The 922,746-nt window shown below is 51.5% G+C and carries 816 protein-coding genes, 23 tRNA genes, 3 rRNA genes, 2 other RNA genes, 1 pseudogene and 1 riboswitch (2 of these 846 only partly in view); of the genes and pseudogenes, 519 read left to right on the top strand and 326 right to left on the bottom strand.

Annotation, left to right across the window (positions count from 1 at the left end; translation table 11 throughout):
- The 3 genes from TREBR_RS04060 to TREBR_RS04070 all read left to right on the top strand — a co-directional run.
- Positions 1–182, top strand: partial view of a methionine ABC transporter ATP-binding protein gene (locus TREBR_RS04060; protein WP_013757953.1) — the end only. Its footprint begins 877 nt before the window's first position; only the last 182 of its 1,059 coding nucleotides appear in the window; its start codon lies beyond the left edge, outside the window; it ends in the stop codon at positions 180–182.
- A gap of 106 nt (positions 183–288) precedes the next feature.
- Positions 289–951 carry a methionine ABC transporter permease gene (locus tag TREBR_RS04065; protein ID WP_013757954.1) on the top strand — a complete coding sequence of 221 codons (663 nt, stop codon included), beginning with the start codon at positions 289–291 and terminating at the stop codon, positions 949–951.
- A gap of 95 nt (positions 952–1,046) precedes the next feature.
- On the top strand, positions 1,047–1,856 hold the full coding sequence (locus TREBR_RS04070) for a MetQ/NlpA family ABC transporter substrate-binding protein (RefSeq protein WP_041610623.1): 810 nt from the start codon (positions 1,047–1,049) through the stop codon (positions 1,854–1,856).
- Positions 1,857–1,941: 85 nt separating this feature from the next.
- On the opposite strand, the gene TREBR_RS04075 is transcribed toward TREBR_RS04070, so the two are convergent.
- The 7 genes from TREBR_RS04075 to TREBR_RS04105 form a co-directional block, all read right to left on the bottom strand.
- Positions 1,942–3,486, bottom strand: coding sequence for a hypothetical protein (locus TREBR_RS04075; RefSeq protein ID WP_013757956.1), 1,545 nt, complete (start codon positions 3,484–3,486; stop codon positions 1,942–1,944).
- Between the two features lie 33 nt (positions 3,487–3,519).
- Positions 3,520–4,953, bottom strand: a complete 1,434-nt coding sequence (locus TREBR_RS04080) for a sensor histidine kinase (RefSeq protein WP_013757957.1) — start codon at positions 4,951–4,953, stop codon at positions 3,520–3,522.
- Positions 4,950–5,651 (bottom strand): response regulator transcription factor, encoded by a 702-nt coding sequence (locus tag TREBR_RS04085; RefSeq protein WP_013757958.1) that lies wholly within the window; start codon positions 5,649–5,651, stop codon positions 4,950–4,952. The genes TREBR_RS04080 and TREBR_RS04085 overlap by 4 nt, the downstream gene beginning before the upstream one ends.
- Position 5,652: 1 nt before the next feature.
- A complete protein-coding gene (locus tag TREBR_RS04090) occupies positions 5,653–6,531 on the bottom strand; it encodes a hypothetical protein (RefSeq protein ID WP_013757959.1) in 879 nt (292 codons plus the stop codon).
- 254 nt (positions 6,532–6,785) lie between these two features.
- A complete protein-coding gene (locus TREBR_RS04095) occupies positions 6,786–7,157 on the bottom strand; it encodes a hypothetical protein (RefSeq protein WP_013757960.1) in 372 nt (123 codons plus the stop codon).
- A 67-nt stretch (positions 7,158–7,224) separates the two neighbouring features.
- Complete coding sequence (locus tag TREBR_RS04100) at positions 7,225–7,839, bottom strand: fasciclin domain-containing protein (RefSeq protein ID WP_013757961.1); 615 nt, start codon at positions 7,837–7,839, stop codon at positions 7,225–7,227.
- A 236-nt stretch (positions 7,840–8,075) separates the two neighbouring features.
- Complete coding sequence (locus tag TREBR_RS04105) at positions 8,076–8,429, bottom strand: helix-turn-helix domain-containing protein (protein WP_013757962.1); 354 nt, start codon at positions 8,427–8,429, stop codon at positions 8,076–8,078.
- A 363-nt stretch (positions 8,430–8,792) separates the two neighbouring features.
- Between TREBR_RS04105 and rfbF the strand changes: the two genes are divergently transcribed.
- The 17 genes from rfbF to thrS all read left to right on the top strand — a co-directional run bounded on the left by rfbF (position 8,793) and on the right by thrS (position 28,602).
- Positions 8,793–9,587 (top strand): glucose-1-phosphate cytidylyltransferase, encoded by a 795-nt coding sequence (gene rfbF / locus TREBR_RS04110; RefSeq protein ID WP_013757963.1) that lies wholly within the window; start codon positions 8,793–8,795, stop codon positions 9,585–9,587.
- The gene (rfbG, locus tag TREBR_RS04115) at positions 9,588–10,652 is read left to right on the top strand and encodes a CDP-glucose 4,6-dehydratase (protein WP_013757964.1); all 1,065 of its coding nucleotides are present in this window, start codon (positions 9,588–9,590) and stop codon (positions 10,650–10,652) included.
- A gap of 16 nt (positions 10,653–10,668) precedes the next feature.
- A complete protein-coding gene (gene rfbH / locus TREBR_RS04120; protein WP_013757965.1) occupies positions 10,669–12,009 on the top strand; it encodes a lipopolysaccharide biosynthesis protein RfbH in 1,341 nt (446 codons plus the stop codon).
- Positions 12,009–13,817 carry a thiamine pyrophosphate-binding protein gene (locus TREBR_RS04125; protein ID WP_013757966.1) on the top strand — a complete coding sequence of 603 codons (1,809 nt, stop codon included), beginning with the start codon at positions 12,009–12,011 and terminating at the stop codon, positions 13,815–13,817. The genes rfbH and TREBR_RS04125 overlap by 1 nt, the downstream gene beginning before the upstream one ends.
- 53 nt (positions 13,818–13,870) lie before the next feature.
- Entirely contained in the window at positions 13,871–15,475 is a 1,605-nt protein-coding gene (locus TREBR_RS04130) for an aldolase catalytic domain-containing protein (protein WP_013757967.1), read from the top strand.
- Between the two features lie 3 nt (positions 15,476–15,478).
- Positions 15,479–16,531 (top strand): AroB-related putative sugar phosphate phospholyase (cyclizing), encoded by a 1,053-nt coding sequence (locus tag TREBR_RS04135; protein ID WP_013757968.1) that lies wholly within the window; start codon positions 15,479–15,481, stop codon positions 16,529–16,531.
- 7 nt (positions 16,532–16,538) lie between these two features.
- Positions 16,539–17,474: an NAD-dependent epimerase/dehydratase family protein gene (locus TREBR_RS04140; protein ID WP_215904835.1), complete on the top strand. Its 936-nt coding sequence runs from the start codon at positions 16,539–16,541 to the stop codon at positions 17,472–17,474.
- Between the two features lie 512 nt (positions 17,475–17,986).
- Positions 17,987–19,333 (top strand): MATE family efflux transporter, encoded by a 1,347-nt coding sequence (locus TREBR_RS04145; RefSeq protein WP_013757970.1) that lies wholly within the window; start codon positions 17,987–17,989, stop codon positions 19,331–19,333.
- Positions 19,323–20,249 carry a glycosyltransferase family 2 protein gene (locus TREBR_RS04150; protein WP_013757971.1) on the top strand — a complete coding sequence of 309 codons (927 nt, stop codon included), beginning with the start codon at positions 19,323–19,325 and terminating at the stop codon, positions 20,247–20,249. The genes TREBR_RS04145 and TREBR_RS04150 overlap by 11 nt, the downstream gene beginning before the upstream one ends.
- A gap of 178 nt (positions 20,250–20,427) precedes the next feature.
- Complete coding sequence (locus tag TREBR_RS04155; RefSeq protein WP_041610322.1) at positions 20,428–21,171, top strand: SGNH/GDSL hydrolase family protein; 744 nt, start codon at positions 20,428–20,430, stop codon at positions 21,169–21,171.
- 121 nt (positions 21,172–21,292) lie between these two features.
- On the top strand, positions 21,293–21,934 hold the full coding sequence (locus TREBR_RS04160) for a CatB-related O-acetyltransferase (protein ID WP_013757973.1): 642 nt from the start codon (positions 21,293–21,295) through the stop codon (positions 21,932–21,934).
- A complete protein-coding gene (locus TREBR_RS04165; protein WP_013757974.1) occupies positions 21,934–23,034 on the top strand; it encodes a glycosyltransferase WbsX family protein in 1,101 nt (366 codons plus the stop codon). The genes TREBR_RS04160 and TREBR_RS04165 overlap by 1 nt, the downstream gene beginning before the upstream one ends.
- A 104-nt stretch (positions 23,035–23,138) precedes the next feature.
- Positions 23,139–24,185, top strand: a complete 1,047-nt coding sequence (locus tag TREBR_RS14775) for an EpsG family protein (protein ID WP_041610323.1) — start codon at positions 23,139–23,141, stop codon at positions 24,183–24,185.
- Between the two features lie 79 nt (positions 24,186–24,264).
- Positions 24,265–25,371 (top strand): glycosyltransferase family 4 protein, encoded by a 1,107-nt coding sequence (locus tag TREBR_RS04175; RefSeq protein ID WP_013757976.1) that lies wholly within the window; start codon positions 24,265–24,267, stop codon positions 25,369–25,371.
- The gene (locus tag TREBR_RS04180) at positions 25,365–26,216 is read left to right on the top strand and encodes a glycosyltransferase (RefSeq protein ID WP_013757977.1); all 852 of its coding nucleotides are present in this window, start codon (positions 25,365–25,367) and stop codon (positions 26,214–26,216) included. Before TREBR_RS04175 ends, TREBR_RS04180 begins: the two co-directional genes overlap by 7 nt.
- A 14-nt stretch (positions 26,217–26,230) precedes the next feature.
- A complete protein-coding gene (locus TREBR_RS04185) occupies positions 26,231–26,725 on the top strand; it encodes a hypothetical protein (protein WP_013757978.1) in 495 nt (164 codons plus the stop codon).
- Positions 26,726–26,850: 125 nt separating this feature from the next.
- Positions 26,851–28,602, top strand: a complete 1,752-nt coding sequence (gene thrS / locus TREBR_RS04190; RefSeq protein ID WP_013757979.1) for a threonine--tRNA ligase — start codon at positions 26,851–26,853, stop codon at positions 28,600–28,602.
- A 168-nt stretch (positions 28,603–28,770) separates the two neighbouring features.
- On the opposite strand, the gene TREBR_RS13515 is transcribed toward thrS, so the two are convergent.
- Genes TREBR_RS13515 through TREBR_RS04205 form a run of 3 tightly spaced genes read right to left on the bottom strand, consistent with a single transcriptional unit; the run spans position 28,771 to position 31,582 of the window.
- Positions 28,771–29,571 (bottom strand): hypothetical protein, encoded by an 801-nt coding sequence (locus tag TREBR_RS13515; RefSeq protein ID WP_013757980.1) that lies wholly within the window; start codon positions 29,569–29,571, stop codon positions 28,771–28,773.
- Positions 29,568–30,725, bottom strand: a complete 1,158-nt coding sequence (locus tag TREBR_RS04200) for a DUF8086 family protein (RefSeq protein ID WP_013757981.1) — start codon at positions 30,723–30,725, stop codon at positions 29,568–29,570. Before TREBR_RS04200 ends, TREBR_RS13515 begins: the two co-directional genes overlap by 4 nt.
- The gene (locus TREBR_RS04205) at positions 30,722–31,582 is read right to left on the bottom strand and encodes a hypothetical protein (protein WP_156786598.1); all 861 of its coding nucleotides are present in this window, start codon (positions 31,580–31,582) and stop codon (positions 30,722–30,724) included. Before TREBR_RS04205 ends, TREBR_RS04200 begins: the two co-directional genes overlap by 4 nt.
- A 146-nt stretch (positions 31,583–31,728) precedes the next feature.
- On the opposite strand from TREBR_RS04205, the gene TREBR_RS04210 reads away from it, so the two are divergent.
- The 5 genes from TREBR_RS04210 (at position 31,729) to ispH (ending at position 36,977) form a co-directional block, all read left to right on the top strand.
- Positions 31,729–32,373, top strand: coding sequence for an SGNH/GDSL hydrolase family protein (locus tag TREBR_RS04210; RefSeq protein WP_013757983.1), 645 nt, complete (start codon positions 31,729–31,731; stop codon positions 32,371–32,373).
- Positions 32,374–32,472: 99 nt separating this feature from the next.
- A complete protein-coding gene (gene yajC, locus TREBR_RS04215) occupies positions 32,473–32,877 on the top strand; it encodes a preprotein translocase subunit YajC (protein WP_013757984.1) in 405 nt (134 codons plus the stop codon).
- Between the two features lie 23 nt (positions 32,878–32,900).
- Entirely contained in the window at positions 32,901–34,637 is a 1,737-nt protein-coding gene (secD, locus tag TREBR_RS04220; RefSeq protein ID WP_013757985.1) for a protein translocase subunit SecD, read from the top strand.
- The gene (secF, locus tag TREBR_RS04225) at positions 34,637–35,884 is read left to right on the top strand and encodes a protein translocase subunit SecF (RefSeq protein WP_013757986.1); all 1,248 of its coding nucleotides are present in this window, start codon (positions 34,637–34,639) and stop codon (positions 35,882–35,884) included. The genes secD and secF overlap by 1 nt, the downstream gene beginning before the upstream one ends.
- A gap of 160 nt (positions 35,885–36,044) precedes the next feature.
- On the top strand, positions 36,045–36,977 hold the full coding sequence (gene ispH / locus TREBR_RS04230) for a 4-hydroxy-3-methylbut-2-enyl diphosphate reductase (RefSeq protein WP_013757987.1): 933 nt from the start codon (positions 36,045–36,047) through the stop codon (positions 36,975–36,977).
- Positions 36,978–37,052: 75 nt separating this feature from the next.
- Here ispH and TREBR_RS04235 read toward each other — a convergent pair whose 3' ends face one another.
- Entirely contained in the window at positions 37,053–37,544 is a 492-nt protein-coding gene (locus TREBR_RS04235) for a YbaK/EbsC family protein (protein ID WP_013757988.1), read from the bottom strand.
- A 238-nt stretch (positions 37,545–37,782) separates the two neighbouring features.
- Here TREBR_RS04235 and TREBR_RS04245 point away from each other — a divergent pair, with 238 nt between their 5' ends.
- The 7 genes from TREBR_RS04245 to TREBR_RS04275 all read left to right on the top strand — a co-directional run bounded on the left by TREBR_RS04245 (position 37,783) and on the right by TREBR_RS04275 (position 45,610).
- On the top strand, positions 37,783–39,051 hold the full coding sequence (locus TREBR_RS04245) for a phosphoglycerate kinase (RefSeq protein ID WP_013757989.1): 1,269 nt from the start codon (positions 37,783–37,785) through the stop codon (positions 39,049–39,051).
- 204 nt (positions 39,052–39,255) lie between these two features.
- Positions 39,256–40,068, top strand: a complete 813-nt coding sequence (locus TREBR_RS04250; protein WP_013757990.1) for a TIGR02757 family protein — start codon at positions 39,256–39,258, stop codon at positions 40,066–40,068.
- Positions 40,069–40,160: 92 nt separating this feature from the next.
- The gene (cimA, locus tag TREBR_RS04255) at positions 40,161–41,768 is read left to right on the top strand and encodes a citramalate synthase (protein ID WP_013757991.1); all 1,608 of its coding nucleotides are present in this window, start codon (positions 40,161–40,163) and stop codon (positions 41,766–41,768) included.
- Between the two features lie 255 nt (positions 41,769–42,023).
- Entirely contained in the window at positions 42,024–42,518 is a 495-nt protein-coding gene (locus tag TREBR_RS04260) for a hypothetical protein (RefSeq protein ID WP_013757992.1), read from the top strand.
- A 71-nt stretch (positions 42,519–42,589) separates the two neighbouring features.
- Positions 42,590–42,663, top strand: a tRNA-Pro gene (locus TREBR_RS04265).
- Between the two features lie 209 nt (positions 42,664–42,872).
- Positions 42,873–43,643, top strand: coding sequence for an SDR family NAD(P)-dependent oxidoreductase (locus tag TREBR_RS04270; protein ID WP_013757993.1), 771 nt, complete (start codon positions 42,873–42,875; stop codon positions 43,641–43,643).
- Positions 43,644–43,975: 332 nt separating this feature from the next.
- A riboswitch (ZMP/ZTP riboswitch) is annotated at positions 43,976–44,056 on the top strand.
- 48 nt (positions 44,057–44,104) lie between these two features.
- On the top strand, positions 44,105–45,610 hold the full coding sequence (locus TREBR_RS04275) for a glycine hydroxymethyltransferase (protein ID WP_013757994.1): 1,506 nt from the start codon (positions 44,105–44,107) through the stop codon (positions 45,608–45,610).
- 98 nt (positions 45,611–45,708) lie between these two features.
- On the opposite strand, the gene TREBR_RS04280 is transcribed toward TREBR_RS04275, so the two are convergent.
- Genes TREBR_RS04280 through aroF (TREBR_RS04290) form a run of 3 tightly spaced genes read right to left on the bottom strand, consistent with a single transcriptional unit; the run spans position 45,709 to position 48,200 of the window.
- Positions 45,709–46,242 (bottom strand): adenine phosphoribosyltransferase, encoded by a 534-nt coding sequence (locus TREBR_RS04280; protein WP_041610328.1) that lies wholly within the window; start codon positions 46,240–46,242, stop codon positions 45,709–45,711.
- A 12-nt stretch (positions 46,243–46,254) separates the two neighbouring features.
- A complete protein-coding gene (locus TREBR_RS04285) occupies positions 46,255–47,172 on the bottom strand; it encodes a prephenate dehydrogenase (protein ID WP_013757996.1) in 918 nt (305 codons plus the stop codon).
- Complete coding sequence (gene aroF, locus TREBR_RS04290; RefSeq protein WP_013757997.1) at positions 47,169–48,200, bottom strand: 3-deoxy-7-phosphoheptulonate synthase; 1,032 nt, start codon at positions 48,198–48,200, stop codon at positions 47,169–47,171. The genes TREBR_RS04285 and aroF (TREBR_RS04290) overlap by 4 nt, the downstream gene beginning before the upstream one ends.
- Before the next feature lie 465 nt (positions 48,201–48,665).
- Here aroF (TREBR_RS04290) and TREBR_RS04295 point away from each other — a divergent pair, with 465 nt between their 5' ends.
- The 5 genes from TREBR_RS04295 to TREBR_RS04315 all read left to right on the top strand — a co-directional run bounded on the left by TREBR_RS04295 (position 48,666) and on the right by TREBR_RS04315 (position 59,732).
- On the top strand, positions 48,666–49,631 hold the full coding sequence (locus TREBR_RS04295) for a helix-turn-helix transcriptional regulator (protein ID WP_013757998.1): 966 nt from the start codon (positions 48,666–48,668) through the stop codon (positions 49,629–49,631).
- Positions 49,632–49,719: 88 nt separating this feature from the next.
- On the top strand, positions 49,720–52,197 hold the full coding sequence (locus TREBR_RS04300; RefSeq protein ID WP_013757999.1) for a radical SAM protein: 2,478 nt from the start codon (positions 49,720–49,722) through the stop codon (positions 52,195–52,197).
- A gap of 61 nt (positions 52,198–52,258) precedes the next feature.
- Entirely contained in the window at positions 52,259–55,129 is a 2,871-nt protein-coding gene (gene uvrA, locus TREBR_RS04305) for an excinuclease ABC subunit UvrA (protein ID WP_013758000.1), read from the top strand.
- Complete coding sequence (locus TREBR_RS04310) at positions 55,126–58,365, top strand: hypothetical protein (RefSeq protein WP_013758001.1); 3,240 nt, start codon at positions 55,126–55,128, stop codon at positions 58,363–58,365. Before uvrA ends, TREBR_RS04310 begins: the two co-directional genes overlap by 4 nt.
- Before the next feature lie 59 nt (positions 58,366–58,424).
- Positions 58,425–59,732: an FAD-dependent oxidoreductase gene (locus TREBR_RS04315; protein WP_245523734.1), complete on the top strand. Its 1,308-nt coding sequence runs from the start codon at positions 58,425–58,427 to the stop codon at positions 59,730–59,732.
- Positions 59,733–59,853: 121 nt separating this feature from the next.
- Here the strand turns inward: TREBR_RS04315 and TREBR_RS04320 are convergent, their stop codons facing one another.
- The 3 genes from TREBR_RS04320 to TREBR_RS04335 form a co-directional block, all read right to left on the bottom strand.
- Positions 59,854–60,111, bottom strand: a complete 258-nt coding sequence (locus TREBR_RS04320) for a TfoX/Sxy family protein (RefSeq protein WP_013758003.1) — start codon at positions 60,109–60,111, stop codon at positions 59,854–59,856.
- A 115-nt stretch (positions 60,112–60,226) separates the two neighbouring features.
- A complete protein-coding gene (locus tag TREBR_RS04325) occupies positions 60,227–60,607 on the bottom strand; it encodes an HU family DNA-binding protein (RefSeq protein ID WP_013758004.1) in 381 nt (126 codons plus the stop codon).
- Positions 60,608–61,094: 487 nt separating this feature from the next.
- Positions 61,095–63,134, bottom strand: a complete 2,040-nt coding sequence (locus TREBR_RS04335) for an NAD(+) synthase (protein WP_013758005.1) — start codon at positions 63,132–63,134, stop codon at positions 61,095–61,097.
- 176 nt (positions 63,135–63,310) lie between these two features.
- Between TREBR_RS04335 and TREBR_RS04340 the strand changes: the two genes are divergently transcribed.
- Positions 63,311–64,147, top strand: coding sequence for a cation:proton antiporter domain-containing protein (locus TREBR_RS04340; RefSeq protein ID WP_013758006.1), 837 nt, complete (start codon positions 63,311–63,313; stop codon positions 64,145–64,147).
- Positions 64,148–64,244: 97 nt separating this feature from the next.
- On the opposite strand, the gene TREBR_RS04345 is transcribed toward TREBR_RS04340, so the two are convergent.
- Genes TREBR_RS04345 through rsxC form a run of 6 tightly spaced genes read right to left on the bottom strand, consistent with a single transcriptional unit; the run spans position 64,245 to position 69,706 of the window.
- Positions 64,245–65,060 carry an RnfABCDGE type electron transport complex subunit B gene (locus tag TREBR_RS04345; RefSeq protein ID WP_013758007.1) on the bottom strand — a complete coding sequence of 272 codons (816 nt, stop codon included), beginning with the start codon at positions 65,058–65,060 and terminating at the stop codon, positions 64,245–64,247.
- A gap of 9 nt (positions 65,061–65,069) precedes the next feature.
- Positions 65,070–65,648: an electron transport complex protein RnfA gene (locus TREBR_RS04350; RefSeq protein ID WP_013758008.1), complete on the bottom strand. Its 579-nt coding sequence runs from the start codon at positions 65,646–65,648 to the stop codon at positions 65,070–65,072.
- Complete coding sequence (rsxE, locus tag TREBR_RS04355) at positions 65,645–66,268, bottom strand: electron transport complex subunit RsxE (RefSeq protein ID WP_013758009.1); 624 nt, start codon at positions 66,266–66,268, stop codon at positions 65,645–65,647. Before rsxE ends, TREBR_RS04350 begins: the two co-directional genes overlap by 4 nt.
- 10 nt (positions 66,269–66,278) lie before the next feature.
- Entirely contained in the window at positions 66,279–67,400 is a 1,122-nt protein-coding gene (locus tag TREBR_RS04360; RefSeq protein WP_013758010.1) for an FMN-binding protein, read from the bottom strand.
- Positions 67,397–68,365, bottom strand: coding sequence for an RnfABCDGE type electron transport complex subunit D (locus TREBR_RS04365; protein WP_013758011.1), 969 nt, complete (start codon positions 68,363–68,365; stop codon positions 67,397–67,399). Before TREBR_RS04365 ends, TREBR_RS04360 begins: the two co-directional genes overlap by 4 nt.
- Entirely contained in the window at positions 68,366–69,706 is a 1,341-nt protein-coding gene (gene rsxC, locus TREBR_RS04370; protein WP_041610330.1) for an electron transport complex subunit RsxC, read from the bottom strand.
- Between the two features lie 131 nt (positions 69,707–69,837).
- Here rsxC and TREBR_RS04375 point away from each other — a divergent pair, with 131 nt between their 5' ends.
- The 5 genes from TREBR_RS04375 to TREBR_RS04395 all read left to right on the top strand — a co-directional run bounded on the left by TREBR_RS04375 (position 69,838) and on the right by TREBR_RS04395 (position 78,285).
- A complete protein-coding gene (locus TREBR_RS04375; RefSeq protein ID WP_013758013.1) occupies positions 69,838–70,854 on the top strand; it encodes a PorV/PorQ family protein in 1,017 nt (338 codons plus the stop codon).
- The gene (locus tag TREBR_RS04380; protein ID WP_013758014.1) at positions 70,851–73,985 is read left to right on the top strand and encodes a FlgD immunoglobulin-like domain containing protein; all 3,135 of its coding nucleotides are present in this window, start codon (positions 70,851–70,853) and stop codon (positions 73,983–73,985) included. Before TREBR_RS04375 ends, TREBR_RS04380 begins: the two co-directional genes overlap by 4 nt.
- Positions 73,986–74,172: 187 nt before the next feature.
- Positions 74,173–75,402, top strand: a complete 1,230-nt coding sequence (locus TREBR_RS04385) for an EAL domain-containing protein (RefSeq protein WP_013758015.1) — start codon at positions 74,173–74,175, stop codon at positions 75,400–75,402.
- A gap of 8 nt (positions 75,403–75,410) precedes the next feature.
- Positions 75,411–76,790: a 3-phosphoshikimate 1-carboxyvinyltransferase gene (gene aroA / locus TREBR_RS04390; protein WP_013758016.1), complete on the top strand. Its 1,380-nt coding sequence runs from the start codon at positions 75,411–75,413 to the stop codon at positions 76,788–76,790.
- 37 nt (positions 76,791–76,827) lie between these two features.
- The gene (locus tag TREBR_RS04395) at positions 76,828–78,285 is read left to right on the top strand and encodes a methyl-accepting chemotaxis protein (protein WP_013758017.1); all 1,458 of its coding nucleotides are present in this window, start codon (positions 76,828–76,830) and stop codon (positions 78,283–78,285) included.
- A gap of 142 nt (positions 78,286–78,427) precedes the next feature.
- Here the strand turns inward: TREBR_RS04395 and ilvE are convergent, their stop codons facing one another.
- From ilvE to TREBR_RS04415, 4 genes are all read right to left on the bottom strand, one after another.
- A complete protein-coding gene (ilvE, locus tag TREBR_RS04400; protein ID WP_013758018.1) occupies positions 78,428–79,516 on the bottom strand; it encodes a branched-chain-amino-acid transaminase in 1,089 nt (362 codons plus the stop codon).
- A 233-nt stretch (positions 79,517–79,749) separates the two neighbouring features.
- Positions 79,750–81,159: an OmpA family protein gene (locus TREBR_RS04405; protein ID WP_013758020.1), complete on the bottom strand. Its 1,410-nt coding sequence runs from the start codon at positions 81,157–81,159 to the stop codon at positions 79,750–79,752.
- 6 nt (positions 81,160–81,165) lie between these two features.
- Positions 81,166–82,434: a lytic transglycosylase domain-containing protein gene (locus tag TREBR_RS04410; RefSeq protein ID WP_013758021.1), complete on the bottom strand. Its 1,269-nt coding sequence runs from the start codon at positions 82,432–82,434 to the stop codon at positions 81,166–81,168.
- Positions 82,431–83,474 (bottom strand): tetratricopeptide repeat protein, encoded by a 1,044-nt coding sequence (locus tag TREBR_RS04415; protein ID WP_013758022.1) that lies wholly within the window; start codon positions 83,472–83,474, stop codon positions 82,431–82,433. Before TREBR_RS04415 ends, TREBR_RS04410 begins: the two co-directional genes overlap by 4 nt.
- 83 nt (positions 83,475–83,557) lie before the next feature.
- On the opposite strand from TREBR_RS04415, the gene TREBR_RS04420 reads away from it, so the two are divergent.
- The 3 genes from TREBR_RS04420 to rd all read left to right on the top strand — a co-directional run bounded on the left by TREBR_RS04420 (position 83,558) and on the right by rd (position 86,168).
- Entirely contained in the window at positions 83,558–84,175 is a 618-nt protein-coding gene (locus TREBR_RS04420; RefSeq protein WP_013758023.1) for a LiaI-LiaF-like domain-containing protein, read from the top strand.
- 2 nt (positions 84,176–84,177) lie between these two features.
- A complete protein-coding gene (locus tag TREBR_RS04425; protein ID WP_013758024.1) occupies positions 84,178–85,923 on the top strand; it encodes a tetratricopeptide repeat protein in 1,746 nt (581 codons plus the stop codon).
- Positions 85,924–86,009: 86 nt separating this feature from the next.
- Positions 86,010–86,168, top strand: a complete 159-nt coding sequence (gene rd / locus TREBR_RS04430; RefSeq protein ID WP_013758025.1) for a rubredoxin — start codon at positions 86,010–86,012, stop codon at positions 86,166–86,168.
- 85 nt (positions 86,169–86,253) lie between these two features.
- On the opposite strand, the gene TREBR_RS04435 is transcribed toward rd, so the two are convergent.
- The 4 genes from TREBR_RS04435 to TREBR_RS04450 form a co-directional block, all read right to left on the bottom strand.
- Positions 86,254–87,486, bottom strand: coding sequence for an ABC transporter permease (locus TREBR_RS04435; protein WP_013758026.1), 1,233 nt, complete (start codon positions 87,484–87,486; stop codon positions 86,254–86,256).
- Positions 87,479–88,183, bottom strand: coding sequence for an ABC transporter ATP-binding protein (locus TREBR_RS04440; RefSeq protein ID WP_013758027.1), 705 nt, complete (start codon positions 88,181–88,183; stop codon positions 87,479–87,481). The genes TREBR_RS04435 and TREBR_RS04440 overlap by 8 nt, the downstream gene beginning before the upstream one ends.
- 4 nt (positions 88,184–88,187) lie before the next feature.
- Positions 88,188–89,162: an efflux RND transporter periplasmic adaptor subunit gene (locus TREBR_RS04445; protein WP_013758028.1), complete on the bottom strand. Its 975-nt coding sequence runs from the start codon at positions 89,160–89,162 to the stop codon at positions 88,188–88,190.
- 69 nt (positions 89,163–89,231) lie between these two features.
- The gene (locus TREBR_RS04450; protein WP_013758029.1) at positions 89,232–90,677 is read right to left on the bottom strand and encodes a hypothetical protein; all 1,446 of its coding nucleotides are present in this window, start codon (positions 90,675–90,677) and stop codon (positions 89,232–89,234) included.
- A gap of 180 nt (positions 90,678–90,857) precedes the next feature.
- Here TREBR_RS04450 and TREBR_RS04455 point away from each other — a divergent pair, with 180 nt between their 5' ends.
- From TREBR_RS04455 to TREBR_RS04500, 10 genes are all read left to right on the top strand, one after another.
- Complete coding sequence (locus TREBR_RS04455) at positions 90,858–92,486, top strand: CTP synthase (protein ID WP_013758030.1); 1,629 nt, start codon at positions 90,858–90,860, stop codon at positions 92,484–92,486.
- A complete protein-coding gene (locus TREBR_RS04460) occupies positions 92,486–93,070 on the top strand; it encodes a hypothetical protein (protein ID WP_013758031.1) in 585 nt (194 codons plus the stop codon). Before TREBR_RS04455 ends, TREBR_RS04460 begins: the two co-directional genes overlap by 1 nt.
- A complete protein-coding gene (locus TREBR_RS04465; protein WP_013758032.1) occupies positions 93,067–93,717 on the top strand; it encodes an LptA/OstA family protein in 651 nt (216 codons plus the stop codon). Before TREBR_RS04460 ends, TREBR_RS04465 begins: the two co-directional genes overlap by 4 nt.
- Positions 93,710–94,468, top strand: coding sequence for an LPS export ABC transporter ATP-binding protein (lptB, locus tag TREBR_RS04470; RefSeq protein ID WP_013758033.1), 759 nt, complete (start codon positions 93,710–93,712; stop codon positions 94,466–94,468). The genes TREBR_RS04465 and lptB overlap by 8 nt, the downstream gene beginning before the upstream one ends.
- Before the next feature lie 23 nt (positions 94,469–94,491).
- Complete coding sequence (locus TREBR_RS04475) at positions 94,492–94,950, top strand: bacteriohemerythrin (RefSeq protein WP_013758034.1); 459 nt, start codon at positions 94,492–94,494, stop codon at positions 94,948–94,950.
- Positions 94,951–94,968: 18 nt separating this feature from the next.
- Positions 94,969–95,421: a bacteriohemerythrin gene (locus TREBR_RS04480; protein ID WP_013758035.1), complete on the top strand. Its 453-nt coding sequence runs from the start codon at positions 94,969–94,971 to the stop codon at positions 95,419–95,421.
- Between the two features lie 62 nt (positions 95,422–95,483).
- Positions 95,484–97,304 (top strand): DNA topoisomerase IV subunit B, encoded by a 1,821-nt coding sequence (locus TREBR_RS04485; RefSeq protein ID WP_013758036.1) that lies wholly within the window; start codon positions 95,484–95,486, stop codon positions 97,302–97,304.
- Positions 97,305–97,324: 20 nt separating this feature from the next.
- Positions 97,325–99,271 carry a DNA topoisomerase IV subunit A gene (locus TREBR_RS04490; protein WP_013758037.1) on the top strand — a complete coding sequence of 649 codons (1,947 nt, stop codon included), beginning with the start codon at positions 97,325–97,327 and terminating at the stop codon, positions 99,269–99,271.
- Positions 99,272–99,308: 37 nt separating this feature from the next.
- Positions 99,309–100,238: a DUF975 family protein gene (locus TREBR_RS04495; protein WP_013758038.1), complete on the top strand. Its 930-nt coding sequence runs from the start codon at positions 99,309–99,311 to the stop codon at positions 100,236–100,238.
- A 3-nt stretch (positions 100,239–100,241) separates the two neighbouring features.
- Complete coding sequence (locus TREBR_RS04500; RefSeq protein WP_013758039.1) at positions 100,242–100,871, top strand: IMPACT family protein; 630 nt, start codon at positions 100,242–100,244, stop codon at positions 100,869–100,871.
- Here the strand turns inward: TREBR_RS04500 and TREBR_RS04505 are convergent.
- Entirely contained in the window at positions 100,828–101,766 is a 939-nt protein-coding gene (locus tag TREBR_RS04505; RefSeq protein WP_013758040.1) for a PilZ domain-containing protein, read from the bottom strand. The genes TREBR_RS04500 and TREBR_RS04505 overlap by 44 nt on opposite strands.
- Positions 101,767–101,899: 133 nt before the next feature.
- A complete protein-coding gene (gene asnS, locus TREBR_RS04510; RefSeq protein ID WP_013758041.1) occupies positions 101,900–103,354 on the bottom strand; it encodes an asparagine--tRNA ligase in 1,455 nt (484 codons plus the stop codon).
- Between the two features lie 251 nt (positions 103,355–103,605).
- Here asnS and TREBR_RS13520 point away from each other — a divergent pair, with 251 nt between their 5' ends.
- Both TREBR_RS13520 and TREBR_RS04525 read left to right on the top strand, forming a co-directional pair.
- Positions 103,606–104,697, top strand: a complete 1,092-nt coding sequence (locus tag TREBR_RS13520; protein WP_281054878.1) for an acyltransferase family protein — start codon at positions 103,606–103,608, stop codon at positions 104,695–104,697.
- A gap of 263 nt (positions 104,698–104,960) precedes the next feature.
- The gene (locus TREBR_RS04525; RefSeq protein WP_013758043.1) at positions 104,961–105,428 is read left to right on the top strand and encodes an SAM-dependent methyltransferase; all 468 of its coding nucleotides are present in this window, start codon (positions 104,961–104,963) and stop codon (positions 105,426–105,428) included.
- A gap of 24 nt (positions 105,429–105,452) precedes the next feature.
- Here TREBR_RS04525 and TREBR_RS04530 read toward each other — a convergent pair whose 3' ends face one another.
- Positions 105,453–106,478, bottom strand: a complete 1,026-nt coding sequence (locus tag TREBR_RS04530; protein WP_013758044.1) for an effector binding domain-containing protein — start codon at positions 106,476–106,478, stop codon at positions 105,453–105,455.
- A 152-nt stretch (positions 106,479–106,630) separates the two neighbouring features.
- Between TREBR_RS04530 and ffh the strand changes: the two genes are divergently transcribed.
- From ffh to TREBR_RS04550, 4 genes are all read left to right on the top strand, one after another.
- Positions 106,631–107,962, top strand: coding sequence for a signal recognition particle protein (gene ffh, locus TREBR_RS04535; protein WP_041610639.1), 1,332 nt, complete (start codon positions 106,631–106,633; stop codon positions 107,960–107,962).
- A 306-nt stretch (positions 107,963–108,268) separates the two neighbouring features.
- Entirely contained in the window at positions 108,269–111,034 is a 2,766-nt protein-coding gene (locus TREBR_RS04540) for an efflux RND transporter permease subunit (RefSeq protein WP_013758046.1), read from the top strand.
- Positions 111,035–111,072: 38 nt separating this feature from the next.
- Positions 111,073–111,843: an outer membrane lipoprotein-sorting protein gene (locus TREBR_RS04545; RefSeq protein ID WP_013758047.1), complete on the top strand. Its 771-nt coding sequence runs from the start codon at positions 111,073–111,075 to the stop codon at positions 111,841–111,843.
- Between the two features lie 26 nt (positions 111,844–111,869).
- Complete coding sequence (locus TREBR_RS04550) at positions 111,870–113,429, top strand: DUF1302 family protein (RefSeq protein WP_013758048.1); 1,560 nt, start codon at positions 111,870–111,872, stop codon at positions 113,427–113,429.
- A 58-nt stretch (positions 113,430–113,487) separates the two neighbouring features.
- Here TREBR_RS04550 and TREBR_RS04555 read toward each other — a convergent pair whose 3' ends face one another.
- On the bottom strand, positions 113,488–114,642 hold the full coding sequence (locus TREBR_RS04555) for a GGDEF domain-containing protein (protein ID WP_013758049.1): 1,155 nt from the start codon (positions 114,640–114,642) through the stop codon (positions 113,488–113,490).
- A gap of 202 nt (positions 114,643–114,844) precedes the next feature.
- Between TREBR_RS04555 and TREBR_RS04560 the strand changes: the two genes are divergently transcribed.
- The gene (locus tag TREBR_RS04560; RefSeq protein WP_013758050.1) at positions 114,845–116,566 is read left to right on the top strand and encodes a DUF5312 domain-containing protein; all 1,722 of its coding nucleotides are present in this window, start codon (positions 114,845–114,847) and stop codon (positions 116,564–116,566) included.
- Positions 116,567–116,571: 5 nt separating this feature from the next.
- Entirely contained in the window at positions 116,572–117,612 is a 1,041-nt protein-coding gene (locus tag TREBR_RS13525; RefSeq protein ID WP_013758051.1) for a purine nucleoside phosphorylase YfiH/LACC1 family protein, read from the top strand.
- A 97-nt stretch (positions 117,613–117,709) separates the two neighbouring features.
- On the opposite strand, the gene TREBR_RS04570 is transcribed toward TREBR_RS13525, so the two are convergent.
- The gene (locus TREBR_RS04570) at positions 117,710–118,846 is read right to left on the bottom strand and encodes a glycoside hydrolase family 88/105 protein (protein WP_013758052.1); all 1,137 of its coding nucleotides are present in this window, start codon (positions 118,844–118,846) and stop codon (positions 117,710–117,712) included.
- A gap of 106 nt (positions 118,847–118,952) precedes the next feature.
- Here TREBR_RS04570 and argS point away from each other — a divergent pair, with 106 nt between their 5' ends.
- On the top strand, positions 118,953–120,749 hold the full coding sequence (gene argS / locus TREBR_RS04575) for an arginine--tRNA ligase (protein ID WP_013758053.1): 1,797 nt from the start codon (positions 118,953–118,955) through the stop codon (positions 120,747–120,749).
- Positions 120,750–120,752: 3 nt separating this feature from the next.
- On the opposite strand, the gene TREBR_RS04580 is transcribed toward argS, so the two are convergent.
- The 3 genes from TREBR_RS04580 to TREBR_RS04590 form a co-directional block, all read right to left on the bottom strand.
- Entirely contained in the window at positions 120,753–121,370 is a 618-nt protein-coding gene (locus TREBR_RS04580) for a hypothetical protein (protein ID WP_013758054.1), read from the bottom strand.
- A gap of 140 nt (positions 121,371–121,510) precedes the next feature.
- Entirely contained in the window at positions 121,511–123,307 is a 1,797-nt protein-coding gene (locus TREBR_RS04585; protein ID WP_013758055.1) for a methyl-accepting chemotaxis protein, read from the bottom strand.
- A 162-nt stretch (positions 123,308–123,469) separates the two neighbouring features.
- Positions 123,470–123,904, bottom strand: a complete 435-nt coding sequence (locus TREBR_RS04590; protein WP_013758056.1) for a hypothetical protein — start codon at positions 123,902–123,904, stop codon at positions 123,470–123,472.
- 179 nt (positions 123,905–124,083) lie between these two features.
- Between TREBR_RS04590 and rpsP the strand changes: the two genes are divergently transcribed.
- The 11 genes from rpsP to TREBR_RS13530 are packed head-to-tail and all read left to right on the top strand — an operon-like array spanning position 124,084 to position 129,154.
- Positions 124,084–124,329: a 30S ribosomal protein S16 gene (gene rpsP, locus TREBR_RS04595; RefSeq protein WP_013758057.1), complete on the top strand. Its 246-nt coding sequence runs from the start codon at positions 124,084–124,086 to the stop codon at positions 124,327–124,329.
- 19 nt (positions 124,330–124,348) lie between these two features.
- Positions 124,349–124,582: a KH domain-containing protein gene (locus tag TREBR_RS04600; protein WP_013758058.1), complete on the top strand. Its 234-nt coding sequence runs from the start codon at positions 124,349–124,351 to the stop codon at positions 124,580–124,582.
- On the top strand, positions 124,582–125,169 hold the full coding sequence (rimM, locus tag TREBR_RS04605; protein ID WP_013758059.1) for a ribosome maturation factor RimM: 588 nt from the start codon (positions 124,582–124,584) through the stop codon (positions 125,167–125,169). Before TREBR_RS04600 ends, rimM begins: the two co-directional genes overlap by 1 nt.
- Positions 125,170–125,175: 6 nt before the next feature.
- The gene (trmD, locus tag TREBR_RS04610; protein ID WP_013758060.1) at positions 125,176–125,970 is read left to right on the top strand and encodes a tRNA (guanosine(37)-N1)-methyltransferase TrmD; all 795 of its coding nucleotides are present in this window, start codon (positions 125,176–125,178) and stop codon (positions 125,968–125,970) included.
- Positions 125,971–125,979: 9 nt separating this feature from the next.
- Positions 125,980–126,354: a 50S ribosomal protein L19 gene (rplS, locus tag TREBR_RS04615; protein ID WP_425358331.1), complete on the top strand. Its 375-nt coding sequence runs from the start codon at positions 125,980–125,982 to the stop codon at positions 126,352–126,354.
- A 26-nt stretch (positions 126,355–126,380) separates the two neighbouring features.
- Complete coding sequence (locus TREBR_RS04620; protein ID WP_013758062.1) at positions 126,381–127,526, top strand: hypothetical protein; 1,146 nt, start codon at positions 126,381–126,383, stop codon at positions 127,524–127,526.
- A gap of 2 nt (positions 127,527–127,528) precedes the next feature.
- Positions 127,529–127,825 carry an EscU/YscU/HrcU family type III secretion system export apparatus switch protein gene (locus TREBR_RS04625; protein ID WP_013758063.1) on the top strand — a complete coding sequence of 99 codons (297 nt, stop codon included), beginning with the start codon at positions 127,529–127,531 and terminating at the stop codon, positions 127,823–127,825.
- On the top strand, positions 127,806–128,069 hold the full coding sequence (locus TREBR_RS04630; RefSeq protein ID WP_013758064.1) for a hypothetical protein: 264 nt from the start codon (positions 127,806–127,808) through the stop codon (positions 128,067–128,069). The genes TREBR_RS04625 and TREBR_RS04630 overlap by 20 nt, the downstream gene beginning before the upstream one ends.
- Positions 128,047–128,457, top strand: a complete 411-nt coding sequence (locus TREBR_RS04635; RefSeq protein WP_013758065.1) for a YraN family protein — start codon at positions 128,047–128,049, stop codon at positions 128,455–128,457. The genes TREBR_RS04630 and TREBR_RS04635 overlap by 23 nt, the downstream gene beginning before the upstream one ends.
- Before the next feature lie 8 nt (positions 128,458–128,465).
- The gene (locus tag TREBR_RS14270) at positions 128,466–128,621 is read left to right on the top strand and encodes a hypothetical protein (RefSeq protein ID WP_156786602.1); all 156 of its coding nucleotides are present in this window, start codon (positions 128,466–128,468) and stop codon (positions 128,619–128,621) included.
- Between the two features lie 2 nt (positions 128,622–128,623).
- Positions 128,624–129,154 carry a hypothetical protein gene (locus tag TREBR_RS13530; protein ID WP_013758067.1) on the top strand — a complete coding sequence of 177 codons (531 nt, stop codon included), beginning with the start codon at positions 128,624–128,626 and terminating at the stop codon, positions 129,152–129,154.
- 83 nt (positions 129,155–129,237) lie between these two features.
- Here the strand turns inward: TREBR_RS13530 and TREBR_RS04645 are convergent.
- Positions 129,238–129,324 (bottom strand) — tRNA-Leu (locus TREBR_RS04645).
- A gap of 92 nt (positions 129,325–129,416) precedes the next feature.
- A complete protein-coding gene (locus TREBR_RS04650) occupies positions 129,417–129,962 on the bottom strand; it encodes a hypothetical protein (protein ID WP_013758068.1) in 546 nt (181 codons plus the stop codon).
- 45 nt (positions 129,963–130,007) lie between these two features.
- Between TREBR_RS04650 and TREBR_RS13535 the strand changes: the two genes are divergently transcribed.
- A complete protein-coding gene (locus tag TREBR_RS13535) occupies positions 130,008–131,798 on the top strand; it encodes a hypothetical protein (RefSeq protein ID WP_156786604.1) in 1,791 nt (596 codons plus the stop codon).
- Here TREBR_RS13535 and TREBR_RS04660 read toward each other — a convergent pair.
- On the bottom strand, positions 131,788–132,369 hold the full coding sequence (locus TREBR_RS04660; protein WP_013758070.1) for an MBL fold metallo-hydrolase: 582 nt from the start codon (positions 132,367–132,369) through the stop codon (positions 131,788–131,790). The two genes, TREBR_RS13535 and TREBR_RS04660, sit on opposite strands and share 11 nt — an antisense overlap.
- Complete coding sequence (locus tag TREBR_RS04665) at positions 132,366–132,995, bottom strand: pentapeptide repeat-containing protein (protein WP_013758071.1); 630 nt, start codon at positions 132,993–132,995, stop codon at positions 132,366–132,368. The genes TREBR_RS04660 and TREBR_RS04665 overlap by 4 nt, the downstream gene beginning before the upstream one ends.
- A gap of 53 nt (positions 132,996–133,048) precedes the next feature.
- Here TREBR_RS04665 and TREBR_RS04670 point away from each other — a divergent pair, with 53 nt between their 5' ends.
- Together TREBR_RS04670 and murI are read left to right on the top strand one after the other, a co-directional pair.
- Complete coding sequence (locus TREBR_RS04670; RefSeq protein ID WP_013758072.1) at positions 133,049–133,330, top strand: hypothetical protein; 282 nt, start codon at positions 133,049–133,051, stop codon at positions 133,328–133,330.
- Between the two features lie 11 nt (positions 133,331–133,341).
- Positions 133,342–134,190, top strand: a complete 849-nt coding sequence (gene murI, locus TREBR_RS04675) for a glutamate racemase (protein ID WP_013758073.1) — start codon at positions 133,342–133,344, stop codon at positions 134,188–134,190.
- 58 nt (positions 134,191–134,248) lie between these two features.
- Here murI and TREBR_RS04680 read toward each other — a convergent pair whose 3' ends face one another.
- Both TREBR_RS04680 and TREBR_RS04685 read right to left on the bottom strand, forming a co-directional pair.
- Positions 134,249–135,265 carry an HD domain-containing phosphohydrolase gene (locus tag TREBR_RS04680; RefSeq protein ID WP_013758074.1) on the bottom strand — a complete coding sequence of 339 codons (1,017 nt, stop codon included), beginning with the start codon at positions 135,263–135,265 and terminating at the stop codon, positions 134,249–134,251.
- 33 nt (positions 135,266–135,298) lie between these two features.
- Positions 135,299–136,498, bottom strand: coding sequence for an NADP-dependent isocitrate dehydrogenase (locus tag TREBR_RS04685; RefSeq protein ID WP_013758075.1), 1,200 nt, complete (start codon positions 136,496–136,498; stop codon positions 135,299–135,301).
- A gap of 90 nt (positions 136,499–136,588) precedes the next feature.
- Between TREBR_RS04685 and TREBR_RS04690 the strand changes: the two genes are divergently transcribed.
- From TREBR_RS04690 to TREBR_RS04720, 7 genes are all read left to right on the top strand, one after another.
- Positions 136,589–137,365: a threonine/serine exporter family protein gene (locus TREBR_RS04690; protein WP_013758076.1), complete on the top strand. Its 777-nt coding sequence runs from the start codon at positions 136,589–136,591 to the stop codon at positions 137,363–137,365.
- Positions 137,352–137,807: a threonine/serine exporter family protein gene (locus tag TREBR_RS04695; protein ID WP_013758077.1), complete on the top strand. Its 456-nt coding sequence runs from the start codon at positions 137,352–137,354 to the stop codon at positions 137,805–137,807. The genes TREBR_RS04690 and TREBR_RS04695 overlap by 14 nt, the downstream gene beginning before the upstream one ends.
- A 272-nt stretch (positions 137,808–138,079) precedes the next feature.
- Positions 138,080–138,943 carry an LPS biosynthesis protein gene (locus TREBR_RS04700; protein ID WP_013758078.1) on the top strand — a complete coding sequence of 288 codons (864 nt, stop codon included), beginning with the start codon at positions 138,080–138,082 and terminating at the stop codon, positions 138,941–138,943.
- Positions 138,944–138,977: 34 nt separating this feature from the next.
- Positions 138,978–140,444, top strand: coding sequence for an ABC transporter permease (locus TREBR_RS04705; RefSeq protein ID WP_013758079.1), 1,467 nt, complete (start codon positions 138,978–138,980; stop codon positions 140,442–140,444).
- A 205-nt stretch (positions 140,445–140,649) separates the two neighbouring features.
- Entirely contained in the window at positions 140,650–141,705 is a 1,056-nt protein-coding gene (locus tag TREBR_RS04710; protein ID WP_169310623.1) for an ABC transporter permease, read from the top strand.
- Positions 141,706–141,719: 14 nt separating this feature from the next.
- Positions 141,720–142,490, top strand: a complete 771-nt coding sequence (locus tag TREBR_RS04715) for an outer membrane lipoprotein-sorting protein (protein WP_013758081.1) — start codon at positions 141,720–141,722, stop codon at positions 142,488–142,490.
- A gap of 2 nt (positions 142,491–142,492) precedes the next feature.
- A complete protein-coding gene (locus tag TREBR_RS04720) occupies positions 142,493–143,632 on the top strand; it encodes a hypothetical protein (RefSeq protein ID WP_013758082.1) in 1,140 nt (379 codons plus the stop codon).
- Between the two features lies 1 nt (position 143,633).
- Here TREBR_RS04720 and TREBR_RS04725 read toward each other — a convergent pair whose 3' ends face one another.
- On the bottom strand, positions 143,634–144,332 hold the full coding sequence (locus tag TREBR_RS04725) for an ABC transporter ATP-binding protein (RefSeq protein ID WP_013758083.1): 699 nt from the start codon (positions 144,330–144,332) through the stop codon (positions 143,634–143,636).
- A gap of 178 nt (positions 144,333–144,510) precedes the next feature.
- On the opposite strand from TREBR_RS04725, the gene TREBR_RS04730 reads away from it, so the two are divergent.
- The 10 genes from TREBR_RS04730 (at position 144,511) to TREBR_RS04775 (ending at position 156,636) form a co-directional block, all read left to right on the top strand.
- On the top strand, positions 144,511–145,539 hold the full coding sequence (locus tag TREBR_RS04730; protein ID WP_013758084.1) for a GNVR domain-containing protein: 1,029 nt from the start codon (positions 144,511–144,513) through the stop codon (positions 145,537–145,539).
- Between the two features lie 4 nt (positions 145,540–145,543).
- Positions 145,544–147,133 carry a polysaccharide biosynthesis/export family protein gene (locus TREBR_RS04735; RefSeq protein ID WP_013758085.1) on the top strand — a complete coding sequence of 530 codons (1,590 nt, stop codon included), beginning with the start codon at positions 145,544–145,546 and terminating at the stop codon, positions 147,131–147,133.
- A gap of 149 nt (positions 147,134–147,282) precedes the next feature.
- A complete protein-coding gene (tyrS, locus tag TREBR_RS04740; RefSeq protein WP_013758086.1) occupies positions 147,283–148,521 on the top strand; it encodes a tyrosine--tRNA ligase in 1,239 nt (412 codons plus the stop codon).
- A gap of 16 nt (positions 148,522–148,537) precedes the next feature.
- On the top strand, positions 148,538–149,374 hold the full coding sequence (locus TREBR_RS04745; protein ID WP_013758087.1) for a DUF2238 domain-containing protein: 837 nt from the start codon (positions 148,538–148,540) through the stop codon (positions 149,372–149,374).
- Between the two features lie 371 nt (positions 149,375–149,745).
- On the top strand, positions 149,746–149,940 hold the full coding sequence (locus tag TREBR_RS04750) for a hypothetical protein (protein ID WP_013758088.1): 195 nt from the start codon (positions 149,746–149,748) through the stop codon (positions 149,938–149,940).
- Positions 149,941–149,975: 35 nt separating this feature from the next.
- A 16S ribosomal RNA gene (locus TREBR_RS04755) occupies positions 149,976–151,517 on the top strand.
- Between the two features lie 152 nt (positions 151,518–151,669).
- Positions 151,670–151,743 (top strand) — tRNA-Ala (locus TREBR_RS04760).
- Between the two features lie 289 nt (positions 151,744–152,032).
- Positions 152,033–155,009: ribosomal RNA gene (locus TREBR_RS04765) — 23S ribosomal RNA — on the top strand.
- 99 nt (positions 155,010–155,108) lie between these two features.
- Positions 155,109–155,217 (top strand): 5S ribosomal RNA (gene rrf, locus TREBR_RS04770).
- Together the 16S, 23S and 5S rRNA genes with 1 tRNA gene alongside form the textbook arrangement of a ribosomal RNA operon.
- A 183-nt stretch (positions 155,218–155,400) precedes the next feature.
- Positions 155,401–156,636 (top strand): HD-GYP domain-containing protein, encoded by a 1,236-nt coding sequence (locus tag TREBR_RS04775; protein ID WP_013758089.1) that lies wholly within the window; start codon positions 155,401–155,403, stop codon positions 156,634–156,636.
- On the opposite strand, the gene TREBR_RS04780 is transcribed toward TREBR_RS04775, so the two are convergent.
- Genes TREBR_RS04780 through infC form a run of 6 tightly spaced genes read right to left on the bottom strand, consistent with a single transcriptional unit; the run spans position 156,633 to position 159,063 of the window.
- Entirely contained in the window at positions 156,633–157,100 is a 468-nt protein-coding gene (locus TREBR_RS04780) for a YaiI/YqxD family protein (protein ID WP_013758090.1), read from the bottom strand. The genes TREBR_RS04775 and TREBR_RS04780 overlap by 4 nt on opposite strands.
- A 3-nt stretch (positions 157,101–157,103) precedes the next feature.
- Positions 157,104–157,406, bottom strand: coding sequence for a cell division protein ZapA (locus TREBR_RS04785; RefSeq protein WP_013758091.1), 303 nt, complete (start codon positions 157,404–157,406; stop codon positions 157,104–157,106).
- A 43-nt stretch (positions 157,407–157,449) separates the two neighbouring features.
- Positions 157,450–157,944 (bottom strand): cell division protein ZapB, encoded by a 495-nt coding sequence (locus TREBR_RS04790; protein WP_013758092.1) that lies wholly within the window; start codon positions 157,942–157,944, stop codon positions 157,450–157,452.
- Positions 157,945–157,947: 3 nt separating this feature from the next.
- Positions 157,948–158,307, bottom strand: a complete 360-nt coding sequence (gene rplT / locus TREBR_RS04795; RefSeq protein WP_013758093.1) for a 50S ribosomal protein L20 — start codon at positions 158,305–158,307, stop codon at positions 157,948–157,950.
- Between the two features lie 20 nt (positions 158,308–158,327).
- Positions 158,328–158,528, bottom strand: a complete 201-nt coding sequence (gene rpmI / locus TREBR_RS04800; RefSeq protein ID WP_013758094.1) for a 50S ribosomal protein L35 — start codon at positions 158,526–158,528, stop codon at positions 158,328–158,330.
- 13 nt (positions 158,529–158,541) lie between these two features.
- Positions 158,542–159,063 carry a translation initiation factor IF-3 gene (infC, locus tag TREBR_RS04805; RefSeq protein ID WP_013758095.1) on the bottom strand — a complete coding sequence of 174 codons (522 nt, stop codon included), beginning with the start codon at positions 159,061–159,063 and terminating at the stop codon, positions 158,542–158,544.
- A gap of 214 nt (positions 159,064–159,277) precedes the next feature.
- Between infC and TREBR_RS04810 the strand changes: the two genes are divergently transcribed.
- Positions 159,278–159,970, top strand: coding sequence for a hypothetical protein (locus TREBR_RS04810; RefSeq protein WP_013758096.1), 693 nt, complete (start codon positions 159,278–159,280; stop codon positions 159,968–159,970).
- Positions 159,971–160,095: 125 nt separating this feature from the next.
- On the opposite strand, the gene TREBR_RS04815 is transcribed toward TREBR_RS04810, so the two are convergent.
- Positions 160,096–161,094, bottom strand: coding sequence for a class II fructose-bisphosphate aldolase (locus TREBR_RS04815; protein ID WP_013758097.1), 999 nt, complete (start codon positions 161,092–161,094; stop codon positions 160,096–160,098).
- A gap of 211 nt (positions 161,095–161,305) precedes the next feature.
- Here TREBR_RS04815 and TREBR_RS04820 point away from each other — a divergent pair, with 211 nt between their 5' ends.
- Positions 161,306–161,992: a flagellar filament outer layer protein FlaA gene (locus TREBR_RS04820; protein WP_281054879.1), complete on the top strand. Its 687-nt coding sequence runs from the start codon at positions 161,306–161,308 to the stop codon at positions 161,990–161,992.
- Between the two features lie 20 nt (positions 161,993–162,012).
- Complete coding sequence (locus TREBR_RS04825; protein WP_013758099.1) at positions 162,013–162,738, top strand: flagellar filament outer layer protein FlaA; 726 nt, start codon at positions 162,013–162,015, stop codon at positions 162,736–162,738.
- 81 nt (positions 162,739–162,819) lie between these two features.
- On the opposite strand, the gene TREBR_RS13540 is transcribed toward TREBR_RS04825, so the two are convergent.
- Positions 162,820–163,515 carry a DUF8091 domain-containing protein gene (locus tag TREBR_RS13540; protein ID WP_013758100.1) on the bottom strand — a complete coding sequence of 232 codons (696 nt, stop codon included), beginning with the start codon at positions 163,513–163,515 and terminating at the stop codon, positions 162,820–162,822.
- A gap of 146 nt (positions 163,516–163,661) precedes the next feature.
- Here TREBR_RS13540 and mraZ point away from each other — a divergent pair, with 146 nt between their 5' ends.
- From mraZ to fliJ, 23 genes are all read left to right on the top strand, one after another.
- Positions 163,662–164,105 carry a division/cell wall cluster transcriptional repressor MraZ gene (gene mraZ, locus TREBR_RS04835; RefSeq protein WP_013758101.1) on the top strand — a complete coding sequence of 148 codons (444 nt, stop codon included), beginning with the start codon at positions 163,662–163,664 and terminating at the stop codon, positions 164,103–164,105.
- A gap of 12 nt (positions 164,106–164,117) precedes the next feature.
- Positions 164,118–165,110: a 16S rRNA (cytosine(1402)-N(4))-methyltransferase RsmH gene (rsmH, locus tag TREBR_RS04840; protein WP_013758102.1), complete on the top strand. Its 993-nt coding sequence runs from the start codon at positions 164,118–164,120 to the stop codon at positions 165,108–165,110.
- 16 nt (positions 165,111–165,126) lie between these two features.
- Entirely contained in the window at positions 165,127–165,423 is a 297-nt protein-coding gene (locus TREBR_RS04845) for an FtsB/FtsL family cell division protein (RefSeq protein WP_013758103.1), read from the top strand.
- Positions 165,420–166,886: a UDP-N-acetylmuramoyl-tripeptide--D-alanyl-D-alanine ligase gene (locus TREBR_RS04850; RefSeq protein ID WP_013758104.1), complete on the top strand. Its 1,467-nt coding sequence runs from the start codon at positions 165,420–165,422 to the stop codon at positions 166,884–166,886. Before TREBR_RS04845 ends, TREBR_RS04850 begins: the two co-directional genes overlap by 4 nt.
- Positions 166,883–168,037: a peptidoglycan glycosyltransferase FtsW gene (locus tag TREBR_RS04855; protein WP_013758105.1), complete on the top strand. Its 1,155-nt coding sequence runs from the start codon at positions 166,883–166,885 to the stop codon at positions 168,035–168,037. The genes TREBR_RS04850 and TREBR_RS04855 overlap by 4 nt, the downstream gene beginning before the upstream one ends.
- A gap of 45 nt (positions 168,038–168,082) precedes the next feature.
- Positions 168,083–168,913: a cell division protein FtsQ/DivIB gene (locus TREBR_RS04860; protein WP_013758106.1), complete on the top strand. Its 831-nt coding sequence runs from the start codon at positions 168,083–168,085 to the stop codon at positions 168,911–168,913.
- Between the two features lie 108 nt (positions 168,914–169,021).
- Positions 169,022–170,284, top strand: coding sequence for a cell division protein FtsA (ftsA, locus tag TREBR_RS04865; protein ID WP_013758107.1), 1,263 nt, complete (start codon positions 169,022–169,024; stop codon positions 170,282–170,284).
- A 113-nt stretch (positions 170,285–170,397) separates the two neighbouring features.
- On the top strand, positions 170,398–171,717 hold the full coding sequence (gene ftsZ / locus TREBR_RS04870) for a cell division protein FtsZ (protein WP_013758108.1): 1,320 nt from the start codon (positions 170,398–170,400) through the stop codon (positions 171,715–171,717).
- Positions 171,718–171,722: 5 nt separating this feature from the next.
- On the top strand, positions 171,723–172,658 hold the full coding sequence (locus TREBR_RS04875) for a tyrosine-type recombinase/integrase (RefSeq protein WP_013758109.1): 936 nt from the start codon (positions 171,723–171,725) through the stop codon (positions 172,656–172,658).
- 73 nt (positions 172,659–172,731) lie between these two features.
- Positions 172,732–173,463, top strand: coding sequence for a tetratricopeptide repeat protein (locus TREBR_RS04880; RefSeq protein ID WP_013758110.1), 732 nt, complete (start codon positions 172,732–172,734; stop codon positions 173,461–173,463).
- Entirely contained in the window at positions 173,453–174,442 is a 990-nt protein-coding gene (dprA, locus tag TREBR_RS04885) for a DNA-processing protein DprA (RefSeq protein ID WP_013758111.1), read from the top strand. The genes TREBR_RS04880 and dprA overlap by 11 nt, the downstream gene beginning before the upstream one ends.
- A 19-nt stretch (positions 174,443–174,461) precedes the next feature.
- On the top strand, positions 174,462–176,621 hold the full coding sequence (gene topA / locus TREBR_RS04890) for a type I DNA topoisomerase (protein ID WP_013758112.1): 2,160 nt from the start codon (positions 174,462–174,464) through the stop codon (positions 176,619–176,621).
- Between the two features lie 3 nt (positions 176,622–176,624).
- The gene (locus tag TREBR_RS04895; protein ID WP_013758113.1) at positions 176,625–177,551 is read left to right on the top strand and encodes a tyrosine-type recombinase/integrase; all 927 of its coding nucleotides are present in this window, start codon (positions 176,625–176,627) and stop codon (positions 177,549–177,551) included.
- 83 nt (positions 177,552–177,634) lie between these two features.
- Complete coding sequence (gene hslV, locus TREBR_RS04900) at positions 177,635–178,174, top strand: ATP-dependent protease subunit HslV (RefSeq protein WP_013758114.1); 540 nt, start codon at positions 177,635–177,637, stop codon at positions 178,172–178,174.
- A gap of 2 nt (positions 178,175–178,176) precedes the next feature.
- Entirely contained in the window at positions 178,177–179,640 is a 1,464-nt protein-coding gene (hslU, locus tag TREBR_RS04905) for an ATP-dependent protease ATPase subunit HslU (RefSeq protein ID WP_013758115.1), read from the top strand.
- 242 nt (positions 179,641–179,882) lie between these two features.
- Positions 179,883–180,299 (top strand): flagellar basal body rod protein FlgB, encoded by a 417-nt coding sequence (gene flgB / locus TREBR_RS04910; protein ID WP_013758116.1) that lies wholly within the window; start codon positions 179,883–179,885, stop codon positions 180,297–180,299.
- A gap of 115 nt (positions 180,300–180,414) precedes the next feature.
- Positions 180,415–180,870: a flagellar basal body rod protein FlgC gene (gene flgC, locus TREBR_RS04915; protein WP_013758117.1), complete on the top strand. Its 456-nt coding sequence runs from the start codon at positions 180,415–180,417 to the stop codon at positions 180,868–180,870.
- Positions 180,871–180,944: 74 nt separating this feature from the next.
- A complete protein-coding gene (gene fliE, locus TREBR_RS04920) occupies positions 180,945–181,280 on the top strand; it encodes a flagellar hook-basal body complex protein FliE (RefSeq protein WP_013758118.1) in 336 nt (111 codons plus the stop codon).
- 152 nt (positions 181,281–181,432) lie between these two features.
- Positions 181,433–183,139 carry a flagellar basal-body MS-ring/collar protein FliF gene (gene fliF, locus TREBR_RS04925; protein ID WP_013758119.1) on the top strand — a complete coding sequence of 569 codons (1,707 nt, stop codon included), beginning with the start codon at positions 181,433–181,435 and terminating at the stop codon, positions 183,137–183,139.
- Positions 183,140–184,207, top strand: coding sequence for a flagellar motor switch protein FliG (gene fliG / locus TREBR_RS04930; RefSeq protein WP_013758120.1), 1,068 nt, complete (start codon positions 183,140–183,142; stop codon positions 184,205–184,207).
- A gap of 3 nt (positions 184,208–184,210) precedes the next feature.
- Positions 184,211–185,146, top strand: a complete 936-nt coding sequence (gene fliH / locus TREBR_RS04935; protein WP_013758121.1) for a flagellar assembly protein FliH — start codon at positions 184,211–184,213, stop codon at positions 185,144–185,146.
- A gap of 18 nt (positions 185,147–185,164) precedes the next feature.
- Positions 185,165–186,523, top strand: coding sequence for a FliI/YscN family ATPase (locus TREBR_RS04940; protein ID WP_013758122.1), 1,359 nt, complete (start codon positions 185,165–185,167; stop codon positions 186,521–186,523).
- A 6-nt stretch (positions 186,524–186,529) separates the two neighbouring features.
- A complete protein-coding gene (fliJ, locus tag TREBR_RS04945) occupies positions 186,530–187,006 on the top strand; it encodes a flagellar export protein FliJ (RefSeq protein ID WP_013758123.1) in 477 nt (158 codons plus the stop codon).
- On the opposite strand, the gene TREBR_RS04950 is transcribed toward fliJ, so the two are convergent.
- Complete coding sequence (locus tag TREBR_RS04950) at positions 187,003–188,655, bottom strand: nucleoside kinase (protein ID WP_013758124.1); 1,653 nt, start codon at positions 188,653–188,655, stop codon at positions 187,003–187,005. The two genes, fliJ and TREBR_RS04950, sit on opposite strands and share 4 nt — an antisense overlap.
- A gap of 105 nt (positions 188,656–188,760) precedes the next feature.
- Between TREBR_RS04950 and TREBR_RS04955 the strand changes: the two genes are divergently transcribed.
- Entirely contained in the window at positions 188,761–189,996 is a 1,236-nt protein-coding gene (locus TREBR_RS04955) for a glycosyltransferase (protein ID WP_041610336.1), read from the top strand.
- A gap of 123 nt (positions 189,997–190,119) precedes the next feature.
- On the opposite strand, the gene thiI is transcribed toward TREBR_RS04955, so the two are convergent.
- Positions 190,120–191,316: a tRNA uracil 4-sulfurtransferase ThiI gene (thiI, locus tag TREBR_RS04960; protein WP_013758126.1), complete on the bottom strand. Its 1,197-nt coding sequence runs from the start codon at positions 191,314–191,316 to the stop codon at positions 190,120–190,122.
- A gap of 161 nt (positions 191,317–191,477) precedes the next feature.
- Between thiI and TREBR_RS04965 the strand changes: the two genes are divergently transcribed.
- Together TREBR_RS04965 and TREBR_RS04970 are read left to right on the top strand one after the other, a co-directional pair.
- Positions 191,478–193,439: an AMP-dependent synthetase/ligase gene (locus TREBR_RS04965; RefSeq protein ID WP_013758127.1), complete on the top strand. Its 1,962-nt coding sequence runs from the start codon at positions 191,478–191,480 to the stop codon at positions 193,437–193,439.
- Between the two features lie 32 nt (positions 193,440–193,471).
- On the top strand, positions 193,472–194,632 hold the full coding sequence (locus TREBR_RS04970; RefSeq protein ID WP_013758128.1) for a hypothetical protein: 1,161 nt from the start codon (positions 193,472–193,474) through the stop codon (positions 194,630–194,632).
- Here the strand turns inward: TREBR_RS04970 and TREBR_RS04975 are convergent.
- Positions 194,619–195,011, bottom strand: a complete 393-nt coding sequence (locus tag TREBR_RS04975) for a VanZ family protein (protein WP_013758129.1) — start codon at positions 195,009–195,011, stop codon at positions 194,619–194,621. The two genes, TREBR_RS04970 and TREBR_RS04975, sit on opposite strands and share 14 nt — an antisense overlap.
- Positions 194,995–196,032 (bottom strand): MraY family glycosyltransferase, encoded by a 1,038-nt coding sequence (locus TREBR_RS04980; protein ID WP_013758130.1) that lies wholly within the window; start codon positions 196,030–196,032, stop codon positions 194,995–194,997. The genes TREBR_RS04975 and TREBR_RS04980 overlap by 17 nt, the downstream gene beginning before the upstream one ends.
- Positions 196,033–196,231: 199 nt before the next feature.
- Here TREBR_RS04980 and TREBR_RS04985 point away from each other — a divergent pair, with 199 nt between their 5' ends.
- From TREBR_RS04985 to TREBR_RS05035, 11 genes are all read left to right on the top strand, one after another.
- Positions 196,232–196,600: a metal-dependent transcriptional regulator gene (locus TREBR_RS04985; RefSeq protein ID WP_013758131.1), complete on the top strand. Its 369-nt coding sequence runs from the start codon at positions 196,232–196,234 to the stop codon at positions 196,598–196,600.
- 26 nt (positions 196,601–196,626) lie between these two features.
- A complete protein-coding gene (locus TREBR_RS04990) occupies positions 196,627–197,259 on the top strand; it encodes a MarC family protein (protein ID WP_013758132.1) in 633 nt (210 codons plus the stop codon).
- Positions 197,259–198,698 (top strand): argininosuccinate lyase, encoded by a 1,440-nt coding sequence (gene argH / locus TREBR_RS04995; RefSeq protein ID WP_013758133.1) that lies wholly within the window; start codon positions 197,259–197,261, stop codon positions 198,696–198,698. Before TREBR_RS04990 ends, argH begins: the two co-directional genes overlap by 1 nt.
- Before the next feature lie 265 nt (positions 198,699–198,963).
- Positions 198,964–199,773, top strand: a complete 810-nt coding sequence (locus tag TREBR_RS05000) for an amino acid ABC transporter substrate-binding protein (RefSeq protein WP_013758134.1) — start codon at positions 198,964–198,966, stop codon at positions 199,771–199,773.
- Positions 199,774–199,791: 18 nt separating this feature from the next.
- Complete coding sequence (locus TREBR_RS05005) at positions 199,792–200,427, top strand: amino acid ABC transporter permease (protein WP_013758135.1); 636 nt, start codon at positions 199,792–199,794, stop codon at positions 200,425–200,427.
- A gap of 14 nt (positions 200,428–200,441) precedes the next feature.
- Positions 200,442–201,188: an amino acid ABC transporter ATP-binding protein gene (locus TREBR_RS05010; RefSeq protein WP_013758136.1), complete on the top strand. Its 747-nt coding sequence runs from the start codon at positions 200,442–200,444 to the stop codon at positions 201,186–201,188.
- A 105-nt stretch (positions 201,189–201,293) separates the two neighbouring features.
- Positions 201,294–202,253, top strand: coding sequence for a PhoH family protein (locus tag TREBR_RS05015; RefSeq protein WP_013758137.1), 960 nt, complete (start codon positions 201,294–201,296; stop codon positions 202,251–202,253).
- Positions 202,225–203,931, top strand: coding sequence for an HD family phosphohydrolase (locus TREBR_RS05020; protein WP_013758138.1), 1,707 nt, complete (start codon positions 202,225–202,227; stop codon positions 203,929–203,931). The genes TREBR_RS05015 and TREBR_RS05020 overlap by 29 nt, the downstream gene beginning before the upstream one ends.
- Positions 203,912–204,400 carry an rRNA maturation RNase YbeY gene (gene ybeY / locus TREBR_RS05025; protein WP_013758139.1) on the top strand — a complete coding sequence of 163 codons (489 nt, stop codon included), beginning with the start codon at positions 203,912–203,914 and terminating at the stop codon, positions 204,398–204,400. The genes TREBR_RS05020 and ybeY overlap by 20 nt, the downstream gene beginning before the upstream one ends.
- Before the next feature lie 13 nt (positions 204,401–204,413).
- Positions 204,414–205,205 carry a hemolysin family protein gene (locus tag TREBR_RS05030; protein WP_013758140.1) on the top strand — a complete coding sequence of 264 codons (792 nt, stop codon included), beginning with the start codon at positions 204,414–204,416 and terminating at the stop codon, positions 205,203–205,205.
- On the top strand, positions 205,202–207,322 hold the full coding sequence (locus tag TREBR_RS05035) for a tetratricopeptide repeat protein (protein ID WP_013758141.1): 2,121 nt from the start codon (positions 205,202–205,204) through the stop codon (positions 207,320–207,322). Before TREBR_RS05030 ends, TREBR_RS05035 begins: the two co-directional genes overlap by 4 nt.
- A gap of 32 nt (positions 207,323–207,354) precedes the next feature.
- On the opposite strand, the gene TREBR_RS05040 is transcribed toward TREBR_RS05035, so the two are convergent.
- Positions 207,355–208,257, bottom strand: coding sequence for a hypothetical protein (locus TREBR_RS05040; RefSeq protein WP_013758142.1), 903 nt, complete (start codon positions 208,255–208,257; stop codon positions 207,355–207,357).
- 77 nt (positions 208,258–208,334) lie between these two features.
- Here TREBR_RS05040 and TREBR_RS05045 point away from each other — a divergent pair, with 77 nt between their 5' ends.
- From TREBR_RS05045 to TREBR_RS05100, 11 genes are all read left to right on the top strand, one after another.
- Positions 208,335–208,622 (top strand): hypothetical protein, encoded by a 288-nt coding sequence (locus TREBR_RS05045; protein WP_013758143.1) that lies wholly within the window; start codon positions 208,335–208,337, stop codon positions 208,620–208,622.
- Positions 208,623–208,658: 36 nt separating this feature from the next.
- A protein-coding gene (gene prfB, locus TREBR_RS05055; protein ID WP_013758144.1) for a peptide chain release factor 2 occupies positions 208,659–209,796 on the top strand; the annotation gives its coding sequence in 2 pieces (ribosomal slippage) (positions 208,659–208,727 and positions 208,729–209,796; 1,137 coding nt in all).
- The gene (locus tag TREBR_RS05060) at positions 209,793–211,409 is read left to right on the top strand and encodes a hypothetical protein (RefSeq protein ID WP_013758145.1); all 1,617 of its coding nucleotides are present in this window, start codon (positions 209,793–209,795) and stop codon (positions 211,407–211,409) included. The genes prfB and TREBR_RS05060 overlap by 4 nt, the downstream gene beginning before the upstream one ends.
- A 1-nt stretch (position 211,410) precedes the next feature.
- Positions 211,411–212,289: a signal recognition particle-docking protein FtsY gene (gene ftsY / locus TREBR_RS05065; protein WP_013758146.1), complete on the top strand. Its 879-nt coding sequence runs from the start codon at positions 211,411–211,413 to the stop codon at positions 212,287–212,289.
- Entirely contained in the window at positions 212,289–213,083 is a 795-nt protein-coding gene (locus tag TREBR_RS05070) for a hypothetical protein (RefSeq protein WP_013758147.1), read from the top strand. The genes ftsY and TREBR_RS05070 overlap by 1 nt, the downstream gene beginning before the upstream one ends.
- On the top strand, positions 213,080–214,360 hold the full coding sequence (locus tag TREBR_RS05075; protein ID WP_013758148.1) for an ABC transporter permease: 1,281 nt from the start codon (positions 213,080–213,082) through the stop codon (positions 214,358–214,360). The genes TREBR_RS05070 and TREBR_RS05075 overlap by 4 nt, the downstream gene beginning before the upstream one ends.
- Positions 214,353–215,072: an ABC transporter ATP-binding protein gene (locus TREBR_RS05080; protein WP_013758149.1), complete on the top strand. Its 720-nt coding sequence runs from the start codon at positions 214,353–214,355 to the stop codon at positions 215,070–215,072. The genes TREBR_RS05075 and TREBR_RS05080 overlap by 8 nt, the downstream gene beginning before the upstream one ends.
- Positions 215,069–216,403 carry an ABC transporter permease gene (locus TREBR_RS05085; RefSeq protein ID WP_013758150.1) on the top strand — a complete coding sequence of 445 codons (1,335 nt, stop codon included), beginning with the start codon at positions 215,069–215,071 and terminating at the stop codon, positions 216,401–216,403. The genes TREBR_RS05080 and TREBR_RS05085 overlap by 4 nt, the downstream gene beginning before the upstream one ends.
- Positions 216,404–216,405: 2 nt before the next feature.
- Entirely contained in the window at positions 216,406–216,951 is a 546-nt protein-coding gene (locus tag TREBR_RS05090) for a UvrB/UvrC motif-containing protein (RefSeq protein ID WP_013758151.1), read from the top strand.
- A complete protein-coding gene (locus TREBR_RS05095) occupies positions 216,948–218,096 on the top strand; it encodes an ATP--guanido phosphotransferase (RefSeq protein ID WP_013758152.1) in 1,149 nt (382 codons plus the stop codon). Before TREBR_RS05090 ends, TREBR_RS05095 begins: the two co-directional genes overlap by 4 nt.
- A 36-nt stretch (positions 218,097–218,132) precedes the next feature.
- Entirely contained in the window at positions 218,133–220,715 is a 2,583-nt protein-coding gene (locus TREBR_RS05100) for an ATP-dependent Clp protease ATP-binding subunit (RefSeq protein ID WP_013758153.1), read from the top strand.
- A 109-nt stretch (positions 220,716–220,824) separates the two neighbouring features.
- Here the strand turns inward: TREBR_RS05100 and TREBR_RS14630 are convergent, their stop codons facing one another.
- From TREBR_RS14630 to TREBR_RS05115, 4 genes are read right to left on the bottom strand one after another with little or no spacing between them, the layout of a single operon-like run.
- On the bottom strand, positions 220,825–221,073 hold the full coding sequence (locus tag TREBR_RS14630; protein WP_245523737.1) for a hypothetical protein: 249 nt from the start codon (positions 221,071–221,073) through the stop codon (positions 220,825–220,827).
- A gap of 23 nt (positions 221,074–221,096) precedes the next feature.
- Positions 221,097–224,081 (bottom strand): efflux RND transporter permease subunit, encoded by a 2,985-nt coding sequence (locus tag TREBR_RS05105; protein ID WP_245523738.1) that lies wholly within the window; start codon positions 224,079–224,081, stop codon positions 221,097–221,099.
- A gap of 3 nt (positions 224,082–224,084) precedes the next feature.
- The gene (locus TREBR_RS05110; RefSeq protein ID WP_013758154.1) at positions 224,085–225,128 is read right to left on the bottom strand and encodes an efflux RND transporter periplasmic adaptor subunit; all 1,044 of its coding nucleotides are present in this window, start codon (positions 225,126–225,128) and stop codon (positions 224,085–224,087) included.
- Between the two features lie 12 nt (positions 225,129–225,140).
- On the bottom strand, positions 225,141–226,454 hold the full coding sequence (locus TREBR_RS05115; protein ID WP_013758155.1) for a TolC family protein: 1,314 nt from the start codon (positions 226,452–226,454) through the stop codon (positions 225,141–225,143).
- Positions 226,455–226,619: 165 nt separating this feature from the next.
- Here TREBR_RS05115 and TREBR_RS05120 point away from each other — a divergent pair, with 165 nt between their 5' ends.
- The 4 genes from TREBR_RS05120 to rbr all read left to right on the top strand — a co-directional run bounded on the left by TREBR_RS05120 (position 226,620) and on the right by rbr (position 230,032).
- A complete protein-coding gene (locus TREBR_RS05120; RefSeq protein WP_013758156.1) occupies positions 226,620–227,336 on the top strand; it encodes a response regulator transcription factor in 717 nt (238 codons plus the stop codon).
- On the top strand, positions 227,333–228,754 hold the full coding sequence (locus TREBR_RS05125; protein ID WP_013758157.1) for a HAMP domain-containing sensor histidine kinase: 1,422 nt from the start codon (positions 227,333–227,335) through the stop codon (positions 228,752–228,754). Before TREBR_RS05120 ends, TREBR_RS05125 begins: the two co-directional genes overlap by 4 nt.
- A 12-nt stretch (positions 228,755–228,766) precedes the next feature.
- Entirely contained in the window at positions 228,767–229,357 is a 591-nt protein-coding gene (locus tag TREBR_RS05130; RefSeq protein ID WP_013758158.1) for an NAD(P)H-dependent oxidoreductase, read from the top strand.
- A gap of 135 nt (positions 229,358–229,492) precedes the next feature.
- A complete protein-coding gene (gene rbr, locus TREBR_RS05135; RefSeq protein ID WP_013758159.1) occupies positions 229,493–230,032 on the top strand; it encodes a rubrerythrin in 540 nt (179 codons plus the stop codon).
- 135 nt (positions 230,033–230,167) lie between these two features.
- Here the strand turns inward: rbr and ssrA are convergent.
- Positions 230,168–230,521: a transfer-messenger RNA gene (gene ssrA, locus TREBR_RS14035) on the bottom strand.
- A gap of 413 nt (positions 230,522–230,934) precedes the next feature.
- On the opposite strand from ssrA, the gene TREBR_RS05145 reads away from it, so the two are divergent.
- Both TREBR_RS05145 and TREBR_RS05150 read left to right on the top strand, forming a co-directional pair.
- Positions 230,935–231,600: a hypothetical protein gene (locus TREBR_RS05145; RefSeq protein ID WP_013758160.1), complete on the top strand. Its 666-nt coding sequence runs from the start codon at positions 230,935–230,937 to the stop codon at positions 231,598–231,600.
- A 178-nt stretch (positions 231,601–231,778) separates the two neighbouring features.
- On the top strand, positions 231,779–233,020 hold the full coding sequence (locus TREBR_RS05150; RefSeq protein WP_013758161.1) for an IS256 family transposase: 1,242 nt from the start codon (positions 231,779–231,781) through the stop codon (positions 233,018–233,020).
- A gap of 527 nt (positions 233,021–233,547) precedes the next feature.
- Here TREBR_RS05150 and TREBR_RS05155 read toward each other — a convergent pair.
- Entirely contained in the window at positions 233,548–234,144 is a 597-nt protein-coding gene (locus tag TREBR_RS05155) for a TetR/AcrR family transcriptional regulator (RefSeq protein ID WP_009064831.1), read from the bottom strand.
- Between the two features lie 136 nt (positions 234,145–234,280).
- Here TREBR_RS05155 and TREBR_RS05160 point away from each other — a divergent pair, with 136 nt between their 5' ends.
- A complete protein-coding gene (locus tag TREBR_RS05160; RefSeq protein ID WP_009064821.1) occupies positions 234,281–234,805 on the top strand; it encodes a nitroreductase family protein in 525 nt (174 codons plus the stop codon).
- A 30-nt stretch (positions 234,806–234,835) separates the two neighbouring features.
- Positions 234,836–235,258: a 2-thiouracil desulfurase family protein gene (locus TREBR_RS05165; protein WP_011988846.1), complete on the top strand. Its 423-nt coding sequence runs from the start codon at positions 234,836–234,838 to the stop codon at positions 235,256–235,258.
- An 82-nt stretch (positions 235,259–235,340) separates the two neighbouring features.
- Here the strand turns inward: TREBR_RS05165 and TREBR_RS05170 are convergent, their stop codons facing one another.
- Complete coding sequence (locus tag TREBR_RS05170) at positions 235,341–236,237, bottom strand: AraC family transcriptional regulator (protein WP_009064827.1); 897 nt, start codon at positions 236,235–236,237, stop codon at positions 235,341–235,343.
- A 111-nt stretch (positions 236,238–236,348) separates the two neighbouring features.
- Between TREBR_RS05170 and TREBR_RS05175 the strand changes: the two genes are divergently transcribed.
- The 15 genes from TREBR_RS05175 (at position 236,349) to TREBR_RS05240 (ending at position 249,220) form a co-directional block, all read left to right on the top strand.
- Entirely contained in the window at positions 236,349–237,509 is a 1,161-nt protein-coding gene (locus TREBR_RS05175) for an MFS transporter (protein WP_009064824.1), read from the top strand.
- Positions 237,510–237,522: 13 nt separating this feature from the next.
- A complete protein-coding gene (locus TREBR_RS05180; RefSeq protein ID WP_009064810.1) occupies positions 237,523–238,356 on the top strand; it encodes a histidinol-phosphatase HisJ family protein in 834 nt (277 codons plus the stop codon).
- Positions 238,357–238,409: 53 nt separating this feature from the next.
- Positions 238,410–239,273, top strand: a complete 864-nt coding sequence (locus TREBR_RS05185; RefSeq protein ID WP_011988845.1) for an aminoglycoside 6-adenylyltransferase — start codon at positions 238,410–238,412, stop codon at positions 239,271–239,273.
- Positions 239,227–239,484, top strand: a complete 258-nt coding sequence (locus tag TREBR_RS14040) for a hypothetical protein (RefSeq protein WP_011988844.1) — start codon at positions 239,227–239,229, stop codon at positions 239,482–239,484. The genes TREBR_RS05185 and TREBR_RS14040 overlap by 47 nt, the downstream gene beginning before the upstream one ends.
- 29 nt (positions 239,485–239,513) lie before the next feature.
- A complete protein-coding gene (locus TREBR_RS14045; RefSeq protein WP_011988843.1) occupies positions 239,514–239,702 on the top strand; it encodes a cysteine-rich KTR domain-containing protein in 189 nt (62 codons plus the stop codon).
- 487 nt (positions 239,703–240,189) lie between these two features.
- Complete coding sequence (locus TREBR_RS05190) at positions 240,190–240,609, top strand: RNA polymerase sigma factor (RefSeq protein ID WP_009064814.1); 420 nt, start codon at positions 240,190–240,192, stop codon at positions 240,607–240,609.
- Positions 240,610–241,064: 455 nt separating this feature from the next.
- Complete coding sequence (locus TREBR_RS05195; RefSeq protein ID WP_013758162.1) at positions 241,065–241,265, top strand: hypothetical protein; 201 nt, start codon at positions 241,065–241,067, stop codon at positions 241,263–241,265.
- Between the two features lie 141 nt (positions 241,266–241,406).
- Positions 241,407–241,670 carry a DUF6870 family protein gene (locus TREBR_RS05200; protein WP_009064822.1) on the top strand — a complete coding sequence of 88 codons (264 nt, stop codon included), beginning with the start codon at positions 241,407–241,409 and terminating at the stop codon, positions 241,668–241,670.
- Positions 241,671–241,810: 140 nt separating this feature from the next.
- The gene (locus TREBR_RS05205) at positions 241,811–243,490 is read left to right on the top strand and encodes a recombinase family protein (protein ID WP_013758163.1); all 1,680 of its coding nucleotides are present in this window, start codon (positions 241,811–241,813) and stop codon (positions 243,488–243,490) included.
- Between the two features lie 102 nt (positions 243,491–243,592).
- Positions 243,593–243,898 (top strand): SH3 domain-containing protein, encoded by a 306-nt coding sequence (locus TREBR_RS05210; RefSeq protein ID WP_013758164.1) that lies wholly within the window; start codon positions 243,593–243,595, stop codon positions 243,896–243,898.
- Positions 243,899–244,086: 188 nt separating this feature from the next.
- Positions 244,087–245,028: an NADase-type glycan-binding domain-containing protein gene (locus TREBR_RS13545; RefSeq protein WP_013758165.1), complete on the top strand. Its 942-nt coding sequence runs from the start codon at positions 244,087–244,089 to the stop codon at positions 245,026–245,028.
- Positions 245,029–245,414: 386 nt separating this feature from the next.
- Positions 245,415–246,326 (top strand): Rpn family recombination-promoting nuclease/putative transposase, encoded by a 912-nt coding sequence (locus tag TREBR_RS05225; RefSeq protein WP_013758166.1) that lies wholly within the window; start codon positions 245,415–245,417, stop codon positions 246,324–246,326.
- A gap of 549 nt (positions 246,327–246,875) precedes the next feature.
- On the top strand, positions 246,876–247,064 hold the full coding sequence (locus TREBR_RS14275; RefSeq protein ID WP_156786610.1) for a hypothetical protein: 189 nt from the start codon (positions 246,876–246,878) through the stop codon (positions 247,062–247,064).
- Between the two features lie 86 nt (positions 247,065–247,150).
- On the top strand, positions 247,151–248,638 hold the full coding sequence (locus TREBR_RS05235; RefSeq protein ID WP_013758167.1) for an acyl-CoA carboxylase subunit beta: 1,488 nt from the start codon (positions 247,151–247,153) through the stop codon (positions 248,636–248,638).
- A 117-nt stretch (positions 248,639–248,755) separates the two neighbouring features.
- On the top strand, positions 248,756–249,220 hold the full coding sequence (locus tag TREBR_RS05240; RefSeq protein ID WP_013758168.1) for a hypothetical protein: 465 nt from the start codon (positions 248,756–248,758) through the stop codon (positions 249,218–249,220).
- Between the two features lie 60 nt (positions 249,221–249,280).
- Here the strand turns inward: TREBR_RS05240 and bilS are convergent, their stop codons facing one another.
- The 4 genes from bilS to hflK are packed head-to-tail and all read right to left on the bottom strand — an operon-like array spanning position 249,281 to position 253,578.
- Positions 249,281–249,802 (bottom strand): flavodoxin family protein BilS, encoded by a 522-nt coding sequence (bilS, locus tag TREBR_RS05245; protein ID WP_013758169.1) that lies wholly within the window; start codon positions 249,800–249,802, stop codon positions 249,281–249,283.
- Between the two features lies 1 nt (position 249,803).
- Positions 249,804–251,630: a hypothetical protein gene (locus TREBR_RS05250; RefSeq protein ID WP_013758170.1), complete on the bottom strand. Its 1,827-nt coding sequence runs from the start codon at positions 251,628–251,630 to the stop codon at positions 249,804–249,806.
- Positions 251,630–252,613 carry a protease modulator HflC gene (gene hflC / locus TREBR_RS05255; protein ID WP_013758171.1) on the bottom strand — a complete coding sequence of 328 codons (984 nt, stop codon included), beginning with the start codon at positions 252,611–252,613 and terminating at the stop codon, positions 251,630–251,632. The genes TREBR_RS05250 and hflC overlap by 1 nt, the downstream gene beginning before the upstream one ends.
- Complete coding sequence (gene hflK / locus TREBR_RS05260; protein WP_013758172.1) at positions 252,613–253,578, bottom strand: FtsH protease activity modulator HflK; 966 nt, start codon at positions 253,576–253,578, stop codon at positions 252,613–252,615. The genes hflC and hflK overlap by 1 nt, the downstream gene beginning before the upstream one ends.
- Before the next feature lie 273 nt (positions 253,579–253,851).
- On the opposite strand from hflK, the gene TREBR_RS05265 reads away from it, so the two are divergent.
- The 5 genes from TREBR_RS05265 (at position 253,852) to TREBR_RS05285 (ending at position 260,030) form a co-directional block, all read left to right on the top strand.
- Positions 253,852–254,472: a TetR/AcrR family transcriptional regulator gene (locus TREBR_RS05265; RefSeq protein WP_013758173.1), complete on the top strand. Its 621-nt coding sequence runs from the start codon at positions 253,852–253,854 to the stop codon at positions 254,470–254,472.
- Between the two features lie 150 nt (positions 254,473–254,622).
- Positions 254,623–256,458, top strand: a complete 1,836-nt coding sequence (locus tag TREBR_RS05270; protein WP_013758174.1) for an ABC transporter ATP-binding protein — start codon at positions 254,623–254,625, stop codon at positions 256,456–256,458.
- Entirely contained in the window at positions 256,458–258,206 is a 1,749-nt protein-coding gene (locus TREBR_RS05275) for an ABC transporter ATP-binding protein (RefSeq protein ID WP_013758175.1), read from the top strand. The genes TREBR_RS05270 and TREBR_RS05275 overlap by 1 nt, the downstream gene beginning before the upstream one ends.
- Positions 258,207–258,290: 84 nt before the next feature.
- The gene (locus tag TREBR_RS05280) at positions 258,291–259,640 is read left to right on the top strand and encodes an MATE family efflux transporter (protein WP_013758176.1); all 1,350 of its coding nucleotides are present in this window, start codon (positions 258,291–258,293) and stop codon (positions 259,638–259,640) included.
- A gap of 78 nt (positions 259,641–259,718) precedes the next feature.
- Positions 259,719–260,030 (top strand): MerR family transcriptional regulator, encoded by a 312-nt coding sequence (locus TREBR_RS05285; protein WP_013758177.1) that lies wholly within the window; start codon positions 259,719–259,721, stop codon positions 260,028–260,030.
- A gap of 196 nt (positions 260,031–260,226) precedes the next feature.
- Here the strand turns inward: TREBR_RS05285 and TREBR_RS05290 are convergent, their stop codons facing one another.
- Positions 260,227–262,056, bottom strand: a complete 1,830-nt coding sequence (locus TREBR_RS05290) for a CotH kinase family protein (protein WP_013758178.1) — start codon at positions 262,054–262,056, stop codon at positions 260,227–260,229.
- 107 nt (positions 262,057–262,163) lie between these two features.
- On the opposite strand from TREBR_RS05290, the gene TREBR_RS05295 reads away from it, so the two are divergent.
- Entirely contained in the window at positions 262,164–262,496 is a 333-nt protein-coding gene (locus tag TREBR_RS05295) for a helix-turn-helix domain-containing protein (RefSeq protein ID WP_013758179.1), read from the top strand.
- 18 nt (positions 262,497–262,514) lie between these two features.
- Here TREBR_RS05295 and TREBR_RS05300 read toward each other — a convergent pair whose 3' ends face one another.
- On the bottom strand, positions 262,515–263,138 hold the full coding sequence (locus tag TREBR_RS05300; protein WP_052296154.1) for an MATE family efflux transporter: 624 nt from the start codon (positions 263,136–263,138) through the stop codon (positions 262,515–262,517).
- Positions 263,139–263,225: 87 nt separating this feature from the next.
- Here TREBR_RS05300 and TREBR_RS05305 point away from each other — a divergent pair, with 87 nt between their 5' ends.
- The 4 genes from TREBR_RS05305 to TREBR_RS05325 all read left to right on the top strand — a co-directional run bounded on the left by TREBR_RS05305 (position 263,226) and on the right by TREBR_RS05325 (position 266,533).
- Positions 263,226–263,987 carry an amidohydrolase family protein gene (locus TREBR_RS05305; RefSeq protein ID WP_013758180.1) on the top strand — a complete coding sequence of 254 codons (762 nt, stop codon included), beginning with the start codon at positions 263,226–263,228 and terminating at the stop codon, positions 263,985–263,987.
- Between the two features lie 260 nt (positions 263,988–264,247).
- Complete coding sequence (locus TREBR_RS05315) at positions 264,248–265,336, top strand: epoxide hydrolase family protein (RefSeq protein WP_013758181.1); 1,089 nt, start codon at positions 264,248–264,250, stop codon at positions 265,334–265,336.
- A 67-nt stretch (positions 265,337–265,403) separates the two neighbouring features.
- Positions 265,404–265,967, top strand: a complete 564-nt coding sequence (locus TREBR_RS05320; RefSeq protein WP_013758182.1) for a GrpB family protein — start codon at positions 265,404–265,406, stop codon at positions 265,965–265,967.
- Between the two features lie 26 nt (positions 265,968–265,993).
- Positions 265,994–266,533, top strand: a complete 540-nt coding sequence (locus TREBR_RS05325; RefSeq protein WP_013758183.1) for a DUF1697 domain-containing protein — start codon at positions 265,994–265,996, stop codon at positions 266,531–266,533.
- Between the two features lie 164 nt (positions 266,534–266,697).
- On the opposite strand, the gene TREBR_RS05330 is transcribed toward TREBR_RS05325, so the two are convergent.
- Positions 266,698–267,297 carry a DUF975 family protein gene (locus TREBR_RS05330; protein WP_013758184.1) on the bottom strand — a complete coding sequence of 200 codons (600 nt, stop codon included), beginning with the start codon at positions 267,295–267,297 and terminating at the stop codon, positions 266,698–266,700.
- A gap of 740 nt (positions 267,298–268,037) precedes the next feature.
- Here TREBR_RS05330 and TREBR_RS13550 point away from each other — a divergent pair.
- Positions 268,038–268,361, top strand: a complete 324-nt coding sequence (locus TREBR_RS13550) for a helix-turn-helix domain-containing protein (RefSeq protein ID WP_013758185.1) — start codon at positions 268,038–268,040, stop codon at positions 268,359–268,361.
- Positions 268,362–268,491: 130 nt separating this feature from the next.
- Here TREBR_RS13550 and TREBR_RS05340 read toward each other — a convergent pair whose 3' ends face one another.
- Positions 268,492–269,118, bottom strand: coding sequence for a type 1 glutamine amidotransferase family protein (locus TREBR_RS05340; RefSeq protein ID WP_013758186.1), 627 nt, complete (start codon positions 269,116–269,118; stop codon positions 268,492–268,494).
- Positions 269,119–269,353: 235 nt separating this feature from the next.
- Between TREBR_RS05340 and TREBR_RS05345 the strand changes: the two genes are divergently transcribed.
- Entirely contained in the window at positions 269,354–270,286 is a 933-nt protein-coding gene (locus TREBR_RS05345) for a helix-turn-helix transcriptional regulator (RefSeq protein WP_013758187.1), read from the top strand.
- Positions 270,287–270,320: 34 nt separating this feature from the next.
- Here the strand turns inward: TREBR_RS05345 and TREBR_RS14050 are convergent.
- Positions 270,321–270,874 (bottom strand): annotated as a pseudogene (locus TREBR_RS14050) (transposase); the annotation flags it as partial.
- Positions 270,875–271,034: 160 nt separating this feature from the next.
- Here TREBR_RS14050 and TREBR_RS05355 point away from each other — a divergent pair.
- From TREBR_RS05355 to TREBR_RS05390, 6 genes are all read left to right on the top strand, one after another.
- Positions 271,035–272,348 carry an ATP-binding protein gene (locus TREBR_RS05355; RefSeq protein WP_013758188.1) on the top strand — a complete coding sequence of 438 codons (1,314 nt, stop codon included), beginning with the start codon at positions 271,035–271,037 and terminating at the stop codon, positions 272,346–272,348.
- Positions 272,349–272,983: 635 nt separating this feature from the next.
- The gene (locus TREBR_RS05365) at positions 272,984–273,634 is read left to right on the top strand and encodes a class I SAM-dependent methyltransferase (RefSeq protein WP_013758189.1); all 651 of its coding nucleotides are present in this window, start codon (positions 272,984–272,986) and stop codon (positions 273,632–273,634) included.
- 257 nt (positions 273,635–273,891) lie between these two features.
- Positions 273,892–274,500, top strand: a complete 609-nt coding sequence (locus TREBR_RS05375) for an HD-GYP domain-containing protein (protein WP_013758190.1) — start codon at positions 273,892–273,894, stop codon at positions 274,498–274,500.
- Between the two features lie 72 nt (positions 274,501–274,572).
- Positions 274,573–274,986 carry a bacteriohemerythrin gene (locus TREBR_RS05380; RefSeq protein ID WP_013758191.1) on the top strand — a complete coding sequence of 138 codons (414 nt, stop codon included), beginning with the start codon at positions 274,573–274,575 and terminating at the stop codon, positions 274,984–274,986.
- A 36-nt stretch (positions 274,987–275,022) separates the two neighbouring features.
- On the top strand, positions 275,023–275,853 hold the full coding sequence (locus tag TREBR_RS05385; protein ID WP_013758192.1) for an Mrp/NBP35 family ATP-binding protein: 831 nt from the start codon (positions 275,023–275,025) through the stop codon (positions 275,851–275,853).
- The gene (locus TREBR_RS05390) at positions 275,850–276,380 is read left to right on the top strand and encodes a C-GCAxxG-C-C family protein (protein ID WP_013758193.1); all 531 of its coding nucleotides are present in this window, start codon (positions 275,850–275,852) and stop codon (positions 276,378–276,380) included. Before TREBR_RS05385 ends, TREBR_RS05390 begins: the two co-directional genes overlap by 4 nt.
- A gap of 66 nt (positions 276,381–276,446) precedes the next feature.
- Here TREBR_RS05390 and TREBR_RS05395 read toward each other — a convergent pair whose 3' ends face one another.
- Positions 276,447–277,484, bottom strand: coding sequence for a tRNA-dihydrouridine synthase family protein (locus TREBR_RS05395; RefSeq protein WP_013758194.1), 1,038 nt, complete (start codon positions 277,482–277,484; stop codon positions 276,447–276,449).
- 69 nt (positions 277,485–277,553) lie between these two features.
- Here TREBR_RS05395 and TREBR_RS05400 point away from each other — a divergent pair, with 69 nt between their 5' ends.
- The gene (locus TREBR_RS05400) at positions 277,554–279,044 is read left to right on the top strand and encodes a sodium:solute symporter family transporter (RefSeq protein ID WP_245523739.1); all 1,491 of its coding nucleotides are present in this window, start codon (positions 277,554–277,556) and stop codon (positions 279,042–279,044) included.
- A gap of 74 nt (positions 279,045–279,118) precedes the next feature.
- On the opposite strand, the gene metG (TREBR_RS05405) is transcribed toward TREBR_RS05400, so the two are convergent.
- The gene (metG, locus tag TREBR_RS05405; protein ID WP_013758196.1) at positions 279,119–279,457 is read right to left on the bottom strand and encodes a methionine--tRNA ligase subunit beta; all 339 of its coding nucleotides are present in this window, start codon (positions 279,455–279,457) and stop codon (positions 279,119–279,121) included.
- Between the two features lie 346 nt (positions 279,458–279,803).
- Here metG (TREBR_RS05405) and TREBR_RS05410 point away from each other — a divergent pair, with 346 nt between their 5' ends.
- From TREBR_RS05410 to TREBR_RS05425, 3 genes are all read left to right on the top strand, one after another.
- Complete coding sequence (locus TREBR_RS05410) at positions 279,804–281,093, top strand: O-acetylhomoserine aminocarboxypropyltransferase/cysteine synthase family protein (RefSeq protein ID WP_013758197.1); 1,290 nt, start codon at positions 279,804–279,806, stop codon at positions 281,091–281,093.
- 196 nt (positions 281,094–281,289) lie between these two features.
- The gene (locus TREBR_RS05420; protein WP_013758198.1) at positions 281,290–281,967 is read left to right on the top strand and encodes a YkgJ family cysteine cluster protein; all 678 of its coding nucleotides are present in this window, start codon (positions 281,290–281,292) and stop codon (positions 281,965–281,967) included.
- 13 nt (positions 281,968–281,980) lie between these two features.
- Entirely contained in the window at positions 281,981–282,853 is an 873-nt protein-coding gene (locus tag TREBR_RS05425; RefSeq protein ID WP_013758199.1) for a deoxyribonuclease IV, read from the top strand.
- A gap of 70 nt (positions 282,854–282,923) precedes the next feature.
- Here the strand turns inward: TREBR_RS05425 and TREBR_RS05430 are convergent, their stop codons facing one another.
- The 10 genes from TREBR_RS05430 to TREBR_RS05480 form a co-directional block, all read right to left on the bottom strand.
- Positions 282,924–283,373, bottom strand: coding sequence for a P-loop NTPase family protein (locus tag TREBR_RS05430; RefSeq protein ID WP_013758200.1), 450 nt, complete (start codon positions 283,371–283,373; stop codon positions 282,924–282,926).
- Complete coding sequence (locus TREBR_RS05435; protein WP_013758201.1) at positions 283,363–283,920, bottom strand: hypothetical protein; 558 nt, start codon at positions 283,918–283,920, stop codon at positions 283,363–283,365. Before TREBR_RS05435 ends, TREBR_RS05430 begins: the two co-directional genes overlap by 11 nt.
- A gap of 296 nt (positions 283,921–284,216) precedes the next feature.
- A complete protein-coding gene (locus tag TREBR_RS05445; protein ID WP_013758202.1) occupies positions 284,217–285,407 on the bottom strand; it encodes a hypothetical protein in 1,191 nt (396 codons plus the stop codon).
- The gene (locus tag TREBR_RS05450; RefSeq protein ID WP_013758203.1) at positions 285,404–286,555 is read right to left on the bottom strand and encodes an HlyD family secretion protein; all 1,152 of its coding nucleotides are present in this window, start codon (positions 286,553–286,555) and stop codon (positions 285,404–285,406) included. The genes TREBR_RS05445 and TREBR_RS05450 overlap by 4 nt, the downstream gene beginning before the upstream one ends.
- Before the next feature lies 1 nt (position 286,556).
- A complete protein-coding gene (locus tag TREBR_RS05455) occupies positions 286,557–288,704 on the bottom strand; it encodes a peptidase domain-containing ABC transporter (RefSeq protein ID WP_013758204.1) in 2,148 nt (715 codons plus the stop codon).
- Positions 288,676–289,272, bottom strand: coding sequence for a hypothetical protein (locus tag TREBR_RS05460; RefSeq protein ID WP_013758205.1), 597 nt, complete (start codon positions 289,270–289,272; stop codon positions 288,676–288,678). The genes TREBR_RS05455 and TREBR_RS05460 overlap by 29 nt, the downstream gene beginning before the upstream one ends.
- Positions 289,273–289,302: 30 nt before the next feature.
- Positions 289,303–290,454, bottom strand: a complete 1,152-nt coding sequence (locus TREBR_RS05465) for a hypothetical protein (protein WP_013758206.1) — start codon at positions 290,452–290,454, stop codon at positions 289,303–289,305.
- Positions 290,455–290,466: 12 nt separating this feature from the next.
- Positions 290,467–290,967 carry a hypothetical protein gene (locus TREBR_RS05470; RefSeq protein WP_013758207.1) on the bottom strand — a complete coding sequence of 167 codons (501 nt, stop codon included), beginning with the start codon at positions 290,965–290,967 and terminating at the stop codon, positions 290,467–290,469.
- Positions 290,968–290,997: 30 nt separating this feature from the next.
- Positions 290,998–292,155 carry a hypothetical protein gene (locus tag TREBR_RS05475; RefSeq protein ID WP_013758208.1) on the bottom strand — a complete coding sequence of 386 codons (1,158 nt, stop codon included), beginning with the start codon at positions 292,153–292,155 and terminating at the stop codon, positions 290,998–291,000.
- A 49-nt stretch (positions 292,156–292,204) separates the two neighbouring features.
- Complete coding sequence (locus TREBR_RS05480) at positions 292,205–293,833, bottom strand: glycosyltransferase family 4 protein (protein ID WP_013758209.1); 1,629 nt, start codon at positions 293,831–293,833, stop codon at positions 292,205–292,207.
- Positions 293,834–294,473: 640 nt separating this feature from the next.
- On the opposite strand from TREBR_RS05480, the gene TREBR_RS05485 reads away from it, so the two are divergent.
- Positions 294,474–295,715 (top strand): IS256 family transposase, encoded by a 1,242-nt coding sequence (locus TREBR_RS05485; protein ID WP_013758161.1) that lies wholly within the window; start codon positions 294,474–294,476, stop codon positions 295,713–295,715.
- Here the strand turns inward: TREBR_RS05485 and TREBR_RS05490 are convergent.
- From TREBR_RS05490 to TREBR_RS05515, 6 genes are all read right to left on the bottom strand, one after another.
- On the bottom strand, positions 295,698–296,363 hold the full coding sequence (locus tag TREBR_RS05490; RefSeq protein WP_013758210.1) for a leucine-rich repeat domain-containing protein: 666 nt from the start codon (positions 296,361–296,363) through the stop codon (positions 295,698–295,700). The two genes, TREBR_RS05485 and TREBR_RS05490, sit on opposite strands and share 18 nt — an antisense overlap.
- Positions 296,364–296,383: 20 nt before the next feature.
- The gene (locus TREBR_RS05495; protein WP_013758211.1) at positions 296,384–297,028 is read right to left on the bottom strand and encodes a hypothetical protein; all 645 of its coding nucleotides are present in this window, start codon (positions 297,026–297,028) and stop codon (positions 296,384–296,386) included.
- A 494-nt stretch (positions 297,029–297,522) separates the two neighbouring features.
- Complete coding sequence (locus TREBR_RS14780) at positions 297,523–297,666, bottom strand: zinc ribbon-containing protein (protein ID WP_013758212.1); 144 nt, start codon at positions 297,664–297,666, stop codon at positions 297,523–297,525.
- Positions 297,667–298,009: 343 nt separating this feature from the next.
- Complete coding sequence (gene guaA, locus TREBR_RS05505) at positions 298,010–299,971, bottom strand: glutamine-hydrolyzing GMP synthase (RefSeq protein WP_013758214.1); 1,962 nt, start codon at positions 299,969–299,971, stop codon at positions 298,010–298,012.
- Positions 299,968–301,644, bottom strand: coding sequence for a CTP synthase (locus TREBR_RS05510; protein ID WP_013758215.1), 1,677 nt, complete (start codon positions 301,642–301,644; stop codon positions 299,968–299,970). Before TREBR_RS05510 ends, guaA begins: the two co-directional genes overlap by 4 nt.
- A gap of 94 nt (positions 301,645–301,738) precedes the next feature.
- Complete coding sequence (locus tag TREBR_RS05515) at positions 301,739–303,007, bottom strand: YhjD/YihY/BrkB family envelope integrity protein (RefSeq protein ID WP_013758216.1); 1,269 nt, start codon at positions 303,005–303,007, stop codon at positions 301,739–301,741.
- Positions 303,008–303,206: 199 nt separating this feature from the next.
- On the opposite strand from TREBR_RS05515, the gene ndk reads away from it, so the two are divergent.
- From ndk to TREBR_RS05540, 5 genes are read left to right on the top strand one after another with little or no spacing between them, the layout of a single operon-like run.
- Complete coding sequence (gene ndk, locus TREBR_RS05520; protein ID WP_013758217.1) at positions 303,207–303,650, top strand: nucleoside-diphosphate kinase; 444 nt, start codon at positions 303,207–303,209, stop codon at positions 303,648–303,650.
- 9 nt (positions 303,651–303,659) lie between these two features.
- Positions 303,660–304,709, top strand: a complete 1,050-nt coding sequence (locus TREBR_RS05525; RefSeq protein ID WP_013758218.1) for an NAD(P)H-dependent glycerol-3-phosphate dehydrogenase — start codon at positions 303,660–303,662, stop codon at positions 304,707–304,709.
- A gap of 9 nt (positions 304,710–304,718) precedes the next feature.
- The gene (gene argJ, locus TREBR_RS05530) at positions 304,719–305,936 is read left to right on the top strand and encodes a bifunctional glutamate N-acetyltransferase/amino-acid acetyltransferase ArgJ (RefSeq protein WP_013758219.1); all 1,218 of its coding nucleotides are present in this window, start codon (positions 304,719–304,721) and stop codon (positions 305,934–305,936) included.
- Positions 305,937–305,953: 17 nt separating this feature from the next.
- A complete protein-coding gene (argB, locus tag TREBR_RS05535; RefSeq protein ID WP_013758220.1) occupies positions 305,954–306,820 on the top strand; it encodes an acetylglutamate kinase in 867 nt (288 codons plus the stop codon).
- 28 nt (positions 306,821–306,848) lie between these two features.
- On the top strand, positions 306,849–308,051 hold the full coding sequence (locus TREBR_RS05540; RefSeq protein ID WP_013758221.1) for an acetylornithine/succinylornithine family transaminase: 1,203 nt from the start codon (positions 306,849–306,851) through the stop codon (positions 308,049–308,051).
- A gap of 11 nt (positions 308,052–308,062) precedes the next feature.
- Here the strand turns inward: TREBR_RS05540 and TREBR_RS05545 are convergent, their stop codons facing one another.
- The gene (locus TREBR_RS05545; RefSeq protein WP_013758222.1) at positions 308,063–309,097 is read right to left on the bottom strand and encodes a LacI family DNA-binding transcriptional regulator; all 1,035 of its coding nucleotides are present in this window, start codon (positions 309,095–309,097) and stop codon (positions 308,063–308,065) included.
- Between the two features lie 314 nt (positions 309,098–309,411).
- Between TREBR_RS05545 and TREBR_RS05550 the strand changes: the two genes are divergently transcribed.
- The 3 genes from TREBR_RS05550 to TREBR_RS05560 all read left to right on the top strand — a co-directional run bounded on the left by TREBR_RS05550 (position 309,412) and on the right by TREBR_RS05560 (position 313,988).
- Positions 309,412–310,617 carry a substrate-binding domain-containing protein gene (locus TREBR_RS05550; protein ID WP_013758223.1) on the top strand — a complete coding sequence of 402 codons (1,206 nt, stop codon included), beginning with the start codon at positions 309,412–309,414 and terminating at the stop codon, positions 310,615–310,617.
- A 150-nt stretch (positions 310,618–310,767) separates the two neighbouring features.
- Positions 310,768–312,261, top strand: a complete 1,494-nt coding sequence (locus tag TREBR_RS05555; RefSeq protein ID WP_013758224.1) for a sugar ABC transporter ATP-binding protein — start codon at positions 310,768–310,770, stop codon at positions 312,259–312,261.
- Positions 312,262–312,287: 26 nt separating this feature from the next.
- On the top strand, positions 312,288–313,988 hold the full coding sequence (locus TREBR_RS05560) for a galactose/methyl galactoside ABC transporter permease MglC (RefSeq protein ID WP_013758225.1): 1,701 nt from the start codon (positions 312,288–312,290) through the stop codon (positions 313,986–313,988).
- Positions 313,989–314,085: 97 nt separating this feature from the next.
- Here the strand turns inward: TREBR_RS05560 and eda are convergent, their stop codons facing one another.
- The 4 genes from eda to recO all read right to left on the bottom strand — a co-directional run bounded on the left by eda (position 314,086) and on the right by recO (position 318,695).
- Positions 314,086–315,054, bottom strand: a complete 969-nt coding sequence (gene eda, locus TREBR_RS05565; RefSeq protein ID WP_013758226.1) for a bifunctional 4-hydroxy-2-oxoglutarate aldolase/2-dehydro-3-deoxy-phosphogluconate aldolase — start codon at positions 315,052–315,054, stop codon at positions 314,086–314,088.
- A gap of 135 nt (positions 315,055–315,189) precedes the next feature.
- A complete protein-coding gene (locus TREBR_RS05570) occupies positions 315,190–315,558 on the bottom strand; it encodes an ArsR/SmtB family transcription factor (RefSeq protein ID WP_013758227.1) in 369 nt (122 codons plus the stop codon).
- 104 nt (positions 315,559–315,662) lie between these two features.
- Entirely contained in the window at positions 315,663–317,792 is a 2,130-nt protein-coding gene (gene recJ / locus TREBR_RS05575; protein WP_013758228.1) for a single-stranded-DNA-specific exonuclease RecJ, read from the bottom strand.
- 93 nt (positions 317,793–317,885) lie between these two features.
- On the bottom strand, positions 317,886–318,695 hold the full coding sequence (gene recO, locus TREBR_RS05580; protein WP_013758229.1) for a DNA repair protein RecO: 810 nt from the start codon (positions 318,693–318,695) through the stop codon (positions 317,886–317,888).
- Between the two features lie 144 nt (positions 318,696–318,839).
- Between recO and TREBR_RS05585 the strand changes: the two genes are divergently transcribed.
- Genes TREBR_RS05585 through TREBR_RS13560 form a run of 3 tightly spaced genes read left to right on the top strand, consistent with a single transcriptional unit; the run spans position 318,840 to position 322,413 of the window.
- Positions 318,840–320,129 (top strand): class I SAM-dependent rRNA methyltransferase, encoded by a 1,290-nt coding sequence (locus tag TREBR_RS05585; RefSeq protein ID WP_013758230.1) that lies wholly within the window; start codon positions 318,840–318,842, stop codon positions 320,127–320,129.
- Positions 320,129–321,079, top strand: coding sequence for a tRNA (adenosine(37)-N6)-dimethylallyltransferase MiaA (gene miaA / locus TREBR_RS05590; RefSeq protein ID WP_013758231.1), 951 nt, complete (start codon positions 320,129–320,131; stop codon positions 321,077–321,079). Before TREBR_RS05585 ends, miaA (TREBR_RS05590) begins: the two co-directional genes overlap by 1 nt.
- Positions 321,070–322,413 (top strand): glycosyltransferase family 2 protein, encoded by a 1,344-nt coding sequence (locus TREBR_RS13560; RefSeq protein WP_013758232.1) that lies wholly within the window; start codon positions 321,070–321,072, stop codon positions 322,411–322,413. The genes miaA (TREBR_RS05590) and TREBR_RS13560 overlap by 10 nt, the downstream gene beginning before the upstream one ends.
- On the opposite strand, the gene TREBR_RS05600 is transcribed toward TREBR_RS13560, so the two are convergent.
- Positions 322,403–322,618, bottom strand: a complete 216-nt coding sequence (locus TREBR_RS05600) for a hypothetical protein (protein WP_013758233.1) — start codon at positions 322,616–322,618, stop codon at positions 322,403–322,405. The genes TREBR_RS13560 and TREBR_RS05600 overlap by 11 nt on opposite strands.
- A gap of 121 nt (positions 322,619–322,739) precedes the next feature.
- Between TREBR_RS05600 and TREBR_RS05605 the strand changes: the two genes are divergently transcribed.
- The gene (locus TREBR_RS05605) at positions 322,740–323,495 is read left to right on the top strand and encodes a TatD family hydrolase (protein WP_013758234.1); all 756 of its coding nucleotides are present in this window, start codon (positions 322,740–322,742) and stop codon (positions 323,493–323,495) included.
- Here the strand turns inward: TREBR_RS05605 and TREBR_RS05610 are convergent.
- The gene (locus TREBR_RS05610; protein WP_013758235.1) at positions 323,490–323,858 is read right to left on the bottom strand and encodes an Hpt domain-containing protein; all 369 of its coding nucleotides are present in this window, start codon (positions 323,856–323,858) and stop codon (positions 323,490–323,492) included. The two genes, TREBR_RS05605 and TREBR_RS05610, sit on opposite strands and share 6 nt — an antisense overlap.
- 45 nt (positions 323,859–323,903) lie before the next feature.
- Here TREBR_RS05610 and lepB (TREBR_RS05615) point away from each other — a divergent pair, with 45 nt between their 5' ends.
- Both lepB (TREBR_RS05615) and TREBR_RS05620 read left to right on the top strand, forming a co-directional pair.
- Complete coding sequence (gene lepB / locus TREBR_RS05615; protein ID WP_013758236.1) at positions 323,904–325,691, top strand: signal peptidase I; 1,788 nt, start codon at positions 323,904–323,906, stop codon at positions 325,689–325,691.
- 158 nt (positions 325,692–325,849) lie between these two features.
- Positions 325,850–327,067 (top strand): glycoside hydrolase family 18 protein, encoded by a 1,218-nt coding sequence (locus TREBR_RS05620; protein ID WP_013758237.1) that lies wholly within the window; start codon positions 325,850–325,852, stop codon positions 327,065–327,067.
- Between the two features lie 106 nt (positions 327,068–327,173).
- Here TREBR_RS05620 and TREBR_RS05625 read toward each other — a convergent pair whose 3' ends face one another.
- The 3 genes from TREBR_RS05625 to TREBR_RS05635 all read right to left on the bottom strand — a co-directional run bounded on the left by TREBR_RS05625 (position 327,174) and on the right by TREBR_RS05635 (position 329,880).
- Positions 327,174–328,013 (bottom strand): metal ABC transporter permease, encoded by an 840-nt coding sequence (locus tag TREBR_RS05625; RefSeq protein ID WP_013758238.1) that lies wholly within the window; start codon positions 328,011–328,013, stop codon positions 327,174–327,176.
- The gene (locus TREBR_RS05630) at positions 328,010–328,885 is read right to left on the bottom strand and encodes a metal ABC transporter ATP-binding protein (protein WP_013758239.1); all 876 of its coding nucleotides are present in this window, start codon (positions 328,883–328,885) and stop codon (positions 328,010–328,012) included. Before TREBR_RS05630 ends, TREBR_RS05625 begins: the two co-directional genes overlap by 4 nt.
- 101 nt (positions 328,886–328,986) lie before the next feature.
- The gene (locus TREBR_RS05635; RefSeq protein ID WP_013758240.1) at positions 328,987–329,880 is read right to left on the bottom strand and encodes a DNA/RNA non-specific endonuclease; all 894 of its coding nucleotides are present in this window, start codon (positions 329,878–329,880) and stop codon (positions 328,987–328,989) included.
- 126 nt (positions 329,881–330,006) lie between these two features.
- Here TREBR_RS05635 and gatC point away from each other — a divergent pair, with 126 nt between their 5' ends.
- From gatC to TREBR_RS13565, 8 genes are all read left to right on the top strand, one after another.
- Positions 330,007–330,318 carry an Asp-tRNA(Asn)/Glu-tRNA(Gln) amidotransferase subunit GatC gene (gene gatC / locus TREBR_RS05640; protein ID WP_013758241.1) on the top strand — a complete coding sequence of 104 codons (312 nt, stop codon included), beginning with the start codon at positions 330,007–330,009 and terminating at the stop codon, positions 330,316–330,318.
- 2 nt (positions 330,319–330,320) lie between these two features.
- Positions 330,321–331,868 carry an Asp-tRNA(Asn)/Glu-tRNA(Gln) amidotransferase subunit GatA gene (gene gatA, locus TREBR_RS05645; protein WP_013758242.1) on the top strand — a complete coding sequence of 516 codons (1,548 nt, stop codon included), beginning with the start codon at positions 330,321–330,323 and terminating at the stop codon, positions 331,866–331,868.
- Complete coding sequence (gene gatB, locus TREBR_RS05650) at positions 331,865–333,400, top strand: Asp-tRNA(Asn)/Glu-tRNA(Gln) amidotransferase subunit GatB (protein WP_013758243.1); 1,536 nt, start codon at positions 331,865–331,867, stop codon at positions 333,398–333,400. The genes gatA and gatB overlap by 4 nt, the downstream gene beginning before the upstream one ends.
- Positions 333,401–333,414: 14 nt before the next feature.
- On the top strand, positions 333,415–334,356 hold the full coding sequence (locus TREBR_RS05655) for a PLP-dependent aminotransferase family protein (RefSeq protein WP_013758244.1): 942 nt from the start codon (positions 333,415–333,417) through the stop codon (positions 334,354–334,356).
- Entirely contained in the window at positions 334,343–334,639 is a 297-nt protein-coding gene (locus TREBR_RS05660) for a hypothetical protein (RefSeq protein WP_013758245.1), read from the top strand. Before TREBR_RS05655 ends, TREBR_RS05660 begins: the two co-directional genes overlap by 14 nt.
- Before the next feature lie 72 nt (positions 334,640–334,711).
- Positions 334,712–335,122: a hypothetical protein gene (locus TREBR_RS05665; protein WP_013758246.1), complete on the top strand. Its 411-nt coding sequence runs from the start codon at positions 334,712–334,714 to the stop codon at positions 335,120–335,122.
- A 93-nt stretch (positions 335,123–335,215) separates the two neighbouring features.
- Positions 335,216–335,289: transfer RNA gene (locus TREBR_RS05670), tRNA-Arg, on the top strand.
- A gap of 218 nt (positions 335,290–335,507) precedes the next feature.
- Positions 335,508–337,574 carry a GGDEF domain-containing phosphodiesterase gene (locus TREBR_RS13565; RefSeq protein WP_013758247.1) on the top strand — a complete coding sequence of 689 codons (2,067 nt, stop codon included), beginning with the start codon at positions 335,508–335,510 and terminating at the stop codon, positions 337,572–337,574.
- Positions 337,575–337,721: 147 nt separating this feature from the next.
- Here the strand turns inward: TREBR_RS13565 and TREBR_RS13570 are convergent, their stop codons facing one another.
- From TREBR_RS13570 to prs, 4 genes are all read right to left on the bottom strand, one after another.
- Positions 337,722–339,443 carry a HAMP domain-containing methyl-accepting chemotaxis protein gene (locus TREBR_RS13570; RefSeq protein ID WP_013758248.1) on the bottom strand — a complete coding sequence of 574 codons (1,722 nt, stop codon included), beginning with the start codon at positions 339,441–339,443 and terminating at the stop codon, positions 337,722–337,724.
- A 337-nt stretch (positions 339,444–339,780) separates the two neighbouring features.
- Positions 339,781–340,443 carry an HAD family hydrolase gene (locus TREBR_RS05685; RefSeq protein WP_013758249.1) on the bottom strand — a complete coding sequence of 221 codons (663 nt, stop codon included), beginning with the start codon at positions 340,441–340,443 and terminating at the stop codon, positions 339,781–339,783.
- Positions 340,440–341,684 (bottom strand): xylulokinase, encoded by a 1,245-nt coding sequence (locus TREBR_RS05690; protein WP_013758250.1) that lies wholly within the window; start codon positions 341,682–341,684, stop codon positions 340,440–340,442. Before TREBR_RS05690 ends, TREBR_RS05685 begins: the two co-directional genes overlap by 4 nt.
- Positions 341,684–342,922 (bottom strand): ribose-phosphate diphosphokinase, encoded by a 1,239-nt coding sequence (gene prs / locus TREBR_RS05695; RefSeq protein WP_013758251.1) that lies wholly within the window; start codon positions 342,920–342,922, stop codon positions 341,684–341,686. The genes TREBR_RS05690 and prs overlap by 1 nt, the downstream gene beginning before the upstream one ends.
- Positions 342,923–343,188: 266 nt before the next feature.
- On the opposite strand from prs, the gene TREBR_RS05700 reads away from it, so the two are divergent.
- Positions 343,189–344,850 (top strand): diphosphate--fructose-6-phosphate 1-phosphotransferase, encoded by a 1,662-nt coding sequence (locus TREBR_RS05700; RefSeq protein ID WP_013758252.1) that lies wholly within the window; start codon positions 343,189–343,191, stop codon positions 344,848–344,850.
- A 69-nt stretch (positions 344,851–344,919) separates the two neighbouring features.
- On the opposite strand, the gene TREBR_RS05705 is transcribed toward TREBR_RS05700, so the two are convergent.
- Positions 344,920–345,177: a hypothetical protein gene (locus TREBR_RS05705; protein ID WP_013758253.1), complete on the bottom strand. Its 258-nt coding sequence runs from the start codon at positions 345,175–345,177 to the stop codon at positions 344,920–344,922.
- A gap of 122 nt (positions 345,178–345,299) precedes the next feature.
- Here TREBR_RS05705 and TREBR_RS05710 point away from each other — a divergent pair, with 122 nt between their 5' ends.
- The gene (locus TREBR_RS05710) at positions 345,300–346,622 is read left to right on the top strand and encodes a S1C family serine protease (RefSeq protein WP_013758254.1); all 1,323 of its coding nucleotides are present in this window, start codon (positions 345,300–345,302) and stop codon (positions 346,620–346,622) included.
- Positions 346,623–346,630: 8 nt separating this feature from the next.
- The gene (gene uvrB / locus TREBR_RS05715) at positions 346,631–348,628 is read left to right on the top strand and encodes an excinuclease ABC subunit UvrB (RefSeq protein ID WP_013758255.1); all 1,998 of its coding nucleotides are present in this window, start codon (positions 346,631–346,633) and stop codon (positions 348,626–348,628) included.
- Between the two features lie 75 nt (positions 348,629–348,703).
- Here uvrB and TREBR_RS05720 read toward each other — a convergent pair whose 3' ends face one another.
- Positions 348,704–349,984, bottom strand: coding sequence for an NAD(P)/FAD-dependent oxidoreductase (locus tag TREBR_RS05720; protein ID WP_013758256.1), 1,281 nt, complete (start codon positions 349,982–349,984; stop codon positions 348,704–348,706).
- A 127-nt stretch (positions 349,985–350,111) separates the two neighbouring features.
- Between TREBR_RS05720 and TREBR_RS05725 the strand changes: the two genes are divergently transcribed.
- Positions 350,112–351,020 (top strand): MBL fold metallo-hydrolase, encoded by a 909-nt coding sequence (locus tag TREBR_RS05725; protein ID WP_013758257.1) that lies wholly within the window; start codon positions 350,112–350,114, stop codon positions 351,018–351,020.
- A gap of 3 nt (positions 351,021–351,023) precedes the next feature.
- Here TREBR_RS05725 and pyk read toward each other — a convergent pair whose 3' ends face one another.
- From pyk to TREBR_RS05750, 5 genes are all read right to left on the bottom strand, one after another.
- Positions 351,024–352,826, bottom strand: a complete 1,803-nt coding sequence (gene pyk / locus TREBR_RS05730; protein ID WP_013758258.1) for a pyruvate kinase — start codon at positions 352,824–352,826, stop codon at positions 351,024–351,026.
- Positions 352,827–352,942: 116 nt separating this feature from the next.
- Entirely contained in the window at positions 352,943–355,132 is a 2,190-nt protein-coding gene (locus tag TREBR_RS05735) for a caspase family protein (RefSeq protein ID WP_013758259.1), read from the bottom strand.
- 12 nt (positions 355,133–355,144) lie between these two features.
- Positions 355,145–355,897, bottom strand: a complete 753-nt coding sequence (locus TREBR_RS13575) for a hypothetical protein (RefSeq protein ID WP_013758260.1) — start codon at positions 355,895–355,897, stop codon at positions 355,145–355,147.
- Positions 355,887–356,402 (bottom strand): RNA polymerase sigma factor, encoded by a 516-nt coding sequence (locus TREBR_RS05745; RefSeq protein ID WP_013758261.1) that lies wholly within the window; start codon positions 356,400–356,402, stop codon positions 355,887–355,889. The genes TREBR_RS13575 and TREBR_RS05745 overlap by 11 nt, the downstream gene beginning before the upstream one ends.
- A gap of 361 nt (positions 356,403–356,763) precedes the next feature.
- Complete coding sequence (locus TREBR_RS05750) at positions 356,764–357,954, bottom strand: hypothetical protein (protein WP_013758262.1); 1,191 nt, start codon at positions 357,952–357,954, stop codon at positions 356,764–356,766.
- 175 nt (positions 357,955–358,129) lie between these two features.
- Here TREBR_RS05750 and TREBR_RS05755 point away from each other — a divergent pair, with 175 nt between their 5' ends.
- The 8 genes from TREBR_RS05755 (at position 358,130) to TREBR_RS05785 (ending at position 365,005) form a co-directional block, all read left to right on the top strand.
- The gene (locus TREBR_RS05755; protein WP_156786618.1) at positions 358,130–358,477 is read left to right on the top strand and encodes a hypothetical protein; all 348 of its coding nucleotides are present in this window, start codon (positions 358,130–358,132) and stop codon (positions 358,475–358,477) included.
- A gap of 17 nt (positions 358,478–358,494) precedes the next feature.
- Positions 358,495–359,445: a hypothetical protein gene (locus TREBR_RS14635; RefSeq protein ID WP_041610349.1), complete on the top strand. Its 951-nt coding sequence runs from the start codon at positions 358,495–358,497 to the stop codon at positions 359,443–359,445.
- Positions 359,399–359,506: a LuxR C-terminal-related transcriptional regulator gene (locus TREBR_RS14785; RefSeq protein ID WP_425358332.1), complete on the top strand. Its 108-nt coding sequence runs from the start codon at positions 359,399–359,401 to the stop codon at positions 359,504–359,506. The genes TREBR_RS14635 and TREBR_RS14785 overlap by 47 nt, the downstream gene beginning before the upstream one ends.
- A gap of 152 nt (positions 359,507–359,658) precedes the next feature.
- Entirely contained in the window at positions 359,659–360,561 is a 903-nt protein-coding gene (locus tag TREBR_RS05765; protein WP_013758263.1) for a YoaP domain-containing protein, read from the top strand.
- On the top strand, positions 360,548–361,378 hold the full coding sequence (locus TREBR_RS05770) for a radical SAM protein (RefSeq protein WP_013758264.1): 831 nt from the start codon (positions 360,548–360,550) through the stop codon (positions 361,376–361,378). The genes TREBR_RS05765 and TREBR_RS05770 overlap by 14 nt, the downstream gene beginning before the upstream one ends.
- A gap of 47 nt (positions 361,379–361,425) precedes the next feature.
- Entirely contained in the window at positions 361,426–361,962 is a 537-nt protein-coding gene (locus TREBR_RS05775; RefSeq protein WP_013758265.1) for a BUD32 family EKC/KEOPS complex subunit, read from the top strand.
- 440 nt (positions 361,963–362,402) lie between these two features.
- Positions 362,403–363,599 carry an integron integrase gene (locus TREBR_RS05780; RefSeq protein ID WP_013758266.1) on the top strand — a complete coding sequence of 399 codons (1,197 nt, stop codon included), beginning with the start codon at positions 362,403–362,405 and terminating at the stop codon, positions 363,597–363,599.
- A gap of 569 nt (positions 363,600–364,168) precedes the next feature.
- Positions 364,169–365,005, top strand: coding sequence for a hypothetical protein (locus tag TREBR_RS05785; RefSeq protein WP_013758267.1), 837 nt, complete (start codon positions 364,169–364,171; stop codon positions 365,003–365,005).
- Between the two features lie 294 nt (positions 365,006–365,299).
- Here the strand turns inward: TREBR_RS05785 and TREBR_RS05790 are convergent, their stop codons facing one another.
- Complete coding sequence (locus TREBR_RS05790) at positions 365,300–366,430, bottom strand: IS110 family RNA-guided transposase (RefSeq protein ID WP_013758268.1); 1,131 nt, start codon at positions 366,428–366,430, stop codon at positions 365,300–365,302.
- A gap of 536 nt (positions 366,431–366,966) precedes the next feature.
- Here TREBR_RS05790 and TREBR_RS05795 point away from each other — a divergent pair.
- Positions 366,967–368,208 carry an IS256 family transposase gene (locus tag TREBR_RS05795; RefSeq protein ID WP_013758161.1) on the top strand — a complete coding sequence of 414 codons (1,242 nt, stop codon included), beginning with the start codon at positions 366,967–366,969 and terminating at the stop codon, positions 368,206–368,208.
- On the opposite strand, the gene TREBR_RS14070 is transcribed toward TREBR_RS05795, so the two are convergent.
- From TREBR_RS14070 to TREBR_RS05800, 3 genes are read right to left on the bottom strand one after another with little or no spacing between them, the layout of a single operon-like run.
- Positions 368,159–368,881 carry an alpha/beta fold hydrolase gene (locus TREBR_RS14070; RefSeq protein ID WP_083816452.1) on the bottom strand — a complete coding sequence of 241 codons (723 nt, stop codon included), beginning with the start codon at positions 368,879–368,881 and terminating at the stop codon, positions 368,159–368,161. The genes TREBR_RS05795 and TREBR_RS14070 overlap by 50 nt on opposite strands.
- Entirely contained in the window at positions 368,856–368,990 is a 135-nt protein-coding gene (locus TREBR_RS13580) for a helix-turn-helix transcriptional regulator (RefSeq protein WP_083816453.1), read from the bottom strand. The genes TREBR_RS14070 and TREBR_RS13580 overlap by 26 nt, the downstream gene beginning before the upstream one ends.
- Before the next feature lie 37 nt (positions 368,991–369,027).
- Positions 369,028–369,351: an inorganic diphosphatase gene (locus TREBR_RS05800; RefSeq protein WP_013758269.1), complete on the bottom strand. Its 324-nt coding sequence runs from the start codon at positions 369,349–369,351 to the stop codon at positions 369,028–369,030.
- A 324-nt stretch (positions 369,352–369,675) separates the two neighbouring features.
- Here TREBR_RS05800 and TREBR_RS14700 point away from each other — a divergent pair, with 324 nt between their 5' ends.
- From TREBR_RS14700 to TREBR_RS05815, 5 genes are all read left to right on the top strand, one after another.
- Complete coding sequence (locus tag TREBR_RS14700) at positions 369,676–369,798, top strand: hypothetical protein (protein WP_281054874.1); 123 nt, start codon at positions 369,676–369,678, stop codon at positions 369,796–369,798.
- Positions 369,799–369,884: 86 nt separating this feature from the next.
- The gene (locus TREBR_RS05805) at positions 369,885–370,355 is read left to right on the top strand and encodes a TraX family protein (RefSeq protein WP_281054875.1); all 471 of its coding nucleotides are present in this window, start codon (positions 369,885–369,887) and stop codon (positions 370,353–370,355) included.
- A 2-nt stretch (positions 370,356–370,357) separates the two neighbouring features.
- Positions 370,358–370,519, top strand: a complete 162-nt coding sequence (locus TREBR_RS14705) for a hypothetical protein (protein ID WP_281054876.1) — start codon at positions 370,358–370,360, stop codon at positions 370,517–370,519.
- Positions 370,520–370,671: 152 nt separating this feature from the next.
- Positions 370,672–372,006: a hexokinase family protein gene (locus TREBR_RS05810; protein WP_013758270.1), complete on the top strand. Its 1,335-nt coding sequence runs from the start codon at positions 370,672–370,674 to the stop codon at positions 372,004–372,006.
- Between the two features lie 13 nt (positions 372,007–372,019).
- A complete protein-coding gene (locus TREBR_RS05815; RefSeq protein WP_013758271.1) occupies positions 372,020–375,214 on the top strand; it encodes a hypothetical protein in 3,195 nt (1,064 codons plus the stop codon).
- Between the two features lie 3 nt (positions 375,215–375,217).
- Here the strand turns inward: TREBR_RS05815 and TREBR_RS05820 are convergent, their stop codons facing one another.
- Complete coding sequence (locus TREBR_RS05820; RefSeq protein ID WP_013758272.1) at positions 375,218–375,859, bottom strand: periplasmic-type flagellar collar protein FlbB; 642 nt, start codon at positions 375,857–375,859, stop codon at positions 375,218–375,220.
- Between the two features lie 219 nt (positions 375,860–376,078).
- On the opposite strand from TREBR_RS05820, the gene fliQ reads away from it, so the two are divergent.
- The 11 genes from fliQ to TREBR_RS05875 all read left to right on the top strand — a co-directional run bounded on the left by fliQ (position 376,079) and on the right by TREBR_RS05875 (position 387,259).
- Positions 376,079–376,348 carry a flagellar biosynthesis protein FliQ gene (gene fliQ / locus TREBR_RS05825; protein ID WP_013758273.1) on the top strand — a complete coding sequence of 90 codons (270 nt, stop codon included), beginning with the start codon at positions 376,079–376,081 and terminating at the stop codon, positions 376,346–376,348.
- A 2-nt stretch (positions 376,349–376,350) separates the two neighbouring features.
- Positions 376,351–377,190, top strand: coding sequence for a flagellar biosynthetic protein FliR (gene fliR, locus TREBR_RS05830; RefSeq protein ID WP_013758274.1), 840 nt, complete (start codon positions 376,351–376,353; stop codon positions 377,188–377,190).
- Positions 377,187–378,323, top strand: coding sequence for a flagellar biosynthesis protein FlhB (flhB, locus tag TREBR_RS05835; RefSeq protein ID WP_013758275.1), 1,137 nt, complete (start codon positions 377,187–377,189; stop codon positions 378,321–378,323). The genes fliR and flhB overlap by 4 nt, the downstream gene beginning before the upstream one ends.
- A gap of 45 nt (positions 378,324–378,368) precedes the next feature.
- Positions 378,369–380,444: a flagellar biosynthesis protein FlhA gene (flhA, locus tag TREBR_RS05840; protein WP_013758276.1), complete on the top strand. Its 2,076-nt coding sequence runs from the start codon at positions 378,369–378,371 to the stop codon at positions 380,442–380,444.
- Positions 380,437–381,747, top strand: coding sequence for a flagellar biosynthesis GTPase FlhF (gene flhF / locus TREBR_RS05845; RefSeq protein WP_052296159.1), 1,311 nt, complete (start codon positions 380,437–380,439; stop codon positions 381,745–381,747). The genes flhA and flhF overlap by 8 nt, the downstream gene beginning before the upstream one ends.
- A gap of 2 nt (positions 381,748–381,749) precedes the next feature.
- Positions 381,750–382,619 (top strand): MinD/ParA family protein, encoded by an 870-nt coding sequence (locus tag TREBR_RS05850; protein WP_013758278.1) that lies wholly within the window; start codon positions 381,750–381,752, stop codon positions 382,617–382,619.
- Between the two features lie 61 nt (positions 382,620–382,680).
- Positions 382,681–383,457, top strand: a complete 777-nt coding sequence (locus tag TREBR_RS05855) for a hypothetical protein (RefSeq protein ID WP_013758279.1) — start codon at positions 382,681–382,683, stop codon at positions 383,455–383,457.
- A 24-nt stretch (positions 383,458–383,481) separates the two neighbouring features.
- Entirely contained in the window at positions 383,482–384,270 is a 789-nt protein-coding gene (whiG, locus tag TREBR_RS05860; RefSeq protein ID WP_013758280.1) for an RNA polymerase sigma factor WhiG, read from the top strand.
- 55 nt (positions 384,271–384,325) lie between these two features.
- Positions 384,326–386,299, top strand: a complete 1,974-nt coding sequence (locus tag TREBR_RS05865) for a FapA family protein (protein WP_013758281.1) — start codon at positions 384,326–384,328, stop codon at positions 386,297–386,299.
- Positions 386,280–386,621 carry a hypothetical protein gene (locus TREBR_RS05870; RefSeq protein ID WP_013758282.1) on the top strand — a complete coding sequence of 114 codons (342 nt, stop codon included), beginning with the start codon at positions 386,280–386,282 and terminating at the stop codon, positions 386,619–386,621. The genes TREBR_RS05865 and TREBR_RS05870 overlap by 20 nt, the downstream gene beginning before the upstream one ends.
- Positions 386,622–386,623: 2 nt before the next feature.
- Positions 386,624–387,259 carry a hypothetical protein gene (locus TREBR_RS05875; RefSeq protein ID WP_013758283.1) on the top strand — a complete coding sequence of 212 codons (636 nt, stop codon included), beginning with the start codon at positions 386,624–386,626 and terminating at the stop codon, positions 387,257–387,259.
- A 75-nt stretch (positions 387,260–387,334) separates the two neighbouring features.
- Here TREBR_RS05875 and TREBR_RS05880 read toward each other — a convergent pair whose 3' ends face one another.
- Positions 387,335–388,240 (bottom strand): hypothetical protein, encoded by a 906-nt coding sequence (locus tag TREBR_RS05880; RefSeq protein WP_013758284.1) that lies wholly within the window; start codon positions 388,238–388,240, stop codon positions 387,335–387,337.
- A gap of 279 nt (positions 388,241–388,519) precedes the next feature.
- On the opposite strand from TREBR_RS05880, the gene TREBR_RS05885 reads away from it, so the two are divergent.
- From TREBR_RS05885 to TREBR_RS05915, 7 genes are all read left to right on the top strand, one after another.
- Positions 388,520–388,592 (top strand) — tRNA-Phe (locus TREBR_RS05885).
- Positions 388,593–388,718: 126 nt separating this feature from the next.
- The gene (locus tag TREBR_RS13585; protein ID WP_169310625.1) at positions 388,719–389,648 is read left to right on the top strand and encodes an ankyrin repeat domain-containing protein; all 930 of its coding nucleotides are present in this window, start codon (positions 388,719–388,721) and stop codon (positions 389,646–389,648) included.
- A 5-nt stretch (positions 389,649–389,653) separates the two neighbouring features.
- Complete coding sequence (gene murG / locus TREBR_RS05895) at positions 389,654–390,817, top strand: undecaprenyldiphospho-muramoylpentapeptide beta-N-acetylglucosaminyltransferase (RefSeq protein ID WP_013758286.1); 1,164 nt, start codon at positions 389,654–389,656, stop codon at positions 390,815–390,817.
- A complete protein-coding gene (locus tag TREBR_RS05900; protein ID WP_013758287.1) occupies positions 390,814–391,296 on the top strand; it encodes a CvpA family protein in 483 nt (160 codons plus the stop codon). Before murG ends, TREBR_RS05900 begins: the two co-directional genes overlap by 4 nt.
- Entirely contained in the window at positions 391,296–392,549 is a 1,254-nt protein-coding gene (locus tag TREBR_RS05905) for a DNA polymerase III domain-containing protein (RefSeq protein ID WP_013758288.1), read from the top strand. Before TREBR_RS05900 ends, TREBR_RS05905 begins: the two co-directional genes overlap by 1 nt.
- Positions 392,546–393,739, top strand: a complete 1,194-nt coding sequence (locus TREBR_RS05910; RefSeq protein WP_013758289.1) for a two-component system sensor histidine kinase NtrB — start codon at positions 392,546–392,548, stop codon at positions 393,737–393,739. Before TREBR_RS05905 ends, TREBR_RS05910 begins: the two co-directional genes overlap by 4 nt.
- Positions 393,740–393,748: 9 nt before the next feature.
- Positions 393,749–395,176, top strand: coding sequence for a sigma-54-dependent transcriptional regulator (locus tag TREBR_RS05915; protein WP_013758290.1), 1,428 nt, complete (start codon positions 393,749–393,751; stop codon positions 395,174–395,176).
- On the opposite strand, the gene TREBR_RS05920 is transcribed toward TREBR_RS05915, so the two are convergent.
- From TREBR_RS05920 to TREBR_RS05945, 6 genes are all read right to left on the bottom strand, one after another.
- On the bottom strand, positions 395,177–395,629 hold the full coding sequence (locus tag TREBR_RS05920; RefSeq protein WP_013758291.1) for a MarR family winged helix-turn-helix transcriptional regulator: 453 nt from the start codon (positions 395,627–395,629) through the stop codon (positions 395,177–395,179). It abuts the gene before it with no gap.
- Positions 395,626–396,075: a pyridoxamine 5'-phosphate oxidase family protein gene (locus TREBR_RS05925; RefSeq protein ID WP_013758292.1), complete on the bottom strand. Its 450-nt coding sequence runs from the start codon at positions 396,073–396,075 to the stop codon at positions 395,626–395,628. Before TREBR_RS05925 ends, TREBR_RS05920 begins: the two co-directional genes overlap by 4 nt.
- Before the next feature lie 219 nt (positions 396,076–396,294).
- Positions 396,295–396,367 (bottom strand) — tRNA-Val (locus TREBR_RS05930).
- Between the two features lie 131 nt (positions 396,368–396,498).
- Entirely contained in the window at positions 396,499–397,194 is a 696-nt protein-coding gene (locus TREBR_RS05935) for a late competence development ComFB family protein (RefSeq protein WP_245523747.1), read from the bottom strand.
- Positions 397,195–397,200: 6 nt separating this feature from the next.
- Positions 397,201–398,445 (bottom strand): HD domain-containing protein, encoded by a 1,245-nt coding sequence (locus TREBR_RS05940; protein ID WP_013758294.1) that lies wholly within the window; start codon positions 398,443–398,445, stop codon positions 397,201–397,203.
- 16 nt (positions 398,446–398,461) lie between these two features.
- Entirely contained in the window at positions 398,462–400,498 is a 2,037-nt protein-coding gene (locus TREBR_RS05945; protein WP_013758295.1) for an aconitate hydratase, read from the bottom strand.
- A gap of 310 nt (positions 400,499–400,808) precedes the next feature.
- Between TREBR_RS05945 and TREBR_RS05950 the strand changes: the two genes are divergently transcribed.
- From TREBR_RS05950 to truA, 9 genes are all read left to right on the top strand, one after another.
- Positions 400,809–401,000, top strand: coding sequence for a DNA-directed RNA polymerase subunit omega (locus tag TREBR_RS05950; RefSeq protein WP_013758296.1), 192 nt, complete (start codon positions 400,809–400,811; stop codon positions 400,998–401,000).
- Positions 401,000–401,995, top strand: a complete 996-nt coding sequence (miaA, locus tag TREBR_RS05955) for a tRNA (adenosine(37)-N6)-dimethylallyltransferase MiaA (protein ID WP_013758297.1) — start codon at positions 401,000–401,002, stop codon at positions 401,993–401,995. The genes TREBR_RS05950 and miaA (TREBR_RS05955) overlap by 1 nt, the downstream gene beginning before the upstream one ends.
- A 233-nt stretch (positions 401,996–402,228) precedes the next feature.
- On the top strand, positions 402,229–404,148 hold the full coding sequence (gene dxs / locus TREBR_RS05960; protein ID WP_013758298.1) for a 1-deoxy-D-xylulose-5-phosphate synthase: 1,920 nt from the start codon (positions 402,229–402,231) through the stop codon (positions 404,146–404,148).
- Entirely contained in the window at positions 404,145–404,996 is an 852-nt protein-coding gene (folP, locus tag TREBR_RS05965; RefSeq protein ID WP_013758299.1) for a dihydropteroate synthase, read from the top strand. The genes dxs and folP overlap by 4 nt, the downstream gene beginning before the upstream one ends.
- Positions 404,993–405,808 carry a diadenylate cyclase CdaA gene (gene cdaA, locus TREBR_RS05970; RefSeq protein ID WP_013758300.1) on the top strand — a complete coding sequence of 272 codons (816 nt, stop codon included), beginning with the start codon at positions 404,993–404,995 and terminating at the stop codon, positions 405,806–405,808. Before folP ends, cdaA begins: the two co-directional genes overlap by 4 nt.
- The gene (locus TREBR_RS05975) at positions 405,786–406,763 is read left to right on the top strand and encodes a CdaR family protein (protein WP_013758301.1); all 978 of its coding nucleotides are present in this window, start codon (positions 405,786–405,788) and stop codon (positions 406,761–406,763) included. Before cdaA ends, TREBR_RS05975 begins: the two co-directional genes overlap by 23 nt.
- Before the next feature lie 15 nt (positions 406,764–406,778).
- Positions 406,779–407,153, top strand: coding sequence for a holo-ACP synthase (locus TREBR_RS05980; protein ID WP_013758302.1), 375 nt, complete (start codon positions 406,779–406,781; stop codon positions 407,151–407,153).
- A 28-nt stretch (positions 407,154–407,181) separates the two neighbouring features.
- Complete coding sequence (locus TREBR_RS05985) at positions 407,182–408,087, top strand: DUF2225 domain-containing protein (RefSeq protein ID WP_013758303.1); 906 nt, start codon at positions 407,182–407,184, stop codon at positions 408,085–408,087.
- An 8-nt stretch (positions 408,088–408,095) separates the two neighbouring features.
- Positions 408,096–408,869, top strand: coding sequence for a tRNA pseudouridine(38-40) synthase TruA (gene truA, locus TREBR_RS05990; RefSeq protein ID WP_013758304.1), 774 nt, complete (start codon positions 408,096–408,098; stop codon positions 408,867–408,869).
- 24 nt (positions 408,870–408,893) lie between these two features.
- On the opposite strand, the gene priA is transcribed toward truA, so the two are convergent.
- Positions 408,894–410,948, bottom strand: a complete 2,055-nt coding sequence (priA, locus tag TREBR_RS05995) for a replication restart helicase PriA (RefSeq protein ID WP_013758305.1) — start codon at positions 410,946–410,948, stop codon at positions 408,894–408,896.
- A complete protein-coding gene (locus tag TREBR_RS06000; protein ID WP_013758306.1) occupies positions 410,945–411,721 on the bottom strand; it encodes a uracil-DNA glycosylase in 777 nt (258 codons plus the stop codon). The genes priA and TREBR_RS06000 overlap by 4 nt, the downstream gene beginning before the upstream one ends.
- Before the next feature lie 204 nt (positions 411,722–411,925).
- Between TREBR_RS06000 and TREBR_RS06005 the strand changes: the two genes are divergently transcribed.
- From TREBR_RS06005 to TREBR_RS06015, 3 genes are all read left to right on the top strand, one after another.
- A complete protein-coding gene (locus TREBR_RS06005) occupies positions 411,926–412,558 on the top strand; it encodes a hypothetical protein (protein WP_013758307.1) in 633 nt (210 codons plus the stop codon).
- Positions 412,551–413,684 (top strand): hypothetical protein, encoded by a 1,134-nt coding sequence (locus TREBR_RS06010; protein WP_013758308.1) that lies wholly within the window; start codon positions 412,551–412,553, stop codon positions 413,682–413,684. Before TREBR_RS06005 ends, TREBR_RS06010 begins: the two co-directional genes overlap by 8 nt.
- A gap of 73 nt (positions 413,685–413,757) precedes the next feature.
- Positions 413,758–414,135 carry a desulfoferrodoxin family protein gene (locus TREBR_RS06015; RefSeq protein WP_013758309.1) on the top strand — a complete coding sequence of 126 codons (378 nt, stop codon included), beginning with the start codon at positions 413,758–413,760 and terminating at the stop codon, positions 414,133–414,135.
- A gap of 52 nt (positions 414,136–414,187) precedes the next feature.
- Here the strand turns inward: TREBR_RS06015 and TREBR_RS06020 are convergent, their stop codons facing one another.
- The 4 genes from TREBR_RS06020 to TREBR_RS14640 form a co-directional block, all read right to left on the bottom strand.
- Complete coding sequence (locus TREBR_RS06020) at positions 414,188–415,261, bottom strand: AI-2E family transporter (RefSeq protein ID WP_013758310.1); 1,074 nt, start codon at positions 415,259–415,261, stop codon at positions 414,188–414,190.
- 66 nt (positions 415,262–415,327) lie between these two features.
- Complete coding sequence (gene serS / locus TREBR_RS06025) at positions 415,328–416,605, bottom strand: serine--tRNA ligase (protein ID WP_013758311.1); 1,278 nt, start codon at positions 416,603–416,605, stop codon at positions 415,328–415,330.
- 30 nt (positions 416,606–416,635) lie between these two features.
- Positions 416,636–417,343, bottom strand: coding sequence for an SIMPL domain-containing protein (locus tag TREBR_RS06030; RefSeq protein WP_013758312.1), 708 nt, complete (start codon positions 417,341–417,343; stop codon positions 416,636–416,638).
- Positions 417,344–417,501: 158 nt separating this feature from the next.
- Complete coding sequence (locus TREBR_RS14640; RefSeq protein ID WP_013758313.1) at positions 417,502–419,523, bottom strand: methyl-accepting chemotaxis protein; 2,022 nt, start codon at positions 419,521–419,523, stop codon at positions 417,502–417,504.
- Between the two features lie 91 nt (positions 419,524–419,614).
- On the opposite strand from TREBR_RS14640, the gene murC reads away from it, so the two are divergent.
- Both murC and TREBR_RS06045 read left to right on the top strand, forming a co-directional pair.
- Complete coding sequence (murC, locus tag TREBR_RS06040) at positions 419,615–421,132, top strand: UDP-N-acetylmuramate--L-alanine ligase (protein WP_013758314.1); 1,518 nt, start codon at positions 419,615–419,617, stop codon at positions 421,130–421,132.
- A 44-nt stretch (positions 421,133–421,176) separates the two neighbouring features.
- Positions 421,177–422,058 (top strand): YicC/YloC family endoribonuclease, encoded by an 882-nt coding sequence (locus tag TREBR_RS06045; RefSeq protein ID WP_013758315.1) that lies wholly within the window; start codon positions 421,177–421,179, stop codon positions 422,056–422,058.
- A gap of 105 nt (positions 422,059–422,163) precedes the next feature.
- On the opposite strand, the gene TREBR_RS06050 is transcribed toward TREBR_RS06045, so the two are convergent.
- Positions 422,164–422,577, bottom strand: coding sequence for a hypothetical protein (locus tag TREBR_RS06050; protein ID WP_013758316.1), 414 nt, complete (start codon positions 422,575–422,577; stop codon positions 422,164–422,166).
- Between the two features lie 112 nt (positions 422,578–422,689).
- Here TREBR_RS06050 and TREBR_RS06055 point away from each other — a divergent pair, with 112 nt between their 5' ends.
- The 10 genes from TREBR_RS06055 (at position 422,690) to TREBR_RS06100 (ending at position 433,368) form a co-directional block, all read left to right on the top strand.
- On the top strand, positions 422,690–423,733 hold the full coding sequence (locus tag TREBR_RS06055) for an aldose epimerase family protein (RefSeq protein WP_013758317.1): 1,044 nt from the start codon (positions 422,690–422,692) through the stop codon (positions 423,731–423,733).
- Positions 423,734–423,863: 130 nt separating this feature from the next.
- Entirely contained in the window at positions 423,864–424,496 is a 633-nt protein-coding gene (locus TREBR_RS06060) for an ATP synthase subunit E (RefSeq protein WP_013758318.1), read from the top strand.
- Positions 424,497–425,042: a DUF2764 family protein gene (locus TREBR_RS06065; protein ID WP_013758319.1), complete on the top strand. Its 546-nt coding sequence runs from the start codon at positions 424,497–424,499 to the stop codon at positions 425,040–425,042.
- A complete protein-coding gene (locus tag TREBR_RS06070) occupies positions 425,039–426,808 on the top strand; it encodes a V-type ATP synthase subunit A (RefSeq protein WP_013758320.1) in 1,770 nt (589 codons plus the stop codon). Before TREBR_RS06065 ends, TREBR_RS06070 begins: the two co-directional genes overlap by 4 nt.
- A gap of 2 nt (positions 426,809–426,810) precedes the next feature.
- Positions 426,811–428,109 carry a V-type ATP synthase subunit B gene (locus TREBR_RS06075; protein WP_013758321.1) on the top strand — a complete coding sequence of 433 codons (1,299 nt, stop codon included), beginning with the start codon at positions 426,811–426,813 and terminating at the stop codon, positions 428,107–428,109.
- A gap of 12 nt (positions 428,110–428,121) precedes the next feature.
- Complete coding sequence (locus TREBR_RS06080; protein ID WP_013758322.1) at positions 428,122–428,748, top strand: V-type ATP synthase subunit D; 627 nt, start codon at positions 428,122–428,124, stop codon at positions 428,746–428,748.
- 8 nt (positions 428,749–428,756) lie between these two features.
- On the top strand, positions 428,757–430,706 hold the full coding sequence (locus TREBR_RS06085; protein WP_245523740.1) for a V-type ATP synthase subunit I: 1,950 nt from the start codon (positions 428,757–428,759) through the stop codon (positions 430,704–430,706).
- A 24-nt stretch (positions 430,707–430,730) separates the two neighbouring features.
- Positions 430,731–431,150, top strand: coding sequence for an ATP synthase subunit K (locus tag TREBR_RS06090; protein WP_013758324.1), 420 nt, complete (start codon positions 430,731–430,733; stop codon positions 431,148–431,150).
- A 14-nt stretch (positions 431,151–431,164) separates the two neighbouring features.
- The gene (gene ispG, locus TREBR_RS06095) at positions 431,165–432,256 is read left to right on the top strand and encodes a (E)-4-hydroxy-3-methylbut-2-enyl-diphosphate synthase (RefSeq protein ID WP_013758325.1); all 1,092 of its coding nucleotides are present in this window, start codon (positions 431,165–431,167) and stop codon (positions 432,254–432,256) included.
- Positions 432,253–433,368, top strand: a complete 1,116-nt coding sequence (locus TREBR_RS06100) for a hypothetical protein (RefSeq protein ID WP_013758326.1) — start codon at positions 432,253–432,255, stop codon at positions 433,366–433,368. Before ispG ends, TREBR_RS06100 begins: the two co-directional genes overlap by 4 nt.
- A gap of 23 nt (positions 433,369–433,391) precedes the next feature.
- Here TREBR_RS06100 and TREBR_RS06105 read toward each other — a convergent pair whose 3' ends face one another.
- The 10 genes from TREBR_RS06105 to lnt form a co-directional block, all read right to left on the bottom strand.
- The gene (locus TREBR_RS06105; RefSeq protein WP_013758327.1) at positions 433,392–434,897 is read right to left on the bottom strand and encodes a BamA/TamA family outer membrane protein; all 1,506 of its coding nucleotides are present in this window, start codon (positions 434,895–434,897) and stop codon (positions 433,392–433,394) included.
- Positions 434,897–436,345: an undecaprenyl-phosphate galactose phosphotransferase WbaP gene (gene wbaP, locus TREBR_RS06110; RefSeq protein WP_013758328.1), complete on the bottom strand. Its 1,449-nt coding sequence runs from the start codon at positions 436,343–436,345 to the stop codon at positions 434,897–434,899. The genes TREBR_RS06105 and wbaP overlap by 1 nt, the downstream gene beginning before the upstream one ends.
- A gap of 70 nt (positions 436,346–436,415) precedes the next feature.
- Entirely contained in the window at positions 436,416–437,174 is a 759-nt protein-coding gene (locus TREBR_RS06115) for an anaerobic ribonucleoside-triphosphate reductase activating protein (protein ID WP_013758329.1), read from the bottom strand.
- A gap of 7 nt (positions 437,175–437,181) precedes the next feature.
- Complete coding sequence (nrdD, locus tag TREBR_RS06120; RefSeq protein WP_013758330.1) at positions 437,182–437,721, bottom strand: anaerobic ribonucleoside-triphosphate reductase; 540 nt, start codon at positions 437,719–437,721, stop codon at positions 437,182–437,184.
- Between the two features lie 87 nt (positions 437,722–437,808).
- Positions 437,809–439,929: a ribonucleoside triphosphate reductase gene (locus TREBR_RS06125; RefSeq protein WP_013758331.1), complete on the bottom strand. Its 2,121-nt coding sequence runs from the start codon at positions 439,927–439,929 to the stop codon at positions 437,809–437,811.
- A complete protein-coding gene (gene nrdR / locus TREBR_RS06130; RefSeq protein WP_013758332.1) occupies positions 439,922–440,386 on the bottom strand; it encodes a transcriptional regulator NrdR in 465 nt (154 codons plus the stop codon). Before nrdR ends, TREBR_RS06125 begins: the two co-directional genes overlap by 8 nt.
- 236 nt (positions 440,387–440,622) lie before the next feature.
- The gene (locus TREBR_RS06135; RefSeq protein ID WP_013758333.1) at positions 440,623–441,312 is read right to left on the bottom strand and encodes an energy-coupling factor transporter transmembrane component T family protein; all 690 of its coding nucleotides are present in this window, start codon (positions 441,310–441,312) and stop codon (positions 440,623–440,625) included.
- Entirely contained in the window at positions 441,303–442,079 is a 777-nt protein-coding gene (locus tag TREBR_RS06140; RefSeq protein WP_013758334.1) for an energy-coupling factor ABC transporter ATP-binding protein, read from the bottom strand. Before TREBR_RS06140 ends, TREBR_RS06135 begins: the two co-directional genes overlap by 10 nt.
- Positions 442,076–442,645 (bottom strand): biotin transporter BioY, encoded by a 570-nt coding sequence (locus TREBR_RS06145; RefSeq protein WP_013758335.1) that lies wholly within the window; start codon positions 442,643–442,645, stop codon positions 442,076–442,078. Before TREBR_RS06145 ends, TREBR_RS06140 begins: the two co-directional genes overlap by 4 nt.
- 52 nt (positions 442,646–442,697) lie before the next feature.
- Entirely contained in the window at positions 442,698–444,413 is a 1,716-nt protein-coding gene (gene lnt / locus TREBR_RS06150; protein ID WP_013758336.1) for an apolipoprotein N-acyltransferase, read from the bottom strand.
- A 62-nt stretch (positions 444,414–444,475) separates the two neighbouring features.
- On the opposite strand from lnt, the gene TREBR_RS06155 reads away from it, so the two are divergent.
- The 4 genes from TREBR_RS06155 to TREBR_RS06170 are packed head-to-tail and all read left to right on the top strand — an operon-like array spanning position 444,476 to position 449,208.
- Positions 444,476–445,651 (top strand): galactokinase, encoded by a 1,176-nt coding sequence (locus TREBR_RS06155; protein ID WP_013758337.1) that lies wholly within the window; start codon positions 444,476–444,478, stop codon positions 445,649–445,651.
- A 37-nt stretch (positions 445,652–445,688) separates the two neighbouring features.
- On the top strand, positions 445,689–446,426 hold the full coding sequence (surE, locus tag TREBR_RS06160) for a 5'/3'-nucleotidase SurE (RefSeq protein WP_013758338.1): 738 nt from the start codon (positions 445,689–445,691) through the stop codon (positions 446,424–446,426).
- 17 nt (positions 446,427–446,443) lie between these two features.
- Positions 446,444–447,157 carry a tetratricopeptide repeat protein gene (locus TREBR_RS06165; protein ID WP_013758339.1) on the top strand — a complete coding sequence of 238 codons (714 nt, stop codon included), beginning with the start codon at positions 446,444–446,446 and terminating at the stop codon, positions 447,155–447,157.
- On the top strand, positions 447,154–449,208 hold the full coding sequence (locus tag TREBR_RS06170; RefSeq protein WP_013758340.1) for an NHL repeat-containing protein: 2,055 nt from the start codon (positions 447,154–447,156) through the stop codon (positions 449,206–449,208). Before TREBR_RS06165 ends, TREBR_RS06170 begins: the two co-directional genes overlap by 4 nt.
- 32 nt (positions 449,209–449,240) lie before the next feature.
- Here the strand turns inward: TREBR_RS06170 and dinB are convergent, their stop codons facing one another.
- Positions 449,241–455,258, bottom strand: coding sequence for a DNA polymerase IV (gene dinB / locus TREBR_RS14745; RefSeq protein WP_013758341.1), 6,018 nt, complete (start codon positions 455,256–455,258; stop codon positions 449,241–449,243).
- Positions 455,255–457,282 carry a hypothetical protein gene (locus TREBR_RS06180; RefSeq protein ID WP_013758342.1) on the bottom strand — a complete coding sequence of 676 codons (2,028 nt, stop codon included), beginning with the start codon at positions 457,280–457,282 and terminating at the stop codon, positions 455,255–455,257. The genes dinB and TREBR_RS06180 overlap by 4 nt, the downstream gene beginning before the upstream one ends.
- A gap of 79 nt (positions 457,283–457,361) precedes the next feature.
- Here TREBR_RS06180 and TREBR_RS06185 point away from each other — a divergent pair, with 79 nt between their 5' ends.
- The 5 genes from TREBR_RS06185 to TREBR_RS06205 are packed head-to-tail and all read left to right on the top strand — an operon-like array spanning position 457,362 to position 462,523.
- Positions 457,362–458,528, top strand: a complete 1,167-nt coding sequence (locus TREBR_RS06185) for a DUF8084 family protein (protein ID WP_013758343.1) — start codon at positions 457,362–457,364, stop codon at positions 458,526–458,528.
- Between the two features lie 6 nt (positions 458,529–458,534).
- Positions 458,535–459,236 (top strand): hypothetical protein, encoded by a 702-nt coding sequence (locus TREBR_RS06190; RefSeq protein ID WP_013758344.1) that lies wholly within the window; start codon positions 458,535–458,537, stop codon positions 459,234–459,236.
- Between the two features lie 2 nt (positions 459,237–459,238).
- Positions 459,239–459,961 carry a tRNA (guanosine(46)-N7)-methyltransferase TrmB gene (trmB, locus tag TREBR_RS06195; protein WP_013758345.1) on the top strand — a complete coding sequence of 241 codons (723 nt, stop codon included), beginning with the start codon at positions 459,239–459,241 and terminating at the stop codon, positions 459,959–459,961.
- A gap of 1 nt (position 459,962) precedes the next feature.
- A complete protein-coding gene (gene ligA / locus TREBR_RS06200) occupies positions 459,963–461,903 on the top strand; it encodes an NAD-dependent DNA ligase LigA (protein WP_013758346.1) in 1,941 nt (646 codons plus the stop codon).
- Positions 461,903–462,523 carry a hypothetical protein gene (locus TREBR_RS06205; RefSeq protein WP_013758347.1) on the top strand — a complete coding sequence of 207 codons (621 nt, stop codon included), beginning with the start codon at positions 461,903–461,905 and terminating at the stop codon, positions 462,521–462,523. The genes ligA and TREBR_RS06205 overlap by 1 nt, the downstream gene beginning before the upstream one ends.
- On the opposite strand, the gene TREBR_RS06210 is transcribed toward TREBR_RS06205, so the two are convergent.
- Positions 462,500–463,492: a M23 family metallopeptidase gene (locus TREBR_RS06210; RefSeq protein WP_245523741.1), complete on the bottom strand. Its 993-nt coding sequence runs from the start codon at positions 463,490–463,492 to the stop codon at positions 462,500–462,502. The genes TREBR_RS06205 and TREBR_RS06210 overlap by 24 nt on opposite strands.
- 164 nt (positions 463,493–463,656) lie before the next feature.
- Between TREBR_RS06210 and TREBR_RS06215 the strand changes: the two genes are divergently transcribed.
- The 24 genes from TREBR_RS06215 to TREBR_RS06335 all read left to right on the top strand — a co-directional run bounded on the left by TREBR_RS06215 (position 463,657) and on the right by TREBR_RS06335 (position 488,474).
- Positions 463,657–463,729: transfer RNA gene (locus tag TREBR_RS06215), tRNA-Lys, on the top strand.
- 222 nt (positions 463,730–463,951) lie between these two features.
- Positions 463,952–464,341 (top strand): DUF2721 domain-containing protein, encoded by a 390-nt coding sequence (locus TREBR_RS06225; protein WP_013758349.1) that lies wholly within the window; start codon positions 463,952–463,954, stop codon positions 464,339–464,341.
- 95 nt (positions 464,342–464,436) lie between these two features.
- Positions 464,437–464,646, top strand: coding sequence for a FeoA family protein (locus tag TREBR_RS06230; protein WP_013758350.1), 210 nt, complete (start codon positions 464,437–464,439; stop codon positions 464,644–464,646).
- Between the two features lie 13 nt (positions 464,647–464,659).
- Positions 464,660–464,878 carry a FeoA family protein gene (locus TREBR_RS06235; protein WP_013758351.1) on the top strand — a complete coding sequence of 73 codons (219 nt, stop codon included), beginning with the start codon at positions 464,660–464,662 and terminating at the stop codon, positions 464,876–464,878.
- A gap of 50 nt (positions 464,879–464,928) precedes the next feature.
- A complete protein-coding gene (gene feoB, locus TREBR_RS06240) occupies positions 464,929–467,073 on the top strand; it encodes a ferrous iron transport protein B (protein WP_013758352.1) in 2,145 nt (714 codons plus the stop codon).
- A gap of 69 nt (positions 467,074–467,142) precedes the next feature.
- Positions 467,143–467,301: a FeoB-associated Cys-rich membrane protein gene (locus tag TREBR_RS14090; RefSeq protein WP_013758353.1), complete on the top strand. Its 159-nt coding sequence runs from the start codon at positions 467,143–467,145 to the stop codon at positions 467,299–467,301.
- A gap of 84 nt (positions 467,302–467,385) precedes the next feature.
- Positions 467,386–467,964, top strand: a complete 579-nt coding sequence (locus TREBR_RS06245; protein ID WP_013758354.1) for a DUF3793 family protein — start codon at positions 467,386–467,388, stop codon at positions 467,962–467,964.
- 11 nt (positions 467,965–467,975) lie between these two features.
- Positions 467,976–468,404, top strand: a complete 429-nt coding sequence (locus TREBR_RS06250; protein ID WP_013758355.1) for a flavodoxin — start codon at positions 467,976–467,978, stop codon at positions 468,402–468,404.
- 175 nt (positions 468,405–468,579) lie between these two features.
- The gene (locus TREBR_RS06255) at positions 468,580–469,689 is read left to right on the top strand and encodes an ABC transporter substrate-binding protein (RefSeq protein ID WP_013758356.1); all 1,110 of its coding nucleotides are present in this window, start codon (positions 468,580–468,582) and stop codon (positions 469,687–469,689) included.
- A gap of 12 nt (positions 469,690–469,701) precedes the next feature.
- The gene (locus TREBR_RS06260; protein ID WP_013758357.1) at positions 469,702–470,595 is read left to right on the top strand and encodes a nucleotide-binding protein; all 894 of its coding nucleotides are present in this window, start codon (positions 469,702–469,704) and stop codon (positions 470,593–470,595) included.
- Positions 470,592–471,866 (top strand): nitrogenase component 1, encoded by a 1,275-nt coding sequence (locus TREBR_RS06265; protein ID WP_013758358.1) that lies wholly within the window; start codon positions 470,592–470,594, stop codon positions 471,864–471,866. Before TREBR_RS06260 ends, TREBR_RS06265 begins: the two co-directional genes overlap by 4 nt.
- Positions 471,863–473,080, top strand: a complete 1,218-nt coding sequence (locus TREBR_RS06270; RefSeq protein ID WP_013758359.1) for a nitrogenase component 1 — start codon at positions 471,863–471,865, stop codon at positions 473,078–473,080. Before TREBR_RS06265 ends, TREBR_RS06270 begins: the two co-directional genes overlap by 4 nt.
- A gap of 10 nt (positions 473,081–473,090) precedes the next feature.
- A complete protein-coding gene (locus tag TREBR_RS06275) occupies positions 473,091–474,197 on the top strand; it encodes an ABC transporter substrate-binding protein (protein ID WP_013758360.1) in 1,107 nt (368 codons plus the stop codon).
- Position 474,198: 1 nt separating this feature from the next.
- The gene (locus TREBR_RS06280) at positions 474,199–475,218 is read left to right on the top strand and encodes a FecCD family ABC transporter permease (protein WP_013758361.1); all 1,020 of its coding nucleotides are present in this window, start codon (positions 474,199–474,201) and stop codon (positions 475,216–475,218) included.
- Complete coding sequence (locus TREBR_RS06285) at positions 475,215–476,000, top strand: ABC transporter ATP-binding protein (RefSeq protein WP_013758362.1); 786 nt, start codon at positions 475,215–475,217, stop codon at positions 475,998–476,000. The genes TREBR_RS06280 and TREBR_RS06285 overlap by 4 nt, the downstream gene beginning before the upstream one ends.
- 131 nt (positions 476,001–476,131) lie before the next feature.
- The gene (locus tag TREBR_RS06290) at positions 476,132–477,688 is read left to right on the top strand and encodes a response regulator transcription factor (protein ID WP_013758363.1); all 1,557 of its coding nucleotides are present in this window, start codon (positions 476,132–476,134) and stop codon (positions 477,686–477,688) included.
- A 37-nt stretch (positions 477,689–477,725) separates the two neighbouring features.
- On the top strand, positions 477,726–478,712 hold the full coding sequence (locus TREBR_RS06295; protein WP_041610696.1) for a sensor histidine kinase: 987 nt from the start codon (positions 477,726–477,728) through the stop codon (positions 478,710–478,712).
- On the top strand, positions 478,709–480,163 hold the full coding sequence (locus TREBR_RS06300) for a sugar ABC transporter ATP-binding protein (RefSeq protein ID WP_013758365.1): 1,455 nt from the start codon (positions 478,709–478,711) through the stop codon (positions 480,161–480,163). Before TREBR_RS06295 ends, TREBR_RS06300 begins: the two co-directional genes overlap by 4 nt.
- Positions 480,164–480,262: 99 nt before the next feature.
- Positions 480,263–481,768: a sugar ABC transporter ATP-binding protein gene (locus tag TREBR_RS06305; RefSeq protein WP_013758366.1), complete on the top strand. Its 1,506-nt coding sequence runs from the start codon at positions 480,263–480,265 to the stop codon at positions 481,766–481,768.
- Between the two features lie 2 nt (positions 481,769–481,770).
- Positions 481,771–482,775 carry an ABC transporter permease gene (locus TREBR_RS06310; protein WP_013758367.1) on the top strand — a complete coding sequence of 335 codons (1,005 nt, stop codon included), beginning with the start codon at positions 481,771–481,773 and terminating at the stop codon, positions 482,773–482,775.
- Positions 482,776–482,899: 124 nt separating this feature from the next.
- Entirely contained in the window at positions 482,900–483,817 is a 918-nt protein-coding gene (locus TREBR_RS06315; protein WP_013758368.1) for an ABC transporter substrate-binding protein, read from the top strand.
- 377 nt (positions 483,818–484,194) lie between these two features.
- Complete coding sequence (locus tag TREBR_RS06325; RefSeq protein ID WP_041610354.1) at positions 484,195–486,156, top strand: InlB B-repeat-containing protein; 1,962 nt, start codon at positions 484,195–484,197, stop codon at positions 486,154–486,156.
- A 16-nt stretch (positions 486,157–486,172) separates the two neighbouring features.
- Entirely contained in the window at positions 486,173–487,489 is a 1,317-nt protein-coding gene (locus tag TREBR_RS06330; RefSeq protein ID WP_013758370.1) for a hypothetical protein, read from the top strand.
- 124 nt (positions 487,490–487,613) lie between these two features.
- Positions 487,614–488,474, top strand: a complete 861-nt coding sequence (locus TREBR_RS06335) for an NAD(P)/FAD-dependent oxidoreductase (RefSeq protein WP_013758371.1) — start codon at positions 487,614–487,616, stop codon at positions 488,472–488,474.
- A gap of 35 nt (positions 488,475–488,509) precedes the next feature.
- On the opposite strand, the gene TREBR_RS06340 is transcribed toward TREBR_RS06335, so the two are convergent.
- Genes TREBR_RS06340 through TREBR_RS06350 form a run of 3 tightly spaced genes read right to left on the bottom strand, consistent with a single transcriptional unit; the run spans position 488,510 to position 493,166 of the window.
- Complete coding sequence (locus tag TREBR_RS06340; protein ID WP_156786620.1) at positions 488,510–489,892, bottom strand: DUF1302 family protein; 1,383 nt, start codon at positions 489,890–489,892, stop codon at positions 488,510–488,512.
- A 14-nt stretch (positions 489,893–489,906) separates the two neighbouring features.
- Positions 489,907–490,743 (bottom strand): outer membrane lipoprotein-sorting protein, encoded by an 837-nt coding sequence (locus TREBR_RS06345; protein ID WP_013758373.1) that lies wholly within the window; start codon positions 490,741–490,743, stop codon positions 489,907–489,909.
- A 29-nt stretch (positions 490,744–490,772) separates the two neighbouring features.
- Complete coding sequence (locus TREBR_RS06350; RefSeq protein WP_013758374.1) at positions 490,773–493,166, bottom strand: efflux RND transporter permease subunit; 2,394 nt, start codon at positions 493,164–493,166, stop codon at positions 490,773–490,775.
- Between the two features lie 196 nt (positions 493,167–493,362).
- Here TREBR_RS06350 and TREBR_RS06355 point away from each other — a divergent pair, with 196 nt between their 5' ends.
- The 27 genes from TREBR_RS06355 to TREBR_RS06480 all read left to right on the top strand — a co-directional run bounded on the left by TREBR_RS06355 (position 493,363) and on the right by TREBR_RS06480 (position 520,052).
- Positions 493,363–494,019: a TetR/AcrR family transcriptional regulator gene (locus TREBR_RS06355; RefSeq protein ID WP_013758375.1), complete on the top strand. Its 657-nt coding sequence runs from the start codon at positions 493,363–493,365 to the stop codon at positions 494,017–494,019.
- A gap of 17 nt (positions 494,020–494,036) precedes the next feature.
- Entirely contained in the window at positions 494,037–494,816 is a 780-nt protein-coding gene (locus tag TREBR_RS06360; RefSeq protein WP_013758376.1) for a ZIP family metal transporter, read from the top strand.
- Between the two features lie 16 nt (positions 494,817–494,832).
- Positions 494,833–495,735, top strand: a complete 903-nt coding sequence (locus tag TREBR_RS06365) for a LysR family transcriptional regulator (protein WP_013758377.1) — start codon at positions 494,833–494,835, stop codon at positions 495,733–495,735.
- A 91-nt stretch (positions 495,736–495,826) separates the two neighbouring features.
- The gene (metE, locus tag TREBR_RS06370; RefSeq protein WP_013758378.1) at positions 495,827–498,136 is read left to right on the top strand and encodes a 5-methyltetrahydropteroyltriglutamate--homocysteine S-methyltransferase; all 2,310 of its coding nucleotides are present in this window, start codon (positions 495,827–495,829) and stop codon (positions 498,134–498,136) included.
- A complete protein-coding gene (metF, locus tag TREBR_RS06375; protein ID WP_013758379.1) occupies positions 498,133–499,020 on the top strand; it encodes a methylenetetrahydrofolate reductase [NAD(P)H] in 888 nt (295 codons plus the stop codon). Before metE ends, metF begins: the two co-directional genes overlap by 4 nt.
- A 156-nt stretch (positions 499,021–499,176) precedes the next feature.
- Entirely contained in the window at positions 499,177–499,605 is a 429-nt protein-coding gene (locus TREBR_RS06380; RefSeq protein ID WP_013758380.1) for a Fur family transcriptional regulator, read from the top strand.
- Entirely contained in the window at positions 499,602–499,883 is a 282-nt protein-coding gene (locus TREBR_RS06385; protein ID WP_013758381.1) for a hypothetical protein, read from the top strand. Before TREBR_RS06380 ends, TREBR_RS06385 begins: the two co-directional genes overlap by 4 nt.
- 62 nt (positions 499,884–499,945) lie before the next feature.
- Positions 499,946–500,962 carry a metal ABC transporter substrate-binding protein gene (locus TREBR_RS06390; RefSeq protein WP_013758382.1) on the top strand — a complete coding sequence of 339 codons (1,017 nt, stop codon included), beginning with the start codon at positions 499,946–499,948 and terminating at the stop codon, positions 500,960–500,962.
- A gap of 20 nt (positions 500,963–500,982) precedes the next feature.
- Positions 500,983–501,708 carry a metal ABC transporter ATP-binding protein gene (locus TREBR_RS06395; RefSeq protein WP_013758383.1) on the top strand — a complete coding sequence of 242 codons (726 nt, stop codon included), beginning with the start codon at positions 500,983–500,985 and terminating at the stop codon, positions 501,706–501,708.
- Positions 501,705–502,550: a metal ABC transporter permease gene (locus TREBR_RS06400; protein ID WP_013758384.1), complete on the top strand. Its 846-nt coding sequence runs from the start codon at positions 501,705–501,707 to the stop codon at positions 502,548–502,550. Before TREBR_RS06395 ends, TREBR_RS06400 begins: the two co-directional genes overlap by 4 nt.
- Positions 502,547–503,266, top strand: a complete 720-nt coding sequence (locus TREBR_RS13595; RefSeq protein WP_013758385.1) for a hypothetical protein — start codon at positions 502,547–502,549, stop codon at positions 503,264–503,266. The genes TREBR_RS06400 and TREBR_RS13595 overlap by 4 nt, the downstream gene beginning before the upstream one ends.
- 121 nt (positions 503,267–503,387) lie before the next feature.
- Positions 503,388–503,534 (top strand): hypothetical protein, encoded by a 147-nt coding sequence (locus TREBR_RS14285; protein WP_013758386.1) that lies wholly within the window; start codon positions 503,388–503,390, stop codon positions 503,532–503,534.
- Between the two features lie 67 nt (positions 503,535–503,601).
- Positions 503,602–504,036: a dUTP diphosphatase gene (dut, locus tag TREBR_RS06410; protein WP_041610356.1), complete on the top strand. Its 435-nt coding sequence runs from the start codon at positions 503,602–503,604 to the stop codon at positions 504,034–504,036.
- Entirely contained in the window at positions 504,033–505,178 is a 1,146-nt protein-coding gene (locus tag TREBR_RS06415; protein WP_013758388.1) for an LptF/LptG family permease, read from the top strand. Before dut ends, TREBR_RS06415 begins: the two co-directional genes overlap by 4 nt.
- Complete coding sequence (locus TREBR_RS06420) at positions 505,145–506,245, top strand: LptF/LptG family permease (RefSeq protein ID WP_013758389.1); 1,101 nt, start codon at positions 505,145–505,147, stop codon at positions 506,243–506,245. The genes TREBR_RS06415 and TREBR_RS06420 overlap by 34 nt, the downstream gene beginning before the upstream one ends.
- 92 nt (positions 506,246–506,337) lie before the next feature.
- A complete protein-coding gene (gene tgt, locus TREBR_RS06425; protein ID WP_013758390.1) occupies positions 506,338–507,486 on the top strand; it encodes a tRNA guanosine(34) transglycosylase Tgt in 1,149 nt (382 codons plus the stop codon).
- Positions 507,483–508,889, top strand: coding sequence for a HEAT repeat domain-containing protein (locus TREBR_RS06430; protein ID WP_013758391.1), 1,407 nt, complete (start codon positions 507,483–507,485; stop codon positions 508,887–508,889). The genes tgt and TREBR_RS06430 overlap by 4 nt, the downstream gene beginning before the upstream one ends.
- Positions 508,890–508,934: 45 nt before the next feature.
- Positions 508,935–509,420 carry a chemotaxis protein CheW gene (locus TREBR_RS06435; RefSeq protein WP_013758392.1) on the top strand — a complete coding sequence of 162 codons (486 nt, stop codon included), beginning with the start codon at positions 508,935–508,937 and terminating at the stop codon, positions 509,418–509,420.
- A gap of 1 nt (position 509,421) precedes the next feature.
- Entirely contained in the window at positions 509,422–510,474 is a 1,053-nt protein-coding gene (locus TREBR_RS06440; protein WP_013758393.1) for a DegT/DnrJ/EryC1/StrS family aminotransferase, read from the top strand.
- A gap of 25 nt (positions 510,475–510,499) precedes the next feature.
- On the top strand, positions 510,500–511,342 hold the full coding sequence (locus TREBR_RS06445) for an NAD(+)/NADH kinase (RefSeq protein ID WP_013758394.1): 843 nt from the start codon (positions 510,500–510,502) through the stop codon (positions 511,340–511,342).
- Positions 511,335–513,083 (top strand): DNA repair protein RecN, encoded by a 1,749-nt coding sequence (recN, locus tag TREBR_RS06450; protein ID WP_013758395.1) that lies wholly within the window; start codon positions 511,335–511,337, stop codon positions 513,081–513,083. Before TREBR_RS06445 ends, recN begins: the two co-directional genes overlap by 8 nt.
- On the top strand, positions 513,065–513,868 hold the full coding sequence (locus tag TREBR_RS06455) for a hypothetical protein (RefSeq protein ID WP_013758396.1): 804 nt from the start codon (positions 513,065–513,067) through the stop codon (positions 513,866–513,868). The genes recN and TREBR_RS06455 overlap by 19 nt, the downstream gene beginning before the upstream one ends.
- 151 nt (positions 513,869–514,019) lie before the next feature.
- Positions 514,020–515,123, top strand: coding sequence for a BMP family lipoprotein (locus tag TREBR_RS06460; protein ID WP_013758397.1), 1,104 nt, complete (start codon positions 514,020–514,022; stop codon positions 515,121–515,123).
- Positions 515,124–515,244: 121 nt separating this feature from the next.
- The gene (locus TREBR_RS06465) at positions 515,245–516,783 is read left to right on the top strand and encodes an ABC transporter ATP-binding protein (protein ID WP_013758398.1); all 1,539 of its coding nucleotides are present in this window, start codon (positions 515,245–515,247) and stop codon (positions 516,781–516,783) included.
- Entirely contained in the window at positions 516,783–517,928 is a 1,146-nt protein-coding gene (locus tag TREBR_RS06470) for an ABC transporter permease (RefSeq protein ID WP_013758399.1), read from the top strand. The genes TREBR_RS06465 and TREBR_RS06470 overlap by 1 nt, the downstream gene beginning before the upstream one ends.
- A 1-nt stretch (position 517,929) precedes the next feature.
- On the top strand, positions 517,930–518,835 hold the full coding sequence (locus TREBR_RS06475) for an ABC transporter permease (protein WP_013758400.1): 906 nt from the start codon (positions 517,930–517,932) through the stop codon (positions 518,833–518,835).
- 104 nt (positions 518,836–518,939) lie between these two features.
- Positions 518,940–520,052, top strand: coding sequence for an ABC transporter ATP-binding protein (locus TREBR_RS06480; RefSeq protein WP_013758401.1), 1,113 nt, complete (start codon positions 518,940–518,942; stop codon positions 520,050–520,052).
- A gap of 140 nt (positions 520,053–520,192) precedes the next feature.
- Here the strand turns inward: TREBR_RS06480 and TREBR_RS06485 are convergent, their stop codons facing one another.
- The 4 genes from TREBR_RS06485 to TREBR_RS06500 all read right to left on the bottom strand — a co-directional run bounded on the left by TREBR_RS06485 (position 520,193) and on the right by TREBR_RS06500 (position 524,205).
- Entirely contained in the window at positions 520,193–522,112 is a 1,920-nt protein-coding gene (locus TREBR_RS06485) for a ribonuclease catalytic domain-containing protein (RefSeq protein ID WP_013758402.1), read from the bottom strand.
- Positions 522,113–522,221: 109 nt separating this feature from the next.
- The gene (locus TREBR_RS06490; RefSeq protein ID WP_013758403.1) at positions 522,222–523,790 is read right to left on the bottom strand and encodes a serine hydrolase; all 1,569 of its coding nucleotides are present in this window, start codon (positions 523,788–523,790) and stop codon (positions 522,222–522,224) included.
- Between the two features lie 158 nt (positions 523,791–523,948).
- Positions 523,949–524,020 (bottom strand) — tRNA-Glu (locus tag TREBR_RS06495).
- Between the two features lie 114 nt (positions 524,021–524,134).
- Positions 524,135–524,205, bottom strand: a tRNA-Gln gene (locus tag TREBR_RS06500).
- Positions 524,206–524,714: 509 nt separating this feature from the next.
- Between TREBR_RS06500 and TREBR_RS14790 the strand changes: the two genes are divergently transcribed.
- The gene (locus TREBR_RS14790) at positions 524,715–525,140 is read left to right on the top strand and encodes a prepilin peptidase (RefSeq protein ID WP_013758404.1); all 426 of its coding nucleotides are present in this window, start codon (positions 524,715–524,717) and stop codon (positions 525,138–525,140) included.
- Here TREBR_RS14790 and TREBR_RS14795 read toward each other — a convergent pair.
- Positions 525,130–525,387: a type II secretion system F family protein gene (locus TREBR_RS14795; RefSeq protein ID WP_425358333.1), complete on the bottom strand. Its 258-nt coding sequence runs from the start codon at positions 525,385–525,387 to the stop codon at positions 525,130–525,132. The genes TREBR_RS14790 and TREBR_RS14795 overlap by 11 nt on opposite strands.
- Positions 525,388–525,605: 218 nt before the next feature.
- Here TREBR_RS14795 and TREBR_RS06520 point away from each other — a divergent pair, with 218 nt between their 5' ends.
- From TREBR_RS06520 to TREBR_RS06540, 5 genes are all read left to right on the top strand, one after another.
- Positions 525,606–525,791 carry a hypothetical protein gene (locus TREBR_RS06520; RefSeq protein ID WP_041610361.1) on the top strand — a complete coding sequence of 62 codons (186 nt, stop codon included), beginning with the start codon at positions 525,606–525,608 and terminating at the stop codon, positions 525,789–525,791.
- Complete coding sequence (locus TREBR_RS06525) at positions 525,788–526,687, top strand: hypothetical protein (RefSeq protein WP_013758405.1); 900 nt, start codon at positions 525,788–525,790, stop codon at positions 526,685–526,687. Before TREBR_RS06520 ends, TREBR_RS06525 begins: the two co-directional genes overlap by 4 nt.
- 278 nt (positions 526,688–526,965) lie before the next feature.
- Positions 526,966–527,943, top strand: coding sequence for a hypothetical protein (locus tag TREBR_RS06530; protein ID WP_013758406.1), 978 nt, complete (start codon positions 526,966–526,968; stop codon positions 527,941–527,943).
- On the top strand, positions 527,943–529,142 hold the full coding sequence (locus TREBR_RS13605) for a YARHG domain-containing protein (RefSeq protein WP_013758407.1): 1,200 nt from the start codon (positions 527,943–527,945) through the stop codon (positions 529,140–529,142). Before TREBR_RS06530 ends, TREBR_RS13605 begins: the two co-directional genes overlap by 1 nt.
- Positions 529,143–529,261: 119 nt before the next feature.
- Positions 529,262–529,792: an HD domain-containing protein gene (locus TREBR_RS06540; protein WP_013758408.1), complete on the top strand. Its 531-nt coding sequence runs from the start codon at positions 529,262–529,264 to the stop codon at positions 529,790–529,792.
- Here TREBR_RS06540 and TREBR_RS06545 read toward each other — a convergent pair.
- Both TREBR_RS06545 and TREBR_RS06550 read right to left on the bottom strand, forming a co-directional pair.
- Positions 529,741–531,108 (bottom strand): MATE family efflux transporter, encoded by a 1,368-nt coding sequence (locus TREBR_RS06545; protein ID WP_013758409.1) that lies wholly within the window; start codon positions 531,106–531,108, stop codon positions 529,741–529,743. The genes TREBR_RS06540 and TREBR_RS06545 overlap by 52 nt on opposite strands.
- Positions 531,109–531,124: 16 nt before the next feature.
- Positions 531,125–532,075: an ROK family protein gene (locus TREBR_RS06550; RefSeq protein ID WP_013758410.1), complete on the bottom strand. Its 951-nt coding sequence runs from the start codon at positions 532,073–532,075 to the stop codon at positions 531,125–531,127.
- 143 nt (positions 532,076–532,218) lie between these two features.
- On the opposite strand from TREBR_RS06550, the gene TREBR_RS06555 reads away from it, so the two are divergent.
- The 8 genes from TREBR_RS06555 (at position 532,219) to TREBR_RS06590 (ending at position 542,682) form a co-directional block, all read left to right on the top strand.
- The gene (locus TREBR_RS06555) at positions 532,219–533,292 is read left to right on the top strand and encodes a KamA family radical SAM protein (protein ID WP_013758411.1); all 1,074 of its coding nucleotides are present in this window, start codon (positions 532,219–532,221) and stop codon (positions 533,290–533,292) included.
- A gap of 219 nt (positions 533,293–533,511) precedes the next feature.
- Positions 533,512–534,321 carry a sigma-70 family RNA polymerase sigma factor gene (locus TREBR_RS06560; protein ID WP_013758412.1) on the top strand — a complete coding sequence of 270 codons (810 nt, stop codon included), beginning with the start codon at positions 533,512–533,514 and terminating at the stop codon, positions 534,319–534,321.
- A gap of 80 nt (positions 534,322–534,401) precedes the next feature.
- Entirely contained in the window at positions 534,402–535,667 is a 1,266-nt protein-coding gene (locus TREBR_RS06565) for an argininosuccinate synthase (protein ID WP_013758413.1), read from the top strand.
- Between the two features lie 97 nt (positions 535,668–535,764).
- Complete coding sequence (gene thrA, locus TREBR_RS06570) at positions 535,765–538,272, top strand: bifunctional aspartate kinase/homoserine dehydrogenase I (RefSeq protein WP_013758414.1); 2,508 nt, start codon at positions 535,765–535,767, stop codon at positions 538,270–538,272.
- A 37-nt stretch (positions 538,273–538,309) separates the two neighbouring features.
- Positions 538,310–540,295, top strand: a complete 1,986-nt coding sequence (aroF, locus tag TREBR_RS06575) for a 3-deoxy-7-phosphoheptulonate synthase (RefSeq protein WP_013758415.1) — start codon at positions 538,310–538,312, stop codon at positions 540,293–540,295.
- Positions 540,296–540,787: an acetolactate synthase small subunit gene (gene ilvN / locus TREBR_RS06580; RefSeq protein ID WP_013758416.1), complete on the top strand. Its 492-nt coding sequence runs from the start codon at positions 540,296–540,298 to the stop codon at positions 540,785–540,787. It begins immediately after the preceding gene.
- 9 nt (positions 540,788–540,796) lie between these two features.
- Positions 540,797–541,948, top strand: coding sequence for an MFS transporter (locus TREBR_RS06585; RefSeq protein WP_169310626.1), 1,152 nt, complete (start codon positions 540,797–540,799; stop codon positions 541,946–541,948).
- Positions 541,942–542,682 carry a DUF554 domain-containing protein gene (locus TREBR_RS06590; protein ID WP_013758418.1) on the top strand — a complete coding sequence of 247 codons (741 nt, stop codon included), beginning with the start codon at positions 541,942–541,944 and terminating at the stop codon, positions 542,680–542,682. The genes TREBR_RS06585 and TREBR_RS06590 overlap by 7 nt, the downstream gene beginning before the upstream one ends.
- 51 nt (positions 542,683–542,733) lie before the next feature.
- Here TREBR_RS06590 and TREBR_RS06595 read toward each other — a convergent pair whose 3' ends face one another.
- Positions 542,734–544,086, bottom strand: coding sequence for a DUF763 domain-containing protein (locus TREBR_RS06595; protein WP_013758419.1), 1,353 nt, complete (start codon positions 544,084–544,086; stop codon positions 542,734–542,736).
- 231 nt (positions 544,087–544,317) lie between these two features.
- On the opposite strand from TREBR_RS06595, the gene TREBR_RS06600 reads away from it, so the two are divergent.
- From TREBR_RS06600 to TREBR_RS14650, 3 genes are all read left to right on the top strand, one after another.
- Positions 544,318–546,150 (top strand): DEAD/DEAH box helicase, encoded by a 1,833-nt coding sequence (locus tag TREBR_RS06600; protein WP_013758420.1) that lies wholly within the window; start codon positions 544,318–544,320, stop codon positions 546,148–546,150.
- Positions 546,151–546,156: 6 nt separating this feature from the next.
- Positions 546,157–547,794 carry an ABC-F family ATP-binding cassette domain-containing protein gene (locus TREBR_RS06605; protein WP_013758421.1) on the top strand — a complete coding sequence of 546 codons (1,638 nt, stop codon included), beginning with the start codon at positions 546,157–546,159 and terminating at the stop codon, positions 547,792–547,794.
- 177 nt (positions 547,795–547,971) lie between these two features.
- On the top strand, positions 547,972–550,026 hold the full coding sequence (locus tag TREBR_RS14650) for a methyl-accepting chemotaxis protein (protein WP_013758422.1): 2,055 nt from the start codon (positions 547,972–547,974) through the stop codon (positions 550,024–550,026).
- A gap of 24 nt (positions 550,027–550,050) precedes the next feature.
- Here TREBR_RS14650 and TREBR_RS06615 read toward each other — a convergent pair whose 3' ends face one another.
- Positions 550,051–551,724, bottom strand: a complete 1,674-nt coding sequence (locus tag TREBR_RS06615) for a carbohydrate-binding domain-containing protein (RefSeq protein ID WP_013758423.1) — start codon at positions 551,722–551,724, stop codon at positions 550,051–550,053.
- 140 nt (positions 551,725–551,864) lie between these two features.
- Between TREBR_RS06615 and TREBR_RS06620 the strand changes: the two genes are divergently transcribed.
- Genes TREBR_RS06620 through TREBR_RS06640 form a run of 5 tightly spaced genes read left to right on the top strand, consistent with a single transcriptional unit; the run spans position 551,865 to position 556,985 of the window.
- Positions 551,865–552,791, top strand: coding sequence for a ribonuclease Z (locus tag TREBR_RS06620; RefSeq protein ID WP_013758424.1), 927 nt, complete (start codon positions 551,865–551,867; stop codon positions 552,789–552,791).
- 53 nt (positions 552,792–552,844) lie between these two features.
- Positions 552,845–553,600, top strand: a complete 756-nt coding sequence (locus TREBR_RS06625; RefSeq protein WP_013758425.1) for an ABC transporter ATP-binding protein — start codon at positions 552,845–552,847, stop codon at positions 553,598–553,600.
- A complete protein-coding gene (locus TREBR_RS06630; protein WP_013758426.1) occupies positions 553,593–554,351 on the top strand; it encodes an ABC transporter permease in 759 nt (252 codons plus the stop codon). The genes TREBR_RS06625 and TREBR_RS06630 overlap by 8 nt, the downstream gene beginning before the upstream one ends.
- Entirely contained in the window at positions 554,348–555,991 is a 1,644-nt protein-coding gene (locus TREBR_RS06635; RefSeq protein WP_013758427.1) for a GldG family protein, read from the top strand. Before TREBR_RS06630 ends, TREBR_RS06635 begins: the two co-directional genes overlap by 4 nt.
- A complete protein-coding gene (locus tag TREBR_RS06640) occupies positions 555,984–556,985 on the top strand; it encodes a DUF4340 domain-containing protein (RefSeq protein ID WP_013758428.1) in 1,002 nt (333 codons plus the stop codon). Before TREBR_RS06635 ends, TREBR_RS06640 begins: the two co-directional genes overlap by 8 nt.
- On the opposite strand, the gene TREBR_RS14405 is transcribed toward TREBR_RS06640, so the two are convergent.
- On the bottom strand, positions 556,972–557,622 hold the full coding sequence (locus TREBR_RS14405) for a CPBP family glutamic-type intramembrane protease (RefSeq protein WP_013758429.1): 651 nt from the start codon (positions 557,620–557,622) through the stop codon (positions 556,972–556,974). The genes TREBR_RS06640 and TREBR_RS14405 overlap by 14 nt on opposite strands.
- Positions 557,623–557,656: 34 nt before the next feature.
- Here TREBR_RS14405 and TREBR_RS06650 point away from each other — a divergent pair, with 34 nt between their 5' ends.
- Genes TREBR_RS06650 through TREBR_RS13630 form a run of 11 tightly spaced genes read left to right on the top strand, consistent with a single transcriptional unit; the run spans position 557,657 to position 569,040 of the window.
- Complete coding sequence (locus TREBR_RS06650) at positions 557,657–558,766, top strand: flagellar brake protein (protein WP_013758430.1); 1,110 nt, start codon at positions 557,657–557,659, stop codon at positions 558,764–558,766.
- Between the two features lie 34 nt (positions 558,767–558,800).
- On the top strand, positions 558,801–560,000 hold the full coding sequence (locus TREBR_RS06655; protein WP_013758431.1) for a hypothetical protein: 1,200 nt from the start codon (positions 558,801–558,803) through the stop codon (positions 559,998–560,000).
- On the top strand, positions 559,994–561,325 hold the full coding sequence (locus TREBR_RS13620) for a ComEC/Rec2 family competence protein (protein WP_013758432.1): 1,332 nt from the start codon (positions 559,994–559,996) through the stop codon (positions 561,323–561,325). The genes TREBR_RS06655 and TREBR_RS13620 overlap by 7 nt, the downstream gene beginning before the upstream one ends.
- On the top strand, positions 561,325–562,209 hold the full coding sequence (gene rsmA, locus TREBR_RS06665) for a 16S rRNA (adenine(1518)-N(6)/adenine(1519)-N(6))-dimethyltransferase RsmA (protein ID WP_013758433.1): 885 nt from the start codon (positions 561,325–561,327) through the stop codon (positions 562,207–562,209). Before TREBR_RS13620 ends, rsmA begins: the two co-directional genes overlap by 1 nt.
- 4 nt (positions 562,210–562,213) lie before the next feature.
- Positions 562,214–562,915, top strand: coding sequence for a YggS family pyridoxal phosphate-dependent enzyme (locus tag TREBR_RS06670; protein WP_013758434.1), 702 nt, complete (start codon positions 562,214–562,216; stop codon positions 562,913–562,915).
- Complete coding sequence (locus TREBR_RS13625) at positions 562,912–563,451, top strand: hypothetical protein (RefSeq protein ID WP_013758435.1); 540 nt, start codon at positions 562,912–562,914, stop codon at positions 563,449–563,451. The genes TREBR_RS06670 and TREBR_RS13625 overlap by 4 nt, the downstream gene beginning before the upstream one ends.
- On the top strand, positions 563,451–564,407 hold the full coding sequence (locus tag TREBR_RS06680) for an RluA family pseudouridine synthase (RefSeq protein WP_013758436.1): 957 nt from the start codon (positions 563,451–563,453) through the stop codon (positions 564,405–564,407). Before TREBR_RS13625 ends, TREBR_RS06680 begins: the two co-directional genes overlap by 1 nt.
- Positions 564,389–565,186, top strand: a complete 798-nt coding sequence (locus TREBR_RS06685) for a pseudouridine synthase (RefSeq protein ID WP_013758437.1) — start codon at positions 564,389–564,391, stop codon at positions 565,184–565,186. The genes TREBR_RS06680 and TREBR_RS06685 overlap by 19 nt, the downstream gene beginning before the upstream one ends.
- Before the next feature lie 49 nt (positions 565,187–565,235).
- Complete coding sequence (locus TREBR_RS06690) at positions 565,236–566,252, top strand: ABC transporter substrate-binding protein (protein ID WP_013758438.1); 1,017 nt, start codon at positions 565,236–565,238, stop codon at positions 566,250–566,252.
- Complete coding sequence (locus TREBR_RS06695) at positions 566,249–567,907, top strand: ABC transporter permease (RefSeq protein ID WP_013758439.1); 1,659 nt, start codon at positions 566,249–566,251, stop codon at positions 567,905–567,907. The genes TREBR_RS06690 and TREBR_RS06695 overlap by 4 nt, the downstream gene beginning before the upstream one ends.
- Positions 567,904–569,040: an ABC transporter ATP-binding protein gene (locus TREBR_RS13630; RefSeq protein WP_013758440.1), complete on the top strand. Its 1,137-nt coding sequence runs from the start codon at positions 567,904–567,906 to the stop codon at positions 569,038–569,040. Before TREBR_RS06695 ends, TREBR_RS13630 begins: the two co-directional genes overlap by 4 nt.
- Here the strand turns inward: TREBR_RS13630 and TREBR_RS06705 are convergent.
- Positions 569,015–570,346, bottom strand: coding sequence for a bifunctional folylpolyglutamate synthase/dihydrofolate synthase (locus TREBR_RS06705; RefSeq protein WP_013758441.1), 1,332 nt, complete (start codon positions 570,344–570,346; stop codon positions 569,015–569,017). The genes TREBR_RS13630 and TREBR_RS06705 overlap by 26 nt on opposite strands.
- Positions 570,347–570,532: 186 nt before the next feature.
- Positions 570,533–573,283, bottom strand: coding sequence for a preprotein translocase subunit SecA (gene secA / locus TREBR_RS06710; protein ID WP_013758442.1), 2,751 nt, complete (start codon positions 573,281–573,283; stop codon positions 570,533–570,535).
- Positions 573,284–573,346: 63 nt separating this feature from the next.
- Between secA and TREBR_RS06715 the strand changes: the two genes are divergently transcribed.
- From TREBR_RS06715 to TREBR_RS06735, 5 genes are read left to right on the top strand one after another with little or no spacing between them, the layout of a single operon-like run.
- Entirely contained in the window at positions 573,347–574,579 is a 1,233-nt protein-coding gene (locus TREBR_RS06715; RefSeq protein WP_041610363.1) for an LIC_12708 family protein, read from the top strand.
- Positions 574,580–574,581: 2 nt separating this feature from the next.
- Positions 574,582–575,145, top strand: a complete 564-nt coding sequence (locus tag TREBR_RS06720; protein WP_013758444.1) for a hypothetical protein — start codon at positions 574,582–574,584, stop codon at positions 575,143–575,145.
- Positions 575,146–575,183: 38 nt separating this feature from the next.
- Positions 575,184–575,618, top strand: coding sequence for a hypothetical protein (locus tag TREBR_RS06725; protein ID WP_013758445.1), 435 nt, complete (start codon positions 575,184–575,186; stop codon positions 575,616–575,618).
- Entirely contained in the window at positions 575,618–576,025 is a 408-nt protein-coding gene (locus tag TREBR_RS06730) for a (deoxy)nucleoside triphosphate pyrophosphohydrolase (protein WP_013758446.1), read from the top strand. Before TREBR_RS06725 ends, TREBR_RS06730 begins: the two co-directional genes overlap by 1 nt.
- Positions 576,022–576,465: a hypothetical protein gene (locus TREBR_RS06735; protein WP_013758447.1), complete on the top strand. Its 444-nt coding sequence runs from the start codon at positions 576,022–576,024 to the stop codon at positions 576,463–576,465. The genes TREBR_RS06730 and TREBR_RS06735 overlap by 4 nt, the downstream gene beginning before the upstream one ends.
- Before the next feature lie 6 nt (positions 576,466–576,471).
- Here the strand turns inward: TREBR_RS06735 and TREBR_RS06740 are convergent, their stop codons facing one another.
- Complete coding sequence (locus tag TREBR_RS06740; protein ID WP_013758448.1) at positions 576,472–577,188, bottom strand: queuosine precursor transporter; 717 nt, start codon at positions 577,186–577,188, stop codon at positions 576,472–576,474.
- A 167-nt stretch (positions 577,189–577,355) separates the two neighbouring features.
- Between TREBR_RS06740 and TREBR_RS13635 the strand changes: the two genes are divergently transcribed.
- The 25 genes from TREBR_RS13635 to TREBR_RS06865 all read left to right on the top strand — a co-directional run bounded on the left by TREBR_RS13635 (position 577,356) and on the right by TREBR_RS06865 (position 607,029).
- Positions 577,356–579,359, top strand: coding sequence for a type II secretion system protein GspD (locus TREBR_RS13635; RefSeq protein ID WP_013758449.1), 2,004 nt, complete (start codon positions 577,356–577,358; stop codon positions 579,357–579,359).
- Positions 579,349–580,701 (top strand): GspE/PulE family protein, encoded by a 1,353-nt coding sequence (locus TREBR_RS06750; RefSeq protein ID WP_013758450.1) that lies wholly within the window; start codon positions 579,349–579,351, stop codon positions 580,699–580,701. Before TREBR_RS13635 ends, TREBR_RS06750 begins: the two co-directional genes overlap by 11 nt.
- Positions 580,667–581,620, top strand: a complete 954-nt coding sequence (locus tag TREBR_RS06755; RefSeq protein ID WP_013758451.1) for a type II secretion system F family protein — start codon at positions 580,667–580,669, stop codon at positions 581,618–581,620. Before TREBR_RS06750 ends, TREBR_RS06755 begins: the two co-directional genes overlap by 35 nt.
- Positions 581,620–582,057 carry a type II secretion system major pseudopilin GspG gene (gspG, locus tag TREBR_RS06760; protein WP_013758452.1) on the top strand — a complete coding sequence of 146 codons (438 nt, stop codon included), beginning with the start codon at positions 581,620–581,622 and terminating at the stop codon, positions 582,055–582,057. Before TREBR_RS06755 ends, gspG begins: the two co-directional genes overlap by 1 nt.
- Positions 582,029–582,232 carry a hypothetical protein gene (locus TREBR_RS06765; RefSeq protein WP_013758453.1) on the top strand — a complete coding sequence of 68 codons (204 nt, stop codon included), beginning with the start codon at positions 582,029–582,031 and terminating at the stop codon, positions 582,230–582,232. The genes gspG and TREBR_RS06765 overlap by 29 nt, the downstream gene beginning before the upstream one ends.
- Positions 582,219–582,551 carry a hypothetical protein gene (locus tag TREBR_RS06770; protein WP_013758454.1) on the top strand — a complete coding sequence of 111 codons (333 nt, stop codon included), beginning with the start codon at positions 582,219–582,221 and terminating at the stop codon, positions 582,549–582,551. Before TREBR_RS06765 ends, TREBR_RS06770 begins: the two co-directional genes overlap by 14 nt.
- The gene (locus TREBR_RS06775; RefSeq protein WP_013758455.1) at positions 582,548–583,777 is read left to right on the top strand and encodes a hypothetical protein; all 1,230 of its coding nucleotides are present in this window, start codon (positions 582,548–582,550) and stop codon (positions 583,775–583,777) included. Before TREBR_RS06770 ends, TREBR_RS06775 begins: the two co-directional genes overlap by 4 nt.
- A 23-nt stretch (positions 583,778–583,800) precedes the next feature.
- Complete coding sequence (locus TREBR_RS06780; protein ID WP_013758456.1) at positions 583,801–584,421, top strand: tetratricopeptide repeat protein; 621 nt, start codon at positions 583,801–583,803, stop codon at positions 584,419–584,421.
- Positions 584,415–584,861 carry a hypothetical protein gene (locus TREBR_RS06785; RefSeq protein ID WP_013758457.1) on the top strand — a complete coding sequence of 149 codons (447 nt, stop codon included), beginning with the start codon at positions 584,415–584,417 and terminating at the stop codon, positions 584,859–584,861. Before TREBR_RS06780 ends, TREBR_RS06785 begins: the two co-directional genes overlap by 7 nt.
- Before the next feature lie 4 nt (positions 584,862–584,865).
- A complete protein-coding gene (locus TREBR_RS06790) occupies positions 584,866–586,971 on the top strand; it encodes a clostripain-related cysteine peptidase (protein ID WP_013758458.1) in 2,106 nt (701 codons plus the stop codon).
- 15 nt (positions 586,972–586,986) lie between these two features.
- On the top strand, positions 586,987–593,268 hold the full coding sequence (locus TREBR_RS06800) for an RHS repeat-associated core domain-containing protein (RefSeq protein ID WP_013758459.1): 6,282 nt from the start codon (positions 586,987–586,989) through the stop codon (positions 593,266–593,268).
- 10 nt (positions 593,269–593,278) lie between these two features.
- Entirely contained in the window at positions 593,279–594,688 is a 1,410-nt protein-coding gene (locus tag TREBR_RS06805; protein WP_013758460.1) for an NADase-type glycan-binding domain-containing protein, read from the top strand.
- A complete protein-coding gene (locus tag TREBR_RS06810) occupies positions 594,688–595,215 on the top strand; it encodes an RHS repeat-associated core domain-containing protein (protein ID WP_013758461.1) in 528 nt (175 codons plus the stop codon). The genes TREBR_RS06805 and TREBR_RS06810 overlap by 1 nt, the downstream gene beginning before the upstream one ends.
- Positions 595,216–595,259: 44 nt before the next feature.
- On the top strand, positions 595,260–595,751 hold the full coding sequence (locus TREBR_RS06815) for a hypothetical protein (protein WP_013758462.1): 492 nt from the start codon (positions 595,260–595,262) through the stop codon (positions 595,749–595,751).
- Between the two features lie 96 nt (positions 595,752–595,847).
- A complete protein-coding gene (locus tag TREBR_RS14290; RefSeq protein ID WP_156786622.1) occupies positions 595,848–596,291 on the top strand; it encodes an RHS repeat domain-containing protein in 444 nt (147 codons plus the stop codon).
- A gap of 351 nt (positions 596,292–596,642) precedes the next feature.
- Positions 596,643–597,347, top strand: a complete 705-nt coding sequence (locus TREBR_RS14100) for an RHS repeat-associated core domain-containing protein (protein ID WP_169310627.1) — start codon at positions 596,643–596,645, stop codon at positions 597,345–597,347.
- An 81-nt stretch (positions 597,348–597,428) separates the two neighbouring features.
- Positions 597,429–598,670 (top strand): IS256 family transposase, encoded by a 1,242-nt coding sequence (locus TREBR_RS06820; protein WP_013758161.1) that lies wholly within the window; start codon positions 597,429–597,431, stop codon positions 598,668–598,670.
- A gap of 199 nt (positions 598,671–598,869) precedes the next feature.
- Positions 598,870–599,631: an RHS repeat-associated core domain-containing protein gene (locus TREBR_RS06825; RefSeq protein ID WP_281054880.1), complete on the top strand. Its 762-nt coding sequence runs from the start codon at positions 598,870–598,872 to the stop codon at positions 599,629–599,631.
- A 15-nt stretch (positions 599,632–599,646) separates the two neighbouring features.
- Positions 599,647–600,306, top strand: a complete 660-nt coding sequence (locus TREBR_RS06830; protein WP_013758464.1) for a hypothetical protein — start codon at positions 599,647–599,649, stop codon at positions 600,304–600,306.
- Positions 600,307–601,156: 850 nt separating this feature from the next.
- Positions 601,157–602,398 (top strand): IS256 family transposase, encoded by a 1,242-nt coding sequence (locus TREBR_RS06840; protein WP_013758161.1) that lies wholly within the window; start codon positions 601,157–601,159, stop codon positions 602,396–602,398.
- 331 nt (positions 602,399–602,729) lie between these two features.
- Entirely contained in the window at positions 602,730–602,915 is a 186-nt protein-coding gene (locus TREBR_RS14295) for a hypothetical protein (protein WP_156786624.1), read from the top strand.
- Between the two features lie 231 nt (positions 602,916–603,146).
- Positions 603,147–603,773: a hypothetical protein gene (locus TREBR_RS06845; protein ID WP_013758465.1), complete on the top strand. Its 627-nt coding sequence runs from the start codon at positions 603,147–603,149 to the stop codon at positions 603,771–603,773.
- 180 nt (positions 603,774–603,953) lie between these two features.
- The gene (locus tag TREBR_RS06850) at positions 603,954–604,397 is read left to right on the top strand and encodes a hypothetical protein (RefSeq protein ID WP_013758466.1); all 444 of its coding nucleotides are present in this window, start codon (positions 603,954–603,956) and stop codon (positions 604,395–604,397) included.
- Positions 604,398–605,050: 653 nt separating this feature from the next.
- A complete protein-coding gene (locus TREBR_RS06860) occupies positions 605,051–605,998 on the top strand; it encodes a hypothetical protein (RefSeq protein ID WP_156786626.1) in 948 nt (315 codons plus the stop codon).
- A 35-nt stretch (positions 605,999–606,033) separates the two neighbouring features.
- Entirely contained in the window at positions 606,034–607,029 is a 996-nt protein-coding gene (locus tag TREBR_RS06865) for a helix-turn-helix transcriptional regulator (RefSeq protein WP_013758469.1), read from the top strand.
- Between the two features lie 172 nt (positions 607,030–607,201).
- Here TREBR_RS06865 and hisS read toward each other — a convergent pair whose 3' ends face one another.
- Positions 607,202–608,509, bottom strand: coding sequence for a histidine--tRNA ligase (hisS, locus tag TREBR_RS06870; protein ID WP_013758470.1), 1,308 nt, complete (start codon positions 608,507–608,509; stop codon positions 607,202–607,204).
- Positions 608,510–608,538: 29 nt separating this feature from the next.
- Here hisS and TREBR_RS06875 point away from each other — a divergent pair, with 29 nt between their 5' ends.
- Positions 608,539–609,366 (top strand): type III pantothenate kinase, encoded by an 828-nt coding sequence (locus tag TREBR_RS06875; protein WP_245523705.1) that lies wholly within the window; start codon positions 608,539–608,541, stop codon positions 609,364–609,366.
- A 123-nt stretch (positions 609,367–609,489) separates the two neighbouring features.
- Here TREBR_RS06875 and TREBR_RS06880 read toward each other — a convergent pair.
- Positions 609,490–609,561: transfer RNA gene (locus tag TREBR_RS06880), tRNA-Gly, on the bottom strand.
- Positions 609,562–609,746: 185 nt separating this feature from the next.
- Between TREBR_RS06880 and TREBR_RS06885 the strand changes: the two genes are divergently transcribed.
- Positions 609,747–611,036 (top strand): NCS2 family permease, encoded by a 1,290-nt coding sequence (locus tag TREBR_RS06885; protein ID WP_013758472.1) that lies wholly within the window; start codon positions 609,747–609,749, stop codon positions 611,034–611,036.
- A gap of 164 nt (positions 611,037–611,200) precedes the next feature.
- Positions 611,201–611,701, top strand: a complete 501-nt coding sequence (locus TREBR_RS06890) for a deoxycytidylate deaminase (RefSeq protein ID WP_013758473.1) — start codon at positions 611,201–611,203, stop codon at positions 611,699–611,701.
- A gap of 48 nt (positions 611,702–611,749) precedes the next feature.
- On the opposite strand, the gene thrC is transcribed toward TREBR_RS06890, so the two are convergent.
- Positions 611,750–613,162 carry a threonine synthase gene (thrC, locus tag TREBR_RS06895; protein WP_013758474.1) on the bottom strand — a complete coding sequence of 471 codons (1,413 nt, stop codon included), beginning with the start codon at positions 613,160–613,162 and terminating at the stop codon, positions 611,750–611,752.
- A gap of 126 nt (positions 613,163–613,288) precedes the next feature.
- A complete protein-coding gene (locus TREBR_RS06900) occupies positions 613,289–614,359 on the bottom strand; it encodes a hypothetical protein (protein WP_013758475.1) in 1,071 nt (356 codons plus the stop codon).
- A 100-nt stretch (positions 614,360–614,459) separates the two neighbouring features.
- On the opposite strand from TREBR_RS06900, the gene alr reads away from it, so the two are divergent.
- From alr to TREBR_RS06925, 5 genes are all read left to right on the top strand, one after another.
- The gene (alr, locus tag TREBR_RS06905) at positions 614,460–615,605 is read left to right on the top strand and encodes an alanine racemase (RefSeq protein ID WP_041610367.1); all 1,146 of its coding nucleotides are present in this window, start codon (positions 614,460–614,462) and stop codon (positions 615,603–615,605) included.
- Between the two features lie 41 nt (positions 615,606–615,646).
- Positions 615,647–616,537 carry a VIT1/CCC1 transporter family protein gene (locus TREBR_RS06910; protein ID WP_013758477.1) on the top strand — a complete coding sequence of 297 codons (891 nt, stop codon included), beginning with the start codon at positions 615,647–615,649 and terminating at the stop codon, positions 616,535–616,537.
- Positions 616,538–616,700: 163 nt separating this feature from the next.
- A tRNA-Leu gene (locus tag TREBR_RS06915) sits at positions 616,701–616,784 on the top strand.
- A 113-nt stretch (positions 616,785–616,897) separates the two neighbouring features.
- Positions 616,898–617,128 (top strand): FmdB family zinc ribbon protein, encoded by a 231-nt coding sequence (locus TREBR_RS06920; RefSeq protein ID WP_013758478.1) that lies wholly within the window; start codon positions 616,898–616,900, stop codon positions 617,126–617,128.
- A 3-nt stretch (positions 617,129–617,131) separates the two neighbouring features.
- Positions 617,132–617,527: a zinc ribbon domain-containing protein gene (locus tag TREBR_RS06925; RefSeq protein WP_013758479.1), complete on the top strand. Its 396-nt coding sequence runs from the start codon at positions 617,132–617,134 to the stop codon at positions 617,525–617,527.
- Here the strand turns inward: TREBR_RS06925 and TREBR_RS13640 are convergent.
- Positions 617,519–618,331, bottom strand: a complete 813-nt coding sequence (locus TREBR_RS13640; RefSeq protein ID WP_013758480.1) for a response regulator — start codon at positions 618,329–618,331, stop codon at positions 617,519–617,521. The genes TREBR_RS06925 and TREBR_RS13640 overlap by 9 nt on opposite strands.
- Complete coding sequence (locus tag TREBR_RS06935) at positions 618,328–619,302, bottom strand: hypothetical protein (protein WP_013758481.1); 975 nt, start codon at positions 619,300–619,302, stop codon at positions 618,328–618,330. Before TREBR_RS06935 ends, TREBR_RS13640 begins: the two co-directional genes overlap by 4 nt.
- 62 nt (positions 619,303–619,364) lie before the next feature.
- Here TREBR_RS06935 and mfd point away from each other — a divergent pair, with 62 nt between their 5' ends.
- Positions 619,365–622,922, top strand: coding sequence for a transcription-repair coupling factor (gene mfd, locus TREBR_RS06940; RefSeq protein WP_013758482.1), 3,558 nt, complete (start codon positions 619,365–619,367; stop codon positions 622,920–622,922).
- Positions 622,923–622,951: 29 nt separating this feature from the next.
- A complete protein-coding gene (locus TREBR_RS06945) occupies positions 622,952–623,593 on the top strand; it encodes an HAD family hydrolase (RefSeq protein ID WP_013758483.1) in 642 nt (213 codons plus the stop codon).
- Positions 623,594–624,040: 447 nt separating this feature from the next.
- On the opposite strand, the gene rodA is transcribed toward TREBR_RS06945, so the two are convergent.
- The 19 genes from rodA to TREBR_RS07035 form a co-directional block, all read right to left on the bottom strand.
- Positions 624,041–625,354, bottom strand: a complete 1,314-nt coding sequence (gene rodA, locus TREBR_RS06950; protein WP_013758484.1) for a rod shape-determining protein RodA — start codon at positions 625,352–625,354, stop codon at positions 624,041–624,043.
- 20 nt (positions 625,355–625,374) lie between these two features.
- A complete protein-coding gene (gene mrdA / locus TREBR_RS06955; protein ID WP_013758485.1) occupies positions 625,375–627,255 on the bottom strand; it encodes a penicillin-binding protein 2 in 1,881 nt (626 codons plus the stop codon).
- Positions 627,255–627,755 (bottom strand): rod shape-determining protein MreD, encoded by a 501-nt coding sequence (mreD, locus tag TREBR_RS06960; protein WP_013758486.1) that lies wholly within the window; start codon positions 627,753–627,755, stop codon positions 627,255–627,257. Before mreD ends, mrdA begins: the two co-directional genes overlap by 1 nt.
- Positions 627,752–628,603, bottom strand: a complete 852-nt coding sequence (mreC, locus tag TREBR_RS06965) for a rod shape-determining protein MreC (RefSeq protein WP_013758487.1) — start codon at positions 628,601–628,603, stop codon at positions 627,752–627,754. The genes mreD and mreC overlap by 4 nt, the downstream gene beginning before the upstream one ends.
- A gap of 13 nt (positions 628,604–628,616) precedes the next feature.
- Entirely contained in the window at positions 628,617–629,654 is a 1,038-nt protein-coding gene (locus TREBR_RS06970) for a rod shape-determining protein (protein ID WP_013758488.1), read from the bottom strand.
- 15 nt (positions 629,655–629,669) lie between these two features.
- A complete protein-coding gene (locus tag TREBR_RS06975; RefSeq protein ID WP_013758489.1) occupies positions 629,670–630,629 on the bottom strand; it encodes a tetratricopeptide repeat protein in 960 nt (319 codons plus the stop codon).
- Between the two features lie 28 nt (positions 630,630–630,657).
- An RNA gene (gene rnpB / locus TREBR_RS13975) (RNase P RNA component class A) lies at positions 630,658–631,071 on the bottom strand.
- A gap of 12 nt (positions 631,072–631,083) precedes the next feature.
- Positions 631,084–631,938 (bottom strand): zinc ribbon domain-containing protein, encoded by an 855-nt coding sequence (locus TREBR_RS06980; RefSeq protein WP_013758490.1) that lies wholly within the window; start codon positions 631,936–631,938, stop codon positions 631,084–631,086.
- Between the two features lie 70 nt (positions 631,939–632,008).
- Positions 632,009–633,808, bottom strand: coding sequence for an RNA polymerase sigma factor RpoD (gene rpoD / locus TREBR_RS06985; RefSeq protein WP_013758491.1), 1,800 nt, complete (start codon positions 633,806–633,808; stop codon positions 632,009–632,011).
- 12 nt (positions 633,809–633,820) lie between these two features.
- A complete protein-coding gene (gene dnaG / locus TREBR_RS06990; protein ID WP_013758492.1) occupies positions 633,821–635,605 on the bottom strand; it encodes a DNA primase in 1,785 nt (594 codons plus the stop codon).
- Positions 635,605–636,642: an endolytic transglycosylase MltG gene (gene mltG, locus TREBR_RS06995; protein ID WP_013758493.1), complete on the bottom strand. Its 1,038-nt coding sequence runs from the start codon at positions 636,640–636,642 to the stop codon at positions 635,605–635,607. The genes dnaG and mltG overlap by 1 nt, the downstream gene beginning before the upstream one ends.
- Positions 636,643–636,702: 60 nt before the next feature.
- A complete protein-coding gene (locus tag TREBR_RS07000; protein ID WP_013758494.1) occupies positions 636,703–636,900 on the bottom strand; it encodes a hypothetical protein in 198 nt (65 codons plus the stop codon).
- On the bottom strand, positions 636,897–637,838 hold the full coding sequence (locus tag TREBR_RS07005) for an MBL fold metallo-hydrolase (RefSeq protein WP_013758495.1): 942 nt from the start codon (positions 637,836–637,838) through the stop codon (positions 636,897–636,899). Before TREBR_RS07005 ends, TREBR_RS07000 begins: the two co-directional genes overlap by 4 nt.
- A gap of 13 nt (positions 637,839–637,851) precedes the next feature.
- Positions 637,852–638,298 (bottom strand): YkgJ family cysteine cluster protein, encoded by a 447-nt coding sequence (locus TREBR_RS07010; protein WP_013758496.1) that lies wholly within the window; start codon positions 638,296–638,298, stop codon positions 637,852–637,854.
- Positions 638,299–638,352: 54 nt separating this feature from the next.
- A tRNA-Tyr gene (locus TREBR_RS07015) sits at positions 638,353–638,434 on the bottom strand.
- An 18-nt stretch (positions 638,435–638,452) separates the two neighbouring features.
- Positions 638,453–638,526, bottom strand: a tRNA-Thr gene (locus TREBR_RS07020).
- 79 nt (positions 638,527–638,605) lie between these two features.
- Entirely contained in the window at positions 638,606–640,192 is a 1,587-nt protein-coding gene (locus tag TREBR_RS07025; RefSeq protein ID WP_013758497.1) for a glycogen synthase, read from the bottom strand.
- 4 nt (positions 640,193–640,196) lie between these two features.
- The gene (aroH, locus tag TREBR_RS07030) at positions 640,197–640,586 is read right to left on the bottom strand and encodes a chorismate mutase (protein WP_041610721.1); all 390 of its coding nucleotides are present in this window, start codon (positions 640,584–640,586) and stop codon (positions 640,197–640,199) included.
- Positions 640,587–640,612: 26 nt separating this feature from the next.
- Complete coding sequence (locus TREBR_RS07035) at positions 640,613–640,921, bottom strand: hypothetical protein (RefSeq protein WP_156786628.1); 309 nt, start codon at positions 640,919–640,921, stop codon at positions 640,613–640,615.
- Between the two features lie 131 nt (positions 640,922–641,052).
- On the opposite strand from TREBR_RS07035, the gene TREBR_RS07040 reads away from it, so the two are divergent.
- Positions 641,053–641,889 carry an SPFH domain-containing protein gene (locus TREBR_RS07040; RefSeq protein ID WP_013758500.1) on the top strand — a complete coding sequence of 279 codons (837 nt, stop codon included), beginning with the start codon at positions 641,053–641,055 and terminating at the stop codon, positions 641,887–641,889.
- On the opposite strand, the gene TREBR_RS13645 is transcribed toward TREBR_RS07040, so the two are convergent.
- A complete protein-coding gene (locus TREBR_RS13645) occupies positions 641,822–642,604 on the bottom strand; it encodes a thiamine diphosphokinase (RefSeq protein WP_013758501.1) in 783 nt (260 codons plus the stop codon). The two genes, TREBR_RS07040 and TREBR_RS13645, sit on opposite strands and share 68 nt — an antisense overlap.
- A gap of 43 nt (positions 642,605–642,647) precedes the next feature.
- Between TREBR_RS13645 and TREBR_RS07050 the strand changes: the two genes are divergently transcribed.
- Positions 642,648–644,057, top strand: coding sequence for a CCA tRNA nucleotidyltransferase (locus tag TREBR_RS07050; RefSeq protein ID WP_013758502.1), 1,410 nt, complete (start codon positions 642,648–642,650; stop codon positions 644,055–644,057).
- A 33-nt stretch (positions 644,058–644,090) separates the two neighbouring features.
- Here the strand turns inward: TREBR_RS07050 and trpS are convergent, their stop codons facing one another.
- From trpS to TREBR_RS07110, 12 genes are all read right to left on the bottom strand, one after another.
- Positions 644,091–645,161, bottom strand: coding sequence for a tryptophan--tRNA ligase (trpS, locus tag TREBR_RS07055; RefSeq protein WP_013758503.1), 1,071 nt, complete (start codon positions 645,159–645,161; stop codon positions 644,091–644,093).
- A 36-nt stretch (positions 645,162–645,197) separates the two neighbouring features.
- Positions 645,198–646,271, bottom strand: coding sequence for a lipid II:glycine glycyltransferase FemX (locus TREBR_RS07060; RefSeq protein ID WP_013758504.1), 1,074 nt, complete (start codon positions 646,269–646,271; stop codon positions 645,198–645,200).
- Between the two features lie 6 nt (positions 646,272–646,277).
- Positions 646,278–648,623, bottom strand: coding sequence for a methionine--tRNA ligase (gene metG / locus TREBR_RS07065; protein ID WP_013758505.1), 2,346 nt, complete (start codon positions 648,621–648,623; stop codon positions 646,278–646,280).
- Between the two features lie 167 nt (positions 648,624–648,790).
- Positions 648,791–650,665 (bottom strand): DUF1926 domain-containing protein, encoded by a 1,875-nt coding sequence (locus tag TREBR_RS07070; protein ID WP_013758506.1) that lies wholly within the window; start codon positions 650,663–650,665, stop codon positions 648,791–648,793.
- A 39-nt stretch (positions 650,666–650,704) separates the two neighbouring features.
- Positions 650,705–651,289, bottom strand: coding sequence for a 4Fe-4S dicluster domain-containing protein (locus tag TREBR_RS07075; RefSeq protein ID WP_013758507.1), 585 nt, complete (start codon positions 651,287–651,289; stop codon positions 650,705–650,707).
- On the bottom strand, positions 651,286–651,834 hold the full coding sequence (locus TREBR_RS07080; protein ID WP_013758508.1) for a hypothetical protein: 549 nt from the start codon (positions 651,832–651,834) through the stop codon (positions 651,286–651,288). Before TREBR_RS07080 ends, TREBR_RS07075 begins: the two co-directional genes overlap by 4 nt.
- A complete protein-coding gene (locus tag TREBR_RS07085; protein WP_013758509.1) occupies positions 651,824–652,462 on the bottom strand; it encodes a hypothetical protein in 639 nt (212 codons plus the stop codon). Before TREBR_RS07085 ends, TREBR_RS07080 begins: the two co-directional genes overlap by 11 nt.
- 5 nt (positions 652,463–652,467) lie before the next feature.
- Positions 652,468–652,959 (bottom strand): hypothetical protein, encoded by a 492-nt coding sequence (locus tag TREBR_RS07090; protein ID WP_013758510.1) that lies wholly within the window; start codon positions 652,957–652,959, stop codon positions 652,468–652,470.
- A 34-nt stretch (positions 652,960–652,993) separates the two neighbouring features.
- Positions 652,994–654,052 carry an RnfABCDGE type electron transport complex subunit D gene (locus TREBR_RS07095; protein ID WP_013758511.1) on the bottom strand — a complete coding sequence of 353 codons (1,059 nt, stop codon included), beginning with the start codon at positions 654,050–654,052 and terminating at the stop codon, positions 652,994–652,996.
- Entirely contained in the window at positions 654,039–655,325 is a 1,287-nt protein-coding gene (locus tag TREBR_RS07100) for an SLBB domain-containing protein (RefSeq protein WP_013758512.1), read from the bottom strand. Before TREBR_RS07100 ends, TREBR_RS07095 begins: the two co-directional genes overlap by 14 nt.
- Positions 655,322–656,782, bottom strand: coding sequence for a hypothetical protein (locus tag TREBR_RS07105; protein WP_013758513.1), 1,461 nt, complete (start codon positions 656,780–656,782; stop codon positions 655,322–655,324). The genes TREBR_RS07100 and TREBR_RS07105 overlap by 4 nt, the downstream gene beginning before the upstream one ends.
- A gap of 11 nt (positions 656,783–656,793) precedes the next feature.
- Complete coding sequence (locus tag TREBR_RS07110) at positions 656,794–657,273, bottom strand: divergent PAP2 family protein (protein WP_013758514.1); 480 nt, start codon at positions 657,271–657,273, stop codon at positions 656,794–656,796.
- A 75-nt stretch (positions 657,274–657,348) separates the two neighbouring features.
- Here TREBR_RS07110 and TREBR_RS07115 point away from each other — a divergent pair, with 75 nt between their 5' ends.
- Both TREBR_RS07115 and TREBR_RS07120 read left to right on the top strand, forming a co-directional pair.
- A complete protein-coding gene (locus tag TREBR_RS07115) occupies positions 657,349–658,359 on the top strand; it encodes an RluA family pseudouridine synthase (protein WP_013758515.1) in 1,011 nt (336 codons plus the stop codon).
- Positions 658,356–659,240: a hypothetical protein gene (locus tag TREBR_RS07120; protein ID WP_013758516.1), complete on the top strand. Its 885-nt coding sequence runs from the start codon at positions 658,356–658,358 to the stop codon at positions 659,238–659,240. Before TREBR_RS07115 ends, TREBR_RS07120 begins: the two co-directional genes overlap by 4 nt.
- Positions 659,241–659,246: 6 nt before the next feature.
- Here the strand turns inward: TREBR_RS07120 and pcnB are convergent, their stop codons facing one another.
- Positions 659,247–660,527: a polynucleotide adenylyltransferase PcnB gene (gene pcnB, locus TREBR_RS07125; RefSeq protein WP_013758517.1), complete on the bottom strand. Its 1,281-nt coding sequence runs from the start codon at positions 660,525–660,527 to the stop codon at positions 659,247–659,249.
- Positions 660,528–660,675: 148 nt separating this feature from the next.
- Between pcnB and TREBR_RS07130 the strand changes: the two genes are divergently transcribed.
- The 7 genes from TREBR_RS07130 (at position 660,676) to TREBR_RS07160 (ending at position 666,393) form a co-directional block, all read left to right on the top strand.
- A complete protein-coding gene (locus tag TREBR_RS07130; protein ID WP_013758518.1) occupies positions 660,676–661,962 on the top strand; it encodes an FAD-dependent monooxygenase family protein in 1,287 nt (428 codons plus the stop codon).
- Between the two features lie 28 nt (positions 661,963–661,990).
- Positions 661,991–662,545 (top strand): 16S rRNA (guanine(966)-N(2))-methyltransferase RsmD, encoded by a 555-nt coding sequence (rsmD, locus tag TREBR_RS07135; RefSeq protein WP_013758519.1) that lies wholly within the window; start codon positions 661,991–661,993, stop codon positions 662,543–662,545.
- A gap of 81 nt (positions 662,546–662,626) precedes the next feature.
- The gene (locus TREBR_RS07140; RefSeq protein WP_013758520.1) at positions 662,627–662,971 is read left to right on the top strand and encodes a hypothetical protein; all 345 of its coding nucleotides are present in this window, start codon (positions 662,627–662,629) and stop codon (positions 662,969–662,971) included.
- A 62-nt stretch (positions 662,972–663,033) separates the two neighbouring features.
- On the top strand, positions 663,034–664,152 hold the full coding sequence (locus tag TREBR_RS07145; RefSeq protein WP_156786722.1) for a tetratricopeptide repeat protein: 1,119 nt from the start codon (positions 663,034–663,036) through the stop codon (positions 664,150–664,152).
- A 6-nt stretch (positions 664,153–664,158) separates the two neighbouring features.
- Complete coding sequence (rlmN, locus tag TREBR_RS07150; protein WP_013758522.1) at positions 664,159–665,187, top strand: dual-specificity RNA methyltransferase RlmN; 1,029 nt, start codon at positions 664,159–664,161, stop codon at positions 665,185–665,187.
- Positions 665,188–665,236: 49 nt separating this feature from the next.
- Entirely contained in the window at positions 665,237–665,446 is a 210-nt protein-coding gene (locus TREBR_RS07155) for a cation transporter (RefSeq protein WP_013758523.1), read from the top strand.
- Positions 665,446–666,393 carry a D-2-hydroxyacid dehydrogenase gene (locus TREBR_RS07160; RefSeq protein ID WP_013758524.1) on the top strand — a complete coding sequence of 316 codons (948 nt, stop codon included), beginning with the start codon at positions 665,446–665,448 and terminating at the stop codon, positions 666,391–666,393. The genes TREBR_RS07155 and TREBR_RS07160 overlap by 1 nt, the downstream gene beginning before the upstream one ends.
- A gap of 32 nt (positions 666,394–666,425) precedes the next feature.
- On the opposite strand, the gene TREBR_RS07165 is transcribed toward TREBR_RS07160, so the two are convergent.
- The 3 genes from TREBR_RS07165 to TREBR_RS07175 all read right to left on the bottom strand — a co-directional run bounded on the left by TREBR_RS07165 (position 666,426) and on the right by TREBR_RS07175 (position 669,052).
- Positions 666,426–667,067, bottom strand: a complete 642-nt coding sequence (locus TREBR_RS07165; protein WP_013758525.1) for an HD domain-containing protein — start codon at positions 667,065–667,067, stop codon at positions 666,426–666,428.
- Positions 667,068–667,211: 144 nt separating this feature from the next.
- Positions 667,212–667,745, bottom strand: a complete 534-nt coding sequence (locus TREBR_RS07170) for a 3-isopropylmalate dehydratase small subunit (RefSeq protein ID WP_013758526.1) — start codon at positions 667,743–667,745, stop codon at positions 667,212–667,214.
- Positions 667,742–669,052 (bottom strand): 3-isopropylmalate dehydratase large subunit, encoded by a 1,311-nt coding sequence (locus tag TREBR_RS07175; protein ID WP_013758527.1) that lies wholly within the window; start codon positions 669,050–669,052, stop codon positions 667,742–667,744. The genes TREBR_RS07170 and TREBR_RS07175 overlap by 4 nt, the downstream gene beginning before the upstream one ends.
- Positions 669,053–669,292: 240 nt before the next feature.
- Between TREBR_RS07175 and msrB the strand changes: the two genes are divergently transcribed.
- A complete protein-coding gene (gene msrB, locus TREBR_RS07180) occupies positions 669,293–670,396 on the top strand; it encodes a peptide-methionine (R)-S-oxide reductase MsrB (RefSeq protein ID WP_013758528.1) in 1,104 nt (367 codons plus the stop codon).
- A gap of 42 nt (positions 670,397–670,438) precedes the next feature.
- Here msrB and TREBR_RS07185 read toward each other — a convergent pair whose 3' ends face one another.
- Together TREBR_RS07185 and ppdK are read right to left on the bottom strand one after the other, a co-directional pair.
- Positions 670,439–671,434 carry a helix-turn-helix transcriptional regulator gene (locus tag TREBR_RS07185; protein WP_013758529.1) on the bottom strand — a complete coding sequence of 332 codons (996 nt, stop codon included), beginning with the start codon at positions 671,432–671,434 and terminating at the stop codon, positions 670,439–670,441.
- Between the two features lie 242 nt (positions 671,435–671,676).
- Positions 671,677–674,337 carry a pyruvate, phosphate dikinase gene (ppdK, locus tag TREBR_RS07190; protein WP_041610726.1) on the bottom strand — a complete coding sequence of 887 codons (2,661 nt, stop codon included), beginning with the start codon at positions 674,335–674,337 and terminating at the stop codon, positions 671,677–671,679.
- Positions 674,338–674,420: 83 nt separating this feature from the next.
- Between ppdK and TREBR_RS07195 the strand changes: the two genes are divergently transcribed.
- Positions 674,421–675,761 carry a CapA family protein gene (locus TREBR_RS07195; RefSeq protein WP_013758531.1) on the top strand — a complete coding sequence of 447 codons (1,341 nt, stop codon included), beginning with the start codon at positions 674,421–674,423 and terminating at the stop codon, positions 675,759–675,761.
- Positions 675,758–678,319 (top strand): helicase-related protein, encoded by a 2,562-nt coding sequence (locus TREBR_RS07200; RefSeq protein WP_013758532.1) that lies wholly within the window; start codon positions 675,758–675,760, stop codon positions 678,317–678,319. Before TREBR_RS07195 ends, TREBR_RS07200 begins: the two co-directional genes overlap by 4 nt.
- Positions 678,320–678,503: 184 nt before the next feature.
- On the opposite strand, the gene TREBR_RS07205 is transcribed toward TREBR_RS07200, so the two are convergent.
- The 5 genes from TREBR_RS07205 to kduD form a co-directional block, all read right to left on the bottom strand.
- Complete coding sequence (locus tag TREBR_RS07205; protein ID WP_013758533.1) at positions 678,504–679,232, bottom strand: potassium channel family protein; 729 nt, start codon at positions 679,230–679,232, stop codon at positions 678,504–678,506.
- A gap of 84 nt (positions 679,233–679,316) precedes the next feature.
- Positions 679,317–680,654 carry a TrkH family potassium uptake protein gene (locus TREBR_RS07210; RefSeq protein WP_013758534.1) on the bottom strand — a complete coding sequence of 446 codons (1,338 nt, stop codon included), beginning with the start codon at positions 680,652–680,654 and terminating at the stop codon, positions 679,317–679,319.
- Between the two features lie 38 nt (positions 680,655–680,692).
- A complete protein-coding gene (locus TREBR_RS07215) occupies positions 680,693–681,946 on the bottom strand; it encodes a coproporphyrinogen-III oxidase family protein (protein WP_013758535.1) in 1,254 nt (417 codons plus the stop codon).
- A gap of 4 nt (positions 681,947–681,950) precedes the next feature.
- Positions 681,951–682,646, bottom strand: coding sequence for a signal peptidase I (gene lepB / locus TREBR_RS07220; RefSeq protein WP_013758536.1), 696 nt, complete (start codon positions 682,644–682,646; stop codon positions 681,951–681,953).
- Positions 682,647–682,702: 56 nt separating this feature from the next.
- A complete protein-coding gene (gene kduD / locus TREBR_RS07225; RefSeq protein ID WP_013758537.1) occupies positions 682,703–683,464 on the bottom strand; it encodes a 2-dehydro-3-deoxy-D-gluconate 5-dehydrogenase KduD in 762 nt (253 codons plus the stop codon).
- A 185-nt stretch (positions 683,465–683,649) separates the two neighbouring features.
- On the opposite strand from kduD, the gene TREBR_RS07230 reads away from it, so the two are divergent.
- The 4 genes from TREBR_RS07230 to TREBR_RS07245 all read left to right on the top strand — a co-directional run bounded on the left by TREBR_RS07230 (position 683,650) and on the right by TREBR_RS07245 (position 691,040).
- On the top strand, positions 683,650–687,615 hold the full coding sequence (locus TREBR_RS07230) for a hypothetical protein (RefSeq protein ID WP_013758538.1): 3,966 nt from the start codon (positions 683,650–683,652) through the stop codon (positions 687,613–687,615).
- 85 nt (positions 687,616–687,700) lie between these two features.
- Positions 687,701–689,788, top strand: coding sequence for a fibronectin type III domain-containing protein (locus TREBR_RS07235; protein ID WP_041610370.1), 2,088 nt, complete (start codon positions 687,701–687,703; stop codon positions 689,786–689,788).
- A gap of 22 nt (positions 689,789–689,810) precedes the next feature.
- On the top strand, positions 689,811–690,173 hold the full coding sequence (locus TREBR_RS07240; protein WP_013758540.1) for a hypothetical protein: 363 nt from the start codon (positions 689,811–689,813) through the stop codon (positions 690,171–690,173).
- Positions 690,174–690,185: 12 nt separating this feature from the next.
- Complete coding sequence (locus tag TREBR_RS07245; RefSeq protein WP_013758541.1) at positions 690,186–691,040, top strand: hypothetical protein; 855 nt, start codon at positions 690,186–690,188, stop codon at positions 691,038–691,040.
- Positions 691,041–691,118: 78 nt separating this feature from the next.
- On the opposite strand, the gene rnc is transcribed toward TREBR_RS07245, so the two are convergent.
- From rnc to coaD, 4 genes are all read right to left on the bottom strand, one after another.
- Positions 691,119–691,850, bottom strand: coding sequence for a ribonuclease III (rnc, locus tag TREBR_RS07250; protein WP_041610729.1), 732 nt, complete (start codon positions 691,848–691,850; stop codon positions 691,119–691,121).
- 89 nt (positions 691,851–691,939) lie between these two features.
- Positions 691,940–692,176: an acyl carrier protein gene (gene acpP / locus TREBR_RS07255; RefSeq protein WP_013758543.1), complete on the bottom strand. Its 237-nt coding sequence runs from the start codon at positions 692,174–692,176 to the stop codon at positions 691,940–691,942.
- A 13-nt stretch (positions 692,177–692,189) separates the two neighbouring features.
- Positions 692,190–692,375 (bottom strand): 50S ribosomal protein L32, encoded by a 186-nt coding sequence (rpmF, locus tag TREBR_RS14105; RefSeq protein ID WP_013758544.1) that lies wholly within the window; start codon positions 692,373–692,375, stop codon positions 692,190–692,192.
- Between the two features lie 152 nt (positions 692,376–692,527).
- Positions 692,528–693,007: a pantetheine-phosphate adenylyltransferase gene (coaD, locus tag TREBR_RS07260; RefSeq protein ID WP_013758545.1), complete on the bottom strand. Its 480-nt coding sequence runs from the start codon at positions 693,005–693,007 to the stop codon at positions 692,528–692,530.
- Positions 693,008–693,063: 56 nt separating this feature from the next.
- Between coaD and TREBR_RS07265 the strand changes: the two genes are divergently transcribed.
- The gene (locus TREBR_RS07265; protein ID WP_013758546.1) at positions 693,064–693,645 is read left to right on the top strand and encodes a hypothetical protein; all 582 of its coding nucleotides are present in this window, start codon (positions 693,064–693,066) and stop codon (positions 693,643–693,645) included.
- A 62-nt stretch (positions 693,646–693,707) separates the two neighbouring features.
- Positions 693,708–694,412, top strand: a complete 705-nt coding sequence (locus TREBR_RS07270) for a HEAT repeat domain-containing protein (protein WP_013758547.1) — start codon at positions 693,708–693,710, stop codon at positions 694,410–694,412.
- Between the two features lie 49 nt (positions 694,413–694,461).
- Here the strand turns inward: TREBR_RS07270 and TREBR_RS07275 are convergent.
- Positions 694,462–694,535, bottom strand: a tRNA-Arg gene (locus TREBR_RS07275).
- An 84-nt stretch (positions 694,536–694,619) separates the two neighbouring features.
- Between TREBR_RS07275 and TREBR_RS07280 the strand changes: the two genes are divergently transcribed.
- The 9 genes from TREBR_RS07280 (at position 694,620) to TREBR_RS07320 (ending at position 703,856) form a co-directional block, all read left to right on the top strand.
- Complete coding sequence (locus tag TREBR_RS07280; protein ID WP_013758548.1) at positions 694,620–695,213, top strand: Maf family protein; 594 nt, start codon at positions 694,620–694,622, stop codon at positions 695,211–695,213.
- 159 nt (positions 695,214–695,372) lie between these two features.
- Complete coding sequence (rpsB, locus tag TREBR_RS07285; RefSeq protein WP_013758549.1) at positions 695,373–696,239, top strand: 30S ribosomal protein S2; 867 nt, start codon at positions 695,373–695,375, stop codon at positions 696,237–696,239.
- A gap of 157 nt (positions 696,240–696,396) precedes the next feature.
- Positions 696,397–697,233, top strand: a complete 837-nt coding sequence (tsf, locus tag TREBR_RS07290; protein ID WP_013758550.1) for a translation elongation factor Ts — start codon at positions 696,397–696,399, stop codon at positions 697,231–697,233.
- An 89-nt stretch (positions 697,234–697,322) separates the two neighbouring features.
- Entirely contained in the window at positions 697,323–697,874 is a 552-nt protein-coding gene (gene frr, locus TREBR_RS07295; protein WP_013758551.1) for a ribosome recycling factor, read from the top strand.
- Positions 697,874–698,578 (top strand): polyprenyl diphosphate synthase, encoded by a 705-nt coding sequence (uppS, locus tag TREBR_RS07300; RefSeq protein WP_013758552.1) that lies wholly within the window; start codon positions 697,874–697,876, stop codon positions 698,576–698,578. Before frr ends, uppS begins: the two co-directional genes overlap by 1 nt.
- 12 nt (positions 698,579–698,590) lie before the next feature.
- Entirely contained in the window at positions 698,591–699,451 is an 861-nt protein-coding gene (locus TREBR_RS07305) for a phosphatidate cytidylyltransferase (protein WP_013758553.1), read from the top strand.
- Positions 699,452–699,454: 3 nt separating this feature from the next.
- A complete protein-coding gene (locus TREBR_RS07310) occupies positions 699,455–700,591 on the top strand; it encodes a 1-deoxy-D-xylulose-5-phosphate reductoisomerase (RefSeq protein WP_013758554.1) in 1,137 nt (378 codons plus the stop codon).
- Positions 700,588–701,922: an RIP metalloprotease RseP gene (gene rseP, locus TREBR_RS07315; RefSeq protein ID WP_013758555.1), complete on the top strand. Its 1,335-nt coding sequence runs from the start codon at positions 700,588–700,590 to the stop codon at positions 701,920–701,922. Before TREBR_RS07310 ends, rseP begins: the two co-directional genes overlap by 4 nt.
- 8 nt (positions 701,923–701,930) lie before the next feature.
- Complete coding sequence (locus tag TREBR_RS07320) at positions 701,931–703,856, top strand: WD40 repeat domain-containing protein (RefSeq protein ID WP_013758556.1); 1,926 nt, start codon at positions 701,931–701,933, stop codon at positions 703,854–703,856.
- 154 nt (positions 703,857–704,010) lie between these two features.
- Here the strand turns inward: TREBR_RS07320 and dnaB are convergent, their stop codons facing one another.
- From dnaB to rpsF, 5 genes are all read right to left on the bottom strand, one after another.
- Entirely contained in the window at positions 704,011–705,339 is a 1,329-nt protein-coding gene (gene dnaB, locus TREBR_RS07325) for a replicative DNA helicase (RefSeq protein WP_013758557.1), read from the bottom strand.
- 3 nt (positions 705,340–705,342) lie between these two features.
- Entirely contained in the window at positions 705,343–705,888 is a 546-nt protein-coding gene (gene rplI, locus TREBR_RS07330; protein ID WP_013758558.1) for a 50S ribosomal protein L9, read from the bottom strand.
- Positions 705,889–705,981: 93 nt separating this feature from the next.
- Complete coding sequence (gene rpsR / locus TREBR_RS07335; RefSeq protein WP_425358334.1) at positions 705,982–706,245, bottom strand: 30S ribosomal protein S18; 264 nt, start codon at positions 706,243–706,245, stop codon at positions 705,982–705,984.
- An 87-nt stretch (positions 706,246–706,332) separates the two neighbouring features.
- Positions 706,333–706,842 (bottom strand): single-stranded DNA-binding protein, encoded by a 510-nt coding sequence (gene ssb / locus TREBR_RS07340; RefSeq protein WP_013758560.1) that lies wholly within the window; start codon positions 706,840–706,842, stop codon positions 706,333–706,335.
- Between the two features lie 21 nt (positions 706,843–706,863).
- Positions 706,864–707,145, bottom strand: a complete 282-nt coding sequence (gene rpsF / locus TREBR_RS07345) for a 30S ribosomal protein S6 (protein WP_013758561.1) — start codon at positions 707,143–707,145, stop codon at positions 706,864–706,866.
- 200 nt (positions 707,146–707,345) lie between these two features.
- Here rpsF and leuS point away from each other — a divergent pair, with 200 nt between their 5' ends.
- Both leuS and TREBR_RS07360 read left to right on the top strand, forming a co-directional pair.
- The gene (gene leuS, locus TREBR_RS07355) at positions 707,346–710,009 is read left to right on the top strand and encodes a leucine--tRNA ligase (protein WP_013758562.1); all 2,664 of its coding nucleotides are present in this window, start codon (positions 707,346–707,348) and stop codon (positions 710,007–710,009) included.
- 28 nt (positions 710,010–710,037) lie between these two features.
- A complete protein-coding gene (locus TREBR_RS07360; RefSeq protein WP_013758563.1) occupies positions 710,038–711,000 on the top strand; it encodes a cation diffusion facilitator family transporter in 963 nt (320 codons plus the stop codon).
- Between the two features lie 81 nt (positions 711,001–711,081).
- On the opposite strand, the gene TREBR_RS07365 is transcribed toward TREBR_RS07360, so the two are convergent.
- The 4 genes from TREBR_RS07365 to TREBR_RS07380 form a co-directional block, all read right to left on the bottom strand.
- Entirely contained in the window at positions 711,082–711,939 is an 858-nt protein-coding gene (locus TREBR_RS07365) for a M15 family metallopeptidase (protein WP_013758564.1), read from the bottom strand.
- Between the two features lie 4 nt (positions 711,940–711,943).
- On the bottom strand, positions 711,944–712,270 hold the full coding sequence (locus tag TREBR_RS07370; RefSeq protein WP_013758565.1) for an STAS domain-containing protein: 327 nt from the start codon (positions 712,268–712,270) through the stop codon (positions 711,944–711,946).
- A 218-nt stretch (positions 712,271–712,488) separates the two neighbouring features.
- Positions 712,489–714,630 carry a PP2C family protein-serine/threonine phosphatase gene (locus tag TREBR_RS07375; RefSeq protein WP_013758566.1) on the bottom strand — a complete coding sequence of 714 codons (2,142 nt, stop codon included), beginning with the start codon at positions 714,628–714,630 and terminating at the stop codon, positions 712,489–712,491.
- Between the two features lie 6 nt (positions 714,631–714,636).
- Positions 714,637–716,019: a PP2C family protein-serine/threonine phosphatase gene (locus tag TREBR_RS07380; protein ID WP_013758567.1), complete on the bottom strand. Its 1,383-nt coding sequence runs from the start codon at positions 716,017–716,019 to the stop codon at positions 714,637–714,639.
- A 155-nt stretch (positions 716,020–716,174) separates the two neighbouring features.
- On the opposite strand from TREBR_RS07380, the gene TREBR_RS07385 reads away from it, so the two are divergent.
- A complete protein-coding gene (locus TREBR_RS07385; RefSeq protein WP_013758568.1) occupies positions 716,175–717,755 on the top strand; it encodes a TraB/GumN family protein in 1,581 nt (526 codons plus the stop codon).
- A gap of 224 nt (positions 717,756–717,979) precedes the next feature.
- On the opposite strand, the gene TREBR_RS07390 is transcribed toward TREBR_RS07385, so the two are convergent.
- From TREBR_RS07390 to TREBR_RS07425, 8 genes are all read right to left on the bottom strand, one after another.
- The gene (locus TREBR_RS07390) at positions 717,980–718,990 is read right to left on the bottom strand and encodes a GGGtGRT protein (protein ID WP_013758569.1); all 1,011 of its coding nucleotides are present in this window, start codon (positions 718,988–718,990) and stop codon (positions 717,980–717,982) included.
- A 14-nt stretch (positions 718,991–719,004) separates the two neighbouring features.
- Complete coding sequence (locus tag TREBR_RS07395; RefSeq protein WP_013758570.1) at positions 719,005–719,706, bottom strand: iron-sulfur cluster assembly scaffold protein; 702 nt, start codon at positions 719,704–719,706, stop codon at positions 719,005–719,007.
- A gap of 214 nt (positions 719,707–719,920) precedes the next feature.
- Positions 719,921–721,075 carry a glycosyltransferase gene (locus tag TREBR_RS07400; protein ID WP_013758571.1) on the bottom strand — a complete coding sequence of 385 codons (1,155 nt, stop codon included), beginning with the start codon at positions 721,073–721,075 and terminating at the stop codon, positions 719,921–719,923.
- A 126-nt stretch (positions 721,076–721,201) separates the two neighbouring features.
- The gene (locus tag TREBR_RS07405) at positions 721,202–722,419 is read right to left on the bottom strand and encodes an AGE family epimerase/isomerase (RefSeq protein ID WP_013758572.1); all 1,218 of its coding nucleotides are present in this window, start codon (positions 722,417–722,419) and stop codon (positions 721,202–721,204) included.
- 21 nt (positions 722,420–722,440) lie between these two features.
- Positions 722,441–723,364, bottom strand: coding sequence for a dihydrodipicolinate synthase family protein (locus TREBR_RS07410; protein WP_013758573.1), 924 nt, complete (start codon positions 723,362–723,364; stop codon positions 722,441–722,443).
- 5 nt (positions 723,365–723,369) lie between these two features.
- Positions 723,370–724,218 carry a carbohydrate ABC transporter permease gene (locus TREBR_RS07415; RefSeq protein ID WP_013758574.1) on the bottom strand — a complete coding sequence of 283 codons (849 nt, stop codon included), beginning with the start codon at positions 724,216–724,218 and terminating at the stop codon, positions 723,370–723,372.
- A 55-nt stretch (positions 724,219–724,273) separates the two neighbouring features.
- Positions 724,274–725,203 carry a carbohydrate ABC transporter permease gene (locus tag TREBR_RS07420; protein WP_013758575.1) on the bottom strand — a complete coding sequence of 310 codons (930 nt, stop codon included), beginning with the start codon at positions 725,201–725,203 and terminating at the stop codon, positions 724,274–724,276.
- Between the two features lie 112 nt (positions 725,204–725,315).
- A complete protein-coding gene (locus tag TREBR_RS07425) occupies positions 725,316–726,629 on the bottom strand; it encodes an ABC transporter substrate-binding protein (protein WP_013758576.1) in 1,314 nt (437 codons plus the stop codon).
- Positions 726,630–726,869: 240 nt separating this feature from the next.
- Here TREBR_RS07425 and TREBR_RS07430 point away from each other — a divergent pair, with 240 nt between their 5' ends.
- Both TREBR_RS07430 and TREBR_RS07435 read left to right on the top strand, forming a co-directional pair.
- Positions 726,870–727,526, top strand: a complete 657-nt coding sequence (locus TREBR_RS07430; RefSeq protein ID WP_013758577.1) for a GntR family transcriptional regulator — start codon at positions 726,870–726,872, stop codon at positions 727,524–727,526.
- A gap of 69 nt (positions 727,527–727,595) precedes the next feature.
- A tRNA-Leu gene (locus TREBR_RS07435) sits at positions 727,596–727,677 on the top strand.
- A gap of 105 nt (positions 727,678–727,782) precedes the next feature.
- Here TREBR_RS07435 and fusA read toward each other — a convergent pair.
- The 4 genes from fusA to TREBR_RS07455 form a co-directional block, all read right to left on the bottom strand.
- Entirely contained in the window at positions 727,783–729,828 is a 2,046-nt protein-coding gene (fusA, locus tag TREBR_RS07440) for an elongation factor G (RefSeq protein ID WP_013758578.1), read from the bottom strand.
- Positions 729,829–729,932: 104 nt separating this feature from the next.
- Complete coding sequence (locus tag TREBR_RS07445; RefSeq protein ID WP_013758579.1) at positions 729,933–730,391, bottom strand: GyrI-like domain-containing protein; 459 nt, start codon at positions 730,389–730,391, stop codon at positions 729,933–729,935.
- 186 nt (positions 730,392–730,577) lie between these two features.
- A complete protein-coding gene (locus TREBR_RS07450) occupies positions 730,578–732,299 on the bottom strand; it encodes an ABC transporter ATP-binding protein (RefSeq protein ID WP_013758580.1) in 1,722 nt (573 codons plus the stop codon).
- Complete coding sequence (locus TREBR_RS07455) at positions 732,296–734,041, bottom strand: ABC transporter ATP-binding protein (protein ID WP_013758581.1); 1,746 nt, start codon at positions 734,039–734,041, stop codon at positions 732,296–732,298. The genes TREBR_RS07450 and TREBR_RS07455 overlap by 4 nt, the downstream gene beginning before the upstream one ends.
- A 211-nt stretch (positions 734,042–734,252) precedes the next feature.
- Here TREBR_RS07455 and TREBR_RS07460 point away from each other — a divergent pair, with 211 nt between their 5' ends.
- The 4 genes from TREBR_RS07460 to TREBR_RS07475 all read left to right on the top strand — a co-directional run bounded on the left by TREBR_RS07460 (position 734,253) and on the right by TREBR_RS07475 (position 737,298).
- On the top strand, positions 734,253–735,242 hold the full coding sequence (locus tag TREBR_RS07460; RefSeq protein WP_013758582.1) for an AraC family transcriptional regulator: 990 nt from the start codon (positions 734,253–734,255) through the stop codon (positions 735,240–735,242).
- An 86-nt stretch (positions 735,243–735,328) separates the two neighbouring features.
- Positions 735,329–735,547 carry a 30S ribosomal protein S21 gene (gene rpsU, locus TREBR_RS07465; RefSeq protein ID WP_013758583.1) on the top strand — a complete coding sequence of 73 codons (219 nt, stop codon included), beginning with the start codon at positions 735,329–735,331 and terminating at the stop codon, positions 735,545–735,547.
- Positions 735,548–736,465, top strand: a complete 918-nt coding sequence (locus TREBR_RS07470; protein ID WP_013758584.1) for a phosphodiester glycosidase family protein — start codon at positions 735,548–735,550, stop codon at positions 736,463–736,465.
- A 32-nt stretch (positions 736,466–736,497) separates the two neighbouring features.
- Positions 736,498–737,298 (top strand): PilZ domain-containing protein, encoded by an 801-nt coding sequence (locus TREBR_RS07475; RefSeq protein WP_013758585.1) that lies wholly within the window; start codon positions 736,498–736,500, stop codon positions 737,296–737,298.
- Here TREBR_RS07475 and TREBR_RS07480 read toward each other — a convergent pair.
- Positions 737,259–737,552, bottom strand: a complete 294-nt coding sequence (locus tag TREBR_RS07480) for a hypothetical protein (protein WP_041610373.1) — start codon at positions 737,550–737,552, stop codon at positions 737,259–737,261. The genes TREBR_RS07475 and TREBR_RS07480 overlap by 40 nt on opposite strands.
- Positions 737,553–737,574: 22 nt before the next feature.
- On the opposite strand from TREBR_RS07480, the gene TREBR_RS07485 reads away from it, so the two are divergent.
- A complete protein-coding gene (locus TREBR_RS07485; RefSeq protein WP_013758586.1) occupies positions 737,575–738,714 on the top strand; it encodes a tetratricopeptide repeat protein in 1,140 nt (379 codons plus the stop codon).
- Between the two features lie 41 nt (positions 738,715–738,755).
- On the opposite strand, the gene TREBR_RS07490 is transcribed toward TREBR_RS07485, so the two are convergent.
- From TREBR_RS07490 to murB, 4 genes are all read right to left on the bottom strand, one after another.
- Positions 738,756–739,199, bottom strand: coding sequence for a DUF192 domain-containing protein (locus TREBR_RS07490; protein ID WP_013758587.1), 444 nt, complete (start codon positions 739,197–739,199; stop codon positions 738,756–738,758).
- Between the two features lie 14 nt (positions 739,200–739,213).
- Entirely contained in the window at positions 739,214–739,759 is a 546-nt protein-coding gene (locus TREBR_RS07495; RefSeq protein ID WP_013758588.1) for a hypothetical protein, read from the bottom strand.
- A gap of 8 nt (positions 739,760–739,767) precedes the next feature.
- The gene (locus TREBR_RS07500) at positions 739,768–740,949 is read right to left on the bottom strand and encodes a Crp/Fnr family transcriptional regulator (RefSeq protein ID WP_013758589.1); all 1,182 of its coding nucleotides are present in this window, start codon (positions 740,947–740,949) and stop codon (positions 739,768–739,770) included.
- Between the two features lie 95 nt (positions 740,950–741,044).
- Entirely contained in the window at positions 741,045–742,142 is a 1,098-nt protein-coding gene (gene murB, locus TREBR_RS07505) for a UDP-N-acetylmuramate dehydrogenase (RefSeq protein ID WP_013758590.1), read from the bottom strand.
- Between the two features lie 56 nt (positions 742,143–742,198).
- Here murB and TREBR_RS07510 point away from each other — a divergent pair, with 56 nt between their 5' ends.
- From TREBR_RS07510 to pyrH, 5 genes are read left to right on the top strand one after another with little or no spacing between them, the layout of a single operon-like run.
- Positions 742,199–743,692 (top strand): cysteine--tRNA ligase, encoded by a 1,494-nt coding sequence (locus TREBR_RS07510; RefSeq protein WP_013758591.1) that lies wholly within the window; start codon positions 742,199–742,201, stop codon positions 743,690–743,692.
- Between the two features lie 34 nt (positions 743,693–743,726).
- Positions 743,727–744,284, top strand: a complete 558-nt coding sequence (locus TREBR_RS07515; protein WP_013758592.1) for an RNA polymerase sigma factor — start codon at positions 743,727–743,729, stop codon at positions 744,282–744,284.
- On the top strand, positions 744,268–744,987 hold the full coding sequence (locus TREBR_RS07520) for an anti-sigma factor family protein (RefSeq protein WP_013758593.1): 720 nt from the start codon (positions 744,268–744,270) through the stop codon (positions 744,985–744,987). The genes TREBR_RS07515 and TREBR_RS07520 overlap by 17 nt, the downstream gene beginning before the upstream one ends.
- Positions 744,987–746,678, top strand: coding sequence for a transglutaminase domain-containing protein (locus TREBR_RS07525; RefSeq protein WP_013758594.1), 1,692 nt, complete (start codon positions 744,987–744,989; stop codon positions 746,676–746,678). Before TREBR_RS07520 ends, TREBR_RS07525 begins: the two co-directional genes overlap by 1 nt.
- A gap of 29 nt (positions 746,679–746,707) precedes the next feature.
- Positions 746,708–747,403 carry a UMP kinase gene (gene pyrH, locus TREBR_RS07530; protein ID WP_013758595.1) on the top strand — a complete coding sequence of 232 codons (696 nt, stop codon included), beginning with the start codon at positions 746,708–746,710 and terminating at the stop codon, positions 747,401–747,403.
- A 98-nt stretch (positions 747,404–747,501) separates the two neighbouring features.
- Here pyrH and TREBR_RS07535 read toward each other — a convergent pair whose 3' ends face one another.
- Positions 747,502–748,035: a glucosaminidase domain-containing protein gene (locus TREBR_RS07535; RefSeq protein ID WP_156786727.1), complete on the bottom strand. Its 534-nt coding sequence runs from the start codon at positions 748,033–748,035 to the stop codon at positions 747,502–747,504.
- 168 nt (positions 748,036–748,203) lie between these two features.
- Between TREBR_RS07535 and radC the strand changes: the two genes are divergently transcribed.
- On the top strand, positions 748,204–748,869 hold the full coding sequence (gene radC / locus TREBR_RS07540; protein WP_013758597.1) for a RadC family protein: 666 nt from the start codon (positions 748,204–748,206) through the stop codon (positions 748,867–748,869).
- A gap of 34 nt (positions 748,870–748,903) precedes the next feature.
- Here the strand turns inward: radC and TREBR_RS07545 are convergent, their stop codons facing one another.
- Complete coding sequence (locus tag TREBR_RS07545) at positions 748,904–750,088, bottom strand: hypothetical protein (protein ID WP_013758598.1); 1,185 nt, start codon at positions 750,086–750,088, stop codon at positions 748,904–748,906.
- A 142-nt stretch (positions 750,089–750,230) separates the two neighbouring features.
- Here TREBR_RS07545 and mgrA point away from each other — a divergent pair, with 142 nt between their 5' ends.
- Positions 750,231–751,265, top strand: a complete 1,035-nt coding sequence (gene mgrA / locus TREBR_RS07550) for an L-glyceraldehyde 3-phosphate reductase (protein ID WP_013758599.1) — start codon at positions 750,231–750,233, stop codon at positions 751,263–751,265.
- Positions 751,265–752,173, top strand: a complete 909-nt coding sequence (locus TREBR_RS07555) for a 23S rRNA (adenine(2030)-N(6))-methyltransferase RlmJ (RefSeq protein WP_013758600.1) — start codon at positions 751,265–751,267, stop codon at positions 752,171–752,173. The genes mgrA and TREBR_RS07555 overlap by 1 nt, the downstream gene beginning before the upstream one ends.
- Before the next feature lie 8 nt (positions 752,174–752,181).
- Here TREBR_RS07555 and clpB read toward each other — a convergent pair whose 3' ends face one another.
- The 4 genes from clpB to TREBR_RS07575 form a co-directional block, all read right to left on the bottom strand.
- The gene (gene clpB / locus TREBR_RS07560; RefSeq protein WP_013758601.1) at positions 752,182–754,779 is read right to left on the bottom strand and encodes an ATP-dependent chaperone ClpB; all 2,598 of its coding nucleotides are present in this window, start codon (positions 754,777–754,779) and stop codon (positions 752,182–752,184) included.
- A gap of 99 nt (positions 754,780–754,878) precedes the next feature.
- A complete protein-coding gene (locus tag TREBR_RS07565; RefSeq protein ID WP_013758602.1) occupies positions 754,879–755,928 on the bottom strand; it encodes a hypothetical protein in 1,050 nt (349 codons plus the stop codon).
- A 72-nt stretch (positions 755,929–756,000) separates the two neighbouring features.
- The gene (locus tag TREBR_RS07570; RefSeq protein ID WP_013758603.1) at positions 756,001–756,213 is read right to left on the bottom strand and encodes a hypothetical protein; all 213 of its coding nucleotides are present in this window, start codon (positions 756,211–756,213) and stop codon (positions 756,001–756,003) included.
- Between the two features lie 37 nt (positions 756,214–756,250).
- The gene (locus TREBR_RS07575) at positions 756,251–759,388 is read right to left on the bottom strand and encodes an insulinase family protein (protein WP_013758604.1); all 3,138 of its coding nucleotides are present in this window, start codon (positions 759,386–759,388) and stop codon (positions 756,251–756,253) included.
- Between the two features lie 370 nt (positions 759,389–759,758).
- Here TREBR_RS07575 and leuA point away from each other — a divergent pair, with 370 nt between their 5' ends.
- Positions 759,759–761,441 carry a 2-isopropylmalate synthase gene (leuA, locus tag TREBR_RS07580; RefSeq protein WP_013758605.1) on the top strand — a complete coding sequence of 561 codons (1,683 nt, stop codon included), beginning with the start codon at positions 759,759–759,761 and terminating at the stop codon, positions 761,439–761,441.
- A 144-nt stretch (positions 761,442–761,585) separates the two neighbouring features.
- On the opposite strand, the gene TREBR_RS07585 is transcribed toward leuA, so the two are convergent.
- From TREBR_RS07585 to TREBR_RS07595, 3 genes are all read right to left on the bottom strand, one after another.
- A tRNA-Lys gene (locus TREBR_RS07585) sits at positions 761,586–761,658 on the bottom strand.
- A 19-nt stretch (positions 761,659–761,677) separates the two neighbouring features.
- Positions 761,678–761,751: transfer RNA gene (locus tag TREBR_RS07590), tRNA-Arg, on the bottom strand.
- Between the two features lie 26 nt (positions 761,752–761,777).
- Positions 761,778–761,849 (bottom strand) — tRNA-His (locus TREBR_RS07595).
- 275 nt (positions 761,850–762,124) lie between these two features.
- Here TREBR_RS07595 and TREBR_RS07600 point away from each other — a divergent pair.
- From TREBR_RS07600 to TREBR_RS07635, 8 genes are all read left to right on the top strand, one after another.
- Positions 762,125–762,679 carry a hypothetical protein gene (locus tag TREBR_RS07600; protein WP_013758606.1) on the top strand — a complete coding sequence of 185 codons (555 nt, stop codon included), beginning with the start codon at positions 762,125–762,127 and terminating at the stop codon, positions 762,677–762,679.
- 163 nt (positions 762,680–762,842) lie between these two features.
- Positions 762,843–763,409: a helix-turn-helix transcriptional regulator gene (locus TREBR_RS07605; protein WP_169310628.1), complete on the top strand. Its 567-nt coding sequence runs from the start codon at positions 762,843–762,845 to the stop codon at positions 763,407–763,409.
- Positions 763,410–763,879: 470 nt separating this feature from the next.
- Complete coding sequence (gene ruvA / locus TREBR_RS07610; protein WP_013758608.1) at positions 763,880–764,497, top strand: Holliday junction branch migration protein RuvA; 618 nt, start codon at positions 763,880–763,882, stop codon at positions 764,495–764,497.
- Between the two features lies 1 nt (position 764,498).
- A complete protein-coding gene (ruvB, locus tag TREBR_RS07615; protein WP_013758609.1) occupies positions 764,499–765,518 on the top strand; it encodes a Holliday junction branch migration DNA helicase RuvB in 1,020 nt (339 codons plus the stop codon).
- Positions 765,493–766,530, top strand: coding sequence for a tRNA preQ1(34) S-adenosylmethionine ribosyltransferase-isomerase QueA (queA, locus tag TREBR_RS07620; protein ID WP_013758610.1), 1,038 nt, complete (start codon positions 765,493–765,495; stop codon positions 766,528–766,530). The genes ruvB and queA overlap by 26 nt, the downstream gene beginning before the upstream one ends.
- A 100-nt stretch (positions 766,531–766,630) precedes the next feature.
- Positions 766,631–767,173 (top strand): NADH peroxidase, encoded by a 543-nt coding sequence (locus TREBR_RS07625; RefSeq protein ID WP_013758611.1) that lies wholly within the window; start codon positions 766,631–766,633, stop codon positions 767,171–767,173.
- Positions 767,174–767,314: 141 nt separating this feature from the next.
- Positions 767,315–767,755 (top strand): Fur family transcriptional regulator, encoded by a 441-nt coding sequence (locus tag TREBR_RS07630; RefSeq protein WP_013758612.1) that lies wholly within the window; start codon positions 767,315–767,317, stop codon positions 767,753–767,755.
- A gap of 172 nt (positions 767,756–767,927) precedes the next feature.
- Positions 767,928–770,711, top strand: coding sequence for an ankyrin repeat domain-containing protein (locus tag TREBR_RS07635; RefSeq protein ID WP_169310629.1), 2,784 nt, complete (start codon positions 767,928–767,930; stop codon positions 770,709–770,711).
- 63 nt (positions 770,712–770,774) lie between these two features.
- On the opposite strand, the gene TREBR_RS07640 is transcribed toward TREBR_RS07635, so the two are convergent.
- Complete coding sequence (locus TREBR_RS07640; RefSeq protein ID WP_013758614.1) at positions 770,775–771,068, bottom strand: Trp family transcriptional regulator; 294 nt, start codon at positions 771,066–771,068, stop codon at positions 770,775–770,777.
- Between the two features lie 48 nt (positions 771,069–771,116).
- Here TREBR_RS07640 and TREBR_RS07645 point away from each other — a divergent pair, with 48 nt between their 5' ends.
- On the top strand, positions 771,117–771,362 hold the full coding sequence (locus tag TREBR_RS07645) for a hypothetical protein (RefSeq protein ID WP_013758615.1): 246 nt from the start codon (positions 771,117–771,119) through the stop codon (positions 771,360–771,362).
- 125 nt (positions 771,363–771,487) lie between these two features.
- Here the strand turns inward: TREBR_RS07645 and TREBR_RS07650 are convergent, their stop codons facing one another.
- The 16 genes from TREBR_RS07650 to asnA form a co-directional block, all read right to left on the bottom strand.
- Positions 771,488–772,384, bottom strand: coding sequence for a TatD family hydrolase (locus TREBR_RS07650; RefSeq protein ID WP_041610739.1), 897 nt, complete (start codon positions 772,382–772,384; stop codon positions 771,488–771,490).
- 247 nt (positions 772,385–772,631) lie between these two features.
- Positions 772,632–772,704 (bottom strand) — tRNA-Pro (locus TREBR_RS07655).
- Positions 772,705–772,751: 47 nt separating this feature from the next.
- Positions 772,752–772,825 (bottom strand) — tRNA-Asp (locus TREBR_RS07660).
- 138 nt (positions 772,826–772,963) lie between these two features.
- The gene (locus TREBR_RS13650; RefSeq protein WP_013758617.1) at positions 772,964–774,754 is read right to left on the bottom strand and encodes a methyl-accepting chemotaxis protein; all 1,791 of its coding nucleotides are present in this window, start codon (positions 774,752–774,754) and stop codon (positions 772,964–772,966) included.
- Between the two features lie 4 nt (positions 774,755–774,758).
- A complete protein-coding gene (locus TREBR_RS07670; protein ID WP_013758618.1) occupies positions 774,759–776,531 on the bottom strand; it encodes a methyl-accepting chemotaxis protein in 1,773 nt (590 codons plus the stop codon).
- A gap of 26 nt (positions 776,532–776,557) precedes the next feature.
- Positions 776,558–778,399: an adenylate/guanylate cyclase domain-containing response regulator gene (locus TREBR_RS13655; protein ID WP_013758619.1), complete on the bottom strand. Its 1,842-nt coding sequence runs from the start codon at positions 778,397–778,399 to the stop codon at positions 776,558–776,560.
- Positions 778,392–780,458, bottom strand: coding sequence for a hybrid sensor histidine kinase/response regulator (locus TREBR_RS07680; protein ID WP_041610376.1), 2,067 nt, complete (start codon positions 780,456–780,458; stop codon positions 778,392–778,394). Before TREBR_RS07680 ends, TREBR_RS13655 begins: the two co-directional genes overlap by 8 nt.
- Before the next feature lie 39 nt (positions 780,459–780,497).
- On the bottom strand, positions 780,498–781,790 hold the full coding sequence (locus TREBR_RS07685; protein ID WP_013758621.1) for a CheR family methyltransferase: 1,293 nt from the start codon (positions 781,788–781,790) through the stop codon (positions 780,498–780,500).
- Positions 781,783–782,895: a CheB methylesterase domain-containing protein gene (locus TREBR_RS13660; protein WP_013758622.1), complete on the bottom strand. Its 1,113-nt coding sequence runs from the start codon at positions 782,893–782,895 to the stop codon at positions 781,783–781,785. Before TREBR_RS13660 ends, TREBR_RS07685 begins: the two co-directional genes overlap by 8 nt.
- A 2-nt stretch (positions 782,896–782,897) precedes the next feature.
- Positions 782,898–783,284, bottom strand: a complete 387-nt coding sequence (locus TREBR_RS07695) for a hypothetical protein (RefSeq protein WP_013758623.1) — start codon at positions 783,282–783,284, stop codon at positions 782,898–782,900.
- 55 nt (positions 783,285–783,339) lie between these two features.
- Positions 783,340–783,831, bottom strand: coding sequence for a chemotaxis protein CheW (locus TREBR_RS07700; RefSeq protein WP_013758624.1), 492 nt, complete (start codon positions 783,829–783,831; stop codon positions 783,340–783,342).
- A gap of 298 nt (positions 783,832–784,129) precedes the next feature.
- Positions 784,130–785,257, bottom strand: coding sequence for a molecular chaperone DnaJ (gene dnaJ, locus TREBR_RS07705; protein ID WP_013758625.1), 1,128 nt, complete (start codon positions 785,255–785,257; stop codon positions 784,130–784,132).
- Between the two features lie 145 nt (positions 785,258–785,402).
- Positions 785,403–787,340: a molecular chaperone DnaK gene (gene dnaK / locus TREBR_RS07710; protein WP_013758626.1), complete on the bottom strand. Its 1,938-nt coding sequence runs from the start codon at positions 787,338–787,340 to the stop codon at positions 785,403–785,405.
- Positions 787,341–787,389: 49 nt separating this feature from the next.
- Entirely contained in the window at positions 787,390–788,055 is a 666-nt protein-coding gene (locus TREBR_RS07715) for a nucleotide exchange factor GrpE (protein WP_013758627.1), read from the bottom strand.
- An 85-nt stretch (positions 788,056–788,140) separates the two neighbouring features.
- Positions 788,141–789,184, bottom strand: coding sequence for a hypothetical protein (locus TREBR_RS07720; protein ID WP_041610377.1), 1,044 nt, complete (start codon positions 789,182–789,184; stop codon positions 788,141–788,143).
- Between the two features lie 7 nt (positions 789,185–789,191).
- A complete protein-coding gene (asnA, locus tag TREBR_RS07725; protein ID WP_013758628.1) occupies positions 789,192–790,229 on the bottom strand; it encodes an aspartate--ammonia ligase in 1,038 nt (345 codons plus the stop codon).
- Positions 790,230–790,436: 207 nt separating this feature from the next.
- On the opposite strand from asnA, the gene TREBR_RS07730 reads away from it, so the two are divergent.
- The 6 genes from TREBR_RS07730 to TREBR_RS07750 all read left to right on the top strand — a co-directional run bounded on the left by TREBR_RS07730 (position 790,437) and on the right by TREBR_RS07750 (position 798,518).
- On the top strand, positions 790,437–792,569 hold the full coding sequence (locus TREBR_RS07730) for an ATP-dependent helicase (RefSeq protein WP_013758629.1): 2,133 nt from the start codon (positions 790,437–790,439) through the stop codon (positions 792,567–792,569).
- Positions 792,570–792,744: 175 nt separating this feature from the next.
- A complete protein-coding gene (locus TREBR_RS14300) occupies positions 792,745–792,882 on the top strand; it encodes a hypothetical protein (RefSeq protein ID WP_013758630.1) in 138 nt (45 codons plus the stop codon).
- 96 nt (positions 792,883–792,978) lie between these two features.
- Complete coding sequence (locus tag TREBR_RS07735) at positions 792,979–793,764, top strand: cysteine hydrolase family protein (protein ID WP_013758631.1); 786 nt, start codon at positions 792,979–792,981, stop codon at positions 793,762–793,764.
- A 15-nt stretch (positions 793,765–793,779) separates the two neighbouring features.
- Positions 793,780–795,072, top strand: coding sequence for a class I SAM-dependent RNA methyltransferase (locus TREBR_RS07740; RefSeq protein ID WP_013758632.1), 1,293 nt, complete (start codon positions 793,780–793,782; stop codon positions 795,070–795,072).
- Complete coding sequence (locus tag TREBR_RS07745; RefSeq protein WP_013758633.1) at positions 795,069–796,847, top strand: outer membrane protein assembly factor BamB family protein; 1,779 nt, start codon at positions 795,069–795,071, stop codon at positions 796,845–796,847. Before TREBR_RS07740 ends, TREBR_RS07745 begins: the two co-directional genes overlap by 4 nt.
- A gap of 78 nt (positions 796,848–796,925) precedes the next feature.
- Positions 796,926–798,518 (top strand): P83/100 family protein, encoded by a 1,593-nt coding sequence (locus tag TREBR_RS07750; protein WP_013758634.1) that lies wholly within the window; start codon positions 796,926–796,928, stop codon positions 798,516–798,518.
- A 57-nt stretch (positions 798,519–798,575) separates the two neighbouring features.
- Here TREBR_RS07750 and TREBR_RS07755 read toward each other — a convergent pair whose 3' ends face one another.
- The 6 genes from TREBR_RS07755 to TREBR_RS07780 form a co-directional block, all read right to left on the bottom strand.
- Positions 798,576–799,046 (bottom strand): VOC family protein, encoded by a 471-nt coding sequence (locus TREBR_RS07755; RefSeq protein WP_013758635.1) that lies wholly within the window; start codon positions 799,044–799,046, stop codon positions 798,576–798,578.
- Positions 799,047–799,058: 12 nt separating this feature from the next.
- Complete coding sequence (locus TREBR_RS07760; RefSeq protein WP_215904819.1) at positions 799,059–799,748, bottom strand: helix-turn-helix transcriptional regulator; 690 nt, start codon at positions 799,746–799,748, stop codon at positions 799,059–799,061.
- A 141-nt stretch (positions 799,749–799,889) separates the two neighbouring features.
- Complete coding sequence (locus tag TREBR_RS07765; protein WP_013758637.1) at positions 799,890–802,184, bottom strand: TIGR03545 family protein; 2,295 nt, start codon at positions 802,182–802,184, stop codon at positions 799,890–799,892.
- Between the two features lie 21 nt (positions 802,185–802,205).
- Positions 802,206–802,733 carry a TIGR03546 family protein gene (locus TREBR_RS07770; RefSeq protein WP_013758638.1) on the bottom strand — a complete coding sequence of 176 codons (528 nt, stop codon included), beginning with the start codon at positions 802,731–802,733 and terminating at the stop codon, positions 802,206–802,208.
- A gap of 51 nt (positions 802,734–802,784) precedes the next feature.
- Entirely contained in the window at positions 802,785–804,251 is a 1,467-nt protein-coding gene (gene glgA, locus TREBR_RS07775) for a glycogen synthase GlgA (RefSeq protein ID WP_013758639.1), read from the bottom strand.
- Between the two features lie 84 nt (positions 804,252–804,335).
- Positions 804,336–805,568, bottom strand: a complete 1,233-nt coding sequence (locus TREBR_RS07780) for a pyridoxal phosphate-dependent aminotransferase (protein ID WP_013758640.1) — start codon at positions 805,566–805,568, stop codon at positions 804,336–804,338.
- Positions 805,569–805,855: 287 nt separating this feature from the next.
- On the opposite strand from TREBR_RS07780, the gene TREBR_RS07785 reads away from it, so the two are divergent.
- The 5 genes from TREBR_RS07785 to TREBR_RS07805 all read left to right on the top strand — a co-directional run bounded on the left by TREBR_RS07785 (position 805,856) and on the right by TREBR_RS07805 (position 810,375).
- A complete protein-coding gene (locus TREBR_RS07785) occupies positions 805,856–806,581 on the top strand; it encodes a DUF6675 family protein (protein ID WP_013758641.1) in 726 nt (241 codons plus the stop codon).
- Between the two features lie 10 nt (positions 806,582–806,591).
- Complete coding sequence (locus TREBR_RS07790; RefSeq protein ID WP_013758642.1) at positions 806,592–807,695, top strand: mannose-1-phosphate guanylyltransferase; 1,104 nt, start codon at positions 806,592–806,594, stop codon at positions 807,693–807,695.
- 4 nt (positions 807,696–807,699) lie between these two features.
- The gene (locus tag TREBR_RS07795; protein ID WP_013758643.1) at positions 807,700–808,938 is read left to right on the top strand and encodes an N-acetylneuraminate synthase family protein; all 1,239 of its coding nucleotides are present in this window, start codon (positions 807,700–807,702) and stop codon (positions 808,936–808,938) included.
- A gap of 106 nt (positions 808,939–809,044) precedes the next feature.
- Positions 809,045–809,509, top strand: coding sequence for an SsrA-binding protein SmpB (gene smpB, locus TREBR_RS07800; RefSeq protein WP_013758644.1), 465 nt, complete (start codon positions 809,045–809,047; stop codon positions 809,507–809,509).
- Positions 809,510–809,511: 2 nt separating this feature from the next.
- The gene (locus TREBR_RS07805) at positions 809,512–810,375 is read left to right on the top strand and encodes a TP0183 family DNA metabolism protein (RefSeq protein ID WP_013758645.1); all 864 of its coding nucleotides are present in this window, start codon (positions 809,512–809,514) and stop codon (positions 810,373–810,375) included.
- 10 nt (positions 810,376–810,385) lie between these two features.
- Here TREBR_RS07805 and TREBR_RS07810 read toward each other — a convergent pair whose 3' ends face one another.
- A complete protein-coding gene (locus TREBR_RS07810) occupies positions 810,386–810,967 on the bottom strand; it encodes an L-threonylcarbamoyladenylate synthase (RefSeq protein WP_013758646.1) in 582 nt (193 codons plus the stop codon).
- Positions 810,964–811,488 (bottom strand): FtsB family cell division protein, encoded by a 525-nt coding sequence (locus TREBR_RS07815; protein ID WP_013758647.1) that lies wholly within the window; start codon positions 811,486–811,488, stop codon positions 810,964–810,966. Before TREBR_RS07815 ends, TREBR_RS07810 begins: the two co-directional genes overlap by 4 nt.
- A gap of 326 nt (positions 811,489–811,814) precedes the next feature.
- On the opposite strand from TREBR_RS07815, the gene TREBR_RS07820 reads away from it, so the two are divergent.
- From TREBR_RS07820 to TREBR_RS13665, 5 genes are read left to right on the top strand one after another with little or no spacing between them, the layout of a single operon-like run.
- Positions 811,815–815,483 carry a midas domain-containing protein gene (locus tag TREBR_RS07820; protein ID WP_013758648.1) on the top strand — a complete coding sequence of 1,223 codons (3,669 nt, stop codon included), beginning with the start codon at positions 811,815–811,817 and terminating at the stop codon, positions 815,481–815,483.
- A 1-nt stretch (position 815,484) separates the two neighbouring features.
- Positions 815,485–816,354 (top strand): hypothetical protein, encoded by an 870-nt coding sequence (locus tag TREBR_RS07825; protein WP_013758649.1) that lies wholly within the window; start codon positions 815,485–815,487, stop codon positions 816,352–816,354.
- 5 nt (positions 816,355–816,359) lie between these two features.
- Positions 816,360–817,913, top strand: coding sequence for a 6-hydroxymethylpterin diphosphokinase MptE-like protein (locus TREBR_RS07830; protein ID WP_013758650.1), 1,554 nt, complete (start codon positions 816,360–816,362; stop codon positions 817,911–817,913).
- Positions 817,910–819,445 (top strand): 6-hydroxymethylpterin diphosphokinase MptE-like protein, encoded by a 1,536-nt coding sequence (locus tag TREBR_RS07835; RefSeq protein ID WP_013758651.1) that lies wholly within the window; start codon positions 817,910–817,912, stop codon positions 819,443–819,445. The genes TREBR_RS07830 and TREBR_RS07835 overlap by 4 nt, the downstream gene beginning before the upstream one ends.
- Entirely contained in the window at positions 819,435–820,769 is a 1,335-nt protein-coding gene (locus TREBR_RS13665) for a nucleotidyl cyclase domain-containing protein (protein WP_013758652.1), read from the top strand. The genes TREBR_RS07835 and TREBR_RS13665 overlap by 11 nt, the downstream gene beginning before the upstream one ends.
- A gap of 16 nt (positions 820,770–820,785) precedes the next feature.
- Here TREBR_RS13665 and TREBR_RS07845 read toward each other — a convergent pair whose 3' ends face one another.
- The 12 genes from TREBR_RS07845 to TREBR_RS07900 all read right to left on the bottom strand — a co-directional run bounded on the left by TREBR_RS07845 (position 820,786) and on the right by TREBR_RS07900 (position 835,747).
- Positions 820,786–821,433, bottom strand: a complete 648-nt coding sequence (locus tag TREBR_RS07845; protein WP_013758653.1) for a tetratricopeptide repeat protein — start codon at positions 821,431–821,433, stop codon at positions 820,786–820,788.
- An 8-nt stretch (positions 821,434–821,441) separates the two neighbouring features.
- Positions 821,442–822,515, bottom strand: coding sequence for a uracil phosphoribosyltransferase (locus TREBR_RS07850; RefSeq protein ID WP_013758654.1), 1,074 nt, complete (start codon positions 822,513–822,515; stop codon positions 821,442–821,444).
- Between the two features lie 35 nt (positions 822,516–822,550).
- A complete protein-coding gene (locus tag TREBR_RS07855; protein ID WP_013758655.1) occupies positions 822,551–823,483 on the bottom strand; it encodes a hypothetical protein in 933 nt (310 codons plus the stop codon).
- The gene (gene ileS, locus TREBR_RS07860) at positions 823,470–826,667 is read right to left on the bottom strand and encodes an isoleucine--tRNA ligase (protein WP_013758656.1); all 3,198 of its coding nucleotides are present in this window, start codon (positions 826,665–826,667) and stop codon (positions 823,470–823,472) included. The genes TREBR_RS07855 and ileS overlap by 14 nt, the downstream gene beginning before the upstream one ends.
- A gap of 130 nt (positions 826,668–826,797) precedes the next feature.
- A complete protein-coding gene (locus TREBR_RS07865; RefSeq protein WP_013758657.1) occupies positions 826,798–827,664 on the bottom strand; it encodes an HhH-GPD family protein in 867 nt (288 codons plus the stop codon).
- 16 nt (positions 827,665–827,680) lie between these two features.
- On the bottom strand, positions 827,681–828,244 hold the full coding sequence (cmk, locus tag TREBR_RS07870) for a (d)CMP kinase (protein ID WP_013758658.1): 564 nt from the start codon (positions 828,242–828,244) through the stop codon (positions 827,681–827,683).
- Positions 828,245–828,370: 126 nt separating this feature from the next.
- Positions 828,371–831,112, bottom strand: coding sequence for an endopeptidase La (gene lon / locus TREBR_RS07875; RefSeq protein ID WP_013758659.1), 2,742 nt, complete (start codon positions 831,110–831,112; stop codon positions 828,371–828,373).
- 265 nt (positions 831,113–831,377) lie between these two features.
- Positions 831,378–832,982, bottom strand: coding sequence for a serine/threonine protein kinase (locus TREBR_RS07880; RefSeq protein ID WP_013758660.1), 1,605 nt, complete (start codon positions 832,980–832,982; stop codon positions 831,378–831,380).
- 25 nt (positions 832,983–833,007) lie between these two features.
- Positions 833,008–833,976: a metallophosphoesterase family protein gene (locus TREBR_RS07885; RefSeq protein WP_169310630.1), complete on the bottom strand. Its 969-nt coding sequence runs from the start codon at positions 833,974–833,976 to the stop codon at positions 833,008–833,010.
- A 94-nt stretch (positions 833,977–834,070) separates the two neighbouring features.
- Positions 834,071–834,415 carry an FHA domain-containing protein gene (locus tag TREBR_RS07890; protein ID WP_013758662.1) on the bottom strand — a complete coding sequence of 115 codons (345 nt, stop codon included), beginning with the start codon at positions 834,413–834,415 and terminating at the stop codon, positions 834,071–834,073.
- 32 nt (positions 834,416–834,447) lie between these two features.
- Entirely contained in the window at positions 834,448–835,017 is a 570-nt protein-coding gene (ruvC, locus tag TREBR_RS07895) for a crossover junction endodeoxyribonuclease RuvC (protein WP_013758663.1), read from the bottom strand.
- The gene (locus tag TREBR_RS07900; RefSeq protein WP_013758664.1) at positions 835,007–835,747 is read right to left on the bottom strand and encodes a YebC/PmpR family DNA-binding transcriptional regulator; all 741 of its coding nucleotides are present in this window, start codon (positions 835,745–835,747) and stop codon (positions 835,007–835,009) included. Before TREBR_RS07900 ends, ruvC begins: the two co-directional genes overlap by 11 nt.
- 234 nt (positions 835,748–835,981) lie before the next feature.
- Here TREBR_RS07900 and TREBR_RS07905 point away from each other — a divergent pair.
- The 7 genes from TREBR_RS07905 (at position 835,982) to TREBR_RS07935 (ending at position 841,684) form a co-directional block, all read left to right on the top strand.
- Positions 835,982–836,054: transfer RNA gene (locus TREBR_RS07905), tRNA-Met, on the top strand.
- Positions 836,055–836,152: 98 nt separating this feature from the next.
- On the top strand, positions 836,153–837,103 hold the full coding sequence (argF, locus tag TREBR_RS07910; RefSeq protein ID WP_013758665.1) for an ornithine carbamoyltransferase: 951 nt from the start codon (positions 836,153–836,155) through the stop codon (positions 837,101–837,103).
- Between the two features lie 14 nt (positions 837,104–837,117).
- On the top strand, positions 837,118–837,540 hold the full coding sequence (locus tag TREBR_RS07915; protein ID WP_013758666.1) for a hypothetical protein: 423 nt from the start codon (positions 837,118–837,120) through the stop codon (positions 837,538–837,540).
- Positions 837,541–837,542: 2 nt separating this feature from the next.
- Positions 837,543–838,817: a M24 family metallopeptidase gene (locus tag TREBR_RS07920; RefSeq protein ID WP_013758667.1), complete on the top strand. Its 1,275-nt coding sequence runs from the start codon at positions 837,543–837,545 to the stop codon at positions 838,815–838,817.
- Positions 838,801–839,805, top strand: a complete 1,005-nt coding sequence (locus TREBR_RS07925; protein ID WP_013758668.1) for a DHH family phosphoesterase — start codon at positions 838,801–838,803, stop codon at positions 839,803–839,805. The genes TREBR_RS07920 and TREBR_RS07925 overlap by 17 nt, the downstream gene beginning before the upstream one ends.
- 292 nt (positions 839,806–840,097) lie before the next feature.
- Complete coding sequence (locus TREBR_RS07930; RefSeq protein ID WP_013758669.1) at positions 840,098–840,994, top strand: hypothetical protein; 897 nt, start codon at positions 840,098–840,100, stop codon at positions 840,992–840,994.
- 12 nt (positions 840,995–841,006) lie between these two features.
- Positions 841,007–841,684 (top strand): non-canonical purine NTP pyrophosphatase, encoded by a 678-nt coding sequence (locus tag TREBR_RS07935; protein WP_013758670.1) that lies wholly within the window; start codon positions 841,007–841,009, stop codon positions 841,682–841,684.
- Positions 841,685–841,783: 99 nt separating this feature from the next.
- Here the strand turns inward: TREBR_RS07935 and TREBR_RS13670 are convergent, their stop codons facing one another.
- Positions 841,784–842,566 carry a class I SAM-dependent methyltransferase gene (locus TREBR_RS13670; RefSeq protein ID WP_013758671.1) on the bottom strand — a complete coding sequence of 261 codons (783 nt, stop codon included), beginning with the start codon at positions 842,564–842,566 and terminating at the stop codon, positions 841,784–841,786.
- A gap of 197 nt (positions 842,567–842,763) precedes the next feature.
- Between TREBR_RS13670 and TREBR_RS07945 the strand changes: the two genes are divergently transcribed.
- From TREBR_RS07945 to tsaB, 8 genes are all read left to right on the top strand, one after another.
- Positions 842,764–843,624 carry a flagellin N-terminal helical domain-containing protein gene (locus TREBR_RS07945; RefSeq protein ID WP_013758672.1) on the top strand — a complete coding sequence of 287 codons (861 nt, stop codon included), beginning with the start codon at positions 842,764–842,766 and terminating at the stop codon, positions 843,622–843,624.
- Between the two features lie 346 nt (positions 843,625–843,970).
- Entirely contained in the window at positions 843,971–844,828 is an 858-nt protein-coding gene (locus TREBR_RS07950) for a flagellin N-terminal helical domain-containing protein (RefSeq protein ID WP_013758673.1), read from the top strand.
- A gap of 111 nt (positions 844,829–844,939) precedes the next feature.
- Positions 844,940–845,314: a flagellar protein FlaG gene (locus TREBR_RS07955; protein WP_013758674.1), complete on the top strand. Its 375-nt coding sequence runs from the start codon at positions 844,940–844,942 to the stop codon at positions 845,312–845,314.
- 26 nt (positions 845,315–845,340) lie between these two features.
- Positions 845,341–847,410 carry a flagellar filament capping protein FliD gene (gene fliD / locus TREBR_RS07960; protein ID WP_013758675.1) on the top strand — a complete coding sequence of 690 codons (2,070 nt, stop codon included), beginning with the start codon at positions 845,341–845,343 and terminating at the stop codon, positions 847,408–847,410.
- A 13-nt stretch (positions 847,411–847,423) separates the two neighbouring features.
- The gene (locus tag TREBR_RS07965) at positions 847,424–848,017 is read left to right on the top strand and encodes a hypothetical protein (RefSeq protein ID WP_013758676.1); all 594 of its coding nucleotides are present in this window, start codon (positions 847,424–847,426) and stop codon (positions 848,015–848,017) included.
- A gap of 56 nt (positions 848,018–848,073) precedes the next feature.
- Positions 848,074–848,340, top strand: a complete 267-nt coding sequence (locus TREBR_RS07970) for a hypothetical protein (protein ID WP_013758677.1) — start codon at positions 848,074–848,076, stop codon at positions 848,338–848,340.
- On the top strand, positions 848,337–848,771 hold the full coding sequence (tsaE, locus tag TREBR_RS07975) for a tRNA (adenosine(37)-N6)-threonylcarbamoyltransferase complex ATPase subunit type 1 TsaE (protein WP_013758678.1): 435 nt from the start codon (positions 848,337–848,339) through the stop codon (positions 848,769–848,771). The genes TREBR_RS07970 and tsaE overlap by 4 nt, the downstream gene beginning before the upstream one ends.
- On the top strand, positions 848,768–849,451 hold the full coding sequence (tsaB, locus tag TREBR_RS07980; protein ID WP_013758679.1) for a tRNA (adenosine(37)-N6)-threonylcarbamoyltransferase complex dimerization subunit type 1 TsaB: 684 nt from the start codon (positions 848,768–848,770) through the stop codon (positions 849,449–849,451). Before tsaE ends, tsaB begins: the two co-directional genes overlap by 4 nt.
- Before the next feature lie 151 nt (positions 849,452–849,602).
- Here tsaB and TREBR_RS07985 read toward each other — a convergent pair whose 3' ends face one another.
- From TREBR_RS07985 to TREBR_RS13675, 9 genes are all read right to left on the bottom strand, one after another.
- Positions 849,603–852,179 (bottom strand): polysaccharide lyase 8 family protein, encoded by a 2,577-nt coding sequence (locus tag TREBR_RS07985; protein ID WP_013758680.1) that lies wholly within the window; start codon positions 852,177–852,179, stop codon positions 849,603–849,605.
- A 3-nt stretch (positions 852,180–852,182) separates the two neighbouring features.
- Positions 852,183–853,706, bottom strand: a complete 1,524-nt coding sequence (locus tag TREBR_RS07990; RefSeq protein ID WP_013758681.1) for a TDE2508 family outer membrane beta-barrel protein — start codon at positions 853,704–853,706, stop codon at positions 852,183–852,185.
- Positions 853,703–857,362, bottom strand: a complete 3,660-nt coding sequence (locus TREBR_RS07995) for a polysaccharide lyase family 8 super-sandwich domain-containing protein (protein ID WP_013758682.1) — start codon at positions 857,360–857,362, stop codon at positions 853,703–853,705. The genes TREBR_RS07990 and TREBR_RS07995 overlap by 4 nt, the downstream gene beginning before the upstream one ends.
- 17 nt (positions 857,363–857,379) lie before the next feature.
- Entirely contained in the window at positions 857,380–858,144 is a 765-nt protein-coding gene (locus tag TREBR_RS08000) for a hypothetical protein (RefSeq protein WP_013758683.1), read from the bottom strand.
- Positions 858,145–858,282: 138 nt separating this feature from the next.
- Complete coding sequence (locus TREBR_RS08005; RefSeq protein WP_013758684.1) at positions 858,283–860,142, bottom strand: polysaccharide lyase family 8 super-sandwich domain-containing protein; 1,860 nt, start codon at positions 860,140–860,142, stop codon at positions 858,283–858,285.
- 55 nt (positions 860,143–860,197) lie between these two features.
- Complete coding sequence (locus tag TREBR_RS08010) at positions 860,198–861,751, bottom strand: extracellular solute-binding protein (RefSeq protein WP_013758685.1); 1,554 nt, start codon at positions 861,749–861,751, stop codon at positions 860,198–860,200.
- Positions 861,752–861,781: 30 nt separating this feature from the next.
- Positions 861,782–862,660, bottom strand: a complete 879-nt coding sequence (locus tag TREBR_RS08015) for a carbohydrate ABC transporter permease (protein ID WP_013758686.1) — start codon at positions 862,658–862,660, stop codon at positions 861,782–861,784.
- A 44-nt stretch (positions 862,661–862,704) separates the two neighbouring features.
- Positions 862,705–863,616: an ABC transporter permease gene (locus TREBR_RS08020; RefSeq protein ID WP_013758687.1), complete on the bottom strand. Its 912-nt coding sequence runs from the start codon at positions 863,614–863,616 to the stop codon at positions 862,705–862,707.
- Positions 863,617–863,742: 126 nt separating this feature from the next.
- A complete protein-coding gene (locus TREBR_RS13675) occupies positions 863,743–864,651 on the bottom strand; it encodes a helix-turn-helix domain-containing protein (RefSeq protein ID WP_083816468.1) in 909 nt (302 codons plus the stop codon).
- A 98-nt stretch (positions 864,652–864,749) separates the two neighbouring features.
- Here TREBR_RS13675 and TREBR_RS08030 point away from each other — a divergent pair, with 98 nt between their 5' ends.
- The 6 genes from TREBR_RS08030 (at position 864,750) to TREBR_RS08055 (ending at position 872,971) form a co-directional block, all read left to right on the top strand.
- Entirely contained in the window at positions 864,750–866,138 is a 1,389-nt protein-coding gene (locus TREBR_RS08030) for an oxidoreductase (RefSeq protein ID WP_013758689.1), read from the top strand.
- 4 nt (positions 866,139–866,142) lie between these two features.
- Positions 866,143–866,940, top strand: a complete 798-nt coding sequence (locus TREBR_RS08035; RefSeq protein WP_013758690.1) for a 3-ketoacyl-ACP reductase — start codon at positions 866,143–866,145, stop codon at positions 866,938–866,940.
- A gap of 25 nt (positions 866,941–866,965) precedes the next feature.
- Entirely contained in the window at positions 866,966–868,924 is a 1,959-nt protein-coding gene (locus TREBR_RS08040; RefSeq protein ID WP_013758691.1) for an FAD-dependent oxidoreductase, read from the top strand.
- Positions 868,925–868,935: 11 nt separating this feature from the next.
- Complete coding sequence (locus TREBR_RS08045; RefSeq protein ID WP_013758692.1) at positions 868,936–869,922, top strand: NAD(P)-dependent oxidoreductase; 987 nt, start codon at positions 868,936–868,938, stop codon at positions 869,920–869,922.
- A gap of 59 nt (positions 869,923–869,981) precedes the next feature.
- On the top strand, positions 869,982–870,764 hold the full coding sequence (locus TREBR_RS08050) for a sugar phosphate isomerase/epimerase family protein (RefSeq protein WP_013758693.1): 783 nt from the start codon (positions 869,982–869,984) through the stop codon (positions 870,762–870,764).
- A 122-nt stretch (positions 870,765–870,886) separates the two neighbouring features.
- On the top strand, positions 870,887–872,971 hold the full coding sequence (locus TREBR_RS08055) for a helix-turn-helix transcriptional regulator (RefSeq protein ID WP_169310631.1): 2,085 nt from the start codon (positions 870,887–870,889) through the stop codon (positions 872,969–872,971).
- Between the two features lie 6 nt (positions 872,972–872,977).
- Here the strand turns inward: TREBR_RS08055 and TREBR_RS08060 are convergent, their stop codons facing one another.
- The 6 genes from TREBR_RS08060 to TREBR_RS08085 form a co-directional block, all read right to left on the bottom strand.
- On the bottom strand, positions 872,978–874,846 hold the full coding sequence (locus TREBR_RS08060) for an outer membrane protein assembly factor BamD (RefSeq protein WP_013758695.1): 1,869 nt from the start codon (positions 874,844–874,846) through the stop codon (positions 872,978–872,980).
- Positions 874,843–875,184 (bottom strand): hypothetical protein, encoded by a 342-nt coding sequence (locus TREBR_RS08065; RefSeq protein ID WP_013758696.1) that lies wholly within the window; start codon positions 875,182–875,184, stop codon positions 874,843–874,845. The genes TREBR_RS08060 and TREBR_RS08065 overlap by 4 nt, the downstream gene beginning before the upstream one ends.
- Positions 875,171–878,104 (bottom strand): chromosome segregation SMC family protein, encoded by a 2,934-nt coding sequence (locus TREBR_RS08070; RefSeq protein ID WP_013758697.1) that lies wholly within the window; start codon positions 878,102–878,104, stop codon positions 875,171–875,173. The genes TREBR_RS08065 and TREBR_RS08070 overlap by 14 nt, the downstream gene beginning before the upstream one ends.
- Positions 878,105–878,254: 150 nt before the next feature.
- A complete protein-coding gene (locus TREBR_RS08075; RefSeq protein ID WP_013758698.1) occupies positions 878,255–879,412 on the bottom strand; it encodes a hypothetical protein in 1,158 nt (385 codons plus the stop codon).
- 19 nt (positions 879,413–879,431) lie between these two features.
- Positions 879,432–880,205, bottom strand: a complete 774-nt coding sequence (locus TREBR_RS08080) for a hypothetical protein (RefSeq protein WP_013758699.1) — start codon at positions 880,203–880,205, stop codon at positions 879,432–879,434.
- Positions 880,206–880,349: 144 nt separating this feature from the next.
- Positions 880,350–881,237: a LysR family transcriptional regulator gene (locus TREBR_RS08085; RefSeq protein WP_013758700.1), complete on the bottom strand. Its 888-nt coding sequence runs from the start codon at positions 881,235–881,237 to the stop codon at positions 880,350–880,352.
- A gap of 200 nt (positions 881,238–881,437) precedes the next feature.
- On the opposite strand from TREBR_RS08085, the gene TREBR_RS08090 reads away from it, so the two are divergent.
- The 8 genes from TREBR_RS08090 to clpX all read left to right on the top strand — a co-directional run bounded on the left by TREBR_RS08090 (position 881,438) and on the right by clpX (position 886,397).
- Entirely contained in the window at positions 881,438–881,767 is a 330-nt protein-coding gene (locus tag TREBR_RS08090; RefSeq protein WP_013758701.1) for a hypothetical protein, read from the top strand.
- Positions 881,743–882,297, top strand: coding sequence for an SGNH/GDSL hydrolase family protein (locus TREBR_RS08095; RefSeq protein ID WP_013758702.1), 555 nt, complete (start codon positions 881,743–881,745; stop codon positions 882,295–882,297). Before TREBR_RS08090 ends, TREBR_RS08095 begins: the two co-directional genes overlap by 25 nt.
- A gap of 26 nt (positions 882,298–882,323) precedes the next feature.
- Entirely contained in the window at positions 882,324–882,683 is a 360-nt protein-coding gene (locus tag TREBR_RS08100; protein WP_013758703.1) for a YccF domain-containing protein, read from the top strand.
- Between the two features lie 203 nt (positions 882,684–882,886).
- Positions 882,887–882,967: transfer RNA gene (locus TREBR_RS08105), tRNA-Leu, on the top strand.
- A gap of 55 nt (positions 882,968–883,022) precedes the next feature.
- Positions 883,023–883,094, top strand: a tRNA-Gly gene (locus TREBR_RS08110).
- 71 nt (positions 883,095–883,165) lie between these two features.
- Positions 883,166–884,515, top strand: coding sequence for a trigger factor (gene tig / locus TREBR_RS08115; RefSeq protein ID WP_013758704.1), 1,350 nt, complete (start codon positions 883,166–883,168; stop codon positions 884,513–884,515).
- A gap of 36 nt (positions 884,516–884,551) precedes the next feature.
- Positions 884,552–885,166 (top strand): ATP-dependent Clp protease proteolytic subunit, encoded by a 615-nt coding sequence (locus tag TREBR_RS08120; protein ID WP_013758705.1) that lies wholly within the window; start codon positions 884,552–884,554, stop codon positions 885,164–885,166.
- The gene (gene clpX / locus TREBR_RS08125) at positions 885,150–886,397 is read left to right on the top strand and encodes an ATP-dependent Clp protease ATP-binding subunit ClpX (protein WP_013758706.1); all 1,248 of its coding nucleotides are present in this window, start codon (positions 885,150–885,152) and stop codon (positions 886,395–886,397) included. The genes TREBR_RS08120 and clpX overlap by 17 nt, the downstream gene beginning before the upstream one ends.
- A 49-nt stretch (positions 886,398–886,446) precedes the next feature.
- Here the strand turns inward: clpX and TREBR_RS08130 are convergent, their stop codons facing one another.
- On the bottom strand, positions 886,447–887,562 hold the full coding sequence (locus TREBR_RS08130) for a glycosyltransferase family 4 protein (RefSeq protein WP_013758707.1): 1,116 nt from the start codon (positions 887,560–887,562) through the stop codon (positions 886,447–886,449).
- A 47-nt stretch (positions 887,563–887,609) separates the two neighbouring features.
- Between TREBR_RS08130 and TREBR_RS08135 the strand changes: the two genes are divergently transcribed.
- The gene (locus TREBR_RS08135) at positions 887,610–888,776 is read left to right on the top strand and encodes a DEAD/DEAH box helicase (RefSeq protein WP_013758708.1); all 1,167 of its coding nucleotides are present in this window, start codon (positions 887,610–887,612) and stop codon (positions 888,774–888,776) included.
- A 2-nt stretch (positions 888,777–888,778) separates the two neighbouring features.
- Here TREBR_RS08135 and TREBR_RS08140 read toward each other — a convergent pair whose 3' ends face one another.
- Genes TREBR_RS08140 through TREBR_RS08160 form a run of 5 tightly spaced genes read right to left on the bottom strand, consistent with a single transcriptional unit; the run spans position 888,779 to position 899,708 of the window.
- Entirely contained in the window at positions 888,779–889,564 is a 786-nt protein-coding gene (locus TREBR_RS08140; RefSeq protein ID WP_013758709.1) for a ComF family protein, read from the bottom strand.
- 60 nt (positions 889,565–889,624) lie between these two features.
- Positions 889,625–892,258, bottom strand: coding sequence for a DNA mismatch repair protein MutS (gene mutS, locus TREBR_RS08145; RefSeq protein ID WP_013758710.1), 2,634 nt, complete (start codon positions 892,256–892,258; stop codon positions 889,625–889,627).
- Between the two features lie 8 nt (positions 892,259–892,266).
- A complete protein-coding gene (locus TREBR_RS08150; RefSeq protein WP_013758711.1) occupies positions 892,267–892,788 on the bottom strand; it encodes an OmpH/Skp family outer membrane protein in 522 nt (173 codons plus the stop codon).
- An 11-nt stretch (positions 892,789–892,799) separates the two neighbouring features.
- Positions 892,800–895,226 carry an outer membrane protein assembly factor BamA gene (gene bamA / locus TREBR_RS08155; RefSeq protein ID WP_013758712.1) on the bottom strand — a complete coding sequence of 809 codons (2,427 nt, stop codon included), beginning with the start codon at positions 895,224–895,226 and terminating at the stop codon, positions 892,800–892,802.
- 12 nt (positions 895,227–895,238) lie between these two features.
- On the bottom strand, positions 895,239–899,708 hold the full coding sequence (locus tag TREBR_RS08160) for a translocation/assembly module TamB domain-containing protein (protein ID WP_013758713.1): 4,470 nt from the start codon (positions 899,706–899,708) through the stop codon (positions 895,239–895,241).
- Between the two features lie 51 nt (positions 899,709–899,759).
- Here TREBR_RS08160 and tmk point away from each other — a divergent pair, with 51 nt between their 5' ends.
- The 4 genes from tmk (at position 899,760) to TREBR_RS08180 (ending at position 903,475) form a co-directional block, all read left to right on the top strand.
- Positions 899,760–900,386 (top strand): dTMP kinase, encoded by a 627-nt coding sequence (gene tmk, locus TREBR_RS08165; protein ID WP_013758714.1) that lies wholly within the window; start codon positions 899,760–899,762, stop codon positions 900,384–900,386.
- Between the two features lie 68 nt (positions 900,387–900,454).
- A complete protein-coding gene (locus TREBR_RS08170) occupies positions 900,455–901,063 on the top strand; it encodes a hypothetical protein (protein ID WP_041610752.1) in 609 nt (202 codons plus the stop codon).
- Positions 901,064–901,072: 9 nt separating this feature from the next.
- Positions 901,073–902,233, top strand: coding sequence for a 3-dehydroquinate synthase (locus TREBR_RS08175; RefSeq protein WP_013758716.1), 1,161 nt, complete (start codon positions 901,073–901,075; stop codon positions 902,231–902,233).
- Between the two features lie 15 nt (positions 902,234–902,248).
- Positions 902,249–903,475 carry a cysteine desulfurase family protein gene (locus TREBR_RS08180; protein WP_013758717.1) on the top strand — a complete coding sequence of 409 codons (1,227 nt, stop codon included), beginning with the start codon at positions 902,249–902,251 and terminating at the stop codon, positions 903,473–903,475.
- 91 nt (positions 903,476–903,566) lie between these two features.
- Here TREBR_RS08180 and TREBR_RS08185 read toward each other — a convergent pair whose 3' ends face one another.
- Both TREBR_RS08185 and TREBR_RS13680 read right to left on the bottom strand, forming a co-directional pair.
- Complete coding sequence (locus TREBR_RS08185) at positions 903,567–905,156, bottom strand: 1,4-alpha-glucan branching protein domain-containing protein (protein ID WP_013758718.1); 1,590 nt, start codon at positions 905,154–905,156, stop codon at positions 903,567–903,569.
- Positions 905,157–905,170: 14 nt separating this feature from the next.
- Positions 905,171–905,836 (bottom strand): DUF4912 domain-containing protein, encoded by a 666-nt coding sequence (locus TREBR_RS13680; RefSeq protein ID WP_013758719.1) that lies wholly within the window; start codon positions 905,834–905,836, stop codon positions 905,171–905,173.
- Between the two features lie 268 nt (positions 905,837–906,104).
- On the opposite strand from TREBR_RS13680, the gene TREBR_RS08200 reads away from it, so the two are divergent.
- Both TREBR_RS08200 and TREBR_RS08205 read left to right on the top strand, forming a co-directional pair.
- Positions 906,105–907,877, top strand: a complete 1,773-nt coding sequence (locus TREBR_RS08200; RefSeq protein ID WP_013758720.1) for a phospho-sugar mutase — start codon at positions 906,105–906,107, stop codon at positions 907,875–907,877.
- Complete coding sequence (locus TREBR_RS08205) at positions 907,864–908,424, top strand: 3'-5' exonuclease (protein ID WP_013758721.1); 561 nt, start codon at positions 907,864–907,866, stop codon at positions 908,422–908,424. Before TREBR_RS08200 ends, TREBR_RS08205 begins: the two co-directional genes overlap by 14 nt.
- A gap of 17 nt (positions 908,425–908,441) precedes the next feature.
- On the opposite strand, the gene TREBR_RS08210 is transcribed toward TREBR_RS08205, so the two are convergent.
- From TREBR_RS08210 to TREBR_RS08275, 14 genes are all read right to left on the bottom strand, one after another.
- A complete protein-coding gene (locus tag TREBR_RS08210) occupies positions 908,442–909,371 on the bottom strand; it encodes a sigma-70 family RNA polymerase sigma factor (RefSeq protein ID WP_052296168.1) in 930 nt (309 codons plus the stop codon).
- A gap of 187 nt (positions 909,372–909,558) precedes the next feature.
- A complete protein-coding gene (locus TREBR_RS08215) occupies positions 909,559–910,413 on the bottom strand; it encodes a M23 family metallopeptidase (protein WP_013758723.1) in 855 nt (284 codons plus the stop codon).
- 34 nt (positions 910,414–910,447) lie between these two features.
- Positions 910,448–911,716: an HD domain-containing protein gene (locus TREBR_RS08220; protein ID WP_013758724.1), complete on the bottom strand. Its 1,269-nt coding sequence runs from the start codon at positions 911,714–911,716 to the stop codon at positions 910,448–910,450.
- 19 nt (positions 911,717–911,735) lie between these two features.
- Entirely contained in the window at positions 911,736–912,500 is a 765-nt protein-coding gene (gene fliP / locus TREBR_RS08225) for a flagellar type III secretion system pore protein FliP (protein WP_052296209.1), read from the bottom strand.
- A 65-nt stretch (positions 912,501–912,565) separates the two neighbouring features.
- The gene (locus tag TREBR_RS13685; protein ID WP_156786634.1) at positions 912,566–913,222 is read right to left on the bottom strand and encodes a FliO/MopB family protein; all 657 of its coding nucleotides are present in this window, start codon (positions 913,220–913,222) and stop codon (positions 912,566–912,568) included.
- Positions 913,223–913,348: 126 nt separating this feature from the next.
- Positions 913,349–914,539, bottom strand: a complete 1,191-nt coding sequence (gene fliN, locus TREBR_RS08235; protein ID WP_013758727.1) for a flagellar motor switch protein FliN — start codon at positions 914,537–914,539, stop codon at positions 913,349–913,351.
- Positions 914,532–915,566: a flagellar motor switch protein FliM gene (gene fliM, locus TREBR_RS08240; RefSeq protein ID WP_013758728.1), complete on the bottom strand. Its 1,035-nt coding sequence runs from the start codon at positions 915,564–915,566 to the stop codon at positions 914,532–914,534. Before fliM ends, fliN begins: the two co-directional genes overlap by 8 nt.
- A 136-nt stretch (positions 915,567–915,702) precedes the next feature.
- Positions 915,703–916,248, bottom strand: a complete 546-nt coding sequence (locus TREBR_RS08245) for a flagellar basal body-associated FliL family protein (RefSeq protein WP_013758729.1) — start codon at positions 916,246–916,248, stop codon at positions 915,703–915,705.
- 32 nt (positions 916,249–916,280) lie between these two features.
- Entirely contained in the window at positions 916,281–916,991 is a 711-nt protein-coding gene (motB, locus tag TREBR_RS08250) for a flagellar motor protein MotB (protein WP_013758730.1), read from the bottom strand.
- 12 nt (positions 916,992–917,003) lie between these two features.
- A complete protein-coding gene (locus tag TREBR_RS08255) occupies positions 917,004–917,786 on the bottom strand; it encodes a motility protein A (RefSeq protein ID WP_013758731.1) in 783 nt (260 codons plus the stop codon).
- Positions 917,787–917,806: 20 nt separating this feature from the next.
- Complete coding sequence (locus TREBR_RS08260) at positions 917,807–918,004, bottom strand: flagellar FlbD family protein (RefSeq protein WP_013758732.1); 198 nt, start codon at positions 918,002–918,004, stop codon at positions 917,807–917,809.
- A 352-nt stretch (positions 918,005–918,356) separates the two neighbouring features.
- The gene (flgE, locus tag TREBR_RS08265; RefSeq protein ID WP_013758733.1) at positions 918,357–919,748 is read right to left on the bottom strand and encodes a flagellar hook protein FlgE; all 1,392 of its coding nucleotides are present in this window, start codon (positions 919,746–919,748) and stop codon (positions 918,357–918,359) included.
- Positions 919,749–919,760: 12 nt separating this feature from the next.
- On the bottom strand, positions 919,761–920,201 hold the full coding sequence (flgD, locus tag TREBR_RS08270) for a flagellar hook assembly protein FlgD (RefSeq protein WP_013758734.1): 441 nt from the start codon (positions 920,199–920,201) through the stop codon (positions 919,761–919,763).
- 68 nt (positions 920,202–920,269) lie between these two features.
- The gene (locus tag TREBR_RS08275) at positions 920,270–921,613 is read right to left on the bottom strand and encodes a flagellar hook-length control protein FliK (RefSeq protein ID WP_013758735.1); all 1,344 of its coding nucleotides are present in this window, start codon (positions 921,611–921,613) and stop codon (positions 920,270–920,272) included.
- 154 nt (positions 921,614–921,767) lie between these two features.
- Between TREBR_RS08275 and TREBR_RS08280 the strand changes: the two genes are divergently transcribed.
- Both TREBR_RS08280 and TREBR_RS08285 read left to right on the top strand, forming a co-directional pair.
- Positions 921,768–922,418 (top strand): redox-sensing transcriptional repressor Rex, encoded by a 651-nt coding sequence (locus tag TREBR_RS08280; protein WP_013758736.1) that lies wholly within the window; start codon positions 921,768–921,770, stop codon positions 922,416–922,418.
- Between the two features lie 2 nt (positions 922,419–922,420).
- On the top strand, positions 922,421–922,746 hold the 5' portion of the coding sequence (locus tag TREBR_RS08285; protein WP_013758737.1) for a class I SAM-dependent methyltransferase. 754 nt of this gene lie beyond the right edge of the window; 326 of the gene's 1,080 nt are visible here — the first part of the coding sequence; the start codon lies at positions 922,421–922,423; its stop codon lies off the right edge, out of view.

Below are 922,746 nucleotides of genomic sequence, written 5' to 3' on the forward strand. Positions count from 1 at the left end.
CCGTATTGAGCAGACTTTCGCGTAATTTCAACATCGAATTCAATATCCGCGCGGGCGGCGTGCAGCGCCTGCCTGCGGAAAACATCGGTACGCTGATCACGGACATTACGGGTTCGGCGGGCGAGGTGGAGCGGGCGCTTGATTATCTGCGTTCGGAAGGCGTTATCGTCGAAGAAGCGTAAGTCGCCGCGTATGCGGCGTGCGGTGCGGCGGGGGTGCGCGTTTGCGCGATGCAATACAGTTGCGCGACGCGATGCGGCTGGCTCGCTTATTATCAGGAGGTAACTGATGGATTTCAATACATTATGTTCGCTTGTCGGCGTGGCGACGGTTCAGACGCTGGTGATGGTTATTACCTCTACTTTTTTCTCGTTATTGCTGGGCCTTCCGCTCGGTATTCTGCTGTGTGCGACCGATCCCGTTTCGGGAATCGCGCCGAAGGCCGTTTTGAACCAGATACTGACGCGCATCGTGAACGCGCTGCGCTCTTTTCCGTTTATCATTCTGATGATTTTGCTGTTTCCGCTTTCCCGCATTATCGTCGGTACCAGTATCGGAACTTCGGCAACGATCGTACCGCTTTCAATCGCCGCCGCTCCGTTCGTTGCCCGCATCATCGAAACGGCGCTGAAAGAAGTTGACCCCGGCGTCATTCAGGCGGCCCGCGCCATGGGCTCTACCGACGTGCAGATTATCGTAAAAGTACTGCTGCCGGAAGCGATGCCGTCTCTCGTTTCGGGCGTAACGCTGACCGTTATCAATCTGATCGGCTACTCGGCAATGGCGGGCGCGATCGGCGGCGGCGGCTTGGGAGATTTGGCGATCCGCTACGGATATCAGCGCTTCCGTCCGGAGGTAATGGTTGCCGCGGTAATCGTAATATTGCTGCTGGTCGAACTTATCCAGTTCGTGGGAACCCGGATAAGCGCGGCGCTGCTGGCTAAACGGTAGCATCCGCTCAGTCGGCGGTCGTGTTGACACGACGAATGCTTTTCGGTATGTTTAATTCATACTAAATTGATAGGTTTATGGAGGATAGAAACATGATGAAAAAAATCATTTCAACAGTGTTTGCTTTGACGGCTGCCGCGGTTTTGTTTGCCGGCGGCGGAAAAGACAAGAACGCGCAAGTTCTGAAAGTAGGAGCCACGCCGGAACCTCACGCGGAAATGCTGAAACTGGTTACCGACGATTTGGCGGAGAAAGGTATTACGCTCAAAATCATCGAGTTTACCGATTACGTAACGCCGAACGAAGCGCTGGAAAGCGGTCAGATCGATGCGAACTTTTTCCAGCATCTGCCGTATATGGATTCTTTCAACAAGGAAAAGGGTTACCATTTAGTCAACGCAGGCGGTATTCATATAGAACCGATGGCGCTGTATTCAAAAAAGGTAACGTCGCTTGACGCGCTGAACGGCGCGACCGTTGCGATTCCGAATGATCCGACGAACGAAGGCCGCGCGCTGCTGCTGCTGCAGTCAGCCGGACTGATCGAATTGAACGGTGCGGCGGGAATTACCGCAACTCCGCTCGATGTAGTTTCAAATCCGCGCAATTTGAAATTCCGCGAAATTGAAGCGGCTTCTCTGCCCCGCGTACTTTCGGACGTCGACGCGGCAGTCATTAACGGCAACTACGCGATTCCCGCCGGACTGGTTGCAAAAACGGACGGGCTGTTCATAGAAGGCGCCGATTCTCCGTACGTAAACATTATCACCGTGAAAGACGGCAATCAGAACGATCCGCGTATCGTCGCTTTGGTAAAAGCGATGCAGAGCAAAGAGATCTCTGATTTTATCGCTTCACGCTATCCGAACGGTGAAGTCGTTCAGGCGTTCATGAGCGGAAACTGAGCAGCGGTTCAGCGTTCCGGGTATTAAAAAAGGCCGTGAAGCGGATTTCAGCTTCACGGCCTTTTCTTTTTGGCGACGGAACCGTTCAGTTTGAAAGGAAGCTTTGCATCAGCGTGACAAATTGATATATCTGTTTATAAATGGCAATTCCCTGCTGTTTTACCGGCTGATCGGCAAAATGTTCCAGTTCTTTCCAATTGATCAGGATTTCAGGATGCGCTTTTTCATGATCGTCGAGCAGCATTTTGATATTTTTTGCGAGCAGGATAAGATGCTGCGTTCCGGTCAGTAAAAACGAACGTGCTTTATCGTTCGTGTCGTTCAAAACGGTGTGCAGAATATTCAGGGCATCGCGATCCCGTTCACAGCGGGAAACGAGGTTTTTCAGTTTTGCGGCGAGCGGCGTATCGTCTGCAAGCGTGTCGTCGAACTCAATGATCTTATCGGAAAGCTCGAGCAGGCCGTGATACGCGTTCGACATCGGAACGGAAAGCGCGGCGGTAGCCCATTGTCCGCGAACCAGCACCAAATCGGAAAATTCCCTGATATTTTTCTTCAGATAATCGAGCAGAAACGCTTTCATATAATTGAGCGGCTGCTGATACATATAGGAACCGGCGTTTTTGCGTTCAAAAGCAAGACTCGCCGTTTCCGTGTAATTTTTTAAACGGACAACCGCGGTCGTGCCGAAGATCGACGTTACCAAAGAATCTATCTTTGACGATTTCTGATCGGATTTGATTTTGACCAGAATACTTTCGGCCTGCTGCCGTATTTTATCGAGGTACGGCTCGATAATATGTTCATCGCGTTCCGTCGGGGTGAACTCGTATCCGGGATCTTTCAAAACGAGTTGGAGCATCATATCCAAAACCCGCGATTTTTGCAGTTCTTTGATACGCGAAAGTATTTTTGTCCACACGCTCTGGGAAATCGGTTCCACACCTTTATGTTCTTTCAGCATACTGAAAATGTCGTTCCAGGAGTCGTAATTCTGCAGCGGCCAGGCTATGCTGATAAAATCTTTTAAATCGTCCGCAATGTATTCTCCGCTGATGTTTTCAAAACGGGGCGGAGCCGAAAATTCCCGTTCGCGTAAATTGGAATCGAATTTTTTCAGCAGAAAATAATAATCGTACTCACAAAACGCTTTGAACAGCATCATCTTATTGTAGGTACCGTCGATTTTCTTGATGGTATCCATATCAAAATCGGAAAAAAGCAGTTCCGCATTGCTTTTTATCTGATTTTCCAGTTCTGACAAAGACAGTTTTTTTGCCTGTTCGTAAACGTATTCTTCGTCGAGTTTTTCTATTAAATCCCGCTGTTTATCCGAAATGACGCTTTGAATGATGAGCGTTTTAAAAGCGTTCGGATTTTGGATGCTTTGGAACATTGCCTGCGCGGGGGCGATAATTTTGTATATTCCGTAAAAGAGTTTGGCAAACGGAACCAGTACTTCGTCACCGCTGAATTTATAGAACTTAAAGCGGGTTTTTGAAAGAGTTTTCGCAATATTTTTCAGCATTCGGCGCTTTTCCACTTCGGGATCCGTGGAACCGAAGATCGACGCGATTAAGCGTTGAAAAATATTCATGTCGGTTTCGGAATTCTTATCTTGTTGTCCCATGGTAACAAATATACGACAAGTTCGGGGAACGGGTCAAGACGTACCGTTTGCTTTCGATCCGGAGTGGCTCCGTACGGGCAGTTCAATGTATACCCGTACCGTTGAAGGCCGTGCACCGCCGGCATCCGGAGGTTCGTTTGAAATGGAAATGCTTCCGTCGTGCAGCTGTACGATCGCTTTCGCAATCGAGAGGCCGAGTCCGCTGCCTTCCGAACTGCGCGAACGGTCCGCCCGGTACAGCCGGTCGAATACGCGCGGTATGTCGGCTTCATCTATACGGCCCGGATTCGTTACGGTTATGGCTGCGGCCGTGCGCCGCCGCGAAGCCGGTGCGTTTTTTTCTTCTATTAAAAACGTTACTATTCCGCCGGCCGCCGTGTGCTGAAACGCGTTCTGCACTATGTTTGAAACGCAGCGCTGGAGCAGCAGGACGTCCGCGTAAAAGACGCTTTCACCGTGTTTCTGCCATCGGACGTCGCACTGCAGCGTAACACCGTTGCGTTCCGCCAGAAGTGAAAAACGCTCTTTGATGTCGGCGGTGAATGCGTACGGGTCGACGGCTGCCGGGTGTATTTCCATTTCGGGTGATTCAAAACGGCTTAAATCCTGCAGATTGCAGACGAGCCGTTCGATATGGTTAAGTTCTGAATATAATGCCGCAAAGCGTTCCGCGTCCGGATGCAGCACGCCGTCGCTGAGTCCTTCGATCTGCATTTTAACGGCGGTAAGCGGCGTTCGCAAATCGTGGGATATATCCTGCATCCACTGCCGCCTCAGCGATTCTTCACGCTTGAGCGTCGTTTGCAGTTGCCGTACGGATTCCGTTATCCGGTCGAATTCCTGTATACCGGTCGACGCGATGTGGGCTTCCGTTACCGGCAGTCCGGTAATGGAATTGGAGAGCACCGCCGTTTTTGCGGAAAAGACGGACGACGTCAATATTGACAATACGAGGGCACACGCTACGGCTGCCAGCGCGCCGACCGCCAGTGCCCGTTCCATGGTTGACAGAAAAATCCGGTTCGCCTTATACGCAAGAAAATCGACGCTGTCGGCGGCTAAATATCCGATGAGCGTCGTTCCGTCTTTAATCGGTACCGGCGGATTGAGCGATAGAAAAGACGTCAGCGGGCCGGTGCTTTTTTCGACTTCGGGCACCGTTTTCCGTTTTCCCTGTTCCAGCAGCAGCAGGGGTTTTCGGTCCGTGTCGAATACGTACACGTACAGCGAATCCGTCACGTACGGCAGCAGCGCTTTTTCCAGCGAAGATTCGCTCAGCCCTCCGGTCAGGCGGTACGTTTTTGAAATGACCGGCAGCAGCAGTTTTTTAAGTTCATCCTGTTTGTCGAAATTCCAACTCGATACGGACGTTCGTATCGCGGCGGAAAAAATAAACGACATGATCAGCAACACGGCGCAGGAAACGGCGATCTGTCCGGAAAAAATTTTCCCGAATATCGTTTTCATGCGGACTCCGATCGGAGACTGCCGCCGAATTTGTAGCCGAAGCCCCTGACGGTAACTATCCAGCCCACGCCGAGTTTTGCCCGTAAGTTGGCGATGTGCGTATCGACGGTGCGTTCGGATCCTTCAAAAAAATAATTGAAGCATTCGGACAATATCTGTTCGCGGGAAACGACTTGGCCGCTGTTTTCTGCGAGATAGACGAGGATTTTCCATTCCGCGCCGGTCAGATTTACGTCGATTCCGTCTATAGCCAGCGTGTGTTTCGCCGTGTCAAGCGTTGCGCGGCTTTCGCCTTGCTGCCATTCGCCCGAAGCTCCGGGAACCGTTTCGGCACTGCCGCCGCTGCGTCTGAGCAGCGCCTGTACGCGGAGTACCAGTTCTTTGGCGGAAAACGGTTTGCAGATGTAATCGTCCGCACCCAGTTCAAAGCCCAAAATTCGGTCCGATTCGCTGTCTTTTGCCGTTAAAAAAATGATCGGTACTGCCGAGACTGCGCGTATCGATTTTGCAAGGGCAAATCCGTTTCCGTCGGGAAGCATGACGTCCAAAATGATCAGATCGGCTATTTCCCGCCGTACTGCGTCCAGTACACCCGCTCCGGTATCGAATTCTACCGTTTTGTGTCCGTCAAGCTGCAGGTAACCGGCGACGGCCTCGCGTATGAGCGTGTTGTCTTCAACAAGCATGATGCAGGACATGTCAGTCTCCGTACGTTATGTCGCGTATGGTGACGCCCGTTGCGTCGCGGATACAGAACGTGTTTCCGTCCCGGTCGTACGTGAACGATTCTTCAGCTACGGGCTCTCCGGCGGCGTTTTTCGTTACCGTGCGGCTTAAAAGCTCGCCCGAGTACGTTCTGTACTGCGTATCTTTGAGAACCGAGTCCGCGCCGAACCGCGTTACGGAACGTATTTTTTTACCGATATAGGTATAGACGACGGTTTCGTATAAACCGTTCCCGTCGTATCTGAGTTCTTTGACGGGCATTCCGGCGTCGTTGTATTCAAATGAAATCCGTTTCAGGATTTTGCCGTCTCCGTAGAGCGCCGTTTGCTCCGTTTTTCTGCCCGCATCGGTATAACTGAACGTTTCGGTGAGGGTAACCGCGCCGTCTGCGTTGTACGTTTTCTGTGCGGACAATAATCCGGCATCCGTGTATTCGGAAACGATCGTTCCTTCCACGGTTTGCGCTGCGTCGAGCGATGTTTCGGTAACGAGCAGGCCCGCTTCGTTATATTCGTAACGGTATGTCCATTTGAGTTGACCCGAAGCGTCCGTGCCTTTTATTTCAGAAACGAGGCCTTCCGGCGTGTAGTCGTACGTTACGGTCGTGTGGACGGTTCCGTCCGGCGAGAGGCGCTGTTCGGAGGCGATGCGGCCGGCATCGAAAAAAGCGATTCGCGACACGGTCAGCCGGCCGAACGATTCTCCCGTATATTCGGTCATTTTCAGCGGATTCCCTTGCAGCTTCAGCACGGTATTTTCCGCCGTATCCGCTTGAGCCGCTCCGTATGGTATGCAGAAAGCAAAACAGTAAACGCACAGTGCGGCCGGTATCAGACGTGTAGGTATTTTCACCGGTATCTCCTTTTACAGAGTTTGCCAAGATGTCGAGCTGCCCGAAACCCGTTTTTCAGGCAATTTCGGTTTCCTTGTAAATTCACTGTAATATTGTATAAAAAAAGGATAAAAAGAACAACCGTATGCAAAAAAACGGTTCGTTCGGTACGAACGTCTGTCGGCGGGACTGTCCGTAAACGCCGGTTTACGGACAGCTACGTAAGTACGGATACCGGATGGAGCCGGAAAAGCAGCATTCCGGCTCCGTTTTGTCAGTTGATGAGCGTGCCGTTTTCCGTGTGTACCGATTCCGATTCGGTACCGAGGTCGGCGGGGATCGGTTCTTCCGTCATATTTTCCGACGTTTCGCCCGCCAGACCGTATGTTGCGGCTGTATTGGCTGTGTCGGCCATAGCGTCGACTGCGGCGTTCCGTTCGGCCGCCGTTTCGGGTGAGTCGGAAAACTGCGGTTCGGCATACGTGTTCGCTTCCGGCAGGGTGTCGTTTTGTACGGCAGCCGCAGCCGTCTCGTCCTGTGTTTGCGGTTCGGCTTCGAGGCAGCCGGTCAACATCGTTGTCGCTGTGATCAGCAGCAGCGCTGAACAGACAGCTGCCACCGTGCAAATCGTATTCGTTTTTTTCATATCATGCTCCTTGATAAAGTGTTTTGTTGCGGACGCAGTCTAAAAAGCCGCATCTGCTTTTGGTGTCTTATTTTATGCTGACGCGAAAATCGGTAAACGTTTCCGCTATTTTATGTACGACGATTGAACCGGTGTTGATAGAGTCCAGTCCGACGAGTGCGCTTCCGTTCACCGTGAACGTGTTTCCCCGGATCTGAATCGGAAGTTCTTTGCCGGATAATGCGGTTATGGAACTTTTCATAAACAATTCTTCAGTAGTGAGTTTGCCCGCTACGAGATAATCCGTGATGGAATTTGCAAGCTGTGCTGCATCCGGTTCGGATCCGTCCACCGGGATGAACGCGGTAACGCCTTTTTCAAGAACGGACGCGTCGATATCCGCCTGGGCAAGCGCCTGTGCGAAGACCGTCAAGTCTGCGTCGTTTTCAACTGCTTCTTTCAGTTCATCGTAAGCTTCCGATTTCGATTCGGTCGCTGCGATAGCTTCGGGAACTTCCGCGCTTTCCGGTTCAGCTGCGATTGCTTCGGGAACTTCCGCATTTTCCGGTTCAGCTGCTGTGGAATCGGAAATCTCCGCGCTTTCCGTACCGATTCGGTCGATGATATCCGTGCCGTTTTGTGCGAATACGGAGCCTGCCGTAACTAGTGCCAATACGGTTACCAGAAAAAATACCCGTTTCATAAAAACCTCCTATTGGATTACGATTAGGATATAATCGTAATTTTCTGCTTTTTGTCAGTTCCGCTATTATGCGCATAATACGCCGCGACGCGGCGGGAACGGTTCCGTATTCGGCGATACGTTCCGGCGGATCTCTTTGACGGTTTTCAGCATACCTGCCGAATATCAAGTTTTTTCAGGAGGAATATTAAGATTGTGCAAAGATTTATTCGGTGGGCCGGCAGAATGAGGAAATCTCACCTGCTGACAGCCAGATTGCGTTTCTTTTTTGCCGTTATGGCTGCCGCACGTATCATCGGCCGGATTATATCCAAATATTGTTCATCCAGAGTCAGCATGTCGTCCAATATATCTTGGATCATCGTATATTTCGTCTTCGTATCCGCCGCAACTCCGGTAACAAGGTATTCGACCGTTACGCCGAGCTCTTGCGCAATTTTGACCGCGACATCGGCCGGCGGAATGGACTCTCTTATACCTAAATATGAATCAATCGTTCCTTTTACCAGTCCGGTTCTATACGAGAGTTCCTTTACCGTTAACCCCTGAAAATCCAATATATCGCGCAAATTTTCTCTGAATGACCCCATGCATTCAGAATACAACAATACTCTTATTTTAAACTTGACAGTATTACTATTATTATATATTATCTGCTTGCGATACGACGATTGTTTTATCGCTCCATACTATTTAAATCGTATGTGCGATTTAAAACCATTCTGGACCTCGTTTCGGCAGGACAGGGCGGTTTACGAATATACTCGTGCACAGTCGAACCGTTTTTAGTCGGTTTTACGGACTACGTGTATTCGCAAGCCCACAATTTCCGCTTTTTCATTTTCAGCGCAAAGCGCCTTCTCGCAAATTTCCGTTCCTTCCGGTACGGAAAGATATCTCGATTTAATCGTTCATTCATTCTTACTATCTATTAGCTTGTAAAGGAGTTCATCTTGCAGACACTAATTCTTGCAGGAGGAATGGGAACTCGGCTAGGAGAAGAGACAAAGCTCATTCCCAAACCGATGGTAGAAATCGGCGGTTATCCGATTCTCTGGCATATAATGAAGATTTACAGTCAGTACGGTTACAATGACTTTATCATTCTGACAGGTTATAAAGGGCATGTAATAAAAGATTATTTTCTTAATTATTATAACCGCTATTCTGATATGACAATTGATATGTCAAACAACGACGTGCAGATTCACAAAGTGCGAAGTGAGCCATGGAAAGTAACAATGCTTTATACGGGGCTTGATACCCTTACGGCAGGCCGCATTTGTCGCGCAAAGAAATATATAGGCGATGAACCTTTTATGCTGACGTACGGTGATGGTGTAAGCGATGTTAATATTGAAAAACTCGTTGATTCACATGCTGCGTCGGGTAAGCTTGTTACTCTTACAGCGGTAAAACCGGAAGGTCGTTTCGGCGCCCTTGCGATAGAAGATGACGGAATAATCAGACAATTTCAGGAAAAGCCGAGCGACGCTTGGATTAACGGCGGATTTTTTGTCTGTGAGAATAAGGCATTGGATTATATTCCTTCTGATGCACATAACGTTATGTGGGAACGTGATCCTTTGCAGAATATCGCAAAAGACGGACAGCTGCATGCCTTCAGACATAACGGATTTTGGCATCCTATGGATATGCTGAAAGATAAGGATGATTTAAATAAACTTTGGAGTACTGAAAAAGCTCCCTGGGATATCTGGGGACACTTTACGAACCGCGGATATTAAATGAATAGTTTGTTGAGTTTTTATAAAAACAAGAAAATTTTTCTTACCGGGCACACCGGCTTTAAAGGGGCGTGGCTTTGCCGGATTTTGATTGCGGCGGGAGCGGACGTTACGGGCTATTCGTCGGGAATTCCGACGGAACCGTCGCTGTTTGCCCTGACTAAAACTGCGGAGCAAATGAACTGCATCACGGCTGACATACGTAACGGGAAAAAATTGGCGGAAAGTATCGTTGCCGCAAAGCCCGATATCGTGTTTCATTTGGCTGCACAGCCGCTGGTACGGGTATCGTATAAAGATCCGGTCGAAACGTATGAAACGAACGTGATGGGAACGGTGCATCTGCTTGAAGCTGTCCGAAACAGCGGAACGGTAAAAAGTGTTGTCAACGTTACAACCGATAAAGTGTATAAAAACCGTGAGTGGAATTGGGGCTATCGCGAAAATGAAGAATTGTGCGGATTCGATCCGTATTCAAACAGTAAATCCTGCAGCGAACTGGTTACGCACAGTTACAAACAATCTTTTTTTTCCGATAATCGTGATCTCGCCGTATCGACGGCTCGCAGCGGAAACGTGATCGGCGGCGGTGATTATGCTCTTGATCGGATCATTCCGGATTGTATTCGCGCTGTTGAATCCGGAAAAGACATCGTTATAAGAAATCCGTATTCGACCCGTCCGTATCAGCACGTACTTGAATGCCTTTCCGGATATTTGCTTCTTGCCCGGCTACAGTATGAGGATAAATCCTCGTATGAAGGAAGTTATAATTTTGGTCCGGATGATTCAAGCTGCGTAACAACGGGTGAACTTGCGGATATGTTCTGCAGAACATGGGGCAGCGGTGCGGTATGGAAAAACGTTGCCGAATCGAACGCTCCGCATGAAGCGAATTTTTTGAAACTGGACTGTTCTTCCGCAAAAAACGTGCTCGGGTGGAAACCGCTGTGGGATATTCGGACTGCAATAAAAAAAATAGTCGAGTGGGAGCAAGCCGTACAAAATGGTGTGTCATCTGCAGCCGTAACGGATAATCAGATTAAAGAATATTTTGAAATATAAATAAAGAGGAAGCGTGATGTTTGAAAGTAAATCGAAAGAGGAAGCAACAAAAGAGATTTTAAACAGTGTCAGTGAGTACTATAAAAAATTTATGCTAAAGCCCGAATACAAAGACGGGGAGCGAATCAGCTATGCGAGCCGTGTATTTGATGACAAAGAGATGATGAATCTTGTCGATTCTGCTTTGGAATTTTGGCTTACGAGCGGACGTTATACAGATCAATTTGAAAAGCGGCTTGGAGAGTATCTTGAAACACCATTTGTTTCTCTTGTGAACTCCGGTTCATCAGCAAATCTTTGTGCATTTATGGCTCTTACAAGCCCGTTATTAAAAGAACGTCAGATTAAGCGCGGGGACGAAGTAATCACTGTTGCCTGCGGTTTCCCTACAACCGTAACTCCGATTTTACAGTACGGGGCAATTCCCGTTTTTGTTGATGTAACGATTCCTCAATATAATATTGATGTAACGCAGCTTGAAGCGGCATTAAGCTCAAAAACCAAGGCTGTAATGATTGCACACACACTCGGCAATCCCTTTGATTTGAAAGCGGTAAAGGACTTCTGTACAAAACATAACTTGTGGCTTGTAGAAGATAACTGTGATGCTCTAGGCTCAAAATACACAATTGACGGCAAAGAAAAGTTCACCGGCACAATCGGCGACATAGGTACTTCAAGTTTTTATCCGCCTCACCATATGACTATGGGCGAGGGCGGCGCTGTATATACGCATAACCCGCTTTTACATAAAATCGTTCGCTCAATGCGCGACTGGGGACGCGACTGCGTATGCCCGAGCGGAAAAGACAACCTTTGCGGTCATCGTTTTGACAAGCAGTTTGGAACACTTCCGCTTGGATACGACCACAAATATACGTACAGCCATTTCGGTTATAATCTAAAAGCAACAGACTTGCAGGCGGCAATCGGCTGTGCGCAGCTTGAAAAATTCCCGAGTTTTGTGGAAAAACGACGCGCAAACTGGCAGCGGCTTTATGACGGCCTTAAAAACTTACAGGACAAGCTCATTCTGCCGGAAGCCGCGCCGGACAGCACGCCGAGCTGGTTCGGTTTCATGATGACGTGCCGGGAGAACGTGAACCGCTTCGAGCTTGTAAAGAAAATCGAAGGGCAGAACATCCAGACGCGCGCGCTTTTTGCAGGAAACCTGACGCGCCACCCGTGCTTTGACCAGATTCGCGGAACGGACGCATATCGTGTCGTCGGTGATTTGTCCGTAACAGACCGGATTATGCGCGACACGTTCTGGATCGGTGTGTATCCCGGTATGACGGACAAAATGATTGACAGAATGATTTCCGTAATCAAACGAAGCGTTCGTGGTGTTAACTGATGAAGCAGCGGGTAGCTGATTATATTGCAGCATTTTTAATAAAGAACAATATTACGGATATCTTTACCGTTACCGGCGGCGGTGCGATGCATCTGAACGATGCGTTCGGTCATAATGATGTACTGCATTGCGTTTATAACCATCACGAACAGGCATCTGCGATGGCAGCGGATGCGTACGCACGAATACACGGTACTCCCGCAGTCGTTTGCGTGACGAGCGGTCCCGGAAGTATAAACGCTTTGAATGGGGTCACCGGTGCGTATCTTGATTCCATCCCTATGCTTGTCATTTCCGGTCAGATGAAGCGATCGTTAACCACTCGATATACAGGGTTGAAAGTCAGATCTCTGGGCGGGCAGGAGTTTGACATCATTGGAGCCGTCGGCGGAATGACCAAATACGCCGAAATGATTGTTGATGAATCCATGATTCGCTATTGTCTGGAAAAAGCTTTTCATACGGCAGTTTCCGGTAGACCCGGACCGTGCTGGTTGGACATACCGCTTGATATTCAAAGTGCGTACGTCGACGATTCGACTTTAAAAGGATATGAACCCTTCGTACGGTCTGCTGATGACGGTTTTCTCTTTGAAGCAGTACGAACGGTCGTCGAAAAATTACGTACGGCGAAGCGACCCGTGTTATATGCGGGCAACGGTATCCGATTATCCGACGGGATGGGATTGTTTGCCGCACTCGTTGAAGCATTGCAAATTCCCGTTGTAACGTGCTGGAACAGTATCGATCTTATTTCCAGTGACGACGCGTGTTATTGCGGCCGCGGCGGTACGATGGGTGATCGCGCCGGCAATTTTGCAGTTCAAAACAGCGATCTATTGATATGTATCGGTACTAGACTAAGCGTGTATCAAGTCGGTTATAATGTAAAAACATGGGCTCGTGCCGCTTATACGGTCGTCGTTGATATCGATCCTGAAGAATTACGGAAACCTACCGTTCGGATAGATTTACCCGTTTGTGCCGATGCGGCACAGTTCATGTCCGCTTTATTGGAGTCCGTGAGGACGGATCTGCGGAGCGGTACTTCTCCATGGTTGAAACAGTGCGGGGACTGGAAACATCGTTATCCGGTCGTCGGCAAAAAATCGGGACGGGCAGATGATGCGGTAAACGTATATACGTTTATGGACACGCTGAGTCGGGCTTTACCTGAGGGAGCGCTTACCGTTGTTGCCAACGGATCTGCCAGCGTAGTTGGCAGTCAGTCGTATTATATAAAGAAAAACAGCCGATTTATAATGAATTGTGCAGTATCTTCCATGGGTTGGGATTTACCTGCAGCCATAGGAACTTGCGTTGCTGCCGGAAAATCTCCGGTATATTGCATCGCCGGGGACGGCAGTATCATGATGAATTTGCAGGAATTGCAAACTATTTCTACCAACAAGCTGCCGATAAAGATTTTTATTATCAATAACGGCGGATATCATCAAATCAGACAGACTCAGAATAATATCTTTCATAATGGACTCGTCGGAGTAGGGCCTGAAAGTAATGATTTGGGGTTTCCCGATTTTAAGCAGTTGGCGTCTGCTTTCGATATTCCGTACTGCCGCATTGAAACGCAGTCGCAATTGAATGGTACCGTACATGAAATTATCCGTTTTTCAAATGCTATGATATGCGAAATTTTCGTTTCCACGGATCAGGTGTTCGAGCCGAAATCTGCAACGAAGAAATTGGCGGACGGGTCCTTGTTTTCACCGCCGCTGGAGGATATGTCTCCGTTTCTCTCCCGTTCGGAATTGGCAGAGAACATGTATATACCGCTGGTTTCCGAATAGGCGTGCCCTTACGGCATCGTTTTTAAGTATAAATTGTTTTTTGCAGGGATATTATGAATGATCTGTTTTTGATGGATTGTACGCTTCGCGATGGTGGATACGTTAACGATTGGAAATTCGGCGCGGGCAGTATAAAAAGCATATTCAGCCGCTTGGATAAAGCGAATATGGATATGATAGAAGTCGGTTTTATTGATGATCGACGTCCGTACGATCCGGATCGCTCCATATATCCGGATACGAAATCGATAGATCCGGTTTTTAAGAACATGCAGAAACCTCATGCGTTAGTATGCGCCATGATCGATTTCGGAACCTGCAACATAGAAAATATCTCTCCGGCATCGGAATCGGTTATCGACGGTATCAGAATTATTTTTAAGAAACATCGACAAGATGAAGCGCTCGCGTTTATTCGGCAAGTAAAAGAAAAAGGATATAAGATCTTTATAAATCCGGTTTCCGTTACGAGTTTCAGTGACGAAGAATTGATCTCATTGATCACAAAAATCAATGAGATAGACCCTTATGCGGTTACTATCGTGGATACTTATGGGCTGATGCACAGTCGGGAAGTTCTGCACTATTGCAACGTTATGGATACGTATCTGAATAAAGGAATAATATTGGGGTATCATGCCCATAATAATTTTCAGTTAGCTTATTCCAATGTGATAGCGGTAGTCGATAATATAAAAAACAGACCTCTGGCGGTGGATGGGACGCTGTTCGGCATAGGGAAAAGTGCCGGTAATGCCTGTACGGAACTCATCGCGATGTATCTGAATGAATTTTACAGAAAAAACTATGATATCAATCAAATTCAGGAAGCGATAGATATTGATATCACAAAAGAATTTAAAAAACAGGAATGGGGTTATCGTCCTCTGTTCTATATTTCAGCCTTACACGACTGCCATCCGGACTATGTTACCCAATTTCTTGATAAAAAGACACTTTCAGTAAAACAAATAAACGAGCTGTTGAAAAGGATACCTCAAGAAAAGAAATTGCTTTACGATAAGAATTTGGCCGAAACCCTCTATGAAGAGTATCAGAACAGGGAATTCGACGACAGAAAAATACTTGCGGAATTGAAAAAAATATTTGCAGACAGTCCCATTCTGCTGCTGGGTCCGGGAAAATCAATCGTTTCAGAAAAGGCTAAAATAGATGATTATATCCAAAAAAAACAACCTATACTGATCAGCGTCAATTTTTTAAACGACGAGTTTCCCATAGATTATGTATTTATGGGAAACGCAAAAAGATACAGCCAGTTTTTCAGCAGGATATATATAGAAAATTCCAAAGTGAAATTGATTTGCACTTCAAATATTACTGAAACAAAAGAAAAAATCGATTATAAAGTGGCCTACGCACCGCTCGTTACCGATGTGGATTGTATTCACGACAATCCGCTCGTATTATTGCTGAATCTTTTGATCAAATTGGATATAAAAAACGTTGCGATTGCGGGATTTGACGGATATATTCCCGATAACAGTAAAAATTACTATTCGGATTATACGTTCTTTTTATTTTGTCAGGAAAACGTTTTATTGCGAAATGAAGCCATAAAAAATTTCATTCGGAGTAAAAAAGATAAGATCAGTCTGTTCAGTATTACGGAATCACTCTATACGGAAGGTACTTGAAAAATGAATATAGAATCGCGCTTTAAAACCTATTCAGTTGATTTCGTGACAGATTTGACTCTTGCAAATTTGATAAACGATGAAACGGTTTATTTCGTAATAGATAAGAACGTATATACGCTATATGAATCGAAATGGCCCGTATTTAGAAAAGAGCGGTTGTATTTGTTGGATGCACTCGAGCAAAATAAGACGATGGATATCGTATTGTCAATTTGTGAAAAAATGACGGATATTGCTTCCAAGCGGAATACGTGCCTCGTATCGATAGGCGGCGGCATCGTGCAGGATATTACGGGATTCGTTGCCAATATTCTGTATCGGGGCATAAAATGGCTCTTCTTTCCTTCAACGCTTCTGGCTGCCTGTGATAGTTGTATCGGCGGAAAAACTTCCCTTAATTATAAGGGTTTCAAAAATTTACTGGGTACGTTTTACCCTCCTGATGAAATAAAAATTTATCCGGAATTCTTTAAAACTTTGTCACAGAAGGATTTTGCCAGCGGATTGGGAGAAGTGGTAAAGTTCAACGTTATGGCCGGAAAGAACGGAATCGATAATATCGAAAAGAATATCTGTAAACTTATAGAGAGGGACAATCCGACGATTACTTCATTCGTACGCAATTCCTTGGAATTCAAGAAAAGTTTTATAGAAGAAGATGAATTTGACAAAGGTAAACGGATACTTTTAAATTATGCCAATACGTTCGGTCATGCGTTTGAAGTTTCCAGTAATTATGGAATTCCGCACGGTTCCGCAGTTGCTTTGGGAATGATCGTTGCGAATACCGTTTCCGTAAACAGGGGATTATTAGACAGTACTTTTGCAAAAAGGATAGAAGACGTTTGTAAGAAAATTCTTCCCGTAAGGTTTGATGCTCAGTGGTTCGATAAAGATATAATCATCACGGCTGTCAAAAAAGATAAAAAACAGGTAAACGATACTATCCGTGCCATATTGTTACACGACGATTTGTCTCTTGATATGTACACCGATATTGAAGAACGGGAAATAGTTTCCGCTCTTGAAAAACTGCAGACCGTTTTACCGTAGATCGTTATTGAAGCAAATTTATCGGAATGCCTTAATGAAAAAATTACTTATTACCGGTGCCACGGGAATGATCGGCTCGGCGATCGTCCGGCAGGCATTGAAACAGGATTATGATGTTACGTGCATAGTCCGTGAAAATTCGAACCGTGAAAACAACCTTCCTGAAGATAGATATTGTCATATCGTCGTATGCAATAGTGATGCATACGCTACCGTTTCTTTGTCCGGTACTTATGATGTTTTCATTCATTTAGCTTGGGCAAACACCGCCGGGGCAGGTAGAGATGATGTGGCAGTTCAATTTCAGAATATCCAAAGCACACTCGATGCGGTACGACTTGCGTTTCAATGCGGGTGTACCGTTTTTATCGGTGCGGGTTCTCAAGCCGAGTACGGTGTGCAGGAAAAATCGTTAACGGCTGATATGCCGGTAAATCCTGAAAGCTGTTACGGTATTGCAAAATATACGGCAGGTAAATTTGCCGCAAGATTATGCGAACAGCTGCGGATAAAATTCAATTGGCTGCGTATTCTCAGTGTGTATGGTCCGCACGATGCTCCTTATACATTAATTTCATACGTCGTTTCGGAGTTGAAAGCCGGCCGCTCTCCCGAACTCACTCGGTGTGAGCAGATTTGGGATTATCTGTATTGCGATGATGCCGCGATGGCTTTTTTGGCTGTTGCCGAAAAAGGGGTAAGCGGAAAAACGTATCCTTTGGGGAGCGGAACGGGCAGAAAACTTTCGGAATACATGAATATGGTAAGATGTATAGTTAATCCCGATATATCTTTGTCGTTCGGAAAAAAGCAGTATTATCCGCACCAACCGATGTATTTGGTTGCGGATATAACGGAGCTTTCGCAGGATACCGGATGGAAACCTGAAATTGAATTTCAAGAAGGAATAAAAAGAATAGTTGGTAGTGCAGATTATCTATAGTGGTGGTATAGTATCGTTCATATAATACTTTACATTGTTTCAGTATAAAACACTAAACAATGATATCGTTTTTGTTCATGTTAGGAACAAATAAAGGTTTTTATAAAATTCCGTAAATACATTGATAAATCTGGTTTTAAATTAAATATATATTGCTGTTATACGGAAAATAAGAAAGTGGATGAAAATATATCTGTTTGCTGTGCTCTCCAATGCGATCGAATGTAAGTATCAGGTTGGTGAATATTTATAATAAAAGAATATCTATAAGAGATCTAATAACACTGTTTTGCTATTTATATCCAGAAAAAGATCTTTATACAGAGATTGCAACGCAGAAAAAATGAAAATCAGTACATGGAATCAAAATCAACTACCGATATCCTTGATAATAATAAATTACATAGCCTTACGTGGAAATAAACAGTTCTAATTTAAGTTGGATTTAAGAAAATGTTAGACTTGTATAAAGAGTAACAGTTGTTTAATAGATGTCTTTTATTTGGAGCTCTATGTCTCATACTAACAATCAAAATGTAAAAGATCTTTTTGCCACTCTTATAAATCAGTTATGGAGGCTTGTCAGTGGTCCAATAACAATGATTTTGATCCCTTTTTTTCTTTCTGCAGAGCAGCAAGGATATTGGTATTTATTCAGTAGCATTTCTGCGCTGTCAATTTTTGCAGATCTCGGTTTCAGCAATATTATTCTTCAGTTTAGTGCTCACGAATATGCATTCTTATATTTTAATGATAAAAAGTTTCTTGAAGGTGATGATAATCATCTTAATAAACTGGCGACATTTTTTAAGTTTACATTAAAATGGATTGGAACTATTAGTGTTTTTGTGTTTCCCATTATTTATATAATTGGTTTGGTTTATTTTATAAGAGATGGAGTTTTTTCAATATATATTATTCCGTGGACGATTTATGCTATAGGATCTCTCATAAACTTTTTTAATACATCTGTTCTTTCTTTTATTGAGGGGCTAAATAAAATAGAGGAAGTTCAGAAAATACGTTTTTTTGTAAGTGTTATAAATACAGCTATTGTTGTTTTGGTGTTGATATTACGCGGAAATATATATGCCATTTCTTTAGGAATCTTTGTAAGCTCTTGTACTATTTTTATAAATGTTTTTGGTAAATTTAGAAACTTCTTAAAGCAACTTTGGGAAATCTCTAAGATCACGAAGTATCCATGGCGTAAAGAAGTAATGCCGCTTTTTATAAAATATGCGTTAAGCTTTTCAAGCGGTTATTTTATTTTTCAAATATACACACCTCTAATGCACTTATTTCATGGTCCCATTTTCAGCGGAAAAGTTGGAATAACGCTTGCGCTAATTAATGCAATATTTAACTTGGGAAATGTTTGGATATACACAATTATACCAAGAATGAATATGCTTGTGTCAAAAAAGGACTGGAGGAGTCTTGACAGATTATTTACAAAACGACTTCTGTTGTCATTGGGGACATATTTTTTTATAGGTGTCGGAATCGTTATTTTTATAAAAATTTTTGGAAGTTTTTGGATTGTTCCTAAAATTATTTCAAGATTTTTGCCTGCTACATCTATAATTGTTTTATATCTGTGTTATTTTATCCAGCTTATTGTAAATTCCTTGGCGATATACTTACGAGGACACAAACAAGAACCTTACATGGTTATGTCAATAATAAGTGCTGTTTGGATAGCTTGTACAACTTTTATAATAGGAAAGTTTTTGCCGGTAGAGATGTTTTTCTGTGGATTTTTAAGTATGCAGATTATAGGATTACCGATTTCTTATTTAATTTACAAAAAACACAAAAATAAATGGCATAAAGAGGATTTTGAAAATGTCGAATAAACCTTTACTAAGTATTTGTATACCGACTTATAACAGGGTGGAATATCTAAAAAAGAGTCTGGATTCTATAATAAATTCCACTGGGTTTAATGAATTTGAGGTAGAAATAGTAGTATCGGATAATGCATCTACAGATGGCACGAGAGAAGTTGTTTTAGGCTATTCTACTCGACATTCTAATATTAAATATTTTAGGAATGAAGAAAATATAAGAGATAAAAATTTCCCAATGGTTATTTCTGAGGCGACAGGCTTATTTAGAAAACTTTGTAATGATACTTTATTGTTTGAGAAAGATACTGTCAGAAGAATATTAGATATTATAAAAGAGAATTATTTAGAAAAACCTGTAATTTTTTTTAATAATAAAAATTATGGATACATAAAGGTATTTTCTCTGGAAGATTTTTTAAATAAGGTCAGTTTTAATATTACTTGGATTGGCGGGCTTGGGGTTTGGGATGATTTCTGTTCTAATATTTTTAACGACTTTGAGGGGTGCAATCAATCTTTATGGCAGGTTCCTTTTGTGTTGAATTACGTAGATCAGAAAAAAAATTGTTTGATAGTAAACGAACATTTCTGTACAATTCAGACTATTGAAAAGAAAGATATTTCATATGGTTTATATAAAGTATTTTATGAGAATTATCTGGGATTTATAAAAGCATACGTAAGTAAGGGCTTGGTCTCGCAATCTTGTCTTGATTTTCTTGAAGAAGATTTATTGTTCAATTTTTTCCCGATATGGTTGTATAAGTTTGAAAGACAAGATAAATGTCTTGATTATTTGAAAGACGAAAACCTTTTTGAATTAGTTTTAAATGCTTATAAAGGGAAAAAATATTATAGAAAATTTATATTTAGGTATAATTTTTTTAAAATAAAGCAATTTATAAGGAAAATTTTAAAATAAAAATTAATTTATTTCTAATTTAATGAAAATGTAATTAGTAAGATTATTTATTAAATACTACCTAAAAAAAAGGAGGCAAAAATGGTTAAAATGGGGGGGGGGGGTATTAAGATTTTCTCTTATTGTTAACTTATTTTTCTTGTTAGGGTTTACTGGATTTATAATTTATAAATTTGATTTGATAAAATCCAAAATTCAGAATTACCATCAAAAATTAGTCCTAAAAAATGAAATTTCGGAATCAGTTTTAAGAACTTTTAATAATGATATTTTTGATGATCTTGTAAATAATGAATTTATTATAAATCCAGCTTATGAAACAGTAGAATTTCTTTTTCTTGGAAATTCTCTTACATATTGCGGTATGCCTGAAGAAGAGCCTGATAAGACAAGGAGAGGTCTCGCAGCTACAAAAGTGGAAAATGATTATGTTCATAAACTTATTTTTGCCTATGCTGCAAAATATGGTGTAAATATAAGATTTTCAGTTGTAAATATTGCTGATTTTGAAAGAGGATTTGTCCAAAATCCCTTTAATGAAAAACAATTGCAAAAAGTACAAGTTAAAAATCCGGATATTGTAATTTTTCAGATTGGGGAAAATGTCAGTCGAGATGATATTATACGGAATGGAAAGCTCTTTTTAGAGCGCTATTCAGAATTGGTAAATTATTTTAAGGAGTCAAGACGGGTTGTTTGCCTTCCATTCTGGCCCGATAAAGAGAAAATCAATGTAATTACAGAAGTAGCTTTAACTACAGGTTCTATAATATGTGACTTAAGCCATCTCGGAAGCGGGATAGATTCAGAAAATTTTGCTTCAAGTTATAAAAATTATAAACAACCGGGTGTAGGTGCACATCCTGGAGATGTGGGAATGGATAGGATTGCAAAAAACATCCTGTCTGTTATTAATCAGTGAATAACTACAAATAGAAGAAATTGAGAAAATTATTGAGTAGTTCAGGATGGTTTTTTGGAGATTGGGATTTATAAAACCAATATTATTCAAAAGAAGAATTAGACGATAAGAAGGAAAAAAAATGTTTTTAAACACTCTTAAGTCAAAAATATTCCGTAAATTTTTTCGTCTGTGCAATAAACATAATTTTGCTAGTATTGTAAACATGTGTGATATAAATCGTGTTCAAGTAGGTCGTAAAACCTATGGAGCAATAAATGTTACGGATTTTTCACCAGTTGATACAAAATTGATAATCGGAAGTTATTGTTCTATCGCACCCGGCGTACAGTTTTTACTGGGAGGAGAGCATAATTTGGACACGATTTCTACATATCCATTCAATGTAAAACTGTTTGGCATTCCTCGTGAGGCAGGAAGCAAAGGAAATATTATCATTAAGGATGATGTTTGGATAGGACAAAACGCTATAATCTGTTCCGGCGTACATATAGGGCAAGGAGCGGTGATAGCTGCCGGAGCCGTCGTAACCAAAGATGTTGAACCTTATGCAATCGTAGCGGGAAATCCTGCAAAACTTATCAGATATAGATTTAATGAAAACTTACGAAAAAAATTGGAACAAACAGATATTTCTGCTTTGTTTGATAAATTCACAGTTACTGATATACCGCTTATATATGAAAAACTTGATGAGATTGTATTGGATAAAATTTTAAATAAAAGCAGTGATTTTATCAAAATGACACAGGAAAGGTATTGATGATATCAAAACCGAGAATATTGGCTTTTTATTTGCCGCAGTATCATCCGATTTCGGAAAATAATCAGTGGTGGGGTACGGGTTTTACGGAATGGACGAATGTAGGTAAAGCTCGTCCCTTGTTTCCCGGACATAAACAACCTAAAGTACCGACGGAATTGGGCTATTACGATCTAAGGGTACCCGAGGTTCGGGAGCTTCAAGCCCAAATGGCCAAAGATGCCGGAGTGGAAGGATTCTGCTATTGGCATTATTGGTTCGGTGAAGGAAAACAATTATTGGAAAAACCTTTGCAGCAAATAATCTCATCGGGTAAACCTGATTTTCCTTTTTGCTTGGGTTGGGCAAATGAGAGTTGGTATGCGAAAGTCTGGTCAAAAGATAAATCAAAAGATAAATTATTGATTGAGCAAAAATATTGCGGCTTGGAAGATTACAAGGAACATTTTGAAACCATATTACCGATTTTAAAAGATAAACGGTATGTAAAGGTGAACGGAAAACTTCTATTTCTTATTTATAAGCCCGATGATTTTGCTGACTGCCCAACGTTCATTAATTATTGGCAGGAGTTGGCAAAAGCAGAAGGGCTACAAGGTTTCCATTTTATAGCAAGTGCAAAAAGAAATACCAATGATTTTGAGAAATATTTGAAATCTGGGTTTGATGCCGTTTTTACCGATCGAATGTGGCTCGGTGCTAAAGCGTTACGGAGGGATAAACCGCTGTCGCTCGTCAAAGTGTTATTGTTCAAATTTTTAAAGATTCCCCGATTGGTAAATTATAAGGAAATTGTCAAATATGCAGTTTCTGAAAAAGATAAGAGAAATGATTTTTATCCCGGCATAGTATGTACTTGGGATCATACTCCCCGAAGCGGAAGAAACGGAATGGTTTTCATTAATTTTTCACTTAAACTATTCAAAGAACATATTTGTACCGTATTGGAATTGGTAAAGAATAAGCCTGAACAGGAACAAATTGTTTTCCTAAAGTCCTGGAATGAATGGGGAGAGGGGAATTTTATGGAACCTGATATCGAGTACGGTAAAGGTAAAGTGGATACTTTAAAAGAAGCCATACACTCAATTTATAAGTAAAAATCATATATATTATGAGTATTTATATATTCTTTTTGATGTCGTTATTTTTTATCTGCTTGAGTGCTTATGGTAGAAACGTATCAAACGGATTTATTTCATTCATGTTTATTTCATTATTCATTTTCTCTGCTTTTCGGTATGATGTCGGAGTCGATTTTAATGCATATTTAACGATATTTTCAGAACCGGACAAACTTTATACCCAAGAGAAAGGTTTTATGCTGATAAATTCCCTGTTAAAGAATATGGGATTTTCTTTTCAATCTGTTGTGATACTTCATAGTGCGTTAACTCTGTTTTTTGTCAAAAAGTTTATCGATCAAGAATCTAAAAATATTCTTTTATCGGTTTTCATTTTTTTTACATATACTCCTTTCTTTTTGGGAACGTTCAATACGCTCAGGCAGGCTCTTGCAATTTATATTTTTTTATATGCTACTGTATATATCAGGAAAAGAAAATTTCTACAGTTCCTGATAATTATATTACTTACCAGTTTTTTTATTCATTTTTCCATTTTAATCGTTATACCGTTGTATTTTTTTTGCCATAAAAAAATTGCAAAAAATCTGAAATTCATTTTGTGCCTTTTGATTACCTTACTGGGATTATGTATAAATCCGATTTTAGAACATACTCCGTATGCAATCTATTTATTAGTTGATTTACCTGATAATATTTTATCACCGGTTTTCATCTTTAATATTGTTGTTTGTACCTTTATCTTGGTATTTCTTAAAACGGAAAAAGATCATGAACTGATTTATAATTTGTGCTTTTTTTCCCTCTGTTTATTGATACTTTGCGTTATTCTAAGGAAATCACCTGTTTATATAGTAATCAGCAGAATAAATGAATATTTTTTACCATCTATAATTATCTTAATTCCGGATCTTATTTTTTCAAAGAAAAATACAAAATATTCCAAACTATTGTATGTGGGCTGTCTTCTGGTATTCGGTTCAATATTCATTCTTTCCATACTTCTTAATGGATCGGCTAACGGATTGGTTCCATATAAGAACTTCGTAGGTTCGTATCAAAATACGGAGATATTTGATTTTTGCTTTTTTGTATCTTCGTTTTGTTTTTATGCATTTTTTCAACTTTGGTCGATAAAAAAATATCCCATTCTGAAATCGTTTTAAGAGAGACCTGTAACAGTTAAAATTCTATTATTGCAAAGGTAAATAATTACCTCAATTTCAATAAAAAGAAGCTTCCTTTATGTTAAAAGTATTACTTGTATCTGCGTTTCCTCCCAATAGGCAAACTGCCGGACAGGATTATACGCGTCGGTTGGTTCTCGATTTACTTGGATATGGGCACGAGATTTCTCTTATATATGCGGCGTATCCGGGACACGCTGTCGAGTTACCATTGGAAGTTGAAATTCTCCACGTTATACGTACGTCGATCAGAAACTGTATCGGAAGATTGCCATACCATCCTTTTTATGCGAAGCGTATTGACGATGAAACTTTGCATTTACTGCGTTCCGTTGCCGATAATTTTGACGTATTGTATTTCGATTTTTCCCAAGTTCATCTGTATTCGCTGTACGTCAATCATCCGTGCAAGATTCTTATGTGCCACGACGTTATCAGACAGAAATTCAAGCGTTCGGGAATTTTGCACCTTCCGTTTATTGCTTTCGCGGAGCGTCAGACGCTCCTGTCGGCGCGGACGGTCGTAACATTCAGCAAGAAAGACAGTAATCTGTTAAAACAATATTACGATACGGACGCTTGTAATGTGAATTTTTATCTGAAATCGGAATCCCTTTCGTTTGACAATATGTCGATTGCTTCCGGTACTTTCTGCTTTTACGGTGCGTGGAACAGAAAAGAAAATTACCTGCCGTTGAAATGGTTTCTTAAAAAGGTTTATCCGCGGTTGAATAAGGAATTATCTTTTGTGATTATCGGCGGAGGATTGCGAACGGATATCAAACAGTTAATTTCCGCTATGGATAATGTCATTTGTCTCGGTTTTGTTGAGTATCCGATACTTGAAATCGCCCGCTGTCAGGCTTTGATTGCTCCACTCAGAAATGGAGCTGGCGTAAAAGTCAAAGTAATCGATGCCCTTTCCTGCGGTACTCCTGTTATCGGAACTGATGTGGCTTTTGAAGGAATTACGATTGATCCCGAAAACGACCTGTTCTTCAGCGCCGATACTGTCGGTGAATACGTACGTATAATTGACAATTGGAAAAACCGTACCGTTGCATGTAAGCAGCGCGCGAGTGCAAAATTCCGTTCAAAATATGATTCAAATCATTTTCCCGAATTGCTCGAAAAAATAGTTCAACAAGGAGTATCCACATGTTGACCGCTTCTGTCGTTCTTTTCAATACGCCGCGTACGCAGATAGACGTTTTACTTAAAAGCGTCGTCTCGTCAGCCGCAGTGGACACGTTCTATATAATCGACAATTCGCCGAGCGATCGTTGGCGTATATTGGAACGGGAATGGGGTAGTCGACTTCCCATTCGCTACATCCATAATGCGAATCTGGGATACGGTGCTGCGCATAATCTTGCCATGCAGGAAGCGATAGAGCGTGGTGCGGAATATCATGTCGTGCTGAATCCTGATATCCGTTTCAGTTCAGATGTTTTAAGTGCGGTCAGATCGTTTATTGACGGGAATCCTGACGCCGTGTGCGTATTACCGAAAGTTACGTATCCTGATGGTTCCCTTCAATATTTATGCAAACTACTGCCGACCCCGTTTGATTTGATTTTTCGCCGCTTCATACCCGCACGATTCGGAAGAAAACGTAACGATCGATATACTTTACGTGCTTCAGGTTACGAACATATTATGAATCCGCCGTGTCTTTCCGGTTGTTTTATGTTTCTTCGTCTTAGAACTCTGCGTGACAACGATATGTTTTTTGACGATCGTTTTTTCATGTATTTTGAAGATTTCGATTTGATACGTCGATTGCATCGTGTGGGTCGAACTTTATACTATCCCGCAGTGAGTATCGTTCATGATCATGCGCAGGAATCTTACAAAAGCCGTAAAATGCTCGTTGCACATATGAAATCGGCGTTCCGGTACTTCAATAAATACGGCTGGTTTTTCGATTGCGAACGGCGAAAAATGAACCGGAGAATTCTGGAAGAGATTGCGGCGTTCAATTCGGAGAATTCAGACTCCGTTTTATAAGATTTTTGTAAATTATGATGCAGTATCCCCTCTTTGAACAAGCTATCTTCTCTATCATTGCCGAACGGAACGGTCTCCGCTGCATTTCCGCCGTGATTTTGCCGGAATCCGCTCTGTCGGAAGCGAATCTGTATCTGCGTGCCGTTGCCGGTAAATCTGATGGGGATATGCCGTTTACCGTTCATTATCCGGCGGCAAATCAAGCTGAACTGATCGTACGGCAAACGAAAATTTTGTCGTTATGGACGGAGCGTCCCGTTTTCGCGTCGGAATGTGCCCCGATAATAAAAAAATTGGAACAAACCGTTTCTTTTTTGTCCGAATTGCTGGATGAAGACTGTGTCCGTGCAATCCCGCTTGAAAAACATGATATTCCCGTGCCGCCGGCCGGAATCGGTTCCGTATGGAGAGCTTTTCGCGACATTCCGAAATCGATTATGTATGATTTGTGTTTTTTTCACCAATCTTCCGTTATGCTGCTCAATGCCGATATCGGCGTTCGGGCGTAACCTCGGCTCGTTCTATGAGGGCCCCCGCTGTCCCGAACGATTCGCCAATCGGGCAAATTATGCTTGACACAGGCAGGCAAGAATTATATCCTACCATATAATATTACAAGATAAAGGGTGTTGGTATGTCTGCTGAACAGAAAGAAAGACTTGCAATGATCCGCCACAGTACGTCACATGTAATGGCGCAGGCGGTGCTCACGTTGTTTCCCGGCTCGAAAGTTGCTATCGGTCCGTCTATCGATAACGGTTTTTATTATGATTTTGAATTGACACGCCCGATAACCCAAGAAGATTTGGCCGCGATCGAAAAGGAAATGCGTAAGATCGTTTCCGGAAATCATGAATTCACACGTCGTGAAGTATCCCGTGCCGAAGCTTTAAAAATGTTTGCAGATCAGCCGTATAAAGTGGAACTGATCAACGATTTGCCCGCGGATGAACCGATTTCCGTGTACACGCAGGCCGGATTTACCGATTTGTGCCGCGGTCCGCACGTCGCGAATACGAAAGAAATAAACGCGCAGTCATTTAAATTGATGAAAACTGCCGGTGCGTATTGGCGCGGCGATGAAAAACGTCCGATGCTTACCCGTATTTACGGAACGGCGTGGGAAAAACCGGTGGAATTGAAAGCGTACGTGGATATGCTTGCCGAAGCGGAACGCCGCGATCATCGGAAAATCGGCAAAGAAATGGATCTGTTCCATATCGATGAAGATTCACCCGGTCAAATCTTCTGGCACCCGAACGGATGGACGATTTACCGCATTCTGGAAGATTACGTTCGTACAAAGATCAAGGCCGACGGCTACGTTGAAGTCAAGACGCCGTTCGTGATGCCGCAGTCTCTGTGGGAGCGTTCCGGTCATTGGGCAAAATATAAGGAAAATATGTTTATCACGGAGAGTGAAAAACGCATTTTCGCACTTAAACCCATGAACTGTCCCGGTCATATTGAAATTTTTAAGCAGCGTATCCGCTCCTATAAAGATCTGCCGCTGCGCATGGCGGAATTCGGCTCCTGCACCCGTAACGAAGCGTCCGGCGCGCTGCACGGTATCATGCGTGTGCGCGGATTCGTACAGGACGATGCGCATATTTTCTGTACCGAAGCGCAGATCCCGTCGGAAGTCGCCAAATTTTGTCATTTGCTCAAAGATATGTATAAAGATTTCGGTTTCACCGACGACAAGATTTTGGTTAAGTTTTCTACCCGTCCCGAAAAGCGCGTAGGCGACGACGCAACGTGGGATCGCGCCGAAGGAGCGCTTGCCGACGCTTGTAAACAGGCGGGCCTTGCGTATGAAATACAGCCGGGAGAAGGCGCTTTCTACGGACCGAAATTGGAATTTACGCTGGTGGACGCACTGGGTCGGGAATGGCAGTGCGGAACCATTCAGGTGGACTATCAGCTGCCTTCCGCTGAACGCCTGAACGCCGAATATATCGGCGACGATAACGCGAAACATCATCCGGTCATGCTGCACCGCGCCGTTCTCGGTTCACTTGAACGTTTTATCGGTATCCTGATCGAAAATTTTGCCGGAGCTTTTCCGACGTGGCTGCACTATCAGCAGACTGTCGTAATTCCCGTTGCGCCGGCTTTTAACGGATATGCGGAAAAAGTGCAGGCGGCGCTGAAAGCGGCCGGTATCAGAAGCGACTGCGATTTGGGCAACGATCGAATGAACGCCAAGATCCGTCTGGCGCAGACGCAGAAAATACCGTATATGCTCGTCGTCGGAGAAAAAGAAGCCGCCGACGGAACCGTCGCCGTGCGCTTCCGCGACGGCCGGCCGCAGCAAATTATGTCTGTTGGAGATTTTACTGCGTACGTACGAGAGACCGTTGAAAATCACGTCGTCGGTATATAAGAATACCGCGCCGGCCTGCAGCAGCAGCGCGCGTCGGTAAAAAAGACGAAAGCCCGGAACAATTGGAACGTGCGTCAAAAGCGGAATAACGCTTTTGGCCGTACGCTTCGGAACGTTCCGGGCTTTTTATTTTATCGTGCATCTCCGTTCCGTTTTGCCGTGCCCGCTTTAGGGCAGCGTCAGCCGCGCGGCGCACGTGATAATTCCGGTGTCGAAAAATCCCGTTTCGGCAACGGTTCCGGCTGCGAGGTTCCCGAGCGGAACGTACCCTCGTATTTCGATACCGGCTTTCCAGCCGTTCGGCAACAACATATTCCAGCCGAAAAGCAATTCAGGATATAAGAACCGCAAATCATTCCAGAACCAGTGATTGATTTTCTTTACCGCGTCGGCCGCCGTGAGCTGTGTTGAATTGGGAAACGCCGAATCACCGTATTCGTCTGAACCGACGTTTCCCGCCAGAAATCCGTATCGTATGAGAAACGCAATTCCTGCTCCCGCAAAGAACGTGTGCCTGTGCACGTTGATTGAAAATACCGCCGGTACGTCCAGAAGCAGGGACGGTACCCATGCCGTTCTGTTTTCTATTTCGGCAGGCAGCGCGCTTCCGTTCGCGACGATGCTGTTCCATAAATAGTACTGCATGAAAAAAGAAACGCGCGGTTCAAACGAAACCCAGCCTCCGGCGGGAAATTGTAAACCGAAACCGAGTGAAAATAAAATCGGAGAAGGCGCGCTTACCGTTTTTGCGGCGGTATTCTGCATGGCATTGACGCCGGCCGTAAAAAAGAATGAGAGCGGGAGCGGCGTTTTATCCGGCAGAACGGCTTCCGAACTCGCTTCCGCTGCCGGCGACTGTACTGTTACCTGCGGCTGTGCGGTTACCGGCGCAGTACCTTCCGCTGCCGGCGACTGCGCAGAGAGAACCGCGGCGGACAGCAGTATTAATATGATAAAAACCTTTTTCATAACACTCCTGTGAGCAGTTTTTGAAGATCGACCGCAATAAAGCCGCTGCGGCCGATTTTATAGAAATCGGATTCTTCCCACGCGACGTACAGTGTATCCGAGTTTAAGGCGAATTCACCGTATACGAATCCCGCAGGCAATTTGGGCAATCTGAATACGATTACCGGGGGACGGCCTTCCGCCGCACCGTTTTGAAAACCGGCCGCGTACGTCGTTCCGTCGGAAAACACCGCAACGGAAAAGCGTTCGGTTAACTGTGCGTTTCCCTGCGCCGTGTATCCCGTCGATTTAGGCTCATCCGAATTTTTATCATATAAAACGGGCGCCGCGCTGTATTCCGTTCTGCATGAAAGATAAAACGGAACCGTATCGGGAACGGCGTTAAACAGAAATTGCAGCCGTTCCGGTGCTTCGGAAAAATCACGGGGTTTTTGCGTTCTGCGGAACGCGTCCGCGTCGATTTCCGTAACCGTAACGGCGGCACTCTGCGCGTCGGGAACGGCTTCCGCCCCTGCTGCCGACGCAAATCGGAGGTACGAAAAAGACGTCCGTTCCGCTTCCGTTTTTTTCACTGCGCAGAACCATTCTCCGCCGTACAGCGAAATTCCGGTAACTTCCTGGTCCGGAGCGACTCCTATGTCTCCGGTTGTAAGCACCGGAATGCATAAGGCGGAGTCGGTATCAAAGCGGACGAGCAGCGGTCGGGAGCCGGCCGGTACCGTCTCCGTTTCCGCGTTAAAGTACGTGTTCCGATACAGATGGAACACGGGGCTGCCGTCCAAAAACAGCAGACGGTCGGCAGTTACCGCGGCAAAGATATCCGTATCGTTCGTGAGTATCGGTGTTCCGGATGAAAAATCGACGATGCCCAGCCTGTTTACGACGGCAATCGCCTTTGAGCCGGACGTCCCTGCCGAAGCTATCCGTACCGCTTCGGTCCACGGTTTTGCCGCCGTTTCAGGTGCGTGCTGCGGCGCGTCCGTTTGGGCAAAACCGTTCGGGGTAAAATAATACCACGCGTGCATACCGTATCCGGACATGCTGCTCGCCTGTTCCTCGGCCGCCGGTGCGGACTGTTTGACCGAACAGCCGGCGCCAATACAAGCCGATATAAGACACATATATAGATACCATTTTGAAGCTGCATGTTTCATCGGATATCAGTGTAACGCTCAATTCCCGTTATGACAAGTCCCGAATTTTCCGTTTTGATTGCGGGCAGATAGTACAATACGGTTTTCCCGCATAGAAACGCGTCCGGTTCCCGTCCGTCAGCTGCGATCAGTACCGCGGTGCGTCCGTCCGGTTCCGCCGATACCGGATACGAGCGCGGAACGTATCGGGAGTATATCCGGAGCGGCCTCGGTCCGTTCGTCGGCAGCGCGCTTTCCGGTACGGACGCGGTCTGCACGCCGGGGTACCGTATGGAACGGACGGAAAAGGACGCGGCCGCGATTCCCGAAACGATCCGGTTCCGGTCTATAAGCCACGGATCTCCGTCCGCTTCACTGCCGTCGGCGATCCGGCTTATTTCATACGTCAATCTCGTCCAATTGAAGAACGAACCGTAACGCCGGGTTCGGTCGGGATCGTCGGAGCCTGTCAGCAGCGCCTGAAACAGGTCGGCTGCGAATCCGTCCTGCCAAGTCATACGTACGGACGAGGGATATATGCAGCCGGCGGGATAAAAAAATACGAGCGCCGTACCGTCGTGTTCCGTGACCGGATACGCGCGGACCGGTACCGGAACGTTTTTCGGCACCGCCGCAATAAACCGCTTCGCCTCCGCGTTCAGGCGCACCGTTTTCAGCTGTCCGCCGTCCGGCAGCGTGACGAGCCAGCCTTTCAGTTCGGGATGCGTATCGGCAGGATAACAGGGCAGCTCGAACGCGGCCGTTTCGGAGGCCGTTCCGTCGGAGCCGGAAGATATCAGCGGATTTCCGCAGCCCGCGTACGGAAAAACGGCGGAAAACGCGGCGCATACGTATAAAATGATCGACAGGTATTTCATACGTATCAATATGGTATCGGGAAGCGCGAATCGTACGTTCTGCTGATAAAAATCCGGAACGCGCGGCCGGCCGCCGTTCGGCACGATGCGCATATTTTTCTTGACGGATACCGGCCGGTGTGTTTTACTGGTTACGGAGGTATGGGATGCTTTTTGAAGAAAACAGTGTCGTCGTCATGACCGGAGATTCCGTAACGGATTGCGGCAGAAATTATGCCGATTCGACGTGTTCTCCCGCCGCGCTGGGAAACGGCTACGTACAGTTGGTGCACGCGGCGCTGGCGGCTTATTGTCCCGAGCGGAACATTCTGATCCTGAACCGGGGTGTCAGCGGGGATACGTCCGAACAGCTGAAAGCCCGCTGGCAGAAAGACGTGCTGGGCGAACGGCCCGATTATATTTCGATCATGATCGGCGTGAACGACGTGTGGCGGCATTTCGACGGAACCGTGCGGCAGTCCGATTTCATTTCCGCTGAAAAGTATCGCGGCAATTACTGTGCGCTGCTGGATGCGGCGCTGCCTCAGGTTAAAGGTGTTTTGGTGATTTCTCCGTGCATGTTTGACCTCAATCGTTCCGATCCGATGGGGCGAATGGTACGCGAATATGCGGACGTTGCGCGCGCCGTTGCAAAAGAGTACGGGCAGCTGTATATCGACGTGCAGAACAGCATCGATTCGGTGTTGCAGCATCGGGCGAGCTGCGTCTATTCCGCGGACCGCGTGCATCCGACGCTGTGCGGGCACATGGTGGTCGCGCGCGCCGTTTTGGACGCGGTGACGAATTTGTAGCGTTTGCGCCGCTGCGTTTTCTCAGCGTCTTGACGGATAGTTTAGTATCATGATATTCTACTTGGACAAGTATTTTTTTATGTAAAGGATGGAAAAGCTATGCCACTTACCACATTTCTTCAGGCAGCAGGTTCTGGGTCGTTGTTAATGACCATTTTACCCTTCGGACTGATTATCGTTATTTTCTATTTTTTTATTATCAGACCTCAGAATAAAAAACAGAAAGAAACGGAAAAAATGATTGCAGCCGTTAAAAAAGGCGACAAAGTCGTTACGATCGGCGGTATTCACGGAGTCGTTTCTTCAACGAAAGAACAGACTGTTATCGTAAAAGTCGACGACGATGCAAAAATCGAATTCAGCCGCTCCGCTATAGCCTCCGTAGTTACCGATAAGGTTGAAAAACCGGTAAAGTCGGACAAAAAAATTGCTAAAGCAGAAGAACCGGCCGCCGCCGCGGAAACCGGTGCTGCCGAAGCGCCTGCAGCAGAAGAAAACAAATAAATTATTCTCCGGAGTTGATTGAAATGAGTAAACGTAGCCGTTTGATTCTCATTCTCGTGGTACTGGGCGTTTGTTTTGCTTTTTTATGGCCTTCTCTCGGTTGGTACGTGCGTACCCCGAAAGAAGTTCAGGCATTGGCCCTCGGCTCACTTGAAAAGATTAAAGATTATTCAAATGTTATGGCGAGTGCGGACGTAAACGCGCTGAAAAAACTCGCCCGTGAAAATCCTTCCGCCGCTGTTCCCGAACAGTATGCGTGGCTTGAAAAAGCCGCCCGCAAGAATTATAAAGATGATAAAAAATCCATTCCGTCTCCGCTGACTGTCCGCGACGTACTGTTGTCTTACACGAGCGAACAGGAAGTGCTTACCGCAATCGAATCGCGTTACCGCAGTGAGATTCTGAAAGCAAAGAATCTGTACAACAATTCGGTCAAGCTCGGACTCGACTTGTCCGGCGGTATGAGCGTGGTCGTTAAAGCTGATCTCGACGCCGCCGTTGCGCAGGCGGGAGACACGGTGACCGACGTCGCCGCGTTTAAAACCGAAGCCATGACGCAGGCGATTGAAACGCTTACCAGCCGTATCGATCGTTTCGGCCTGACCGAACCGGTTATCCGCCAGCAGGGCGAAGACCGCATTTATATCGAAATGCCCGGCGCCGCCGAAACGGATCGCATCAATTCCATCATCATGGGAAAGGGTATTCTGAATTTCCGTTTGGTGGATTCGGAAGCGACGAATTCTTTTCTGGAATATTACACGGCGAATCCTACTTCTACGTTCAACGCTTCCGGTGAACTGGTCAATCCCGGTATCATTCCTGCGGATTGCGAAGTTATGGGATTGTACACCAAAGACGATTACGGTCTTGACGAACGTATCGGATATCTGGTCGTAAAAAAAGAAATTGCGCTTGAAGGTCGCCATATCAAATCGGCGGACGTCGGTACCGACGGCATTTCGAGCAAACCGCAGGTCAACTTCGTGCTCGACAGCACCGGAGCCGAGATTTTCGGTAATTTTACGAGCGCGCATACCGGCGAAAGCCTTGCGATCGTTTCCGACGGAAAAATCAAATCGTACGCGCGTATCAACGAAGCCATTACCGGCGGACAGGTCGCGCTTTCCGGTTTCGGACTCGACGAAGCGCAGAATATCAAAAAAGTGCTGCAGACTGCGTGGCTGAGCGTGCCGCTGACCGTTGAAAGTCAGCAGGTCGTCGGCGCTTCGCTGGGTGATAAAGCCATCAATCAGGGAATCAACGCGCTGGTGTTCGGTCTGCTTGCCGTTATGGTGTTCATGCTGATTTGGTATAAAGGTGCGGGTATCAACGCGATCGTCGCGCAGGTTTTGAACCTGTACATCATGTTCAGTATCCTGTCGGCGTTCAACCTGACGCTCACGCTGCCGAGTATTGCCGGTATGATTCTGACTATCGGTATGGCGGTCGACGCGAACGTTATCATATTCGAGCGTATTAAAGAAGAATTGCGTTTGGGCAAAAGCCGTGCGGCTTCCGTTGCGGCCGGATTTGAAAACGCGTTCTGGGCGATTATGGACTCGAATATCACCACGTTTATCGCCGCCATATTCCTGTCGCAGCTCGGTTCCGGTCCGATTCAGGGCTTCGCCGTCAGTTTGGCGATAGGCGTCGTTTCTTCAGTCTTTACCGCACTGGTCGTATCACGGCTGATGTTCGACTTCGGTACCGACGTGTTCAAAAAACAGAAACTCAGTATCAGCTGGAGGATAAAATAATGAAAAAAGTTCTCCGTTTCAGCAAATATGTCGTGCTGTGCGCCGTCTTGAGCAGTGCGGTCATTTTAAGCGGTTTATATCCGCTGTTGACGAAAGGCATCAATCTGGGTATTGATTTCAAACCCGGTCTGGTTGAGGATATCCGGGTTGCGCCCGCGGCGATTGAACTTTCGTACGACGGTTCCGCATCGGTTGCGGTTGAAGTCAATCCGTCGAACGTTTCCCTGATCGTAAGCGGTGCCGGCGCCGAAAACACGACTGCCGTGTATCCTTTTACCGAATATCGGACGGCCGGTGATCTTGCCACCGCGATGTCCGCGATTGCGGGCGTTACGGCAAAAGCGGTGAACGGGACGGTTCCCTCAGCCGGGCTGTTCGCAAACTCCGCCGTTTCCACCGTGCTGTCTTCTTCCGTGTACCGGCTGTTTTACAGCGACGGTACGCAGCTTGCTTCCGTTGACGAAGTGCGCGATGCGCTTGCCGGATTGAGCGATGTTTCCGTAAAAGAAGTAGGTTCCGGAGCGGCTGCCGTTTATCAGATCCGTATCGGAGACGACGGCGACGAAGCGGCCGGCAGTTCCAATATGCAGCTTGCCGTTGCGACCGCTTTGGACGAAGCGTTCGGGCACGATACGGTTGCCGTCATTAAAACCGACTATATAGGTGCCCAGTTCTCCGATTCGTTGGTGTTCCAGTCGATTCTGTTGGTTGCCGCCGCGCTGTTCCTGATTTGGGTATATGCGACGATTCGTTTCAAATGGGACTTCGCGCTTGCTTCGGTTGTCGCGATCATTCACGACGCGCTGATCATTCTGGTTTTTATCACTTGGTCGCAGATGGAATTCAATACGGTAACGCTTGCCGCCATTCTGACGATTATCGGATACGGTATTAACGATACGGTCGTAGTACTCGATCGTATCCGTGAAAACATGCGCAAAGTGAACGTCAAGAATTTTATGGATATCGTCGACTTGTCGCAGAGCGATTGCTTCGGCCGTACGATTATCACGACGAGTACGACGCTGCTCGCCGTCATTTCACTGTTCGTGTTTACGTCGGGCAGCATTAAGGATTTTGCGCTCGCGCTGATCGTGGGTATGGTTTCAAGTGCCTATTCGACGGTCATGATTACGAGTGCGTTCCTGAAAGTGACACGTCGCAATTGGAAACCTTCCGATGAAATGAAAGCGGTTCCCGCTGTGAAAGCGGATATCGTTTCGTTTCCGTCGGGTGAAGAAGTCTGAAAAACGGCGGCGCCGGTATGCGATACCGGTTGCCGTCTTTTGTATAAGCGCCGCGCCGTACGGTTTCCGTTCGGCAGCGGCGTTTTTTATTACCGGGCCGCAACCGTTTGCGCGGAAAACGCGGTAGACGTTCGGCGCTTCCTTTTGTATACTTGACGGCATGATGCATATTCCGACCGTTATCCGTGCCGATATTTTAGGGTACTGTATGGGTGTGCGGCGCGCCGTTGAAGCGGTTGAAAACGCGCTTGCCGATTACGACGGGCGGCGGGTGTACACGCTCGGTCCGCTGATTCACAACAAAACGGCTTTGGATTCTCTGGCCGCGCGCGGCGTGCAAGTGTTGGATGCGGAAGACATGCACCGCGTGCAAAGCGGCGACGTCGTCGTAATCAGGGCGCACGGTGTTCCGCCGGCAGTCCGTGCGCAGCTTGCCGCGCGCGGCTGTACCGTTATAGACGCGACTTGTCCGCGCGTTCTGCTCAGTCAGCGGCGTGCCGCCGATTTTGCGGCAAAAGGGTACACGGTCGTCATTGCGGGTGATAAAAACCACGGCGAAGTAACCGGCATCGCCGGTTACGCGGCTGATCCGGCGACCGGAGAAAGCCGCTGTCTGCTGGTCGAAAACCGTGAAGACGCGCAGCGTCTCGTTGCGGCGCTGACCGAAACGGCGCGTGCGGCCGGCGCTCCGCAGGTAAAAGTGGTGCAGCCGGTAAAAGCGGTGCTTATCAGTCAGACGACGATCAGCCGCAGCGAATACGACGCGATTGCCGGCGTGCTGCGCGCGGGGATTACCGATTTACGGGTATTTAACACGATCTGCCCCGCGACGATGGAGCGACAGGAAGCACTGCGCGACTTGTGCGTTCAGGTTGACGGCGTACTGGTCGTGGGCGGTAAGAATTCCGCGAACACCAGCCGTCTGCTTATGAGCGCGCGCGAACTGTGCCGCCGCGCCGCGTTAATAGAAACCGCCGACGAAATACCGCCCGATTTCCGCAGTCTGGACCGAATCGGGCTTACCGCCGGCGCGTCTACTCCCGACGCGGTGATAGACGCTGTTGAAGCGTCCCTGCGGGGTGATAACGTATAAACGATGTTTACCCGGCCGTTTTTCGGCCTCGCGGACGAAACATGGTCTGACGAAACTCGGGCTAGCGAAACGCGGTCAGTGCACGGTTTCGGATGCCGTTTCATAACTTTTCGTTACGTCGATCCAGCCGGGGTTTCCGGTAAACAGCTCCAATTCGCCGGGAGTCAGTTTGATCGCGCTGTTGCGGCTGCCGCACGCGGGATATACGTAGTCGAAACGGCGCAGCGATTCGTCGAGGTATACTTCGGCTTGATGATGTACGGCGAACGGACACACTCCGCCGGCCGGGTGTCCGGTGAGCGGTTCGACTTCTTCCGGTTTGAGCATAACCGCTTTTGTATGAAAACGCGCTTTGAATTTGGCGTTGTCGGTTTTGACGTCTCCCGCCATTACGATAAGAACGGCTTTTCCGTCGACAAGAAAAGACATCGTTTTTGCAATGTGCGCTTCGGCACAGTGCAGCGCGGCGGCGGCTTCGGTTACTGTGGCGCTCGATACGGGAAATTCCTGAATCCTATCCTGCGCGCCCCAGCGGGATAAATATGTTTTTACGGCTTCAACGGACACGGCGTCCTCCTGAAAAAACTATAACACGATGTGCGTGCGCCGGTAAAGTACGCGCGCCGGTAAAGTACGTGCGCTGATACGCGGCATACGCGCGCTTGACATCTTCGGCATGCTCGGACGGTTTGAATCCGTCTTTACTTTTCCGCGGATTATTGATATATTTTTAACCATACGAGGCGTTTTCAGCCGGGCCGGTTTCAAAACGCAATCTACTTGTAATTTCACAGAGGAGTCCGCAATGATTAAGACAGTTAAGGACATTGAGCTGAAAGGTAAACGCATTATCATGCGCGTTGATTTTAACGTACCCATGAAAGACGGTGTCGTTCAGGACGATACCCGCATTCAGGCTGCGCTTCCTACTATTAAATACATACTCGAACAGTCGCCGCGCAGTTTGGTGCTGATGAGCCACTTGGGCGATCCTGCCAAAGACGTTAAAAAGGCCAAAGAAAAGGCCGAGAAAGCGGGCAAAACGTTTACCGCTGCCGACGAAGAAGCGTTTATCAACGGTAAAAACCGCATGAAGCCGGTTGCCGAATATCTTGCGAAATTGCTGGGAAAACCGGTCGTATTTGCGAATTCCTGCTTCGGCCAGAAAGCAGCCGTCGACGCGCTGAGCGCGGGCGGCGTTATGATGCTGGAAAATACCCGTTTTCATGCCGAAGAAACGGCGAAAGATATTGAAGTACAGAAAAAATTGGCAAAAGAACTTGCTTCCTACGGCGACGTGTTCGTAAACGACGCGTTCGGCACTGCGCACCGCGCGCACGCTTCTACGGCGACTATCGCCGATTTTATGAAAGTGAAGGTCGGCGGTTTCCTGATGGAAAAAGAAGTCAAATATCTTGAGCCGATGGTAACCAATCCGCCCAAACCGATGGTCGCTATCATCGGCGGTGCAAAAGTTTCATCAAAGATCGCCGTTCTTGAAAGTCTGCTGAAAAACGCTTCTGCTCTGATTATCGGCGGCGGCATGGCGTATACGTTCTTAAAAGCGCAGGGCCACACGATCGGTAAATCGCTGGTTGAAGACGATTTCATCGACACGGCGAAAAGCCTGCTGAAAGCTGCCGACGCGAAAGGCGTTAAGATCATTCTGCCCGTCGATCACCTCGGTGCAGCCGAGTTCAGTCCCGACGCGAAAGCCGTTTCGATCGACGGTATTGATATTCCTTCAGAGCTGATGGGCATGGACGTCGGACCGAAGACGCTGGCAATTTATAAAGACACGATTCTGAACGCGAAGTCCATCGTCTGGAACGGACCGGTCGGCGTGTTTGAGTTTGAAGCGTTTGCAAAAGGTACCGGCGAAGTCGCCCACCTCGTTGCCGAAGCAACCGGCAAAGGCGCTGTAAGCGTCGTCGGCGGCGGCGATTCGGTTGCGGCTGTAAACAAGTTCAATTTGGCGTCAAAAATGAGCCACGTTTCTACCGGCGGCGGCGCGTCGCTTGAATTCCTGGAAGGAAAAACGCTGCCCGGTATCGCTGTTTTGGAAACAAAGTAAAGTTCATTTCCAAAACACAAGTTCATGTGAACTTGCAAGTTTTGGAAACAAAGTAAAGTTCGTTTCCAAAACACAAGTTCATGTGAACTTGCAAGTTTTAGAAACGAAATAAAGTTCGTTTCTAAATCACAAGTTTGTACGGATTTGCAGTTTTTGAACGCCGCCGGTATTGCGCCGAGCGGCGTTTTTCGTTTGGAGTATTTTGTGACGGTAAACGAAGAGTTAAAGGAAACGCTGCGCGCGCTGGCGGACGCGTATGAAACCGCAGATTTTTCCGCCGGGGATCCGAGCTGCGTTTTGAAACGGTATGCGGATCGTGCCGACGCCGAAGCCGCCGCGTTTATCGCCGCCATGCTGTCGTTCGGCCGCCGCGAACAGTTTTTGAAAAAAATATGTCATATTCTCGATCTTTCGGATAAAGCCGGCGGACCGGCTGAATGGCTCAGAAGCGGCCGGTATGAGACGGATTTCATTCCTCCGGGGGCGGAATACGAGGCGAAATTTTACCGGTTTTATTCATATGCGGATATGCTCGATTTATTCAGCGCGCTGCGCCGTATATTGCAGTGTGCGGATACGCTCGGTTCGTATTTTGAAAAGGAATACGGACGCGTATGCGCCGAATGTGTGCAAGCGTGCGGTTGTTCCCGCACTCCGCAGCGTCCGCCGCATCTGGCTGAAACGGTATCGCGCGCATTTTGCGGTTGCGCCGTGGTGCCGCAGGGTAAAAATTCGGCGAACAAGCGGATTCACATGTTCCTGCGCTGGATGGTGCGGCGCGATTCACCCGTTGACCTCGGATTCTGGCAGTGGTACAGCCCGGCGGAGCTGCTGATACCGCTGGACACGCACGTGGTGCAGGAATCGGTAAAACTCGGTTTGCTGCCCGAATCCTGCGCGGGAACGGCAAAAACGGCGGCGCTGCTTACCGAACGGTTAAAACAGGTGTGGCCTGACGATCCGTGCCGGGGTGATTTTGCGCTGTTCGGACTCGGCGTAGACGAAGGCGTCCGCTGACGCCGGAAATCCGTTCATTGACACGATGTTCGTATTCAGTTATTATGCACGATATACGTTTTTTTGTATAAATATGCATATTGGAGCATCGAGTGACTAATACGCTGAAAAAAATCACGATTTTGGATTCAACACTGCGGGACGGTGCGCAAGGCGAAGGTATCAGTTTTTCCGTTCAGGATAAAATTCATATCGTTCAGGCGCTCGACGAACTGGGAGTGTCGTATATCGAAGCGGGAAATCCCGGTTCAAATCCCAAAGATCTTGAGTTTTTTCAGGAAATCCGGAAAATTCAGCTTAAAACGGCACGGCTCGCCGCGTTCGGTGCGACTCGGCGCAAGGATATTTCCTGTGCGGAAGACGCCAATCTGCAAAGTCTGCTTTCCGCGGAAACCGATACGGTGGTCATCTTCGGCAAGTCGTGGGATTTTCAGGTAACCGAAATCCTGCGCGCGACGCTTGATGAAAATCTGGCGATGATCCGCGAAACCGCAGCTTTTCTGAAAGACGCCGGACGGACAGTCATATACGACGCCGAACATTTTTTTGACGCCTGGAAAGCGAACCGCGAATATACGATTAAAACGCTTGAAGCTGCCGTAGCCGGCGGTGCTGCCGTGCTGTCGCTGTGCGATACCAAAGGCGGTTCGCTGCCGCTTGAAGTGTTGGAAATAACGCGCGAGGTTACGGCGTTGTTCGGCAGCCGAGTCGAGATCGGTATTCACACTCACAACGACGCGGGTCTCGCCGTTGCCGATTCGCTGATGGCCGTTGAAGGCGGTGCGCGGCACGTGCAGGGGACGCTGCTGGGGTTCGGCGAGCGAACGGGGAACGCGAATCTGTCGGCGATTATCGCCGATCTCGAGCTGAAAATGAACTGCCGGTGTCTGCCGGACGAACGGCTGCCGCTTTTGACGCCGATCGTGCGCCGCGTTGCCGAAATTGCGAATATCAGCGTGGATCCGGGGTTGCCGTACGTGGGCGGCAACGCGTTCGCCCATAAGGCGGGAATGCACATCGATGCGGTGACCAAAAATCCGTCGGCGTACGAGCACGTTGCGCCGGAAACAGTCGGCAACGATCGTGTGTTTCTGATGAGTGAAGTTGCCGGGCGTTCCACTATTATAGAAAAAATTCGTAATTTTGATCCGTCCGTTACCAAATCGAGTCCGGTTGTGAGCGATATTATCAAAAAAATGAAAGATTTGGAACATGCCGGCTATCAGTTCGAAGGTGCGGAAGGCAGTTTCGAGCTGTTAGTGCGCAAAAATCTGGGTAAATACAAGCCGTTTTTCAAACTGCATTATTATAAAACGATCGGTGAAAAACCTCCGCTCGACGAAACGCTGTGTTCGTTCGCGCAGCTCAAAATTGAAGTGGACGGTCAGATTGAAATTACCGCGGGCGAGGGCGACGGTCCCGTGCACGCGCTCGACGTTGCGCTGCGCAAGGCGCTCGAGCGGTTCTATCCCGCCGTAGCGCAGATCCGGCTTACCGACTATAAAGTGCGCGTACTCGATTCCAAAACGGCGACGGCGTCAAAAGTGCGCGTTTTAATCGAAAGTTCCGACGGTACGGATTTATGGACGACGGTGGGCGTTTCTTCCGATATCATGGAAGCGTCCTGGCTTGCGCTCGTGGATTCGTTTGAATATAAGCTTATCAAGGATATCGAGCGACGGTTCAAGACGTTTCTGTGAATAAAAATGCGGCAGCGGCGGAAAATTGCTTGTTTTCGTGTTATACTTAAAGCTGTTGCAGGATTACCGTTGCCGTAATTTGCAGTTGATAAGGAGACATCATAAAAACCGCCTATAATATCGTCGGTTTTTATCTTTTATAAGTTTGCGTTGCAAACTTTCTTATCAAGTGCAGCTTCTCACTTTGCTGCGAAGCTGCGTAAAAAGCCAAGTCGGAAATTGACAGTTCCTCCTTGCCTTTTTATGGGAGAACGTATGAAATACCGTGTGGCTTTTTTATTTTTGCTGGTACTGTTGGTTCCGTGTGCGGCGCAAACGTCGGTTACGCCGGATGATCGCATATTGTCTCAGACTGACATAGATTCTTTTATCAAAAATTACGATAAAATTGAAGCCGAATTCGATTCGTGGGCTGACGTCGAGTTCGACGAAGAAGACGGTGCGTCGATTGCCGAAGTGATGGCGGCGTATGATTTGTATGATAAAGCCGGAGCCATACTGCGGAAATACGGATTCGATTCGATTTATCCGTTGGAAAGTTTTGCCCGGATTATGAGCGTTCTGAGTTTGGAATATATTTGTCAGGAATTTAACGTACTGATGCGTGATGACCCGTCTGTGGCCGCGTACGGTAAAACGATGATAGCGCAGTACGAAACGCAACTTGCGGCGTACAACGCGGCGGATCGGGAGCTGGTGCGTAAAAACATGTCGCAGTTACAACTGATAATTGAAGACGAAAGGGACTGAAATCGGCCCGCATATCATTGACAGAATTGCGGCGTTTCTATATACTATTGGAGTTCCGCAATGCGGTGCAACGGGCAATAGCGCAGTTGGTTAGCGTACAAGTCTGGGGGACTTGGGGTCCCGGGTTCGAATCTCGGTTGCCCGAACGAAAGGTAACTTCTTGTAATGAGGAGTTACCTTTTTTTATTTTAATCGGCAGCCGCCGATCGTGCGGTGTACCGGCGGCTGCTAGCCCGGATTGGAGCAGTGAAAGGTGCAAAAGCGCGCTTTTGCACCTTTCAGGCCGAGGCGCGAAGCGGCGAGGGCCGAGCGCGAGCGGACTGCGGAAAGCCGGTTTGCGGAAAGGAAGTAAAAATGAGTAAACATATTGCTATCATTACGGGTGCCAGCGGCGGGCTAGGTAAAGAATTTGCCGCATTGATGGTGCGTGAAAACCTGGACGAGATTTGGTGTGTGGCTCGCAGTAAAGACAAACTGAATGCCGTAAAGTCGGAGTTCGGAGAAAAAATCCGCGTTTTGCCTTTTGATTTGTCAAAACAGGATAGCATACGGCTACTTAGCGAGTTGCTCAATGCCGAGTCGGTCAACGTGGTGTACTTGATCAACAATGCCGGAATCGGCGAGAAATTAGGTTCTTACAAAGAAATGACGGTAGAAAAGAGCTATGAAACGATTCAGCTGAACTGTTCTGCCGTTGTTGCGTTGTGTACGGTATGCATCCCTCATATGCAAAGAGGCAGCAGAATCATCAACGTTTCTTCCCAATCCTCTTTTCAACCGGTACCGTACATAAATCTGTATGCGTCGACAAAGGCATTCGTAACAAGTTTTACAAGAGCGTTGAATATGGAGCTGAACGGAACGGGCGTAACGGCTACTGCGGTATGTGCCGGCTGGGCAGATACCGATATGCTGCCTAAAACATTGAACGGAAAGACAGTCAAGTATCCCGGGCTTGTTTCACCGAAGCTCGTTGCAGCGCAGGGGCTCGCTGATGCAAAAAAAGGCAGGGATATGTCCGTGTGTACTCTGTACGTCAAGTATATGCGTTTGTTATCAAAGATATTTCCGCATAAAACGGTTATGCGAACGTGGATAAAAAGCGTTTCCCAATATCTGGAATAAATCGTATACAGCATTGTGTTATAATATTCCATCCTTGATAAATAGAGGTTTTTCATAAAGGAAAGAGTGCGTGTCCGTTTGTTTTCGTAAAACTGCTGCTTGACAACGGCGCGGAGGTAAACGCACAGGACGCGAAGCGGCGAGGGCCGAGCGCGAGCGGGCTGCGGAAAGCCGGTTTGCGGAACGGTGCGCTTCATAAAAATAAAAGGCTGATAAAACTGAGACTGCGGCGATATCATAACCGATAGTGGTGTGCGAAGCCGTGCTTTTTGCTGCGCGGGCATACTGCCGTCGGCTTGCTTTTTTCCGGAGAAATGGGTAAGATTACGGTAATTCGTAAGTACTTCTGGCGCTCAGATGGAATGAACCATCGTGAAGTTTCTGATAAAAAGCCGCACGCCTGGGCTTAAAAGTATTCAGCGGAACGCCGTACCGCTTCCGTGAGTTTAATAGGAGTAATGATGTCTACACCGCTTCAAAAGTACTTGTCCGGTACCTCGCCGGACAAAATCAGTCCCGCGTTTACCGCATACGTTGCAAATCTGCAGGAAGTCGCCGCCGTCGGACCTGAAATCGCCGCTTCAATCGTAAAAGAGCTCGAAGCGCAGCGTTCCCATCTGAAACTGATTGCAAGTGAAAACTACTGTTCGCTCAACGTCCAAGCGGCGATGGGCAACTTGCTAACCGATAAATATGCCGAAGGATATCCGTCTCATCGTTATTACGGCGGCTGCAACAATATCGACGACATTGAAAGCGCTGCCGCCGAAGAAGCGAAGGCGCTGTTCGGTGCCGAACACGCGTACGTACAGCCGCATTCCGGTGCGGACGCGAATCTGGTTGCGTACTGGGCGATTCTTTCGGCAAAAATCGAAGCGCCGATTTTGGAAAAAATCGGTGAAACGAATCTGAGCAAACTGACTGATGCGCAGTGGGCCGATTTGCGCGCGAAGCTCGGTAATCAGCGTCTGATGGGACTCGACTATTATTCCGGCGGACATTTGACGCACGGCTACCGGCAGAATGTGTCTGCCCGTATGTTCGACAGTTATTCGTACACCGTCGATAAGGAAACGGGGCTGCTCGATTACGACGCGATTGAAAAACAGGCGATGGAAGTCAAGCCGCTCATCCTGCTGACCGGTTACAGTGCGTATCCGCGCGCGATCAACTTTCGCCGCTTCCGCGAAATTGCGGATAAATGCGGCGCCGTGCTGATGGTGGATATGGCGCATTTTGCGGGACTGGTGGCGGGTAAAGTTTTTACCGGCGACGAAAATCCTGTTGCCTGGGCGGACGTCGTAACGACGACGACGCACAAGACGCTGCGCGGACCGCGCGGGGCGATCGTGCTGTGCAAGGCGCCGTTCGCCGAATTCGTAAACAAAGGCTGCCCGCTGGTACTCGGCGGCCCGCTCGCGCACGTTATGGCCGCGAAAGCGATCGCTTTCAAAGAAGCGCGCACGGATTCTTATCGGCAGTACGCGCATAAAGTGCAGGAAAACGCCCGCGCACTCGCTGCCGAATGCCTGAAGCTCGGCTTAAAGTTGCAGACCGGCGGAACCGACAACCATCTGATGCTGATAGACATTCAGTCGACGCACGGGCTGACCGGCCGTCAGGGTGAAAACGCGATGTTTGAATGCGGAATCACGCTGAACCGCAACAGCCTGCCGTTTGATCCGAACGGCGCTTGGTGGACGAGCGGACTGCGCGTCGGCACGCCGGCGGTTACGACGCTCGGTATGGGCGCCGCTGAAATGAAAGAAATTGCTTCTATTATAAAGCTTGTTCTCGACGGCACGAAGCCGGCTATGACCGAAAAAGGTACTCCGGCAAAGGGTAAAATCGTTATCGAGCCGGCCGTTCAGGCGGAAGCAAAAAAACGGGTTGCCGCACTGCTCGGCAAATTCGTGTTGTATCCCGAATTGGATCTCGATTTCCTGAAAGCGGAATTCATCAAATAGCGCAGGGTATGCGGAAACGGGCCGAACGAGAGCGTTCGGCCCGTTTTTTTTGCAACATATTGCAGTACGGACTTGTGCCGATATCATCGTAACGCCGGTTATTCGGCGTCGTAATCTATCAGCGTTAAAACGGGAGTAGGGTCGAGCACCTGCCGGTAATGCAGGAACGGCAAGCCGACGACGCCGAGAAAACTCGCTACGGTTGCGCCGCCTTGTTCTATGAGCGTGCGCGCCGCTTTCAGTGTTCCGCCGGTCGCGATCAGATCGTCTATGACGATAATTTTTTGACCGGGTTTGATGTCGTCCACGTGCGCTTCGATTTCAGCTGTGCCGTATTCAAGCGAGTATTTGCACGAATAGGTTTTGCCGGGAAGCTTGCCTTTTTTGCGGATAAGAATGAGCGGAAGCTTGAGGCGGTCCGCGAGCGGAGCTGCAAACAGAAATCCGCGCGATTCGATGCCGGCGATTGCGTCGGCACCGGCTGCTTTGCAGCGCTCGGCCAGACGGTCTATACAATACGTAAACGCATCCGGCTGCACCAATACGCCGGTAATATCGTAAAATAAAATTCCCGGTTTCGGAAAATCGGGGATCCGGCGTATCGCCTTATCAAGCATTTCCAGATTACTCATTTCATTATATTACTATGACCTGTCTTTCATGTCAATCCGTGACATATCCGTGCGCTTTACGCGCACCGACTCTAAAAGCGCATGCAGACGCTCTTCGTCTGCGTCTTCGATGCAGCGGCGGAATTTTTCGAGCGACTGGCAGAACGCCGTCATATGGGCGAGCAGTTCTGTTCGGTTCGCCGTGAACAGTTCCGTCCACAGCGGCGCGTTTATCAAGGCGATTCTCGTTAAGTCTTCAAAACTGCCGCCGCCGAACGCCGTAATCGAGGTGTCTTCGGCGCTGTCGACGAGCGCGGAAGCGATCACGTGGCACAATTGCGACGTAAACGCTATTTTGCGGTCGTGCGTGTGCGCGTCTGTTTCTATGATGCGGGTAAAGCCGATCGCCGTTACCAGATTTCTGAAAAAAGCCAGATGTTCCGGCGTGTTTTCCGGGCGCGGCATGAGAATATAGTTCCGGTTCGAGAATATGGTACCCGCCGCGTGCGCGTATCCTTCTTTTTCGCTTCCGGCCATCGGATGACCTGAAATGAAGTCGACGTCGTCCCTGATCGAGCCGCCCAACCCCTCGAGCAGCGCGGTTTTGACGCCTGAAATATCGGTTACGACGGACTCCGGTTTGAACGAGTGCCGATGCGCCGTGATAAACTCGAGCGTTGCGTGCGGATACAAACAGACGAACACGACGTCGCATTGTGCGAGCATGGCGTCCGCCCGTTCCGGCGGAAAACCCGCTGCCGCGATACCGTCCGCCTCGGCCTGCCGCAGCGAAGCAGCGTTCGCGTCGCAGGCGAGGATGCGGCCCGTCGCGCCGCTTCCGCCGAGAATGTTCGCGCGGATCGCCTTGGCGAGCGAACCGCCCATCAGACCGAGGCCGACGAAACCGTACGTGAGGTGCGCGCCGTTTTGGGAAACGATGCGGCCGCTCACAGCGTGCGGCCCTCTATCGCCGCGTATTGAGCCAGCTTTTTCATCAAATCGTCGAACTGGACGGGAGTGAGCGACTGCTCCCCGTCGCACAGCGCGCACTCGGGATTGTTGTGGACTTCCACCATAATTCCGTCCGCACCGGCGGCGACCGCCGCTTTTGCCAGCGTGGGAACCATCCAGCTGATGCCGCACGCGTGGCTGGGGTCGACGACGACCGGCAAATGGCTTTCCTTTTTCAAAAACGGCACGGCGCTCAAGTCGAGCGTGTTGCGCGTATACTGATCGAAGCTGCGAATGCCGCGCTCGCACAGAATCACGTTTTCGTTTCCGGCGGCCATGATGTATTCGGCCGACATAAGCAGTTCTTTTACCGTGTTCGCCAGTCCCCGCTTCAACAGGATCGGTTTTTTGCAGCTGCCGAGCTCTTTCAGCAAATCGAAATTCTGCATGTTGCGCGCGCCGATTTGAATCACGTCGACGCCGTCAAACAATTCAAGCTGCGTAATCGACATCAGTTCCGTAACGATAGGCAAGCCGGTCGTTTTTTTTGCGGCAAGCAGCAATTCGATTCCTTCACAGCCGAGCCCCTGAAAGCTGTACGGACTGGTGCGGGGTTTGAACGCGCCGCCGCGCAGAAACCGCGCACCCGACGCTTTAACGCATTCGGCTATGTCGGTCAGCTGCTCTTCGCTTTCGACCGAACAGGGGCCGGCGATAACCGCGACGTTTCCGTCTCCGATCGCCGCGCTTGCCACGCCGATCTGATCCGCTGCAACCGTAACGGCGGTGTTTTCCGGGTGAAACGCGCGGTTCGCCATTTTGTACGGCGCTTGTACGCGCATCACCGTGTCCACGATGTGGTTCGCCTTAAAACTTTCGGGAGTCATGCGGCTCGTATCTCCGATAAGTCCTACGATAGTATGGTCGGTTCCGTGCGAAATATGTACGCCCACGCCTTGCCGCTTCAAATTGGCAACGAATAAATCGATATCGGCTTTTGCCGCATCGGGTTTCAATACAACGATCATAATTGCTCCTCTCATATGAAGTCATTGCGTCTCGGCAATTTGCCGCCGGTGCACACGGCGGCTTTATTGCTGAAAACACCTCGGGACAAAAAAAAGAGACCCTTACGCAGGGTCTCTTGTCAGTTCCGTCGGAAAATACTCCGGTTGCATCAGTACGCTACAGCCGTACCACCCTGCGTGCAACGAGAAGAATTCCAGTAATAAAAGTAAAAGTATACCGCGTTGTATGAGGTATTGGAATTGGTCAGTGCCGCACCGGCAGTTTGGGTATTCATGTTGTTACTGTATCAAGATACATTTTTTTTGTCAAGCGCCTTAAAAAAATTGCTGCCTTAAAAAAATTGCTGACAACGCCGCGAAAAAGCACACCGGAGAAAAACGCCGCAACCGCAAGTAAAATCAAGCGAAAAGGTGCGTATTGTTTTATAATGAACGCAGAACGGTTAAAACGAGGTGAACGGACGAATGTACGAATGGCAAAAGCAAATCCAATTGATTGTCGATGAAATCGACCGCTGTATCAAAAACTATAACGACGCGGCTTTGACGCTGTGCTTGCTTTCCTGCAAGCTGGGATATTCCGAATTCCATACGACGAGAAAATTCAAGGAAATATCGGGTATGCAATTCCGCGATTATCTGCGGCAGCGAAAATTGGCCTTCGCGCTCAAAGAAGTACGGGACAGCGGAAAAAGCATGTTGGATATCGCTTTCGAGTACGGATTTTCCTCTCACGAAGCTTTTACCCGGGCGTTTAAAGGCACGTACGGCGTTGCGCCGAGCGAATACCGGAAAAATCCGAAGCCCGTCGTACTGCGCACCAAGATAAACCCGTTCGACCGTTACTTTTTCGGATTAGGAGAAATCGGTATGATGAAATCTGACGATGGTATTAAAATGTATTTCGTAACCATTCCCGCGCATAAGTTTCTGCACGTCAAAAACTATGAAAGCAACGGATATTGGGATTTTTGGCAGAAACAGGGGCTGATTCCGGGGCAGGACTGCGAAACGGTTTGCGGACTGTTAGACAGTATCAAGGGTAAATTGGACGATGCCGGCGGAAGCGAATCCAACGGAAGCAGCGGCCAGATCATGGCGTACATCAGCGATCCGGCCGGCAGACTGTGCGATTGGGGATTTTCGCGTACGGAGTGTTACGGAGTGCGGCTGCCGTCCGATTATGCGGGCGAAGTACCGCCGCATATGCTGCTGACAGATATTCCCGAAGCCGAATACGTCGTGTTTGAACATGGTCCGTTCGATTATGAACAGGAAAACCGCAGTGTGGAAGAAAAAATGGAAAAGGCGATGGCTTCGTTCGATTCAGCGGATACCGGTTACCGCTTCGACACCACCCCGGGCCGGATACTCTACTTTTATCACGATCCCGAGCGGTTTTGGAAGTACGTCAGACCGGTGCGGAAGTAGCTGATAATCGAACGGAGGGGTACGCTGCGCAGTTTTGCGTCGTTCCGTTCGGCTTGGCAAAACGGAAGTGCTTTGATATAGTGAAATAATGCACACTGCGTCTGAAACCGATGAAACAACCGATATCGTCATTATACAGCCGCCGCTCGTACAGCTGAACACGCCGTACCCGTCCGGCGCGTATCTGCAGGCGTTTTTCAAGCGGCTTCGCGCCGATCGTCCCGAATGGGGTATCGGCACCGTCCGCTGGGTGGACGCCGGACATCGGTTATACCGTGCGATTTTCAGTGCGGAGGGACTGACGCGCCTTTTCGCGCTCACGCAGGAAAAGGCGCTCGCGCTGGCTTGCAATGCCGAGCGGGAGGGGCGCGACAACGAGGCGTTCAACCTGCGCCGGTACGTTTCGATGCAGGCGCAGTGGATTCGCTGGATTCCGATCGTAACGGATATTCTGACCGGCGCGAATCGCGAACTGTGCCATGAATTCGTCCGTTCGCCGGCCGTACCGCGCGGCCAACGTATGGAAACGTTTCTTGCCGGATTGGAACGCGACTGCGGCGCGGACGACGCGCGGATTTTGGCGTCGCTCGCGCTGGCCGACGTGGCCGATTATATCAGCGCGACCTTCGATCCCGCGTTTGCGCTGGTTCGGTACGCCGAATCGCTCGCGCTCAGTACCGCCGGTTTTCAAGCGGTGGAAGCCGCGCTGAACGCGCCGATTCTGGCGGAATTTTACCGGCCGGTATTGGATGAAATTCTTTGCGAACTGGGTTCGACGCGCGGAGACTGCGGATCGCGCCTGCTGTGCTGCGTAAGCTGTCCGTTTCCCGGTACGCTTGCCGCGTCGCTTTATACCGGCCGCCGCGTAAAAGAACTGCTGGGGCCGCGCGCGTTCGTTTCTCTGGGCGGCGGATACGTGAACACGGAACTGCGCCGTACGAAGGACGCGCGGCTGGGGCAGTTTATCGACGCGCTCAGCTTTGACCGCGGATACGGTTCGTATTACGATTATTTCGACAACAGGCGGCGCGCCGGAACACACGGCGGTTCGGTGTTTCCGCTTTATAAAATGCGTCTGTTCGGAGCGGACGGCAGTGTTTGCGGCAACGCGGACGCAGAGCGCGCCGGTATGTTCGGTGTTTGCGGCAACGCGGATGCAGAGCGCGCCGGTATGTCCGGTGAGTGCGACGGCTCGTTCGCAGAGCGCGCCGGTGCCGCCTGCGTCGCGTACGAACGGGCGTGCACGCGCGAATTGATTCCCGATTACGGGGGAATCGATTTTTCATCGTATCCGCGGCTCGCCGACTGCCGCAATCCCATGCACCGGCTTTGGTCTGACGGCGCATGGCTCAAAGCGTATCTGGCGCACGGCTGTTACTGGCATAAATGCGCGTTCTGTGATACGTCGCTCGATTACGTGCGCGCGTACTGTGCGACGGACGCGCGGAAACTGTACGAAGGGCTTTCCGTGCAGGCCGCGCGCTGCGGTGTGCGCGGCGTTCATTTCGTAGACGAGGCGGCGCCGCCGGTGCTGCTGCGTACCTTTGCGCTTGAAAATCTGAAATCCGCCGCACCGCTTTCATTTTGGGGCAATATCCGATATGAAAAAACCTTTACGCGCGATTTGGCCGACTTGCTCGCGCACGGCGGTATGACCGGCGTTTCAGGCGGTATCGAAATCGCGTCCGGCAGCGGACTCGATGCGGTGTGCAAGGGAACGGATGTCGATTCGATCGTGGGCGCGTGCGCGGCGTTCAAGGAAGCGGGTATATTGACTCACGCGTACATGATTTACGGATATTGGCTCGAAACGCCGCAGCTGCTCGTCGATTCACTGGAAACGCTGCGCCAGCTGTTCGCGGCGGGATTGCTCGACAGTGCGTTCTGGCATAAATTTACGCTGACGCGGCATTCGCGCGTATACGGCGAATATTTAAACGGAGCGCATCCGGATCTGCATCCGATCGTCGCGGCAGACGGTGCGGAGGATACTACTGCGGCAGGCGCCGCCGGTGCTTCCGTGTTTGCCGAAAACGCCGTGCGCTTTGAAGGCGACCAAAGAAGCGCGCGGTATGCGGATGCGCTGAACCGTTCGCTCGATTCCTGGATGCACGGCGCCGGACTTGAAACGCCGGTGGGCACATGGTTCGATTTTCCGATGCCGAAACCGTCGGTTCCGCGCGATTATATCGAAAAATCGATAGAACGGTACGAACGGAAGCGGAACCGTTCGTTCGCTGATTACGCGGCTTTCGCCGCTTCGGATTCAGGGGCGTACGTTTGGCTCGGCGGCAAACCGACGGCGGTGCGCGCCGGTACGGCCGGCGCCGCGCGGTTTCAATTGTGCTGGACGTATTTGAGCGAACTGCTGTACGCGGATTTTCCGGCGGATACCGGAGAGGCCGACGCCCGCCGGATTGCGGACGGACTGTTCGCGCTCTCTCCGCAGGCAACCGGAGCCGGCGGCTCTCCTTTCCGCCTCGGAACGCTCCGCATTCCGGAAAAAATCTATCGCGCGGTTCGTGGGAACGGACTGTGCCGGACGCTGCTGGCGCTGAACGGCTGATCTCTTGCGTTCTTTGCCGCAAATCGGTAAAATACTATACTATTGTGGAGTAGTTGGTAATATGGCAGAAAGCAGTAAACTGATAGTCAGAGGTGCGCGGGAGCACAATCTGAAAAACATAGACGTGGAACTTCCCCGGAATAAACTGGTCGTCGTTTCGGGTTTGTCCGGTTCGGGCAAGAGTTCTTTGGCGTTCGATACCATTTTTGCCGAGGGACAGCGACGGTACGTCGAAAGTCTTTCGGCGTATGCGCGGCAGTTTTTGGGGCGAATGGACAAGCCGGATATCGATTATATCGAAGGTTTGTCGCCGGCCATTTCGATCGAGCAGAAAACGACGCATAAAAATCCCCGTTCGACGGTGGGAACGGTAACCGAAATTTACGATTATTACCGGCTGTTGTTCGCCCGTATCGGTATTCCGCATTGTCCCGAATGCGGGCGCGAGATCTGCGAACAGTCTACCGATCAGATTATCGATACGATCATGACCTGGCCCGAGGGAACCAAGATTCAGATTTTGGCGCCGGTGATTCATCGGAAAAAGGGCGAGCATCAGAAAGTCATAGAAGACGCGCGCAAGTCGGGGTTTATCCGCGCCCGCATCGACGGACTGATGGTAGAACTTGAAGATTCGGTCAAGCTCGACAAACAGAAAAAACATTCTATCGAACTGGTCGTCGACCGCATCGTGCTCAAAAACGACGTGCGCAAGCGGCTCGCCGGTTCAGTTGAAACGGCGCTGGCCAACACGAACGGTATTCTGGTGGTTACCCGCCGCGAAGCCGATTCCGACGGTACGTCCGCGGCCGACGCCGAAACGGAAGTGTTTTTTTCACAGAAAAACGCGTGCCCCGACTGCGGTATTTCGATTCCGGAATTGCAGCCGCGGCTGTTTTCGTTCAACAATCCGTTCGGCGCGTGTCCCGACTGTACGGGTTTGGGTGAAAAGATGGAATTCGATCTGGATCTGATCGTTCCGGACAAATCGAAGTCGTTCGACGAAGGCGGCTTCGCGCCGTACAATCCCGATTCGGCGTGGAATCGGACGCGCTTTCAGGCGATTGCCGATTCGTACGGATTTAAACTGTCCGATCCGTTCGATTCTCTTTCGGCACAGCAGCGGGATGTGCTTTTTTACGGTTCCGAAGAACCGATTCACTTCGTGTATCAGAAGCAGAGCGGCGAAGGGCATTCGGTGTACAACCAGCGCTGGATCGGTATTTACGCCGATCTGAAACGCCGCCACGCCGAGTCGTTTTCCGAAGCGCAGCGTGAAAATCTTGAAAAGTTTATGGCGCACCGCGTGTGCGAAACCTGCGGCGGTAAACGGCTCAAGCGCGAAGCGCTCGCCGTAACGGTGGGCGGCAAAAACATTCACGAATTGTGCCTGCTGTCCGTCGGCGACTCGATCGAATTTTTCGACGCGCTCACGCTGAGCGACACTGAAAAACAGATCGCCGCGCAGATCGAAAAGGAAATACGCGACCGGCTGCGGTTTATGAAAAACGTCGGCCTCGATTATCTGACGCTCGAACGGGCGGCGGCGACCCTTTCCGGCGGTGAAGCGCAGCGTATTCGGCTGGCGACGCAGATCGGTTCCAGTCTGATGGGTGTGCTCTACATTCTGGACGAACCTTCGATCGGTCTGCATCAGCGCGACAATCAGCGGCTCATAGACACGCTGCTGTATCTGCGCGATTTGGGCAATACGCTCATCGTCGTCGAGCACGACGAGCAGACGCTGCGCACCGCCGACTGGATCGTAGATCTGGGGCCGGGCGCGGGCGTGCACGGCGGATACGTAGTCGCTTCGGGAACTCCCGATCAAGTGATGAAAGTGCCGGAAAGCCTGACCGGGCAGTATTTGGCCGGAACGCTCAAAATGGACGTTCCCGCGCAGCGCCGCCCCGGCAGCGGACATTCGATCGTGCTCTCCGGTGTAACGGAGCACAATCTGAAAGACGTAACGGTGGAGATTCCGCTCGGCACGTTCACGTGCATCACCGGCGTGTCCGGTTCAGGAAAATCGACGCTGCTCAGCGACGTACTGTATCCGGCGGTTTCAAACCGGATCATGCGCACGTCGCATCCTGAGGGCGCGTACCGGAACATCAGCGGCCTTGAACACATCGATAAGGTTATCAATATAGATCAAAGTCCTATCGGACGCACGCCGCGGTCAAATCCGGCAACGTACGTGGGCGTGTTCAACGGCATTCGCGATTTGTACGCGAGTCTGCCGGACGCGAAAGCGCGCGGCTTCAAACCGGGACGGTTCAGTTTCAACGTCAAGGGCGGCCGCTGTGAAAACTGTCAGGGCGCGGGAACTATTACGATCGAAATGAACTTTCTGCCCGACGTGTACATTCCGTGCGAAGTCTGCCGCGGCAAGCGGTTCAATCAGGAAACGCTCGACGTGCTGTACAAAGGCAAAAGCATTAGCGACGTACTGGACATGACGATAGAAGAAGCGGCCGATTTTTTTGCCCACATTCCGCACGTGGCGCGCAAACTTGAAACGCTGCTTTCCGTGGGACTCGGCTATATTCAGCTGGGGCAGTCGGCGCTCACGCTTTCAGGCGGAGAGGCGCAGCGCGTCAAACTGGCGAACGAACTGGCGCGCCGGTCTACGGGAAAAACGCTGTATATTCTGGACGAACCGACGACGGGACTGCATTTTGCGGACGTAAAACAGCTTATGGAAGTGATCGGCCGTCTGGTTGATCAGGGAAATTCGGTCGTCATGATCGAGCACAATCTGGACGTCATTTTGCAGGCCGACCGGATTATCGATTTGGGGCCGGAAGGCGGTTTCCGCGGAGGTTCGATCGTCGCGGTCGGCACACCCGAACAGGTGGCGCAGTGCGAAGATTCGTACACCGGACATTACGTCAAGGAAATGCTCGAACGCGGCGGAGCGAGTCGGTGAGATTCGGTGCCGGCGGCTTCCTGCCGCGCCGATTTCTGCGGAGCGTCTGCGCGTGCGCGGTGCTGCTGTGCGCGCTGCCGGCGGAACCGCTTGCGGCTGCCGAAAACGGCGGCAGTACGGTAACGATCGAGCAGGCGCGGAAAACCGAATATCAAAACGACAAGGAAACCGGCAGCGAAATCATCGTGTTCAGCGGCGACGTAAAAGTGAGCGTCGAGCGCGACGGTACGGTGAACGTCATCTGCGCTGATACGGTCAATTACGACCGCAAACGGAGTATGCTGTACGCGCAGGGAAACGTAACGCTCGACAAAACCGGTTCCGACCGGCAGACGGAACATCTGACGGCCGAAAGTCTGCTGTTCAACGTGCAGACGCTCGAAGGTATTTTCAACGACGGGCGGGTAGTGCAGGCACAGTCCGCCGCGCTGAATCTGCCGGCCGATTCCACGCTGATCGTGTCGTCGGATTTGTTCAGCCGCAACGGATCGGGAACGATCGCGTTTAAAAAAGGGTCGCTGACGTTCTGCGACGAAGAAGATCCGCATTGGAAAATCAAGGCGAGCCGGATTTGGCTGCTGCCCGGAAACGAGTTCGCGTTCATAAACGCGCTGCTGTTCGTGGGACACGTGCCGGTGATGTATTTTCCGTTTTTTTATTATCCCAAAAACGAACTTGTTTTCAATCCGGTGTTCGGGTATCGCCAGCGCGAAGGGTATTTCATTCAGACGACGACGTATCTTATCGGCCGCAAACCGCTTGAAAAAACGGATGCGAAAGACGATTCGCTGTTCAATTTCATGAAACCGACGACGCTCAAAAAGCAGCAGCTCGAAGGGCTCGTGCTGCGCAATCTGGACGAAGACGAAACGGACGTATCGCCGCATACGCTGAAACTGACGGCCGACTATTATACGAACTTGGGCGGAATGTTCGGCGTCAGCGGTGCGTTCAAACCGCACAAAAACATACCGAACGTCGATTTTTCGGTTTACACCGGATTCAGCCGGACGCTGTTTCCGTCTTCTACGGCTTCGATTTACACGCCGTACGGGGCGGACGGCAATACGTATTACGACTCGTCGGCGTTTATGGGACTGAAGCTGCCGTTCCGCTTTAAAGCCGATTTCCAGATGAAAGTTACCGCTCCGTTTTCACTGACGGTGTCGCTGCCGCTGTATTCCGATCCGTTTTTCAACATCGATTTCCTCGATCGCAGCGAAACGATGGACTGGATCAATTTTTTCATTTCAAACCCTGCGCTTACGGTGAGCGATACCGATTCGACTGCGGCAAAAGGCGAGATTTCGTCTTTTACCTGGCAGCTGTCCGGTTCGTACAGGAAAAATCTTTCGCTGCCGAATCCGCTTTCGTTTTCCGTCAGCGCGTCGTCTTCCGTGCTGTTTTCATCAAAGGCCGATCCGACTCTTTCTTCCGTAATCAGTTCGTACAGTCCGAACCGGAAATTCTTTTATCCGTCGTTGATAAAGCCGTTTTCGTTCGATACGACGTTGTCAGGAACACTGTTTTCCTATCCGAAAACGGACACCGCGGTTTCTGCGCGAAAAGATCCGGCGGTTCGCCTGCCGGCGGAACTTCGTCCGCCCGCCGAACTCGCACCGGCGGAACCGGCGCCGATAACCGAACCGGCAGCCGGCGTACCTGCCGACGACGGCTCAGCTTCCGGCGCGCCTGCCGACGACACCGCGCCGCTATCAGCGGAACCGGCAGCCGGCGCGCCTGCCGACGACGGCTCCGTTTTGCCCGAAACCGCGTTTCCCGCGCTGACGGTGACCGCGCCTTCAGCGGCGAACGTCGGTTCGCTTTCATACAGTCTGAAATATTCGATCGCGCCGTCGGTGTCGAGTGAAATCTCGTACACGGCGCCGAATCGCAGCGATGATTTTTCATGGGATGACGTGCGCTCCACGTTCGTTCTGTTCAAATCGCCGATCAAACTCGACAGTGCGCTTTCGTACAGGGATTCGTTCGTGTCGCTTTCCAATTCGCTGTCGTTTTCTCCGGTGATCCAGCGCCATCCGCTGTACCGCAACGACTCGGATCGGAATACGGTGGTAAAAAACGATTACGCGGCGCAGAAAATGGATTTGGTGAATACGAACGCGCTTTCTTTTAAACCGTTCACGTATTTCGATCTGCTGAAAAACACGTCCGTCTCCTGGAACACCGGTATCAAACTGCTGCGGACCAATTTTATCGGTTCGGCCGACGATCCGCAGTGGGAATATCTGTTTCCCGAATGGAACGAAGATTCGTTTCAAACCCACACGCTCAACGTTTCGTTTGCGGCCGAGCAAGGCTCTTATTCCCAGAAATTGGTGCTGACGACCAATCTGCCGCCGCTGGTGGATTCTTACGGCGCCGTGCTGACGCTGGGCTTTCCGGTCGCAACGGTGTCGGCGGGCAGCGGAATCAAACAGACCAGTTCCACCGATACCTCCTGGAAACTGCAGCCGTTCACGCAATCGGCTTCCGTGCATCTGTTTTCAAAGAAACTGTCGCTGACGCAGAATTTTTCCTATAACCTTGAAGACAAACACCCGTCGTCGTTTCTGTTCAGCATCAGTGCGTTCGATCTTTCATTACAGTATTCCATGCAGTACACGAACAGCTATACGTTCAGCACTACCGCCGGATGGACGGCGGAAAGCGACAAGCGCTTTATGCCCGTGTCGGTCGTGCTCAAATACGCGTCCAAGGAACACAAATTCCGGACCTGGAAAAACCGGGTGCTGTTCAGTCCGCGCCTTTCGACCGAACTGTCGTACGATATGATCCGGCCGACCAACAGTTATTTCGTATTTCAGCCGTCGTTTACGTTTACGATCAACGAGTTTTTGAACCTGACGTTTTCGTCGTCTTCGCGGAACAACGTCGTGTACCGCTACGTACAGGATCTTGCGGACACGGATCCGAAAATCCCGGGCGAAACGAACATCCTGAAAGATTTGTGGAATTCGTTCGCGTTTTGGGACGACACGCTGCGCACCTCTTCCGGTTTCAAACTGAAATCTTTGGCAGTCAAATTGACGCACGAACTGCACGACTGGCAGCTTTCTTCCGAATTCAAAATAGAACCGCGCATCATTACGGACGGCTCTCTCAAGCGCTTCGATTTCAGCCCGTATTTTACGTTGTCCGTATTGTGGCGGCCGATGCAGAGTATCAAAACGACGATAGAAGACAAATACGGCACCTTTACGCTGAATCCGTAAAAAATTCGGCGTTATTCTGCAATGCGCAAAAACAATCGGTGCGGTATACTGAAAAACGTTTGAAGGATGGTGTTATGGAAACGACGGAAGATACGGGGTTTTCGATTGCGGACGCTATTGCCGAAGCGGGACGGTGCCTGCACTGTCAGCGTCCGCTGTGCCGGGAAGGCTGTCCGATAGAAAACGATATTCCCGCGTTCAATTACGCACTCGCGCAGGGGAACATCGGACAGGCGCGCGAGATTATCGCGCAGCGCAGCAATTTGCCCGCCATATGCGGCAGGGTCTGTCCGCATGAAACGCAGTGTGAAGGCCACTGCGTTCTGTCCAAAAAAGGGAATCCGATCCGCATCGGAAAGATAGAGCGTTTTATTGCCGATTTCGATGCCGAAATGCATCTGACCCATATCCGCGCGAGCCGGAAGAACCGCGGAACGGTCGCCGTCGTCGGTTCGGGCCCGGCAGGACTTACCGTTGCAGGCGATCTTGCGCGCGAAGGGTTCAACGTGGTCGTGTATGAAGGCGAGCGCGAACCGGGAGGCGTGCTGCTGTACGGTATTCCCGAATTCAGACTGCCCAAATCGGTCGTGCGCCGCGAAGTTTCGACGATCGCCGCGACCGGCGTAACCTATATTACGAATTGCATGGTCGGCGTAGACCTCACGCTTGAGCAGCTTTTCGAGCGCGGATTCGACGCGGTGTTTATCGGAACGGGAACGGCGCTCGCAAAGTCGCTCGACTTGCCGGGAGCGGAGCTTGCCGGAATCGTGCAGTCCAATTACTTACTGCGGATGGTGCGGCTTTTTTCGGACGGAAACGTGGGACGCGAAGAAGTTCCCGTTGCCGAGGGAGAAGCCGTCGTCGTTGTCGGTGCGGGAAACGTTGCGATGGACGCGGCGCGTACCGCCGTGATGCTGAAAGCGCGCAGCGTTACCGTTGCGTATCGGAAAACGATCGCTCACATGAGCGCTTCCAAAGCGGAATACGAAAGCACCGTTTCCGACGGCGTTCGGTTTTTGTGGGAGACGGAGCCGCTTTCGTTTGAAGGGCGCGGCGCTCTCGTTACGGGACTGAAAGTGCGGGGCCCGTCGGGTGAAGCGGTGCTTCCCGCGGATAAAGTGCTGCTGGCGATCGGGTCCCGTCCCGCCGCGCGCATCATTTCAACGACGCCCGGAATCGACGTGGACAGCGCCGGCTACGTGATCACGAAAGAGCGCCCGTACGGCATGACGACCCGTAAAGGCGTGTTCGCCGGCGGCGACGTCGTGCACAAACCTGCAACCGTCGTGCTCGCGATGAAAGAAGCAAAAAAAGTCGCCGCCGGCATCGCAAGCTACGTGGACGCCAAAAAGCTGCTCGAAGAATAAGCGGAACTTGCGGCGGCAGCGCGGAACTTGCGGCGGCAGCGCGGAACTCGCGGCGCGCTGCCCGTGTGCGGCGTACCGTACGCTGCACGCCGGGTACTCGTTTCCGCTGCGATAAAGAAAATTATGATTTGAAACTGTTGTAAAACTCTTTAAGTTCCTTTTTGACAGCATCGCTGAGAAGATGCCACCTGACGCCCCGAATCGCACCTTCCAACGCACACAGCCGGTTATAACAGGCGGACGGATCGATCGCTTTGATGTGAAGCCATGCCTGATTGCTTCCGGTTTGCCGCAGCTGTTCGGGCGTTTCTATGCCGACTTGCACTAATTGTTGTTCCAATACTTTTCCGATATTAGGCAGCTTCGACAGTTCACTCATGAATTCCTCCCGGCAAAGTACGTACTCCCCGATTCCCGCAACCGTGTCGGCAGTGCGGAACCGGTTCGCGGAACCGGCGAAGCTTTCGCTGATTTTTCACCGGTCCCGCGACCGTTTACGCTTTGGTAAATTTTACCGTCTCAAGCATTTCCTTGAGTTTTTTACCGGGAGAAAAAATAATGCCCCGTTTTTTGATGGAAGCCGCCGTTACGTCTGCTTCCTTTTCTTTGCCTTCGGAACTGAGCGTCAGCCGCATGCTTCCGAGGTCTCCCAGCCGGACGATTTCTCCGCGCTCAAGCGCCTGAACTGAAACGTCTACCAGTGCGTACAGGACTGCACGGATATCGGCTCCGCTTACCGTAGAAATCTTTTCGATACTTTTGGTAATGTCGTCGATCGTGTCTTCCCTGCTGTTAACTGCAAGCGCGTACCATTTTTTCTTTCCGCCGCCTGCAACCCCGGGTTCTCCCCGCTCCATTACTCTGTACTGTGCCATACATCCCTCCTTTTCGGCTATGGACTTTAATTTCTCTGCTTAAATGATAACACGGAAAAGCCGAATGACAAAGTTAAATCCGACGTTTAGGAAAAACTTTTCAATTCGGTCTCCGGCGGAGTTGTATGAGGCAAAGTTGTATGAGGCAGGCGTTTTGGACAAAAGATGCGCATGTTTTTTATTTTCTTCCGCATATTTTGGACAAAAGATGCGCATGTTTTTTATTTTCTTCCGCATGTTTTAGGGAAAAGATGCGCATGTTTTTAAATTTCTTCCGCATGTTTTGAGGAAAAGATGCGCATGTTTTTTATTTTCTTCCGCATATTTTGGACAAAAGATGCGCATGTTTTTTATTTTCTTCCGCATGTTTTAGGGAAAAGATGCGCATGTTTTTTATTTTCTTCCGCATGTTTTAGGGAAAAGATGCGCATGTTTCTCCGTATTGTTCCGCAGCTTTCTCCGCATTCTTCCGCAGCGGCTCGACGGTTTACAAGTTGTCCAGTTCCTGCTGCCAGAGCGCGCACGACGCGTCGCTGGGCATACGCCAGTCTCCGCGCGGAGACAAGTTGACCGTACCGACTTTAGCGCCGTCGGGCATACAGGAACGTTTAAACTGCTGCGAAAAGAAGCGGCGGTAAAAGATTTTGAGCCATTTGAGAACCGTTTCCGGGCGGTACACTCCGGCCGCACGTGCCGTTTCGCAGTCCGGCACGCCTTCCGCGCTTGCTTTGCCGCCGCTGCAGAACGCCTTCCGCGCAAGATAATATATTTTTGCCGGGCTGAAACCGCGGCGCAGTACGTAATACAAAAAGAAATCGTGCAGTTCGTACGGCCCGACGAGCTCTTCCGTTTTTTGCGAAATGGCGCCGTCTTCCGGCGGCAGCAGTTCGGGACTGACCGGCGTGTCGAGAATGTCGCGGAGCACCGCGGCGAGTTCCGCGTCGGCCGAGTCCGCTTCATCGGCAAACCAGGCGACCAAATAGCGCACCAACGTTTTGGGAACGGACGAATTGACGCCGTACATGGACATGTGATCGCCGTTGTACGTGGCCCAGCCCAGCGCCGATTCCGACAAGTCTCCCGTTCCGATGACCAGGCCGCCGGTTTTATTCGCCACGTCCATCAGGATTTGCGTCCGTTCGCGCGCCTGAGCGTTTTCGTACGTAACGTCGTGAACCGATTCGTCGTGGCCGATGTCCGCAAAATGCTGTCGGACGGCTTCGGCGATCGGTATTTCCCTGAACGAAGTGTGCAGCCGCTTTGAAAGGCGAACCGCGTTGCGGTGCGTCCGCTCCGTCGTGCCGAAGCAGGGCATCGTAACGGCCTCTATTCCCGCCGGATCCAGTTTACAGCGGCGGAACGCCTCCGCGGTTACCAGCAGGGCGAGCGTAGAATCCAAGCCGCCGGAAAGGCCGATGACGGCTGTCCGTGCGTTCGTGTGGCGAAGCCGTTTGGCAAGCCCTTCGGCCTGTAGTTCCACTACGCGGCGGCAGCGTTCCGTACGTTCGCGCGTACCCGACGGCACGAACGGATGCGGATCGATGCGCCGGTACCGGAGTTCGTCCGCTTCGGCTTCCGCTCGGGACGGCAAATCGACGTATATGCTGCGGTAGGAACCGACGCCGGCGTCCCGCGCGCACTGGGCGAACGTTCCGGTTCGCCTGCGTTCCTGCAGCAGCAATTCAAGATCGAAATCGGCAAAAATCAAGCCTGTTCCGAACAATTCGGATTCGGCAAGAACGCTGCCGTTTTCGGCGGCGATGTTGTGCGCGGCAAAAACCATATCGGTCGTCGATTCGCCGTTGCCTGCGTCGGCGTACAAGTACGCGCACTGCAGGCGAGCCGACTGCGACTGCACCAGCATCCGCCGGTATTCGGCCTTACCGATGATTTCGTTGCTGGCCGAAAGGTTTGCGATAACGGTTGCTCCCGAAAGCGCGTGCCGCTGCGACGGCGCGGCCGGAACCCATACATCTTCGCAAATTTCCGCGGCAATCACCGCGTCCCGGTTCCGCACGTCGCGGATGAGAATGTCGGTTCCGAACGGCACTGCCGGAAAGCGCTGGGAAAGGCAGACGGTTTTTCCTTCCGTGCGTGTACAAGCTGCGTCCGGCGCATTCGCGTCGGGAGCCGGACTGAAATGGCGGCGCTCGTAAAATTCCGCGTAATTGGGAATGAACGTTTTGGGCACGACGGCGACGACTTCTCCGCCGTACACGTACGCTGCGCAGTTGTACAGCGTGTCGTCGGCGGCAAGCGGCAGTCCCACGAGTGAAAGCGCTCCGCAGCCCGCCGTTTCCGCCGCAATCCGTTCCAGCTGGGCGACGGCGGAACGTTGCAGCGTCCGCTGCAAAAACAGATCGCCGCAGGTATAGCCGGTTATGGACAGTTCGGGAAACACGATGAGCGCCGCGCCGTGCTGCGCGGCCTGCTGAATCTGTTCTATAATTGCGTCCGCGTTTTTAACGCAGTCTGCCACGGTAACGGCGGGGCTCGCGCACGCAGCGCGGAAAAATCCGTAATTCATACGCTCAGTATACTGCGATCGCTTCGTTCGTACAAGAGACGCGGAAAGCGTGCGGAGTACCCGCAGGGGCCGGCGGCGAACGTGCGGGTCGGCCGGGAACGGGCGGCCGAGCATGAAAAAAAACTTCCGCAGCTGCTTGATTTCATGCTGCACGGAATAACTGAAAGAGAGGTCTTATGATTCCATTACTGGTTCTGCGCTGGGCCGCGGCCCTTGCTGTTTTGGAATGCACGGTGGGGCTGCTGATAGGTACCGAACTGATAGGGACGCAGCTGAAGCGATACGGAACGGCCCTGTTCATAACGACGCTGACGCAATCGCTGGGAACTTTCGTCGTCGTATCGGCGGTATTCGCCGCAGTCTTTGCGTGTACCGGAACACCGCCGTATCTTTCGTTCATTTTCGGCGCTATCGCGCTGGCAACGGCTCCCGCTCCCGCACTCTCGATTGTCCGCGAGTTCCGGACTGCCGGTCCCGTCAGCAAAACGTTGATTCCGATGGCGGCTCTTGACGATATGGTCGGCGTCGTCGTTTTTTTTACTACGATTGCGATCGTCGCTCGGCACGTATCCGGCGGCGCGCTTCCGCTGTATATGATTCCGGTTATGATTGTCCTGCCGCTGCTGATCGGTACTCTGACGGGCGTTCCGGCGGGATATCTGCTCAAAAAGACAGCGCGAAAAGGGGCGACGCTTGCGGTTTTGATCGGAATGATTGCGGCAACGGCGGGCATCGGACTGCTGTGCAATACGTATCTTATGCCGGCTCCTCTGCTGAATTTCATGCTGCTGGGAATTGCCATGATTGCGGTAATTTTGAATCTGGGCGCACCGTTGGATTATCGGGCGATTGCGGGCGCGGGACTGTTTACGTTCGTTTATATCGTCGCCCGTGCGTGCGGAAAATATTTCGGCGCGCGGGTCGGCGCAAAGGCCACCGGGTTGCCGGTAACGGTGCAAAAATACCTCGGGTTCACGCTGCTTCCGTGCGGTAACCGTAAAGCCGCGCGGTAACTGCGAACTTGTGCCGTAATTGCGAGCCGGCTCACCCGGACAAACAAAAAACCTTCGGAAGCTGCCCTCCGAAGGTTTTGCATATATGCGCCGTTTTTTATCGTACGGCTGTGATGTTTTCAACAAGCTCCAGCACGTGCGTGGGGCAACCTTTGATGCATTCGCCGCACGACGTACACTTTCCGTAATCGACAAGCGGAATGCCGTTCGTAACGACGAGCGCGTGTTCCGGGCAGGCGCGTTCGCACTTGCCGCATTTGATACAGCCGGTTTTGCACTGCTTTATGATCGGCGCTTTGTTCGTGCTGCGGTTTGAACACCGCGCGACGGCGCCTTTGCGCGCTGAGTCTACTTTTGCAAACAGTCCCTGCGGGCATTCTGCAACGCACATACCGCAGCCGGTGCATTTGGCGTAATCGACGTGCGGCAGGCCGTCGTCTTTCATCGCGAGCGCGTCGAATTTGCAGACGGCGACACAGTCGGCGAATCCGATGCAGCCGTACGAACACATTTTGGTTCCGTTGATGCTCAATTTAGCTGCGCGGCAGGTTTTGACACCGTTATACGTTCCGCGCGGCTGGGCGTGCTCTTTGCTGCCCTGACAGGCGAGCAGGGCTACTTGCTGCACCGCGCTTGCCGAAACGCCCATGATGTTTCCGACCGCTTCGGCGGTAGCGGCGCCGCCGGCCGCACAGCCGTCGACCGGTGCGTTTCCCGCGGCAACCGCCGCGGCGAATCCGTCGCATCCGGGATATCCGCACGCACCGCAGTTTGCCCCCGGAAGCGCCGAACGCACTTTTTCTATGGTCGGATCAACCGGTACGTAAAATATTTTCTTGAAAAAACCGAGCAGGACTCCGAGGATAAATGCTATCGCAAACGAAATCCCGAGGGTTATTAAAATCGTTGTCATTCCGCGCTCCTATTTAATCAGTCCGGCAAATCCGCCGAACGCCATCGAAAGCAGTCCTGCCGCAACGAACAGAATCGGCGTTCCCTGCAGAAAAGCCGGCACCGGCGCTATTCTGATCCACTTGCGGACTCCGGACATCAAAATCATCGACATCAGAAAACCCGCCGCGGAGCCGACCGCGTATACGATCGACTCGCCGAAGTTGTAATTCTTGCTGATGCAGTTCAGGGTTACGGCCAGAATCGCACAGTTGGTCGTAATGAGCGCAAGGTACACGCCCATGGAACTGTACAGCGCCGGCGCCGATTTTTTCAAATAGAATTCAACCAGCTGCACGAGGCTTGCGATGACCAGAATGAACACCAGCGTCTGAAGGAATTCCAATTCCAGCGGCGCCAAAATGAAATGGTACAGCGGATACGTTACCGCCGTTGCCAGAACCATAACGAACGACGTGGCGATACCCATGCCCGTCGCCTTTCCGGTGTCGGTCGTCATGCCGATAAACGGGCACAGCGCCAAAAACTGGATAAGCACGACGTTGTCCACGAGCATCGAAGACAGAAAGATTTTCAGATATTCGTTCATTTCGCTTCTCCCGTTTCAGTTTTTCCGGCAGTCGTCAATCGTCTGATTCCCATACTGACGGCGATGAACATGCCGAATACGAAGAATCCGCCCGGCGCGTTCTTGAAAAAGCCGATGCGATACGCTTCGGGAATGACTTCGTATCCGAATACGGAACCGGCTCCGAGCAATTCGCGGACGAACGAGATTCCGCACAGTACCCACAGATAGCCGAACCCCATACCGAGCGCGTCGCAGGCCGCTTCTCCCACGCTCCGTTTTGACGCGAACGATTCGACTCGGCCCATGATGATGCAGTTTACGACGATGAGCGGAATGAACACGCCCATCGATTTTGACAGAGCCGGCACGTACGCCTGCATGAGCAAATCGACGATCGTCGTAAACGAGGCGATAACGATGATAAATACCGGAATGCGGATCGAATCCGGAATAAGTTTCCGGAACAGGCTGATGATGATTTCACTCATGACGAGTACGAACGTCATTGCCAGTCCCATTCCCAAACCGTTTTCAAAACGGGTCGTAACGGCGAGCGACGAACATAAGCCGATCATCAGAACCAGCAGCGGATTTTCTTTCAGCAACCCGTTGGTAAAAATACGTACATATTTTTTCATGGCAATTCCTCTATTCTTCCAGATACAGCCCGTTCAGGGGATATTCATCCGAATCGGCGGGGGCGGTTTTTCCTCCGCGCGACGTGGCGACCCAGGCGGCTTCCATTGCGCCGACTTTAACCATATCCGCCACGCAGGCGGACGTGATCGTCGCTCCCGAAAGCGCGTCGAAATCTGATGCGACGAGCAGCGCCGCATCGGCGGATTTGCCGGCGAATTGGCCGTAGAACGACTCTTCCAGCGCCTGCTGACCGATATTCGGCGTGTCGTTCAGTTCGATGATCCGCGCGCCGAGTATCGTCCTGTTCATGTCGACGGCGGTAAGCACGACGCCGCCTTTCTTGTACGTCTGGCCGCGAACGGCGACCATCGCGCCGGCGGTTTTTCCGGCGACCGTAACGATAACCTGTTTTTCAACGAGCATGTTGCGGACGATTCTGTTCAGGTCTTTGTCGACTTCGGTGAACGTCGCGTCGGGGTACGTTTCGGGCGGGAACAGCGACAGATACGCATCCTGATACGTAAACGCCTGCGCGGGAGCGGCTATGACCGGCGCTTCTCCGCTGCCGGACGCTCCGCCGTAATTTGCCGCAAGAAATTCGCCGGCGACGTACGAAGCGTATTTGACCAGCTGGGCGACGCCTTTCGACGTTATCGTCGCGCCGGAAATCACGTCCACGTCGCTTCCCACGACGAAGTTGTCGTTCGCGGATTTACCGGCGAACTGCGTGTAGAACGCGGGTTCGGTCGCGCGCTGTCCGAAACCGGGCGTATCGCTGATGGACAGAAACTTTATGCCGGTGATGGTGCGCGTCAGATCGAGACCGAGCAGAATCGTCGCCTTATCGTAAGTGGGGCCGCTCGCCTGTATGACCGCGCCGACGACGCTGCCGTCTTTTTTTGCCAAATACAGGTTTTCCGCTTTTACGGCGGTCGCCGTGTCAGGCGTAAAACCGGGCGCTTTTTCAAACGCCGAAGCGCGGCTGAACACGACCGTCAGCCCCGCGTTTACTTCCGCTTCCTTCGCGGCGGCGATCGCAGGCGCCGTCAGCAAACTGACGACGGCGAGCAGCACGCACGCTACGCTCGCAAAAGCCGCGAGCGCCAAACCGAGTTTGATCATGTTTTTCATTTTGCGGCAGCTCCTTCCGTCCGGGCGCGTTTTTTGCCGTATCCGTATTTTCTCGGCATGAATTTATCGAGAAACGGAACCAGAATGTTCATGATCAGAATACTGAACATGACGCCTTCCGGGTATCCGCCGAACTGACGGATTAAAAAAGTTATGAGTCCGCAGCCCGCGCCGAATATCAGCCGGCCGGTTTTGGTCACGGGGCTCGTGGTGTAATCGGTCGTCATGAACACGGCGCCGAACATCAGGCCGCCGGTCATCACCGCCATCAGCGGATAGCCGCCCGAAAGCCAAGTGCACAGCGCCGTTACCGCTATCATCGCGACCGGCGCGCGCCAGTCGATGATTTTGGTGACTGCCAGAAAGACGAACGCGATCAGAATGAGCATAGTGCTCGTTTCTCCGATGCAGCCCGCGCGATTCCCCAGAAAATACTGAAGATACGTATCCGAATCGGCAAAAAACACGCCGCTTTTTATTTCACTCAAAACGGTCGCGCCGCTTACGCCGTCGAACGGCAGCGTCCAGGCGGAAAGCGCGACCGGAAAACTGGTGAACAGGAACGCGCGTCCGGCGAGCGCCGGATTGAACACGTTTGCTCCGATGCCGCCGAAAAAACCTTTGGCAACGACTACGGCGAACAGCGAACCGAGCACCGTCATCCAGACGGGCGTGGACGGCGGCAGCACGAGCGCAAGCAGTATGCCGGTTACCGCCGCAGACAAATCCGCCGTGCGAATCTGCTGTTTGGTGAGTTTTTGGAACAACGCTTCAAACACGACGCTTGAGACGACGGCGGTAAGAATCGTTATCAGTGCCGGAACACCGAACAGGACGACGCCGTATACGCACAGCGGCAGCAGTGCGATGATTACGCACAGCATGACGCCGGAAGTGCTTCTTCCCGAAGCGAAATGCGGACTTGATGAAAGATAAATTTCGTTTACATCTGACGGAGCAGCCATTTACTTTCCCCCTTCTTTTTGTTTCGCCGCTTCGGCGCGGACTGCCGCTTTTCCGATTCGGAAGCGCTGGATCAGCCGGACGTGCGCCGGACAGATATAGCCGCACGTACCGCATTCCACGCAGTCCATGAGACCGTACCGTTTGGCTTCTTCGTAGTCGCCCGCTTTCAGCGCGCGCACGATGAGTACCGGCGCGAGGCGGCACGAACAGACGTCGATGCATTTTCCGCAGCCGATGCACGGATTTTCATCGGCGAGGTACGTTTCCCCGGCGGTCAGAAACAGCACGCCGGACGTGTTTTTTGCAACCGGAAAATTTGCGTTGGTCATGGCGAATCCCATCATCGGACCGCCTGAAATGATTTTCGCGACGCCGGGGCGCAGCGTGACGTTCGCCGGAATCAAATCTCCTACGAGCGTACCGACGGGAACTTTCAGGTTTTTAGGTGTTTCGCACGCGCCACCGGAAATCGTCAATCCGCGGTCGACGAGCGGTTTTCCCTCGCGGAACGCTTCGGAAATCGCGCACAACGTTCCCACGTTGTCTATGACGCAGCCGACGTCGGCCGGAAGTCCGCCCGCGGGAATTTCCCGACCCACCGCGGCGACGGTGATATTTTTTTCTCCGCCTTGCGGATATTTCGTTTTGCACAAGACGATACCGATCGTATCGGTGTAACCTGCGTCCGCTATCGTTTTTTCCAATACGGGGTACACGTGTTTTTTGTTGTCTTCAAGGACTACGATGCCGTGCGCCGCGCCGGTAACGTTCATGGCGATTGCAAGGCCGTCGATCAGTTTCTGCGGCGTTTCGATCATCGTCCGTTCGTCTATAGTCAGATACGGTTCGCATTCCGCCGCGTTTGCCAGCACGTATTCGATTTTTTTGCCTGCGGGAGGATTCAGTTTTACGTGAGTAGGGAAGGCGGCTCCTCCCATGCCGACGATACCCGCTTCGCGGATTCGGGTGAGCGCTTCTTCTTTGGAACAGGCGAACGGGTCCAGTACGGGCAGAAATTCCGTTCGATCAGAATCGTCTCCCTGAATGGCGATGCACAGTTCTTCCCTGTTCGCCGTAACCAGATGGGTTTCAATTTTTTTGACCGTTCCGGCGATCGAAGCGTGTACGGGAGCGGACATATACGCATGGGAATCGGCTATTTTCTGTCCCCGCGCGACGCTGTCGCCTACCGCTACGATCGGCTGATTCGGAGCTCCGCCTTGTGTAACGGGTATGCATACCGTTTTAGTGACGGGAACGACCGGTTCAATAGGAGAACCCTGCGTCGATTCCTTATGTTCCGGCGGATGGACTCCGCCTTTGAAAGTCTGTGTTTTCATACCATATATTCTATAGTACAGAAAGGCACAGGTCAAGCACAGGTTTTTGCAGGATTCAGGCATTTTTTTTGAATGAACTGGATTATATTATATATTCACGATATAATTGGAAATGAAATGGAGGTTTCAGAATGTCCAAAAAGATTCTGGCAGCAGCAGCCGGTTTCCTGTGCAGTGCGGTCGCGGTTTTCGCGTATGATCCGCCTGCCGGAGCCGAATATATGTTCCGTCTCGTCTCGCCGGATATGCTTTCGCAGGCCGGTTCTTCAGCCGGCGGCGGATTTTTTACGACAGCTCCCGATTCCATAACGATCAATCCCGCGCTGACTGCGGGGGATCAGCGGATAGGACTCGACGCCGGTTATACGGCGCTTTTTTCGACATCCGGCGGTTTTTCCCTGGGCGGAGCGGGGCAGCTCGGATTGCTCGTGCCGACCCGCTGGGGTGTCTTTTCCGGTGTTCTTCAGGGAATCTCGGCCGATTTTGAACCGCTGAAACTGTACAATACGGTCGCGCTGCGTACCGGTTTCGCAAAAGATATTACGGATAATCTGTATGCCGGTGCCGCGCTGAACGGCAGCGTCAATTGGGGCGACGGCGTTCACTGGGGGCTCGGTCTCGATGTCGGCGTATGGTACCGGTTGGGCGCGCTGGGATTTTTGCGCGACACGCGTATCGGTTTTTCACTGGCAAATATGGGAAAACCGCTCGTGTGGGGAATGCCCGGAATTTTTACTCCGCGCATGGGGATCGCGGCCACGCTGTTTTCCGTAAAAAATCTGAAAGGTGCGTTTTCGGCGGATCTGAGTGCGCCGCAGTTTTCAAATCTGGTATTCGATGCGGGACTGCAGCTGCAGTTTTCCGATATGGTAACGCTCAAAACCGGCTGGCAGTTTAATTTGAAAGAAGTTATCGCCGAAAATTACAACTTGCTGCCTTCCGTCGGCGTAAGCGTCAAATTCGGTATCAATACGACGGACAATAGGTTTATGGCTGAAAACGGCTGGCAGCAGAGTGATCTTATTACGTCCGGTGCGTGGCAGCAATTGTACGGCGGCGTTCAGGCCGTTTCCGCCGCGGCGTCGCTGCGGCTCGGTCTGACCGATACCGAAGCGCCTGTTATCGTTCTGTGGGGTGACGAAGAATGAATAAGAAAATGATATGCGCGTTGACCGCGTTCTGTCTGTTCGCGGGCAGCGTCCCGCTTTTTGCCCAAAAAGGGACCGTCTATATTTCGCCGAACAACGACGGCGTTCAGGATCAGCTGACGGTGCCGCTTTCCGTAAAAGACAAGCGGTATATAAAAGAATGGAGTTTCGTCATTACCGACGCGGACGGAAATCCCGTGCGGACGATCGGTAATAAGGTAAAGCTGCCCGACGGCATGTCTTTCAAGAACTTTTTCAACCGATTGGTTACCCCAAAACAGGGTGTCGAGATTCCGTCTTCCGTAACGTGGAACGGCGTGCTCGATTCTGGTGAAACCGCTCCCGACGGTACGTATTACTATTATTTTGCGGCGTCGGACGACAACGGAAACGTGAGCCGCACCGCTTCCCTTCAGGTCGTAGTGGACAACACGGATCCCTCCGTTACGGTCAAACCGATCGCCGATGCCGATAAGATATTCGGCGAGGGCAGCAAGGCCGTTTTGCCGGTGCAGCAGTCCGGTTCCGTTGAAGACAAATGGATCGGTGCTTTTTACGATACGGCGGGCAGCGCCGTGCGCACGTATACCTGGGAAAACGGGTCTCCGCTGCCGTTCGAGTGGGACGGTCGGAACGACGCGGGACAGCCGGTTCCCGACGGCGTGTATTCGTATAGAATCACCGCAACCGATCGTGCCGGCAACGTTGCGCCGGTAACGCATATTGCAAATATCATTTATTCCGCGGAAAAACCGGGTACGAACATTACGATAAACGGAAGCAAGTACGCGTCGCCGAACGGCGACGGCGTGCAGGATACGGTTTCGTTCGACGTAACGATTCCTTCCGGCGGCAAAAACGGTGCGAACAGACTCGTTTCATGGAAAATTACCGTCGTCGACGGCAGCGGAACGGCGGTTCGCACTTTTGCCGGTTCCGATCCGGCGCCGGCTTCTCTAGTATTCGACTGCAAAAACGACGCGCTTTCCGTGCTTGCCGACGGTCCGTATCAAGCGGTCGTAACCGCTTCGTATCTGAACGGATTTGAACCTGCGCCGATAAAATCGCCGGTGTTCGTTCTTGATACGATTGCGCCGGCGGCATCCGTACGCGCCGCGTCGGCCATATTCTCTCCTGACGGCGACGGACGCATGGACACGATAGAAATCGTGCAGGAAGGTTCGGCCGAAAAAGAATGGTTCGGAGAAATTCTTGACGGACACGGTTCCCCGGTCAGAAAATACACGTTCGGCGCGCAGCCTGTTTCTCCGGTGATATGGGACGGACTGGACAATACCGGACTGCTGTGTGCGGACGGATTTTACACGTACCGCCTGTATACGACGGATCTCGCCGGAAACAAAACGGAAGCGGTTACGTCTGCGTTCGAGCTGAATACCGGAACGACGGAAGTCATACTGACCGTGCAGCCGATGGCCTTCTCTCCGAACGGCGACGGTATCCGCGATACGGTAACGCTGACGCCGGTCGTAAAGACGCACAGCGGAGTCGTTTCATATGTGCTGACGATAATCGATTCGTCCGGTAGCGTCGTAAAGACGATCCGCGATGCGAAGTCCCTTCCGGCGAAACTGTCGTGGAACGGGCTGACCGACGGCGGAACGCGCAGTGCGGACGGCTTTTATACCGCAGTGCTCGAAACGACGTCTAAAAACGGCAGCATCACCAAAACGGTAACACAGCCGTTTGAACTGGATACGGCGTATCCTGAAGTAACGGTTTCCGTTCCGTATACGGTGTTCTCTCCCGATGGCGACGGAAATAAAGACGAATTGCCGTTCACGATTGCCTCCGGCAAGGAAGCGCGCTGGACGGGCCGCATAGAAGGGGTAAAAGGTCCCGCCGCCGGCAAAGTGGTGGACGAGTTCGTTTGGGAAAATTACGCGCAGTCGTTCAGTTGGAACGGCAGCGACGGTTCCGGAAACAAAGTGCCCGACGGTACGTACCGGTTCACCGTTTTTGCCGAAGACGCGGCCGGAAACAAAGGTTCCGCCGAGATTTCCGACATTACGGTCGACACGCGCGAGGCCAAAATCTACGTGACGGCTTCGGAAGACGCTTTTTCTCCGAACGGGGACGGATTTAAGGACGTGCAGAAGTTTACGATACGGACGACGCTGAGCGAAGGCGTCGAGTCTTGGACGTTTGCGGTAAAAGCCGCCGACGGTACGGTCGTGCGTTCCTGGTCTCAGAAAGACAGCGCCGACGTGCCCGCCGTTATCAATTGGGACGGATTGACTGCGAGCGGGGTTCCCGCCGAAGGTACGTTCACGGCTTCGCTTGAAGCGGTGTACGTGAAGGGAAATACGGTGAGCGCCGTGACTGCTCCGTTTATCTGTACGGTAACGGCGCCGCAGCTCACCGTGCGGACCGCGCCGCGTTACTTCAGTCCCGATAACGACGGCGTCGACGACGATCTGTTCATTTCGCTGAAAGTCGCTTCCGCCGTTCCGCTCGCGTCGTGGTCGTTTGAAGTGTACGATCCCCAGAACGGCAAAGCGTTCTGGTCGAGCAGCGGAACGTCCGTCGTAACCGAACGCATGGTCTGGGACGGCCGCGGCAACAACGGAGAACTGGTGCAGTCCGCGACGGATTATCCGTACGTATTCAGGGTAACCGATACGCTCGGTATGAAATCCGAAGCGGCGGGGCTGATTTCGGTGGACGTGCTCGTTATCCGCGTGGGCGACGTGCTCAAAATACAGGTCCCGTCGATCATCTTCCGCAGCGACAACGCCGACTTCAAAGGTAAAGACGTTGAACCCAAGAACGGTCTGGATCAGGCGATAATCGATAACAATATCAGGGTTATCAAACGTATTGCCGAGATTTTGAACAAGTTCAAAGATTACACGGTCCGCATCGAAGGCCACGCGAACAACGTAACCGGCACCGAGGCGGAAGAAACGTCTACGGCGAACGGTAACATTCCGCTCGTTCCGCTTTCCGAGGCGCGGGCTCAAACCGTCAAGAAAATGCTGATCGAATTCGGCGTGGACGGTTCCCGCCTGACGACCGTCGGTATCGGCGGCCGCCAGCCGGTGGTTCCCCGGTCCGACAAGGACAACTGGTGGAAAAACCGCCGTGTTGAGTTCATTTTGAACAAGTAGCGCGTCGGAAAAGTGAAAATTTTTTAGAACGGTTTTTACGCGGATACCGCGGCGGATCGCCTTGAACGGCGGTCAGCGCATCGGTATCCGCGTTTTTTTATTCGTTTCCCCGTTGATTTATCTGTACTGAACGCTGCAAATTTGATATAGTATGTGCATTATGACTTCAGTAACGGGAAGCCCAGATATGCCGGGAATATTAAATCAGAAACATATCCGTTCATATTTCCAACCGATCGTTTGTTTGAAAACGGGTCAGATTTTTGCATACGAAGCGCTCGTCAGGGGAATCCATCCGGATTACGATACGGTTATCTCTCCTTCCGAGTTGTTCGCGGCTGCGGACGCGCAGAACGTTTCCGCCGAATTCGATAAAATCTGTCAGCAGTCGGCGCTGGAGTATTTCAGCAGTTTCCGGAAGAATTCGCATTCGCTTCTTTTCATGAATATCAACACGTCGCTCATTTCTCCCGACGACGTTTCGACGTCTTCCATTCAGGTCATGACGCGTAAAATGGGTTTTGATCCGTGCTACGTCGGTCTGGAATTGATCGAATCGCGCGCCGCGTCGGCGGATGATTTGATATCGTTCGTGGAACATTACCGCGAATCGGGGTTCCTGATCGTGATCGACGATTTCGGCTGCGAACATTCCAATATGGAGCGACTGATCCAGATTCGCCCCGACATTATAAAAATCGACCGCAGCATCATCGCCGGCATCGAATCCGACGTATACCGGCAGTCGATTTTGAAATCGATTCACATGCTGTCCGAAATGACCGGGTCGCTGTGTCTTGCTGAAGGGGTAGAAACGGTAGAAGAGGTCGTAACGTGTTACCTGTACGGGGTCGATCTGTTTCAAGGATACGCAATCGCCCGTCCCGATGCGGATTTGCAGCTGCTGGAAACCGAAACGCTGCGGACGATTGCCCGGCTGCGGGACAGACTCAAGCGGGAATCGGTTGAAACGCTGCGTCAGAAGCGGCGCCTTACCGGTGATATCAATTCTCTTGCGGATTGGCTGGTTCGCCAGATTACGCCGGACAATATCGACGCGATGGAACCGGTTCTGCAGGAATTTATCGTATTGAATCCTGAAATCGAATGTGTCTATCTGCTTGATAAAAACGGCGTACAGATTTCAAACACGATTTCGTCGCCGTTTTTGAAAATAAAACCCCGTTCGTACATATTTTCTCCGGCTCAAAAAGGTGCGGACAACTCGTTCAAGTCGTATTTTACCTGTTTCGAGGCGTTCAAGATCAGCCGGTATTTGACGGATCCGTACCTGTCGTACGCGTCCGGTAATTTGTGCCGTACGTTGTCCGTAAAACTCTGTTCCGCCGCCGACTGCATGGTGCTCTGCATCGACTTTATTGAAGAAATCATAAAAACTCCCGTTCTGAAAAAATGAGGTATCGTATGGATTGTATTGGGAAACGTTCCGTTCTGAAAGGTCATATATCCGTTCCCGGTTCCAAAAGTCATACGATCCGGGCGTGTCTGTTCGCCGCGCTGGCGGACGGCGTTTCGTATATCCGGAACCCGCTGCCGAGCGCAGACTGTTTAAGCGCCGCCCGCTGTATCGCCGAAATCGGCGCGTCCGTGCGGATGGAAGCCGATCATTCCGTTTGGACGGTCGTCGGTGCCGGAGCCCGCGCTCATTTACCGGCGAATGTCGTCGACGTGGGAAATTCCGGTTCTGTTCTGTATTTTCTGACGCCGATCGCCGCGACGTTTTCCGGCTGGAGCGTTTTTACCGGCGACGAATCCATCCGGACCCGTCCGGTCAATCATCTTGCGGACGCGCTCCGGCAGCTCGGCGCAGAAACTCACGTTACCCGCCCCGGTACGGACGCGCCGCCGCTGCTGGTAAAAGGACCTATCGGACCGGGAACCGTCGTTACGGACGGACGATTGTCCCAGTACGTCAGCGGACTCATGATGGCTGCGGCCCGTATGAACGGAACGACGGACATCGAGTTGACGGATCCCAAAGAAGTGCCGTATCTTGCCATGACCAAGCAGTGGCTCGAATCCGTCGGGATTCCGGTCAGCATGAACGCCGATTTTACGCGGATCAGCGTGTCCGGGCCGCGTCCGTTTCCCGCGATCGACCGGACGATTCCGTCCGATTGGGAGGCTGTCGCGTTTCCGCTGGTTGCGGCCCTCCTTACGGACAGCAGCATCGTCATCGACAATATCGACGGCAGCGGCAGCCAGGGTGACGAAGCGATCGTTGCCGTTCTGCAGTCCGTCGGCGCCGATATCACCTGGGACCGCGCCGCCTCACGGCTCGTCGTGAACGGCGGTACTGAAGCGCAAAAAGGAATCGGTTTTTCGGGGCGCCTTTCGACGGAACGCCTGAGCGGCGGTATCCTTCGGGTGAATTGCGCCGGATTTCCCGACGCGGTGCCCGCGTTGTGCGCGGCCGCCTGTTTTATAGAAGGAACTACTATAATAGAAGATATCGCCGTGTGCCGTAAAAAGGAAACCGACCGAATCGCGGTGATGAAAGCCGAATTGTCGAAACTCGGCGCCCGTGTGGAAGACGGCCCCGATTTTATCGTGATTCACGGGCACAGTCCGCTGAGTGCGGACGGAACGCGCAGCGCGGCGTTCTCTTTGCACGGCGGCGCTGTCGACAGTTACGCGGATCACCGCGTCGCGATGTCGTTCGCGGTGCTGAGCCTTGCGTTGGCGGAACCGGTTACCGTAACTGGCTGCGAATGCTGCGCCGTCTCTTTTCCGGATTTTTTTCAGGCAATGGGCAGCCTCGGTGCCGATTTTGTTTTAAAATAGCTTGCTATCTCCCGTTTTTCATAGTAATATATGAATCATGCTTGGGTTAAAAAAATACGCAAAAGTACCGTCTTCGACGGATTTAACTGCCGGTGCGGCCGACAATCGTAAAAAAACTGGTGGTGAAAAATCCCATATCGATTTTTCATGTGCTGATATGAGCAGTCTGCTTGGAGCCACTGAAAGTTTGGCTCTAGCGTTCCGCTCTAAAATTCAATCTTCTTCAAATGTGATTTCCAATATTTTGCTGCAAAGAGATCAGTTCGCATCGTTTGCGGAAAGTATGGAAAACGTCGTTTCCGCAATAATCGGTATAAACACGCAGATGGGGGAATTGAATTCGTTTGTGGGTGAACTCAAAGGCGCCGTGAATACGTCCGGCGCCGCCGTTTCCCAGATAACTTCTTCCGTACAGCACGTTGCGGAGATCGTATCCGATCGAATTTCCGTTACGACTGAACTGGCCTCCGCAACGGGAGAAGGTTCGGCAAAAGTTTCAAAAGTACTCGGAGTGATCGACATTTTGAGCAAGAACGTCGACGCGATCAAAGACGTTATCTCGGCTATTAACGATATAAGCGAACAGACCAATCTGCTTGCCATGAACGCTGCTATCGAAGCGGCACATGCCGGAAAAGCCGGTTTGGGATTCGCCGTCGTTGCCGGTGAAATCCGGAAATTATCTGAGGTTACCAGCACTAACGCGGCGAACATCGCACGGACGCTCAAGAGTATGATCGATACGCTTGCCGATGCGCGCCATACCGCCGATGAAGCCGGCACTGCGATGAAATGGATCGGCGGAAAAGTCGATGAAACCACGGATTCGTTTAAAGAAATTACTGCTGAAATGAACGAATTGTCGGCGAGCAGCGTGGACGTGTTGTCGTCCGTACAATCCATTTCACATTCAACTTCCGAGTTAAGCGGTAAATTTTCAGAAATTACGAACCATATGGGAAACATCACGGCGGAAGTTGAAAGCAGTCGTGAAAATTTCAATGCAATTAAAAAAAGCTCAGCCGAAATCAGTTCGCTTGCAAGTACCGATCTGTTCGATATGAACGATATGATCGCGTGTGCGCTCGAAATCGACGGATGCAGCCGGAAAGGATTGCTGTCCGGCGATTGTGCCGATTCAAAATATTCTGACAGAAAGATGCCGTTTACCGCTATCGTTCTCAAACATCTGAATTGGGTTACCCGCGTAAGAGCTCTGATCGACGGAAAGATTTCCGCGGAAGGAGTTGCACTCGGCGATCATCATATGTGCGATTTGGGACGCTGGATCGATAACGATGCGGAAAGCAGCGGTGTAACGGCAAATCCCGCGTTTAAAACGCTCGTTTCCGAGCACGAAGCCTTGCATAAAATCGTAAAGGTCGTGTTTGAAAAGAAAGAAACGCTTTCCCGGATGCAGTTGGAATCGTATTACGGCGATCTGCTTGCAAAATCGCAGGCAGTTATTAACGCTTTGATTTCATTAAAAGACTGAACGCTGCGCCGTTTCGGCGGCCTCTATGAAAATGCCCTGAAACGACGTGCGTTTCAGGGCATTTTTTTAGCGGCCGGATTTGGAAGCCGCAGTATCGAATCCGGAAACCGGCGAAACGTCCGCCGGCTGAAGGCCGGACGTCTTACTCTACGATAACGTTCCAGCCGTTTTTATCTTCGATTGCGCCGTATTGCGTACTTTTCAGCAGTTTCTGGAGTTTTTCGCCGAGCGCTCCGGGTTTGCGGTCGTTGAAAACCCGCTCTTTTCCGTTATGGGTAATACTTTCGATCGGCGTGATACCGGCGGCTGTCCCCGTAACGAAGCATTCCGTCGCTTTGCTCATGACTTCCTTAATGGAAACCGGCCGTTCCGCGACGGCAACACCGTTTTGCCGGGCAAGTTCTATAACGCTTGCGCGGGTAATGCCGGGCAGAATCGTGTCTCCCAACTCGGGCGTAACGAGCGTACCGTTTTTGAGCAGAAAGAAAATATTGCAGGAAGATCCTTCCTGCACGTACGTATGATGCACCGCGTCCAAATATACGACTTCCATATAACCGGCGTCTTCCGCTTCTTTTTTTGCCAGCGCGGAAATCACGTAGTTTGACGCGCATTTGATGCAGCCGGTTCCGTGCGGAGTAGCGCGGATTCTGTTCGTCGTAACGGCTTTCGTATTGCCGCCTTTAAAATAAGAAGAAACGCTCGTTGCGCAGATCACCACGTACGGCGCCTTGGAAATACCGACGCCGATCGCCGCTTCGCTGTTCATGTACGGGCGCATGTAGACCGCGTGTGCCGACGCAAAATTGTCTTTTTCCCATTCGGCGTTGTACGAAGGAACGTAGCCGAGTGCGGCGTTTCTTTTGATAAATTCAACGGACGCTTTGACGTACATTTCTTCGGGAAACGCGGGGCAATATAAACCGCGCATCGAGTCTGCAAACCGTTTTGCGTTACGATCGGGACGGAAGATACTGATTTTTCCGTCTTTGCGCGGATATGCTTTCATTCCTTCAAAACAACCGTATCCGTATTGGCTCGTGTACGAAACGGCCGGAATACCGAGCTGGTTACGGTTTGCAAAGATTTGCTGGCGATCCTGCTCGGTCATTTTCAACAATTCGTCGTACGGAACCGTATCGGCTTCAAGCCACTGTTCGTTCCATTTACCCGTTTGTGCGTCATACCGCGCGACGTACGTTATCGGATACATTTCAAGATTAAAGGCCATTTTTCCTCCGTAAAAGCGGTAGTGGAACATTTCCATGCCGTCGTATATAAATGTTATTTTTAATAAGATAGCACTTTATACAGTATGTGTAAAGTATCGTGCTACCGTCGCCACCGTAACCGTATCCGCTGCCACTGTAACCGTATCCGCCGCCACCGTCGTAACCGCGGCCGTAGCCGAGTCGCAATCGCAGTCAACCCGCAGCCGCGCAGCCGATTTTTGCAGAGCGAACGTCATTCGATCGTCGTTTTCTGCAGCTGAGAACCCTGTCCGCCCCAGTCGCGCTGAATGTAGGTCGTTTTCGGTACGATCAGAATTTCAACACGCCGGTTCTGCGCGCGTCCTTCAGGGGTGGCGTTGTCGCCGACCGGCACCGTACCGCCGAATCCTTTGCTGGTAAACGTTCCGGTATCGACGCCGCGCTGTGCCATTGCGCTGATGATCGCCTGTGCCCGCTCAATTGAAAGCTGCTGTTCGCCGGCCGGTTTACCGACGCTCGCCGTATGACCTTCGACGATTACGCTGAATTCGTTGTCCGCCGTTACCGTTTTGAGCAGTTCCGCAATCGTGTCGAGCCGAAGTTTTTCGGCCGGCAGCAATTCGGCGGAATCCGCAATAAACTGCAGATTTTGGATCGATATCTGGATACCCGTATAATCGTCCGTTATCGTAACGTCGGGAACTTTATTTTCGTAAACGAACTGCGCCACGTCCCGCATAACGACGTAATACGCGTCGTCTTTGAGCGGCGCGCCCACCGCACGGACGAGTTGCGCTTCGTCGAGCAGCAGAACGATTCTTCCTTGCCTGAGCAGCTCGACGTTCTGCGGAACGGAAAGGATTTTGAGCGCGTCCGAGCGCGATATAACCGGATCCGTCCGGTACATACCGTAAATGCGGAGCGCCTTGACGTACAGCGGATCTTTGCCGACTCTGTCCTGATACAAAAGTTCGTCGTCGGAATAGCCGTATTCAACGATGCCGTGCGCTTTTGCGGCGTCGCTGTCCATCATATTCCGTTCGTACAGCAGATTCATGTTTTCATCCCATATTTTCGGAAAAAAACACGGTTCCCCCTGTTCTTTGACGAATTCGCCGTGTACGGGAAGCGTTCCTCTTGCATCGATAATGATGCCGCTGTACGGGCGGCTGGAAACCCGTTCGATGGGTTCCCGCACCGTATACGGCCGGCTGTGTCTGATAAGCAGCGCGCTCAGGTCGTTCAGCCGTATGGCGTGCTGCATGTTCAGTACCATTCCCGTCTGACTGAAAACACCGGGAGTTTTGCGCGCGTCGTTTATAACGGCGGAAATCGTGTCGAACGTGAGTGTTCCGGAAAGCACCAAATCTCCCAATTTGAGCGAAGAATCGACGGTGAGCGATAAAAGCGGATCTTTAAGCAGGAGCGGCAGCTGGATATTGATTTTGTTGACCGCAGTATTTTTTCCCGACGGAAAAGGAATTCCCGCCTGCTGTAAATCGATGCCGAGCAGGGAAGTGAACGATTCCTGTGTCCAGTCTACGAAACTTTCCGACGAAACCGACTGTGCGATACAGACGCGGCTGATACAGCAAAAAATGAATACTGTGCAGCACAATCTGTGCAATCGTGCGGCCGGAGAAACTGTTCTTTTCAAAATCATGACACCTCATTCAATTATCGGCACGTACAATGACTTTCCTATAGATAAAATCGATTTTTCATCTATATTATTGAGCGCACACAGCTCTTGAACCGTCGTGCCGAAGCGGCGAGAAATCCCCCACAGCGTGTCTCCCTTGCGTACGGTATACATGAAATCTTTCGGCAGCGGAATCATCGTTCGTACGGCTTGCTCCGCTTGAACTTTCATGCCCGCCGGCACCCGTACGCGGTACGCTTCGTCGGGAGGCGTACGGCCTTTGATCAGCGCCGGATTCAAAAATGAAAGGGTTTCCGAGCCGATGCCGAGCGCCTCGGCCAAATCACTCAGCGCGATCGATTTTGAAACGGTAATTTCATCCCATCTCGGCACGTCGTTTTCGGTGACGTCGGGCAGCGTCAGCCCGTAATAGGCTGCGTTCGTTGCAAGTTCCGCGACGGCAAGAAATTTCGGTACGTACAGCGCGGCCTGCGTGCTTATGAGATCGTTTTCAGCCAAATGCCAGAACGTTTTCGTTTCCGTTTTTTTGAGCGCCCGGTTGAGGCCGCCGGCACCGAAGTTGTAAGCCGCTATCGCCAGCGGCCAGTCGCCGAACCAGTTGTAATTGTCTTTCAGTTTCTGAATCGCCGCGTCCGTCGATTTCCACGGATCAAGCCGTTCGTCTATCCATTCGTTTTTTGTCAAAAACGGGGCGATGCTGTTTTCCATAAACTGCCACAAACCGAGTGCACCGGAACGGGATTTTGCCGAAGGTTTGTATTCCGATTCGACGACGGGCAGATATTCGAGACACGCCGGCAGGTTGTGAACGGCCAGCTGCCGTCTGACGTACGCGCGGTACGGCGTTCCCGCTTCCAAAACCGCCGCGAGCCATTTTTTGCCGAACGCGGATTGGAATTCCGCCAGATATTTCCGTACGAGTTCGTGATCCGGAATCGGAATATCCAATTCGGTGCGTATAAGTGCGTTTTTTTCCCGTTCGGCGGCGGCAGTCTGCGTATCGGCCGCTTGCGTATCGGCGGCCTGTGTGTTTGCCGTAAGCTGCACGTCGCCGGCGGCAGTCTGCGTCTTGGCCGCTTGCGTATCGGCGGCTGACTGATCGGGCGGTGTGCCGTTGCCCGCCGGCTCCTGATCCGGCTGTGCGGCAGAAAAGGCGTTCTCCTTACCGGGGAGTTCCTGTGCGGAAAAAGCGGGCAGTACGGCGGTCAATACGTACGCCGCCGCGATTGCGCCGCGCAGTTTTCGGTAGCATTTATTGCTCAGTGCTCGGATCATAATTTTTCACCGAAATAGATGCCGGCCCATTCCCAGCGTCCGTGAATTTCGGGATCTATCGGAAAGTTCACTTTGCGGAAATATAAATACCAGACCGAAATGTATTGGCTCCAGCCCCACGTCCGCAGGTACGCTTCGTTCGGATTTGACGATTCGTCAAGTTCCGAACTGAATCTGATACGGTTGCCGAGCATGAAATTCCGCATCGAAAAGTTTTCCTGACTGTTCGTATCCGTCGCGTCCTGTTTCCACGACATTGCAAAAAAATTGACTTTCGATTTGTAACTGTCGAGGGCGCGGTAGTTGTAATTCGAGATCGCCTGTTTTACCGCGGTTTCAAGCGATTCAAGGCTTTCAAACGTCCAGTCTTTAGGCGAATTATTGAAATCTATCAGTTTGCGCGCCTGGCTGTACGCGTCCGGAACTCCCGCTATCTGGATAGTGGCGGCATCCGGCTGTTCCAAAAACAGCGAATACGATTTTAACGCCTGATCCCAGTCGCCTTCTTTTTCATATTCGAGCGCTATCCTGAAATACAATTCGGTAATGCTGGCCTGTTCGGGGAATCTTGAAATGATTTCGTTGAAATACGCGATTCGGTGAACCGGAACGCTGCTGATTCTGATCAGGTTCTGCAGACACAGAAAATGGATCGACTTTCCCTGAACGGTTAAATCCGGACACGTTTTGATGATCCGGTCGAAATAGTATTCGGCGATCGGCTCCGCGTTCGTCTGTAAATACGCGTGCGCTATCATCAGCAGCCAATATCCGTTGAATTCGCTTTCCGGATGTTTTTCTACCCAGTCCGATAAAAACAGTATCAATTCGCCGTATTTTTCAGTTGCCAATAAATTGTTCGCTATGCCGTTGATCGCCGTGTATCTGCTTTCCGGCGGCAAGTCGGGATTCTGCAGAATCTGATATAATTGACTTTGCTTCTGTGCGAACAACTCCTGTTCCTGCGCGCAGGACGTTCCGAAAACGGTAAAGATGCTGATACAAAGGCCCAGGCAAAAGTGTTTTATTTTTGCTGACATATTTTTATTTTAACATGCCGATTGGTTATTGGCAAGACGCCCGTCATAGTGTATGCTATCATTGAGGAGAATTGGAGAATATAATGAGCGACTCAAAGAAAATACGTGAACGTTTATCGGCTCCCATGCGCAACATTTTTCTTGCGGCGGGTTTGGTTTTTCTGATAGGCGGAATTTTTCTGCTTATAGTGTTTGCCGCCGATATCCATATACATTTTTTTGCGCTCCGTTCCCTGTTCGCGCTGCTGTTCGGCGGTTTGATTCTGTATCGGACGCTGACGAAGACGAAAAAGAGCTGGCTACTTTTTACCGGCCTTTTTCTCTGTCTGACCGGCTGCGTGCTGCTGCTGTCCGATTCCAATATTTTTTCATATACGATTTCCGATTTATGGCCGGTTATCGTTATCTGCGGCGGCCTGTCGCTCGGTACCGCCGGGTTTTACCGCACCAAGTACCCCCGTCCGGTGTTTTTGGTACCGGCGGCGGCGATCATCGTGCTGGGTGCCGTTTTTCTGCTTTTTTCGCTGGACGTCATCGTGCAGCCGTTTTCCGAAGTGGCCGCCCGCTGGTGGCCGTCCATGCTGATTCTCATGGGTATCGGGCTGGTCGTACTCTTTTTCTCCCGTAGCCGTGACGACGCCGTTTTAACTGACGACGGGGACGACGATTTTGCCGATTCGGACGACGGGGAACGCCGCTGACCATGAAGTCGTTTTTCCGGAGTCGGGCCGCTGCCGCGTGCAGCGCCGTATTATGCTGCTTTACCGTATCGTGCGTCTCAACTTCGGGTAATCGGAACGGTTCCGGCGTGATAACGGAAAACGCGCCGGAAATTGCGTCCGTTCCGCTCGCCGTACCGGAACGGGTGGAGCGTTCTTATTTTTCGTTTGAAGACGCGACGATCATGCAGGATATGGAAATCGGTTCTCCGGCGTCGCTGCGCAGTGCGGTTGCAAAAATCCGCAAATCGGCTCCCGATTATTCGGATCCCGAAAAGGTGCTGCTGGGCATCGCTTCTTCGCTGATGTCCGTCGTATGGCCGTCCGAAAAAGTGTCGTGGAACATTCCCGAAGTCGGTTTTTCAAATCCGTATACGGGAGCGATCAATTCGGCCGGAATCGGCATTTACGATTCCAGTACGGGAAATTCCGATTTTTTCACGTTGGTGCTGCCTTCTCTTGTCCTGCTGTCCGCTTCTTCAAACGGCGATTATTATGCCGAATCTCAGACGGCGCTGACCGCCGCGTTGGAAATGAATCCCCGATCGGTGCTGGTGCGCTATCTGCTGGGCTGTCTGTACCGGAAAATGCACAACACTTCGTCGGCTGCAGAAATGTTTCAGAGCGCCGTGCGGCTTGATCCTTCGTGTTACGAAACGTCGTACGCATACGCACGCGCCGTTTTCGACACGGGGGCCGCCGCCGCCGCGTATACGGAAGCGCAGGCGCTGCTCGCGCAGTATCCCAAGAATCTTCAGGTTCTCAAGTTATGCGCCGAAGCGTCGTTCGCGCTGAAACGGTATGCGGAAGCCGACCAATATATCACGCAGGTGCTGCAGCAGGAACCGGACAACGCGGCGTATTTATTGTTCCGCGCGCGTATTTTGGTTGAAACCGGTGATTTCATAAAGGCTTCTTCACTGCTGGACGTGTACGCCCGCACCGATAAAACGGCCAAATGGTATCTGCTGCTGCGCGCACGCATTCAGAAAGACTGGAACAAAAATACGGCGGCCTCCGTCGCCACGATTGAAGACGCACTGAAACGGTATCCGGCCGATCTTGACGTTATCCTGTTCGCCGCGGAACTCGCAGCCGTAACCGGTGGCACCGTAGACGGTAAAACTGCCGGACAACTCGCCGCCGTCATTCTTGCCGCCGAGCCGGATAATTCGGCGGCGCTCGTTATCTGCATTTCCGACGCGATGCGGCATAAAGACTGGAAGAACGCGTACGGCTTGAGTTCCAGTCTGCTCCGCTCCGGTGTTTCGGAAACGGCTGTGCTGCTGAATCATATACGAATCTGTTTGGAGCTCGACTTCTTGGCGGAAGCGCAAACTGTCTGCGCGGAACTGTACGCGAAAGAGCCGACGGACGACGAAGTCAGACAATCGTATATCCGCGTGCTGGCCGCTCAAGGCAAATCTGCCGAAGTTTCTTCGCTTATCGAAACGCTGCTGCCTTCGGCTTCCGCCAAATTGAAAAGTTTTTTATATTATCAGCGCAGTCTGCTTGCCGCAAACGACGCGGCGAAACTCGCCGACCTCCGGCTGAGTTTAACGGCCAATCCGCGCAATCAGGAACCGCTGTACGAGTTGTACCGGTATTATTACGGAAAGGCCGATTACCGGAAAGCGCAGTATTATCTTAAACAGGTGGTCGCCCTGAATCCTGACGACGCCGATCTTATCCGTCTGAACGGCGAACTTGAAAAACTGCTTTTAAAATAATCCGATAACGTGCGTAATCCGGTGGAAAATATCCGGATTTATGAGTATATTTTAAATAAGTGAATATATTCGTCTTGGAGGTTTTTATGTCTAAGTATGTCTGTTCCGTATGCGGGTATGTGTACGATCCTGCCATGGGCGATCCCGACGGAGGAATTGCGGCGGGAACCGCTTTTGAAGATATTCCCGACGACTGGGTGTGCCCGGTGTGCGGAGTAGGGAAGGATTCTTTTACCAAAGAATGATCGCCTTTTTCGGCGAAACGGACTGTCTGAACGCAAAACGCCGGACAGTCCGTTTTTTTACTGCACGCTGCGGAAACGGCCGCGGTCAGTCGGCAAGCGCTACGACCGGATCCAGTTTCGCTGCTTTGAGCGCCGGATGCAGGCCGAAGAAAACGCCGATGCTGACGGAAACGGCAAACGCAATCAGCGTTCCGGTTGCGTTCAAGGCGAATACGAATTCCGCCGGAAAGAAAAACTTTACGATCGCTTTCGATATGAAGATTCCGATCAGCACGCCGATCGTTCCGCCGGTCAGCGTCAGCGTGGCCGATTCGATCAGAAACTGATTCAGTATGGCGCGATTGCTCGCACCGAGCGCTTTTCTGATGCCGATTTCTTTTTTCCGTTCGGTAACGGTAACCAGCATGATGTTCATGATGCCGATGCCGCCTACCAGCAGCGATATGCCGGCGACGCACGAAAGCACCAGCCGTACCATATTCATTATTTTGGAAAACTGCTCGAAATCTTTCTGAGCCGAATACGTCCATACGGCGTACGGATATCCGCCGCCGAGTTCCTGTGAGATTTTCTTTATTTTGCTTTCGACTTTTCCGCTGTCCTGCGCGCGATACACGGAAACTTCCGCGTTCCAGACGGTCGAACGTTCGCCGGCGACCGCCAGTTTGTCCGCATAAAACTTTCTGGGCACGTAGACCGACTGCGACGATTGGATGAGCCAGTTGTTCTTGGGGGTCAGAACGCCGATAACTTCAAAACTGAAATTGTACGGCGGTACGTGCTCGTTTGAACTTTTGATTTGCAGTGTCATCCGTTTGCCGACGGCGTTTCCTTCGGGAAACAGTTCTTTGGCGATCTGGTCGCCTATAATCGCTTTTTGGAAACCGTTGACGAAGTCGCTGGGGGAAAACAGGCCGCCGTAATCGATTTTAAGCTTGAGCGTTTCAAGGCGTTCCGGCTCGATAGCCTGTATCTGTTTGCTGCCGACGGACAGGTCGGCGCGTATGACGTTCGCATCGAACGTATTCGTGTAGAATACGTTTTTTATTTCGGGAATTTCCCTGATCAGCGTGGTGCGGTACTCGTCGTTCAGTTCAATGTACGGTTTGTTCGTGGAACGGTTCCATTGCGGCGACAGCGTGATCATATCCATACTGAAATCGTTGAATTGCCCGGCGAGGCTTTTATAGAGCGAACTGCCCATCGTCGTAACGATGATGACGGAAGTAACGCCGATCACGATGCCCAAAAGCGACAGAAACGTGCGCGTTTTATTCGTTTTGAAATTCTGGAGTGCGTTTACGAAATCTTCAAACATTGCAGTCTCCTCGTTCGGTGTCGGACACGATAAGTCCGTCTTTCAGGTGAATCGAGCGCGGCGTCATCGCGCCTATATCGGGGTCGTGCGTTACGACGATGACCGCGGTTCCGTTCGCGTTTATCGCGAAAAACAGATCCAGCACCGACTGCCCCGTTTCCGAGTCGAGCGCGCCGGTCGGTTCGTCGGCGAGAATGAGCTTCGGTTTGGTAACCAGCGCGCGGGCTATTGCGGTACGCTGCTTTTGACCGCCTGAAAGTTCGTGCGGGCGGTGTTTCATGCGTTCCTGCAATCCTACCTTTTCGAGTTCTTCCGCGGCACGCCTCCGCCGCTGTTCGATCGGAATACCCTGATAGCGCAGCGGCAGCATCACGTTTTCAAGAACGGTCAGGTTCGGCAGCAGATAATACTGCTGAAAAACAAAGCCGATCGTTTGGTTGCGCAGCGCCGCCAAATCGCGTTCGTTCATCTGTGCCGTGTCCACTCCGTTTATGAGAATACGGCCGGACGTGGGACGGTCGAGGCAGCCGATCATGTTCATACAGGTTGATTTTCCCGAACCGGACGGTCCCATAACGGAAACGAATCCCGACGCGGGAACGGAAAACGAAACGCCGCGCAGCGCGCACACTTCGACATCGCCCATCCGGAACGTTTTTACGACCGTATCTAAAGAAACTATCGGTTTTGCTTCCATGTTATTACCATCCTTCCGCACCGGTATTGCTGCCGCCCTGATTTTTGACCCGATCGCCTTCGGCAAGACCAGAAACCACCTGTACGAAACCTCTCAAATACGGTTTGATTTCAAGTTTTACCGCTTCGGTTTTTCCGGCATCGGTAAGCTTGTCCGCATAGGGAACGCCTTTGTCATAGCGGACGGCGTCCTGTTCGACCAGCAGCACTTCCGTATCGTCTCCGGCGATGATGATTCCGGTAAACGAATAGCCGGGCAGAATGGACGCGGGCGGGTCGTTTATCCGGATTTTCGCATCGAGCACCGTATTCCCCCGTTGGGTGTTTTGGCGCGCGATGGAGGGATACGCGATTACTTCTCCCACCACTTGAGTACCGGGAACGGCGGGAAATACGAGTTCCGCTTTTTCACCGACGGTCAGCCGCGGCGCGTCCGATTCGGAAACTTCGACCGTCGTCTGCAGATACGCGCGGTCTATCAGCATTCCGAACGTGTCTTGTGCTTTGGCATATTGCCCCTCGGTCAAGTTGAACGCGGCGACGATTCCGTCGAACGAAGCGTATACGCTGCGGTCCTGAACCTGCTTTGCCAGCAGTTCTTTTTCTTTTTCCATCAGTTCGAGTTTGCGCGACGGGCCGTTTATCCGTTCCTGCTGTATGGCGAATTCCTGACGTGCAACCTGAATCTCCTGCTGCGACGAATCCAGGCTGAACAGCAAGTCTCCCTTTTTGACGCGGTCGCCGGTTTTTATTCTGACCGTTTGTACGATGCCGTCTCCGGGAGACTGCAGTTTCTGTTCCTGCGCTGCCTGAATGTATCCCGAAATCTGGATTTGATCCTTTGCAGTTTCTTTTTTTACCGTGATCGGCGGCTGTGTCGATACGTTTTTTTTCTTGGGAAGCAAGATAAAGCCGACCGCTGCGATTGCGGCGGCGCCCAGTACAATCTTCAGTACGATATTACGTTTTTTATGAGCCATATGATTCTCCTCTGCCGTTTTGCAGCACTCTGAAAACGGCGATATGTAAAAGTTTATTTCAAAAATATATTACTTTTGACCGCTATCGGCGCCGCCGTCGGTGTTGAACTGCAGCGCGGTTTCGATATTGAACAGCAGTATCGAAAGGTTTGCGTTTACCGCACGGACCGCCGCTTTGCGGTATTCAAGTTCGGCCTGATCCCGTTCCGATTCGCTTGCGAATCCTTTTTTGAACCATAATTCGTGATCCGCCGCATTCTGCCGGTACACGCTGAGTTCTTCCGCCGAAATCTGCCGCTGCCAGATGAGTTGTTCCCGCGCGAGCTGCATCGTACTGAAATCCGTTTCAAACCGTTTTTTCAGATCGGATACTTTGAGCCGTTCCGCCGTATCCTGCAGGCTGCCGGTTTCCCGGTCTATCCGGCGGTTTTTTGCGGCAAACGGTTTGAACGTCAATCCGAATTTCAGCGTCGTGGCGTCGGAACCGACGACGGGGACGGTCACGAGCGCGGAAGCCGTTCCGCCCGGAAATTCGGCGGTCAATCCGCCTTGAATGTGCTGCGGCATCGAGTCGTCTTTCCGTGAAAACGAATACCCTGTTCGGGCGGAAAGCGCGAGCGGCGATGCGGCGATGCGGCGTTCTTCCGTACGCAGGCGGTACGTTTCCTCCGCGTCCGCAACTTGAATATACGTGTCTGCGGACAATCCGTCGAGCGTCAATAAATTCCGTTCCGGAACGGATGCGGAAAGCGTCTGCATGAATTCGGCGCTTCCATCCCGTTCATCCGTAATGCCGCACGATTCCAGAAAGCGCCGGTACGTGACGGAAAACGAAAATGCCGCCTGCCGGTGTTCCCGTTCCGCGCTCAGCAGCGACAGCTGCGAACTGCGCAGTTTGGCCGAATCTTCGCTGTAGCCTTGTACTTTTATCTGATTGTATTTAATGCGGGCCTGCGCTTCTTCCATCGCTTTATCGAGCAGCGCCGTGTATTCCTTATACAGCGCTTGGATGTCCTGAAGTAATTTTTTTTCTATAATCTGTCTTCCGGCGCGATATTTCCGGCGCGCCTTTTCCGCTTCAAATTCCGCTTTTGCAAGCTCAAGCCGGTGTTTTCTGCGATTCTGCGAATACAGATCCGTCGACACCGCAATGCCGGCGCCTGCTTCGGTACCGGCTTGCGACGCTGCCCACGGCGCGGAAAACGAGATCCCCGTATTGTTCAGCGAAGGAAAGCGGATTTTCAGATCGGGATTCATGGAAATTCCGGTTCCGCCCGCTCCCTGCCCGAACGAAAGAACGATGTCTCCGGTATTGAGCGAAACGTCGATTGCGGAATCCGTTTTTACTTTCAAAAGTTCGTTTTCCGCAGTCTGCGCTTCAATTTGCAGATACGTATATTCGTTGTCGTTTTGCAGCCGATACTCAAGCAGCTCACCGTACGTTCCGTTTGACTGCAGCCCGGCGGCGGGGAGGGCAATGCAGCAAAAGAGTAACGCTGGTATACCTGTTTTCATGGTGTTCTCCTGTGAAATTATATAGAATAAGCGGTTACTTGATATTAGGTATATTAAGTATAATATTATTTATCAAGTAGTGTCACTCACTTTATACCGGTATAACAACCGGATTTGCAAAAGGTGACTGCCGGCAGAAGATGACTTGACAAAAAACTGGTATGATGTGAAAATCACAGAATGAGCAAATACATATTGGTTACCGGAGGCGTTTGTTCCAGCCTCGGCAAGGGCGTTGCCGCATCTTCTGTTGGCAGCCTGTTGGAATGCTGCGGCCTTTCCGTAGCGATGATGAAGTGCGATCCGTATATTAACGTCGACGCGGGAAACATGAGTCCGTATCAGCACGGCGAAGTATACGTTACCGAAGACGGTGCGGAAACGGATCTGGATCTGGGAACGTATTCCCGTTTTACCAATGTGTCTTTAACGCGCTCGAATTCCGTTACGACGGGTAAAATTTATAACGAAGTTATCAAAAACGAACGCGCCGGCCGCTATAACGGCCGCACCGTGCAGGTGATTCCGCACATTACCGACGAAATCAAGCGCCGCATTCTGGCCGTGGGTGCCAACAGCGGGGCGGACGTCGTGATCGTCGAAATCGGCGGAACGGTGGGCGACATAGAACTGATCCCGTTTCTGGAAGCGGCCCGTCAATTGATCCGCGATTTGGGAAAAACGAACGCGCTTTCACTGTATTTGACGCTGGTTCCCATTCTGCCCGGCGGTGAAATGAAAACCAAGCCGACCCAGCATTCGGTAAAGCAGATGCAGGAAATCGGTATTCAGCCCGATATATTGCTGTGCCGGGCGGAAGTGCCGCTTGATCTGGAACTGCGCAAAAAGATCGCGCTGTTCTGCAACGTGGAACCGTCTGCCGTGTTCACGTCGATCGACGTAAAAAAGACCATTTACGAGCTGCCGCTGTTGTTTCACGAGCAGGGACTCGACGAAAAGATTCTGACCAAACTCGGTCTTTCCGAGCGCAAGGCGGATCTGTCGTCCTGGCAGGATTTCCTCGATAAATTCAACAATCCCAAACGTAAAGTCGTCATCGCCATGATGGGCAAAAAGAATTTTCACGACGACTGCTACAAATCGGTGCGCGAGTCGCTGCTGCACGCGGCGATTTCCGCTCACGACGCGGAGATCGAAATCCGTAAAATCGATGCGGAAACGCTTGAATCGGGTGCGGACGTGGCGCCGTTTTTCGACGGTATCGACGCGCTCATCATTCCCGGCAACTACGGCCAGCGCGGATTTTTGGGTATGCTTTCGGGCGTCCGCTATGCGCGCGAGCACAAAATTCCGTATTTGGGAATCGATTTGGGAATGCAGCTGATGGCGATCGAAACGGCTCGAACGCTGCTCGGCTGGGAAGACGCCGATTCGACGGAATTCGTGCAGAGTTCGGCGTATCCGGTGATCAGCTTGCCGGAAGAACAGGCGGGGCTCGCCGCCGCGGGTATTATGAAGCTCGGCGCCGGCACTATCGTGCTCGAAAAGAATACGAAGCTGTCCGCCGTGTATCACGATGTGGAAAAAATCTCCGAGCGGCACCGCAGCAAATATGCGTTCGACCGCCGGTATTCGGAAGATATGGCGTCCTGCGGTTTGGCGGTGAGTGCGACCGGCACCGACGGTCAGACTGAGGGTTTCGAGTGGAAAGATCATCCCTGGGGCGTCGGCGTTCAGTATCATCCCGAATTCGTTTCCCGTCCGGCGAAACCGCATCCGCTGTTCGCCGCTTTTATCGGCGCCGCACTGGAATACGGCGGGCGCGCGGACACGCAGTCAGGCTGTTGATGAAATACCGGTGCGCAATCTTCTGTCTTGTTTTTATCTGTACGTCCTGTTCGCTGGAGTATCTGGAAAAAGAACGGCAGACCGACGGGATTCCCGAATTCGTGTTTTCGGACGCGCGATGCGTCCGTTTTCAGAACGGGATCGTTTCCGCGGAAATCGATGCGCAGCGGCTTGAACAATACCGAAACGACGGCGCCTTGTACGGGCGCGGCGTCGTATTCAAAACGTATACGGGAACGGGAGAGCTGTCTGCCGAAGGCGGCTGTGCGCTGCTTGCGGCCGACGCTTCGGCGGAGCGGTATACGCTTTTGAAAGACATTTCCATCGTGGCGCACGAACAGCAGCTGACCATCCGTGCTGAAAACATGCAGTGGGACGGAAAAAGCGAACAGTTGGTGTGCGGCGAAGACGACGAGGTTTCCGTTTCCAGAACGCAGCGCGCGTCGCCGCAGTCGTCCGGCAGCGAAATCCGGCTGACCGGCCGTTCCCTTTCGGCAAGCGGCGTCAGCCGTTTGTATTCGTTTGCGGAACCGGTTTCGGGAACCATTTACGTTTCCGATGCCGCCGAAGGCGGTGAGCGGTGAATTTCCGTGTTTTTTTACCCGCCGTTTTGTGTCTGCTGCTCTGCGCGCCGTCGTTCGCGGCTGCCGCGGAGAAAATCGACTTCAGCGCCGATTCAATGTCCGGTTCCATCGGCGAAAACGCCGATTATACGAAACTGACGGGACACGCGCGCATTAAAACCGAATCTTTGGAGATAAGCGCCGATTCGATCGAATTGAGCGGCAAAAATTTCAGATACATTGTAGCTTCGGGAACCGTCGACGGTACGCACTCCGCGGACGGGCTTGCGTTTTCGTGCGGCTCGCTCAGGTACGATCGTGAGCGGAAAGTGTCCGTGTTTTCGGAGAACGTGCATCTCGTCGATTCGCAGAACGGAGTCGAAGCCGACGCTCAGCGCATCGAGTATAATGAAGAAACCGGCGTGGCCGTCATGCAGATCGCCGTAAAGCTGGTGCAGAAAGAGAACGTCTGTACTGCTGCGTTCGCCGTATACCGGAAAAAGCAGCAGCTGCTCGAACTGTCCGGCAGCCCGCAGATTGTCCGCGGCAAGGATACGTTCCGCGCACAGGAAATCACGCTGAATCTTGAAACGGATGAAATAACGCTCGACGGACGGGTGCGCGGTACCGTAACGGATTCGGAAAACGGGAAGAACACGGATGAGTGACCACACGGATACAGTACGGAGCGCGGAGCACGTTCTGAAAATCAACAGTTTATATAAATCGTTCGGCAAAAAACAGGTCGTTCGCGGCGTTGATTTTTCCATGCAAACCGGTGAAATATTGGGGTTATTGGGACCGAACGGCGCCGGAAAAACGACGTCGTTTTATATGATAGTCGGTTTTTACAAACCGACGTCCGGTGAAGTGTTCCTCGACGGAAACTGCATCACCCGTCTGCCGATGTACCGCCGCGCGCGGCTGGGCATTTCATACCTGCCGCAGGAAGCGTCGGTGTTCCGTAAACTGACGGTCGAACAGAACATCTGGTCCATTTTGGAGACTCGCGGCGATCTGTCCGGTGCCGAACGCCGGCACAAACTCGAACAGCTGATAGACGAATTCGATATCGGACGCATTCGTAAGCAACCGGCGTACACGCTTTCAGGCGGTGAGCGGCGGCGCACCGAGATTGCCCGTTCGCTCGCTATCGAGCCGAAATTCCTGCTGCTCGACGAACCGTTCGCCGGAATCGATCCGATCGCCGTAAGCGATATCAAATCCATGATCCGGCTGCTTGCCGGCCGCGGTATCGGCGTGCTTATCACCGACCACAACGTACGCGATACGCTCGAAATTACCGACCGCGCGATCATCATCAGTTCCGGTCAGATAGTCGCTCAGGGAGGAAAAGACGAAATCCTCGAATCGCCGATTGCGCGTAAAATATATCTGGGTGAAGAATTCAGAATGTAACATGCGGAGGAGGAGAATCCGATATGGAAGAAAACGCGGAAGAGAAGCCTTGTTGGGTCAAATGGGAAAAGAAATTCGAGCTCGGTATTCCTGTTATCGACGAACAGCACAAACATCTGGTCGGCCTGTGCAACACGCTGCACAACGAAATCATGCAGCAGCGAGGTCGGGACGGCAAAGTGTGGCAGACGTCGTTGTCCGCCGCGCTTCGGGAAACGGTGAACTACACGCGGACGCATTTCGTTGCGGAAGAAAAGCTGATGTCCGTATCCGGATTCGATCAGTTTTCGGCGCATAAAAAGCGGCATCAGGATTTTATCGAAACGATAACGCAGACACTGTCGACGTTCGATCAGGCGACGCTGCAGACCGCACTCGATTTTTCAAAATTCCTGTACGAATGGATATTGGAACATATTGCGTATGAAGATAAACTGTACGTAAAGCCGGTGCTCGAATATTACCGTACCAGCAAACAGTAACGTAAAGGAGATAGTCAAATGGTTAACGATTCGCAGGAACTGCTTATAGCGTGGGATAAAAAATTCGAGCTGGGCATACCGTCGATAGACGCGCAGCATGAACATCTTATCGATTTGTACAATGAGTTTTATAAAGGTATCATTCAGGAACGGAACAGCGGCAATGAAAACTGGCAGACGGCGCTTTCCGGCGCGCTTCGGGAAACCGCCGGATACGTGATGACGCATTTCCGCGATGAAGAAACGCTGATGAAAGCCGCTTCGTACGCGGGTTTTGCCGAACATAAGGTCCGGCATCAGGAATTCGTGGCGAAAGTAACGGATATGATCACGAACTTCGATAAGGCGACGTTTCAGAGCGCGTTCGGATTCGTCCGGTTTCTGTACGAGTGGGTGCTGCAGCATATTGCGTATGAAGACAAACTGTACGTCAAGCCCGTGCTCGAGTTTTACCGTTCAAGGCAGCCGTAACCGCCCGTTCCGGCGTGCGCCGATATTTGCACAATCGGGCCGTTTCGTGTATACTGACCGTTATGGGTGAGAAAAAAGCAAACGTATACGATGAATCGAAGATCCAGACATTAAGCCCGTTGGAACATATCCGCCTCAGATCGGGTATGTATATCGGCCGTTTGGGAGACGGTTCAAACCGCAGCGACGGTATTTATATTCTTTTAAAAGAAGTAGTGGACAACGCGGTCGACGAGTTTATCATGGGAAACGGCGACCGCATCATGATTGATATTCAGGGCAGCCGCGTTAAAGTGCGCGACTACGGCCGCGGCATTCCGCTGGGAAAAGTGGTGGAATGCGTTTCCGTTATCAATACCGGCGCCAAATACAACGACGACGTGTTTCAGTTTTCGGTAGGGCTGAACGGCGTCGGCACCAAAGCCGTAAACGCGCTGTCGTCTTATTTTAAAGTATTGTCGGCGCGCGGCGGACAGTGTGCCGAAGCCGTGTTCGAGCGAGGAACGCTCGTTTCGAGCCGCACCGGTAAAACGAAGGGCGGCGTTCCCGACGGAACGTATATCGAGTTCGAGCCTGATACCGAGATTTTCGGTTCGTACGAGTTCAACATGGAGTTCGTTGAAAAACGGCTGTGGAATTACGCGTATTTGAACGCCGGGCTGAAGCTGGTGTGCAACGGCAGCGAATACGTGAGCCAAAACGGCCTGCTCGATCTGCTCAATTCCGAATTGGACGGCGCGTCCCTGTATCCGGTGGGCTATTATAAAGGCGAACGGCTGGAATTCGCGTTTACGCATTCAAACGCATACGGTGAAAATTATTTTTCATTCGTAAACGGGCAGGAAACCTCCGACGGAGGAACGCACCTTTCGGCCTTCAAAGAGGGCTTTTTAAAAGGCGTGAACGAGTTTTACCGTAAAACGTTCAAAAGTGAAGACGTGCGCGAAGGGATGGCGGCGGCGCTTTTGGTTAAAATAAAAGATCCGGTGTTTGAAAGTCAAACGAAGAACAAACTGGGCAACACCGATATCCGCTCCTGGATCGTAAACGAAACGAAATCCGCCGTAGACGACTGGCTGCACCGCAATCCGGAAACGGCGAAACAGCTGGAGCAGAAAGTCGTTGCGAACGAACGGCTGCGAACCGAATTGAACGCCGTCAAAAAAGAGGCCAAAGAAGCGGCTAAAAAAATATCGCTCAATATTCCAAAACTGAAAGACTGCAAATACCATTTCGGCGACGGCGACAAGGGCTTGAACACGATGATATTCGTTACGGAAGGAGACTCCGCGTCCGGGTCGATGGTCGGTTGCCGTGATCCGATGACGCAGGCCATTTTCAGCCTGCGCGGAAAACCCGAAAACATGTTCGGCCGGAAACGGGCCGACATTTACAAAAACGCCGAACTGTACAATCTGATGATGGCGCTCGGTATTGAAAACGACCTCGCCGGGCTGCGTTATGAAAAAATCATTATCGCAACCGATGCCGATAACGACGGTTTTCACATCAGAAATCTGATGCTCACGTTCTTTTTGGGGTATTTTGAAGAATTGGTTACGTCGGGACGCGTGTTCATTCTTGAAACGCCGTTGTTCCGCGTGCGCACCAAAAAGGAAACCCGTTACTGCTATACCGAAGCGGAACGCGACCGCGAAATGAAAGCGCTCGGTGCCGGTTCGGAAGTGACCCGATTCAAGGGGCTGGGTGAAATCAGTCCGAACGAATTCGGGCCGTTTATCGGCAAAGATATGCATTTGGTGCCTGTGGAAGTGAGCGCGCTCAAAGAAATACCCGGCCTGCTTGAGTTTTATATGGGCAAAAACACGCCCAGCCGCCGGGATTTTATCGTCAACAATCTGCTGTCGGAAATCGACGTATAGCGCGGGAGCACGAACACACTATGGCATACGTAAAGAATTTATTCGATAAAAACTTTTTGGAATACGCGAGCTACGTTATCCGCGACCGCGCGATTCCCGATATTGAAGACGGACTGAAACCCGTACAGCGCCGCATTCTGCACACGCTGTTTGAGGTTGACGACGGCAAATTCAACAAAGTGGCGAACGTCGTCGGGCAGTGTATGAAATATCATCCGCACGGAGACGCGTCCATCGGCGGCGCGCTCGTCGTGCTTGCGAACAAGGAATTGTTCATTGAAAAACAGGGAAACTTCGGGAATCTGTATACCGGAGACGGCGCTTCGGCGGCGCGTTACATCGAATGCCGCCTGAAGCCGCTCGCCCGCGACGTATTGTACAATCCCGCGATCACGCAGTACGTACCGTCGTACGACGGACGTAATAAAGAACCCGTCGTGTTCCGCGCCAAATTGCCGATCGCGCTCATCCTCGGAGCGGAAGGGATCGCCGTCGGTATGTCGACGAATATTCTCAGTCATAACGTACGAGAAGTCATTCAAGCCGAAATCGCCTGTTTAAAAGGCGAAAAATTCGCGCTGTACCCTGACTGTTTTACCGGCGGACTTATCGACGTATCCGACTATCAGGACGGATTGGGCAAAATTACGACGCGGGCCAAGCTCGACACCTCCGATCCCAAGCGTATCGTCGTGCGCGAACTGCCGTTCGGTTCGAACTCCGAGCGGCTGACCGAATCCATCGTCAAAGCTGCAAAGAACGGCAAACTGAAAGTTGCCTCCGTAACCGATTATACCGCCGATAAGGTTGAAATTGAAATCAAACTGCAGCGCGGCGTGTATGCCGAAGACGTGGTGAGCGCGCTGTACGCGTTTACCGAATGCGAGCAGTCCATTTCGTGCAATCTGCTGGTTATCCGCGACAACATGCCGCAGGTGATGACCGTTTCCGACGTTATCCGGTATCACGCGGAAAAACTGGTCGCCGTGCTCAAAGACGAACTCGAATTGGAGCGCGCGCAGCTTATCGATAAACTGCACCTGCGGACGCTTGAACGCATTTTTATCGAAGAGCGTATTTACAAACGCATAGAAGAAATGAAAACGGAAGCCGCCGTAAGCAAGGCGGTCGTTACCGGATTCGAGCCGTTCCGGGCTGAACTGATCCGGGCCGTATCGGAAGACGACGTGGCGCATCTGCTGAAAATTCCTATCCGGCGCATTTCGCTGTACGATATCAATAAAAACCGGCAGGAAGTGCAGGCGATCAACAAGCGGCTCAAGGAAATCGAAAAATTGCTCAAAAATCTGACCGCGTACGCCGTCTCGTGGCTGGAAGGTACGCTGGCGAAGCTGGACGTTGAAACGACGGCCCGCCGTACGCAAATAAAGAAATTTTCTGCAGTCGACGTCAAAGAAGTCGTCAAACGGGATATTCCGCTGCGTTACGACGCTTCCGCCGGATATTTGGGAACGGCCGTTTCAGCCGGTACCGAGTGGTTTAAGGTTACGCCGTACGACCGCGTGCTTTTTATCCGGAAAAGCGGCATTTATACGGTGTGCGACGTTCCCGATAAACTGTTCGTCGACACGGGTATGTGGTACTGCGGTCTTGCCGATAAGGAAGAACTCTCCAAAGTGTTGTTTACGGTAATTTACCGCGATCCGAAAACGAATTACGCGTATATCAAGCGCTGCCGAATCGAACAGTTCATTTTGAACCGCGATTATCTGATTGCACCCGACGGTGCGGAAGTGCTGCACGTCGGTACGGTAAAAGATTTCAAATTTAAATTACATTACGTTAAAAAGCCGCGCGTGAAAATTACGGAAGAAATTTTCAGCGCCGGTTCTTTCGATGAAAAAGGCCTGAAAGCCCAAGGCGTGCGTCTCGCGTCGCGTGAGGTCGAATCCGTTGAAATCGCCAAACCGCGCGCGTCTTCCAAAACGGCGATTCAAAGTCAGTAACAGATGCGGCGCGAAAGCCGTGAACCGGAGGTAATTTATGGAATGCAATAAAGTGCTGCTCGATTCCGTAAACGCGGCCGTCCGCCGCAATTTGGGAAAAGCGGTGATCGCGCTCGCGCTGCTTTTGCTGTGCAGTTCGCTGATCGCGCCGGCCGTGTTGCTTTCGGCCGCGGGCGGCGATTCGGGAATGTTTTTTTCAGTCGTTTTGGCTGCCGCTGCGGTTGTGTTTCTGCTGGTCATGCAGTACGGTTTTACGATTCTGCTAGCCAAATTATACCGCGGCGATCGGGCCGTGCTGGGCGACCTGTTCTGCGGATTCCGCGATTTCAAGCGCGTCTGTCTGCTGTCGGTTCTGTTCGGCGTCGCCGCGATCGTTTTATGCGGCGTTATCGTGCCGGCCGGAATGGCGCTGTTTTTTGCTTCCGGCCGGGAAATGACAACCGCTGCCGTGATGAGCCTCGTACCGGTGTTGACTTTCGTCTGTCTGATAGCGTATTGGCTCGCGGTTATGCTGCCGTTTGCGTTCGCGTATTTCGTCTTGTACGACAATCCGTCGTTTACGGTGCGGCAGGTGTTTAAAGCCGCCGCGCGGCTGATGCGCGGCTACCGTTTGAAGTTTTTGCTTTTCGTGTTGCGCGTCGGCGGCTGGTGGCTTGCGGCGGCTGTCGTTTCTTACGCCGTCGGGTTCGTGCTGAGCGGGTCCGTGAGCGCGGCGCTGCTTGCCGAATCGAGGGGCGTCGCTTCCGGTGTGTTTTCGCTTGCGCGGATACTCGACGCGGTCTATTTCGTGTGCGCGTATATGGCGCTGATTCGCGTTACGATGGGCGGCGCGGCGTATTACGGTGCGCGAATCGCCGATTCGCCGTCCGCATCCGGGCCGATTCCGCTTCCGGATACGAGTGCGCTTTCCGACGCGCCCGCGCTTCCGCTTGCCGGTGATTCGGCCTTGCCGCCGGACGAAAATTAAGCGATGGACGTTCTCGTCTCGTATGCGTGCGCGGAACTGGAGATCAAAAATTCCCGTTTTTTGGCCGAAGTGTTTCCCGTCGCGTCGCAGAACGCGGCCCGTGAAACGCTGAAAGCGCAGAAGCTCAAATACGCCGACGCGACGCACGTCGTGCACGCGTTCGCGGTGGGAAACGCGGCCGAAACGCTCGGCATGTCCGACGACGGCGAACCTGCCGGAACCGCCGGCCGGCCGGTACTCGACGTGCTTAAAGGCAGAAAGTGTACGAACGTGCTGCTTACCGTAACGCGCTGGTTCGGCGGAACGCTGCTCGGTACCGGCGGCTTGGTGCGCGCGTACGGAGACAGTGCGAAAGCCGTTCTCGCGGCAGCCGTTTTTGAACCGCTTGCGGTAAAATGCCGTTTTTCTTTTGCGGTGCCGTACGATGCGTACGAACTCGTCAAGCGGTTTTTGAGTTCGCTCCATACCGATCGGGTGGACGAAGTCTTTACGACTGAAGTGGCTTTTTCAGGATTCGTTCACGCCTCCGAAGCCGGCAGTCTGCGGTCGTATCTGACGGATCTGACGAACGGCAAAACCGTTCCCGTTTTTACCGATGCGGAGCCGGATCCGCGTATTCCTCCGCAGCGCTGAGCGCTTCCGCTTCGTTTTCCGCCGCTTCGTCGTAATCGATAAGAAACGCATCGTCCGTTTCGGACACGGAATCGGCAGGTTTTTTTGAATAATCGGTCTCATCCTGCGGCAGCGATTTGGTGTCCGCTTTCAGTTCCGCCTGATGTTTTGCGAAGGTGAATTTCCGTATGCTCTGTTTCATTTCCACGGATATACCTTTGAGAAATAAAACGACGATAATCGCTTCGGATTCAGCTTCGGCGGGCCTGAGTGCGTACACGGCGCCGCAGCATTCGTACTGCTTGGAATCGAGCGCGAGTGTTAAATTGCGCAGTATGAAATTCGGCTGATAAAACGACGTGTATTTTGCCGGAATGATCGCCGAAAAACCGGCCGCGCTTATATCCCGGATACGCAGCGTATACACTTTGTCCTGAATATTATAGAGCATCGTAATCCGGTCTTCGTCTTCACAGCAGACGCGCACGTAGCGGCGCTGCCCTTTTGCTTCGTTGATGTCGAGAATATCGGCCAAATGCGTCGCGATTTCATCAGACGCGGCGTGCAGCGACGTGAATCCCGCCGGCAGTGAAACGTTGACCAAAAAATATTCTTTTTCGGAATTACGGATCTTTGACGATATCACGCCGAGCAGAACCGACTGCAGCATCGGATCCGTTTTGAATGAATTGATGAAGTTTACCCACTGTTCCAGCGGCAGTTCGTCGTCGATATTCAGAAAGCAGACGGAATCGGGATTCAAACGCAGCACGTTTTTTGCGTTTTTATACGAGTCTATAATGTACAATTCGTATTCATTGTCTCTGAGTTTGCCGATGACGTTTTGAACGAGCGTAAACGGCGGATTCAGAAAAAATATTTTTTTACCATATGCAATATTCTGTAATGAGTTCATATTCATTAAATTATATTACAGATATGCAGGAAAAACAATATTCATATTTTATTCTGCGGAAAAAATAATCGTTTTTTATCAATAAAGGCGTGCCGGAATTTTATCTGTCCGAAACACGCCCTTTCGCCGTCTGTCAGAAATCCGCCAGTTTCGGTGCGCGCGGATAGGGGATAACGTCGCGGATATTGCCCATTCCCGTTACGTACAGCAGCAGCCGCTCGAAACCGAGACCGAAGCCCGAGTGGGGCACGGAACCGAATCTGCGCAGGTCGAGGTACCACCGGTAGTCGTCGGGATTCAGACCGAGTTTTCGGATGCGGTCGAGCAGTACGTCGTAATCCGCTTCGCGTTCCGAACCGCCGATGATTTCGCCCAAGCCCGGTACCAGTACGTCCATCGCGCGCACCGTTTTGCCGTCTTCGTTGAGCTTCATATAGAACGCTTTGATCTCTTTGGGATATCCGGTTACGATGACCGGCCGCTTGTACACGACTTCCGTCAGGAACTTTTCGTGTTCGCTCTGCAGGTCGCAGCCCCAGTACGGTTTAAACTCGAACTTATCCGCGTTTTTTTCAAGTTCGGCGACCGCTTCCGTGTACGTAATGCGGACGAAGTCCGAATTTACGACGTGCGCGAGCGTATCGATGATTCCTTTTTGGATGCGGTCGTTGAAAAACTGCATGTCGGCCGTACATTTGGTGAGTGCCCAATTCAGCAGATATTTAACGAACTCTTCGGCGATGTCCATGTTGTCGTTCAGGTCGAAGAACGCGATTTCCGGTTCGATCATCCAGAATTCGGCCAAATGGCGCGTCGTATTCGAGTTTTCGGCGCGGAACGTGGGGCCGAACGTGTACACGCGGGACAGCGCGGTCGCGTACGTTTCCGCTTCAAGCTGGCCGGAAACGGTGAGACTTGCCTTTTTCCCGAAAAAGTCCTTACCGTAATCGACGAGCGCCGCCGCTTTTTCCGCGCTCATGCCTTTTGCTCCTGCACTGACGCCGTTTTCGGCGATTTTTTCCATGGAGAGCGTCGTTACTTGAAACATTTCACCGGCGCCTTCGGCGTCGCTGGCCGTAATGATCGGCGTATGTACGTACTGAAATCCGCGATCCTGGAAAAACGTGTGAATCGCGTACGCCATCTGACTTCTCATGCGGGCGACCGCGCCGAACGTATTGGTGCGCGCGCGCAGATGTGCGTTTTCACGCAAAAATTCCAGCGAGTGATTCTTTTTCTGCAAAGGATAGGCGTCCGCGGGCGCTTCGCCTAACACCGTCAGCGAAACGAGCGCAACTTCGACCGCCTGGCCGGACGCGGGAGACGGAACCAGTTTTCCTTCCGCTTGAATTGAAGCTCCGGTGGTGATTTTTTTCAGTTCATTTTCGATCGAATTCAAATTGACAGAGGCATCGGCGGGATTTTCCCGGTCGAGGGTGAGCTGTACGGATGCAAAACAGGATCCGTCATTTACTTGAATAAAAACGAGGTTTTTTGATTCGCGTTTCGTGCGTACCCAGCCGCAGACGGTGAGCGTCCGGCCGTCCGGCTGCGAGACCAGAATGTCTTTTATCAATTGTGTTTTCATAGTAATTAATCATAGCACTTTGCGCGAATATGGTCAAATAGAACCAAACGGCACGCTTTAACGTAAATGCATATGGGGTAATGTATCGCCGGTTCGCGTACGATGATTGAAATATTGACAAAAATAGGTATGATAGAGGTAGCGGATATATGACGGAAATGGTCCGATGGTTCTGCGGCGCTGATCAGCCGAGTCCGAAGATGCATCGGGAAAAAGGAAAGTCGGTTGAAAATGCAAAAGTGTTTTGTGCAATGAATGAACTCAATCAGTTTGATAAAAGAAAATATTATATTGACAACGTAAGGTGGATATGCATTCTTTTGCTGATACCGTTTCATGCGGCAATGAGCTGGAATAGTTGGGGCGAAGGAAACTATCTGTTTTTTAGGAAAAATAATTGGTTTTCTTCGTTTATCATGCTGATCAGCCCTTGGTATATGCCGCTGCTCTTTGTCCTGGCGGGAATGAGCGCACGATTTGCCCTGAAAAAGCGAAGCTGCAAAGAATACATCTCGGAACGTATGCACAAGCTATTCGTTCCGTTGCTAACGGGAATCGTTACCGTCGTCAGCGTGATGGCTTATTATGCGGATCGATTTCACAATTTGTATCAGGGCAATTTTTTTGAACATTATGGGGTGTTTTTTACAAGATTTACGGATTTAACCGGATATGACGGAGGATTTACTCCGGCACACCTATGGTTTTTGTTATATTTATTTTTGATTTCATTGCTCTGTCTGCCGTTTATCCTGTTGCAGAAAAAAATGCGGCCCGAATTCAGTGCGAAAAAAATACCTGTTGCCGCACTCTGTTCGTTTTGGATTATAACGTCCGTTGCGGATACCATACTCGCCGTTGCCGATAAGAGTATCGCAAAATTTTTAGTGCTTTTCCTGATGGGATATTATGTGTTTTCCGAGCCAGAAGTTACGGATAGACTGAAAAAATATCAGAAGCCGTTTTGGGCAATATTTGTCTTGACCGATATTACGACGACTCTCTGGTTTGTCTGGCAGGATCGAAGCGATTTTGCCTGCTACGTCGTATGCAGAGTGGCGGAATGGTTCGGAATTCTTGCAATTTTATCAACTGCGGAAGTCAAACTCAATCAGAATAACAAAGTTACCGGATACTTTACGAAGCGTTCTTTTTTAATATACATATTCCATTTTCCCTGGTTGGTTCTGGTCCAGTTTTATGTTTCGGGTGTTACGGATAACGATATAGTGATATATGCAGTATCCGTGTTTTTGTCCTTCGTTTTGACACTGGCAACGATAGAGTTGGTAATTCGGCAGCCGCGGCTTCGCGCAGTATTCGGAATCAAAAAACGAAGCTGATGCAAAAGCGTGTCGGCCGGCGAGCGCACGGCGCCGTTTGAAAAAATAACGCATGGATCATTTCTATACAAATCGTTTCCGCACGAATTATTTCCGCACAAATTACGTCTGTACAAATTACGTCCGCACGGAGCGTTTTCGCACAAATCGTCATATTCTTCTATATATAACGCATCTTTTTGCCGCACTTTCGCGCGTCGTTTCCGGTATGCTTACGTACGGAATGCGATGATTCCGGAAATGATTTTTTAAGGAGCTTGTGTATGAAGTATGAAGTGAAATCCGTCGGAATTGTGGAATGTGCACCGTCGTTCCGCATCCGCCTTGAATCGGAATACGCGGCGGGACTTACCGGACTGGACGGGTTTTCTCACGTATCGGTCGTGTGGTATGCGGATAAAATTCCCGCATGGCAGCCCAATGCGCTGGTTTTTCCGTCGCCGTATAAAGGTGCGCCGGAAAAAATGGGGGTGTTTGCGACACGTACTCCGTTCCGCCCGAACGGTATTTGCGTAAGTACCGCCCGTTTGGTTTCATTCGACTGCAAAAGTGGAATTCTGGAACTTGAATGGATCGACGCGGAAGCCGGAACGCCGGTGCTCGACATAAAACCGTATCATCCGTCTGAAGACAGAGTTCTGTCCGCGCGCGTTCCCGACTGGGCGGCAGCATGGCCCGCATCGTATGAAGCGAGCGCGGATTTTCCGTGGGAAGACGTATTCCTGTTCTAATTTGCTCTGCGGCTGTCGGCAGAATCAATCCAGCGGAATGAAAATTCCGGTAGTGCCGTCTGCATTGTACAACTGATATTCCCAGCACGAAGCGAGCGGACTGCTTCGCGCCGCCACTATGTTCCGATATATGGCGGCGTACGTGTCTCCGATCGTTTCCATACTGCCGGAATGTATGACGTGCAGAAAAGTTCCGCCGGGAATCGTGCGGTTTACGAACACGGGTTCCTGAACGTGCGCGGCGTCCGTTTCGAGCGCACAGACGACGAGCATCGAATCGTCTGCCGAACGGCACGGTGCTTCCGGTTCCACCCAAGCAGTGTACTGGCAGAATCGTTCCGGTTCGCGGCAAGCTCCGATGCGATGTCGTTTCGAGTCGAATGCGCGCCAAAGGTCGGCAAACGACGATTGTTTTTCATCAAGAAAAAACGAAAGGCCGGTGATATGGAGCGGCGGTCTGGACACGATGTCGGCGCGCAGTCCGTTCGCTCGAACGGCAGCGTCCAACGCATCCGTATCGTGTAGAGCGCCGCCGGCGTTTTCGGCAAATCCGTCTGCATCGAACGGAAGACACAAATAGGCGGCAACGCCGTCGAGCGTTCCCTGTTTTTGCAGCGTGCGCGGCGATATTTTGAACCGGCGTTTAAAGCTGCGGGAAAACGTTTCGTAGTCGGCGAAACCGGCGGCAAGCGCAAGACGGACGAGCGTTCCGTACGGTGCGTGCGAGTGTTTCCCCTCGTTTTTTTCAGCTGCCGGTTCGGTTGTTCCCGTGCCGTCGGCTCCGGTACCGGCGCTTTGTACTATGGCGGCGGCACATCTGCTCAAAATGCGGCCGGCAACGTATGATTTCGGCGTACAGCCCGTTACCGCCGCGAACAGTCTGCCGAAATGCCACGGCGAGTAGCCGCTCAGTTCCGCCAGCTGTGCCGCACCGGTAATAACCGGCGCTCCGTCAAGGAGCGCGGCGTTCGATCGTGCCGATTCTATTCGTTGTGCCAGCTGCAACTCGAAAATCAGAATGGATTTCCGTACGCATTCATAACCGTTCATGACGGAATTGTAGCCGAGTATCGGTTGAACGGCAAGGCCTTAGGCGGCCGAGCGGAACGTGCGGAAGGGAGCGGAGCATGTACATACGGTCGCGCGTACATACGGCGTTTTCGGTACTTGTGCCGTCGCTGCAAATTGCGTATACTGTACGTATGCTTGAGAAAATCACGAACACGTTTTCGGACGTTGTCCGCAAAGTAAGCGGCAAATCGTCTATCACAGAAAAAAATATCGAAGAAACGGTCGAGCAGATCAAAATTGCGCTGCTTGAAGCGGACGTTAACCTGCGCGTCGTCCGCCGTTTCGTCAACAGTACGATCGAAGAAGCCAAAGGTGAAAAGGTTCTGCGTTCGGTTGATCCGGGACAGCAGTTCGTTAAAATCATTTACGATAAAATCGTTTCGCTGCTCGGCGACGCGAAGCAGGATCTTAAACTGAAAGGTCCCGACACCCAGTCGGTTATCCTGCTGCTCGGTTTGCAGGGTGCCGGTAAAACGACGGCCGCTTCAAAGCTTGCCGCGCGTCTTGCCAAAGAAGGCCGCAAACCGCTGCTCGCTGCGTGCGACCTCGTGCGGCCGGCGGCAATTCAGCAGTTGTGCGTTCTGGGCGAAAAAATCGGCATTCCCGTTTATAAGGAAGACTCCAAAGACGCGGTGCGCGTTGCAAAAAACGCGCTCGCATATGCAAAGAAAAACGGATTCGATACGCTCATCGTAGATACGGCCGGCCGTCTTCAGATCGATGAGTCGATGATGGATGAAATCGCCGCCGTTAAAAAAGCCGTCTCGCCCGACGAAGTGCTGCTCGTTGCCGACGCTATGACCGGACAGAATGCGGTCGATATAGCCAAGTCGTTCGACGAACGGCTGTCGCTGACCGGCGTTATCCTGACCAAGTTCGATTCCGACGCCAGAGGCGGCGCCGCGCTTTCGCTCAAATCGGTAACCGGCAAGCCGATTCTGTTTATCGGTACCGGTGAAAAAACGTCCGATTTTGAACCGTTCCATCCGGAGCGAATCGCGAGCCGTATCCTTGGTATGGGCGACGTCGTTTCTCTCGTTGAAAAGGCGCAGGAAACGATCGACGCCGAAGAAGCCGAAAAGCTCCAAAAAAAGATGATGAGCGAGACTTTTACGCTGCAGGATATGCTCGATCAGCTTCAGCGCGTAAAAAAAATGGGTTCAATGCAGTCCCTGCTCGAAATGATGCCCGGACTTGCCGGTCAATTGGGCGATCAGGATATCGACACGAGCGCCATGAAGTCTCAGGAAGCGATTATTCTGTCGATGACGAAAAAGGAACGCGCGAACCATCTGATCATCGGACCCGGCCGCCGCAAGCGGATTGCAAAAGGCTCCGGTACGTCCGTTGCCGAAGTGAACCGGCTCATCAAACAGTTTGAAAAAACGCGGCTCACGATGAAAAAACTGACCAAAAACAAGGGTATGCAGGCGAAATTCATGCAGCAGTTCGGCGGCATGTAACGGTGCCGCCGCGGCGATCCGCCGCAAAAACGTGCAATACCTCGAAGAACGGCTGAAGGCGCGGATGCGGTTTCAGCCGTTCTTATTTTAAAACCCGGATCCGCCCGATTGCGTATAAACTCCCGTTCGCCGATTTGCAAGCGTGCCGATCCTTTCTTATTTGTTTAATTTTTTCGACAAACTTATTGACGCTCCGAATATTATTATGTATCTTTGGTTTAATAGTTTAAGAAATTAAACTATTAAACCTTTGTACGCACGAAGCCCGAACTTCGGGCGACTTGATTTTGCAGGAGGATTCAGTTTATGAATCGTTTATTAAAACATCCGTGGATCGTTATTGCCGTTTGTCTTGCAATAACCGTGGGTCTCGGAATTCAGTTGGTTGATATTGAGCTCAACAACTCGCTGCGGCAGTTTTTTCCTCAGAAACACGACTCGTATCACCGGCTGACCGACGCGGAACAGAAATTCGGCAGCATGAGTGCAATCGGCATCGCGCTTGAAACGGATCGTGATTCGATCGTTACGCCCGAATATATCGATATCATTAAGCGGATAACGACCCGCGTCGAAGCGCTTGATAACGTTGAATCGGTGGACTCGCTTTCCGATATCGATTACGTGTACGGTGCCGACGGCAGTCTGATTGCGGGCGCTTTGGTAGCCGACGATTTCGGCGGCAGTACGGAAGAAGTTGAGGCCGTCAGGCAAAAATTGACCGATTGGGACGATATGTACAATCGCGTCGTCATTTCCGACGACGGCCGCGCCGCCCAGTTGCAGGCCGTCATTAAGGCTGACTGCACGCCCGCCGAAACGGAAACGCTTTTGAGCGCCGTCAAAACGATCGTGACGGAAGAAGTTACGGATCCGTCCCTTTCGGTCCGCATTTACGGAGACGCCGTGCTGAACGACAACGCGCGGACGTTCATGCTGTCCGACCTGACCCGGCTTATTCCGCTCGTTGTGCTCGTCGTTCTGCTGTCTCTGTTTTTTTCATTCAAGACGTTCGACGGTACGGTTCTGCCGCTTATCACGGTTCTTATCAGTACGATTTGGTCGTGCGGTTTGATGGCGATATTCAACGTTACGTTTACCATCGTTTCGAGCGTCATTCCCGTCGCGCTGATTGCGGTCGGTTCCGCATACGGCATTCATGTGCTCACGCATTATTATATCGCACTTGAAGCGGTCGACGGTGAAATGACGAAAGAAAAACATGCGGCTGCGATTGCTGCCGGCGTCAAAGACGTATGGATAGCGGTTTTGCTGGCCGGAGTTACGACGATTATCGGGTTCATTTCGCTGATAACCAGTCCGCTGGCGCCGCTGCACAGTTTCGCGGTATTCGCGGCGCTGGGTGTCGGGTTTTCACTGATTTTATCCGTGGTGCTGATTCCCGCGCTGCTGATGATAAAACCGGTAAGCAAAATCGGCAAAAAATCCCGCCGCATGGAAAAACTGACGAACAAAGTAAAGGCAAAGATAAACGCGGAAAACGTCAAGAAGAATCTGAACGTTGAATCCGGTTCAACGCTGTACGCCGTGTATCATTTCTTTGCTGGAACGAAGGGACGCCTCGCGTTTTTCAGTGTGGTCATCGTGATAGCGTCCTGGTTCGGTGTAAAACAGCTTGTCATCGACACTTCGCTGGTCAATTATTTTCCGGCAGATTCAAAATTCCGTCAGGATATTTCGTACGTCGACGATCGATTTGCCGGAACGAACAGTTTGTATTTCGTCGTGTCCGGTCCCGAAAAGGGCAGCATGAACAATCCCGAGCTTTTAAAACCGCTCGACGATATGCAGAATTATCTGCTGGCAAAGTACGACGGTATCGGTAAAATAGTGTCGTTTACGACGTTTATCAAACGGATGAATCAGGTTATGCACATTCCCGAGAGCACCGCTTTGGCTGCGGACGCAGGTTCGGCCGATATCGGTTCGTCTGACGATTTGAGCTCTTTCAGCTCGTTCGGCGACGACTCTTTCAGTTCTTTCGGTTTTTCCGACGGCTTGAGTTCGTTCGACGACGCGGCCGCCGCTGTTCCTGCCGAAACGAAAGTATTCGTTGACCCGAACATCGCATATGGTGAAAAATTGCAGCAGCCGATGACCGTTCAGGACGGCCTCGATATGCTGAACAAGGCGTATGCGCTCGCCGGCGGCAAAAACGCAACCGTGAAAGATATCGTACAGATTTTGGAGCGCGAATTGAATTATAACGGCGTCGATTATTACGAAATTCCGTACGATCCTGATAAATATCCGGCGGCAACGCGCGCCGAATTGTCCGATCTGGTGTCGCAGTATCTGCTGCTGTTCAGCGGTTCGCTCGACCGGTTCGCCGACGATCCGCTTTCGCCGCAAAGTCTGCGCGTCATGGCGCAGCTGCGTACGCACAGTACGATCACCGTCGGCAATATCATAGACGACGCGCAAAATTACGCCGCACGGTATTTCCCCGAAGGCTACACGATCGAAGCAACCGGCAACGCCGAAATGGAATACGTTATGACGGATCTGATCGTGACCAGCCAATTGCAAAGTTTGATTTTCTCACTCGTCTGCGTATTCCTGATCATTTCGGTTGCGTTCAAATCGGGATTCGCCGGATTGCTCGGTGCGGTGCCGCTTGCGTTCGCCATCATCTTGAACTACATGATTATGGGATTTACGGGAATCAAACTCGATCTGGTAACCAGCATCATCGCGTCCGTGGCGGTCGGCGTCGGTATAGATTATACCATCCACTTCCTGACGACGTATAAAACGGAACGGGCCTTGAGCGACGATTTGCAGCTGGTTACCCGCAGAACGCTTGCAAAAAGCGGCCGCGGTATCGTTACGAACGCGCTCGCCGTCGGATTGGGATTCCTCGTTCTGTACTTTTCGGAATTCGTCGTATTGCGGTACATCGGTATTCTGGTCGCGATAGTCATGTTCAGCAGTTCCATGCTGGCGATGACCGTCATTCCCGGATTCCTGAACATTTTTGATCCGAAATTCATCCGTCCCAAGCAGGCGGAGGTAAAATCTGGTGAAACGCCGAAACCGGAAAACGTATAAGTCGCCGGTCGGATTTACGTATAAAATAGGAGCATAGTATGAATGCAAGAAAAATGCTTGCCGCTTGCGCGGCTTTGGTGATGGGTGCGGCCGTGTTCGCACTTGACGGACGCGAAATCATGCAGAAGGTCGACGACGTCGCCGAACCTTCGTACACCCATACGTTGGTAAAAATGGATTTAATTGAGGCGAACGGTACGACCGAAAGCCGTGTTCTGGAAGAATGGGGCCGCAGCAAGGACGGTTTGGCTTCCGTCGTCATGATTTTCAAAAGTCCCGCGTCGGTAAAAGACACTCGGTTCCTTCAGATTCAGAACGAAGGACGCGACGACGACAAATGGATTTATCTTCCCGCGTTGCGCAGTACGCGCCGCATCGCGTCTTCGGAAGGCAGCAAATCTTTTATGGGAACGGACGCAACGTACGACGACATGAGCAGTCGCGACGTCGACGCGGATACGCACACGCTTTTAGGCGATAAATCGGTGAACGGCTACGACTGCTGGGAAGTCAAATCGGAGCCGAAAGATACCGCGAGCTCCCAGTATCTGTACCGCGTGAGTTGCATCGACAAAGCGACGCTGCTGCCGGTGTATACGGAAATGTTCGACAAAAAAGGTAATCTGGTAAAAGTGCTCACGGTTGAAAAGATCCAGAACGTCGGCGGTTATAATATTCCGATGTCCAATTTGCTGAAAAACGTTCAGACCGGACATTCGACGCGCATGGCGATTACCAATATCGAAGTCGATAAAGCCGTTCCGGATAAAGTATTTACCCAAAACTTTTTGAATACGGGGCGGCTGTAATGCGCGCTTTGCAAAGGAGTAACGCTATGAAAAACTTATTGCGGATGACGCTGCCGGTTTGCTGCGCGTTCGCGCTGCTGGCGAGCGCGGCGGCGCAGGAAAGTTTCGGCGGATTCGACGATTTTTCTGACGGATTTTCTGACGGATTCGGAAGTTCCGACGCGGCGGTTTCGCCGTTCACGTTCGGCCTGCGCGCCGATACGACCGTGCGCGCGCTCGTCGGCGGCGATGCGTACAAAGGCTACTTTGATCTCGACGACGTGCGGGACGCGGTTTCCGCCGTTCCGTCGCTGACGTTCGATTTGGGCTATTCGCTCGGTGCGGCGGAAGCTGCCGTTAAAGTTGCGGTCGATACGGACGCCGTTAAAAATCATCCCGAAGATATCATCGAAGAATTGACGCTCCGCGCGTATCTGGGAGACTTTGTGCTCGAAGCCGGTAAAATGAAAGTGGTTTGGGGTAAGGGCGACAAACTGCACGTGCTGGACAATTTTAACGCCAACGATTACACGGATTTTATCATTCCCGATTACATCGACCGCCGGCTTGCCGAACCCATGCTGCGCGCGGTTTGGAACAGTCCGCTGGGACTGCGGGCCGAAGCCGTGTACACGCCGCTTATGACGGCGGACAGACTTTCGTCGAGCGGTATGTGGGTACCGGCGCAGTCCGCCGCCTTGACGGCGAAAGTAACGGAAGTACTTGGCGTGCAGGCCGCCGCCGCACTGAACGCCGACGATGCGGCCGCGCTGCTTGCCGTTATGAATAAAGCGGATTCCGTCGTACCCAAAACGGACAGCTTCGATTACGGTCAGGCCGGATTCCGTTTGACCGGAACGGCGGGTATCGCGGACTGGGGCGTTTCGTATTATTACGGTCATTATAAGCAGCCGTCCGTCAGCTGGGCCGGATACGTCGCCGCGCAGACGGCCGCAGAGCGGGCAAAGGCCGTTGCGTATCAGACTGCCTTGGGCGCCAGTAAATCGCCGGCCGAAGCCGAGGAAGCTGCAAAAGAGGCGTATATCGCGTCCGTTGCGGCTGCCGGAGACAGCGCGCTTCCGTCGCTGCATTACGACCGGCTGCAGGTGTTCGGGCTTGAGGGAGCTGCCGTGCTCGGTATGTTCAACCTCCGCGCTGAAGCCGCGTATTATCTGACCGGCGATACGTCAGGAGACGATCCGTGGGTTCACAACAACAGCATCAACTGGATTGCCGGCTTCGACGTGGATCTGCCGATTCACAACGTGAACGTAAACGTCCAGAACAACGGTTCGTACCTGCTGAATAATGACAAAATCGATTCGGTACTCGACGCCGACTACGATGCGAAAGATCGCTATACGAACAATAAGCTGGTTGTCGCGCTCACCGACACGTTCCTGCATGAAAAATTGGAACTCGCCTGCAACGTGCTGTGGGGCATCGAACGCGGCGACGTTCTGGTCATGCCGAAAGTAACGTATACGGTAACACCCGGACTCGACGTGTCCGTTTCCGGTCTGTACATTACCGGCAGCGACGACAGCGAATTCGCCGCTTATCGGGACAACAGTTTCGTACAGCTGAAAGTCGCGTATTCGTTCTGACCCGTGTAGAATTTGCCTTCGCCGTTACGTTACGGCGAAGGCGCATGAGCGAATGTTTCTATGTGTTATCGGCGTTTTGCAGACTTTTTCTGGCTCGTTTTTTCTTATATAATTCGGTATCTGCCAGCTTGATAAAATCCTGTTCCGACTTTATATGTGAATCGAATTTTACCCAGCCGATGCTGATTGACAGCTTATACGGACGGTCTTTGCTCTTGCTTTGAAGCGTTTTACCGATGATGCCGACAAAATCTTCGATAGATTCGTCGTTTTTCAGTTCACACACTGCGGCAAATTCGTCTCCTCCGTAACGGGCAATAAAATAATGGCTGTTTTTGCAGCATGTTTTCAACCCATCGGCGACAATCCGCAAGGCGTTATCGCCTTCCAAATGACCGTATTCATCATTGATTGCCTTAAAATAATCCAAATCCATCATCAGGAGAAACAAGTTCATTTCTCCCTCTTTTCGTACGATTCGCTCCGATAAATACTGCATCATTTTGTTTCGGTTATTGATGCCTGTTAACGGATCTTCCGAGATCATTTGATCCTGAATTGTGATAAACACGTAAAAACAGCCGAATGTCGTTCCCACGCACTGTAAGGCTATGCCCGGTAAAAATATTTGCAGGCATCCGCAAAGCAGCGGTGCGACGACGAAACACGCCAATGTTCGATATTCCGTCTTTTGAGTGTAACTGGCTGTATCGTGTGCAAGAATTAAAGCTTTTGCTGCGGTAAATATCACATATCCTGCGCAGATCAGCAGCTGCAGCGGATACAGCGGTCCGCGATGATACGTATTGGCGGCATCAATGTAAAATAGCCAGCCGAATTTAATAGACGCAAACGTTAACACCGTTAAAAACATAATCGGAACGGCACATATTATTTTGTTTTTTCTGTTTCTTACGAGTCGCGACATCTGCACCGTCTCTGAATACAGAAACCAACAGTAACTGACGACTCCGGACATAATATAGTAAAGAATGTTCAATATCCAGTTAGCAGCTGTACTCACCGTAATGTTTTTGCCGTCAACAAAAACCCATAGCATGTCCAGCATAAAAAAGAACGTGTTCGTCAGCAGTACTACACGGAATAAATGCAGTCGGGTTTGCAAAAAACTTCCTGATTTCAGCTTGAGACAAATGAAAATTAAAAGCATGATACAAAGGAGATTGGTTTCAGAATATAAAATAGCCATCATAAATATAATTTCCTTTTTCAATAAATTTCGGCAGACATATTTTTAATACTTTTTTTTGATATATGGCGTTGAAAAAGAAACCGCTTTGCACTGCTTTTTTTCGAGTGCTCGCGTATCGCAAATACGGCAGTGCGCATCGCAAATACGGCAGTGCGCATCGCAGGCGCTTGACTGTGAATACTTCTTCCCGTACAATAGCTCCATGGATTCTTATACGTCGTTCGATCGTCTCGTTACCGGCATTTCACAAACGGAACGGGATGAACTGCTGCGCAAAATACAGACGACTGTCGATCCGGATTCTCAATCGCTCGTTTCCGAAGAAATGATTACGGCCGGCGACTGTGAAGACCTCGATATAAAATTTAAAAGCGAATCGCTGTTTCTGCGCATATGGCTGTATATCAAAGCGCTGTTCTCGAATACTGAAGTCCGCATTTTGTATAACGATCAACTGGTAAAACAATCCGGCCGGGATATCGAAAAAAAATATCCGGATCTTATCGATGCAAAGAGCGGTGTGTTCAGACAGGATTTTTACGATAAACTGATCGAATTGCGCCGCTGCGCCGAATTTTTCAAACAGGGCGTCGACGCGTATGAAGACAATCCCGGAGATTTTTACGTTTCACTCGGTTCGCTCATTGCACCGGAAGTGGCGCTCCAGATGTCCACCGAGGCGAATCCCGCGGCGCTTCCGTATTCGCGCGAAGTAACGAACGAACTGCGTGCGTCGATGCTGCGGAAAATGGACGAAGTGCTTCAGTCGATCCTGCCGGCGAAGCGGTCTGCGCTGTATACGGCTGTTATCGGCGCGGAATGGATACGCCAGTTCGTCCGCCTGCCTTTTGAGCGGCTGCTTGCAGGTTTTACGGAAATAGATTCTTTCAGAATATGTTCGTTTCAGAATGTAAAATCGGAGATCGCCCAGTTTGCAAAAGTGCTTTGTAACGGAAAACGGATACAGACGGAAGTGCTTGAAGCTTTCTGCGTATTTCCGATCAAGGACGTATCCGATCAGAAAATGGATATTCCGGCGTATGTCGGCGATTATATAGAAAAAGCGACTGCCCAAATATCGCTGATCAAGATGTTCATAGATACCGTTCCGCTGCGGGCGATCGGCAGCGTCGTGTTCGGTGCCGCCGAATGGACGCCGGAACGTCCCGACGGCTGTGAAGACTGGTTTATCAAATACAAAAATACCTGGCGCAAATTGTTCGACCGCAATTGGGAAATATGGCTTGAAAACCGCAAAAAAAATCTCGTTCTGCAAAGTATGCAGCTGCAATTCGGTATGACCCGGTTTCCGCTGCTGCCCAACCGGCCGTGGTCGGAAAATTGGGGCGGCGTTTCGTTCCGATACGACTACGCGCTCGGGTTCATTTACGGATTTTTTACTTCCGTATATCCCGAATATGCTAAATTGCTCAAAATATTGATGCTTGAAGGTGATTTCTATCAGAAAGACAATCAGGTGGAGTTTACCGATTCCTGCGCGGAACTTGATCGCCAAAAAAACAATATTGACCGCCTGAACGCCAAACTGTCCGAAACCGGCGAAACCGGCGCGTTGTTTGCAAAATACAACGCGGAAATGCTGCGTTCTACGCAGGGTAAACCGAAACTCGAAGCACTGATGAAATCTGTTGAAACGGAATCGGCGGTCATCATTGCCCAATGGTGCGCGGCAAGCCGGACGATCCAGCTGGTACTTGAAGCCGTCCTTTCCGGGGCGCGGAACAGCCGATATGATTCCATTTCCAATTTGTCAGGTATTCAGGGAAAACAGAATCAATCGTACCGCCAGAAATTGGCCGACGTGAAAAACGCGTTTGTGAACGCGCTCGATATCGTAAAAGAATTGGAAACCTTTAAAACAACCGGCGCGGGAATCGACTCGTTCAGGATTGAGTCGGCGTAACGCTTATGTGCGTAACAACCCGTTCCGTTTTCGATTTTGTTTCCGCACCGCTTGATTCCTCACTGCTTGATTCCGAATCTGCCGGTTCCGCACTGCGCTGTGTTTCCGTTCCGAGTTACGTTTCCGTTCCGTTTTTCCGGAACGGAAACCCGCTTCCCGTTTCGTCGCCCGCGCCGCAGTGCCATTTGACGCTCGCCGCCGCCGGTTCGATGCGTTTCCGCTGGAATGAGACGAACGCGGTTCGCGACGCTTTTTTCCGGAATCTGCGCGTTATTTCTGAACCGCCTGTATCAGCGCCGCCTGCGTCAGAATTGTCTGTGCCGATGCCGCCCGTATCAGCGCCGTCTGCGGCGGTTCCGATCGAACTGATCCATTCGCGCACCGTGTACGCCCTGGACGGCGTTCGTTCCGACGCGCGATGTTCCGGCAAGTATGCAGGCGCGGCTTCCGCTGTTATAACAAACGACGGAACCGTTCGCAGTGCGATATGTGATTCCGTTCGCAGCGGCGACGGGCTGATTTCGCGGAACCGGCAGCTGCTTCCGATCATAACGGTGGCTGATTGTATGCCGGTGTATCTGTACGATCCGCAGACCGGCTGCTTCGGCGTGCTGCATTCAGGCTGGAAAGGAACGGGAATTGCGGCGAACGCGTTGCGTCTTGCGGCCGCAGCTTACGGGGCGCGGGCGGAAGATTTTCTGGTTGTGCTGGGACCTCATATTCACGATTGCTGTTATACGGTAAATGCTGAGCGGGCGGCGTATTTTGCAGCGGAATATACGCCGGAATGTATCGAACCGGGAACGGCCGCAGCGGGAAGCACCGCGCCGGATAATGCGGAATATCGGCTGTCGCTTGCCCAAGCCAATATCGCACTGCTGCTGCGTACCGGCGTAAATCCTGCCAACATACTGCATTGCACGGACTGCACTTGCTGCGACGCACGCTTCGGGTCGTTTCGCCGCCAAAGCGCCGGTCTTCCTGCGGAAACGCCGCTTGAAGAACGGGTGCGGCGTTTTACGGCGATGGCTGCGTTTATCGGATAGGCGAGTGCTGTATCGGGTAACGGCTCACAGCGTCGGCCGGGTAACGGCGCGGTTTATCGGGTAACGGCTCACAGCGTCGGCCAGATAACGGCGCCCTTTATTCGTGCAGCCGCTTCCACTCGGTAAAGGCGAGCAGAAACGGACCCACGCCTTTCGCGTCGTCGCGTACCACCGGTTCCGACATGTAATATTCGTACGAACCGTCGCGCCGCCGGTTGTTTTCGGGGCCGAGACCCGCGACGAGACATATCCCGCCGAGCGACATTTCACCGTTTTCCGTTATCAGATACGTATTGCAGATTCCGTCCAGTGCACGTCGGCCCGCGTCGCGGTATCCGTCAGAAAGAATCCCCAGCCGCGTTCCTTTCATCATGCAGTACGCCATAATCGCACTGCCGCTCGTTTCAAGATAATTTTTTTCGCGTCCGCCCTGATCGGGAATCTGGAACCACATGCCGCTTCCGTCCTGATAGCGGAGCATCGTTTCCATCAGATCGGTGAAAATCCGGCCGAGCCGGATATGGTCGGCACTGCCTTTGTCGGGCGCCTTATCGAGCGTGTCGAGCAGTGCCATTGAAAACCAGCCGAGCGCCCTCAGCCAGAAATTCGCCGACAATCCGGTTTCCTTGTCGCACCAAAAACTGCGGCGAGAAGAATCGTATCCGTGATAATACAGCCCCGTTTTTCCGTCGCGCATGAGACGTTCGACGGTGAAAAATTGTGAATAAATATCTTTGATGCAGCGGCACTCGTTGCAGACCGCTTCGTACTCCATATAAAACGGCTGAGCCATATACAGTCCGTCGAGCCATATCTGGTCGGGATAAATTTTCTTATGCCAAAAATTGCCTTCTTTCGTCCGCGGCTGCGTTTTTATTTGAGCATACACCGTATCAAGCGCTCTGCGGTATTTGAGCTTACCGGTCAGACGGAACAGCGTGAAAAAATTCTTGGCACCGTTTATGTCGTCCAGATTGTACGCGCCCATTTCGTATCCGGTTATGGAGCCGTCGTCGCGAACCCGATAGTCTTCATACTGATCGGCGAATTTCAGATACGCGGCGTTGCCGTCGGCGTCATACAGTTCCAGAATCGCCAGTATCATGCATCCGTCTATATAATCCCAGCCCGATTTTGAACCGCTGCGTTTTTTTTCTATATTCCACGCCGGAATTTCCGCCGTACTGCGTTCCATCAGTTGGCTGACGTAGTTTTCAATAACGGTAGTATTCATTATGGGGCAAGTATAGCATATTTGCCTGAAATCTGTTAGAATGAAAAAAGTACAGAAATATGATTTTTCCGCGCTCCTTCTGCGGATTTAAAATAGGATGGAAATTATGGCTGATTTAAAAGAGCAGTGCCTGCTCGTAGTTGCCGACGCGCTGAATAAGCTGAAAACCGAAGCCGGATTCGACGGTCCCGACGTTGCGCCCGGTTCTCTTACGGCGGAAACGCCGCCGAACCCCGAAATGGGCGACGTCGGTATTCCGCTGTTTCAATTTGCAAAACTGTTCCGTATGGCGCCTCCGATAATTGCGCAAAAAACGGCGGCCTACGCTTGCGCGCATCCTTCAGCTGCGGTGACCGGCTGTTTTACGGCGGCGGGGCCGTACGTAAACGTAAAACTGAATAAAAGCGCCGCGGTTTCCGCTATTCTCGGGCGCGTCGCGGCTCAAAACGCTTCGTACGGTTCGTGCAATACGGACGGCGTCGCTCCGCTTGCCGACCGGCGCGTTATGGTCGAATTTTCAAGTCCGAACACGAACAAGCCGCTCCATTTGGGGCATCTGCGCAACGACGCGCTCGGTGAAAGCGTGTCTCGCATATTGAAAGCGGCCGGCGCGGAAGTCTATAAAGTCAACATCATAAACAATCGCGGCGTTCACATCTGCAAATCGATGCTCGCCTATAAAAAATTCCATGAAGCTGCCGGTGATACGCCCGAAAAACTCGGCGTTAAAAGCGACCGGTTCGTAGGCGACTGCTACGTCGAATTCGACAAATACAGTAAAACCGATGCGGCCGCCGAATCGCAGGCACAGGAATTGCTGGTCAAATGGGAGCAGGGGGACGAATCCGTGCGTGCGCTGTGGAAGCGGATGAACGACTGGGCCATTCGCGGTATTACGCAGACGTACAAACGTACCGGCGTTTCTTTCGATAAATTGTACTATGAAAGCGACACGTATCTTAAAGGAAAAGAAGAAATCCTGAAAGGACTTGCCGACGGCATTTTCTATCGGGAAGAAGACGGCTCGGTGTGGGTCGATCTTGCCGAAATCGGACTTGATAAAAAAGTGCTGCTGCGTAAAGACGGCACCGCTTTGTATATGACGCAGGATATCGGAACCGCCATTTACCGGCACGGCGACTGGGCGTTCAATCAGCTCGTGTACGTCGTCGGAAGCGAACAGCAGTATCATTTTAAGGTTCTGTTTTACGTACTGAAAAAACTCGGCTACGAATGGGCGTCCCGGCTGTATCATTTGTCGTACGGAATGGTGAATCTGCCCGAAGGTAAAATGAAAAGCCGCGAAGGTACCGTCGTCGACGCCGACGATCTGATAAACACGCTGCGCGACGGCGCGCTTGAAGAAATCGCCGCGAAAGGCCGCGAAGAAGCGGTCGGCGATCCTGCCGCCGTTGCCGAAAAAATCGCGCTGGGCGCGCTGCACTATTATTTGCTGCAAACGACGCCCACCAAAGACATGCTGTTCAATCCCAAAGAGTCGCTCGCGTTCAACGGCAACACCGGTCCGTACTTGCAGTATATGGGCGCCCGCATTTGCTCCATTTTGCGGAAAGCCGCCGATACGGGCTTGCAGGCGGCGTCTCCGGCTCAGGCGGCGGCGCTGCTGACGCATGAAACGGAATGGGAACTGGTTAAGCTGCTCGGCGATTATCCTTCGGTAGTCGTCAAGGCGGCGGAAAATCTGGATCCGTCTCAGCTGACCGGGTTCCTGTACGACGTCGCAAAAGCGTTCGGCAAGTTTTATCACGAATGCCCCGCCGTCGGTATCGCGTCGGAAAATCCCGCGCTTGCTTCCGCCCGGCTCGCACTGATAGCGGGTACGCGCACGGTGCTTGAAAACGCGATGCAGCTCGTGCTGATACCGTTTCTTGAAGCGATGTAGCGATTAATCGCACAGCGCGACGACTCCGGCCTCCGATACTTCCAGCAGTTCCGTGGAAAGCGGGCGCGCCGAACAGTCGTGCGTTAAAATGACGTCGTTGCGCAGCTTCGCTTCGTACGCGGTAAGTTCGTTCGCCGGAAAAATGACGGACGTCGTTTTTTCGGGAACGGCCATATAGAACGTTTCGCCGAATCGTTCGTGCAGTTCCCGCTGAAACGGCTTGTAAAACGGCAGCGAAGAATTGCAGATCGGCAGCGGGTGGCTGACCGAATAATAGCTGAATCCCGACGGCGATACGTGCGGCTTCAAAGATACGGCGTGCATCAGCGCCGCCATATTTTCGTCCATAGCAAGCCGAACTGAACTCCACGAAACGTTCCACTGCCGGATCAGATATTCGGTCAGCGGAATGACGATTCCTTTATAGAAAAAAGCGATATACATTTTGATTTTGTCAGTGAGCATTGCAGCCAGTGTATCGTGGGAACGCAGCGCGGGAGCAAAGTCTCTGGGAGATTCTACGGGAGCAAGAAAGGGCAGAATACTCGTTCGGGCTTGCTCCCATGCCGGAAGATTTTGGGGACTTATCTGTTCTGAAAGACTGATCTCGGTAGTGTTCACAAAGACCTCCTGTTTATAATATATTATAGTAACAAGCAAACGTGTGCGCGGATACAGATTTTTTGTGCGAAAAGAGAAACGTATGAATAAACGGAAGGCCGCCGCCGTTTCGATTTCAGGCGGAACGACGGACGGCCGCGCTACACGGTGAATCGGCCGATTTCCGCCTGTACGGTTTGGACGCCGTCCTGCGTGTCGGTTCCCAGCGTTACGACCGTTTCAACGGCCTGTTTGATATCTGCCGAGTTTTGCGTCATGCTCTGCATGGACGTGTTGATTCCGGCGGTTATTTCGACGAGCGCTTCCGTTTTTTTCATGATGTTTTTGCTGCCCGAATTCATTTCGGCCGCTCTGGTGCGGACTTCGTCGGTCAAATTCCTGATAATTTCAAACGCGGTGCTCACTTGACGGTTTTCGGCGCGCTGCTTGTCCATGACTCTGCGGATGTCGTTCTGTTCTTCGGTAACGGTGCTGATGGCCTGTTTGACTTCTTCAAACGAGTGTCCGGCTTTTTCGGAAGTTTGCACGACCGATGATACGGCGGAAACGAGGTCTTTGAGCGCCGTTGAAATGGATTTGGACTGCGCGGCCGAATCTTCGGCAAGTTTCCTGATTTCGTCGGCAACGACGGCGAATCCTTTTCCGGATTCTCCGGCGTGTGCGGCTTCTATGGCGGCGTTCATGGCGAGCAGGTTCGTCTGAGACGCAATGCTGTCGATGACGGCGTTCGCTTCGGACATTTTTTCGGATTTTGCGGAGATGTCGCGGATCTTTTCCTGTACGTCGGAAATGTTTTTGAACCCTTCTTCCGAAGCTTCGGTCAGGTGCGTGAACCGCGCCGCGTTGTTTTCAAGCGTGTCCGTAACGGACTGTATGTTGGATACTATTTGTTCCACCGCTTCAAAACTTTCGTTTACGCTCTTCGTCTGGCGTTCAATGATCTGATTCAGCGCGGCGATATTATCGCCTATTCTGCCCATCGTCTGCGACACGTCCGAAACTTCTTTCGATTGCACGTCCATTTGGTCGCACACCCGGCGGATGTCGTTGTCGATGTTCTGCAGTGCGTTCTGCGTCGCGGTTACGCTGCCGGAAAGGCCTTCGCTGGTTCGGGCAAGTCCGTCGACCGATTTTTTGACGGTTTTCATGATTCCCTGAAGCGTTTCGACGAAGCTGTTGAAATCGCCGGCCACTTTGCCGACCTCGTCGGTGCTTTTGACGTTGATGCGCGACGTCAGATCTCCGTCTCCGTGTCCGATGTCGTTGAGCCGATCGGCAACTTTGTGCAGCAGCATGACCGATTTCAGCACCCACAGCGGTATGATTACCGCAATGACTACTGCGGCGGCGCAGACGGTGATCATCAGAATCAGAAAGACGCTTGCAACCGAACGCGTCTGATCGGTCAATACCTGATTCTGCGATTCTTTATAGTCGATGAACGCGTTTATCCGATCCAGCCATAATTGAAACGCCGGGCGCGCCTGTTCCAGCAGTATCCGCTCGGCCGCCGATTCGTTTCCTTCGGTTTCAAGGCTGATAATCCGTTCAATGAGCGGCAGCGTTTCGTCCTGGCTCCGTTTTATGTCCTGATACAGACCGATTTCTTCCTGCGTACTGTCCTGCCGTCCGGCGAAAATCCGGTCGAGCGCCTGTTCGGAATCCGTGTAGAACGTCTCAAGTTCACGGATTTCCTTGAGCGTAGTATTTTTTTCATTCGTGTTTTCGAGCAATACGAAGTCGCGCACTCTGATGGAACGGTCGTGCACGCTGCCGCGGAAATTGATGGCGTAGCGCTGTTTGACCGTGTTGACGTCGTTTATTTCCGTCAGATTCTTATTGATCGTGTTAATCCTGCTTATTCCGGTTACGGTAATCACCATGATGAGAAGCATTAACGTACCGAATCCTATTAAGATTTTTGTCCGTATACTCATAGTTTTTCCTTATTTAACGCGGCGGACACGGAACGTTCTTGTATGCAAGTTTGCCGGTTTCCGCCGTTAGGTTTAATATACCGAGAAACGGATAAAATGGCAAGAATGGAAATCCCGTTTCAGCCGGTATATGCGTAAAAACGCACGTTTCCGTGCGGCGGCTTACCGCCGGCCGTTCAGTTGGCCGTTCAGTGCGCCTTTGAGAACCAGCAGCCGTCGGCGCAGTTCGCGTATCTGGTCGATGCTCGTCATGATTTTGGACTGCATGTACACGTCGGCAAGTATACCGTCGAAGATAAAGTCCGCAAAAGTGGCAAACGAGGCCGTGTTCATCGAATAGTCGACGGGAAAGGCTACGTCGCGTAATTCGCGCTGAAGGTCGTGCAGCAGCGAGTTGATTTGGTTCATGATGTTTCCGGCCGAACCGAGGTGCGAATGTTTGATTAAATCGGTAATCAGGCCGCCGCCCAAAATGTCGACGATGCCCCACGTCTGCGCGCTGCGGAATTTGCGTTCGGCCTGATCGATGAGCGGCAGTATCCGGTCGATGATGAGGTACACGTCGTTGATTTCTTTGCGTTCCATGTCTGTGTTCATACGTGCAGTGTACTTTACTCCGCCCGGAGTATGCAAGAGCGTCCGCCGCCGAGTTGACTATTTTCGGTAAAAATAGTATAAATAGGGTTCATACTGTATGGTGCAGTAATGTGTCAATATTAGAACTTGCCGGCCGTCCGGCGACAGCCTGCTGCCGAAAGTTCTTTGGAGGAATAGAAGTGGTCAAAATCAGACTCAAGAAATTCGGAACGAAAAAGCGCCCCTACTACCGCATCGTGGTAATGGATTCCCGCAAACCCCGCGATGGTGAAACGATTGAAGAAATCGGTATTTATCATCCGATCGAAGTTGAAGACAAACAGATCGCTTTCAACGAAGATCGTGCCCGCTACTGGCTTGGCGTCGGCGCTCAGCCGTCGGACATCGTTCGCAGACTTTTTAACAAGAAAAACTTTACAATCTGAGTAACGGGAGTGACGGGGAATGGAAAAAGACCTGATTGAATACATCGCAAAATCACTGGTCGATGATCCCGGTGCAGTCTCAGTAACTGAAGCCGAAGGCGACAAGTCGACAGTCCTTGAGCTGCGCGTTGCCGAGGGTGATATCGGTAAAGTTATCGGAAAGTACGGACGTATCGCAAAAGCGCTGCGGACTGTATTAAGTGCTTCTGCCAGTAAAAGCGGTACCCGGTACAGCCTGGAAATACTGGACTGATGGAGCATTTCGTGGTGGGTATTATCCGCGGTGCGCACGGACTGTCGGGTAATCTGAAAGTTGTAAGTACTTCCGGAGAATACGGGCATTTTGCCGGTATGAAAGAAGTTACCGTACGGAAAGGCGACGTTCAAAAATCCTGCAAGATTGAATTTGCGGAGGAAGGAACGGGCGTTCTGTATTTGAAATGTGCGGGGATCGATACGGCCGAGGATGCCAAACGGTATACCGGTTGGGAAATCATCGTTCCGCGCGAAAGTGCCTGTCCGTGTGCACCGGACGAGTACTATATAGAAGATCTTAAAGGATGCGCTCTTGTGTATTGCACGGGAAGCGCTCAAGACGGACTGGCAGCAGGATCTGCACCTACCGAGGTAGGTACTATCACAGACGTATTGGAAGGCGGCGCGGGCGACCTGTTGGAGGTTGCGCTGGCCGAGAGTTGTGAATTGCTTGCACCCGATGTTCGGCAGATGGCCGGCGGCGACCCGCGGACCGTGCTCGTTCCCTTTAAACGCGAGTTTATCGGAACGGTCGATATCGAACGCAAACTGGTTCAGCTGATGCACCTCTGGATTCTGGAGTAACGCTCCATGAAGTTCCACGTGCTGACCTTGTTTCCCGAGATTCCGCGTGCTTTTTTTGAAAGCTCAATCATGGCAAAAGCGGTCGATCGGGGGATTATTGCCTACGATTTAGTGAATATCAGGGATTTTGCCTTTGATAAACACAAGACGTGTGATGACAGCCCGTACGGCGGCGGAGCGGGGATGCTGATGCTTCCCGAACCGCTTGGACTTGCGCTTGAATCGGTCAAGGCGCGCCGGAAACGCGTTATTTACGTAACGCCGTCCGGCAAACCTTTTACGCAGAAGCTGGCGCAGGAATTGAGCCGGGAAGAAGAGCTCGTTTTTATCTGCGGACGGTACGAAGGTATCGATCAGCGGATCATCGATTCGTGGGTGGACGACGAAATCTCTATCGGGGATTACGTATTGTCCTCCGGTGAAATCGCGGCGACGGTCATTATCGACGCCGTGTACCGTCTGGTTGACGGTGTCATTTCGAGCGAATCGCTGGACGAAGAAAGCTATTCCGGCGGACTTCTTGAATATCCGCAGTACACGCGGCCGGAAGTGTACGGCGGCATGAGCGTGCCCGAAGTGTTGTTGTCAGGGCATCATGAAAATATCAGGAAGTGGCGGCTTGAAAAGCGGCTGGCCAAAACGCTTGCGAACAGACCCGACATGGTGTGTGAAGCGCGGCGCGACGGTCTGCTGACTGCTGAAGCCGAACAAATGATTGAGACGATAACCGGACAGGTGCGTAAATCCGTCCGCAAAAAAAAACGTCCGAAAACCGATAAATTTTCCGGACGTTCCGATTGAAGGAGTGCTATTATGGATTTGATTCAGACTATTGAAGAATCGCAGAAAAGAGCCGATATCGAATCGTTCAAAGTGGGCGATACGGTAAAAGTATATTTCAAGATCGTTGAAGGTAAAACGGAACGTATCCAGGTGTATGAAGGGCTGGTTATCTGCTTTAAGAATTCCGGTGTCCGCCGTACTTTCACGGTTCGCAAGAATTCGTACGGCGTAGGTGTCGAACGTATATTTCCGGTCAATTCTCCGCGTATTGCGAAAGTCGAATTGGTTCGCCCCGGTAAAGTCCGCCGTTCCAAGCTGTACTATATCCGTGATAAAGTCGGTAAGGCTGCGAAAATCAAGGAACTTATTATCAAGAAGTCCGATATTCAGGCTGCAAAATAAGCTTGCCGCGTGATACCGTGCCGGATATGAATACGACTGTACGTCATATTTCAGCGCAAAATAAAACCGCTTTTACCGGGGCACGACCGCTTCGGGAAGGCGGTTTTGTTTTTATACGCGTCGTGTCGGATAACGGTTCCGGCAGGTATACCGTGTCGCTCGGCGGAACCCGCTTTGAAGCGGTTTCGGATAAACCGCTTGCCGAAGGTTCCGTTTTCCGCGTACAGGTGGCGCTCAAGGACGGGCGGATTTTGCTCGTTCCGGAGCGTTCCGATACGGCCGGCGGCGCACAGGGATTTTTGAACGCTACGTACCGTTCGGCGGACATTCGGTTCGGCAGCGCGGATATGCCGGCGTATCTGTCGGCGGTGTTTTCTTCGTTGGGATTGCCGGCCGATGCGGTTTCGCTGCGGCTCGTTTCGTTTCTGCAGCAAAGCGGACTGTCTTTTAACTGCGCGCGCATGATAAAGGCGCGGCGGATTGCGGCCAGTTTTCCGGGGCGGGAATGCGAAGCCGCGGAAGTTTCTCTTTTTCTTGCCGAAAAGGGCATCGAGCCGGACGTTGAATCCGTGGCGGCGCTGCTGAACACGCTGTGCTGCGGTTTCAGCGCCGCGCAGCCGGATGCGGACGGCGGCGAAAAACGGAGTGCCGGCGAGGACGACGACACGGGAGCGGTGCTGTTCGAGCGGCTGTACGGAAAAAAACTTACGGAAGCGGGCGGCGGTGAAGGAGTGCTTACGCTTGCGAATCATCTGGCGACGGCGGGACTGCATTGGATCGTGCTGCCGTTTGAATATGATGCACAAAAAATAAGAGTTTTTGGAAATATTAGAATTTTACTTGACGTCAGACAAAAAAATACGCAAAAAGTGATACTGGAAGCGGAGCATTCGTCGAAAAAATATTTTTTTGTGTTATATTATAACCGGAATGCAATTTCACGAATCGCTTTCCGTATGGAGCCGCCGCCGCTTCCGCAAGCTGTCCGCGGTTACGAACGTATGCTGTCAAATCTGCTGCTTTCTATCAATGAAAGCAGTTTCGCTGCAGGAAACGCTTCTGCTGCGGAAAACGTTCCCGAACCGGACGTTGCATACGATGCGGACGCCGCTTCAGGCGCGTTGTTCGGCGGCGAGCCGGATCAGCTGACGCGGATCTGTACGGAGGTATAACGTTGGATGAATTTCAGGCGGCCGGCTGTGCGTCCGGTGTGCGTAAAGCCGTCGCGCTGCAGTATCCGGCAGGGGCGGACGCGCCGTTTATCGCCGTTTCGGCGAAAGGTGCGCTTGCCGATCGGGTAGAAGCGCTTGCAAAAGAACTTGGAATTCCCGTTAAAAAAGATGAAATTCTTGCAAACGTACTGTCCGTCTGTGATGCGGGGTCTTACGTTCCGGTACAGACGTACGAAGCGCTTGCGAAAATTTTTATATTTATTCAGAAAGTTGAGAACGATGGAAACACAGGGTTTTAAAAAAATCGCCGGCGGCGATTTGCAGACAGGGATGAGGTTTTCCGCGCCGTTGTTTTTTGAAGACGGCAGGAATATGTTTCTTGCTGAAGGCAAAAGCTTGAAGCCGTATCATTTGGCGGCGGTTGCCCGCTGGAACGTACCGTTCGTGGTAACGTACGGGAAACTGATTTCCGATACCGACAAGCCGGAAAACGGCGGTATCGAAGATCTTGAACCGCTTGATGAATTGGAAGAACTCCAGTAAAATCAACCGCAGCCGCGGCGTCCCGATATCGACCCGCAGTGTCGGCCTCGACGGAGAAAACCGCGCCGCCGCCTATCTGGAATCTGCCGGATATTCGGTTTTGTTCCGTAACTGGCGGACACGCTGCGGTGAAATCGATATAATAGCGCGTAAAGGCTCGGTACTCGTTTTTGCGGAAGTAAAAACGCTGCCGAGCGGTAACGTGGAGACGCTGGCGCACGAATTGGGAGCTCGTAAGCGGAAAAGAATTATCGAAACGGCTAAATATTTCCTTGCTATGTATCGACAATATAATGACAGCTGCATCAGATTTGATGTGCTGGTTGTTGATATGCCGGGATTTGATCCTATATATCATATAGAAAATGCCTTTTCGGAGTTCATATGATGTCCGCTATGAAGAATACTTCTGACAGTGCCGTTAAATCCGAGCGCGTACGTGAATTACAGCAAAAAATTTACGATAGGGCGTATCTTGATAATGCCATTCAGCGGATAGCGTTGGTGCTGAGCCGAAAACTGGTGGAAAATCGCGAAATAATAAGGACGTAAAAATGGAACATTCCGGTAACAACCGCAGAAACGGAAATAAAAAAAATTGGAACAGCCGGCCTTCCGCCTCTGACAATCGCCGCTCCGGTTCCGACAGCCGCCGGCAATCCGAGCCCCGGCAGAATTCTTTTCGGAACGGCGAGACTCACCGTGCGCCGCCGGCGCGCGTACCTGCTCAGGTTCAGGAAGAAATGCAGAAAGATATGCAGGCGATCCGCGCGCTGAAGCAGAACGCGCCGCTTTGTCCCCGCTGCAATCAGCCGATAACGGACATTACTTCCGCCCTTGCGGAACGGAAAACCGGAGAACCGGTTCATTTCGATTGCGTCGTTGATTTTCTGAAGCAATCGGAACCGTTGAAAGAGAACGAAAAGATCACTTATATCGGGCAGGGACGCTTTGCGGTCGTTTATTTCAGCAATCCGCACGATATGCGGCATTTTACGATTGTCCGCGTCATCGAGTGGGAAGAGCGCGATAAAAAATATCCGTGGCGCGCGGATATAGCCGGATTATACAGTCAAGTGCATTGAGCTGCAGACTTCGATCTGCGGAATTTTTCATAAAAAACGGGCTGCCGGAACTACGTAACGTATCTCCGAACAGCCCGCTGTAATGCCGGAAACCAGAATCGAACTGGCACGGACGTATAAGGTCCGAGGGATTTTAAGTCCCTTGTGTCTACCTATTCCACCATTCCGGCATGTGTCAGTCATCATATCCGAAAAACGCTTTTTTTTCAAGTAGGAGCGCACTCTTTCTGCCGCGGCGGCAGCATCGGAAAATCAGACGGTTTCAGTCTGATATTTTTACCCAGAGCGGCGCGGACAGCGTCCACCGGACGAGCGGAGTGCGTCCCGCTTGCGGCGCGGAAATTTCAAAACGCATCGTGTGGAGTCTGAATACGCGCAGCGAAATCGGAGAAAGGTTCGCAGCGGCGGCGATATCGCGGTACGTCCGTACGTGCGCGCCGTTCTGCACGCAGCCGAAAAGTATGCCGCCCGGACGGGGAGCGCAGGTTTCGGCACTGAACGGTATACCGTATTCCGGCAGACCGGCGGAAACGGGTTCTCCGTTTTTTGCGGAAATCGTAACCGGCCGGATAAATAAGCCGTCTGCAAAAACCGGCGGTTCGATCACGCAGCCGGTGAGCATCGTCTTCAATTCGGTGATCGGCAGTTCCGTACGAAGGACGCATATCTGCGGATAAAACGGAACGATGCGGCCGTCCGGTACCGCTGCCCGGGCGGCCGAGAGGATGCGCGCGTGTTCCTGCTCTACGGCGCAGCGCGGCGTTTCGTGCGGAATCAGAACGGTATAGCAGGATCGGTGAATTTGCATGAGTAACTATAGCGTTTTTGCCCGAAAAAGTGTAGTATGCAGTATATGAAACGGATTCTGCTGACAATTCTTTTTACGCTGAGCGTCGTATGCGCGTATGTGGGCTGTTCTTCTCCGCTGTCGACGCTGCCGCTCGTCGTTTCAGGTGCGGAACCGGCTGCCCTTACCGCGCTGAACAAGAACGCACGGAAAGCCGCCGTTTCCGGTACGAACGGTTCCCGGTACGCTTATTTTGCCTTTTCGGAGGCGCAACGAGGGAATTACGTTTCTTTGGCTGCCTCGGAGGGGGCCGTTTCTCTTGAAATCGAAATTTCCGCGCCGATTTCGGCGGCGTATGCGGAAACGGCTGCCGCGGACCGCCGGTTCGCTTTCGGGCTGCTGTACGATAGCGATTTTTCCGCTTCGGGCAGACTGCGGTCGGCGCTTGCCGACCGGCCGATGGCAGCGGGCGTTTTTTCCTCCGAAAATCGGCAATTCCGCGTTGCGTACGCAGTGCCGGCGGCGCAGGCGGGCCGGGTTAGGGGCTTTTTCTTCTATACAGCGGTGAGCGCTGCCGTAACCGCCGCTTCGGTCATACCGGGCGAGGTCGGCTTCGATTTTTCGGGTGAGGTTCCGCGTTTTTGTTTTGCCGGAAACGGCGGATCCGTTCCGGAAACGGGCGCCGCCGCGTTTACCGCTTTCGATTTTACCGAAGCGGATTCAGTGTTCGGCTCCGGATATACCGGCGGCGAGTTCGTGCCGGTGTTTACCGTTTCGCTGCGGGAAACCGGCGGCGGCTTCGGTTCCGTTGAAAATCAGACGCAGGTAAAGCTTTCATTCGGCGGAGAAACGGTGAGCATCCGCCGCGCGCCCGGGCAAACCGCCGTTTCCGTTCATGCCGCGGCGCTGCGTTCCGCGTTCAGCAGGGTAAGCGCCGAATCGAATGCCGATATGATACGCGGAGTTTCCCTGCATTTCATACCGTCCGGCCGCCGCGATACAGGAACGGTGATTCAGCCGCTGCGTACCGATCCGGGGCTCATTCCGGCGTGGCCGTCCGCCGTCTGGCGTTCCGCCGATTACGAATTGTTTGAATGGGAACAGTTTCCCGGCGTGCTGTTTTTCGATACGGCGAATTACGCCGTTCAGGATCAGTTCTTTAAGCGTTTGGCTTTTTTTACGGAAAAAACCGGCTACATCGGGACGCTCGTTCCCGACGGCGTGCTGAACGGCAAGCACGGTTTTAACGCGCACGATTACCGGCCGGAAACGCTCGCCGACTTTTTCACGCTGGCGGAGCGAACGTCGTTTCCCTTATCAGAAAAAGAATTGCTGCTGAAAGAAATTTTGCTGTGCAACGGGATTATCGCCGCCGACGCGGCCGCGCCGGGAACGTATCGGTCCGGAATCGGCGGAGTCATTTCCGTTTCGCAGGAATCGCCGCTGTATCTGCGCCATTCGTTCGTTGCGCACGAAGGTTTGCACGGCCTGTATTTTATCGACGCGGATTTCAGAACGACGGTTTCTCAGGTATTCAGCCGTATGGATCCGCTTTCGCTGCAGTTTTTGATCCGGTATTTTCAGGTTCAGCCGTCGCTCAACTATAATACTGCCGACACCTATTTGCTTGAAAACGAGTTTATGGCGTACATCATGCAGCAGCCCGTGTCCCGAACGGGAAATTATTTCGTAACCCGGGCTTCCTGGAATTCCATGACGGCGGCCGAACCCGAATTGTGCGCGTATGTGAAAGCGACCGGCGGTTCTGGATTTACGGATGCCGCCCGGATTCTGAACGAATACGTGTTCCGTCGCTGGGGATTCTCCGCCGGCCGCGTTTCGCTCGTTACGCGGTAGGATTTGCCGGCGCTTGAAACGCCGGATTGAACTTCTTTTCCGCGGCAACGGAGGAGGGCGGACCGTGTCCCGGCATGATGATCATATCGTCCTGCTGGGAAATGATTTTGGTTTGCAGGTTTGATACGAGCGTGCGCCGGGCGTACGAACTGTTCGTGCTGCCTATCATGCCGGAACCGATCGTATCACCCGTAAACAGCATTCGGCCTATTTTATAGGCCATTGAATCGGGGGTGTGGCCGGGGAGCGACAGGTACGCGATCGTAAGACTCGCAACTTGGATGATGCCGTCGCCTTTCAGTATCGTCGATTCGGATTCCGCAATGTCGAAATCCGCCGCAAATATTTTGGGCGTGTATATTTTTTTCAGCGTCGAAAGACCTCTGATGTGGCTCGCGTGGTTGTGCGTTATCAGCACGGCGGTTAAATTGAACGGTCCGTTTTCGAGCTGTTCAAGAATTTCGCGCGAAATTTTGCACGGGTCGATTATCAGCGCTTCCATCGTATCTTCGTTGGTGACGACGTAGCAGTTTGAAAAGCCTTCTATATTCAAATGGAAATATACTTTCATTTTATCCCTCCGCCGTGAAGGAATTGCGCTTCGCGCGTGTTCGATTGTTTAAATGAAACGTTTTTCTGTTCGATATCGTAAAAAATCGTTTTTTTGATGTTGCAGTTTCTCAGTGATGTATCGAGCAGTACGGCTTTGATAAAGCGCGAATTGTACAAATCGGAATCATCGAACGACGACTGATACGCGGAGATACCGCAGAAATTGTTGTGCACCAAATCCGATCCGGTAAAAAGCACGTGTGAAAACGTCGCTCCGGCGAACGACGAAAACTGCAAGTTCGAGCGGACGAGCGTGCAGTCGGAAAACAGTGAAAAATCGAAAAAGGACATTCTCGATCTGAAAGATTCCGAATGCAGATTGCTGAACGTACAGTATTGAAAATTGCACCCGTAAAAACGCTTATCCGTTAAGTCGATATCGGTGAACGTCAGACCGCAGGCGTTGAGTCCGATTATTTTTTGGTGCGTACGGATGTATTCGTATATTTTTACTTTTTCGGCTTCCGGATCCGGCGAATGCTTAAGACAGTAATTCGGTTCTTCCGTCAGATTGCCGTTTTTATCTATGACCGAAAGCGCGGAGCGCTGGCACGGCGGGTGAATACAAGTGTTCAGTGCAAACATATATATATTTATAGGGCATTGCACAGGTTTAGTCAAATGGGTATGATAGAGCCATGTGTTGGAAATGTGCAAAACCGCTCGCTACGTCCGTGCAGATAAACCGTTCTTCGGTCTGTTCGGATTGCGGAGCCGATCTGCATTGCTGCAGAAATTGCCGGTTTTATGATCAAGGGTCTCATTACGATTGTCACGAAACGGTGGATGAAGAAGTCCGCGACAAGGAGCGGGCCAATTTCTGCGATTGGTTTTCTCCGAACGCGATTTCCGGCACTCACGGCGGTGCGGAGGCTTCGCTAGCGGCGAAAAATGCGTTTAACAGTCTGTTCGCGGATTGACGGAGCTGCATGTGGGAATCGATTTTGCGTTTCTTGATTCGGGAACGGGCGGCTTACCGTATATGCGGTATTTGAAGCAGCAGTGTCCCGAAGCCCGGTGCGTGTATTTAGCCGATACGTTCCATTTTCCGTACGGAGAAAAAAGCGTTTCTCAGATAATCCGGTACGCAACGGATGTTTCCGATCTTATTATCCGGAAATGGCAGCCGAAGGCCGTCGTGATTGCGTGCAATACGATGTCGGTTACCGCACTTGATTCCTTACGCAAGCGGTTTCCGCAGACGCCGTTTATCGGAACCGTTCCCGCGGTAAAGCAGGCGGCCGCTTGTACGCGTAACGGGATTATCGGACTGCTCGCGACCACCCGTACCGTACGGGACCCGTATACGGACGCTCTTATCCGAAAGTTCGCGCCGGGCTGTACCGTCGTGCGCCGCGGCGACGGAGCGCTCATCGATTTTATCGAGCATCGGCTGGTGTCCGCTCCCGATGCCGAACGGAAACGGGCCGTTCAGCCTGCGGCGGATTTTTTCAAATCGCACGGCGCCGATACGGTTATCCTCGGCTGTACGCATTTCGTGCATATTGCTGACGATATTCAGGAAGCCGTCGGCCGCGGCGTGAGCGTCATCGATTCGAGAAGCGGCGTCGTTCGGCAGGCGCTCAAAGTCGCCTTCACCGTGCCCCGGGCGGGGAAAGCCGCTGAGCGGGAACCGCTTCCCGCCGACGGAACGTTTTTCGTGACCGGATTTCAAGCCGGGCAGGATGAATCTTCATACGCCGAATTGTGCCGGCTGTACCGTATTCCGTGGGGCGGCAAATTGAGTCCCGCGGATTACGACTGTACAGAAAACGGCTGAGCGATTCGGTTAACGGTTACGGCTGTACAGAAAACGGCTGAGCGGTTACGGTTAACGGTTACGGCTGCGCGGGAAACGTCTGATACGATATCTCAAACAGTTTTTTCATTTCCGGCTCAACCGCCCGAAACGCTTCTACAACGTCGGGATCGAACGATTTTCCGGATTCGCCGTACAGCCATTCGACGGAATCCTGATGCGAATACGCCTGCTTATACGGCCTGATGGAACGCAGCGCGTCGTATATATCGACGATCGAAACGATTCTGCAGCTCAGCGGAATTTCTTCTTTTTGCAGTCCGCGCGGATATCCCAGTCCGTTCCATTTTTCATGGTGTGAGTAGGCGATTTCGGCGGCCATTTCCATCGTTTTTTTTCCGCACAGGATCTGGTATCCGATCGTCGTGTGCGTTTTAATTACTTCAAATTCGGCGGAAGTCAGTTTTCGCGGCAAATGCAGTATCCCGTCGGGGATTCCGACTTTGCCGATATCGTGCATCGGGGCAAAAACTGCCAGCTGATTCTGGTACGTGCCGTCCGTACCCAGCTGCTTTGCGATCAGCTTCGCCATTCCGGAAACCCGCTGCAGATGCTGTCCCGTTTCGTAATCGCGCGCTTCGGCAAGTTCCGTAAGCGCCCGGTAGCAGGAAAGTCTCGTTTCGTATTCGGTACGCTTCAATTTCTGCTCGTATTGATAGATTCGGAAAGCGGTTTGTATGCGCGCCTGCAATTCGGCCGGATGAAACGGTTTTATGAGGTAATCGTCCGCTCCGGCGTTGAGCGCTTCAACGATGTTTTCCGTTGAATCTTTGCTGGTGAGCATGATGATATAGGTATACCCCTGTTTATCTGCGGCCCTGATTTGCCGGCAGACGTCGATTCCCGTCATGCCGGGCATGATCCAGTCGAGCAGTACGACCGAATATTCGGAGTACGTCCGGTACGCTTCAAGCGCTTCGGTTCCGGACGCACACGCGGTAACATCGTAATTCCATGATGTAAGCAAACCGGTCAGATACTGTCGGATGGACGTGCTGTCATCAGCGCACAATATTTTAAACGGTATTTCTGTCATCTGCCCCTCTCTTGCTGATTTTGTGCCGTTACCTCAGGTAAGCCGGGATGCGATCGCATCGATAAATTGCCATGAGTCCAACACGTGTTTTGCCGGCGGCCGGGCGATTTTTGCAAGGTCGCCGGTCATGGTACCGTCTTCTATCGTTTCGAGCGTTGTCTTTTCAAGCTTTCGCGCGAACGCCGTCAGGTCCGGCGTGCCGTCGAGTTCGCCCCGTTTTGCAAGCGCGCCCGTCCAGGCGAAAATGAGTGCAACCGGGTTGGTGGACGTTTTTTCGCCTTTCAGATATCGGTAATAATGGCGCTGTACGGTTCCGTGCGCCGCTTCGTATTCAAACGCTCCGTCGGGAGACACGAGGACGCTCGTCATCATGGCGAGGCTGCCGCTCGCCGAAGCGACCATGTCGCTCATCACGTCGCCGTCGTAATTCTTGCACGCCCACAAAAAACCGCCTTCACTCTGCATGACGCGGGCAACCGCGTCGTCGATCAGCGTATAAAAATATTCGAGTCCCGCTTTTTCGAATTCCGCTTTGAATTCGGTGTCGTACACGTGCCGGAATATGTCTTTAAAACGGCCGTCGTACGTTTTGCTGATAGTGTCTTTCGTTGCGAACCAGACGTCTACGTTTTCCGAAAGTCCGTAGAAAAAGCAGCAGCGCGCGAAACTTTCGATGGATTTGTCGACGTTGTGAATTCCCTGCAGTATGCCGGGACCTTTCATGTCCATAATCGTTTTGCGGATGACCGTGCCGTCGTCCGCCGTGAACACGAGTTCGGCTTTGCCGGGACCGGGAACCGCGATTTCGCAGTTTTTATATACGTCGCCGTACGCGTGGCGTCCCAGAATGAGCGGTTTTTTCCAGCAGGAGACCGTTCCGTGGACGTTGTTCACGATAATCGGTTTTCTGAATACCGTACCGTCGAGTTCCGCGCGGATAATGCCGTTCGGACTCGGCGTGAGCCGCTTCAAATCGTATTCTTCGAGGCGGGCGGCGTTCGACGTGATGGTGGCGCATTTGACGCCGACGCCGAGCCGTTTGATGGCTGCCGCCGCTTCGTAAGTGACGCGGTCGTCTGAGTCGTCGCGTTCTTTAAGTCCCAGATCGAAATATTCGGTTTTAAGTTCGACAAAAGGTTCCAGAAGTTTTTCCTTGATCACTTTCCATAAAATGCGGGTCATCTCATCGCCGTCGAGTTCCGCGACCGCGTTTTTCATCTGAATTTTTGCCATACGGTATTTCCTGCTCCTGCAATATTTTGATTTAATTTTATATCATTACTGATAGTTTTACAAGTGGAAATATGTTATAATCCTTTTTAAATGAATACGATTTCAATCGACGACTTAATAGACATTTCGCTGCAAGCCGGCGCCTTGGTGCTTGAGAACGGCGGTGAAACGTATCGGGCGGAAGAAACGTCCGTGCGCATCGCGCGTGCGTTGGGGGCGCAGAACGCTTCGTCTTTCGTCGCGCCGACGGTGGTCATCGTTTCCGCGACCGACTCCGATTTGTCGTATCACACCGCGATGCGGCGGATTACGCGGCGAACGGTCAATTTGAAAAAAATAGCGCAGGTTAACGATTTGTCGCGCCGCCTCGCTTCCCGCGGAAAAACGTCGAATCCGCGGCAGGTTGAAAATTTGCTGGACCGTATCAGGCGGACGCCGGAGCATCCCGACTGGCTGGTAACGTGCATGGCGGCGCTGAGTTCCCTGTTTTTTGCGCTCATGTTCGGCGGCGGCTGGATGGAAGCGGCCGCTTCGTTCGTGATAGGCATGATACTGCGCGTCGTGCTGCTGTTTTTGGATAAATTTCTGTTGAATAATTTTATTTTATCGGTTATTTCAGGCGGCCTGATTTCGGTCTTATCCGAATCGGTGCTGATTCTGGGATTGGTGCCGTCGTCGGTAACGGTTATGACGGCCGTGCTGATGCAGGTCGTACCGGGACTGGCCATTGTGAACGCGATCCGCGATCTGATTTCGGGCGATTTGATGGCCGGAACGGCCCGATTGGTGGATGCGTTTATGGTTGCAGCCGGACTTTCCGCCGGGTCGGCGTTCGGCGTATTGGTGTTTTCCCATGTTCTTTTTTGATTTGCTGCTTGCCGGAATTTGGGGCGCGGGGGCCGCCGCCGGGTTGTCGTATTGTTTCAATATCAGCCGTTACGATATCGTTTGGGGCGCCGTAACCGGCGGGTTGGGCTGGATGGTGTATACCGCCGTTTCAGCGGTTGCCGGCGGAACGGGCGCCTATTTTTGGGGGGCGCTGACCGCCGCCGTTTCTGCGGAGACTATCGCCATCGTCATAAAAAATCCGGCGACGGTATATTTGGTGCCCGGACTGCTGCCGCTCGTGCCCGGCGGCGGCATGTTTCAGACGATGCGCGCGGCCGTTCAGGGAAACCTTGAGGAAGCGCTTGCGCTCGGACTTTCGACGCTGACAGCCGCGGGCGCTATTGCGCTCGGCGTAGCGCTGGCTTCGTCCGCCGCCCGTATCGTCGCTTCAATTATCCGCCAGTGGCATAAACGGCGCTGATTACGGTTTCCCGTCTTCGGCACAATCGTATTTGCTCACGGCGCCCGTTGACCAGCGCTTCACGGCTGCCTGGAACTATGTTACCGTGCCTGCCGCTTGTTGTATTTTCTGTTTTTCGGTACCGAAGCAGGACCAAAATTATCCGTCCTGTTTGAGATTTTGCCGAAAGATAACGTGGCGGCAATCTGCCGAATCTTGGACGATTTTCCGATAATAGGTGATTTATAAATCATGCATTGATTGAATTCCTGAAATAAGGTAATATATTTTTTATGGATGAGCAGGTATCTGGTACACAGCACGATGAAGAAGAAATTTCTTTAGTTGATTTATTTTCCGTTATAATAAGATATCGAAAGGTGATTGCCGTTGGAACGGGAATCGCTGTATGTGCCGCAGCTTTATATTTATTTGTTTTGCCGCATATTTTTCCTTCCCTTAATAAGGAAAAATATGAAGTGCAGTATGCTTTGTCTGTCATTCGGGTTCCGCCTTCACTCAATTCGGAATTTCCCGAAGTTACAAAAGAAGTAACCAAAACCGATGCTTTTGCGTCGCGGGTCTTTTCACTCGTTAACGACCCGTCTTTTATTGCTGCGGTTTTTAAGGCGTATCCGTTTACCGATGCAAAAGTTAAAAAATTGGATCCGTATGAATATAATTCATACATACGTCAAACCGTTTTGAAAGAAAGTCTCAATTTTGAATTATCCGATTCAACCCTATTGGTCACCTGTATGTCGTCGGATATCGATTCGGTAAAAAAATTTATCATCGAATTGGTCAATGCCCTTAATACGCAATTGAAATCGACTCTTTCTCCGCAATTTGCACGGATATCCTTAAAAACGGAAAACATAATAAGTGAAAATAGAAATTTTCTGGAGAGTTCGACCGTTGACGTCCAATCTTTGAACTCATTACTGCAAATTAAAAGCGATTTGGACGTCTTGATTGGAACCGATCAATTCGTAACGGTTTCCTCTGATGCGTTCGTCGTCGGCGTGCCGCAAAAACGTATGATGAACTTGGTCATAGTCTTTTTTGCCGCTTTTTTCCTTTTTGTGTTTATAGCGTTCCTTTTAAATGCCGTAGCGAATAAAAAAAAGATCCGATCTGTTCCGAAAAAATCCTAAAAGCTTGGATTGACGGCAAAGGAAACAAACGATTGTGACAATTCTTTCTCTCGTAGTAAAAAATGTTTTGCGCAATAAGAAAAAAACGTTTTTGATTATTTCTCTGGTAACGGTCGTTTCTTGTCTTTTGCTGATTGCGAATACGATTTTTGAAACGGCAAATCGGGGAGTGAAAAAGACTTTTTCCGGCTGTTTAACGGGAGATTTTCTCATTTCCGAAAATTCTGAAAAAATAAACAGTATATTCGGATATGAAATGCCGTTCGTATCCGAATATGAGCCCGTTGATCAGCTTGCGTCTTTTTTGCCGATATCAGAAAAATTGGACGAATACGACTCCGTTTTACAGTATTCTCCTATAATAAGCGCCGCCGTTCAGGCGGAAATCGGAGGGTGTAAATATACCGTACCGATTTTTGGGATAGACAATAAAACTTATTTTGACGTATGTCCGGATATCCGCGTGGTGAAAGGCGACGCTGCATCTTTGTCGCCCGGTTCCCGCGGTATCTTTTTGAACGAATCGCTCGTTTCAGTTGTGGAATCTCAAGCGGGACGCCCTTTGGAGCTTGGCGAGGAAATCATTCTGAGTACGTTCGTTGACGGAAGTTTCAGAATCCGCAAAGGTCTGTTTCGCGGCGTAATCGCTTATCCTTCCGATGCGGAACCGTTCAATAAAATCGTTTTATCTGAACCGCAAATTTTACGGGAGTTGCTGAATTATTCCGTGTCGTTCAAAGAATCTCAAAATCAGTTTGAAGATTCTTCTCTCGGTGTGCCGGTTTCTGATTTCAGTATCGACGATTTATTTGCAGACACTTCGGTACGGGATACTGTCAGTGAAACTTCCGGATTAAGTCTTACGGATGTGGAATCTTATTTTGAGTCGGAAACGACCGAAGCCGTCGATTTTTCCGAGGTAGTTACGTGGAGTTTCATTCTGATCAAAGGGCGCGACGGTCAAACTGATAGACTCAAAACGCTTCTTTTTGATAAGATTTTACCCGGTAACGATGTAAAATGCCTGTCCTGGGTTACGGCCGCCGGATTGAGCGCGCAAGCCCCGTTCGCCATGCAGCTTGCTTTTAATTTTGGAATGATATTCATTATTATCGGTTCCATATTGGTGGTGACGAACGCTTTGGTGATTACGGTGTTTGAGCGCACCGCTGAAATCGGGACGATGCGTGCAATCGGAGCGCGAAAATCTTATATAAGATATCTGTTTATTTGGGAGACGTTTATTTTGATTATGAGCGGAACCGTTTTGGGGATCGTACTGGGGGCGTGCGTTTGTGCCGGTTTGCAAAAAAACGGTATACACCTTGATAATCAGTTGCTCGTTACGTTGTTCGGCGGCGCGTCGCTGCGTCCCGTCGTTTCCGCTAAAATTATGGCGATTCAGTGTTCGGGTTCTTTGGCGGTCGGCTTTTTAGCTTGGATTTTTCCCGTACACGTCGCGGTAAATATTCCTCCTGCGCAGATAATCGGTAAAAGTTAGTATGATTTGTTCTTTTGCAATAAAAAACCTGATTTGCCAGAGAAAACGCTATGTGATGATGTCTGTGGCGATTATGATCGGATTTTTTATGATAACCATTCTTACCTCACTTATGTCCGGTGCGATTGAAACCATAAAGAGTAAGGCTGCACGGTATTTTTCGGGGCAATTGTGCGTAATAGGATTAAACGGTCCGAATCGGGATATGGAAAATCCTCAAGAAATTATGGAGTTATTTACGGGCGGCGGGTATCGTTTTGAAACCGTTGCCATGCGTTCCGTTTTTACCAATGAGATGAGCCTTTTTTATAACGGCAGCTATGCCCGTATTCGGAAAACTATCGGAGTAGACTTTGAAGCGGAACGGCCCCAGCTTGAAAAACTTCCTTTTATTTCGGGCGGAATAGGGGACGGTATTTTGATCAGCCGGGCCATCACCGATGATCTGGGAATTCAAGTCGGCGATGAAATTGTGGTCAGTTTTACCACCGTTCGAGGGGTGTATAATACTGCCGTATTGCCCGTTGCCGGTATTTTTGATGAACTGAATATTTTCGGATATTGTATATATGTTGACAGAAAGCAACTGAACCGTATGCTCCAACTGCCGGAAAATTTTGTTACGGAGTTGGCTTTATACACCCGCAAAGGTGAAAATATCAACGCGTTGGTACGGACGGTTGCAGACTCTCTCGCACGATCAAATTCCGTCGTCGGCATTGCGCAAAATCGTTCCGAGTTTGAGCAGTTTATATATTCCGTACCGTCCGGTACCAGAACCTTTGTTATTGCTACAATAGAGGCGCAGCTGGAGCAAATTGCAACGCTTTTATCGGCGATCACTTTTTTGATGTATTTCGTACTGATCGTTTTTTTGCTGATTACCGTCGCCGGTATAATAAACACGTATGGGGTCATTATTTACGAGCGGCGCAAAGAGATCGGTACAATGCGTGCCATCGGAATGCATAAAAAGACGGTACGGAATCTGTTTTTATGTGAAGCTTTGTTTCTTACCGTTTTTTCCGTTTGCATCAGTTTTGCAATCAGTGTTGTAACTCTGCAGTTATGCCGGGTTTTTACTATAGAAAATATTCCTGCCGCAAATATGTTTATGGAATACGGGCGTTTACAGTACTATGTTGATGGCCGGCAGCTTTGCGTAAACGTAGTGTTTATTATGCTGAGCGTGCTTTTCGCCGTGCTGCGGCCCGCCATGCGTGCCGCTTCCATTTCACCTGCCGAAGTTCTTAGAATGTAACGAGGAGTTTAGCCATGCAAACAAAGAAATTGTTTTTAACTCTTTTTTTTATCGTGAGCGGATTATGCGTTTTTGCGCAAGTTGAGGATTCAAACGCGTTGCTTTCCGCGGTAGACTCGTTGATTTCCTTTGCCGATACGGATTTATCGGCAGAATATACGTTAGTAAACAGAAAACCGGGGGGAGCAACCAGTACGACTGTTGCGGCGATGTTCCGCCGCGACGCAAAAGATCAGTTCGTTATATTGATTCTTGAGCCGGCGATTGATAAGGGAAAAGGCTATTTGAAAACCGGTGAAAATTTGTGGCTGTACGATCCTGCCGACAGCAGTTTTACGTTTACCAGCGCAAAAGATCGGTTCCAAAGTATGTGTATCCGCAATTCCGATTTCAACCGGCCTAACTATTCCGGAAATTATTCCGTCCTTTCTGCCGAAAAAGAAACACTCGGAAAGTTCGAGTGTACCGTACTGAAGTTGGAAGCAACGAATAATTCCATTGCATACCCCATATCGAAGATTTGGGTTTCTTCAGATAATTTGATACGGAAAATAGAGGACTACAGTTTGTCCGGCCAGTTGATGCGCTCGACCGCCATTCCTTCGTATCAGAAGCTGGATGAACGGTGGCTGCCGCAAACCATGGTTATTCAGGATAATTTGGTGTATAAAATAGTCAACAATAAAAAAGAATACGAACGTACGACTGTTACGATAAAAAATCCTTCATTGCAGAAATTACCGGATACCATATATACGAAAGAATATTTGCAGCGGATGCGGTAGCAATGAAAAAAAAATATCTGTTGATAAGCGGTTTGTTATTTTGTTTTCTGCTGAGCGGTGGTGCGGAAACTGATGATTTTTCATTGGATGATTTGTTTGCTGATTCTCAGGATGAAATACAAACGTCTGAGGTTAATCAGCAAAGTGTGCTGTCTCAGCTAGAATCTGTGGAACCCATCGTTTTTTCTCCGGGTTTTTCTTTTAGCGGTTTTACCGGAATGGGCTGGAAAGACTTTCCCGTTGCGGCGGAAGATTTTAAACAATTGCGGCCGCTGTTCGGTCTTGATGCTTCTGCTCATGTGGGGATTACCGCTCGTCCTGATAAAAACGTGAAAATGTATACGTATATATCTACTTCCATTGATCAGAATACGATTACGAAGCCCTGGTCTATTGTAAAAATAGAGCAACTATATATTGATTATAATTTAAAAGATTTTTCGTTCATAAAAATAGGCAAGTTTCCCGTTTCCGTAGGCAAATTCCTCGATTTAAAAGAAGGAACTTCGTTTTTGTTGAATTTTCCGCTGTTATTGGATGGAGTAAATCTGTTTGCCAATGTTCCGCCGACAGCTATCGTTCCGGATGATCCTCAGCAAATTTATAAAAACATGTTGTACAGTGTATGGCTTGATAAAGTGTTCGGTACCGTTCGCTTTACGACGGGGTTACAGTATGTGTATAAGCAAGATTTAACCGCTCTTTTGGCATTAAAAACCGTTTTATTCGACGTGGATACCGGACTGGAAGCTTTGTATAAAAATCCGGCAAATTCTCTGTCTGCGCGGCTGAACTTTTTGTATCCTTCAAACAAGTTTCAGATTGGAGGCGAGTATTCGTTTACTTTGTCGGATAATTTTACGGCGTATACGCACGCTGCCGAAGGCGTTTTACGGTTAAAATCAATTTTTGATTCAGGAGTTGATTTATATTTTGCCGCAAAACATGCGTTTAACACTTCTTCCGGATATTTTCTCGGACTGCTGAGTTTTTCGCCTTGGCACCGCATGACTACCCGTATCGGAATTCCCGTGATTTACGGAAATCAAGGTTTCGCAATGACTTCGGATCTGCTCGACGGTATATCGCTGAACAAACGTCTGTCGCTCATTCTTTCCGTAACGATTGCGGCCGATTTATAGTTTATTTTTGTTTATAATTTTCTGCAAGACAGCCGTCTTTTAACCTGATGATGTGATCGGCTGTTGAAAAAATGCTTTGATCGTGTGTGGAAAAAATAAAGGTCGTGTTGAATTCCTTGTTTATTTTTCGCATCAAATTGATGATATCTTCTCCCGTTTTACTGTCGAGATTGGCAGTCGGTTCGTCTGCCAGCACGACGATTGGTTTTGAAGCAAGCGCCCGCGCGATTGCCACCCGTTGCCGCTGTCCGCCGGATAATTGGTTCGGTTTGTGATCTTTCCATTCTGTTAAACCCACCGCGTCTATTAAATATTCGACGTATGCTTTATTCCGTTTTTTTTGTTCTTTTGTTATATGCTTGTTTAAAGTGAGCGGGAACATAATATTTTCGGCAATATTCAGTACCGGAAGTAAATTGAACGATTGAAAAATAAATCCCAAAAACGTTTTTCTGATATCGGTCAATTCAGATTCGCTCAGATTTTGTATGTTTTTTCCATTTAAAGTCAATCTGCCTGATGAAGGCGTATCAATGCATCCGATCATATTCAGGATCGTTGACTTGCCGGAACCTGACGGACCGATAATTGAAACGAAATCTCCCTGCGCTATTTCAAAAGACACATTTTTTACTGCGGGAACAATGGTTGATCCTAATGCATAATTTTTACATACAGCATCCAAAGCTACAATATTCATGCAAGCATGATACTTTATATTCTTTTATAAAGTCAAGAATACTATCCGTTTGTATGTTGCCGGTAGATTCTTGACATACCGGATCTTGATTATAATTACCATATAATGTATAGTTGAGAACGTTAAAATTGTCTTTCTGAAGCTGGCGGGAATCTTCTTATGCGATAAGGATATGTGCATGGATAATGAAATAACCAATGATACGGATGAAATCAGTTTAATAGATCTTTTTGCCGTTTTGCTGCGGCATAAAGCGCTGATAATTTCCGTTACGGTAACGGCCGCTCTCGCCGTCGTTATTTTCTCTATTGTTTCTCTGGCGCTTCCGCCGGATATTTCACCGCTGCCCAACGAATATACGCCTTCTGCCCATATGCTTATCAACGATTCGTCTGCTTCGGGGTCAGGCGGCTTGTCCGCAATGATCAATTCAAGCGGACTCGGCAGTCTGGCGAGTTTGGCCGGTGTTTCGACTTCAAGTCAATCTTACAGTTCTCTCGCCGTATATCTTGCCGGTACGAATTTGTTTCTCGATACGATTGTCGATAAATTCGGATTTATTGAACTTTGGCAAATCAAAAAATCGCCGCGCGCCGAAAGCCGTAAAATGCTGAAAAACCTGCTTACCGCCTCTTTTGACGAAAAAACGGCGGTTTTTACGATCAGCTTTACCGATATAGACCCCGTTTTTGCCCAGTCCGTCGTTAATTTTGCCGTCGATTATATGGAAAACCGTTTCCTTGAAATGGGGCTCGATAAAAACAAACTTGAAAAACGGAATATGGAAGAAAACCTTGCCTCAAGCTACGATGAAATTATCCGTTTGCAGAAAAAAATTCAGGAATTGGAATCGTCCGTTTCAAACGGATACACGGCGGCCTCCATACCGGCCATAATGCTCGATACGTCCATGCTGAAATTGGAACTTGCCGCCCAGCAGGAAGTATATACTCAGATTAAAACGCAATACGAGTTGCTGAAAATCACAATGGCGAGTGAAACTCCCGTTTTTCAAATACTTGAACGTGCGGAAGTGCCGGATCAAAAATCGAAACCTTCCCGCGGAATGCTTTGTATAATCGTTACGTTTGCAGCTTTTTTCCTTTCCGTTTTTTTGGCGTTTCTGCTGAACGCCGTTGATAATATAAAAAAGGATCCTGAAGCAATGGCAAAGTTGTCGGCCGGAAAACGTCGGAAGGAATCTTAATCATATGAATTGCAAAAACTGTTTTTGGATTTTTACGTTTTGTTTCGTTTTGCTGTACGGTTCTTTTGCCCAGAACGCGGATCTGTTCGGTTCTTCTGCCGGTTCGTCTAAAGTATCCAATTCGACCGATTCATTGTCGACATTATCGATCGATGCTTCAAAAGAACTGCTCAAGAATAAAACGTCTCAGGATGGCGAGCTCGTCCCGTCGGCGCAGCTGGCGATGTCTTCTTCAGATTATCTGGTTACCGCAGGCGACGTGTATACGCTTGCGTTCGCCGTGGGCGGAACGCCCGTTACGTACGCCATTTCCGTCGATACGACGTACCGCATCCGCGTGGCGAATCTCGCCGTGCTGGATGTGGCCGGAAAAACGTTCGTTCAGACGAAACAAGCGGTTGAAGAAATCGTAACGAAAAACTATCCGATGAGCGGCGTACAGTTCGTACTGCTGACACCGGCCGTATTCAAAGTAACCGTGAACGGTGAAGTTACGAAGACCAGTGTCCTGCAGTCCTGGGGGCTGACCCGATTGTCTTCCGTGTTGGAAGATTTGCTGACTGTCTATTCGTCGACCCGCAACGTAACCGTCACTTCGGCTAACGGCAAAAAGCGTTCATACGATTTGTTCAGGGCTTCCCGTTTCGGCGAGCTGTCGCAGGACCCGTATCTCCGTCCCGGCGATACGGTTACCGTCAATCGCGCCGACCGGAAAATTAAAATAAGCGGTGCGGTTGAGCGTCCCGGCGAATACGAATTACTTTCGGATGAAAACCTTTCCCGGCTGGTAACGTATTATGCCGGCGGTTTAACCGAATTTGCCGATATTTCGCGCGTAGAGCTTACCCGTCTGCTGGGAACGGATTCTTTATCCGGTGAAAAAATTTATTTGGATAAGGATTCGTTTTCCGCCGATTACGGTTTGTACGCGCATGATTCCGTCTACATTCCGACCTACACGGAGCTGAAACCGGTCGTTTTCTTTGAAGGTGCCGTTTATTCCAATGAAACTTCCTCCGCAACGCTTTCAGCTTCTTCTCAGACGCGGATCGTGCCGGAAGCTTCGACCCGTATTGCCGTAACGTTCAACGTCGGTGAAAATTATGCGAGTCTTATCCGCAGAAATAAAAAGATGTTCTCCGAAGTCTCCGATACGGAGAATTCATATATCATCAGGCGTAACGGTACTATGATTCCCATCAATATAGACAGAATCCTGTACGACGTGTCCTTTTACAGTAAAGAAAGCGTTGAACAGTATGATACGCTGATGATTCCGTTTTGCCAATATTTCGTGTCCGTAGCCGGCGCGGTAAAAGTTCCTGGCCGGTATCCGTATATTCCCAACCGCGATTGGTCGTATTATATCGGTTTGGCAGGCGGATTTGATGAAAACCGCAACACGAACAGTATTATCACCATTAAAGACCGGTACGGCAATGTACTCCAAAAAACGGATCTGATAACTCCCGAATCAACGATAACGGCAAAAACCAATTCGTTTACGTATTATTTCAATCAATATTCTCCCGTTATTACGACGATCCTTTCTCTCATCACGACGGCGCTTACCGTCTATTCCGTTACGAAATAACGGCGGAGTGTTCCGTTTTTCGCCACTTGAAATTTCCGGTATTAGCAGCTATGATAATGCCGGAAGATTCGCCGCAATCCGTTGATTGCGGTTCCGGCTTTCGATCAATCATATATCGTTGTCCACACAGGTTTTAAGGAAGGTTTGGTATGAATGCGGCTCTAGAAACGTTAAAAGAACGGGGATTTTTTCAGCAATGCACGGATATCGACGGTTTGTCGGCGCTGATGGATAAAGGTCCCGTTACCTTTTATGTCGGATGCGATCCTACGGGCCCCAGTCTCCACGTCGGTCATATGGTACCGTTTTTTGCGCTGCGCCATCTGCGCGACGCGGGGCACGTCGGCATCGCGCTCGTCGGCGGAGGAACCGCCCGGATCGGCGATCCTTCGGGCAAGACCGAAATGCGTAAAATGCTTACGTACGATCAAATAGACGATAACGTCAAAAAAATAGAAGCGCAGCTCAACCGTTTTATCGGCTTCGACGGTATTCATGCGATGAGCGACAATAATAAGTTTTGGCTCGCTGATTTGAATTATATCGATTTTCTGCGCGACATCGGTTCGTGCTTTTCCGTTAACCGGATGCTTACGTTTGAATCGTACAAAAAACGGATGGAAACCGGTTTGTCGTTTCTGGAGTTTAACTATCAGCTGCTGCAGAGTTTCGATTTTCTGAAACTGCACGAACGGCACAACGCCTGTCTTCAGATCGGCGGAGACGATCAGTGGGGTAATATCGTCGCCGGCGTCGATCTGATCCGCCGGAAAACCGGAGACGAAGTTTTCGGGCTGACGTTCCCGCTTATCACCCGTTCCGACGGCAAAAAAATGGGAAAAACGGAAAAAGGCGCACTGTTTCTTGACCCCGCGCTCACACCGATATTCGATTTCTTTCAATATTGGCGCAACGTTGCCGACGCCGACGTCCGCAAATTCCTGCTGCTGTTTACGTTCTTATCCGTTGCCGAAGTGGACGCAATCGTTTCGGGTGACATCAATAAGGCGAAGGAACGGCTCGCTTGGGAAGTAACGGCCGTCATTCACGGAAAGGCTGAAGCCGATACGGCGCTTGCCGGGGCGAAGGCTGCGTTCGGCGGCGGCGGAGACCGCGCGTCCATGCCGACGGCAACTTTGCCCGCCGCTTTGTTTGCCGGCGAGGGAATCGGCGTCGTCGATCTGTTCTTTGAATCAAAGCTCGCTGCAACCAAAAGCGACGCCCGCCGGCTGGTGCAGCAAGGCGGTGCGTATATGACCGGTGCCGACGGTACCGAAACGCAGCTGCAGGATATCGCCGCCAAAATTACTGCCGCCGATTTCGACGGCAGCGGGGAATTGATTCTTCGCGCCGGAAAAAAGAAATTTATCCGCGTTATCTATCAATAAACGGAGGCGTGTGCCTATGAGCTCGAAAAATAAAAAGAATCCGGAGCGTTCGGACGAACAAGTTTCTAATAAGAAGCTCCGTTCGAAACTGACGCTTCGCGGCGTATTATCGGTTTTGGTTATTGCGGTTATCGTCCGGCAACTGTTCGCCGGCGATTATGAAAGCGTGTTCATGGGCGTGCTGACGCTCGTCCTGTTCGCGATTCCGGTGCTGATCGACCGGAAGATGGGGATAGACATACCGTCCGGCCTTGAAGCGGTCATTCTCTGTTTTATTTTTGCCGCCGAAATCTTGGGTGAAGTCGATTCGTTTTATACGAAATTCAAACATTGGGATACGATGCTGCACACCGTGAACGGTTTTCTGATGGCTGCCGTCGGGTTCGCGCTGGTCGATATTTTCAACCGCAGTGATAAATTTGCTTTTAAACTGTCTCCGTTCTTTTTGGCAATAACGGCGTTCTGCTTTTCGATGACGGTCGGCGTATTGTGGGAATTTTTCGAGTTCGGAATGGATATGCTTTTCAATACGGATATGCAGAAAGATTATATCGTTACGCAGATCAATTCGGTAAAATTCAATCCGGACGGACTCAATATCGTGAGCCGGGTACCGGTGAAAACGCTCGTCGTTAACGGTGAAGACTGGATAAGCCGTTTCGGCGGCTATATCGATATCGGTCTGATCGATACGATGAAAGATCTGTTCGTCAATTTTATCGGCGCAGTTATATTTTCCGTCATCGGTTTTTTCTATGTCAAAAACCGCGGTAACGGAAAATTTGCCAAGCAGTTCATTCCGACGGTCAAACCTGTCTCCGTGGAGGAGCTTTCCGGTTCCGATGCGCCGTAACGTGTGTTTTCACCGTCCGGAAGCGACGGTGAAAGCTGTTGTCAGCGTCGGTGAAAGCGGTTGTCAGCGTCGTCCTTCGTGCTGGTGCGCAATAAAAATACTGAAAAAAATAATAGAAAAAAAGGAAAAAAAGAGTTGACAAAGGGGAGAGAAGTGTGATAGATTAGTCAACGTCGCCGCTAAACAGCACTTCAAAACACTGAAAACGGTAACAATACCTTGAAAACTTTGCAGTTCCGTACCAATAAAAAAAACGGTTCAGAAAGAAAGTTCACAAAGTATCTTGAAAGAAAAGCCGAGTTGTGATAAACTCAATGCACTTGCGAAAGCAGGAATAAAGCTGAAAGCCTGAGAAAAAAGGGGAGTAAGCGATGATATTTGACAGTAAAGGGAAGGGAAAGAAAGACAAAGGTTTAATGCAAAAGCAGAAAACCGGTAAGGTCAGTACGTTCGGTACGGGAAACCGTATTGAAAGAGAAAGAATGGAAGACAGAGTAACATCTGTAAACCCGCCGAGTATGAAAATATTCGGCAGATTCCTTGAAAATAAGAAGGAATCGAACTGAAATGAAATCATCGGCTCTTCGGAGCTAATGAATAAATCATGGAGAGTTTGATCCTGGCTCAGAACGAACGCTGGCGGCGCGTCTTAAGCATGCAAGTCGAACGGCAAGAGATAGCAATATCTCCTAGAGTGGCGGACTGGTGAGTAACACGTGGGTGACATACCCTTCAGATGGGGATAGCTATTAGAAATAGTAGATAATACCGAATACGAGCACAGAGGTTAGAGAGCTGTGAGGAAAGGAGCTAAGGCTCCGCTGAAGGAATGGCCTGCGGCCCATTAGCTAGTTGGTGAGGTAAAAGCCCACCAAGGCGATGATGGGTATCCGGCCTTAGAGGGTGAACGGACACATTGGGACTGAGATACGGCCCAGACTCCTACGGGAGGCAGCAGCTAAGAATATTCCGCAATGGACGAAAGTCTGACGGAGCGACGCCGCGTGGATGAAGAAGGCCGGAAGGTTGTAAAATCTTTTGAAACTGAAGAATAAGCGTTGTAGGGAATGACAGCGTGGTGACAGTAGGTTTTGAATAAGCAACGGCTAATTACGTGCCAGCAGCCGCGGTAACACGTAAGTTGCGAGCGTTGTTCGGAATTATTGGGCGTAAAGGGCATGTAGGCAGTTTTGCAAGCTTGGTGTGAAATCCCGGGGCTCAACCCCGGAACCGCATTGAGAACTATAAGACTAGAGTTACTGAAGTGAAACTGGAATTCCAGGTGTAGGGGTGAAATCTGTAGATATCTGGAAGAACACCAATGGCGAAGGCAAGTTTCAGGCAGATAACTGACGCTGAGGTGCGAAGGTGCGGGGAGCGAACAGGATTAGATACCCTGGTAGTCCGCACAGTAAACGATGTACACTAGGTGTCTGGTCAAGAGACTGGGTGCCAAAGCAAACGTGATAAGTGTACCGCCTGGGAAGTATGCCCGCAAGGGTGAAACTCAAAGGAATTGACGGGGGCCCGCACAAGCGGTGGAGCATGTGGTTTAATTCGATGGTACGCGAGGAACCTTACCTGGGTTTGACATATACTGGAATGTGTTGGAGACAACAGAGCGTAGCAATACGCCGGTATACAGGTGCTGCATGGCTGTCGTCAGCTCGTGCCGTGAGGTGTTGGGTTAAGTCCCGCAACGAGCGCAACCCCTACTGCCAGTTACCAGCAAGTAATGTTGGGGACTCTGGCGGAACTGCCGGTGACAAACCGGAGGAAGGTGGGGATGACGTCAAGTCATCATGGCCCTTATGTCCAGGGCTACACACGTGCTACAATGGTTGAAACAGAGCGAAGCGAATCCGCAAGGTAGAGCAAAACGCAAAAAAGCAATCGTAGTTCGGATTGGAGTCTGAAACTCGACTCCATGAAGTTGGAATCGCTAGTAATCGCGCATCAGCACGGCGCGGTGAATACGTTCCCGGGCCTTGTACACACCGCCCGTCACACCATCCGAGTAGAGGGTACCCGAAGCCGGTAGTCTAACCCGAAAGGGAGGACGCTGTCGAAGGTACGTTTTGTAAGGAGGGTGAAGTCGTAACAAGGTAGCCGTACCGGAAGGTGCGGCTGGATCACCTCCTTTCTAAGAGAAAGGTAACAGCAGTATAAAAGCTGCAAAAGGTATTGTGTATATACCGCCCGTTCACTGATTCTTATCACTCTTTCTTTCCTTTTCCCTTTTTGTTATATAATGCGAAAGTTTCAGAAATGAAACTGGAGATGAAAGGACGATCTGGGGATATAGCTCAGCTGGCTAGAGCATCGGCTTTGCAAGCCGAGGGTCAGGGGTTCGAATCCCCTTATCTCCAATAAAACTGATTTGCGGTTTTATATCGAAGAAATTGCTATGTAATTTTTGCGGTACAAGAAGAAGCGCAGGAAGTTTTTCAGTGAAATCTGGTGTCGAAGCTAGAGAATAATGAAGAGATCTTTGAAAAGAACAGGGAAGGGAAACGAAGAAGGAATTGAATGAAAGTTCAATTTCGGAATGAAGGTAAAAGAAGATACCTTTGATATGCGAGGATGCGGAAGCGAAGCTTGACGAGAAAAGAGCGGAAGTATCCGAGAGAGTGTATTGAAGGGAAGAAAAGATAATATGGTCAAGCGAAAATAGGTTTATGGTGGATGCCTAGGAGCTGAGAGGCGAAGAAGGCCGTGATAAGCTGCGAAAAGCCGCGGGTAGGAGCAAATATCTGTTAAACCGCGGATAGCCGAATGGGGTAACCCACAGGGAGCGATTCCTGTACTACAGTGACTGAATAAAATAGGTCAGTAGAGCCAGACTGTGTGAAGTGAACCATCTAAGTAACACGGGAAAAGAAATCAAGAAGAGGAGCGATCCTCCGGAGATTCCGAAAGTAGCGGCGAGCGAAATCGGAAGAGCCCAAACGTAAGTACCGCAAGGTACAACGGGTTGTAGGGCCGCATGGGGATGACCCGAAGAGTTGAGATAAAACTTATTTATAGCAGAAAGGTATGGGAATGCCTGCCGAAGAGGGTGAAAGCCCCGTAAGCGAAATGAATAGGACTCTTTGATGCGGTACCTGAGTACGGCGGGGCACGAGAAACCCTGTTGGAATCTGGGTCGACCACGATCCAAGGCTAAATACTCCTCAGCTACCGATAGTGAACCAGTACCGTGAGGGAAAGGCGAAAAGAACCCCAGTAAGGGGAGTGAAAAAGAACCTGAAACCATAAACTGACAAGATGTCACGGCACGAAAGTGTTGTGGCGTGCCTTTTGTAGAATGAACCTGCGAGTTACGTTATGCAGCGAGGTTAAGGCATAGTAGTGCTGGAGCCGGAGGGAAACCGAGTCTGAAAAGGGCGAACAGTTGCATGGCGTAGACCCGAAGCCAAGGTGATCTAGTCATGAGCAGGTTGAAGCAAGGGTAAAACCTTGTGGAGGACCGAACTATAATCTGTTAAAAAAGGTATGGATGACTTGTGACTCGGAGTGAAAGGCTAAACAAACCTGGAAATAGCTGGCTCTCCCCGAAATGCCTTTAGGGACAGCCTCATACAAAATTGCAGGAGGTAAAGCACTGGATGGGCTAGGGGGCGTCACTGCCTACCAACCCCAATCAAACTCTGAATGCCTGTAATCAACGTATGGGAGTGAGACTGCGTGCGACAAGGTTCGTAGTCAAGAGGGAAACAGCCCAGACCAACAACTAAGGTCCCGAAATACCGCTAAGTGTAAAATGAAGTGCAAATGCAAAGACAGCCAGGAGGTTGGCTTAGAAGCAGCCATTCCTTAAAAGAGTGCGTAATAGCTCACTGGTCGAGCATGTGTGCGCAGATAATGTAACGGGGCTAAGCGGTATACCGAAGTTTTGGATCAGTATCATAAGATATTGGTGGTAGGGGAGCATTCCATTAACTGAAGAAGGAAGACCTGTGAGGGGTTCTGGAGGAAATGGAAGAGAGAATGCAGGTATAAGTAACGCAAAGACGGGTGAGATCCCCGTCCGCCGAAAACCTAAGGATTCCTGGGTAAAGGCAATCTGCCCAGGGTAAGTCGGCCCCTAAGGCGAGGACGAAAGTCGTAGTCGATGGGAATCTGGTTCAAAATCCAGAACCTTCAATAGTTTCGAGGGCAGGACGCATGAGGTGAAACCCGGCCGGAGAATGGTAGTTCCGGTCGAAGCGACGAGCTGAAGAGAGATACAGGTAAATCCGTATTTTGAGGTGAGTTGTGACAGCGAGCGGAGAGAAAGTCGAAGTGAAGCGGGTGTAATCAAGGTGCCGAGAAATACTGTCTAAGGCTAGGCTATTGAAGACCGTACCGGAAACCGACACAGGTAGGAAGGATGAGAAATCTAAGGCGCACGAGCGACCTCGCGTTAAGGAACTCGGCAAAATGCACACGTAACTTCGGAAGAAGTGTGGCCCCTGATTGGTAAAAGAATGGGGGTGGCACAGAGCAGGCCCAGGCGACTGTTTATCAAAAACACAGCCATCTGCGAATCAGTAATGAGACGTATAGGTGGTGACACCTGCCCGGTGCTGGAAGGTTAAGAGGAGCGGTAATACGAGAGTAGAAGCTGTGAATCGAAGCCCCAGTAAACGGCGGCCGTAACTATAACGGTCCTAAGGTAGCGAAATTCCTTGTCGGGTAAGTTCCGACCCGCACGAATGGTGTAACGATTCTGGGCACTGTCTCAACGCGAGACTCGGTGAAATTTATATACCGGTAAAGAAGCCGGTTACCCACAGTTAGACGGAAAGACCCCGTGAACCTTCACCGTAACTTACTATTGGGATTCTATTTATGATGTGTAGAATAGGCGGGAGACAGAGAAGCATGGGCGTCAGCTTGTGCAGAGTCGAAAAGTGAAATACCGCCCTTTATGAATGGAATTTCTAACCGGAGCCATGAAGCTGGTGCCGGGACAATGGTAGGCAGGCGGTTTGACTGGGGCGGTCGCCTCCAAAAGAGTAACGGAGGTGCGCGAAGGTCTCCTCACGCTGGTTGGAAATCAGCGCACGAGTGTAAAGGCACAAGGAGGCTTGACTGCGAGACAGACATGTCGAGCAGGTACGAAAGTAGGTCTTAGTGATCTGGCGGTAGCGAGTGGAAGCGCCGTCACTTAACGGACAAAAGGTACTCCGGGGATAACAGGCTGATCTTCCCCAAGAGTTCACATCGACGGGAAGGTTTGGCACCTCGATGTCGGCTCATCGCATCCTGGGGCTGGAGCAGGTCCCAAGGGTTTGGCTGTTCGCCAATTAAAGCGGTACGTGAGCTGGGTTCAGAACGTCGCGAGACAGTTCGGTCCCTATCTGCTGTGGGCGTTGGATGGTTGAGAGGAGCTGCTTTTAGTACGAGAGGACCGAAGTGGACGAACCTCTGGTTTACCAGTTATCCTGCCAAGGGTAAGTGCTGGGTATCTAAGTTCGGAAGGGATAACCGCTGAAAGCATCTAAGTGGGAAGCCCACCTCAAGATAAACCATCCCTGAGGGTTTAACCCTCCTGAAGACTCCAGACAGACTATCTGGTTGATAGGCTGCAGGTATAAGTATAGTAATGTATTCAGCCGAGCAGTACTAATAAGTCGTGAGGCTTGACCATATTATCGTTTCTTGATAATCTTATGAAACCTTTGAAGCGCAATAGCCTGAACCGCAGCGGCTCTTGATATTGTATCGTTTCCTTTAATCTGTTTAATTGCCTGGTGGCCATAGTGGAGAGGTAATACCCGTTCCCATCCCGAACACGGAAGTCAAGCTCTCTTACGCCGATGATACTGCTATTGCGGGAAAGTAGGTTGCTGCCAGGCTTTTTTTATTTTAAAACTCTTTTCAAACTCTCATACGCATAAAACGTGCAGGAAAAAGTCTCCACGAGTGTTTTAGTTTTCATTTTGGTGTTATTGTATTTGATTGCCCGCAAGTCTGTAATCTTTTTCTTTATTACTGGACTATTTTCACTATTACTGATATTATAGGTAAGGATTAAGATTATGAATAAAATTTCACGAGAGCAAAAATTACAAAAAATTCTTGAAACGGAAAAGATACTTACCGATATTCAGGATGTTGACGTTCTGCTTGAAAGACTTTTAACAGAAGCTCGCGGTATTGTTCATGCTGATGCCGGATCAATTTACGTATATGAGAATGAAAAATTAAGTATAAAATATGCTCAAAATGACACGCAACGACGAAAACTTGCTCCAGGTCAGAAATTGCCGTTTTCTTATTTTTCTTTTGCCGTTAATGAAAAATCTATTGCCGGTTTTTCTGTTCTGAAAGGAACTGCCGTAAATATTTCGGATGCATATGCTTTGTCTCCTGAACTGCCGTATTCATTTAATAAACAGTCTGACAGTGTGACCGGATATCGAACGAAATCTATTTTGACGCTGCCGTTGCGCACCGCTGCAGGTAAAATTCTCGGCGTTTTGCAGATGATAAATGCATTGGATACTGATGGGACCATTATCAGTTTTGATGAAGATGCCGAATTATTTTTGACTCATTTTGCTTCAGCGGCAACGCAAGCTTTGGAAAGGGCTTATTTAACCCGTTCTATGGTTATGCGAATGATTACTATGGCCGGTTTTCGTGATCCGAAGGAAACCGGAGGTCATGTTCTTCGGGTGTCAAGTTATGCGGTTGAGATTTATGATCGTTGGGCGTTTGAAAACCATATTCCGGAAGATGAACAGCATAAATTCCGCGATGCATTAAAAATTGCGGCCATGCTGCATGATGTCGGAAAAGTCGGTATTCCGGATGTTATTTTAAAAAAACCGGGCTCGTTCACGGACGAAGAATATGCTATTATCAAAACGCATACGTATTTGGGAGCTTGCCTGTTTGCGGAGATTGAATCGCCGCTCGACGAAATGGCGCGTGCGGTCGCCCTGCATCATCACGAACGCTGGGACGGTACCGGATACCCAGGAAACGTCGATCTTTCTAAGATAACCGTTGGAGATTTCTCCGAAGATTTATGTACTGATGGTCTTGCTGGTGAAGAAATTCCGCTTGCGGCACGCATCGTGGCATTGGCAGACGTTTTTGATGCACTTTCGTCAAAGCGTATCTATAAGCAGGCATGGAACGAGCGCGACGTTCTTGCGGAGATTTTGGCTGAATCCGGTAAGCAATTTGATCCGCAGATTGTTTCAATATTTTTCAAAGTGCAGCCGCAGATAAGCGAAATCCGTCTTGCATATCCCGATGCAACCTAGCGGTATCGTTTCAGCTTTTTTTGAATTTCCTTATCGAAGCAGTTTGCAAAATTATTACTGTTTTTTTGATTGTATGAACCGTTCCGTTCCGGTTGAATGCCGGCCGTTACGAGTGAATAGTTAAAATTTCTGATAGATATGTATTCCGAGATATTTTCAGGAGTAAATATTGTTCCCCGATCGTTTAGAACTGTTATCTTTTTCGCTATTAAACGTGCCGCAAGCGGTATGTCTCGGGTAACCGCAATGTCGTCCGGTTCAACGTTTGCTACGATATAATTATCGGCAGCGTCTGCCGTTGCTTCGGCTTGTATCATGTGAACGTTTTCCCAGTCTGGTAGGGAAAGCTGCCTGTTTGCAACGAAATAAAGCGGAAATTGCAATCGTTTGGCAAATTTTAAAACCAGATTTCTGACCGGAACGGGACAGGAATCCGCATCTATCCATACGCTGAAACCCTGCATGAATTAATTGAGCGCCTTTTCGATATTTGAAATCATTTTAAGCGTAAGTTCTTCCGCTTCGGAAAGTTCTCTTGAGCTCGGAGATTTTGCCAGCTGTGCGTTTTTTATTTTTTCTTTATACAATTCATCGCACAGCATGATACCGGCCAGTATTGCGCTTTGCAGCGGTTCTTTCGTGTCCGCATTGTTTTCAAGCTGTTTGACGATTTGATTATAATAGGTCAGCAGACTTTGCAGATACGCTGAACTTTCTTTTGCCTTGATTGTAAAAGAGGTACCTAATGTATCAATCTGAAGTGTTCCCATCTGCGTACGACTCCGATTTTATATCCGAAAACGGGGCGGTTCGTTAAAAAATATCAAATTGACCGTTATTTTGTTCAGCCGGTGTGCCGTTGAATAACGAGTCTTCTTTTTCTTCTATTATATCGTCTTGTGCTGCAGGAACGTCTGCGGCTCCGTACGTTTGTACGGGAGAAACCGTCGTCGTTTCCGGTACTGCCTGCGGAGCGGAAGTGTCCGTTTCCTGAGCGAAAACGGACGGCTGCGCCGTCGTGTGTTCCGCAGGAGCCGTTTGCTGCTGCGGGGACTGAAGCTGACCGGCTGCTTGCAATACAGAATTTTCAACTGTATTCAGCCGGTCCAGTGCATGAAGAATTCCCTGTTCGATCTTGGATTGATCCTGCTCATATGCGGATAATGCAGCGGCGGCTTCTTTTCCGGATTGTTCAAGCTGCGCACATTTCTGTTTCAGCTCGGCATTTTCCGTTACAAGCAGTCCCAGTTTTGCAACGATACTTTCAACTTTCTGTTCAAGTACGCGAATCTGATCAAGGGAAATCATCTGCTATGCACCCAGTGCCTTTTTTGCCGTTTCAACGACCGCTTTGAATGCATCCTGATCTTCGATTGCCATATTAGACAACGCCTTGCGGTTGATCAGCACGCCTGCTTTCGTAAGACCTTCGATAAAACGAGAATAGGAAAGGCCTTCTTCACGGACTGCGGCGTTAATACGCGTAATCCACAAAGACCTCATATCGCCCTTTCTGTCACGGCGGTCCACGTATGCGTGCGTCAGTGATTTTACAACTGCGTCTTTTGCAGCTTTATAATTCGTGCTTCTTCTTCCGGTAAAACCTTTTGCCAGTTTCAGGATTTTGGCACGGCGATTCTTGCGTTTCGTTCCGTCAATTGCTCTTGACATCGTATTCTCCTAATTTGTAATTAACCGTAAGGCAGAAGCTGTTTGCGGACTTTAGCGGCATCCGCTTCGCTTAAAATACCGGAAGCGCGGAGCTGTCTCTTGCGTTTCGCGGCCTTTTTGGTCAGGATATGGCGAAGATTCATCTTCTTATACTTGACTTTTCCACTTCCGGTCAACGAAAACCGTTTCGCTGCGGCACGCTTTGTTTTCATTTTGGGCATTTACGTTACCTCGTCATTTTTTTGCTTTCGGACTTAATGTCATCGACATAAAACGGCCTTCCATAGCGGGCTGTTTTTCTACGACATATTCGTCGTCCAGTCTTTTCAGGACTTCTTTCAGAACATCATAACCGAGTTCGGTATGGGCAAGTTCACGCCCGCGGAAGCGGATGGTTACTTTTACCTTATTACCTTCGGCCAGAAATTCTTGTACATGCTTCGATTTAAAATCAAGATCGCCTGCGCCGATTTTCGGCTGCATTCTGATTTCCTTGAGTTTAAGCAGTTTCTGGTTCTTCTTGGAGTCACGGAGCTTTTTCTCCTGTTCAAACCGGTACTTGCCGTAATCGAGAATTTTACATACCGGCGGATTCGCCTGCGGTGCAACTTCAACAAGGTCGAGCTCACGCTCTTTAGCCATTTTGAGAGCCTCAATGGTAGGGACAATACCTTTTTGTTCACCCTCATCGTCTATTAGTCTGACTTCTCGAACACGGATTTGTTCATTAATCCGTAAACCCTTATTTTCCGCCAACGATCCCCCTTGGATTATTCGTGTGCAATGCAGCAGGAATAACACTTATGTAAAGCATATACGTTATCATAACAGATATGCGGGTGGCATGTCTAGTATGTAAAATGATTTTTTTGTATTGCACGAGTTGCCGTTCAGCCGTTATCGGACTGTCTTTGGGTAATCGCAACTATTTCCGGTTGATTTTTATATCCGTTTCAGGTATATGTTGTATATGTATATTTTTTTGGTAACCATTTTTCCTTGTGCGCTTTTTCTTTTTTTTCGGCAGCGTAAATCTGCCGGATTCCTGTCTGTTTGTTACGCCGGATTGATGTGCGCCGTCGTTTTCTGCTGTGCGTCCGGTCTGTTCGGAAATTCATACCGTTTGCCGCCGGCGGGTTTTGTCGGTAATTTTTTCTTCTATTTTTGTTTTGAAACGCTGCTTCCGATCGGTATATTATATGCGGCGTTCTGGCTGCTTTCAAAAGACACGGTTTCTTTTAAGTATGCCTCGTTTTTTCCGCTTATTGCAGGCTTTTACACGGTTTTTCTGCCATTCAGAGTGTTTTCTGCTAACGCAACATATCCGTTTTTCGTGCTGTTTGTAAAACCGGTACTATATTTACTGCTTTCGGTTAACGCGGCGTTTCTGCTGAGACGTGCGTACGACGGTTTCGGAAAATCGCTGAAAAATGGACTCCCGTTTATCGGTGCGCTGATTGCCGCTTTGTGCGTACCTGCGGCGATAGAAGCGTTCTGGTACGATTCGGGCAACACGCTGTTATGGATTTTATTTTCCGTTCTGTATGCGGCTGCGGCTGTTGTCAATATGTCGTTTCCACTCGGCCGAGAGCGCGGGAGCAGGTGCCGCACGGCGACAGGGCAATCTTCGGCTGACATCACTGCGGAAAGTTCCGCCGAGTAAACAAAACGTCTGCTGAATGAACAAACGGCAGCCGAATAAACAAACGGCTATCCGCCTGAACAAAGTTCAAACGGATAGCCGTTTTCATTACACGGAGCGTTCGTCCGTTTATTTATCGATACTAATTAGGCGTTTCCCGCTGAACCGAGAACTTCCTTGTTTTTATGCATGTACAGTTTTTTCAGTTCGTCGCGTGCCGGTCCGAGGTATTTGCGCGGATCGAATTCTTCAGGATGTTCCGAGAATACTTTGCGGATTGCAGCGGTCATTGCAAGACGTCCGTCGGAGTCGATGTTGATTTTACAGACTGCGGATTTTGCCGCTTTGCGCAGCTGTCCTTCGGGAATACCGACGGAGTCTTTGAGTTTTCCGCCGTATTTTTCGATTTCCTTTACGTATTCGATCGGAACGGACGAGGATCCGTGCAGAACGATCGGGAAGCCGGGCAGTTTCTTTTCAATCGCTTCAAGAACGTCGAACGCGAGCGGAGGCGGAACCAGAACGCCGTCCGCGGTGCGCGTGCACTGTTCGGGCTTGAATTTCTGGCGGCCGTGACTCGTGCCGATGGAGATGGCCAGCGAATCAACGCCGGTTCTTTTTACGAAATCTTCAACTTCTTCGGGTTTCGTGTAATGGCTTTCTTCGGCGGCGACGTCGTCTTCAACGCCCGCGAGTACTCCGAGTTCGCCTTCAACGGTAACGTAGTCGGCGCGGCTGTGCGCGTATTCGCATACTTTTTTGGTGAGCGCGACGTTTTCTTCATATGGAAGACTTGATCCGTCGATCATAACCGACGAAAATCCGCTTTCGATACAGTCCACGCACAGTTCGTACGTGTCGCCGTGGTCGAGATGCAGAACGATCGGAATATCGTAGCCGAGTTCGTGTGCGTATTCCACCGCGCCGCGGGCCATATTCTTCAGGAGATTCTTATTTGCGTATTTGCGTGCGCCCGAAGATACCTGCAGGATAACCGGTGATTTCGTTTCGACACAGGCCTGAATGATAGCCTGGAGCTGTTCCATATTGTTGAAATTATAAGCGGGAATGGCATAACCGCCTTTGACGGCCTTTGCAAACAGCTCTTTCGTGTTTACGAGACCTAACTCCTTGTAACTGGTCATAATTGACTCCTCTGAATAAATATATATCGAATATATGCACTTACGGTAAAATAATCAAGAGAAAAACCGGGAAATGAGGGAAAAGAGTTTGACAAAGATATGTTGAAGAAATATAATTATGTCGATAATTACAGTGAAATTATGTTTTCGTGACTTTATAAAGGAGTTTCCGATGAAGCAGGGCGTGTGTGTCTTCGTAAGTCTTGTTCTTATGGTCTTGTTCTGTGTTCCCGTTTTCGGGCAGCCCAGTGTAAAGAGCGTAGAGACAATCAGTATTGACAATTTTGATACTGCAGATGCAATGGAGTGGAGCTGGGCGGTACAGTCCAGCAGGTTCGTTACGGAGGGGTTCCCGAAATTGGCGTATATCGACGGAATGCCGAATTCGTTGACCCACTTGAGTAAAAGCGGAGATCCCGATCCGAAAGTTTTAGGCGTTAAAGTCGAGTTTGACCGTAAAGGTGATAACTGGTTTGAAGTGTATCCTGTCGCACAGGATGAGAACGGCAATACGAAAAATTATGAAATTCCGTTTATAGGAATTACTTCGCAGATCGATTTCTGGGTATGGGGTGCGAATTATCTGTATTTTCTTGAAGTGCTCGTTCGTGACGCGGACGGCCGCGTGCACGTGCTGCCTGCCTGTAATTTGGCGTTTGAAGGCTGGCGCAACGTTATCGTGAAAATTCCGACGTATATCCGCCAGCAGTCCCGGCTGCGTTCCGGACCGGAACACATGTCTTTCGTCGGCTTCCGCGTCCGATCCGATCCGAATGAATTTGTTGACGATTTTGTTATCTACTTTGATAATTTGAAATACACGACGAACGTTTTGGAAACTATTTACGACGGTTACAATTTGCGTAAACTGGATTTCGGTTCCGATACGGGAAATTAAGGTTGAGGAGTTAACTGAATATGAAAAAAATAATCGCTTTAATGATGTGCGTATGCGCGGCAGGATTGGCTGTTGCGCAGCAGGGGACTTCCAGTTTGACTGACCCCGATGCAAGCGTTATCGGCGCCGATTCCGCAAAACAGGCTCTGCGGGAAGTTTCCGTTGACTTGTTTGAACGTGAAGGCTCTTGGAATGCCCGGATTTCATCCGACAACGGCGTAATCAGCGGCCGTCTGTTTGAAGGAAGCCCCGCTGCGAAAGAACCGCTTGCCGGCAGTGAAAATGAAAACATTACGGACGAGAAAGTGCTCGGTGTTAAAGTCGAGTTTTTTCGCCGCGGTATCAACAGTTTTTACATAACGGCGGCACGGCCCGTTCCGATTGAAGGCGTTACCAAGACGGTATCCGTTTGGGTTGCCGGACGTAATCAGGGACATTCGCTGTATCTTTTGGTTCAGGATTATTTCGGAAACAATTTTGAATTGTATATGGGATCGCTGGCCTTTTCCGGTTGGAAAAAAATGACCGTTGCCGTTCCGCCGTCACCGGACGGAGAACACGGTATCGTGCAACAGAGCGCCTATTACGGAGATCGCCCAGGTCTGCGTATCGTCGGCTTCCGCATCGACTGCGACCCGATGCTTGCAAGAGGTGCTTATTATATGTATTTTGACGATTTACGTGCCGTTACCGACTTGTACGACATGGAAAATCGCGACGAAGACGATATGGTCGACAATTGGTAAACCTGCGTTCCTGTTGAATGAAATAGTTTAAGACAGCGCTCCTGTTTTTCGTTTTACCGCAAAAACAGGAGCGTTTTTTATTTAAAAGGGCGCGTCCGTGCGCTGGTATAGGTGTGTTCGGCCGTTTTTGCCGACAGGTCTCAGCAGTCCCATTTTATGCAGAACCCAAACCGTAACGTGTGCGTGTTTTCCCGCGGTTACGGCAAGGTCTTTCGTACGGAACGGTTCCGGCAGGTCGCCGGGCAGCAGCGTCAGATAGTCTTCCGCGGTGCTGAAAATCCGAACGGACTCTATGTTCCGCAGCTTTTTATCAGTTTTATACCAGTTTTTACGAAACCGGCGGCTTTTATTTATAAGCTGTACCGGTTCGTCTGTTTTTATCCGCGTTTCAGTAATTTCACTTTCCAGCACTTCAAGCGTAAAATCAGGATGCAGCAGCAGTTCGTATAAAGAAGTCAGTTCGGCAAAGAGCGCGTATATGTTCTGTTTTTTCGGACTCTTCCGGCACGATACAATCACGCCGTTTTGCATGGTTTCAATGTATTTGACCGTGCACAGCGGATATATCACTCTGACCGGATGATCCGTAATCAGCAGACGGAGTTTCTCCGTCAGTTTTCCCAAATTTCCCGACTGAATTTCTATGATACCGCCGTCTGCGGTAACGACGTCGCATATTTTGCCGTTGACTGCCTGTTCCGTTTGCCCGCCGTACCGGTCCGCATAGAGATTTTTTACCGTTTTATGAAGCGAGGATTCACTGTACGTGTTAATCATAAAACTACTATATATTTGTGTAGTAAAAAAGTAAACGGGTTTGCCGTGTTTTCGGTTAAAAGCCGTGTTTTTTGTTGACAGTAAGAATTTTTTCGATAGAATAGATAGTAAGTGGGAAATTGTGGTAGATAGTGGGAAATTGTGGAATGGAACTGCTTACCGGTGAGTACCGCAATACGCTGGATGAAAAGGGACGGATCCTTTTTCCGGCAAAATTGCGTACCGAATTGACAGGTGAAAAACTCATCATAACGCAGGCCGTTGACAATTGTTTGTGGCTGTTTACCCCTGACGAATGGAAAAATTTTTCGGCAAAGTTGATGGACGCAGCCTCTCCGTTCAGCGGAAAGTCGCGGCTCGTCGTCCGTCACTTGATCGCGCCGGCTCAGACCGTCGAATTCGATAAAGCCGGCCGAATTTCAATCCCGCAGAGTTTACGTGAATACGCCGCGCTTTCAAAAGAGTGCGTTATTTTGGGCATCAATAAATATATGGAATTATGGGATGCCAACGCGTATAAAACGTATTTGGAAGAAAGCGAACCGTCTTTCCGTGAAGCAACGGAAGGGTTAAGCGGAATTTGTTTATAAAAGGAAAGTGTTTTGGATATCGTTCATACGCCGGTTTTATTGCAAGAATGTCTCGACGCATTATCGCCTGTAGGCGAACCGTTTGAACGGGAACCTTTTATGATCGATTCCACGCTCGGTGAAGGCGGACATTCCGAAGCGTTTTTAACGAAGTATTCCGATTTGCGTATAATCGGTTTGGACGCAGACCCGAATATTCAGGCTCGTGCGAAAGAGCGGCTTGCGCCGTTCGGCAGCCGGATGAATTTTCACTTGGGCTGGTTCAACGATTTTTATGCAAATTATCCGGGCGATATGCCGAAACCCGACTTGATTTTGTTCGATTTGGGCATATCGCTGTTTCACTATGAAAAATCGGGAAGAGGATTTTCTTTCCGTCAGGACGAACCGCTGGACATGCGGCTGAATCCCGACGCCGGTCCTTCGGCTGGTGATTTGGTCAATTCGCTGAGCAGCGCGCAGCTTGCCGATATATTCTATATATACGGTGAAGAGCGGTACAGCCGCAGAATTGCGGCTGCGATCGAACGGGAACGCGCGCAGTCTAAAATTGAAACGGCGGCGGCTCTCGCGGATATCGTGTACCGCTCCGTTCCGGCTGCGTATCGGCACGGAGCGATCCATCCGGCAACGAAAACGTTTCAGGCGCTGCGGATCGCGGTCAATAGGGAATTGAACAGGCTGCCGGAAGCACTGCCCGCGGCTTTTAACGTATTAAAATGCGGCGGGAAGATGGGCGTCATTACGTTTCATTCGCTTGAAGATCGGATCGTAAAGAATTATTTCCGTAATTTGAGTAAAGTGTGTATCTGTCCGCCGGAACAACCGATATGTATATGTGGAGGAGTTCCTCATGCCGAATTACTGACGCGCAAACCGCTCGGACCGAGCGGTGCCGAGGTAGCGGTTAATTCGCCGTCGCGAAGTGCGAAACTCCGGGTCATCAGAAAGCTGCGCGATATTTCCGCGCAGAGTGCAGCGTTAATTGCTCCGGAAAACGTGTAAGGAGCAGGAGAACCGTATGAATATAAAGGAACTGCTGAGAAACAGCATAATATGTGTTTTTGCCGCAAGTATTCCGCTGCTGCTGATGATCGACGGTATGCAGGCTCGGCAGTTTGCAGCGGTAAAAGCGGAAATCCTGCGGCTGGAACAGAAGCAGGCCGCGCTGATAGAAAACAATAAGAATTTGATTACGGGTATCAGCGTCTTGTCCGGCGCTGATCGGATTGAAGAAATAGCTTCGACTCAATTGGGGATGCGGCTTGCGGAAAGTAATGAAATTATCCGTGTTGAAATGAGGGATCTCTCGAAATGAGTATAGAATCAGCGGCGGCAACGCGTACATCGGAATCTTCTCTGCTTTCTTTTAGGGAAACGATAGAAGCTGTCGCCGGAAAATATGTGTGTCTGGCGGGTGCTGCGGAACGTTTTCACTTTACGAACGTAACGACCGACAGCAGAACCGTTACGGACGGCTCGCTGTTCGTACCGCTGGTGGGCGAAACGCAGGACGGACACAAGTATATTCTTCAGGCGCTCGAACAGGGTGCGCGAGTCGTTTTTGCCGATCTGGAAAGTTACGAATGTTTGGCCGGTCTGTTTATGGATTTTTTGGAAAATTATCCCGATGCGGTTTTTATCGTCGTAAAGAACACGCTGACCGCGCTCCAGTGTGCCGCCGCCGCGTATGTAAAAAAATTCCCCGATTTGATTAAGATCGGGATAACCGGTTCCAGCGGAAAAACGACGACAAAGGAATTGATTGCCGCCGTTCTTTCGCGGAAATATACGGTCGTCATGAACGAAGGCAATCTGAATTCGGAAACGGGATTGCCGTTGTCCGTCTTCAAGATTCGGGCGGAACACGAAGTCGGCATTTTTGAAATGGGCATGAACCGCAAGGGTGAAATAGCGGAATTGGCGAACGTGCTTTGTCCTCGGTTCGCAGTCGTAACGAACATCGGTTCTGCCCACATCGGAATTCTCGGCAGTAAAGACGCGATAGCGTATGAAAAAAAACAGATTTTTTCCCGTTTTACCGCCGACTGCGTTGCGTTCATTCCGGCAGCCGATCCGTACGCCGATTTTCTTGCGGAAAACTGCGGCGGCACGGTCGTTCGGTACGGGGTGAATACGGATCCTGTTTCCCGGATAAAAAACGCGGGCCTTGCCGGGACGGAATTTTTATATCGGCAAGTCCCGATCCTGCTTCCGCTTCCCGGTGCGGGAAATTTTTCCGATGCACTCGCAGCGGCGTCGCTCGCCTCGTATATGGGGTTCGGTGCGGACGATATAAAAGCGGGACTGGAATCCGTTCGGCCGCTGTTCGGACGCAGCCAGATCATCGGCGGACCGGTGTCAGTCGTTCAGGATTGTTACAACGCGAATCCGGACTCGATGGAACAGGCGCTTGATTTTTTTGCATCGTTGGATATCGAACCCGGCAGAAAAATTGCCGTACTGGGCGATATGCTGGAATTGGGTGCGGAGTCGGAGTCCGCGCACGTCGCCGCGGTACGATCCGCCGCGGCTTCCGGTGCGGTTTTACTGGTGTGCATCGGGAGGGCCGTAAGTGCGGCCGCGGAACGGCTCGTACGGGAAGACCGTGTCGGTTCCGTACGTGTTGAATGTTTTGCAGATAGTTCCGACGCGGTGATTTCCGACGCGGCCGCGCTGCTGTGCGGTTTTTTACGGCGCGGCGACGTGGTGCTGCTCAAGGGCTCCCGCGGTATGCGGCTGGAACGGCTGACTCCTTATCTGACGGAGTGTGCCGTATGAACCGATTCGCACTTTTTGCCGAGCGCCCGGTTGAGTCGAGCCGGAGATGCGACGCATCTTTGATTGCCGGTATTATTTTATTCTGGGGCTTGGGTATATTGACGCTGTATATGTGTTCGGCGAATTACGGCTCCCGGGTGTTCGATGATTCGTTGTATTTTGTAAAGCGGCAGTTGCTGCTGTCCGTTCCCAGCGGGATCGCCTGCATATGCTGCGCGACGTTCAGTCTCGACGTGATCAGAAAACTGCTGCCGGGATTCGTTATCGGGACGCTGATTTTGTGTCTGCTGCCTTTTGTCCCCGGAATCGGTTCTCCCCGTAACGGCGCAAGCCGCTGGATACGGGTTCCGTTTGCCGGAGAAACGTTTCAGCCGTCGGAATTGGCAAAAATTGCCGTCATATTGTTTTTGGCGAACTGGTTTGATAAACGTTCCGAACAGTCCGAATCGGAACCGCTTAAAATGCGTTCGGCAATTGCCGGATTGAGCGTTTTCGTGTTGATCGTATTGTTTCAGGACGATTTTTCGACGGCGCTGTTCATTTTGCTGATCGGTCTGCTGCTGTTTTATATGGCAGGCGCAAAACTCGGTTATCTGGTTCCGTTCGGCCTTCTGGCCGTGTTCGCTTTGCTGCTGTTCGTGTTCAGTTCTCCGTTCCGCGTAAATCGTCTCATCGCGTTTATCAATCCGGAATTCGATACGCACGGATACAATTATCAAACGTCCGCCGCCAGAACTGCGATCAGCGACGGCGGCTTTTGGGGACAGGGTATGGGGTCCGGTTTGGATAAAATTAACCGGATTCCGGAAATCCAGACCGATTATATTTTTGCCGGATGGGCCGAAGCGATGGGCTTTTTCGGCGTTATAGGATATTTCGCGCTGCTGCTGTTTTTTTCATGGCGGGCGTATACGGCCGCGGTGCGCTGCCGTAATACGTTCGGTGCGCTGATCGGTTTCGGTGCTGCCAGCTGCATTCTGGTGCAGTCGCTGATGAACTGCGGCGTGGTGTGCGGTGCGCTTCCGGCAACGGGTATAACGCTGCCGTTTTTTTCGTACGGCGGCTCTTCGCTGCTTGCGACTTTCTGTTTGAGCGGTTTGTCGATCAATATTTCCCGTTATCGGGAGGAACCTGTCGAATCGGTGTTGTAATGGTCGGTGTTTTAATTATGGGTGGAAAGGAAAAGAGGGGATCAAATGAGTGACACTTTCGTTTATACGGATATGAACGGATTCGTAACGGAACATCATTCCGGACACAAAACGGCGGATTCCAAAGTGATGATGCTCAAAGTACTTGTGGGGGTGCTTTGCGCGGTACTGGCCGTTGAAGTCGTTTTATATACGGTTATTATTCCGTCTCTGGTACCGGTGAAAATTTCGTTTTCGGGTTTGCAGCAGTATACGAGCGAAGAACTGGTTCGGATACTGAACGTTTCTTCCGACGATACGTGGATCCGCTTCGATACGGCCGCGGCGGCTTCCGCGCTGGCGACGTGTGCGGCAATCGAGTCCGTGTCCGTTGAAAAACGCTTTCCCGATACGGTGTTCGTTTCCGTTACGGAACGGATCCCGGTTGCGACGACGCTGATAGAAGCCGACGGCCGGACGCTCCCTGTTCAAATCGATAAAAATGGTGTATTATTTTCGGCGAAGGCCGGAACCTCCGTTGCTCAGCTGCCGCTCGTAACGGGGCTGCCCGTTGAACAGTATGCGGACGGAATGCGTCTGCACAGTAAATACCGCGCGCTGATGCAGCAATTGGCTGCGCTTGAAACGCTGCCGCAGAAATATCTGACGGCCGTTTCGGAAATCCATATCGAGCCGAAAGAGTACGGTAATTACGAATTGGTTTTGTATCCGACCTATTCGAAAACGCGGGTTCTGACCGATAGAACTTTGAATGAAGATGCGTTACAATACATGATTGTAGTGCTGGATGTCGTTAATTCTATCGAACCCGATATTGCCGAGATCGATTTACGGTACGGTTCCGTTTCGTTCCGGACGGCGGCATCCGCGTTTTAAGACACGCTGATACTTTTTTGCATCACTGCAGTATGATCGGCGCGGTTTATATTAATTATGAGCGCTGATCGGGCGGTGTGCCGGACAGCGTTTTCTTAGGGGGGATCCTTGAGTGATATTATCGTCGGACTCGATATTGGTACCAGTTTCGTAAGAGCCGTTATCGGTGAATTTACGGAAAACGATACCATCCAGATTATCGGGGTCGGTAAAAGCGTTTCAACCGGACTGCGCAACGGCGCCGTCGTCAACATAGAAGCGACGATGCGTGCGTTGAAGGAAGCGATTGAAGCCGCCGAGATGGTTTCCGGATATGAAGTCATGTCCTGCGTTACCGGTATCGGCGGTCTGCAGATAGAGAGTCTCAACTCCAAAGGATTGGTTGCGGTAACCGGCAAGGGCAAAAGCAGCCGTGAGATCACGCAGGCCGACGTTACGCGCGTGATAGAAGCTGCCAAAGCGGTCGTTATCCCGATGGATCGCCAGATACTGCACGTCGTGCCGCAGTCGTATATTGTCGACGGGCAGCGCGGCATTAAAAATCCCAAAGACATGATCGGCATCCGTTTGGAGGCCGAAGTACATATCATCACCGCTTCGGTGACCGCCGTTCAGAACATTCAGCGGTGCGTCGACCGTGCCGGATATAAAATCGACGGAGTCATGCTTAAAACGCTTGCCGCCACTCAGGCGGTTATGACGGAAGAAGAACTTGAACTCGGTTCCATTTTGATCGATTTGGGCGGCGGAACGACGGACGCGCTGGTCCTCGTGGGCGGCGCGCCGGTGTGCACCGTATCCGTGCCGGTCGGCAGCAGCTTCGTAACCAACGATATCGCCGTCGTAAAGGGCATTTCGTTTGAAACGGCCGAACGGATCAAACTGAAATCCGGTTGCTGCTGGGAGCCGCTCATCGATTCGTATGAAGAAGTCATCATTCCCGGCGTGGGCGGCCGCGCTCCCGAAGCGATCTCGCGCGTGGAGATTTGTCAGATAATTCAGGCCCGGATGGAAGAACTTTTCGAGATGGTGCGCTCCGAAATTGTGAAAAAATCCAACCTGACGCAGCTTTCCGGCAACGTCGTACTCGTCGGCGGCGGCGCTTTGCTGCCGGGCGTCGTGGAACTTGCCCAAAGCGTGTTCAAAACGACTTCCGTGAGAATCGGAATTCCGGGCAACTTGGGCGGTATTATGGAAGAGTACCGGACGCCCGAATACGCAACCGTTGCGGGCCTGATTTTAAGTAATTTGAACCTCCGGCGCCGTATTGATATAAAACATAACAATAAATATAATGAGAGGGAAAATACGAAAAAATCCGGCGGTAATCTGGGGAAAAAACTGTCCGATTTATTTAAAGAATTTTTTTGATCCGGGGAAAACTGAAAGCTGCAGTTTGCAGACGGGTTCCGCGGATTCACGGGAACGGCGGTTGGCGGCAGCGTCGCGTCGCATGCACGTGAAGGGTTGGGAGGAACGGTTAAATGATGGATATTTCGGTTGTCAGTGAGCAGACGGTGAATCCGACGGTAATTAAAGTTATCGGCTGCGGCGGCGGCGGGTCGAACGCCGTTAACAGAATGATAGAGGCCGGCGTCGAAAACGTCGATTTCGTAGTCGTAAATACGGATTTGCAGGCGCTCAACTACTCAAATGCGCCTAAAAAGATAGGGATCGGTTCAAAACTGACCGGCGGTCTCGGTGCGGGCGGAAAGCCTGAAGTCGGTGAAGAAGCCGCCAAAGAAGATGAAGATACGATTTCAAACATATTGAAAGGCGCCGATATGGTGTTCGTTACCGCCGGAATGGGCGGCGGTACGGGAACCGGAGCGGCTCCGGTGATCGCACGGATAGCCAAGCAGCAGGGGGCGCTGACTGTCGGCGTCGTTACCAAACCGTTCGATTTTGAAGGCAAAGTCAAAATGAAGCTTGCCGAAGAAGGCATCCGCAGACTGCACGCGGAAGTCGATACGTTAATCGTGATTCCGAACCAGTATCTGCTGAAAGTAATCGATCGCCGCACGCCGATCAAACAGGCGTTTTTGCAGGCTGACGACGTACTGCGCCAAGGCGTGCAGGGAATTTCTGAAGTTATCACGAAACCCGGTTTGGTTAACGTCGATTTCAACGACGTGCGCACTACGATGGAAGGCAAAGGCGACGCCATTATGGGCATCGGCAGCGGTACCGGCGACAATCGCGCCGTGGACGCGGCGACTACCGCAATCAATAATCCTCTGCTGGAGGATTCCCACATCGACGGCGCAAAAAATATCCTGATAAACATTACGTGCGGTGAAGACGTTTCCATGACGGAAATAGCCGAAGTCGTCAATATCATCAACGCTTCGGCCGATTCGGAAGTGCATATCATTTACGGCGTGGTGGTGGATACTTCCATGCAGGATGATATGACGGTAACGGTTATTGCGACGGGATTCAACACCGCGGTTCACGAAAATCTTGCCCAGCAGGCGGCGCAAATTGAACAACATGCGGCAATAAAAAACGATAATAATACGGTAGATATAGACGATTTTATCCGTGTCGTGAGCGGAAAATCGGTGCCGAAACGTTCCGCACCGGCGGCGGAGGCGGATCTGTTTTCATCCGCGGGAATTGCCGGCGGCGCGGTAAAAACTCCGGCGGGAGGATCCGTTCCTCTGCCGACCGGACACGCCGCTGAAAGCGGAAAAGAGCAGGGTAAGCCGTCCGGGCCGCATCTGTCCGGCGGAGCTTCGGTGCCGTCGTCCGGCGACATAAAAATTCCGGCGTATTTACGTAAAATCCAATTGGGAGAGTAGCGCTTCTGAGAATTCCCGCTGCGGAGTCCGGAACTCCGTCCTCATACATACTGTCGCTTTTTTATGCGGAATTGGTTTCCGTTGAGCGGAAAGCGGTGATGACTGCCGAAACGTACTCGGGGGCGGTGTCGTTGTTCCTCGATTGGCTGCAAAAAAAACACCCCGCCGAATCCGTAGAGCAGGCGCTTGAACGCGTTACGGTGCAGGATCTGCTGTATTATCTGGTTCAGCGCAAAACGGTGGGTGCCGACGAATTGACTATCGCCAAGGATATTTCGGCGTTGCGGTCGTTTGGAAATTTTCTGGTTGCGCGGCACGTTTGGTCCGAAAACTGTGCCTGTTTGCTTGAACGTCCTAAAGCGCGGCGCGCACTGCCGCGCGTGCTGTCTCCCGAACAGGTCGAAACGTTTTTGAACGCAATCGATGTATCCGAGCCGCTGGGAGTCCGCGACCGGGCGTTGTTTGAACTCATTTATTCATGCGGATTGCGCATCAGCGAAGCGTCGGGACTGCTGCTTCAGAATCTGCATTTGAAGGAACGGATCGTTTTGGTGCGCGGAAAGGGCGATAAGGAGCGGATCGTGCCGTTCGGAGACGCGGCTCTGCGGTGGTTGTCGTCGTGGCTGTCGGAATATCGGCCGCAGCTAGTCGGCAGCCGGCAGATTCCGTACGTTTTCGTGAATTATAAAGGTATGCCGCTGTCGCGCAAAGGTATTTGGAAACGTTTTCAGGAAATCGAGGTCCGTTCCGGGGTGTCTGCAAAAGTACACACGTTGCGGCATTCTTTTGCAACCCATCTGCTTGCCGGCGGCGCAGATTTACGTTCCGTGCAGGAACTTTTAGGGCATTCGGATCTTGTAACGACTCAAATTTACACGCATATTGATGACGACGAGTTACGCTTATATCACGACGAATTTTTTCCGGGGCATAAATCGTAACGCTGCGAATCGACTGCAGTTTCTGCCGTCCGTAAACGCTGCGAATCTTTTAATGAAGAAAAGGAGATTGTAAATGAAAAAATCACTGATTTACGTTTGCGCCGCCTGTATCGTTTGCGCCGCTGTGTATACCGGCTGCGGGTCGGACGCAAAAACGGTCAAGCGTATGCAGGCGCTTGAAGAAGGTGTTTCAAATCCCACTACGCCGGAAGAACTTTCGGCCGCCATCTCCAAATATGAAAAGCGAGTGGCCGACGTTATCGTTGCGGATCAGCAGATCGGCATTTGGTATAAAATCCTGGGAACCAGATATCTTGATAATCAAATGTATGCGAAAGCGTTGGACGCTTTCCGCAAAGCGACGGAATATTATCCTGCAAACCAGAATCTGTATTACTACGTGGGCGTATGCGCGGGTTTTATGGCGAATCAGGCGCTCGATTTTAATGCGACCGGCTCGACCGCGCAGAAATATAATTATCTGAAACTGGCGGAAGCCGCGTACCTGCGCGCGCTGGAACTGGAACCCCGGTATGCGCGCGCTTTGTACGGTTTGGGCGTGCTGTACGTGTTCGAGCTCGACGAACCTGCCAAAGCCATTGCGTATCTTGAGACGCTGCTGTCGATCGAAACCCGGCATACCGACGGTATGTTCGTACTTGCGCGCGCGTATTACGCAACGTATCAGTTTGATCAGGCTGCGGCGATGTACGATAAAATTATAGCAACAACGACCTCTCCGGAGAAAAAAGCAGAAGCTGAAGCGAATAAGAAAATCGTTTTGGACGCTGCATATGCACAATGACCTGCCGCTGCTGCTCGCAATAGCGGGAATGGGATTTTTATCCCTGAATGAAAAGATTATTCTGCGGAAAAAACTTGACAATATCGCGGACCTTGCGGTACTTTCTATAGAAGAGATTTCCGAATTGATTTGTCGGCACGTCCGTTCCGGATCGTGGAACGGCGCGCTCGTCGAGCGTCGGGCGGCGCAAACTGAAACGCTGCTCCGTTCGTTCGATATCGGCTGCGTTCTGTATGCGGAACGCGCGTATCCGGTTCTTTTGCGGGAAATATTCGATCCGCCGTTTATGCTCTTTTACCGCGGAAATCTTTCCGCTGCCGAAAAGCCGTGCGTTTCGGTGGTGGGTACGCGCAATCCGTCCAAAGAGGGAATGGACGCGGCTTCCGTTTTTGCAAAAGAAGCGGCGCGCGGCGGTGCGACGCTCGTTTCGGGCCTGGCGAGGGGAATAGACGCCTGTGCTCATCGGGGTGCCGTTGCGGCGAACGGCGCGTCGGTCGGCGTGCTTCCGTGCGGTGCCGATACGGTCTATCCGGCTGCAAACCGACGGCTGGCCGCGGCGATGATCGAGACGGGTGGCTGTCTGCTGAGCGAATACGCCCCCGGCGTGCCGCCCGATAAATTCCGCTTTCCGCACCGGAACCGGATTATCGCGGCGTTGTCGCCCGTTACGCTCGTTGTGGAAGCGCCGCCGAAGTCCGGTGCCTGGATTACCGCGGAATTCGCTTTGGAACACGGGCGCGACGTATACGTTCACCGCGCGGCGTTCGGAGAAGAGGCTCGGCTGCGTTCCCGGATAAAAACGGCGGAATTGGCGGCTTTGAAAAAAACTCCGGACTGTGCGAGCGCCGAACGGTTCCTTCGGGACGGTGCGCCGATAGTCGGTTCTTACGCGGAATATCTGTCGTACCGGAGCGCTGCGCCGGGAGCGGCGTATTGCAGGTCCGACGCGCAATTGTGTTTTGAGAATGAGAAACGGTGAATATAAAACAGAGGTTGTTATGGCTGAATCAAAAACTGCAGCGGCAAAAACTTCAAAGAAGAAAGCCGCAAAATCGACGCTCGTTATCGTGGAATCGCCTGCGAAAGCGAAAACGATTGAAAAATATTTGGGTCCCGGATATACCGTAAAAGCTTCAATGGGGCATTTGATCGATTTGCCCAAATCGCGCCTTGCGATCGACGTGGAACACGGATTCAACCCGGAGTATATTACCGTGCGCGGCCGGGCGAAGCTGCTCAAAGAACTGCAAAAAGATGCAAAAAAAGCGGATGAAGTCCTGCTGGCAAGTGATAACGACCGTGAAGGGGAAGCCATCGCGTGGCATTTGAAGCATTCGTTCGACGGCAAAACGAACGCCGACATAAAGCGAATCGTGTTCAATGAAATCACGCCGCAGGCGATTACGGAAGCCGTCAAACATCCGTCCGATATCGACGAATCGAAAGTGAACGCCCAGAAAGCCCGCCGTGTGCTCGACCGGCTCGTCGGATACAACCTGTCGCCGCTGCTGTGGAAAAAAGTGAAAAACGGTCTTTCCGCCGGCCGCGTCCAATCCGTCGCGCTCCGTCTGATCTGCGAGCGTGAAGTCGAAGTCGAGAATTTCATTCCTGATGAATATTGGAGCCTCGACGCGGATTTCGTAAAAGGCAAATCGAAATTTACCGCCCAGCTGGTGCAATATAAAGACAAGAAACCCGAACTCCCGAACGAAGCGGCCGTTCAGACAATAATCGACGAAATCGGGGCGCAAAGCTGTGAAGTCGTCGACATTAAGGCGACTGAAAAAACGGTTCGGCCGAAACCGCCGTTTACCACTTCAAAGCTGCAGCAGACTGCGGCGAACCGCCTCGGCTTTACGTCGCGCAAAACGATGCAGATTGCCCAACAGCTGTATGAAGGCGTCAACATCGGCTCAAACCGCGTCGGTCTGATCACGTACATGCGTACCGATTCGGTCCGTATCGCGCAGACGGCCATCGACGAAGTGCGCGCCTGGATTACCGAAAAATTTCCGGCGGAATTGCCCGAAAAACCGATCGAATACGCGGTCGGAAAAAAAGCGCAGGATGCGCACGAAGGTATCAGACCGACGTACGTAACGTATACGCCCGACTCGATCAAGGAACACTTGACGCGCGATCAGCAGCGTTTGTACGCGATTATCTGGGAACGGTTCGTTTCGAGTCAGATGAACAACGCGAAAAGCCGGACGACGAGCGTCGATATCAAAGCTGGCGACGCACTTTTCAGAATATCGGCGAGCAAAGTCGTTGAGAAAGGATTCTATAAAGTCATCAAAACGCTTTCTTCAAAAGAAGATTCGACCGGTACGCTGCCTGCTCTTAAAGTGGGCGAAAAACTCGAAACGCTCAAATTCTATCCCGAACAGCATTTTACGCAGGGGCCCGCCCGTTTTACGGACGCGTCTATCGTTAAAACGCTTGAAGAAAAGGGAATCGGGCGGCCTTCGACGTACGCGCCGATCATTTCCGTTCTGCTCGACCGGTATTACGTTACGCGCAGCAACAAGCAGCTGGTTCCCACGCCGCTGGGGCGTATGATAAACGATATTCTGGTCGAATCGTTCCCGGAAGTGGTGAACGAGAATTTTACCGCGCAAATAGAAAACGAACTGGACGAAGTTGAAGAAGATAAAGTCAAATGGTCGAACATGCTCGGCGAGTTTTTCTTTCCGTTCCGTGATAAAGTAAACGAAGTTATGGCTACGCACGAAAGTTTCAAAGGCATGATGGACGAGCCGACGGATAAAATCTGCGAAAAATGCGGTAAACCGATGGTGAAAAAACTCGGCAGGTTCGGTTTCTTTCTTGCGTGTTCCGGTTTTCCCGAATGCCACAACACCCGTTCCATTCCGCTCGCGCATTGCCCGCGTCCCGGCTGCAACGGTGAGATCGTCGCGCGTAAAACCAAAGGGCGCGGCAAGGAATTTTACGGCTGCACGAACTATCCCGAATGCGATTTTATCAGTCATTTTAAACCGATAAACGCGTATTGCCCCAAATGCGGTCAATTTTTAGTTGAAAAATACGATAAGAAAAACGGTACGTATAAATCGTGCATCAATCCCGACTGCGATTATCTGCATTCAAATGACGACGCCGCGGAGCCAGCCGTTCCTCCCGGAGACGAAGAATAGCGTATGGCCGACGCTCCCGCGACGCTGCAGGAAGCTTGTGAAGAGTTTCTGTTGTATGAAAGCAGCGTCCGCAATTTGGCTTTGAACACGATTGCCGGTTACCGCAACGATCTGGCTCGATTGTGCCGGCTGCTCGGCGGCGCTTCTCTGCCGCTGACATCCGTAACCGTAACGGATCTGCGTTTCTGCATCGGTGAGTTGTCCCGAAAGAAATCCGCTGCTTCAAGCGTCAACCGGTTCATTGCGGCGGTGCGTTCTTTATTTGCCTATTGCCGCCGTTTTGAGTATATTAAAAGCAATCCGGCGACGGAGCTGCATACCGTAAAGCAACCCCGGCATTTACCCCGTTTTATGACCGAGTCTGAAGTCGACGCGCTTTGTTCCCAGCCGGAGCGGAAAACGCTTTTGTGGCAGACGCGGGATACGGCGATTTTTGAAATGCTGTATTCGTCGGGCTGCCGTGTGTCGGAACTGGCCTCGTTGCGGCTGTCCGATTTTTCGGCCGATTTCCGTTCCGCCGTCGTAACCGGAAAGGGCGGTAAGGACCGGCGGGTGTTTTTTTCGGAGCAAGCCGGAAAAGCGCTTGCCGGGTATCTTCGTGAACGGGCGGCTCGGATTCCGAAAAATCGGACGGTGAGCGCGGTCTTTATCAATATGCAGGGAACGCCGCTGACGACCCGCGGAATCAGGTATATCGTTTCCCGGTATTCGGGACTTGAAGGAACCGATAAGCCGGTATCGCCGCACGCGTTCCGGCACACGTTCGCGACGTCGATGCTTTCGCACGGGGCGGACGTGCGCGTCGTACAGGAATTGCTCGGACATTCGAGTATTTCCACGACGCAGCGGTATACGCATATTACGACGGAACAATTGATCGAAATATACAACAGGGCGCATCCGCACGGCGGATCGGACGAAAACGGATGACAACGCGTGCCGTTCCGACTGTAAGGCGTTTGCGGCCGGTTCGGGTTTACATATTGAAGTGAGTGAAGTTTTGGGAGGAATGAATGGAATATCCGAAGATTCGCAGTACGACGGTTATTGCGGTCAGAAAAAACGGACGAGTAGCCATGGCCGGCGACGGACAGGTGACTATGGGCGAAACCGTTATGAAAGGCAACGCCCGCAAAGTGCGTCGTTTGTACGACGGCAAGGTTCTCACCGGATTTGCCGGTGCGACGGCTGATGCGTTCAATTTGTTCGATAAATTTGAAATCAAAATCAAGGAATTTGCCGGAGATTTGACTCGGGCGGCAGTTGAACTCGCCAAACAGTGGCGTACGGACAAAGCGCTGCGCCAGCTTGAAGCGCTGCTGCTCGTCGCCGATAAAGATAAAATTCTGCTTATTTCCGGTACCGGCGACGTTATCGAACCGGAAAACGACGTGCTGGCGATCGGTTCCGGCGGCAATTACGCGTACGCTGCCGCACTTGCGTATCTTGATTCGTCCGATCTGGGCGCAAAAGAAATTGCGGAAAAAAGCCTGAAAATTGCAGGCAATATCTGTATCTATACGAATAATCACATTACCGTGGAGGAACTCTAATCGTGGAGCAGCTTGAAAATGCCGGAGTTCCGGTACGGGATTTAACGCCGAAGCAGATTGTGGCGCAGCTCGATACGTATATTATCGGCCAGCAGAACGCGAAAAAATCGGTCGCCATCGCGCTGCGGAACCGAAGCCGCCGTCTGAAATTGCCCGAAGATATCCGCGAGGAAATCGCACCCAAAAATATCCTCATGATAGGTCCCACGGGTGTCGGTAAAACGGAAATCGCCCGCCGGCTTGCAAAATTATGCAACGCACCGTTTTTGAAAGTGGAAGCGACGAAATATACCGAAGTCGGCTACGTCGGGCGGGACGTCGAGTCGATGGTGCGCGATTTGATGGCGGTCGGCTATAATATGGTAAAAGCCGAAGCGCAGGAATCGCTCAAATCACAGGCCGAAAGCCGAGTTGAAGAAGAATTGCTCGATTTACTGCTGCCGGGAAGCCGCAAAGAAGAAAAAAAATCGGTGCAGGCTTTGCCGCTCTCCATTTTCGGTACGTCGGTCTCCGAAAGCGGCGACGTATCGGCGGCGTCCGCGTCCGACGGCTCGTCTTCGGCTGCGGCTTCCGACACGCTGAACTCGTCTACCCGTGAAAAATTTCGCGCGATGCTCCGCGAGGGTAAATTGGAAGATCGGCAGGTTGAAGTTTCCGTCAAAAAGCAGAACAACGTGCCGTCTATGGAAATCTTTGCCGGCGGCAATATGGAAGATCTTGAAGCCGGTATGCGCCAAATCACGTCCATGTTCAGCGGCGGTAAAACCCGCAAAAAAACGGTAACGGTGCGCGAAGCGCGCCGGATTCTCATCGAAGAGCAGCTCGACCGGCTGATCGACCCGGATAAAATTGCCGACGAAGCGAAAAATCGCGTAGAACAAATGGGAATCATTTTTATCGACGAAATCGATAAGATCGCCGTCCGCGGCGAACACGGCGGGCAGGACGTTTCGCGGGAAGGCGTTCAGCGCGACATCCTGCCGATCGTCGAAGGTTCGACCGTCAATACGAAGTACGGTGTCGTCGATACGACGCATGTTCTGTTTATTGCGGCCGGTGCGTTCAATTTGTCGTCTCCGTCCGATTTGATTCCCGAATTGCAGGGGCGTTTTCCGCTCCGTGTGGAGCTCGATTCGCTTCACGCCGAAGATTTCAAGCGTATCCTTACGGAACCGAAAAACGCGCTTACCCGGCAGTATGCGGAACTGTTGGCAACGGAAAACGTAACCGTTCGCTTCGACGAATCGGCTATAGACCGTATGAGTTTTCTCGCCGCGGACGTCAATTCGCGTGCGGAAAATATCGGCGCGCGCCGTCTGCATACTATTATGGAGACGCTGCTTGAAGACCTTTCGTTTGAAGCGGACGAACACGCGGGAGAAGTTATCACGATTACCAGCGATTACGTAGACGAGCGCCTCAAGAATATCGTTGAAAATCAGGATTTGTCTAAATACATTCTGTAGTTCCGCCGGATTACGGCGTATGTGAAACGGGGCTGTCCGAGAAGCTATTTAATGTCATTCTTGGACAGCTTTTTTTATTTTCGTGTGAGAACGGCATATTTTTGCGTTCTGCGCCGAGACCTGTCGATTTTACCGTATTTTTACCTGAAGCCGCTAAACTTGTCCGCCCGAATGCCGAAAATGAAATATACGCAGCGGGCGGACTGCCCGAAAAGTGCGGTTCGATCTGGAGGTTTCAGGATATGAATACGTTTACGCGATCTGTCGATATGCTGCACCGTGCAATGGATGCGAGTACGCTTCGGTATCAAGTATCCGCGAATAATCTGGCAAACTCCGAAGTTCCGAATTTTAAACGAACGTCGGTCAATTTTGAAAGCCAGCTGAAGCGTGCGCTTGAATCGGAACGGAACGCGAAAGATTCGTTTCAGATGATAACGACGGACGATCGCCATATCGCTTCGGAAGGGGCTATCGATTACCGCACCGTCGAACCGCGCCGCGTTACCGATTATTTGACGACGGCGAAAGCGAACGGCAACAACGTGGACGCCGAACAGGAAGCGATGGAAATTCTGAAAACACAGCTTAATTATCAGCTTTTGACTCAAATGCAGGCGTTTGAGTTTTCCCAGCTGAAAGTTGCGATGAAAAAATAACGCGGTTCGGCGCGCGAGTACGGCTGTGCGAGGTGCGCTGATACGGCTGCACGCGGCGGCGTTACGCAGAATCGGATCGGCTAGTGATTCCGTTTGATTTTTTGAGGAGGCTGAAATGGGACTTTTTACCAGTATCAATATTGCGGCGACCGGCATGAGCGTGGAGCGGCTGCGTACGGACGTTATTTCCGATAATATTGCGAACGCTTCCACAACCCGTACCCCGGAAGGCGGTAAATTCCAGCGGAAAAGCGTTGTGCTGACTCCGATTGCGGAAAATCCGACGTTCCGCAATCCGTTCGTTCCCGCCGATATCGACAACGGACCGGGCGCGGGCGTTCGTATCAGCAAAATCGTCAAGGATACGGCGCAGGGACGTATGGTCTACGATCCGTCGCATCCTGATGCGATCCAATCGGGACCGAACGCCGGATACGTCGAATATCCGAACGTCAATATCGTAAACGAAATGGTTGACTTGATTTCGGCTTCGCGCGCGTATGAAGCGAACTCTTCCGTGATTCAAGGTTCAAAAGATATGTTCAGCAGCGCGCTGGAAATTGCCCGGTAAATAGTGTATACTGACGGCGTGAAGACGTTTACGCGCGCGGCTGCCGGACGGCCGCGCCGGGAGGAAATGAATATATGATTGGATCGTTGGAATTACTGCGGACACACGCGGCTCATATCGGTTCTGCCGCCGTCGTTTCGGGACGGCACACCGCCGCAGAATCGGCGTCTTCCGGTACGAAGACTGCAAAGGGGACTTTTGAAAATTATTTGACGGAAGCCGTCGATTACGTGAATACGAAGCAGATCGCTTCTTCAAGCAACGTTGAAAAACTGATAACCGATCCCGATTCGGTCGACATACACGATGTTACGATTGCCATGGCCGAAGCCAGTATGTCTTTAAACCTCGCGCAGACGGTTATCGACCGGCTCATCAGCGGCTGGAACGAAATAACCACGACACGGTAACATCCCTCTCATCGGCTGCGCCGTTTTTTCCGTTAATCTTCTCCGTTTTCCGGCGGAAAACTTGTCAGTATGAAAAATATATGCTACAATAAAATGAATGTATATTGGTTCGTTCGTTGGAGGGGCAACTCTCCGGTGGGAGGCATGCATAAATGAACGAATGGCTTAAAAAGCTGGTTTCATCTATAAAAGAATTGTGGGCAAAGTGGACCCTGATTCAGAAAATCATACTCTTCGGAATTATTGCCGTCGTTATAGCCGCGCTCGTTTTCATGCTGCGTTTTTCCGCAAAACCCGCAACGGTGCCTCTGTTTAACGTTGCCATTACCGATGTTTCAGCCCGTGATAATATTCTGTACCGCCTGTCTCAGGAAAACGTCGAAGCGGAAGTAAACGCTGCGGGCGTCATTTCCGTAAAAGACGAACAGACTGCCCGCAGAATGAGATCGGTTCTCGTTCGGGAGGATCTCGTTCCTACGAACGTAGATCCGTGGGCGCTGTTCGATACGGAGCGCTGGACGATAACCGATTTCGAGCGGAACGTCAATCTGCAGCGTTCCATTACGCAGATGGTAAAACAGCACATTGAAGCGCTCGACGATATAGACAGCGCGAACGTAGTCATTACCCTGCCTGAACGCACGCTGTTCGCTTCGGATCAGAATCCCACGACGGCAAGCGTTATTATCTATCCCAAACCGGGCAGCGATATTGCCGACAATAAAAAGAAAATTCAGGGTATCCAAAAGCTGCTGCTGCGCGCCGTTGAAGGGCTTAAAGAAGAGAATATTACGATCGCCGATTCTACCGGACGGATCGTAAACGATTTTGAAGGAATGGCGGCGAGCGAACGGGTGGACATCGTCGCGAAAGAGCAGAAACTCATCAAACAGCTTGAAATGGAATACCGTGCGAGCGTTTTGAAGTCGCTGCAGCAGATTTTCGGTACGGATCGCGTGCGCGATCTGAATATAAAAATCGATATGGATATGTCCAAAAAACAGGTTGCCGGAACCGAATATTCGCCTATCGTCATCAAAGCCGATAATCCGAACACACCGTACGACGATTCTGAACTGCGCGACTACCTTCCGATCTCATCAGAGACCGTTACGAAGGTGTGGACCGGTACCGGTTATAATCCCGAAGGACCTGCCGGCGTGGAAGGGCAGAATCCGCCGGTGTATTCCGATATGTCGAACTTGTACGGCAAATCGGAAGAGACCGGTGTAAAACAGAATAACGTTATCAATACCAAAGAATATCAGGAAGAAAAAAGTCCGTCCATAGATCGCGTTACCGTTTCGGTCAACATTGACGGAACCTGGCGCAGAACGTATGACGACAAGGGGCAGCTCGTTTTGAATCCGAACGGTACGATCGCCCGCGAATACGTTCCGGTCGACTCGGCGGTGCTTTCCAGTGCGGCGAAACTGGTGCAGGACGCTATCGGCTACAACAGAAACCGCGGAGATTCGGTTACCGTGCAGAACATTCAGTATGATCGTACGGCCCAATTTGAAGAAGAAGATATGGCGTATATCCGTGCGCAGCAGCAGCGCAAAACGATCATGCTCGTGATCGCGGGTATCGCGGTCGTGCTGCTTGCGTTTATGGTGTTCCGCTTTATCAGCCGCGAACTGGAACGCAGGCGGCGTCTGCGCGAAGAAGAGATTCTCCGCAGAAATCAGATGGAGCGCGAAAAAACGTTGTGGGAAGCCGAGCAGGCCGGCATGGAAGTTACGATGTCGGTCGAAGAGCGCCATCGCGCCGAACTGCAGGAAAACGCCATCACTATGGCGAAAGAGCATCCTGAAGACGTGGCCATGCTCATCAGGACATGGCTGATGGAGGAATAAATGGCGGATCAGACAAATGCCGCAAAACCGAAACCGATGCCGGTGAGCGGCAAAAAAAGCAAAGATTATAAAAATTTGACGGGCCGGCAAAAAGCCGCCATTTTTCTCGTGTCGCTCGGTTCCGAAGTTTCTTCCGATATTTTCAAACATCTGCGCGAAGACGAAGTGGAAACGCTCGTTTTTGAAATTGCGCGTCTTGAAACCGTCGAGGCGGACGTTAAAGATTCCGTTCTTGAAGAATTTCAGGATTTGATGTCGGCTCAAAACTTCATCACGACCGGCGGTATCGATTACGCGCGCGAATTGCTCGAAAAATCGCTGGGAAGTCAAAAAGCGATCGATATCATCAACCGTCTGACCAGTTCCCTGCAAGTGCGCCCGTTTGACTTTATCCGCCGAACGGATCCTGCGCACCTTTTGAACTTTATCCAGCAGGAGTATCCGCAGACTATCGCGCTGATTTTGGCCTATTTGGAGCCGAACAAAGCGTCCGTCATTCTGCAGAATCTGCCGGACGACATCCAAAGTGAAGTTGCGCGACGCATCGCGACGATGGACCGCACGTCTCCGGACGTTTTGCGTGAAGTCGAGCGCGTTCTTGAAAAAAAACTGTCCACGCTTTCGAGCGAAGACTACACGGCTGCCGGCGGTGTGGAAAGTATCGTCGAGATTCTCAACTTGGTCGACCGATCTTCCGAAAAGTCGATTATCGAATCGTTGGAAGAAGAAGATCCCGATTTGGCCGAAGAAATCAAAAAACGCATGTTCGTATTTGAAGACATCGTTATGCTCGACGACCGCGCGATTCAGAAAGTTATGCGCGAAGTCGACACGCAGGAACTTGCCAAAGCGCTTAAATCGGTTGATACCGAAGTTCAGGATAAGATATTCCGCAACATGTCCAAGCGTGCGGCGAGTATGCTCAAAGAAGATATGGAATTCATGGGGCCGGTTCGTCTGAAAGACGTTGAAGAGGCTCAGCAGAAAATCGTTTCGACGATTCGCCGGCTTGAAGATTCCGGTGAGATCGTTATCGCCCGTTCCGGTGAAGACGAATTGGTGGTGTAGCGTATGGCGAAGACGGTTTTTCATTTTAACGAAATCAAAACGCAGGACGATAAGGTATTGCTCAAGCTGCCGCGCAGTTTTGAACCTGAAGTCGAGGAGATGGAAGAAGAGCCGATTCCCGAATACACGGGCCCGACTGCGGACGATTTACGCCGAGAGGCCGAAGCGTTTAAGGAACAGTGGGAAGCCGAAAAAGAGCAGATGCTGAGCAAGGCTCAGGCCGATGCGGACGCTATCGTCAAAAATGCGGAAGAAGCGGCCTTTGAGCAGGTCAAACGCCAGTCGGATCAGGCTCAGATCATAAAAACGGACGCTGAACGGAAAGCCGCCGAAATCATAAAAAGCGCGCAGGAAGAAGCGCATACTATCGTGAGCACTGCTGAAAGCAAAAAACAGCAAATTCACGACGAATCGTATCGGGCCGGCTTCGACGAAGGCAAAGAAGCCGGTTTTCGCGACGGCAACGCTGAAGCGGAACGTCTCGTGGACCGGCTGCACATTATGCTCGACCGTATTCTTGATAAGCGTCAGGAAATCCTTGAAGGGACGGAACAGCAGATTGTTGAATTGGTGCTCCTTATGGCGCGGAAAGTCGTTAAAGTCATGTCCGAAAATCAGCGCAACGTGGTGATGTCGAACGTGCTGCAGGCGCTGCGCAAAGTAAAAGGCCGCGGCGACGTGACCGTCCGCGTAAATCTTGCCGATCTGAAACTGACGTCCGAACATACCAAAGAGTTCATGCAGGCGGTTGAAAATATCAAAAATTTGACGATCGTGGAAGATTCGTCCATAGATCGCGGCGGCTGTATCGTTGAAACCGATTTCGGTGCAATCGACGCCCGCATTTCGAGTCAGCTTACGGAACTTGAACAGAAAATATTGGAAATTTCTCCGATAAAAACCGTTTCCAAGACGAACGCGCTCGATTCCGGTGCATAGACGGAGCGGACGGAGCGTATGAATTCTTTTTTTGATAAATACATTGCCAGCGTCAAAAACACGGAGACCATTTTATACACGGGAAACGTTTCCGCCGTGCGCGGAATGCTCATTGAAAGTCACGGCCCCCGGTCGGTTATCGGTGAAATGTGTTTTATCAAACTGATGCGCGGCGACATGCAGATAGCGGCGGAAGTCGTCGGGCTGAACGGCACGACGGTGCAGCTGATGGCGTACGGTGAAACGAAAGGCATTGAAATCGGCTGCGAAGTGGTCGCTACCGGGCACGTCCTGCGGGTCGCCGTCGGAAACGGACTGTTGGGGCGCGTGATCGACGCGGTCGGAAAACCGTACGACGGCAAGGGCGAATTGGCGTCCGGCCTGTATTATCCGGCGCTCGCGTCTCCGCCGGCTCCGCTCGAGCGGCGTCCCGTTTCACAGCGCATGGTTACCGGTGTCCGCGCGATCGACGCAATGCTCGCCGTTGCGAAAGGGCAGCGGCTCGGTATTTTTGCCGGTTCCGGCGTCGGAAAATCCACGCTTTTAAGTATGATCGCCCGAAACACAAAGGCGGACGTCAACGTTATTGCGCTCGTCGGAGAGCGCGGGCGCGAAGTCGTCGATTTTATCGACCGCGATCTGGGCGAAGAAGGCTTGAAGCGCTCCGTCGTCGTCGTCGCGACGTCCGACCAGCCGTCGATCGCCCGGTTACGCGCGGCGTATACGGCGACCGCGGTGGCGGAATATTTCCGCGATCAGGGTAAAGACGTTATGCTCATGTTCGATTCGGTAACCCGGTTCGCTCACGCGCAGCGGGAAATAGGACTCGCTTCCGGCGAACCGCCGGCGCAGCGCGGATATCCGCCGAGCGTGTTCGATCTGCTTCCGAAATTGCTTGAACGCAGCGGTACCAATCAAACGGGTTCCATCACCGCGTTTTACACCGTACTGGTCGACGGCGACGATATGGACGAACCTATCGCCGACAAAGTGCGCGGTACGCTCGACGGACATATCGTTCTGAATCGGAAACTCGCCCAGGCGGCCCATTTTCCCGCCATAGATGTGCTCGCGAGCATCAGCCGTCTGTCAAAACGGGTGTCCGGACCGGCAACGCAGCAGGCGGTTACGACGGTTCGCCGGCTTATGGCGTCGTACGCCGAAAACGAAGACATGATCACCGTGGGAGCCTATCAGAAGGGCTCGAACGCCGCTATAGACAAAGCGATCGACGTGCATCCCGATATAGAAGCTTTTCTTATGCAGGATGAATACGAGCCCGCGCCGCTGGAATCGACGCTCGAAAAGCTCGGTTCCATAGCCGGAACGGATATTCCGCCGGAGGAATGCGGAAGTTCCGCCGCCGCCGTTTCGTAACGCCGTATGAAACGGTTTCAGTTTCCGCTGCAGAAAGTTCTCGATTTACGCGAATTTGAAGAAGACCAGGCTCGGATCGAGTTGGGTAAAGCGATTGCCGAATCGGAACGCATCAGGCGGCAGCTGGAAAATCTTGCAGAAGAAAAGGCCCGTACGGTTGCAGGCGCTTCCGATGAAAAAGACGTGCGGCAGCTGATCGTGCGTGAGCACTATCTTATCCGGCTCGACGCGAACCGCGACGAATTGCTTGCGGAATTGCTTGAAGCGGATGCGCTGATTGAAAATCGACGCGCCGTTTTTGCCGAAGCGATGAAAAATCGCAAAGTTTTATCCAAACTTAAAGACCGCCGGTTCGGCGAATACCGCAAAGACGCACAGACGGCGGAAGATACTGCCGTGGACGATTTGTCGTCTGCCCGTTACTCCGGCTCCGGTTCGTCCCCATCCGGCGGAACGGATGCGGACGGAAGCGGTGCGCGCTAATACTTGAAGTCGCTTCCGCCGATGAATTCCCTTATAATCGAGCGGCCGGGAACGTTGCTCGCCGGAATCGGTGAAAAATTGCTTAAAAACCGCAGCAGCCGCGATGCTTCCGCGTATTCGCGCTGCAGCGGATTGACGCAGCGCAGCAGCGGTTCGGCGTATACTTTCAAAACCGGAAGTTCATAGTCGAGCGCGGTGTTCAGCATGGCGTCCGCGTTGTCCTGAAACGGAAAGATGTGCAGACGCTCGCCTTTTTGGACACTGTCCCACATGGAAATGGTCGTCGCCGCCGACTTTCCGCGGAAGCGCGCGTCGCGCACGATTCTTCTGATCAGTCGGTTGTCGCTGGTCGGAATGCGGTTGTGATCGTCCAGATTCAGCTGGGTGAGCGCGGACAAATATATTTTGAATTTATATTCAGCCGGAATGAGCGGCGTCAGTTTATCGTTCAGGCCGTGTATTCCTTCAAGAATCAGTATGTCGTTGACGTCGAGCTGCAGCGTTTTGCCGTTGTAATAGCGGCGCCCGTCCGTAAAATCGTACGACGGCAGTTTTACCGCTTTTCCGTCGAACAGATCTATCAAATCCCGGTTCAGCTGCGCCACGTCGAGCGCTTCAAGACATTCATAATCGTAATTGCCGTTTTCATCTTTCGGTGTCAGTTCCCGGCCGACGTAGTAAGTGTCGAGTTCTATGATTTTCGGGCGATATCCGAGTGCCTTCAGCTGCAAGGATAATTTTTTGGACGTCGTCGTTTTTCCGGAACTGGAAGGACCTGCTATCAGAATTACTTTGACGTTTCCCCGGTCGCGGATCCGGTCCGCAATATCGGCGATGCATTTTTGCTGGAATATTTCCGCCGTGTCGATAAAATCGTTTACCGTCCGGTTGTGTATCAGTTCGTTCAGCGACGCGGCCGACGTAACGTCGAGCTGTTTTCCCCATTTTTTATAGCGCGAATATACGGCGAACAGTTGGGGGATATCTTCAAAAACCGGCAGACAGTCGGGCTGTGCTGTCGCCGGAAAACGCAGCAGGAATCCCTCGCCGTAGGGCATAAGATCGAACGCTTTTATTTTTCCGGTCGTATCGAGCAGCGGCCCGAAGTACTGATCGGAAAAGGAACCGAGCGTGTTTACGGCAATTTTCGGCGGACAGATATAGTTGAGCTGTTTGCGCGTTTCGGTCAAGCCGAGCGATTCGAAAAGCGCCGCCGCGTCGCGGTACGACACGGTATCCGTCTCGATCGGCTGGTTCCATGCGATAATCCGCTGCATTTCCGCTTTGAGCGCGGCGATGTCTTCCGCGCCGGGCGTCTTTTCAGTTTCAAGGGTATAGTAATATCCGTAGCCGAGACTGTGGCCGACGAGCAGTCTGGTTCCCGGAAAGCACTCGTGGGCGGCGGCGGCCAAAATGAAGCAGAGCGTGCGCCGGTAGATGGCCGAGCCGTCGCGTGAACCGGATACGACCGGTTCCAGTACGGCGTTTACGTCCAGTACGGTGTTCAGTGCACGAATTTCATTATTTATGCGGACGGCGAATACCGTTTCGGGATCGCAGTCGAATGTCTGCGTAAAATCAAGCGCGCGCACACCTGCGGCGGCCGTAACTTTCTTACCTGAAGGAAGCGTCAACTCTATTCTTTTCATGAAATACAGTATAACGCTTCCGGCCGTCTTCCGCAAGGTTTTTCGTTTTCCGCCGTTTCCTGCCGTTGATTTGACAGTCGGCGCTCTTTATCGTATAGTAATGGCATGAGAATTGCAATGTTTTCGGATTGTTATTATCCTCGGATCAACGGGGTTGTCATTTCAGTTCAGTCGTATGCCAGAGAGTTGATCAACCGGGGACATTCGGTCTGCGTTGTAAGCGTCGAATATCCGGAAGAATACATATACGGAAACGATCATTCGGATAATATCGACAGTCCGAATTTTTCGGTGATCAGAATTCCTTCCCATGCGATCATTTTTTCAAAAGAAGACCGGATTGCCCGGCTCGAAAAGTGGTTTTTTATCAAAAAAAAGATGGACGAGTTCGCGCCCGACGTAATACATTTGAACAGTGAATGGCTGGTCGGCTATTTCGGCGCCATGTATGCGCGGCATCGGAAAGTTCCGTGCGTGTTTACTTTTCATACGATGTGGGAAGATTATATTCAGAATTACGCGCCGCTTTTGAACAGTATGATATCACATAAGATCGGGCGGGATCTGGTTAAATTTTATTTGAAAAGTGCGAATCATATTTTGGCTCCGACGCCGCGTATTGCGGACACGGTTCGTGAATACGGTGTAGAAACGCAGGTGGAACTGCTGCCGACCGGAATTCCCGAGTCGCTGTTTGAATATGATAAAGACCGATTGGATTCCGTTAAGACCGATCTGTTCGCTAAAAATCCGCGGCTGGCCGGCAAAAAAATATTGCTGTTCGCCGGCCGGATAGCGAAAGAAAAAAATCTCGATTTTCTTGTGCCCGTTCTGAAACGGGTGCGGGAATTGCTTGCTGCCGATTCAACGCACGACGGTTCCGATGCGGCGCTGCTTATCGCCGGCGACGGTTTGTATATGCCCGATTTTAAGGCGCTGGTTGAAAAAGAGCAGCTGGCCGACAACGTTTTTTACGTCGGATATGTGAGCCGTCAGACGCTTGCGTATTTGTACACGGTGGCGGACGTGTTCACGTTTCCGAGCAAGACGGAAACGCAGGGGCTTGTGACCGCCGAAGCGATGGCGGCGGGCCTGCCGGTCGTGGCAATCGGCGAAATGGGAACTGTGGACGTCATGCAGGGCGATCACGGCGGCTTTATGGTCCCGGAGGATACGGAACTGTTTTCTCAGCGGGTTGCGGATCTGCTTACGGATTCCGCTTTGTATTCAAATAAAGTGGTGGAATGCAAATTGTGGAGCAAGCAGTGGATGATAACTTCCCTGACTGACCGGCTGGAAAAAGCCTATACGACGTGTATCGAAAGATATGGAAAAAAATAGCCGGCAGCGTACGTGCGGCCGTGTATGAAAAAATCCGCCCGCCGTGTTCTGTTTGTCCGGAACACGGCGTTGAGTGCGCGCTTTCGGGAACGTACCGGTTTTTCTGATCGTCGGGAGGGGCGTCTATCCTGCGAACGTCTGCGCGACGTAGTCGCGGGCGGCGAAGCGTTTGATTTCGCGGTTTTCATACGCAAGGCGGACGAGTTCGTCTATTTCGAGCCGGGCGTACAGTTGCTGCGCTTCCGCTCGGTTTGCCCGCAGAACCGGATGTTTAGGTGAAAATAACACGCAGCAGTCTTCGTACGGCAGGATGGACGTTTCGTACGTACCGATATATTTTGCCGTTGCGATGATTTCTTCTTTATCAAGACCGACGAGCGGCCGAAGCAGCGGGTACGCGCAGGCGGATTCGGTGACGGTCATGTTCTGTATCGTCTGACTTGCAACCTGTCCGAGACTTTCACCGCTTATGAGACAGTCGGCGCGGATCCGGTCGGCGAGCAGATTCGCCGCGCTCATCATGCACATGCGCAGGAGCAGCGTACTGAACGCTTCCGGCGCCCGCTCTTTTATACGCATCTGAACGTCGGTGAACGGAATGATGTTGATGTGCGTGTCCACACCGTACTGTGCGATAATCCGCGCCAGATCTTCGACCTTTTGCTGCGCTTCCGCCGACGTGTACGGATATGCGTGAAAATATACGCAGTCCACTTTCATGCCGCGCCGCATCATGCGGTAGCCGGCGACGGGGGAGTCGAGGCCGCCGGACAGCAGCAGCAATCCTTTGCCGCCCGTCCCGACGGGAAGACCGCGGCACGCTTTGTTACGGTCGCAGTATACGAAACACCGGTCGCGGATTTCTATTCTGATGACGACGTCGGGGCGGTGTACGTCCACGTCCAGAATTCCGGCGTCGAATACGTCCGCGGCGGCTTCACAGCTGATTTCATACGAATTGAGCGGAAACGACTTTTCGGCGCGGCGCGTTTCGATTTTGAACGTTTTAGCCCCTTCGGCTTTCGCTGCGAGCGCTTCGGCGTAGGCTGCCTTTTTTATCGCTTCGATATTTTTTTCACATACCGTCGTTTTGGCCCATCCGGTGATTCCGATCAGATGTTTAAGCGTAAATTCTATCGCGGGACACGATTCTTCGGGCCCTTCGATATAAAGCCGGCCGGCGCAGAGTCTGACGGTTGCCCGTACGGTTTCGAGATATAAACGGGCGTTTTCTACAAGACGTTTTTCAAATTCTTTTAAATTGGAACCTTTCAGCGTTAATTCGCCCAATTTGGCAAGATATGTGGTATACTCGGACATACGCAGAGTGTACCGTATTTTTTTTGCTCTGTAAACAGCCGTTCACCGCCGTTTTGCGGAACGTTTTCAGGCTGCGTGTTCCGTTGGTGTTCGGTTTTATATATTGCATTATGACAAAATATGTGATATTGTAATTTTACTAATTTCTTTTGGAGGCGTCCATGGCTGTTAAAAAATCGGGTATCGATACGAGTGTCGGAAAAAATCTGCCGCTGCTGCTGCGTTCCCGCGTCGTGTCCTGTCCGGATACTGTTTTGCAGGCTTCAAAAAACAGTGCGGGTGTGTTTGAACTGTTCAGTTATAAACAAGTGTATGAAAAAGTGATAGAATTTGCCCACGCGCTGAAGGAATTCGGTATCGTTCGCGGCGACGCGGTCGCGCTCATTTCGGACAATCGCCGTGAATGGTTTATCACCGATATGGCGCTTCTTTCACTCGGAGCGGCCGACGTTCCGCGCGGCTGTGATTCCATGGGATCCGAAATCCGGTTTATCATTTCATATGCGGAGTGCCGCACCGGTTTTTTTGAGACGGAGCGTCAGTTGTGCAAAGTGCTGGAAAAACGGGAAGAAGTTCCGCTGCTTGAAAACGCCATTCTGTTCGAGCCGGTTTCCGCCGAAACGGCGGTGCGCGCACAGGAATCGGGTATCCGCGTGTTTTCGTTCGCCGAATTGGAAGCGAAAGGTGCGCGGGCTTCCGACGCGGAGCGGACTGCGATTGAAGCGGAAATGGATAAAACTTCGCCCGATGAAATCGCGACGATCATATTTACGTCGGGAACTACCGGCGTGCCGAAAGGAGTCATGCTGACGCACGATAATTTTATCGCGCAAGTCGAAGTGGTGAAATCGGTTCTGACGAACACCGAGGACGGCGATTTGTGGCTGAGCGTGCTGCCCGTGTGGCACAGCTTCGAGCGCGTGTTCCAGTATCTGGTTATGGGATTGAACAGCGGTCTTGCGTATTCAAAACCGGTTGCGGCGGTAATGCTTGCCGATATGGCGACGCTGCGGCCGCAGGCGATGTGCGGCGTGCCCCGTTTGTGGGAGTCGCTCGCTCAGGGCGTTTTCCGCACGATGAGAAAAACCGGCGGCGTTCCATATAAACTGTTCCTGTTTTTCATCAGCGTCGGCAAGAAATTTTCATGGGCGAGAGAACACGTGCGGGGACTCGTGTGCCGTCTGCACCGCCGTTCGCGTATTTTGGACGCACTCGTCGGGATTCTGCCGCTGATTCTGCTTTCACCGCTGTACGCGCTGGGCAACCTGCTCGTGTACCGTAAGATCCGGGCCAAGCTGGGCGGGCGCATGGAATGCGCTATTTCAGGCGGCGGCGCGCTGCAAAGTGAAACCGACGCGTTTTACCGCGCTATCGGTTTCAAACTGCTCGAGGGTTACGGTATTACGGAGGCAGCGCCCGTTTTGTCCGTTCGCTGGCCGTCGAAACCCCGTTCCGGCTGCGTCGGTCAAGTGTATCCGTGCGCACAGATCAAAGTCGTTGCGGAAGAGCACGGCCGGATCGTTTCCGGCGAACCGCTCCCTCCGGGAAAAAGCGGGTTGGTGCTTGCCCGCGGCCGGCAGATCATGAAAGGTTATTACAAACGGCCCGATCTTACCGAACAGGTCGTCGACAAAGACGGCTGGCTCAATACCGGAGATTTGGGCGTGCTGTCGTACGATAACGAAATCAAAATCACCGGACGTGCGAAAGATACGATCGTTTTGCTCGGCGGTGAAAATATAGAACCGCTGGTTATCGAATCCGCGCTGTGCGGCAGTCCGTACATTGAAAGTGCGGTGATACAGGGGCAGGACAAAAAATATCTGGGTGCGCTGATCGTGCCTGTTAAAGAAGCGATACTTACGTTTGCGCAGGAACGGCAGCTGCCTGCCGAACCGTACGGCGCACTGCTGGAATCGCTGCCGATTGTGAATCTGATCCGCGACGAAATCGACCGCTGCATCAATGCGGGTACGGGGTTCAGAATGTGCGAACGGATTTACCGGTTCGTCCTGCTGAGCGACAGTTTTACCGTGGGGCGCGAATTGTCCGGCAAACAGGAAATGATGCGTCACAAAATTGCCGAATTGTATAAGAAGCAGATCGATTCCCTGTTCGATTAAGTTCGCCGCCGTTTTATGCCGATAGTATCCGTATGAAACGTTTTTTGCGCTCGGAACGGGCGCGGCCGGCTTCTTTTCCGTTTTTTTGTTTCGCTTTCGCGTGCGCGCGGGGTCGTGCGATACCGTTTTTGTGTGCCGCGGCGGTGATCGTTCTGTTGAGCGTTCCGTTTGCAGCGGCTCAGACACCGCGGGAATCCGCCGCCGGCTCCGTTCCGCAGCTGCTGGCCGGCGTGTGGGAAAACGAAACGCGTTTGCTCGTTTTCGGCAGCGCGGTCGACATCGCGCCTGCGGCTGCCGGTGAACGGATGGCGGAAAGCGGTGAAAGTGCGGTTGACATCGCGCCTGCGGCTGCTGTCGGGAACGCAGCAGCCCGTGCGCCGGCCGGGATTCCGCTGACTGTCGTTTTGAAGTTGTTTTACGGCTGGTACTACGACCGCGCGGCGGAAAGCGGCGGGGCCGCCGGTTCGGCATCCGGTACCGCCGTATTGCCCGAACGCGACCGGAACGATGCGGTTTCGGCTGCCGCCGAAGTGATTTCGGTATCTTTCGAGCCGCTGATTCCCGAAACGGCCGAATCCGGAGCCTGGAATATGACCGTGCAGTATCCGGGACAAAAGCAGCCGGTTTCCATCCCGATCGCCGTGTTCGGCGGTTCGTTATATCTTGATTTTATGATTTCGCAATTGCCGGCGGAATTTACCGGCGACGTATTTTGGAAGGCGGCTTCAAACACGACGGCGATCAGTCTGAACGTACCGACCGTTTCGACGGAAGTATATTCGCTGTACCGAAGCGGCGCCGCCGCGTACCGCGTCCGTTATTGGCTGACCGACATGAGCTATGACGAAACGGCATTTGCGGTGCTGAACGACGGCAGCACGTCGGTTTCCTTTCCGAAGCACTTGCGGATCGGGTCGGCCGTGTACACGTGCGTGCCGGGCCGCGGCACTCAGGTGCGCAACGCGGAAAAAATCCCCTACGACGGTTCCCGCTACGTGCTGAGTGCCGACGGCCGAATCTGCGTTTCGGCCGCGCCGTATGCAATTTTAAGTACGGTGGAAGATTTGTACGCCGCCGTTGAAGAAGCCAACCGGCGCCGCAAACCGCCGCGGCAGCCGCCGCTGCCCGACTCCGATCTCGATTTCCATTATGAAATAATAGAAGAATTGCGGAAATACGCTATCGGCCGGTAACCCGTTTGCGCTGCCGCAGCTTTCGGCTCAGTACGGCCGCCGCGTATCCCGCCGCGCTGCCTATGGCGGCGCCGATCGTATCCGCCGCCCAATCGAACACTGAAGCGTCCCTTCCGGGAACGAACGACTGATGATATTCGTCTATGATACCGTACGCAGATACGATCGCAACGGCAATCAGTATGTTCCTGACGGGATGCCGCCGCCAGCTTTCGGCAGAAAACCACAAAGTCCAGCAGAACGCGAGCGCCGCAAAACAAATGACGTGGACGACTTTATCCGAGTCTTTGAAGTCCGGCATCGGAACAGTCGAACGGGACGACAATATCCAGCTGACGGTCATTACCGCGAGTGCGGGTATTTTACGGAGTATCTTCATGCTCGTTCTTTTTCCTGGTTACGGCGCGGTGCGTGTAATGTATGATGGCAAAAAATACGAACATGATACAATATCCGCCGATCAGAATAAACGTTTCCCGCAGCCCCTTGCACCACAGCGCTATTAAGACGATGCAGCAGATACCGATTTGGATCGCGTACAGCAGCACTAAAATGCTGACGGGCGTGTATCCCATATTCATCAATTTGTGATGCAAATGCCGCCGGTCGGGAGTAAAAAAAGGTACGTGCTCCCGCTTCCGCCGCCAGACGGCCGCGATCGTATCGAGAACGGGTATTGAAACGAGCAGTCCCGCTATCAGCATTTTGTTGTGTTCGACTGCCGGCGACGCCGGAAACAACGGCAGCGCCGCAACCATAAAACCTAAAAACTGACTGCCGCCGTCGCCCATGAATATTTTGGCTTTCGGTTTGTTGTACACGAGAAATCCGCATACCGCCGCGGTCAGTATAAAACACAGCGCCGCCGTTTCCGATCTGCCGGCTCTCATGTAAATGACTCCGAGGGTAATCAGAATAAAACTCGACAAACCGCCGCACAACGCGTCCACTCCGTCTATCAGATTGAACGCGTTGATGACGCCGATAAACCATACGAACGTTATGATGTACCCGAACGGACCGAATTGGAACGATCCCAGATTCGTAAAATGATAACCGTTTAAAATCATGATCAAAGCGGCTATAATTTGTACCAGCAATTTGAATTTTGCCGACAGGTCTTTAAAATCGTCTATCACGCCGAATATGAAAATCAGCAGACTTGAAACGATGAACGGAATCAAACTGAGTATTGACAAGTTGCATTCAAAATAAAAGTAGAGAACGCTGCTGACGACGAACGCCGTAACGAATCCCGCACCGCCGAGCCGGGGAATTTTTTCCGTGTGAATTTTACGTTCCGACAGGGAATCGTACCACCCGTGTTTTTTGCATAAAAAAATAATAATAGGTATGAGCAATACTGAGATAACGAAAGCACTGCAGATAAATATATACATAGTTGAGAACACTCCCTTTTACCGATACCAATGATAACACAATGGCAAAGCTTTTTCAATTTAGAAACGGTATATCTTTACAAAAATTGTACCCCCCCCCCCCGATTTTGTCAAGCGGAACTTTCCAATCGGGACATTTCGGATAAAAATGAGCGCGTATCTCTAGATTTTTTTGCCGGTGGGGATTATAGTGGAGAACATGTACGAATCAGGTGAAAACTATTTGGAAACTGTTTTGATTCTTCAGAAAGAACACGACGTCGTCCGTTCCATCGACATTGCCCGCAAACTCGGCGTTTCAAAACCGAGCGTGAGCCGCGCCATGGGGTTGCTCCGGCAAGCCGGATATATCGAAATGCCGGAAAACGGTCCCGTTTTTTTGACGGAAAAAGGCCGTGCTGAAGCCGAGCGCATTTATTCCCGCCACTGCGGGCTGACTTCGTTTCTTGAAAAAATAACCGGCGTTTCGCGCGCGCAGGCCGAAGAAAACGCGTGCAGAATAGAACATATTATCGACGACGATGTGTTTCAGGGTATACTCAATTATATGCATACTACGTTGAAATAAACTCCCTGATATTATATACTGACGCCGTGTTCGCCGATTTTATCAAGCTGCTGCTTACCGTTCTTATTATTATGGATCCGATCGGGATCATTCCTCAATATTTGTCAGTTACCGCCCTTATGGACGAATCGCTGAAACGTACGGTTATAAAACGCGCGGTGTGCATCGCCGCGCTCGTGCTGTTCGTGTTCATTTTGCTGGGACGGTATCTGCTGCTCTTTTTCGGTATTCAGCCCGGTGCGTTTTATATTTCGGGCGGAATCCTCTTTTTCCTGATTGCGTTTGAAATGATTTACAGCAAACCGCGGAGCAGGCAGACGCCGGCGCCCGTACAATCGGAAAACGAAGATCCTTCGTTTGTCGCGCTCTTTCCGCTCGCCATACCGCTTATCGCGGGACCCGGCCTTATCACGACGATTATGGTCTTTTCTTCAACGAGCCGTCCCTGGATCGTTTCCGCCGGACTGCTGGCCGCAGCCGTCTGTGCGGGACTGGTGTGCGTGTACGTGTCTCTGCGGGGAGCGTCGCTGCTGCTCCGGTTTCTGCATCATACGGGTATGTTCGTCGTTGAAAAAATCATGGGGCTGATTTTGTCCGGAATGGCGGTTCAGCTGATATACGACGGTTTAATAAAATTGGGAATAATAGGCGGTACATGATGAATACGGACACGGAATCGGCAGCGCGCGGCAAAGGCGCTATTGAAGGCGGAAATCACGCGGCGCTCTGGCACGGCCGGTTTGCGGAAGGCCCCGACGCGCAGGCCGTTGCGTTTGAAACATCCATTCACGTAGACGAGCGCATGGCGGCGGACGATATCGCGGGCAGTAAAGCGCACGCGGCTATGCTCGGTTCGGCGGGAATAATCAGCCGTGCCGAAGCCGACGCGATCGTTTCGACGCTCGACGGCATCGCAGCGGATCTGAACTCCGGAGCGCTGAGCGTAGACCCGTCCGCGGAAGACATCCATTCGTTCGTAGAAGGCGTGCTCACCGACCGCCTCGGCGAGACCGGTAAAAAAGTACATACCGGGCGCAGTCGCAACGATCAGATAGCGCTCGACGAGCGGCTGTACCTGCGCCACGCGGTTCCCGACTTGCAGCGCAGACTGGTTACGCTGATTTCCGTGCTGAACGATATTGCCGGTTCCCATACGGAAACCCTTTTGAGCGGATACACTCATTTGCAGCGCGCGCAGCCGGTAACGCTTGCTCATCACGTGTGCGCTTGGAGCTGGATGCTCGTGCGCGATCACGGCCGGCTGTCCGACGCGTTGAAGCGGATTAATCTGTCGCCGCTGGGAGCGGGAGCGCTCGCCGCAAGCGGACTGCCGCTCGACCGTGAAGCGGTAGCTTCGGCGCTCGGCTTTGAAGGGGTAACGCAGAATTCGCTCGATACCGTTGCGGATCGCGACTATTGTATTGAAATCACCGCGGCGCTGTCGCTTTTGATGGCGCATCTGTCGCGGTTCTGCGAAGAAATAATCATTTGGTCTACCGAAGAATTCAAATTTATCGATCTGTCCGAAAAGTGGTCGACCGGTTCCAGCATCATGCCTCAGAAAAAGAATCCCGACTTTGCGGAGCTTATCCGCGGCCGCACCGGCAAAGTGTACGGCGACTTGATCGCGCTTTTGACGATGATAAAAGGGCTGCCGCTTGCGTATAATCGCGATATGCAGGAAGACAAATCGAGTCTGTTCGACGCATACGACACGGCGTTGTCGTGCGTAACCGTTTTTACCCATATGATCGGGACTGCCCGCTGGAATACGGAACGTATGGCCGCTTCCTGTACCGGCGGACACGCGAACGCAACCGACGTTGCCGATTATCTGGTGCGCAAAGGTATGCCGTTTCGTACGGCACACGGCGTCGCGGCTTCCGCGGTGCGTTTGTGCATCGAACGGGGCTGTAATATAGAAGATTTGCCGCTTGCCGATCTGCAGGCGTGTTCGCCGCTCATCGAAGCCGATTTGTACGCGTGCATTACGAGCGAAGCGTGCGTGTCTGCCCGCGATATTACCGGCGGACCCGCGCCGGCTCAGGTAAAACGGCAGATTGCCGCTCTCCGTGCGTTCTGCGTGGAGCACTCGTAACCGGCCGAATACGTTCGGCACGCGCGCGGCGGTATCTTGAAGAAGCGCGCCGTTTCGTGTACAGTATTTGTAAATGTTTTTTTGTATATATGCAGAAAAAGGAGTGTAAGATAAAAACCGCCTGCAATATCGTCGGTTTTTATCTTTTATAAGTTTGCGTTGCAAACTTTCTTATTAAGTGCAGCTTCTCACTTTGTTGCGAAGCTGCGTAAAAAGCCAAGTCGGAAATTGACATTTCCTCCTTGACTTTTTATAGGAGTGTATCATGAAAAAAATGCTTGCAGCAGTCTGCGCGTGCGCGCTGATTGCCGGTACCGTATTCGCCGGCGGTAAAAAAGATTCCGGCGTAGACAATTCGCTTGAAGAATTGAAAACCCGCGGCGTGTTCGTACTCGGACTGGACGATTCTTTTCCGCCGCTCGGTTTCCGCAACGAATCGAACGACATCGCCGGTTACGATATCGATCTGGCAGCGGAAGTCTGCCGCCGTCTCGGCGTAACGCTGAAATGTCAGCCGATCGACTGGGCCGCCAAAGAACAGGAATTGAATACCGGCAACATCGACTGCATTTGGAACGGTTTTACGATGACGCCGGAACGCGAGCAGGCGCTTTCCTTTTCAAAGCCGTATCTCGACAACGCGCAAGTCGTTATCGTCCGCGGCAATTCGGGTATTAAAACGCTCGCCGATCTTGCCGGTAAGTCCATCGGACTGCAGGCCGGTTCCAGTGCGGCGGACGCCGTTGAAGCGGCTCCCGAATTCAAGAAATCGGTAAAGGAAATCGTCGAATTCAAGGACAATCTGACCGCGCTGATGGATCTTGAAATCAAAGGCGTGGACGGCGTCGTTATGGATATGGTCGTCGGCAACTACAGTATTAAAACTTCAGGCAAGAATTTCGTCGTACTCGACGAACATTTGAGTTCCGAAAAATACGGTATCGGCTTCCGCAAACGCGATGTGAAACTGCGCGACGAAGTGCAGAGCGTTCTCGAGCAGATGGCTGCGGACGGAACGGTTGCCGCCATTTCTCAGAAATGGTTCGGAGCCGACATTTCCGTGATCGGCAAATAAGGTAAGGCGGCGGCTGCAATGGAAAAAATGCTTCTTGCGATGTGCGAAGGGTCCCTCGTTTCTCTGAAAATATTTTTTCTGACTCTTCTGTTTTCGCTTCCGCTCGGTTTACCGTTTGCGGCTGCCCGCATGTCTAAAAACCCGGTACTGTCCGTACCGGCTAAACTGTTCATGCTGATAATCCGCGGAACGCCGCTGATTTTGCAGCTCATTTTCGTGTATTTTGCACCGTATTATCTATTCAAAATATCGTACAACCGTTTTACCGCCGCGATTATCGCCATGTCCGTAAATTACGCGGCGTATTTTGCGGAAATTTACCGCGGCGGCATCGAATCCGTGTCCAAAGGGCAGTATGAAGCCGGAAAGGTGCTCGGTTTTACCCGATTGCAGACGTTTTTCAGGATCGTGCTGCCGCAAGTGATCAAGCGGATTCTGCCCGCGACCGGAAACGAAGTCATTACGCTGGTAAAAGACACCGCGCTCGCTCAGGTTATCGGCGTTGCCGAACTGTTCCGCGTTGCCCAAAACGCCGCGAGCCGGGAATTTTCAACGATGCCCATTTTCGTTGCCGGCGTTTTTTATTTTTTCATGAACTGGATCGTTTCGGCGGTGTTCGTCCGCGCGGAAAAAAAACTCGATTATTACCGGTAGCGTTGGAGCGTGTCATGTCCGAAGTCGTCGTAGAAGTAGAAAATCTTTCCAAATCGTTCAATACGCTGGAAGTCATCAAAGATATATCGTTCACCGTTTCCAAGGGTGAAGTGCTCGGCGTTATCGGGCCGTCCGGTTCCGGCAAATCCACCATGCTTCGCTGCGTAACGCAGCTTGAATCGGTTTCAGGCGGTACCGTCAGAATCGGCGGCGACACGCTGGTGCGGGACGGTGCGTACGCCGATAAGCGGACGCTGCGCCGAATCGGTTTGAAAGCCGGGCTCGTTTTCCAGAATTTCAATTTGTTTCCGCATTTCAACGTACTGCGCAACGTTACCGAGGCGCAGACGGTCGTTCTGAAAAAGACGAAAGCCGAAGCGCTTGAAACCGCGCGAGCGCTGCTTGCAAAGATGGGTCTTTCCGATAAGGAAAACGCGTATCCGTGCGAATTGTCCGGCGGGCAGCAGCAGCGCGTATCCATTGCCCGCGCGCTCGCTTTAAATCCTGAAGTGCTGTTTTTCGACGAGCCGACTTCGGCGCTCGATCCGGAACTGACCGGAGAGATACTGAAAGTTATCCGGTCTCTTGCGGAAGAAAAAATGACGATGGTCGTCGTAACGCACGAAATGTCGTTCGCTCGCGATCTTGCCGATCACATCATTTTTATGGACGGCGGCGTCATCGTGGAGCAGGGGGACGCCCGCAGCGTGATTACGAATCCGCAGAACGAGCGCACGAAAGCGTTTTTAAGCAGATTTTAAATCCGTTGCCGAACCCGTTTGCGACGGCTGCGCGATGGCAGTGCGGCGGCTTAAACTTGACAGCCGCTGCGGTTTACCATTACAATTTACAGCCATAGAGGTTTCGTGGAAACTGCGTATACGATAGTCGTGCCGGACGCTGAGATGCTGTCGCGTTTGTGCGGTACGAATGACAGTAATTTAGATCTCATTGAAAAACATTTGGGCGTGCCCGTTTTTACCTGCGGAAACGAATTATCCGTACCTGACGCGGATCCCGGCGTAGCGCAGCAGTTCAGGCATATCATAGACCGTTTGCTGGACGAAGCTTCCGAAGGCTGCGACGTGGGGCCCGATCTGCTGAACACCATTTTGCTCGATTCGTCGGATCGTCTTTCAGCCGGATCGTTTTCGGCGGCGAGCGTCGTTATTCCCGGCGGTATCCGGAAAGTGTATCCGAAGACCCGTAATCAGGCGGCGCTCGTGCACGCAATGCGCCGCAGCGACATGGTGTTCTGTCTGGGACCGGCCGGCAGCGGCAAAACGTTTCTCGCCGTCGCCGAAGCGCTCCGGCTCGTGCTGTCGCATGAAAAAGCGGGCATCGTGCTTACCCGGCCCGTCGTGGAAGCGGGCGAAAATCTGGGATTCCTGCCGGGCGATTTGGAACAGAAAATAAATCCGTATCTGCGCCCGCTGTACGACGCGATAGGAGCGCTGCTTCCGAAAGAAACCGTACGCAAGCTGACGGAATCCGGTGCGATAGAAACGGCGCCGCTGGCGTATATGCGCGGGCGGACTTTACATAACAGCGTTATTATTCTGGACGAAGCGCAGAATACGACGAAAGAGCAAATGAAAATGTTTTTAACCCGGATGGGTGAAGGGTCGAAAGTCTTCGTGACTGGCGACATAACTCAAGTTGACCTTCCGCCGCGGACTGTGTCCGGTTTGGCGCACGCGGTTCGCGTGCTTCGTTCCGTTCCGGAGATAGAAATTCATTCGTTGACTGCCTCGGACGTGGTGCGGAATCCTTTGGTCAAAAAAATTGTACAGGCGTATGAAAACGAACAAACCGATTTCTCCTAAAACTGAAAAAACGAACGCGCTGACTGCGTTATTACATTCTCTCGGTAATTACGTTTCGCGTAATTATCTCATTCTCGTCGTTTTTCTGCTGGCGTTTACCGCCGTCGTCCTGATTGCGTTTTTTGCCGTCGCGTCGTCCGGCACCGTTTTTTCATACGCGGTGTCGGATTTTGAAGCGGGGCAGATCGCGGATCGTACGATTATTGCCGATAAAACGCTCGCGCCCGACGCGGCCAATCCGGCGTCGATAGAAAAAGGCGAAAAGGTGGTGCGCAAAGGCTTCCCGATTACCGAAGAATCGCTCGCCAAATTGCAGAAAATGGCGGAAGCGCCGTCGTATATCGATTACCGGGTGTTCGCCGACAAAGTGCTGTATCTGATGCTGCTGTCGGCGCTTTGGTTTTTGCTGTTTACGCCCGCGCTGACGGGGGTAAAAGCGTCGGTAAAAGAATGCGTGCTTCTGGCGATTTTTTTCGTGAGCATATACGCGCTCGCCGTTTTCGGCAGAAAGCTCGCGCCGTTTTCTTCGGCGTACAACGTGCCGATCGTGATTCCGGGCGTGCTTTTTATCATTCTGACGGCGGTATTGTTCGGGCAGCTGCACGCGGTCTTCTTTTCGTTTATCGCGGCGCTCGGCGTGCTGAACGCGGACGCGGCGAACCTTATTCCCGCACTGTTCGTGCTCGCTTCGTGTCTGGCTTCCGCCCGAATCGTCCGTAAAATAGAAAAACGCATCGATTTGGTTTTTGCGTCGCTTTTGATCGCGCTGCTGAATCTGGTTTTTATGGTAACGTTCAAGATCATTTTTCTCGATTCGTTTTCAAACGCGCTGTTTACGCTGCTGATGATCGCGCTGAACGGTTTCATTTCCGGGATATTGGCGCTCGGTTTTCTGACTCCGCTTGAGTCGCTTTTAAATACGGCTTCGGTGTTCCGGCTCATGGATTTATCCGATCTGAACAATCCGGTGATGCGCAAAATGCTTTTGACCGCGTCGGGAACGTACAATCATTCGATGATGGTCGCGACGCTTGCCGAAAGCGCGTGCCGCGAGATCGGCGCGAATTCGCTGCTCGCGCGCGTGGGTGCGTACTATCACGATTTGGGTAAAGTGGATCAGAGCGAATATTTCGTTGAAAATCAGACCGGCGGAAACAAGCACGATGAAATAAATCCGCGCCTTTCGGCGTCCGTGATCAAGAGTCACGTTAAACGAGGGATTGAAAAAGCCCATCAGCTGCGCCTTCCGCCTGAAGTCATCGATATCATAGCCGAACATCACGGAAACGGACTTATTTCGTATTTTTATAACGAAGCGAAAAAACAGGACGACACGGTTACTCCGGAAGAATTTTCGTATATCGGAAATCCGCCGTCGAGCAGGGAGTCCGCCGTAGTTATGCTCGCCGATACGGTTGAAGCCGCCTGCCGTACGCTTGAAAAACCGTCCGTGTCTCGGCTTGAAAAATTCATCCATCAGCTCGTTATGGGAAAATTCGAGCATCATCAGCTCGACAAATCGGAGCTGACGTTCAAAGATCTTGCGGTCATAGAAGATTCGTTCGTGCAGATACTGGCGGGGTACTATCATTCGCGAATCGAATATCCGAATCAAAAAGATCCCGACGACGATACGCCGGCAAAAGAAAGGGGAGACGATGAAAAACGAAGCAAATAAAATAGAAGTATCCGTGCACGAAGCGTGCGGTTCGCCCGAATGGATCGAAAAAATCGAGCCGTTTATGGAGTCCGTGCTGCGAAAATTGCATATTACCGGCTGGGAGGTCTCCGTACTGTTCTGTGCGGATCCGTTTATTGCGGAGCTGAACCTGCAGTACCGTTCGATCAAAGGTCCGACAGACGTGCTGTCTTTTGAACTCGGCGACGAATATATCGACGAAGACGGCGTGCCGTGGACTTCTGCGGGTGATATCGTCGTCAGTATCGATACGCTTGAACGGAACGCACTTGAATTCGGCGTTCCCGTCGATCAGGAACTGAAACGGCTGCTGATTCACGGTGTGCTGCATTTGTCGGGATACGATCACAGCGACAATTCTCCCGAACAGGAAATGCTCGTTTTGCAGGAGTCGATATTGCCCGATTTTCTGCACGACGCGGATATTATCATACGGGAAAAGGAATAAAGGAATACTATTGATGGGTTTGTTTGACAAGTTTACGAAGAAGAAAAAAGATGCTGCGGGTGATTCCGGTTCGGGAACGACCGAAGAACAATTGAACGAAGAAAAGCGCGACATGATTCGGGGAATTGAAGATCTGTCGGAAACGTCCGTAAAAGAAGTGATGATTCCCCGTATAGACGTCGATTTTCTGTCCGTCGGAACGCCTCAGAACGAGTTGCTTGAAAAAATCGCGGACAGCGGCCATTCCCGGTTTCCGGTATACAGCGAATCGATCGACAACGTCATCGGAGTCCTGTACGTAAAAGACCTGATTGCGGCGTTCGCCCGGCACGAAGCGATCGATCTCGAAAAACAGGTGCGCAAGGCGTTTTTCGTGCCGGAATCGAAGCGGATAGACACGCTGCTGCGCGAATTCAAGCGCCGGCACGTGCACATCGCGATCGCAATCGACGAGTACGGCGGAATTTCCGGTATAGTCTGTATGGAAGATATTATTGAAGAAATCGTCGGCGATATTCAGGACGAATTCGACAACGAACGGGAAGATATCATTTCGCTCGGCGACAACATATGGCTGTGCGACGCGCGCGTCAATCTGGACGATTTGAACGAAACGATCGGTTCCGGCTTTCCGAACGAAGAATTCGACACGCTCGGCGGCTTCGTGTTCGACCTGTTCGGTAAAATTCCGGTTAAATACGAAAAGGTTTCCTGGAACGAATACGATTTTATCGTGCAGGACATGGAAGGGCACCGCGTGAACGTCATCAAACTGATTCGCCGCAGCAAGGACAACGAAACATGAGCAAAAAATCCGCCGCGGGATACGCAACCGGTATCCGTATCCGTTTAGCCGTCTGCTGTCTCGCCGCGTGTCTGGTATCCGTACCGGTTTCGGCAGCCGCGCCCGCCCGTACGTCGAAGTACTATTTCGATCAGGGGCAGAAATTGCAGTCGGCGCAGGATTGGTACGGCGCGGTGGAAAGTTATTACGAAGCGGTGCGCCTCAATCCCGCGTACGGTGCGGCGTGGTTTTCCCTCGCCGAATGCAATTATGAAATGGGCGAATATTCGCTTGCACTGACGTATTTGGAGTCGGCCGGTACCTATTCGGGCAAAACGGCGCAAATCCTCAATCTGACCGGATTCTGTTATTTGGGACTGCAAGCGTACGGCGACGCGGAACGCACGTTCAAGCAAGTGCTCGCCTCGTATCCGAACGACATAGACGCCCGCTTCGGTCTCGCGCAGCTGGATATTTTGGAAGGCCGGCTTTCAGGTGCTGAACAGTTGTATCTGGACGCGCTCAAACGGCAGACGTCGAACCGCCGCGCGCTTCTGTCGCTGTCGCTCGTTTCTGCGGAGATGGGAAAAACGGCCGATGCGGAGCGTTACATCGAACAGGCGCTGCGGCATCACGGCGACGACGCGGAAGTGCATTACGTTGCCGCCTGGCTGGCGTTCCGGAAAGGGGACGCCGCGTCGGCAGAGCGGCAGGTGCGCGCGGCGGTGAATCTGGCGCCCGCGCTCGACAAAGGATACGAATTGCTGGCTTCAGTGCTGTTCGAGCTGCGCCGGTATGAAGAAGTGATCGACGTGTGCGATTACCGGATCGGACGCGACCGAAATGCCGCGACGGCGTGGTATCTGAAAGGGCTTTCCCTGCAGAAGCTGGAGCGGACTCAGGACGCGTACGACGTGTTCGCCGCAGGACTCGCAGCGGTTCCGCAGGATGAAATAATGCGCGCCGCGCTTGAGCTGATCGTTACCGATACGTTCGCCGTTGAAGACGGGCGGCGCCGGCAGTGGTCCGCGTTTCACGCTGCGAAAGCGGGTGAATACGAGGCTTCGTATCAGGCGGCGCAGGCCGAGTACGAATACCGGGCGGCACTCCGCCTGGATCCGCTGAATTTGGACGCGCGGGCCGCGTACGGTGCGCTGCTCGAAAAGAACGGCCGGACCGAACTGTATCTGGAACAGCTGTGTTTTATAAGCGCCCAGCAGACGGTTTCCGTTTCGGTTTCCGACACGATAGAAGCGTATGATTCGCTTTTATCTTCCACGCTCGGCACGCGCTGGAACGTGGATCCGTTTTATCTTGACAAAACCAGATGGCATATCGGTGTATACGTGCTGAATTCGGCCTCCCGGACGCTGCATCCCGAAGCGGACGGCGTGACCGTCCGTTCGCTTGCAGAACTTTTTAACGGCAATCAGGCGATCGCGGCGACTGCCTACACGCAGCCGGTATCGTACGCCGAAGCGTTCCGCCGTTCCCGCTCCGCCGCGCATGATTATTTCGTGCTGGTCGAATTTGAACAGAGCGACCGGGAATTGCTGCTGACTGCAAAGCTGTATTCGGCGGCAACCGGAACGCAGGCGGACGTATTTCGGATCTACCGGACGGGAAACGATCGGTACGCGGGAATGCTTCGCCGCCTGTACGCTTCGATACGGAGCGTCCTGCCGGTTCGCGGAACGGTTATCGCGCGGCGCGGCGAAAACGTGCTGCTCGATTTGGGATCGGCGGACGGTATTGAAAAGGGTGCGCGGCTGACCGTGGTAAAATCAGGGAAAATCTCCGTACCCGATCAGGGCGCGGGCATTACGTACGCCGATAAGGACGTGCTCGGTACCGCTACCGTAACGGAAGTCGGTGAAGAGATTTCCCAAGCGCGGTACGAACGCGGCGGTTTCTTCGATCGGCTCAATATCGGGGATGAAGCGGTGCCGGTTCCCTCGCAGCCGGCGGATGCCGGCGCGTCCGTAGGTGCGCCGCAAACTGCATCCGCGGTGCCGCAAACTGCCGCCGCATCTCAAGCCTCAGCCGCACAGTCCCCTGCCGCGGTAAAGTCGATTATCGACGAAATAACCGGAATCGAATACCCGGTGCTGTCGGGAATGCTTGACAGTCTCCGTTAAAGCGCCGCCGGCATAAAGCGAATCCGCGTAATTTATTCCGATTCGGGGATGGCGTACGCTTCAATGGAAGCCTGAATCCAGCGGGCGGCCAATTCGGGAAAATCGTCCTGCACGTTCAAAAACGCGCTCAGGGCGTCCCGGTAGTCGCCGAGATAATAATACGTTTCTCCCAGATAAAAGATACTGCGTGCAGTAACGTCGGAACTCCGTTTGATTTGCAGAAAATCCGTGATGGCGGCGCCCGCCGCTTCATACTGCGCCGGAATGAAATACGTTTGGATAATGTCGTACAGCATGGAATCTTCACCCGATTCCGTTTTGATTTTATCGTTACGGAACACATAGGGCGTCATTCGCGGCGTACCGGCGGAATCGCTGCCGAGCGATACGGCCGCTTTTTCCGTTTCGGCAGAAATCGTACTCCGTTCCGGCGGGCGGGGGAGCATGTTTAAAAACGGCAGCGGCTGATCGCGCAGGCCTTCGGGATCGACGTCGGTTATCTTTTCCCGTGCGGAAGCGCTTTCCGGCTGTATGCGTTCGGGCTGCACTTCGTTTTCAGGGCGCACGCCGGCGATCGTCGCGTTTACGGACGGCAGTATTAAATCGTACGGTGTACCGTCCGCAGTTTTGAGCACGACGGCGTAATAATATTCCCGATAAGCGGGCAGTGTATCCCGATACGACGTTGTTCCGGGCGCCGCTTCGGCAACCGGCTGATCGCGTTTGATCGTTTCGCGTTCGGCAATGGGTTCTGTGCTCCGGTATACGAGCACGTTCGCCGTTTTTGCAAAAGCGGCGGGGAGCCGCCAGGTAACGGTTATGGCCGTCGTTGAAACGGCTTCGGCTTTAATATCCGATACGATCGGGCGCTGAGTCTGCGCGTACAGTGCGGCACTTGCGAGCAGTACGAACCACACGGAGAATATCTTTTTCATACTTATATAATGCGATAAAATATCGGTTTTTTCAAGGGCACACTGGACAATATGCCCCGTTTATTTTATGCTATAGTATGTTTATTTCAGTTGTCCTCGATCCCGGTACTATGGATTCGGCGCGGGCGCTCGTGTCCGTATTGTCGCGTTTCGGATTTAAAAAAATCCAGCGCGCGTGCTGGGAGCATACGTCTCTAACCGATTCGATGCTTTCCGGGCTGAAAAAGGAAATCGACCGGGTGACGGATTACTACGATACGGTCAGAATGTATCAATTTCCGATACAAGGAACGTTCGCGGTAACGGAGCTTGCGAAAAAGAAGTGGAAACGCTGTCTGCTTCGCGCTCCCGGCGTTCCGCAGTAAAAACGTGTCGCCATTTCATTTACGGAGGTTCTTACCATGCTTGAAGATTTTAAAATGCCTATCGCCTCGCTCAAAGAGGATATATTGAACGTTTGGGGGCGTCTTTGACGTCCCTTCCATAGAAGCCGCCATTTCCGAAAAAGAAGCCTTATCCGGCGAAAGCGGATTTTGGGAAAACCCCGCGAAAGCCGAAAAAGTCATGACCGACATAAAGCAGCTTAAAAACCGAATCGAGCCGTGGCGGGATTTGATCGCCGCCGTAGACGACGCGGAAGCGCTTTACGAACTCGGTATGGAAAGCGGCGACGAATCGCTTGAAGCCGAATTGAAAGCGGCGTACGATCAGGCGCAGGCCGAATACGACCGGCTGAGTATCCTGAATCTGCTTTCGGGAGAAGTCGACCGTAACGGCGCGTTCTTGACGATTCACGCCGGTGCCGGCGGAACGGAAGCGTGCGATTGGGCTCAGATGCTGTGCCGCATGTACGTGCGCTGGGCGGAACGCCGCGGTTTCAAAGTTGAAACGGTGGATATGCTCGAAGCCGAAGGCGGTATCAAGTCGGTTACGCTTCAAATTTCGGGCGAATACGCGTACGGCTATTTGAAATCGGAAGCCGGTATTCATCGGCTCGTGCGCATCAGTCCGTTCGACTCGAACGCACGCCGGCACACGTCGTTTTCTTCCGTTTACGTGTTTCCGGTTCTCGACGATACGATCGAAGTCGACATCCGACCAGAAGATTTGCGTGTGGATACGTACCGTGCCGGCGGCGCCGGCGGTCAGCACGTCAACAAGACCGATTCGGCGGTTCGTTTTACGCACTTGCCGACCGGTATCGTCGTCGCCTGCCAGACCGAACGCAGTCAGACGATGAACCGCGCCACCGCAATGAGCATGTTGCGTGCCCGGCTGTACGAATATTACCGCGAGCAGAAAGAAAAGGAAAACGCCAAGTTTGCGTCGGAGAAAAAAGACATTTCGTGGGGCAATCAGATCCGTTCCTACGTATTCCAGCCGTATACGATGGTAAAAGATCATCGCACGAAGCACGAAATAGGGAACATCCAATCCGTTATGGACGGCGCGATCGATCCGTTTATCGAAGCGTTTCTCGCGGCGCAGTGGAAAGGTCAGCCGCTCGATTCCGGCCCGGACGCGGGGGACGATATATGATTCTACGGCAGATTGCGGCGGTTTGCGCCGCCGCTTTTCTGTTGTCTCCCGCCGCGCTGCGCGCTTCCGAGTGGGTGCTCGCGGCAATGCCGTTCGGCGTTTCGTCCGTGGCCGCTCCGGCCGGCGGCGTTTCTGCGGAAACCGTACGGGCCGTGTCCGCTCAGATACCGCAGTTGATTCTGGAATCGCTGTCCGACGCGGAAACGCACGTACCGTCGGCGTCGGAGCTGCGCGGCCGCGAATTGTCGGCATTGCGCGCCGAGCGGAAAAAGCTGGCGGGTGAATTGTCCGCCGCCGTAAAAAAACGCGACGCGCTGGTGCTTTCCGAGCGGAATGAACGGACGCTGCGGAAAAAGCTGGCGGAGCAGGACGAAGCCGTCCGGCAGATTACGCAAAAATTGACTGAAAACGCGGCGGCGTTGGAAAGAGTGCAGACCGCTCCGCTTTTTTCTGCGGAAGACGTTTCGGGAGACGGCGCTTCAGCCGTTCCGGCGGAAGCGGCTCGGACAGGACCGGTTCAGCCGGAAACGGTCGTTTTATGGAAACGGCAGACTGCCGAATTGTTTTCCGTTTCCGCCGCTTCGGCCCAAAATTCCGCTTTGAATTCCGTCCCTGATTCCGCTTCAATCGAAAAAGCCGTTGATACGGCGCGCATAAACGGTTTGATAACCGGTTCCGTTTCCGTGATCGGGCAGTACGTTTCGGTTACGGCCGGACTTTCTCTGTATCCGGGAAATATAGCGGCCGGTTCCGTTACGGAAAGCGGTTCGCTGTCAGATACGGTTTTGATAGCCGAACGGATTGCGCGCGCGCTGGTTCCGCTGATACGGAACGCGCCGCCCGTGCGGGTTGCGTTCGACGTTCAGCCCGAAGCGGCTGCCGCCGCTGCCCGGATTTCGGTCGACGGATCGCTGTCCGTATCCGCCGGCCGGGCGAAAGACGGCGTCACGCTTTCGGCGGGCGTTCATACGGTGACAGTCGAGTCGGCCGGATATAAAACGACCGGTTTTACGTACGATTTTTCGCAGGAAGCCGCGTTTCGGACGGTCATCCGATTGGAAAAGCTTGAACCTAAAACGGTCGATTTTACGCTCGACGTACCGCTGCCGGGAACTTTTTTCATAAACGGTTTGACCGCCAGTTCCGATCCGGTCCGCATACCGGTAACTTCGGACGTGGTGCTCGGAGAATTCGTATTAGCGCCGCCGCCCGGCTCCGAAGGCAATGCGGCGAAAACTCCGCCGGTTTCGACGTTTTTTACCGCCGACGTAAGCGGCGTGCGGAATCTGACCGATATTTCCGCGAGTATTACGGCCGAAACGCAGGATCTCGCCTTCCGCATTGAAAAAAGACGGAAGACCATGTATAATTCGTACAGCGCGCTGCTGGTTTCGCTCATTCCTTCCGTCGCTTCTTACGGCATGTACGTCGACTCGTATAACGGCTGGGCGATGGGCTATAAAGACGAACAGGAGCGGCGCATGTGGAAGACTGTGTCCGATTGTTCGATCGCCTTGTCCGTCGGATTCGGAATCAATTTTATAGTGCAGCTCGGACGGTATATTTTTGCGGCGAACGCGATATTGCCGAAAACTGCTGAAATCGGGAATTAACATGGCTAAAATATCATTTTCACAGAAAATCAAAAATCTGTTCGGAATCCATCCGGTAAAAGACGAATCGTTTTTTGACGAACTTGCCGATATCCTGATCGAAGGGGATCTCGGCGCAAAGAACGTGTTCGACATAGTCGAAAAACTGCAAAAGCACTGTCGTGATCTGCATATCAGTGAAGAACGGGAAATCATCGCGGAATTGAAGCGTATGTTGCTTGAATTCGTAAAAAAAGTCGAACTTGCACCTGACGCTGAAAAAGTCAACGTCTATTTGCTGCTCGGTGTCAACGGCGTGGGCAAAACTACGTCGGCGGCGAAACTCGCTTCGTTCTACGACGGTATGGGAAAATACAACGTCGTGCTTGCCGCTGCGGATACGTTCCGTGCGGCGGCGATCGATCAGCTGCTGATTCACGGCGAACGGCTGGGTATCCGCGTAGTGGCGCATCAGCACGGTTCGGATCCTTCGGCGGTCGTATTCGACGCGGCGGATGCCGTTGCGTCGAAGGGAGGCGGACTCGTTATCGCCGATACGGCGGGGCGGCTGCACAATAAGGAAAATCTCGTGCGCGAATTGCAGAAAATAGACCGGATCGCTTCATCCAAGGCGGACGCGGGCTGTTATAAGAAAATTCTGGTGGTAGACGGTACGACGGGGCAGAACGCGTTCCGGCAGGCGGAAGTGTTTCATGAAGCGGTCGGGCTCGATGCGGTTATCCTGACCAAATACGATTCGACGGCCAAAGGCGGCATCGCTGCGGCGATCGGGCACGATTTGGGCATTCCCGTCGCGTTCGTCTGCTTTGGGGAAAGCTACAACGATATCCGTCCGTTCGAGCCGGAACGGTACGTGGATGAATTTTTGGGGATCGACTGATGCGGCTCCGGTTCGTTTCCGCCGCGCTCGTTTGCGGACTTTTATGCCGGAGCGGGGGTGCCGCACAGCAGCGCGACGCCGAACGTTACCGCTACACGGGCAGCGGCGACGTCCGTCTGTACCTGGGCGACGGCGAGCAAACGGCCGTTTTGTCCGAGCGCGAAGGCGTTTCGCTCGTGCAGGCGGCGGACGAGGGTTTTTCGAGAAACGAATACGATCCGTTCCTGCGGCTCAAATCCCGTACGGTGTGGCGCGCCGGGGATTCCGGGGCGGCCGCGGTGATTGCCGTCCGTACGGATTATTCGTACGAAGGCGATTCGTTCCGGCTGCTTGAATCGCAGACCTACGATGCCGAAAAAGCGACCGTGACGGTTACGTCGTTTTCCGCCGGCGGGCTGCCCGCTGCCGAATCGGTGTACGCGGTGAGCCCGGAACCCGCTGAGGGCGGCAAATCCGCGGCGCGTACCGGCGAAAGTCGGACGCTGCGCACGCTGACCGAATACCGCTACGCGGCGGGAACGGAACTTTCGGAAAAGACCGTAACCGATTACACGGTGAATCCGCCCGCGTCGTATCGGACGGTGTACCGCAAAGCCGGCGACATCCGCGGCGGATACGATTATTTTGAAAACGGCGTTCTGCGCGTTTCGCGGAATCAGCAGGACGCGGACAATTATACGGAAACGTTTTTTTTCGACGGCGGACTGCGCGTCGAATCGACATACCGCGGCGGAATCCTGCGGGAAGAACTGTTTTTTGACGGAAAAACCGAACTGCGGAGGAATTCATTTTGAATTGGATACTGTTCGTTTCGCGCCGGTTCGCTCAGGTCGACCGTTCGGGCCGTTCGGCGGTAACCGGATTTCTGGCTTCGCTGAGTATCTGCTTCGGCGTGATGACGCTGATCGTAACGGTATCCGTGATGAACGGATTCCAAATGGGATTTATCGACAGTATTATGGAAATCAGTTCCGCCCATATCAGACTGACGCCGGACGCAGATTTTGACGAAGCCGCGCTCGAAGCCGCCGCCGCGGATCCGGCGAACGGTATCGTCTCCGTTCAGCCGTTTTACGAAGCGCAGACGCTGATGGCCGGAGTCGGAGGCAGACAAAGCGCGGCGTTCATCAGAGCCGTTTCCCGCAACGTATATCGCGAAGACGCGGGATTCGCGCGCGAACTGCGTATGTATTCGGGCTCGTTCGATCTGGAATCACCCGGTTCCATCGTGCTCGGTTCCGAACTTGCGCGCAGACTCGGCGCGCGGGTCGGCAGCAAAGTGAATCTGCTCGCGCTTTCGGGCGGGAGCGACGTCGATCTGATTTCCGAAAACCGGGTTTGCACCGTAACCGGCATTTTCAGCTGCGGATATGCCGACATAAACGCTTCGTATTCGTTCGTTTCGCTTGAAGACGGGGAGCGGTTTTTCGGTTCCGACGCGCGCAAGTTGTACGCGGTAAAATTGTCGGATGCCGAAGCGGACGCGCGCGTGATCGCGCGGCTGTCGCGCGAAGTTCCCGCCGTTCAGGCCGAGTCTTGGCGCAGTTACAACCGTTCGTTTTTCGGCGCGCTGCGTATAGAGAAAAATCTGCTGATGATGCTGGTGTTTTTGATTTTCGTGGTCGTCGGCGTGAATATTTTCAACGGTATGCGGCGCATGGTGTACGAGCGGCGCGAAGAAATCGCGATTCTCGAAGCGCTCGGCGGAAAGAAAAAACACGTGCAGTTGATTTTCATTCTGCGCGGACTTTTGACCGGACTCGCCGGCGCGCTGCCGGGATTGCTTTTGGGAATGCTTTTATGCGTCCGGATGGATACGGTGTTCACGCTGGTTTCCAAAGCAACGTACGGCGTTCAGTATTTTTTTGCCGTCCTGTTCGATCCGGCGAACAGCATGTATATCCGCGAAAATCCGATGTATCAGGTGTACGCACGGATACCGGCTCGGTTGTTTCCGGCTGAAATAATATGTATCACCGTGTTCGGTGTGTTTTCAGCCGTCGCCGCGTCTTGGATTGCAAGCCGCGGAATGTTACGCGTATCGGTTTCGGAGGTGCTGCGCGATGAGTGATGAATCTGATCAGAACGTTATTGTCGTTACAGATCTTGAAAAAACGTATGCAAGCGGAGCCGAACAGCTGACGATTATCAAATCGCTGAACATGCGCGTACCGTGCGGCACGAAAGCGGTTATCGTGGGCGAAAGCGGCAGCGGAAAAAGCACGCTGCTCAATATTATCGGCGGTCTCGATTTACCGACGTCGGGAACCGTGCGGGTCGGTCCCTATCGGGTCAGTTCGCTCGGAGAAGACGAACTCGCCGCGTACCGTTCCAAATTCGTGGGATTGATCTTTCAGTTTCACTACTTGCTGAAAGATTTTACGGCGCTGGAAAACGTTTTTCTTCCGGCGTATATGAGCGGCGTGCCGAAAAAGGCGGCCGAAGAAAAGGCCCGGCAGCTGCTGTGCGACGTCGGTCTCGAACATCGGCTGACCCATCTACCGTCCCAGCTTTCCGGCGGCGAGCGGCAGCGCGTCGCGGTAGCCCGGTCGCTCGTGCAGGACCCTGAATTGGTTTTGGCCGACGAACCCACGGGAAACCTCGATCCGGCGAACGCCGCGGCAATCGGGGAACTGTTGTTTTCGCTGACGGATCGCTATAAGAAAACGCTGGTGCTGGTAACGCACGACCGGGAACTGGCGCGCGGCGGCGACATTCTGTACACTATCAGCGCCGGAAAACTTGCCGAAGTGTCCGCGCTTTCGGGAAATTCCGCCGTATGACCGTAAAGTCGTCGATTTTGTTCGCGTCGCGGCTGCTGCGTCCGCGCGCGGGACGGGTTTCGAGCGCACGCCGCAGTTTGTTCGGTGCCGTTTTCTGCATCGGGCTGAGCCTGGTGCCGCTCGTGGTCGTACTCGTCGTGTCCGACGGTATGATTCAAGGCATCGTGTCGCGTATTATCGAATTGTCGAGTTATCATATGCAGGTTGCCGTACAGCCGAAAAGTCCGGCGGCCGCTTCGCCTGCGGCGTTTACCGAACTTGCCGGCATCGTTGCCGAAGTGAGCGGCGTGGAGTCGGTGTATCCGGAGCGGCAGGGAATCGCGCTCGCCGCTTCGGCTGCCGGCCGTACCGGCGCTTCGGTGCGCGCGCTGCCGCCGTCCGCGTTTACGGCGGACACGCCGTTTACCGAATTGCTCACGGTTACGGACGGAACGCTCGCGCTGCCTACGGCGCGCAGTGCGCTGATAGGTTCCATAATAGCCGAAACGCTGCGTCTGAAAGCGGGCGACACGTTCCGGCTGATAACGATGAAAACCGGCGCTTCGGGAAAAACGGTTCCCCGGATGACGCCTTTTAAAGTCGAAGGTGTCGTTTCCTGCGGATATCAGGAACTCGACGCGCTGTGGGTGTTCATTCCGTTCGAGACCGGCTATTCGCTTTTATCCGACGAATCGTCCGCGCTGCAGATAGGAATTCAAACGCCCGACGCGTTCTCTCCCGATATGCCGAAGACGGCGCGTCTTATAGAACAAATCACGCCGGCCGGCGCGCGTGTTTTGCTGTGGAACGAATTGAACGTCGCGCAGTATGAAAATTTTGCATCCACCCGTATGCTGCTGATTTTTATCATGTTTCTCATCGTGCTCGTCGCGTCCGTCAACGTGTCTTCGGCGCTCGTTATGCTTTCCATGGAACGGCGCAAAGAGATCGCGATTCTGAAAAGCATCGGCGCAACGACCGGCGGTATCGTAACGACATTTCTGCTGACCGGCTTTTGTATGGGACTCGCGGGCGTTCTGGTCGGATTGCCCGTCGGCATTTTGTGCGCGGTAAACGTCAACGGAATTATTTCGGTTATGGAAAAATTTGTTAACATTTTGGCCCGATTTTGGTATATTATAAGTGGGGCGGCGGCTGGATCCGGCGGCGATTTCGTGCCGGTTCATCTGCTTGATCCCGCATTCTATTTGGAAAAAATTCCCGTCGTGCTGCCGTTTAAGGAATTATTCTGTATCGCGGCGGGAACGATCCTGCTGTCGGTGATTGTGTCGGTGATTCCCAGTCTCCGCGCCGGAGCCGAAAAGCCGATCGATACGTTGAGGAAAATATAGCGATGAAATGCGATATCTGCGGAACGGAAGACGCCGTGATGATGATACAGCAAGTGTCTGAAAATGCGAAGACGGAACTGCATTTGTGTTTGAAATGTGCCGCCGAACGCGGCGTTCAGTCCAAAGACGGAAAAATTGAAATGTCTCTGGCCGGCCTGTTCGAGGGGATTACCGCGGCTAAGAACGCCGCCCGGCTGTGCCCGGTGTGCGGCAGAAGTCTCGGCGACATCCGGAAAACGGGGCTGACCGGATGCCCCGAATGTTACAATATATTTGCGTCCGAGATCGCCGAATCGATGCGTGCGCAGGGACTGACCGGTCCGTACACCGGTTCCATGCCCGGCCGTTTGGCGAATTTCCGTTCGGTGCTGACCGACCGGATGTTCCTGCGCTCGAAACTGGACGAATCGGTCGCGGCGGAAGATTACGAAAAAGCGGCCGTGTACCGCGATCGGCTCAAGGCGCTGGATAAGTGCGCCGTCGCCTCGGGCGACGTGCCGCAAGACTCCGATTCGGAACCGGACGGTATTTCAGGCGGAACCGTATGAGCAGTCATCCCGATACGCTCGCCGGACAGGAAGCCTGGTACGCTTACGAAGGGCCGGAGCAGGACGTCGTGCTTTCAAGCCGCGTCCGTCTCGCCCGAAATCTGGCCAATTTTCCGTTTCCGCCGTGTGAAAAAGAGGACGACGCGCAGCGAGTGCAGTCGCTGGTGTTCGATTCGTTTTCCCGCATGGAACACCCCGATCGCTTTCAGGCTGTCGGGGTGAACGAACTCGAACTGCGCTCCCAGCAGCTGCTCGTTGAGCGCGGTCTGCTGCCCGAGTGCGCCGCGGACAAACGCGACTTGAACGCACCGGATGCGGATATTCTGCGCTCTTATGCGCATCCTTTGGGTATCGTGGTGCGCACCGACGGGTACGTTTCGTGTCTGGTGAACGGGCAGGATCACGTACACATTTGTTCGTTTGCCTCAGGACTCGATTTGACGTCGCCGCGGCAGCGGTGCCGGGAAATCGACGCCGCGCTGCAACGGACGCTGCAGTTCGCCGCGTCGTACGACTTCGGCTTTTTAACGACGTCGCTGCGCGATACCGGCAGCGGTATGAAACTTTCCGCCCATATGCTGCTTTCCGGTCTCTCGCTGGCGCAGCAGTTGCGCTCCGTCGTCGATGATCTGAAAAGTAAAAATTACGGCGTATCCTGTTCGTTCGCGGGAAATATGAATCAAGGCTCGTCGTTGGGTGCGTATTACAAAATCAGTTCCGAACAGGCGTTTAACGGCTGCGAAGAAGATCAGCTGGCCGAATTCGCCGCGGCGATCCGTTCCGTTGCGGAATCGGAACGCAAGTTCCGTTCCGAATTTGCCGAAAATAAACCGACTGTTCTCAGAAACATCGTATACCGGATGTTCGCGGCGGTAAAATACAGCCGCTTTATCAGCTGCAGCGAAGCGATCGACATGATTTCCGCACTGCATACCGGATGCAGTGCCGGTTTAATAGAAGGAATCACGTACAGCGAGCTGAACGCGCTGCTGTACCGGGTACGGAACGCGCACGTCGATTTTCTTAACCGAAATGGCGGATTTTCATATGAACGGGACGTCGTTCAGGATCCGAATCTGATTATCGCGCGGCTGCGTGCTCTGATTATGCAGGAAGCTTTGGAATCCGCGCAAATTTGTGCGTGACCGTATACTATCGTATATTTTTATGAGGGATAACAGATGATGAAGAGTTTGTCTCCACGCGCGCAGAAACTGATAGCCGTTTTTGCTCAGGACGAAGGACGTAAAAGCGGAAGCGAACAGCTGCTGCCGGAACACGTATTGCTCGGTCTGCTCAAAAGTGCGGACGGATTGGGATATATTTTGTTGCAGCAGCTGCACATCAACGTGCTGACGTTTCAGCTGGCCCTCGAACAGAGTTTGACGCAGCGGACGACGAGCCGTTCGTTCACCGATTTGCCGCCGTCGCGCCGCGTGCGGACGCTGCTCGATGCGGCTTCCGTCGAGTCGCGGACTTTCAGCCGCGAATACGTGGGAACCGAACACTTGGTTGTTGCGGCGGTGCGTGAAGAGTACAGCATTACCGCGATGTATTTTGAGAAAGCCGGAATTTCACTGGAGGCAATGCACGCGGCGCTGGGAGAAGTGTACAATCGCTTCCAATCGTCGTTCGACGTTCAGAAAATAAAAAACGCCGCCGGCGCGGTTTTCGCCTCGCTCGACCAGCAGGCAAAAAAGCAGGCGAAGCCGGGCAAAGCTCCCGTTCAGTCGGTTTTGGCGGAATTCAGCCGCGATTTGACGGCGCTTGCCCGGGATAAGGCGCTTGACCCGGTGGTCGGCCGCGACAAGGAGATCCGCCGCGTGATACAAATCCTTTCACGCCGGACCAAAAACAATCCGGTGCTGATCGGTGAACCGGGCGTCGGCAAAACGGCGATCGTTGAAGGCCTCGCGCAGCAGATTGCGGCGGGACAAGTGCCCTTCGGCTTGCTGAAAAAACGGATCGTTTCGCTGGATCTTGCGTCCGTCATTGCCGGAACGAAATACCGCGGCGAATTTGAAGAACGTATCAAACGTATTCTGAAAGAAATATATGAAAGCAAAGACGTTATCCTGTTCATAGACGAACTGCACACCGTCGTGGGAGCCGGCAGCGCGGAGGGCACGATGGACGCGTCCAACATGCTGAAGCCGGCGCTGGCCCGAGGCGAATTGCAGTGCGTCGGTGCGACGACGATCAGCGAATACCGCAAATATTTTGAAAAAGACGCCGCGCTTGAACGCCGTTTTCAGTCGGTTCTGGTTTCCGAACCCACCGATGCGGAAACGGAACGGATTCTGGAGGGGCTGAAGCCGAAATATGAACAATACCACGGCGTGTCGTACGGCGCCGAGGTCATACGGGCTGCGGTTCGTTTTTCACGCCGATATTTGACCGAACGGTGTCTGCCGGATAAAGCGATCGATATTTTGGATGAAGCCGGCGCCATGAAAAAAATCAACGAAGAAGAGCGCCCGGCGGAGCTTGCCGAATTGGAACACAGCATCGAACTGCTTACGGAAGAAAAAAAACAGTTGGTGCAGAATCAGGATTACGAGCGTGCCGCCGAAGTGCGCGATAAAGTTCATTTGCTGAGAGAAAAGCTGGAACAATTCCGTTCGGCTTGGGAAAGCGGTACGGAACGGAAGGCGAAAAGCGTTACCGTACAGGACGTCTGTTCGGTCATAGCCGATATGACCGGTATTCCTTCCGAACAGCTGAGCGAATCTGAAAGTTCGCGGCTGCTGCACATGGAAGACGAACTGCATAAAACGATCGTCGGTCAGAACGAAGCGGTGGCGCGCATCGCCTCCGCGGTTCGCCGGTCCCGTGCGGGCGTTTCGTCTTCAAAACGGCCCGCCGGCTCGTTTATCTTTTTGGGGCCGACCGGCGTCGGAAAAACGCTGCTGGCAAAAACGCTCGCTCGCTTTCTGTTCGGTTCTGACGAAGCGCTCATCAGAATCGATATGAGCGATTTTATGGAAAAACACAACGCGAGCCGGCTTGTCGGCGCGCCGCCCGGATACGTCGGTTTTGAAGAAGGCGGTCTGCTGACTGAAAAAGTCCGCCGCCGCCCGTATTCGGTCGTGCTGCTTGATGAAATAGAAAAAGCGCACCCCGACGTGTTCAATTTGCTGCTGCAGGTTTTGGAAGAAGGGGAACTTTCCGACAGCCTGGGGCATACCGTCAATTTCCGCAACACGGTTATCATCATGACGAGCAACGCCGGCGTCCGTGACATTACGAACGGCAACAGACTCGGTTTCGCCGTAAACGACGGCGGACAGCTGTCCTATGAAGCGATAAAAAGCGGCGCGCTCTCCGAATTGAAAAAACTGCTGAGCCCCGAGCTGATAAACCGCATCGACGATATTATGGTGTTCAACGCGCTTTCCCGTGCCGAAGTCGCCTCGATTTTGGATATACAGCTGTCGGAACTTTCCGAGCGGCTTTGCGAACAGCACGTGTCGCTGACGGTAAAACCGGCGGCGCGCGATTATCTGATAGACCACGGGTACGACCCGGCGTTCGGCGCGCGCCCGATGCGCCGTCTGATTCAGCGTGAGATTGAAGATCCGCTCGCGCTCCGGCTGCTGGAAAGCGCCTCCGATGCGGCCGCTTCGGGTCAAAGCGGCGCCGCGGCTTCGGTGGATTACCGTAACGGTGCCGTCAAGGTAACGCTGAAACGGAAACGGCTTGCCGTTCCGCCCGCCGTTACACCGGAGCAATTGCCCGCGCCCGATTCGGTCGAGTCGCGGTAAGCGTCGCGTTCCGTTTCGGCAGTCCGCAAACAAAAACGGGTATCCGCTGCTTCCGCACGGATACCCGTTTCTTTTTGGCGTCCGGGCGCCGAGGAATAACGGCGGCCGGTTATTCGCCCGCTTCCGTCAGCCCCGTTGCGGAAGTGATCCGTTTTTTTCCTTCCATTTCGTCAAGTTCAATCATCTGGTTTTCAAGCGATTCAGGATCGTTAAACCGTTTTTCGCGCCGTTTGTTCAGCAGTGAATACAATACGGGCGAAACGAACAGCGTCATGAACGCGCCGGAAAGAAGTCCGCCGACGATCGTCAGGCAGATGGGCTGCATGGATTCGGCTCCTTCGCCGGGAAAGAACGCCATCGGCGTCATGCCGAGTACGGTCGTCAGCCGACGATCGTCAGGCAGATGGGCTGCATGGATTCGGCTCCTTCGCCGGGAAAGAACGCCATCGGCGTCATGCCGAGTACGGTCGTCAGCGTGGTCATCAGAATCGGCCGTAAACGGTTGCGTCCGGCTGCAAGACACGCTTCCCGAACCGGCATTTTTTCCCGGACCAGCTGGTTGGTGAAGTCTACCAGTACGATACCGTTGTTTACGACGATACCGGCGAGCGCGACGATTCCCACGTACGAGTACATGCTCAGCGAACTTCCGGTCAGCTTGTATATGCCGACTACGCCGATGAGCAGCAGCGGAATCGATATGAAGATGATCAGCGGATCGACCAGCGATTCAAACTGCGCGGCCATAACGACGAATACGAGGAACACGGCGAGTGCGATGACGATTGCGAATGCTCCGCCGAATTTGGCGATATCGCGCGCGTCGCCGCCGTACGAAAGTTCGACGGTTTCGGGCAGCACGATGTTTTCACTGATAAGCCGTTCCACGCGCGACTGTACTTCGGTTGCGGTTGCTCCGTCGGCAAGACTCGCCGTAACGTGATTGATCCGCTCTCCGTCTTCCCGCTGGATTTTCTGCGGCGCGCGCGATTCCGCGTACGTGATGAAGTTGTCGAGCGGCAGCAGACCGTTCTGCGTCGACACGGTCAGCGCGCCTATATCCGACGGACTTTGCATGTCGGATTCCTGCATGGCGACTATCACGTCGACGTCGGTTCCGTTCGAGTGGAATGTCGTCGCCGTACTGCCGCTGATGGCAGTTTTCATGACTTGCGCGATGGACGTTACGCTGACTCCGGCTGCCGCTGCGGCGTCGGTGTTGATCGTGATGCGGTAGCGGGGACTGCCGCTTTCAATGTCCGATTCAACGTCGGTCAGTTCGGGAACCGACTCTTTGAGCAGATCGATTATTTTGTCGGCAGTATCGGCGACGGCGCTCGTGTCGTTCGATATGAGTTCTATGTCGATGGCGCTTGAAGAGCCGCCCGGACCGCGTCCTGATGAAAACGATACGGTGGCGTCGCTCCATTGGTTCATATACGGCCGCAGTTTCGCTTTTATCTGCGTCGGATTCATCGTCTGATTCGCCAGTTCCGGCAAGTTTATCTGAATGGAACCGCTGTTGCTCGTTCCGGTGTTCAGTACGATCGTTTCATACGAATCGCCGATTTCCTGCAATATGATATCCTGAAAATCGAACAGGTACTGCTCGACGACTTTGTTGTTCGTTCCGATAGGCATCGTGATGCTGATGTTTACCTGGTCGTCCGCACTGGAAGACGGCGTCAGGTTCACGCCCATGGAAGCAAACTGCATAACGGAAACGATCAGCATGATTCCTACGAGCGTGAGCACCAGAAACCGGTTGTTCAGACAGAAACGCAGAACGCCGCAATACGCGTTTTCAAGGGATTTGAGCGCTTTTTCCATCACCGCGTCCGCTTTTATGAAAAACTTGTTTTTGAGCGGTTTTTGCATACGCGTGTCGAGCTTGAGGATGCTTCCGCATAATGCCGGAACGAGCGTTACCGAAACGATCAGCGACGCGATGAGCGATACGCAGACGGTGATAACCATTTCCTTGAACATTTGCCCGAGCATTTCAAGTTCGGCCTGATAAATCAGCATCGGCAGGAATACGCACAGCGTCGTCATGGTCGACGCGAAAATCGCCGTCATCATGTTGCGGCTTCCGAGAATCGCCGCTATCGCCGATTTTTCACCTTTTTGCCGCCTGAGTTCAATGTTTTCGAGGATAACGATGGACGAGTCTACCGTCATTCCCATACCGAGAATCAGGCCGGACATCGTCATCAGGTTGACGGTCAAATCCATAAACGCCATGACCATGAGCGTCAAAACGAACGATATCGGAATGGAAAGTCCGATAATGACCGAACTTTTCACGCTGCGCAGAAACAGGAAGATGATGAGCATTGCGAGAATCGCGCCCTGTACGGCCGACGAATAAACTTGCTGCATGGTGGAATCGATGAGCGTCGTGTCGTCGCTGAGTATGCGCACGCTGACACCTTTGGGCAGCTGTTCGTTGACGGTTTCGAGCATTTCGTGTACGCCTTTTGAAATTGACGACGCGTTCGTACCCGATTCGTTTGAAATGCTGATATATAATCCCGGCATTCCGTTTATGTATACGCTGCGGCTGTCTTTGTCGTACGTTTCAAAAACTTCGGCTACGTCGTCTATGCGCACGGAAGCCGCGTCGGTAGTCGTGATGATGGTGTTTCTGATATCGTCGAGCGACGCGTAATATTCGTCGGTTACGATTTCGTAATCCGTGCCGTCCTGCGTGATACTGCCGCTTGAAATCTGCACGTTCCGGGCGGAGAGGGCGGACGCGATCTGCGATATGGTGATTCCGTACGCTTCAAGGCGATTGCGCGACACGTCGACGTGGATTTCTTTGGCTGCGCCGCCCATAACTTCGGCGGAAGCAACGCCGTCCACGCGTTCAAGCAGCGGCTGCACCGTGTCTTCGGCAATCGTTTTCAGTTCGTTCAGCGCCAAGTCGCCTTCAACGGCGAGCCGCATGATCGGCATGGAACTCATGTCGAATTTCATGATGGACGGCGTGCCGCAATTGTCCGGCAGCTGATTGGATATGTTTGAAAGCGCCGCGTTTATGTCGTCGTACGCTTCGTCCAGATCCTTGTCGTATCCGAATTCCAGCATAACGCGGCTGCTGCCGGTTTGGGAAACGGAACTGATGGATTTTATGCCGCTGATTCTGCTCAGCCGGTTTTCGATAACGTCGGTAACGTTCGTGTCTATTTCTTCAGGACCGACGTTCGAGTACGTCGTTGAAATGGAGATCATCGGCATCGTCGTCGACGGATAAAGCGCCACGCCGAGACGGGGAATGAATACGCACGCAACGACGCACGCAAGCAGGTACAGCATGGCAACCGTTACCGGCTTTCTGACTGATAATTCTGATATGCTCATAGGTTAGTCCTTTTTTTCCGGAGCGTCCGGTTTGCCTTGCGGCGCCGTTTCCGCCGATTGCGCCGTTTCCGCCGCCGTCAGCGTGCCGGTGCCCGCTATTTTGACTGCGGAACCTTCGGTTACCGAGCCTTCGGTAATGACTTGATCGCCGGCTTTCAGTCCCGACGTTATCTGCGTTTCCGAATCGTTCGTAATGCCGGTGGTAACCGCGACGCGCCGGGCAGTGCCGTCGTCACCGATGATAAAGACCGTCGTGCTGTCGTTATAGGTTTTCAGCGCCGATTTGGGAACGGTAAACGTGTCGTCCGCCTGCATGATAACCAGATTGACCGTTGCGAACATACCCGGTTTTATTCCGGCGTCGCGCGATTTCAATTTCAGCGTCGCTTCAACGGTGCGCGTCGATTTATTGACGACCGGGCTGACGCGGGTGATTTCTGCGGTAAACTGTTCACCGGGCGCGGAGGTGAGTGTAACGTAGGCCGGCAATCCCGTTTTCAGATACGAACTGTATTTTTCGGATACGTGCACCGTGATTTCAAGATCGTCGAGAGAACCGATGACGGCTATCGCCGTATTCGCGCTCACCGTATCGCCCGCGCTGATATTCATTTCCGTCACCGTACCGCCGACTGTCGCCGTAACGGGGCTGGCTGCATACGCGGAACCCGGTTTCGACGGGTCGACGTACGCGATGATTTCACCCTTGCTGACGGTGTCTCCGACCGATTTGAGCAGTCTGGTGATTTTGCCCGACGTGTCGGGATACATGTTGACTTCCGATTTTGAAGCGACGTTGCCGTTGACCACAACGGTTTTCTGAATGGTTTCCGGTTCGATCGTTTTTACGGAAACAGTGATCGTATTTGCCGTTGCCGCGGCCGTCTGGCCGCTTCCGAATCCTCCCATTCCGCCGGGACCTGCAAATCCTGCCGCCGAGTTTCCTGACGATGAGAACATACTGATTATGCCGGCGACCATAAAGACCGCTATCAGCGTAATGACGATGATTTTTCCTATCACGTCTGCTTTTTTCGTTTTATCCATTGCTTTCCCCTTTTAGGCGCGGGTCGTTTCCGCACCGAATAAACGGTATAATTCTTCAATTGAAATATTGAGCGCATCCGCCAGATCGTAGCTTGCCGTAATGTAAGACGCGGCCGTTTGGCTCAGATTCTGCCGGGCGCTCACCATTTGCTGCCGCGACGATTCCAAATCGGTTTGGCTGATAAGTCCCGCTTCGTATCCTTCTTTTGATAATTCGTACGAACGGGCGGCGATGCGGTAATTCAGCTGCGTTACGTCGATCGTGCTCCACACTTTATTGAGCGCCGCCGCTTTCGTTTCAATATCCTGTGCCGCTTTGACGCGCACCGTGTCGAGTGCGATCTGCGCCGTCGTAACGCTGTCCTGTGCCGATTTGATCGTCAGGTTTTTTGACGAACCGGGAATAAAACCGTCCAGCGGTATCGACACCGAAACCGAAAAACTGCCTGCGGCCGACGGCGTGCCGGAAAACGCATACTGCGTATCCGGCGTCAGTCTGAGATTTTCCGATAAACTGATCGACGGCGCGTTCGTATTGAGTGTCTGCACCGTTTTCGCCGTCTGCGCCTGTTCCAGCGCTTGTCTTTTCTGGATGACGTCGAACCTGTTTTCGGCGTAGGCCGCCGTCAATTCCTCTGCTTCCGGCAGTACGAGCCGGCGCAGCGTCAGTTCTCCTTCCGGCGTAACGGCGGATTCGCTTCCTATTAACGTCTGAAATTCGGCAAGGTTCGCTTTATACGTCGTAACGGCGGTTTCAAGCGTGGGACCCGCGGCCAGATACGTATATTGGGCTTTCAGCGTTTCCAATTCGGAAGCGAGACCGCTTTCATAGTTTTTTTTGATTTGTTCGTATTGCTGTTTTGAAAGTTCCAAACTGTCTTTCAGTATTGCGATGTTTTCATATTCCGCAAGCAGACTGTAAAACGACGATGAAACTTTCGACGTTATTTCCTTTTCGAGTTTTGCGTATGAAGTAAGCGCCGCTTCGTATTCCAGCGCCGACTGTTTCAATTGGGCGGGAATGCCGGCGGTGAAACTGACGGACAGCCCCGCCGCGGCGTTCCAATTCCACGAATCGCTTCCGCCGGCACCGAACGAATGCGAATTGGTCAGCGAGCCGGTAAGTGATACCGACGGCAGAAATTTGTTCCATGAAGACGCGTTGGTTCTGCGCGCGCTTTCAAGCGAAACCGCCTGCGTTTTTAAATCGGCGTTGTTTTCCAATGCGAGCGTGATTGCTTCATCAAGTGTGATCGCGTACACCGTTGCGAACGGCGCCAGCATCAGCAGCAGATAAAATACAGCTCTCTTTATTTTGTCCGGCATTGCGGAACCTCCCGATACTATCGTGATACTATTATAATACCGTTGACGCGGTTGCAGCGGTATAAACAGCGGATAAAGAAAAAATAAAATTCTGTTATAACTTTTCAAAATGCTTAACTTCTTTTTTATTCTGTGGCATGATGTGTTCCGGATGGTAGATAGCCTATGAAAGCTCGAATTCTCGTAATAGAAGATGTCTCGGAATTGGCGGAATTGGTCGCTCTCTATCTGGGTAAAGAAGGTATGGAAGCCGTAACCGTTGAAAGCGCGGAAGCGGCGTTCGACGCGCTGGAAACGTTTTCTCCGGATCTCGTTTTGCTCGATTTAAATTTGCCCGGAATGGACGGATTCGAATTCCTGCACAAATTCCGCAAAACGCATTCGACTCCGGTGCTGATCGTTTCCGCGCGCGATGCGGATGAAGACATAATTTCCGGACTCGGCGGCGGTGCGGACGAATATATTACGAAGCCGTTTTCGCCGCGCGTATTGGTTGCCCGCGTGCGTGCCATGATCCGCCGGGTACAGGACGCGACTTCCGAAAGCGCGGCCGCATCGGAACAAGTATTCTGCTTCGGCGATTTTACGCTGCATTTGAGCAGCTGCGTGCTGACGCGCAGCGGTGAACGGATTCCCCTTTCCGCCAAAGAGTACGCGATTCTTTCGTTTCTGGTAAAAAACGCCGGCCGGCCGCTGACGCCCGCGGTGATTTACGACGAAGTATGGAAAAATGCCTACGGCGATCTTTCCGCCGTAGCCGTCTATATACAGCGGCTGCGCAAAAAAATCGAAGCGGATCCCGCCGATCCCCGGTTTATAGAAACCGTGTTCGGAATGGGCTACCGTTTTACCGCCGGTTCCGGCACGGAGCACACCGTATGAAAATCAGAACGCAGTTCAATTTATTGCTTGCCGGCATCGTACTGATTCCGCTGCTCGTGTTCGGCGCGATGGTCGTGGTGGAGTATTACCGTTCGCCCAAGCGGGCGTTCGTTCCGAGTTACGATGAAGCGCAGCATCTGCAAAACGATCACGCAGGCGTATCGAATTCGGAATGGAACAAGATAAAACGATTCATAGACAAGCTGCCGCCGATGATCGACGTTGCAATCCTTAACGACTCGAACGAAGTCGTTTTTTCCAGCATTGAAGAAATCCCGTCGGATGCGGTTCTGAGCGACACCGATTTGCTGCGTATTTTCAGGCAGGAAAGCAGACGGTACATGTATCAGCTGGATCGCAGTTTCAGCGGATCCAAAGTGGAGCCGGAAGCGCAGCCCGGCAGCTCGCTCATGGTCATCACCCGCATTGCCAAAGAAGTCCGCTATAAACCGGATAAATTTGCCGAGTTGTTCAGGTTCGTCACGCTGTTTTTTGTCAGCCTGCTGCTTTGCTGCGCGCTTGTGATCATTTTCATTGCGCGTTCGGTGACGCGTTCCGTTTCACTGCTCGAAAAATCGACGCGGCTTATCGCAGAAGGCAATCTCGACACGGAAATCGCCGTAAAAGGCAGCAATGAAATCACTTCGCTGACAAAATCGCTCAACAGCATGCGCTTTGCCTTAAAGGACGCGCAGGTGCGCCGGTCGCGCTTTATCATGGGCGTGAGTCACGATCTGCGTACGCCGCTTGCGCTGATTAAAGGATACACCGAAGCGATTGCCGACGGCCTTGCGGATTCGCCTGAAATGCTGAACAAATCGCTTGAAATAATCGGAGCTAAAATCGACCAACTTGAAGACATGATAGACGATTTGATCAATTTCGTAAAACTCGATACCGGCGAGTGGCGGCAGCACCTTGAAAAAGTCGCGCTCAAACCGATTCTCGACTCGTACGCGCACCGGTTGGAAAGCGACGGTACCGTGCTGAGCCGTGTCGTAAAAACCCGAATCGAAATTCCCGCCGACGTTTCGGTTCCGCTCGATGAAAAACTGTTTATCCGCGCGCTTGAAAACCTGTGCGGCAACGCGCTGCGCTATACGGACGACGGCGGCGTTGTGGAACTCACGGCGGTGATCCATAGAGCCGGAGCGGATTCACTGCCGGCCGTACCCGGTTCGGCGCTGCCGGCGGAATACGTTTCGGTGAGCGTCAGCGACGACGGCTGCGGTATTGCGGCGGACGATCTGCCGATGATTTTTGACCCGTTTTTCAGAGGCAGCAATTCCCGGCGCGAAGAGGGAAAAGGTCTCGGCCTTTCGGTTGTAAAAACGGTTGCCGATTCGTTCGGCTGGCAGCTGCGCGTCGATTCCGAAAAAAACGGGGGCAGCACCTTTACGATCGTGATACCGCTGTAGTATACTGCCGGCATGAACGTATTTATTGTATTTGCACATCCGTGCGGGGCCGCGGGCGACAGTTTTACCGCACGGCTGCTGCACGCTTTTATCCGCGGATTGGAACGGGCCGGTCACACGTACGAAGTGTCCGATTTATATGCGATGAATTTTACGACGGATATGAGTGCCGCCGAATACGAGCGCGAAGCGTATTATGTATCTGACGCGCCGATTCCCGACGACGTGCGTGCCGAACAGGAAAAAATCCTGAAGGCGGACGCGCTTGCGTTTATTTATCCCGTTTTCTGGACGGAAGCGCCGGCAAAATTGGTCGGCTGGTTCGACCGCGTGTGGACGTTCGGCTTTGCGTACGAACCGTGCGTGATGCCGCGTTTCCGTAAAGCGCTGTGTCTGGCGTGCGCGGGACACACCGCCGAAGAACTCGAAAAATCGGGAATGGCGCAGGCGATGCGTTCGGTTATGCTGACCGATCGTATTTCGACCCGTGCCGGGATAGCGGAACTGCACCTGTTCGGCGGCATGTCGCGCGGTCAGCAAACGCGCGAGTCGTTCGCTGCAGGTCATCTTGCCGAGGCGGAACGGCTCGGCTTTGCGCTGTAAGCCGGAATACGTGATCGGGAATTTCCGGAACCGAATAATTTTCTGTCAATAATTTTCTTGAAAAAGCGGGAATTTTGGTTTATATTGTAAATATCACAATTCGCAGAACGTGAGCGTTTTGCATTGGAGGATTCTATGAAAGATTTAAAAGGTTCAAAAACGGAAGCGAATCTGCAGGCAGCCTTTGCCGGAGAATCGATGGCTCGCAATAAGTACACGTACTATGCGTCTAAAGCCCGCAAAGACGGATTCGTGCAGATTGCAAATCTGTTTGAAGAAACGGCTGCCAATGAAAAAGAACATGCCGAAATATGGTTCAAACTGCTGCACAACGGGATCGCTTCGACTGCCGAAAATCTGAAAGACGCGGCGGCCGGCGAAAATTACGAATGGACCGACATGTATGCCGGTTTTGCCAAAACGGCAAAAGAAGAGGGCTTCGACCATATCGCCAAACTGTTTGAAATGGTGGCGGCCATAGAAAAATCTCACGAACAGCGATATCTGAAACTGCTCGCCAACGTGGAAAACGGCGTCGTTTTTTCAAAAGACGGCGACGTTATGTGGCAGTGCAGCAATTGCGGACATCTGGTCGTCGGCAAAAAAGCGCCGGAAGTATGTCCCGTCTGTACGCATCCGCAGTCGTATTTTCAGGTAAAGGCCGAAAATTACTGATTCGTGCGGAGGGTTTCCCCTTGACGTGCCGCACGTCTTCGGACGGCGGTGCGGGGCAGCCCTGCCGTTGCCGTAATAAAAAGCCGGTTCCGACGTGCGCTTCATGTTTTTGGAGCGAACTTCGGAACCGGCTTTTTTTGGAGATGGGGAGAATTGAACTCCCGTCCAAGTGTGCGGGTCAGGAACGTCTACAGGTTTATCGATGCGAGTTTGTTGTCGGGACCCGGTAGCAGCATCGAAAGCGTCGGATCCGTATTCCGGTGAAAGTCCCGTGCACGTACCGGACACCGTGCAAAGCAAGCCCTGATTGGCGACAGAAATCCGAACCGTTCAGAGCGGCACAATCCGGTTTCCGTGTTCCCGAGCTTACGCTGCGAGAGCAAACTGACGATTATCTTCGGCAGTTATAAGTTTTGTCTGTTCAGAGGACAGGCGGCCTCACCTGCAGTTCAAGTCCGCGGTCACACCCGTCGAAACCGGTGCATCCCCGATCGATCAGGGCAGCAGTACATCTGCATTCCTGTTATTGAATATAAAGGTTGCCCGCCGAAAAGTCAAGCGTTTGTGTATCGGGAGGTCTTTTTGCCTTGAGGACAAGAACGGAAAGCGCAAAAAAGAAAATGGAGAAATACGGCTTGAGTGCTGAAAAAGATGTTTAAAAACTAGCAAACAAAACTGATGACAAAAAATGGTACTGGCATAAAGTTGACGCTGCCGGTTACCCCGACGGCTGTATTTGCATTAACGGCTGCGTGCGCCGCAGAGAAAGCTGCCTATACATATGACATGAACGATGCTATACTGAACAATACGGCGGGAGCGGCGGACGGAAAGTTGCGTCTGCTTACTGCATATTCACAAGTTACATCAGCTTGGACATTTAATTATAATCCGAATTGAATATGTTATTAGGTACAGCTTGGGGGCAAACTGTTACATCAAATAACACTGTAAAAGAAACATATAAGCCAGCATTGTATTATGAAAATTTTCTTATTACAGAGTTAGATAATTTAAAAGAATTATATGATGTTTTATCTCAAAAGCAAATAGAAAAATTAAGTTGTATAAACTTAATAAATGTAAAAGTAAAGAATCTAGTAGGGATGGATTTATTTCCAAATATGCAAACTATATCTTTTAACAATTGTGAAGTTGAGTCTTTTGAAGGAATAGCTTTCGTTAATAGAGATGGAGGGGTATTTATGAAAAACTCCATTATAAAAGGAATCGGAACTTATTTGGAAAACGTAAATCTGGATGGCTTATCTTTTAGTAATTGTATTGTAGATAATGTTGCAGATATATTTTTCCCAAGAGAGATTTTTGCTGTTTCATTTAATAATTTTCCTGGATATTTGGAAATGTTGAGAAAATTGCCCGCTTCTGTAGATCAAATAACATTAAATTGTAATAATATATCAGACTTAAAAACAATTCAATTTCTAAAGAAGCAATGTCCAAACTTAAGATATATTTATGTGGCAGATAATGTATTTTCTGATGAAAACTTAATGGAAGCCCAAGAATTTTGGAAACCAACTTATATAACTAAATATGAATTGTAGAAATTCTGTTCATTTTGAAGAAATGTGTTTTTTAGCATAGCATCCGCGTTAGGGGGTGAAAGGGTGCGAATGAGTTATACTCAAAAGTTGTGGATGAGTTAAATTAAAAATAGAAAAAGAGACTGAGATTTGTTAAAGTTTAATGACCAAACCAAACAAAAACAAAGGACAGTCTCTTATGGAAAATATTTTACAGTGGAATTTGGAAAAAAGCACTACAGCAAGTGCAGATTTTTTTGAAAATCTTGTCCGGGAATCGGCAAGAAAGATGCTCGCGGCGGCATTGGAAAGCGAAGTTGACCAGTTCATCCAGAAACATCAGCATAAGCTGGATGCAGACGGACATAGGACGGTGGTCAGAAACGGCTATATGCCGGAACGTGAAATTCAGGCGACATGCGGAACAATCAAAGTCCGCCAGCCTCGCATTGACGACCGTGCTCTTCCTGGTCCAGAGCGTTTTACAAGTGCGATTCTTCCCAGGTTCATGCGGAAAACACCGACACTTGAGAACGTGATTCCAACGCTGTACCTGAAAGGAATCTCCACAAACAAGTTTCAGGATGCGCTAACGGCGATTTTCGGAGAAGGCGCGAAAGGCTTTTCTCCGGCAACAATAACAAGACTCAAGGAGGTCTGGCGGAAAGAATATAACGAATGGGCACACAGAAGGCTTGACGGAAAAGAATACGTATATGTGTGGGCTGACGGTGTCTACTGCAATGCCCGGCTTGATGACCAGAAACTCTGTCTCCTTGTAATAATTGGAGTTACAGTAGACGGAAAGAAGGAGCTTGTGGCAGTTCATCAGGGAGTGCGTGAAAGTGAGGAATCCTGGCTTGAGGTTCTGCGCGACTTGAAATTCCGCGGACTTACGGCAGCTCCAAAACTTGCAATATGTGACGGAGCGCTTGGATTTCAAAATGCAGTGGATAAAGTCTGGGGTCAGATGAAAATCCAGCGATGCTGGTTTCACAAGACGGGCAATGTGCTGGACAAAATGCCGGACTGCGTTCAGCCGGCGGCTAAAAAGAAACTTCAGGATATTTTTCTTGCAGACACAAAACAGCACGCACAGGATGCCTATCGGCATTTCATTGATACGTATGAGCTGAAATATCCGAAAGCAACGGAGTGCCTTGCAAAAGATTACGATGACCTGTTCAGGTTCTATGATTATCCGGCAGAGCACTGGGTTCATATCAGGACTTCAAACCCGATTGAATCGATGTTCGCAACGGTAAGGCTAAGGCACAGGTCAACTAAAGGAAATGGTTCTGCGGATGCCACGCTCGCAATGGTGTTTAAGCTCTGCAAGGAAGCTGAAAAGAACTGGAGACGGCTCAAAGGTTTTGAAAAGCTCCAGCTGGTCAAAGAAGATAAAACTTTTGTAGATGGAATCTTACAGATTGCAGCCTAAACAAATCCCAGGATTTTTCATCCACAACATTTGACAATTTCTCATAAAAAATTGATTACAACATTAATATCACTGTGTATAGGACCTGCTATTGCCTTTTTTCTGTATCAAATGCCTTTCTTTTCCTGAATGAGATGGTTTTTTAGTAAAAAGTCTGAAAATATGAAGGATTAATAGATGTTTACGACTTTTGCGAAGGATTTTGGATTGGAGTATATTTTGATATAATAATGACGCTTTCCAAAGGAAAATGTCCTTATCTAATACAATGGAATATTGATATGTGTTTGCGAGGGAACTGAACAAGTTGAAAAAGGTAAGACCTGACCTCTAGACCTGTGGCTAATACCGGCGTAAGAAAGCAATTTCTTACGCCATCTTTGCGTCTGAAAGAGCTTCCGAATTAATTGAAGTCTCTCATTTACACCCCTTGATAGATTACATAGATAGAGTTATCAAATGACAAATTGAATTGCCATACAGAAAAATAGACTTGCTCTGCGATTTTATTAGCCCTTAATAAAAAATCAACTTGACAATAATACAATGACAGTTTTGGTTACTTGGTCTTTAAAAATATTGAAGTCTAAGCCGTTGTGTGAAAATGCAGATTTTTCCTGTCTAAGAGCATCAATTAAAATGCAGCAAGTGTAAACTTTTTCAAATAAGTCATCTTGCGTTATGCCATTTTTATTTAATAGCTCTTTAATTTTTAAAAAATATTCATTTTCAAAATTGGAAAAATGACGATTGATATCAGTATCTTCTGATATCATCATTCTTAACTGAGCCAGAGCGTGACTGGTATCGGCATATAAGTCAATATAATAACAGATCCAATTTTCGACAAAACTAGCTAGTGAAAAAGGTTGTTGCAAACTTAATTTTTCAAGTAAATGGCCTGAAATATTTTCAAGATAATCGTGAAAAGCAGCAATGTATATTTGTTTCTTATCTTTAAAGTAACTATATAGCGCTCCTGTTGAGATACCAGCACGTTTGGCAATCTCAATTGTATTGGTTTTATAATATCCTTTTTCGCAAAAAAGGGCAAACCCGGCATCTAGTATTTTTTTCTTTGTTTCAATAGAACGTTTTTGAATGGGTTCTCTTACATCATTCATAATATCACCTCTTTTTTATTATACTTGGAACTTTAAATCAGGTCAATGAAATGTGAATCATTATTCGCATTTTGTTGACATCTATCAATGCGGGTACTATAATAATGTGAATAATCATTCGTATATAGGAAGAATAATGGATTTTTTAACACTGGCAAAACAACGCTGCACAACACGCGGCTTTACGGGAGCACAGATTCCAAAAGATGACTTAAATCAGATTTTATCGGCTGGACGTGTCGCCCCTACAGCCTGTAATAAACAACCACAAAGGATTATTGTTGTTCAAAGTGAAGAAAACATTTTAAAAATTAAAAAGGCTTATCAAACGTTTGGTTCTAAGTGTGTTTTTATCGTGTGTCGGGATCGACGGGATGAATTAATACGGCCATTTGATCAAAAATGTTCTGGCGATTTGGATATAGGTATTGTCTGTGACCACCTGATGTTGGCAGCAAGAGAATTAAATATTGGAAGCGTAATGGTTGGTTTGTTTGATCCCGCAATTATAAGCAATGAATTTCATTTACCAGAGTACATAGAACCGACAGCTTTACTCTTAATGGGGTATCCAGAAAAAGGCTTTTTAAGTCCAGAGCGTCATATTGCCCAACGCAAAGAAATAAGCGAAACGGTGATGTATGAGAAATATATAGATTAAGGTAAAAGTCTTCCATAGGAGTTGTTGAGTATGAAAGTATTAGTAAGTGCATGTGTACTAGGATGTAATTGTAAATATAATGGAAGAAACAATCGCAATGAAGCTGTGATTGAATATCTAAAAGGAAAAGAGGTTCTCAGTATTTGTCCTGAAATGTTAGCCAATATGCCTATTCCCCGACCATGTGCTGAGATTGTTGATGAAGTAGTGATGGATGATAAGGGAAATAATGTTGATTCTGATTATAGGAAAGCAGTTGCGCTTGCATTAGAAAAAATAGAAGGAGAAAAAATTGATTTGGCTATTTTGCAGTCAAGAAGTCCAACTTGCGGAGTTAACAATATATATGATGGAACATTTACCGGGAAGCTAATATCTGGTCAGGGACTTTTTGCTAAAGCCCTGATTACTAAAGGGTACCCCGTAAAAGATGCAGAAGATTTTAATATGTAGATTCGAAATAGAAAAATTCAATGTTTTTGCCGAATATCAGTTGGTCGTCGTGTCTAACTTTTCATTACATTAGAAAGAGGGATTAGCATTGCTGATCCCTTTTTCTGTACTCCAAAGGGGTACAGCCAATCTGTTCTCGGAAAGTTTTCGTAAAGTAGCTGCTGCTTTGAAATCCGCATTGAAAGGCAATATCGATAGAAGTCATATCTGTATCGATTAACATTTGACATGCTTTTTGGATTCGATATTGTTTCAGGTACTGATTCGGTGTGGAATGGATTGTACGGTGAAAACAGCGCAGAACTTCGCTTTCACTGATCAGCGCTACCCTTGCTAAAGTAGAGATGGTTATGGTTTCTGAAAAATGCATCTGAATGTATTGAAGCATGGTTTTTATTCGATCGGCATTTCGAAGATTTCGAATGCTGGGTTTTGCTTCACATATGGAATGATTTGTTAGCACAATTAGAATCAATTGCGATAATTCGTTCCTGACATATATTTCAAAACCATTTTCAGTGTTATAAAGTCTGTTCCATACAGAAATCGAGTAAGCGAGTATTTTGTCCTGCCAGTTAATGAATGGGTCTAATAAAATGTATGGCAGATTTTTATTCTGGATAATCGGCTCAATATAATTTTGCCAGTATATACTATCTATGCTTCCGATTAGCCTTGGATGAAAAACAATGGATCTTAAAACGTATTCGCCATCGTTTGTTGCATGAATGGAATGAAGAAAGCCTGCATTGATAAATATCCCTTGATTTTTGTTTAGGATATGTTCTGTGCTATTAACAGATACTTTTATCGATCCTGAGATTACCCATATAATCTCAAAATCTTCGTGCCAGTGCCAGGGAATAGAATAGCTTGATAAGTTTTCCTCATAAAAAGCAATCGGGAATTCTGACGTTCCATGCTTTTGAACTTCTTCACCGGAAGAATTCACTGTTACATTACATTTTGCTATGCTCATACAAGACACCTTCTCTTTGACGATTTTATTATATAATTTCGAGTGAAATATTATATAAAAGTTCGTTGAATGATGATATTATTATATCACAAAAAAGAGAAGGAGATCAATATGTTTCAATTACTGTTAGTAATTATCTATATTGCATTTATTAGTCTTGGATTGCCCGATTCCTTATTGGGTTCGGCATGGCCATCCATGTATATGGAATTTGGGGTGCCGATTTCATACATAGGCGTCATTTCTATGATTATTGCAATCGGAACCGTTGTTTCAAGTTTACAGAGTGATAAACTTACCCGTAAATTTGGAACCGGAAAGATAACGACCATCAGCATTACTATGACGGCAGTTGCTTTATTTGGCTTTTCCAGTTCACACTCATTTGGTTTGCTTTGTTTCTGGGCAGTTCCTTACGGACTTGGAGCAGGTAGTGTTGATGCATCCTTGAATAATTATGTAGCACTTCACTATGCAAGCAGACATATGAGTTGGCTTCATTGTATGTGGGGAATCGGCGCAACTATTGGGCCTTATATGATGGGATATGCCTTGAAGCATGGTCAGAATTGGAATGCAGGTTATCAGTATATTTCCTTTTTACAGATTGCTTTTGCAGTAGTTTTGTTTTTTAGCCTGCCGTTATGGAAGAACCAAAAAGGGACGGCAGAAGAGAATGATATTTTAGCGGGAAAAGCATTGCCTTTGAAAGAGGTAATTCAGATTTCTGGAGCAAAAGAAGTAATGCTTTGTTTCTTTTGCTACTGTGCTTTGGAACAGACGACCGGCTTATGGGCAAGCAGTTATCTTACCCTGATCAAAGGATTTTCAATTGAGACAGCGGCTGGTTTTGCAAGTATGTTTTTTATTGGTATTACCATTGGGAGGGTATTAAGTGGATTTATAAGTATGAAATTAAGCGATTTACAAATGATTCGTCTGGGGCAGGGAATCATTGCGGCTGGTATTATTATGATGTTACTGCCGTTAAATGAAGTAATATCTTTGGTCGGCTTGTTTTTCTTTGGTTTTGGATGTGCGCCAATCTACCCATGTATTATTCACTCCACTCCGTCCCGTTTTGGTGCGGATAAGTCACAGGCAATCATCGGGGTTCAGATGGCAAGTGCATATGTGGGAACCTGTGTGATGCCGCCGCTATTCGGCTTAATTGCAAAGCATATAAATATTGTTTTGCTGCCGGTATATTTGCTAATCATTCTTTTATTAATGGTGATGATGCATGAATTGCTGGTAAAAAAAACTGCTTGAAGGGATGAAGAAAATGTTTGCTGATTATCATGTTCACACAGAATTTAGCGATGATTCTGTTTATGAAATGGAAGAGGTTGTAAAAGATGCAATACAAATAAAAATGGAAGAAATATGTTTTACGGATCATGTAGATTATGGAGTTAAGCTGGACTGGAATGATAAGAAAGAAATTCAATATCGCGATGGTATGCCTATGGCAAATGTGTATTATCCAGAATATTTTGAGACGATTAAGGAATTACAATATTTATATGGTGACTTGATTGCTATAAAAAAGGGAATGGAGTTTGGAGTACAGGTGCATACAATTTCTCAATATGAAAAGCTCTTTGTGAAATATCCATTTGATTTTATTATTCTATCTGTGCATCAAATAGATAACTTGGAATTATGGACACAGGATTTTCAGAAAGGAAAGAGCCAGAAAGAATATAACGAAAAATATTATCAAGAGCTGCTGGAAATTGTAAAACAATATAAAAATTATAGTGTTTTGGGACATTTAGATATTATTATAAGATATGATAAAAATGGCACATATCCGTTTGAAAAGATTTCAGACATAGTTAATGAAATTTTAAAAATTGTCATTCGTGATGGAAAAGGAATAGAAGTAAATACGTCATCCTACAGATATGGACTTACGGATATGACACCATCCAAAGATATACTTACTTTATATAAAAAATTAGGCGGTGAGATTATCACGATTGGAAGCGACAGTCATAAAAAAGGACAGCTAGGTGCACATATTGAAAATACCAAGAAAGTATTATTCGATATGGGATTTCGATATCATTGTACATACGAGAATATGAGGCCGCATTTTCATAAGTTGATATAATAGAAAATTGTCCGGATAACTTAGTTTATCTTCACTATAAAAGGAGACACAGTATGCGATCAGAAAAAGAAATGATGGATTTAATCATAGCAGTTGCCAACAATGATGTCCGCATTCGTGCGGCCTACTTAGAAGGTTCACGTGCAAATCCAAATGTACCAAAAGATATCTTTCAAGATTATGATATTGTATATGTTGTTACAGAAACAAGGTCATTCAGAGAGGACAAAGCCTGGATTGATCGATTTGGTGAGCGCTTGTATATGCAATATCCAGAGGAAAATATCTACTACACTTCTGATGTTGAAAATTGCTATGGTTGGCTAATTCAATTCACTGATGGAAATAGATTGGATTTACATGTAAAGACATTAGAAAATGTACTTAATAGTCTAGAATTGTATAAAACACTAGTTGACAAGGACAATATCATGCCTCAAAAACAAGTATTGTCCGATGAAGAATATTGGGTGAAAAAGCCGGTGCCAAATCAATTCTATTGTACATGTAATGAATTTTGGTGGTGTTTAAATAATGTGGCGAAGGGATTATGGAGGAATGAGATTCCATATGCAATGGATATGATAAATTTTCAAATAAGGCCAATGCTTAGGCGGCTGCTGGAATGGAAAATTGGGATTGATAATGATTTTTCAGTCAGCGCAGGGAAATCCGCAAAATACATGGACAAGTATTTGCCGAAAGGGATTTATGAACAATACTTAGAATCTTATTCGAAAGCACAAATAAACGCTATATGGGATGCTGTTTTTCTCATGTGCGATTTGTTTCAGAAAATTTCTTTGGAGGTAAGTGAGAAATTAAATTTCCCCTACGATTTGACAGAAGCAAGAAATAGCAAGAGCTACCTTGAGCGCGTTAAAAGCTTACCGTCCAACGCAACAGAAATATACTAGATTTGCCTATTGCGATGAAGAGGAAGCGCTTTGCCTTAAGGAATACGAATATAAGCGCAAGCAAAATAATACACCCGAAGATATGTTTATACAAATTGATATTCCACTGACATTGGTACATCAATTTGAACTTATGAAAAACGCCGGTTTTAAAACGGTTGAAGTTTTGTATCAAAATTGTGGAACAGTAATTATTAGAGCAGAAAAATAGCAACTAATGAAATGATGTAGGGGGTGATAATGATTGAAGTTCAATGGTTACTATGTCCTATATGTGGCAATAAAACAAGACTGAAAATTAGGAAAGATACAATCCTCGAAAACTTCCCCCTATACTGTCCCAAATGTAAACAAGAATCTCTAATCAATGTGCTACAACTCAATATGTCAGTTATCAAAGAGCCAGACGCAAAGACGCAGAGCCGATAATCAATGAGTACATATCTCTTGATTATCGGCTCTTTTCATATAACAATTTTCTGTTATACGATTGCTGACAAATTTAACAGACATACAAAGCCGTCATTTTCCGTTAAAAATCGGAAAGAGTATACCTGTAATTCTTCTTATTCTGGCGGCTTTGGGATAAGGAGGTTTTTATGTACCCCAAAGCATTTTTTTCTCTGAGAGAAACGCCGCCATATTGTGACGGTTTAATATAGCAGAAAAATTTCATTTACATAGTTTAAAAGTATTATATCAACTTGTGGGCGGCTATTGCGCCCATTTTTTATTCGACACCTTTCGCGCTAATTTGCGTAAAGGTGTTTTTTTGTATCCTTTTTTCACTGACAACGTATGGAACAAGCCTTGTCACTTCGGGCCAACTTGGCCCGAAGTCCGACCTCGCTGTCGTTCCCCTCCCGCTCCATTTCGATTCACTATTCCCTAAAAAATCGAAATGGAGGAACGCCTTATGGCAAAAATCAATCTGCGGGATTATTACCCGTTTTATAATTCAGACTTTTTTGTTGAGATATCAGATGAAATCAAGGACGCTTTGCTGGAAGCAGAACGTTTGGAGAAAAACTACATTCGCCGCCGCTTCTATAACAAAGCCCACTATTCGCTGGACGCTGACGACGGGATCGAAAAGGATATTCTTTTTGAATCCCTTTCCCCTTGCGAGATTTACGAGCGTAAAATTACTTCCGAACAACTGCACTCCGCAATCGCTTACTTGCCGGACAAGCAAGGAAAACGAATTTATGCCCATTACATACTCGGTATGAGTAAATCCGATATTGCACGGGCAGAGGGTATAAATGAAAAAGCCGTCAGAGTTGCTATTGAGAAAGGGTTGAAAAGCATGGAGAAATTTTTGAAAAAGTCTTAATTTCCAGTTCCGAATTTGCCTTTCAAATCACACGGCTATTAGAAGGAGTTTTTTCTCCATCTGCCGTTCTTTGACAACTGAATACAGATAACCCGGATACGTTCAATCAAAAGGGAGCCAAGCCACAGGGTACGCCAAAACCGCCCGTTGAAAGGGGGAAAAACCAAACGGAGCGTGAGCGATTCCTACCAACTGTGACAGAGCAGATATGGCAATCTACCCGGCGATAATCTTTTGATTGGTACAATGATACTTACGGTTTGAACGCGTCACAGTATTGACCGTCGCGCCATCAGCATGGGGCGGGGTGAAATTCCCATGAGGGCGGTTGCCGCCGCCTGTCCGGGTTATCCTCTTATTTACCATATAGGAGGCCGCGCCGGGCATTTCTGTCTAATGACAGCCCATTCTTTCCCGGCGCGGCACTCCCCCTATTCTGGCATAGGAGAATCGAAATGGAAAAAGATATGAATTTATCGGAAATACTGCCTGAACTGTGGAGCAACAATGCTTGTCGCGGCTATGTCATTTGGGCAATGGAAAGCTGTGGTTTTAGCTCTGATGATATTCGGCGCGTGGTTATGGAACTGAACGAAAGATTTGACTTCAAATCCATTCACGAAGCAGACGGGCATTACCGGAACAGTCCCTATTGACTTCGGGCCAACTCGGCCCGAAGTATGAGGAAAGATTAACAGCCATCACTTTTGCTTATAAAGTGGTGACTGTTTATGTTTCCTCATAGGACAGCAGGAAACATAAAGTACATTTTTCATTTGAGAAGGAGGCACAAAGCGATGGTAAATCTGGAACAGATCATCACAATGCAAGATGTGGATATTGCCACAGTGGATAAATCACAGTTGACAGATGTTAGCGGAATCGACTTTGATAACAGCCTGCCTCAAAGGGAACGTGCGGCACATATTTTGAAGCAGGTAAAAAACCCTTACTGCTTCCGTCATGGAGATACTGCGGTAAAGGTAGAGTTCCCGGAGGACGGCCCCCCTTTGCAGGATGTAATTACAAACTTTCTTATACGGCAGAAAAGCGGCCTGTAATCGGTCATGCCACTTCGGGCCAACTTGGCCCGAAGTCGGTAATATCAGCTATCTAACGGTATTTTTAAGCCCTCGACAACATTGTTCGTATTATGCTGAAATGGTATAATGTAAGTGTAATGTGATAGGAAGGAGGAAGCATGGCACGAACCAAAAACAGGGAAACAAATACTGCTGTTTCTCAATTTTCGTATAATCCTACACGGTGGAATCTTGCAAAATATATCCGGTTATCCAAAGAGGACTTGAATCGTGGCAAGGACGACAGCAACAGTGTCACCAATCAAAAAAACTTGCTTGATGATTATTACAGACAGCACCTTGATGAATTTGAAAGCGCCGAAACCTATGTTGATGACGGTTGCACAGGTACAGACACGAACCGGGCAGATTTTCAAAGACTGCTGGCCGACATTTACGCGAAAAAGGTAAACTGCGTGATTGTCAAAGACCTTTCCCGTCTTTCCCGTAACTATACGGACGCCGGGAGCCTGATTGAAAATTTGTTTGTTCAGATGAATGTACGCTTTATCAGCTTGGCAGAGGGCGTAGACAGTTATTTGAACCCTGACAGCGTATCAAGTATTCTTGTTCCTATAACGAACGTAATGAACGACCAGTATTGTTACCAAACTTCAAAGAAAATCCGTCAGGTGTTTGACTACAAGAAACGTAATGGCGAATTTATTGGCTCCTATGCCCCCTATGGCTACATCAAAGACCCCAATGATAAACACGCTTTGTTGGTAGACCATGAAGCCGCCGAAGTGGTAAAGCAGATTTTTTCCATGTGTCTAAGCGGTATGACCGTCAGGGCTATTGTGAATCATCTGAACGACCACGGTGTTATGTGTCCTTCCGTTTACAAGCAAAGTCAGGGATTAAAGTACAAATGCCCCAACGGACAGACACAGCCCATGTGGAGTACCATTACTATCAGCAATATGCTGAAAAATCCCGTCTATGTTGGAGATATGGCACAGGGGCGAAACCGTGTGAAAAGCTACAAGATACACAAAATCGAAGCTGTACCTGAAAAAGACTGGATTGTTGTCCCGAATACCCATGAACCGATTATTGACCGCGAAGCCTTTGAAAAGGTTAAGCAACTGCTAAAGCGTGACACCCGCACTTCTCCAAAACAGAAACAGCTTTATCTGTTTAGCGGCTTTCTCCGCTGTGCGGATTGTGGCCGGGCAATGTCGCGGATAGCAAGCAAGGAATTGTACGTTTACTACCAATGCGGAACATATAAGAGCCTTTCTAAAAAAGCCTGCACTATGCACTCTATTAAAAGCACAAGGCTTGAAGCGGCTGTACTCTATGCAATCCGGCAACAGGTACATCTTGCAGTCAGCTATTCCGCTATTGTATCAAAAATTAACTTGGCTCCGCTCAAAAAAAGCCAGTCGATACGGCTGAATGAACTGATTACCGCAAAAGAAAAAGAGCTTACCAAAATCATGCGGTACAAGCAAGCACTTTATCAGGACTGGAAAGACGGTCATATCACACATAATGATTACCGCCACATGAGTGAAGATTATGAACAGCAAAATGAAGCCATTGGCACAGTGATTGCCAATCTGAAAAAAGAGCGGGACGAACTGGAAAATGGCATTGACACCGAAAATCCTTTTTTAGCAACTTTCCGAAAATACGAGAACATCGACAAGCTGACAAGAGAAATCTTAATCGAACTGGTTGACCATATCAAAGTATACGAGGGCGGCGACATAAGCATACGGTTTAAGTTTGCCGACGAGCTGCGCCGCATTATCCAGTATATCGAAGTCAACTCGCATTTACAGGTAGGATAAGACACCTACACACGAACAGAGCTTGTTGGTTTTCCTAATATATAACACTCATATGAAGATACAGAGGGGTGGTGTTTTGGAAAAGATCTTGTTATTGAAGGTATGAATTGGGAAGAAAAGAAAAGTCTAAGAGGGCAATACGTTACAGAAGATAGTTTGATATCGCTAATTGTAAAAGAAACAAATAAAGATTTAGCAGCAATCAACGACAGCCGAGTGCGAGTACGTTCAGAACCAAATCTAAAGTGTGAAACACTTGATTATGTAAACAAAGGGGACTCTGTAAAAATTCTGGACCGAAGTACCGACAAACAGCAAATAGGCGATATGAACGATTACTGGTACAATGTAGAATTGCAAAACGGCACAAAAGGCTGGGTCTACGGAGCATATATTGATTCGTTGTAGCACACTCCCTACGGATGAATTGCTTTACCGTTTTACAACCAGACAGCAATGCAGCAAATGTTTTAAAATCGATGAGTGGTTCAGATTATTACTTCAAATCATTTTCAACAACAATTAGATTTATTTAAGTACTGGGGAATATACAATGGATATGAGTTTAACATAAAACTAGAGGGGAAAGTAAGGCCATGAAAAAAATTATTGGAATAGTATTAGCTTTAACGATTACAGGTGTAATTTTTTGTCAAGAAATCAATTGGTTCCCATATTCCTTTGAAAATGAGACATGGGATATTTCGGGTTTTGAAAATGAATATATTATTATTTTTCTTTCACCGGGGAATTGCATAATTACACAAGTTTTTGATAATAATAAAAAGGTTGAAGATGGATTTGTTTATATTGAAGATAGTAATAATTCACAAAAACCTCTTTATTTGTTAGAAGGTCAGAATATATTGATTGCATCAGGATATTATTTATATGGCTTCCTATATCAATCGACATTAATTTATGAAGGAATATCAAATTGGTTAGAATTTAAGGCTGAAAAATTAGCTACTCCAAATGGAGAAGATGATATTCGAGGTTTTACATTATATGAAACAGGTATAAATAAAATAACAGCATCATCGTATTTAAAAGAAACTATAAATGGTAAAGTTATAAGTTATACACCTGATTTTTTTATAGATAAAATTTTTCTTCAACATACACATGATACCTTCAATATTTGGCACTATGATTCTTATACAGCGCCCTGGGTAGAAGGAGTAAAAGGCCATGGAATAGGAGAATGGCTCGATGTTGAATTCAAATATAAATCTGATGAAATACAAATATTAAATGGATTTGTAGATTTTAGACGGATGAATCTATATCTTGATAATAGTAGAGTGAAAAGAGTACTAATAGAATCGGAAAATCCGAAGTTTTCAAAAGAATATAATTTAGAAGATATTGTAAAATATAATGTTATACAATTACCGGAAAAGACTGATAAAATTCGTATAACCATAAAAGATGTATATCCTGGGCGGAAATGGGATGATACATGTATTTCATCAATTTTAATTACAAACCCTGATTTACCACCACGAGAAAAACAACTTGAAGAAAATATGACATAAAAAAATAGGCAAAGATGAAGCTTATTGGTATAAAGTAGAAACGGACGTACACTGAAGCCAAGATAGAAGGGCTTCTAGGCTATACAATGCAGTTGTCTTTATTCAAAATATCTGATTTTCAAAAAAAACTTGCTTGATGCAGCAAATTCACTTCATTTTCTCCCATAATATATATGCCGAGTGAACGGTACCGATTATCGGAAATCGCAGCTATTTGCTGAGCCGCGGCCGGCGCTTTCGGCCAACGTTGCCCGGTTGCCGGATACGCGGCCAGTCGCTGAGCCGAGCCGCCGTCTTTGGCCAACGTTGCCCGGTTGCCAGAACTGCTGCCACCCACCGGCGGCAACCGGCACCGTCCGCTCGGAGCGTCATATACAGGAGAGACCATGAACGCAGATTTTCCCCGCTGGGAAGACGTTACCATCACCAACGACTTCTTCTTCGCCTATTCGATGCTTCACGACACCGAACTGTGCCGTCTCCTTCTGCGCACCCTGCTCAAGCTGGACGCAAAAGAAATCACCTACGTCAACACGCAGGAAACGCTCGCCGCCGCACCCGGCTCCAAAAGCGTCCGCCTCGACGTGCTGCTCGAAACCACCGGTGAAATCGTCAACGTCGAAATGCAGACGACCTCCGAGCCGAACCTGTTCAAACGGATCCGCTATTACCAAAGCTCCATCGACATCGGCACCGCACAGCGTGGCGTTGATTACGACGACCTGAAAAAGCTGTACGTTCTGTTCATCTGCACGAAGGATCCGTTCGGCGAAGGGCTGCCGCGCTACACGCTCAGAACCGTCTGCGACGAGCACACTGCGCTCGACGTTCGGGACGAACGGTTTGCCGTCGTCTATAATGCCTCAGCGTATGAAAACGAGCTTGATTCTGAAACGGCGGCCATGTTACACTATATAGCGGAAGGCGGAACGGACACGGAGACGGCAAAGAGCTTTGCCGAACGGGTGTTCAAGCTGAAAACCGACGGTGCCGCCAAGGGGGCGTTCATGAAGTACGAGATAGAAATCAAACGCATCCGTAAGGAAGGCTTTGCCGAGGGCGAATCCCTCGGTTTTGCAGCGGGCCGTAATGAGGGCATTGCTGAAGGTGAAACACGCGGCATGGAAAAAGGCAGAATTACCGGCATTACGGAAGGTCGCACACAAGGTAAATCCGAAGAAAAATACGCTACAGCCGGCAACCTCTTATCTATGGGAGTGCTTACGCCGGAGCAGATTGCCGCTGCTACGGAATTACCGCTGGAAACCGTGCGGGAGCTCGCTTGCAGGGAAGAATAAAAACCGGCGGTCTGCATAATCCGAGCGCCTCAGTATAATCAGCACAGGTTCAAACTATCCTTCCGAAGCCGCAATTCATTTTTTGTTCGCATGTCCGGTTCCGCGCCTTCCGAAAGCCGCGTACGCGGCGTCTTGGCAGTATCATATTTCTTTGTCACTTTCGCGTCTGTGCGCTCTTTACGCTCATATCCGATGATGCGGCGGACAACGCTGTCGTTTTCCTGCTTCACGAAACAGCTGTCGTTCTTTCCGTACGGACGGCAGTGTGTGAACGTGATGTCGTGTTCCTCGCTCCATCCCAGCAGTGCACTGCGTATTTTTGAATTTTATTGCAAAATGATTTAGTTCATGTACAGTGAAGAAATCGGAATTATCTGATATATCAGAAGAAGCATCAGAAATTGTGCAATCGGAATTATCTGAGGGTCAAACCGACGTTTGGAGAGAAAGGGAATATCCTCTTTCATGGTATGAGGGTACATGGCTTTCATTAGCTTGCGGTTATGATTCAAAAGATAAAGACGGTTAGATGTCAGTGTTGCAGATAGTGTGTATTATTTTAATAATAAATCAATCATTTTACACGTTGGTGATATTGATGTAGCAGGGTATCAACGAGAAAATATAATAAAAGAAGTAGCGCTGAATGATTGGTGGTATAAAGAAATAGTACTGCTGTTTGTGCTTTCAGACCGCCAGGTCGGTTGGCCTTATGTACGGGCCGCGCAGTCTGCTTGACACATCGGGCGAATCGGTATATCATAAAAATGACATTATAACTAATTTTGTCAGTTTGATACTTCCTGTAGAAAGTGAGGGTACGTATGGAATACAATGTTGAAAAACAGCATGCAAAAGGTAAACTTCATGCAATCGAACGCATTCACGCGCTCGTCGATAAAGATTCTTTTATGGAAATCTATTCAGGTGTAAAACACAATTGTACCAGTTTCGGTATGGACAAAAAAGATATTCCGTACGACGGCGTTATCACCGGTTTCGGCACGATTAACGGCAAAAAAGTCGCCGTTTACGCGCAGGATTTTACCGTACAGGGCGGCTCGCTCGGTAAAATGCACGGCGATAAAATCGCTCAGCTCATCGATATGGCGATCGACGCGCGCTGTCCCGTCATCGGCATCAACGATTCGGGCGGAGCGCGCATTCAGGAAGGCGTAAACTCGCTGGCCGGATACGGCGAACTGTTTTATCAGAACGTGCGCGCCTCCGGTTATATCCCGCAGATTTCGATCATTGCCGGTCCGTGCGCGGGCGGAGCGGTGTATTCGCCGGGAATTACCGACTTCATTTTTACCGTGGATAAAATCAGCTATATGTTTATCACGGGACCCAAAGTCGTCAAAAGCGTCATGTTTCTTGATATTACCGAAGAAGACCTCGGCGGCGGCACGGTGCATTCCCAGAAAAGCGGCGTAACGCATTTCCGCTGTCCCGATGAAAGCGATTGTTATTCAAAAGTGCGCGCGCTGCTCGATTATATTCCGCACTATTACGGAGAAAGCGTTTCCGCACAGAAATTCAAGTTCGATGAAAAGAAAAAAGCAAAGAAAATAGAAGCAGTTATACCCGAACGCAGTACGCAGGGATACGATATCCGCGACGTAATCGATTGCGTTACCGACGACGATTCGTTTTTTGAAGTCGCCTCCGAATTTGCGGTGAGCGTCGTTACCGGTTTTGCCCGCGTCGAGGGAAAAACGGTCGGCGTTATCGCGAACAATCCGGCGGGACTCGGCGGCATCATGAATTGCGACGCTTCGGACAAGGCCGCACGCTTCGTCCGGTATTGCGACGCGTTCAACGTTCCGCTTTTGAACCTGGTCGATATTCCCGGCTTCATCCCCGGTCCGCAGGAAGAGCAGAAAGGCATTATCCGCCACGGCGCAAAGCTGATTTACGCTTATTCCGAGGCGACGGTGCCGAAAGTAACCGTCATTACGCGTAAAGCGTACGGCGGTGCGTACATCGCCATGTGCTCGAAGCATTTGGGAGCCGATTTCGTGTTCGCCTGGCCAAAGGCCGAAATCGCCGTCATGGGTGCGGAAGGCGCTATCCAGATTCTGTACGCCAAAGAGCTCAAAGATCCGGCGCAAGCGCAATTGGTCGCGCAGAAAACGCAGGAATACAAGGATACGGTCATGACGCCGAAAACGGCGGCGGAGCGCGGATATATTTCGGAAGTTATCAATCCTGCGGAAACGCGCGCTAAAATAGCCCAGTGCTTCCGTCTTTTGGACAATAAGAAACCGACGGCAAAAATCGAGAAAAAACACGGCAATATTCCGCTGTAATATCCGGATGTTTTCATTGACAATACGAAACGGTATGAGTACATTTAAGGTGTAACTTTTTACAGATACACAGCGCCGTTTACGGCGGGCGTATCCGATATTTTTTGGAGGTTTAGAATGAACAAGAAGATTTTAGTTGTTGCGGCCGTTTTGATGATTGCCTGCGCCGCGGGTGCGTTCGCGTTCGGTATCGGTATTCAGGGCGGCGGCGGATACCCGGCGCCCGGTAATGCCGGCGTTACATTTAAATTGGATTCGCTTCCGCTCGTTTTTGCGGCGAACGCTTCGTTCGGCGACAGTTTCCGTATCGGTGCAACTGCCGATTACTGGGTGTTGAACGATACTATCACCGGTCCGCTGAACTGGTTTATCGGCGGCGGTGTGGGAGCGGGATTTTCCGTCGGCAGCGACTTCGCCGTATTGCTGACGGCCCGCGTGCCGGTCGGTCTCAATATGTTTTTGGTAGACGGATTTATCGAACCGTACGTACAGGTTGTTCCGGCGCTCGGCCTTAACTTCGGAAGCGGTTCACTGTTTAACTTCGTGTTCGACGCGAATCTCGGCGTAAGATTCTGGTTCTAAATTAAGGTCGGCAGGGCCCCCGCCGCCGCGGCGTTTTCAAGCCGTGTGCGGGTCGGCCCGTTACTGCAGCTGCCGGATATATCCGGCAGCGAGCCGTACCAGCTTTTCCGCATCCTGCTCGTCGGGATGCGATTGTGCCGCGTCAAAATTATCGAGCAGCTGCTGCGTTCGCTCGGGATTCTGCGCGAGCTGCGATTCATACCGCTGCCGAACGGACAGCGGCATCTTTCCCTGACACATATACGAGCCGACGACCGTATCGGAAGCATCCGTATGCTGCCGGACCCGCTGCACTATCCGGTCAAAATAGGCCGGCTCTCCGCCGAATCCGGCCGTTCCGAACAGAAATATATTTTTATTCCGCAGTTTTTCCAGAAAGCCGGATATGTCCCCGGCGCAGTCGCCCTTATCGGTCCAGAATCCGGTAAAAATCAGATCAGCCCGTTCGGCTGCCTCTGCTGCCGTATCCGACGCCGGTGAACCGAAATAAAGACAGTCGCTTTCAGGCAATGCCTTTTTGAGCGCCTGCGCCAGAAGGGCAGTGTTGCCCGTCCGGCTGCTGTACACGACGGCGTATTTCATTCTAAAGCTCCCCGTTCCGTTCAAGCACGTCGAATGCCGATTGCAGGTTGAACCGTGCGTAGATTTCCCGGGCGCCGCGCAGTAATTCCGCCTGCGTCGGAAGCCAGCGGTACGTCTCACGCATCGACTCCACCGCGTCGGGAACGTACCCGTCCGATATTTCAAGGGCTTTCAGATAATCGGTTTTGAACCGTTCCGTTTCAAACGGAATCTCCTCTTCGGTGATTCGTATGTCCGTAACGTACCAGCTGTTCTTCTTGTAGGTGAGCGTTACGGTGTCGCGATGCAGTCCCGCAGTAAAAATATCCATACCGCCGTTACGCACGAAGTAATACGTAACGTTGAACGTGCGTGTGTCGCCCGTTTGCAGCGGTTTTCCGTTTTCTTCGGTAACGGGAACCGGCTTGTCTTTTTTTGCATACGGAACGACCGACGTGTCTGCGGGAATTCCGTCTATGCGGAAATCGGTCAGACCGAAGATCCAAAACGATGTTTCCGTCTTGAAATACGGCCAGGCTTCCGGCGTAACGGTACCCGACTTCTGTTCCATGCTTTCGCGTACTTTTGCGGTAACGTAAAAGCCGGATATGGTGTCCAGCAGCGTTTTTGTGCCGGAGCCGCTGCACATATGCTGCATTTGCGTGATGTTCATCGTGTGCATACCGGTGTACAGCGATTCGCACACTTGCCGCGCGCTCAGACCTTTTGCCGTCGGATTCGCTTGCCGGTCCGAGATAAAGACGGCGACGGCGAGCGCGGTAACAGCGGCGGCGATGGCGGCGATTTTCAGGCCCGATGCGTTTTTACGGATAAAACGGGTGCGCTTGATCCTTGTGCGCAGTGATTCGGAAAACGCCGCCTTTTCTTTTTCCGCGGCGAGCAGCGTCTGTGCATCGGCGTTCGGTTTTACGATCCGTTCGGCCGGAACGGGTTTTGCCGGAATCGGCGCTTTGACGGCCGTACGTTTATTTTTTACCTGAGTGCGCGCGGCCGCTCTGCAGCTCAGATTGCCGTTCACGACGGCGGCCAGTTCCTTGTCCGCTCCGGGAGCGGCGAGTTCCAACGGAATGAAATTCCGGTCAAAGTAATCTTCGTGCCGCCGGTCGGTGTAGGGCAGCGGATACGGCAGCGCCGAAGCGACGTATCGGTACGCATATACGGCTTCGGTGAACCGGAGCGCGTCGGCGTATTCCAAGCCCGGATGCAGATAACAGCCTGCGAGCGTCGAATAGTCGACTTGCGGCCGCGATTCGGCTGCGCGTATGAACAGCGTCTGCGGCAAAAACAGAACCGTACCGTCCGGCGCGGCGAGCGTGCCCGCCGGTCCTGTCTGAGGTAAGGGAAGATGCTGCGCGATCGCCGCTTCAAGCGCACTGCAGACGGCGCGGACGGCGTTTCCGCATTCCCCGTCCGTACCTGAATCAAACAGTGAAAGCAGCGGTTTGCCTGCGAACGCGGAACCGGTTACGCGGATATATCCGTCGAGTTCGTGCGTCTGCGTGAACGTCCACGGGGTGAACGACCAGGTACCGAAGTCGTGCGGGACGGCGGTTCCGCCTTGCGCTGAAACGCCGCCTTGCGCGAACGCTTCACCTTGCGCTGAAACGCCGCCTTGTGCGGACGCTTCATCTTGCGCTGAAACGCCGCCTTGTGCGGACGCTTCACCTTGCGCTGAAACGCCGATACGCCGCTGCGGTACCGCGACGTATCCTTTTTCTTCCAGATACGGCATCAGCCGCGCTTGGGCAAAGTCGCGGCCGTCCATATTCATATCCAATTCAATCGCGGAATCAGATACGAGCAATATGTCGGCAGGCTGTCTTTTCATCAGTATTTACCGTCCGATGCGTACATGTATTTGAAGTAGTCCATATTGGTGCTGTACGTTGCGTCGAAGTTCGGCAGCGTCGATTTATACGATTCCATGCTTTTCCAGAACGCGTAGAATTCGGGATCTTTGGCGTACGCCTGCGCGTAAATGCGGGACGCTTCCGCGTCTGCCCGGCCTTTTTCTTCTTCCGCTTTCCGATACGCTTCGGACTGTATCGTCCGTTTTTCGCTTTCGAGTTTACCGAGCCATTCGGCTTTTTTGCCTTCACCCAACGACCGGTACGCCTGCGCGACCTGATTGCGTTCTTTTATCATGCGACTATAGACGCTTTCGGTCAGTTCGTCCGAATATTTTATCTGGCGCGGCACGATGTCTATCAATTCGATGCCGTATTCCGCCACCATTTTGCGCGCTTCGTTCGCCATTTCCTGACTGAGCTGCCGGCGGCCTTTGGCGACTTCTTCGGATTCGGTACTGACGTTGACCAGCGCGTCTATCTGCGCCGTTTCCGCTTCATCCATCGCGATCAGCGGATTCGCCGCGTCCCGTTCGTTTATGATGTTGGAGCTGCGCACTACTTCGGCAAGTCTGTTCTGCGTGATGACGGTACGCGTTGCCGAGTCGATAATGTCGCCGAGGCGGTTGTACGCCGCGTCTATCGTCTTGAACGACTGATAGAACAATCCGGGATCGGAAATCCGCCAGCGGCTCGTGGAATCCACGATGATAAACTGGTTTTCTTTAGTCGGAATGCGCTGGGAATCACCGTCGAGCGACAGAATCAGCTTGGGATACGTGGTAACGATGTCGATCACCGGCACGCGCATGTATAACCCCGCTTTGGTACGGGTGCTGACGATTTCGCCGAAACGGGTGACGACCGTCTGATACCCTTCGTTTACGATATAAAAAGGCCCCATCATCAAAAATACGATAAGCAGTGCGGCTACGACGCCTAATGTGATCCATACTTTTTTCATTACTGGGCTCCTCCGGTCAGTGTTTTTACGGGAAGTACGTTGTCCAGCTGCCCGTCGATAAGGCTTGCGTTTTCTTTTGCTTTGAAAACTTCTTCCATCGTTTCGATATACAAGCGTTCACGGGTTATTGCCGGTGCTTTGCGGTATTCGTCGTACACGGAATTGAAACGGGCGACGTCGCCTTTCGCGCGGTTTACGCGCTCGGCCGCGTATCCTTGTGCTACTTGTACTTGGCGGTCGGCTTCTCCCTTCGCTTTCGGGATTTCGGAGTTGTACGCTTCTTTTCCTTCGTTTATGAATCGGTTCATATCCTGAATCGCTTTGTTGACGTCTTCAAACGCGTCCTGCACGCCCGCCGGCGGAACGATGTTCTGCAGCCGTACCGTCAGCACGTTGATACCCAAACCGAATTGCTTGAAATTTTCGTTCATCAGCTCGAGCGCCTGACTTTCGATTGCGGAACGTTCGCTTCCCATGACGTCCAAAATGGCGCGGTCGCCGACGAGCATGTTGACGACGGACTGCGAAATGTCGCGGATAGTCTGATTCCGTTCTTTTACGTTGAACAGCCACGCCGCCGGATCGACGATGCGATACTGAATGATCCATTCGACGTCGACGATGTTCAAGTCGCCGGTCAGCATGGTGGATTCTTTGGTAATTCCGTTCTTATATTGATTGACGGAACCGGATTTGATCGTTTGAAAACCGAATTGTTCGGTCTGAACGACTTTAACCGGCACGTTGTAATTCCGGTCGATCCCGAACGGCAGCTTGAATTGCAGACCCGGACCTACGGTCTTCGAGTATTTGCCGAACCTCGTGATAACGGCCTGTTCCGTTGCGTCGACGACGAAAAAACTGGTTGCTCCCGCAGCGAGTACGACGACGACGACGATTGCCGTCATAAGCATAAAAGGCGTGAGTTTGACTTTTCTTCTGCCCGAGTTGGGATTTTCTTCCATAATACTAAATGACCTCCAATAGCTGTAGCGACTATTCTGATAGTTACAAGATACGGTACTTTTACTTCAAAAACAAGAAAAATAGTACTGTTTCGCTGTAAAAACGATAAAACATATGCTATTATATCAAGTATACTGTAAGAAGGAGCTTTTTGTAACATGCCGCGTACTGAAAATCGGAAAAAAATGAAAATGCCGCCGTTCACCGCCTTTCGGCGGGTGCAGTGTGATTGCGGCGGGTACATTTAAATCGGAAAGGACGGCTCAAATTCCATGACAGACAAAGCAGATAAAACGCGGCAGCGTATACTTGAGAACGCAAAAACGGAATTCCTCGGCAAGGGTTTTTCCGGTGCGTCGCTGCGTACGATTGCAAAGAACGCCGGAGTTACGACGGGTGCACTGTACGGCCTTTTTTCATCAAAAGACGACTTGTTCGAGGCGCTCGTCGGCGAACACGCTTCATTTTTTCTCAAGGAGTTTTCGGAAGCGCAGGATACATTCGCTTCTCTTGCGCCGGGGGTTCAGGTTGACACGATGCACGCCAACTCAAACAGCGTTCTGGAAAAACTCCTCGACTACATGTTCGATCATATTACGGCGTTTCGGCTCCTGCTTTCATGCTCGGCAGGTTCGCGGTACGAGCTTTGGCTTGAGCGGCTCATAACGATTGAGGAAGAGTCGGCAAAAAATTTTATGGCGGTGCTGAAATCACAAGGCCGGCAGACAGAAAATTTGAGCGACGAAATAATTCATATGCTTTCGGGGAGCTTCCTCCACGGTGTTATGGAAAACGTTGTTCATGAAATGCCCAGAACCCGCGCGGTTGAAAATATCCGTATGCTCCAAAAATACGCCACCGCGGGCTGGAATGCGCTGCTCGGATTGGATTAGTTTTGTTCCGCATATCGGTTTAGGGAAGGGACTGCTGTCCTTAAAATTGATGATTTCACAATTACCTCTTGTATAAAAATTATAACAGTATTATATTCCTCCTGCCGTTGTTTGTGTAAAAATTAGCAATGGCTAACTAATGGAGGCTTTATGCAGCATAATGAAAACGAAAAGCCCGGCTGGCTTGGCCAGCTGAAAAGGCTTCTGCCGTATGCGGGGAAATTCAAGTATTTGACATATGCCGCTTTGATTCTTTCAGGAATCAGCGCGGTAGTTACCGTCGTTCCGTATGTTTATATCTGGAAAATACTTAGGGAAGTCATCACCGTCATGCCCGATTTTTCGATGATAACGGAAGCGCCGCATAACGGATGGATGGCGCTGCTTTTTTCGCTTGTCGCGATCGTTGTGTATGTGGGAGCGCTGATGTGTTCGCATATTGCGGCTTTCCGAATTGCGTCCAACATCAGAAAAACCGCTTTGCGCCATGCCGTCGCTTTGCCGTCGGGGGTGTTCGATACGGAAGGCAGCGGCAGAATTCGCAATATCATCGACCAGTCCAGCGCTGCGACGGAAACGTTCCTTGCGCATCAGACGCCGGATATGATCGGCGGGATGGTAACGCCGGCTGCGATTCTTGTGCTCCTGTTCGTGTTTAATTGGAAGCTCGGCGTTGCGAGCCTCATTCCGGTTGTCGCTGCTTTTTCAATTATGGCTTGCATGACGGGAAAGCGCATGGTCGAAAAAATGAGGCAGTATAACAACGCGCTTGAAGACATGAACAACGAAGCCGTGGAGTACGTGCGCGGTGTCGCCGTCGTAAAAACTTTTAATCAGACGGCATTTTCCTTCAACAAGCTGAAAAAATCAATTGACAATTATTCTGCATGGGTAATTGAATACACAAATGCCCTGCGGAGACCCATGTGCTGGTTTACGATTTTCGTGAATGCGGCTTTTGCGTTCTTGATAGCGTTTGCGTTTCTGTTTGAAAACGGTCTTGCGTCAGGCGCGGCGGCAGCGGACATCGTTATGAAGGCTGCGCAGGACGGCTTTTTGTCGGATTTTCTCTTTTATGTCGTTTTCACGCCGATCATTCCGGTAACGTTGCTCAAAATCATGTACTCAAGCGAAAACAACATGGTCGTAAACGATGCGATGAACCGGATAGAGTCCGTTTTGAGCTTAAAGCCGTTGAAAGATGCCTCGACGCCGAAAACTATGGAAGGAAACTCAATCGGGTTTTCACAGGTGAGCTTTAAGTACGACGGCGGCGCAGACTACGCGCTGAAAAATGTCAGTTTCACGGTTCCGGACGGCAAGACCGTAGCGCTTGTCGGGCCATCCGGCGGCGGCAAAACGACGCTCGCATCCTTGGTTTCACGCTTCTGGGACGTGAATTCCGGTTCGATTAAAATCGGCGGAACCGATGTGCGCGACATTCCGAAGGAAACGCTGATGGAAACAGTCTCATATGTTTTTCAGAATTCCCGCATTCTGAAGATGAGCATTCTTGACAACGTGCGGCTCGGAAAACCCGCTGCAACCCGCGAGCAAGTGCTGGACGCCCTTAAAAAAGCCCAGTGCGACGATATCATAGAAAAACTTCCTGCCGGAATCGACACGGTGTACGGCTCGAAGGGAACGTATTTTTCCGGCGGTGAGTGCCAGCGGCTCGCATTGGCGCGAACGATTCTGAACGATACGCCGATTGTCGTTCTTGACGAAGCGACCGCCTTTGCGGATCCCGAGAACGAACATCTCATGCAGAAGGCGTTTAAGGAACTTTCCAGAAATAAAACCGTAATCATGATAGCGCACAGACTTCCTGCCGTTAAAGACGTTTCGTGCATTTATGTGCTTGCTGACGGAGAGTTGAAGGAATCGGGCACGCATCAGGAGCTTCTTGCAAAAGAGGGATTGTACAGATCCATGTGGGATGAATATCAGAAGTCGGTTGCCTGGACAGTGGGCGGAGGTAGATAATGATTGAATCTTTGATGAAAAAGTTCGCACTTTCGAGACAAGGTGCGTTGGATTTGGTGAAAGCCGTCACGGCAACCGTTATATGCGATCTGCTTATGATGATGCCGGTGGGCCTTCTGTATCAGCTGATTATGCAGATGCTGCCGGCCGCGGCCGGCGGAACTGCCGGAACGGATAAAGTGCACGGTGCCTTGTTCTTTGCAGCCGCGATTGTTGCAGTACTCGTAATCCTGTACGTCATGAATCATATAAAATACAACTGCCAGTACCTGAACACGTACAAGGAAAGCGGAGTGCGCCGCATAACGCTTGCGGAAAAGCTTCGGCAGCTGCCGCTTTCGTTTTTCGGCAAAAAAGATGTCGCTGATTTGACGACGACAATCATGGCGGACTGCACGATGCTCGAGCAGGCTTTTTCGCACTATATTTCGTCATATTACGGTTCGCTCATTTCAACCGTGGTGATGGCGCTGTGCCTTCTCGCTTTCAACGTGAAAATGTCTCTGCTGAGCTTGTGGCCGATCGTCGTGGCGCTGCTTATCGTGAATCTCACCGAAAAGATTCAGCAGAAAATCGGCAGAAAGCACATCGGTGCAAAGCTTGATTTTGCCGACGGCATTCAGGAGTGTCTTGAATCGCTCCGCGATATCAAGGCGAACAATGCGGAAGCCAGATGCCTTTCTTCCCTTGATGAGAAAATCGACAGGATAGAAAAAATCCACATAAAGGACGAACTGACCGTTGCGTCCTGCGTCGTTACGGCGCAGATGATCTTGAAATTCGGCATTGTCTCGACGGCACTCGGCGGCTGTGTTTTTCTTGCGAAGGGCGAGATAAACCTCCTGATGTTCGTTCTGTACATGATCGTCGTCTCCCGTATTTATGATCCGATGTCAAACTCTCTCCAGAATTTGGCCGCGATTATAAGCACCAAGCTCAATATTGCGCGTATGAGCGAACTGGAGAACTATCCTTCACAAACCGGCCGCATCAAGGGAATTGAAAACTTCAAGCCTGCAAACAGCGACATCGTGTTCAGCCGTGTCGGGTTTTCGTACAACTCCGGCGAGACCGTTTTGAAGGATGTGTCGTTCACGGCGAAACAGGGCGAGGTTACGGCGCTCATCGGACCTTCTGGCGGCGGAAAATCGACGGCAGCTCGGCTTGCTTCCCGGTTCTGGGATGCGGACACCGGTTCCATAACGCTCGGCGGAATTAACGTGAGTGATGTCGATCCGGAGACGCTCCTCACGAAGTTTTCCATTGTGTTTCAGGATGTAACGCTTTTCAACAATACCGTAATGGAAAACATCAGAATCGGGCGGCGCGGTGCAACGGACGAAGAAGTCCGTCAGGCTGCCCGCGAGGCGCAGTGCGACCAGTTCGTCCTGAAACTGCCGCACGGCTACGACACGGTGATAGGAGAGAACGGATCGAACCTTTCCGGCGGAGAGCGCCAGCGGCTTTCCATTGCGCGCGCCCTTTTAAAAGACGCGCCGGTCATTCTGCTTGACGAGGCGACGGCCTCACTCGACACGGAAAACGAGACGCAGATTCAAAAAGCGATTTCGCGCCTCATCAAAAATAAAACCGTGCTGATTATCGCACATCGTATGCGGACGGTGGAAAAAGCCGACAAAATCGTGTTCCTTGAAAACGGCACTGTCTCCGAACAGGGAACGCCCGGCGAACTGCTTGCAAAGAACGGCCGCTACGCAACGATGGTAAAACTGCAGAGCGGAAAATAAAGTAAGAACGGAAAACAAGGCCGTATTAAGGAAAGAAATATAAACGCTGCCGCGAAACGCGGCGGCCTTTATCAAGGAAAGAAGATGAATAAATCTGTTGATACTCGGACAATGCTTCTGACGGAAAATCCCTGGAAGCTCATGGTTTCGCTGAGCTTGCCGTCAATCGTCGGCATGGTCGTAATCGGGCTGTATTCGTTTATGGACGGCGTGTTTGTCGGCCAGCTTATCGGCAGCGCGGCGATGGGCGCAGTTGCCGTTTCGTATCCGTTCACGCTTATAAACAGCGGAATCTCAACGCTCGTCGGAATGGGTTCTGCGTCTGTCCTGTCGCGGGCAATCGGCAGAAAAGACAAAGAAACGATTGACAAAATAATGGGCAACTTGATTGTGCTTGTTGTGCTTCTTTCGGTAATCGTTACCGTATTCGGTATGATTTTTACAAAACAGCTGCTTATTTTGAGCGGCGCGTCCGGCGAGGTCCTTTCTAACGCGGTGCGCTACCTGCGGATAATTTTTATCGGCTCGCTTTTTGTAAACTTTGCACAGGCGTCCAACATGATTATGAGGGGCGAAGGGCTTTTGAAGAAAGCGATGATTATCATGGGCGGCGGCGCGCTTTTGAACATCATCCTCGATCCGATTTTCATTACCGCGCTCAAAAGTTCCGGCAGGGGAATTGAAGGCGCCGCAATCGCGACCGTCATAAGTCAAGTATGCCAAGCGGCCGCAATGCTGTTTTATTTTGTAAAGCAAAGCAAGACGGTACGTATCCATGCGCTGAAATTCGACGGCGCGCTTACAAAAGAAGTAGCCGGAGTGGGCGTTTCCGCAATGCTCATGCAGGTGATGACGCTTATCCAGCAGACAATCATCTTTAAAGTAACGGCGAGCACCGGCGGTGAAAACTGGCAGATTCTCATCGGCGCGGCGCTTAGAATTCAGGCGTTCGCGTTCATTCCGCTGTGGGGAATCAGTCAGGGATTCCAGCCGTGTGCCGGAACAAACTATGGCGCAAAGGACTTTGGCCGCGTCAAAAAACTGATGCGCATTTTCATAATCGGCGCTACGGTACTCGCGGCGGTTTTCTATATTCCGATTGAGCTGTTTCCGGCAAAAGTTCTCGGAATGTTCATCACCGATTCGTCGATCGTTTCGATGGGCGTTTCCGATTTCAGAATTATGTTCAGTTCCTATATTCTGATGGGCTTTATGATAATAAGCGCGACGCTCTTCCAGTCGCTCGGCAAGGGCGGCAAGGCGGCGTTTATGTTCGTGGGAAGAATCGTGTTGTTCTTTCTGCCGCTCATTCTGCTTTTGCCGCGCACGCCGCTCGGCATTCACGGAGTATGGATTGCAATCATGACAGCCGACACGCTCGTAACGGTCATCGGTTTTGTGATGGCACTTGCGGAGCTGAGAAAACTGAAGTAACGCGGCAGAAAAAACGCCTTTTCTGAAATACTATGGATTTTACTTTAATACAATGCGTTGCACAAACGGAGGTTGCAGATGAATGAAAAAGAATTGCTGACGGTGGCGCAAGTATCAGAAATGACAGGGATCAGCGTGCGCACGCTTCATTACTATGACGGAATCGGGTTACTGGCTCCCTCAAAAGTGAACGAAAGCGGCTGCCGGTTTTATGACGATAAAGCTCTTGAGACATTGCAGCAGATTTTGTTTTTCCGCGAGCTTGACTTTATCTTAAAGCAGTATGTGCAGCTTGACGACGCGTCTGACTATATGCGCAGTTTCGCAGCGTTTTCTGCGGCTGACAAAACGCTGGACGCCCGATACGGTGCAGGTTTTGCGAATATCTGAAAGCTGCCGTGGAAGCGTTTTTAGGGTAACGGAGGCTTTTACAAAAGACGGATGCGTTTTCAAAAGGCTGCGGACTTTTCTCACCGTTTTTGCAAAAAAATATGAGAATGTCCGCGGTCTTTTTTATGGGCAGGAAGGGCTCTGCCGAACCGTACAAAGCGGATGTCTGCAAAGCCGCAACACAGTCGAACTGCTACTACAGTCCGTCAATCTCCGTATTTACGACTTGGAATTTTTTGTTCAGCGTTTCTTTAAGGAAATCGGCATATGCGTCAAAATCTTCCCTGACAATCGTGGACGGGTCCGTATGCGCTTCCCAAACCAGTGCGTCGTTCTGCTGATCGCTGTAAATCTGAGCGCGCAGTTTTTCTATCTGGGAATCGATATCAATCAAATTATAATACGCTGCCCACAGTTCCTTGAGCTTTTCCCTGAACGCCGGCGACTTGAACAAAGCGTTGTAATAGATGGTGTCTTTCAAAGTGCACGATGAACTTTGACTAAGCGAAGCCCAGTCAAAATCCCAGACGGGTCCGGCTTTTAAAATTCCCGTTGAATTCTCAAAAGTAAAATAGCAGCTTTTCGGATGTTTCAGTTCGTTGTTGCTCATAAGCTCATTTATAATCCAGAATTTTGCCCAAGAAGTGATGTCGAGCTTTTCCGTATACGACTCATCGGGGGCACTGCAGTCGTTCGTATTCATTCCCTCCGTAAAATCCGGGTACAGCAATTTTTCAAGCTGCTCGATTTTTCCGCTTAAATTCGAAAGCCGCTCGTCTGACATTGAATCATCATTTGAAATCATATACGGCATAGCTCTGATTGCAGATTTGAATTTCCACGTTTCGTCGTAGTAAACGTCAAGCTCAATCAGGTAATCGTCGTCTTCATCTATGTTTACACGTTTTTTATCGACCTTAATTGCTTCACCGAGCCAATATAGCCCTTTGTACTGACCGTTCAGTACGAGATTGACAAAATCGCCGCGCAGTGTGTAGTCCATTTCAAGACAGCTGCTCAGGTAAAATGCCATGCAATTCCTCATAAACGAATTGTCAAGATAATTTGCAATCAAAACCCACCGCTTGTGCTTGGGAAAGCCCATAAGCTCCTGTTTTTTATCAAGTTTCAAAGCATAGGGTTTTTTAGGCTGCGCCCACGTGGAATTTCCCCGTCCGCGGATACTCGTGCTGATGTCCTCGGAATTCCATGCCGAATTTTCCGTTCCCTTTACTGAAAATGAAGCGTTTTCAATCCAGACCTCTTTTGAAGTAATCTCCTGATTTTCCGGAGTAGTTATTTCTACGACGGGATTCGTCAAATTGTACGGAAAATAATTTATCGCCAAGTTTTCCGTACGGCTTTTCTGATTCAGACTGTTCACCGTGCAGATTCCAAAGTTGTAACCCTTTCCGTTTTCTCCGTTCTTCCAGGCAAAAGAATGTACGAAAGAATCAAAAGACAGCGTCTCTGTCACACCTGAATTTATGTACGTAATCTTCAAAATGGAACCTGAAAACAGCTCATCGTCAGGATTTTCCCAGAAAAGATTCATTTCGCCGTTTTCATAGCTGGCAGAAAAATGGGTAACAGGATTTTTATTGCTGTTCCCCATAACAAGAGCTGTCTTTATGCCTGAGCTTGCGTTTCCTGCAAAATCAACTGCCTTCAGTTCAAACTCATATTCAATTCCTTCGGTCAAATTATAGACAAAAAAATACTGTTCTCCGGCGGGTACATACAGCGCTTGTTCCGCCTGCGATTCCGCAGTTCGTGCGGCAGAAATCGGCAGAGGCTGATTCCAGGTAATCTTGTAGAAATTCACGTCCTCGGAAACGGAATCCTGCCAGGACAGCAGAATACCGTTCCCTTGTTCTGTGGCAGCAAAATCGGACGCGTTTTCCGGTGCGATTTTATCCGTTACCGCAACATATTCCGTTTCAGTGTCAGTCCTGCAACCGCAAAAAACGACCGCAATCAACAGTGCTGCAGCCAAAGAAACCGTCAGCTTTGTGTTTATTCGCATCATAACTCCTTTGATATCCTGTTTGGATATTTCCAATTATTATACACTATTATCAGGAAAATTCCAATATTTTGAACATAAATTGGAATTTTCCATATTATAGAGGTATGAATTTTTGGGAACGTGTTGACGAACTGCTGGAAGAACAGGATATAAATAAAAAAACGCTGGCGATGGAAGCCGGTTTTAATCCGTCAAATATTACAAAAGGTATAAAAAACAACAATGCTCCGTCTGCAGAAACAGCGGTAAAAATCGCTCAAAAGCTGGGCGTTTCCGTGGAATATCTTGTTACCGGTAAGAATCTGCAGGAGGAAGGCGAGGTGCTTTCTGCTCAAACAAAAGAACTTGTCCGTATTTATTCCAAGCTTTCCGCTCATGACAAAATAATCCTTTTAGCGCTTGCAAAAAGCATGAATGGAATAAAAACGGACTTTTAAAAATATAAGTGCTTTTTCTCAAGAGCATGAAGAACAAATGTGCATTCCCATTTTCCTGTCCACAATAAATGCCATAAGAACCGCCGCCAAATGGCTGATAAGGATTGCCGTCCACATGCCGTCAAGTCCGAGCGGTCCGCCAATCAATACGACTGCAAGCGGCACGCGGATGACAATGTAATAGACGAACATGAGAATCATCGACAGGTTCACGCGTCCGACGCCCGCCATTTTTGCCGTAAAAACGTTTGTCATCATGTAGCACAAATATCCCAGTCCGATGATTTTTAAGCCGCGGCTTGCGATGGCTGCTACGGCCGCTTCTCTTACAAAGACAAGTGAAATCTGAGTGGAAAAAACGAGGACAATGGCGGTCAGAATTACTTCGATCGCCGAACCGTACAGCAGGGCAGTCTTCATATATTCTTTGATTCTGTCGTTACGCTTTGCGCCGTACAGCTGGGCTACGACCGTGATTAGCGCCATGTTCATAGCCATCGCCGGATAGAAAAGGATGTTCTCTATGTTTTTTACAACTCCATACGCCGCTATCGTCGTTACGTCAAATCGGTTTACAAGGATTACCATAATCATGGAGCTGACTGCCGGAATGCAATTCTGCGCGCTTGCAGGAATCACCATTTTTAGAATCTGACCCGCGCATCTTTTGCTGAATCCTTTCAAGTTCAATCTGAAATATGATTTTTTCTTTCATTGTGCAGTGCAAATATGGAAATCTTATCTCCTGAAGAATCAATTTATTATTCAAAATTGAGCAATGATATACTTGCGGAAGGAATTAAAAAAAATCCTACGCGGTTTAGGGGCTTTGCAGCTCTCCCCACACCAGACCCAATCCAAGCTGCAATGGAACTTGAACGTTGTATAAAACTAGGTGGATTTGTTGGAGCTATTATTAATGGACATATTAATGGTCACTATTTAGATGAAATTCAGTTTGATCCTATTCTTGAAGCAGCAGACGCGTTAGATGTTCCATTGTATATTCATCCTGCTGTTCCGCCTAAGGCAATTATTGATACTTATTATAAAATGAATGATACATATGCTCAAACAGTTATGGTCTCAGGCGGTTGGGGATGGCACATTGAAACAGGTGTTCACGTTCTTAGGCTAATTTCCTCTGGCGTTTTTGATAGGCATCCAAATTTAAAAATTGTAATTGGACATTTAGGAGAAGGACTACCTTTTTTTATGCATCGTCTTAATAATGCCATAGGTGGTAATTTAAAAAAGAGCTATTCAACATATTTAAAAGAAAACATTTATTACACAATTTCAGGTTTTAATGATCCTGACTTGTTTCAATTTGTGTTGAAAAAAGTAGGAGAAAATAATATAATGTTTTCTTCAGACTATCCTTTCAATTTTCCAAAACGTGAAGTTGAACTCTTCAATGAACTAAATATATCTGAAGAAGTTCGCGAAAAGATTAGTTTCAAAAATGCTGAGAGAATCTTAAAGATTTAGTGTAATGATAATGAGAAGTTTTCTCGCAACAAAAGGCGTAACTCCGCAACTACAAGCAGCAATTTTGCAACGGGTGGTTCGTTTGCGGGAGCATATATGAATGCGGCAAACGGAACAATGTCGCCGCTCCCTTGTTTTATAAAAACTGCGAGATTATCAATGTTACTGATGAAAAAAGCCTGTGCAAGACATGTTTTATCGAAAACAACGTATCGGCTCATGGGGACTGGCAAATACTGATTAAAAAGGAGTAGTCCAACATGAAAGAATTCAGCATTCATTTTAGCGAAGAACAAATGGAAGCACTTCGGCATCGCATCGGTGCCGCGCGGCTTCCGAAAATACTGAACGGTGAAGACTGGCGTTTGGGAACCGGGAGCAGCTATTTATCGGCACTGCTTGATTCTTGGCAGAACGGCTACGACTGGTCGCATAAAGAAAAGGAATTGAACCGGTATCCGCAGTACACGTGCGAACTGAACGGAACGACCATCCACTTTTTCCATATTCCGGGTTCCCGCAAAGGTGCAGTGCCGCTGCTGCTGACGCACGGTTGGCCGGACAGTTTTCTGCGCTATGCAAAAGCGTTTCCGCTTCTTGCCGAGTTCGACCTCGTTGTACCGTCGTTGCCGGGATTTGCTTTTTCCACGCTGCCTGAAAAAGGGTACGTAAACAATGCCGAAATTGCCGAAATCTGGCACAAACTGATGACGGAAGTGCTGGGGTATAAAGAGTATGCGGCTTCCGGCGGAGACATGGGGCGCGGCGTTACCTGCTATCTTGCCTCGCGTTATCCGAATGAAGTAAAAGGCATCCACCTGACCGATGTGGGAATGGCGGCGGAACTCGTCGGTGCGCCCGATTCAAAACTGAACTCAGCTGAACTTGACTACAAGCGCAAAGTCAATGAATGGCTTCGCACGGAAGGTGTCTATATCAGTATGAACGGCACAAAGCCGCAGACATTGGCGTATTCGTTAAGCGATTCACCTGCCGGAATGGCCGCCTGGATAACGGAAAAGTACCGGGCCTGGAGCGACTGGCCGCTGCTCACGATGGACGACATCCTTGACTGCCTGACGCTCTACTGGATGACAAATACCGCAGGAACTGCCATTAGGGTTTACCACGGCAACAACTTTACGCTGCCACCTCTGGGCAAGATTCAAGTGCCTACGGCCATCGCCGCGTTTCCGAAAGACATTCTCCCGGTTCCGAGGGAATGGATTGAAAAGAACTATCCTGTCGTAATGTATACGGAAATGCCGCGCGGCGGTCATTTTACAGCCTTGGAACAGCCGGAAGCGTTTGCGGAAAACGTTTCGGAGTTTCTGAAAATCATTGTGTGAGGCGCGGAAAGTGTTTTATAAACTTCGGATTGATGAACTTCAATCTTTGAATTGATAGAGGTGCACGATGAGTAAAAGACTTTCGGAAATGAGCACAGAAGAATTGTGGCAGCTGTTTCCCATTTTTCTGACGGCACATCAAGATTGCTGGGAACAATGGTATTCGGGCGAAGAAACTGCGTTAAAGAAAATATTGCCGCCGAATGCTCGGATCAATCACATAGGAAGCACGTCTGTTAATTCCATATGGGCGAAACCTATTATTGACATTCTTGTTGAGGCTTCAACCGAGGCCGATTTTGAGTGCATAAAAGCGTCGCTCATCGATATCGGTTTTACTTTTATGAGTCGAAGTTCAAATAGAATTTCATTCAATAAAGGATATACGGAAAACGGATTTGCGGAAAAAGTATTCCATTTGCATTTAAGATACGTCGGGGATAATGATGAATTGTACTTCCGGGATTATTTGCGGGAACATACTGAGATTGCAAAAGAGTATGAAAAAATGAAATTGGAGCTTTGGAAAAAGTATGAGCATGACAGAGACGGCTATACAAATGCCAAAACGGATTTCATTGCAAAGTATACGGAGCACGCAAAACAAGAATATGGAAGCAGGTATTGCTGAATCCGGCTGAGAGGAGAAAACGTTGCATGAAAAGATATATAGCCTTGCTAAGAGGAATCAACGTCAGCGGAAAAAACAAGATATCCATGTCTGAATTAAAAAAAGGCTTTGAAGAACTGGATTTCTCAGAGGTCATGACGTACCTGAATAGCGGCAATGTCGTCTTTTCGAGTTCCGGTGAGGATAAAAACATGCTTCTGCACAAAATTAAATCGATGATAAAAGACAGATTTGATTTAGAGATACCGGTTTTTATTGTTTTGCAGGAAAAATTGAAAGAACTGTTAAGTAACGCTCCCGATTGGTGGGGAGATGACAGTAAAGAAATATACGATAATATCATATTCCTGCTGCCGCCTTTATCTTATCAGGAGCTTTATGATGAACTAGGCGATCCGAAAGCGGAATATGAGAAAGTGCATCATTATGAAAATGCCGTATTTTGGTCGTTTAGCCGAAAAGATTATCAAAAGACACATTGGTGGTCAAAAACGGCCAATGCAGAGGTAAGTGATAAAATTACGATCCGAACGGCAAATACAGTAAGGAAGATCGTGCGTTTGTAAAATCCAAGTACAGGGTGGGGGATAGAAATTATGGCAAACCGGCTTAAAATCGTTGATGAAAAATCATGGAACAGGGCCGTGCCCTGTAGGATATAAAGAAAATTGGTAAAGGACATTACGGATTTATTATATACTGTAACGTCCTTTACCAATCATGCATTATCTCAGTTATCTGCATGCGGTTCAATTTTTTCTGCGGGTTCACCTTTTATCTGCTCATAGAGGTTGGCAATTGTTGCGTGAATATAGGGAGAAACGTAAATCGCAGCGAGACCGAATGTGATAAGACAGAGAACATACCACCAGAAGAAACTGAAAAGAAGAACGAACAATTCTCCTTTATGACCTTTCATGATTTCTTTTGATTTTTTTATGGCTTCAGAACCCGACATTTCCGGATTATCGGCAAGTATAAAATATGTCATTGAATAGCGTAGTGTCGCAATAATTCCGGGAATAAACAGCAAGAGACTCCAAAGACAAATAAAAATGTTCATCAACAGAGTTGCAACAAAGGACGAACCGAACTGCTTAAAACCTTTGAATCCTGTGTTGAAGTTTCCTTTTTTCTGCCTTACGACTTCCAATGAGAACATTGCAATGCCAACTGAAAACGCCCCAGCCAAAAGCAGCGGGCCGATGGCTGTAATACCGGATATACTGATAATGAGTCCAATGACAATAGAAAGACCAAAGAACGTTCCTACATTTCCTTTTATCTGCTTCTTTGCATTTGCCTTTAATTCCTTTCGATTGATAACCATAAACAACTCCTGATAAATTTGATTTTGATGAAAAGCTCAGGATCGACTCTTAACTTCTTTCCTCCAGAAAAAACGACTTTGTATTTACGGATATACGTTTTTTAAACAACTCTTTCCGAAAGTCCGTTTCTTTTAAGTACCGTTTTATACAGTGTCAACCTGTTATTTTCATTTATAAAATGCAATAGCAACAAAATATCGTTGCTATTATCAATATTGCATCATTGCTTATAGGATATTGTCTATAGTTGCTAATGGCAATATCAGGGTATCCGCATTACTTTGTGCCGGGAAACTGTATCGACGTACTGTTTTCACGTTCAAACCTTACTGCTTTCACGTTCAAACCTTACTGTTTTCACGTTCAAACCTTACTGTTTTCACGTTCAAACCTTACTGTTTTGACGCTCAAATCCTACTGTTTTGACGCTCAAACCTTACGGCCATGACGCTCAAACCTTACGGCCGTGATCCTCAAATCTTACGGCTGGCTATAACGCAAACCATTTGCACAAAATCTTATTCCATATGTCCCATGAGTACGGCTTGAAGGATGATTAACTCCGATTGTCTTTACGTGATGCTGTTTTTGCAACAACATTTTCTTCTGCAATATCTTCTCCATATAATGCTCCGCTCCTTTCAGTATAACGGCAATAAATCATAGTTGCTATTATCAATATTATAGTATTGCTCATAGAATATTGTTTATAGTTGCTAATGGCAATATTCTGAAATAGATGAATGAGATAGTCGCCGTCTTAGGGCAAAATATAAGAAAGTTTCGTAAGAATTTAGGCTGGACGCAAGAGCAGCTGGCCGAAAAGGCACAAATCTCCGTTCCGTTTATGACGCAGATTGAGCTGGGAAGAAAATCGGCATCGCTTGAAGTTATAGAGAATATTTCCAAATCCTTGGGCGTGCCTTATGATGCGCTCTTTAAAAAAGACGCTGCCGATATGTGCTGTCCCAAATACGAAATCCATATCCTTAAAAAAGAGATTATAGAAGAAGTGACAAAGGCTATTTTTTCCGTTTTTGATAAAAGCCGGCTTTCCGTTTAAGAAAGTTCTCCGGTTTTATAGCCATCTTTCAGCAGCGTTAGGCACGGAACGGGCGGCGCAGGTCAAGCGCATGTTGGCGTGACGTCTTATCGATTTTCTGCTCGATTTTCTGCGCTGTGCCTATTCCCGGTTAGCCCTGCACCGTGTTCATCAGCGCAAAGAAATGTTCCGGCTTTCCGGTGCTGAAATAGTTGTACCAGGCTTCCAGCGTTTCCGGGCTGAAAACATCCAGCCGCTCGATAATCTGCTTTGCCCACAGCAAGCCGCCCGTGCTGCCCGCGGTAATAAGATTGCCGTCCGCAACGGACGGCGAGTCCGCATAAAAACGCTGCCCCTTGTAGCCGGAAGCGAACATTTCAAGGAATCCCGCGCCGTTGCTCGTATGAGGACGGTCGTTCAAAAGCCCGGCGCTTGCAAGCGCAACTGTGGCACCGCAGATTGCGCACACCGTTCCGCCGCAAGCGAGCATTTGGCCTGCCTTTTCGATAACCGCACGGTGTTTTGCATCATTCCAAGAATCCGCGCCCGGCAGCAGCAGAACGTTTTCCTTGTTTACGTCAATTTCTTCTATTATATAGTCGGGAATTACCGTCATTCCGCCCATCGACCTGACCGGCTCTTTTGTACGGCTCACGGTTTTTACCGCAATTCGCTCCACACTCTTTTTGAAAAACCGCCCGGAATTCAGTTCCGCCGTAACATACCCAATCTCCCAGTCCGCCAAAGTGTCAAGCACATACACATAGATTGTCGTCATAATTCCTCCATTAAAACTGCAATTAAAACACCGCACAGTCTGAAAACGCGCCGCGAACAACGGCCGCACACGGCTGTTCTTTATCCGTGCGGATGGTTTTATACCCCGGCGCTTGCGTCGAAGTCTGTTGATTTACTTTTCCAGTATACCGTGCGATTGTTGACATCAGTATGGCAATAATTCATAATGACACGGCATATTTTTCGTGTTTTGTGCAGGCGGAGGTGAAAATCAAGTGAAAATTGACCGACTTGTCAGTATCATCATGCTTCTCCTCGAAAAAAAGCGGATAGGCGCACAGGAACTTTCGGAGCAGTTTGAAGTTTCAAAGCGCACGATCTACCGCGACATAGACGCTCTCAGCATGGCAGGAATTCCCGTCAGCGCGACATCCGGGGCGGGCGGCGGGTTTGAAATCATGCCTGAATACAAGATTGATAAAGGCGTTTTTTCGGCCGACGACCTTTCCGCAATCCTTACGGGACTTACCGGGCTTTCCGACCTGATTTGCGGCAGTGAGCTTGCAAACGCGCTTGCAAAAGTCAGGCGTTTTGTTCCTTCCGACCGCGCAAAAGACATCGAGCTGAAGGCGAACCAGATTCACATCGATTTAACCCCGTGGATTTCAAACCGGAACGTTCAGCCGTATCTTGAAATGATTAAAACCGCATTGCAGGAAAACAGGCTGATTTCGTTTGATTATGCCGACCGCCGGGGAAACAAGACTGCGCGCATTGCCGAGCCGTATCAACTTGTGCTGAAAAGCAGCCGTTGGTACGTGCAGTCGTATTGCCGCACAAGAAACGATTTCCGCCTGTTCCGGCTTTCCCGAATGTCATCATTGAAAATGTCGGAAGAATCGTTTGCTCCGCGCGAGTTTCAGGAGCCGATTTTAGATACTGCGGAAATTGTAAAGCCGCTTTTGACGACGGTAAAAATCCGCATCCGCAAATCGATCATGGAGCGGGTGCTCGATTTTTGCCCGTATGAGGATTTTTTGCCGGACGGGGATGGGCAGTACACCGTCGATTTTCCGTTTATCGAAAACGATTACTACTACGACATTCTTTTAGGTTTCGGGGCTAGATGCGAGTGCTTGGCGCCGCCGCACGTCCGCGCGGAAATGCAGCGCAGGATTTGCGAAATGGCGGCGGTGTATGAAAGGTAAGGAGCCGGGGAGAGGGTGCTCTATTTCGGGCATGTCAGAAAAAGTGTGTAAACGATAAAATATAACAGGGGAATCTATCCCCGTAAATAATCACAAACTGGTTGATAGCCACCATCCAGTCCCGTAAGGGCATTGTCCATCTTTTGCTTATATTATGCAAGCTCATAAAAATCAGCTTCATGGCAGCCTCGTCGTTTGGGAATGAAGATCTGTTTTTGATGATTTTCCATATGCTGTAATTAAGCGATTCTATGGCATTGGTGGTATATACGGCTTTCCTGATTTCCGGTGAAAACTTGAGAAATGGAACAACCTCCCTTCTGAGCTCACCGCCTTGCTGTCCTTGTACGGGACAAAACGAAGGGAGTTTCGGACCATATGCACGATGCATAGCTGAACTTCTGTTTTAGGAAAACCTGTCAGGCCGTCTACGGCGCAAAGAAGTATGTCTTGGACGCCGCGATGTTTCAGTTCATTGAGGATACTCAACCAGAACTTTGAACCTTCGTTCTGTTCAATCCACATACCTAAAAGTTCTTTTTGTCCGTCCATCCGTATGGCAAGAGCAAGATACACCGCTTTCTTGATGATTTGTCCGTTCGTAATATTTATAATTACTGGATTCGAACACAGCTACCATCCGTTCTCTTTATTCACTGTAAAAAGTGTAATTATTTTCTAAAAATCGTTGTATTTTTTGTGATTGTATGCCATAATATGCTTGTATTATGGTTCCGGAGGTGCGACTATGTACCGAATTGCTATTGAAAAACTGTTAAAATGGAAAGAAAGCAAGCGCCGCAAACCGCTAATTATCGAAGGAGCTCGGCAAGTCGGTAAAACTTGGCTGATGAACGAATTTGGCAAACAAGCGTATGCAGATACTGTTTATATTAACTTCGACTCTAATTCCAGAATGGCGGAACTGTTTACATCCGATTTGGATACTGACCGTCTGATTATGGGGCTGGAGTTATATGTGGGGCGCAAAATTAACCCCAATAATACTCTTTTGATTTTCGATGAAGTACAGGAAGTTCCGAGAGCACTCAGTTCCCTCAAATATTTTTACGAAAATGCACCGCAATATCACATCGTCTGTGCTGGTTCTCTTCTCGGCATTGCTTTGCACGAGGGCACATCCTTTCCTGTTGGCAAGATTGACTTCTTAAAACTCTATCCTCTTTCATTTCGGGAGTTTTTGATGGCAATCGGCAAGGAGCGTTTTGCAGAGCTTCTTGATAAGCAGGACTTTGGAATGATTGCAAGTTTTAGACAAACATATATCGATGCCTTGAAGCACTATTACTTTGTTGGCGGTATGCCCGAAGCGGTGCAGAGCTTTGCAGAAAATAAGGATTTTAATGAGGTGCGTGATATTCAAAAAAGAATCCTTGCTGCTTATGAGCAGGATTTTTCCAAACACGCCCCAAATGAGATTGTGCCCAAAATTCGTATGTTGTGGAACTGTATTCCCTCTCAGCTTGCAAAAGAGAACAAGAAATTTATTTACGGTCTTGTTCGTGAAGGGGCTCGTGCAAAAGAATATGAAACAGCAATTATGTGGCTTTCCGACTGTGGACTTGTCCATAAGGTCAGCCGAGTCAATGCGGCAAGTATTCCATTGAAGGCATATGAGGATTTGAAGGCATTCAAGCTGTTCGTGGTAGATGTTGGATTACTTGGTTGTATAGCAGGACTCCGCCAGCGCACATTACTTGACGGCAATGACCTTTTTGTTGAGTTCAAGGGCGCTCTTACGGAACAGTATGTTTGCCAGCAGCTTAAAACCATCGAAGATTTAGGCATTTATTATTACACCAACGACAGAGGTTCCTGCGAAGTTGATTTTATTGTTGATACAGGCGAACAAATTATTCCGGTTGAAGTAAAAGCGGAAGTCAACCTTCGATCTAAGAGTTTAAAAACCTATCAGGAGAAATTCACCCCTGAGGTATCTGTTCGTACCTCGATGGCAGATTTTAAAAAAGAAGATTGGCTTGTTAACTTGCCGCTGTATGCGATTGAAAAGATTGATAAAACAGTAGATGAGCTGAGTTAAAAGGCATTCTCATTTCAGGAAGGTGAATAAGAAAGTGTAAATATGAATCCTGAAATAATTAGAATACCTAAACTAGCTATCACGACACTTTCAATTAAATTCATTTTCCGCTGACCCGTCAATTAAAGATTTGAACCCGTATCGATCGGCGAAAGGAAACAGGAAAAGTGTCATATCGGAATAAAACACTGAATGCCTGTGCAAGCTGTTAAAACAGCTTTTGGAGCGGACGGAAGCCGCAAACCGCCGTTACGCAGTTCGGTAGCCCTCAGTCCCTGCGGGACCGCCTGCGGCGCTGCTCCGCGGCGGGCTAGGCTGTTTTTTTACTGCTTCTTTACTGCCAAAGTCGTACCGTTTTCCGGATTTCGTAAGGTTGTTTTGATTTTTGACATATCCGTTTTCAGGCTGCCTCCGGAACGGATTTTTTACGTTACGCATGAGAATCGATATTGAATTTAAAAAAGACGGATGCTATAGTAACGTATGATTATCTTTTGCTAACTGTCAGGCAAATCAGTTTTCCCATTTTGTAAATGTCCGGACTGCTGAAAACCGCATTACTGCTGAAAACCGCATTTAGAAACGAAAGAGACGTCGAAAAGGAAACCTATTCAACGCGGCCCGGAGGCATTTAATTGAAAACGGAACGAACTGAAAACACGAACAAGCATTTCTGGCAGAAGTTTGCAAAACTGTACGCGCCGTTTATGAAAAAGAACCGCAGTACATACAATGCAATTTGCCGGAACGTTACGCCGTATATTGCACCGGACAAAGACGTTCTGGAGCTTGCGTGCGGTACGGGACAGCTGACTTTTCTTATGGCGGGAACCGCCGGAACATGGACTGCCACCGACTATTCGGAGAACATGATTGCCGAAATCAAAAAGCGCGCCGCCGTTTGCGGGGTGCCGAACACAACGTACGAAGTGCAGGACGCCACCGCCTTGCGCTACAACGACGGGCAGTTTGACGTTGTGCTTATTGCGAACGCGCTCCACATCATGCCGCACCCGGAAACCGCCCTAAAAGAAATCCGGCGCGTCCTTAAACGCGACGGCATTTTGCTTGCACCGACGTTCGTGTACGAAAAAGGTGTGCCGAAACTTCTTGTTGCCGTTATGGAAAAAATCGGCTTCAAGACGTATCACAAATGGACAAAAGCGGAATTGTGCACGGCGGTTTCGTCCTGCGGTTTTGAAATAAAATCATGCGATTTAATAGAAGGAAACCCGATGCCGGAGTGCGTTCTGATTGCCGGCAGGGGACGGCATGAACGGGCTTAGCATTGTTGTGTCCGTTGCGGCAACTCCAAACGGACTGTTTCCGCTCCGTTTGGACGCGCTGACCGGCAGCAATGAGCTCAACGGCTGCGGTCGTGAGCCGCTTAATCGTGTAATTGCATTTTTTAACGGTGAGGTGGAAATCTTTTTTTCTCTTTTTCGCCGGTCTATTGCCTTTTTCATGAAAAGTTGTAGAATGAGGTTAGCTTTGCCTAATCGATAGGCTCGGCGTCCGGGAAAATCATCCGAAGGAATCAGTAATGAAGTGCAGCTGTGAAAAGAATTACGAATACCATGAAATTGTCGATTGCATTACCTCCGCGCTGGACGCCCGCGACCCGTATACCGGGCACCATTCAAGGCGTGTCAGCGATATGGCGTGTCTGCTGTGCGGCTATCTCGGAATGGGTGAAGAAGAAACGCAGGAAATTCATATTGCGGGGCATCTGCACGATATTGGCAAAATCGGAATACCCGATTCGGTACTGCTGAAATCGGGTAGGCTCGATGAGAAAGAATGGGAACTGATGAAGCGCCACCCTCGGATCGGTGCGGAAATTCTTGCAAAATCGGCTCACTTTGTAAAAATATCCGATATCATTCTTCATCATCACGAACGCTTCGACGGAACCGGGTATCCGTTCGGAACGTCCGGAACGGAAATCCCCGTCGGTTCAAGAATTGTCGCTGTCTGCGACTCAATCGACGCAATGGCGTCCGCAAGAGCGTACAGGGCTGCAATGCCGCTTGAAGTATGCTACGGCGAAATCGAGAAAAATATAGGGAAAATGTACGACCCCGAAATCGCGGAAGAAATGCTTCGGCATTGGGACGTGGTTTCGGATATTTACGGAAGCGATAAGAACTGATCGTATTGCGCCTTGCATAAATCCGGTAACATTCATATAATATATTCGTTTATGTTATTAAGGAGGTTTTTTATGGCGGAAAAGATAGAATGGCGCGATTCGTATAACGTTAATATTGCGGAAATAGATATGCAGCATAAGAAATTGGTTGCGATTGCGAACGAATTGTACGATCTGACGGTGGGGGAGCCCGCGGTTTATCCGAACAACGTATCGAAAATCATAAAAAAACTGACCGATTATACGGTGTATCATTTCGATCACGAGGAAAATTTCTTTCGTCGCTACGGATACGCGCAGGCCGATTTTCATAAGATGCAGCACGAGCAGTTCATTCAGCAGATAAACGAGCAGATCCGAAAGTTGTCGCAGCCCACTCAGGCGGACGGACAGCGGCTTTACGAATATCTGGTAACGTGGCTTTTAAATCATATTGCCAAATCGGATAAAGTGTGGGCGGCGTTCGTTTTGCCGAAGCTCAAATAAAAGCGGCTGAAAATAAAATAAGACAAGAGGTATGTGATGAGTGAATCCTGTTCGCACGACTGCGGAAGTTGTTCTTCCGACTGTGCACAGCGTGATCTGCATGAAAAATTGAATCCGAAAAGCAGCGTAAAAAAAGTTATCGGCGTGGTGAGCGGAAAAGGCGGCGTGGGCAAGTCGCTCGTTACGTCGCTTTTGAGCGTGGCAATGAACGGAAAAGGGTTCCGCACCGCTATCCTCGACGCCGATATTACCGGACCGTCGATTCCCAAAGCGTTCGGGCTGAAAGAAAAGGCGACGGGAACCGAAAACGAATTGTATCCGGTTGTCAGCAAAAACGGTACGCAGATTATGTCTATCAATTTTTTGCTTGAAAACGAAACGGATCCGGTCATATGGCGCGGTCCGGTTATCGCCGGGGCGGTCAAACAGTTTTGGTCGGACGTCGTATGGGACAACGTTGATTTTATGTTCGTCGATATGCCGCCGGGAACCGGCGACGTGCCGCTGACGGTGTTTCAGTCTCTGTCGATCGACGGAATCGTCGTCGTCGCGACGCCGCAGGAATTGGTCGGCATGATCGTTGAAAAAGCGGTGAAGATGTCGGAAATGATGCATATTCCGGTGATCGCTCTTGTGGAAAATATGAGCTACGTGAAGTGTCCCGACTGCGGAAAGCAGATAAAGCTGTTCGGTGAAAGCTCTATCGATAAAATTGCCGCTTCCTACCGGGTTCCCGTTTTGGCACGGCTACCGATAGATCCTGCGATTGCGGCTGCCTGCGACGCGGGGGAAATCGAGTCGGCCGACGTGTCCGCGCTCGACGAAGCGGCGACTGTAATTGAAAATCTCTTGCGGGATTCCGTATGAGCGGCGTTCCGCAGGAACGGCTTACGAAAGACGGCCCGTCTTCAAAAGACGGGCAGCGGCTCGAACTGGAAAAGCAGTCGCCGAAAGCCGCTTTGGCAATGAAATTGTTCCGCGACGGCTTTAACTGTTCCCAGTCGGTTTTAGGCGCGTTCTGTGCCGATTTCGGCTTGGAGCGGGAACCGGCGATGCGCCTTGCGTCGTCGTTCGGCGGCGGAATCGGCCGTATGCGCGAAGTGTGCGGCGCCGTGAGCGGAATGTGTATGGCTGCGGGGCTTGCCGAAGGATACGCCGATCCGCACGCGCAGACGGAAAAAGCGGAACATTACGCGCGTATTCAAAAGCTCGCGGCGGCGTTCCGCGAGTTGAACGGTTCCATCGTGTGCCGCGAACTGCTGGGGCTCGGAGAAGGCGGATCCGATCCGGTTCCGGCGGCGCGGACCGACGCATATTACCGAAAGCGCCCGTGCGAGATTCTGGTGGGGCAAGCCGCTTTGATTTTGGAATCGCATCTGGCCGGAACGCGTTAAGACTCCGGACGGTAAGGCGCCGCGCGGTAAGGCGCGATGGTTTTGCGAACGCGCGGCGGACTGCGCTCACGGAGCGATTTTTTTATAACGCTCGTGCGGGCACTGGTCGAAGTACGCGGCAAGCCGTTCCCGGCAGCCGTCGAGGGTCGGCGCGTTCAGCAGTTGCGTGCGCAGATACTGGGCAAACTGTACGTTGTCGCTGTAATAGGTAAAAAAACGTTGCAGTCGGGTTTTATAAAACTCCGGCGGCTGACATTCGGCAAGATCGTCTATAAATTGCAATCCGGTCTGTAGCAGATCTATTTTTTCCGGCGCGGTTCCCTTGATTTCCGCGAACACCCACGGTTTTCGGATAGCCGCGCGCGCGATCATTATACCGTCGACGGCGGGCGCAATTTCGTACGCTTTTCGCGCGCTCGCCGCGTCGCAGACGGCGCCGTTCAGGACGACTTTCACATCGCTGCCTCGTGCGTTCAGGTAGTCGCACAGTTTGCGTACGTATTCCAGACGCGGCGGAGTGCGGTACCGTTCTTTGCGCGTGCGCGGGTGCAGCGTGATTTGCCGGACGCCGGTGCCGACGAGCATGTCTATGAATGAAAAAAATCGGTCGTCGGTAAAATCTTCGTCGCCGAGTCTGATTTTAACGCTGAACCGCAGGGCGGCGCGTCGGTTTGCGGCCGGCTTTGCGTTTTCCTCCGCAGGACGGTTTGCGGCCGGCTTTGCGTTTTCCACGGCGCGCCGGACGCCTTCCAGCATTGCGGCCGTTTCGGCGTACGGTTTGAGCATCCAAGCGATTCCTGCGCCTGATTTGACGATTTCCGGTGCGCAGCAGCCCATGTTTACGTCGACACCTACGCCGCCTACTCCGGCGACGAGTTCCGCCGCGCGCGCCAGCGCGTCGGCCTTTGCGCCGGTGAGCTGCCAGACGATTTTATCGGGTTCGGGACCGGTGTGCAGATAATATTTTTCAAACGGTCCGCCGGTAAGCAGCGTTCCCGCCTGGATCATTTCGGTAAAATATTCATCACAGCCGCCGAATCCGAAAACGGAACGGCGCAGCGCTTCGTGCGTCAGCGTTGCCATCGGGGCGAGTATCAATTTCATCTATTTACTATATCACAACGCTTACTATATCACAACGCGTTTTTTTATGATATAATACTTCAGAAGATTTTGTCAGACTTCAGTGTGTTCGGAGATTTGAAAATGTACAGTTTGATTCTGCTTTTGGTATTTTTACTGGTTATGATTACCGTAGGCGTGTGGGGAATGCGCCGGACGTCGTCCCTGAACGATTTCTTTTTGGGCGGCAGGTCGAGTGGACCGTGGATGTCTGCGTTTGCGTACGGAACCACGTATTTTTCGGCGGTTGTGTTCATCGGCTTCGCCGGAAAGCAAGGCTGGCTGTTCGGTCTGAACGCACTGTGGATCGGCGTGGGAAACGCCGTGCTCGGTGCGATGCTCGCATGGCTGCTGCTCGCGCGGCGAACGCGGCGGATGACGCAGAATCTGGGATCCATGACGATGCCCGAATTCCTTGAAGCGCGGTACGGCAGTGCTCACATGAAAATGGTCGCGGCCGTGCTGATTTTCATTTTCCTGCTGCCGTATTCGGCGTCCGTGTTCAAAGGACTCGGCCACCTGTTTGAGTCGACGTTCAACATTTCGTTCGATTTCGCACTCATCATTCTGGTCGGTATTACCGGGCTGTATCTGGTGCTCGGCGGTTATTCGGCAGTTATGATGACCGATTTCATTCAGGGTTTTATCATGCTCGCCGGAGCGATCGGTATGCTGGTCGTTCTGACCGCGCGTGCCGGCGGTTTGAGTGAAGCCGTTTCGGCGATTTCGGCCGATTATCCGCTGCACGTACCCACCGGGCAGCGTCCGTCGGTGCTGACGGTTGCGTCGCTGGTGTTCATGACCAGCTTCGGCACCTGGGGTATGCCGCAAATGGTGCAGAAATTTTACGCGGTTAAGGACGAGCGCGTCATTCCGAAGGCGGCGGTCATTACGACGATATTCGCGCTCGTGATCGGCGTCGCCGCGTATTTTTCAGGCGTGCTCAGTCACGTATTTTTTACGCCGGAGACGCTGCCGCATTTTGCAAACGGCGCGGTCAATTACGATATGATTATGCCGGTGCTGCTTACCACGTATTTGCCCGAAATCCTGCTGGCCGTGATCATGCTGCTCGTACTGTCGGCGTCGATGTCCACGCTCGCGTCGATGATTTTGGTGTCGTCTTCGGCGATTACGATCGATTTGTACAAGGGATATTTGAACCGGCAGGTGAGCGAAAAGCAGTCGGTGTTCATGATGCGCATTCTGAGCGCGGTGTTCATTTTGGCGTCGTATGCGATTTCACGGCTGCAGATCGGATTTATCGTTACGCTGATGTCGCTGTCTTGGGGTGTGCTTTCCGGCGCGTTTATGGCGCCGTATATTCTGGGGATTTTCTGCAAGCGTATTACCAAAGTGGGCGCGTACGCCGGTCTGTATTCTGGCGCGGCGACGGCTGTCGTGCTGACGATGACGCTCGGTGCGGCGAACTCTCCGCTTGCAGCGTCTATCGCGATGGTCGTTCCGTTCGCCGTCGTTCCGCTTGTCAGTCTTTTTACGCCGAAAGTCGATCAGTCGATCATCGATAAGGCGTTTCAGTAAAAAACCGCGCCCGGTGCGGACCGGCCGGAACGCGTTGCGTTTAAGGTCAGTCTGCACGTAAAGCGCCGTTTCCGTTAAGTAACGGGTGTTCCCGGCGGAACGTCCGTTTCCGGTTTGAGCAGTACGCACGTTTTTCCGTCTTCCGATTCGGTGCATAAAAGCATTCCTTCCGAAAGCACGCCGCGCATTTTTGCGGGTTTCAGGTTTGCCAGAACGATGATACGTTTACCGACCAATTCTTCGGCGGTATAGTAGTCTACCAGGCTTGATACAATCGTGCGCGGTTTTTCTTCGCCGATATCCACGCTCAGTTTGTACAGTTTTTCGGCGTTTTCGACTTTGATGCATTCGAGAATGCAGCCGGCGCGCATGTCGAGTTTTGCGAAATCGCCGTATTCAATAATATCTTTCATACGACGAGTATATCAGTCCCGCGCCGTTGTGTACAGTCGATTTAATATTACAAAACCTATTGACATACTGGGTAATAAGCCGATATAATGCGCTATCTTCGCAGCGGGAGGAAGTCGCATGGCGATATATTTTGAAAAACTGGTACGTGCGAATTTCCGATTCGGACGGATGTGAAACTTCTTGAAAACGACGGTGTAAAAATGCCGGCGGCCGGCGGCGTTACGACGGTCTGTCATTACGACGGTCCGGGTTCGCCGTCAAATTACGTTTATCTTTAAATTGCGCGATGCGCGCCGCAGTACGCTGAAACGTGCTGTCTCGTGTTACCATTCAAGGAGTTATACCATGTCGAATAAAAATTATAAATTTGAAACGCTTGCCGTTCACGCCGGACAGGAACGTCCGGATCCCGCAACCGATGCCCGCGCCGTCCCGATTTACGCGACGACGTCGTACGTATTTAAAGATTCCGCTCAGGCTGCCGGCCGCTTCGGGTTGACCGAAGGCGGAAATATCTATACCAGACTGATGAATCCTACTTCCGACGTGTTTGAAAAACGTATCGCCGCGCTTGAAGGCGGTGCGGCGGCGCTCGCGACGGCGTCCGGTTCTGCGGCGATCGATTACGCGGTGCGCAATATCGCGCGCAGCGGCGATCACATCGTTTCGTCCAAAAGCGTGTACGGCGGAACGTACAATCTGTTCGCGAACACGCTGCGCGATTCGGGAATCGAAACTTCGTTCGCGGACGGCTCCGATCCGGATAATTTCAAACGCGCGCTCCGTCCGAACACGAAACTGATTTTTCTGGAATCGCTGGGGAATCCCCATTCCGATATCATTGATCTGGAAGCGGTTTCTGCCATCGCGCATGCGGCGGGAATTCCGGTCGTCGTCGACAATACGTTCGCGACGCCGTATCTGTTTCGTCCGTTGGAACACGGCGCCGATATCGTCGTACATTCGGCAACGAAGTTTATCGGCGGGCACGGTACGGTGATGGGCGGCGTCATCGTAGACGGCGGCCGCTTTGATTGGGCGGCGAGCAGTGCGTTTCCGGGATTGTCCGAACCGAATCCGTCGTATCACGGCGTCGTTTTTACGCGTGCGTGCGGAAATCTTGCGTATATCATGAAAATCCGGACGACGCTGCTGCGCGATACGGGTGCGTGCATTTCGCCGTTCAATTCGTTCGCGCTGCTGCAGGGGCTTGAAACGCTTTCTTTGCGGGTGGAGCGGCACGTTCAAAACGCGCTCGCGGTAGTCGCCTATCTGAACGGGCATCCGCAGGTTTCAACGGTGCATCATCCGTCGCTCGCGTCCGGCCGTGAAAAGGAACTGTACGACCGCTATTATCCTGAAGGCGGTGCGTCCGTTTTTACGTTTGAAATCAAAGGCGGAGAAAGCGCCGCGCGGAAATTTACGGAATCGCTGGAGCTGTTTTCGCTGCTTGCCAACGTAGCGGACGTAAAGTCGCTCGTGATACATCCGGCTTCTACGACGCATTCCCAAATGAGTGCGGAAGAACTCGCCGCTGCGGGCATCTCGCCGCAAACCGTCCGGCTTTCGATCGGAACCGAACATATAGACGATATCATTGCGGATCTTGCGCAGGGATTCCGGCGCGTCGGATAGGATTTTGCGTACGATTCGTTCGTACTGATGGCGGATGAACGGATGATACGGAAACTTTTCCGTTCATCCGTATTTTTTTCTGCGTTTTTTTATACGGAAAATAATCGCAGCCGCTTGCATTTCACATCGTTTTCATTCTATATTTTTAATGCGGCGCGGAATTCTCCGTATCGGACGTTCCGGCTGAAGGAAAAACATGCTAGACAGTTCAAAATATGAAGGAACGCAGATTCAATCCGTACTTGAGGGAATGGACGCGGTGTACGCGCATATCGACGAAGCGCAAGCTGACTGGAAACGGGCGACGCCCGCTCCGTGTCCCGACGGCTGCGGGCAGTGCTGCGTCGGTTTCGAGCCTGAAATAGGGGATGCGGAAGTGCAGTATCTGGCCGCGTGGCTTTTGGAGCATCAAAGCGAAGTTGCCCGGCAGATCGTTTCCGGTGAATTCAGTGTGCGCCCGGGTGTGCGCGACGACGGCTGCATATTTTTTGATCCCGATTCCGCCTATCACTGTACCGTGTACGGCGGCCGGGCGCTGATTTGCCGGCTGTTCGGTTACTGCGGCGATCACGGAAAGGACGGTCGTCTCCGCTGGAAACCGTGCAAGTTCAATGCGAACGTTCCGGAATCGGCCGCCGTTCAATATTCGGCGGAAACGATGCAGCGGTGCTTCGGCGCGTTACCGCCCGATATGGCGGCCGTTTCGGCACACGTGGAAGCGTTGGTTCCCGGCGGAAACGGAAACGTGAAGCCGCTGCGTGAAGCCGTGCCGGAAGCTCTTGCCAAACTTCGCCTGGTTCTGCGCTTTTTGACCGGCCCCGGCTTCGACAGTCCCGAACCGGAACCGAACGCGCCGCAGCCGCTCGCTTCGTAATAAGGATACGCATATGCTTCACATCGGTTGTCATCTCTCTTCTGCAAAAGGATTCGCCGCGATGGGGCGCGACGCCGTGACGGCCGGCGCCGATACGTTCGCGTTTTTTACCCGCAATCCGCGCGACGGTTCGGCAAAAGCGCTTGATTCTTCCGACGCGGATGTGCTGAACGCGTTGTGCGCGGAGCGCGGCTTTGCGAAACTCGTCGCGCACGCACCGTATACGATGAACGTCTGTTCGGCGGATGCCGGAACCAGGGCCTTTTCGCGCACGGTGTTTGCAGAAGATTTGAAGCGGATGGAATATGTTCCCGGCAATTATTATAATTTTCATCCGGGAAGCCACGTCGGGCAGGGCAGTGCCGCCGGGATTGCTCTTATTGCCGAAGCGCTCGCCGCCGTACTGCCGGCCGCGATTCATACGGTCGTGCTGCTTGAAACGATGGCAGGCAAAGGTTCGGAAGTCGGCGGTTCGTTTGAAGAACTTCGTTCAATTTTGGACGCTGCCGCGGAACGTGAAGCGGCGTCCGGCGGCTCGCGGTTTTGTGCCGACCGGCTCGGCGTATGTCTCGATACGTGCCACGTGCACGACGCCGGCTACGATATAATCGGCGATCTCGACGGCGTGCTGACTCGGTTCGATACGTGCATCGGCCTTAACCGGCTGAAAGCGATTCATTTAAATGACAGCATGAATCCCGCCGGCAGCCGCAAAGACCGCCACGCGCTCATCGGGCAGGGGGAGATCGGAGCGGACGCGCTTATCAGGGTGGCAACGCATCCGGCGCTCCGAGAGCTGCCGTTCATACTTGAAACGCCGACCGACCTTGCCGGTCACGCCGCCGAAATCGCTTTTTTGCGCGCGGCGGTGAACCGGAAGCCGTAAAGCTGTCTTGCGGATACAGCGGCGGCGCTTCCGGTTTTATAATACGCGACCGTACGCTCCGGTTAGAGAGTTAATGCCACAGATGCAGCACGGGGTTTTTGATACGTGTTCCGTACGGATCTCCCGCTTCTCCTTGAAATTCAATGAAGTCCGTACCTTTTTCCATAAACACATTTTCTTTTTGAAAGCACCGTCTTTTTCCTGTTTCATCTTCAAAATACACTATGGTAAATTTATTTATCATTTCCGTGTCGTAGTCGTAATATGCAAAATTGACGGTTATAGAAACGGAATATTTTTCCGTTTTAACTACATAAATAAAGGGATACGGTCCCGTATCGGGAAAAAAACTGCTGCTGTATTCGGTAGCCAGATCGAATTTGGATTGCGCTTCGCTGTAGCCGTCCGCAATCAAATAGTCTATCAGTCGTTCCTGTTGCGTCTGTGCGGAAACGCAGCCGAAGATTCCCGACAGTAATAAGATAGTTGTAAAAATTGTTGCTGCTGTTTTATTTTGCATAATCGATCACTCCGTCGTTGTTCATGTCGTAAAATGTATCCGTATTTCTTCCGTCTGGAGTATATAATGAATATACAGTGATATCTCCGAAAGAGTTTTGACTATACCCCCTGCCTTCATGTGTCACTCCAACGCTCCATCCTTCGGAAACCAGTTGTTTAAAGTCTCGGTTTAATGATTCACTTTCCAGTCGGGAGATGCGTTTTTCATTGCCCGCCTTTTCTATGTCTGGGTCAACGCCTTTTCCGTAGTTTCGTGCGTCGGATCTGAAAGAATCATTCCAATTCCAAGAATCTCCTTCCGGAACTTCGCCGGAAGTCGCGCCGTATGCGGATGAGGTGCTGTATCCTCCTGAACTGCCACCGTAGCCGGAACTTGATCCGCCGTATTCCGAACTGCTTGAACCGTAACCGCCGTTCAGGCGCAATTCCGCGACGCGGCCTTGCTTACCGAGTTTGGAAACCGGCCTGAAAGAGGTTTCCAAACTCGCAGGGCTGCCGAATACATAATAAACTTGATACAGCCCCTCTTCCAGAAACATTTTCATATGTTTCCTCCTTTAGGGAAGCGACCGTATCATCGGCACTTCCGGTTTTATAATACGCGACCGTACGGTCGGTAAATACGATGTTTTATAAGTTCAATAAAAACTCAGTATGTGTTCAATTCTATTGAGCTTTGAAAAATACCATTGTACGAAGGCCTCCTCTGTCTCCGTTTTTTGAAGCTGTATGTCCATTTCCGACATTCGGCCCGTTTTACGGAGCTGCTCGTATAAATTTTGCCGTTCCGATTCCTGTTCGTATTGCCTTCTGTTTTTTTCTTCAAGTACGGATAGCAGATTCAATTTTTTCTGCCGTAAGATGATTTCATTTTTGGTTTCTTTTTGCAACTGAAGCAAATTAAGCCGTCGTTTTCCCGTTCCAGCAGAATCGCCGTTTCGACCGCATATCCTGCGTCCCATGGAGCGAGAGGAATGCGTGCGGAAAAGGAAAGATTCCATTCAACGGCGGACAGGTGTTCCCAAAACGCTGCCGGACTGTGTGCGGCCACCGATATGGGTTTCATTGTATACGTACAATTTATGGTCGGAAGTTCTTTTATGTATTTTTCAAGCGTATTTTTCCACGTAATGTTCTCTTGAACGAGTTGCAAATCTTTCCGAGACTGGTTCCGTATGTCATATCCGATGGTGATAGACTGTAATAAATCTATCCATTCTTCAAATGAAAAAGAAATGCTTTCAACGGGAATTTCCTGCAAAATAAGTTCAGTTTCATAGAGGAACGTTTGTTGCAAAGCCTGCATATGTGCGGAAAAAATTTGTATTCGTTGTTTTTCCCGTTCCGAAAATTCTAAAGAGGTGATCCGACCGAGTTTGTATAAATCTGAATCTTCTTTACTTTTTGCTTCAAGTAGAGTACTGCGCTGCCCGTAAACGGCGGAAAGTTTCCGATAATACAGATAATTGCTTATATTCATTAAATATTCTTTTTTTGCCGATTTGGTTGCCGTTTCGTACTGTCTGCCGAACTGCCGCAGCAAATTGTCGGTGTACGTATGTTCCTGTTCCCGATACGAATCGGCTAACGCCGGCATGAAGAACGCTGCGTTGGACGAGACAGATACTGCAGCGGAGAAACCGTATGAAATGCTCTTTTCCGCCGGGTTGATAGAGAACGGCTGTGTTATCCGTACTGAAAGCGACGATTGCAGCGGCAGTTTTTGCGAAATACCTGCGGTTATCGGTAGATTTATAAAACTTTTGCCGATCCCGTCGTGCGCGCCGAACTGCGGATCCAGTACGATATAGGGAACTGGTCGCCGCTGCTTTCTGTCGGAATCGTACTGCAGGTGTAGCAGTTGAAGATCGAAAAAGTTCATTTTAAATGAGATCGAACTTTCAAAAACGGAAGTGATAAAATCGGCAGCTTGCAGTTTGCTCGGTACTTCCGTTTGAGCGGAAACTGACAAACTGTACCGGCATACGCTGCATATGAATAAAAATACGATGTACGTTTTTTTATAATTCATATCAGTATATCCATTTTCTTCAGTAAAAAGTACCATATCGGTTTCGTTTCCATAACAATACGGGCATCAACTTCAAGTCCGACACGAAGCGGATAGATGATACCTTTTCTGTCCGTGAGTTCATATGTATCGACATCAGTTAGAACCGTAAAAAAGAGCGTTCCGGAAGACGAAGCTTGTGCGTCCGGATCTATCGTTTGTATCGTGCCTTCAGCTCCTTTGAATTCATAATACGGAAATGCCGGAAACCGCAATTTTACTTTCATGTTTTTCCGTAATTTCCCTGCGTCTTTAGCAGGAATCCGCAATTCAATACGAAAATCGGAATTTGAATTCGGTATAATATTTAATATTTTCTGATCTGCAAAGATAAAATCACCCGCGTTGAGCGATGAAATTTCCTGAATGAATCCCGCCATGGGAGAAACAAGAATCGTGTTGCGCAAGCTTATTTCGATTTGTTCCAACTGCTGTTTCAGCTGTGTCTCAGTAAGCTCCATATTCGATATTTCTGCTGTTATTTCTTCTAAAAATTGGTTTTTATAGACAGCAAGCGTATCACATATCTGCTTGTGTTCGTATTCAAGATTTCGGATTTTTACGGGAGTTGTACCGGATGCCGGTAATTTTATTTCTTCTGAATATAACAGATATGCGAGATTCTTTTTTGTTTCCAATAAATTACATTCTGCCTGGTATGATTCGAATCTGGTATGCGCAACCTTATTTCCTTCCGGTATAAGGTTTTTTTCTGCAAAATAACTTTGCCGTAATTTTTCCAATCCGTTAAGTTTTGATTGTGTGTCAGTGTAGTGTGCGGCTGCTGCGGATTTTTGAGCAGATAGCGTATCCTGATTTAATTTTACAAGTATTGTGCCAGCTTCTACGTACTGTCCTGGGCTATAGTATATTTGTTCTATTTCTCCTGCAGTAATGTTTTTTATTTGAGAAATATTGATTGCAGGCCGTATAATACCGGAGGCTCTGACAACATCATCGATTTTACCGAAACAGATACACATAATTGCAGTAGCAATAATGAATGCGATGAGTATTATTATTGCGGTACCGCTGAAGGAGTTAATTTGTAATATATATTCAGCAGAATGCTGTAATTTCTGTTCCGAATAAGTTGGCAATTTTTTCATGTCATTCCTTATGTTGTGCATCCCATAATTTTCTATAGGTACCGTTTTTATTTATGAGTTCATCATGATTGCCTGTTTCTGCAATTTCGCCTTTGTCAAATACGATGATCTGATCGCAATTACGTATTGTTGATAATCTGTGAGCAACTAGTATGGTCGTAATATCCTGAGTTGCGGTATACAATGTATCCATAATGGCCTTTTCGGAAAGACTGTCGAGGCTGGCGGTTGCCTCATCAAGAATAATAAGCTGCGGTTTTCTTAAGAGTATCCGTGCTAAAGACAGCCTCTGCCGTTCTCCCCCTGACAGTGTAATTCCACGTTCTCCTACTTTTGTAGAATAACGGTCGGGCATTTCGGATATGAAACTGTCTGCTTGAGCAGCCTTTGCCGCTTCATATATATTCTGAAAATCCGGAGAATCGGTACCTAATGCAATATTTTCTGCTATAGTTCCGCTGAAAAGCAGTACTTCTTGAGGAACGTACCCTATACGGTTTCTAAGTGAAACGGTGTCTATATCCTTTAGGTTAATTCCGTCGATGAGTATATCTCCTTCACTGTAGTCGTAAAATTTGAGAAGCAATTTTGTCATGGTTGTTTTTCCTGAACCCGACGTTCCGACGAAAGCTACCTTTTGATGGGCCCTTATGGAAAAACAGATGTTTTTAAGCGTTTTCCCTCGTGTTCCGTATGCGAAAGAAATATTTTTTACTTCAATATCGCCATATATGGATTTTTTTTGCAGCAAATCTTCTGCGCCTTCATTTTCTTCGGGAATATCAAGGATTTCACTTAATCTATCCGATGCGACGAAAGCTTCCTGTAGTGCCGGCTGTAATGTAAGCAGCCGGGCAAATGGTCCGAGAAAATATCCTGACAGCGTAACGAAAGAAATCAGCTGTCCCAATGACATGGTACCTTTAAAAATGGCAAGACTGCCGAGCCAATATACAGCCAATGTTCCGCATTGTGATACGAAATTCTGAGCGGAACTTTGGGAGTTAGACATTGTTCCCAATGTAATACCCTGTTTGATTGTTTCTATGATTTGTTCTTCTGCTCTTTCGTAAGTTGAATCTTCCGTAGATAACGCTTTTATCGTTGCAATTCCATTGATGCTTTCTACCAGAGTGGATTGTTTTTCAGCTTCCATAAAGGCTTTCATTTTAAGTCTCTTCTTATACGGTTTTGCAAATAACCATGCAAGTATCGCAGAAATGACAACCGGAATCATGGACACCATAAGCAGCGTATTGCCGAATGTAAACAGAAAAAAACCTCCAACAATGAGCATACATGAATCAAGTACAATAGACAGTGTCGTTGAAGATATCGTTTGACGAATAGTCGCTGTATCTCCGATGCGAGATATAATTTCACCTGTTTTTCGTGCAGTAAAAAATTGCATAGGAAGATGCAGAATGTGCCGAAAATACCCGCATATAAGTACTACGTCTATTTTATTGCTCATATACATCATGATCTGGTTGCGGGCAAATCCCAGAAGCGCTTGGAATAATATAACGATAAGATAACCGACAGAAAAGAGCATGAGCGTTTGCTTTAATTGAGAATATAACACTTCATCAATCAGAAATCTGAAATAAAAAGCGGAAGCAACTCCCAATAGGCTCAAACAAATACTTGCTATAAAGGTTTCTAAGAGTACCTTTTTATGCGGAACAAGCAAATGGGCAAAACGGGAAAATAATCCTTGTGATTCAGGTATTTTCTGGAAATTCGCGGTAGGGGCAAGAATGAAGAACACGCCGCTCCATGTTCCTTTAAAATCGGAAACGGGTATTTTTTTGATACAATCTGCCGGATCTGCAATAAGGACATACCGTTCCGTTGCTTTGTATATAACAACATAATGATCCAGTACATCCTTCTTTACGTGTGCAATAAACGGACAAGGAAAATAATCCGTGAGTTTTTTTTCTTCACTGCATAAGCCTTTGCACGTAAATCCGAATGTTTCAGCAGCGCGTACGATTCCCAGACCGCTCGTTCCTTGAATATCAGTTCCTGCAACTTTTCTCACACGGTTTATGGCGATGTTTTTACCGTAATATTTCATGATGGAAGACAGACACGCTGCTGCACAATCTGTTTCATCATGCTGGAGGACTAATTGAGGGCGCATAAAGCCGTTCCTCCGTAAAAACGCAGACTAACGTGCTGATACGACATATAGTTTTCTTCAAATAGGCTGATAGTTTGGCATCGTTTTGATACGTAAGATGCAATTCAAAGTTGTCGTTGTTCCGTTCTATTGATGTCCGATAGGGCATAGTCCCGTAACAGTTGAATACGTCTTCAACTGTACTGTTGTGCGGAGACAGTTTATCAGCTGAAATCCAATAGTTCTGCGTAGTAATCCGGATACCGATTATTTCGGGAAACCCCTTTCTGTACGTGAACTCAATTCCCGAATCGTATACTGTTTGAACGATGTTGTATTCGTCTTTTCCAGACGGATAGTAGGTAGAATATTCGATTGTATCCGGTTCCCCCTGTTGAGCGATGACTTCGTCTTTATGCATCTGAAGACGGAATTCATGGTTTTCTTTTGCGATTTTTTGTCGTCGCAATTCCGCGACGCGGCCTTGCTTACCGAGTTTGGAAACCGGTCTGAAAGAGGTTTCCAAACTCGCAGGGCTGCCGAATACATAATAAACTTGATACAGCCCCTCTTCCAAAAACATTTTCATAAGACTTCTCTCCTTCAGAAAAACTGGTGATTACTCGGCGAAAAAAGAGACGGTTTCAAGTACGATATTTTTTTCCGCGGAACCGGTTTGCACCGTGACGCTCGTTTTCGTCAGCGGCGCCAGTATGATATTCAGTATGTCGGAATAATATTCGGAAACCGATTTACCGTTTACGGCTGTGATTGTCATTGCCGGGCGAATACCTTCATTCCATGCAGGACTGTTTTGTGCAACTTCATCTATACTGATGAGGTCGTTTTCAAACCGTGCACTGATGATCCCGGAAGTCCGCACCGTTTGGCTGAATGTTTTGGCAGCATCTGGCGCGTCCTGCCTTTTCCGGTAATAAAAGCGTCCGTTCTGTAAATCGATGATGATATCGTAGAATCTCAGCAGTCCCGTTCCTATCAGGGCAGGCTCTCGGATAGGGTTGATCATTCCGTTCAGGTTGATCCGTTCCGCCCGTTTCTGTTTGGGAACGATCGGATTTTTACTTACAGCAGAAAAGACCGAAACGTATTCGGGCTGTACGAGCGAATAATCTTGAGCCGTGTTTTGCGTACTGATTTTTACTTCGCGTTTGACGTCAATATCCGAGGGTAGGCTGAGTTTTCCACTGTAACCCGTATCGATGAGCGCGTAAACGGTTTTGCCGTCAACGGAAATCGGTACGTAGGGATTTCCGGAAGAAACGACCAATTCGGTAAAAGAGTCGTAGCCTTCGGGAATGCCGTCGGTGTGCAGGATGATTTCGTTTTCGGAAAAGGAGATTTCCATGGCGAAAGGTGAAAAGATGGATGAACCGATGATACCTTTTATACCGGGTTTGAAATATTCGTGTAAATAATCGGGAATATACATAAGCGGAACCGGATAATCAACCAGCCACGTAAAAAAATACGCTTCTCCTATAATGGCGTAAACGTCTGCCGTATAGGTATGTCCCAACAATTGAACTGTTGCTGTGTGATCTATCCGGCGCAGTTTGGGTATTTTATCAATACTGTGAATACCGATTCCCGCTCCCGTATCGAAGATAAAATATCCCATAGGGTCGGCGACAAGCGCGTGTACCAACATATTACCGGATTCATCGATAACGAAAGGAATACGGGCAACTTCTGATGCAACGCAGCAGTATACGGTAAAAAATACGGTAAATAAAGCAATCTTATTTTTCACTTTATATACTCCTTATAATGGGATTTTGCAGGAAAATATCGTCCCGTCGATATTCAATCCGTTGAACTGAACTGTTGCAGACAGTTCTATCCCCGTATCAGTAGTTAATGTCGTACTTTGATACGTAATAACGACACGAGTTCCATCTGAGCCTATATAGTTATACACTGTTCCTATTCTGGACCAGTCGACAGAACTGACAATATCTTTTGGGTCATTATTATTTTTTATTTTTCCTACAATATCTTTAATAGTATCAAAGAAAGGAAACGAAGAAGTCCCGCCAGTATCCTCTTTTTGTCCTTTTGTATCAGACGACACTTCCAATCCGCTCGTCAGCGCGTTGTAAGACGAATTCGTCGCGTATCCGCTTGTGTTACTGCCGTATCCCGAACTGCCGCTGTAGCCGGAACTTGATCCGCCGTATTCCGAATTGCTTGAACTGTAACCGCCGTTTACGGCAATCAAGTCGCTCATGTTCAATACTTTGAACTCTTCCAAAAACATTTTCATAAGACTTCTCCCCTTCAGAAAAACTGGTGATTACTCGGCGAAAAAAGAGACGGTTTCAAGTACGATATTTTTTTCCGCGGAACCGGTTTGCATCGTGACGCTCGTTTTCGTCAGCGGCGCCAGTATGATATTCAGTATGTCGGAATAATATTCGGAAACCGATTTACCGTTTACGGCTGTGATTGTCATTGCCGGGCGAATACCTTCATTCCATGCAGGACTGTTTTGTGCAACTTCATCTATACTGATGAGGTCGTTTTCAAACCGTGCACTGATGATCCCGGAAGTCCGCACCGTTTGGCTGAATGTTTTGGCAGCATCTGGCGCGTCCTGCCTTTTCCGGTAATAAAAGCGTCCGTTCTGTAAATCGATGATGATATCGTAGAATCTCAGCAGTCCCGTTCCTATCAGGGCAGGCTCCCGGATAGGGTTGATCATTCCGTTCAGGTTGATCCGTTGCGCCCGTTTCTGTTTGGGAACGATCGGATTTTTACTTACAGCAGAAAAGACCGAAACGTATTCGGGCTGTACGAGCGAATAATCTTGAGCCGTGTTTTGCGTACCGATTTTTACTTCGCGTTTGACGTCAATATCCGAGGGTAGGCTGAGTTTTCCACTGTAACCCGTATCGATGAGCGCGTAAACGGTTTTGCCGTCAACGGAAATCGGTACGTAGGGATTTCCGGAAGAAACGACCAATTCGGTAAAAGAGTCGTAGCCTTCGGGAATACCGTCGGTATGCAGGATGATTTCGTTTTCGGAAAAGGAGATTTCCATGGCGAAAGGTGAAAATATGGACGAACCGATGATACCTTTTATACCGGGTTTGAAATATTCGTGTAAATAATCGGGAATATACATAAGCGGAACCGGATAATCAAGTTCCCCGGGAAAAAGATATAGGCCTCCTATAATGCTGTAGACGTCTGCCGTATAGGTATGTCCCAACAATTGAACTGTCGCCGTTCGATCATGTTGGCAGACCTCCGGAATCCGTTCAGTAATATGAATACCGATTTCCGCTCCCGTATCGAAGATAAAATATCCCAATGTATTGCCTACAACAGCGTGTACCAACATATTACCGGATTCATCGATAACGAAAGGAATACGGGTAACTTCTGCTGCACATATTTTTCCAGCCAGTACCAGCATAACAGAAATAAGTAAGACGTTTCTCTGTTTCATATGTTTTACTCCTCTTTTATATACTCCGCATCAGGCGGATTAGGTGTTATCAGCTTTTCTTCCATATAATAGCTTCATATGAATCTGTTAAACGACAGCTACTGTCTACATGCCACGGTACTTCACTCTGAAGGCTCTGTATCCACGATTCGTCTGTTTCCATTTGCAGTGTTTGCCACGGAATTCTTTTCCCGATTCTATAGCAGACTGCGAGCGTATCGGAGCAGATTCTGAACAGTTCCGTTAACGCATGGTACGGGTGTATTGCAGTTTCCCATGCACCTGTTACATACACGATATCGAATCTCTGATTATCAAAAGGCAGATATTCCATATGATAGATAACGCCGTCGACATATTTTGCCGTGACGCATAAGTTCAACGACGTATCATCGTCCGGCAACTGAGGTGCGGTCGTCACTGATAGTGCGGAAGTTTTATCGTTCGGCGGATACCGTTTTTTTACGGCAAGCAGTGCTGCCCGTTCTTCTTCGAGATAGGCGGCGGATACATACTGATCAAAAATATCCGTAATCCGGTACGATTCGGGGCGGTATGAGGTTTTTATATGCATATGCATCCTGTTTTTAATTGCGGTATAAAATATATAGTGAGCATCAACACATCGTTCCCACGTCCATCGCTGTGCATCTCGTTTTGCTTGAGATCGGATCGGTGCATATGAACCAAAGCGGAGAATTGCATCTGAAAGGACATCGGCAATTCCTGCTGCGGAATTAGGAATCGAAAGGCAGTTTTTACCGGGAACAGCATATTCATCCATACCGAGCTCTTTCGTGGTCAGTAACAGGCAGCCGGATGCCATAGCTTCAAGACCGGTAAGACCGAACGGTTCGTATCGGCTTGGCATAACGACTATATCTGTTTGTGCAAATTCATCGTATAAATCGTTTCCTTCCAGAAAACAGATCCTATTAAAAAGTGACACATCGACGGATGACGGTAATTCTCCTTTTCCGAATAAAGAAAATGTAACAGGCTGCTGCATTTTCATTGTATGCCCTATCGACTGTACTGCTCCGATAAATTGAGAAACTCCTTTTTGTACGTCTTCAAACCGTCCGAAATAAGCAACTCTGATTTTTCCGGGAACTTTCGATTCGTAAAATTGTTCGGGATTTATAGCAAGCGGAAGAACAACAGGACTGCAGTTTGCCGTAATTTGATTTACTGCACGCTGTGCGGCAAATTTTGAATATACTGCAAAAACAGCGGCATGAGACAATGCACATTTTTCTATTTTTAATTCTTGTAAATATTCATCATTTATACCCTGTAATCCCAGTAAATCACAGAACAGCAAATGTGATGAATAAAATACGTTCGTATCAAATCTGAACGGCATATACGTTTGCCGATCGTTGCAGTGAATAACATCCGGTTTAAAATTATCCAAAATCGGCTGAATTTGAGTTCTAAATGATGCTGCATTTTCCAATATGCGGGCTTCTGCGGAATAAGCATCAAATACTTTGCTGGCTGAAAAAACATAGTCGATATCGGAGTCAGGGGCAGGAATTTTATTGCTGCCGAAATGAAAATAGACGACTTTTACATCGCATTTTTTACGCAATACTCGCGTGTATTCGCGAGTAAACGTTCCCAAGCCGCCGAATATCCGTGCCGGATGTTCGGAAGTGACGAATAGAACTTTCATATATAACTCTCTCAACGTTTAATATAACATCAGTGTAAGTTGATAAACCGGTTTTGTCAACAACAAATATATTTTTCGTTTTTCGGTCTTATTTGTCTGATATTCAGAAAAGTTCCTGCTGATACCAGAATAAATAATTAGGAACGATCGTATTCAATAAGTGTATGCACCAGACAGCGCTGAATGAATATTTTGAATTCCACAGCTCGCGGACTGCAAAACATGCCATAGTTGACAGTAATGTTGCTAACTGCATCTTGGAGTAAAAATCAAACAAGATGCAAATTAATGCAAATGCTCCGCTTTCTGGATAAGGTGCTGTACTGCAAACATCTCCTGCAGCACCGACACCATCTGAATCGCCGTTCAGTCGCAATCCCGCGATGCGGTCTTGCTTACCGAGTTTGGAAAACTATCTGAAAGAGGTTTCCAAACTCGCAGGGTTGTCGAATCCGTAATAAATTGGGGATAGCCCCTCATTCGGAGTATTTCCCTTTTACCGAACGAATCTCTTATATTCATCGGGTAAAAAAGAGTTATACTCAAAAGTTGTGGATGAGTTAAATTAAAAATAGAAAAAGAGACTGAGATTTGTTAAAGTTTAATGACCAAACCAAACAAAAACAAAGGACAGTCTCTTATGGAAAATATTTTACAGTGGAATTTGGAAAAAAGCACTACAGCAAGTGCAGATTTTTTTGAAAATCTTGTCCGGGAATCGGCAAGAAAGATGCTCGCGGCGGCATTGGAAAGCGAAGTTGACCAGTTCATCCAGAAACATCAGCATAAGCTGGATGCAGACGGACATAGGACGGTGGTCAGAAACGGCTATATGCCGGAACGTGAAATTCAGGCGACATGCGGAACAATCAAAGTCCGCCAGCCTCGCATTGACGACCGTGCTCTTCCTGGTCCAGAGCGTTTTACAAGTGCGATTCTTCCCAGGTTCATGCGGAAAACACCGACACTTGAGAACGTGATTCCAACGCTGTACCTGAAAGGAATCTCCACAAACAAGTTTCAGGATGCGCTAACGGCGATTTTCGGAGAAGGCGCGAAAGGCTTTTCTCCGGCAACAATAACAAGACTCAAGGAGGTCTGGCGGAAAGAATATAACGAATGGGCACACAGAAGGCTTGACGGAAAAGAATACGTATATGTGTGGGCTGACGGTGTCTACTGCAATGCCCGGCTTGATGACCAGAAACTCTGTCTCCTTGTAATAATTGGAGTTACAGTAGACGGAAAGAAGGAGCTTGTGGCAGTTCATCAGGGAGTGCGTGAAAGTGAGGAATCCTGGCTTGAGGTTCTGCGCGACTTGAAATTCCGCGGACTTACGGCAGCTCCAAAACTTGCAATATGTGACGGAGCGCTTGGATTTCAAAATGCAGTGGATAAAGTCTGGGGTCAGATGAAAATCCAGCGATGCTGGTTTCACAAGACGGGCAATGTGCTGGACAAAATGCCGGACTGCGTTCAGCCGGCGGCTAAAAAGAAACTTCAGGATATTTTTCTTGCAGACACAAAACAGCACGCACAGGATGCCTATCGGCATTTCATTGATACGTATGAGCTGAAATATCCGAAAGCAACGGAGTGCCTTGCAAAAGATTACGATGACCTGTTCAGGTTCTATGATTATCCGGCAGAGCACTGGGTTCATATCAGGACTTCAAACCCGATTGAATCGATGTTCGCAACGGTAAGGCTAAGGCACAGGTCAACTAAAGGAAATGGTTCTGCGGATGCCACGCTCGCAATGGTGTTTAAGCTCTGCAAGGAAGCTGAAAAGAACTGGAGACGGCTCAAAGGTTTTGAAAAGCTCCAGCTGGTCAAAGAAGATAAAACTTTTGTAGATGGAATCTTACAGATTGCAGCCTAAACAAATCCCAGGATTTTTCATCCACAACATTTGACAATTTCTCGGTAAAAAACTGTACGAGTCGCTGCCTAAAAATAATCTTTTTGCCACGGGATTCAATGAAAGAATATAAACTGCGTTATCGTTTGCTTTGATGTGTGATATTTCTTCAATCTTATTACCGGATAGATTGATATACTGCAGATTTTTTCCGTGATCTGCAAAATCTTTTAGGCTGGTAATACCGCAGTTTACCATTGCCAAATATTCAAGCTTTTGCAATTTCAATATGTCGAACAGTTTTGAAAACGTAACGCTTTGAATATCCAGTACTTTCAATTTGGGCAGTGAATATAGAAAGCTGAAATCACTTACGTGTAAGTCGTACAATGTCAGAACTTCCAGTTCCGTACACTGTCTTAGAAACGATAAATCCTTCAAAAATGCGGTTCCGACGAGACTCACTTCCGTAAGATTTTTCAGTTTTTCTAAATTTTCTATTTTTGAAACATACGAACCGTACCCTAGTGAAAAGGTTTCGGTGTTTGTATCGTAATACAGGCTTTCTGCCGTACCGTTCTTTTCGGAAATTAATTTGATTTCAATTTCTTCCGCAAAAGAAAAAGATACTGTAAGAAAAAGTAAAAACAGAGTTATATTTCTTTTCATAAGTAAAACCTCTTACATATTCAGTTTAACGGTACAAAAACGGACTGTTCCGCTGCCGTGCCATGAATACTCCAATCCGTTTCCGTTACAGGAGTATTACCCGGACTATTCCAGACGTGGTAAGTATTTCCGCCTTGATAGTTGTAATAGAACATGTGATCATAAGTCCCATTTCCATCATTATCTAAAAAACCATATCCCTGAGTTCCTGCTTGAGGGAGTTCCGTACCGTTCCCATAATTTTGTGTATAAATTTGATCGACAGTTGACGCATTCCCATCCCATGTTCCGGGATTTTGAATTCCCTGATCAACTGCTACATTATAACTGTTAATATCACAATGATAATCTTCCGGATTTGCAGGTATTTGATAACCAGGAGTTGTAGATGCATTTTGACTGTTATCGTTCTGTTCATCTGAAATCATATCCGACTCGATTTGTTCTTCGTTCAACCCGTATCCGGGTTTCCAACCGGTAAGCGCGCTGTAACCCTCCGGAACTGTGTTGTGCGAGCTTGTCGTATAGCCGCTGAAACTGTTGTACCCATTGCTGCCGGAACCGCTTGAACTGCTGTACTCCGAGCTGCTTAAACCGTAACCGCCGTTTACGGCAACTAATTCACTCATATCCAAAACCTTGAATTCATCCAGAAACATTTTCATTTGTTTCTCTCCTTGTTTCATGTGGGCTCACATGATTTTTATTTTTGCAGCTACACGGCTGCCATATTCAATTTCGGTGAATTGTATAATATGAACGGAGAAGAGATATCTGTTTTCAGAACAATTGTGAAAAACGGTAAGTTTTGGCGGTGAAGATCCCCGAAACAGCACGCATCCGTGCCGGATGTTCGGAAGTGACGAACAGAACTTTCATATGTAACTCTCTCAACGTTTAATATAACATCAGTGTAAGTTGCTAAACCGGTTTTGTCAACAACAAATATATTTTTTCTATTGTTTAAGTAAAATTATATCAATCATAATATAAAATATATGAAATATTAATGAAAATGAAAGTTATTATAGTCCGGAATATGATTCTGCTGTTTTATAAAACGAATATCGTTTATGAATATTACGGTACAACCGGCAGGCGGTACGGACAGCCTTGCACAGGGGAGATGTTACACCTGCCGGTCTTGAACGGCGGTATATTACGCTTTTGTATACGTTGTGTTTTTGCACTTCGGGCAGGGCGGCAATACATCGGAATCATCGTTCAAAACGACTTTCTGATCACATTTCGTGCAAACGTAAGTACCTTTTCCGGGTTTTTCACCGGATTTGTATATTTTCATAATTTTCTCCTATGATTCATAGTATAGGAGTTCGGTTTCGATTTTTCAAATTTACTGCCGGCTTACCATACCGAAAGGCAACTGTCCCGTATGTGCTTTACCGTGAGTTTCCGTGTAACGGAAGTAATAGCTGCAAGAAACCTTGAGGGTATTATCATCGCGAGTTTCCGTGTAACGGAATCAATAAATGCAAGAAATCTTGAGGGTATTATCATCACGAGTTTCTGTGTAACGGAAACAATAAATGCAAGAAACCTTGAGGGTATTATCATCGCGAGTTTCTGTGTAACGGAAACTCGGTAAGGTATAAAATGAAAAGGTATATCCTTTCCATTTTATACCGTCATTCCCAGCCGAACGTTGCCGGCGGCTTGTTCGTAATATCGTAATACACCGCGTCGACGAACGGCAACGCCGCGATCCGCGAAACGATCGATTCGAGCAGCGGCCGGTCGAGGTGCGCAAAACGGGCGGTCATTACGTCTTCGGAAACGACCGGGCGCAATACGAGTGAACAGCGATCTGGTGCGGACGCATACGGCAGATTGATCGTTAAGTGCTGGAACACTTTACGGTACCAGCCGTGTTTTTTCAGTTCGTCAAGTACGATGGCGTCCGCTTCTCTCGTCTGATCGAGTCGGGCTTTGTCGCAGTAGCCTTTCTGAAGCGAAAGAGTCGCATCGGCTTTGCGGTATAAGCAGACGACGGTGCGGTTGACGTTTTTTACCGCGTTCGTAATATACGCGGAGGCTTCTTCAAGCGTATCCCACGGCGGAAGACATCTGCACGAGCCGGTCGTGTCCGCAAATGACAGAACCGCCGGAAATCGGTACGTACGGAAATCACCCTGTACGCCGACCGATTTTACCGGCAAAACGGCAGCCGCGGGACGTGCATACTCCGGAGCGGCGGCTGTTTTTGACTTTGACTCTGCGTAAACCGCAGTCGCGGCTGCACCGTGTCGTGTCGCCGCTGCCGATTCCGTACCGAACAGTTTTGCAAACGACGCGTCCGCTTGTACGATCGACGCAACGGCCGCTTCCGCCGCCGCCAATTCTATTTCATCGGTTTCAGTCAGCGCGCCGTTGCTGCACAATACGTTTATCGACAATCCCGGGCCGGGAAAAGGGTGTCGCATGACCAGTTCTTCGTTGAGACCGATCTTCATACCGATAAGCCGGACTTCGTCTTTGTACAGGTCTTTCAGCGGTTCAATGATAAGTCCTTTCGCGATGAGCGCCTGAATACCGTCGACGCGGTTGTGATGCGTTTTGATCGTGTGCGAATTTTTGGTTCCGCCGGATTCGATGATATCGGGATAGAGCGTCCCCTGTGCCAGAAGCCACTCGTTTTCGTCGAGTTTCAGCCGTTCGACGACCGCGTCGCGGACGGTGATAAAATTTTCACCGACGGCTTTGCGTTTTTTCTGCGGATCGGTTTCGCGGTATATCGCTTGCAGAAAACTTTCGGACGCGTCTTCGCAGATGAAATTCGTAAAACCGAAGTTTTTATACCGTTCGGCTATAACCGCGCTCTCGTTTTTCCGCATAAAACCGTTGTCGATGTGCAGTCCCAGTACGCGTTGCTGACCGAGCGCTTTGTTCAGCAGTGCGAACGCGACGGTCGAATCGACGCCGCCGGAAAGAAAAAGCAATACGTTGCGTCCCGCGGCGTCCTTTTGTATCTGTGATAAAATCAGGTCAAGCACCGTGTTTTGATCCCAGTTCTTTTTCATACCGCAATATTCGGCAAAATTCGTAAATATCGTGTTGCCGCACGGCGTGTCTTTTACTTCAACGTGAAACTGCAAGCCGAATCTGCGGCGTTTCAGATCCTGAACCGCGGCGAACGGACAATCTTTCGTAAAACCGGCTGTCTCGAATCCGTCTGCACATGCAAGCACGGCGTCCTGATGACTCATCCATACCTGAGCCGGAAATTCGATTCCTTTAAAGAGCGGACAATTGACGCTGTCGTTTTGCCGCAGCCGGGCGATTCCGAATTCGCCGACCGCCGCGCGGCCGACTTTTCCGCCGTACTGCTGCGCCATCAGCTGATGTCCGTAGCACAATCCCAACACGGGCACCGTCAATTTCAGAATGTCGCCGTTGAATTCGGGAACGTCCGCGTCGTAAACGGAAGAAGGCCCGCCTGAAAATACGATACCCTTCGCGCCTTCAAAGACATCAAGCGCTGCGGAGGGCAGGGCGATTTCCGAATAATAGCCGAGCAGCCGGAAGCGTTTCGCTATCAGATGCGCGTACTGACTGCCGAAGTCCAGAACGACTATTTTATCGCGGATCATTTTGTACCGCCTTTGCGGTACCGTTCTGCGCTATCCGATGCGCCGCCTTTTCCGGCAGCAGCGGTTCCCGCCGATTCGGCGTACGCGGCGGCGACCTTGATAAATTCCCTGAACAGCGGCTGCGGCCGGTTCGGGCGGGATTTGAATTCCGGATGAAACTGCACGCCGACCATCCACGGATGTCCTTCCTGCTCGACGATTTCGATCAGATTGCGTTCGGGGTTTACGCCGGTCAGGCGCAGCGTGCTGTGTTCAAACTGCGCGCGATATGCGTTGTTGAACTCGTACCGGTGCCGGTGCCGTTCCCAAATGGTTTCGGCCTTATATGCGGCGGCGGCGGTACTGCCGGCTTTGAGCGCGCATTCGTATTTTCCGAGCCGCAGCGTGCCGCCGAGAATCACGCCGTTCTGGTCGGGCATCAAATCGATGACCGGTGCCGGCGTGTCCTTGTTCATTTCGGTCGAATTTGCGTCTTTCAGTCCGAGCACGTGGCGCGCGAATTCGATAACCTGAATCTGCATGCCGAGGCAGATACCGAAATACGGAACGTTGTGCGTGCGTGCGTACTGCGCCGCGCGGATCATGCCTTCGATGCCGCGGTCGCCGAAGCCGCCGGGAACGATAATTCCGTCGGCCTGTCCGAGCCGTTCAGCGGCGGTTTTTTCGTCACACAGCGTCTCCGCGTCTATCCAGTCGATGTTCACTTCCGCGTTGCTGAAAATACCGCCGTGCAGCAGCGATTCCACGACCGAAAGATATGCGTCCCGCAGTTCGACGTATTTGCCGACCAGCGCGATCGTTACCGATTTTGCCGGATGATACAGCCGGTCCACCATTTGCGCCCAATCTTCAAGATGCGTCGGAGTATCTTCTATAGAAAGCGCCTTGCACACCGCTTTGCCGAGCCCTTCTTTTTCCATCATGAGCGGCACTTCGTAGATGGACTTTGCGTTCAGGTTTTGAATAATCGAATCCGTTTCCACGTTGCAGAACAGGGCGAGCTTTTCACGGGTCGCCGCGTCTATCGGCACTTCGCTTCTGAGCATGATAATATCCGGCTGAATTCCCAACCCCTGTAATTCTTTTACCGAATGCTGGGTCGGCTTCGATTTGAGTTCCTGCGCTTTTTTCATATACGGCAGCAGCGTCAGATGGATATACGCGCAGTTTTCCACACCGACTTCGTATTTTATTTGCCGGATCGCTTCAATAAACGGCAGCGATTCGATGTCTCCGACCGTACCGCCGATTTCGGTAATGATTACGTTTGCTCCGGTTTCCTGAGCGGAAAGCAACATGCGCCGCCGGATTTCGTCCGTTACATTCGGAATGACCTGCACGGTTCCGCCGTGGAACCCGCCTTCGCGTTCTTTATTTAAAATAGAAAGATACACGCGACCGGCCGTCGTATTGCTGCTTTGGGAAAGACTTTCGTCGGTGAACCGCTCGTAGTGCCCCAAGTCAAGATCCGTTTCGGCACCGTCGTCGGTAACGAACACTTCTCCGTGCTGATACGGATTCATCGTTCCCGGATCGATGTTCAAATACGGGTCGAATTTTTGGTTTACCACCTTGAGGCCGCGGCTTTTCAGTATGAGCCCCAGCGACGCCGCGGCAATACCTTTCCCCAAAGACGAGACGACCCCGCCGGTAATAAAAATGTATTTTGTCATATGATGCTCCGTATGATGCCGAATGTATATTAGATTAAATATACCACAAACGCCGTACCGACGGCAAGAGCGGCCGAAAACGAAGCGCGTTCTTTTACCGTTTCCAATACAATTTTGCAAAATAAACCGAAACCTGTGCCAACGCTTTCCGGCTGACGTCAGGATTTTTGGCGAGCATGGAAGTGAACGTTTCGCTGTTTATTTTAATCAAATCGACGTCAGTTACCGCGACCGCAGTCGATTCCCGCCTGTCGTTCAGCAGACACGGCAATTCGCCGAAAAACGCGCCGCGTTCGCAGTACAAACTGTGATTTTTCCGCAAAATCTGTACGGTTCCGCAGGTCAGGTAATATACGTCGTTCGTGTCGTCGCCTTCGCGGTAGACGACCGTTCCGGCCGAATACGCGATATGTGTCGTATTCGTGCGCATAAAATAATCGGGCTGAATGAACAGTATCCTGCGGATAACGGCGTCCGCGTTCATGTCATCGCGGTCCGGCAGCAGATACAGTTCGGCAAGCAGCAACTGATCGAAAAACTGAAATACGAATACGTATTGCGCAAAAAACAGAAAGAGAATGAAAAACGTAAAAACTTCAAGCAGCAGTACGATGCTGTTGCTCAGCACGCCGTAAATCAGGTTGTATTTGGTCATATCGACGAACGCGGCGAAAATCAGCTGGAATACGACGAACACCGCCGTGCACAGTCCCGACGCGATGGTGCACAAAAGCCACGGCGGCTTCGTTCCCGACGCGACTCTGAACGACACGGTAACGAATAAAAACATAAGTCCCGCCGGAATGAATTTTAAAAGCAGCGCCGTAATGCGTACAAAAAACTGCGGAATGAACGACGTTAAAAACGAAGAAGACAATATGGACTGCCCCGTCGTAAACAGAAAGATAAGGACGGCGACGGCGACGACGATCAGCACTTCGCCCGCAAGCGAGATAAGCTGCGAAATCAGCGGTTGGCTTTTCGCTTCGGTGTGAAAGATGCAGTTGACGCCCTGCATGACGGAATTGAAAAATCGCCGCGCCATCCAAAAAATGGAAAGACCGATGACGATTTCAAATATACCGCTGCCGCCTACCGACAGAACCGAATTGATGATTTCGGGAATATCGATCGTTTCGGCAAATATATCTTCAAAATTGAACAGATTCGTCAGTATGTCGGGAGATGCGTGCAGAAACCGGATCAGGATCGTTGCGATCATGATAATGACCGGTAATATGGAAAACAAAAAACCGAACGCACACGCGGAAGCGTACGTGATCAGGTCGTTCCGTACGAAAAAACTGCCGGTGAGAAAGACGGTTTGCGTAAACGTTCTGAACGAGAGTTTTTTCTTTTCCATAGATAATACTATATCAGAAAAAAAGCGGTAACGCCAGATTGTTTTTCGATATGACCGGTATGACCGGTAAAACCGCCTCGCTGCGTGAACAGCCTCGTCGCTCTCATAGCCGCGCCTTCGGCCCGCGTACCGTAATATAGACAGCCGCGTGTCTTTGCGCTATAATTGTCAAAATATTGTGTAATCAGGAAGTTATAAAATGGAAAGATGTTTTGCAATGTTAAAACCCGGTGTTTTGAACCGCCGCATCGTCGGTGAAGTTATAACGCGGCTTGAGCGTAAAGGGCTGCAGCTTGTCGGTTTGAAGTTGATGAACGTTTCCGACTCTCTTGCTGCGAAACATTATGCCGAACACGTCGGTAAACCTTTTTATCAGGGTCTGGTCGATTATATTACGTCCGGCCCCGTCGTAGTCATGGCGTGGCAGGGCGACGAGTGCGTGACGCTCGTGCGGAAATTGGTCGGTGCGACGAAGCCGGCGGAAGCCGCTCCGGGAACTATCAGAGGAGACTTTTGCGCGCATACGCAGCATAACGTGATTCACGCGTCCGATTGCGCGGAAAGCGGCGAACGCGAAATCGCGTTGTATTTTACGGAAGACGAATTGATTTCGTGGACGGACGAATCCGCCTGCTGGTTATAGGAGTGTATTATGAATGGTAAACAGGTCGGTGTTATCGGAGCGGGCGCCTGGGGCACGGGGCTTGCACAGGCGCTTGCGCGCGGCGGCCACTACGTTGAAATGTGGGCACTTGAACAGGATGTCGTAGATTCGGTAAACGGTGTGCATGAAAATAAACGGTATTTACCCGGATTTGCGTTATCGTCGAATTTGACGGCTTCTTCCGATATCCGTCGGGTCGTTTCCGATAAAGAATTCCTTATCTTGGCAAGTCCGTCTTTGTATTTGGCGTCAACGGTTGCAAAACTGTTGGATATTCCGTCCATTGCGGACGGTTCGACGTGCATCGGCGTTTTGACGAAAGGCTTCGTTCCCTCGTTGAACGGTCCGAAACTGATTCTCGAAACGCTCGAAGACGTGTTGCCCGAATCGTATAAAAAGAATCTGGTGTATATCGCGGGTCCCAGCCACGCCGAAGAAGTGGCGATGGGAAAAATAACCGGTCTCATCGCGGCCAGTGAAAATCCCAAAAACGCTATCCGCTTCCGCGAACTGCTTCGCGTACAGGGACTGATGGTGTATTCGAGTCTCGACGTTATCGGCGTGCAGATCTGCGCCGCCGCAAAAAACGTCATCGCCGTCGTATACGGAAGCCTCGACGCCATAGCCGAAACCTCCGATTCGTTCGGAGACAATACCGAATCGCTGCTGCTTGCAGCCGGATTGAACGAGATTCAGACGCTCGGTTTCGCCATGGGAGCCACTCACGCGGAAACGTTCACGTCGATTGCCGGAGTCGGCGACCTCGACGTTACGTGCCGCAGTAAATACGGCCGCAACCGCCGTTTCGGACACGATATTATCAAAACCGACATCCTTTCGCGGTTTAAGAATCTCGACGATCTGATCGCGCACATCGGCGAAATCGGGTACCTTCCCGAAGGCGCCGTCGCCTGCAAATACGTGCACGAAATCGCTTTGAAATACAATTTGAAACTGCCGATTTGCGACGGTTTATATCGGATACTGAACGGCGAAATCAAGCCGCTCGATTTTATGAACGAACTTTTGTCTCAATAGGAAGCGCGTATGAAATATATCGACGGGGGAGTAACCGCTCCGAAAGGCTTTACGGCGAACGGCGTGCTGTCGGGCATAAAACCCGGCCGGACGAAGAACGACACGGCGCTGATTTATTCCGAAAAACCGTGCGCCGCTGCGGGAGTGTTTACGCAAAATCGCGTGCAGGCCGAATGCGTAAAACTTTCCAAGCGTCATATCGCTTCCGGTACGGCGCAGGCAGTCATTGCCAATTCGGGCAACGCGAATGCCTGTACCGGAACCCGGGGAGCGGAAAACGCGTACCGCATGGCGAAAGCCGCCGCCGCTGCCGTCGGCGTATCCGCCGAATCCGTACTCGTCTGTTCGACCGGCGTAATCGGTCAGCAGCTTCCGGTTGAAACGATAGAAGCGCACGTATCGGCGCTCGCCGCGGGGCTTTCAAAAGACGGTCACGCCGCTGCCCGGGAAGCGATCATGACTACCGATACCGTTTACAAGGAATGCGCCGTAGAAACCGTTATCGGCGGAAAATCCGTCCGCATCGGTACGATGGCGAAAGGTTCCGGTATGATTCACATCAACCTCGGCACCATGCTCGCTTTCATAACGACGGACTGCGCCGTTTCGGCTGCCATGCTGGACGAAGCGCTGCGGCTCAGCGTCGCCGGGACGTACAACTGCGTTTCCGTTGACGGAGACACCAGCACGAACGACACGCTTTTGATCCTTGCGAACGGAGAAGCCGGAAACGCCGAAATTACCGCTTTCGGAGCGGACTTCGACGCGTTCGTTGCGGCGCTGAACGCGGTGAACGTTCAGATGGCAAAGAAAATCGCCGCCGACGGCGAGGGTGCCCGGCATTTAATCGAATGCCGCGTCAGCGGCGCGCAATCGGTTGACGCCGCGCGTATATTGGCAAAGTCGGTCATTTCTTCCAGTTTGGTCAAAGCGGCGTTTTTCGGCCGCGACGCGAATTGGGGGCGCATTCTGTGCGCGATGGGCTATTCGGGTGCGTTTTTCACGCCTGAAAAAACGTCCGTCGCTTTTTCAAACGCCGCCGGTTCAATAGAAGTGTTTCACGAGGGCGTTCCGCTCGACTTCGACGAATCGAAAGCCAAACTCATTTTAAGTGAAAAGGAAACGCTTATCAGCGTGCAGCTCGCCGACGGAACCGCCGAAGGAACCGCCTGGGGCTGCGATTTGACCTACGATTATGTAAAAATTAACGGCGATTACCGTACCTGATTTTCCGGAGAATACAGATGGCTATATCGAACACAGATTGGGCGGACGTGCTCGTTCAGGCGCTGCCGTATTTTAAACAATACGCGGGCAAGACGGTCGTCGTCAAATACGGCGGCAACGCGATGCTCAACGAAGAACTGAAAGCCGCCGTTATGGAAGATATCGTGCTGCTGAACACGATCGGCGTTCACGTCGTGCTCGTTCACGGCGGCGGACCCGAAATCAACGCGATGCTCGGAAAGGTCGGCAAAGAATCGAAATTCGTCAACGGACTGCGATACACCGACGCCGAAACGATGGAAATCGTGCAGATGGTGCTTACCGGTAAACTGAACAAGGATATCGTCGGCATTCTCCTGCAGGAAGGCGGCAAAGCTGTCGGTTTGAGCGGCGTCGATTCGGGCCTGCTCCGTGCGAAAAAGATCGACAAAGACGGAGCCGACCTCGGTTTCGTCGGAGAAGTGACGGAAGTACATCCGGAGATCGTGCAGTCGCTGCTGGATCAGGGATTTATCCCCGTCATTTCAACGGTTGCGCTCGGCGAACAGGGCGACATGAGCCGTTACAATATCAACGCCGACACTGCGGCCGCCAAAATTGCCGTCGCGCTGAAGGCCGAAAAATTCGTACAGCTGACGAACGTGCCGGGCGTTTTACGCGACGTCGGCGATCCGTCTTCCCTGATCAAAAGGATTGCGCGTGAAGCGATTCCGTCGATGATTGCGACCGGCGTGATTTCATCGGGGATGATTCCCAAAATAGAATGCTGCTTCGAGGCGCTCAAAGGCGGCGTTCCCCGTACGCACATTATCGACGGCCGCGTTCCTCATTCGCTTTTAATAGAAATGTTCAGCGATCGCGGCGTAGGCACGATGATATTATAATGGAAACGATAATAAAAAGGGGCTGAGTATGGCAGGCGTCATAGCGAATAATTACGGGAGTTTTCCCGTTGTGTTTTCGCACGGAAACGGTTCCGTGCTGACCGATACTGACGGAAAGGATTACGTCGATTTCGTTTCGGGGATCGGCGTCAATTGTTTGGGGCACGCGCACCCGGCGCTGGTAAAAGCGGTGCAGGAGCAGGCTGCCAAACAGATTCATATTTCCAACTATTATAACTCCGACGAAGGGCTTGCGTTCGCGAACGAACTGCTCGCGGCGAGCGGTATGGAACGGGTGTTTTTCGGCAATTCGGGAGCGGAAGCGAACGAAGCCGCCATAAAACTCGCCCGCAAGTACGGTTGGCTTTGCGGCGGCGCATCAGCGGTGAACGGCGGCGCGTCAGCGGCGGAAACGCGCAACGTAATCGTAACGCTTGAAAAATCGTTTCACGGACGCACGCTGGCAACGCTGCGCGCGACCGGTCAGGAAAAATTCCACGCGCCGTGTTTTGAACCTTTCCCCGGCGGTTTCCGTCATATCCGCGCGGGCGATTACGATGCGCTGGACACCGTTTTCGACGGTTCGGTGTGCGCGCTTTTGATCGAATGCGTACAAGGCGAAGGCGGCGTCAACCTTATCGACGCCGAATGGGCGCAAGCCGCCGCCGCCGCCGCCCGCAAAGCCGGTGCGCTCGTCATGTGCGACGAAGTGCAGACGGGCATGGGACGCACCGGATATCTGTTCGCTTCGGAAGAACTCGGCGTGCAGCCGGACGTCGTCACGACGGCGAAAGGCATCGCCGGCGGCGTGCCGATGGGTGCCTGCCTGTTCCGGGGAAAAGCGCGCGACGTGTTCGCTGCCGGTGATCATCAGTCCACGTTCGGCGGCAATCCGCTTGCGTGCGCAGCCGGCCGCGTCGTGCTGCGCGAGCTGCGTGCTCCCGGATTTTTGGATCGCGTTCGCCGTGCCGGTGAATATATCCGCCAGACGGTGCGCGGCTGGCAGCTTCCGTGCGTAAAAGAAGTGCGGGGCAAAGGGCTGATGATCGGCGTCGACGTGGCGCAGTTGGCCGCCGCCGTTCAGAAATCGTGTCTTGAATCGGGATTGTGCATTTCAACGGCCGGCGTCAACACGCTGCGTTTTCTGCCGCCGCTCGTTATCACGGACGCCGAGATCGAACGCGGTCTTGCGGTACTGAAAACCGTGCTTGTGCAAACCGGCGGCGTTTGAGCCGTCGGATTTCAGTAGTGCAGGGGCGACAGATAGTCGCTTGCGTTTTCCTTGAACAGAATGTCGATCGGCACGGATATCCGGGCCGGCCGCTTCTGCGAGAGTAAACTGCTTTTGTAGATTTCGTACACGCTGTTGTATCCCTGATATTCGGGTCGCTGTGAAATGATGCAGTCGATGTTGCCATTTAAAAGACCGTGCGTGTTCTGTTCCTGCATGTCGTAGCTGATGAGCGCGACGCGGTCTTTCCTGTTTGAATAACACAAATACTGACCGACGATAAACCCTTCCGTGTGCGTGACGAAAATACCGTTTATATCGGGATATATGGCGAACAGTTCGTCGAGGAAATTGAAAATTCCTTCGTTCGATTCCGCGTGGCACACCGATTCTATCACGGTGGAACCGGCGTCCTGCCGGAAAAAATCACAGAATCCGCGATGCCGCTCGCACAGATTGTACGCGTCGGCGTATATTCTGAGCGCGGTGAATTGACCGCTGCCTTTCAGCAGTTTCATGATGTGTCCCGCGCACTGTCCGCCGCGGTACGGATTCTGCGCGATAGTGGTGAGCGGAGACGCTTTGGGCAGCGGCGAGTCGACGAACACGTACGGAATTCGGGCCAGCCGGGCAGTCAGTTCCGCCGCTTCATCGGGAACTATCGGAGCCAGAATCATGGCCTGAATCGGCCGTTCCAGCAGTTTCCGCGCCGCGTCGAGCAGCGATCCCCGTTCCGTTCGGTTGAAGTATTCGTACAGCAGCGTGATGCCGAACGGCTGCAGCGTTTCTTCCGCTTCTTTCATACCGTGCAGGATCATCGCCCAATAGCCGGAACCGGAATCCGGCGGCGGCATGAGCACTCCTATCAGAAACGGTTTGTTCTGTTTCAGTGTCCGCGCGATGGGGTTCGGGGCGTATCCGTATTCGGCTATTACGGCTTCCACGGTGTGCCGGGTTTTTTCGGCGACTCTGCCGCGTTTGTGCAGAACCCGGTCTACGGTGCCTATCGAAACGCCTGCCTTTTCCGCTATTTCCGTAATAGTCATATACAACTCCGTCAGTTAAACCTAAGCGTGTTAACGTACACATTGCTATTGTATACCCGATTCGCCGTTTCAGCAAGTTATTTATAAGTAAAAATAACGCCGAATTTACCGTTTCTTTCATTCGGAGGAGGCGCAGACATCACCTTACGGATCAATTTAACGATTTTTTAACCGGAATGGGCGTTTTTTTATTGATTTCGCGAAAAAGTATTTGACAGATTTCTGAAACAGGTGTATAAATGATTTAACAAGAGTGTTAACGAACACGCGTTTGAAACGGCGTGTTCATATTTTCTTTACTTGGAGGAGCAAAGATGAAAAAACTTACTTGTACTGTATTGGTACTGGCTTTGGTCAGCGGTCTCGTTTTCGCCGGCGGCGGAAAAGATGCCGGTAGTGTTGTTCTGAACAAAGATAAACCGCTGGTTTTCTTTAACAGACAGCCGTCTGATCCTACGACAGGTGCCATCGATATGGCGTCGATGAATTGGAATGATAAAACATATTACGTCGGATTTGACGCTGCCGGCGGTGGAGCCGTACAGGGAAAACTGATCACGGATTTCCTCAGCTCGGCTGACGCGAAAAAAATCGACCGCAACGGCGACGGTGTTATCGGTTACGTATTGTGCATCGGCGACGTCGGACACAACGACTCCAAAGCCCGTACCGAAGGTATCCGCAAAGCGCTGGGAACCTGGTCCGGCTCGACTGATCCGGGAAAAGTAAAAGAGGGTTCCGTTGTAGTCGGTGGCAAGACGTTCAAAGTCGTAGAACTTGAAGGTAAAGCCATGACCGGTACCGACGGTTCAACCTGGAACGCCAACGCGGCCACTGAAGCTATGGGCGGATGGGCAACGAAATTCGGCACGAATATCGACATGGTCGTTTCAAACAACGACGGTATGGCGATGGGTTGTCTGCAGGCTTCCAACTATCCGGCCGGCGTTCCGATTTTCGGATATGACGCCAACGCGGATGCTATCGAAGCTATCGGCGCCGGAAAACTGACCGGAACCGTTTCCCAGAACGTTGACGCTCAGGCTGCGGGAACTCTTCAGGTGCTCCGCAATCTGCTCGACGGTCTGACCGGCGCGGACGTATACACGAAAGGTATCACCACCGCCGATCAGTACGGAAACAAAATTACTCCGGCTGTTGATTACAAAGCCGACGTTAAAGGTCTGTTCGCACTGAACGGTCCCGTTAACTCTTCAAACTGGAAACAGTACACTGCCGGTAACCGCGACGCGGGTATCAAAAAGTCTGCGGCTCCTGCGAAAAAGGTACTGCTGACCATTTACAACTCGGCCGATAACTTCCTGTCGTCTTCTTACCTGCCGGCGCTGCAGTATTATGCTCCGCTGATGAACATCAATTTGACGGTCGTACAGGGTGACGGTCAGAACGAATCCAGCTGTTTGGACAAGTTCACGAACCTGAACAACTACGATGCTTACGCCATCAATATGGTTAAGACAAACTCTGGAAGAGACTATACGGATAAATTGAAGTACTAATATAGTCCGGTTGGCAGAAGATGCGGAGACGCCGAACGGATGAAAATCGGTAAAGCGCTCCGCTTCCGTGCTAGTAGTATGTTAGTGTCGAAAAATTACCATGTCTTTTAAAGACGTGGTAATTTTTTAACGGACAAATGAGGATATTTTATGGATGATATAGTACTAGAGATAAAAAACCTTTCAAAATCATTTGCCAAGAATAAAGTTCTTGACGGTATCAATTTAACGGTAAAAAAAGGATCCGTCTTAGGTCTCATGGGTGAAAACGGCGCCGGAAAGTCGACGATGATGAAATGTCTTTTCGGTATTTATGCCAAAGATGAAGGTTCTTTTTCTCTTCTTGATAAACCGGTCAATTTCAAAAATCCGAAAGAGGCGCTTGAAAACGGCGTGGCGATGGTTCATCAGGAATTGAATCAGTGCCTTGACAGAACCGTAACCGACAATTTATTTTTAGGCCGTTATCCGACTCGGGCCGGGGTCGTGGACGAAGCCAGAATGCTGAAAGCCAGCAACAAACTGTTTGCCTCGCTTAACATGAATGTTAATCCTAAAACCATTATGCGTACTATGTCCGTTTCGCAGCGGCAGATGGTCGAAATAGCGAAAGCAGTTTCATACGATGCAAAAATCATCGTTTTGGATGAACCCACTTCATCTCTGACGGAACGTGAAGTCAGCAAACTGTTTTCAATCGTTACCGATTTGAGAAAAAAAGGTGTTTCGTTCGTGTATATTTCGCACAAAATGGACGAAATTTTTCAAATATGCGATGAAGTAGCCGTGCTTCGGGACGGAAAGATGATCCTTTCCAAGCCGATCGCGGATACCGACATGAACGAACTTATAGCGGCGATGGTAGGCCGCTCTCTTGATAAACGTTTTCCCGACGTCGATAATATGCCCGGCGAGGATTTCCTTGAAATCCGCAATCTTACAACAAAATATGAACCGGTTTTGGAAGACATTTCCTTTACGGTAAAAAAAGGTGAGATATTCGGGCTGTACGGACTGGTCGGTGCCGGCCGCAGCGAATTGCTCGAGTCCCTGTTCGGTATCAGAACGATTGCTTCCGGCGAGATAATTATGAACGGCAAAAAGCTCCGCTTCAAAAACAGTAAAGAAGCGATGGAGTACAGCTTTGCGCTGGTAACGGAAGAACGTAAACTGAACGGTATGTTCGGAAAAGATACCATTCAGTTCAATACGACGATTACGAATCTTGACAGTTATAAGACGTTCGGCATTTTGTCGAACCGCAAAATGCAGGAAGCGGCGAATCGTGAAATAAAAACGATGAAAACGAAATGCGTTTCCTGCGACGAGTTGATAAGTTCTCTGAGCGGCGGAAATCAGCAGAAAGTCATTATCGGTAAATGGCTTGAACGCCAGCCGGAAGTGTTCCTTCTTGACGAACCGACGCGCGGTATCGACGTCGGCGCTAAATATGAAATTTATCAGCTGATTATCAAAATGGCCAAAGAAGGAAAGACCATTATCGTTGTTTCCAGCGAGATGCCTGAAATACTCGGTATTACGAACCGGATAGCCGTTATGTCGAATCACCGGCTGGCGGGTATCGTGAACACGCAGGACACCGATCAGGAAGCTTTGCTGAGACTTTCTGCTAAATATTTGTGATGAAGTAAATTATGGGGGCAGGACACATGAGTGAAAAATTTGATGTTTCGGAAGTAAAATCACTGGATGAAGATACGAAACTGCAGGAATATACGGAGACGCTCCATAACCTGCGGAAAGACGGCGTCAATAAGATCATCTCGTTAAAACAGGAAATCGCCACGCTTAAAAAGAATAAGATGGTCGACGTTGCCGATAAGGAAAAGATTATCGGGGAATATAAACGGCAGATCGCCGCCGCCAAGAAAGTGGCTGCGGCGAACCGTTCCGAGGAAAATCGGCTGGTAAAAGAATCCGTTGCGTATGCGAACGCCTTGTCCGACGTATACGTAAATCGGGTCGTTGCGGAAGAAAACGTGCGATTGGCTCAGCTTAAAAAGGAGCATGTTGCCGAACTCGCCGCCATAAAAGACGAAGCGATTGCCGCGGAGCGGAAAATCCGCGATTCCTACGCGGGAAAAACGTCTAGAGCGGATCGCGCCGCTTTAAAGGACGATATCGCCGTCCGCCGCTACGAAATGAAGTCCGAACTGTTCGATGCGAAAAGCCGGTATTCGTCTTCCGTTGAACGCTGCAAAGATGCAAAAAATCAGGCGTTCATCGATCACGTGCAGAAAAACAGAAATCTGCGCAACGGAAAGACGAAATTTTCCGAAGACATCGTGCTGAACATTAAAGATTACGTGTACAAGTTCAAGATGTCGAAGTTTTTTCTTGACAACGGACTGTATCTTGCGATTTTGGTATTTTTCATCGTTTGTATCGTTTTGGCTCCGCTTTCCGGCAACGGAAATCTGCTGTCGCTGCCGAATATCTTTACGATTCTGGAACAGTCTTCCACCCGTATGTTCTACGCGCTCGGCGTTGCGGGACTGATTCTGCTTGCCGGTACGGACTTGAGCGTCGGACGCATGGTCGCCTTGGGCGCCGTCGTAACGGGGCTGATTCTGCATCCGGGCATGAACATCGTTACGTTCTTCAATATGGGACCGTGGAATTTCGTCGCAATCCCGATGGCGGTTCGCGTTCTGATGGCGCTGTCCATTTCCGTCGTATTGTGCGTTCTGTTCAGTTCTTTTGCCGGCGTGTTTTCCGCCCGGCTGAAAATACATCCGTTCATTTCGACGCTCGCGACGCAGCTTATCATTTACGGTTTGCTGTTTTTCGGAACGAGCGGTACGCCGGTCGGTTCCATCGACGCCGGTATCAAAGACGTGTTCGGCGGCCGCTGGATTATGGGCGTGCTGAACGGAGAGTTGATCACGTTCCCGAAACTGATCATTCCGGCCGTTATCGCGATTATCGTCGCCTGGTTTATCTGGAACAAAACGACGTTCGGCAAGAACATGTACGCGGTCGGCGGCAACTCGGAAGCGGCGAGCGTCAGCGGTATCAGCGTGTTCAAAGTAACGATGGGCGTGTTCATCATGGCGGGTATTTTCTACGGTTTCGGTGCGTTTTTTGAAGCGTTCAAGGCGAACGCGAGCGCCGGTACCGGACAGGGATACGAACTCGACGCCATCGCCGCGTGCGTCGTCGGCGGTATTTCGTTCAACGGCGGTATCGGTAAAATCGGCGGCGCGGTACTCGGCGTTATCATCTTTACCGGACTGACGTACTGCTTGACGTTCCTCGGTATCGATACGAACTTGCAGTTTGTGTTCAAGGGCTTCATTATCATTGCAGCCGTTGCGCTCGACAGCGTAAAATATCTGAAACGCAAGTAATTGCAGCGGAGCCGGCTTGCACCGGCTTTTGCCGTTCGCTGTATAATAAAAAAGCTGAAATCCGCTACGGATTTCAGCTTTTTTTGCGTCCCGGTGCCTATGCCCGGATCAGATGTACGGCGAAACCGCCGATTTCCTTGTCAAGGTACACGACTTTAAGCGGCGTGCTGCCCGCCGTACCCGTATAGGAAGCGGTTTCCATAACGGGTTTGAACCCGTACTGCGCCAGATAGGCGAGCGCGCGTTCGATATTCCACGTTTTGAGCCCGATGTGACCTTTTGTGCCGCGGAACGGCTTTTTCATCACTTCGAATTCGGTGTTGCAGAAAACGGAACTGTTTCCTTCTTTTGCGGTGAAACCGAACAGTGAGAACAGGTTTGCCGTTTCGTGCGCGTCGTTTTCATCAGCCGAATTGAGGCCCATATGTGCGAACGTAAAACCGTGAATGGCGGTTACCGCTTCTTTGCACAGCGCGGTGATACCCGCCCAATCCTCCGCGTCTATCATGTCGGCTTTGACCATCCAGCTGCCGCCGCAGGCGAGTACGTTTTTCAGTTTGGCGTAGTCGGACACGTTTTTTGCGCTGATACCGCCGGTGGGCATGAACGTTACCTGCGGAAAGGGACCTGAGAGCGCGCTCAGCATGGAAACGCCGCCGGACTGTTCCGCGGGGAAAAATTTAAGTACGGTCAGTCCTTTTTCAAGACCTGCTTCAATCTGACTCGGACTTGAAACGCCGGGAATCATCGGTACGTTGCGGGCAATACAGTAATCGACGACGGCAGGATTGAATCCCGGTGAAACGATGAATTTTGCACCGGCGGCGATCGCTTTTTTTGCCAGTTCCACGTTGATGACGGTTCCCGCTCCGACGAGCATATCGGGACACGCGTCCGCGATAGCTTTGATGGCGTCCGCAGCTGCGGCTGTCCGGAACGTAACTTCTGCGGCGGGAATACCGCCTGCGGTCAGTGCCTGAGCGAGCGGAACCGCTTTCGCCGCGTCGTCGATTTTAACTACGGGAATGATTCCGATATCCCGCATTTTTATGTGCATTGCATCCATACTAGTACTCCTTACCATGATTTATGGAATTTCTTATGAATAGAGTATATCACAATGTTTTGAAAAATGGAACAGTGTTTCAAAAATAAAATCCGCGCGTTCGGACGGAACTGAATCGATGCGCCGGAATCACGTTCAGTTTTTTGCGGAAATTTGGGCAAGCTCCCGGTCTACGTCGGGATCGTTGAGTATTTCCTCGATAGAAAGCATCAATTCCTTGAGCTGCGCGAACCGTGTTATGATGCTGATATAATAATAATTGGACGTTCCTTCCCTGCGGATCGTAATGATTCCCGATTGTTTGAGGATTTTCAGATGATGGGAAATTGCCGGGCGGGAAAGCTTCATTTTCGACTTTATTTCACCGACGTTCAGCCCTTGCAGACCGGCGTCTATCAGATGAAGCAGAATTTCCTGGCGTATTTCATCGCCTAAAGAAACGAAGAACGACTGACAGCCTATGAACAGTTCCTTTATGTGTTGCAATTGATTGGTGTCTAACATATTCTATTATGATACAGCCCTCCGCTGTTACTGTCAATAAGAATCTTTTACCGGATACGAAACGATCGGTTCCGACTGGTACTGCCGGAACCGGAACTCGGTTTCTAGCGGGATTTTTCCAGCGCATTGATAATGAGCTGCGCCGTTTCCATTCCGTTGAACGTATTGCGGTTTACTTGATACAGAACGTCGACGGTATCGCCGACGTTAAAATCGGTTCCCAGCCGTTCGGCGGCGCTCCAATACAGCGCGGGCCATTTCGTTTTGCCGCCGGCAAGCGTCAGTTTCAAATGTTTTTTTTCCGTTTTTCCCAGAATGTCCGCCCCGATAATCTTGAGCTTCCGGCTGAAAAAGAACAGGGGCGGATTTTCTTCTCCGAACGGCTCGAACAAGTCCACGGTTTTAAGCAAATCCGGTGTGAGCCATTCGTGCGGAATTTCGGCGTCGGCCTGCGGTAGTTTTTCATCGTTTTCTCCAAGTTCAATGCCCGAAGACAACTGTGCGAGCCGCTCCGTGAACGGAACGACGTTTTCCTTGACCAAACTGAAGCCGGCTGCAAAATTGTGACCGCCGTGATTGATGAACAGATCGCCGCATTGGGCGAGCAGTTCGGTAACGTCGTAGCCGCGCGTTGAACGCATGGAACCGACGGCGGTGCCGTCTTCCACAAACGTTACGGCTATGGCCGGTACGTTGAACGCTTTGACCAGATTCGCTGCCAGAATACCGGAAACGCCGCGGTGGATGCGTTCGTCCACGACGACGACCAATTTCCGTCCGAACCGCTCGAAGCTTTCGTACGCCTGTTTTTCCGTATATCCCCAGGCATCGCTTCCGAGCTGCCGGCGGTCTTTGTTCAGCTGGATGATTCGGGAAGCGATTTCGTCGCGTTCCTTCGCATCTTCGGATAAAAAGAGTTTTACCGCCAATTCCGGCTGTCCGAGCCGTCCCGCCGCGTTCAGTACGGGAACGACGTTCCATGAAACGTCGGTGCTGCTCAGTTTTTTGCCGAGCAGATTGAGCCGGGCCAGCAGTTCCGTCAGTCCCGGGCATAAAACGCCGCCGTTTATGGACGCAAGCCCCTGACGGACGAGGATGCGGTTTTCGTTTTTAAGCGGCATGATGTCGGCGAGGGCCGCGAGCATAACCAGCTGCAAGTCGAACTGGTTTTTGCGCAGAGCCTCGCCGTCGGCGGTTTTTTTCTGCATGAACGTAACGAATATGTTGAAAAAGCCGTCCAGTTCCGAAGCGGGAGTGTCCTGATAGCGCAGAATGCGCGACATTTCGCGTATACGCAGCAGGCTGGCTCCGCGGACGGCCGGAATCGCGTCCGCAATTTCGTTTCGGATATCGAGCATGTTGAATTCGATACCGGATCCGAATATTTTGGCAAGCTGTTTTTGCTGCAGTTCGGCATCCCACACGCATATCTGCTGACCGCGCAAAAAGGGAATCAGCCGCGTGTTTTCGATGCGGACGAGACCCGGCGTGATCGTTTCGGTGAGCCGGGCTTTTTCCGTCATGTTTACCGTTTTTATGCATTCGATGACGTACGCTTCGTTAACGGGGCGCACGTTCAGCAGGCAGATTTCCTGCTTGTATAATTCGTTTCGGGAAAAACGCAGCGCCGAAACCAATTTGTACACGACGGCGCAGCCTGAAATGTCTTTGAACGGATAACCGGAATCCGCAAGTTTCGGATTTATGATGATCGTCGCAGGCGGCAGCTGTTCGGGCGGATTGTGGTGATCGGTTACGATAACGTCGACACTCAATTCCGCCGCGCGCGCTATTTCCGTCGTATTGGAAATACCGCAGTCTACGGTTATGATGAGCGTGCCGTAATCGGCGGCGAATTCTTCCACTGCTTTCAGGGAAAGCCCGTATCCGTCGTCGCCGGTGGGAATGCGCCACTGTACGTCGATACCCATACCGCTCAAACAACGATATAACAGCGCGGTGCTGGTAATGCCGTCCACGTCGCGGTCGCCGAATATGAGCACCTTTTCGCCGTCGTCCTTTGCGGACAGAATGCGGTCCACGGCGTCTTCCATCGCGGAAAACAGGAACGGACTGTGCAGATACCGCACGTCGTTTTCCAGATAATACTGGATATCTTCACCGGTCGTGATACCGCGCCGGGCTAAAATGGAAGCGGCGAGCGGATCACAAGCAAACCGCTTGTGCAATTCGTGCACCACTTCTTTTGAGAGTTCTTTTTTGTTACAAAGCATCGTTACCGTTTTTCCTTATAAACGATCGTTCCCGGCGCGGCCTCGGCGGCCGAAAAGGGATTCCGTTCGGTATGTGTCGAACATACTTTTCTATTATAAAATACCGGCGCCTGATTCAAGCGTTTTAAGCTTGCCGCCGGCTGCCGACGAAACAAGATAAAAAAGCAATAGCCGCAGCTGTTCGAACGCGGAGCGGGTGAGCGGGCAGTGCCGCGCCGCTTTCGGTTCGCCGCCGTCGACAGTCTGCAAATACCGCACGCCGTCTTCGGGAATATGAAAACCGGTATCCGACGTACCGGTACATTCGCGGCAGATAAATCCGTTTTCCGCAGCCGAATATACTATAGCACATCCGCTCGGATTATGCACGGATTCCGCAGCTGCCTGCCGTCCTTCCTCGTCCGGCTGCGTGCCGGTGAGCGGCGAACCGCAGCGAACGCAGCAGTCCGCGTCCGGTTTGACGCCGAGCAGTCCCAGGTATCGCCATAAAAAACGCAGCAATCCCGTTCGGCCTTCGGCTTCCGATGAAAACTCCAATCCGTCAAGAAACGCGCATACGAGCGTCCAGCAACTGCCGTATTCTCCCGCCGCTTTCGTTTTGACGGCCAATTCCGTTGCAAGGGACGCGGCCATGTTTTTGAACAGGTTTTCCCTGAGCGACGGTCTGAACACATTCGGATCGAAATCGGTGATTTTAATGCTTTTTTTCGATTCATCCGTATACAGCCACACCGTGCCCGAATGCCACGGCGAAACGAGTGCGCGCAGTTTGCTTTTTCGCCCGCCGTAGAGCATGGCGTCGAACACGCCGAGTACCGGACTGAGCAGCGTAATGATACGGTTGTCCTCACCCGCTTGACGGGAAGTCAGCACGAGTGCGGAAACTGACGAATGGCGCGACATGATTTCATTTTACCCGCTTTCTTCGCTGAGGGCAAGAGGTCTTGTTCTTTCAGTTTACTGCGGTGCCCCGTTTCCGGTACGGAGTTTGCGAAGATATTCGCTCGTCTCATTGACTGAACGAGCCAAAATGTGGAAAATGACCGTATGAACTTTCCCCGTGTGTTTTTGAAATCGAAAGAAGAAACCGAAATCCGCCAGGGTTTTCCCTGGGTGTTTGATAATGAAATTGCGTTCGTCAAATATACGGACGGTGCGGGCAGCTTTCAGCACGAACTGAAAGACTGCAGCGTTGCGGACGGTACGCCCGTTGAAGTATATTCAAAAAGCGGTCAATTTTTGGGAACCGGCATCATAAACCGCGCTTCTAAAATAACCGTACGTATTCTGACTCCGCTCAAACCCGAAACCGTATTCGGTGAGTCGTGCGACGCGCTCAAGCGTGAAACGCTGCACGGCGAACGTTCCCGTACGTTCATTCTCGAACGCGTCGAGTCGGCGTTTCAGGCGCGCTTTTTCTTCTATAATAAAAACGATTCCTACCGGCTTGTGTTTGCCGAAGCGGATTTGATTCCCGGCCTGATCGCGGAGCGGTATTGCGACGAAACCGGCCGCGTGTTTCTCGTCGTCCAGTTTTTGAGTTTGTCCGCAGAAGTGTTCCGTGACGAAATAATCGACGCGCTCAGAACGGTGTGCCGCCCGTTCGGCATATACGAGCGCAGCGACGCCGCCGTGCGCGAGCTTGAAGGTCTCGAGCAGAAAAAAGGCTGGATCGGTGCCGAGCATAATCCGATCATTACGATAAAAGAAAACGGCGTCTATCTGACCGTTGACCTCGAAAACGGTCAGAAAACCGGTTATTTCCTTGACCAAAAAGACAATCGCCGCGTCGTCGCGTCGCTTGCAAAAGGGCGGCGCGTGCTCGACACGTTCACGCATACCGGTGCGTTCGGTCTGAACGCGGTCGCCGGCGGTGCGAGCGAAGTTGTCTCCGTCGATATTTCCGCGGAAGCCGTTTCCCTGGTGGAATCGAACATCGAACGCAACAAAGCGGGCCACGTGATGAAGGCGGTGTGCGCCGACGTGTTCGACCTGCTCAAACAGTATGAAAGCGAAGGGCGGCAGTTCGATTTGATAATCCTCGATCCGCCGGCGTTTGCCAAAAGCGCCGCAAAAATCGAAAAAGCGTACGGCGGCTATAAGGAAATAAATTTGCGCGCCATGAAGCTGCTTACGCCCGGCGGAATCCTCGTGTCGTGTTCGTGTTCACACTTCTTCGATCACACGGTGTTTTACGATATGATCATGCACGCGGCAGCCGACGCGCACCGGCGCGTACAGATTTTTGCAAAACGCGGCGCGGGTCCCGATCATCCGGTACTCGCAGGGTATCCGAAATCCGAATACCTCAAATGCGCGCTCATGCGGGTACTGTAATGTATACGTGCGTCATAGTGCTCGGCCCGACCGCCTGCGGAAAAACCGCGCTCGCGGTGCGTTTGGCCGACGCGCTGAACGGCGAAATCCTTTCCGCCGATTCCCGGCAGGTATACCGCGCCCTTGATATCGGCAGCGGCAAAGATCTGGACGAGTTCAACCTTACCGGTGAAGACGGTTCGGTACACCCGGTTCCGTATCATTTGATCGATATTGCGTCGTTACCCGCCGAATACAGCGTGTTCGACTATCAGCGGGACTTTTACCGTGCGTTTGCCGATACGGTGTCGCGCGGCAAATTGCCGGTCGTTGCCGGCGGAACGGGTATGTATTTGGACGCCGTCGTGCGCGGCTACGATTTGGTGCAGGTACCGACGAACGAAGCGCTCCGTGCCCGGCTTGCCGGCCGTTCCATGGAAGAGCTCGCCGCGTACTTGCTGAACTTGAAACCGGAACTGCACAACAGTACCGATCTGACCGAACGGCACCGGCTTTTGCGCGCGATAGAAATAGAAGAATTCAGTCAGAGCGGTGACGCGCAGATTCTGAAAGCTTCCCTGCCGCCGCGCCCGAATATTGAACCGCTCATTCTGGGAACGACGTTCCCGCGCGACGTGCTGCGGAAAAATATCACCAAACGTCTGCGTTCCCGTTTGAAAGACGGTATGATAGACGAAGTGCGCCGGATATATGAAAGCGGTGTCGAGTGGCAGCGGCTTGAGCGGCTCGGTCTTGAATACCGATTTATTGCCGAATACCTACAGGGAAAAATTCCATCCGAAGACGAATTGTTCCGCACGCTCAATATTGCGATAGGACAGTTTGCCAAACGGCAGGAAACCTGGTTTCGCGGCATGGAGCGCAAAGGTGTCCGGATATATTGGCTTTCTCCCGGAACCGTTGAACAGCGGTTCGCACAAGCGATGCAAATCGTCTCGTCATGCGGATAATCGAACAGTATCTTTCAAAACGGATCGCTTCCGTACAGCCTTTTTTCCCGAAAAACGTGCCGATGCCGGATGCAAATCAACGCGGTGCGGCCTCTTCCGTGCCGCTTTGCGTCGCCGTCGTCGTTCCGGTGTGCGACGAATATCCGGCACTGTATGAAACGATCGGAAGTGTGGACGCTTCATATCGCGCGTTTTTGCAGTCGAGCCCGCCGTCCGATTTTCCGGAATTGCAGTTCCGCGTAATCTGCGTGGTAAACAATACCGCAGGCGCGCCCGACCGGGTACGGCGCAATAACGACGCGTGTCTGGCCATGCTTGCCGGTTCCGACACCGCGTTTCCGCCGCATTCCGTTCCGCTTGAAGCGATCGACTGCGCGTCGCGCGGCCGTGAATTGCCGGACGGGCAGGGCGTCGGGTTCGCACGCAAAATCGGCATGGATTACGCACTCGCCGCGGGCGCTTCGGTGATTGCGTGTTTGGACGCGGATACGACGGTCTCGCCCGATTACGCGGCGGATTTGTCCGCGTTTGCTCTGCGCGCCGCGCGCGCACGGAACGGGATAGCCGCCGCCGTTACCGGTTTTACGCATCGGCGAGGTGAAACGCCCGCTGCGGAAAGCGCCGTCCGCCGCTATGAATACTTCTTAAAAGAACACAGCCGCCGCCTGCGCGAATGCGCGTCCGTATATTATCCGGTGGCGCTCGGCCCGACTATCGTGTGCAGCGCGGCAGCGTACGCGGCGTGCGGCGGTATGAACGTGAGGACGGCAGGTGAGGATTTTTATTTTTTGCAGGCGCTGATAAAAGTCTGCGCTGCGCAGCACCCCGGTACGCGCGAAGCGGTGCCGGCACTCGGCTGCACGGTCTATCCTTCCGCCCGGATATCGCAGCGGGTACCGTTCGGAACGGGGCGCAAAATTGCCGAACTGAGCGCATACGCGGAACAAAGCGGGCGCTTCGCTCCGGGAACTGCCGGTGCCGGTGCCCGTGCCGATACAGATAAGGCGGCTGCCGATACCGATAAAGCGGCTGCCGCCGTTTCGGCTGCTCCCGTGGAAATTTCCGGATATCCTGACGCCGTCTACGAACAGCTTGCGCGCTGTATCCGTATCGTTACGGACGCCTGCGCGGAAAATTGTACGGGAACGGAATTGTCCCGCCGGCTTTTACGGAGTGCAGGCGCAGTCGATACTTTTTTGGAAAATGAAAATTTTTTTTCCGTGTGGGAAAAACTGCGCCGCAACAATAAAACTGCTTCGGCGCTTGAAACTGCGTTTCAATGCTGGTTCGACGGATTGAAAATAATCCGTCTCATCCATTATCTTATGCGTTGACGGCAAGTTTGCAGGGTGTTTCGATCTTCGTGAGATATCCGGTACGGATACAGCTGTCGAACAGCGTCTTGCTCAGGAAATCGGTGGTGATTTCTTCATAACCGTCGCGGTCGCGGACGATTTTTACCACGTAGCCTTCTTCCATTTCACGCATGATTGTCATATAATCGGAAGGGTTAGCGCTTTTGAGTGTATAAAAGTCCATGTGTGGTTACCTCCATTTGCTCTCATGGGTGTGCCGGCGGCTCCCGCCGAGGGGCTGCAAGCGTTTATACTTTATTTTCGGACTGTTCCGCCGGTCGGTTTACGGTTTTTTTGAGGAATTCATGCAGTATACGGATGCGCATATTCATATAGCCGATATCGCTTTTTGGCAGCCGGTGGAAGGCTCTCCGGTGTGTTCGTGCGCGCACGCGCCCGATGAGTTCGCGCTTGTTGAAGACGCCGCACGCTCGTACCGCGGCTGCGTCGTTCCCGCGTACGGCGTTCATCCGCAGAATCCCGACGGCGCGTATTTGCCGTTTTTGGAGCGGCTTTTACAAGAAGATAGAATTTCCGCAGTGGGCGAAGCGGGATTCGATTTGTATGCGCCGGAATTCGCGGTGCGATTGGACGCCCAGCGTGAAGTGTTTTCGGCTCAGTTGGAGCTTGCGATCCGATATGAAAAGCCGCTCGTAATCCATTGCCGGCGCGCGCTCGGCTTGCTGTTCCGGGAAGCGCCGCTGCTTGCGAAGCTTCCGGCAGTCGTGTTCCATTCGTTCGCCGGTTCTCCGGTTGAAGCGCAGGGATTTTTGAAGCGGCGCGTGAACGCGTATTTTTCATTCGGAAAACCGATTCTGAACGGCAATAAACGCGCCGTCAAGTGCGTGTGCGAATTACCCGAAAATCGGCTGCTTGCGGAAACCGACGCGCCGTATCAGACGCTTAAAGGCGAACGGGAAACTTTACCGCGCGATATCGTCCGGGTTTACGAAGAATTCGCACGATTGCGGAACGTACCGGCTGCGGACGCGGCCGAAACGATCGCGCTGAACTTTCACCGCGTTTTCGGTTCGCCGGATTCGCTTCGAATTCCGCTATAAAACGAGGCTTTTCAGTGCGGCTGCAGTTCGGATATAGCAGGTTTCCGTGAGTGCGGCCAGTTCGGAAACGTTGCCGTCCGCTTTGCCGCGCAGCACTTGTTCAAGCATACCCGCGACGGCGTATAATTTGTCAGCACCGATATTGCCCGCCGCGCCTTTTATCCGGTGCACGTATTGCGCCGCGGGACTGAGCAGGGCAGGGCCGGTGTTTTCCGGCTCGGATAGCCGTTTTCTCAGCGTTTCGGCAGTGAATGGCGGTTCGTTCAGAAAGAACGTTATCAATTCCGCGTACAACGACTTGTCGTTGTCCAAACGGGCGAGTGCCTGCGCCGTATCGAGTAAAGCGAATTCCGTAATTTCCATGCCGAAATTGTAGTCTATTTTTCCGTTTTTTGCTATACTCGCCGTATGAAGAAGTTTTCCGTGCTGGTATACAGCAGCCTTGCGTGCAGCGCCGCTTTCGCGCTTTTGAACGTTGTGTTTCGCCCGGACATATCCGCCGCGGCATTTCCGCTTGCAGCGGTTTTTACCGCCGTTCTGGTATATTTTACCTTCGGTAAATTACTGCGCCGTTCCGCCGTTGCGAAACTCGGTGTGATCCGCAAATTATATCAGTATCTGCCGTTCGTCATGCTGGTGTCATTCGTATTCAGGCGAGCCGGCGAAACCGGTACTTCTCACGCGTTCGACGTCGTTTCCGTCGTCTTGTGGATCGCGCTGACGGCGCTTGCGATCGCCGTTTCATACTTTCTGAGCGACAAGCGCGTTTTTGCTTTGAATCCCGTCTGGCAGGTGGCCAAAGATTCGCTTCCGGCACCGAATCCTTCCAAGGCAAAACGGGTCGTGCGCGAAGTTTTCGAATGGGTCGATGCGTTCGTGCAAGCCGCGTTTACCGTGGCGCTGCTGAACGTGTTCATCATTCAATTGTATGAGATTCCGTCGGAGTCGATGGTTCCCGAATTTCTGGTGCGCGACCGCGTCGTCGTTTTGAAAACGGCGTCGGGACCGCGTTTTCCGTTGTCGGACGTCGGCATTCCGCGGCTGCGCTCGTACGACCGCGGCGATATCGTCGTTTTCCGCAATCCCCATTACGCCAAAGACCGCCAGTCCGAAGTCAAAACGTTCGTAGCTCAGCTGGTGTACACGTTGACGTTTACCGGCGTCAATCTGAACGTCGACGAAAACGGCAACCTGAAAGCGGATCCGCTGGTCAAGCGGGTAACCGGTCTGCCCGGCGAACAGCTTATGATGCAGGACGGCGTTTTATACCGCCGTACCGCCGCTTCGGCACAGTTTGAAGCGGTGCAAACCGACGCGCGCTGGGCCGAATGGAATTTGGCTGCGCTGCCGGCGAAGCTGCTCGCAGATATTCAGAGCGTTCCCGTTACCGAATCGCAGTACGAGTCCATGATAACCTGCGAAGCGGAGCGCAACGCGCTCGATTTCAAAGCGGCGCGTGACGAAACGCTGTCGCTGAGCGCGCGATTCGCCGCGCTTCGTACGAAGCTATCGGGAACCGATTCCGTTACGGCGGCGCCGTCGCTGTTTTCGGATTCGGATATGTTCGAGTATCTGCTGTTTTCACGTATCGACGAAATCACGCTGCGGCTGCTTTCCGTTCCCGGCGGAGCCGCGTGGCTGGATGCGTTTCTGACTTCCTGGATAGACGACGCGCCTTCTTCGTGTTTTACCGATTCGCCGGAACCCGTCGGCGGCGACTTGTACCGCGACGCCAATTATCGGCTCAATCTGATGATTAAACGTACGTTCGGCCGCCTCGCCGTGCGGAACGCGGAACTGATCGTTTCGGGCGTGCCGGCTGCGAACTGGAAATTCGACGCCGAACGTGCTTCGTATCTTTCCGAGGCGCAGATGCTCAATTCGTACATCATGCTGCTCGACCGCCGGAACATGCCCGTGTTTCCCGCGAACGCCGCAGACGGCTCCGCCCGGTATATTCCCGAGGGCGAATATTTTATGATGGGAGACAACCGGTTCAATTCACTGGATATGCGCCATTCATATGATGAAACGCTCGTTTCCCTTACGCCCTACGACTTCTATTCGGTAACTTATTACTCCAATATGGCGCCGCAGTCCGTGCCGGCGAAAGACATTCTGGGCACGACGGTTCTCCGGTTCTGGCCGGGCAGCCGCTTCGGCGTTCCGGGCGTAACCGGTAAAAGTCACGAATAATCCGTTGCGGGATTGCGCGTACGCCGTGCCGTCCCGCAACCGGTTGCCATCCCGCCGAGAAAACGCACGTCCGCTATTTAAAATTTGACAGCCGGAAATTCCCGTGTTATTATAGTATGTACATTGAACTTACTAACGTGAGTTTGGAGGAGGCTGTTATGAATAAATGGGTGTTTGCCGGTATAGCGTGCATCACCGCTGCGGTCGCCGTAACCGGGTGCGCCGGTACGAAAGCATATGTTGATCCGGACGGACCGAAAATCGCGGCGTATATCAGAACGTGGCCGCTCGGTTCCACTGCCGAAGCCATGGCCGAGGGCAGACACTGGTCTGCCAAAGACGTAAAGGCCGGCTATCTGACGGACATGATCGTTTCGTTCGGTCATTTGAAGCAGGAAAACGGCGTGTATACCGGCGACATTTATTTCCCCGATATCGAAAACAAAAAAACGCCGTTCCCCGACGTGTGGAAAAACGTCGCCGCGCTCAAAAAAACGTACCCGCATTTGAAAGTGAACGTTTCTTTCGGCGGATGGGGAGCGGACGGATTTTCGGAAGTGGCGGCGAACGACGTAAAACGCGGCCGCTTCGTTTCTCATATTACGGCGTTTCTGAAACAGTACGGCCTCGACGGCGTGGATATCGATTGGGAATATCCGGTCGGCCCCGATTGGGGGCAGGAGATATCATGTCAGCCCGCCGACAAGGAAAACTATCTTACGCTGCTGCGCGATATCCGTTCCGCGCTCAATTCGCTGGGAAAAGAAACCGGCAAATCGTATTCGCTGTCGGTCGCCGTACCCGCGAGCAGCTGGTACCCGCAGAAAATAGACGTCGTAGCGCTTGCAGCCATCGTGGACTCGATGAAACTCATGTCGTACGATTATTACGGCGCCTGGAGCGCTCAGACGGGACACAATGCGAACTTGATGAACAATCCGGCGGATCCCGATTGGGGCGGCTGGAGTACCGATCAGGCGGTTCGCATGTATCTGGACGCGGGTGTTCCGCCGGAAAAACTGGTGCTCGGTCTTGCGTTTTACGGACGGGCGTGGAAAGGCGCTGCGGACAACGGTGTTCACGGTTTGTATCAGAAATATACGGAAGCGGCATATCCTGACGGTCTTTCATGGCCCGACTTGCAGGAATTTTTGAAACCTGAATCCGGTTATACGCGGTATTGGGACGATGTTGCGAAAGCCCCGTTCCTGTATAACGGCGATATTTTTATCAGCTATACGGACGAACAGCAGATTGCCGAAATAGCTTCGTACGCTGCCGGAAAAGGTTTGGGCGGCGTGATGATTTGGGAATACGGTCACGACGTTGACGCGCAACTGCTGAAATCATTGGCGGAATCTGTTTCCGGAAAGTAAACGGATTAATATAACACTTTTGTAATCTTGTAAACCCAGTTTTGCAAGTAGGCTGCCGGAAGTTTTCCGGCAGCCTTTTTTTGCCGACACCGCCGGCTTTTTTGCGCTATTTTCGTATCAGGCTGAGTATGAGACAGCCGATAAATAAAGCGGCGTTTACCAAAACGATCGTGGCACCCGCCGCGGCTCCCGCGTAAAACGATATTGCCAATCCCGCAACGGATGAAAATATCGAAATGAGAACCGCGGTCAGCAGAAACCGGCTGCTTGAACGCGTTACCAGCCGCGCGGCGGCAGCCGGAAGCACCAGCAGTGAATTGATGACGAGCAGACCCGTCCAGCGGATCGAAACCGTTACGATCAGCGCGGTCAGCAGCGCGAACAACTGTTCGGTTGCGAACACGCGTACGCCGCGGCTCTTTGCGAACGTCCGGTGCAAATTGGTCAAAAGCATTTTATTATATAGAAGAATCCATACGAGCAGCGCGAGTATCCCCGAGCCGGCCAGCAGCGCGATTTCCGACGGTTTAATACTCAGAATGTCTCCGATCAGATATCGCTGGTATTTTGCAAAACTGCCGGTCGCTGAAAGCAGCACGATGCCGAGCGCGACCGCCGTTGACGAAAACACGCCGATGATCGTATCGGCGGAACTTTTTCCCTTCGTTTTGACGCTGATAATCGAAAAGCCCAAAATCAGACTGAATAAAATCATCGACACGAGCGGTTCGCGTATGCCGAATAATACGCCGAACGCGATGCCGGTTAAAGCCGAGTGTCCGATCGCGTCGGAAAAAAACGCCATTTTGTTTGAAACGACGAAGCTGCCCAGTCCGCCGAACAGCGGCGCCGCCGCAAGAACTGCAAGCAGGGCGTTTTTCATAAAAGCCGGTTCAAGCCACCGGAACGGAAACAGCGTGTCAACGAGCGCATACCACCAGTTCATGAGAACGTACCTCCGGCGCCTTTTCCGAACGTTTTGATGAACGCTTCGGAGCCGTATACTTTTTCCGGCGTACCGGCCGCGGCAATCCCCCGATCGATGAGTACGACGCGGTCCGCGTACGTGGCGATCAGATCCAAATCATGTGAAATGAGCAGTATCGTAATATCTTTCGTTTTGCGCAGCCCGGAAACCAGTTCGTAAAAAACGGCCAGTCCCGCCCGGTCTACGCCGGAAACCGGTTCGTCCAGCAGCAGAATGTCCGGCACCGGCTGAATGGCGAGGGCGAGCATAACGCGCTGAATCTCGCCGCCGGAAAGGTCGCAGACGCGCCGGTGTGCAAGCCGCTGCGTGTCCGTTGCGGAGAGTATCCGCGCAACCAATTCCGCGTCTTTTTTGCGTTCCGGAAACCAGACCGGCCGCTTCGATACACACGCGCGTACCAGATCGCTGACCGAAACGGGGCTTCCCGGCTCTACGGCCAGTTTTTGCGGTACATAGCCGAAGCGCGGTTTTGACGTGCACGCCGCTTTGCCTTTCATGAAACGGATTTCACCGGTGTGCGGCACTTCGCCGAGCAGGGCGCGCAGCAGCGTCGTTTTTCCGGCTCCGTTTCGGCCGATAATAGCCGTCAGCTCTCCGCAGTGGATATGCAGGTTGACATCGTTCAGGATGACTGTATCTCCCGATTTGACCGTCAGACGTTCGATGCGGGTACAGCACACGTGATCCGGCTCGCCGGCTCGCGGTGAATCCGGTTCCGGTTCCATGCAGGGCGTGCATGCTGCCTGCGTGCAGTTCGTATGAGGACAGGCGAGGCGGCGGTTTTGGGAATCGGCGGACCGTGCGGTGCGGCGGAACGTAAACGTATTCATATTATACCACTATACCGCTTTCAAAGTTCCGCCGCAAGTGGCGCTCATCGGTGCGAGCGGCGTTCATCGGTGCAAGCGGCGTTCATCGGTGCAAGCGGCGCTCAGTGCCGCAGTCCGCCGACGGTCGCTTCAAGCGAGGTTTCGAGTGCGTCGTCGAGTGCGGCGAAAAAGTCGAGACCGGTTCGTTCTTCGACTTCATCGACTGAAACGGCAAACGCTTCGTATCCGCGATCGGAGGTTTCGTTCGGCAGTAAAAAGGCTGCCATGCGCGGCGCTCCGTCCGGACCGACGGGAACGAACAGCACTTTGTAATACCATTCGGGAACAGCGACTCGGTTTGCTCCGATGGTCGGATACGTCGCTTTTTCCAACACCGGGCCGCTTACGACGTACACGCTGCCGAACTCCTGCACCCATTCGCGCACGGCGCTTTCCAATTCTTTCCAGACGCCGCGGTTAAAACCGGGCTTTTGCGGACTCATGTTGCTCATCAAAAACGATTCGCTCATCGCTTGTGCGCTGAACGCCATATCCGCCGCCGGGGCAAGGTGCCCGCGGTCGTATCCGGAACCTTTGTAATCGGCGGGAGTCGCCGAACCGGTGGTGATGGCGGGATCGGCCCTGAAATTGTCGGAACGGGCCGCCTCTTTTACCAGTTCCGCGCGATTGATTTCATACGCAACCCATTCGGCCTGTTCGTACGCTTCGCGGTAGCACAGCGTGAACCCTTCGTACGAGTGCGTTTCGTGGCTGTCGGCGGTGCGCGCGCAGACCGGCAGTGCGAGGTCTGCGGAAAGGAATAGCGGGCGCATCGTCTCCGCCGGGGCGCTTTGTGTAGCCGGAGTGCTTTGTGTAGCCGGGGCGCTTTGTGCTGTCGGCGACTGCTGCCGAAGGCCGATCAGCGCTGCCGCGGCAACCGTACATATCAGCAGGATTTTGAAAAACCGCGCCGCTGCGGTTTTTGTCGTGTGTTTTGCGTTCTTCCTTTTTGCCATGTTGCCAGTATAGCCGATTCCGCCGGAAAATGCTACGAACGCCGTTTCGGATACACTCGATAATACCTGCGTATATTGTTGAATAAATCCGTAAAATACACTATCATTTTCAGTTAAGGAACAGATATGAACACGGAAAAACGTAAAATTGACGAAACGACCCTCGACGCGCTTTTGTATTTATCGCGTCTTTCTCCCGAAAGTACCAATCTTGCCGTTCTGAAAGAACAGGTTGATCAGATTGTCGAATATTTCGACGTATTGTCGGCGTACGACGACAGTGAAAATCCGTACGACGCGTATCCTGCAACCGATTCGGAAAAGCTCCGCGACGATTCGGTGGTGAAGGGACTTGAAATTCCCGACGTTAAAAAGATTTCGGACGAATTTCTGGACGGATATTTCCGTGTGCCCAAAGTTTTGGGCGAAGGAGCGTGATCGTGACCGACGTATTGAATAAACGGACGATTTCCGGTATCAGAAAATCCCTTGAAAACGGTGAGACGACGAGCGAAGCGCTGGTTCGCAGTTCAATTTCCGTTTTTGAAGCCGATAAAAATTCCGCGATTCCGCTGAACGCGTTTCTCGAACTGTACGATTCGGCGCTCGATCTGGCGAAAGCCTGCGACGCCGAACGGGCTGCCGCCGCCGCTCAAGGTACAGAAGCGCTCGCCGCACTGCTTGCCGCGAAGCCGCTTTTGGGCGTTCCGTTCGCGGTAAAAGATAACATTTCCGTAAAAGGCAAGCGTCTCACCTGCGCAAGCCGGATTCTTGAAGGGTACGTCGCTCCGTACAACGCGACGGTCGTGCAGCGCCTGCTCGACGCGGGGGCCGTCCCGCTCGGCCGGTGCAACATGGACGAGTTCGCGATGGGTTCTTCCACCGAATATTCGATTTACGGGCCGACGCGCAATCCTATCAACCGCGAATACGTTTCCGGCGGCAGTTCCGGCGGTTCGACCGCCGCGGTCGCCGCCAATCAGGCTTTGTTCGGTCTCGGAACCGAAACGGGCGGATCGGTGCGCCTTCCGGCCAGTTACTGCGGCGTGTACGGGCTGAAAACCACGTACGGCGTTCTGAGTCGCTGGGGCGTCGTTGCGTACGGCAGCTCGCTGGATCAGGTAGGTTTGCTCGGTCACACGCCTCGGGATATCGCGCTGCCGCTTTCGGTTATGAGCGGCGCCGATTTTTACGACGACACGAGCGCGGAGCTGCCGGAAGCCGAAACGCTGCGCGATTTGCAGGCGTTGAGCGCCGGGGAACTTTCAAAACTCAAAATCGCCGTTCCGCGCCAATTCCTCGAATCGAAGGGGCTTGATCCCGACGTCGGCGCGGTGTTCGACGCAACCCGCGCCTGGTTTGAATCCAAAGGGGCTGCGGTAACGGTCGTAGACATTCCCGTGCTCGACGCGGCTATCGCCAGTTATTACGTGATCGCGCTCAGCGAAGCGGCGAGCAATTTGAGCCGCTTCGACGGTATCCGCTACGGCCGCCGCTCCGACCCGGGCAAAGGGTTCGACGAACTGTACGTGCGGACGCGCAGCGAAGGCTTCGGTCCGGAAGTCAAACGGCGTATCATTATCGGAAATTACGTGCTGTCCGAACAGTTTTCGGGCGACTGCTATAAAAAAGGCATGACGGTGCGCGCCCGCATTCAGCGTGAAATCGCCGAACTGTTCAATTCGTATGATTTGATTTTGTGCCCGACCTGCCCGACGGCGGCGTTTAAACTCGGCCAGAAAGTGGACGATCCGCTGGAAATGTATTTGAGCGACTTGTTTACGACGTTCGTAAATCTTGCGCGCATTCCGTCGCTGTCCGTTCCGGCGGGCGTTACGTCCGTCGGAATGCCGGTGGGCGTACAGTTTGCGGGTGCGATGTTTTCCGAGGCGAAGATACTCCGTATCGCGCAGGCATGGGAGCAGGAGCATCCCGGCTGCGGTATTCCCGTCAAAAACGACGGAACGGTGTGCGGAGGTGCAAAATGAGCGTGGATAAATATGAAGTCGTTATAGGCTGTGAAATACACTGTCAGCTTTTGACCAAAACGAAGGCGTTCTGTGCCTGTGAAAACCGGTACGGCGGAATGCCGGATACCCGCGTGTGCCCGGTCTGTTTGGGCTTGCCGGGCGCCATGCCGCGCGTCAGCAAGGGATACGTGGAGCTCGGTGCCGTCGCGGGACTCGCGTTGAACTGCACCGTCGCCCGTTTTACGAAATTCGACCGCAAGCATTATTTTTATCCCGATTTGGCGAAGGGGTATCAGATCACGCAGTACGACCTGCCGCTGTGCACCGACGGATTCGTGGATCTGCCGTTCAAGCATCTGCCGCAGGAACAGCAGCCCGGCGGCGCGCTGTGCCGGACGGTGAATTTTATCGGTGAAAACTGCAACGTGGGCGGCGAGTACCGCCGCGTCCGTATAGAGCGCATCCATCTTGAAGAAGACGTCGGCAAAAGCCTGCACCTTGAAGGCGCCCACAGCTATATCGATTATAACCGCTGCGGAACGCCGCTCATTGAAATCGTTACGAAACCCGACATCGCGTCCCCCGAAGAAGCCGCGCTTTTCATGCAGACCGTGCAGGAAATCCTGCGCTACGTGAACGTAACGCACGGAAATCTTGAAGAAGGCAACATGCGCTGCGACGCCAACATTAACTTGACCGTTTGGGAAAACGGTATGAAGTATCACACGCCGATTTCCGAAATCAAGAACTTGAACTCGTTTCGGTCTATCCGCGACGCGTGTACGTACGAAATCGGACGGCAGCTGCGCGAGTTTGAAACCGACCGGCAGGAATTCAATCCCGGTTTCAAAAATACGATGGGATGGGATGAGGTGAAAGGTGAGACGGTGATTCAGCGTACGAAAAACTCGTTCGTCGATTACCGGTTCGTCGTAGAACCCGATATCAAGCCGTTTACCGTTTCCGAAGCGTGCATAGAAGCGGCGCGCGCTCAAGTGGGCGAACTGCCCGAGGCGAAACGCATCCGCTTTAAAAAGGAATACGGACTGAGCGATTTCGACGTTGAAACGCTTACGTCGAGCCGAACGCTCGCGCTGTGGTTTGAAGACGCCGCAAAACAATCCGATGATCCCAAAAAGGCTGCGAACTGGATTCTGGCGGAGCTGTTGGCCGTGCTGAAAGAGCGCGAGCTGTCCATAGAACAGCTTCCCATTACGCCCGCTCACATAGCGGGTTTGGTCAACGCGGTACACGGCGGAACCATTACCGGAAAGCAGGGTAAGGACGTTTTTGCCGAAATGCTTGAAAGCGGCAAACTGCCTGCCGATATCATTCGCGAGCGCGGCATGGTGCAGGTGTCGGACGCCGGTGCGATAGAAGCGTTCGTAGACGCCGTTATCGCCGAAAATCCGAAAGCCGTAGAGGATTTTAAAAAAGGCAAGACGAACGTCGTCGGCTGGCTCATGGGGCAGGTTATGAAAAAATCGGGCGGAAAGGCGAATCCCGCTGCGGCGACCGATTTGGTAAAAGCCAAGCTTTCGGCGCTGTAAGCGGCGCGGCTCATATGCAGATAACGATGAATCAGTCTTGGTATTGCGATGAACTCTCCAACCGGTACGGAACCGTCCAGCGTGCGCGCGGCTGTTATCTGTATACCCGTAAGGGCCGGCGGCTGGTCGATTTGTATCAGGAAGCCGGGCGTGCGATACTCGGCTGGGGAAACGGTTCCAAAGCGGCGACCGTGTTTAAGAATACGATGAACCGCGGATTAACGGGTTCGTTTGCCACCGACGCCGCGTATCGTTTGCAGCGTGCGGTAAAAACGCTGCTTCCCGAATACGATCACGTTCGGTGGTATTCCGGTATGGAATCGGCCTGCCGCGCCGTTTCAAAATATTTCGATTTTTGGATCGATATGCCGCTCGGCGAACATCCGATTCTGAACTCGGTTGCGGACGCGCTGCCTGAGGACATTCAGAATTTTACGCTTGACGACTGGATGTTTACGAACGGCGTTCCCCGTTGGCGGCCGTGGCTCGACGACGCCTGGTTTTCTTCGGATTTTCCGATTCAGGACGGTTTCCTTGAATTGAACCGGAAACTGCAGAATGCGGTTGCCATCGTCCCGCCGTTTCCCTGGGCGGGCTGCTGCTATCTGGTCGCGTTCGTAGACGACGGCAGCCGTTTCATTCCGCCGTCCGATCCCGTTACGCCGCCTTTTTTGGACGCCGTCGCGCGTGCAATATACGATTTGATCGCGGAAATTCCGAACCGCAGTGAAAAAGACTGGAACCGGTTCGACGGCGTATTGCTCCGTTATTGGAAACGGCGCGGTCCGTATTTGATTCCCCGCGTTCCTCCGGAAAAGTATCGGGAGTTTTATTGTCATTGCGCCGACTGCGGCGTCGTGATTTCTCCGAATTACCGTACGCCGTCGATCGTACCGTACGGAGCGACGCCGGGTGATTTTTCCGAATTGAGGCGGAATCCGTATGCAGCAACCTGAGTTGATTCTGTATGTCATTAAATTGGTTCTCGGCGGAGTCGCCGCGTTTTTTGCGATCATGCTGTGGTCCAAAACGCGCGATACGGCCTGGATGTCGCTGGTAGCCGGTACGGTTACTTCGTATGCGGGAATCGTATACGATTTAATGTGCCGGCTGGGGATTATCGTTCCCGGCGGTTTGGTCGTGCGCGAAATTCCGGTTGCAACGATGTTTTTTGCCGCGATTCCGCCGCTGTTTTTTATCGTTGCGTTTATTCTGATGCTGATTCGAACCCGCAAGTGAGCGGTTCGGTATAATTGCGTTTTTAAGCTTAATGGTGTATAGTAAAGAAAATCATGTTTGGGGAGGTACAGAATGGCTGTATCAAGAAAATTGTCGGTCGGCGGGATCGTTTTGCAGATCGGCTTGGCATTGTATTTGATCGTTATGGGAATTATGGGCATTCAGACCGGCGGAAACGAAACGCTGAATGCGTTTAAAAGTCTCGTCGGCCAGAATACGGTTCTTCCGATGATTATGGCGATCTGTGAATTGGTCGCGGGTATTTTACTGCTGTTGAATTTATTCAACATAAACGGTTTCGGTACGTTTCTCAATCTTGCGATTTTGGTGATCATCGTGTTCTGGTGCATATATATCGTAATGTACGATATTTCCGCTATCGGCAACGCGTTCAAATCGGGCAATGCGTTTATGAAATGGCTGCGCCAGTTTGCTCCCGATTTGGTCATTCTGGGCGGTTTGCTGATCGTAAAAGGTATCTGAGCACGGAGGCTGACGGCGGGCAGCGTCTGCCGTTTTCCTCGGTTTGAAAGTATCAAAGCCGAAGGTCGGGCACGGTCCGGCTTTCCATCGACTGGTCCATTAGCTCAGTAGGATAGAGCAGCTGCCTCCTAAGCAGCAGGTCGCACGTTCGATTCGTGTATGGGCCGTATAATTGTTTTTTTATTGCGGCAGCGTATGAACGATTCTGCGTTGTCGTTTTGAATGATCTTTACAACCAGAAAATCCATGTCTTGCGGCGGCCTTTTATCCGTCTGTATTACCTGCCTTACCGGCTGTTCCGCTTGAAACATATCGGTAAAAATAGTATCATTTAAAGAAATATGGTTATCGTACGGTAGCAAAAATTTCAGGGTGCGCAAAAAAGATGTTGTTGAATTATACCATACATTACGATATTGCTGCGGTGATATTACTCTCCATATTGGGAGTCCTGTATTTTTCAAAAAGGAATATTCCGTCGTACGGCAGTAAAATTTTTACTTGTCTGATTGTGATTACCGGCGTTTCCGCGGTGTGCGAATGCGTATTGAACGTCGAATTTCAATTTCTTCCCGTCTCTTCCCTGATCATTACGCTGACCGGTATACTGTATTTCTGCATAAGCAATTTTCTGCCGTTCGCTGCGGCTGCATACTGTTTTGTGCTTTCTGATTCCGAGCCGCTCGGTCTGAAATCCAAACGACGGATCGCGCTGCTGATTCTGCTGAGTTTGCTTCCGTATGCAGCCGGGATGTTCTGGGGTGTTTGGAACGCCGTATCCCCGGGCAAACAGCGTATCGATTATTCGGCGGCCGTTACAGTGTATCTTTTATTCGTGTCGCTTTTGTATTTGACTGCGGGCGCCGTTTTCCTTGTGAAAAAATACCGGAGGCTGCCGGTTCATTATTTCGGCACGGCGTTCTTTTTTATCGTCGTGGTCGCGGCGGGAGCCGTCGTTCGGCTGTTTTTTCCGTTTCTGCTCATCAGTAATTTTTGTGCCGCCGTTTCGATGTATTTTTTATACATGTATATTCATAAGCCCGATAATTTTATAGACAGTCTCACCGGTTTATTCAATACGACGGCATTCGCTTCTTTGATCGATGAAAAATTCGTGCGGAAAGATCCGTTTTACGTTATCGGGTTTGTGTTGGAAGATCTTAATTTTTTGAACAATACGTTCGGAATCCGCTCCATCGACGAACTGCTTAAAATAATCGCCGTCTTTTTTACGGAAACAGCGGAGCGATTCAAAAAAACGGCTTGTTCCGACGTGTACACGATTGCGACGGATGAGTTTTGTATCGTCGTCAAAACGCAGGATATGACGGTCGTTCAAAGTATGGTGGACTGCATCCGCGAAAAATTTGAATCCGTGTGGGATTTTCAGAATACGACTGTAACACTGTTCTCCCGTATCTGCGTTATCAGATGTCCGTCCGATGCGGAGTCGGCTGCGGATATTCTCGATTTGCTTACCGCCGTAGGCGAGCAGCAGTACTATCGTGCCGGACGGGTTCTTTTTGCCGATTCGCTTGATACGACCCGGAATCGGCTGAGTCGTCAGCTTGATCGTACCATAAAAACCTCGATTCAAAACGATTTGATTTCGGTTTGGTATCAGCCGATTTATTCGATCAGCAAACGGCGCGTTATAGGTGCGGAAGCGCTCATTCGGATGAAAGATGAGAACGGAAATTTCATCTCTCCGGAGGATTTCATTCCGATTGCGGAAAAAAACGGTACGATTTTACGCATCGGAGAATTCGTATTGGAACGGGTGTGCAGTATGCTTTCGGATCTGAATCTGGGATGGTACGGTATCGAAAAGATAGATATCAATTTATCGATGATTCAGTGCATGCAGAAAACGCTGGCGGAACAGATTATTTCCATTACCGATATTTATCGGGTTCCCCGCCGGATTCTGGATTTTGAAATTACCGAAACGGCGGCGGCGTATTTGCCCAAAATGCTTCAGGAAAATATGGAACGGCTCAATTCGGCGGGCGCCGAGTGCTCGCTTGACGATTACGGTTCCGGTTATTCAAACATGAACTATTTGATAGAGCTTCCGTTCAATATGATCAAAATAGATAAGGGAATCGTGTGGTCTGCTGATAAGAAACTCCGTTCGCGTACCGCGCTTGCACACACGATTACGATGATTAAATCACTGGGAATGCAGGTTCTTGCCGAAGGTGTTGAAACGAAAGAGCAGATGCAGTGGCTTGCGTCGCTCGACTGTGATTATTTGCAGGGATATTACTTTTCAAAGTCGCTGCCGCAAAAAGATTTTCTTGCGTTTCTGGCACGGGAAATGCAGCGCAACGGTACCGCCGAAGTGCTCCCGCTTGCCGGCGAACTCGGCGACGCGAATGCCGGCGAACTCGGCGACACAATCGAAGATTTGGAAGAATTGGAAGAAGCAGAGCCGGTCGGCGAGCTGTAGCGTACGGTCGTTTGTAATGTACGCCGGCGAATTGCGGCGAGCGGTCGGCAAATTGCGGCAAGCGGCAAATTGCGGCGAGCGGCGATTCGCGCTGCCTTTTACCGGACAAAACGAAGCGCCGCGCCGTCTTTTTTTATTGCGAAAATGTTAGAACTCTTCAAAATCCGCGTCCGTAGCGGCAAGGAACGGATTCCGTTCTCCTCTGAACTCGGCGGGTTCATTTTTCGGCGATTTTACCGCAGCGGCGGTCTTACCGGCTGCGGACGGGTTACCGGTGGCGGACGGGTTACCGGCGGTTACGACCTGTTTCGCCTGAATGATTTTCTTTTCGGCAGCGTTTTGTTCCGTCGTTTCTATCTTGAAAAAGGCTACGGATTCTTGAAGCTGCACTGCTTTTGACGACAGTTCTTCCGCCATGGAGGCCATTTCTTCGGATGCCGACGCGTTTTGCTGCACAACCTGTTCCAGCTGTATAATTGCTTTACTGATCTGCTGAGTACCGGAATCCTGTTCCTTGCTTGCAGCGGCGATTTCCTGTACCAATTCTCCCGTTTTTTGTATATTCGGAACGATTTCACTGATCACTTTACCGCTTTCTTCCGCTACGGAAATACTCGTTGCGGAAAGTTCTTTTATACCCGCCGCCGCTGTTTGGCTTTTTTCAGCCAGTTTCCGTACTTCGCTTGCAACGACCGCAAATCCTTTACCGGCTTCTCCGGCGCGGGCTGCTTCAATCGCGGCATTCAGTGCCAGCAGGTTCGTCTGACTTGCAATGTCTTCTATGATGGATATTTTGGATGCAATATCGCGCATCGCCGATACGGTCTGTTCTACGGCGTTCAGCCCTTTGACACTGTTTTCTGCCGTTTGTTCGGCTATCGCCGCCGTTTGGATTGCATTGTCGGCATTCTGCCGGATATTTGAAGCCATTTCTTCCACTGTGGATGAAATCTCTTCAGTAGACGAGGCTTGCTCGCTTGTTCCGGACGATAACGTCTGGCTGGAATTGCTGATTTGCGCTGCTCCGTCCGCAATCTGGTCAGACGCGGTTTTGATGGTATTGATCGTGTTGAACAGTTGTACGCATAATTGCCGAATGCTGAAGAGCATGCTGGTTGTGTCGTTTTTCATCAGTTTGACTTGCGTCGTCAGTTCGCCGTTTCCAATGGCACCCAAAACGGCGACTGCGTAATCGGGTTCACCGCCGATTGATTTCGTAATGTAATTGGTTACGAACAACCCTATTATTATGGAAATTATTGCGGATATGATGAAAACGATTATTATCGTCAGCAATAATACTTTGAAAAGATGAGTGCTTGCTTCATCTGCTTGAGCTGCCATCTGCGTTTTACTTTCGATCAGATGGTCGAACAGTGCTTCGATCGTTTTCAGATATATTGCACCTTGTTCTTTTACTATTTTTTTTGCCTCTATAAGCGCTTGCTGGTTACCGGTTTCAGCGTATTTTTTTAGCGCAGGATGTACGTCCACCGTTCTATAGGTGTTGAACGCGGTAAAAGCTTTTTCAAGTTCATTGCACACTTTCATTATGTCGGGGTCCACAACGAGTTTTCGGAACTCTTCCAAATCTTCAAGAAAAGCTGTTTCCGCGCGATCCGATGCTGTTGTAAATTCTGCCATATCTTCCGGGTACGCAATAACAGACCTGATATTTGTCCGTATTTGATTGTACTGGTGGACCATTTTTGTAATGTACGGCAATGATTTTGTGTGCAACTGATACATTTTTTCCATTTCTTTATCGATGGTTTCCGTACCGTAGATACCTGCCAAAGCTATTATCAGTGTAAACAGCAAAATGATGATAAAACTCCCCTGCAATCGGGTTCGAATAGTCATCTTCATAAAATCTCCTTCACAGTGCTACAAGTGTTACATATGTATAATGCAATAGATATTTCTGAATGGTGGTTATTTTACCGGTGAGTTCTGCGGATGAATTATTTCATCTATCAGTCGTATAGTTCAACTGGAATTTGTCGGACTATGGAGGATGTATGGCTGAGGTATGAGTAGGGACAAAATGCGGGGGGGGGGGCTGTACATATAAATCGGTACTGCCCGCCGGCCGTTATGCTGCCGTTTATCGTTGGGTAGTTCTGAGTTATCATGCGGCTATTTTACCATAGATTATATTAATGTCAATAAGAAGCATCACAAATGGCGATGCGTGCCGGGTACGTTATTCAGGCCGAGTTCCGTTTTTCAGAACGTACGGAAGCCGATATACGTCGGCAACGCCCGAAACCAAAACGGCCCCCATTCCCATGGAAAGCGGCAGGGCGATGTCGATGTCGTACCGGTCTCCGACGGACAGGCAGTGCGAAACGGCCGCGCCGCTCAAACGCGCCGCAAGTTCAAACGGGCGTCTGTCCGGTTTCGACACGCCGCAGGTGTCGAGTCCGATGATTTCAGGAAACAGATCCGATACGCCGAGCGCTTCAAGGGTTTTTCGTGCGGGCAGCACCGGATTGTTCGTAACGCAGATGAGTACGTATGTTTCGGCAAGACGTTCGAGCGTGCGGCGCAGTTCCTCGTCCGGCTGCAAAAAGAGGGCCGGTTCGAGCAGTTCGCGTCTCCAGCGGATGCTTTCGGCGATTGGAATGCCGAAGGCGGTCAGCGCGTTTCCGAGACTTATTTTCTGACCGTCGTGTTCCGCCGCCCATTTTTCCCGGTACGCGGCGATCTGCGCGCGTGCTTCGTCCGCACTGATATCGGCGACAGCCGCGTAGCGGCGGAGCTGAATGTCGATTTGCTCAAAGGCGTACGCACTGTTCGTATACAGCGTTGAATCTATGTCGAAAATGATCGTGTGCACGCGGTCGGGAAGTGCGTATACGGTCATAGCGCCGCCGCTCCGTGCGGTTCAAAAATACGATTCGGTCGTACGAGCGCCGCCGCGCCTTCTTGAATGTCGGCAAAGATGTTCAGTCCCGTACAGGCGAGCACCGCGTCGCCGATCAGTTCCGCGTCGGGGCACGCGGTAACTTCAATCGGAATTCCCAGTGCGTCGGCTTTGAATTGCAGCCAGGCACCGTTTTTTGCCTGCCCGCCGGTAGTCCGTATGCGGGACGGAACCGGACAGCCGGCGTCTCGTGCCAGTTTGAAAAGCAGCGAAACCCCGTTTGCGACTTCCGCCGCAGTTTCGGTCAGAAATGCGTAAGCCGCGGCGTAGCGCTTCGGACGTGCGATAAGTTCCGCCACGAAGTTTTCGTACGATGCGTCGGGAGCCGTCTCTTTTTTGAGTGCGCTGAAACGGATGCCGCTGTCGGGAATCAGAACGCTGGCGTTATATAAATCCGGGATTACCGCCGGCAGAATTCGTACCGGAGCCAGTTGCCGCGGCGTCCACACGGATGCGGGGTGAGGCGCGATGCACAAATTGATTCCTTCGCTGCTGCCGGCCCTGTCGCAGACGGTTCCCGCGCGCAGTGTGTCCGTTCCGATAAGCGCTACGATAAAATCCGGCGCGCCGCAGAAAACCGGCACGTCGGACGGCAGTCCGGTTTGCCGCGCCGCTTGGGCGCTCAGAAACCCCGCGCGGTGCGCCGGCGGTACGAACGGCGGCAATTTTTCAGCCTCCAGTCGGGCGGCTGCCAGTGATTCCTCTGTCCAATATGCTTCCCGATACCGCGATTCCGGCAGAATCGTGAGCGGTTCACCGGTCAGCCGCCATATCAGGTATTCGGGACCGGAAAATATATACGGAGAGCGCTCCCAGGCGGCGGGATACGTGCTGTGGAACAGCGTCAGGCGCGGAATGAACAGCGAACGGTTCGCCGTATCGCCGCTGAGCGTTGCGCCTGTTTCCGCAGGCGTTTCGTTCCACAGCAGCGTTTCTCCGGTGCAGGCGGCGAGCGTCGGCCCGTTGCCCGAAACGCATATCCCGAGAACGCGGCATCCGCCGTCGCGAGCCGCCGTCTTTGCCTGTGCGGCGGCGCTCGTAAATGCTTCGTACCAGCGTTCCGCGCCGCCGGTTCCGTTAAATCTGATGCGGACGTAAAACAAAACGGCACCGCTCGTATCGACGAGTGCCGTTTTCAGTGAAGACGTTCCGATATCCGCGCATATGACCGCGCCGTTCATCAGTCGTGTTTTACCAGTTTTTCTATAATCGTGCGGTTGTCGAGCAAATCGCTGAGCGACTGATTGTTGTGCAGCCGGGTGATGACGTTTGCAAACAGACCGCTGACGTTCGTGCTGATATACCATTCGCATTGCAGCAATTCTTCATGATAGACGGCGTTCGTTCCGATAACGCGGTAGAACAGCCCCTTCTTATATGCTTCGTTAAATTGCTCGATGGCGTTTCCGGTAAAGAACGGCAGGCTGATAGCGGCGATAACTTTCGTCGCGCCTTCTTCTTTCAGAAATTCCATCGCTTTCAGCAGCGTTCCGCCGGTGCCGAGCATATCGTCGGCCAAAAAAGCGGCTTTGCCGTGCACGTCGCCGAGCAGCTTGACGGATTTTATATTCGTGTCTTTCGCGTTCTGCGTAACCACCGAATAATCGCGTTCCTTGTAGATCATGGCGAGCGGCTTTTTCAATCCCGTCGCGTAAAATTTATTGCGGTCGATCGCGCCGGTATCGGGTGAAACGACGACCAAATCTTCGGTACCGCCGGTCAGATCCACCAGTTTCGCCAGTTCCCTGATGATTTGATAACTTGCGTGCAGGTTTTCAAGATGCGTCCGGCTGAACGCGTTTACGATTTCGCGCGAATGGATGTCGAGCGTAATGATGCGGGCAACGCCCATGTTTTCATAAATGTGGCCGAGCAGACTGGCTGTCAGTCCTTCGCGGCCCTTTTTCTTGTGCTGACGGCTGTACGGATACACCGGCACTACCAGCGTAATCTGTTCCGCGCCCGCCTGCCGAACCGCGTCGATCGTAACGAGCATCGACATGATGTGATCGTTGACGGACAGCACCTGCAGGTTTTTGCCGCCGTTCAGTTTAATCGGCTGATGGTTTTCAACGTCCTGAAAGATGAAAACGTCTTTTCCCCGGATACATTCGTTGATTTCGGTTTTGAATTCCCCGTTCATAAAGTAAGTGAACTGTGCGTCCACTTTGAATTTGGGCGGGCGGAAGCTGTCCGTTGATCCGCGTACGCAGAGGTCCGAAGTTTTCAAATCGTTCAGAAAATTCAAATCGCGGATAACTTGGTCTTTCGTGATTTTGTAACGTTTTGAAACGACATCGCTTTTCAGATTGAAACGATGTTTATACATGTGGCGCAAATGGACGATAACTTCCTCGGCAAAAGCTTCTCCACCTGGACAGGCAACGACGGCGAGATTCGTCGGTTCGGAATAGGGCATGATTCAGACCTCATTTTTTAACGGACAGAAAGGGTTCAGAAGGCGCGCCTTTTGAAATCCCCTCTGATAATGCACCGGTAGTATTCAACTGTTTTTACCGGTAACTCGGCGCATCAAAAATAGCATGTTTCGCCCGTTTTGTCTACGGAGGATTTACCGTTTTGGAAGCGGGACGGTTGATTCGGCTTGTAAAACACCTCGAAATGAGGTAAGATACAATCGTATTTTACGAGTTTACTATTTATTACGTTTTTATAGGAGTTATCATGAAATCCGTATCAGCATTGCAGACGGCACGCTACGCGTACCAGCCCAAATTGCCGGCTGTTCTCCGCGACAATGAGCCGGAAAACGTTGCCCTTGAATTCGGCAAACCCACGACCGCCCTTGCCGATCAGGCGGAACTCGCCTCGTTATTCAAACATACGTACGGCAAACCCGAAGCCCTGTTTAAAAAAGGCGCGAATCCCGCTGCCGGCAAAAAAATCCGCGTCGGCGTGATTCTGTCCGGCGGACAGGCTCCCGGCGGACACAACGTTATCGCGGGTCTGTACGACGGCATCAAAAAAGGCAATAAGGATTCGGTCGTTTTCGGCTTTACCGGCGGACCGTCCGGTCTTATCGACGGCGAATACGTTGAAATTACCGATTCGTTCATGGACGAATACCGCAATACCGGCGGGTTCGACATGATCGGTTCCGGCCGTACGAAAATCGAAACTCCCGAACAGTACGCCGCTTCCGTTGCGACGGCAAAAAAACTCGATCTGGACGCCATCGTCATTATCGGCGGCGACGATTCCAATACGAACGCCGCGCTGCTTGCAGAGCGTTTTGCCGAATTGGGTGAAAAAACGCGCGTCATCGGCGTACCCAAAACGATCGACGGCGACCTCAAAAACGAACAGATCGAAACCAGCTTCGGCTTCGACACCGCGTGCAAAACCTATTCGGAACTGATCGGTAACATCGGCCGCGACGCGAACAGCGCCAAAAAATACTGGCATTTCATCAAACTGATGGGCCGTTCCGCCAGCCACATCGCGCTTGAATGCGCGCTCCAAACGCAGCCGAACGTCTGCCTCGTTTCAGAAGAAGTCGAAGCGCAGAAAATGACGCTGCGCCGCATCACCGACGACATTTGCTCCGTTATCGCGAAACGCGCCGCCAATAAGGAAAATTTCGGTATCGTGCTGATTCCCGAAGGATTGGTTGAATTCATCCCCGAAATGAAATCGCTGATTGCCGAGTTGAACGATACGATGGCCAAGCACGAAGCCGCGTTTAACGCCCTTTCCGACTTTGCGGCGAAAAAAGCGTGGCTCAAATCCAATTTGAGCGCCGCTTCCTACGAAACGTTCGATTCTCTGCCCGACGCTATCGCCGCACAGTTTTTGGCCGATCGCGATCCGCACGGCAACGTGCAGGTTTCCCGCATCGAAACGGAAAAACTGCTTGCTTCCATGGTTGAAAAACGCCTTGCCGAGATGAAAAAAGCCGGCTCGTATACCGGTAAATTCAGCGCGTACACGCACTTTTTCGGCTACGAAGGCCGCTGCGCGTTCCCGTCGAATTTCGACGCGGACTACTGCTACGCGCTCGGCTACACCGCGTTTATGCTGATTGCAAGCGGCGTTACCGGTTACCTTTCGTCCGTCCGCAACTTGACGGCTCCCGCCGAAAAATGGACAGCCGGCGGTATTCCGCTTACGATGATGATGAACATGGAACAGCGCCACGGCTCGAAAAAGCCGGTTATCCGCAAAGCGTTGGTTGAACTGGACGGCAAACCGTTCAAAACGTTCGCCGCGCATCGCGACGAATGGGCAGTAAAAACAAGCTACTTGTTCCCCGGTGCGATCCAGTATTACGGTCCGGCCGAAGTGTGCGACCTGACGACGAAGACGATCAAGCTGGAGCGCTGCTGAGTCTGAGCCGGCACAGCATATTGCCGTCCCGAATGCGCGTGCGTTCGGGACGTTTTTTTTGCGGTCGCCCTATGACGGTGCGGTAAGCTTTTCAAGTTCCGTAAGATACGCGAGCGCCGCTTCTCTCGTGGCGCCGCACATTTCAGCGCACGGCGTCAGGCTCGCGCAAACTGCCGGTCTTTTTTCCGTTCCGAACACCGTGCATTTCATTCGCTCGTCAAGATACGGACACGGAACCCCCGCCGGTTTCGGCGACCCGTCCGGCATCCGTATTGAGCTGATAGACGGCGCGATACAGCAGGCGCCGCACTTTTCCCTGCAATTCATGCCCTATGGTAGCGCGGCGATGCGCAAGCGTCAAGAATCGAGCCGTGCCAAGAATCGAACAGTGCCGGTAATCGGCGTATATCCGCGTTGCCTTTTCGGCCGTTTTTGTGTATCATTATAGTATGAAACTGTATACGAAACATCAAATGATCCGTACGGCCGCCGTAAGCGCCGCCCTCGTTTTTGCGTGTGCGCTGGCCGTCTTTTTCATGTTTTTCAGGATAAATCCGCCGCAGTCGTCCGCACAGGAAGCGCAGACGGCGTCCGCGCAAACTGAACCGGCGCTTTCCGCTTCTGGGGAAACTTCTTCGGCACAAGAGGGAGCCGAACCGCAGACGATCATGCTTGAAGAAAAAGCCGTTCCCGGCAGCGCCGATTCGTTCGTGCTCCAGACGGCGGTTAAAGCCGATCCGGTTTACACTGCCGATATGAAGGCTTCGTACACGCAGGATGAACTGCAGAATATCAGCGTGTATGAAAAATGCAACGAAGCGGTCGTGAACATCAACACGCAGGTTATGGCGATAAACTGGTTCTTGGAACCCGTACCGCAGGAAGGCGGTTCCGGTTCCGGTTCCATCATAGACAAACGCGGCTACGTGGTAACCAACGTGCACGTCATTTCCGACGCGTATAAAATTTACATTTCACTTTCCGACGGAACGCAGTACGAAGGCCGCGTCGTCGGGACAGATTCGGCGAGCGATATCGCGGTGCTTAAATTCGATCCGCCGGCGGGAGTCGAACTGAAAACGATTGCGTTCGGCGATTCCGATAATCTGAAAGTCGGCCAAAAAGTGATTGCAATCGGCAATCCGTTCGGTTTCGATCGTACGATGACGACGGGCATCGTTTCCGGTCTCGGACGCCCGATTCAAAGTTCAAACAATACCATTATCCGCAACATGATTCAGACCGACACGGCTATCAACCCCGGAAACTCCGGCGGGCCGCTGCTGGATACGCAGGGACGCATGATCGGTATCAATACGATGATTTATTCCACGTCCGGAAGTTCGGCCGGCGTCGGCTTCGCCGTTCCGGTTAACACGGCGCGCCGCGTGGTGTCGGATCTGATTCAGTACGGTACGGTACGCCGCGGTGTTATTCACGCTTCGTACGTGCAGCTGACTTCCGCGATTGCGTCGTATGCCAAATTGGGCGTTTCTTCCGGTTTGCTGATTTCGGAACTCGAAAAAAACAGCAACGCGGCAAAAGCGGGGCTCGCCGCGGGAACCGAAGCGGTCAGATACGGCAGCACCCGCAATTCGCGCATCATTTATCTGGGCGGCGACGTAATCACCGCGATAGACGGTATCAGCGTTACATCGCTCGCCGATTATTATTCGATTCTTGAAAGCAAGCGGCCCGGCGACACAGTGCGCGTAACGGTGTACCGGAACAAAAAATATCAGGATATCAACGTAACGCTCGCCGCGGAATAGGGGGCTTGATGAGACCATTTAAAGTCGTCGCTCCGTACGAACCTTCGGGCGATCAGCCGCAGGCTATCGAGCGCCTTGTCGAAGGTTTTCTGCGCGGAGACACGTATCAGACGCTCAAAGGCGTAACCGGATCCGGCAAAACGTTTACGATGGCCAAGATAATCGAAAAGGTGCAGCGGCCCACGCTCATTATCAGCCACAACAAGACGCTGTCCGCGCAGCTGTACCGCGAATTCAAATCGTTTTTTCCCGACAACGCGGTGGAATATTTCGTGTCGTATTACGATTATTATCAGCCTGAAGCCTACGTTCCGGCGCGCGACTTATATATAGAAAAAGATGCGTCAATTAACGATGAAATCGACCGTATGCGTCTGGCCGCGACGTACAGTCTGATGGAGCGGCGCGACGTTATCGTCGTAGCGACGGTTTCCTGTATTTACGGTTTGGGAATGCCCGAATTGTACAAGGATATGCGCATCCATATAGAAAAAGGCCAAACGCTCGATCCCGCCGCGTTCGGACGGCAGCTCGTTACTTTGCAGTACGAACGCAACGACGCCGTGCTCGATCGCGGCCGGTTTCGCATCCGGGGCGACGTTCTGGAAGTGTATCCGGCTTATATGGAAACCGACGAAGCGTACCGTATTGAGCTCGACTGGGAAGAGATCGTGCGCATCCGTCGGTTCAATACGATTTCGGGTGAAATAATAGAAGAACTCGACGAAACTACGATTTATCCGGCAAAGCACTTCGTCGTGCCGCCGGAAATGCTCAAATCGGCGACGGATCGTATCAAGTCCGAAATGGAAGACCGCGTGCAGTTTTTGCAGCAGACCGGCAAAATACTGGAAGCCGAACGGCTGAAAACGCGCACTTCGTACGATCTTGAAATGCTTTCCGAAATGGGGTATTGCCCCGGTATTGAAAATTATTCGGGCCCCATCTCAGGCCGCCGCTCCGGTGAGCCGCCGGCTACGCTGCTGCACTATTTTCCGTCCGACACGCTGTGCCTGATAGACGAAGCGCACGTAACGGTGTCCCAGATCGGCGCGATGTACGAAGGCGACCGTTCGCGCAAGCAGAATCTGATAGACTTCGGCTTCCGACTGCCGAGTGCGCTCGACAACCGTCCGCTCAAGTACGCCGAGTTTGAATCGATGATCAGTCAGACGATTTACGTAACGGCGACCCCGCGCGAACAGGAAATAAAGCGCAGCACGCAAGTGGTGGAACAGCTGATCCGTCCCACCGGATTGCTGGATCCTATCGTTGAAGTACGCCCCAGCGAAGGGCAGATGGAAGATATTTACGGTGAAATAAAAGAGCGCATCGCGCGCGGCGAACGGTGTCTGCTTTTGACGCTGACCAAAAAGATGGCCGAGGATTTGACCGAATATCTGGACGGGTTGGGACTCAAAGTCAGATATATCCATTCCGAGGTCGAAACGATCGAACGCGTTGAAATCCTTAAAGGTCTGCGTTCCGGCGAATTCGACGTGCTGATCGGCATAAATCTGCTGCGCGAAGGGCTCGATTTGCCTGAAGTGTCTTTTATCGCGATTCTCGATGCCGATAAAATCGGATTTCTGCGTTCGGCGACCAGTCTGATCCAAATAATCGGGCGTGCGGCGCGAAATCAGAACGGGATGGTCGTCATGTACGCGGATCGTGAAAGCGACGCGATGAAAGCCGCGATTGAGGAAACCGTACATCGCCGCGAAGTGCAGGAAGCGTATAATACGGCGCACGGTATTACGCCCGCGACGGTTTCCAAAGCGGTGGCGGACATTCTGGTGCGCCAGAATGAAGACAAAAAAGCCGCCGTGGAAACCGAAACCGCCGTATTGCGCAAAAGCGTCAACCTGTTCGTTCCGGCGCAGCGGCGTAAACTTATCAAAGCGCTTGAAAAGCAGATGTCCGAATTTGCCGACTGCCTCGAGTTCGAGCAGGCTGCCGCCGTGCGCGATGAAATCGCCGCGATCAAGGAACAGTACGGCGCGTAAGACGTACAGCCCCATAAGGCGAGCAACCGTAAGACGTGCAGCCGTGCCGGATTTACCGTGTGCGGCCGGCCGGTCTCAGCCGCGATGAAATTGAAGCGCCGCCAGCAGTTCCAGCGCCGCCGGTACCGAGTTTCCCACCGCTTTCTGCAGCGGCATGAGAAAGATTCTGCCGGTACCGGAGTCGCCGAACGCCAGTGCGCCTGCGACAGTTCCGGTTTGCGTGTCTTCTACAATTCTGACGTACGGACTTTCGCTTAAAACGTGTTCTTTCCAGTTTCCGGATTGAACTTCCTGGTCGGTGAGCACCGCTTTTCCGGCGGAAACGGTTTCCTTGTTTCCGATTGAAAGCGTCGTGCGCGGAACGGTTTGGCGGTACGGTTCAGGCTGAGGAACGCTTTCCGGATACAGATAATGCGCGGCGTTTTGTGCGGCCGTTTTCGCCTGTTCGAGCGCCGCCGGAACGATTCCCCAGACGACCCCTTCAAATTCGGCACAGTCGCCCGCGGCAAATACGGCCGGTTCGGACGTCCGCATGGAAGCGTTTACCGTGATACCTTTGCCGCACGCGATTCCTGCCGTTTGAGCCAGCCCCGTTTCGCTGCGTACGCCCATCGAAAGCACGACCGTTTCCGCCGGATCGTTTCCCGCTGAAAGCGGCGCGAGCAATTCCTGCGGCGTGCGGGTTTCGAGCAGCGCCAAATCGAGCGAAACGCCGGTGTGCACGGTGAGGCCTTCCGCCGTAAGATATTCGGTCAGCAGCGCGGAAGCCGTCCGGTCAAGCTGGCGCGGCAGCAGATACGGAGCAGTTTCGACGATATGTACGCCGTTTACTCCGGCCGTTTTGAGCGCGCGGGCGGCTTCTATGCCGAGCAGTCCGCCGCCGATGACAACGGCTGCGTTCCGGTGCGTTTCAATCCGTTTTTTGAGCGCACGGGCGTCGGCAATCGTTCGCAGCGTAAAAACGCTCCCGAAAGCCGGGCTTTCCGGCGACGGTCTGCACGGAGCGAACGCGCGCGCCCCTGAGGCGATGATCAGTACGTCGTAGGACAGCGTTTCATTCGTTCCCTGCGCGCTGCGAACGCTGAGCGTTTTTCGCTGGCAGTGCAGATCGGACGCTTGCGTTTCCGGTAAGACGGTGATGTTCTGCCGGCGGAACCAGTCGTGCCGGTGCAGTACGAGCGCTTCTTCTGCAAGCGTTCCGGCAACGAATTCGGGCAGACGGATTCTCGAATAATCCGGCGGGTTTTCAGCGGATACGATCGTTATGTTCAGATCCGTTCCCGGATAGAGTTTCCGCAGTTCCGCCGCGGCGGTGATTCCTGCGATTCCCGCTCCGATAATAACAGCTTTTTTCATGGACAGCTCCTTTCCGTTCCGTCGGCGTACCGCCGATTCGCGTTTTATCCGTAAATCGTACTATAAAATATCCGGAGCGCTTTGTACAGTACTTGACGCTTTGCGTTCGGAAAATTATGCTGTACGAATGCAATGCGTATTACTTGGCACCGGCACCAGTCACGGAATTCCCGTTATCGGCTGTTCGTGTCCGTGCTGTACTTCTTCGGATGCACGCGACAAAAGGCTCCGTTCCAGTTTGTGGATAACGGACGGATCTGCGGACAGCGGAGCGTATACTTCCATTATAATAGATACGGGACCCGAATTCCGCATTCAGGCGTTACGGTTCGGAATAAAGAAATTGGATGCGGTTTTTTTAACGCACGGACACGCCGATCATCTGAACGGTTTGGACGACGTGCGTATTTTTTCCCATACGTGTCCCGGCGCCGCTGCGGACAGTTCCGACGCGGGACTGCCCGTATACGGAAACGCTCAGACGATAACCGACGTGCACGAACGTTTTTCCTATATTTTCCATCCGCCGACGGAAGGCGGCGGCACGCCGAAATTGCATACCGTCGTGTGCAGCAGTAGCCGGGACGCAGAAGGTATCAAGGCTGGATCTCTGACGCTGATTCCCGTTCCGTTGCTGCACGGTTCTCTTGAAACGACCGGTTGGCTCGTTTCCGACGGGCGGTCGTCCGTTGCGTATCTGACCGATTGCAGCGTTATCCCCGATTACTCGATCGCACTGCTGCAGTCGCAGCGTACGCCCATAGAACATTTGATTATAGACGGCCTGCGCCGCCGCCCTCACGATACGCATCTGTCATTCGACGAATCGATCGCTTACGCACTGCGTGCCGGAGCGAAGCATATTTGGCTGACGCATATCTGTCACGATATGAAGCATGAAGAAATCGACTCGTACGTACGGGCGTACGATCTTAGACACACCGATTCAGAGAATCGGACGTGCCGGGCTTCGACCGTTGCTCCCGCGTACGACGGACTCGTGCTGCGCGTTCCGGATTCCGCCGGAACGGAGTGAAACTTAAATAGTACCTTCGTATACGAGCAGCTGTGTACCGTCGATAGTGACGACGAGTCCCGATTCGAGCGTCGTCGTGGCGCCGGCTACGCTCGTAAGCCAAACCAGATTCGGATTGACCATAGCCAGAATCTGTTCCGAAAGTTCTGAACCGTGTTCGGCGATAACACCGTTTACTATGCGCAGTATCGGTATGTATTCCTGCGTGATGTTCCGGCAGACCAGAATTTCGCCGCCGTGATGTTTGAGCAGACCCCGCGCTTCGCCGGGAGTTGCGGCGCGCACGATGCGGCCGGATGCTTTCGGTTTTTCAGGATCGGCGCTGCCGCCGGATAAACCGCGAGCGAGTACGTTGCCCACCATCAGTACGCGCACCGTGTTCAGCATGAGCGGGCTGAACAGCGGTACGCCGGCCGCCAATACGATTCGGTCTGAGATATGGATAGCGCCGGCGTCGAGCGCCGTTTTTACAGCGTTTTGAATCATTTCGTTCGAGTCGTCCGCGCGTTTCGTATGGAGCGGTACGACGCCCCAGTACAGCAGCAGCTGGCGCGCTACGACGGGATCCGGCGTTACCGCGATGACGGCTTGTTCCGGGCGGTATTTGCTTATCATATGAGCGGTGTGCCCCGAAAGAGTCGGCGCAATGATGACCATCGCTTTTACGTCGCGCGCGGTGGTATAAGCGTTTCTGGCCATTATGAGACCGATGTTGCCGATCGGATAGTATTCGTCGGACATGTCTTCCGTATTCATTTTCCTGCAGAATTCCGCGGAATCTTCAACGGTAACGGCGATGCGCGCCATCGTCTTTACGGCTTCCACCGGATAGGCGCCGTTCGCCGTTTCTCCTGAAAGCATGACGGCGTCGGTACCGTCGAAGATGGCGTTCGCCACGTCGGTCAGTTCGGCACGAGTGGGACGCGGATTGACGATCATGGAGTCGAGCATTTGAGTCGCCGTGATGACGGGTTTGCCCGATCGGCGGCATATTTCGATAATATGTTTTTGGGCGAGCGGAATCCGTTCGGTGGGCAGCTGTACGCCCAAATCGCCGCGGGCTACCATGACACCGTCCGCCGCTTTAACGATTTCTTCTATATTATTGAGCCCTTCTTCGTTTTCGATCTTGGCGATTATTTTTGCGCGGCTGTTGATTGATTCAAGGTACCGGCGGATTTCGTTTACTTCGGATGCAAAACTGACGAAACTTGCGGCGACGAAATCGATTCCCTGTTCGGCGCCGAACGCGAGGTCGCTTTTATCCTGATCGTTTATGATCGGAAGCCCCGCGTGTATGCCGATAAGATTGACGTTTTTCCGGCTTCCGATGCTGCCGGTATTACGCGCGACGCACCGCACCGTTTTGCCGGTAACTTCGGTAACGTCGAGTTCCAAGAGACCGTCGGCAATGAGTATACGGACGCCGGGAACGGCTTTTTCAGGGAGTGCCGTCCAGGTTACGGAAAGCCGTGCCGGCTGCGATTCAGTTGCCGCCGTCGTTTCCTGCCCGTCGACGGTAATCAGAATCGTGTCGCCGGTGCGGATCGTAACCGTTCCGCCGCCGGCCGTCATGCCGGTACGGATTTCGGGCCCTTTCGTGTCAAGCAGCAGCGCGACGGGTATTTTCAATTTTGCGGATACCCGCTTTACCCGATCCATTGCTTCTTTGTGCGTATCGTGTGTTCCGTGCGAAAAATTGAAACGGGCAATATTCATGCCGGCCTGCACTAATTGTTCTATTATACTGTCGTCGGCAGTGGTGGGACCCATCGAGCAGACGATTTTGGTCTTTCTGGAAAACATGTCCACAGTATGCTGAAGGAACGATTATAAGTCAAGAGGGCGGTTTCCCGTATCAGGTCCGATAACCCGGTCGGCTTAAACGGATGTTTTGCCGACCGGATACCGTGCCTGTGCGTTTAAAATTTCACGCCGAACGAAAACGACGGGTACAGTGCGACGGCAGTATCCGAGACCGTGAACTGCAGCGGGTTCCTGTGCTCCCAAATGGCGAACGCGCCGTCGTTCCAACCGCTTACGTGCAGATCCGCAGTGAACGCGGCAAAGAAAGACAGGTGCTTGAAAATCGACACGTTCGCGGTAACGCGCGCAGACGGCATGTTCATTCCGCTGAAATAGGACAGCAGCTCTTTGCCTTTTGCTTCAATCGTTTGCGACGGCGCGTTATTTTCAACGAGTACGTGCATTTGTTCGTTATACTGTGATAAAAACGCTATGTCGAAAACGCTTTTCCAAATCAATTCCATATCGAAAGAAAAGTGCTTCCATCCGGTCCGGCAGCCGACGCCGAATCCGGTGATTGCATACGAGTCTTTCCGTACGTTCTTTCCGGCCAGCCAGGTGGTATAGAATTCTTTCGTACCGCCTTGATACTGCACGAACATGTTGCCTTCGGTATCGAAATAGAACGCCGGCGACATGATGCCGTCGTATATGAAGTTCAGCAGTCCGATAGAGGCACCTTTGCAGTGGTGGGCAACGTTGATCGGCGCGATTTGAACGCCTTCAACCGTATCGGCAACGTTAACGATACCGGCAGCTTGTAATCCGCTGATATACGACGTAGTGTTTACCAAACCCGCTGCCTGAATTCCTTTGAAATTGCCTTTATTGACGTTAACCAGACCCGCTGCCTGAATTCCCTTGAAATCACTGGCATTGACGTTAACCAGTCCCGCTCCCTGAATTCCCGAACCGGAACCGGCTGTATTGACCAAGCCTGAGCTCTGAATGCCGGTCATCGAGCCGCTGACGACAGAAGTCCAGCCGGATCCTTGTATGCCTTTCATGTCTTTCGTAACGATACTTATCAGACCCGATCCTTGAACGCCGACAACGTACGTATTTTTGCCGACGAGCATGTTCGCCGACAAATTAACCAAATCGTCCGGCTTGAACGGGAACGTCAGTCCCGGTACGAATCCGACGACGACCGGTGTGCCGGTTTTCAACTCGTCGAGCGCGGTTTCTTCCGGTTCCGCCGGATCTTCTGGTTCCGGATTGTCTGCTCCGCGGGCCGTGTTCCGCACCCGTGAAATCGGTTTAAGTTCGGTTGAGTCGAATAGATACGTTTCGCTGCTTTTTAAGACGACGGATGCCTGTGCCGTCGCTGTTGCAGTGATTACGGTAACGATATACGAACCGGCCGGAAGCGCGAGCGCCATTTTACTGCCGGTAATTTTGTTTATTTCCGAGACGAGGCGGCCTGCCTGCGTACGGATAAGGAATTTGCCTTCCGCTCCGGATGGAATGACGAGTACCGATTCGGCGGAGGAAATGTCGGTCAGCACCAAATCTCCGGAGCCGACGAGCGTTATGTTGTACGCCGGATGCTGCGGGCCGATGGAACTGTTTTCCGTGAGCGCGAGCGTTTCGTTGAACGCATAATAATACAGTTCGTTCAGGGAAACTTTTCCGTCGCCGGATGTATCCGCGGCACCCCGTAAGCCGGTGACCATTGCGTGAGAAAAAAACGACGCTTGAATGCTGTCCGATTCCTGCGATGCTTCGCTTTCGGAGCTTGACGTCAGATACGCGTGTCCTTTGACGATGTTGGAATCGTCCACCAGAAACGATTTTTGGCGCTGGCCGCCTTTAGCCCGAACGAAATTGCCGGAAAAACACGAGTCGAGTATGACGACGTGCACGTCGCTGGGAACTTCGTTGATGCGCTCTTTGAGCTCTTCGTATCCGTAGGAATTTTCGCCGAACAGCAAGGCGTTTTCATCGGAATGACCCGAATAGTAAAAGATGAATTCCGTACGTTTGGCGTTCGTTCCGCTTTTTTTGATACGTTCCGTGATTTCATCGACAGTTCGGTCGACAATTTGTTTGGTGGGAGAAAGCAGCAGATAACTGTTTTCCTGCGGAATGCCGCCGATTTCGGTCATCGTGTCGGCGAATCTGACGGCGTCGCTTCCCGCGTACCACAGCGTTTCTCGTCCGCCGCCGCCTTCGTTCGAAGCGACGTAGACGGCGTACCGCTCGACGGCGACTTGATTTTCAGCCGCCTCCGGTGCGGCGAATGCTGCGGCTGCGGCTGCGAGTACATATACGGCGGCGGCAAACGTTTTCATTTTATTCGGCATATCGTGTCTCTCCTATTTTAATATCAGCATGTCGCTGACGGCGGCGTTTTGCGGAACGCATTCGGATAAGTCCGACGTCATGATGTCCGCCGGATGTTCTTTTCGCAGCGCCGCCGTGATCTGCCGTACGGAAAACGGTTTTTCCGCCGTTACGAATACGAACCGTTCAAACACCGGCGCGTCGTCGAGTTCGTATGAAAAATCAAGCGGTATTTCCTTTCCTGCGGAAAGTTCCGCGCTGACGTCGGTATCGGGAAAGTGCCGGGTAACGATACCGTTTCCGTCGATCGAAAATATGGCGCCGTATCCGCCGGCTGCAACGTAGCTTATCTGAATGAGGTCGCCCGCGGCGGCGGAATCCCTGTTTTTAAGCCGTACGATACCGTCGCCGTTTTGTTTGTACAAGTGCAGTGCGTTTTGCGCAGCGCCTTTGACTCTGATTGCGGCGGCTTTGTCGGGGCTGGCGGCGGCGTCCGCCGTCCGGGATTGTATTCCCAGAGAAACGGCGGCGACCAATACCGCGGCCGCGGCGGCCGGTACGCATACGCTTAAAAACATATGGCGGGCGGCGCGGCGTTTTACTTCCGTTTCCCGGTGCAGCCGGAACCGTTTGCGCTGAACGTCCGGTTCCATGCGGTGCGCCGGATACGCCGCCAAAATTTCCCGATCAGATTCTTCCAGCCGCCGCAGGTATTCGGCGGATGCGCCGCCGCCGCTGAGTTCTCCCAGACGGATCCGTTCGTATGTGAATGCGTTATCTTTCATATCGTGTTCCTCCGGCGCAGGTATGCGCCTTTTTCCGCAGCGCGGACAGCCGCTTTCTGATTCCCGATACGGACATGCCGACCTGAGCTGCGGTTTCTTCGAGCGTCAGACCGTCTACGTAATGGATCAGCGCGATGTTCCGCGTCGATTCTTTGGTTCCGTTGAAGATCGTGTCCAGAAAAAGCGCGGCGTCCGTTACCTGCTCGTGCGCGGCGGCGGTGTCTGCGATTTCCTGTATGACGTCTTCTATCTGCGGCGCCCAGCGGATTGCGTCCGCCCTCATTTTGTTCAGACACACTCGGGTCGCCGTAGTGTAAAACAGACTGGCACAAACTCCGGTCAGAGAATCCTTGTGTTCGAGTATCCGGGCAAAGACATCCTGCATTGCGTCTACTGCGTTTTCTTCATTTTGCAGCAGGTATCGGCAGCGGCGCAGGACCATAGGTCCGTACTTTTCATACAGTTCCGCGAAGTTGTAATCTGTCGTGTTCGTTTTTGACTTCATTGTACAATTTGTTCCTGTCGTATAATATAACACACCGGTATGCAGAATTCGTCACTTGATCTGAAAATAAAAGGCGTTTTATCCGTGCGGTGCAGCGGACGGAGCGGAAACGGATGGAACTGAGGGGATTGCGTGCGGAGCGGCGAATGAATGCGGCCGTGCGCGCTATCGTTTGCACGGGACCCGTTTCCGGGCGCATTCAGACTAGCCCGGATTGGAGGGGCCGGTCGAAGACCGGGTGAAAGGGGGCGCGGGCGACCGATACGCCGATCGTTTTTCGGCGGGTCCGCGCTCCCTTTTACCGGCCGGGAGGGAAAGCCCCGAAAAGCCGGTTTGCGTTACGGGGCGCTCAAAATAAAGATCAATACGAGCTGAATTTCGTTTTATAGCCCGATTTTACCGAAACGAGCGAACCGTCGGCGCTGCTTTCGTTTCCGTAGCGGTATTCGTATTTCAGCAGTTCACCGGGAACGTCGGGTGAGATCCACCATTTGAACGATATGCGTTCTTTGCTTGAACCGTATTCGTAGACCAGTTTTTCGGCGTTCCAGGAACCTGCGGGAACCGAAACTTTTTCGGTGCCTTGCGAGTATTCTTTGATGGCTGCAAAATCGGCGGGAAGGCCCATCAGTGCGGCCGATTGCGCGTATGCGCCGGATGATTCGGTCGGAGAGGACGGTACCGGGAAGACGTATTCTTCGATATCTTTCGTTTCGGAATCGTAGTACCGTATTTTCTTTACGCGCAGCTGCGTGTCGATGAGGGCTTCAAATTCAAGCGATTCGCCGTCGACTTGGTAGCGCAAATACCACCAGGAGTCCGCGCCGTCAACTTTTTTGAGCAGCGCAATTTCGCTTGCCGTTTCGTTCGTTTCATTCGCGTCGTACTGTTTCTGCTTCCAGCTGATGCCTTGTCCTTCGGCCAGTGCGGTGTAATAATCGGGATACAATCCGCCGACATAGAATGCGGCGGCGAACACTTGATTGAAGGCGGCTTGCATTGCCGCCGCGTTGCCCGCCTGAACGGCTCCCGTATATTTGGCTTTGATTCCGTTGAAGTCCGGTTTGTTTTTGATCCAGAACCTGATGCCGATGTTGACCGGAATCGATACCTGCAGTCCGCCGCCGCTGCCGAACGCGAATCCGGCGGAAGGAACGATTTGGGCGTACGGTTCTATGAAATCGTTCAGAAAAAACGCGTTGACACCGATCGGAATGCGGCCGCCGACGCTGAATCTGAACGGACTGATCGCCGCTCCCGCGTAGGCTCCCGCTCCGGCGTATAAATTGAACGTTTCCGTCAGCGGTTTGTTGATAAGCCAGAAATCTGCGAACACGGCGAACCTTTTGAGGCCGTTCGATTCGCTCAGTCCGAATACGAACGGGCTGGTTTCCGTAAACCGGAACGTAATCGCGACGTCTTCGGCGAACGAAGCTTCCGTCGTTCCGTTATCCATGATACCGATGGCCGGTCCGCCTTGGATACCGATTCCCTGTGCAGAAATCGCCGCCGCGGCGCACAGCAACAGTACGGGCAAAATAATTTTTTTCATATATCCTCCTGCTTTGAATTGATCGGCGCCGCGTAGTTCCCGGAGAAACCGTACCGGACGCTTCGTTTCAGTATAAGTTGAGATCAGATGGAAAAAAATCACCCGAAACGGGTGATTTTGCGGCGTAAAAGCGTTTTCTTTTGTTATATTCATGTATCCGTGTTATAATTTCAGTATGAGTAAAAACGTTGATTTTAAGCGGCTTGTCGCGCGGAACGACTGTCTGAGGAGGAAGATCGGCATACCGATGCTGATCGGATTCGAGTGTTTTACCTTGTGGCAGTTCGGCGTGGTATATTTTGCCGGAAATTCGTTTTCCGTCGAGGGCCGTACGGTTCTTCCGGGCTCGGTTGCGTCGACGGCGGCAGTTATTGCGATAGGGGGGATTTGTTCCGTGCTGTCGGTTTACTTTCTGCCGCGGCGGATAGGGGTGACCTCGCGCGTAGGATTGACGGTGTCTTTAGCTGCTTCGGCGGCGCTTTTTTTCCGCTGCCGGAAGCGCTGCTTCAGGCGGCGTTTCTGACTGAAACGTTTTGCTGCATGTTATTGTTCGGGAACTGTTTTGCGGTTACGATTCTCTGTTTTACGGAAAAAAGCGCCTTGACGCAGGCTGCTGTCTCCGTGCTGTTTCCGGGGGTTTTTATTGCCGCGCTGCACGGCGGGCTGTTTTCGGTTTCATTTTACGAATTTGCGCTCGTGTCCTTATTGGCTCAGGGCGGAATGCTCGCCGCTTGGCTGCAGGTTCCGGTCAGGCTCGACGTCCGGTTCGTGGGCGACCGTTGTTCCGATAGTGATGATTGCCGCGGCGGCGGTGATTGTTCCGGCGGCGACAGCTGTTGCGGTAAGGGCGATTATTACGGTAAGGGCGGGCGCGAAACGGATGCCAGCGGTGCGGGCAACGGGCGGCCTGCAAAAAAAAGGCGCAGCGGGGGACTTGTTGCGGGTTTATTTGCGTTGATATTTTTTGCTACGATGATAATGCAGATGGGACTGAACGCCGCAGAGAGCGTCCGGTTCGGCTTGTCGGTAACGTACGCGTCGTCGATGGCCGGTGCGCTTTTATTTCTTTATTTATGGAAACGAAAACGCGTGGGTGCGTTCACGGCGTTTTCGGTTTTTATGAGCGTCGCCTGTGCCGGTTTTATCCTGTTTCTTGCTTCCAGAGTGCTGCCGCTGCTGACATACGCGGCGTGTGCGACGATCGGTTTTTCTTTTATCATGTTTTCTTTGATCGTGTATTTCGGTTTGTCCGTGTTCCGTCTGTATCCGTCGCGCTGGGTTATCGCGGGGTTTCCCGCGTTCGTCACCATCGCCATGCTTGTTCATTCGTTCGTTTTGGAAGTGTTCCGGTCCCGCATCGAGCTGCTGTATACGATATACGCTTTGGCGGCGCGGACTGTTGCTGCATGGTTACAGCAGTACGCAAATTGCCGGAAAGCTTTCCATCAGCCGCAATACGGTGGATACGCACCGCAAGGAAGTATATTATAAACTTGATATTCATTCGCGGCGGGAACTGTTCGCGCTTGCCGATCGGGAAAATTGGTTGTAAGCGTGCGGCGGATTAGTTTTGAACGGGCGGAACATGACATACTGTTGTCAGGTTTCTTATGATATGATAATGCGTTCACGTGTAACGGAGCCGGCGGGTGCACCGTACCGGATTTCCGAATCGATCCGTTTTACATGTGCCGGGAGGTATATATGGAATTTGTTACGCTGTCGAAAGAAAACCTGGCGCGCGAACATATTTGTTGTGCGATTTCACGCGAATCTGATTGTCAGGTCTCCTCGAAAAAGGCGTGGTTGAACGCACGCTTTACCGACGGTCTGGTGTTTACGAAGGGAAACGTCCGGGGAAAGTGTTTTATCGAATATATTCCCGCCGAACGCGCGTGGGCACCGATCTGCGCACCCGATTATATGTACATAAATTGTTTATGGGTGTCCGGTCAGTTTGCCGGGCAGGGAAACGCGGACGCGCTGCTTGCGTCTTGCGTTGCCGACAGTACGGAAAAGGGTAAAAAAGGGTTGGTCATTCTTTCTGCTGAAAGGAAATTACCGTTCTTGGCGGATCCGGCGTTTTTGAAGCACAAAGGATTTTTGCCGGCAGACCGTGCGGAGCCGAATTTCGTGCTGTATTATCTGCCGTTTGACGCCGCCGGTTTTGATTCTGATAAGCCTTCGTTTCTGCCGCATTTGAAATCGTCCGGTCTGCCGACCGAAACGACGGTCGCCGTGGGAGAGCCATTTACGGGGATGTCCTCGACTCAGAATGCCGCGGCAGAGACGGTTTCAGCGCTGCCTGAGACGTCGGTTTCAGCGCCGGCCTGCACGGGATTCACCGTGTATTATTCGCACCAGTGTCCGTTTCCGGCAAAATACGTGCCGATTCTGGAAGAAACCGCGCGGAAACTCGGCGTGCCGTTTACTGCCGTGCGTTTTGAGACGGCCGAGCAGGCCCGACGGTCGCCTTCGCCGTGCACGTCGTTCAGCCTGTTTCACGACGGGCGTTTTATCACGAACGAAATACCTTCCGCCGCGAAATTTGAAAAACTTGCCGTGTCCCTGAACGCTGTGCGGGGGGCAGACCGTGCCGATTGTTGAGCGAACCGTTTCTGCCAAAAATCTCCTTTCAAAATCGAATCTGCCGACTGCCGATTACGTCATCAATCCGTACGTCGGCTGCCCTCATGCGTGCGCGTATTGCTACGCGAGCTTTATGAAGCGTTTTACCGGGCATAACGAACCGTGGGGCAGCTTTATCGATATAAAACAGTGCAGCGCACCGATCGACATGCATAAAATAACCGGAAAATCGGTGTTCCTTTCATCCGTTACCGACTGCTATAACCCGTATGAGCAAAAATACCGGCTGACCCGGCGTATTTTGGAACAGTTGTGTACTGCGGATTGTGTATTGGGTATTTCGACCAAATCCGACTTGATTCTGAGAGATATCGATCTGCTCAAAAAATGCCGCAATTTGACGGTTTCCGTTTCGCTGAACACGCTTGATTCACGTTTTCAGAGTGATATGGACTGCGCCGCTCCGGTGGAGGCCCGCCTTGAAGCGCTGCGGACTTTGCATGAAAACGGAATCCGTACCGTGTTGTTCATATCACCGATGTTTCCCGGTATTACGGATTTTAGGGCGCTTATCGAACGGTCACGGCCGTTCGTGGACACGTATTGGTTTGAAAACCTGAATCTGCGCGGTTCGTACAAATCTGCAATTCTTTCGTATATCTATCGGTCGTATCCTCAGTTATCGGAATTGTATACCGAAATTTTCATTCACAAAAACGGGCAGTATTGGGAATCGCTCGCACTTGAAATCGATTCCTATTGTACGGCCCGCAATATAGATTTCGTCAATTATTTTTATCATGAAAAGCTCGTTAAAGGTGCAAAAATATCCTAGCGCGGTTTTTTTGCGGAAATACTTATTTGCAATCAGGAGTCCGTATAGTGGAACAGTCTTCAATAACGGTGAACGGACGGAGGTTCGATATCGTTTCGCTGCTCGGAAAAGGAAAGGGCGGTTATTCGTATCTGGTTCGCGGCTGCGGCGGAGAGTACGTTGTAAAACAGATACATCATGAACCGTGCAGTTACTATACGTTTGCAGATAAACTTGAAGCCGAATTGCGCGATTACGGGACGCTGCGCTCCGCCGGTATCAGGATTCCTTTTCTGATTGACTGCGATACGGAACACGAGCGTATCTTAAAAGAATACGTTCCCGGGAACACCGTGTACGAGTACGTACTTGCAGATAAAGACGTGTTGCCGTACGTGCGGCAGGTGCGGCTCATGTGCAGCGTATTGTATCCTATCGGTATAAATATAGATTATTTTCCGACGAATTTTATCGTAAATCGTGAGTTGTTGTATTATATCGATTACGAATGCAATCCGTATGCGGATGCCTGGAATTTTGAAAATTGGGGAATAACGTATTGGACAAAAACGCCTGAATTTCTTACGTATGCGGCGAGTCGGTAACGGAGCCGTCGAAAAACTTATTTTAAAAACCAATAAGAAAGGCGGATGTTTCCAGTTGTCGTTCGGAGAGTTTCGGTAATAAGTGATAAAATATTTTTTCCGCTTTTTTCTCTTGCAAAATGCACAAGGTATGTTATAATTAATAACTAACACGGAGATTTCTCCGGTTAAATGAGAGTTAGTTTCGGCGACCTTGTTTAATAGGTCTATAGAACGTCAGCTTTATATTTACATCGCGGTTTACTGAGCATTTTTAATGCTGAGTTCATTTTGTCTCATCACGTTTCGTCCTGTTTTTGCGGCAGTCAGACGAAAGGGCTTGTTGTGTCCTGCTTTTTTTACATTTTATCATCAAGTCGTCGTTTGTCCGTTATGGTGCTCTTTTCTGGTTGTATCGGTCGTTTCCCGGCCTGTATGTATGCGGAGTCATAAACACAGTTATGAATGTTACGCTGTTCAGTATTGAAGAAAATAGAATTGCAGTTTCTTTCGATTATAATTCGACTGTTCTCAATGCTGTCAGAAAAATTCCCGAAAGACAGTGGAGTGCAACCCGAAAGTTTTGGTCTGTTCCGAATACACAAAAAACGATTGATCTGCTGCTTGAAACCCTGGCGGAAACGCACCTTTTTGATTATTCTGCGCAGAATCCGGTTTCAAATCCCGATTCCGTACGATGCGGAATACCGGATATCACAAAATATGTAACGTTACTTGAAGCAAAACACTACAGCCGTCGAACCGTACAGGCATATGCAAAATGGCTGATTGCATTCGGTAAACGTTTTGCCTCCATACCTTCGGCTCTGTTATCTCAAACTGAAATTAACCTTTTTCTGACTGAACTCGTTACGGAAAAAAACGTCAGTGCTTCAACGCAAAATCAGGCGCTGGCTGCGCTCCTTTTTTATTTCAGATATATAAAAGGAACTGAACCTTGCAATCTTGCATCCGTTATTCGGGCAAAAAAAACGGTACATATTCCGGTAGTATTCAGTAAAGATGAAGTACGTGCAATCTTTGATCAGCTGTCGGATGAAAAACTGCTTATTGCACAACTGCTGTACGGAACCGGTATGCGTTTAAGTGAATGTCTCTGTCTGCGCATACAGGACATTGATTTTGCGCATAATATGATTATCATACGGAATGGAAAAGGGGCAAAGGACAGACGGACGATGCTGCCGCACATACTTGAAAAAAAAATACGTGCGCATATCGTTTCTGTAAAGCAACTGCATCAGGCAGACATCGCCGACGGATGGGGTGTCGTTACACTCCCTTTTGCCTTGCGTAAAAAATATTCCGGCGCTTCCGCCGATTTTGCGTGGCAGTGGGTATTTCCGCAAAAAAATCGATGGAAAAATACGGATACCGGTATGCAGGGGCGCTACCATATTGATGCATCGATAATGGAACGAGCCGTACAAAAAGCCGTGCGGGATGCCGGTATTTATAAACGGGGAAATTGTCATACATTCAGGCATTCCTTTGCTACTCATTTGCTTGAAAACGGATATGATATCCGCACCGTGCAGGAACTGCTTGGTCATTCGGATGTAAAAACGACCATGATTTATACGCACGTGTTGAATAAGGGGCCTTCCGGAGTGAGCAGTCCGTTAGATCGTTTGTAGTCAAGTTTTATAACTTATCGATTGACATCGCCGGGTGTTGAAAGATGTGAGAACGGCTTTTATTTTGAATAACGGGGAGTTATACGGATCCTTATAAAATATTCATAAAGTTAAATAATTTGTGATAATATAAAGGATAATCAAGTCGGATAGGCATCTTATACTGACGGAAACTAGGGGAATAAGGATGTTATGAGGAACCGACGAAGAAATGTTAGGTCTATGCCTTCGGCAAGTCAACCATGAACTATGCATTTTGTTAGCTCCCTAGAAGTTAGATGCTAAGAGAATCCAGAAGTTAGAAATGGGAAGAAAGATTTCCAAGAAGTGAGCAAATCAAAGATATCTTTTGATTATCATTGCTCCATGAAATAGAAGTGGAAGTTAGAAATTGAAAATACCTAACAACGATTTCAACCGCGACAACGCTATGTCACACTTTTTGCAACTTCGCGCTTGAGGCGCGGCAAAAAGTGCGCCATGTACGCGTTGCGGGTTAAATCAATGTTAGGTTGACGCCTTCGGCGCGATAAGTTCTTTATCAACTATTTGAAATGAGGGGGATTTACATGAATGCAGTAAAGATTATAGAATTTTTTATTGTTGCTCTTTTCTTATCATCTTGTGGAGTTCCGAAAACTGATTATGAAAAGCTACAACATGAAAACGAGGCATTAAAATCAGAAATTCAAACCTTGCGAAATGATTTGGATGAGTATATCAATGGTGCTGCACGTACCTCTGCATTAATAAAAAAAGCTTTCGAAGAAAGCAATTTCACAGATGCAAAAGAGAAACTTGCTTTGCTCGAAAAATATCATCCTGAAGAAATGGAAAAGCCAGAGATAATCAGGATATCTCGACAAATAGACGCAAAGGAAAAAGAAGAAGCGCTCAGGAAGGAAGCAGAAGAGAAAGAAAGAATTCGCTTGGAAAATCTAAACAATACCGGAATTTGGCAGGTAACTCATTATGTTGACAATTTTGGTGAGCCTACAAAAGACGGCTATATTAGAAATACAAATTTGATAAGTGGCACTTTTAGCAATACTGCCACTCAGAATTCACCTCTTGATGTTCGGTTCTTAATAAATAGTAGTTCAGACATAGATATTATGTTGTTTGAATATGCAGGGAATAATCCTGTAAAGGCGTATTCAAAAGAAACCTATTCCGTACAAATCCAAGATAAAGATGGGAAACGTAACTCTTTATCTGCAACTAATTATTCAGATAGATTATCATTCGGTGAAAGTGCGTCAAGAATTATTCATAACGCACTTATGAAAGGTGGTTCATTGAAATTTAGAATTATTGAGGATGACACACCAACCACACAGTATCAGTTTGATATCGTAAATGCTGATTGGTATGAAAATGCTTATAGGATTTTAACCGGGAAATGAATAATAATTTTTCTTTGATGATTGATACCAGAAAAACCTAACAACTGCTTCAACCTCATATGATGAGACCTCTGTCAACATAGAAAAGGGACAAAGCTGACGATTTATAACGGCTTGACCACTCTCATATACGTGGATTGGATACCACAGGTCAATGGTCCGCCAGAAATAAGTCCGTCCTCTCTGACAATAGGATTCAGATCTTTGTAATAAAAAGAACTGTCCTTACGGTTGAATCGACGATGACTTGAATAGCGTAATCGTCAAACTTTGTCCCCGAGCAAAACACAATAATTATGCAATATTATTCGTCATCATTCCCCAAATAAAACAGGCCATTTCACGGGCGGCTGCAGTCGTCGCTTTGTTTGGGTTGACACCACGAAAAATCATTGAGTTCCTTTTTCGTTTGATACGTTCGGTGGCTTTATCGGCATAGAAAACAATCAAAGGATTCATGTCTTTCTGCCGCGCTAATAAACGAAGCGATTTTTTCCCGCATAACTGCGAGTGGCTCATGGATTGTGCGGCCTCGATCAATAGACATCGCAAGTGTTTATTTCCTGCCTTTGTGATTCCCCTGTTTTGGCTTGATAAACCACTTGCATGAATACCCGGACATAAACCAAGATAGCTTGCGAAATACGTTGCCTTTTCAAAACGATTGAAGTCTTCGACCTCAGAAATAAGAGTTACGGCGGTAAGAATGCTGATACCGCTGAAACAGCATAGTTTTTTAACGTCATCTTTGATTAAGGGGGTTTCCGCAATTTCTGCGATTTTGTCATCGAGCCTGGATACCCTGCTCATTTGGTGATTGACCTCGGAAAGATATTCTTCAAAAGAGTAGCGTTCGATATCATTAGTGAACTCGAGAGTCTTGAGCCAAGCATAAAACTTTTGCGTCCAGTATTTAGATCTGTTGCCATAGGGATATACCATGCCTTTTCTCAGTAAGAAGGACAGCAAAATTTGCTTTGCTCTCTTTTGGGCTTTCAATGCGGTAGCTCTGGTTCGGGTTAATTCCTTAATCGTTTCCATTTCTGGCGTTAAGACGTTCACTGATTTATAGGTGTTATGAGCTAAATGCAGGGCGAGCTGACGAGCATCGATTTTATCAGTTTTTTTTTTTTTATCATCTGTCGATTTAGGCAGTGATGATGGCGCCATAACAACGCAGGATATATTTTTCTTTTGGAGCTCTCGACATAATGAAAATCCAGTTGGCCCTGCCTCGTATCCGCAGACGACCATCACATCATCATCCTTAAAACGATTTTCGATCGTCTTAATATATGCAAGTACTGCAGTAGTCTCTGATTTAATCGTTGTCTCTGAAAACATATAGTTTTCATGAGAGTCAAAACTGCAAAGACTGTACGTGTCCTTATGGACATCCATTCCAATATAAACTATTCTATTCATGAAGGGGCCTCCGTTTGTGTGCGGTATGCACGTATTGGTTTCCAGTATGCTGCTAATCCGCGATTAATAACATACTGGAGGTCTCTTCATATTGTCTGACTCGACTCTGCCACACTTTTTCTTGTCGTCGCTGTGCTCCTTGTTTCAAATTTACTCTGCAATATATGTTTATGTTTTCAAAAATATGGAATAAAATATATTGGATTAGAGCAATGCTGTACTGCAGTATCAAACAATTTTACAAAAAAATAAAATTTTATGAAAATTAATGCTCAGGAAAATTCTTTTGGTAATTATTATATTGATTGTATAGAACTATTACGATAATTAAAAAATGATTGAAATACGAAAATATAAAACAGGCGAAGAATTAGAATTACATGATGTTTTCTTTTCATCGATTCACTGTAATGCAAAAGAATATTATTCGAGTTATACTCAAAAGTTGTGGATGAGTTAAATTAAAAATAGAAAAAGAGACTGAGATTTGTTAAAGTTTAATGACCAAACCAAACAAAAACAAAGGACAGTCTCTTATGGAAAATATTTTACAGTGGAATTTGGAAAAAAGCACTACAGCAAGTGCAGATTTTTTTGAAAATCTTGTCCGGGAATCGGCAAGAAAGATGCTCGCGGCGGCATTGGAAAGCGAAGTTGACCAGTTCATCCAGAAACATCAGCATAAGCTGGATGCAGACGGACATAGGACGGTGGTCAGAAACGGCTATATGCCGGAACGTGAAATTCAGGCGACATGCGGAACAATCAAAGTCCGCCAGCCTCGCATTGACGACCGTGCTCTTCCTGGTCCAGAGCGTTTTACAAGTGCGATTCTTCCCAGGTTCATGCGGAAAACACCGACACTTGAGAACGTGATTCCAACGCTGTACCTGAAAGGAATCTCCACAAACAAGTTTCAGGATGCGCTAACGGCGATTTTCGGAGAAGGCGCGAAAGGCTTTTCTCCGGCAACAATAACAAGACTCAAGGAGGTCTGGCGGAAAGAATATAACGAATGGGCACACAGAAGGCTTGACGGAAAAGAATACGTATATGTGTGGGCTGACGGTGTCTACTGCAATGCCCGGCTTGATGACCAGAAACTCTGTCTCCTTGTAATAATTGGAGTTACAGTAGACGGAAAGAAGGAGCTTGTGGCAGTTCATCAGGGAGTGCGTGAAAGTGAGGAATCCTGGCTTGAGGTTCTGCGCGACTTGAAATTCCGCGGACTTACGGCAGCTCCAAAACTTGCAATATGTGACGGAGCGCTTGGATTTCAAAATGCAGTGGATAAAGTCTGGGGTCAGATGAAAATCCAGCGATGCTGGTTTCACAAGACGGGCAATGTGCTGGACAAAATGCCGGACTGCGTTCAGCCGGCGGCTAAAAAGAAACTTCAGGATATTTTTCTTGCAGACACAAAACAGCACGCACAGGATGCCTATCGGCATTTCATTGATACGTATGAGCTGAAATATCCGAAAGCAACGGAGTGCCTTGCAAAAGATTACGATGACCTGTTCAGGTTCTATGATTATCCGGCAGAGCACTGGGTTCATATCAGGACTTCAAACCCGATTGAATCGATGTTCGCAACGGTAAGGCTAAGGCACAGGTCAACTAAAGGAAATGGTTCTGCGGATGCCACGCTCGCAATGGTGTTTAAGCTCTGCAAGGAAGCTGAAAAGAACTGGAGACGGCTCAAAGGTTTTGAAAAGCTCCAGCTGGTCAAAGAAGATAAAACTTTTGTAGATGGAATCTTACAGATTGCAGCCTAAACAAATCCCAGGATTTTTCATCCACAACATTTGACAATTTCTCTTCTTCATCTTCTCCTACCCATTCAGATGCAACTTTATAGAAAGCAACCTCATTTTCATACATATCCACCATCTGTCCGGTACCGATATAGCAATCATAATATTCAGGATATTTCAAAACAAGATTACTACCTAAATACGTTCCCCACGAATGACCTAATAACGTAATTTTATCTATATTAAAGTAGTCACAAATATATTTTGTCATTTCTAATCCATCACTCATCATGAGTTCATAGGTTAACTCCGTGTCATTTTGATTTTTATCGTAACTCTTACCACAATTTCTTTGATCCCATGTAACAACAGTATATACATCTGCCCATTTCCTTGTAAATGCATAATCATAAGCACTTGTTGATGATCCGGGTCCTCCATGAAGATACAACAAGACGGGGTTGTCTATATCTTCCCCATAAATACTAATCCACTGGTTGACACCATTTATCTCTACATACAAGGACTCATTAATTCCGCCAGCTGGTGTACGATTGTTTATTTGTCTACCAACCAATCTAACCAGCAAAAAAATAAACACAAGGCCTATCAATAATATGAGTGCATTTCTAATATATTTCACTATTTTTTGCTCTTTTTCATAATCGCTATCTCTCCTTATCATCGGTTTCATAGCTGCCCAGCGCAGACTTGGAAAGCCCGGTTCGTTCCGCAAGCTGTTCCAACTTCAAGCCACGCTCCACACGCAGGTCTTTTAGCTTTTCTTGTATGGTTAGAGCCATGTTATACCCTCCTTTAATTGTCACTACAAACTGAAAGTTACATACGAATTTCTGATTGAAAATATTGTTCTTGAAAATTAACCTGTTTCAATATTTCTTCTTTGCTGAAATGCATATTTTCTGGAACCACGACCCATTTTTCTTCAACATCATCATATCTATGAATGATTGCTATTATTTTTCCCGTAAACTCTTTTATCGCCTCGTTTACTCCAAGAATATAAGCATCCTGTTCTTCTCCATCGGGTGCAGTAATTCCCTCAACGAACCCATAATTTATTGGATAATACATATCCTTGTGTTCTGGATGATAACTCCCCAATGGTCTATCAACTGTTACCTTAACAACTGTTCCAAGCATACAGTATCTCCTCCTCAAATTCTAATTTGTCTTTTTGATGTATCTATTCTACCACATTTCCGAAAGCGTAGAAATAGCCGCTTTTACCGCCGTTTTTCCTACCTTTCGGATATACGGGACGGACGGTCAAAAAGGTCTACACTTAGCATAGTTCATCGATGGACAAGCACAAGTGAATGACCGTCCGAAAGAGATACCACCGGCAAGAGTAGCAACGCCATGACCCGAAGTGCGGGGAGCGTGCCAACGCCGGAATATGCCGCAGGAATGGGGTAGGAACGGCTTTCGGGTAGAACGGCAAAAGAAGCGAACACGGAGGAAACTATGGCGAAACGAATTTACAGCAGCCTGCCGCCTTTGGAGCGAAAGCCGGACGGCTTACTTTGCCGCATGACACCAGCCCAGCGGAAACAGGCGAAAAGTTATGTCACGAGATATTTTAAATGATTTATTATGGACAGTTAATCTCTGCAGCATTAGTAAAACGGTGTTATAATAATAGTTTGTGTTTAATAATGTATTAAGGATAAAGTATGAATACGCATTTTAAAGGTTTTACCGCGAATCAATTAAAGTTGTTTGCATTATTGTCGATGACTGTCGATCATGTTGTAAGCGTTGTTTTTCCGCACTATCCGAAAGATTGGCGGATTATCGGACTTCACATAATCGGCAGACTTGCCGCTCCTATCTTTTGGTTTATGATAGTGGAAGGCTATACGCACACTCGTGACTTAAAAAAATACATATGCCGATTGTTCGTTTTTGCCGTAATATCCCATTTTGCGTATAATTTTGCATTCGGAATTCCATTCATTCCGTTCCGATCGTCGGTGTTCAATCAGACGAGTGTTATTTGGGCTCTTGCCTGGGGGACCGTTGCAATCGCCGTCAGTGAGGATGCGTTTTTCAAATGTACGCAGTGGCAAAAAACGGTTCTCGTTTTCGTTATTACGGTTATTACTTTCTGTTCATTGATAAAATATACGGAATCATACAGTTAGGTGTGATAATCGTCGTTCCGTTCATTAAAAACTACAACGGTGAACGCGGTTCATGGAAAGGTATGAAATGGTTCTTCTATTTGTATTATCCGATGCATCTGCTCGTCTGCGGCTTTATCCGCGTATGGCTGCACGGTAATACGGGGGTTATGATCGGCGGATAAAATCCGAATAACGTAACGCCTGCCCCGTCCGGAAGGTTCGCGGTGAAAAATGTTGTGTTTTCCGCAAATCAATGATATACTGATTCCGCATTTATACGAATGAAAAATACGGTCGCGCCGGTAGACGCGCGTCCAATGTAATAGGAGTAAGTATGAGCGTATATCAGAAAGTTGCGGCTTTTTTGGGTCGGAACGGATTTCCGGTCGGCGGGCCCGACGTTAATTCCGTGATCGACGGTTTGCTGTACGATATGCAGTTGGGACTCGATAAAGGTGCCGGAGCGGAGCCGATGGATGCCCGCGAACAGATGATTCCGACATGGAGTTTGCCGCCCAAAGAAGCGCCGAAAAATACGTCCGTCATCGTTATAGACGCGGGCGGTACGAATTTCAGGTCATGCCTTGTAACGTTCGACGCGGCGGGGGCTGCAACCATTTCCCATCTTGAAAAATGTTCCATGCCCGGTATCGGCAAGGAACTGTCCAAAAAGGAATTTTTTGAAGCGATTGCGGCAAATCTCGATCATCTGAAAAACATGAGCACCCGTATCGGTTTCTGTTTTTCATATGCAATGAGTATTACGCCCGACGGAGACGGCGAAGTTATCGCTTTCTCAAAAGAAATCAAGGCAAAAGAAGTCATCGGTTCCTTGGTCGGTAAAAGTTTGTCCGACGCACTGGTTGCACGCGGCTGGAATCGTCCGGAGCGCATCGTTTTGCTCAACGACACGACGGCCGCGCTTCAAGCCGGAGCGGCGAGCGCCGCCTCAGGCGTTACGTACAGTTCGTACGTCGGTTTGATTTTGGGAACCGGAATGAACGCCGCATATATCGAATCCGGCAGAATCGCAAAAATTGCCCGAAACGCCGCTTCCGTTCCCGATTCACAGATCGTCGTGTGCGAATCGGGACTTTTCGACAAACTGCCGCGCTCTTCGTTCGATATCGAATTCGATAAAACGACGAACACGCCGAATCGCTACGTTATGGAGAAAATGTGTTCCGGCGCGTATCTGGGACCGGTGGCTACGCTTGCGCTCAAATATGCCGCCCGCGAGGGTTTGTTTTCCGCTCCCGTTGCGGAAGCGATTGAAGCGCTGCCCAAAGCGGAACTGTACGATATGGATCGTTTCTTTTACGGTCCGTATCGCGCCGATACGGTGCTCGGCGGTGTGGCGGCGAAAGGTACCGACGAAGATTACGACGTTATGTACACGCTGCTGGATGCGATCGTCGAGCGTTCTGCCCGGCTGACCGCCGCGATTATCGCCGCGTGCGTTATCAAAAGCGGGCAGGGAACGAGCCCCGCGCGGCCCGTATGCGTTTTGTGCAACGGAACGACGTTCTATAAGACGCATAACCTGCAGTACAGACTGCGCGGTTATTTGAACACCGTTCTGACCGAACAGCGCCGTTTGCATTTTGAAATTACGTCGGTTGAAAACGATATTACGCTGGGTACGGCGATCGCGGCACTGTCGCTGTAGCGCCGGTTTCCGGATGAAGCGTTCCGCCGGAATCGTATATCTGTGCGCCGTACTCGCGTTGGCGGGTATCGGCGTTCAGCCGCTTCGCGCCGGAGTTCTTACCGGAACGTCCGGCGTCCGGCTGGTGCAGACCGTTTATTTCGATATCATTTATCCGCCCGGTTCGGCCGTTTCCGCTTCGATTTTGGCGGAGTGCGCCGATCGGCTGTACGAGCACGCGTGTGCAGAACTCGGTGCGTCTCCGTATTTCAGAATGCCGGTAGTGCTCACGCCTTCGCACGATAATCTGAATGCGTATTTTACACCGCTTCCGTACAACAGGATAGTCGTGTACGACACGCTGCCCGGGGCGGACGATTCCGGCTCTCTCGCCGTTTTTTCCCGATCATTGCAATCCGTTTTTTATCACGAGGTGGTGCACGCCGTTTCGCTTAATATAAAATCGCCTGCGTTCCGCATACTGTCCGCCGTGTTCGCCGATTGTCTGAATCCGGCGCTGGCGGTGGTGCCGACGCTGTTCAGCGAAGGGGCTTCCGTCGCACTTGAAAGCGCCGCGGGCGAGGGGCGGCTGAACGATGCGTTTTCGACCCATTCGGTGTATCAGGCAAAACTTGAAGGTGTGTTTCCGCGCTGGCGTAATGCCGCCGGTGCGCGCGACGTGTATCCGTCGGGAACGGTACCGTATCTGTTCGGCGGCGAGTTTACGCGCTATTTGCTCCGGGCGTACGGAAAAGAACGGTACGCCGAGTTCTGGTATCAGTGCGGGCGGCTGCAGTTTTTTAAACTGACGGCGGGTATTTTCAAAAAAGTATACGGATTGCCGCTTGCCGACGCGTGGCGTGACTTTGAAGCGCAGCTCGTTTTGCCCGACGTTTCAGCCGCGCCCGACGCGCTTACCGGTGTTGAGTATCTGCTGCCGGACGCAAAAAAAACGCTGTACCGATCGCTGACGTCGAGTCCGGCCGGAGCCGCGTGGATTGATCCGTATACGTCGTTCGTTCAGTTTGCCGAAAACGGAACCTGCGTCGATGACAAAACCGGTGAGACCGGCGTCGGCGGTGAAATCGGCGTTGATGGCAAAACCGGAATCGATTCCGAACGCGCCGTCGTTACGCTTTTGACGCTGAGCGGTCTCAAAAAAATTTCTTTCAGTCCCGACGGGGCGTATCTGGCGCTGAGCCGCACGCTTTCGGGAACGTTCCCGAAAAACGAAGTTTTCATTTACCGGATGAGTTCCCGAACGCTTGAACGCCTTCCCGCTGCGCACGTGCGGGAAGGGACGGTTGTCCGTTTATCGGACGGCAGATATGCGGCGGCAGCGGTACGGACCGGAGGCACGGCGGACGCGCAGTCGGCGGAGATCGTGTTCTATGAAATTACGGAAACCGATTCCGGTCGTTTCCGTTTTTCCGCTGAACCGGTGTTTCTGTTCGGATTGAATTCGGGCGTCGCACCGTACGCGCTGTGCGCGGTTCCGGGCGGAAAACTTGCGTTTACGGCGGGCGGCGTACCTGATGCAAGGGTCACGGAAGGTTCGGCGGAGGTTTTTCCGTTGTCGGCTCAGCCGTTGTTCCTGCTGGAACCTGTTTCCGGAGCGGCTGCCTCGTATACCGTTCCCGAATCCGCCGGTTACCGCAACGTAAAAATCAGATCGATCGCAGCGGTTCCGGTGAGCGCGCCTGTTTCTGTAAGCGCAGCGGTTCCGGTGAGCACGCCTGTGCCGGTACAGCCGCCGGCTCCTGAATGTGCCGGGGACGACCGGAGCGTTCGGCTCGTATTTTCGTGGGCGGCCGACGGTACGTTTCCCCGTGCGGGATTTTTGACGGTTGGTGAGAACGGTGCGTTTTTTTCACTGATGGCGGCCGACGTTTCAGGAGGCGTATATGCGCCGGCTGCGTACTGTTCCGCTGAAGACCGATCGGACGCCGCCGCTTCATCTCGCGTGTGTGCGGATATTGCCGCGCTTACGGACGATGCCGCGTTCACGGATGGCACTGCGCTTACGGACGATGCCGCGCTTTCTTCATCCGCACCCGAGATATCGGGTCGGCTTGCGTATTCGGCACATTTGTTCGAGTACGACTGTCTGATGGCGCTCGATTGCGCGCGGGTGCCGTTCCGAACGGCGACGGCGGAATCGAACAACGTGCGGGGCGTTCTTTTACCGCAGTCTGCATCCGTGTTCACGGATGGCACCTTGCTTACGGACGATGCCGCGCTTACGGATACCGCGTTTTCCTCCTCCGCGTACGTTCCGTTCCGGTATCTGCTGCACGGCGTGTTTTTACCCGCCGCACTGCTGCCGCAGTACGATTTGCTGGCGGAAAGCGGAACGGCGCTGCTGCCCGGTGCAACGTGGATTACGGCGGATCCGGCTGAAACGGTTATTCTGAGCGTCGGCGGCGGTATCGATCCGTTTACGATGTGCGGCGGTATACGTGTTTCGGCCCGCACGACCGGGACTTCTTTTTCCGTGCGTGCGTCGTCAGATATTTCGTTTTCAAAAAACGGCTTCGATCAGGCAGTAACTGCGGCGGGCTTTACCGCGTCGGTTTCCGCCGGTCGCGTTTCACGCTTCGTTTTTTCGGGTTTGCTGAGTTATCTGGCGGCATCCGTGTCGAACGCCGGTTTTCTTCATGCGGTGGAACATATCTTCAAAACCGAGTATTCGACGTTCCGGGCGGGCGGACGGGGATATTACAATGTACGCGGAATATCCGCCGCCGTTTTTGCCGACACGTTATACGCTTTCAGTTCCGATTCTTGGTACGGAAATATCGGCGTTTCCGCTGCGGCCCGTATTCCCGGCCCCGTGCCCGTGCGGCTGAACGCTTCGTTATTCGACGACGTAAAAACGTTCGCGCGGCTTTCGGGTGAAGCGGTCGTGTGTTCGTTCGAGATCCAGCAGGGACTTCCGGTCGTACCGCTCTACGTGAATCGAATCGCGCTGATTGCCGGTTACGCGGGTGAAGCCGTCAGACCGAACGTTTCAGGAGATCTGTTCCGGCTGCCTTCCGTGTTCCGGTCTATTGCCGAACTGCCGTATTACGATCGGGTGTACGTAAAAACCGAACTGATTTCGTCTTTAAATACGGGAATATTGACGGGTACGCGGTTTTCAGTTTCGGCGGTGTGTTCCTGCGTACTGCGTGATGAAAATTCAAACGGAAAATTCAAGTTCAGTTTGGGCGGATCTCTTCTATATTAAGGATTATTGTTCGGTCGTAGTTTGAACCGGCTTGCTGAGCATTTTCCGCTGTATCTGAGCGGCCCGATCGGCCGGCATGAGCTGAAGCCAGTACGACGCTAAAGACGTTCCGTCCTCTTCCTGCGCGGCGAGTTCGTCCGCTTTCCGCAGAATATCGATAACGTCCTGATCATCCATCGCAACGAGAATGTTGACGGCGTTCTGCGGCGGCATACTGTTCAGATTGTTGACGTTCCGGATAATATTTGCCTGCCGGCTGTCGTATCTGTTCACTTCGGAATCGAACGTTTGTTCGCGCTCTTCCTGCGTTCTGCGGCGGTCTTCCAACTCCTGCGCTACCTGATTATTCAGGTTTTCCAGACGGGTTATGTCCGCTTCTCGTTTATTCAGTTCTTCGCTGCGGATGTTCAGCGCTTCAAGCCGTTTCAGGTATCGGTCGTTGTCCAAATCTATTTCGACCGGATCGGTGTTCGCAACGGAAACTGACGTTTGAACCTGTAATCCGAACAGTTTGTAGACCGGTGCGAATATGTTTTTGGCCTGAATGACGCCCAAATAATCGAACCACAGCAATCCGGCGAGTATGAGGATAAGTATTAGAAAAAGTAATATGATCGTTTTGCCGATATTTTTTCGTCCAGCCATCGCGTCGTTACCTCTGTTTTGAATATCCTGATATTCAGTATATCGGCAAAATACAGAGTTTACAAGGGGAAAATATCGGCCGGATTTAAAAATGCACGGTATCGGTACGTTTATTTATTGCTAACATCGTCGGTTCCGGCTATACTGAATAATTGAAAGATACTGCGGACCGGCAAAAAGGCAACGTTTTTTGCGTCGGCTCCATTTGGAGGTTTCGTCATGAGTTTAGGTGATATCGTTACGCTGATTCGAGACGGTATTTTCCAGATTCTGATATTGGTTGCGCCCGTTCTGGGAGCAGCGCTGATCATCGGCCTGATTGTCGCCATTTTTCAGGCGACCACGTCCATTCAGGAACAGACGCTGACGTTCGCCCCGAAGTTTTTCGTTATTTTGGGAGTTATCGCGCTGCTTGGCGGCTGGATGTTTACGATGCTGCGCGGCTATACGGTGAATCTGTTTGAAATGATTCCTCAAATGGGACGGTAACGGTGCTCGATCAGATTCTGTCCGCCGCGCCGCGCTATCTGCTCGTTGCGGTGCGCTGTTTTGCCTTGATTATGACGCTGCCGCTGTTTTCCATGCGCGGTGTGTCGCGGGCGGCAAAAATAGCCGTAACCGGATACGTGGCGTTTTTGGTGCTGCCGGTTTCATACGGCGCCGGTTACGAACAGTTTATCGACATATACGGCGCGTTCACGCTTGAATACGTGCTGCTTCTTATCGGCGAAGGACTGCTCGGAATCATCACCGGATTTTATATTTCGGTGATATTCGCCGCGTTCAGTACGGCCGGTCAGTTCTTTTCGTTTCAGATGGGCCTTTCGGCGGCGGAAGCGTACGACTCGCTGTCTCAGGTTGAAAATCCGCTGATGGGACAGTATCTGAATCTGATCGCGATGCTGCTTTTTCTGCAGGTCAAGGGTTTCCAGCAGCTTTTTTTGGGCGGTATTTTCCGCAGTTTTCAGTCGCTGAACGCGCTTGCGCTCGTGCTGCCGGAAACCCGTTCCGCGTTTTTGAATTTTCTGTTAAGCGGGCTTACCGATTTGTTTTTCGACGCGCTGATGATTTCGCTGCCGATGGTGGGAACGTTTTTTCTGGTATCGGTCGCTATGGGGCTGCTTTCAAAAGCGGCGCCGCAGATGAACCTGCTTTCCGAAGGTATTCCGCTGACGATGCTGGTCGGTTTTCTGCTGCTTTTTCTGCTTTTGCCGTCGATGTGCGATCTGTTCGTGAGATCGTTCGATACGGCGTTTTATAAACTGGAACGGCTGCTTATCGATGTCGGGACTGCCGCGGGAAGCGTTCCGCTTTCGGGAGGTTCGCTGTGATACAGCCGCCGAACGGAACGGCAGCCGCCGCGGTTCCGAACCTGTTTCCCGTAATCGATTTGCAGTGGTTTGCTTCTGCGGAAGACGAAGGCCGTACCGAGCAGCCGTCCGAAACGAAACTGCGCAAAGCGCGCGAAGAGGGACGCATCCCCAAAAGCCAGGAATTGAGCGGCGCTTTGGTGCTGCTGTTTCCGGTGCTCGCGCTTATCATGCTCGCGCCGTGGCTTTTTACCGGATTTATCAAAATACTGCGTTTTTATTTCGATCGCTGCGTTTCCGTTGAATTGAACGATCCGGCGCTGGCGGCGGAGTTCTTTTCGGCCGTGATTCGGATGGTGCTTCCGGTTTCGCTGACCGCGCTGGTTGCGGGCATCGCGGCGAATGTCATTCAGAATCGCGGCTTCCTTTTTACGACGAAGCCCATCGAGCCGAAATTTTCAAAAATATTGCCGCATTTCGGCGAGTATTTTAAAAAAACGCTTTTTTCGTTTGAAGGTGCGTTCAATATCGTCAAATCGCTGCTGAAAGTAACGGTCATATTTGCGGCGGCGTATATTCTGGTAAAAAACGATCTGCCGAAGCTGCTTTCGCTCATGGACGTGAGTCTGTGGACAGGCGTCGCGTACATCGCGGGAATGACGGCGAAGCTGCTGGTCATTGCGGCGGTCATTTTCATCGTTATCGCGATTCCCGATTACCTCGTTCAGCGCCGCCAATTTATGGAATCTATGAAAATGTCGAAGCAGGAAGTCAAAGAAGAATTCAAGGAAATGGAAGGCGATCCGCTGGTAAAAAGCCGCATCAGACAGTATATGCATCAGATGCTGTCGCAGAACATGCCGGCGAACGTGGCGAAATCCGACGTAGTCATCACGAACCCGACCCATTACGCCGTGGCGATCGAATACGACAGCTCCGTGATGCAGGGGCCTATGGTGACAGCCAAAGGAGTCGATTCGCTCGCCCGCCGTATCAAAGATATCGCCCGGGAAAACGCCGTGCCGATCGTCGAAAACCGTCCGCTCGCCCGCGCGCTGTACGCCGAAGCCGAAATAGGGGAAATTGTACCTGAAAATTATTATCAGGCACTAGCGGTAATTCTTGCAAACGTATATAATATGAAAGGGAAATGATGCCGTTTTTCAAATAGCACATACATGGTGGGGTATTACTAAAAGATGGCGGATAAAGCCGGCTTTTTTAAAAATTCGCAGGATCTCTTTATAGCTGTCAGTGCGGTCGTCGTCGTCATGATGCTTATCGTGCCGCTGCCGACGCTGCTGCTCGACGTGCTGATGGCGTTCAATCTGCTGCTTTCCGTCCTGATGCTGCTCATCGTTCTATATACGCCCAAAGCTACCGATTTTTCTTCGTTTCCGACGATGCTGCTCGTTTCAACCGTATTCGGTCTCGGACTGAACGTGTCTTCAACCCGGCTCATTTTGTCCAAAGGCGCCCAGTTCGACGGACGTATGGTCAAGGCGTTCGCCAGTTTCGTCGTCGGCTCCGGCGGTACGGAAGGTTTGCTCATCGGGTTCGTTATCTTCATCATTTTGATCGCGGTGCAGACGTTCGTTATTACCAAAGGTGCGACGCGCGTTGCCGAAGTCGCCGCCCGTTTTACGTTGGATGCCATGCCCATGAAGCAAGCCGCCGTTGAAGCCGAATACAACGCGGGCGCCATTACCGAAGAAGAAGCGCGCAAGCGCAAACTTGACGTGCAGCGTGAAGCCGATTTTTACGGTGCGATGGACGGTTCCACCAAATTCGTGTCGGGAAACGTCAAAGTCGGTATTTTCATCACCGTAATCAACCTCGTCGTCGGGCTCATTTTCGGTATGCTCCGCGGTGAAAATTTTTCGCAGGCGATTCAAACCTACGCTTCTTTTACGATCGGCGACGGTTTGTTGTCTCAGCTGCCGTCGCTGCTCGTTTCGTTTGCGACCGGTATCATCGTTACGCGCTCGGCGTCGGATCAGACGCTCGGCTCGGACGTAAAAAAACAGTTTTCGCAGAACGCGTGGGTATATTTCGTTGCGGGCGGCACGATGTCGGTGATCGGTATACTGCCCGGTTTTCCTTGGTACGTGCTGGTGCCGCTCGGCGGCGCGCTGATTTATCTGGGGTTCCGCCTGCGGAAAATTCAGGAAAAAAGCTTTGCCCAGAAGGTTGCAGCCGAAAAGGAAAAACAGAAAACGCAGACCGGCGGTGCTCCGGCCGACGCGAGTTCGGTGGCGCCGCTCGATCCGCTTTCGCTTGAACTCGGCTACGCGCTCATTCCGCTGGTCGATAAGGAAAAGGGCGCCGAATTGCTGGAACGCGTTACGCTCATCCGGCGCGAAATGGCGCTCGATTTGGGCGTCATCGTGCCGCGCATCCGGATTACGGACAACGTGCGCCTTGAGCCGAGCGAATATTGTTTTAAGATAAAAGGCGTCGCCGCCGGTTCCGCCCGTATAAAAATGGGTTGGTATTTGTGCATCAATTCCGGCGGCGTAACCGAAGACGTTCCCGGAGAAAAAACGACCGAGCCCGCGTTCGGGCTGCCCGCCGTGTGGGTTACGGAAGACAATCGCGAACGCGCCGAACGCGCCGGTTACGCGATCGTGGATCCGCCGACGATGATAGCAACTCATCTGACTGAAATAATCAAGCGCCGCGCCGCGGAAATTCTGGGCCGGCAGGAAGTGCAGTCGCTCATAGAGTCTTTGAAAAAGGATTATCCCGCCGTCGTCGACGAAGTCATGCAGAATTTCAAAATCGGTGAAATCGTCAAAGTGCTGCAGGGTTTGCTGAAAGAGCAGGTTTCCGTCCGCAATCTGGTCGTCATTCTGGAAACGCTGGCCGATTACGGCGGCGTTACCAAAAAAACGGACGTGCTTATCGAACGCGTCCGGCAGGCGCTGGGGCGGCAGATCTGCCTGCAGTACGCCGACGAGAGCGGTACGCTGCACGTTATGACCGTCGATCAGGGCTTTTTGCAAAAAGTGCTCGACAGCCGCGTCGATACGGTGAACGGTCCGGTTGCCATGCTCGATCCGGTGTCTCAGCGCGACTGGATTTCGGCGTTGAGTTCGGCCATTGCTTCCATCCGGAATCTCGGCTACGCGCCGGTGCTGCTGTGCCCCGAATCCGCCCGCGTTTTGGTAAAAAGCAGTATCGATCGTGAAATGCCGGGCGTAGTCGTGCTGTCTTCGGCTGAAATTACGAACGACGTAAAACTCGAATCGTTGGGAGAAGTGAAAGTTGGATAAAAACATGAGTACGTTCGTCGAGCGCGGAGAATCGTATGAAGAATGCGTTTCCCGGATTCGGGCGAAATACGGAAAAAATTATTATATTCTGAACAAACGCGCCGTGTCCTCCGGTGGTTTTTTGGGACTATTTAAAAAAGACTGCATGGAAGTACTGTACACCGTGCAGAGTCCAGCTTCTTCGCCGTACCGGCCTGCAAGCGAAGCCGCTGCGGGCGCCGGCTTTTCGGGGAGCGCCGCCGTGCCGGACAAAGGCTTTGACGAGGAAAAGGCGCGGATCATCGCGAACGCAAAAAAGCTCGCTTCCGATCCGCAAATGACGGCTATCCAAAAGCAGCTTGAAACGCTCAACCGAAAACTTGATACGATCTCCGTCGATACGGAATCTGAGCCGTCGATCCGCAAAATTGAAGAACTGCTGGAATCGAACGAATTTTCGGCTTCGTACATCCGGAACATGAGCGCGCGGCTTCGCAGCGAGTTTTCCCTTGAACAGCTGTCCGATTTTGACGCCGTACAGGCGAAAGTCGCCGAATGGATAGGCGAAGGCATCCGTCTCCGGCTGGACGACGGATTTAAACGCCGCCCGAAAGTGCTGATTCTGGTGGGGCCGACCGGAGTCGGAAAGACGACGACCGTTGCGAAACTGGCGGCCCAATACCGTTTTCAGAAAGGCGATAACGACGAACGGCTTTCCATACGTATGGTGACGATAGACCGTTTCCGCATCGCGGCGCAGGAACAGCTTGCAAAATACGGTGAACACATGGACATTCCGACTACCGCCGCCGAATCCGCCGACGATATCCGCGACATTCTCGCCATTCACAGCGGAAAACTGGACGTTATGCTGATAGACACTATCGGCTACAGTCCGCACGATTACGAAAGTATCGGCCGTATGCGCAAGATTCTGGACGTTCCCGGTCTGAAACCTGAAGTGTATTTAACCGTTTCCGCCGCGACGAAAGCGAGCGATCTGCGCGATATCATGCGCAATTACGAGACGTTCGACTATAAAGCGGTCATCGTTACCAAATACGACGAAACGAACCATATCGGAAACGTGCTGAGCGTACTTGCGGAAAAAGACAAACCGGTTGCGTATATTTCCACCGGGCAGAAAGTTCCGCGCGACATCGAACGGGCGAGCGTCGTTAAATTCATGCTGAAACTGACCGACTTTAAAATAGACCGCGAAGCGCTTGAGCGCGCGTTTCCGGTTCGGCAGGAAACGGACGGGTCGTACCCTGCCGGAACCGTATCCGAAAATCGCACTGAAACCAAACACGGGAGTATATAAATATGGAAGATCAGGCCGCAGAACTTAAAAATATGATGAAAAAAGAAGCTGTCGGTAAAGATTTCCCGTCGCACCGCACGCGTATCATCGCGATTACCAGCGGCAAAGGCGGCGTCGGTAAAACGAATATCGCCGTCAATATGGCGATCGCGTACGCGCGTACCGGCAAAAAAGTGTTGCTGATCGACGGTGATTTGGGAATGGCGAACGTCAACGTTCTGCTCAACATCGTGCCGCATTTCAATCTGCTGCACGTGATTACCCAGCAGAAAAAAATGTCCGACATCGTGCTCGATACGGAATTCGGCATCAAATTTATTGCCGGTGCGAACGGATTTTCCCGGATTGCAAACTTGAGCGATGAAGAATTGAGCTTTTTTGCCGAAGAATTCAGTACGATAAACGATTTCGATATTATCCTCATAGACACCGGCGCCGGTATTTCCAACAACGTACTGCAGTTCGTCGCCGCTGCCGACGAAGTGTACGTGGTAACCACGCCCGAACCGACGGCGATCACCGACGCGTACGGCATCATAAAAATTATCACAACCGAACTGCTCGACCGGGATATCAATTTGAAACTGCTGGTCAACCGCGTCCATTCGGCGGATGAAGGCAAACGTATTTCCGACCGGATCATCAATATTGCCGGTCAGTTTCTGAATTATAAAATCGATTATTTGGGATTCATCTATGACGATCCGGCGGTATCCATGTCCGTCATCAGGCAGAAACCGTTTATCGAAATCGCACCGACTTCCAAGCCGGCGATCTGTATCAAACACATCGTCGGCAGAATAGAAAAGACCGATCTGTCCAATTCGGACGGCGTCGCGGGCTTTTTGCGGAAGTTTTTGGGAAAAAGATAACGGTAAAAGAAACCTTGACCTTATGGGGTTTTTGCCTTAATATGGTAAACGGAGGATTGGTATGGTAACCCCGAAGCTTGTAATTATTACTGCCGTGATAGGGTTCGTACTGTCCTTTTGTACGGGATTGTTTTCCGGTGTTGCGTTCGGAATCGTGGTGCTGCGGGCGCTGCTTTTTGCAGCCGTTTTTGCGGCGATCGCGTACGGTACGTCCGTTGTGTTTAAAAAATTTTTAGCCGGCGGGGGAGACGTCGTTCAGCTCGCTTCCGAATCCGCGGAAACTTCCCGTCCGGGTTCCGTCGTCGATATTACCATCGGCGACGAAGCGCTTCCGGAGGAAGAAGACAGTCCTGATTTTTTTGTTTCAGACGAAATGTCCGGTTCCGTTTCAAAGTCCCGTCCGACGACGGATCAAGGACGCTCCGTTTCCGGACAAAGCGCCGCGCCGGATACAGGCGTCGATCGGCGTGAAACCGGGCAAACCGGTTTATCGGGAGGGAGCGGTCGTGTGTCGCAACCGCGTGTATCCGCCGGTACGCCTGACACCGTTCCGGCCGGAGCGGCAGATTCCGCCGCAGCGCAGTTTAAGCCCGTTCGGCTGGGAAGTACGGTATCTTCCGACTCGGATGTGTCCGATTTGGACGTTTTGCCCGATATAGGGGATTTGGTTATAAACGAAGGCGGCGGACAGTCCGCCATAATGGAAGATACCGATTTTGCCGAAGGAATATCCGGCGACGCGCAATCCGGTCTTGCAGCTCCTGCTTCCGGCGGCGGGAGTATGGACACGGAAACGATTGCAAAAGCTATCAGAACGGCACTTGCAAGAGACAGCTGAGATTTTATATAAGGGTGTGGAGAAATGGCTGCTTCGATTTTTGAAGAAAAGACAGAAGACGAGCTTTGGCTCGAATACAAAAAAACAAAATCGCCTGCATTACGGGACGCGTTTATCCGTCAGTATATGCCGCTTGTAAAATATGTTGCCGGTAAAGTTGCTACGGGCATGCCCGGCAGTGTTGAATTCGACGATCTGGTCGGCTTCGGCCAGTTCGGTCTGCTTGATGCAATCAATAAATATGATCCCGATAAAAACGTAAAGTTCAAAACGTACGCGGTAACCCGTATTCGCGGTTCAATCTTCGACGAACTGCGGCAATTGGATTGGGTACCGCGTTCCGTCCGGCAGAAAGCGCGTGAAATAGAAGACGCGATTGTCGCTTTGGAATCGCGTCTCGGCCGTCCGGCTTCCGATGCGGAAGTCGCGGGTTCCATGGGAATCAGTGAAGCCGAATTCCAGCAGACGGTGATGCGCGTTTCTGGAACGAGCGTACTTTCGCTGAACGACGTATGGTATTCCGGGGACGATTCCGATCACGTTTCGATCGGCGACAGTATCGAGTCTCCGGCAAGTTTGAATCCGGACGTTATCGTCGAGCGGGAAGAGATCCGCCGGGTTATTGCGGAAGCGATTACGGAACTGCCCGAAAAAGAAAAAATGGTACTCGTTTTATATTATCATGAAGATCTGACGTTCAAGGAAATCGGTCAGGTACTCAACGTCAGCGAGTCGCGTATTTCACAGCTGCATACGAAAGCGAATATGCGGCTGCGTTCAAAATTGACCAATATCAGAAAAGGCATCATGTGAGCGGCCGTCCGCCGCGAACTGCCGCCGTTTCTTCCGGGCGCAGAAGGAGTATTGATTGGTAACGCTGGATCTTGTTCGCAGTGATTTGGAGAAAAAACTTCAAAAGGACAAAGCGCTTCATTGCGTGGAAGTCCGAGCCGATACGCTCGACGAAGCGCTGGCAGACGCCGCCGTACAACTCAATACGAAAATTTCGACGCTTGAATACGAAGTGCTGGAAAAAGGATTTTCCGGTTTTCTCGGATTGGTTAAACAGCCGTGGCTTATCCGCGCGTATGTAAGTGCGGAAGCCGTTGCCAAATCCAGAAAAAACCGATCCGACGAATTTGCCTTTATGGACGAAACGGACGATTCGATCGAACCGGCCGACCGCGACGGCGAATTCTTCATTCATTATTTCGGTTCCCATATCAATTTGAAAATCGTGCCGCCGTACGGTTCCGGCAAGAACGTTTCACTGCAGGACGTGCTGAGTAAGCTTGAACGCTCCGACACATTGTCCGTGGATCAGGAAGCGATAAAAAAATACGTGCAGGACGGTACCGGCGGTGTGTATGAAGTCGTCGGCGAATATAAACACGTTCCCGCGGGCGACGCACTGCTGGTCGTCGACGTGACGCGCGACGAAATGCAGGCATCCATAACCGTAACGGCGCCTGCCGTGAGCGGTGCCGAAATTACGGCGGAAGCGATTCAGCGCGCGCTCGAAACGCAGGGCGTCGTCGCCGGTGTCGATCAGCAGAAAATCGACGATTTCGTAGACAAGCCGATATACGGCGTACCGTACGTTGTGGCTGAAGCGATTAGACCGGTGGACGGCCGCGACGCGTATATTGCGTATAATTTTGAAACCGACCGTTCCAAACTGCGCATCAAGGAATCGGCAACCGGACAGGTCAATTTTAAAGAGTTGAATCTGATACAGAACGTCGTGGAAGGGCAGCCTTTGGCGCAGAAAATGCTTCCCGAACGGGGCAAAGCGGGTAAGACGATTTTCGGCCGCTATCTTGAAGCCAAAAACGGCCGGGACATCAATCTGCCGCTCGGTAAAAACGTTATCGTCGATACGGACGGGCGGACTATTCTTGCAGCCATGAACGGACAAGTTTTGCTGATCGGCGATAAAATCAACGTCGAGCCGATTATGGAACTCGAAAACGTATCGATCAAGACCGGAAACATTACGTTCCTTGGAACGGTTATCGTAAAAGGCAACGTCGACGACGGATTCAACGTAAAAGCGTCGGGCAATATCGAAATATACGGAACCGTCGGCAAGAGTTCGCTCGAAGCCGGCGGCGATATTATCGTTTCACTCGGTATTATGGGACGCGACGAAGGAACGATCCGCGCCGGAAAATCGTTGTGGGCAAAATTCATTCAGAATACGACGGTTTCGGTAGAGGAATACGTTATTGTCGCCGACGGTATCATCAACTCGAACGTTACCGCCCGTAAGCGCATCATGCTACAGGGCAAACGCGCCGCAATTATCGGCGGACATTTGTTCGCCACTGAAGAAATCAGCGCGAAGTCGATCGGCAGCAACGGCGGCGGCAGTGAAACGATACTGGAAGTCGGATTCGATCCTGAAGCGAAAATGCGGCTGCTGGAATTGACCGAAAAGCGCAATTCGCTCGCCAAAGAATCGGAAGAAGTAAACCTGAATATTCAGACGCTCGAAAACATGAAAAAAGTGCGGCGGAGTCTCCCTCCTGAAAAAGAAGAAAGTCTCGGTAAGTTCAGCAGCCGTCGCGCCGAAATTGCCGCCGAAACGGAAAAACTCGATACCGAAATTCAGGATATACAAAACCATCTGCGGGAACTGAAAGTTATCGGAAAAGTGTCCGTCTCCGGTACGGTGTACGCCGGAGTAAAAATATTCGTCCGCGACGTAAAAGACGACGTCCGGACGGACGTGAAAAGCGTTACGTTCTTTTATGAAAACGGCTTCGTGCGCCGCGGTAAATACGAGGCGCCTGATGAAGACATAGCGAAGCGGGTTTTCGATGGCTATTCAACCAATTGACCTTCAGACATTGTATTCTCAACTCGGAAACGTTGCCAAAACGGTCGTTCATCAGCAGCAGGGCGCGCAACTTTCAAATTCCATTCAGCAGACGGAACTTGCAAAACGTACCGCCGAAAAAAACAGTACGGTGCAGGAATTGAGTGATGAAGAAAAGGAAATCGTGATGGTCAAAGACCGAAACCTCGGTTCCGGTTCCGCTGCGGATAGCCGGCAGCAAAAGGAACGGGACGCCGATTCCCGGAATGAACCGGAAGCGCCTGCTTCCGAAACGTATTTTACGGACCCCGATCTGGGGCAGCATATTGATATTTCGGGGTGAACATGAGTGCCGTCTTTGCCGGTATCGTTTTAGGCTGTATAAACGTCGCGCTGTGGCTGTTTTTCTTCGTTCGGTTTAAAAAACGGTTTTCTCCGGCAAAAATTCTTGAAGAAATAAAAGTCGAAGTCGATAAACTGATTATCGAAATCAGCCGGGAAACCGACCGCGACATCACGCTCATAGACGCACGTATCAAAGGTCTTAAAGCGCTGATTGAAGAAGCCAACCGGTGTACGGCGCTTGCGACCGGTGAACTCGACAAGCGCAGCCGCGAACATGATATGCTGTCGGCGCTCAAACGTGCCGGCGATAAAGGCAGCTCGCAAAACGATTTGTTTTCCGGGCCGGCACTGGCCGCGCTGGCCGATGTTCCGCCGGATGAAATAACCATATCGGGCGGAAACGGACAGACCGCCGCGGTTCCTTCCGCAGCCGTTCCCGCGGATCCGCTGTTTCCCGAAGAAAAAATACTGCCCGTTATCGTAAAGGCACCGGAACAGATTTCCGTTAAAAAAGACATACGGAGTCAAGTGCTGGAATTGGCGGCGGAAGGATTCGTTCCCGAGGATATTGCGGCAAAGCTCGGCATGTCCGTAACGGAAGTCCAGCTTATCACCGACATGTACGGTTCCGTTTGATCGGCCGTAAAAAAAGCCTCGATTCCATCCGAATGGAACCGAGGCTTGCGTCTGCCCGGCAAGCGGGTCTTTTTTTTACAGTTTTATGCGGAGACTCAAGTTACCGCCCCAAATGTTGCTGCCGAAATTATACGACGCACCGACCGTTGTCTGAATGATAAAAATGTTGAGCGACAATCCGGCGTATGCCTGCGCCTGAAAGTTGTCGAGGAAATCGTCGCTGAATTTCCGTGTAACGGAACCTTTTTCTTCATCTCCGATCGTATAACCGCCGAATGATGCGTTGTATTTCCACGCCCAGTCGTTCTTTGAATCGGAAAGGATTCCCCGTACACCGAAAAACGGCGTTATGATGAAGAACGTCTTTGAAATCTGCGCTTCCGCATAGACTGTTTTCGTGTTGAACGCGACGCTCGTATATACGGCGTTGTCGGAAGCCGACGCCTGAATGGATCCGGTCGTATACATGAATCCGGCGCCGACGGATACTTTGGGCAGAATGACGTTGCCTTTTAAGACCGGAAACCGCACGGAACCGCCGATCGTAAAGAAGTCGACGGTAATGCCCGCTCCGAACGCTTCAAGCGAAACTGCCGGTATTTTCATAAAGCTCAGGCCGAGGTCGAACGGCAGAAAAATACCGCCGATACGCACGTCCGCGGTTACGGTCGGCAAAAAAAGCTTATCAGATGAAATCGAAATGCCGAGTTCGTTCGCTGCCTGCGCGAGCCCCGTCATATCGAGCTGAGCGAATCCGGCGGATATCCCGCCGCCGAAATGCGGCGGAACGCTCGGTATCAGGTTTCCGATCCAGGCGTCGGACCACACACCCTGCTGCGTCGCGGTATTGGGTACCGTGTCGAGCAGCGTCGTTGAAAACGCGTTCAGTCCTTCCGTGATTTTTGTTACGTCGGGAGTAGCGGAAAATGAAACCGCTGTCAAAAACATTGCCGCCGTTACGGCAATTACCGATTTTTTCATTAATGAACCTCCTCATAAAACTCCGGCGAAACCCGCCGGGCGTTACGTTTGCCGTGCAAACCGACACGTGACTGTAAGTAAAAAGTTCTGATCGACGGATGCATCCGCCGGCGGAACCGTGCGGTGAAACTGTCTGCAAGACGCTGCTCCGGCAGGCTTCAACCGACACTTGTACTATAACACAATAACCGGACGCTGACAACCGTCGGAAAAAAATGCGAAAAAAAATTGGAAAGTAATTGACATTTTTTGCGATAGCGGTTAGTATATCAACATCTTGCCGCTGTAGCTCAGTCGGTAGAGCAAAGGACTGAAAATCCTTGTGTCGTTGGTTCGATTCCAACCGGCGGCAAAAGCCTGCATCATGTGATGCGGGCTTTTGTTTTTTAAATTCGTTTGCAAAAAATCGGCCGTATGTACGATTAATTCCGATTATTGTACTTGTGTCCTTTGAGTTAATGCCATATAATAAATGGATATGAATTGGTTGATAGTTGCATCGTCCGCGCAAGCCGCGCAGCTTGATTGTCTGAACGCGCTGCTGCGCACTTATAACGCGCATATTGATGTTTTTTTACCGGATACGCAGGACGTTCCCCGTACCGTATGGGAACGGCTGCCCGATATCGATTACTGCGTTTTCATCTGCGACGTTTCGTTTTGGGAAATTCCGCCCGTTGCGTATATGTTCGGCTATTTGACCGGGAAGGAAATACCGGTGTTCGGCGTCGGAGCGGGGACGGCCTGCGTGCCCGGTGACATTCCGTTTCTTTCCTGCGTGTATCGGCGTTTTGAAACGCTGCCGCTGCTGACCGACATGCTGACAGGTACACTGCCGGAATACGTCCGGAAGGAAAATCAGAAAAAATCCCGTAAAAAATTATTGGAGCAGGGGATTCCGTTCAATCCCGACAGTTTTGCGTTCCACGTTGCTTCAGGAGACGAAAAGGAATGCACGCTCTTTTTGGATGCCGGAATCGACGTGAACAGCCGCGACGCGGCGGGTACTCCGATGCTGTGCACTGCCGTTCGGTATAACCGCAAAAATCTGGTGCAGACTTTTCTCAAACAGGGGGCGGACGTCAACGCCGTTTCAAAAGACCGCGGATATTCTCCGGTGATGGACGCCGTATGGAAGTCGAACGCGGATATCGTGCGGCTTCTGCTGTCGAAAGGAGCCGATATCGGCGGTGTCAGCCGCGACGGGCAGCCGGTGCTGGTGCTTGCGGTCGGAACCGGGAACGAGGAAATTTGCCGTATGCTCGTTGAACACGGTGCGGATCCGGATGCGTGCGATTCTATGGGAATGTCCGCGAACGCATACGCCAAATTGTTCAAAAAAGACGCGCTCGTCGCGTTGTTCGCACAGGCCGGCACCCGAAAAGCAGCGCACGGTGCGGGAGCGTAACCACGATGAAACGAACTTTACTGCGGAGCGAATTCTGCATTGTGTTTACCGGCGGCGGAACCGGCGGACATATTTATCCCGGTCTGGCAGTGGCGGACGAACTGCGCCGGATCTGCCGAGAAACCGATACTGAGTGCCGTATCGTGTGGATCGGCTCTTCGCGCGGAATGGATCGGAAAATCGTTGAATCGAGCGGCAGTGCCGACCGTTTTTACGGAGTGCCGTCGGGAAAATTGCGCCGGTACTTTTCATTGCAAAACGTCGCCGACGTGTTCAAAATCGGCGCGGGGTGTATCGCTTCGTTTTTTTTGCTGCTGAACGTAAAGCCGCGCGCGGTGTTTTCTAAAGGCGGCTTCGTCAGCGTGCCGCCGTGTTTCGCCGCGAAACTGCTTCATATTCCCGTATACACGCACGAATGCGATTTTTCGCCCGGACTCGCGACGAAACTGAACAGTAAAGCGGCGTCCCGGATTCTGCTGTCGTATCGGGAAACCGCGCGTTTTTTCGCACCGTCTTACGCGGCTAAAATCACCGTTACCGGAAATCCCGTGCGTCCCGTTTTTTATTCCGCCTCCGCGGAAAACGGCCGGCGTTTTTTGGGACTTCCCGAAGTCGGCGGTGCGGTAAAGCCGGTGCTGCTGGTTATCGGCGGCAGTTCCGGCGCCCGGCAGCTCAACGAACTGGTACGGCAGAATCTTCCGTTTTTGTGCAGCACGTTTACGGTCGTTCATCAAACCGGTGCGAATCAGGTCGCACCGGAATCGGCGGAGAGTTCCGCGTCTTACGGTGATTCGTACAAACCGTATCCGTTCATTTATGCCGAAATGCCGGACGTGCTGGCCGCTGCGGATATCGTACTGTCACGCGCCGGCGCCAATTCCATTTGGGAATGCGCGGTTCTTGCCAAACCGATGGTTTTGGTGCCGCTGTCCGGAGCCGGTACGCGCGGAGATCAGATAGAAAACGCGCGCTTTTTCGAGCAGGCCGGCGCTGCGGTCGTCCTGTATGAAGACGCTGCCGACGCCGCTCATATGCGCGCCGCACTGGAGCAGTTTACCGATGCCGCCGTCCGCGACCGGTACAGCCGTGCGGCGGCCGCGCTTGCGGGAACCGCTCGTCCGGCGCAGGTAATCGCCGATTTGGTGTATTCGGAGGTACGCGGAAAATGACTTTTGCATTCATAGACGCGGTGTTCGCGGTGATTATTCTTGCATGTGCGATAAACGGAACGATCAAGGGATTCGTCGCGGAGTTGTTCGGCAAGGCGGCCGTCATTCTGGGACTCGTCGTTGCCGTCATATTTTACGGAAACCTTGTGCCGTACGTCGGAAAATGGATTTCGGCCGATTTTTTGGCGCAGGTGGTTTCGTTCGTTTTGATATTTATCGTTACCTATTTATCCGTCAGAATCGTACAGCACTTTATCGGCGGATTTTTTCAGGGTGATATTTTATCTGGGTTGAATCGGGCGCTCGGTTTCTTTTTGGGGATTGCCGAAGGCCTGATCATTACCGCCGTCGTGATCATTCTGTTGTACGCCCAGCCGTGGATAGACATAGACGGGTTGTTTCGCGGCAGTTTTTTTCACGAACTGCTGAAAGGCTTCGTTACGGAACCGATCAGGTACGTGAGTGAAAGGATTACGTGATGTTCGACAACTTGCTTTTTCAGACGGCGGGCGGACTGCTTGCCGAAGATATTCAGCGGGACACGCTGCCGCACGCGGTGTTGTTTTCAGGGCCCGCGTCTTCCGGTAAGCTTACGTGCGCGCTTGAACTTGCGCGCGTGCTGTCGTGCACCGGTACGCCTAAAGGAAACTGGCAGTGCGGCTGCGCGTCGTGCCTGCGGCACAAAGCGCTCGTAGACACGTCCCTGCTGATTGCCGGACCGCGCGACTGTACGCTTGAAATCGCGGCGGCGGCAAAAGCGCTGCTTGAAGCCTGCGCAGCGCGCGCTCCGTACGCGGGCGCCGTCCGTTACCTGTTCGTCCGGAGCGTCCGCAAACTGACGCTCCGGTTCAGTCAGGTTTTATGGGAAGACGACGACAAAGTGTCCAAGATCGCACCCGTAACGAGCTCGATCGACGAATTGCTTGAAGAACTCGATCCCGCGCGCCCGCTTCCCGATGCCGAAACGCTTGAAAAAACGTGCGCCGCGATCCGCTCGCAGTGCGTTAAACTCGAAAGTTCGTTCATGTACGATTCCATTCCCGTAGCCCAGATGCGCCGCGCGAGCGTCTGGGCGCGCTACCGAACCGGTACGGGAAAAAAAGTGCTGATCGTCGAAAACGCCGATCGGATGCAGGAAAGCGTCCGTAACGCGATGCTGAAAATTCTGGAAGAACCGCCCGAAGATACGGTGTTCATTTTGACGACAAGCCGCCGCGGCGCCGTCATGCCGACGATCCTGTCGCGCGTGCGTACGTATGCGTTCGTGGACCGGACGCCGGCGCAGCAGACGGAAGTCGTTAAACGCGTGTTTCACGGCGCGATTGCGGACGGAGATTCGGCGACCGTCGGCTCGTATCTTCAGACATTTTTGCCGGTGGCTCCTGAAACGGCGTCGTCCGCGGGCCGCGATTTTTTCCGTACCGTGTGCGCCGGCGTGCTGCCCGATATCGAATCCGTTGTAAAAACCTGCGGAAACTTCGAGCCGCGTCTGCTTTTAACCGTTTTCCTGAACGGTATCGCCGGCGCGCTGCAGAAATCAGTCAGCGCGGACGGTTTGTCTCCCGAAAACCGCGTGCGGCATGCCGCGTTCGCCGCCGAGTGCACCGCCGCGCTCCGTGAATGCGCGAATCACATCACCGTATATAATCAGAGCGCGTCCGCGGCGCTGGAATTACTGAGCGCCGACGTCAGCCTGCTGTGCAGAAAATTCGGCGGAGGATTGATCGTATGACCGGATTGGTAAAGCGCGTTTCCCGGAAAATTTCAAAACTGAGCGACGAACAGGTCGAACAGCTTTTCGACGCGCTTTCGGACGAAAATGAGATTCTCGACGCGATTTTGGAATCCCTTGCCACCGGACTGCTTATCTGCGACGAATCGTTCCGGCTTTTGCAGGTGAATAAAGCTGCCGAGCGCTTCGTGCCGTTCACCGGCCGGCCGGCGGACGCGCGCAGTCAGGAACTTCCGGTTTGGGAACTGATAAGCGACGCGGAACTGTCGGCTTTTTTGAAATCGTGCAGCACGCAGCAGCGCACCAATATCTGCACGGAGTTCACGCTGGAAACCGCCGGCGGTTCGGTTCGCTTTATAGAAGTATGTCTGATGCCGTTGGTGCGCAAAAAGAAGTTGGCCGGCAATATCATCACCGTAGACGACGTTACCGAACAGCGTCGGCAGGAAACGCTGCTGCGCCGCATGGAAGGATTGGCAAGTCTTACGAATCTTGCGGCGAGCGTCGCACACGAAATCAAAAATCCGCTCGGCAGCATCAGTATCCATATTCAGTTGATTCAGAAAGCTGTCAAAAAAGCCCGCGAAAGCGGCGGAACGCTGCCCGATGAAAAATTTCTCGAAAAGTATCTGAACGTCGTTACGGAAGAAATCGATCGGCTCAACGGAATCGTCGTCGATTTCCTGTTCGCGGTCCGGCCGGTCAACGCGGAATTGCTGCTGCTCGATCCGAACGTGCTGATCACCCAGTTTCTTGAGTTCTGTATGCCCGAATTGACCGAAAAACATATCGAAGTGCAGACGGAACTGATGAAAGATCCGCCCAAGATCCTGCTCGACGAAAAACTGTTCCGGCAGGTCGTGCTGAACCTGATTCAAAATGCCGAAGGCGCCATGAGCGGCGGCGGTATGCTGCTGGTCAGCACGCAGCTTAAAAACGACCGGTTCGTTATCAACATAGCGGACACCGGCGTCGGTATGGATGAAAAAACGTCTGCCCGCATTTTCGAGCCGTATTTTACGACGAAAGCGACCGGAACGGGACTGGGACTCACGATGGTGTATAAAATCATCAAGGAATTTTCGGGCGACATACAAGTGCAGTCGTTTCCCGGCGAGGGTTCGCTGTTCAGCATTACGCTGCCGATACCGCAGCGGGAACGGAAATTGCTGTCGTACCACAAAAATTGACGGGGAATTATGCAGTTTACGATTCTGATTATAGACGATGAAAAAAATATTCGCGAAGGACTTGGCGCTGCGCTCGAACTCGACGGCTACAACGTCAAACTGGCGGAAAACGGTGCGCAGGGACTTGCGTTCGTTGAAAAGGGCGATATCGATTTGGTGATTACCGATCTGCGGATGCCCGGTATTTCAGGCGAACAGGTGATTGCGAAAGTGAAGGGTGAAAGTCCCGGCATTCCGGTTATCGTGCTGACCGGGCACGGCAGCATAGACAGCGCCGTCGACGCGATGCGTAACGGTGCGTACGACTTCCTGACCAAACCGCTCAACATAGACCGGCTGTCGCTTATCGTCAAGCGGGCGCTCGCCGGACGGGAACTGGAAATACGGCACAGTTCCTTGCAGGAAGAGCTCGACGCCAAAACGTCGTTCGAGTCGATTATCGGCAAAAGCGCCGAAATGCAGCGCATCTTCGCCGTCGTGCGGAAAGCCGCCAATTCAAAAGCGTCGGTGCTGATTACCGGAGAAAGCGGCGTCGGTAAGGAACTGATCGCGAACGCGCTGCATAATCTGTCGGCGCGCAAAGATAATCCGTACATCAAAGTGCATTGCGCCGCGCTTTCGGAAACGCTGCTCGAAAGCGAATTGTTCGGGCATGAAAAAGGTGCTTTTACCGGCGCCGTCGCTCGTAAGCGGGGGCGTTTCGAGTTGGCGCACACCGGAACCATTTTTCTGGATGAAATAGGTGAAATCGACCAGAACGTGCAAATCAAGATTCTGCGCGTTTTACAGGACAAACGGTTCGAGCGCGTCGGCGGTGAAGAAACGGTTGAAGTGGACGTACGCGTTATCGCCGCCACGAACCGTGATTTGGAAAAGGAAATAGCCGAACACCGTTTCCGCGAAGATCTGTATTATCGGCTGAACGTCGTACACATACACGTGCCGCCGCTGCGGGACCGTAAAGACGACATTCCGCTGCTGCTTTCGTCGTTTTTGGCCGAATTCGCCGCGGAAAACGGCAAACGTATCACCGGTATCGATTCGCGCGCACGCGCCGCGTTGTATAAGTACGACTGGCCCGGAAATATTCGCCAATTGCGCAACTGCATTGAAAGTGCCGTCGTCATGTGCACCGGTGCAGAAATAACGCTTGAAGATTTACCGCCGACAATCAGCGGCGCGGACGACAGCGACACGATCGCGATTCCGTCCGGCGTAACTCTGGCCGAAGCCGAAAAGATCCTGATCCGGCAAAATCTGGCGGCGAACAACGGAAATAAATCGAAGACGGCGGACGTGCTCGGCATCGGGCGCAAAACGCTGCACCGGAAACTTGAAGAATACGGTTTGGATTCGGCGGCGGAACTCGAATTCTCAGCCGAAGCAGCCGGATCCGCTGATGCTGCCGAATCAACCGCGCCGGGCGGCGGAGCATAGTCATTTTCCGCGGGCTGCGTCGGCTTCCCTGCAGTTGTCGAGAATCCGCTGCAGCAGCCCGTCGACCGCCGCAATTTCTTCATCGCTGAATCCGCGGTAGAAAATACCGTTCATTTTATCGGAAACGGCGGGAACTTTTTCTTCAAAAAAACGGTCTTTGCCGGTTCTGCATACCAGAAACGACCGCCGATCGTTTTCGTCTTCCCGTCTCGTTATGTATCCGTCGCGTTCAAGCCGGTCGAGCACGCCGGTGAGCGTCGACTTATCGAGTCCCGTTTTCTCCGCAAGCGTCCGTATCGGTACGCAGTCGTGCGTCCAGAGAACGAACAGTACTCTGCCGCGTGCGCCGCCCATATCGCCGAGTCCCTCTTCCCGCAGCAGCGCCGCCCACACCCGGCTGCACACTTGATGGATCTGCGATACGAGCGCTCCGCCTTTAGTCCGCCGCGTCATGAAAATTCGTGTTTTGCAAAGCCGCCCCAGCAGCGGATCTTTTTTGAGGTAAATTTAAGCAGCGTGTAGTCGGGATCGGTATAGCCTTTCGGATAGTAAATTCGCCAGCCGGTCTGCCAGAACTCTTTTTTTACCGTTTCATCCGTGATTTCTTCGATTTCGCCGACGGCACCCGCACCCAGAAATTTATCGGGTATGCAGAAATAAAGCGACGCTTTGGGATTTGCCCGTAATTGGGTGATCTTGCGCGACGACGTGTTCGTCGTAAAATAGAGCGTAACGGTATTTTCCGTGAGCCGGATGGCTTTATCCGCCAGCTTGGGATATTTTTTCGCGTTCGCCAGATTGAGCAGCGCTCTGCTTTCCGGATATCCGGATTCGTTTACCGTCGAAAGTACTGCTGCCTTCGAGGTTTTCATAATAGTAACGACGTCCCGTATGTCCATAATTCCTCCTGAAAAATAGTTTGTATACAAACTATATACCCGGCTAAGCGCCGTGTCAAGGGACTTTTTTGAGTGCGCCGTTTTTCCGGCACTTTACGGATTTTCTTTTTTACACGTATGCTGATTTAAAAATAAAAAACAGCCGCAATTTCTCCGTATGTATTGTCATACCGAATGAAAACCGACTGTCTTTTATCTTCTTTCTTTACAAAAACACTTTGGGCGCTGACGGGATCGAACCGCCGACATTTTGGGTGTAAACCAAACGCTCTCCCAGCTGAGCTAAGCGCCCGTAACGTGTTTTATAATACCGAAAAACGGGAAACGTGTCAACCGTCCGCGCTAAATATTCCGCAGTTTCCGCCGTCTCTCCGTTCGGCACACCCGCTCGGTTCGGTATGCCAGCTCAGTTAGCGAGTCCGCTCAGTTTGGCTGTTTATCGGCATCTTCCGACGGCATAAACAGATAACTGTCTTGCAGTCTGATTGAAAAACATTCGGCGCTTTCTCCGCCGCTGGTTACCGGAATCGTAAACGAATGCAGATGCGGTTCGTAGCCGTCGGCGGTAATTTCAACCGTAAAGGAAAATTCAGTGCTGACACCCGGTTTTTCCGCGGGAACGGCGGCGGGTTTAAATGAATACGTACCCTGTGTGGACTGGTATGTGTAACACGGATTCGACCAGGTTATGTCTTCCATTTGAACGTTTTTGCCGTTGCACAAAATCGTTATCTGTGCGTTCGGAATCGGTTCAAAAGTATGTCCGTCGTATACGGTGCCGATGCAGGCCGGAAAAACGAACGCCGGTGTTTTCGGAACGTTCGGAAGCCGTCCCTTTTCCTTATGATACGGACGTTTCGCCGTATTCACTATTTTCATCCCTTCAATAACCAGCGCGTCTATATCCGCTTTTAACTGCGTACTTCCGGCAAGAGACGAATAGGTTACTCCGCGGTCGGAAACGATATATTTTGCGGGTATCCTGTTTAAAACGTAGCAGAGCGTGTCTGCCCGGCAGCTTTCGCAGTCACAGGAAAGAAATCCCGGATGTTCTTTTTGTATTGCCTCGTATAAAGCGTCGACACGCTCGGCGACTCGGTCTTCCATTATGTTATGCACAGTCAATCACAAACCTCCGTTTGTATCAGTATAATCCATATTGAAAAAAGCTGCAATCTTTTGTGCCGAAATGCCCGCGGCAGCCGTATTCTGCACGGCGATTCTGATTTTACGCAAGCTGCGTGTGAACGAATCTATAGTCAGCTCGGAGAATACCGTTGAACTTTTTGAAAAAGGCACCGACTCGTCGCCGATCCACAGGTCGCTTTCAAATGAAATCCGCTCCGGTATGTCGATCAGCAGCTGAGGACCTGCAATTTTCAGTTTTTCCGCGAGGTTCTGCTCCGTTTCCGTCCGGCAGCGGAGATCTTCCAGTTTTTTGTGGAGCGGATTATTCTCGTCGAACGGAATTTCCCCTATGACGGTGAACAGCTGCCGCGTTCTGACGCCGTCGGCACATACGCCTTCGGGAAAGCACTCCGGCGGAAAATCGAGCAGGGAGTGGATACCCGTATCGTCTTGCCCGTACAACTGTTCCGGCTGAATCAGCGATCGCGACAGAGCCGCGAACACCGCTTTTTTCATCATGGCCGTGGCTATCCTGATAGTGCGGTGCCAGTACACGGAACGGTACATCAGATATTTGGAAAAAAGCAGATTTTCAACGGAGAGAATCGCGTCGGAATCGATAACGATTCCGCGCTCCCGGTCGGGATGTAATTTATCGAGCGTAAACTCCGTATCCTGAATGCCGTACGGCACGCCGCAGTAATAGGCGTCGCGGTTAAGATAGTCCAATTTATCAGGGTCGAGTACGCCGGATAATAATTTTCGGTAAAAAAGCGTTTCCGGGTCGGTCGTACGTACGCCGGTATCGATAATGGCGGCAGTCTGTTCCGGATCACCGCCTGAGCGCGCTATGCAGAAAGCGATCCGATCGGTGCGAACCGTTTGTGCCGAAAGCGTTTCATGGGAGAGCAGCGGCAATTCTTTGAACGAGTGTGTGTACGGAAAATGACCGATATCGTGGAACAGTGCGGCGGCGTACCAGGACGCCCGTCCCGTTTCGGTGATCCAGCCGTCGGCTCCGCGGGAAGCGAGCGCGTCCAGCAGTTTTTTTGCAATACCGTACACACCGATCGAATGGCCGAAGCGGGTGTGCACTGCACCCGGATACACCAGTTCCGCAGGGCCGAGCTGCCTGATGCGTGAAAGCCTGATAAACTCAGGCGTTTTCAGCGCGGCAGCCAGCGGTTCGGGAAGATACACGTGCTTCCATAACGGATCGCGTATTGCGGTATAGGTGCCCATATATCTTCCCCGGCTGTTACTGTCCGCCTGAGCGGGTGTACGCGGCAAGTCCGCCCGCGTTCAAAATGTCGCGGCTGCGTTTGGCGAGCGAATTGACGCCTGCGATCGTTTTCGTTCCCGATTTTCCGGTAACGGTGATTTTGAAATCTTTTCCGGTTGCGAGCGCTTCACCGATGTTGCCGATTTCAAGCGTGTCGCCCGACTCTATGCGGTCGTAGTCGGCCGCGTCGGCAAACGTGATCGGAATGATACCGTAATTGATCAGGTTCGCCTGATGAATGCGGGCGAACGATTTTACGATAACGGCGCGGACGCCTAAGTACATCGGACCGAGCGCGGCGTGTTCGCGGGAAGAACCCTGACCGTAGTTTTCTCCGCCGATGACGGCACAGCCGGAAAATCCGGTGCGTTCGGCGCGTTTGTAAAACTCCGTGTCGATACGTTCAAACGTGAATTTCGCTATTTCGGGAATGTTCGAGCGGAACGGCAGCACTTTGGTTCCGGCGGGCATGATGTCGTCGGTCGAAACGTTGTCGCCGGCTTTCAGCAGCACCGGCAGCGTCAGCGACTGTGCGGGAGCGGGGGAAGCCGGACACGGTTTGATGTTCGGCCCGCGCAGAATCTCAACCGCCGCCGCGGCTTTTTCGTCAAGCGGCGCAATAAGCATCCCGTCGTCGCTCGCCGCCCGAATAACGTCGGAAGCGTTCAAACGGTCGTCTTTTCCCGAAAGCAAGGTGATTCTGCCGGTGCCCGTATACGTCGCGTCGTCGTAATCGAGCTTCGACGCGTCGGTAAAGACTCCGGTAACGGCCGCCGCCGCCGCCGTTTCCGGCGACACGAGATACACGTTTGCGTCGGTCGTGCCGCTTCTGCCTTTGAAGTTGCGGTTGAACGTTCGCAGCGAAACGCCTTCGGTGTTCGGCGCAAATCCCATGCCGATGCACGGTCCGCACGCGCTTTCGAGAATGCGGAATCCGGCACGGATCAAGTCGCCGAGAATGCCCGCCTTTTCTGCCATGAGCAGCGTCGTGCGGCTTCCCGGCGCGATGCCTGCTTCCACACCCGGTGCGATATGCTTTCCGCGCACGATGGCGGCGACGGCCGCAAGATCGTCGAGCGAACTGTTCGTGCAGGAGCCGATGCATACCTGAGTTACCGGTTTTCCCGCCAGCGACGCTACCGGCGCGACGGCGTCCGGGGAATGCGGCTGTGCGGCGAGCGGCTGCAAGGTACTTAAATCTATTTCGATAATCTTATCGTATACGGCGCCTTCGTCGGCTTTCAGTTCTTTCCAGACGTCCGCGCGGCCCATCGCGGTGAGAAACGCTTTCGTAGCACCGTCCGACGGAAACACGCTGCACGTCGCGCCGAGTTCGGCACCCATATTGGTGATCGTCGCGCGCTGGGGAACGGTCAGCGATTCGACGCCGCTTCCGAAATATTCGTATACGGCGCCGACGCCGCCTTTAACGGTTTCGCGCCGCAGCACTTCAAGAATGACGTCTTTCGCTCCGACGCCTTTACGCAGCGAGCCGGTCAGTTTTACGCCGTACACTTTGGGCATGGCCAAGTGAAACGCACCGCCGCCCATCGCGACGGCGACGTCGAGTCCGCCCGCGCCGATCGCTATCATACCGATACCGCCGCCGGTGGGGGTGTGCGAATCGGAACCGAGCAGCGTTTTGCCCGGTTCGCCGAATCGTTCCAGATGAACCTGATGACAGATACCGTTGCCGGCGCGGGAAAACCACAAGCCGTATTTTGCCGCAATGCTCTGTAAGTACCGGTGGTCGTCCATATTGCGGAAATCGGTCTGCAGCGTGTTGTGGTCTACGTATGAAACGGATACGTCCGTTTTGACGCGCGGAATGCCGATCGTTTCAAATTGCAGATACGTCATCGTACCGGTCGCGTCCTGCGTCAGCGTTTGGTCTATGCGGATAGCGATGTCGACTCCGCGTTCAATCGGATTTCCGCCGGTAAAATGCGTGTCAGGGCACGCCTGCGGAACTAAATGCGCTTGAATGATTTTTTCGGCTAATGTAAGAGCCATACGTCCTCCTGTAAAACTTTTTTAGAGCAAACTGAAAAGGCAGCCACCGCGGCGTTTATCCGTCCTTTCGCTCGAAAAATCCGACGGTTGCGGTATAGTACGCCGGGCGCACCGCAACCGGTAAAAACTGTGTGCTTCCATATTACCCTATTTGAGCGGGGTTGTACAATACGGAGCCCGCCTGAAAATCCGGCGGCGCGGAAAGGCGGAAATGCCGGCGTGAGCCGAAAATGCCGGCGGCAGTACTTTACACGATATCGGCACTATGCTATTATTATAGAACATATTCGTTTTATTTATAGGAGATACCATGATTTTTCCGTTAGAGCAGCTTATAAAATTTAAAGATAATATTTATGAAATCACCTGTGCGTCCAGCCGGCGTGCGTATCAGCTTTCGATGGTTAACGATCCGATTATTGAAAAAAACGACGGCAAAGTCGTTTCAATCGCCGCCCGGCAGCTTTTTACCAATGAAGTACAGTTCCGTATTGAACAATAGTGAACATCTCTGAAACGAACGGAACCGGCGGCTTGCCGGTTCTTGTCATTTTTGCCCCCACTGCCTGCGGTAAGACGTCGTTGGCGCTTTCCCTGTTCGGAAAACACGCCGATTCGCCGCTTGCGGGCCGAGCGGAGGTCGTCAGCGCCGATTCCATGCAGGTGTACAAAGGCATGGATATCGGTACGGCAAAGCCCGACGCCGCGCTTCGGGCGGAACTCCCGCATCATTTACTGGACGTGTACGAGCCGAGCGAACCTTTTTCCGCCGGAGATTTCGTGCGCTGCGCGGATGAAGCGTGCCGCGATATCTTCAGACGCGGAAAACTTCCGCTCGTTATGGGCGGCACCGGATTTTATATACGGAATTTTCTGTGCGGACTGCCGCCGACTCCCGAATCTGACGGTACGCTGCGTTCCGCCTTGCAGGCGCGGCTTCGGGCGGAAGGCGCGTCCGCACTGTACGCCGAATTGCAGGCGGCGGATCCGGTCAGCGCCGCCCGTATTCACCCGAACGACGAATACCGCATCGTGCGCGCGCTTGAAGTATGCGCGGCGAGCGGAAAACCGCTCAGTTCGTTTCCCGTGACCGCCGAAACCCGGAGCGGATTCCGGTTTTGCACGATAATTTTGCAGCGCGACCGGCAGGAACTGTACGGCCGCATAGACGCGCGCGTTGACGAAATGTTCACCGCGGGACTCGTGCAAGAGGTGGAGCGCCTGATACGCGGCGGCGTTCGCTCGGACGATCCGGGAATGCAGGCGATAGGTTACCGCGAATTCCTGTTTCCCGAAATCCGTGCGATACCGTCGGAGGCCGAACGAACCGCTGCGCTCAAAGAGCTGATACGCCGCGACAGCCGCCGGTACGCAAAGCGGCAGTATACGTTCTGCCGCGGAATTCCCGGTGCGGAGTACGTGCACGCCGACGACGCTGCCCGGATAACGGAGAAAATACTTTCCTTTTATGTTGCTTCCGGTCTTGACGTAAATTAATTTTTGATAGATAATAATAGCAGTTTTCAATAAGGAGTGCCATTGTGCCTTGCGGAAAAAAAAGAAAGCGTCAAAAGATTTCCACACATAAGCGTAAGAAGAAGCTGAGACGGAATCGGCATAAGAACAAGTAATTGTTCCCCGGTATTCCGGTGTTATGTGTCCTCAATTGACTATGCCAATGAAGAAGACCGTAGCTTTGGTTGTTTTCAACACAAACTGCGGTCTTTTTTTTGGCAAATAATTATGTTCGAGTTCGGAGTTATAATACGATTTTACCTGATATACGTTCGCCGGCGGATCTGAAAAAGCTCGACAAAAAAGACTTGATCCTTTTGGCGAAAGAAATACGGAAAAAAATTATAGAAGTTGTCGGTAAGAACGGCGGACATTTGGCAAGCAATCTCGGCGTAGTGGAACTGACTATCGCCCTGCATCGGGTATTCGACAGTCCTGCGGATGCGTTCGTTTGGGACGTCAGCCATCAGTGTTACGCCCATAAACTGCTGACGGGAAGATACGATTCGTTCGATACGCTCCGTAAAAAAGACGGTGTCTCCGGATTTACGAAGCGCGCGGAGAGCGAGCATGATTTTTTTGACGCCGGCCATTCTTCTACGTCGGTGTCGTCCGCGCTCGGATTATTAACCGGCCGGGCGCTTCGGCATCAGGACGGTAAAGTTATCGCCGTTATCGGTGACGGCGCGCTTACCGGCGGTATGGCTATGGAAGCGCTTTCTCACGCCGGACAGATTTCAAAAAATCTCATCGTCATTCTGAACGATAATCAGATGTCCATCAGCAGAAATACCGGATCGTTGTCTCGGTATTTGAGCCGCCTCACGATGACCGCTTCGTATCAGACTTTCAGGTTCAACATAGACCGCTTCGTCGGCAAACTGCCGTTTATCAACACGTATTTTACGAAATTCATTTTCCGTTTCAAGCGATCGCTTAAAGCGCTTTTATATCAGAATAATTTGTTCGTCGAACTCGGATTTGAATACGTCGGGCCGCTGAACGGCCATAACACGGAAGAACTGGAACGGGTTTTTTCGCACGTGAAAAAACTGAACAGACCCGTCGTCGTGCACGTGGTGACCAAAAAAGGCCGCGGCTACAGTCCTGCGGAAAACGATCCGGCGGCTTTTCACGGTATCGGGCCGTTTTGCATTTCGGACGGTACCGTTGAAAAATTCGATACGCTCAGTTTTACCGAAGCTTTTTCCGCCGCGCTGCTCGACATTGCGGCCAAAGACAGCCGCGTGGTCGCCATCACGGCGGCGATGGCAAAGGGGACGGGTTTGGGGCCGTTTGCGCGTCATTATCCGGATCGGTTTTTCGACGTGGGCATCGCCGAGCAGCACGCCGTTACGTTTGCCGGCGGATTGTCGGCTGCGGGTATCGTTCCGGTAACGGCCATTTATTCCACGTTCATGCAGCGCGCGATCGATCAGCTGATTCACGACATCGCGCTGCCGGCGGCTCCGTCGGTGTTCGTACTCGACCGCGCCGGCGCCGTTCCCGACGACGGTGAAACGCATCAGGGAGCGTTCGACATCGCGCTTATCAGACCGGTACCGAATATGATCATGCTGGCGCCGGCTTCCGCGGCGGAACTCGGTTTGTGTCTCGGCTGGGCCGTCGGCCGGTCGGCGCCGGTCGTTATCAGATATCCGAAATCGACGTGCCCTTCGGAACAGGTCTGCTTTTCACAGCCGCTGCGGGAAGGCCGCGGCGTACTGCTTCCGTACGAGGAATTCGCGCCGGTCGCCGTTTCGGGCAAGGCCCGCGTGCTGCTCGTGTGTACCGGCGGCATTTTTGCCGAAGTGCTCGCTGCCGCCCGTTCTCTTTCGCTGCAGAATATTGCAGCCGATATATACAATATCAGATTCATCAAACCGGTTGATACGGCGTATTTCGTTGACACCGCCGAACCGTACGGAACGGTCGTCTTTGTAGAAGACGGCGTCGTGACCGGCGGAATCGGGCGTCAATTGGAACTTTCGCTGTCCGAAGCCGGTTTGCAAAAAAAAACAGCGGTGCTCGGCTTGCCTGACGCATTTCTGGCGCAGGGAAAACGTGCGGAAATTCTTGCCGACGCGGGACTGTCTCCCGAACATATAGCCGCCATCGCAAGGAGCATTTTATGAAACAAACGTTGCCGCTGCGGTGTCACGCAGGAATTGAAGAGTGCCGGATTTCCACCGAACTTCCGGCTTTCGTTATGGGGATCATAAACGTTACCCCCGATTCGTTCTGGGAGGGCAGCCGGAGTTTCCGCACTGATGCGGCGGAAAAAGCTCTCGAAATGATTGCCGGCGGAGCCGATGTCATAGATATCGGCGGCGAGTCGAGCCGTCCCGGAGCGGCGTACGTCGGTGCCGATGAAGAACTGCGGAGAATCCTTCCGGTTATTGAAGAGATCCGCCGTCATTCCGACTGTCCGATTTCCGTCGATACGCGCAAAAAAACGGTTATGCAGGCGGCGCATGAAGCAGGCGCCGACATACTGAACGACATTTCGGCACTTGAAGACGATCCCGAGCTCGGTCCGTACGCCGCGGCCGAAAAAATTCCGGTAATTCTTATGCACAAACGCGGAATTCCTGCTATAATGCAAAATAATACCGCGTATGAAAACGTATTTGAAGAAGTGGATTCGTATCTTCGGCAGCGGGCGCAGTACGCGCTGCAGTGCGGTATTGCCGAAGACAGAATCATCCTCGATCCCGGTATCGGATTCGGTAAAGATTTTGCCGCCAACCGGACGCTCATCCTGCGCTGCGGTGAATTGGGCGGCGGTCGGTTTCCGGTACTGATGGCGCTGTCGCGAAAAACGTGCGTCGGGGACATGACCGGAAAATCGATTGCGGATCGGCTTGCGGGAACGCTTGCCGCAAACCTGCTTTCCGTTCAGAACGGTGCGGTGATTCTCAGAGTTCACGACGTGAAAGAAACACGCGATATGCTGTGTGTAATGGAGAAACTGCGGCGGTGAATACTTTCAACATTTTCCAGAATGCGTATAATTACATCCGGCCGGTATTGGACGTCGGCGTTCTGACTTTGGTGCTTTATAAAGCGTATGAAGTTTTCGTCAAGACGAACGGTATGCATTTGATCAAAGCCGGTATCATGCTCGCCGTCGCGTATGCCGCCGCGGTCATTTTGGATTTATCCGCGCTGCTGTGGCTGCTCAATATCGTCGCGCCGAGTTTGCTGGTCGGTTTTGCGATCGTTTTTCAGCCCGAACTGCGCAAGGTTTTTTTGAAGCTGGGGCAGGGCGAATGGTTTGCGTTCGGCCACCGTTCGCGGCACACCTACGTTGATTCCGTGCTGATTGCGGCGGAAACGCTGTCCAATCAGCGGCGCGGTATGCTGGCTGTGTTCGTCCGCCATACGGGACTGAAAGATATCATTGAAACCGGACAGCGGCTGAATGCCGATCTGTCTTCCAGTCTGCTCGTTACGATATTCGGGCACGATACGCCCATGCACGACGGTGCCGTTATCATTCAGGGCGGAAAAGTACTGGCCGCCGGCTGTTTTCTGCCGCTGTCCGAGCAGTACGACATTAAAAAGACGTTCGGAACTCGTCACCGCGCCGCGCTCGGCGTCTCGGAAGAAACGGATGCGCTCGTCCTTGTCGTGTCGGAAGAAAGCGGCGCTATCAGTCTCGCTTACGATTCCAAACTGTATTACGACCTTACGATGGAGCAGCTGACCAAAACGCTTGAAAGTCAGCTGGAGATAACTCCCGATGATATAACGCAGGAGGATGATTCCCATGAAAATCAGGCCGTTCTTTGAAAAATGCGTAAACAACTGGCCTGCAAAGGTTATTTGTCTGGTGCTGGCCGTTCTCCTGTATTTTTTTTATCATTTGACGACGCTCGATACGAAAATAATCGCGGTTCCCTTGTCGGTGTCGGCGCAGGGAAACATGCTGCCTGCCGAATTCACCGATTCGTCCGTGCGCGTAACGCTGCGCGGCAAAAGCGACGAGATCGCCCGTATTAAAAGCGGCGATATTTCGGCGTATCTCGATATCGACACGTATACCGTCAGCGGCCGCTACGACGTTCCGGTGCAGATCAAACTCGATCCGACGCTGATGGTCATCGAGCCGCTTGAAGTGAAAGTTTCTCCCGTCGTCGTGTCGATGGATATATCGGAGCGCGCGTTCGTGCAGGTTCCCGTTTCGGCGAACATACAGGGCAGCGTTGCGGCCGGGTATCAGATAACTGCGGTCAGCGTAACGCCTTCGACGGTGCTGATGACCGGCGCCGAACGGATCATAAAAGCCGTTTCTTCCGTGTATTCCGATTCCGTTTCCGCCGACGGTAAAACGGCGTCCTTTTCACAGTCCGTGCCGGTTTTGAACCGGAACGCGCTGATATCGTTCGCGGGCGACCGGAACGTCGACGTTTCGGTTACGGTGGAGCCGGTCAAGCTGACCCGTTCGTTTGAAAATCAGCCCGTATATCTGTACGGACTGCCGGCGGAGTTGGAAGCGGCCTGCGAGCCGGCTGCCGTTTCTTTTACACTGAACGGGAATCAGCTTTCCCTTGAATCGTATAAACCTGAACTGTACACCGCGCGAGCCGACTGTTCCAAGCTGTCGGCTGCCGGAACGTACGAAGTACCGCTCGAACTTGCCGTTCCTGCCGGAGTTTCCGTCGTGTCGAAAACGGCGGAAACCGTGTCCGTAACGGTCACTGCGGCGGCGAATAACGATGATTCCGAGCCGAATATTTACGAATAGGCAGGACCGGCACGGATGATTATCGGCATAGGTATTGATATTGTAAAAGTAACCCGATTTATCCGATGGACGGAAAACCGGAATCTTGCGGAGCGTTTTTTTCATTGCGACGAGCTGACCGTGCTCGACCGCGGCGGCAGCCGTGCGGCGGAATCGCTGGCGGTGCGCTTCGCGGCAAAAGAAGCGTTCGGCAAAGCGCTCGGCAGCGGACTTACTGGTTTGACCTTGCAGGATATTTGCGTCGTGCCCGATTTCAGGGGACGGCCGCATCTTGAGCTGCACGGCTCCGCAAAAAAACTGTTCGAGCTTTCCGGTGCGAATACGGTTCACGTATCTTTAAGTCACGAGACGGAATACGCCGTCGCGTACGTGGTGCTTGAAAAAATATAAATTGAGGCGGTACACAGAGGAGGCGGATATGGTGCGCACAACGCGGAAAGCGCCGGATGAAGGAAAGAAACCGGTAATATCGTATTATACCAAGGACAAAGTTTATTGTCCGGTATGCCGCAAATCGTTTGAACATGAAGACATGCTGAGCGGCGGCGGCCGTATGATTGCCGGAAGCCTGACGGACGAACTGCACCGTATTTTCGAGCCGTCGGCCCGGTTCGGCCCCGTGTATCCGCTGCTGTACGCGATCGGCGCGTGTCCGGTGTGCCACACCGCCTTGTTCTGGAACGATTTCAAGACGCTTGCTCCCGACGACGCCAAAATCATTCTTGAAAACGAAGACGAACGGAAAAAAGCCGTTTCCGCCGTATTCCCGTATTACAATCTGACTCGGAACCGGACGCTGTTCGACGGCGCGGCGATGTACTATCTGGCGCTGCTTACGTATGAAAAAACGTCCGCCGCCTATTCTCCGACGATAAAAAAAGCGATTATCGCGCTGCGCCTTGCCTGGCTGTGCGGTGATTTGAACGCCGTGTGTCCCGGCCGCAATTACGATTACGTTCAGCAAGTATTTTACCGGAAGGCGATGTTTTTCTACCAGCAGGCGCTCGAATATGAAACCGGCCGCGTGGAAAGTATTGCGGGCGTTGCGAATTTCGGGCCGGATATCGATAAAAATTACGGTTACGACGGCGTCGTCTATTTGTGCGGGCTGCTCGAATACAAATACGGGCAGCGCGAAGACAATAATCTCCGGCTGAAAAAACTCGACGAATATAAACGCGCGATTGCCCGTATCTTCGGATTGGGAAAATCGTCCAAAAACAAGCCGGGACCGCTTTTGGAACATTCGCGCAATTTGTACGACAGTATTGCAAAGGAGCTGAAAGACGCTTCCGATATCGATATCGACTTGGACGACGACTGAGCGCCGATATGAAAAACGTTTTGCTGACCGTTTCATACGACGGAACCGATTTTTGCGGCTGGCAGCGGCAGGATCACGCCGATCGGGGCGAGCCGGTGCGGACCGTACAGGCTGAATTGGAGCGCGCGCTCCGGATCATGCTCAAAACGCCCGTCGCGCTCACCGGATCCGGCCGGACCGATTCCGGCGTTCACGCGTTCGCCCAAGCGGCGAACTTCCTGTCGCCGTTCGATTCCGTTCCGCCGGAAAATTACGTGCCCGCGCTGAACAGTTCGCTGCCGCCCGATGTCCGCGTTACCGCCGCCCGGGAAGTTCCGCCCGGTTTTCACGCGCGATTCGACGCCCGGATGAGAACGTATCGCTACTTTCTCTATTGCGGAGCGACTCCTCCCGCCCACGAAACGCGCTACGTCTGGCCGATACGGCGGTATCCCGATATCGCCCGGCTTAACCGCATGGCTTCGTGTCTGTACGGAGAAATCGACTGTACGACTTTTGCGGCTGCCGGCGATCCGTGCGAATCGAAAAAACGGTATCTCGAAAAAGCCGTTTTTTACGCCGACGGTGATAAACTCGTGTTTGAAATAGCCGCTAACGCGTTTTTGTGGAAAATGGTGCGTTCCGTCGTCGGCTCGCTCGTGTATTACGAACAGAAAGGAAAAGACGCCGATTTTTTTGCGGAAATCCTTCGTGCCCGAGACCGCCGTTCGGCCGGTCCTACCGCGCCGCCGCAGGGACTTTTTTTATGGAACGTCGATTTTGAATCCTGCAAACGGCACTGATTTGCCGAGACATCGGAGCGCCCGTTACAGTAAACTGACCGGATCTACGTCGGCTTCAATGTACACGTGCAGCGGCGCTTTGTATCCGTAGATGAATCGCGCGCAGACGCTCTGCAGCGCGCTTACGGACGGACCGCGCAAAAGCACTTGCCACCGGTAATTCGCCGCAATCATTGCCAGCGGGCATTCGGACGGGCCGAGTATTTCGATTTGTGTCGCGTCGGCTTGCACGCCGTCCGTCCGGTGCGCAGGTTCCCGCGATGCTTCCAGCCGGGTTCCGTTCAGTTTCCGTACTTCTTCGGCGAGGATGACCGCCGCTCCTTCGGCTGCGTGCTGTGCCGTTTCTGAAATCGCCGATCTGAACACGAGCCGTATCATTCGGCAAAACGGCGGAAATCCGAGCAGCTGCCGCTGGGACAGCTCCTGTGCGTAAAATCCGGCGGCGTCTCCCTTACACGCGCGCGCGATCGCGTCCCGGTCGGGGCTGAAACTTTGTACGATGACCTTTCCGTCGGGAAAAAATCGCCCCGCGCGGCCGGCGACCTGCGTGATGAGCGCGAACGTCCGTTCGGCTGCCCGGAAATCGGGCATGTGCAGTCCCGTATCGGCAAGCACGACGCCTACCAGCTTCAGATTCGGAAAATTAAGTCCTTTCGCAACCATCTGCGTGCCGAGCAGTATGTCGACTTCACCGTTTCTGAATTCGGCGAGTTTTTCCTGCAGTTCGCCCTTTTTCGTCAAACTGTCCGTGTCTATTCTGCTGACGCGCGCCTGCGGAAATTTAGCTTTCGTCTCGGCTTCAATGAATTCTGTGCCGAACCCCGAATAACCGACGTCGACGGAACCGCATTCGGGACACAACGACGGCGGCTCCACCAACCAGCCGCAGTAATGGCAGCGCAGGCGTTTTTCGTGCTTGTGGTAGGTGAGGGCGACCGAGCAGTTTTTGCAGGTAAGCTCGTATCCGCACGTATTGCATCTGAAAAAATGGGTGAATCCCCGTCTGTTCAAAAACAGGATTGTCTGCCGTTTTTCGTCGAGCGTCCGTCTGATTTCCGCACACAGCCGCTCCGACAGACAGCCGTCGGCCGTTCCCGCTTCCGACAAATTGACCACTTCGATTTCGGGCTGAGCGCCGCCTGCCAGACGCTGCGTGAGCGTATGCCGGGCGATTGCGCCGGTTTGCATCAGATGCCACGCTTCTACGGACGGCGTCGCGCTTCCCATGACAAGCGGTATACCGTGTTCCGCACAGCGGTGCATGGCGACTTGCCGTGCGTGATACCGCGGAGTGGTTCCCGATTTATACGAACCGTCGTGTTCTTCGTCTATGATGATGAGTCCCAGATCGGGTACGGGCGCAAAAACCGCGCTTCGTGCGCCGATAACGACGCGCGCGTCTTTTTCGAGTATCCGTTTCCATTGTTTGAGCCGCTGACTCGGCGTCAATTCCGAATGCAGCACCGCCGCCGTGTGTCCGAAACGGCGGACGACGGCTTCCCTGACTTGGTGGGTGAGGCCGATTTCGGGGACCAGATAAATGACGCCTTTGCCTTCGTCCAGCATTTTCTGCGCCGCCTGCAAAAACACTTCCGTTTTGCCGGTTCCCGTCGGGCCGTACACGTAATGCAGCTTTGAACCCGGAGCGAAAATACCTTCCGCCGCACGTTTTTGTTCTTCCGAAAGCGTGCGCGCCTCGAATTCGATTGCGTCGTCGGTAAAAGAAAATCCCGGACTGTCGGTTTCCCGTTTTCCGGACGGAATCATCGCGGAGATGGCTTCTCCCTGCGTGCACAGGTAATATCGGGCGATCCAGGCTGAAAGGGCGATATGTTCGGCGGTGAAAACGGGTTCCGCGTCGAGCAGGCGGGTGAGGTATTTCAATTTTTCCGCAGGAACCGCTAAATGCGCGGGCGGAACGTCGGCGACACTCACGATGAACGCGGTCATCCGCCGTGAACCGAAGCGGACTTCAGCCCGCATTCCCGGCCGAACGGCTTCTGCCGTGTCGCCGTCCGCCAAATACGTGAAACTTTGCGGAAGCGGCACGTTCAGCACGGTTTCAACGTAACGGATCATTGCGGTCGGGCCGCCTTGAACGGAACGTCGTATTCGGGATACAGCTGCTGCAGTCCGCTTCTGAACAGTTTCAAATCTTCCCATGCCGGGCGTTTGAGGTCTTCGTTACGCAGCAGTGCGCTCGGATGATACGTTGCCAAAAACGGAATGCCGTTGTATTCGGTGAATTTGCCGCGCAATTTACCGATGCCGACCGTCGTTTTGAGCAGATTTTGAGCGGCGACCCTGCCGACGGCAAGTATTGCCGCCGGTTTCAGAAGACTGATCTGCGCTTCAAGAAAAGCCGCGCACGCTTCGCTTTCTTCCGGCAGCGGATCTCGGTTTCCCGGCGGCCGGCATTTGACGATGTTCGCAATGTAGCAGTTCGTCGTTCGGGAAAGCGATATGGACGCGAGCATTTTGTCCAGCAATTGACCCGCTCTGCCGACGAACGGAATGCCGCTCGCGTCTTCATCCGCTCCGGGTCCTTCTCCGATCACCATGACGGCCGGATTGGGCACGCCGATTCCCGGAACCGTGTTTTTCCGCGTTTTGCACAGTTGGCAGCGGGTGCAGCCCGCGATCTTCTGCACGATACGCTCAAGCGCTGCGGCGGTTTCCGGCAGCGTATCCGCGGCTACCGCCGCACGTACCGACGGTTGCGGCGGCAGTACGCGTACGTCGTCGCCGAATACCGGCTGCGGTGCGGTAAAAACGGCGGACGGATATCCGCGGATCCAGCGATCCGCCGTTTTGAGTAACTGGTAAAAAGTCTGTTTTTCTCCTGCTGTCATGTCGCTGAATCATATCCTAATCCGGCGAAATGTGCAACGTCCGCGCCTCACTCCCGGCAGTGGCCGCGCTGCATTCCTCTGGCAACGTCCGCGCCTCACTCCCGACAGTGGCCGCGCTGCATTCCTCTGGCAACGTCCGCGTCTCACTCCCGGCAGCGTATTTTATGCTTGCGCGAACCGGAATAAACATATTATAATGAAACCATGGATCGCTTTTTTTTCTGGTACGCCGCACTCTGTTTCTGTATCGTTTCCTGCTCGAATCCGCAAAACGGCGCGTTTGCCGGTATTGATGACGGCGAAACGGTAAAATCGAGCGTAACCGAAGCAGCCTCGGCCGTACGATGGACGCCGGAATTGGAAGCACGGAATTCGGCGGAAATAAAAGCGGCGGCGGGAACCGGTTTTAAAATGCCGGCGCTGTCTTCCGTTGAATCCGCGCTGCTGCGTCCGTCCGGAGTTCCGGTATATCCGGCCGTCGCCGGATTCGGCAGCCTTGATACGTCGTCCGTTCCGGCGGAGCTGCGGGAAATGCTCGTCTCGTTCTGCTCGGGCGTGCGTTCGTATCGGAACGAAACTGCGTCTGCGGAACCTTTGTACGCGTATATGGGAGCCGGCCGCGCGTATTTGCTGACCGTTTTTCTGTACGATGTTTCGCGCGTACCGCTGCTGACGCGGTACGTATTGGGTAAACCGTTCGATGTTGATTCTTTTCGGCAGATTCCCGTTCGGTTTTACGCGGATAACGGATATATCGACCTGCATGCGTACGTTGCGCAGTCGGATTCCCGTTGGTATATAGACCAAATCACGTACGGAGCGTTCGTTTATGAATAACGTTTTGTCCGGCATAGAACGCGATCTCATCGTTTCTTATCTGACGGACGGTAAAATCGATTTTACGCTTGTTCCCGACCAGCCGGCGCAGCGGATCTTTTCGTTTACGACCGGTGAAAAAGGTGTCCGCGTGCTGCCGGAAGGAATCATATTGTTTACGAATCCGGACGTGTTTCCGCCGGAGTTTGCCGGCCGCACCGTACAGATCAGATTTTATTTCCGCAAGCTGGGGCTGTTTTTTTCAGGCCAGATCGACGCGCTGCAATCCGGTTCGTACGCCGTCGCCGTTCCGCGGGAAATCCTGCGGCTGACCGGTGCCGATTCGTCGGCGGAAACTTCGTTTTCCGGTACGATTTTTCTTAACGAAGATTTTAAAGGCGAATATCTGGAATGCATCGAAGAACCTGCGTATCCGCCGTTCAATTTTCGCACTTGGCAGTCTTTTGATGCGGACCGTATGGCGGAAACGGAACCGTTCGTGCGCGCGCTTTGCAAAGGACGTTCCGTTTCCGTTCCGTCCGTCTTGGCGCGCGTGATGAAGCAGACCGGCAAAGCGCTGTGGATAGACGGCGGCCACATTCCCGGTGAAGCGCCGTTTCCGGTGGACGCGTGCCTGCTGGTTTCCGATTTTCCGCAGGGAATCGAATCGCGGACGGCGTTTGCTGCCGCCGCCGCGCTGGATTCCGCGCTGTATTTCATGCCGGGATATCCGCGTGCGGCTGAACCGACGCCGGTTTTTATGATAGAAAAAAAATACTTCGGCGCGGCGGATTTTGCGGAAACGGCCGCTTTGCTGGCAATATGCGCGTATTTCGGCGCGGAAGCGGCGCCGATGCCTCCGCTGAAGGATAGGGCGGAACCGCTCTCGCTGCTGTATATGAGCGATTCGGCGGTAGTTTTCGGCTGCGGGAGCGGTACGTTTCCGCTGCAGAAAGACGTTCCGTATCCGGTTTTGATGCGTATTCCGCTGCAGTCGCTGGTGCGCACGATTACGGTTTCGTGTACGGTCGCCGAACTGTATTCGGGACCTGCCGGAAAAACGGCCGCCGTGTGCCGGTTGGCGGACGTTAAGCGGGAAGACTGCCGGTTTCTGTACGAATCGTTTACCGGTAAAAAATATACGTAATCGCGCGTAAACGGTGGTATTTCCCCAGGGAATCGCGTATATTAAATAGAGAAACTATTACGGAGGATTGCTTATGAATATGAATACGGAATTCCTTTTATGCGGCGATTGTAAATCAGTTTTGCTGAAAATTCCGGGAACCGTTCCCAATGCGCCGGAGGGAACGGCGCCGCTCGCTGCCGGCGTCGTTGAAGCTTCTCATGAAAAACACGTACCCGTTGCGGTGCGGCACGCGGATACCGTTTCGGTGGACGTCGGCAGCACGCTTCATCCGATGACTGCGGAACATTATATTTTATGGATACTGCTCCGCACCGATACCGGATTCCATATCAGGACGCTCGCTCCCGGACAGGAGCCGAAAGCCGATTTCGTTCTTGCAAAACAGGAAAAACCGGTAACCGTGTACGCCATGTGCAATATCCACGGTTTGTGGCAAGCGGATATGTAAAACGGAACAGAAGACGGATACGGAAGCCGGCTTGATCGGCTGCGTATCCGTTTTATTTTTCAGACGGCACTTCTTCTGTCGGTTTCGATCCCATCAGAATTGACAGTGGCTTCAAAATGGATACGTTTTCGCAGATGATTTTCAGAATCACCATCATCGGAACCGCCAGCAGCATCCCCATAAAACCCCACATCCAGCCCCAAACGGACAGCGATACGATGATGACGAACGGCGATAATCCCAAATTGCGCCCCTGAATACGCGGTTCGACGATATTGCCGAGTATCATGTTGACGGCTATCATTAAAAAGCCTACGAACACGACCGGGCCGGGTTTGGGCCAAAACTGAATGAGCGCGAACAGCGTGGTGATCAGACCCGATATGATCGAGCCGAAATTCGGTATGAAATTCAGGATAAACGCCAAAAATCCCCAAACGATGGGGAAATCCATGTGCACGGCGAGCGTTCCCAGAAAAACCAGAACGCCGGTAAGAAGAGATATGAAGAATTTAACGGAAATGTATCGGGTTACCTGCAGAATGATATCTTTTATGATCAGCGTGATTTTGCCCGAGTTTTGACCGTCGAACGCAACGGCCGCTTTCGTTTTAAATAAACGTAATTCAGCAAGAAAAAAAATGACGAACAATGATACGACCGTCAGATTTTTTACGAACGCTATCAATATGTTTGAGAGAGACACGGCCGCGTTCTGTATTGCGGTGCGGATACCCAGTTGTCCCCACAGATTTTCAAACAGACTCGTTTCTTCGTCGAACGGCAGCTTGAAAATGGTTGCCACCGTTTCGTAAATGACGGTCAAACGTTCTTCGTACTTAGGATACAACGCGAAAATCGTCTTGAAGCTCGAAAACAGCAGATTGCCGATAACGAGCATCGCGACGAACAATATTACGAATATGATCGTAATGCCGATGCCGACGGGAATATGAAACCGTTTGTTCAATGCCGCGATCAACGGCTGAAAAACGAACGCAAGCAGCACGGCGACCGTAACCGGGATCACCACCGAAGCGGTGATTTTAAGCAAAGTTCCGGTAATGACCGCACAGATAAAAAGCAGAAGCAGGAAAATGCCCCGTGCAAAGTTGATTTGCTTCAAACCGGATCCTCCCGGACGGTTGGAAAACGGGCCGGCTGAATCGAAATGTTTCCGGCCCGTCGAACGCTACCGATTCCGTATCGTATCGAAACCGCAGAATGGAACGAGCGCCGCGGGTACGGAAATACTGCCGTCTTCGTTTTGATAATTTTCAAGAATCGCGACCAATGCGCGTGAAACGGCGACCGCCGTTCCGTTGAGCATGTGCACGTATTTGTTTTTTCCGTCGTCATCCTTATACCGGACGTTCAATCTGCGCGCCTGAAAGTCGGTGCAGTTTGAAGTCGACGTTACTTCTCCCCAGTCGCCGGTTTCGCCGCGGCCGGGCATCCAGGCTTCAAGATCCCATTTGCGGTATGCGGGCGCGCCTAAATCACCAGTACACGTGTCGACGACGCGGAACGGCAGACCGAGGCCGGTAAAAATTTCTTCTTCTATCAGGCGCAGCTTTTCATGCAGCGCGTCGGATTGTTCGGGCAGACAATAAACGAACATTTCGAGCTTGGTAAACTGATGAACGCGGTACAATCCTTTGGAAAACTGTCCGGCTGCACCGGCTTCCCGGCGGAAACAGTGCGACAGTCCGCAGTATAGAAGCGGCAGCTTCGATTTGTCGAGAATTTCGCCCGAATGGTATCCGCCGAGCGTAATTTCCGCCGTCGCAACGAGACAGGCGTGTTCGTCTTCCAGCGCGTACACGTTCGATTCGTTTCCGCGCGGGTTGAATCCTATTCCCTGCAGCACTTCTTCGCGGGCAACGTCGGGCGTGATAAACGGCGTGAAGCCGTGTTTGCGCAGAATGTTCAGCGCGTACATGACGAGCGACTGCTCCAAAAAGACGGCTTCGTTTTTCAGATAATAAAATTTATTACCGGAAACTTTGGTCGCCGCGTCGAAATCGATCAAATCGAGTTCCTGTCCGAGCTGGACGTGATCTTTCGCCTTGAACGTAAACGTGCGCGGTGTGCCGACCCGTTTTACTTCAAGATTTTCACTGTCCACGGAACCGACCGGTGCGTCGGGGTGCGCCATGTTCGGAATCTTTCTGCCTTCGAGTTCAAGGCGTTCTTCGGTTTCGGCTAGCCGCTTTTCACAGTCTGCGATCAGGTCCTTAAATGATTTTCCTTCTTCGATAAGCTTTCGGCGTTCCTCGTCCGATAATTTCGCTTTCATCGCTTTCGCGTTGTCGTTGCGTTTCTGCTGCAGCGACTGCAGTTCCGTTACCAGCGCCGTCCGTTGATCGAACAGGCTGACGACCATATCTGCATCCGCAGACATGTTGCGGTCTGCGATGTTTTTCTTTACTGCTTCAAGATTTTCCTTGATAAATCTGTAATCTAACATAATGCGCCTATCATACTGCTGTTGCGTATTTTATTCAAGTTCATAAACGGAGCGGACCGTAACGGTGATATCCGTTTTTCCCGCGCTTACCGGAGTAACACCCGCAGCGTCGGAAGCCATCAGTTTTCGATTGCTCAAATACAGCGGCTGATTGTAACTTTCTTCGGCAATGGTGAGAATCTTGCCGAGTTTCGCACCGGACGATTCGGCGAGCAGCCGCGCCGCCTGTTGTGCCTGTACTACCGCCAGTTTTCGGGCTTCCTGAACGGCTTCTTCCGTGTCGGACGCGCTGAACGAAAGCGACGACAGTTCGTTCGCACCGGCACGGATCGCCGCGTCGATTATATTGCCGGCTGCCGTGATTTCCGTCACGGTAACGGTCAGCATGTTTGACACGCGGTACTCGCCGGGAATGCTTTTCCCGTCGGAATACGTGTTTTCCCGATAAATATTGTAATTTGAAGTTGAAAACGAATCTTTACTTATGCCGGCGGCCTGAATGGCGTCCTGAACTTGCGCCATCAATTTGGCGTTTTCGGAAGCGGCTGCGGTAACCGATCCGTCTCTGGTAACGACCGACAGCTGGATGGTCGCCGTGTCCGGCAATACGGAAACGGCGCCGCTGCCGGTTACGCTGACCGTTCGCGGCGCGGCGGACGGCTGCCGTGCGGTACACGCTCCCAGTAAAAAAACGGCGCACGGAATGCAGAAAAAGTACGGAAGTATTTTCTTGTTCATAATATCTCCTCAGTAAAATTGTTTTTACGGAAACACCGATTGACGATAAAGTTGCAATGCAGACTGCAAAAAATACCGAATCGGTACGGTGCTTACCGCTGGAACCGGACTCGAAACCGGGCGCCGCGAGAGCGTATCACGCGTTCGCCCGATACGGGTTAAAACTCTTCAAAATCACTGTCGCTTACATCCGCCGGCGGCCGTTTTACCGCCGCGTAATTCGCACCGGTTCCGACGGGCTTTGCCGCGGGTTTTACGGCTGCAGGTGCCGTACGTACAGCCGGTTTTACTACCGGCTTTGCGGCCGGTGTTCCCGTAAGTCGTACCTCCGCAGCTGCCGGCGCAGGTACCGCCGCTGATCTTACGGTTGTCGCCGTTTTATAGAAAGACAGCTGCTGCATCAGTTCGGCGGCGCTCGCGGACATTTCTTCCGCCATTGCGGCCAGCTGTTCGGATGCGGATGCGTTTTTCTGTACGACCGAGTCCAGCTGTATGATCGCCTGATTGACTTGCTGCGCGCCCGAATCCTGTTCTTTGCTTGATGCGGTAATTTCATCGACGAGCGAGGCTGTTTTCTCGATATTGGGAACGACGTTGTCGATCAGCGAACCTGCCTGTTCTGCGGCGCCGACCGTTCTGAGAGACAATTCGCTGATTTCACCGGCGGCGATTTGACTGCGTTCGGCGAGTTTTCTGACTTCGCTTGCAACGACTGCGAACCCTTTTCCGGCTTCACCGGCGCGGGCCGCTTCTATCGCGGCGTTGAGCGCCAAAAGGTTCGTCTGACTTGCAATGTCTTCAATAATATTGATCTTTGCCGAAATATCTCTGATTGCGCCGACCGCTTCGTGTACGGCCGTGCCGCCGGCTTTGCTGTCGTCGGCAGTCTGTTTTGCAATGGAACTGGTATTGACGGCGTTTTCCGCGTTGTGTCTGATATTCGCCGCCATCTGTTCCATCGTTGCGGACATTTCTTCGGTAGACGCCGCCTGTTCCGAAGCTCCGGACGACAGCGTCTGACTTGAAGCTGAAATCTGATTCGCCGCGTCGTCGATCTGCGTCGCCGTTACTTCGATTTTACCGACCGTATTGCTGAGCGATTCGTTCATCGACGTCATAGTCCGTCCGAGATGCCCGATTTCGTCTTTGCGCCGGGTTATCAGCCGCCGCTGTTCGTCCGTAATATGGGATTGCACCAAATCGCCGTCCGTGATCGCCGTACATATGTCCAGCAATACCGTTACCGGCTGCGTCAGCTTCGTCGCGTACACGGCGCCTGCGGCAATGCCGGCTCCGATCAAGCAAAAGGACGACAGCAGTAAAACCGTTCTCATCGTATCGATGATTCCGGTGAATTCTTTGGACGCGGCCCGGCAGACGATCGTCCAATTCTGTCCGTTTACCTGCTCGTAGGCCATGATCCGTTTTTCGCCGTTGTACGTATACGAACCGACTCCCGATTCGCCGCTGCGCATTCTTTTATGATACGCGGCCAATTGCGCGAGAGTTTTGTCCGTTTTGGCGAGTTCTTCGATATTTTCACCGTCCATGACCGCCTGAATGTTGCTGTCGCCGATCGTATTACCGGTCGTGTTGCTTAAAATGTAGGGCGATCCGGTTTTGCCGATCGTTATTTTCGACGCAATCGTAGACAGCGTGGCGCCTTTTTTGTCAAGACTCAATACGCCGGTGATTCTGCCGGCGGCGTCCCTGACGGGAGTCGCGATCATCAGTACCAGCGAATTGTCGACGCTGCTGACGGAAGGATCGGCTACGTACGTGCTGCCTTTCAGCGCTTCTTTAACGTATATGCGGTCCGCCAGTTCAAGAACCGTTCCGTCGGAACGGACGGTGTGCCCCGAAACGTCGCTGAGCAGAAAATACTGCCAGTCGTCGTATTGATCGAGTTCTTCCTGCAGCAGCCGCGCGCGCTGTTCCAGCGGTATCACCGCGTTCGTAATATCGGGACGGCGCGCTATCGTTTCAAGCAGACTGGTTTCTTTTTTTACAGCGGTTTCAATGTAATCCGCAACGACCTTCGCGGTCATTACGAGGTCACTGTTAACGGTATCGGATACGGCATTGCTCGAAAATGCGTACGAAATTGTAAAGAAAATGGAACATACGCAAAAAATTACTATTGCAAAAATGGTTATCAATGCGGTTTTGATATGTTTCACCAGGTACCTCCGATTCAAGTATAATGTTGTCAGTATAACAGTAATATTTACGGTTGTAAACAAATATGAAATCGTATAATATGAAAATATTATGAATACTTACGTATTGCCTCCGGATTTGAACGGAATTCACATACACTGCGTCGGCATTAAAGGAACGGGGATGGCCGCTCTGACCGAAATCATGGTTTCGCGCGGTGCGGTGCTTACCGGCAGTGACGTCGCCGACGTTTTTTATACCGACGCGATTCTGAAAAAATGCGGCGTCGCCGTGATGCCGTTTTCTGCGGAAAATATTACGGATCGCATCGATTGCGTCGTGTATTCTTCTGCCTACGATCGCAGGACGAATCCCGATCTGGCCGAAGCCGACCGCCGCGGCGTACCGGCGCTGCTGTATTCGGAAGCGCTGGGGCAGCTTTCGGCGGCGGCGTACAGCTGCGGGATTGCGGGCGTTCACGGTAAAACGACTACGACGGGGCTTGCCGGTACCATTCTGCACGAATTGGCGCTTCCCGCCCAAACGCTTGCCGGCAGCGTTATCGCTTCTTTCGGCCCGGCCGGCGGGGACGGCTCCTGTACGCTCACCGACGGGCACACGTATTTCGTTGCGGAAACGTGCGAATATCAGCGTCATTTTATGGCGTTTCACCCGCAGAAAATCATCCTGACCAGCGTGGAAAGCGATCATCAGGATTACTATCCGACTTACGAATCCATACGCGACGCGTTCGTCGAATACGCGCTCAAGCTGCCGAACGGCGGCGAACTCATTTACTGTGCCGACGATGCCGGAGCTGCCGAAACGGCGCGTTCGGTGAGTTCCCTCCGTCCCGACATACTGCTGACGCCGTACGGAGAGCAGGCGGCCGGTCCGTTCTGCGTAACGTTCGGCGACGTCCGCGACGGCAGGCAGTATTTCAGTCTCGCCGGATTCGACCGTTCGTTTTATCTGTGCATACCGGGGCGCCATTTGGTCAGAAACGCCGCCGCCGCCGCCGCGCTCGCGTGCGGACTGCTGAAAGAGCAGTTGCGTTCCGAAGGCGTTTCCGCTGAAGCGACGCCGGCGCACGTTTTTTCCGCGCGAACGGCGGAAAAGCTGGCTGCCGCTTTCGCCGGTTTTCGCGGCGGACGGCGGCGCAGTGAAATCATCGGCACCGCGGGAAACGTCGTTTTTATCGACGATTACGGGCATCACCCGACGGCGGTGCGGACGACGCTCGACGGATACCGCGCGTTCTATCCGGGACGCAAACTGGTGGTCGATTTCATGTCCCACACGTACACGCGGACTGCCGCGCTGCTCGACGAGTTCGCGCAGTGTTTCGGCGCCGCAGACGAAGTGATTCTGCATAAGATTTACGGTTCTGCGCGTGAAAACGTCAGCGAAACCGGGATTACCGGCGAAACGCTGTTCGGGCGGACAAAGCGTTTTCACGCGAACGTCCGCTATTATGCGGAAATCATGGATGCGCACGATGATCTGTACCGCGAACTTTCGTCACCCGATCCGGCGTATCCGGCGGGCACCGTGTTCGTTACGATGGGTGCGGGTGACAACTGGAAAATCGGCAAACGTCTGTACGACGAATTGAAAAACATAAAATAGGATGCGCGCCGTGTACGGTTCCGCACGTTTTCGGGAGAATAATGATGACTAGTATGACAGGGTATGCGTACGTCGAAGAAACGGGGGAAACGTATACCGTTTCGGTTGAAATCAAATCGTACAATTCCCGCTTTTTGGATTTGACTATCAATCTGCCGTCCTTTTTGGGACGCCTTGAAACCTTTTTCCGTGAAAAAATCACCCCGTCGGTACTGCGCGGAAAAACGGACGTGAGCATCCGCATCCGCGAAGAAACGACCGACACCCGCGTATCGGTTGATACGGCTGCCGCGCGCGCGTACGCGGACGCCATAGGCCGGGTTGCCGAAGCGCTCGGCCGCGGTGATGCGAACGGTGCGGCCGGCGTTCCGCTTTCGCTTATCGTTCAACAGGAAGGAGTGCTCGTCAGCCACCGTGAATTCGATCTGGAATGCTACCGGACGCTTATCGAACCGGTGTTTACCCGCGCGCTCACCGCGTTCATTGCGGATCGCCGGCGTGAAGGCGAAAATCTGCGGACGGACTTGTTCGCAAAGATTGCGGAACTGGACGCCGCCGCGGCGTTTTTTGCAGAGTGGCAGCCCCGTATGGAATTGCTGTTCAGGGAATCGATAACGCGCCGTTTTAACGAATTGCTCGGAGATGCCGCCGATCCGCAGCGCGTAATGACCGAAATTGCGGCCATGCTCGTAAAATATACTATTAACGAAGAAATCGTGCGGCTGCAAAGTCATCTTGCGGCGCTCAAAACCGAACTTGCCGAAAATCCCGCGCCCGGCCGCAAAATAGATTTTATCTGTCAGGAAATCAACCGCGAAATAAATACGATCGGGTCAAAAAATCAGTTTCCGGAAGTGGGGGCGATGGTCATTACGGCAAAAAACGCGCTTGAAAATATCCGTGAACAGGCGCGGAACGTGGAATAAGGGAAACGTGGAATAAAATCGTGCGGGCCGGTGTTTCCGCGGCTTGCGGCTGCGGAAGCCGGTGTGCGGGAAACAGTTCAAATCGCAGAACGGTTCGTCGGCCGTTCAGGTCCGTTTTTCGTACCAGGCTTTAATCCGTGAAAACGCGGCCGTCAGCGCCTGCAGTTTTTCCGCCGTTTCCGCTCCGCCGGTTTTCCGCAGCGGTTCGGCTTCGGGCGGTTCGGCCGTATCGGGGTGAATCCTTTTCAGCGCGCGCGCGTACGCCGCCCGTACGCGGCGGAATTCCGGAGCGGCCGGTAAACCGGCTTCGTTTTTGTCAGGAAGCAGTCCGAGCCGTGCAAAGTCGGCCGTCAGTTTGGGCGGAACGGTGCGCAACTCTGAACCGGGGAGGGAATCATCCGCGTTTTCCCCGTTTTCCCGATTTTGTTTCCGAGGCGGACGTTCGCGCCGCGGCGGCAATTCTCCTGTTTCCAAATACGAATGCAGCATATCGCCGAGTTTGTCATATATGCTTTCCATATCCGTTCAGTATGCAGCGTGATTTTTTCCTTGTCCAGACGAAAAATGGGATTTTTCCGGTTTTTACATTTTTTTTGCTTGAATTATTACTGAAATCGTATATAATTTACTCATGAAAATAAATAAAAGAAAATACGGTCTTCTTTCCGACGGAACAAAAGCTTATTTATATACTATAGACAACGGCGGCATGTCCTTTTCCGTGACGAATTACGGATGCGTTGTTACCAGTATCGTTCTTCCCTCCAAATCGGGAAGAAAAGACGATATCATTCTGGGACCGGCGACGTTCGGCGGCTTGGTCGATTCTACGGCCTGTTACGGTTCGTTCGTCGGCCGTTTTGCAAACCGTATTTCCGGCGCCCGCTTTTCGCTCGACGGTACCGAATACGTGCTCGATAAAAACGACGGAGAAAATTGTCTGCACGGCGGCTATTTCCGCTGGGATAAACAGATCTGGGACAGTGAAATCGTCGAAACGGCGACCGGCTCCGGCGTCCGTTTTACGCGTACCAGTCCCGACGGCGAGCAGGGAATGCCCGGCACGATGCAGGTGGAAGTAACGTATTTGCTGAACGAACACGACGAGTTGGTCATGCATTACGATGCGGTCTGTGATAAATCCACTCCGGTTAATTTTACCAATCACAGTTATTTCAATTTGAAAGGGCAGGGGGCCGGAAATATCGGCAATCACGTGTTTACGATAAATTGCGATTCCTATCTGGAAGCGGACGAGCATCGGATTCCCAGCGGAAAGATTCTTCCGGTGGAAGGAACCGTGTTCGATTTCCGTGCCGGGAAGGCCATCGGTCCGGGCTTGGAAACGGGCGACTTCAACGGCGCCGCCGGCTACGACCACTGCTACTGCATAGAACGCAAAAAAGGCAAACTGCAAAAGTTCGCTTCGGTTTACGAACCGGATTCCGGAAGGACGATGACCGTCTCTACCGACCAGCCGGGCGTGCAGCTGTATACGGCGAATTGGATAGAAGGCGATCAGGGCAAAAACGGTATGTACTATCGGAACCACGGCGGGTTTTGTCTTGAAACGCAGCAGTATCCCGACGCCCCGAACAAACCCGAATTTCCCTGCTGCATTCTCAAAGCCGGTGAAAAATACGGTACGACGACGATATACGGTTTCTCCTGGTAGTGCGACGGTTGACTTTCAGGCGCGGGAACGTGTATTTTTTATGTATTGAAAATTTTCGGCAGCATCGGCCGCTGAAAACAAGTATGTGCTGATAAAATTGATATTGTAATATTTTTATTGAGGTATCGTGATGGACGTGCAATTACAGGAATTGATCGATAAGATCAAGAAAGACGGAGTCGCTTCCGCCGAGAGTTCCGCCGCGGCGATCGTTGCCGATGCGGAAAAAAAGGCTGCTGCGATCATAGCTGAAGCAGAAGAAAAAGCGGCAGAAATCGTTAAAGCCGGAAAATCTGAAACCGAGCGTATGGAAAAATCGAGTATCGATGCGATCCGTCAGGCCGGACGCAATTTGATTCTGTCGTTCCGCGACAGCGTGAGCGCCGAACTCGACGCACTCGTTTCGTCGGCGACCGCCGCAGCGTATTCCGCGGATATGCTTAAAACGCTCATTCCGGAAACCGTGAAAGCCTGGGCCGCTGATACCGGCGCGGAAAACGTTTCCGTTCTTTTGAGCGCGAAAGATCTGGCTGCCTTGGAAAGCGGTTTCAAAGCGGCGCTTAAAGACGAATTGTCCAAAGGACTCGAATTGAAAGCGGACAAGACGCTCGACGCCGGTTTCCGGATCGGAACGAAAGACGGCGCGGCGTATTACGATTTTTCGGCTGAAGCGGTTGCGGACCTGTTTTCGGCGTATCTTAACCCCAAGACGGCGGCGATCATGAAAGAAGCCGCCGCCGGTTCTTTTGAAGGAAAAAATTAAGTGGGCACCTGGTATTATCTGCTGTCGCAGCTGCCTTCTTTTTCCGTAACGTCGGAACGCGCGCCGCTGCCGGTCACAGAAAAATACTTTCTCGAACTCTGTTCCCGTTTTCTTGATGCCAAAAGCATGAAGATTTTGGAGTCCGTTTCACTGGAACCGCCTCGAAACGGTCGGAAAACGGGTTCCGCGTTTCTTGACGCCTGGTATGAGACGGAGCGCGAACTGCGGTGCGCGCTTGCCCGCATCCGTGCGCTCAAACTGAAAAAAGAGTTCGATATGTCCGACGTGTCGGTTCCGCCCGATATCGCGCAGATAGCGCGGACTGCGTGCGGAATGGACAGTCCTCTGGCGGCCGAGCAATATTTGAATGAAGTCCGTATAAATATGATCGACCGTTTTGCGCCGCTGGACGCGTTTTCAACCGACGCCGTGTACGCATACGCGCTCAAACTGAAACTCGCACTGCGGATGAGATCGTTTTCGGAAGAAGCGGGATCGGCTTCCTATCGGACGATATATGACAAGATACTTGGAGAATCAATATGACGGATACAAAAGGAAAAGTAGTCGCCGTCAATGGAAACATGATAAGCGTTGCGTTCGACGGTAATGTTTCATTGAACGAAGTAGGCTACGTGACAGTCGGCGGCAAAAGCCTCAAGAGCGAAGTAATTCGTATCCGCGGCGGAAAGGCTCAGCTGCAGGTATATGAAATGACGAAAGGTATCAGTACCGGTGACGAAGTTACGTTTACCGGCGATCTGCTTTCCGTAGAATTGGGACCGGGACTGCTCGGTCAGGTTTTCGACGGACTGCAGAATCCGCTTCCGCAGCTTGCCGAAAAAGCGGGGTACTTTCTGGAGCGCGGTATTTATCTGGAAGCGCTTCCCGGTGAAAAAGTGTGGGAATTCTCTCCGATTGCGAATCCGGGCGACACGGTGCGCCGCGGCGACGTGCTCGGTTCTGTTCCCGAAGGCCCGTTTACCCATAAAATCATGGTTCCGTTCGGCATGTACGGAACGTATAAAGTTAAATCGATAAAACATTTCGGCGAATACAACGTGCACGATGAAATCGCCGTTCTCACCGACGAAAAAGGCAAAGACATCGATATTACGATGAGTTTTCAGTGGCCGGTAAAACGTGCGGTGGACTGCTACGCCGAACGGCTCAAGCCCGAAGAAACGATGGTTACGAAAGTCCGCCTCATCGATACGTTTTTTCCGGTTGCCAAAGGCGGTACATATTGTATTCCCGGTCCGTTCGGTGCGGGTAAAACCGTTTTGCAGCATACGACGAGCCGCAACGCCGACGTGGACGTGGTAATCGTCGCCGCGTGCGGCGAACGCGCGGGTGAAGTAGTTGAAATATTGAAAGAATTCCCCGAACTGACCGATCCCCGGACCGGCCGGTCCCTGATGGAACGCACGATCATTATCTGCAACACGTCGTCCATGCCGGTCGCCGCGCGCGAAGCTTCGGTATACACCGGCGTAACGCTCGCCGAATATTACCGGCAGATGGGACTGCACGTACTGCTGTTGGCGGACTCGACGAGCCGCTGGGCGCAGGCTTTGCGTGAAATGTCGGGCCGTCTGGAAGAAATTCCCGGCGAAGAAGCGTTCCCCGCGTACCTTGAATCGTACATCGCTGCGTTCTACGAACGCGCCGGCGTCGTCCGGCTGAGCGACGGTTCGATCGGTTCGGTTACGATCGGCGGTACGGTATCGCCCGCAGGCGGTAACTTTGAAGAACCCGTTACGCAGGCGACGCTGAAAGTCGTCGGTTCGTTCCACGGTCTTTCTCGCGAACGTTCCGACGCGCGTAAATATCCGGCCATCAACCCGTACGATTCGTGGTCGAAATATACGAGCGTCATCCGTAATGATTGGGTCGATTACGCGCGGAGCTGTCTGTTCCGCGGTGCGGAAGTCGGTCAGATGATGAAAGTCGTCGGTGAAGAAGGAACGAGCCTTGAAGACTTCATTTTGTATCTCAAAAGCGAATTCCTCGACGCCGTATATTTGCAGCAGAATTCGTTCGATGAAGTCGACGCCGCCGCGGACGTGGAGCGCCAGACGTACGTGTTCAAAAAACTGCTGAGCGTGCTCGGCGCCGATTTCGCGCTCGACTCGAAAGACGACGCGCGCGCTTATTTTAACCAGCTGCGCCAGAAATTCATCGACTGGAACTACAGTGCGTGGATGGGCGGCGACTTCAAGAAAAACGAAGCAGGTATCGACAGTCTGTACGCGTCCAAAAAAGGATCGCTGACTGCCGCCGCACGGGCTTTGCTGAAGGACGGTGAATAACCATGAACAAAATATACAGTAAAATAGAATCGATCAGCGGAAGCGTCATTACGGTTCGCGCCGACGGCGTCAAATACAACGAACTTGCCGAAATCGAAACCGCGTTCGGCACGTCGCTCGCCGAAGTGAACCGTATCGACGGCGATCTCGTTTCCCTGCAGGTTTTCGCCGGCGGCCGCGGTGTTTCCACCGGTGATAAGATCCGTTTCCTCGGCCGTGAAATGCAGGTGTGCTTTTCGGAAAATCTGCTCGGCCGCATTTTCAACGGTTCCGGCGCTCCGCGCGACAAAGGTCCGGCGCTCCGCGACAATCCGGTTGAAATCGGAGGTCCTTCGGTAAACCCCGCGAAGCGCATTATGGCGCGCCGCATGATCCGTACCGGTATCCCGATGATCGACATGTTCAATACGCTCGTCGTTTCCCAGAAACTGCCGATTTTTTCCATTTCGGGCGAACCGTACAACGAACTGCTGGCGCGTATCGCCATGCAGGCGGAAGTCGACGTCATCGTTCTGGGCGGTATGGGGCTCAAATACGACGATTATCTGTATTTCAAGAACACGCTTGAAGAAGGCGGCGCGCTCAGCCGTACCGTCATGTTCGTGCACACCGCCGCCGATCCGACGGTGGAATGCCTTAAAATTCCGGATATGAGTTTGGCCGTTGCCGAACAGTTCGCGCTTCAGGGCAAAGACGTTCTGGTTCTTTTGACCGACATGACGAATTTTGCGGATTCCATGAAGGAAATCGCGATCACGCAGGAACAGGTTCCGTCGAACCGCGGATATCCGGGCGATTTGTACAGTCAGCTGGCTTCCCGGTATGAAAAGGCCGTCGATTTCGACGACGCCGGTTCGGTAACCATTCTCGCCGTTACGACGATGCCCGGAGACGACGTTACGCATCCGGTGCCCGACAATACCGGGTACATTACCGAAGGTCAGTTTTATCTGAAAGGCGGCCGCATCGAACCGTTCGGTTCGCTTTCACGTCTGAAGCAGAACGTCAACGGCAAGACGCGCAACGATCACCGCGCGCTTATGGACGGCATGATCCGCCTGTATTCGGCGTACAAAGATACCCTCGAAAAGAAATCGATGGGATTCATGATGTCCGAATGGGATGAAAAACTGCTTAAATACGGCGAACTGTTTGAAAAGGAATTGATGGCTCTTTCGGTCAACATTCCGCTTGAAGGCGCGCTCGATAAGGGATGGAATATCCTCGCTTCGTGTTTTAACAGTGAAGAAACCGGTATCAAATCGGAACTTATCGAGCAATATTGGCCGGTAAAAGCCTAAAAGGATACGCTGATGGCGACAATTAAGCTGACGAAAAACGAGTTGAAAACGCAGAAAGACGCGCTGAAAATGTATCGGCGTTATCTTCCGACGTTGACGCTCAAAAAACAGCAGCTTCAGACAGAGATCCGCACGATTGACGCCCGCGTTCAGGAAGTCCGCGCGCGCCGCAAGGCGCTGGAAGCGGAATTTGCCCAATGGATTGCCGTATTCGGGGAAAGCGACGCTTTTACGCCCGATATGGTGACCGTGCGCAATATCCGCAAAGGAACCGGCAACATTGCCGGTGTTACGATTCCGATATACGAGGGCGCCGACTTTTCGCGCGGCGACTACGACTTGTACGCGACTCCGCTGTGGATCGATCTTGCGGCGGATCGTATGGAACAGGCGCTGTCGCTCGATCTCGAAGCTGAAGTACTTGAAGAACAAGTCAGGTTACTGCTGATAGAATTACGGACTACGACGCAGCGCGTCAACCTGTTTGAAAAGGTCAAAATTCCCGAAACTAAAACGAATATCAAAAAGATTTCGGTTTATTTGGGTGACCAGCAGGTTGCAGCCGTTGTCCGCGGTAAAATTTCCAAAAAGAATCTGGAAACCGCGGCGTCAAAGGTTGAAACGGAGGCTGCCGAATGATAGTGCCAATGAAAAAGGTTTCTTTCGTCGTGTTGGAAGACCAGCGTAAAGAAGCGTTGAAAAAATTACGGAAACTCGGCGTGGTGCATCTTGAACAGTTGCAGGGCAACAGCGACGAATTGGCGGCGTTCCGCGAATCGTATGTGAAAGCCGAGAGCGCGCATATGATTCTGTCGGAAATAAAGCTGCCGAAAAAAGCCGCCGCTTCTTCCGCAGCCGTACTCGATCGGACTTCCGCACTTGCAAAGGCGGAAGAAGTCATCGCACTGGCCGAACGCAAAAAACAGTGTGCGGAACAGATTGCGGCGGACACGGCGGAACTTGAACGGTTTTCCGCCTGGGGCGCGCTTTCCGCTGCGGATTTCGCGTATCTTGCGGAAAAAGGCATCGTGCTTACGATGTATGAGATTCCCCGCGACGCGTACGCCGCCATTCCCGATACAGTGGAGACGGTGCTGGTCAACGAAGACAAGGCCCAAACGCGGTTCCTGACGGTTCAATATGAAAAAACGCCGGGTACCGCGATAGCCGGCGGAAGCTCCGGCATCGCTTCTGCGGATGCCGGAGCCGGACGTCCTTCAGATCTGCCTGCCGAAGCGTATCAGGTGCCGATGATCCGCTCTTCATCTGCGGAACTGAAATCGGAGATTGCGGCGCTTCGTGCGGAAATCGCGGCGATTGAAAAATCGCTGACCGCTTCCGCCGTCTATAAGGACGATCTGACCAGGTTCTGCCTGGATATGGAAAAAGATATCGAATTTGAAAACACGTATTCGGGTATGGGACGCGACGGCGCGGAATCGGCAGAACAGCCGTTCGTACCGTTGGCCTGGCTGACCGGATACGCGCCGGTCGAAGATATTTCCGCCGTCAAATTCGCCGCGCAGGAAGAAAACTGGGCGCTTTCGATATCGGATCCGGCTGAAGAAGACGAAGTGCCGACTAAACTGAAAAACAACAAACTGGTCAGCTTGATTTATCCCGTTTCCGACTTTTTGGGAACGGTTCCCGGTTACCGCGAATACGATATTTCAGGCTGGTTTCTGCTGTTTTTCAGTATTTTCTTCGGTATGATATTCGGAGACGGCGGATACGGTCTTTTGATGGTGCTGGCAGCGGTTTTTGCCGACGTTGCGGCGCTGGCGAAAGGCAAGAAAATTCCGCCGGCGTACAATCTGCTGCTGCTGCTCGGACTGTTCACCATGGGATGGGGAACGATCACGTGCACTTGGTTCGGACTGACGCCTGCTCAGCTGCCTTCGTGGCTTGCAGGAATTTCGTTCAAACCGTTGTCGAACGCGTTTGCGGCGGCGTCTCCCGAAAACGAAGCGCTGGTCAAGCAGAATCTGCAGATATTCTGCTTTATGCTTGCGCTCGTGCAGCTTTCGATTGCGCACCTGAAAGGCATCGTCAGATATATCCGTTCCCCGAAGTGTTTGGGCGAATTGGGATCTTTGCTGATGCTGTGGGGCATATTCTTCGTCGTACTGAATATGGTCGTAAAATTGGACGTATTTTTCGGTATAGAAACGATGGGAACGTCCGTTTTGGCCGTAATCGGTTCGGGATTCGTGCTCAGCTTCGTATTTTCAAATTACGACGGAAATCTGGGTGCGTCCATTCTGGAAAGCTGCAAAAATATCGTTTCGGTCTTGCTCGGCGTGGTAAACGTATTTTCCGATATCGTGTCGTACATCCGCCTGTGGGCGGTAGGGCTTGCCGGCGGCGCCATTTCGGCGACGGTAAACAGCATGGCGGGGCCCACGCTCGGCGGCGCGCTCATTTTTGTGGGCGTACTGCTGCTGGTGTTCGGGCACGGGCTGAATATGATATTGAACGTGTTGTCGGTAATCGTTCACGGCGTCCGTTTGAACACGCTGGAGTTTTCCAGCCATTTGGGCATGTCGTGGTCGGGATTCGCTTATAAGCCGTTCTGTGAATCGGCTGAAAATAAATAATGACGTATTGAATAGGAGTATACTATGATTGGAATGTTTGGTGCAGCTTGTGTTCTCGGCATTGCGGCGATAGGATCCGCAATTGGTATTGGTTATGCAGGTCAGGCCGCCATCGGCGCCTGGAAGCGGTGCTATATGAACAACAAACCGGCTCCGTTTATTTTGACGGTTTTTGCCGGTGCCCCTTTGACGCAGACCATTTACGGATTTTTGCTGATGCAGAACATGATTGCGTCCGAAAAAGACGGTGCGTTTCTGCTGGCGCTGGGTATTTTTTCAGGCCTTGCCATGGCGGCTTCCGCCGTTTTCCAGGGAAAAGCCGGTGCCGCGGGTTCCGACGCGCTCGGTGAAACGGGAAAAGGTTTTGCGCAGTACATCATGGTCGTCGGTTTGTGTGAAACGGTCGCACTGTTCTCCATGGTTTTCTCGATGATCGTGTGCTAAGGGTGTGTGCCGCCATGAACGATACGCGTACGGTGTACGTCGGCGGTTCGGGCAAAACGAAGCGGATCGGTATCGGGGGCGCTGCTCCCGTATCGATTCAGACAATGTGGAAAGAGGGCATTAGCGGCGTTTTGAACGATCGTGATGCCCTTTTTTCCGTTATCGGCCGTATCGAACAGCTGGGCGCGCTCGGCTGCGATATTCTCCGTTTCGCCGTCCCCGATGAAGAAAGCGCCGACGCGCTGGTGAAAATTGCGTCGGAAACCGAAATGCCGCTCGTTGCGGATATCCATTTCGACTATAAGCTCGCGCTGCGATGCCTTGAAGGTCCGGTTGCGAAGATCCGCATCAATCCGGGGAACATCGGTTCAAAAGACCGCGTCGCCGCCGTCGTAAACCGCTGCCGGGAAAAAGGCGCCGCAATCCGAATCGGCGTCAATGCCGGAAGTTTTCCGCGCGATATTGCGGAAGCCGTCGCGGCCGGCCGTATGACGCGCGCCGAAGGACTCGCCGAAACGGCGGTGCGCGAAGCCGCCGTGTTCGACGAACTGGGGTTCGATCAGGTCGTCGTGTCCATGAAGGCGTCTTCCGTACGGGAGACGATAGAAGCGAACGAAGCGTTCGCCGCCGCGCACGATATACCGCTGCATATCGGTGTAACCGAAGCGGGACCGCTTATCGGCGGCATCGTCAAGAGTACGCTCGCGTTCAGCGCGCTGCTGGAACGGAACATCGGCGGCACCGTCCGCGTCAGTCTGTCTTCATCGCCCGAAAACGAAGTGCTTACGGCGCGTGAAATACTTCGGGAAACCGGAAAACGTCCCGGCGGCGTTAAAATAGTTTCGTGTCCGCGCTGCGGCCGAGACGGATTCGACGTTCACGGTTTCGTTGCCAGATGGCAGAACGAATTGATGGCGCTCGACAAGGATATTACCGTCGCCGTTATGGGCTGCGTCGTAAACGGTCCGGGTGAAGGAAAACACGCCGACATCGGCATTACCGGAGCCGCCGGAAAAGTGATGATTTTCAAACACGGAAAAATAGTGCATACGGTTCCGGAAGAATGTGCCGATACTCTATTCAGAAAGGAATTGTTAAGCCTGTGAAATCCGCGTTACGCCGACTGCTGCCGTGTATCTGTATTATTTTCGCATTTCAGGGAACCGTTCTGTCTGCCGAGGCATCACTGTTTCGGAAGCCGGCGCGTATTCTGCACGATGCCGAACTCGCTTTTAAAAACGGGCAGTACGGCACGTCGCTGCGTCTGCTCGGAGAAGCGAAAGACGCGCGTATAAACGAATGCACGGCGGCGGTCGAAATGCTGGAACAGGCGCTGAGTCCGGTGCAGGTTCAGAATGCCGGTGATTCCATTTCCGACGTCGTTGCCGTTTTACGCGCGCGCGACGTATATGAGGCTTCCGATCTGATCGAATACGTTTCGGCAATACACGGACTCGATTTCTTTGATAATTCGGTAAAATCGCTCATTGCGTATATTCGGAAAATGTCCGCGTTTCCCGAAGCGGAGTATCTGACCGGAAAGATTTACGAACTCGAAGGCGAAAACGATTTGGCGCGTTATTACTATTCGCTCGCCTGGGAACACGCCGATACGCTCGATATTCCCGGCCAGAAATATGATATTTTATACGATATGGCCGGATTGTCGTATAAAACGGCTGATGCGGACGGATGTGAAAAAGCGCTTTTGCTTATATTGGCCGACGATCCGTATTACACGGATACCGCGCTTACCGAGGCGCTGTTTTCTTCCGTGCGGAAAGGATATGCGGCGGATAAGTTTTTTTCGTTATACCGGACGGATTGTTACCGTTCGATTCCCGCGTATTACAAACTGACGGAATTATACGCTGAACAGGGGCGGAGCGAAGAAGCGTGCAAATCGTCGATGCTCGGCGTGCTGACTGCACTGACGCGAATGTATTCCATCGTTCTGCAGCGGAACACGGAATATGAATACGTGTCGCTCGATAATTTCTGTGCGGAGGCGATGAAATATCCCGACATCGCCGAATGGAGCGTGCAGACCGGTTTTTGGAACTGCCTGTACCGTTTTGCCGGCACCGCACTCGAAACGTTTCCCGAAAACGCGGATTTCAGCCGCAGCTTTCTGCAGCTGATGCAGACGTGCGCGCCGGAACCGTATTGGCGGCAGCTTGCTTCCCGGCTGCTGCTCGGCGCGGGCTCGCCGTTTTAAGCCAGCCGAGCGCCGCCCGTGCGCTAATAATGCAGTCCGATTCCGATTTCGATTTCAGGTCCTTTGCTGGTTCGCCATGAAGCGGAGGAGAGTTGCCGGCTTACGTCGAAGCCGACGCTTCCGCGCACCTGAATGCTTCTCATTTTAGTCGGATATACGACGACTTCAAGCCCTGTGCCGATAAATCCGTCTTTCGGATTCAAAAGCGAATCTTTCGCGGTATTCCGTATCAGCGCAACGTCGATAAACGGTGCAAACTGCAATTCAAAGTCAAAATATCTGAAAAACGACGGCATGTCCCGCTTGAAAAGGGCTTTTCCCCAGCCGAGCCAGTCGGTTTGGAGTATTTTGACCGGAATATCCAGATTAAGGCAAACGGCCGCAGCCGTTTCCGTTTGACCTTCGTTATAGTTTTTGCTGTCGTATACGCCGCGGATGCGTGAACCGATATTTTTGGTTCCCGTATATTTTTTGTCGAACACGTCGTAATAGGTGTACGCGTACAGCCGGGACGCGATTCCCGCGTATTTGAAAGCGTAAAAGCCTTTTACTTCCGCCGAAATCGACGGAATGAAAGAAAACGAATCGAAGTTGTAATCGAAGTTCTGCGTAACGGATCCGGTTATTCCCTGTCTGAAATTGCCGTACCAGTTTACGCTTCCCGCCGAAATCGTGTGACCGACGGCCAGCACCGGACCGGTCAAATCCGGATGGAATATTCCGTCTGTATCCCAATTGTACGTAACGGACGTGTACGGTTTCCATATGATTTTATCGAGTAACGACGAAGACCGGTACAGCGTGAACGGTGCGTCGAATCCGGCGTATTCGGTAAAGTACAGTTCGTCGCCGGTACTCTTGTAGTCGAGATCCTGATTGATTTTCTGCTTGAGCGTGAGCGACAGCGTAACGAATTTAAAGGGAAACGCCATGCTCATTCCGGTCGAAAAATTGAATTCGGGCCGATCGGCGCCGATCGTGTACGACAGCGACGAATCCGTTTCCCATTTTGCATCGAAAACGCCCATACTGAACGGAATGGCGAACGAAAGTCCGGTGCTCAGAACGTTGTCATTGCCTTCGTTTTCCTGCGAAAATACGATTTCAAAATCGAGCGGCTCCATCGATCCCCAAAAATTGAAATCCTTTACTTTCAGTTTGAACGAAAAACCGTCGTTTGAATTGTATTTGGGATACGGAAGCGGCAAAATGCTCCAGGTGTCTTTCGCCGTGATCAGCAGCGTAACCGGCAGCGTGCCGTTTTCATCAGCCTCGGCCGTCGTATACGTAATTTCCGATTCCTGCAGGACGCGCTGATTGACCAGTACTTGCTTCAGATGTGTCAGATACATTTCAAACACTTCTTTGGACGAAAACACGACGTTTTTGCGTATGTCGAGATTCTTGTTGAGCGCGTATTCTCTAGTGCGCCCGATAATATCATATTTGACGTCGACGATCCGATACTGTTCCGCCGACGCAAAAAACGCGCACAGCACGGCCGCAACGCTGCATACTATTCTTTTCATTAATAAGCACCTTTTCCTTTGAGCACAACCCAGACTGTTTTTATGATGATCCAGATGTCGAGCCAAATCGACCAGTTCTGAATATAATACGTGTCGAGCAGAATCCGTTCTTCGTATCCGGTATCCGATCTGCCGGAAATTTGCCACATGCCGGAAAGTCCCGGTTTTACGGATAAAATGAAATCCGCGTTCGCACCGTATTTTTCGAGTTCCGGTTCCGTCACGGGGCGCGGACCGATAAAACTCATATTACCGCAGAGAATGTTCCATAATTGCGGTAATTCGTCCAAACTGGTATTGCGCAGCAGCTTTCCGATTTTCGTTACGCGCGGATCGTTTTTGAATTTGCGGTCTTTTTCCCATTCGGCACGCATTTCGGGATTCGTGGCAAGAATTCGCTCCAGCACTTCCTGAGAATTGGTTATCATTGATCGGAATTTCCACGTCGTGATCGGTTTTCCGTTTTTACCGACGCGTTTATGCCCGTAAAAGACGGGGCCGGGAGATGAAATCTTTATGGCGACCGCGATGATCGCGGTTATGAGAAGCGTCGGTACGGCGGCTATCAGCAGCAACAGCAGATCCATGCAGCGCTTGAGAAACAGACTGCCTTTCCGTGTCAGATTATGGGTGGTGGAAAACCCTATGATGCCGTTGAAATCACGGACGGACGACGAAATTGTCCTGATATGCTGATTGTACGGAATGGCGACGGTATACCGGTACAGATGCATGATAACCGAATATAATTTGTTGTCCGTAATCACGCTGTCGTCCGCTTTTTCAATAAGAATCGCCGTCGTTATTTTCAGATTCTTGATTATCTGGTGAATTTCCGCCGAGGGTTTCATTACGGGAATGCCGAAAAACATGTCCTGATCTTCGGTTTTGTTCGGATCGATAATCAGTACCGGTTTATAGCCGAGTTCGGGATGCCTGAGCAGACGTTCCACGATGACGTTTTTATTTTCGTCAAAGCCGTATATGACGGCCGGTACGCCCCAGAATTTCCGTTTGGAAAACAGCAGCCGGGCGACTTGCCGGCCCGCGGGCAGAAAAACGCACGAAATCGGCACTGCACACAATAAGGCAAAACTGATCGCTCCCCGTCCGTCCGTTTCAACGGCGATGGAAAGGGCGATGCCGGTAAAACAGAACGTCGACGTGACCGAAAAACGCCGGACTTCGTCGGCCGGAGACAGTACGATTCCCGGGTACAGCCTTGCCGCGTAAAATACCGCGATAAACGCGGGCAGATATACCCAGTACGTCACGAATGATCTGAAATTGATAAAACTTTGGTTGATGAGGTTCAAGATGAAAAAACTGGTTCCGATGCTGAGCATGATTACGAGCAAATCTATTGCCAATAACGCGATGCCCGAAAAAAAAGAACTGGTATGCTTATAGCGATTGGAAAACCATTCAGGAAATTCGTTGGGTTGCATGGAAAAAGTATATCCCGTTTTCGGTATATTGTCCAGTAAGCTCGGATGCAGCCGAAATTTACGTACCGCTTTATCTCAATTCGGCACCGGGAATTATCGTGCGGGCTTTTGCAATGAGCGCCGCCGTTTCGCTGTCCAAAAACGGTGAGATTTCGTCGTACGAAGGATCTATGCAGCCGCCCGGTTTGAAAGCGGCAAATTTCCAGGCGGCGTCGGCGGGAAGCATCCGGGCGATGCGCTCGACGTCCGCTTCGGTGATAAGCGGCGGAACCAGTACCGTCCTGAATTCCCTGCGATCCGCCGGCAGCGCCGAAACGAGGCGTACGGATTCTTCTATCTTTTCCGCCGCATTCGCCACATTTACCGCATTCGCCGCATTTACCGCATTCGCCGCGTTGCCGCCGGACGTGCAGAGCCCGTACTTTTCCGGAGACGTTTTGACGTCGAGCGCGACGAAATCGGGACACAGCGCCGGCGACTGCAATAGGTGCGAGAGCCGTTCCGGCAGCGTACCGTTCGTGTCGAGCTTTATTTTATATCCGAGGGCGCGCGCCTGCGTAATCAGATATTCCGTCACGGGCGACAGAAGCGGTTCTCCGCCGGAAATGACGAATCCTGTCAATACGTTTTTGCGTTTTTCAAGGTGGGCGAGTACTTGTGAAGCGGAAACCGCGTCTTCGGGAAGCGCGTTTCCGGTAACCAGTTCGGTATTATAGCAGTACGGGCAGCGCAGGTTGCAGCCGCCCAAAAACAGGGCCGCCGCAACCCGTCCCGGAAAATCGACGAGACTGGTTTTTACCAGAACGCCGATGCGGGTTTCCGTATTCATGCGGACGTCAGACCGCCGCCGCTACCGGTTCAAATACGGCTGCAAGTTCCGCCGTATTGTGCGCACGTGCGATTTCGGTTCCGTCCGAGCCGTACAGGATAACGGTCGGTGCGGAAAACACGCCTTTTTCGGCCGCTTTTGCCAAACCGTCGCTCGTATCCACGTCGATGACGGTTCCGGCAACCGCACAGTGCGCCATGTAGTCTTTTACCGGCGGGCAGTTCGGACACGTTTTGCGCGCGTAGAATTCGTACGAAGCGGGCGCGTCCGACGCGAGTGCGGCGGAAATTTCGGAAATTACCGGAACTTCGTTCGCACAGCCGCAGCCGGAATCCGCTTCGGTAACCGCGTAAGAATCGGTATATACGAACTGTTTGCGGTGATTGTATTCGTCGCGTTTTCCCTTGTTCCAGTTCCGAACGGAGCGGTAATATCCGACGATGCGGGCGTATACTTCCGTTTCGGATCCTTTTACGTTTGCAAGCGCTTCTTTTGTCTGCGCGATTTCCGCTTCAACGGCGGCAAGCGTTCTTTTTGTCGTAGCCATGGAATCATTCCTCCCAGATATATTCCGTATTATTTACACGCTAAATATAGCGTGTAAATTGTTTATTGTAAAGTACCGGGCGCTATTTTACTGCGCAGGTTCTTCATTCGCAAGCAGCGTCCGGCGTTCTTCTTCAAGACGCGCGAGCTGCAGGTTCAGTTTCTGCTCGGCTTCGGCCTTGCATTTGGGACATTCAAACTGTTCGCCGTTCAGATATCCGTGGATGCGGCAGACGGAGAACGTCGGCGATATGGTCAAATACGGGATCCGGTAATTCGCCGTAACCGCTTTTACCAAATCGCGGCACGAGTGCCAGTCTTTGATCGCTTCTCCCATGAACGTGTGGAACACCGTTCCGCCGGTATATTTGGTCTGCAGCGATTCCTGATGGTCGAGCGCTTCAAATATGTCGTCGGTATAATCGACCGGCAGCTGGCTCGAGTTCGTATAGTACGGATCGTTTTCACCGGAAGTGATGATATCCGGAAACTGCTGCCTGTCGTGCCGGGCGAGCCGGTACGACGTGCTTTCCGCAGGCGTCGCTTCAAGATTGAACAATTCGCCGGTCTGTTCCTGATAGTCGGCGAGCCGCTGACGCATATGGTTCAGCACTTTTTCGGCGAACCGTTTGCCTCTTTCGTCTACGATGGTGCAGCCCAAAAAGTTCTGACAGCATTCGTTCATTCCGCACAATCCGATCGTGTTGAAGTGATTGTTCAGCGTGGAAAGGTAGCGGCGAGTGTAGGGGAACAGCCCTCCGTCGAGCAGCCGCTGTATGACCTTGCGTTTGGTGCACAGACTTTCTTTGGCCAGATCCATCAGATAGTCGAGGCGTGAAAAGAACTGCTGTTCGGTTTTCGCAAGATAGCCGATCTGAGGCAGGTTGATCGTAACGACGCCGAGCGAACCGGTAAATTCGTCGGAGCCGAACAGACCGCCGCCTCGTTTGCGCAGCTCGCGCTTGTCGAGCTGAAGCCGGCAGCACATCGAGCGGACGTCGCCGGGATTCAAATCGGAATTGACGAAATTCTGGAAATACGGCGTACCGTAGCGGGCGGTCATTTCAAACAGCAACTGCGCGTTCGGGCTGTCCCAGTCGAAATTTTTGGTAATATTGTACGTGGGAATGGGATACTGGAAACCACGTCCCGCCGCGTCGCCTTCTATCATCAGTTCGATAAAAACTTTGTTGATGACGTCCATTTCCTGCTGGCAGTCGCCGTACGTAAAATCCATTTCCTTACCGCCGACGACGGCGTGCTTGTCGCGCATGTCTTCAGGCACGTTCCAGTCGAGCGTAATGTTCGTAAACGGCGCCTGAGAACCCCAGCGGCTGGGCGTATTGACGCCGTAGATAAAACTCTGGATGCACTGGCGGACTTCTTTTTCTTTCATGCTGTCTTTTTTGACGAACGGCGCGAGATACGTGTCGAACGAACTGAACGCCTGAGCGCCGGCCCATTCGTTCTGCATGATGCCCAGAAAGTTGACGATCTGGTTTACGAGCGTGGACAAATGTCCGGCAGGCGTAGACGTGATTTTATCCGGCACGCCGCCGAGTCCTTCGGCAACGAGCTGTCTGATGGACCAGCCGGCGCAGTAACCCGAAAACATCGACAGGTCGTGAATATGGAACGCCGCCGTTTTATGCGCCGTGGCGACTTCCCGTGAATAAATGTTTTTGAGCCAGTAATTTGCGGTGATCGTACCCGAGTTGTGCAGGATCAGCCCGCCCAATGAAAAGTTAACGTTCGCGTTTTCGTTGACGCGCCAGTCGGACTGGCTCAGATAGCCGTCCATCGTGGCGTTGATGTCGAGCATCAGGTTTTTGGTGTCGCGGATCGCTTCGTGGCGCGCGCGGTACAAAATGTACGCTTTCGCAATCGTAACGGCGTTGTTTTCTATCAAAACGGTTTCAACGATATCCTGAATCTCTTCGATGGCGGGGATCGAATGTTCGTGCCGGCCGGCCATCATGAGGCGTAAGCGGTCTTCCACCGCATCCGTCAGCTGTTCCGCTTTGTCCGGATCGGGCCGTTTTTCGACCGCGGTAATCGCCTTGCCGATAGCGGCGCTGATTTTAGAACGGTCGTAATCTTCGACTTCTCCCGACCGCTTTACGACATGCTTGACGAACAGAGCCGTATCGCCGTCTTTTTTGGTTCCGAGAAAGCTCCTCCATTCCGGAAACACCGACTGCTCATTCATTACATCCTCCCAATTTATTTACTTCAGTTATGAATTCTTCAAGATTTTCAAAGTGCCGGTATACCGACGCAAACCGTATGTACGCGACCTTATCGATGGCGTGCAGTTTTTCAAGTACGAGATCTCCCAATTCGGCGGTGGAAATTTCGCGCGAAGTCCGCCCCTTGATAAGGGCGGCGTCTTCGATCTCGGATACGATGTTTTCGATCATGGTCGACGAAACCGGCCTTTTTTCAAGCGCGCGGTCGATTCCTTTTTCAAGTTTCGACCGGTCGAACGGCTGTCTGCGTCCGTCGCGTTTGACAACCATAAAGGGTTTTTCTTCGATGCGTTCGTAACTGGTGAAGCGGTAGCCGCAACTGACGCATTCTCGGCGGCGGCGGATGCTTTCACCGGTGCCGAGCGCGCGCGATTCTATGACTTTATCGTCCAGACTGCCGCAGTACGGACATCTCATACTTGTTTTTCCTTATACTATAAGAGAATATTCAACCTCAGCGCGACTCGTAAAACGCTGCTGTATATAGCGGACTGTAAGCTATGTATATAGCATACTACACTATATATGTAATGGCAATAGGGAAAAATGTAAATACTGAAAAAAAAGTTTTTTAAATTTCCGGAAAAAAGCGGTTTCACTTGCAATTGATATTGACATAAAAATGGTTCTGTGTTACGCGCCGGTTGCGAAATTCATGCTTCCGGTGCGGAACGGTTTTTTGCGGCAAAAAAGGATTTTTCGGCTTCGGTCATGCATACGGAAAAAAGTACCGGCAGCAGCGTTTTCATTTTTGCAATACCGTTTTTTCCGCTGCGCGCTTTCCACGCCCGCTCGATTTTATTCCATGAGGCGAATACCCGCGGTATGAACGTAATGAACAACGCGATAAGGCCGGCGAACGCGGGATCCGGCGGAACGCGGCGGCCGATCACGGGAATTGCGCGCAGTACGGAACGGATCGTCGTTTCGATGAGGGAAAGACCGTCCTGCAGTTGTACGGAAGTCGTCGTTTTAAACAGAAGCGAAGACACCTGCATGGTCAGCAGCAGCCGAAGCAGCAGCAGCGCGGTGTCCCGCCGGGGTATCAGAACCGCCGCACTCACGTGTGCCGGCGCGGTTTCGGCGATGTTCGTAAAAACGGAAACGGCGTACATGAAATACAGATAGAACAGAATCGGGCGGACGTCCGCCGCCTGTTCCCGAAACGGAAATCCGCTGAGCCGCAGGACGAGCGCCGTGACTGCGATTGCGGCCGCGCAGTACGGTATTTCCAGTCGGAATATCAGCCAAGTCGCCGGACACAGACTCAGCAGTTTGATCCACGCCGGAATGCGGTACGGAACGCCGCTGCCGCGGCTGTAGCGGAAAATGGTCAGTTCCATAGCAAATCCTGCAGGCGGGCGTACGAGTGCAGCGGATTTCTGATACTCCACGATTCAAGCGGCTGCGCCAGGCCTTCTTCCGGCGTTCCGTCGAATACGAGCGTTCCCCGGTGCAGAACAAGAAATCGTTCGGCGAGCGCGAGGCATTTTTCGAGTTCGTGCGTCAGTATCAGAACCGTTTTGCCGTCCCGTTTGAGCGCCGTTATCAAGGCGTTCACCTGCTTTACGCCGGCGTAATCGAGGTTCGCGTACGGTTCGTCGAATATGAACACCGGCGCGTCCACGGCAAGAATTCCGGCCGCGGCGAGCCGCCGTTTTTCTCCGCCCGACAGCGTGCGGGCCGGAAAATCGGCTTTTTCGGTCAGTTCGACCGCCGCGAGCGCGTCCTGCACGCGGCGCGCGATCAGTTCTTTCGGCAGTTTCAGATTTGCCGGTCCGAAGGCGACGTCTTCGCGCGGCGTTTCGCCTAAAATCTGGGTGTCCGCATCCTGAAACACCAAGCCGACTCGCTGCGAAACGCGCACGACGCCGGCCGTCGGTTCGGTAAGTCCTGCGATGATGGACATGAGCAGACTTTTTCCCGAACCGTTCGCGCCTCCGATCACGGCGCATTCTCCCTGCCGGACGCAGAAAGACACGCCGTCGAGCGCGGTGTACGTTCCGTCGGGCGCGAGTTCGGATTTTTGCATTCTGAAGCGCTTGGTTATATTGTCCAGCGCAATGACCGGTTGCCCGCAGTCCGTATCGTGTGTCGCCATGCGCGTCATTCCGCGTCGGGATTCATAAAGCGCGCCGCTACGGGACGCAGTTTTGCGGCGAGCGGAACCATGATGATCAGTTTTACCGCGTCTCCGGGCAAAAACGGAACGACGCAGGCGGCAAGTGCGGTAGCGAGCGGTTTTGAGGTAACGTGCATGAATTGCAGAATTCCGGGTACGTAGACGACGGCAAAGCCGGCGAGTCCCGCAAGCGATAGTTTTACGATATTTTTTACCGTAAACGGCTTTTCATCCGCTGCCGGGCGTCCGGCGATCAGACCGCAGACGAGCGCCCCGATAAAATAACCTATCAGAAAGCCGCCGGTGGGACCGGCCAATACGGCGAAGCCGCCTTTGCCGCCTGAAAATACCGGTACGCCCAACGCGCCCGCGGCCAAAAACAGACCGACTGCCGCCGCACCCTGCGGCAGTCCGAACAGCGCGCCCGCCATAACGGCGAGCATGTTCTGCAGCACGATCGGAATCGCTCCGACCGGAACGGCGATAAAGCAGCCGACGCAGATGATGGCTGCGTACATTGCAACGAAAACGGAACGGCGAGAATTGACGGTCATATTGGACTCCTTAAAAACGGTATAATTGTTAACTTGATTTGTGCTTGTTAGGTTAACAATTAATATCCGATTGGTCAAGAGGAATCGCACACTTTTCCGGCCGCTTTTTGCGGTTATCCGCGCGCCTTGTCCGTCCGAGTACCAGATTCACCGCATACGCCAGAGCGCAGAGTGCCGGCACCCAGTCTCCCAGCAGCGCGTACGGCGTCTGCGTACGCTCGTACACGGGTACTTCGGTATAGATCGACGCGGTCTCGAACAGCGGCATATCCGCCAGAATCCGTCCGGCAGGATCGACCACGACGGAGTATCCCGAATTGGTCGACCTCAGCAGGGTGGTGCGATATTCGATGGCCCGATACGAAGCGATCACGAAATGCTGATATTCGGCGGAATCGGTTTTTGACCATGAATCGTTCGTGATGTTGACGAACACTTCGCTGCCGGCTTCATAGAGCGCGCGGCAGACCGGCGGAAACGCATCTTCAAAACAGATGGGCAGACTGATTTTCACCGTTTGCGAGTCCGGCAGCGGAACGGTGAAGAGCGTCAGCTCCGTGCCCGGCGTCCAGCCGCTTGAAAAACCGATGATTTTATCAAGCAGGACGTGTACCCATTCGTACTGCGCGCCGGGAATGACTTCCGCAAACGGTACGAGCTGCATTTTTGCGTAATAACCGCGATAGTTGCCGTCTTTGTCAAAATACAGTGCGGAATTATGGTATTGCCGTTTTTCGTAGTCGGCGGTAACCGGGCCTCCTATGACGAACGGAACGCCGGTCTGCCGGATAAACGGAACGAGCGGCATTTCGGCCGGTCTCGACCGGTAATAGGATTCGGCTTCGGGGAACGCATACGACAGGACCGATTCGCTCCAGACGACCAAGTCGGGCCGGGTTCCGGTTCGTGCAAGTCCTTCGCTGATCGCCGCTTCGGTCAATTCGCTCGACACGACGACAGCTTGCGCGTCGCCGCCGGTTTCCCACGAGTCCGCGTTCTGCTGAACCATGACGGTGCGCATCGTTTTGACCGGCACCCGTTCCGCCGTGTAGGCGACGGCGCCGTACAGCACCGTTACGGCGAACAATACGATGCAGAGCGCGCCGCAGCGGGCGTACGCGGCTTCTTCACCTCCGCCGCCGCGCCGAAAGTACGGAACGAGCGGGAGCAGGACGAGCCCTTCGGCTACGACTGCCGCAAACAGGGAGAACAGAAACGAAATGCCCCAGGTTCCGGTTATCGCCGCGATCTGCGTGATCAGCGGCCACCGGTATGCGGTCATGACGAGCGTTCCCCAGGGGTACGCCAGAAATCCGGTCGATTTGGCCCATTCGTACACCGTCCAAACGGCTGCGAACAATAAAACGCGGCGGGTGAGCGCCGCCGTCCGCTGCGGAAGCGGCTGCGTCGGCGCTTCGTATCCGTTACGCTTTTTACGGCCGGACTGCGCGAACGGCAGATACAGGTAACAGCCGAACACGGCGCCGATGACCGCCGTCGCGAGCGCGGACGCACCGAGCGTGAATAGTGCAAAATCTTTGAAATTACCGAGCCAGAAACTTGAAAACACGTGCACGAGTCCCGTCTGAAAACCGGTAAGCAGTGCCGCTTCTGCGTACGACTGTGCGGAAGCGAGCGTCAAATACAGCGGAACCAGTGCGAATAATCCCAAAAAAGGCGAGCCGAACGGCAAAATTTCGTTCTGAATCGCCAGTGCGGAAATAATTGCCGAAAAAATCACATAAAAAACTTGTAAAATTCTTCTCATTAGATTATCATTCTATCAGATATTACCGTGCTGTTGCAACAATATAAAATTTCGGATTGGATATGATAGAAGTAATAAACGCCCATTTACAAGAATACGGACAACGGCCGGACGTACTGGTATGTGCTCCCGGACGTTTTCATTTGATCGGTGAACATTCGTGGTTTTGCAAAGACAAGACATTATCCATGGCGGTCGACCTGCCGGTCTATATCGGAATTTCGCTGCGGAACGATTCGGCGGTGCGTTTCCATTTCGTTCAGCTGGATGAACGAAAACGTGCCAACCTTTCGAGCCTCAAGTTCCGCAAGGAAGACCGCTGGGCCAATCCGATCAAAGCCATGATATACGGTTTTACGTCGGGCGGTTTCAGTGTCGGCGGAATGAACGTAACCGTGTGGACCGATATTCTGCCTTCCGCCGGATTCGGCATTACGACGGCGATAAAGACGGCGTCCGCGTACGGTATGCGGGAATTGTTTTCGGTACCGTGTTCCGACGCGCAGCTGCTGCAGGTGATAGAGCGCGGAAATAAACTGTTTTTGGGCGTCGGCAATTATACGGCGGATATATTTTCGGCAATGTACGCGGAACCGGATTCGTGCGTACTGACGGATCATTCCCGGAATTCGTACGAACTGCTGCCGTTCGCGTTTGAAGATACGGTCGTCTTGCTGACCGACGCACGCGTTCCGCGTATTTCCGTGTGGGACGAAACGACGTTGCACGAACCGGGAAACGTGCTGCTGCTCGGAGAACTGAAAGAGCGCCGGCACAACGTGCACGGCGGCTGGCAATACGAAGATTCGCCGACGGAAATAAACGAAGTGCTGGCCGTGGTCAACGAAGACATGCGCCGGCGGCTGCGCTGCATCATGCTCGAACATCAATATGTGCTCGACGCGGCGGACGGGCTGCGGCACGGTGATTTCGCGCGGTTCTGCAAAGCGGTGAGCCGTTCTCACGACGCGATGCGCGACTTGTACCTGCTGTCTTGTCCCGAAATCGACTGGCTGGTAAAACGCGTGCAGAATTTCGACATGACTTCGGTGCGCAATCCGAACGGCTGTTCCCGCATCACGGGCAAGGGGTTCGGGCGCTGCACGTATACGATTTTGAAAACGGCGGACGTTGAACCGTATAAACAGAAACTGGTCGAATACGAACGGATATTCGGTTTCCATCCGTCCTGCTACAGCGTAAAGCCGGCGCGCGGCGTTCATCTGGTACGGGAATGAGTTTGCATCAGGGAGATTTAAGGGAGGAACGCGGCGTATGCGGTTTTTACTGACGAACGACGACGGGATAGACGGCGAAGGAATGCATCTGCTTGCCGACATGCTGCAGAAGAAACACGAAGTCTGGATCGTAGCGCCGGATAAAAACCGTTCGGCGGTGTCCCACGGTATCACGATGACCGTCCCGCTCAGACTGAGCCGCCGCGGTGAACGGTGTTTTACCTGTTCGGGCGTTCCGGTCGACTGCGTTATCAACGGTCTGAAAGCCGTGCTGCCGTCGGCGCCGGACGCGGTCATTTCCGGAATAAACCGAGGCGCGAACATCGGTACCGACGTACTGTACTCCGGTACGTGCGCCGCCGCCCGCCAAGCCGCTTTGTACGGCATTCCGGGCATCGCGTTCAGCATCGAATCGGAGGACGGCGTGTGGCGCTACGGAGCGCTCGCGGATTTTGCCCGCAAAAATATCGAAAAACTCGTTTCCTTGTGCGAACCGGATGTGTTTTTAAATATAAACGCGTTGTCCGCCGATTCGTACGCCGGATACCAAATGACGCGTCTTTCCCGCCGCGAATACGGCGATTCGGTGCGGCTGTATCACGCTCCCGACGGCCATTCGTATTCGTTTTTCGAGGGAGGGCGGATCGCGACCGCCGGAGGCAGCGGTTTCGATTTCGACGCGGTGCGCGACGGCTATATTTCCGTCAGCCGCGTACGTGCGCAGCCTGCGGACGCGGGATTCGGTGCCGCAGCGGATCCGGATTTTTTACTGTAACGCAGCAGGAGTTTTGAATGGGTGGAAAAACAGCCGACGAAGGAATCGCGCTTTATCGCGCCGGTAACTATGCGGAATCGCTGACGTATTTTCTGTCGCTGCCCGCCGCCGCGGGGGGTGATGCCGAAAGCGCGTATTTTATCGGCCTTTCGTATATGAAACTGAAACGCTATGAAGACGCGCTGCTGTACTTGGAGCAGGTCGTTACGTCGGCGGGTTCAGACGATTCGCGGACGCGCGAACGTTCGCTGCAGTGCCGACTGGTGCTCGCCGTCATTTACAGCCTGACCGGACGCAGCCGGCTCGCCGATTTTGAACTGAAAAATTTGGAAGGAACCGGATACCGTCCTTCATACGTGAACGCCGCGCTCGCCTACGTCGCGTGGGAACAGAGTAAATTCGACGAATGCATTGCGTATTATGAAAAAGCGCTGGAATTGGAACCTGAAAACGGTACGGCGCTGAACGGACTGGGCTACGTGCTCGCCTGTACGGAAAAGGATCTGACGCGCGCGCTGACGCTGTGCAAACGGGCGCTCGGTTTCATGCCCGAATCGGCGGCGTGTCTGGATTCGGTCGGCTGGGTGTATTACAAACTCGGACTGCTGAAAGAAGCGGAAATACATCTGCGGAAAGCACGCGAACGGTGTGCCGGCAATCCCGAAATAGCCGAGCATCTGAAGATCGTTCAGGAAGCCGCAGCCGGTGCGGGCGGAGGCATGAACAAATGAAAAAAACGATATTCCGAACGGGCGCCGTCTGCGCGTTGTTGTGGGGCGCCGTCTGTGCGTTTCCGGCAGGTTTTGAATCGGTTTCCGTGAAAAACGCCGATTCGCTGTCAGCCGAGCAGGAATTCCGGCGCGGCGTACAAGCGTATTACCGCGGTTCGTTTAACGACGCGATATTGCTGTTTGAAAAAGCGCTGTCGTATCTGCCCTCCGAAAACCTGATACTCGACTGGCTGGGCAAGGCGTATTACCGCGCCGGAATGGAAGGCACCGCGCTGCAGCAGTGGCAGTTCGCGCTGGACGCCGGATACGGCGGACTGCTGCTCGCGAATAAAATCGAAATCGTGCGCGACCGGCGCGTTACCGGAATTCCCGAAATCTCGTCCTTGAAATATACCGAAGCGGGCAGTTTTCCCGGAAGTTACGGCGACACGCTGCTGTTCAGCAAACCGGTGTCCGTTTTGCCGAACCCGGACGGTACGAGCTGGGTGCTCGCGTACGGCTCGAACGAACTGCTCCGGCTGGACGTGAACGGCACGATTATTTCGCGCAGCAGGGGACCGCTCGTCGGCTTCGACCGGCCGATGGATATCGTGCGTCAGCGCGACGGCACGCTGCTCGTCTGCGAATCCGCGGGCGACCGCGTTTCCGTTCTGGATGAAAACGGAAATTTCGTAAAATCGTTCGGTTCCAAGGGAATCGGCGTCGGTCAGTTCGTCGGACCGCAGTATCTGGCCGTGGACGACGCGGGCAACGTGTACGTGTCCGATTTCGGAAACGCGCGCGTCGACGTGTTCGACGCCGGGGGAACCGGATTGTTCCATTTCGGAACGAAGTCGGCCGATTTTGCCGGATTCAAGGCGCCGGCCGGCATCGCTGTGAGCGACGGCGTCGTGTACGTGGCGGACGCGGGAACGGGCGGGGTGTATTCGTTCGACCGTTCGGGCAATTATCTGGGAATCGCCGTTCCCGAAAAAACGTTCGTTCGGCCGGAAGCGCTGAAATTCAGCGGTCCGTATCTGCTCGTGTGCGATTCCAACCGGATTTGTTCGATCGATTTGGTTACCGGCGCGGTGTTTGAAAACGCCCGAACCGGCAATTCGCCTTCACGCGTGACGTGTGCGGGGAGCGACCGCAACGGAAACGTGCTCGTTGCCGATTTTACGGCGAACGAAATTTACGTGATGTCGAAAATGACCGAACTGGTCGGCGGACTGTTCGTGCAGATCGAACGGGTCGTATCCGACGCGTTTCCGAACGTGACACTTGAAGTCAAAGTTGAAAACCGCAGCCGTCAGCCGGTCGTCGGTTTAAAGGCCGAAAATTTTTACATAACGGAAAACAAACGGCCGGTGCTGAACCAAAAGCTTGAAGGCGCCGCCTCGAACAACGATACGTGCGACGTTACCGTGCTGATAGACCGCTCGTACGATACGTCTTCGTACGCCGAAGCGCTGCAGACTGCAGTAACCGACATCGCCGCGGCCATGAACGGGCGCGGCACGCTGCGGCTGGTGTCGGCCGGCAGTATTCCCGCCGTCGAGTACGGCGGATCTCCTGCGCGGCTGGGGCAATTTACCCCCGAAGCGCTGCAGGTGAAGCCTTCGGCTTCCGTCGCGACCGATCTGGCGATCCGGCTTGCGGCGAACGATCTGATCAACGCGGAAAAAAAACGTGCGATCGTGTACGTTACGGGCGCTTCGGCGGTAACGGCATCCGCGTTCGACCGGTACGGTCTTACCGACCTGACTTCGTTTTTGAACAACAATTCTATCTCTTTTTACACGGTCAATCTGTCGCAGCAGGCGCTGCCGCCGGAGATCGCGTTTATCACCGAAAGTACGAACGGAGACGAACGCTACGTGTACCGGCCGGAAGGTCTTGCCGGCATCGTGCGGGATTTACTCGAATTGCCGAACGGTATGTACCGGCTTTCGTATACGTCGTCCCTGCCGACGAATTTCGGGCGGGAATATCTGCCGGTCGAACTCGAATCGTATCTGCTGAACCGTTCCGGACGGGACGAGACGGGGTATTTCGCGCCGCTGCAATAACGCGTGCGCCGGCTACGGAAACGGGAAACGCGTCAGAACGTAACTTTGCCGCCGAGTCCCGCGGTGACGCCGAGCGTTATCAGTTTTCCGCTTTTGGTGCTTCCGCCGTACGAAACGCTGCCGCCGAGCGTCGCGACGACGGAAAAATACGTGCCGACGCGGACGTCTATTTTATGTTCAGCCGCCGTTTTGCACGTGAGCGCCGTATCGCTTTCCGTCTGCGTGTGCTGTACGGAGACGTTGATCGAATCGCTGCGCGTCAGAACGAGCGGCGGCAGCGAACTTTCCGGAACGAACAGCGCTATCGCCGCCGTCAGCGGGGACATTTTGCCCTGACGCTGCCAGACGGCGGTCACTTTGCCCGTCAGCAGCGAATCTTTTTCAAACTGAATTTCCGCGCCCGTTTTGAGCGTCGCCCCGGACGTGAAATATAAATTTATCTGTAAATACGAAGCGAGTTTTACGGCGAACGCTTCCGGCGCGTCGCGCGGAATCTGTACCGCGGCGGTGGCGGAAAACAGATATTCGTCCTGTTCGTACCAGTCGAACCGGCGCAGTTTGCTGTACGCGCCGAAATTGTTAAACGAAGTGAAGCCGGTCCCCGCTTTCAGCACGTATACGTCCGCGTCGTTTTCCGCCGTTTTTATTTCGCGTCCGAACGACGCCGATACGTTCGACGGCAGGTAAAAATCCGCAAAAGTGCCGGAAAACGGCCGCTTCCACGAAACGCCGTAAGAGGTCGCGTATGCAGCCGATTCCGCGTTTCCTGCGTCGGCGCAGTTTCGGACGATGTCGGCCAAAGTGCCGCTGTACAGATCGTAGAACGGCGGAACGACTAACAGCCGTTTGTTCGCATCGAGCGCCCGCGTCAGGTTTACGGCGTCGGCGCGGTAATTTCCGCCGTATGCCGAAGCCGCCGTGCTGCCGGTCGTTTTTTTCCACGAAAGAGAAACCGTGTGCGCGCCCGGTTTAAACGGAAAAAGCCATTCAACGGTCGTTTCGTCGGTGAACGACGTTTCCGCAGCCGTTTTGTACGTGCCGGTTATCGCGGCGTTGAGCGTCGGAGTGAACGAAGCGAACGGCAGCGGAACGGACTGCGCCGTGTCGAGCGTGATTTTCCGGTATGACGCGCTGCCGTCTCCCGCGGAAAACGCGAACGCCGTACTGTCGATCCAGCCTGCGGCGTAGGAGCCGGTGTCGACGAGTGCCTGCGTTCCGCCGCTGAGTGCCGCCGATTGAATATTTTGGGCAGCCGACGCGGCGGCAGATACGGCGTAAGAAGCGGAACTCCCCAGCGGCACGGTAAAGGCGGCGGTGCCGCCGATTTTCTGCGTCAGCAGCGCGGCCGACGCAGACGCTTCCGCCTGTGCCGTTATTTCCGCCGGAATGTGAAGCGGTTTGAGCGTAACGGCGAGCGAATTCCGCTTTTTGACGGTACCCGCGGCGGCGTCGAAGCGGTACGTTTCGCTGAACGGCAGATATTTGAACACGGGGCTGTCGGCGCTGCCGGTAAACGAGTGGCCGGCAGCCGTAAGCACGTTTTGCCGTGACGAATTGCCCGCCGCGTCGAAGGCGGCGTTCACGCCGACGAACTGCGCACTGCCGTCGATTTTTCCGCTGAAATTCGAGCGCAGCCGTTCGGGGTATTCGGCCGGAAACGATACGGAAACCGTTCCCGAGGCGGAGAGCGCCGCGTCGGAAAGAATCGGCACGCTCCCGGCCTGCAGCAGGACACCTTCGCGTTTCCATGAAAACTCGGCGGTATCCGTAAACGCCACGTCCGGCGGAATATCTTTCAGATACAATTCATCAATAAGCAGTTCGTCCCATTTTTCGGCACTCGCTTGAGGCACCGTGATAAAAACGGTAAACCGTACCGGAACGTCGCAGCTGCCGCGCCGGCTCGTACCCGACGTCAGGATTGCGCCGCCGACGCTGACTTCACCCGTATGCAGGTCGACGCTCACCGGCTGCCAGCCGCCTCTCAGCGCGTCGAGTGCTTCCGCGCCGAGCGTAATGCGGAGTGCTTCTTCGGGAGTGCCGCCGCCGTCCGCTGGTCTGTCCAGAACGAGCTCCACGAGCGTGCCGTCGGGAGCCGACACGTCGCTTCCGGGTGTGTATTTCATGAACAGATTGAGCGTCCGGTATTTTGAAATATCCGTTTCGGCGACGTATCTGGTAAAAGCCGCTTGCGCGGTGTCGGTTTGCGCCGAATCGGTTTTCCATTGAAACGACTGCACGCTGTTTACCGTGCCGGAATTGAACGATTCCGTGCCGGAAACCGTTTCTTTTCGCTGACTGACGTACGTTTCCATGCCGTCCGGCGCCTGCGCGGCGAACGACGGACTGACGGTTTCATAAGGTCCTGCGAGCAGCGTTCCCGCGCCGGCAGCCGCAGCCGCCGCAGCAGCTCGCGCGACGATGACGATGCGGGCATCGTGGTGTACGCTCAGGCGTGCCCGATCGCTGTCCGTCAGTGCGACTGTTACCGTTTGCCAGCCGTCGGCGGCAGCAGCCGTTCCCGGAACGAACGCGGTGATAACGTTCGTTCCGCCGTCTATCATCGTTGTTCCCGATATTTTCCAGGAGGGAACGGCGGATCCGTCGAATTCGGACGCGGCGTCGGCGTTTACCCCCAGCTGCAGATATACGTCGTACCGATCGGCAGTCGCGCCGGTGTCTTTCAGTTTTATGCTGAACCGCTGCGCCGAAGCGAGCTGGGACGCAGCGCTGCCCAAATCGACATTCCGCGCGATCCACTGATTCGCCGCGGTAAAATCGTATTCGCACACGGCGGCGTATCCGGTGATCGCCGCGTCGCGCAGGCCTTCCTGATCCGCAGCGGACGTTTTATTTGCTTCCGTCAGTACCGGTGCTCCGCTTGCAGCCGTCAGTACGGGAATTATGCCGTCCGCCGGGAACGACGCGGCTTTTTTCGTAAGCGCCGTTACGGACGGAACCGAGTCGTCCATTCCCAAGATGCGGTACGTACCGGAAGCGTTGTCCGTCTCGATCGACACCGCCGCGGTATTGCGTACGCTGAGTTCGCCGTTTTCATACGCGATTCGGCCCGCCGCGGCGGCGAAGCCGGGCAGCTGTTTGGATTCGTCGGCAAACCGGACGTCCCGGCTGTACGGCCAGCGCACCGTAACGGAAGCGGCGGCTTCAAGCGCGTCGGTCGGCCGATAGGAGAATCCCGCGGCGGCGCTCACCGTACCGGTTTTATCGTCGCCGTTTTCTTCGTACCAGACGATGCGGACGGTGTCGAAGTCTCCCGCCGGAGACGAAAGCGTTACGGTGCCGGTTTCGCCGTCGTACCCGGCGCCGCCGTCGAGTATGCCGTTTTTATACACTCTTACCGTTCCCGGAACGGCTTTCGTGCCGATTTCGTACCGGGAACTCTGCGTGAACGTCCGCAGTTTCAGCACCGGGTCTCCGTCGTCGTACGAAGGCGACGGCTGCGATTCAGACGGAAGCAGGTAATATTCGGGATGTTCGTCCGCGGCGGGAAATCTGATTTCCGGCCGCAGCGCGTCAGCGTCCCGTGCGGAAGCGTTGCGTATCCGGTACAGTTCCGCCGTATACGAGGTGCCGCCGTATGCGGACGTGTCTTCGGAAATTTGGGCGGCGTACGCCGTTGACGCGGCTCCCGTCGAAGCGGAAACGACGGTCGCGGTTTCCGGCGCCGTTTTTCCGGCGTCGTAGCGGTATGCTGCGGAAAACGGCGAAAATCCCGCCGGATGCTGGAGCAGCAGCACGGATACGGCGCTTTCTGTTCCGGCGGAGAGGTCGGTAAAAAAACCTTCCGTTCCGGTGCCGCTTTTTCCCGCGAACGAATAAGAGGCGACCTTCGGCTGCACCCGTTCCGCATCGGCGTCGTACGCCGAACCGAAAAACAGCTGTACGTTCCCCAAAAATCCGCTTCCCAGCACCGCCTGAGACACCGCAGTTTTAGGTGTCCCGTAATTTCCGAGCAGCGCTTCCGCCTGCGCCTTTGCCGCCTCGGAATTGAACGAAACGGCGACGGCCGGAATATCGCCGTCGGCGGAAAGCAAGCCGTTTTTGACCAGCAGCGCAAGCTGCGCGGTTGCCGGATACAATAAATATTCGGATGAAGTCAGTTTGCGGTACGTCCTGCCGTCCGGCGCCCGGTACGCTCCGTCCGCAGCTTCCAAAAACACGTCCGCGACTGCCGCAGCCGTTTGATCCGACGGCAGAACGAATTGCGACGTACGCTTCCAGGCGGCGAGAGAGACGCTCGAATCGGCAACTTCGTTCAGCCCCGAATACGTTTTTTCGCGCGCGGCCAGCATGTCGTACCGAATCACCGCGTCCGCCTGCCATTTGTTTCCCTGAAATGAAAACGAAACGCCGGGCGCCTGATTTTCACCGCCGCCGATGCCCCGCTGCACGTCGTCGGCGGGATACGTCTGCGGAAACACGACGTTCCGGTTTGCGAGCCGGACTTCTTTGAGCAGGCCGCTGCCGGTGTACCCGGCGGCAACCGTATTTTTTTCAAATCCGTCGGCAAAAACGGCTTCAAAATACCAGGTTTCGTTCAGCATGAACCACAGCGACAGATCCACCTTTTGGGAAAACACCGGCGTGCCGAACGTTACTTTCAGCGGATTGCCGAATCCGAACGTTGCCGACGCGCTTCCGCTCACGGTCGATTCCCAGTATCCTTCGGCAAAAAAATCGTCGGCGGAATCGGCAACCGTATAATTGAACAGCGACACGGGCGCTTCGGCGGGCAGCGGCGGCACCGGAACGAGCGTAATGCCCGCGGCTCCGGCCGCCTGAACGGCGGTTTCCTGCGCGCCGGCCTGAACGGGAGTTCCGATTCCCGCGGCGGTCAGCAGCGTGCCCAGCAGCAGGATGAGCGTCTTTTTGAACAGCCGGGCTTTTTTTATCGGAATATCGGGATTTTTTTCCTGAATGGACAGAATCGCTTTTTCGACCGTCCGCTTTTTGCCCTCACCGAAATCGAATAATTCCTGCTGCTGCGGAAGCGTCGCCGGCTCAAGGTTCATCGCGCCTATTCCAAGCAAGCGCACGCCGCTGTTCGTCTGATATTTTCTTGCAAACAGCTGCGACGCGCGCTCGTACAGATCGTCCGCCGATGAAATGAACCGCTCCGACGTTTCCTGGACGGTGCGCGTCGTAAAGTCGTCGTACCGGATTTTCACGCACACGGTTCTGCTTACCCAGCCTTCCTTGAGCAGCCTGAACATGACCGTCTGCGCCAAATCCATGAGCGCCGTTCCGATAACGTATCTGTCGGTCAGATCGAACGGATAGGTGTTTTCCGCGCTGATCGAACGGGATTTCGTTTCTTCACCGAACGTTTCCGCCGCTTCTCCTCTGACCGCTTTTTGCAGAAACTGTCCGCCGGCCTGCCCGAATATGCCGGTCAGCAAAGGCAGTGAAGCCGAACACACGTCGTACACGGTGAAAAAACCGGCCGCGTTCAGCCGTGCGAGCGTTTTTGAACCGATTCCCCACACTTTTTTCAGCGGAAGCGACTGCATGAATCCGGCTTCCGTACCGGGTTTTACGTAAAAAAAACCGTCCGGTTTTGAAAGTCCCGAAGCTATCTTCGCTACGTATTTATTGGCCGCAAGCCCTATCGATACGGTCAGTCCCGTACGCTCGAAGACGGTCCGTTTGAGCGTGAGCGCGGTCCGTTCCGGCGGCCCGAACAGCCGCTCCGTTCCGCTCAGATCGACGAACGCTTCGTCTACCGACATCTGCTGCACGTCGGGTGAAAACTCGGTAAAAACGGCCATAACTTCCGCCGATTTTTCGTGATACCGCTTCATCCGGGGGCGCAGGTATATGCCCTGCGGGCACAGCCGGTACGCCTGTTCCACCGGCATGGCGGAATGGACGCCGTACGAGCGCGCTTCGTAGGAACACGTCGAAACGACGCCCCGTTTGCTGCCGGGCAAACCGCCGACGATGACCGGTTTTCCTTTCAGTTCCGGATTATCGAGCTGCTCAACCGAAGCGAAGAACGCGTCGAGATCGACGTGCAGGAACATGTTCATTTGAGTGCGGCCTTTACGGTAAGCGTTTTGTCCGTTTTGACAACCTCGTCGGTTCCGGTGCGCACGTAACAGGTTATCCCGATATGCTGGTCGAGCGCAGCGTCCGTTACGTATGAAAAAACGGCGGGCAGCGACGGATATTCGGGCATCGTGAACAATATCGTACCCGGAATGCGCGCCGAAACCGTTTGAAACGGGATTTCCGAATCGTAGACGGGAACTTCGGTCTGCGCGGACACCGTAACGTCCGCACGGACGATCGGCAGTTCCGAATCGATTTCAAGCCGGACGTTCATGAGATCCATGAAAACGTCGGCGGACGCGGAACAGACGACCTCCGCCGGGCGTTCCGGAGATTCGGATGTAACCGTAAACGGCGTCTGCACCGCCGGCGCGCTTCGTTCCGCGGAAGCGGCGGGAACCGTTTTGCGGGCGGCGTACGAAACGGTAAACAGCATACCGGTTCCGACGGCGGCGACCGCCGCGACTGCGGTAACGGTAACGGCGGCGATCTTGAATCCCGAAATATTGCGCGTTTTGCCGAACATGTTCATACGCACCAGAATGCGCAGCCACATGATCTGAAACGGTATCAAAGCGCAGGCGAGCAGGACGTTGCCGGCAAAATCGGGCTGCGCCAGATACGCTATTTTCTGCGGAGAAGCGCTTACGGTAAGAAACGCAATGTACGGAATAAACGGCAGCAGCATCATGACCGAAGAAATTACGAGCGGTACCAGCCGGCGCGCGAGTCTCGTTACGTAAATGATAAGATATTCGATGATGAAAATGAACAAAAACGAAATGTCGATCGTCGTAAAAATGAAAATGTTGAGGATAGACACGAGCGTCAGCAAAAAGCCGTAGACGAACGGCGACACCGGCAGCCTGAAATGCACTTGCGCGATAAACAGAAGCGATACGAACAGAAACGAAAATCCGGTTTTCAGCATGATGACCGTAACCGGCGTCACCTCGGCAAAGTACAGCAGTTTTTCCGTAAAAAATTGTCCGAGCGAAAGCGACGCGGCCGACACCAGAACCGTTATCGGTATCAAATACCACGTCTGCTTGAAGTCTTTGCGCGTCTGCGCCCGGTTTTTGCCGAACAGCGAAAAACTGCTGACAAAAAACAGGACGACCGCTATGGAAACGATGTAGAACAGCACGACCGTCCGTTCGCTTATCCAGACGTCGGAAGTGAAGGGCACCAGAATGTAGTTGCGCATGTCGGAATCGCTGTCTTCTGCCGAAAACGTTCCGGCAAGCTGCAGCAGCGCGGCGTACACGGCGGCGCTCTGACGGTCGTTGTCCGCGGAAAATCTGACTGCGGCCGCGTCGAATCCCGCTTTTAAAAACGCTTCGAGCCGCCGATCGGTTTCCGCCAGATTCAGGCGGTAGGGCAGCACCGAATTTTGGTCGATGTTCAGCGGAATCCGGCGCAGCAGCCACAGCGGCGTCATAACGCCGTCCGCTCCGGGAACTACCATCACCTTAGCCGCTTCCGCTGCCGACGTTCCCGCCGGAGACAAAAGAATGACGGCCGTCGACGCGGGATTTTCCGCCGCCGCGATATACGCGCCGGTTCCGGCCGGCGTGTCGTGAAAAGAATCCGACGGCAGACGCGAAAAATCGCCGGCCTGCAGCAGAACGGTCGTCTTTACCGGCAGCGGTACTTGGCGCAGCTGATCCATCAGTTCAATCAGGCGCGTTTCCGTTGCGGCCGCGATTTCCTGCGGAACGGCGAATACCAGTTCGGTCTCCGTTTCCGTTCCCGCTTCCGCTTCCGCTTCCGCTTGAGACTGCGCGGCGGCAGGAAACCGGACGATGATATTGTACGGAAAACGCATTTGGGAAGCCGGGGTCAGCAATTGTTTTTCAGGGGCAAAACGTTCGGATTCAAGCGTCGAAAACAGGTGATCCGACAGTGCGAGACTGTCGTATTCTTGAGATATTCCCGAAAATAGCGAAAAAAGACAAAACGGAAGGAATATCAGTTTTCTGACCCTGAAGTGAAAAATCATACTATAAGAATATAGTAATTTCTGTTTACAATGCAATACCCTTCATGATATACTGAAAACCAAAATCAGGAGTTTGTGCGTGAGTGCTACAGGGAAGAAAACTTTATTGAATCTGCCGCTCAAAATTATTTTGACGGAAGAAGGCGCGTCTTATTTTATCCGGAATAAGAAAAAACTGCTCCGTATCAAACTGGCGGACAACGCCGAAGAATACGGCGTGTCGCTCGCCACTTTCGCACCGCAGTCCGTGCAACGCATGATTTTGGTCGATTACATTTCAAAAATCGAAATTTCAATGCCCGAATTCGTGTCTTCCCGGCAGGAAGTGATGGATCTTTCAAAACTGATCGTCTTTTCGCTGCTTTACAAACAGTTCGACCGGGAAATATTCAACGCGCTGATCGAAACCGACATCGTGCGTAAACACAACCGGGCGAATCCGGCGCAGCTCATAGACGAACGCACGAAGATGAGCGACGCGCAGCTGCGCAGCCGACTGGCAAATACGGATTCGGTGATCGTCGAAGCGCGCAAACAGGTGCTCGATCCGCTGTGGGCTCATATACTCGAAAACAAGGAACTGACTCCCGAAGAAAAAAACATCTATCTGCTGATGACGGAAAAATTCCTGAACCGGATGAATCTTTTGAATTGGTACATAATCACCAAGTTTTTCAATAAACCGGGATTTGAAGAAATCCTGTCGCGCACGCGGACGGTACTCAATTCGTATACCGAAAAAAGCAAAGTCGCCGAATATATTTCCGTTATGGTTATGGAGCTTGCGCTCAACAACGAAAACACCAATATGCGTAAAGAAGCCAAAATCATGTACCGCGGCATTGCGGACACCGATTCCCTCATTTACGATCCCGACATCCGAAAAAAAATTATTGCCGAAATGCAGCGCAAACACGAATTGGTGTTCGTTTCCTGGAAGCTCGGCGGCGGGTCGTCTTCCATCGGAAAGCAAGGACGGCTGCAGATCACGCTGTACAATAAGGACGACGAGTTTCAGGAAGTGAAAGAAAACATCGAAACGAAGAAATCCGCCGACTTGAACAAGCAGTCTCTCATAGATTTTTACCGCGAACTGCCGGAAGGGCAGGAAGGCACCGATTTGGGGCTGTATTACCTTTCGTATCTGGATGAAGCGTGCAAAAAAGTGAACGTTAAATTCGAGTCGCTGGTAAATCAGTACGCCACCAGCGGACTGACGGTTATCAATTTGATTTTCAATTTCTGAGCATTTATGCGTCGTTTTCTGCGTTTACCGGATATCTGTATTCTCAATCGGACGGCGGAACGGGCGTTCCGTCTTGCCACCGTCTGCATCGTGCTGCCGTGTCTGCTTGCCGGATGCGCCGATACGGCGCCGCGTGTTGCCGCGGTGCGCAGTACGGTGATTTTCGATTACGGTACGCCGGGCGGGCTGCCGCAGATGCGGCTCGCCGTTTTTGTGCAGCCGCTTTCGGACGCGGCGCGCGTTAAAACGATCGAAGTAACGCACGAAGCGTCCCGGCTCGTCTGGCAGATAGACGACGTCCGTTTTGCCGGAATCGGTTCTTCCGTGTGGACCGGTTCCGCCGATCTGGTGCCCGCGTACGGTGAACTGATTCCGACCGGTCCGTACGATTTGCATTACATCGACGCGGCCGAACGGGTTACGCAGAGCCGGTTCACCGTACGGTATCCGGCGCAGCTTATGCAAACTGCGACGGCGGCGGTGCGGGACGTTCTGGGCCCGGCGACAAAGGAAAGCGTCACGCTGTACGCGGAGCGCGACGGAACAGGAACCGTGCTGTATTACGGTCCGGAAAAAAACGAATGGCGTGATACCGCGCGGCTTTTGAGCGAATATCCCGGCGCCGCGTCGCTCCGGAAAAGCCTTGAATCGGCCGACCGCACCGTGCTGTGCATATTGCCGCCGGAAACAATTAAGGAGATTCCCTGACAATGACTTTCGATCCGGAAAACGATACGGCGGTACCGCCGTTTTACCGTACGATAAAGACGTTCGTACTCCGCGCCGGGCGCATGACGCCGACTCAGCAGCGCGACTATGAAGAGCTTGCCGGAAGCTGGTGTCTGCCCGTTTCCGACAAACCGTTGAATTATACCGAAATTTTCGGCAATACGAACCCGGTTACCGTTGAAATCGGGTTCGGCATGGGAAAAGCCACCGCGCTCATCGCGGAGGCGCATCCGAACGTCAATTATTTGGGCCTTGAAGTGCATCGTCCCGGCATCGGAAAACTGCTCGGCGAAATCCGCCGCCGCGGCCTGCAGAATGTATACATTATCGAGCACGATGCGCTTGAAGTGCTGACGGATATGATTCCGGACGCATCGGTGAATGCGTTCCATATTTTCTTTCCCGATCCGTGGCCCAAAAAGAAGCATCATAAACGCCGTCTCGTGCAGCGTCCGCGGACGGATCTGCTCGCGCAGAAGCTTACCGCCGGCGGTTATCTGTACATGGCGACCGATTGGGAACCGTACGCGCAATTCGCATTGGAACAGCTCGCTCAGACGCCGGGACTGCGCAACGCGTACGGCGGATACGCGCCGCACCAGCCGTGGCGGCCGGAAACCCGTTTTGAAGAAAAGGGAAAAGTTGCCGAGCGCGCGATTCGTGAATTATACTTTATAAAAGAAGCGGCTGGTTCGGGTGTCTGAAATGGATTTGTTTGAAGCGTCGCGCGTGCAGGAACTTGCCGCGCTTATAGAAAAATATCAGGATTCGTATTACAACGGCGAAGCGGAAATCTCCGACGCGGAATTCGACGCGCTCTGGGATGAATTGAAGCAGCTCGATCCGGCTCATCCGGTGCTGCACCGCATCGGCTCCGATTCGGGAAATTTTCTGAAAGCCTCGCACCGTATGCCGATGGGCAGTCAGGAAAAAGCGGCTGATCCCGAAGAATTTCTTGCCTGGGCGGAAAAACATCCGTACGACGAATATCTGGTGGAATATAAACTCGACGGTGCGAGTCTCGAACTGCAATACGATAACGGCGTTTTCGCAAAAGCGGTAACGCGCGGCAACGGCGCCGTCGGCGACGATATCACGGTAAACGCGCGCAAAATGGGCGGCGTAAAACTGCGTCTCACGCGGGACTCCTCGCCGTGTCCGTATACCGGCAGTATCCGCGGTGAAGTGGTCATGGATCACGACGTACATCGCACTCATTTTCCGGACAAGGCGAACTGCCGGAACGCGGCGAACGGGCTGATGCGGCGTAAAGACGGCGAGGGCTGCGAATATCTGCACGTCGTCTGCTACGACGCGCTGTTCTCCGATCATCAGTTTGCGGACGAGCAGGATAAAATAGCGTGGCTTTCGGCGTGCGGTTTTCAAACGGTACCGCTTGAAATCTGTAAAACGGCGCAGGAAGTAATCGATTACCGCGCCAAAGTGATGGAATCGCGCGCGGAACTTCCGTACGATATAGACGGCCTGGTCGTAAAAGAGCGCCGCATCGATCCGGAAGACGCCGCAAGGGCGCGTCCCGACCGGCAGATTGCGTTTAAGTTCAGTCTGGAAGAAGCCGTTTCGGTCGTCCGGGAGATCGAATGGAGCGAATCCGGAGCGACGTACACGCCGATCGCCGTTTTTGATCCGGTGGAACTCGCCGGAACCACGGTAAAACGGGCGAGTCTGGTAAATCCGAATACGATGCGCGCGCTCGGCGTGCGGTTGGGCAGCCATATCGTCGTGACCAAGCGCGGAGAAATCATTCCCAAAATCGAATCGGTAGTACCGCAAAGCGACTCTGCGGAAGATTCGCCGGACGAATCGGCAACGTGCGCCGTGCCGTCCGAATGCGGTACGTGCCGTACGGCGCTGGTCGACGAAGGTACGCGGCTGTATTGCCCGAACAAAGCCTGTCCGAAGCGCATTCTGCATCGGCTTGAAAAATGGATAACCGTGCTCGATATCCGCGACTTGGGCACGACGCTCATCCGCGCGCTGTTCGATTCGGGGCGCGTCCGCTCCGTTTCCGATTTGTATACGCTTACGGTTCAGGAACTGACGCCGTATTTTCTGGCGGAAGAAAGTCTTGCCAAAGAGAAAAAATCGCTCGGTGCGGAAAAAGTGTACAAGTCGCTGCAGTCGCGCAGAAAGATTTCACTCGCCGCTTTTGTCGCGGGATTCGACATAGAAGGAATCGGCGAAACGCTCGTTGAAAAACTCGTCGCCTCGCATCCCGATATGGATACGCTCGAAAAGCTGCTCGGCGCGGCGGAAGCCGAAATCGCGCTCGTAAACGGATTCGGCGATATTACCGCGCAGGCGCTGGTGCAGGGGCTCGCCGAAAACGCTGCGGAGATGCGCTCTTTAGTCGATTCCGGAACGATTGAACTTGAAGCGGTCGTTTCGTCGGGAAAACTTTCGGGCCGGTCGTTCTGCTTTACCGGAGAGCTGTCCGTTAAACGCTCGGAAGCCGAACAGGCCGTCAAAGCACTCGGCGGTACGACGAAATCGTCGGTGGTAAAAGGACTTTCGTATCTGGTAACGAACGACACGGAGTCCGGTTCGTCCAAAAATAAAAAAGCTGCTGGCCTTGGAATTCCGGTCATCGACGAAGCCGCTTTTTGGGAATTGGTGCACGGCTGATGACGGGCAGTGCAGGACGTTTCCGCCGGACGAACCGGATCCTAAAAACGATAGCGCTGCTTTTGACGGCCGTTTTCCTGTCGGCAGTGCTGCTGTACGCGTTCCGTTTTTTCGTCTGTTTTTCAGCGGCGAAGCAAATTCCCGATTCGTTTTCCTACGTTCCGATGCGCTTCGTCATTCTGGGCAGCGGCGAAGATACGGTCAGCGCGCGTTTTTGGCTGTACGATACGTCTGATCGGGTGATCGCCGCAGTAGAGCGCTCGTGGAATACCTCCGCACTGTATCTGGAATTCGCCGGCGCGGTATTCCGCGGAAAGTCGGTTCTGTTTCCGTATAAAATAACGGCGGAAACCGCCGGCTTCCGTTCGTTTCCGCGCGGCGGCACGGAACTGGTTCCGTATTATATGAAAAACGGCCGGTGCGCGCTGTTCTCCGATACGGTGCCAGCTTCGGTGCGCAACGCGCTGTATTCGATATGCCGCTTCGCACTGCCGTCGGCTCAGCTGTTTTCCGGAGCGTACGTTGCGACGTCCCGCGTGTGGCTCGGCGGCTGTGAAACCGGCGTGTTTTATTCGGTTTCTATCGATACGTCCGGTTCAATCCGGCTTATGAAAGAATGAAAAATCTCCGGTAAAGAAATCGGGGTTTACCGCTTCTCCGTTCAGCCGTATTTCCCAGTGCAGGTGAGGCCCCGTAGCGAGCCCGGTTGCCCCCGACACGCCGATTTGCTCCCCTTGCTTGACCAGCTGATTTTCAGCGACGGAAAACGAATCGAGGTGATAATACAGACTGTACAGACCCGGCATATGTTCGATGACGACGCTCCAGCCGGTCGAGACCCGGTTTTCGGCAAGAACGACTTTTCCCGTTCCGCACGCGTACACCGGCGTTCCGGTCGGAACGCCGTAGTCGATTCCGTAGTGCAGGCTGGTGGAAGATTTTCCGTTTACGTATGCGTATACGCGCCGATCTCCGAAAAACGCCGTGCGCCGATTCGCGGCGGTCGGCGGCGTAAAGGCTCCTTGCTGATACAGCGCGTCCGGATCCACCGTAAACAGAATGTCGTTCAGCCGCTCGATCTGCTGCATACGCCGGGGACTTGCGTCGGTTTTGATCGCCGTATTCGATTCGTTCAGTTCAAGCGTTTCGCTGATGAATTCTTTTTCCTTTACGGTGACCGGCAAGGAAAATTTCATGAAATCGTCGGCGTACACGCGGTACATGATATCTATCGTATACGTACCCGGTTTTTGCCACGTTGAAACGGGCAGCAAAGCGCACAATTCGACCGGTGCGTTCTGCCGGGGCTGTTTTGCAGGCGCCACCCTGAAAAAATCCGTTTTTCGGGATTCACCGAACGCAAGGACGGCGCTCGTCTCCGCCGCCGGTTCCCGCGCGGTTTTTCGGGACGGAACGAACTGCATGGTGGCGCAAATTGCGTCTCCCGGATATACCGCATCCGTATAGGACACATATATGGAATAATCTTCACCGGTATACACGGCGTTGTTCACTGCCACGCCCGCATGCACGGAGGGCAGAACCGTTCCCATGATTAAACAAAGTAAAATCTTACGCATCTTCAACATGCCGTTCAGTATATACATATTTTCCGTTCCGTGCAAGAAAAATATGTGCTGTCAAAAAAAGTGAAAATAGTGCGTTTTTTTCATTTCCCCTTATTGACATTTTATAGTGCGTTTGCTATATTAGTAAAGCATTCAGCAATGAATGTCACTTACAAAAGTAAGTTGGGCTACTAGCTCAGTAGGTAGAGCAACGCCCTTTTAAGGCGTGGGTCACTGGTTCGAATCCAGTGTAGCTCAAAAAGCAAACTCCGTTAAAATGCACTCCAAAATCGGACGGATTCCGTTCGGTTTCAGGCGGTGCATTTTTTATTGCCCGCGGCGGATATGTCAGGCGTGCCGGATCTGCCGATCTGATAAATCGCGGCGAACCTGCCGGCGGATTCAGGCGCTTCAATATTTTCTCCGGCTCTTCACTAAAAAAGTCGATACGTTTATACTCTGAGAAAAGGAGGTTCCGGTATGGAATTTACGATAAGTACGCCGGCGTTGCTTTTTTCCGCAATTTCTCTGCTGATGCTCGCGTATACGAACCGGTTTTTGGCTTTGGCGAGTTTGATCCGGCAGCACATCCAGCTGTACGAAAGCGGAAAAGATGAAAACATATTGAAACAAATCCAAAACTTCAAAAAACGGCTTAATATCATCAAATACACGCAGATATTCGGTGTATTAAGCTTTCTGCTGTGCGTTATAAGCATGTTTCTGATATTTTTGAATATGCCGACCGCTGCCGAAATCGTTTTCGGTGCGAGTCTCATCGCGCTTTTCATTTCATTGGCGGTGTCTCTGCAGGAGATTTTCCTTTCGATCGGCGCGCTCAATATCGAAATGAATCGTTTGAAAAAATAAAATTCCGCTCGGATTGCCGTTTTCCTGTTGACAAAATAGTTAGCTTGTGCTAATTTCTAGGTGTAAAAGTTAGTAAGAGCTAACGGGAGGCCGCAATGCCGCTTATTATGGCGAAAACCGGTGAAGAAAAACTGATAAAGAAAATCGGCGGAAAAAGCGAAACGAAAGCGTTTCTCGAAAAACTCGGATTCGTTACCGGAGCTTCCGTCTCCGTCGTGACGGAAATGGCGGGCAATCTTATCGTGCAGATAAAGGATTCCCGTATCGCGATAAGTCGTGAAATGGCTTCAAAAATACTGGTGTGAGATTGGAGGTTGTATGACGTTACGTGAAGTAAAGCCGGGTGCTACCGTGTCGGTAGTAAAACTCAGCGGCGGCGGGGCGGTAAAACGCAGGATAATGGATATGGGTATTACCAAAGGCGTCGAAGTGTTCGTGCGCAAAGTTGCACCGCTCGGCGATCCCGTCGAAGTTACGGTTCGCGGATACGAACTTTCCATCAGAAAGGCAGATGCGGAAACTATTGAAGTTCAATAATTTTTTTTCGGTAAAAGTTAGTTTTTGCTAATTATAGCAGGAGTAAAAGTATGACATATAAGATAGCACTTGCAGGTAATCCGAATTGCGGTAAAACGACGTTGTTCAACGTGCTGACCGGTTCAAATCAGTTCGTCGGAAACTGGCCGGGAGTTACGGTTGAAAAAAAAGAAGGAAAGCTGAAAGGCTACACGGACGTAACGGTCATGGACCTTCCCGGTATTTATTCGCTTTCTCCGTATACGCAGGAAGAAGTCGTTTCGCGCAATTATCTGGTTAACGAGCGCCCCGACGTCATTTTGAATATTATCGACGGTACCAATCTTGAACGCAATTTGTATTTGACGACGCAGCTCGCGGAACTCGGTATTCCGATGGTCGTCGCCGTAAACATGATGGATATCGTCAAGCGGAACGGAGATGTCATTCATAAAGAGGCGCTGTCAAAGCAGATCGGCTGTCCGGTTTTTGAAATTTCGGCGTTAAAAGGTACCGGTATAGCGGAGGCCGTTGCAAAGACAGTCGATTTTGCAAGTAAAGGCGATGCGATGCGGTATCAGCATCGGTTCGCCGGCTGTGTGGAACACGCGCTCGCTCATATCGAAGAAGCGGTGCTTCACGATATGGATGAAAAGGTACAGCGCTGGTACGCGGTCAAGCTGTTCGAGCGTGATGAAAAAGTCGTTAAAATGCTGAAACAGAGCGGCGTTCTTTCAGACGAAATGCGTGCGCATATCGAAAGCGACATCGTTTCGTGCGAAAAGGAACTCGACGACGACAGTGAAAGTATCATTACGGCCGAACGGTATAAATATATCGAATCGATCATCAAAAGCTGCCGTACGAAAAAAGGCACGCAGGGTTTGTCCGTGTCGGACAAGATCGACCGCGTCGTAACGAACCGTTTTCTGGCGCTGCCGATTTTTGCCGCGGTGATGTTTTTCGTGTATTTCGTTTCCGTTACGACGGTCGGTGCGATGCTGACCGATTTTACGAACGATACGCTCGTCGGCGAATGGATCATGGCGCCGCTGTCAGGCTTTATGGAAAGCGCGGGCGTTGCGCCGTGGCTTTCGGGACTTATCGTCGACGGTATTATCGGCGGTGTGGGAGCGGTTATCGGCTTCGTGCCGCAGATGCTCGTGCTGTTCCTGATGCTGGCGTGGCTTGAAGCGTGCGGCTACATGGCGCGCGTCGCGTTCATTATGGACCGTATTTTCCGCCGGTTCGGCCTTTCCGGTAAATCGTTCATTCCGATGCTGATAGGCTCCGGCTGCGGCGTTCCGGGTATTATGGCGAGCCGCACGATCGAAAACGAACGCGACCGCAGAATGACGATCATAACGACGACGTTCATTCCCTGCGGTGCAAAAATGCCGATCGTAGCGCTTATTGCGGGCGCGCTGTTCGGCGGTGCCTGGTGGGTGGCGCCGAGTGCGTACTTCGTGGGTGTGGCGGCGGTCATCGTGTCGGGAATCGTGCTGAAAAAGACCCGGATGTTTGCCGGTGATCCGGCGCCGTTCGTTATGGAACTTCCGTCGTATCACTTACCGACTGCGGGCAACGTGCTGCGCAGCATGTGGGAGCGCGGCTGGTCGTTTATCAAAAAAGCCGGAACCGTTATTCTGCTTTCAACCGTGTTCGTGTGGTTTACGTCGAACTTCGGTTTTACCGAAAACGGATTCGGTATGGTGGACGATTTGTCCGACGGATTGCTGGCCGTGATCGGCCGCGGATTTGCCTGGATTTTTGCGCCGCTGGGATGGGGCAACTGGCAGGCTGCCGTTGCGGCGATTACCGGATTGGTGGCCAAAGAGAACGTCGTCGGTACGTTCGGCGTGTTGTACGGATTTGCCGAAGTGGCGGAAGACGGTGCCGAAATCTGGGGTACGCTCGCGTCGAGTTTTACCGCGCTTTCAGCGTATTCGTTCCTGATTTTCAACCTGTTGTGCGCACCGTGTTTTGCGGCGATGGGGGCTATCAAACGTGAAATGAACAGCGGTAAATGGACTTCGTTCGCTATCGCGTATCAGTGTCTGTTTGCCTGGGTTATTTCGCTGTGCGTGTATCAGCTGGGTATGCTGTTTACCGGCCACGGATTCACCGTTCTGACGGGAGTTGCGCTTCTTGCGTGCGCCGCGTTGTTGTGGATGCTGTTCCGGCCGGCTCGGGCATCGGATAAAAGTATTGCATAAACCGGACGGAAGCCGGTTTGCGCCCGCGCGGCTGCAAACCGGTACTTCCGGTTCGATTAAGGAGTTGTTATGGCAACGATTATTGTCGGAATCATCGTGCTCGCAGTGATTGCTGCGGCGGTAATAAAAATCATCCGCGATAAAAAAAGCGGCAAGGGATGCGGCAGTTGCGCGTCGTCGGGAAGCTGCCCGCACTGCGGCGGCTGCGGCTGTCACGGTGATGAATGATTTTTTAGAAAAGATTTTTTTTACATGTCGGTTAGTGCTGACTAACTTTAATGCCGGCCGCCGGGACGGCTGCCGGGGGGTGTTATGAGCATTGAACGGACGATTATCCATTTTTGTGCGCCGTCGCTGTGCGGCATAAAAGCGGCTTCGCTGGTGTCCGTCGGAAAAGATACGTACCGGCAGTGTCTGGACCGTATCAGGAATTTGGACGGAGTGCTGCGCGGAACCGGTAAGCGAATCGTTCCCGTTACCCGGACGGAAAATCGGACGCTTCTGTTCGTGTACGACGAAGCGCTGCTGAACCGGCGGCTGTGTGATCCGCAGATTGCCCGGTATCTGGGTGACAAAGGATATCCCGTTGCCGAAGGAGCCGCCGCAGTGCTGCCGGCTTTTCTCAAGCGGCTGTCGGGCGCGCAGCGGTTTCCGCATGAAACGGGGGTGTTCCTCGGGTATCCGTTGGAAGACGTCGTCGGGTTTGAAGCGCACGGCGGCTGCGGCTGCAAATACTGCGGTTATTGGAAAGTGTACGGTGACGTTGAATCGGCGCGCCTGCTGTGTTCGCAGTACGAGCGGTGCCGGACGTTGTGCAAACAATGGTTCGAGGAAGGTCATTCCATTCCTCGGCTGATAGAAAAATATACGGAGCGGCAGGGCGCCGCGTGATAGGAGGCAGTATGAAAGCAGTTATCGTTTATGCCAGTACGACTGGTAATACGGAGCAGATGGCGCAGGCCATCGCGGAAGGAGTAAAAGCGGCCGGTGCGGAAGCGGTCGTCAGCAGCGCCGAAAAAGCTTCGGAAGCGGACGCGCTGGCGGCGGACGTGCTTCTGTTGGGAAGTCCCGCTATGGGAGCCGAAGTGCTCGACGATCCGATGGAAGCGTTTTTTTCGTCAATCGAAAATTCGCTTTCAGGAAAAAAAGTCGGTCTGTTCGGCTCGTACGATTGGGGCGACGGTCAGTGGATGCGCGATTGGGAAGAGCGCGTTAAAGCGGCCGGCGCGCAGTTGCTGAACGGCGCCGGTCTTACCGTGCACTTGACGCCGGAAAGCGCAGATAAAGAGTCCTGTACGGCTTTCGGTACAAAAGCCGTTCGTGATAAGTAATGTAAAAAAGTTCCCCACGTCCTTTTGAAACGCCCTGCGGCAAGTATGTTTCTTGTCAGTCTTGCGCAGACGTTTCACTCCGGGTGCCGGTGCAAGTGAAGGGGCGCCGGTGCCCGGTTTTTTTTACGGTAAAGCAGTCGGAACGGAGTTTGTGATACCTGCGAGGAGATATTATATGAAAAAATACCGTGCCGCAGCTACCGCGGTTCTGTTTTGCAGTGGATTTTTAGTGTTGTTTTCCGGCTGTACGCCGAAAAAGCCGATCGGAACGACGAGAACGATCGTTGATCAGGTGGGACATACGGTCGTGCTGCCTGAAAAAATCGAGCGGGTCGTGATCGCGTCGGTCTGGCCGCTCGCGTCGGTATACTGTCTGGCGTTCGGCACCGACACGTTGGTCGGTCTCGACCCGGCGATCATCAGCGCTGCCGAAAATTCGATGCTGATAAAAATAGCGCCGGATATCGCTTCTATTCCGAGTTCGTTCAGCAAAAACGGTATGCTGAACGCGGAAGCGCTGGCCGCCTTAAAACCGGACGTCGTTTTGTATGCATCCGGCGTGATGGAAGATTACGATGTTGCGACTCAGGCGGGAATTCCCGCGGTCGGGTTCAGTTTGAGCATAAGGGACTACAACGCCGTTGAAACGATCAACAGCTGGATCGAACTGCTCGGCCAGGTTATGGGAACCGACATGTCCGACAGCGAATACGTCGCGTACGGCCGGGAAATGGAAGCGCTGGTTGCCGGCCGCATTGCTTCCGTAAAAGATACGGACAAGCCTGCCGTCATGTTTATCCACAAATACAGCGACACGGGAATGACGGTTCCCGGTCTTTCGAGCTGGGCCGATTATTGGATCAGCGCGTCGGGCGGACGGAACGTCGCGTCGGCATTTAAGGGCAGCATGACGACCGGTATGGAACAGGTGTACGCGTGGAATCCCGATTCGATTTTCATTACCAATTTTACGGAAGCAGTGCCGGAGGATCTGTACGCGAACGCGATCGGAACTGCCGATTGGAGTCCGGTGCAGGCGGTCAAAACGGGAAACGTCCGTAAACTGCCGCTGGGAATGTACCGTTGGTACGTAACGTGTTCTGATTCTCCGCTCATGCTGCTTTGGATGGCCAAACAGAATCAGGGCGAATTGTTCGCCGATATCGATATGGAAGAAACGGTGCGCGATTTTTACCGCCGTTTTTATGATTTGGAATTGAGCGACGCGGATATCGAACGGATTTGGACGCCGAATCGGGCCGCCGCCGCGGGAATAAAAAAATAGGATCGTATCAGTATGATAAAAATTGCGATATACGGTAAGGGCGGCATCGGGAAATCGACGACGACGGCCAATTTGTCCGCCGCGCTCAGCGGCATGGGCTATACCGTCATGCAAATCGGCTGCGACCCGAAGGCCGATTCGGTAAAAACGCTTATGGGCGGAGTGAAAATACCGTCCGTGCTCGACCGGCTGCGCGGCGTTTGTGATTCCGGCGGCTGCGGCTCAAAATGGGGCGGCAGCGATTTCGGCGGCGCCGGCATAAAACTTGAAGACATCGTGTTCAAAGGGTTCAACGGCGTTTTGTGCGTCGAAGCGGGCGGGCCGACGCCGGGGATAGGCTGCGCGGGGCGCGGTATTATAACGGCTTTTGAAAAATTGGAGGAACTCGGCGCGTATGAAACGTACCGGCCCGACATCGTTCTGTACGACGTACTCGGCGACGTCGTGTGCGGCGGCTTCGCCATGCCGATCCGGAACGGATACGCCGATCACGTGTTTATCGTTACGTCGGGAGAAATGATGTCGCTGTACGCGGCGGGCAACATCGCGTCTGCGGTGCGTAATTTCGGCGCGCGCGGATACGCTTCGTATTCGGGCGTTATCCTGAACGCGCGCAACGTTGAAAACGAACGCGAGATCGTGGAACGTGCACTGCTTGAAATCGGCGGCAGCATCGTGTCGGAAATTCCGCGCTCCGGTACGGTGCAGGAAGCCGAATTGCAGGGAAAGACCGTCATCGAAGCCTGTCCCGATTCGGAGCAGGCCGAGCGCTACCGGGAATTGGCGCGCCGCATTCTGAAGCTGACGGGTGCGGAAGCGCCTTGCGAAACGGTTTGCGGATCACCTTGCGAGCGTACGGCGAGCGTAGCGGACGCGGCAGTTATTGCGGAAGGACGGTACGTATGAGCTGCTGCGGATACTGCGCGTCGTTCGATAAAACGCTGCACTACGTTTCTCCCGCACACGGCGGCTGGGGCGTTATCAGGGTTGCCGCGCTGGTGCCGGAAAGCTGGCTGCTGTTCGTCGCACCGTTCGCGTGCGGCCGGCACGGCGCGCTCGGCGGTATAGAGGCGGGAATAAAAGATCGAGTGTTTTACGTGTTTATGGACGAACGGGATATCGTGTCGGGAGATTACGAAGCGCTGATTCCCGACGCCGTCGGCGAATTGTTCGATACGCTCGGAACGAGGCCGAAAGTGCTGTTCGTATTCGTTTCGTGTCTGGACGATTTACTCGGAACGGATAACGAAGCGATTATCGAACGGCTTTCGGCTTCGTATCCCGACGTCGCGTTTCGCTCGTGCCATATGAATCCGGTTTCAATGGATACGCCGAATCCGCCGGGCGTAACGCTGCTGGACACGATGTACGGACTGCTGCAAAAACCGACCGTACGGACAACGGACGGAAGGCGGATCGTGATGCTGGCGGGCAATAACGCCGCGCTGAACGGCGACTGCGAACTTTCTTCGCTGCTTGCCGAAAAAGGAATCCGGCTGCGCCATATCGGCGAATGCCGTTCGTTCGCGGAATTTCAGGAACTCGGCGGCAGTGCGCTCAACCTGCTTTTGCGGCCGGCGGCGCAAAAAGCGTGCCGTTCTTTGGAAACCCGTTTGGGCATTCCGTATCTTGAATCGTGGGTTACCTACGATCCGGACGATGTGGCGCGCTGGTATCGGACTTTAGAAGAAAAATTGGGAACGGGACCGCTCGGCTGGGAAGCCGCGTACGAGGAAGCGCAGCGTGCCGTTGCCCAAACGCTGCTCGCCGTCGGTTCCGTCCCGATCGCGATAGACTATCAGGCGGTGTTGCTGCCGTTTTCACTTGCGCGGATGCTGCTTTCCCACGGTTTTTCCGTGTGCCACATCGCTGCAAAAGAATGTCCCGCGATCGACGCGGAAAACAAACGGTGGATTACGGAACATCATCCCGACGTGCAGACGCTGAACCCGCTCCATCCCGATATGGTGCGTTTCGCGCTGCGCGGTACGGACTGTATCTGCATAGGCTTCGATTGCAGCTATATGACCGGTTCGACGAAAACGGTCAATCTGATGGAAGACGAAGGTTTGTTCGGTTTCGCGGGTATCTGCACGCTGATGAAAAAAATTCGCGACGCCGCGGTGTCGGAAACCGATTTGCGGACGGTAATCAGGGAGGCGAAGCTGGTCATATGAGTAAATTATGCATTACGCTGCCGCCGTTCGCACCGGATTATTCGGGAATCGCGGCGGCGCTGTTCGAGCTGGGCGGTTTGGTTGTCATTCACGACGCGTCGGGTTGTACCGGAAATTATACCGGATACGACGAACCGCGCTGGTTCGGCTCCGACGCGGCCGTGTTCTGTTCAGGTCTGCGCCATATGGACGCGGTGCTCGGCAACGACGACCTGTTCATCAGCCGGATCATTGCGGCGGCGCTTTCGCTGAAGCCAGCGTTTATCGCCGTACTCGGCAGTCCCGTGCCGATGGTGATCGGCACCGACTTTGCGGGAATCGCGGCGGAAATCGAGCAGCGGACCGGAATTCCGAGTTTCGGGTTCGCCTCGAACGGTCTGCGCTATTACGGTACCGGAATAGCCGCGGCGATGCGGGCGCTGGTGGAACGTTACGCGGACGCCGCACTGCCGAAAACGGAGCGCACCGTAAACCTTTTGGGAATGACGCCGATCGATTTTGCAGCGGGCGGCAACGCGGATGATTTTATCCGCGCGTTCGAGGCGAGCGGAATAACGGTCGTCGCTCCGTTCTGTATGGGACTGACGCTCGACGCGGTGAAGCGTTGCGGAACTGCCGCGCTGAACGTCGTCGTTTCGCAAAGCGGAATCGCGGCGGCCCGTTTTATGCAGCGGAAATTCGGTACGCCGTTTATCGTGCGGACGCCGATCGGCAGCGAACCGGCGGCGGTTGAAGAAGCGTGCGCGTTTTTCGGCGGTACGAAAGCCGCCGTGCGCTGTGAGCCGGCGGCAAATGGCGAATCGGATGCGTACAGCGAGCCGGCGGCAAAAGGCGAACCTGACGACCGTTTATCGTCCGGCGGCCGCGTGCTGATCGCAGGTGATCAGGTCGTGTCGGATTCGATACGGTGCGAACTGCGCCGCCGCGGCTTTTCCGGTGAAATCTGCACGGCGTCCCTGTTCGATACGGATGCGGATTTCCTGCAGCCGGGAGACGCCGCCGTCCGCAATGAAAAACAACTGCGCACGCTGGTCCGCGACGGCGGGTATAAGACTATAGTCGCCGATCCGCTCGTTTTCCAACTGGTACGGGATACGTCCGTGCGCTGCATCGCGCTGCCGCATCCGGGAGTATCCGGGCGGCTGTCCTGGAACACGTGTCTGCGGTATGTAAGCGGCACGATGGATGAATTGATCAATCATATCATGGTATAGGAGAACTCTCATGTCAAAAAAAATATATATATTCGTACTGACGGCGGCGGCGCTGCTGACCGCCGTGCTTCCGGGGTGTTCAAAAACGGCAAAGCCGCAGGCAGCCGAAACGCGGGTCATTACCGATCACACCGGCGGCGAAATCGAAATACCGGTGCAGATAAACCGCATCGTCATCGGCTCCCTTTTGCCGCTGCCGTCGGTGTATTGCCTGTTCGCCGGTTCTGCGGAAAAAATCGTTGGAATGAATCCGGGATCGATGTCCGCCGCTGAAAATTCCTTTTTGCCGATGCTGTTTCCCGATATTCTGAACGCGGACACCGGCTTCGTTGAAAACAATACGGTGAACATCGAACAGCTGCTGAATCTTGAGCCGGACGTCGTGTTCTATTCGGCAACGAATCAGCAGGAACGAGAGGCGTATCAGGCAGCGGGAATTCCCGCCGTCGGGTTTTCAACGTCGATCGCGGGCTTTAACTGCATTGAAACGTACGCCGCCTGGATCAGCCTGTTGGGTGATATTTTCGGCGAGGAAGAGAAGGCCCGTGAAATGATCGAATACGGCCGGCAAACGGAAGCCCGTATCAGCGCAAAAATAGCCTCCGTTCCCGAATCGGAAAAACCGCGGGTTCTGATTCTTTTTCACTATGATAACGGAATCATCAAAACGTCCGGCAGTAATTTTTTCGGACAGTATTGGATAGAAACTGCCGGCGGAATAAACGTTGCCCGCGACTTGAACGGTATGCCGCAGATAAATATGGAACAGGTGTACGCGTGGGATCCCGACATGATTTTCATTACGAATTTTTCACCGTATTTGCCCGAAGATCTGTACGGCAACGCGATAGCCGGTCACGACTGGAGTACGGTAAAAGCGGTGCGGAACGGACGCGTGTATAAATTCCCGCTGGGAATGTACCGTTGGTATCCGCCTTCATCGGATACGCCGCTTTCACTGCAGTGGCTCGCCTGCAAAATGCAGCCGCAGCTGTTCGCCGACACGGATATGGACGAGGTGATCAAATCGTATTACGCACGGTTTTACAACGTGCAGTTAACGGACGGCGATTTACGGACCATATATAATCCGGCGCGCGCCGCTTCGGGAAAATGATATGAACGCGATAAAAAAAACGGCGGTACGCGTTCCCGCCGCAGTGCTGCTGCTGCTGCTGCCGGCGGCGACGGCTTTGGTGTGTCTGGGCTTCGGACGGTACGCGCTGTCGTTTTCCGACACCGTGCGCCTCATACTGAACGTGCTTGCCGGAAAAGAAGTGAACGCAACGGCTTATTCGGTGCTGTTCAACGTGCGGCTGCCGCGGATACTGCTTGCGGCGTCCGTCGGCGCAGGACTTGCCTGTGCGGGTGCGGCGTTTCAGAGCCTGTTTACGAATCCGCTGGCAACTCCCGACACGCTCGGAGTTGCCAGCGGTGCGTCGTTCGGCGCGGTTTTGGCGATGATGGCCGGCGGCAATCTGATAGCGATACAGTTGACCGCGCTCGTAGCCGGTATGGTTTCGTGCCTGCTCGTCTACGCGATTGGCCGATCCAAAAATAAAGGTTCCATCGTTATGGTCGTTTTGTCCGGTATGGTGGTGTCCGCGCTGTTTCAGGCGTTGGTTTCACTGCTCAAATATTTGGCGGATCCCGAAGATCAGCTGCCGGCCATAACGTATTGGCTTATGGGAAGTATGGCGGGCGCGTCGTACCGGAATTTGGTATTGGGGCTGCCGTTTATCGGAATCGGAGTCGTTACGCTGTTCTTGTTGCGGTGGCGGCTGAATATTCTGTCGCTTTCGGAAGACGAAGCCAAATCGCTCGGAGTGAATTTGCCGCTCCTGAGGTTTTGCGTTATCGCTTCTTCTTCCCTGATAACGGCGTCGTGCGTTTCCATGTGCGGGCAGGTCGGCTGGGTGGGCTTGCTCGTGCCGCACATCACGCGGATGATTTCCGGCAGCAACAACAAGTCGGTCGTTCCGTTCTGCATCAGTTTGGGGGCAGTGTTTATGCTCGTGATGGATACGGCGGCGCGGAGTATGAGCGCTGCCGAAATTCCCCTGTCGATTCTGACGGCGGTCATCGGCGCGCCCTTTTTTATCAGTCTGCTTCGGAAAACGGGAGGTACGTATTTATGACGTTTGAAGTACGAAACGGTTGTTTCGGATATGGGCGTACGCAGATTTTGAGCGATATCAATTTTTCCGTAGACGGCGGGGAGATTTTGGCCGTTTTGGGTGCGAACGGCGCGGGCAAGACGACGCTGCTGAAATGTCTGCTGGGACTGCTCAAATGGCGGTCCGGGAACACGTTCGTCGACGGGCGGAATATCGGCGCCCTGAAAGCAGCCGAATTGTGGCGGTACGTTGCGTACGTTCCCCAAGCGAAACAGAGCGTTTTCGGTTATTCGGCGCTGGATATGGTTTTACTCGGCAGAAGTTCGCGGGTCGGAACGTTTTCGCAGCCCAAGTCGTCCGATCTTGCCGCCGCGGAACAGGCGCTGAACGATACGGGGATCACGCATTTGAAAGACCGGCAGTGTTCGCGCATGAGCGGCGGCGAGCTGCAAATGGTATTGATCGCGCGGGCACTGTGCGCCGAACCGCGTCTGCTCGTGCTCGACGAACCGGAATCCAACCTCGATTTCAAAAATCAGCTGGTCATTCTCGAGACGGTAAAAAAACTGTCGCGGGAGCGGCACATTTCGGCGATTATCAACACGCACTATCCGAATCACGCGCTGCAACTGGCCGACAAAGCGCTGCTTTTGGATAAAGCCGGTTCGGCGTGTTTCGGTCGGGCGGCGGAAATCATATCGGAAAGCAATATGAAAAACGTATTCGGCGTGCGCGTCCACATCAGCGAATTCGCGTATCAGGGAACCGATTTCAAAACGGTAACGCCGCTGTGCATCGCCTGACGTGAGCAGATTACCGATATAAAAAGATTGACAGATCCGAATCGCTCGCTTATAGTAAAACGACAGGCTGAAGCGGTTCGGTACCGTCCGGCAGCCTGCGTACGACTTTCAATCTGGGGATTTACGGCTACATGGACGATGTAAAAACACGGTTGGTGATTCTTGACGATGAAAATCATATCATCCGTCTTTTGCAGGCGCTGATTCCGTGGCGCGAACTTGAAATCAGTTACGAAGGCTGCGCCGGAAACGGTGCGGACGGAAAAGCGCTCATACTGGAAAAAAAACCGGATATCGTCATTACCGATATAAAAATGCCCGGAACTGACGGGTTGTCGCTGATTGCCGACGTGCACGAAACGCTGCCGGAAACCGATTTTATCATCGTGAGCGGCTTCAGTCAGTTCGATTACGCGCGCAAAGCGATCGTTTACAACGTCGAAAATTACCTGCTGAAACCCGTCAACAAAGACGAACTGCGCGCGACCCTTGAAAAACTCATCCGCAAAAGACGCGTCCGCGAAGGGGAAATACGGACGATACGGCAAAGCGCCGAACGGAAACGCTGCACGCTGTTCGGTACGCTGCTGACGGACGCGCAGCGCCGGGAACCGCTTTCCGCTTGTCCCGAATTCGAGGCCGTCGGAGACGCGGCGCGCCTGTGCCTTGTCAAGACGGATTGTACGGGAACGGCGATCGCGGCGGAACTGTACCATTTGCTGCAGGATAAAACGACGCAGATTCTCAAAACGCATCACGCCGATCTCGCCGTATATTTCGAGCGGGACGTAACCTGTTTTCTACTCGCGTCCGAATCGGAGCGCGACGGCGCGGTTCGGGAACAGCTCGCGCCGATTCTGTTCGATTTGCAGAAAATAACGGAAGTGTTTCCCCAGCTGCGCTTTACGCTTTTTTTCGGCGGCCGGCTGCGGCAGCCGCTGTGCGACGAATACCGGCTGTTGCTGAGACAGCTGCCGCTGCGCAGAAAAGAAGGTGCGCCGCGGATACTCGCCGCCGAAACCGTTCCGGAGCGAAGTATTCCCGCCGGAGTTTTCGACTGCTGGAACCGAGACTGTGAAAAGATGCTCGACAGTCTTGATCCGGCCGTCGCCGATTCGCTGCTGCTGCCGTTCGTACGGACGGCGGCGGAACTTCCGGAACCGGAAGCGGAAACCGCGCTGCTGACCGCGGGGCGCCGGTTGGCGGTAAAGGCGGAAGAACGGCAGCCGGAGCGGCAGTTCTGGTTTGAGCGGACGTTCGTTCCCGCGCTGCAGCTTGCCGGGACGGCGGCTGAATTATACGACCGGTTCTGTGCCGAAATAAAAAAACTGATTGCCGAAATGGGTGCCAAGCGGGAACAGGACACCGTCCGTCCCGTTCGGCTCGCCGACGCGTACATGCAGCGGCACTATATGGATTACGATATTTCACTCGAGCGGGTGGCCGAAACCGTTTCGCTGACGCCCGCTTATTTTTCCATGCTGTACAAAAAGGAGACGGGCACCGGTTTTCTTGAAGCGCTGACCGCGGTCAGGATAAAAATGGCGAAGCTGATGCTTCAGGACAGCTCTGAAACGGTTGCAAAAATAGCGGCGGCCGTCGGCTATACGGACATAAAATATTTCAGCCGTATTTTCAAAAAAACGACGGGAATCACGCCGAATGAATTCAGACAATTCTACCGCTGATTTTACGCCTCACGCACAACGGAGGCCGCCGTCCGCGGTGAAACGGAAGCCGTTGTATCTGATCCGGATATTGTGTGTCCTGCTTGCCGCAGCGTGCGCGGCGGCGGCAGGAGCGTTGGCGTTCCGACACGTTGAAAGCGGCCTCCTGACCGGTTCTCTTATCAGCGTGTGCCTGGCCGTGGCGATTGCGGCGTTCGCGTGCTTTCGCGCTTTCGCCGAAACGGAACGGTACGTGCGGCTGTATCTTGAGGGAAACGGAACGGAATCGGTGCGGCGTATCCGGCTGCATTATTCGGCCGCAACGGAAAAACTGCTGGCAGCGCAGCTGGAATCGTCTGACGAAGCTTTTCAGCAGGAAGAAAACCGGCGCAGGGCACAGTATCTGGCGCTCCAGAATCAGATAAATCCCCATTTTTTATACAACACGCTGGAAGCCATCCGATCGGAGGCCGTCGTCGCGGGGCTGTCCACCGTTGCCGACATGTCGGAAACGCTGGCGAACTTTTTCCGTTACACGGTGAGCACTATGTCCGAAACGGTAACGCTCGCCGACGAACTGAAAAACGTACGGGATTATTTCACCATACAGCGATTCCGCTTCGGCGACCGTATCCGGCTGCACGTTCTCATTCCGCAGGACAGTCCGCTGCAGTTTTACCGGCTGCCGAAGCTGATTTTGCAGCCCATCGTGGAAAACGCCATCATTCACGGATTGGAAGACCGCGTGCGCGGCGGGGAAATCACGATCGACGCGCGCAGCACGCCGCGTAATCTGATTCTGACGGTGGAAGACAACGGCAAAGGAATCGCGCACGATAAGCTGATAGAAATGAACCGGCAGCTGGGAATGCAGTTTTCGTCGGCGGAACGTACGGGAAAACAGCGCGGAATCGCCGTCTTTAACGTAAACGAGCGGCTGCGGCTGCTGTACGGAATGCATTGCGGACTGACGTATTGCAGTATGCCCCGAATCGGAACGACCGTTGAAATCGTCCTTCCTCCCGCGCCGGAGTCCTGCCGGTGAAGCGCGAAATACTGTCGCTGCGGCACGTCTGTCTGTCACGGGACGGCGAAGAACAGTTAAGTGAAGTAACGTTTTCACTTTACGAAGGCGACGTACTCGGACTCATTTCTCTGGATAATCAGGGACTGGACGCGTTGGTCGAACTCGTTCTGCATAACCGGCGGCTTGACCGCGGCCATCTGTTCTTTGCGGAAAAGGAAGTTTCAAGTTATCTGGGCTGTACGGCAAAAGAAAACAAAGCGGCCGTCGTCGAATCCGTCAGCCATCTCATCCCCGCGCTGAACCTTGCGGATATGTTTTTTTTCGCAAAGAAAAAAGGACCGCTTTTGGTTCACCGCGCGAAGCTGAACCGGCAGATCCGCATGATTTTTGAACCGTACGGAATGAAACTGACCGGCGCTGAATATCCCGATCAGCTTTCCGCGCTCGACCGCTGCCGGGTCGAAATCATAAAAGCAAAGACGTTCGGCTGCAAAGTGATCGTCGTGCGCGAACCGTCTTCGTTTTTGAGCGCCGGAGAACTTGCCTGCCTGCATCTGCTGATACGGAAACTCGCCGCGGAAGACGGAATCGCCTGCATGTATCTGTGCAATCATCACCGGGAAGTCATGTCCGTATGTTCCCGGCTCGCCGTCATGTACGCCGGCACGGTCGTGCTCAACAAAGCGTCGGCGGCCGTGACGGAACGCATGATGAGCGTCGTCAGTGAAGATTTTATCAAGTCGATCACCGGTTTGCCCCGGCCGGCCGCGCCGGCGGCGGAGCCGCTGGCGACGATACGCGGCAAAAACGGTTTCGCACTGACAGTCTTTAAAGGCGAATGTCTGGTGCTGCTCGATCTGGATAATAAAACGATACCGCGGATCGCCGACGCGCTGTTCGCCCGGACACCGTTTGCGGCGCGCCGGCCGGAGTACCGCGTTTTTATCGACGGTACGGAGGCGTACCGTAATCCGCTGCTGTGGTCGTTCATTCCGGCAGAACCGGCGGGACGAACGCTTTTTTACGACTTGAGCTATATCGATAATCTGACGCTTAAAAATTCCAGCCGCAAACTGCCGCATTTTTGGCTTTTCAAACGGTACCGCGCGCACGTGTGCGGCGAGTACCGGCGGATCGTCGGCGACGTCGCGGAGAGCGGCAATTTATATCAGCTCGGTCAGCGCGAACTGTACGAACTGATATATCTGCGCGCCGGGCTCGAACGGCCGAAGGTTCTGTTCATCGTGCAGCCGTTTATCGGTATGGGCATGTATCAGCGCATCCGAATCTTGGAATACATTTCGCAGCTGCGCCGCGCAGGCATCACCGTCGTCATTCTCGCCGTTTCTCTGTCCGATTCGCTGCAGGCGGCGTCGCGGCTGATTCTCCTGCAGGACGGCCGGATAGAAAAGGAACTGCCGCCGGAACGTTTCGATCAGGCGGCTTCCTACGGCTTGGTCGTCCGCTAGCCGCCGCAATCGTAAAAAAATCCCCCCGTTTCAAAAGAATATCATACTGTTCAAACGGCAAAACCGGCCTTAGACTGAAATACGTAAAGGGAGGACTGCATGTCGCCAGTCATTGTGGAAATGAATCGTATCTCCAAAACGTTTCCCGGCGTACGCGCTTTGGACGAAGTGGATTTTGAACTGCGATCGGGAGAGGTTATGGCCTTGCTCGGTGAAAACGGCGCCGGAAAATCAACGCTGATGAAAATTCTGTCGGGAGTGTACGCGCGCGATTCCGGAACGGTACGGATCTTCGGTGAAAATCTGGAACACATCACGCCGGTCGTCGCGCGCAGGCACGGCGTGGCGATCATCCATCAGGAGCTGCAGATGTGCCAGCATCTGAGCGTTGCCGAAAACATGTTTTTGGGCCGCGAATATTGCCGTAAAGGCGGACTGCTCGACGAAGCGGCGATGCGCGCGGAGGCGGCGCGCGTGCTGAAATCACTGTGCATCGACATAGATCCCGATACGAAAGTCGGTGATTTGGCGGTATCGAAGCAGCAGATGGTCGAAATTGCCAAAGCGCTGTCCGCTCGTGCGCGGATTCTCATTATGGACGAACCGACGAGCGCGCTGACGAGTAAGGAAATCGACGAACTGTTTTCAATCATTCGCACGCTGAAAGAAAACGGCGTCGGCATCGTGTATATTTCTCATCGGCTTGAAGAATTGCAGCACATCGTGGATCGCGTAACGGTCATGCGCGACGGCAAATACATAATGTCGGGAAATTGGCAGGACACGACGCTCGACCGGATAATTACGGATATGGTGGGCCGTGAAATAAAAGAAAAATTTCCGCGGATTTCCTGTACGCCGGGAAAAACGATTTTGAGCGTTACGAACTTGAGCGCGGGCTCTCTCGTATCGGGAGTGAATCTGAGCGTCCGCGAAGGTGAAATTTTGGGCATCGCGGGACTTATGGGAGCGGGGCGTACGGAACTGACGCGCGCGATCTTCGGCGTAGACGGCAAAACGAGTGGTGAAATCGTGCTCGACGGCAAACCCGTTACGATACGCACGCCCGCCGACGCTATCCGCTGCGGCATCGTTTTAGCTCCGGAAGACCGTAAAAAAGACGGCCTGTGCACGAAACTGGCGGTACGTGAAAACATATCGCTTCCGAACCTCGACCTGCTGTGCAATCCGTTCGGAATCGTAAACCGCAAAAAGGAACGGGAACTTACGGAACGGGCGGTTTTGAACTTTAAGATAAAACTGCCCCATGCCGAAGTGGCGGCGGCGTCGCTGTCCGGCGGAAACCAACAGAAAGTGGTCGTCGCGAAATGGCTGTCCCGAAAAAGCCGCGTCGTGTTCTTCGACGAGCCGACCAGGGGAATAGACGTCGCGGCGAAAGTCGAAATCTATCAGCTGATGAATCGGCTCAAAGCGCAGGGAATCGGCGTCGTGTTCGTGTCATCCGAACTGCCCGAAATTTTGGGAATGGCGGATCGGATCGCCGTCATGTGCGGCGGAAAAATTTCGGGCGAATTGTCCGGAAGCGAAGCGACGCAGAAAAATATTATGGTTTTGGCAACCAAATTCGAGAAAAAGGCAGGGTAATTATGAAATACGAAAATCCTTTCAGACGTATGGCGGCGATACGCGGTATGGGACAAGTGCTTACCGTGGCCGCGGGACTGGTCGTTCTGTGCGCCGTGTTCGGAATTCTGAATCCGACGTTTTTTTCGAGCCGGAACATGAACAATCTGCTGCGTCAGATTGCGCCGATACTGCTCATCGGTATCGGGCAAAGTTACGTTCTGATTACGGGCAATATCGATTTGTCCATCGGCTCGGTCGTGGGCATGTCCACGATGATAAGCGCGACGCTGATGACTCACGGCGTCGATCCCTGGATTGCCGTCGCCGTTACCTTCGTGTGCTGCATCTTGGTCGGACTCGCCAACGGCTTGCTCGTCGCCGGCTGTAAACTGCCGCCGTTTATCGCGACGCTCGGTACCATGACGATCGCCCGCGGCATAGCGCAGATAGCGAACGGAAACTACAATACCGACAGCATCGGACCCGCCGCCGAAGGTTTCAGGAATTTCTTTTATTACGGCAAAGTGTTCGGCATATTTTCAACGGTGTGGATTGCGGCGGTGCTTTGGCTGCTGTTCAATTTTCTGCTTGCGCGGACCCGTTCCGGGCGGCACGTATACGCGATCGGTTCAAATCCCGAAGCCGCCAAATTGTCCGGCATCAGCATTCTGTCGACGACGGTCAAAGTATACGCGGTGTCCGCCGTCTGCGCGTGCGTCGTGGGGCTGACTCAATGCGCGTCGGCGGGAATGGGTGCGATGGACGCGGGAAACAGCTACGAATTGTACGCCGTCGCCGCGTCGGTTATCGGCGGCGTTTCGACACTCGGCGGGCAGGGAATCCTTTTGGGCACCGTCATCGGAGCGGCTATTTGGGGCGTGCTGCAAAACGGATTGCAGTTTGCCGGCGCGCCGGTCGCTATCAGAAATATCGTCATCGGAGTCATCGTCGTCGTGTCGGTGCTGCTGGACGTGATCGTGCGTGGCGGCAAGCGGATTAAACGCGGAAAGTTCAAAGACGCGTAATTCGCGTAATGCGTAATTCGCGTAATAATGGTTGAAAATCGGGAAAAGCAGTCCGAAAGCGATACGCTTCGGGTTCGCTTTATCCTGAACATAAACAGTTTCATAGCGTAAGGAGGAAATAACTATGAAAAAAATACTTGCGGGAATGCTGATTCTGTCGTTTGCGGTTGCCGGTGCGTTTTGCGGCGGCAATAAGGATTCCGCGGCGCGGAAATTCAAAGTGCAGCTTATAACGATGGATCAGATGGATCAACACTGGGCGAACGTTGACAAAGGCGCAAAAAAAGCGGCGGCAGAACTGGGCAATATCGAGTATAAATGGAACGCTCCGGCCGTTAAAGACGACGCGCAGCAGATCGAGTGCATCAACAATGCGGTCGCGCAGGGTGCCGATGCAATTCTGCTCGCGGCGAACGGTCCGGACGCGGTAACTTCGGCGCTCAAGGAAGCAACGGCGGCCGGCGTTAAAATCATTTACGTTGACTCTGCGGCCAATTATCCGGGAGAAGCGACGCTTGCGACGGACAATAAAGCTGCCGGAAAAACGGCCGGTGAACAGATGCTCGCAAAACTGAAAGCGGCCGGAATCACCGGCGGTTCCATCGGCGTTATCAGCGTAAACGCCGCGACTGCATCGACGGTGGCGCGTGAAAACGGTTTCAAAAGCGCCTTCGACGGTACCGGCTTTACGATTCTCGCCACGCAGTATTGCGACGGCGATGCGGCGCGCTCAAAAGACGCGGCGGCGAACTTCATTACGCAGGGCGTCGTCGGCTTATTCGGTGCGAACGAAGGTTCCACCGTCGGAATCGGCAACGCCATCCATGAAAGCGGCGCTGCGGTCGTCGGCGTGGGATTCGACAAGTCCGATATGATCCAGCAGCTGATAAAAGAAGGCTATCTGCTGTGTACGATGGCGCAGAATCCCGACGTCATGGGATACGAAGGAATCAAAGCTGCGGAAGCCGTTCTCGGCGGAAAACCGATTGCGGAAAAAAACATCGATACCGGCGTGTCCGTTTTGACGAAAGACCGTATCTGATATACTACTGAACGTTCGGTGCGGCCGCAACACGATAAAGCCGCCGCACCGCGTTCGTTTTACGTTACCCACCCCCCATATGTGCGCCAGCCACTAACGGAAAAAGATAATCAGAAAGGCTGTATTAATTGTGCGATTAGTGATGCGGCAATAAAAGAGCTTTACAAAATAAAGAATATCATTTATAATAACATAATGAAGATAAAAAAGTATTTGAACTTGGCAATCAATCAATCAATCAATCAATCAATCAATCAATCAATCAGATAAATTTTTCTTTTTTTAAGAGGAATCCGTTCTTGTGCAACTAAAATAAGCACAGGGGCGGATTTTTTTTTATTTTATCACACAAAGAGAGGAGTTCGTGATGAAAAGAGTTGTGCAGATTATGGTTATCGCTTCTGTGTCTGCTTTCCTGTGAGCAGCCTGGCGGCGGAGAAAAAGAGTCCACTTATTACACTGTTACATTTGAGACAAATGGCGGCAGTAATATTGGGCCAGTAACAGTGGCAGCTGGAACAACGCTGGCAAAACCGGCTGAACCTACAAAATCGGGTTCCTATTTTGCAGGATGGTATACGGACGCTGCTGCAACAGAGTCGCTGTATACGTTTTCAAAAAAGGTAACTGCTGATTTTACGCTGTATGCAGCATGGTCAACGGAAAAACTTGAAGAGGTTAATGACTATATTCAAAAGGGCATTACTTACTTGCTGAACAAGCAGTTTTCCGAAGGGCTTAATATGTTTGAGTTGGCATATCGTAAAGATCCTACAGACGACAAAGCAAAATTGTACTCCGGTTTAACGCAGCTTGCAATGATTAGCATGAGCGATGAAGTAAAAACGTTAATTCGGGATCATTTTGGCATGACATCGTATCCCGGCAGCATAAATGCGCTTTTGTCTGACAGTTGGTTTGATACTGCATACGAAGATGTTCATACAGTTTGGATTGATGAATACGAAATAAGCGCAACATCTTTGTGGTCAGGGTATGTACGCGTGGCGGGAAGGGTAGTGGATACTGCAGACGGAGACGTTCCTTGTGCATCTGTTTATGTTAAGTCGCCTAATAATACTGATATGTTTATTAATTCGTATTATTACAGTTATTATTACGATACCTCTTTCTACAGTAAGTATCTTACGGATATACAACAGTCTGATACTGGTAATTACTTGCTGCCTGTGTCTGTAGATCCCAATGATGGAAGTAAATACTATAACGATGATTTAGGTATTGACAAGCCTTTTGATGCGAAGAATGTTGTATGTACCAATTATTGCGATTCTTACAAAATTAAAGCGAGTAACGGATCCAACTATCCGGGATTTACACTTCCTGAATGGCTTGAAAATAGTGAAGTATATACAAATTCACTCTTTAAGGGACTAAAAACGACGGAAACGTTATCCATTCTGATGCTTGCAAACATTGTTGATTTAAATACTGACGGTTTTAACGGTCTGGTTGATGATCTTATTGCAGGTGTTTTTGGCCCAACATTTACGGAAGCTTGCAGCAGAATTAATTCCATGACTGCTGCGGTCGATATTCCAGCGGATCTTATTGGCGCATTACGAGCGGAAGGAATCCTTGGAACAGATGAAACGGTAAAGGTTGGCAAAGATGAAGCAACTGCAATTATTGCAAGCCTGAAACTGTTTAAAGGTGCATTACAGTGGCTGCAGTCATATAACTTGAATTATGATTTGTCATGGACAAAAAAAGCATTCACTGACCCGGCAAGTTTTGAGTTTGATTCCAGTATCGATCCGTTTGTTCAGAATGTTTTATCCGCACGACCAAACGGCTCTGCTTTTATGAATGCTGCCAACGCAACGTTCACGGAAGCACTGACTGAAATCCTTACCTCATATAGCAATATAACGGCAGATACAAATGGAAATTATCCGGAAGCATTTAAAAACGAGATGGAAAAATACTGCGACAAATATGCTGAAATGGTAGCAACAGTTCTCAATGCGATAGAGAATAAGACAAAGTGCTCTTTAGGCGCTATCAGTATTGATTTTGGCAAATTCTTTACTCCCGGTTATTTTGCATTGACAAACTTCCTTACCGGCAGCAATGGAACACCGGAGTTCTATGTGTATGTATATGATGGTTATCAAGATGCTTTTTATAAACTGACGGTGGCAAATTATAAAACTATCAGTAATTCAGCTTGGAGTTATGTTTCTTTGGCGGTTGATACTTCTATTATTACCGATGTGGTAAGCGGTGTGTTTCCGTTTGACTCGTATGAATATATCAAGCTCGTTGGCCTTGATGATTTTATTAAGTCAGATGCAGCCGTATATTATTTGAAGTAAGCAGTTATTTTTAATAATGCTGATTAAAAAGCATACGGCGGCACGCTGTCAGAAAACATTATTTTGGCAGCGTGCTGTTCTTTGTCTTATCTGGTTATTTTTTATTACTCACAAAATAGGTGCACTATCGGTAAATGCTGATGCGGCGGGACACGGCGGCATACTTTATACTGATGATTCAGGAACAATTACGTTTCATGGCGCGAATGTGCAGTCAGAACTTGATTTTACAAGCGGATATATTGCCGCAGATTTTTCGTTTGGGCAAATCAACGCTTCGCATGAAATATTCAGCGGTAATCTTTGGATGCTGCAAGGCGGAGTAACTTACGGAATTCAGATTCCGCAGTTTTACGACGCCGCTGTTTCGTTGCATCTTGCAGGCGGATTAATTTCATCAAAAAAAATCGGCATTGCGGCTGACGAGAAGTCGTTTCAAAATGACGGAATTTCAGGCGGTGATTTTTACTGTTCACTGCCCGTCTCGTTCAATTTTGCACGGATAGGCGAATGTATTGTAGAACCTTTTTTTTGTACTTTCGAGTTATCGTTTGGAGAAGGTGATTGTTACTATTTTTATGGTAAGCCGGATGTTCCCGGTTTACGTTTCGGCGGAGTATCGGTAAAAGCGGGTAATGCTGACGTAAAGAGCGGCAGACATTGTTTTTCAGGTTTGTATGGTACGTTTAATGCCGCGCTGCTGACATCGGAAAATGTTCCGATTGCGGACATGGATGCGTGGTTTTGTGCCGGAATGTACAACGTAGTTTGGGAGAAACGCACGGAAAAAGCCCGATTGCTGCAATTTATGCCTTCGGTTGGGTATGCATATGCTTCGTCTGATATAGCTGTTTATTGTGATACGACGAATATACCAGACTGGAAATTCCTTTACTGGCCGTATCGTGCTGTTAATATAGACGGATTTATCAATTTTCACACCGTATATTGCGGAGCTTCAGTATCCTCTGTCGGGAAAATCTTTTCGTGTTCTTTTTTAGTAGCTGCAGCTTTTTTCCCAAGTAATAGCACAAATATGCGTATGGTTCAATCGTATAAGCAGAATTGGCTTTATGATGGAAGAACTGTTGTCAGTTATCCCGATTGCAGTAATTTTTTTGATAATATTCTCTTGTTATGTAATATGGAAGCAACTTTCAACGTTAAAAAGTTCTCGATCTGTGTCCAGAAAAAAATACCTTTTTTATTTTCTCTTGGCTCATCAAAAGAAACGGCAGGAACCTCTGATTCGCATGGTGCGTCTGACCTTTCTTTAAGAACTGTTTTACTTTCAGGTTTGTCAATATCACTGCGTTTTTGCGGCGGAACATAATTGTCTTTCATATTGCACGGTTATACGTTATGTTCTGCAATACCATCTGATATTCTTGACCGAATCCGGCGGATTGCGTACATTTAAAGAAACGGAAAACGTACGCAATTTATTGGAGTGTTTTATGGAACGATATGACATCGCGATCATCGGAACGGGACCGGCGGGATTGTCCGCCGCGCTTACGGCAAAAATCAGAAATAAAAAGATTCTGCTGCTCGGCAGCGGCGGCATAAGCCTGAAAATCCGAAAAGCACACACGGTGCAGAATTACTTGGGACTTCCCTCCGTCGGCGGCGCCGAAATGGAAAAAGCGTTTCGCGCTCATTTGGCCGATATGGATATCGCCGTAACCGAAGCGCGCGTCAGCGCCGTATATCCGATGGATTCCCATTTCGGCATACAAACGTCCGGAGAATTCTATGAAGCCGAATCGGTCGTTCTTGCAACCGGCGTTACCGTTGCAAAGCCCTATCCGGGAGAAACCGAACTGCTCGGCAGGGGCGTCAGCTACTGCGCGACGTGCGACGGCCCGTTGTATAAAAAAAAGCGGGTCGCCGTAATCGCTTCTTCCGCGCAGGAAGAAACCGAAGCTGATTTTCTGGCCGGCCTTGCGGCGAAAGTCTACTATTTTCCTTTATACGCGGACGAGGTTCACGTTTCCGCTGCGGTCGAAGTCGTTCGGGAAAAACCGGAAGCCGTAATCGGAACCGATACGGTGCGGCAGCTGAAAACCCCGAACGCTGCGTACGACGTGGACGGCGTGTTCATTCTGCGCGAAAGTATCGCGCCGTCGCAGCTTATGCCCGGACTGACCGTTACGGATAATCACGTCGCCGTAAACCGGCTTATGGAAACGAACGTGCCGGGCTGTTTTGCCTGCGGCGATATCGTCGGAAAACCGTATCAGTATATTAAAGCGGCGGGCGAGGGCAACGTCGCCGCGTTATCTGCGGCGGCGTATCTGGATCGGAAAAACCGCTGACCGGAATTCCGCCGGGTTTGCGCCGAACCGTACCATTAAAAACGGTAAATGCCTTCGATACGGACGCTGCTCATGTTTTTATACACGCCGTAGGTTCCGTCCGATTCGGGACCGGGAAAATATCCGGCGGCGGCAAGCGTGAGCGTTATCTGATCCGAAAGTGCGTAATCGGCGCCAATCGACGCGCAACTGTCCAAATCGTTCCAAGCGACGGCGCCGCTCAGCGACACTGTCAGCGTGTTTTGCAGAAAACTGCCTGAAACGTTCAGCGTCGCGCCGTTTTCCCTCGTTTTCCGGCCGAGCGCGGCCGCAGTGCCGAACACGACGTCTTCATAATACTGCGCCGTAACCGTCCACATACCGTACGACCAGTCGACGCCGGCAAGCGCGGCCAGCTGGTTTTTACGGAGGTACGTGGTTTCTCCCGCCGCACCGGAAAGCGCCGCCGCCGGGTCGAGTGCGAACGCCCGGCCGCGGAAGAACGCCGCTTCCGCACGCAGTACGAACGAACCGAGCGGGACGGCCGCGTCGGCTCCCGCCATCGTGTACCGGTGATACGTTCCCGAAACGCCGATTCCCGTTGGACTGCCGCCGTCTGATTCGATTGCGTACGACAGAACCGGCGTATCGTCATATCCGTAATATCCGTATATCGAAAAATCAACCGCAGGCAGCCAGAACCCGACGCGCGCGGCGTACGAGCCGTTTTCAAGCGCCGCTTCGGGTTTCCGGATATCGCCGACGGTAACCGGCAGCGCTGTCGCGCCGAGCGAAACGGTTTTCGGAACGAGTGCGTTTGCGAGTGCGCTTCCGTTTTCCAGCGGCAGCGCGGACGGGCGAAAAACGGGAATCCAATACGCGTCCGCAGCAAAATACGCACCGGAAATGGTGGCTTTTACGGCGTCGACGCCGAGTCTGCTTTCCCGATAGTCCGCCGCGGAAAGCGTCGTCAGATCCTGCGGGCACAACACGTCCGCGATTCGTTTCCCGTCCGCTTTTCCCCAGGCATGGATCTGCCGTCCGACGGTGATTCCCGCCTGCAAACCGCCGTTTCCCGCACGCAGCGCGAACGGCGTGCCCGTCCAGCTGAAATACGCTTCGCGGAGCGTTCCCGTTATACCGTCTGCTGCGTCCGTTTTGAGTGCGTCGAGCGACACGTCCGCGGCAACGAACAATGTCCCGCCGCCCGCCGCCGCGTCCACAGCGGCAGCGGCAACCGTTTTAGCCGCGGAAAGGTGCCCTGCGTTTTCTTTTCCGTATATATATGCACCCGCGGCGGATTTGACGCTGCCGGAAAACCGTACGTCGACCGTCGGATTCGCGGCGGCGGGAACTGCGGCCGCAAACAGCAGAACTGTGCGGAACAGGACCGCGGCTTTCGGCCTGCAGCAGCGGCGATTGTCTGGTATCGTTTTCATATGCATAAACCCCGCTACCGGATCGTGCCGCGTTCAAGCGCCGCGGCCGTAAACAGCGAATCGTCGATGTCCACGTTATAGCGCACGTCTTTCATTTCGAGCAGCGTGGAGTGCCCGGTCTGTACGTTTTCCATGAACATTTTTCCCGTGGTCCAAATACCGTCGATCATCGCGATGTCGGAACACGTCAGTGTCCGTTGCAGATTGTTTTGCCGATCGTAAAATTCGGCTTTCTGAAGCAGATAATTGTCCGCACGGATCCATAAAATCCGACGCGGATTTTTTTCATTTGCGTTTTTCGCCGTGCATTCCACTTTCCTGCATTCCGTACCGCCGACGTTTTCCGTACCGAGAAGGACGAACGTGTCTTTTGAAAGACCCCGATCGCCGATATCCTCGTACGTAAAATCGGTTCCCATAAAATCATCGCCGCTTCCCGAGCCAGAAATACGGCGGATTTTTTTCATAGCGGGCATGTACAGCCAGCGGTCCGCGTCTTTTTCACGGCCGTCGGCGGCGTCCTCATATTCCCACATCAGATAACCGACGCCCGCCACGTCTTTGGGCGTGCGGAACACGATAACCGTTTTGTCCGTATCGCCGTAGTCTTTCATATAACAGACGACTTCCCGCACGCGTACGCCGCCTTTTTTGTTCGTGAGCGTCATCACGGCCGTGTACGTGCCGGTGTCTCCTTTTTCCACGCTGTCGGCTTTTTGCATGACCGCGAGGGCGGTGAGCTCGGCGGGTTCGGAATTTTCATGCGCGGCGGGTTCGGAAATTCCCGCTGCGGCGACGGCCAGCATCGCACAAAAGCAGACGGCCGCACGGTTGATAATACGTGATTGCATGTTTCGTTCCTCCGTAAACATATTCGTGTTTACCGTTCTTTACCGAACGGTTTGGTCAGATAAATCAGTACCGGCGTAAGCGTGTAGTCGGCTATCAGTGCCGAGCCGAGTCCGATGATAGCGAGCAGCCCGACGCGGAACAGCGTCGCCATCGGACTGAACGTGTACATCAAAAACATCGCGCACAGAATAACCGTCGTCATGACGAGCGTTTTCCCGATTTCCCGATACGTTGCGAGTATCGACAGCCGATAATTTCCGGTCGACTCGAACTGATATTTGACGTGATTGGTAAAGTGAATCGTATCGTCTACGGCGATTCCCAAAATCATCGGCATAATAGTCATCGTCAGCATGTCGAGCGAAAATCCGCAGTATCCCATAATACCGCCGATCAGCGCGACCGGCGCCAAATTCGGAATCATACCGATCAGTCCCATCCGCACGCTGCCGAACGCCAGCGTCAGCAGCAGCGCGATGATAAGAAACGAGCCCATAAACGATTTGAGTTCACCTACGACCAATTTATGATTCATTTCGGCAAAGTTGACGACGGTTCCGACGACGGAAACGTTCGCCTGCGGAAACAGCGATTCGGCGCTGCGCCGCGCGTCGGCTATATCCTGAACTATGTCGTTCGCATCGTATCCGCTCAGTTCGACGTGTATGAACGTCGTACGGTAGTCGTCGTCGAGCCAGTTTGAAAGATTTTCTCCGCCTGAAATTTCATACAGGAACAGAAGTTGCGTCAGCAAATCCGGATCGTCGGGAACGGTGTAAAACGCGGGATCATCACCGTTCAGCGTTTGATGCATTTCCTTTACGATATCGACGACCGACGTAACGCGCGGTTTTCCGCCCGAAACGCGGGTCAGCCGCAGCGTACCGAGTTCCGCCGTTTCCCGTTCAAGCGCCTGCACGGTTAGGGGATTTTTGAACGCATCGGCTTCGGGAAATTCGATCATCACATTGTAACTGTATTGGCTGCCCAGTTTCGCTTCGAGAATGCTTTGCAGCCGGGCTACGTACGGGATGCGTTTTCCCATCATTTCGATGTAATCCATATTTACCGTCATGCGGAATATTCCGGCGACGGACGCAGCCGTTACGAGCGTGCCGAACAGAAGCACGGCCGTCTTGTGCTTCAAGACGAACGCGCCGAACCGCTCGAATCGCCGATCAGTCTGTTCGGCCTTTTCTTTCAGCTGTACGTCTTTGGGGGTCGGCACACTTGCCATTGAAGAATCTTTTCCGTAGCTGAGCAATACGGGTATCAGGACGATGACGTACACGTATACGGCGAACACGATAGCCGCACACGTTGCGCCGAGCCATTTGAGCGGTCCGATGCCGACGGTCATAAACGAAATCATCGAACCGACGGTCGTAACGACGGTGAACAGAATCGGCCAGCCGGTTTCTTTTACGGCCGCCACCGCCGATTCGGCGCGTTTTCCGCTGTTTCTGAACTGCAGCCGGAACGCGTTGATGTAGTGAATCGAGTATCCGACCGAGAGCGCCATGCCGAGCAGAATCGGCAGCGTTATCAGCGTGGAATCGGCGGCAATGCCGAACCAGCCGCAGAATCCCAGTACCGAGCCGATGCCGAGCGCGGTTGCCGCGATCGGTACGAGGACGCCGCGCAGCGATTTTACGAAAAAGACGAGGCACAGGAGCATGACGATAAAGCCGGAACTGACACGGAGCGCCGCTTCTTTCAGAATGACCGCGCGCTCTTCGGTTTCGGTGTACGACATGCCGGACGCTTTCATTGTATAGGCACCGCCGGCGAACTCGGCGCTTTCGAGCACGGCAATAGCCGCGTCGCCGACTTCGTACTGATCGGCGAAGTCGTCTTCAAACGGCAGCAATGAAAGAATTACCCAGGTTTCCGCGGCGTCGTCCGAAACCAGATTGTTGACGAGCGCGGAACGGCTCAAAATGAAAGCCTTTTTTTCGGCGAGTTCCGCCCGTTCCGCTTCGGTTAATTCGGCGAGCGGTCTGCCGCCGCCGGGAATGCCGTCTTCAAACGGGTTGACGATTTCAAATCCGTCGTCCGTCCCTCTTGAAACGGAAAGCTCCGTAAGAGACGTAACGCGGTCGGCGAACGGCACTTCGGCTTCAAGGCGTTTCCCGAGCCGGTCTATCGCGTCCAGTACGAGCGGGTCGAACACGTCGGGCGCCTGTACGAGTACCATGACGGCGTCTTCATTGCCGAAAACGGCTTTGAACGTATCCTGATCGATTTGGATCTGCTCGGTGTCGTCGAACCATCCGTCCTGATTGTCTTCTATACGCAGGCGGGAAAGCCCGGTGAGTCCTGCGATCGACACGATCAGAATACACGCGAGAAACAGTTTCCGGTGTCTGATCTGGAACGCGCCGGCTTTTTGAAACCAGGCGTTTATTTTTGAAAGTGACATGCATCATCCTCCGCATATTTCGCTTATGATAACAATGTTATTTAAATAACATTGTTATCATACCGGACATAATACGGATAACGATGTTATCTGTCAAGCATTCGCAGGAAAATTTATCTCTTGCCGAACGTTATCATTTTCAGATATTCCGGCTTACGCCTTGACCCGAAAACTCCGTTATCATACAATACGGAATATGAAGGACAATCCCGCGGTAACCAAAAAAAACATTCTTGCGAGTGCAAAAAAGGAATTTCTCGAAAAAGGATTTACGAATGCCTCTTTGCGCACGATAGCGGCGAACGCGGACGTTACGACCGGCGCCCTTTACCGGCATTTTGCCGACAAGGACGCGCTTTTTTGCGCGCTGGTCGACGATGCCGCCGGCGTTACCCGCAGCATTCTTGAAAAAGCGAGCGTAGCGGAGCATCTGCAGCTGCAGGATCCGTTCGGAAAAGCGCACCATCAGTATGAAGACGAATTGTTCGTCACTTTCATCGATTATTTGTACAGTGATTTCGATGCGTTCGTTCTGCTGCTCGAAAAATCCGCCGGCAGTACGCACGAAGGATTTCTGCAGCGTATGACCGATCTGTATGCGGATAAATGTCTTGAACTCGTCAGCTGGATAAGCGCGGAACAGCTGGTCAAAACGCAGCTCGATCCGATGACGGTGCACGTTATTGCGAGCAATTTTATCACGTCGATTGCGGAACTCGTGTTCCACCGTCTTCCGCGCGCCGACGCAGGAAGATTCATTATGGAAATTCATCGGTTTTACCATTCCGGCTGGACGCATCTGTTTGAACTCGACTGTTCGGAGCAATGCGATTTTCCTGACAGCGCGCGGTAAATGCGATAGGAGGATATATGTCGTCTGTGGTGCTGGGATTGCTTATTCCCTTTGCGGGTACAACTCTGGGAGCTGCCTGCGTGTTTCTGATGAAAAAAGATCTGAACGACACCGTGCAGCGTCTGCTCATGGGATTCGCCGCCGGAGTTATGACGGCAGCCTCCGTCTGGTCGCTGCTCATTCCGTCGATGAACATGGCGGGCGATATGGGAAAATTCGCTTTCATTCCGGCGCTGACCGGCTTCGCGCTGGGCATTGCGTTTTTGTTTACGCTCGACCGGGTGATTCCGCACCTGCACGCCGCGGCCGAACGGCCCGAAGGCCCCAAAACGGCGCTGGGAAAGACGGCAATGCTCGTGTTCGCCGTTACGCTGCACAATATTCCCGAAGGAATGGCGGTGGGCGTCGTTTTTGCGAGCTTGCTGGAGCAGAACGAAATGGTGTCGGCCGCGGCGGCGTTCGCGCTTTCCATCGGTATCGCCCTGCAGAACTTTCCCGAAGGCGCCATCATTTCCATGCCGCTGCGGAATCAGGGGAACGGTAAACTCAAATCGTTTTGGTACGGCACGTTGTCCGGCGCTGTTGAACCGATCGCCGCGCTCGTTACGATTCTGCTGACCGGTATCATTACCGCCGCGCTGCCGTATCTGCTTGCGTTCGCCGCCGGTGCGATGATATACGTCGTCGTGGAAGAACTGCTGCCCGAAGCGACGCGCGATGAAAAAACCGACGTTTGTACGCTCGGCTTCGCGGCGGGCTTCGCCGTCATGATGGTGCTCGACGTGGCGCTCGGCTGACGATGGATTCCACGCTATGACGCTGCAGCAATTGAAATACGTGCTCGCCGTTGCGGAAACCAAAAATATCAGCGAAGCCGCACGGTCGCTTCATCTGTCGCAGCCGAGCCTGTCCGCCGCCGTCCGTGAACTTGAAACGGAATTGGGTTTCGCCGTTTTTCTGCGGACGAACCGCGGTATTACGGTAACCGGCGACGGAAGCAGATTTCTCGGCTACGCGCGGCAAGTCATCGAACAGGAACGGCTGCTCGCGGAAAAATATCTGAACGGCAAACCGCGGCGGCAGCACTTCGCCGTTTCCAGCCAACATTACTCGTTCGCCGTCAACGCGTTCGTGGACGTGATAAAAGAATTCGGCAATGCCGAATACGAATTCACGCTGCGTGAAACGCGCACGTATGAGATAATAGAAGACGTGCACAGCGGCCGCAGTGAATTGGGAATTTTATATATCAACGACTTCAACGAACCGGTGCTCTCAAAACTTATCCGCGATTGCGGTCTGACGTTCACCGCCCTGTTCACTGCGCAGCCGCACGTGTTTATCAGCAAAACGAATCCGCTCGCACCGAAAACGGCGCTTACGATGGAAGACCTCGCGCCGTATCCGTTTCTTTCGTTCGAGCAGGGAGAACACAATTCGTTCCATTTTTCGGAAGAAATACTCAGCACGCATCATTACGATAAAATGATAAAAGTTTCCGATCGGGCGACGCTGTTCAATCTGCTGATCGGGCTCGACGGCTACACGCTGTGTACGGGAATTATCAGCGAACAATTGAACGGGCCGAACATCATCGCCCGGCCGCTGCTCGGCGGTGAGCCGATGCACGTCGGTACGATAACGCTGAAAGACCGAACTGCCAGCCGCGTGTGCGCTTCATACCTGAAGGCGCTGCAAAAACACATTCAGGTATAGAAATAAACTATAACTGAATATAAAAAAGAAGTATTTTACATAACGGAATAAAACGCGTATAGTATCCGTACGCTTATTGCCGGAGGATATTATGCAGACAACCATATCGGGGTATCCCCGTATCGGAAAAAACAGGGAACTCAAATTTGCCGTTGAAAAATACTGGAAAGGGGCGCTGTCCTCAGCGGAATTGAGTGCCGCCGCCGACGCGCTGCTGCGGGACGCTGCGCTGACACAAAAAAATGCACAGATTACGCAAGTTCCGTGCGGAGATTTTTCATTATACGATGCCATGCTCGACGCCGCGGTTCTGTTCGGTATCGTGCCGGCTGCATATAAGCGGCTGCGACTGTCTCCGCTTGATACGTATTTCGCACTGGCGAGAGGGTATCAGGGTACGGGCGGTGACGTCAAAGCGCTTACCATGAAAAAATGGTTCAACACCAATTATCACTATCTGGTTCCCGAATTCGATCGGACGACGAGCGTTGCGCTTGACTCCGTTCCGTTTTTTGCAAAGACAGCCGAAATTACAGCCGTATTCGGTACCGCCGGCAGCCGGCCTGCTCTTGTCGGTCCGTATACGCTGCTCGGTTGTTCCCGTTTTACGGACTGTACGCCTCGGGATTTTGTGCGTCCGCTCGCTTCCGCATATAAAGCGCTTATCGGAGCATGTGCGGCGCGCGGTTTCCCGTGGATTCAGCTTGACGAACCGGCACTCGTGCGGGATTTGAGTACCGACGACCGGAATCTGTTCCGGTCATTATACGAAGCGATTTTGGAAGACGTCGATCCGCGCTGCCGCGTTTTGCTCCAGACCCATTTCGGCGACGTGCGCGATTGCTATCAGGATATCATCGCGCTGCCTTTCGGCGCAGTCGGACTCGATTTCATTGAGGGCGCGGAAAATCTGTCGCTCATTGCGCAGCACGGATTTCCTGCCGGTACGGTGCTCGTTGCCGGAGTCGTAAACGGTAAAAATATCTGGAAAAACGACTACGCCGCGTCTGTGAAAATACTCGACGCGCTGCGGTCTTCGGCCCGCATCGGCTCCGACCGGATATGGGTGTCGACGTCGTGCCCGCTGCTGCACGTACCGTATTCGCTGGCGGCGGAAACCGCGCTGGACGCGGCGGTTAAAGAGCGTTTTGCTTTTGCAGAAGAAAAATTGGCGGAGTTAACGGACATAGCGCGCCTTGCCGAACTGCCGCCGGCTTTACGGGAAGCCGACGCAGCGTACGTGCGCAACGGGAAAGTAAAGGGTACACAGGTGCAGCGGAACGCTGCCGTACGGCGGCAGATTGAATCGCTGTCGGAACGGGATTTTACGCGTAATAGTCCGCGCGCGGAGCGCCGCCCGCTTCAGCACGCCGCACTGAAACTTCCGCTGCTGCCGACCACGACGATCGGCTCTTTCCCTCAGACGCAGGAAATCAAACGCAACAGGGCGCTGCTGCGTAAAGGCGAACTGTCGGCGGAGCAGTACGAACGGAATATCCGTGGATTCATACGGGACTGTATCCGGCTGCAGGAATCGATCGGTCTGGACGTACTCGTGCACGGTGAATTTGAACGGAACGATATGGTCGAATATTTCGGTGAAAATCTGGAAGGATTCATCTTTACGCAGAACGGGTGGGTGCAGTCGTACGGAACGCGGTGTGTAAAACCGCCTGTCGTTTTCGGCGACGTTGCGCGGATAAAACCGCTTACCGTTCCGTACAGCGCGTACGCGGCGTCCCTTACCTCGAAACCGGTAAAAGGAATGCTGACCGGACCCGTGACCGTTCTCAACTGGTCGTTTCCCCGTGAGGATGTTTCCCTTTCGGAATCCGCCTTTCAAATCGCACTCGCCGTGCGCGCCGAAGTACTCGATCTGGAAACCGCCGGAATCCGCATCATTCAAATAGATGAAGCGGCGCTCCGTGAAAAACTGCCGCTGCGTGCCGGAAACCCGCGCGCGCAGTATCTCGATTGGGCGGTCAAAGCGTTCCGATTGTGCTGCAGCGGAGTTAAGGATGAAACCCAGATACACACGCATATGTGTTACAGTGAATTTGAAGATATTATTGCGGAAATAGACGCGATGGACGCGGATGTGATTACTTTTGAAGCGTCAAGATCCAAGCTGCATATTCTGGATTCGCTTGAAGCGCACCGTTTTGAAACGGAAACCAGCCCTGGCATATACGATATCCATTCGCCGCGTGTTCCCGCCGTGGAGGAAATGATCGCGTCTCTGGAAACGATGCGGAAAAAAATTCCGGCGGAAAAATTGTGGGTGAATCCCGATTGCGGACTCAAAACGCGGGCACCGGAAGAAACGGAACTCAGTTTGAAAAATATGGTTGCAGCGGCGGAAGCAGTCCGCACGCGTATTATAAAAGGAGAGGCTTTATGAAATTATCAAAACTGTTTAAAAAGGGCAGACAGTCGTTTTCGTTCGAGATTTTTCCTCCGAAACACGACGAAGCGCTTCGCGACATCGGCGAAACGCTCGACATTCTTGCCGGATGCAGTCCCGATTTTATCAGCGTTACCTTCGGCGCCGGCGGCAGCGAGACCGGCAGACGGACGATCGATCTTGCCAAACGGATCAAAAACGAATACGCGCTGGAACCGCTCGTTCACTTGACCTGCCTGAACGGCACCGAAGCGGAAGTCGAAGGCTGGCTGCATGAACTGGAAGACGCCGGAATAGAAAACGTTCTGGCTTTGCGCGGCGACCGCCGCGGCGAAGCTGCCACCGGCAGCCGATTTTCATACGCGTCGGATCTCGTTTCGTTCATACGGACGCGGTTTCCGTCGTTTTGCGTCGCCGGCGCCTGCTATCCCGAATCTCACCCCGAATCGCCCGACCGGGTCAGCGACGTCCGCGCGCTCGCGGACAAAGTACGGGCGGGAACGGATTTTCTGATTTCACAGCTGTTTTTTGAAAACGGCCTGTTTTCCGGATTCTGCGAACGCTGCCGGATTGCGGGAATTACCGTTCCCGTTGCAGCCGGAATAATGCCGGTCGTCAACAAAAAGCAGATAGAAAAAATGACGGGACTCTGCGGCGCGTCCGTTCCGCCGCAGCTAGCGCGGATACTCGACCGCTACGGCGACAATCCGGCAGCTTTGCGGGACGCGGGACTCGCCTATGCCGAAAATCAAATTGTCGATCTTGCCGCAAGCGGAGCCGACGGCATCCATCTGTATACGATGAACAATCCCGCCGTTGCAAAACAGATTGCCGAGGGAATTAAAAACATCCTGCCACACAGAGCACCCGTTTCCGCCTGAACTACGCAGCGTTGCAATTTTGGCGGCGCTGAGTTTGCTCAGTGTCAAGCGTTTGTGCCCGCTCGGTTGACAGTGTCGATTTAAATCGGTAAAATGAGAATCGTTCTCATTTTTAAGTCGGCCATATGCCGAAAAACGGAATCGGGTGGAAAAAACATGAACGGCTCGGCACAGTATCAGACAAAACAGCAGACGCTGATTTTAGCGTTCCTTTCGGAACGTCAAGGTCTGCATATCACCGTGCGCGGCATCGTCGATCATTTCCGCCGAAACGGTATAGCGGTCGGAACGGCAACCGTATACCGGCAGCTTGAAAAAATGGTGCGGGACGGTACCGTAAAAAAATACACCGTCGACGCGGAAAGCGGCGCGTGCTTTGAATTCGTCGGAAAATCCGCGTGCGGTGCTCCTGAGCATTGTTTCCATTTCAAGTGTGAATCCTGCGGAAAACTGATGCATTTTCACTGCCCGGAACTGGAAGCCGTACAGCGGCATATGAGTGAAGAACACGGATTATCGGTTGACACGGTGAAAACCGTGTATTACGGAATTTGTACGGAATGTTCGGAGGGGCAGAACGCATGAAAATCGGTAAAATCGTGTGCATGCTGCTCGTTTTGTGTGCTCTGTGTTCCCTTTTGAGCACCGTACGGTATATCGACCACGAATGTACCGGCGAACATTGTCCGGTGTGCGCCGTTTTTCATTTGCTCGTTCGGACGGTAAAACAGCTGTGCGCGGTGTGCGTGCACGTTTTGCCGTTTTTCATATTTTGTATTACGGGATTACTGCAATCGGTATGCGGAGCTTCCGCAGCGCCGTTTCCCACTCAAATCACGCTTAAAATCAGACTGAATTCCTGAGATCTCCGGCATAATTTTTCATTTTCATTTTTTTCTCATTATGCATTTGGAGGTATATTATAATGAAACGCGTATTGACAATTTGTGCGCTCGCCGCGGTATGCGCCGCCGTTGTGTTCACGGTATTATTCGTCGCCCGTCCTGAAAAAAGTCCGGCGGCGGCAGCTGAAAAGAAGCTGCGCATCGTTACGACTATTTTTCCGCAGTACGACTTTGCAAAACAGATCACGGGCGAAGACGCGGAAGTCGTTATGCTGCTCAAACCGGGCGCGGAAAGCCATTCGTACGAACCGACGCCGAAAGATATCAAAACCATACGGGACGCCGATTTGTTCATTTACGTCGGCGGTGAAAACGACGTTTGGGTTGAAGACATTCTTGCTTCTATGGGGGAGGCGCGCCCTGCCACGCTGAAACTGCTGGACTGCGTCGAAACGCTCGACGAAGAATTGGTTGAAGGCATGGAAAGCGATCACGAACACGGTGAACACGCTCACGACGAGCACGCCGAAGCCGAAGCCGGACACGACGATCACGATGAGCACGAACACGAAGTAGACGAACACGTGTGGACTTCACCCAAGAACGCGATCGCCATCGTACAGGCGATTACCGCCGTCTTGGAGCAAAAAGATCCCGCCCGTGCGGAACAGTACCGGGCGAACAGCAACGCGTATCAAGCGGAACTGGCAAAACTTGACGCTTCGTTCCGGGAGATTACCGCTTCCGCTGCGAACAAAACGATCCTGTTTGCAGACCGGTTCCCGTTCCGCTACTTTGCCGAAGAATACGGACTGACGTATTACGCCGCGTTCAGCGGCTGTTCGACCGAAACGGAAGCGAGCGCCGCGACCGTTGCGTTCCTGATCAATAAAGTGCGGGAAGAACGGCTTCCTGTCGTGTTTACCATTGAACTTTCCAACGGTAAAATCGCAGATTCGGTAAGCGAGGCAACCGGTGCGCGCAAATTACAGCTGCATTCCTGCCATACCGTAACGGCCGATCAGCTGCGGGCGGGTGAAACGTATCTGTCTTTGATGACTCAAAACGAAGAAACCCTGCGCGCCGCACTGCGGTAATACGGAAAAAGGACACGCTGATGAATCTCATAACCTGTAAGAACGTCTCCTTTTCGTACGACGGAATCGTTGCGGTAAAAAATTTGAACTTTTCCATCGAAAGCGGCGACTATTTCTGCATTATCGGTGAAAACGGCGCCGGTAAAAGTACCTTGCTCAAAGGACTGCTGCAGCTGAAAAAACCGTCCGGCGGCTCGATCAGTACTGCTTCCGGATTTTCCTCAAAAGAAATCGGGTATCTGCCGCAGCAGACGCCGGTACAGAAAGATTTTCCCGCGAACGTATTCGAGGTCGTTCTTTCAGGTTGTTTGAATCAGCTTGGATTTTCACCGTTTTATACGAAAAAACAAAAAGTTCAGGCGCAGGCCAATTTGGAGCGGCTGGGTATCGGCGATTTGAAACGCGCATGCTACCGCGAACTTTCCGGCGGACAGCAGCAGCGGGTACTGCTTGCCCGGGCGCTGTGCGCGGCAAAGCGTGCGGTCTTGCTTGATGAACCCGCCGCGGGACTTGATCCTGCGGCCACGCTTGAATTATACGCGCTTATAGAAAAAATCAATACGGAACTGGGAATGACCGTCATCATGGTATCGCACGATATCGACTGCGCGCTCACCTATGCGAACCGTATTCTGCATATCTGCGGAACACAACTGTTTTTCGGCAGTACGGAAGCGTACGTGCAAAGCGACGTCGGCCGGCGTTTTTTGGGAAAAAACAGTGTGAAAGGAGGATCCGTCCGATGATAGCCTTGTTTGCGGAGATGTTTTCGTTTCCGTTTATGGTGCGCGCCGTGTTCGTCGGCGCCGTTATTTCTTTGTGCGCGTCGCTGCTTGGTGTCAGCCTTGTGCTGAAACGATATTCGATGATCGGCGACGGTCTTTCGCACGTCGGATTCGGCGCGCTCGCCGTCGCTTCGTCGTTAAACGCCGCGCCGCTTTCGGTAGCGATTCCCGTCGTCGTTGCCGCTGCGTTTTTGCTGCTGCGTATCAGTGAAAGCAGTAAAATCAAAGGCGACGCGGCGATTGCGCTCATTTCGACCGGCTCGCTCGCCGTCGGCGTCGTGATCATTTCCATGACGACCGGTATGAACACCGACGTCTGCAATTATCTGTTCGGCAGCATTCTGGGTTTATCGAAAACCGACGTTAACATAAGCGTCGCCTTATCGTTCGCCGTGCTGCTGCTGTTCGTTTTATGCTACAACCGGATATTCGCCGTTACGTTCGACGAATCGTTTGCAAAAGCGACCGGAACGAATACGGGCGCTCATAATATGCTGATAGCGCTGCTGACCGCACTCGTTATCGTTTTGGGGATGCGCATGATGGGAGCGCTGCTGATTTCGTGCCTTATCGTATTTCCGGCTATTACGTCGATGCGGCTGTGCAAACGGTTCAAGGCGGTGGTGATCAATTCCGCCTTGATCGCCGTCGTCTGTTTTTTCTGCGGAATGGTCGTTTCCTACGTATACGCGACGCCGACGGGTGCGAGTATCGTTTTGTGCAACATCGCGGTGTTCGCCGTTTACTGGAGCGTTAAAGTTCTGAAAACGGCGTATCGGAAATGCCGCCGGGAGCGCGTATGAATTCGCCTCGGTTTTCATACGCCGGCGCGATATGCGCGGCCGTTTTTATCGTATGGGGGGCGCTGTCGCTGTCCGGATGCTTCGTTCACAGGGATCCCGCCGTGCCTGAACCGGCGTCCGCTGCGGTTCGTCAAACACCGGCGTCCGCTGCCGATAGCACCGATAGTATTGCCGTTACCGATATGGCCGGTGCAGCCGCCGATATTACCTCAGCTGCCGATATCGCAGCCGTCAGCAGCAGCGCTGTCAGCAGTATCGGTAACGACGACGGCGCTGCCGCCGTCGCCGGAGTTTCGGAACCGATTTCCGTGCCGGAACCGATTTCCGTGCCGAAACCTGAAAAGGAAGCGAAGGGCGGAATTCTCGAAATAAAAGAAAAACTGTTTCTCACGCAGATAAACGATATTTTCTATAATTTTGAAAGCTATAAGGACAAGACCATCATCGTTGAAGGTATGTATTCGGTGCTGTATTCGTGGGACGGCAGCGAATCGGTTTCCGTCGTTTACCGCAGGGGACCGGGCTGCTGCGGCAACGACGGGTGGGGCGGTTTCGTTCTCAAATACGACGGTTCGTATCCTGCGGAAAACGCATGGATTCGGGTTACCGGCGTTCCCGAACTGGACGTCGCTCCCGAAGGATATACGACGCTGTACCTGAACGTTATCAGCATTGAAGAAAAAGCCGAGCGCGGCGCGGAATTCGTAAATCAGTAAACGGCGCCGTTTTCATTTGCCTTTGTGCGGAAAAAGGTGTATATTTATCGTATACAGCTGATATACGTTGTAGAAACGCATACCAACACGGAATTTTGCTATGATACGTGGAGGTACCATTATGAAAAATCACGACAACGCGCCCAAAAAATCTCATCATCAGGAAAAAACCTGCTGTGCGCATCCTACCGTTCCGCAGGATACCCGCAGCACTGAAGCCGCACCGATAGCGGAAGCACCGCAGAAAAACAAAGCTAAAAAGCATTGACGGTTCCGGCAGTTGCCGTCCTCCGCCGATTATGCTATATTTTTATAACACCTATTCGGAGGACGTAATGCCGGTTATAAAATGTACAGCAGCGCCGGGGGCGGCGCTGCCTTCGTATCAGACGGAAGGAGCCGCCGGTGCCGATATCCGCGCGTATCTTGAACGCACCGTAATTCTTGCACCGGGAGAACGCGCGCTGATTCCGACGGGATTATGTTTTGAAATTCCGGCAGGATACGAAATACAAGTACGCCCCCGTTCCGGACTTGCCGTGAAATCGGGCGTTACCTGCCTGAACACGCCGGGAACCATCGACAGCGATTACCGCGGAGAAGTCAAAGTTATTCTTATCAACCTCGGTTCGGAGCCGTTCGTGATCGAAAACGGCGACCGCATCGCACAGCTTGTGGCGGCACCGGTCGTTCAGGCGGCGTTTGTGCCCGCCGCGGCGCTGTCGGCTACGGAACGCGGTTCCGGCGGGTTCGGTTCCACCGGCGTATGATTCGCTTTCCGCCGGTTGCGTCTGCCCGTATCCAAAAACACGTTCTCATCCTGTATCTCGTAAAAGAGCTGCTGCTGTATTTTTTCATTGCGTTCGTGTTCTTTTTTATGGTGTTTTTCGTCAATCAGATTTTACTCATGGCGGAAGACGTCCTAAAAAAACGGGTGCCGCTGGCGGACGTTCTCAAACTGATTTCATATTCGCTGCCGTTTATCATAGCGCAGTCCGCACCGTTCGCCACGCTCGTCGGATTTTTGATGTGTTTGGGCCGCATGATGAGCGACAATGAAATCCTCATCCTGCGCGCCGCCGGCAAATCGTTCGCCGTTATTCTGGTGCCGGCGCTGCTGCTCGGTTTGGCCATTTCGATTCTGTCGTTTTTCGTAAACGATTATCTGCTGCCGCTCGGAACCATTTCCTATAATAAATTGTACCGCTCCATTCTGATGTCGGATCCTTCTATAGAATTGGAATCCAATTCCATAAAACGGACGGAAAGCGCCACGCTCGTCATCGGAGACGTTTCGGGACGCACCGTTTCCGATCTGATATTTTTCGATACCGATCCGCAGGGAACGCGGCGCGTAATCGTATCGGGCACGGCCGATATCGTCAATTCGCAGAACCCCGACGTACTGATGCAGCTCGATATGGATAACGCGCGGGTCCTTTTTTTTGATAAAACCGAAAAACGGAATTACGACATGATGAGCGCCGAACAAACGCGGATGAACGTGTTTACTTCGTCCTTGTTTTCAAGTTCCGCGTATACCAATCCGCGTGAAATGACGTCGTACGACTTGCGGACGATGATCCGCAATATGAAAACGCAGCAGGAAAAATCTTCTTTGCAGCTGAATATGTACGAACTCGAATATTACAAGAAATTTTCATTGCCGTTCGGTTCGCTGTTTTTTGCGCTGCTCGCAATGCCGATCGCCATTCTGTTCGGCAAGCACAACGGCCAGACGATCGGGCTTATTATCGGCCTGTTTATCTGCGTCGCGTATTGGGCCGCCATGATACTCGGGCAGACGTTCGGTATCAGGGAAGGATTGAGCGGATTTTGGACCATGTGGCTGCCGGATTTGTGCGTCGGAGCCGCCGGATGTGCCTTTTATCTGGTGCTGGTGCGCAGATGACGCTGCTTTCGTATTTGTACCGGCGCTTTATGCCGGTTTTTATCGGTGCGCTTTCCTTTTTTTCCCTCGTGCTGATTCTCGTCGAACTGCTGATGAACTTATGGCAATTCATATCGGCGCAAGTTCCGGCGGCGGATATCGTGCGCGTGATGCTGCTGTACGTGCCCAAAACCGTGTCGTTCGCACTGCCGCTGGCTATCCTGTTCGCTTCGTCGTACGTGCTCAGCGATTTTTACGCAAAAAACGAATTGACCGCCGTGTTCGCTTCCGGCGTGTCGCTGTTCCGGTTCACGCTGCCGCTGCTCGTTTTTTCGGTCGTATTGAGCGCGTTCATGTTTTTTTTCGAGGATCGCGTCGTCGTTCCGGCGTACGCGCAAAAGACGGAACTGCAGCAGAAATTACTGAATCAGGAAAAATCGAAAAACAACGACCGCATCGTCGTCATTGCCGAACGGGGAGCGGTCGTCTATAAAGCCGATTTTTACGACGACCAGGCTTCGCGGTTGTTCACACTGTACGCCGTCGTCCGTAACGGCGACAAGTCGCTGCGCGCCGTACTCCGTGCCGATTCGGCCGTCTGGAACGGCAGCAGCTGGACGTTGTCCGGCGCCGTGCAGTACACGATGCGCGGCGACACGCTGATCGCCGAAGATCCCGATCCGGAAATAACGGCGCTGCTGACCGAACCGCCTGAAACGTTCAGAAACAACACCGTTTCGGTGGAAACCGTTACCGCGTCGGAAGCGCGCTCCTACATAACGCATCTGCGGCGCGCCGGATTGCCGACGGCGGAAGCGTTGTCGCAATATTACAAGAAATTTTCGTTTCCTTTCGTCGTTTTTATTGTTGTATTTTTATCGGTCGGCCTTTCGGGCAAAACGCGCAAGAACGTGTTGCTCATCAGTCTGGTTTTGTGTATCGGCGCAGCGGTGGCGTTTTACGTTACGCAAATGGTAACCATGCTGCTGGCCAAATTCGGCTATATTTCCCCGTTGGCAGGCGCCTGGTTTCCTGTTATACTGTTCATATTTTTGAGCGGAGTGCTGCTTAAATTTGCGCGCACCTGACGGAAACGGAGCCGCGCTCGTGTAAAACCCGTACATACGCGGTTCCGGCGGATTCATCCGCCCGTTCCGTTCGCTTTTTTATAGGAGATTTTATGACAACGACGCCCGATTTTTTTACCGAACTGCACGCGGACACTTCTAGCCGCGCCCGTACCGGCATCGTTCGGCTGCCCCACGGAACGGTAAAAACACCCGTGTTCATGCCCGTCGGCACGAACGCGACGGTCAAAGCGATGACCAAAGACGACCTGAGCGAAATAGGTTTTGAAATCATTCTTGCAAACACGTATCATCTGTATTTGCGCCCCGGTGTTGAAATACTCGAACAGGCGGGCGGGCTTCACGGATTTTCCGGCTGGAACGGGAATTTTCTGACCGATTCGGGCGGCTTCCAAGTGTTTTCCCTTGCGCCCTTCCGCAAAATAACGGGCGAGGGCGTCCGGTTCAAAAGCCACATAGACGGTTCGTCTCACTTGCTCACGCCGGAATCCGTGGTCGATCTGCAAAGCCGGTTCAACAGCGACATTCAAATGCAGCTCGACGTGTGTACGGGATTCGACATTCCCGAAGCGAAAGCCAAAGAAGCGCTCGCCGTAACGACCGATTGGGCGCTGCGGGCAAAAAACGAATGGCTTCAGAAACGAGACGCCGGATATCAAGGCGCGCTGTTCCCGATAGTGCAGGGAAACTTTTACCGCGATCTGCGCGCGCAGTCGGCGGAATTCGTTTCGGGACTCGACACGCCCGGTATCGCGATAGGCGGACTTTCCGTGGGCGAACCGTTCGACGTGTACGCGGACATGCTCGAATACACCGCGCAGCTTCTGCCGCGGAACAAACCCCGCTACGTCATGGGAATCGGCACGCCGGATTACATTTTGGAAGCCGTGTCGAACGGCGTCGATATGTTCGACTGCGTGCTTCCGACCCGAAACGCGCGCAACGGCTCGTATTTTACCCGCGACGGTACGATCGCGATCAAAAACGCCCGATATGCGACGGATTTTTCACCGATCGATTCCGAGTGCACTTGCAAGGTATGCCGCGAATATTCGCGCGCGTATTTGCGGCACCTGTTCAAAGAACAGGAAATTCTGAGCTCCATGCTCGCCTCGTATCACAATCTGGCGTTTCTGCACACGATGATAGCCGAAGTCAGAACCGCCATTGCCGAAGACCGCTTTGCCTCGTACAAGGCGGCGTTTCTGAAACGATTCAACGCGGGAGGAGCGGCCGAATGAAAAAACAAGCCGTACTGCGGTTCCGCCGCATATTGAGGGTATCGAGCGCACTGAGTTTGCTGCCGATTTGCTCCGTGAGCGCCGTATTCGCCCAAACCGAAACGGGAACGAGTGCCGCTGCCGCCGAAACCGCCGGTAAAAATGAAGAATCCGAACGCAGCAAGGAACTGAACACGCTCCGGTACGGACTGGACGATGAAATCATCGCGCTGCTCGACTCGTTTCTGAAAGAAAACACGTATCCGTACCGCACCGAAATTTACGAACTGTTCGGGAAAACGAAGAGCGTTTCGGTTCGTGAAAAAATAATCGCGTATTTTACGCAGGCCGCCGATCCGTGTCTTAGCGAATACGCGCTCGCCGTCGCCGCCGATCCGTTCGACACCCGTAAATCGACCGTGTCGCTCGTATTCAAATACGTTTCGGCACTGAAACTGACTGAAGCCGCCGGCAGCGTCCGCACGCTGCTTGAAAATGAAAACGAAGATTATTTCGACGCAGCGCTTTCCGCGCTCGGCGATATCGGCAGTGCGGACGACGCCGTGTTCATAGCCGAATATCTCGATCGCACTGACTTGAGCGTCGCCCGGCAGCAGTCACTGATGAAAGTGCTGGGAAAACTGAAAGCCGTCGAAACCTGGGACGCGCTCGTTGAAATAGCGAAAGACGAAAACCGCAACTCGTTCGTCCGCATGTACGCGGCGGAGGCCATCGGCACTCTTGAAAAACCGGAATCGGTTCCGGTGCTGGCCGAACTGTTTGAAACTTCCGATCCGAATTTCCGCGCGTCGGTCGTTAAAGGACTGTCGAATTACACTGATAAAGCCGCCGAAGCGGTTGTCATCGAAGCGATCCGCGACGCGCATTATAAAGTCCGTCTGGAAGCGGTGGCGGCGGTAAAAAAACTGAAACTCAAAGACGCTGAACCGTCTCTTTTGTATCGGGCAAAAAACGATCCCGAAGCTTCGGTAAAATACGCCTGCTACGACGCGCTCGGTTTTCTCGGCAGCGCGGACGGAAATAAATACCTCGTTTCACTGCTCAAGGACGCCAAACTCAACGATACGGCCAAAACGAAAGCTGCCGCCGCACTCGTCGAGTACGGGAACGCTTCCGGAACTGACGCAGTGATCGACCTTGCCCGCAGCACGCTTGCCGACGATAAGAAGAAAAGCCTCCGGTACGCGCTGGGAAAACTGTTCGCTTCAACGGAAAACGGCGCGTTCGCCGGTATCTGCGGCGAATACCTCGCTTCAAAAGACGTGGCGACCGTCGGCACCGGTCTCGACATCTATGCCAAAAATCGCTTTCCGTCGCTTACGGCAGAGGTAAAACGGATTGCCGAAGACGAAAAGGCCGGTGCGAACCGGACCAAGGCCCGCAAAATACTTGACCGTGAGTAACTTTTCGGTGTATCTTAACTGGTAAGAAATTTTTCCGGAGGAATTATGGCTGTTGGTGATGCTCAGTTTCAACTGGTAACTTTTCAGCTTGGCGAAGAGTTATACGGCGTAGATATTATGGACGTAAAAGAAATCGTAAAAATCCAAAATATCCGTCCCATTCCGAACGCTCCGTATTATGTTGAAGGTATATTCAATTTGCGCAGTGAAATCATTCCGATTATCAATTTACATAAACGTTTCCGCCTGAAAAAAATCGAATTGACCGAAGAAGAAAGCGAAGACGAATTCCAAGGCGGTTTTATCATTCTGAATATAGACGGCTTGAAGATCGGAATCATCATTGACCGTATCGCGCGCGTTATCACCGTATCACGCGACGAAGTCAAACCGCCGCCTCAAATGCTGAGCGGAATCGGAACCGAATACATTCACGGCGTCGTCCGGCAGGAGCAGGGGTATTTGATTATCCTTGATATACGCAGACTGTTCAGTTCAAAAGAACTGCAGAAAATTATCGATATTAAATAGTATGATTCAAACGTATAGTTCTACGATTCGCCGCAAGGAAATGGACGCCGTGCTTACGTGTCTGGTCGATGAAAAAATCGGACCGGGAGACATGAACCAGCGTCTCGTGCAGTCGGTTAAGGAATTTTTCGGCGTCGACGGAGCCGCCGCGCTCCGCAGTCCCGCGCTCGCTTTAAAATATGCGGTAACCGCGCTCGATTTACCCGCGGAAAGCGGTGTTATGATTTCAGCCCTCGCTCCGGCGTGGCAGATCCGCGCCGTTGAAGATCTCGGTTTCAAGCCGATCGTCCTCGACGTATCCGCGGATACCGCGCTCGTTACGGTCGAAGCGATCGAATCGGGTATCAAAGAAGGCGGCCGGTTGCTGCTGCTTGCCGAAACGATGGGAAACCTTCCCGATATGGAACCGATTCTGGCGCTCGGCATTCCCGTCGTTGAAGACGTGTCGCAAAGCGTCGGCGCGTATCACGAAACGGTACCGGCAGACGGTGCCGAACCGCTCGTAAAAAAAGCGGGGACGTACGGCGTGTATTCCATACTCGGCCTTGAAGAACGCGACGGCGTTACCGGCGGCGGCGGCGCGGTTATTATGGCTCCGTCGCGCCGGGAATGGATCGTGCTCAAACGGCTTACCGACGATGCGCCGTCAACCGATATCCTGCCGGATCTGAACAGCGCGTTGGCGTTCGTACAGCTCAAGGAGTTTCCGCGCAACGAGCAGATCCGCCGCGAACTGTTCGGCGCGTTCCGTAAAGCGCTTATGGCAAGCCGCCATAAAACGTTCATGCGGACGCAGAACGGCGAATCGGCGGCGTTTGCGTTTCCGGTCGTGCTGAACAGCGGGTTTAAAGACGTCAAACAGTACGCGGCCCGCAAGGATATCGAGATTTCGGCCGCGTTCGAGTCTTCGGTCATCGCCGCACGGCAGGAATCGCTTGAAAACTGCATTCAGGCGCAATCCCTGCTGCTCAGATGCGCTGCGTTTCCGCTGTATCCGCGGCTGGGCAACAGCCAGTCCGCCAAAATACTGAAAGTTCTGGGAACGCTGCCGTAACTGCGCCTGTTTTTTGAGGGTACCGTTGAAAAAATGTCTGATAGTCGTCAACACGTATAAAGCCGAATCGCAGTTGCTCGGAAACACGATAAAAACGTTTCTGGAACGAAAGGGTATCCGTGCGGATATTTTCCTGTTTTCCGGAGTGAGCAGCGAATACCCGTTCGCCGGATACGATTTCGTAATAACGCTCGGCGGCGACGGTACCGTTCTGTTCGCCGCCCGCGGCTGCCTGTCGCTCGGCATTCCCGTTTTTCCGGTTAATTTGGGCGAATTCGGATTTATCGCCAGCGTGCAGAAAGACGAATGGGCCGTTCGGCTTGAAGAATTCCTGTCCGGATCACTGCCGGTCGTTCCGCGCAGCATGGTGCAGGCGTCTTTACTGCGCAGCGGACAGCGCAGTTTTTCCGCGGTTGCACTGAACGACATCGTCATTTCGGCAAAAGCCGCCGCACGGCTGGTTACGCTCGATTTGGCGTTCAACGGAACGTCGTTCGGCAAATTCAAGGCCGACGGTATCATCGTCGCGACGGCAACCGGTTCAACCGCGTATTCCGCCGCCGCCGGCGGTCCGATTATAGATCCGGCGCTCGACGCGCTCGTTCTCAGCCCGGTGTGCCCGTTTTCCCTTTCAAACCGGCCGCTCGTATTGCCGCCCGACGGCACGCTTGAAGCGCAGGTGCTGCCGTCGCGCGCTTCAGGGCTTATCATGACAGCCGACGGGCAGATCACCGTCGACGTGCATATCGGCGACCGCATACAGTTCTGTCTTGCAAAAGAAAAGGTGTTGCTCGCAGGCTGCAATTCCGCAAAGTTTTACGGCGCGCTGCGTTCCAAATTGAATTGGTCGGGAGGTCCCCTTGCTTGAAGACGTAAGTATTTCGGATTTTGCGTTAATAGAATCCGTTTCTCTCGATTTTAACGGCGGCTTTACCGTGCTGAGCGGCGAAACCGGCGCCGGTAAATCAATTCTCATCGGCGCGCTTTCTTTTCTGCTCGGCGCAAAAGGCGGAACGGAAGTTATCCGCGCCGGTGCGCAGGAAGCGCGCGTGTCGGGAACGTTCGTTTTGAGCGCGGCGGACACGGAAGCGGCCGCATGGCTCGACGCGCACGGCGTTGAAGCCGAAAACGACCGCGTGCTGCTGCGCCGCTTCGTACGCGATACGGGAAAGACCGGCGCCTGGATCCAGAACACGAGCGTTACCCGTGCGGAACTCGCGGAATTTTCCGCGTTTTTAGTCGATATTCACGGACAGCACGAACATCAGTCGCTGATGCGCGTCGCCGAACACCGCCGCTTTTTGGATTCCTATGCGGGCATTACCGCCGAAACGGCCGCGTTCACCGAATTGTACGCGCAGCTTGTTGAAAAACGGCGGCAGCTCGATGAACTGAACTCTTCCGATTCCGAGCGTGCGCGCAAAGCGGAAATGCTTTCGTTCGCGATCGCCGAAATTACCGACGCCAAATTGCTGCCGAACGAAGACGAAGAACTGACTGCCGAAGAAACCCGTCTTTCACGGTTTGAACAGATATATTCTGAGATTGAAGGCGTCGGCGGAATTCTTTCCGATGCCGGCGACGGAGCTGCCGATTCGGTCGTCGGCGCGTTAAAACGTGCGCGTTCCCTGATGGCGCGCGCGGCGGCCGCAGATGCGAACCTCGCGCCGCTCGACAGCCGCCTTGAAAGTGCGTTCTACGAACTGTCCGACATCGCCGAAGAAATATCGGCGTACCGGCAAGCGCTCGTGTTCGATCCGGCGCGCCTTGAAGCCGTCCAGGAACGGCTCGCGCTCCTGTTTAAACTCAAGAAAAAGTACGCCGCGTCCATTCAGTCGCCTATCGGCGACGTCGCGGCGTACGCCGAATCCGCGCAGAAAGAACTCGACACGCTGACCGGAAGCGAAGCCGGTAAAACCGCGCTCGCCGCTGAAGTCGACCGGCTGGAGCGCTCCGCATACGCGGCGGCAAAATCGCTGTCGGACAAACGCCGCGCGGCTGCCGACAAAATGGCCGCCGAAGTAGAAAGCGTTCTTTCCGTCCTCGGCATGAAAGGCACCGCTTTTTCGGTCAGTATTACCGGAAAACCGTCCGGTGATACCGGAACCGGCGTTACGCAGACGTGCGGCCCGTACGGTATGGATAACGTCGAATTCCTTCTGAGTGCGAACGCCGGTTCTCCGCTCAAACCGCTCGCAAAAATAGCATCCGGCGGCGAACTTTCGCGCGTCATGCTCGCGCTGAAAACGATTCTTGCGGAATCCGATACGGTCGGTACGCTCGTGTTCGATGAAATCGACACCGGCATAGGCGGAGAAGTATCCGTTGCCGTCGGCGCGCATTTGAAACAGCTGGCAAAAAAAAGTCAGATTTTCTGTATCACACATGTGGCGAGTATCGCTTCATATGCCGATAATCAGATAAAGATAGAGAAGGGCAATAAAAACGGTACGACGGTTACCTGCGTGTCCGCCGTTACCGGGCAGGCACGCGTTGAAGAAATTGCCCGTATGCTTTCGGGCGACAGTTTCAGTGCGGAATCGCTTGAGCACGCCAGATCCTTATTATCGAAATTCGGAGGTGACGCAGAATGGCAAAAATCGCTGTAGAAGCACGTGAACTTTTCAATTCGAAAAGCAAACCGTACAAAGATCAAATAGATAAAATCCTCGAAAAAGAAAAGAGCATTCTCAATCTGATTTCCAAAGATTCTTCCGGTACTTCGTATAAACGCCTGCTGCTTGCCGAAGACATGATATATATAGCGACGATTTATATGACGATCTGCAATTTGTCGGTCGAACTGCTTTCCACCAAAAATACGGACGCACTGAACGAAGCACGCAAAGCGCTGTATAAGGCGATCATCTATCTGGAAGAAATCGTTACCAATACGATCGACGCGCCGTATTCCGAATACGAAGACCGCGTCGCCGAAATTGCGAACACACCGCTTGAAAAACGGTATTTTATCGTACGCAAACTCGGTTTGGCAATCAGATTGCTCATAGACGCTTACGGTGAAAATACGAAGTGGAAATGGGCGTTCGTGGAATTGAACGGCCGGTTTGCCGTCGTTGCAAAAAACATGCTCGATATGAAAGCTGCGGTACGCGATTATTTCGATCCGCGCGCCGCCGATTACGATACGACGATATACTATGTCCGTCTGGTGCGGAAAATGATCGCACAGTCGGCGGACCGTTACCGTGACCGCTACGAACTTTCCACTCATCGGATCGACGATATGCGCAACGCGCTGCTGTTCGTTTCCGCCCAGCGCCGGTTCTGCATTCTGCTGAACGAAAAAGAAGAGGCCGAAGAATTGAAGAAAAAAGCGCAGGTATGGAAAGACAAACTGGAACTCGACCGCAAAAAAGGTTTGGCACAGTAATTTTTCCGATTACAAAGATAAAAGCGGATTTTTAATATTGTGTTTTTCCATAAATACGGTATAATAATTACCTGAACCGATTTCTTCTTGAAGTAACGGAAATAAATCGGTTCACGGGTAGTTATATCCGTATTTTCTTATGGAGGAGCATATGAAGAAATTTGTGCTTATCTTGGCGGTTCTTATCCTCGCGGCCGGAATCGTTTTTGCAGGCGGTAAAAAAGACGCTGCGTCAGCAGACGGCCGTCCTACAGTCAGACTGATCACGGATGCAACCGGCATCGACGATAAATCGTTCAATGCCGCTGCATGGCGCGGTATTCTCGCCTATTACGGCGATACCTGGGAAAAACAGACCAACCGCGGAAAACTGTACGACGTTGTTACCTGTCAGACCCAGGATATGTATATTCCGACGCTCAAACAGGCTTCCGACGAAGGATACGATCTGATCGTAACGACCGGGTTTACCTTTGCGGACGCGTTAACCGAAGTTTCGCAGCTGTATCCCGATCAGCGCTACATGATCGTAGACGTCGATTGGATCGGACAGCCGAACGTTATGGAAGCCATCTTTACCAAAGATCAGGGTTCCTACCTTGTCGGCGTCGCGGCGGCGTTGCAGGCTAAAGCCGAAAAAGTGGCCGATCCTAAATTCGGTTTTATCGGCGGTGTTCCCGGCGCAACCATTACCAAATTTGAAGTCGGATACATTCAGGGTATAAAATCCGTATTCCCCAACGCTCCCATCGTAGACTTCTATGCGAACGACTGGGGCAAACCCGAATTGGCGAAAGCTCAGGCAAAAAACTGGTATGATTCCGGCGTATATGCCATTTTCTCCGCCGCGGGCGGAACCGGTAACGGAACTATCGCACAGGCAAAAGAATACCGCATTCAGGGTAAGAACGTCTGGGCAATCGGCGTAGACTCCGACCAGTACGAAGACGGTCTGTATTCGGGAACTCAGTCTGCCGTTTTGACTTCCATGGTAAAACGCGTCGAATCCGCCACAAAATATGCGCTTGAATGCATTGCTGCCAATACGTTCAAGGGCGGCGTCGTTTCTCTCGACATGGCCGGCGACGGTGTCGGTTTCTCTACCGCAAACCCTGCACTGTCTGCGGATGTAGTCAAACAGGTCGAAGCGGCCAAAGCTGACATCATCAACGGAAAAATCAAGGTTATCGGTACGTATAAAGAAGCTCTGGCAGCGGGAAAAGTTCCCGCCGGTCTGGGTGCGAAAGATAACTGATCGCATACGGTAAGCCGATAAAATGCAGGACTGCCGCGGATTCGTCGTGTTTCCGCAGCAGCCTGCGTTTTTTTGTGCCGTTATGAAAAACTGGTGCGTTTGATAAAGGGGGACGTACAGCATGGAAGAAAACGCGATTGAAATGATAGGCATTACGAAAACTTTTCCCGGTGTCATTGCGAACGATAACGTAACGCTGTCCGTACGGGAAAACGAAGTACTGGCATTGCTGGGAGAAAACGGAGCCGGAAAATCGACGCTGATGTCGATTTTATTCGGTTCGTACGATCCTGATGCCGGTGTTATCAAAATTCGGGGAAATGAAGTCAAGATCAAGGATCCCAACGCCGCTTCAGCGCTCGGTATCGGCATGGTGCATCAGCATTTTAAACTGGTGCATAATTATACTGTTGCGGAAAACATCGTGCTCGGAATTGAACCTAAAAACCGCTTTGGTATGCTTGATCTTGCGGCGGCAGAAAAACGCGTCGCCGAATTGTCCGAACAATACGGGCTGAAAGTAAATCCCAAAGATAAAATCGAGGATATTACGGTCGGTATGCAGCAGCGTGTCGAAATTCTGAAAACGCTGTACCGGAACGCGGACATTATTATTTTTGACGAACCGACTGCGGTATTGACTCCGCAGGAAATCGACGAATTGATGGATATCATCCGGCGGCTCAAAGCCGAAGGCAAGACGATCATCCTCATTACGCATAAATTGAAAGAAATTAAAGCCGTTGCGGAACGCTGTACGGTTTTGCGGCGCGGAAAATACGTCGGTACCGTGCAGGTTTCGGACGTCAGCGAACACGAACTTGCCGAAATGATGGTCGGCCGCGCCGTTAAATTCGAGATCGAAAAATCTCCGGCAAAAACGGGCGAAACGGTTCTTTCCATCCGAAACATTTCGGTAAAGAACACGCGCGGTCAGCTGGCCGTAAAAGATTTATCGCTCGACGTGCGCGCCGGTGAAGTCGTCGGCATCGCCGGCGTCGACGGAAACGGTCAGTCCGAACTGATATTCGGTATTACCGGCATGTCTCCGCTTGAAAGCGGTAAGATATTTCTGCACGGACAGGATATTTCCAATTATTCGATCCGCCGCCGCATCGAAGCCGGTATCGGCCATATTCCAGAGGACCGGCGCAAGCACGGTCTTGTTTCCGAGTTCACCGTGGCCGAAAACGTCGTGCTCAAAAATTATTATAAAGCGCCGTATACGACGCACGGCTGTCTGCTGAACGCGTCCGCAATGAATGAAAAAGCCGGCGAACTCATAGAATCGTTCGACATCCGCGCCGGCGAAGGCGCTTTGACCAAAGCCGGCAGCATGTCCGGCGGTAACCAGCAGAAGATTATCATCGCACGGGAAATAGAATTGTCGCCGGACGTACTCGTGGTCGCGCAGCCGACCCGCGGACTCGACGTCGGCGCTATCGAATATATCCGCAAACGCATCATTGCCGAACGCGATAAGGGACGCGCCGTTCTGCTCATTTCATTCGAGCTCGACGAAATCATGAATTTATGCGACCGGATCGCGACCATCTCGAAAGGATCTATCGTCGGCGTGTTCAACGACGGTGAAGTTACCGAACGTGAAATCGGTATCATGATGGCCGGTTCAAAGAAGCAACAGGAGGAAACTGCGTGATGAAATCTGCAAAAAAATTATCGGGTTCCGGCGGTTTATCGGGTCTGCTGCTCCGTTCAGACGGTGCCGTTTCGGTGCTCGTCGTACTGCTCGGCTTTTTGTGCGGAACCGTTTTGATTGCTGCCGTCGGCCGGAATCCGCTCAACATGTACAAGGCGATCCTGCAGTCGCTTACCGGCTATAATATCGACCGCAATATTTGGAATATCCGCTACGTCGGCGAATGGCTCAATTTATCCGTTCCGTACATTTTGTGCGGTCTGGCGATGGCGTTCGCCGCGCGCGCGGGCCTGTTCAATATCGGCGGCGAGGGGCAGTATATCATGGGTCTCACCGTCGCTCAGGTCGTAGCGCTGCTCGGCCCGCAAATTCCGGTGCTGCATTGGGTGCTGGCGATTCTGCTCGCCGTCGCCGTCGGAGCGGTGTGGGGAGGAATCGTCGGTTTCCTGAAAGCCCGGTTTGAAGTCTCCGAAGTTGTCGCCACTATCATGCTCAATTATATCGCGCTGTATCTGTCGCGAATCATCATCATGGCTATTCCCGGAACGAATACGTATAAAACGGTCAATTATCCGGCGACGGCTTCTATCCGCACCGGTTTTCTTGAATGGCTCACCAACGGTTCAACGCTGAATTTGGGCTTGTTTCTGGCTTTGGGCGCCGTCGTACTGTATTGGTTCCTGATGGAAAAAACAAACCTCGGATTCGGACTGCGCGCGACCGGTTTTAACAAGGATTCCGCCCGATACGGCGGTATTCCGGTCATTGCCAGCATCGTCATTTCCATGGCGGTAGCCGGTGCGTTCGCCGGTTTGGGCGGCGGCGTAGTCGCGCTCGGTTCTTTCCGATACGGCCGCGTGCTTTCGGGAATGGACAACTACGGGTTCACCGGTATCGCCGTCGCGCTCGTGGGAAACAATACGGCGGGCGGGACGCTGCTCGCCGGGTTGCTGTTCGGATTGCTTGCGGCAGCTCAGCCGCTGATGCAGTCCAAACAGATTCCCAAAGAAATAACCTTTATCATTCAAGGACTGATCGTCGTGTTTATCGCGGTACGGGCCGGTTTACGGTTATATCTGCAGTGGCGGATGAAAAAAGCGTTGGAAAAAGAAGCTTTGTCGGCTTCTTCGGCACAGGAGGCGTAAAATGAATACTATATGGGGAATGTTACCTTCTGTTTTGATGATCGTTTCACCGATTCTGATTACGGCTGCCGGCGGAATGATCTGCGAACGCTCGGGCGTCGTAAACATCGCGCTTGAAGGCTTGATGAGCATCGGCGCTTTTTCCGCCGCGGCCGCCCACGTTCTTATGGAAGGATCCGTGCCCGGTTCAATCTGGATCGCACTGTTTTTGGGCGGATTTTTCGGTATGCTGGTGTCACTGATTCACGCGTTTGCCGCCATTTCACTGAATGCGGATCAAACCGTTTCCGGTACCGGTATAAACCTGCTCGCCAACGGCGTTACGATATTCGCCGCGCAGATATTGTTTTCCATGGACCGGACGAAACCGTTTCAGAACGGCATGATGCCCGGTGCGTTCGGTATCTACCCGACGGCGCTTATTGCGCTCGCCGTAATTCTCATCGTGTGGTTTATCCTGTATAAACTGCCGTTCGGACTGCGGCTTCGTGCGTGCGGAGAAAATCCCGGCGCGGCAGCCTCGGTCGGCATCAAAGTGAAGCGCATCCGCTATATCGCCGTGCTTGCGTCGGGCTTTCTTGCAGGACTCGCCGGCGGCTGCCTGGTGTTTACGCAAACCATTCAGTACACGGCGAATACGATCAACGGTGCGGGTTTTATCGCCTTGGCGGCTGTTTCGTTCGGTCGCTGGCGGCCGGCCGGTATTACGGGTTCGTCGCTGCTGTTCGGCGCTGCCGTCGCGTTTTCCATCTACGTGGTCAATATTCCGTTTCTGCGGAATATGTTTCCGTCAGAGTTTTTCAGTCTGCTGCCGTACGTGATCACGCTGCTGGCGCTCGTGGTGTTCAGCGGCAAGAATTACGCGCCGGTCGCGTCCGGCAAACCGTATGAAAAGGCGGGCAGCTGATTCCGTTCCCAATAAAAAGCGGCGTTTTGTCATCTTTTCGTTTGACAGCACGCCGGTTATGGGGTACAATTAAAACATAAAATAATTCTAAGGAGGCCACTTACATGGCTAAAGTAGAACTGAAAGGAATCGGTAAAGTATACGACGGTTCCGTTCGCGCAGTTGATAACGCGAACATCACGATCGACGATCAGGAATTCGTCGTATTCGTCGGTCCCTCCGGTTGCGGTAAATCCACAACCCTTCGTATGGTTGCCGGTCTTGAAGACATTTCGGAAGGCGAGCTGTATATCGACGGCGAGCTGATGAACGACGTTCCCCCGAAAGACCGCAATATCGCGATGGTATTCCAGAACTACGCGTTGTATCCGCATATGACGGTATACGATAACATGGCGTTCGGTCTGAAAATCCGCAAGACGGACAAAGCCGAAATTGAACGCCGCGTTAACGAAGCAGCTCGTATCCTCGATATCGAAAAACTGCTCGACCGCAAACCCAAGGCATTGTCCGGCGGTCAGCGCCAGCGTGTCGCCGTCGGTCGCGCTATCGTCCGTAATCCGAAAGTATTCCTTTTCGACGAACCGCTGTCAAACTTGGACGCAAAACTCCGCGTTCAGATGCGTGCTGAAATCTCCGATCTTCATCATCGCCTGAAGGCAACCATGATTTACGTTACCCACGATCAGGTTGAAGCTTTGACGATGGGCGACAAGATCGTCGTTATGAAAGACGGTAAAGTACAGCAGATTGGTTCTCCGTTGTATTTGTATAATCATCCGATCAATAAATTCGTTGCCGGATTCATCGGTTCACCGCCCATGAACTTCGTTACGACGAAAATCGTTGAAAAAGGCGGCCAGATTCTTGCCGATGAAGGTTCGTTTGAAGTAACTCCGACTGCGGAACAGGCTCAGACGCTGAAAAACTATATCGGTAAGGAAGTATTCTTCGGTATCCGTCCTGAAGATATGCAGTATACCAAAAATCCCGCGCCGTCGAACAATATGCAGATGAAAGTTTCCATCATTGAACCGTTGGGAGCTGAAACTCACCTGTATTTGACGACGAAAACGCAGCAGGTTATCGCACGTACGGAACCCGATAATTCGTTCCGCATCGGAGATACGGCGAACTTCATTCCCAATATGGAAAAAGCCAAATTCTTTGATAAAGAAACCGAATTGAATATTTGCGAAGATGTAAAAACCGAATAGGTTTTCATCCTTGTGTAAAAAAGCTGCCTTTCCGGGCAGCTTTTTTTATGTCCATCGGGCGTTGTACTCCATCCGGATAAAAAAGCCCCCAAAGCGGATGCGTATCCGTTTTGGGGGGCAAGACTCGCCGTGGGTTTTGACTATACGGCGGTGAACGTAACGAGCAAATCGGGAATAGAGATGTTTCCGGCGCGCACGGTAAGCGTGTCGTTCAGTTGTACCGGCCGGGACGGATTCAGTACGGTTTCCTGTCCGAGTTCGGGAATAAGACAGACTGCCTGTTTGCCTTTCAGTTCTACGACGACGGCTTGTCCCGTCCATTCGGGATTACGGCTCAAGTACACGAGCGTCCAGTGCAGATTACTTTTGCGCTCCGCTTTTACGGCGGTGCTTGCCGCCGCGTCGCCTGCCGCTATCCGTTCAAGCAATTCGTCTTTGCCCAGCAGGTCTTTTTTACCGATAAAGGCGCGCAGCTGCTGATGTGCCACCAAATCTCCGTATCGGCGCAGCGGGCTCGTTACCTGACTGTACATGCCGAGTCCGAGTCCCGCGTGCTGGAGAGGCGTTATGCCGATGCTGCGGCTTCTCATGCAGCGGCGCAGGCGGTATTGACCGGCAAGACCTTCCGGCAGATCTTTGGGAATATCGGGACGTTCCTGACTGACGTACGGAAAGGGAATTGCGTGTTTGAACGCAAACCGCGCGGCGGCTTCACCGGCGAGCAGCATGAACTCCCGTACGACGGCTGACGCTTGCGTTTGCATTACCGGTGTGATCGAAACGTCGCCGCCGGCTGCCGCAATATGTACTTCAGGCAGTGAAATGGATACCGCTCCGGCTTTTATACGGCGTTCTTCGTTCCGCTTCGCTATCGCATAAAGCGGGGCGAGTTCCGGCGTTTCTTTTTTTCCATCGGCTTGAACGTACGTGAGCCGTTCAACTTTTACGATCGTTTTCAGTATATCGCAGTCGGCTACGGCGCCGGTTTCATCGAGCAAAATTTTGAACGAAAGCGCGCGCGATTCGGGTGCCAGTCCGAGTGCGTAATCTTCCAACGATTCTTCCGCCAGCATACGGGCGGCGCCTTCGGGAATGTAGAGCGTCGTTCCGCGGTTCCGTGCGGCCGTATCTATCGTAGAATCAGGTGCCACGATAGACGCGGGATCGGCAACGTGCACCCAAACGTGCGTTCCGTCGAACGCGATCGCGTCGTCGGGATCGGTACTCCAGGCGTTGTCGATTGCATACGAAACGCCGGAAACCGTTACGCGATCTTCCTGCGGCGGATGCGCAAGATGTTCCGCCGCAGACTGCATGGAAAGTCCCCAGCGCGACGGATAGGGATTCCGTTCCGCAGTCCAAATACCGGTGTCGAGCAGCAGCTTATGCGCTTTTTCGGGCGTTTCGGAAAAACCCGCTTCTTTCAGCGTACGGGATTTATCGGTTTTTCCGAGTGCGAGTGCTTCCACGTCCTGCATGAGCTGTGCGTCGTCCGGAAGCTGCAGTTTCCGCTGTTTCAGACGGGCAATGAACGCAGCGCGAATTTCCTGTTCCCTGTTTTTCGTATTCTGTTTTTCGGTTATGGCTTGCATTTCGGCGGCGGTTCGGAGCGTAAACGAAAAATCACCGCTTCCCGGAACGCTTGCGTCGGCAAAAAAAGGTTCCGTTTTCAGCGCGAGATACAAACTCCACACGTCGGACGCCTGCTGCGTTCCGGTCAGTGCGGCGATATCTGAAAAGGACACCGCCGCCTCAGCAGTTTCCGGATCGGATGCGAGCAGTTCGTACACGTCAGAAAGCTGCGCTTTTACGGAAGCGGAAATATCGGGAGGAGTCCGGCCGGCTTGCGCCAACATGGCGGGCAGATCTGTTTTCAAGGCGGATACGTTTCCGGGGAACGGCGTGATGTCCTTTTCACGGACTTTTTGCTGTGCAAACGAGGCGGACTTTCCGCCGACCGTCGGCAGCGCGGTACAATATTCTATAGTGTATTTTTCACCGGTTTCGATGATAACGGCCGGCTGTGTCTTATATAAAACGAGCGAATTTTTCTGCAACATGCGCACAGTATAACTGAAAGCGGTGTGCGTAACAAGGGGAGCAATGTTCCGGATCCGGCCGCGTGCTACCGTCGTTTCAGTTATACGTCGTCCGTTTGTTTTTGTTCGCTCAATACAGATTCGCCGCGCGCGCTACCAGCGTTTCCAGCAGTTTTCTCATGTTTTGGATTACCGGATTGTCTTGCAGCCCGTAACGCGCAGCCGATTCGTGTATCCTCGGAGCCGCCGCCCACACGCTGCCCGCTGCGTCTTGCCATACGGCGATGCGCAATGGTAACTCTACTGCGATAGACGGATTCAGCTGCATCAGCTTGGTTCCGACCGACGGTGCGCCGAATACGACGACGACGCTCGGCGGCAGCAACATATCTACCGATTTCGCATTTGCACCGTGATCGAACTTCGCAAATACCGGTATTTTTCGTTTTACAAGTTCCGATTCCAATCGTGAAACCGTTTCGGCTACGCTGAAAATACTTTCCTGTGCATACAGAAATTCCTCGTTCATGCCGGAACCCATGCCTGAGCCGAATGCGGAAGCTATCCGCCGTGCCAGATTCGTAAAATCGATATGATCCTTGTTGGACATCAGCGTTACGCACACCAATTCACTTGAATCGGTAAAACGGCTTAAAAACGCCGAATAGCCGGGTACGGTGCCTTTGATATCCATCAAACCCTTATGGTGCATGAATTGCCATCCTGCCATTGCCGGAACCGTTTTTCCGTTTGCAAGCCGCGTCGGCTGATAGATCATCTGTCGATGTTCCGGCTCACGGATCAGAATGCTGCCGGCCAACGCGATATCCCACGTACTGATATCTTCCGCCGACGCCCATATATCTGCAAAACCTTTGAACATGCCGGAGCGCAGCGGGTAACTTTGCGTGATTCCTTCCGCGGAAGCCGTCGTCCCGGCGGCCGGTTCCGCCGGATCTATGTACGGAATTTCCTTGGTAAACAGAACGTGTTTGTCTTGCCGAGCAGATATCGCTTCGTTTCTGAGTTTTGAAAAATCTTCCTGAAATAGAGTCCGTTTTAATCCGAGAAAATCAATCTGATTTGCCGTAACGAATTGCCGGTATTTTTGGCCGCTCGCTTTTTCTATGATCTGTGCCAATAACAGAAAATTGGTGGCACTTTGCGCTACGTCGGTTCCGGTTTTAAATAGCGGCGGCTCGGTAGCAGCCAATGCTATCAATTGTTCCGGTTGGTAGTCTTTTTCCAATGAAAATTTCACGTTACGGCGGTAATCGGGAATACCCGAAGCGTGCTGCATCAGTTCAAATACGGTCGTATTTTGCCACTCTTTCGGCAATTCGGGCAGATAGCGGGAAATAGGTGAGTGCAGATCCAGTTTCCCCCGTTCAAAAAGCTGCATCGCGGCAACTGCGGTGAATCCTTGTGAAACGGGACCCGCTGCCCAAATCGTTTTTGCGGAAGCCAATCGTCCGGTTGCTGCGTCTGCGACACCGTACCCGACTATTCGGGGAATATAGGGAGCCTGCACGATTGCCAGAGTGAGTCCGGGGATCCGTTCGGCTTCCATAAATTCATAAATCATCTGATCGATTGATTTCGACTGATATTCAACCCTAAAACTGCCGCGTCCCGATTCAGGCAATGAAACCTGTTTTGTCGCGGGAATCATAGTAACCGCGTTTTTCATTTCCGCCATGGTAGATCTCCTCTTTCCGATTGATGGACTCTGATTTCAGTATAATGGAAAAAGGATTCATTCTCAAATTTTTACGGAAAAAGTGCGGTAAACTTACCTGTTTGCGTTTATACGAATGGCAGCGGCGAGGCTCTGAGTAAAAAACGAATGAACGGTTACGGTCCCTACGGGAATCGAACCCGTCTTTAAAGATTGAGAATCTTTTGTCCTAACCGATAGACGAAGGGACCTTACTAAACATACATAAAAATTGCCGCTTTTTGTCGTGGTTTACGGCAGTCTTACACAGCTGCCCGTAAACTAAAAAGCTGATTCAAAGGCATTGCCTGAATCAGCTTTTTTCGTTCCCCAAGGAGGATTCGAACCCCCACAATCAGAACCAGAATCTGAGGTGCTACCATTACACAATCGGGGAATGCACTATGTGATGAGAATAGCAAATTCGGATAAACTTGTCAATAGGACCGATCGGAAATTTTCATCGTATCATGATAATTGACCGGAATGGAGTTGTATGTTATAGTAAAACAATGGTCACGAAAAATAAGAAAAATACAGAAGGTTGGACGTTCATTGAAACCTTGATCGTGATGGGGATTGTTCTTTTTATATGAAGACGTACAAGCTTTTTTTTCGGAAAAAACGTATGAAAGGTATTTTTCCGTTTACAGGTGGACAAATATAAAGTTATCGGATGAATTCGCGTTCAGAACGTTCGTGTCGCTCAGAACCGGTTGCTTCCGTTCAAATCAGTTTGGAAAATGGACAAACTTTTGTGAGTGATATTTACGGTCATTTGAGAATTGAAGATTTGAAGAATACCGAACGATACGTGTTATCGCTGGCAAAAAAATATTTGCAGCAATTTTTGGATACATCCTATGATCCGGCCGCAGCAGAACGACTGCGGAATTTATCGTAACTATGCGGACGTTTCTGTTTTTATGTTTCGCGGTACCGATCAGTATCGTGGATATCAAGACAATGCATATACCCGATTGGCTGACCGTTTCCGGCTGTATTATGCTGCTTCTTTATTATCTGGGTTTTCACCGTACGGAATTGCCGGCCGCAGCAGCGGGCGCCGTAATTATATTCACGGTATTTTATCTGGTTAGAAAACTTACTTCAAACGGATTAGGTTTCGGCGACGTAAAATACAGTTTTTTATGCGGACTGTACGGAGCATTTCCGGTGATTGTTTTCGGCTGTATAATTTCAGCAGTCTTGGGATTATGCTGTTACGGTCTCGTTGCGCTTTTTAATGGCACCGAACGTATTCGACGGATGCGGATTCCGTTTGCGCCGTTTATGAGCGCCGGAACGCTTATCGCTTTTTTTATAATATAGATCCGTACAATGAAAAAATAGGAACTATAATCGTTACGACGAGTGAAAGCAATAAAATACCGACGAAAATTATGAGGGCCGGTTCTATCAGTACCATACAACGGGCGGAAAGCTGTTCCGTCTCATTCTGAAAATAATTCCTGATTTGCGAAAACACTCGATCCGTTTTGCCCGACCGTTCTCCGACAATGAGCCATTGACTCATATATTCGGGAAATTCCGAATGCTTTGAAAAAGCTTCAGATATTTATGCGGTTTTCTGTGAAGGGGGAAGAGCCGCCTATCCGGTTGCGATACGCGGAGTAAAGTATCTGGAATTCGTTCTGGACGCAGATAAAGGCGAAGCGTGCAGTGTCTACGGAGAATTGTTGTAGGAACTGTTACAAAGGTATATGATATGTTTAGATATCTGGTACCTGAAGACGTGATATATTATCCGGGACAACATATCATGTGGTAAATGAGATGAGTGAAGCGACGGGACCTGAGGGACGTTATATGCTGGATGATGTAATGATTTTAGAAAGTACTTATTCAAAGAAAAAAGAGATTTTTGGTGTTGGAAATATCAGAACCTTAAACGACCTTAAATTCGTAAGAAATGATGGAAGTGAAGAAGCAAGAAAATGGGAAATCAGGAGACAAAAATGATGAAAAAAATATTAGTGACAGCACTTATACTTTTAGTAGCTACAATTCTATTTGCACAAGAATATCCATTAATAAAAGTAGCAGAATTTGAAAATAGAGCTGAAAGCAGTTTTTTATATACACAGGAAATTAAACCTGAAGATATGGAAATTGGAAATATAATAGCATTTGATAAAGATGGAAGAATACTAATACAGCAAATGCAACAACGAGAAATTCAGATTTATAATGAAATAGGACAAATAAAAGCGTCTAGCATTTTGAAATATAATGCCCCTTTATTGCCAATAAAACAGATTCTGAATGATAAAATAATGTGTTCATTATCAATAGGTAATACGACTATGATTGATTATGATGGCAAAATTCTTTTTGATGTAAATTTTTATGGTATTGTAAACTCAAGTTTATTTCCATCTTCATATTACGACGAAGCAAGCAACATACTTTTATTTACCGATAATCAATATAAACTACACAGTATAGTGAATCCGGGAATGGATGAAGCACAGAATAAAGCGAACTATAGGAATCCAGAGGAAACGATAGCATTATTTGAATCAGGTACAGATTTACAAGGACTAACGAGAGACGAAAAAGGAAGAATCTATAAGAATGGTAAGTTTATTTCAGGAGGAACGAATTTTAATCCAGTAGTGAATAATAATTATTATTTACTAGACCCAAGGAAAATATGGGTTAGTGATGACAATAATAAAGATTTGGCAGCAATAACAATAATACAGCAAAGAAACGAAATCCATGAAAGTACAGCTGTACATCCCAGTGGAGACATATACTTGCTACGATACAACAAGGAAACTGACAAACACATTTTATATAAAATAGAAAACACCTGGGACTTGGAAGCAAAGAAAGCATGGCAAAACAGATAAACAGTATCGTTCTGCTTTTACCCCTACGGCACAGCTTACGCGTCAGGCGCGAGGGATAGGAGTACCGAAGTACCGGGAGGGCCGGTTTAGCGGACTTCCCGGTATGAGCCGCTGGGCGGCGAAGTACGGATAGCCCGTTTTGAAACGCACGGAAGATGCGTTTCAAACGCGCCCAAAAAGGAAGGAGAAAGATTTATGGCACAGAGGAACAACTTAGAACGGGCGAGTGCAGGAACGGAATGGCGAGACGTTCCTGCACTCGGTAAGTAAGAGCGGCAATGACGCTCTTACGACATGAAGGCACGACCGACTGGAACAATGACCACCCCTGGGACAGCAGGAAGAAAACGCCAGTTGGACAGAAGATAGAATGGTGGGGAGAAAACGAATGGCAGGAAACGGGAGACGGAGGACAAATACCGATACACAGTTGGACCCGATGGAACGATAACAGGCAGGAGAGCAAAAGCGTAGCGTATGGGTGGGGGTGTTGGGACAGTGTGGAAGGTTTTAATAAAGAACTGAAAGCTCAATCTGCGCAAATGAAAGCATATCGGGAAGGAAGAGAAGAAAAGAATAAGAAATATAGAGAACTTGATACGAATTGGGATGAATCGCAGATGACAGCTCCGGGAGGGCAATGGGCAAATTATCTGTTTAAGGAAAGATCATCGAAAACGGATAAGCAGACAATCAGTACGAATACGGCAGACGTATCGGTACCGGGGTTGAGTACGTATTGGGACGAGAACAACCAATTTGTAGCCGGAAAACATGAATACGATACGAGCGGAATAGACTGTTCCGGGTTGGTACATCTGGCGGCGGTATACAGCGGGAACGGATATGAATTACCGAATAAGGCAAGTGAAAGTGCGGGAAAAACGGTGAATACTTCTGGCTTTGCCTCGGATATGTATACACAGAAGCTCTATACAGATATGTGGATGTTGGATATAAAAGATGACAACCCTGATGATACTAAAAAGACGACTCGAGATAGTCAGAGAGAAATCCTTTCCCATGCAGTACCCGGGGATATACTGGTTGTAGCCGATTCACACGTGGTAATTATCAATGATATCAGGCTCACACAGGAAAACGGCAAAGTGTTTGTCAAAAACTATGCAGATGTGGATGTGATACATTCGACGAGCGGACTTAAAGACGAAACCCCTACATGGATGGTACGCAAGGGAACATGGGAAAATATACAAAAAACGGTAACAGACTATCAATTGAGGAGAATAAAGTAATGAAAAAAATAACAATGTATGTTTTTTTAAGCATATTGGTATTTCCGGTGGATTCACAGACAATAGAGAAAGTATTCCAGACAGATGAAATAGTTCATAAAACAAGAACGATATATGAAAGTCCTTTCGGAATATATGTAGACGAAATAGAACAAAAAATAGAAATAATGAATGGAAATTGGGACGGTTCAAATGAAATACACATCGGTACAAATCAAGAAATCATACCTAAAGACAATGTGCAGGCTGCATGGGGTGAGGTATATATAAAAATGGATGATTTCTATATTGGAGGTTCTGCATCATATATAACAATACAAAAAAGTAAGAAAATAATTAATGAAATTAAAGATACGAAATCCGGTATCAGTTTTATCCTGAAGGAAGGGAATGGGTATATAGTATATTATGTGAACGATAAAGGGATACCGAGAGCAGTAGACACCGAAGGCCGGATATACGAGAATACGGAAGCGATAGCGTACTTAAAAGAATACGATGAGCAGAAGTATGAACAGAGCGTGCAGCGGGCAACGGAACTCGGTTTGGCAGACCGGTTCCGGAATAATGAAGTATTGGTATGGGGTCGGACATATTATTCGACAGTAGATATATTAGAAACATACTGGGGTAAAAGTCCATATATAATATCAGGACAAATACAATATGATGCACAAGGGTATGGTTATCAATGCGATTTTTATGGGAAAAAATATAAATCATTTTTGTGTATAGTATCTCCTGAAGGTGAACGTATAAATATAACAGGACTAACTGACTTTTCAAATATATTATCAACCTATGAAGATGGCTGCCGTTTTTCAACCAGTATGTACGTCGGGTTTGGAGGAAACATCTATTACTACATAGCCGGGGAAGAGTATACGGAAGTATTCCGTATACGGCGAACCTGGGGAGAACCTGACCTGTACGCCATGGCAATCAACGGATATACGGACGACAGTTACGGTAAGTATGTAGAAGAGACGCTTGCAAAGTTGAGCAAAGCGGAACTGCGCCTGTTAAGAAACACAGTGTTTGCACTGTACGGATATACGTTCAAGAGTGAAGATTTGAAGAATCATTTTGATAAACAGGTGTGGTACACGGATGAAAGTAAAACGGCTTCGGATATGACGCTGCCCTTGCATCGGCAAAAACTGCTGGAACTGGTACAGGCAGAAGAAGCTAAGCGGTAGATAATATCGTTCTGCTTTTACCCCTACGGCACAGCTTACGCGTCAGGCGCACTTGGTTTTGCTCTCCTTGCCTCAAATATGCTTGTATTTTGAGGCATTTTGCCGTATATTGATGACATATGACAGTAAAAAAAGGGCGAACGGCTGATTCCGTCACGGCAGTCGACGCGATACTTGAAAAAATGGTTCGGTATACCCGTATTCTTGAAACGAAACGGTTCATACAGCACGGCAGAACGTCTGTTTTTTCACACAGCGTCAGCGTCGCTTATTTCAGTTTACGGATCGCGCGTTTTTTCCGTTTGAGAATCGACGAAACGTCGCTCATCCGCGGTGCACTGTTTCACGACTATTTTTTATACGATTGGCATAATAAAACCGGCCGGTCGCGGATGCACGGTTTCGTTCATCCCGAAATTGCACTGGCAAACGCCCGGAAAACGGATTGTCTGAACGCGATAGAGACCGATATCATACGAAATCATATGTTCCCGCTTACGTCGAAATTTCCGCGGACAAAAGAAGGATTTCTCGTTTCCTGCGCGGATAAAATCTGTTCAGTCATAGAAACCTGCAATCTGACGGGGTTGCTATTTTCTTATGCGCACGTCGCTGCGGATCGTGCCGTTCCTCCGTATTTTTTCCGGTAATATACGAAGTTGACGGCACCGCGGATCGTTTCGTCAAGAAAAATCGTAACGTAAATGGACAGCATCCCAAAATGGAATCGTTCTACGCACAGCCACGCGAATCCCGTTATCAGAATCGAACCGAACAGTTGTGAACACAGCATCCACTTCGTATTGCCGTTTGCCCTGATTGCCGAACCGCAAATGATGTTTACGCTCTGAGAAAACATGATGATGCCTATCCATTGCAGATACGGAATTCCTTGCGTGATGACAGCCGGATCGTTTGAAAAAATCCGTAACAGGCTCCCCGGAATCAAAAAGAAACCGGCAGCAGCAGCAGCGACGACGGCGAAGTTCAACGCAACCGTAACGTAGAAAAATCGGTTCGCGTTGCGCCGGTTTCCGGCACCCACGTTTTGGCCGATCATCGTCAGCGCCGCTTTCGACGTTCCCTGATAAATCATCGAAACGACGCATTGGAACCCGAACGTCAGCGTAAAAATCGCCATATGCAGATAACTGAATCCGTTTATGAACCGTATCAGCAGCAGATTCGACGCGTTCCACAAAAGATACTCCAAACCGACGGGCATCCCCAATTTTATCGCCTGCACGTACGGCCTAATCGCCACCCATTTTTTCATATCGGTGCACAATGCGTATTTTTTTCCGTTAATCACCAGACAATAGCACGCGATAAACGAAAACGAACACACGTTTGCTGCGAGCGTTCCGATCGCCGCACCGGCGACTTGCAACTGCGGAAATCCGAATTTGCCGAATATCAAAATCCACGACAAAATGACGTTCAAACCGACTTTCAAAATACCCGCGTACATGATCGGTTTCGTTTCACCCATTCCTTGTAACATCGACTGCAGAACGCTGTCGAACCCGATGAAAATGAGGTACACGGAACAGATTTTTACATATTGAATACTGTAACCGATAATCTGCGGATCAACCTGAAAAAAAACGAGAATAGGCTGCGCGCCTATTTGCCACATCAAAAAAGCGCCGATGCCGATAAACGAATGGAACAGACAGGAACTGGCAATATACGTCGGGATTTCCTTTTCCCGCCGTGCGCCGTACAGATTCGATATGATGATCGTAATGCCGATACTTACCGCAACCAAACTGTCTTCCAGCGCGACGAACGGCATTTGCGCAGCCCCTGCGGCGGATACGAAGCGCGTATCCAAATTTCCCAAAAATGCCTTATCGGTCAACGATTGCAGCTGAAATACCAATCCCTGCACGACGAGCGGAAACGATATCGTTATGATTTTTTTTAGCGCACCGATCGTGCTTTCTTTTTGCGTATCCGCCATGATAACTTACCTCCCTTTACGTCCGTTCACACCATTCCGTTACGATCATTTTCCGCAAACCGGCTTCGTACAGCGCCAGCATATCCGGTACGAATTGAAGGCGCGGAATCCGATTTGCCGGTAGAGAGGCCGAAAGGCGCGCACGTACGCAGCGAAGCAGATCGTCGGTAACGCGCTCTCCCGAAACGAGCACGTCGGGTACGTCGAGCACGCAGGTGAGAACCGTAACGCACTGTGTGAGCGATGCCGCCGCGTCCGATAAATCGGAACAGACCGATTCCAATTCGCCGGCAAAACCGTGCGCACCTCTGAACAGTTTCCCGTCGAGTACGATTCCCGTTCCGATACAGCCGTTCACGTACGCAACGTGGGCAAAATTGCGCAGCCGCTCCGTTTGGGCGAACGCCGTCGCGTTGACGTCGTTTTCAATGAAAACCGCCGCCTGCAGCTCCGTCTCAAGAAGAGCCGCAAGTTCCGTTCCTTCCAGTAGGGGAAAGCGGGGCACGTGCGTAATCTCGCTGCCGTCGACGATGCCCGGAATCCCCAACGCGACGGCACTGATCGGCTTAAACTCGTTCCGGATACCGCAGACAAAATCGGACACGGTTTCCGCCGTACAGTGCGCCGAAACAGGAAGTTCAAAACGGGCTGTCGGAATTCCGTACGAATCGCATACGGCGGCCCGCAGGATAAAATGATCAAAATACAGAACGAGACCGAACTGATACGACGCGTTCAACGCGTACCGCGCCCCCGGCCGGCCGCCGCTGCTTTCAGTTCCGGCTGCAACCGACACTTCGTTCCGTTCAAGTAAGTCTTTGATCAGCGACGATACGGTCGGATAGGTCAGGCCCGACCGTTTTGAAAGCGCGCCGATTCCCAACGGACTTTCCGCACGCAGCAAGTTCCGTACGACTTTGCAATTCTGCATTTTTACCAGATTGAAATGTGCCGTCTGTTTTTCCATAACGCGACGATACTCCGTTTCTATATATTAAATATACTTTAAAAAGTATATTTAATATATAGCGTAAAATATTCCGCGTGTCAACCGCAGGGCAACCGGGCGCTCCATTGACATCGCGACGCCGCTGCCGTATACTTTTTTGCATGAAAACGCAGGATCCCGGACTGACACCGGAAGAGCAGCAGTTCTGCACGGAAGCGGAACTGCCTTTTTTTATCTCGACACATTTGAAAAAGGTGCTGGAGCGGCTGTACGTCAGCGGACAGCGGGACGGCGACCTGTCGCCGTTTTACGCGCTGCGCCGGCAATACGTTCCGTCTATTGAAGAAAAAAACGTTCTGCCGTGCGAACTGTCGGATCCGCTCGGCGCGCACCGCTATCAGATAACGCCGCGTCTGGTTCATCAGTATAAAAACCGCGTGCTGCTGCTCACCACCGCACGCTGTTTTGCCTATTGCAGACATTGTTTCAGACGGACGTACACTTCCCGTAAACAGGGCTTCATAACCGACGCCGAATGCGGCGAAGCGTGCGCCTATCTCTCGTCTCACCCCGAAGTACAGGAAATCCTGTTTTCAGGCGGCGACCCGCTCACTGCTTCAAACGATGCGCTGCGGCAATTGATTCGGCGCGTCCGCCGTGCGCGGCCGGGAATCCTTATCCGCATCTGTACCAGAGCACCGATCGCCGAACCGGAACGTTTCGATTCCGAACTGATCGCCCTGTTCAAGGAAAACGCGCCGCTGTGGGTCATTCCGCACGTCAATCACCCGGCCGAAATTTCAAATCGATTTTCACCGGAAAGTTACCGGGCGCTAAGCGGCCTCGTTTCGGCGGGAATTCCGGTACAGTCGCAAACCGTGCTGCTGCGCGGAGTCAACGATTCGGTGCCGGTTTTGGCACAGCTGTTCCATGAACTCACCTGCATGGGAATCAAACCCGGCTATCTGTTTCAGGGCGATTTGGCGCCCGGAACGTCGCACCTGCGCGTTCCGATCAGGGAGGGCGTCAAACTGTACGAACGGCTGCGCGGCGAACTTTCGGGTCTGTCCACGCCGGTTTACGCGGTCGATCTTCCCGGCGGCGGCGGAAAAATAAACCTGCTTCAACTGGATCCCGAACTTCTCCGTACCGGCGTGTCGCAAAACGGGAACGACTACCTGTTCACCGATGCGAACGGGAACGGGTGGACGTATCCGAAATCGGAATATGTCTGAAAAAGTAGACAATAGTATTGTATTTTTTTGTAGACAGTTACCGGAGGAACTGTCAGCTTTTTCATAAAAACGATATCCCGTTTAAACGATGGATGTGTATTTCTTTATAATTAAAGTATATAAAATTTACGCAAAAATGCTTTTCTCATCCTTAAAGTTGGCATGGTTATTGCTATGAAATAAGCGGAAACAAAGTTGCTAAGGATAAGGAAGTAAAATATGGAAAAAAACATCTACGCAAGTTATATGGCTCAAATCCAGCGTTATCCGCTTTTGACCCCCGAACAGGAAAAAAAGTTGTCCGCCGATATTCACAACGGCGACACTTCGGCTAAGTTGAAACTCGTTCAAAGCAATTTGCGTCTCGTCGTCAGTATTGCGAACAAATACGTTTCAGACCGCATCGGCGTCATGGATCTGATTCAGGAAGGCAATCTCGGTCTGCTGACAGCCGCTTCAAAATTCCATTATTCGTTCAATACCCGTTTTTCGACGTATGCGTATTCGTGGATTACCCAATACATACTGCGTTTCATACAAAATAAAATTCCGTACATCACGCTGCCGCACCGCAAAGAAGAAATGCTGCGTAAAATTCATATGGCAAAAATAGATCTGATGCAGCAGCTGCAAAGCGAACCGACCCTGCGGGAAATCGCCTCGTATATGGACGTATCCGAATCCGACATATCCGGTGCGCTGATGCATGAATACGTATATTCGAGCATAGACGCCGAAATCGACGGCACGTCGAATCTGACCTGCGCGGACATGATTGCCGATCCGTCGCCGTCTCCCGAACAGCTGTGTCTCAAAAACCTTGAAGCGGAAGACATCCGTTCTCTCGTTGAAACGCTGCCTGATCGGGAACGGCAGGTCATTTATTACCGATTCAATTTCGACAACAGCCGTAAGCCCTGGACGCTCCGGCAAATAAGCGAAATGCTCGGTATTTCGGCGGAAACGGTCCGGCAGATGGAACTGCGCGCGCTACAGTTCCTGCGCACCGCCGCCGTGAAAGTATCGTAAAAGTTCCGAACGGCTTGTATCAAAGCTTTCATAATGCTATACTGTCTTCACTTTTTGTTAAAAATTCAGTGAGGAATTGTATGAGTAAAGACAAAGTTATTCTGGCTTATTCCGGTGGACTTGATACGACGGTCATCATTCCGTGGCTCAAGGAAAATTACGATTACGACGTTATCGCGGTCTGCATCGACGTCGGGCAGGGCGACGATTGGAACGTTATCAAAAAACGCGCGCTCGACACGGGCGCAGCCGCGTGTTACGTCGTCGACGCCCGCGAAGAATACATCACTGAATACATTTGGCCCGCACTCAAAGCGAACGCCGTATACGAAGACCGGTATCTGTTGGGAACGTCGACGGCGCGCCCGCTTATCGGTAAAATTCTGGTCGAATACGCCCGTCAGGAAAAAGCCGTAGCCATCTGCCACGGTGCAACCGGCAAGGGAAACGACCAAGTCCGCTTTGAACTGGCGGTAAAAGCGTTCGCTCCCGATCTGAAAGTGATCGCCGCCTGGCGCGATTCCAAATGGCATATGGACAGCCGCGACGCCGAAATCAAATATCTCGAAGACAGAAAGATTCCCGTTCCGATGAAAAAGGACCAGTCGTACAGCCGCGATGAAAACATCTGGCATCTGTCGCACGAAGGACTCGAACTTGAAGAAACGGAAAACGAGCCGAACTGGAAGCACATGCTGAAGCTCACGACCGTTCCCGAAGAAGCGCCCGAAGCGGGCGAGTACGTTACGCTCGATTTTGAAGCGGGCGTCCCCGTCGCCGTCAACGGCAAAAAGATGACCGCGCTCGAAATCATGACCGAATTGAATAAAATCGGCGGACGCAACGGCGTCGGTCTGGTCGATATTTGCGAAAATCGCTGCGTCGGCATGAAAAGCCGCGGCGTGTACGAAACTCCCGGCGGCGCGATTCTGTATTACGCGCACGAAATGCTCGACCATCTCTGTCTTGACCGCGACACGTACCATTACAAGCAGCTGATCGCCCAGCGTATGAGCGAACTGATTTACGACGGAAAATGGTTTACGACGCTGATGGACGCGCTGATGGCGTTCGTCGACAAAACGCAGGAAACGGTTACCGGCTGGGTAAAACTCAAGCTGTACAAAGGTTCTATCCGCGGCGCCGGCTCCCATTCGCCGTACAGTCTGTACAATGAAAGCATCGCGTCTTTTACGACGGGCGATTTGTACGACCACAAGGACGCGCAGGGATTTATCACGCTGATGGGATTGCCGCTGAAAGTCCGCGCGATGATGGAACAGAAAGCCGGAATCGGGCAGGCGGTGCTCAACAGCGCGCAGCTCAAAAAACGGCCGACCGAATAGACCGAATAACTGCAGGCGGCCGTTTCCGAAACGACGGAAGCCCGCCCGCAGCGTTTTTTGATTACGACGCAACTTTAAAAATAAAGGTGAGGTTACTATGTTAACGCTAAAATTCGGCGGTACGTCTATGGGAAACGCACGCAGAATCATCGCTTCCGCCGATATCATGATTTCCCGCGCACAAGAAGATCGCATCAGTGTCATCGTTTCGGCTGTATCCGGTATTTCAAACCGGCTGCAGGACAGTATCGACGGCTGTATAGCCGGAAATCAGGCCGAGGGGTACGTCGCGGAACTGCGCCAGACCCACGCCGATATCTGTTCCGAAATAATGTCGACGCTGACCGGTTTTAACGCGCAGGACGTACTGAACCGGCTTGAACCCGCCTTTAGCGAATACGCGCGGCTGCTTTCCGCCGTTTCTGCGTTCGGCGAATGCCCGCTGTCCGTTCATTGCCGTATTATGGGAATGGGCGAACTGCTGTGTGCGCCGATAGTTGAGGCCGTACTGCTTGCAAAACGGCAGAGCGTGCTGCGTCTGGATTCACGCAAATTCATTTTCACTTCAGGCAATCAAGCCGAAGGCGATCCCGATTACGCGCGCACCGCGGCGGCGTTCGCACCGTATCGCGACGGCGACGCAAAAAGTCAGCCGCGCATTCTGCTGCTGCCCGGTTTTATCTGTTCCTGGAGCGCCAAATCGGGTGAAACGGCGCCGGGACTTTTAGGACGCAACGGATCCGATTTTTCTGCCGCGATTGCCGGCGCTTCGCTCGGAGCCTCACGCGTCGAGTTTTGGACCGACGTGGACGGTATTTACACCGCGGATCCCCGCATCGTACCGGACGCGATTTTGGTAGACGATATGACGTATGAGGAAGCCATGGAATTGTCGTTTTTCGGCTCGAAAGTGCTGCATCCCAAAACGCTCGCGCCGCTGGCGGCGAAAGGTATCGAAGCCTGGAGCCTGAACAGCCACAATCCGGCAGCCCGCGGAACGCGGATCGGTAAAGGTCCGTATTCCGTCAGCGCGGAAAGCGGACCCGTCCGCGGCATTTCCTGTCTGAAAGGAACCGCCATGATCAGCGTGTCCGGTTCCGGCATGAAAGGCAGAAGCGGCACGGCGGCGCGAATTTTCGCAGCCGTTTCACGCGCGGGCATTTCGATGCTGCTCATCACTCAGTCGAGTTCGGAATATACGATCAGTTTCTGCGTGCGGCAAAGTCACGCAGAATCGGTGCTGGACATACTGTCCACGGAATTCGATCTTGAAATCCGAGAACATCTGATAAACAGAATCGAAGTTCAGGCGAACTGCGCCATCGTGTCTATCGTCGGCGACGGTATGAAACAGAAACGCGGCGTCGCCGGGACGTTCTTTGACGCGCTGGCGTCTCAGGACATCAACATTCTGGCGATTGCGCAAGGTTCGTCGGAGCGTTCTATCAGCGCCGTCATTTCCGGTGCGAACGGAGATACGGCGGTGCGCATTGCGCATCGGTTTTTCTTCAACACGGCGCAGACTATCGAAGTGTTCGCGTTCGGCGCGGGAACCATCGGCGGCTGTCTTATCGATCAGATCCGCGATCAGCAGCGCGGACTCGCCGCTCAGAAAATCGACATAAAAGTCATGGCCATCGCGACGATGGACACGATGCTCGTCGCGCAAGGCGGCGTCGGTTCGGCCGGACTCGATCTGAGCGACTGGCGAGCGGACGTCGCCGCGTCGCCGCTCCAGACGTCGCTCGACGCAATCCTCGATTTCGTGCGCGAAACGAAACCGCTCAATCCGGTGTTCGTCGACTGCACTGCGTCTTACGACCTGCCGGAACGCTACATCGACATACTGAAAGCCGGAATGCACATCGCCACGCCGAACAAACGCGCCAATTCCATGTCCATGGATTATTACCACGAACTGCGCCGTACCGCGAACGTAATGCACCGCCGCTTTCTGTACGAAACGAACGTCGGCGCGGGACTGCCGATTATCGACACGTTACAGAATCTGTTCAAGAGCGGCGATAAACTGACCGGATTTTCGGGCATCATGTCCGGGTCCCTGTCGTATATTTTCGGCCGCCTCGACGAAGGCGCGACGTTCAGTCAGGCCGTGCTTGAAGCGCGTGAAAAGCGCTACACGGAACCCGATCCGCGCGACGATCTTGCGGGCCTCGACGTTGCGCGTAAAGCGCTCATCATCGCCCGCGAATCGGGTATGGAATTGGAACTGGACGACGTGGTCATCCACCGGGTGTTTCCGGAAAGTTTCGACGCGTCGGGTACGGTGGACGAATTTCTCAAAAAACTGCCGCAGGTTGACGCCCATTTCGGCGAACTGATGAAACGGCTGCGCGCGGAAGGCAAAGTGCTCCGTATGGCCGCGTCGATCAGGGACGGTGAATGCAGCGTCGGCATGATGGAAGTGGAGCAGTCGCACCCGCTGTATTCGGTCAAAGGCGGCGAAAACGCGTTCGTCTTCCATACGCAGCGCTACAGCCCGATTCCGCTTTCCGTTATGGGTTACGGCGCGGGAGCAGGCGTAACGGCGGCAGGCGTGTTCGGAGACATTCTGCGAACCGTTTCATGGAATCCCGAAGTTTGACCGCACCGTACGTACGTGCAGAACAGGAGCAGCACACATGGTTATAGTCCTAAAAAAAGGTATCCCCGAACAGGATAAACAGAATCTGCGCGATTTTCTGGTCAGAAACAAATTCCGCGTCAACGAAATCACCGGTGAAGAGGATACGATCTTCGGTGCGGTCGGAAAACTTTCGATCGATCCGCGGGAAGTCGAAATACTGCCCGGCGTCGAGCGGGTCATTCCGATCTCGAAACCGTATAAAATGGCGAGCCGCGAATACAAAAAAGACAATACCGTCATCGAAATTCCGAACAATCGCGGTCAGATCATCAGAATCGGCGGTCAGCGCGTCGTTGCGATCGCCGGTCCGTGTGCGGTCGAAAGCCGCGACCAGATGATGGCTGTCGCTCAGCGCGTCGCCGCTGCCGGAGCGGTTATGCTCAGAGGCGGCGCGTTCAAGCCGCGGACCAGTCCGTACGCGTTTCAGGGAATGGGCGAAGCAGGAGTCAAAATACTCAAGGAAGCCGGCAACGCGTACGGGCTGCCCGTCGTTACCGAAATCGTTTCCGCCGAACACATTCCGCTTATGAACGACTACGTGGACGTGTACCAGATCGGCGCGCGCAACATGCAGAACTTTGAACTGCTCAAACGCGTCGGCGAATTGGGAAAACCGGTCATCCTCAAACGGGGACTTTCGGCGACGATAGAAGAATGGCTTATGGCCGCCGAATATCTGCTTTCGGCGGGAACCGATAAAGTCGTATTGTGCGAACGCGGCATCCGCACCTACGAAAGGGCGACGCGCAATACGCTCGACCTTTCGGCAATTCCGGTACTGCGCTCGCTGACTCATTTGCCGATCATCGTCGATCCGAGCCACGCCGTCGGTATCCGCGACAAAGTGCCGCCGATGGGACTCGCGGCGATCGCCGCCGGTGCGGACGGTATTATCGTCGAAGTCCACTGCGACCCGGATAAAGCCATGTCCGACGGCGCGCAGTCGCTGTATCCGGAACAGTTTGAAAAACTGATGCGCGATATAGACGTGCTGGCACCCGTGGTAGGCAAGGAAATTGCCCGTATCAGAGCCGTCCCGCAGAAGCCGGCCGCCGATACGACCGATACCGCCGAAGCGGCGGGACAAAACCGGAAAACGGTCTGCGCGTATTCCGGCGGACACGGCGCGTACGCGGAACAGGCGATCGGTCTGTATTTCGATACCGCCGCGGAAGCGCTGCCGCTCAATTCGTTCCGCGAAATATTCCAAGCCGTTGCGGACGGACGGGCGGACTTCGGCATGGTGCCGATAGAAAACAGTCTTGCCGGTTCGGTCTACGATAACTACGACAACCTGCTGCGCTTTGAAGACGTCAGTATAACCGGAGCGCTCACGCTGCGCATCGAACATTCGCTGCTCGCCGTTCCCGGCGCGACGCTCGACACGATTAAAAACGTGTATTCCCATCCGCACGGATTTCCGCAGTGCAAGGATTTTCTCGGAGCGCATCCGCAGTGGGTGCATATCGATTCGATTTCAACGGCGACCGCGGCGGAAACGGTCGCGGCTAAAGGTTCGCCTGAAAACGCGGCGATCGCTTCGGGTGTTACCGCCGAATACAATAACCTGCATATCCTTGCAACCGGCATCGAATCGGATCCGCGCAACTACACGCGGTTCGTCGTAATCGCGGCGAATCACGTACGGGAGCCGAATCGCCCGCAGCCGGCGTGTTCGTGCGCCGCGGCCGAAATAAATGCCGAAATCAATAAAGCGTCGATCGCGTTCGTGGCAAAAAACGAACCGGGCGCGCTGTACGATTGTCTGGGCGTTTTTCACGACCGCAAACTGAATATGACGCGCCTTGAATCGCGCCCGATCCAAGGACAGCCGTGGCGGTACATGTTTTACGCCGACGTGCAGTTTCCGTCCAAAGACGTCGCTACCGGAAAAAAAGTAGTAGAAGATGCGCTTTCCGCGCTCAAAACGAAAGCTGAAGACGTACGCCTTTTGGGTATGTACAGCGAAAGGAGCTTATAAATGGAACGGTATGTGTTGTCAGTGCTCGTAGAAAACCACGCCGGCGTTTTGAGCCGGGTATCGGGTTTATTCAGCCGCCGCGGATATAATATCGACAGTCTGACCGTCGGTGAAACGTACAATCCCGGACAGTCGCGCATGACGATCGTCGTACGCGGCGACGAATACATTTTGGAACAGATAGAAAAACAACTGTCCAAACTGGTCGAAGTCATATCGATAAAACACTGCGCGCCGTCGGAAACGGTAGTGCGTGAAATGGCGCTTATCAAAGTCTGCGCAAGCGGTGCCAGCCGCATCGGCGTTATCGAAACGGCCAATATCTTCCGCGCGCACATCGTGGACGTTGCCGTCGATTCGGTCGTCGTCGAAGTAACGGGAAGCGAAGATAAAATCGCCAGTCTTATCCGGCTGCTGGATCCGTACGGAATCAAGGAATTGGTCCGTACCGGACTGACGGCTATGGGACGCGGCGAAGGCGTACTGGAATAACCTATGCTGATGTCGGTTCCCATTTTTTTCTTGTTCACCATCTACGGAGTCGTGAACGCGTATTTGCCCCTTATCCTGCGCGGCATGGGATATACGGTTACCCAAGTCGGTGTGCTGATGGGCGTTTTTGAAGTGGCCGGATTGGTGTTTCCGCTGCTCGTCGGCCCCGCGATAGAAAAAAAAGGGAATTACGGCGTGCCGCTTTTGCTGCTCGGCGGCGTCATGTTGCTGATCCCGTTTCCGCTGGTAAAAATCGGCGGTTTTTGGGTGTCGGCGCTGTGTCTGGCGATGTACGCGATCGGCTACAAAGGTGCCGTTCCGCTGTCGGATTCGCTTGCGAACGCGCTGCTCGGTGAAAACCGCAGCGAATACGGCCGCGTCCGGGTAATGGGTTCTATCGGATTCGTCATCATGACGCTCGTTTTGCAGTTCTTCGGCAATTCGCAGAACGGAAGCGATGCGGAGTACATCCTGTGGATGGTGATTCCCGCGCTGCTGTTCACCGTTTCGTTGCTGATAGTGCCCGGACTGCTGACGCTCAATACGGCGAGCCGAGCCGAGTCCGTGCCGGAAACGGTACGCAAGCCGCATTTGAAAGATGCGTTCGCGGCCTTTCCGAAGCGGTATTGGATCGGTCTTGCGCTCATATTTTTGGGTTTTTTCGGACTGACTCCCGCAACGAGACTGTTTTCATTGTATGCATCCGAGTTTCTGCATTCAAACGCGGCGGCGGCACTGTGGGCGCTTTCCGCTGCATCGGAAATTCCGTTTATGTTCTTTTCCGGCCGGTTTTTGAAGCGGTACGGCAGTATGACTCTGATCGTGTTCTGCACCGGAACCGTCGTCGTCCGGCTGCTGCTGTACATCGTGTTTCCGAACATGGCCGGCGCCGTTTTGGGACAAATGCTCAATTCAATCACGTACGGTTTGTATCATCCGGCCGCCGTATTGTTCGCCACGGAAAACGCGCCGAAAGGTAAGCTTATGATCAGCATGTCGATGTATTCCATTCTGGCAGTCGGATTGGCGAACGTTTTAGGAAACGTGATAGGCGGCGCCGTCATCGACGCGTTCGGCTATCCGGCACTGTTCGTATCGTTCGCGGCGTTTCCGCTTGCAGGCGTGCTGTTCTATTCGCTGATGCGGAAAAAACTATGCTAGCCGTTTTCGTCAATTGCGCGGCAATTATTGCCGGTTCGCTCATAGGGCTGTTGTTTGCAAAAAAGATAAGCGCCGAACTGTCCGGAATCGTGCAGACGGCGGCCGGCGTCGTTACGGTGGTTATCGGGCTGCAGATGGCGTTCGAATACCGGAACGTCATTTTTCTCGCGATCGCACTGATTGCCGGCGGTATTATCGGTTCACTTCTGGACATCGACGGCAAGATACTGCGCTGCGGCACGCTGCTCGGCGCGGCGGTGTCACGGAACCGTCGGTCAAGGCAGCGGCGGGAAACCGGTTCCGACGCTGGGCCGGAAAGCGAAAACGGATTCGCGTACGCGTTTTTAAACTCATCGGTTCTGTTCTGTGTCGGTGCGATGGCTATCATCGGATCTTTAAAAGCCGGTATCGAAAAGGATTATACGATCATTTTCACCAAATCGGTACTCGACGGATTTATGGCGATCGTTTTCACCGCGGCAATGGGGGCGGGAACGGCGTTTTCGGCGATAACCGTGCTGCTGTATCAGGGTGCGCTCACGCTGCTTGCCGCATTGGTCGCGCCGTTTGCCGACGACGTGCTGATAGCCGAATTGAGCGCTTCAGGCGGTGCGCTCATCGTGATGATCGGCATCAATCTTATCGGTCTGAAACGTATCAAAACAGCCGATTATCTGCCGTCCGTTTTGCTGACCGCCGCGTTCGTCGCCGGACAGCGGCTGTTTTTCAGCTAAAACGGCGCGCACCTCCATACGGCGTCCGAAAGAAAGTGCCGACTCGGAATCTCAGCACGAACCGGCAATACGTCCGTCCCATTCGGCAGAATGGGCGCGCTCGTACGCAACCGTTCGGCTGAAATCGGCTTCGGGATCACAATTCGATTCTATTTGGAGCGCCGTCGTATGCAGCCGCCGCAGGCATTCGTTTTTGTCAGTCAGACCGAGTTTCGACTGCTCGATGCACCCGCGCAGGACGCGGATGGATTCGTCGTATATCCGGCACGGCACCGGAAACGGATGTCCGTCCTTGCCGCCGTGCGCGAACGAAAAGCGCGCCGGATCGGTGAACCGCGCCGGCGCACCGTACACGACTTCGCTTACCAGCGCGAGCGACTGCAGCGTCCGCGGCCCCAAACCTTCGGTAAGCAGCAGATTTTCAAAATTTTCCGTACCGTTTTCATACGCCGTGCTCAGCACCGCGCCGAGCCGCTTCAAGTCGACGTCGGCCGCCGTCACTTCGTGACGCGCCGGTAAAACGATGCTTCGGTACGAACCGGAAATATCAGAAACCGGCGCAGGGGCAAGTAACGGCGCCGCGGTGAACGGAGAAACCGCGCCGGTGCGAACTGCCGCCGCGCCGGCAACCGGAAACAGTTCCGGCTGCATCGGATCAGCCTCGCGTTCTGCGGGTGCGACGTCTCGGCAGCGCTGCATGAGCCGTATTTCGGCAACGAGCCGATCGGGACGTTCGCGCGCCATGTCCGTGATGGCGTCGCGCGCCGGCCGGGAACGCCGATCGGTCAGATTCAGTATCGTTCCCCGGTTTTCTCCCACGATGCCCGCGTGAGGTTCTTCGACGAACGAAGTTACCGACGGCGAACACCAATGATAGCGGCGCGCCGTTTTTGTCAGCGGATTCATGCCTTGCTGTACGACGGCCCAGTCGCCGTCGTCCGTTACGATAAAATTATGCTGGTACAGCTGAAAACCGTCCTGCACCGCGGTATTGTCGACCTTCGCGCACAGCTTGCTCGCCCGAACCAGCGTGTCGCCGTCGAGTCCCGTCGCATCGGCCAAAAAACGCAGCTCGTCCGGTGTCCGCCGCGAATACACGCCGCGCCCTCCGCAGATACAGACGCCGAGTTCACGCGCGTGCGGATTTACGCTCCGTTTGAGCGCGTACATGACGCTCGTCGTGATTCCCGACGAATGCCAGTCCATACCGAGCACCGCGCCGAGCGACTGAAACCACAGCGGATCGCTCAAGCGGGAAAGCACTTCCCGTTTGCCGTAATTATATACGAGAGATTCGATGATAAGGCCTCCGAGCGTCTTCATCCGTTCGGCAAGCCACTTCGGTACGGTTCCGCCGTGCAGCGGAAGATCTGCGTGTCCGGTTCGGTTCATGACGACTATCATACCGCAATCCGTCGGATATTTCCAGCGGGAGCCGAACCGAGTGCCGCTGAAGCGCGCTCGCCGAAACCGTCCGCGGTCTTCCCCGATATCACCGTCCGCACCCTGTACATAATCGCCGAAAAAGTATATAGTTAGAACATATTGCTATGCCTGAAAAGCTGGAAACGCGGCGGATAAAAAGCGACGGACTTTAAAATGACCCGTTTCCAAATACACTATAAAAGAGTTGTTATGGAATTTACAGAATTTGATTTGCACGAAGAGCTCCAGAAAGGTATCGCCGGAGCCGGTTACGTAACGTGCACCCCTGTGCAGGAACAGGTGTTGAAAGGTTCGCTTGAAGGAGCCGATTTGTATGTCCAATCGCAGACGGGAACAGGAAAAACTGCGGCTTATTTGATTTCGATCATCCAGGAAATGCTGACGCGTGAGGAAGTCGCCGGTAAAAAGGCGCTCGTTATGGTACCCACGCGCGAACTCGCCGTACAGGTCGAGCAGGAAGCGAAAAAACTGTTGGAATTCACACCGCTGAAAGCCGGAAGTTTTTACGGCGGCGTCGGATATACCCAGCAGACCGCCATGCTCAAAAACAACGTGAACATCATCATCGGAACGCCCGGCCGCGTCATCGACTTGCAGGAGTCCGGCGCGATGGATTTGAGCAGCGTCGCGTTTTTGGTCGTAGACGAAGCCGACCGCATGTTCGACATGGGATTTTATCCCGATCTGCGCACGCTGATCAAAGTGCTGCCGAAAACGCACGACCGCCAGACCATGCTGTTCAGCGCGACGCTGAACACGTACGTCAAAAATCTCGCCTGGGAATACACCGAAGAAGCCAAAGAAATCACGATTGAAGCGGAACAGCTCACCGTAGAAGAAATCGATCAGGTGCTGCTGCACGTTTCGAGCGACTCCAAAATGAAACTCCTGCTCGGCATTCTGCAGCATGAAAAACCGGAAAGCGTCATCGTTTTCTGCAATACCAAACGCAGCTGCGAAGTAGTTGCAAAAAGACTGCAGCTGAACGGAATTGAAAGCGAATTCATTATCGGCGACCTGCCGCAGGCCAAACGTCTGCAAGTACTCGAATCGTTCAAGCGCGGGTCGCTCAAATGCCTGGTCGCGACTGACGTTGCGGCGCGCGGCATCGACGTAAACGACCTTGCGATGGTCGTCAACTACGATCTGCCCAACGAATCGGAAAACTACGTGCACCGCATCGGCCGCACCGCGCGCGCCGGAAAAAGCGGCAAAGCCTACACGTTCTGCAGCGAACAGGACGTGTACAACCTGCCCGCGATCGAACGGTATTTGGGCGCGCCCATACCGGCGTCCGTCGCGTATGAAGACATGATGACGGAAGACAAAAGCGCGAGCGTGTATATCAGAACGGGCGATTACGGAGACGACGACGGCCGCCCGTTCCGGAACAGAAGGGACGGCGGCGATCGTCGCGGTGCGAGCCGCAGCGGAGATTCCCGCAGACCGCCCCGCGACGGTGCGGCGGCAGATTCCCGCAACAATCGGAACCGCCGCGGACCGGATGAAGCGCGCTTCGACGGCGACCGCAAGCCGCGCACCGATATCAGGACAGAACGCGGCGGCAGGAACGATCGCACCGAACGCGCGCCCCGCGGAAAACCGGGACAGGAACGCGCCGCAGGATCGTACCGCAAAAACGCACCGGTTCGCGCGGAAAACCGGTATCAGGACCGCCGCGAAGAAACGGAAAATTTGGCGGCGCTTCCGTTCGACGAGCGCATGAAACGCTACAAGGAAAAATACGCAGACACCGCGTCCGCATCGGCAGGCTCGCGCGATAAAAATGCGGCGAAACGCCGCGCCACTGCAGCCGGCGGTAAAAACGGCGGCAAACGGTATGAAAAAAATACGCCGCGCGGCGAACGGAAAGAGTTCCGCCGCGGTGCGGACGGTTACGCCGGAAACACGGAAAACCGATATCAGAACCGCCGTACCCAAAGCGCGCCGGAAACGGTACAGAAAAAAAACGGACTTTTGGGCCGCATAAAGAGCCTGTTCAGCAAAAAGAAAAAGGATTAATACAGGATGATTACAGTCAGCGACGTAAGCCTCAAATTCGGCGACAGACCGCTTTTCAAAGACGTCAACCTCAAGTTTACCCCGGGCAACTGCTACGGTATTATCGGCGCAAACGGCGCGGGCAAATCGACGTTCCTCAAAGTGCTTTCGGGAGAACTCGAACACGACGCCGGACAGATTTCCGTTACTCCCGGCGAACGCATGGCCGTCCTTAAACAGGATCACTTTGCGTTCGACGACTATTCGGTAAAAGACACGGTGATGATGGGATATCCCGAATTATACACGTGTTACAAAGAACGCGAAGCCGTCTATGCCAAAGAAGATTTTTCCGAAGCGGACGGTATCCGCGCAAGCGAGCTTGAAGGCGAGTTCAGCGAACTGGGCGGCTGGGAAGCCGAAAATCAGATAGAACAGATGCTTTCCGGACTGGGACTCGAAGAAGAGTATCACGACCGCATGATGAATGAACTCGACGAAAGCCGCAAAGTCCGCGTACTGCTCGCTCAGGCGATCTTCGGTGAACCGGACATTCTGCTGCTCGACGAACCGACGAACGGTTTGGATCTGGAATCGATCAACTGGCTTGAAGACTTTCTCATCGATTTTCCGAACACGGTCATCGTCGTCAGCCACGACCGGCATTTTCTGAACGCCGTCTGCACCTACATTTGCGATATCGATTACGGAAAAATCAGCCTTTTCAGCGGAAACTACGATTTCTGGTATCAGATGAGTCAAATCATGCAGCGGCAGGCGAAAGATCAGGCTAAAAAGCGCGAAGAAAAAATGAAAGACCTCAAGGAATTCATTCTGCGCTTCGCGTCGAACGCGGCGAAAAGCCGGCAGGCGACCAGCCGCAAAAAAGTATACGACAAACTCGCGCTTGAAGAACTGCAAGTTACCAGCCGCAAGTTTCCGTACGTCAATTTCAAGCCCGACCGCGATATCGGCAACAACGTACTGCGCGTCGAAAAACTCAATTATACGTCGGAAGGCATTCAGCTGCTCAAGGATTTTTCGCTCACCGTCAACCGCGGAGAAAAAATCGCGTTCGTCGGAATCGAACACAAATCGAAATCGGCGTTTTTCGACATTATCACCGGAAATCTCAAAGCCGATACGGGCGAATACTACTGGGGACAGACGATTACGACCACGTATCTGGGAATAGACAACGCGCCGTATTTCGATACCGACGCGAATATTACCGAATGGCTTCGCCAGTATTCTCCCGAACAGGACGACGCGTACGTGCGCGGATTTTTGGGACGGATGCTGTTCAGCGGCGACGAGTCGCTCAAACCGGTCAAAGTGCTGTCCGGCGGTGAAAAAGTGCGCTGTATGCTTTCAAAGCTCATGCTCAGCGGTGCGAACGTTCTGATACTCGACGAACCGACGAATCATCTGGACTTGGAAGCTATCACGAGCCTGAACGAAGCGCTCATCGGTTTTCCCGGCGTCGTGCTGTTCAACAGCCACGACCACGAATTCATTTCCTCCGTCGCGAACCGTCTGATAGAAATAACGCCGAACGGGGTTATCGACCGCATGATGAACTTCGACGACTATCTGAAAGACGATCACGTCCGTTCCCAGCGTGAAGAATTGTACGCGGGAACCGGAAAAAAAGTCAAATTCTGATACCGGAAAAACCCCGCCGCAGCCGGACGTATCGGAAACGCGCAAATTCACCGAATCGGCTGATTCTGCGCGTTTTTTTTATTCCGATTGTTTGACATACCGTATAATTGGTTATACAATTACTAGGTATAGAAATATAAGGAAATATTTTACAGAGTACAAATCGAGGAGGTTTGTGTGCGTTCATTTTTTTCTTTCAGAAAACTCGGCACAATGCTGACCAGTGTCATTATGACGGTATGCGTGTTTATATGCGTCGTTTTGACTTTTTTGGCATACCGGTTCGGCAGCAAGACGATTCAGGATGAAATCGGGAAATCGCTGATGCTCGAATCGAACGCGGTCGCCGCAACGCTGACTCAAAATATAACTGCGCGGAACAGACAATTGTCCATGCTGACCGGGTTTGATCGTATGATGAACCTGTCTGCCGGTACGGATGTTGAAATGCGTGATAATTTGAACAGATTGATAATTATTCTGCAAGGAATGCAAGCAAAAGAAGAAACCCTTTTGCATCTGCTGGTTATCAATAAAAACGGAGAAGCGTCGCTGACCGACGGTTCTCGGCTGATCGTTTCGGATCGGACATATTTTAAAGAAGCGCTCGCCGGAAAAAACGCAAACCCGGTGCTTTCCAAAAACGCCGTTACCGGCGCGGTTACGATAACGTACGCAGTTCCGATAAAAAATGAGCAGGATCAGATTATCGGAGTGCTTGCCGGCGGAACGAACGGCTACGGAGCCAGTACGATCGTCAAGGGAATCAGTATCGGCTCCGAAAACCCGTTCGTTATCGACAGTACCGGAAAAATCATCGGACATCCGGACACGTCGTTGCTGGACAAGGAATTCAATATTCTTACGGATGATAAAAGCGTTTCTACCGTTAATTTTATGAAGCAAGTCATAAGAGGCGAAAACTCCTGGGGCACGTATGAAAAAGACGGTGTCATCAAATATGCAGGTTACGCGCCTGTTGCGGGAAGCGACTGGTTCGTCGTGGCACCGATGAAGGAAAGTGAAGCGCTCGCCGGTATGAAAGCGATGCTCGTTACGCTGCTGATCATCTGCGGCATCGCCATAGTCGCCGCCGTGCTCATCGCGGTGCAGATAGGACGTTCGGTCAGTATGCCGATTATCAAAACGACCCGTATCATCAATTCTGTTGCACAGGGACAGCTGGATCTGTCGCACGAAGAGTTGAACGACATCGACGTCATTTCTCTGAGGAAAGACGAAATAGGCGATATGATCCGCCAAATCGGCGCGCTCAAGGATAAATTGACGGAAGTCATTTCCGTCGTCAAGGATTCTTCCGCGCAGGTTTTGAGCGGCGCCGTACAGATTTCGAGTTCCAGCCAGGCCGTTTCTGCGGGAGCTGCGGAACAGGCGGCTTCGACAGAAGAAATATCGTCCACGATGGAACAGATGGCGTCGAACATCAGACAAAACGCCGATAATGCGGTAAAGACCGGCAGTATCGCGAAGCAGACGGCTACCGACGGATCCGCCGGCGGTTCGGCGGTAACCGAAGCGGTTTCCGCAATCAAGGAAATTTCAGTCAAAATCGGTATCATCGGCGATATCGCCAGTCAGACGAATCTTCTCGCGCTCAACGCGGCAATCGAAGCGGCGCGCGCCGGTGAAGCGGGCAAGGGGTTCGCCGTCGTTGCGAGCGAAGTTCGCAAACTTGCCGAACGTTCGCAAGTCGCCGCCGCTGAAATCGGCGATTTGTCGGCAAAGACCGTTACGTCGGCAGAAACCAGTGAAACGATCATAAACGGTTTGGTTCTCCGGATTGAAGAGACTGCGCAACTTGTTGAAGAAATTACGGCGGCAAGTAAAGAGCAGGATTCCGGCGCACAGCAGGTCAGCAAAGCGATCGTCCAGTTGGATTCCGTCGTGCAGCAGGACGCGTCCGCTTCGGAAGAAATGGCGGCCATGGCCGAAGAACTTTCCGCACACGCGGCGAATCTGAACGATGCCGTCGGTTTTTTCAAACTGAAAACCGCCGACGAAAAGAAAACGGCGAACTCCGGCACCGCCGGCAGTACGGTGAAAAACGTTTCGGCAGCGACGAAACCCGCGGCAGCGGCGAAACCCGCGGCAGCGGTAAAACCTGCGAGCGCCGTAAAACCGGCCGGAAACGTACGCGCCGAACCGCAAAAACCGCCGATGCGCCGGCCCGAAACGCCGGCCGTCTCCGACTCGGATTTTGAAGAATTCTGAAAACCGCAGTAATTCTTTGCGTAATCAATTCCGGCGCTGCCGCGGATCAAATCTTTCCGGCATGTTTCCGTCCTGATTTTCGGGCGGCATGCCGAACGGTTTTTTACCGTTTCCATTCAACCGGTCTCCGAATCCCCGGCCGGCCGGTGCGAATTCGGGCGCGGTAACGCGAGCGGAAACGGTTACCGTCCGTAAGGTAACGCCGCCGGAAACCGTCGGATTTTCCGCATACAAACCGTTGAAGCAATCGCCTTCGGCGGAAACGCTGGTTTTCAGTTCGTATGTTCCCGTACGTATCGCAGGAGAAGAAACGATCATAATCTCAAAATCGCACGGAATCGTAACGGCGTACACGCTTTTGCCTTTTTCATCCGAAAGCGCGATCGTCGTACCGGCGGCCGCGCCTATATCCGCAAAAACCAGTACGTTCTGCGTGCAGGCCGATTCGGTCGGTCTGCTGTAATTGGAAGAACCGAAACCGGCAATTATCCCGCCGGTTATACTGAACGTGTTCGAGTCGCAATCGAACGCACATTCGGGTCTCGTCGGCGCGGCCGCTACGATGACTCCGCCGGTGATATGGATCGTACCGTTTGAATCGATCGCGTCGTTCTGTGAACTTGCCGCATACACGTATCCGCCGTTTATCGTAATATCATTACCTGCGTTCAGACAGTCGTCCGTACAGAGGAGCGTAAGCTGTCCGCCGTTTACCGTAACGCGGGATTTACCTTCAATTCCTTCGGGACTGAGACTGTCTTTTGCCGTTTCGTACGGCGTTCCGGTGGTTTTTATCGTAATGAGACCGCCGTTTACCGTAACCGACGGATCGGGATCATCCGCTGTACTCGCTGTCGATGCGTCTTCATCGATATCCCAGCTCGCGGTAACAGCTTTGCCGACGGATTCGATGTCCAGTGTTCCGCCGTTCAGTGCGATCCATCCTTTACCGGCACCGAAAGCGCTTTCCGAACCTTCTACTTTTATGCCTTTCGTTTCCGCACCGCGCGCGGTACCGGTCGCACTGATGCGCAGCATTCCGTCGTCAAAAATGAATCCGTTTACAGCCAAGATCGCGTTTTTTCCGGCAGCGTTTACAACGACGGTTCCGCCCGTTACGCGGATATAATCGCCGCCGTATATCGTACTTTTATACGCGCCGTTTACGGTCAGCGTTCCCGTTCCCGTAAGGACGAGCGCCCCCGCGGCGTACACGCTGCCTTTTTTGCCGTCCTGATCGGCGCTTCGTGCGTCGCTAAGATTGTTTTCACTGCCGGATGCCGTAACGATGAACGTCCGTCCGCCGCCGCTTACGCACAGCGCCGGACCGTTGGCCGCCGTAATCGCGACACCTGCAAGTTCGACGGCGGAGGTGCCCGCCGCTGCGATTTCAAGCGTTCGATCGAGCGATCCGCTCACCGTAAACCTGATCGGATCAGCAGTCTCCGCAGTAACGGTAACGCAATCGTCCGTTATCACCGCCTGCACGCCGTAACCCAAAGTAACGGGATTTTGTGTGTTTTGAATCAGCAGCGATAACTCAAGCGGAACCGTTATACTGAAATCCGCTGCATCGTACCGGTCGGCTTTGAAATCTCCGACGGAAAGCTCGCATTGTGTCTGCGAAAACAGCACGCCGCCGATTGCGGTAAAAAACAGACATAAAAAAAACATCGTTTTATATTTGAATAAAATCATATGACCTCCCGAATCATTATACGTTACAGCGTACGGTCCTATGCTGAAAATAATCTTAAAAATATTCGGGGAAAAAACGTTTGCAGCCGGCACCTGCGTGCAGTCTTGAGGCAAATCCCGTTTTAGTGTACAGTAACGGAATGAATTTGGAAGCATTTGTTTTGGGATGTGGCGGAATGATGCCGCTGCCGTACCGCCATTTGACATCGGTATTGCTCAGACGCGACGGCGATTTATTTTTATTCGACGGCGGTGAAGGAACGCAGGTTTCGCTGCGCAGATTGAATCTCAAATGGAAAAAAATCAACGCAATTTTCGTCAGCCACACGCACGCGGATCACGTTACCGGTATTCCCGGCTTGATGATGCTTTCCGCTCAGGTTGACCGCGATGAACCGCTGTATATTTACGGACCGCCCAAAATAGCCGAATACGTGGAATCGAACCGTAAAGTGCTCGACATGTACATCAATTATCCGGTCGTCGTAAAAGAAATCACCGCGCCGTGCATCGTCCATGAAGGAGACGGCTTCTATATCAGGGCGTTTCCGCTGCAGCACACCAAAACCTGCGTCGGCTACACGCTTGAAGAACTCGATCGGCCCGGCGAATTCAATCCCGAAGCGGCGCGTGCGCTGAACGTTCCCTGCGGCCCGCTGTGGTCGAAGCTTCAAACGGGAGAAAACGTCGTAGCTTCGGACGGACGGACGGTGCGCCCCGACCAAGTGCTCGGCGCAAAACGTCCGGGCCGGAAATTCAGTTACGTAACCGATTCCCTGTATCTGCCGTCGATAGCGAAAGAAGTGCGGGGTTCCGATCTGCTGATATGCGAAGGCATGTTCGCGGACGACGTACAGGATCAGGCGCGCGAAAAAAAACACATGACGGCCCGGCAGGCGGCGACGATTGCGCGCGACGCGGGCGTCAAAAAAATGGGACTGATCCATTACAGTCCGCGCTACACGGATTACGAGCTTTCCGTGTTACTTGAAGAAGCCAAAAGTGTTTTTCCGGAGACGGTGCTTACCAAAGACCGAATGACGTTCGATATTCCGTACGCGGACTGAGCTGCGCGGGATGGACGTTCCGGTACGCACGAAAAACGGAAGGTAATCAGAAAGTGATAAAACTCGATTCGTTTACTAAAAAATACGGAAGCAGCACCGGTGCGCAAGACGTTACGTTTACCGTGGAACCCGGTTCAGTTACGGGACTGCTGGGACCGAACGGCGCCGGTAAAACGACTGTTTTAAAAGCGATCTGCGCGATTCACTATCCGACGTCGGGACACGTCGGCGTAAACGGCTTCGATGCCGCCGCCGATCCGGTACGCGTCAAAGAATGCGTCGGTTACGTGAGCGAACAGCCGGCGCTCGTCGCCGCTTTTACCGTCGGAGAATTCTTAACGTACGCGGCCAATGTCCGCCTTGCACCGGCGGCCGGCCGGAACGCCGTAAAACGTGCGGTAGACCGGGTCTGCGCCGACTGTGCGATTGAAGACGTGTTTTTCCGGAAAATTTCAGCACTCTCGAAAGGCTATCGGCAGCGCCTGTCGTTCGCGCAAGCGCTGCTGCACGATCCGCCGGTGCTTATCCTCGACGAACCCGTATCGGGACTTGATCCGGCGCAAATCAGGCAGATGCGGAATCTGATACGCAGCCTTGCGAAGAATCGCACCGTACTGCTTTCGACGCACCTGATGCAGGAAGTGGAAGCGCTGTGCGCGGTAATCCATATCATGAACGCCGGCCGCGTCGCCGCGAGCGGTACTGCGGAGCAGATATGCGCGCAAACTGGTGCGGCATCGCTTGAAGACGCGTTTCTGTCGCTGACGGCCGGAACGCGGCCCGTTTCGGAAGGAGCTGCCGATGAATGACCGCTCGCGGCGCTTCGCCGTGTACGCCGCGCGCAGCGGCGCCGTATTCAAAAAGGAATTATTTTCATACTCGCTGCAGCCCGCCGCGTACCTCGCTGCTGCAGTCATGACCGCCGCGTGCGCCGTCCGTTTTTTCATAAGCGGGCAGTTTTTTACGATGGGGATCGGAACCGGCGACTTGCAACTTTTTTTTACGGCGATACCGTACGTTTCGATTCTGACGGTACCGGTGTTTACGGCGGGGCAATGGGAAGCGGACGCCGCCATTTTTGAAGCCAGTCTGCCGGTATCGGATTTGCAGTTGGCGTGCGCAAAATGGGCGGCGGCGCTGTGCGCGTGTCTGGTCGCGTTGCTGCCCGGTGCCGCGGTACCGGCGTCCGTTTCGGTGTTTACGGAAACGGACGCCGCGCGGCTCGTTACGGGGTATGCGGGAATCACCTGTTTTACCGCCGCCGCCTGCGCTGCGGGTGTGTTTTTTTCCGCTTCCGTTTTATCCAAAACGGCGGCTTTTCTGTGCACGGCGCTCGCACTCGCCCTGTCGAACGCGGCTCATCTGCTGCCGCTGTCCGTACCGCTTCCGCACTGGCTTACGGAAGCGTGCAATTACGTTTCTTTCGCGTGGCATTTCGACGCGTTCGGGAAAGGAATCGTTGACACCCGCGACCTTGCGTTCTACGCGGTCGTTTCGACAGGCTTCCTGTTCGCGGCGGCGGCAGTCCGTTCCGCCCGAAAAAGAGGACGCGCATCATGAAGACGACCGCTTCGGGAAGAAAAAAACTATACGTTTTGTGCGCGGCGTGCGCGGTACTGCTGCTGCTCGTGTCGGGACGGTATTACCGCAGAATCGATTTGACGAAGGAAAAACGCTTTTCTATTTCGCCGATAAGCAAAACGGTTCTCAACGGACTGACCGAACCGCTGCGCGTAACGTATTACGCGTCGGCGGAACTGAAAAACGTCTATCCGCACGTCCGCGACGTGAGCGATTACCTGTACGCGTACGCGGCGGAAAACGAACTGATAACCGTATCGGTCGCCGATCCGGCGAGCCGGCAGCTCGAAAGCACGCTTGCGGCGCTCGGTATTCCCGGCCGGCAGATTTCTTCGGCACGGAAAAACAAAACCGAACTGCTGACCGTCTATTCGGCGATCGTCCTCGAATATCGGGAAAAAACGGCCGTCATTCCGTTTATCCTTTCCGCAGACACGCTGGAATACGAACTGACCGGCCGCGTCATGCCGCTGACGCAAAACGGATCGCGCGAAGTCTATCTGATGGCAGGGAACGGATTGTCGGTCGAAACCGATTATTCGTACACGGTTCCCTGGCTCGAATCGGCGGGATTTTCCTGTACGGTTCTGGAACCGGCTGAATTCGAGCAGATTCTGAGCGACCTCGTTTCCGGAACCGGCGTCCGCACGCCGCTGCTGCTGTTCGGTTCCGCGGAGCTGAACGCTTCGGAAGCCGCCGCCGTCGAAGCGTTCGCACTCGCCGGCGGAAACGTGTTTTGCGCCGTTTCGCCCAATACGGCGGACATTTACGGCGGCTGGGAAGTGTCGCCGGTATCGTCCGATGTTCTGATTCCGGTACTCGAATCGTGGGGATTCGGATTTTCCGACGCGCTGGCGGCCGACCGGTCGTGTTTCCGCATGACGCTTTTGAGCAATACCGAACCGCCGGTCTACGAATACCGCGATTATCCGCTGTGGATCGTTCCCGAACCGCAGTACGCGCAGGATTCTCCGCTCGCCCGGACGGCGGGAGCCTTGACGTTCTTTTGGGCAAGTCCGCTGGAACTCACGGATAGCGCGCTGCAGCCCGTTTTTCGCACGACGCCGCAAGCGTACCTTTCCGTGCCCGATCCGACCGAAACGCCTGCGTTCATAACCAGTCCGTTTCTGACGGACAACGTTCCTGCAGGCGGAACCGGACAATACGTGCTCGCTGCCGCGTACGAAGGTGCCGTTTCCGGATATTATACGGCCGCGTCCGATACGGCGAGTCCGGACCGAGTTTCCGGGCCGACAGGGCAATCCGGACGAACCGGACGAAATTCCGCGCGGATTATCGTCGTGCCTGACCAGTACTTTACCGCAACGCCGATGCTCGACTATACCGGCGCGTCCGGCAATCTCGATTTTCTGGTTAACGCGGCGCTGTATCTGTCGGGTGACGACGGACTGCTTTCGCTGCGCGGCAAAGCCGCCCGTGAAGGGGCGGTGTACAAAACGGATGCAGCCGGTCTCGCCGCCGCGCGCACGCCAGTGCTCGCGCTCACCGCGCTCGGTATTCCGCTCGCCTGTGCCGCCGCGGGCGCGGCGTTCGCCGTGTTCAGAACTGCCGCAAACCGGAAGCGCGCGTCGAAATCAAGAGGAGGCCGCCGTGACTGAAAAAAAGGCCGTCCGAATACTCGGCGGCGTCTGCTGCGCTCTGGCACTGCTGTACGCCGCGTCGTTTTTTGCCGGTACCGGAACCAAAAGCCGCCCGCGCGCCGTGCGGAGTGCGCTGCTGAACCCCAAATACGCGGATACGGTTGCCGGCGTCACGATAAGCCGCGCCGGACAAACGGCTGCCGTTTCAAAGCGGGAAGGCGATGTCTGGATCGGAACGGCGGACGGCATCGCGTTCCCCGTCGAATCAAAAACGGTTGCGGAACTGCTCGAAACGGTTAAAAAAATTCGGAATATGTATATAATTTCAGACGATTACACGGATAAAACGGGCCGATCCGATCCGTTTCAGCTCGCGGAACACAGCGCGTACCGGCTTGATTTTACGCTTGCGGACGGATCCGTCCGTCCGAGTCTGTATTTCGGCGCGAACGATTATACCGGCAGAAGGATTTACTGCCGCACTTCGCAGTCGGACACCGTATACGAAACGGAAGACGACCTGTTTCCCCGGCTCAAAACCGACGCAAAAAGCTGGGCGGACATGCGGCTGATTCCGCAGTCGCTGACCGGTGCGCTCGAACCGTCCGCCGTTCAGCGGATAAGGATTACCGGCGGAGCTTCGGCACGGACGCTGACGCCAAAAGACGCCTCGTTTCAGGATACCGCGCGGCGTATCCTTTCCGCCCGAGCCGGCGCAATCATACCTGACCCGGATTCACGCGCCGGATTGGCGAACACCCGCGCTGCTGCACCGGCAAACGTTTCCGCTGAAGCGGCGCGCATAACGGTCGACGCGGGAGACGGAACCGTCGTTACACTGGCTTTCTTTCCGGCGCGGGAATCCGCCGAAACGGACACGTATTACGTCGTTCCGCATATCGAACCGGGACCGGCCCGGAACGGCGCGGCTTTTGCGGAAACGATCGGCAGCTGCTCGTACGCCCTTGAAATCAGCAGCTGGACGTTTGAAAATCTCATCAGCCCGCTCTGATTCCGAGCAAAAGCAATGCGTACTGCACCGTGTTGTACGCGATGTGGGCGGCCGTACCAGCTGCTACGGAACCGGTTTTAATCGTACACACCCGCAACAGCACGCCCGCGCACGCGGCGTTCAATACTGCCGCCGCGCCCAAATACCGATGCCCCAGCGCGAACACGACGACGACCGCCGCTTCAACCGGCAGCCGCCGCTTCGAAAACAGAAAGCGCAGCGCTTCGGGCAGAAAAAGCCGGTACAGCGTTTCTTCATAAAATGCGGATACGGCGATCCCGGCGGCCAGCCGGAGTATGAAAAACATGCCGGAATTTTCCGCCGCCAAAACGGTCTGCACCGGCAGAACACCGTGCGAAGCCGCCTGCACCGCGTTCCAGATAACCGAATTGACGCACAGCGCCGCGAACAGCATGAATCCGGCGCGCACCGGCGTCCCTTTCCAAACGCATGGGCGCGGTTCGGCGTACCGGAATCCCCTGACGCATAAAAAAATCGCGGCGACCGCGGAAGCGGCAACGGACGGCCAGGCGTGCGCACCTACGGCGCTCTCCGCGCCGCCGGGCTGAACGAACAGCGGCGGAAGTGCAAGAAATGCAAAAATGATAAATACTTCCAAAACATGATGAATTTTCATATAATATGTGATAGTATATATATTAGAGGGAATCTTGTACATATTACTTTTTGCCGCCGTTTTAGGTATAGCCGCTGTACTCAGACTGCTGATCGTCAAAAAAGATACCGTTTCATTTTTCATAACCGGACTCGATTCGGGATTTACGGTTCCTGAGATACTGATGCTGAGAAAACTCGCTAAATTCTGCAATCTGGAAGAGCCGCAGGCGCTGTATCTGTCGGTACCGGCACTGAACCGCAGTATCGCGCAGCTGCTTGCCGTATCAAAAGCGAACGGCACCGAATTTTCAAAAAAAACACAGGATTTCCTTTCCAAATTGTACGCGTACCGAACCAAAGTCGAACTCGACCCGTCGGCCAAAAAGGGATTGCAGTCGACGAAATATCTTGACGAAAACCAGAAAATCCGCGTGGTTCTCAAAAATTCCGGCGTATTCGCCTCATATATCATCAGAAACGCACGTGAATTGATCGTCAAAATGCCGTCGAAAAAGGGCATCATAACCATGTTCGGTTCGGAATGGGTGGGCAAACAGATCAGCGTATATCTGTGGCGGCGCAACGACGCGCATTACGTTTTCGATACGACCGTTTTGAACGCGGGACAATTCGCAAGTCAGCCGGTATTGTATCTGGCCCATTCGGATTCACTGACCCGCGCCCAAAAACGCCGGGAAGTTCGCGTTCCGAGCCGAGTGTACGCCGATATGTATCTTGCAGCCAAAAATTTCAAAGACGATACCGTTTTGGAAGAAAAAGAAGGATACCGCTGTTTGCTCGAAGATATTTCCGTCGGCGGCGCGCTGATACGGATAGGCGGAAAATGTCCGGTACAGACCAGAATGAAAATTCAGTTTCCGATTGGGGAAAATTACATCGTCATGGTAGGCATAATCAGGGCAGTCGAATATAATAAGGAACTGAACCAGTCGAGGCTGCATTTCGAATGTCTGAAAATAACGCCTGAAATGCGCAACAGCGTTTTTTCATACGTGTACAACGTGCTGCCTCCGGAAGAAAAAGAGGTTTTCGATGCGTTGGCGCAGACGGATGAAGACAAGGAAACGGACGGTGAGGAACAAGCCGAACGGGATCCGGATGAGGAACGCTCGCCCTTGCAGTCCGAACCGGATACGGAGTAGAATCGGAATACTTCAATTACACAGAGGAGTTGGTATGAAACGGAACAGCGTAAAACGGATTGCCTTGTGCGCGGCATTTTTTGTTCACGCCGCCGCTTTTACTGCCGGCGATTCCGGCAGTGATCCGGTGATAGATTTTATAACCGGATCGGTCGCGGATAAAACGGCCGTACTGCGGGAACTCGTCGTTACTCCCGATACGCCGGCCGACGTGCGGCGTCTTCCGCAGGCGGCGCTGGAGTTCGTGCGGACGTACGTGCCCGTAACCGGAAACGGGCACGGTATGACCGAGCTTGCAGCGGCCGCCGTGCCGTTTTACGGAACCGTTACCGTGCAAAGCGACGCCGACTTGCTATGGCAGATATTTCAATTATCCGACGACGATACGCTGAGAAGTTCCATTCTGCGCCTTTTTTCCGCGTCGGCCGGCGCGAACCGGTCGTTGTTCGTTCCGTACATTCCGAACCTGCACACGCTGCTCGCCGAATATGTCGCTTCGGAAAAATATTCGTCCGCCGTTTGTTTGGATATCGTCGGAATGCTCGGCAGCGTCGCCGACGCACAGTCGTTTGATCCGCTGTTCCGTCTCATTACGGCGGATTACGATTCCGCGCTGACTGCGCAGGCGGTTTCGGCAATACAGCATATCATACCCGAATCCCGGACGGCTATCGTTAAAACGCTCCGTTCGGACAGCGTTTCCGCAGGTGAAAAATTGCAGCTGTTTACGCTGCTGCAAAAAAACAGTGAAAATTCCGATTTTTTCAAAGCCGAAATAGCCGAAAACGTTCTTGCCGTAACGATAATAAACGGTGAGGATATTTCCTCCGTTACGCCGGATATCGCGGCGCTCCAGCTTGCCGCAATGCGTGAAATAGCACGTACCGGCTGGCCGAAAGCATCCGCAACCGTCGCCGCGTATTTCGCCGCCGCCGGCAAGGAACTGCAGGCGGGGCTTATTCGCGAAAGCGACTTTATCGAAATCATCGTGTGCCTTGAAAAAATGGCCACGACGCAGGCCGTGTCGGTATTGACGGAGTATTTGGGAAGCCTCAACAAAGAGGTCGCCGCCGGCGGCGTCTGCCGCGAGCCGGTAGTTCTTGCGGTTATTACCGCGTTGGGGACGCTCGGTGACAAAACTTCATTTGACAACTTACTGTACGTTACGTATCTGCCGTATACCGATACGGTTATCGCCGCCGCCCGCAACGCGCTTGCGGACTTGAAGTGGTAAACAGCGTAAAAAACGTATTTTCAAAATATGCATTCTGTGCGGCGGCGGGTGTCTACGCCGCGCTTTTCTGCTGCGGAGTAATCACCGTTTCCGTTCCGCGAACGCTGCGGTCTTTGATACCGCGAGAGGCCGTTACGGAACTGCGCGCGCGTATCGCATCCGATCCGGTAAAGACGGCTGACGGACGCTCGTACCGCTGCATTGTGGACGTTTCGGAAACCGGCGGCGCGGTGAAGGGCTGCCGAAACGCCGTCTTTTCATCGGCAAACGGCCGCGCGCTCGTATACATTCCCACAGCCGTAATCGAAGCGCAGTATCCGGGTAAATTGTATTCGCAACTGCACGCGCTGCGCGGCACGGATTCGCTCCCGAACCGTACTATGGGATTAGCCGAATCCGGTGCGGAATTTCTTTTCAGCGTAACACCGGCGAACGGCCGGCGCTCCGACGGGCTGCCCGCTTATACGGTGCACCAGGCGCGGTATATCGGTTTTGAAACTTCGTTACGGGGAAAAATCCGAAAACTGCGCGCCGTGCTGAGGCTCAGCTTGAAACGGCTGCTGTACGGCTGGGGCGACGCGGGCGGACTGCTGCTCGCGCTGCTGACGGGTTCTGCCGAATATACCGGCGAAGGCGTACGCGCTTCGTTTCAAAAAGCCGGTGCGGCTCATATTCTGGCTTTATCGGGAATGCATCTTTCGCTCTTTTCGGGAATGGCGGATACGGTTATCCGACTAATCGGCGGCAAAAAAGCCGCGTCGTACGGTGCGTATGCGGCGGCGGTGTTGTTCGTCTGGTTCGCCGGCGCCTCTCCGTCGTTGCTGCGCGCGCTCATCAGCGCGACTCTTTGCGCAGTGTGCCGTTCGTGCGGATTGAAACCCCGACTGCCGGACGTGCTCGCCGCGTCGTTTTTCATACAGCTGTGCGCCGCCCCCGAAAGTATATACAACGTGTCGTTCGCACTTTCATACGCGGCGCTTGCGGGAATGGCAACGATCGGCAGACTCGTGCAGCCGCTCGTTTGCCGCTGTCCGTTCATACCGAAAAAAACGGCGGTAAACCTGAGTACGTCGTTCGGTGCGCAACTGGGAGCGGCGCCGGTTACCGTGGTCGTGTTTAAATGTTTCGCACCGGGCGGCGGCGTTGCGTCCATGCTCGTTACACCGCTCGTTTCCGTATTTTTAACGGTCGGTCTCGCCGCCGCCGCCGTATCGTTCGTGTGTCCGCAATTACGTGCCCCGCTTGGCGGAATAATCAATCTGTTGTATACTTGTATAATACGGGCGGTGTGCTTATGTGCGAAAATTCCGCCATTGGAGTTTTAATGTCTGATTTATCCGAATTTCTGCCGCCGCCCGATTACGATTCGCCTGCCGCGTTAAAAAAATTTCTCGATGAAAACGGCATGGCCATGCAGAAAAAATTCGGACAGAATTTTCTGATAAACGGAAACGCCCGCGTCCGGCTGATAGACACGCTCGATATCGGCGCCGGTTCAACCGTATGGGAAGTCGGACCGGGACTCGGCGCCATGACGAAAGAAATACTTTCACGGGGTGCGAAGCTGACCGTATTTGAAATAGACAGGGGATTCGCTTCGTTCATCGGAAAATTTTTCGAGCCGTACGCGCGCAGCGGCGCGTTCATCCTGCGGGAAGGCGACGTGCTCAAAACGTGGAAACAGGCGGCCGAGCAGGGAATCCCCGACCGGTTTTTCGGCAACCTGCCGTACAATATCGCGGCGGCGATCGTCGGCGATTTGATTTCCGCCGGGATAAGATTCGATAAAGCGGTCGTGACCGTACAAAAAGAAGTGGCGGAGAGGATGTGCGCGGCGGCGGGCGACGGGAATTATTCGTCGTTTTCGGTATTATGCAACTGGGCTTACGACGTGCAGCCGGTTATGGATCTTGCCGGCGGCAATTTCTGGCCGCGGCCGAACGTCGATTCGCGCGCCGTCCTTATGACGAAAAAAGCGGCGTTTCCGTGCTGTGAAAATCCCGGACATTTTATGCAGCTGCAACGTTCGCTATTCGTATCACGCCGGAAAACGGTCAAAAACAATTTGACGGCGTTTTACCGCAACGCAGAAAAAGCGGCGGACGTACTGAGCGCCGCCGGTATCGATCCGCAGCAGCGTGCCGAAAGACTGACCGTAGAACAGCTGCTGCAGCTGTCCGATATCAGCAATCAACATATTACGGAATAGGATAATGAGTACCATTTCATCAAATTTAAAGCAAATTACGGATTCGATTTTTGAAGCGGAGCAGGCGGCCGGCAGAATTCGCGGCTCCGTGCGGCTCGTCGCGGTAAGTAAATTTCATCCGGCGCAGGCCGTACTCGAAGCGATCGCTTCGGGACAGACGCTGTTCGGCGAAAACCGCGTGCAGGAAGCCGCGGCAAAATTTGAAACGGTGCGAGCGGCGTATCCGGCGGCGGAACTGCATATTATCGGTTCGCTTCAGCGCAATAAGGTGAAGTCCGCCGTGCAGTGCGCTTCGTGCATTCAATCGGTGGACAGACAGGAATTACTGGAAGAAATTCAAAAACAGGCGGAAAAACTCGGCAAAAAAATCCGCGTATTGTTTGAATTCCACACGGGAGAAGATTCAAAATCGGGATTTACCGACGCGGACAGCGTGTTTCGGGCTATCGAATTCGCCGAAAGCGCTTCGTGTCTCGTTCCCGCAGGATTTATGACGATGGCGCCGTTTACGCAGGACAGCCGCCTCGTTTCCGAATCGTTCCGGAAGCTGTCCGGACTCAGAACCGCCGCGCAAGCCAGATTTCCGGAACTGGAACTGACGGAACTGTCTATGGGAATGTCCGCCGATTATCGGATAGCCATTGCCGAAGGGGCGACTATGGTCAGAATCGGTACGGCGATATTCGGGGAACGGCAAAGCGTATGAAAATACCGTTTCTGCGGTGCACGGCGCTGATACTCGCTTTTTCGTATACGACCGGAATCCTCTGCGCGGCGGAACCGACCGTTACGATAGAACCGTATACGAAAGATGAATTTCCCGTATGGGCGAAAGACCTGCGGCGAACTGAAATCGTAACGCTCGGCTCGCTGCCGTTCGTAACGCTCGGCGTTACGATGGGATATTCGTTTTACCGGTATTTTTCACACGGTATGGATACCGCGTATTTTCCGAATCCGATGGCGAAATCTTCGTCTGCCGCAAATCTGAACACCGACGAGCAGATCGGTATTATCGCTACTTCGGCTGCAATTTCACTGCTGATCGGCTTGACCGATTTAACCGTGCAGCTCATACGGCGTAAAAACGAACCCGGCAAAACGGACATCGTTTCCGGTTCGGTGGAAATAACGCCGATTCCCGCCGCCGTACCGGAAATCGCACCGGAAATCGTACCTGAAACTGCATCGACCGTACCGGGTGCCGATTCGGGTGCCCGTGCAAACGAGGAAAACGAATAATGCCTACTTTTTCCGTAACCGTACCGGCTGCAAGCGCCGCCGAACGGCTCGACAAATATTTGATTTCTTGTGAATCAGTTCAGCAGCAATGCGCGGGATTGAACCGATCGAAACTGAAAGCCATTGCGACCGGTATAACGGTAAACGGCAGGGATGCGAAACTGTCAACTAAAATACGACCCGGAGACAGTATCGTCGTCGATTGGGCTGACAACATTCCCGACCATATCGATCCGGAAGATATTCCGCTCGACATCATATATGAAGACGGCAACGTCGCCGTCGTGAATAAAAAGCAGGGGATGGTCACGCATCCGGCTTTGGGAAACTGGTCGGGAACGTTGGTAAACGCGCTGCTGTTTCATTGGAATCGGGAATCGGTGGCACAGACGGCCCGAAGACCGGGTATCGTCCATCGGCTTGACAAAGATACGTCGGGTCTGATTATCACCGGAAAAAACCGCGAATCGGAAGAATGGCTTCAGGCGCAATTTCGGGACAGACGCGTTAAAAAAGAATATATCGCTATCGTCGCGGGCCGTCCGCCGCACGCAAGCGGCACTATCAAAACGCAGATCATCCGCGATCCGCGGAACAGGAAACGATTCAAGGCGGAAACCGGTACCGAAAACGGAAAATTCGCGCATACGCAGTACCGCTGCATCGCCTGTTACGGGTCTTTTTCGCTCATGCGGCTGCAGCTCAAAACGGGCCGAACGCATCAGATCCGCGTGCACATGAAATATCTGGGTTGTCCGATCTTGGGCGATCCGCTGTACGGAAATAAAACGCAGCTGTTTCCGGACGCAACGCTGATGCTCCATTCGCGGCTGCTCTCCATACGGCTGCCCGGACAGGCGGCTTTTTCCGAATTCAAGGCGCCTGTTCCACGGCGGTTCAAAAAAGTTCTCAAAACGCTTCACGGAAAATACCTGAAATGTACGATTACCCGATAATATACGCAGATCAGGATTTTATCGTTATCGATAAACCGGCGGGCGTTCCGTCCGCACCGCTGCGCCCGGACGACACCGAAAACGCCCTGCAGCAAGCGATCGAACGCTTTCCGGATATGGCAGGCGTAACCGGCCGAAAGCCCGTGGAACACGGACTGGTACACCGCATCGATACGGCGACGCGCGGATTGCTACTCATCGCGCGCACTCAGAACGCCTACGACGCTTTTCAGCGAATACAGGCGGAAAACCGCTTCTTCAAAGAATACGAAGCAACCTGCCGCCAGCTGACCGTTTGCGAAGAAACACGTTCCGGTTTTCCGCCGCTGCCGGAAAACGTCGCACGCAGCATCGCGCGGCTGCGTCTCGGCGCAGAGGCGGTTTCTTTTTCGGTGCAGAGCGCGTTCCGGTTCTACGGAGAAGGGCGGACGAGCGTCCGCCCCGTTACCGAACTCGCCTCCAAATTCGCCCGAAAAAAAAGCGGAGATTCAATATATACTACGGAAATCGTATTAAGTTGTATATCAAAAGATACGGTTCTGGCAAAATGCAGAATCTCCAAAGGGTTCCGGCATCAGGTACGCTGCCATCTGGCATGGTGCGGCGTGCCGGTAGCAGACGATTCGCTGTACGCTCCGGCTTTACCCGAAACCGGTGCGGAACGGTTACTGCAGTTTTACGCGACCGCTCTGGAATTTCCGCATCCATCGAGCGGCGTTCCGCTCCGCATAGAACTCAAGCAGCCCCCAAGTGGATATACCGAAATCGGCGGCAATTGAATATATTCATTTTTATCGCTATCCGTATACTGGTCAGCAAGAGGTTGCCATGAAACGTATAATTTCAGTCTTGCTAAGTTGCATATTCGCTGCCGCCGTCTTTGCGGCGGGAAAAGGCGACGCGGGAAAAAGCCGTACCGGAGGAGAACTGTTCGTTTATTCGGTTATAAACGATGAAGAAACCCGGCTCCTCACCGAATTATTTACGGAACGCACCGGAATACGAGTAACGTATCTGCGTGCGGCTACGGGAGAACTGGTAAACAGGGTCATAGCCGAACGGAAATCGCCGCAGGCGGATGTGTTGCTCGGCGGACCGTCGTCCCTGCATATCGCGGCGGCGGAAAAAGGTGCGCTCTCTCCGTACCGGTCGCCGGTATCCGCTTCGTTTCCGGCGTACACGAAAGATCCCGCCGGAGTGTGGAACGGGTTCTGCGTGCTGACACTCGGTATCGGAATCAATACGGATCGGTTTGAAAAGAAATTTCCGGGCAAGAAGCTGCCCGCCGTATGGGACGACCTGACGGATCCCGATTTTAAGGACGAAATAGTCATGACCGATCCGGCGTCGTCGTCCACGGCGTACCTGTTCGTTCAGAATCAGCTGCAGCGGCTCGGTTACGATGCCGGCTGGGAATATCTGCTCAAACTGTCGCCGCTGGTCGGACAATTTCCGTCGAGCGGCGGCGCGCCGCCCAAATTGGTCGGAACGGGTGAATACGCTATCGGCATCGCGTACGTTCACGCGCTCGCAAAATATAAGGCGCAGGGATTCCCGGTGCAGATTATCGCGCCGCCCCAATCAGCCGGAGAAGTCGACGCGGTATCCGTAATAAAAAACGGACCGAATGAAGCGAACGCCCGCGCGTTCATAGATTTTTTGCTGTCCGAAGAAGCGCAGACGCTGTTCGCATCCCTTTCGTATACGACGCCGGTGAATCCCGCAGTCGCCAGCGTACCGGGCGCCGTTTCCATAGACGATGTCGATTTGCTTCCCTACGATGCGGAACTCGCGGGCAGGCAAAGGGATCAAGTACTCGACCGCTGGCAGAAAACGGTAAAATGATGCGAACGTATCGGCCGGGTTCCGGTCAGCTGCGGCTCTTTCTGCTCTGGACGGCGGTCGCCGGCTTCTGTCTGATTTTTATCGTCTATCCGCTGGCGACTATTGCGTTCGCCGCGGACGGCGCCAGCTGGAAAACCGTCTGTTCCTCGCCGCGCTGGTACGGTGCGGCCGTCAACACACTGTTGTGCACGGTGCTGTCGACCGACTGCGCGACGGTTACCGGATTCATATACGCGTACGCGGTAACGCGGGGAGCCGTGCCGTTCAAACGTTTCTTTTCGTTCATTCCGCTGCTGCATCTGATGACGCCGCCGTTCGTAAGCGGTCTTGCGTTTATTCTCCTGTTCGGCAGGCAGGGCTTCATTACGCAGACCGTACTGCGGCAGGACGTTTCGTTATACGGCTTGCCGGGACTGCTGATCGCGCAGACGTTGTGTTTTTTTCCGGTAGCGTACGTGATACTGAAAGGAACGCTTGAAGGAATTCACGCCTCATTGGAACAAGCCGCGCGCGGAATCGGAGCGGGACCGTTCCGCGTTTTCAGAACCGTAACGCTGCCGCTGTGCCTGCCGGGTCTGGTATCCGCAGCACTGTTCATATCGATTTCCGTTTTAAGCGATTTCGGAAATCCCCTGCTGATCGGAGGCAGATTCCGCATTCTGGCCGTCGAAGTGTACGCACAGCTTTCAGGCTGGGCAAACACGGGAACGAGTGCGGTACTCGGTATTCTGCTGCTGATACCGGCGCTGCTCCTGTTTACCGTGCAGCGCGTACTGCTCGCAAAAAAACGGGATCAGATTGCGACGATCGGCAGCAGAAGCGGGGCCGTTCAGCCGCCGCTCCCGCCGAAACCGGTACGGGCGGCGCTGACGGTATTCTGTTCGTGCATCGCACTGCTGACGCTCGCTCATTTTGCGGCGATTATCATGGGCGCGTTTTCCCACATATGGGGAGTTGACGCTTCTTTTACCACGGAACATCTGGCGAACGCAATCCGCTTCAAGCGGGAATTGTGGAACAGTCTCCGTTTTGCAGCAGTCGCCGCGGGGTGTACCGCGGTATTGTCGTCGGTGAGCGCGTTTATCGTATCACGAACGCACCTGCCGTTCGGCAAACTGCTCGACACGGCCGTTATGCTCCCGGCGGCGATTCCCGGTTCGCTCGTCGGCTTGGCGTTCGTTCTGGCGTTCAACGGGCCGATCAAGCTGACGGGAACGCGGACGATTATCGTCGTCGCCCTGATCGTATCGTACGTACCGATCGGGTATCGTATTATGACGTCGACGTTCGCCCAAATACGCCGCACCCTCGACGACGGCGCGCGGTCTTTGGGTGCTTCCCGCATCGGCGTTTTTACCGATATCCTGTTTCCGCTTTCATTCCGGGGATTCTGCGCCGCGTTCGTATTCTGCTTCGTTCAGGCGACGGGTACGCTCAGCACGGTTATTTTTCTCGTTTCATTCAAAACGCCGCTGACGTCGGTTACGATTTTGAATCTGGCCGATCAGGGCGATTGGGGAGAAGCGGCGGCGCTCGCCTTGATACTGACAGTCGCCGCGTTCGGTACGCTCGCAATCGCTTCCGCGGTGCTTGCCGGCAAAAGAAAAACGCCGAGTCGTTTTTCTTTCTCATTTTTCGATACGGAGCGGTTATGATTTTAAAAGAAGATGCTGCGGACGTTGAAATAAGTGCAGTTACCAAGCGTTACGGCAGCGTGGCGGCGGTGGAAAACGTATCGATTTCCGCAGCGCACGGAAGCTTCACGACGCTGCTCGGACCGTCCGGCTGCGGCAAAACGACGCTGCTGCGGATGATCGCAGGCTTTTTGGAACCCGATTCCGGTTCCGTAAAAATATGCGGACAGGATCAATCCGGTATTCCGCCCGAAAAACGGGCAGTCGGCATGGTATTTCAGGATTACGCGCTTTTTCCCCATATGACCGTAAGAGCGAATCTGGCATACGGCTTAAAAGTGCGCAAAATACGGAAAGACGAGCGGGAACGGCGGATTGCGGAAACGGCGCGAACGCTCGCTCTCACGAACGAATTGGACAGATATCCGCACGAACTGAGCGGCGGTCAGCAGCAGCGCGTCGCCGTCGGACGGGTAATCGTCTTGAAACCGCGCATATTACTGCTGGACGAACCGTTGAGCAATCTGGACGCCAAGCTGCGTAACCGAGTCCGCGACGAACTGAAAGATCTGCAGCAGCAGCTCGGCATCACCACCATATACGTAACGCACGATCAGACGGAAGCGCTCGCGCTGTCGGATTCGATCGCCGTTATGAATCACGGAAAACTGGAGCAGCAGGGAAGTCCCGCCGACATTTATACGAAACCGGCGACGCGTTTTACGGCCGATTTTATCGGCGAAGCGAATTTCATCACCGACTCACGGGGAACAGTCTGCGTTGTCAGACCGGAACAGATTTCCCTTACGGTATCGGAAGACGGCGATAATGGGGAAGAAAACGGGTCTATACCGACGCTGCCGGAAACGGTGCAAGCCGTCGTAACCGGCTCGTATTACTTCGGCGCTACGGTCAGATATAAACTGCGTCCGCTGCCGATACACAAGCCGCTGCCGGGCGGCGGCGGCATCGGTACGCAAACGGCCGACAGTGCGCAAACGGGCACCGGTATGCAAGACACTGCCGGTACGCAAACGGCCGCCGCATTGCCCGATCGGCTGATTGCCGACGTACCGTGCAGCTCGGTTCATCGGTTCATTCCGACGGGAACCGTCGTCCGCGTCGGATTTACCGGAGCGGCGCCGCTTTCTTGACTTCGGCAAGCAGGTAAAACGAGCCGGTGATCAATAGCGGCGCACGGCATTCCTCGGCGCGGGAGCGGGCGGTACGAATCGCTTCGGCGTAATCGGGAATGAACTCGTACGAAAGACCGGCGGCGGAAAATGCCTTGCACAAACGGTCGGGATCCGACTGTTTATGGTCGCCGGGGCGGGTGAGCGTGATATGCTCAAAACCGCGGAACAGCGGCGCTAGGGACGCGACGTCCTTATCCGCCGCACACGCAAACAGCAGCTGCGGCGGCGTTCCGCCGAACAAACCGAGCGCGCCGAACGTTTCAAGTGTGAACATAATACTGCGAACCGTGTGTGCGCCGTCGAGAATAACCGGATACGCCGGGTTTCCGGTCACCTCGAAGCGTCCCGGCAGTACGGCTTGCGACAAGCCGTACTCTATCAGCGACTCGTCCATATCAGGATACACCGTTTTAACCGCCGCCGCCGCAAGCGCCGCGTTGATTGCCTGAAACGAACCCGACAACCGTAACGTCGTTCTGATCGGACGTGAAAAAAGCGGCGCATCAAACCGGACGTTCATTCCGCCGGAAACGAATTCATGCGTGCAGTCAGTCAGTATGTCGTCAAGAAACATCACGGCGGCACCGGCTTCGGCCGCTTTTTGCTCGAAAACGGCTCTGACACCCGGAGTTTGCGGCGCTATGCAAACCGGCACGCCCGGTTTTATGATACCGGCTTTTTCCGCCGCAATCAGTTCGACCGTATTTCCCAAAAACTCCGTATGTTCCAGCTCTATCGGCGTAATGACACACACATCCGGATCGAGCACGTTCGTTGCATCGAGACGCCCGCCCAATCCGGTTTCAAAAACACCCCAATCCGCGTGCTCCCGTCTGAAACAGACGAACGCAAAAAGCGTTACCAATTCAAACCAAGTGATGGGTCTGTTTCCGGGCAGTGTGTCGGGTATTATCGAGTCAACGGAATACATCACTTCTTTTACCGCGGCTTCGTATACGGCGTCGCTCAGCGGCTGTGCGCCGGTTCCTATCCGTTCCGAAAAATCGACGATATGCGGAGACGTGTACAAACCGCATTTGAATCCCGCAGCCCGCAGAATCGAATTGATCATAACCGACACGGAGCCTTTGCCCTTGGAGCCGGCGACGTGAACCGAGCGGCAGGAATTTTCAGGATGATTAAACCTGCGGCACAGAAACTGCATCGTGTCGAGCCAAAAAATATTTTTTTGCGGAAGCCGCTCAAAGTTCAGATAAGATTCAAGCCAGTCCTGAAAGACTGCAAGCGGGGTATTTTCACTCATTCGCCCTTCCTGTAAAAACGGAAAGGCTGTCTATCGGCGGATATTGCCGGACAGCCCTCCGAAAGTTCGTATTGTTGCGCGGCTATCGCCCGCAAAGTCAACGCTTCGCGTTACTATATCGCAGTGTTGCGCGGCTATCGCCCGCAAAGTCAACGCTTCGCGTTACTATATCGCAGTGTTGCGTGGCTATCGCCCGCAACACTGCTTATATTTCTTGCCGGAGCCGCAGGGGCACGGGTCGTTGCGGCCCACTTTGGGCACTGAACGGACAACCGTTACGCTGTCTCCCTGCCGGCGCTGCGCCATAGGCGACGCGTTCGCCGCCTGCCGTGCTGCGTTGCCGTCGAAAGATTCCACGGCGTTGTGCTGTGCGTTCATCTGGCGTATTTGCGGGCTGCGACGGGCAGCCGGCGCGTTCTGCTGTACTTTTACCCGGAAAATTCGGGACGCAATTTCATGACGGATGGAATCGATCATATCGTAGAAGATATTGAACCCATCGATTTTGTATTCGGTCAGCGGATTTTTCGATCCGTAGGAACGCAGATATACGGCTTCGCGCAGACTTTCAAGCTGCTCCAAATGATCGAGCCATTTTTTGTCGATAAGCTGCACGTACTGATACCGGATAAACATGTTCAGGTTTTCTTTGCCTGCAAGCACTTCCTTTTCCGTCAGATCGTTCTGCAGCAACGACAGCGCGTATTCTTTTTCAGTACCCGAATGGGATTGAATATCTTCCGCCGTCAGCTGCAAACCGAACGACTGTTTCAGTTTTTCAACGAAAGAGGCGAGCGCCGTTTCATTTTTCTTTCTGTTTTCCGCCCGATATTCTTCTATATAGTTGTCAAGCATCTCATCCGCCGCGTCCATAACGCGCGCCGGTAGATTTTCGTCTACCAGAATCGCGTCGCGCTGGTCGTAAATGAAATTACGCTGTTCGTTGAGTACGTCGTCGTATTCGAGCAGATGTTTACGGATCTCGAAGTTGCGCTCTTCGACCTTCGTCTGCGCCTTTTCGATACCCTTGTTCAGCCACGGATGAAAAATCGGTTCTCCCGGTTCCATGCCGATGCGCGACATGATGTTTTTCATCCGTTCGCCGCCGAACAGCCGCATAAGATCGTCGTCCATCGAAATGTAGAATTTACTGCGTCCCGGATCGCCTTGACGTCCGGAACGGCCGCGCAGCTGATTGTCTATACGGCGGCTTTCGTGGCGTTCCGTACCGATAACGTACAGACCGCCCAAATTTTTGACTTCTTCATACTCGGAAAGCCACTTTTCCTTTTCGGCTTTATAAGCCGCTTCAAACTGTTCGGACGTTGCAGAAGTTCCCGCACGCTTGCGTGCGCGGAATTCGGGGTTGCCGCCGAGCTTGATATCGGTACCGCGACCGGCCATATTCGTCGCGATCGTAACGGCGCCCTTTGCGCCCGCTTCGGCAATAATGAGCGCTTCACGGGCGTGGTTTTTCGCGTTCAGGACTTCGTGCCGAATCCCTTTTCTGGTAAGCAGGGAAGACAGATGTTCCGATTTTTCAATCGAAACGGTACCAACCAGAATCGGTTGTCCTTTTTTATGACATTCGGCGATTTCCCGGCTCAGCGCTTCCCATTTGTCCGGTTCGTTCAGATAGACTTCGTCGTCTTCGTCGATGCGCGCAACCGGTTTATTCGTCGGAATGACGACGACTTCCAGTCCGTAAATTTTATCGAATTCTACCGCTTCGGTTTCGGCCGTACCGGTCATACCGGACAGTTTGTCGTACATGCGGAAAAAATTCTGGAACGTAATCGTGGCGAGCGTACGGTTGCGCTGCGCGATTTTGATATGCTCTTTCGCTTCAATCGCCTGATGCAGCCCGTCGCCGTAGCGGCGGCCTTCAAGAATACGGCCGGTAAACTCATCGACAATCTGCACCTGACCGTCTTTTACCACGTAATCGACATCGTTTTTATACAGTTTGTGCGCGCGCACGGCTTGGGTAAAATAATGAATGTATTCAAAGTTTTCTTCGTCGAACAAACTGCCGGTAATCAGATTGTGTTTTTGCAGAATCTGTTCAATCCGGTTCATGCCTTCGTCGGTAAACGAGACGCGGCGCGATTTTTCGTCAAGTTTGTAGTCGCCGGTAATCGTTTCGCCCTGCGACTCGTCAGGATAATCGCCGGTAGCCGGATCCTTTTCGGCTTCCGTAAGCTGATCGACGTATTTGTCCACTTCGTGAAACTTAAACGTATCGTCTTCGCCCGCGCCGGAAATGATAAGCGGCGTCCGCGCTTCGTCTATAAGGATAGAGTCTATTTCGTCTACGATACAGAACGAAAACCCGCGCTGCACTTTCTGAGAAATATCGATCTGCATGTTGTCGCGCAGATAATCGAAGCCCAATTCGTTGTTCGTTCCGTACGTGATGTCGCACGCGTAAGCGCGCTTGCGCGCGTCGTTATCCATGCCGGCGATGATGACGCCCACGGTAACGCCCAGATAATCGTACACCGGACGCATCCAGTCGGCGTCGCGTTCGGCAAGATAGTCGTTAACCGTAACGACGTGCACGCCTTTTCCGGTCAGACTGTTCAAATACGCGGCTGCAACCGACATCAGCGTTTTGCCTTCACCGGTTTTCATTTCAACGATGCGTCCCGAATTCAAAACGATGGAACCCATGAGCTGCACGTCGTACGCACGCTCGCCGAGAACCCGTTTTGCCGCTTCGCGCGCCAGTGCGAACGCTTCGGGCAAAATATCGTCAACAGTCTCGCCGTTTGCGAGCCGGTCTTTCAGTATCCGTGTCTGTGCGGGAAAATCTTCTGCGCTAAGAGCCGAAACCCACGCTTCTTTTTCGTTAATTTTGGCAACGACAGGCAACAACTGTTTTACATCACGGTCACGTTTTGAACCGAAGAAAAATGTCATTATTGAATCAAGCATACGTATAATGTACTATTAAATTACCCGCTTGACAAGAGAAATCAAGCACTTTATGCTGTCGGTATGAATAAAACAATTTGCGGTAAAATGCTGATTTCCGCCTTGATCGGCGTGCTCTTTTGTGCCTGTTCGGAATCGAAAGTCGTCATTTCCGTAGATAAAAACACGTTGTTTTCCATCGGATACGGTAATTTTGAAGATGAATTGAATCTTTTTACGCTGTCGGGCGCGGGTCCCGTCAATACCCGATTTGAAATGCGGGACGGTTTTTTCTACGTTTCAAACGCCGAATCGAAAAAAATCATGGATTTGAACTCGTACGGAGATCTGATCGGTTTATATTACAACGCGGATACGAATCCGGCGCCGTCGTTCGCCGCGGGAGACGACGGTGAAGCAGTGCTGACGGCGACGCGCAAAGCGGTCGAATATCCGTTCAACGCGCTCGGTCCGATCACCGTCGATTCGAGAAAATACGTCTACGCGGCGGACAAACTTCCCGCGGAACGGCAGGAACAGGACGTTGCGCACCGGCTGCTGCTGAGCCAGATAGTGCTCCGTTTTTCGAGCGAAGGTACGTTCGTCGATTACATCGGGCAGCAGGGACCGGGAGGAACGCCGTTTCCGTACATAAAGAATCTGTACACGACGAAAAACAACGAACTGATCGTCGTGTGCCAAACGAACGACGGCATCACCGTTTACTGGTTTAACGACGCCGGATATCTGCTTTATACGATTCCGTTCGTAATCGATTCCCTGCCGAATCCGCTCAAGGCGCAAACCGATATGGATATGTTCGTGTCGCTTGAAAAAATCATTCCCGCGTATACCGGGCGGACGCTGTACGTCAAGATCGATTACTATACCAGCACCGTGGACGAAGCGTCCCAAGTCCAGTCGGGCATCGACTACACGGGAACGCTGCTGTATCCGCTCGACGTGGAAACCGGCGAGTACGGCGAACCGCTTTCGATTCCTCCCTACGAAGAGGTCGTTTCCGACGGATTCACGCGGCTGGTATACCCGCTTTCATACGATTTTCTGGGCGTTACGGAAAGCGGCTGGCTGTTTTTCATAATCGCCGACGATACCGGTTACACGGTACAGATGATCCAGAGCAACGGTCAAAAAATCTTAAAGCGTCATTTGGACGTCGACCATTCGGAAATTCTGTACAATACGTTCGCGTTCTCTCCCGAAGGAATCATTTCGGCCCTGTTCGCTAAAAACAGGGCGGCCGACGTCGTCTGGTGGCGTACGGACCTGCTGGTCGACGCCATTTTGAAAGGGTAAGTATGGACAATCGGAACGGTACGGTCGACGGTTACGCAGACGGCGAGGAGCCGCTCGTTTTCCATTACGGAAAACCGGGCGAACGGCTGAAACACGCCGACGAAAGCGTCCGCAATTTTTACGAAGGCAAAGGTCCCCAGCCGCCGAAAGGGCTGTTCAAATCGCTCGTGCAGACGCGGACGTCCCGCTTTATGTTCCTCACCGTTATCGCGTTCACCGTCATCGTGTTCGCACTGCAATTTTTAGGCGGAAATCCGGCGGACGGAACGGTCGGAGGAATTCCGGTTTCGCTCGCGGCGTTTTCGTTTGAAGACACCGTATACGTCAGTATCAAACTTGAAGAAACCCGTACGGGTGAAAACAGTCTCGTTCCGGTTAACGCCGATATCCGGCTGTACGATACGGATAAACAGCTGATTGCAACGGCTGCCGCAGAGGGTTTTTACCGCGGAAAAGAAGAATTTCTGAGGACAACCGCAGCGGATTATGATATAGTATATATTGAAGCTGTTTTGAATACTCCGGACGGTTCGGTAACGCTTACCGCCGGCGTAACGGGAAATTGACACGACGGTAACGGACGGTTACCCGATGAGGAGGATATATGCTTCAGTTTTATTTTTTGTCAGTACTGCTCAACATGGTAACCGGGCTGCTGCTTGTGTTTACCGCAGACAGTACGGAGCAGCAGGACACGCCGCCGCTGCAGGACGGCACGGCCCGCACGCTGACAACGTTTCTCGACGGTAAGAATTTCAGACTGGTGCTCGGCGTACTGACCGTTCTGGTCGGACTGATGAAACTGCTTTCCGTCGTACAGAACGACGTGCCCGTCGTCGGCGATCTGATTCCCGCGGCGGCCGGACTGCTCGGCGGATTCTGCATACTGCTCGAGTATTATATGGCGACGGCAACGGTTGAAATCGTTCCGGCAAAATTCGTAGAAACGGTTTTCATTAAAGGCCGCAAGTTTATCGGTATATTCTGCATCGCGGCAGGATTGGTTCATTTCATTTTTCCGAAAGTACTGTTCCTCTGATGATCAAAGATTCCATCGCGTGCATCGTCGTCCGAAACGATACGGTGCTTATCGGCAAACGGATACGGGAAGGCCAAATGGGCGGCCGCTGGGAATTCCCCGGCGGCAAAGTCGAACCGGGAGAAACGCTCGAACAGGCAGTCGTCAGGGAATTCGCTGAAGAATTTTCGGTGCCGGTATGCGTCGGTGAACTGATTGCCGAAGCCGAATTCACGCACAACGGAACGGCGATCACACTGCACGCGTTTCACGTACATATCGCGGCGGAACCCCCCGCATGGCAGCTTACCGAACACACGGAAATCAAATGGGTGCCGTTCGCTGCGATTCCGTCCCTGCGTTTCGTCGATTCGGATATGCTGATTTATCCGGCCGTACGGGCGTATTTTGAGGGAGCGGCAGAATGAGGGGCGGCTGTCTGAAAACCGGCGGAGGTTCCGCACAAAACGCACATCGTTTGCCGCGCACCGTTCGCTGCGCACCGTTTACCGCATACCGCGCAGCCGTCTGGGGCGCGCTGGCGCTTTGCCTGTGCGTACAATCGTGTTTTTTGAAACCGCAGGACCGCAGCATCAATCTGGAAGCCGTACCCGATATTACGTACGGCGCCGAATGGGCGGTCATTACCGAACCGTACGCTTCGTTCAGAAGCGAGCCGTCGTTCGAGGCTGAAACCGTTACGCACGGCAGACGCGGCGATATCATGAAAGTGCAGGGCAGGCAGCTGTTTTCCGGAGCGAAAAAGCAAACGGTCTGGTATCAGTTTGAAGGCGGCTGGCTTCCGGACGTATCGGTCAACATTTATTCCAACCGGCTGAAAGCGCGCACCGCCTCTGATTCGCTGTAATCAGTATCAGCGGCTCCCCGGAAGCGGGTTATACCGTTCGCCGTAATCGAACGCATCCGCCCGTTCGATTTTTTTGGTAAAACCGACGACGGCGTACGTTACCGGCGTAAATACGATTTCGATCACCGTTTTGAACAGATAATTCGACAACGCCATCACTATCAGAACGTTCGCTTCATATAAACCGGCGAACGCGATAACGACGAACAACGCGCTGTCGAGCAATTCACCCACCAACGTGGACGAAATGGTTCGCATCCACAAGTGTTTTCCGCCGGTTTTCACCTTAACGACGGACAATACGACGGAATTGCTATATTCACCGGCAAAATAACCGATGATACTCGCCGCGGCAATGCGCGGCATCTGCATCAGAATGCCGGCGAACGCTTCCTGCAGCGTCCAGCTGCTTTCGGCCGGTAACAATCCGATAATCCAGATATTGACGGTCATAATGACGAGCATCGCAAATCCCGTCCAAATGACTTTCCGCGACTGTTTGTAACCGTATACTTCAGTCAGCACGTCTCCGAAAATATACGACAGCGGAAAAAGCAGCGTACCGCCGTCGAATACGAACGGCCCCAGCTGCACCATTTTAGATGCCAGAATATTCGACAGGATAAGGACGCCGACGAATATCCCGGTATACACGGGAAGCAGCCGGTTCACGGCAGGGACGGAAGACGCCGTACGGACTTCCGTCTGAAAATCAGATCTCATAAGTACTCCTTGTTTTGGTAAGGCGGGTAGTTGCGACCGCCGTAAATCGCACCTATCATACCCGATACGCAAAATCATGTAAAGCCGTACGAAAAAAGCAAGCCGTAAAAAAAGTTATTGATTTTTTGCCAAAGACAGGTTATCATAAAATTCGGTAAGAGAGTCGTATGCACAAAAAAATTGTTGGCGTTTTATTTTTGCTTGCCTGTATTTCATTATACGCGGAAGCTGATCGTGAAAACTTTGAATTCATCAATCAGAATATATCCGATATCGTATATATTCTGTCCGCCCGAAATCCGGTGCCGATCATAACGGACGATACGGTAACCGGTACCGGTACCTTTTTATTGAATAAAACGGCGACCGGCACTTTTTCGGATATTTTCGACGCGTTTCTCGAATCGAACCGTCTCTACGTTCATAAAACGGAGACGCTGTGGATCGTTTCAAAAGTACTGATAACGGAACGGGACGGCGGAGGGATCAGCGTAGACGCGTACGACGTTACGCCGTCGCAGCTTATCGGTAAAATTGCCGATAAAACCAATCAAACCGTTACGTACGATATATTGCCGGTTCAAAGATTTTCCATTCATATCCCGGATATTTCCGTTGCCGACGCAATCAAACTCGTTCTGAAACCTTACGCCGAATATACCGTTGAGCAAAGTGCCAACGGTATTCACATAAAGCGGCAGCAAAATACCCCCCCCCCCGTTTCATTTGCTAAAAAAGAATGTATCGTCCGGAAAAACGGCATCGTATACGACGTTTCGCTGGAAAACGCTGTAGTTTCCGACATATTCCACGATTTATTTACCATAGCCGAAAAGGAATATTCGAATTTCATTCAGACGGGACTCAAAATAGAAAAACTGCAATTTTCCGGTAAAACGTTTGAAGACGCGCTGCAATTGATTTTGGAACAGATTAACGGAAAATACGTTCTGAGCGAAACCGTTTGGTATCTGCTTCCCGGACAGCAAAACGACACGCTGAAAAACATCCAGTTGAAAAATAAACAGTGGTATACGTTCGCTTTAAAATACCGGCCGATCGCTCAGCTGAAACCGCTTATTCTGACAAGATTTCCTGATATCGAACTGCTGGAGACAGGCGGCTATACGTTCGCTGCGTTCGCCGTTCCGGAAGAAAAAGCCGCGTTGGAATCGTATCTGGCGGAATTGGACCACCGGGTACGCAGCGAGCCGATCATTCTGAAATATATAAAAACGGAAGACTTGTATAAAGCGCTGCCGCCGACGGTTTCCCGGGAAGATCTGACGGACGCCGGAAACGGCGACACGATATTTTTCACCGGACCGCAGGAAAAGAAAGAGGCGTTTCTCAAAGAATTGGCCGTCTTGGACAAACCGAAAAAATCGATACGCTACGACCTGCTGATTTTGCAGTATCAGAAATCTTCAAATTTGTCGTGGGGCATTACGTCTTCGATGAGCCCGCTTTCCCCCGGAAACAAAACGCTCGTAACGGGAGAATTGGGAAATCTGCTTAATTTGAGTTTCGACGCAATAACCGTTTTCGGCTACCTGTTCGCTGCAAGAATAAACGCGGCTTTAAGTAAAAACGAAGCGAACGTTTTTACGGATACGACGCTGTACGGCGTCTCCGGTCAAAAAATAACGTTCAAAAATACGAATACGTTCCGTTATCGGGATTCAAACATAGATCCGCAAACCGGAAAGCCGCTGTATACCGGCATAACGCGGGAAATCATATCCGGTTTGGTACTCGAAATAGACGGCTGGATATCCGGCGACGGCATGGTAACGATGGACGTTACCGCTTCCGTTTCAAAGCGAGGCGTAGACGTTTCTACCAAAACGGGAAATCCGCCTCCGACGTCCGAAAAAATCGTTACGACGCAGGTAAAAGCCCGATCCGGCGAACCGGTCGTATTGAGCGGTCTGACGCAAAACGACAAAACGTTCGTCGAACAAGGCGTTCCGTTCATTTCCCGGATACCCGTTCTCGGCAATTTGTTCAAAAGCAGAGACGAAACGGAAGAAAAAAACGAAATGGTCATCTATTTGGTTCCCCATATTGAAGAAACACAAACCGATTCCCGGGGAACGGACACGCGTAAACGGGCAGCCTATGAAGAACTCGTTTTAAATACGGACACGGCGGTACCGTATGATGAATAAATATCTGCTTCCCGATTTCTGCAACAGAAACCGCGTGATCATATTGGCAAACGAAGAGCACGCGCTGACGATCGGAATGGTACATCCGGAAAATACGGTTCTCCGAAAACGTATCGAACGGTATTTCGGACAGGAAAAAACGATTGCGTTTCGGAAAATTTCGGCGGAAGATTTTGAAGTACGAATGAGCAGATTCTTTGCCGGAGAATACGGATTCGATTCATCCGATACGGACAAAACTGCCGGCGGCGTAACGCCGGATGCAGGCGGTACCGACATATTGACGACGATGGCGACGGATTCACCGATCGTAAATCTTTTAAATAGTATCTTTTTGGAAGGCGTCGCCTGCAGGGCTTCCGACATTCACATAGAATCGGCGGAACAGCTGTCCCGCGTCCGCTACCGAACGGACGGACGGTTACGGACGGCGTTGGTATTGGATACGGATAAAGCGGCCGCGCTTATTTCACGGGTTAAACTGCTCGCCAACTTAAACGTTCTTGAAAAACGCCGGCCGCAGGACGGCCGGCTGCAATTTACCCGTAACGGTCACGATTTGGACGTGCGCATATCGATACTGCCTTCCGTATACGGTGAATCAGCCGTTCTCCGCTTATTGGATACGGGCGCGCGGCCGCTCGTTTTGGACGAACTGGGATTTTCCGTTCCGCATACGGCTCTGATACGGAAGCTGCTTTCAACACCGTACGGGCTCATTCTGGTAACGGGACCAACCGGTTCCGGAAAGACGACGACGCTCGCCGCCTTTCTCGCGGAAATAAACACGCCGGATATAAAAATTATCAGCGTGGAAGATCCGGTCGAATACCGGATTCCCGGTATCCTGCAGATTCAAACCGATGAAAACGCCGATCTCACCTTCGACGTGCTGCTCAAACGGATACTGCGGCACGATCCGGACATTATCATGGTAGGTGAAATCCGCGACGAATCGACCGCCGAACTCGCCGTCAGAATGGCGCTCACCGGCCATCTGGTTTTCGCGACGCTGCATACGAACACGACGGCGGAAACGCCGCTGCGTCTCTGCAATATGGGAATCGCGCCGTATTTGATCGCCGCGGTACTGAAAGGAATTATCGCGCAGCGGCTGTTGCTCAAAAAAAACGGGAAGGGAAGAACCGTCGCCGCCGAAATACTCGCCGTCGATCAGGCCGCAGCGGACATTATCGCCGCAGGCTGCGACCGGAACGCGCTTACGAGGTATCTTCAAGATCGGGAGTTTCTTTTTCTTGAAGACGATATCGAAGAAAAAATCAAAAACGGTATTATAGAGGATGCGTATGCGAACAAATACGTCGATACTTCTCTTTCTTGATATATTGATATCGCTGCTTGAAAGCGGATTGGAACTGCCGGCGGCGCTCGCCGTCGTGAACACGCAAAAACGAACCGCTTTCTATGCGGACGGAATCATACGGGAAATGAAACAGGGAAAACCGTTTTCGCAGTCTTTTGCCGCCGTCTGCTCCGGCCCGCTCAAACGGAATCGATTCACCACCGTATACGTTCCGCTGATACGGGCGGGAGAACTGACCGGTACAGTCCTTCCCGTACTCGTTTTTATCCGCGATGAAATACAGCAGGATACGGATGAACGGAAAAACACTTTGACCGTGCTGCTGTATCCGGCGGCTATCATGCTGTGCGCGCTGATCGGAACCGTATTCCTGTTAACGGCCGGAATCCCGTATCTTGAAAAATCGTTCAGAGTTCTGCCGGAAACGGCTGTTTATATGAAAGACGGAATCCGCCTTTCACTGTGGTTTCTTCTGGGAGCGGGAAGCCTTTGCCTGTTTCTGTATTATTATCTGGAAAAAAAAGAATACGTACCGTACAGGATTTTTTACGTACTCCATTTTCTGTGCGGAAGCGGAATCACCCTTGAAAAAGCATTGCGCCATTGTCTGGGGATGATCCGTGAGAAAAAAGGCAGAAAAGCGCTTCTGAACGTTATCGACGGACTGGCGAACGGAACTCCGCTGGTAAAAGCGTGTGAAGCCGATACGTTTTTCGACGCGGAAATACTGGTCTGGCTGACGGCTGCAGGCGCGGGCGGAAACAGTATCGAAGCGTTCGGAAAAATTACCGCGTGGTATAAAAAACGCAGAACGCAGCGGCACACCGTTTTGCTCCGCTTCACGGAACCGGCAATTATCGTAATCGCCGGAATTTACTTGCTGATTTTAATAGAACACAGCGTACTGCCGCTGCTGACCGAATTCGGAGGTATGTGATGAAACTGAACTCGAAAAACGACGAAGGGTTTACGTTCGTCGAAACGCTCGTAACGCTCGCCATTATTACCATTCTGACGCTGGCCGTCGGTATTTCCGCCGTAAAATACATAGACCGGGCGCGGATAACGTCGTGCAAAACGCAAATCGAAACATTTAAAATGGCGCTGCAGTCGTATTATATCGACTGCGGAAAATATCCGGGAAAAGCGCAGGGACTCGAAGCGTTATGGAAAAAACCGATCGTCAGCCCGATTCCGGCCAACTGGTCGGGACCGTACGTGGACAGTGAAATCCCGACCGATCCGTGGGGAACCCCATACGTATATATCGCACCGGGCGAAAACGGATTACCGTACGAAATACGTTCATACGGCGCAGACGGCAAAGAAGGAGGAGACGGTATCGATGCGGACATCATATCTTGGAAACGATGACGGCGGCGCTTACGCGCTCACGTTGGGGCTTTTATTCGTAATCAGCTTCGTACTCATCGGTGCATCGGTGTATCTTGAGAAATCGCTCGACGCAGCCCGAAAAGAGCAGCAAGCGGTTTTTGCACAGCTCGAATCGGCAAATACGTCGATCGTTACGCACTATGAATCTGATTGAAACGATCGCCGCCGTCATCATCGTGTTTCTTTTCGTCTCCGGCACGCTGCCGCTCGCGCGCTCCGTATGTGATACGGCCGCGGCAATATACGATATCCGCCGGACAACCGCAACCGTGCGTATTACGGCTGACACGTTCAGGGAAACGGTCGCTGCAAACGGAAACCTGCTTGAATGGCAGGAACGGATTTTGACCCTCGATTCTTTGGAACAAATGGAAACGACCGTTTACGGGGAAAACGAATCCTCGCTGATTTTATGCGCGTCGGGAACCGTACGCTCGATCCCGTTCAGCGTTTTGGGAGTACGGAAAAAATGAAACAGCGGTACGAACTGAACGAACGGGAAGCCGAATGGTACGATATCGAATATCCTGAACGGATCAAAACCAAAAAACGGTTACTGCAATACGTCGCGGCGGAACTTGCCGCGCTGCACCCGGGTTTTTCCGAAACGTATATCTGGGATTACCGAATTTACCGAACGGAAAACGTTCAAAAGATCCGCGCGGTCGTCATGGATCGAACCGTATACACGGAATACAGACTCCGCCGCCCGCATACGGTCTATACGACGCCGGAAGACGGAGCGTGCGGAAATTATTTTTGCGCCGCTCGATTTACCGAAACGGGAACGCGCCGTACCGGATACGTGCCGGCGGCGTTACTGGGAGCCGCCGTTTTATGCGCCGTCGCCGTACCGTGTTTTATTCTGTCCGCAAAACCCGAAGCCGCTGCTACCGCCGCATATCCGGTACCCGACAGCCCGCCGGACGCCGCAATCGAAGTGCCGTCGGTGTTCATGCTGTGCAACGAATACGGCGGCGCCGTATTACGGGCGGGAGGCAGGGCGGAGACCGTGCGATACACGCGGTATCCGTTTCCGCAGCTGCAGCTGCGAGTATCGGGGTGCACCCCCGCCGAATTGTACGCGCGGTTCGGCGAGTGCGTTTATTTTTCCGCCGCCGAATTTTCCGAAATAACCTACGCCGCCGCAAAACCAGAATTTTCGGCGGAAGTACGGCTTTCATTCCAGCCGTCCGATTTCGAGTACCGAACGGACACCGACGCGTCCGCGCGCTACGCGCTCCTTGACGAAATACACGCCCAGCTCGAAAAACACAGAGTGAAAATCGTTCACGAACTGGTCGTATCCGAAGAAAACAAATTGCGCGTAACCGCACAATGCCCGTATGCGACTTTGAACGCACTTGCGGAAATCGAACCGTACGTTTCCGATAAAAAACTGCTGATCACCGAACTTGAACTGACAAAAATCCGCGGAACCGATACCGTTTCACTGAATTTTGAATGTATGCCGGCGCTCGATACGGTAACGGACTTTACCCCTTACGAAACGGTTTTGAGTACGATTTTTCCCGCCGACGAGCCGCCGTCCGGAAACGGGAAACCCGAAAAAATCACGCCGAAAGCACAAAACGAGGTTCCCGACAACGCGGCAAAAATCGGCACGGTCAGGAACGGAAAAGACGTAACGGTCTATTATCGTACCGAAGACGGTAAAATCATACGGTTGCGGGAATAACGTAAAAAGGAGAGAGCACTGAAATGAAACGTATCTGCACGGTATTCGTACTTATCACATTGCTGACCGGCTGCGCGACGACGAACGGACGCAAAAGCAAACTGGATATGCACGGAATGATATACGATTGGGACAACAGACCGGTCGGCAATTATCTGATCCGATTGGACAACGGAGCGGAAGCGCTCTCCGATATAAGCGGCCGATTTGCACTTTCAAACATCAAGCGCGGAACGTACGCGATCACCGGAAGCGGAACCGGATACGAACGGTTTTCCGACACGGTGGATATAACCGATTCCCGCCAGATTCTCTATATCAGAATCGCGACGATCGGCCAATTGCTCGACGCCGTTCACACCGAAATCAGGGAATTGAAAACGCAGGATGCGGAACGGCATATCGCGACGCTGCTCCAAACCGACCCCGGGAATACGGACGCACTGTATTATCAGGCCATCATTCATTACCGTAACCGCCGCTTTCGGGAAAGCGTCAATTTATTGGAAACTATCGAGCAATCCGGCGACACGGATCCGGCCGTATATAGACTTATTGCCGACTGCTGGAAAAACATCGGTAATCGGGAAAAAGAATCGGTATATGAACGCATTGCCGAAACGACGGGAGGCGATTCATGGTAAAACCGTACGTAAAATACGGAGTTCCGGTATTTTTAATCATATTGATTGCCGCAGGCTGCAAAATGGACGCATCCGCACCGTACGTTATCTCGAAACCCGTCTGCAAAATAGGCGCACAGGACGGAATATGCCGATTTGCCGGCGTTTTCTTTGACTTTTACAACGCGTCGGCAAAAACGGTTTCGGCAATCGAAATACACTGCATGATATACGCCGACTCGGGCGGAAAAAATCCGTTCATCGGCTCCAACAGCATCCGTTCCCGATTTGAACGGCCGATTGCGCCTCAGGAACTGAAAAATTTATGCGCCGTGCTCGACGCGTACATCACCGTCATACCGGAAAAACCGTACATCGTCGATCAGTTTTTCATAGCGAAGATAGAATATACCGACGGCAGCACGTGGACGGATACGTTCGGCATATACGAGGGAGAGTAAAAATATGAAATCTGTGACGGAAAAAATTATTACGTTGGCGATTCTCGTATCGTTTTCGGCATGTGCGAACGATACCATTTCAAAAATCGTCGAAATCCCGCAAACGGTACCGCTCACGTATACAATCGGAATCACCACCCACGCCCTCGGATCAGTCGTTCTCCAACCGCAAAAAGAGACATACGCAGCCGGAGAAACCGTCTTGCTTACCGCCAAACCCGCAGCCGGCGCCCGATTCACCGGCTGGAAAGGATATAAAGAAACAACCGAAAATCCGCTCGTGCTGAAAATCACAGAAAACGTTACCCTCGTACCGCTGTTTGAAGCGGAAAAAACGTATACGCTTGCATTGAACCAGGACCCGGGCGGCAAAATTATCAGATCGAATGATAAAACCGTTTTTTTGCCGGACGAAAAATGCAGCCTTGAAGCGATTCCTTTGGACGGCTATACGTTTGCCGGCTGGGACGGAGACGTGAAAAGTGCGGACCCTCGGATATTCATTACGTTTACGCAAAACATGCAATTATACGCTTCATTCCAAAAAATTCCCACTGAAATAACGTATACGCTCTCAGCATCCGCAGACAGCGGCGGAACGATACGGACAACTCCGAAGAAAACGACGTATTACAGCGACGAATACGTTACCTTGCAAGCGCAGCCGGATTCGGGATATCAATTTTACGAATGGAACGGCGACGTTCCGGCCGAACTGAAAAATACTGCGGAAATAACGATTCAAATGACCAAAAACATGAATTTGTCAGCCCGATTCATAAAACGGAACTGGACGACCGTCATTTACATGGCGGCGGATAACGACCTTGAAAGCGCGGCGATACAGGATATGAACGAATTGGAAGGAATCGATTTTACCGGCAGCAGCCACACCGTGCTGGTGCTGCTCGATCGGGCCGTCGGGTACGACGGAACGAACGGAGACTGGAGCGACACCCGATTATACGAAATAAAACGCGACCCTGCCGGAATAAACGGAACTATCATATCTCAAAGAATCGCCTGCCCGCAGCTCGATTTATACACCGATCGGAACACGGAATTGGACATGGCCGACCCGAACACATTGCGCTCGCTGCTCTCGTTCGTAACCGCCTCGTACAGCGCAGATCAATACGCCCTCATCATTTGGGGCCACGGCACCGGCTGGAGAAGCGCGAGTTTGGAAAGCGAACGCAGTGAGGATTCCAAACTCGGTAAGCAAGACGGCGAAAGCCAGATTGCGGCGGGTCACGGAACCGGCTGGAGAAGCGACAACGCGAATCCTGCAGGGAGGTCCCCCATGAAAGCAGTCGCCGTAGACGACTATTCAAACAGCTACATGAGCTTACCTCAGCTGAAAAGCGCCCTCGACGGCACGAAGATAGACCTCATCGGATTCGACACCTGCTTCGGCGCCCTCATCGAATGCGTATACGAACTGAAAGACAGCACTACCTGGTTCGTCGGCTCGGAAGGAGTCACCCCGTCCACAGGCTGGGACTATGAAAAACTGTTCACCCGATTTTTTACCACGGACAAAAGCGCGGAATCCTTTGCCGACAGCATTATAGACCAATTCGCCGCCCAATACGGAGGAGTGGAAAAAGCGACGATATCGAAAATAAAAGCGGCGAACGCCGGAACACTGAAAAACGCACTCGACGAGTTTGCACTCGCTTTGAGTGCAACGATAACGGACAGCGCGAGCAGACAAACCGTATTCCGTACGGTATTTAACGACACCGAATCGTATTCGTACACGCAATACCCGTGCGACCGATACGTAGACGTGTACGCGCTCGCCTCCCATTACAAAACCGACGGCACTGCAAGAGTTGCCAACGCCGCATCGTCGTTGGCAGCGGAGGTTTCGAACACGGTAACGCGCAGCTGGAGCGCATCGGGCTCACCGGACGTAAAACTGGGCGTACATCTGATACCGCTGACCGCGCGCGACGTTGCAGCCGCCCGACACGCCGAAGCATACATACAAGGAAGCGGCGCACAATGGCAAAGTGCGTTCGTCAAGGAAAGCACCGGCTGGGTACCGACGGCAGCAGGTACAGGTTTGAGTCTTTTAGACGTATTGTTTTATAAAACGTTTTAACCAAGGAGAGAGAAGATGAAAATGAAAAAGTTTTTGGCAGTAGTTGCAGTAATCATGATCGGATTACAATGCATACCGGTATCGGCTGGAGGACAAAATTCTGACGGTACGTATGATTATTCAGGCGCCGGAAATCCACATGCTAATGATAAACCACCCTCCGGCGGTTCAGGTAGTTCCGGCGGTTCAGGCGGTTCCGAAAACGGTCAGGGCAGTGGAGATTCCGGCGGCTCAGGTGGTTCCGAAAACGGTCAGGGCAGCGGAGATTCCGGCGGTTCAGGCGGTTCCGAAAACGGTCAGGGTAGCGGAGATTCCGGCGGTTCAGGCGGTTCCGAAAACGGTCAGGGTAGCGGAGATTCCGGCGGTTCGGGATCTTCCGGCGGCTCATCGGAACCACCTACCGGACAACCCGAACTGGCAGACGCTGTCAATGTGGAAACCGGAAATATTCAAGTTGAAATCACGGTTGCAGGACAACCTCCGCAGGATGTTCCTGCAGTTACGGGAAATCCGGTACTTGAAAACCAAGCGGAAAACACGGCAGCAAACGTAATCGGTACACAACAGCAAGAAACTGCCGGCATGATTCAAAACGCAGCGGAGGAATCACAAGTCACTCAAGCTCAGGAAACGGGCGATCCGGTTCTTCTTACCAGCGGACAATACGTTTCATACGAAACAGACGCAACCATAGGCTACGGCGGATTTCCCGTTCTCAGAGGCTACAGGACTCATAATCCGATAACGGGAAGTATCGGAACCGGCTGGATAACGAGCCTTGATACGAGAATTATCAGAGGCTTCGACAGCGGCATTCCTCAAAAAGTTACCTCTTATTATCAGAATGCAGTACTGCCGATGAGAACCTATGTCTCAAATCTGAAAAAGGAATACGTAAGCGGCCACAATTATCCGGCAGAGACCGATTATCATCAAATAGTAACAGACTATAAAAAACTGATCGTTACCTGGGAAGAATTGCTTGTCAGAGCACAAGCAAACACTGCGCAAGCGGCACGGGTTCGTAATATTAACAGCGGAACGAAAGCCGCCGACATATCCGAACGGAGCCTTCTAAACGCACAAAGAATACAAGACTCCGTATCCGAAACCCTTGAACGCTACCGTGCCGAATTATCCCGATGCATGGAACAGGAACAATTGATCGAACAAAAAGAACTCCTGCTTGCCAAAACGGAAGAAACCTACGCTCAGTTTCTCAAAGAACAGGAAAAAATGAACGCCGTTCAGGAACGCAATCAATTTGTCAATTACGAGGGTACCCCGCAATGGTATCGTGAAACGGGATTCGACACACTCAATCTGATAGACACCAAAGGCATTATCCGTTTATATAAACCGACTGATGAAAATAAAACGGAATGGCGGCAGGTGAATACGGTTGAATCTCAGAAACAACAGATTGCAGCGAACGGGAACGGATTTACGCTCTCACACGTAAACGGAACGAACACCTATTACAACGAATGGGGTTTATATATCGGTGAAACCGACCGAAACGGCAACAGTATCACCGTCAACCGTACGGAAAACGGAACAATAACCGACATAACGACGAGCAGCGGAGAACGGTACACCGTTACGTATACGGGAAACCGCATTTCATCAATAACGAACGGACGCGATCCGTCTGAAAGAGTCACCTATACCTATGCGGGAAATAAACTGACCTCCGTTACGGACGTCGATAAAGACACGGTACACTATGAATACGAAGAAAACCGTTTGACCAAACTGCTCAAAAGCGACGGTAGTTATGTCAGCTTTACCTACGGTATGCAGGACGCACAGGGAAACTACCTGACGACAAAAACGACCAATGAAGAAGGCTTCAGCGAACGATTCGACTACGACCCGGTAAACCGCATCACCACCTATACGACCCATTCAGGCGTGCAGACGACGTACCGCTATGATGAACAGCACCGTACGACAGAAGAAGTACACGCGGACGGTAGCGTTACACAGTATGAATATGACAATCTTGGAAATCTTATTAGTCAAATACTAAACGGTGACCGGACAACGTACACATATGACTCAAAAGGTAACCGATTAAGCGCCGCCTACAGCGACGGAAGCAGTGAAACATGGACATACAACCGCTTTTCACTTCCGATTTCCCATACCGACCGTGACGGAATCGTTGAAACGTATCAGCGAGATGTAAAAGGCAATTTAACGGCGTATTACAAAGGCGGAAAACTGGTACGAAGTGCCCAATATAATGACAAAGGACTTGTAACAGCAATAACCCAATACGGCGGAACAACCGTACGAACAGAATATGAGTACGACTCGTATGGAAATACAGTCAAGAAGACAACAGGCACAAAAATAGAAAGCTGGACATATGACGAGCGGAACCGGGTGCTGTCGTATGCCATAAACGGAAATACCGCAGCCGTCTATGAGTATACGGCAAAAACCGTAACCGAAGTGCGCAGTAACGGGCTGAAAACCGTCTACACCTACAACGGGCGTAAGGATTTGGTATCAATAGAACAGATAGACACGGTAACCGGCGAGACGCGCGTGACAAAATATACCTATGACAGGCGGCACTTACCGGTTTCTTCTTCAAGCGGAGACGGAAACACCCTGACGGAAACCGCCCGATACCTGTATAAACCGGCAGGAGAGGCGGAAGCAGACATTTACAGCAGCAATAATGAAAGCTGGATAACCCTGTACACCTATCAAAACGGACAAAGGCACACTATAGAGCGGTTTAAGGTTGCAGGTAATTTACCTAAGACTATAACAGCGAAAGAACTATTTGCATTAAAACAAACTGTCTCAAATGTCTTTGTACAAACGTATGACATTACACAAACGGTTAACGGTAAAATAGCAAAAGTAACAAATACTTTGGGACAAATCACCCAGTATAAATATGATAACTGGAATCACGTTATAAGCATAACGAATACATTAGGTGAAACGAGTACGAGAAGTATATCATCAGGAGGAAGACTCATAAATGAACAAGGCTCTCACGGCGGCGTATACACGTATGAGTATGACTTACAAGGAAACCTCACTTCCACAGGAGAAGCTAATTCTGACACCGTAAAAGCCGAATACAATGCAGACGGCTCAATAAGACGAGTAACAAACAGACTTGGAGAAGTAACAGAGTATTCTTACAACAACAGAGGATTAGTAGAATCTGTAAAGACAGGAACAAAAACAGATTGGTATACATATGACAATGAAGACAGAGTTTTGTCCGTTGTAACCGGAGACACACCGAACAAGGGAACTGCTGTTTCATATGTTGATTACACATACAGTGGCGACGGCAGAACTGTAACAATGACAGAAGGTGGTCTATATAAAACAACATATACCATGAACGCCTGGAATGAAGTAACGGAACAACTGAAAGGCGACGGCGATACCGCCTCGCGCCGAACGTATACCTACAACGCACAAGGCAACATTGCATCCTTCAGCGACGGCTACGCAAATAAAACTTCATACGAATACAACGCAATCGGAAAAGTCAGCCGAATCACGTATCCCGACGGAACCGCTCGTACGTATGAATACGACCACTTGGGAAACGTAACGAAGATAACGGACGCAGAAGGCACCGTCTGGAGCGGCACTTATGACAAGCTCGGACGACTTGTAACAGAGACTGGCAGACCGGGAATACACAAACAATACTTTTATGACGCACTTGGACGCATAACAGAAGTCAAAAATGGAGGTGTTACCGTTGAAACCTACTCGTACAACGAACGCGGCCGTACTGTCACCGTTACAGACGGAAACGGAAGCCCATACACATATGCGAAGGATGCGTTCGGCCGGCTCGTGCACGAGACGAACCGCCTCGGCGGCAGCCAGTCTTACAGCTACGACAGCGAAGGAAACCTAGCACGCAAACAAGATTTTACAGGAAACACTACAGAAATTACTTACTCGCAAGGTAGAACTGTAAAGACCGTAACTCATAGTTCTGGTGAAAAAGAAACCTTTACTTATGACATGATTGGCAATATAATAAAAGCGGAAAACACTGCCGGAATTGTAACCTACGAATACGACAAAGGCGGACGCCTCATAAGTCAGTATGACAACGCCAGTGATGAAACAGTTACTTATACATATAATAGCAGTGGAACCCGTAGAAAAATGATCAGTACAACAAGGGAAGTCTCATATAGTTACGGCAAGAACGGTGAAACCCTCACTATCTTTGACAACAAACAGCGGTTATCTGTAAGTTATAAGTACGACACCATGGGAAGAGAAATAGAAAAGCAAAACGGGAACGGAATTACACAATATACAACATATGATCAAGCCGGACGAGTTGTGTTAATAACAGAGAAAAGTTCAGCTCTTACAGGTAGTAGTTCTGGCTCATTAGTTCGCGGCGAAGGATATTTGTATGACTCACTCGGACGACGTTCTGCCACTATAACAGATACCGGAGCTATAACCCGTTATGAGTATAACAATCAAGGTCAACTTTCAGCAGTGTATTATCCTGATACGAAAGAACTTGCCGAAACACAGCGAATAGAGGCGGAGCATAACGGTCTGTTTTACAAGGAAGGCAGTGCCACTGCCGTCAACTCATTTCTTTCCGGAGACGAATACACAACCTTGCAGACACTGCTGAACCGTATGCAGAACACACTGGGAAACAGACTTTCCGTACTACAAACCTTTAGAACAGAAGTATACACTTATGATTCTAAAGGAAATAGAGCGACAAAAACGACTCCCTGTGGTACAATAGATTACAGCTACGACAAAGAGAACCGTTTACTCTCTAGTGGCTGGAACGGACAAGTTGCGGTGACGTACACATACGATGCTAACGGTAACTTATTACAAGAAGACGGCAGACTTACAGTCTCTACCTATAAGTATAACGGACAAAACAGAATGGTGTATTCTAGAGTAATAGATAAACTACAGAAAAGCGCAGTAACAACCCACTATGAATACGATGCCTTTGGTAGAAGAGTTATTGTCCAAGAAGAAGGCAGTGACACCATGAAAACTCTTTACGACGGGTTCACCTTCGAGATAGTTAAAGAAAGCCCAATCTTCGCAAACGGATTATTCACTGACAAGTACAATACCGGCATACAATACAGTACCAGCAACACCGGAAAACCTACTGGAGATAGATATCGTTATATAGAAGATGAAAGTGACGACTCAAGATACCGCTACATAGAGGATTCTGTGTATGAATTACAGACACCACGCTTTACTGGCAACAGAGCGGTTCTTTACGGGAACGGCTCACCGGTAGCAGTAAACAGAGGCAGTTCAAGTAGTAGTTCCTCTTCTAACAGTAATAGCGCAAGTTCCTCTAGTACAAGCTCAGGCGGATATTTTGCACCTACAGGAACAAGGTACACAAACACCTCTTATCTACAAGACAATATTTCATACCTAGGAACAGATATACTAGGAAGTGTGCGTACCGTTACTTCCAGTTATGGAACAGTAGAAAGTGAATCAACCTACGACGTATTTGGAACACCGATTACAGGCACTTACACAGCAGGGATAGATTTCGGATACCTTAGAAAACCCTACGACACCGCAACAGGCTTGTATAACTACGGCTACAGAGATTACTCACCAAATGCTGCAAGGTTCACCACTGTTGACCCGATAAAAGACGGAGCTAACTGGTTTGTGTATGTAAATAACGACCCTGTGAATTATGTGGACTTATGGGGGTTGGCTGATTGTGGCTTGTATAATTCAATGTATTCAGCTTCTACAGGGCATACAGAAGTTACTCTTTCTTATACAAAGAATTCCTATGATGTTATGAATGTTACAACAAGAAAAGTAAACCCTGATGGAACAATAGACTATGCAAATAATGGCATAAAATCAACCAATTATAGAGCTACTAATAATGTTCGTACTCCAGAAGAACGAGGTAGTCCTGTGTCATTCAATTCCTATAACTATTACCCCGTTCAATTTCCGAATGGTACATGGTCAGTTACTCCTAGCGTTGCAGGTACAAATGATGCTGAAGGTCCATTGAAATTGCGTACAAATGCAAATATTCAAGTTCCAGTATTTAATCAAGATGGTAAATTAACAGGAGAATACGTAACTGATACTGGATATAACATCCATAGTGGAAAAGGTGAAACAACAATAGGGTGCATTAAATTATCTGATGCGGATGTTGCAGCAATTGCACAGATTGTGGATTCTGCATTAGTTAGTGGTGGTAGTGCTACAATTAAAGTTTCTAATGGAAAGAAAAATAAATAGGAGTCTATATATGCAAATAAAAAAAGAAATTTTATGTGTTTTACTTCTTGCTTTGACAGCATTTTGTATTGCTGAAGAAAATAGAATAATATCATTTCATTTGTCACCTAAAAATTCAAAACCAATTTCTATTTGTGAATATACATTTGATAATGATGGGTGGATTCAGGAAATAATTACTTATTCTTATCCAGCAACGAAATGGGGAGAAACTGAATTTGATTTTGATCCAAAGAATTTTTATATATGGGATAATTTAAAAGATACATTTCCTCGTAAAACTATTTATAAGTTTATTTATGACAGAGAAAATAGCACAATTACAAAACTAATAACTACTGACAGTGAAACAACTGTTGAACGTGTATTTAATATTAATGGGCCATATGATTATACAGGGGGTACTCAATATTGGGATACAGTTTTTTCTAGTTATTATAAGGAGTACATATTTACTCAGAGACAGTTTTCTAACGGTTATAGTTATATTTGGAATATAGATTTTAAGCCGAATGAGTTCTTGTATTTATATGATCCTGAAACAAATACTGCAAAAAGTAAATTTGAAATAGAATTTGATGGTAAAAAAGTTTATAAAATTATAGAGCCTTCTGTTGATGGAATTGTTCAAGAATCAGTTTATGTTTCAAATACCATTAATTTTTCGTCAGAAGCAGCTTTCTTTAATTCGATTGTATTAAATAGTCGAGACCTATTACCTTTTATAACACAACCAACAATAAAACCAAATAAAATAACATTTACTTCCAAACAAGGTGAAATTATTTGGCAAAAAAATGTTTTATTAAAAAAAAGAAATGATTCAAAACTGATTATAAACGAAGAGTATATTTCAAAAGATGAATATGGAATGACTTATCTGTATGATAATGCTGGAAAAAAGATAGGGATGATGTTGCTATCATCACAATTTATGATGTATTACGACAAGGACTTGAAAAATCCTACCTTTATGGGAACAAGTAATGGTACTTCTGTGTTTTCACCTGAAAATATAAACGCTACATCTCATTTAACAGAAAGAAGTGCAGATTATCTTCCTGAAAATATTGCAACTATCCAACTTGCATTACCATGGGTAGAAAATACAAAAGGAAATGGAATTGGTGAAAGAATAAGTTTTTCAAAAAAAAATGCATCTGGTATGTATTTAATAAATGGTTATATTTCAATGGATCGACCAGATTTGTTTGAAAAAAATTCCCGAATACAACAAGTTATTATTCGAGACACAAAAATGGATTACATTCAATATGAATACATTATCGATACTGCAAAACCACAATACATTGATTTACAGAAGTTTACATCAGATATTGTTGAAATAGAAATTTCAGCCGTTTACCCCGGAACTCTTTATGAGGATACTTGTTTAGCCGGAATTGTTTTAGTCGAATAATGATTAAAATAGACATATGTGTTAAAGGAATCGATTTCGGATACCTTGGAAAACCCTACGACACCGCCACAGGCTTGTATAATTATGGCTACCGTGACTACAGTCCAACAGTTGACTGCGAGTTTTTGCAAAGCAAAATACTCGTTAAGAGAACCGACAGGTTCTCGACGTTTACCACTGTTGACCCAATAAAAGACGGCTCTAACTGGTTTGTGTATGTAAATACGAGTTTTGCGAAGCATAAACTCGGTAAGCAAATCGAAGATTTGCGGCAGGACCCAATTAACTATGTGGACTTATGGGGATTGTGTAAATCTTCGTCGGATGGTTCAAGAAAGTTAACCCCAGAAGAAATTGCATTACATCAAGCAGCAGGAGGTTCTCCTGTAGATTATGATAAAATAGAAGTTGTAGATGAAATGCCAACTGTAGAAGATGTAAGAGATGCAGCCGATAAGGTAGGTGCTTCTTTAGCAGGATTTTCTGATTCTGATATTCAAGATGTTCTAAATAAAATTATTGAATAATGGGTGGAAATTATAAATTCTATGATAGAGGGAGAAAAGTTTATATGAAAAATAAAAAAAAGATGGCAATAATACTACTTTTATTTTTAGTTGTGGAGGCATTTTCTTTTTCAATAAAGAGAGAAACAATCTTTATCGAAAATTTCACACCAAAATCTTTATTCGTATATTATGAATTTTGTGATGAAAAAGCTGAATTAATACAAGAGTTTGAAAATTTTACAAGATGGCATAAAACAATTCAAAATATATTAGTAGATTTACAAATTCCAAAAAAGAAATCAATAGAAATTCTTTCTAATAGATATATTCTATTAATCGAGCATTATCCAATTTTGTATTCTGGAAAGTATTTGGATGTCTTAAATGAGTTATCTGCAATTCCATTTGTGGTGAAAATGAAACAAATTTTTAGGAAATTTGAAATTATTGGAGAAGATGGTGTAATTTTAGTATCATTAGAGAATTTAGAAGATCAAGTGATTGTCTTTAATCCTGATGCATATGAATATACTATTGAAATATATCCATACTGACAAAAACTGGGGAGAAACGGATTGTGCCCCATGCGTTAAGGATTGTAGCAGACAATAGGTTTTCCAAAACCTATTGTTTCAAGGCTAAAGCCTTGAATGAAACTGCGCAGAGCCATAACGCCCATATTAATAACAGAGAAAACTCCATCGTTAACAGGTAATGGTTCTGGTGCATTAGTTCGTGGCGAAGGTTATTTGTATGATTCATTCGGACGGCGTTCAGCAACCATAACAGATACAGGAGCTATTACACGTTATGAATACAACAGTGCCGGACAACTATCAGCAGTGTATTACCCGGACACGCCTGAACTAAAAGCCCTCCACGAAAAAGAGGCAGAACAGAACGGAGTATTCTACCAAGAAAGTCGGGCAGCAGCTGTTAATATGTTCTTAACAGGTGAAGAGTATAACGCATTACAATTGTTACTAAACAACATGCACTATACATTAGGAAACAGACTTTCTGTAGTACAAACCTTTAGAACAGAAGTATATACTTATGACTCTCCAGTCGAGATTTTGTGGAACACAAAATGAGACGAGTTAAATAACTTCCTATATGAGCCAGCCCGAAGGGCTGTTGCTAACGGAAACAGAAAGACAAAAACGACCCCCTGTGGTACAATAGATTACAGTTACGATAAAGAAAACCGGCTTATTTCTAGTGGTTGGAACGGACAAGTTGCGGTGACATATACATATGACGCAAATGGTAACTTGTTAGAAGAGAATGGCAGACTTACAGTCTCGACATATAAGTATAACGGGCAAAACAGAATGGTGTATTCTAGAGTAATAGACAAACTACAGAAAAGCGCAGTAGCCACACGCTATGAATACGACGCATTTGGTCGCCGTGTAATTGTCCAAGAAGAAGGCAGTGACACCATGAAAACTCTTTACGACGGGTTCACCTTCGAGATAGTTAAAGAAAGCCCCATCTTCGCAAACGGATTGTTTACGGATAAGTACAACACCGGCATACAATACAGTACCAGCAACACCGGAAAACCAACTGGAGATAGATATCGTTATATAGAAGACGAGACTGACGACTCAAGATACCGCTACATAGAGGATTCAGTTTATGAACTACAGACACCACGCTTTACTGGCAACAGAGCAGTTCTTTACGGGAACGGCTCGCCAGTAGCCGTAAACAGAGGCAGTTCAAGTAGTAGTTCCTCTTCTAACAGTAATAGCGCAAGTTCCTCTAGTACAAGCTCAGGCGGATTTTATTCACCAACAGAAACACGGTACACAAATACCTCTTACTTACAAGACAATATCTCATACCTTGGAACAGATATTCTAGGAAGTGTGCGTACCGTTACCTCTAGTTATGGAACAGTAGAAAGTGAATCTACTTACGACGTATTTGGAATCCCAATAACTGGAACATACACAACAGGTGTAGACTTTGCCTACCTTGGAAAACCCTATGACACCGCCACTGGCTTATATAACTATGGCTATAGAGATTACTCACCAAGTGCTGCAAGGTTTACAACAGTTGACCCAATAAAAGACGGAGCCAACTGGTTTGTGTATGTAAATAACGACCCAGGAGTTATACTCAAAAGTTGTGGATGAGTTAAATTAAAAATAGAAAAAGAGACTGAGATTTGTTAAAGTTTAATGACCAAACCAAACAAAAACAAAGGACAGTCTCTTATGGAAAATATTTTACAGTGGAATTTGGAAAAAAGCACTACAGCAAGTGCAGATTTTTTTGAAAATCTTGTCCGGGAATCGGCAAGAAAGATGCTCGCGGCGGCATTGGAAAGCGAAGTTGACCAGTTCATCCAGAAACATCAGCATAAGCTGGATGCAGACGGACATAGGACGGTGGTCAGAAACGGCTATATGCCGGAACGTGAAATTCAGGCGACATGCGGAACAATCAAAGTCCGCCAGCCTCGCATTGACGACCGTGCTCTTCCTGGTCCAGAGCGTTTTACAAGTGCGATTCTTCCCAGGTTCATGCGGAAAACACCGACACTTGAGAACGTGATTCCAACGCTGTACCTGAAAGGAATCTCCACAAACAAGTTTCAGGATGCGCTAACGGCGATTTTCGGAGAAGGCGCGAAAGGCTTTTCTCCGGCAACAATAACAAGACTCAAGGAGGTCTGGCGGAAAGAATATAACGAATGGGCACACAGAAGGCTTGACGGAAAAGAATACGTATATGTGTGGGCTGACGGTGTCTACTGCAATGCCCGGCTTGATGACCAGAAACTCTGTCTCCTTGTAATAATTGGAGTTACAGTAGACGGAAAGAAGGAGCTTGTCGCTGTTCATCAGGGAGTGCGTGAAAGTGAGGAATCCTGGCTTGAGGTTCTGCGCGACTTGAAATTCCGCGGACTTACGGCAGCTCCAAAACTTGCAATATGTGACGGAGCGCTTGGATTTCAAAATGCAGTGGATAAAGTCTGGGGTCAGATGAAAATCCAGCGATGCTGGTTTCACAAGACGGGCAATGTGCTGGACAAAATGCCGGACTGCGTTCAGCCGGCGGCTAAAAAGAAACTTCAGGATATTTTTCTTGCAGACACAAAACAGCACGCACAGGATGCCTATCGGCATTTCATTGATACGTATGAGCTGAAATATCCGAAAGCAACGGAGTGCCTTGCAAAAGATTACGATGACCTGTTCAGGTTCTATGATTATCCGGCAGAGCACTGGGTTCATATCAGGACTTCAAACCCGATTGAATCGATGTTCGCAACGGTAAGGCTAAGGCACAGGTCAACTAAAGGAAATGGTTCTGCGGATGCCACGCTCGCAATGGTGTTTAAGCTCTGCAAGGAAGCTGAAAAGAACTGGAGACGGCTCAAAGGTTTTGAAAAGCTCCAGCTGGTCAAAGAAGATAAAACTTTTGTAGATGGAATCTTACAGATTGCAGCCTAAACAAATCCCAGGATTTTTCATCCACAACATTTGACAATTTCTCGCAGTAAACAGAGGCAGTTCAAGTAGTAGCTCCACTTCTAGCAGTAATAGTGGTACAAGTTCTGGCGGATACTTTGCACCTACAGGAACACGGTACACAAACACCTCTTATCTACAAGACAATATTTCATACCTAGGAACAGATATTCTAGGCAGTATACGCTCCGTTACTTCCAGTTATGGAACAGTAGAAAGTGAATCAACCTACGACGTATTTGGAATCCCAATAACTGGAACATACACAACAGGTGTAGACTTTGCCTACCTAGGTAAACCATATGACACCGCCACTGGCTTGTATAACTACGGCTACAGAGACTACAACCCAACAGCAGCTAGATTTACAACTGTAGACCCAATTAAAGACGGAGCTAACTGGTTTGTGTATGTAAATAACGACCCAGTGAATTATGTAGATTTGTGGGGATTAAGTGCTGGAGATGCAAAAAGTGTTTGGGATGGTTTTACAGGAGCAGGAAATCCTTATGCTAATTATGGAGTTTCAACAATTATCGATAGTACTTTGTCCAGCGATATTGCAGAAAAAACGACTAATTACGTAAATGATTTTCGATGTGATATGTATGCATGGAATTCAGCTGTAAGTGATGGTGTAAATCCTAAAGGTCAAAACGGTGAGGATTGGGATATAGATAGAGAGTCAGTTTCAGATATTTATAACAAATTTCCTGTTTTACGATTTGTCGCACCTCAAAATAATACAAAAGGGTTTGCATTCTATTTTAATGATATGAACGACGAACCTGTTCATATAGAATATTACGACAACACAAATGATGTTTCAGAAACATATGTACAATATAAAACTGATGGTAAAAATGCTGTAGAAACTGTAGATAGAAAAATCAATGATGATAGAAATTTATCTGTAGTATATGTTGTAATTTATTCGGAATAAAAAAGGAGTAAAAAAATGAAAAAATATTTAATATTTATATTTATTGCATTATGTCAACTTTTAGTTGCAGAGAATCTTGTCATAATAGATGGAAATGGAAAAGAACGTATACTTGAATTTGAGCAAGATACTTCAATCATCAAGATTAATGGAATTGAAATTATTACAATGCAGGGGCTTGAAAATTTCCCAAATCTTAAAGTTATTGATATAGTTCATTCAAATTTTTATAAAACTGATTTTTCGTTTCTTGAAAATTCACCGACTTTAGAAACTTTCAATGTCTCTTTTGCTAGCTTTTTAGATTATTCATTTTTGGTTAAAGCTGAAAAACTTAAATATATATGCTTGGTTGAAGTTTCAATTAAAAAAAATAATTTATTCCAATATATCGGTGAATGTCTCAATTTAGAGACATTTATCTGTGATGAGATTGTAGTTGATGTATTTCCTAACGATCTTGAAATACCTATAACATTAAAAAATTTTATTTCATATAATGTTGAATTTAATGAATTAATAAAAGAAAATTGTACTAGCGAATTTCTTAATTTGAATACTAAATATTATTTTACAAGTGATATAAATTTTTATTTTAAGCTGAACGGTTCAGTTAACAATATATTGGAATCTATTGAAGTTAGAAAATTACGACAACTTCCTTTTAAAAAGTAATATCCCATACTGACAAAAAACTGGGAAGAAACGGATTTTTCCCCATACGTTAAGGATTGTAGCAGTATAACAGTGTCATAAGTAGGTTACTTATAACACTGTTAATCGAGTTTAAGACTTTCGTCTTAAACATCGCATTAAATCTAAGAAAATAATCTAAAAAGTGAACTTTTTAGATTAAACGGCTTGTTCAAGGCTTTAGCCTTGAATGAAACTGCGGAAAATAACGCCCTTGTTCTTAACACTGAGTAACGCGAGTTTGGAACTGAACGCAGAGAGGCTTCCAAACTCGGTAAGCAAGACAGCGAAGACCGGATTGCGACAAATAGAGCGACAAAAACCACCCCCTGTGGTACAATAGAATACAGCTACGACTCTCCAGTCGGAATTTTTGCGAAGCAAAATCCGACGAGTCCGATAATTTCCACTATGAGCCAGACCGAAGGTCTGACAAAGAAAACCGGCTTATTTCTAGTGGTTGGAACGGACAAGTTGCGGTGACGTACACATACGATGCTAACGGTAACTTATTAAAAGAAGATGGTAGATTAAGTGTCTCTACCTATAGGTATAATGGACAAAACAGAATGGTGTATTCTAGAGTAATAGACAAACTACAGAAAAACGCAGTAACTACTCGCTATGAATACGACTCTCCAGTCGAGATTTTGTGGAACACAAAATCCGACGAGTCCAATAATTTCCACAAGGAAACCTTATTGCAACAGGAGAAGCAAATTCTAGAGTTATACTCAAAAGTTGTGGATGAGTTAAATTAAAAATAGAAAAAGAGACTGAGATTTGTTAAAGTTTAATGACCAAACCAAACAAAAACAAAGGACAGTCTCTTATGGAAAATATTTTACAGTGGAATTTGGAAAAAAGCACTACAGCAAGTGCAGATTTTTTTGAAAATCTTGTCCGGGAATCGGCAAGAAAGATGCTCGCGGCGGCATTGGAAAGCGAAGTTGACCAGTTCATCCAGAAACATCAGCATAAGCTGGATGCAGACGGACATAGGACGGTGGTCAGAAACGGCTATATGCCGGAACGTGAAATTCAGGCGACATGCGGAACAATCAAAGTCCGCCAGCCTCGCATTGACGACCGTGCTCTTCCTGGTCCAGAGCGTTTTACAAGTGCGATTCTTCCCAGGTTCATGCGGAAAACACCGACACTTGAGAACGTGATTCCAACGCTGTACCTGAAAGGAATCTCCACAAACAAGTTTCAGGATGCGCTAACGGCGATTTTCGGAGAAGGCGCGAAAGGCTTTTCTCCGGCAACAATAACAAGACTCAAGGAGGTCTGGCGGAAAGAATATAACGAATGGGCACACAGAAGGCTTGACGGAAAAGAATACGTATATGTGTGGGCTGACGGTGTCTACTGCAATGCCCGGCTTGATGACCAGAAACTCTGTCTCCTTGTAATAATTGGAGTTACAGTAGACGGAAAGAAGGAGCTTGTCGCTGTTCATCAGGGAGTGCGTGAAAGTGAGGAATCCTGGCTTGAGGTTCTGCGCGACTTGAAATTCCGCGGACTTACGGCAGCTCCAAAACTTGCAATATGTGACGGAGCGCTTGGATTTCAAAATGCAGTGGATAAAGTCTGGGGTCAGATGAAAATCCAGCGATGCTGGTTTCACAAGACGGGCAATGTGCTGGACAAAATGCCGGACTGCGTTCAGCCGGCGGCTAAAAAGAAACTTCAGGATATTTTTCTTGCAGACACAAAACAGCACGCACAGGATGCCTATCGGCATTTCATTGATACGTATGAGCTGAAATATCCGAAAGCAACGGAGTGCCTTGCAAAAGATTACGATGACCTGTTCAGGTTCTATGATTATCCGGCAGAGCACTGGGTTCATATCAGGACTTCAAACCCGATTGAATCGATGTTCGCAACGGTAAGGCTAAGGCACAGGTCAACTAAAGGAAATGGTTCTGCGGATGCCACGCTCGCAATGGTGTTTAAGCTCTGCAAGGAAGCTGAAAAGAACTGGAGACGGCTCAAAGGTTTTGAAAAGCTCCAGCTGGTCAAAGAAGATAAAACTTTTGTAGATGGAATCTTACAGATTGCAGCCTAAACAAATCCCAGGATTTTTCATCCACAACATTTGACAATTTCTCTTTCCGGCACAAAGTAATGCGCCTATCCTTTATTTCCGATTTTACTTGCTTGATTATCTGTAAAGTTCAATGGATTGAAGCAGGTGTTAGGCAATTTCTATTCTACAAGCATTGGGATTAAGTTAATATTATTTGACTGTTATTGACCTCGAGATCCATTTTGTCTTCGACTTTTCGCGAGTTTTTGCGAAGCAAAATACTTGGTAAGAGAACCGTAAGGTTCTCGACAATATAATAGCAAACTTTAATACAGGAAAAGATTTTGATCAACAAATTGACAGAGAAACCTTGGAAACTTTATCCACTGATCCTGACAAAGCAATGGAAGGAGTATATGATAAAAAAACTGGTAATTCAGATGATGATGAAAGAGTTATAACTACTTTTAATTTTTATGACCCGAATACACAACCTGATAATCATAAAAAAAGCAGATGTAGAGCCTATCTAAAGAATATTATTTTGAACAAATAATTCCTTGCAATGACATTTTAGAAAAACGAGGTAAAAAAAATATGAAATATATGATAATTCCTATATTACATTAAGAGAATATCTGTATTCCTGGGGTAGTTTATTAAGATAAATTGAAGTAAAATCAACTAATTCATTAAGTTATATACAACTGTAAGCAATCGCTTCACACAGAACTTTTGTCGCACCGCACGGTAGATATTGGTAAAAAAGCTGTAAAGGAGGTTCTAAATGCATTTACTAAAGAAAATAAATAAAGAAACACTATTTGCAAATCTATGTGCTGTTATGATTGTACTCTCAATAATCCCCTACAAAAAGGCATTCTTTATTACATTTGGATTTTGTTTGCTACTTTCACTTATTTTGTCCATTCAAAAAAAAGAGGTAATGCAATTCAAAAGCTCAACGGCAATAAAGGGAAAAGACATATATATTGCAAATACCTTGAACTGGTTTTTCTTTATCATCTTGTTACTAATAATAAAAATATCAGGAAATATATTTAAGATACAAATACCTATAGAGTACTTATATATTTTTCTCTTTTTAGTATTGGTACGCAATATTTCGTTTTTAAGTCCCGGATTTAAAATAATGAAGATGCGATATCCTGATAATCAAAAAATACGTCCGTTTAAGATTCTCATCATAAATATATTTTATTTTTTATTCATATGGGTTCTTTTATTAAATGAAGAGAGAAAAATTTTTCATTCACAACAGTTCTTGGAAATGGTGTGCGTATTTATTTTATTTTTATATATGGTAAATATGATACCATTTGTATTTATTTATAAAAATAAGTCATTATTACTAAAAATACTGAAATTGGAGATAATAAAAGAAAAAGACTAGACCGAGGAAATAAAGATGGGGCATTTTCACGAACAGATAAATCAGATGATCCCTCAGTAATATTATATAATGGTGAGTAAATTAAGATAAATTGAAGTAAAATCAACTAATTCATTAAGTTATATACAACTGTAAACAATCATTTCACAAAAAAATTATACTTTAAGAAGGAGATTCCTTATGCAAAAAGAAAAAATTATACTTTCGATTAGGTTAAGGCATCCAACAATGAGCAGTGAATTAATTGTTAATGAATTTAATATTATTCCTGTTATAAATCAATCCGTTGGAGAAAAAAAAATTTTGCGTAATGGAAAAATACTGGATAAAAATAATGAGTTCACTTATATTGTATTTGGGTTTATGAACAATTCCTTTACGGATTTATCAGATACAATTGAGTATGCTAATACCTTTATGAATTGGAAAGATAATTTTAAAACATTATTTTTTCAAAGCGGAGGAACAGGTGAATATTATATAAGCATTTCGGCGAAAGAAAAATTTGCATTTGAATTTTTGCAAGAAACATTAAAAAAATGTTCAGAAAACAATGTAAAAAAAAGAGTTTTGACATATACCTGTTCAAGAAGAAATAGACAAATTAAAAGAGGCTATGAATGATCACTAAAGTAATAGAATTAATAAAATCAGTTTTTTTCGATGAAGAATCTGTACAAAAAAGTATTACAATGAAACGGAAAGACTTTTACAGTCTAACGGTAAGTATCAATTTGGTATATCAAATGCTTTGCAGCATATTTTATTTCCTTTTACTAAAAAAAGATTATAAAATTGGCTTTATCCTAAATATGAGCATATCAAATTTTATTGAATCGATGAGTTTCACACTCTGTTTATTCTTCTGTCTGTTTTTATTCAAATTTATATTTAAAATACCGCTGAAAGGAGAGTATATTTTAAGAGGTGTATTATTAATAACACTTGTAAGACCTATAATTTGGATTATCGGTTTGTTTTCTAATAGCATTATCGCGGGAATTTTGAATATTACATACAGTTTTTACTTTCTGAAGTTTTTCTATAAAGCTAAAATAGTGTCGGACAAGATAATACCATATTTATTAGTGAGCTTTGGAATGCAATTTAGTTTCATGTCTTTTTTCACTTTTTTTACTTGAGTTTATTGCAAAATAAATATTTTGAATCAAAGAAAATATTGTTAGACACAATCGGCAGCTTTCTCCAAAATAAAAAGTATTTTTCATACACCGACATTATATGTCGCTCTTGTGTTTTATAATAAAACCAAGAAGATGCAAAATGGAGGTATTGATATGAGCGGATCACAGATTTTGATTAAAGGCGGAACGAATTGGTTCGAGTTTTCAAAAAGTCAAACCGGACAGCTCGACTATCTCGGCAAGATTCAGAGTCCTGTAAGTATTAAAGGATATCAGAAAATTGCTTCAAGTACATATTTTTCTCCGAGTTATTATATTTTTTTGCAAGAAGAAATGAACACCGTGCCTGAAATATATGTTTCTCCCTCAACCGATATTTCGGACAGAGACACATACGAATTCCTGCTGCACATAGGCGCATTGCTTTGCGCGGTGGAGTCCAAAAATTCAGCGCTTGCAGGAGACCTGTATTGGCGCAGAAAAAGTTCTTTCGAAAAATGCACTCTGCTTACACAGTTCATCATACAGCCGCTGGCAGCAGAAATACTTTTCAGCCTTATGTTCGGCCGCTTTAACAACGTCTCCGAAAAGGATATTCCGCTGATATTTAACGAAGCAAGAAAACAGCTCGGTATCGATTTGTCAAAAGAAACGATAGAGCAGGCGTTTGTCCGTTATTTCAAAGAAAATAAAGTCACGCTTACGCTTCCCGTTGTCGGAACGAACTATCACAGTTGGACTTATTGCTCCGCAATTCTCGACAGCCTTTCAGAAAATATAAAGGCGGAAGATTTTGCAGCTCAACTGAAAAATATTAAAAGCGCAAAATATGAATTATATGCAGGCCTTGAGACTGCCGTTCAGGCAGAACCGTACAATCCGGTCGATGAAAATGCGATTGCCGTCATGATTGAAAATATCGACTCAAAGCTTGCCGGAAATTCAGGTCTCGAAAAAGCCGGCTATATTCGAGCTATGGCAGCAAAAATAATCCGTGCAGCAAAGCCCGAAAAAATCTCATATGAGGGAAAGATTGCACAGCTTTCAGAAAAAGAAATTGTAATAACACTTACAATTTAATTTGTTTTTACCATTTTTAATGGTATACTTTTTTTATGGAACAAAAACTTACCGGTAAAAAGCGTGATGATATCCGCCGCACGACACGAATCATTCAAATTGATGAAATGCTGCGCGGCGGTTCATACATCAAGATAGACGATTTGATTTTCACATTCGGCGTAAACCGCCGCACTGTTGAGCGCGATTTTGAGCATCTCCGTGATGAACTGAATGCTCCGCTCGAATACGACAAATCACGCCTGTATCACTACACCGACCCGACTTTTTCAATCCCGAATATCGTGCTTACGGAAGGCGAACTGTTTACCGTTTCAACCGTTATGCCGCTTATGGAACAGTATAAGAATACTCCGCTGGAAAATTCATTCAAAAGTATCATGACAAAGATAGTATCGTTTTTGCCCGATACGGTTACCGTGAATTCTTCTTTTTTGAATCAAGACGTCAGCTTTATTTCAGATCCGCTGCCTAAAATCGATGAAAACATTTTCAATTCCATTTTTAAGGCAATCAGAAGCCGTACCGTCATTTCTTTTGAGTATAAAAGTGCCGGAAGCAAGCTGTTCAAAAACAAATCCATCGATTCATATCGCGTTCTGTGTCAAAAAGGAAACTGGTATGTGCTCGGATTTGACCGCGAAGTACAAGCCGTTCGCGTGTATGCGCTTCCGAGGATTAAAAACATCGTTTTTGAGCACAAAACATTTACCGTTCCGAAAGATTTTAACGTGGAAAATCATATAGATTTGAACTTTGGCATTTGGAACAACCCGAATCAGCCTGTAGAATATGAACTGCTGTTTTCGCCCCAAACGAGCAACTACGTTCTTGAGCGTGAATGGCATAAAAATCAGCAGGTTGAACAAAAAGAAGACGGCTCCGTTTTATTGAAGTTCAAATCGAACCAAAGCCAGATGATTTTTACCTGGGTAATGAGTTTCGGCGATGCGGTTATGGTACGAAAACCGCCTGAACTTCGCGAAAAAATCATGGCGGAGTGCGAAAAAATGATGAAGAAATATAGATGAGGAATAGGGTATAAAGGAGACGCAGCGTGAAATCTGAATTGCGCTTTGAACACATGCTGATGAAAACGGCACCGCCCGGAACGGAATCTTCCGTTCCGAACTTATTGACCGGCAAAACGTCGGCAGACTGAAATTCTACTATATCGCGTCGCTCGGCCGCATCGGACGGCTTCTACCGAGCTTCCCCGATGCAGGCCACCGCGTCCCGCACGGAAATACCGTCGAACTGTTCGCGCGTCGTAAGATTTTTGAGTGTCAGAACGTTCCGCTCCGCGTCCTCCGGCTTTATCAGAATACCGAACGGAACGCCTTTTTTTTCGGCAACCGCATACTGAGCGCCGATTTTTTTTGCGTCGGGAAACACTTCGCACGCAATGCCCGCCGCGCGCAATTGGGAAGCGACTTTCTGATAATGAGCCGCAAGCGCGGCGTCCAAACAGAATATTTCGGCTTGCACGTAGCTTTTTTTATGCTCGAGCGCTCCCAACTGGTCAAGACCCGCGATAAGCCGGTCAAGTCCGATCGAAGAACCCACGCCGGGTACGCGGTCTTTCATATACAAACCGGCAAGATTGTCGTACCTGCCGCCCGAACACACCGAACCGATCGACGGCAGCGCGTTCAAAAACGTTTCGTACACAACGCCGGTGTAATAATCGAGTCCGCGCGTAATCGACGGATCAAGCACGAACGAATCGGCGATACCGGCAGCTTCCATCATGGCGCGGATATCGCGCAGACGGCGCGTATCGTCGGCTTCGCCGCCGGCCATCTTTTCCATGTGGGCGAGGGTAGCTTCAAACGTCGCTTCCATGCCGATATACGAAACGATATCTTCGGCAAGAACGGCGGAACCGGTACTATCGGTAAGCTGCGCAATCACTTCATCGCGGCCGATTTTAGCCAATTTATCTACCGTACGCAGAATGTCTTCACTTTTTTCGGTCAGACCGCGATTCGCCAAAAAACGGTTAAAAACACCGCGGTGGCTCATGCGAATCGTTACGTCTTCAACGCCGATCACGGAAAGCGCCGTTTTCATCAGCGCCAGAATTTCAAAATCACACGCGGCGCTGTCGGAACCGACACAGTCAAAATCGCACTGCACGAATTCCCGATACCGTCCGGCCTGAGGTTTTTCGCCGCGCCACACTTTTGCAATATGATACCGTTTGAACGGAAAATACAATTCGTCTTTATGTTCGGCCGTAAACCGCGCGAACGGTACGGTCAGATCAAAACGCAGCGCCACGTCGCGCCCGCCGTTGTCTTCAAACCGGAAAACCTGTTTTTCCGTCTCTCCGCTGCTTTTACGCAGCAAAATCTCCGCGTATTCGAGCACGGGCGTATCGATCGGCACGTATCCGAACGAACGGAACGCCGCAGTCAGTTTTTCGATCAACGCCGACCGGGTAATTTCCGCTTCCGGCAAAAAATCGCGGAATCCCTTCAAAACTTTGGGTTGTATCAGTGTATCCATATCGGTATAATATCCGGTACAGGAGAAAATTGCAATTGCTTTTAGCCATAGATATCGGAAATACGAACATCGTCGCCACGCTCTTTCACGACGACGAACTGATTCACACCTGGCGGATTTTCAGCGACACGCGCCGCACCGGCGACGAATATCGCGCCATTTTGACCTCTTTTTTCCGTGACGCCGGAGTCAGCGTCGCCAGCATCACGTCCTGCGTACTCAGCTCGGTTGTCCCCGTGCTTATCGGCCAGTTCGTCGGCCTGATCGAACACCTGACCGGCCGCAAGCCCATTCTGGTAAACCCGACCATATTTCCGCTCCTGCCGGTGAAAATTCCCGAATCCGCCGTACATGAAATAGGAAGCGACCTTGTCTGCAACGCCGTGGAAGCGTACTGCCGCTACCGTTCGCCCTGTATCGTCGTAGACTTCGGCACCGCGCTCACGTTCACCGCCATCGGAGCCGACGGCACGCTGCTCGGCATCGCCATCACGCCGGGTATCGGCACCGCGCGCAACGCCCTGTTCAACAACACCGCCCAGCTGCCATCCGTTCCGCTTGAAGCGCCGCCTTCCAGTCTCGGAACCAACACCATTCATTCAATCCAAGCCGGAATCGTACTCGGATACAAAGGTCTCGTCGAATCGCTCATAAACCGAATGAAAACCGACATGTCCGCGCAGACCGGCATCGCAGCCGACACTATCAGAATCATCGCGACCGGCGGCCTCAACAGCGTGCTCAAACCCATCACCGACGTGTTCCAGAACGTAGACAAATCGCTCACACTGTACGGTCTCAAACGGATTGCGGACATCGTCGGCGCTCGAACGCCGCCGGAATCACCTCTCATCTAATCGAATTCTTTTCATTTCGGAGCAAACGTGCCGGCCGGCCGCCCTGATGCAGTTCCGTTTGCCGGCAGTTTCACTCATCGTTTAAAATAAAAAAACGAGTTTGCATTTCACAAACTCGTTTTCAGCGGATGATGGGAGTCGAACCCACGTCATCAGCTTGGAAGGCTGAGATAATAGCCGTTATATGACATCCGCAAGCGATGTATCTGTTATATCAAAACGGGAAAAAAATGTCAAGAGGACGGTTTCCGTAAAGCAAAAAAAATCCGATGAACTCCTGATACCGATAAAAACCGGCACGGTTCCGTCTGCCTTTGCAAACGCAGCGAAATATGTTATAGTGGATAATCTTTTTTATTGAACCTGAGGAGGGTCAAAAAATGGAAAAATTCTTCAAACTGCAGGAGCGCGGTACGACTGTCCGTAAGGAAGTCGTTGCCGGTATTACGACGTTCCTCGCCATGTCCTACATTCTGGCAGTCAATCCGGGAATACTCGGCAGCATTCCCGGAATGCCCGCGAACAGCGTTTTTACCGCGACGGCTTTAGCTGCCGCCATCGGTACGCTGGTTATGGCGTTCGCTGCAAATCTGCCCGTCGCGCTCGCACCCGGTATGGGACTGAACGCCTTTTTTACGTATACGGTCGTGTTCGGTATGGGATACAGCTGGCAGACAGCCCTGACGGCGGTTTTTCTCGAAGGCATCGTTTTTATCATTCTGTCGTTTTTTAACGTCCGTGAAGCGATCGTTAAAGCGATTCCCGCAAACCTCAAAAAGGCAGTCGCCGTCGGTATCGGATTGTTTATCGCGCTGATCGGTCTTGCAAACGCCGGCGTCGTATCAAATGAAACCGGAACGATTATCGGTTTTGCAGCATTGAAAGGCCCGGCGCTCGTCGCCGTTATCGGACTGATTATCACCATCGCACTGTACGCACTGAAAGTTCCCGGTTCTATTCTGATCGGTATCGTTTTGACGACCGTCATCGGCATTCCGTTCGGCGTTACGTCGGTTCCCGAAGGATTCACTCCCGTATCGCTTCCGGCCGCTCCGCTGTTCTGCAAATTCGATTTTTCAAGCGTGCTGACGATCAAATTCTTTACCGTATTCTTTACGTTCTTTTTCGTCGACGTTTTCGACACCGTCGGAACGCTGGTCGGCGTTACGGCGCAGGCCGGACTTTCCGATGAAGAAGGCAATATTCCCAACGTCAAGCAGGCACTGCTTGCCGATGCGGTCGGAACCGTTGCCGGTGCCGCATTGGGAACGTCCACCGTTACCAGCTTCGTCGAAAGTACCGCGGGTGTCGCAGCCGGCGGCCGCACCGGTCTTTCTTCCGTCGTAACGGCGCTCTTTTTCCTGCTCGCACTGTTTCTGGCGCCGCTGTTTTTGCTGGTTCCCGGAGCGGCGACCGCTCCGGCGCTGATTTTCGTCGGTTTTCTGATGATGAAATCGGTTACCGGAATCAATTTTGAAGATCCCACCGAAGGCATTCCGTGTTTTATCGCGATTATCGTCATGCCGTTTGCGTACAGCATTGCCGAAGGTATCGTATGGGGCGTTCTGGCGTACGTATTGGTCAACGCCGTAACCGGTAAATTCAAGAAAATATCCGTTATCACCTGGATTCTGTTCGTCATATTCCTGCTGCGTTTCTTTTTGAAATAACGAGGCGATGACAAAACCCGCGGTCGGGAAAACCGAAACGTTTCCGGCCGCGATTCACACAGACGGCGGATACGTGAGGTGCGGATACGCACACAATCCCGGAATCCGCCGTGCCGTTTTTCACAAACCTTGTACATTCCGCAAAAAAAAAGTATACTTTTCCCATGAACGAACAAGAATCGATACCGTACGTACGTCCGCACTGGGACGACTATTTTATGGAAATCTGCCGGACAGTCGCAAAACGGGCAACCTGCGATAGGGGCCGTTCCGGCTGCGTTATCGCGCGCGACAACAGGATTTTAGTCACCGGCTACGTCGGTTCCCCCGCGGGACTGCCGCACTGCGACGACGTGGGGCACCTGCTCAAAAAAATGGTGCATGAAAACGGAACCGTTACCCAGCACTGCGTCAGAACCGTTCACGCCGAACAGAACGCCATCTGTCAAGCGGCAAAAAACGGCATATCCATAGACGGCGCGACGCTGTACTGCAAAATGACGCCGTGCAGAACGTGTACGATGCTGATCATCAACTGCGGAATCAAGCGGGTTGTGTGCGAAAAACGCTATCACGACAGCGCCGATTCGCTCACGATGTTTGAAGCTGCCGGAGTCGAAATCGTCCATCTGAACGACGACGTCCAGCAGTATGATAAAATGTAGCAAAGCCGTCGGGTCATCAAAAGGTCCCGGACAGCTTTTCCGGTTATTCTATAAATTGGCAACGAGCCAGGCGCGGAACGCTTCGTAATCTGCGGCCATCGGAATTGACATATCGGGCAGCGACATCACTTTTTCGAGCCGGTCGGGCAGCGACGGTTCACGGCCGATTGCTTCTTTGACCGTTTCGCCGAATTTTGCCGGATGCGCGGTTTCAAGAATCACGCCGACCGCAGATTTTCCGGCGACGCGTTGTGCCCAAGCGGGAACGTTCGGCGTCAGTCCCGGTTCGTTGGGCGAACCGGCGAGTCCGCCCATAAGCCTGGTCATGGCGCCGCGGCGGATATCGTCCCACGCGTGCCACGCGACCGCGCCGTGCGGATCGATAATATAGCCGGTACGCGAATAACAGCTGCGGATTGCGTCCATAGTGCCTTCGTCGTCAAGCCAGTAAGAAGCGAACAGTTCGCGCACTTTTTCAAGCGGATATATCGCTTTGATTCGTTCGTAATTACTCGGTGCGCCGACGTCCATCGCGTTCGACAGTGTCGCCACCGACGGGCGGGGGCGGTATTCGCCGCTTGCAATCCAATCGGGAACGGTGCGGTTCGCGTTCGTCGCGGCAACGAAGCCGGTAATGGGCGCTCCCATTTCACGCGCGATCAGCCCGGACGTCAGATTACCGAAGTTTCCCGACGGAACGGTGAAAATGATCGCCGGATCGTCGATTTTATTGTCGCGCGGGCTGCGGTGCTTAACCACGAGCGCTGCGTACGTATAATAGAAGCTTTGCGGCAGCAATCGGGCTATATTAATCGAGTTTGCCGAAGACAGCCGGAAGCGGCCGCGCAGTTGCGAATCGGTAAACGCGGTTTTCACCAGTTTCTGGCAGTCGTCGAACGTACCGGCAACGCGCAGCGAGCGCACGTTTCCGGTGAACGTTGAAAGCTGCTTTTCCTGCAGCGGGCTGATTTTTCCTTCGGGATACAAAATGGTAACGTCGAGACCGGGCACGTTATAAAACGCACTGCCGACCGCGCTGCCGGTGTCGCCGGACGTCGCCACGAGGATATGCAGCGGATCCGACTCGCTCCGGTTAAAGTACGACATGACGCGCGCCATAAAACGCGCGCCGAAGTCTTTAAATGCACACGTCGGTCCGTGAAACAGTTCCAAAACGTACGAAACCGGATCAACGGGAACCACCTGCGCACTGAACGGATACGCATCCGCTATGATAGCCTGCAAATCGTCGGACGGAATTTCGTTACCGACGAACGGCTTTGCCGACTCGAACGCAATATCACGGAACGAAGGTTCCGGATTTTTACCCAAAAAACTCTTATCGAGTTTGGGAAACTCAACGGGAATATATAAACCGCCTGTTTCGGCATTCATACCGTTCATGACGGCAGTCCTGAAATCGGAACGGACGCAAGAATCTCTGGTATCTGTATAAATCATTGCATAAATCCTAATATATGGTAGATTACCGTAATATACGGTAAATTATATCAGAAAAAGAATAAGTCCGCAACAAAAATTTGAGGAGAAACCTGCATGCAGTGAAACGAAATACTGCGTTATCCGTTACATCCCATACAGGATGCGTTCGGCAGTTTGAGGACCGAGCAAATCGTTGCGGGCTGAATTAAGTGCGGCCCATTCGGACTTGCCGGTACCGGTTACGCGAACTTCAGTCGCGTACAGATGCGCACCGCTGCTCATGTCGACGCAGGTGATGTCCGCCACGAGCGGTACTTCGTACCCGTCGTCCGTTTTACGAACGTCGCCGTCGTATTTGACCGTACCGAAAACGAAAAAAGCGGAAGCGTTGCCGATCAGATTGTGAGCCGCCCGATACACCGCGTTTTTATCACCGGAATCGATTTCATCGATAAAATCCGCAAGACCGATTCCCGAAAATCCGTTTTTCATCAAAGCGGCCAATACGGCTGAAGCGGAAAGGCTGTTGTCGCGCACCGGTTTGCCGGATTTCGTATAATCGAGAATGGAAATCGTTCCGCCGCGGCGCTGCAGATTCGTTTTAACCTTATAAGGAACGGAAACCGACCGCCTATTTTCAGCGCTTCCGGCAGAATCGCTTCCGGCAAGATCGCTTCCGACGGAAAAAACGACTTCACCGTTGCAGGAAAACGAAGGAACGGGCGCCGTAAAAGAAACGGAACCCTGTGCGTCGCTCGTCAATTCGGTTTCCGCAAAAGAAATCACGCCGTCAAGGCTTGCTTCAGGATAGGATACGCGAACCGGAACGCCCGCCGCAGGCAGCTTTGTCCGACTGTCGGTAACCGTCACGGTAAAAGCCGATTTAAACGCGGAACCTTTCGTTGCGGCCGCAGGCGTTTTGCCGGCTTCCACTGTTAAAAATTCGGCGGGATCATTCGGGACGGGCTCCGCCGACGCAGTGTCCGGCACGGCTTCAACGGAAACCGCCGTATCTGCAGATTCGGCAGTTTCTCCCGCCGCCGCGGCGGCTTCACTATCGATTCCCGTAACCTCGGCTTGTTCAACCGGAACGGAACCGCTCAAATCCGATAAATCGGACGTACCGGAAAGCGTACCGTCCGCAGACACACAGGAAAACAAACCCGCAATAAAAATAACTGACCAGATAAAACAGGCGATCGAATACTTTTTCATTTTTTATATCTCCAATTTGATATTTAAGTTTAATACGGTTTATCGTTTTTTGCAATATACGGTTGATAATAAAATGTTGTTTGGATATGATGGTTACACTATGAGAGCAACATATGCATACATATATCTTGACAATTTAAGACATAATCTGGCGGCTATCCGCACGTGTATAAAACCCGAAACGCGTATATGCGTCCCGGTCAAAGCGGACGCATACGGTCACGGTGCCGTTCAAACGGCACGGACGGCGCAAGAGTGCGGCGTCTCGTATCTTGCAGTCGCCGCCGTTTCCGAAGGAATCGAATTGCGGGAAGCGGGTATTGAACTGCCGATTCTGCTGCTGAGCGTACCGCAGCCCGAAGAATTCGCCGAAATCGTTTCATATGCTTTGATGCCGGCCGTATTCGACGCCGAATTCATTGATTTGCTGAGTGAAACCGCCGTCCGCATGAAGCGGCGGCTGCCGGTTCATCTGAAAATCGACACCGGCATGGGACGGATAGGCTGCCCGGCGGAAGAAGCGGCGCGGCTGGCCGAACGTATCTCGAAATCGGCAGCGCTGGAATTGGCGGGCGTATTCACCCATTTTGCAGCGGCGGATTCGCTGGTACCGGCAGACGAAGCTTACACGCACGGACAAATCGAACGGTTCGTCCAAGCCGTCGATTCAATCAGAGATCGGCACATCAATCCGGGAATCGTCCATTGTGCAAGTTCGGCGGCGATACTGCAATATCCCGAAGCCCAGTTCGACATGGTGCGTCCCGGAATCATCGTATACGGCTACTATCCGGGCGACATAACGGAGGATTATCTGCAGCGAGCGGGGCGGCCGCTTCATTTGAAACCGCTCCTGGAAGTACGCAGCAAAATTTCGGCAATAAAACCGATCCGCGCCGGTGAAAGTATTTCGTACGGCCGCACCTGGACAGCCGATTCCGACGGGGAAATCGGCGTCATCCCGATAGGGTACGCCGACGGTATTATCCGCAGATTCGCGCCGGACATACGGATTTCCGTTAACGGCCGCGCGTATCCGGTGCGCGGCAGGATCTGCATGGATCAGTGCATGATCGACCTCGGCAAAAACAGCGGCGTTTCCCGCTGGGACGACGCAATCATATTCGGCCCGAAAGAAAACGGAGCCGCCTGCAGTGCCGAAGATCTTGCACAGGCAACCGGAACGATTTCATACGAGATTCTGTGCGGGATAAACAAACGGGTGCCGCGCGTATACATTCCGTAAAAAGCGTAGTATACTGGTACAATTCATGGAGGAGATCGATTATGAAAACACAAGCCGGACAGCTCAAGCCGTCCACGCTCAAGTTTTTGACGGCGATGCAGATAAATGAAGAAACAGAATCCGTCATATACGGCAACGTTGCCCGAACGGTCAAAGACGAACACAACAGAAACGTTCTGCTGAAAATAGCCGCGGAAGAAAAAAAACACGCCGATATTTGGGCGCGTATCACCGGTAAAACCGTAAAACCCCAAAAGGGAAAAATCTTCCGGTACACCGTGCTCAGCAAACTGTTCGGTTTTACGTTCGCACTGAAACTGATGGAAAAAGGTGAGAACGGCGCATCCGGAAAATATGAAAGTATCAAAGATGAAGTTCCCGAAGCGCTCTCGATTGCCGCGGAAGAAGACCGGCACGAACGGGAATTGATCGATATTCTGGATGAAGAACGTCTGCAGTACGTCGGCTCTATGGTACTCGGGCTGAGCGACGCGCTCGTTGAATTGACCGGCACGCTCGCCGGCCTTACGTTCGCGCTGCAGAACAACCGGCTGGTCGCGCTTTCGGGACTGATCACCGGCATTTCGGCAACTTTGTCCATGACGTCGAGCGAATACCTTTCGGCACGTTCCGAAGGACACAAAAATCCGCTGAAATCATCCCTTTACACGGGAATCGTGTATCTGGTAACCGTTGCGTGTCTGGTACTTCCGTATCTCGTACTGCCGGCGGATGCGTTCGTTCCGGCAATCGTCATTCTGCTGACGGTCGTCGTTCTGATCATTTTGGGATTTACGTACTACATTTCGGTTGCAAAAGATCTGCCGTTCGGCAGACGGTTCGGAGAAATGGCCGGAATCAGTTTATCGGTCGCTGCCGTTTCGTTCGGTATCGGCTTGCTGGTCAAGCAGTTCCTCGGAATCGACGTATAGCGAACGTAAACGGAGAATGTACGGACGGCAATCGCCGCAACCGGCAACCGGCCGCGTTTTTTCCGGCAAGAAATTTCACCGCAAGTACCGCTTAATTTGAGCGGTGCCGCTTGACACTCGGCGTACATTCTGATATATTACTTTTGTTGCCGTTACGGTATACGCCCGGATGGTGGAATTGGTAGACACGCTAGTTTCAGGTACTAGAGCTCGTAAGGGTGTGCAAGTTCAAGTCTTGTTCCGGGCAGAACCGGTTTGTAAGATTTCTTACGAACCGGTTTTTTTATGCAAAAATACTAGCCGTATCGGTCAAAAATCAGTATATTGTACAATAACTAAAATAGTTAGAGGTTTTTTGCAATGCCTACGTATGAATACGAATGTGAATCTTGCGGAAAACGCTTTGAAGCGTTTCAGAAAATGTCCGACGCCGCACTTACCGAATGCCCCGGCTGCGGCAAACGCGTGCGGCGCGTGTTGAGCGCCGGAATAGGTATTTCCTTTCAGGGAAAAGGTTTCTACGTGAACGATTCCCATTCCGGCGAAAATCACAACTGCGGCGGTTCGTGCCCGAATTGCAGCCATTCGTAAGCGATGGATACGAAAAAAGCCCGCTTTTTTTGCGAAAACTGCAACACCGAAGTACGGCGCGATGCGAAATTTTGCAGTAAGTGCGGGCATTTTTTTGCGTCGGTACGGTGCCCGGTCTGCGGCAAAACCGGCAGTCCGTCTATATTCAAAGAGGGCTGCCCGGTCTGCGGGTATGCCGTCGGAACGTCCGATGAAAGCGACGAAGCGGAAAAACCGATAAAAAGCAAATTATCCCGAAATCTCAAAAAGAAAATAAAATCGGCGTTTGAAAACGCTCCGATTCAAGACCGTCCGCGTTCCAAAGACAAGAACGATCAGCTGCCCGTATGGATATACGCCGTTACCGGCGGAATCCTCGTTGCACTGATCGTCGTTCTGTTCCGGTATTCGCTATTCTGACACCGCGGTGCAGCGCAGCGTCAGTTCCGCTCCGCTTTCGATGATTTCCGCCCGTACGGAACTGATACCGTTTTCGTTTTTCAGCGTTGCATCGGTAATCACCGTGCCCGCTTTCAATCCCGGCAGCGCGTGCTGATCGGGCAGAAACGTAACGTACGGCGGTTCGTACCGCACGACCTTGCCGGTAACGAACGAGCCGGTCTTCGGATGCACGAACAGCAGTTTGCATCGTTCGGCGGCATTGCCTTTACCGGTGCATTCGGGAAGCGGAACGCTGCCGCCGTGTGCCGCTTCGTCCGAACGCAGCGGCACGCTTTCGGCTATCACCGATTCGACGGTAACCGGAAAATCGGACGCCTCGCTATCAGCTTCATCCGCCGCGTTGGCTGCATCCGCCTCATCGGCTTTTTCATCGGCAATCACCAAGCCGCCCGCAGATTCCGCGCCGCCTTGCAGCAGTCCGCGCAGTTTTGCAAGCTGCGCTTCGTCCGTTCCAGTGATATATCCGCGAACACCCAGCCAATGCGCCTTTTGTATTTCCGATTCGTCGAAACCGGCCGGCGCAAGCAGCACGATATCGGGCTTGAATCCGGGAATGCAGCTTTCGGCGTACTGAATGAACGTTTTCCACTGGCGCGGGTAATCGACCGCACTCAGGATGACCAAATGCGGCGTAATCTCTTCCACGTTGTCGAGCGCTTTCAGCAGCCAAGTATACGTAATCGTATCGTAGCCGGCGTCGTGCGCGTACGACACGAGCAAGTCCGTATTATTTTTTGATGCAGAAACGATGAGCGCTTTCATTCCGTCCCCAGATTTTCAACAGTGTAATCGTATATCTGCCAGATACCGTCGCGCTGCCGCACGTAATACACATACCGTTTTTTCTCGCGATACGTATCGTATTTGAACCATTGCGTCGTCGTAACCGTTCCTTCCGTTTGCGAATAAACGGTTTTATCGATCGTATATTTTTCGGGAATGGACACGATGTTCATATCCATACGGGCCTGCATCAAATCGGTCTTGTAATTATCGAGCATTCGGCTGCGGTCAGCCGCCGAAGCCGCGCGGTATTTACGGCTGCGAACTGCGTCGCGCAGCAGCATTTGTTCAACGTCCATATACAGAAAAAACTGATCCCACAAGCTGCGCTGCCGGGCAATGATAGTCTGTTCGACCACCTTATCGGGAGAGATCGCTTCGGGCTGCAAAAGCTGCGCGGTTACCGGCGCCACGGGAATCGCCGAAGAAGCCGCCGCGGAAGGCGAGGGACGTACTTCAAGCGTCAGCCTGTTCGAGGTAACCGCGGAGATCGCACGCGATTTGTACAATTCCGGATAAAAAACGACTTCCGCATAATATACCGACGGATCGGAAACGACGACGTAATCTTTCAAATTTTCCGTAAACGCGTATTCTTCGCCGCATTCAAGCGATATCTCGCGGAAATACACAGTCTGAAGCGTCGTCCGTTTACGGATAAGCGTGTCGGTCTGCGCGAGCTTTGCGTTTTTCGCCGTGAACACGTTGAAATCGACGCTGAACGTACGGTCGTCCGCCAATTTGAACCGGAGCGTTTCCGAACCGGTGTTTTTAACCGTAACGTGCACGTAAACCGGATTATCCACCGCGCTGCCCGGATAATACATCGTTTTATTGTAAAATCTGACCGATACCGATATGTCGGGATTCACAGGGGCCGAAGATGTTTGTCCGAAGGACTGGGCAAACATGATAAAACCCGTTATAATAACCGCAGCAATACGTTTCAATATGGTTTCTCCTATATAAAATTCGGAACAGTATACAGATACTTTATTATCGGACAATATATATGAATACATTATTATCAAATTCTTTGCAAGAGACAGTTCATCACTGGGACAGCGTCGGTTCAGCCGTACGGTTGTTTTCTTCCGATTCGGCCGTTTTTCCATACGAATTGGAAGGCGTACAGGGAAGTCTGTACGCGTTTTTAATCGCCGAATACGCCGCTGCGAATCCGGGTGCAACGATAGTCATCATCGTGCCGAATGAAAAGGACGCGCAGGATTTTGAACTCGACTTGTCGGCCGCCGCCCCCGGCGTATCAGTGGAAAAACTGTCCTGGTGGGGAATGGTGCCGTATCGAACAGTGCCGCGCGGATCGTCCGTATTCGGCGAACGGGCGGCGCTGCTGGCAAAACTTGCCGCACGCCGTGAAAAAGCTATACAAACGGCCGTACCGCCGTCTGGCACTTCAAATTCTGCCGATACGGCAATTTTTATCGTGACACAGCGCGCGCTTCAGACACCGGTGCCGCCGCCTGACTACGTAGAATCGCTGCTTTTCCGCATAAGAAAAGGGGACAGTTTTGACCCCGCGGCGATCGCGGAACGCTTGTCCGCCCAAGGATACACCAGAGTTCCGCGCGTTACCGTCCGCGGTGAGTTCACGCTGCGCGGAGAAGTACTCGATATTTTCATGCCCGGACAACAGTGCGCGCACCGGATCGTATTCGATTTCGACACGGTGGAACAGATTAAAACTTTCGACCCGGAAATGCAGAATTCGCTAGAAACGCTCGGCGAACTGTTGATTTATCCGATGAAAGAAGTCGTCTGGACGGACGAGTTTGCCCACAAACTTGAAACGGTTCTGCGTACGTCGAACGAATACGCACCGGTTAAAACGAACGTCCTGACCGAAGACGGCAAAAATCCGGAAGACGTTTATTCGGCAGCGGCGGACAAACTGATCGGTGAACTGCTGATTCAGCGGGAGAGTGAAGGCGAAGAGCTGTTTTATTCGCTGCTGTTCGACCGCGCCCATTCGATTCTCGACTATCTGGACGCACGGGCGACGGTGTTTTTCTTCGATTACGACCGGCTCGACAATGCGCAGGAAAGTTTCGAGCGCGAATATACAGGTTTGTACCGCAAAGCCCGCGTCGTGCAGCCCGTGCCGCCGCCGCAGCAGCTCTTATTCAAATTCGGAGAACTCGTGCCCGTTCACGAAAAACGGGTACTGTTCAGAACGCTCCATACGAACGTCGTCGAACAGGCGACGCAGGAAAAAACGGGCAAACGGCGGCTCTTTTTTGAAGCCGATCCGCCCAGAAGTTTTTTCGGCAACATCAACTATCTGAAAGAATCGATCGCGTCGCTCGTCGCCGACGGCTGGACCATCTATATTTACGCAGACAGCGAAAACCAGTCGCTGCGCGTCAAAGAACTGCTCAAGGATTTTGCCGACAAACCGGTCGTCGTCGTTCCCGAAGCGCTTTCGGCCGGGTTCGGCATACCTGCGCTCAAAGTGCTCGTCGTTCAGGAAAACGAAATATTCGGACGGCGCAAACATATTCCCAAATCGGTCAAACACGTTAAAAGCGCCGTCATCGACACGTTCGTAGAACTCAATCCGGGCGATTACGTCGTGCACGTCAATTACGGCATCGGGCTGTTTAAAGGCATCGAGCGCGTTAAAGCGATGGGAAACGAACGCGATTATATCAAACTCGAATACGACGATGAAGAAATCGTTTTTATCCCGATCGAGCAGGTCAACCTGGTTCAGCGTTACATCGGCAACGAAGGCTGCGCGCCGCGGCTCGACCGGCTCGGCTCAAAAAGCTGGGAAAACCGTAAAAATAAAGTCAAAAAATCGGTCGAAGACATTGCGCAAAAACTGATCGACTTATATTCGCGGCGCAAAGCGGCACGCGGGTTTCCGTTTCCCAAAGATACCGAGTGGCAGACGGCGTTCGAAGCGGCGTTTCCGTACGACGAAACCGACGATCAGCTTACCGTAACGGCGGAAGTTAAAGCCGACATGGAAAAACCCGTTCCGATGGACAGGCTCATATGCGGAGACGTCGGCTACGGAAAAACGGAAGTCGCCATGCGAGCCGCGTTCAAGGCCGTCATGGGCGGAAAACAAGTGGCGTTTCTCGCGCCGACGACGATTCTTGCCGAGCAGCATTACGAAACCTGCACCGAACGCTTTGAAAACTTTCCCGTCAGAATCGCTCACATGTCGCGCTTCGTCTCCAAAGCCGAACAGAAAAATATCCTTGAAAAGCTCAAAACCGGCGGCGTCGATATTTTGGTGGGAACGCACCGTATCATTCAAAAAGACGTAATTTTTAAAGAGCTCGGCCTGATGATCATAGACGAAGAGCAGCGATTCGGCGTCAAGGACAAAGAACGGCTCAAGGAACTGAAAACCAACATCGACTCGCTGGCCATGAGCGCGACGCCCATACCGCGAACGCTGCACATGAGTCTGCTGAAAATCCGCGACATGAGTCTGCTCACCACGCCGCCGCAAAACCGGCAGCCGATCGAAACCGTCATCGACAGCTATAACGACGATCGCGTCGCCACCGCTATCAGACGTGAAGCAGAACGCGGCGGACAGGTGTTCTATCTGCACAATCGCGTTGAAACGCTTGAAGAAACGCGCATAAAGCTGGAACAGTTGGTTCCCGAAATGCTCGTAGACACGGCGCACGGCCAAATGAGCGCGGGCGAACTTGACGACATATTCCGCCGCTTCAAAATGGGCGGTTTTCACGTACTCGTGGCGACGACGATTATCGAAAACGGTATCGACATTCCGAACGTCAACACGATAATCATCGACCGCGCCGACATGTACGGAGTGTCGCAGTTGTACCAGCTGCGCGGACGGGTAGGCCGCAGCGACCGCAAAGCGTACGCGTACCTGCTGTATCCTGAAAACAAAGCGCTCTCCGAAATCGCCATGAAGCGGCTGCAGGTTATCAGCGACTTTACGGAACTCGGGTCAGGATTCAAAATCGCCATGAAAGATATGGAAATCCGCGGCGCAGGCAATCTGCTGGGAAAAGATCAATCCGGCGAAATGTATTCGGTCGGATTCGACTTGTACCTGCGGTTGCTTGAAGAAGCGGTACAGCGGCTCACGAACGATCATTACGAAGCGGAAAACGAAGTGCTGCTTGAACTCGAATATACCGGATTCATTCCCGATTCGTATATTACCAATCCGCAGACGAAAATGGAGATTTACAAAAAGATTTCCGGCATTGCAAATCGCGACGAGCTTGAACGGATGTACGGAGAATTGCAGGATCGGTTCGGCCCGATTCCGGACGAGGTTTCGAGTCTGCTGTCGCTCGCCGAAATCAGGATTATCTGCAAAAAACTGCACATCGCCACGCTCAGGGAACGCGGCGGAAAGGTCAACATCGAATTCGCGCAAGTGTCCGGTATTTCGGTTGAAAAAGTGTTGCGGCTCATCAAGGAAAGCGGCGGCCGTGTAAAATTGGACGCAGCCCGCCCGAACGTATTGCTGCTTGAAATCGGTAAAATCGGATTAAAAGAAAAGAGTGAGTTTATCCGCGAAAAACTGGAAACATTGCTTGCATAAAGAAGCGCTCGGCGCTTCGGGAGGTTATTATGATAAAAGCAGTCATTTTCGATTACGGGAACGTGATTTCGGTAACGCAAACCGGAGATTATACGAAAGAAATGGAAGCAATGACCGGTGTTCCGGCCGCCGTATTTAAAACCGTGTACGACCGATTTCGCTTTGAATTCGACCGCGGTACGATTACCGGCGCGCAGATGTACGCCCAATTGCTTGAAGCGGAAGGTTACCGCGAATTGGCGGCAAATACCGAGCTCATGAGCAAAATCGCATTGCTCGACATGCAAAGTTGGCGGCCGTTTCACCAGGACGTAACGGAATGGGGCCTCGGTCTGCAAAAACAGGGTTTCAAGCTCGGAATTCTATCGAACATGCCGTGCGAATTTCTGGCCTGTTACGGAAAAGACATTCCGTTGTTTACCGCCGCCGACTACGCCTGTTTTTCCTGCAACGTCCGTCTCATCAAACCGGAACCCGCAATTTATCACGATGCGCTTGCAGGTTTGAACGTTCAACCCGAAGAAGCCGTTTTTTTCGACGACATCGCCGAAAATATCAAGGCCGCTCAAAACCTCGGAATACACGGATGCCTGTGGACCGGACTTGAACAAGGAAAAACGGATTTCAATCGCTTAGTGGAAACGTACGGCTCATATCACCGCGAGGCATGAAAGTGAGTGGCTAGGGCAAACGTAATGTTTTGCCCTTTTTCGCTGTCTTTTAAGCTTCTGATAATGTATATTCTGTCTACCAATAACTGCTAACATCTGCCAAATCATTATTTTACACATTTTTCCCGTAAAACACCTACGGCATCCGTTCTTTTTTACATAAGAAAACACAGCGTAATTATAAAACACAATCAACACTTAATAATACATGAAAGGTTATAAAAAAAATATACAGGCTCACAATCAACCTTAACTATAAAAATCTCAGCACCGTAAGTGTTATAAAAATCCGTATACAAAATAATACATGTATATAAATATTCCAGCTGACAACGTTTTCAACCTCGAGCGTCTGAGCGGTTTCATCTGATTGGAATAATAGTGTCCCGTACAATAAAAGTCAAAGTTCGGAACAGAACGGTCTGATTCTCTCGCCTCGATAAGCTGTTAATAAGAAAAATTCATTTGCCGAAAATTGATGCTCATCAAAAGACCGACGCAAATCATTCCCGTCCACAGCGACGATCCACCGTACGACAAAAACAACAGCGGAATACCGGTTATAGGCATAATTCCCATGACCATACCGACGTTTACTACAAAATGAAAAAAGAACATTGCCAGAATACCGGATGAAATATAATAGCCGTACAAGTTTTTCGTATTTCTTATGATTACGATTATCCGAAACAACATAATAAAATACACAAAAAAAACGACGGCGCTGCCCAAAAAGCCCCATTCCTCCGACAGAATACTGAAAATGAAATCCGTACTTTGCTGCGGCAAAAACCGATAATGACTTTGAGTACCGTTCAGGAACCCCTGCCCGAACAAGTTGCCGGAACCGATTGCAACCTTTGACTGAATGATATTCCAACCCGCGCCGAGCGGATCGCAATTCGGATCGATAAACACGATCAAACGTTTAATCTGATACGGTTTCAGTACGTGCGCGGCTGCAATGGACGCGGCAAGCGCAAACGTAATGATACCGAACGCATAGGCAATCCAGTAGTAATACTTGTTTTTGAACAGCGCGTTTCCGATAATCCCGATCAGACTGATACTTCCGGCAGCAATAATAATGATAAATCTGATCCGGTCGTTCGTAAAAATCTTTATCCATGGAATGGAACGCCGCGCAATTTCCGCTTCCCAAACCGGAAGTACGGTAAAAACGACGGTCAGCAGACCGGCGCAGAAAACCATCATCAGATATCTGACCGGAATTCCCGCCATAAAACACATGACCAGAAAAATCGGAATATACACGCTTGCGGTGCCCAAATCCGGCTGAAGCAAAATCAACAACAGCGGAACGAGCATGATGCACAAGGACCAAATAAAACGCCGTCGCGGCGCCACGCTGTCCGAACGTTCAAGATACCATGCAAGAAAAATGATATAAATGATTTTACAGAATTCGGACGGCTGAATTCCCAAGTCGCCGATACCGAGCCAGCTGCGCGCACCGTTGACGTATTTACCGAAAAAAACCGTATAAAGCAGAATCACAACGAGACCGATAAAAAACTTGGGCGCGTGCCGCATGAATTTCCGATAATCGAGTACGGCAGTCGTGATCATCAGGATAATGCCCGTACCGGCAAAGATAAGCTGCTTGATATATTCGTTTGAAACCGAAATTCCGGACGAGTTGATACCGGACGAATAAATGAACGCAATTCCGAATCCGGTCAAAAGCAGTACGCAGAAAAAGAGAATAAAATCGAATAACGACAAAAAATGCAACTTCATATTTATTCCTTTTATTCCTTTTATTCCTGACGTCCCACGGGACGGGTCAAATATCTGAAACCGAGGGCATCGATCGCTTCTTCATACGACTGATTGGCAAAAATCCCCTGCATGATAATATTGGTTGCATACGGTGCCCACCATTCCCACTGATTTACGGCTTCAACCAATACGGCGGTAACAACGGCGTCTTCCGGCGGCGCGTCGTACGGTGCGTACGCGATGAACCAGGAATGCCACTGATTTTTATACTGCGCGACTTCACCGGTTCCGGATTTTCCAGCAATCTGAACCACTTTATTGTTCAGAGGAAACTGTACCGTTCCGTCCGTAACCGTATAGCGCATGTCGGCCTGCACGGTGTTCCACACCGAAGAATCGATACTTGACTCATGCAGCACTTCCGGTTCAACGCGGGAAATGACATCATTGGTAACCGGATCACGAACTTCTTTGAGCAGATGCGGCTTGTATATTTTTCCCTCGTTCACCACCATGGCAACGGCATCGGCCATATGCAGCGGCGTTACCAGCGTGTACCCCTGCCCGATCGACGTACTCATCGTGTCACCGCCGAGCCATTTTTCATGGTATCGCCGTTCTTTCCAATGCGCCGTAGGAATGAATCCCGCAGACTGGCTCGGCAAATCGATATCCAGCGGCTGCCCGAGTCCGAATTCTTTTGCATAAGAAGAAATCAGATCGATACCGAGATAATCACGACCGATCGTCCAGTAATAAACGTTGCACGACTGTGCAAGCCCGTTTTTCAAATCCATATAACCGTGTCCGGGCGGCCCGATGTGGCAGTGAAACGTACGGTCGCCGTATTTCAGCAATCCGGTGCACTCTATCACTTTATCCTGCGGGAACGCGTTCTCGGCAAGCATCGCCGTCGACATGATCACTTTAAATGTCGATGCAGGCGGATACGCGGCGTTCACCGCGCGATTGAGCAGCGGATTGTTTTTAGCCGCGGCGACCTTTGCATATTCAGCGGAAGAATCTTCCGCACTGAACAGATTGGAATCAAAATACGGATACGAAACCATCGCGAGTATTTCACCCGAAGCGGGCTTCAGCACGACCACCGCACCGACACGGGTGCCGAGTGCCTTTTCAGCCAATTCCTGAATTTTCAAGTCAAGCGTCAGTACCAGATTTTTACCCATTTCGGGTGTCCGAACGGTCAGCGCATCCGAAAGCAAGCGGCCGCGCGCGTCAACCGTCGTAGATTCGGTGCCCGATTTCCCCTGCAACAGCAAATCGTATTGTTTTTCGATACCGGTTTTGCCGATAATGCTCGTATTCGTATAGCCCTGATTGTACAGAACTTTCAGCTCTTCACGGGTAATATCGCCGACGTAGCCGATAATATGCGACACGGAACCCGTTTCAACGTAGTTTCTGATCGGCTTGGATCTCCATGAAACACCGGGCAGATCGGTGCTGTTTTCCGCAATATCGGAAATGATGCCGAACGGAACGCTCGACTTTATTTCAACGGATGTGTACGAACGCCGCAAATTCTTCGGGATTTTCGTATCAATCACCGTCTTGTCGATTCCGAGCAGCGCGGCAAGCTTCGAGGCAACCGTATCGTATTTATCCGCCGGAATTTCACCGGGAATCAAGTCCACGGCGAACGAATCGGTATTTACGACCATCGGCAGCGTCGCGTTCCGGTCGTAAATTTCTCCGCGCTGAGCCGGTATCGTTTTCATCCGGCTGGAAATGGATTCGGACTGTTTGCGGTACACGGCGCCTTCAAGCACCTGCATTGAAAACAGTTTCATCGTATACACGGCGAACAATACCGTTATCATCGTTCCCAAAATCCACAGCTTCGGATCTTTTTTCAGCGACCGCCCCGATTTATCCCGCAAATCGTTTACGCGCATTACAGTGTTTTCTCCGCACAGAGGGAAGCAAACAACCGTAAAAAGGCAAAGACGGCCGGCGTCAGCAGCGTATTCACGGTCAGTTCAAATACGAACGCTGCTGAAAACAGATCGTACGCAATAACTCCGTTCGGAAAAAAGAACGAAACGACGTACAGCAGCAGCGCCTTGAAAACGGTTGCGATAAATCCGAGGACGGCCGGAATCATAAAACCGGAAACGTTCAATGATTTGTGAAACAGGCCCGCCGCAAAACCGATCACCGTCCGCAGCAGGCAATTCAATCCGAGCGGAGCGGCGCTTAAAAAATCAAGAAAAAGTCCTGAACAAAATCCGGCCGTCTCACCGAGCAACGAACCGTTGTACACCGAAACGAACAAAACGGTAATCAGCAATAAATCGGGAACAGCCGGCAGCAGCATGATATTTGAAAGCAGCGCCGTTTCAACGAGCGCGCACAGCAGCAGCAGGAAAAGACTTGAAACGAAAGCCCGGATCATTCGGCAACTCCTTTCATATCGACGACGATCACCGTTTCAAGACGGGCAAAATCGATTATCGGCGTCAGTTCTATGTTCAGGGAAGAATCATAATCCTGCACCGTTATCCGGGATATGGAACCGATGGCAATATCTTTCAGATAATTCTCGTTTTCACCGGACGTAACGATGATATCGCCGTACTGCAATTCGGCGAGAACGCGTTTTTTAATATATTCCATCGACAACGGGAGATCTCCCGATCCCAAACCGCTGACTATCCCGACGTCCCGCGTCTTCTGAATACGAGCCGAAACGTTGCAGTCGTAGTCGTACACCGGCATCACCAGACTCGTCACGTAACCGACGCTGATTATTTTGCCCACGAGGCCGACCGTTCCGTTCTGCACCGCGATAACCGGCATATTTTTTCTGATGCCGTGCCTGCTGCCCTTACTGATCGTCAGCGCCGAGTATTGACTGTTCGGATCACGCCCGATAATCTGAGCCGGAAAATTGGTATATTCAAATTGTTCGGTAAAGCCGAGCTGTTCGCGCAACCGCTCGTTTTCCTTTCTCATATCGGCGTTGGCTTGCTGCATGTATTCGTAATTATGCAGCTGCTCTGTCAGCCGTTCGTATTCCTTACGCAGCACGCGAATCTCGTTTACCGCTGAAACGGCACCCTTAATGCCGTTTCCCACGGCACTGACGCCTTTTTGCATCGAGGAGAATACGGTAAATCCGAGAGTCTTAAAATCGACGATAAATCCGCCCGACGACAGCGCGAGCATCGTTCCCGATAAAATCACCAGAAAAACGAAGACGAACAGCGGAAGACGGAAATGCAAGCGTTTTCGTTGAGCCATGCAGCCGATCCGCTTAATTGTTCAGGTTATCGTAAATACTTCGGTCGGAAGATATGTCGCGGAACAGCTCGAACGCCTGACCTGCTCCGATAGCGACGCATTCCAACGGATTTTCAACCAGAATAACGGGAACGCCGGTTTCTTTTGAAATGAGCTTGGGCAGCCCTTTCAGCAGCGAACCGCCGCCGGTCATGACGATACCGCGTTCAACGATATCGGCCGCAAGTTCGGGCGGCGTCTTTCCCAGCGTACGTTTAATTTCTTCCACTATCTGCGTAACCGGGTCTTTGAGCGCTTCGCGCACTTCCACGGAATCGATTTCAAGGCGCCGCGGAAGTCCGGTAATAGCGTCGGTTCCTTTTATTTCCATTTTTTCGATATTTTTGTCCGGCGCGGCGTTTCCGATTTCCATTTTGAGCCGTTCCGCAGTCTGCTGCCCGATAACCAGATTATGCACGCTGCGTACGTGTTTGATAATCGCTTCGTCGAATTCGTCGCCGCCCAAACGGATGGCACTCGTAATAACCATGCCGCCGAGCGAAATGACGGAAACTTCGGTCGTACCGCCGCCGATATCGCACACCATATGACCGGCCGGTTCGTTGATCGGAATCTGGGCACCGATTGCAGCCGCGAGAGATTCGGCGATACATTCGACTTCTTTGGCGCCGGCTTTTACGGCAGCTTCCTCTACAGCGTGTTTTTCAACTTCAGTAATGCACGTGGGAATACCGATCTTCATGCGGGTCGATTTGAAAATCTGATGGCGCGGAATTATTTTTGAAATGAAATACCGGATCATCTTTTCGGTACTGTCCATATCGGCTATAACGCCGTCTTTCAGCGGACGAATCGCGGTAATGTTGCCCGGAGTTTTCCACAGCATACGTTTCGCTTCAGCTCCGACGGCAACGACTCGATTCGTCCCTTTTTCAACGGCGACGACCGACGGTTCGTTTATTACGATACCCTGTCCGCGTACGTATATCAGCGTATTGCAGGTTCCAAGATCTATACCGATATCTGTAGAAAACTTATCAAAAAATCCCATACACCCATCCTTGTTCTATTTGTATTCGGCCATTTTTTTTAAGGCGCCCTGATGATTCACGTCGATACGGAGCGCTTTGCGCCATTCCGCGCGGGCTTTAATCAAGTCGCCCCGATTTTCATATATTACACCAATTCCATAGTACGCGTCAGCAGAATTCGGATCTTTTTCAAGAATTGTTTGAAATTCCGCCAACGCTTCGGAAAAATTCTTTTCATCGAGATAAATCTGTCCCAGCAGCGCGTGACTTTTCAGTTTCAGTACGTCGTCGGAACTGTCCATGTTTATCCGGTGCAGATATGCCTTTGCCGCAGTCGGCTGACCGTTCTTATAATACTGCTCCGCAATGGACAAAAGCAATACGTCCGATTCGCGGACTAAAAGCGCTTCCGTAAAAGCCGCGATACTTTCACGCGTCATCCCCAACGCAGCGTAACTCAAGCCCAAATATTCGGGAATATCGTCCGCCGAATATCCGGCATCCTGTGCCGCACCCAAATACGCTACGGCAAGATCGCTGTAGTAATGATACGCCGAAAGCGTATTCTTGTAAAAATACGCTTTACCCAGCATGTACATGATCTGCGGCTGAACCGATTTTTTTGCGGACAGAAGCGCGACGCGCAAACAATTTATAGATTCGTCCAGATAAGACTGCGCCTGCACCGTGTCCGTCTGCGCGACGGCAAGGTAAAATCCCGCATAGCCGCGGAACGTGAGCGCCGTATTGTGTAGGATTTTCTTTTCAAGAATCAAAGACGTCATATCGTACACCGCTTCATACCGGCCCGCGTTCCACTGCGCGTATATGTCGTCGATTTTTACCGAAGAAGCCGTCCGTGAATGAACGAAGCGATATACCGGAATCGCGATCGCCGCCGCAACGGCGATAATCAATACGCACACGGCAAAACGGCGAAAAAACGTATTTTTCCGTCTGACAATATCGCGCCGCATGTCGTATTTCTTTTTCATCGTCACCGCAATTCCTACAAATATAAAAAAAGCAGAAGATACCGTAAGCCGGGTTCTGTTCCCCGCGATGAACCGAATACGGTTCATCGCGGCATGGCCATCTATCCAGAGTGCAGATTACCCTGCACTTCAAGCGGTCTACCCGTAACTGCGGAAAGGAACCCTTTCCGTATCGGAATTACAGTTACTGCTTGACCTTGCTCCAAATGAGGCTTGCCCTGCGGCATCCGTTACCGTCTGCCCGGTGGGCTCTTACCCCGCCTTTTCACCCTTACCCCGTCGCCGGGGCGGTTTATTTTCTGTTGCGCTGTCTGTCAGAACCGCGACCCGAAAGCCGCAATTCCGCCCGGTCGTTAACCGGCATTTTTTCCGAAGGAGCCCGGACTTTCCTCTCCCGGTTGCACGGAGTATCGTACAACCGGCAGCGGCCACGTATCTTCTGCTCGATATCCAACTATTCGTCGAAATCCATTTCCTTGGTATCTTCCCGTTCGTCCTCTTCGGCGTCGTCTTCAAATTCTTCGTCTTCAAAATCGTCGTCAAGGTCTGCAAGACTCCCGGCGTCTTCAATATGAAAGTATTCGTTTTCGCCGTCCGTCTGTTCTTCATAAAACAGAATACGGCTGCAATACGGACAGAACACGATTTTATCGCCGTTATGGACTTCGTTTGCAAACTGAGCCGGCAGAATCATGTGACAACCGTCGCACACGTTGCCTTTTACCGCAACGATACCTTTGCCCTGTTTGCTCTTTATGATACGTTCAAATTTGAAAATGATTTCAGGATCGATGCCGGGAACGATTTCCGCCTCGCTTTTTTTAAGCTCGGCAAGCTGCGCTTTGTAGCCGTCGATCGTGCGGGCAAGCGATTCTTTACCGGAATCGAGTTCCGTCTGCTGCGTGTCGATCAACTGCTTCGTCTGCTGCAGCGACTCGTTCAGATCGGCAAGAGATTTTTCTTCTTTCTGGAGGTCTTTACGGATCTGGGTTTCCCGTTCCGTTGCGTCTTTGATTTCCTTATCGAGCGCTTCGTATTCGCGGTGTGTCGTAATGGAATCCATGCCTTTTTCTCCGCGTTCACGGGCGGCGATCGCTTCTTCCAAATCGCATCTGAGTTTGGCGTTTTTTGCCTTTACTTCTTCGTATACGGCGTTCTTTTCGATGTATTCTTTTTTGAGACGGGCGAGCAATTCATCCTGAGAATTGAGCAGCTTCGGCGAATCGTCGATTTTCGATTCTATCTCATATTTTTCTGCAAGAATATCTTGCAGCATCTGTAATTTGTCAAACACATCCGTCATTTCCATGAAACAAACCTCTTACATTCTGTTGGTATAATTTATACTATTATTCTTTTAATGTCTAGGGCGCAGCGGGTCAATCTATGTAATCCCGCAATCCGCCGGAACGCCGGGGATGCCGAAGCCGCCGCAGCGCTTTTGCTTCTATCTGACGGATACGCTCGCGGGTAACGTTAAAATACAAGCCCACCTCTTCCAGCGTGAGGGAAAATCCGTCGTCAAGTCCGAACCGCATTTTGAGAACTTCCTGTTCGCGCGGCGGCAGCGTCGCCAGAATCGAACGCAGATGGTCTTGCAGCATCGTGTAAGCCGTCTTCGCGGCGGGATTTTCGACTTCCTTATCTTCGATAAAGTCTCCAAGCAGAGAATCTTCTTCTTCACCGATCGGCGTTTCAAGCGAAATGGGTTCACGCGCAACGCTTTTCACCTGTTTGACGCGATTCACCGGCCAGCCCAGCTGAGCGGCGATCTCTTCGTCGGTCGGCTCGCGTCCGAAGCGCTGCATCAGCTGACGCGATTCGCGCACCACTTTATTGATTTGCTCGATCATGTGCACCGGTACGCGGATCGTACGCGCCTGATCGGAAATGCTGCGCGTGATAGCCTGGCGTATCCACCAGGTGGCGTACGTGGAAAACTTATAGCCTTTGCGGTACTCGAATTTTTCGACCGCCTTGATAAGACCGATGTTGCCTTCCTGCACCAGATCGAAAAACTGCAATCCGCGGTTCGTATATTTTTTTGCGATGGAAACGACCAATCGCAGGTTCGCGTTGATAAGGCGGTTTTTCGCTTCTTTCATCATGCGCCGGCCGCGATCGATTTCTTTCGCCATCGAAAGGATTTCCGAAACGTCGTTTTCAAATTCGTATTCGAGACGGCGCAGTTTGCGGTCTATTTTCTGAATCTGCGTATACACTTCGCGGATTTCATCCGCGGACATACCCAAGTCGTATTCGAGCTTCGTCCGTTCGGATTTTATGGCGATCCGCTTACCCAGACTGCGCAATTCGCTGTAATCGGAAATACGCAGTTCTTTCGCTTTCTTTTCCTGCCGGTGCCGATATTCGCTGATACGCTTGGTTGCTTCAATAAACCGGGTGGAAAAGCGTTCGATTTCTTCGGACTGAATGTCTATGAGCTGCAGCGACGGCAAAATCTTTTCACGAAGCTCCACCAGATTGGAATCTTCAAAAATCTGCCGGGTCTGATCCACTTCGTACAGCTGTTTTTTCAGCTGCATATATCCTTTCATGTCCGCAAAAACCGGTTTGATATGTTCACTGTAACTCGTCTTGAGCCGGCGCTTTTCCGTCATTTCTTCGTTGATTTCCTTGCGGTTCCGGCCGGGTTCGTGTATGTCGATGCGCGAAAACGCACGTATTCCGATGCTGTAAAATTCGGGAATCAGGATACCGGATTTTTTAATCACGTTTTTAATGATATTTTCGCCGTCTTCCATTTTTTTTGAAAGGAAAACTTCCTGCTCCGCCGTCAGCAGATGCTCTTTACCGATTTCGCGCAGATATAATCTGACCGGATCGTCTCCGCTTGAATCCTTATCGTTGTAGACCAGCCGTTTGCGCTCAGGTTCTTCGGGTTTGGTTTCTTCCTCGGTAGAATCGTCGTCGTCCGACGCGTCGTCAGCCGAAGCGTCGTCAGCCGAAGCGTCGTCAGCCGAAGCGTCGGCATCGTCCAGCGTGTCTTCTTCTTCGATTTGGACGTGATTTTTTTCGAGCAGCATCAAGACGTTTTCCATCTTGTCGGTGTTCAGAATTTCAGGAGGCAAGTATTCGTTAAGTTCATCCCAGGTAACCGAATGTTTTGTTTTTCCGTATTCAAGCAGTTTTGTAATCGCAGGATCGAGTTCATCCATCAGTGTGCATCCTTATTTATTGTTTAATTCATAATCAAGAGTCATTTTTTCTGAAAGAAGCGCATCCAACTCTTTTTGATCTTCGAGCGTTGCAACTTTGAATTGGCGGATCCGGTTCATGAGCCGAGTCCGCTTGCGTTCCAGACTGTTTCGTTTAATAAGTTTTATACTGTCTTCGATCAGTTGGTGCGGATTTTCGGCATATTCGCCGGAAGTAACAACTTTTGCTACCATATTTTTTACTTGTTCACCGCCGCATTTTGCCAGTATACTGCTATACGAAACCGAATCTTCCCGGTAACATTCTTCCAGTGTAATAAATAAACTTCTTGCCAGCGGATCCTCAAAATCGTCCGCAGTCAGCGTCGTGCGCATCAGAGCGAAAGAATCAAAATTCGAGATAACGACCAATACGGCACGCAGTTCCGCGTTCAATTTGATAGAAACGTTTCCGCTGTGTTCGCCGGTATCGCTTTCATGCGCGCTGATACGCTTTCGGGCGTCAGCCCGATTCGTAAAATCCCTCTTAACCGCCTCCGGATTAAGATTAAATGTCTGCCAAAGCAACGCGAGACACGATTCTTTCTGCATGTCCGATTTCAGCGCATCAATGTAGGGAAAAAATGCCAACGCAGCTTTCGTCTTACCCTCGGGGGTATCGATTTGATGTTCTTTCGCTAAAATAGACAACAAATAATCACTATCTATTATAGCGTTTTTTACGTAATTAGTCAACGTATCCCGACCGTATTTGATCATAATCTCCGCAGGATCTTTGGCTCCTTGCAATTGAATGATCTTCACCGTCAAATCCGCTTCCCGGCACAGCAAAATGGCTTTCCAAGTAGCCGCTTTGCCGGCACCGTCGCTGTCGAACGACAAATACACCGTATCGGCGAACGAACGCACCAGTTTCACCTGTTCGCCCGTAAGCGCCGTTCCCAACGGAGCGACCGCGTTCGTAATGCCGCACTGATGATACGCGATAACGTCCATATAGCCTTCGCAGAAGATGACCGATTTGCTTTCACGGATCGCCTGCCGGGCAAAATTGAACGCGTACAGCGTTTCGCCTTTTTTATACTGAATAAGATCGCCGGAATTGATATATTTCGGACCGTCGCCGTGCAGCAGTCTGCCGCCGAACGCCACGACTTGGCCCTTACGGTCGAATATCGGAAACATCAGCCTGTCTGAAAAAAAAGACACACCCTGATACTTTTTCGAGAAAAGGCCGGATTTTTCCAGAAATTCCGCGCTGTAGTTTTTTCCGCGCAGAAATTGCCCGAGCCAATGCCGGTCGGCAGGCGAATAACCGAGTTTAAACTTGGCGATCGTTTCGGCGGTCAAGCCGCGCTCGGTAACGTAATCAAGCGCGAATTTACCCGCTTCCGTCGCCGTCAGGAAATAGTGATAAGAACCGGCAACCCGCGTATATAAATCGATATACTGGTCTTTCGTCGTGTCGTATTCCGGAACCTGCATTTTGCCGCCGCCGGAATAGACGACTTCCACACCGGCGCGTTTTGCAAGCGAAACGACCGCTTCGGTGAAAGATAGTTTTTCCATCGACATGCAAAAATCGATCGCGTTGCCGCCTTCGTGACAACCGAAACAATAATACATTTTACGGTCGGGCACTACGTGGAACGACGGCGTTTTTTCCGAATGGAACGGACAGCAGCCCCACCAATCGGTTCCCCGGTTTTCAAGGCGCGTATATTCACCGACGAGAGACACCAAATCGGTACGGTCGACGACGTCGCGAATCGTGTCCTGAGAAATGAGTCCCGCCATTACCTGCCCGCCGCCTTTTTGGTGTACAAGTTTCCGGCGTCAACGTGTTCGTCAAAATCGGCTGAAAAGTGATGCGCGCCGCTGGCAGGATCTACCAGCCTGAAATAATAGTACGGGGTTACCGGAGGATTCGCCGCTGCGTTCAGCGCAACGAGTCCGGGATTGGAAATCGGTCCGGGAGGAAGTCCCGCCCACAAATACGTGTTGTACGGACTTTCGAGTTTCAGATCCTTATTCGTGATGATATCAGGATGCGGGCGGCCTTCGATTTCCGTAATCACGTATTCCACGGTCGCGCACGAATACAGCCCGATTCCGCGACGCAGCCGGTTGGCAAAAACGCTCGCAATCAGCGGCGCTTCGTCGGCAAGCCGATATTCGCGCTCCACGATGGAAGCCAGCCGGACGACGTAAAACAAATCCGCCGCCGAAAGCCGTTCGGCTCCCGCAACGGTTGCGACGCGCGCAAAAAACGTGTCGGCCATCATGCGCACAACCTGTTCGGCATCCATGGCGGGATTGAAATAATACGTGTCCGGAAACAAATACCCCTCGAAACTTTCCGCCGGAATCGCATAATCGGCAAGCAGCGCCGCGTCCCGGGATGCAGCGATAAAATCGGAACGGCCGGTTACGCCGGCGTCTTCAAGCAGTCCGGCAATTTTTGAAACCGTCAATCCTTCGGGAATGCTCACGGCGATATAATCCTGTCTGCCCGATTGGATCAGCTCGAATATGTCCGCCACGGACATTCCGGAGGAAACCGTATACACGCCCGATTTGAGTTTGACGTCGGCAGCGCGGGCCGCCGCGTAAAAGAACAATTCCGAACGGATCACTCCGGCGTGCTGCAATTCCCGCGCGACGGAACGGATACTTCTGCCGGACGGAACTTCCACGCGAACCGAAACGGTTTCTTCTCCGGAAAGGGAAACCGGCCGCATCATAAACTGCCACACGGCGTATCCCGCTGCACAGCAAACGAGCAGTACGGCGAATACCGAAACGGCGATCATAACTGGGGTGTATTTTTTCATGCGCAAACCTTCCTGGTCAACCTGCCGGCGGAAAAGCGAAAACTTTCAGCACGGCTTCATTCAGTCCCGGAAAAAAGCTTCCGCTTCGTCTATAGTCATCGCACTATATAAGAAAGCAAGCATTTCGTCCCTGAACTGTTCAAGTCCCTCCGGAATCATACTATGATAACTGCGGAAAAATTTTGCAAGCAGTTCCGTTTCTTTTTGTGAAAATTCATACGAAAAAGACGCACGGCTGCCGCCGTCTGAATGCATCATAAACCGAACGAAACTCCTTCCTGCCCGAGAAACACCTGCACGTCCGTTTTCAGCACGTACTGCGCGTACCACTGCGCCGACTGCAGAATGGAATGAATCTTGCGGTCGTCGTACGCCGGTTCATGATGGAACAGATACAGCTTTTTAATGTTCCATTTTACGGCAAAATCCACCGCGTAGCAGAACGCCGAATGTCCCCAATTCGCCTTATACAGCGCTTCTTCAACCGTATACTGCGCGTCCAAAACGATAGCTTCGGCGTCGCTGAAAAATGCAGCGTTTTCGGCGGTAACTTCAAAGTCATCCGCAGACAACTCCACGTCGGTTGCGTAAATGAATTTTTTGCCGTCTTCTGTAAACGAATACGCGTACGAATTTCCCGGGTGAGACATTTTTTTACTGACGACCGTACTGTTGCCGATCCGAAACGGCTCTTTCGTCTTGATGGTATGAAACGTAATGGAGGAATGAAAAGACGTGTCGAATTGTACCGGAAAATACGGAAGCTGCATCTGCTTTGCAAACAGCGCGGGAGCCGCCGGAAACGGTGAATAAAAATGCAGCGAACATTGACGCTGATACGCCTGATCGAAAAAAGGCAATCCCTGTATGTGATCCCAATGGAAATGCGACAAAACGATATGATACGTGTTGTCCGCAGCCGGGCTTCCGTGTTTCGAGTATTCCCTGACGCCGGTTCCGCAATCCAGCAGACACACCGTACCCGCCGCGTCGGTTAATTCCACGCAAGCCGTATTGCCGCCGACCGTTCCGTACAATGAAACCGGCAGCGACGCCAGAAATCGCTCCCGTGCATCGGATGATTCGATATCGCGCGCAGAAATACGCTGAACGACGGCTTCGATTTTAGCTTTGACTTGCTGTGGTGTCAGCGGCGCCGGTACGGATCCCCGTACTCCCCAGAAACGGACATTCATACAGCCGATACTCCTATTTCATTTTCCGGATTACCGTATTGTTCCGGTAACCGGCAAGTTTTTTTTCTATTTCTTCTTTACCGTGCAATTCGCCCCGATTGATACCGGGACACGAAGCCGCTTCATCGTTCCACGCCGTTTCGTTTTCAAGCAGAAAAGACCAGAACGGATAGACGGAACACTGTAGCGGCCGCGCGGCATACGCAGTGCACTCGCCGTCCCACAAAACGCAGTCATAGCCGAGTTTTTCCTGCAAGCACAAAACGTCCGTTCCGTCGTAGTACGGAACCCACCGGCAGTACGTGCGAATGAAAACGTCTTCTTCCAAATTAAACCATCGGCACAAATTTGTCAAATCATTTCTGGACAGATACACGAATCCCGGTTCGTGTCTGCAGCAGCGAGAACACCGCTGACATGAAAATCGCAAACCGTTTTCATAAAAAACTTCCGGCAACATACGCTCCAAAAAAAAAGGGCGCTGAAATGCAACTCATTTCAACGCCCTGAAAGATGGGGAGAGAAGGATTCGAACCTTCGAAGGCGGAGCCAACAGATTTACAGTCTGCCCCCTTTGACCGCTCGGGAACCTCCCCGTTATACTTCATTCAGTAAGCCAACTCAGGGATTCGAACCCTGGACCCCGAGATTACAAATCACGTGCTCTGGCCAGCTGAGCTAAATTGGCATAACGAACGTATAGGAATATACCAGAACGCCTGCAAAGTGTCAAGCGTCTTTTATTTTTTTTCAAAAAAAACATAAAATTATAACCCCGCGTAAAACGGCACGTATTCCCGCTCGATAACCTTTTCCCACGCATACCGGTCGGCAACGCAGACGGCACCCCGTTCGATCAGCGAATACAGAGCGGACGGCTCGTTTTTCACAAGCGCCGTAAGCCGCGTCAGTACGGACAGCAGCTGCTCCGGCGTGTTTTCGGTATAGAGAAAGCCCGTTTCACCGTCGCTGATCTTATTCAGACCGCCGGTGGCGTGCGCAACGGGTACCGTGCCGAACAGCTGTCCGATAAAATCTTCCAACCCGCACGGTTCGAATTTGCTGGGCAATACGATAAAATCGGACACGGCAGTCGCAAGCCGTGAAACCGCACGGTCATATCCGCAAAAATAGACGCACCGGCCGGCATACTTTACGGCGAGATCACCCAGCGCGTTTTCAAGCAGCGCTTCACCCTGCCCGACGATGACAACCCGTGCATCCGTACGCGACGCGAGCAGCGCCGAAGCTGCCAGTATCAGGATATCGATACCTTTCTGGCTTACGATCCTGCCGTGGTAGCAAAAATAAACGGGACGCTCTCCTTTTTTTTCGTTTTGCAGATAGCCGGAGCGAACCAGCGCCGGATACGCGTCCGAAACGGCCGCTTTGCCCGCGTACGTTTCGATAAAAAATTTCCGGTTTTTATATTTTCCGTCGAGTTCGCCGTGCGCAGGCGCAAAAGCGAACGGCAGCAGCGACTTCGCCGTATCGGACGGATCGTACTTGTCGCAGTCGATACCGTTCGTAATTCCTTTAATGCGAAAATGCCTGCGGGAAAACAAGACGGACAGACCGCCGGTATCGGCGTTTGCCGGATTCAGCAATTCGTCGGCGTACCAGGGAGACACCGTGGAAAGTCCCGCGTACGCCCCCGCGAGCAGAAACGGTTCCACCGCAGCGCCGTTTACCGCCGCCGACACGAGCGGTTCCGGCAGTCCGGTATATTCGATTGCCGCGGCGACGGACGGAAATTCATGATGGTAGCCGGGGCCGGCATTGTGTATCGTAACCGCGAACCGCGTCCGGCCGAAAAAATCGCTGAAAGGCGCGAGATTGCGCGCCATGACCGGAATCAGCGCGGTCGCCGCGTCCTGACAATGAATCACGTCCGGCAGCAGACCGCAAACGGTACCGTATGCCAGAACGGCTTTTTGAAACAGGACATCCATCAGCAGCGCGTCGGCATGTCCCGTTCCGCGCTTACGGCGAGGATCGCGCCGCTCGTCTTCCGCCGTATACGTGTACACGCCCGTTTTGTCGGCAAAAATCTGATGCAGCACGAACACGAGCTTTACCCCGTTGCAGTAACCGGAATCGAATGAAACGGTATACTCTTTTTCCGCAACGCACACCTGCTGCGGTGCGACGCAATCGGGCGTGTACTCGGTAACCGCGTGAAAATCGGAACAGGCGTATCGGGGAATAAGCAGCGTAACGGCGCAGCCTTTCGCGGCGAGACCTTCGCACAGGGAACACGCGACGTTTTTGACTCCGCCGGCTTCGGCGATACCGGCGTATTCCCTGCTAATAAGCCAAAGCGTGCGGGGCACCGTGTATATCTGGTCGGTCATACGATCAATTTCCGTCAGTGCCGGAAACGAAATCCGGCCGCAACACTTCAGCGCCGCCGGTATACACGTGCACCGGCATTCTATCCGCATCCATATATGCGGTAACCAGCAGTCTGACGACGCGCGGCAGCGAACCGGCAACCACCGGTTCCGCGCTGCAAAACAGCGCCGCACGCCGTACGAGCGCACCGCACGGGCCGCGCCGTAACGCGGCGGCAGGATTGAGCGCATCCAAATCCGGAGTGACGGTAAATTGGATGGAAACGAAATCGTCTTCAGTCAGTTTATTTTCGGCAAACACGGCGGCACACAACGACGAAACCGCACGTTCAATTTCAATTTCGGAATTTTCGCAGCAAACCGCGCCGCGGATACCGAACAGTCTTTTATCCATTGGTGAATAATAAATCGGTTTCATACTTACGTCAAGCGCGCGCACATGAAATCGAGTGCTCCGGAAAAGAGGAAAAACAGCAAGGCGAACGCGGCGGCAAGCACCGCGGCCACCGCATACGCGGCGTAGCGGATACTGCGATACGAAACGGCGAAAATTATTCCCTGCACGAACGACGCCATGCAAAACGGCAGCAAAAACGCAGCCGCGAACTGCATCGTATGCAGGATGAGCAGCACGTTTTTATCCAAAAACTGCCTGAAATTCGCCGTAATGAAAAAGACGCACAGAATGCACAAAAACGCACAGAGAAAAATCACGATTCGGTTCGTCAACGTGAACAGAATAGGCGGAGTTTTTTTTACGCTGTTTTTTTGCGTTTTCGACTTCATAAAACCTTGCAGTTCACTCCTATTACTGAGTATACTATAAAAGAACAATGACATCGTCAAGGCGGGTATCCTCTATGAAAAAAGCAATCGTATCTCTCGTTATTTTACTTTTGGCGGCGGGCACCGTGTTCTATTTCGGCTGGATACAATTTTCCGTTCCGGTAGGAAGCTGCGGAGTGATGATCTCCAAAACGGGCGGCGTACATTCCGAACCGATCCGGGCGGGCACGTTCACGTGGCGCTGGGAACGGCTTTTGCCCACGAACACGCAGCTGCGGACGTTTTCGCTCGCACCGCTCAGCGTTACCGAAACCGTTTCGGGAACGCTTCCGTCGGCAGACGTATACCGTATCCAGCTTGCTGAAAAACCCGATTTTTCGTATTCGATAACGTTCCGGACCACCGCGCGCATAAAACCGGAAACCGTCGTGTCGCTCGTTGAACGCAACGACATACGGGAACAGGCGGAACTGGACGAGTACGTGCGCACGCAGATAAACCGATTCAACGCCGCTGCCGCGGAATTAATTCTGGGAAAAACGCAGGAAGATCCGCACACGTTCGTCGTGCAGGCAATATCTTCTGACGAGCTGATCGCCGGCACCAACGCGGCGACCGCTTTTCCCGACGTGGAAATTACGTCGGTTTCAGTGCAGGACGTAAAAGTTCCCGACGCGGGGCTGTATCTGCTTGCAAAAACGGCGTTCACCGAATATCAGCGGCAGGTGAATGAAAAACTCGCCGCTCAAATCGATAAAAAAGTTTCCGTTATTTTTGAAGACAACAGGCAATTTGAAAATCTGGTAACGATGGGAAAGATTCTCACCGAATATCCGGTGCTCGTCACGTATCTTGCCGCGAACGGCAACGACATCGGCAAAGCGCTGAGCGCAATCGAAGCGGAACGATAACGATAAACGCGCCGGAAACGGCCGTTACGCCGATACGGGAACCGGTCTCTCCGGCTTCTGCGTCCGCGCTATCGAGCCGATTGCTTAAACTGTACGCGCCGGAATCCCAGTCGACCGCCGCGAGCGGCCATCGCAAATTTTCGGAGTGCGCGCAATGCCTGACCGCCGGATTGCCGACGGAAAAAACGGAAACGTCGTCGTCAGGCAAGACACCGCACGCCGTCAAACGGTTCGTTCCGGCAGCGTCCAGGTAAAACACCGCCTGCGTCCGGCAAAGCCACACGCGCGGCGCGGCGCAGTTTTTTTCCGTACCGCTTCCGAACAGATTTCTGATGGCGAACAGATGATCGATCCTGCCCCCGTCTCCGCCGATAAGCGTAACGTCCGCAGCACCGCCACCGCTCCCGGCGCGCCGCGTACGATCGATACACGCGTACGCTTCTTTAAGCGCCAGTTCCGTGTCGGTATAATCTTTGTCACGCGCGAACCGTTTTACGCGGCTGTTTCCGTATCGGGCGAGCCGAATATCCGGCTCGCGAAGGCTGTCCATATCGCCGATTATCAGATCGGGAACGAATCCGTATGCGGCACCGTACGCTTCGGCCGCGTCGAGTCCGGAATCGGCGGCGATCACAAAATCCGGCCGCCGCTCGAAAAAGACGCGGGCGAGTTCGGGCGCCGGATATTCGCCGCCGGTAAAAACACAGACATTCATGGGTACGCTTTCCTTTTCTTGCATTTTCCGCTATAGTTATACCATGAAACGGATAAAAATTCCGCACGAACTGCAAAAAATGCACGAAATATTCAGCGAACACGGATTTTCCGCCTATCTGGTCGGCGGGGCGGTACGGGACATCGTACGCGGAAAAACGGCGTCGGATTGGGACGTCGCCACGAACGCGACGCCGCAGCAAGTCACGGATATGTTCAGGCGCGTCATTCCCACCGGAATCGCTCACGGAACGGTTACCGTTCATTTTATGAAACGGGAAGTCGAAGTCACGACGTTCCGTACCGAAACCGGTTACAGCGACGGGCGGCATCCGGATTCGGTCAAGTTCGCCGCAACCATAGAAGACGATCTTTCCCGGCGCGACTTTACGATGAACGCAATCGCCGCAAATCTGGCAGACGGTTTGATCGTCGATCCGTTCGGCGGCAGGGACGACATAAAAGCAAACGTGATCCGCACGGTCGGCAACGCCGACGAACGGTTTGCCGAAGACGGCCTGCGCCCCATCCGCGCGCTCCGATTCGCCGCCCAGCTCGGTTTTTCGATAGACCCCGCGACGCTCGCCGCCGTTCCGCGCGCCAAAGAAAAAACGGCGGGCGTATCGATCGAACGGTTCCGCGACGAGTTTGTCAAAATGCTCAAAGCACCTCAACCGTCGCTCGCGCTGCGGCTGATGGAAGACACGGGAATGCTCCGCCTTTTTCTGCCGGAACTGGCTGCGTGCCGCGGCGTCGAACAGGCGGATGCGCGCGGATTTCACCGCTTCGACGTACTGGATCATCTGCTGTACGCGTGCGACGGCGCACCCGCGCGGAAACTCGAAGTACGGCTCGCCGCTCTCTTTCACGACGCGGGAAAACCCGCCGTCAAACGGACGGAAATCCGGGAGAGAGTTTCCGACCGTGCCGGTGAGCCGCCGCCGGCAGAAACGATTTATACGTTTTACAATCACGAAACGGTTTCCGCCTCGATAACGAAAAACGTTTTGGAACGGCTGCGGTTTCCGAACGCGCTTACGACCGCCGTTTGCCATTTGGTAAAAAATCACATGTTTCACTACGAAAGTTCCTGGACGGACGCGGCGGTACGCCGGTTTCTGGTACGCGTTACGCCGCAAGCCGTCGAAGATCTGTTCGATCTGAGGATCGCCGACGTGTACGGAATGACGGGCGTTCCGCCTCAGCTTAAAAACGGCGTCTGGAGTGAAAACCTGCTTGAACTGAAAGACAGAATAGACGCGATTACGGCGCAGAACACGGCGCTCACGCTCAAAGACCTTGCCGTAAACGGCGCCGATCTGATACGGGCGGGCATTCCCGCCGGAAAACGGCTCGGACACATTTTACGGGAACTGCTCGACACGGTGATCGACGACCCGAAACAAAACGACCGCGAAACGCTGCTGCGCATCGCGGTCAATTTAAACGGCTAAAGCGGCCGGTTTCCGCTCGGATGCGTTATCCGCTCAAATTTCCATATTCATGACGCGGCGAACTTCCTGCAACGTGTCCACGGCCATCGCGCGCGCGGCGTCAACGCCGTCGAGCAGCACGCGCCTGATATAAGCCGGATCCGCTTCAAGACGGGCGCGTTCGGCGCGGATCGGGCGAAGTTTTTCGTTCAGCGACTCGGTCAGCGTTTTTTTCAGCAGTCCGCCGCCGCCGTCGCCGATACGGGCGGCGATCGCTTCGGGAGATTCATCAGTGCACAGCGATATGAGCATCAGCAAATTGGCGACTTCGGGACGATTGACCGGATCGTAGGTAATCGTACGTTCGGAATCGGTTTTTGCTTTTTTGATGAGCGCGGCCGTTTCGTCTTCCGTCGCGCACAGCATGATCGCGTTGCCGCGGCTTTTGCTCATTTTCTGACTGCCGTCGAGTCCCAGAATACTCGGCGTTTTACTGAGCAGTGCCTGCGGTTCGGGAAACACCGGTTTTTCAGGTGAAAATTTTTCGTTAAACCGGCGGGCAATCGTGCGCGTCATTTCAAGATGCGGCAGCTGATCTTTACCGACCGGCACGACCGTCGCCTTGCAGAACAGGATATCGCACGCCTGATGTACCGGATACGTGTACATGCCCGCGTTCACGCTTTTAAGACCGGCAGCCTGAATTTCTTCTTTTACCGTAGGATTGCGGCTCAATTCGGCGTTGCTCACCAGCGTGAGAAACGGCAGCATCAGCTGATTCGCTTCGGGAACGTAACTGTGCGGATAAATGATCGTATTTTTACCCGGCGTAATACCCGCGGCCAGATAATCTATCACCAGCTGTTTGGTATTTTGCGCAATCTCCGCGAACGCGTCGTGATCGGTCAGCACCTGATAATCGGCGATAAGAACGCACGTGGGAACGCCCAATTTTGAAAGTCTGACGCGGTTCTGGAGCGAACCGAAATAATGACCGATATGCAGCCGGCCCGTCGGACGGTCTCCGGTCAAAACGCGGAAATTCTCCGGATGCGCAGTGATTTCCGCTTCCAATTTTTTGCTGCGCTCGACAGCCGCATCGTAAGTTCCGGCCTGATCGCCCATAATTCCTCCTGTAAAAAACTGTCCCGAAACGTCCGGTTACCGGCCCGCGAGCAGTTTTTTTATTTTTTTGTGCCAAAAACCGCGCAGACGCTCGGCGCACGCGTACGCACCGTACAATCCCGACAGCGGCACGTCGATGCTTCCGGGACGGTGCACGATCGTTCCGCCGAATCCGGTTTTAAATCGGTACAAACCGTGCATCGGATGCGATTCGTCGTCGGTCGGCGGCATTCCGTAAAAATCGTAAAAAGCCGCACCGTACTTTTTTGCATCGCAGACAGCCGTCCACTGCAGCAGATACGCCGGCATCAGATTGCGTTTTTCATTTGAAGACGCGCCGTACAAATACACCGCTTCGCGCGAAGAAAACAGCGTGATGATCGCCGCCAGCGGCGTGTCTTCGTGCGACGCGATGTACAGCGTAACGCGGATATCGTCCCCGCCCGAACGTTCGAGCAGATCCCGATAATACGTTTTTGCGTGAATGGCAATTCCGTCGCGCTCCGCAGTCGTTTTATACAAGTCGTAAAAAATATCGATATCGTCCGGCGTACCGACGCGTACGGCGACGCCTTTTTTCTGCGCGAGCCGGATATTATACCGCCATTTGGGCTTCATGTTCTCAAGCAGTTCGTCTTCCGTGTGCGACAAATTCAGCAGTACGGTGTCGGGCGGCTGAATGTCCTGCAGTGCTTTACGGCAGCTGCGGGCCGCCGTAAGCGCGGCCGCGTACGCATCGCGCTCCGCCGGTGAAAACAGATCGATCGGCGGGTCAAAGCGCATACACAGCGTGTGCCGCGGCAGAGACGGTTTGAGCGCGTGCGCAAAATCCTTGAGCAGCTGCGCGTATTCCGCCGGATCGGGAACGGGGATCACGCTGTTCGGCAAATCGATGCCCATCGGAACGTAGGCGACGGACACACAGCCGGCGAGCGGCACGCGAAACGTCCTGATAAGAACCGACGCGTCGAAGCGAAGCGGTTTGCTGCAGGCGAAGCGGAACGCACGCCATCCGTGGGCCGCTTTAAAATCGGCCCAGAACGAACTTTGCAAAAACCGGATATCTTTGCCGTATCCGGATTCCGCTTCCGATATTTGAACGATATCCATATGCGATTAATGCACTCCGCCGTTAACGGTACGCACGGTCGTAACGGGTTTTCCGCCAGCTACCAGCGGCACCCCGCCGATACGGACCGTATTGTCTTTTACTTCAATATCGACGGCGAAAAACGTATCCGCGTCGATCTGTGCAGGTTTTTCCGCCGCAGGATCGGCGCCGTCGAGCACGACCGGTGTTCCCGGCGGCGCCCACGGGCAGTCGAGCACTTCGACGCATTCTTTGCCGTCCGCGTCGGTGTAATCGGCGGCGAGCAGCATACCGCGGCTTTCGATTCCGCGCATTTTACGCGGTTTCAGATTATCCGCTATCACGACCGTTTTTCCCAGCAGTTCGTCCGCACTCAGATACGGCACCAATCCCGACAAAATGACGCGCGGTTCGCCCGAACCGTCGTCGAGCGTTTCGATATACAATTTATCCGCTTCCGGATGTTTTTCTACCTGTATGATTTTAGCCGTTTTGAGCGCGATATGCGTGTTGAAATGCGCGGCAGGATCGGCTGCCTTTTTACTTTCGGCAGCAGGCGAACCGGCGGCACCGGCTTTTTTGCTTTCGGCAGCAGGCGAACCGGCGGCCTTTGCCGATTCTTGAGCGGCGCGCTCTTTCTGGCTTCCGGCGTAACGGGCGCGGTATGCGTCGATCGTTTTATCGTCGAGCGGCGTGAACACGATCTCGGGTGCGCTCACCCGCGTAAGTCCGGCCGTTTTTCCCAAATCCGCCCAGGTCAGCGCCCCGTGCGGCGCGGAAGTTCCGATAACGGGATCCGCGATCGTTTTTCCGAAGAACGACATCACTTTTTCCGTATAATGCGGCAGGTACGGATGCGCCATGATCATCAGATCCTTTATAACGTAGCACAGGTTTCCAATGAGGCTCGCCGCTTTTTCAGGATCGGTGTTGCGCGTCTTCCACGGTTCGCCGTCCTGAAACGCTTTGTTCGCAACGGAAGACACGGCGAACAGTTCGCGGAACGCGTCTTTCAGTTCCGCCCATTCGAGCAATTCGGTAATTTTCGATTCACCCGCACGGACGACGCTCCACAGCTGCTCGTCAGCAGCCGGTTCGGGAATCACGCCGCCGTAATAACGGGAGACGAACGTCAGCGTGCGGTTCACCAAGTTACCCAAATTGCCGATCAGTTCGCCGTTATATTTTTCCTGAAAATCCTTCCATAAAAACTGAGTATCCGATTTTTCGGGCCGATTGTAAAAAATGTAAAAACGCCAGGCGTCGGCGGGAATACCGGATTCTTTCGCATCGCTGCCGAAAACGCCGATTCCTTTCGATTTTGAAAATTTACCGGATTCGTAATTCAGGTATTCGGTGCTCGACATGTGATACAATTTGGTCCAGTCGCGGCCGGAACCGATCAGCGTCGAAGGAAAAATAACGGTATGGAACGGAATGTTGTCTTTACCGATAAACTGAAACAGATCGACCGGCGGTTTGCCGGCAGCTTCGGCAGATTCGCCGGGAAGCCACCACGACTTCCAGTCGAAAGAATCTTTACCGTGCGCCGCGAGCGTATCGGCAAGAGCCTTCGTAATGGAAATATACCCGATCGGCGCGTCGAACCAGACGTAAAACACTTTGTCTTCAAAGCCCGTTTTCGGGACGGGAATTCCCCATTTCAGGTCGCGCGTAATCGCACGTTCGTGCAGACCGTCGCGGATCCAGGCCTGCGTCATCTGCACCGCGTTTTTGGCCCATTTGCCTTTGACGCTCGCCTCTTCCATCCACGCGCCGTATCGTTTTTGGATCGCCGGCAGGTCTATGTACAGATGTTTGGTGGATTTCAGATGCGGCGTACCACCGCAGGTGGAACAGCGCGGAGATTTCAGTTCCACGGGTTCAAGCAGCTTTCCGCAGTTTTCGCACTGATCGCCGCGCGCGTCTTCGTAGCCGCAATGGGGACACGTTCCGCGCACGAAGCGATCCGCAAGAAAACGGCCGCAGTCGGGACAGAACAGCTGTTCGATCGTATTTTCCCTGATAAAACCGTTTTTATCAAGATCGAGAAACATTCGCTGCACGATTTCCGTCTGCTGAGCGGCGGACGTGCGGCCGAAATGATCGAAAGCGATACCGAACCATTTATATATATCAGCGTGAATTGCGTGGTAATAATCGCACAGTTCCCGCGGCGTCTTCTTTTCTTCAAGCGCGCGGGTTTCCGTCGCCGTTCCGTATTCGTCGGTACCGCAGACGTACAGCGTATCATAGCCGCGGCTGCGGCAGAACCGGGCGAACACGTCGGCGGACAGTACTTGGATCAGATTGCCGAGATGGGGAATATTGTTGACATACGGCAACGCGGAAGTAATTAATCGTCTATTCATGATAGAATATAATAGATGTTTACACCTTTCTGGTCAAGCCACGGCCGGCACGGCGGCAAAGCGCCGTACATCGAACATTGCGTTTACCGCCGCACGGTAATGCCCAACTGCATACGTTACGCTCACCGCCGCACGGACGCAAAGCATTACCCAAACCGGCGTGGCGCTTACTGTCTGCGGCGTTTTTTGGCAAGCTGCGGAACGACCGAAAAATTGATCACTTTTTCCATTTCAAAACCGGGCGCAAGCTCTATCGGCCAGGACAAAACGGCGCTCAGTTTTCCGTCGCCGCACGACAGTGAAAAGGCGGCGTTTTCGTTCGGCTCGAAAACGAACGACACGTCGCTGTCCGAAAGTCTCACGAGCGAAACGGCCTGCTGTTCATCCGGAATCCGATCCGGCAGCGTAAAAACGGCTTTCCGATCGTCCGCAACTATTTCCGCCTGCAACGTTTCTTTTCCGGCAGGAGAAAGCACGAAATTCGACTCGACGGCGAACTGCTGCTTGAACGGAAACGGACTGGCGTTTTTAATGATATACTGCACCTGAATACCGTTGCCCGTCAGAACGTAATTTTTCCGCAGCGTCAGCGGCTGATTCAAATCGCCGAACGTTCCGGAGGCGGACAGCCGCACTTCGTGCTTTTGACTGTCAAACAGCGTCTCCGTGTAAATCTGCCTGGTCAGCGTTTCCGTCTTGTTTTTCTGCACGTCGAAAATATAATCGAGAAACAATCCGGTGTGGCCGGTGGAATTTCCGGCGTAGTTAACGGCGGAACTGTACACGTCGAGTTCGTACACGCTGCCGCCGCGCGCCTGAATATAGGCGCTGAACTGCTCGAATTGGCAAACGTATTCGCGGATGCCGTCGCAATCGTAATCGAAAGACGTTACCGAATCACAAAAACCGGAACATTCTCGCACCGTTTTTTCCGCCTGAATGAGACAGTGATACGCGTACTGCCGGATCGCAGCCTTATCCCGGCCGGGACTCGGCACGTACGCGCCGCCGAATTGGGCTTCCCACAATTTTTCGCGCGCGGCTTTTTTGCGGATTTTGTCTCCGCGGCATTGATTGACCAGCATACTGACGTACATCATTTTTGAATACAGCAGATACGCATTCGGATCACGCAGCATGTAATCGTATATATTCGACAGACCCGCAGCGGTTCCGTCCGCAGCCGTATCGGCGGCGCACACCGCGGCGGGAATGTACGCGCGCTGAAAATACTGCGTCAGCTTCATATATCGCGACGGCAGCGACAATTCAACCGAATCGTTGTAACCGAGAGAAGCCGTTTCCGCGAACAGCCGTTCAAGCCAGCCGGAATCGAGCAGCGCACCGATTTGCGCCGGTGTAAAGCGGCAGCACACGGCGGCGTGTTCGGCAGTATTTCCGCTCTGCCGTACGGCGCTGATGAGCGAATCCAAATACGAATCGGGATCCTGCACGCTCCCGTCCGCATCCGTTCCGGAAGGCAGCAGATGCTGATATTCGCCCAAAACGCAGATACTTTTTCCCTGATCCTGCACGATATACGGCAGGAACGGCGTTTTTCCGGAAGGAATAAGCGAGCTTTCGAGGACGACGTATTCGATTCCGCACGTTTTCAGGCTCGATATGAGCGAAGCGTCCCAAGCGTCGTGCGGCAGCCGGATTCCGCGCGGCCGTTTTCCGACGAGGCGGCGGTGGGCTGTCGTCATAAGTTCGATTTGACCGACGCGATCCACCGGCAGCAGCGCCGGCAGCAACGGTTCGTAATAACCGCCGCCGAACAATTCGATCTGCTTTCTGCCCAACAATTCGGAAAGAATCAGTAAAAATTCGGGATGTTTTTTGGAAAACCATTCCAGCTGCAAACCGCAAAACGAAAATGAAAAATAATACGACGGCCGTGCGTATAAAAACGAAACGAGTTTCTTATACACACTCTGATACAAGTGCTCAAAATTATTCGCATCAGACGTCAGAATCTGACCGGATGCCGAGCTGCTTACATATTCATTGCCGATTTCAAAACAAAGATTGATCGTCCCCATAAGTGCGTGTCACCCGTTATTCTTATAAAACATGTTATACTATCTTTGCCAAAATTTAAAGCTTTTTCGAGCCGGAATAACGTTTTTTTCGTCTTTTTGATACAACGAGCAACGGGTATCTTCATTTTCTGCAGCGCACGTACCGGGAGCTGCCGCCTGCACGGCGGGAACCAGCTCTATCAGCTGCTTGGGACAGGCGGAAACGCATTTACCGCAACCGGTGCAGCCCTTTGCGATTGCGGCCGTTCCGTTGATTATGCGAATCGCTTGCTGCGGGCAGGAGCCGACGCACGAACCGAAACCGGTGCACCGACGGGTGCAGTCGAACTCGGTCTGATATAAAGAATCGAACAGCCGGCAGTCCCGGGGACCGTCGTATGCAAACCGGCGCTGTTCATCCGTTTTTGCCGGATTGCAGCGGATCACGGCGCGGAAGCCTCCGTCTTCGCACACGGCGGGCAAACGCGAAGCGTATTTCAATTCGCTATCCGCAAAAACGTACGCATGTACGGGCTTCCGCGATTCGGCTCCCGTTACGGACGGTATCAGCACGGAATACACGAATATAATGAGCATACCCGCCGCGATCAGAAACAGCACCAAAAAAACTACGGTCAAAATCATCGGGCGATACCTCCGTTCAGCCATGAAACGTCGAATACGAGCAAAAACAGCATCAAAGCGGCAAGACTGAACAATATGAGCGAATTTTTAAAAAACGGCAGCGGCTGTGCGTCTTCATTACGTTTGCGAAGCGTATACAGCACCGGAATCGCAGCATAAAAAGAGGTAACGCAGCACATGACGAACAGCACCGCCTCCGCAATGGAAACGCTTTCGTTGATCGCCAGCAGCACGCACAAAAAAACGACCGAAAATTCGGCGACCGGCGTCCCGGTCGTCAGCGTTACGATCACTTCAAAGAAAACCGCTATAACGGTAAACACCAAAATGCACACCAGCGGATACAGTTCCTGCAAACCGGCGGGAATCAGCAAATACCGTATGATAACGTACGACAAGGCGACCGTCGAAACGGCCGCAAGCAGCGCTTTCACATATGAAAGGGCGATTCCCTTCACTCCGGAAGACAAAACGACGGCCTGATTGAGACCCACGCCATACAGCAGTACGGCCGTCAAGGCGAAAACGAGACATTCAATCAACATCTGACACCTCTTCTTCCTGCAATTCCGCGCTCCGATGCACGATCATGCATTTTTTCCGGATAAGCGTCATCACCGCAAGCAACACGCCGGATGCAACGAGCGCACCGGGAATCGACGCCCAGAAAACCGCCGGTACAAACGAATTCCCGGCGGGAAGCAGTATCCGGTATATACCGGAAGGAACCGGAAACGAAACGGAACCGTATCCGAACACTTCCCTGCATAAGAAAAATAATAACGCATATGCGGAAAATTTTCCGCATTCAGCCATATTTTCCGCAAGAAAATCGGAGACGGAAACGGAACTGTCCGCAAAAAAATCACCCAGCAGAAAAACGGCGACAACCGGCAAATACAAAGAAAAACCGAGCGTCAGCACGCTGACCGGTGAATAGAAAATCAGCAGCTGCCTGAAAAATACCGCCGCCGCCATAAAAAACACGAGCAGCAGCACCGGCCGCAGCTGATCGAACCGCAGCGTGTCCAGCAGTTTCCGGAACACCGTCCCCGACAGCATCAGCAGATTCAGCGAAAGAATCAGAAGCAGCCCGTAGCCGAACCGGGCGGGAACCGGTACGAGCAGCACGAGCGACGCGGCGATATACATAAAAGTTTTGTTCGTTTTCATTGCGTTTACCTTCCCCCCGGCGTTTTCTGAACGGCGTCTTTTAAAATAACCGGAATCCGTTTTTCCCAGCGGGAAATCTGCACCGAATCGGCGAGCGATGCGGCGACCGCCTGTTCCTTGGCGGAATCCTCGGAAAACCCTGCTATACCGACGAATTCGGCGCCGGCATTTTCCGTATAAACGAATACGCCCGGCAGGGAACCGTACAGCGTCGGAATTCTGATAATCACACCGTATCGCGTGCCGCGCGCCGCAGAACTTACGGGCATCAATTGATACGCCGCGGCGGAGACGGAAAACGGATTATCGATGGGCAGCGGATCGCTGACGATATATTCTCCCGGATGGGACTGAGACAACACCGAAACGAGCTGTTTCTGCAGACCGCCGTTCCATGCCTGTCGGGAAAACAACGCCAGAACGAACACTAAAACGAACAGCACTACGATGACCGCCATGCACAAACCGTAATCGATGGACAATTTTTTTATATTCATTTCGGTCTCCTCATTGAAGTTTTCACGGAACGGATCAGGATTTCCGGATTTTTTCTATCTTCGGCAGCTGCTTCGCGTAGAGCGTCGCTTTACTGCGCATCCGCTCGCAAAGCTGGATCACCGGAGAAATCATATTCGCGGATAAAACCGTGAACATCGCGCCCACCGGCGACATTCCGTATCCCGAAATGAAAAACGAAGCGACGCCCGCGAACACACCGTAAAAAACCTTTCCGCCCGGTGAAAGCGGCGTCGTCCCGAACCAACTCAGCACGAAAAACGCCGTGAACAGCGTGCCGCCGGACAGCACAGACAGCAGGATGTCTCCCTCACCGACGGTTCCGCCGGCAAAAACGGGACAGAAAAATTTTACCAGCACCGCGTATACGGCAACGTAGCACGCCGGAACGACCCAATGCAGCATTCTAAAGGAAAACAGCACCAGCGACGCGATCAGCGTCAGGATATTGAACCGGAACGCAGGAACGGCGGCGCCCGAATCCCACAGCAGCGACACGTAGCCGTCCGGAATCGACGTTCCCAAAAACGCGAACACCGTTTCATTCAAAAACGCCGTGACGGAGGAATCGGCCGGCAGCGTCGGAATGACGCCGTCCTGAATCAGCGCGAGCGAAACGTTCCGGGTCTGCAGATATCCGGCCGGCACGGAATAAGCCGGAAACCACACGGCGCCGACGAAATAGGCGATAATGATCACCGCCGCAACCGGATTGATCCACGAACCCGCCAATCCGCCGAACGCATATTTGGCAACGAGCAGCGTACACAGCGCGATAAAAAACGCGGAAGCGAACGGATACGAAGCCGGCAGGAACATGCCGATCAGCAGACCTTGCAGCAGCGCGACGTTCCAGTCGCCCCGTTTGTGTCTGAGCGCAGCCGCGTCGATGCATTCCGCCAAAACCGAAGCCGCGGTCGTACAGCCCAACAGGATAAGCGAACGGTAGCTGTCCGTTACGAACAGCATTACGATCTGAGGAACGAGCACGGCGATAACCCCGGCCGTCATCGTATCAAGAGACGGCCGGATATAGCAGAACGGCCGCAGCGTAACGATATTATTTTTTTTCATCAGCAGATCCTTTCATCATCGACAGCGTTTGGCAAAGCGGCAGCCGCGCCGGACAAACGGCGTTGCAGAGCGCGCAGTCTGAACACAACGAGGTCGTACGCACGTACGCCGGATCCGTTTTCTTTCCGTGCGCATAGTACGCGTACAGCGTGTCCGGTTCAATTCCGGCCTGACATACGGAACGGCAGTTTCCGCAGCGCAGACACTCGGAAGTTCTCTGATCCACCTTTTCGGAAAAAGGCAGAAACGTAACCGATTTTACGTATTTGGTAACCGGAGTGTCAAGATCGGCGATATTCACACCGGAAATCAAGCCGTTTATGATGATTTTCGCGTACGGCTTGACAAAGCCGCCGCATTCGGCGGCAAGATACCGCAGCGGCGTACCGATACGGACTTTGAACATTCCCTCTTCCGCAAGTGCGTGACCCGAAACCTGCACGAACGTGTCGATGACCGGCTGCCCGTGTACGGCCGCTTCGTAAACGGCGAGCGCCGTTCCGCTGTCGATAAAAATATCGGATACGGAAAGCGATTCGGCTTCGCTTTTTTTCCGGATTTGCTGAATGAGTTCGTGCCGTCCGCCGCACGGATAGATTCCGGTGTCGACCGGAACCGCCTCTATAAATCCGTCCGGCTCCGCATCAGGCATCGGCGAAACGGCGCTCTCAGAATACGCCAGCACGACCCGCGAAGCTTCCGCAGCGGCGGCAACGATACGGGCGCCTTCCGCAACCTGATTCCGGTATTGCTCGGCAATAAAAGAATCGGTGCAGCGGCTCGGATCGTCGTCGAACAACCTGACGACGACAACCGGAGGTACGTTTCTTTTCAGCGCGGTATCGATACTCACCGACAGCGGTTCGGCCTTGGCAAACGAATTGACGATACCGGATTCGCCGAACAGCCGGCGCAGCGCAGACGCGGAAAAAGAATTCCAATCGCTCTCGTGCCGCGGCTTTCCGAGCAATGAAAATTCGCCCTGCAGCCTGATCTGCACCGCCCGGGCTTTTTTTCCGTTCGGCATTGAACGGACGACGAACTGCGTTACCGAACCGGGAACCGGCGAATGAATGTGCGCGCCGTTCAGCGACGGGCCGGAAGCGAGCACTTGACCTTCTTTTACGGTATCGCCTTCCGCAACAACGCACGAACCCGTACCGGCACTATCCTGCGTCAGCGAGACCAGCACCTCCGTCGGTAAAAAAGCGTTGACCGCACCGTCGTATCGGGAACAGGCGTACGGAAGTATTTCAGACACACTCGTTTTCATTTTTGCTTTCTCCAAAAGAACATACCAGCCAAAACGGCGGGGATCGCCGCCGAACACACGAGAAAAATGCAGCTCAGAACTCCGGCCGTTTTTTTTCCGCCCGACTGCACACCGCCGCTGCGGTATTCTATCGATTTAAAACCGTTCTGCCGCTTCAGCAGCGACTCGACTCCGGCATATTCGGCCGTAACGGGTTCAAGCACCGTGCCGATAAACTCGTCGTTGAACACGTACACGGTTTTCAGCTGTTCCGAAATGACGCCGTGTCCGGAACGCGCGTATACGGGATACGAAACCGTTTCGTCCGCTGCGACGACCGGCGAAGCGGATACCGTGGAATTGAGCGACCGGTACGGAAACGTCAGCGTATTCCACGCCCAGGTAACGTATTCCGCCATTCCGGGCAAACGGTCCGCCCCTTGACGGCCGGAAGCGGCGGCCCGCTCGTACGACGCGACGCTGAAATCCCGCTGCGCGCCGGCGGCGGCCGGAGCCGGAAGCGCGATTTTTCCGCCCGCGTTGCCGGAAGGCGCATACCCGACGGCTAAAAAACACACCAGCAGAACCGCGGCCGCTGCCGCAGGAACCGCGAGCACCGGCACGGAAAAACGATCGGCGACTGGAACGCACCGCGCGGTCCGCACCGGAACCGGCCGGAAGCGGCGGCGGTTTTCCCGATACGACTCCGCTTCCCGAAGCACGAACAAAACGGCAGCCGTTCCCGCTAAAGCAAGCGTGAACAGCCCCCCCGACGCAGGTGAACCGGCGAACGCCGCCGCAACCGATAAAATCAGCGGAACGCGGATATAACGGTTCCCGATCGCAGCCGAAAACCAGCCGGTCCGGTTCCACAACCGCTGAAAAAGAAAAAGCGCGTATAATGCCAAACCGGCGGCGGCCGCGCTCGTATACAGCGGCGAACACAGCACGTACGCAACCGGCAGCAGCCCCGCGCACAGCATGTACGTCCGGCGCTTCGATACGGCGATAAAACAGGCGAACACCGCCGCGCAGATCAGCGGAACGACTACCGGATAGGAACCGGCGGCGTCGAATCCCGCGCGGGCGGACGGCTGTGCACTCAGCAGCGCCGCTACGGCGTCGGGAACGGCGTCGGAGTACCGTTCGGGAATATAAAACAGCCGAAAAGCGGCCGTTTCGTCAAAAAAATACGCCGACCGGCGGCTGATATACGACAGCGGATCAAACGTTTCCGGCTGCACCGGCGTCATATGCGACACCACCGGAACCGACTGGCCCGACTGCGTGATCACGTTCCGGACGCCTGCGTGATCCAATTCACCGAGCACCGTCCGTTCCGGCACTTCTTTTGAAACGTACAGAACGACGTACCCGTCCCACAGCGTGCCGGAGGGAACCGACGCGCAAAACAGAAAACAACAGCAAACCGCTGCAATAAAGACCGCGGCGGCGGACACGTTAACGGATTTTTTCATACCGGCAGCGCCTACAGCACGGCGAACGCGATGCCGATGGCGACGCCCAAAAAGCAGCCGATAAACACTTCCGCAGGTTTATGCCCCTGCACTTCTTTTACCGGCTTGAATTTCAAAATCTCTTTTTCACAGAGCGACGTACCGAGTTCGTTCAGCACCCGCGCCTGAATGCCGCTCGCACGTCTGACGCCGACCGCGTCGCGAATGACCACCAATGCGAAACAAAACGACAAAATGAAAATATCGGAATCGATTCCCGACCGGAATCCGATGGAAGTGCAGAGCGTGCACATGAGCGCCGAATGGCTCGAAGGCATACCGCCGGTTCGCCACAAAAGCAATTCAAACAATTCCCGTAAACTGGAAATTTTACCGGTAAACAACTTAATGACTGTTTTTATAAACTGGGCCGAGAACCAACTGAAAATACAGGCGAGAAAAACGGAGTTTTTAAAAAGCGATTGAATTTGTTCTAAGGCTGAAGACCACATGGTATTCTATTTTACCGCAGAACGAACTTTTGTCTAGTAGATTTTGACGCAAATTCGCTCTATAATAATAACATAATGCTTTTTTTACATTTCACGGCCGGACCGGACGACGCACGGCGGCGACTGGACAAAATCATACGCAAATTTCTCCCGAACGCTCCGCTGTCCGCGATTTATTCGTATATCCGCAAATCCCTCGTCAGAGTAAACGGTAAAAAAACGGATGCGGCAGCCCGCGTAAACGAAGGAGACCTCATCGATATAGCCGATTTTCTGCTGCAGCCGCAGCCCGCCGAACTCCCCTCCGAGCCGGAACCCGCGCGAAGCCGCCCGGCAGCGTTTCCGGCGCTGGACGACGTGTTCTGCAACGACTTTCTCCGCGTCATAAACAAACCGTACGACATTCCCGTACAAGGCTGCCGCGGTGCCCGCGTTTCAATCGCCGACATCGTGCAGGCCGAATACGCCGAAACCGCGCGCGCGTCGTCGCTTTCGTTCAAACCGGGCCCGCTGCATCGGCTGGACAGGAAAACGACAGGACTGCTCGTCTGCTCGCGGAATCTTGAAGGCGCGCGGTGGTTTTCCGCCGCCGTGCGGGACCACCTGCTCCAGAAGCGATACGCAGCCATCGTTCAAGGCTGCCTTGAAACGGAACGGATCTGGACAGACAAAATAGAACGGGAAACGGAAGGGCTGCACCGCTTCCGGCGCTCGCTCGCGTGCCGCAGCGGCGGCAGCGAGGGCAAAACCGCCGACACCCGCGCCGTTCCGCTCGCACACGGTTCGTACGAAGGAGAGCCGGTCACGCTCGTTCTGTTTTCCATCGGCAGCGGCCGGACGCATCAAATCCGGCTGCACGGCGGCGCGCACGGTTTTCCGCTGCTCGGCGACACGGCGTACGGAGGCCGCCCGATCAGCGAAGCGCAAAGCATATATCTGCACGCATGGCAGCTCGGTATACCGGAACCGAATCCGGTCTCACTGCCGCCGCTGCTGTGCGCACCTATTTCGACAAATTTTCAAAAAATGTTAAAAAAATGCTTGCTTGAATGGGACTATAGTGCGTATAATGGAAGCGATATATGAAAATATTCAGTGATATGCTTCATCTGCTTCAAGGTTCAACAGTGTACGCGCTCGTCGGACCGAGCGGAACGGGAAAAAGCTTCAGGGCAAAATTACTCGCACAGAAATACGGCATAGAAGCGATCATAGACGACGGACTGCTCATTCAGGACGATAAAATTCTGGCCGGACAGTCGGCAAAGCGTGAAAAAACCTATATGGGAGCCGTCCGCGTCGCCCTGTTCGACGACAAAACGCATCGCGACCAGATTGCCAAAGCCGTACAGAAAATGCATATCAAAAAGATACTTCTCCTCGGTACGTCCGAAAAAATGGTACAGAAAATCGCGATGCGATTGCAACTTCCCGCTCCGTCCAAAATAATCAAAATCGAAGACATCGCGACGCAGGAAGAAATCGAAACGGCAATCAGATCCCGACAAGTTGAAGGAAAACACGTCATCCCTGTTCCCGCCATAGAAATAAAGCGCGATTATCCGAAAATTTTTTACAACGCGGTGCGCGTGTTTCTGAAACGCGGAAAATCGAAAGAAAATAAAAATGCAAATTCAAAAGTCTTTGAAAAATCGGTCGTACGCCCGGAATTTTCCAAAAAAGGGCGCATCGAAATATCGGAAGCGGCGCTCACCCAAATGGCCATGCACTGTGTAACCGAATACGACTCGCAGATCAGGGTAAAAAAACTCGCTATCAAAACCGACGCGCAGGGATACCGGCTGGTTATCACCATAGATATTCCGTTCGGCACGCAGCTGACCGGCAAAATCCACAATCTGCAAAAATACATCATTGATAATATCGAAAAATACACCGGTATTCTCATAGAAGAAGTCAGCATCATTATCGATAAAATCACGCAGACGGGAAAAGAAACCCGTTAAAGACCGTTACAGAACGGCGCTTTTGGGCGATTCGGAAACGGTTTCGCAGGGGCGGCTGAAAACGGCCGGTGCAGCTGCGGCGTCTTTCGACGGCACGGCGGCGGTATCCTTCGCCGGCGCGTGTCTTTTTCTGCGTCGTTTTGCAGAACCTGCAGCGTTTCCGTTTTTGCCGGTTCCCGACTCATTCAGCGTGCGAGTCGAGCCGGAACCGAATACTTTTTTGGGAATATGTACGGAAATACCGAGTTTTTTCAGCACGGTGCGAATCGCAAACTCAAGTTCCGTCCGCTGCGGATTCATCGGCAGCACGAAATTCCGGCACTGCGCCCAGGTTTTCATATACAGTTCGCCGGCGGCGGAACGCGATTCCGCTTCTTCCGTCCAATCGGTCAATCCGGCCGTAAAATCATAAATCAGATACGCAAGTTTTTGACCGAGCCGCGCGGAAGGATCCACCACGTGCAGCGCGTCGAGTTCTTTTAAATGGACGAAATAGTCGTGCTCGTACTTCGGATCGGCGTACATCATGGCCGTAGCCGCCGGCTGCAGGTACATGTACAAGTCGACTTCAAGCGAAAACTTGACGATATCATAGGCGTGACCGCTGTTGATAATTTTCATCAGCTCTTCCGTGAGCCGCGACGGAGACACCGGCGACAGCAAATGAGCCGATTTACGGATTTTCCGTTTCAGATAACCGGGCAGTTTGCAGCCGGTCGTCGCCGCATATTTTACCGCGCGCAGCATACGCACCGGATCTTCTTCAAAAATGCGCTCGATAGGAATGACCGGACGAATGACGCCTTTTCTGATATCCTTTACACCGCCGACGTAATCGACGATCTGCTCCCGCACCGGATCGTAATACAAAGCGTTCAGCGTAAAGTCGCGCCGCTGCACGTCTTCATCCATCGAACCGAAGCTGTTTCCGACCGAACCGTCCGTTATGGAACGGAACGTGCTGACTTCAAAAATTTTGGGGCCGAAAAACACGTGCACCAGCCGAAACCGGCGTCCGATAATCCGCGAATTACGGAAAATCTTTTTGATTCGCGGCGGCGGTGCGTCGGTTACGATGTCGAAATCCTTCGGGTCTTTATCGACCAGTAAATCGCGGACGGCGCCGCCCACCACGTACGCGTCAAATCCGTATTCGCGCAACATGGAAATGACGCGCAGTGCGTCTGCGTCTATTTTTTCGCGGGGAATCGAATGTTCTTCTTTGGTATAAATAACCGCCTTTTTGACGGGTTTGCCTTTAGCATCAGCTGTATATCGAATTAACACGGTTTTATATAATAGAAGATTCAGCGATACAAGTCAAGCCTTGAACGCCGCAGTCTTGAACACTGACCGCGCTTTCAAAAAACAGCGGCGGAACGCGCGCGCGGCGGGCTTTACGCTGAACGGAAATTCCGTTATAGTGTTCAAAAGTATGAAACGATATGATTGTGTGATTGCCGGTTCCGGCCCGGCAGGTCTGGGTACCGCGTTCGCCCTGCTCGAAAAAAAGCGGAATGCAAAAATTTTGCTGCTCGAAAGCGCCGAAATTTCATCCGGCGGACTTCGCAACGACTGTAAAATGAACTTTACCTATCCGGTGGGATTTCCGTCTGATTATTGGAGTACCGGCACCGCGTCCCCGTATATAGCCCGAATCGAAGCGTTTCTGAAACCGGACATTCTCGAACAGATACAAGTCGACACGTACGCGGCACGCGCGCAGCGGATCGGCGTAACGCTGCTGCGCATCAGACAGTCGCATCTCGGAACGGACGGCGGCATCAAGCTGATAAAGGACCTGACTGCGCGGCTCGCGCAAGCCGGCGTCGAACTGGCGTTCGGCGAGTCGCTCGTAAGCGCGGACGTACGGAGCCGTACCGCCGTTACCGGTACACGTGAAATAGCCTACGGATCGCTCGTCGTGGCGCCCGGACGGCACGGATTCGATTTTCTGCGGAAATTCATGAGCCGCACCGGTATACGGTACACGGACAACAGTATAGACGTGGGTATCCGCGTTGAAACGAGGCGGGAACACTACCCGATCGTCGCCGATTATTACGATCCGAAATTCATGTTTCCCGAACGGACGCGTACGTTCTGCACCAATTCGGGCAGCGCGCACGTCGTGCAGGAAAAATATACCAGCACGGCCGGGCAAACGTATTACAGCGTCAACGGGCACGCTTACTCGGATAATTTGCCGCCCAACGGGTTGGTGAACTTCGCCGTACTCCGTTCGGTCGCGTTTACCGAACCGCTCGCATCCGGACAGGATTACGCGGAATTTCTTGCGGCGCTTGCGATGCTTACCGGCGGCGGGCACCCGATCATGCAGCGGATCGGAGACTTCCGGCTCGGAAAGCGGACGACGGCGGCCGGTTTGAACGGCGATCTGTACGATTTTGCCCCTACGCTGAAATCGGCGACACCGGGAGACATTTCGCTCGCCATGCCGGCCAAATTCCTTGAATCAATCTGGAAAGCGCTCAAAAAACTCGATACGATCGTACCCGGCGTGCTGCATCCGAGCACCGTCATGTACTATCCCGAAATCAAATTGTACGCGAACAAACCGGTGTTCCTGAACGACCATTTTATGGCGGCGCCGGACGTATACCTGATCGGCGACGGAGCGGGAACGTCCCGGGGAATCACCGGCGCGTGGGCGTCCGGCATGCGCGCAGCCGACGGCATCGCGCTCGCACAATCGTGGTAAAGGCAGGCGTTATGGCAGAGGCGGACATATGAGAATAACCGGCGGCGAACTGCGCGGCAGAATCATAAAATGCCCGGACGGCGTTATCCGTCCGGCGATGGACAGAATGCGCGAATCAGTGTTCGCCATATTGGGAGACTTGAGCGGCAAATCGTTTCTCGATTTGTTTTCCGGGTCGGGAACGATCGCCATAGAAGCCGCGTCGCGCGGAGCGGCGCACGTTGAACTGGTGGAAAAAGACCGCATCAAAACGGACACGGTGCTGTCGAACGTTTCCGTTACCGAAAAAGAACTCGGAAAAAAAATAAGCTGTCACTTTATGGCGGTAGAATTGTTTATGAAGCGTTGCAAGTCGCAGTTCGATTTGATTTTCTGCGATCCGCCGTTTCCGTATAAATTCCATCGGGATCTGATCGAAATCGCGGCCGAACGGAATCTTTTGACTCCCGGCGGAATTATCATGATACACCGGCCGGCCGAAAAACCGCTGCCGGATGCAATCAGGCAATTTGAACGGTTCGATCAGCGGGAATACGGACGATCCATCGTCGATTTTTACCGGAATCCGGCGGAAACGCGGTGATTTATCCGAATCGCTTCAAAAAAACATTGACAATTGCTTCAAATCTGATAGAATGGAGGTAGATATAATTACAGGGTTCTTATGAATACGGATTTAAAAATAATGTTCAATAAACATGCGTCGAATGCTTCTGGATTTATAAAAACAAGTGACAATCCTGCTGCCGGCTTAACATCAGAACAGAAAGCGGTTTTGAATCGAAAAGGAAATATTCTTTTTAACCAAGGCGATATAGAACAAGCCCGCAGGATTTACCTTGCGACCGGATATTCGGACGGGCTCACCCGCGTTGCGGACGTGTATGCAGCGAAAAACCGGGAACTCGACGCATTAAAATTATATTTGCTTGCGCATAACAAAAGAAAATCCGAGCCGTTACTTAAAAAGATTGCCGGACTGATTTCAGTAATGATAGAAAAGGAATAAAAAATATGGAAGATTTATTTACGCCTGAAGGAAAACCGACGGATGCTTTTTCCGACGATTTCATGCCCGCTGATACCGATATCACCGCAACAGACGGAAAAGCTGCGGAAATTTCCGAACTCTCAAAAAAAGGATACCATTTTCTGAAAGAAAACAGGATAAAAGAAGCGGACGACGCGTTTAACAAAATCCTGGAACTTGAAGACAACAACAATTACGCGCTGGTCGGACTCGGAGATTCGGAACGCAAACAAAATCATTTCCGCGAAGCGATCGAATATTATTCACGCTGCCTCACCTATCATCCCGGCAACAACTACGCGCTGTTCGGACTGGCCGACTGCTATAAGGCGCTCAATCAGTATCATAAAGCGATCGACATCTGGGAACAGTATCTGATGCACGACGACCGGAACATTACCGTACTTACTCGCGTCGCGGACGCGTACCGCAAGATCCGGGACTTTAAAAAGTCCAAACAATTGTATCTGAAAGTGCTCGATATGGAAGAAAACAACGCGTATGCGCTCATCGGGCTCGGACATCTACACTACGATTTTAAGGAATACCGCGACGCGCTGTATTATTGGACGCGCATGTTCGAGCTGAACGAGCGCAACGTGGATATCCGCGTGCTGACTTCGATCGGCAACTGCCACCGCAAACTGAAAACGTTCGATAAGGGCGTCTACTATTTCGAGCGCGCGCTTGAAACGGAACCGGACAATTTTTACGCGCTGTTCGGTTTAGCCGATTGTTACCGCGGAATGAACCAGCAGTTCAGGTCAGTCGAATACTGGAACAAAATTCTTGAAAAGGATCCGCGAAACAAAGTCATTCTGACCCGTGCCGGCGACGCGTACCGCAACACCGGCGATTACGAAACGGCAAGCGCGTATTACAATAAGGCGCTCGATATCGAATTCGACTTGTACGCGGTACTGGGCCTTGCGCTTATCAGCAAGGGACAAGGCAAATACGAAGAAGCAATCGCGAGTCTGACCCGCCTGGTACAGTCGGATCCTAAGAATTACCGGTTGTACATCGATCTGGCGGATTGTTATATGAAAAAAAACCGAAAAACGGCGGCGATTGAAGTGCTTGAATCGTTCCAAAAACAGGGAATCAGAAGCCAGGCGGTCAGCGACATGATGGAAAAAATCCAGTCCAATCAGTATTGATCCGTTATGGCTACTATGGACAAAATCTCCGTTGCAGGACTGCTGCCGGAGGAACTGAGCGCGCTTCCCGGCGTGTCTCCGCAGTTCCGCGGCAAACAGATATTCAAATGGCTCGGAAACGGCGCCGCTTCGTTTCAGGAAATGCGGAACCTGCCGCAGCACCTGCGCGACAGCCTGTCAGAAACGGCGGCGGTTCGTTCGTCGCAAATCGCGCAGGAATTACGGGACCCCGACGGCACGGTTAAGCTGCAGATCACCCTGCACGACGGCGCGTGTATAGAAACCGTGCTGCTGACCGACAGCAGCGGACGAAAGACGGCGTGCGTTTCGTGCCAGGCCGGCTGCGCGATGGGATGCGCGTTCTGCCAGACGGGAAAGCTCGGTTTGGCGCGGAATTTGGACGCAGCCGAAATCGTCGAACAGTTCTTATATCTTGAACAGGTTTCGGGAAAACTCGACAACATCGTCTTTATGGGAATGGGCGAACCGATGATGAATCTGAGCGCCGTCAGAAAAGCGGTCGCCGTGCTGACGCATCCCGAAGGCCGAGGACTTTCGGCCCGGCGAATCACCGTGTCGACGTCCGGAATCATAAAAGGCATATACGACCTCGCTGACAACGGTCCGCACATGCGGCTCGCCGTGTCGCTGACGACGGCAGATCCCGAATTGCGGGAACGGCTCATGCCGGTTACCAAAGGAAATCCGCTGCCGGAACTGCAGAAAGCAATCGCCTATTATACGGAAAAATCAAAAAAACGCTGTACGCTGGAAGCGGCGCTGCTTGCGGGAATGAATACCGGCACCGCCAGCGCTGAACGACTGATCGAGTTCGCTCGCGGGCTCGACGTACACATCAATTTGATACCGTGGAATCCGGTTCCGGGGCTCCCCTTTGCCGAACCTTCCGCAGCGGAATGTACCGCTTTCGTCCGGCTGTTGGAAAAAGCGCGCCTGAACGTTACGCTCCGCACTCGGCGGGGCCGTAAAATCGGCGGCGCATGCGGACAGCTGGGAAAAATAACGGTTGAATAAAATACGGATTTAAGATATATTTGTTGTAAGGTTTTTGGAAGGAGCTCCCATGCAAAAGAAAATTTACGTGGCCGGTATGGCGGATGAACGGAACGAACAGGCTGTTCAGACTGCTGTTTCCGCAGTAGTCGGAGTCGCATCCTGTACCGCGAACGCTTTAAAAGCTCAGGTGCTCGTAGATTTCGACGAGAATACCGCCGGTATCGAAGATGCAATCAGCAACGCTATAATCGGCTGCGGATTTGATGTTCTCGGCTGATGGATATCGTTTTTCTTGACAGTCATGCAATAAATCCCGACGGTTTAAGTTGGGATGATTTTTCCGCTCTGGGGTCGTGCACGTTTTACGACAGAACTCCGCCGGATCAGGTCGTCGGACGGATCGGGAACGCACAGGCCGTTATCATAAATAAAACAATTCTTACTGAAGAAATTTTCCGCGCGTGTCCGTCGCTCTCATATGTCGGCATACTGGCTACCGGATATAACGTAGTCGACGTTGCCGCCGCCGCGAAACACGGAGTTACCGTAACGAACGTGCCTTCCTACAGCACGTCTGCCGTCGCACAGCACGTGTTCGCGTTCATCGGCGAATTCGCATCTTCGGTCGCCGTACACAACGATTCCGTACACGCCGGCGACTGGTGCGCCAATCCCGATTTCTGCTACTGGAAAAAACCGCTTATCGAACTTGACGGCAAAACGCTCGGCATTTACGGGTTCGGCAACATCGGCCGCCGCGTCGCCCGGATTGCGGCGGCGTACGGTATGAACGTTCTGTGCACGACGCGTTCCGCCCGGACGTGCGGCGGCATTACGTTCGTACCGCAGGAAACCCTTTTTACCGAATCAGACTTTCTGAGTCTGCACGCTCCGCTCACCGATCAGACTGCGGAACTTATCCGTGCGGAAACGCTGGCGCAGATGAAACGCGGCGCGTATCTGATCAACACGGCGCGCGGCGGTCTCGTACGTGAAGCAGACGTGCGTGAAGCACTTGAAAGCGGACGGCTCGCAGGATACGCGGCGGACGTCGTTTCCGAAGAACCGATGAAAAAAGACAATCCGCTGTTGCACGCGCCGAACTGTATCATTACGCCGCACATCGCTTGGGCGCCGCGCGAAACCCGGCAGCGCCTGATTCGCATCGCGGCCGAAAATCTTGCGGCGTTCATTAACGGAACGCCGGTAAACACCGTCCGGTAGCCGTCCGAATACCGCCCGCAATCCGATACGGCTCAGGTATGAATCCAGCCGTTTTTTATGCCGCCGCTTATCTGCCGTTCCACCCACGGCCACAGCGCGGGCGTTCCCGTCTTTACCGGAGCCATACGCTCGTACACTTGCGCAGCCGAAACGGAACCGAGCTTCCACGTATGACCGTCGGTCAGCGTATTGTGCATAAACGGCTGCAGCCGGTCGAGACTTGCCGCAAAACGCGAATCGGCGGTATCCATGCGGTCGAATTCTTCCCACAAAAAGCGGATATCCCGCGCCTGATCGGGCGGCAGCAGCGCAAACAGCGTGTCGGCTGCAGCAGCTTCGCGTTCGGCTTTATCGGTGTTTCCCGCCGTATCGAAGGCGAACGTATCGCCCGCGTAAATTTCAATCAAATCGTGCACGACGACCATTTTAAGAACGCGCGCCATGCGCACCGGTTCGGCCGCGTATTCTTCAAGTACGACCGCCATCAGCGCAAGGTGCCACGAATGTTCCGCATCGTTTTCCCGGCGCGACCCGTCGGTAAGCAGCGTGCGGCGCAGAATGTGTTTCATTTTATCCACTTCGGCAATAAACGTCAGCTGCCGGGCAAGACGCGTTCCCGCGCCGTCCTCAGCGGGAACGTCCAATTTGTATACGATATCATCCGTTGAAAGCATTCTTTCCTCCCGTACATCGTTCGTCAGTATATAAAAAAACTTCCGGATACGCAACGTACCGGAAGTTTTCCGTATAGAACAGTCGCAGTTTATGCCGACGCGCACGCACAGTCGCTTCCGGGCGGCGCGCACAGCTGCAAACGGTTAATATTTTTTTTCCGCGTAACCGAGCCAGCCGTCGTTTTCTATCAGCGCCTTTTCAAAGCCATCGAGCGGGAAATGATAGCTTTTGGACAAACTGCCGGAAATCAATTTTACCTTTGCCGTACCGTCGTCGTTGATAACGATGGTGCATTCGGTATCCTTATCGGCAAACGTGCGGAACATGTCGTCTATATCTTTTTTGGACAGTTCGACGGCGAGCATACCGCAATTGAACATGTTCTGGCGGAAAATGCGGGCAAAGTTAACCGCAACGACCGCGTAGATTCCGTTCACTTCAAGCGCCCAAGGGGCGTGTTCGCGCGATGAACCGCAGCCGAAATTTTCCCGGGTAATTATTACCTTTTTACCGGCGACGTCGGCTTTCGGATCAAAGCCGTCGAGTTTCAAATCTTCGAGCAAATAGGGTTTCAACGCCTGTTTACTGATTTCCGTCAGATATTTTGCCGGAATAATTTCGTCGGTATTGATATCCGAACGATCCAGGAACAGAACTTGTCCTCCGAACTGTTTCATTTCACATTCCCCTTAAAGAGTGATGAATTTGTTATCGTACCGGCAACGGCTGTCGCTGCGGCACTGGCGGGACTCATCAGATGGACGACTCCGCCTTTTCCCATTCTACCATTAAAATTGCGGTTTGTGGTAGAGGCACACACCTCGTTTTCGGCAAGAACACCGTTGCTCATGCCGAGGCATGCACCGCACGTCGGATTCGTAACGCAAAACCCGAAATCCATGAACGTTGCAAGAATACCTTCTTCCAGTGCCTTTTTGTAAATGGAAGGAGTCGCCGGCGAAAGGATACCGCGCACGCCGGGCGCGATCCGTTTGCCTTGCGAAAGCGCTTCGGCAAGCACTTTCGCCGCTTCACGCAGATCTTCTATGCGGCCGTTCGTACAGGAACCGATATACACCTGATCGACTTTCGTTCCGGCGAGTTCGCGAATCGGTTTTACCTGATCGGGTTTAAAACCGAACGTAGCGAGCGGTTCCAGATCGGACAAATCGTACGTATACACCCGTTCATACGCCGCGTCCGCATCGGAGCACCACGTTGCATATTCAGCGAGCGCCGCTTCTTTTGAAGCGAAATCATCTTTAATGAACGGCCACAGATATTCGACGGTCGTCATATCGGGCATACAAATACCGCTGGTCGCACCGGCTTCAACCGCCATATTGCAGACGGTCATGCGCGCTTCCATAGACATGGCGTCGATTATCGGCCCGGCAAATTCCATAACGCAGTTCGTCGCACCGTTTACGCCGATTTTACCGATAATATACAGAATGACGTCTTTTGCATAAACGCCGGCCGGAAGCGTTCCGTTCAGCACGAACTTGATCGTTTTAGGCTCCTTAAAGGAACACACACCTTTCAGAATACCGACTTCAAGATCGGTCGTACCCACTCCCGCTGCAAATGCACCGAACGCGCCGTGCGTACACGTGTGGCTGTCGCCCATGATAACGGTAAAACCGGGCCGCACGAATCCTTTTTCCGGAAAAATGGCGTGGCACACGCCGTTCGCACCGATATCGAAAAAATCCTTGATATGATTACGGAACGCCCATTCGCGCAGGATTTTTCCCTGCAGCGCCGTTTTGGAATCTTTCGCCGGCGTTACGTGATCGATGACCGCTTTGATTTTGGACGGATCGAACACGCGATCTTTGCCGTTTTCAGCGAGGTCGGTAATGGCAACCGGCGTCGTGATTTCATGGCAGAATACACGGTCGAGTTTCAGCACCCAAGTATCCTGAAAAGGTTTTTCAGCTACGTGCGTTTCAAAAATTTTCTGTGCGATAGTCTTTCCCATAGAAGCCCCCTGCAACACTACAAATAATTCATTATTTATAAAGTTATTACAGTAATAGTAAATTCTTTATAAAAAAAAGTCAAGTATGTGTGAATCCGATATCCCGCGTGTGTGAATCCGGCACCATTTTCCGAACGCCGAATGCGGCGAATAACTGTAACCAAAATAAATACAGTTTGTTTATCGTATACTTGATGACGGAGCCGCATTTGATACGGCTGATTACCGGAGGTACAGTATATGCCCGGACGGATAGGCACCGCCGCAGTATTGGCGGCTGCGGTGATTTTAGGCGGCTGTGCGAAAGGCACGGCGAAGGAGATTCGTATGCAAAAGCAGGAAACCGATACCGTACGGCGGCTGACCGTACCGCAGGGTCAAAAAGAAATTTTTCTGGCCGGCGGCTGCTTTTGGGGAACGCAGGAATATATGAGAAACCTGCCGGGAGTTTCGGCAACGCAAGTCGGATACGCTAACGGCGATACGGAACGGCCGACCTACGAAGCAGTCTGCCGTTCGGAAACCGGATACGCGGAAACCGTTCAGGTCGTATACGATCCTGCCGTCATTCCGCTCGATTTTCTGATACGTACTTATTTCGGCATCATCGATCCGACGAGCGTAAACCGCCAGGGAAACGATGCGGGCAGCCAGTATCGGACGGGCGTTTACTATACGGACGCCGCCGACGAACCGATAATACGAAGCGTGGCGGAATCCGTGGCGCGCGAATATCGTCTCCCGTTGGCGGTGGAAATCACACCGCTGCAAACTTACTACCCTGCCGAAGCATACCATCAGGATTATTTGCAGAAAAACCCCGGCGGATACTGCCATATTCCGCGCCGCAAACTGGAAGAAGCAAAACAGAAACTTGCAGCGCCCCACGCTGCCGGCGGTTCGCCGTACCGGAAGCCAAACGACGAACAGCTGCGCCGCACGCTCACGCGGGAACAGTACGAAGTAACGCAGCGCAACGCAACCGAGCCGGCGTTCAAGAACGCCTATTACGACGAATTCAGGGCAGGCATATACGTCGACGTAATCACCGGACAGCCGCTGTTCGTTTCAACTGATAAATTCGATTCCGGCTGCGGCTGGCCCGCGTTCAGCAAACCGATAGACGAGTCGCTGCTGAACACGCGGACGGACACGTCGTTCGGCATGATGCGAACCGAAGTCCGCTCCGCCGCCTCAGACGCACATTTGGGACACGTATTCAACGACGGACCGAAAGAAAGCGGCGGTCTGCGGTATTGCATCAACAGCGCGGCCCTGCGCTTCATTCCGCAGGATCAGATGGAAGCAGAAGGATACGGCGCGTATCTCGACTTGCTAAAATGACCGATCAGACGCGGAAGCCGCCGCGCTTCTGCCGTGCGGCGATTACAACTCTTTGGGATGCCGCAGCCGGACGATGCCGGAAACGATTCCGTACAGCACTCCCGCACACGGCCAAATAATCCACGACCGCCCCCAGTCGTGCGTAATGAAACTGTAGCCGAGGTACGCCGCCGTTACGACAGACCAATACATGCCGCTCAGCGCACTTTCAAAGTTCGCGTTCCGCCCGGCGGCGGCTTTCAGTTCAGGGACGAACGCCCCGGTTTGAAGCAATTGGTCGTAACTCGCCTTCACCATGCCGGCCGAGATAAACAGAAAAACTCCGACGGCGACGAGTCCCAGCATAAGACACACTGCGCCGGTCAAAACCGCGTCGGACATATCGAAAAAACCCGAAACAACCACGGGAATCACGCTGACGATACACAGCACCACTCCCCACACGATTTTGAAGGCATACGGCAGTTCAAAGCGCTGCTTTTTTTCCTGAACCAGAGCGGCGGCAGCTGAATCGAGCGTAAACGGTTCCGATTTGATATATTCAAAAACGTGCAGCTTCATTCCGTTCAAAATGATAACGGCGACCGCAGCGGCCACACCGGCCAGCAGCAGCGTAACCCCCAGAGCCGCCGCTCCGTTTTCCGAGAGCGGAACGACGCCGGTTTCCGACAGCAACTGCAACAGCAGTAATACCGCCACCGAACAAATGCAGACTGCCACTCCTCCGGCAATAGTGCGGGCGGCGGCGGCAGACACGGCGATAAAGCGTTCCGCTTCGGGCAGGGAAACGCGGCGGAGTACCTTTTCCCCGGCCGAAGACGCCGGTTCCGCTGAAACGGACAAATCGTCTTTCAGTAGCGTATCGGTACTGACGCCGAACAGCGTGCTCAGTAACAGTATTTTATCGAGTTCGGGAACCGCACCGCCGCTTTCCCATTTCGATACCGACTGCCGCGACACGGCAACTTTATCCGCAAGCTCCTCCTGCGACCAGCCGTTCCGTTTCCGCAGGATCTCTATTTTTTCCGCAAGTTTCATACGAACCTCCTACTGCCTCTTTTACGCCAAGTATATCGGATTTTCCGGTTGACAACCACCAATTGCGCTTTGAATTTTGTCAACCTGCGGGTGCGAAAGCTCCATAATCGCATCGCGTAAAAAACAAAAAGCCGGATAAGGGAACGGACGTTTCGGTCCGCCGCCTTATCCGGCTCGGCGTTTCCGCTGCGCAGTGCGCCTTCACGCGAGAGCGGCTACTGCATCACGGGAAACGTCTCGAGTCAGCTGTTTCTGATAACCGCCTGGGCTGCCGCAAGCCGGGCAACCGGTACGCGGTACGGAGAGCAGGACACGTAATTGAGTCCCGCGCGATAACAGAAATCGATCGTTACCGGATCTCCGCCGTGCTCGCCGCAAATACCGAGTTTCATGTCCGGTTTGACGGCGCGGGACTGTTCGCGGGCAAAGTTGACCAGTGCGCCGACGCCTGCTTCATCGAGCGTTTTGAACGGATCTGTTTCAAAAATATGCTGCTCCAAATACGCGGGCAAAAACTTCACCGCGTCGTCCCGGCTGAACGCAAACGTCATCTGCGTCAAGTCGTTCGTGCCGAAGCTGAAAAAATCCGCGTACTGCGCGAGTTTTCCGGCAAGCAGCGCCGCGCGGGGAACTTCTATCATGGAACCGATCTTGATAGAATCGGCGAGCTTCGTGTTGCCGCCGCAGACCGAACTGACGATAGCCTCCGCACGTCCGCGCAGAATGTGCAGTTCGGCGTCGTCGCACACGATGGGGATCATGATTTCAGGCTGCACCGGCAATCCCCGCGCGGCGCAGTCCGCGGCTGCCCGCACGATAGCTTCAACCTGCATATCGTATATTTCGGGGTACGTAATACCCAGACGGCAGCCGCGGTGTCCGAGCATGGGGTTCATTTCGTGCAGCCGGTCGAGTTTGACCGCAAGCCGCACCGCTTCGATTCCCATGTACGCGGCGAGTTCGTCCTTTTCGGCCGCCGTATGCGGAATGAACTCGTGCAGCGGCGGATCGAGCAATCGGATAGTAACGGGACGTCCGTTCATCGCCTCAAAAATGGCGGTAAAATCCTTTTGCTGCAACGGCAGAATCTTGTTCAGCGCGGAACGGCGCTGCTCGGCGGTGTCCGAAACGATCATCGCCCGGAAATGGATCAGTTTATCCCGGTCGAAAAACATATGTTCGGTACGGCACAGACCGATGCCTTCCGCCCCGAATTTAAAAGCCTGCACTGCGTCCGGTCCCTGATCGGCGTTCGCGCGAACGGAAAATCCCTTGATCGGCCCGCGCACGGACTGCGCGCATTTTTCATCGCACCAGCTCAGGAACGTGTCGAGTTCGCTCGATATGCCGGGTGATGAAAGCGGCAAGTCCCCTTCGTATACGCAACCGGACGACCCGTCTATGGTAATATAGTCGCCTTCGGTAAATTTACGGCTGCCGATGGTAACCGTGTTTCCCGTGACCACCACTTCCTGTGCGCCGCACACGCACGGAGTGCCCATTCCGCGGGCAACGACGGCGGCGTGACTGGTCATTCCGCCGGTCGAAGTCAGGATGCCTTCGGACACGACCATACCGGCAATGTCTTCGGGACTGGTTTCTTTACGGACGAGTACGACTTTTTTGCCTTCCGCCGTCCATTTTTCGGCGTCGGACGCCGTATACACGATTTGCCCGCAGGCGGCGCCCGGAGACGCGTTCAGCCCTTTCGTAAGCGGCACTGCCGTTTTGAGCGCGGAAACGGAGATCATGGGATGCAGCAGCTGATCGAGCTGTACGGCGGAAACGCGCCGGATCGCTTCGTCTTTCGTAATGAGTTTTTCGGCGACCATATCCACCGCGCATTTTACGGCGGCCTGACCGGTGCGTTTGCCGTTGCGGGTCTGCAGGATATATAATTTTCCCTGCTGAACGGTGAATTCCATATCCTGCATGTCGCGGTAATGTTTTTCAAGCCGGTCGCGGATATCGGTCAGCTGCTTATACACAGCGGCGTTTTCCTTTTCGAGTTTATCGATGGTTTCAGGCGTTCTGATACCGGCGACGACGTCTTCACCCTGCGCGTTCATCAGATATTCGCCGTAAAACGTGTTCACGCCGGTAGACGGATCGCGGCTGAAACAGACGCCCGTGCCGGAATCCGCGCCGAAATTACCGAACACCATGGACTGAATGTTGACCGCGGTTCCGGCGAGCCCTTTGATATCGTTCAGTGCACGGTATTTTATGGCGCGCTCGTTCATCCAGGAACCGAACACGGCGTCGATCGCACCCCACAGCTGTTCAATCGGATCCTGCGGAAAATCCGCGCCGAGCGCGTTCCGGTATATCGCCTTATAAGTGCCGACCAGTTCTTCCAGATCCTGCGCCGAAAGCTCGGTATCGAGCATCACGTTCCGTTTCCATTTCAATTCGCACAAGGCGTCTTCAAACGATTCGGCCGGCACGCCCATCGCGACGTCGCCGTACATTTGAATGAACCGGCGGTACGCGTCCCAGGCGAACCGCAGATTACCGGTTTTAGCGGCGAGCCCCGCGGCGGCTTTGTCGTTCATACCCAAATTGAGGATCGTGTCCATCATACCGGGCATGGAAACTTCCGCGCCGGAACGGACCGACACCAAAAGCGGATCCGACGCGTCGCCGAGTTTTTTGCCCATCAGTTTTTCAAGCGCCGCCAAATGTTCAGCCACCTGCGCTTTGAGTCCGTTCGGATACGTTTTGCCGTTTTCATAAAACAGTCTGCACACTTCCGTAGAAACGGTGAATCCCGGCGGAACGGGAATGCCCAGATTCGTCATTTCGGCAAGGTTCGCACCTTTACCGCCCAATTCGCGGCGCATCGCGGCGCTACCTTCGGCTTTTCCGCCGCCGAAAAAATACACCAGCTTGACAGTGTCCATCATACAGTTTCTCCTACCAATTATTTCTCGTATCCGTGAATTTTAACTTGAAGAATTCAAGCTGTCAATGATATACTATCAATATGAAGAAAAAAAAGTGTTTTCCGCTTATATTATGCTGTCCGCTTGCGTTTTATCTGGTTTCGTGCGCCGGATCCGTTAAAACGGAACCGGTAATGCCGTATGAACCGCCGGAAATCACCTTAAAAACCGAACAGGCTTCTGCGGCGGAACCGGATAAACCGTCGGCCTTGACGCTTACGTTCGCCGGCGACATCATGGCGCATACGCCCAATTTCAGAATGAAAAACTACCGTCTGATTTATGCGGATATCGAATCGATCATCAAAAACGACGATTTTTCATTCGCGAATTTTGAAACGCCCGTCCACGCGGGGCGGCCGTATGAAAATTATCCGAATTTCAACGTGCAGCCGCCGTACGCCGATGCGGCGATCGCGGCCGGATTCGACGTGTTTTCTCTTGCGAACAATCACACCAACGATCAGGAAAGCGACGGCGTTGCACAGACGTACGCATATTTTAAGACGAAAGAATCTTCCGGCGTGTACGCCGCCGGAATCAAGGAAAAACCGGGAGCCGGCATTTCGTATCAGGTAATACGGAAAAACGACTGGACGATTCTGTACGCCGCCGTTACCGAAATTCTGAACCGCCATACGTCCAAAGACCGGATAGATTACGTTGAACCGGCGGCGGCGCGGCGCGAGACGTTCCGGACGGAACTGCAAACGCTCCGCAGCGAAAACCCCTGCGACGTGTTCGTTTTATCGATCCATACGTGCGAAGACGAATACGTACCGGATATTACGACCGTCAGGCGTAATTACTATTATTCGCTGATAGACAGCGGCGTCGATATTATCTGGGCGAACCATCCGCACATCGCAAAAGAATGGGAAATCGTTACCCGGTCGGAAACGGCGGGAGAGACAGGAACGGAAACGGCGGGAGCGGGAGCGGGAACGACCGAGTCGGGAACAGCCGATGCCGCAAAAAATCCGGCGCCGTCCGCACTCGTCATGTACGCGTTGGGCAACACGATCTCCGGACAGCGGTACGCACCCGATCTGGCGAATCCGGCAAACGAGAGAGACAATACGGGCGACGGATATCTGATTCAAGTTCGGCTTGAAAAAGAACGGCCGTCCGATTCAAGCACATCGGAATCCGCAGAACCGGAGGAACGCGTGCCGCAACCGGCGCCTTCGTTCCGTATTGCGGACGTAACGCCGTATCTTATCACCACTTATATAGATCCGGCGCGGAACTATGTCATAAAGCAGCTGAACGATACGTTTATCGAAAATCTGGCTGCGGAAGGCAAAACGGCGTACGCCGCGTATTTTGCCGCACGGAAGGAAATCATGGAAAACATAAAAGGAACGTATACACAACGATGAACGATTACACCTCTCTGCCGGTTTACGAGCAAAAACAGCGAATTCTCGATACGCTCGCCGTAAATCAGGTTATCGTCGTACAGAGCCCGACCGGTTCGGGCAAAACGACCCAAATTCCGGTCATTCTGCACGAAGCAGGTTTTTCCGCGGCGGGAATGATCGCCGTAACCCAGCCGCGCCGCATCGCGGCGCTCAGCGTCAGTGAATTTATCGCGAAACAGCTGAAAACGACGTATCCGGGGCTGGTCGGCTACAAAATGCGTTTTGAAGACAAAACCGACGCAACCACCCGCATTAAAATCATGACCGACGGCATCCTGCTGCAGGAAATGAAACTCGACCCGTGGCTTTCAAAATATTCGGTCGTCATGGTGGACGAAGCGCACGAGCGCAGTCTGAACATCGACTTCGTTCTGGGACTGCTGAAACGGGTGCTCGCCGCACGGCAGGATTTTAAAGTCATCGTGTCTTCGGCAACGATGAACGCCGAAGCGTTTTCAACGTATTTCGACGGCTGCCCTATCGTAACGATAGACACGGTAACGTATCCGGTTACCATAGTATACGATCCGCCGGCAATTCCGGCGAGCACGGCCTCCCCGTCGGCGGCTGAAGCGCTGCTCGCCAAAATGGAATCTACTATCGACCGCGTGCTCGACAATCACGATACGGGCGACATTCTGTGTTTTCTGCCCGGCGAAAAAATCATCAAGGACTGTATCCGGCGGCTGGCGGCCGCGCCGTTCGGACGGAAAATCCATCTGATTCCGCTGTACGGGCGGCTTGCGAAAGACGAACAGGAGCGCGTGTTTGAAACCGCGCCGTTCGGCAGAAAAAAAGTAATCGTGTCGACGAACATAGCCGAAACCAGCGTTACGATTCCCGGCATCACGACCGTCATAGACAGCGGACTGGCCAAACTGAATTATTACAATCCGCGCACGTATACGGCGAGTTTGAACGAAACCCCCGTTTCAAAAGCATCGTGCAATCAGCGCAAAGGCCGCGCCGGCCGCACGCAGAGCGGAACCTGTTACCGGCTGTATACCAGAAAAGATTTTGAAACGCGGCAAACCTATACGACCGAAGAGATTTACCGCACGGATCTGTCGGAAGTCGTACTGCGTATGGCGGAATTGGGTATAACGGACTTCGAGCAGTTCGATTTTATCGCACCGCCCGGACACGAAGGCATGGTCGGCGCGGTGGAAACGCTCGGTATGCTTAAAGCGCTTGAAAGCGACAACTCGCTGTCGGCGATCGGCAAACTGATGGTGCAGTTTCCGCTGGTGCCGCGCGTCAGCCGCATTATCGTCGAAGCCATACTGCGCTATCCGGACGTACTTGAAGAAGCGCTCATAGCGGCGGCGTTCCTTTCGGCGCAATCGCCGTTCGTCCTTCCCCCCGGAGAAGAAACGGACGCACGCAAAGCCCATCATACGTTCCGCGACATTCAAGGCGATTTCGTTTCATACGTCAAGTTGTTCAGAACGTACACGTCCATGAAAAACGCGTCGAAATTCTGCAAAAGCAATTATCTCGACGAACGGGTCATGGCCGAAATTCTGAACATCAAAATTCAGCTCGAACAGATCGTAACCGACATGGAAATCCCGGTAACCGGCGGCGGTTCTATGGACGATTATTTATGCTGCATTTCCGCCGGAATGATTCAATTCGTGTGCGTGCGCGAAGGCAAGGAAAACTACCGGAGCCTTACGGCCGAACACATCCAGATTCACCCCGGATCGAGCATGTTCCGCGCGGATCCGCTGTTCATCGTCGCAGGGGAAATCGTGCGCACGTCGCGGATGTTCGCGATGTCGGTGTCGCCGCTTACCCGAAATCTGCTTGCGCGCATCGATCCCGATCTGGAAACGCAGCTTTCCGCCGCCCGCGGCCGGAACAAGCGCGCGGCCGGTGAAAAACCTGCCGCACCGAAAAACGCTAAAAACGCCGCCGGACAGGGCGCGGGAAAATCCGCAAAAGACGGCAAACCCGCAGACTCGATTCGCATCGGCGGCACGGATTTCGCCGTTGAAAAAATAAAGGGAAAGAAAAACGTCATACTGCCGTTCGCGCAGCTTCAGAACGCACTGGCGAACGAACGCGACGAATCCCGCCTCGCCCAGACCGGCGGCCTTCGCGCGAAGATCAAAATAAACGGATACGAACTGTTGGCCGGAGAAAAAGCGGAGCTTGTGTTCAGACTGGCTAAAGCGCTCGATTTGACGCCGCTCGACGACAAAGACTGGAATCGGAAACTCAACGTGCAGCTCAGCCGCGAAGGAGACGCCGCGCAGCTTATCCGTGCGCTCGATTTGATTTTGAAAACGGCGACCGCCAAAACGAAAAGCAAAGAACTCGGCTTTATCTGCCTGTTTACGGACGGACACGGCTCGTACTGGTTCAAGGTTTCACGCGGCTTCGCGACCGCACTGAACGAAAGTCTGTCGAGCCTCGAAACGCTCATAGACGAAACCGCCGGAACGCTTGACGATACGCAGAAAACCAAACTGAACGCGATATACCGGAAACTGAACGATTTGTACGAATGATGAGGCTCGGAGCGCACAGAGGAACGAACGGACGGCGTCTAGCCGTCCGCGGGAATCGGTCCCGCTGTGCCGCCGCTCGCGCTGCTGAATCGCGCGGCATACGCCCGCCCGACAGCAGCCGAAGCAGCCCGCACCGCACATCGTTCGCACCGCGCGGCGGCCGATATTGCACACCGGCGGACGATTATTTTTTCTGCTTCTGCAAAGCGGGAAACAGATGTTTGAACATACCGGAAAACGGACGGACATCGTGCGGAATTTCGGCCTTAACGAACGCGTGAATGGAATCGGGCGACCCCGCTACCAGCATCACGTCGTCCGCGCTGAACACGTGATGGATATCCTGCAAAAAGGAAAAATCGCTGTCTCCGCTTTTCCGGATCGCCACGATGTTCAGCCCGAACTTGTTTCTGATATTGGAATCGACGACCGTTTTGCCGGCAAGCTCCTCGGTAACGCCGACTTCGGCAAGCACCAAATGCTCGGAAACGGCCATATATTGGAACATCGCGTTTGAAACGAGCAGCGGCGTCAGCGTCCGCGCCGCTTCGCGGTCGGGATAAATGACGCGCGTCGCACCGACGATCGAAAGCACTTCTCCGTGCTCCGAAGTTTCCGCCTTGACGATGATATTCCGGATACCCATCTTTTTCAGGAAATTGCAGACCATGATGGACGCTTCGATTCTGGAACCCAAATCGATGATCACCGCGTCTATATCCTGCGGAACGATGCGATTCAGCGCCGCCTCGTTGATAACGTCCAAAATATACGAATCGCGCGCGAGCTCTTTGTATTTATTGACCGTATCGGGATTTTTATCGATAATGATCACATCGGCGCCTATTTCCGAAAACTGTTCCAGCATTCGCAAGCCGAAAACGTCGAGTCCGATAATCGCAAACTGTTTCATACTGTCTCCTCATACCATTGAACCGAAAGTCACCGGCGGTGCCGAACGGTTCGTATAATCGCTGAAAACTTCCGCCGCCGGAAACTAACCGAGCATCACCTGTTCGTCGGGATACCTGATCAATCGTTCTTCCTTTTTACCCGGAATTTTCAGAATCATCGCGAACACGCCGGTTCTGCCGATGAACATCGTTGCAATAATGACTATTTTACCCAAATCGGACAGATGCGGCGTCAAACCTCTGGTCAGGCCCACCGTTCCGAAAGCCGAAAACGACTCGAACAAAACGTCGAACACCGACGCGGTACCTGCCAGCAACAGCCGCTCTTCCGTACACATCAGCAGGAAAACCGCGATGCACAAAAAGATGATACTTTTGCTGATGATGTTGAACGCTTTTTCAAGAATACCGGCGGAAATGCTTTTGCGGCCGAGCAGCATCGACGTCGAATCGTCCCGTTCGTTCAGCGCGTAAGCCATGACGATCAAAAACGTCGTCGTTTTCACACCGCCGGCGATCGACCCCGGCGAACCGCCGATAAACATCAGCAGCAGCGTGACGAAGCCGGACACCGGCGAAAACTGCGCCTGCGCAACCGATTCAAATCCCGCAGTTCGGGTCGTTACCGACTGAAAAAACGCCGACAGGATTTTGCCACCCGCACCGTACTGCGCGAATCCCTGATTCCATTCGAGAATCAAAAACAGGACCGTACCGCCGACTATCAGAAACGCGGTCATGCCGAGCGCAAGTTTTGCGTGATACGAAACGCGCTCCCTGCCGAAAGTTTTGACGAAACGGAAAACGTCTTTCATCACGATAAAACCGATTCCGCCCAGAAAAATGAGTACGGCGATCGGAACCAGAACGGCCGGATTATCCGCGAAACCGGCAAGAGAATCGTTGAACGTGGAAAATCCTGCGTTGCAGAACGAGGAAACGGCGTGAAACACCGCCGTAAACGCGGGGTTCGGCACGCCGGCGGCGGAAAACGCGCCGTATAAGCAAACGGCTCCGGCAAGTTCTATGCCGAGCGTTATGGACACGATGTTCCGCACTATTTTTTTATGATCCGATTCCACTTCATCGATAAAAAAACTGCGGATCATTTTTCGGTTCATGAACGACACGCGGCGACGGCTGCCGATTCCGATATATAACGAAAAAAACGTGATGATTCCCAATCCGCCGAATTGGATCAGAAACAAAATGACCACTTTTCCGAAAACGGTAAACGTGCTCATCGGCACCGTACACAAACCGGTCACGCATACCGCCGAAACTGAAGTAAAAAGCGCATCCGGCACTGACAGCGGCTGCGTAACGGAGAACGGCAGCAGCAGCAGTACGGTTCCCGTTCCCGCGAGCAAGCCGAAATAGGAAAACAACAAGATTTTATCAAACGACCATTTTATACGCATAGTATCCGTCTCGTTTCAGTATAGTTTTTTTCCGCGCTTTATGCCAGCAATTCCGAAAGAAATGCGTTCAAAAACAGAATGCCGTCGGCCGAAAGCGCGTACCGGATTTCGCCGCAGTCGGAATATTTTACGGCGAGTCCTTTTTGGCGCCATTTTTCAAAAACGGCGGTATCCAATTTTTTGCCGAAGCGTTCTTCATATTCACCGGCTGCAATTCCTTCACGCAGCCGCAGTCCGAGCATACAGAACTCGAACGCCAGCGTGTCGGCGTCGAGCAGCTCCCGTTCCAGCGGAAAATCGGCGCCTTCGGCAAAACCGCGCGGATCCGGCGCCGTTTCCGTCCAAAAATCGGTGTAGACGGCGATATCGGCCGTATTCGCATACCGCAGCGCGGATTTTACGCGCGCAGCCGGTTCCCGCGCCGCAGCCGTAATCGCAACCGCGGCGGCTGCTTCGGTATCGTACAGCGTCCCGACCGCACCGGCGCCGGCGCCGGCATACGAGCGCTGCCGCCAATACGCCGTATTGTGGCGGCTCCGGCAGCCGGGTTTGGCAAAATTGGATACCTCGTACTGTGCGTATCCGGCCCTTTCCAGCAGCGCACGACCGGCGAGCCACTGAGAATCGGTCGTTTCTTCCGTATACGCAAGCCGGCCGCGCTCAATTTGCCGGTACAGCGGCGTCGATTCTTCAACCGTAAGCGCGTACAGCGAAACGTGTTCGGGATTATAGGTAAGCACCTCTTTCAGGCCGGACACGAAAGCCGTGTCGCCGAGTTCGGGCAGTCCCGCGATCATGTCCGCGGAAAACCGGACGCCGCTGCGGGAAAGCAGCGAAAGCGCACCGAGCGCCCGTTCCCGACTGCAGCGGCGGCGGACACACCGAAGCGCGCCGTCGTCGAGCGCCTGCACGCCGACGGATATGCGATTGACGCCGCAGCGCAGCGCCGTTTCAAGAAACGGTTCGCAGAGACTTTCGGGATTGACTTCAAGAGTAATTTCCGGCGCGCAGGCAGCGCCCGGTTTCACACCCGACGGATACAGCGAATCGAGACGGAACATAATGCGTTCCAGCTGCGCCGGAGACAGCAGACTCGGCGTACCGCCGCCGATATATACGGTTTCAGGCGCGGCCAGATTTTCGGCCTCCGCGTGAAACGCGATTTCCGCACACAGCGCGTCGACGTACCGGTCGGGAACGTGTTCCGCCGGTACGGAAAAAAAATCGCAGTACGCGCACTTCGCCTTGCAGAACGGAATATGGAGATACAGCGAACGGGCGGCCGTTTTCACCGTTTTACCGCAGGCCGAACTGATTCAGCGGAAAGTATTGCAAAACCGCACGGCCGGCGATGTCCGATTTCGGAACGACACCCCACACGCGGGAATCGATACCGGAAATCCGGTTATCGCACAGCAGAAAATATTCGCCGTCTTTCAGCGTCGTTTCGGCGAATTCGCCGGCGACGCCGAGCGACGGATCCCACGCGGCCGGCAGGCCTTGAACCTGAATATCGTACGCGGTAGGTGAAAGTTCAAATTCAGTCAGGAAATGGGAAGATCCCGCCGGTTTTACGTACAAAACGTATTCCTTCATGTACAGCGTATCGCCCGGCATACCGACGACGCGCCGGAGGCTTTCCGTTTCCGACACTTTTCTGCTCGAAGAAAACGGCGCCAACTGTTGGAATGTTGCAAACGAAACGAATTTGTCTATTATGGAAAGAAACGTGTTCGTCCGCTTCGGCGCACGTGCGGAAACCAATACGGTGTCGCCGCGTTCCACCGAAGCGAGCGGCGTAACGAGCAGCAGGCTGTTCCGATCCGTTCCCGGATTCATTGAATCGGATTGAACGGCGACCGGAAACAGCAAAAAACGGAAAATACCCGTTACTGCCGCGAACAGCAGCAATACGAAGGCGACTATGATAAATACATTGCGCCGCAATGCGCGGCGATGTTTATATGAAAATTCGTATACGGAGCGAGCCATGCGTAAAGGATATCATATCCGCCGGTTCGTTACAAGGTGCACTCAGCGAGATGCAATCAGCGAGAAAGCCACCCGCCATCGACTGCCAGCGTAAATCCGTGAACGTAAGAGGCGGCTTCGGAAGCCAGAAAAACCACCGCGCCTTTCATGTCGTCGGGAGTGCCCCATCTGCCGGCCGGAATACGGTCGAGGATAGCCTCGCTGCGCTCCGAATCGCCGCGCAGCGCCTGCGTATTATTCGTCGCCATATAACCGGGCGCGATGGCGTTTACGTTGATTCCGTATTTCGCCCATTCGTTTGCCAACGCTTTCGTTATTCCCATTACGGCGCTTTTGCTCGCCGTGTACGCGGGCACACGGATACCGCCCTGATAGGAAAGCATCGACGCGACGTTGACGATTTTACCGCCGGAATGCTGCTTCAGGAACTGCCGGGCCGCCGCCTGCGCCAGAAAATACGGTACTTTCTGGTTTACCGCAATCACGGCGTCCCAATCGGCTTCGGTAACGTCGACGGCGTCCGCACGCAGAATGATCCCTGCGTTGTTCACCAGAATATCTATCCGCCCGAACGAGGCGAGCGCTTCGTCGATGATTCGGCCGACCGGCTCCGTCGAACTCAGATCGGCCTTTACGGCGGCGAACGTTCCGCCGGCATTGCGGATCAAAGCGGCCGTTTCGTCGCAGCCGCGCCGCGCAACGCCGACGACCTTCGCTCCAGCTTCCGCCAGCGCGACGCACATTCCCTGCCCCAACCCCGTGTTCGCACCGGTTACGACCGCAACTTTTCCGTCCAATCTGAATAAATCCGTAATCATCCTGCGCTCCTGAATAACAAAATTGAAACTGCATTTCATTTTTTCTTATTATCACAATTTAGACAGAATAGATTTTTTTGTCAATCACTTGCATAACAAAAAAAACTAGTATACTATAAACCGTAATATTATGATTCACAATGCTATAATTTATATTTTAAAATGCAAGCTATAAGGCGGATTATATGAAAAGATTTTTGTATCTGATATCTCTTTTATTTCTCTGCGTCTCATGCGAAAATCAATTATTGCCAATCCCGAACGTACAGAACGGGCAGAATCAGTCGCAGACCGGAAACGAAGCCACCGCGTGGGCAGCTCCGCAGGAATTGAGCGCTACGCACGGTCAAAAACAGGAAATAACGCTTTCCTGGCACGCGGTAAAAAAAGCGGTTCGCTATTACGTGTACCGCGCCGCCACGCCTTACGATACGTTCAAACAAATCGGTGAAACGTCCGACGCCAAAACGACGTACACGCTGAAGGTTCCTGCGGGAACCGACGCGTACTATAAAGTAACGGCGGTTGACGCGGCGGGAAAAGAATCGCCGTTTAGCCTCGCAGTTCGGGGTACCAGTTTGGCACAGCCGGTTATAAGCGATATACAAGGTTCATCCGGCGCGGAAGACAGCGCCATAACCGTATATTGGTATATGGGTAACGTCGACGCGTATCAGAGTCGGGTACGGTATACCGTTATATGTTCCGACGCGCGCAACACGGAAATCGCGCGGATTCCGGTAGACGGCTCCGTAACCGCAACGACGCAGGCGTCGTTTACCGGTTTAACGCCGAACACGTCGTACGCGTATAGGGTTGAAGCATACCTGGTCACCGCTCAGGATAAAATCGAAACGAGTGAAGCCGTAGACGCGGCGACTGCGCGGCGTTTGCGGCCCAATCCGCCGGAATCACTGAGCGCCGCCGAAGGAACGGCAAAAGACAACGTCAAACTGACGTTCACACTGCCCGACTTCGTCGACGTGGCCGTTTCAAGCGGCGTATACGAACAGCACGCGCTCTATTTCAAAATATACCGCCGCGCCAAAGCTGCCGACGGACAGCAGCCGGCCGCGTACACACCGATCTGTGCGTATTTCGGAAAAGACGCGGATGCAACCGGTAAAGTCAACTTCGGCTCATCAACATATGAACCCGGCGCGACGGTCACGTACACGGATACCGCCGAGCTGACGCGCGGCGTGCGCTACGAATATAAAGTGCAGGCGTTTGCCGACGATACGACGCGGGAAATCACCTCCGATCTGTCGTCCGCGGAAACGTCGGGCTGGATGCTGTCAGCCGCTTCGTTTAAAACGGATTCGTTCAGGCAAACGGTCGGAACGAACAGTGAGGGAAATCCCGCGTACGTTGCGGCGGAAGTCGGATTCAAGTTCAGCTGGGATGCGCTCGGCAAAGATTCCGATTATCAGTTTATTATTGAAGAAATAAAATACAAGTTGGAAGGCGACAACGGCGGAGCCGCGGATACGGAGGGAACGGTACAACCCGCGGCAGTTCATAAAAGTGTTGCCGACGTAAACGAATACAGACGGTCGTTCGATCTTGCCGGAAACGGTGCAGCCGCCGTCCGCGGATATTACAAATACAAATTGTATATCGTTCCCGCAGGTGTAACGGATACGGCTCAGGCGGTTGATTCGGTTGCCGCAGTCGGTCAGATATTGGTTACCGACGATACGGCGAAACCAAAAATCAACGTTTTTTCCGTAACGTCAGGGTATAAAGATAAATTCGAAATCTCATGGGAATACGACGCGTCCTTAAAATACGAACTGCGCTATCGGAATGAAAACGCCCCCGAAGCGGCGGAAACCGTCATTACCGAAGACGAACTGGCCTCCGCCATTCCCGAAACGGTCAAAACCGGTGATACGGTAACGTACACTGATCCGGCTGCGAGCGGAGATAAACGGACGTACACGCTGTACGCTAAAAGCAGCGTTACGGAAAACACGGATCCGATAACGGCGGAAACGCTGCGGACGCCGGCACCGCTGCCGGCAGGATATGCCTACGATTCGGTTACCGTAAAATGGCCTAAGATTGCGGCCGAAAAATTCAGTCTCTCCTGCGCCTACGCGGACAACCCTTACAACAAAGATTTGAACGCACTGAAAGCCGAACTGGAAGCCGCTAATTTAAATGCCGATGACGGCTATTATTCTTATACGTTTTCCAAACCGGACGGATACGACGATGCCCGCGTTTCGGGCCGCCCGATCACCGTATCGGTTTCCGCGGTAAGCAGCGTTGTCAAAAAAACGATCACACTCCAGCCGGATGAAACGTACACCGAGTCTCAAACCGTTGTAACGTCCGACACCACGACCGCACAGCTCTCGTCAGCTACGATGGGACCGGCGCTCGTCAGTCCCAAAGCGACGCAGTCGGTAGGTACCGACGCGATAACCGTTACCTGGAAAAAGGTATCGGGCGCCGCCGCGTACGCAGTCGTCAGAACGTACTATGAAACGCCTGAAAACGGAATTGCCGGAACACCCAAAAGTGTGCAGACATATACGGTAACCGGCACGGACAGTACTCCGACAGTTTCACTCAGCGGCGGTCTTGATGAAAATATCACGGCGGCGGTAACCGTAAAGCAAAACGCAGACGGTTCGTACACGCTGAATGACACCGCGATACAGACCGTAACCGATCAAAACAGCGGCTGGCAGACGGCGCAGTCACGCCTTCCGTGGGGAAGCCCGTACGATTATGCGATTATTCCGCTAGTATCAGCGGACGACATGAGCAGCCTTGAATACGACTCCGCCGAGCCGGAGCGTATCGTTGTGGGCGGCGTTACGCTTACGCACGCTTCGGATCCGTCGGTACGGGTACGCGGTTCCACGCTCGGCTACGGCTGGAACGTACAGGCTTCAAAGGGCTGGCAGACGGCGGCGCTGAGCGGAGAAGCGACGTCCGCGGAAAATACCTCCGTCCTCGTCACCTGGACAAACCCGACGCTCTCCGCAGGAATTTCACCCATCTACCGAATCTACCGGCGTATTGAAAAAACCGATACGTGGGAGACGATTTCCGATAATTGCAAAGTCATGTCTTATGAAGACACCACTGCTGTTCCCGGAATTGTTTACGAATACGCCGTCGGATTGATCACAGCTGTCAGCTCGAAACCGATTGAAGACACGGCGTATATCGCATTCAGTGATAAAATCACGGATACGACGTACACAGCTGAAAAGCGTGCTGCAGGATTCATTCTGCCGATACCGAAAATAGGGTCTGCCAGCAGAACCGATCTCGGAGTCGGAAATGAACGAATTGAATGGACCGCGGCCGAAAACGGCAGCGTATATAACCGAATGCTCAGCGGCTACGTTATAGAAGTGCTCAATCATAATCTGTCATCGGACTGGCAAAAAATAAAAGAACTCAAATTCGATGAAAGCGGATTTACCGCGCAGAACACGTATTCCGTAACGGTCGACAACACCGGCGGACTGCTGAAAGTGCTGCGCGACTACAAGCACTACTTCCGCATCAGAGCCTTTACTCAAAACGCCGACGGAAAACGTACGTACAGCCCGCAGCCTACGTACACCTGGGCGGACGGAGCCGAAAACGAATACGTCAAATGGGGCGCTCGGCAGATAACAGCGGAAGAATTCACGAAAGCGACATTAATCGGTATGAGCACAGGAATGTATAAAGCGCGCGGAACGAGCGGATCGAATTCTGACGGCAGTAGCATACCGGGATTATCGTCAAAATCTTCTTTCAATTGGGGGCCTTCGGATTATACGATTACGCTGGACTATACGAATTACGATGCGAAACACTTACCAAAATCAGGTACCGCAGAAGTAGCTGCCGTAAATATTTCGGGAACATTGAAAGCCCGCGGAGGCTTACTCTATAAATATCAAACACATTACTGGACCGATTCGCCAATGACGGTGATTTATAACGGAATGTCGGGAACAATTCAATTTAACGGTGAAAATTCAAAAGACAGTTCGAACGTATCACGTTCGTCCGGAACCGTTACGGTAGTCTGGAATAATGAAACCGTTACATATGATATGGGCAACGCTCCGGGGTTCACACTCCCGTTTGCCGTTCCCGGCGGATACTTGAACGATACCGAGGAATGGAAATAAAATCATGAAAAAAATGCTATATGCCCTTATCATTTTTCCATTATTTCTCACTTCCTGCGCGGAACTGTTCCAAGGGAAAGTGGCAATGAGCGGACTGTCAAACGGGACGCTTTCGGGACTGCTTTCCGATAAAGAAAAGATAACCGAACTTTCCGCACCGGCTCAGGTATTCGTATCGCAAAGCAAATCGCCTTCAACGATTGACATAACCTGGCAGTCCGTAACCGGCGCCGTATCCTACCGGCTTGAACGGGCGGTCGTTTCGCCCGCTCCCGACGGTTCGTACGCACAGCCCGACGAAAGCCTGTTCAACGTTCTGGAACAGGCCGTGTACGGTACCAGCTATACCGATACCATTTTGCGGAACGTTTCTGCGTCCGCCGAAGAATACGCCAACCGGTATTATTACCGCATATCGGCCGAAAATACCCGTGAAAAATACGAACCGAGCCCGTTCACCGAGCCTGAATACGGCACGCTGTTCGCGCCGCCTTCAAACGTGAGAGCCGACTTGGGCGAATCGACAGACAAAGTAACCGTATATTGGAACAAAACCGCCGGCGCAGCTTCGTACGACGTATACCGGGCTACCAATTCGAGCGGTGCCGGTGCGGTGCGAATTGCGAACGTTACCGGAGACAGAAATCAGTACATCAATAAAATCGACTCAAGCGAACAGGGAACCGAATTCTATTACCTCATATACGCGAACAACAGTCACGGAATACAGTCGGCGCACAGTTCGATCGCGCTCGGCTATGCGCTGGTCGCGGGCGCTCCCGGACAGCCCAAAAACGTTACGGTTACCAACGGCCGCGGAACGAGTACGGACAGCATCGCCGTCAGCTGGGATACGGTCGCCGGTATCGGCGTAACCTATTCCGTATATCGAACCAGTTCCGTCGACACTTCGTTTACTTTGCTGAAATCAGGCGCTACCGCTACGACGTATACCGACTCGAAATCGTTGAAACCCGGAATTTACTATTATTATCAGATTCAGGCGGCCACGACGGACGCGGAAACCCAAAAAGTCCTAAAAAGCAAGTTTTCTGCATCCGGCGCATCGGACGCGGTACCTGCCGAAGGGTTCGTTTTGAGTCCGCCCGACACGCTTTCCGCGATCAAAGAGGTCAAAAACAATAATGAAATAAACATCCTCAAATGGACGCCCGCAATCGGTTCTGCCGCGGAACAGGGTTCTTACACATATGAAATCTACGGCGACAGCAGCGCGGAAGGAACTTTTTCAAATCTGCTCGAATCGGCAGCGGCGAACACGCTCACGGTCGAAGACGGATATCTTTCTGTCACCCTTTCCCAAAACAGCAGCTACTATAAAATCAAAACGAAAAACGGTTCGGTTACCAGCACGTTCAGCAGCATAACGGCACCGGCGCCGTTCGCTGCGGAAAACATTACGGCAACGCAGCGGCAGAATCTGGACGGCGCCTATATGACGGCGAACAGTTCCGGCGTGTATCCGGTCAAAATCACCTGGAACAAGCCTTCAAACGACACCCCGGCCGGCTACCACGTGTACCGATCCACCAAAGAGACAAGCGGCTACAGAAAAATAACGGACAGCCCGATTACCGATACATTCTTTATCGATGCCGATGAAACGTCCAAAGCCGGGAAACAGTATTATTACCGGGTTCTTTCACTGAACGCACTCGGACAGGGAACCAATTACACGGATACGGCGATCGGATACGGTGCGCTGACGTACGAACAGTACATGCGCGAATACAATAAAACGGTCAAAGCTTCGCAGAAAAAACTGACGCTCATGCACAAATCGAGCGATATGGACAAGCTCGGCTCGGAATCGGTTTACGGTCTCCTCGGCGGCTCGCTCAGTTATAATGCGAAAGTCGCGGGACTCGGCGCGCGCATTACCATGCACTACGAAAATTATGCCGATTTTTATACCGACAACGACGCTGCCAAAGGTATCTATTTTACCCTCACAGGAGACACCAACACGTCCGCAAGCATGGATGCGAGCGGCAGCATGGACGGAACGGTCGTTTGCTCCGGTATGTATCCGGGTAAAGTGTATTACGATAAAATTCAGATAAAAGGCGGCGCGGCCGGCGGCGGGTCGTACGGTATTGAACCCGACGGATTCGCCCGGCAGGAAGTCAGCTGGCTTATAGGCGAAGAATAAAAATACCATGAAAGGAAAAATTATGAATAAGCAGAAATATAACGTATATGCACCGATTATCATACTGCTGTACATTGCGGCGATATGCTTCGTATCCGGCTGTGCCGAACCGAGTCCGCTGTACGGAACCTGGGCGGACAACCGCGGCGACAAAATAACGCTCATGGCGGACGGCAATTTCAACGCTACCATCACCGACGCGCTCGGCGTCGCCTCCCGCTCGGAAGGAGCCTACACGGTGCTGCTCAACGCGATTTCGTTTACCACGAACAGCGGCAAACAAATCGTTTCCGAATGGGATATTCGCGGCAACATGCTGTATTTGACTTGGACGTCCGAAGACGGAGATCCGCTTTCACTGACTTTATACAAAACGGCCAATTAACGGATGCAACACATGAAACGAACACACCCTTTATGCGCGATCATTCTTTGCGCACTTGCCGCAGCTCAGATTCAAGTGCAGGCACAGACTCGGGAAGCTTTTCCGGAATCCGCTGAACCGGCGCCGGTTCAGCTTTCGCCGCCGGCAGCTGACGGCTCGGAAGCCCCCGCCCGAAGCACGACGTCCGGCTTTCCGGCTATCGTAAACAAACCGTTCATCGTTTTCAATGAAGGCGTTACGGGCGCCTGGGTTACCCGCGTAATCACGCAGAGCGGCAGAAGTAATTTCGTATTCCGGGACTTTCTCGGCGGAGCTTTTTTAACACTTGAAACGAAGAATATGGAACCGCTCGACAGCATGGTGCGGCTTTCCGTTTACTATCCGCTGTCGTACTCGTTCAACAAACACCCGCAGGTATCAAAAAACATGTTCAATTTTGCGTTCGATTTGTTCGCCGCACCGGTTTTCCAGCTGAATATGTGGAATTTCGTCCGGTTCAATTTGGCGCCCGGCTTGCATTTTCTGTACCAGATGGGCGACCGCTGGAACTATATCGATTTGGGAATCGGCGGCATGGCCGGGGTGGAAATGCCGATCGCCCGGCGGTGGACGCTCAAAATAAACGGCTACCTTTCGTTCGATTACGGCAACTTCGGCACGAACCGCGACATGGAACCGTACGATTACGTGTGGCAGTATCAGCTTGATCTGGGAATCCGCTACAGCAAAAAAGCGCCGAATCGGTATTCCTACATTCCGTCGAAACGGACAGACGCGGATGATTTGGCTGATCAGCTGCTGAAAGAACGGGAAAAACAGGCAAAAAAGGAAGCGAAAGCCGCGTCAAAAGCGGAAAAATCGAACTGACGGAAACAGTCCCGCTCCTGAGGCGGAGCATCGACCTGTAGACAGATAGCCGCCGTATTGCGGACCATCGCCTTAAACTCAGCAGTCGCCGCCCTCCACCGCTTCCCAGGCAAGCCGGGCGGCGGACTGTTCGGCCTCTTTTTTATTTTTGCCGCTCGCGGGGCCGTAGGTAACGCTGTGCAGATGAACGGACACCCAAAAAGTTCGGTCGTGATCAGGCCCCGTCCGCTTTACCAATTCGTATACCGGACATTCCTTATATTTTTTCTGATAAAATTCCTGCAGCAGCGTTTTATAGTCGCGGTGATGCTTGTTCTGCAGCACTTTCTGAATTTCGGGCACGATCAGTTCAAGCACCAGTTTTTCCGCGGCGGAATATCCGGAATCGAGATAATAAGCGCCGATTACGGCTTCCACCGCATCGGCAAGAATGGCCTTTTTCGTCCTGCCGCCGGAAAGTTCTTCGCCCTTGCCCAGCACCAGACACGAATCGACACCGATTTCAAGCGCAATCGGCGCAAGCGTCATTTCGGACACGACGACCGATTTTATGCGTGCAAGATCGCCTTCCGGGCGTTCCAGCATCGACTCGTACAGGTACGTCGCCGTCGCCATGCCCAGCACCGCGTCTCCCAAAAATTCCAGCCGCTCGTTGTTGTACCGGGTATTTGCGCCTTCGTTGGAGTACGAACGGTGATGAAACGCCAAATCAAGCAGCTGCAGGTCGTTAAAATGAACGGAAATTGCACGCTCGAAATCGAGCAGTTGATTTCTGCGCGCTGCGGAGAGAGTCGAATCTTTGAAAAATATATCTTTTACGTTTTTAAACATCGCTTTAAAACGAAACAAGGTCTGTCCTAATTTTTTTTAGACAGACCTTTGTTCTCCAGCACGAAACGTTATGCCTGCTGTGATTTTATGAAATCGTAAGCGTCTCTTACCGTTTCAAATTCGTTCGCTTTTTCATCGGGAATCTTCACACCCATTTCTTCTTCGATAGCGTAAACCAGTTCGTAGGTGTCAAGGCTATCCGCACCCAAATCCTGGCGGAAAGAAGAATCAAGCGAGACTTTCGCCGCATCGATTTCCAGTTTTTCAGCAATCAGCTTCTGGATCTTGTTAAACAATTCGTCCATTGTTTTCTCCTGTTTAGTTGCTTTCCGGTGTAATCACCTGGCGACCGCGATAAAATCCGCATTTCGGACATACGCGGTGCTGCATTATCAAGTTGCCGCAATTGCCGCACTCGACGAGCTGGGGCGCAACCAACTTCATGTTGATCCCCCGTCTTCTCCGAGTACGAGCTTTCGACGTTTTCGCTCTGGGTACTGCCATATATTTAACCTCGCTATATAATTTGTTATGAATATAACAGATTAAGAATACAACATTTTCCCTTAGCCTGTCAATGCATTATAACATTTTTTAAAGTTTTGTCAAATATAAAATCACATTTTTTGTAAAAATGTCATAAAAAAAATGAAATATTATTTGGAAAACTTACGTTCAAGCGCGCGCGCAACCGATTCCGGAACCATGGCCGACACGTCGCCGCCGAAAGAAGCCAGTTCCTTTATCGAACTCGATTTCAGCACGAAAAAGCGCGGTTCGGTCGGCATGAAAATGGTTTCAAGATCGGAAGCCAGCGCCTTGTTCATCAAGGATAAATCGAATTCGTACGAAAAATCACTCACGTTGCGAATCCCGCGCAGCAATACGCGCGCGCCGAGCGTTTTCGCATATTCGACGATCAGCGTATCGCACGTGTGCACGCTTACGTTGTCCCAATGGGCGGTAAGTTTTTGCAGCAGGGCAACGCGCTCTTCCGCCGAAAATAAATATCTTTTTTCTTTATTAACCGCAACGACGACGTGTATTTCACTGAAAATGGTACGGGCACGCTCGATTATATTCAGATGTCCGAACGTCGGCGGATCAAAAGATCCCGGAAAAACAGCTGTTATCATACGTTTCCAAAGTATTACATTTGACGAAAAAGGTAAAGAGTTGTAAAATAGAAAATATGAAGAAATTTGGAATATTCCTGCCGGCGGCTGCCGCGCTTATCCCCTTTTTCGGTTGTCTTTCAACGGACTCGGTTCCCGAAACGGAACCGACGTACGTCGTCGTTTCACAAACCGAACCCGAACAGGAAACGCATCCTGCCGAACAGACTGAGGACGATGAATACATCCGCTCAGTCAGCGCGCTCGCACAGGAAGAACAGGTTTCAAAAGACACCTTTGAAGATGATAAAAAAACGATTCTCAAAACCATACAGGATCTTGAAACGATCATGAAAAACGGCGACTATCAGGCGTGGCTGTCTCTGGTGAGTCCAGCCTCCATCGCGTATTGGAAAAATCCCCTGAATTTGAAAGAAGTGTCATCCCGTCTGCCGGTCAAGGGCTTCCAGATAAAAAGTATGGAAGATTATTTCAAATTCATATTCATTCCGTCCCGGCAGGGACGCGTCGTTGATGAAATCCGGTATATTTCGGGTACGTCCGTCAAAGCCGTGCAGGTGCAGGACAATACGGATATCATTTATTACTATTTTGAAAAAATAGACGATGAATGGTTTCTTTCATTGGACAGATTATAACATTGATTTTTTACCCGACATGAGATATACTGAATGGAATCTGAGAGTATCAGGAGGAAATGATGAAAACAGTCAGAGTTGCAGCAGCCGTATGTGCCGGTCTGTTTTGCATGAACTTGTTTGCGCAGCAGCAGCAGGTAACACGGAAAACTGAAACAACTGTTGAAGAAGAATATCTGAGCAACGTGGAGGATGTCATCATCCGGGAATTATCGCAGGCGGAAGACCGCGACAATAAATTCGTATCACTGCAATATATTGAAAACGCACTCGCAGCCGGCAGAACGAGCCCTGATATTCAGACCGCACTGGAATCGCTTGCCGGTGAAGGCATTACGACGCAGTCGCGAACGAACGGCCGGCTCATGAACAACTTTCCCGACGTGCGCACGAAAGCGTGCGAACTGCTGGGCCAGCTTCCCACGGAAGAATCAAAAACCACATTGGTAAAAATCGCGCTTGCGGACAACGAACCGATGGTCGTAACGGCGGCGATCCGTTCTTTGGGCGACATCGGCATCAATTCAAACGACGAAGTCGTTTCAACGATCGCATGGGCTCAGAAAAAATTCGCCGTTTTGAATCCCACGAGCAGCCTCGCGCTTGAAATTCTGTTCGCGTACGAAAAACTCGCTCCGACCGTACAGGATAAAGGACCGATGATTCAGTCAATATCTTCAATCGCGTCGAATTACACGTATGCTACGCCCGTCAGGACGAAAGCGCTCGACTTGCTGAAAACGTTGACCGGACAGGCGTCCCGTTAACGGCAAAACAAAAAGGACATCCTAAAAGGATGTCCTTAGTTTATGGGAACGAGAGATACAGGATTCGAACCTGCCACCTTCGCCTCCGGAGGGCGACGCTCTATCCAAATGAGCTAATCTCTCACGCGGTTATTAGGATATAGATAATTACCTTCAATGTCAAGTAATAAACGGCGTACAGTACAAAAATAAACTAAGGAAGTTCATATGGAACCTATAATACTTGCATCGGGTTCACCTCGAAGGCAAGAAATATTGAAAATGATGGGAATCCCGTTTCAGGTCATCATTCCCGACGTAGACGAATCGGACACGGGAGACATGGAACTTGAACTCATACCAGAATTCCTCGCTTCAAAAAAAGTCGAGTACGTGACAAAAGTCCTGCCGCCGGAACAGGAAGTACCGTGGATTTTAGGTGCCGACACGCTTACCATTCTTGACGGAAAAACATACGGCAAACCTGCGGACACGGACGAAGCAACGCGTTTTTTGGAAACGTTTTCGGGAAAAACGCAAACCGTCGTTACGTCACTCGCCTTATACAACGGGAATCTGCATTTTCTGAGTACCCGAACGTGTAAAACGCTCGTAACGTTCACGGAACTTTCAAAAGAAGAAATAGACTGGTACCTTTCGACCGGTGAGTGGCATAACGCAGCCGGCGGCTACCGCATACAAGGGCTTGCCTCGTATTTTATCCGTAAAATAGAAGGAACGAACAGCGCCGTCGTCGGCTTGCCACTTTTTGAATTATATGATATGTTAAAGGAGCAAGGTTATTCCCTTATCGGTGATTAAACGCACGGTACGGGAAAACGGTGCCGGAAAACCGTACGGATTGTGTGTCCGCCGGTTTATCCGATCTTCCGGGCGCAAAACGAACTTTTTGTCCGTTTTGCCAACGAGAATCAGAGTCAGGTGGAAAAACGATCCGTTTTTCCGGTGAAGGAGTATCTCATGGCAGTAGTAACCATGAAGAGTCTGCTTGAGTCAGGTGTACATTTCGGACATCAGGTCAAGCGTTGGGATCCCCGCATGAAAAAATATATTTTTGCGGAAAGAAACGGGATTCATATTATCGATTTGCAGAAAACGATCGTTTCCATTAAGGAAGCGTACGAAGCGGTCCGCAAAGTAACCGTTGCCGGCAAATCCGTACTGTTCGTCGGTACAAAAAAACAGGCGCAGCAGGCTATCGCCAAAGAAGCGGAACGCTGCGGCATGTATTATGTAAACAATCGCTGGCTCGGCGGTATGCTTACCAACTTTTCAACCATCAAAAAGTCGCTGCTCCGTTTGAAAAAACTTGAAAAAATGGAAATCGACGGTACGTTTGAAAATCTTACCAAAAAAGAAATCGCATCCATTCAGAAAGAGAAAAGCAAACTTGAAAAGAACCTGGGCGGTATTAAAGAAATGAAAGATCTGCCCGGTATCATTTTCATCATCGATACGCACAAGGAACAGATCGCGGTAGCGGAAGCACGCCGCATGGGCATTCCGATCGTTGCGGTAGTCGATACCAACTGCAATCCTGAAGGAATCGACTACCCCATTCCCGGCAACGACGACGCTATCCGCGCAATCAGCCTGTTCACTCAGGTTATTGCGAACGCGGTTATCGACGCCGACAACGAAACGGGCTTGAAGATTATCGAAAATCTGCAGGATGACGAAGACGAAGTAACGACGGACGCCGCCGTAAAATCGGAAGAAGAAGAAATCATCGATTACAGCAATTACACACCGACCGAACCTAAAGAAGAAGACGAAGAAGCTTCCGAAGATACCGAATTGGTCGATGAGGATAAATTGTATAAATAAACTCAAACAGGGGACAAGAATCGTCCGGGATTTTTTCGGACGAATCCCTTGGTTCGAGCGTGAGTTTTACCGTGCACAAGCACGGTAAAGCCGACGGAATAACGGGGATGAGACGAATATCCTCGGTATCCCCATGCCTATAATTCTGGAGATATAAATGGAAATCAAAGCATCAGATGTAAAAGCGCTGCGTGAAAAAACCGGCGCCGGTATGATGGAATGCAAAAAAGCGCTGACGGAAACGAACGGAGACGCTGCCGCTGCGGAAAAATTGTTAAAAGAGAAAGGTCTTGCCGCCGTTGAAAAACGTGCGGGACGCACGACCAGCGAAGGCCGCGTTTTCATAAAAATCGAAGGCAAAAAAGCGGTTATCTGCGAATTGACCTGCGAAACGGACTTTGTCGCAAAGAACGAAGATTTTATCAAAATCGGAAACGATATCGCTGCGAAGGCGCTTGCCAAAGGGTTTACCTCCGTAAACGAAGAATTGTCGGGAATGCTGCTCGATCTGGCGACTAAAATCCGTGAAAACATGTCTCTGCGCCGCCTGGAAATCATCGATATTCCCGAAAACGCGGCCGTTTCAAGCTACGTTCACAGCGACGGTAAAACGGGCGTCGTCGTCGTATTGGCAGCCGATTCGGCGGCCGGCACGTCAAACGCGGAAGTGCAGGAATTCGCACACGACTGCTGTCTGCACATCGCGGCGTTCCTCCCCGCATACATTAAACGCGACGATGTCGACGCGGCGTATATCGCCGAACAGACGGAAATTTTTACCAAACAGGTTGCCGAACTCGATAAACCTGAAAACGTAAAGGAAGGTATCGTTCAAGGAAAAATCAACAAACATCTTGCGGAAATCTGTTTCCTTGATCAGCCGTTCGTCAAAGACGATAAAGTTTCCGTTGCAAAAAAGATGGAAGCAGTTGCAAAAGACGCCGGTACGAAATTGTCCCTGGCAAAAGTAGTAACGTATCAGTTGGGTGCGTAACGCACGCAGCGGACGGATACGGGACGGACGAAACGCTTCGTTTAACCGCCCCCGTCCGCCCGTACGTTTTTTTATATCAGGAGTTTACAATGGCAGAAAACGATAAAAGCATTGCCCGCATGGAAAAAACGATTGCGGCGTTAAAAGATGATTTTAAGACACTCCGGACCGGCCGCGCTTCCGCGGCGATTTTTGATAAAGTCCGCGTCGACTATTACGGTACGCCTACTCCGCTGAATCAGGTCTCAACGATTTCGGTTCCCGAAGCGCGTTCAATCGTCATTCAGCCCTTTGATAAATCGCTGATCGGCGAAATTGAAAAAGCGATTCAGAAATCGGAACTGGGACTGAACCCGTCGAACGACGGCAAAGTGATCCGCATCGCCATTCCGCCGTTAACGGCGGACCGCCGCAAGGAACTGGTAAAACAGGCGAAAGCGACGGCGGAAAACAGCCGCGTCGCCATCCGTAATATCCGCCGCGACGGAAACGACGATCTGAAAAAACAGCAGAAAGACGGCTCGCTTACCGAAGACGGTTTAAAAACGGCGGAAACGGAACTCCAGAAATCAACCGATAAATTCATTCAGGATATAAATAAGATTCTTGAAGAAAAAGAAAAAGAAATAATGGAAGGCTGATGACCGCAGCAATCGATATGCATACCGTTCCCGCCCACATCGGCATTATCATGGACGGGAACGGCCGCTGGGCAAAAAAAAGAAATTTACCGCGTACGTTCGGCCATAAAGAAGGGCTCGAAACCGCAAAAAAAATAGTTGCCGCCGCCGCCCGAATCGGCGTCAAATACGTAACGCTTTATACGTTCTCTACCGAAAATTGGAAACGCACACAAGAAGAAGTCGGTTTTCTCATGAACCTCATACAGACCCATTTGCGGGGTGAATTTGAGTTTTATAAGAAAAACGGAATCAGAATACGCCATCTGGGCGACGTAAGCGGCTTACCTGAAAATATCAGCAAAGAAATCCTGCTTGCCGAATCGGATACGGAACAGTTCACCGGTCTGACGGTCGTTTTGGCGATAAATTACGGCGGCAGAGACGAACTTATCAGAGCGTTCAAAAAATTTGCCGAAACTCGCAGCGCTAAGGACGTTACGCCGGAAGCATTGACGGAATTCTGCGATATACCGGAATTGCCTGACGCCGATTTGATTATCAGAACCGGCGGAGAAAAACGACTGAGCAATTTTTTGATGTGGCATTCGGCCTACGCGGAGTTGGTGTTTACCGACACGCTTTGGCCGGATTATACGGAGCGGGAATTTCACGACGCGATCGCAGAATACCGGAGCAGAAACAGACGCTTCGGCGGAATCTGACAGAGGTAAAATATGAGTAAAATCGTACAACGTTTATTGACTTTCTTCGTCGGCATTCCGTTAGTATTGCTTATCGTGTACGTTCCGTTCCGGCAGCATATCATACTGCACGCGGCGCTCATCATCGTAGCGACGCTGTCTTCCGTTGAAATTTATCATCTGCTGCGATTGAAATCACCGATGCAGCCGATGGTACCGGTCGTACTGCTTTCGGCAGTCATTCCGGTAATCGCCCTCGTTTGTGCGCTCACCGGCTTAACGTTTGAATTGACGACGTTCGCGTTTATCATCGCTTTTATGATTTTGCTGGTTCTGGAAATATTCGTTCCGGCAAAAAGTCGGGAAAACGACACTGAAATCTTTGCCGACTCAAATAAACGGATAACAGGTTCGCTGTTCGTACTGCTGTACGGCGGGTATCTGCTCACGTTCGTGTCGCGCATGACGCGGCTGCCGTACGCGACGCAGTATATTACGGTATTTTTAGTAATGGTGTTCATCTGCGATTCGTTCGCATGGCTGTTCGGCATGTTGTTCGGCACAAACAACCGGGGATTCGTCAAGGCGAGTCCCAATAAAAGCATCGCGGGATTCGTCGGCGGTATCTGCGGATCCATGCTGGCAGGCGCCGCGGGATGGTTTTGCTGGCCGGAAATATTTACCGGTTCCGTCGTCAAAATGCTCGTACTCGGTTTTACCGTCGCCGTAACGGCTATTCTCGGAGATCTGGCGGAATCGGTGTTCAAACGATCCGCGCAATGCAAAGATTCAGGCAACTTGATACCGGGACGGGGCGGAATTCTCGATTCCGTCGATTCGATACTGCTGACCGCTCCCGTTTTTTATCTTTTATCGACGGTCATGTTCAGGTAGCGTATGAAAAAAAGGGTTCTCGTCCTCGGCTGCACCGGTTCCATCGGCACCAGCACACTCGATATCATCCGCGAATTTCCGGATCGTTTTGAAGCGGCGGGACTTACCGCGCATACGGCGGCCGGGAAACTGAAAGCGCTTGCGGCAGAGTTCAAATGCCCGGCACTCCTCACCGGTCCGGCGACGGAAGCCGAAACGGAGCACTTTATCCGTTCAAGCGGAGCGGACGTCGCGGTAAACGGAATCGCCGGCTCGGCGGGATTGAAGCCGTCGGTCATGGTTTTGAACGCCGGCATCGATTTGGCGCTTGCAAACAAGGAAACGATCGTTATGGCCGGCCCGCTCGTTATCCGATTGGCCGAAGAAAACGGCTGCGCGCTGCTGCCGGTCGATTCGGAACATTCGGCGATATTCAATTTGATACGGCATTACGGTGCCGATTCAGTATCGGAAATCATACTGACGGCGTCCGGCGGACCTTTCAGATGCGTCCCTGCGGACGAACTTCCGTCGGTAACCGCCGCACAAGCGCTCCGCCATCCGACGTGGGATATGGGACAAAAGATTACGATCGATTCCGCGACGCTTGCCAATAAGGGACTTGAAGTCATAGAGGCGTGCCGGCTTTTCGGTTTTCCGCCCGAACGGGTAAAAGTGACCGTTCACCCGCAAAGTCTCGTGCATTCGCTCGTCAAAACGAACGACGGCGTGCTGTACGCGCAGATTTCGCATCCGGACATGCGGCATCCCATTTTAAGCGCGCTGACCTGGCCGGAAACCGTCCCGAATTCGCTTGAACCGTTCGATATCACCTGCCTGAACGCCGGCGCCGACGGCAAAGAAATAACCATGACGTTCGCCGCTCCCCGGCTGAACGATTTTCCGATGCTGCCGCTCGCGTATGAAGCGGCAGCGAAAGGCGGTTCGTATACGATCGCGTACAACGCCGCGAACGAAGTCGCCGCCCTCGCCTTTCTGCAGGGAAAAGCCGCGTTCCGCGATATAGACCGCATAACCGCACGGGTTATGCAAAAAGACTGGAGTACGCCGCCTGTTACCATTGCCGACGTATTTTTGTTTGATTCACAGGCGCGTTCGTATGCGGAACAATTGCTGACGGCGTCCGGAGGTTCTGATTGACTATCGTATGGGGAATTCTCTGTCTCGGATTCATCGTGTTCATTCACGAATTGGGACATTTTATAGTTGCAAGAATGTGCGGCGTGACCGTAGAGAGTTTTTCCATCGGAATGGGTCCCGTTCTGCTTCACAAAACGATCAACGGCACCGACTACCGACTTTCGCTGCTGCCGGTCGGCGGTTACTGCGGCATGAAAGGCGACACCGCATTCAAAGACGCTTTGGAACAGAACCTTCTGGAAATTCCTGCCGAATCGGACGGATTTTATGCGAATCCGGTCAAGCGAGCGCTCATCGCGTTTGCAGGACCGTTCATGAATCTGCTGTTCGCCGTCGCCGCGTTTACCGTTATCGCCCTCACCGGCTACACGTATTATTCCGCCGACAGCCGCATTATTCTGGCAACGGAATTATACGCCGACACGCCGTCCGCCGCACGGGAAGCGGGACTGAAAACAGGCGACCGGATTCTGAGCATAAACGGAAAGCCCGTTGAAACGTTTTCCGACATATCGGAACTCATCGGAACAAATCCGCGCAAAACGGTTGAAATCAGCGTACAGCGCGGCAACGAGCGGCTGTCGTTTACGGCGACGACCGATATGGACACGGACAGCGGGCTGGGCAAGCTCGGCGTCATGAATTGGGTCGACCCGATCGTCAGCGGAATCGAAACGGACAGTCCCGCAGCCGAAGCCGGCTTGCAGCCGGGAGACCGAATTACGGCGGTAAACGGCAGCCCCGTTTTCAATACCGTCGATTTGCAGAAAACCCTGCCCTCAGGCGACAGCGCGGCCGTTTCGTACGTGCGCGGCGAGACCGAAGCCGTCTGCACTCTCACCGTTCCGGCGGAGGCTTCCGCAGGGCTTCGTTTTTCGGTGCCTGCGCACGAAGCGCAGCGATATTCGTTCTTTCCGGCTATCGGACGCGGCGTCGCCGAAACGGGAAATCTTATCGCACTGACATTTAAAAGCATCGGACTGCTGTTCCAAGGCGTCGACGTAACGCAGGCAGTTTCCGGCCCGGTACGCATCACCGTCATGCTCGGCGACACGGTAAAAAGCGGATTTGAAGCCGGATTCCGCGCGGGTCTGGTCAGTACGCTGAATTTTTTGGCGCTCATCAGCATTTCATTGTGCATCATGAATTTGCTGCCGATTCCGATTTTGGACGGCGGCATCATTCTGTTCGCAATCATCGAACTGCTGCGGAAAAAACAGATCCGGCCGAAAATCATTTATTACATACAATTCGCAGGCGTTGCTTTTATCGTACTTTTATTCGGAGTGGCCCTGTTCAGTGACATACGCTACGTTTTAGCAGGATTTTGAGGTATCATATGAAATTGAAATCAACGTTCAAAAAAGCAATCTGTATCGGTACGCTCGCCGCGGCCGTTTCACTCGCAGCGGCATCGTCGCATATTTCGACTCAATCGCATCAGGCAGCCGTTTCCGCTCTGGCCGTAAATAAAACGGATCAATCTTTTTTTACCGCGGGAAACGACGGTTTTTTGATCAAATGGACGAACGACGGACTGGGAGAACATTATCAGCTTTCCGAACTTGAAATAAGATTGGTTGCACTCCATCCGAACGGAACCGATATCGCCGTATACGAAACCGACGGCTATTCCGTACACCGCGTGTCCGTCTGGAACTGGCAGACACTGACGCGGAAGTTCGTAAAAACCTTTGAAAACACGGTAACGGCGCTTTCCTTTACCGCGAAAGGCACCCTGCTCGCCGTGGGAACGGCGACGGTAAACGGCGTCGTGTATTTAAATCCGCAGCGAGGCACCGTCGTATCCAAAATCAAGGAACCGACCGGCATCGTCAACATGATACACGGCAGTTCGTCGGAAAAAAGCGCCGTCATGTATTCTCCGGCGGGACATTTGACGTATTACGATATGACGAAAGGAACGCGAAAAACTCGGTTTCAGACGGAACAGCAGCTGGAACAAGTCGTGCTGTTCAGCAGCAGCCTGTTTTGTGCAGGCGTAAAAAACAATCAGATCCACATTATAGACGCACTGAACGGCAACATCGTCGCCCGGATAGCCGCAAAATCACCGATGCTGTTCAACAGTCCCGATGAAGCGGTTTTATACTACACGGAATTCGACGGGCGAACGTACACGCTCAAAATGATCGCCTCCGAACTTTCCGAAACGGGCGCGCAGATTCAGTCGCCGGTAACCGTCAAAAGTTTTACCGGCCCGCGCGGCAAAGACGCCGTTACCAGTGTGGCCAAAAGCGGCGAAACGCTGATTCTTGCCACAAAAACGGGAAACGTATACACGACGGACAGTCTGCCCTCGGCGAATACCCTGGCACTCGTACCGCTTACCGACAATATGTATGACAAAATATACGATATTGCGGCGATCAGCGACGATTTTTACTGTCTGACGTCGAATTCGATTTTCAAGACATCGTACGATACGGGCATCGTCGAAACGGTCGGCAGCAACAACGGATATACGAATCTGATTCCGTATGAGAACGGTTTGATTTTATGGACAAAAGGAACGCGCAAGGAAATTGCGTTTATGGATCTGGAAACGAAAGCGGTCAAATCCCTTTTTACTCCGCAAACGTACGTCCAGATGCTCCGCCTTTTCAACGATAAACTGATTTTTATTGAAGGAAACACCGCCGTCAATCTGTACGATATTACGGGCGGCACGCAGAGCAAACTCTACACGGGAACCGGTCTGCAGGACGCCGTTTTATACAACGATACGGATCTGTTCGTTGCAAAGTCGGCGTCGAGCAATCCGCGGTCGCCGCTTATCAACGTAAACACGCAGACAAAGGAAACCGTCATGCTGCCGGTCAGCGGGAACGTCGCGTTTTCCCTCAGCTACGACGCTGCGGCCGAAAACGCTCCCATATACGGTATCAACGTTTCCACCGCCGCAGCCGGAACAAAAACGACGATTTTTGCGTATTATCCGGCGCGCAAAACAGTTGCGTCCATCATGATGATTTCGGACGAAGATACGGATGCGTTCACGTCACTATACGGTTCGATACTCTACACGAATATCGGACGCGACCAGATCCGTTCATACGACGTCAAAACGCGCCGGGAAGTACAGCTGAACCGTTCGGCATCCCTGCCGCTTAAAATAACACGGAACGAAAAACGCGTCGCCGTTTTGAACCGCGACGGAAGCATTTCCTGGTACAATCCCGGAAGCGGAACGGTGCTTGCAGACTGGTACATGACCGTAGACGGCATGTGGTTTGAATTCTGAAAAATCAGGTATTGAATCCCGCCGAAGTATAAATATCCGGCGGCGCATTCTTTGTCGAACGGCGGCATAACCGCAGCCTCAATCGGCCCCAACCCTCAGCCACAGAAACGGCGGCATAACCGCAGCCGGTTTCAAGCTGTACGCGGATGGCGGCTCATTCCGCGCGATTTTCGAATTTCGTGTATGAAGGAATGAACATGATATCGACGGAACCGATGGGACCGTTGCGCTGTTTGGCGAGCACGAGTCTGGTTTCAAGCGCGGCGCCCGCTTCAAGCGATTCCGCCTGCTTACGGTCGCGGTGAATGAACATGACGACGTCCGCATCCTGTTCTATCGAGCCCGATTCGCGCAAGTCGGCCAAAGTCGGTTCTTTCCCTTCACTGTCGCGGCGCACTTGAGAAAGCGCCACTACCGGTATGTCCAATTCACGGGCCAAACTTTTGAGCGACCGCGAAATTTCGGCAATCTGTTCGTGACGGGGAATCGTCGTATTTTCGCTGGTGATCAGCGTGATATAGTCGATAAAAATGATTTCAACGTGATGAACCGTCCGCATCCGGCGCGCCATAGCGCGTAGATCGAGCAGTTTCATGTTCGGACTGTCCACAATGTAAAACGGCGCTTCGTAGCAGCGGCCGGCAGCTTCCTGCAATTTCTGAAAATCGTCGAGTTTCAGCATACCCGTCCGCAGTTTCTGAGCCGGAATGCGGGCTTCCTGCGACAGCAGACGCTGTCCGATCTGCTGATACGACATTTCAAGCGAAAAGAAACCGGTCGGAATTTTTTTTTCAATGGAAATATATTGCGCCATAGACAAGGCCATCGCCGTCTTACCCATTGAAGGACGCGCGCCGATGATGATCAATTCAGACTTTTGAAAACCGCTCGTCATGGAATCAAGTTCCGTCAAACCGCTGGGCACGCCGGTATACGCGTCGCGGTTTTTATAATGCATTTCGATCATCTCGATCGTTTTCGGAACCAGATCGACCATCGATTTGATATCCTGAGCCTGATTCAAATCAGTCAGGGAAAAAATCTTGTTTTGAGCTTCTTCCAGCACCGCACGGCTTTCTTTGGTTTCATCGTGCGATTCGGCGGTAATTTGGGAAGATATCTTGATAAGTTCGCGCCTGATGGACTGATCGAGTACGATTTTAGCGTAATACTCGACGTTCGCGCTCGTAGGAACGGTGTCCGTCAGTGACGAAATATAGGCCGTACCGCCGGCCGCGTCCAACTGGCCGGTCGAACGCAATTCTTCCGTAAGCGTCAATAAATCGCCGTGCTGCCCCTTATTGAACAGGGAAAGCATCGCCGTAAAAATAACTTGATTTTGCAGTGAATAAAAACGATCCGGACGGAGAAAACTGATTACCGTGCTGACCGCGCCCCAATCAAGGAGTAACGCCCCCAAAGTCGCCTGTTCGGCTTCCAGATTATGCGGCGGAATTTTGTCCTTGAGAGACGCGGCCGGCATAGCTTATTCAGCCTGAGTATTTTCTGAAGTTTCGGCGGGCGCGGCTTCTTCTTTCGCCGCAGTTTCTTCTTTTGCCGCGGATTCAGCGGCTTTGGCAGCTTCTTCCTGGGATCTTACCAGAATCACCATTTCAGCCGACGCAGTTTCATACAGGCGGATGACCGCATGATATTTACCGACGCTCTTGATGGTTACGCCGGGGATTTCGATACGTTTGCGTTCGATTTCAAAACCGTTTTTCTGCAGTTCGTCGGCAACCGTCTGGTTGGTAACGGCGCCGTACAGCTTGCCGTTTGAACCGGCGGGCATCGCCAATTCAATGGTAAACGCTTCCAATTTTTCTTTGATACCGGCGGCATCGCGGCGTTTGGCGGCTTTGCGGTTTTCTATTTCTTCCTTGCGGTTTTCAAAATATGCAACGGTCACGTCGTTGAACGGCAGTGCCAAATTGCGCGGAAACAAATAGTTGCGCGCGTATCCGTTCGCAACGACTTTTACGTCACCTTCTTCACCGAGGTGTTTGACATCCTGATTAAGAATTACTTTCATTTTCAAGCTCCTTGTGCGTACGCACTTGTGTCTGCGGATCGGACGGCGTCACCGGGAGTCGGCTCGCCGCTGATTTCCTGTCGATAAAAATACTCAGTCCGCCACGAACGGCAGCAGACAAATGGCGCGCGCGCGTTTGATTTCAAGCGCGAGCCGGCGCTGATGTTTCGCGCAGGTACCGGTAATGCGGCGCGGCAGAATCTTTCCGCGTTCCGTCGTGTAACGGCGCAGCGCGTCGGCGTCTTTGTAATCGATTTTTGCTTTCTGTGCACAGAAACGGCACACCTTCTTGCGGAAAAAAGTTTTTCCCTTCGAGCGGGGTGCGCGTTCATCCGCGTCGCGCATAACGTCCTGCATCTGCACATCAGGTGTCGTATCGATATCTTTCATTGCTTCGTCTGACATAATAAAGTCTCCTGTAAAAAATGTTTAACCGTTTTATGATTAAAACGGAATGTCTTCAGGGAAAGAATCCGTGCCGCCGCCGTACGACGGTGCGTCGTACGGTTCGCTTTCGTATCCGCCCTGAGGAGCCGGCGATTCGTAATTGTTCCGGGACTGATAGGAAGAAGGTCTGGATTGATTCGAGCTATACCCCCCGGCTGACTGACCGCCGCCGTTTCCGCTCGGATTACCGCCTAAAAGCTGGACATTGTTCGCGGCAATAACGACTTTACTGCGCGGCTGTCCGTCCTGTTCCCATCTGTCCTGACGCAATTCGCCGTCGATGGCGACCTGCTTACCTTTTAAAAGGTACGGTTTCAGGTTTTCAGCGGATTTCCCGTAAAGGTTTATATCGAAGAAACTCGCTTCGTCAACCCACTGATCGCCGTTTTTTCGTCTGCGGTTAACAGCTATGGAAAAATTTGAAATAGCGAAACCGCCGGATGTGTATTTTAACTCAGCATCACGGGTAAGTCTTCCAATTAACGTTACATGATTCAAATCAGCCATAACTGCCTCCTATATTGAAAACTATTCGTCGATTTTAACGAACATGAACTTGAGCAAGTTCGTGTTCAATTTGAACTGACGGTCTACTTCTACGATCTTGGCAGGATTCGCCTTGATGATCAGCAGAAGAAAACGTCCGCGATTCTGCTTTTTAACTTCATAGCACAAATCACGGTCGCCGTAGGGCTCTTCCTTTTCGATCTCAACGCCGAATTCACCCAACGTTGCACGCACCGCGTCGAGCCCTGTCTTGTACTTATCTTCCTCTGTAGGAAAGATAGTCATAAGTTCATACTTTCTCATGTTATCTCCTTATGGTCATATCGGAAACGGAATATCCGTTCCAAGGGGTTTTTACATAATAGCTGAAAACGGGAAAAGAATCAAGCCGCATCAAAACGGCTGCCGGCGCCGTCTTGTAAAAGGAACCGTTCCGTGGTATACTGCATAAAAGCCGCAAGCCGGCTTTATTTATTATAATATAAGAAAACCGAGGCACAAATATGGCAAAATATCCTTTTGAGACCATCGAACCGAAATGGCAGGCATATTGGGAAAAAAACAAAACGTTCAAAGTAACCGAAGACATGAAATTCGAACCGTCGAAGCGCACGTACGTGCTCGACATGTTTCCCTATCCGTCGGCACAAGGGCTTCATGTCGGACATCCGGAAGGATACACGGCGACGGATATCTATTGCCGTTATTTGCGCATGAACGGGTACAACGTGCTGCACCCGATGGGATACGACGCGTTCGGACTGCCCGCCGAAAACTACGCGATTAAAACGGGAACGCATCCGGCGGCAACGACGAACGCAAATATAGAACACTTCACCCAGCAGATAAAAGCGCTCGGTTTTTCATACGATTGGGATCGCTGCGTTTCGACCTGCACGCCCGATTACTATCATTGGACGCAGTGGATTTTCCTGCAATTATATAAGAAAGGACTCGCGTACGAAGCGGAAACGCCGATAAACTGGTGTCCCAGTTGTCTGACCGGACTCGCGAACGAAGAAGTTAAAGAAGGCCGCTGCGACCGCTGCGGTGCGGCGGTGAGCCGCAAGACGATCCGGCAGTGGATACTGAGAATTACCGCCTACGCGGATCGCCTGCTTGAAGACCTCGACAGCTTGGACTGGCCCGAATCCGTCAAACTTATGCAGAAAAACTGGATCGGGAAAAGCGAAGGAGCCGAAGTATCGTTTAAAATCGCGGCTCCCGACGGCAGCGCGACGGAAGACGAACTGCTCGTTTACACCACCCGCGCCGACACGCTCCACGGCGCAACGTATATGGTCATCGCGCCGGAACACACTCTCGTCTCAAGGCTGACGACTGCCGCACAGAAAGCGGCGGTGGACGCGTACGTCGACGCGGCGGCCAAAAAAAGCGACCTTGAACGGACGGATCTTGCCAAAGACAAAACCGGCGTGTTTACCGGTTCCTACGCGGTCAATCCGGTGAACGGCGACAAAATTCCGATATGGATTTCCGATTACATATTGATTTCGTACGGAACCGGCGCCATTATGGCCGTTCCCGCCCACGACGAACGGGACTGGGCTTTCGCCCGAAAATTCGATTTACCCATACGCAAAGTCGTCGCTTCAAAAGAAGAAATCGCCTCTTTGGCGGACGGAAACGAAGCCGAAGGAGCGTGCAGACTGACCCGAGCGGCGGCCGACGCGGCGGCATACGAAGCGTTGGTAAAAGCGCATCCGGACGTGTTCAACACGGCGGCTGAATGTACGGCCGCCGACGGATATACGATAAACAGCGGCACGTTCACCGGTATGCCGACTGCGCGGACGATTCCCGCCATGATCGAATGGCTTACGCGCGACGGTATCGGAAAAAAAGCCGTCAACTACAAACTGCGCGACTGGGTGTTCAGCCGCCAGCGCTATTGGGGAGAGCCGATGCCGCTCGTACACTGCCAAAAATGCGGCTGCGTTCCGCTTGACGAAAAAGATTTGCCGCTGCTGCTGCCCGACGTCAAAACGTATCAGCCGACCGGAACGGGCGAAAGTCCGCTCGCCGGCATCGACGAATGGGTAAACTGCACCTGCCCGAAATGCGGCGGAAAAGCGAAACGGGAAACGAACACCATGCCGCAGTGGGCCGGTTCGTGCTGGTATTACCTGCGATACCTCGATCCGCATAATACGAAAGAATTCGCTTCGCAGGATGCCGTAAAATACTGGATGCCGGTCGATCTGTACGTAGGAGGCGCCGAACACGCCGTTCTGCACCTGCTTTACGCTCGCTTCTGGCATAAAGTGTTATACGATTTGGGACTGGTACAGACAAAAGAACCGTTCCAGCGGCTCGTCAATCAGGGCATGATTACATCCTTTGCATTCCAGCGCAAAAACAAAACGCTGGTCGCAACAGACGCAGTAACGGAAACGGAAAGCGGCGTATTCGTAGAAACGGCGACCGGTGAAAAATTGGAACGCGTGATTGCGAAAATGTCGAAATCACTGAAAAACGTCGTCAATCCCGACGACGTCATAAAAGAATACGGCGCCGATTCGGTGCGTATGTATGAAATGTTCATGGGGCCGCTTGAAGTCTCCAAGCCGTGGAACACGCAAGGACTGATCGGCATAAACCGGTTTCTCGAAAAAATCTGGGCCGTTTCCGAAAAATCGATCGTCGATATTCCCGTAGACGGTGAATTAGACAAAGAGTTCACCGCACTGCGCAAGACATTCCATAAAACCGTAAAAAAAGTTACGGAAGACACCGCCGCCCTCAATTTTAACACGGCGATCAGCCAAATGATGATCTTTATTAACGAAGCGGCAAAGATTGAATCATTGCCGCGCGCAATATGGAGTGATTTCGTAAAACTGCTCTCCGTATACGCGCCGCACATCGGCGAAGAGCTGTGGGAAAAACTGGGGCACGATACCACGATTGCATACGAACCGTGGCCCGTTTATAACGAAGCGTTCTGCACCGACGACACGTGTACGATCGTCGTTCAGGTCAACGGTAAAAAGCGCGACGAGTTCTCGGCTGCGATCGATACGGACAAAGCTGTTCTTGAAAAAACGGCGATGGAAACGGACGGTGCGAAACGTTTTACGGAAGGCAAAGTACCGGTAAAAGTCATCGTCGTGCCGAACAAATTGGTCAACATAGTCGTAAAATAAACGACTTCGCACCCAAAGGAAATAGGGAATGAACACGCATACCGATGCGGACAGGACGAAACTGATAAACATCGCCGGCTGGATAGCGTTAGGCGGAAATCTGGTTTTGGCAATATTGAAAGTAGTCATCGGAACCGTGTCCGGCAGTCTTGCCGTTCTGGGAGACGGAATAGACTCCGCAACGGACGTCGCGATCGCCTGCATGACACTGGTTATCGGCAGAATTATAACCCGCCCGTCCGATACGGACCATCCGTGGGGACACGGCAGGGCCGAAACGACGGCGACGATGGTCGTCGCGTTTATCATTTTTTATGCAGGCGTACAATTGGTGCTCTCGGCCGCTCGGCAGCTGTACGGATGTGTGTTCGGAAACGCCTCGATTGAACCGGTCGGCTCGCTCGCACTGCTCGTTACGGCAGTTTCGGTCGTCGGAAAACTGTTTTTGTCATGGAGCCAATTTTCTCTCGGCAAAAAAGCCGGCAGCGCGATGGTGCTGGCAAACGCACAGAACATGCGGAACGATATCGTCATATCGGCGTCAGTCCTGATAGGCTTGGGAGCCGCAAAAATATGCAGCGTACCGGCGATCGATCCGCTGGTCGCGCTGCTCGTCGGTCTGTGGGTGTTAAAAAACGCGGCGAAACTGTTCATGCAGATGAACATGGAACTGATGGACGGCAATCAGGACAAAGCGCTGTATGAAACGCTTTTTACGGCTATCAGATCGGTTCCCGGCGTATCGAATCCGCACCGCGCCCGCATCCGAAAAATCGCGTCCCGCTGGGATATAGACATCGATATAGAAGTCGATGCGAAACTGTCGGTACACGCCGCGCATGAAATTGCCGAACGGGTGGAAATGGCCGTTCGCCGGGCGATTCCCGACGTGTACGATATAATGGTACACGTGGAACCTGCAGGACACACGCTGCACCATCCGCATGAAGAGTACGGGTTAAGCGAATCTGATCTGAAAGAAAACAAATAAGCAATCCGCGGAGGCAAGCTACGAAAACGCATCGAGCTACGCGGAAGCGCGTCAGTCAATCCGTGGAGGTGCGTGTAAAAATCAGCCGATAGAATCGGAATCGGCGCGCCAGGCGTCTATGAATTCCAGCATAAACTGCTGAATATTTGAAAACCATTTCCGCTGAAATTCAACGGCCGGAACGCCGACGTACCGAAAATGCCAGCACTCCCAGCGGTAACCGGTCACGTCTTCGTATCCCTGCGGAAAAGACAGCGACCAGCCGAAACGCGCGGCGTTCGCATCAAGCCAGCGCCCGGCGGCGGTTTCGGCAAACTCATCCGAAATGGAACCGAAATCCACGACGGCGCCCAACTGATGCTGACTCGTGCCGGGCGCGGCGGATTCGCGATCGGCGGCCTCTTTTCCCATTTCACGGACGTTCCGCGCGTACACGATTTCCTGATATGCGTACGAACGGTACGTGGAACTGGCGAGCAGCGTGATTCCGTCCGCTTTCGCCGCGTCCGCCATAAGTACGAGCGCGGCTTCCGCCGGTTTGCGCAACGCCAGATCACCGCGGCTTATCGCGTAATGAGGATTTTTTACAAGCGGAACGATATCGGCGGGTGCGTAATCGGCAGCCAGAAAATGTTTTTTATCCACCAGACGCAGAAGATCGTACGTATCCGCTGCCAGAACGGCGTGCAGATCGGCCAGAAATTCGCCGGGATCACCGTTGCGGATTCCCTGCTGCGTCCGTTCGGGAAGCGCCGCAAGTACGCGCTGCAATTTCTGCAATTCGGGAGACAGCGATTGCGTACCCGAATCGGCGGAAACCACCGGATCGGGCTGATCCGCCGGCGCCGGTACACGGGATTCTCCGGCAGACCGGAATTTTGAACAGGACACGAACATCGGTATACAAATCAGAAATAAAACGGCGGCAGATATTTTCATACGGCTACAGAACCTCGGTAACCGTGTGAATTATATGAAAATCGTCGGTAAACCCCGTTGAATCAATCGCTTTTTGCGCACCGTTCGACGGGCGCATGATATACAGCGTATGATTGAACTGTTCGGCATCGTTGAACGCACCCAAAATGACGCTCAGCCCGGAAGAATCGATCGAAACCACTTCGGACAAATCGAGAACCAGATTCGTTTCCTTGATCAGCGCGTACGCTTTCTGCTGGAATTCCGTAAAGCTGTATGAATCGATAACGCCGGAAACTTCCAGAAGCGCATAATTGGCGCCCCGTTTTTCCTGTATTTTCAATTGTTCCATAAAAACTCCCATAAAAAGTCAATGAGGAAACGTCAATTTCCGATTTGACTTTTTACGCAGCTTCGCAACAAAGTGAGAAGCTGCACTTGATAAGAAAGTTTGCAACGCAAACTTATAAAAGATAAAAACCGACGATATTGTGGGCGGTTTTTATCTTACACTCCTTTAAAAGCCGGCGGAGAACGCCGGACCCCCTCCGCACCGACCGGGGGCAATCCTTATCTGTTCAAATATTTTATGACCAGAATACTGATATCGTCTTCAAGCTCTTTCGACGTAAAAGACTGCAAATTCTGATACGTAAACTGGGCCATTTTATCCGACGTATACATCAGGTTTTCAGTGATGGCTTTTTGGATACGATCCTTGCCGAACGTTTCTCCGCGCAACGAATGCGACTCGATCAAACCGGCCGTACAGGCGACGATTATATCGCCCGCGTTCAGTTTTACCTTTTTAATCTTGAGCAGTCTGTCGATATTTTTGACGAATCCCAAAACCCGGCCTTCGCCCTGAATCTCGATAACGTTGTTATACGCCTGCGTATACAAAAACAGCGCGGGTACGCCGCAGTTTATATAATACATCGTATTGTCCCTGAAATCAATCAAGCCGAAAACTCCCGCAAAAAAAGTACCTTTCGGCAGATTGAAACGGATAAACGAGTTTACTTTCTGAACGAGTTCTTTGAAATCTTTCGTTTCCGCAAGGAACGTCCTGATAATCGACTTCAAAATGACCATGGACATACTGGCGGTGATTCCCTTACCGCTGAGCGCACCGAGAACGAAAATATGCCGCTCGTCCGTCAGCCTGATAAAATCGATAAACTCGCCGCCGATATTGTGAGCGGGAACCATCAGATATCCCGCGTCGACTTTCGGATTTTTGATAAAATCCATATTTTCCTGAATGGATCGGATGATCTGTTCCGACATCTGGATTTCGCGGTTTACCGTACCGACGACCGATTCGTTCGCTACGCTGCGCATATAATAACCGACGACGAAAAAATACGGATACAGTTTGGAAAACACGGAAAAATCGTATTCCGTGTAAATATTGCCCAAACGTTTTTCAGCCAGCAATATCATCCCAAAAATATGCCGGCCTTCGACGAGCAGAATACATACTTCCGAGTGCGTTTTATTGAACAGGTCAGTCATCTCCGCTTTGACACCGGCAAGTGAATGCTGAATTTCAAGCTGATTTTTGAAAACGACCGTCCGGTTCATATTCAGCAGGATATCGAACGCAGCGCCGGAAGCGGGAACGGACAATGATTTGCCGGAAGAACTGTACGCCGTTTCAAATTCCGCAGACCCTGAAAGCATCAGAATATCGAGTGCGGACGTTCCTATTTTTTCGGCAAACAGTGCGTTCAGTCTGCCGGTTACTTCGTCGAGTCCCTCGTTATAATTCAGCGAAGCCAAATCCTTTTCAAACTGTTTTTCATACATAACGTTGAGAGACGAATTTTTCTGCTTAAAATATTTTTTTACGTAAACCGCAAAAAACAGCATCAGGGCCGAAACGAGCAGCACGAGTATCGCGTACGCCGCGGGGCGCCCGGAACGGAAACGGAGCAGCAGCGCGACGCCCGCTCCGCACAGCAGCGCCGGCAGGATAAACGAAAACAGCACTTGCATCGACTTTTGTACCATATATTTGAAATCGAACAGTACGTTGACCCGTATGGATCTGTACAGCACCAGCATATACGCCGTAAAGCAGAACGGATACAGAACGATAAACACGGGAATGAAAGTCGCCGCAAACTCAAGCACCGCGCCGACGACTTCCAGAACCGCCACCGCCGCGATGTTGAACATCATTTTCTGCCGGTTAAGCGGCGATTTCCTGTTTTCGGAACACAGCAGCATCGACAACACCGCGATTCCCGGCAGCGCGTACAGATACAGGTATTTATACAGCTGCATCCAGGTAAACGGCAGGCCGGCCGTTATTTTTGCCGAAACGACGGTAAGCCCTTCCGTCAGCGAAACCGTAACCGACTCGACGTGCGCGAACACCAGATAAACGGCGAACACCATGAAAACGATTTTGACGAACTGCAGGAATCCGGATTTTTTGAACGACGGAAACCGTATGCAGTAAAAACAACTCTGCACCAGAAACAGCGCGATGAGCGCCAATTCCACTTTGGACAGGAACAGCCATATTTTCGGATTGTCGTAATACGGCATCAGCAGCAGGATCGACTGAAAAAACACACTGACGACCAGCAGCAGAATGCTGTTTATGAATTCGTCGTTGCGCTTTTCAAACATTTTATCCACGTGAAACGAAAACCAGAGCAGGAAACCGGTGAGCAGGATGTTCAAACAAAAATAAATCATATCTTCTTACCCCTCAATTTTCGCAACAAGCATCGTAACGTCGTCGCGGAGTTTTTTATCTCCGTTATAAGACAGTACCAAATCCGCAATATCATTGGTAAAATGAGCCGCGGATTTGTACGCGCTGTTTTTTATGGTGTCGATGTACAGCTGCGTGTTGCCGAGTTCCACGCCGTCGTCGTCCATGACTTCGGATACACCGTCGGAAGCCATCAGAATCAGATCTCCGCGGAACAGCCGCTGTTCGGCAACTTCCACGTCGTCAAGATCGATAATACCGATCAGCGAACAATTGGAAGACAACGGTTTGATTTTGTAGCCGTCGGGCGCACGGGTAACCACGATGGGATCGGACATGGACGCATTGACGTATCGAATGGTCATTTTATCGGTATCGACGATACCCAAAAACAGAACCGTATATTTATCCTGCAGATGCATTCCCTTAATCGCGCGGTCGACAGCCCGCACCATACCGGCCAGATCTTCCTGATTTTCAACGATTTTGACCGTATTCATCACCAATCCCATAACGAGCGCCGCGGCGAGTCCTTTGCCGGACACGTCGCCCAGCATCAGCAGCGTTTTATGCTCGTCGATCGGAAGCACGGTGTAATAGTCGCCGGATACGTTGACCAGCGGCCGGAAATACGCCGCTATGTCGAGGTGCGGAATATCGGGCATAGTCTGCGGCAGAAACGATTTCTGCGTGTCGGCAAGCAGCGCCCATTCCTTCGACAATTCGGCGATTTCGCTCAATGACGAAATCGTTTCAGAGCGGGCTTGGAAACGGACGAATTCTTCGTACAGCATGTCGTACACGGCTTTATCGAACAGATGCGTGTATTTGCAGAATACGTAAAAATGATGCATACCGTTGATCAAAAAGAAACCGCGCGAAACGGAATAATCGGAAGTCAGCCCGAATTTATCGTCGATAAAATAGATGCCGTCCGTACGCAATTCCGCAAAGTTCAGATCGAGTTTGCGCATCGTTTCCGGCAGACAGGTAAGCCGGTCGGGACTGTTGTAAATGACGTAATTCTTGTCGCGGTCTACGTATAAAACGGAACAGTCGCCTTCCACTTCAAGAACCGCTCCAATGCATTCAAAAAAATCATCGAAAGAATAGCAGAAACGCAGCCGTTCGATAAACGTCGTCAGCAGCGCCGTTTCTTTCGTAAACAGCGACTTATGTTCAAAACGTGCGGCCATGGAACGGAACAGACTGTTTCCGGCCGCAAGCAGCACGGCAAAAACCGTTGCGGCGCAAATCATCGCAAACGGAACCGATATATCCGGCACGAAAAACACACACAACAGTATGAAAAGAACACAAATCACACAGTTTACCGCGAGTTGGCTCAAGCGCCGTTTGGTTTTAAGCATACATACTCCATAAGTGCGAAAACAGCACATACTTTAAAATCCTTTACAGTATATCACACTTATGCAAAAAATGATAGAAAAAAATGTTTGCTTTTTTCGCTAAACGACCGTATACTGACGTCAGAAAGCACCATTCGGACAAGGAAAATTCCGTCATGAAAACCGTTATACGAAAACTGCCGTTTCTGTTTTTTTTACTGTTGTTTTCCTGTCAAAGCTACAATGTAAAAAACATAACGGAAAACGTCGATTCCGTTCTTGCAAAATCTCCTTCAGGCATAGACAGTATCGTCGAATTGCTGAACGATTCCCGCATTCTGTTCATCGGAGCAGTCAGTCACGCTTTTTTAAACGATAAACTCTTTCTTAATGAAGAAAACGTTACGCGCTTATACGAGGCGGGTGTCAGATACGTACTGTGCGAAGGCGGCATACCCGACGGTCCCGTATACCGAGAAGCGGATTTAGCAAAAAAATGGATCGCGCTGTTTTATCCGTGGGAAACCGTCGGCGTCCAATACGGGGCAAAAGATTTGGGAGAAATCGTAAACGCCATAAACAGCCGGGTGAGCGAAACGGAACGGATAACGTTTGTCGGACTTGAATCGGGACGCCGTGAGTTTTTACAGGATGAAGAAACTGAAGCGTACGTGCTAAACTATCGCGACCGGTACATGGCGGATACGGCCGTAAAATTTATCGACGGGGCGCCGGAAGATACGAAGTTTCTCATTGTGGGCGGCGGTCTTCACGGGATGACCGTGCAGCAAGACGAAATGCAGTTCAATCCGAGTGAGCCGAGTTTTTCATGGAAGCCGCTGGGCGCATATCTTAAAGAAAGATATCACGACGATTTTAAATCCGTTTATTTTATTCCGCTGGATCACGCCATTGATTCAAGCACGTATTGGAGCCGTCTCATCGATTCGACTGTATGGAATGCCGAAAACTTTGCAACAAAAGACGTATCGTATCCGGATATAGCACGTCTTGATACGCAGATTCCCCTTTTCGTGCCCGACGCGTTTGACGGCTATCTCGTTGATAAATTCGGAGAATCCGGAATTCTGTATTCATATGCTTTAAACGATCCGGACATATTGGACGAAGTACTGCGTCAGCTGAAAAACGACGACGAATTCTTTTATCGTACGCAAAACGAATTCGACTATGCGGATCCTGAAACGGTTTTTACGTTGGAATCATATGTACGGAATATATACTTTTTGAAACTCTTCTACGGAGAAACGTTTGCATACGATTTCTTTAATCCGGAAACGACGCTTGCTGCCGCGCTGCAGAATCTTCCGCGGGAACCGCTTCCGCTCGGTCTTACGAAAGCGGAAATCAAAAAATACCTGACGCTGATGAAATATTTTTATTCGGTAACTGAAGCCGATTCTCCTCAAAACGCATCCGCGTTATTCAAAGAAAACAAGCGATACCTGAGCAGTGCGCAGGCGCTATTTCCCGCAGAACCGTGGATTCCGTATTGGTATGCAACTATGTATTATAAAATGGAAAATTATTCAGAGTCGCTGAAATATTATAACGATTTCTTTGAAAATCCGTTGTCGCAATCCACGCAAATTTATCCCGAGGCACTGAACAACGCGATCACGTGTGCAAAAAAAACGCGAAACGAAAATCTTGAACGATATTATACCGATATGCTCCGAGGTCTGCACAATGAACACGACATTGATGTTTCCGAAATTCAATTGTTTTTATACTAGGAGATTGCGACGAGGAGAAACGGCCGCACATAAGGCCCGGCTCCGAAACTGCGTAAAACGGTGACCGTCGTTCCGTTGAGTAACAGTCAAACACAAAACCCGGCTCCGAAACGGTATCGTTTCGGAGCCGGGCTTCGGTTTTAACTCGGATTCCGTAAAGAACCGCACCGCGCTTTCAAGCGGCCCCTTCCGGAGCCATTTTGAAAGCGCGGCTGCACCAACACTTATTTTGCGAGTGCCGTCGCAACGTCTACCGCGACGGCGACGGTGGCGCCGACCATCGGGTTGTTTCCGATACCGAGGAATCCCATCATTTCAACGTGAGCCGGAACGGACGAACTGCCCGCGAACTGCGCGTCGGAGTGCATACGTCCCATCGTGTCGGTCATACCGTAGGAAGCGGGACCCGCCGCCATGTTGTCCGGATGCAGCGTACGGCCCGTACCGCCGCCGGAAGCGACGGAGAAATACTTCTTGCCCTTTTCGTTGCATTCTTTTTTGTATGTACCGGCAACCGGGTGCTGGAAACGCGTGGGGTTTGTGGAGTTTCCGGTGATGGAAACGTCTACGCCTTCGTGCCACATGATCGCGACGCCTTCGCGGACGTCGTCGGCACCGTAGCATTTTACTTTCGCGCGAACGCCGGTCGAATACGGAATTTCCTTAACGATCTTGAGTTCTCCGGTATAGTAGTCGAACTGAGTCTGCACGTAGGTGAAACCGTTGATGCGGCTGATAATCTGAGCGGCGTCTTTTCCCAAACCGTTCAGAATGCAGCGCAGCGGCTCCTTACGCACTTTGTCCGCTTTCGCGGCGATTTTGATCGCACCTTCGGCAGCGGCGAACGATTCGTGTCCGGCAAGGAACGCGAAACATTTGGTTTCTTCGCGGAGCAGGCGCGCCGCGAGGTTTCCGTGACCGAGTCCTACTTTGCGGTCTTCGGCAACAGAACCGGGGATACAGAACGACTGCAGTCCGATACCGATGGCTTCCGCCGCGTCGGCAGCGTTTTTGCAGCCTTTTTTAATGGCGATCGCCGCGCCGACAACGTACGCCCATTTTGCGTTTTCAAAACAGATAGGCTGCGTTTCTTCAACGGTCTTATACGGATTGATACCCGCTTTATCGCAGATTTCTTTCGCTTCTTCAATGGAAGCGATTCCGTTTTCTTTTAACGCTTTGTTGATTTTATCAATACGGCGTTCGTAGCTTTCAAATGTAATTTTTTCTGCCATTTTGTCCTCCCGCCTTATTCTTTTCTCGGGTCGATCAGTTTGACGGCACCCTGTTCTTCCGTCGTGCGTCCGTACGCACCGCGGGCTTTTTCCATAGCGGTAGCCGGATCGTCGCCTTTCTTAATGAAATCCATCATTTTCCCGAAATGAATGAATTTATACCCGATGATCGCGCCTTCTTTATCGACGGCGACCTTTTCAACGTATCCTTCGGCCATTTCAAGATATCGCGGGCCTTTTTTCAGCGTCGCGAACATCGTTCCGACCTGGGAACGCAGTCCCTTGCCGAGGTCTTCCAACGAAGCGCCCACGACCAATCCGCCTTCGGAAAACGCGGACTGACTGCGGCCGTATACGATCTGCAAAAACAGCTCGCGCATGGCGGTGTTGATAGCGTCGCACACCAAATCCGTATTCAATGCTTCAAGAATCGTTTTGCCGATCAGGATTTCGGAAGCCATAGCCGCCGAATGCGTCATACCGGAGCAACCGATCGTTTCAACCAGCGCTTCCTGAATGATACCGTCTTTAATGTTCAAGGACAGTTTACACGCTCCCTGCTGAGGTGCGCACCAACCCACACCGTGCGTAAAACCGGAAATATCTTTGATTTCCTTTGCCTGTACCCATTTTCCTTCTTCCGGAATGGGAGCAGGTCCGTGATAAGCGGCCTTAGCCAGCGGACACATATGTTCCACTTCTGCCGAATAAACCATAGGTTTTCTCCTATTAAAATCGCCGGGCGAAACCCGCGCTGCAACACGAACGCGGATTGCAGCGCAAAAAGCAACGCTTTTCGGCTGCACGCAGCGTACCGGACACCGGCACGCCTCGCCTCCTCGTACAAACTGAATTATGAACCCCACGACCGGGTTTGCCGGTAGTATACCGCATTACGCATAAAGTTTCTAGCCGTTTTACGGTAAAATTTTACCGGAACGGATCCGAGCCGGATTCTTCGGCAACGTACGCGGCGGCGGCGCTCATGCGTTCCGCGTACCGATCCGGCGACAGCGAGTCAAGCCGCCGCCGGACGTCTCCGTAATACGCGGCGTCTTCCGTAACCTGCGCGATTTTATCGCAAATCGCGGCGGGTGTCCGAATAAACCAGCCGACACGGTTACGGACCGCGTAACGGACGTTTCCCAACTCCTGCCCGTGAATATACGAACAGATGATGAGCGGCTTTTTAGCGGCAAGCAGCTCGAACAGGCTGGAAGCCCCGGCTTTAGTCACCGCGCAGTCGCACAGCCGCACCAGATCGGACATAAACGGTACGAATCCGTACACGCGCAGTTTCGCTTCAGGATGCGCGGCCGCCAACGATTCGAGCGCCCGTTTAAGCCGTCCGTTGCGCCCGCACACGACCGCCAACGCCGCCCGTCCGCCGCGGCGCTGCCATTCGCGAACCAAAGCGAGCGAAAGCGGCAGTCCGCCCCCGCCGCCGGATATCAGGACGACCGGTGCGTCGGGCCGGAAGCCGTACCGTTCTTTTAACCGGGCGCTGTCCGCACGCGCGTAAAACGACGGATCGACAAAAAAAGGAAATTCCGCAATGCGGTGCGCCGCTATCCGGAGCCTGTCCAGCGCCGCCGCGCGCACTTCCGGCGACGACACGATGTAGCGGACGGCGTTTTCGGGATAAAACCAAATCGGATGGGGAGAAAACGGGTCCGTCACGACGGCGGTTACCGGAATCACCCGCCCGCTCCGTTTTACCGCTTTGAGCGCGCACGGGGTCAATATGAAGTGAAAGGAAACGATGTCGGTTATGTCGAGTTCACGGATTTTTTCTTCGATATGTCGGATTGCACCGGGAAAAAACGTTTTGAAACCGAACGACTGGAGGGAATGCAGTTTGAACGCGTCGTACGTTACCGAATAGGCACCGGGAAGCAGATCGCAGGCGGTTTCATACCCTTTTTCCCAAATACCTTTTGAAATATATTGGCCGGGAGCAAAACCGTGCAGCAGCGTTACCCGTGCGTCGGGATACCGTGCGATAACGGCGTCTTTCAGCACTTTCGCGGGAGAAATGTGTCCGCCGCCGGTATTCAAGTACAAAAACAGAAAATTGCGTTTCATATCCCGTCAGTATACCACACCGGCATACTAAAATGAAAGCCTGTACCCCGTTAACTGTTCCCCGTTTCGGAAAAGAACCGGCGCCGAACGTCCGGGAGCAAGTGGCAGCCCGGCACCGGAGAAACGTTACAGCGTTTTCAGTATCTGACCGATAAGACCGTCCGCCATGATAAGCGACCGGGGAACGTGGAACGGACCTTTGAACGTACTGCCTTTCGTAGACGGCATCGTCGGTTTCCCGTCGCGGCGCAGATAGCCGTACCATTCGCCGTATTCGGGATCGCAGAAATACGTTTTGCAGTATTCCATCGCTTTGTAAAACCAGTCCAGATACCGTTCGTTCCGCGTATCGCGGTACGCCATGAGACTGGCAATCAGCAGCTCGTTGTGCGGCCACCACAATTTCATATCGTGTTCGTACGCTTCGGGCGGTTTTCCCAGACAGTCGGTAAAATACAGCAAACCGCCGTATTCAGCGTCCCATCCGGCGTCGAGCGCCCAATTGAAGATATCTTCGGCGTTCCGGTGCAGTGCAGCGCCGTCGGTACCGCCAAGCATATTCGCGTATTCCATAAGAAACCAGCTGCATTCGATGTCGTGACCGGGGTTCACCACCCGGCCGGCGGTAACGTCTTTCCAGACTTCGCCGCCGGTACCGACCGTTTCGAGCGTACAGCGCAAGTCGGGTTTCATATGATACTGCACGATCAGGCGGGCGCATTCAGCCGAGTACGAATCGTATTCGGCCGCATTGTCCGGATCGACGCGGCGCAACACGCCGGTAATATTGAGAAAAATCATCGGATCCGCCAGCGACCGGCCGCTCCGCGTTTCGGGAATGACTTTCGGACCGAATCCGGCGGGATCCGTTATCAGGCCGTTGTTCAGCTGCCGGATCAAGTGATACGCGCGGCGTGCACGTTCAAGGTATTCGGCCTTGCCGGTAACGCCGTAATATTCGGCGTTCGCTATCGCGTAAAACCCTTCGCTGAAGCAATACCGCCGCTGACGCAGCGGACGACCGTCCGCGGTAACTTGGAAATACATCCGGTTGCCCGCGGCTCGGTTGACACAATACGATTCCATAAAATCAAGACAGCTTTCGGCCGCGTCCAGCCATTCCCGGCGCACACCGTACGTACTGCACAGATAGGAAAACAGCCACGCGCACCGTCCCTGCATCCACACGCTTTTATCAGTCGAATACACGGCTCCCGTGCGGTCGAGACAAGTGTACACGCCGCCGTGTTCGCGGTCCATCCCGTGCGTCAGCCAAAAGGCGACGCAAGAGTCGAGCTCGCTTTTTGCCCATTGCCGGGCTTGTTCTAAAGCTGCAGCATCCATACCGTAACTCCCCTGCCGCGCTCAGATGACGGCATATTTTGCAACCGCAGCGTCTATCATCGCGCGGCATTTTTCGACTTGCGCCGTATCCTGCGCTTCCAGCGGCGCGAGCGGTTTGCGGACACCGCCGCATTCGACGGATTCGCGCATACTCAGAATCTTTTTCATAACGGCGTACAAGTTACCGCGGCACGCACACATCGCGTAAATAATGCGGTCGGCCTCGTTCTGAATTTCGCGCGCGAGCGCGATGCGCCCCTCTCTGACCAGGCGGTCGATAGTCAGATACAGTTCCGGCATGACGCCGTACGTTCCGCCGATACCGCCGTCCGCACCGATGGCGAGACCGCTCACCAGCTGTTCGTCGGGACCGTTGAACACGACGTATCCGGCGCCGGCGGTGTCTTTAAACAATTGGATATCCTGCACCGGCATGGATGAGTTTTTGACTCCGACTACCCGGGGATTTTTCATCATTTCGCGCAGCAGCGGCAGCGTCAGCGACACGCCGGCCAACTGCGGAATATTGTAAATGATAAAATCGGTCCGCGGCGCAGCGGAAGAAATATCGTTCCAGTACCGGGCGATCGCGTATTCGGGCAAATGGAAATAGATGGGCGGAATCGCGGCGATCGCGTCGACGCCGAGCTGTTCGGCGTGCGCGGCCAATTCCATACTGTCCGCGGTATTATTGCACGCAACGTGCGCGATGACCGTCAGCTTGCCTTTCGCGACGGCCATGACGTTTTCAAGAACGGTTTTGCGTTCCGCCACACTCTGATAAATGCATTCCCCGGAGGAACCGCACACGTACAAACCTTTTACGCCTTTATTCAGCAAATGCTGCGTGAGCGCCCTCGTCCGTTCAGGACTGATACTGCCGTCATCTTCATAACAGGCATAAAACGCGGGAATGATTCCCTTGTATTTTTCTATAAAACGCATTTTGTTTACCCCTTTACGGCACCCATCGTTATTCCCTGGGTAAAGGATTTTTGAAACAGCAGAAAAATCGCGATCATCGGCACCGAAGCGAGCGTCGCACCCGCCATCAGCAGACCGTAATTTGAAGAAAATTCGTTCAGCTGCAACGTGGCAAGCCCGAGCGGCAGCGTCATGTTGTTGCGGCTGTTCAAGAAAATCAACTGTGAAAAATAATCGTTCCACGACTGAATGAACGTGAAAATGGCGAGCGCCGCGATTCCCGGTTTTACCAGCGGAGCGACGATCCGCGTAAACGTTTTAAACTCGCCGTATCCGTCCATTCGGGCAGCTTCAAGCAGTTCGGTCGGCAGCGTCTGAGTAAACTGCTTCATCAGGAAGATACCGAACGGCCAGCCGACGGCGGGCAGAATACACGCGATCAGCGTATCCGAAAATCCCCAGGACGCGACGAGCTGCACCAACGGGATCAGAATGACCTGCTTGGGCAGACACATAGCCGCGATAAACATCCAGAAGATCTGCTTGCAGCCGATAAAGTGCTTTTTCGCCAGCACGTATCCGGCAAGCGATGAAGAAACGCACACCAGCAGCATCGTACATATCGATATCACGAAACTGTTCGCCAGCCAGCGGGCGGCGGGCTGTTTGAACAGCAGCGTCCAGTTTTCAAACGTCGGCTGCAGCGGAAAGAATTCCGGCGGAACCTGAACGGCAACGTACTGCAGTTTCAGCGATCCGGTTACAATCCAGTAAAACGGAAAAATGAAAAATACGGTCAAAAAGCCGAGCACGATATACACCAGTGCCGTAGTCAGTTTATTTTGTCCGCTTCTCCGTACGGCAGAAACACTCATAGCAACTCCTTTAAAAAATCAGGCACGAACCCGGCGGAAACGCCGGCATCGGCGCCTAGTATTCAACATCCTGACCGAAAAACTTATACTGTATCACGGAAATCAGCACGATACACACGCCGAGCACCACGCCCATTGCGGACGAATACCCGAACTGCCGCAAAATGAACGAACGCTCGTACACCAAATACATAATCGTCGACGTCGCGTAATTCGGCCCGCCGGCGGTCAGCAGCTGAATCAGTGAAAAACACTGGAATGAATTTATCGTTGAAATGATGATGATGTACAACGTGGTCGGCAGCAGCGACGGCCATTTGATTTTCGTAAAAACCTGCCACGAACTGGCTCCGTCTATTTCCGCCGCTTCAATGTAGCTTTCCGGAATGTTTCCCAGAGCGGCAACGTATAAAACGATCGGCTGTCCGATAGACGTAGTCAGAAGAACCGCGATAATCGCTCCCAGCGAATACCGGGCGTCGCCGAGCCATGAAATCGGCTCTGCAATCAGCCCCGCGGCTTCCAGCAGATAATTTAAAATTCCGTACAGCGGATGATAAATCCATCCCCACACGACGGTAATACTGACTATGGAAGATACGGCCGGCAAATAAAATACGCCGCGGAAAAACGAACGTACGGACGCCGGTTTCTGATAAATCGCCGTGGAAATGAACAGCGACAATAAAATGATGAGCGGAACCGCTCCTACGACCAGCAGGAACGTATTCAGAAGCGATTTGAGAAATATTTCGTCTCCGAACAGTCTGATGTAATTTCCCAAACCGACGAATTCGAATTTACGCAGAGAATAATCATACAGGCTGACGTACACGCCGCGAATCATGGGGACCAGCACGAACGTTACGAAAAAAAGCAGCGCCGGAAGCAAAAAAATATATGCAGTTTTCGTTTCGCGGATCAGATTCCGACGCGAATTGGCAACATACGGTTTTACCGTTTTCTGCATATCCAAGGTTTTCATTGTATCCTCCTACCGGGACGGCGGCTCCGCGAAAAGGCGGAAAACAAGCAGTCCTATAAAGAACCGGAACGGAAATAGCCCGTTCCGGTTCACAAAATACGTATCGTTTCTGCTATTTCAGCGTTGCGTTCGCACGGGAAGCGAACGTGTTGAGCGCGTTTTTAACGTTGCCGCCGTTGATCGTATCCTGCAGCATCGGGAACCAATACGTTCTCATTTCAGTAAAACCGTTGATCGTGTTGTAATACGGACCGAAGAATTTACTGGCACCGGCATTCCATTCAAGTTCCGAATCGCCGTTCGTTGCGACATGAATGCGTGAACTGCACGCAAACGTACCGGTTGCATCGATCACTTTCGGCGACCATTCGGCATCCTGCGCCATGAAAGTAACGAACCGTTTCGCCGCTTCTATGCGGGCCGGATCACCGTTGTCGAACACGCACGGTCCGCCGATAAGGTATTCGAGTTTTGCTTTCGCGTCGCACGGATACGGCATGTAAATAACGTCGAACGGTTTTCCGTTGTAATTCAGTTTGGTCGCGTTCGTCTTGTGCAGACCGACTGAATACAAAATGGTGTGAGCGGCTTTACCGGCAACGAACATGTCGATCGCATCGGAAGACGCCAGAGCGGAACCGTTCATCAGCAGCTTCGATTTACAGGCGCGAACGACCCATTCCATATTTTTGACCGCACGGTCGTCGTTGAACACGTATTGGGTAAAATTGTCGTTAAGCAGATCGGCACCGTACAGGTTGACCATAAACGCGCGGGTACCCTGATCGCCGGCCTGCGATTTTGCAAAGAAAACACCCGGCGTGCTGCCTGCGGGCAGCTTGTCGCGGAGCGCGGTCAGCAGTTTTTCATATTCGGCAACGGTCCAGGAGCGGTCGCCTCTGGTATACGGCAGCAGATCGAGCAGTCCGAGTTCCTGCAGCATCGTTTTGTTGAACGCCATAACGAACGGAGCGGTATTCACCGGATACATATATATTTTTCCGTCCGCACCGGTGGAACCGTTGATAAGTCCCGATTCGATCGTTGCTTTTACCGGATTCACGATATCATCGAGCGGTGCGAGTACGCCCAAATTTCCCCACGCGATGATACGGCCGGGTGCATCGTAGACGACGTCGGGAGCGGTATTCGAGGCAAGCGCCGTTTCGATTTTCGCAGGACCGTCGTTAAAATTGATCATTTCAAGATTTACTTTGATGTCAGGGTTCTTCGCTTCAAAAGCCTTGATCAATTCCCGGTCAAAATTACCGGCAATACCCGTTGCATCGTTGAAATTCGGGAAATCCCAGAACGTAATTTCCGTAATTCCCGATTTTGAACCGCCTGCAGCCTTGTCCTTACCGCCCGCTGCAAACAGCGCCAGGCAGCATAACAGTACTGCAATTCCGGCACAAATTTTTTTCATAATATCCTCCTTGTTTTATCGAAAAACCGATAAAACGACTATACTTGTATACTAGTTTACAAATTCAAACTTGTCAACAATTATTTTTATATTTCTTATTTGATTATTTTATATTATTTTAATAAAGTTATTTCACAGGACAAACTAAAACAGAGATACCACTTTACCTAAAAAATAAAAAATACGAATAACAAGTATACAACATTGACAAAAACTCCAAAAATACTGTAAATTTACCGTATGACTAAACAAGAACCATCACCGCACGAAGCGATCTACACCGACATACAGCAGCGTATCCGTTCCGGTACGTACGCACCCGGTGAAAAACTGTCGGAAACGCGGCTTGCGGAAGAGTTCAACTGTTCCCGCATGCCGGTACGAGAAGCGTTCAAACATCTTGAACAGGACGGACTGGTTTCCATACAGCCGAAATCGGGCACGTACGTCCGCACGTATACGGCCGACGAAATCAGAAATGCAATCGAAATCAGAGCCTACCTTGAAGCGCTCGCGTTTTCCCTGCTTATCGAGCGCGACAGCGATATTTCGCCGATACGGCAGTATCTCGACAATATGGAAACGTATATGCAGCAGGAGCCGTTCGACCTCGCTGCGTTCGGCGAAAATCACTACCTTTTTCACCGGGAATTGGTTATCCAGTCGGGGAATCCCCTGCTCGTCGAGTTATACGATAAACTGCACCTGAACGCAGTCCACAAAATGTTTTTCAGCCCGATGAACAAACGGGATATGGCGATAACGCATTCGGAACACAAAAAAATCGTTACTTATATACAAGAACATAATCCGAAAGGAGAAAAATTCATCATTCTGCATTTATGGAACCGAAAACGGAACATGCTGCTCCAATTTGCCGCCCGGCAGGAAATCTGACCCAAACGGAAAAAACGGCCTGCAGCTGCTTGACACGTATATCGGTTTTTGATATGATGGGCAACACATGCGGCGGTGGTGGAATTGGTAGACACGCCAGCTTGAGGTGCTGGTGGCGCGAGCTGTGCCTGTTCAAGTCAGGTTCGCCGCAGAGACTGTTCAAGAAATTGAACAGTCTTTTTTTTTGTTTCGGCACGGAATATGAAAAAGCCCGCAGATCGAAACGATGTGCGGGCCGTTTTCCGTTTGCATCTTTTCAGTACGAATTACCCAATCCGCCCGGTTTGACTTGAAAATGACTGAATTCCATTCCGAACGACGCGCGTCCCTGAGTTGCCGAACGTAAATTGGTGGAAAAACCGAACATCTTCGCCATCGGCGCCTGCGCGTGCACGATGTCTCCGCCCGTCTTTGATTCCATGCTGCAAATGATGCCGCCGCGCTGGGTCATTTGACTCATCGCGTCGCCCACGAATTCTTTGGGGCACACGATGTCCACGTTCATAACCGGTTCCAGCAATTCCGGGGAAGCCTTTTCACACGCCGCGTCGAACGCGGCAACCGCGCACGCCTCGAACGCGAACGGCGTCGACGTCAGTTCGTTGTACGAAAGCGCCGTTACCGTTACCGCAATATCCGTACAAGGATAGCCGTATTTGATACCCGAACCGAACGAATTGGTGATGCCGCGCTGAACGGCGTCCAAAATATCTTCCGGTACGGCGTTCTTTTTGACCGTGCAGGCGTACGAATTGCCGCTGCCGGTTGCACGCGGCTCCACGTGCAGCGTGACGCCGGCCGTGTTTTCCTTTCCGCCCAAAATGCGCGAATACGTTTCCGTGTGATCCGCGGAAGCGGTAACCGATTCACGGTACGTAACCTGCGGAGAGCCGACGCGCGCTTCAACTTTAAAATCTTCCAGCATTCGGGTTACCAGTACGTCCAGATGCAGTTCTCCCATACCGGAGATGATCAGCTGACCGGTTTCCGCATCCTCGCGCGACGTAAACGTCGGATCTTCTTTTGAAAGGATTTCAAGCGTGTCTTTGAGCTTGTCCCGATCGGAAAGCGTCGCCGGTTCAATGGCGACGGAAATGACCGGTTCGGGAAAATGCATGTTTTCCAGCAAGACGGGCATACCTTCGCTGCCGAGCGTGTCGCCGGTTTGGGCAAGCTTCAGTCCGATAAAAACGGCGATATCGCCTGCGGACACACTGTCCATCGGTTCGCTTTTATTCGAGTGCATCCGCAGAATGCGGTTCACGCGCTCCCGCTTTTTTTTGCCCACGTTGAAAATCTGTTCGCCGGCTTTTATTCTGCCCGAATACATGCGCACGTAACACAAGCTGCCCGCTTCTCGGTCGTACTGGATCTTGAATACCAGACCGAGCGGCATACCGTCCGGTTTGCACGGAATTTCGATATTTTCTTCTTTTTTAACGTGAAACGCGTGAGCCGGCGGCACTTCGTCGGGAGCCGGCAAGTAATCGACTATCGCGTCGATCAGCGGCTGCACGCCGGTATTGCGGCGCGACGCCCCGCACAAAAACGGCACGAACGAACGCTCGATCGTACCTTTGCGAATTTCCCCGACCAGCGTTTCAACGGGAATGTCTTCTCCCATCAAAAACAATTCGGCAATTTCATCATTATGAGAAGCCACTTCGTCGATCAGTTTTTCACGCCACTGCCGGGCAATCTCCAGTCGGGAATCGTCTATATCGGACACGGTCATCCGCTCGCCTTCTGATTCGGAATCCCACCGGATTTCTTTCATCCGCAGCAGATCGATTACGCCTTCAAAATCGTTTCCGGCGCCGATCGGTATTTGCAGCGCCAGCGTCGCCGCGCCGAATTTTTCGTGTACGTCGTTCATTGCGGCAAAAAAATCGGCCCCGGTGCGATCCATTTTATTCACGAAACAAATGCGCGGCACTTTGTATTCGTCGGCCTGATTCCAAACGGTTTCCGTCTGCGGCTGCACGCCGCCGACCGCACAGATAACGGCGACGGCCCCGTCGAGAACACGCAGCGAACGTTCCACTTCAGCGGTAAAATCGACGTGGCCCGGCGTGTCGATAATGTTTATCTGGCAGTCGCGCCAATACGTCGTCGTTGCGGCGGACTGGATGGTGATTCCGCGTTCCTGCTCCTGAGTCATCCAGTCCATCGTCGCGGCTCCGTCGTCTATTTCGCCGATGCGGTGAATTTTTCCGGTATAATAGAGAATGCGCTCCGTCGTCGTGGTTTTACCCGCGTCGATATGCGCCATAATTCCGATATTTCGCATTTTATCTAACATAATACGTTATGATAAATGAAATTCAATACTTCTACAAGTAGGCGGAAAACGCCGCCGAACGTACACCGGAACGCACGAGGAAGCGGATACGCGGCGGCGAGTTCTTATCGTTTCAGACCGATATACATATGAATTTCGGCGTGTTCCATGTCGTCGTTCCGGTATTCTTCAAAATCGCATACGAACGAACGGGGCAAATCCATCCGCCATAATTTCTGCCAAAATTCGGCGACGGCAGTGTGCATGGGACCTTTTACGATAAATTTTGCATACGGTCCGGAGGGAATCTTTTTCACGGTAACACCGGCAGGCATATCCGTAACGTCGGAAACCGCACACGCAGTCAGTACCGTATAATCGTCGCGTTCGGTTCCGGCGTAATCGGTATAAATACCCAGCGCGAAATCGTTCACTTTGTGCGGAATGGCAGCATACACGCCCGCTCCGTAAAAACGCTCCCATAAACCGCCGATTACCGCTCCCATGTCGGAAGCGGCGTTATTCGTGCGCCCCGCCAGTCCCGCGGCAAGGGAATCCTGCAACCGTACAACTTCATAATCCATAACAGCAACCTCTTTTGCATTGTGATACTCCCAGCATACCGCAGGAAACATGACAGAAGTATGTCATGTTCAATAAAAAAACGAATGTTTATCAGGCTCCGATCATTCCGATTTCCATCATGACTGCAGCCGTTTTCATCTTACCTTCCGCCCGTACGATCATGTCCGTACATATCCTTTTTTCCGCTAGTATTTAAACGCTTCCGCCAGCTTCGCCTTTTCCACCAAATTACGGTAAGTTTTTGACGAAGACATCAATTCCGCGTGTTTTCCGACCGCTTCCGCTTTTCCGTCAGCGATAACGACGATCTTGTCCACGTTTTCGACGGATTTCAGTCTGTGAGAAATGATAACGACGGTTTTGTTTTTGGTTAACTCATTCAAACTTTCTTGTATTTTTTTCTCGTTGTCCACGTCCAAAGAGGCGGCGATTTCATCCAAAAGGATGATGGGCGCGTTTTTCAGAAAGGCTCTGGCGATAGACAGTCTTTGCCGCTCGCCGCCGGATAGCGTCGCACCGTTTTCACCGATTACCGTATCGTATCCGTTCGGCAATCCCGCAATGAATTCTTCACAGTTTGCCAGACGGGCCGCCGCTTTGACTTCCGCATCCGTCGCCGTTTTGTTTCCTATACGGATGTTTTCCAATACGGTCGTGTTGAACAGTATCACGTCCTGAAAAACGACGGATGTTTTTGCAAACAGCGATTCTGCGGAAATTTCCTTGATGTCCACACCGCCGATTTTTATCGTTCCATGCTCGTAATCGTACAGTCTGGAAATCAAACGGAGAATGCTGGTCTTGCCGCAGCCGGACGCTCCTACCAAAGCGGTTACCTCGTTTTGGTTTGCGGTAAAGCTGATGTTTTCGAGAACCGCAGTATCTTTGCGGTAAGAAAAAGAGACGTTTTCAAGTTCTATATCGTAAGACGTCAGCTCCGTATCCCGGCCTTTTTGCGTTTCCGTACGTTTCATTTCCTTGATGCGATTGATCATCGAATCGATATAATAGAGTTCCGCAATATTCTGACTGACGCCGTCCACCGCTTCTTTTATTTTCATCGATACTAAAATATAGCCGATAAGATATACGATGTTTATTTCACCTTTCAAAAAGAGCCCCGTACCGACCAGAAGAACGACGGCGAAAGCGATTTGAACGATAAGTCCCGACGAAAGCAGCGGAACGGCGGCCGTAAGCTCCGCTTTTAAATGGATTTTCTCACTTGCTTCCATTTTTTCATACAACGCGCGCTTGGTCTTTTCCGTAAGGTTAAAGCTTTTTATTTCCTGTTGCAGCTCGATCGCTTCTTGGAAACTGTCGGAATTATCCCTCAACGTCTCGTAATACGTACCGTTTTCTTTCAGCTGGATTTTTTTGGACCACACGATCAGCAAAAAACCGACGACAATCGGCAAAACGACCGCCAGCCCCAGCTTCAGATTTCCTTTCAGCAAAAGAACGGATACGAGCGGAAAAAACAGGAAAAACCCGACTGCTTTCGCCATCGCGTGACTCATGGCGTGTTCAATCGCGGCGACGTCTGCCATAATCGTCTGAGACAGATCGGACAGATTATGCGTTGAAAAATATGAAAGCGGCAGATTACGCAAAGTATCCGCAATATCCAGCCGTAAATTGGCGCTTTCCCTATAAGTCGAATTATAAAGGGTATTATACTCCACCCGAAGCAGAATATACATGACGACGAGTATCGCCGCGGAAAAACTCACGTAAAAAACGGTATTTTTCAGATTTCCCGATACGAGCCCGTCGAACACGAACATCAGCAGTATCGCCGGAAACATATTGACGATATATACGGAAAACGATGAAAAACTCGCTTTTACCAAATCGCCGGCGCCTTTATCCGTCAGCGCGAAATATCTTTTAAATAAATTTTTCATACACGCACCCTCCAATTATTCGCTTTTGCATACAGATTTTGAAAATAGGCATATTTTCCGCCTTTTTCCAGCAAGGCGGCGTCGCTGCCCCGTTCGATAATTTGACCTTTCTCCATTACCAGCACTTCGTCGACTGCCCTGATACTGCTGAGTCTATGCGCGATCATGATAACGGTTTTGCCTTTGATAAGGTTTTTGAACGCTTTTTGCAATTCGTGTTCGTTTTCAGGATCAACGGCCGCACTCGCCTCGTCCATGATGATAATACCGGCATTTTTCAAAATGGCGCGTGCAATGGCAATCCGCTGCTTTTCTCCGCCGGATAAAAACACGCCTTTAGAACCGATCACGGTTTGCTCCCGCAGCGGAAATTTTTGAAGCACGTCGTCGCAGCCTGCAAGCCGGAGCGCTTCAAACACGCGTTCCGGCGCTGCCTGAGGATCCGCAATCCGCACGTTTTCAAAAATACTCGTTTTAAACAGCCTGCTTTCCTGAAACACGAACGCGATGTGTTTTGCAACCGCGTCCCGGCTATAGCTCGCAAGCGGTTTTCCGCCGATCTTTATATCCCCGCCGTTAATTTTGTAAAACCCGGATATCAATTTTACGATCGTCGATTTTCCGCTTCCCGAAGCACCCACCAGTGCGTAACTCCTGCCTGCCGAAAGTTTGAAACTCAAATCGTTCAAAATCATTTCATCGCCGTATCCGAACCGGACGCGGTCAAACTCTATATCATAGTTTTCAAACCGTTCCTGAGTTCCGAACTGCAGCGTATCTTTTTGCATGTCCGCAAAAACGTGCTCCAGTTTTTCCACTGCCGAAGTTCCCATATAGGCGTACATGGACACGTACATGATTTTCATAAAACTGCTGAACAATACGCCGCTCAAAAATAAAACCATGATCAAATCCACTGCCAGCGCAAGAGGATTCGCGTAAACATCCATAAATGAAACCGCAAACGGTATCAGAACGGCGACGGCCCCCAGAAAAACGAGCTGAAATCGGACGTACGGTTTTTTGCAGCTCAGAGAATAATCAAGCGCGTATTTCGAGTAATCCGTAATAGCTTTGTGCAGCGCTTTGAACGAACTGACGTTGGCTCCGAAAATCTTAACGACTTGCATTCCGCGGATATACTCGACGGTTTCACTGTTCATCTTTTCCAGCGCCGCTTGATAAATTGCCATAAAGCTTTTATCTCCCGACATCAGCGTGATCTGACCCGCACCGAAAACGGTAAACAAAACCAACGCGATTCCGACTTTCACATCGACTGTAAAACCGACGGCAAGCACCAAGACGGGCGTAAGCACGGCACCGGCGTTGTCCGGTATAAGATGCGCGACGATGCTATGAGTCTGCGCCGCGTTGTCGTCGATCAGCTGTCGGGTCCGTCCGGATGAATTTAAATCGAAGAATTTGAAACCGGCGCTCATAAGCCCGTCGATTCCCTTCTTCCTCAGATTCGTTTCCAACCGGAATCCGAGAATATGCGTCAGCAGCACCGAAACCATATACACGACGGATCCGGCTGCCAAAAGCCCCGTGATTAAAACGGCGAATGAAAACGCGCGTTCGGTTTCATGCAGAACGATAAGTCTTTCCAAAAACTCGTACATATAATAATACGCCGCCACCGTTATCACCGCGGAAACGGCGGCAAGTACGATCGCCAGATATGCCAGCCACTTTTCTTTCGGCACATAATACAGTAATTTTTTATAAACCCGTACCATAAAACACCTCCTAAATATTATCCCGTTTAGACACACCTATTGATGCTAAAAAAATAATTTACAAACACGTGTATCATATTCTGCGTATAATCATATTCATTAAATAAATTAATTAAAATAATTGTATCATCTGGCAAAATGAGATACAATAGAATACGGATAAATATGTCTGATCGCATTATTGTCTAATCATGATATCGGGAGGTTCACAATGAAGTCGTTTCAAGATTTTCTGGAAGAAACGGGATGGAAATCCTGTCCGAACTGCAGCAAGTATTGTCAAGTCGGTAAAACCGTCTGTATCCGCAGTGAAGATTTTGACGGATTGTACTGGTATTACGAAACCGATCAATTCATCATCGACATTCACGATTTTTTTATAAAAAAAGAAAAAATGATCAATTCGTTTCCCGACATGAGCCGATTTCTGTTGTTCAGTACGTCGTATATCAAGTCGGCAAACGGTGAAAGCTTTAATCCGTATCAAACGTTGACGGCAAACACCGTGTTTGTTACGAACGCGGGAAAAACGAAATGCCGATTACTCCTGCACGCCAATTTTCCCTATTTGAGCGTGGGCGTTAATTTCAAGGAAAACATGATCAAAGAATATATTTCCTGCCATCTCGGCACACCGCCCGCCACCGTTTCGGACGTATTCTTCGATACCCGGGAACTGGTAACGAAGCCGATGGAAAAACTGGCAAACGCCGTTTTGAACTGCAATATGAGCGCACCGGCTGCACGGATATTTTTTGAAGCAAAAGCGAAAGAATGGCTGAGCATTACGCTCAACGCCTATTTGAATAAAGCGAAAACGAAAAAAATATTTGAATCCGACGAACGGAATATCGAAAACGTCGCAAATTATATCAACGACCATTACGCTTTGGATATTTCCCAAGAAATATTGGAAAAAATCGCCCTGATGAGCGGTACGAAATTGAAAAACGTATTTAAGCAAAAATATCAGATGAGCATTACGGAATACTCACAGCGGAAAAGAATGAATATTGCGGAAACCTTACTGGCAACTACAGAACTCGAAATACGGGACGTTGCGAAATCGGTCGGATACACGTCTCACAGCAGATTCACCACGCTCTTTAAAAAATATAAAGGCATATATCCGCGGGAAGTCAAAAAACGCGGACCCCAAAACGACGGAAACAACGTATGCGTGTGTATGTGCGCCGGATAAATCCGATTCCGCATTGACACGAACGGCAAAAATATGACATACTATACGGACTACGGCGGTTCTATCCGAAGGGAGGTGATTACATTATGGCTCATATTCTCGTCGACGACTCAGAGAATCTTGAAAAAGCAATCAAACGCTTCAAACGTATGGTTGAAAAAGAAGGCATTATCCGCGAATACAAAAAGCGTGAATATTACGAAAAACCTTCCACCATCAAGAACCGTAAGAATAAAACGCTGCAGCGCAAACTGATGAAAAAAAACCGGAAATCGGCATCTTCGTCAAGCAAGGGTTCTTACTAAATGTTACGGCATTTCAAAAAAGGAAGCGGAAGCTTCCTTTTTTTATGCGCGGCAGCCGCTGTAATCGCAGTACTGGGCGCCTGCAGTTCGCAGCCGGAGTTTTCCGGTACCGGAACGGACGGTCGGTTCGTACGGGAATACGTCCGAAACGGCATTATACCGGAAATCTGGGAATGGCAGAGTGTGCAAAGCGGCGTCGACTACGCGTATTTCCGCAACGACAGCCTTCCCGTCCGCTGGCATTTAGTCCGAATCGATCTCCGCACGCCGGGATTGGAACTCGTCAGCTATCCGCACGAACGGCATTTTTCACAAAACGGTACGTTTGCAGGGCAAACCGTTCAGCAATTCGCAGCCGATACGGACGCGCTTGTCGCAGTCAACGCGACGCCGTTCTCTTATGCTCCCACGCGCTTCGGATCCCGCCGGAAACTGACCGGTCTTTATGCGGTCGAGGGCGTCCAGCTTTCCGAGCCGATAGAAAAATACGCAGCGCTCCTATTCATCCGAACCGAAGGCCGCCTGGAAGCGTGCGTACTGCCGCATCAAACGGAAACGCTGCCCGAACGGACAGAATATGCGTTCGGCGGATTTTTTGCAATTCTTTCAGACTCCCGGATCCGGGAATTTGCCTATCATTCGCTTGATTCGCGGACGGCGGCGGGCGTCTCCGCGGATAAATCCGTGCTGTACCTGCTTTGCGTCGAAGGCGAACGGAAACGTTCCAGCAAAGGACTGACGTACGAAGAGTGCGCGTATCTGCTTCGCGCGGCTGGTGCCGCCGACGCGATGCAGCTGGACGGCGGCGGATCCGCCGCTATCGCGATTTCGGGCATAAAAACGATGAGTTATCCGGTAAAACGACATTCCGCAAATATTTTCGGCTTTAAGGTCACTTTTCCGCAGAATTCAGATTGACCAATCAATCATTATTAATTATCATTAAAGGCATGGGCGTTGTAACGAGTCAGCAACTTTTGAGATATTACGAATTATACCGAGACAAAGAAGTTACGTTTTCCAAAGAAGTTATTAAAACCCTGAATTTGGATCCGCGTCAGGTTTACATAAAATGTACCGATTCCCAGTGGCCGTGTATTATCAATTCAACTTCATTTCAAGGTGCAAAAATAATCATCGGTTCGAAAGGCGGTGCGTACGCAAGACTTTCACAGGAAAAAGGAACGGTCAATCTGCGTTTCTGTTTTCTGCAGGCGGATAAGCAGCCGATCAGCTTTTTCATCGGATCCCGGGTAGTTGAAATTACTCCGTACATGAATTCACCCGACCTTGCCGTCGTTTCGCTCGCATATATACAGCGGCCGCCGGATGCGCTCATCGAATGCATCGGAAAACTGCTGGAAGCGAATATCAACGCGGTACGCCGCAAGGATGAACGGATTCTCCTTTCAGAAGACGCAAAGCGGAAGCTGAATTTGCAAAAAGAAGAAACGATCGTTTTCATAGACAACGTACCGCGCCACTGCATTATACGCGACATTTCATTTTCCGGAGCAAAGATCATTCTGCTCGGTATCGCGCAGTTTCTGAATCAAAAAAGCATCGTGCTGCGCATGGAATTCGACGAACCGCCGGAAATGATTGCGATACCCGGACGTATCGTCAAAACCGAACAGGTACAGGGGCGAAAGGATATCGTCGTCGTGTGCATCCAGTTTGATGAAAAACACGTTCCCATGTCGTACAAGATTCACATCAACGGGTATTTAACGGGAATAAGGAAAAAATAGATCGCCGCGTTCCATTCCGTCCAAATGTCCGCATCGGGACAGCCGGCGGCAACAGCGGCACCGGCAGCGGCTGTATCGGCCGCAACCGAAAAACCGGCGGTATCGGCGGCACCGGCAGCGGCTGCGGCGGAATCCGGACAGCCGGGGCCCGCACAACCCGGAACGGTTCGAACTGAAAATACGCCGCCGGAACAGGCCCGTTCACAGATGACCGCCGCGGAAGCCCAAAACGTCTCCGCCCGAGTCTCAATCACACAATAAAACAGGAATATGTCGATGAATCCATCCGCCCCCCTTGAATCAGTCGTTTTTATCGCGCTGCCCGAAAACGTTTCGCTTTCAACGCACGCGTTCACGATAGACCCCGCGATACCGCTTCCCGTGCAAAAAAATACGGCAAGTGAAGACGCGTTTGATCCGACGTCCCTGACGCAGGAAATGATATTCGCCGGCATTTTGACCGTACTGGCCTACGACGCTCAAAACGAGCACGTTTCCTATTACCGGCAGCTGCTGCAGTCCGCCCGGCCCGATATAAAACAGGAACTCACCGAAGCGGCCATACTCAAAGCGCGGAACGAAGACTTTGAAATCGCGGAGGAAATATTCGCCGCGCTGCGGGGACTCGATCCGGACGACATCGCGACGGTGCTCAACACGGCACTCTTTTTTGACCAGCGCGCGGAATCGTACCGAAAGTCGGGCTTGAACGAGGACGCAGACGCATACGACCAAAGCGCGCACCAATACTACAAGCAGGCGATGGCGGCTGATCCCGCTCCGCCCGACGCGTTTTTTAACGCGGGTTTTTTCTATCTGAAACAGCGCAATTTTTCGCGCGCAAAAAACTGTTTTGAAACGTATCTGACGCTTACCGGCGATCTTGCGGACGACGATCTCGGCGAAAACGGCCGGTATAAAAAGGAACGTGCCAAAGAAATCGTCGAAGACATCAGCTCCCGGAACCTTGAAGACGAACAGTTCAAAGCGGCGTTCGATTTTATTTCAATGGGACAGGAAGAACGCGGACTGGAAGAAATCCGCACCTTTTTGCAGAAAAACCCCAAAGTCTGGAACGCCTGGTTCCTGCTCGGCTGGGGACTGCGCAGACTGGAGCGCTGGACCGACGCGAAATCGGCGTTTTTGCAGGCGATTGAGTGCGGAAGCACCGGCGCAGACACGTACAACGAACTGGCCATTTGCCATATGGAATTGGGCGAATACGCGGAAAGCAGAAAACGCCTCGTACAGGCGCTGGAAGCGGAACCGGAAAATACCAAAATCATGTCGAACTTGGGATATCTGGCGCTCAAACAGGATAGAACGGCGGAAGCAAAAAAATATTTTCTGAGCGTATTGGAATTCGACCCTGACGATGCGATCGCAAAAAGTATGATCGCCAAACTGGAATCCTAAGCGGCAGGGACAAACACCGGAGAAAAAAGCGGCGCTGGCGGCTACCAGTCGAGCGCGACGCGGTCGCCGACGCCGATATGCACGCGCTCGAACCATCCCTGAGGCACTTCCAGCGCGTACCTGACGGAAACGGAACTGCTCCGGGACGCAAGGCTATACGGCGTCATATCGAATATATCGCAGATAACGCCGTTTGAATCGATAAACGCAATTGAAAGCGGATGCGGTGTGTTTTTCATCCAAAAACTCAAAATCTGATCCCGCTCGAAAATAAACAGCATTCCCGTCCCGTCGGGAATAACCGTACGCTCCATAAAGCCGAACGAACGTTCCTGTTCGGTGCGGGCGAGTTCGGCACGAACCGGTACTTCGCTGCCGTCGGCGCGGATCAGCGTTAAATTCTTTTTTTCAAGCCGGGAAACTTGCGAACAGGCGGCGGTAAAAACGAGACAGCAAAAACAGACGGCGGCACAAATCCGCTTCATAATCGAAACCTCCGTTACAGACTTTTCAAAAACAGATCGCGGGTATATTCGACGGCTGACTGGCGCACGGTCGCGGATTCCTGCAGTTTTTCAAACACGGCAGAATCGGTATATTTTAAAGTCAGCGGCCGCTCAAGCGTCATGACGACGCCGTCCGCCGTCCATTCCGATTTCTGCGGAGAAAGCGTTCCGGGTTCGCCGTATTTTTCGCACAGCGTACTGAACACACTGTAATAGTCGATTTGCTCTTTATTCAGATTGATCGTAATGACGGACAGCGTTCCTTCGTCGAACTGGAACCAGCATTCGGCCAAAAACAGCGTTCCCGAAGTTTCTATGAGCGTCCGGTTTTCTCCCGGCAGCAGCGAAACGTCCCGCTCGCCCCGATACCCGAACGCGGGTTCTTTCAATAAAGCGGCTTTCGTCTCTTCAACGGTCATGCCGAGCCGGACGGAACCGTATCCCGCCGGCAGCGGTTCAAACGCGAACGCACGGACTGCGGCAAAACACGTACACAAACATAATGCAGCCGCGAACCGATACGTAAAAAATCTCCGCATAAGAAATCCTAGTGTTTCTGCTTGCGGTGCACGGCAGCCGATTTTATGACTTCAAGACAATCCGTCACCAAAAGCTTTCGCCCGTCGCGGCGAACCGGCGCCGTATCCATAAAACGGTTGATCGCCATTCCCTGCATATCGTGGGAAATCCCGCACATGTCGGCGATATCCTCCGGCGACAAATCGAACGTAAAGCTTACTTTCACCGGCGAATCGACGGCTATTTTGGCCTTTTCGATCTGCAGCGCCAGCATATCCACCATTTTGAAAACAGGATCGCTGATTTCGGTATTCGTAAGCTGCCGTTCCATCGCCCATAAGCGCTCGGAAAGCGTAATCGTCAGACGGGAAACCAATTGCGGCTGAGAAGCAACCATCTGATCGAAGTTTTTCCGGTTCACAACCATAAGCCGGCACGCTTCGTGCGCAATCGCACTCGCCGAACGGGGTTTATCTTCAAGCAGCGCCATCTCGCCGAAAAAGTCACCTTTTTTAAGGACGGCGAGAATCACTTCGTTGTTGTCAACCACTTTAGTGATCTTAACCTGCCCTTCCTGAATGATATACATGTCGTGCCCGCTTTGGCATTCGGAAAAAATCATCGTATCTTTCGGATATTCGCGTATCAGCTCCTGATTCGGTTCAAAATGCACGGCGCGGCTGCGCGGTTTGAGCGCGATAAAACGGTCTTTTGCCCGAACGGCATTCACACCGGAGGGACACGCTTTCAGATACTGATAATAACCGTATACGGCGAGATTGATTTTACCTTCTTTTTCGTAATACGAAGCGATTGCGAACAGCTGTTCGGGAGATACGACGGCAACGCCTTTAAATGTAAGCTGCGTCAACACTTCGTTCATGATCCGCATCCGGTTTGCAAAGGTACGGATAATTTTCATCGCAACGGGAGTATTCTGTTGGATAAGATCAGGATATTGATTGCGGTTTACCGCGATAACCACGACGTCGGTAACGGCGATAACCGATTCCGTCTGTGCATGCCCGGACAAACACGGAACGACGCCGATAAAATCCCCCGGACCGAATGTGGCAGACTGAACGACGGCTCTTTCTTTAACGCATCGGACGGAGCCGCTGCGAATGATAAAAAAACGATCACCGCAGGGATTCCCTTCCACAAGAATAAAAGAGTCTTTTCTGAAGTTTACGAATGAAAGCTGTAACACAATCGGTCTCCCACGCTGATTCAGTATAAAAACGAATATCAGTTTTTGTCAATGTCGTTATCGGCGTTTTAGGGACGGTTCATAATCTTTTTATTCTATAAAAATGGTATAAAAACGATTTCAGGTTCAAGAGTAAACCCTGTTTTATCGTGTACCGTCCGTATCACGTACGACACGAGCGAGCGGATATCGTCCGCGGTCGCTCCTCCCGTATTGATGATAAAATTGCCGTGCCACGGAGCCACCTGCGCACCGCCGATACGGTAGCCGCGCAGCCCGGCTTCGTCTATAATCGCACCGGACGGTTTTCCGAACGCACGATTATTTTTAAACACGCTTCCTGCCGACGGAAACCGGAAATGCCCTTTTTCACGCCGATCCGCCACGTACGAAGCCGCTTTTTTTGCCGAAGCGGCAGCGTCCGCCGCGGAAAGCCGGGTAACGGCGAATTCGGCGCCGACGATAACCGAAGTCCCGAGTTGTCCCTGAAACGGCGACTTTTTGTAGTCCCAATCGGCGCCGTTCATCTCATAGCAGCAAAGCTTCGGCTGTACTGACGAACAATCGAGATACGAAACCCGCCGCAGCACGTCGCTTATCGAACGGTCGTAGCAGCGCGCGTTCATATACACGGCGCCGCCGACCGTCCCCGGCAACCCGGCAAAATTTTCCAGTCCGCCGAGCGAATGCTCCGCACAAAAAGCCGTTACGCGCTCCACCGTGCACCCCGCGCCGCAGCGCAGCAAGGCGGCGGCACCGGCTGCAAAATCGCCACTTTTACCCGAATCGCCGGCAGCAGCAATAGGACCGGCAAAATCGGCACCGGCGGCAAAATCGGCACTTTCACCTGAATCGCCGGCACCGCACGAAGTTTCGGCTGCGTCAATCAGTTCAATGCCGTTCATCGCCGGCTGCAGCAGCTGAGTCTGCAACGAAACGACAGCGTACGCAACGCCTTCATCCGGAACGACGACGTTCGAACCGCCGCCCAGCACGAAATACGGAACAGCCGCCGCCCGCACCGCGTTCAGCACCGCGCACAAGGACGGCACGTCGGCCGGTTCTGCGAGCACTGCGGCACGGCCGCCGACTTTGAACGTCGTACGGGGTGCCAGCGGTTCATCGTATAAAATTTCACCGCGGAACTGCCCGCAGATATTGATATTTTCTTCTATTTTCCGTACATTATACATACCGATATTCTCAAATCTTGATTATAGTATATTCTGAAATAAAAAGCGAGGGCTTTATGGCATTACGGTTATATAATACGCTCGGTCGGCAGCTGCAGGATTTCATTCCGATTCACGCAGGAAAAGCCGGGTTTTACGGTTGCGGCCCGACCGTTTACAATTTCGCACACATCGGCAATCTGCGCGCGTACGTGTTCCTCGACATACTTGACAGAACCCTTACCTATCTCGGCTACGACATCACGCACGTTATGAATATCACCGACATCGGACATTTATCCGGCGACGCTGATGAAGGCGAAGACAAAATGGTCAAAACCGCCAAAGATCGCGGGCAGTCGGTGCTGGAAATCGCGCAGTTTTACACCGATGCGTTTTTCGGCGACATAGACCGGCTGAATATCCGCCGTCCCGACGTCGTGTGCAAAGCGACCGAACACGTGCCGGATATGATCGAACTGATCAAGCGGATAGAAGCGAACGGACACACGTATACGGCCGGCGGTAATTTGTACTTCGACGTGTCTACATTTCCTTCCTACGGGGATCTTGCCGGCCTCAATTTGGACGATCTGAAAGCGGGCGCGCGCATCGACATCGACCGGAACAAACGCAATCCGTTCGACTTCGTTCTGTGGTTCACCAAAAGTAAATTTGAAAATCAGGCGCTCGTGTGGGATTCGCCGTGGGGACGCGGATATCCGGGCTGGCATATCGAATGTTCCGCCATGAGCATGAAATATCTGGGCGAACAGTTCGACATCCACACCGGCGGTATCGATCATATTCCGATTCATCACACGAACGAGATCGCACAGTCCGAAGGCGCCACCGGCAAGAAATGGGTAAACTATTGGCTGCACAACGAATTTCTGGTCATCGCCAAAGATAAAGAATCAGCGGACGGCGGCGCCGGAAAAATGTCGAAATCCTCCGGCAATTTTCTGACGCTCCAATCGCTCGTCGATAAAGGATACGACGCGCTCGATTACCGCTTTTTCCTGCTCGGCGCACATTACCGCAGTCAGGTCGCGTTTTCCTGGGCAGCGATGGACGGTGCAAAAAACGCACGGAAAGCGCTCGTTCAGCGCGTTGCAAAAGTACTGGCGCGCTCGGCCGAGCGCGTGCAAACCGGCGCCGGTCTGCCGACGAAAAAACCGAGCGCCCGAGCACACGCGTATCTTGACAAATTTACGGCGGCGCTTGAAAACGATCTGGCAACGCCGCAGGCGCTTTCCGCATTACAGACGGCGGTCAAAGACGCCGAATTGGCTCCTGAAGAAGTCGTTTCTCTCGTGCAGCGTATGGATTCGGTTCTCGCGCTCGATTTGCTGAAAAACGCGCGGCAGCTGCTTGCAGACGAAACCGCGGCCGCCGTAACGGACGGTTCCGACCCGGAAGCGAAAGAAATACAAGCTCTGATCGAAGAACGGACGGCAGCTAAAAAAGCGAAAAACTATGCCCGGGCGGACGAAATCCGTACCGAATTGAACGGCCGCGGCATCATCCTTGAAGACACTCCGCAGGGAACCGTCTGGAAGCGCGCGTAAGGCGCATTTTTACTGTAACGATTGGGGGAATCATTTGTTTACTTCTTCGGATGTAAATCAGACGGGAACGCTGAACGCGGCGGATCCCGCTGATTTCAGAAAAATATACGACGCGACCATGCAGTTGCTTTTCAAGGTATCGTACCGCGTAGTCAGCGACGAGGAAGCGGCGGAAGATTTGGTACACGATTCGCTCATAAAAATGAACGAAAAAGCGCTTACGTTTCCGAGTTTGAACGATGCGAAGTACTGGCTCATCCGCGTCGTAAAAAACGCGTCGCTGAATTACGCGAAACGAAAAGGCCGTGAACGCAAAGCCTACGAACGGGCGCTGTACGAAGACCGCCGCAAGCAGGATTCGGGTGAAACCGAACTGCTCAAGGCCGAATCGCGTAAAAAAGCCCGGGACGCGTTGGACAAACTTCCGGAGAACCTGAAAATGGTACTGATTCTCCGTGAATATGCCGAACTTAATTATAAGGAAATCGGCAGGGTTATGGGTATAACCGAGGGAAACGTTAAAGTCAGAGTGTTTCGCGCACGTGAACAGCTGGCAAAACTGATAGGAGAAGACGATGTCTACTTGCCCTGAAAAAGATATTCATTCGATTTATCTGGATAACGAACTGCCGCAGACATACGTTCCGGAGTACGAAACGCATATCGCTTCGTGTACGCAGTGCCGCGCCGAACTCTTAAAACTGAAGCAGTTGAGCGCCCTGCTCAAAGACGATGCCGGACGGATTTCGTTTCCGGCGGAAGAATTGGACGGCGGTTTCGTCAGATTGCAGACAAAGCTCCGGTTTTCCGGCACGCTGAAAAAATTGCGTGCACCCGCGCCGTCCGCGTTCAGATGGGCGCTGCCTGCAGCCGCCGTATTCGCGTTCGCGCTGATCGTTCCGATCAGCATTCGGCAGGGCGTTTCCGGAAATCAAGGCTCACAGACTTCCGTACCGATCAGCATTCAAGCGAGCGCGCTCGGCAGCGGCCTTGCAACGCCGGCAGTTTCGGGATTTCTTCCGGGAAATTTGATACATCAGGTTCAAAATACGGGCGCAAGTTCCGGCAATTATATCCGCAGCACACTGCCGTCGCTGACGTCCGGCACGGCGGGTTCCAATTCGTATTCGACTGACAATATGTTCGCAACAGTGGATATATTCCGTCCCGAATTTGAAACCGGCAACCGGATATCGGTTAAAATAACGCTTTCGAATTTGGGTGAACTTCCGATTTCAACGGAGTTTACCGTTCCCGCTTGGGATTCAGCTGAACATCTGCCGGGAAACGAATAGTGAATTTCAACTTCGGATATCTTTTCCGCAAATCACCGCTTTTTAGGGCAGCCAGCATCGGCTGCCTTATCGTCGTTATATTGGTGATAATCGCCGCCGTTACGATGAACATACTGCAGGAACCGGTTATAACGGCGATCAATCCGCAGATAGGCAGCCCCGGCGACATAATGACCGTTACCGGAAGCGGATTCGGTCATATCAGGGACACGAATTACGTTGAAATAGGCGGAAGCAGACTGACGGCGTCCGCATACCTTTCCTGGACGGATACCGAAATACGGCTGCTGCTTCCGACTAACGTTCAGGACGGGCTGGTCTTCGTTTCAACGCACGACGGCCGTTCCGAACCGGTCATTTTTGCGAATAAAAACGCAATCCCGGTTGCCGTCAGGCAGGAAAAGAAAACGGTACAGCCGGTCATTACCGATGAAAATTACCGCGCCGTATCCGTCGGGCAAATCCTCACAATACGGGGAAGCAATTTCGGTTCAGTCAAAAACGATTCGACCGTTTATTTTACGCCGCAGTGGATGGAAGGAAAATCACCCGCGCAGGACTCGCAAATGAGCGGTCTGGAATATATTCCGGCTTCGGAACAGGAATTCGATTACGAATACTGGAGTGATACGGAAATCCGCGTACGCGTTCCCGACGGTGCGGCCAGCGGTTATATGTACGTCCAAACCGATAAGGGGCAAAGCAATCACCGCCGAGTCAGCGTCTCTACCCCGCCCGGCACGAAACGTTTCTCCGGCAAACGGACGTATCTGATACAGGTGTCGGCGGACGTTACTAACGCGGTTACCGACGCGCCGGCAGTACTGACGTTGCGCGTGCCCCGTCCGCAGCAGGGCGCGTCGCAGCCGTTCGTGCAGATGACCGAATGTTCACCGGATCCGGTTATCGCCGAATATAATAAAACGATCATTCATCAGGTGCAGCTCGATACGCTCGGCGATAAAAAAGCCGTGTTCACGCAGAATTTCGTGGTACCGGTTTTCGCCGTTACCACGGATATAACGCCGAGCAAAGTAACCGCCCTTACCGAAAAAAACAGGCTGCTTTACGCGGCGACGCTTGCGCCCGATCCGTGCATATGCAGCGATCTGCCGGAAATAGAAGCGCTGGTGCAAACAGTCTTGAAACGGGAATCCAATCCCTACCGGCAGGCAAATCTGATCTATTCATACATACTGGACACGTACACACTGCTGCAGGAAATCCGACCGGGTGAACCGGATATAGGGGAACTGCTCGAATCGAAAGCCGGCGACGCGTACGATTTTGCCGTTCTGTTCTGTACGCTTGCCCGCGCAGCGGGTATTCCCGCCATACCGGTCAGCGGCATACTCGTCGACGGCTCCCGGAACAGTCTGAATCATTGGTGGTGCGAATTCTATCTGGAAAATATCGGCTGGATACCCGTCGATCCGTCGTTGGGAGCGGGACTGACTTACGAAATTTTTCAGCCGCCTGAAAATTACCGTGAATTTTATTTCGGAAATCTCGATTCCCAGCACGTCGCGTTTTCCCGGGGCTGGAACACGATCAAATCGACAATCGTAAACAACAAAACGGTGTATCGCCCGAAAACATACGCGCTGCAATCGATCTGGGAGGAAACCTCGCAGGGTGCGATCAGTTACAGCTCGCTTTGGAACGATCCGGTCGTTGTGGGAATTTATTAGCAGCACGGATGCTGCGAAAGGAGATACAGGTGGTAAAGGTTTTGTCGCTCGGCGGTTCGATTGTTGCTCCGGACTCGCCGGATGCGGATTTTCTGATACGGTTTTCACGAATGATCCGCGAATGGCTTGCCGAAGATGCAAGCCGTAAATTGATTCTGGTCGTCGGCGGCGGCGGCCCCGCGCGCACGTATCAGAAAGCCTATCGGACGATCACCGAACAAACGGGTACTGCGCCGAACAACGAGCAGGCTGACTGGATAGGCATTACGGCGACGCGGTTGAACGCACAGTTGTTAAAAGCGATATTCGCCGACATGTGCAATCAGGACGTCGTATACGATCCGACGCAGGTGTCCGAATTTTCCGGCAGGATCATGATTGCCGCCGGATGGAAGCCCGGTTTTTCAACCGACAACGACGCGGTGTTATTGGCGGAACGTTTTGCAGCGGACACGGTCGTAAATCTTTCAAATATCGAAAAAGTATACACCGACGATCCGCGGAAAAATCCCGACGCAAAACCGCTCGACGAAATCAGCTGGGACGATTTCCGCAAAATGGTCGGCGACGAATGGACTCCCGGTAAAAACACTCCGTTCGACCCGATTGCAAGCCGCCGGGCGCAGGTAGCCGAATTAACAGTCATTTGCGCGGGCGGAACCGATATCGACAATACGAGAGCGGTACTCGACGGGAAGCCGTTTAAAGGTACCAAAATAAGTTAATCGCCGCGCCCGTTCAGCGGCACAAGCCGCCGTGTACCTACGGAATTATCCGTTCGCACCCGGCGGCTTTATTTAAAACCGGCGCATTACCGGATTTTTCAGTAAAAAACTTCAAGACGACCGAGCAGCGCATCCAATTTGGTTCCGTACGAGACGTCCGCTGCCCAAGTTCCCGCAAGCGCCCAAACGTCGGGAGCCTTTCCGCGCGGATTCACGTACTTATAACGGGGATCGACGAGCGCCCCCTTGAGCGGAACCGTCGTTCCGTATGCATGCAGATGCTGAACGTGCGCGCGAACGCCGAGCCGTTCGGTCGGAAACCGTTCGCCGGGTCTGGAAGCGTCGATCGCACCGAGACCGCAGTAATTGTGCATGTCCGGCGTAACCAATCCGCCGAATCTCAAAAATCCGGTTTCAAGGCACATCTGCACGAACGCTACGTCGGAATTGATCCTTTCCGCAGCACATTCTTCAACGTAATACGACGCAAGTCTGCTCACGAGAACTCCATCCGCATCGGGATTCTGCGATAAAAAAAACGCGCACAGCTGTGCGGCCGATTTCATACCGGAAGCATCGATCCTCCTCGATATCGGAACGGATTGGGCAGGTTCTGCGGAAAAATTTTTCATTCCGGCACAAGAAATGAAAATCAGACAGCCGGCCAGCAGCATAATTATAATAAGGAATCGCGTTTTCATACGATAAGAGTACTTTTTTTTATGTTTTTATGCAAGAACGGATAAATTGCGATCTGTAAAACCAATAATATAAAGCGCGCGGTGCGGCTGGAGGAATCAGTGAAAGAATGCAGAAAACCGGATATTCGGGAAAAGGTGTTAAAAAACGGTTTGACGTTTCCGACCGACGAGGAACTCATCATGCTGCTGCTCGGCAGCGGGATACAGGGAATGCCGGTAAAACAGATGGCAAAAAAAGTACTCGGCACCGTATCGGAATCACATGCCGAAACGCTTATCCAAAGTTTATTGAGCATTACCGGTATCGGCCCGAGTAAGGCGCTGCTGGTAGGCGCAGCCATCGAATTCGGGCGCAGACAAAACGCAGCAACCGGCAAAAAAATCCAAACGCCGGCAGACCTCGTTCCGTTTTTGCAGCACTATTCAATGCAGACGAAAGAACATTTTGTCTGCGTTACACTGAACGGCGCATATGAAATTATCAAAATACGGTCGGTTTCCGTCGGAACCATAAACAGGACAGTCGTACATCCCCGGGAAGTATTTACCGACGCGGTTAAAGATATGGCGGCGGCAGTCATTCTCTGCCATAATCATCCGTCAGGCAGCGAGGCACCGTCGGAAACCGACATAGAAACAACGGAAAAACTGATGATCGCCGCAGAATATATCGGAATAAAAATATTGGATCATATCATCGTAACGCAGAAAACGTATTACAGTTTCAAAGAACACAATCTCATCCCCGAAAACGGAACGGAATAATGCCGATGAAAAACGTACGATGCACGGGTATCCCTTACGATTGGATACGCTTCGTTTCTCCGGCATCTTCCATTTCGAGTTCGGATCTCTTTGCAACAAGCAGATCCCGTTCTTCGGACTGCGAAACGATAGATTGCTGCAGCGAAGCGTTTTCTTCCGTCAGACGATGTATTTTCAATTCATTTTCGCCGATGTTCCGCTGCAGCAGTTCAATACGTTTGCCGGCGGAATCGATTTTGGCTGTCAAGGAAATGATTTCCATTTTGCGGTTGCACGATACGGCTTCCGCACGATTTACGGCAATTTTGTCCAAGTGGGATTGTACGTCTTTTCCGGAAACATCATCGTACGGAACGAGGATTTCGCCGTCGGGTGTAACGTATTTTCCGGCAAATTCATGACCGGTTTTCTGAGCCAGCGCGTATTGTTTTCCGTTCAACTGTTCGATCTCGCGGGTAATATTTTCTATTCTGCGTTCCCCGTTTCCCGAAGCGCCCTTACCGGCGAGCAGCTGTTCGTTTTTCTGAAAACGGTTTTCACAATCGGCGGCGTCGGCAGAAAGCTGGTTTATACGGCGTTTCAAATCCGCACACGGAGCATACGCGGCGCTTACCTCGGCAGACAGCGTTCCTTCGGCGTACAGCGGTTCCAGAACGCCGGATTCAAACACGGCAAGAGCGCTTTTTACGTACAGCTGCGCCAGCCGTTTCTGCAACTGCACGAACGCGGAATTACGGGCTGTATACTGCACTTGCGTCAGCAGTCTGTTCATGAACGACTGCGTTTCCATTTGCTGACGCAGCGTTTCAAGCGCGGTTCGAGCTTCCTGCTCCTTTTTGCGCTGTTCGGCAACGGCGATCCGGTATTGCTCAAAGGCGGCACCGTAGCGGCTGTCAATCGCATCGGACAGCGCGCAGCCCAGTTTTTCATAAAGCGGATTCCATTCGGAATTCAATTCCGCCGCTTGTTTTTTAAAGGCCTCCGATTCTTTACGGATCGCAACGCTCTTCGCTACGATCTCTCGAATCGAATCGATGTCGGAACGCAGAGAATCTTTCAGATGCTCGTATTCCGTATATTCGGCCAGAACGGCCGCATCGATACCGTTTTCGGCGGATGTCAGCAAGGCTCGCCCGATCGCGGCTTCCGAAGAGAAAATATCTTTTTGTATTTGTTCCAGCCGTTTCTGCAGTTCGGCCGTCGTCTTAAAGGTGCTCATATATATAATATAACACATTTGAATCAAAAAGGTAATAAAATATATGGCAGTTTTCATGAAATCGGTTTATACTTAAATACGTTCCGGCGCCCCGGCAATTTACGGCGTGCAAAACCCGAACGATTATCTGTGAGGAGAAATTATGACTATCGATATTACTCCGGAAATGACTTCCCGGCATTATCTGGCATCACAAAAACGTTATGAAACAATGAAATACGCCTATTCCGGGAAAAGCGGTCTCAAACTGCCGATGCTGTCATTAGGACTTTGGCACAATTTCGGCAGCAGCGCAAGTATGCCAAACATGAAAGCGCTGTGTTTTACCGCGTTTGACAACGGCGTAACCCATTTCGATATTGCCAATAATTACGGACCGCCTCCCGGCAGTGCCGAAGAAAATTTCGGAAAAATTCTGCATACGGATCTTCGCCCGTATCGGGACGAACTGATCATCTCGACTAAAGCGGGATACGAGATGTGGCCCGGACCGTACGGAGACCACGGCAGCAGAAAATATCTGCTTGCAAGTCTTGATCAGAGCCTGCGCAGATTGAATCTTGACTACGTAGATATTTTCTATCATCACCGGATGGATCCCGAAACACCGCTGGAAGAAAGCATGGGTGCGCTCGCTCAGGCGGTAAAAAGCGGCAAAGCGCTGTACGCGGGCATTTCAAATTACGATGCGGAACATACGAAAAAAGCGGCGGCGATTCTTGCCGGCTTGAACTGTCCGTTCGTTATCAATCAGGTACGGTATTCCCTTTTCAACCGGCAAATCGAAAAGGACAATTTAAAAGAAGCAGCCCGAAAAGCCGGCTGCGGCATCATTACGTTCAGTCCGCTCGCGCAAGGGTTGCTGACGGACCGATATTTAACCGGTATTCCGGCAGACAGCAGAATCGCGGTAAGCGGAAAATTCCTGCATGAATCGGACCTGACGGAAGAACGGCTTGCCCAGATACGGGCGCTGAACGATATCGCGCGGCGGCGCGGACAAACGCTCGCACAGATGGCGCTTTCATGGATTCTGAGAGACGGCGCGATAACGAGCGTCCTCATAGGCGCGTCGAAACCGGAACAAATTACGGAAAATATAAAAATCATCCAAAACACGTCGTTTACCGATGAGGAACTTGCCGAAATCGACCGTATCGCGCCGGCAGCAGAATAATGCTCAGCTACAGACACGCCTTTCACGCGGGAAATCATGCCGACGTGCTGAAACACGGTACGTTGGTATTGATTCTTGAAAGTTTGCTGAAAAAAGACAAACCGTTCACCGCGTTTGATACGCACGCAGGGGCCGGCGCGTATCGATTGGACGACGAGCGTCTCGCTCAAACAGGAGAAGCCGCCCGCGGCGTGCAGCGGCTGCTTGCCGCTGACAGCGTACCGGCCGAATTGGAAAGGTACGTGAACCTGTGCCGAACGTACGCCGCGCACGGAATGTATCCGGGCTCGCCTGAAATCATGCGCAGCCTGATGCGCCGCACGGATAAACTGTTTTTATCGGAATTGCACACGACTGAAATAGAAGTACTCAAAGGAACCGTGCAATGCCGGCCGCTTGCCGCGGAAACGGATACTGCGGCGGATTCCGACCGCTTTCCGATACCAACCGTCCGGCATACGAGCGGATTTGCGCTGCTGAACGCGGCCGTTCCGCCGCTCGTTAAACGCGGATTGATCCTGACGGATCCGAGTTACGAAACGGACGGCGATTATACGGACGCGGCGGCGGCGCTGGTGCAGGCACACCGGAAATGGAACACGGGTATTATGGCATTGTGGTATCCGCTGCTTTTTCACCGCCGTCGGGAACTGCAGCAGCTTAAAGCAACGATCACCGGCGGCGTACGCTCCGCCGCCGCAAAACTCGGCGAAAGCAGCGTTATCTGCGCCGAATTATGCGTCGCGCCGGAAAAGGAACCCGAACCGGGTACGCCGCGCCTGTACGGTTCGGGAATGCTGATCATCAATCCGCCGTATCAGCTCGAAGAACAGCTGAACGTCGTTTTGCCGTATCTGTCGAACATACTTTCCCCGGAAGGAAATTGGCGAATCGGGCACCTTGTCTGATCACCACGCTACGACGAAAAAGCCAATCCGCTGCCGCCGGGCGCACGCGTAACCGTCACGGTCGAATCTTCGCCGTATTTTCCCTGTAAAATCTCTTTTGCAAGCGGATTTTCCAAATACGCCTGAATCGAACGTTTGATTGGTCGCGCGCCGAACAGCGGATCGTAACCGACGTCCGCAAGAAATCCGATCGCGTCGTCTTTTACGATCAGTGTAATGCGACGCTCTTCGAGCCGTTTTGCAACGCGCTCTATTTGGTTTCGAACGATCGCGGCGATATTCGATTTATCAAGACGGGTGAACGTAATGACTTCGTCTATCCGGTTCAGGAATTCAGGTCTGAACGTCGATTTGAGCAGTGAATCGAGCTGCGGTTTTATCGCGTTCAATTTTTCACTCGTGTCGGCTTCCAAAATCAAATCGGAACCGAGATTGCTCGTCATAATGATGATCGTATTTTTGAAATCGATCATACGCCCCTGCCCGTCCGTAAGACGCCCGTCGTCAAGCACCTGAAGCAATACGTTGAACACGTCCGGATGCGCTTTTTCGATTTCGTCGAACAGCACGACGCTGTACGGACGGCGGCGGACTGCTTCGGTGAGCTGACCTCCTTCGTCGTATCCTACGTATCCGGGAGGTGCGCCGATCAGACGGCTCACGCTGAATTTTTCCATATACTCGCTCATGTCGATACGGGTAAGCGATTTTTCATCGTTGAACAGAAAATCCGCGAGCGTTTTTGCAAGTTCCGTTTTACCGACGCCCGTCGGTCCGATAAACAGGAAACTGCCGAGCGGACGATTTTCATCCGAAAGTCCCGCACGATTGCGGCGGATAGCGTCCGCAACGCTGTTCACCGCTTCATCCTGTCCGATTACGCGCTTGTGCAGGACGTTTTCAAGTTCCAGATATTTCTGTTTTTCACCGGCAAGCATTTTACTGACCGGAATTCCCGTCCAGGTCGCAATAATGCGCGCGATATCTTCTTCGGAAACTTCCTGCCGTAAAAGCGCCGTCCGGTCGCTGCCGTCGCTTTTTTCCTTTTCGGCTTTTTCCGCCGCCGTTTCCAGTTTTTTTTCGATTTCGGGAATCCGACCGTATTTAATCTCGGCTGCTTTATTGAAATTACCTTCACGGGTATATTTCGTTTCGTCAATCCGCAATTGCTCAAGCTCTTCCTTGAGCTTGCGGCTCTCGCCGATCTCTTTTTTTTCGTTTTCCCACTGGAGTTTCATCGCGTCGCGCTTGGAAGAAAGTTCCGCCAGTTCTTTTTCAAGTTTGGCGAGCCGTTCTTTTGAAGCGACGTCGTTTTCTTTGGAAAGCGCCTGTTTTTCGATCGTGAGCTGCAGCACGCGCCGTTCGACTTGATCAAGTTCAGTCGGCTGACTTTCGATTTCCATTTTGAGCCGGCTGGCCGCTTCGTCCACGAGATCGATCGCTTTGTCCGGCAGGAACCGATTCGTGATGTACCGATTTGAAAGCACGGCGGCGGAAACGAGCGCGTCGTCGCGAATTCGGACGCCGTGATGCACTTCGTATTTTTCTTTCAGACCGCGCAAAATGGCAATCGTATCTTCGACGGACGGTTCGGCGCAGTACACCTGCTGGAAACGGCGTTCAAGAGCGGCATCTTTTTCGATATATTTACGGTATTCGTCGAGCGTCGTCGCTCCGATCGCGCGCAGTTCTCCGCGGGCAAGCGCCGGTTTCAGCAAATTCGACGCATCCATTGAACCTTCAGACGCACCGGCGCCGACGAGCGTATGCAGCTCGTCTATAAACAGAATTATCTGTCCCTCGGATTTCTGCACTTCACCGATAACGGCCTTCAGGCGCTCTTCAAATTCACCGCGGAATTTGGCTCCCGCGACGAGCGCGCCCAAATCGAGCGATAGAACCCGTTTATTTTTGAGACTCTCGGGAACGTCCCCCGAAACGATACGGCGGGCGAGTCCTTCGACGATTGCCGTTTTGCCGACGCCGGGTTCGCCGATCAGAACCGGATTATTTTTGGTACGCCGCGACAATACCTGCATGACGCGCCGGATTTCTTCATCGCGCCCGATTACCGGATCGATTTTTTCCTGCCGGGCAAGAGCGGTCAAGTCGCGACAGTATTTTTCAAGCGACTGCATCGTCGATTCCGGATCCTGATTCGTAACGCGCTGATTTCCGCGCACCGCTTTGAGCGCATCGAGGATCGCGTTGCGAGTGATGCCGTTTTTTTTGAGTAATTCACCGCAGCGTCCGTCCGATCCTGCTATAGCCAAAAAGATATGTTCAGTAGAAAGATATTCGTCTTTGAGCGAAGCGGCCTCCTTGTCCGCTTTCGCAAGGATTTTCGCCGCCTCCGCAGACAGGCTTATCTGAGCTCCGCCGCTGATACGAGGATAGGTGTCAAGTAATTGCTGCGTATCTTCGATCAACCGGGAGACAGAAAAACCGATCCGCTCAACGAGCGGCGGTACGACGCCGTCTTTCTGCTGAAGCAGCGCAACGAGCAGGTGCTCCGTTCCGATTTCACTGTGGTCGTTCTGTTGGGCAAGCGTGCTTGCATTCTGCAGCACTTCCTGCGCTTTGATTGTATATTGATCGTAATTCATACTTTTAAAATACGCATGAAACCGCCGAAATTCAAATTTTTCGGTAAAGGAAGTAAAAAAACGAATCCGTGGTAAGGAGAAGAGCCGGAGGAAGCACCGCTACGGCGCGGTATCGATACTGCCGTATTCGCAAAACGCGTGTTCAAGTTTTGCGTATTCGATAAGTTCCAGATTTTTGCGGCCGCGGCGGTACAATTTGATTTCGCCGATACCCGCGCCGCCGCCGAGCACGTGCAGTTCAGCGGTTGAAGCAAACGGAAGCTCGTATTTGCGCAGCATCATCTGCGCAGCGTCGCAATATACGTCGATATCGAGCAGGAAATTCTTATTTTCGGCACTTACCGTCCAATGGACGTTCGAGTCGACGGTCGTACAGTTAAACCGGACTTTTTCACGTTTTTGTACGTACGAAACGCGCTGAACGCGGTCATCGGTTTCAAAATCCGCAAAAACAGCCGCCGTGCCGGCGCACACGCCCTGAACGGCAAAGCTCGAATTTTCCAGCAATTTTCCGGAAATCAGACTTTGCAGCCGGGAACCGGAAAGATGGAAAAACGGCTCGGGATAATTTTTGCCCCACAGCAAATCGGAGTACCCGTTTGAAAGGGACGGCTTGACAATCCACTCCGCGCCGTTAACCGTAACGCTGCCGGAAAACACCGTTCTCATACCGACAACGTTCCATTTCACATCTCGCTGCAACGTAACCGGCACGCGATCCGTGTTTTTTTCCATCCGTAAATTCCACGACATCGTTCCCGCAACCGGATCGGAAACGGAACCCGCCGATTCGGTATAACCGAACGTACACGAGCCGCAGGAAAGTCTTAATTCTTTTTTTGAAACGGTCAACAGACCGGTGGGATTAAACGATTCAAAACGGCAGCCGCCGCTGCCGTACATACCGGCACGAATAACGAAATACGAAGGAACGGCGGCGGGTGTTGAAGCCGCCGAAGCGTATAAAGACGGATCGGAAACGGCAGCAACCGTGCACAGATTACTCTGCACGGTTTCCGGAGAAACGGCAGGATTCAATATGTCCAATTCAATAAAAAATGACGCAATTTCACCGGTTTCCAACTGATATCCGGTAAAAACATACCGGCACTTGCTGAAACCGCTTCTTTTCAGGATACTTTTCACCATTTATACCCACCCGACAGATATTTTTTGAATTGCAGATTTATTATCGGCAATCCGGTGATAATAAATGAGTTTTTAGAAAATTTTATTTATTGATTTGGAAATATCTTCCTGCTCTTTCGGAAAATTCTCATCGAGAAATTCAAAGCATTCAACGGCAATCTGCTGAATATGTTCATACCAAATCGTATATAATTCACTTTCCAAAGATCCCGGATATGGAGCACCCTGAACGTCCGATACGAGTCTTCTTAATTTTTCACTGCACTCTTTTAACCGCTTGTCCATAACAACCACCTAAACCTTTAGCAAATAGCCAAAGTCATTATACCGGCAAATCAATAATTTTTCCAGTCTTTTCCGTGTTTTTTCCGCAAATTATTGCGCGAGTACATTCCGTTTCCGCCGCAGAAAGCCGAATCGCCGCCGCTTTAACGTCGGATGCGGAAACGGACAGCAGCCATTTTATTTTACGCTCGCGCTGATCGTCCGTCAGCGCGTACAGGCAGCGCAGAAAACCGGTAAAGCCGCGGGAAGACGGAGAACGCGGCTGCACTTCCTTGCTGTAGCATCCGGTAACGATCCGCTCCAGCGTTTCGCCGTCAAGCAGCGTATCCGAGGCCTCCGTAAGACATTGCGAGAAAACGTCCAGAGAATGAAGCGGCTTGGGATCACGGTACGAAGCGAACGTAAACACCCGTTCTATCGCGTCTGACCAGGCGAACGCTCCGTACGCCCCGCCGACCGTGCGGATCCGTTCCCACAGCACCGAATTCGTCAGCCAATGGGCGAACACACTGTCGTGAACGGCTTCTTTGCTGCCGTACGCACTCGCTTTGCAGGCCGCGGCGGCAAAACCGACTTGAGCCGAGACCGTAAACTGTTCAAGCGCACGGTGCGCCGCACGGTGCGCCGCACGTCCGCCGGATTCCGCACGGTGCGAAACGGGAGCGTCGTGTGAAGCGCCCGCAGCAGAATCGGAGATACTGCAAGATTCACCGTCGTACGCGGCGGCGGATGCGGGGATGTCGGTCAGCGCGTACAGTTCCGCCGCAGCGTACGGTACCGGCGCAGACGGCGGCAGCAAATCACACGCGGCGGCAAAAGCGTCGAGCCGCTGCCGAAGCGCAAGAACGCCCGGTTCGTCGGCCGTCACGTGCAGAACGGTGCCCGATCGGCGCAGTGCCGCCATGATTCGGCCGAACGCGCGCGGCAGAAAATCCGGTTCTGCGTCCGCAAGCCGTTGCGCGGTAAACACCTGCGACAAGCCGTTCCATATTTCATCCAGCGCCTTCGACGGACTGAACCGGCACGAAGCGCGGGACGCGGCGTACTCGTTGCCGGAAGGAATCACCGACGCGATCATATCGTTGCGGAATTCGGCGGCAAGATCGCGCAGGCGTTTTACATCGGAAAAATCGGGCGTGCGCAGGCAATCCGCCAAAAGCGCGAGCGCGTCGTCCGCATATTCGGTAAGCATCTTAACGCGGAAAAACAGCCAGCTCCGCCCTATCACGGGATCCGCCGGGTCCGCAGACAACGCCGACTCGGGCGTACCCGACGTAAACAGACTCGCACCGAATCCGCCCGTCTTGAGCGCCACCTGCGCGGCGGATTGCGCCCATGATTTTCCGCCGAAACCGACGTTCGTAACGACGGCGGCGAACAGCGGCAAAAGCGGCAGATCGGCGGGCGCAATCGAATCGACGGGAAATCCCGCTTCGAGATACACGATACCGTTCGTCGGTTCCGTATTCAAAAACAGCGGCACGCCGGCGGCGCAGACGGTCCGAACCGTTTCTATGCGATCTATTTTGACCGTCAGATCCGAAGGTTTTATATGCGGAATGAGCGCACACGCTTCGGCGGAATCCGCCGTCTGCTGAATGCGGTGCAGCTCGGTCTGGGCCCGGCGTATCGATTCTTCGGGAACGGCGCGCGCGAGCCGTTCGGCAAGCCGGCGTTCGGCGGCTTCGCGTTCCGCCGTAAACGATTCGTCGGGATACACGCACACCAGAGAACGGTGCGCGTTTTCAAGCAGCAGTCTGCGGATAAGAGCACACACGTAATCGGGATCGGATGAGATGCGTTTTTTCACTTCATCGAACGCACGGCGGTTTGAAATCGTATGATACGGCGGTTTTCCGTACAGCCACCCGCGCAGACAGCGGCGCATGAGTATGAGCGAATACGGTCCTCCGGAACGGCGCACTTCCCGCTGGGAAAAGTCGACGGACATAACCGCCGCTTCGATATCGGCCGCATCAATGCCGCCGCTGCACAGGTTTTCCAGTACACCCGTAATTACCGATTCGACTTGCGCCGCTTTGCCGCGCGGCACGCCGCGCAATCCGGCGGTAAGCAGCGTCCAGTGCATCTCACCGTCTACGCCGTAATTCGGCGCGATATCGTCGCCCAATTCCGATTCGAGCAGGGCTTTAACGAGCGGAGAGCCGTCGTGTCCCATCAGCACTTCAGACAGAAACACCGTTTCCATAAACTGCACCGGATCGGACGAATCGCCGGTAAACCAGGTTACGGTAACCGTCGCGCCGTCGTTTCCGTTTTCCGCAGCAGGCGCCGGGAATTCCCGATATACGGGCGCTTTGAACGGCTCGGGCGGCGCAAAATCCGCACCGGCTGAAGAAAGCGTACGGGCAGCGGCAGCCGCTCCGGATACGGAAGCCGGAACGAATCCGCGCTGCTCGAAGCGATCCAAAAAACGTTCCTGTATGAAATCGAGCTGCCGACGCGTCGGAATGTTCCCGTATAGAAACAGCAGGCATTTATCCGGCGCGTACTGCTCCCGATGAAAGGCGCAAAACGCTTCGTACGTTAAAAGCGGAATTTCAGCCGGATCGCCGCCCGAATCGAGATCGTACACAGTATGAGGCAGGACGCTCCGCACCGCTTTGTCGGCCGCAATGGTATCGAAACTCGAATAACACCCCTTCATTTCGTTATACACGACCCCTTGGAGCGACACGGCGCCCGAATCGTCTAATTCGAGCCGATGACCTTCCTGGGCGAACGTCCATTCTTTTAAAAGCGGAAAAAACACCGCGTCGCCGTACACGTCCATCAGATTGAAATAATCGGTTTCGGAAATCGAAGACGCCGGATACACCGTTTTATCGGGAAAAGTCATGGCGTTCAGGAACGTTTTAACGCTCTGATTCGCGAGCCGAAGGAACGGATCCTTGAGCGGGAAACGTTCGGAACCGCACAGAACGGAATGTTCAAGGATATGCGCCACTCCGGTGGAATCTTTCGGCGGTGTTTTGAACGCGAACGCGAACAGGTTCTCTTCATCCGCACACTGCAGGTGAAACACTTCCAAGCCGGTTTTCCGATGCCGAAGCCAGATGCCCGCTGCCGAATAATCGGAAACGTCAACGCAGTCTACCACGTCGAAACCGCGGTACGAATCGCCTTTGTTCAAATCGTTCTGAGTATGTGTCATACCGGACAGTATACGCGTAAATCGTGTTTTAATCAAACGGAAGCATTACGGAAAGCAGGAATTCCTGCGCCGGTGATAATAATGCCGACGACGCTGGCGGAACGGCCTTTGCTGCTTTTGCTGACAATGCCATCGACAACGGTACCGCCGCCTAGTTTCACATCTTGACAAAAACATTGTAATCGCCGTATACTTTCTTTATGAATTATACAGCAGCTTCACTACTACTACACTCTTTTTCTCATGCCTGCCGGCGAAGTGTACGAGCTGAGTTATAGTTTCTATATCATAGGACTTACAGCCCGCTGCTTTGGAGGCAGCGGGCTTTTTTTATATGCGCATCGGCAGTCTGCAAGGAGGACAGCGATAAATGGAACATGCATCAAAGTACAAGGCATTCGGAAAAATTCCGATCAAAAACAGAAAATGGCCGGACAACGAAATTACGCACGCACCGGTATGGTGTTCGGTCGATTTACGGGACGGTAACCAGGCGCTCGCCGTGCCGATGAACGTAGAACAGAAACTCGCGTTCTTCGATTTACTGGTAAAAGTCGGATTCAAGGAAATCGAAGTGGGCTTTCCGAGTGCGTCTCAGACCGAATACGATTTTCTGCGCCGCCTTATAGAAGAAAATCGCATCCCCGACGGCGTAACGATACAAGTGTTGTGCCAGGCGCGTGAACATTTGGTCAAAAAAACGTTTGAATGCCTGAAAGGTGCAAAATCCGCCGTTTTCCATATTTACAATTCGACGTCTCCCGCACAGCGGAAATACACGTTCAACATGACCAAAGAGCAAATCGTGCAAATTGCAATCGACGGAGTGCGCTGCGTCAAAAACTGTCTGCCGATGGCCGCCGGAACCGACATCCGCCTTGAATATTCCCCCGAGAGTTTTTCAAACACGGAAATCGATTTTGCCGTTGAAATCTGCGAAGCGGTCAAAAATGAATGGGGAGCAACGAAAGAAAAGAAAATCATCCTGAATCTGCCGACCACCGTAGAGTGCGCCACGCCGAACGTTCACGCGGATCAGATCGAATATTTCGCGGAACACATCAGCGACCGCGATTCGGTTATAATAAGTTTGCACAATCACAACGACCGCGGAGAAGGCGTTGCCAGCTGCGAACTGGCGTTGCTCGCCGGTGCCGATCGGGTTGAAGGAACGCTGTTCGGCAACGGAGAGCGCACCGGCAACCTCGACGTCGTAACGGTGGCGCTCAACATGTTCACGCAGGGGGTGGATCCCGAACTCGATTTTTCAAAAATCGGTGCCGTTGCCGAAGCGTACACGAAACTGACGGGTATGCCGATTCATCCGCGGCATCCGTACGCAGGGGAATTGGTTTTCACCGCGTTTTCCGGTTCGCATCAGGACGCAATCCGCAAAGGAATGGCGGCGCGTGCAAAAATGGCGCCGGACGAATACTGGGACGTTCCGTACCTGCCGATCGACCCGCACGACGTGGGCCGCGAATACGAAGAAATCATCCGCATCAACAGTCAGAGCGGCAAAGGCGGTTCGGCGTGGATACTGGAACAGGATTACGGTATTTTCCTGCCGAAAGCAATGCATCCGGCGGTGGGCGCGGTAATCACGGCAGCGGCGGACACGCTGCAGCGCGAAGTGACGCCGGCCGAAATCTACGATATATTCGCCCGGCAGTGGCTTGCCAAAAACGAACCGCTCAAAATCCTCGATCTGGCCGAAACGCATCTTGAAGGCGGTTCCGACGCCGACGCGGGTGGCGCACAGGTTATGTGCCGGGCGTCGGTTGTCTGGAACGGAAAAACGCACGCAATCGGTGCAAAAGGAAACGGACCGCTCGACGCGTTCGTCGCAGCGCTTCGTTCGACTCCGGTTCCGCGATTTTCAATCAGTGCGTTTCACGAACACAGCGTCGGTTCAGGTTCCGACACCGACGCGATGGCTTATATCGAAATTACGACGGAAAACGGCGCAAAATACTGGGGCTGCAGCAAAAGTTCCAACATCGGGCGCGCAGGCATCGCGGCAGTTGTGAGCGCGATCAATCAGATGGCGTAACCGGACGGTTCCAGCAAGCGGGATGCTGACAAGACGGCATCCCGTTCCGGCGAAATCCGGCAACGCGGCATCCGCAAAAGAACGAACGCAAAAAAAAAACGACTTACAGCTTATTGATTAAAATAAGCTGCAAGTCGTTTTCGTTGAGCCATGCAAGGTTCGAACTTGCGACCCACAGATTAAGAGTCTGTTGCTCTACCAGCTGAGCTAATGGCCCGAAAAACTACTGACAGGGTTGCGTCCGACACGGTTCGAACGTGCGACCTACGGATTCGAAGTCCGTTGCTCTATCCAGCTGAGCTACGAACGCGTGTCTAGCAAACGTACCCGTTGAGGGGTGCCTGGTGGGTTTCGAACCCACGACAACCAGATCCACAATCTGGTGCTCTACCCCTGAACTACAGGCACCAAGTTAACTAACGCTAGTGATAATAACAGAAACGGCGGCAATGTGTCAAGTAAGGGAACGGAAATTTCGGTTTCCGCACGAGATGTTTTTCAATCGGTCATAAAACGGCTGAATTTCGGTTTTATATGGAAGCAATCTGATAAAACCATAAAAACTTACCTTTACGCAGAATCCTGTGAAAATGTATTCTTTTTGAGTATTTGGAAGTCAATAAAGATTGATTTATTTTCAATTCGACTTTATAATATAACAAATTATTTACAAGGGGTTCATCATGAGAGACATTGGAACAAGTGTATGCGCGAACGTACGGCAGCTGCAGTGGACGGAATTGTGCAACTGCATCTGCGAAACATTCCGGTTTTCAGCAAAGGAAAAGGAAGCTTTTCAAAAAAATCAAACGGCAAAGCTCATCGCGGCGCTGCCTTTTGCAGCCGAATGCGACGACGCAAAACGCACCGCCCTCGCACATCTGGCAATTTACGTAACGGAACTGCGCGGTGGAGCCGTTATCGGTGACCATACTCCCGCCGATAACGAATCCGTATACGCACGATTACGGCTGCTTTCATCTTTTAAAGGCGGGAAAAAATCCGTGATCGATCAGGGAATGAGCCTGCTTGCGCTGACTATGATCCGCGGATATGAAAAAAGTAAGTCGTACGATGCGCAGCATCACATTTACAATCCGCTGAACGACGGTTCATGGAATTTCGAGTCGATGGAACGGGATTTACTGAGTTCAATCGGCAGTAACCCGAGCAGCGCTTTACGCGAATTTGTTCAGAATCCCGCTGAAGCATGGGAATCAACCGATACAGAAAACTAGAGTCGCAATGGATCTTGATAAAAAAGTAATATGGCGATTGATCGCAGTTGCGTGTTTATTTATCTGGACGATCGTCTTATTATGGAACATAGCATTTTTTTTACCTCAAAAACCTAAGTATTTTATAGCAGGATCGGTAAATTTAATGCTGTGTATTTTATCGATGTTCGCATCCGTAATACTCATTTTTTATCCGCAGAATCTGTATATTTACGCGTTTATGTGCTGTCTGTGGGGAATTTTGAGTATTATGGATAAAGGCAGAACGAACGGATACTTGATGTTTCTGCTCGGTATGACGTTCGCCTACAATCAGGGCTTTTTTACCTACCACAAAAAAATCAAGGCGCTCGCCATATTAGGTCTGTTGTGTACCAGTAATTTGGCGCTTTTGCGGTTCGGTACGAGAGTTCTTGCAGAATCTCTTTTGGACGGACTTTTCGTCATTATTTTTTTTACTTTTATGTATTTCCTGTTCAGGGAAAAAATTGAATTATATTTTGCCGGTGAGAATAAAAAAATCAAGCTGAGCGAAAAGGAATTAACAGAAGAAGAATTGGATATTCTCAAATGCGTTCTGAACGGGCAGCAATATAAAAATATAGGTATGAATCGAAATAAAAGTGAAAGTTCCATAAAGCAGATAATGATAATAATATTCCAGAAACTCGGCATTCAAAATAAAAAAGAATTACTCGAACTTTATACAAATAACAAAATTATTTTTTAAAATTATATATTTTTAACGACAATCCGTAATATTTTTTATTTTTTTCCAAAAATCGCTGAAGTAATAACCGGTTATAACTAGTTATTTCTCATTTTTCCGTATTTACTTTGCACGGAAAACACCGTATTCTGATACTATAAATAAAAATAAATTGAAAAAGAATATTTTTCAATTTATTTTCGTTTTAAGCGATTAAGATTAATAAAGTGAAAATGTTTTTTACATTTTTTGCAATGCCTTAAAAGTGACCTATCAGATTAATACCCATAGACGGAGAGAAATCTAAAGGTAGAGGAGGTACCCGATAGATTTATAGGTGGAAAAGGATACAATAGGGATAGGGATAACGGACTTCAAAGCAGGTGCGTTCTCCTTCAATTGCCTATTGTATTCTTTTTTTTTCACACAATACAAATCACAATCCCCCTGTCAGTATTTCCACTTTTCATATTTTCCGATATACTATCGTCATGTTCAACAGCCTATACGGAACCATCACGGCAAAATTGCCGCAGACCATATACCTCGAAACGGACGGAATTGAATGGGATATAGCAGTTCCCGATACGACACTTGATACGCTGCCGCCCGTCGGCGAACGGGCGCGCGTCTACACTTGGCTTTATCATCGTGAAGACGCAGTCAAACTGTTCGGATTTGCAACGGCCGCAGACAGGCTTCTTTTTCTGGATCTGCTGAAAGTGGACGGCGTCGGAGCGAAGGGCGCGCTGAAAATAATGTCCGGAATCGCACCCCGTCAGCTCGTCGAAGCACTTGACAGCGAAGATCTTTCTCAACTGGAACGATTGCCCGGCGTCGGCAAAAAGACGGCTCAGAAAATGATGCTGACATTAAAAGGAAAACTGGCCCTTTCCGCCGACTCCGGCCGCGGTTCCGTGCAGCGTTCACCTTCGGCAGCAAAATGGCAGGACGTCATCACCGCGCTGGCTGATATGGGATACGACAAAAAAGTCTGCGAAGAAACGATTGACCGGCTCGAACCTATTCTGGCGGCAGAATTGGACGGCAAAAACAAAGCAACGCAGGAAGAACTCATGTTCCGGCGCGCCATAGTGGAGCTTGCCTGACATGAACGACATTTTACACGCGAACGTTCCGTTCGACGACGACACACAGGACACGACGCTGCGTCCGCAGCTGCTCCGCGACTTTTTGGGACAAACCTCCGTTAAAGAAAATCTTTCCGTTTTTATCGAAGCGGCCCGAACTCGGCGTGAAAGTCTCGACCACTTGTTTCTTATAGGTCCGCCGGGATTGGGAAAAACGACGCTGGCGCAAATCACCGCGCACGAATTAGGAGCGGATTTTAAAGTAACGAGCGCGCCGGCACTCGATAAACCGAAAGACTTGGCCGGCATTCTTTCAACCATTACGGAGCGGACGGTTTTTTTTATCGACGAAATTCATCGGCTCAAACCGGCAATAGAAGAAATGCTGTATATCGCCATGGAAGATTATGAACTCGATTGGGTGATCGGACAAGGCGCCGCCGCACGAACCGTCCGCATTCCCGTCCCGCATTTTACCCTCGTCGGCGCAACGACGAAAGCCGGTATGGTCTCAAGTCCGCTGATCAGCCGGTTCGGGATCGTTCAGCGCTTCAGTTTTTACGATGCGGAAGAACTTGCTTCCATTATAAGGCGTTCCGCCGGAATTCTCAACGTAACGGTAGCCGACGACGCGGCGCGGCTCATGGCCGAATGTGCGCGGGGAACGCCGCGCGTTGCGAACCGGGTACTGCGCCGGATGCGGGACTTTGCGCAAGTTATGGGCGACGGAACGATCACTCGCCAGGTCGCGGCGGCGGGACTTACCCGGCTTGAAATAGACTCGCTCGGACTGGAAAAATACGACCGCGAAATTCTGCTTTCGATTATCGAGAATTTCGGCGGCGGACCGGTGGGAGCCGAAACGCTCGCCATTTCCATCGGAGAATCGATCGACACGCTGGAAGATTACTACGAACCGTATCTTATCCAATGCGGATTGATACAGCGCACTCCGCGGGGACGCGTCGTTACGGAAAAAGCATATAAACATCTGGGACTGGAAGGAAGACCGCATGCGAACGAAAGACTTTTATTTTGATCTGCCTGAAGAATTGATAGCACAGCATCCGTCCGGTATCCGCGGGCAGGATAAATTGATGGTCCTCGACAAAGCGACGGGCGACGTCCGTCATCAGCTGATGGACGACTTACCCGACCTCGTTCCGCAAAACGCGCTTATGGTGTTCAACAATTCGCGCGTGCGGAGATCGCGCGTATACGGAATAAAAGAAAACACCGGACGCGAAACGGAATTCCTGTTTCTGACGCCGCTCGCACCGACGCTCTGGAAAACCATGGTCAAAAACGCCAAAAAGCAGCGTCCCGGCAACCGCTACCGATTCCCCGACGGCAGCGTCGGCGTTATTACCGAAAATCCGGCTGACGCAGGCACGGAGTTCCGCACGCTTTCGTTCACACAGCCGATCGAAGAACAATGGTTCGAGCGAAACGGGCACATTCCGCTTCCGCCGTATATCAAACGCAAAGACACGGAAGAAGACAGCGAGCGGTATCAGAATATTTACGCACGGGAAACGGGATCCGCCGCCTGCCCTACCGCCGGGCTGCACTTTACGGAACGGATGCTCGAAAAACTCGACTCGCGGGGAATCCGGAGAACGTTCGTTACGCTGCACGTCGGACTCGGAACGTTTCTGCCCGTCCGCGCGGAACGGATTGAAGATCATACGATGCACGAAGAAACATATTCCGTCAGCCGGGAGACCGCAGAACTCGTCAATACGGCAAAAAAAGAAGGCCGTCCCGTTTTGGCGGTCGGAACCACTTCGGTACGCACGCTCGAATCGGCGTGGGATCCGGTCAAAAGCGAACTGATTCCGGGCATCAACAGTACGCGGATTTTCATGTATCCGGGATACCGGTTCAACGTCGTAGATAAAATGTTCACGAACTTTCACACCCCCGAATCCACGCTGCTGATGCTGGTAAGCGCGTTCGCCGGCAAAGAACATATCATGGACGCATACCGGAACGCAGTGGCGCATCGATACCGTTTTTTTTCGTACGGAGACGCGATGCTCATTTTATAAAAAATCGGCGGGATTTTTCCCGAATCTACTTGACAGTTCGTTGTTATTATAATAATATCAATATTGTAATTAATACAATTATTTGTTAAGGAGTTTGATCATGAAACAATGGGTATGCAGCGTTTGCGGTTACGTTCACACGGGAGACAACGCGCCCGAATTTTGTCCTCAGTGCCACGCCACAAAAGATAAGTTTAACGAACGCGTTGAAACGGCGGGTTTTGCTGACGAACACAAAATCGGTATCGCAAAAGATTTGGATTCCGAAGTCGTTCAGGGACTGCGCGACAACTTTATGGGAGAATGCTCGGAAGTCGGCATGTATTTGGCAATGAGCCGCCAGGCTGACCGCGAAGGATATCCCGAAGTTGCCGAAGCGTTCAAGCGCTACGCACTGGAAGAAGCGGATCATGCGTCCCGCTTTGCCGAACTGCTGGGAGAAGTCGTTACCTCCAGCACGAAGAAGAACCTCGAAATGCGCGCGGCAGCCGAAGCCGGTGCGTGCGAAGGAAAGCTGATGCTCGCCAAAAAGGCGAAAACGCTGAATTACGACGCCGTTCACGATACGGTACACGAAATGGCCAAAGACGAAGCGCGCCACGGCGCGGGTTTCAAAGGCCTGCTTGCCCGTTATTTCGGTTAAGCACACTGTTGCGGCGGCCGGCTGTCACGTACGGCGGAACGGTTGCCGCAGTAAAGCAGTAAAACCGAAATAGTTCCGTCAGGGCAGTATCATAAAATCACTCAAAGACGTTTTTGAGTGATTTTATGATAGGAGATTTCCATGCAAATGATATTGAACACTGCGGATATCGCGGATAAACTTACCGAATGGGGCATCCGGCCGTCGGTGCAGCGTATACAAATTTATCAATACGTCTGTTCCAACCCCGTTCACCCGACGGCTGAAACGGTGTATGCGGCGCTTGCCCCCGTCATACCCACGCTTTCACGTACTACCGTATACAATACGCTGAAATTGTTTGCGGAACACGGTTTAGTCCAGACGCTGATAATAGAAGATGAAAGCGTCCGCTACGATGCGGATACGAGCGCACATCTGCACTTCAAATGTACCGAATGCGGCAACGTATTCGACATCGATTCCGATTATACTCCGCAGTCGTACGCGCAATTCGCCGCGGAATTACCCACCGGATTTACCGCGCACAAAATACAAGTCTGCGTGTGGGGAACCTGTCCCGAGTGCGAGCGGAAACGGTAAGAACGTTCCGCCGGCCTCTGAAATCGGCGTAATATCGCGTTTCAGGAACCGATATCATCGTATTTTTTTTACTCCATAAAATCCTTAACTCGGACCCGCTTTCGTTCGATAACAGTATTGTAGGAGTATATACATGCACAAAAAGGCATTATTCGTCATATGTTCAGTATCGATGTACTTGACGGTATCCATCGGATGCATATCGACATCGGAAACGAACACAAAACCGGTGCAGCCGGAGGAACAGTCGATTCAGCACATGATCCTTGCAGGCGACTCTGCCGCGGCGAAAGCCGCTTTTCAAATAGAAAACAATCCCGATGCGGCGGATGAACAGGGCAATACGGCGCTGCACGCGGCCGCACAGGTGAACGACGCGGAACTCGTCGCGTTTTTTTTGTCGGCGGGAGCTTCAGCCGAGCTGAAAAATAATGCCAGTGATACGCCGCTGCACGTCGCCATAAAAAACGACAGCCTAAAATCGGCACAGATTCTGGCAGCAACAGGCAATACGATTTTTGCCCGGGACGCGTCGGGAAAAACGGCGTTTGAACTGGGTATTCAAAAAAGCTCCGATTATTTCGATATTTTGATAACGAATCAGACGGCGAAGATCACGGACAGTAGCGGACAAACGATTATCCATTACATAGTTAAAAATCAAAATACGGCTGCGCTTGACAACGCGCTGCAGAAAAAGCTGCCGCTTTCAGCTGCCGACAACGGCGGGAACACACCGCTCGCACTCGCCCTGCACGCCCATACGAGCGTTGCGAGCATAAAAATGGCAGCGAAACTGCTGCTCGCAGGCGCCGTTCCCGAACGCAGTCAATACGCGTATTTTGAAGACGCCGTTATCGCCCGAAATCCTTCGCTCAGATTCGACGACGGGCAAACGCCGCTCCATTTGGCCGCAATCCAGGGGCACACCGGTATTACCGAATATCTGCTGGAACGCGGTGCCGTTACCGGCGCGCAGGATATTTCGGGCGCGACGCCGCTGCACGAAGCGGTACGCTACGGCAACACGGATATAGCCCGGCTGCTGCTGAAAGCTGGTGCGAATGTGAACGCACGGGACAACCTCGGCAAAACGCCCATTCTGCTCATTATCCCGCAAAACAGACAAGTTGAAATATATACGCTGCTCATTTCGTACAAGGCGAACATAAACGCAAAAGACATGTACGGCGACACCGCGCTCCATATTGCAACAATGAGCGGCGCGGACGTTTCAACGCTCACGCAGTTTACCGCCGCCGGCGCGGACATCAACGAGCGCAACAAACAGGGCGTTACGCCGCTGGCGCTTGCCGTTGAGCACCAGAAAACGAGTCTGGTTTCGTTTTACGCCCGAAACGGCGCAGATATCCACGCCGAAGACACGATGGGCAACACCCCTCTTACCAGAGCGCTCAAACAGGGTTCCGACATGCTGTCCAAACTGGTAATCGCGGCCAACATTGCATCCCGCGATTCGTACGGCAACACACCGCTGCACATAGCGGTTATGACGGCAACACCGGATGGCAGCGCGGCAACGAAAAACTATTCCGAGACGTTGCAAGAAGAACTCGCCTATCTGTATTCGCTCAGTTCCGAAGTCAACGCCCGAAACCGAAACGGCGACACGCCGCTTTCCATCGCCGTACAGCGGAACATCCGCAGCGCCGGCGAATACCTGCTTTCCCGAAACGCGGACGTATTTTCGGCAAATAACGAAGATTATTCGCCGCTGCGAATCGCGCTCGAATCGAATTCGGATACCAAAAATTGGCTGCTCACGTCCCAAGTCATAAAAGCCACCGACGGCAGCGGTAACACGCCGCTGCATTACGCCGCCGAATGGGGACTGACGAACGCAGTCGCGCTGCTCACCGAAAAAGGCGCGGCGCCGAACGCAAAAAATGCCAACGGAGAAACGCCGCTTTTCAACGCGATAAAATCGAACAATCCGGCAATCATCGCGGAACTTATCGCAAAAGGCGCGTCGAAAGACGCGCGGGATTATCTGGGTAACACGCCGATCCACGCGTGCGTCCGCTGGAATGCGAAAGACGCCGCCTACGCGCTCATTCGGGCGGGAACGAATCTTGACGCACAGAACATTTCCGGAAAAACGCCGCTCAGTGAAGCCGCCAGATCCGGCAAAATCGATATGGTGATACTGCTGCTCGATAACGGCGCCGACATAAACGCGTCGGACGCAACGGGAAAAACGGTTCTCATCGACGCGATTCAGAGCGGCAGCACTGAATTGGTCAAACTGCTCCTTGCGCGCGGCGCCTCTCCGCTCATACAGGAAATGTACGGACGGAACGCGTTTCACGAAGCGGCTATCGCGGGCAATCCCGAAATGATCACCATAATCCGCGAAGCCGGCGGCAATCCGCTCGCACGGGACACTAACGGCAACACGCCGTTTTCGCTCGTGCTGAACAAGGGACTCGATACTATCAAAGCGGTTCTCGGAAGCAATCCGAATCTGATAGACTCGGACAGCAATACGCCGATTCATATCGCCGTAGAAGAAAAAGCACCGCCGAGCGTGCTTACCATGCTGATAGAAATGAAATATCCGCTCAACCGGCGCAACAGTTCCGGCATGACACCGCTCACGATGGCGATTTCAACCGACGCGGATGAATTGGCTTCCATTCTGATCGAAAACGGCGCCGATCCGTACATTTCGGATAATTCGGGAGAGTGCGCGGTCTCCGCAGCGATCAAGCTGAATAAACCGGTGCTCGATCAGATCGTAAAATTGGCGGGAACCAAAACCGATATCACCGGAGAAGGAATTCTGCATTACGCGGCCCGCCTGGCCGACGAAGACACGGTAAAACGGCTTCTGTCGATGGGACTTGACCGAAGTAAACGCAGTATCACCGGAGAAACGCCGTACGACATCGCCGTTCGGTGGCAGCGCCCTGAAATTGCGGCACTTTTAAAATAAACGGCAGAACCGTTTAAAACGGACGGCGAAAACGACGCCGTCCGTTTTCAGGTAGAGCGGAAATCACTTGAGCGAATCCGCCAATTCCAGCATTTTGCGGAAAGCGCTGTCTGCCTTTTTGAGTTCCCGGGAACCGCGCGTTATTTTGCACAAACTCATACTGAACATCCGCGCGATCTCCCGCTGCGTCGTTCCCTTATCGATCTCCCGCACCAGCAGCCAGCGTTTCGCGATATCCTGCCGCTCGGAAGCGGTAAAAAGACAGCCGAAAAAATCTTCTATCAGCGTAACATCCGTCGTTGCCGCAAGCAGCTTGCACACTTCGTGCAGCCCCTGCTCTTGTAATTGTTCATCCATAGCTATAGTATACTTGCTTTCCGCAAAAAAAAACAGTATATTCTTGCAATGAGTGAATCGACAATTTGGAAAGACGAAAAATACACGGAAGTGTTTGAAGAAGAATTGCGCGGCATCGAACGCCGCATGGCGAACGATACGGCCTGTACGATCGATGACATAAAAGGAATACTCGACCATCTGTACATCAGCGAAGGAAACAACTGGGAAGGTCGCGGTCCGCTGGGAGACACCGTCATGGCGGCGACGATCGCCGCATACGAACAGTTTATCGCGGATTACCGAGCGCGCTGAGCAAACGGCACCGGCACGGCACGGACAGAGTGCACTGAACGAACGGCACCAGCACGGCACGGACAGAGTGCGCTGAACGAACGGAGTGCGCTGAGCAAATTACAGTGACAGCGAATAAAGCCCCGCTATCGCCCTATTCCGAATAAGTCACGGATATTGGCGTCTACCAGCGCGGACAGCGTTTCCGGCGGAAGATTAAGCGCGTCGGCGACGTACCGGTATACGAGTTCCACCAGCACCGGCGTATTCGGTTTTCCGCGGTACGGTACGGGCGCCAAATACGGCGAATCCGTTTCCAAAAGGAGCCGGTCGCGCGGAATGAACCGCAGCAAATCGGTCATTTCGGGCATTTTTGAACGCTTGGTATACGTGACGGCACCGGAAAACGAAACGTACCAGCCGCGGTCGATAAAAGCGCGCGCCTCGGCGATGCCGTACGAATAGCAATGAATAACGCCGCAATCGTAACCGACGTTGGCAATACAGGAAAGCGTCCCGTCGAACGCGTCACGGGAATGCACGATAACCGGCAGTCCGAATTTACGGGCCAGCTCGAGCTGCATTTCAAACAGTTCCGCCTCGCCGGTAAGCATTGCGGCGGAAAAATCGGACTCGCTGCGATTGTCCGCACCGGAAGGGTTCCAATGATGATCAAGACCGCATTCGCCGAGCGCGCACAGTTTTTTGCCTTTGAAAGACAGCAGCGTATCGGCGGAACGCGCCGCGCTTATCCGGCGTTCCAGTTCCGCAACCTGCTCGAACCGGGCGCCGATCGCTTCGGGAGCAGGCCAAATTCCCGCGGAAAAATACAATAAATCCAGCAGTTTTGAGCGAAGCGCGTCGTCGCGCACCGCAGAAACAGCGGAGTCCGCTGCGGCAAGCCGTGCGTCGAGATCGTCGCAGTGCGTTCCTATTTCGAGCGCAAAAAACGCGGAACGAGAAGCCAACGCGGAAAACGCTTCGCTCATATCGACGCCGCGCTCGGCAGTATGCAGTAAATGAAAATGGGTATCGGAAAACATAGCCGTAATAATACCGCAGACGCACGCGAAAGGCAAGCAATTCGGAAAAAACGTTCGGCCGAATACCGGGATTTTCCAAGCCTCGGGATTTTTCTGAAAGTTAATGTTTTCCCAAACACCGATCTTTTCCGAGACACAGTATTGCAACAGCGATTTCCCGTACGAGGCTTTTTCGCAATAAATCGGAATCCGGTATAAAATAAAAAAACGGTACCATTTCCGGAAAAATGATACCGTTTCAATTTTATCGGGCAGGCGGGATTTGAACCCGCGACCTCTAAGTCCCGAACCTAGCGCGCTACCAACTGCGCTACTGCCCGTTTTTCTCTCTGAAAGAGAACGCCCATCCTTGCCGGATGGGCGTTAGCGGGAGCGACGGGGCTTGAACCCGCGATCTTCGGCTTGACAGGCCGACGCGATAACCAGCTTCGCTACGCCCCCGTGATGTTTGACAATATATCATAAACGGCGGAGAAGTGTCAAGCACTATTCTTTATTTTTCCGGAAAAAATTCCTTTTCTCCGATCCCCGACGCCGGGAATTCAAAACTCCACCAAGCGCCGGAGCAAAACCGCTCAATCAGCTGACAATCAACTGATGAAGATTTTCCAGTCTGTTCGCTGCATTCTTCAGTTTTATGGCAGTCTCATTCTCTGTTGCCGTGGCACCCGAAAAATTCTCTATTCCCACGGAAATTTGCCGAACTGTCGAAACGATCTGGTCAAAAGCCGCCGACTGCTGGTAAATAATCTCTTTTATCTGAACGGCGGACTCTACGGTAACTTCCGACGATTTCTGAATTTCATTGAATTTTTCTTTCAGTAAACTTGAAAGTTCAAGACCTTCTTTTATCTTTTCCGTACCGCTTTCAGAGGTGATTATCAGAGTGTCCGACGAATGCTGAATTTCCGCAATACGCTCCTTTATCTGGTTAACGGAATTCGTAATCCCGGAGGCAAGTCGGCGCACTTCATTTGCAACGATGTGAAAATTTCTGCCGGACTCCCCTGCGCCGGAGGCCTCAAGTTCCGCATTGAACGCAATAATCCGCGTCTGATCTGCAATATCGTTGATAATTTTTACGATATCCCAGACACTGCCGATTTTGTCTCCCAGCTCTTTTATTCCGCCGATTATGGAGATATTCGCATCTGTAATTTCATTCATTTTGTCAAGATTCTGCTGCAGCGTGTCAAATCCTGCCGAAACATTCTGCGCGGTGTTTTCAGCCACTGCCGTAACGTCCGCAATTTTCTCCGCTATCCCGCGCGTCTGTGCGTCCGTTTCTTCCATAGTTGCAAGAATTTCCTTTACTCCGGTAGACTGCTCAAGCGAAGTGGAGGCGGTACTTTCAGAAATCTCGGATATTTCTTCTATTGGTTCAGCCATCGTTTTTCCGATGCCACGAATATCATCGAGAATCGAGCGGAACAGAACGACAACTTTATTCACCAGCGCAATGTTATACGAAATCTCATTGTCGTAGTCCGTAGGTGTAAGCGTAACGGTAAAAACGTCGTTGGTTATGATGTTGTTCATTGCAGACTGCAAATGATGCGTAGAGTCAAGAATACGGGATAAAAATGAATACACGGATGCAATGCAGACGACGATATTAATTGCAAGAATTGCAATCAGCCGAGGCAGTTGTTCCCGCGTAATCCCCAATGACACCTGCGCACGGATAAAACCGTTCCCTGCGTCCGAAACACTGTTGTGGAAAAAATAGCATATATACAGCAGAATGAAATTGATTGCAGAAAAAACAACGGGAATTATTACAAAGGTTATGAAAGTTTTTTCATACTGTTCACCAAACCATTTTCTTTCATCAAGAATTTTCTGATCAATTCCCTGTCCTACAAGCTCCGCCTCATATTTTGAGCAGATTTTTTTGGTATAGCTGAATTCCAAAAGACATGCTATATATGAGCCGAAATAGCAAGAGAATAAGGTGCAAAGGCTTATATACAAGTTTGATTTCAATACGAAGTAGTATCCGCAAAAAAGCAGATTGCTGCTTAGAAAAAAATAAAGCAGCGTACTAATCCTGTTGCGCTCCGGCACTTTGTGCAGATGCAGAAAAAGTTCCGTTCGCTCGCCGACGGAAAATTCCCTTATGCGGAATTCATCAATCAACTTTGACGTTCTGCCCATAATCATTTTATTCGTAATCGGAGCAAGCCCGAACTGCGCTATAAAAATCATCATGACAACGAATAGTATGAACTGCCAGTATATCCGTATATCGATATTGATGATTAATAGCGAATACGTAAGCAGAACCCAGCCGCACAGAATATTCGGCAGAATGCACACCCGTTCACACTGTGCCAAAAACGATTTTTTCTTACCAGTTTGATTGCTCATATTGTTACGCTCCCTGAATGTCCTCTTTCGGCTGAAGATTCTGCAGTTTCTCTGAAATATTGCACAGATGCTCAGCCGATGTATTTATCGTATGCGTGGAAACGGAGAAGGTCTCCACCGCAGCGGAAAGTTGCCGCAACGTTACGACAATCTGCTCGAATGCAGCCGTCTGCTGTTCGATGATGAATTTGATTTCTTCCGAAGAAGCGTTCGCCTTTTGCGAAGATTCTTTAAGGCCGGTAAAGTTGCCGTATAGTTCCTTCACGATCTCATTGCCAGCTGCAACTTTTTTGCTTCCGTTTAAAGACAGCGTAAGCAGTTTCTCAGACGAATGCTGGATTTCTATAATCTTGTTTCGTATCTCATTCGTAGACTGAATCGTATTGTTCGTAAGCCGGCGGATTTCGTTGGAAACCTGATGGAAATTCTTTCCCGATTTTCCGGCACTTGCAGCTTCAAGCTCCGCGTTGAAAGCTATGATATTCGTCTGATCTGCAATGGAATTTATGATTCCCACGATGTCGGAAATTCCTGAAATTTTACCGCTGAGCGTTTTTATGCCCTCCAAAGTAACCTCGTTCGCCTGATTGATTTCCGAAAGTTTCTGCATGTTCTGCTGAAGTATATTGAATCCATCGTAGATAACTTCCGTAGTACGCCTTGCAACGAGAGACACTTCTCCTATTTTTGAAAATATATTCTGAGCCAACTTGTCGGATTCTTCCATTGCAGACAGCAGCTCCTTTATACCGGAACTTTGTTCAAGCGAGGTCGCCGCCGTCTGCTTGGAAATGACGGAAAGTTCGTTGCTCGCTTCTATGACTTGTGCACTTATATCGGTACTGGCCTTGAGAATTTTCTGAAGGATATCCGAGATGGTGTTTATAAGATGAATATTGTACATGAATTCATTCGATAAATCAGTTCGGGAATGACTGATATTGTGAAGATTATTCCTATTCATGTCTTGCAAAATCGTATTTGTAAAATTAATCGATTCCATCATACGCTTGAACAGCATTGCAGAAAGCGTGCAGTAAAACACAAGGTTCATGACAAAAATGATGCAAACCCTCAGCAATGCGATTTGGAACGAGGAAGAAATGACGAACGATCGCCATGATATACTCATAAAAAATATGTTCACCAGTATAATCGGACCGAAAATATGAAAAACTACCAGTTTTGCAGACGGTGTCCCGAAGCTGTGTTTCTGTTTTATCTCTACCTCGGAAACGCCCTGCCCGACAATTTTTGCAGCATATCCGGAACAGATTTTCTGCGTCTGTACAATCGCAAACACAAATCCGGCATATGCACCAAAAAAACCCGAGCACAGCGCCATAACAGCGACGTCCTGCAAAGCCCCTGCAAAAGTACAGCATAGGATAACCCAGCAGATAACACCGGCATAAAACACACAAAACACCTGTACGCCGACCTTCTCCGGAATTTCCATCACCTGGCGCATAAGCGTTGTACGCTCCCGCTCCGTGGACTCATAGTTGCCAAACCATTCCAAATCGTCGGACAGTCTTTTTGTTATCAACTTATTTGTAAACGGAGCCACCAAAAACTGAAGCACAAGACATATGCAAATTCCTAATAGAACGACCATAGGAATTCGGTCTTTCGGCAGCTGGATTGTTACCATCATATATAGGACGGTCGTAAGTCCCGTAAGTAGATTGGGAAGCATACCGGCCGCAAGCACCTCTTTCTCAAAGTTGCTGCGCTTTGCACCGCCCAATCCGGCGGCCTTTTTTGAAAAAATCATTTCTATCCTCCAATGGTATTCCTTTTTTATTTTGACGTAAGAGCAATGGCACCGTCCCAATTTTCCGGTTTTTTCTCCATGAATTCAACACATCGCTGCTTCATCAGGCAGGCGGACTTATCCTCCGGAGAATGTCTTAATGCCTCCTCAAAATATGAAAGCGCAAGACTGAACGCGCCGTTCATATACATGCTCAGGCCTTTCTCATATACCTGCACGTACGCATCATTTAAAGGCTGCAAATCCGAGCGGTAAATACGCACTCCCTGATTCTTGCCTTTTACCTTCACCGTATCAACCTGCATAAGATTGTAGCCGGCGCGAAGATTTTCTTTTGCTGCCTCCGAAAGTATGATTTTCACACCGTACTGCTTGGTAAGGCCTTCAAGCCGCGAGGCAAGATTTACCGAATCTCCTATGACCGTATAATCAATCTTATCTTCACAGCCGATATTTCCGACGATAACTTCCCCGTAGTGAACTCCGATTCCCACATCAAATTTCACTCCTGCGGGGAGCTCTAAAGATGACAATGAAATTTCAGGCAGAACGGAAATCATCTCAAGCGCCGCATCCGCAGCCCGCGAAGCGTTATCGACATAGCTTACGGGAGCACCGAAAATTGCCATTATCGCATCTCCTATGAATTTATCAATTGAACCGCCGTGCTTTTTTATTATGGAAACCATGCGCGTAAAATAGCCGTTCAGAAAATCAACGACGCTTTCCGGCTGATTGACTTCGCTGATGTTGGTAAAATTCCGTATATCACAGATTAAAATCGCAACCTTTCGCTTTTCATTGGAAGCTTTTTTTTCCGTGTTGTCTGCTTTTATCAAATCATCAATAATTTCCGCCGGAACGAATTTCGAGAATGCAGAGCGCAGCCGGCTTTCCACTAAATGAGATTTTCTGAAACGTACTGCTTCCTCAAGAACAAATCCCAAATTTCTGCATAAATACTCCAGAGACGAAGATTCCTTGTCCGTAAAAAAGGCGCTCCGCTTTGACGCAATATGAAGCGTTCCTATAAAAGATGCACCGTCGATAGGAAAATGCAGGTACGAATTAAAATCTTTGCCGTCCGATACTTCCGCTCCATCTGAAATTTCCTTTGTCCGGCAGGAAAATCCGGCAAGATTGCCCGAACATGACTGAAAATCTTTTTCGCAAATCTTATAGAATGAATTTTCCGTCACGGCAAAATGGTCGATGCCTGTATGATAAAAACAGAGGGGCTCGTCGTTCAAAAAAAGGGCAATCGCATCAAATGTACACAGAGATCGAATTGTCTTAAAAATTTCTTTGACCAATACGTCCGTATCATGCACGAACGGAGATAAGCCGAGTATGGAATTTAAAAGCAGATAGTAGTGACGGCTCCGCTCAATTTCATTGATCACGGTAAGCGTCAAATCCGTTTCACACCGAGCGGAATGAAGCGCTGCCGCTTCATTCCGCTTGAACGCTTCCACGGCGACGTTTTCTTCTGCCGGCGGCTTTACGGAAAAACTTTCCCTAAGCGCCAGAACCAGATTTTCAACGGAATTCCGCTCAAGCGTTACGATATGATTCGCACCTGAATGCTTCGTCCAAAAATCATTATCGGCACTGTCCGTGGAAAACAGGATAAACGGAACGGAATTGCGCTCAAAGTAATTCTTTACAATGCAGCAAAGCTGCGTTCCGGAAATCGTTTTTAATCTGACGTCCGACAGAATGCAGTCGACGTTGTTGTCCAGAATGTACATTCCAGCATCTTTACCGTCGTCAAAGCACATAACGTCAAACGATTCGTCTTTCAGACGGGACGAGATCAGCTGAGTCAGCAAGGCGGAGGTTTCTGCCAATACTATCTTTTTATCCATGCGATAACAGCTCCTTTGCCTTTTCAATTAAATTCTCACGTTCAAAATCCGATTTCACAATATAACCCTGCGCACCCATTTTGCTCACTTTTGCCGCGGTATCGCTCTCAAACACGGACGAAACGACGATGACCGGAATATCCGAAAACTCCGCCGTATGACGCATATTATGGAGAAGAACAAAACCGTCCATGCGCGGCATTTTTATATCGGTAACGACCAAATCAAACCTGCGACCCTTTAGCTTTTCCAGCGCCTCAATTCCGTCGCAAGCTGTATCAACAGCATAATGCTCCGATTCCAAAATGATTTTTTCTATGTTTCGTGTCGTATGGGAATCATCCACTATAAGGACGGAACGGACTTTTGCAGTCTTTTTTACCTCAAGCTCTTTTTCACTGTATATGCTTAATGACCTGAAGCGCTCCATGCAGTTCGGAATATTGAGAACAGGAATAATCCGGTAGTTTTCATCAAACACGACACCTTGCAATCCTTCCACATTCTTCAGAAGCGGAGGAACGGGCTTTATTACGACAGTCTTATAATACAACACTTCGTCAAGCATGACGGCGATTTTCCTGTTCAGATATTCAATCACGATGACGGGCACCTCGGCATCTGAAAGCGCATACGTTCCCGAAAGATTTCCGATAATCGCATCAAAATCATACAGCGGCACGAGCTCATTATGTAAATTCACCACCGGACCTTTCTGCATCATCAAAAACGACGACCGGGGAACGGTAAGGATTTCTTTGACATAATGGGAAAGAACCAGATACGTATTTTTTCCCTGACGGATAAAAAGACCGTCCTGCGTTGCCAATGAAAACGGCAGAACGAGTTCTATGGCAGTTCCTTTGTGCCGATCGCTTGTTATGGAGATTTTGCCTTTCAAACGATCCATCTCCGAGCGTACGACGTCCATTCCCACGCCCCTGCCGGAAAGTTCGGAAACGGTGTCACGAGTGGAAAAACCTGATTCAAACAGGAACTGAATCAAATCGTTCTTCTCCATTTTTTCAATCTCTTTCTCTCGCTCAGGATAGCGGACCTTTGCCGTACTGCGAATTTTCTCAAAGTCGATGCCGCGTCCGTCATCGCTCACCGTTACAACAACCCTGCTTGACTTCTGGTGCACCGTAATACGCACGTATCCCTTTGACGGTTTACCAAGCGATTCACGATCTTCGGCATCTTCAATTCCATGATCAATAGCGTTACGCACCAGGTGAACAAGGATTTTCGGAAGGCGCTCAAGAATCGTTTTATCTATGGTAATTTCCGAGCACGGGATATCAAAATCAACGTCTTTGCCCAGCTTTGCCGCTTCCTGTGCAACGGAATGTTTTAAAGGCTGAAGCATCATGTCAAACGGAAGCATTCGCAGGGCAATAATCCGCTCTTGTATATTAAAACTCTGCTTTTCAAGGACTTCCATATTCTCATCAACTTCCCGGAACAAATTGTCGCCGGCACTGCATTTGCTTTTGACGTCCGAAATCTCATTTTTCAGGCGGATTTGACGCATAATCAGCTTGTCAAACAGCTGAAGAATATCGTTAATCTGCGCGACGTTGATTTTTATCGTCTGAGAATCATGAAAAACAGTAGCATCTTCATCTCCGCCGTCAGCAGTTTTTTTGCCGGGCGCAAAATCTGCGGAAAAGTCGTCGCCGCACGAAGCTCTCCGTATATTCTCAACGGCGGAATCAAAACAAGGGATATTTTCCACTCCGGAGACCTCAATGGAGTCAACGGCCTTGCGAACGACAGAGACGACGGACAAAAGCAGGCTGATCTCCGATTTTTTTATCTCAACATGATTACTCTGGATATTCTTGAACACCGTTTCCATTCCGTGGATAATTTGCTCCACTTTGGAAAATCCCATTATGCGGGATGTACCTTTAAAAGTGTGCAGGATACGCAGCAATTCCTTGAGCAGTTCTTCGTCACGGTCGTTTTTTCCGACCCGTATGCAAAAATCATCCAAACTGTCAAGATATTCCCGCGCCTCGACAAGGTAGTCCTGTATAAAATTCTCCGTGTCCATCAAGTTTGCTTTCACTCTTTCCACTGTTTTCTCCACTTGCTATGATTTCAACTGCCGGCACAAAGACTGTATGTAGGACAAACTGAAAGAACCCAGAATAAATCCGTACCGATTCTCAGGCTGCACGGAATCAAGAAGATTTTTGCACCGATCGAAGCACTGATCGGCTTTATCTGCCATTCCCATATCCTTGAGTACTATCCCGTGATAAAAATATGCCGGCCAAAAATCAGGATTCACCATATAAGACGACGCAAACAATATTTCAGCCGCCTTCTTATTATCCGAATGATACTCAACATATCCCCTGAAAAAATAAGAAAACGGTTTCATCTCCATGTCCTTTCCCAACGACACGGCAATATTCTTTGCTTCTTCAAAACGACTTTCATGCACGTTCCGGCAGATTTCCTCATGAACGGCGGCAAGGGATACAACCGATTTTTTTTCAGAGCATACCTTTGCATACGGCGCAGAAACGCAAAAAGGAATTTTTTTGGCTTGCGTGCGTACATTTTCTTTGACCGGAAGTTCGCTTCTTTTTTGCAGATAATAGACGGAATTGAAATGAGTCTTGTACAGCCGGGACGGAAGTGCGGAATCGTCTATACAACCGATCTCATTCACAGAAAGAAAGAGTTTGCCGTCAGGTTTTAAATATCCCGCCGCCTGCTCCAGAATTTTTTTGCGCGTTTCCTTTTCAAAATAGATGAACACATTCCGCAGAAAGATAATGTCAAACGAAACGTTCCATGGAAGCATCCGGTCCGAAAGCAGGTTGAATTGTCCGGATGTCACTTTTTCGGCAAATTCCCTGTTCAGAACGAACAGACCGGATTCATTCTGTCTACCATAATTTTTCAAACCGGGATGAAACTGAGCTCCATCCTGCCTGAAAGAATTCTTCGTATAAACCCCGGCTTTCAGGGCGGAAAGAACGGTCGAGTCTATATCGGTGGCGTACAAATTTACGTTCACCCCTGATTCAAGCGCCAATGCAAGTACGGAATACGGTTCCTCCCCCGTGGAACAAGCGCCGCACCACACGTCAAAAGACTTTTTCCGAGCTTCAGAAAAAATTTCCGACTGAAGAAATGCAAACTGCTTTTCTTCCCTGAAAAAATACGTCTCATTAATAGTAACAGTCCGTATCAGTTCGTTAAAAACGGCGGAACCGGGAACCAAGACCCCACAATATTCTTCGGGAGAGATATGCTTTTCATGGGATTTTTCCGCTATATACTTCATGAGCGCATCATATTGGAGCGTGCTAACGACGATTCCCGTGAAATCGCGAATTTTTTTTACCGTTTCAAGTAAAAGACTATTCATAGTCAACCGTACTCCATTCAAAGCGCTTTATCCGGGTAGCGCATCCGTCATTGTCTGACGCACGCACAGAAGATGAGACACGTCCGGTAAGTTCTTTAAGTCTTGCGGCAATGTCTTTTAAAGGAAGTACTTCCGTTGATCCGCCGGCGGCAAAAGCCGCCTTCGGCATACCGTAGATTACGCAGGATTCCTCTGATTCCGTGATTGTATAGCCGCCTTTTTCTTTTATCCGGCAGCAGCCTGCGGCACCGTCATTACCCATTCCGGTAAGAAGCACCGCGAGACAGTGCTCTCCAAAAACGTCTGCCGCACTGAAAAACATTTTGTCCACCGCCGGGCGCAGAAAATGAAGCGGCTCGTCGCGGTTAAGCTCCAGCACGACTCCCCTTGCCGTGCTCTTCGTAAACCCAAGATGATAGTCGGCGGGAGCAAAATAAACGTGGCCGTTTTCAGCAACCATACCGTTTTCAGCAAGTTTGACGGGAACAGAAGTACTTGTGTTCAACCAGTCGATCAGATTTCGGTCAAAATTTGAATCGATATGCTGCGTAATCAGAATGGGCACGGGAAAACCGGAACCGATATCCTTGAGCAGCTTTTGAACTGTGCCGGGGCCGCCGGTTGAGACTCCGATAAGAACAATTTTATAATCGGTACGCTCGGCAGCAGGGGAAGCGGAAACGACATCATCAGGGCGATTTTGTCTTGCCGTATCCGTGTACGCTCCCGTGAACAGCAGTTTATTAAACAGATTTTCCAATAACGCGGCATATTCTTTAAGCATCTCAGACGAAGCGCTCTGCATTGAAAAGCGCTCCGCAACGAAAATATTTCCGTAAACGGCGCTTCTCGTATTCTTTTTGTCGGTAAAAAGAACGGTTTTTATTCCCGCCGCCTTCACTTTTAGGATTATCCTATCAAAATTCTTTTCCGCAAAAAGAGCTGAATCAACGATAAGTCCGTCCGTACTTTCTTCACGTACTTTTTTTAAAACTTCTTCCCATGAACGGGCAAAACGTACTTTTTCAAAAAAAGGGTTCTGCCTGAACAGCTCCTTTTCTATGGAGCGAGTGACGGCAGAAGGTTCTCCAACCAAAATATTCATGCTCAACACCTTCCGGCGTGCAGGCGGCTTTTATCAGCGTAAGTATGCAGTAAAACGCCCAGGTCAATAAGAAATCCTCGTTTATTCCCGGAAAAAGTACACGCGCAAATCCCGGTATTCTTTATCCTGCTGAAATAAAAATCAGAAACCAGAGAGAACGAAGCAATGTCTTTCTCTACAACCGAGCAGTCAGCGGAAGTTACAACAATCAGTTTTTTACCATCGTTTTCAGCGAGGCCGTCCTGCAGAATAAAAGACGTTCTTACAAAGGAGTCAAAAACGGCGTCTGAAAACAGCCGCGCACACATATCAAAATCAACATATGAAATTCCGGTCTGCATTTCACGTGCCGCCAAATCATCCTTATTGCAGCAGAATGCGGCGGGCATGAGTTTCTCCACAAGAAAAAAAGCGACATCGGGATATGAAAGGCAGACGAATTTCCTACTGCACTGCAAAATCTGCACCTACCTTCTTAAAAAAAGATTTTATATTGATTACGAGTGCTTCGCGTCCGTCCGCGTGCAGCGTACCGTCAAAAAAGTCAGACATCGCGGTTTCCGAAAACTGCACGACGTTTGTTTCCGGCGCAGAGTAAAAATCCTGTATATCGGTGATTTTCAGGCACGTGTTGCTTGCATCGTTCAGAACGACAAATAAAGCGGCGTTTTGCTCCTCTTCTCCGAGTAAAAGCGCCGGATCGACGACAACATACGGGTCTCCGTAGCGGTTCAGAACGCCTTTTACATACGGCGGCACAAACGGAACGGGAAAAACCTCAAAATCTTTTAAAATCTCTTTTATCTCGTCCGACGGAACCGCAAACAGCCGTTTATTAATGGCAAAAAGCAACCATGTTCTGCTCGGCTCGGCAGAGGCATCGTCTTCTTTATGTATTTTGCATTCCCTGATTTGCTCAACCCAATCCTCTGCCATAACAACTTCCTGTCGCAATGTATTTTCAAACGTTTTTCATGATAAACCATTGGAAGTAAGTATAACACGGATTTTCGGAATTGTGCTGATTTTTCTGTTAATGCACCGTGAATTCGCTTTTCTGCAGGAATTCTGCCCGGCGGTGAAATGAAAACCAAGCCGCCCCAGCATTCGGTTTGAGGCTTTTAAAATATCGCACGCTCAATTCTTCCGGAACCTTTCCGCTCCAATTACAAAAATACCCCCTTAACTGGGTTGTCCAGGAAAGGGGGTACATATCAATAACCGAGGGTCGTTTTTATCGCATAGAAGAAAGCGGAACCGGCTGTGGAGAATCGGTCGCGCCTTCCAAACGGGCGAATTCTTCAAGCAACGATTTCTGCTGCGTATTCAATTTTGTCGGAACCTGCACCATTACTTTGATGTACAAGTCGCCCTTACGCGATGAGCCGGTTACGGGAACGCCCTCGTCGCGCAAACGAAGCATTTTGCCGTTCTGGGTTCCCGACGGAATTTTCAATTTGATTTTTTTACCGTCGAGGGAGGTTACGTATATTTCGGCACCCAAAGCGGCCTGGGCGATGCTCACGGGCACCGCGCAGTACAAATCGTATCCGTCGCGTTCAAAATACTGATGGGAAGCAACGTGCAGTACGACGATCAAATCGCCTGCAGGCCCGCCGTTGCGTCCCGCGTCGCCCTGACGCGGAATGGTAATACGTTTTCCGTCGTCGACGCCGGCGGGGATCGTTATGCTGATTTTTTTACGTTTCTGCTGAAGTCCCGAACCGTTGCACGATTTGCAGGGATTGTCGATAACCGTTCCCGCCCCCTGACAGGTCGGACACGTTTGGGCAACGGAAAAGAATCCCGCGCTGCGGCGGACTTGTCCCGTTCCCTGACAAGTCGGACAGGTTTTGCGTTTTGCACCGTCTGCGCCGCCGGTACCGTGACACGCATCGCACGACTCGCTGTGCTGAAACTGTATCTCGGCCTTCGTTCCGTACACGGCGTCTTGAAACGATATTTCCAAATCGTACCGCAGACTGGAACCCTGCCCCGCAGCTTCGGCACTCGAACGCCTGCGTCCGCCGCCGCCCCCGAACAGGTTTTCAAACATACCTGAAAAGTCGCCGAATATATCGCTGAAATCGTTGAACGCGTGCGAATATCCGCTGCCTCCTCCGCCGCCTCCCATCCCTTCAAGACCGGCGAATCCGTACTGGTCGTAAATCTGGCGTTTCTGGTCGTCGGAAAGTATTTCATAGGCTTCGGTTGCCTCTTTGAATTTATCTTCTGCTTCTTTGTTTCCGGGATTTTTATCGGGATGATACTGCACCGCAAGTTTGCGGTAACCTTTTTTTATTTCGTCTTTCGTTGCGTTTTTCTGGACACCCAGAACTTCGTAATAATCGCGTTTTGCCATTAGAATTTGCCTTCCATTTGTAAATTACGTATGATTATATCACAAAAAAGAATAGCGGCGCAACACGGCATTTTGCTTCAGTATAAAAACGGAACGGAGGCAGAAATGAATCTGCCATTCCGTTCCGTTTCATGCAGTATGCGGATTATTTATCGTCGTCTACGACTTCGTAGTCGACGTCATCCGCAGAGCCTTTTGCCGAGGCGCCGGAACCGGCTGCACCTGCGGAACCGCCCATATCGGGACCTGCTCCGTCAGCACCGGCCGTGCCGCCTGCAGCCTGCTGCTGCTTATACACTTCTTCAGCAATCTTATACGACGCCTGTTTCAGTTCTTCCGTCTTGGCTTTGATAGCTTCGACATCGTCTCCGCCGAGCGCCTGCTTCAAGGCAGCAACCGCGTCTTCGATTTTCTGTTTATCGGCAGCGGAAACTTTATCGCCCAGTTCTTTTACACTCTTTTCAGTCGCGTACACGAGCGAATCGGCTTCATTGCGGACTTCCACGCGTTCGCGTTCCTTTTTATCAGCTTCGGCGTTCGCTTCAGCTTCTTTGACCATACGGTCGATTTCGCTTTCACTCAAACCGCTTGAACTTTCGATACGTACGGATTGCTCTTTACCCGTTCCGAGATCTTTCGCCGAAACGTGTACGATACCGTTTGCGTCGATATCGAACGTTACTTCAATCTGCGGCACTCCGCGGGGAGCCGCCGGAATACCTATCAAATCGAACCGACCGAGGGTACGGTTCTGGGAAGCCATTTCGCGTTCACCCTGCAAAACGTGGATCGAAACCGCCGTCTGACCGTCCGCCGCAGTGGAGAAAATCTGACTCTTGCGGGTAGGAATCGTCGTGTTGCGCGGGATGAGTTTTGTGAAAACTCCGCCCATCGTTTCAATACCGAGCGAAAGCGGCGTTACGTCGAGCAGCAGTACGTCTTTGACGTCTCCGCCCAAAATACCGCCCTGAATCGCGGCGCCGACGGCAACCGCTTCGTCCGGGTTAACGCCTTTTGAACCTTCTTTACCGAACAGTTCCTTTACGACCTGCAGGACTTTCGGCATACGGGTCGAACCGCCGACAAGCAGCACTTCGTCAATCTTATCGGCCGAAATACCGGCGTCTTTAAGCGCTTTGCGGCACGGTTCCTTGGTGCGTTCAAGCAGATCGTCCGTCATCTGTTCAAATTTCGCCCGGCTGAGCGATTTCTGCAAATGCTTCGGACCGCTCGCGTCGGCGGTAATAAACGGAAGGTTTATTTCCGTACTTGCAACCGCGGAAAGCTCGATTTTGGCCTTTTCCGCCGCTTCGCGCAGACGCTGCAGCGCCATTCTATCTTTAGACAAATCGATACCGGAATCGGCTTTGAATTCGTCTATCAGCCAGTTGATGATACGCCGATCGAAGTCGTCGCCGCCGAGGTGCGTATCACCGTTCGTCGATTTGACTTCAAAAACACCGTCACCCAATTCAAGGATCGAAATATCGAACGTACCGCCGCCCAAATCGTATACAGCGATCGTTTTTTCGGTTTTCTGGTCTTTATTAAAACCGTACGCCAAAGAGGCTGCAGTCGGTTCGTTGATAATGCGCTTGACGTCGAGCCCCGCAATTTTACCGGCGTCTTTCGTCGCCTGACGCTGTGCGTCGTTAAAATACGCCGGAACGGTAATGACCGCTTCGGTAACGGTTTCTCCCAGATAATCTTCCGCCGTTTTCTTCATTTTCTGAAGGATAAACGCGCTGATTTCCTGAGGCGAATACTGTTTGCCTTCAATGTCGATGCGGACGTCTTCACCGTGGTCGACGACTTTGTAAGGCACCATTTTTGCTTCGCCGGACAATTCGCTGTAGCGATGTCCGATAAACCGTTTAATGGAATAAACGGTGTTTTCCGGATTCGTTACCATCTGGTTTTTTGCCGGCTGACCGACGACGCGTTCACCTTTCGCCGTAAAACCGACGATAGACGGTGTGGTGCGGCCGCCCTCCGAATTCTGTATGACGACCGGCTCTCCGCCTTCCATAACGGCGACGCACGAGTTCGTTGTTCCCAAGTCAATACCAATAATTTTTCCCATAATTTTATCTCCTCTTCTGCTGCACGTCCCGCAGCAAAATCATTCCGTACTATATTTTGGAAGAATCGGCGTTTTCTTCCGCTGCAACTGAACCGTCGGGCATTTGCACCATTACTTTGGCGTGGCGAATCACCCGATCTTTCAATTTGTATCCTTTTAAATATATTTCCGAACAGATGGGTTCGGCAACCGGCCCGTTTGAACTTCCGATCGCTTCATGCACATTCGGATCGAACGAATCGCCTTTAGCGCCGTAACCGCTCAGATTATATTTCGTTTCAAGCATCGATACCAAACGGTCTTTCGTCATCTGAACGCCTTCCACGACGGACTGCACGTCCGTTGCGTTTCGTGCCGATTCGAGCGCCCGGTCAAAATTGTCGAGGCTTTCCAAAAGATCCGACAGCAGATTCGTATTCGCATAGTCGAACGCATCCTGTTTTTCACGGATCATCCGTTTCCGATAATTATCGAAATCGGCAACTTTCCGCAGATACTGATCTTTCAGTTCCGCGTTTTCCTTTTCAAGGGCACTGATTCGCTCTTCCGCAGTCGGTTCAGCCGGAACATCCTGCCCGTTTGCTTCCGATTCGGCGGGCGCGGCGTCCGTTTCTGCCTGCGCGGCTTTTACTTCGGCCTCTTCCCCTCCCGCAGACGCACGCTGCGTTTGTTCTTCGGCAGGCGTTTTCTGCTTTTCACCCTTATGCTCTTTCATCTGTACGTCACATCCTGTCTTATGTTATCTTAATATAGATAAGATACTAATATAATATAAAAAACGTCAACTTTTTTATCCGCAATTATATGATTTTGCAGTCGGGATACGGCTCGCCGTCGGGCGCATACGCCGTATAAATTTTGACACGGCAGGATTCCATGCATACGTTCTCCGAAAACGATACGATATCCGACGCGTACGGAGACCCCAGATCGTCGGGATGAAACGAAAGTTCCAATTCACATTCCTCGCGTTCCCCGGCAAGGCGAGAAAACGCGCCGTTCAAGCGCACCACATCGTTTACGACCGGCAGCAAATGTGCAACCCGTTTTTCTTCATATTTAAAGTGCAAAAAATGCAGCTGCATCCGCTCGATCTCCGCATGTCCCGCCGCGCCCGGATCGAATCCCGTTTCCCGATCACAATTGTTGCAGCGAAGCCATTCGGCAAAATCGGCGAAAAAACGCGCCGGCGTTATACGAAGGGGTTTCAGGACGCTCAAAAACCACGGAACGGCGCGTCCCGCCGAATAAAACACGGTGCAGGCGAACGCGGCGGCGGCGGCCGATACGATATCCTGCGCCGCGTAATACTGCGTTGCCCCCGGTAATCCGCGGGCTTCAAGCTGGGGAAAATCTAAATGATTCGGATACAGGGAAACGGCAAAATCGAGCCGTTCACGGAACAGTTTGACCGTATCCGCGTTTCCGCACGCAATATCCGTTTCAAAACCGAACACCAAACCGGAAGCGTTCAATATGTCGGCCTTTCGGGCGAGGCGTTTTTTATCCTGCGCCGTTAAAAACGGAATTCCGATTTGCAGAGAACAATAAAGCCGTGCGAACGCGGCGCATACGTCCCGATCTACGACAAAATCGTCGAGATACACCGTATAAAATACGTCGGGCGCGTGGCGGTACGCAGCTTCCAAAAATCGAAGCAGCCGTTCTTTTGAAGAAGTTACGCCGGGATCGTGGACGGTCAGTTTCGTAACGCCTTTACCCGCAAGCAGCGGCAATTCGGCCTCCAAACCGGAAGCGGAAAAACGATATTCTTTTTCGGACGGCGCTGATTCATCCGCTGATGCCGGATGAAAAGCGGAAGCCGTGTGCGGATTGTGCGGCATCGGCGGCTTATAACAGCTGAATGCCGGCTTTACGGCACGCGTCGCTCATGGCGGCGGGCCACACGCTTACCTGCGTTTCACCGATGTGCGCCTTGCGCAGAAAGTACATGCACAGACGTGATTGGCCGATACCGCCGCCCATCGTTTGTGTCAGAGAACCGTTCAGCAGCCTCGAATGGAAATACAGTTTTTCCCGTTCGGAACAGCCGCGCTCGGCAAGCTGAATCCGAAGCGATTCGGGAGAAACGCGGATTCCCATTGAAGACAATTCAAACGCGCATTTCAGCACCGGATTCCACACGAGCAGATCGCCGTTCAAACCGCGATGCCCGTCGCCGGATTCGGTAATCCAGTCGTCGTAATCGGGCGCCCGACCGTCGTGCGGTTCACCGTCCGCAAGTTTTCCGCCGATACCGATGATAAAAACGGCGCCGTATTTTTCGGCGGCAACGTTTTCGCGCTCTTTCGGCGCCAATTTCGGATAGGCTTTCTGGAGATCTTCGGCATAAACGAACGTTATATCGTCCGGCAAAACCGGTTCAATACATTCATACCGGTCGTAAATGAAAAATTCAGTCCGTTTGAGACAGCGGAAAATGCGCTTTACCGTTTCACGCAGATAATACACGGTGCGATCACTTTCGGCAATCGCCAGTTCCCAGTCCCACTGATCCACGTATAACGAATGGATATTGTCCAGTTCTTCATCCGCACGAAGCGCGTTCATATCGGTATAGATGCCGAATCCCGGATTCAAATGCAGATCGGAAACTTTAACGCGCTTCCACTTTGCCAGCGAATGAACGATTTCCATCTGAGCTTCATCCATATCCTTTACCGGAAAGGTCACGGGACGTTCAACGCCGTTCAGATCATCGTTCAGCCCGGTACCGCGGGGAACGAATAAAGGAGCGGTAACGCGGGTCAGATTCAATTCGGTTGAAAGCGTGAGCTGAAAAAAATCTTTAATCAGCACGATTGCGTGTTCCGTTTCTTTTACGGAAAGAAGCGGCCGGTAGTTTTCGGGGATTACGAGCTGGGACATACATTTCCTCAAATACGATTAAAATCTTCGGGGTATCATATCACCATCTGCAGTATTTGTAAAGCTGCAGAAACAGTCTGATCGGGAAGCGGCATTTTTCCGCAGCGTGCGAGTGCGGCCTTTTATGCAATTAGCCGAATGATTCGCGTGCGTTCAGCGGCGCAGTTCCGCTTGCAACTGCCGCCCGTTTTTCATACAATAGGCGGTATGTCTGTAAATCTCCGAGACGAACTGAATCAGGAACAATACGAAGCGGTCACTACGACCGAAGGCGCGCTGCTCATAATAGCCGGCGCCGGCAGCGGTAAAACGCGCGTCATCACGTTCCGCATCGCCCACATGCTCGACAAGGGCATACCGCAAAGCCAGATTCTGGCACTGACCTTTACGAATAAAGCCGCCCGCGAAATGGAAGAACGGGTTAAAGAGCATACCGGTAAAAAACTGCAAAACCTGACGGTATCCACGTTTCACGCGTTCGGCGTCAAAATATTGCGGCAGGATATAGAGCAGCTCGGCTGGCGTCCCAATTTTTCCATTTACGATGAAACCGATCGCAATCAGCTTATAAAGGAAACGGGACGCGAACTCGGATTTACCGCCGACGCGCTCGACGTGTATAAAGTCGGCAGTCTGTTTTCAAATATCAAAATCGGCCGATGGAGCTGGGACAGTTCCGACAGCAAAACGCGCGGAAACGACCAATACCGCACATTGTACGAAGAATACCAATCAGGGCTCAAATTATACAACGCCGTCGATTTCGACGATTTGATCACACTGCCGATCAAACTGTTCAAAGAACATCCCGACGTACTCGCCAAATACCGCGAGCGCTACAAATACATCATGGTGGACGAATTTCAGGATACGTCGATCCAGCAGTACGAGTTCATGCATCTGCTCGCGGATAAAAACGTCGCCGTCGTCGGCGACGACGATCAGTCCATTTATTCATGGCGCGGCGCAAATTACGAAAACATCAGGATGTTCGAGCGTGATTTTCCCGACGTCAAGGAAATCCGGCTCGAACAGAATTACCGATCCACAGAAACCATTCTCGCCGCCGCGAACGGCGTCATTTCGCACAACACGAACCGCAAAGACAAATCGCTGTGGTCGGGAAACGGTTCGGGCAAGCCCATCGAAATCTATCTGCCCGAAAACGAAGCGGCCGAAGCCGATTTTATCGCCGAAAGCATTCAGGGAATATGCATGGCCGAAAAACGCAAATACGACGACTTCGGCGTACTGATGCGGGCAAACACGCAAAGCCGCGCGCTTGAAGAAGCGTTTCTTGAAGCGAACATCCCGTATACGATGAGCGGCGGTACGAGTTTTTTCCAGCGCAAGGAAATAAAAGACGTCATAAGCTACCTGCGCGTCTGCGCGAATCACGACGACGACATAAATCTGCTGCGCATTATCAACACGCCGCGGCGCGGTATCGGACGTAAAACGATCGAAGACATAAACGCCGTCGCCAACGAGCGCAAATGTTCTTTGTGGGACGCCATAAACGCAATTCTCGGAACGAAAGCCGCGCGCGTACCGGAATCGTACGGCGACGATGAAGACGGCGAATCGGAAAACTTCGGCACCGGTTCACCCGAATCGGGACTTTTCGGCGATATGGACGGTGCGAATGCGGGAATCGGCGGCGTTGTCAGTGAAAAAACCCGCGAAGACCTCGCTTCGTTCGTGCAGCTTATCACGACGCAGCGCGCATTGCTGCTCGGCGGTAAAGGGCTCGCAAAAAAAGCGCGCGCACTGGTCGACGAAATCGGCTATTGGGATTATCTTATCGGCGAATACCAGAAAAACGAAAAGGCGGCGCGCTTCAAATTCCTGAACATCGAAAGCCTCATCCAATCGATGGAAGCCTGGGAAAACAATCCGGACAACTTCGACCCGTCGCTGTTCAATTATCTGAACAGGATCACGCTGCTGTCGCGCGACGATATGGAAGACGATTCCCTGAAAGGAAAAGTAAATCTCATGACTATCCACGCGTCTAAAGGGCTTGAATTTCCGGTCGTGTTCATCGCCGGAGCCGAGGACGGTATCATTCCCCACGCGCGCAGCATCGAAGACGGCGAAGAAAACGTTGAAGAAGAGCGCCGCCTTTTTTACGTCGCAATCACGCGCGCGCGCGATAAACTGTTCATTTCAAGCTGCCGCAAACGGCGCAAAATGCAGTCCGTCGTCGAATGCACGCCGTCGCGGTTTCTGGACGAAATTCCCGAACACCTCGTCGAATATCACGAACCGACGGCGGCGGTCGATACTTCGACGGCAAAAGACATTCTTGAAGCGATGAAACTTAAATTCACCAAATAGCATACCGGTTTTCAGCGAATCGCGCGTTTCTCCGCAGTCTGCACCGCACGGATTATACGTTTTAATCATTTTTTCACACATTTTTAACGGAAAACTTATATTGTTAAAATATGATTAATAACGTTAGCCGGACGAAATCGTTGCGAACTGTCTGTGCCTATTCAGGAGGAACCGTATGGAAATTATAACGAACGTGCTTATTTTGCTGAAAATTTTGGGCCTTGCAATCGTCGGAAGCCTCGGCTTGTGTTTAGCAGTATCGATGCTCGCCGGCTTGCTCGAAAAAATCGAAGGCGTACCGTCCGATAACTGAAAAAAATTTCGGCAGCGCTTCAATTTACCGCGATTGGTAATCGCGATTTAAATTATATTTGACAGAGCCGCCGTTTTTAATTATCATATAACGATTATGAGTGTATCATTATTACTAATCGACCCGCAAAATGATTTTTGCTCGCCCGACGGTACGTTATATGTTCCGGGTGCCGAGTTCGACTGTAAACGGATCGCGTCTTTTATCGACGCGAATTCCGACGCTATCGATTCCATCCACATATCGCTTGATACGCATCCGTTTTATCACATTGCGCATCCCGTTTTCTGGAAAGATAAAAACGGAAACCAGCCGGCGCCGTATACGATGATTTCGCATACGAATTTTGCCGCCGGCGAATACCGCCCTATGGACGAATCGCTTGAAAAACGCGCGGAAGAATATCTGCTGAATTTGGAATCACGCGGAAGATACACGCTTACCGTTTGGCCGCCCCACTGTCTGATAGCAACGCCGGGAGCATGCGTGAACAAGGATTTGTGGAACGCGGCGCATCGTTGGGAACTGGCGCATCCGGGCAAATCGATCGATTACGTACAGAAAGCGGTGAATCCGCTCACGGAGCATTACAGCATCGTGCAGGCTGAAGTTCCCGATCCTGAAGACGAATCGACGCGCACCAATTTCGCACTCATCGACAAAATAAAAAACACCCGCATCATCGTTGCCGGTGAAGCGTTATCCCACTGCGTGTCGAATACGATCCGCGACTTGTGCGTATATCTTCCGGCAGCGCAGATCACGCTGCTGAGCGACTGCGTTTCAAACGTTACCGGATTTGAATATATCAGCCAGGAATTTCTGGAAGAATACGGTGCGAAAGGAATGCAGACTGCGCAATCCGTGCAGCTCGCTTTATAAACATCGGCGCAGCGCATGACACGGATCGTAACTATAGAAAAACTGATTACCGGCGGCGACGGCCTTGCAAAAATCGACGGCAAATCGGTGTTCGTTCCGGGAGTGATTCCCGGAGAAACCGCTGAAATCGAAATAACGGGCGTGCATAAAGATTACGACACGGCGCGGCTCGTGCGCGTCGCGGAACCCTCCCCGTTCAGAATCGAAAATTCGTGTCCGTATTACGGCCGCTGCGGCGGTTGCAACATGCGCCATATCGCACCTGCATATCAGCAGGAACTCAGGACGCGCATACTCGGCGATCTGTTCAAACGCGAAAATATTGAAATTCCTTCCTTAGAAATCATTTCAGGCAGTACCGATTCGTACCGCTGCCGTTTTCAGCTTCACGACGGAGGTTTGAAAAGCAGATCCGGCAGCGAAATCGTTCCGATAGCGGACTGTCCGGTTGCAACGGAAGAAATACGTTCCTGGATGAGGCAGACGCCGTGCGAACACAGACCGCGCGGACGGGTGCATCTGTTCGGCGACCGGCGCGTCGAAACGGAGGCCGGCGTTCAGCAGCGTTTTCCGAACGTACTGCTCGCACGGGAAACCGCGCAGCCCGAAACGAAACGGATAATCGGCAAAACCGGGCGGCCGGTAAAAGATACGGTGAAAAAAAGGTTTTCCGGTACCGTGTATGCACCGGAAAACGTGTGTACGGTCGCTTTGCAGCCGCACGAAACGGCTGATCGATCGGAAAATCAGGAAAAAACACGTGAAGCAAAACGGATTTCGTTCGACGTACGCGGATTTTTCCAATCAAATCTGGAAGTGCTTGAAAAAACCGTTTTTGAAATATGCCGCTTTGCCGGTACGGGACGAATGCTCGACCTGTACAGCGGCGCGGGAACGTTTTCAGTGTTTCTTGCGGAAACGGCATCCGCCGTTACGCTCGTAGAACACAACCGGGACGCGCTCGCGTTCGCCGAACGGAACCTGACCGGCGTACCGCACACTTCTTACGGAATCAGCGGAAGCAAATGGATCACCGCGTACGCGGAACCGGATATCCGGGCAAACGGACCGTACGACTGCGCCGTCGTAGATCCGCCGCGCAGCGGGATGGAAAAAGATGTCCGGAACTTTTTAGGCCGCTCAGCCGTACCGCGCGTCTGCTCCGTTTCCTGCGATCCCGCCACGCAGGCGCGCGATTGCAGCGCGCTCATACGGGCCGGATATGAATTGAAAAAACTGTATCTGCTCGATTTTTATCCGCAGACGAGTCATATTGAAAGTCTGGCGCTCTTAGAAAAAAACGTATGAAGCCGAACGTCCCGCAGCTGGCGGCGCTCGTACTGCTGCTGACCGGCGCCGTTTATGCAGCGCAGCAGCAGCCGGCGGCAGTTCCCGGCTGGCAGCTCGTAAGCGGCGGAAGCGCCGTCGCGCAGCCGGTAAAAACGGATTACGGATTCGCCGTACTGCTCGAAGGCAGGGCGATCGCGGCGGCCACCGCCGACGGTACGCTGCTTTGGGAAAAAAGCCTGCCCGGCAAACCGGAACCTTTTTTGGGTGTCGGCAGCGGTAATTTTTTATACGCGGTTACCGACCGCCGGTTCCTTTCCGCATATAATCCGAGCGGGCTGCGATTGTGGACGGTTCAGCTGCCGTCGGACATCGTTTCGGCACCGCTGCAAGGGCGGGACGGGCGGATATTCGTGCAGTGCGCCGACGGCGTCGGCTGTTACGGCGTTACCGGCGTTCAAAAATGGTTCGTTCAGGCCGGAGAACCGGCGGAATTTCCGCTGTACGAGCTTGAGGACGGCAGCCTGCTGCACATCCAACGTAAAACGGTCAGCGGAGGCAGTACGGCGCTCAGACTGTCGCCGTTCGGCGCCGTGATTGAAGAGATAACGTTTACCGGGCGCATCCGAAGCGCGGCCTGCTCACCGTACGGCGTCATCCTCGTATTCGACGACGGCAGCACCGGCTGCTGTTCGTCACCGGACAACGCGGCCGAAACCCGCTGGATGCTGCAGCCGGACGCCGTCGTGCCGGACGGCAGCGCGGTGCTCCTCGTCGATGAAAAGAACGGTACGGGCTGCTATATCTCGGCCGCAGGTTCGGCGGCTGCAGGTTCGCCAGCGATAGGCTCGGCAAACTGCGCGTTCGTCGATTTACGTACCGGAACAATCAAAAACCGTATTATAGGGATTCCCGTCAACGCAAACCGCCTCACCTGCGCGCAGTTTTCGGATAAGACGCTCGTACTGTGCGACACGGACACAGCGGCGGCATACGAGGAAACGGGACGGAACCTCTGGCAGACGCAGATTCCCTCCCGCAGCCCCTGGGCGTATCTGCTGTATCTCGACAACGGCTATTTAACCGTATTTGAAAAAAATACCTGGATAACGTCCGCGTACCGGATGGTGCAGACTGTGGGAGCACCGAGCGCCGCTACCGGAAAAAAAACGCCGGCAACTCCGGCGTATCCGATATATACGGAAACGGTGCCGACCGCGGCGTACGGCAAACGCATCGATGAGAATACGTATCGAACCATGCGTGCCTCGCTGCAGACGGGAAATTACGGTACTGCCGAAGCGCAGTGGATACCGCTCGTCGCCGCCGAAATTCACCAGCTCCGAAGCCGATTCACGAAGCGGAACGGGAACTCGCGTCAGGACGTAACGATATTCGACACCGACGCGGTTTACGCGGAAAACGTCGTCACCCTTGCCGGAACGTTCGGTACGCGGACGTTTACGGCGGACATCGCCGCTCTCCTGACGACCGAAACCGACGGCAGCATGATTTCGGCCGTCCTGCACGCTGCCGCACAGACCGCCTACGATCCGGACGGCGCAATGCTGAACGCGATTCTGCAGCTGATTCACAAAAAAACGACCGTTACAAATCGTCGCGTCGCAAAAGACGCGTGCGACGCCGTGTACGAAATCTGCCGATTTATGGGCAAGCCGGCGCTTTTTTCAAAAGGTATCGATATTTTGCGGTATTTTTTCTATCCGCAGTTCGATCGGGAAATAAAAGAATACGCCTCCGAAACGATGCAGAAAATAATATCGCTGCAAATGTAGCACAGGCAGTATTTTCATGATATAATTACAACGTTTGGCGGTATTCACACGCCGTATCACAAGGAGATTGAAGGAACCATGTCGAAAAGACTTTTTTCTGCAGTATTCGCTGCACTACTGGTATGCGCGCTGCCCTTTTCCGCCGCAGCGCTTGAAGTCGATCAGCAGGAACTGGAAAGTGTTTCAGCGGCCGATACGATCGTGTTCGTCAACTACACGGGACCGCACGCAGTCATCGATTCGGTGGATCAGATAAAAGGAATCGGTTCTTCTCTTGGAAACGTAATCGCCTCCGATCCGGCAGCAGCTGAAGCGGGGCTTTCATCACGCTATTACGTAATCCACGCAGTCGATCCGAACATTGCCGCGGGACTCGACGCCGATATCCTGATTTTGGGGGAAAACGCGACGGTCGACCATATCCGCAACCTGCGCCGGATCATCGCGGCGTACTTGTCGTCTGCGTACGGTTATACGGAAAAAGACGCCGAAACGCTCGCCGTGTTCATCACCGTATACAACGCCGTATATCGCGGCGACACGGCTTCCTTCAGCGCAAAATACAAACCGGCCGTTACGAAACATCTGAGTGCGGAGAAAGCCGGTCTCGCGCTCAATTATCAGGATTGGCCCGGAAAATCGCAGATAGTAATCCCGTTGGCAAATCCGGCGGGAGGGCTCGGTACGGTCGACACGACGATCATTTCCGACAAACAGGTCGTCCAATCGATGCGCGAAGAAGAAGACAAAGGTGTGGACGTCCGTAAGGATATGGTAGATATCAAAGAGCGCGAAGCCGACGCGGCGGCGGAACAGGCTGCCGACGCGCAAAAACAGGCTGCGCAGGCTGCCGTAAAACAGAAAGAAGAAGAACAGAAACAGACGCAGGCGGTGAAAGAAGCCGAAACGGCGCAAAAACAGGCCGAAACGGCGCAAAAGGAAGCTGCCGCAAACCCCGACGACGCACAGGCGCAGCAGCGGGCTGCGGAAACCGCTGCGGAAGCGGAAACGAAACGGCAGGCTGCCGAAGCGCAAACCGCGAAGGCTGAAGAACAGAAACAGATAGCGGAAGAAAAACGCACGACGGCTGCCGAACAGCAAGCCGCCGCCGATAAAAAACGCGAAGAAGCGCGCACTGACCGAACGGAAATCGCAAAAGACCAGCAGCAGCTGATTGCCGAAACGGCGGAGCCGCCGGTCAACGCAGCCTACGGACTGAAAATGCTCGACGACACGTTTTCCGTCATGGTCAAACTGAACGCCGCCACCGGACAGGTCATCCGGCAGTCGCCCGTAACGGTCGTCCGCGGCAGGACGCTGCTGCCCGCCGGCGAAAACTATATGGCGGTCGCCGGACAGACCGGCGGCAACGCGGCAGTCAAACTCGTACTCCTCGACACGGTGAATATGGAAATCGTTGCGGAAAGCAAAGAACAAGCGGCGGAAAAATCGGTTCTCATTCGGGACGGAAACGACTTTTACGCCGTCGTGCAGGATCAGACCGGCTGGATCGTCGGCAAATACGACGCGGCGCTGTCGCTGACGTTAAAATCGAAGATTACCGTACATCCTGCGACGCCTATCGTCGTAACGGACGCCGGTATCTGCGTAACCGACACCGCCGGCAATGCGAAGCTGCTCAAAAAAACAGATCTGACGGAAGTCAAATAGAAAACGGTATTAAAAAAGCAAACGGCGGCTTTGAATCAACGATCAAAGCCGCCTGCGTTATGAGCCGGAGTGCGGCGCGAACTGTTTTACGATTTCAAGCGGAAACATCGTGCGTTCGGCAACCGATTCCGCCGGCATTCCCTGACTGAAAAAACGTGTGATAACCGTATGCATAGTTTCGGCAATTTCCGAGATATGCCCGTCGGGGTCGTATATGCGAAGGCCGCGCTGCCCCCACGGATACTCCCTGATTTCATGCACCCACTGCAGACCGGATACCGCTTTCAGCTCGGCATGAATTTTGTCCAAATCTTCCGTTTCAAAATAGATTTGAAAATTATGCGGACGCGCTTTTACAATGACAGCCGACGTACCGATAAGTTCGGCATATCCTTGCTGCAGAGAAAAACCCTCAAATGTTACATGAACTCCGATATCCATGACGACTTTCTGATGAAGTACGCTTTCATAAAAATGCTTTGATGCGGCTATATCGCTGATCGCTAAAAGACACCCTTGATATTTCACGTTTCATTCCTCCTATGAGGATACTGTATCGTATAGCTCCGCTCCGTCATAGTAAAAATCGGACATCGTTTTTACATATGTTTGAGGACTGACGCCGCTGATAGCCTTGAAATCCTTATCGAAGTGGGCTTGATCGAAATAGCCGGCATTCTGTGACAACTGCGCAAAGAAACAAGGTGATTTTTGAATCTGCTGCAGTACATAATTAAAACGGGTTAAGCGTGCGTAATTTTTGACAGTTGTTCCGATCTGCGAAAGAAACAGGCGGTTCAGATGTCGTTCGCTACAATTTGATTGCCGGGCAATTTCAGTCACACGTACGCACCCGTGACTGCCGGAAATAACGTTTGAAGCCAGCAGCAAAGAGTCCGAAACGATACGTTTTTCCGCGCGTCCGTACAATATTTTCTCACAGGCATTCACTAACTCGGTTACGGTTTTTGATGTCATAAAAGCCTGATACAGAGAATTGCAAAGCCCGCTGTCGATATCCCTAAGGCAAAGACGTTTACCGGCAAACTCAGACTGATTTTGGCGTGTTATCTGATACAGACCGAAAGGCGAAAGCTGGATAAGCAGCAGAATACGGTAAGCGTTCGGTTCCGCACCTAACAGAACGGGAGACAAAGACGCACCCCAGAGTTCGGGGATTACGGCACTACCGTCGAACGCAAGCGACAGCGTTCCGCATGCGTTCGGCATGAGCGTGTATTGAGGCGCGAACGTATCCTCTGCCGGAAATATGACATTGTAATATGAAATACAATTTCTCAATCCTGCGCGAGAGGGCATTATATTGAACAGGCTGTCATGACTGATAATCAAAACGTTACGCTTTGGCCGTTATCGCTGTTTGTTGAACAGATTTTTCAACGAATCCGCCGCCGCCTCGGCTGCCGAAGCCGCGGCGTCTTTTACGGCATCCTGCGCCGCCTGTTTTAATTTGTCCTCGCCTTCTTTCTTTTTCCGTTCCAATTCGGTTTTAAAATCGTCGAGTTTACCGGCCTGAGTTTCTATCCGGTTTTTCAGCTCGGTAAAAGAAGAAAACTGACCGGTAACACCGGAAAGCGCGGATTCAAGAGATTCTTTTACCTGAGCGGCAGCGGATTCTTTGAGCGCTCCCAATTCGTCGTTCATCAGCTTCTGCAATATCGCGGCACAGCGCCGGTCTATATCCGATGTTACGCCCAATGACAAACCGGCGGCGTCGGAATAGGACGCGCGAACGCCCGCTTCTATCGATGAAAACTGGGCAAGCGCTTTCGCATACAAATTCGAAGCGAACGCCGGCTCGAACGCAGCCGCCGTAATCGAAACGGGATCGAGCAAAACGCCGCCGGTCAGCGCGAAACCGCCGTTTTCGGCACAGGCGAGCTCAGCGGAAAAAGAACCCGTTCCCGCAACGGTCGGAACGCCGGGAACAGCTTCCGCGTCGGGAACGGAAACCGTTACCGGATATCCGGAACCGGTGTACGAAAGAGACAGCAGCGACCCGGTTCGTTCCGTACGAACGTCGAACGTTCCGTCCAGCGCGTCTTTCATCGCTCCGTGCACCGCCGACACCTTAAAAGTAACCGGTTTCCCCCATTTATCCATATCGCTGCACACGTCCGACACCGAAATATCGAGCGAAAAGCGCTCGCCGGAACCGGAACCGTGTATCTTCTTTATCAAAAAATCGGGCGTCGTATCCTTGCGGAAATCGACAGTCCGCCCTGAGTATCGGGCAACCGCAGAATTCGACTTTTTGACTTTTTTTGCCGAATCGTCTTTCAGATACCCCGCGTATTCTTTCGCGTATGAAAGAACCTGCTGCACGACCGGATAATAGTTTCCCACTAAGTCGGCACACACGGAGTTGAAAGTTTCCGTTAAAAAGTTCTGTCCGTCTTTGACGGTAAACGACGTGATTTTATTTATTTCTTTATTTACGAACGAATAATCGGCCTGTACGGCTTTTTCAAGCTGAGCCGAATATTTTTTCACTTTTTCCGAATCGCGTTTGAGCATGTCGAGCGTCCGCTCAGTTTCTTTTTGCAGAGCCGTAACGCTGTTCACGGCGGCGGATATCCGCTCGATTGCCGTTTTGATTTTTTGGGGATCGGACTGGATGCTCTGCCAATCGAATTCAAGCACCGTCCGGCCGTCGGCAATAACTTCGTTCACCGAATCGGCCAGAATGTCCGGCGTTTCCGTCCAGGCAGGAACGATCTGTTCCATTTCGGCGGAAACGGTTCGGGCGAGTTCCGGAGATTTGAGCTGCGCGTAATAATTTTCAAGCAGCGATTCCGGATCGTATTGTGCGAATATATGCGCGATACTGTTTTCGGCAACGGCTTTTTTCTGCGCCGCGAACGTTTCCAGTTCCAGCTGAAACTGGCTTTTCGGTTTTTCGGGCGCGCTTTCTTTCCGCTTGGCGGGTTTCACCGGCAGCGTTCCGTCCGTTTTTCTCGGCGTACCGAGTCTGATGCCTGCAAGTTCCAAAACGTCGGCGGCGAACCGCTTTTTCAGCAACTGCACCAAATCGAAATCGAGCGTCAGCGCGTCGACTTCAAACAGATTCGTCATCGGCTCGTTTTTGTCGGCGACGGCGAGAGCTCGTACGGAAAACCGTGAATCGAGAATTCCCAAATGGACGGAACCGATATCGCATTTCGCCTGAAACACCGATTCAAGGCCGGCCCGGATGCCTTTTTTGATCATCGCATCTTTAAAAAGGAAAACGGTCAGAACCAGCGCGGCGATCACGCCGACGAAAGCCGCAAGCGGCACCCATTTGATCCGCGACTTCTGCTTTTTGATCTGCTTCGCAAGCAGTTTCAAACGGACGCAGTCTTTTTTGGAAAAAGTACGGTCGCACGGAATCTGAAAAAACGTTTTTTTCCCCGCGGAAACCGGCTCGAACAGCGATTCCACGAATTCACGGTCTTTGGCAATGAACAGCCGCTTCCGGATTTTTTTTGAAAAGGAACGCTCCGTATATTTTTTTCTGAACAATCCCGGTAATTTTTTTACCGGAACCGTTTTTTTATCCGCCGCAGAGCGGGATTCTTTACGGACGGCCGGTACGGCCGCTTCAGGCTGCCCGACGGATTTTTTTTTGCTCCGGCCGGGAGTCTTATCCGATTTTTTTTCCATACCCTGTATCCCCCGAATTCCCTATTTACCCGATTCCGCGATTCCGGCGGAAACGGAAACGATTTTCCGCACCAACGGAAGTTTTTTGAACGCCACCCAGGCTTTTGACGAAACGATCTTCGGCGCGACGCACGTCCGCCATACCCGCACGATCAGCCGGGTCAGTGCGTACACCGGAACGTACAGCAGCAGTCCCGCCGCAAGACTGCCCATCACGACCGTATTGTTGAATTTGGTGAATGCGACGAACGGAATATCGAGCAGCGTCCGAAATGCGGGAATCAGCGGCTGCCACGACAGAATCCGGTATCCCACGGAATCCAGCAGCATATCGGCGGACGGAACGCACAGCGAAACGCCGAGAATGACCAGAAAATAAGCGCTTTTATTGATCCGCACGAACAGGAAAAAAACGAACAGCAAATACCACAGCGCGTTGTTTTTCGGCATAAGACCGAGCAGAACCCCGATCGCCGCCGCGTGGGCAATTTCTCCCGGATGCGAATTGCTGTTCAAAGATGAAAAGAATTTAACGATAAATTTCAACATAGCCGTATTCCTTAAAAATGAAGCTGCGGAACGTCCGCCGCTTCATATGATTTAACGTCCGGCAAGCGCGCGTTTATATACGTCCAGATATTTTTCCGCCGCAACGTCCCAGCCGAACTGCTGTTTCATGCCGCGCAGCCGCATCTGTTTGATGTGCTCTTTTTTATTGTACCACGCGTACATCGCCCAGCCGACCGTATCGAAGACGCTCTGCGGCGTCAGTTCGTCGAACATAAAACCGGTGCCGTCTCCGGTCTGCTCGTTATAATTCTGCACCGTGTCGGCCAGCCCGCCCGTCCGATGGACGATCGGCAGCGTTCCGTACAGCAGCGAATACATCTGATTGAGGCCGCACGGTTCGTAACGCGACGGCATCAAAAAGAAATCGCTTCCGGCTTCAATCTGGTGGCTCAGCGATTCGTCGTATCCGACGTACGCTTTCAGATTGGGCAGCTTCGATTCGAGCGAACGCAATTCGTCTTCGCACCAGCGCTCGCCCGCTCCCAAAACGACCACTTGCAGTTTCATTTCCGAACAGATGCGGTACATGCTGCCGTACGTCGGCGCGAACAGTTCGGCGACACCTTTCTGATCAGCAAGCCGCGTTATGATCCCGATGAGCGGCACTTCGGGATCGACGGGCAACCCCATGCGCTGCTGCAAAGCGGCTTTATTCACGTCCTTTTTGGTGATCGTTTTCGCCGTATACTTCGCCGCGATCAGCGGATCTTTCGCAGGATTCCAAACGTCGGTGTCCACGCCGTTCAGTATGCCCACCAAATCCGCGCTCCGGTACCGCAGCAGCGAATCCATTCGGAAACCGGCGGCAGGCGACTGGATCTCGTGCGCGTACGTCGGCGATACGGTGGTCAGCATGTCGGCGGAAGTCAGACCCGCTTTCAAAAAATTCATCCGGTCCCAGTCTTCAAATCCCGCGGCGTAAAAACAGTTCCAGTCGAGTCCGGTTGCCGGATAGTTGTGTTTACCGTACACACCCTGATATCCCAAATTGTGAATCGTAAACACGCTGCCGGTCTTTTCAAAACCGTCGTGCCGTTCCGCGAATTTCAGCAGAACGGGAGCCAGCGCCGCGGACCAGTCGTGTGCGTGAACGACGTCCGGATACCAGTCCAGTTTACGGCACAGCTGAAACGCACCGTGGCACAAAATGGAAAAACGGTACGGATTGTCGTGAAAATCGGATTCCGACGGCGTACCGTATACGCCGTCGCGTCCGAAACTCTGCTCGTGATCGATAAAATAAACCGGAAGATTTTCCGTTCCCGGCATAACGGCCGAATACACGGCGGTCCAAGCTTCCGTATAACCGGCGGAAACGCCCATCGGTCCGGGCAGCTGCGTCAATTTGGAACGGTCGATTTTATAATACCGGGGCATGACGATTCTGACGTCGTGTCCCAGTTTGTGCAGAACGATCGCGAGAGCGGACACCGCGTCGGCAAGGCCGCCGGTTTTTGCGAAAGGAACAGCTTCAGCCGAAACCATCAGAATTTTCATACGAAATCTCCCTGTCAAACTAAAATACTTCTGCGCTGCGTTCACGACAGGAATACAGCGCACACCGTATACGGCCGGCGGCGGCTAACGCTGCCACTCGGCGACGGCCTGCACCAGAGCGGCCCGTGAATTGCGGATGGTGGTTTCCGACGTGCAGTACGCCATGCGGAACCAACCCGGACAGCCGAACCCGGAACCCGGCGCACACAACACGCGGAAATTCTTCAAATGACCGCAGAATTCCCCGTCGTCGCCCCGCCAGGTTTCGCAAGCGGCCTGCGCCATTTGGGCCTTTTTCGGCGGCACTTTGCAGAACAGGTAAAACGCGCCTTCCGGTTCGGCAAAATCGATTCCCGCAGCCTTCAGCACGGCCATCAGCTGATCGCGCCGCAAAGCGTAAGACGAATAATCGGCGGGAGCGTTCCAGGAACGCTGCACCACGCGCTGAAAAAAAGCCGGCGCGTTGACGAAACCGAGCGTCCGCGTTGCAAAAACGCACGCGGCAACGAATTCCCGCGCGTCGGGACACGCCGGATTCACCGCGATGTAGCCGACGCGCTCGCCCGGCAAACTCAAATTTTTCGCAAAAGAAGAAAGCACGACGGCTGCATCGTACGCGGGAAAAACGGGGGCGACAGTCCTGTTTCCGTATACGATCGCCCGATACGGTTCGTCGCACAAAAGATACGGTGTGCGGCCGCACGAACGGGCGTGTGCGTTCAGTACGGCGGAAAGCGCCGCTATATCGGCCGCGCTGTAAATCTTTCCGGAAGGATTATTCGGCGAATTGATCAACACCGCTGCCGTTTTTCCGTTCAGCGCGGCGGCGATCGCGCCGGTATCGAGTGAAAAATCGGGTTTCGTCGGCACGGGAACGAGCGTTCCGCCGTGGTTGCGCACGTAATGTCCGTATTCGGCAAAATACGGCGCGGGAACGATGACTTCGTCTCCGGGCGACAGGATCGCCTTCATAACGCAGTTGAGCGCACCGGCGGCTCCTACGGACATGAGCGTACATTCGGCCGGAACCGTCACACCCTGTTCGCCGGATACTTTTTCCGCCATCGCGGCGCGCGTTTCGGGATAGCCCGCGTTCGGCATGTATCCGTGGCGGCCTTTGCATAAATCGGCTGCAACTTCGCGGATTGCCTCGATAACCTGCTCCGGTGGTTCCAAATCGGGATTTCCGATACTGAAATCATACACGTTGTCATCGCCGTACTGCTTTTTAAGCACCGCCCCTTCTTCAAACATTTTTCTTATTACGGACGCACCTTTACTGTTCATTATTTCTTTTATATACGGAGCTATCGGCATATGTAAACCTCACTTTATCGGTATCAGTATAGCACAAAATCCGAAAAAAGAAAGACGTTGCGCCCATAAAATACGGAAACCCGGACGTAAAACGGCGCGCGAAACACACCGCTTGAAAGGAGACATCGATTGTGTTATATTCTATTAAATAAAGCGAAAACGAAGTAACGATTCAACTGTAACTAACCGGCAACGGAAATATTCTATAAGTACGTTATTACGGCAAAAAACGGTGAGGCAGCCGGTGGAAATCGAACGCCCGGAGATTGACTTTTTATGGAGGATTTATGAAAAAACATACGGCGGCCGCGGCTGCAGTACTGTTCTGTCTCTTTCCGGCGGCGCTGAGCGCACAGCTGTTTAACGGAAATATGAGCCAAGCCGAACTGCAGCGTATCGCCAACGGTGAAATCGTCATCAGAAATATCGGCAAGGCAAAAAACATCGGTCTGAATCCGGTAAACGACACCGCGAAACGCGCGATCGATACGATAAAAGAGCTTGATCCGTCTTATCTTGCCGAAGTCATCCAGATCCGTCCGTACCACGGCAACGAATCGATCTTCGACACGCTGAAGCCGCTGCTGACCGACGTGGAATCATACGTGGGAATTCCCTACTATTCCGAACGGCATCAAAGATATTACGATCTGTATTCGTCCGCAGTCGTCAAATCCGTAAGCGAAACGGAGAACAGAACTGCGATGAACGCCGCGCTTGAAATGGACCCGTTCGGAATCATCGACACGGCGATTACGATAGACACGGCGCCGGAATCCTTATATTACGTTACGACGAATCTGAACAAGCTGAAAGCGTTCGATAAATACACGTGTGCGAAAGAGGAAAAAATGAAATCCGTTATCGCCGTATTCCGGTTTGACGATTTTATCGTATTATACGGAATCGGCGGCGTGGACGCACCGAATATCTTTTTCCTGAAAGACCGGATAGACACGTCGTTTATAAACAGAATAAAAACGTTCTGCAATTATATTTTTTCCAACTTATAAAGGAATGCATATGTTTACTGATGCGGTGATTCTTGCAGGCGGATTCGGTGAACGGCTGTGGCCGGCTTCCCAGCCGCATTGCCCGAAACAGTTTCTTTCGCTCGACGGAGGAATTTCGTTTTTACAGACTTCGCTATTGCGGGCGATAGCTTTACAGATTCCGGGAAAAATCATTCTCATTACCCGCAGGGATCTGCTTGAGCTCGCGGCGAATCACTGCCGGAACCTTGCCGAACACGCCGACGACGCGGTTCGCGAAAAAATCAAACGGGACGTGCTCGTCGTCGCGGAACCGAGTCCGAAACACACGGCCGCGCCGGTTATGCTCGCGTGCCGGCTGCTTGAAAAAATCGCGCCGGAAACGGATCATTCGATCATCGTTTTAACCAGCGATCACGTCATAAGTCCGATCGACGCGTTCGTCGCCGATTCGCAGAAAGCGTACGACATCGCACGTAAAGGAAACTTCGTCTGTTACGCCATCCGTCCGACGGAACCCGCAACCGGATTCGGTTATATAAAATCGGGCGAACCGCTCGCCGGCGACGGTTCTACATTTAAAATAGCCGCGTTCAAGGAAAAACCAGACGCACAGACGGCACAGCGATACCTCGACAGCGGCGAATATTGGTGGAACAGCGGAATGTTCGCGTTCACGTCCGCCTTTTTCAAAGCGGAAGCGAAACGTTTCGTGCCGGAAATGTACGAAGCGTTCAAGGCGCTGAAACACAGTCCGCTTCCGGTAACCGGATATTTCAACGGTATACCGTACGTCGAACGCTGGGACGGTATGAACGAAGCGTATGAACGGACGCCGGCAATATCGCTCGACACGGCCATTGCCGAACGGACGGATCGCGCCTGCGCGGTAAAAGCGTCCTTTTCATGGGACGACGTAGGCAGCTGGGATGCGTTTGAAAAATTTTTTACGGAAAGCCCGTCCAAAACGGCCGTGATAAGCAGCAAAAACTGTTTCGTCTATTCGGATATTCCCGTAGCGCTCTGCGGAGTCGACGATCTGATCATCGTCATCAAAAACGGAAACGCACTGGTCATGAAAAAAGGCTCCAGCGCGCTTGTCCGGGAAGCCGCGCAGAAAATAACGGCGGAATAACGGTATGCAAAACGCCGGCCGTAACGTGCACATCGTAGCTGAAGTCGGAACCGCCCACGAAGGCTCTTTGGACAAAGCCGCACAACTGATCCGCGCGGCAGCCGACGCCGGCGCCGATTTTATCAAATTCCAATGGGTGTATGCGGACGAGATTCTGCATCCCGACACGGGATACGTCGCGCTGCCCGGCGGGAACGTACGGCTGTACGACCGGTTCAAAGCGCTTGAAATGCCGGTTCCGTTTTTTGAAAAATTGCGCGACATGACCCGCGACGCCGGATGCGGTTTTATCTGCTCGCCGTTCGGGTTAAAAAGCCTTTCACAGCTGCTTGAATTACAACCGGACGCGGTTAAAATCGCGTCGCCGGAATTGAATCACTTTCCGTTGCTGAAAGCGCTTTCCGCGTACCGCGCGGAACGGATACGATCCGGCGAAGAACCGGTGCCGGTCGTATTGTCATCCGGCGTGGCGCGACTCGGCGATATGGAAAACGCGCTCGCGTGCTTTCCCGAATTTACACGAACCGATTCCGCACGAACCGAATCCGTACCAAACTCCGGTGCGTTGAATCTGCCCGAACGAACCGAAAAACGCAGCGAGTGCCGGAAACTGCCGCCGCTCACCCTGCTTCACTGCGTTACCAGCTATCCGGCTCCGGAAACGGAATATAACGTGCGACTCGTAAAAAATCTTTCCGCCGTATTCGGCATACCCGTTGGAATCAGCGATCACAGTCTCGACCCGATTCTGATACCGGCGCTCGCCGCCGCCTGCGGCGCGGTCATGATCGAAAAACACATAACGCTGAGCAGAACGGCGGCCGGGCTCGACGATCCGGTTGCGCTTGAGCCCGAACAGTTCCGCGCAATGACCGAATTCATCCGTAAAATGGAACGGACGAATACCGGCGAAGGAATCGACGGTGAAAAGTTCGTGCGAGAACTTGAAAAAAAGTACGGCAGCGGTATCGTCCGGCAGGCACTCGGAACCGGCATAAAACGGCTCGCCCCGGCGGAAACGGCGAATTACGGCCGAACGAACCGCTCCATACACCTGCTGCACGACATGAAAGCGGGATCGGTTCTGACGCCGGACAGCATCGCAGTTCTCCGCACCGAAAAGATATTGACGCCCGGACTGCCGCCTGAATTTCTTGCGGAAGTGACGGGCGCCGTTCTGGTAAAAGACGCGGTTAAAGGAGAAGGAATAACGTGGCGGCATATCGTTACGAAAAGGAACTGAACGCCGAAAACACGGCGAAATCAAAGCGAAACCGCAGCGAAATCGACCTTCGGCAGCAGCGCCGCTCTCTTGAGTGATTTGCGAAGATACCGTATACTGTAAACCTATGAGTGAAGGACGAAAACTTATCGCGCAGAACAGAAAAGCGCGGTTCAACTATTCAATAGAAGACTCGATCGAATGCGGCATCGTTCTGGAAGGAACCGAAGTAAAATCCGTAAAAGCCGGGAACATTTCGTTTCCGGACGCGTTCGCGGAAATCCAAAACGGCGAAGTGTGGGTCAAAGGTCTGCACATAGCGGAGTACGCCTTTTCTTCCGTATTCAACCACGATCCGGATCGCCCCAAAAAACTGCTGCTTCATAAAGACGAAATAAAACGGCTCATCCGTAAAATCGATGAAAAAGGGTTTACCCTGATACCGCTCGACTTTTATCTGAAAGACGGGCGGGTAAAAGTCAATCTGGGCGTCTGCCGCGGAAAAAAACAGTTCGACAAGCGGGCCGACATCCGCGACCGGGATGTAAAACGCGACATGCAGCGTGAGTTCAGGAAAGGACTGCACGGATAACCATGAAAAAATACGTTCTGGCGGCAGCAGTATACGTTCTCGTTTCCGTTTCGGCCGGTGCGGCGCAAAGCGGAATAGCGGGACTGCCGTCGGAAGTCGATTTTTACGCGATAGTCGCGGACGTTGCGGACGGCGGCAAGATCGCCATGACGCAGGATCTGTTTTATACGCAGCTGATGTCTTTTAACGGCATAACCGTAACCGATAAACGCAAAACACGGTATCAGGACGCGGCGGACGAGCTTCGCCCCGACGCGCTCGCGTTCCACGCTGAAATCAAGGAATCGGAAGCCGAATGGGAATGCACGCTGTATATGGACTTTCCGGCCGAGGGAAAAACCGTATCGGTATCGAATACGTACGACTCGTATTACAAAATTCTAACCGAAGCGAAAACGACGCTGCAGACGCTTTTTTCCGATTTAGCCGCAGCGGTAACCGATACCTCGGCCGCCGCAACCGATACGAGCTCCGCACGGCGAGACGCGATCGTTCCCACACTGGAAGGCATTTCGGGAACCTGGAGCGGTGAAGAAAACATCAATAAAATCGTCATTTTGCGCGGCGGCCGCGGATTCGTCATTTTCAGAAACGGCGCGTCGATGAACATTTCCGTTGAAATAAAAAACGGGCAGGTAATTTGTACGCAAACGGGAAAATCGAACGCGTCGTTTTTTCCCGATATGCCCAGAGAAATCGCGCTCGTTGCCGCTTTGAACGCGGAACCGATAGCATGGACACTCTCGCTCACGGAAAACGGCACGCTTTCAGGTATCAAAAAAACGCTGCGCACGCGTTACGACGGCGGAGAAGCCGCCGGAACGGAAACGGCGGAAATCGGCGTTACCTGGCACAAGCAACAGTAAAAAACATCTTTTACGGAAGCGGAACCGCAACGCTGCCCTGTCTGAGCACAGTGTAAGTGCCGCCGCTGATATTCACGAGCGTGGAAGGCAGCGCGTCCTGCGGCAGAGAATCCTGCGCGTCGACTATCAGCGCAACTTCACGGCCGAATTCCGCGTCCATTTCCGCAACGGAACGGAGCAGCGGCTGCCCCGACCGGTTTACGCTGGTGGAATAGACGGGCGCGCCGCAGCCGGCAATGACCTGCCTGAGCCACTCGTCTCCGGGGCAGCGGAACGCCGCCGTTTCTCCCGGAAACGACGCGCACGAAGCGTTCAGCGTTACGATGAGCGTGAGCGCGCCGGGCCACAACGCATACAGCGAGTCGGGAATCGAGTCGTCCGTGTACGCGAACACCGCTTCGGGAGAAGAAATCAGCCGGATGAACGGTTTCGTTTCGCTTCGGCCCTTGATGGCACGGATTTCGGCGTCGGCGACGGGAACGATCCCCGAAAAGCCGTACACCGTATCAGTCGGAATTATGACAACATGCCCGCCGCGTAACGCGCGGACGACGGCGTCGGCCGATTCGGCCTCTTTTTTCAAAATGATCATATCGTTTCCACCGGAATGCCGGCAATAGATTCATACCTCGGCGCTTTTACGCCCGCGGTAAAGATTTCTTTTTCACATGTTTCACGATGCCGGGGAGTTTTGGCCAGATGTTTCAGCAGTAATAAAACGAACGTCAGCGTTCCCACCAAAAGCCCGAACAGTTTGCACACCCATTCGGGAATGAAAGAAACTGGAGAACTTTTTAGAAGCACGCCGGCATTATACAACGGCGTATATTGGGGAGCCAAACCGGAAATTTTCACCAGTTTTTCACCCTCCGAAACGTATCCCAATTTCCGCGCGTACGCGGCGATCACGTCCGGATCCTGTTTTAACGCCATGTATTCGAGCAGCAATTCTTCATTTATTTTTGCGATTTCCGCAACGCGCACGCTGATATCCTGTTTCTGCAATTCAAGCTGATGCATCGCCCACAACCCGTCCTGTCCGCCGAAAAACGAAGCGAGTACATATACGAGCGTACCGGCGCAAATCGAAATTAACACTTTTAAACGTAACATAGTATTATCATCGGCAGATTTCCATTTTTCTGCACATCGGATCGTTGTGCGCACGTAAAATTTGCAAAATTGCCGGTAATCATGTAATATGAAAAAGAACCGTTCGATAAAAACGTATCGACGGAACGTTAAGCGCGGCGGCCGATTTTTATCGGAAAAACGAGAGAAAAATATGCGCTTTTACCCGTTTCATACCGATTATATACACAGAGGTTTTTTAAAATCGCCCGATTTTAAAAACGCACTATTACGGTAAGAACAGAAATTTTCCGTAAAGCCGCGCCAGGTCCGTTTCCGGAGCGGCTTATATCATCATTGGAGTCAGTATGCCATTTAATTTTGAACATAATGAAGCGAGTACGAACGATCTCCCGGAACGCAATACGGAATTGGACCGGTACGGCGTATGGGTAAAAACACCTCCGCGAACAATCCATGATGAGACGGAACCGGAAACTACCGTACCCGACGAGGAATCCCAGCCGATTGTTATTGAAGATATTTTCGATGTTACGGCGGACACGGATACCGATACAGACGTCGCCGATACTGCGGACGCTGCAACGGTTGAAACTTCCGACTTTACGGCGGATGCCGATTTTGCGGCAAACACCACAGCATTTGAGGACGTCGCCGATACGGCGGACGCTGCAACGTTTGAAACTTCCGATTTTGCGGCGGATGCCGATTTTGCGGCGGACACGGATGCGAACTCCACGGCGGACGCTGCAACGTTTGAAGATTCCGCGGATACCGCGGTGTCCGAAGATTCTTTTAAAATAGAAGATTTTGAATTACCCGATTTTACTGAATTCGATTTGACCGATGATTCCGCGGAACTTCCGGAAGAACGGGAGGAGATTTCCGTTCCGGCCGACTTTCTTACGCAGGAAACGGAAATCACCGCGCAACCGGACGCCAACATAACTGTTGAAAACGACACGGCGGAGAATGCCGAACCGGCAGAGTTCGCCGAGTCCGCCGCTGCCGAAGAAAATAGCTTCGCGGAAAAGACGGCGGACACTGATGAAGCGGTGAAAGCGAACGGTTCTGCAAAATCAGCGGAACTGATGGAAACCGGTAAAGCAGATGAAGCCGCACCGGCTTTTGAGGATATCGAATTTACCGATATTCTTCCCGATGACACTGCTTTCGCAGAAGAGACTGTTACGGAGCAGGCTTTTGCCGAACCCGACGCAATCACATCGCCCGAAGACAACGAGGGCGACACCGTTTTTGAAGATGTAACGTTCGACGAATTACCCGATATGTCGAATTTTGAACTGCCCGCGGATGCGGCACCGCTGAACACCGAATCCGCCGGTGCGGAAAACATCTCCGGTGCGGAAAACTTCTCCGCAGAAACTTCGGCAGATACGGACAACACGATTACCGCTCCCGGCGCAATCACATCGCCTGAAAACGACGCCGGCGACACGGCTTTTGAAGACGGAGAGATTTCACTCGACGATTTTTTCGGTGACGACACCAACGTTTCACTCGACGAGTTTATGCCGAACGAATCGAAAAAAGAAAAAAGCGATATTCTCGACGAACCGGAAATGGATATAGCACTTTCGTTCGACGACGATTTCGTCATGAACACGGCCGCCGATCCCGTTACCCAAATGGAAACGATCGGCGGTGAATCGTCAGCCGAGCAGGAATCGGTTACGGACGACAGTTTCAATTTCGACGATATGTTCGACAACATCGTAGATGAAAGTCAGCCCGAACCGGAAAAATCGGTTGTGCAGGAAAGCATTGAATTCGACGAAGTGACTGATTTTGACGATCTGCTCGATTCCATCACGGACGCACCTCCGCCCTCCGCGAGCACCGTTAAAACCGAAAATTCCCGCCCCGCGGCGGTAATCGACTACAATATATCCGTTACGATGGACGACGATTCGCAGGAATTCAGTTCGGTACAAACCGAAACGGACGACGACGCAATTACCGAAATACCGCTCTACGGCGATTCGGGTATCGAAAAATCGGATAAAAACGAAGATGCAAGTCTTGATAGAACCCTGACTTCGCAGTATACTAGTACAACATACACCGATGACAGTGATTTCGACATAGATAAAATCATGTCGGAAGTTGAAGATATAGGAGGAGAAAATATGCCGGCAGATACAGCAGATTGCTTTCAGGATGAAGAAAAACAGAACGAAACACAGCCTACCGGAAACGATATTTTCGATGTGGATTTTTTTGAAACCCCGCAAACCGACGGTGACACGGCTCCTGCAGAAAATACCGACGCCATATTGAATCCCGAAAAAGAATTCGACGTGTCGGATTTCGACGTAACGGAACCTGCAATGGACAGCATTTTTACCGAAGAGGACACGGCGGCCGATATGTTTGAATCTTCTTCCGATTTTACCGAACCCGATACGGCGGCCGATATGTTTGAATCTTCTTCCGATTTTACCGAACCCGATACGGCGGTCGACACATTTGAATTTTCTCCCGATTTTACCGAACCCGATACGGCGAAGATACCGGAATCCGAGGAAACGCCGTTCAATGATATTCCCGTTGAAATACCGGACAGTATTTTCGATGAACCGACTGAAGCGGTTTCTTCCGAAACGGACTTTGTCGAGCCTGACACGACTGATATGCCGGATGCATTCGACGAACCGGAACCTCAGACAACTGCCGAAACGGCAGCGGACGATATTTGTGCCGAACCTGCGGCGACATACACCGAAGCGACAGAATGCGCCGAAGCGGCGGCAGCCGGCGCGTGCGCCGAACCTGCGGCGGAAACCGCGATACTTCGGCAGATAGCCGCCGAACTCGCGACGCTCAGGGAAGAAATATCTTCGCTCAAAACCGATTTTGAGGACATGAAAAAACACGGCGCCGTACCCGCGGCGGCGGAAAAACCGGCAGCCGGCGGCTTTTTTGCCGAAAACGGCGAAGACGAAACGATCGCGCTTTCAGGCAACGAATTGTCGAATATATTGAACACGGCCGATTTTACCGAAGAATCGGGTGCGGTCGGAGCAGGGGAACCGGCCTTGACCGAAAGCGAAATCTCCGAAGATTCCGAAACGGAAACGAAGAGCGAAGCAGGCTGGGAAACCGGCGCCGGCTTCTTTGATGAACACACGGAAGACGAAACGATCGCGCTTTCAGGCAACGAATTGTCGAATATTCTGAACACGGCCGACTTTACCGAAGAAACGGATACGGCTGACACGCAGGAACCGGCCGCAACCGGAATCGATTCCGACGTCGACGCCGCCGTGGATGAATACGAAGAATCGGACAACGGCTTGCCTGCAATCGATTTTGAATCGGAAAAATTGGAAGAACCCGTTTTGGAAAATATCGATTTTGCCGCCAATACGGAAGCGGAAGCGGAGCAGGAACTTCCGCAGGAAATTGAAATACCTAAAGTTGAAGATATTTTGGTGGAATCCTCCGATACCGATTTGATCGACGACGGTTCGGTAACGGCGAATTCGGACGACATCGTGCCGGAAGAAAACGCTATCGACGAACCGATTGAAACGGCAATTTCCGAAACGCTACCGGAAGAGACACCGGTTGCTGCAGAAACACCGGCTGTTGAAGAAGCGTTCTCCCCCGCCGATGAAGCGGCAGAAGATGAAACTACGGCGGAAACCGAAACTGAACCGGAACCGGCTGAAACTGAAGCGGAAACCGAACCGGAAAGTGAAAGAGAACCGGAACCGGCGGAAGAAGAAATTTCCGATGAACCGACGGAAGAAATGTTTAATTCCGCTCAGTGGGACGCTCCGGAAACGCAGCTTCAGGAAAGCGCACCCGAGGAAAATCCTGAAGCGAAAAAAGATGAAATCCCCGGCGAATTGAAACAGGAAATCAAATCGGTACTTTCGTACATGGATCAACTGCTGGAAAATCTTCCGGAAGAGAAAATTGCGGAATTTGCGCAGTCGGAACATTTTGAATTGTACAAAAAACTTTTTACGGAGCTTGGACTATCGTAATATGGGATTGCTGAGCCACATAGAATCGATTCGGACCGAAACACCGGTTTCCGAAAAACAAGGACTGCTGCACCGGGCTGAATCGATTCACGGAAAAACAATACCGGCAGCGGAACGACGCGAACCGTTCGATTTTCACGATTTTGCGAATGAAATCGGATTGCGGAAAACGGCGATTCTTGTTCCGTACGCTTCGCGGTTTTTCATGCGATATGCTCACGGGTTCGACGCGGAAACGATTCTGAAATCCGTTTCCACAGCCGATTTCTGGAACGGCACGTTTCCCGGCATACGGGAATGGCAGTGCGTCGACGGGACACGGCTTGAACCGTATTATCAGCTTTTTTCATCGGACGAAATACATCGAATGCAAAGCATATACCTGAAATCGTTTCCGCTGCCGTCCGATATCGCCGCGCGCGCCATCATGCTCATTGCCGACGAAGCGGACGTTTCGCCGGAAACGATGGATCCGCTCATGGAAGAACTCGCCGATTGCATCTGTTCCGATATGATTTGCTTCCCCTACAATATGAAACTGCCCCGCTTCGAGACGTTCGCTTCGGAAACTGATCCGCAGACGCTTCCGTTTACGCTGTTTTTTTCGGATGCAATCGCCGAATCAGTCCGAAACGCGAATACGGATCAGGAAGCGGCCGCAATACTTGAAGCGACGGTGTTTTCCGAAATTTACGTGCGGTTATGCGCGCACATCGGCAGTCCCGACCGCTGCATACCGGATACGGCGATGAAAGTCAAACTGTACCTGCAATCGCAGGAGACCCTTGACGCGGACATAATCCTTTTCCAATGCAAAAAGACGCTCGCTTCCGTACTCGGCAAAGCAGCACAGCTGATACGGATAGCGTAAGGCGCATGAACGATACCGTATTCGACACGGCAAAAAACGGTATGCGCTCCTGCACGGTGCGCGGCGTCAGATTACATTCGGCCTACGACCCGCAAAAAGAAGCGGATCGTTTTGTTGCCGGTTTACAGCCTGATTTCGCCCCGGCGGCAATAATCGTAACGGAACCCGCCCTTTCCTACTGCACCCGGCCGCTCAAAGAGCGATTTCCGGCAGCGAAAATCGGAGCCGTCAGATTCAGCACGGCGTTTACGCAATCGGACGCGGAATGGGATTTTATCATTCCGGCCGGACAAACGGCGAACAATCTTCTTTCCGTACTGGATGAAACGGAACTCGTTTCCACCTTATTTCTCTCATGGGAACCGTCGCAGCGCGCTTTTCCCGAACGATACGCCGCCGTACGCAAAGAAATCGGTGCGGCGATAGAGACGGCGCGGGACGTGCTGGGAACACGTGCGTACTTTGCCGAGCGGTGGATGAAAAACGCGTGCCGATTCTGCCTTTCAGTGCGGCGAACGGCACTCATAGCCGCGGGAGACGCACCCGTCGTCGTAGCCGCCTCGGGCCCTTCGCTTGAAGCTTCACTGCCGTATATACGCCGCTTGCGACAAAGCATATTTCTCATAGCCGTATCTTCGGCGTACGGGCCGCTCGTCGCGGCGGAAATACGACCGGACGTCTGTATTTCAACGGACGGCGGTTATTGGGCAAAAAAACATATCGAACGCTGCGCCGTGCCGTTCGCCGTTTCGGCGGAGAGCGCGGTTCCCGAAACGCTTTTGGAACGGGAACTCTGCATTCCGTTATACTACGGAGACGCGCCGGAAGCGGAATTGCTGCGCGCGTGCGGAATACCGGCGATCGGCGCCCGGCGGAATGGAACGGTCAGCGGAACGGCGGCGGAACTGGCACTCGCGCTGACCAGCGGGCCGGTTTTTGCCTGCGGACTAGATCTTGCCTCCGGCAAAGGCGTTCAGCACGCGCGCCCGAACGCACTGGAAGCGGGAAACGCAGCCCGCGATTACCGATTGAACCCCGCCCAAACTCGGCTGTATCCTTCGGAATTTGAAAGCGGCTCGCTCGCCGTATACCGCGGCTGGTTCGCCGCTCGGGACGGCGACTTCAAAAACCGTTTTTTCAGACTCACCGCCGACACTGCCGGCACGTACGGTGATACTGCCGGCGCGTCCGCTGATGCCGGCACGCCGGGCGCATTTTCCTCTGCCGGAAGCATGCTCGGCAGCATACGGACACTGAACTGGAACGACGCAATCGATCGTTTTTTATCCGGTGAATCCGCGGGACGAACGAAACCTTCGATACGCACCGTTCGCAAAATACCCGATCAGCGAAAACGATACGAAATACTGAAAACGTTTTTTTCGGACGGAAGGCCCGAATCGCTGCCGGAAACGTGGCTGTCCGCGCTCGCACCGGCGGAATTCGCGTTGTGGAAACGCAACAGGGAATCACACCGCGCATCTTCCGCCCTTGAAGAAAAAATACGGCTCCGCCTGCAGCGTATACGACACGTTATCGAACGTCGGAGACCGCAATGAAACCGCTTTCATATCGCAGCGTCGACACTGCCCAAAACGGACAGCCCGTGCCGGTTTTTGCGGACGGCAAAACGATGTATTCCCGATACGATCCGGAGCGGGACGCCCGCATTTTTGCCGAAGGGATTCCCGAATCCGCCGGCTGCGTTCTCGTCTGCGGACTCGGCAGCGCACTGCACGTAAGCGCACTGCGGCGAAAGCTGCCTCGATCAAAAATCATCGTCATTGAAGCGTCCGCTGCGGATATCGATTTTCTGAAGGCACACGCCGATTTGTCCGCCGTATTCGCCGACGGCGATACGGTGCTCTGCACGCCGGAACGCATCGAACGGACGATACTCGAAACGTATATTCCCGTGCTGCACGGAGATTTTCTGCTGGCGCCGCTGCGGGCGTGGGCGGATTTTCATCCGAATATCTTATCCGCCGTAAAAGAGCACGTCCGTTCCGCAATCGAAAAAATCGCGGCGGACACGTCGACGCAAGCACGCTTCGGCAAGATCTGGCATCGGAATATTCTGCAGAACTTACTGACGGCAGACACGCTGAACTGCGGCGTAATTCCGCCGATCGCTGCGGACAAAAAAGCACTGATAACGGGCGCGGGGCCGACGCTCGACCGCACCTGGCACATCATGGAGCGGAACAGACAACGTTTTTACGTCATCGCCGCCGATACGGCGCTGGCTGCCCTCGCCCGCAGGCACATCGCGCCGGACGCGGTGGTTACCGTCGACGGCAGCTGCGTTTCCGCCGGACACTTTTACGGAAAACTGCCGCCCGAAACGCTGGTGATCGCCGACTTGTGCGCCTGCCCCGCCGCCGTCCGCCGCGCCGTACGCTGCGGCTGTCCGATACTGTTTACCGGAAACGGACATCCGCTCGGCACGCTGGCTTCCGGATATTTTGCCCGGAACGGATCCGCGCCGCTTCCGGAACTTGAAACGGGAGCAGGTACGGTTACCGCCGCGGCGCTCGATTTTGCCGTAAAAGCCGGCTTTCGCGACGTTTCCGTATTGGGCGCGGATTTCGGCTATACGGAAGGCAAACCGTACGCAAAGGGAACGTATCTCGACGATATATACAACCGCTGTTCCCGGCGAACGCTGCCGCAGGAACAGCAATTCACCGAACTCATGTACCGTTCGCCCGTATACCGAACGTCCGCCAGTATTCTTACGACCGGAACGATGCACGCCTACCGCACGGCGTTCAGCGCGTACGTGCAGGCGGTACGCGGCGTCCGCATAGAATGGAACGGAACGGAGCATTATGAGGAACCCGCGGACACGGATTCGGCCACGAAGGCGGAACACGGATACGATATGGTTCCCCGTCCGTACCGCGGCCGGGAATTCGCCGTCTGGTATACGGAACTGCTTCGCCGAAACGATCCGGCAGCGATTACTTCCGTGCTGCCGCTCGCCGCCTGGTATCGAACGAAATTAGACTACAAAAATGATATTTTTTCATTGTTGAAACTTGCATACACGCAAACACTACGCTATACTGAGAGTCACTATGGAACGTAAAGGGATCACCATTTTTTCAATCTGCATCGCATTGGCATTCGCCGCCGCGCTCGTGTTTTTCGGAACGGCGATTTACTCGGAATACCGTAAAAACGTAACCGGCATTCAGGCTGCCGCGGCTGACTTCATTCAAAACGCAGCGGCGGTAAGCGAATATTACGCGCCGGAATCGACCGATTTTGCAGCTCTTTTACGGAATAAAATAGATTCTGAACCGCACGTTGCCGCCGTTACCGTAACGCGGAATAATAAAACGGTGTTCGCTTATCCGCTGTCTTCTTCGCTGATAACAACGGGAAGCGACGGTTCGCCGCAAATGGCGGCGTCTTCCGCACTCGTCCGGCTTACGAGCAGAGTCGCAGGTCTCGGTTCGGGCGAAAACGCCGTAATCACAACGGCCGCGTACGTCATTCAGCCCGCTTCGATTTACGCCTACGCGCGAATTTCCTTTTTACTGATTTTAGCCGGCACGCTGTGCGCGGCGATTCTGCTGCTCTACGTGTACCTGACCGACCGGCAGAACGACGAGCCGGAAGAAGTTCCGTATACCGCGGTGCCGGAATTCGGAACGAAGTCCGTTTTGCGGTATGATTCTGCGATTCCGCCGCTGTACGAAGACGCAGCGGTTCCGGAGTACCCGAACGAGGTACGGCTGCCGGAGGCGGAGACCGAACCGAACGAGGTACGGCTGCCGAACGCAGAGAGCGAACCGGACGAAGTGCAGCTGCCGAACGCAGAGAGCGAACCGAACGTTGGAAACGCTGCGGGCGCGCCGCTTCCAGTTTCAGGCGCGATTGATCCGACCGGCTTGTTTTCACCGGTAACGGGATTCGGTTGGGAATCATATCTTGAAGAACGGCTTGACTCCGAACTGATCAGATCCGCGTCTTCGGAAGAAGATCTGACGCTCATGATTTTCCGATTTCCGGGACTTGATCGGGCGTCGCCGCTCGCCCGGAATATCTGCGCGGCGCTTTTGGACTTCTTCAAATTCCGCGATTTGGTATTTGAATACGGCGAAGACGGCTATTCGGGAATTCTGCACGACACGGATCTTGAAACGGCAATAGAACTCGCCGAAGAATTACACGCAAAATTGAACTTGCTGCTTGAAGAAGCAGGATTCACGGCAAAAATGGGCATCGGTATTTCAACCAGATCGTTTCGGCTGATACCGGGGAAACGGCTCTTTACGGAAGCGGAGCAAGCGCTCGTACACGCGCTTGAAGATCTGGAAACATCAATCGTTGCGTTCAGAGTGGATCCGGATAAATACCGCCAGTATATCAGCGAAAGCGCGCAGCATACCGCGAAAAATCCGTAAACCGGCAACGTCGTTTTTAATTCTGCGTTTCGATCGCCGGTATTTCAGCAGTCGGCGTTTCGGTATCCGGCGTTTCCGTATCCTGCGGCTTCAATTTTTTTTCAAGTGATTCTATTACCGTGCTGTCGGGAAAGTCGGTTTTCAGCAGTTCCAACTGCTTGGCCGCGTCGTCGTTTCGGCCGGCCGCAGCCAGCAGCACGGTGTAATTTTCCCGCAGCGACTGATCGAACGGCTGGAGCGCGGTAAGTTTTTCATACTGAACGAGCGCCGAATCGATATCGCCTTTTTGCGCGGTGATGTAAGCCAAAGACGCAGCGAGCGATACGTTCTGCGAATCCTGCGCAAGCAGCTCCCGATAAACGGATTCCGCGTTCACCCAATCCTTTGCAAGCGCGTACGCGTAACCGATTTTGTAGTACGCAATCCGCTCGAATTCGGCACTGCGCATTGCGAGCCGATAATATTCAACGGCTTTCGTATAATTTTTCAGATTGAGATTGCCTTCGGCTATCGCGTAATATTCGGAAGCCAGATTTTTCAGAATGCGTTCGTTCTCTCCGGGAATACGCACTCCCCCGGCGGACGAACAGGCCGCGCTCCCCAAAAGCAATCCGCCCGATAAAAGCACGATTCCGATACGCAAAACGCAGCGCAGATGTATCATGCGGAACCTCAGCGCATGTTTCCGAGTACGGTTTGTTCGATTTTGCGCAGCTGAGAACGGTACAAACCGGTAATATTGGATCCGTAATCGGCGATCAGCTGAATTATATTGCGCGGCGTGTCTTCCGTGTCGCGACCGTTCAGCCGGTCTCCGGCGTCTCCCAAGCCGGGCATGATGTACGCCGAAGCGTTCAGCACCGGATCCATCCACAGCGTGTATACGGTGCAGTTTTCGAGCGCACGCACGACGCGCAGCCCGCCTTTGAGCGCGGCAATCACGTTGAAGAATTTTATGGAACGGGGTTTAACGCCCTGTTCAAGCAGATATTTTACGACCGTAACCAGAGAACCGCCGGTTGCGTTCATGGGATCCGCAAAAATCAAGTCCTTTCCGTCCAAATCTTCCAATTTGAAAAAAGAATTCTGCAAATCCAGAATGTATTCCATATCGTTTTCGTGTTTGGAATCGTTGCGCTTGATCTTGAACAATGCGAACGGCGTAACGTATCCGTGGGAAGAATATTCTTCAATTTCCTTCGACATAATCATGGAAGGCAGCAGCGCGCCGCGCAGCATGACGCACATCACGGTGTTTTCGATTTTATAATCGATATCGGGTATTTTATGGACCGAATAATTCTGTACGGGAGCGGTAACCGGCGTTTTTACGACCAGATAATTTTTGTTATCCGAATGATTTCCCGTATAAGCCAGACGGAACAGCATTTCGTACGCGCGCTGACTGTAATACACGAATTCCTGATGGTCGGTTCTGATGTCGCGCAGCTTCGCGATAACACGGGAAGCTTCGGCGTGACTTTCTTCTTCCGTACAGAATGAAAAAACTTTCAGTGCGGGAACTTCCGCACAGATAGTCTGCATCAAATGCCCCATTTCGTTAAAAACGTCGATAACTTTTTTTTCTTCCGCAGCGAGCGTCGAACTGAATCCGCCGCCGGCGATCACTTTAAAGGAAGCCATCGCGCGTTCGTACAATATATCCATTTCGGCAAGATACTTCTGGTCCTGCTCCGTCAAATACCCGTCGAGTGATTCCGCTTTCAGAATGATCTTTGAATCCATGAGTAACTCCTATAAAAAATCAACCGTTCGCACATTCACGACGGTTGATTCGTAAATAATGAAACTATCGTGTCTATATTGAAAACCGCGCCGGATATCCTCACGGAATCGGCGGACGCAGCTTCAAAATCGAAATTTTTTCCACCGATGCGCACGGCGATTCCGAGCATTGCGAGTGCGGGTCGCAGCGCCCGTGAATCGGACAATTCAATCAACGCGGTGAGCGCGTAGGCCGGACTTCCGGTTTCAGGATCGAGGCCCGCAAAAGACAACGTTCCCGATACCGCGGCGAGCGGAAAATCGAAAACGAATCCCGACTGCCGCAATCTGCGCATAACAAAAATCGGATCTTTTATATAAAATCGTATATCGTCGGCCGCCGCGTGCGTAAAACCGTAAGAGGAGGAGACGGCTTCCGCACGGCCGTCGATTGCGATTGCGGCTCCGATATCGGGTTCCGTCCCGCCGGCGAACATTGCGGAAACGTCCGCCGCGATAAAAGCAAGCGATGAAGACGGGAACGCGAACTGCAGCGGAATATCCGGTCGGGCGTAATACGCTCCCGCGCCGCCGCCGGACGCGGCGGGAATTTTGCGCCAGCCGTTCTTTTTTGAAAAAACCGCGCCGAGCGCAAAAGAAGGAAACGAACCGGTTACCGCCGAAGACAGGTTTCCGGAAGCGTCGAATCCCGCATACACGGTATCGACGCGCTTCAGAACTTTACGTATATCCGCCGGCGCCAGCTGCGGCGCAAGCGCATCGGTAAACGCGCGCACCGCGCCTTCGTTCGGTACGGCGGGAAACTGCACGTATAAAACCGTATTCTCCGGCATCAGGGAAAACGGCTGCAACCGCCCCGCGGCCGCGCCGGAACGCGACGCGCAGCCTGCGATCAGCAGAACGCCGATCAGGCAGAATACGGCGGCGGCTCCCCGGTGCAGAATCGGATACGGTCTACGCTTTTTCAACGGCGACGCTCCACACCTGTTCGCCGGCTTCGACATCCGTACCCGACGGAACGGAAGACGCCCACGCGGTTTTGACGGCGAGCGTTTCTCCCGCAATAAAATCGGCGAACTGCGCATACGCTTCTTTCAATTCGTCGGAACCGGACGCCGTCAGCACGATGCGATCGGTAACGGAAAGACCGGATTCTTTGCGCAAATTCTGAACACCGCGGATAAGATCGCGCACGTACCCTTCTTTACGCAGATCGTCGGTAATTTCCGAATCGAGCGCGACAGTCAGCGTACCGTCGTTGACTACTTTCAGATGCGCCTTTTCAAGACGGTCGACGATAATTTTCGACGCGTCGAGTTCGACCGTTCGGCCTGCGACGTCGATGCTGAGCGTGGAACCGTCCAAAATCGACTGTATCGCTTCCTGATCCAATTCGGCAATGACTGCCGAGGCGGCTTTCATCAGCGGCCCCAATTCCTTGCCGAGCGTACGGAAATTCGCCTTCGCCTTATATTCGACCAATTCGTCTTCACGTTCGTGGAAGACGACCTTTTTTACGTTCAATTCTTCACGGATGGATTCTTCCATTTCGAGCAGAACTTTCTTTTCTTCCGGATTTCGCGTGACGAACTCAACCGTTTTAAGCGGCTGGCGGATTTTCAGGTTGAACTGATAGCGCAGCGACCGCCCCATGGAAACGGCTTTCTGCACGGTTTCCATTTTGAACTCAAGGGAGAGATCGCGCTTCGCTTCGTCGTACGCCGGGTAATCCGCCAAATGAACGGATTCGGGATCTTCGGGCGTGCGCAGATTCTGCCACATGATTTCGGTTATAAACGGAACGACCGGAGCGGCGACCAGTGAAAAGGTTTTAAGCGCCAGATACAGCGTTTCGTAGGCTTCGGTTTTGTCGCCGTCGTTTTCACTTTTCCAAAAACGGCGGCGGCTGCGCCGGATATACCAATTGTTCAGCTGGTCGATGTACGAAACGATCGGATCGATTGCCCGAGACAAATCGTACGCGTCGAGCGCGCCGCTCACGTCCGTAACCAATTTCTGCGTAATGGAAAGCAGCCAGCGGTCGAGCGGATTCGTCGGCGAAACGGAATCGAACGCGTGGCCGGTTGCCTGAATGCCGTCGATGTTCGCGTACGTGATGTAAAAACTGTAGCTGTTCCACAGCGGGATCAGAATGCTTTTAAGCACGTCACGCACGCCTTCGTCGCTGTATTTGAGATCGTCGGCTTTGACTACGGCCGAATGCATCAGAAACAGGCGGATCGCGTCGGCGCCGAACGTATTGACGGCCACCGCCGGATCGGTATAGTTGCGCAGACTTTTGGACATTTTTTTACCGTCGGAAGCGAGCACCAAACCGTTTACGACGCAATTTTTGAACGCAGGCCGGTCGAACAGCGCCGCCGCGAGAACGGTCAGCGAATAAAACCAGCCGCGCGTTTGATCCAGCCCTTCGGAAATGAAATCGGCAGGAAAATGCGCTTCAAAATATTCCTTGTTTTCAAACGGATAATGATTCTGCGCGTACGGCATGGAACCCGACTCGAACCAGCAGTCGAGCACTTCGGGAATGCGGCTCATCGTACCGCCGCACTCGCACGGAATCGTGATCTTATCTACGAAGTGTTTATGCAAATCTTCAGGATAGGTGCCGGACAGTTCTTCCAGTTCGCGGCGGCTTCCGACGCAGATCGTTTTTCCGCAGTCGGGACACTTCCACACGGGAATCGGATTTCCCCAGTACCGGTTGCGGCTGATCGCCCAGTCGCGCGCGCCTTCAAGCCATTTGCCGAAGCGGCCGTTTTTGATATGTTCCGGCTGCCAAGTGATCTGATAATTCGCTTTCAGCAGCTTATCGCGGATCGATTCGACGCCGACGAACCAACTGCCGACGGCGCGATAAATGAGCGGGCTTGAACAACGCCAGCAGTGCGGATACGCGTGCAGAATCTGGTCGCGTTTGACCAGTTTGCCTTCCGTTTTCAAACGTTCCATGATATCTTTGTCGCAGTCTTTTACGAAACGCCCGGCGTAATCGGGTACTTCCGCCGTAAACTTGCATTCGTTGTCGACCGGACATACGGTGGGAACACCGGAACCTTTGAACACTTTATTGTCGTCTTCACCGAAGCCGGGCGCGGTGTGCACGATGCCCGTACCGTCTTCCGTGGAAACGAAATCGGCGGTGAACACCCGGAACGCACCGATCGACGGCGGATTACCGTCCGAACCGTCGGAAGCGTTTGCCAAATTCGCAAAATACGGAAACAGCGGTTCGTAACGGGTACCGACAAGCTCGCTTCCCTTTTTACGCCACACGAGTTCATACTGATCGGGACTCTTGTAATACGCGGCCAAACGAGATTCGGCCAGAATGTAAAAATCGGTTCCGTCTTTCACTTTGACGTAATCTATGTCGGGGCCCATCGTGAGTCCCAGATTGCTCGGCAGCGTCCAGGGCGTGGTCGTCCAGGCGAGCAGATATGTATGACCGTCCGCCATCGCCGGATCGTTCGCAGCCTCGCCGGGCTGCGTTACCTTGAACCGGATCGTAACGGCCGGATCGTGTACGTCTTTATAACCGCCGAGTGCGAGTTCGTGATTGGAAAGGACGGTCGAACACCGCGGACAATACGGCAGAATATAATGCCCTTCGTACAAAAGTCCTTTTTCCCACAAGCTTTTCAGAATCCACCAAATGGATTCCATATAGTCGGGATTCATCGTTTTATAGTCGTTGTCGAAATCGACCCAGCGTCCCAGCCGGGTTACGGCCTGCTTCCATTCGTCGACGTAGCGCAGCACGCTCGCACGGCACGCTTCGTTGAATTCGGCGACGCCGTATTTTTCTATATCGGTTTTGGAATTGAGCCCGAGTTCCTTTTCGATCAGGTTTTCAACGGGTAATCCGTGGCAGTCCCAACCGAAGCGGCGCTCGACTTTCTTGCCTTTCATCGTCTGGTAACGGGGAATGATATCTTTTATCGTACTGGGAATGAAATGTCCGAAATGAGGGAGTCCCGTTGCGAACGGGGGGCCGTCGTAAAACACATATTCGGAACAGCCGTCGCGCATGGCTATGGATTTTTTGAAAATATCGTTATCTTTCCAAAATTTCAGAACTTTTTCTTCAAGTTCAGGAAAACTCGCTTTGGGATCAACCGGTTCGTACAAAACAATTCCTCCTATGCAAGCACCGCATATGTAAAATAGGTATTCGTATTATTATGCCACATATCGCTAAAAAGATAAAGGGGGAATCATTCAGTACGGAAAATACGAAAGCTGCGGAAGCGTACGTAAATCAGGTATCGCTCACCCGATACGCACCGTTTTCGCATACGATCAGCCGTTCGGCGAGGAGCGATTCCGCGGCTTGCCGGATACGCGGCACGTCGATACGTTCGGTTTCCGCGATATATTCGAGCGAAACGGCGTGATTCGCCGTACGGTCTGACGGCGCTTCGGCACGGGCGGCCGTCAGACAGCGAAGCACCGCGCCGCGCGCCTGCCGGAGAGAACCTTCAAACTTCGACTGCTTCGTATAATGCGCGCTGCGCCGGTTCGGGTTGACGACTTTCTTTTTCAGCACCGCGCCGTAATCCATCAGCGCGTAATACCAGGTGCGCGGATCGGCGCGGTACAGCGTCCGGTCTATAATCGGCAGCAACTCCTTGTCCGACACGGCGGAATCCCGCGCGGCAGTAAAGAAAAAGAAAATGTACACGGAACGGATATTCGTTTCAATAAAGACTTCCGGCGTACCGTACGCGAACGTACAAACGGCGCGGGCCGTGTATGGACCGATTCCCGGCAGCGCGTCGAGTTCGTCCGCCGTACGAGGGAACACGCCGCCGTACGAGGAACAGACGGCGCGGCACGCTTCCTGCAGAAAACGCGCACGGCGATTGTACCCCAGCCCGTTCCACAATCCGAGCGCATCGGCAAGAGACGCATCGGCAAGCGAGCGCGCCGTCGGGAAACGTTCGAGCCACGCTTCATATTTGGGCAGCACCCGTTCCGTCTGCGTCTGCTGCAGCATGATTTCTGAAACGAGTATCCGGTACGGATCCGACGTTTCTCGCCACGGAAAAGACCGGCCGCTTTGCCGGTACTGATCGAGGATCGTCTGCTGAAAATCGGAAACGCGCGCGGCGGATAAAGACAGCATTCGATTCTGCCACGCCTCACCCGCGCGGCACGATCAGTTCCCTGCGACAGAGTTCGGTTAAAATCAAATCGGCGATCCGTTCGGGATCATGGTTCGCCGTATCGATTTTCATATCGCAGAAACCGTAATCGTTGTTATCGATACCGTACAAACGCTTATACCGGCCGGTATCTTCGCCGTCACGCATCCGCGTAAAAGCCTTGATCTGTTCGATATCGCCGCCCTCGCGCTTGAAAATACGCGCCGCGCGCACTTCGTCGTCCGCAATCAGATATACTTTCAAATCGGCGGCTTTAAGCATCCAGACGGCGAGACGCGAACCCAAAACGCAGGAATCCCGCATTGCAAGTTCAATCTGCCGCGTGTCGACGGCGCGGTCGAAGCCGTCGTCCGTTTTGGCCCGCTCGATGATTTCCGCAAGCGAAAGCCCCGTTTCGGCGGCGAGCGAACGGAACGTAAAATTTATCATCGGCACACCGAGTTTTTCGGAAAGCAGCGTGCAGACGGTCGTATTGCCGCAGCCGCTCTTACCGGAGATGGCTATCCGGACTTTTTTTCCGGCAGGAATCGCGTAATTCATGGAACACCTCAATTAACCGTTATCCGTCCATTTTACCGCAGCCCGCGCTGCCTGTCAAACGCGGCGGACTGCCAAACGGCGGCGTGCACGCACGAAAGAGCGCGTACACTGCAGCGCAGCCTCGATCTAAAACGCCAAATCGATCACTTCCTCAATTCGGGAAACCGGATGAAACGAAACGCCTTTTTTGACTATTTCGGGGATATCGTCCAGGTCGCGCACGTTCGCCTTGGGAATGATAATCGATTTGATTTTGTTCCGCTTCGCCGCGACGGTTTTTTCACGCAGACCACCGATCGGGAGCACGTGCCCCGTAAGAGACAATTCTCCGGTCATGGCGAGCGCGCTCCGGATCGTTTTACCGGACAAAAGCGACACGAGCGCCGTCGTAAGCGTAATACCGGCGGAAGGACCGTCTTTCGGCGTCGCTCCTTCGGGAACGTGCACGTGTATCGTATTTTTTTCAAACCACTCGGCGCTTTTGATATTGTTTTCGATCACGTAACGGCGTACCCAGCTGAGCGCGATCGCCGCGGATTCTTTCATCACGTCGCCGAGCTGTCCGGTCAGCGTAAAACCTTCTTTTCCGGGTACGGAAACCGCTTCGATCATGAGCGTGTCGCCGCCCATGCTGGTCCAAGCCAGCCCGATCGCCGTACCGGCGCGGTCGGCTTTTTTTATTTCCGATTCGTCGAACACAGGCGTTCCCAAATATTTTTTCGCCGCCGCTTCGTCGACAGAAAAAGACTTAGCCAAAACGGTTTTCAGCCGTTTTTCCGCTTCTTTCAGCGCGGAAACGGCCGCTTCGTTTTTTACGGAAGCCGCAGCCGCGTTATTATCCGCGGTATCGGGGGAATTTGCGGCGGTAACGGCTGCAGCGGCATTCGTCCCTGCGGCACTAGTCGCCGCGGCAGCAGAGGTATCAGCGGCAGCGGTTACTTCTTCCGAACATTTTTTGAGCGCAGCTTCGGCTTCCAGTACTTCCGCGGAAGTCACCAATTCCATCGCGATTTTACGCGTAATTTTGTCGATACATTTTTCAAAATGCCGTACGCCCGATTCGCGCGCGTACGACTGGGCGATCAGGTTCAAAGCCGCTTTTTCAAATTTGATCTGATTCTTTTTCATACCGTTTTTGGTCAGCGTTTTGGGAATCAGGTATTTTTTCGCGATTTCCATTTTTTCCTGATCGATATAACCGGACAGCGAAATGATTTCCGCCCGGTCGAGCAGCGGTTCGGGAATCGTGTCCAGCGTGTTCGCCGTCAAAATGAAAAATATGTCGGACACGTCGAACGGCAGGTCGAGATAATTGTCGCGGAACGATACGTTCTGTTCAGGGTCGAGCACTTCAAGCAGCGCGCTCGCCGGATCGCCTTGGTAACTGGAACCGAGTTTGTCCACTTCGTCTATCATGAAAACGGGCGTACGGCTTTTGACGATTTTAAGCCCCTGAATAATTTTTCCGGGCATGGCGCCCACGTACGTACGGCGATGCCCTTTTATTTCGGCTTCGTCGCGCATACCGCCGACCGAAAATCTGAAAAACGGTTTTTGCATCGCGCTCGCGATGGAATGCCCGATACTCGTTTTTCCGACGCCGGGCGGGCCTACCAAAATCAGAATGGATCCTTTACTGTCTTTTTTCAGCTTGCGGACGGCGAGATATTCGAGTATTCGCTTTTTAACGTCTTCAAGACCGTAGTGATCCTGTTCGAGAATCTTCCGGGCGCGCTCAAGTTCGAAATCTTCCGGCGGCGGATCCCCCCACGGCAGAGACGCGATCGTTTCCAGATAATTGCGGACCACGATGTATTCGGACGCGTTCGGATCCATCAGCGAAAATTTTTCAAGCTCGTTGTCGACCGTTTCTTTTATTTCACCCTGGAATTTAAAAGAATCGATTTTTTCCTTGAATTTCTGGTAATCCGAATTCTGCGCGTCGGTCGTCATGCCGAGCTCTTCTTTGATCGACTTGAGTTCTTCCCGCAGAAAATATTCGCGCTGCTGCGTTTCGATTCGGTCGTTCAATTCGTTCTGGATTTTTTTCTGAATCCGCAGCAGTTCCTGCTCTTTTTTGATAAAAACGAGCACCTGCTCCATACGCTGCCGAACGTTCAGCATTTCGAGTACGCGCTGCTGATCGTCTTTATCGATATTCAGAATCGACGCGATAAAATCGGCTATTTTTCCCGGATGATCGATATTGACCATATTGAGCCGCATTTCTTCCGAAAAAAGCGGATTGTTTTCGGAAACTTCTTTCATTTCGCTGATAAGCGCGCGGGTAAGCGCTTTGACTTCAAACGTGTCGTCTTCTTCATCTTCCAGATACTCGACTATCGCGACCATCGGTTCGCGATTGCTGAGCACTTTGCGAATGCGGAAACGTTTAATCGTAGAAATGAACACGTTCACTCCGCCGTCCGGCAGATTGATTTTCTTGATGATACGCGCAACCGTACCGATTTCGTGCATATCCGACACGGACGGAGATTCCGTTTCGTTTTTGAGCATGACGATACCGATCAGGCCGTCTCCGGAATACGCCTGTTCGGCAACTTTCGCGTCGTCTGCGGACGTAATCATCAGCGGCGTAAAAATACCGGGAAATATCGGCCGGCCCGAAAGCGGAATCAGAAACAGTTTATTCGAGAGCGTCTGCTCAACGGGGACGATCGTCGCCTCGGGTGCAGAGTCGTCGGCACTCGCCGATTCCGCATCACCGCTTTTCGCCGATTCGGCCTCTTTTTCCGCCGCGCCGGTTTCCGCAGGGGAATTCCGACGCGAAGTTTCATCAGCCGGAGATTGCGCCGATTCTTCTATAATAATATCGACAGTATCCGTATCCGTATTTTTTTCCGACATGGTTCCTCCCGTAAAAAGTCAATGAATAAAATTGAACGAACGCCGCCGCAAAACGACGGAATATCGTCCGTTCGCATAAAATATCGCAATCGATCTTGCTCCGGAGCCGGCAAAAAAAGCGACGGACTTTCAAGCCGCCTCCTGAACACAATAGCTTAGGTTATAAAAAACGTACGTCCGCACGCACCCGTACCGGTACGGAACGGACGGTCTCGAATCGACATCAGTATATAATATGCGAAATTTTCGGTAAAAAAGCAAATTTTCATTCCCGCTTATCGAGAGCGGCCGTAATGAACAATTCGTCCTGATACCAGTCTATCCGGAGCGAAAAAATTTCTTCCGAATAGCCGGCGGCGGATATTTTAAATTTCCAAACGTTGCCCGTTTTCAATTTTGCAGGATCCATATCCGCCAACGGAACCCATTTGGCGCCGTACAAAACGGAAACGTCCGGTTCGCCGGAGATCCGCTTACCGCTCGCCGCCTCGAACACGATCGGATGCACGCTGATCGAACGCACCGCGTATTTTTGCAAATCGAGCGACGCGGAAACGGCTTCTTTTTCCACCGGCAGCGACTGCCACCACACGTACGGCCCGGCGGCGACTTTTATCCGGTAATTTCCCGGCCGCACATACACCGGTTTCGACCGGTACCGCTTCAATTCGGAAGCTGCGGCCGGGATGTCGTCTTCGACGACATCGGCGAGGGTCAGCACGCGGCGGCTGCCGGCAACTTCGGGAATACGGTCGTTGTCGTTCTTAAAGAAAAACGCCCGTATCGGCAAATCCGCTTCAGCGGAAGCCGTATCCGGCAGCGTTACCGTCACGGTTACCGGCGTGTAATATGAACGCAGCAGATATTTATGAACCAGTCCCGCGTTCCAGGCAGCCGCCGCACCGATTACCGCTATTCCCGCCGCCGCGGCGCACAGCAGAACGGTGCGAAGCGTATGCTTGCGCGGAACGAATTGCGGGCACTCGAACGGTTTGGCACCTGAAAGTATCATTCTGGCAAGATTTTCGCGCAGCAGACGCGCGTCGTATTCTTTCAGATACCGTTTGACTATCGCTATGACAGGTTCTATCGTCTGATAGCGGCGCGCGGGATTCGACCGGATCATTTTTTTTATGAGCCGGCTCACCGTTCGGGGAATCGACGCGTCTATTTTTTCCGGCGCGATGTATTTGCCTTTTTGAATCTGCGCGAGCGTTCCGGCGGAAAGCGAACCGGGAAACGGTTTGGTTCCGGTAACCGTCTCGTACAGCATGACGCCCATCGCGTAAATATCGGCGCGGCAGTCCACCGTTTTACTGTCCGTAAATTGTTCAGGCGGCATGTACGACGGAGTGCCGAGCGTTACGCCCGATTGCGTCAGCGTGTCTTCGGATTCTTTATCGCTGACTGCAATCCCGAAATCGGCCAATTTTACCGCGGCATTCTTGGAGATCAGTATATTACCGGGCTTGATGTCGCGATGGACGATTCCCTTCTTGTGCGCATATTTGAGCGCGTAACAGGCGTCCAGAAAAACGAGCAGTGCAATTTCAACCGGCAGTGCCGTTTGTTTTTGAATCAGCTTGTCGAGCGACATGCCGTCCACGAATTCCAGCGCGATATAGTGATACGGGCCTTCCGTAAAATAATCGTACATGTGCACGATGTACGGACTGTGCAGATCGAGCAGAATCTGCGCTTCACGCTTGAACCGTTCCCGTACCGCCGGATTTCCGCGGATCGTCAGTTTTTTGATGATAATCTGACGTTTCAAAGACGGATGTTCGGCTTTATAGACGGTGCCCATACCGCCCTGCGCGACTACCGATAAAATTTTATATTTTCCGATCATCTCTGGCGTATCGCCCATACGAAACCTCCCGTAACGGTGCAATTCATACCGGCAGTATATCCGTTTCGGGATCGAACGGTCTGCCGGTCGGAACGAACGCCGCGTTGCATAGCAGCGGATTGTGAATCTGAATAAACGAATTTTCGCGGCGCCGCACGTACGCACCCGATACGGGACGATGCCCGCTCACGTACACGGCGTCCGGAAAAAGCGGCAAAAGCGTTTTCAGCATTGCAGACACGTTTTCGGGAGTGCCGCTTCCGTTGTCGGTCCACGTGAGCCCCTCGATGACGGCGGCGTCTTCCATACCGTCCACAAGCTGCTGCCGGGTGTAAGCGGCGCGCGGCTCGGCGTGGGAAGCGACGCAGCCGGAACACACGGCGATCAGCGGCAGCCTGTTTTCAAAATAGGAAAACAGATGCAGAATATCGTCCCCGTAATACTCTGCGACGAACGCCTTTACCATTTCGCCTTCCTGAGCGAATTTCCGGAACGGGTGATTACCGCCGCCTTCGGCGTTCAGGATATTTTCATGATTGCCTTTCAGAAAATGAAAATATCCGGGAAACGCGCATTTGCACCGCATGACCGCCGCCATCAGTGCAAGGCTTTCCCGCATTTCGGCACACATCGATTCTCCGGCAACGATTCCGGCAAGAAAATCATCGTACGCAAGCAGCCACCGTTCCCGATTCGTTTCCGAATGAAAGCCGTCGCCCAGACACACGACGCGCAGCAGCCGCTTGTTCAGCAGCGTAAAAACGGAATCGGTCGGGTCGGCGCCCGGAATACGGTCGGAAAACGCGGAAGACGCCATCAAGCGGGCAAAAAACGCCGCACGCGCGTGCAGGTCGGGAACCAGAAGAACCGGAACCCGCACGTCTTCCGTAAAATCGAGCAATCCGCCCGGCCCGTGCGAAACGGCCGAAAAAGGCCGGTACGACGGAGATTCGCCGTCGAGTACCGTTCCGGCTTCATCGAGCAGCCCGAACAGTTCCTTATACGGAATCAACTCGGAACGCGACGCAATGAGACCTATATCTTTAAGCGAAAATTTCCTTTTTGAAATACGAACCTCCAAGTACGGCCGGAAACGGATTGAACGATCAGGATATGATCAGATTCGCGTTGCCGATGGTGATTTTATCACCGGAGTTCAGCTTTACGTATTTATCGGACGGAATGCGCCGCCCGTTCAAAAACGTTCCGTTCGTGCTGTTTTCGTCTTTCAAAAAATACGCGTCCTTGATCTTCTGGATCAGCGCGTGATGACGGCTCGCCAATTTATTATCGATGATGATGTTGTTTTCAGGCGCGCGCCCGATCGATATTTTGGCAACCAATTTGATCTTATTATTATTGAACATCAGATAAGAAACTTTATCGGTGTCCGCCAGCATCTCAAGCCGTTGACCGACTTTGCTCGTCGTGATTATCGTATTATCCTGCATGAATTACATTATATATTCAAACGGCGTATCCGTCAAACGCGCGCCGAATGCAGATGCGTTATGGCTGCGGCGAGCGCGTCGGCGGCGTGATCCGGTTCGGGGGGAGCTTCAAGGCCCAAAAGGAGCCGCACGTATTCCTGTACCAGTTTTTTACCTGCCGAAGCGGTTCCCGTTACCGACAGTTTTATCGTATTAGGCGTGTATTCGCCGAGCGGCACGCAATGCTGCGCCAGACACAGCGTCGCAACGCCGCGCGCTTCGGCAACGGCCATCGCGCTCGACACGTTTTTGGCAAAATAGAGCGTCTCCATCCCGGCCTCCCGCGGCTGCCATTCGTCCAATACCGCGCACAGACGGGAATAAATGGCGAGCAGCCGCTCACCGCGCGGCGCGGAAGCGGGTGTTTCGATCACTCCGTACGCAACGAGCCGGTAGCGGTTCCCGCAGCTTTCGACTACGCCGTATCCGGTGGAAGCGAGGCCCGGATCTATACCGAGCACGCGGCGTGTCCGTTCCTCCGCGCGTATAAAAAAACCGGAGTTTTCGGCTCCGGTTTTTTGCGTCCCCGGCAGGGGATTGAACGCAGGTGAATTATTCTTCACCGAATCCTTCCGGATATTCGGCGTTACTGTACACGTTCTGAACGTCGTCGTCTTCTTCAAGCCGATCGATCAGTTTCTGCACTTTCGTCGCCGTTTCCATATCGATGGCCGAATACATGTCGGGAACCATCGCGACTTCCGCGGAAACCGATTCGTATCCCTTATTCTGCAGCGCTTCCAAAACGCTTTCAAACGCGGACGGATCGGTCGTAACGGTTACGACGCCGTCTTCGCTGACGATATCTTCCGCACCCGCTTCAAGCGCCGCTTCCATGACTTCGTCTTCACTGACCGCTTCCGCATCGTATTCGATAACGCCCTTGCGGTTGAACATGTACGCAACGGAACCGGTCGCGCCCAAGTTTCCGCCGGTCTTTGAAAAAATATTGCGGACGTTCGCAGCCGCACGGTTGTTGTTGTCGGTCAGAACTTCGACCAGAATGGCCACTCCGCCCGGTCCGTAACCTTCGTACAGTTTTTCTTCAAATATGGCACCGCCGAGTTCACCGGTACCTTTTTTGATTGCCCGTTCGATATTATCTTTCGGCATGTTCGCCGCACGGGCTTTCAGCATGGCGGTACGCAGGCGCGGATTCGATCCGGGATCGCCGCCGCCCATACGAGCTGCAATAGAAATCTCTTTAATAAACTTTGTAAACAACTGACCGCGTTTTGCGTCGGCGGCGCCTTTGGCGTGTTTGATCGTCGCCCATTTACTGTGTCCAGACATCGGAACTCCTTATATATGCATATAAAAATTCATAGCGCATAAAATGTGTAATATATTTTCTTTTATTATAACGCAATTAAAAAAAACGTGTCAAGCATGTAACATACGTATCTATCAATATGGAAGAGAAGCGCCGCCGATTCCGGCAATTTCCGTTTTTTCGGAATTATGCATAAAACAACGAAACGTCCGTATTGACACTTTTTCAGTTCCGTGATAGTATGACCGAGTTACGGCGACATAGCTCAGTAGGTAGAGCAAACGGCTCATATCCGTTCGGTCATAGGTTCAATCCCTATTGTCGCTATCGGAAAGCTCCCCTTTTTGGGAGCTTTTTTCATTTTTATGCGGGAATTTTGCGGAAATTTCATCATCGATTATTTTACCGCATAAAACGGAGGAACTATGGTACCCGAAATATTTAAAGCACCGTTCAAAGGACGGTCTCTGCTGAACTGGATCGCATACACTCCGCAGGAGATATTGCAGATTCTCAGCATCGCCGAACAGGTCAAGGCCGAATCGAAACGGGGCGAAATCCATCAGCGTTTTATCGGAAAAACGATCGCACTCATCTTTGAAAAACGTTCGACCCGTACCAGATGTTCCTTCGAGACGGCGTTCGGGGAAGAAGGCGGCCACCCCGTTTTCCTTTCCGCACAGGATATCCAACTCGGCGCGAAGGAATCGGTCGAAGACACCGCGCGCGTGTTGGGCAGAATGTTTTCCGCCATTGAATTCCGCGGATTTTCCCAAAAACACGTAGAACTGCTCGCCGAATATTCGGGCGTTCCGGTTATCAACGGACTCACCGATGAATTCCATCCAACGCAAGCGCTTGCGGACGTATTGACCTTAAAAGAACACTTCGGCTCACTCAAGGGACTGCACCTGGCGTTCTGCGGAGACGGACGGAACAACGTCGCACGCTCGCTCATGCTGATCTGCGCGAAACTCGGCATCCACTTTACGATCGTCAGTCCCGAAGCGCTGTTTCCCGATCGGGAAATACAGACGATCTGCGCGCCGTTCGCGGAGAAATCGGGCTCCAAAATCACCATTTCCGCTGATATTTCTCTTGTAAAAGACGCCGATTCGATTTATACTGATGTATGGGTTTCAATGGGTGAAGAAGCGCTCAAAGAAAGCCGGACAAAACTGCTTTCGCCGTATCAGGTGAACGAAGCGCTTATGAAGGCAACGGGCAAGAAAGATTGTATTTTTCTGCATTGCCTTCCGGCCGTAAAAGGGGAAGAAGTTACTTCCGACGTATTTGAAGGTTCGTGCAGCAAAGTTTGGGATCAGGCAGAAAACAGAAAACATACTATTAAAGCGATAATGCTGGCTTTGATGTAATCAGGAGTTACCAGATGAAGATGAAAAAAACGGTTCTTTCGGTTCTGATTTTTCTCGCGTTAACTGTATCCGTTTTTGCGCAGGAGACGCAGGCTGATAAAAACAATACCTCGTCTTTATCCTATCGGAACGTTACGGTACATAAAGTACTCGACCACAACGACGCGTATATCGTTTTGTATGCAAAAAATTCAATCGGCGTCGGTCAGGTTATCATTCCGAAAACGTGGTCCAAAGAGAACCCGCGAAAACTGCAGTTCAGAACGCTGCCCAAAGGTCTCTCCCCGTTTATGAGCGTCGTGTACAAAGACGGAACGTTCCATAAAGTCATTCTCACGATGCCCGTTGAACGGACTTCAAATTCATGGGGCGTCGCCTCCGCAACGGCGAACATCCAGAACGGTCTGAACACGGAAACGCTCGATATTGTTTATTAACGATGCGTTTTATAGAAGAAATACGAAATGCCGTAGCACGTGAGTCAGCCGATTCGGTTTCGGACGGCTGGCTTTTTACCGACTTCGCAGGCAGGGATTCGTTTACGCGGTCCCTGCTGCATCTGCCGCCGGCGGCGGTTGCCACCCGCCGCTGGATATATCTCGTCCTGAAAAACGGATCCGCCGTTAAAATCGTACATACAATCGAACCGCACGTACTTGACACACTGCCGGCCGACGAGGTGTATACGTATGCTTCCCGGGAGGAATTACTGTCCGTTCTGCGGCGTTTTTCAGGGCAGACGTTTGCCGCACAATGCGACGCGAATATTCCCGTCATATCGACCATTGACGGCGGTTTTATGCAGTTGCTCGGACAGGCCGGCATAGCTGCGGTCAGCGCGGCGCCGCTCATACAAAGATGCAGAGGATTATTGTCGGACGCCGCCGTTGCAAGCCACGAACGGGCGGCCGCGTTACTCTATAAAATCGTATCTGAAACATGGCGTTTCATTTCGGAACGGTATGCGGCGAAACGGGAACTGACCGAAGGCGACGTCGCTTCGTTCATACTCGAACGGTTTCTTGCGTACGCGCTTACCACGGATCACGCTCCCATCGTCGCGTTCGGCGTACACACGGCCGATCCGCACTACGAAGTGCCGGCTTCAGGCGGTGCGGCCGCGCGCGAAGGCGATGTCATACAGCTTGATTTGTGGGCAAAAGAACGGATCGCCGACGACGGAGCGGGAAACAGAACGGCGGACGCCGCCGTATACGCGGATATTTCATGGGTCGGCATATACGGTACGCACGTACCGGCGCATATCGCGCAGCCGTTTGAAACGCTGTGCCGCGCCCGTGATTCGGTAAAAGAGCGATTGGAACGGGCCGCGGCGGAAAACAGCACCGTTACCGGCAGCGAGCTGGACGCCCTCGCCCGCTCCGTTCTGAGCGGCGGCGGATTCGCACCGTACATAAAACATCGGACCGGGCACGGTATAGACGGCCGGTGCCACGGAAGCGGCGTCAATCTCGACTCCGTCGAGTTTCCCGACACGCGCCGCATTCTGCCCGGAAGTTGCTTTTCGGTAGAACCGGGGCTGTATTTTGCCGATTTCGGCATGAGAACGGAACTCAACATATACATCACGCAGGAAGGCTTTCCCGTTATTTCAGGAATGAAATACGGCGCGCGGACAATTGAGGCGCTGCCCTCGTTCCCGCAGCGGGAGCTGCTTCTTGCAAAGGATTTCCCGAATGAAAATCATCAGTGACACGCAAGTCTCGCTCTTCAAGGCGTTCGTCGAATCGCACGACTCGTTCGTGATCGCGGGGCATAAAGAACCCGACGGCGACTGCATATCTTCGTCGCTGGGAACGGCGGCGATCCTCGATTCGTTTAAAAAAACGTATCAGCTGCTTTCGGCGGGCCCGTTCAAACGTCCTGAATTGAAAGAATACGAAAAACGATTTGCAAAACAGATTGTTCCCCGGAGAACGGCACAAAACGAGCGCAAACCGGCGCTCGTCATCGTCGACTGTTCGGAAACGGAACGGTTGGGCGACATCCTGCCGCCGGACGATATTTCCGATGATTTTTCCAAATACGACGTTTTTATCATCGATCATCACAAAACGTCCGAAGACGCAAGCGGCAATTCGATCATAGAACCGACGGCGCCCGCGACCGCCTGTCTCGTTCAGCAGCTGTATGAAAAACTCGTCGGCACACCCGACGCGGAAACGGCGAAGCTGCTGTTTTTCGGGCTGGCGACGGATACCGGTTATTTCAGGTTTTTGGGAAACGAATCGGCCGAAGTATTTCACGCGGCGGCGCGGCTCGTAGAAGCGGGTGCGGATCCGCGGCTCATATATGAACACATGCAGGGCGGCAAACCGTACAACACGCGAAAACTCCTCGGCATCATGCTCAGCCGGGCCGAACAGAAATTCGGCGGCAAACTGCTCATTACGTATGAAACGATGGAAGACACTCGCCGCTACGGAATGGAAGGCCGTGATTCAGACAGTCTGTATCAGCTGCTGTCGGCGGTAGACGGCGTACAGGCAGTCGTCTTCGTCCGGCAGGAAACGGAGCGGTCCTGTACCATCGGACTCCGCTCGAAAGACGCCATCGACGTGAGTGCAATCGCGGCGACGTTCGGCGGCGGCGGACATAAAAACGCGGCGGGATGCAGCACGCCGGGGACGCTCGACGTTATAATTCCCAAGATTTTACAAGAATTTACAAAATACTTTTAAATACTTTAAAAAACTTGTAAATAATATCTATTTTATCCCGATTATTTATCCAAATATAACTCGATAGTAAGAAGATGCGGACGCACCGGCAGACGGCGGCTGCGTCTTTTTTTTATTTCAACATCATAAGTCTTTATATTGCAGTCATATAAAGCTCTCCTGATTTTACTTCATGACACGATGATCAAAGTTGGCATGATTTGTGCTTGTTCCCTGATACGGAGCGTTCGTGCACGGCGATTGAGTATCGCTTGGCCGGCAAACTCCGCATCCCGGAATATAAGGAGCGCATATGCCGCCGTCGTCCGTCAACTCGATTTACGCCCAATTCATCGCTCACCGGTTTAACCGGGAGCAGACCGTATCACTGCTTGTTACCGAAATTTTCCGTATGCCGCAGCATTACGGACTCGCCTCTTTTTCGGAAGATTTGAAAAGTGAATTTTTCGTCTGGATATACAAATACGTTCCGCACTTGCTTGAACGCTATGATCCGGAAAAAAGTTCGTTCTACACGTACATGACGACTGCAATCCGCATGTATACTAAAAGCTGGAAGCGAGTCTGCGCAAAAACGGCGGCAAAAACGACGATACTCGACGCGTATTGCCTTGAAATGAACGAAGAATGGCAAATGGACGTCGCAGACCAGGAACCGATATACACGGCAAAAAATACGATCCGTGCAAAAACGAACGGAACGCCTGCGTCATTGTCGGAACGGCAAAAGTTGACGCTGCTCGTACTGCTCCTCAAATCGGTGCATGATATAACGTACGCGCATATACGGAAAACGGCGGACGCAACGGGCGTACCGGTAAGGACGATCGAAACCTACGTACAAGCACTTGCACCGGTACTGGAATTCAAGCGAAAACGCCGGACACAGTTGATCGAAAAGAAAAACTCCGCGTACATACTGGCAAAACAGTACGAACTTGAACTCGAAAACATGAACAACACGGGCGACACGCAGTACCTGCTCGTCGAAAAAAAACTCGAAACGCAGCGAAACGCTTTCAAAAAGACTCTTGCCCGGCTGGAAACGGCGGGAAGTATCGCACCGTCGAACAGCGCGATAGAACGGCTGCTGGGACTGACCGCCGGAACGGTGCGGAGAATACTCAAAAAGGCGCAGAGCGTGTCGGCGGCGGTAAAGGGCTTACTTGACCCGCCCCCTGAGGGATGATAGTATTCGATTATGAAAATTTATTTGGCTTCGGGCAACGCGCATAAAAAACAGGAAATGGCGGCGATTTTTGCCGGACATACGATCGTAATTCCGGCGGATGAAGGAATCGAGTTCGATCCGGCGGAAACGGGCTCCACGTTTATGGAAAACAGTTTGATAAAAGCGAAAGCTTTGTGGAACTTGGTCAAACAGCCGGTTCTTGCCGATGATTCGGGGATTTGCGTCGATATACTGAACGGCGTACCCGGCGTGTATTCCGCCCGCTACGCGGGAAAAGACCGGCACACCGGCACTCCCGACGGGCGAAAACTGCCGCAGGAGGAACAGAACCGGCTCCTTTTAGAAGAAACGGCGGAAGCCGTCGCCGCGCGTCTTGCCGGAACGGCTTCGCACAAGGGAATCGAGTCGGAACTGCGCGCGTGCAGATACGTGTGCGCGATGATCCTGTTTCTCGGTCCGGACCGGTTTTACGCCGCGCAGGAAACCATGGAAGGCACGCTCATACCGTCGCTCAGCGAATCCCGCGGAACGGGTGGATTCGGTTACGATCCGATCGTAATACTGAACGGATACGGGAAAACGGTTGCGGAACTGTCCGCCGAAGAGAAAAACCGCGTTTCACACCGCGGCAAAGCGGGCGCTGCGCTGCGCAAGCTGCTCGACGATTACCCCCGCGGCATCCGCTGAGCCGGCCGTATCTGCTATGCCGGCGGGCAACACGCAGCCTCGCATGGCCGTATCCGCTGAGCCTGCGGGCAACACGCAGCCTCTCATGGCCGTATCTGCCTATGCCGGCGGCTTTTTGAACATGAAAACACGCGGCGACGCCATCCCCTCGTATAAAAGACCGGCCCGTGCACCGCAGGCCGCGATCGCTTTTTCCGTATAAAACGACACGTGCGTACGGTCGTCCTTGTACCACCACGATGAAAAACCGTCCGGAATCGGAAAGTCCGCCGGTATCGGAAGCGTACCGATCGCCGCGTATCCGCCGGGCTTGCACCGTGAAGCAATTCCGGCGAACCCGCGCTGCGGCTGCTCGAAATGTTCGACAACTTCAAGGCAGGTTACCAAATCAAAGCCGTCGGCAGCTTCCGGCATCGCGGAAGAAGAAACCGCAGCCGCAACAGCCCTGTCGGTTTCAGGCAGGTCCGGGGCAAAAAACGGATCCCAGCCGGTAACGACGCGCGTCTGCTCCAAAAAAGGCAAAGCAGCCGGCCGGACTCCCGCTCCGCCGGCCGCCGACTCACACAGCAGCTGCACCAGCGCCGGCTCGGGCCCGCTGCCGTAATCCAAAATCGAAGCGGCGTGAACGCAGACTCCACCGTTGAAAGCAAAAACGACCTCCAGAAAACTGCAAAGGAAGCGCTTGTAGCCGGAATCGGCAAGCGAGTTGCGGTGCTTCAGATAACGCTCGCGCTGTTCCTGAAGCGGAAGAAAATATTCGGGTAATACGGCGATCCCGCCGCAATCGGCGCAGTACGAAAAACCGCGAAGCGTGCGCTTGGTTTTGAGGTCAAAACGGCGTACCGAAACACTTTCACAAAAGACACAGGTACGGAATTGCATGAAAAAACTATAAAAAAAATTAAAGAAAAAGACAAGTTATTCCGATACTTAACATGAAAAGTTATGCATTCGGCAGCTTCGTAGAAGAATCGGTGCGTAACGTTTCAAAGTAAGTTTTCACTCATGTAGCCTTGTAGTGCAAACTTGCAAACGGACGGCACGGATGCTGTCCGAACATATTTCCATGGAGGAAAAATATGGTTATCAACCACAACATGTCAGCTATGTATTCCAATCGTCAGCTCGGAGTTACCAATCTGGGTCTGCAGAAGGATATGGAAAAACTTTCATCCGGCATGAAAATCAACCGGGCTGGCGACGACGCATCTGGACTTGCGGTATCTGAAAAGATGAGAAGCCAGATCCGTGGTTTGAACCAGGCTTCACAGAACGCTTCAAACGGTATCAGTTTCATTCAGACGACCGAAGGTTATCTGCAGGAAACCACCGATATCATGCAGCGTCTGCGCGAGCTTGCCGTTCAGTCTTCCAACGGTATTTATACCGACGAAGACCGCATGCAGATTCAGGTTGAAGTTTCACAGCTTGTTGCTGAAGTCGACCGCATTGCGAGTACCGCACAGTTTAACGGTATGAACATGCTCACGGGTCGTTTCGCACAGCCTACGGGTGAAAATTCCGTAACCGCTTCAATGTGGCTCCATATCGGTGCTAACATGGATCAGCGCATGAGCGTGTATATCGGCACAATGACCGCTACCGCTCTGGGCGTCCGTCAGCTCGGCGACGAATCGATCATCAGTCTGGCAGCTCCGGATGATGCCAACCGCGCAATCGGTACAATTGACGAAGCGCTGAAAAAGATCAACAAGCAGCGCGCAGATCTGGGTGGATACCAGAACCGTCTTGATTATGCAGTAAAGGGCATTGATATTGCCTCTGAAAACATGCAGGCCTCCGAATCACGCATCCGTGATACGGATATGGCAAAACAGATGGTCGAATTCACGAAAAACCAGGTTCTGTCACAGGCTGGAACTGCAATGCTGGCTCAGGCCAATACGCAGTCTCAGAACGTGTTGTCATTGCTCAGATAGTGTATCTATACTGCCGGAATAAAGGGGCGGCCGCATAAGCGAAACTTACGCGGCATTCCCTTTATCCGGTTTGTGCGGGAATTTTCTGCATTTTCATCTTTACAACTCCCCTACAAGCTGGTATATTTATAGTATCTGAATTCAGTACGGTTTTAGACGTACCGCGATCTTTGAAAGATGCTTTCCATCTGTCTGTGACAGCATAGACGGATATTGTTTCATTACAATATCCGTTCCTGCTGTTCGGATCTAAAACGGCGTAAGGGGGGCGCAAACCTTTACCCGTCCGTACAGACAAGGCCGGAAACAGGGACTGTTTCCGGTGTTCCTTACATGGAGGGCAACTATGGTTATTAATCACAACATGAGTTCTATGTATGCTAACCGTACGCTGGGTGTTTCTAACGCACAGATCCAAGGCAACATAGAAAAACTCAGTTCTGGTCAGCGCATAAATAAAGCTGGCGACGATGCTTCGGGATTGGCCGTATCTGAAAAAATGCGGTCACAGATCCGCGGCTTGAATCAGGCTGAACGGAATATCCAAAACGGTGTTTCGTTCATTCAGACAACGGAAGGCTACCTGCAGGAAACCACAGACATTCTGCAGCGTGTCCGCGAATTGGCTGTACAGTCGGCAAACGGTATCTACACGGATGAAGATCGTATGCAGATTCAGGTTGAAGTATCCCAACTGGTTTCTGAAGTAGACCGCATCGCGAGTCAGGCACAGTTCAACGGTATGAACATGCTTACCGGCGGCTTTGCAGCAGACTCCGTATCGGGACGCGTTATGCAGTTCCAGATCGGTGCGAACGTAGACCAGAACGCACGCGTGTATATCGGCACGATGACGGCACAGGCACTCGGATTGTCCGGTGTGCAGGGAACCGAAGATTCCAGAATCGGTATCGCGACCCCCGACGCGGCCAACATGGCGATTTCTACACTCGATTCAGCCCTGAAAACTGTTTCAAAACAGCGGGCAGATTTGGGTGCATATCAGAATCGCTTTGAAATGGCTGCAAACGGCGTTGCGGTTGCAGCTGAAAATCTTCAGGCTTCCGAATCACGTATCCGCGACACGGATATGGCGTCGGAAATGGTCGATTTCACCAAGAACCAGATCCTTACACAGGCTGGTACTGCAATGTTGGCTCAGGCAAACAGCCAGTCACAGAACGTACTTGCGCTGCTGAGCTAAAACGGCGTTACGTATTAAAGAGATCTCTGGATGTCATCTTTTTAATCGCGTACGCATCGGAACGGGAGGGGTGCGCCCCTCTCCCGCTTTCGTTTTTCAGGAGGAACGCCCATGAGTGTTATGAATGCTATTGGGCAGACTTTGGCAACGGATGGCCGCTCGTATTACAACACAGATGTGACAGCAAAAGAAAAAAAAGGATCCGCACAATTTCAGAATATTATGCAGGATTCGGGAAAAGTGGCTGAAAGCATTGTCAAAAATCTTGCCGAAACACAACAGGATATTATTGAACTGCAAAAACTTTCTGACTCCTTAGGCAGAGAAGTCCGCTTCAAAGTAAATGAAGAACTCGGACAAGTTGTTGTCAAGATCGTAGATCCGTCTACCGATAAGGTTATAAAGGAGATACCGTCTGCCGATATACAACATCTGCAAATCAAGATCAGGGAAGCTATCGGGCTTCTCGTAGATGAGCAGATTTAACGTTTCTTTGCAGACACGCGCATATAATGGCTGGAATCAGTATACCCGGTGTCAGTGACAAATATAAAACGAACGACCTCGTTGAAAGCTTGATGAAAGCCGAGCGGATTCCGCTTGACCGTGAGCAGAAAACGCTGGACGGGTATAAAGAACAGCAAACCGCGTGGCGCAGCGTCAACAAGAATATGAGTTCTTTGCGGGAAACGGTGCGCAGCCTGTATTCGTATGATAATCCGTTTAACAACAAGCTCGCCTCCTCCACGGACGAGGCGGCGATAACCGCAGAAGCCGGCAGAGACGCCGCTTTTGAATCGTTCAAAATAGAAGTTCTCAATCCGGCAGCCGCAGACCGTTTTTTATCCGCGGAAATCGAAAAAAACGCAGAAGTTCCCGCCGGCACGTATACGTACCGCAGCGGCGACAAATCGGTGAGCATGAACTGGAAAGGCGGCGCGTTGCAGGATTTTACCGCCGCTTTGAACAAACGGAGCAACGGCGTCGTAAAAGCTTCGCTCATCGGCGTTTCGGCGGGCAAACAGTCGCTCATGATCGAATCGCTGCACACCGGCAATGAAAATAAGCTGATATTTGAAGACGCGGCGCTCGACTTTGCAGAATCGGTCGATATGATCCGAAAAGTCAAATCGCAGGTGGAAACGTTCGCCGCGTCCGGAAAAGAACTTCGCGCGGCGCCGGAAACGGCCGCGGTACCGGAACAGGAGTTTATGCCGCCGCTTTCCGAAAAAAACGTTTCATACGCGGACGGAGCCGTTCACGTGCCGCCGCGCGGCAGTTTTTCCGTAAAAATTCCCGCGGGCATAGCGGCAGATCCCAATCAGCAGATAGAATTTACCGTTTTTGAAAACCGAACGGAAGATATTACCGCGGCGCTCAACGAACAGGCGCGGACGCCGGAACTGCCCGACGCGGGAAGCGTTTCATTCAAAGGGATTCAAGTAGAAAATATCAAATCGGACACTACCCTGCCCGCGGCGGCGGAAACGGTACCCAAAGAGCCGCTCGTACCGGTGGAAGACGACGCCGTATTCTCCGTCCGAATGAAAGACGGCTCCGAAAAACTACTTGCGTACGCCGACGCGGCAGCGCAGGATGACGGCGGCCGCAAAATGATCATACGGACGGCCGATTACGACGGAATCGATTCGATCGTCGTACGCAATCGGAACACCGGCAAAGAGTTTTCCGTATCTGCCATGAGCGCGTACAACAGAAACGCAGATCTCGGCTTCGAGCCGTCCCATCCGGTAAGCACCGCCGCCGATGCTAAAATAAAGTACGAAGGCATCACCATCACGCGGCCGACGAACACGATAGACGACATAGTTCCCAACGTTACGCTTACCGTCGCCGCCGCAACGGAAAAACCCGCTACAATAAAAATCGAACCGGATACCGAATCGGCGAAAGAAGCACTCATAACGTTCATCGGCAAATACAATCAAGTCGTTGCCGAAATGAATATCCTGACGCAGAACAAACTGGAACTGATTACGGAATTGGAATACCTTACCGACGCGGAAATCGAACAATACGACAAATGGCTCGGCCTGTTTCAAAACGATTTTTCACTCACCAACGGAAAAAGCGCCATGCAGACCATCATGTCGACGCCGTATCAAATCGATGCGAATACGGACATTTCAATGCTTTCCCAAATCGGCATTTCCGGCAGCGCAACCGCGTACAGCGGCTATTCGGCAAGTAAAATGCGCGGCTATATGGAAATAGACGAAAAGAAACTCGACGCGGCGTTAAAAAGCAATCTGGCTGATATCAAAAACATATTCGGATACGACAGCGACGGCGATCTTATCATAGACAGCGGTATCGCGTATCAGCTGGATAAGCGGCTGCAGAGCTTCGTGCAGAGCGGCGGTATTCTGGCAACGAAAACGTCGGGACTCGACGGCAAGATCACCGACTCGGAATCGAAGATCAAAAAACTTGAGACACAGCTCGCGTCGAAAGAACAGGAATTGAAACAGAAATACGGTCAAATGGAATCGACGCTGAACAGTCTGGAGTCTCAGTCGAATTCAATCACGAATACATTCAGTAATCAAAACAATAGGTAATAACGAGGTACGTATGGACATTATCATCAACGGGACGAAAGCGGATATTACACTGGAAACGGAGCAAACGGTCGGAGACGTATTGCGCGCAATTGAAACCGAATGCGCGCGGCACGACGCGACGACAGTCGGTATTGAAATCGACGGAAAAACCGTTACGGCGGACGATTTTGACCGCGCGGCGGCGCAGTCCCTTGCAGACGTACGGTCCGTTTCCCTGACGACGGTAACGCAGGAAGATATCAGCGCCTCTTTTGCCGAAATAGGAGATTCGTTCGAGCAGCTCTGCGGCGATCTGGAACAGATTTCGGTACAGTTTCAAAGCGGAAAAGACAAACAGGCAGCCGCAGCCATTAAAAAACTGGCGGATACGGTCGACGCATTCTGCAGAACTGCGACGTTATCCGCTTTGTTTCCCGAACGCTTCGCACAGCTGCGTATCAGGGATTTGAGTCTCTCCGCATTTTTTGAAGAATTCGCGCCGGTACTTACCGATTTTGAACAGGCTCTCAAAGATACCGATTCGGTTCTTATCGGCGATTTGGCGGAATACGAAATCCGACCTCGCATCGAATCAATAATTGAAATGATACGCTCCGCACAATAAAACGGACGACGGGAAAACGCCCGTGTTGACTTGCAGACAGCTTTGGAGTATGGTATATGCATGTTTTGAATCTGAAGAACGTTCAGAAAAACGACGGTGTTATTTATTATCGCAGAGAATACAGTGCGGACGCGGAAATCCAAACACCGGGAGCAGTAGAAAATCTCCCGGTTACGTTTACGATAGAAACGGGTCCGTTAGGCAATAAAGAACTTGATTTGTGCTTCGACAGCGGAATATTGAATTATCCGGTGCTTCCCGTCAAAAAAGCGCTGAAAGATTTCATTCTGCTGAAAGATAAGGACGGGGAATTACCGCTATGATTTTTCATACCAAAACGGCTGAAGAAACGATTGCACTCGGCAGGCGAATCGGAAAAAAGCTGAAACCGGGCGCAGTGCTCGCAATGGAAGGAACGCTTGCAGCCGGTAAAACGACTATTACGAAAGGAATCGCGGAATCGCTCGGAGTTGCCGAAACGATTACCAGTCCCACGTTTACCCTCGTTTCCGAATATGAAGGGAACGTACCGCTGTACCATATGGACGTCTACCGGCTCGATTCCGCAGAAGATTTTCTGAACCTCGGCGTTGAAGACATGCTCTACGGAAAGGGCGTCTGCATTATCGAATGGAGTGAAAAAGTCCGGAAAGAACTGCCGACGACGACGATTACCGTCAGATTGGAAGCCGACGACGACGGCGCGCGCACGATAACGGTAGAAAATTGGCCGTACGGAGATATAACCGAATGAAAGCTCTTGCAATAGACAGCGCGGTATCGGGAATAACGGTTGCCGCCGTAAATGATGAAAAAAAAGCTTCACTTTTTCTTGACATCGGCATGAAGCAGTCCGAGAAATTACTGCCGGCAGTGCAGTACGTCATGGAACAAGTACAGCTGCAACCCGGCGAACTGGAATTTACCGTCCTCGATAAGGGGCCCGGCTCGTTTACCGGATTGCGGCTCGGATTCGCCGCACTGAAAGCGCTGGAATTGGCGTTCACGTGCCCGGTATACGGTGTCACGACGCTCGACGCTTACGCGTACCCGTATAAAGCGTGGCCGGGTTCGGTTCTGGCCGTAATCGACGCAAAAAAAGACCGTTTGTACGCGGCGCTCTACCGGAACGGAACGCAGACGCACGCACCCGCGGACGCGGAACCGGAAAAAATACGGTCCTGGCTTGACGGCGAGCAGCCGGTGCTGCTGGTCGGCGCGGACGCGGCGTTCGCATATCGGACGCTTACCGAAGGGTACGAATCGGAACTCGATCTGCGGTATTTCGGCAATATTCAGGCGTCAGCATCCGACGCGCTGTTCGCGATAGCGGACGGAATGCGGCAAAACGGCGAAGCGCCGCTCGCACCGTACGAAGGCCCGCTGTATCTGCGTAAAAGCGAAGCCGAAGAAAGCGTCGGGAAGCCCCGATAAAAATACCGTTTCCGGCCGCCGGTTCGCAAACGGAGACGGCAATCGCGGTATCCGAGCGGGAACAGCCACTACCTGATGCTGAAATAAAATCTGTTCAAATATGTCACTCTGTTCTTTGCCCGCTGCCACAGCGAACTCTGCGGATACGGCTTCATTCTGAAATACCGAACAGAATACGGGAACTCTTTCCTTCCGCACCGATACAGTTCATCATTATATCGGCGCGTTTTTCATCATCACTGATACGGGCGGTAATGAAAGCGTCGGCAGTAATTATTTTTCTTATTTTTTTCTGCCGATTCGGCGCCCCCTCATAAGACACACCGATCCGAATTTGCCGTTTTTCCATCGTCGGATCCGACACGGCAAGCTCCAGCAACTGCCGTTCCGTATCATACCGCAGCAAAAACGCCCCCGCCCCATCGACTGAAACATCGGGAAAAAAAACGACACTATTTTCCGCCGGCTGAATAACGACAGGGTCGTCAGTCCAAACATGTATACCCCAAATAGGAGTTTTTCCGTTTCCCGTTTGCAAATTGCAAACGGCCTGCACGCGCTCCGTGTTGGAAATGACTGTAATTTCAGGGGCGGCAGCATACCGCACCAACTCGGCCGACGTTACCGCGGGCAGAATGATGTACGCATATGCCGCCCGCTGCGGATTTTTGCCGTGATCAATCCATAGTTCAAAAAAATTTTTTACGACGGTGTCGTATAGGGCTCCTTTCAAACCGATTGCAGACCAGCTGCCGGTACGAGATATTATATGATAACGAATGTCAGACTGCGGCTGTAACAGTATGTAACCGATGCCGAACCGGCTATTTGCAACGGATCGCACATGAAAATATCGAACCGAGCCCGCCGCCCCGGAAAAGACACACCGATCGGGCGGCACATCCGTAATTCTGCGGTTTTCGAGAATCGTTTCTATATGTCTGGTATCGTCGGCTGCATCCTGAGACGAAATATCAGCCCCCAGACAGACTATTTCGTTATCGAACATGAACCACGATTTTTTTGCCCGCAAAGACGGATACGCCCGTACTGCGGTATCAGGAATCGGCAGACCGTTTTCTTCTATTAAATTGCCGCTCAATTGCATACCGGCGCTGCCGTATTTATCCAGCGACACCCCGCCGACCCAGGTTTCCCGGGAAAATAACTTACTGCCTTTTCCCGGAATCAGCGGTACCGGATCAACGGTCGTACCGGCCAGCCGATACGGATTTACCGCCGCCCAAAATCCGTCACTGTAATGGCTCGCATCGGAATCGTACAAATACGTCATACCGTCTGAAGAATGCCAGCCGTGCTTATTTTCTCCGTTTATACTTTCAAAATTGCAGACCCGTTTTGAAAACATGCTGACGGAAAAAACGAAGTTTTTTCTCCGGTGAATAACGCGATCCGCATACGGAAACAGTATATGACTGTCTGCAGACACAGCAGGCGTTACCGAATTATCCGCCAATGTTTTTTCCGCAAGCATCAAAAGGTACGGGTCGGAGGTCTGTTTCAAGAATTCCCGGTAAGAATCTTCAAGAATCCAAGACTTGGCGTGTCCTTGTATTTCTTTTTTTTCTGCGGAACCTGCAGGCAAAAGGTTCGCCAATACCAAAAAACCGCCGATAACATTATGCCCGGTTACGTGATCGGATTCATTGTATCGGGAAACAGCCCTGCCCCGCAGCATGTCGAGCGCTATCCCCTTGTATACGCAGGGAATGAAACTTTTTTGGGCGAACTCGTATAACAGCCGAATTTGCGCCTCAGGAAGAGACATGGATGCGGAAGCAAAAACGGAAAAAAGCGTGCAAGCACCGAGTAAAAATTCACTGCCGTACGTTCCCGTGTACGGTACGTGAATATGCTGACGGAAAGTTCCGTCTTCATAAAATCCGTCGGAAAAACTGCCGTCGCTATTCCGTATTTCATATTGAATCGCATCCGACGCAGCCGAAAAAGCTTTGCGCAATTGCTCACCGTTTTCCGAAAGAATCGCCATCAGTAAGGCGACCCGTGCAGAATCAATCCTGTTTGCTCCGCGGCTTTCAACCGGCTGAACGGTTGACGCAATTCCGTTCCATGCGGCGGGAGAATTTCGGTTATAATACGGATCGGATTGATAAAACAATACCGTTCCGGTCAAACACCGAATCAGTTCGGAATCGAGTACGTCATACAGTAAAATACAGACGGATCCGATATGTTCGGGGATCGCCAGTTCCCAGTACCACCAGTTACCGTAATACGCAGATAAGCGCGGATATCCGGTATCGGCAACCCAGCGGAGCGCCCGTTTCAGAAAGGCCTCGTAAGCAGCATCGTGATATCGGGAACAAAGCGGCGTAGCCCAGGCTTTTGCAATCCATTCCAAACGCATCACGATTCGTCTCAGGTGCGCCGGATCGGATTGCCACCGAGATACGTCCTCGTCAATCCACGGACAGCCGTCATCGGAATCGACAGCGGCGGCGAAGTGTTTTTCAGCCACACCGGATAACGAAGCAGTCAAGCGGGCAGCATCGCCGCTGCCGCCGTCCGTTCGCGTATCGATTATCCGAGAACGCCACGCATCGCGCAGTTTTGTAAAGGAAACGGCTTGTTCCGCACTGCCGTTTTTTTCGGCCGAGTCTCCGTTTATAAAACCGGTGCAGCCGGTAACAATGCTGCAATACAACAGCAATATGCAGACACCCGATATGACTGACTTTTTATGCATATTCTATAGCTTCATGGTAACGGCTACACCCAAATTGCTCTGTTTCAGCGAATCGAGGGTACTGGTGAAATCAGTCGAAAACGAATACGCCGTATCTACTATAAACGAACCGGTAATATACCACGTAAATCCCATTCCGAATGAAACCGAAACGGGCTGCAGCGTATGAAACGCACGTTCCGTCCGAAGCTCGGAAGACGCAGCCGGCACGACTTCTTTTCTTTCGGTTTTTGTTCCATCCGAAGCAACGGTCAGCGTTGCCGTTTTACGAACCGTGCTCGGTTTTTCCTCCGTAATATGGGAATACGTATAGCGAACAAGCTGAGATGAAACGCCGGCGTGGAGCACTGCCTTTTTCGGAATAATCGACCACTGCAGGCCGGCGGACAGTTTGGGAATACAAGAAACGATTCGTTCTTCTTTCATACTGCCCTTATATTCTACAGTTACTTGTTTTTCCGAACCATTCAGCACGCCGCTATCCGTATACGCAAGAATTGTTTTAACCGTGGTAACTTCAGACAGCGGAGTATTTCTGAAGCGGAATTCAATCGGTACGTCGACGCCTATTTTCAGCTGCAGCGTTTTATGCAGCGTAAAAGACGGTTTATATCCTGCCGAAAATTTATGAATAAAATCCGTACGTCCCGGCTGATACCACGATTGTTCCGCATCACGATGTTCCGCAAGGCGGCCCGCCTGCAGCGTATCACCGGTATACGTATACAGCTGCGGTCTGTCGTTAAAAAACATGGAAAAAAAATTGTAACTCAAACCGAACGGCCCCCAGCCGCTGTAAAAAAACAGCCGCAACTGTCGCGTAGTGTTGTCTTTTTTGCCTTCGGTTTGCGTCCGTTCAGAATCGGAAATGAATTCCGCCGCGGCACTTTGTACAGCCCTATTCTCCGCATAGCCGCCGTACGGTTTTAAAGTCAGGACTTTTCCTGCCAGGGGGATACGAAATCCGGTCCAATCAAAATCGGTTCTATAATAAGTACGGTCGATTTTTGCCGTATCACCGATTCCCGAAGATGCTGCCGGAGAAAAACTGAACGAACTGCCGTTATACTGAATTCGTTCAAACGGTTCCTCATACGGAAATCCGCGGAAAGCGTTTACCGTATGAGTTTCAAAAACAACCTTAAAAGCCAAATTCCGTACGCCGACCAGAACGGACGCAACGTGTTTATTTTTCGGTTTCGCGCCCGGAAACATTTCGGGGTATATTTTCGGCAATGCAAAAAACTGGAACGTATTATTCGCATATGCGCCGCCGACATATACGGACCCGATCCGGGCTGCGGCAGCAATATCCGTCCACACAGACGAACTGCCGACAGCAAACACAGCTTTATCGAACCGAATGTTTTTAAAACTTACCGGATTTAAAATAGAATCCATTTCTGCCGTAAAAAGTCCGGTTGCTTCATAACTTTTGGATTTCATTTGCGCCGGAAGCTGAACGGCCGCACATATCAGTAAAAAAAATATCAAAAACGGATGACGCACGCGGATAATCGTATTCATTTTTCCTCCAAAAAAACGCAGTATGTTTTTCCCCCCGACTTTTCCGTCCGAATCGTGATAATCGTTTTGCCGTCCCGATAAACGGCTGAAACGAGGTCATTCGGAACAGAGACCGTCAGCGGGCGACCTTCCAATTCGATCATCAGTTCAGCCTGAAGCTGAGTGGGATCTGAAACAGCCAACGCAGAGATTGTCTCCGCATACGAAAATAAAAGGGAACACGGCTGCAAACTGCCGATACGATTGACCGGACAGTTTTGCGCAGACTGCGTATCGAGCGAATCTGCCTGCCAAAAATTGGCTGCAATAATACTCAGGGATTTTTCATAAACGGCATGAACGGTTTCGGAATTTTGCAGAACCGTTACGTCGGGCGATTCGCTATAAGCGCGAACGGACTCCTGTGGCAAGCAGGGAAGCAGTACATACTGGTACGTTCGGGAACGAGGATTCACCCCATGCGGAATTGAAATGGTAAAGAAATTTTTGAGTATGTCATTTTCACTGCCGTAATCGGTATTGGCAAACCAATTTCCCGTCCGCAGGTTCCGCTCGACGGAAACAGCCGCAGGTTGGGGAAAATAATAACCGAAAGAATCCGTTCCGTCTTCACTATTTCCTTCAAGCCAAGCCCATCGAGGATTTGAAAAAGTCGCCGTTCCGAACCGGGAAACGGCAGCGGTTCCGTCCATACAGAAGCGATTGGTTCCGGAATTTTTTAACTTTCTGTTATCCACGATAGTTTCAACCATACGACCGTCTGCGGCGGAAATATCGGAACCGAGACAGACTATTTCGTTATCAAACATAAACCACGATTTTTTTGCCCGCAGGGAACTTTTACCCGGTTCCGCTTCAAAATCCATTCCGGCAGCACCGTACAAATCGAACAGCACACTGCCGCCGACCCAATCTTTAGAACCCGTATTCAGCGACCAGCTGCGATTCGTCCGCTCGCTCGAATCAGTCGTAATACCGGGCAGCCGATGCATATCGATTGAAGCCCAGTAATTATCACAAAACTGAAGACCGTCGCCGTTATACAGATACGTTACCCCTTCTGCCGTATGCCAGCCGCGTTTGTTTTCACCGTTACCGACTTCAAACGCACCGGTGCGCGATGAAAACAAACTTAATCCCAATACATAATTCGGACGGCGATGAACGACTCGGTCCATACCGGCATAGACCAGACACTGTTCGGGAGAGAACTCGCCTGAAACGGACAGATCGGCAAGAAGCGTTTTGAACGCCGCGGCGTCGTTTTGATTCATCCGCATAAAATAATTTTTATCGGTATCCGCAATATATCTTTGATCATTGACGATGTTCGCTTTGACAAAATTATATATACGCGCTTGGGCAGGATCGGGAGCAAATCGGGCAAGCGCCAAAATTCGGGCCAGCAGCGCCTTTCCTCTTGTGTGATCATCGGCAGCGGGCCGGGCAACACTGCGGCCGCTCACCATATCCATAACGGCGCCGCGGTAAAAAAGCGGCATAAAGGCTTTCTCAACCCATTCAAAAACGATCGCCATACGCGAAGCCGGAACCGCCCAGTACGAATCGGCTAAGACGTACAAAAGGTTTTCCACACCGGCAAGCGTAACAGCCCCGTACGCCCCCGTATACGGGAATACCGTATGCTGGATAAACGAGCCGTCTTCATAAAAACCGTCTCCTTTTTGTACGTATGTCAAAATCCGGTCAAGAGCGGATACGGCGCTGAGCACTTTCCGATTGTTTTCTTCAATACAACCGGCAAGGACGCATACGGTTGCCGCGTCAAGCAGATTTGCGCCGGTAAGCGGATTAGGCCCGTTGAGCACAACCGAAGGCTCTGGCGTAAAGTGTTCTATCGCATTGATATAAGATATCCGTTTTTTTTCAGGAATGCGGTCATACAGCAAAATTAAAATATCGCACAATTTCTGCGGCGTTCCGATAGTCCAATCCCACCAATTCCCGTACATGTTCTGCGTTTCAACTTTTTCGTTATAACGATTTTCATAAAACCAGTCCAACGCGGAAAGGATATCGGCTTTCAGCGCGGAATTCCGATACCAGCGGGAATCTTCCGAAGCATACGCACGGGCAAGAATCCGCAAATCCGCAAGCGTTCCGGTCAGGCTTTCGGATTCTTGAGCCGTATTATACTGCGTCCACAAATCACGGCGTTCCGCACTTTTGTGCATGTAATCCCATCTGATTTTTGCATCGATATCCAGCTGCTCTTTTGCAAGCAAAAAATCGGAATCTCGTTTATCATGAATTTGACCGTACGTGAGACGATCAAACCAACGCTGACGCAGCAGCGCATAGTGTTTTTTCAGTTCCGCATGTTCAACGCTGACAACGCAGATCGCCGTGTTGCCGTCAGCAGCTCTGGCAGATATGACGGCGGCACCGGCTTTAACGGCAGTTACACAGCCCTTACTGTCAACGACGGCAACGCTATCATCCGAGGAACTCCATTCGACAACCCTGTTTTTATTGCCGTCACCGAACACAGGAGCAAGAACCGTTTTTTTGCCTTCCATCTTTTTTATTCCGGAATGAGAAAGAGAAAATTCATACGATTCTTTAAACGACACGGCGTCTATCCAGGCGGTACCGACAGAAGAATCGAAAAATATTTCTATTTTTATTTTTTTCGTATCTTCGGGAATGTTCCGGAGCATTTCGGCTTGCGTATGCCAGCCGGAAGTACCGACAGACGGTAAAGAGCCTTTAAAATTTTGCGGAATACGGTATTTTTTTCCGTCGGAAGAATATTGAACGCGAAAATAAACTCCTTTTCCCATAACCTCAGCCGTTTTTACCTCCATAGACAGCCGATACAGTTTTCCGGGATCAACATCCGTTTCCGTATAGAGACACAACCGGCTTTTCGTTTTTGAAGTTATTTTTACCGAGTACATGCCGTCCGTTTTTTCCGTTTCATCAAGCGATACCGAAAGCGCTTCTCCCGCTTCCGGTACCCACAGACGCCAATCGGACGCGGCTGCGCCGTTTTCCCAATGCGGAGCGGACGACGTCTGTTTCCGCTCAAAACTGCCATTGGCAGGACTCTCTTGGGAATATTCAGCAGCTGCAGAACCGAGTGAACGGACGACCAGATTGTCAACCCAAGCGGAAGCGCCCTGCGCAACGGGACCGTGAGTACCGATATAGGCACGCACGGCAATCCGGTCAGTCATCGGTCCGGTAGCGAACGTTCCGCTGCAGAAAGTCCAGTCGTGACTGTTTTTACCGATTTGAATCGGCAGCGTTTTTGCAATATCCAGCGTCAGCGGCGTTTTCGAGCCTTCGGCATATTCTATAATTTGAATTCCGAAACGATTGTACGAAACGTTTAATGCCTTAATGTACGCTTCAACGCTATAACGAGTTTCCGGCTGAACGGGAAAAAACTGTTCAATCCAGCCGCGGGTGTTGTCGGTTTCGGCGGAGAGCCTGACGGCACCCGATCCTTTGAACACATCCTCGCAGTCGACTGAAATGTCGGGAAGCGTATAGCTTCCGAACGTTCCGGTATGCCAGAAATCCAAACCCGCTTCAAAATCTCCGTTCACGGGAAGCCGGTTTTGTGCGAAAATGAACAAAGGAAACGCGGCAATCATCAGCAATAACCCGAAGTAATACCGTATTTTCATAAAAAGACCTCTTTATTTTACTTGCTTTTCGTTATTTTCAGATTGCTGAACCGTGCGCTACCGGAAAATCCGGCGGATGTCTGTACGCTCAAAACGAGATTTCCCGATTTCTTTTCCGCAGACCACTTCTGAAGCATATCGTTGCTCTGCAATCCCGCAGCAGAACCCGAGGTAATCGATTCTACAAGACCGGCTTCGGTAATTCTGATACGGTATTCGTTTACCGGATTTTTTCCCGTGCCGGCAGTATAGGAGGTCAGATGTCTGTCAACGTTTTTTCCGCCGGCAGATACCGTTACGCAAACGTACGACGCACCGTTTTTCTTCGCAACGTGTTCCTGCGTCCACGAAAAAGTATATTCGCCAGGCGACAACCGTACCGTTTGCTTTACCGCACATTTTTTTGCCGTTTTCGAATCGTCGCCTATTACCGATACTATTCCCGCTGCAACCGACAAACTCGGCGACGGCGAACCGGCGGCAATCCATGTATCCCAATGAACGGGCGCGTCGCTCGTCCACGCGGCGGCATGAGTTTTTGTTCCGCTACATTTAGATTCCGCAGCCGGCACCACGTCTTTGAAATCCGCGTTCTGCAGCAAATTCAGTTCCTGCAAATCTTCGCCTGTTCCCGGCTGGACGGGATCCGGGTTTTGAGGTTTAACGGGTACCGGCACGTTATCGGGCACATCGATATCGGGATGAACCGATACCGGATCTTTACACGAAGGTGACAGCAACAGATACGCTATGCAAAAAATGGAAACTGCACGCTTTTTCATAATTCCTTTCTGACTCCTGAAATAATGGAATGTGAAGAAAATATCTTCCGTTTTTCAGACTAGAACCGCTTTTTATATCCTGCAAGCGGTATTTTTTACGAAAACACCGGATTTTTTTTGCTTTTTATGATTTATACCTTACAAAGAAAGCTGCCATGAAAAATGCTGTCCGTCGCATTCGGTTCCGAATTCCAGATACACAATAATAAAATGAACGTCCCGGCGCGGTTCAATGCGGACGGTAATCGGAACGGCAGCGGAAAACGTATACGATCTGCCGTCAACGCGGACCGACTGCCACACACCGGTACGGTTCCAGCCGGAACGCACCGTATGCAGAAACGATCGCATATCGGAAAAAACGGGCCGGGAATCCAGCTGTAAAGAACACGGATCGCGCAGGATTTTATTTTCTACGGTTGCGTAAACCTCGCCTTCGGCGCTGATAATTTTTTCTTCCAAATTTATCGTATCTTCACTCAAATACCAGCGCTTTTCCGTATGGAGCGTTCCGTTCCAGTTTATAAAATCCATTATGACACGCAGCGCCCGTCCGCCGCATACACGGACACCGGTTGTCGGCAGTCCGGCTGCCGCAGTACTTTGCAGACTGCGGCAGGCAAAAACGGCTTCCATAGATTGTCTGATTTCTGTCGTTCCGGGCATGTAATAAAAATCAACCGCATTCCAAAAACCGACATAATTATCCTGCCGCTCATAGAGATACAGCATACCGTCGCCGGTAAACCAGCCGGATACGTTTTCTCCGTTGCAGCTTTCATAATTTCCGATATTCCGTGAATGAGCGGCAATACCGGCGGCAAAGCGGCGGCAGCGAAAAAAGTAGCGCTCCATTTCGTTAAAACAGTAAGCTTCAGTTTCGTATTCGTCCACGGAAAGCGTATCGATTCGGGAAGTCATAAATCGGCTTTTTTCCCTGAAAAAAAACGGATCCCGTTCGGAGTTCTGCCATACCCAGACACAATCACCCGCCGATTCCCGATATACGATTCGTTCCAGCAGCGTTTTATATTTTGCAGGAGCGGAATATGAAAGCAACAGCAAAGAATTGACGATCCGCTGTCCGCGATCGTGATCCGTTTCATCACGGGAAACGGCCCTGCCGCTCACCATATCGGGAATCGCGCCGTGATACAGAAGCGGTTCAACGGATTTGAGAATACACTCGTACAGGCCGGTACACAATTCCGGTCGTATGGCGAATTCCGTATCGTTAATCAGATAAAAAATTTCCGCAATTCCGCCGATAAGCACTTGTCCGTACGTACCGGTATACGGTATGTCGCCGTGCTGTAAAAAAGATCCGTCAGCGTAAAATCCGTCCCGCTCTTCCATCGATACCGGCAGCTTTCCTTCCGCAGCAGTTTTTATCTGCCAAACTTCAGGCAACAACGCTATCGCCTGTTCGACGGCTTCCCGATTTCCCGATAAAGCTCCGCGCAAAACGCACAACTTAACTAAATCGACGCGATTTCCGCCGGTTGAACAACGCAGCGGCACGCCGCACGGATGAATGGCACGGGGGTTGTTGCCTGAAAACTGCGCATCCGGCTGAAAATACTCCGTTACGGCAATATATTTCCGCAAATCGGCATCAGGTATTTCGTCATACATCAGAATAAGAATATCCGTGATAACCGACGGATACCCGATTTCCCAAAACCACCAATTCGTTTTTTCGCCGGCACCGATGTGATAGCACGTTTCGTATAAAGCGTTCAGCCCCGACACCACGGCTTGTCCGAGCTGCCGGCTGCAGTACCACATACTCGCCGGCGAACGGTAACATTTAGCCAATACGAGAAGTTCGCAGTACTGCCGGTACACGAGTTCGACAGAACCGGAATGCGGTTTGAAAGACAGAAAATCGGGAACGAGAAGATCCCGCTTGACAATGCAGGCAGAAGAATCGACGGCAGATTCGGCCAAAAAAAAGCGGCGGCGCCGTACAATAGTTGACAAAACGGTACAATTCATTATGAATATCCTGAAAATATCCGATACGGACAAATGCCGCATCGGATACAGTCAATTAGTTTGCGTTAAAACGGTCATACGCGGCTTGCTGCAACTGCAGTACCCGCGGCAGCCCTTGAGAAGTTATACGCTTTACATACGAATCCCAATCCTGATTGATATCAGCGGCACCGAGAATCCATTTTTGAACGTATTCCGCAGTCGTCTGATTGATGGGCGCCATCAGTTTTTTGATTTCATTCTGATCTTCAGTACTGAATTTTAAAATCGGAATGTCGTCGAAGCAGTTTCCCGGCTGCATGTAAATTTGCCATCCTTTTTTTGCTATATCCGAAGCAGTCGCAATCTCATATTCGGCATCCTGCCAGACGCCGACACCGGCAATTTGGGAACCGGCTTTGTATAAAACCTGAATCGGAGTTAGTTTTTCCGGATTATCCAGCACCAATTCGGTAAATACAGGTCTGCCGTCTTTTATGACATAGTGTTTTCCTTCAATTCCCCAATTCCACGCGCGGCGGCCGTCTTCACTGAACCACCAATCCATAAATTTTATAGCCGCAACGGGATCCGAAGCGGAAGCCGATATGGACCAGCCTGAACCGTTCGTCGTTCCGCGGGCAACGCTGCGGGAAACGATCGCTCCGGTTTCGTTTTTCAGCGGAGGAATAGGAAGGAATTCAAACCCCGGAATATCGGTAACGGTTCGATTGTAAGCAGCAGTCGAAACGAACCAATCGAAAGTAGCCGTTCCCAAATTGGTAGGCAACACACGGTCGCGGGCTGCTCCTCCGCGGGTAAACAGTTCATAATCAACCAGGCCTTTTTTATACCAGTCGGCAAGAGTTGCTATTGCCGTTTTGAACGTCGGTTCAAGCGGATTGTAATTCACTTTTCCGTTTTCTACGTAAAAAGAGCCCATATGACGGGCGCCGAGCATACCGGCCGAATACCGGACAGCGTCGGCGACGCCGCCGGGAGAACGGGCAAACAAACCGATTTCATCTTTTTTACCGTTTCCGTTCGCATCACCGTTTACGATAGCCGTCAAAACCGCTTCGAGTTCCGCGACGGTCGTCGGCGTTTTAAGATTGAATTTTTTCAGCCAATCGGTTCTGATGAACAATCCGTACGCGACATTCAGTTTATCGTAATCATAGAACGTCGGTATCGCGTAAATTTTCCCGTCGAGCGCGTACATATCCTTCGCAAAACGCGGATGCGCTTGCATAAAAGCGCTGATATTGGGCGCATAATCGTTTATCAGCTGCGTCAAATCGATAACGCCGCCGTCGCTTCCCAGTTTTTCCAAATCAGCTACCGTAAAACTGATGATATCGGGCAATTTTCCGGACGCGACCATCAGATTGAAAGCCTGCGTTGCATTCGTATTGTTTTTTGAAGCGACACCTTTCAGTTTTACGTTATTCTGAAGCGCCGCATACCGGTAAATTTCCCAGTCTTCATCAAACACGAATCCGTTCTGCACCATGTGCACGGACAACTCCTTTGCGGAGTTCCCAGTTGCCATCGGTTCTTTTCCGCCGGCAGCGAACGCGCATACGGCGAGTATCGCGCCCAAAAACACGCTACTTACGATTTTCTTCATAAAATACCTCCAAAATATTTCATTCTCAGCTCAGCCTTTTACGGAACCGAGCATGACGCCTTTTTTGAAAAAACGCTGAATATACGGATACGAAAGCAGTACGGGTACTATCGACAGAATTATAACTGCGTAAATTACGGTCTCCGGAGATGAAGTACTGCCTCCCGTAATCAGGGAGCCCGCATCGGCATTCATGTTCTGTTCCACGATGAGTTTTTTAAGCAGTACCTGCAGCGGCGCTTTTTTATCATCGGTGAGGAGTATCATCGACCAAAAATAGCCGTTCCACCTTGACACGGCATAAAACACGGATACGGTTGAAAGCGCCGCGCCCGAAAGCGGCAAATGGATTTTCAGCATGATTTGCAGCTGATTCGCCCCGTCGATGCGGGCCGACTCTTCAAGAGAGGCCGGAACGCTTTCAAAAAAAGATTTGAGAATAATCAGATTAAACGTACTGATTGCAAATCCGAGCGTTACCGACGTATACGTATTGATCAATCCCAAAGATCTGAAATTCAAATATCGCGGAATCATACCCGGATCGAACCACATGATGAGAATGACCATTAACGTAAAAAACGTCCGCCCTTTCAGATTCTTTTTGGACAGCATGTACGCTCCGGAAACGGTAAAGAACATATTTACCGCCGTCCCGACGAGCGTGATTCCAACCGTATTGACATAAGAACGCCAAAACAGCGGAATTCGGAAAGCTTCTTTATATGCATCAAACGTCAGACTTTTCGGCAGCAGCACGACATCCCCCATCAGTATGTGAATCGGCCGGCTTAACGATGCCGAAAACACATACAAAAGCGGATACAAAAACAGAAAACTGAGAATGCATAAAAAGATACCGTTTACGCGGCTATACAATGATTCTTCGGTCACGGTGTTTTTTAACATACATATACCTCCATAAAAATTACACTGCAGTACGGCGGCAGCCGTTACCACAAACTCGTTTCGGACATTTTTTTGCTTATTTTATTTGAGCCGTATACCAAGAAAAATCCGATAATTGCGTTGAACAACCCGACGGCGGTAGAAAGTCCGAAATTCTGCTGTTCCATACCCAATCGATATACGTACGTGCTGATAACGTCCGAGGTTGCGTACGTTGCAGGCTGATACAGCAACAATACGATTTCAAAACTGACATTCAGCATACTTCCGATACGCAATATCAGCGTAATAATGATAGTCGGCATAATGGAAGGCAGCGTAATGTGCAGCAGCTGATGAAACTTATTCGCTCCGTCTATTTTGGCAGCTTCGTACAAAGACTCGTCAATTCCGCTGAGCGCCGCCAAATACAACAGCGCGTTAAATCCGGTGTTTTTCCATATTCCCAAACCGGTAAAAATCGCCGGAAAATATTCGGGAATTGAAAGGAAATACCGCCGTTCCCCTCCGACGGCTTCAAGCAGCCGATTTACGATACCGGTCGTCGGGGAAAGCATGTTTATAAAAATACCGCAGGCAACGACGATCGCCACAAAATAAGGCAAAAAGGCTGCCGTCTGAACAAACGACCGGAACAATTTTCCGCGGACTTCATTCAGCAAAAGTGCAAAGAGAATTGCAAACGGAAAGGCAATCAGTAATCCCCATACGTTCAATATCAGCGTATTTTTCAGCGTTACGTAAAAATATGGGCTGGAAAGGAAATCCGCAAAATTCCGCAGTCCGATCCACGCACTTCCGGCAATACCTTTAAACAGATTGTAGTCCTGAAACGCAATTAATAAACCGGTCATCGGTTTATATTCAAAAACGACATACCAAAGAATAAAAGGCAGCCCTATCAGATAAAGCATCCGCTGATCGCTATCAAAAATCCGGCGACGATTCCGTTTCATACCATAGTCCTTGTAAATCAGATTTTATGTTTCTGAAACCAGTCTATCAGCGTTTTGATAATTGACAAGAAGTATTTTTTTTGAAAAACCCGTGATTCTTTTACTTTCCGGACGTTTCGATCTAAATCAGAGGGAATTCAGCCGTTTCCGGTATCGGAACGGAGTGGTTGCAGTATGTTTTTTAAAAGTCCTGATAAAATGATTTACGTCCATAAAGCCTACCCGTTCGCAGATACCGGTAATCGGCAAATCCGTACAGCAAAGAAGGTTTTTTGCTTCACTTACACGGACGGAAATGATATATTCCTTTAATCCCGATCCGGTCACTTCCTTGAACAGTCTAGTCATATGATATTTGCTTAATGAACAGACACGGGAAAGCACATCGAGACACAGATCTCCGGCAAGATTTTCGGCTATATAATTATATAAAAGCAGCACGCACCGTTTACGATCTGAATCGCACGATGTAAACAAATCTTTATTTTCCCTGTATAAAAGCAGCAAAATACCGTTCAGAAGCACCGCCGCCTGCGTATCCCACAAATCGTCCTGTTTTTCGAATTCGCGCAGCAATTCGCTGAAAAACAACGTAACCGCCGATTTCCTATGACTGCCGAACGTATATGCGGGAATTATATGCATATTTTTATTGATAAAAATCGAATGTAACCGAGGATTTTTTACGGCATCGGCAAGCAATGATTCCGATATCAGGCAAACGTACCTGGTACACTCGGGTGAAACGTGATAAACGCAATGATCTTCCGCCATATTGAGAAAAAAAATGGTACCTTCGCACGCCGTAAAATGTTTTCCGGCAATTTCAAACGTAATATGCCCTGACAATATGTAAAAAAATTCATATTGAAAGTGAGAATGATGCTCAAAAACACGGGATCCGCCGCCTTTTTTCAATGAAATGGAAAAATGATCCCGATTTGAAAAAAGAGTCGTTTCGTCAATACACATACGCTGCTTGCACCTCGATTTCCGAATCGCAAAAAAAACATATTTTCGCGCAAAAATCAACATAGATACGGAAGAATTTATATCTTATCATGAAAACGAGCAGAACGGAAGCGCGTTTTTAAATAAGCGTTAATCAGTTCCGTTACTGACAAGGAATCATTATGCCGCATCACCCGTTTAACTACACTTCGTTATCCGATTTAAAACATGATATTGCGGTTCGGAAACTCGCAATCGATTTGGATACTGATTTTTCTGTTTTTTCCCGCCGCGTACCGATCGGTCATACTGCCGCGCCGAATGCAATAGCGTCGCTTCCTATGGAAGGATGTGATTCTAATCCGGACGGATCTCCGAGCGAATCGGTATTCAGGCGATACCGGCGGATTGCACGCGGCGGCGCCGGTCTCATCTGGGCTGAAGCCAACGCCGTCGTTCCCGAAGGAAAGGCAAACGAACTGCAGCTGATGATTACCGATAAAAACTGGCAGTCGTTTCAAAAACTAATAGGCGAAATACACGCATCGGCCGCGCAGGCGTTTTCCGGCGAAAATCTCGCCAAAACGCATCGTCCGGTCGTCATTCTGCAACTGACCCATTCGGGTCGGTATGCGCGGCCGCACGGCCACACGCCGGCGCCGCTGGTACCGCAGCGGGATCCGCTTCTTGATCCGGTAAGCGGCGTCATATCGGACGCGGCAATTGTCAGCGATGAATATCTTGACAAACTTACCGATCGATATGTGAAATCGGCTTTGCTGGCAAAAAAAGCGGGATTCGACGGCGTAGATATAAAAGCGTGCCATCGATACTTGGTAAGCGAACTGCTGGCAGCCCATACCAGAGCCGGACCGTACGGCGGCGACTTTTCCAACAGAAGCAGATTCCTGCTGCAGACGATTAAAGCCGTCAAAGCGGCGGCGGGAAACGATTTTATAATCGCCTCCAGATTTAATGTTTTTGACGCACATCCGTATCCGTACGGATTCGGCATTCAAAAAGACGACTGCATGCAATTCGACAGTACCGAACCGCTGCGGTTAGTGCAGGAAATGATACGTGCGGGAGTGCAACTGATAAGCAATTCGGAGGGAAATCCCTATTATCGGTACCCGCAAATTACCCGGCCGTTCGACACTTCAAGCCAGGGAATTCCCGTACCGGAAGAACATCAACTGAAAAGTATCGAACGGCTGTTCGACTTTACCCGCCAGATACAGAACGCAGCGCGTTCCGTACCCGTCGTGGGAAACGGATATTCGTGGCTCAGACAGTTTCTGCCTTATGCGGGTGCGGCGAACCTGAAATCGGGCAGCTGCTCGTTCATGGGATTAGGACGCGAAATGTTCGCATACCCGCAAGCTCCGCGCGATATTATCGAACGCGGCGCGCTGGATGCGGCACAATGCTGTATTACCTGCAGCTGCTGTACGCAAATCATGCGGGATCACGGCAAAACCGGCTGTGTAATAAAGGACAAAGAAATTTACGGTCCCATGTACAAAAAATACAGAATTGAAGCGGAAAACCGCCGCAAGCAAAAGGATTGACAGTATGCAAAAACGGACGGCTATCGTTACCGGCGCCAGCCGCGGTATCGGCTATGAAATCGCCAAACAGCTCGGACAGGACGGTTATAACATCGTTGCAGTCGCAACCGGATCATATGAGCACCACAAAGATCGGCTGGACTGGTTTTCCCGGAACGGCATTCCCCTGCACTATGTTCAAGCACATATCGAAAACCGGAACGACAGGGAACGCATCGTTTCGGAAACGGTTTCCGTTTTCGGCGCCGTTCACGCACTGATAAACAACGCCGGTGTAGCGCCGCTTGAAAGAACTGATTTGCTTGAAATGGGCGAAGAAAGTTACGACCGAGTGCAAAATATCAACACCAAAGCAGTAATGTTTTTGACGCAAGCAGTCGCAAAACAAATGATAGCACAACCGTTCGAGCAGGCAGCATATCGGGAAAAAACCCAGACGGCAAAAAAAGGGGTAATCGTAAACATATCGTCCTGTTCTGCCGAAGTTTCATCCGTAACGAGGGGGGAATACTGCGTTTCAAAAGCGGGCATGAGCATGCTGACAAAATTATATGCGGATCGATTGGCAAAAGAACGAATTCTCGTACACGAAGTTCGCCCCGGCGTAATCGCGACGGATATGACCGCCGCAGTGCAGGAAAAATATGATACACTGATAGCACGGAATACGTTTCCCATTCCCCGCTGGGGAATGCCTGAAGAAGTTGCCGCCGTGGTAAGCGCGTTCTGCAGCGATAAATTCACCTACACAACGGGCGACTATGTGAACGTCGACGGCGGATTCCATATCCTGCGGCTGTAACCGATAAAAAAGGCAGTACAGAAATATGAAAACATACGATTATGATACGATCGTCGTCGGTTCCGGATGCGCCGGCTTTAACGCGGCGGATTGGCTTTACGATCTCGGGCGGAAAAACATCCTCTTGATTACCGAAAACCGCACGGCGGGAACTTCGCGCAATACCGGCAGCGACAAGCAGACGTATTATAAATTGTCGCTCGGTTCGGAACCGCCGGATTCCGTTGCCGATATGGCAAAAACGCTTTTCGGCGGACAGGGTGTAGACGGACCGATTGCCTATACCGAAGCGGCCTGTTCGGTTAAATCGTTTATGAAACTGGCAAATTTAGGGGTCGATTTTCCGGTAAACGAATACGGCGAATACGTCGGTTACAAAACGGATCATGATCCGGCAAAACGGGCAACGTCAGCCGGACCGCTCACTTCGAAATACATGACAGAAGTTCTGGAAAAAAATGTGCGCAACAAACGTATTCCTATCGAGGATCATACATTCGTCACCGGAATCGTCACGGAACGGAATACGCTGCGGGGGCTGCTTGCCCTGCGCCGTGCCGATACGGGAATTGAACCGGTCTATTTTAAAACAGCGCACGTCGTTTGGTGTACCGGCGGGCCTGCCGCCGTTTACCGCAACCGCGTATATCCTGCCGGACACAGCGGGATGAGCGGAATCGTATTCGCTGCCGGAGCGGCGGCAGTAAATTTGCAGGAATGGCAGTACGGACTCGGTTCCACTCAGTTTCGATGGAACGTATCAGGCAGCTACCAGCAAGTACTTCCCCGATACGTTTCAATCGGTGAAAACGGCGACGAATCGGAATTTCTTTTCAGTGAAGGAAGAAAACTCGGCATTTCTCCTGCCGAAATGCTTAACTACGTCTTTCTCAAAGGATACCAATGGCCGTTTGACAGCGCAAAAGCGTCGGCTTCTTCAGTAATAGATCAACTTGTCTATCGGGAAACGACGGAAAAAAAACGGCGCGTATTTCTGGATTTTACCGCGAATCCGTCCGTTCTGCACGCAGATACCGACGGCGAACGGGCATTCGGGCTGCTTGACCGCGAAGCTTATACGTACATGAAAAAGTCGGATATTCTGTTCGGTACGCCCGTGCAACGTCTGGCAAAAATGAATCCGCAGGCAATAGCCCTGTACCGAAGTCATCACATCGATTTATACACCGATAAATTGGAAATAGCCGTCTGCGCACAGCATCACAACGGCGGTATTCTGGTTGACGAAAACTGGCAGACGACAATCAGCGGACTGTATGCTGCGGGCGAATGCGCAGGAACGTTCGGCGCATACCGCCCCGGCGGAGCTGCACTGAACGCTACGCAAGTCGGTTCAATGCGCGCGGCACAGCATATCGCGTGGAATTTTGCGGAAAAACCGAAAACACCGTCTCCGCGAACGGAGGAGCTGTCCGATTGCGAACGGCAGCAAATAGATACATTCATGCGGTTTGCAGCAGCGGCCCGTATCAAAGCCGCATCGGCCGAAACGGGCGGCGACGGAATCAAAACGCTGCGCGCCCGGCAGGCACATTTTCAGCAGCGCATGACGGACTGTGCCGCCCATATCAGATATCGGGACAAAATTACCGAACTTGAAAACGCAGTCGCTGCCGAATTGGACGGCTTTTTCGAGCGATACGTGCCGGATTGCCGGCCGGAAGAACTCAAAGCGGTGTACCGATTTTACGATATGCTGCATTGTCAAGCGGCAATTCTGTCGGCAATGAAAAAGGCAATCGACGACTTCGGGTCGCGCGGCGGTTCAATTTCTTTTGCAGCAAAAACGGATGCACAGCCGCTTCCCGAACGGAACGGAACTCACGGGAAACGCATTATCAGTAAACGCACGCAAAACACATCGTACGAAAGTATAACGGAAGAAGTCCGGCCGCTGCCGGCACCGGAAAACTGGTTTGAAACGGTCTGGAACGAACACCTTACGAAAAGACAGCACCTATAAGGAGAACTGACATGAACATATTATTCTTGACAAAAAAGGAAGATGAATATCAGCTGCACAACTGCTTTACACCTGAACAACTTACCGCCGGCCGGATTGCCGATTATGAATCCGTTCGGGAATCCCCGCAGTCATACACTAAAACGACGCATATTTTTTCAACCTGGGGAATGCCGGTTTTGAGTGAAACGGATATTCAGCAGTATTTTCCGCAGCTGAAATACGTATTTTATGCCGCCGGCTCGGTGCAGTATTTTGCGCGTCCGTTTCTGGCACGGGGAGTCCGCATATTCAGCGCCTGGATGGCGAATGCCGTTCCGGTCGCAGAATTCACGGCTGCACAAATAATTCTTGCCAACAAGGGTTTTTTCCAATCCCACGACCGTTACGCAAAACAGGGGTTCAAAGCGTCTGTCGATTATACCCAATCTTTCGGCGGCAACTATGGAACTAAAGTCGGTTTTCTCGGCGGCGGTATGATCAGCCGGGAAACGATGAAGCTGCTGAAATCATACGATCTGGATCTGTACGTGTCGGCCCGTTTTTTGACCGACGAAGACGCTGCCCTTCTGCGCGTACAGAAAACGACGACGGAATGGATTTTTGCAAACTGTCAGACCGTATCGAATCATTTGGCAAATACGGAAAAAACGCGGGAAGTTTTGAATTATGAACTGTTCCGAACCATGCTGCCGAACGCAACGTTTATCAATACCGGCCGCGGTGCTCAAGTATGCGCGGAAGATCTCGTTCGCGCAATGCAAGAACAGCCGGCAAGAACGGCACTGCTCGACGTCACGGACCCGGACGAACCGCTGCCGCATCAGCATCCGTATCGGAGTTGTCCCAATATTTTCATCTCACCGCACCGGGCCGGATCTTTCGGCAGAGAAGTTTTGCGGCTCGGAAAATATATGTTCGACGAATTTCAGCGGATAACCGACGGAAAAGAACCGCGGTATGAAGTTACGCTTTCTATGCTGGAAACGATGGCATAATAATCGACGATTACTGCCATTCGTGGCAGCCGCCGGTATGATATATTACAGGAGTAGCTATGACCGGACTGACATCCATTACATTCAGAACACTGACCGCAGACAAAATCATCAGTTTGTGCAGAAATGCCGGGGTAGACGGCATCGAATGGGGCGGCGACGTGCACGTACCGCCCGCGGCAACAGACGAAAAAGACGCCGTGTTAAAATCCGTAGCGCAGGCGCAATCGGTTGCAAAAAAAACAACCGAAGCCGGTTTGCGGATATTTTCTTACGGTTCGTATTACAAACTCGCAGCAAATCGTACGATACCGTTTGACCGGATATGGGCAAATACGCTTGCAGTTGCGGAAGCATTGCACGCACCGATAATCCGCGTTTGGGCAGGTGAATACGGAAGCAAAGACGCACCGCCGAATTATAAGGCTCGGCTCGTCGATGAGCTAAAAAAAATAAGTCAAATGGCTGCCGAAAAAAATATCAGTATCGGATTGGAATACCACCGGAAAACATTGACGGATACAAAAGAAAGCTGCCTTGAATTACTGCAAACGGTCAACATGCCGAACGTATATACATATTGGCAGCCTAATCCGGATATCACCATGAATGAACAGCTGGCAGAAATAGCGCTATTACGGGATTATATTTGCATCGTCCATTGTTTTAATTGGACGCCGGGTAATATCCGGCATCCGATGCATCCTGCAAAGAATGTGTGGAAACAATATTGGATGCAATTATCAAAACCCGATTGTCCGCTTTTAACCGAATTCGTACGTAATGACAAACCGCGGCAATTTATAGCCGACGCGCAAATTTTGAAGGAAATCACTTACTGACAGTATCATTCGGAGCATTCAGCGTGAGAAAAAACAGAAAGTATTATACGAAAATCATCAAAATGTTCTATTTAATATCCATTCCGCTGGTATGCGTCGCCGCGTTATCATATTTTATCAGAATGGGCCTTAACGCAAAAAACGAATACGATGCCAACAGCAAACTGCAGTTGACCACATTCAAAGAATACACGGACACCCGTATCAGGTTCTGTCATTTCCTCGTCAATATGATTGCCGCGTCAAAACAAATGACCGATTTCATGCAGAAAACGGAACCGACAGCGTATTACCAGTTAAAACTGCAACAGGAAATACAGCGCCTTTACAATTTTTCAAATTATCAGCAAGAAATAATCGGGCTTACCGTTGCCAACGATAACTACGGTATTTCATCAGAATTAAACGGTGATTTGGAAACTTTTCTAAAATTATTTTTTATAACACCGGATGATTTTTCTCAAATACGAACAGATATGCAAAAAAATAATCCGTCTCATTCGTTTATCGTAAAATCAGTCAAAAACGATCAAAATCAGCCGATGATCATCATTATTAATTACGACCGCACGTGGTACAATACACCGTTTTACCTGTTTTTCTTATATAGTGAAAAGCAATTTTTCGATACGAATATCAGTTCAAAAGGAGATTTTTCATTATACCAAAACGACACGCTCATCTACACCCGTTTTGCAAAAAAAGTATTGAAGAAAACTGAAATCCGAAGTATTGCATCAGAGATCCCGTCGCTGCGTTATGACTTAAAACTGCCTCAATTTCAAGTATATTCACTAAAATTATTGACGGTTTTTATGATCACCGTCGGAATTATATTTTCCATCATACTTATCGGGCATATATACACCAGAAAATTGTACGAACCGATCAAACAGCTGCTCACATTAGTCGAAAAATCGGAAACTGATGCGGATGAGTTTTCCATTATAGCAAACGCATTCACGGAGCTTTCCGCAGAGTTGTCGTCAGCTGAAACATCCGTAAAGAATTATACGGCAATGCTGAAAAAGAACTTTTTGGCCGAACTTTTAACCGGATATCTGCCGCAGCCGTATGTAAAGGATCAGCTGCATCGATTCAAAATAACGGACCGAAAACAAGCATTTCACTGTATTCTGGTAAAGTATGAAATCCCGACGACACAGAGCGAATCGTTATCCGCCAATTCCTTTCTCATTGCAAAACAGAATCTGTACATCCGGCTGTCGTCCCATTTCAATCCTGCTGCAAATAAAGCACTCCACGACTTTTATTTAGCGGAAATTCAATTCGACACGCTTGCCTTGCTCATTTCAACAAACGATTTATCTGCCGTAATCGCAGATCTAACGGAGATTTTGACTTTAACTGAAGAAAAATACAAACTGGCGTGCAGAGCAGCCTGTGGAAAATCAGTTTCGCACATTTCGGCTGCAGCGCAATCATACCGTGACGCCGCATGGCAGATAGATATGCAGCCGTATATGGATACGTTTTCATCGGTTACAACGCATGAAACATTGCTTTCCAGTAAGCAAAGCCAAGCCGTTTTTTATTCTCTTGGAACCGAACAAGCGTTAATCAGCGCGGTACTGAATAGGAAAGAAAACGAGTGGAAAACGTTGCTTTCCGATATCATCGAAACAAATAAAACGGAACACAAAAATCAATTACCGCAGCTGGCGGTGCTGCTCGGCGCAACAGTTCAAAGAATTATCAGCGGTCTGCAGCCCGACGACAACGGATTGCAAGTACTAAACGAATCATTACAGTTTTTTCTTCCGGCATGTGCTTCGTTTGAAATCCTGCAAGAAAAATTAGTGAAAATTCTTACTACGATTACGGAAAATATCAGCATGACAAAAAAAACAATCAATCCGGTGATAATCCGGCAATTTCAGGATTTTATTGAATGCAACTACAATAAAGACATAAGTCTATATGATTTGGCCGAATCGGCCCGGCTGTCGCCGGCTTATGTGTCAACCATATTTAAATCGGCAATGGGTAGAAATTTTAAGGAATACTTGAATCACTTCCGATTTGAACGGGCATGTCGTATTTTAAAACAATACCCGCTGATAAAAATAAAGGAAGTTGCGTCTAAAACCGGATGCAACGCGGAAATTCTGGCGCGCTTATTTCTCAAATATGCAGAGATGACCCCTTCGGAATACCAAAAAGTAATACATCAACAGGATTTATAAGAAACGTTATCTGATGCTGAAATAAAATCTGTTCAAATATGTCACTCTGTTTTTTGCCTGCTGCCACAGCGAACTCTGCGGATACGTCTGCACCAGCTGCGTATAGGCTGCAATCGATTTACGGATATTTTTTATATCGGACTGAGCCTCGTACACTTGCCCCTGCAAAAACAACGCACGATCGATATCCGTACCGGCCGCAGCAAAAAACGTATCAAGCAGCAAAGCCGCTTTTTCACACTCGCCCGCATCGTAGGCAACCTGTGCCTGTTCGAGCAAATCCCCGGAAGCGGCCGATTCATCTGATTCCGTCGCAGACGGCGAAACTGCGGACAGCGCTTCGGTATTTTCAGCGGTTCCTGCCGATACCGCTACATCAGCGGCAGTCGCCGGCGAGGAATCAGACTGCCCGGCGGAGTTCCGGTCGGGCTGCACGATAACGGTTGAAAATGTCGAATCGGAGCCTGAATCGGATGAACCTGAACCGGTACTCTGCGGCAATGAAGTTCCGGCCGGCACGGAATCGGTACGGCGGGAATCGGTGCCGTTCGCTGAAGACGAGCCCCCGGACGCACCGGAAGACTCCGTGCCCGCGTTTTCTGCCGGCACGGGAACGGGTATCGAATACTGATCGGGCGGCACGATATCCGCATACGCCGGCGCTTTTATCCGAGACGCGTCCGCCGCCGGTTGATCGGTAACGGTAACCGCCAGATAGTCGTCGATATACGCATCGGTAAGCACGTCCGGCTTATAAAAATGAAGAATGCTCTCGCCGGATTTGCCGGAACGCAGCGAGAACACCGTATCGGTATGATTAAGCTGCCGTCCGAAATACGTCAGCAGCGGAACTTTTTTGTCGGTTCCGTCCGGCTCAAGCTCCCCCAAATAAATCCATCCGGAACCCGGATACTGTACGTCGAGATACTGACGTAAACCGAGTTCAACACTCCGCGACGGAACGGGAATAGTCGGCACGAGAGGGGGCGCCTCGGGGGCAGCCGTACTATCCCGCTGCGACTCGGCCTCACCGGCGGTATTTTCGAGCGCCGTATGTTCAGATTCAGCCGGCTGCTCCGGAACAGCTTCGGGAATCGTAGCGGCGGCGGATTCCGGTTGAGCTACGGATTCGGACTCTGACGGAGCGGCAGCTGGTTCCGGTTGGGCGGCGGCAGCCTGCTCGACCGGGACATCCGGAGCGGCGGCTGTTTCCGGAACAGCTTCGCGAACAGTAGCGGCGGTGGATTCCGGTTGGGCGGCGGCAGTCGGTTCGACCGGGACATCCGGAGCGGCGGCTGTTTCCGATACGGTCTCCGGCTCAAGCGGCGCTTCCGCTGCAGGCGCCGCTTCGGCAGAAACATCCGCTTCGGCTGGAGATACCGGCGCGGGAGGGGACGCCTCGGGGGCAGCCGTACTATCCCGCTGCGGCTCGGCCTCACCGGCGGTATTTTCGAGCGCCGTATGTTCAGATTCGGCCGGCTGCTCCGGAACAGCTTCGGGAATCGTAGCGGCGGCGGATTCCGGTTGAGCTACGGATTCGGACTCTGACGTAGCGGCGGCTGGTTCCGGTTGGGCGGCGGCAGTCGGTTCAAGCGGGACATCCGGAGCGGCGGCTGTTTCCGGTACGGTCTCCGGCTCAAGCGGCGCTTCCACTGCAGGCACCGCTTCGGCATAAGCATCCGATTGGGCAGGAGATGACGGCGCGGGAGGGGGCGCCTCGGGGGCAGCCGTACTATCCCGCTGCGGCTCGGCCTCACCGGCGGTATTTTCGAGCGCCGTATTTTCAGATTCGGCCGGTACGGGCAGCTGCGAGGTTGACTTGCAGGAGAAAACGGTAAAAACGGCAATAAAACTTATCAGGAAAAACTTTTTCACGGTGCGGCTCCAAGGATATCGGCAATCATGCGTTCGTTCGATGCGTGCAGCTCGTCCAGCAACGCGCCTTCGGGAGGCGTAAACCAGCGGGATACGTCGGCGGCGGTCCAGCGGTAATCTTTACCGCGCAGCAGATAATAATCGTCCGGCAGTACCGGAACGGACGGCGGCAAAAAAGAATGTTTTTGAATGAACTCGGCGGAAAACGTTACCTGTCCGCCCCGCTTTCCCGGCACGCGGCAGCTGCGGATACAAAGCGAAACGAACGCGATCAGGAATAAAGACAGCAACACGACCGTTGCGGCCCGTATGAACTTGCGGTTATCAAGTTTCTTCATGCACTCCTTCTTCACCGGAAACCGCTGCAGGGCGAATCCGTTTGGGCGGATGCGGCGGAATATATACGTCGGTTTCGGGTTCCACGTCTTCTTCTATAAACGGTTCAGGATCGGCCAGCGAACCGACACCCGCACCGGCCTCGTTTTCAAGCCGGATCGTAATGACTTTACTGACGCCGGATTCTTCCATCGTAACGCCGAGCATCGTTCCCGCCCCGGAAACGGTTTTTTTGTTATGGGTGATGACGATGTACTGGCTCACGTTCGCAAAATCGCGCAGCGTGTGCACGAAACGCAGAACGTTCTGTTCGTCGAGCGCCGCATCGATCTCGTCGAGCAGACAAAACGGCGACGGCCGCACCATATACGTTGCGAACAGCAGCGAAACCGCCGTCATCGTCTTTTCACCGCCGGAAAGCAGCGCGATGTTTTCAAGTTTCTTTCCGGGCGGCTGCGCAAAAATATCAATACCCGATTCGAGCACGTTGTGCGGATCCACGAGCCGCAGTTCCGCACGACCGCCGCCGAACAATCTGCGGAACATATTGTGAAAATTTTTCTTGATTTTATTATACGTTGCCAAAAACAGCTCCGTCGACTCGGCGCGGATTTCTTCGGTAATACGCTGCAGGTCTTCACGCGCTTTCTGCAGATCCGCGATCTGGGCGGCAAGAAAATCATGCCGTTCCTTCGTTTCGGCAAATTCTTCGGGAGCCATCAAGTTGACGCTGCCGAGAGATTTGAGCTGCTGACGGGTTTCCGCCAGTTTTTCGCGCAATTCGGCGGCCGGCACGGTGATCGTAAACATCCGCTCCTCGAATTCCATCAGATCGCGCGAATGCGTTTCACGGAAATTGTCTTTTATGTTGCGGATCTCCGTTTCCGACGTCGCAAGATCGAGCGTATATTTTTCAAGCTGGGACTGGAACTTCGCCATGTCGGCGGTTTTTCGGCTCAGCGCTTCCTTTTTGCCGGAAACGTCGCTGTTCCGCGACGTGATGTTCCGCTCGAGTTCTTCAAGTTTTTCCGTCAGCGATCTTCCCTTGTATTCGATGGAAGCGATTTCGCCTTCGATTTCTATCAATTGTTCGTGAATGTCGTCGAACCGCTTTTTTTCGGTAAACAATTCGTTTTCAAGCTCGCGCAGTGAATTTTCCTGCAGCGAAAGTTCGCGGCGCAGAATGCGGATCTGGTCTTCGGCGGCTTCTATCTGCGTCTGCATCTGCGCTTTCTGTATTCGCAGCTGTTCCAACGTCGCGCGGTATTCTTCTATTTTACCGACGAGACCGGCGTTTTCGCTTTTCAGTTCGGCGATGCGGTCGCGGATGCGGTTCACGCTGTCGAGCGAATCCTGAATTTTCCGGTCGATACTCCGCTTTCGGGTAATGATACCTTCGGGAGAAAGGAATTCATCTATAAATTGCGGCGTCGACGCGGTGTATTCGCCGATAGCGGCCCCCAGCTCGGCAAGCAGCCGCTCGGCTTCAGTAAACGCATCGACGGCGTTAAGCGCGAAGCGTTTGACGTCGGCTTCCGCCGGATGCGCCAGCGACGCGAAGTCGGTGAAAATGTTTTTTCGTCCTGACGAAAGAACGGCCAGCTTGCCCAAAAGCGCGTCCACTTTTTCACGCGCGGCGGTACAGACTTTGGACGAATACCCGGCGTCTTTCAAGCGGGAATCGAGTTCGGTAACGATGTCTTCCGTTATGGATTCAAGTTCCTTGCGCAGTTCGGCGCGTTCCGCGTCGAGTGCCGCGATGTCCGCTTCGCATTCCGCCGCCTGCCGATCGTTTTCGGTAATTTGCGTGCCGGCAAGCGTGATGTTGTCCTGAAACGAATCGATGTTGCCGGTAATTTCGTCTATACGGCGGCGCTTCGCGTGCAGCCCCGCGTCCTGTTCGTCTATGTCTTCGCGCAGGGAACCGATACGCTCTTCAAGCGCCGCAAAACGACCTTCCAGCTGAGACACTTTCGCTTTCGCTTCGGCCTTCCGTTCGCTTAACTGCTTCGCCTGTTTGTCCTTTTCATTACGTTCGACGGCCAATCCGTAAATTTCTTTCTGCATGGAAACGAGCTGGCCTTCCATCGCGTTCACTTCTTCCATATTTTCCGAAAGCGACGCGTTTATCGCGTCTATTTCGGCACGGGCGCCGTCGCGCAGATTCGCCGCTTTTTGCGCGTCCGCCGCACAGCGGTCGCGGTCCTGCGTAAAGTTTTTAAGACGCAGTAATTGGATGTCAAGCTCGTAATTGAAAATATCGTCGCGGAATTTGCGGTACGAAATCGTTTTATCGGCCTGCACTTTCAGCGTGTCGTAGGAGCGTTTGACTTCGCCCATAATGCCTTCGACCTGCCGCATGTTTTCTTCGGTTCGTTCCAATTTACGTTCGGCTTCGGCCCGCTTTACCTTAAACCGGGTGATGCCGGCGGCTTCTTCAAACAGATAGCGACGGTCTTCGGGTTTGCTCGACAGGATCTGATCGATTTTTCCCTGTTCCATAACCGAATACGCCGCCTTGCCGACGCCGGTATCCCAAAACAGTTCGCGCACGTCTTTCAGTTTTACCTGCGCGTTGTTGATGTAATACTCGCTTTCCCCCGAACGGTACAAGCGCCGTTTTATCATGATTTCGCTTACGTCGAGCGGCAGCAGACCGTTTTCGTTCGCAATAGTCAGCGTCACTTCCGCAACGTTCAGCGGTTTGCGCGTTTCGGTTCCGTTAAAAATGACGTCTTCCATTTTTTCGGCGCGCATGTTCTTCGCGCCCTGTTCGCCGAGTACCCACTTCACCGCGTCCACGACGTTGCTTTTTCCGCAGCCGTTCGGGCCGAGAAGCGCAGTGATACCGTCCGAAAACTCAATGCGCGTGCGGTCTGCGAATGATTTAAACCCGAAAACTTCAAGACTCTTTAGAAACACAAAAACCTCGGTCTTTTCTCAAAAAAATAAATAGTGCTATATACTACCAGTTTTTCACAATGCTTTCAATATCGCGCATTTAAAATAACGGATGCGCAGAAGATCTGAACCGAGTACAAACGGAGCGATTCCGGTTTCACGATTCCGCTTTCAATAATAAAAAGAAACGGCGAACGCACCGTGCAGCTGGGCACGCACGCCCGGGTCGAGACCGAGCTCTTTGCCGAAAACGGCGCATTCCAGATGGAACGGCGTCAAATCGATACCGGCGCCGGCACTCGCATACGCGCCGTTCATACCGCAGCGCAGCGCGATCGTATCGAAGACGACCAGTTCCATGCCGGCACTCAGCGCCAAAACGGGATTCACCTTAAACGCATCAGCCGAACCGGTAAAAAGCGCCGGAACGTCCGCATAATCGCAGTATACGGTCCAGGAAGAAAGCACGCCTCTGGTAAAACCGACCGGAATATTGAACGCAACTCCGACCGCGAGCGTTCCTTTTTCAAACAGCAGCACCGGCGGCTTGGCCGAAGAAAGCGTCATATGAGAAAAAGTTCCGGCATCCTTGACGAAACCGGCGTACAGATTCTTCCAGACGGCGCCGAATCGGATTATGTCGAATAAAGAAAAATACGCACCGATATCACCGCCCGCAGCGACCGTCGCCGACACGGGAACCGAGCCGAAATCAAAAGAAGTAAGCGAAGCGGGCGCACCGTCGTACGTGCCTTCAAGTCTGACCAGCAGTTTGGACGAAACGCCTACGGAAAGCTGCATACGGCTGAAATTTAACAGCGGAAACGCACTTCCGCCTGCAAACACCATTTCTTCACCGGCGGTAACGGAAGAAACGGAAACCGACGGAACGGAACCGGTCACGTACGTCCGGTTAAAAACGCCCAAGCCCCTGTTTTTATTGACTCTGCCGAACGTCAGCGGACCGGAAACGCCGACATCCAAATCCAATCCGTTATTTTTTCCGACGAAATCGAGCAGAACGTCCGCAAAAGATCCGGTGCTGCCGGAATCGGTCATACGCGAATACAAATCGGGCAGATCGCCCAACGGGCCGCCGATATCGAACGCTACGGACGGCAGCAGCACTTTTTTGCCGGCAAAGGCCAGCAAAGCCGGATTGACCGTCAGCATATACGCCGAAGACACGTCGCATATATGAAAACCGCCCGCAGCGAGCGAGCGTACGTCGACGACCGCCGGCGGCCGTAATGCATACGAACCGGAGGCAAAAACGGAACCGGCCGTCAGCAGCCAGAATACGATAAAAACCGTTCGCTTCATCTTCATGACACACTCCGCGGTAAAATCAATTGCCTAAAAAACCGTCGAGTAAACTGCCGATATCGAAGCCGCCGACGGAAACGGCGGCGGCGTCTTCCCGGCGGTCCGGTTCGCCGTCGCCGGCGGTTCCGCTCAAAACGGCCGCAACCGCCAACACCGTTTCCAATTTACGGGCCGAATCAAGGGAAAAACCCGTCGCGTCGGCAATCGCCTGAGCGTCGGCACCGGCCGTCAATCCGGCCGTTTGCAGTGTTTCAACAACGGCGGCAACAGAAGACCCGCCGGAAGCTTCTTCTTTCAGCGCGGACAGCGCGACGGCGGCCGCGGAGAACGCAAGTACTGAAACGTCGGCCTGCGCCAACGATTCCGTATCGTTCAAAATCGATTCAACCGCCGTCGTGTCGATCTCCCGCCCCGATTCGCACAGCGACGTAACGAGCGCTTCCGTATCGAAAGAACCGTCGGCGTTTTTCGCGTTTTGAATCGCATCGGTAATATCGCCCACCGGCAGCGCGGCGGACGTTGCTGCTGCCAAGATGGATTCCTTATCTTCCACCGGCAGCTTGACAATCTCATCCTGATCCCGTTTGCCCAGTTCTTCCAGCAGTGCGGCAGTCTGATCCGGATCGGCTGAAACGGCCGGTATGTTTTGAACGATGGATTCCGTCGACGAATTGCGCAGCGCGGCGGAAAAATCCCTGCTGCTATGAAAAAGCGGCGTCGTAAACAACTGACACGACGCAAAACAGACAAAAGCCGCGGCTGCGGCTGCACCGATTCCGTATCGACGTAACTGCATAAGCGAAACCTCCGAATCCGTTAACAGTATCGCACATATTGCAAAAAATTGAAAGAATAAAACGCGGCAAGTATCCGAATCCATGTCGGATTTGCGCGTTTCCGTTACCGTTTGCGCGTTTCCGTTACCGTTTGCGCGTTTCCGTTACCGTTTGCGCGTTTCCGTTACCGTTTGCGCCTTAAAACACTCCGTCAGAAACGTAAAAAACGTATCTACGGCGCGCGTGTCGGTTTTATTATGCCGGCACGTAACCAGAATATCGCGCTGACACACGGGTTCTTCTATTTCAAGTAAAATAACGTGATCACTGTCGAGTTTGCCCCACGTGAACTCGGGCCAGAACCCGACGCCCATATTCGCCGCAATCATGTTTTTTACCGCGGCGGGACTGTCGCTTTCAAAACTGATGCGCGGCTTGAACCCCGCGTGCAGACAGAATTTATCGCATATCCAGCGCAGCTGCTTGGATCCGAACAGACTGATAAAGTTTTCATCTTTCATTTTGGCAAGCTGCACTTTTTCCATATACCGGTATTTGCCGATGTTCGGCACCGCCAGAAAAATCTTTTCGGTACACACGAACTGACTGGCGTCCTCCCGCGGAGGCTGATAGAACAGCCGCGTCGTGATTCCTATATCGTACAAGTCTTTTTCGGAATTTTGCAGCAGCCGGAAAATGAGTTCCGGATATTCTTTTTTAAAAGCGATAATGGCTTCGGTCGTAAAAGAAGTCGCCGCCAGCACGTTCAGATGTATGGTCGCGTGTTCCAGATGCGCCATTGTCTGAAGTTGTCCGGGAAGTTCATCCAGTTCGGAAATCAGCGGCTCAAGACGTTTTTTTAAAAAGATACCGTATTCCGTCAATACGATGTTCCGCCCGTGACGGACGAACAGCGGAACGCCGACGTCTTTTTCAAGCCGCCGGATCGACTGCGTTAAAGCGGGCTGCGCGATATGGAGCCGTTCGGCGCTTCGCGTTACGTGTCCCGATTCGGCCACTTCCAAAAAATACCGCAACTGCATCAATTCCATACCGATCCCGCCTAAATGATAATTTAAAAGTTATGATTACCATAAAAATTATATATTAGACATTATAAAAAATCAATGGCATAGTATCACTGTCCGACGGAGAAGCGCGCTTCCGAATCGGACAAATTACGCGCGGCGGAACCGGACGATTGCAACGGCCGGTTCCGGAATCACCGCAGCGTTTTAACAGGAGATTCATAATGTCACAGCTTCTTGAAACGCTCATGCTCGTGTGCTTCGGTTTTTCATGGCCGATGTCCGTATACAAAAATATCAAAGCGGGAACGGCCAAATCCATGAGCCTGCCGTTCATTCTGCTTATCGTCGGCGGCTACATCGCCGGCATAAGCGCGAAACTGATCAGTCACAACTACAGTTACGTACTCATCGTATACGTATTGAACTTGGCAATCGTATCGACGAACATCGTCGTTTATTTTATCAATCTCAAACGCGATAAAGAAGCGGAACTCACCACCGTTATCGTAGAAGAGGAGGTACAAGTATGTGCAATGCAGGCAGCGAATTGAAAAAATATACTGAACTGAACAGTATATCCCGCCACGGTGGCGCCGTGTTCTTCGGCTCCGATTATTTTGCCGAATTGCCGGTAAGCGAGCTGGCAAACGATTTCAACATAGCGACGCCGGTATACAACAGAAGTATGGAACGGCTTTCCATCACGGACGTCGAAGACATCATAGAAACGTGCATCGTCGCGTTGCATCCGGGAAAAGTATTCCTGAATCTGGGTGAAACGGATATAGAAAACGACACGATGAAACTGGAAGATCTGGTCGGCAAATACGAATGGCTCCTGTACACCCTGCACCGTGCCTGTTCCGCGGAAATCTACATCGTTTCCGTCATTTCATCGCATCCGGGCGCCGCCAAATTGAATGCGGAACTCAAAAAGCTGGCGCAGGAAACGGGATGCAAATATATAGACGCCGTTTCGGCGCTGCGCAGCGAAAAACCCGCGGTAAAGGTATTCAACGCTATCAAACATTACCTGCATCCGAAATCTATCGATTTTGCCGACGCAATGAGCCTTGCATAGGGCTGAAAGCGGTGATATAGTAAGCCATGGGATGTTTGGGAAATATTTTATGGTTCGTATTCGGCGGCTGTATCGCCGGCCTGTGCTGGATTGTTTCAGGCATACTGTGGTGCGTTACGATCGTGGGTATCCCCGTCGGACTGCAATGTTTTAAATTCGCTTCGCTTTCGTTTTTTCCGTTCGGAAACGACGTTGAATTCGGAGGCGGTGCGGGCAGCTTGCTGCTGAACATCGTATGGCTTATCGTATCGGGACTTCCGCTCGCCGCCGTATTCGCCGCGATCGGCTGTCTTTGGTGCGTTACGATCATAGGCATTCCGTTCGGTCTGCAGTTTTTCAAGTTGGCAAAATTGGCGCTGATGCCGTTCGGTTCCAGAGTCGCCTGATTTTTTTTATGCCGAGCGGGTAAAACCGCTTGCATAAAACGGCATGGTCTGATATATATAAAAACGCGCTGCACTTTCGGCTGGCGGCCTGGACGCAAAGTTCGGAAAAAAGTGAAAAGAACCGCTGAAAAGCGCTTGACACTTTTTAATCGATATGTTAGGCTACCAAACGTCGAGAGGTTAAACACCGATACCCTGCACGGGCGAGAGTGGTGAAATTGGCAGACACGCCAGACTTAGGATCTGGTGCCCTAGGCGTAAGGGTTCAAGTCCCTTCTCTCGCATTACTGAAAAGTAAGTGCGGACAGGACTGAAAGTGTATAGCCGTGCAAATGTTTTGCGGGAATAGCTCAGTGGTAGAGCGCGACCTTGCCAAGGTCGATGTCGCGGGTCCGACTCCCGTTTCCCGCTCGAAGCGAAAGGCGATTCGGAGTAATCTGAATCGCCTTTTTTAATATTCTTAACCAAAGGAAAAACCAGCCGTGAAAGTAACCAAAGAAATTACTAAACTGGAAAACTCAGCCGTCAAACTGACAGTAACGATCGCTAAAAAAGACGTAGCGCAGAACTACAATGACACTGTTGCAAAATATGCAAAAAATATACAGATGCCCGGTTTCCGCAAAGGTCACGTTCCCGTTTCCATTCTGGAGCGCAAATACGGAGAAGCGCTGAAAGCTGACGCGGCCGGCGAACTGATCGAAAAAGCGCTGGGCGATATTTTTGAAGAGATCGCCGAACGTCCCCTGCCCTACGCGCAGCCTGCCATGGATGAAGCTCCCGTGCTCGACACGTCCAAAGACATGACGTTCACCGTAACCTACGACGTGTTTCCCACGGTAAAAGTGGAAGATTTCAGCGGAATCACCGTTAAGGAACCGCAAGTCGCCGTCGGTGAAGCCGAATTGAAAGAAGAATTGGAACAAATCCGCGAACGCAACGCGCTGGTTTCGGATAAAAAAGACGGCGAAGCTGCGGCCAAAGACGACATCGCGACCGTAAACTACTGCGAACTCGACGACGACGGCAAAACGGTTGAAGGTTCGGAACGCCAGGACTTCGTGTTTACGATCGGCAGCGGTCAGAACATATACAAAATCGACGACGACGTTATCGGCATGAAAAAAGGTGAAACGAAAGAAATCACCAAAAAATACAAGAAAGATTTTGAAGACAAAGACCTCGCCGGCACGACAAAAAAACTACGGGTAACCGTTACCGCACTGAAAGTGCGTAATCTGCCCGAACTTGACGACGAATTGGCGCAGGACGTCAATGAAAAATATAAGACGCTCGACGATCTGAAAGCCGACATCATGAAAAACATGGAAGCGGCCAAAGCAAAACGGATTGCGGAAATCAAATCGAATTCACTGCTCGAACAGCTGGTAGAAAAGAACGCGTTCGATCTGCCCAAATCCATGATCGCGGCGGAACTCGATTCACGCTGGAGAATGATGGCGCAGCAGTTCCGCACCACGCCGGAACAGCTTGATAAAATGATCGCCGCTTCGGGACAGAAAAAAGAAGACATGCTGACCGAATGGACCGGCGATGCGGAAAAAATGCTCAAGAGCAGAATTGTCGTTGAATCATTGATGAAAGAACGCAATATCACGGTAACGCCTGAAGAAATCGAAGCCGAATACGTAAAAATAGCCGAAAGCGCGGGAATTTCCGTAGAAGAAGTAAAAAAACACTATGCGGATCCCCGTGCAAAAGAGTATCTTATAGATGATACGAAAGAACAGAAACTTTATAAGGAGTTGTTTGAACAGGTGAAAATTACGAAAGGCGACAAAATGTCTTTTGCGGACTTGTTCAAAAAATAACTGTAAAACTAACGCGTATCACGGTAAGGATAAGACATGAACGAACAAATGAACAATCTTGTTCCCTACGTCATTGAACAGACGAGCAATGGCGAACGGTCGTACGATATTTTCTCACGTCTTTTGAAAGACAGAATCGTTTTTATAGACGGTGAAATTACCGATATGACGGCTGACTTGATTGTTGCACAGATTTTATTTTTGGATTCGCAGAATTCGGAAAAAGATATCAGTCTGTATATCAATTCCCCCGGAGGTTCCGTTACGGCGGGACTCGCCATATACGACACGATTCAATCCGTCAAATGTGATACGCAGACCATCTGCGTCGGACAGGCGGCGAGTATGGCGGCGATACTGCTTGCCGGCGGAACGGCCGGTAAACGGTACGCGCTGCCGTCGTCCCGCGTTATGATCCATCAGCCCTGGGGAGGCGTTCAGGGACAGGCATCCGATATAGCCATTCAGGCGAAAGAAATTATCAGATTGAAAAAACTTACGATCGACTACTTTGCCTCCCATACCGGCAAGACGGCGGAAACAGTCGCCGCCGATATGGAGCGCGATTTATACATGTCGAGCGACGAAGCCTTGGCATACGGTATCGTTGACCAAATCATGCCGCGGAGGACTCATGGCACGCAGAAATGACATACAGGTTTGTTCGTTTTGCGGAAAACCTGCCGAATCGGGCCGCAAAATGGTTGCGGGTCCGAATAACATTTTTATTTGCGATCAGTGCGTCGCGGTTTGTCAGAGTATTCTCGACGAAGACCACGCCGAACTGACGCCGATCGAACTCACGGACGTTCCCACTCCGAAAGAATTCAAGGAATATCTTGATCAGTACGTAATCGGTCAGGATTATGCGAAAAAGGCGCTGGCCGTGGCCGTATACAATCACTACAAACGGATGTCGCTGCCCAAAGTCGAAAACGACGACGTCCGAATTGAAAAATCGAACATACTGCTCATCGGTCCCACCGGTTCGGGAAAAACGCTGCTGGCAAAAACGCTCGCGCAGAAGCTGAAAGTCCCGTTCGCCATTGCGGACGCAACGACGCTGACCGAAGCCGGATACGTCGGTGAAGACGTGGAAAACGTTCTGCTCAAACTGATAAACGCAGCCGACGGAAACGTTGCGGCCGCCGAACGCGGTATCATTTTCATCGATGAAATCGACAAGATCGCCCGTAAATCGGAGAACACGTCGATTACCCGCGACGTTTCAGGCGAAGGCGTGCAGCAGGCGCTTCTGAAAATCATCGAAGGAACGCGCGCGAGCGTCCCTCCGCAGGGCGGCAGAAAGCACCCGAATCAGGAAATGATCGATATCGACACGACGAATATCCTCTTCATCTGCGGAGGTGCGTTCGTCGGCTTGGATAATATTATCGAAACGCGCGTCGCCGACCATACGATGGGATTCGGAACGACGTTCAACGCCCTGAACGAAGAAGATCAGGCGGAACTGCTGAACAAGGTGATTCCCGACGATTTGGTAAAGTTCGGACTCATTCCCGAAATTATCGGCCGTATGCCGATTTCGGTTGCACTGAAAGAACTCACGAAAGACGATCTGAAACTGATACTGACGGAACCCAAAAACGCGATCATCAAGCAGTTCAGGGCATCGTTCGCAATAGATAACACCGAATTGGAATTCACCGACGAAGCTATCGAAGCGATTGCAGAAACGGCCATCAAGCGGAAAACCGGTGCGCGCGGACTGCGTTCTATCGTTGAAAAGATGCTGATGAACGTCATGTTTGAAGTTCCATCTATCGAGGGCAATAAAAAACTGGTTATAACGGAAGATATCGTAACCGGAAAACGCCAAGCGGACGTTTCATCCGTACTGCTGGATCAGAAAACGGCATAACCGCTGCTGCAAAAAAACACTGAAAACCTGACGGTTTTCGGTGTTTTTTTTATTTCCCGATACCGGTAAGCACGTCGAGCGTGCGTTCGGCGGTTTTTTCCCATGAAAAACGCTGCGTCCACTCTATGCCGCCGGCCACCGCCTTTTCACGCAGCGCCGGATCGGTTACCACGGCCTGCATTCCGGCAGCCATATCTTCGATATCGTCGGGATTGAAAAACAGAGCGTGGCTTCCGGCTATTTCGGGAAGCGCGCCGGCTTTCGCACACGCGACGGGAATACCGCACGCCATCGCTTCTATAACGGGCAGCCCCACTCCCTCGCTCACCGACGGAAACACACACGCGTCCGCGCACGAATACAATTCGGGCAAACTTTCATGGGGAAAATATCCGGTCAGGAATATATCGGAAGCATACGGAGAAGACGCGGCTTCCCGGTGAACGGCATCAGAATAGGCGCCTTCACTGCCGGCAAGCACGAGCCGGTGCGGCAGTCCCGTTTGTTTTTTAAACACGGAAAAAGCTTTTATGAGTTCTATATGTTTTTTACCGGCACCCTGTAAACGCGAAGCGTAAATCAAATACGGACGCTTAATGGCGAACGGCTTTATATCGACCGTATCGCCCAGTCCGGTGCGCGGATAAAAAAGACTGTGATCGATGCCGTTATGGATAACGGTTATTTTATCCGCCGCAATACCGAACGACACCAGATCTTTTTTAATAAATTGGCTTGCCGCAATTATTCCGGTTACGCGTTTCAGCCCTTTCAGCATATATCGTTTAAAAAAAATACTCGACGCCGTTTCCGTTTGAGCGGAAAAAACGTCGTTGACAACCGCAACCCCCGGTACTTTAAAAGACGGCGGCAAAACGCGCGCACCGGCGGCAAACAGCGTGGCATTGTAGCCTCGTGAAACCGAAAAACGCGGGGCGCGGTACCAATGCCACAAGCGGTCGGCGGCGGTGCTGTCCGGTATCATAACGCTGGCATACGAAAGTTTACTGTTTTCAGATCTATATGTGTACCGATCCATTTCAGGACCGAATAATTCATATTCGATACCTTCCGTTTGAGGAAGATGTGATGCAAGAGCCAAAAGATACAAACCCAATCCCGATCTGCCGTGGTCGCAGCCGAATGTATCAATTCCTATTTTCATATTTACGTATTATAGCACACAAACGGATAATATGCTATAGTAATCGTATGGATACCATTTCATTTGAAACGCTCGGCGTTTCTCCCGATTTATGCCGGAAACTTACCGCGCTCGGCATTACGGAACCGACGGCAGTTCAGCAGCAAGTCGTTCCGCTGCTGAAAGAACGCGCCCACGTATTATTCCAGTCCGAAACGGGAACGGGAAAAACGTTTGCGTATCTGCTACCGCTCGTACAGCAGATCGATATGGAAAACCCGCAGGTTCAGCTGCTGATAATCGCCCCGACGCACGAACTGGCGTCGCAGATAAAAAGCCAAGTCAAATTGCTTACCGATATCAAGACGGCGCTGTGCATAGGCGGCGCGCCGATAAAGCGGCAGACGGAAATGCTGAAAGAAAAACCGCTTATCGTTATCGGCGGGCCGGCGCGGCTTTTGGAACTGATTTATCTTAAAAAACTGAAAACGGCCGCCGTAAAAGCGATCGTCCTCGACGAAGCGGACAGACTGCTTGTACCCGAACTGCGGGATGAGACGTGCGCGCTCATAAAATCACTGCCCGCGACAGTGCAGCTGGCCGCCTGCTCGGCAACCATTTCACAGAAAACGGAACGGCTCATACGGGAGGCACTGCCCGTTTCGGATAACGGCGAGCAACCGCTAAAAACGGTACTGCTCCCGCCGGAAGACGTCTTACGGAAACGCATTACGCACATCGCGCTTTACAGCGAACAGCGCGATAAACCCGACACGCTGCGAAAGCTGATTGCAGCAGTTGATCCCGAAAAGATGATGGTATTTACCGCCCGCCCCGATCAGGTGGATCAAATCGTATCGCGCCTGTCATACAAAAAAATAGATTGCTGCGGACTGCACGCCCGGTCCGATAAAATACAGCGGAAACAGGCGTTGGATAAATTCCGCGCAGGAAAATGCCGCATTCTGATAACGAGCGACCTTGCCGCGCGCGGACTCGATATCACCGGCATCACTCACATCGTGCAGATGGATCTGCCTACGGACGACGACTTTTTTATCCACCGAGCCGGGCGCACGGGCCGGGCGGGAGCGGCGGGATACGACATCGTTATCGGCGACGAGCGGGAATTGCGGCACCTTGCCGCCGTTGAAAAAAAGCTTGCGCTGACCGTATATCCCCGAATACTGTACGGCGGACAACTCGTCGCGCCGGCCGATCTGCCGGAAGCATAGCGTCAGTCGACGATAAACAGCGTGCAGGCGAACACCCGCTTGACGCCGACCGACTGCAAAACGGCGGCGCACGTTTCAAGCGTAACGCCGGTCGTCAGAATGTCATCGAGTAAAACGACGGCCTCCGGAACGGATTTGCAGCGCCGGAGCGCGCGCGCATCGGCGGCGTACGACTTACCCAAATTCAGGAGCCGCTGCGATCTGTTCAGCGTTTTCTGCTGCTCGGCCGAACGGCGTTCAAGCAGCGGAAGAATCGGGAAACCGTACTTGAGCTTCAAAAAACGGCATAAATCCGCAATCTGATCCCAGCCGCATTTTCTTATCTTTCCGGGCCGCGGCGGCACCGGAACGATCGGCAGAACCGCGCCGTCGCATAATTCGGTTGACAACACGCCGGCTACTACTTCGGCAAAAAGTGCGGACAACTGCCGGACACCGCGGATTTTCCAAAGCACGAGCAAATCCTTTTTCCGAAGTACGTACGTGTGCACCGGAAACACCCGTTCGGTATGTGCCAAAAGCGGCGTTTCCCGGCAGCGCATACACACATCACGCTCGGACAGCAATTCAATGCCGCACACACGGCAGCGCAGCCGCCTGCCGGCTTCGGAAAAAGTCGGCGTCCAGACGAGCAGTTTTTCCGCCGCGCACGAATCGCAGACAACCGATGAAACGACGGGCGCACCGCAATACACGCAGGTATACCGTTCGCAGAGAAACGAAAGCAGACGGCGCGCGGCCGTACCGAAAAACGACTCTGCCCTGAATAAAGCGGCTGAAAAAGTCATACCTTATTATTCGTTTAGGGAAACACGATTTATACGAACCGGCGCAGTTTTTATCGGATTTTATCGGCCGGAAAGCACTTTTTTCCAGCGGGAAACGCACTGCAGAGCTTCAAGCGGCGTCATCGAATCCGGTTCGGCGGACAGGATCTCGTCAAGGATCAGCTCCTCATCGGAAAACAGTCCCGGCGCGACCGGCTTTTGAGCGGCGGAATCAGAAAAAACGGCCGTATCGGGCGGCGGCGCAACTGTTCCCGCAGAAGCCGGAACGTCCGAAAGAGATTCCGTGTGTAATTCCGTACCTGCTCCCGCCGCGGCCTGAATGCGCGACAGCAATTCCCGCGCCCGCAAAATGACCGGACCGGGAACGCCCGCAAGCTGCGCAACGTGGATACCGTACGAATTGGCGGTAGCGCCCGCCTTTATTTTTTTCAGGAAAACGACTTGCCCTTCCCGTTCAAGCACTTCCAGACACAGCTGCTGCAATGCCGGATGCTCCATTCTGGTCAATTCGTGATAATGCGTTGCGAACAGAGTTTTGCAGCGCAGCGCATTCAGCAAATATTCGGATACCGCCCAGGCAATGGAAAGACCGTCTTCGGTAGACGTTCCGCGCCCCACCTCGTCCATAATGACCAGACTCCGCCGGGTAGCGGATCGTAAAATATGAGCGGTTTCAGTCATTTCGACCAAAAACGTCGATTCTCCGCGGGCAAGATTGTCGGACGCACCGACACGACAGAAAACCTTGTCGACGATGCCGATATGCGCTTTCTCCGCAGGCACGAACGATCCGGTCTGCGCAAGAAGCACGATCAGCGCGTTCTGCCGCAAATACGTACTTTTTCCGGCCATATTCGGCCCGGTAATGAGAGCGAACTTTTTTTCCGTATCGAAAGACGAATCGTTCGGCACGAATTCACCGGCAGGCAAATGCAGCTCGACGACGGGATGGCGTCCCCCGATAATCGTAAAATCGTCGGATCCGTCTACTTCAGGGCAAACCCATTCGTGCAGTGCCGCCGCGTGCGCAAACGAAGCGGCCGCATCGATACCGGCAATCTCCGCCGCCGCCGTAAGCAGGTACGGAACGGACGTCTTGAGGGTATCGCGGATCTCAAGGAACAGCCGTTTTTCTTCATTGATAATCTTTTCACCGGCGGAGTTCAATTCCTGTTCCAATTCCTGCAGCCGAACGGTCGTGTAGCGGTCTCCGTTGACTAAAGAACGGCGCAGAATGAAATGCTCCGGAACACTGTCGAGCTTTCCGCGCGTTACTTCTATATAATAGCCGATCAGACGATTAAACCGAACTTTCAAATTGGCAATGCCCGTCTTCGCTTTTTCTTCTTCAACGTACGAATCGAGAATACCGTTAAAATCGTTCTGCACTTGCCGGTAATGGTCCAAATCGGCCGACCAGCCGTCTTTGATCATGCGGCCTTCGGTGAGCACCGTAGACGGATCTTCGAGAATGGCGTCCCGAATCATATCGATCAGCTGTTTCGCGGCGGCGGTATCGGCTCCGCCGAATTCCAGTCGGCTCATGCAGTCGCGCACGCGCAGCCACGCTTCAAGACTCGCACGCAGCGCCTGCACGTCTTTCGCATGCGCCCGGTCCATGGCGATGCGGCCGGCAAGCCGTTCGACGTCGAGTATGGAAGCCAGCTCGGCTCGAACGGATTTGAGCACGTCCCGGCGGCTGACGAACGAAGCGACGCGCTGCTGCCGGTCCCGGATTTTTGCACAATCGGTCAGCGGTGAAAGCAGCCACGAACGGATCATGCGGTTTCCCATCGCCGTAACCGTGTGATTCACCGATTCGAGCAGCGTATACTGCGCCGTACCGTCGCGCAAATTTGAAATGAGCTCAAGATTACGGCGCGAAGAATCGTCTATGATAACGAATTCGCTGTCCCGATATACGCGGATTCCGGTTATATGCGGCAGCGAAGAATTCGAGTTTTGGGAAAGATATTCAAGCAAAAATCCGGCGGGCGGAACTTCGGGAGATACTTCCGTCAGTGAAAACGAACGAAGATTGACCGTGCGGAACTGTGAGACCAGCCGTTTATACGACAATTCCGCCGCAAAATGCCAATCGGGATAATACGACACGGCGATATCACCGTACCGCTCCAGCACCGACTGAACCGCAGCCGTTTCCCGCAGAGACTGCGGCAGCAGCAGTTCCCGCGGCGCGCAGCGGCCGAGTTCTTTGGCAAACTCTTCCGCCGTATCGGCGGCATTCCAGCTGGTTGCGGAAAAAGACGACGTGGTAACGTCGATATACGCGAACCCGGCTTTTCCGTGCGCACAGAATAACGACGCAAGAAAATTGTTGGCCGAACGGTCAAGATATTCTTCTTCGACCGCGGTTCCGGGAGTGATGATTTCAACGACTTTCCGTTCGGCAAGCGTACGGGGTCCCGAAGGCATCGTCACCTGTTCGCAAACCGCTATTTTTTTGCCGAGCCGGAGCAAACGCGCGATATAGATCTTAGCCGCGTGATACGGAATACCGCACATAGGCTGCGAAGCGCGGTGCGTCAGCGTCAAATTCAGCAGACGCGATACTTCGATCGCATCGTCGTCAAACATTTCATAGAAGTCGCCCAGTCGGAAGAACAGCACGTCGTCCGGGTGCTGTTCTTTTATGGACCGGTACTGAAGCATCATCGGAGTAACTTCAGCCATGGCCACCGCTACAATCCCAGCGCGCTGATAACTTCGTCGGTAACATCCACCGTCGGGCTGTACCACAAAATCGCGTTCGATTCCTGCAAACTCAAAATCATGCTGTAACCGCCGGCTTCGGCAATCCGCTCAAGCGTCGCGTACAGCCGCCGGTAAAAATCGTCGGACGTTTTCAAAGACCGTTTCAGTGATTCCAGTTCGATATTTTTCGCGTTCGTATATTCGTTCAGTATATCGGTTTTAGTCGTAATTTCGGCTTCAAGCTTCAAGGCAGCGGACTCGTTGCCGTTTTTGCGGTATTCGGCCTTCTTCGACTGCAGATCGCGCAGCGCCTCCGTCTGCTTGTTGATTTCAGCCTGAAATTCGGCGCGTTTGGCTTCGTAATTACGAACCGGTCCGGTTTCGCGGAAATAGGATTCATACACGCGCGCCGTATCCACGACGCCGAATTTCGTAATCTGCTGAGCGCCTCCCGCGGCGCAGAACACGGCGCAGCAAACCAGCGCACACACAACGTACTTATTCTTCATTTAAACACCTACTATCTATTCGTGAGATTGAACGACAATACGAACTGCCATTCGGGTCCCGTACCGTTCCGCCATTCGACGGAACCGTTTTTGATCTGGAACGTATTAGCCAAAAGCAGGCGCAGCGGAAACTGCTGCAGCGAAAATCTGAATCCGGGGCCGAAACTGAAATAGAAATCGTCAAGCTTCAGCGACGTAAACATATCGGCGGCATCCTCTTTGAGCGCGGCGGCGTCGAAGAAAAAATCGAGTGAAAAAATACCGGGCGCAACGGGCATACGCAACTCGACGGTGTTGCTCCACAAAGCCTTCGTCCGATTCGTATTGTAAATGGAACTCCAGCCGCGGCCGGTAAACATACCGTCTATGTACAACTTGTTGGTTGAACTGAGCTCGCTGCCGGGCAGCTGCTCGATAAACGACAGCGTCGAAAGCCCCGCAAGAACGAATTTAAGATTCCAGGTTTCCGACACCGGCACGTTGAGCAGCGTCAGATAGCCTTCGGCTTTCGTGTCGCTTCTGAAGAAAAATTCCGATTCTATCTGCGGAAAAAATCCCGTCCACGCGACCCGTTCGCTCGCGAACCAGCCGGACGACGGATCAAAGCTGACGTCGCGCATATCCACGGAAGCGGACGCCCACACGGAGTTTTGGATTCCCCATTTTCCGTGATATGAAGCGAGCGTCGAATCAACGGGAATGTACACATTGGCATCGTAAAAATTTTGGAGCACTTGGCCGACGATACCGCCCGACAGGGAGAATATCGCAAAATCGGGAACCCAGCGGCGGCCGAGCGACGCGCTTAAACTCATCGACACTTTTTCATAATTCATGTAATACGACGTGTCGTCCTGCGTACCGTCGGGCAGAAACATTTTGCGCAGCGCTGACAGCGAAGAATGCGCGACTTCCGCGCTGACGCCGACGCTGACCGGCATACCTAAAAACCAGGAATCGCTGTAGCTGAGACTGAGCGACTGATTGTCCGTAGAAATGACGGTACTTGCCGAAATGGCTTTTCCCGTACCGAACACGTTGGAATCTTTCCAATTGAAAAACAGCGAAACCGGGAATGCGTTCGGATCGGCAACACCCGAAAACGTTACGCCGAACTCGATCGCCGTCGTAGACTGTTCTTCCACGTTCAGAATGAGATCCACCAGATTTTCTTCCGAACCGGACACGATATCGGGAACGATTGCCGAAAAGAACTGCAGGTTGAACAGATTGCGCAGCCCGGACGTTACTTTGGCTTTGGAAAAAATATCACCGGTTTCAATCGGCAACTCGCGGCGGATAACGTGCTCCTTCGTCTTTGTGTTTCCCTTGATGATGATATTTTCAATATGACTGCGCGGCCGCTCGATAATGACAAAACGGACGGAAATCTGCTTTGCGTCGGCATCTTTGCTCATTTCGGGATTGAAATAATTGGACGTATACCCGTTTTCGTAGTACAAATCGGTAACGGCGTACATACCTTCCTGAAATTTCGTCTGATTGAACACCGCACCGTCCTGCAGTTTTACAAGCGCGCGGAGCGTTTCAGAAGAAAAAATGACGTTTCCGGTAAACGTAACGCCGCCGAACGTATACTGCGTTCCTTCCTGAATGACGAAACGGATATCGAGTTCGTCGCTGTTGTTCTCTTCGTTATACGTCGTCGTCCTGACGACGTCGAGAATAGCGGCGTCCGCATATCCGCGGTTGTTGTAATACGTCAGAATGGCGTTTTTGTCAATCTCGAGCTGGCTTTCCTGAAAAGCGCCCTTGTTGAACAGGCCGGCTTCCTTCATGCCCAGCAGACCTTTCAGCGTTTTTGCCGCGACCACTTGGTTCCCCATAAAGGAAATACTTTTGACGACGGTGGAACGGCCTTCGTTTACGTTGAAAACGATTTCCACGCCCGAATCGGTCTCGTTCGCTTCGGAAGAAACCCGTATGTTCGTGTATCCTTTTTTAAGATAGACGTCGCGTACGGCCCGTTCGTCGAGCAGCACTTTGCTCGACACGTAAATGTCTTTTTCCTTGACGGACACCGCCTCTTTCAATTCCGAAGAACGCACCTGCTTATTGCCGGAAAAAGATATTTTACTGATAAACGGCCGTTCGGTAACGGTAAATTTGATAACGACCGTATCGCCTTTGGCGTCGCCGGGCAGCGCGACCGGTGAAATGTCTTCAAACAGGTCGAGCGCGTATACTTTATTCAGCAAATCGCCGTACAGCGCGTCGGTAAAACCCTTTCCGATAAACGGAGTCGTTACTCCGGAAAGTTCGAGGTTCGTCACGTGCGTCAAACCTTCAAAATCTATTGAACGGATTTTTTTATTGTAATACCAGGCGTCCGTCGTCTGGGCGGACAGCCCGGCGGAAATCAGCACTGAAACGATAAAACCCAATAACGCGATTCGGGAACGGCGGTTATTACGCATACATACTCCTACCTAAAAAACGAACTTCCACGACAAACTGATCGACGTTGCCGGTACCCACAAATGCTGCGTCGTACCGATTTCCGGCGCGATGCTCCACCGTATCGTTGCAAACGGAGAATCCATTTCCAAACCGATTTCAGGCTGGAACACCAATCCGGAGGTCGTATTGCCGCCAGAGGTCCTCGATTCGTCGTACGTAAAATGAAGCAGCGCATCGGCATAAATCGAACTGCCGAAATATTTACCTATATAAACAGTCGTATTGTCGAATAAGTTACCGATCGTTTGAACTTTTCCGTCGGAACCGACATTCAACCATTGTTTTAAAATTTTCTGCACGCCCATCGTACGTATAGAAAATATATCAAAATTCAGCAAATCACGCAATGCGTTTTCAACCTTGCTGAGCGCAAATATCTGAAAACCGTAATCGACGCCGGTAAGCAGCGCGTCCCAGCCGCTGCGGATGTCGCCGGTAAACGCCTGGCCGAGCATCGACATCAGTTCCAATTCGGATTTGGGCGGAGACGACGAATACGTCGGATTGAATTCGCTGAGCCGCTGATTTTCCGCACTCAAAATGATGCGGACGGGTTCGCCTTCCGCGTCCCGTTCGCGAATCTCCGCACGGACGGTAAGCCGCGGATCAAACGAACCGTTCATTTCGTTAAACACGATGCGGCCTTCGCGCAGATAGAAATTCCTGCTCAAATAGAGAATTTCACCGCCGCGCAGCACGACGTCTCCCTTGAACACGAAATCGGACGCAGCCGAATCGTATTGGAACAGCAGATCCGTATTCGGTTCCACCAAACCGCGCAGCAGCGGACTGAACACGATTTGTACGCGCTGCCCGGTCGTAACGTTGAAATCGAGATTCACGTCGAACGTCGACGGTTCGGCGCCGCTTTTGGACGCCAGCGTGTCGGTCGAAATCGCAACTTCAACGTTATCGGCAAAAAACGAACCGGAAACCGTCGCCGAGTCGAGCGTTACGTAAATGGAAAGATCGCACGTGGACATACCGACGACGTTCACCGGCGGCGCGGAAATATTTGCCGGAATCATCACGTTCTGCGGCGTTTTGATGCCGAGCGAAAGATGATCGAGCCGCCAGCGATCGAGCACCAGACTCAAATCGAGCACGACGCTGCCGTTTTTCACTTTGAACGCAGTGTTGTCGATGCGCAGTTCGTTGTCGACGATCGCAATGCGCACGTCGGCAGCCGTTATGTGTTCCGTAACGAAATCGGGACAATTGAGATCCATGTTTTTTACTCTGAATACGCCGCTGAACTCCGGATCCGCAACAAAACCGCCGACGTGCGCGTTTCCGCTCAAAGCGCCGCCGTACAGCGTGATAAACGGAAACGAAACCAGATTCCGGAAAGAAGCCAAATCCGCGCTCATGTTCCGCAAATCGACGTCCAGATTCGTTTCCCGAATGGTGCCGGAAACCGTCCCGTGCAGCGGAAACCGGCCGTCGAGCGTCAGCAGAACGGCGCCGCCGTCGGACAGCGAACCGTTTATGCCCAAATCGCCGGACGAGTAAATGTCGAACCGTCCCGGAGAACGCAGCAGACTGAGTTTGACCGTTTCGGGCGTTTCAAAAACGGAACCGCCGAGTTCCGCTTCCAGTTCGACGGCGAAAACGTCAGGGACCCCCGCATTCAGCGCGGAAAGAATGCCGGCGCTCTTTTCCGCCGAGTCGCCGCCGGAAAGCGTTATTTTGAACGGAGCGGCCACCGTATACACGGTGGCAAGCGCGCCGTCGTAGCGCGCCGTGAGCGAACCGGCAAAAGAGGCGACATCGAAATCGGCCGCGATGTCCGAAACGTGATGCCGCCCGTACGAAACGTTCGCCGAATCGATGAAAAACGTTCCGTCGTCAAGCCGCGCGCCGCCGCTGAAAACGACGGGAACGCCGCCGACCGATACGGAAGACGTATCGACTTGCACGGAAACGAACGGATTTTCAAGCGATCCCATCGCGACGATCGTACCGCTGCACACGTCGGCCGCACTTTGCAGTTTGCGCACGCGCGCCATCGGAAATGAGGAAACCGAAATCTGACTCGAAAAATAAAAATCGGACAACACGGACGCGGCGGAAAACGGTTTATGCTCGGGATTGGACAGCGTCGCGTTCACCGAGTACGCTTCGCTGGAAAGCGGATTTGACAGTGCAATATCGAGCGAAGCCGAATCGAGTCCCGATTCGGACAAATTCCACATGATACCGCCCGATCCTTCCAAAAGGGACACGGTGTCCGAATAGCCGAGCGAATTCAGCATAAAGCCGAACCGGTTGATCTGGCCGCTCAAACTGACGTGAGGCGCAAAGCCCAAACGGTTCGTCGCTTCGGTAAGCTCGAAACGGTTCACGTCGACGGTGAACGAATCCATATACGGAAAATTGATCGCCGTATCGAGCGACACGGACAGTACCGATTTTCCCAGCGCGAGCGGCAGATTATCCATTTTCAGCGAACCGGACACGCCGCGGTTCTGAACCGAAGACCCGAACGTGAACGCCGCGTCCAATCCGTAATCGCCCGTAACGCCGATCCAGGATCCGGGAACGAACGAACCGGACAGCGAATACGGAATCGAGTTTACCGCCAAATCCGCCGTAAAGAACATATCGTAAAAATCGTCCGCTATATCCGCATCAAACGAAGCCTGCACGGACTGCCCCGCGTACAGCAAATCGAATTTTGAAACGTGCACGCTCGACTCGTTTCCGGTTACCGAAAACACCAAAAATTCCTGATCGCGCACCGTGTTCGCTATAATCGAATACGGCACGTTGTACGTTACCGTCGAAAAATCGGTCGCTACGTAAAACTCGTTCGTCAGAACGTACGGCGAAAGGAAAGCGGCGGCGGAACGCAGCGAGTCCTGCGTCTGCCGGTTCATGAAAAACGCACCGGCAGTTATCGCCGTATCAAGAAAAAAATTGCTGATACTGATACGGGACTGCACGTACGGCGTTTCTCCGCCGATAAAACTGCCGTCGAGCGTCAGAACTCCGGGCGCTTCAAAATCTGCGTGCGAATAGTCCGATACTTCAAATGAAAAATCGGCGGACTTCGTTTTCGGATCGGGAATAACGGTCAGCTGCAAAGCGGTAAAACTGCGGTCGTCCAGATACAGCTGCGGAACGAAGCACATGAAACCGCGTTCGAGCGGATCGATATACAATTCCGCGCTCACCGTTCCGCCGTTCGGCAACACGTAATGATCCAGAAACGCGGTGCCGCTCGGCTGCAGCGTGGGAATATGGAACGAACCCTCCATCGAAAATTCGGCCGACCGCGACGTTACCCGGACGGAACGGAGCGCGACGTCCGTTTTGTCTCCCGAAACTTCGTACGCAACCGTCATATCACCCGGTACGAGGCGTGCGCTCAGTCGCGTGTGTCCCGCCGCCCGATACTGAAAGGAACGGCTGTCGCCCGAATATGAAAACTCGTACAATCCCGAAATCAGGGATCCCCGTATCCGATTGACAATCGGCGGCGCGCTTTTTACGCCTATCCAGGTGAACGGATCGAAATTATCCGTTTCGACGCGGACGGCAAAATCTCCGGTATCAGGCGTAATTTCCATGTTTACAAAAAACGGCAGCGCGTTCTGCATCGAGGCCAGCTTAACCGAACCGTCTTTATACTCCGCGAACAATCCCGTTCGCGCCAAACTGTAACTGCCGCTGTTGAGCGAAAGCACTTTTATTTTGGCGGAACTGCCGTCGAGATCGGGCGTAACGGCCGCGTCGAACTGAAACGACGCGGACACCGGCCCCAGAGCGGAAGCGACTTTCGCCGGCAGCTTTGCAAGCAGCGCGGCGGAAAGCACCGCCGACGCCTTCGCGTTCACCGAAACGGACAGCAGACTGCCCTGCTGCATACTTTTGATGTCGGCGGATTTAAACACGACGCGGGCGTCAACCGACGCATCGCTGTAATGCAGAGAAATATTTTTGACTTCTATATCGAACGGAATCGACAGATTGAAGGCTCCTGATACGACCGGCGACTGCTGCGTTTCCGTTTCCGTCCGCGACGAAACGAGCGCCAGCAGTTTTTCGATGATCCGGTAATTTATCATCGCGTCGTATTCGAGGGCGATTCCGTTGACCGTCAGTTTGGTAAACGCCGTGTCGAAACGGCCGCGCAGCAGAGCTCCTATTTTATACGACAGCACCGCCCGGTCGATTTCGAGAACCGGAACACCGGTTTCCGCATCATAAAACGCTACACCTTTTATTTTGAACGCCGATAAAATAGATGGAGAAATCGAAGCATACGACAAACGCAGCCCCGTTTTTTCTTCCAGCAGACGAAGCGCGGTCGTACGGTAGTCGGTCAGCTGCCGCTCGAACGCGACGCACAGCGGACGAACCAGTATCAATGCGGTAAACAACAGCGCGATAAAGAGAACGCTCGAGATACTGATTTTGACGATCTGCGACTTCATATGTTTCTTTCTACTATAGTAAATTTTCGGAAAAAAGGGTAGGTCATCCGCATGGTATTACATAATTTTATCGTATTTGAAGGCATCGACGGCTCGGGTACCTCTACCCAAATTGCGCTGCTCAAAAACAAACTGCCGAATCCCGGCACCCTGTTCACAGCCGAACCGACGTCCCTCGCCACCGGCAGATTTCTGCGTACCCTTTTGCGCGGAGACGAACGGCTGACGCCGGGCACGATGGCGTACCTGTTCGCAGCCGATCGCTACGAACACGTGCACGCGCAGGACGGCATACTGCAAACCTGCGCGGACGGCGGAATCGTCGTCTCCGATCGTTATTTCTTTTCCAGTCTGGCATACCAGTCGGCTGAATGCGGCAGGGAGCTGCCGGCAAAGCTGAACGAATCGTTTCCCTTACCCGAATACCTGTTTTATTTTGATATCGAACCGTCCGTTTCTTTAAACCGAATTACCGGCCGCAGCGTTACCGAAATTTACGAAAAACGGGAATTTCTTGAAAAAACGGCGGCCGAATACGAGCGCATCATCGGCGAATATGAAAAAACGGCAGTCGGGACGGGCATGAAAATTACCAGACTCGACGCCTCCGAATCCGTCGCGGAAGTCTCCGAAAATATCTGGAGCATTCTGCGGAACATGCCGATATTAAATACGTGAAAAAGTTTCCGTACTTTCGCTTTCAGCAACGAACACCGCCGGCAGGTGTTTTTTCCGCACGCCGCACGCTGACCGCACGGTTTACCGCGCTTGTACTCGCGTGCTGTTTTTGCGTGCAGCCGGCGTTTCCGTACTTCGTAACCTATAAGGAACAATACTACAATCTGTTCCACGTCCATTATCAGCAATATCCCGACGACGTACTGGAAAACATTTATTGGCTTGAAAAAGCCGCGGCGGCCGATTTCTGCAATCCGCAGTACGCGCTTGCAAAAATAACCGACGAGCGCGACTGGGAAAAATACCGCTATCTGTTTATGATGCATATAAATTTGAAACTGATCGAACAGCACATGCGGCTCGGGCGCACCTGGGATAAACAAGTCGCCTATTTTTACGACGCGCCTTGGAAAGAAGAATATCTGCGCGACCTTGAAAAGGCCGAAAGCGCGTACCGCGCCGGATTGTATTACTGGAAAGAAGCTTCGGTATGGGCCGAAAAAGCCGACGCAGGCAGCTTCCGTTTTCTGTATCTTACCGACGTTCAGAATTGGGAAGACGAACGGGAGCGCATCGCAGCCGGAAAACTCGATTATGAAAAGATTCTCAACCGGGAACTGGCGCGACTCGCAAAAGTAAAAGAAACCTTCCTTGCAATGGACGACAAAACGTATTAAAATGTCCGCATGACACAAGACACATTTTCAATAACGTATACCGCCGTTCATCCGGGAACGGATAAAACCGACATAGTATTCTGCGGCGACACCGATTCGCACGCGTTCGCCGATGCGTACGCACCGGGAAAATCGGCGGAACCGCGCCTGTTCGTTACCGACGAGACGGTCGCGTCCCTGCCGCTGCTCAAGGATTTTACCGCCGCCTTCACACAGGAACCGCCGCGCGCGGGAAAGACATATCTGAGCGGAAACGACGCGCTTCTGGTACTCGGCGCGGGAGAACCGTATAAAACGATTGAAAGCGTGCTCGCCATTATCCGGGCGGCGCTTGAAAACAACCTCCAGCGGTCGAGCGTTTTTACCGGAATAGGCGGCGGCGTCGTGTGCGACATGACCGCGTTCGCCGCTTCCCTTTTCAAGCGGGGCGCCCGGCTCGAACTGGTGCCGACCACGCTGCTCGCAATGGTCGACGCGGCCGTCGGCGGCAAAACGGGCTGCGATTTTGAAGCGTACAAAAACATGATAGGAACGTTCTACCCCGCAGCCCGGCTGCGCATGTACAGCGAATTCATACCGTTACTGCCGGAAAGCGAATACCGTTCGGGACTCGCAGAAACCGTTAAAACGGGCTTGCTCTACGCGCCGAAACTGTTCGATATTCTTGAACGGCAAAAAGACGCCGTCATGAGACGGGACACGGACGTTGTCCGCCAGCTGATAAAACGGTGCGTAATTGCGAAAGCGAATATCGTTGAAAAAGATTTGACGGAAACGGGACTGCGGATGCAGCTCAACTTCGGCCATACGTTCGCTCACGCGCTCGAAACGTGCGCGGGTCTCGGAACGGTCAGCCACGGAGACGCCGTCGGCTGGGGAATGGCGCGCGCACTCGATTTGTCGCACAGACTCGGCCTGTGCAGTGCCGAATACCGCGACGAAGTCTGCGCGGTGCTCGCTTCTTACGGCTGGGAAACGGCTCCGGTACATTCGGCACTTTCCGGCTCCGGGCGGACGGCGGCGCAAACGGCTGCGGCGCTGATCGAAGCGATGAAAAAAGACAAAAAGAACACGCCGGGCGCCATCCGCTGCATTTTGCAGCGCGACATGAACAGTACCGTCGTCCAAGAAGCGGCGGAAGCCGATATTGCCGCCGTACTCGGCGCGTAGCGGTTGGAGCGAATCATGCAAAACGTATCGGGATATTTCGACTGGGCGGCGACCGCACCGGCCGATGAAGACATCATACGGGAAGCGACGGAGCTGTCCCTTACCTATTTTGCGAACCCGTCGAGCGTGCACCGCGCGGGCATTGAAGCCAAAAAAAAACTGACCGAAGCGCGCGAACGGGCGGCCGCCGTACTCGGCGTACGGCCGGACACCGTGTTTTTTACTTCCGGCGGAACCGAAGCCGACCACATTCCGCTGCTCGCGCTGCTGCAGCGGCCGTCGCCGGCGACGGTGCTGATCAGTGAAATTGAACATCCGGCGATCCGCGAACAGGCGCAGATGCTCGCACGCTGCGGCTGGAACATACGGACGGTCAAACCGGACAATCGGGGAATCGTCACGGCGCAAGCCGTCGCCGGCGCGCTCACCGACGACACGGTGCTCGTCTGCATCATGGCAGTGAACAACGAAACCGGCGCGGTGCAGCCGGTGTACCGGATCGCAGACGTCCTGGCCGCGCGGGCCGCGGAAACCGGAAAGCGCCGCGCGAAACTGCACGTCGACTGCGTGCAGGCTGCGGGCAAGATACCGTTCAACGTTTCATATAAGGGAATCGACAGCGCGGCGTTCAGCGCCCATAAAATAGGCGGCCCGCGCGGTATCGGCGCATTGTACCTCGCACAGCGCCTGGAACCGTTTCTGCGCGGAGGCGGACAGGAACAGGGCATCCGCAGCGGTACGGAAAATCTTGCCGGCGCCTGGGCACTTTCACGATGCATGGAACGGTATTATCTGTGCGAACCGGGAACTTCCGGCGCCAAACGGCCGGAAAACGCCGCCGCGCTTGAACGCTACGATGCGCAGTGCGAATATACGAGCGCGTTCGTAACGGCGCTGTCGGCAATACCCGGCTGCTCGATCGTTCCGGAATGCAGGGAACGGAAACCGGCCGGCGGTACGGAAAACGACGGCTGCTATTCGCCTTGGGTCGTACAGGCAAGCTTTAAAAACGTCCCCGGTGAGGTTATGGTGCGGGCGCTTGCGGAAAAGGATTTTTACATTTCAACGGGTTCCGCCTGTTCGGCCCGAAAAATGAGCCGCCCGATTCTTGAAGCGATGGGCGTGCCCAAGGCACAGGCAGCGAACGCCGTCAGATTTTCGTTCGGTACCCGCACGCGGCAAGCGGACATGGACGCGCTCGTCGACGCGGCAGCGGAAATCGCACGCCGTTTTGCAAAATAGAGGAACGCGCCGTAAGCGATTACGCTGCTGTCGAACGGAACCGATTTGCGGAACGCGCCGTTTTGCAAAATAGAGGAACGCGCCGATCCGCTTATTTTTTTTTGCTGAACACGCGGTAATTCATCCACGGAAACAGCGGATGTTCCTGTTCCATAGACGTGAGCCATTCGGTGCTGATGGTGTTCGCCCCCAGCGAATCGTAGACCGTCGTAAACGCGAGCACGTTTTTCTTAACTTGTTCCTGCGCGTACTCGGAAAACAACCGGTCGTGCAGCATGGAAGGCCAATCGCCCGACTGCGCCAGCAGAACTTCTTTCGCGGCAAGATTGAGCGCGCGGGCTTTCAGTCCCGTGTCGTCGGGAAACCGGTCCGCAAGATACATCATGCGTTCGCACGCTTTTCGCGAATACTGCAGAATCCAGCCGTTCGAGCTGTCGAGCATATTTTCACCGTAACCGGTTCCGGTCGCGGCCGACATGAACGGTTTCAATTTTTGTAAGTCGAACCGATTCGTAAGCAGATCCGCGTACGACCCGATGCGGACGTCCGACTGCGACGCGGCGATGCGGAACACCTGTTCAAGCCACGAAACGCCTTCAGCCCAACTTTGTCCCAAAATTTTCGCATCAAACGCGCAGACAAGGCTGACATCATGTCCCGGAAGCAGCTTTTCCGCCGCGGCGAGTTTTCCGATTTTTCCGGCAAAAAACGACTTCGCATCCGACGCGGCCTGTTTTGCCGCGGCTTCACAATCATACCAGCAGCCGCCGGCCGATTCGTTTCGGTTCCAATACGCGTATCCGGAAGAAATCCGCGTCCCGTCGGCTTCCAAAAATCCGTCCAGATCGCCGACGGACGCTTCAAACGCCACGTCGCGGTTCGGATCGCGGTACACGGGATTGTACATAAAGCCGCCGGGACCGGTCAATTCGTCTTCCGACGCATCGTCGCGCGCAAAAAGTGCGAACGAATTACCGCAGCGCACCGGAGCGAAAATTCCCTTTTCCGGCAGCGGGTCAGCGAACAGAACGCCGTGAGAGTTAAGCACCGTGTAATCGAACCCGTATCCGCGCAGCACTTGTTCGAGGCCGGAAGAAAACCCCATGTACGGCAGCCAAAAACCTTCCGGTACGACGCCGAAAAAGTGCCGGTGCGCCTGAACGCCGGTTTCTATCTGGGCGTTGACGGCCTCGGGCAAATCGGCGTAATGCGGCAAAAACGCGTAAGTCGCGGCGGTCGCCAGCAATTCGACGTTGCCCCGATCGGCGTAATATCTGAAAGCGCTCAGCAAATCGCGTTTATATACTTCGATAAAATCCTGACGGGTTTTACGGACCCGATCAAGGCACCGCTGCGCCTGCTTTTTGCGGCCGGTATCCGACGCGTTCCGGGTCAGTTCCTTTTCTCCGAGCACGATCGACCGGTCGAGCCAGTCCACGTATCGGTTTATAACGGCGGTATCGGAAAGCAGCGAACAGAGCGTCGGCGTAATAACCATTGAAAGCTTGAACGGAACGGCGTCCGTATCGAGCGACTCAAACATATTCAGCAGCGGAATGTACGTTTCGGAAATTGCAAGAAATAACAATTCATTCTCAGGGCGCCCGAACGAATCGCCGTCGGTACGGCGGATATAACCTTGATGGGCAACAAGCGTAATAACAAACGATTTTTTTGGCATAATATTCCCTATAATTATGAAAACGATTGGCGGTGATTCAGATAATGCGTCCGAAGCAGTTCCGGCAGTCCCGACAATTCCAAAATCGGAGAAATGCGGACTTCAGGAACGGGAGCCGAAACTTTTTCGGATACGTGCGGCAGTTCGATTTTCCGCGACGACGCGCACACCCGCAGCGGCATATTCTTGAATTCAGCAATCAAATCGACGCGCGCGATGTGTTCACCGGCGGGAAGCAGCACGTACTGCTCGCGGTCTGTCAGCGAAACCGGAATATCGAACGAATCGGAAGCTTTCGGCGCCTTTTCATCGGGAAAAAACGAAATACGCAAAAACAACGAAGAGAACGCCGCCGATTTTCTTATTGCAATCAATTCGGCTTCCTTAATATCCCAGTATACGAACGCCCACACGGGATTCCGCAGGATAACGGAAATATGCGTTTCGTTATAGGTTGACGGAAGGACGGACGCCGCACGTACGCCGGCTTTGTCCGATTCGTTTTTTAATTCAACGCCGCGGTCGCGGCGCATATCTTCAGCGAACTCAAGCAATTCACCAATTATAAAGCGCCGGCTCAAATTTTCCGGAATATCAATTCCGTATTCGTCTGCCAGCGAAATCAAGTCCGCCGACGGCAGGGTTTCAAGATACGCCCTGTTCAATATACTACATTCCATATCGTGTTTATGATGAAGAAAAATGCGGAAACTGTCAAGGGATCGGCATTCAAAAGAGAACGCAAATCCGTGCCGAGTGCAAACGATTCGATGCGCGCGCGGTTTCTGAATTTCGGCTCATTGCGGAAAGCGGCGGCTTGTATTTGACAGCCGATACCGGTATACTGTAAGTGATAAGAATATGACAGTGCGTTGCCGGCGGCAGCAGACAAAGTCCGGCGTATACCGCCGAACCGCACGGCACGGAACAGTCAGAGGAGAACCGGTTATGGATCACAAAGAAATACTTTCACGGGCGCAAGCCTATATACAAGCGGAACGGGACGAAGGTTTCGCACAGGAAGTCCGGGATTTACTGACCGCCGGAAACACGGCGGAGCTTGAAGACAGATTCTATCAGGATCTGGAATTCGGCACCGGCGGACTGCGCGGCGTTATCGGCGGCGGAACGAACCGGATGAACACGCTCGTCATAAACCGTGCGACGCAGGGGCTTGCGAATTATATTATCAAAACGTTCCCCGAAAAGGCGAAAGCGGGAACCCTTTCCGCCGTCGTCGCCTACGATTCGCGCCGCTATTCGGACGTCTTTGCAGAAGCGACCGCGCTCATTTTTGCCGCGAACGGATTCAAAACGTATCTGTTCACCGGTCTGCGCCCCACTCCCGAACTGTCGTTCGCGATCCGTACGCTCGGCTGCGATACCGGCGTCGTCGTAACGGCGTCCCACAATCCGCCCCAGTACAACGGATATAAGGCCTACTGGAACGACGGCGCGCAGGTAACCGAACCGCACGACGAAGGCATTATAGACGAAGTGAACGCCGTCGCCGCCGTAAAAACGATTTCCAAAGAAGCGGCGCTCGCATCGGGTGCGCTGACGATGATCGACAGCCTGATAGATGAAAAATACTGGGCAATGGTAAAAAGCCAGCTGTTCAGACCGGAACTTATCAAGACCAAAGCAAAAGAAGTAAAGATCGTTTACACGCCCCTGCACGGCACGGGTGCCATGCACGTTGAAAAAGTACTCGGAGACTTGGGACTCACCGTTATTACCGTTCCCGAACAGCGGCTTCCCGACGGACGCTTTCCGACGGTCGAAAAACCGAATCCCGAAGAAGCGCCGGCGCTGAAAATGTCCGTGCAGCTTGCGGAAAAAGAAAAAGCGGACGTCGTCATGGCAACCGATCCCGACGCCGACCGGTTCGGCAGCGCCGTTCCCGGTGCGGACGGAAAATTCGTCCTTATCAGCGGAAATCAGATGGGCGCACTGCTCACCGACTATATACTGCATTCCCGCAGGGAATTGGGCAAAATGCCCGCCCGCCCGGCGGTCATCCGCTCCATCGTAACTTCACCGTTTGCCGACAAAATATGCGCCGATTACGGCGTTCGCCTGGAAGAGTGTCTGACCGGCTTCAAATGGATCGCGTCGGTTATGGCCGATTTTGAAACGACCGGCCGCGCCGAGTACGTGTTCGGCTTTGAAGAAAGTTACGGCTACAACGTCGAAAACGCCGTCCGTGACAAAGACGGCGTGTCCGCTGCGGCAATGTGTGCGGAAATGACGCTGTATTGGCGTTCTCAGGGAAAATCCCTGCTTCAGCGGCTCGAAGAATTATACGTAAAATACGGATATTTTGAAGACCGCTCCATTTCGCAGAATTTTCCCGGCGCGTCCGGCGGTCAAACGATGAAAAACATTATGGCAAAACTGCGTTCCGAAGGACTTACGTCGCTCGGCGGCACGAAAGTCGTTTCGATCCGCGACGTCGGCACGAGCGTCACGTACGATCCGGCAGCCCCGGCGCACAAAACGGCGATCGCGCTGCCGAAAAGCAACGTTCTCCAGTTTTTCCTTGAAGACGGAACTATCGTAAGCGCCCGTCCGTCCGGAACGGAACCCAAGATCAAGTTTTATATCAACTGTACGGTTCCTGTCAGCGGTGCGAATTTGAACGCAGCGAAGATAACCGCAGACGCGCAGTGCAACGCGATTGCGGCTGAAATAAAAACGGTGCTTGATGCAGCAAAGTAATATCATTTCTGACTGCGGAAAATTGTCCCGGCTGTTTGCAGACGGGACGGTTTTTACCGCGTTCGACACGGAAACCACCGGTTTGAAGCCGGAATACGAACGGCTTATAGAAATAGGCGCCATCCGTTTTGACAAAAACGGCATCATCGCCCGGTACGACATTCTGATAAATCCGGGAAAACCGATACCGCCGGGAGCGAGCGCAATCAACAACATTACGGACGATATGGTCAGAAACTGTCCGCTCATAGAATCGGTTCTGCCCGATTTTCTGACGTTCGTGAGAGATTCCGTTCTGGTCGCACACAACGCGGGATTCGATTTGAGTTTCGTAAACAAGGAACTTGAACGCAGCGGCTTCAATCCGCTCAAAAACAACGCCGCGGACACGGTGCACCTTGCCCGCAGCAGATTTCCGCAGCTGCCGAATCATAAACTGCAATCGCTCGCGGCGTATTTCGGTATCGACGTACGGAACGCGCACCGTGCCGAAGACGATGCGCGCGTCTGTATGGAAGTGTTTCTGCGCTGTCTCAACGCCGGCTGAAACCGGCACGCCGGACGTTACCGGTAATCGTTAAAGGCTATCAGTTCTTCCCGCTCGCGCAGTTTTTTCAGCGTTTTTTCCTGAATTTGGCGGACGCGCTCTCTGGTAATACCGAGAACGTTGCCCGTTTCGGTCAGCGTCCGCGGCGCTTTTCCGTCGAGACCGTAGCGAAGTCTGATTATGGACATTTCCCGTTCGGACAGCTGATTCAAAACCAAGTTCACCGTATCGGTGAGCGCCGCGGCAAAAACGCGTTCAATCGGAGCTTCCCCGTTTTCGTCGGTCAGCAAATCTCCCAAGCGCGTGGAGTTATCGTCGTCGACGTTCGTTTCGAGACTCGACATCTCCTGCGAAAGCCGTATGTAATCTTCAACCTTTTCGTTCGTAACGCACAGAAACCGCGCCAGTTCGGCAGTCGTCGGTTCGCGGCCGTATTCCTGCGTCAGCAGTTTCGCCATAAAAAAACATTTGTTGATCGTGTTCAGCATATGGACGGGAACCCTGATAACGCGTCCCTTATCGGCAAGACTTTTGATAATAGCCTGCCGGATCCACCAAATACCGTAGGTGGAAAAACGGCAATTACGCGCCGGTTCAAAACGGTCGACGGCTTCAATCAGCCCGATGTTGCCTTCGTCTATCAGATCGAGCAGGCCAAGCCCCCGATGCTGATATCGTTTTGCAATGGAAACCACCAAACGTAAATTTGCCTGAATCATCTTATTTTTCAGAACGAGCAAATCCCGTTCCAGCCGGTCGATTTCTTCATACGCCGGAGAATTTTCGGCCGGTTCAAGCAAACCCGATTTCAGCTGGCGTATACGCGATTTATGCTCCTGAATCGCAGCGGCAGTCGCCTGCTCTTCCTGTACGGAAAGTAATTTATACCGTGAAATCTGTTTCAAATATAAAGAAAGCGGATCCGGATCGACAACGGTCCGGCCCATACCATCCAAAGCTCCGCTTGTTTGCAGCGGCTTTCGTACCCTGAGACTTGCAATCTGCCGTGTAGTCATCTGTATTATCTCCCTAACTGCACATGATACCCGAGAAAGATAAATACTTCAAACATAAACGATATTTTTTATAAAAATTTACCGTTTTTTAACGGAAAATTCATAAACGGACTTGAATTTATCCACGGGGAGCTTTTGCAGGATCTATCGGCTGCCCGTTCTGAAACACCATGAACGTGAGCTGCGGCTTGCCGCTCAGTGCGTCTACGCCGACCGTGCCCAATTCGTCGCCGAACGTTACGTAATCGCTCTTGCGCACGGAAAGCGAACTCAGGCCGGTATACACGTACACATGGCCCGTCTGAGACTGGACGAACACGACTTTGCCGAATCCGCGGTACATGCCGCTGAACATGACTGAACCGGAACGGACTGCGGTAACTTTTTCATTGCTTGCGGCGGAAAGCTGTACGCCCGAAATTTTCCCCGTAACGTACGCGACCTCGGGATTGCTGACCGGCCAGACGAGCGAAGAGTCGCCCTTTTTCCCCGAATACGAACGGGGATCGGACAATTCGAGCGCCGGTACCGGAAGAGACGGCGGCAGCGATTCCGCCGGCACCGGAATTTTCACTATCTGACCGACTTTGAGCGTATCGGATGCGCTCAGACCGTTCAATTCCAGCAAATCGTCCACGGAAATACCGTTTTTACGCGCGATGCCGTAAAACGTGTCTCCTTTCTGCACCGTGTACGGCTCTGCAGCCGGCTCGGCACCGATCGGGTTTGCAGCGGCGGAACGGGACGGCGCGGTTGCGCCGGCTTCATCCGGAATGATCAGTTTCTGACCCGCTTTCAGCAATTCGGTCTGTTTTATGTTATTGGCTGCACACAATTCGGCAACGCTGACGCGATACGTTCTGCTTATGGAATACAGCGTTTCGCCTTTCGCAACGGTATGGGAGGTTGCGCCGAACGTGCGGGCGGAAAAAAGACAAATAAAAATTACGATACAACGCAGCAATTTATTCATACTATTTAAACATCGGTATACGCGTTCGCAAGGTTTATAAGAATTCGGCAAAAAAAGCGGCAACATCGACGCCGCTGACCGGATTTCCGACTTGATACAGTTTCAAAAGATTGCTGCGGCCGTCGCGCAGATGGCTCGACGTGGTTCCGTGCGCGATCGAACTGTCGGCTTCAAGAAAAGCCGCAATATGATCGGCGACGCGGACGAGTTTGCCGTCAACCGGCAAAAACTCCGGCGAATTATACAGCGTGTTCAAATCTTCAAAAGAGACGAACTGCGTACTGCCGACCGGCATACCCGTTATGGCCGGCGGCAAATCGGCGGCGAACAGCGTGTCCGCGCGCGGAACGCAAATACGGTTTGCAAACTCGTCGCTCGTAAAATACAGCAATTCGTCTTTAAAAAACGGATCCATAAGCGGCTCGAGTTCTTTTGCGACGATTTCCTCTTCAATCCGTTTCACGATGGACGGCAGTCCGTCGGTCGCCTGTTTTACCGGAGAAATGATGTCGCGCGTAACGGCTTCGGGCAAATCGTGAAACAGTGCGGAAAAGAAGTTATTGTAGCGGCGGGCGGCGCAAAATTCCGCGCCGGAGTTCCGTTCGAGCAGCAGCGTAACGACCGCAACGAAAAACGAATGGCCGAGCACACTTGTTTTGGGCACACGCGGCGTTTGATTCCAACGGGTTTGAAACCGAAGCTGCTCTATCATCATCAGAAAATCGTACGGCCGCTGCTTGGTAATCAGCAGCTGCAGCCCGCGCAAATCGAGATATTCTTCGATATCCCGATTCAGCTCCTTCGCAATATGCGCCAGCCGGAATTCTTCGTTTACCACGGAAAGCATTTCAAATTCGCGCATGGTCGAAAACTTGTGTGCGGCGCGAAACACACGCATCGTGCGCCCTTGCACGGTTCCGGCAGCAGGTTCCGTACCCGTCACGTATTCTTCAAACCGGCCGAACAGCTGCGGATCCGTCAGAATACACCGATACTGCTCTACGACCCATTCGTTCAATTTCCGGTATTCCTCCGGATATTCGCGGCGGATCATCCGCTGCACCGGCGACTTTATGTCACACAACGCAATTTTTCGCAGCAAATCGAACAGCGCCGCGTGTATCATCCAGTCCCAATCGACGCAATTGCCGCGCATTTCTTCAAATTTGCCGATGATATAGGCCAAAACCATTTTTTCCGCAGCTTTGTCCATTTCTATCAATTCGAGCGGGCGAACCAGATCGTTCCATCGCTCTATTGAAAATCCTTCAAATATTTTGAGTGCGAGTTTTTTGGTGAGCAAAACCGAGCCTCCGAAGCGATTATCTGACGATCGAATTGAACAGCTGCTGCGTGAGCAGTCCCCAGCCGTCGATCAGCACGAACAACATCAATTTAAACGGCATGGATATCTGCACGGGCGGAAGCATGATCATACCCATGGACATCAGCACGCTCGCGACGACCATATCGATAACGATAAACGGTATATATAGCAGTACGCCGATCTTGAACGCAACGGTCAATTCGTTCAATATATACGCCGGTATCAGCACGTGCGACGGAACGTCCGCCAGCGTCTGCGGACGGTCGAGCCCGCCCATAGACATGAACAGGGTGATATAGTCGGTGTTCGTTCCCATTTGTTTGAACATGAAAATCCGCAGCGGCGCTTCCGCTTCGGTAAAGGCCGCTTCAATGCCGATTTCTCCGTCGGAAAGCGGTTTAAACGAATTATCGTAAATGTCGGTGAACGTCGGCCACATGATGAACAGCGTCATAAAAAACGCGATGCCGTTCAAAACGGCCGTCGGCGGCACTTGCTGAAGGGATAAAGCGCGTTTTATGAAATCAAGCACGATCGAAAACCGTAAAAAACAGGTCAGCAGAATCAGAATGCTCGGCGCGAGCGTCAAAATCGTCAGCAGCAACAGTAACTGCACCGAAAACGCGACTTCCTGTCCGGTCTGCGGAGAGCGGATATCGACGCTGATCGAGGGTATTTGCGTACCGGTTACCGTACCGTCCATTTCGGTCCGACCGGCCGCGGAACCTTGCGGAAACGTCTGCTGAGACATAACCGGCATACAGCACGCCGCGGCGAGCAGCGAGCACAAAATGATTTTGGGCAGCGTTTTCGAGGCGAACCGCTTCATTCCGCATCCTCCGGAAAGGAATCGGTCGTGTGCTGCAGCCGTTCGCGCTGCTGGCGGAGAATACGGCTTGCCTGTCCGGCGGAGTCCGCGAACGGCTTTTCGGCAGAAGACGCGGTGTCCGTACGGATTTTACCGCCCGACGCCGCGGCGTTTTTCGGCGTTCTGAACAGATCCAAAACGGACGCGAAATCTTTCGGCTTCGCACCGGCCGGTTCCGATTCGGCGTGCAGATTCATCGCGTCGACGAGTTCCTTGTCGTCTATTTCACCGATGAGATTTACGGCGGAATCGGTAACGCCGATCAGATATGCGTGCGAGTTCAGCGTAACGACGTACGCAAATTTACCGGGAGCAAGCGTCAGCGACGCGACTTTTTTAAGATACGGATCCGTTTTTTGAGCGGGGGTCATACCTTTTTTCAGAAGGAAAACGATACCGTAAATACAGGCGATAACCGCGGCGAGTACCAAAATCATCCTGACGAAAAGCCATACGGTGGACGGCTGCTTTACCGCGGCCGCGCCGGTATCGGGCGCCGCAGGAGTGATTACCAGCAGGGATTCCGCCTCTGAGCGCGGTACGGAAGTTTCATCGGCAGCGGAGCCGGTTCCGCCGTTTTCCACCGGAAGCACGACCCCTGTTTGCGCAGGCACACTTTGCGCGGCCGGCGTTTGTGCAAAACATAAAGCTGCGCTGCATAAAGCGGCGCACAGTACCAAAACGAATTTTGAAATCCTGAAAATTTTCCCACCCCCGTGAAAACGTACGCGTAATTACCGTCAGCCGGTAACGCGCTCGATCGGTGAAAGGATTTCGGTAACACGGACACCGAAATTTTCGTCGATAACGACGACTTCACCTTTTGCGATCGGTTTATGGTTGACCAAAATATCGACGGGTTCACCGGCAAGTTTATCAAGTTCGATAATCGTGCCTTCACCCATTCCGAGAATCTCTTTTATCTGCTTTTTGGTACGTCCCAGTTCTACGGTCATTTCCATGTATACGTCCATGATAAGACCGATATTGCCCTGTTCGGTAACACTCATGCCCGACTGCAGCCCGGGAAACTGCAGGGACTGCACGTTGGGTGCGTTCATTCCCATGGAAGCCGCGGAAAAACCGCCGTTCATGTTCATTCCCATATTGCCCATATTCATCATACCGGGATTGCCCATTTGCTGCGGCATTCCCATATTCATTCCCATACCCGGATTGCCCATTTGCTGCGGCATCCCCATGTTCATTCCCATACCGGACATATCCGCGGCACCGGCGGACATTCCACCCATACCGGCCGGCTGCTGAGCCGCAGCGGGCGCACCGCCGCCGAGTGCGGCGCTCATCTGTTCACCGACGCTGCCCGCCACTGCTTCCCACAAGGTGTACGCGCCGCCGTCGATCGTAACCGGATATGAAAACAGTACGAACGTATTCTGAGGAAAGCGAACCATCGCTTTAGGTCCGTTCACCGGTTCGCCCGGATTGCACGCAAGACCGGGAAATTTTCCCGTCTTCGTCAATTCGGTAATTTCAGCGCCGGTATGCTGGGACACGACTTCGCTGATAACGGACAGCGCCATGTCGTCGAGTTCCGCGTTTTCTTCTTTATTAATCAGATTCGTCAATTTCTGTGCGAAATCGGTCGAAAGCACGTACAAATGATCGCCGTGCAGTCCTTCCGAAAAATCAGCCATAACGGCGACGACGACTTCCGGCAGTTTTGACAAAAACTGATCACGGGTAAGCGTTTCCGCAACGGGTTTTCCCACGTCCACCTGAACACCGGTCATCGTTCCGACGTTCTGGGCAAGCGTATCTTTTATTTTTCCGGCGAACTGTTCCAGAACGCCCGTATCTATATGGACTGCAGGGGAAGGAGACGACGACCCCGAAGACGAAAGTCCGCCCATATCCACGCCTGCCAACAAAGCATCAATTTCATCTTGAGAAATGGCACCATCACTCATATGTTTCATCTCCTTCTACGGATAATTCTTCAAATTCTTCCAATTCGCCCTGAGTTATTTTACTCAGCACCTGCACCGCCATCTTCTTGCCGATAACGCCGGGCTGGCACAAAAACTTTTTCTTATTGCCGATGCTCAGCGTAATCGGATCGGTAATGCGTACATTAGATAATCGGACGATATCTCCCACTCGTAAAGCTAAAACATCTCGTATCGGCAAAGAAACCGAACCGATTTCCGCAACGACGTCCATATCGACGTCGGAAAGTTTTTCTTTCAGAACACCCAGATACTGCGTCGTCGAACTGCGCCGCACGGATGAAAACCAGAACTGCGACGACAGTTTTGAAATGATCGGTTCTATCGTAAGATACGGAATACAGAAGTTCATCATGCCTTCTTCTTCGCCGACTTTCGTTTCAAGCGTAACCAGTACGACCATTTCCGAAGGAGGTACGATCTGGGCAAACTGCGGATTCGTTTCTATCTGACCGAGCCGCGGCCGTAAATCGATAACCTGCGTCCACGCTTCGCGCATATTGGCCAGAATGCGGACGATAATGCCTTCCATAACGGACTGCTCGATATCGGTCAGATCGCGCTGGACTTTCGCCCCCTGCCCGGTACCGCCGAACAGTCGGTCTATCATTGAAAACGTTATGGCCGGATCGATTTCAAGAATCGCGTTTCCTTTCAGCGGATCCATATTGATGACGGCGAGCGTCGTCGGCGTCGGAATGGAACGGATAAATTCCTCATAGGTAAGCTGATCTACGGATGCGACGTGAACGTGCACCATGCTGCGCAATTGGGCGGAAAGGCTCGTCGTCGTCAAACGGGCGAACGTTTCGTGCATGATGGAAACGGTACGTATCTGTTCTTTTGAAAATTTGTCGGGACGTTTGAAATCGTAAATTTTTATTTTACGCGTATCGTTTACCGGTTTAAAATCTTCAGGTTCAGTATTACCGGAACTGATAGCAGTGAGGAGCTGATCTATTTCGTCCTGCGACAGAACTTCATTCATATGTCAATCCCCTAATTCACGAAAGGCTGCGTTTTGTTTGCTTCTGTCGGCGACAGAACTTCATTCATATGTCGATCCCCTAATTCACGAAAGGCTGCGTTTTGTCTGCCGCGGGCGGCGGCAGCGCCTACGCACGCTACTGTTCTATAATTTCAAGACTCAAAAAGCGCACGTCTTTTATTTTGGACGAGCTTAAAATATCGTCGTTGATTGCGTTTCTGATTTCGATCCGCAGTTTATCTTCATTTTGAGGACGAAGTTCGCTTATTTTCTTTTCCGTAAAATACCGGCGCAAAAAGTCCTTGATCTCTATCTGACGCGCGGTAATTTCCGTTGAAGTCGCCTTATCGTCTTTTTTGTAGCCCAAAACGACTTCCACAACGACGCTTGCGGGAATGGAGTCGCTCGTTTTCGTACGGATGGATCCGATCGAACTGTACCAGTCCAAAATTTCCCGTTTGCCGACGTAATCCTGCGATACGGGAATGGCCGCCTGCTGGGCCGAATTGCCGCCCATAATTTTCATGGTAATTACCACGACCGTAACGATGAGAATGATCGCACCTAAAACAATGGCGACCCATTTCAGAAGAGCAGGAAACAGTCCGCCTATACCGCGTTTTTTCTCCGCAGCACCGCCTGATTCTCCGTTGTCGTCCAAACCTAAATCGTCATCAGCCATACAAAACCTTCCTCTATCATATCATTCTATCATTAAAAATGACCTTCGTCCAGAATAATTATATCCACGCGGCGGTTATACGCCCTGCCCTCCGCCGTATCGTTTGAAAACTTGGGGCGAGTGTCGGCGTAGCCGGCCACGGAAAACTGAGCTTCGTTTACCCCGAAGTCGGACAAATAATGCAGCACGTTTACCGCACGCGCGGCGGATAATTCCCAGTTACTGGGAAAATCCTTACTTGCAACCGGCGTTCCGTCGGTGTGCCCTTCGATACGGAAGCGCCGCCCGGACAACTCTTTTGAAGACAGAAATTGCGCCAGCCGCAGAACGGTGGCCCGCGTTTCTTCTATATTAAGTGCGGCGCTGCCCGGCGCAAAAAACGAATCCGACGCGAGCGTGATCACCAGCCCCCGTTCGTCGCTCGACAACGTAATTTTATTCGATTTTACGTCCGGCGCGAACAAACTGACCGCACGCTTTACCGAAAGTCCGAGCGATTTGCCTTTTTCAAGCGAGGGCAGACTGTTTATCGTGTTTCCCAAATCCGCAAGCCGTCCCGCCGCAAGCGACTGACCGCCGGCCGTCGGATCGCCCTGCAAAGAAGCGGTCAGCGCCGCCATCTGCACCGCGTCGACTTCGGTCGGATTATACAACATGACGAAGAAACAGAGCATCAGCGTGATCATGTCGCCGTACGTTCCCATCCATGCGGTTGAGGGCTTTTCAGGTTCTTTTCTTCCCATCAGTAACTCCGTTTAGTCTTTCAAAACGTCCGATTCTATTGCTTTTCTGGATTTAGGATCCAGATACGTCAACAGTTTCATGGCGAGAATACGGGGGTTGTCTCCGGCCTGAATGGACAGGACGCCTTCTACTATCATTTCTTTTGTCCGCATTTCAACGTTGTTCTGCCCGATCAGTTTCTGCGCCATAGGAGCCAAAATCCAGTTTGCCATCATGGAGCCGTACAGCGTGGTGATAAGCGCGACGGCCATATTCGGACCGAGCGACGACTTGTCTTCCAAGTTGTTCAACATACCGATCAAACCCAGAACGGTACCCATCATTCCGAATCCGGGTGCGAAGCCTGCCCACTGGTTCATGATATTGATGTACACCATATGACGCGCTTCAACCTGACTCATTTCGCTTTCAAGAATCGTCCTGATAACCGCGCCGTCGGTACCGTCTACAACCAGACGCAGTCCCGTTTTCATAAAAGCGTCGTCCAGATCTTCAAGCCCCTCTTCGAGCGCAAGAATACCTTCGCGGCGCGCCTTTTCGGAAAGGGCGACCATATTCTGCACCAAAACCTTTTCACCGAAGTCGGGAATTTTGAACGTTTTTCCGATAATGGCAAACATCGTCGTAACCTGTTTTAACGGAGCAACGATAAGCAAAGCGCAGAACGAACCGCCGATCGTCATGAACACCGAGGGAATATCGATAATTCCCATAAGCGTACCGCCTGAGGTAAGAACGGACATGACGATACACGCCGCTCCGCCGATCAAACCGATTATTGTTGCTATATCCATTCAGAAACTCCTATATCCGTTTACTCTTCGTTCTTTAAAGCACCGATCCGGCGCCTGTATTCGATAATTTTTTCAATAATGTCTTCCGGGGGATTTTTTACGACGACGTGTTTGCCCGAAAGCATGGTCAGCGTAACGTCGGGATTGCATTCTATCGATTCGATCTGATGCGGATTGATCCAGTATTTTTTTCCGTCAAGACGCAATACTTCTATCATACTTTATTGTGTACGCTTACGGCATTACCGTCAAGTAGGCAAGCGCCGCGCCGCAATGACCTCCCTCAAAAAAAATACGTATCCATTCTATTACAATATCGGAATTATGGGAATGAAGCTGAGAAAAAAAACGCCGCCGCCGGCGTTTTTTTACACGGTTTCGGCAACGGGCCGCTCGTCCAACAACTCGGCCGGCAACTAAACCGAAAACAGGCCGCTCGGCCGGGCGCATAAAAAAGGATCGACCGCGAAGCGTTCCGCTCCGTTTCGGTCGATCCACTTTACACTTCCGCGTGCCGGCTGCTGCCGCGCGGACGGTTAGCGATTATCGGTTCCGGTTACCCATTGCCGGTTACCGCTTCAAGTTCATCACCGTATCAAGCAGCGTGTCTGCCGTCTGAATCGTTTTGGAACTCGCCTGAAAACCGCGCTGCGTTACGATCATATCGGTAAACTGTTCGGTCAAGTCGACGTTCGACATTTCAAGCGAGCCTGCCAGCATGGAACCTTTGCCTGCGATACCGGACGTACCGATGTTCGCCAGTCCCGAGTTGTTCGACTGCACGTACGTATTGTCGCCGGCTTTTTCAAGACCGCCCTGGTTGCTGAACGTGGCGAGCGCAATCTGACCGAGCACGCGGTTGGTACCGTTGGAATACACGCCGGTAATGATGCCGCTCGAATCTATCTTGAAGTTGTCCAAATACCCCATCGTGTAGCCGTCCTGATAATACGCCTTCGTCGAACTTTGCGACGCGCTCTGGGTTATCGTATGCTGCTGACTGCCGATCGTGCCCAGATTGATGTTCATGGTCTGACGGTACGGATTTCCGTCCGCGTCGGGATTGGAATCGGTTACCGTAAAAGACGTCTGCAAGACGATCTGTCCGGTGGGATTCGTAACGTTGCCCGCGCTGTCCGTTACGGACTGGAGCGAACCGGTATTGTCGAAATTGACGAGGAACGTGTTCGCGACACCGTCCGTCGTTCCCAAACCGACGCGCGTCTGCGTAACGTCGGCATTGTCAGGATCGATCAGAACGGTTGCCTGCCACTGGTTCGGATTACCCGGTACGCGGGCAAACGCGACGGACAACATGTGTTCGTTGCCGAAGCTGTCGTACACTTTCTGTTCCGTGGACCAAGTGCCTTTCATGATATCCGATTCGCTCGCGCCTTCAAGAATTTCAGGCGTGTTTTTGTTCAGGTTGCAGGCAAAATTGACGTTCTGCGTCGCTTTCGCAGGATCTTTGGAACCGACCGGAATAATCAAGTCTTCGGGTGAGCCGGCCGTATTCAGGATCATTTCACCGTTCGCTTCCTGAGCCATCCAGCCCTGAACGCGCAGTCCGTTCGCCGGATTGACGAGCGTACCGTCGCTGTCGAGTCCGAACGCTCCGGCGCGGGTATAAAACGTTTCTTCGCCGTTTTTCAGTACGAAAAATCCGTTTCCCTGAATAGCCACGTCGGTCGCAACTCCGGTGGACTGCAGGTTTCCCTGCGTAAAAACGGTGTCGATGCTGGCGACCATAACGCCCAGACCGACTTCTTTAGGATTAACACCGCCGACTTCGGTTGTCGGTTTTGCAGCGCCCGAAAGCTGCTGTGAAATCATATCCTGAAAATTGACGCGGCCGCGTTTGAATCCGGTCGTGTTGACGTTGGCGACGTTGTTGCCGATAACGTCAAGACGCGTCTGGTGGTTCTGCATACCGGATACACCGGAATAAAGTGATCTCATCATATAGCTACCCTCTTAGTTACCATATACGGCGTTAATCTGATCCATGCTGTACAGCATTCCGTTTACTTTTATCTGCGGAGCGGCTCCGCGCGTTACCGATTCCACGACGCCGCTCACCGCCGCGTCGCCGGCGTTCAGCTCGACGTTTTTTCCCAGCAGGGACACCGCTTCGTTCGAGTTGAGCATATTAGCCAGTTTCGTAAACTCGCTGCTCATGTTCGTCATCTGCTCCAGTGAAGAAAACTGCGCCATCTGAGCGATGAACTCGGTGTTCTCCATGGGACTGGTCGGATCCTGATTGGAAAGCTGCGTTAGCAACAGTTTGAGAAAATCATCCTTGCCCAATTGCTGACTTGCAGTACGTCCGTTTACGGCAAGAGTTTTGTTGAATGAATCGACCGCAGTTTTCGCCTGCAGTTGATCCGCCGTACTCATGACAGCTTTAAATTCCATGAATCAGTACTCCTCTCAGATCTGAAAAATATGTCGGGAACCGTATGTACGCAAACGGTTCCCCGGTTTCAAGCCATTATATTAACGGCAATTTGCGCCGAATCTGAATACATTTTTTGAGTAAAAAATTCGGCTTCCGCATAATCGCCATCATCTACCATATCGGCGTACGAAGTGTGTTTGAACAGCATTTCGGCAGCGGCAGTCTGTTGCTGCGCGTCGTGCTGCGAACCGCTTCCCGTATCGCCGCCGCTCCAGGACAAATCGAATCCGGCAGTTTCAAAACCGCTTGCGTTGAACGCCTGTTTTATGGAATCGATATTGTTTTTGAACGCGTTGTACGCGTCTTCCGACGCGACGGTTATATGTCCTGAAATCAGTTTGTCGTGCAGGTTCAAGCTGATTTTAACGTTGCCCAATTCTTCGGGATGCAGAATCAAATTAATCGTACCCGCGTTGCCGTCGCGCAGAACGATCGAGCCCGTTTTGACGAATTCAGCGGCGTTGCTTTGCAGTTCCGACGACAGCAAAGACGCAAACCGTGATTCTCCCGGCTTGGAAGCGGCTGAAGCCGTACCGGCCTGCGCGCCGGAATCTCCGGCAAGGTTCATCGTAATATCGGCAGAACCGTCGCCGTACGAAACGGACGTGACGAACTTCGATTCGCGCAGTCCGGCTTCGGTAACGCCGCCGTCGGCGGCCGACCGCGCGTCGGTAACGTGAATTTTTTCATCAAGCGCGGTTCCCGTTGAAAGTTTTATATTTTTGCGGCCGCCTTCGGCTTCCGCTCCGTCCGCACTGAACGGAAGCGCCGACGCGGCGGTTTCCGGCTGCAGCGCGCCGCTTCCGGCTGCCTGCAGCAGCGGGTCGCCGGACTGCGCGGACGTATCGCGTTTATGCGTTTTTTTGTCCAGAGGGTGTTCCGCGTCAACCGAATCTGCGGCGGCTTCCGTAAGTATATCCGCATCCGCTTGTGCGGAAATCGCCGCAGACAGAACGGAATCTTCTGCAGCCGCTTCCGCATCGACAGCCGGCGCCGGAACGGCAAGTTCGGAAAGCGCCGCGCCGGTTTTGTCCGTATCCGCTGCGCCGTCCGCAGCCATTGCCGCTTTCAAATCTGCCCGAATCTCACTGCCGACCGGTTTCTTTCCGTCAAGGTTTACCGCACGTACTGCGGAATTCTCCGACTTCGAGTCGGCATCTGCGGCGGCGGGTTCCGATTCCGCAGACGATTCGGCGGCGGAACTGATGCGTTCGCCGTCCGTATTCGTACCGGAGGTATCTTTTAAGGCCTTTTCCAATTGTTCTTCAAACGATACGCCGCCCGTTTCTTTCGGACGCTGGCTTTGAGCTGAAGCAGTCGAGAGCGTTTCCGATCCCGGCTTATCAAGCTGAATATGTACTGTCTGCATCGGCATATCTCCTACAGTGTAATCATCGACTGATTCGGCACGGTTGTTAAATGATTTTTTTCGGAAAACGCCGATCATCGATTCGGCACGCAAAACCGGCCGGCACCGCAATAGTTACTTCACAAAGTGGAATTTTTAGAGTAGAATAGACACTATGTCAAAGCAAAAGATTCCGGCGACACCGTCCATCAGACGGCTGCCATCATATTTGCACATTATCAGACAAGCCCGGAACGAAGGGTATGAGTTCATTTCGGGAACGGTTATCGCGCAAGAACTGCATCTGGAACCGATTCAGGTACGTAAAGATCTGGCTATAACCGGTATTATCGGCAAACCGAAACGCGGCTATCCGGTTGCGCCGCTGATTACCGCAATAGAACATTTTTTGGGTTGGGATACGTCGAAAAACGCGGTATTGATAGGCGCCGGCAATTTGGCGACGGCTCTGACCGGATATCAGGAATTCCAATATCACGGACTGAACTTCGTCGCGGCGTTCGACAAGAGTCCGGCGAAAATCGGCACGAAAATTCACGGCGTGCCGGTGTTTTCAATAGATACGCTGCCCGTTCAAATCAGAAACCTCGACGCGACGATCGCCGTTTTGACGGTGCCGTCGCAAAACGCCCAGGAAACGGCGGACATAATCGTTGCGGCAGGCATAAAAGCGATTTGGAATTTTACGAACGTAAAACTGAAACTGCCGGAAGACATCGTCTGCCAGCGTGAAGATCTTACCTCGGGCTACGCCATGCTGTGCGTAATGATGGACGCCGTCCGCCCGAAGCCGGTAAAAGAGTAATTATGAGCGACGAATCGGAAACGACCAAAAACGCGTATCAGGCGCAGCTGTTTGCGAATCGGCTGAGCAAACGGTATAAGCATTTGCGAAAATGGGCGAAGCGCGAGCGAATCAGCTGCTACCGTCTGTACGACCGGGACATTCCCGAAATTCCGCTGGCCGCGGATCTGTACGAAGCGCTGCCGCCCGAGGTGTGTACCGCCGCGCAGGCCGTACGATTCGTAACCGGAGACGCCGCGAACGCGGAAAACCCGAATCGATATCTGCACCTGTTTCTCTACGAGCGGCCGTATGAAAAATCGGAAGCAAGTGAAAGCGCGTGGCTCGA

This window comes from Treponema brennaborense DSM 12168 (assembly GCF_000212415.1).
Taxonomy (GTDB): domain Bacteria; phylum Spirochaetota; class Spirochaetia; order Treponematales; family Treponemataceae; genus Treponema_F; species Treponema_F brennaborense.

What these genes read in the sequence shown, in the direction of transcription:
- TREBR_RS05570 (WP_013758227.1), bottom strand. Translation starts at nt 315,558, where the DNA reads ATGTTAGACACCAATCAATTGCAACACATAAAGGAACTGTTCATAGGC.
- fliN (WP_013758727.1), bottom strand. Translation starts at nt 914,539, where the DNA reads ATGAGTGATGGTGCCATTTCTCAAGATGAAATTGATGCTTTGTTGGCA.
- TREBR_RS06810 (WP_013758461.1), top strand. Translation starts at nt 594,688, where the DNA reads ATGATTAAAATAGACATATGTGTTAAAGGAATCGATTTCGGATACCTT.
- TREBR_RS05095 (WP_013758152.1), top strand. Translation starts at nt 216,948, where the DNA reads ATGAGCAGTCATCCCGATACGCTCGCCGGACAGGAAGCCTGGTACGCT.
- rodA (WP_013758484.1), bottom strand. Translation starts at nt 625,354, where the DNA reads ATGAAGTTGCATTTTTTGTCGTTATTCGATTTTATTCTCTTTTTCTGC.
- TREBR_RS06305 (WP_013758366.1), top strand. Translation starts at nt 480,263, where the DNA reads ATGTCGCCAGTCATTGTGGAAATGAATCGTATCTCCAAAACGTTTCCC.
- TREBR_RS07160 (WP_013758524.1), top strand. Translation starts at nt 665,446, where the DNA reads ATGGATATCGTTTTTCTTGACAGTCATGCAATAAATCCCGACGGTTTA.
- TREBR_RS06715 (WP_041610363.1), top strand. Translation starts at nt 573,347, where the DNA reads ATGAATAAAACAATTTGCGGTAAAATGCTGATTTCCGCCTTGATCGGC.
- TREBR_RS04820 (WP_281054879.1), top strand. Translation starts at nt 161,306, where the DNA reads ATGGTCTTGTTCTGTGTTCCCGTTTTCGGGCAGCCCAGTGTAAAGAGC.
- TREBR_RS05515 (WP_013758216.1), bottom strand. Translation starts at nt 303,007, where the DNA reads ATGGAAAAGAAAAAACTCTCGTTCAGAACGTTTACGCAAACCGTCTTT.
- TREBR_RS04780 (WP_013758090.1), bottom strand. Translation starts at nt 157,100, where the DNA reads ATGCAGGGTTTCAGCGTATGGATAGATGCGGATTCCTGTCCCGTTCCG.
- TREBR_RS05690 (WP_013758250.1), bottom strand. Translation starts at nt 341,684, where the DNA reads ATGAACGGCGCGGTCATATGCGCGGATATCGGAACGTCTTCACTGAAA.
- mraZ (WP_013758101.1), top strand. Translation starts at nt 163,662, where the DNA reads ATGGAACTGCTTACCGGTGAGTACCGCAATACGCTGGATGAAAAGGGA.
- TREBR_RS06560 (WP_013758412.1), top strand. Translation starts at nt 533,512, where the DNA reads ATGGAAAAAAACATCTACGCAAGTTATATGGCTCAAATCCAGCGTTAT.
- TREBR_RS06280 (WP_013758361.1), top strand. Translation starts at nt 474,199, where the DNA reads ATGAACGCGATAAAAAAAACGGCGGTACGCGTTCCCGCCGCAGTGCTG.
- TREBR_RS06620 (WP_013758424.1), top strand. Translation starts at nt 551,865, where the DNA reads ATGAATTTGGAAGCATTTGTTTTGGGATGTGGCGGAATGATGCCGCTG.
- TREBR_RS06865 (WP_013758469.1), top strand. Translation starts at nt 606,034, where the DNA reads ATGGAACAAAAACTTACCGGTAAAAAGCGTGATGATATCCGCCGCACG.
- TREBR_RS06075 (WP_013758321.1), top strand. Translation starts at nt 426,811, where the DNA reads ATGAACAAAATATACAGTAAAATAGAATCGATCAGCGGAAGCGTCATT.
- TREBR_RS06840 (WP_013758161.1), top strand. Translation starts at nt 601,157, where the DNA reads ATGGAAAATATTTTACAGTGGAATTTGGAAAAAAGCACTACAGCAAGT.
- TREBR_RS04405 (WP_013758020.1), bottom strand. Translation starts at nt 81,159, where the DNA reads ATGATTTTGAAAAGAACAGTTTCTCCGGCCGCACGATTGCACAGATTG.
- TREBR_RS13650 (WP_013758617.1), bottom strand. Translation starts at nt 774,754, where the DNA reads ATGAGCAATCAAACTGGTAAGAAAAAATCGTTTTTGGCACAGTGTGAA.
- TREBR_RS05320 (WP_013758182.1), top strand. Translation starts at nt 265,404, where the DNA reads ATGAGTAAAAGACTTTCGGAAATGAGCACAGAAGAATTGTGGCAGCTG.
- TREBR_RS04410 (WP_013758021.1), bottom strand. Translation starts at nt 82,434, where the DNA reads ATGATCCGAGCACTGAGCAATAAATGCTACCGAAAACTGCGCGGCGCA.
- secD (WP_013757985.1), top strand. Translation starts at nt 32,901, where the DNA reads ATGAGTAAACGTAGCCGTTTGATTCTCATTCTCGTGGTACTGGGCGTT.
- TREBR_RS06600 (WP_013758420.1), top strand. Translation starts at nt 544,318, where the DNA reads ATGGAATTTACAGAATTTGATTTGCACGAAGAGCTCCAGAAAGGTATC.
- rsxC (WP_041610330.1), bottom strand. Translation starts at nt 69,706, where the DNA reads ATGAAAACACAGACTTTCAAAGGCGGAGTCCATCCGCCGGAACATAAG.
- TREBR_RS07815 (WP_013758647.1), bottom strand. Translation starts at nt 811,488, where the DNA reads ATGTTACGTTTAAAAGTGTTAATTTCGATTTGCGCCGGTACGCTCGTA.
- dinB (WP_013758341.1), bottom strand. Translation starts at nt 455,258, where the DNA reads ATGAACATGTTCCTGCACGTCGATCTCGACGCGTTCTTCGCTTCGGTT.
- leuS (WP_013758562.1), top strand. Translation starts at nt 707,346, where the DNA reads ATGGCAAAATATCCTTTTGAGACCATCGAACCGAAATGGCAGGCATAT.
- TREBR_RS07555 (WP_013758600.1), top strand. Translation starts at nt 751,265, where the DNA reads ATGCTCAGCTACAGACACGCCTTTCACGCGGGAAATCATGCCGACGTG.
- TREBR_RS05085 (WP_013758150.1), top strand. Translation starts at nt 215,069, where the DNA reads ATGACCGTAAAGTCGTCGATTTTGTTCGCGTCGCGGCTGCTGCGTCCG.
- TREBR_RS04415 (WP_013758022.1), bottom strand. Translation starts at nt 83,474, where the DNA reads ATGTCAGCAAAAATAAAACACTTTTGCCTGGGCCTTTGTATCAGCATC.
- TREBR_RS04080 (WP_013757957.1), bottom strand. Translation starts at nt 4,953, where the DNA reads ATGAAAACGATATTCGGGAAAATTTTTTCCGGACAGATCGCCGTTTCC.
- TREBR_RS05585 (WP_013758230.1), top strand. Translation starts at nt 318,840, where the DNA reads ATGAACTTTCCCCGTGTGTTTTTGAAATCGAAAGAAGAAACCGAAATC.
- TREBR_RS05655 (WP_013758244.1), top strand. Translation starts at nt 333,415, where the DNA reads ATGCAGATAACGATGAATCAGTCTTGGTATTGCGATGAACTCTCCAAC.
- TREBR_RS06055 (WP_013758317.1), top strand. Translation starts at nt 422,690, where the DNA reads ATGAAAATAAATAAAAGAAAATACGGTCTTCTTTCCGACGGAACAAAA.
- TREBR_RS13540 (WP_013758100.1), bottom strand. Translation starts at nt 163,515, where the DNA reads ATGATTAACACGTACAGTGAATCCTCGCTTCATAAAACGGTAAAAAAT.
- TREBR_RS04630 (WP_013758064.1), top strand. Translation starts at nt 127,806, where the DNA reads ATGGAAACACAGGGTTTTAAAAAAATCGCCGGCGGCGATTTGCAGACA.
- ilvE (WP_013758018.1), bottom strand. Translation starts at nt 79,516, where the DNA reads ATGGCCTTTAATCTTGAAATGTATCCGATAACGTACGTCGCGCGGTAT.
- murC (WP_013758314.1), top strand. Translation starts at nt 419,615, where the DNA reads ATGAATACTTACGTATTGCCTCCGGATTTGAACGGAATTCACATACAC.
- fliG (WP_013758120.1), top strand. Translation starts at nt 183,140, where the DNA reads ATGGCGGATCAGACAAATGCCGCAAAACCGAAACCGATGCCGGTGAGC.
- TREBR_RS07520 (WP_013758593.1), top strand. Translation starts at nt 744,268, where the DNA reads ATGTCTACTTGCCCTGAAAAAGATATTCATTCGATTTATCTGGATAAC.
- flgE (WP_013758733.1), bottom strand. Translation starts at nt 919,748, where the DNA reads ATGATGAGATCACTTTATTCCGGTGTATCCGGTATGCAGAACCACCAG.
- TREBR_RS07070 (WP_013758506.1), bottom strand. Translation starts at nt 650,665, where the DNA reads ATGGGGACGATCAATCTTTGTTTTGAAATCGGCAATGAATATGTAAGC.
- TREBR_RS04550 (WP_013758048.1), top strand. Translation starts at nt 111,870, where the DNA reads ATGAAAAACTTATTGCGGATGACGCTGCCGGTTTGCTGCGCGTTCGCG.
- TREBR_RS07400 (WP_013758571.1), bottom strand. Translation starts at nt 721,075, where the DNA reads ATGAAACGCAATTTTCTGTTTTTGTACTTGAATACCGGCGGCGGACAC.
- aroA (WP_013758016.1), top strand. Translation starts at nt 75,411, where the DNA reads ATGGATTGTATTGGGAAACGTTCCGTTCTGAAAGGTCATATATCCGTT.
- TREBR_RS07280 (WP_013758548.1), top strand. Translation starts at nt 694,620, where the DNA reads ATGGAACCTATAATACTTGCATCGGGTTCACCTCGAAGGCAAGAAATA.
- TREBR_RS08255 (WP_013758731.1), bottom strand. Translation starts at nt 917,786, where the DNA reads ATGGATATAGCAACAATAATCGGTTTGATCGGCGGAGCGGCGTGTATC.
- TREBR_RS06310 (WP_013758367.1), top strand. Translation starts at nt 481,771, where the DNA reads ATGAAATACGAAAATCCTTTCAGACGTATGGCGGCGATACGCGGTATG.
- TREBR_RS05375 (WP_013758190.1), top strand. Translation starts at nt 273,892, where the DNA reads ATGAAGTGCAGCTGTGAAAAGAATTACGAATACCATGAAATTGTCGAT.
- TREBR_RS04620 (WP_013758062.1), top strand. Translation starts at nt 126,381, where the DNA reads ATGAATACGACTGTACGTCATATTTCAGCGCAAAATAAAACCGCTTTT.
- TREBR_RS04455 (WP_013758030.1), top strand. Translation starts at nt 90,858, where the DNA reads ATGAGCAAATACATATTGGTTACCGGAGGCGTTTGTTCCAGCCTCGGC.
- thrA (WP_013758414.1), top strand. Translation starts at nt 535,765, where the DNA reads ATGTTAACGCTAAAATTCGGCGGTACGTCTATGGGAAACGCACGCAGA.
- TREBR_RS04180 (WP_013757977.1), top strand. Translation starts at nt 25,365, where the DNA reads ATGTTGACCGCTTCTGTCGTTCTTTTCAATACGCCGCGTACGCAGATA.
- lon (WP_013758659.1), bottom strand. Translation starts at nt 831,112, where the DNA reads ATGTCGGAAAAAAATACGGATACGGATACTGTCGATATTATTATAGAA.
- TREBR_RS04685 (WP_013758075.1), bottom strand. Translation starts at nt 136,498, where the DNA reads ATGGCAAAAATTCAGATGAAAAACGCGGTCGCGGAACTCGACGGCGAT.
- TREBR_RS07005 (WP_013758495.1), bottom strand. Translation starts at nt 637,838, where the DNA reads ATGAATGTCCGTTTCTGGGGAGTACGGGGATCCGTACCGGCGCCGCTG.
- TREBR_RS14630 (WP_245523737.1), bottom strand. Translation starts at nt 221,073, where the DNA reads ATGGCGTTCTTTCCCGGCGAAGGAGCCGAATCCATGCAGCCCATCTGC.
- metF (WP_013758379.1), top strand. Translation starts at nt 498,133, where the DNA reads ATGAAATTATCAAAACTGTTTAAAAAGGGCAGACAGTCGTTTTCGTTC.
- TREBR_RS08095 (WP_013758702.1), top strand. Translation starts at nt 881,743, where the DNA reads ATGTGCAATGCAGGCAGCGAATTGAAAAAATATACTGAACTGAACAGT.
- TREBR_RS04530 (WP_013758044.1), bottom strand. Translation starts at nt 106,478, where the DNA reads ATGAACGGTTATGAATGCGTACGGAAATCCATTCTGATTTTCGAGTTG.
- TREBR_RS08020 (WP_013758687.1), bottom strand. Translation starts at nt 863,616, where the DNA reads ATGAAACGGAATCGTCGCCGGATTTTTGATAGCGATCAGCGGATGCTT.
- TREBR_RS04435 (WP_013758026.1), bottom strand. Translation starts at nt 87,486, where the DNA reads ATGTTTGAAGATTTCGTAAACGCACTCCAGAATTTCAAAACGAATAAA.
- TREBR_RS05020 (WP_013758138.1), top strand. Translation starts at nt 202,225, where the DNA reads ATGAAAACGAACAAACCGATTTCTCCTAAAACTGAAAAAACGAACGCG.
- TREBR_RS06690 (WP_013758438.1), top strand. Translation starts at nt 565,236, where the DNA reads ATGAAACGTATAATTTCAGTCTTGCTAAGTTGCATATTCGCTGCCGCC.
- hflC (WP_013758171.1), bottom strand. Translation starts at nt 252,613, where the DNA reads ATGAAAAAAGTATGGATCACATTAGGCGTCGTAGCCGCACTGCTTATC.
- TREBR_RS06005 (WP_013758307.1), top strand. Translation starts at nt 411,926, where the DNA reads ATGGATCGCTTTTTTTTCTGGTACGCCGCACTCTGTTTCTGTATCGTT.
- TREBR_RS04165 (WP_013757974.1), top strand. Translation starts at nt 21,934, where the DNA reads ATGATATCAAAACCGAGAATATTGGCTTTTTATTTGCCGCAGTATCAT.
- tmk (WP_013758714.1), top strand. Translation starts at nt 899,760, where the DNA reads ATGGTATTACATAATTTTATCGTATTTGAAGGCATCGACGGCTCGGGT.
- ligA (WP_013758346.1), top strand. Translation starts at nt 459,963, where the DNA reads ATGGATTTGTTTGAAGCGTCGCGCGTGCAGGAACTTGCCGCGCTTATA.
- TREBR_RS05110 (WP_013758154.1), bottom strand. Translation starts at nt 225,128, where the DNA reads ATGGATAAAACGAAAAAAGCAGACGTGATAGGAAAAATCATCGTCATT.
- TREBR_RS06340 (WP_156786620.1), bottom strand. Translation starts at nt 489,892, where the DNA reads ATGAAAACGATACCAGACAATCGCCGCTGCTGCAGGCCGAAAGCCGCG.
- fliE (WP_013758118.1), top strand. Translation starts at nt 180,945, where the DNA reads ATGATTGGATCGTTGGAATTACTGCGGACACACGCGGCTCATATCGGT.
- TREBR_RS07835 (WP_013758651.1), top strand. Translation starts at nt 817,910, where the DNA reads ATGAAACCGCTTTCATATCGCAGCGTCGACACTGCCCAAAACGGACAG.
- ppdK (WP_041610726.1), bottom strand. Translation starts at nt 674,337, where the DNA reads ATGGACACTGTCAAGCTGGTGTATTTTTTCGGCGGCGGAAAAGCCGAA.
- TREBR_RS08010 (WP_013758685.1), bottom strand. Translation starts at nt 861,751, where the DNA reads ATGAAGAAAATCGTAAGTAGCGTGTTTTTGGGCGCGATACTCGCCGTA.
- TREBR_RS06820 (WP_013758161.1), top strand. Translation starts at nt 597,429, where the DNA reads ATGGAAAATATTTTACAGTGGAATTTGGAAAAAAGCACTACAGCAAGT.
- TREBR_RS06770 (WP_013758454.1), top strand. Translation starts at nt 582,219, where the DNA reads ATGAATCTGATTGAAACGATCGCCGCCGTCATCATCGTGTTTCTTTTC.
- TREBR_RS06145 (WP_013758335.1), bottom strand. Translation starts at nt 442,645, where the DNA reads ATGACCGTCAATTCTCGCCGTTCCGTTTTCGTTGCAATGTACGCAGCC.
- cmk (WP_013758658.1), bottom strand. Translation starts at nt 828,244, where the DNA reads ATGAATTACGCGATTCCTGCCGGAAAAAAAGTCCGGATAGCCATCTCC.
- rpsU (WP_013758583.1), top strand. Translation starts at nt 735,329, where the DNA reads ATGGCTCATATTCTCGTCGACGACTCAGAGAATCTTGAAAAAGCAATC.
- TREBR_RS07230 (WP_013758538.1), top strand. Translation starts at nt 683,650, where the DNA reads ATGAAAAGATTTTTGTATCTGATATCTCTTTTATTTCTCTGCGTCTCA.
- argJ (WP_013758219.1), top strand. Translation starts at nt 304,719, where the DNA reads ATGAAATATATCGACGGGGGAGTAACCGCTCCGAAAGGCTTTACGGCG.
- TREBR_RS04725 (WP_013758083.1), bottom strand. Translation starts at nt 144,332, where the DNA reads ATGAATATTGTAGCTTTGGATGCTGTATGTAAAAATTATGCATTAGGA.
- TREBR_RS06165 (WP_013758339.1), top strand. Translation starts at nt 446,444, where the DNA reads ATGGGTGGAAAAACAGCCGACGAAGGAATCGCGCTTTATCGCGCCGGT.
- TREBR_RS06420 (WP_013758389.1), top strand. Translation starts at nt 505,145, where the DNA reads ATGTGCCTTTTATCTGGTGCTGGTGCGCAGATGACGCTGCTTTCGTAT.
- TREBR_RS07565 (WP_013758602.1), bottom strand. Translation starts at nt 755,928, where the DNA reads ATGGTGAAAAGTATCCTGAAAAGAAGCGGTTTCAGCAAGTGCCGGTAT.
- TREBR_RS04275 (WP_013757994.1), top strand. Translation starts at nt 44,105, where the DNA reads ATGTCTACACCGCTTCAAAAGTACTTGTCCGGTACCTCGCCGGACAAA.
- fliH (WP_013758121.1), top strand. Translation starts at nt 184,211, where the DNA reads ATGGCGAAGACGGTTTTTCATTTTAACGAAATCAAAACGCAGGACGAT.
- secA (WP_013758442.1), bottom strand. Translation starts at nt 573,283, where the DNA reads ATGCTTGATTCAATAATGACATTTTTCTTCGGTTCAAAACGTGACCGT.
- bamA (WP_013758712.1), bottom strand. Translation starts at nt 895,226, where the DNA reads ATGCGTAATAACCGCCGTTCCCGAATCGCGTTATTGGGTTTTATCGTT.
- TREBR_RS04750 (WP_013758088.1), top strand. Translation starts at nt 149,746, where the DNA reads ATGATATTTGACAGTAAAGGGAAGGGAAAGAAAGACAAAGGTTTAATG.
- TREBR_RS05815 (WP_013758271.1), top strand. Translation starts at nt 372,020, where the DNA reads ATGAAGCGTTCCGCCGGAATCGTATATCTGTGCGCCGTACTCGCGTTG.
- TREBR_RS07390 (WP_013758569.1), bottom strand. Translation starts at nt 718,990, where the DNA reads ATGGCAGAAAAAATTACATTTGAAAGCTACGAACGCCGTATTGATAAA.
- TREBR_RS04375 (WP_013758013.1), top strand. Translation starts at nt 69,838, where the DNA reads ATGTCCAAAAAGATTCTGGCAGCAGCAGCCGGTTTCCTGTGCAGTGCG.
- TREBR_RS06490 (WP_013758403.1), bottom strand. Translation starts at nt 523,790, where the DNA reads ATGGCGGAAATGAAAAACGCGGTTACTATGATTCCCGCGACAAAACAG.
- TREBR_RS05420 (WP_013758198.1), top strand. Translation starts at nt 281,290, where the DNA reads ATGCTAGACAGTTCAAAATATGAAGGAACGCAGATTCAATCCGTACTT.
- recJ (WP_013758228.1), bottom strand. Translation starts at nt 317,792, where the DNA reads ATGCTTTGTAACAAAAAAGAACTCTCAAAAGAAGTGGTGCACGAATTG.
- TREBR_RS04175 (WP_013757976.1), top strand. Translation starts at nt 24,265, where the DNA reads ATGTTAAAAGTATTACTTGTATCTGCGTTTCCTCCCAATAGGCAAACT.
- TREBR_RS07600 (WP_013758606.1), top strand. Translation starts at nt 762,125, where the DNA reads ATGAGAGACATTGGAACAAGTGTATGCGCGAACGTACGGCAGCTGCAG.
- TREBR_RS14285 (WP_013758386.1), top strand. Translation starts at nt 503,388, where the DNA reads ATGAAAAATCACGACAACGCGCCCAAAAAATCTCATCATCAGGAAAAA.
- TREBR_RS06785 (WP_013758457.1), top strand. Translation starts at nt 584,415, where the DNA reads ATGGTAAAACCGTACGTAAAATACGGAGTTCCGGTATTTTTAATCATA.
- TREBR_RS08030 (WP_013758689.1), top strand. Translation starts at nt 864,750, where the DNA reads ATGCCGCATCACCCGTTTAACTACACTTCGTTATCCGATTTAAAACAT.
- TREBR_RS04585 (WP_013758055.1), bottom strand. Translation starts at nt 123,307, where the DNA reads ATGAGTATACGGACAAAAATCTTAATAGGATTCGGTACGTTAATGCTT.
- TREBR_RS05660 (WP_013758245.1), top strand. Translation starts at nt 334,343, where the DNA reads ATGCAGCAACCTGAGTTGATTCTGTATGTCATTAAATTGGTTCTCGGC.
- TREBR_RS07075 (WP_013758507.1), bottom strand. Translation starts at nt 651,289, where the DNA reads ATGATTTTGACCGTAGTTTTTTTGGTGCTGTTTCTGATCGCGGCGGGT.
- TREBR_RS06485 (WP_013758402.1), bottom strand. Translation starts at nt 522,112, where the DNA reads ATGTTGCAGAAAAATTCGCTCGTTTTATATAAGACACAGCCGGCCGTT.
- TREBR_RS06635 (WP_013758427.1), top strand. Translation starts at nt 554,348, where the DNA reads ATGAAGACGACCGCTTCGGGAAGAAAAAAACTATACGTTTTGTGCGCG.
- TREBR_RS05600 (WP_013758233.1), bottom strand. Translation starts at nt 322,618, where the DNA reads ATGGACTTTTATACACTCAAAAGCGCTAACCCTTCCGATTATATGACA.
- TREBR_RS07680 (WP_041610376.1), bottom strand. Translation starts at nt 780,458, where the DNA reads ATGGACACGGAGAATTTTATACAGGACTACCTTGTCGAGGCGCGGGAA.
- yajC (WP_013757984.1), top strand. Translation starts at nt 32,473, where the DNA reads ATGCCACTTACCACATTTCTTCAGGCAGCAGGTTCTGGGTCGTTGTTA.
- TREBR_RS06655 (WP_013758431.1), top strand. Translation starts at nt 558,801, where the DNA reads ATGAAACGGAACAGCGTAAAACGGATTGCCTTGTGCGCGGCATTTTTT.
- TREBR_RS07410 (WP_013758573.1), bottom strand. Translation starts at nt 723,364, where the DNA reads ATGCGTTTTATAGAAAAATACAAGGGAATCATTCCCGCGTTTTATGCC.
- TREBR_RS13640 (WP_013758480.1), bottom strand. Translation starts at nt 618,331, where the DNA reads ATGAAAGCGCTCATCGTTTCTGCATCAAAAAATAATACGGACTTGCTC.
- TREBR_RS06945 (WP_013758483.1), top strand. Translation starts at nt 622,952, where the DNA reads ATGATAAAAGCAGTCATTTTCGATTACGGGAACGTGATTTCGGTAACG.
- trpS (WP_013758503.1), bottom strand. Translation starts at nt 645,161, where the DNA reads ATGGGCGATCAGGCCGGAACTTACGATGCGGCTGTCGAGCGCAGCAAA.
- TREBR_RS04100 (WP_013757961.1), bottom strand. Translation starts at nt 7,839, where the DNA reads ATGAAACGGGTATTTTTTCTGGTAACCGTATTGGCACTAGTTACGGCA.
- TREBR_RS05180 (WP_009064810.1), top strand. Translation starts at nt 237,523, where the DNA reads ATGTTTGCTGATTATCATGTTCACACAGAATTTAGCGATGATTCTGTT.
- TREBR_RS04185 (WP_013757978.1), top strand. Translation starts at nt 26,231, where the DNA reads ATGATGCAGTATCCCCTCTTTGAACAAGCTATCTTCTCTATCATTGCC.
- TREBR_RS05480 (WP_013758209.1), bottom strand. Translation starts at nt 293,833, where the DNA reads ATGAAAGTTCTATTCGTCACTTCCGAACATCCGGCACGGATATTCGGC.
- TREBR_RS05545 (WP_013758222.1), bottom strand. Translation starts at nt 309,097, where the DNA reads ATGACTATTACGGAAATAGCGGAAAAGGCAGGCGTTTCGATAGGCACC.
- TREBR_RS05900 (WP_013758287.1), top strand. Translation starts at nt 390,814, where the DNA reads ATGACTTTTGCATTCATAGACGCGGTGTTCGCGGTGATTATTCTTGCA.
- TREBR_RS08035 (WP_013758690.1), top strand. Translation starts at nt 866,143, where the DNA reads ATGCAAAAACGGACGGCTATCGTTACCGGCGCCAGCCGCGGTATCGGC.
- argF (WP_013758665.1), top strand. Translation starts at nt 836,153, where the DNA reads ATGGTACCCGAAATATTTAAAGCACCGTTCAAAGGACGGTCTCTGCTG.
- TREBR_RS06355 (WP_013758375.1), top strand. Translation starts at nt 493,363, where the DNA reads ATGAAGGACAATCCCGCGGTAACCAAAAAAAACATTCTTGCGAGTGCA.
- TREBR_RS05950 (WP_013758296.1), top strand. Translation starts at nt 400,809, where the DNA reads ATGATTTTTCCGTTAGAGCAGCTTATAAAATTTAAAGATAATATTTAT.
- TREBR_RS07100 (WP_013758512.1), bottom strand. Translation starts at nt 655,325, where the DNA reads ATGAAAACGAGTGTGTCTGAAATACTTCCGTACGCCTGTTCCCGATAC.
- rsmD (WP_013758519.1), top strand. Translation starts at nt 661,991, where the DNA reads ATGAGAATAACCGGCGGCGAACTGCGCGGCAGAATCATAAAATGCCCG.
- TREBR_RS05485 (WP_013758161.1), top strand. Translation starts at nt 294,474, where the DNA reads ATGGAAAATATTTTACAGTGGAATTTGGAAAAAAGCACTACAGCAAGT.
- TREBR_RS06285 (WP_013758362.1), top strand. Translation starts at nt 475,215, where the DNA reads ATGACGTTTGAAGTACGAAACGGTTGTTTCGGATATGGGCGTACGCAG.
- TREBR_RS07470 (WP_013758584.1), top strand. Translation starts at nt 735,548, where the DNA reads ATGTTACGGCATTTCAAAAAAGGAAGCGGAAGCTTCCTTTTTTTATGC.
- TREBR_RS07640 (WP_013758614.1), bottom strand. Translation starts at nt 771,068, where the DNA reads ATGGATGAACAATTACAAGAGCAGGGGCTGCACGAAGTGTGCAAGCTG.
- TREBR_RS04345 (WP_013758007.1), bottom strand. Translation starts at nt 65,060, where the DNA reads ATGACAACGATTTTAATAACCCTCGGGATTTCGTTTGCGATAGCATTT.
- uvrB (WP_013758255.1), top strand. Translation starts at nt 346,631, where the DNA reads ATGAGACCATTTAAAGTCGTCGCTCCGTACGAACCTTCGGGCGATCAG.
- TREBR_RS05560 (WP_013758225.1), top strand. Translation starts at nt 312,288, where the DNA reads ATGAGTGAAAAATTTGATGTTTCGGAAGTAAAATCACTGGATGAAGAT.
- TREBR_RS04500 (WP_013758039.1), top strand. Translation starts at nt 100,242, where the DNA reads ATGGACGTTCTCGTCTCGTATGCGTGCGCGGAACTGGAGATCAAAAAT.
- TREBR_RS06085 (WP_245523740.1), top strand. Translation starts at nt 428,757, where the DNA reads ATGAAAAAGGTTTCTTTCGTCGTGTTGGAAGACCAGCGTAAAGAAGCG.
- TREBR_RS06070 (WP_013758320.1), top strand. Translation starts at nt 425,039, where the DNA reads ATGACGGATACAAAAGGAAAAGTAGTCGCCGTCAATGGAAACATGATA.
- TREBR_RS06190 (WP_013758344.1), top strand. Translation starts at nt 458,535, where the DNA reads ATGCGTCGTTTTCTGCGTTTACCGGATATCTGTATTCTCAATCGGACG.
- TREBR_RS04775 (WP_013758089.1), top strand. Translation starts at nt 155,401, where the DNA reads ATGAATAAAATTTCACGAGAGCAAAAATTACAAAAAATTCTTGAAACG.
- TREBR_RS05380 (WP_013758191.1), top strand. Translation starts at nt 274,573, where the DNA reads ATGGCGGAAAAGATAGAATGGCGCGATTCGTATAACGTTAATATTGCG.
- dnaK (WP_013758626.1), bottom strand. Translation starts at nt 787,340, where the DNA reads ATGGGAAAAATTATTGGTATTGACTTGGGAACAACGAACTCGTGCGTC.
- TREBR_RS06540 (WP_013758408.1), top strand. Translation starts at nt 529,262, where the DNA reads ATGACAGTAAAAAAAGGGCGAACGGCTGATTCCGTCACGGCAGTCGAC.
- TREBR_RS04300 (WP_013757999.1), top strand. Translation starts at nt 49,720, where the DNA reads ATGCACACTGCGTCTGAAACCGATGAAACAACCGATATCGTCATTATA.
- TREBR_RS07510 (WP_013758591.1), top strand. Translation starts at nt 742,199, where the DNA reads ATGGCATTACGGTTATATAATACGCTCGGTCGGCAGCTGCAGGATTTC.
- TREBR_RS05460 (WP_013758205.1), bottom strand. Translation starts at nt 289,272, where the DNA reads ATGAAAATGTTTTTGGAAGAGGGGCTGTATCAAGTTTATTATGTATTC.
- rsmA (WP_013758433.1), top strand. Translation starts at nt 561,325, where the DNA reads ATGTCTGATTTATCCGAATTTCTGCCGCCGCCCGATTACGATTCGCCT.
- TREBR_RS04635 (WP_013758065.1), top strand. Translation starts at nt 128,047, where the DNA reads ATGAATTGGAAGAACTCCAGTAAAATCAACCGCAGCCGCGGCGTCCCG.
- TREBR_RS06975 (WP_013758489.1), bottom strand. Translation starts at nt 630,629, where the DNA reads ATGAAAAAGAAATACGACATGCGGCGCGATATTGTCAGACGGAAAAAT.
- TREBR_RS04950 (WP_013758124.1), bottom strand. Translation starts at nt 188,655, where the DNA reads ATGAAAAGAATAGAGTTGACGCTTCCTTCAGGTAAGAAAGTTACGGCC.
- TREBR_RS14405 (WP_013758429.1), bottom strand. Translation starts at nt 557,622, where the DNA reads ATGAAAATTCATCATGTTTTGGAAGTATTTATCATTTTTGCATTTCTT.
- TREBR_RS07495 (WP_013758588.1), bottom strand. Translation starts at nt 739,759, where the DNA reads ATGCGGAGATTTTTTACGTATCGGTTCGCGGCTGCATTATGTTTGTGT.
- TREBR_RS06380 (WP_013758380.1), top strand. Translation starts at nt 499,177, where the DNA reads ATGAACGGCTCGGCACAGTATCAGACAAAACAGCAGACGCTGATTTTA.
- TREBR_RS05510 (WP_013758215.1), bottom strand. Translation starts at nt 301,644, where the DNA reads ATGACAAAATACATTTTTATTACCGGCGGGGTCGTCTCGTCTTTGGGG.
- TREBR_RS08280 (WP_013758736.1), top strand. Translation starts at nt 921,768, where the DNA reads ATGTCAAAGCAAAAGATTCCGGCGACACCGTCCATCAGACGGCTGCCA.
- whiG (WP_013758280.1), top strand. Translation starts at nt 383,482, where the DNA reads ATGGCTGCTTCGATTTTTGAAGAAAAGACAGAAGACGAGCTTTGGCTC.
- TREBR_RS07945 (WP_013758672.1), top strand. Translation starts at nt 842,764, where the DNA reads ATGGTTATCAACCACAACATGTCAGCTATGTATTCCAATCGTCAGCTC.
- TREBR_RS04200 (WP_013757981.1), bottom strand. Translation starts at nt 30,725, where the DNA reads ATGAAACATGCAGCTTCAAAATGGTATCTATATATGTGTCTTATATCG.
- TREBR_RS05070 (WP_013758147.1), top strand. Translation starts at nt 212,289, where the DNA reads ATGCGGCTCCGGTTCGTTTCCGCCGCGCTCGTTTGCGGACTTTTATGC.
- TREBR_RS06605 (WP_013758421.1), top strand. Translation starts at nt 546,157, where the DNA reads ATGATTACAGTCAGCGACGTAAGCCTCAAATTCGGCGACAGACCGCTT.
- TREBR_RS07305 (WP_013758553.1), top strand. Translation starts at nt 698,591, where the DNA reads ATGAGTAAAATCGTACAACGTTTATTGACTTTCTTCGTCGGCATTCCG.
- TREBR_RS04425 (WP_013758024.1), top strand. Translation starts at nt 84,178, where the DNA reads ATGAAGTCGTTTTTCCGGAGTCGGGCCGCTGCCGCGTGCAGCGCCGTA.
- TREBR_RS07810 (WP_013758646.1), bottom strand. Translation starts at nt 810,967, where the DNA reads ATGATCATTTTGAAAAAAGAGGCCGAATCGGCCGACGCCGTCGTCCGC.
- leuA (WP_013758605.1), top strand. Translation starts at nt 759,759, where the DNA reads ATGGAACATGCATCAAAGTACAAGGCATTCGGAAAAATTCCGATCAAA.
- fusA (WP_013758578.1), bottom strand. Translation starts at nt 729,828, where the DNA reads ATGTTAGATAAAATGCGAAATATCGGAATTATGGCGCATATCGACGCG.
- TREBR_RS08040 (WP_013758691.1), top strand. Translation starts at nt 866,966, where the DNA reads ATGAAAACATACGATTATGATACGATCGTCGTCGGTTCCGGATGCGCC.
- TREBR_RS07720 (WP_041610377.1), bottom strand. Translation starts at nt 789,184, where the DNA reads ATGCCGCACAATCCGCACACGGCTTCCGCTTTTCATCCGGCATCAGCG.
- TREBR_RS14700 (WP_281054874.1), top strand. Translation starts at nt 369,676, where the DNA reads ATGGCGAAACGAATTTACAGCAGCCTGCCGCCTTTGGAGCGAAAGCCG.
- TREBR_RS04745 (WP_013758087.1), top strand. Translation starts at nt 148,538, where the DNA reads ATGAGCTCGAAAAATAAAAAGAATCCGGAGCGTTCGGACGAACAAGTT.
- TREBR_RS04730 (WP_013758084.1), top strand. Translation starts at nt 144,511, where the DNA reads ATGGATAATGAAATAACCAATGATACGGATGAAATCAGTTTAATAGAT.
- TREBR_RS07395 (WP_013758570.1), bottom strand. Translation starts at nt 719,706, where the DNA reads ATGGTTTATTCGGCAGAAGTGGAACATATGTGTCCGCTGGCTAAGGCC.
- hflK (WP_013758172.1), bottom strand. Translation starts at nt 253,578, where the DNA reads ATGGAAGAAAATCCCAACTCGGGCAGAAGAAAAGTCAAACTCACGCCT.
- ispH (WP_013757987.1), top strand. Translation starts at nt 36,045, where the DNA reads ATGATGCATATTCCGACCGTTATCCGTGCCGATATTTTAGGGTACTGT.
- alr (WP_041610367.1), top strand. Translation starts at nt 614,460, where the DNA reads ATGAGAGCAACATATGCATACATATATCTTGACAATTTAAGACATAAT.
- TREBR_RS05750 (WP_013758262.1), bottom strand. Translation starts at nt 357,954, where the DNA reads ATGAAAAAAATTATTTTGCCCGTACTGTTGCTGTGCGCCGCGGCGGCG.
- TREBR_RS06050 (WP_013758316.1), bottom strand. Translation starts at nt 422,577, where the DNA reads ATGGAAAGCATATATGACAAACTCGGCGATATGCTGCATTCGTATTTG.
- TREBR_RS08080 (WP_013758699.1), bottom strand. Translation starts at nt 880,205, where the DNA reads ATGCAGTTACGTCGATACGGAATCGGTGCAGCCGCAGCCGCGGCTTTT.
- TREBR_RS06170 (WP_013758340.1), top strand. Translation starts at nt 447,154, where the DNA reads ATGAAAAAAACGATATTCCGAACGGGCGCCGTCTGCGCGTTGTTGTGG.
- ftsY (WP_013758146.1), top strand. Translation starts at nt 211,411, where the DNA reads ATGGCTAAAATATCATTTTCACAGAAAATCAAAAATCTGTTCGGAATC.
- glgA (WP_013758639.1), bottom strand. Translation starts at nt 804,251, where the DNA reads ATGAAAATTCTGATGGTTTCGGCTGAAGCTGTTCCTTTCGCAAAAACC.
- TREBR_RS06815 (WP_013758462.1), top strand. Translation starts at nt 595,260, where the DNA reads ATGAAAAATAAAAAAAAGATGGCAATAATACTACTTTTATTTTTAGTT.
- TREBR_RS05205 (WP_013758163.1), top strand. Translation starts at nt 241,811, where the DNA reads ATGGCACGAACCAAAAACAGGGAAACAAATACTGCTGTTTCTCAATTT.
- TREBR_RS08160 (WP_013758713.1), bottom strand. Translation starts at nt 899,708, where the DNA reads ATGAAGTCGCAGATCGTCAAAATCAGTATCTCGAGCGTTCTCTTTATC.
- uppS (WP_013758552.1), top strand. Translation starts at nt 697,874, where the DNA reads ATGACCGCAGCAATCGATATGCATACCGTTCCCGCCCACATCGGCATT.
- TREBR_RS06680 (WP_013758436.1), top strand. Translation starts at nt 563,451, where the DNA reads ATGCCTACTTTTTCCGTAACCGTACCGGCTGCAAGCGCCGCCGAACGG.
- TREBR_RS05325 (WP_013758183.1), top strand. Translation starts at nt 265,994, where the DNA reads ATGAAAAGATATATAGCCTTGCTAAGAGGAATCAACGTCAGCGGAAAA.
- flgB (WP_013758116.1), top strand. Translation starts at nt 179,883, where the DNA reads ATGAATACGTTTACGCGATCTGTCGATATGCTGCACCGTGCAATGGAT.
- rpsB (WP_013758549.1), top strand. Translation starts at nt 695,373, where the DNA reads ATGGCAGTAGTAACCATGAAGAGTCTGCTTGAGTCAGGTGTACATTTC.
- TREBR_RS06460 (WP_013758397.1), top strand. Translation starts at nt 514,020, where the DNA reads ATGAAGAAATTTGTGCTTATCTTGGCGGTTCTTATCCTCGCGGCCGGA.
- TREBR_RS13545 (WP_013758165.1), top strand. Translation starts at nt 244,087, where the DNA reads ATGAAAAAAATTATTGGAATAGTATTAGCTTTAACGATTACAGGTGTA.
- TREBR_RS06335 (WP_013758371.1), top strand. Translation starts at nt 487,614, where the DNA reads ATGGAACGATATGACATCGCGATCATCGGAACGGGACCGGCGGGATTG.
- motB (WP_013758730.1), bottom strand. Translation starts at nt 916,991, where the DNA reads ATGGGAAGAAAAGAACCTGAAAAGCCCTCAACCGCATGGATGGGAACG.
- TREBR_RS07790 (WP_013758642.1), top strand. Translation starts at nt 806,592, where the DNA reads ATGTTTACTGATGCGGTGATTCTTGCAGGCGGATTCGGTGAACGGCTG.
- TREBR_RS06105 (WP_013758327.1), bottom strand. Translation starts at nt 434,897, where the DNA reads ATGAAAAGAATAGTATGCAGCGTTGCGGCCGTGCTGTGCGCGTTTTTT.
- TREBR_RS06750 (WP_013758450.1), top strand. Translation starts at nt 579,349, where the DNA reads ATGATGAATAAATATCTGCTTCCCGATTTCTGCAACAGAAACCGCGTG.
- dut (WP_041610356.1), top strand. Translation starts at nt 503,602, where the DNA reads ATGCCGGTTATAAAATGTACAGCAGCGCCGGGGGCGGCGCTGCCTTCG.
- TREBR_RS07095 (WP_013758511.1), bottom strand. Translation starts at nt 654,052, where the DNA reads ATGAAAAAAAATAATATCGTTACGCTGCGGCCGTTCTGCTATATCCGG.
- TREBR_RS04970 (WP_013758128.1), top strand. Translation starts at nt 193,472, where the DNA reads ATGAAACGTTTTTTGCGCTCGGAACGGGCGCGGCCGGCTTCTTTTCCG.
- TREBR_RS05280 (WP_013758176.1), top strand. Translation starts at nt 258,291, where the DNA reads ATGAATAAATCTGTTGATACTCGGACAATGCTTCTGACGGAAAATCCC.
- TREBR_RS06350 (WP_013758374.1), bottom strand. Translation starts at nt 493,166, where the DNA reads ATGTCACTTTCAAAAATAAACGCCTGGTTTCAAAAAGCCGGCGCGTTC.
- TREBR_RS08050 (WP_013758693.1), top strand. Translation starts at nt 869,982, where the DNA reads ATGACCGGACTGACATCCATTACATTCAGAACACTGACCGCAGACAAA.
- TREBR_RS04135 (WP_013757968.1), top strand. Translation starts at nt 15,479, where the DNA reads ATGAATATAGAATCGCGCTTTAAAACCTATTCAGTTGATTTCGTGACA.
- TREBR_RS04095 (WP_013757960.1), bottom strand. Translation starts at nt 7,157, where the DNA reads ATGAAAAAAACGAATACGATTTGCACGGTGGCAGCTGTCTGTTCAGCG.
- TREBR_RS07635 (WP_169310629.1), top strand. Translation starts at nt 767,928, where the DNA reads ATGTACTTGACGGTATCCATCGGATGCATATCGACATCGGAAACGAAC.
- ilvN (WP_013758416.1), top strand. Translation starts at nt 540,296, where the DNA reads ATGGAACGGTATGTGTTGTCAGTGCTCGTAGAAAACCACGCCGGCGTT.
- TREBR_RS08120 (WP_013758705.1), top strand. Translation starts at nt 884,552, where the DNA reads ATGAACGAACAAATGAACAATCTTGTTCCCTACGTCATTGAACAGACG.
- TREBR_RS05315 (WP_013758181.1), top strand. Translation starts at nt 264,248, where the DNA reads ATGAAAGAATTCAGCATTCATTTTAGCGAAGAACAAATGGAAGCACTT.
- tsf (WP_013758550.1), top strand. Translation starts at nt 696,397, where the DNA reads ATGGAAATCAAAGCATCAGATGTAAAAGCGCTGCGTGAAAAAACCGGC.
- TREBR_RS06480 (WP_013758401.1), top strand. Translation starts at nt 518,940, where the DNA reads ATGGCTAAAGTAGAACTGAAAGGAATCGGTAAAGTATACGACGGTTCC.
- msrB (WP_013758528.1), top strand. Translation starts at nt 669,293, where the DNA reads ATGCCCGGACGGATAGGCACCGCCGCAGTATTGGCGGCTGCGGTGATT.
- TREBR_RS06315 (WP_013758368.1), top strand. Translation starts at nt 482,900, where the DNA reads ATGAAAAAAATACTTGCGGGAATGCTGATTCTGTCGTTTGCGGTTGCC.
- TREBR_RS06180 (WP_013758342.1), bottom strand. Translation starts at nt 457,282, where the DNA reads ATGATTTTTCACTTCAGGGTCAGAAAACTGATATTCCTTCCGTTTTGT.
- TREBR_RS05710 (WP_013758254.1), top strand. Translation starts at nt 345,300, where the DNA reads ATGAAACTGTATACGAAACATCAAATGATCCGTACGGCCGCCGTAAGC.
- dnaJ (WP_013758625.1), bottom strand. Translation starts at nt 785,257, where the DNA reads ATGGCAAAACGCGATTATTACGAAGTTCTGGGTGTCCAGAAAAACGCA.
- TREBR_RS05130 (WP_013758158.1), top strand. Translation starts at nt 228,767, where the DNA reads ATGAACGTATTTATTGTATTTGCACATCCGTGCGGGGCCGCGGGCGAC.
- TREBR_RS07630 (WP_013758612.1), top strand. Translation starts at nt 767,315, where the DNA reads ATGCAAATGATATTGAACACTGCGGATATCGCGGATAAACTTACCGAA.
- truA (WP_013758304.1), top strand. Translation starts at nt 408,096, where the DNA reads ATGAAAAACGTTTTGCTGACCGTTTCATACGACGGAACCGATTTTTGC.
- TREBR_RS05920 (WP_013758291.1), bottom strand. Translation starts at nt 395,629, where the DNA reads ATGACGCGGCGGACTAAAGGCGGAGCGCTCGTATCGCAGATCCATCAA.
- TREBR_RS04365 (WP_013758011.1), bottom strand. Translation starts at nt 68,365, where the DNA reads ATGGCTGCTCCGTCAGATGTAAACGAAATTTATCTTTCATCAAGTCCG.
- TREBR_RS07930 (WP_013758669.1), top strand. Translation starts at nt 840,098, where the DNA reads ATGCCGCCGTCGTCCGTCAACTCGATTTACGCCCAATTCATCGCTCAC.
- TREBR_RS07990 (WP_013758681.1), bottom strand. Translation starts at nt 853,706, where the DNA reads ATGAATACGATTATCCGCGTGCGTCATCCGTTTTTGATATTTTTTTTA.
- TREBR_RS05720 (WP_013758256.1), bottom strand. Translation starts at nt 349,984, where the DNA reads ATGAAAAAAGCTGTTATTATCGGAGCGGGAATCGCAGGAATCACCGCC.
- guaA (WP_013758214.1), bottom strand. Translation starts at nt 299,971, where the DNA reads ATGATCCGCGATAAAATAGTCGTTCTGGACTTCGGCAGTCAGTACGCG.
- TREBR_RS13670 (WP_013758671.1), bottom strand. Translation starts at nt 842,566, where the DNA reads ATGCAATTCCGTACCTGTGTCTTTTGTGAAAGTGTTTCGGTACGCCGT.
- TREBR_RS06390 (WP_013758382.1), top strand. Translation starts at nt 499,946, where the DNA reads ATGAAACGCGTATTGACAATTTGTGCGCTCGCCGCGGTATGCGCCGCC.
- TREBR_RS06435 (WP_013758392.1), top strand. Translation starts at nt 508,935, where the DNA reads ATGGCTGTTGGTGATGCTCAGTTTCAACTGGTAACTTTTCAGCTTGGC.
- TREBR_RS05610 (WP_013758235.1), bottom strand. Translation starts at nt 323,858, where the DNA reads ATGGAAATTACGGAATTCGCTTTACTCGATACGGCGCAGGCACTCGCC.
- fliP (WP_052296209.1), bottom strand. Translation starts at nt 912,500, where the DNA reads ATGCCGGTTATGTCTCAGCAGACGTTTCCGCAAGGTTCCGCGGCCGGT.
- TREBR_RS14780 (WP_013758212.1), bottom strand. Translation starts at nt 297,666, where the DNA reads ATGAAAATATACAAATCCGGTGAAAAACCCGGAAAAGGTACTTACGTT.
- TREBR_RS05735 (WP_013758259.1), bottom strand. Translation starts at nt 355,132, where the DNA reads ATGCCGAATAAAATGAAAACGTTTGCCGCCGCCGTATATGTACTCGCA.
- lnt (WP_013758336.1), bottom strand. Translation starts at nt 444,413, where the DNA reads ATGAGAAGAATTTTACAAGTTTTTTATGTGATTTTTTCGGCAATTATT.
- TREBR_RS04560 (WP_013758050.1), top strand. Translation starts at nt 114,845, where the DNA reads ATGGATTCTTATACGTCGTTCGATCGTCTCGTTACCGGCATTTCACAA.
- nrdD (WP_013758330.1), bottom strand. Translation starts at nt 437,721, where the DNA reads ATGGCTACGACAAAAAGAACGCTTGCCGCCGTTGAAGCGGAAATCGCG.
- TREBR_RS05235 (WP_013758167.1), top strand. Translation starts at nt 247,151, where the DNA reads ATGGAATACAATGTTGAAAAACAGCATGCAAAAGGTAAACTTCATGCA.
- TREBR_RS06270 (WP_013758359.1), top strand. Translation starts at nt 471,863, where the DNA reads ATGAGTAAATTATGCATTACGCTGCCGCCGTTCGCACCGGATTATTCG.
- TREBR_RS04445 (WP_013758028.1), bottom strand. Translation starts at nt 89,162, where the DNA reads ATGGCTCATAAAAAACGTAATATCGTACTGAAGATTGTACTGGGCGCC.
- TREBR_RS04815 (WP_013758097.1), bottom strand. Translation starts at nt 161,094, where the DNA reads ATGACCAGTTACAAGGAGTTAGGTCTCGTAAACACGAAAGAGCTGTTT.
- TREBR_RS06775 (WP_013758455.1), top strand. Translation starts at nt 582,548, where the DNA reads ATGAAACAGCGGTACGAACTGAACGAACGGGAAGCCGAATGGTACGAT.
- TREBR_RS06720 (WP_013758444.1), top strand. Translation starts at nt 574,582, where the DNA reads ATGGACAATCGGAACGGTACGGTCGACGGTTACGCAGACGGCGAGGAG.
- TREBR_RS07240 (WP_013758540.1), top strand. Translation starts at nt 689,811, where the DNA reads ATGAATAAGCAGAAATATAACGTATATGCACCGATTATCATACTGCTG.
- folP (WP_013758299.1), top strand. Translation starts at nt 404,145, where the DNA reads ATGAAACAAACGTTGCCGCTGCGGTGTCACGCAGGAATTGAAGAGTGC.
- TREBR_RS07770 (WP_013758638.1), bottom strand. Translation starts at nt 802,733, where the DNA reads ATGTTGAAATTTATCGTTAAATTCTTTTCATCTTTGAACAGCAATTCG.
- TREBR_RS06900 (WP_013758475.1), bottom strand. Translation starts at nt 614,359, where the DNA reads ATGAAAAAGTATTCGATCGCCTGTTTTATCTGGTCAGTTATTTTTATT.
- TREBR_RS08000 (WP_013758683.1), bottom strand. Translation starts at nt 858,144, where the DNA reads ATGAAAAAGCGTGCAGTTTCCATTTTTTGCATAGCGTATCTGTTGCTG.
- TREBR_RS07245 (WP_013758541.1), top strand. Translation starts at nt 690,186, where the DNA reads ATGAAACGAACACACCCTTTATGCGCGATCATTCTTTGCGCACTTGCC.
- TREBR_RS06000 (WP_013758306.1), bottom strand. Translation starts at nt 411,721, where the DNA reads ATGACAGCAGGAGAAAAACAGACTTTTTACCAGTTACTCAAAACGGCG.
- TREBR_RS05805 (WP_281054875.1), top strand. Translation starts at nt 369,885, where the DNA reads ATGAATACGCATTTTAAAGGTTTTACCGCGAATCAATTAAAGTTGTTT.
- TREBR_RS08015 (WP_013758686.1), bottom strand. Translation starts at nt 862,660, where the DNA reads ATGTTAAAAAACACCGTGACCGAAGAATCATTGTATAGCCGCGTAAAC.
- TREBR_RS07375 (WP_013758566.1), bottom strand. Translation starts at nt 714,630, where the DNA reads ATGATTTATTTTTGTTTGAACATCCTGCTCACCGGTTTCCTGCTCTGG.
- TREBR_RS05395 (WP_013758194.1), bottom strand. Translation starts at nt 277,484, where the DNA reads ATGAAATTGATACTCGCCCCGATGGCAACGCTGACGCACGAAGCGCTG.
- TREBR_RS08260 (WP_013758732.1), bottom strand. Translation starts at nt 918,004, where the DNA reads ATGATAGAAGTATTGCGTCTTGACGGAAAAAAATACTGGATCAATCCG.
- TREBR_RS13530 (WP_013758067.1), top strand. Translation starts at nt 128,624, where the DNA reads ATGGAACATTCCGGTAACAACCGCAGAAACGGAAATAAAAAAAATTGG.
- lepB (WP_013758236.1), top strand. Translation starts at nt 323,904, where the DNA reads ATGAAGAAGTTTTCCGTGCTGGTATACAGCAGCCTTGCGTGCAGCGCC.
- TREBR_RS07805 (WP_013758645.1), top strand. Translation starts at nt 809,512, where the DNA reads ATGAAAAAATACGTTCTGGCGGCAGCAGTATACGTTCTCGTTTCCGTT.
- TREBR_RS05800 (WP_013758269.1), bottom strand. Translation starts at nt 369,351, where the DNA reads ATGCTTGGAACAGTTGTTAAGGTAACAGTTGATAGACCATTGGGGAGT.
- TREBR_RS07760 (WP_215904819.1), bottom strand. Translation starts at nt 799,748, where the DNA reads ATGCCGAACGCATGCGGAACGCTGTCGCTTGCGTTCGACGGTAGTGCC.
- uvrA (WP_013758000.1), top strand. Translation starts at nt 52,259, where the DNA reads ATGGCAGAAAGCAGTAAACTGATAGTCAGAGGTGCGCGGGAGCACAAT.
- ruvB (WP_013758609.1), top strand. Translation starts at nt 764,499, where the DNA reads ATGAACGACATTTTACACGCGAACGTTCCGTTCGACGACGACACACAG.
- TREBR_RS07265 (WP_013758546.1), top strand. Translation starts at nt 693,064, where the DNA reads ATGAAGAAATTTGGAATATTCCTGCCGGCGGCTGCCGCGCTTATCCCC.
- TREBR_RS07140 (WP_013758520.1), top strand. Translation starts at nt 662,627, where the DNA reads ATGAATACGGATTTAAAAATAATGTTCAATAAACATGCGTCGAATGCT.
- TREBR_RS04895 (WP_013758113.1), top strand. Translation starts at nt 176,625, where the DNA reads ATGGCCGACGCTCCCGCGACGCTGCAGGAAGCTTGTGAAGAGTTTCTG.
- TREBR_RS07955 (WP_013758674.1), top strand. Translation starts at nt 844,940, where the DNA reads ATGAGTGTTATGAATGCTATTGGGCAGACTTTGGCAACGGATGGCCGC.
- acpP (WP_013758543.1), bottom strand. Translation starts at nt 692,176, where the DNA reads ATGGACGAATTGTTTAACAAGATCCAGAAGCTGATTGCTGAAAAACTG.
- TREBR_RS05525 (WP_013758218.1), top strand. Translation starts at nt 303,660, where the DNA reads ATGAATGGTAAACAGGTCGGTGTTATCGGAGCGGGCGCCTGGGGCACG.
- TREBR_RS08210 (WP_052296168.1), bottom strand. Translation starts at nt 909,371, where the DNA reads ATGGGCCGGACCGTTGTCGATCCGGATCCGCTTTCTTTATATTTGAAA.
- TREBR_RS14090 (WP_013758353.1), top strand. Translation starts at nt 467,143, where the DNA reads ATGGCAACGATTATTGTCGGAATCATCGTGCTCGCAGTGATTGCTGCG.
- TREBR_RS05745 (WP_013758261.1), bottom strand. Translation starts at nt 356,402, where the DNA reads ATGAAGTCAAAAACGAACACGACAGATTACAACTTCGCGGAACTGTAT.
- TREBR_RS06080 (WP_013758322.1), top strand. Translation starts at nt 428,122, where the DNA reads ATGGCGACAATTAAGCTGACGAAAAACGAGTTGAAAACGCAGAAAGAC.
- TREBR_RS13580 (WP_083816453.1), bottom strand. Translation starts at nt 368,990, where the DNA reads ATGGCTCTAACCATACAAGAAAAGCTAAAAGACCTGCGTGTGGAGCGT.
- TREBR_RS05925 (WP_013758292.1), bottom strand. Translation starts at nt 396,075, where the DNA reads ATGGACATACGGGACGTCGTTACTATTATGAAAACCTCGAAGGCAGCA.
- TREBR_RS06255 (WP_013758356.1), top strand. Translation starts at nt 468,580, where the DNA reads ATGAAAAAATACCGTGCCGCAGCTACCGCGGTTCTGTTTTGCAGTGGA.
- TREBR_RS14790 (WP_013758404.1), top strand. Translation starts at nt 524,715, where the DNA reads ATGCGGACGTTTCTGTTTTTATGTTTCGCGGTACCGATCAGTATCGTG.
- TREBR_RS07575 (WP_013758604.1), bottom strand. Translation starts at nt 759,388, where the DNA reads ATGACACATACTCAGAACGATTTGAACAAAGGCGATTCGTACCGCGGT.
- TREBR_RS06010 (WP_013758308.1), top strand. Translation starts at nt 412,551, where the DNA reads ATGAATAACGTTTTGTCCGGCATAGAACGCGATCTCATCGTTTCTTAT.
- TREBR_RS05795 (WP_013758161.1), top strand. Translation starts at nt 366,967, where the DNA reads ATGGAAAATATTTTACAGTGGAATTTGGAAAAAAGCACTACAGCAAGT.
- TREBR_RS07970 (WP_013758677.1), top strand. Translation starts at nt 848,074, where the DNA reads ATGCATGTTTTGAATCTGAAGAACGTTCAGAAAAACGACGGTGTTATT.
- TREBR_RS04205 (WP_156786598.1), bottom strand. Translation starts at nt 31,582, where the DNA reads ATGAAATACCTGTCGATCATTTTATACGTATGCGCCGCGTTTTCCGCC.
- TREBR_RS04940 (WP_013758122.1), top strand. Translation starts at nt 185,165, where the DNA reads ATGAATTCTTTTTTTGATAAATACATTGCCAGCGTCAAAAACACGGAG.
- TREBR_RS06925 (WP_013758479.1), top strand. Translation starts at nt 617,132, where the DNA reads ATGGATACGAAAAAAGCCCGCTTTTTTTGCGAAAACTGCAACACCGAA.
- TREBR_RS04105 (WP_013757962.1), bottom strand. Translation starts at nt 8,429, where the DNA reads ATGGGGTCATTCAGAGAAAATTTGCGCGATATATTGGATTTTCAGGGG.
- TREBR_RS06530 (WP_013758406.1), top strand. Translation starts at nt 526,966, where the DNA reads ATGACGCTCTTACGACATGAAGGCACGACCGACTGGAACAATGACCAC.
- TREBR_RS05010 (WP_013758136.1), top strand. Translation starts at nt 200,442, where the DNA reads ATGTCCGAAGTCGTCGTAGAAGTAGAAAATCTTTCCAAATCGTTCAAT.
- TREBR_RS06920 (WP_013758478.1), top strand. Translation starts at nt 616,898, where the DNA reads ATGCCTACGTATGAATACGAATGTGAATCTTGCGGAAAACGCTTTGAA.
- TREBR_RS04980 (WP_013758130.1), bottom strand. Translation starts at nt 196,032, where the DNA reads ATGTATATATTTATCTGCAGTGCTTTCGTTATCTCAGTATTGCTCATA.
- TREBR_RS07105 (WP_013758513.1), bottom strand. Translation starts at nt 656,782, where the DNA reads ATGAAAAAATCCGTTAACGTGTCCGCCGCCGCGGTCTTTATTGCAGCG.
- rbr (WP_013758159.1), top strand. Translation starts at nt 229,493, where the DNA reads ATGAAAGATTTAAAAGGTTCAAAAACGGAAGCGAATCTGCAGGCAGCC.
- feoB (WP_013758352.1), top strand. Translation starts at nt 464,929, where the DNA reads ATGACATATAAGATAGCACTTGCAGGTAATCCGAATTGCGGTAAAACG.
- prs (WP_013758251.1), bottom strand. Translation starts at nt 342,922, where the DNA reads ATGCCCTATTCCGAACCGACGAATCTCGCCGTCGTTGCCTGTCCAGGT.
- TREBR_RS05410 (WP_013758197.1), top strand. Translation starts at nt 279,804, where the DNA reads ATGTCGAATAAAAATTATAAATTTGAAACGCTTGCCGTTCACGCCGGA.
- TREBR_RS07820 (WP_013758648.1), top strand. Translation starts at nt 811,815, where the DNA reads ATGCCATTTAATTTTGAACATAATGAAGCGAGTACGAACGATCTCCCG.
- TREBR_RS05905 (WP_013758288.1), top strand. Translation starts at nt 391,296, where the DNA reads ATGTTCGACAACTTGCTTTTTCAGACGGCGGGCGGACTGCTTGCCGAA.
- TREBR_RS08090 (WP_013758701.1), top strand. Translation starts at nt 881,438, where the DNA reads ATGTCACAGCTTCTTGAAACGCTCATGCTCGTGTGCTTCGGTTTTTCA.
- thrS (WP_013757979.1), top strand. Translation starts at nt 26,851, where the DNA reads ATGTCTGCTGAACAGAAAGAAAGACTTGCAATGATCCGCCACAGTACG.
- TREBR_RS04075 (WP_013757956.1), bottom strand. Translation starts at nt 3,486, where the DNA reads ATGGGACAACAAGATAAGAATTCCGAAACCGACATGAATATTTTTCAA.
- TREBR_RS13645 (WP_013758501.1), bottom strand. Translation starts at nt 642,604, where the DNA reads ATGAATGTCTGTGTTTTTACCGGCGGCGAATATCCGGCGCCCGAACTC.
- TREBR_RS04540 (WP_013758046.1), top strand. Translation starts at nt 108,269, where the DNA reads ATGAATCGTTTATTAAAACATCCGTGGATCGTTATTGCCGTTTGTCTT.
- TREBR_RS14100 (WP_169310627.1), top strand. Translation starts at nt 596,643, where the DNA reads ATGAAAACTCTTTACGACGGGTTCACCTTCGAGATAGTTAAAGAAAGC.
- TREBR_RS08200 (WP_013758720.1), top strand. Translation starts at nt 906,105, where the DNA reads ATGGATCACAAAGAAATACTTTCACGGGCGCAAGCCTATATACAAGCG.
- rlmN (WP_013758522.1), top strand. Translation starts at nt 664,159, where the DNA reads ATGGCTACTATGGACAAAATCTCCGTTGCAGGACTGCTGCCGGAGGAA.
- TREBR_RS07890 (WP_013758662.1), bottom strand. Translation starts at nt 834,415, where the DNA reads ATGCAGGATAATACGATAATCACGACGAGCAAAGTCGGTCAACGGCTT.
- TREBR_RS07670 (WP_013758618.1), bottom strand. Translation starts at nt 776,531, where the DNA reads ATGATTTTTTCAAAAAAGGCCGCCGGATTGGGCGGTGCAAAGCGCAGC.
- TREBR_RS06015 (WP_013758309.1), top strand. Translation starts at nt 413,758, where the DNA reads ATGAATATGAATACGGAATTCCTTTTATGCGGCGATTGTAAATCAGTT.
- TREBR_RS04210 (WP_013757983.1), top strand. Translation starts at nt 31,729, where the DNA reads ATGCTTTTTGAAGAAAACAGTGTCGTCGTCATGACCGGAGATTCCGTA.
- TREBR_RS05165 (WP_011988846.1), top strand. Translation starts at nt 234,836, where the DNA reads ATGAAAGTATTAGTAAGTGCATGTGTACTAGGATGTAATTGTAAATAT.
- fliJ (WP_013758123.1), top strand. Translation starts at nt 186,530, where the DNA reads ATGAAACGGTTTCAGTTTCCGCTGCAGAAAGTTCTCGATTTACGCGAA.
- tyrS (WP_013758086.1), top strand. Translation starts at nt 147,283, where the DNA reads ATGAATGCGGCTCTAGAAACGTTAAAAGAACGGGGATTTTTTCAGCAA.
- TREBR_RS04860 (WP_013758106.1), top strand. Translation starts at nt 168,083, where the DNA reads ATGAGTGACACTTTCGTTTATACGGATATGAACGGATTCGTAACGGAA.
- TREBR_RS05700 (WP_013758252.1), top strand. Translation starts at nt 343,189, where the DNA reads ATGAAATCCGTATCAGCATTGCAGACGGCACGCTACGCGTACCAGCCC.
- TREBR_RS07785 (WP_013758641.1), top strand. Translation starts at nt 805,856, where the DNA reads ATGAAAAAACATACGGCGGCCGCGGCTGCAGTACTGTTCTGTCTCTTT.
- TREBR_RS13675 (WP_083816468.1), bottom strand. Translation starts at nt 864,651, where the DNA reads ATGTTGATTTTTGCGCGAAAATATGTTTTTTTTGCGATTCGGAAATCG.
- TREBR_RS06030 (WP_013758312.1), bottom strand. Translation starts at nt 417,343, where the DNA reads ATGAACAAGAAAATACTTCCGTACTTTTTCTGCATTCCGTGCGCCGTT.
- TREBR_RS14070 (WP_083816452.1), bottom strand. Translation starts at nt 368,881, where the DNA reads ATGAAACCGATGATAAGGAGAGATAGCGATTATGAAAAAGAGCAAAAA.
- ispG (WP_013758325.1), top strand. Translation starts at nt 431,165, where the DNA reads ATGAACGATACGCGTACGGTGTACGTCGGCGGTTCGGGCAAAACGAAG.
- TREBR_RS06115 (WP_013758329.1), bottom strand. Translation starts at nt 437,174, where the DNA reads ATGAATACGGAAACCCGCATCGGCGTTCTGGTAAAAACCAGTCTCGTC.
- TREBR_RS05475 (WP_013758208.1), bottom strand. Translation starts at nt 292,155, where the DNA reads ATGAAACAGAGAAACGTCTTACTTATTTCTGTTATGCTGGTACTGGCT.
- ssb (WP_013758560.1), bottom strand. Translation starts at nt 706,842, where the DNA reads ATGGCTGATTTGAATCATGTAACGTTAATTGGAAGACTTACCCGTGAT.
- TREBR_RS05850 (WP_013758278.1), top strand. Translation starts at nt 381,750, where the DNA reads ATGGAAGATCAGGCCGCAGAACTTAAAAATATGATGAAAAAAGAAGCT.
- TREBR_RS04680 (WP_013758074.1), bottom strand. Translation starts at nt 135,265, where the DNA reads ATGACAGAAATACCGTTTAAAATATTGTGCGCTGATGACAGCACGTCC.
- TREBR_RS05195 (WP_013758162.1), top strand. Translation starts at nt 241,065, where the DNA reads ATGGAAAAAGATATGAATTTATCGGAAATACTGCCTGAACTGTGGAGC.
- TREBR_RS06230 (WP_013758350.1), top strand. Translation starts at nt 464,437, where the DNA reads ATGCCGCTTATTATGGCGAAAACCGGTGAAGAAAAACTGATAAAGAAA.
- TREBR_RS05450 (WP_013758203.1), bottom strand. Translation starts at nt 286,555, where the DNA reads ATGAAAAAATTGCCAACTTATTCGGAACAGAAATTACAGCATTCTGCT.
- TREBR_RS07310 (WP_013758554.1), top strand. Translation starts at nt 699,455, where the DNA reads ATGAAAAAAAGGGTTCTCGTCCTCGGCTGCACCGGTTCCATCGGCACC.
- rd (WP_013758025.1), top strand. Translation starts at nt 86,010, where the DNA reads ATGTCTAAGTATGTCTGTTCCGTATGCGGGTATGTGTACGATCCTGCC.
- TREBR_RS04420 (WP_013758023.1), top strand. Translation starts at nt 83,558, where the DNA reads ATGAGCGACTCAAAGAAAATACGTGAACGTTTATCGGCTCCCATGCGC.
- TREBR_RS06830 (WP_013758464.1), top strand. Translation starts at nt 599,647, where the DNA reads ATGAAAAAATATTTAATATTTATATTTATTGCATTATGTCAACTTTTA.
- TREBR_RS05385 (WP_013758192.1), top strand. Translation starts at nt 275,023, where the DNA reads ATGAGTGAATCCTGTTCGCACGACTGCGGAAGTTGTTCTTCCGACTGT.
- TREBR_RS05390 (WP_013758193.1), top strand. Translation starts at nt 275,850, where the DNA reads ATGAGCGGCGTTCCGCAGGAACGGCTTACGAAAGACGGCCCGTCTTCA.
- TREBR_RS04735 (WP_013758085.1), top strand. Translation starts at nt 145,544, where the DNA reads ATGAATTGCAAAAACTGTTTTTGGATTTTTACGTTTTGTTTCGTTTTG.
- murB (WP_013758590.1), bottom strand. Translation starts at nt 742,142, where the DNA reads ATGTATAATGTACGGAAAATAGAAGAAAATATCAATATCTGCGGGCAG.
- TREBR_RS05940 (WP_013758294.1), bottom strand. Translation starts at nt 398,445, where the DNA reads ATGGGCACCTATACCGCAATACGCGATCCGTTATGGAAGCACGTGTAT.
- TREBR_RS06735 (WP_013758447.1), top strand. Translation starts at nt 576,022, where the DNA reads ATGAGGGGCGGCTGTCTGAAAACCGGCGGAGGTTCCGCACAAAACGCA.
- TREBR_RS08140 (WP_013758709.1), bottom strand. Translation starts at nt 889,564, where the DNA reads ATGACTTTTTCAGCCGCTTTATTCAGGGCAGAGTCGTTTTTCGGTACG.
- TREBR_RS04270 (WP_013757993.1), top strand. Translation starts at nt 42,873, where the DNA reads ATGAGTAAACATATTGCTATCATTACGGGTGCCAGCGGCGGGCTAGGT.
- TREBR_RS04965 (WP_013758127.1), top strand. Translation starts at nt 191,478, where the DNA reads ATGGCTGTTAAAAAATCGGGTATCGATACGAGTGTCGGAAAAAATCTG.
- TREBR_RS06970 (WP_013758488.1), bottom strand. Translation starts at nt 629,654, where the DNA reads ATGGGATTTTTTGATAAGTTTTCTACAGATATCGGTATAGATCTTGGA.
- TREBR_RS07430 (WP_013758577.1), top strand. Translation starts at nt 726,870, where the DNA reads ATGACTAAACAAGAACCATCACCGCACGAAGCGATCTACACCGACATA.
- mreC (WP_013758487.1), bottom strand. Translation starts at nt 628,603, where the DNA reads ATGGCTCAACGAAAACGCTTGCATTTCCGTCTTCCGCTGTTCGTCTTC.
- TREBR_RS05855 (WP_013758279.1), top strand. Translation starts at nt 382,681, where the DNA reads ATGGTAACCCCGAAGCTTGTAATTATTACTGCCGTGATAGGGTTCGTA.
- TREBR_RS07700 (WP_013758624.1), bottom strand. Translation starts at nt 783,831, where the DNA reads ATGGCAGAGGATTGGGTTGAGCAAATCAGGGAATGCAAAATACATAAA.
- TREBR_RS04070 (WP_041610623.1), top strand. Translation starts at nt 1,047, where the DNA reads ATGAAAAAAATCATTTCAACAGTGTTTGCTTTGACGGCTGCCGCGGTT.
- bilS (WP_013758169.1), bottom strand. Translation starts at nt 249,802, where the DNA reads ATGAAATACGCCGTCGTGTACAGCAGCCGGACGGGCAACACTGCCCTT.
- TREBR_RS04600 (WP_013758058.1), top strand. Translation starts at nt 124,349, where the DNA reads ATGGAAAAAGACCTGATTGAATACATCGCAAAATCACTGGTCGATGAT.
- eda (WP_013758226.1), bottom strand. Translation starts at nt 315,054, where the DNA reads ATGGATGCAATGCACATAAAAATGCGGGATATCGGAATCATTCCCGTA.
- TREBR_RS07115 (WP_013758515.1), top strand. Translation starts at nt 657,349, where the DNA reads ATGCTTTTTTTACATTTCACGGCCGGACCGGACGACGCACGGCGGCGA.
- TREBR_RS06360 (WP_013758376.1), top strand. Translation starts at nt 494,037, where the DNA reads ATGTCGTCTGTGGTGCTGGGATTGCTTATTCCCTTTGCGGGTACAACT.
- TREBR_RS06290 (WP_013758363.1), top strand. Translation starts at nt 476,132, where the DNA reads ATGGACGATGTAAAAACACGGTTGGTGATTCTTGACGATGAAAATCAT.
- TREBR_RS07830 (WP_013758650.1), top strand. Translation starts at nt 816,360, where the DNA reads ATGAACGATACCGTATTCGACACGGCAAAAAACGGTATGCGCTCCTGC.
- rpoD (WP_013758491.1), bottom strand. Translation starts at nt 633,808, where the DNA reads ATGGATGAACTCGATCCTGCGATTACAAAACTGCTTGAATACGGAAAA.
- TREBR_RS05945 (WP_013758295.1), bottom strand. Translation starts at nt 400,498, where the DNA reads ATGGCTCTTACATTAGCCGAAAAAATCATTCAAGCGCATTTAGTTCCG.
- TREBR_RS05870 (WP_013758282.1), top strand. Translation starts at nt 386,280, where the DNA reads ATGGCTATTCAACCAATTGACCTTCAGACATTGTATTCTCAACTCGGA.
- TREBR_RS05290 (WP_013758178.1), bottom strand. Translation starts at nt 262,056, where the DNA reads ATGCGAATAAACACAAAGCTGACGGTTTCTTTGGCTGCAGCACTGTTG.
- TREBR_RS07485 (WP_013758586.1), top strand. Translation starts at nt 737,575, where the DNA reads ATGAATCCATCCGCCCCCCTTGAATCAGTCGTTTTTATCGCGCTGCCC.
- TREBR_RS04690 (WP_013758076.1), top strand. Translation starts at nt 136,589, where the DNA reads ATGAATACGATTTCAATCGACGACTTAATAGACATTTCGCTGCAAGCC.
- TREBR_RS04545 (WP_013758047.1), top strand. Translation starts at nt 111,073, where the DNA reads ATGAATGCAAGAAAAATGCTTGCCGCTTGCGCGGCTTTGGTGATGGGT.
- mrdA (WP_013758485.1), bottom strand. Translation starts at nt 627,255, where the DNA reads ATGCGCGTAAACGATTTGCGGGATAAATCGGGGCGGTCGCTGAAAAAA.
- TREBR_RS06980 (WP_013758490.1), bottom strand. Translation starts at nt 631,938, where the DNA reads ATGGAAATGACGGATGTGTTTGACAAATTACAGATGCTGCAAGATATT.
- TREBR_RS08275 (WP_013758735.1), bottom strand. Translation starts at nt 921,613, where the DNA reads ATGCAGACAGTACATATTCAGCTTGATAAGCCGGGATCGGAAACGCTC.
- TREBR_RS05035 (WP_013758141.1), top strand. Translation starts at nt 205,202, where the DNA reads ATGAGCAAAAAATCCGCCGCGGGATACGCAACCGGTATCCGTATCCGT.
- TREBR_RS05430 (WP_013758200.1), bottom strand. Translation starts at nt 283,373, where the DNA reads ATGCAAAATAAAACAGCAGCAACAATTTTTACAACTATCTTATTACTG.
- secF (WP_013757986.1), top strand. Translation starts at nt 34,637, where the DNA reads ATGAAAAAAGTTCTCCGTTTCAGCAAATATGTCGTGCTGTGCGCCGTC.
- dprA (WP_013758111.1), top strand. Translation starts at nt 173,453, where the DNA reads ATGCACAATGACCTGCCGCTGCTGCTCGCAATAGCGGGAATGGGATTT.
- TREBR_RS08100 (WP_013758703.1), top strand. Translation starts at nt 882,324, where the DNA reads ATGGGATGTTTGGGAAATATTTTATGGTTCGTATTCGGCGGCTGTATC.
- TREBR_RS05040 (WP_013758142.1), bottom strand. Translation starts at nt 208,257, where the DNA reads ATGAAAAAGATATTCTCCGTGTGGTTCGTACTGCTCGCAAGTGCCGCA.
- TREBR_RS05270 (WP_013758174.1), top strand. Translation starts at nt 254,623, where the DNA reads ATGCAGCATAATGAAAACGAAAAGCCCGGCTGGCTTGGCCAGCTGAAA.
- aroH (WP_041610721.1), bottom strand. Translation starts at nt 640,586, where the DNA reads ATGGATAAAAGACTGTTCGGTATCCGCGGCGCGGTTTGCTGCGAAAAT.
- TREBR_RS05755 (WP_156786618.1), top strand. Translation starts at nt 358,130, where the DNA reads ATGAGTAAAAACGTTGATTTTAAGCGGCTTGTCGCGCGGAACGACTGT.
- asnA (WP_013758628.1), bottom strand. Translation starts at nt 790,229, where the DNA reads ATGTCCCAGCTCGTAATCCCCGAAAACTACCGGCCGCTTCTTTCCGTA.
- TREBR_RS05190 (WP_009064814.1), top strand. Translation starts at nt 240,190, where the DNA reads ATGGCAAAAATCAATCTGCGGGATTATTACCCGTTTTATAATTCAGAC.
- TREBR_RS05555 (WP_013758224.1), top strand. Translation starts at nt 310,768, where the DNA reads ATGGATGATATAGTACTAGAGATAAAAAACCTTTCAAAATCATTTGCC.
- TREBR_RS04975 (WP_013758129.1), bottom strand. Translation starts at nt 195,011, where the DNA reads ATGAAGATACTCCGTAAAATACCCGCACTCGCGGTAATGACCGTCAGC.
- aroF (WP_013758415.1), top strand. Translation starts at nt 538,310, where the DNA reads ATGGTTATAGTCCTAAAAAAAGGTATCCCCGAACAGGATAAACAGAAT.
- TREBR_RS13605 (WP_013758407.1), top strand. Translation starts at nt 527,943, where the DNA reads ATGAAAAAAATAACAATGTATGTTTTTTTAAGCATATTGGTATTTCCG.
- TREBR_RS13575 (WP_013758260.1), bottom strand. Translation starts at nt 355,897, where the DNA reads ATGAAAGATAACGCATTCACATACGAACGGATCCGTCTGGGAGAACTC.
- TREBR_RS13535 (WP_156786604.1), top strand. Translation starts at nt 130,008, where the DNA reads ATGAAACGGATTCTGCTGACAATTCTTTTTACGCTGAGCGTCGTATGC.
- rpmF (WP_013758544.1), bottom strand. Translation starts at nt 692,375, where the DNA reads ATGGCAGTACCCAGAGCGAAAACGTCGAAAGCTCGTACTCGGAGAAGA.
- TREBR_RS04855 (WP_013758105.1), top strand. Translation starts at nt 166,883, where the DNA reads ATGAACCGATTCGCACTTTTTGCCGAGCGCCCGGTTGAGTCGAGCCGG.
- TREBR_RS04715 (WP_013758081.1), top strand. Translation starts at nt 141,720, where the DNA reads ATGCAAACAAAGAAATTGTTTTTAACTCTTTTTTTTATCGTGAGCGGA.
- queA (WP_013758610.1), top strand. Translation starts at nt 765,493, where the DNA reads ATGCGAACGAAAGACTTTTATTTTGATCTGCCTGAAGAATTGATAGCA.
- TREBR_RS04085 (WP_013757958.1), bottom strand. Translation starts at nt 5,651, where the DNA reads ATGTCCTGCATCATGCTTGTTGAAGACAACACGCTCATACGCGAGGCC.
- TREBR_RS05030 (WP_013758140.1), top strand. Translation starts at nt 204,414, where the DNA reads ATGGGTTTGTTTGACAAGTTTACGAAGAAGAAAAAAGATGCTGCGGGT.
- TREBR_RS05125 (WP_013758157.1), top strand. Translation starts at nt 227,333, where the DNA reads ATGAAAATCAGAACGCAGTTCAATTTATTGCTTGCCGGCATCGTACTG.
- TREBR_RS06565 (WP_013758413.1), top strand. Translation starts at nt 534,402, where the DNA reads ATGAGTAAAGACAAAGTTATTCTGGCTTATTCCGGTGGACTTGATACG.
- TREBR_RS07370 (WP_013758565.1), bottom strand. Translation starts at nt 712,270, where the DNA reads ATGGAACAATTGAAAATACAGGAAAAACGGGGCGCCAATTATGCGCTT.
- ruvA (WP_013758608.1), top strand. Translation starts at nt 763,880, where the DNA reads ATGTTCAACAGCCTATACGGAACCATCACGGCAAAATTGCCGCAGACC.
- TREBR_RS04320 (WP_013758003.1), bottom strand. Translation starts at nt 60,111, where the DNA reads ATGAGTGAACTGTCGAAGCTGCCTAATATCGGAAAAGTATTGGAACAA.
- TREBR_RS06525 (WP_013758405.1), top strand. Translation starts at nt 525,788, where the DNA reads ATGATGAAAAAAATATTAGTGACAGCACTTATACTTTTAGTAGCTACA.
- TREBR_RS07110 (WP_013758514.1), bottom strand. Translation starts at nt 657,273, where the DNA reads ATGTGGTCTTCAGCCTTAGAACAAATTCAATCGCTTTTTAAAAACTCC.
- TREBR_RS04340 (WP_013758006.1), top strand. Translation starts at nt 63,311, where the DNA reads ATGATTCCATTACTGGTTCTGCGCTGGGCCGCGGCCCTTGCTGTTTTG.
- TREBR_RS05150 (WP_013758161.1), top strand. Translation starts at nt 231,779, where the DNA reads ATGGAAAATATTTTACAGTGGAATTTGGAAAAAAGCACTACAGCAAGT.
- TREBR_RS07445 (WP_013758579.1), bottom strand. Translation starts at nt 730,391, where the DNA reads ATGGATTATGAAGTTGTACGGTTGCAGGATTCCCTTGCCGCGGGACTG.
- trmB (WP_013758345.1), top strand. Translation starts at nt 459,239, where the DNA reads ATGACTTTCGATCCGGAAAACGATACGGCGGTACCGCCGTTTTACCGT.
- TREBR_RS07420 (WP_013758575.1), bottom strand. Translation starts at nt 725,203, where the DNA reads ATGAAAACCTTGGATATGCAGAAAACGGTAAAACCGTATGTTGCCAAT.
- TREBR_RS06045 (WP_013758315.1), top strand. Translation starts at nt 421,177, where the DNA reads ATGACTAGTATGACAGGGTATGCGTACGTCGAAGAAACGGGGGAAACG.
- TREBR_RS04570 (WP_013758052.1), bottom strand. Translation starts at nt 118,846, where the DNA reads ATGAATACTACCGTTATTGAAAACTACGTCAGCCAACTGATGGAACGC.
- TREBR_RS07405 (WP_013758572.1), bottom strand. Translation starts at nt 722,419, where the DNA reads ATGGATGCTGCAGCTTTAGAACAAGCCCGGCAATGGGCAAAAAGCGAG.
- tsaB (WP_013758679.1), top strand. Translation starts at nt 848,768, where the DNA reads ATGAAAGCTCTTGCAATAGACAGCGCGGTATCGGGAATAACGGTTGCC.
- mgrA (WP_013758599.1), top strand. Translation starts at nt 750,231, where the DNA reads ATGACTATCGATATTACTCCGGAAATGACTTCCCGGCATTATCTGGCA.
- TREBR_RS07365 (WP_013758564.1), bottom strand. Translation starts at nt 711,939, where the DNA reads ATGAAAATATCTGCCGCCGTTTTATTTCTGATTTGTATACCGATGTTC.
- TREBR_RS06695 (WP_013758439.1), top strand. Translation starts at nt 566,249, where the DNA reads ATGATGCGAACGTATCGGCCGGGTTCCGGTCAGCTGCGGCTCTTTCTG.
- flgC (WP_013758117.1), top strand. Translation starts at nt 180,415, where the DNA reads ATGGGACTTTTTACCAGTATCAATATTGCGGCGACCGGCATGAGCGTG.
- TREBR_RS07825 (WP_013758649.1), top strand. Translation starts at nt 815,485, where the DNA reads ATGGGATTGCTGAGCCACATAGAATCGATTCGGACCGAAACACCGGTT.
- TREBR_RS06685 (WP_013758437.1), top strand. Translation starts at nt 564,389, where the DNA reads ATGTACGATTACCCGATAATATACGCAGATCAGGATTTTATCGTTATC.
- TREBR_RS05435 (WP_013758201.1), bottom strand. Translation starts at nt 283,920, where the DNA reads ATGAAAATGTTTCTGGAAGAGGGGCTGTATCAAGTTTATTATGTATTC.
- TREBR_RS07735 (WP_013758631.1), top strand. Translation starts at nt 792,979, where the DNA reads ATGAGTGTATCATTATTACTAATCGACCCGCAAAATGATTTTTGCTCG.
- wbaP (WP_013758328.1), bottom strand. Translation starts at nt 436,345, where the DNA reads ATGCAACCCAACGAATTTCCTGAATGGTTTTCCAATCGCTATAAGCAT.
- TREBR_RS07040 (WP_013758500.1), top strand. Translation starts at nt 641,053, where the DNA reads ATGAAAAAAGCAATCGTATCTCTCGTTATTTTACTTTTGGCGGCGGGC.
- TREBR_RS08045 (WP_013758692.1), top strand. Translation starts at nt 868,936, where the DNA reads ATGAACATATTATTCTTGACAAAAAAGGAAGATGAATATCAGCTGCAC.
- TREBR_RS08005 (WP_013758684.1), bottom strand. Translation starts at nt 860,142, where the DNA reads ATGAATTGTACCGTTTTGTCAACTATTGTACGGCGCCGCCGCTTTTTT.
- TREBR_RS07200 (WP_013758532.1), top strand. Translation starts at nt 675,758, where the DNA reads ATGAACGATTACACCTCTCTGCCGGTTTACGAGCAAAAACAGCGAATT.
- TREBR_RS06590 (WP_013758418.1), top strand. Translation starts at nt 541,942, where the DNA reads ATGCTAGCCGTTTTCGTCAATTGCGCGGCAATTATTGCCGGTTCGCTC.
- TREBR_RS07455 (WP_013758581.1), bottom strand. Translation starts at nt 734,041, where the DNA reads ATGGTACGGGTTTATAAAAAATTACTGTATTATGTGCCGAAAGAAAAG.
- TREBR_RS07685 (WP_013758621.1), bottom strand. Translation starts at nt 781,790, where the DNA reads ATGAATAGTCTTTTACTTGAAACGGTAAAAAAAATTCGCGATTTCACG.
- metG (WP_013758505.1), bottom strand. Translation starts at nt 648,623, where the DNA reads ATGAATAGACGATTAATTACTTCCGCGTTGCCGTATGTCAACAATATT.
- tgt (WP_013758390.1), top strand. Translation starts at nt 506,338, where the DNA reads ATGACAACGACGCCCGATTTTTTTACCGAACTGCACGCGGACACTTCT.
- TREBR_RS05785 (WP_013758267.1), top strand. Translation starts at nt 364,169, where the DNA reads ATGAATGCAGTAAAGATTATAGAATTTTTTATTGTTGCTCTTTTCTTA.
- TREBR_RS05810 (WP_013758270.1), top strand. Translation starts at nt 370,672, where the DNA reads ATGAGCGTATATCAGAAAGTTGCGGCTTTTTTGGGTCGGAACGGATTT.
- TREBR_RS07765 (WP_013758637.1), bottom strand. Translation starts at nt 802,184, where the DNA reads ATGGAAAAAAAATCGGATAAGACTCCCGGCCGGAGCAAAAAAAAATCC.
- TREBR_RS07865 (WP_013758657.1), bottom strand. Translation starts at nt 827,664, where the DNA reads ATGCTGTCTTTATCCGCCGCGCGCGTTTCCGATTTTCAGCAGACGATC.
- TREBR_RS06245 (WP_013758354.1), top strand. Translation starts at nt 467,386, where the DNA reads ATGAGCATTGAACGGACGATTATCCATTTTTGTGCGCCGTCGCTGTGC.
- TREBR_RS04700 (WP_013758078.1), top strand. Translation starts at nt 138,080, where the DNA reads ATGGATGAGCAGGTATCTGGTACACAGCACGATGAAGAAGAAATTTCT.
- TREBR_RS06430 (WP_013758391.1), top strand. Translation starts at nt 507,483, where the DNA reads ATGAAAAAACAAGCCGTACTGCGGTTCCGCCGCATATTGAGGGTATCG.
- ftsZ (WP_013758108.1), top strand. Translation starts at nt 170,398, where the DNA reads ATGATGGATATTTCGGTTGTCAGTGAGCAGACGGTGAATCCGACGGTA.
- TREBR_RS06155 (WP_013758337.1), top strand. Translation starts at nt 444,476, where the DNA reads ATGATAGAAGTAATAAACGCCCATTTACAAGAATACGGACAACGGCCG.
- TREBR_RS07320 (WP_013758556.1), top strand. Translation starts at nt 701,931, where the DNA reads ATGAAATTGAAATCAACGTTCAAAAAAGCAATCTGTATCGGTACGCTC.
- metG (WP_013758196.1), bottom strand. Translation starts at nt 279,457, where the DNA reads ATGAAAGATATTATTGAATACGGCGATTTCGCAAAACTCGACATGCGC.
- thrC (WP_013758474.1), bottom strand. Translation starts at nt 613,162, where the DNA reads ATGATTTATACAGATACCAGAGATTCTTGCGTCCGTTCCGATTTCAGG.
- TREBR_RS08215 (WP_013758723.1), bottom strand. Translation starts at nt 910,413, where the DNA reads ATGAATAAATTGCTGCGTTGTATCGTAATTTTTATTTGTCTTTTTTCC.
- TREBR_RS07085 (WP_013758509.1), bottom strand. Translation starts at nt 652,462, where the DNA reads ATGAAAACGAACAAAACTTTTATGTATATCGCCGCGTCGCTCGTGCTG.
- TREBR_RS07695 (WP_013758623.1), bottom strand. Translation starts at nt 783,284, where the DNA reads ATGCCCGCCGCATTCTGCTGCAATAAGGATGATTTGGCGGCACGTGAA.
- TREBR_RS04395 (WP_013758017.1), top strand. Translation starts at nt 76,828, where the DNA reads ATGCTTGGGTTAAAAAAATACGCAAAAGTACCGTCTTCGACGGATTTA.
- clpB (WP_013758601.1), bottom strand. Translation starts at nt 754,779, where the DNA reads ATGAATTACGATCAATATACAATCAAAGCGCAGGAAGTGCTGCAGAAT.
- TREBR_RS04245 (WP_013757989.1), top strand. Translation starts at nt 37,783, where the DNA reads ATGATTAAGACAGTTAAGGACATTGAGCTGAAAGGTAAACGCATTATC.
- TREBR_RS05225 (WP_013758166.1), top strand. Translation starts at nt 245,415, where the DNA reads ATGAACGCAGATTTTCCCCGCTGGGAAGACGTTACCATCACCAACGAC.
- TREBR_RS05115 (WP_013758155.1), bottom strand. Translation starts at nt 226,454, where the DNA reads ATGCCGGACAAAATAAAGAGAGCTGTATTTTATCTGCTGCTGATGCTG.
- TREBR_RS07425 (WP_013758576.1), bottom strand. Translation starts at nt 726,629, where the DNA reads ATGAAAAAAATTTGTGCCGGAATTGCAGTACTGTTATGCTGCCTGGCG.
- TREBR_RS07900 (WP_013758664.1), bottom strand. Translation starts at nt 835,747, where the DNA reads ATGTCTGGACACAGTAAATGGGCGACGATCAAACACGCCAAAGGCGCC.
- TREBR_RS06725 (WP_013758445.1), top strand. Translation starts at nt 575,184, where the DNA reads ATGCTTCAGTTTTATTTTTTGTCAGTACTGCTCAACATGGTAACCGGG.
- TREBR_RS08245 (WP_013758729.1), bottom strand. Translation starts at nt 916,248, where the DNA reads ATGGCTGATGACGATTTAGGTTTGGACGACAACGGAGAATCAGGCGGT.
- rplI (WP_013758558.1), bottom strand. Translation starts at nt 705,888, where the DNA reads ATGAAAGTAATTCTTAATCAGGATGTCAAACACCTCGGTGAAGAAGGT.
- TREBR_RS04260 (WP_013757992.1), top strand. Translation starts at nt 42,024, where the DNA reads ATGAAATACCGTGTGGCTTTTTTATTTTTGCTGGTACTGTTGGTTCCG.
- TREBR_RS05915 (WP_013758290.1), top strand. Translation starts at nt 393,749, where the DNA reads ATGCAGTTTACGATTCTGATTATAGACGATGAAAAAAATATTCGCGAA.
- mreD (WP_013758486.1), bottom strand. Translation starts at nt 627,755, where the DNA reads ATGATCCGGGCTTTCGTTTCAAGTCTTTTCCTGCTGCTGCTGTGCGCG.
- TREBR_RS07715 (WP_013758627.1), bottom strand. Translation starts at nt 788,055, where the DNA reads ATGAAAGAGCATAAGGGTGAAAAGCAGAAAACGCCTGCCGAAGAACAA.
- gspG (WP_013758452.1), top strand. Translation starts at nt 581,620, where the DNA reads ATGAAACTGAACTCGAAAAACGACGAAGGGTTTACGTTCGTCGAAACG.
- TREBR_RS13660 (WP_013758622.1), bottom strand. Translation starts at nt 782,895, where the DNA reads ATGAATATTTTGGTTGGAGAACCTTCTGCCGTCACTCGCTCCATAGAA.
- TREBR_RS07950 (WP_013758673.1), top strand. Translation starts at nt 843,971, where the DNA reads ATGGTTATTAATCACAACATGAGTTCTATGTATGCTAACCGTACGCTG.
- TREBR_RS07145 (WP_156786722.1), top strand. Translation starts at nt 663,034, where the DNA reads ATGCCCGCTGATACCGATATCACCGCAACAGACGGAAAAGCTGCGGAA.
- TREBR_RS05790 (WP_013758268.1), bottom strand. Translation starts at nt 366,430, where the DNA reads ATGAATAGAATAGTTTATATTGGAATGGATGTCCATAAGGACACGTAC.
- TREBR_RS04125 (WP_013757966.1), top strand. Translation starts at nt 12,009, where the DNA reads ATGAAGCAGCGGGTAGCTGATTATATTGCAGCATTTTTAATAAAGAAC.
- TREBR_RS07995 (WP_013758682.1), bottom strand. Translation starts at nt 857,362, where the DNA reads ATGAAAATACGGTATTACTTCGGGTTATTGCTGATGATTGCCGCGTTT.
- TREBR_RS13560 (WP_013758232.1), top strand. Translation starts at nt 321,070, where the DNA reads ATGCGGATAATCGAACAGTATCTTTCAAAACGGATCGCTTCCGTACAG.
- argS (WP_013758053.1), top strand. Translation starts at nt 118,953, where the DNA reads ATGGCTGATTTAAAAGAGCAGTGCCTGCTCGTAGTTGCCGACGCGCTG.
- TREBR_RS06470 (WP_013758399.1), top strand. Translation starts at nt 516,783, where the DNA reads ATGAAATCTGCAAAAAAATTATCGGGTTCCGGCGGTTTATCGGGTCTG.
- TREBR_RS13680 (WP_013758719.1), bottom strand. Translation starts at nt 905,836, where the DNA reads ATGGAATGTAGTATATTGAACAGGGCGTATCTTGAAACCCTGCCGTCG.
- TREBR_RS05540 (WP_013758221.1), top strand. Translation starts at nt 306,849, where the DNA reads ATGGCAGGCGTCATAGCGAATAATTACGGGAGTTTTCCCGTTGTGTTT.
- serS (WP_013758311.1), bottom strand. Translation starts at nt 416,605, where the DNA reads ATGTTAGATTACAGATTTATCAAGGAAAATCTTGAAGCAGTAAAGAAA.
- ndk (WP_013758217.1), top strand. Translation starts at nt 303,207, where the DNA reads ATGGAAAGATGTTTTGCAATGTTAAAACCCGGTGTTTTGAACCGCCGC.
- TREBR_RS07490 (WP_013758587.1), bottom strand. Translation starts at nt 739,199, where the DNA reads ATGAAGCGGATTTGTGCCGCCGTCTGTTTTTGCTGTCTCGTTTTTACC.
- TREBR_RS07880 (WP_013758660.1), bottom strand. Translation starts at nt 832,982, where the DNA reads ATGGGCGATACGCCAGAGATGATCGGAAAATATAAAATTTTATCGGTA.
- TREBR_RS08065 (WP_013758696.1), bottom strand. Translation starts at nt 875,184, where the DNA reads ATGAAGAAACTTGATAACCGCAAGTTCATACGGGCCGCAACGGTCGTG.
- TREBR_RS05620 (WP_013758237.1), top strand. Translation starts at nt 325,850, where the DNA reads ATGAATAAATGGGTGTTTGCCGGTATAGCGTGCATCACCGCTGCGGTC.
- recO (WP_013758229.1), bottom strand. Translation starts at nt 318,695, where the DNA reads ATGTCGCGCCATTCGTCAGTTTCCGCACTCGTGCTGACTTCCCGTCAA.
- TREBR_RS05445 (WP_013758202.1), bottom strand. Translation starts at nt 285,407, where the DNA reads ATGAATTATAAAAAAACGTACATCGTATTTTTATTCATATGCAGCGTA.
- TREBR_RS05550 (WP_013758223.1), top strand. Translation starts at nt 309,412, where the DNA reads ATGAAAAAACTTACTTGTACTGTATTGGTACTGGCTTTGGTCAGCGGT.
- TREBR_RS07025 (WP_013758497.1), bottom strand. Translation starts at nt 640,192, where the DNA reads ATGACCGACCAGATATACACGGTGCCCCGCACGCTTTGGCTTATTAGC.
- TREBR_RS08180 (WP_013758717.1), top strand. Translation starts at nt 902,249, where the DNA reads ATGCAAAACGTATCGGGATATTTCGACTGGGCGGCGACCGCACCGGCC.
- TREBR_RS05300 (WP_052296154.1), bottom strand. Translation starts at nt 263,138, where the DNA reads ATGGTGATTCCTGCAAGCGCGCAGAATTGCATTCCGGCAGTCAGCTCC.
- frr (WP_013758551.1), top strand. Translation starts at nt 697,323, where the DNA reads ATGGCAGAAAACGATAAAAGCATTGCCCGCATGGAAAAAACGATTGCG.
- TREBR_RS05175 (WP_009064824.1), top strand. Translation starts at nt 236,349, where the DNA reads ATGTTTCAATTACTGTTAGTAATTATCTATATTGCATTTATTAGTCTT.
- TREBR_RS06090 (WP_013758324.1), top strand. Translation starts at nt 430,731, where the DNA reads ATGATTGGAATGTTTGGTGCAGCTTGTGTTCTCGGCATTGCGGCGATA.
- lepB (WP_013758536.1), bottom strand. Translation starts at nt 682,646, where the DNA reads ATGGCTCGCTCCGTATACGAATTTTCATATAAACATCGCCGCGCATTG.
- TREBR_RS06465 (WP_013758398.1), top strand. Translation starts at nt 515,245, where the DNA reads ATGGAAGAAAACGCGATTGAAATGATAGGCATTACGAAAACTTTTCCC.
- TREBR_RS13655 (WP_013758619.1), bottom strand. Translation starts at nt 778,399, where the DNA reads ATGGATAAAAAGATAGTATTGGCAGAAACCTCCGCCTTGCTGACTCAG.
- TREBR_RS07750 (WP_013758634.1), top strand. Translation starts at nt 796,926, where the DNA reads ATGTCGAAAAGACTTTTTTCTGCAGTATTCGCTGCACTACTGGTATGC.
- TREBR_RS04490 (WP_013758037.1), top strand. Translation starts at nt 97,325, where the DNA reads ATGGCATACGTAAAGAATTTATTCGATAAAAACTTTTTGGAATACGCG.
- TREBR_RS07205 (WP_013758533.1), bottom strand. Translation starts at nt 679,232, where the DNA reads ATGAAACAGTTTGCGATTATCGGACTCGACGTTTTCGGCTTGCGAATG.
- TREBR_RS07080 (WP_013758508.1), bottom strand. Translation starts at nt 651,834, where the DNA reads ATGTTGATTGAATGTCTCGTTTTCGCCTTGACGGCCGTACTGCTGTAT.
- TREBR_RS07090 (WP_013758510.1), bottom strand. Translation starts at nt 652,959, where the DNA reads ATGAATATAAAAAAATTGTCCATCGATTACGGTTTGTGCATGGCGGTC.
- TREBR_RS05005 (WP_013758135.1), top strand. Translation starts at nt 199,792, where the DNA reads ATGGAAAAAATGCTTCTTGCGATGTGCGAAGGGTCCCTCGTTTCTCTG.
- TREBR_RS05285 (WP_013758177.1), top strand. Translation starts at nt 259,719, where the DNA reads ATGAATGAAAAAGAATTGCTGACGGTGGCGCAAGTATCAGAAATGACA.
- TREBR_RS05630 (WP_013758239.1), bottom strand. Translation starts at nt 328,885, where the DNA reads ATGAATACGTTTACGTTCCGCCGCACCGCACGGTCCGCCGATTCCCAA.
- TREBR_RS13635 (WP_013758449.1), top strand. Translation starts at nt 577,356, where the DNA reads ATGCACAAAAAAATTGTTGGCGTTTTATTTTTGCTTGCCTGTATTTCA.
- TREBR_RS07360 (WP_013758563.1), top strand. Translation starts at nt 710,038, where the DNA reads ATGAACACGCATACCGATGCGGACAGGACGAAACTGATAAACATCGCC.
- fliD (WP_013758675.1), top strand. Translation starts at nt 845,341, where the DNA reads ATGGCTGGAATCAGTATACCCGGTGTCAGTGACAAATATAAAACGAAC.
- TREBR_RS07380 (WP_013758567.1), bottom strand. Translation starts at nt 716,019, where the DNA reads ATGCTTAAAACCAAACGGCGCTTGAGCCAACTCGCGGTAAACTGTGTG.
- TREBR_RS07000 (WP_013758494.1), bottom strand. Translation starts at nt 636,900, where the DNA reads ATGATGCATTCAGACGGCGGCAGCCGTGCGTCTTTTTCGTATGAATTT.
- TREBR_RS06800 (WP_013758459.1), top strand. Translation starts at nt 586,987, where the DNA reads ATGAAAATGAAAAAGTTTTTGGCAGTAGTTGCAGTAATCATGATCGGA.
- TREBR_RS05170 (WP_009064827.1), bottom strand. Translation starts at nt 236,237, where the DNA reads ATGAGCATAGCAAAATGTAATGTAACAGTGAATTCTTCCGGTGAAGAA.
- TREBR_RS04335 (WP_013758005.1), bottom strand. Translation starts at nt 63,134, where the DNA reads ATGAATTACGGATTTTTCCGCGCTGCGTGCGCGAGCCCCGCCGTTACC.
- rpsF (WP_013758561.1), bottom strand. Translation starts at nt 707,145, where the DNA reads ATGAGAAAGTATGAACTTATGACTATCTTTCCTACAGAGGAAGATAAG.
- TREBR_RS04785 (WP_013758091.1), bottom strand. Translation starts at nt 157,406, where the DNA reads ATGGGAACACTTCAGATTGATACATTAGGTACCTCTTTTACAATCAAG.
- TREBR_RS04650 (WP_013758068.1), bottom strand. Translation starts at nt 129,962, where the DNA reads ATGCAAATTCACCGATCCTGCTATACCGTTCTGATTCCGCACGAAACG.
- TREBR_RS04790 (WP_013758092.1), bottom strand. Translation starts at nt 157,944, where the DNA reads ATGATTTCCCTTGATCAGATTCGCGTACTTGAACAGAAAGTTGAAAGT.
- TREBR_RS06205 (WP_013758347.1), top strand. Translation starts at nt 461,903, where the DNA reads ATGACGGGCAGTGCAGGACGTTTCCGCCGGACGAACCGGATCCTAAAA.
- thiI (WP_013758126.1), bottom strand. Translation starts at nt 191,316, where the DNA reads ATGTCCGAGTATACCACATATCTTGCCAAATTGGGCGAATTAACGCTG.
- TREBR_RS06345 (WP_013758373.1), bottom strand. Translation starts at nt 490,743, where the DNA reads ATGCAATCACGTATTATCAACCGTGCGGCCGTCTGCTTTTGTGCGATG.
- mfd (WP_013758482.1), top strand. Translation starts at nt 619,365, where the DNA reads ATGAATACATTATTATCAAATTCTTTGCAAGAGACAGTTCATCACTGG.
- TREBR_RS06550 (WP_013758410.1), bottom strand. Translation starts at nt 532,075, where the DNA reads ATGGAAAAACAGACGGCACATTTCAATCTGGTAAAAATGCAGAATTGC.
- metE (WP_013758378.1), top strand. Translation starts at nt 495,827, where the DNA reads ATGCAGACAACCATATCGGGGTATCCCCGTATCGGAAAAAACAGGGAA.
- TREBR_RS07730 (WP_013758629.1), top strand. Translation starts at nt 790,437, where the DNA reads ATGTCTGTAAATCTCCGAGACGAACTGAATCAGGAACAATACGAAGCG.
- TREBR_RS06845 (WP_013758465.1), top strand. Translation starts at nt 603,147, where the DNA reads ATGCATTTACTAAAGAAAATAAATAAAGAAACACTATTTGCAAATCTA.
- TREBR_RS08075 (WP_013758698.1), bottom strand. Translation starts at nt 879,412, where the DNA reads ATGAAGATGAAGCGAACGGTTTTTATCGTATTCTGGCTGCTGACGGCC.
- TREBR_RS07050 (WP_013758502.1), top strand. Translation starts at nt 642,648, where the DNA reads ATGAAACGGATAAAAATTCCGCACGAACTGCAAAAAATGCACGAAATA.
- TREBR_RS05340 (WP_013758186.1), bottom strand. Translation starts at nt 269,118, where the DNA reads ATGACGACAATCTATGTGTATGTGCTTGACACTTTGGCGGACTGGGAG.
- TREBR_RS07185 (WP_013758529.1), bottom strand. Translation starts at nt 671,434, where the DNA reads ATGAAACTTGCGGAAAAAATAGAGATCCTGCGGAAACGGAACGGCTGG.
- TREBR_RS07155 (WP_013758523.1), top strand. Translation starts at nt 665,237, where the DNA reads ATGCAAAAGAAAATTTACGTGGCCGGTATGGCGGATGAACGGAACGAA.
- TREBR_RS05275 (WP_013758175.1), top strand. Translation starts at nt 256,458, where the DNA reads ATGATTGAATCTTTGATGAAAAAGTTCGCACTTTCGAGACAAGGTGCG.
- TREBR_RS05120 (WP_013758156.1), top strand. Translation starts at nt 226,620, where the DNA reads ATGAAAGCTCGAATTCTCGTAATAGAAGATGTCTCGGAATTGGCGGAA.
- TREBR_RS07535 (WP_156786727.1), bottom strand. Translation starts at nt 748,035, where the DNA reads ATGAAAAATTTTTCCGCAGAACCTGCCCAATCCGTTCCGATATCGAGG.
- TREBR_RS05145 (WP_013758160.1), top strand. Translation starts at nt 230,935, where the DNA reads ATGTTATTAGGTACAGCTTGGGGGCAAACTGTTACATCAAATAACACT.
- rfbG (WP_013757964.1), top strand. Translation starts at nt 9,588, where the DNA reads ATGAATAGTTTGTTGAGTTTTTATAAAAACAAGAAAATTTTTCTTACC.
- TREBR_RS04710 (WP_169310623.1), top strand. Translation starts at nt 140,650, where the DNA reads ATGGAAAATCCTCAAGAAATTATGGAGTTATTTACGGGCGGCGGGTAT.
- murG (WP_013758286.1), top strand. Translation starts at nt 389,654, where the DNA reads ATGAAACGAACTTTACTGCGGAGCGAATTCTGCATTGTGTTTACCGGC.
- lptB (WP_013758033.1), top strand. Translation starts at nt 93,710, where the DNA reads ATGAGTGACCACACGGATACAGTACGGAGCGCGGAGCACGTTCTGAAA.
- TREBR_RS06555 (WP_013758411.1), top strand. Translation starts at nt 532,219, where the DNA reads ATGAAAACGCAGGATCCCGGACTGACACCGGAAGAGCAGCAGTTCTGC.
- TREBR_RS08175 (WP_013758716.1), top strand. Translation starts at nt 901,073, where the DNA reads ATGACACAAGACACATTTTCAATAACGTATACCGCCGTTCATCCGGGA.
- TREBR_RS07165 (WP_013758525.1), bottom strand. Translation starts at nt 667,067, where the DNA reads ATGCTTTCAACGGATGATATCGTATACAAATTGGACGTTCCCGCTGAG.
- rpsR (WP_425358334.1), bottom strand. Translation starts at nt 706,245, where the DNA reads ATGCAGGACGTTATGCGCGACGCGGATGAACGCGCACCCCGCTCGAAG.
- rpmI (WP_013758094.1), bottom strand. Translation starts at nt 158,528, where the DNA reads ATGCCCAAAATGAAAACAAAGCGTGCCGCAGCGAAACGGTTTTCGTTG.
- TREBR_RS08205 (WP_013758721.1), top strand. Translation starts at nt 907,864, where the DNA reads ATGCAGCAAAGTAATATCATTTCTGACTGCGGAAAATTGTCCCGGCTG.
- TREBR_RS06225 (WP_013758349.1), top strand. Translation starts at nt 463,952, where the DNA reads ATGGAATTTACGATAAGTACGCCGGCGTTGCTTTTTTCCGCAATTTCT.
- TREBR_RS04660 (WP_013758070.1), bottom strand. Translation starts at nt 132,369, where the DNA reads ATGAAAGTATATTTCCATTTGAATATAGAAGGCTTTTCAAACTGCTAC.
- TREBR_RS07270 (WP_013758547.1), top strand. Translation starts at nt 693,708, where the DNA reads ATGAAAACAGTCAGAGTTGCAGCAGCCGTATGTGCCGGTCTGTTTTGC.
- TREBR_RS04485 (WP_013758036.1), top strand. Translation starts at nt 95,484, where the DNA reads ATGGGTGAGAAAAAAGCAAACGTATACGATGAATCGAAGATCCAGACA.
- TREBR_RS07965 (WP_013758676.1), top strand. Translation starts at nt 847,424, where the DNA reads ATGGACATTATCATCAACGGGACGAAAGCGGATATTACACTGGAAACG.
- TREBR_RS07795 (WP_013758643.1), top strand. Translation starts at nt 807,700, where the DNA reads ATGCAAAACGCCGGCCGTAACGTGCACATCGTAGCTGAAGTCGGAACC.
- TREBR_RS05985 (WP_013758303.1), top strand. Translation starts at nt 407,182, where the DNA reads ATGGTGCGCACAACGCGGAAAGCGCCGGATGAAGGAAAGAAACCGGTA.
- TREBR_RS04460 (WP_013758031.1), top strand. Translation starts at nt 92,486, where the DNA reads ATGAAATACCGGTGCGCAATCTTCTGTCTTGTTTTTATCTGTACGTCC.
- TREBR_RS13585 (WP_169310625.1), top strand. Translation starts at nt 388,719, where the DNA reads ATGAATTGGTTGATAGTTGCATCGTCCGCGCAAGCCGCGCAGCTTGAT.
- TREBR_RS05090 (WP_013758151.1), top strand. Translation starts at nt 216,406, where the DNA reads ATGAAATGCGATATCTGCGGAACGGAAGACGCCGTGATGATGATACAG.
- TREBR_RS07235 (WP_041610370.1), top strand. Translation starts at nt 687,701, where the DNA reads ATGAGCGGACTGTCAAACGGGACGCTTTCGGGACTGCTTTCCGATAAA.
- TREBR_RS04810 (WP_013758096.1), top strand. Translation starts at nt 159,278, where the DNA reads ATGTATATTTTTTTGGTAACCATTTTTCCTTGTGCGCTTTTTCTTTTT.
- nrdR (WP_013758332.1), bottom strand. Translation starts at nt 440,386, where the DNA reads ATGAGATGTCCGTACTGCGGCAGTCTGGACGATAAAGTCATAGAATCG.
- TREBR_RS04825 (WP_013758099.1), top strand. Translation starts at nt 162,013, where the DNA reads ATGAAAAAAATAATCGCTTTAATGATGTGCGTATGCGCGGCAGGATTG.
- TREBR_RS05705 (WP_013758253.1), bottom strand. Translation starts at nt 345,177, where the DNA reads ATGAATTGCAGGGAAAAGTGCGGCGCCTGCTGTATCGCGCCGTCTATC.
- TREBR_RS04145 (WP_013757970.1), top strand. Translation starts at nt 17,987, where the DNA reads ATGTCTCATACTAACAATCAAAATGTAAAAGATCTTTTTGCCACTCTT.
- ffh (WP_041610639.1), top strand. Translation starts at nt 106,631, where the DNA reads ATGCTTGAGAAAATCACGAACACGTTTTCGGACGTTGTCCGCAAAGTA.
- TREBR_RS06210 (WP_245523741.1), bottom strand. Translation starts at nt 463,492, where the DNA reads ATGTTGAAGATGCGTAAGATTTTACTTTGTTTAATCATGGGAACGGTT.
- TREBR_RS06135 (WP_013758333.1), bottom strand. Translation starts at nt 441,312, where the DNA reads ATGGAACTGACCATTTTCCGCTACAGCCGCGGCAGCGGCGTTCCGTAC.
- TREBR_RS04880 (WP_013758110.1), top strand. Translation starts at nt 172,732, where the DNA reads ATGAAAAAATCACTGATTTACGTTTGCGCCGCCTGTATCGTTTGCGCC.
- TREBR_RS07925 (WP_013758668.1), top strand. Translation starts at nt 838,801, where the DNA reads ATGAAAATCATCAGTGACACGCAAGTCTCGCTCTTCAAGGCGTTCGTC.
- TREBR_RS06765 (WP_013758453.1), top strand. Translation starts at nt 582,029, where the DNA reads ATGCGGACATCATATCTTGGAAACGATGACGGCGGCGCTTACGCGCTC.
- TREBR_RS07120 (WP_013758516.1), top strand. Translation starts at nt 658,356, where the DNA reads ATGAAAATATTCAGTGATATGCTTCATCTGCTTCAAGGTTCAACAGTG.
- TREBR_RS06595 (WP_013758419.1), bottom strand. Translation starts at nt 544,086, where the DNA reads ATGATAGTCGTCATGAACCGAACCGGACACGCAGATCTTCCGCTGCAC.
- TREBR_RS06260 (WP_013758357.1), top strand. Translation starts at nt 469,702, where the DNA reads ATGATAAAAATTGCGATATACGGTAAGGGCGGCATCGGGAAATCGACG.
- TREBR_RS05455 (WP_013758204.1), bottom strand. Translation starts at nt 288,704, where the DNA reads ATGCGCCCTCAATTAGTCCTCCAGCATGATGAAACAGATTGTGCAGCA.
- TREBR_RS13565 (WP_013758247.1), top strand. Translation starts at nt 335,508, where the DNA reads ATGTTGTTGAATTATACCATACATTACGATATTGCTGCGGTGATATTA.
- TREBR_RS04280 (WP_041610328.1), bottom strand. Translation starts at nt 46,242, where the DNA reads ATGAGTAATCTGGAAATGCTTGATAAGGCGATACGCCGGATCCCCGAT.
- kduD (WP_013758537.1), bottom strand. Translation starts at nt 683,464, where the DNA reads ATGATTACGGATTTATTCAGATTGGACGGAAAAGTTGCGGTCGTAACC.
- TREBR_RS06330 (WP_013758370.1), top strand. Translation starts at nt 486,173, where the DNA reads ATGCTGATTAAAAAGCATACGGCGGCACGCTGTCAGAAAACATTATTT.
- TREBR_RS05250 (WP_013758170.1), bottom strand. Translation starts at nt 251,630, where the DNA reads ATGAAAAGACAGCCTGCCGACATATTGCTCGTATCTGATTCCGCGATT.
- TREBR_RS06060 (WP_013758318.1), top strand. Translation starts at nt 423,864, where the DNA reads ATGGACGTGCAATTACAGGAATTGATCGATAAGATCAAGAAAGACGGA.
- TREBR_RS05305 (WP_013758180.1), top strand. Translation starts at nt 263,226, where the DNA reads ATGGAAATCTTATCTCCTGAAGAATCAATTTATTATTCAAAATTGAGC.
- TREBR_RS05155 (WP_009064831.1), bottom strand. Translation starts at nt 234,144, where the DNA reads ATGAATGATGTAAGAGAACCCATTCAAAAACGTTCTATTGAAACAAAG.
- TREBR_RS08150 (WP_013758711.1), bottom strand. Translation starts at nt 892,788, where the DNA reads ATGAAGAATAAGTACGTTGTGTGTGCGCTGGTTTGCTGCGCCGTGTTC.
- TREBR_RS06400 (WP_013758384.1), top strand. Translation starts at nt 501,705, where the DNA reads ATGATAGCCTTGTTTGCGGAGATGTTTTCGTTTCCGTTTATGGTGCGC.
- TREBR_RS05490 (WP_013758210.1), bottom strand. Translation starts at nt 296,363, where the DNA reads ATGAAAAGAAATATAACTCTGTTTTTACTTTTTCTTACAGTATCTTTT.
- TREBR_RS05105 (WP_245523738.1), bottom strand. Translation starts at nt 224,081, where the DNA reads ATGAGCATATCAGAATTATCAGTCAGAAAGCCGGTAACGGTTGCCATG.
- TREBR_RS08135 (WP_013758708.1), top strand. Translation starts at nt 887,610, where the DNA reads ATGGATACCATTTCATTTGAAACGCTCGGCGTTTCTCCCGATTTATGC.
- TREBR_RS06455 (WP_013758396.1), top strand. Translation starts at nt 513,065, where the DNA reads ATGGCAAAAATCGCTGTAGAAGCACGTGAACTTTTCAATTCGAAAAGC.
- hslV (WP_013758114.1), top strand. Translation starts at nt 177,635, where the DNA reads ATGGAATATCCGAAGATTCGCAGTACGACGGTTATTGCGGTCAGAAAA.
- TREBR_RS06395 (WP_013758383.1), top strand. Translation starts at nt 500,983, where the DNA reads ATGAATCTCATAACCTGTAAGAACGTCTCCTTTTCGTACGACGGAATC.
- TREBR_RS04720 (WP_013758082.1), top strand. Translation starts at nt 142,493, where the DNA reads ATGAAAAAAAAATATCTGTTGATAAGCGGTTTGTTATTTTGTTTTCTG.
- TREBR_RS05880 (WP_013758284.1), bottom strand. Translation starts at nt 388,240, where the DNA reads ATGAAAAAATCGGTAATTGCCGTAACGGCGGCAATGTTTTTGACAGCG.
- TREBR_RS06440 (WP_013758393.1), top strand. Translation starts at nt 509,422, where the DNA reads ATGATTCAAACGTATAGTTCTACGATTCGCCGCAAGGAAATGGACGCC.
- asnS (WP_013758041.1), bottom strand. Translation starts at nt 103,354, where the DNA reads ATGAAAACACAATTGATAAAAGACATTCTGGTCTCGCAGCCGGACGGC.
- TREBR_RS06365 (WP_013758377.1), top strand. Translation starts at nt 494,833, where the DNA reads ATGACGCTGCAGCAATTGAAATACGTGCTCGCCGTTGCGGAAACCAAA.
- flgD (WP_013758734.1), bottom strand. Translation starts at nt 920,201, where the DNA reads ATGGAATTTAAAGCTGTCATGAGTACGGCGGATCAACTGCAGGCGAAA.
- TREBR_RS05200 (WP_009064822.1), top strand. Translation starts at nt 241,407, where the DNA reads ATGGTAAATCTGGAACAGATCATCACAATGCAAGATGTGGATATTGCC.
- TREBR_RS04150 (WP_013757971.1), top strand. Translation starts at nt 19,323, where the DNA reads ATGTCGAATAAACCTTTACTAAGTATTTGTATACCGACTTATAACAGG.
- TREBR_RS06520 (WP_041610361.1), top strand. Translation starts at nt 525,606, where the DNA reads ATGAGTGAAGCGACGGGACCTGAGGGACGTTATATGCTGGATGATGTA.
- hisS (WP_013758470.1), bottom strand. Translation starts at nt 608,509, where the DNA reads ATGGATACACTGATACAACCCAAAGTTTTGAAGGGATTCCGCGATTTT.
- TREBR_RS06475 (WP_013758400.1), top strand. Translation starts at nt 517,930, where the DNA reads ATGAATACTATATGGGGAATGTTACCTTCTGTTTTGATGATCGTTTCA.
- TREBR_RS05910 (WP_013758289.1), top strand. Translation starts at nt 392,546, where the DNA reads ATGACCGGATTGGTAAAGCGCGTTTCCCGGAAAATTTCAAAACTGAGC.
- TREBR_RS06585 (WP_169310626.1), top strand. Translation starts at nt 540,797, where the DNA reads ATGTCGGTTCCCATTTTTTTCTTGTTCACCATCTACGGAGTCGTGAAC.
- TREBR_RS07740 (WP_013758632.1), top strand. Translation starts at nt 793,780, where the DNA reads ATGACACGGATCGTAACTATAGAAAAACTGATTACCGGCGGCGACGGC.
- TREBR_RS06125 (WP_013758331.1), bottom strand. Translation starts at nt 439,929, where the DNA reads ATGAATGAGCAGTCGGTGTTTCCGGAATGGAGGAGCTTTCTCGGAACC.
- flhA (WP_013758276.1), top strand. Translation starts at nt 378,369, where the DNA reads ATGGCGGATAAAGCCGGCTTTTTTAAAAATTCGCAGGATCTCTTTATA.
- TREBR_RS14300 (WP_013758630.1), top strand. Translation starts at nt 792,745, where the DNA reads ATGGAAATTATAACGAACGTGCTTATTTTGCTGAAAATTTTGGGCCTT.
- TREBR_RS14635 (WP_041610349.1), top strand. Translation starts at nt 358,495, where the DNA reads ATGTTATTGTTCGGGAACTGTTTTGCGGTTACGATTCTCTGTTTTACG.
- TREBR_RS06885 (WP_013758472.1), top strand. Translation starts at nt 609,747, where the DNA reads ATGGAAAAATTCTTCAAACTGCAGGAGCGCGGTACGACTGTCCGTAAG.
- TREBR_RS07650 (WP_041610739.1), bottom strand. Translation starts at nt 772,384, where the DNA reads ATGTTTTCCGATACCCATTTTCATTTACTGCATACTGCCGAGCGCGGC.
- TREBR_RS06250 (WP_013758355.1), top strand. Translation starts at nt 467,976, where the DNA reads ATGAAAGCAGTTATCGTTTATGCCAGTACGACTGGTAATACGGAGCAG.
- TREBR_RS05185 (WP_011988845.1), top strand. Translation starts at nt 238,410, where the DNA reads ATGCGATCAGAAAAAGAAATGATGGATTTAATCATAGCAGTTGCCAAC.
- trmD (WP_013758060.1), top strand. Translation starts at nt 125,176, where the DNA reads ATGAAGTTCCACGTGCTGACCTTGTTTCCCGAGATTCCGCGTGCTTTT.
- pyk (WP_013758258.1), bottom strand. Translation starts at nt 352,826, where the DNA reads ATGTTTTCCAGAAAGACCAAAATCGTCTGCTCGATGGGTCCCACCACT.
- TREBR_RS13625 (WP_013758435.1), top strand. Translation starts at nt 562,912, where the DNA reads ATGAAAATACCGTTTCTGCGGTGCACGGCGCTGATACTCGCTTTTTCG.
- argH (WP_013758133.1), top strand. Translation starts at nt 197,259, where the DNA reads ATGAATACGGACACGGAATCGGCAGCGCGCGGCAAAGGCGCTATTGAA.
- topA (WP_013758112.1), top strand. Translation starts at nt 174,462, where the DNA reads ATGGCTGAATCAAAAACTGCAGCGGCAAAAACTTCAAAGAAGAAAGCC.
- TREBR_RS06385 (WP_013758381.1), top strand. Translation starts at nt 499,602, where the DNA reads ATGAAAATCGGTAAAATCGTGTGCATGCTGCTCGTTTTGTGTGCTCTG.
- TREBR_RS05685 (WP_013758249.1), bottom strand. Translation starts at nt 340,443, where the DNA reads ATGACCGTATACGCACTTCCCGACCGCGTGCACACGATCATTTTCGAC.
- TREBR_RS14775 (WP_041610323.1), top strand. Translation starts at nt 23,139, where the DNA reads ATGTTTATTTCATTATTCATTTTCTCTGCTTTTCGGTATGATGTCGGA.
- TREBR_RS04380 (WP_013758014.1), top strand. Translation starts at nt 70,851, where the DNA reads ATGAATAAGAAAATGATATGCGCGTTGACCGCGTTCTGTCTGTTCGCG.
- TREBR_RS04505 (WP_013758040.1), bottom strand. Translation starts at nt 101,766, where the DNA reads ATGAACTCATTACAGAATATTGCATATGGTAAAAAAATATTTTTTCTG.
- TREBR_RS05980 (WP_013758302.1), top strand. Translation starts at nt 406,779, where the DNA reads ATGATTATCGGCATAGGTATTGATATTGTAAAAGTAACCCGATTTATC.
- fliQ (WP_013758273.1), top strand. Translation starts at nt 376,079, where the DNA reads ATGAGTTTAGGTGATATCGTTACGCTGATTCGAGACGGTATTTTCCAG.
- rimM (WP_013758059.1), top strand. Translation starts at nt 124,582, where the DNA reads ATGGAGCATTTCGTGGTGGGTATTATCCGCGGTGCGCACGGACTGTCG.
- TREBR_RS08085 (WP_013758700.1), bottom strand. Translation starts at nt 881,237, where the DNA reads ATGGAATTGATGCAGTTGCGGTATTTTTTGGAAGTGGCCGAATCGGGA.
- TREBR_RS06235 (WP_013758351.1), top strand. Translation starts at nt 464,660, where the DNA reads ATGACGTTACGTGAAGTAAAGCCGGGTGCTACCGTGTCGGTAGTAAAA.
- TREBR_RS06265 (WP_013758358.1), top strand. Translation starts at nt 470,592, where the DNA reads ATGAGCTGCTGCGGATACTGCGCGTCGTTCGATAAAACGCTGCACTAC.
- TREBR_RS07745 (WP_013758633.1), top strand. Translation starts at nt 795,069, where the DNA reads ATGAAGCCGAACGTCCCGCAGCTGGCGGCGCTCGTACTGCTGCTGACC.
- TREBR_RS05665 (WP_013758246.1), top strand. Translation starts at nt 334,712, where the DNA reads ATGGCTGTATCAAGAAAATTGTCGGTCGGCGGGATCGTTTTGCAGATC.
- TREBR_RS07845 (WP_013758653.1), bottom strand. Translation starts at nt 821,433, where the DNA reads ATGATACATCTGCGCTGCGTTTTGCGTATCGGAATCGTGCTTTTATCG.
- TREBR_RS06860 (WP_156786626.1), top strand. Translation starts at nt 605,051, where the DNA reads ATGCAAAATGGAGGTATTGATATGAGCGGATCACAGATTTTGATTAAA.
- TREBR_RS07605 (WP_169310628.1), top strand. Translation starts at nt 762,843, where the DNA reads ATGTTCGCATCCGTAATACTCATTTTTTATCCGCAGAATCTGTATATT.
- TREBR_RS04590 (WP_013758056.1), bottom strand. Translation starts at nt 123,904, where the DNA reads ATGAACACAGACATGGAACGCAAAGAAATCAACGACGTGTACCTCATC.
- TREBR_RS04495 (WP_013758038.1), top strand. Translation starts at nt 99,309, where the DNA reads ATGGAATGCAATAAAGTGCTGCTCGATTCCGTAAACGCGGCCGTCCGC.
- TREBR_RS13570 (WP_013758248.1), bottom strand. Translation starts at nt 339,443, where the DNA reads ATGAAGATGACTATTCGAACCCGATTGCAGGGGAGTTTTATCATCATT.
- TREBR_RS14270 (WP_156786602.1), top strand. Translation starts at nt 128,466, where the DNA reads ATGAAGAATACTTCTGACAGTGCCGTTAAATCCGAGCGCGTACGTGAA.
- TREBR_RS06850 (WP_013758466.1), top strand. Translation starts at nt 603,954, where the DNA reads ATGCAAAAAGAAAAAATTATACTTTCGATTAGGTTAAGGCATCCAACA.
- TREBR_RS07985 (WP_013758680.1), bottom strand. Translation starts at nt 852,179, where the DNA reads ATGCATAAAAAGTCAGTCATATCGGGTGTCTGCATATTGCTGTTGTAT.
- TREBR_RS06705 (WP_013758441.1), bottom strand. Translation starts at nt 570,346, where the DNA reads ATGAGTGAAAATACCCCGCTTGCAGTCTTTCAGGACTGGCTTGAATCT.
- TREBR_RS07570 (WP_013758603.1), bottom strand. Translation starts at nt 756,213, where the DNA reads ATGGACAAGCGGTTAAAAGAGTGCAGTGAAAAATTAAGAAGACTCGTA.
- TREBR_RS05625 (WP_013758238.1), bottom strand. Translation starts at nt 328,013, where the DNA reads ATGAACTGGTGGTATGCGCTCGTTGACACGCTGTTTCCGTTCCGGTGG.
- TREBR_RS07450 (WP_013758580.1), bottom strand. Translation starts at nt 732,299, where the DNA reads ATGAAAAATTTATTTAAAAGATATTTCGCGCTGACGGATAAAGGCGCC.
- TREBR_RS06730 (WP_013758446.1), top strand. Translation starts at nt 575,618, where the DNA reads ATGATCAAAGATTCCATCGCGTGCATCGTCGTCCGAAACGATACGGTG.
- TREBR_RS04065 (WP_013757954.1), top strand. Translation starts at nt 289, where the DNA reads ATGGATTTCAATACATTATGTTCGCTTGTCGGCGTGGCGACGGTTCAG.
- TREBR_RS04665 (WP_013758071.1), bottom strand. Translation starts at nt 132,995, where the DNA reads ATGTTTGCACTGAACACTTGTATTCACCCGCCGTGCCAGCGCTCCGCG.
- TREBR_RS06780 (WP_013758456.1), top strand. Translation starts at nt 583,801, where the DNA reads ATGAAACGTATCTGCACGGTATTCGTACTTATCACATTGCTGACCGGC.
- TREBR_RS06805 (WP_013758460.1), top strand. Translation starts at nt 593,279, where the DNA reads ATGCAAATAAAAAAAGAAATTTTATGTGTTTTACTTCTTGCTTTGACA.
- TREBR_RS05060 (WP_013758145.1), top strand. Translation starts at nt 209,793, where the DNA reads ATGATTCTACGGCAGATTGCGGCGGTTTGCGCCGCCGCTTTTCTGTTG.
- TREBR_RS13550 (WP_013758185.1), top strand. Translation starts at nt 268,038, where the DNA reads ATGAATGAGATAGTCGCCGTCTTAGGGCAAAATATAAGAAAGTTTCGT.
- smpB (WP_013758644.1), top strand. Translation starts at nt 809,045, where the DNA reads ATGAGTGAAGGACGAAAACTTATCGCGCAGAACAGAAAAGCGCGGTTC.
- clpX (WP_013758706.1), top strand. Translation starts at nt 885,150, where the DNA reads ATGGCACGCAGAAATGACATACAGGTTTGTTCGTTTTGCGGAAAACCT.
- ybeY (WP_013758139.1), top strand. Translation starts at nt 203,912, where the DNA reads ATGAAAAACGAAGCAAATAAAATAGAAGTATCCGTGCACGAAGCGTGC.
- TREBR_RS04160 (WP_013757973.1), top strand. Translation starts at nt 21,293, where the DNA reads ATGTTTTTAAACACTCTTAAGTCAAAAATATTCCGTAAATTTTTTCGT.
- TREBR_RS06275 (WP_013758360.1), top strand. Translation starts at nt 473,091, where the DNA reads ATGTCAAAAAAAATATATATATTCGTACTGACGGCGGCGGCGCTGCTG.
- TREBR_RS05080 (WP_013758149.1), top strand. Translation starts at nt 214,353, where the DNA reads ATGAGTGATGAATCTGATCAGAACGTTATTGTCGTTACAGATCTTGAA.
- TREBR_RS05605 (WP_013758234.1), top strand. Translation starts at nt 322,740, where the DNA reads ATGCAGTATACGGATGCGCATATTCATATAGCCGATATCGCTTTTTGG.
- TREBR_RS06910 (WP_013758477.1), top strand. Translation starts at nt 615,647, where the DNA reads ATGAAAACACAAGCCGGACAGCTCAAGCCGTCCACGCTCAAGTTTTTG.
- TREBR_RS08185 (WP_013758718.1), bottom strand. Translation starts at nt 905,156, where the DNA reads ATGCCAAAAAAATCGTTTGTTATTACGCTTGTTGCCCATCAAGGTTAT.
- TREBR_RS07850 (WP_013758654.1), bottom strand. Translation starts at nt 822,515, where the DNA reads ATGGATTCAAAGATCATTCTGAAAGCGGAATCACTCGACGGGTATTTG.
- TREBR_RS04130 (WP_013757967.1), top strand. Translation starts at nt 13,871, where the DNA reads ATGAATGATCTGTTTTTGATGGATTGTACGCTTCGCGATGGTGGATAC.
- TREBR_RS05355 (WP_013758188.1), top strand. Translation starts at nt 271,035, where the DNA reads ATGTACCGAATTGCTATTGAAAAACTGTTAAAATGGAAAGAAAGCAAG.
- TREBR_RS04480 (WP_013758035.1), top strand. Translation starts at nt 94,969, where the DNA reads ATGGTTAACGATTCGCAGGAACTGCTTATAGCGTGGGATAAAAAATTC.
- TREBR_RS04850 (WP_013758104.1), top strand. Translation starts at nt 165,420, where the DNA reads ATGAGTATAGAATCAGCGGCGGCAACGCGTACATCGGAATCTTCTCTG.
- mltG (WP_013758493.1), bottom strand. Translation starts at nt 636,642, where the DNA reads ATGAAAAAATACACCCCAGTTATGATCGCCGTTTCGGTATTCGCCGTA.
- TREBR_RS06615 (WP_013758423.1), bottom strand. Translation starts at nt 551,724, where the DNA reads ATGATTTTATTCAAATATAAAACGATGTTTTTTTTATGTCTGTTTTTT.
- TREBR_RS06890 (WP_013758473.1), top strand. Translation starts at nt 611,201, where the DNA reads ATGAACGAACAAGAATCGATACCGTACGTACGTCCGCACTGGGACGAC.
- TREBR_RS05045 (WP_013758143.1), top strand. Translation starts at nt 208,335, where the DNA reads ATGTTTATTTCAGTTGTCCTCGATCCCGGTACTATGGATTCGGCGCGG.
- TREBR_RS04450 (WP_013758029.1), bottom strand. Translation starts at nt 90,677, where the DNA reads ATGAAAACAGGTATACCAGCGTTACTCTTTTGCTGCATTGCCCTCCCC.
- TREBR_RS07385 (WP_013758568.1), top strand. Translation starts at nt 716,175, where the DNA reads ATGAAAACCGTTATACGAAAACTGCCGTTTCTGTTTTTTTTACTGTTG.
- TREBR_RS08055 (WP_169310631.1), top strand. Translation starts at nt 870,887, where the DNA reads ATGGGCCTTAACGCAAAAAACGAATACGATGCCAACAGCAAACTGCAG.
- TREBR_RS05875 (WP_013758283.1), top strand. Translation starts at nt 386,624, where the DNA reads ATGAGTGCCGTCTTTGCCGGTATCGTTTTAGGCTGTATAAACGTCGCG.
- TREBR_RS04325 (WP_013758004.1), bottom strand. Translation starts at nt 60,607, where the DNA reads ATGGCACAGTACAGAGTAATGGAGCGGGGAGAACCCGGGGTTGCAGGC.
- TREBR_RS07545 (WP_013758598.1), bottom strand. Translation starts at nt 750,088, where the DNA reads ATGAGCACCTTTAAGACGACGGCCGAACTGCAGAAACGGCTGGAACAA.
- rfbH (WP_013757965.1), top strand. Translation starts at nt 10,669, where the DNA reads ATGTTTGAAAGTAAATCGAAAGAGGAAGCAACAAAAGAGATTTTAAAC.
- TREBR_RS13630 (WP_013758440.1), top strand. Translation starts at nt 567,904, where the DNA reads ATGATTTTAAAAGAAGATGCTGCGGACGTTGAAATAAGTGCAGTTACC.
- TREBR_RS06790 (WP_013758458.1), top strand. Translation starts at nt 584,866, where the DNA reads ATGAAATCTGTGACGGAAAAAATTATTACGTTGGCGATTCTCGTATCG.
- TREBR_RS04555 (WP_013758049.1), bottom strand. Translation starts at nt 114,642, where the DNA reads ATGATGGCTATTTTATATTCTGAAACCAATCTCCTTTGTATCATGCTT.
- TREBR_RS05975 (WP_013758301.1), top strand. Translation starts at nt 405,786, where the DNA reads ATGAAAATCAGGCCGTTCTTTGAAAAATGCGTAAACAACTGGCCTGCA.
- aroF (WP_013757997.1), bottom strand. Translation starts at nt 48,200, where the DNA reads ATGATCGTTGTATTGAAACCCGATGCGGCAAAAGCCGATATCGATTTA.
- TREBR_RS05240 (WP_013758168.1), top strand. Translation starts at nt 248,756, where the DNA reads ATGAACAAGAAGATTTTAGTTGTTGCGGCCGTTTTGATGATTGCCTGC.
- TREBR_RS07935 (WP_013758670.1), top strand. Translation starts at nt 841,007, where the DNA reads ATGAAAATTTATTTGGCTTCGGGCAACGCGCATAAAAAACAGGAAATG.
- tsaE (WP_013758678.1), top strand. Translation starts at nt 848,337, where the DNA reads ATGATTTTTCATACCAAAACGGCTGAAGAAACGATTGCACTCGGCAGG.
- TREBR_RS07175 (WP_013758527.1), bottom strand. Translation starts at nt 669,052, where the DNA reads ATGGGAAAGACTATCGCACAGAAAATTTTTGAAACGCACGTAGCTGAA.
- TREBR_RS13525 (WP_013758051.1), top strand. Translation starts at nt 116,572, where the DNA reads ATGTGCGTAACAACCCGTTCCGTTTTCGATTTTGTTTCCGCACCGCTT.
- TREBR_RS14290 (WP_156786622.1), top strand. Translation starts at nt 595,848, where the DNA reads ATGAAACTGCGCAGAGCCATAACGCCCATATTAATAACAGAGAAAACT.
- TREBR_RS07010 (WP_013758496.1), bottom strand. Translation starts at nt 638,298, where the DNA reads ATGTTGCCGGAAGTTTTTTATGAAAACGGTTTGCGATTTTCATGTCAG.
- gatC (WP_013758241.1), top strand. Translation starts at nt 330,007, where the DNA reads ATGAACACGGAAAAACGTAAAATTGACGAAACGACCCTCGACGCGCTT.
- dnaG (WP_013758492.1), bottom strand. Translation starts at nt 635,605, where the DNA reads ATGGCGGGACTCATTTCTCAGGACACGATTCGCGACGTCGTCGACCGT.
- TREBR_RS07170 (WP_013758526.1), bottom strand. Translation starts at nt 667,745, where the DNA reads ATGAAACAGTTCGGAGGACAAGTTCTGTTCCTGGATCGTTCGGATATC.
- TREBR_RS07915 (WP_013758666.1), top strand. Translation starts at nt 837,118, where the DNA reads ATGAAGATGAAAAAAACGGTTCTTTCGGTTCTGATTTTTCTCGCGTTA.
- TREBR_RS06140 (WP_013758334.1), bottom strand. Translation starts at nt 442,079, where the DNA reads ATGACGCGCATGGCGACACACGATACGGACTGCGGGCAACCGGTCATT.
- TREBR_RS04385 (WP_013758015.1), top strand. Translation starts at nt 74,173, where the DNA reads ATGCCGGGAATATTAAATCAGAAACATATCCGTTCATATTTCCAACCG.
- TREBR_RS14045 (WP_011988843.1), top strand. Translation starts at nt 239,514, where the DNA reads ATGATTGAAGTTCAATGGTTACTATGTCCTATATGTGGCAATAAAACA.
- TREBR_RS07475 (WP_013758585.1), top strand. Translation starts at nt 736,498, where the DNA reads ATGGGCGTTGTAACGAGTCAGCAACTTTTGAGATATTACGAATTATAC.
- TREBR_RS07130 (WP_013758518.1), top strand. Translation starts at nt 660,676, where the DNA reads ATGAAACGATATGATTGTGTGATTGCCGGTTCCGGCCCGGCAGGTCTG.
- TREBR_RS07210 (WP_013758534.1), bottom strand. Translation starts at nt 680,654, where the DNA reads ATGCGTATAAAATGGTCGTTTGATAAAATCTTGTTGTTTTCCTATTTC.
- TREBR_RS05210 (WP_013758164.1), top strand. Translation starts at nt 243,593, where the DNA reads ATGAATTGGGAAGAAAAGAAAAGTCTAAGAGGGCAATACGTTACAGAA.
- TREBR_RS05330 (WP_013758184.1), bottom strand. Translation starts at nt 267,297, where the DNA reads ATGGTTATCAATCGAAAGGAATTAAAGGCAAATGCAAAGAAGCAGATA.
- TREBR_RS08130 (WP_013758707.1), bottom strand. Translation starts at nt 887,562, where the DNA reads ATGAAAATAGGAATTGATACATTCGGCTGCGACCACGGCAGATCGGGA.
- TREBR_RS13515 (WP_013757980.1), bottom strand. Translation starts at nt 29,571, where the DNA reads ATGAAAAAGGTTTTTATCATATTAATACTGCTGTCCGCCGCGGTTCTC.
- TREBR_RS04695 (WP_013758077.1), top strand. Translation starts at nt 137,352, where the DNA reads ATGTTCTTTTTTGATTTGCTGCTTGCCGGAATTTGGGGCGCGGGGGCC.
- TREBR_RS06545 (WP_013758409.1), bottom strand. Translation starts at nt 531,108, where the DNA reads ATGGCGGATACGCAAAAAGAAAGCACGATCGGTGCGCTAAAAAAAATC.
- TREBR_RS05160 (WP_009064821.1), top strand. Translation starts at nt 234,281, where the DNA reads ATGGATTTTTTAACACTGGCAAAACAACGCTGCACAACACGCGGCTTT.
- TREBR_RS05470 (WP_013758207.1), bottom strand. Translation starts at nt 290,967, where the DNA reads ATGAAAATGTTTTTGGAAGAGTTCAAAGTATTGAACATGAGCGACTTG.
- TREBR_RS04985 (WP_013758131.1), top strand. Translation starts at nt 196,232, where the DNA reads ATGTACGAATCAGGTGAAAACTATTTGGAAACTGTTTTGATTCTTCAG.
- dnaB (WP_013758557.1), bottom strand. Translation starts at nt 705,339, where the DNA reads ATGCCGGCCGCGTCTCTCAAGGACAAAATTCCGCCGCATAATCTGGAA.
- rplT (WP_013758093.1), bottom strand. Translation starts at nt 158,307, where the DNA reads ATGTCAAGAGCAATTGACGGAACGAAACGCAAGAATCGCCGTGCCAAA.
- TREBR_RS07195 (WP_013758531.1), top strand. Translation starts at nt 674,421, where the DNA reads ATGAAGAAAAAAAAGTGTTTTCCGCTTATATTATGCTGTCCGCTTGCG.
- TREBR_RS04360 (WP_013758010.1), bottom strand. Translation starts at nt 67,400, where the DNA reads ATGAAAAACATGATCAAACTCGGTTTGGCGCTCGCGGCTTTTGCGAGC.
- TREBR_RS05725 (WP_013758257.1), top strand. Translation starts at nt 350,112, where the DNA reads ATGCAATGCGTATTACTTGGCACCGGCACCAGTCACGGAATTCCCGTT.
- TREBR_RS04475 (WP_013758034.1), top strand. Translation starts at nt 94,492, where the DNA reads ATGGAAGAAAACGCGGAAGAGAAGCCTTGTTGGGTCAAATGGGAAAAG.
- TREBR_RS05000 (WP_013758134.1), top strand. Translation starts at nt 198,964, where the DNA reads ATGAAAAAAATGCTTGCAGCAGTCTGCGCGTGCGCGCTGATTGCCGGT.
- surE (WP_013758338.1), top strand. Translation starts at nt 445,689, where the DNA reads ATGCGGTTTTTACTGACGAACGACGACGGGATAGACGGCGAAGGAATG.
- TREBR_RS04955 (WP_041610336.1), top strand. Translation starts at nt 188,761, where the DNA reads ATGAGAATTGCAATGTTTTCGGATTGTTATTATCCTCGGATCAACGGG.
- TREBR_RS07415 (WP_013758574.1), bottom strand. Translation starts at nt 724,218, where the DNA reads ATGAGTGTTTCTGCCGTACGGAGAAGCGGACAAAATAAACTGACTACG.
- TREBR_RS04350 (WP_013758008.1), bottom strand. Translation starts at nt 65,648, where the DNA reads ATGAACGAATATCTGAAAATCTTTCTGTCTTCGATGCTCGTGGACAAC.
- argB (WP_013758220.1), top strand. Translation starts at nt 305,954, where the DNA reads ATGGCTATATCGAACACAGATTGGGCGGACGTGCTCGTTCAGGCGCTG.
- miaA (WP_013758231.1), top strand. Translation starts at nt 320,129, where the DNA reads ATGTATACGTGCGTCATAGTGCTCGGCCCGACCGCCTGCGGAAAAACC.
- TREBR_RS04440 (WP_013758027.1), bottom strand. Translation starts at nt 88,183, where the DNA reads ATGGAAGCAAAACCGATAGTTTCTTTAGATACGGTCGTAAAAACGTTC.
- TREBR_RS06415 (WP_013758388.1), top strand. Translation starts at nt 504,033, where the DNA reads ATGATTCGCTTTCCGCCGGTTGCGTCTGCCCGTATCCAAAAACACGTT.
- TREBR_RS04670 (WP_013758072.1), top strand. Translation starts at nt 133,049, where the DNA reads ATGTGTTGGAAATGTGCAAAACCGCTCGCTACGTCCGTGCAGATAAAC.
- TREBR_RS13665 (WP_013758652.1), top strand. Translation starts at nt 819,435, where the DNA reads ATGGAACGTAAAGGGATCACCATTTTTTCAATCTGCATCGCATTGGCA.
- TREBR_RS13595 (WP_013758385.1), top strand. Translation starts at nt 502,547, where the DNA reads ATGAATTCGCCTCGGTTTTCATACGCCGGCGCGATATGCGCGGCCGTT.
- TREBR_RS13520 (WP_281054878.1), top strand. Translation starts at nt 103,606, where the DNA reads ATGAATGAACTCAATCAGTTTGATAAAAGAAAATATTATATTGACAAC.
- TREBR_RS06755 (WP_013758451.1), top strand. Translation starts at nt 580,667, where the DNA reads ATGCGAACAAATACGTCGATACTTCTCTTTCTTGATATATTGATATCG.
- priA (WP_013758305.1), bottom strand. Translation starts at nt 410,948, where the DNA reads ATGATCCGTTACGTTGAAACCGTGCTGAACGTGCCGCTTCCGCAAAGT.
- TREBR_RS06630 (WP_013758426.1), top strand. Translation starts at nt 553,593, where the DNA reads ATGAATGACCGCTCGCGGCGCTTCGCCGTGTACGCCGCGCGCAGCGGC.
- TREBR_RS05425 (WP_013758199.1), top strand. Translation starts at nt 281,981, where the DNA reads ATGCTTCACATCGGTTGTCATCTCTCTTCTGCAAAAGGATTCGCCGCG.
- TREBR_RS06740 (WP_013758448.1), bottom strand. Translation starts at nt 577,188, where the DNA reads ATGAGATCTGATTTTCAGACGGAAGTCCGTACGGCGTCTTCCGTCCCT.
- coaD (WP_013758545.1), bottom strand. Translation starts at nt 693,007, where the DNA reads ATGATAACAGCTGTTTTTCCGGGATCTTTTGATCCGCCGACGTTCGGA.
- TREBR_RS05295 (WP_013758179.1), top strand. Translation starts at nt 262,164, where the DNA reads ATGAATTTTTGGGAACGTGTTGACGAACTGCTGGAAGAACAGGATATA.
- TREBR_RS05820 (WP_013758272.1), bottom strand. Translation starts at nt 375,859, where the DNA reads ATGGCTGGACGAAAAAATATCGGCAAAACGATCATATTACTTTTTCTA.
- fliF (WP_013758119.1), top strand. Translation starts at nt 181,433, where the DNA reads ATGAACGAATGGCTTAAAAAGCTGGTTTCATCTATAAAAGAATTGTGG.
- TREBR_RS07920 (WP_013758667.1), top strand. Translation starts at nt 837,543, where the DNA reads ATGCGTTTTATAGAAGAAATACGAAATGCCGTAGCACGTGAGTCAGCC.
- TREBR_RS05265 (WP_013758173.1), top strand. Translation starts at nt 253,852, where the DNA reads ATGACAGACAAAGCAGATAAAACGCGGCAGCGTATACTTGAGAACGCA.
- TREBR_RS05780 (WP_013758266.1), top strand. Translation starts at nt 362,403, where the DNA reads ATGAATGTTACGCTGTTCAGTATTGAAGAAAATAGAATTGCAGTTTCT.
- TREBR_RS07645 (WP_013758615.1), top strand. Translation starts at nt 771,117, where the DNA reads ATGAGTGAATCGACAATTTGGAAAGACGAAAAATACACGGAAGTGTTT.
- TREBR_RS05765 (WP_013758263.1), top strand. Translation starts at nt 359,659, where the DNA reads ATGGAATTTGTTACGCTGTCGAAAGAAAACCTGGCGCGCGAACATATT.
- TREBR_RS05495 (WP_013758211.1), bottom strand. Translation starts at nt 297,028, where the DNA reads ATGAAAATGTTTCTGGATGAATTCAAGGTTTTGGATATGAGTGAATTA.
- TREBR_RS04295 (WP_013757998.1), top strand. Translation starts at nt 48,666, where the DNA reads ATGTACGAATGGCAAAAGCAAATCCAATTGATTGTCGATGAAATCGAC.
- TREBR_RS07780 (WP_013758640.1), bottom strand. Translation starts at nt 805,568, where the DNA reads ATGCCGATAGCTCCGTATATAAAAGAAATAATGAACAGTAAAGGTGCG.
- TREBR_RS06670 (WP_013758434.1), top strand. Translation starts at nt 562,214, where the DNA reads ATGAGTACCATTTCATCAAATTTAAAGCAAATTACGGATTCGATTTTT.
- fliM (WP_013758728.1), bottom strand. Translation starts at nt 915,566, where the DNA reads ATGAATGAAGTTCTGTCGCAGGACGAAATAGATCAGCTCCTCACTGCT.
- TREBR_RS04845 (WP_013758103.1), top strand. Translation starts at nt 165,127, where the DNA reads ATGAATATAAAGGAACTGCTGAGAAACAGCATAATATGTGTTTTTGCC.
- mutS (WP_013758710.1), bottom strand. Translation starts at nt 892,258, where the DNA reads ATGGCTGAAGTTACTCCGATGATGCTTCAGTACCGGTCCATAAAAGAA.
- TREBR_RS07625 (WP_013758611.1), top strand. Translation starts at nt 766,631, where the DNA reads ATGAAACAATGGGTATGCAGCGTTTGCGGTTACGTTCACACGGGAGAC.
- rsxE (WP_013758009.1), bottom strand. Translation starts at nt 66,268, where the DNA reads ATGAAAAAATATGTACGTATTTTTACCAACGGGTTGCTGAAAGAAAAT.
- TREBR_RS07060 (WP_013758504.1), bottom strand. Translation starts at nt 646,271, where the DNA reads ATGGATATCGTTCAAATATCGGAAGCGGAATCCGGATACGGCAAAGAT.
- TREBR_RS07460 (WP_013758582.1), top strand. Translation starts at nt 734,253, where the DNA reads ATGAAGTCGTTTCAAGATTTTCTGGAAGAAACGGGATGGAAATCCTGT.
- gatB (WP_013758243.1), top strand. Translation starts at nt 331,865, where the DNA reads ATGAGCGTGGATAAATATGAAGTCGTTATAGGCTGTGAAATACACTGT.
- TREBR_RS05100 (WP_013758153.1), top strand. Translation starts at nt 218,133, where the DNA reads ATGATGAAGAGTTTGTCTCCACGCGCGCAGAAACTGATAGCCGTTTTT.
- TREBR_RS05635 (WP_013758240.1), bottom strand. Translation starts at nt 329,880, where the DNA reads ATGGCAAAAAGGAAGAACGCAAAACACACGACAAAAACCGCAGCGGCG.
- TREBR_RS04525 (WP_013758043.1), top strand. Translation starts at nt 104,961, where the DNA reads ATGAAGTATGAAGTGAAATCCGTCGGAATTGTGGAATGTGCACCGTCG.